The organism is Microcystis aeruginosa NIES-843 (genome assembly GCF_000010625.1).
GTDB classification, from domain to species: domain Bacteria; phylum Cyanobacteriota; class Cyanobacteriia; order Cyanobacteriales; family Microcystaceae; genus Microcystis; species Microcystis aeruginosa.
In genome coordinates this window covers 4,865,166-5,787,911 of the sequence record NC_010296.1, presented here as the reverse complement: position 1 = coordinate 5,787,911, position 922,746 = coordinate 4,865,166, and the positions used below count along the sequence as shown (strand labels likewise).

The window sequence follows — 922,746 nt, the reverse complement described above, 5'->3', positions numbered from 1 at the left end:
GTGATCTTGGGATCGTATTGCTTCGATAGTTCCGAGGTCATGATGGGGGGATTCTACAATTCTTAGTTCTTTGTCAATTGTCCCACATTTGGGAGAGATCAAATTCCTGTTTAGTTGCCGGCTAAAAATTTTCAAGAGTCCTATTAAAATAGCTGTTAAGTAGTCGTGCAAAATAAATTTCCTAGTGAAGAAAGGCAAGAGGCAAGAGGCAAGAGGCAAGGGGCGGGAGATTCAGCTAATCTAAGGATAAGCGGTTAAAATGCGTCTTAGCTTATCTTTTGTTCGGCTAAACATAGCTAATTTATGGTAATTCTTTTGCATCTCACCAGTATAATAATTGCTATAATCAATTGAGGGAGCCAATCAATAAATTATGACGATAGCAACAGATAAAAGTACCTATAGCTTTGCCGAATATTTACAACTAGAGGAAACGGCAGCCTATAAAAATGAGTATCAAGACGGGGAAATCGTACCGATGACAGGAGGCACTACCGATCATAATAAAATTGCTCTCAATTTTGCCGCTTATTTAAAATTTGCCCTCAAAGGACAGAAATATAATATTTTTATCGGTGATGTGAAATTATGGATAGCGCAATATCGTCAGGCAACCTATCCCGATGTGATGTTAATTGAGGGAGAACCGATTTATTATGAAACTGGTAAGACAACTGTTACCAATCCCAGATTAATAGTAGAAGTCCTCTCAAAATCAACTCAAAATTATGACCAGGGCGATAAATTTCTTTATTATCGTTCGCTGCCGGAATTTCAAGAATATATTCTGATCAGTCAAAGTCGTCCCTATGTCATGCAGTATAATAAAACTGAGGAAAATAAATGGTTATTAACGGAATACGAGGGCGAAAATGCCCGTTTATCTTTAACTTCTGTCAATTTTGATCTCAGTTTTCAGGAAATTTATGAAGGAGTTACTTTTAATATAATCAATGATTAAACCGGTTGTTTTAATCAGCTTAAGTTAACCAAAGAATCAATCAATTATGACCATAGCCACAGATAAAAGTACCTATAGCTTTGCCGAATATTTAGAACTAGAGGAAACGGCAGCCTATAAAAATGAGTATCAAGATGGGGAAATCGTACCGATGACGGGAGGCACTACCGATCATAATAAAATTGCAGGTAATTTTTACTTTTATTTACGCCTAAAGTTGCCACAGTCCAACTATAAAATATTTATCGGTGACGTTAAATTATGGATAGCGCAATATCGTCAAGCAACCTATCCCGATGTGATGCTAATTGAGGGAGAACCGATTTATTATGAAACTGGCAAGACAACTATTACCAATCCCAGATTAATAGTAGAAGTCCTCTCAAAATCAACTCAAAATTATGACCAGGGCGATAAATTTCTCTATTATCGTTCGCTGCCGGAATTTCAAGAATATATTCTCATTATTCAAAGTCGTCCATATATCATGCAGTATAACAAAACTCAAGAAAATAAATGGTTATTAACGGAATACGAGGGCGAAAATGCCAGTTTATCTTTAACTTCTGTAAATTTCGATCTCAGTTTTCAGGAAATTTACGAAGGAGTGATAAGTAGCTGGTTATAATTAAGTAGTCGTGCAAAATTAATTTCCTAGTGAAGATAGGCAAGAGGCAAGAGGCAAGAGGCAAGAGGTGTTTAGATATGTGTAATTAATTTTGCTTAGGTACTTAAATTAAAAATGGATTTTAGGTTCGATCCCCCCTTAGTACTAGGGTTGATTCATAGTAGGGTTGATTCATAGTAGGGTTGATTCATGAATCAACCCTACCTTAATAAGGGTGGTGTCTGATAATTTTTAACGCCTACCTACTTATTTAACGATTTGCGTTGAATTTTCGTTTTTTTGCCGGTATTCTCGCCAAGAAAGTCCAGAAATCGATCTCTATAGGCTCAATTTCGCCGCTAAAGCGATCGCTACCGGGAAAATGCGATGTTCTTGCACTTGAATGCGTTCGTGGAGACTGACCGCGGTATCATCGGGGAGAATGGGAACCACTGCTTGCATTAAAATTGGGCCACTATCTACCTCCGCGCGAGCGATATGCACAGTACATCCGGTCACTTTTACCCCCGCAGCTAAAGCTTGTTCCACGGCGCGCACACCCTTAAAACTGGGTAGTAAACTAGGATGGATATTGATCACGCGATCGGGAAAAGCATCTAGTAAAACCGGGGTGACAATTCGCATCCAGCCCGCCATAATTACCCATTTTACCCCGTATTCTTGGAAAGTTTCTACTATTGCTCGATCGAGTTCTTCTCTGGGTTTAAATTGACGATGATCGAGGAAAACCGCAGGGATATTGTAGTCATCGGCTCTTTCTTTTACCTTGGCATCGGGATTATTGTAGATGAGAACAGGAATTCGGGCATTTAGCTGTTTTTTTGCGATCGCTGCCGCCAAAACAGCAAAATTGGAACCACTACCAGAAGCCATCACTCCTAAAGAGAGGGTTTCCTCTAGGGGAATATCGGCCAAACTGAGATCGGGAGAAATTAAACTGGGGGAAATTGTCATCATATTTTATAAGCGAGTTCGAGTGCATTGCAAAAGCTATTGAGGCGATTCAGCAAAGCATTATAGTAAGAATAAGCATCATCCCGTTCCTCTTGGAGATAGGCATACAAGGTTAGCTCTGGCTCTGCAGCTAGGTGATTTTTAGGGATATCGAAACCGACTTCGGTTAGGCGCGTCGCTGCGATCGCAACTAGCAACGCCCCAATGGTATTAGACTCACCATTGTGAAGATCCCTCAGTCCGGGTAAGATGATCTCGGCCCCCGGCAACTCATTGAGATTCATGATTGTTTCTCCTCTGGTGGATATTGAAAACGTTCAATGAAGTTCTCGACTCTGCTTCTCAGCAAATCAGGGTTAAGGGAGGGTGAATCGAAAAAATCCCCATACCCCTATCTACCCTATCCCCGTTGTTTCAAACCGGTTTCAATAGCGGCAATTACTGTTTCTATGACTTTAACGCGGGCGAAATACTTATCATTTGCCGCTACAATCGTCCAGGGGGCGACGGGGGTGCTAGTACGGGCTACCATGTGATTAACTGCCACATGGTAGAGGGGCTGTTTTTCTCGATTGCGCCAATCTTCATCGGTGAGTTTATGTTGACGATAGGGGTTATTTTGGCGCTCGTTGAAGCGATTTAACTGTTCTTCGGGGCTAATATGTAACCAGAATTTGACTAAAACACAGCCTGAATGGGTTAATTGGGCCTCAAATTCGTTAATTTCTTGATATGCCCGTCGCCAATCCATATCTTTAGCGAATCCTTCCACTCTCTCCACCAAAATCCGTCCATACCAACTGCGATCGAATATACCGATAGTTTTGGCTGCGGGCAATTTCCGCCAGAAGCGCCAGAGATAATGATAGCGATGTTCTTCCTCCGTCGGGGCAGCAAAGGCAATCACTTGATAACTGCGAGGATCGAGGGTATCGGTTAAGCGTTTGATCGCACCTCCCTTGCCGGCGGCATCCCACCCTTCAAAGAGGACTAAAACGGGGATATTTGCCTGAAAAATCTTTAATTGCAGTTTTCTTAATTCTACCTGTGCCTCACGCAAACGGATTTTATAGTCTTCTTTTTCCAATTTGGCACTCAAGTCCACTCTCCCTAGATAATCGGGTTCCGTGGGCAGTAATTGCGCTTGGGGTGGTAGATTGACAGGGGGTTCGATCGGTAATTGGCGCTGATCCAAAGCTTGAGCGATCGTACCGACTAATTGGGAGAGAACTTTTACCCGGGCCCAACGTTGACAGTTGCCCTCCACCAATGTCCAAGGGGCGGCCCCCGTGCTAGTGTAGGTAATCATTTCCTCGGCTAAACTGGCATACTCATCATAACGTTTGGCCTGTTGCCAATCTTCCGGACGCACGCGCCAAGATTCTAGTTCATTTTCGGCGTATTCTTTGATGCGTGACTTTAATTCCTTTTGACTGAGGTGAATCCAGAATTTAGCGATTGCGACCCGATCATCAGATAATTGTCGCTCAAAGGTGTTGATATCGCGCATGACCAGGGGAATCTGGGAGGAGGGCAATTTGTTTAAGAGTCGATCCTCTAGTAGATGGGTGTACCAACTGTGATAAAAAATGCCGATACTACCTTTTGCTGGCAGTTTTTGCCAAAATCGCCACAAAAACGGGTAACTTTCCTCTTGGGGGGAAGGGGTTAAAATTGGATGGACGGTAAAACCGCGAGGATCCATATAGTTAACCATTTTTTTGACTAAAGTTCCCTTGCCTGCCGCCGCCCAACCTTCCAAAACCACCACCACGGGTAATTTACATTCCCAACAGGACTTCTGTAGCGATCGCAGTTGTTCCATTAAATCTTTAATTTGTGATTGATAAGTTTCTTTGTCAAGGGAAAGAGATAGATCGAGGGGACTTAACATGATGGTCAACTAAGTAGGTAGGTGTTAAAAATTGTCAGATCCCCCCGCCTATCGGCACCCCCCTTATCAAGGGGGGCAGGGGGGATCGGCACCCCCCTTATTAAGGGGGGCAGGGGGGATCAAAGACAAAATCTATCTTCAATTTAATTATAACCACTTACTTAAAAGCAAAATTAGGGTATAAAGTTATAGACAAGTCAATCTCAAATAGGTATGATCGCGTGTCTCAAGTTAAACCTACCATTCTCGTTACTGGCGGTGCGGGTTATATTGGTTCCCATGCGGTTCTAGCGCTTAAAAATGCCGGTTATTCCGTCATCGTACTCGATAATTTATCCTACGGTCACGCCGAAATCGTTAAGGATATATTAAAAGTTGAGTTAATTGTCGGTGATACTAGGGATCGATCGCTGCTGGATAATTTATTTGCCAGTCGTGATATTGCCGCCGTCATGCACTTTGCCGCTTTTATTGCCGTGGGGGAATCGGTACAAGAACCGGCTATTTACTATCAAAATAATGTTAGTGGTAGTCTGACTCTTTTGCAAGCGATGATCGCCGCCGATGTGAAGAAATTTGTTTTTTCTTCTACCTGTGCTATTTATGGAATGCCGAAAGAAATTCCGATGACGGAAAATCATCCCCATCATCCCCTCAGTCCCTACGCTGCCAGTAAGGAAATGGTGGAACAAATTCTTCGGGATTTTGATCGGGCCTACGGTTTAAAATCGGTGGCTTTCCGTTATTTTAATGCCTCAGGAGCCGACCCCAGTGGTTTATTAGGGGAAGATCACCAACCGGAAACCCATTTAATTCCCCTGGCTTTATTAACTGCCCTGAAAAAACGGGATTACCTGTCAGTTTTCGGCACGGATTATGATACTCCCGATGGCACTGCTGTTCGCGATTATATCCATGTCAATGATTTAGCCCAAGCTCACGTTTTAGGCTTAGAATATCTCTTAAATGGGGGCGAAAGTAATGTGTTTAATTTGGGCAATGGTAACGGTTTTTCCGTGCGTGAAGTGATTGAAACAGCACAAGCAGTAACTGGTTTAGATATTCCCGTCATCGAAAGTCCCAGAAGGGCCGGCGATGCCCCCATTTTAATCGGCAGTAGTGATAAAGCTAAACAGGTTCTCGGTTGGCATCCCCAATATGCCGATCTCAAGGTAATAGTTGAACACGCCTGGAATTGGCATCAAAAAAGACACGCTTAACAGCGATCGAGTGCTAAACTTTAATCTTATAAGATTGAACAGTTCTAAGTAAGTGGTTTCAATTAAATTGAAGATAGATTTTGTCTTTGATCCCCCCTGCCCCCCTTGATAAGGGGGGTATCTGACAATTTTGAACACCCGCCTACTTATCAGTCGATAACAGTAAAAAACTGCTAGAGGCTGATAGTTTACTGTTATAAGCTTCCCTAGAATCCTCTCGAATACAATGGTATGAATAACAAAATAATCTTAACATTTATAGGCTTGACTTTTTTAGCAAGTTGTGCTGATAGTAAACAGTTTCAATGTCAAAAAATCTATCGGATTGCCAACGAAGTGGCCCAAGAAACCAAATCCTTAACCAACGGTCAAGGGAGAGAAATTGACCAAAAAAGTTGGCTATTAGCCGCCGATAAAATCGAACAGGCCGCAGAAAATATGAAAAAATTAGAAGTGAAGGATACCGAACTAGAGAAATATAAAATCGCCTTCGCTCAAGTTTACGAAGATTATGCCACTGCCACTCGTGAAATAATTCAAGTTATCGAAACTCGCAATAAAAACGGAGCAAAATTAGCACAGGAAAAGGTAAGAAAAGCCGGCCAATTAGAAAAAGAAACTGGCGAAGCTTTTAATACCTATTGTCAAGCACAGTAAAGCAGTTATCAGTTATCAGTTATCAGTTAGAAGGTGTTGGGGTTTTGGGGTATTAGTTAAAATTTCCCCATTTCCCCATTTCCCTATCTCCCCATCACCTCACTTCTGTACTTTAGGGTTTAATTGCGTACAAAGTGCCAACATTTTTACTGCGAGGCATCCTGGAAAAGATGATAAAACCGAATTCTTGCAGATGCTTAACTAAAGCATCGGGACCCTTTTTATGCCATTCCATCATGATAATTTTAATCTGTCCCAATTGACCAGTTGCCGCTAAAGAATCGAGGATTTCGTATTCGGAACCTTCACAATCAATCTTGGCAACTATATCGATGTCGGGATAATCAGAGGTAATACCTTTAAACACATCGGTGAAAGGTTTAAGAATTAAATCGGCTGTAGCTGTTTGTTTCGAGGCAAAAGGTTTTAATTGGTTGTCAATACCAGAAATACCAACACTACCTTTCACGGTGTAATCGTATTCGACTTGAATAATTTCATCACGAGCGCCGACTCCATAATCAAAAGCTTTAATCTTCTCCGCTAGATTAGGATTGAGGGCAAAATTTCTTAAAGCTTGGTCGTAGGTAGCCTTAAAAGGTTCGTAACTATAGACAGCTTTCACATTAGCTCGATTGGCAAAAAAGAGACTAGCAAAACCCGTATTCATACCAATATCGATCGCTACACAGGGCTTGTCATAGAGGAAATTATATACACCTAAAAGGAAAATTTCATGGGCGATATCTAAATCCTGTCCCGTCTCGATAATTAACTTAACTCCATCGATATCGATAATTAATTCCTGTTGCCCATCGATATAAAATTTACAATCGGCCAGAGCTTTTAGTGCGTTAGCTTTGTTAAAAACTTTGCTACCCAAGAGGAAATCCTGCTTATTTTTGCTTAAACTGATCCCTAAGGGTTTGTAAAAAAGTTGACCAGATTTAGCATCATATGCCACATAATTAGGATTAATATTATGCTCTGCCAACTGACTAGACCAATATTGATCGGCAATATGGGGATAAGTCTTAAATTGTCGATAGCGTTTATGTGCATCTAACAGTTTTTGATAAAGCATTGCTTGTCTAGCCTCGATTTTTTAGGATGGATGAAGGTAATTTTATGGACAAGTCTGACAAAGTTTGATAGGCTTGTCAAGAAAATCCCCCGTCTCTGAGCATCAGAAGTCAGGAAACCCATCTCAAACAAGGTAACACAGACCATCAGGAGTTAACACGCCTTGAATTACTCTGATTTTATATTTTGGTGGATATTAATCCTTTTTAGCGTTCCTTTCCTAACGGCGCGCTACCTGGCGAAGTCCTTCAATCTCTGGCGAGGTGTTTTTGATGGAGTCGGATTGGCGGCGCTGTCCCTAATCCTGTTTTATTACGCCAGTCGCACCAGTTTCCTCGTTTTCATCGTCTCCCTAGCCTTTAACTACATTATGGTCTGGCTAGTGCTGAAAATGAGCGGCTGGAAAGCGAATCTCCTAGCCACTATCGTTATCGTCATCGATATTCTCGTCCTCGCCTACTTCAAGTATTTCGGCTTTTTTGTGCAGGAAATCATCGGATTGTTCGTTTCTCTCCCCCCTAACTGGAAGGAACTTTCCCCAATTCCCGTGCCTAGCCAAATCCCGCCGGGGGTATCCTTCTATACCTTCCAGATGGTGGCTTTCGTGGTGGACTCCCTACGGGAAAAGAAAAAGAAACCCCTAGCCGTCCTCGATTATGTCAATTTTATCTCCTTTTTCCCCCAGATTGTCGCAGGTCCGATCGAGCGTCGCCGGGATTTATTACCACAAATGGAGGGATTTCGCCTCAAATTTACAGGAGAAAACTTCGAGAAGGGTTTGCGTTGGCTTTCCCTCGGTTTATTTATGAAATTTGTCCTCGCCGATAACATTGCGCCCTACATCGAATTAGATAAGATGATCGACAATGCTTGGTATATCTGGTTTGAGGCCTTTTTATTCACCCTGAGAATCTATTTTGACTTCGGCGGTTATAGCTTTATTGCTGTTGGTTTAGCCTATTTTGTCGGGGTTAGATTAGAATTAAACTTTTTAGCCCCCTACACATCCCAAAGTATTAACGAATTTTGGCGACGTTGGCATATTACCCTTAGCACTTGGTTTCGGGATTATGTATTTTTACCCCTGATGGGTTCCAATAAAAATTGGGCGCCTTTTTATCTATTCATTACCTTTACTCTTTCAGGTTTTTGGCACGGGGCGGCCTGGAATTTCATCTTTTGGGGTGCTTACCACGGGGCATTATTATTATTACTGCGTTATCTGGGCCGACCTTTCTATGCTTTCGTCGGAAAATACGTTTCTCAGCCGCAAATTGTCTCCTGGGCTTTAACGCAATTGGCGGTCATTTTTGGTTGTCTCTTTTTCATGGAGATTAACACCAGAAGATTAATCGGCAAAATGCTGGTTATTGCCAATCCTTTCAATTATTCCTTAGCTAATATCGGGGAAATTTTTAGTTCCTATAGTCTTAATCAAGGAGCAGTTTTAAGCGTCGCTTTAGTTCTTGGTATCATTGTTTTAATCCTTGAACATCTGGCTATTGCCCAGAAAAAATTTGAATATGAACTCTTGTTATCCCCTTGGCTGTCTAAAATATTGCTAGGTTTAACTATTCTCCTAGCTTCCACTAATACCGGTGACTTTATTTACTTTGAATTCTGATGAATACTAAATCCTTTAACCCTTTCCCCTGGTTAGCCTCTCTGGGAGTCGCTTGGTCCCTCGGCTTTGTTTACAATGTCATCTACGGCGGCGAATTAAGCTGGTTGCGGATGATGTACGAGGAAAAATCAGCGATCGCTGCTAAGATCGAAGGACCGCGGCGTTTAATCGTCACGGCGGGATCGGGGGCGCATTATAGCATAAATTCGGAATTAATGGCCAAAGAATTGGGAATGCCGGTGGTTAACTTCGGTTTACAGGGGGACATCGGCTTAAATGTCATTGCCGCTATGATTCTCGAAAAAGCGCGCCAAGGAGACGTAATTCTGCTGATTCCTGAATATCTCATGCTCATGGATGAGGACGGTTTTAATCGCGGCGAAGGACTTTGGGGATCCGCACCTTTTAGCGTCGCTATTGGCAAACCAGGGTTAGGTGGGATACCTTTAAAAACCATGATCGAGGATACTTGGTTATTAGGTATTCCGGGTATGCGTCCAGTCACTAAATCGATGGTTGATTTATTCACCAAAGGCAGAATGACGGGTTATCTTTCCGATCCAATGACTAATACAGGTGATCCGACTATAGTTAAGGAAAGAACGGGGAAATGGTGGCAAATGACCTTTGATACTCCTGCTTCTCCTCACTCAATTAAATTGATTGAAAAGCTCAAGAAAGATTTAGAAGCAAAAGGGGCGACTTTAGTGGTTTCTTTGCCCTGGGTTTATGCAAAAAATGATGGTAAAACCGTTGCTAACATTCGCAAATCTGCCGAAGAATTAAGTCGGGTTGTGCCAACAATTTATGACCCAAAAGACTTGAATATTAAGACCGATTCTACTATTTTTGCTGACACTCACTATCATCTTTTGCCCCCGGCGAGAATTATTCGTTCAGAACAATTGGTTTCGGAACTGAAACCCATCTTAAACACAACTGAGAATAAAAATCCATGAATAAACCTATAACTAAGATTTGCATTCTGGGGGGGGGGTTTGGAGGGTTATACACGGCACTCGATCTGAGTCGATTAACAGCAGTAAAATCGGGTCAATGGCAAATAACTTTAGTCGAACCGAAAGACCATTTTCTCTTTACTCCCCTTCTCTATGAACTAATTACAGGAGAATTGCAACGCTGGGAAATTGCCCCCTCCTACCGTCAATTATTAACAGGAACTAAGGTTAATTTAAAAACTCAAAAAGCCAGTAATATTGACTTAAACAATCATCGAGTATATTTAGAAAATGAGGAAGTTATAGATTATGATTACCTCGTTTTAGCGGTGGGAGTGCGGAATCGTTGGCCGGCTATACCGGGGTTAGCCGATTATGGGCTGACTTTTCGGAGTTTAGAGGATGTGGAAAAATTACAAACGGCAATTCATGACTTAGAAACTCAAGGAAAATCCTCAATTAATTTAGCAATTATTGGCGGCGGTCCCAATGGGGTAGAATTAGCCTGTAAGGTAGCTGATGGTTTAGGAAAAAAGGGCAAAGTTCATCTAGTGGAAAAGAACGAGGAAATACTGCAAAACTTCCCTAAATCGGTGCGTGTTGCTTCCTATCGTTCCCTTTTAGCCAAGAATGTTAGTCTCTATTTAAACACGGGATTAAAGGAAGTTGCAGCTAATTCCATAACCGTATTTAAAGATAATACAAATGAAGTTATCCCCATTGATTTATTATTGTGGACAGCAGGAACCCAAGCACAAGATTGGATCAATAATTTAGATTGTCAGAAAACAGCACAAGGCAAATTATTAACCCGTTCCAGTTTACAATTAATCGACTATCCCGAAGTTTTTGCCCTTGGGGATCTAGCCGAAATTTATCCTAGTAAACAAGTAGTTCCCGCCACGGCACAGGCAGCCTATCAAGCAGCCAGTGTAGTAGCCAAAAATATCTCGGCAGTGATTAGAAAAAAATCGCTCAAACCCTATTATTATCTCCATTTAGGTGATATGTTAACCCTGGGTAAACAATCAGCCCTTGTCTCCAGTTTTGGCATTAATATTACTGGTAGATTAGCCGATATAATGCGTCGATTTGTCTATATACTGCGTTTACCCAGCAAACGCCATCAGTTGAAAGTGTTTCGACATTGGGCGAAAAAAATTCTTCTCCGACTCCGTTATTCACAGGTGTTATCTAATACTAAATCCGTTGAGTATAGGCTACATATCAGGAGAGGCAAAAGGCAAAAGGGAGAATAAATAATCAGTTTTTATAGCGTTTCCTGTTCACAAGAGGTACATTATCGATGTTAAAAAGCTTAATCAGCAAAGGTTTAAATGTGCCACACAGGTGTGAGAACCGCCATAGAACGAAGCAATAAAAACTAATTAGAGGAGCTGAAGTAGTTGCAAAGACTCAATATCTCTACGGTCTAACGTTCTGGTTGAGCGGCAGCAGATCGACCATAGCGATCAACGAAAAGCCTCTCAACTGTCCGCTCCAACCGGGTTGTTAGCCCTTACACAATTGGCTACAATAGCCCTAGACAAGCTACGAGAGAAAAGTATGCCTGAATTAAAAATTAGCATTAGTGAGGCTGCTCACAAAACGCTGTTAGCACTCGTTGACTCCTCTGGGGATACGCTCCCAACAGTATTAGACAAAGCCATCGAAAATTATCGCAGATATGTTTTTCTAGTTCAAGCGAATGAAGCCTTCGCCGCCTTAAGGAAGAATGAGACTTTATGGCAAGAGGAAATTTCTGAAAGGCAGACATGGGAGCAAACTCTCGCTGATGGAGTAGAAGGGTAGTGGCAGAAATTACCAGAGGAGAAATATGGCTAGCAGATCTTAATCCAGTAAGGGGGCATGAACAGGCTGGTAAGCGTCCATGTTTAGTGATTTCAGCAGACCTGTTTAATCAGGGTGCATCTGGCTTAGTTGTTGTTTTGCCAGTAACTTCTAAAGACAAAGGAATCCCTTTTCACATAAAAGTGGAACCCCCAGAGGGAGGAGTGAAAATGCCAAGTTTTATCAAGTGCGAGGACGTAAGATCAATCTCAGTAGAACGACTTGAGAAGCGATGGGGAACTGTATCCTCAGAAACCCTGGCATTGGTTGAAGACAGACTGAGAATCTTAATGGGACTGTAATGAAGATAGTTTCACCAATTTGCGCTCCAAGCCCAGGTTTTAGTTTGCATTCTTCCACTGTTCCAATGCCACCTTCGTGTGACTGTACCATTCTGAATTTGATTACGATTAGGCTTGCCCTCGTAACGCGCCGATAGACCAACCAGTGCTTTCGGCATCGCAACTAAACTCACAGCTTCAATCAATGGGCATGGTGCGTTCCCAAAAATCGATCGGTGGAGCAGTAGGAGCCAGATTAGGGAACGCACCCTAGGGCTGAAAACGGAGATTTTGAAGAGATCGCACTTGAGCAATGGTTTCAAAATCACGGTCGTTGTGAATCAGAAGCAGATCATTTTCCAGTGCCGCTTGAGCAATACAGCAATCAATTGGGCTGCGAACAGTCAATCCTTGACGACGCAGATCATAGTAAATACGTGCAGCCGCTTGCCAGGAAGAAGGCCTGAGTTCAACATAATCCTGCACTTCGAGGTAAGTAGAGAGGATTGTCCACTCTTGCTCGTTTAAGCTCCCTTGAAGCAGTTCAAGCTGGGTAAAGCGGGTGAGTAAAATCTCACGATTTGCAATTAACGTTTCCAGTTGCTGGCGAACTTGACCACTGCGATCGCGGAAGACGCTGATCCACACAGATGTGTCAATCAGCAACATGACGAGTTTCACGTAGGGCTTTATAATCAAAATCTGGAGCAAATTGAATTTGTCCGGCAAGGTCGAGAAGGTTTTTCTTACGGCGGGATCTTACGAATTCTTGTAGAGCAAGATTCATTAGTTCCTCTTGGGTGGTGAGGTTAGTCAGTTGAAAGGCTTCCTTGAGAAGCGATTCATCAAGGTTGAGGGTAATTTGCATAGGATGGATATTAGATTGAAGTATGGGTGATTATTCTCTTTACATTTTAATCCGATAGATGACTAACCCACCTCTGGGCATATCTTTGTTAGTTGGCTCTCAAGCTTTAAGCTACATACGGCAATGGCGTAGTGCCTTCGGCATCGCACTTAAACTCACAACTTCAATCTATGGGCATGGTGCGTTCCCAAAAATCGATCGGTGGAGCAGTAGGATCCAGATTAGGGAACGCACCCTACAAGATCGGCGATCGCACTAATCAACCCATTGAATCCAAAAATACTCGTTAATTAGACCTCTTGCATAATTTTTTTATGGTATAATATAAGGTTTTGCTTTTTTCTCAATTCTTAGATTGAAGTGGAAAAAAGAATAAAATGTGATCTTAGGTCAGGAAATCATCTATAATTTTGCTATGTTTATTAGCAAAATTATGGATTATCAAAACTTATCAGATGAACAATTCAAACGCCGTTTCGGTGTGTATAAACAAACCTATAGAAAGATGGTAGAATCAGTAAAAAGTGTTGAAGCCGACTCTAATTCACCATCTAAAAGGGGACCGAAACCTAAACTATCTATAGAAGAACAAGTTTTAGTAACGTTAGAATATTGGCGAGAATATAGAACATATTTTCACATTGGTACAAGCTGGGAACTATCAGAATCAACTATATGTCGGATTGTAAATAAGACGGAAAAAATGCTTTTACAATCGGGAAACTTCCGTTTAAAAGGAAAAAAAGCTTTACTCAATCAAGCAGAGATACCGGTCATAACGGTAATGGATGTAACGGAAACTCCCATTGAACGCCCCCAAAAGAAACAGAAAGATTTTTTGGGGGGTAAAAGAGGTTATCATACTTTAAAATCCCAATTAGTAGCTGATCAAAATACAAAGGAAATTATCTGTGTCTTTTGTGGGAAAGGTAGAGGTCATGATTTTAGTTTATTTAAAAAAAGTCGAGTTCGTTTTCATCCTTTAACTACCAGCATAGAAGACAGTGGTTATCAGGGAATAGCTGCATACCATAGTAATAGTTATACACCGAAAAAGAAATCGAAAAATAGAAAATTAACAGAGTTAGAAAAAGAGTATAACAAGGCTTTAGCCAAAGAAAGGATTATCATTGAACCTATAAATAGGAAACTCAAAATCTTTAAAATCTTATCCTGTAAATATCGGAATCGTCGTCGAAGATATAGTTTAAGAGTTAACTTGTTGGCGGCTATTTATAACTGTGAGTTAGGGATAGGTATAGCAGCTTCTTAAAAGTTGCCTAAAGATTAATCAAGTCAAGGAGAATTTATTCTCAATTTTTATAATTGAGATAGTTTGTGCCGCTTAAATAAAGAGGTTTTGATAACCAAATTAAAGCAGCTCTAAAGAGTTTTGAGTTAAAAGTTAAACTTCAAGTTTTCATTCAGGACAAATGTACTGATTAACTAATTTTTTGGGGAAAATTAGTTAACCCATCATTATAACATATAATTAATTTGCAAGAGTTCTATTGTAGTTAAAATCCATGAAAACCTTTCTCAAAAATATGGCAGCACCTTGGCAAGCAATCCCAGAGATTCTTAAAAACCTTAAGTCTCTGAATAGTTCTTCCTCAAAATATCAAGATATACTAGCAGAGTTACAAATTGATAATTATCTGATAGAAAACTTGCATAAAAACCCAAAATATGATAACCCTAAAAAACTAAACCGCTACGAATTTAAGGTTTTTTCCCAAGCGGGAGAAGATGGCATTATTAGCGAGATTTTTAATCGGATTGGAACCACAAATAAATTCTTTGTGGAATTTGGAGTTGGTAACGGTTTAGAAAATAATAGTGCCTATTTGTTAGTGAAAGGATGGCAAGGTTATTGGATTGAAGGCAGTGAGCGATTTTGTAAAAGTATTCGCCAATCTTTTAAAGATTTAATTGCTAACCAACAATTAACTTTAAAAAATACTTTCATCACTGCCGCAAATATTGAAGACTTGTTTCGAGAGGGCAATGTACCGACAGAATTAGATCTATTATCCATTGATATTGATGGTAATGATTATTGGGTCTGGCAAGCAATTACTAATTATCGTCCCCGGGTGGTAATTCTCGAATATAATGCTATTTATACCCCCGAATCCAGTTGGGTGATGCAGTATAATCCTAGTCACCAATGGAAATATAATAGTCATATGGGATCAAGTTTGAAAGCTTTAGAAAAACTTGGTCATCAACAGGGTTATAAACTGGTGGGTTGTAGTTTTTCGGGAGTAAATGCTTTCTTTGTGCGAGAAGATTTACTTGCAGATCATTTCTGTTCCCCTTTTAGTGCTGAAAATCATTACGAACCCGCGCGCTATTTTCTTTGTTACCAAAAAGCTGGCCATCCTCGCGCTTTTGGTGAATTTAAGACCATTGAATAGGGGAAATTAACCGATAATTAATAACTGGTTGGGGTGCGTTAATTTAAGCAATAACACACCCTAACTTTATATTAATGCAAGAAATGACGAATGCCTGTTAAGACCATAATTAAACCTAACTCATTAGCGGCATTAATTGAATCCTGATCTTTTAAAGAACCTCCGGGTTGAACAATTGCCTCGATACCAAACTGGGCTGCCGTGCGAACAGAATCATCAAAGGGGAAAAAACCATCACTAGCTAAATAGCCACCTTTAGCCGCTTCTGCTGCTTGTTCAAGGGCAATTTTCACCGAACCAACGCGATTCATTTGCCCCGCACCAACGCCTAAAGTAGTTTGATTTTTTGTCACTACAATAGCGTTAGATTTAACGTGCTTAGATACCTTCCAAGCAAACAGCAATTCCGCTAATTGTGCGGGGGTAGGTTGTTTTTCTGTCACCACTCGCCACTCATCCGGGGTTTCTACCACGTCATCGGCCGCTTGTACTAGAAAACCGCCAGCGATAACTTTTACTGTTTGTTTTTCTCCCGTGGTTAAGTCCGGCAGTAATAAAATCCGCACTTTTGACTTTTTAGCGAGGATATCCTGGGCTTCAGGGCTACAATCGGGGGCAACCACGCATTCTAGGAAGGTTTTCGTTAATTCTTTAGCGGTTGCTTCGTCTATGGCTTGATTTAGGGCAACAATACCCCCAAAAGCCGAGATAGCATCGGCGTTAAAAGCTTTAGTATAAGCTTCCACTAAACTACCACCGATCGCCACCCCACAGGGATTAGTGTGTTTCAAGATAGCGGCGGCCGGTTCTTCACTGCCGAATTCGGCGATTAAACGGCGGGCTGCTTCTAAATCGACTAAATTGTTATAACTTAGTTCTTTTCCCTGTAATAAGGTCGCTTTTCCCCAACCTTGAGCCATTGTACCGCTGCCGTACCAAGTGGCACTTTGGTGGGGATTTTCGCCGTAACGCAGGGTTTGCAGGGCATTTCCTGCCAAATTAAAGCGAGTCGTTTCCCCGTTTAAGCTGGCGAAATAGGCAGCGATCGCACCATCGTAGGCATTGGTTAAAGCGAAGGTTTCCCCCGCCATTTTTTGACGGAATTCCAGGGAGATTTCGCCGTTATTTTGCCGTAATTGGCTTAAATACTGCTCGTAATACTTCGGGTTACTGATGACAGTCAAATGGGCGAAATTTTTAGCTGAGGCGCGTAACATCGCCGGACCACCGATATCGATTTGTTCGATCGCCTGAGCGGTGGTAACATCAGGATTAGCGATCGTCTGTTCAAAGGGATAGAGATTAACCACCACCAAATCAAAAGGACGAATTTGATTAGCCTCCATTTCCGCTAAATCTGACTGCCAATCCCGTCTAGCCAAAATACCGCCATGGATGCGAGGATGGAGAGTTTTCACCCTTCCGCCCAAGATTTCAGGAGATCCTGTATATTCTCCCACTTTAATCACGGGAATTCCCGCCGATTGGAGCGTTTTGGCGGTTCCTCCACTGCTAATAATTTCAAAATCAAATTCTTCTGTTAGCTGACGGGCAAAGTCAACTATTCCGGTTTTGTCAGTGACGCTGATCAGCGCTAAACGTCCCATAGTAGTGATCTATAAGCAACAATTTCAGTATATCTCAGTCCTAACCCGTTAAAAATTAAAAAAAGTAGGTTAGTAAATAATCAGCTGCTTCTATATTTTTATCTCTCAAATAGCAACTTATGCCAAGGCAATTTTTCAAGTCCTCCTTGAAAGATTTAGTCTGACTTGTTAAAAAATACAGGATTTTTCAGGGTAACGAATTCGATCGAGATTAGTGAAAACCTCTTGGCAACCGTCATCGCCAAATGTTGTCAGATTACCATCATCTAGGAGAGTAGCCACTTCTGGTAAACTGGTACCACTGGTACTTAGTTCGAGGTTATCTCAAAATAATCTGGAGGACGAGCTTTTCCCTCGTGTCTGACGTTTATCTAATTGGTGGCCCCAATGGTTCCGGGAAAACCACCATCGCTAAAAAACTTTTACCCAACTTTTTAGGCGTTATCGAGTACGTTAACGCCGATGAAATTGCCGCCGGACTCTCACCTTTTAATCCTGAGTCGGTTGCTATCCAAGCAGGACGGTTGATGTTAGAAAGGCTGGTAACACTGAAGTGCCAAGGAATAGATTTTGCCTTTGAAAGCACCCTGGCAGCCCGACATTTTGCCCGTTTTTTGAGAGACTGTCGCAGTTCTGGCTATAGGCTCAATCTTATTTATTTTTGGCTACAAAGTCCAGAATTAGCTTTAGAGAGAGTTCACAGAAGGGTAGCCAGTGGCGGTCATAATATTCCTGAAGATGTGGTTCGTCGTCGTTATGAGCGGGGACGCATTAACCTCATCGGAAATTTTGGGTCTGAAACCCCGCCGTTCTAGGTTGGCTTTACGTTAGAATTAAAAGGCCAGTCTCGAAAACCAAGTGGACGGCGCAGCACCTTGAAAACTAGGCTTAGGGGGTTCCGACCAGAAAAGCTTGGCCGGGTAAAAAGTCGCGCGCAACAAGTACAAGAAGCTATAGGCGGTCAACGTACCGTGGGACACACGGAATCGGGCTTCTGAAATGGGGCGAAAGTCTGTGGACTCTGTGTAAGACAGTACATGGTTTTTTAACTGTGGTATGCGACGGTGGTGGAAGCAGAAACTTAAATCGTGAGGTTTAGGAATCGCCGCACTTTTAGGGCGGCGAGGATGTCAACTATGACTCCTCTATCTGGCAACAAATAACCGAGGCAGCCCATGACTGAGCCAATTCCTGATAAATTATCGGAACGAATCGATACAGGTGTTAGAGTCGCAATCGCAGAAGCAATTGAGAGACACCGCCTCTTAGGAGAGTCTATCAGCATTTTCAAAGATGGCCAAATTGTCACCTTAACAGCCGAGCAAATTCCGCCAAAACTTGCCAAAAAAACGGAAGTGTAAAAAATTGGTTGACTGTATCAAATTTCACTATTCATAGAAACAGTTTCACCTATCCGAGGGATTTATATAGGGCTTGCTGAATAAATGTGAAATATAGACGAGGTAAGGGTTTTAGGGTTCTGTTTTGCTCTCACAGGTGCAAGATTTTGAGAGAATCTTCGTTCAAAACCTTGCGTCTTCATCGGCCCGTGTCCTGTAGGGGCGAAGCATTCGGGCAATAACCTATCGGTGAAACCGTAGATTTTCTATCCGAATGCTTCGCCCGTACTTTTTCAGCAGACCCTATATAGATGTCGGTTTTAGCAAATTCCCGTTACGAAAATCAAAACTACATAGTATAATAGTACTGTTAATTATTTTTGGAGGCGTAAATATGCGTTTAACAGAAAATCAAAAAAACCTTTTGCGATGGATAGTTAAAGAAGTACGGGCTGATCATCTTAAAGAGGACTGTATTTGGTACTACTGTCCGACTGTTAACAGTCATCTTTGGGTAGATTACAATGGTTTTGATAGCCCTCCTTATGTCGAATTCGCAACCTTCGATATATTAGAAGAATATGATTATGTTAAATGGCAAAAAAAAGACTCGAAGTCCGTTCAATACAAGGGCGCTCTAACAGGAAAAGCTTATGAAGCGGTTGATTCTAACTTTGCTGAACCCAATCGCTCGGCTATTCGTCATCTAATTCCCTTGACTGAAGTTGAACATTTAGACTGCGAACTATGGGAGAGAGTCCGTTTTTCTGTGAGTGCGGGTGGAGATAATCCAAAAGCGTGGGATACTGCGATTCGCAATGCGACAGTGATTTTAGAAGACCGCATGAGGAAACTGGGAAAGATTGATAATATTAATCAAAAAGCCACGGGTAATGGTATTGTTAACCTAATTTTTGGAAGCAATAAATCTGTACAAAAAGATAAGCTTCCATCAGAAGAATTAGAGGCATACCGTGATTTATATTCGGGTACAATGAAGATTTTTCGTAATCGTTACGCTCATCGATTCATCGATCCTAAACCAGAGGAGGGTGGAGCAATTATCGTATTCATCGATTTATTGTTGAAGATGCTAGATGATTTAGATTGGGAGACAGAAAACGAAAATACATAAATCTCTAATTCTTGTCTGGTTTAACGGTGGATTACGCTGACGCTAATCCACCCTACTGGACTGTTTCAGCTAATTTGGTGCAATAGATTCTCCCGATTCCTCCTCCTCAAACACAGGATAAAGATGTTTCAGCTTGACCCTAGCATCGCTGGTCGTAAACGTCCATATTACTGTAGATGCAGTCTGATTACGTTCTTTTTGCCAGGTTTCTATCTCCCTTTTCAGTTCTTCCTTGCTAGAAATCCTTCTATCTAAACATTGCCTCGATAAGACGCTTAGTTCAGTTTCGGCTACATTTAACCAGCTACCATTACGAGGTGTGTAATAAATTTCCAGTCTTCTAGCTAAACGATGAGCAACGGGTGCTGGAAATGCTTCATAAAGCGAGGCTATGTTATGAGTGTTGAGATTATCACAGACGAGCTTGACTTTTCGAGCCTTTGGATAGTCCACATCCAATAATTGACGAATTTCTTCTGCCCAATCTATTCGGGTTCGACTATCTCGGTTACTCACCCGTCTCCATCCTCGATGGGGGTCAAAAAACATGAACAAGGCTTGAACCCCTTCACGACTATAGTGATAGTCTTCTTTTTTATCTTGTCCAGGTTGCATGGGTATCGGAGGGTAAACTTCTCCAAGTAGTTGCTTTGATGCTTCATCCATCGCGATTAACGGTTCTTCTTCCGATGGCTGAGTGCCATACAGGTCAAGGACAACTTCCATCTGGGCAACAAATCGGGCTAAATCCTGTTCCGGAATACAGTATCTTTGGGTTTTCCAAGGGCGTAATTGGTTTTTTTTAGAGTACGCCACACCGTTGGACTGGAAATCTCGGTGATAATTTGTCTTTGTTTGAGTTCCGAGGTTAATAGTCGGATTGTCCACTCGGCTCGGCCAGATGGTGGCTCCGAACAGCACAGGGCAATGATTTGGGCGGCGGCGGCTCCATCAACTTTTGCCGGAGTGGGGGGAGTTTTTCTCGATTTCCGTTCTAATGCTGGTTTTTCGCCTTTTTGAAGAAATCTTTGACGAATACGTCCCACTGTATTTCTATGAACTTCTAAAGCTTCGCCTATTTCTTCATCTGTCCATTTCCTTTTCGCCTGTTCTCCCTCGTCACACATCAGCAAAATCCGAGCGTGGAGAATTTTTTTAGCTGGTGCATAGCCATTACGACTGATTTGTTCGAGGTTTTCTCTTTGTTCCCCTGTTAGATTGACTTTATCTCGCCGACCTCTTCCCATGATTGATGTCCTCTGCTTGTTCGAGCTATTGCCCTATTTTAGCTGAAACAGTCCACTACTGTAGGATAATTGTCTTCTAGCTTCGTAGAGGATGACAGCAGTAGCGATCGCAACATTTAAAGATTCCACACCACCAAAGAGGGGAATTTTCACCGTTTCATCGGCTAAAGCCGCTAATTGGGGTGATAAACCGGCTCCTTCATTGCCTAATAATATTAAAGTCGGACGGGTAAAATCAATCTCCCAGTGGCTTTTGGTGGCTGTGGGTAAAGTCGCAATCGCTTTTACCCCCTGTGCTTGATATTTTTTCACCAAAGCCGATAAATCCGATTCTACCACCAGGGGCGATCGAAACCATTCCCCAGCCGAACTGCGGATCACTTTGGGGTTATCGATTTCGACGCTATCAAGACTTAACCAGATACCCTGTACCTCTGTAGCCACAGCAGTGCGAATAATAGTGCCGAGATTACCCGGATCCTGCAATCTTTCCAAAACTAAGCCCAATTGTAGCGGATTTTGGGGGACTGGATGAAGGTGATCACGGGCAATAGTGGCAATCACACCATCGGGGTTAACCGTGGTTGCTAGGGAAGCGAGGACTTCCGGGGAAACTATCTCGACTCGTTTCGCTTGATTTTGAAACTTCTCCGCTAATTCTGCCTGTCTTTGCTGCCACTTTTCAGTATAACAAACCGTCTCTAGGGAACAATTCAGGGCTAAAGCCGTCTCTAGTAAGTGGGTTCCCTCAATTAAGGACAAATTCTGCTCCTGTCGCTCTCTAGTGCGGTGTAGCTTGCGAATTTGCTTGATTAAAGGGTTTTGAACACTGCTAATCATAGCCGTTACAGGAGAGCGATCGAGATTATAGCCAATCGGATTTTTCACCCCGCTAGGGCTACCCTAAACAACTGCGTCTTGAGGGAGATAATGCGGAACTCGGGACTTGAACCCGAAAGTCTTTGCAGACACTAGAACCTGAATCTAGCGCGTCTACCAATTCCGCCAGTTCCGCATTTTTCTTTCACAATCTTTTATTATACTATCGGACAATCCATAAGTCAAGATAGTTCAGATAATTAAGACAAAAATCGCTTTTCGGGGTAGAATCACCAATAATTTCCTCAAAAATCTGATAAAATGCAGTGTCATTTTGCCGAAGCTCTCCTTAGCCAAGACTGCCAACCAAGATAAATGAATCATCCTATGACCATCGATACCGAGCATCCCTATTTAGAAATTCAAGGTCGTCACTCTCTCAAGGGTGAAGTCAAGATCAGTGGTGCCAAAAATGCCGCTCTAGTGATTATGGCGGGGGCTTTACTCTGCTCCGACGAGTGCCAGATTAGTAATGTACCTGCCCTGGCCGATATCGAGCGGATGAGTCAAATTCTCTCGGCTTTGGGCGTGCAAGTCCGTCGCACCGGAGATAGACTAGAGATTGATGGCAGAGACCTCCAACAAGCTCAAGCACCCTACGATCTCGTCTCCCAGTTGCGAGCCAGTTTTTTCGCCATCGGACCGATTTTAGCCCGTTTAGGAGAAGCAAAAGTTCCCCTCCCCGGCGGCTGCGCCATTGGGGCCAGACCAGTAGATCTGCACGTTAGAGGCCTACAGTCAATGGGTGCAGATGTATTAATCGATGGCGGCATGGTACACGCCCGCGTTAAGGGTAATGGTCGTCTGAAAGGGGCGAATATTTATCTGGATTATCCCAGTGTGGGAGCGACGGAAACCCTAATGATGGCGGCGACTTTAGCGTTCGGGGAAACCATTCTCGGTAATGCGGCCCAGGAGCCGGAGGTGATTGATTTAGCCAATTTTTGTGTTTCCATGGGGGCAAAAATTCGCGGTGCCGGGACCAATACAATTGTCATCGAGGGAGTTTCCCGTCTGCACAGTACCGATTACAGTATCATTCCCGATCGCATTGAAGCGGGGACTTTACTGATAGCCGGGGCAATTACCCGCTCAGAAATTAGTCTTTATCCCGTGATTCCCAGCCATTTAGCTTCGGTAATTGCCAAACTGCACGAAATCGGTCCGGAAGTGGTGGAAGATGGTCCCAATCGTCTCCGGATTATCCCTAGAGACTTAAAAGCCACCGATATCGAAACCCTGCCCTATCCCGGTTTTCCCACAGATATGCAGGCCCAATTTATGGCTCTGTTAACTTTAACCGAGGGCAGTAGCGTGGTTAATGAGACGGTTTTTGAAAATCGTCTGCGTCATGTGGCCGAATTAAAGCGTCTGGGAGCAGATATCAAGGTCAAAGGAAATGTGGCTTTAGTGCGCGGTGTGCCTTTCCTCTCCGGGGCTCCGGTGATGGCCACGGATCTACGCGCTTCGGCAGCTTTGGTGGTAGCAGGATTGGCAGCCCGGGGGACTACTATTGTGCAGGGACTCCATCACCTCGATCGAGGTTACGATAATTTAGAGGGTAAATTAAGAGCATTAGGGGCAAATTTACGCCGGGTTGATCCTTTAGCCTTAGAATTGGCTACCCTGACCTAATCTTAAGAGGATGATTAGTTATCGCTGTTCTATCAGTGTTGAGGATTCCCGTGAGCAACAATATAGAACAGCGTTAATCGTGCTTAGTTGTTCTATATTGACGGAACCTTTCATCAGCGATCGCATTTACCAAATCTTAGCCATTACTAATACAAACCCCGGCAATTCTGGATCACCACTAATGGTTTCAGGAGCATTTAAAATCTCCGGTTCTTGATGGGGACGATAAATATAGACTTGGCGATTTTGGCGATCGATTAACCAACCCAATAAAGTACCATTGGCAATATATTCCTCCATCTTTTTCTGCAAACTGGATACCGTATCACTAGCAGAACGTAATTCAATCACAAAATCGGGACAGATAGGGGCAAAAGAGGCTTTTTGTTTTTCTGTTAAAGCATTCCAGCGTTCTAATTTAATCCAAGCAGCATCCGGTGAACGAGTCGCACCATTGGGCAGCGTAAAACCCGCACTGGAATCAAACCCAAGCCCCGTTCCATCTAGTTCTGACCAGTTCCCCAGTTGCAGAGCTATATTAAAATTGCGATTACCCGTATCTGAAAAAGCAGGAGGCATAACGATCACTTCTCCACTAGCACTGCGTTCAATGCGTAAATCTCGATTGGCTAAACAAAATTCATAAAACTGCTCCTCCGTCATCGGCATAATCCAAGGAAGATCAATCATCAAAGGAGCCGAGGTCGCTTGCACAAGTAGTGTCGTCATATTTTCGCCCTACTCAAGAATTACACGAATTAACAACTGAATGCCCTTCAATCTTAACTTAGCTCTTGTCAACGGCATTATTGACTACTAAAAGATAGAAGGCGATCGCTCTTAACCTTGCTAAAGAAGCCTGACGAAGAGGAATGTAAATATTTATAAAAATGTAGCTTAGAATACAGTTCGGGGGGGGAATGTGTATTGTTTTGCTATCTCCTTTTGGGGTTGGGTTGGGTTGTTGCTTGACCTGGCTGCGAGGGAGGCGATCGCATTTAAAACAAAATTGTTGGGGGAAGTATAATGGAACTTAAGTCATGTTCTCAAGTAACCACTATAGCTCTTGGAATAAGCAGTTCGATTCTCTTTACTGTTAGTTTTGTATCACCTGCTTCAGCAGTTAATCTGATTATCAATGGTTCTTTTGAAGAAGGAGATTATGACTCTAATGTTGTAGATCCTAATTTTGCACGACTAAGTCAGGGAAGTTCTGCTCTTACAGGATGGACAATAGGTGGTGCAGGCGTTGATTGGCACAACAGTAATGACATGAAATTTCCAATCGAGGGAGATTTAATTATAGATTTAAATCTTGATGGGGGAAGTAGTGGAACTTTATCTCAAACTTTTTCTACAATTATTGGACAATTCTATACTTTAAGTTTCTCTCTAGCGGGACCAGACTTGAGTGCGACTAATCCTTCTTTTCCTAATCCTCGTCAAGTTAGTGTTCAAGTTGCAGCAGTTAACCAAATTTTTTCAACATCCGCATCTGACCACTTAGATCTTCAATGGCAACTACACGAATTAAGTTTTCAAGCCACTGGTAATCAGACAACTCTAACATTCTCAAGTCTTGACAACTCAGGATTTTGGGGTCCAGCTTTAGATAATGTCACTGTGGTGAGTAATGCTGAATCAGTCCCCGAACCCTCCTCCATCCTAAGCATACTAGCCCTCGGCACACTCGGCGCAGCCTCAACCCTCAAGCGCCAATTCAAATCATCCAAATCGACAGAAAAAGAAACCACAAAAGTCTCCTAATACCATCAATAAATCCGACAATTCCCCTTCATTAATTGGAGGGGTTTTTATCAGTTGTCATACTAAATCCGTTGAGTAACGCACAGAAAACGGGTTTCTCGGAGAAACCCGTTTTCTATTTGGGGATAGTTTTTCCTAGCTTAGGGGGATTGAAAGTTTAATTTTCCCTCTGTTATTCAAATAGAATTATGAAACCCTCTTGCTGAAAATGATTGTCGTGAGTTAACACTTGACTGATTTTTAAGCGCTGCATGACCGTCATTGAAATACAATCTGTCAGGCTATATTCTTTGTCTGGACGGCGGCGGTATAACTCGAAGCCTTGCAGAAATGATTCTCGGTTTTGCGGAATGACTTGAAGGCGGGGATTCTGGAGCAGATCATCGATAAATTCGACAGTACGCCGCTTCCGATTTGCTCCCCGGACTGACATAAAATTCAGTAGCTCTACCAAAACTTCATCCGTCGTCACAAGTTTAACGTTTTTGAGACTGGACGTAACTTCTCTGGCTCGTTGATGCCAATTATCTTGGGGATTGATTAAAGCAACCCAGTAGAAAGTGTCGGCAAAAATTTGTTTCATTGCCTTTTCTTGGGACTCCCATAAAGATAATGGTCATGTTCTTCTGCACCGTCAGATGGAAGTGGCTCAAGTTCTTCTTCAGGGAAGTTCAGATTCAACCTATCAACTATCTTTAAAATTGATTCTCCAGTCTCCTCTTGAGATATATCAGAAGCCATCAGATGAGTTTCCAGGGCATCTTTCAGTCGATTTAAAACGCCTTCTAGAGAGCTATCCTGGTAATCAATTGCTGCTAATTCAGGAGATTTGAGTGAATATCCGTCGGGATTCTTGGAGATGACAATGCTGATTTGATTGACCATAATCCTTCCTATCTCAGGCTAATCAAGAATTGGGACTTCTTTAGTCTAGCAAAATAAGCAGGACATTTAAGGTTCTTCAGGATTTGGAAATGATTGTTCATCGGGAATTTTAATTGTCTGTTTTTGAGATTGGGACTGAAAGTTTAATTTTCCCTGAATCTTTCTAACAGTTCTGAGCGAGATAAATTAGCCAGAGAAAGAAGTAACCCGGTGCGTTCCGAGATAGGAAGTTGGGCAATCTGTTCCACCAGACCAGATAATTCTGCATCTAGGGGGCCAAACCGTCCTTCCAGAAGACTGGTTATCAGCGATAGTTGTCCTTCTAAACTGCCTCGTTGTATCCCTTCTTGTATCCCTTCTTGTATCCCTTCTTGTTTCCACTCTTCTCGTTGTTGTAAATAAGCTGGTGATAGGTTCATAATGTCCTCCTGTTCTTCGGCACTTAAATTATCTCTTAATTCCAAACTCTTGCGCCAGTTGGCCAGAATTTCCAGTAAATTCTCTTGGAAAGGATTACCTTCAGGCAATTGCACTAATTCTTCTACTGCTCGTTTCTGTGTCCCTCCTTTCCCTAGCACCCTCAACCATAAAGTCTCCTCATTGACTGGTAATTGATGGATGGCGACGATTCCTGTTTTGAACAGGCTAGGGGAAAAATAAACTCCTTTTCCCCACTCCTCTTTCATCCCCTCTTCTGGTAGGAATGAAGGGGGGATTCCCACGACTTCTTCAATCATTCTCCCCGAAAAAGTAGGCGTTAAAATCCAGAGAACTGGTAGTTCAGCTTCGGTTAGAGTTTTGTTTGTCCGTTTCGCCTTCCTCAAGACCTCGCCATGAACCGCATATAACTTTGAGATGCAACTGCGAATCTCTACCTCGGAGGGTGGGTTACGGAAAGGTTCAAATAAGCAGCAAGTCGCCGCCATTTTACCGAGTAACCCCAAGGGTAATTCAGTCCTTGATGCTGAACTGGCTGGTTCAAACCAGACATCGATTTCTTGGACTTCACTCTTGACTTTCTTGCTCTTTTTAATCGTCCCTAGAGACGCTAAGAGTTCTTCTAAATATTCCTTGGCAAATTGGTCGTGAATTTGGCGAGTCATTGCAGGGGATAATTAATCCGAGAAAGTGCATTAACAATCTTGTTAGATCATAGCAAGTTTTGAGAATTTATCGAAGGGAATTTTAATTGTCTGTTTTTGAGATTGGGATTGAAAGTTTAATTTTCCCTGAATCTTTCTAACAGTTCTGAGCGAGATAAATTGGCCAGAGAAAGAAGTAACCCGGTGCGTTCCGAGATGGGAAGTTGGGCAATCTGTCCCACCAGACCAGATAATTCTGCATCTAGGGGGCCAAACCGTCCTTCCAGAAGACTGGTTATGAGGGAATACCGTTCTTCTAAACTGCCTCGTTGTATCCCTTCTTGTATCCCTTCTTGTTTCCACTCTTCTCGTTGTTGTAAATAAGCTGGTGATAGGTTCATAATGTCCTCCTGTTCTTCGGCACTTAAATTATCTCTTAATTCCAAACTCTTGCGCCAGTTGGCCAGAATTTCCAGTAAATTCTCTTGGAAAGGATTACCTTCAGGCAATTGCACTAATTCTTCTACTGCTCGTTTCTGTGTCCCTCCTTTCCCTAGCACCCTCAACCATAAAGTCTCCTCATTGACTGGTAATTGATGGATGGCGACGATTCCTGTTTTGAACAGGCTAGGGGAAAAATAAACTCCTTTTCCCCACTCCTCTTTCATCCCCTCTTCTGGTAGGAATGAAGGGGGGATTCCCACGACTTCTTCAATCATTCTCCCCGAAAAAGTAGGCGTTAAAATCCAGAGAACTGGTAGTTCAGCTTCGGTTAGAGTTTTGTTTGTCCGTTTCGCCTTCCTCAAGACCTCGCCATGAACCGCATATAACTTTGAGATGCAACTGCGAATCTCTACCTCGGAGGGTGGGTTACGGAAAGGTTCAAATAAGCAGCAAGTCGCCGCCATTTTACCGAGTAACCCCAAGGGTAATTCAGTCCTTGATGCTGAACTGGCTGGTTCAAACCAGACATCGATTTCTTGGACTTCACTCTTGACTTTCTTGCTCTTTTTAATCGTCCCTAGAGACGCTAAGAGTTCTTCTAAATATTCCTTGGCAAATTGGTCGTGAATTTGGCGAGTCATTGCAGGGGATAATTAATCCGAGAAAGTGCATTAACAATCTTGTTAGATCATAGCAAGTTTTGAGAATTTATCTTTTTAATCAACAGCACCAGTGTGCGAACCAATCGGATCTCTTATTCTTTGTGTAACAAGTTTAAATTGGCTCTTCCGAACTTGTCATGTAAAATTAAAGAAAAAACAGACAATTATTGCTGATCAATAAAACAATAATTTATCTTTAAAAGCTGACTATGCTTGCAATACAGCAATTTATTGGTTAAAATATAGACAGCCAAGACCAGCAATTTTAGACACAAGCTATACTTATGCCATCAAATCCACAATTAAAGTTAATGACCGAGCTACTTCACCTAGAAGGAGTTGTCGTTACCAATTATCAAATTATTACCGATATAGGAATTGTTTTACATTTAGAAAATATGTCAAGAGAAAGCCAGTGCATTCATTGTGGAAGTAAAACGGAAAAAGTTCATCAAAACAATGAATTAACAATCCGAGATTTACCCTTTGGAGAACAGGCATTATATCTGAGAATCAATCGTCGTCAGATGAGATGCGAGAAATGTGGGAAAAAATTCACAGAAGAACTAAATTATTTGCCGAAGAAAAGAACCTACACAGACAGATTTAGAAAAAAAATAGTGGCCGAAGTCCTGAATAGTGATCTCAAAAATACGGCAGAAAGAAATGGAGTAAGCGAACAAGAAATAGAGACGATGCTCAAAGACTTAGGAGAAGAGTTAATAACCGCAAAACCTCAAGGGCTAAAAAAACTAGGAATAGATGAAATAGCCATGATAAAGGGAAAAGGAAATTACTATGCTGTGTTAGTAAATATAGACACAGGAAAAATTATAGGCTTAGGGGAAAAAAGAACAGAAGAAGCATTAACAGAATATCTAAAACACTGGGAAGAAGAGGTTTTGAGCCAAATAGAGGAAGTAAGTATAGACCTGTGGATAGGGTATAAAAATGTCGCAGAAAAACTAATGCCTTAAGCTCAAATAGTAGGGGATAGATTCCAGGTAATGAAACAAGTAAATAACGAGCTAGATGAAGCAAGAAAGGAGGTAAAAAGAGAGGCAGCTAAGATAAAAAATAAGAAAAATAAAGAAAATATCTTAGCAGGAATAGCCAAGAGCAAATATGCCTTATTAAAGAATAAAGGAGACTTAGTAGAGAAAGAAAGGAAAAAATTGGAAGAAGTATATAAAGTGTCTCCAAAACTTGGGGAAATGCACAAATTAAAAGAGGAATTTAGAGAAGTATTTGAGAAAAATACGGAGGGGAATGAGGGATTATTTGCCTTGAGTGATTGGCTCAAAAAGGCGATGGCTTACTTTCCTAAAAGCTGCCAGACAATGAGGCGGTGGATTGACGAAATAACTGCCTATTTTGATAACCGAACAACCCAGGGAACAGTTGAAGGAATTAATAATAAACTTAAGGTGATTAAAAGGAGAGGCTATGGATTTAGAAACTTTAAAAACTTTAGTCTTAGATGTTTATTAAATTGGCATTTTGCTAGTTGATTTTACATGGTAAGTTCGGAAGAACCTTTAACTTATATAATAGCGATCGGTCTTTGTGTTCTTTGTGTCTCTGTGGTTCTTCACACTCATTGCTTAAAGGCCCCTTCTCAAGTTCCCAGAGCTTAGTCACCAATATTGCGAAAGTGACAGAAAAGAGATAATCTTGCGATCAATTGCCCAAAATAAAGGCTAGAATCGAAATATAGTATCGATTGCTACGGATTTTTCATGAATTACAAAAAATTTTGCTGGGCCTTTTTGCTGTCCCTTATCCTCATCAACACTGGATTAGTTATGCCTAGTTACGCAGACGCAAGAGAATTGAGGACAATTACCGTGACGGGAGAAGGAATAGAAAATATCGCCACTTCTCAAGCAATAGTGCGCTTAGGGGTAGAAGTTCAAGGCAAAGAAGCGGGTAAAGTACAGAGGGAAACCGCCACTCGTAGCGATGCGGTGGTTAAATTTCTCCGTTCCCGTCAAGTGGAAAAATTGGAAACCACCGGCATTAGTTTACAGCCCAATTACGACTTCAGCAACAATCAAAGACGTTTAATCGGTTATATCGGGGCTAATTTGATTAGTTTTCAGGTTGATATAGCCCAAGCGGGGGTTTTAATCGATGAAGCGGTAAAAGTCGGGGCAACACGCATCGATGGGGTAAGTTTTACTGCTGGGGAATCAGCGATCGCAGCTGGCCAGAGAAGCGCTCTCATCAAAGCCACAGAACAAGCTAGAGAACAAGCCACAATCGTGTTACAGGCCCTTGGTTTAGTGCCAAAAGAAACGGTTTCTATCCAAGTGGGTAATACCAGTAATCCCGTGCCAATCGCCCGCTCAGAAGCGGTTTTTCGGAGTGCCGATGCTGCCAGTAGCCCGGTTATCGGAGGGGAACAAACCCTGCGCGCTGCTGTCACCCTCGAAATTAGCTATTAACATAACCTTTAGCTATCAGTTAAGCTGTACTGCATTTAAACTGTCTATTGAGTATTTTAGTACAAATGCTCAAACTCTCTCTCCTCGCTCTCCTGCTCATAGACAGTCCTAACGAGTAATTTAGATAGTCAACAGCTTAAAATCAGCACCGATGCTCGGAAAATCTAGAAAACTTTCGCCCTTATCCGTGAATTATCCTAACTTTTTACCCACTGTTAGGGAGGGATTGAGTGAAGATACCTCCCTTGCTCTCCTCGAAAATATCCAACAAATTGCCATCGATAGCCCCATCTATCCTCGATCGATTCTAACCACCTATAGTCAACAAGGGCAAGGTCAACCGCCTTTTGTCCTCCTGCACGGTTTTGATAGTTCCCTGCTGGAATTTCGGCGTTTACTACCTTTACTCGCCCAAAATAGGGAAACTTGGGCGATAGATCTACTCGGCTTCGGTTTTACTGAGCGATACCCAGATTTAGAAGTATCTCCGAAAACTATTAAAAGCCATCTTTACCATTTCTGGAGAACTGCGATCGCCGAACCGATAATTTTAGTCGGTGCTTCCATGGGGGGTGCAGTGGCCCTCGATTTTGCCCTCTCCTACCCGGAAATAGTGGCGAAATTAGTCCTCATTGACAGCGCAGGACTAGCTAATCCCCCAGTTTTGGGTAAATTGATGTTTTCGCCCCTCGATAAGTGGGCAACTAATTTTTTAGCCAATCCCCGCGTGCGTCAAAATATCAGTCGTACTGCCTATTTCGATCCAACTTTGGCTAGTGTTGATGCTTGCACCTGTGCTAGTCTGCACCTGAATTGTCCCCACTGGAGTGAGGCTTTAATCTCCTTTACCAAAAGTGGCGGTTATGGGTCATTTTTGCCGCAATTAAGCCAAATAGACCGAGAAACTCTGATTATTTGGGGAGAAAACGATCAAATTTTAGGCACAAAAGACGCGAAGAAATTTCAGCAGGCTTTACCTAATAATCAACTGGTCTGGATTCCTCGCTGTGGTCATGTTCCCCACCTCGAAAAACCGGAACTTACCGCAGCCGCGATAGTTAAATTTGCGAGCTAAGAACTTATAATGGGATTATTTGACCCTATAGTGCCAACTTTTATGAAATTTTTGCCGATCGCTCTCGCTGCATTCAGCCTTCTGAGTTTATCTGTCAATATTCCTGCTACTGTGGCCACACAACAGCTTTTTTGTCAAGGCCGCATGAATAACGGTTGGTCCTATTCGGCAGAATTTCTCAATGGACGTTTTGAACGCATTCGCTGGACGCGTTCCGGTCAACCTCCCCAAGTTTCTAGCCTTAGCTTTAAAAATACTAACAACAAAGGACAACCGATTTATCGTGGCAGTTTATTCGCCGCAGTCAGTGTGACCCTGATAGACTTATCGAAAGGAGATGTCCGTCCCGGTTCGCAAATTTCCGTGGGAGTGGAAGAATGGGGTTGGTCGCGGGGAAACTGCGCTCTTTCTAACCGATAAATCCCGGAACTATCGTCGACAAAAAAGGCTGAAGTATTTTCAGCCTCGTCTAAAAAATCAGATTTTACCCGCAAAATTAAGTAATAGGATTAGCTGGCTCCTTGCCTTCCAGGGTTTCGGGAACAGCTTCCGTCTTACCAAAAGCGACTCTGAGGAAGGGAGGAGCGAGGAAAGTGGTCAGGATCACCATAATAATAATCGACACCTCCAAAGGCTTATCCAAAATTCCGCTGGCCGAACCAATCCCGGCAAAAACTAGACCCACCTCACCCCGGGGAATCATACCCACACCGATGGCGAGACGATTGATTCCAGATAGGCCAAAAACTGCCCAGCCCGTCACCAGTTTACCGATAATCGCCACAACCATCAAAAAGACAGCGATCAAAAGTCCGGCCCGATTCTCCGGTACCGTTGGGTTTAAAACACCGAGGTCGGCACGCGCTCCCACCGTCACAAAGAAAATCGGCACAAGCAAATCGGCGATCGGTTTAATTAACTCATCCAACTCGTTGCGGGTATCAGTTTCATCAAGCACCAAACCCGCAGCAAAAGCCCCTAAAATTGCTTCAAGATGAATAGCGTTACCCAAAAATGCCATAAAGAAAGCGAAGACAAATGCGGGAATAACAATATTTCCCCGCGTTTTCAGCCGCTCCACGATCGCCACAAAACTTTTGTTAAAAATACCTCCCAACAAAATTGATCCGATCAAAAAGGCCGTAGCGCTGACAATCAGATAAATAACATTGGTCACATCAATCTCACCGGTTTTGGCTAAACTAGCGACCACAGCCAGAACAATAATACCGAGGACATCATCGATCACCGCCGCGCCGACAATAATTTGCCCTTCTTTGGATTTGAGTTGACCTAACTCTGACAACACCTTCGAGGTAATACCGATACTGGTTGCCGTCAAGGCTGCCCCCGCAAAAATCGCCGGGATAGCCGCCACATGAAAGACGAGCATTAACCCGGCCGTACCTGCCGCAAAAGGTGCCGCCACCCCCACACAGGCCACCACCGTGGCTTGAATTCCCACTTCCTTGAGTTGTCGCAGATCCGATTCCAGGCCAATTTCAAACAGCAGAATAATCACACCGATTTCAGCTAGAACCGAAATCACTTCACTTTGGGACTCAAAGATCCGCTCTACGGCAGCCGGGGCCAATTGATTCAAACCTTGCAGTACCGTCATAATCAGCGAGTCGGAGGCCGATAGTCCCCCTTCGGGAAAGATGAGCAGATGCAGTGCCGAAACGCCGACGATCACACCGGCGACCAGTTCTCCCAGTACGGGCGGAAAATCCAATCGTCTGGCGGCCTCCGCGCCGAGCTTGCTGGCCAGATAAATCACCACCAGCGTCAGCAATACCCCGGAGAGAATAATCGGTGAATCCTCGGCCACAACGGTGGCGAGCAAGGGGAGCGGAGTCATGGGAGCCGCTATCTCCCCGATCGAAGGAGGCAGAATATGGGACAAAATCATGAGTTTAAGGGGATGAGGGTTAAAGGTGTTAGGTGGTCATAAAACTGGGGGATAGGAAAAAGGGCCACCGCTCAAGGACAGTCAAGCTGGGGATGCGGTGGCCCTAGAGTGCCGGAGTCATGGTCCGGTTAGATATCACAGCCCTCTGGTCCACAGAAACTCTGTCCGTACAGAACCTCCGCATCACAGAGATAGATCATGCCCGCAAAATTGAGGAAAAACTGATCGGCCACCTGCTTGGCAATATTCTGGGCCATAATTCGATCGGGGGTAAGTATCTCGAACTTAACATTACTGTCGGTTTCGGAAACGTGGGGTTGTCCCGACGAGCGCACGTTGCGACTGCCTTTACCGCCAGTATCCATCACCGTGTAACCACTCGCCCCGCATTCTTCGATGATCTTGGCGACTTTTTTCAGCAAAATCTTTTCTGTGACGATGACGAGCTTTTTGGCTGGTTTGGCCATGTTGATTATCTCCTTAAATGTGTACATTTATTTGCTTGGTAAGCCCCGTCAAGGGAGCGCCCACCGACCACAATCCTAGCCGCCGCTGAGGGCCTGGGCGAGACCAACGAAGAAGGGTATGCACAAGCCGATCGCTACGGGCGTACCGATGGCCGTGGACGCACCTATATAGGCGGAGGGATTAGCCGAGGGGATACCGGCCCGCAACGTGGGCGGCCCAGAGATGTCGGAACTAGAGGAAGCGATGACGGCCAGCATGACCACACCGCCCCAACTGAAACCGGTGGCGTAGTGGGCAATCATGCCGAGACCGAAGGCGATTAGCCCATGTACAAACGGTGCTATGACGCTATAGACGACATACCACTGGGCTACCTTACGCAGTTCACCCACCCGTGACCAAGCCTCCATCCCCATGACTAGCATCAAGACCGAAAGCAAGCCGCGAAAGAGGGGATCGTAGAAGCTTTTATAGACACTTTCCGGCTGGGTGAATATGCCCAAAGCCAAACCTAATAACATGGCCGATAGGGCCGGTCCGCGCAGGCTTTCCTCAATGATCGGCCAGATCTTGACCCGATTATCCGCCGGCTGCTGCTGGCTGAGATACTCCTGCCGACTGCTGGGATAATCCTGCTGATCGGAATAATTCCCAGCCGCCACCGGCTGCTTGCTAAAAGACTCTTGGTCGTAGGCCGCTTCTTTCTGCTTCTTCTTGTTAAGATAAATGTTAGCCACCACGATCGCCGTTACCAGCGCCGGGATATCCATAAAGGGATAGAGTGCGCCGGCCCAGGCCTCGTAGGGGATCTTTTGTTCTTCGAGTACCGTCAGACCGGCTGCCATAGTCGAGCCACTCACGGCTCCAAATAACCCCCCAGTTGCGATCGCATCGACCACTTTCACCTTGGGCAGATTGGCTAAGGTATAGCGCGCGACGAAGACCACAATAATCCCTACTATGACGGCAAAGATCATTGGTAATACCATTTCCGTCAGGTTGGAATTGCGGATGGCAATCCCGCCGGTCAGACCGATTTTGGTCAGCAGCATGAAGACGATGATCGTACAAATCGACTCTGGAATGACCAATTCACTCCCGAGAGCAGCAATGATCATCCCACCAATCAAAAAGGCCAGTGTTGGCGACTGCAACTGCTGGATAAAGTCCATGACAAACAATGAGAAAAAATCCACGAATACCTCCTTAAGCCTCCCCTGATGAGGAGTATTGAATATAAACGAACTAAATCAACCTTCAAAAGCTGAAAGAGAGTAAGAGTAAGGCCCTTTACCCCTTAAGCAAACCTGTTGCGGGCAGAACTTTGGACAACGTCAAGTCCGCGGGTAAGCCTAAGTCGGGATTTTTGGCGGTTAAACTGGCCCCGATCGCACCAGCCCCAGAAGCTACCCCGAAAGCGAGAGCTAGAGGGAGAGAAACGATGGCAGCTGTTAGACCACCGAATATATCGCCCCGCAAATTGTCAAAATGAATACGATGGGTTATTTGCATGAGAATCCAACTGAGCAAAGGATTTTTTGCCACAACAAAGCCGGCGGTTGACAGACCAGCCTTGATAGACAAAACTTTATGGTTTTTAAAGATCGATTGTTATAAATCTATACTAGAACGGATATCTTGACAAGCAAATTTTTGTAAATTGAGTTTAAATCGATATATCTTTACAAAAGTATTGATTTAAACCTATGATATAAGCAGTGTGGGAAGTTTTCTCCCGTTCCCCTCCATTCCTGCTTCTGTTTAGCAAAGCTCCTCAAGGCAGTAACAGAAGTGTAGCGCTCTAGAGGCTTCTCTTGATTCAAGCCACTTTACATCAACTGATCGTCTTTGAAGCGACGGCTCGTCATGGCAGTTTCACCAGGGCTGCCGAAGAACTATCGATCACCCAACCCACGGTTTCCACCCAGATGAAACAACTGACTAAAGCAGTGGGTCTGCCCCTATTTGAACAGATAGGCAAACGTTTGTATTTAACCGAGGCAGGACGCGGTTTATTAGTAACCTGTCAGGCAGTCCTCAAGGATATTGATAACTTTGAGATGGCGATCGCTGCTATCAAGGGCATTAAACAGGGTAAACTGCGTTTAGCGGCGGTATCCACAGCCCAATATTTAATCCCTCAGATCCTAGGTCCTTTTTGTCAACAGTACCAAGGGGTAGATGTGTCCCTAGAATTGACCAATCACCAAGAGCTAGAAGCAAGGATAATCAATAATGTTGATGACCTATATATTTTAAGCGAACCCCCCGAAGATCTAAACCTGGAGATTCGACCGTTTCTGGAAAATCCCCTTGTCGTTATTGCCCGCAAAGATCACCCCCTAGCGGGACAGAAAAAAATTCCGATTAAACGGCTGCAAGGGGAACCTTTTATCATGCGGGAAATGGGATCGGGAATTAGACGGGCAGTGCAGCAAATTTTTCTCGACCATGGCATCACTGTATCTTTGCGTTTGGAAATCGGCAATAATGAAGCCATTAAACAAGCGGTCGCCGGTGGTTTAGGAATTTCGGTTCTGTCTCAGCACGTCTTAAATTTAGATCATCCCAATGGGGAATTTACCATCCTTGACGTGGAAGATTTTCCCATCCAACGCCATTGGTATGTGGTTTATCCCAAGGATAAAAAACTATCGGTAATCGCCAAGACTTTTCTTGATTATCTCCTCAATATTCAGCCCCAATCCCTCTTAAAAGTCAAAATTTCTGGATAAAAAACCCCATCTTGAACAAAGATGGGGTAAGGTAAAAATCAAATCAATCTAAACAGTAACAGGTTCTCGATCGAGGGGTTTAACGCGATCGAGCAGAGCCTGCAACTGTTCCCCTTCAATCACCTCTTTACTGAGGATTTCTTGGGCAATTTCTTCGAGCAAATCGCGATTTTGAGCAAGGATATCCAGGGCCTGCTGATGACCATTTTCGACAATCTCTTTCACTTCATTATCGATCGCTTTGGCCGTATCATCGCTCACCAAGCGCCGAGGATTCATCATGCCATCTCCCAGAAAACTATTCTGTTGACCTTTTTCGTAGGCTAGGGGCCCCAGGGTCTTACTCATACCATAGGTCGTCACCATGCGTTCGGCCAAGTCCGTCGCCCGCTGCAGGTCATTAGCGGCCCCAGTAGTAATACTACCAAAGACAATTTCTTCGGCGGCCCGACCACCTAAAAGAGTAGCAATTTGGTCGCGTAATTCCGTATCATCCATCAGGAAACGGTCTTCCGTGGGCATTTGCAGGGTATAACCGAGGGCTGCCATGCCGCGAGGCACGATCGAAATCTTAGCAACTTTACCACCCCCCGGCATAACTGCACCGACGAGAGCGTGACCAACTTCGTGATAAGCGACGATTTTCTTCTCTTTTTCCGAGAGAACCCGGCTTTTCTTCTCTAAACCGGCCACTACCCGCTCGATTGCCTCATTAAAGTCCTCTTGGGCGACGGTGCTGCGTTGATTACGCGCTGCCAATAAAGCCGCCTCATTGACTAGATTAGCTAAGTCAGCACCAGCAAAACCGGGGGTACGGGTAGCAATCTGTTTTAAATCCACACCCGATCCTAATTTTACCTTACCTGCGTAGATTTCGAGGATTTTTAAGCGTCCAGCCAGATCGGGGCGATCAACTAACACTTGACGATCAAAACGGCCGGGGCGTAAAAGGGCGGTATCAAGAGTTTCGGGGCGATTAGTAGCGGCCAGCACGATCACCGTCGCATCACCAGCGTTAAAACCGTCCATTTCCGTCAATAATTGGTTTAAAGTCTGTTCCCGTTCATCGTTACCCCCCATAAAATTACCGTTAGCGCGAGATTTACCGATCGCGTCTAATTCATCGATAAAAATAATACAGGGGGCTTTTTTCTTGGCCTGTTCAAACAGATCTCGCACTCGGGCCGCACCCGCACCGACAAAGAGTTCCACGAATTCCGAACCCGAGATACTAAAAAAAGAAACTCCCGCTTCTCCCGCTACTGCTTTTGCCAGCAGGGTTTTCCCTGTCCCCGGCGGACCGACTAAGAGGACACCCTTGGGAATCCGCGCCCCGATTTGAATGTAACGTTGGGGATATTTGAGAAATTCGACGATTTCGGCTAATTCGGTTTTCGCTTCTTCCACACCGGCCACATCTTTAAAAGTGGTTTTGGTGGTGTCTCCTTCCACATAGACTTTAGCGCGACTTTTGGTAATCGATAAAGCCCCGGCCGGACCACCGCCACCGCTGCGAGCGAGGAAAAATTGCCAAATACCAACAAAAATCAGGGGAGGAATCACCCAACTAAGGACACTGCCAATCCAGCCATTTTTTGGCGGTGGCGCAGCGGCGAATTCTACGCCCTTAGCTTCTAGACGTTTGGGCAATTCTAGGTCAAAAATCGGTGTAGTGCTGAAAATTCGTCCGTAGTTGCCCTCTTGGTCGTTTTTAAGCTGATAACGAATCTCATTCTGTCCCACGGATACCCTAGCGACGTTGCCATCTTCCACTTGGTCGATAAAAAGACTATAGGGAACTTTGGGGACGCTAGGGCCAAATAATTGCGGGAAAAGAAGGTTAACAATCAGAAATAAGCCGCCTACGGCTAATAAAACATTACCGATCAGGCGAGATTGTGAAGGAGGTTTGCTTTTTATACTCATTGCTGGGCATGATTCATTAAAATTAGTCTCTAATTAGGGGTCGAGAAGGTCGTCACCGACCTCCCCTCCCATTCAGAACCGTGCGTGATACTTTCGCATCACACGGCTCCTAGTTTGACTGTTCCCTTGTTAAGGATACAGCTTGACTTCTTTTGGTTGTCATTGTATTATCTATACTAACTTCTAATGGTGTTAGCGTAGATGATTTTGGGCTTCCATCAGATGCCGATTTATCATCGTGACAGTGGCGGTGTAGTAATTGAAGGTTCTTGTATTCATCCTTTCCGCCTAAGCTTAGAGGGTGAATGTGGTCAACTTCAATTAAATCCGATGGGGTGAAATACTGCCCACATCGGCTACACTTGCCTTGTTGCTTTTTGAGTAGTTTGGCTACTCTTGTCGGTGTGTCGATTGCTTGTCCTCGTCTGGTCGCCCAGTAAGTCCAATTTCCGTCAAATGGTGATGCGTCGGGGCGTACTAGGGTATGTCTGACGATTGGTGTCCAATTATGTTTCCATAGATAGAGACCGTTTTTGGTTTTGAATAACCAAGATTCGTGTCTTTCTTTCCCATTGCTGAGTTTAACTGTATCCGGTCTAAAATAATTTCTCAGCTTTTCGTAGTTCGCTTTACCGCATCTTGATACTGTCCATGCCCTTAACATTAACCAGGTTGTATTGTCTAGTTTATTGAAGGTATCCATAGATACTACTCCTGAGTAGTAGTTAGCCCAACCTCTAATGATTGGGTTTAGTCGACTAATCAGGGCTGATTGAGGTGCTGTTTTGTGTTTTTTGATTACACCTTTAATCGCTTCTGTGTGGGTTTTAACTGCTTTTTGGCTGGGTTTGATGTGGGTTTTGTGACCAATTAATCGTTTTGCCCCATCTTTCCCAGATTTGTATTTTCCTACTGGATATTGCCTGATATTGAATCCTAGAAAGTCAAAACCGGGTTCTTCCATTTTCCCATTGTATTCAATAGGTTTGAGTGTGTGACACACTCTGGTTTTTTCTGGTTTAAGTTCTAATCCAATAGGCTTTAACCATTCAGAAATGGCAGTTTTGCACTGTTCAATGATTTCGAGTGATGGTGAAATCACCACAAAATCATCGGCGTACCTTATTAAAACAGCTTGATTTTTACCATTTCCCTTTTTGGGAAATAGTGTTTCAATTAATCTTGCCATTCCATCCAGTGCGATGTTGGCTAGTAGTGGACTTATTACCCCTCCTTGTGGTGTCCCTGTTTCTGTTTCTTCAAATACACCGTTATCCAAAACTCCTGCTTTGAGCCATTGTTTTATGTCTCTTTTCAGGGAACTTGGACAATGAATTTTGGACAGTAAAAAGTCGTGATTAATTCGGTCAAAACACTTGGCAATATCAGCATCTAATACAAAGTAGCTACTTTGATTAATGGTGATGTATATCCTTGATATAGCGTCATGGTCAGACCTTCCGGGTCGGAAACCATAGCTGGTTCCTTCCATTTTTGACTCCCATTCTGGTTCAAGTGCCGATTTAATCAACGCTTGTCTAGCTCTGTCTTTGATGGTTGGTATTCCTAATGGGCGTTTTTCATCCCTGCCGGGTTTAGGAATCCATACCCTTCTTAGCGGTTTTGCTTTAAGTGTTCCTTTGATTTCTTCGGTTAGATTTAGCCTTTGTTCTGGGGATATTGCTATCATTCCATCGACTCCTGCTGTTTTCTTTCCTTGATTATCTTGGGTTACTTTGCGAACTGCTAATAAACGAGCATAGTATGATTTCACCAATAGACGTTGCAACCTTCTAACCTTTGCATCCTGTCCCGATTTAGCCGCTTGGTATATCCTCTTTTGGAGCTTGAAAACATATCTTTGGACTTTTGCCCAATTGATAGTTTTCCATACATTCGTAGTCTTAGTGGTTTTCGGTTTCCCGAATCCTTTACCTTCTCTCGATTTCGTCATATAGACTCCTACTAGACTCTATCCTTACAATCAAACCGTAACCCGTCAGCATATCCTGATTATTACTGTCAGGCGTTGGCTTTTGGTTACATCTCACACCCTTGAAGGCTTGCGCTTACACTTATCGCTACTGGGTATTTCGACCGATACTCAGAGCCTAAAAGGGTTTATAACGTTCCGTTTATATGGGCATTCCATCTTTAGATTTGTCCTCTCCACCGGGGTACTTTAAAGGTCTGTGTGAGTGGGAAAGGTAAGACCCTCACTATTCCCCTTATTCTTTTGAATGTAGTGTGTCAACCTATTTCACTACTCAATGTTTACGATGGTTCAAGTCGGACATTTGGCTCACGCCTAATCTTGGATGGTTGGCAGTGGTCTCGGTTTGGATGTTAGGTTACATCTAGGAGCCTTCCGTTCCCCGCTTCAGTCCCAGAGTTGTGACTTCTGAATCTGGGGGTGGCTATCGCCGTTACTCTCAGCTTTGTAACGATTTGTGATTGATTGTTACAAAGTGTATTGACCTTGAGTCCCCTTGCCTGATTTGGTATCGGGTGATACTAAACGTTGGGACATATAAACAGTTATAAGGTTGGTCTGGGTTGACCTCTTAGATTCAGTCGGGGGACTGAAGACCTTGCTAGGCGGTTATTTCGGGCATTTCAGCCCTATTTCATGCCTAAACGTTTCGCACTCCTCTCCTCATTGTAGGCTGTTCACTGCTCAAGTTCAGATTGAATCAGGCGGGGGGATTACCGTCGTCTTCGGGCGGTTTTTGCCCTAGTAAAGCCTCTAGACGGGTTTGGGCAAGCTCAAAATCTGGCGCAATCCCTAAAGCTTTTTGATAACAGGCGATCGCTGCTTGGGTTTCGCCTAAATTTTCTAGGGTACTGCCGCGATTGTACCAAGCTTGATAAAAATTATCGTCTGCTTCTAGCACCTGTTGCCAACATTCTAAAGCCTCTTGCCAACGTTGCAGTCCGTATAGGGCGCTGCCCCTAGCGTTAATGACTTGGTGATCGTTGGGGGTGATTTCTAGGGCGCGATCATAACTATTTAACGCCTCCTCGTAGTTACCGATCATGGCTAAGGCACCACCACGATTATGCCAGGCCGAGGCTAATTGGGGATTGATCGTCAAGGCCTGTTCCCAATCAGCGATCGCATTTGACCAATTGCCTAAATTTGCCTGTTCTAAGCCCTGATTAAACCAATCTTCGGCAGTTTCAGGGTTTTTACCCTCCTGGGGGGAAAATTGAGCGATGAGACTATCAATAATGCTTTCTGCGTCCTTATTTTCGATGCCTAATTGTTCGGCCATTTGGCCCGCCAGGGTAGGATCGTTTTGCAGACGGTTAAATAATTCATCGAGGGTCAGGGTTTCTAATTGGGGATTTTCTGGGTCATTACCGTTAAAATCGCTAGTTTCACCCGAATATAAGAGATTTTCTGGGGGTTGCGGCAGGGAATAACTGCCCGGGGCCTCATCTTCGCCGGCGTATTCCCAGATTAAAGTGGCAGTTTCTTTGGTGTAGAGTTGATAACCGATCTCGTAGGAAGCTTCACCAATACGTTCAATCCCCGGGAAAGCGCGGGCTAATTCTCCTAAACGGATCATTCTGGTGGCGAGAAGTTGGTTAAGGGAAGCGGAGGATTGCAGACGGGTGCCAAAGCGATCTAACCATTGTACCCAATCTTTTTGCCGACCTCGATCGCCCAATTTCTCAAAAAATCTCAGAATTCTGCCTTCGTGCCAACCGTGGGCCACTCCATCGAGTAACTGCATATAGAGAAACTCGTAATCTGTATCGGTTAGGGGAACAGATTCGATCGCTTGTACTTTCCCCTTTCCTCCTTGTCCCCCCAAAAGTCGGGTAAAAAAGTTTTCGATCGCGCGCCAAAGTTTTCTTAAAAGTCCCTGCATTCTAATCTCGACACTGGTTTTATTAATCTTGCAAGCGTAACCCAATTAGTCTAGCAGTTATCAGTTATCGGGGATTGACTCTCCCCCGCTAACCGCGGAGCGCGGTGTAGCGGGGGATTCTCGGTTCTTAGGCTTTTAACTAGATCGACCGAGTTTAACCCGGTCGATCCCCGTCAAATCGCCTCCGCGAGCGTTTTCTAACACGGTCAGTCCGACCGCGTTTTTTCCTCGGTTCTCGATTACCTTTGCTGATGCCGTATCTCTCGGTTCGATGTTACCGCAAGAATCACACCGGTGAACTCTTTCCGATAACGACTTTTTACCAGTGAACGCGCCACAATTAGGACAATCCTGTGAAGTTCCGTTTTTATCGACCTTAAGATAATATTTCCGGCTCTTCGTTACCCTTTATGCTAAATCAACATACAAGATGCCAAGATAACATACTTCTAACCCAAAAATTCCGAAAGTTTCTAAAGCCATAGCCTCTCCGTTTTATTAGTTTAAGTTTATTGTTGATTCCCTCGACCACCCCATTCGTTGTCCTTCGCTCGAAATAACTAATTATTTCTCCAAACCAGTTTCGGATTGTTTGACAACTCTTGGTAAAAACACTGGAGGATTTTGCCAACCATTCCGAGATGGATAGCATTCCCTCTGTCGGATTCTCTGAGGTTTCATAAATCTTTCTAAATTCTTCCTTTAATTCCTGCATCTTTTTCAAATTTGGGAATTTTTCTTTGATAGCTTCTAGTTTAATTTTTTGGGGTTCCGTTAAATCTTCTTCATTTTTTAACAGGCTATATTTACTTCGCTTTAAAACTTCTAGCTTCGCTTCTTTTTCCGCTTTCTGTTTTTTATTTTTCTGCGCTTCTACGGCTCTTTTTTCTGCTCTTCTCTGTTCGTCTAACTCTTGATTAATTTGTTTCATTACATGGAATCTATCGGCGACTACTTCGGCCGATGGCATCAATTCTTTCACCAAATTTTTATAAGGCAACCAAAGGTCTATGCTCACTTCTTCAATTTGCTCTAACACCTCTTTTCCCCAGCCCGTAAGCGTTTCTCTCAACTCTTCTTGTGTTCGCTTCTCTAGAATAGCTATTAGTTTTCCCGTATCTAAATTTACTAAAACCGCACAGTAATTTTTTTGTCCTTTGACTAGAGCGATTTCATCAATTCCTAGTCTTTTTAATTCCGATAGGTCTGGCTCTGTAATTTCTTCGGCGATGTCCTCTATCATTCTTTGAATCTCTTCTTCCGTTACGTCATTTATTCGACTAACATTTAAAATATCTCCTTCTTTTAATTGTTCGAGTATATTTGCGGCTAGTCTTTTCGTATAGGTTCGTTTCTTGGCGACAAAATCTAACTCTTCGCTAAAGGGTCTCTGACAATTATCGCACTTAAATTGACGACGATTAATTTGTAGGTATACTGGTTGACCTGAGATTGGTAAATCTTTGACTAAATGTCGATGATTTTGGTGGAGTTTATCGCTCTCTAACCCACAACGAGGACAGGTTGCTTTTTGATTTTTCGATTCGATTCGGCAAACTATACCGATATTTTCTAGGTGTAGATAGCCTTGAATACAGGTTCCTTTTAGGTTCAAAAATTTGTCAAGTATCATAAGTAAAATAATCTCGTTTTTGGCTATTATATCAAATCTTAACTCAATTGTCTATCTTTTGGTATTAACCTGTTTGTGCCTTAAGTCCTTCCCTGTATGGATTTCAGCTACTTTTGAGCGTAGGCGCTCTCATCGAATTTTATTTTAAGTTAATTATTTGCATAACAATTCCCGAAGAGCCATATTTCCCCCGTTTCCAAACAACAAACGGTAGTATCTCATTAATAAAACTACCGATACCCGAATCTAGAGATTGTTTTCTAACAATCCCTCTAGACCAGGAAACGAAGTTAATATCCTCAACGAAGATATTATCAGCGAGATCGCAAAGGTAATGAGCTAACTTAAAATGCCAATCTCTACGAGTATTAGACACTTTTTCGTGTAATCTTGCTATCTTATCTTGGAGTTTCAACCAATTGTTCGAGCCTTTGACTTGATGTTTCAAGCGTCTTTGTAGCAATTTAAGCTTACTCTGTACTTTCAACAAAAATCGAGGGGCTTTGATTAAATCTCCCCGTGAAGTAGCGACAAAACTCTCAATTCCCGCGTCAATTCCTAAACAGGTCTTCCCTACTGTCATATCGGGAACTAATTCCGGAGATTGGAAAGAAACCAAAACGTAAAATCCCGACGCTTTTTGGATAATTCGAGCTTGTTTAGGCTCAAACCCAGACGGGTACTCCCTAGATTTCCTAATCCGAATTTTTCCCAATTGTGGAAAATTTAAGTATTCGTCACCTAGAAAATTTTTCGAGAGCGCGGGGAAAACAAAACTTCGCATCTTTTTCTTAAATCTAGGAAAGCCGAAGCCTTTCGATTTTATATGGTCAAACGCTTTATCTACAGTTTTTAAAACTTGCTGTAAGACTTGAGCGTTAACCGTCTTTAATATCGGGTAAACTTTTTTAGCTTCCGTTAGATTTTTAGCTTGAACGAAGTAATTTGGATAGGGTTGATCCGCAGGAATTATGTACTCAGAAACTAGCGAACAGCGATCCGCAAGACACTTTCGAGAGTTTAACCAATCTTTCCGTTCCGAGAGTGCGTAATTGTAAACGCTTTTGGCAACATCAAGAATGTGGATTATCTCCCGTTCCTGTTGTCTGTTTACCTTTAGTTTGTACTGGTAGGTAAGCGTTATCACTGTCGTTAGTTTCGTGATGTGATGTATAGTTAAATTGTAACACTTACTGCCTAGTATATCAACTAATTACAATCATGGACCAAACTAATCGCTAACCTTAAAACAGTTAGTAGTCGCTTAATTAGACAAGAATTTCCGGATTTGGCGGCAAAGTATTTCGACAACAAACCCTATTTTTGGGTGGGAGCTTATTTCGTGGCTAGTTGTGGCGACGTTACTGTCGAACAACTAAAAAAATACGTCGAGAACCAAAACTCCCCAAAAGTGGAAAGGCTACTGCGTTAGTTTCATTCTGGTCGCGATTCATCTCCCGTTAACCGCTACGCAGTTTAACGGGAGTCCTCTCGCGACCTTGAGATAGGGGTGAGGGGTGGGGCAGATTTTTCAGGGATCGGTAAACAGTAAACAGTGAAAATACTCCTCACCTAATACCGCTTACCGATCACCGATAACTTAATTATTGGCCATTACCCAATTAACTAGAGTGCGGACGGGAAAACCGGTGGCCCCGGAATTATTAACGCCATTTTCTTTATCGGACCAGACCGGTCCTGCGATATCTAGGTGGAGCCAGGGAGTATTATTAATGAATTGCTTCAAAAATAAAGCGGCTGTAATGGAACCGCCGGGGCGCGGGCCGGTGTTTTTCATATCGGCAATTTGAGACTTCATCCCCTCGAAATATTTTTCTTCTAGGGGCATTGGCCAGAATTTTTCGCCGGCTAATTTAGCGGCCTCTTGGATTTGAGCTGCGAGACTCTCATCGCTACTCCATAAACCGGCGATATCGTCCCCCAAAGCGATGACACAGGCCCCGGTTAAAGTGGCTAGATCTACGATCGCATCCACCTCTAATTTTTCCGCAAAAACCAAGCCATCGGCCAGGGTTAATCGTCCCTCGGCATCGGTGTTATTGACTTCAATAGTTTTGCCATTAGAAGCGGTTAAAATGTCCCCAGGGTGCATAGCGCGACCACTAATCATATTTTCTGTAGCCGGACAGATAAAGTGTACTTCCACTTCTGGCTGTAATTGGGCGATCGCCTTGGCTGCGCCTAGGGTGGCGGCACCACCCCCCATATCCATTTTCATGGTTTCGATGCCACTGCCGGCCCCTTTAATATTCAAACCGCCGGAATCAAAGGTTAAACTTTTGCCGACGATTGCTAGTTTACGTTTCGGGGTTCCTTGGGGTTTATAGATTAAATGAAGGAATTTTGGGGGAATATCCGAGGCTTTGGCCACTCCTAGGAAGGCTCCCATGCCCAAGCTTTCGCATTCTTCCTGTTCCAGAATGTTGAGACTTAATCCGTATTCGGCGGCAATTTGCTCGGCGGTTTCTGCCATGGTCAGGGGGGTGACGGTGTTAGCGGGAGCATTGACTAATTCTCTGGCCAGAATCACCCCGGAACAGATTTGCTCGGACTTGGCGATCGCCGATGCTTGCTCTCCTAAACCCAATAACTCGACGGTTTCTAATTTGGCTCCTTTTTCCTCCTTAGTGGACTTGAAGCGGGTATCCTGATGAGTGGCCAGCAGCAGCCCTTCCGTGATTGCTCCGGCAGTGGCGGACTGATCGCCAACTACTGGTAAACTGATGGCCAGAGCTTGGCTTTTTTGTTGTTTGGCCAGACGAGCGATGGCGGCGGCCGCTAGACGCAGGGTTTGCAGGTCGAAATCGGCAGTTTTTCCCAATCCCACCAGGATTAATTTGCGAATCGGACCTCCACCTAGACGAGTCGCCGCACTGCTGCCTAATTTTCCTTCGAATTCCGTCTCGGAGATGAGATCCCCTAGGTTTCCCCCTAGTTTATCGTTTAATTCTGCCAATTCTCCTGCAATCTCGATGGCTCCTTCTGGTAAACCTAGGGCTAAAGTATCTCCTGTCCAAGTAAGGAGCGAGGTGTCAGTCGATCGAATATCCATTCTTTATCTCGATAATTCTTTGCAAAATGCTTCTATTAATCACTATACTGTAAGCTCTATCAGTTATCATCGATCATCTATTCAGGTTTAGTGGCTCCCTGTCAAGAATCAAGGTCTAGCTCTTGCTAAAATCATTGTCCCTGATTGCTGATGCTGACTGGGGATAACTGCCATGGGTTCTACTACTTAGAAAAAAATTATCAAGTTTGTGTTGATCACTCAAGGAGAAATTTTTATGGAAATATCTCGTCCTAATCAAGCAGAATTAACCGCAGAAGAACAACAGGAACTAGAAAAGTTGCGAGCTATTATCGAACAGGCTAGTGTTGATGGCGTGATCACTCAAGGGGAAAGGGAAAGAATCGCCCTAGCTATGAGGTCTGATGGTAAAGTGACCCTAGAAGAATTAGAGTTAGTCAGAACTTTAATTACCGAAAAAGTGAGCAAAGGGGAATTGGTTCTGGATTATCTTTAAACTCTGGAAAATCAGATAAAAAAAGACGGGGTGAAAACCCCGTCCTATTTGTCAAGAATTATGACAAATCCTTGACTTGTGATACTAATTGTGCTACCACATCTTGAGCGCTACCGAAGAGCATAAAGGTTTTGGGATTGTAGAATAATTCGTTTTCTACCCCGGCAAAACCCGATCGCATACTGCGCTTAATCACGATCGTGTGCTGTGCCTTATCCACGTCGAGAATTGGCATTCCATAAATCGGACTAGCCTTATCGTGACGGGCAGCGGGATTAACCACATCATTCGCCCCAATAATTAACGCCACATCGACGCGCTCAAACTCAGGATTAATATCATCCATATCGTAGAGTTGCGGATAGGGAACATTAGCTTCGGCCAGTAATACATTCATGTGACCGGGCATTCTTCCCGCCACGGGGTGAATAGCATATTTAACCTCAACGCCATTTTTTTCCAACTGTTCAGCCAATTCTCGCACTGCGTGTTGTGCTTGAGCCACCGCCATGCCGTAACCGGGTACAATCACCACAGAACGCGCATAACCGAGCATCATTGCCCCTTCTTCTGAATCAATAGCATGAACCGATTTATCAAGGCTAGAAGTGGCGCTGGCTTCGCCTCCGGCACTAGCACCTGTACCAAATGCCCCAAATAGTACACTAGCCAGCGATCGATTCATGGCTTTACACATGATCTGAGTCAGGATAATCCCCGACGCACCCACCAAAGCACCGGCGATGATCAGCATACTATTCATCAGGATAAAACCGACTACGCTGGCGGCAAGTCCCGAAAAAGAGTTTAAGAGGGAGATAACCACGGGCATATCGCCGCCACCGATGGGAAGCACGAATAAAGCCCCGAAAATTAAGGAAAGTGCCACCAAGGTCAGGAAAACATCGATCGAGGTGGGATCAAAAAAGAGATAGACACTACCCCCTAAAAAGGTGAGTAGCAAGAGAATGTTAAAGGGTTGTTGGAAAGGAAAAGTTACGGGCGCGCCACTGATTAATTCCTGTAATTTGGCAAAAGCGAGGACACTACCGGTAAAAGTGACACCGCCGATCAATATACCCAAAATAGCGATCAGTATCGAGTCAAAGGCAATATTTTCACCACTTTGCAGTAAACGCCAGTATTCGCCAATGGCAATTAAAGCACTGGCAGCACCGCCTAAACCGTTAAAAATCCCCACCATTTGGGGCATAGCTGTCATCGGGACTTTTTGCGCCGAAACCAAGCCGATAATTGAGCCAATCACCAACGCCACGGCGATTAAACCATAGCTGAGGATTTCTTGATTGATTAAGGTGGCAATAATGGCGATTAGCATCCCGATGGCAGCCAGAAAATTGCCTTGACGGGCGGTAGCGGGGGAAGATAATTGTTTAAGACCGATGATAAATAAAATGGCGGCAAGTAGATAGGACAACTCGATCCCTGTGATAAGGGCATTATTCATGATTTAGCCTCTTTTTTCTTGAACATTTGCAGCATTCGATCGGTAACGACAAAACCACCGACCACGTTAACCATCGCCAAAATAACGGCAATTAACCCTAAAATTACGGTTAATTCGTGCCAATCCGTGCCTCCGGCGATGAGGAGCGCACCAACAACGGCGATACCTGAAATTGCATTCGCTCCCGACATCAGGGGTGTATGGAGAGTGGGAGGAACTTTATTGATCACCTCGAAACCGACAAAGGAAGCGAGGACAAATACCACTAAAGCGGTTAAAAGTTGGGCAGTCATTGGTTAAAGAAATAGGGGATAGGGTTTGGGGATTGGGGAAGTGGGGTGTGGGGTGTGGGGTGTGGGGTGTGGGGTGTGGGGAGAATACTGCCTCCTGAATACTGAATACTGACTCCTGAATCCTGATAGCTAAAAAGCGGATAACTGTTCACTGAGGGCGGATTTAATGCGTTGGTTGCGGATTTCGCCGGCGTGGGTGACACAGGCACTATCAATGATGTCATCGGCAAAATCGAGGTTTAAACTGCCCTCTTTGCTGACTAGAAGTTGTAGCAGCATTTGCAGGTTTTTGGCGTACATCTGGCTGGCATTGGTGGCCACTGTGGCAGGAAGATTAACGGCTCCGACGATTTTTACCCCATTAACGATGATTTCTCGTCCCGGTTGGGTGTAGGCGCAATTTCCGCCCTGTTCCGCCGCTAAATCAACGATTACCGACCCCGCTTTCATGGTGGCGATCATCTCTTTGGTGACTAGCAGCGGGGCCTGTTTCCCCGGTACTTGGGCTGTGGTGATCACCACATCAGCCCGCTTAATTGGTTCCGTTAGGGCTTGACAAATGCGCTCCTGTGTGCTAAGGGAAACCTCTTTGGCGTAACCGTTATCGGCGACGGTATCTTCTTCTAGGGGCATTTCAATAAATTTCGCCCCGACACTCTGCACTTCTTCTTTGACTTGGGGACGAATATCAAAAGCCTCCACCACTGCCCCCAAACGGCGGGCGGTAGCGCAAGCTTGCAATCCAGCAACTCCTGCCCCCAATACCAGCACTTTGGCGGGGGCGATCGTACCGGCGGCGGTAGTCATCATCGGGAACATTTTCGGCAGCTGCACGGCGGCGAGGAGTACCGCTTTGTAACCGGCGAGGTTAGCCTGAGAGGAGAGGGCATCCATACTCTGGGCGCGACTACTGCGGGGAATTAATTCCATGCTCAAAGCGGTGATCCCGCGCTCGGCTAATTTGGCAATGCGCCGGGGCTGACGCAGGGGATCGAGAAAGCCGATGAGGATACCACCATTTTTCAGGCGATCGATCTCGCTATCGCTAGGAGGGACGACTTTGAGAATAATATCAGCAGTTTCATAGATATATTCGCTGTTTTCGCTCAGGGCGGCTCCCAGGGCACTATAGGCACTATCGGCAAAGTTAGCGCTAATTCCCGCCCCATTTTGGACAATTACCTCAAATCCCGCCTTGACTAAACGGGCGACGGTATCCGGCACTAGCGCCACCCGCGCCTCGCCTTGGTCACTTTCTTTGATTACGCCGATTTTCATGGCTGGGTTTCTCCTTAATAAGTCCTTCTCTTGTCTTATGCTGTTGGGGTAAGGGTTTCGTTAAATGCGATCGATCCCTTGGGATAATTTCGAGTCAAAATTGCTTTTCACTTCCATCCTAGCTATCCTCACCTTTCTGGCTCTTTTTCGGGCTGAATCTTAGGATTATCTTCAGAATTAAAGGGTTTTGAGCGGCATTATTTGGGAATTTTTTTATAATGATGAGGTACAAAGTTTTTGTTCTGGGGAACCCCGAAACGGTTAACATTAGCCAGTCTTCGGTCTTAGATACCAGATTAGGCTATACTTCATATTGATGAGAAGGGCTGTAATACGTCTCGACAATCTCAAAGTTTTACAGTTCTTTTAACTTCGATCGCAATTCCTCTAATTCTGCATCTACTGCTGAATCGCTGACGGTAGTTGCTGGGGGTAAATTGCTTTGATTAGAAGTTGTACTGGGTAATACTCCCCCAGACATTTGTGCTTTTAGCAGTGCTAATTCATCATCCACATCGCTACCCGCTTCTAGCGTGAATTGATGTTCCATGCCGATGCCACCGATTTCACCGTCAGCTTGACTACTGGATTCTAACTGCATAAATTTTGCTTCCATGCGCTCAAAAGCTGAACGGTAAATACTATTGTTCCCATTCTCAAAAATAGTTAAGTTTTTTGCTAAAGTATCGACTTGAGTTTTAATTTGTTCGATCTGACTTTTGATAATATTGGCGATATTAATATGATTCTCTTTTTGTCTAAAAGCTTCTCTAACAAGGGAATAATCTACTTCAGATCTAGCTAATTTAGCTCTCCTGTCCCATTTTAAAATTTCCGCTAGTTCTTGATTATATTGTTGTTCTGCTCTTTTTTGTAAAGTGATTATTTCGGCCATGTCTAATCTTGGTAATTTCTTTTCGATTGCCATCCCGTCCAATTCGTCATAAATTTGACTAGGATCTTGCAATTGTCTAACTTTTCCCTCTGGGACTTCAAAAACCGCCTTGTCAATGCTAGTATCTATACTGCCGATACTTTTTTCGTTAATCTTTCTTTCTAAAATTGGCAATTTTTCTTTCAGTTTATCAACTTGGATATTCAGTTTTTCCAGTTGATTTTTAATAATATTTGCGGTATTAATGTGATGTTTTTTCTTTATATTAGCTTCTTGTGCCAGAGACTCATCACCTTTATCTAGGGCGAGTTTAACTCTTTCTTGCCATTTTAAAACCTCAGCTTGTGCCTGGTTGTACTGTTGTTCGGCTCTTTTTTGTAAGGCAATTACTTCGATAATTGAGGAACGTAAATTAGATAAATCATCCCGCATAATAGTGATGGTTAATTATGACTAGCAATTAATATTCCCTATCTCAACAACAAAATTAATAAATAGAGACGTACCGTAGATGGTACGTCTCGACGCTCTCAAAGTTTTACAGTTCTTTCAACTTCGATCGCAATTCCTCTAATTCCGCATCCACTGCCGAATCCCTGACGGTGGTTGCTTGGGGTAAAGTGGGTTGACTAGAAGCTGTACCCGGTAATGCTCCCCCGGACATTTGTGCTTTCAGCATTGCTAATTCATCCTCCACATCGCTACCCGATTCTAGTGCAGCGAATTGACGTTCCATGTCGATGCCACCCAATTCACCGATCGCTTGACTACGGGCTTCTATCTGCACAACTTTTTCTTCCATGCGCTCAAAAGCGGACATGGAACTACTGGTATCGATACTGCCGAGGGTTTTTTGGATTTCTTCGTTAGCTTTTGCGGCTCTGGAGCGAGCTACTAACATATTTTTCTTGGTTTTTGCCTCAGAAATCTTACTTTCGAGCGCAATCAAGTTTTTTCTCAGACTATCTACCTGTACCGTTTGCTGATCCAGTTGATTTTTGAGAATGGCGGCGGTTTCCGTGAAATCTTTCTTGCGTTTAAGAGCTTCCCTGGCGAGAGTTTCATCCCCTTTAGAAAGGGCTAATTTGGCTCTTTGTTCCCATTTATTGGCTTCTGACTGGTCTTTGCTGTATTTTTGTTCCGTTTGTCGCTGTTCGGCGATCGCTCTAGCGACCGCTTGACGTACCTGTACTAGATCCTCTTGCATATCACTGACAGCTTGTTCCAGCATTTTTTCTGGATCTTCAGCCTTGCTCACCATATCATTGAGGTTAGCTCGGACAACTCGGCTAAGGCGATCGAATAAACCCATGACGCTCTTGTTCCTCTCGGTGTGTACTAAATCAGTTAACTGTTCTTAAAATTTCCTATCTTGCCTAACGGCTTATTCTCTAATATAAACCACGAGAGCTAGGATAGGCGATAGGAGTTAGGAGTCAAGAGTCAGGAGACAGCTTTTTTCTCCCCACACCCCACACCCTACACCCCACACCCCACACCCCACACCCCACACCCTACACCCCACTTCCCACATCACCCATCCAAGTTTTCTTGTTTTAACTTGAGTAATTCCGCTTCAATTTGTTTTTGTCCCTCCAAATCTTGGAATTGTCGCTCTAAGGGGTCTTTATACTGGATTAAATCGGCTTGGGATTCGGCTTCTAAGACTTTTGCTTCTAATTTCTCGAAAATAGTTCCCATCTGACTGCTGTTCAAACTGCCCATAATTTCTTGGGCTTTTTGACTGGCACTCGCCGATCGCAATCTGGCCACATAAAGGCTTTTTTGTGCTTTCATCTCAGCATATTTGCGTTCAATTGTCAAGAGTTCTTTCTTTAACTTTTGTATAATAGCCGTCTGTTGTTGCAGGGAGGTTTGTAGGGGGGCGATCTGACTTTGATAGGTTTGCCATTGGCTGAGAGCTTGGCGGGCGAGTTCCTCGTTACCGTGATGTAGGGCTAATTGGGCGCGTTCGTGCCAAGTTTGGGCCGCTTTTTCCTGTTGTTGTCGTTGGCGCTCGGTACGTTTCTGGGTAGCGACGGCTGCCGCCAGGGCTTGTCGCATTTGCATCAATTCCCCTTCCATCGCCAAGATCGCCTTTTCCAGCAGTTTTTCGGGATCTTGATTTTCCTGAATCAGACTATTGACTTGGGCGCGAATTGCTTGGCCCATGCGATCAAACAAACCCATTGCCGTCCTCCCGATAGGAACCCTAATAGTTTACCGAAGTGCCGCTCCTATCAATAATGATAGAACTAGGGACGGGGGACTGGGAGGGATCGGCTGTTTCTGAAGGTGCCGGACTACTGGGAGAAGGGGATGCTTGTAATTCTGGCGGTAACTGTTTCATTAACTCCACCGCCTCCTGTCGGTTTTGATTGGCCAAGCGACGGGCTTTTTCCCGTTGAAAAAAGGGTAAATTAGCGGGTGATTCTTCTCTTTGACGCAATTCCTCCAACATTCGTTCGTTAATGATCGCGGTCGAGGGGGCGGGGGTAACTTGGGGCGGTGGTGGCGGTGGTGCAGAAACTAGGGAAGATACGGGCGGGGTGCTGGGGTTCGGGGGGGCGACGGGTAAAGATTGCTTGATCTTACTGACGGGTAATTGATGGGCCGGCATTGGGGACGGTGGCGGATTCGGGGGTAAGAGGGCATTAGTCAGATTTCTAGCTCTGGGGGGACTCTGAACCACTGGTGGGGCGGGAATGTTAGTTATCGGGCTAGTTTTAACCGGAGGAGCGGGAATATTAACGATCGGACTGGTTTGAGGAGTTTTCTGTACTGGACGAGCGATCGCTATCAATCGATCGAGGTGGCGGGAGTTATTTTGGCGCTGCTCGCGGGGGGAATTCTCAGTTTTCCTCGGGGTGGGGGTAGTATTGGTTAACCATTGATTGAGACTGAGGAGACTATTAGCAATTAAAAAGATCACCATTGCCCGGATACCCCAAGGGGTAAAAAAGACATCTTCAGCTTGGGGATAGACGTTAATGACAGAAGCTTCTAGGTATTCTGGTTCCTGAGCGGGATCGATGGCTGAACTGGGTTGATGGACGATCGAGAGGGGCAAATCTTGGGAGGATGGGGGTCGATCGGATTTCATGACGGTATTATAGGGTTATGCTGAAAAGTTAAGTAGGTAGGCGTTAAAAATTATCAGAAACCCCCCTTATCAAGGGGGGACTAAGGGGGGATCGGCACCCCCCTTATCAAGGGGGGCAGGGGGGATCGAACCTAAAATCCATTTTTAATTTAATTATAACCAGCTACTTAGGGGTTTTTTCGTCCTAGTCTAACGTAGTATTCCCTAGATTTTCCCTATGTCTTTACATTCTCTTGACAAAATTTTGGCGGTTATTACTCAACAGGCGGGTTGGGAAGAATATCGCCACTATGATCAAGTGCTGCAATTGTGGCCAAAAATTATTAATCCCCGTCTGCTTGAGCAAACCCGGCCTTTTTCCCTGAGTTGCGGGGTTTTATCGGTGGCTACCAGTAGCGCCGCTTTAGCACAGGAATTGTCTTTACAACGCTATAGCTTATTAAAACGGCTTAATAGTCAGTTAGAGACTCCCTTGAGCGATATCCGCTTTTCTGCTGCCCGTTGGCAGCAGGATAGTCAGTTAATTCCCCCAGAAGCGATCGCGCCTAATTCCCTCAGAGATCATCCTAGCTATGTCACCCCAGAAAAACCGCCAGAAAATCCCCAGCAACCGGACATTTTAGAGACTTGGAGCCAGAAAATACGTCATAGAACCCGATCCTGGCCAATTTGCCCTCGTTGTCAGTCTCCCACTCCCTCCGGAGAGCTTGAGCGTTGGCAATGTTGTGCTTTTTGTTTTGCCCAGTCGGGCGGGGTAAAAGATGCAATTTTTTTATAGTATTGTGGAAAGAGTGGTTTTGAGTCAGGAATCAATTGGCCGATCTTTTCTGTCTTAATTGAACCTGTATTCATCAATTCTATCGAGCTAAGGCTTGATCCCCGTTCTGTTATTGCTGATACTAGACCCAATAACCTCGGCCACAACTGAGTTGAACTCTTCAGTTTTGAGACAGTGCTGCTTTTTGCAAAGTAACTATTAAAAGATTCTAAAAATAAAATTTTTTTTGGGGATCACTAAAAACTATATGGCATATCAGTTCTAGCTGTGGTAGTCAGGAAAATACCCTTGGCACAGGGTAGGACAATATTACACAGAGCGAAAAGAGAGTCATCCCTTGAGTTCCCTATAATCATCTTCCTTTTAAAGCCAACCCATGCAAGCCGCAAACTTTCTTACCTCTTCCTGTCGATACTGCCGATACTATCAAACCCAAGGTCGGCGCGGTGGCACTTGTCAACAACTAGATGTTCCCGTCGAAGCTCATTGGAAAGCCTGCGCTCTAGCGATGCCTCCTTTTAGTACTGAATGGCAACAACTCAATCGGGTGGTTAGTTTAGAACAGTCTCTAGAATTAACCTGTACGGTGTCGCCCACTCCCGTGGTGGTTTCCCCTCGTCGTCATGCTCCCCGACAACCGACGGCAGTTTAGAAGATCCGGGGCCTAAACAGGAGCAAAAAATTGGCGTTGTCCATTAAAAATATGAATTCACCCTCCCACATCTTTTAGAGTGCTATTTTTGAGATAATAGAGCAGTTAATTGCCAAGATAAAGCTAGGAAAGGCAGAATTGCTGTAGAAAGTATTCAGGAGTTGAGAGTTGGGGTTTTAGGGTTTTGGGGTATTAGTTGAAATTCCCCTATCTCCCTATCTCCCCGCACCCCACACCCCGCACCCCACTTCCCGATAATTAATGTCGCCAGAATGCCCCCGATGACTTCTAATCATCCCCTGAAAATTGGTATAGTTGGGACAGGGTTCGCCGCTCAACGTCGCGCTGAAAGCTTGCAAGCGGATGATCGCGCCCAGCTTTTGTATGTTAGCGGTAATAGTGCCGAATCGATCGCTAATTTCTCGCAAAAATACCAAATTTCTGCCCTAGATTCGGCAGTAAGCCTGGCCAGCCATCCCGATCTCGATCTGATTGTCATTGCCAACGTTAATCAAGCCCATGCCTCGATCGCCCGTACTGCCTTAAAATCCGGTAAGCACGTTATCGTCGAGTATCCCCTGGCTTTTCACCCAGCAGCGGCGGCAGAATTAATCACCTTAGCCGAAACCGAGAACAAATTACTGCACGTCGAACATATTGAACTTTTGGGGGGACTGCATCAAACCCAACAGCAGTATTTAGCCAGCCTCGGCAATATCCACCTAGCCCGTTATACCACGATCGTCCCTGGCAGACCAGCACTCCGGCGCTGGACATTTCATCGGGATTTATTCGGTTTTCCTTTGATCGCTGCCCTTTCTCGTATCCATCGCTTTACTAATTTATTTGGGGAAGTGGAGTCCGTATCCTGTCATTGTCGTTATTGGAATGCTCCAGAATCCGATTATTTTCTGGCCTGTTTGTGTGAGGCGCAGTTATTATTTAAAAATGGCTTAATTGCCGAAGTTACCTACGGTAAAGGCGAAGTTTTTTGGCAAAATGAGCGAACTTTCACTATTCATGGGGAGGGGGGCAGCTTAATTTTTGAAGGCGAAAAAGGGCAGTTAATTAATAGTGAAGGTAGCCAAGCTTTAGAAGTGGAAACCCGTCGCGGTCTTTTTGCCAAAGATACCGCCATGGTGCTAGATTATCTGTTCGATCGGGTTCCTCTTTATGTTACTCCCCAAGCCAGTCTTTATGCCCTAGAAGTAGCCTATGCTGCCTATCAATCTTCTTTGTCGGGAAAAACAGTTTTTCTCGCGGACAATTAAACCGACTTAGACTTTTTGAATTAACTTTCTGCCTAGTAAACCCTGGGGACGAACTAACAACATAATAAAGAGAATAGCAAAAGCGATCGCCTCTCGATAACCAGAATATTCTGCGGGAACAAAAGCTTCTGCAATACCCAATAATAAACCACCGATGACCGCTCCGGGGATACTTCCCAATCCCCCTAAAACGATCACTCCTAAACCTTTTAATCCGAAAGCAATGCCGAAATAGGGTCCAGCAATACTAACACTAGAACCGACTAAAGTTCCTGCTAAACCTGCCAAGGCACCACTGATAAAAAAGGTAATCACAATAAATTTTTCGGGATTGATTCCCAACAAACTGGCCGTGGTGACATCTTCAGCTACCGCTTGTAAAGCTTTGCCCATTTTGGTGAAATTAACCCAATAAGTTAGTAAAGCTACCATAACTGCTGAAACCAGAAAAATAATAATCTGAATTGTGCGAATTGCCACGGGGCGATCAGCTGTACCGAAATTAATTGCGGGGGGAAGATTGCCATAAATACCATCGGGAAAAGTATAAATTTCTGCCCCGAATAAGTATTGAATGACATTGACAATCACCACGGCTGCCCCTAGGCTAGAAACCAGAGTTAAGAGAGAATCGGAACCCCGTACCCGGAGGGGTTTAAAGGCCAATCTTTCCAGAAGAACCGAGGTGAAACCTGAAAGGATACAGCCTAGCAAGAGTGCCAAAAAAAAGGGTAAGGAAAAGGGTAATTTGGCATTAGCCAATAAACCATTAAAACCGAAAACTCCCCCCGCTAGAGCGTAGGTAAAATAGGCACCGAGGGTAAAAATTGCGCCATGGGCAAAATTGATAATCCCTAAAATGGAAAAAATCAAAGTGTAACCGAGGGCAAAAATAGCATAGACACTACCGATCGATAAACCGTTTAAAACCTGTTGAAAAATCGTTACTAGATCCATTGTCAGGGTTAGCTAGGGTAACTTTTGATTATAACTGACGGTCGCCACCACATCCGGTAAAGGACGCTGCAGTTTATATAACCAGAATAAACCGAAAATACCGATAGCGATCGCTCCTAAACTAATTATTTGCGCCATTTTTAGAGGCCCAAACATTAAACTATCGGTGCGTAGCCCCTCGATCCAGAATCTACCTAGACTGTAGGCGATAAAATAGACTAGGGTAAGGGTGCCAATTTTTAATTTACTAGGGTGTTTTAAACCCCAGAAAAATAGATAGATAAGTAGGGCAAAAACTGCCAGATTCCAGAGAGATTCGTAGAGAAAGGTGGGATGAAAATAATCGACGGCGATGTATTCTAAAGGACGACTAGCCGGAGGAATAAACAACTTCCAAGGTAAATTAGTCGGACTGCCAAAAGCTTCCGAATTAAAAAAGTTACCCCAACGTCCGATCGCTTGACCGAGAATAACTGAAGGGGCCACCAGATCGAGTAATTGCCAAAGAGAAACCCGATTAATGCGGGCAAAAATTAGGGACGCCAGCAAACCCCCGATAATTGCCCCGTGAATAGCGATACCTCCCTTCCAAATGGCGATAATATCAGCAGGATTTTGCGCGTATTCTTGCCACTGAAAGAGAACATAGTACAGACGGGCTGCAGGTATGGCCCCCAGTACTAACCAAATGGTCAAATCAGCGATTAAATCCGGATCGATCGCTCTTTTTTGGGCGAGGTACTGGGAGAGGGTGACACCCAATAATACCGCCATAGCGATGAGGAATCCATACCAGCGCACCGAAATCGGTCCGATCTCCCAGAGGATCGGGCCGGGGGACTGAAAGACAAAACCTAAGAGCATAAAATTATTAAGAATAAAAAATTTTATCTTTCCTATAGTATCTTATGCTATGATGAAATACGGTGACATATTTGCGGATGTGGCGGAATTGGTAGACGCGCTAGATTTAGGTTCTAGTGTCTTTGATGTGTGGGTTCGAGTCCCTCCATCCGCATTAACCTTCGGGTCGATGAAGTGTAACCTGATTTGGTGTTGACGACCGACGACCCAAAAGGAAAACTTGTTAATTTCCATTTTTGAGACTCCGGTTCAGATTTATTTTTTCAGCTGACTTCTTACCCAATTCCGAAATGCTTTTACTAACTCTAGGTAATCTGTCTGGCCAGCTTGTTGTAAAAATATAGCAATCTCTGAAATAGGAATATTTATAAAAAATTGACTGGTTGGGGAGGTGATATAACTGCCATTTTGTAATTGTTGGATAACCAGAGATTCCCCATTATAAACCCAAACCTCTGCCACGCCTAGATCTGCATAAACCTGAAGGCGATTTTGAGAACTGCTGGTGACATCAATTTCTATGACTAAATCCGGTGCAGGGTCTTCATTTAAGTCCAGTCGCTTTTTCCCCCGAACCGCCTCAATATTATCAATGTAAAAACATTCATCCGGTTCTGCACCGCTTAATTGAGGGCGTTTAAAGGTGGTAGAACCGAGGGGATAAATCGGGACTGTTGATTCTTCCGCTAGGGTTTCGACAAAGCGACCGATGAGGGTTTTACTAAATTCGTGTCCGGTCGAAGGAGCCATCATTTCTAAATTGCCACGATTGTAGGTCAGCCGCAGACGGCGATCGCTCATTTCTGCGAGCAGCGTTTCGTAGGTTTTCCAGCTAATCCCGGACAGGTGAATTATTTCAGCCGGTGGTGCGAGCAGTGTTACAGTCATAGATTCAAGCAAAAATACCCTGCTTCTATAATAATCAAAGGGTGAGCATGGCCCACCCTTACTTAGGGTCTGCTGAATAAATCTAAAAACCTTGTTGGATAAGGTTTTTAGACTTTTTTGACCTCAAAAAGTGCCGAACTTTGGAGTGATTGGGGGGAAAATCCCTGGACTTTTTTCCTGAAAATTAGGTAATTGACCACCTGAAAATGAGTAAAACCCCACACCCCACACCCCACACCCCACACCCTGCCACCACCGAAAAACTTTTTCAGCAAACCCTACTTAATTAAGCAGTTACTACCGGGGAAGCTAACCGTTTAAAGGTCAATCTTTCATCGGCCACATCGACAAAAATCGTGTCTCCCCCTTTGAATTCGCCGCGCAGAATTGCCTTAGCGATCGGAGTTTCCACATATCTTTGTACTGCCCGTTTTAAGGGTCGCGCACCGTACACTGGATCGTGACCAATTTCTGCTAGATAATCGAGGGCAATATCGGCAAGTTTCAGGGCTAATTTTTGTTCCATCAAGCGATCACTGAGATTGGCTACCTGTAGTTTGACAATCGATCGCAGTTGCGCTTTTTGTAAACTATGGAAAATGATCGTTTCATCGATACGATTGAGGAATTCGGGACGGAAACTATTCCGCATTGCTTCCATCACCCGCGCCTGCATTTCCTCGTAACGAGACTCATCACCAGCCACGTCTAAAATGTATTGAGAACCGATATTACTGGTCATAATAATGATGGTATTTTTGAAATCAACCAGATGACCTTGAGAGTCGGTTAAGCGCCCATCGTCAAGGATTTGTAACATAACGTTAAAAACGTCGGGATGGGCTTTTTCAATCTCATCAAAGAGGATGACAGAGTAGGGACGACGCCGGATTGCCTCGGTTAGTTGTCCCCCTTCATCGTAGCCGACGTATCCCGGAGGCGCGCCCATGAGACGGGAAACGCTGTGTTTTTCCATGTATTCCGACATATCGATGCGAACTAGGGCTTCTTCGGTGTCAAAGAGATTGCGCGCTAAAGCTTTCGCCAATTCTGTCTTACCAACACCCGTCGGACCGAGAAAAATAAAGCTGGCCGTGGGACGGTGGGGGTCCGATAAACCGGCGCGGGAACGTTGAATCGCTTCGGCCACGGCTGTGACCGCTTCCTCTTGACCGATGACACTTTCGTGTAATTCCTCTTCCAGATTGAGGAGTTTTTCTTTTTCCGATTCGATCAATTTATTGAGAGGAATTCCCGTCCATTTCGAGATAATTTCGGCGATATCCGATTCGAGAACTTCTTCCCTTAATAAACTTTTACCGGTGGTTTGTTTGTCGGCCAATTGAGTTTCTAGGGCGGACATTTGCCGCTGCAGATCGGTTAATTTTCCGAACTTTAATTCCGCAGCACGATTATAATCATAATCTCGTTCGGCCTGTTGAATTTCCAGATTAACTTGTTCGATCGCTTCTTTAACCCCACGAACTTTATCGATAATCTCTTTTTCCCCTTGCCATTGAGCATTTAATCCCGATTGTTCTTCCTTGAGGTTAGCCAGTTCTTTTTCTAACTTTTCTAACCGTTCTCGCGAAGCTGGATCGTATTCCCTTTGTAGAGAAAGTCTTTCCATTTCTAACTGGAGAATTTTGCGATCAATTTCATCGAGTTCTTCTGGTTTGGAAGTGATTTCCATCTTCAATTTGGCCGCCGCTTCATCAACTAAATCAATGGCCTTATCGGGCAAAAAGCGATCGCTAATATAACGATTAGAAAGCAGTGCCGCTGCCACTAAAGCATTATCGGCAATTTTCACCCCATGATGCACCTCATAACGTTCTTTGAGACCGCGAAGAATCGAAATAGTATCGACCACATTTGGTTCATCTACTAAAACCTCTTGAAAACGTCTTTCTAACGCCGCATCTTTTTCGATATATTTGCGGTATTCATCGAGGGTAGTGGCTCCGATACAACGCAATTCACCCCGGGCTAACATTGGTTTTAATAAATTGCCCGCATCCATTGCCCCTTGAGTGGCTCCCGCACCGACAACGGTATGAATTTCATCAATAAACATGATGATATTGCCTTGGGAATCGGTGACTTCTTTGAGGACAGCTTTTAATCTTTCCTCAAACTCTCCGCGATATTTTGCTCCCGCAATTAAGCCACCTAAATCGAGAGAAATGAGAGTCCGATCTAACAGAGATTCTGGCACATCACGGTTAATAATCCGCTGGGCTAATCCTTCGACAATGGCTGTTTTTCCTACTCCCGGTTCCCCGATTAAAACCGGGTTATTTTTAGTCCGACGCGAGAGAATCTGAATGGTGCGACGGATTTCGTCATCCCGTCCAATTACGGGGTCTAATTTACCTTCCCGTGCCAATTGGGTGAGATCCCGTCCGTATTTTTCTAGGGCTTCGTATTTGCCTTCTGGATTCTGATCGGTCACTTTTTGACTACCTCTGACTTGTTGAATAATTTCTTTGAGTTTGTTTTCGGTAAGTCCGAATTCTTGAAAAATATTTTTACCGAAGCGATCATCTTTAGCGTAACCTAAAATCAAATGCTCGATCGAGATAAAGTCATCTCCAAATTCTCGGCGATAATTTTCTGCTCGATCGAGTAAACTATCTAAACTACGACCTAAATAAATCGAGTCGCCGGGGTTAGAGATTTTCGGTTGACGACGGATAAAATCATCGGTTCGATCCCGCAAACGGGCTAGACTAATATTAGCTTTACTAAAGACACTGCCCGCTAATCCCTCCTGTTCGAGAAGGGCTTTCATTAGATGTTCGCTTTCGATTTGTTGCTGGCTGTTCTGTTTGGCAATGTCCGGCGTTTTGACGATTGCCTCCCAAGCTTTTTCTGTAAATTGTTGTGGATTGGTTGGCTGCATTTTCTATAAGAGATTACTTTTATACCCTTGAGACTATTCTAGATTGACCGGTTTGTTGGCTTCTAGGGGCTTACCGTACCTAGTTCAGGGGGATTTCCCCTCAATGGTGCGATTTAAGCGGCTAAAGTTTATAAGCTGTCAGGGATTTAAACTGCGTCTTGGAAATTTTAGTACAAATGTTCAATCTCTCAACCAAGCTAAAATCTTAAGTAGCTGGTTATAATTAAATTAAAAATGAATTTTAGGTTCGATCCCCCCTGCCCCCCTTGATAAGGGGGGTGCTGATAGGCGGGGGGATCCCCCCTGCCCCCCTTGATAAGGGGGGTGTCTAATAATTTTTAACGCCTACCTACTTAATTATTAAAGATGTTCACTGATAACTGATTACTGATAACTGATGACTGATTAATTCCCCCCTAAAATACTCTCTAAGCGATTAAAGATTTAACTTTACTAATGATACCAACTGGGTCAATACCTTGGTGGGGGAACTGTTCCCATAAACCGCCACAACCTTCGTGGTGAGTACCGATATAGGCGTATTTAGGAGTTAAACCGCGTTCGAGTAACCAAGAACCATAACGGCTACCTAAACCCGTACGACGGTTAAATGCTTCTACCACTAAAACAAAGGGAGAATTACCAACTTTAGCGATAATTTCTTCATCCACTACATTGAGAGTCGGTTTATTAATTAAACCCACGTCAATACCTTCTTGTTTTAGACGTTCCACTGCATCTAAAGCGCGGTATAAACCATCGCCAAAGCTGATGATATAACCAGCAGTGCCTTCCCGAATTACTTCATCTTTTCCAGGGACAAAGGTATAACCATCGCCAAAGAAATTATGAACGTTAGTATCAAGAATATTGGGAGTTTTAGAACGAGTCGAGAAGATAAAACGTAAACCGGGTTGATGGAAAGTTGCCTCAACACAAGCGGTCATTTGTGCCGCATCGGCCGGGAAATAAAGACGGGTTTCGTAACCGTCATCGAGTCCATTATCAGCAAAGAAATTATTCAAACCAAAGTGACAGGTATTATCCGCCATATCATCGATACCGGAATGGGAAAAATGACATAAAAGATTAGAATAATTCAAACGCGCCATGGTGATTTCAGAAATACACATTTCTAGAAAAGCGGCAAAGGTGGCGAAAATTCCCTGTTTACCTTTTTCCATCCCAAAACCAGCAGCTGCCGAAAGATTGCCCCGTTCCATAATACCGGAAGGAATAAACACTTCGGGATGTTTATCGTGGATAATTTTCAGACCGCAGGAACCCTCTAAATCGCTATCTACTACTAATACCTTAGCCTTGCGTTCTTCTTCGCTCATTTTGCCTAAAAGACTGACCACCGCTTCGCCGAAAACGTTGCGGTTAGAACCCCATTTATCCCCAGAACCGAGGAATTTATAGTCATTAGAAGGCTTCTTAATACTGTTGAGATATTCCACGGCGGCACTGTGTCCTTTTGCCTCTAAATATTTCAAAGCCAAGGGTACAGAAATCACATCATGACCGTGGTTAGAACCTTCTAAACCTTCAATACCGGGACACATGGGACGTTTATTAATAATCGCAATCGGGCCGGGAGTATTAATTGCTTCACAGATATTGCGATACAAACTATCGATATCTTCCCCATCTCCCACTAACACTTTTAGTCCATGACCGGCGAGAGTTTTAGCCACATCATAACCGGGTAAATATTTGGAAGGATTACCAGCAATCGTCACATCATTATCATCAATAATCAGCTTAACATTGATGTGTTGAGCCACGGCTAAACGGGCAGCTTCCGCGTCATTGCCTTCCTGTTGAGAACCATCGGAACCTAAACAAAAAACGGTTTTTCCGGGGTTAGCTAAAGCGACACCGTTAACGTAGGGCCACATATGTCCTAAACGGCCAGAACTAAATTTTACGCCTGGGGTTAATCCTAATTCCGGGTGTCCGGGGAGTTTAGAATTAGCCTCGCGGTAGTGCATTAATTGTTCTGGGGGTAAAGAACCTTCTAACGCAGACATGAGATATTGAGTACCGACGCGGTGTCCCGCTTCATCGAAGAAAATTGGTACAAATTGACTAGGTTGACTGCGGAAAAGAGCATCGAGAATCACCACTTCCGGGACGGTATCGTAGGGGCCGCCGGTGTGTCCACCCACACCCCGGGCCGCACCCGTGGCAGTAAAAAAGATGATAGCATCGCGACAGAGTTGGATATTGGCTTTTAGGGTGCTTCTTTGGTGGTCGGTGAGGGTGGGGTTACTGGGGTCGAGACTGATGGGTTTATAGGCGCTCAAATCGATGGGAAAGGCTGTCATTGTCGATTTTCCTTAATGTAGAGAAATAACTATAGTCAGGGAAATCATAGCCTAGAATGTCACCCGATCGATTGATTGAATAATTTCTTATCATAGATGTAGTCCCTAATACAAAAGTTTTACCCTTGCTGGGATAGTGTCCACGGTTCGGGACAGGGGAAATCTTAAAAAAGATACGGGAAAAAAAGCTGTTCTTGAGGGCAATAGTCCAGAATGGCAGGTAAGACCGAGTAAAAAGGGGAAAGAGGAAAGGAAAAAGTAAAAAGGATAACCTTTGACTGTATAGCGTTTCTTAGAGGGATGAAGTATGACCTGATTCTCGGTTGATATTACTGCAATCTCTAGCCAAAAAATCAGCCCATAATTAACAAAAACTAGATTTAAGGTAAAAACTATGTGTTTAGGCATACCGGGACAAATTACGGCAATTATTGATGAAAACCATCATCTGGCTCTCGTCGATGTGGGGGGTGTAAAAAGAGAAGTAAATATCGCTTGTATTGTTGATGAAGACCATCCCGCTAATACTTGTGTAGGGGATTGGGTATTAGTTCATGTGGGTTTTGCCATGAATCGAATCGATGAAGATGAGGCGCAAGAAACCTTAAATTTATTAACACAATTATTGGAATTAGAGGAAGAATTTAATCATAATTAATGTTCTTAATTAGTTAGCCACAAATTAATTCTTTTGTCTATCTTAAGAAATGTAAATTACGGCAATTATTACTGACGACCGACGACCGACGACCGGCTCCACAATTAACTTTACTTTTGTCCAACCACTTATAGAGAGAAAGCTTGTTATGAAATACGTTGATGAATTTCGTGATCCGGTTAAAGCGGCAGGATTAATTCAACAAATTGAACAATTATCGATAAGAATCTCTGAAAAGCGGGAAAAAGTTACTAAAATTATGGAGGTTTGTGGGGGTCATACCCACTCAATTTTTAAATACGGTATCGAGGCAATACTTCCCGAAACTATCGAATTAATTCATGGTCCCGGATGTCCCGTTTGTGTAATGCCGCGAGGTCGTTTAGATGATGCCATTTTTCTCGCACAACAACCGAACGTAATTCTGACAACTTTTGGCGATACTATGCGTGTCCCTGGTTCCCATTTGAGTCTGCTGCAAGCACGAGCAAAAGGTGATGATATTCGCATGGTTTATTCTCCTCGCGATGCCTTAAAAATTGCCAGAGAAAATCTCGATAAAGAAGTAATATTTCTAGCCTTAGGTTTTGAAACAACCGTTCCTAGCACAGCTTTAACTGTTTTAGAAGCCCAAAGAGATGGTATCACTAATTTTAGTTTATTTTCTAATCATGTGGTGATTATTCCCGCTCTGAAAGCTTTGTTAGATAACCCGGATCTACAGTTAGACGGTTTTGTTGGTCCTGGTCATGTTAGCATGGTAATTGGCACAGAACCCTATCAAGTTATTGCCCAAGAATATCATAAACCTGTGGTAGTTTCTGGGTTTGAACCTTTGGATATTCTGCAATCAATTTGGATGGTATTAAAACAATTAGATGAGCAGAGATGTGAGATCGAAAATCAGTACGATCGAGTGGTACAAAATCAAGGAAATAGAGTCGCTTTATCGGCAATCAAGCAAGTTTTTGAACTGCGGGATCAGTTTGAATGGCGAGGTTTAGGAGAAATTGCTCAAGGAGGGTTAAAACTGCGAGATGAGTACAGTAATTTTGATGCGGAGAAGAAATTTACTTTACCCAATCAGCGCGTTAAAGATCACAAAGCTTGTCAGTGTGGCGAAATTCTTAAAGGTGTTTTAAAACCCTGGGAATGTAAAGTATTTGGGACTGCTTGTACTCCAGAACATCCCATCGGTACTTGTATGGTTTCTAGTGAAGGTGCTTGTGCCGCTTATTATAAGTATGGTAGAAATCAGTAAAAAAATTTTACTGATTAGGGTAGGGTCTTTTCCGGTGAGGAAACGCTAGAATTATCACCAGAAGAAATTAACAATCTCTCGGTGATAAAAAAAAATGAAGATCAAAAATAATCTGGGTTTATTTGGCTTAACTATCTCTCTGCTGCTAGTTATCGCTTCGGAAATTGTTCTTGCTTCCCAAGAACAAACCCTAGAACTGCAACCAAGTCAACCCCCCAGCGCCGATTTTTTCAAACCCGTCACCAATCTAATTAAAGATTTAAACAATCAGGGAGTAACTATCACCGATCCCAATGATCCCATGGCGGTGCGCTACCGAGTCAATTCCCCCTGTCCTGGTTGTTCGGTTTATCTAGGCACGGGAGTTGCCAATCCTCGCACCCAGACTAATAATAATGGCATGGGAATCAATTTTGGTCTTGGTTTCACCATGCCCTTCTCACCCTAAATACCGATGACATATTTACGCCATTCGTGATTGTGATTCTCCCTGGTGTGCTTTAATAGCTCAAAGTGGAGACTGCTGTAGGGACGACGAGGTTGGGCGTGCAGGGACATATTGGCCTCTTTTGGTGTACGATTGCCCTTATGCACATTACAACGCACACAAGCCGCCACTAAATTCTCCCAGGTATCACCCCCTCCGCGAGAACGGGGAATCACATGATCGATGGTTAATTGTTCACCTCGGTAGAGACAGTATTGACAGGTGTGATGATCTCGTTCGAGAATATTACGACGGGTTAAAGGAATTTCCTTGTAGGGAACACGCACGTATTGCCTAAGACGGATAACAGAAGGTAGCGGTAAGTCACGACAAACCACTTTTCCGTTATGTTCTAGGGATTCAGCTTTTCCTTTCAACAATAAAACGATCGCGCGCCGCCAACTGGTAATATTTAGCGGTTCGTAGGAGGCATTCAACACGAGAACCTTGCTCATAGGTGTCTGGAGATCGCTTGAATTTACCCCGAATGGTAGCACAGATCACTGAGATTGGAACCTATTATTCAGTGTTGGGGAAGTGGGGAGCTTTTTTCAGTTCTCGGTAAACAGCCTTTCGTCCGGGGATGATGCCAAATCCCCTCATACCTCTTATTGCCGGCCGACGACCGACGAGCGATAACTAATTTTTGATAAGCTAAAAGACAGTTAATTATAATTTCGTCGTCAATCCTATGATTTTGCCAGGTAGTACCGTTCGAGTCACCAATCCCGATGATACCTACTATAAATTTGAAGGTTTAGCCCAGCGTTTAAGCGATGGGAAAGTGGCCGTTCTTTTTGAGGGGGGCAACTGGGATAAGTTAGTTACCTTTAATCTCTCGGAATTAGAAGAAGTAATTATTGCCCCCGCTAAAGGCAAAAAATAACCATGCGTCCACCCTTACCGCAATTGGCCACGGATAACCGCCATCCCGATCATATCGCCGAAGTTATCGAGACGACGACGACCGAGTTCTTAGCGCAATGTTTGGAACCAGAGGAGTTAAATTTTCCTTTTATGCCTGCTTTTGGTAGTTGGGTAAAAGCCTACGATGAAGAAACGGGTAATAAGATTTTTGGGATTGTCACCTTTGCCACCACTGCCCCCATCGATTCGGTACATCGCGCTAGAGCTTTGGGGTTATCTTTGGCTGAATTGCGGGAACAACAGCCGCAGATTTTCGCTATGTTAAAAACGGAATTTCGGGCAACTATTGTCGGTTTTGAAACCCTGCCAGGACAATTTAATGGCAATGGTTCCGGGCGAGGTTATATCTATCAATATATTCCTCCCCGACCCCCACAAATTCATCAGGCGGTTTATCAATGTGAGTCGTTAGAAGTGGTTTATTTTAGCGAACAATTAGACTTTTTACGAATTTTATTACAGGTCAAGAATACTCCCGTGGAAGCTTTGGCAGCTGCTTCTATCCGTCAGATGTATCAATTGCGTCAAGCCGATCGACAATGGTTAGTGAATGTGGGCAGACAGTTAAGTGTTTTACTTAAAGATGATTATGATCGCTTGCGTTATATTCTCAGTCAAATTCATATTAGTCCTTAGATGATTCGGCGTTGCTGATTTTAATTATGAATTGTCTTCTGAGCAATTCTTCAAACTCCGAACCAAGTTAACTTGTGGATACTTTGCACAATTAGCATTCATATCTGGATTGCTGCAAAGCCGATTATCTTCAAGCATTGTAACGGCTAAGATGAGCGGCGGCTATCAACTTCATCCGTCTTTCGGGCAAACCTCAAAAGCCAACTCGTGTCGATAAAAACACACATTGAACTCTGCAAAGAAGTTCATGTGTCCAAGAATTACAGGTATATCTCTCATCTTAGTCCAAGCGAATCCAAGCAGAACAGAAGGGAATTGTGCAATTGCACCAGATACAACCAAACCTCGTGAATTGCTTTGAGCCAAGTTTCCGCTCAAGGGAATGGATACTGTTTGATTTTCCCAGACTGCTCCTAGCTGTAGGCCAATCTCGTAGGGTAGAACATTGACACTGGCACCAGTGTCCAGCAATGCTGTCACTTCTAGAGAACGATCGCCCAGTGTGAGCATTAAAGGGATATATGGCATGATTACCGATCGCCCTAGGTTGTCTCTTCGTTCAGTAAATGAATAGCGTTGTCCATCAAGCATTGGATGTTCCCTTTGCAGCAATCAGAAGCTCCGACAATGCCTGCACTGCTGCGCTATCGGTTTGAGGCGACCATAGCACGGCTTCAGTGGATGCCAGTTGCTCAAGCAGTACATTTTCCGGATCAGGTTCTCTAGTTGGTTCTAGGCTGCATCCCTCTTCTTTGGCGACTGCTAGGAGCAGAAAGTGAATGAGTCGAAGCTTATCTTGGTGAGATAACTGATTAACTGTGGGCAACAGTTGACTGAGTGACATATTGTTGACTCTGGAGAATACTTCTCTCCATTATAGGTTCGATTCTCGGCGTTGCTGATTTATAATTATGAATTGTCCCCTAGGCAATTCTTAAAACTGGGGAACAGGCGTTCGTTATGTATATATTATACATATAGGTTATGTATATATTGATTGTATATATAACCCACATTCCGCACCCTAAAGTGTCACATTGAAAATTTTATCTAAATCGTCAAAACGATTGCCGGCTCTGAATTACAGGCTAATTTGTTTGCCCAGCAGATGCACAATTAGCCCTAAAAATCTGATAGCTCTGATACCAAATTATTGAGATAAACTCTCATTAAGCTGGCGATCGCTGACTAGAGTGTGACACTTCATAATTCTTAGTAATCGCTAAAAGTCTTACTATACAAGGGCTAGAGCAACTTTTGATTTCAACGACTAGGGTGCGGAATGTGGGATATAAGTTTGGGCATAATATAGTTAGTTATAAATAGTTGACTAGAAAAAAAATGTCGATATAATAGACCTCTTGCATAAATCCGAAAACAAACGATAGAAACAATAATAGGAGGGACTTTCAGTTAATTATTTATTAGTAGTTGATAATCTTCAAAAATGTTGCTGTACAAGGATCGACTTAAGACTTTTGCAAGAGGTCTAATGAATGTTTATACGGTAACTCTCGCTATTTTTATCCTTGATTGTAAATTTGGCTCTTCGGTTTGTGTTATGCAATAGACGGGGGTTATAAGGGATGTAACCCTTATATAGAAAGGCATTTAGCGATTTTTGTTAATTGTTTTTGATCTAGAGCGAACTAATCAATTAAGTCTCTTACCAGATAAGGATTTAGTCGATTTATGCCCCCCTATCGAACCATACCAAGTAACGAAGAACCGTAAATTCTAGATAGTTTAATCGATCGCCCCTTAAGAAAATGGCAATACAAACAACCTTTGCAGAGATTCTAGAAGCGGCTGAGCAACTTCCCCTTGAAGATCAAGAAAATCTCATTCATATTTTACAGAATCGTCTTCGAGATCAAAAAAGAACAGAGTTGGTTAGAGATGTTCAAGAAGCTCAACAAGAATTTGCACAAGGTCAATGTCAACCCCTGACACCTGAACAAATCATGGAGGAAATCCTTGCGTGAATTTTGTTTTATTACGCTCCAATATATTTATTAGAAATGCTCGAAAAATTGTGAAAAAACAGGCTTTTTTAGTTCAAAATATCCAAGAAACTTTAGCTTTATTATCCGTAGATCCATTTCAACCTCGATTAAGAACACACAAATTAAAAGGGGAGCTTAAAGACTCTTATGCTTGTAGTGTGGGCTATGATTTAAGAATTGTCTTTAAATTCGTTGAATATGAGCAGAAACAGGCAATTCTTTTAGAGTCAATTGGGACTCACGATGAAGTTTATTAGTGCGGATGATTATTGCGCTCAGTTTGGAGAAACCGAAACAGAATCAAGATAAAAAACCCTAAGATGTTTCATTAACAGATATTTCAGCTTTTTTGAGGGCAATTTGCCATTCTAAGTCAGCTATTTCTCGATCGAGTTCGACAATTTCACTATTAACTTGCTTTAAATCGGCGATAATTTCTTGTTTACTGCGTTTTCTACCGTAGATAGCCAGTTCATCCTCTTGTAATTTCTCAAGGATAGAGTCTAGGGAAGCGGTTAAATCGGCCGAGGGACTATCCATAATACCTAAACGCATTAAGACCTGTACCGCTTTGACAACGTCTTGCTGATAGGCTTCTCTAGAAGGGTAATCTTGGGGTTTTTTGAGATTTAAAGCGTCAATGATATTCATATTTCAGGTTATGAAGGTTAAATGCGAAACTGTGATTATGTCACACTTATATACCTCAAGTTTCTAATAAATTCCCTAAAAGGGATTGCAACATCTTTTATTCTAGAGTAGAAATGATTGATTGTCAGTAGCGGTTATTGCTATACAACAATTACAAATTTTTGTCTGTTACAATTTATACAAAATGCCCTGGGATTACCCCGACTGAAAACTCAAATCCGATTAGTGATCACTGATCACTGATTGCTGATAAGATTGTTACGAAAATATAAACACGAAATTCTATAGTTAGCCATGACCCAAAACGGAAGCTCGAAGTCGATCGTTGTCTCTCCCTCGATCCTATCGGCGGATTTTAGTAAATTAGGAGCCGATATCGAGGCTGTGGATAAGGCAGGAGCCGATTGGATTCACGTTGATGTGATGGATGGTCGTTTTGTCCCGAATATCACCATTGGACCCCTGATTGTCTCCGCTATTCGTCCCTATACGAAAAAACCTTTAGATGTGCATTTAATGATCGTGGAACCAGAAAAATATGTGGCTGACTTTGCGAAAGCGGGTGCTGACATTATTTCTGTTCACGCTGAACATAATGCTTCTCCCCACCTCCATCGTACTCTTTGCCAAATCCGCGAACTCGGTAAACAAGCGGGTGTGGTGTTAAATCCCTCCACTCCCCTAGATTTAATCGAATATGTGCTGCATTTGTGCGATTTAGTCCTAATTATGAGCGTTAACCCCGGTTTTGGTGGCCAGAGTTTTATCCCGGAAGTTGTCCCCAAAATCCTTCAATTACGCCAAATGTGCGATGAAAGAGGCTTGGATCCCTGGATTGAAGTGGATGGCGGCTTAAAACCGGCTAATACTTGGCAAGTTCTCGAAGCGGGTGCTAATGCGATTGTAGCAGGTTCGGCGGTATTTAATGCCCCCGATTACGCGACGGCGATCGAAGGTATCCGTAACAGCAAACGTCCCCAACCTCAATTAGCCACGGTTTAATTGCTGCGGGGGTGGGTTAGCTGTTGATTAATTAGGGTCTGCTGAAAAAGTTTTTCGTGGGGACAGGGTGTGGGGTGTGGGGTGTGGGGTGTGGGGTGTAGGTTTTTACCGATTCTCATCTGGTCAATTACCTAATTTTCAGAGAAAAAGTACCTGAATTTTCCCACGATCACTCCCATAACTGGTACTTTTTGATTGACAAAAAGTCTAAAAGTCTTACCCAACAAGGTTTTTAGATTTATTCAGCCAGCCTTAATTATCTTGGCATTCGCACTAACCCACTCTGCTGATTTGTTCTAAAACCTGCCGCCATAAACCCGAATTAGAGACGGCTAAAACTTCGCTAGAATCAGCTTGTAGGGGATTACCTGACCAATCGCTAATTATTCCGCCCGCACCTTCAATAATCGGGACTAAAGCACAAAAATCGTAGTATTTCAGGTCTGATTCTAGGATGACCATCGGCATGGCAGTGCAGCCGGTGGCTAACATCATATAGTTATAACAATCACCCCCAAAAGCGGTACGTTTACAGACGCTTTGCAGCTGACGAGCGATCGCTTGTTGTCGTTCTGTGATAAACATTAAGGGAGTGGTGGAGGCTAAACAGGCATTTTTTAAGACAAGTTCCCGATCTTGACGGTAGGGATTAACAATCATCTGGTTATTATAAAGACTCGCTTTTCCCTTCACTCCTAACCAGCGATCGCCTAAAATCGGTTGATCGACAATTCCTAAAATCGGTTGATTTTCTGCCACTAGGCCGATTAAAGTCCCAAAAATAGGCAATCCTTTGACAAAAGAGGATGTGCCATCGATCGGATCCAATACCCAATAACGACCACTTTGGGAGGGAATATTGGCTCCTTCTTCTCGAATAACCCCATCTTCAGGCAATTCTCGCCGAATAATCGCCACCATCGCCTCCTCAGCTTCTTGATCGGCGATTGTTACTATTGAGGAAACTTGATCGAGTTTGGTCTCGGTTTCTAGATGGGGCTGCCGAAAATAGCGCCGGATAATCTCTCCAGACGCGTCCGCTAATTGATGAGCTAGTTGGATAGTGCGATCGATATTCATGAGGGGAAACAATACAGCAGAATTTAGAAGACAGGAGACAGGAGTAGGGAGTGTGGGAAGTGGGGAGGTGAGGGATTTAGCGGAAATTTCCCTATCACCCTAAATCCCTATTGCCTCTTGCATAGTGCGAGCGATATTCATCAATAAAAGTTATCCATACAGGAAAACAATAATGTTTATTTATGGTAAAGGGGAAGTGGGGAAGTGGGGAGGTGAGGGATTTAGCGGAAATTTGCCTATCACCCTAAATCCCTATTGCCTCTTGCATAGTGCGATCGATGTTCATCAATAAAAGTTATCCATACAGGAAAACAATAATGTTTATTTATGGTAAAGGGGAAGTGGGGAATTGGGGAAGTGGGGGAAATTTCCCTATCACCCTAAATACTTATTGCCGCGTCGAACCTAGAACTATCAATGGGTAACAGCTTGATTTTGACTCCATAATTAAATTAGTCAACGATCGACTCAATCTCAAGACGAGAAAAAATTAATCTATTAGGAGTTTAGCTGATGACGGCTTTTACGGAAAATGACCTAAAAAGGTTAGAAAATCTGATTATCAATGGACAAAAAGCGATCGAAACTCGTTTAACTTCTCTGGAGAGTGGACAAAAAGCGATCGAAACTCGTTTAACCTCTTTGGAGAATGGACAAAAAGCGATCGAGAATAGCGTCGGAGAGATCAAAAGAGAAATTCAGGTCTTAGAGATAGGACAGACGGAAATTAAGGGAGAAATCAGGACTTTAGACGCAAAAATCACGGGTTTAAATGAAAGAGTGCAACTCATCGAGGCATCCGTGGGAAAAATTCCCGATTTAGCCGAAAAAATTGGGGAGGTAAAAAACTGGAAACAGATCGGTATATCGATTGTGACTGCTTTTGTGGGTGGGGTAATTGGTTGGTTGATTCGGGGAAAATAAAACTAAGGAATTTGACATACCCCACGCCGTAAACGGACGTGGATTCTTCTAGCATCACTGCTGAGAATTTCTGGCTCAACGAGTCCACTTGAATTAGATTCCTGGCGAAATCCCACCCAGAGGTGGTTCTCTCCTCAGACTTTCGCTCCCTTACAGAAGCCTGTTTTCGTGTGCCCCACGATACAGTTCAAAACCTCTAAAATGCTTGGTTTCTCTGGTACTTGGTGCTGAGAATTTTTACCTATAGGAGCATTCCCCTATAGAACCCCATAACTCTAGTTTTCAAGGTGCGTTCATCCGGCGATGACTGGGTTTTTTAAGCGGTTGCTTACCCTGCCCGCTATTCTTAATATCATAGATCATATAAAGTCGCCCTAAAAGGGCGAGGCTTTAATCCCAATTTTTCGGTAACATAGTATTAAGCATTTGTATATTTTTATTAATTTTTATGGAACAGACAGCTTTAAATCTGATCGCAATTACCGTTTTTTCGATCACTCTTTCCGTATTTGTCACCCCTTTGCTGTCTATTTCGCCTTTTGTCCCTGCTTTAGCTACTTTTAGCCTCTTGGGATTAGTTACCGTTGATACTCTCACCTTTAATAACCGGGGCGTGACTTTACTACTGGATGCTCTTTCTCCTAGTAAACACCGTCAAAGAGTTATTTACCACGAAGCCGGACATTTTCTCACCGCTTATATTTTGGGCATTCCGATCGCCAGTTATAGTTTGACCGCTTGGGAAGCCTTTCGTCAAGGCCAGGAGGGAGTCGGCGGTGTTCAATTTGACCTAGCAGATTTAGAGCAAAAAGTCAAGAACTTTACTGATTTTCCTGCTTTTTTAGAGCGAATTTCTACGGTGTGGATGGCGGGAATTGCTGCCGAAACCTTAGTTTATGGTAAAGCGGCAGGGGGAGAAAGCGATCGATTTTATCTGCAATCGGCCTTAAAATTAGCGGGGGTTTCCGAGAATAATTATGCCCAAAAAGAGCGCTGGAGTTTATTACAGGCAAAAACTCTTTTAGAAAAACAACAGACTGCCTATCAAGCTTTAGTGATAGCTATGGAAAAAAGGGCCAGTGTGGAAGAATGCTGTCGGGTGATTAGTGAAAGTTTAGTATAACGGGAAAAGTAATCAGGGATGAATTTGATGATTTCCCCGTTAAATTTTTATGAATAATCAGAGCATTCAATCCGAGCAGCGATTAGCTTTAATTGTGCGCGGGGCAGTACAAGGGGTCGGTTTTCGTCCTTTTGTTTATCGATTAGCAACGGAATTAAACGTAGCCGGTTGGGTGAATAACACAGCAGCGGGAGTTTTTATTGAAGTCGAGGGCAATCGAGACAAACTAGAAACTTTTTTGACTCGATTATCTTTAGAAAAACCACCTCGATCGCTAATTGAAAATATTGAGACTCAATGGTTAAATCCCGTCGGTTATCAAAACTTTAGCATACGGCCTAGCAGCGGCGGTGAAAAAAATACAATTGTTCTGCCCGATTTAGCCACTTGTCCCGATTGTTTAGCCGATATTTTTGACCCGAATAATCGTCGTTATCGCTATCCTTTTACTAACTGCACTAACTGCGGTCCTCGCTACAGTATCATCGAGAGTTTGCCCTATGATCGCAGTGCCACAACTATGAGGGGTTTTAATCAGTGTCCCGAATGTCAAAGGGAATACGAAAACCCTCTGGATCGCCGTTTTCATGCCCAACCGAATGCCTGTCCTCGTTGCGGACCCCAAATTAGTCTTTTAGATAGTCAAGGATGTGTATTAGCGGAAAAAGATCAAGCTTTAATCGCTACTGCTAGAGCAATTGAACAGGGAAAAATTATAGCGATCAAAGGATTAGGAGGATTTCACCTAGTCGTCGATGCAAGAAATACGGAAGCAGTGCAAAAATTGCGACAACGTAAACAGCGACTGGATAAACCTTTTGCCGTGATGTATCCTAATCTTGAGTTAGTGAAAAAGCATGGTTATGTCTCTTCTTTAGAATCGCAATTATTGCAGTCTCCTGCTGCGGCAATCGTCCTGATCAAACAAAGAAAAAATTATCTTTCTGCTGCCGTTTCTCCGGGTAATCCCTATCTAGGAGTCATGTTACCCTATACTCCCTTACATCATCTTTTATTAGCAGAATTGGGCTTTCCTATTGTAGCAACCAGTGGTAATCTAGCCGATGAACCTATCTGTATTGAGGAAAAAGAAGCTTTAGAAAAATTGGGAACTATCGCCGATTTATTTCTAGTTCATAATCGTCCTATTGTTCGACCAGTGGATGACTCTATTATCAGGGAAATGGCAGGAAAAGCGATGATTTTGCGGCGAGCGCGGGGATATGCTCCCTTTCCCGTTAAAGTTAATGAGGGAGATTTTCCTCCGATTCTAGCCGTGGGAAGTTATTTTAAAAATACCGTGGCTATCTATCAAAAAAATCAAGTTTTTATTAGTCAACATATAGGCGATTTAGATACAGTTAATGCCGTTAATCACTTTGAAAATATTCTCGATAGTTTAAAAAAATTATACGAGTTTGCACCCGAAGTTATTGCCTGTGATGCTCATCCTGAATATCTAGCAACCAAGTACGCTTATAGTTTAAATTTACCCGTTATTCCCATTCAACACCATTACGCTCACGTTTTATCCTGCATGGCAGAACATCAGCTACAACCTCCGGTTTTAGGGGTTGCTTGGGATGGAACAGGATACGGTTTAGATGGCACAATTTGGGGGGGAGAATTTATCCATATCACTGCCGATTCTTGGCAGCGAGTCGCCCATTTTAAACCCTGGCCATTACCCGGAGGAGAAAAAGCGGTTAAAGAACCCAGACGAGTGGCTTTAGGATTACTAGAAGTTATGGAAAATACTGATAGGATAAAATCAGCTTTTAGTGAACAGGAATGGTCTATTTTTAGGCAAATGTTAACAAAAAAAATTAATTGTCCTTTAACTTCTAGTGTCGGGCGTTTGTTTGATGGTGTGGCGGCGATTCTAGGTTTATGTTATCAATTAAGTTTTGAGGGACAGGCAGCAATGCAGTTAGAATTTGCCCTTGAGGGCATTAAAACGGAGGAATATTATAATTTTTCTTTATCAGCTGACTCACCCATAGTTATTGATTGGAATCAGATAATTTTAGGAGTTGTTGAGGATTTAGAAAAACAAGTACAAATCGGCATAATTGCCGCTAAATTTCATAATAGTTTAAGTGAGATTATTGTAGAAATTGCTCAGAGAATAGGTAGAGAAAAAATTCTCTTGACGGGAGGCTGTTTTCAAAATCGTTATCTGACGGAAAGAACAATTAATCGCTTACAAGCTTCGGGATTTCAACCCTACTGGCAGCAAACTGTTCCCACTAATGATGGTGGTATTAGCCTTGGTCAAATTATCGGGGCTTTTTCTAGACTCAAACAGTTCTAGATAGGACAAAATTAACTTCTTGGTTAGGATAGACAAGAGGCAAGGGGTGCCTCTCACATTTGCAGAAATACCGACAATCAGCAATTATCAGTGACCCTTAAATTATTACAGACATATCAGCAGCTGCCTGTAAGCATCCCACCGAAAAACCAATGCGCTCTAGGGTTTGGGTAGGGTTGATTCATGAATCAACCCTACTATAGAGTTCTTGCATAATTAATTTTTGAGAGTGCAAAAATGAGATGCACCCAGAGGTAAGAGGTAGTTATAAGCGTTAAAGATAAACCACAGAGACACAAAGAACACAGAGAGCCGATTTTTTTCTAGACTGTTGAGATGGTCGAAAATTGAGATTTTAGTTTAAACGATGCCACTCAACGATTTTATTGCCTACTTTCAAAATAATTGCTTGACCTAAACCGAGTTCTTGTGTCACATTAACTAGATGGGCGAAATTTTGACGGGTGATTGCTAGTCCCTCCAAACAAGCTAGACAATCGAGACAGAGAACCGTGGAAAATTCCCAAGTTTGTCGGTAAACACGGCAATTATCCGGTAAAAAAGCCACAAGAGCGCGAAAATGAGTCAAAGCGGCTTTCTCAAAATTGGCGCTAGTGCAGTCAAAAGACGAGTGCTGATAGCTCATAAAAACTTTGCCTGATAGGGAGAGAGCAGGGTTTTCCTCAGACTAGCACCTCGCTTCTGGGGATCACCTTCCCTTTAGAATTTCTCAATAGACTGGCAAATCCCCCCAGAGGAGTATCGTTACCCGCGAGCCAATTGCTAGAAGCTAGGTTTCTTCCCAGAGATAGTGTACTGTAGATATTGATGTCCTTCCGGCTGGCAAGATAACCTATAAATTTCCCCACTCGTCCCCAGCGATAAAAGGCTGTATTTAGTCAAAAATCAAGTGTTGACTTTGATGCCAAACTTGCCTAGTAAAAAATGATCACAGCCTCAAGTTGCCGCTTAACTAATTGACTACTTAACTGATAACTGGTAACTAAGATTATGAATAATGCAATTGTCAAACCGAGAGATGTACAAGTAGCACCGATAGCCGCCGATACTTTTGTCTTTCGTTCCCGCACTTGGGACCGGTTAAAATTCGAGATCGAATACGGATTACAAAAGGGAACCACCGCCAATAGTTATCTGATTAAAAGTGAAAAGGTCGCTCTTTTTGATCCACCAGGGGAATCATTTTCGTCCATATTTTTAGAGGCTTTAACTAAAAGAATCGATCCGAAAACTATTGATTATATTATCCTCGGTCACGTTAACCCCAATCGTGCCGTCACCCTCAAGGCACTTTTAGAAATCGCGCCTCAAGTCACTTTTGTTTGTTCCAATCCGGGGGCAATTTCCCTGAAAAAAATTCTCGAAACCGAAGCATTAAATCTGTTCGTTGTCAAGGGGGAAGAAATATTAAATTTAGGAGCCAACCATCAATTAGAATTTATCCCCACTCCTAACCCCCGATTTCCCGATCAACTCTGTACCTACGACAGCAAAACCGATATTCTCTACACCGATAAATTGTTCGGAGCGCACGTTTGTGGCGACCAAATTTTTGATGAGGGTTGGACAGTTTATAACGAAGATCGGCGTTATTATTTCGATTGTCTCATGGCTCCCTATGCCAGCCAAATTAGCAACGCTTTGGAGAAATTAGCCGCTAAATCGCCCTTATTTTATGCCGTTGGTCACGGTCCTCTGGTGCGTTACGGGATGCACGAATTGACCCTTTCCTATCAACAATGGTTAGCAGTACAAAAGTATCAAGAGTTGACAATCGCCCTGATTTATGCCAGTGCCTACGGCAACACCGCCACCCTTGCTCAAGCGATCGCCATGGGGATCACGAAAGCGGCAGTAGCAGTCACGGCGATTAATGCCGAGTTCGCTGAACCAGACGAGATCAAAACGGCGATCGAAAAAAGTGTCGGTTTTATCTTTGGTTCCCCCACTTTGGGAGGACACGCACCGACTCCCATCCAAACCGCCTTGGGGATTACCCTGGCAAATGGCGATAAAAGCAAGCTGGTGGGGGTTTTTGGCTCCTACGGTTGGAGTGGTGAAGCGATCGATCTTTTGGAAGGTAAATTCCGGGATGGCGGTTATCGCTTCGGTTTTGAGCCAATTCGGGTTAAATTTAAGCCCACGGAGGCAATTTTAAAGACCTGTGAGGAAGCGGGAACCGATTTCGCTCAAGCAGTCAAAAAAGCTCGCAAAAGCAGACAACCGAAAACTAATGTTAACCAATCCCAAAGCGATCGGCGATCGCAGGCTCTGGGCCGTTTGGTGGGTTCTCTCTGTATCGTCACCTGCGAATTGGGGGAATTGCGCGGCGCCATGTTAGCCTCTTGGGTGTCGCAAGCGACGTTCACCCCCCCTGGATTGACTATTGCCGTGGCGAAAGAACGAGCGATCGAGTCTCTGCTTTATAGCGGTACGCCTTTTGTCCTTAATATCCTCCAAGAAGGTCAACATTTGGCTTTAATGAAGCATTTTCTTAAACCTTTTTCCCCCGGAGAAGATCGTTTTGCTAATATCGAAACCACTAAAGCTGAGAACGGTGGGCCGATTCTGGCCGAAGCGCTCGCTTATCTGGAATGTCGGGTAGAACAACGAATGGAGTGCGGTGATCATTGGCTGCTTTATGCGATCGCAGAAAAAGGCAGGGTTTTACACCAGGGTTTAACCGCCATCCATCATCGCAAATCTGGCAGTTATTATTAACTCATGGTGACGGGCAAGGGATCGCAAAAAACAAGGGTTTCGGCTGATCCCGAAAGTGAACAATACTCTCCCCTATCCTTCTGCTACTGTTTGTAAAACAAGATCAATAAATTTCTGGCTGTAGTATATGCCTTGTTGTTGCATCGTTTCTATGTAAGGTTTGACTGCAGCGATCTTTCCCAACTGTTTTGCTTTAATTAAAATACCGATCGAACCTGTAATTGGAATATTGAGAGATTTACACACCTGACGAGCAGCTAATTCATCGATAAGCACTAAAGGGGCTTTTTGTTCTAGTGCAAGGACGATGACTTCTGATTCTCCTCGATCTAGAGTCGGTAATAGTAAGGAAACCTGCTGTTGAGAGGCGATTTCTCGGACAGAAATCCACTGTTCTCGTAATAGATCGATCGAGCCAGTTTTGTCCTGATCGTAAGTGCTGATTTCAAGAGCTACTGCCTTAGGAATAACGATGCTTTTAACTATTTCTTGTAAAAGACCGAGTTGACCAATTCGCGCAAAAGCGATGAGGGGAGTAGCGTTACTTACAATCATCAGGCTCCAGTTTTTCTATTCCCTTTAATTCAACCGCTAACGCCGATTCGTCATAATCAAACAATACAATCCCTTTTTTAGACAAAATATCCATAAATTCTAGGCGATTAATTCTCGCTAATTCCGCCGCTTTTCCTAAAGAAAGTCGCTTTTCTTGAAAATAATAAATAGCGGCCAGAAGTTTAATTTCTTGACCGAGTTCATCAATTCCTATTTTTAAAGCGGCAAGAACATCGGGAGAAAATTCTAGATTTAATGTTTCATTTTTCATTCTAAGTACCTAGTTAAAAATAAAGTTAACTTTAGAGACAAGGGAACTCCGGAACAGGGAACAGAAGGGTTTCTGACTTTTTTTAAGATGCCTCTTAATTATTACAGCTTACAGCGTTTCTCATAAAGATGAAGTATAATCTGATTTGGCATCGTCTCCTGACTCCTGATTGAGGTGATTAAACCGCACAGTGCGCTATTATAGCAGAGGGCAGAAGGCAGAAAGAAAATCCTTGCCAGAACTGAATTTTAGCGATTTAGGTTGTCCTAACCAACTCGTTCTCTGCTATAAGTCTTATTAAGGGGGTGTTAGACCGATGCAGGTGAGATAGTGGCAGCAATTCTCATTTTGAAACGATTTTGCGTTGTTTGAGCGATCTAGAGATTCGTTAAGAATTATTAACCCCTCTAGGTGCAAGGGTTTTAATGTCATGAAACCTTAAAATGAGAATTGCTGGCCAATAATCTTTTGGCAGTACACGAATCATGCCACGATTACATCCAGATGTGCAAAAGTGAAAGCTAAGATTATCGGGAGCCGAGTGCGGTGAAAGTCGCACGCTCGCATCTAAGAGAGAGGTGCGGAGGATAATACCTCCCATCGACTCTACCCACTTTATATCCATTTTGTCCTTAATATCCGGCAAGAAGGACAACATATAGCTTTAATGAAGCATTTTCTCAAACCCTTTGCTCCGGGGGAAGACCGTTTTGCTAATATCGAAACCACTAAAGCTGAGAACGGTGCGCCGATTCTGGCCGAAGCACTCGCTTATCTGGAATGTCGGGTGGAACAACGAATGGAGTGCGGTGATCATTGGCTGCTTTATGCGATCGCAGAAAAAGGTAAGGTTTTACACCAAGGTTTAACCGCCATCCATCATCGCAAATCTGGCAGTTATTATTAATTTGTTGTTATGATCATTTCAGGGGGTGTGTTAAGGCAAAATAACGCACCCTGATTTATCAGAAAATAAATTCTTATGAAAAGTATTGTTTTAATTGTTGGCTTTGAAACCTTTAACACCAATTTATATCGGCAATCGGGCCTGTTGGCTAGTTCTAAATGTCCCGATTTAGAAGTAAAAGTATTCAGCGATAAATCCTTGACGAGCGAACCTGAAATAGTCGAGCAAGCTTTAGCCACTGCCGACGTTTTTTTTGCTAGTTTGATCTTCGATTACGATCAAGTTACTTGGCTGCGGCAACGAGCAGCACAGATTCCGATTCGCTTAGTTTTTGAGTCTGCTTTAGAGTTAATGAGTTTAACCCGTTTGGGAGAATTTGCCATCGGGGATAAACCAAAAGGAATGCCAAAACCAATTCAATTTATCTTGAGTAAATTTTCCAGTGGCAAGGAAGAAGATAAGTTAGCCGGTTATCTCAGTTTCCTCAAAACTGGTCCGAAACTGCTGAAATTTATTCCCGCTAAAAAAGTTCAAGATTTGCGTAATTGGTTAATTATTTACGGTTATTGGAATGCGGGAGGAACCGAAAATGTTGCCGCTATGTGTTGGATAATTGCCCAAAAATATCTAGGATTAAAAGTACGGGAAATACCCGAAGTTATCGAAACTCCCAATAAGGGACTATTACACCCCGATTATCAGGGTTATTTTCTCACTCCCCAAGAATATTTGACTTGGTATAAAAAAAATAAATCTCTTGATAAACCAGTGGTGGCACTGCTGCTTTATCGGAAGCACGTTATCAGTAAACTACCCTATATTAATCAATTAATCCGTCATTTTGAAACGGCTAATTTAATTCCCCTACCCGTGTTTATTAACGGAGTAGAAGGCCATACAATTGTTCGGGATTGGTTAACCACAGACTACGAAATTCAGCAAAGAAAAAAAGGAATCATTGAAACTCCTTCTTTAAGTGAAGATGCGGTGACAGTAGATGCAATTGTCTCGACGATTGGCTTTCCTTTGGTGGGGGGTCCTGCGGGTTCTATGGAAGCAGGAAGACAGGTAGAAGTGGCTAAACGAATTCTGTCCGCTAAAAATATTCCTTATCTTATCGCTGCCCCTTTATTGATTCAAGATATTTATTCTTGGACAAGACAGGGAATCGGTGGTTTACAGAGTGTGGTTCTATACGCTTTACCGGAATTAGATGGGGCAATTGATACAATTCCTCTGGGGGGATTAGTGGGGGAAACTATATATTTAATCCCCGAAAGATTACAGCGTTTAACTGGACGTTTAAACAGTTGGATTAAGTTACATAAAACCCCTCCCCAAGAACGCAAAATAGCCATCATTCTCTATGGATTTCCGCCTGGTTATGGGGCAGTTGGTACGGCAGCTTTATTAAATGTTCCCCGGAGTTTAGTTAAGTTTTTACAAGCTTTACAAGCGCAGGGTTATAATGTGGGAACAATTCCCGAAGACGGGGAAGAAATTATTCAAAAAGTTAAATTTGCCGATGATGAAAATCTCTCTAAACAAAATCGTTTATCGATAGAAACTTTAGAAAATTGGCTAGGTTATCTGTTAACTTCTCGCATTGAAAAACAGTGGAAATCTCTTAAAGATGCGGGGATAAAAACTATTGGCGACCAGTATCATTTAGGGGGAATTGAGTTAGGTAATATCTGGATTGGAGTCCAGCCACCTTTAGGAATTGCTGGGGATCCGATGCGGTTAATGTTTGAAAAAGATTTAACTCCTCACCCTCAGTATGCAGCCTTTTATCAGTGGTTACAGAAAGATTTTAAGACCGATGCGATCATTCATTTTGGTATGCACGGAACTGTCGAATGGCTGCCCGGTTCACCCCTAGGAAATACTGGTTATTCTTGGTCAGATATTTTATTAGGAGATTTACCGAATTTATATATTTATGCCGCTAATAATCCCTCGGAATCTATCCTAGCCAAACGTCGCGGTTATGGGGTGTTAATTTCCCATAATGTGCCTCCCTACGGACGAGCGGGATTATATAAAGAATTGATGATTTTACGAGATTTGATTGCAGAGTTTCGAGAAAATCCTGAGAAAAATTACGCTTTAAGAGATAGTATCCTCCAAAAGATTATTGATACAGGTATCTCTAAAGATTGTCCTTTTCTGGAAGCAGAAAAACAGGGAATAGAATTCACTTTAGAAAATGCCAAATTATTTAGCCGCTATGCACTAACCGATTATTTTGTCAAGGTGTATAATTACCTACAAATCGTCGAACAAAGACTATTTTCTTCGGGTTTACACACCCTAGGAACTGCTCCCAATCAGGAAGAATTAAAAGGTTATCTTGACGCTTATTTCACCGATTTATCTGAGCGAGAATTTCAGCAAATTATCGCTGACGAAGCAACCAATGAAAAGGTTAAAGAAGGCATTACTATTAAAAATTTATTAGGACAAAATAGCGAAGAATTAACTAATCTTTTGCGGGGATTAAATGGGGAATATGTACCACCGGCACCGGGGGGGGATTTACTCCGGGATGGTGCGGGAGTTTTGCCCACAGGACGTAATATACACGCTTTAGACCCTTACCGGATGCCTTCCCCAGCAGCCTACACCCGCGGACGGGAAATCGCCAAAAAACTGCTAGAACAAAACTTAACCGAAAAAGGAAAATATCCCGAAACTGTAGCAGTTTTACTCTGGGGATTAGATGTGATTAAAACTAAGGGTGAATCCCTGGGTATTCTCTTAGAATTAGTTGGTGCGGAACCAGTGAAAGAGGGAACAGGAAGAATTGTCAGGTATGAATTAAAACCTCTAGGGGAAATTGGACACCCGCGCATCGATATTCTGGCTAATTTATCGGGAATTTTTCGGGATACTTTTATCAATATTATCGAGTTATTGGATGATTTAATGCAGCGGGCAGCCGAGATAGAAGAATCGGAAAATGATAATTATATCCGTAAGCACTATTTAGCCTTAAAAAGTCAAGGAATTGACAATGCGAGCGCTCGTTTATTTTCCAATCCTGCCGGGGATTTTGGCTCTTTAGTTAATGACCAAGTAGTGGAGGGAAATTGGGACAATGACAACGAATTAGCGAAAACTTGGGAAAAGCGTAATGTTTTTAGTTATGGTCGTCAAGATAAGGGACAAGCGCGGCCAGAAGTGCTACAACAGTTATTAAAAACCAGTGAAAGTATTATCCAAGAAATTGACTCGGTAGAATACGGTTTAACCGATATTCAGGAATACTACGGCAACACGGGAGGATTAAAATTAGCCGCAGAAAAACAAAGCGGTAAACGGGTAATGACAAGTTTTGTCGAGAGTTTTTCCAATGATACAACTCCCCGCAAATTAGAGGAGGTTTTGCGCTTAGAATACCGCAGTAAATTACTCAATCCTAAATGGGCCAATGCCATGGTTAATCAAGGTTCCGGTGGGGCCTACGAAATCTCCCAAAGAATGACCGCTTTAATTGGTTGGGGCGGTACGGCTAATTTTAGTGACGATTGGGTGTATGATCAGGCAGCCGATACCTACGCTTTTGATGCAGAAATGGCGGAAAAATTGCGTCAAGCTAATCCCGAAGCTTTCCGTAATATTGTCGGTAGAATGTTAGAAGCACAGGGTCGCGGTTTTTGGCAAGCAGACCCCGACAAATTAGAGAAATTACAGGAATTATATCAATTGACCGATGAAAAATTAGAAGGGGTTACTTAGGGTTTGCTGAATAAATCTAAAAACCTTCTTGGATAATATCTTTAGGCTTTTTTGAAATCAAAAAGTGCCAGCGATTAGAGTGATTGGGGGGAAAATTCAGGTACTTTTTCCCCGAAACTTAGGTAATTGACTCCCTGAAAATTGGTAAAACCCCACACCCCACACCCCACACCCCACACCCCACACCCCACACCCTGCCACCAGGAAAAACTTTTTGCCGCAAACCCTACTTAGGGTTTTCATCGCAACAGGTAATCCTTGTGATAATCTGATTTTCCTCCTGTTTTACTCAGCAGACGGATATTTTCAATCAGGATTGATTTTTCTAACGCTTTAGCCATATCGTATAAAGTCAAGGCTGCCACAGATACCGCAGTTAAAGCCTCCATTTCTACCCCAGTTTCCGATTTTGTCACCACTTCTGCCCGAATTTCGTAGCCGGGTAACTCTGCTTTCGGGATAATCTGAACATTGATTTTTTGCAGGGGTAAGGGATGGCAAAGGGGAATTAAGGAGGAAGTTTGTTTGGCCGCCATAATTCCCGCTAGTCTGGCCGTCCCTAAAACGTCACCTTTAGGCGCATTTCCCTGTTCTATGGCTTCAAAAGTCGTTTTTAGCATTCTCACTTGTCCTAGGGCGATAGCAGTGCGTTTAGTGAGCATTTTCTCCGATACATCCACCATCTGGGCCTCGCCTTGGCTGTCGAGATGAGATAATTTTTCTTTACCCTCTTGCGTCATTGAATGAACCTGTGCTATAGTAGTTTACTGTTGAGAAAAACAAGGGCTTGTAGCTTAGTGGATTAGAGCGTGTGGCTACGGACCACAAGGTCGGGAGTTCGAGTCTCTCCAAGCCCGTTACATACAATGGCATATACTACAGGAATTAGGGACCTATGGTTCCTAATTTCTTTGGTTATTTGCCCCATCTTCCCACTTTCCTATACTTTTTAAACAGGATTTAGTATCAGCAGCCAGTTTTGCTGGAGTATTTTTTACCCTCAAACAGTGAAAGAAACTAAACTTTTAGGATTGTATAATATGAATTCTCCTGCACCTGTGCCGACACCCTTTCAAGTTGCTTTAGAGCGTTAAGTACCTAGGCAAAATTAATTACATACTCGCCTCCAAAATTGTCCAGCACTTTTTTAACGTAAGCGAGGAGGCTCTTTCGGTCTTTATAGGCGCTAAATTCAATCCATTCATATTTTAAAAATCTCCATAATATTTCAATTAAATTTAAATGAGGTGAATAAGTGGGCAACCAAAATATTTTCAAGTTTTTCTTTTCCCATTCCTCAAGTTTCTCCATAAATGCCTCGCTGGTATCAATGGAAGCTTGGTCAATTATTATGACAGTTTTTTTCTGTATATTTTGGCAATATTTATCCAGAAAATTAATAACTATCTCGCTAGTAACCGTTCCGACCTGTGTCTCATAAAATAATTGATTATCTCGTTTCATTATTCCTAAAATATTTAGTCTTTTACCTTCAATTGGTGGTAACTTTATCGTGGTTTTTTCTTCTTGCCAAGCGTCAGGAATACAAGGCTTTGAATCCCCTCCCATTTCATCCAAATATCCTATCTCAATCTCTCCTCTTTTTTCCTGTTTTTTTAGTTCTTCTAAAATAGGTAGTTTGACCTCAAGCTCCCACTCATCAGGGGTTTTGGCGACCCCTCTTCTCACCCTTTTCCACCTCATGTTGATTTTTTTTATGAGTCTTTTTATCGTGTCTTTGCTTACGGTTAATTTCCCTTCTTCTACAATTTTTATCTGGATTTTTTTTAAGCTTTTCGGTTCTTCTTTTACCCAGTCAATAACTTGTTGACCTTGGGCTTCTGTCAATTTAGGTTTTCTCCCTCTTCCTCGACGATTATAAAAACCAATTAGTTTTCTATCTTCCCAGGCCGTCAACCAATTATAGATGGTCTTTCTCGTAACTCCAAATATTCCGCTCAATTCTTCTATCGTGGTTCCCTGAAAACTTAAGAGTATACATTTCGCTCGCTCTCTTACTTGATGATGTTTACTAGCTCGATAAATTCTCTCTAGCATTTTCTGGCTCTCGGGGTTTAGGTCTCTAATCAATCTCATTGTATTTTCCTGCTGCTTCGTTTTTTTATGTATTATACTTCTTAATTTTTTATTTGGGTAATTAATTTTGCATGACTACTTACCAGAATGCTCTAAATTATTTAGATACTTCTCATAATAAATCTCTGAAAAAAGCAGAGGCTTTAGAAATTATTGCCGCCAGAGATGCTCTTCATAAACAAATGGAAGCTGAGGCGGAAATTTCGGTTGATATGTGGTCAAAATTAATCGAACAAGATAATAGATTAAAACAGAAGAGTTACAAAATTACTCAAGTTCTTGATTTAGCTGAATATCGGGAGACTTTACCTATTTCTGCTCAGGCTTGGTGGTGGCATTTAGAAAGTAGGGAATCTTTGCATCCTTGCAATCGCTTTGATTGGCTATGGAGAATCGTTAAACTGGTTTTATTAGGGGTTAATTTTACATTAATCGGAACGATTGCTACTCGGTTTCTTAGTGGTGGTTCAGGTTTGCTAGAAATAGGAGGTGTTATTTTTTCGACTTTCATTTCTTTGTTACAAACTGAAAATGCTCTCACACGGACGCGCCAGAAGGGTTTTGTTAAGTTAATGAAATTTCTTGGGATTGCTGAACATTGGTATGAAGAAATACAGTTTTCTGTAACAGTAATAGTCTTTGCCCGCATTTCTCACAAACTGAATTAAGAACCTAATTTGGAGGTTAAAAGTTGGTGTTTTTCAAAAATAAGAGAAACCCGCTTAGTTATCAAGGAATAATCTGACTAAACTAATCAAAAAATTCCTGAATTACTGGAAAAATTCCGTCAATTAGGGAAAATGTTCACGACAAAGTTAGCTGAATTTATAAGCAGCCATTTTTAAGACTATTTAATGATCTTTGAAAACTCTTCAACTTATCCAGTTCCCGCTATCGCTTGAATTCTAGAGTAAGCTATCGCTAAAATATCTTGATAGGGACAAGAACTGGCAATTGCGATTAAAATTCTTCTGACACTAACAGTAATTCTAGCTCCTAATTTAAGGAAATTAAGGCGAATTGTTCCCACTGTCGCTTTGGCAAAAGAAGTTTTAGCCAAACAATTTTGACGAAAAGCTTGCATTAAAACATAAGCCATTGATGACAACCAAAGTCTTAATTGATTACTCTCAAATGTCTGTGTCGAATTCCGGTCAGCAAATAAGTCTAATTGTTGCTCTTTAATTCGATTTGACCTCTCACCTCTGGGGCAATATTTTTCAGTGTAAAGTTTAGATGGGGGAATCTTTGATGCAGGTAAAGAAGTCACAACGTGGCGAATTTTTACGCCCTCACTACCAGGACAAACTTTTGTCACCACTCTTCTTGAACGGCTCCAGGATTTTTGGGTTTGATAACATAGGGAACGATACCAAGTCGATTCTGGTACCAATTTCGCCAATTCTCCTAACTCTTCATCGGGAGAAAATAACGTCTCCATTAATTCAGTAACTGGCTGAAGTCTTTGCTCGTAATCTGCCTTAGCTTTCTCAATTACATCGGTCGCTCGTAATTTTAATTGACTATTCGTTGCCATTGCTAAAACATAATCAACTCCTGCTTGACTTTCGCAAAATTTCATGATATCTTCACGGGAATAGGCACTATCTCCTCGTACTAATATCTGCGTATCTGACCATTTTTCTCGAATTATACCGATTATTCGCTGCAATTCTTCTAATGCTCCCCCAGCAGTATCTACATGAGAAGACCGGAGTTTAGCTACTAATAAATGATGCTCACAGAAAATATACAAAGGAGCATAACACACTCCTTTATAATAAGTATTGAAAAACGCTCCCTCTTGATTTCCATGCACTTGGTCATCGGTGACATCCATGTCTAAAATAATTGGTTTCGGTGGCTTTTTGTAGGATTCTAGAAAGATGTCCACAAAAGCTTTTTCAATTTCTTTGGGGTTAGGCTCGATTTTATGGTAACGACTGTTCTCTTGATTGATGACTGTTTCCGGACAATATTCTAGTCGATTAATTGTACTTTTTCCCGCTAAATTTGCTTGGGCTGAGTCAATAAAATTTAGTTTTTTCAATGCTATTGCTAAAGCTGGAGCATGACGTAATTTATCATGATCATTGACATCCTCATATCCCAAAACTATCCCATAAACTCTTTGTGCGAGTAGTTCATGAACTGAATAATCTAGATAGGATGAATTTCGATAATCTCGAAAACATTCGGCAAACCGAGCCGTTATTTTTAGCTTTTGGTCTAACTCTGCCATCAAAATAATTCCTGCATCTGAGGTGATTTTTCCTCCCTCAAAATTAGCGATTACTTGTCTTCCATTGAGGTTTCCAAAATTTAATTGATTGAGTCGAGACTGGTCTGAACTAGGAGTCATAAACTTGACATACTTTAAATAGTTTTAATGATTAAATTATAGCAAGCTTTTGACTTCATTCTCTACTTAAAATTGAGACTTTATCAACTAATTAACCTAAAAATACGCATTTTAAATTTGTTCTTTTTTCAAGGTCTAATTGATGATGAGCTTAAGTTGAATCCTAACAACACACTGTCGTTTTTGCTACAAGGCGATCACCCAGTCAAAACCCAGATTTTGTAAGGCTTCGGGGGTTGGTGATCGTACTTTTTGTGAGAAATGCGGGTTTGCTTTTCTCTTGGGAATTTATCTAAATTTCTCTTGGTTTTCTGAGTTTTATAAGCAAGCAGGAAGCCGTTTACAATCTCCTCCGCCAGCAAGTCAAGAATTTCCTAATTTAGCTTCAGCCGAAGAGAAGTATTTAAAAGCAATTGAGTTAGATCCAGATAATCTAGATGCTCATTATAAGTTGGCAACACTTTACGAAGAGTTACAGGATTTGACTAATGGGAAGAAACACTATTTAATTGCGGCAAAAGGTGGTTTTATAGATGCTTATAATAATCTCGCTTATTGGTATCTGCGAGATAATAAGAATGCAGAAGCGGTAGAGTTACTGGAAAAAGCTAAGAGATTATTAGCAGAAAAAGATGAAAAACTAGACCAATTTACTGAAGATGAGAAACGCAATTTAGCAGTACAAAAATATAGTATTTATAAAAATCTAGGCTGGGCCAGATTTAAGCAAAATCGCAGTGAAGATGCAGTTCCTAATCTTTTAGTTGCTATTGGTATCGCTGAAAATCCAGCTTATCAGAAATTTATCCGCAATCCCGGTGCTGCTTTTTGTATTTATGCTCAACTTTTAGAAAAAGAAGATAAGAAATTATCTCAGGAAAATTGGCGTAAATGTCTTAATTTAGCCGAAGGGAGGATAATTAATACAGAGGAAGAACAATGGTTATATGAAGCGAGGAAAAAATTGAAGTGAAGTAAAGTTTAGTGACTATTCTCTGAGTAATGCGCTAAATCCTTCTTGCTGAAAATGCTTATCAAAGGTTAATATTTCAGAGATTTCCAGTTGTCTCATAATCTGCATGGAAGCACAATCAGTTAAACTGTATCCTTTATCTAATCGTCTTTGGTAAAAATCAAAAGCCTGGTGAAATTGTTCACTGGTTTGGGGAATGATTATGGTTTTGCTGTCATTGCGTAATCTATGAGTTAGACGAATAGCTGATTTGCGTAAATATTCCCCTCTACTGCATAAAGCATTGAGTAATTCTGTCAGAACCATTTCACTGGTAACACCTCTAAAGTTACGGAGTCGTCCTGTCATAGCTGTAGCTAATGGATTAAGATTATCGCCAAAATCAGCAAGAGCCTGTAAATAGGATGTATCTAAGAAAATTGTTCTCATTCTTCCTCATCTTCTCTCGGTGCGCCGTACATATAGTGTTCAAAATTACGCGCAAAGTCTCTGGGAAAGTGTTTTCGCCATTCTGATTGGGGAACAACGTTACCAATTTCTATAATTTGTTGCCAGATAGGTTTTGCTAAAAATTCTGGGTCATTTTCTAGTGCATCCCATTTAGCATCGAGTTCTTCCATTGATAACTCAGGCTCTTCGGATGTGTTAGAGGTTGAATGATTGTTTAAGTTAGTCATGATTAAAGTTTCCTTTTAGATTAAAGAGAATAAGTTAATGATAACCTAAATTATCTGGTCAGGTAAATGTTTTGCGAAAATTTGTTTCATTCTTCCTCATCTTCTCTCGGTGCGCCGTACATATAGTGTTCAAAATTACGCGCAAAGTCTGTAGGTAAGTGTTTTCGCCATTCTGATTGGGGAACAACTTTACCAATCTCAACAATTCTTTGCCAAAAAGGTTTTTTGCGAAATTCTGGATCATTTTCTAGTGCATCCCATTTAGCATCGAGTTCTTCCATTGATAACTCAGGCTCTTCGGATGTGTTAGAGGTTGAATGATTGTTTAAGTTAGTTATGATTAAAGTTTCCTCAAGTTCTTTGATTAAATCGTCTGATTCTACAGTTGAGTGAGGGTTTTGTGTGTCCATACTTGATCAGAAGTGATAGTTTGTTTTTATCATAGCATTTTCGAGTTGGAGCGAGGTACGGAGATTATCGAGGGTAATTAACCACAGAGACACAAAGAACACAGAGATTATTCACCGATGTTATAATTTATAATGATGATGGCAAGAGAGCCGAATGTTTAACTGAAAGCTTGACATTATTTTATGTACAGACTATATTATAGTTATGGAATAGAATATTATATTTGATCCAGATTTTAGGTTCTGGTTTTATCAACAAGAACAGGGACTTCAAAATGAAATATTTGCTGTTTTAACTGTATTGATGAAACTTAGACCAGCACTGGGGAGACCACGAGTTGATACCATTGAAGGATCTTCTTTTAAGAATATGAAAGAGCTTCGTATTCAGTATAAAGGTGAACCTTGGCGTGTTTTATTTGCCTTTGATCCTCATCGACAAGCAATTTTACTTGTTGGGGGGAACAAGTCAGGTAACAAAAGATGGTACAAAGAAAATATTCCTATAGCAGATCAACGTTATCAAAAATATCTGGAAAAACTTAAGGAAGAAAAGTCATGAAAGAATATACCAACTTCTCGGAAGAATTTAATAAACTTTGTGGAGAACGACAAGCAATTATTAAAGCAAGAGCTTCCCAAATTTATCTGGAGGAACTTACGCTTAAGTATTTGCAGGAAAAACTAGGTTTATCTTTATCAGAATTGGCAGAGCATCTTGAAGTACAGCAATCAATAGTACCTAAACTTAAACAAGAGCAAAATCTAGAGCTAAATACACTGCGCGAAGTAGTTAACGCATTAGGTGGAACTGTCGAAATTATTGTCAAAATTCCCAACAAAGAACCTATAATTATTGGTGACTATTCAGAAACGAAGTGTAATTAACCACAGAGACACAGAGGACAGGGAGATTATTTGCCAATGTTATAATTTGTACTCAATAATAGACCTCTTGCATAATTTTTTTATGGTATAATATAAGGTTTTGCTTTTTTCTCAATTCTTAGATTGAAGTGGAAAAAAGAATAAAATGTGATCTTAGGTCAGGAAATCATCTATAATTTTGCTATGTTTATTAGCAAAATTATGGATTATCAAAACTTATCAGATGAACAATTCAAACGCCGTTTCGGTGTGTATAAACAAACCTATAGAAAGATGGTAGAATCAGTAAAAAGTGTTGAAGCCGACTCTAATTCACCATCTAAAAGGGGACCGAAACCTAAACTATCTATAGAAGAACAAGTTTTAGTAACGTTAGAATATTGGCGAGAATATAGAACATATTTTCACATTGGTACAAGCTGGGAACTATCAGAATCAACTATATGTCGGATTGTAAATAAGACGGAAAAAATGCTTTTACAATCGGGAAACTTCCGTTTAAAAGGAAAAAAAGCTCTACTAAATCAAGCAGAGATACCGGTCGTAACGGTAATGGATGTAACGGAAACTCCCATTGAACGCCCCAAAAAGAAACAGAAAGATTTTTTGGGGGGTAAAAGAGGTTATCATACTTTAAAATCCCAATTAGTAGCTGATCAAAATACCGAGGAAATTATCTGTGTCTTTTGTGGGAAAGGTAGAGGTCATGATTTTAGTTTATTTAAAAAAAGTCGAGTTCGTTTTCATCCTTTAACTACCAGCATAGAAGACAGTGGTTATCAGGGAATAGCTGCATACCATAGTAATAGTTATACACCGAAAAAGAAATCGAAAAATAGAAAATTAACAGAGTTAGAAAAAGAGTATAACAAGGCTTTAGCCAAAGAAAGGATTATCATTGAACATATAAATAGGAAACTCAAAATCTTTAAAATCTTATCCTGTAAATATCGGAATCGTCGTCGAAGATATAGTTTAAGAGTTAACTTGTTGGCGGCTATTTATAACTGTGAGTTAGGGATAGGTATAGCAGCTTCTTAAAAGTTGCCTAAAGATTAATCAAGTCAAGGAGAATTTATTCTCAATTATAAAAATTGAGATAGTTTGTGCCGCTTAAATAAAGAGGTTTTGATAACCAAATTAAAGCAGCTCTAAAGAGTTTTGAGTTAAAAGTTAAACTTCAAGTTTTCATTCAGGACGAATGTACTGATTAACTAATTTTTTTGGGGAAAATTAGTTAACCCATCATTATAACATATAATTAATTTGCAAGAGTTCTAATAAAGGTGTTCGCTTTTGGAACACAATATTTAAGATGGAATTAACGGGAAGACTCCATGAACGCTATAAAGCAAAAATCTTAAATTGATAAAAGTCTAATCCGAAAAATACGATCTGTTACTGACACAATTGCTCCCGTCTTTAATGCTTTTGTACAATCTCGTAAAACTATAGTTAAACGCTGATTAATTAGATTGTAGTTTTCATTGCCTAAACGGAATAGGATGACACTTGGTAAATTATCACCACTAATAGCGAGAAGTTGAGAAAAATCTAGATCGACAGTTAAAATTATCCGCTTTTCTCTTTTTGCTTTGGCAAGAATTTACTGATCAGATAAAGTTTGTAAGCCTTCATATCGAAGATGAACGACATCATAACCTTGTTCTCTTAACCATGAGACTGTACGCAGATAAATCCCCATATCGGCTAGAAACTCTATCTCCATTGCTCGATTAATTCAAAATAATGAACTTGTTCTCTGGCTAACCAAGAAGCATATAATAAACATTGGTGAATATCTTCTCTTTCTAGGTCAGGGTATTCCTCTAATATTTCCTCTATCGGCTTTTCGTTAGCAAGTAGATTAAGAATTAAAGAAACAGGAATACGCATTCCTCGAATACAGGCTTGACCTGCCATAATTTTGGAGTTAAAAGTAATTCGGTCTAATTGTTTTAAGGTCATATAGTTTCCAGAAATATGAAGATGATACCTGTGGTAATTTTATTATAGCTAATTCTATAGTTGCGAGCGGAAGTGGGAAATTACTCCTTCAGTGAGGGTGCAAAGCTTGTCTCCAACCCCACAGGGAAGATTAGGGAATGGTGAGGTTTTAAGTTGTAGTAGTATAGTATAACAAGTTAGACGAGAAAACGGGTTTTTTGAAAAAACCCGTTTTCTGAAATCAATAGTTTGAAAAAAACCGTTTTCTGAAATCGTAAAACTGAGAGCCATGATTTTACCTAATCCAGACATATCATCCACACCGCTCGATGTATTTATTTCTTACTCTCACCGGGATGAGAAACTGCGGGAAACTTTGGGACTTCACCTCGCGTCATTACAAAGACAGGGAGTGATTAAATCATGGCACGATCGCAAAATTAGTGCTGGAACAGAGTGGAAACAAGCCATTGATGAAAATCTCAATTCAGCCGAGATTATTCTGTTGTTGATTAGTGAAAACTTTATCGCTTCTGACTACTGTTATGATCTTGAAATGGAACGGGCGATTGCACGGCATGATGCGGGGGAGGCGCGGGTGATTCCGATTATTTTGAAGCCGGTGGATTGGAGTGGTGCGCCTTTTGGTAAGTTGCAAGCTTTGCCAAAAAATGCCAAGCCTGTGACGACTTGGAGTAATCGGGGTGAGGCGTTTTTAAATATTGCTAAGGGGATTCGCCACGCGGCAATGGAAATGGCGACAGTGTTAACTGATAAACAGCCTACTGTCTTGCCAGAGCCTCAACAATCCGCAAAAGCCACTGAGATGCCAACGCAATCGGAACCCCTCAAGCCAACAGTTACTCCAGACAAGATACAACAGGAAATTAGCTTGGAATCTCCAGAAGGACAAGTTAGCATTGACTCTCGCTTTTATATTACTTCCCCTTACGAAGAACGGTGCTATGAGGAAATTCAAAAGCCTGGCTCCCTGATTCGGATTAAATCGCCCCACAATATGGGCAAATCGTCCCTGATGGCGAAGGTACTTGCCCAAGCATCTCAACTAGGCTATCGTGCGGTAACGATCGATCTGGAACAGACCAATCAAAAGTTCTTTGACGATCTCGACAAGTTCATGCAGTGGTTTTGTGCGTCGGTGGGTAAACCACTAGGAGTAAGGGTCAAGATTGAAGAGTATTGGGATGATATTTTTGGAGCGAACGATAACAGTACGGATTATTTTGAGAAGTATTTATTAGAGGGGGACGATCGCCCGTTGGTGTTGGCGATCGATAACTTTGATCGCATCTTTAAATACGCAGATATCGAGACGGATTTATGCGGATTATTGCGCGGCTGGCATGAAAGTTCCAAGATTAAAAAACTGTGGCAGAAATTGCGGCTGATCATCGTCCATTCTCAAGAGTCCTATGCCCAACGGGATATCAATCAATCGCCTTTTAATGTGGGGTTGCCCATCGAATTGGGAGAGTTTACGCCTGAACAGGTACAGGAGTTGGTAGCACGGCACGGATTAACTTGGACAGAGGGGGAACTCGAACAATTTATGGGGTTAATTGGAGGGCATCCCTACATGGTGCGCTCGGCACTCTATCACATTGCAGCGGGGGATCTTTCTTTGGCGGAATTTTTGCGGACGGCTCCCACAGAAGCGGGAATTTACAGCGATTATCTGCGGGGACATTTGAAGACTTTGGAAGATTATCCTGAACTGGGGGCAGCCATGAAATTGGTTATTACTTCTGAAGCGCCGGTACGTTTGCGGTCTGAGGAGTCGTTTAAACTGGACAGTATGGGATTAGTGGTGCGGGTTGATAATAATGTGAAACCTCGCTGCGATCTTTATCGTCAGGATTTTTGCGATCGCTTGGGAGGAAATTAAATAAAAACACTTTACAGTCTATTGTCTATTTATCTAGTCGTTTATGCTAACTTAGTCCATTATGCCCGCTCTCGATCTGTATCATATAGTCATTTCAGATAAGTCTGATACACTCTAGACCAGTTAAACCCTTATGAACTCTGGCATTGATATTCTCAATCTTAATTGAAATGACTATAATGCTGCGAAGCAAGCCCTGATTAAAGATGGGTGGACGATCACGCACGATCCGTTTCATCTCCGTTGGGGGCGAAAAGATATGTACGTCGATTTGGGGGCTAAAAAGCTAATATTAGCAGAGCGATTGGAGCAAAAAATTGCTGTAGAAGTTAAAAGCTTTCTGGGGGAATCAGAATTACAAGCCTGTCGTGATGCGATTGGACAGTTTGCGATCTATCGGGCTGTTTTGCGTCGTTCTTATCCTGATTATAAACTATATTTGGCGATTAGAGATGTGATTTATAATTCATTTTTTGAAGAGCCAATCGGACAAATTTTAATCGAAGATGAAAATCTCAAGTTTATTGTTTTTGATGCTGAAAAGGAGGTCATTTCGCAATGGAAAAATTAGATCAGTATCGTCATATTATTAAATCGGTTTTGATTCCTTATACTGAAATCCCTTATTCTCACGGCGAATTGATTTGTAAGCCGATTTTTGATGAAGTTCGAGATAGCTATCTTTTGATGACGCTCGGATGGGATCGCAAAACTCGCGTGCATGGCTGTTTAATTCATTTGGATATTATCAACGAGAAAATCTGGGTACAACGAGATGAAACCGAAGACGGAGTAACCCATGAGCTAGTGGCGGCGGGTGTTCCCCGGCAGGATATTGTCCTCGCTTTTCATCCGGCGGATGTACGCGGTTACACGGGCTACGCGATCGCCTAACCTCTTAGAAAACGGGTTTCTTAAAGAAATCCGTTTTCTGGGACATATTTTTAGCAACTTGGTAAGCTTAGACGCATTTAAGTTTCCTACTCGTATCCCTATCTACAAGGCGTTCCAGGATATTAAAGTGCAATGTAAGTGCGTCTAAGCTTATCAGGTCACTAACCCCACCCTAAAAGGGACGGGGCTTGCCTAGACCAATTTAGGCGACGCAAGTAGAGACTACCGCATCGAGACACAATCTGGCCCAGACCTCCGAATACTTCCCTAGTTCGGATTCCCTCTAAGCTTTATTGGTAAAGCGTTGTTAGACAAGACATCTTGATTGTGTTGCGGGAAGGGACTTTAACTTTACCAGAAGACATGGGTTCCGTAAAGGAGATTTAGTTTCTTCTCCTAAAGGAATTGGTTATGTTAGTGGAGATACCGAAAAACAGTTATCTGTAAGCGATGCCAATGGTCAACGATTGGGACAGATAGCCGTTAGCAAGATTCAGTTAATTCGTCGTTCTAACGGTTTAATTGTTTCTCACTGACTTATGTAAAGCCGCCCTCCGCTATCGCTAAAGGGCGGGGTTTCAGACCCAATTTTTCGATGACAAACCCAACTTCCTCGACTCCTTTTAGCTATCAAGTAGGCGGGAGCTTACCTGCCGAATATCGTGGGTATGTAGAGCGACAGGCCGATCGCGAATTGTACGATCGCCTGAAATCAGGAGAATATTGTTTTGTCTTTAACTCGCGGCAGATGGGCAAGTCTAGTTTGCGGGTGCGGGTGATGCAGAAGTTAGCGGCAGAGGGGGTGGCTTGTGCGGTCATTGACCCGCAAACCCGGGGAACCAGTTTGAGCGAGGATCAGTGGTATGCCGGAACCATAAAACGCTTGATCGATGATTTGCATTTACAAGAGAAAATCGATTTTTCGAGTTGGTGGAAGGATCTGGCGGCTCAGTCGATTTCGGCGGTCGAACGCTTTACTTATTTTATCGATCGCGTATTGCTGGCAGAACTCTCGCAAGATGTCGTCATTTTTGTCGAAGAAATTGATAACCTGCTCAGTCTCAAGTTTGATACCGATGGTTTTTTCATTCTGATTCGCTCTTTCTTTGAGCGGCGGGCGGAAGATCTGCGTTATCGGCGGCTGACTTTTGCGTTTTTAGGGGTGGCAACACCTTCCGATCTGATTGTCAGTAAGCGTAGTTCGGCGTTTAATATCGGTCGGGCGGTGGAGATGAGTGGCTTTCAACTCCAGGAAGCTCAACCGTTGATGCAGGGTTTGGTGGGCAAGGTGGACGATCCGCAGGCGGTGCTGCAAGCGGTGTTGTATTGGACGGGGGGACAGCCGTTTTTGACGCAGCGGGTCTTGAATTTGGTAGTGCAGGAGGCAGATTTGCGCCTATCGCCCCCAGATTTGGTGGCGCAGGTGGTGACGAGCCAGCTTATCGATAATTGGGAGGCGCAGGACGTGCCGCCGCATTTGAAAACGATTCGAGACAGGATTTTACGCAGTGACGAACGGCTACGGGGGCGACTGCTAGGGATTTATCAGCAAGTTTTGGATGCTGAACCCCCCCCTCTCTCATCCAGAAAGGAAGGGGGGATCATTGCCGATGAGAGCTACGAGCAACTGCAACTGCGGCTGACGGGTTTGGTGGTGAAGCGAGAGGGCAGGTTGAAAGTCTATAACCCCATCTACGCGCAGGTGTTTAATGGGCAGTGGGTGGCTCGCGCTTTGGCGGATTTGCGTCCGGGGTTTTATGGGGAGGCGTTTAAGGCTTGGCAGGAGGCACAAGAAGAGCAGAAAGAGTCGTTTTTGTTGCGGGGACAGGCGTTGCGGGAGGCGGAGACTTGGGCAAAAGGAAAGCGCTTGAGTAAAGAAGATGAACGCTTTTTAGATGATAGCCAGGATGTCGAAAAACGGGATATGGAAAGGCGATTGGCGGCGGAAACGGAAGCGAATCAGATTTTGACTGCGGCGAGGGAACAGGCGGAAACAGAATTAGAAACAGCGAACCAAGCATTATTAGAAACAAGGGAGGAATCCGGCAGAATCATCAAAAAAGCTAATCGACGCAATAAGCTTAGTTTGTTGGGGGCATTGGGAGCTATTGCCATTGCTGCTATTGCCGTTCCTATTTCGATAAAGGCAACGAATAATTTCAGGGTTGCCCAAACCAATATCACAAAACTGAACGGCGACAAACTGAGATTATTAGCAGACCAAAGGAAGTTACAGCAAGACAAAATTATTTTAGATAGCAATTTGCGCCAGACGAGGGGAAAGGAAAAATTAGCCCAGAAAAATCTCTCAGTAGCGCGAGGAAAGCTAAAGGATGCCGATCGCAAGTTCCAGCAGGCACAAAACCAAGCGCGATCGGCCCAGCAGCAATACCTACAAGCACAGGAACGGGTACTGGTAGCCTCGGCGCAGTTGGCTCAAGTCAACCGAGATAGGGCAGCCACAGAACGGGATAAGGTGGCAGCAGAGCAGCAGTTCCGACTTGCTGCAGCCCAGCAGCAAAAGGCAGAAAGGGCGGCGCGACAGGCAGAGATAGCGTTGCAACAGGCGCAGGAGGAACAGGAAACGATCCTTGCGGTCAATCGGTTAGAGCGATCGGGTGAGGTTGCCTCAAATAACTTTCAACCCACATTCCGCACCCTAAGTGTCACAACGTCTCAAAAGAGGAAGGGGCGCGAGTCAAAATACTTATCTAGAGGAGTGAGTTGGCGGCAAGCTGCCGGCAACTAAGCCGAAAATTTCAGAGTTCCCCCAGTCATTCTCAATAAACAGTGCTTGTTGAGAATGACTAGGCAATCAGACTTAACATCTAGGGGGAGATGTTCCAGTTGCTCGCTTTGTTTTGTCACCCCTTGAAGTCAATCCATCTGGTCAAGATAAGAGATAATATTCTTGGCAAGGTTTGGGGAAAAATCTCAAAATGTTGCGCCTCTCATCCGTTAAGTTGCTAATCTTTTGATTGTCTTGAATACGTAGGAGATGAATCCCTTGAAAGTTCTGAAATATCCAGCGTAATGTTGGTCGGTCAGTTAACTTACCCAACGGATTTTTCAGTCCCGTCTCCTGCTGTTTTAAACTTAAACGAAGTTGTCTTTGACCAATAGTATAAACCAGCAGGCACAAGCCCATGAGCATGGCCATGACCTCGATTCTATGGGGAGATTTGAGAAAGACACTGTGGGCAAAAAAGCAGGGGTCTTTGAGAAAAGAAAATCCTCTTTCCGGAGCTTGTTGCCCTTTATATTTTTTGAGTATATCCTCACTGCTTAATCGTTTTTTCTCCAAATCGTTAGTTGCTAAAACGAATCGTCCTGCTCGTTTCTTTAGCCTCTCAATGGCGGTCAAATTCAACTCTAATTTGGCTTGAACTTGATAGCTTTGAGAGGGTAAATCGTCTTTTGATTTGAGTTTTGACCCCTGGGACTCAGGCGGAATGAGATTGACTTTAATCTCCGTTAACTGATGAGATTTTAAGGAGTCAGATAATCCTTTGGCTATCGCCAACGCCACCGCTCTATTCTCAAATTCTCTTCGGGATAGTTGCCGGATTTTTTCTTGGGCAGAATTCTTTTCCTGCTCGATTTTTTTCTCTAATTTTTTCAAGTCTGATTCTTGTCTAGCTTGACTTTCAACTAGCAACCATCTTTGTTCTATCCCCCCATAGTTAGAGCTTGTTTCCCGCCAGGAATAACCCGGTATTTCTGAATCGGTTAACTCTTTTTCTGAGATGCTATCGACTAACTCTTGAGCCTCTTTAATGCTTAATGGTACTCGAGACAACCAACGCATTTCTTTCATTAGTTTTAAATTCTCTTTGCTATAGAGGGCGCTATCGCCGACTATTAAACTGTCAAAGTCAACTTGTTTTTTAAATTCTCGGGCGATTTGACCAAAAACCGCTTTGTCCGCTTCATTTCCGTCCCCTACTTTCAGGAATAAAGGTACATCTCCATCCCCACTTACGATTAAGTCAATCATAAATTGTTTTAAGTCAGGTCGTCGGTCGCGGGAGTATCCGTAGGTAATTTTTATTGGCTGTTGTCCGGTTTCAATTTCTTCTCCCACTGCTCCTGATTTCAGGATTTCTACTGTTGGGTATTCCTTTTTATATTCTCCTTCTACTGATAGAGAAGTCGAATCTAAATGGGAGTTCTCGGTTGCTACACCAAATTTTTTCACGGCGGCTAAACTAATCAGTAGGAAAATGACCGAAACATTAAGTTGATAAAGTTTGTCCATTACTCGACCAATTTTATCATCATTCAGGTGTTTTGGTTCGATGCCCTCTCCCAGCAGATGTTCGGTTGCTTTATCTTCAAAAAATTGAGGAAATAAATACAAGGCTCGGGAGACAAATCCCAATCCATTCAGGATAATTGCTTTCACGACTTGCCCCGCTGTGACAATTTCTCCTCGCTCAATTGAGACTTGTTCGTTGATAATTTCAACGATTCCTATTTCATCGATAATTCCGGCTACTAATCCCAGATGGTCTAGATTTTTGACTTCAATTTCTGTTGATTGATTCATGGTCGAACAGTCCACTCGCCTCAGTTTTCCAACAATTCCTATTTTTTCATAATTAGGGGTCTCAAGACCCCCCTAGCGGCCACCGAGAAAACCTTCACCAGCTAGGTATTTTTACTCAAGTCTCTGGAGGGGGACAGCTTATGTGACAGTTGAGGGTGCGGAATGTGGGCTGTAATTGGTTAAAAAACTATTTGATTGTCAATCCTCAAATGCTGGCTAAATTATCGACCTGCCAAACTGCTGACCTCACCCAGCCTGGTGCGAGTATTTTGATGAAACAAAGCGAAGCCTTGGCTAGGGAAGGCAAAATCAACGAAGCAATTGAAGGCTTTAAAATCGCCCAAAAGTGGAATCCTAGCCTCCGTTTTGATCCCGTCGCCCGCGCCAACCAACTCGCCAACGACGCTAAAACCGACATTCCGCCTATGATTCAGTCTACTCAGTAGTCAAAAGTCAAAAGTATAATCTGAGAGAGAAGGAGAAAAGAGAAAAAATGAACCCAAAAATTGACCATAGATCAAAAGGACTTCAGCCCTTAGTTTGACAATTATTGGAGAGGTCTAGTGTAGCGGCACAAGCAACCTGCGCCCTCTGGATATCTTAGCAATTGTCTATAATGCAAAAGTAGCTACAAGACTTCCTATTATGAAGGAACTCAAACTCATCTCTCATCGGAAATTTTGGGTCTGAAACCCCGCCGTTCTAGGTTGGCTTTACGTTAGAATTAAAAGGCCAGTCTCGAAAACCAAGTGGACGGCGCAGCACCTTGAAAACTCGGCTTAGGGGGTTCCGACCAGAAAAGCTTGGCCGGGTAAAAAGTCGCGCGCAACAAGTACAAGAAGCTATAGGCGGTCAACGTACCGTGGGACACACGGAATCGGGCTTCTGAAATGGGGCGAAAGTCTGTGGACTCTGTGTAAGACAGTACATGGTTTTTTAACTGTGGTATGCGACGGTGGTGGAAGCAGAAACTTAAATCGTGAGGTTTAGGAATCGCCGCACTTTTAGGGCGGCGAGGATGTCAACACTCCGGCTCCCTCAAACCTCTAATCGAAGGCGCAATCGCTGAAGCCCTACGTTCCACTGAAGCGGGTATCCAGCGTACCGAACAACGACTGCGAGAATTTGAGGACAAATATCAACTGTCCACAGCAGAATTTCTGCATCGCTACGAAAACGACGAATTTCAGGAAACCCTGGAACTTGACGAATGGATTGGCGAATTGCGAATGCTACAATGCCTACAGGAAAAAGCAGAAAGACTCAGAGGAATTGAATTTGTTAATTGAAGATTATTTTCAACAGATTTAAACAATTCTCGCAACCTGTTCAGTAATAAAATTTTTTACGCTAGATTGTGAAAAACGCGATAGTTACGAAGGATTTATTCGAGCCGAAATTAAATTCATTGATAATTCAGTTTTATTAATCGTAATATGTACGCTTATCAGTATATGAATACCATGAATACCTTAATTTTCCGTTATGATAATACTCCACATCATAAAAAGCTGAACCTCCCAACCTATCCCCATCACAAACATGACAGCAGTGAAGAAAATGTAATCTCGTCCGCTGCTCCAACGCTCTTAGAAGTTCTTCAGGAAATTACCGCCAGAATCAGGAGTTTTCTATGAATGAACTAAAAGGAATCAGTATCAATAAACTGATTGAATATCTTTCCACCAACACTTTAGCCGAATTTAATGCCTATACTAGATTTAAGGAAATGGCAGCTAATGGCAACCCAGAAGAAGGATTGAAAATCTTGGCTAAATTTGATAAGTAGGTCGGCGTTAAAAGTTGTCAGATGCCCCCCTTATTAAGGGGGGATTAAGGGGGGATCCCCCCGCCTATCGGCATCCCCCTTATCAAGGGGGCAGGGGGGATCAAACCTAAAATCCATTTTTAATTTAATTATAACCAGCTACTTAATTAATATACAGTATAAAGCATTAATTATCATCAAAAAATCACCAAACTAGAAGCGTAGGTGAAGGGATTTATGGATTGCGCCGCGCTTTAGTTATTGCGGGAAGTGAAAGCCAATTAATTAGCCTTTGGAAAGTATCTGATGACGCAACTAAAGATTTAATGGTCGCCTATTATGGACGCTTACAAAAAGGAGAAGGACGCAGTGAAGCTTTACGACAAATTCAACTAGGAATGCTCAAGGGTGAGAAGCAAAAACATCCTTTTTATTGGGCCAGTTTTATTCTCTCTGGTGATGCAACTTCGATGCAATTTGACTGATTAAGGGTTAGGAGTTAAACTTAGTGGTAAGATTATTGGTATCACAAACAATTACTAGGAGAGTCACACAATGGCAACATTTACAGAAAACGACCTCAAAGAATTAAAAGACTTTATTGTAGGACAATTCAAAGAAGTTAATGACAAAATAGACAAGTCATCTGAACAACTTAATGGCAAAATAGACAGATTATCTGAACAACTTAATAGCAAAATAGACAAGCTATCTGAAGAAGTGAATAACTTAAGAGTTGACATAGCAAATATTAAAGGAGAATTAACAGGCGTGAATAAACGACTAGATAACTTGGAATTTACTAATCGAACCATCTTTGTTGCTATTGTTGCTGCACTAATGGCAGGATTAGTTAAGTTATTTTTACCAAACCTTCCTACTAATCCTTAACTGTGATTCAAAAAGAAAACGGGTTTTTTGAAAAAACCCGTTTTCTGAATCTGAAATCGAATTCAAAATAGGAAATAGCGTTGGGCCATGGGTAAAACCGTAGCGGGTTCACAGATTAATAATTCCCCGTCAGCACGCACCTCGTAGGTTTCGGGATTAACTTCCATGCGCGGTAAAGCGTCATTAAGCTTCATACTAGCCTTACTGATATTGCGCGTATTCGACACGGCCACGGCGGTTTTTTTCAGCTTTAACTTCTCAGGAATGCCCGCTTTCATAGCATATTTAGAAACAAATGTCAAGGAAGTTTTGGCGATCGCACCACCAAAAGAGGCAAACATGGGACGCATATAAACCGGTTGGGGTGTGGGAATACTGGCATTAGCATCGCCCATTTGCGCCCAGGCGATTAAACCGCCTTTCAGGACAATTTCCGGTTTTACGCCAAAAAATGCCGGTTTCCAGAGAACCAAATCGGCTAATTTGCCCACCTCGATGGAACCGACATAATCGGAGACACCATGGGTAATAGCAGGATTAATCGTATATTTAGCAATATATCGTCTTGCTCGCAGATTATCATTCTCTCCCGTTTCCCCGGTCAGTCTGCCCCGTTGTACCCGCATTTTGTGGGCAGTTTGCCAAGTGCGGATAATTACTTCCCCCACCCGTCCCATCGCTTGAGAATCGGAGGAAATTATACTAAAAGCCCCTAAATCGTGGAGAATATCCTCGGCGGCAATAGTTTCGCGGCGGATGCGGGATTCAGCAAAAGCCACATCTTCGGGAATACTCCGGTCTAAATGATGACAAACCATCAACATATCGAGGTGTTCCTCTAAGGTATTCGTCGTATAGGGACGCGTGGGATTGGTAGAGGAGGGTAAAACGTTCATTTCCCCGCAAACCCTGATAATATCGGGAGCATGACCACCACCGGCTCCTTCCGTGTGGTAGGTGTGAATGACGCGATTTTTAAAAGCGGCGATAGTGGCCTCAACAAAACCGGCCTCATTGAGAGTATCGGTATGAATCGCCACCTGCACATCGTACTTATCGGCCACGCTTAAACAGGTATCAATGGCTGCCGGAGTGGTTCCCCAATCTTCATGGAGTTTTAAGCCAATTACCCCCGCTTTTACCTGTTCCGCTAGTCCTTCCGGCTGACTGCTATTGCCTTTACCCAAAAAACCCAAATTCATCGGGAAAGCTTCGGCCGCCTCTAGCATTCGATAGATGTGCCATTCTCCCGGGGTGCAGGTGGTGGCATTAGTTCCCGTTGCAGGTCCGGTCCCGCCACCAATCATTGTGGTAATCCCCGACGCAATCGCTGTCTCAATTTGTTGGGGACAGATAAAATGAATATGGGCATCAATCCCCCCTGCTGTCAAAATCATCCCTTCCCCAGCTAATGCCTCGGTAGCAGGACCGATAATAATATCGACATTATCTTGAATGTGGGGATTGCCCGCCTTACCGATTTTATAAATTTTGCCGTCTTTAATGCCCACATCGGCTTTAACGATGCCCCACCAGTCGAGAATTAAGGCATTAGTAATCACTAAATCTACCGCCCCATCTTCCCTAGAAATGGGGGATTGGCCCATCCCATCGCGAATTACTTTACCGCCGCCGAATTTTACCTCATCGCCGTAGGTGGTGAAATCTTTTTCGACTTCGATAAATAATTCCGTGTCTGCGAGGCGAACTTTATCTCCGACGGTGGGGCCGTAGGTTTCTGCATAGGTGCGGCGATCAATGCGATAATTCATAGGGGTAATTCTCTCAAATCGACATTGATTATACGATCGATTTTCCGGCAATTATCGCTTTTTGGGGATTTTCTTCCATTTTTAATCTGGCTCGTTTTCGAGGATTTCTTTGGCTTTCAGTAAAGCTTGGTGATGTTCTTCGGTGACGGTGGGATATTTTAAACCAAGGGATTCGAGGGTGTGATAAATAACCGCCCCCACAGCTAAACGGGTAAACCATTTGCGATCAGCCGGGATAATATACCAGGGGGCCCATTCGGTACTGGTATGATTGAATACCTCCTCGTAGGCTTTCATGTAATCACCCCAAAAAGCTCTTTCTTTGACATCATTTTCAGAAAACTTCCAGTTTTTTTCGGGGCGATCAATTCTTTCTAAAAAGCGTTTTTTCTGTTCTCCTTTAGAAACATTGAGAAAGAATTTCAGGACAATAACCCCATTGTTAACCAGATATTTTTCAAAATTATTAATCTCCTCAAAACGTCGCTGCCAAACTTTCTTGGTTCTGTCTTCTGGGGGGAGTTTTTGCCGTTCCAATAAATTTTGATGGACGCGCACGACTAATAATTCTTCGTAGTAAGAACGATTAAAAATACCGATACGACCCCGCTCCGGTAAGGCTTTATAATATCGCCAGAGATAATCGTGGTCTAGTTCTTCGGCCGAGGGAACTTTAAAGCTAAATACCTGACAGCCTTGGGGATTTAAACCCGACATAACGTGCCTGATCGTACCATCTTTACCTGCCGCATCCATCGCTTGCAGATTAATTAACAGGGCATAGGTATCCTGAGCATAAAGTTTATCTTGAAACTCGGCCATTTTTTCGATCCCCTGTTGCAGCAGCAGCGTGGCATCTTCTTTGGTAATGTAGTCTGGCTTAAACCCGGGATCGTAGTCTTTGTGCAGAGAAATTTCTTTACCCGGTGGCACTATTAAGGATTGTAAAAATGCTTGGCGATCAATTTTGCTGACCATGCTCTTCTCCTTGATTGTTTTGACCCCTAAGATTACATTGTAGCACTTTTGCTCGGAAAATATCTAACCCTTGAACCGGCGAGCCAAAGATGAAGTGACAGAAATGACTTGGAAACAAGTATATTTAAATATTCGATTTTAGATACTCCTCATCTGACGAGAAAGTAAAGAATAATTTTTAGGCGATCGCAAATTCGGTAAACTGACGCACTTCGGGAGGTTGAAAAGCTAAAACTATCTCACTGCTGGGAATTCCTACGCGCATTAATTCCGTGGCGATACCTGCTTCTGTCCAATCTTATTCAATATAAATTTTGTCATTTTTTAGACGAAGATAAACGGAAATCGCTTTAATTCGTTTGCCATTTTTCCAGCCAATATTAAACCAAAGATATTGGCTTCTATTATGGTCAAACATCAATATTTCTTCTATGTCTTGATCGGGTACTTGTGAGGAAATTTCTGCATATTCTGTGAGAATTTTCTTGATTATGCTTTGATAATAATTTAGTTTATCCATTGAACGATTCCTCCTGATTAGTGTCAACAATTAACAATAAAATTTGATACTTTTGCAAGATTATTTGTATGGCAGCTTGAGCAAAAAACTTTTCATAAATTTCTTGTCCGATTAAAAAAATAAAGAAATTAATACATACAAGATATTTATTACAATTTCAACAATTAATCTCGAAAATTGTCCGAACCACAGGTAAGACATGTACCATCATCAGGATCTATGACATTACCCAGACAATCTTCAGCTGTGCAATCTTCCCGCAATACTTCATAAGATTCATTACATACAAGGCAATAAATAGTGTTGCTAGTTGGTTCATTAGGTATTAGTTGAGCTAATCTTGGAATCTGTTCGTCTTCGTAATCTTCCCTAAAACCACTATAACAACTAGGACAGAAATAACGTCTTGTTTTTTTATTAAAATTAAAATATTTATTATTTTCTGAAGGTGTTAATAAATCAATTACAAGGTTTATTTCCAAAGCCAGCCAATTATATAATTCTCTGGTTTCAGAGCTATATAGAACAGATTCAGGTTCATTTTGAATGAATTGTCCTCGAATTTTTATCCACGAGTTTGGCTCTATCAAATAATGACAAATTTCTAGAATTTCAACAAACAGATCTTTAGTTTTTATATATAATTCAGGATCTACAGTGTGCATAATTATATTTCGCTTGCTTCTCAAATCTTCAAATCTTTGTCGAAAGTTATCTGGTAATCGACCAGTCGATACGGTATTATAAACTTTGACTAAATCCTGTGCATCAATTGTTTTAAATTCACTAAAACGGATATTGCGCTCATGAGATTTACTGGGATAATTACTCGGATCTCCTGAAATTAGTAAATACGGGCTAACTGTAGCAATATGACCTTTTAAGAGAAATTCGGTTCCTTGTTGAATAAGGGAAAGGGCTGTACTCAATGGACGTTGTGCTTGTTTCCAATATTGCTCAGATGACAATTGATCGATTACTTCTTCATTCTCATCGCTATAATACACATTATAAAAATATTCCGCATCCTTAAGTTTTGTAGATAAACTTATCAGCGTATCCCAAGCCAGATTTAAAAAATCAATGCCAGCGGATTTAAAATCATCTCCAGTCGGTACATCTATAATCATAATTTTTCGTACTCACTTTTATCATTTCATTTAAGGCGATTTATTGGTAAATGAGATTGTGTGGCTTTTCATCCCGCTCAAAATGATAGCGAACTTTTTTATTGTGTGGCTTGTACCCGAACTAAACTTGACTATACTTTGTGAGCCTCCGCATAAATCCGTAAAGCGGCGGACATTTTTTGTTCACAATCCTCGCCCTGTGATTGAAACCAAGCTAGGGTTTCGGGATCTACTTGAACAAGAACATTTACTTTCTCTACAGGTTTCCACCACCGCGATTTACTAAAAAACTCCTCGGTTAAGGGCGGAATATCGGATGTGTCGATTTCCTCTTCCGTAAGAGCGTCAACTTTCTCCCAATTCGTCTCGGAGGTATTGTTCATATCGTTTTCGTTCATAGGGTAAAGCTTTACGAAGTGAAATAATACGAATTGTATCTCTACTCGGTTCTGTAAAAACGACAACTACCACTCGGCCATCGAGCGTACCGATTCCTATCAATCGATCTTCGCCATAATTTTCTCGTTCGTCAAGGGAAACTCGAATGGGATGTTCAAATATCCGCTGCGCGTCCGCGAAGTCTAGATCGTGCTTGATGATATTCGCTCGGTTCTTTTGTCGATCCCACTCGAATTTCATATTTTTATTTTATCGAGTTGTCATTCCGTATATCGAAAAAAATCCTATAATTGTCGAAAATTCGATCGTTAGAGGGGTCATCTTGATCGAAATCAAAAGAAATCTTTCGCCTCGATCGAAATGACCCATAACCGGTCAACTAACTCAAAACACCGGAAGGAATCCCTAAGATATCCTCAATCTTAGGTAAATCTTCTAGGGGAATTACCTGGCCTTCATCCTCAAAACCAGCGATTTCAATTAAGATTGAGAATATTAATACTAGACAGGATAAGAGCTTCATGTATCTAGAATGTATCAAACTAATCGGTCATGACTATAAAAACAAATCAGGGGGTAGATAACCCCCTTGTGTACAAATGATCTGGCAAATACATAAGAACTAATTAGCTGATGGTCGGAATTTTTGTTGTATTTTAGCCTTTATTCGAGCAATAAAGCTGGATTTGCTCTTTTTTTCGGGATCTTCGTAGATAAAAGTTTTGGCACTACCATCTTCTAATATTTCAATTAACTTTAAACTAGGTGCTTGTCTCTGTTGTTTTAGTGACTCAGACATAATAGTTTCCTCTGTGGTTTAGGTCTTAACCCTACTGTTATCATGAGTCAATTGCTTAACCTAGTCAATACCCTAGACATTATTCTTCATTCTCCAGAGTAATTTAACAACGTTATTGTATTGTGTCATCCAGTCTAAAATACTACTATGCAGATTTCTATCATTCATTGAGCTTAAATCTGCACTATCATCGGTATCAACAGCTAATAGTCCCAGAATAGAACTTTTTTGCAGTGCAGCTACAGCTAACACAATTTTTATATGAGGATTAATTAATAGTTCATTGTCTCTTTGGAGAGGGACATAAGAAGACGGTAATTGCTGGGAATTAGAAATATCAATAAACTCCAACGCATACTTTCTTTTAGTCTTCAGGTATGTGTAACCAATTACCCCTTCATCTAATTCAAAAAGTGCCTCTAGTTCCCTATCAGATACATTGCTAGTTTTACATACCATTTGGAGATTCCAAGTAAATAACTTTTGTCTCACTGGTATCCACAAGGATACTCTGATATTGCCTTTTAGATTAAATTTTTGTTTTATATTAACAGATAATTCTTCTAAAAAACTACTGATTGCTGGCACAATATTTAAGCGAATTGTTTCTAAAAGTTCAACAGTATCTTGTCCAGTCTGTGTTTGAGAGAGTAAAACAGGAATTCCTAAGATAATAATAGATATAATCGTAACTATTTGAGGGCTTTTTAATAATTTCCATTCCCTAGGTATAGGACTATTCTCTCCTGTAAAAAATGAACTTGCATCCCCTAAACCTGTCACAATTGCTACTATTAAGTATAACAAAAATATGAGTTTTTCCCAAGGCTTGAATTTTCTGAGAAAATAATCAAATTCATACTTAATAATTCTTGCAATAATTATTCGTTGTTGATCCTTCATCTAATTTCAAGTTTCTTTGACAATAAAAGGGACTGGATAAATCCTATCAATTCTAAATAAAACTGTTGTTTGACGATTTTCCCAAACTAATTTTTCAATGATAACATCTGCGTAGGCGACCCAATGTTCATTTACCAAAGGAATGGGAACATCAACAGGAATAATTCTATAATCTTCTTTGCTCCCTTGATACTGTTTAGATAATTCCAAACTTTCTGGATAACCTTGAGATGGTTTTAACTTTAAAATACTATTCACTTCACAGGGCATCCCCATAAATTTTACCTCTTTATTTTCTGAACAAAAGGTGAGCTTTTCATAGCTCACCCTCAACTTCATACTAACTCAAAACACCAGAAGGAATCCCTAAGATATCCTCAATCTTAGGTAAATCTTCTAGGGGAATTACCCGGCCTTCATCCTCAAAACCAGCGATTTCATTAAAGTTCAAATAGCGGTATAAATCGCTGGCAAAAGGATTAATTTTCTCGGTGACAATTGCGAGGTATTCCTCGACGGTGGGAATGCGTCCCAGCAGCGCACAAACCGCCGCTAATTCGGCGGAACCGAGATAGACTCGCGCATCTTTTCCCATGCGATTATTGAAGTTACGAGTCGAGGTAGAAAATACCGTTGCTCTGTCTTCAACCCGCGCTTGATTACCCATACAAAGGGAACATCCAGGCATCTCGGTACGCGCCCCAGAAGCGGCAAAAATGCCATACATTCCCTCATCGCGCAATTGTTTTTCATCCATGCGGGTGGGGGGACAAATCCACAGTTTAGCCTTAGCAACTCCTGCCCCTTCTAATATCTTAGCGGCGGCGCGATAATGGCCGATATTAGTCATACAAGAACCGATGAACACCTCATCAATTTTATCCCCGGCGCATTCCGACATTAACTTGATATTATCGGGGTCATTGGGTGCGGCGACAATTGGTTCTTTAATCTCGTTTAAGTTGACGGTGATAATATCCGCATATTCGGCATCCTTATCCGCCTCCATCAGGACAGGATTAGCTAACCATTGTTCCATTTTTGCTACCCGACGTAGGATAGTTTTGGCATCACTATAACCCCGGGCTGCCATATTTTTTAACAGGGCCACATTAGAGCGTAAATATTCCGCCACTGTCTCGGTACTTAACTTAATCGTACAACCGGCACAGGAACGTTCCGCCGTGGCATCGGTTAACTCAAAAGCCTGTTCTAATTTCAAATCCGGCAGCCCTTCCATCTCCATAATGCGACCGTTAAAAACATTTTTTTTGTTCTGTTTTTCCACGGTTAATTTACCCTCTTGGATGGCAACGTAGGGAATAGCATTAACAATATCGCGCAGAGTTACACCTGGTTGTAATTCCCCCGTAAAACGCACTAAAACCGATTCCGGCATATCCAAAGGCATTACTCCCAAAGCGGCGGCAAATGCCACTAAACCCGACCCCGCAGGAAAGGAAATTCCCAGGGGAAAACGAGTATGAGAATCGCCTCCAGTCCCCACCGTATCCGGCAATAACATCCGATTTAACCAGGAGTGAATAATGCCATCTCCCGGACGTAAAGCCACCCCACCCCGGGTAGAGAAAAAGTCCGGTAATTGGTGATGAGTTTGAATATCAACCGGTTTCGGATAGGCTGCCGTGTGACAGAAACTCTGCATGACTAAATCGGCGCTAAAACCTAAACAGGCTAACTCTTTTAACTCGTCTCTGGTCATCGGGCCGGTGGTATCCTGAGACCCTACCGTAGTCATAATTGGGTCACAGGAAGTACCCGGCCGCACCCCGGGTAAACCGCAAGCTTTGCCGACCATTTTTTGCGCTAGGGTGTAACCTTTACCCGTGTCACTAGGCATAGTTGGACGGGTAAATAGGGTACTAGCCTCAAGTCCCAAGGCGTGACGGGTTTTATCGGTGAGACTGCGACCGATTAAGAGGGGAATACGACCGCCGGCCCGCACTTCATCCAGAATTGTCTCAGGTTTGAGGCTAAAAGTGCTAATAGTTGCGCCCGCTTCGTTGGTGATTTTGCCTTCGTAGGGATAGATTTTAATCACATCCCCCGTGTTCATTTGGCTAACATCGCATTCAAGCGGTAAAGCGCCGGAATCCTCAGCAGTATTAAAGAAGATAGGGGCGATTTTACTGCCTAAAATATAGCCACCAGCACGTTTATTAGGTACAAAGGGAATATCATCGCCAATATGCCAGAGAACCGAGTTAATCGCCGATTTTCGGCTGGAACCAGTCCCGACCACATCCCCCACATAGGCGACCGGATGGCCTAATTTTTTCAATTCGGCAATGGTTTCTAAGGACCCAGGTTGACGGGTTTCTAACATAACCAAAGCATGAAGGGGAATATCAGGCCGGGTGGTGGCATGGGGAGCGGGAGATAGGTCATCTGTATTGGTTTCTCCTGGGACTTTGAAGACGGTGACGGTAATTTCTTTAGCAAGTTTCGGTTTAGCGATAAACCAAGCACCATTGGCCCAAGCATCGATGACCTGTTTAGCATAGGGATTGGTGTCGGATAATTCCAAAACCTCGTTAAATGCGTCGAATACCAGCAGGGTTTTACTTAAAGCACTGGCAGCGGCGGCGGCGATATTAATATCTCTGGATTTCAGCAGTTCAATCAGAGAATGAACGTTATAACCACCTACCATGGTTCCCAGTAAGCTAACCGCACCCTGAGCGGAGATAACGCTAGATTTTATTTCACCTTTGGCAATTCCTGTTAAAAATCCCGCTTTAACGTAGGCCGCTTCATCAACTCCGGGGGGAACACGGTCACGCAGCAGGGTCAGCAATTCTCCTTTGAGTTCTTCGGACGGATTTTTGAGTATTTCGCATAATTCCGCCGTTTGTTGAGCGTTGAGGGGAAGGGGAGGGATACCTAATTTCGCTCGGTCGGCAACGTGCTGATGATACGCTTCTAACATAGGTCTATTGTCTCCTAGTCTTCACTTGTGACGGTTTCTTCCTAGGTTACTGGATTTTTGCTAGTCTCTGAATTTCTAGGTTAACGAGAGATGACTTTGCTGTGCGATTTCCATAAAATGAGAAAATAGCGATCGATTGACTATATTGAGGCTTAGATAATGGCTATCACCGATTCTGATCTAGATTTAGCACAATATATCGACCATTCTCTCCTCATCCCCACCGCCACCAGTGAACAATTAGAGGCTTACTGTCAACAGGCCGAACAATATCGTTTTCCCACCGTCTGCGTTTATCCCGCTGCCGTTAAGCAAGCGGTGCAGTTACTCCACGGCAAAAAAACTTTAGTTTCTACCGTGATTGGTTTTCCCGCGGGGGCCACTACCTCCGCAGTTAAACGTTATGAGGCTTTAGAAGCCGTAGATAATGGTGCCAAGGAGTTAGATGTGGTTATTAATCTCGGTTGGCTAAAAGATGGGAAATCTGAGCAATTATTCCAAGAAATTGCTAGTATTTGTCAGGAAACTGGCCAGACGGTAAAAGCGATTCTGGAAACCTCGCAACTGACGGACACCGAGAAACGCTTAGCGGCGGAAATTTGCATGGATGCAGGAGTCAGTTATCTAAAAACCAGTACCGGCTGGTTTGGAGGTGCAACGGTTAGCGATGTGAAGTTTCTCAAGGAAATTAGCAAAGGCCGGGTAGGAATTAAAGCATCCGGCGGAATTCGCACCCTAGAACAAGCGATCGCTCTTATCCGGGCCGGGGCCACCCGTCTGGGAACTTCCCGCGGTGTCGATTTAGTCCGTCAGCAAAAAGCCGCTTTTGAGGAATAATACTAAATCCTGTTTAAAAGGTATAGGAAAGTGGGGTGTGGGGTGTAGGGTAGTGGGGTGTGGGGTGTAGGGTAGTGGGGTAGTGGGGTAGTGGGGTGTGGGGTGTGGGGTAGTGGGGTGTGGGGTGTGGGGTAGTGGGGTGTGGGGTGTAGGGAAGTGGGAAGTAGGGAAGTGGGGGGATGGGGAGAATAAATAGAAATAATCTCCTGTCTCCTATCTCCTGAATCCTGTCTCCTGAGAGCTAAAATGATGGCTGACATTCAATAAAAATAAGGGGGTTTATTTGTCGATAATTCGCTGTGGTAATCGAGAATTTAGAGATATTCAAGGGATTGTTTTTGATAAGGACGGTACGCTAGAGGATTCGCGGGCTTTCTGGTACGATCGAGCTATAGCCCGGATACAAGCCATTGAATCGCAAATCCCTGGTTTAGAGTCTTTATTAACTAAAACTTTCGGTATTGGGGCAAATAGTCTCAATCCTGCCGGTTTAATGGCAGTGGGCAGCCGCAGAGATAATCATATCGCCGCTGCCGGTTGTATTGCTTCCACCGGCCGGGATTGGTTAACGGCAATGGCGATCGCAAAAGCGGCCTTCCAAGCGGCCGATGAAAAGGTTCCCCCCCGCTTCAATCCCCTCTATCCCCAATGTTTAGAAGTAATTCGTTATCTGCACGCGGCCGGGTTACAATTAGCGATTCTTTCCTCCGATACCACAGCACGAGTGGAGCAATTTGTCAAGGAAAATGGCCTATTAAATTATATTAAAATTGCCCAGGGCTGCGATCGAGGTTTAAGTAAACCCGATCCCCTATTATTGCAAGAAACCTGTCAAGCTTTGGGGATCGCAGTGGACAAAACCCTGATGGTGGGGGACACTAGGGCCGATTGGGAAATGGCTAAACAGGCAAAATCAGCAGCAGCGATCGCAATTAGTTGGCAACCGGAAACCCATCAAGATTTACAATTAGCTGATGTGGTCATTAGAGAACTGACTGCCATCTCGGTTATCAGTTATGATTTTAGCTGTTAGGAGACAGGATTCAGGATTCAGGATTCAGGATTCAGGAGTCAGGAGATTATTTTTTATTTATTCTCCCCACACCCCACACCCTACACCCTACACCCTACACCCCACACCCTACACCCCACACCCTACACCCCACACCCCACACCCCACTTCCCAATTCATAATTCCCTCTATGCTAACAATTGCCTTACCGAAGGGTGCTTTACTAAACGAAAGTATCCAAATATTTCAGAAAATTGGCTTAGATTTTAGTGCCTTTCTTGACTCAAAAAATCGCCAATTACAGATTACCGACCCCACTAACCAAGCGAAAGCGTTATTAGTAAGAGCAACAGATGTACCAGTTTATGTAGAATACGGTCAGGCACAATTAGGCATCGCCGGTTATGATGTTTTATTAGAAAAATCTCCCGATGTGGCTAATTTAATTGACCTAAAATTTGGTTACTGTCGGATGTCGGTAGCTGTCCCTGCTGATAGTCCCTATCAAAGTCCCTTAGATATTCCCCATCACGGTAAAGTTGCCTCAAAATTTGTCAATTGTGCTAAGGATTATTTTCGTCGTTTAGATATTCCCGTCGAGATTATACCTCTCTATGGTTCCGTAGAATTAGGCCCGATTACGGGGATGTCAGAAGCGATAGTTGACCTAGTTTCCACCGGTCGAACTTTACGGGAAAATGGTTTAGTAGAAATTGACGAATTATTTGCTAGTAGCGCTCGATTAATCGCCCATCCCCTCAGCTATCGACTAGACCGCGATCAGATTTATAACTGGGTAGAAAAGCTCAGAGAACCAACTACATCAATGGCAAAAGTTTAAGGAAAATATAGGTTAGTTTGGGGCATTATTTCCCCCTAACCTAATTGTTTTAAGAGCAAACCAATAAGCGCGCCAGCAAGAATTAACCAAGTAGAATTAACCTGAAAACGTAGTAAAAGAATAGCGGAGATAAGAGATAGAATGATAGCCAATAAATTAAAAGGCAAATTCCCGTAGGGTTGTAACCAAGTAGCTAGAGCTAAATTAAAAATAACTGCTACCATTAAAGCCACAGCACTAGCATTAATCGCATCTAAAAAAGCCCCTGCCCAAACCGATTCTCTCAGCTTAGGAATGAGGGGATTAAGTAATAAAACAAAGATAAAAGAGGGAAAGAAAATCGCTAGAGTCGCCACAATTGCCCCCGATACTCCTAATATTTGATAACCAATAAAAGTGGCTGTGGATAACACTGGACCGGGGGTAAATTGACCCACGGCAATAGCATCTAATAATTGTTGCTGGGTTAACCATCCTTTCCCCTGCACTAAATCCCCTTCTAAAAAGGCAACTAACACATAACCACTACCAAATAAAACACTACCCACCTTGAGAAAAAATAGCCCTAATCCTGTTAATGTCGGTGGGATGTTGCTAGGAGTAGCAACCGCCGTCGCACCGCCTATTCCTGCCACAATCAGGGGAAAGGTAGCGAATTTTTTTAGGATAAACATCCCGATAATTCCGCCTAACAGTAAAGCGATAACTTCATTTAAACCTAAGATTAATAATCCGATAACTCCCAATCCGATGAAGAGTAATTGACGGGTTTTCAGTGCCTTTTTGCCTAAGCGCCAGAGTGCCTGAAAAATCACCGCAATTACTACCGGTTTAATCCCCGCAAAAATCGGGGCCACATCCGGTAAAGTCCCGTAGGTAGTATAAATCCAAGCTAGAAAACCCGTAATTAACACCGCAGGAGTAATAAAACAAACCCCCGTGATTATTAAACCCGCTAAACCCCCAAAAATATAACCGATATGAATGGCCATTTCCGTGGAATTAGGACCAGGAATCAGATTAGTTGCCCCCACCAAATCGAGAAATCGCTCCTTAGTCATCCAACCGCGACGCTTAACCACTTCTTCCTCCATTAAAGCGATATGGGCAGCCGGACCACCAAAACCGATAATGCCGATTTTGAGAAATAAAAGGGCAAGTTGCGAGAGATTGGGAGGCGATGAAGTCAGCATTTTCTGATTACCAATAGTTTTTCTAGAATCAAGTTTATATCCAAAAGAATAGGCTTAAGCTAAATTCTTAGCTAGATCTGGTCAATCCTAAAATCCCATAATTGCAAAAGTGTTTTACACAAACTCAATCATAAGTATTTAATACTACCGTTCAAGTAAATTTGATACAAAAAAAGTTAAGAAAAGTTTATAAATAATATTGATTAATTTGTCTATAATAAAGCCCATTAATGCCAACTGAAACCATAATAAACCATAAACAAAAATCAATTATTAAAATTGATTCTAATCTATACCAAAGAAACTCTATGGACAGCTTGCCGCCCAAGACTAACCAGTTTTCAGATACTCAGGAGCCAGCAGCGAGTCCATCTCAGCGCCAAGCAGTGCCGGTAAATTATGAGTACAGCCTCAATCTGCCGGAATTACTCAACCAGTTTGACTTGTCGGTGTTGATTTCCACCTACCAAGCGGGACGAGTGGCCAGCATTGGCACTTATCAAGGACAAATGCGGGTGAGTTTCGCCCATTTTGACCAAGCAATGGGTTTAACCCGAACTGCTACCGGAATTGCTGTGGGCGCTCGTCAGGCAATTTGGAATTTACCCGCTAATCGAGAGATTGCCCCCCAGATTAAACCCGAAGGGGAACAGGATATCGCCTTTTTGGCCCGCTCCTCTCACCTCACCGGCCCGATTATGGGTCATGATTTGGCCTTTGGCAGTAATCGCCTTTGGGTGGTCAATACCCTATTTAACTGTCTGGCAACCATCGAAGGAAATTGGAGTTTTCTCCCCCAGTGGAAACCGCCTTTTATTACCGAGTTAGTCCCCGGAGACCGCTGCCACCTCAATGGCTTGGCTATGGCTGAAAATAGCGGCACTCCCGCCTATGTAACGGCATTGGGGGAAACCAACCAGGAAAGCCTCTGGCGAGAGAATAAGGCCCAGGGCGGATGCTTGATTGATGTGGCTAGAGGAGAGGTGATTCTGCGGGGTTTAGCTATGCCCCATTCTCCCCGCCTTTACCAGGGTAATCTCTATTTCCTCAATTCCGGTTATGGAACCTTGAACCGTTGGCATCCCCAAACTGGTAGCACGGAAATCATCGCCGAATTGCCCGGTTTTACCCGGGGTTTGGACTGTTGGGAAGGTCACGCCTTTGTCGGGTTGTCCCAAGTGCGGGAAACGGCGGTTTTTGGCGGTTTACCCCTGGATGAGCGGCGTAATCAATTGCGGTGCGGGTTGGCTATTGTCAACCTGGCCACCAGTCAACTGGGGGCCACTTTTTGGTTCAATAGCGGCGTGGAGGAGGTTTTCGCCGTCTCCGTCCTCCCGGGCTACCGCAACCCGGCGCTAATTGGACCGGATACCGACCTCGACGGCACTCAATCCGTCTGGATGGTGCCTTCTTTAATTGTTTAATTTTTACTCTTTATTCAGGAAAAAATCATGTCAACTCCTTTTTTGGTTAAAGATATCTTCCCTGGTTTATCTGGTTCCTTCCCCGGCTATCCGACGGCATTATATAGTTTTACCAATAAATGTCAGAACAAAGATGTAGATGTAGGTTGCTCTAATGGGAAGTTTTGTGACGACAAGTAGTATTGATGATATTTATGGGGAATAATAGATTTAGATGAGTGCCTAACTTTCCAATTGGTAGCGACTTGCCATGAAACAACCAACTGCCAATTATGATGAACCCTGGAAAGAAGCATTAAGCGAGTATTTTGAAGCGTTTTTATACTTCTTTTTTCCCGAAGTTCACCAATTGATTGATTGGACAAAAATTCCCGAATCCCTAGAAAAAGAACTCAAACGGATTACCGCTTCAGCAAAGACAAAAAAACGTTTCGCTGACAAACTCTATAAAGTCTGGTTACTCAGGGGTGAAGAAGGGGAGCATCTCACTTACGCGATAAGTAATTATACTTAGCCTAAAAGCCACTCTTAATCGTGTCTTGGAACGAAATAGAGGCTTTTAAAGACTGCGTACATGGAGAATTAAAACAAGAATTACCCTCGAAAAGCCTATTTTTCCACTAAGTATTTATGCTCATTGCAAAGGTGAGATGCTCCCGTGAAGAAGTCTGGATTTTGATTCATATTGAAATTCAAAGCCAGTACGAAGAAAATTTCCCTCAGAGGATGTATATTTATAACTATCGGGCCTTTGATTTGTATCAGAAACCAGTTATCAGTCTCGCTATATTAGGAGATGAAAGAGTAAATTGGCGACCAGATTCCTATAATTATACTATCGCTGGTTGTGAAGTGAGTCTGAAATTCCCAACAGTCAAATTACTGGACTATGAGGAAAACTGGTCAGAACTAGAAGCAAGTAGCAATCCCTTTGCTATAATAGTCATGGCACACCTGAAAACAAAAGCGACTACTGGGAAGCTGCCACAACGGGAACAGTGGAAGTGGAAGTTAATCAGGGGATTATATGAAAAGGAGTTCGAGAGAGAACAGATAATTAAACTGTTTGAAATCATCGACAATATGATGACTTTATCCCCTGAATTGCAGTCAAGCTTAGAGAGTAAAATCAAACAATTTGAGGAGGAAAGAACCATGCCTTTAATGAGTAATATGGAGTTACGAGGAATAGAACGCGGTAAGGAAATCGGTAAGGAAATTGGTAAGGAAATTGGGGAGTTACGAGGTATAGAACGCGGCAAGGAAATCGGAGCGTTAGAAAATGCTCGTAACTATGTTAAAACGGTGCTGAAAACGCGATTGGGTGATATTCCAATAGGAATTGAGCAAGCTGTTGATCAAATTTCTGTATTATCGATTTTAGACGAGTTACTGAAATCGGCATTAACCGTTAATTCTTTTGATGAGTTGCATCAACTTTTAGAACAATAGTCTCAGTAATTTTCTTCTCCAATTAACCCAACAACCGCCAATTATGATGAACCCTAGAAAGAAGCATTAAGCGAATATTTTGAAGCGTTTTTATACTTTTTCTTTCCCGAAGTTCACCTAGAAAACGGGTTTCTTAAAGAAACCCGTTTTCTGGACTTGTGGCCATCGCCTTCTCGCCATGACCCGCTAAAATTGTCATTGTGAGGGAGTAATTGAGAGACAATCTTCAGAAACCCGTTTTCTGGACTTATGGCGAATCACCTGAATCAGTGAACAGTTGTTAGCCTTTTGGTAACTGATTCAGGTAATTGCATTTGCGTCTCTTGGTTATAATTCACAAACAGGCTATAATGTTAGTAAAACAACGTTAATCTCTAAGGTTTATCAATGACTCAAATATTGATCGAAATTCCCGACGAATTAATATCTCGTTTGCAAGAACAAAAATCCTCGGTTCAAGAGATTGTTATCAAAGCTTTGGAAAATTATGTTCAAGCTGAATTACCAGATATTACTAAGACTCGTACTTGGGAACTTTGTGGAAGTTTAGAAATTGTCCAACCTGAGCCTAAATATATTATCGGACAAGATAATCGGGGTCAAGTTGTAACTAACTACGCTGAAAACATCGATGAAATTATTTATTAAAAATTGTGGACAAAGAAATTATTGTTGATACGTCTGCTTTAATTGCCTTTTTTGTCAAATCTGAAACTCATCACGAAAGCGCTCAAAAATATTACTTAGAAAATCCTCATAATAATTGGATTATTCTCGAATCGGTATTCGATGAAACTGTGACTTGGATTCGGAGCAAGGTATCTAGTCGAGCCTCAATCCAAGTGGGTCAAATACTAAGAGAAGATCATCGTTATATCAATGTGTCAGATAGCGATGATCTGGCAATATGGGAAGCTTTCTGTAAGTACAATGATAAAAAATGGAGTTACACAGATTGTTCTATTTTAGTTATGGCTCATCGTTTACAAATATTTAAGGTATTCGCTTTTGATGATCATATTCGTCAAATGGCAGGATTAGGAATTGTTTGTGTCCCATAAACTAATAAAAATACAATTTATGAACGTCGTTCAGATTGCATATCTTGCAACAACCCACGAAACTGAGAAAACGGGTTTTTTCAAGAAACCATGAGAAAACGCCTATTTAGAAACCCGTTTTCTGTAAATTTATGTTATATCCCCCTTGAAAAATTGGCGATTGTTTGCATAAAATAGTCGCATTAATCTTTTGCAGTTAACGTCATGACTTCTACCCTCTTGCCTGGCTTTCCTGCTGTTGACGATGTTTTGTTCAATTTTGCTCAATCTGATGGCTTGAGTCAAGCTAATCGGGTGGATAGTGTGAGAAATCAGCGTTTAACCGCACCCGAATTAAATACTGTAGTCTTCCTCGATGCTGGTGTTACCGATTATCAAACCCTACAAGCTGGGGTAATTCCAGAAGTCGCCACCGTTATTCTCTCTCCCAATCAAGACGGAATCGAACAAATATCCGCTTTTTTACCACAAAATCCCCAGATTACCACCATTCACCTCTATTATTAAATCGGTGCGTTACGCTATCGCGCTTCACAGCCTACGAGTAAGCAAACAACTCCAATGAACCAAACAACCGCCAATTATGATGAACCCTGGAAAGAAGCATTAAGCGAGTATTTTGAAGCGTTTTTATACTTCTTTTTTCCCGAAGTTCACCAATTGATTGATTGGACAAAAATTCCCGAATCCCTAGAAAAAGAACTCAAACGGATTACCGCTTCAGCAAAGACAAAAAAACGTTTCGCTGACAAACTCTATAAAGTCTGGTTACTCAGGGGTGAAGAAGTCTGGATTTTGATTCATATTGAAATTCAAAGCCAGTACGAAGAAAATTTCCCTCAGAGGATGTATATTTATAACTATCGGGCCTTTGATTTGTATCAGAAACCAGTTATCAGTCTCGCAATTTTAGGAGATGAAAGAGTAAATTGGCGACCAGATTCCTATAATTATACTATCGCTGGTTGTGAAGTGAGTCTGAAATTCCCAACAGTCAAATTACTGGACTATGAGGAAAGCTGGTCAGAACTAGAAGCAAGTAGCAATCCCTTTGCTATAATCGTCATGGCACACCTGAAAACAAAAGCGACTACCGGGAAGCTGCCACAACGGGAACAGTGGAAGTGGAAGTTAATCAGGGGATTATATGAAAAGGAGTTCGAGAGAGAACAGATAATTAAACTGTTTGAAATCATCGACAATATGATGACTTTATCCCCTGAATTGCAGTCAAGCTTAGAGAGTAAAATCAAACAATTTGAGGAGGAAAGAACCATGCCTTTAATGAGTAATATGGAGTTACGAGGAATAGAACGCGGTAAGGAAATCGGTAAGGAAATTGGCAAGGAAATTGGGGAGTTACGAGGGATAGAACGCGGTAAAGAAATAGGCAAGGAAATTGGTAAGGAAATTGGTAAGGAAATTGGAGCGTTAGAAAATGCTCGTAACTATGTTAAAACGGTGCTGAAAACGCGATTGGGTGATATTCCAATAGAAATTGAGCAAGCTGTTGATAAAATTTCTGTATTATCGATTTTAGACGAGTTACTGAAATCGGCATTAACCGTTAATTCTTTTGATGAGTTGCATCAACTTTTAGAACAATAGTCTCAGGAATTTTCTTCTCCAATGAACCCAACAACCGCTAATTATGATGAACCCTGGAAAGAAGCATTAAGCGAGTATTTTGAAGCGTTTTTACATTTCTTCTTTCCTGAAGTTCACCAATTAATTGATTGGACAAAAATTCCCGAATCCCTGGAAAAAGAACTCAAACGGATTACCGCTTCAGCAAAGACAAAAAAACGTTTCGCTGACAAACTCTATAAAGTTTGGTTACTCAGGGGTGAAGAAGTCTGGATTTTGATTCATATTGAAATTCAAAGTCAATACGAAGAAAATTTCCCTCAGAGGATGTATATTTATAACTATCGGGCCTTTGATTTGTATCAGAAACCAGTTATCAGTCTCGCTATATTAGGAGATGAACGAGTAAATTGGCGACCAGATTCCTATAATTATACTATCGCTGGCTGTGAAGTCAGCCTCAAATTCCCAACAGTCAAATTACTGGACTATGAGGAAAACTGGTCAGAACTAGAGGCAAGTAGTAATCCCTTTGCTATAATAGTCATGGCACACCTGAAAACAAAAGCGACTACTGGGAAGCTGCCACAACGGGAACAGTGGAAGTGGAGGTTAATCAGGGGATTATATGAAAAGGAGTTCGAGAGAGAACAGATAATTAAACTGTTTGAAATCATCGACAATATGATGACTTTATCCCCTGAATTACAGTCAAGTTTAGAGAGTAAAATCAAACAATTTGAGGAGGAAAGAACCATGCCTTTAATGAGTAATATGGAGTTACGAGGGATAGAACGCGGTAAGGAAATTGGTAAGGAAATTGGAGCGTTAGAAAAGGCTCGTAACTATATTAAAACGGTGCTGAAAACGCGATTGGGTGACATTCCAATAGAAATTGAGCAAGCTGTTGATAAAATTTCTGTATTATCGATTTTAGACGAGTTACTGAAATCGGCATTAACCGTTAATTCTTTTGATGAGTTGCATCAACTTTTAGAACAATAGTCTCAGGAATTTTCTTCTCCAATGAACCCAACAACCGCCAATTATGATGAACCCTGGAAAGAAGCATTAACCGAGTATTTTGAAGCGTTTTTACATTTCTTCTTTCCTGAAGTTTACCAATTAATTGATTGGACAAAAATTCCCGAATCTCTGGAAAAAGAACTCAAACGGATTACCGCTTCAGCTAAGACAAAAAAACGTTTCGCTGACAAACTCTATTCAGTTATCAGTTACCAGTTATCAGTTATCAGTGACTAATTGGAAGCAAGTAGCAATCCCTTTGCTATAATCGTCATGGCACACCTGAAAACAAAAGCGACTACCGGGAAGCTGCCACAACGGGAACAGTGGAAGTGGAAGTTAATCAGGGGATTATATGAAAAGGAGTTCGAGAGAGAACAGATAATTAAACTGTTTGAAATCATCGACAATATGATGACTTTATCCCCTGAATTACAGTCAAGCTTAGAGAGTAAAATCAAACAATTTGAGAAGGAAAGAACCATGCCTTTAGTAAGTAATATGGAGTTACGAGGAATCGAACAGGGTAAGGAAATTGGAGCGTTAGAAAATGCTCGTGATTTTGTCAAAACAGTTTTGCAAGCTCGCTTAGGTGAAGTTCCTTTAGATGTGGAACAATACCTGAATAAAGTTTCGGTACTATCTACATTACAAGAGATTGTTAAATTAGCAGCTACTGCTAATTCTCTCGCAGAATTTAAGCAGTCTTTGGCTAAAATCAATATCTAGAAAACGGGTTTCTTTGAGAAACCCGTTTTCTGCAAACGCATATCTAGAAAACGGGTTTCTTCAAGAAACTATTTAGAAGCCCGTTTTCTTGTCTTTGAGAAACCCGTTTTCTTGCAATATTAATTTCTGCTAGAGCTTGACAAATTCGGGATTCTTTGCATAAAATAGCCGCAGTAATCTTTCTAGGTCAGCGTCATGACTTCTGCTCTTTTGTCGATTTTTCCTACTATTGACGATATTACGAGGAAGTTGGGAGTTAGAGGTGAGTTTTCTGGCGAGAAAGGGAGAGAATCAAACCTTTGTTGAAACCTTAGATTTGTCGGAGTTGCAGACATCTGGGGTTTTTCAGCCAGATATACCCTTCTTTGCCGGCTTAAGTACCTAAGCAAAATTAATGACACAAATCTAACCCCCCCTTGCCTCTTGCCTTTCTTCACTAGGAAATTTATTCTGCACCACTACTTAACTGTTTAATTTTCACCCTTTATTCAGGAAAAAATCATGTCAATCCCTTTTTTAGTTAAGGATATAAGCCCCTATGGCTCCTTGCCCCTCGAACTAACGGCGGTGGGCAACACCCTGTTCTTCGGGGCCGATAACGGCGTGAACGGTCGGGAGTTGTGGAAAAGCGACGGCACGGCGGCCGGTACGGTTCTGGTCAAGGATATCCGCCCCTTTAGTGGCTCCTACCCCGGCTATCTAACGGCAGTGGGCAGTACCCTGTACTTCACTGCCGGTGACAACGTGAACGGTCCGGAATTGTGGAAAAGCGACGGCACGGCGGCCGGTACGGTTTTGGTCAAAGATATTTTTCCCGGTTACAGTTACTCCCCCCCCGGCTATCTAACGGCAGTGGGCAGTACCCTGTTCTTCACTGTCGATGACGGCGTGAACGGTGATGAATTATGGAAAAGCGACGGCACGGCGGCCGGTACGGTTTTGGTCAAAGATATTTTTCCCGGTTACAGTTACTTGGAACCCTACCCCAGCAATCTAACAGCAGTGGGCAGTACCCTGTTCTTCACTGCCAATGACGGCGTGAACGGTCGGGAATTGTGGAAAAGCGACGGCACGGCGGCCGGTACGGTTTTGGTCAGAGACGTCCGCCCCGGTTCCTATGGCTCCCACCCCCGCTATCTGACGGCGCTGGGCAATACCCTGTACTTCCAGGCCTTTGACGGCGTGAACGGTACTGAATTGTGGAAAAGCGACGGCACGGCGGCCGGTACGGTTCTGGTCAAGGATATCCGCCCCGGTTCCTTTAGTGGCTCCCACCCCCGCAATCTAACGGCAGTGGGCAATACCCTCTTTTTCACTGCCGATAACGGCGCGAACGGTGAGGAATTGTGGAAGAGCGACGGCACGGCGGCCGGTACGGTTCTGGTCAAAGATATCGCCCCCAGTTCCTCTAGTCGCTCCCCCCGCAATCTAACGGCAGTGGGCAGTACCCTCTTTTTCACTGCCGATGACGGCGTTAACGGTGAGGAATTATGGAAAAGCGACGGCACGGCAGCTGGTACAATTCTGGTCAAAGATATAAGCCCCGGTCCCGGTGGCTCCCTTGACTTCTCCACCCAGATGACGGCAGTGGGCAGTACCCTGTTCTTCACTGCCGATAACGGCGTGAACGGTGAGGAATTATGGAAAAGCGACGGCACGGCGGCCGGCACGATTCTGGTGGGGGACATCCGCCCCGGTTCCAATGGCTCCAACCCCCGTAATCTAACGGCAGTGGGCAACACCCTGTTCTTCCGCGCCGATAACGGCGTTAACGGTTGGGAGTTGTGGGCCGTGAGTACGCCCGCAATTCCCACCCTCGCCATTGCCGCCACCAATGCCAACCAAACCGAGGGCAACAGTGGCAGTAAAGCTTTCACTTTCACCGTCACTCGTTCGGTTATCACCACGGGAAGCAATAACGTTGACTGGGCAGTTATCAGCAGCGGCAGCAATGCCGCCAATGCCACGGATTTTGTCGGAGGAGTCTTACCGTCAGGAACCGTGAGTTTTGCCCCGGGAGAAACCAGTAAAGTGATTACCGTTAACGTTCTGGGAGATACCACATTTGAACCGAACGAAAACTTTACCGTCATCCTCTCCAATCCCACCAACGGCGCTAACATTACCACCGCTACTGCCACGGGAACCATCGAAAATGATGATGTAGCAATCCCCATCCTCACCATTGCCGCCACCAGCAGCAGTCAAACCGAGGGCAACAGTGGCAGCAAGGCCTTTACCTTCACCGTCACTCGTGCGGATAACACCACCGGAAGCAATAACGTCAACTGGGCAGTTACCGGCACCGGCACTTTTCCCGCTAACGCTGCCGATTTTGTCGGAGGAGTGTTACCCAGTGGGGTAGTAAGTTTTGCCCCGGGAGAAAGCAGTAAGGTGATTACTGTTAATGTCCAGGGAGATACAACAGTAGAACCGAACGAAAACTTTACTGTCACCCTCTCCAATCCCACCAACGGAGCTACTCTCGGCACTCCATCTACGGCAACCGTGACTATTGTTGACGAGGACTCCGTTCCTTTTTTAGTTAAAGATATCTACCCCGGTTCCTTTGGTCCCTACCCCAGCAATCTGACGGCCCGGGGCAATACCCTGTTCTTCACTGCCTATGACAGCGTTAACGGTGAGGAATTGTGGAGGAGCGACGGCACAGCGGCCGGTACAGTTCGGGTCGCCGACATCAGCCCGGGTGACTATGGCTCCTACCCGAGCAATCTGACGGTGGTGGGCAGTACCCTGTTCTTCCAGGCCTATGACAGCGTGAACGGTATTGAATTGTGGAAAAGCGACGGCACGGCGGCCGGTACGGTTCTGGTCAAAGATATCAACCCCGGTGACTCTAGCTCCTACTTCTACAATCTGACGGCACTGGGCAATACCCTGTTCTTCACTGTCGATATCGGCCGTACAGAGGAGTTGTGGAAAAGCGACGGCACGGCGGCCGGTACGGTTTTGGTCAAGAACATCGGCCCCGAACCCAGCAATCTAACGGCGGTGGGCAATACCCTCTTTTTCAGTGCCAGAGGCGTTAGCGGTCGAGAATTATGGAAGAGCGACGGCACGGCGGCCGGTACGGTTCTGGTCAAGAATATCCGCCCCGGTTCCTCTAGCTCCGACCCCCGCTATCTGACGGCAGTGGGCAATACCCTCTTTTTCAATGCCAATGACGGCGTGAACGGTCTGGAATTATGGAAAAGCGACGGCACGGCGGCCGGTACGGTTCTGGTCAAAGATATCAACCCCGGTTCCTATGGCGTCCCCCCCCGCTATCTAACGGCGGTGGGTAATACCCTCTTTTTCAGTGCTAATGACAACGTTAACGGTGAGGAATTGTGGAAAAGCGACGGCACGGCGGCCGGTACAGTTCTGGTCAAAGATATCCGCCCCGGTTCCTTTAGTAGCTCCAACCCCCGCAATCTGACGGCAGTGGGCAACACCCTGTTCTTCACTGCCGGTGACAATGTGAACGGTCGGGAATTATGGAAAAGCGACGGCACGGAGGCCGGTACGGTTCTGGTCAAGAATATCAACCCCGGTTCCGGTTTCTCTGGCAACTACCCCCAAAATCTAACGGCAGTGGGCAATACCCTGTTCTTCACTGCCGATGACGGCGTGAACGGTCGGGAGTTATGGAAAAGCGACGGCACGGCGGCCGGTACGATTCTGGTGGGGGACATCCGCCCTGGTTCCTCTGGCTCCAACCCCCAAAACCTGAGAGTAGTGGGCAGCACCCTGTACTTCACTGCCGATGACGGCGTGAACGGTCGGGAATTGTGGGCCGTGAGTAGTCCCGCAGTTCCCACCCTCGCTATTGCCGCCACCAGTGCCAATCAAACCGAGGGCAACAGTGGCAGTAAAGCCTTTACCTTCACCGTCACTCGTGCGGTTAATACCACGGGAACCAATAACGTTAACTGGGCAGTTACCGGCAGCGGAACCAATCCTGCCAATGCCACGGATTTTGTCGGGTCCGTGTTACCGTCAGGAACCTTGAGTTTTGCCGCCGGGGAAACCTCAAAAGTGATTACTGTTGACGTTCAGGGAGATACAACGGTAGAACTGAACGAAAACTTTACCGTCACCCTCTCCAATGCCACCAACGGTGCTACTATCACCACCGCTACTGCCACCGGAACTATCAATAATGATGACTTTATCGGTACTTCTGGTCCAGACACCCTTGCGGGAACCTCTGGAGCAGATGCCATGACTGGGTTAGCCGGAAACGATACTTATACGGTAAATGATGCCGGGGATTTGGTGATTGAAGCTTTCAACCAGGGAACCGATACCGTGCAAGCTGCCATTTCCTATACCCTTCCCAACAACGTGGAAAATCTCCTTCTCACTGGTACTGGTAATCTTAATGGCACGGGTAATGGCTTAAATAACCAGATTACAGGGAATAGTGGCAATAATAGCCTCAATGGTGCTGCTGGAACCGATACCCTAATCGGTGGCGCTGGTAACGATACCCTCAATGGTGCTGCTGGAATCGATACTTTAACCGGTGGGACGGGGACAGACATCTTCATCTTCCGATTTGGTCAGTCCACCGCAGCAGCCCTAGACCGAGTTACGGATTTTGCTATTGGTACTGATAAGATTGACCTGCTTAGTCAAGCTGGTGCGGCCATTAATGCCCCTCTCGCTTTTACCCGGGCAACAGATAGCACCACGACCAATATTAACACCATTGTTACTAACGTCTTTACCGATGCTAATGGCGCAACAGCCGGAAATCAAGCTCTCGGAATTAACAGCGCTGCTTTAGTGCGGGACAATAGTTCTTCTACTTACTTAATTATCAACGACGGTACGGCGGGTTTCCAAAGTGCTAATGATTTGGTGATTAATCTGACTGGGTTAACGGGTACTTTCCCGGCGCTCGGCACTATTGCAGTCAATAGTTTCTTTGTCTAAATTGATGGGGGGGGATTAATTCTCCCCTTTTAATTGTCTTTGATGATGAAAGTGAGGTAATCGTGCAATGGATACCCGATTAAAATATCAAGGTATTATTAAGACTGTTCTCCAGAATCATGCTAACTATCGTGCTACCTTACCTGATGGCTACACTTCTCAGGTTATATTTGATGATGAACGAGGACATTATCTAGTTTTAGATTTCGGTTGGAGTGGTAATAAGTATCTCCATGCAACACCAATTCACCTTAGCTTGGTTGTCGATAAAGTCTGGATTCAATGTGATGAAACGGAGGAAGGCATAGCGACTGATTTGATGGAAGCAGGTATTCCCAAAGAAGATATAGTTCTGGGTTTTCGTTATCCTAAAGTACGCAAATATACGGGATTTGCTGTGGCTTAGTGACAAAAAATGTTGAATCTATACATCAAACTTTATACACAAGCTGACGAGAACATGATAGTCATTAAATTCCATACTTTCTAGGGCTAATTCTGTCCAATTATGGCTTAAAAAAGTCTCTAACAAAATCTACTAATTCTGATAATGGACTAATAAAATCTTGGGATTTTTGTCTGTTTAAATCCGTCTCTTTTTCATTATCTAATTTTTTGGCCAAAAATGCTTTATCAAAAAATTTTAACATTCCTCGTTGTTGAGGATTGTTAATTTCGTTGTAAAAATTAACTGTAACAAAACAGATAAGAGGAATTTCTGGAACATTATAGTTAATGCCGTATTTTTCCTTAATTTTAGAGCCATGATCATTAGCTATTTCTAACAAAAGTTTCCATTTATAGGTTTGCGATGCTCTTTCTCGCAAAGAAGTTTTTAAGGATAAAATTATACATTTAGGATAGGGTATTTCTTGATTATTACCATCACTTATCTTTGCAGAAGTATGGTAAGAATAAATGATCAAATCACAATCTAGTTTTTGTTGTTCTCCATCACCCAATTTAATAGTGGATATATTTTCAAATCCTCGAACAGCAGATTTTTTATTAGTTATATAAATATGTTGATCAATATTCTTGATCTCCTTATTTTTGAGAAAAATATAGATAACCGCATAGGGAAATATGTTTCCTACCACAGCTTTGGCAGTTTGTTTTTCATCTTTAATCAATCCCTGAAGCTTTCTTTGTTTAATAATTTTTTCTACTTCATCTTTTGAGCCTTGAATAAATTCATAGAGATAATTGAAAGCATTTTGATATATCTCCACATCTTGAATTGCTAAAATAGCGTCTATTTTCGAGATCACCGGTTGCATATAATAAGCAGTCTTAATTGTCTCGATTAATTCATTTTCCTGAGCATTAAAGCTATAGATATCAATCATAAATCTTTAGGACTAAAAAACTAGGGCAAGTTCTAATTGTTTGATAATTGGATTTTTGCGAGATGAATCAAGCAAATTTTTCTGATCTAAAATAGGATTATTAAGACTTAGCAATATCTCCCTTCCTATTGCCTCTACTACAGGAGGTACAACCGCATTACCAAACTGTTTATAAGCTTGATTATCAGATACAGGAATAATGAATTTTTCAGGAAATCCCATCAATCTTGCACATTCTCTTGGTGTTAGACGACGGGGATTTTTTCCCTGTTGAGGGATCAAAATTTCGGAACCATCTTTATAATATCTAGCACTCAAAGTTCTGGCAATCCCCTCTAAATTAACTAATCCATAACCAAAACCATTCCCTTTTTCTTTATGTTTATCAGCATACTTCTGTAAGTAATCCCAGAGATGATCTGTTAAAGTATATTTACTATCAACTTCCCCTTCAAGAATATCTTTAATTTTAGGATGAATATCTGGTATTTCTGGAAACATAAATCGGCTAGGTTTCTCAAAGCCAACAATAAAAATTCTTTTTCTGTTCTGGGGAACAAGAGAACGAGCATCTATGACCTGATAACAAATATGATAATTTAAATCCTCTGATAGGGTATTTTTAATCACTTCAAATGTTTTACCCTTGTCATGACTCTGTAAATTTTTGACATTTTCTAAAATGAATGCTTTCGGTCTTTTTTCTCGAATAATTCTGACAACCTCGAAAAAAAGTGTTCCTTGAGTGGGATGATCAAATCCATGGCGAGTACCTAACGCATTGTGTTTAGTTACTCCAGCTATGCTAAAAGGCTGACAGGGAAACCCAGCCGTCAATATATCATGATCTGGTATTGTTAAAGCGGGAATTAAAGTAATATCCCCTTCGGGACTATCGTTAAAATTAGCTTCGTAGGTTTTTCGAGAAAATTTATTCCACTCCGATGAAAAAACACACTGACAACCCAGATTTTCAAAAGCTATTCTAAAGCCTCCAATACCGGCAAATAAATCGATAAATTTGACCATTTTACCTTAATATTTTCCTAGGGATCATATTCCCTGATTATAACCAACAAGATAGCTAAAGTACAAGTGAATTAACCACCTTAATCCTGTGTTAATTGTTAAGATAGATACGACTGATTTTCCTAGCAGCCCAAAATAATTCAGTCGCACCTTTTTGACATTCAAATCAAATCGGGAAAAACTTCGCGCACTGCTGGATGAATTAACCGATGATTGGCGACATTTAACCCCTTAGCGAGGGAAACATCTTGATCCAAGGCTTTTACCCCATGGTCGGCTAATTTAATAACGTAGGCTAGGGTACTATTATTTAAAGCTTGGGTTGCCGTCCAGGGTACTGCTCCAGGCATATTAGGCACTCCATAATGTACTACTCCCGACTCCAAGTAAGTCGGTTGACTGTGGGAAGTGGCCCGCAGAGTTTCCACGCAGCCCCCTTGGTCCACTGCCACATCGACAATTACGGAACCAGGGTTCATTTTGGCGACTAAAGAGCGAGAAACTAGAGTTGGCGCTCGTTTTCCTAAGACTAGCACTGCCCCAATCAATAAATCGGCCTTAGGAACCACATTTTCTAATTGTGCCGGGCTACTATAAAGCAATTCTACCCTGGAACCGAATAAAGTCTCTAAATAGGCCAAGCGCTCGACGTTAATATCTAAAATAGTTACTTTTGCTCCCATACCGATGGCAATTCTGGCCGCTTCCGTACCCACCACACCACCGCCAAGGATAACCACTTGTCCAGGACTCACCCCGGGGAAACCCCCCAGTAAAACTCCCCTACCTCCCTGTTGTTTTTCCAGATAGCGGGCCCCAAATTGTACCGAAAGACGACCGGCAATAACACTCATGGGAGTCAAGAGAGGCAAACGACCATCGGCAAGCTCGACCGTTTCATAAGCGATCGCAGTTGTTCCCGACTCGATTAATGCTTCCGTTAAATAGCGCTCGGCCGCTAGGTGTAAATAGGTGAATAGGAGAGCTTCCTTATTTAAAAAGCCGTATTCTGCCTTCAGCGGCTCTTTTACCTTGACAATTAGCGGTTTATCCCAAACTTGGGCCGCTTTTTCCACAATTTTGGCCCCGGATTTTTGGTAATCTTCATCGCTGAATCCAGCACCCAATCCGGCGGCCGTTTCCACAAACACCCTGTGACCGCGATCATTGAGTACACGCACACTACTAGGACTCAAACCGACGCGAAACTCCTGATCTTTAATCTCTTTGGGGACACCTATTTCCATGGTTTGCTTCTGGGGGACTATTTCTAACTAGGGTATGCTGAAAAAGTTTTTCGGTGGTGGTAGGGTGTGGGGTGTGGTGCGATTCGTTGGCTAGAAACTAGACAGTAAGACGTTTAGAGGATTAGCCGCTTGGTAAATGTAGTACCTTGATAACTTTATAACCCTACAGGTGCGGGTTAGTAATAACCTTAGTCCTGTCCTCTAGATGCCTAGAGTGACGGCATTTCCTGCTGCTTTAGACTTGGTACATCTGAGGTAGTGAGCGAGGAAAAAAAAGCGGTATCTGATAGCCTAAATCAGAAACCCGTTGAGCCAGAACCTATGGATAGCCCTGGGGCGAAGATACGAATTAACCATCGTCAACACCCACGAGCCAAAAGGCTGACAGGCTCGAAACAAAAGTTAACAGAGTTGGGGCTGATAGCTCATACCACTATCAGTAAGGCATTCCCGTTACTCTGTTGTGGACAGTATCATCCTAAGGGTTCAACCAATGGTTATAGGGAACGAAGTAACCCTGATTGACTCTGCCCGTTCGGGGCAGTAGGAAACCATCCGCAAGTCAATAGAGGGAGAGGATGTCCTTAAAAGCCAAGGCTTTGAGTAATATCAAAGATATGCTGACAAAGGACGGGTAACTAGGAAGTCTAAGCAACAATCAACGGTCATATACGCCCTAAAACCAACAATCTTGTCTGGTGGGGATACAGCCAAGAGGGTTGAATAGACAAGGAAATAATAATTCCCATTATTATTCTACTAATGACAGTAGCCTAGTTACTCAGGAGCCGGATACGGCGAAAGTCGTAAGTCCGGTTTTGAAGCAGGGGGTGGGAAGGCGACTTCCTGCTCTACTGTAACGGGAAGTGGGGAAGTGGGGAAGTGGGGTGTGGGGTGTAGGGTTTTAGCCATTTTCAGGGGAAAAGTCCCTGAATTTTCCCCCGGATCACTCCAATGACCAGTACTTATCGGACAATGTTTTTAGATTTATTCAGCCAACCCTAACTACTTTAGCCTGTTAGTCCTAGTCTGCGAGTTATCGGGCATACTATTGGGTAATTTTAGCGACTTTTTTGGTATTCTTCTAGCAAATCGATTAAATCTATCTGACATTTGCTGGGTAATAAATCCGCTAGGGAAACTTGCAGATGACCACCTCCGAGGGTGACTTTTATCTCCCGCAGGATAGACATGACTGCATTCTCGCTTAAGCTGTCGTTTTCGAGCAAAGGGAAGACTTTTTCGGCAACGACGCTGTGTAAATGTGCTTCCCGGAGATAGAGATGCCATTTAGCCACGTCAATGTAGATATTGTCGCCGATTTGGGCCGCCAGATTTTCGATGTCCTGAGTTGTATTAGCCATGGGATGTTACCGAGTAGTTAGCGATCGCCGCTATATAAATCAAATGTCCCACCAATAGAATAGCCCAAATTCCCGTGAACAGATTTAACCAAGTCCAATCGGAAAATTTAATGATATGAAAAAACCACAACCCTGAATTAATCGCTAAAAAACCCGCTACATGAACGGCGAAATTCATGCGATCATCTAAACGTCGGAAAGCGGGATCGTTTTTGCGGTCGGGTTGACGGGGCCAACGGGGAGGCATAAGCAGTTATCAGTTATCAATTATCAGTTATCAGTGTACCGTTTTTTTTAGCTAAGTTAAGTTGCCAGAGTGCCTATCCTCACCAAGAAGTTAATTTTGTCCTATTACTTATCTACTGGTGACAATTTCCACTTCGGGTAAGATTTCTAAAGATAAACGAGTTCTGACAGTGCCGGAAAGACGTTTAAGCAGTTGTGGGCGTAAATCGCGCAGAATATAGATTAATTCGTCTCCGGTGCGCCATTCTTCCCTTTCTGTTACTACCTGTAGGGAATTATCGCGACGCAATAGTAGGGGCAGCAGTTCGCCATTTTCAATTAATTTAGTTAATCTGGTCTGTTGTTCGCTCAAATCATTGCCTTTAAAGATAGTTTTACCCAATTTAATCTGATTATCGTCTAAATACTGATTCCATTCCTTGACCGAAAAACTAGGGAGAAAAACCTGATTAACCTTATTTTTATCCGGGTTGGGGGTTCCCGCAAAGGCAGCCAACAACCGGGGAGGATGAAACTCCTCGCCGGCTCTTTGGGCTAAAACCAGATTAACCTCGCTATTATTAGTCAAAACCAGAAAAGTCCCCATGGATTCGATGCCGGCTTCTTGCAGTATTTTTGTATCAAGTGCGCTACTCTGCAGCACCGTCAAACCGTCTTCTTCTGCTTGTTCACAGGCCCTGGCATCCGTATCGATTAAAACCACGTTTTCCCCTTGTTCTTGGAATAAACAACCGATTAAGCGACCTAGGGGATTACAACCGACGATTACTGCCCCTGTTGCCGCAGAAGAAGTGATTTTTAGCCCTTTTGCCACCCAACGCGCCGTTAATCCCTGAATAAAAACGGTCATTAAAATTGTTAAAAAGACTAAAGCTTTGATCGCTTCACCGCCATTAATACCGGCACGGGTGAGTAAAATGGCAAATAAAGAAGCTACGGAGGCAGAGACGATTCCTCTAGGGGCAACCCAAGCGATAAATAACTTATGTCGCCAATTTAGGTCACTTTTTAGGGTACACAGAGCCACACTCAGGGGACGTACCACCAGCATCAAGACTAACACGGTCAGGACGCTGCCCCAACCCAAAGCGATGACACTGGCGATCGAAAGATCCGCCGCTAGTAAAATAAACAGTACCGACACGCAAAGAGTGGTTAATTGACCCTTAAAACGCCTTAATAACCGCTCATCGGGAACTGCCGCCGCTTTTAGGACAATTCCCGCCATTACCACCGCCATTAACCCCGATTCACTGCGACTAAATTGTGATAAACCAAATAACCCCCAGACTCCCGCTAAAACCACGAGATTCTTTAACTCAAAAGTCAGAAAATTGCAAGTTTTTATAATAAAACTTAACAATCCGCCTCCAGCAATGCCGATCGCCGCCCCGATGCCTAAACGTAGGGTTAAACCAGTGATAATTTCCATGGGGCGGGCATGACTATCAATAATCGTATTTAGCACCACTACGGCTAAAATTGCGCCCACAGGGTCGATTAATACCCCTTCCCCTTCCAAAAGCGTCGCCACCCGTCGATCTACGGCTACTTGCTTCAGCAAAGGCCCGATCACCGTCGGACCAGTTACCACCACTAAAGAAGCGTAAAGAAAAGCGATCGGCCAGGGAAATTCCCCCAACCAGTGGGCTGCCATACCGCCACCGATGAGAGTGATGGAAGTACCGAGGGTGACAAGATTGCGTAAACTGCCAGAAACTCGCCCTAATTCCCGTCCGCTTAAGCTTAAACCGCCTTCAAATAGGATAATCGCCACAGAGAGAGCAACAAGGACTTCTAAACCAATTCCCAGACTTTGGGGGTGTAAAATTTCCCAACCATCGGACCCTAAAGCAATCCCAAAAATGAGCAGGAAGACAATACTGGGAACTTTCAGGTATTCGGCAATGACTTGGGCTGTAATCCCCGCCACCACAGTGATGACAATTTGCAGGGTAAGGGTGAAAGATGGATCCATGTTTAGCGATCGGTTATCGGCTATCGAGGCGGGGTTATGGTTGGGGTTTAATGATTCTAATTATAGTTTTGATTCCCGCTTCGGCCCGGTCGGGAGGAAATAAGCATAACAAGCTCTAGAAAACGGGTTTCTCAAAGAAACCCGTTTTCTAACTGATAACTCAAAAAGATTGGGATTGAATTGCCGTGATTACCACCGTATTGATAATATCGGGAACGGTACAACCGCGACTGAGATCATTGACGGGTTTTTTTAATCCCTGTAGGATTGGACCAATCGCTAAAGCTTTTGTTTCCCGCTGCACGGCTTTATAAGTATTATTCCCTGTATTCAGGTCAGGAAAAATAAACACCGTTGCTTGGCCCGCTACCTCTGACCCCGGCATTTTTTGGGCGGCTACTTCCCTATCCACGGCCGCATCGTACTGAATCGGCCCTTCTAGCTTCAAATCGGGGCGTTTTTCCCTAGCGATTTTGGTCGCTTGTCGTACTTTTTCCACGTCTTCTCCCTGGCCCGATTGACCCGAAGAATAGGAAAGCAGGGCGATTCGCGGCTCTATTCCGAATTTTTGGGCGGTTTCGGCAGAAGATAGGGCGATTTCGGCTAATTCCTCGGCACTGGGGTCGGGATTGACCGCACAATCCCCATAGACCAAGACCCGATCCTCTAGACACATAAAAAAGACCGAGGAGACGATCGCACAATCGGGCTTAGTTTTGATAATCTGGAGTGCAGGCCGAATCGTGTGTTGAGTGGTATGCACTGCCCCCGATACCATACCATCAGCATCGCCTTGATACACCATTAAAGTGCCAAAATAGGAGACATCCTGTGCATAATCCCGGGCCATGTCGAGATTCATTCCCTTGGCTTTTCTCGCTTCGTAGAGGGTCTGCACATAGCTTTCAAAATGGGGACTAGCCACGGGGTCAATAATTTGCAGGCGATCGAGATCGAGAGTGATACCATGTTTTTTAATCACCATTGCGATCTCGTCCGGTTGTCCCAAAAGGGTTAAATCGACGATATCCTGTTCGATTAAAACTGTGGCCGCCTGGAGGATGCGCGGTTCGGTCCCTTCGGCCAAAACGATGTGACGTTTTTGCGCTTTGGCCTGTTGTACGAGATTATAGGTGAACATCTTCGGGGTAATCCCCTGGGTCCGCAAAGTGTGAATTTGCGCTTCTAGGCGATCGAGATTGATGTTACTGTGAAAAAGCTGCAGACTGAGGTTAATTTTATCGTAGTCCGTCGAGGTTAGGGTGGTCCGCACATCGTGGATGCGTTCGGCCGTGGTGTAGGTATCGGTGGTGACGGAGAGAATCGGTAAGGGATCGGGCAAACCTTCAATTAAACGGGCGATCGAAGGATTGAGGTTATGACCTGCTGTTAAGACTATACCGGCTAATTGGGGATAATTGGCTGATTGGTGGGCCTGTAACATCCCGATAATCACATCGCCGCGATCCCAAGGAGTGATAATTAAACTATCTTCTTTTATCCGCTCTAGGGCATTTTGCATCTGCATGGCCACCACCAGAAAGTTACTAGCTAAACTGTCTAATCTCTGCTGTCCGTAGAGAACTTTTGCCTGTAATTGTTGGGCGATTTCTGCCACTCGCGGGCTGCTCAGTTTGGCATTGTGGGGAATCACTCCTAGGGCATATTCTTGGGGGGGAAAAATTTTAGTCAGGGTTTTCCGTAATTCCCCTATTTTTTCCTCTTCAGCTTGATTGATAATAATCCCAATCACCGTACAACCTTTATCTTGGTAGGTGTCGCAGGAAATCAGGATCGGACTAAGGGCATCTTCGATACTGCGATTGTGGGCATTACCTAATATTAAGATGGGATGGCCGAGATTTTTGGCAATTTCTGTATTTAGTTCAAATTCAAAGGCGGAATTTTCTTGCAGGTAATCGGAACCTTCACAGAGGATAAAATCATATTTTTTTTCTAAGTTTTTAAACTTTTTGATAATTCTTTCGATGATTTCATCAAATTTTTGTTGTACCAATAAATCCTTAACTTCGTCATAACATAAACCAAAGGCCTCTTCGTAGGTTTGTTCTAATTTAAAATAATTGAGGATTAAGTCAATGTCTTCGTCCCGATGACCTTGGGAACAGTCGAGAACAATTGGCTGGAAAAAAGCAACTTTATTAGTTTTGCGGAGAATTAAGTCAATAATTCCTAAAGCTACTAACGCTTTACCGCTTCCCGTTGCCGTCGTGCTGATATATAAAGAGTTAGTCATGGGTAGAGAAGAATAATAACGAGGGTGGAATTTAATTCACTCACCCCAACCTTGAGGTGGGCAATTGATCCCCCCTTAATCCCCCCTTAATAAGGTGGTTTTGATCCCCCCTTAATCCCCCCTTAATAAGGGGGGCTGCGAGCAAGTTGTCTATAAGGGCGTGAATTGTTGGGAAATTTTCAGGTAAACTATCTTTATTTGTTGGCTAATCCAGAGATTTTTCTCACAGAGCGATCGCTGTTTGAATATCTACCAGAGAGTGATGGACTATACCTTGTAATCTAGCAGTTATTTTGTCCGATTGCTGTTCACTGGTAACATTTTTTCCATCGACTTGATTTAATTTCCTCGGACTAAAATAAAGACTCCATCCAATCCTATCACTGGCTGTTCAGCTAGGGCTTGGTTTTTCATAAAGATTTAAGTAGGTGGGTATTAAAAACTTTCAGATCCCCCCGCCTATCGGCACCCCCCTTATCAAGGGGGGCAGGGTAGGGTTGATTCATTTAAATTAAGTACAGCGGATTTTGAGTCAATAAATTTGAATGAAAATTCTCAAGTTTATCTTTTTCTAATCAAAAGAGTTAGTGACAATAACTAATCTTTAATCCTCTGCCAATATTGATTATGAATAAATTGATAAAGCTTGTTCCCAAGCCACTAAAAGCCTATCTCTCTTCAAATTGTCTGAGAGTACATCCTGTTAATTTAGCTAATTTTTCTGCTTCTTACGTCGATAAAACTATCAGTTTTTCCCAACGTTCAGCTAACCACCTCTGTCCCTCTGTTATTGAGAGAAAACCCAAACCTCTGAAAAGATTCAATCCTATAGTTGTGAGAATTGACCAATTGCTGGCCGCTTGAAAATCACTTATCTCGCTTTTATCTTCCTCAAAAATTACATCTTTTACCCAATGTAACTGATTTTCTATTTTCCAATGTCCTCGAATAATTTTAGCAAATACTTGAGCGGATTCGGTTAGGCTACTGATATAGTAAGCTGTTTCTTCATAGGTTTTATCCCCGCGACTACCCTTTCTTTCTACTTTAATAACTCTTCGCAGATTTTCAAACCCTTGTCTTTCATTTTTTCTCACTTTAAAAACTTCTATTTTTCTTGATATTTTTCGTCCATGACTATTGTCTTGTTCAAGAAAACAACTTTCTGGCTTTGAGGAATTACTCAGGTCTTGTATTCGCTTATAAAGATTTTTCTGATTTCCTTTAACGGTGATAACATAGTCATTTTTACTCTTGGCTATTAAGCTGATTGTTTTTTTCTGACAGTGTAAAGCATCGCCAGTAAAAACTTTATTTTGGAGAGAGCAATCTTCAATTATAGCTTGACCTTCGTCGATTTCAGACCCTTTTTTGTTTTCAATTCTTTTTAAGTGTAATACCAAGCCACTTTCTTGACTAAACAATGAGACAAACATAATAAAATTTTGTTGTTCATTGTTAGGATTCTTTAGAGTATTTTTGAGACTTTTTCCATCTATGCCTAGCCAATTTATATCACTTCTTTGTCCATATTCTTGTAATGCCCATTCCTTAAATATTTTTAACAAAATCTGCCATTCAACTCCCATCATTACCCTTCTAATTGTTGAATAGGATGGGACTCTTTCTGGAATTATGTTAAATTCTTGACTGAGCCTGTGCCGATTATTTTTAGCGAACTCTCCCAGTTCTCTATAACCTGAGTATCCTAGCATTGTTCCCAGTATTATTACTACTAATACTATCCATAAAGGGTGTCTTTTTCCTTTATCTTTCCGAAAGTCCTTGACTTGTTTCAGTTTTTCTCTTAAGCTCAACATATATTTGAAAAGTTGCCGGTCACTCCTCATTTTACAAAGACAGTGATCGCTTTTACTTTTGATATTCTGATGGGAGAATGAAACAGCCCTAGGGGGCAGGGGGGATCGAACCTAAAATCCATTTTTAATTTAATTATAACCAGCTACTTAAGCTTATCTCCCTCCGCTTGCCATTAAATTTTAACTGGAAGCAATTACCCCAGATTGTTGAAACCATTGGCTAATTCCGGCGGCTAAAACTTGCGCTAATTGTTTTTGTGCCTGAGGATCGGTAATCCATTCAAATTCTTGAGGATTACTCATAAATCCTAACTCTAATAACAATGAAGGACTACTATAGGGACGAGTTAAAGCTAAATTATTCCAAAATACTCCATAGGAAGGACGGTTAAGATTTTTGGTTAAATAATCGTGGAGAAAAACTGATAAATCCGCTGCCTGGGGATGATACCAAAATATGCCAATTCCTTGAGTATTTAAGGCATCTCCATCATCAGGTAAAGCATTATAGTGAACCGATATTGCTAGGGTTGGTTGCAGATTATTAATCATCTCTACTCGTGCCGGTAAAGATAAGTCGATGTCAGTTTCTCTGGTTAAATAAACTGTTGCTCCCAATTTTTCTAACTCCCGTTTAATTAATTTAGACATAACCAAATTAATCTCTTTTTCTGTGTAACCCGTCGGACCGACAGCGCCGGTTTCTTTACCTCCGTGTCCGGGATCTAATAAAATAACTTTGCCCTGTAAATTATCACTTTTTTCCGGGGGATGACGCAGGGTTAAGATTAAATTTGTCCCCTGGTAACGAAGACTATAACCCCACTGTTGTTTTTGATTAAGATTAAAAGTGTATTCTATTGTGGTCGGGTTAATTTGTCGCCAATCTAAACGTCTGACCAAAGGATTATCCACTAGAAAAATTGTATCGGTTTGGGCAATGGTATTATAAAGGGTCAAAATAAATTTATCATCCTCTTGTGCCACGGCGATCGGTACAGGATGGGAGAGGGGAAAAATAATTTCTGTTGCTTGATTGATACTTCGAGAAGAGAGACCGCTAATATTAGCATTATCTAAGACCTCATTAACTATTAAACGGGTTTCTCGCTCTAAAATCCAACCACCATAATCTAACCGTAACCAATCCCCTTCTTTCCCAGTGACTCTCGCTTTCGTACCTTGGGGTAAAGGAGTTAAACGGGAATAATCACTACCCGGCCCCGTGCGCGCTACCCCTTCCGCAACTATAATTTCAATCACTGGTAAATTTTGATCGCTAATAATATTAATTTCTCCTTGACCTTGTTGACTAATCGATCGATTATTTAATTGTGCTGTAAAAATAGGTTTTCCTAAGTTAGCCTCTTGCTTAAACTGCTGACAACCTCGATAGTAACCAGTTTTATCCTCGGAATTCGCTTGATTAAGATTAGTTAAAACTGCGGCATTACTAGGCAGTTTTGTGGTTTGAGGTTGGGGTAAAAGAGGTAAGATTTTATCTCCTAACTGCACAGAAACCTGAGCTTGGGGAGTGGCAATCGCACTAAAACAAATCCATTCCCCCACTAACCTCGTCTTATTGACAGAAGGACTGAGAGAGTTATCAGCAAAAGCTAATTCTTGGGGAATAATTGCTTGAGTATCTCGACGAATTATTTGACGATTAATAGTTTGGTTTTGATAGCGAATAGTGAAATTATTTTCGCCAACTTCTAGGGGAAAACTAGGGGCAAAATATCCTTTAGCACTGCGTTGAATCGGTTGATTATTGAGCAAAACTTGACCGGATGGAGGAGCAGAACCAATAAAAAAGATTCTCGAGGCCGTGGTTTGATGATTATCGGGAGGATAAACAATCATTAATGAGGCAGATTTAGCGCTGATGCTGTGATAAAAACCAATTAATAGCACTAAAACTAAACCGATTAAGATATTTTGCCCAAAAGTTCTCACTTTTAACCAGAATGTCCCCATATTATCCCCCTCTTAGCTGACAAATATTATCCTAGGACAAATTCTGGAGGTTTGTTGTTCGTCTTCTCAGTTGCACTGTATTTAAACTGCCTGTGGAAAATAGTCGTACAAATGCTCTGGCTCCCACTTCCCCACCCCCCCACTTCCCCACTTCCCCATCACCCTAATTCATAATTCATAATTCATAATTCCGACACCCTGTTTGTGACCCTCATCCCTTATGATCAATATAGATTAACTTTTGTAAAGGAATCGGAGTTATGGCTTTAACCGTTGGAACAATCGCACCGAACTTTACCACCACCGACGATACTGGAAAAACCGTTTCCCTGTCGGATTTTCAAGGTAAAGTCGTAGTTTTATACTTCTATCCCAAAGATGATACCCCCGGCTGCACCAAGCAAGCGCAAAGCTTCCGGGATAACTACGAACAATACCAAGACAAGGAAATAGTAGTCTTCGGGGTGAGCAGGGATGACCAGGGTTCCCATGCACAATTTAAAGAAAAATACGGTTTACCCTTCCAATTGCTCGTAGATACCGATGGTGCTATCACCAAAGCTTATGATGTCGATGGGGGTGGTTATTCTAAGCGCGTCACCTATATCATCGATGGAGAAGGCAAAATTAGCCATGTGGATGACAAAGTGAATACCGCTAGTCACGCATCGGATATTCTCTGCGTAGTCGGTTAATTTTCCCTAAAATCTTTTCTGGGTGTGTTAGGGGAGCCTAATACACCCGATACCCCAGTTCACTGATAATCAGTTTTTAATAAACGGATTTAGTATAACTAAATAGGTCTTGCTGATGATGAACTGAATATTAAAAATCGGACTAAAATAAGTGGGTGGGTGGAATTAAATATAAGATGAACGTAGGTTGGGTTGAAGCATGAAACCCAACGCCTGCATGGGTTACGCTACCGCTAACCCATCCTACAAATAATTTGGCCTCCCTACTTAATACTATTATCAAATATCTTGGTGGGATTAATCGGGAATCATGGTTAAGTTTAGCAAGTACCTAAAGAGGTTTGGGATTGTTGCTGGAGTGGCTTTTTTGTTGTTGGTTACTCACCGAGCGGCTCCCCGAAAGGCAGTGGAAAATGAGCAGATGAAGGGGGTTTGGTTAACCAATATTGGCACGATATTGTTACATCACACTACGTCCTTAGATGAGGTGTTAAATCATCTTTCGCGATCGGGTTATGACCGGGTGTATTTTAGTGTTTATGGGTTTAGGGGAACGCTTTATCCGACTTCCCAACGTCCGACGAATTGGTTGTTTGTGCCGCCGTTGAGCAATCCCTGGAGGGCAGCGGTTAAGGAGTCTTTACGGCAGGGTTTGAAACCATTTGCTTGGTTTGAGTATGGTTTGATGTTATCCCCTAAGGATCCTATTGCCAAAAAGCATCCGGATTGGCTATTAAAAACGCCCGCAGGGAAGACGGTGGTGGAAACCAATGTCTGGTTAGATCCGGCGAATCCGCAGGTACAAGCCTATCTTTTGGGGAATATGGAAGATATTTTAAAAGAAAAAGATTTGGCGGGGATTCAGTTAGATGATCATTGGGCAGTTCCGCGTGTTTTTGGTAATAAAAGTCAGGCTTTAACGAATTTAACCCGCAAGTTGCACGATCATGTCAAGGCGATTAATCCCAAGTTGGTGGTGAGTCTTTCGCCTAATCCTCACTCTTTTGCGGTGAATAAATATAATCAAAATTGGTTGGCTTGGGTGCGTCAAGGGATTGTGGATGAGGTGGTCTTACAGATCTATCGGAAAACTCCCAATCAGGTGGCGGCAAGTCTTTCGGGATCGGGACTGGCGACAGCTTCCCGGTATGTGCCGGTGGGGGTGGGTTTATATGCGGGTTGGAATCCTGATTTTTCCTTAAAGGGTTTACAAGCTCAGGTGAGGACGGTGGAGCAGCAGGGTTATGGCTATTCGTTATTTTGTTGGGAGTTTGTCGTCATGCGTCATCTTTTTAATCATATTCCTCGGTTTTAATTGAGATGGATTGGTATCCAGCAACTTTTGTTCACTCGGGAGCATCTCACCTTTGCAATGAGCATAAATACTTAGTGGAAAAATAGGCTTTTCGAGGGTAATTCTTGTTTTAATTCTCCATGTACGCAGTCTTTAAAAGCCTCTATTTCGTTCCAAGACACGATTAAGAGTGGCTTTTAGGCTAAGTATAATTACTTATCGCGTAAGTGAGATGCTCCCTGTTCACTCGTGTTCACTCAGCCACTCTGAATCATAGATTTCCAGAAGTTGTGTCAAGATATCAAAAAACTGTTTTTCTGTTCCATCAATAGAGCGCCGAACCCAAAAACCTGCTGATGACACTGTTATGTGTTTAGGGGTATCCTCCTTCTGTACGAGTTCCCAGAACTTGTACTCGAAATAATACTTTGGAAGATCCTGTTTTATAAGGTGATCTTGATATTTCTTCTTGATTGCTTTAAACTCATCAGATCCTTCAGGAGTTGGGAACAAAATTTTATGTGTTTGGTAGAGAGATCTTGCTACTACTTTAATTTTATCATTGTAAGCTAGTTGGATTGGCTCCTTAAATTTGCCGTCATTAGGGTTAATGGCTTTCTTTTGAATCCATTCTAAAAATTCTGGGTTGTAATAACCAAACTTGTCAGCACTGTCAAGATTCAAAGCTTTACGATCATGGGGACCACCCTCTTTAAAAATAAGTAAGTCAGAACTCAAAATTAATTGACGATAAACATCAAATTCTTTGATAATACAGTAGAGATAGCGAAATCCACGGATAGATTCTTTTTCATCACATTTTGATGGCTTAAGACTTATCCAAGCAGAGCGAATAAGTCCTTCTTGTGTACTTTGTTTAGCCTTCTTAACATTCAATAGTTGAATTCCTGCAAAGCTGGCCAGCCCCAAAGAAATGACTGAAAAAGTAGCGAGGCTTACAATGGTATTTCGTCGTCGGTTTTTCTTTTGCTGCTCTTGTTGCTGTTGCCAATTGACACTGGCATCAATGAATTCACTTTCTTCTGGTCTTAAGCCATCAAGATTTTTAAAAGCATCGTTCTTTCTCAACTCTACAGCCTTAGCCAATTGATAGCCCTTCAAGAGTTCATCCTGAGCTTTAGACTCATCCTCTAAACGAATTTTTTGCCACCGTATTGTCTCATCAGCCAACCAATTTTTGAAGATAATTGCATCCTTTTCCTCTTCAAGCCAGTCTTTTAACTCATCCCAAGATGAGAGCAAAATTTCATGGGCAATTTCTACGGTTGGAAGTTGTTTCAGACGCTTGCTGTCACTCGCTTGCATTTCTTCCGTACTAGAATACTCGCTACTACTAACTAGCAACTTTTCTTTATTAATGAACTTTTCGAGGAGCTTTTCTACTGATTTACCGACAAATTCATTTCGATAAGCTCGTCTGCTCACTGCTCTACTGCCTGAATCAGTATCAACAAAATTAACTAGCTTCAAAAATATTTGCTTAGTGGTTGTCTGTTCGTCTTGGTTCAAATTGCTGTATATCTCGTTGACCCGCTTTTGCAATGCTCCCCTTACCCCCTCTAACGCTGCATAACTTTTCTTGTTTAAGATACGGTCTTCGATCTCAAAGCGACCATCAGCACCGCGAGTTTGGCATTCACTTTTCCAAAGCAAATTCAGGGTATATTGCAATAAGGGAAGATAACCTTTTTGTCCATCAAGTTCCTTGATAATTTGTTCAACTAACCCTTCTTCAAACACGACCCCATGCTTGGCTGCTGGTTGCTCAATCGCCTGTCGCAGTTCATCTGGAAACATTTCAGTGACCAGATGAATATTATTTTGATTGGCAATAGCACCTAAATCGGGATAGAAACTCAATTGCTCCAGAAAGTCAGCCCGCATTGCCAGTACAATCTTGACAGAACTATCACCAAACTTAGCAACTTCAACCAGACCTGAAATAAAATTTTTGCGTTTATCTGGATCGTCACAAATAGTGAACAATTCCTCAAATTGATCGACAAAAATTAGCCACCGTTCCCCATCGTTCCTTAAGGTGCGAATCACTTCTTTTAACGTATTTGCCTTTGCTTCTAGGGCAATCTTAGCGTCTGATTTACTGAAGTTATAATTCTTCTCCTCACTGAGTAAACACCGATATAGGGACTCAAAGGGATCTTGATTGGGTGTAAAGATGAAGTCATAAAATGTTTGAGACTCCAGAGATTTTTCCAACTCAGGAATTAACCCCGCACGCACCACAGAGGACTTGCCGCTTCCAGAAGCCCCTAACACTAAACTCAAGTTGCTCCGATTCACCGCCTCAAATAATCTGGCAATTAACTTATCTCTACCGAAAAAGCGATCTCTGTCTTTGACATTAAATCTTTTCAGTCCTTGATAAGGTGAATCCTTAATCAATGGTTGCTGCGTAACTTTAGCAACTGAAATCTGGACAATTTGAGTCTCAATTTTAGTACCAATTTGAACGGGAGCGAAGATTAAATCACCGCTAACGTTAGTATCTTTAATCAGGTTATCTTGTTCCTGAGATTGACGGTCTGGAATTGACTGGCTCATAGTAGTGGCATCTCCGATGTTTTGTTTTAGGGACCAGAGATGCAACAAATGGCTGTCGGTTCAGCTAAATCCAGCACTCCTTCTAATCTTTGTTTAAGTGGTCAAATTTTACCGAACCCTTATTCAAATTCACGCTTTCTTAACTCTTCTTGCCTTCTTGAACTGGCTTAAATTCAAAGTTTCCACCAACAGTTACGCCGCTCACCGTATTAGTTTGAGTTTGATTGATTATCTCCTGTCCACCGGGCTGTTCTTTGACTTGATCGAGTAAATCCTGAGCCACTTTAATGATTTCCTGATCTTGATCAGCACCAGCTTTGGTAATTTTATCTTTTAACAAACCTTCAGCTTGCTTGATTTCTTCTGGTTTGGCATCTACCATCGCTTGTCCCAGAACATCGCCTTCAAACTTCTTCTTAATTAAAGTCTTCAAACCCTGATAGGCATCTTTAACAGCTGTTCCTGCGGTATCCTTAGCGCCAGCGAGCGCACCAGCCCCTAAAGCAGCAAGAATCAGAGAAATAGGGTCCATAGTTGAGCCTCAATTATTATGTAGAAGGAGTAAATAGTGGTCTGATGAGTTCGCCTCATTGACCGTCTTAATTGTGACTACAAGGTACATCAACCTCTTTACGGATATCAAAAAATATTACTGATACACTCGACCGCGCCAACTTTGGGGACGGGTAAAAGCAGAGACAAAAATGCGGATAACTGCCAGCGGATCTGCTAGGGGAGATAGCCAAAATAATCCTGAAGATAGATTGACTTTTTCGCCCCGATAGTAGCTAGGAGAGACAGCCAATAAAAGGGCAAAACGAATCAATAACAGCAGCAGGTTTAAAGTCAAGACAATTTTTAAACTCAGGAAATTGTAGCCAAAAATCAAAGCTGTGAGCAGTAAAGGAGTGATAATTATCGGTAATCCCTGAGTAAGAGCTAATAAAGCTAAATCGCCCCATAATTGCCCCTGATAGGAGGCATCTTTGAGGTCAAGAGATCTGCCCCATTCGCGCCAAGTTTCCTTAAGTCCTTCGTACATCCGCACGCGAATCAACTTCGCCCCATCGAGAAATCCCACCCGATAGCCTTTCGTTGCCGCTAGACGGGCCAGGGTGACATCATCGCAAAAAGAACCTTTTGCCCCGCTATAACCGTCTAAAGCCGCTAAAACTGACCGCCGGCAGAGAAAACATTGACCATTGGCCATCACTCTTTCGGGATCTTGCTCGCGCACTCCGGCCGCATCAAAGCGATAGAGCAAAGTCATCAATAAAGCTGGCTGTAACCACCATTCTCCCGGATAGGAGAGGATAAATTGCGGCGACAGGGAAACTAAATCGTAACCTTCTGCGATCGCAGCTTTAACTAAACTAGCCACTAAATTTGCTTGGGGTTGGGTATCGGCATCAATGCCCAAAATCCAGTCACTTTTAGGAGAACTAAACAAAAAACCATTGTGTAACGCCCAGGGACGACCTACCCAATCGGGGGGCAAAGGATAATCGGTTTTCAAGCGAAAGCGGGGGTCTTTTGCCGCTATCTCTTTGACTTTTTCCCGCGTACCATCTTGGGAATTGCTATCGACAATCAGAATTTCTCGCACTTCGTAACTCTGTTGACTCAATCCCTGTAAACAACCGTCAATCCTGGCCACTTCGTTTAACGTCGGCACAATCACGCTTACTGTCCCTAACATCTCCGGGGTGGGGGGTTGGGGAGTCAGGGGAGGACGACGACGCGCCCCTTTTAGCAGACGGGAAAGAAGGATAAAAAAGGCAACAGCCTGAGACAGCAGTAGCCCCAGGCAGAATGCACCGAGAATTATCTCAGTTAACAACTTATTTGGCTCCTCTCACCGAAACAACGGGGATTTTTAGGGTTGTTACTTCGCTGGTTGCCACTGTTTGCCCGGAAGCAACAGCCTTGGCGCGATTATAGAGGAGTATTAAAGGCAGAATACCGGTGAGTAATCCTAAGAAAATCGGCGGATAAATACCAGCACCGATACTCATGACCGTAGCAAAGCCAAAATTACCCAAATACATCACAAAAGGCAGGGTTAAATCTTGACTTGGCAGTTTCACCGGTTGCACTTGCCAAATTAAAGTGGCTACCGTCATAAAAACACAACCTGTACCGAACCAACCAGTAAAATTTTCATAGGGCATCCCAAAGAAGGCCCCCGGTTGTTCCCAAATCCAGAAGGGGATGGTACTTTGACTCATGGCCGGATCTAGGACAAAATCCCAGGAAGTTAATAATACCGCCCCGATAGCGATCGCTCCTAGATTTTGTAGCCACTGGGGTATAGCAAGAGTGGATAAACCAACACGAGCGATAATATAGGCACTAAAACCGAGATAAAACCAAGATAGGGGGATAGTAAAGGGTACTAAACCCGCAATTTTGTAACCTAAGCCCGAAAGATAACGATAATGACCGAAAGGAAAGCCGGTACTGGTTCCCAAAAGTTCGCTACAAAGGGATAAACTGATAGCGGGAACCATGAATCCTAACCAGTGCCACACTCCTAGAGTCCGATAGGCATAAACAGCCACCGCTGCCATTCCTAACACCATATACACCACACCCCCCCCGGCCATTGACCAAGCAAAGGCAGTTTTGCCAAAATCTGGTAAATTGGCCACAAATTCGGGATGGGGCAAAACTAGCAACAATCCCGCTAGTCCAAAAGCCATCGATACGATATGACCGATGAGCAGAGCTTTTTCGATCGCAATTAGTCGTCTCATTAAATCTCTAGCACTGCGAAAGGATAATCATTTTCAAGTTTACAAATCTTTATTAAAGAATTATTACGCAGATCGGTCACTTTCGGCAAAAAAGTTTTACAGGGGTTAGGGATTTGCCTGTAGTGGTGGTTTAGGAGTCCCTAGGCAGTCCCGATGAAAAAATTTTCACCCCCACAGATGAAAGAGGTTTCCTTCCCCACACCCTACACCCCACACCCCACACCCCACACCCCACACCCTCTTTCAAGTCAGGAGAATCAAGAACGAATAATAATCAATCAAATTGTCTATTTAGAGATTTTGTGGTACTTTATACTTAGTTTTTTCATTTTTTCAACCCCCAAAAATTAATTATGCAAGGGGCAATGACTAAAAATGCCTGAAAATATAGCGTTTCCCAATCTCATGAGGTACACCAAAATCTTAACTCCTGAATCCCGAATCCTGACTCCTGACTCCTGAATCCTGAATCCTGAATCCTGAATCCTGACTCCTCAAAACCTAAGACTCTGTACCTCACAACTATGGGAATTGCTATATATGTTAAAAATGATGCTTTTAGCCCGAAAAAAAGGTTCTTCGGTTTGTGTTATGTAATGGACGGGGGTTATAAGGGATGAAACCCTTATATAGAAAGACATGGCTGCGATTTTTGCCAATTGTTTTCGATCTAGAACGAGCTAATCAATTAAGTCTCTTGCCAGATAAGGATTTAGTCGATTTATGCCCCCTGCTCGAACCAGACCAAGTAACGAAGAACCAAAACTCTCTCCACCAGACTCACTATAATTCACACAGTAGCCTAGCTATGTCGGCAGAATCTAGACATCGGAGCTTACTTGCCAATCGATACCAACTGGTCGAGTTGATCGGTAGCGGCGCCATGGGACAAGTATATCGAGCAGAAGATAAACTATTAGGTGGCGTAACCGTCGCCGTGAAATTACTCTCGCAAACTCTCCTCAGCCAAAGAATGCGTGAGCGCTTCGAGCGAGAGGCGACTATTTCGGCACTTTTAGGCGAAAAAAGTCTTCATATTGTTAAAGTTCGTGATTATGGTGTAGATGACAAGGAAGTCCCCTTCTACGTCATGGAATTTTTGCCGGGGGAGAGCGTGAGTGAAATCATCAAACATCAGCCGCTGCCCCTCCCGCGCTTTCTCAATCTCACCCGTCAGATTTGTTTCGGCCTGGAATGCGCCCATAACGGTATTATCTTGCAAGGGGAGATGTGTCCGATTATTCACCGGGACATCAAACCAAGCAATATTATGGTGATTCAGGACTCAGGATTAGGGGAATTGGTGAAAATTCTCGATTTTGGCATCGCTAAACTCATCCAATCAGGAGAATCCCAAACCCAATCGTTTATGGGAACCTTAGCCTATTGTTCCCCAGAACAGATGGAAGGTAAAGAACTCGATCATCGTTCCGATATCTACAGTTTTGGGATTATGATGTACGAGATGCTCACGGGAGAAACGCCCGTTTTTCCCAATAATCCCTCCTTTGGCAGTTGGTATGAGGTTCACCACTACGCCGAACCCCGTTCCTTTAATTCTAGCTTGCAATTACCGCCAGAATTAGAACAGTTAATCCTGCGCTGCTTGGCCAAAGCACCCAGCGATCGCCCTTCAAGTGTTACAGATATACTACAACGTCTCGAACGACTTGAACCCCTAGTCAAAAATGAAATAGTCAAAAAAACCGACGATTACACCAGCAAAATCAAAACCCTTGATGATTTAAATCAAACCATTGTTTCTGCTGCTAATGCGAGGGATATCTGTCTCAAGTCCAGTTGGCCCGAGGATAAACCGCGCCAAAAAATTGTCTTCTCACGCTGTCTCCGGGCTGCTGACGGCGTTTTTGCCAGTTTATGGGTAATGTTGGCTCGAGAGGATATCGCCGTCCGGGTTGCTAGTGTCCGTTATAATCAATTCCTCTTTTTACCCACACCTCACCCGATGATTCTCTGGATTACTGTCCTCTATCATCGTCAATGGGGACCCCGCTGGTTGCCCTGTTATTTGGACTTAAAAACCCCCCAAGGTCAAAAAATGACCAAAACCCTCGCCGAAACCGGTCAATACTGGATTTTATTTTTCCCCCTCGAAGGCGGCCCTATCTGTGAAAATGTGATCACCGCTAATATTCCCGCCAATCAATGCCAAATTTTGCAGCAATGGGTGAGAGATAGTCAATTAGCCTCAGTGGGCAGCCCGCAAATTAGCAAGCGGATGTTAAAACAGAAACTCGAGCAACTTAAACCCCAGATTCTGGCCAAATTAGAGTCGGAACTGGCCGGGCAGCCCTAAAAAATCAGGGGGGTATGATGAGTTGCTGAAACGGATGTAATTTTGGGGTAATCGATGAATATGCCCCATAACAGCGCAGTCGAGCGGACAGCGGACGGGACTAATATTTGTGTATATTGCCAAAGCTATCTGCCGCTCTTCACTTTCGCTATTAGCCATCATCCATTCCCAATGCCTACTTCTGTATTTTGACATCCTCACCGCCGGGGCCGGACGGTGATGACCGGCAGATCAAACAAACTTAATTGAACGACCGACCGCTGGGTTGACGCTTCACGAGATGCTGCTTCTTTAACAGAAGTCTTATGCTGTCCTCCACGCCCGTTTAAAGTCTCCGATTGCCCACCGGCGACCTTGATATTAATTGCGGCGTTCACGTCTCGATCATGAAAAGTCCCACAGAAAAGACATTCCCACTCACGGATATTTAACGCTTTTTTCCCGCCAATATTCCCACAACAGGAACATCGCTGAGACGTTGGCTCCCATCGGGAAATTATCCGAAAATTACGCCCATATTTATCAGATTTTGCCGATAGCATATCTCGGAAAGAACGCCATCCTAAGTCTGATATGGCACGGGATAACTTACGATTTTTAACCATTCCCGATGTGTTTAAATCCTCTAAAATTATCGTTTGATTTTCACGAACAACTCTAGTGGATAGTTTCTGCAAGAAATCAGTACGAGTGTCCTTAATCTTTGCGTGGATTTTAGCTACTCGTTTCCTAGCTTTTTCCCGTCGGTTACTTCCTTTTTGCTTTCTAGAAAGGTTTTTCTGTGCCTTTCTTAGCCGTTTTAATTGTTTCTTTAACGGTTTCGGTGCGTCTATCTTTTCCCCTGTTGAGAGAGTCGCAAAAGTAGCAATCCCTAGATCGATTCCCACGGACTCCCCGTTATTAGGAAGTATTTCGGGCTGAATCTCGACAACAAAGCTGAGAAAATAGCGATCTGCTGCATCTTTAATCACGGTAACGCTAGAAGGTTTAGAGGGTAATGGGCGACTCCAAACGATTCTTAAATCACCGATTTTGGCTAAAGTAACGTGATATTGATTGATGGTAAAACCATTGTCAGTAAATCTCGCTGATTGTTTAGATTTACGCTTCTTAAATTTAGGAGGTTTTACTTTTCTTCCTTTTCTCTCTCCCTTGCAAGATGCAAAAAAGTTAGAATAGGCTGTCTCTAAGTCTCTCAAAGACTGTTGTAAAGGGATAGAAGAAACCTCGGTCAGCCAGACTTTTTCTGTCGTCTTTTTAATTTGAGTTAGTCTTTTAGATAACTCGGTATATTTTGGCTTTTTCTCCCCTTGTCGATAGAGTTCTTGACAGTAAGCTAAGGTATCGTTCCAGACAATGCGCACACACCCGAACAATTGAGACAAAAGCCTCTTTTGTTGGTCTGTTGGGTAAATACGGTATTGATACCTCGCTTTCATTGGGTTAAGATATTTGTGTCTGTACTCTATTCTAACTAGGTCTGTCAATAATGCCAAGTCGGTTAGTAATCAGTGATCAGTAATCAGTAAAAAGACAGTAGGAAACTTCTAAGTACCTAAGCAAAATTAATTACACATATCTAACCACCTCTTGCCTCTTGTCTCTTGTCTCTTGCCTATCTTCACTAGGAAATTAATTTTGCACGACTACTTATTTAATACTGCACACTTAAAAACTCACATCTGATAACTGATAACTTACCCACTGATAACTGATAACTGATAACTGATAACTGAGAGGTGCGCCACTGGAAGTTCTTAAGTGCTACATTAAAAATCAGGAAAAGCCGTCGTAAAACGACGGGGTTTTAACCCAAATTTTCGATAAGTTGGGTACTATTTTTGTAGATAGGGTTTGCTGAAAAAGTTTTTCCTGGGGGCAGGGTGTGGGGTGTGGGGTGTGGGGTGTGGGGTTTTACCAGTTTTGAGGTGGCCAATTACCTAATTTTCAGGGAAAAAGTGCCTAAATTTCCCCCCGATCACTCCCAGCTCCAGTACTTTTTGATTGACAAAAGGTCTAAAAGTCTTACCCAACAAGGTTTTTAGATTTATTCAGCAGACCCTAGATAGTGCAGAAATCTACAGGAGCTCAAGTAATGAGTGAATCAGAAAGCAACAAGGTGCGTTACAAACCATAACGCACCAAAATTTTTATTAATCTCTAACAAAGATTACAGGGGTCGATAGACGCGATAATCGATATTGGGGAAAATATTGTCGATTTCCTCGACTTTTTCCAGCCAACCGGCATCAATCTTCTCGGATTTCACATCTTCATAGATTTTATTTAACCGCAGCAGGTGGGAACGAGTGCGCCGGACAGCATAGGGAACCATCGTACCGGTTCGCATAATAAACGCCCAATCAGAAGATTGTGCTAATAATAACTCCCGGGCCGCCTGATTTAAAGCCCGTTCCTGCAATTCATCCTCCGCTTCATGATGACTTAATTCAATCATCCGTTCCGTGCCTTTGTGTAGGTGAGGATAGATCCAAGCATTAGTTTCATTCAGCCAGTATTCATGGAAACCCTTATAACCCCAACTGGATTGGGAAGGACGACAGACCTGCTGGGTCGGGTTAGACCGGAGATAATCGGCTAAATGGGTCATTTGGTAGATATTTTGGTCATACCAAGACTTGCGGAACAGAAAATCAATAAACCAGGGTCCCTCATACCACCAGTGACCGAATAACTCGGCATCGTAGGGAGAAACAACCAGGGGAGGACGGCCCATAATTCCCGCTAAACTCTCCACCTGCCGCTCGCGATTATACATAAAATTGCCCGCGTGTTCGGCGGCTTTTTCTTTGGCCCAGTAGGGGTCATAAAGCCCTTTTTCCGATAAACCACCGTCCCGGCTAGTGATTTTGTGGTATTTAATGCCTATATTCTTGCGTTGACCGTTGGGCATGATATAGGGCTTAATATACTCGTATTCCGCTTCCCAGCCCAAATCTTTATAGAATTCCCGATAAACTATATCCCCCGGATAACCGACTTGGGAAGACCACACCTGTTGGGAAGATTCATGGTCACGACCGAAAGCAGCCACCCCAGTTTCTGTGAAAATGGGCGCGTAACTGCCGTAACGGGGACGCGGACGACCGTAGAGAATACCGTGGCCATCGACGAGGAAGTAACGAATGCCCGCATCGGCTAACATTCTTTCTACCCCTTCATAGTAGGCACATTCCGGCAACCAAATGCCCTTGGGACGACGACCGAAATTTTCTTCGTAGTGTTGACAGGCCACCTCAATTTGCGCCCACACCGCTTGTGGGTACATTTTCATCAGGGGCATATAACCATGGGTCGCACCACAGGTGATAATTTCTAGGTTATTACTGTCGAGGAATTGTTTAAAGGCTTTGACCAGATCTCGATCGTATTTTTCCCAAGTTTGTCGGATACTTTGGAAAGATTCAGCGTAATATTCGGCTAAGTAGCGAATATGGCCATTATGTTGATTATGGTCGATTTCTTTAGCAATTAATTCTTCTAACTTGCCTAAGTGTTCTTCATAACGCTCTTGCAGTAACGGATCCCGCAGCATCGACACCAAAGGCGGAGTCATGCTCATGGTCATTTTAAAATCGATACCGTCCCGCTTGAGACCTTCAAAAACTTGCAGGAGAGGGATGTAGGTTTCTGTGATTGCTTCGTATAACCATTCTTCTTCGAGGACGTAATCGCTTTCGGGATGGCGGACGAAAGGGAGATGCGCGTGGAGAACTAGGGCAACATAGCCAAAAGCCATAGGATTTCTTCTTAGAATTAAGGAATAAAACTTTAAGATTAGGTTGAGTAGATTTTATACTATCTTAAGCTTCTACAATAAAGAATATGATAAAAGTCGATCGATCATCGATCGATCTCGTCAATCCCTAGGTTTACTAATTTTCCGATGCTCCCATCTAACGAGCCACTGACTGCTTTAGGAAGAGAGACGACAACGCCTCTCTCGATTCAACTTTTGCTGTTTGTTGATGACCGTCCCAGTTCTCAAGAAATTATCCGTCAAATTCAGTCCTATCTCCAGTCTTTAAAGTCTGATTACCCAATTGACCTACAGATCATCGAAATTCGCCAGCAACCTCATTTAGTCGAACATTTTCGCCTTGTAGCTACCCCGGCCCTGGTCAAAATCGCCCCTGGTCCCCGTCATACCCTCGCAGGCAGTAATCTGGTGGAACAGTTTAAAAAATGGTTGGTACGTTGGCAAAAAGCGATTAAAGAGGAGGTCAAAAATCATCACGCTGAGGATGCACAACTTCAAGAGGTGGAACATTCGGGCGAACTCATCCGCATCGCCGATGAGGTTTTTCGTCTCAAACAAGAAAAGGAAGAATTATTAGAACAATTAAAATTTAAAGACCAAATTTTGGCTATGTTAGCCCACGATTTACGCAGTCCTCTTACCGCTGCTTCCATCGCTGTGGAAACCCTAGAATTAGCCTATCATCAACCGGATACTGAGCGCAGTCTGCAATTACGAGAACAACTGCACCAACAGGCCCGCAAACAGTTTCGGATTATGAACCGTTTGATCACAGATATTCTACAAGCTTCTAAGAGCATGGCGGCGCAATTCACTCTCCACCAGAGTAAATTTTATCTGCAATCTCTCTGTCAGGAAATTTTGTCTCAATTTACCGATACTTTTCAGGAAAAGACTTTAATTTTCCAAAGCGATATCCCCCAAGATCTGCCCCCCGTCTATGCTGATGAGGAGTTAATCCGACAGGTGATTATTAATCTCCTGGAGAATGGGATCAAATATACCCCCGCCGGCGGCGAAATTACCCTTTCTGTCCTCCATCGTACTACTCAAAAAGTACAGGTGAGCATCAGTGATACCGGCCCCGGCATCCCCGAAGAAAAACAAGAGCATATTTTTGAGGGTCATGTGCGTCTCAAACGGGATGAGGGTAAAGAAGGTTATGGCATCGGTTTATCGGTCTGTCGCAAGATTATTCGCGCCCACTACGGTCAAATTTGGGTGGATAGTGTCCCTGACCACGGCAGTAGTTTTCACTTCACTCTGCCAGTTTATCGCTAAAATGCTCCGCTAACCAATTATCAATGTCCCCTAAAACTAAGTCGGGGATTTCCCAGGGGAACAGATGGGCCGTATCTGGGTAACATTTCCACCGAGACAGTTTCAGTTTTTCGGCCGTTTCTTGGCTAGAGGCATTGGTAATATGGCGATCATTTGCCCCCGCCAGAACCAGGCAGGGAATTGTAATTTTGTCAAGAGATTTTAAACAATTGTAACCTTTTTTTAAAGCCCGATTTAAAGCGCGATCGGCAAAGGGAGAAGTTTGTAAGTAGGCAGGAACAGCATCTTGAGCGAGATATTGATAGGCGATCGCTTGATGTTGTGAAAAAAGGTACTGAAACAGGGAACGACGAGCAAAAGTATCAATATTCCAACACCATCCCGGTTTAATCTGATTGAGAATTGCCGCCATCCCCGTCAAAACTAAATCTGTGGTGGTGATAGGAGGATGACTACCCCAAGGCCGCGCGGCCGAGGCCACTAGAATTAAACCAGGAAAGCGATCGGGATGCCGCAATACTAATTCCAGTGCGATTATACCCCCCAAAGACCAACCGAGAATTAAACATTGCTGGATTTTTTGGCGATCGAGCAGCCCGATTAAATCCTCTAGATGTTCTTCTAGCTGAAAATCGCGGCGATAACGACTTTTACCGTAGCCGCGCAGATCCGGGGCCAGGGTTTGCCAGCGTTGGCAAAAATGATCGGTAAATACAGACATACTGGCTGCCGAACCGGGATGACCGTGCAGACAGAGGATCGGATAGCCATTACCTTTAATGTTAACGTTTAGAGCGATCGACATTGATCAGTTATCAGTTATCAGTTATCAGATTTGAGTTTTAAGTGAGCAGTATGTATTAAGCGAGCAGTATTAAATAGCAGTTTCCTGCTGTCTTTTCACTGTTCACTGTTTACTGATCACTGATTATTGACTAGGATATATGAGCGATCGAGTCTCTGGTAAGTCATACTAGAGAATAGGAGAGAGTTGGTCTAGAGGTTGCGGAATCATTTGATCAATGATTGCGAGGAAAGTCCGAACTCCCGAAAGACCACACTTGCTGGATAACGTCCAGTGCGCGCGAGCGTGAGGATAGTGCCACAGAAAAATACCGCCCCTTTTTTCAGTGATTAGTAAACAGTGATCAGTAAACAGTAACGAAAGTAAATTCACTGATAACTGATAACTTTCCACTGATAACTTTCCACTGATAACTGATAACTGATAACTGATAACTGATTGGGGGTAAGGGTGCAAAGGTGCGGTAAGAGCGCACCAGCAGTATCGAGAGGTACTGGCTCGGTAAACCCCGGTGGGGAGCAAGGTGGAGGGACAAAGGTTGGTCTTTTTCCTGTCCCGTTCTTAGGAACCGCTTGAGGTAATTGGTGACAATTATCCCAGATAGATAACCTCTATTCCAACAAAGGTAAAAGCGATTTTACTGCTGTTGGGAAATACAGAATTCGGCTTATGTCTGACTCTCTCCTTTATCAGTTATCAGTTATCAGTTATCAGTTATCAGTTATCAGTATTCTCCGAGTCAGTATTCAGGAGATAGGAGATTGCTTTGATTTATTCTCCCCATCTCCCCCCGCAACGCGCACGAAGTGGTCTCCCCACACCCCACTTCCCCACACCCCACACCCTACACCCTACACCCCACACCCCTGCTCCCCGCTCCCATGTCCTTAAGTGATCCGCGTCGCCAAAAACAATTAAAAACCCTAGTGGAAAAGCTGGGTTTATCGGCTGATGTCCCCGTCAAGTGGGATTTATTAGATTTAGCTCTAACTCATCCCAGTATTTCCCGTGATAAGAATTATGAACAATTGGAATTTGTGGGCGATTCTGTGGTAAGACTGGCGGCGGCGGAGGTATTGTTAGAAACCTATCCGGAGGCGCTAGTGGGAGAATTTGCCGCCCTGCGATCGATGATGGTTAGCGATCGCACTCTGGCGGAATTTGCGGATCGCTACGGTTTCGAGCGTTATTTGTTGGTATCAAGTAGTACGAGTATCGATCAAGCGGGGAGAATTTCGCGACTAGCAGACGCTTTTGAGGCGGTCTTGGGAGCATTATATCTTAGTACACAGACTATGGTTTTAGTGCGTTCTTGGCTAGATGAACCACTAAGGGAAAAAGCGGCCGAAATTCGTCGAGATCCGGCCCGACAGAATTATAAGGATGCCTTGCAGGAGTGGACACAAGCAACATACAAAAAACTGCCGCAATATTTAGTAAAAGAAATCAATAGTTTAGATCAAGAACGTTTTTGTGCGGAAGTGTGGTTAAATGATCAGAAATTAGGAGTGGGAACTGGCAGAAGCAAAAAAGCAGCGGAACAGGCAGCGGCTAAATCAGCTTTTCTAGAAGTGGTTAAAGGCTAAATGAAGATATTTTTGCCTAACGGACGAATTGCCAGAGGCGAATTTTAAAATCATAATTACCACTAGCCAAATACTGCCCATCGGGACTAAAAGCCAGGGATTCCACCCAGTCGGAATTATTATCAAACCAGGCCAACTGTTTACCCGTCGTCACATCCCATAAACGCACACCGTCATTACTGGCACTAGCGAGAATTTGTCCGTTAGGATGGAGTGCCAAGGAGCGAATTCGGGCCGTATGACCGATGAGAGTAAATAATAACTTATTATTGCTCGTATCCCAGATTTTAATCGTGCGGTCTAAACTACCCGTAATTAAATTTTTGCCGTCGGGACTGTATAAAAGCTTGCTAACCGCTTGGGGATGGGCGGAAAATTTCGACAAAAATTTGCCCTCGCGGATGTCCCAAAAATTTACCTCACCGTTTTCATGACCACTAGCAAGGGTGACACCATCGGACTTCATCCCTAGGGAATAAACAAAATTACCCACCCAATTTAAACGATAGAGGGGACGGCGGGGAGGTTGCACTGTCCAGAGGCGAATTCCTTCCAAACCACCACTAATTAACGTTTTACCATCGGGAGTAACCGTAAGGGCGAGGACAGTATTACCGTGTTCGAGGGCAATTCCTAAATACTTGCCTTCCAGCAGATTCCAAAAATTAATAGAACCATCTAAACCGCTACTAACTAATAATCTTTCGTTGGGACTAATGGCTAAAGCTTTGACGCTGGTTCTTTGGGCGCGAGTTTGGGAGACTTTTTCTCCTGTTTTTACCGACCAAATTCTCAGGAGAGGATCCGTATCACTACCACCAGCGAGAACTAATTGGTTATCGGGGCTGAAAATCACAGCATTAGGGGTGGATTGTTGCCCTTCTAAGGTTTTAGCGAGGGTAAGTCTGCCTAAACCTTCTACCAGGATAGTTTCTGGGTTTTTTTCGCCACTTGCAGCCGCGGGTCGAGCGGGGGCAATGGGACTTTGGGCCTGACTAAGCTGATGTTGCCCGATTGCCAGCGTGGTTAAGACACTGACCACAATTGCCCCGACAAGTTTCTCCCCACCCATAAATCGGAATTTCATAAATTTAGTTGAATATTAACAAATGAACCGTGCTATAGATTCTAGCCTTTGAGGGGATTGATTGCCAAGCAAGGTCAGATTTTTGAGCTAAGAAGGTCGATTTTTTTCGTTTTTCAGGGTTGGTAAAGCTACTTGACCCGATTGGGGCGGTAAATAATATCTCGCCGCTTCTTCTCTGTTGATTGCCTTGGTTTTTTGACTCTGTTGCCACCTAGCGAAGATAGCGATCGCCATAATCGTTGCCCCTAAAGATAGCAGTGTCCATCTTTGTCCTACAACCCCGATGATGACATCTACTGCCGCTGCGGTAAAGATAAAGCTAGTTATTGGTTCTTGACGGTAAGCTTTCTTGAGAAAAGGCGGCCAGAGGAGATTACTCATTTTATCTATTATTTCTACGGTTTCGATAATTCCAGCTTATCCTATCATCCTGAAAAATGTTGTCGATCGAGGTGATGGGGGTTTTTCAGTAATCAGTAATCAGTAATCAGTAATCAGTAATCAGTAAGAAAAATAGGTTCTTCGGTTTGTGTTATGCAATGGACGGGAGTTATAAGGGATGAAACCATTATATAGAAAGACATTGCTTCGATTTTTGCCAATTGTTTTCAATCTAGAACGAGCTAATCAATTAAGTCTCTTGCCAGATAAGGATTTAGCCGATTTATGCCCCCTGATCGAACCATACCAAGTAACGAAGAACCGAAAAATAGTATTAGGGATTCTACTGCTGAACTGCAAATAATCAACACCAGAGGAGCCGATCCTTTAACAAATACAAAGAGACGATACCCCCTCAAAACCAGTTGATAGGATTATGGTAGTGACCGAAATCAACTTTTAAGAATCTATAATGGGCTTTATTGTCCATTATTATCTAATATAACGGCTTTAAAGCCTGTTATATGCACTTTTCCTCGGTATTATCATGGCCTATCCTCTCTACGTCGCTTTTATTTGGCATCAACACCAACCCCTCTACAAATCCTGTCAAACTCGCACCGATGCTTCGGGACAATATCGCTTACCCTGGGTGCGACTGCATGGGGTGAAAGATTATCTCGATTTAATCCTGATTCTAGAACGTTTTCCCAAATTACACCAAACTGTCAACCTTGTCCCCTCTTTAATCCTGCAATTAGAGGATTACGTCAACGGACTAGCTATAGACCCCTATCTTGCCCTCACCGTCACCCCAGAAGCGCAGTTAACCCTGGCACAAAAACACTTTATCCTCGAACACTTTTTCGATGCTAACCATCGTACCCTGATCGATCCGCACCCCCGTTACGGGCAATTATACGCACAGCGTCAAGAAAACGGTCATAGTTGGTGTATTAGCCATTGGCATCTCCAAGATTATAGCGATCTCTTGGCTTGGCATAACCTCGCTTGGATCGATCCTATCTTTCACAGTGACCCAGAAATCGCTGCCTGGTTAGAACAGGGAAAAAACTTCACTTTAAGCGATCGCCAGCGAATTATCTCCAAACAGCGTCAAATTCTGCGTCGTATCTTGCCGCAACACCGGTTAATGCAGGAAACCGGACAACTAGAAATCATGACCAGTCCCTACACCCATCCAATTTTACCCCTGCTGGCCAACTCGGAAGCCGGCCGGGTAGCAGTGCCGAATATGACCCTTCCTCGGCAATATTTCCACTATCCTGAAGATATTTCCCGCCATCTCCAGAAAGCTTGGCAAATCTATATCGATCGCTTTGATAAACATCCTCGAGGACTTTGGCCCTCGGAACAATCCGTTAGTCCCGCGATTCTCCCCGCTGTCGCTAAACAGGGTTTTCAGTGGTTATGTTCCGATGAGGGGGTGTTAGGTTGGTCTCTGGGACATTACTTTCATCGCGACGAAAAAGGCAATATTAGCGAACCAGAATTGCTTTATCGTCCCTACTGTCTGGAAACTAGCAACGGCAATTTATCGATGGTTTTCCGCGATCATCGTCTCTCGGATCTGATCGGATTTAGCTATAGTGGCATGAAAGCGCAAGAGGCCGCTACAGACTTAGTTAAACACCTAGAAGCGATCGCCGAACAACTGAAAACCAACGCAGAAACCACGACCCTAGAAAAACCCTGGTTAGTTACCATTGCGCTAGATGGCGAAAACTGCTGGGAAAACTATCATCAAGACGGTTTACCCTTCCTAGAGAATCTTTATCAACTTTTAAGCGACCACCAAGCGATCGAATTAGTCACCGTCTCCGAATATCTCGATCGCTTTCCCGCTAATGCAAAAATTCCTGTCAATAAACTTCATAGCGGCTCTTGGATCGATGCCAATTTTACCACTTGGATCGGCGATCCCGCTAAAAATAAAGCTTGGGAATATCTAATTTTAGCCCGTCAAACCCTCGCTAATCACCCAGAAGCGACGGAAGATAATAACCCCGATGCGTGGGAAGCATTGTATGCAGCGGAGGGTTCCGATTGGTTTTGGTGGTTTGGTTATGGCCATTCCTCCAATCATGACGCAATTTTTGACCAACTTTTCCGCGAACACCTGATCGCCCTCTATCAAGCTTTAAATGAGCCAATTCCCTCCTATTTGCTCGAACCGGTGGAAGAACACAGAGATAAACAAAGTAATCGTCCACTAGCTTTTATTCACCCCATTATCGACGGTTTTGGGGACGAACAGGATTGGGATAAAGCTGGACGGATCGAAATTGGCGGCGCCAGTGGTACAATGCACCGGACTTCCTTAGTACAAAGACTCTTTTTCGGTTGGGATCACCTCAATTTTTATCTGCGTTTCGATTGGAAACCGGGGGCAGAATTAGGCAAAGATATCCCGCCTGAAGTGCATTTATATTGGTATTATGACGAAGTGCATCGTCTGCAAAGTCCAATTCCCTTAGCAGATATTCCCCCTCGATCGCCCCTCGATTACGGTTATCATCATCATCTAGGAATAAATTTAATCACGGAATTTACTTGGTTAGAAGTCGCTCAAGAATATTTTACTTGGCAGCGAGTTCCTAGTAGTGCCAAAGCTTCTTTTAATCAATGTTTGGAAATTGCTGTCCCCTGGGAAGGATTACACATTGAACCCGATGCTCGTCTCCATTTAATCGCAGTTTTAGCCAATCAAGGTCAATACTATGATTTCCTCCCCGTTGAAGAATTAATCTTGCTGCAAAGACCTTAAATCAGTTATCAGTTATCAGTTATCAGTTATCAGTTATCAGCTTCTGAAGGCAAGAGGCAACAGGCACTCGTGCAAAAGACAGGATCTGGCAATTCTCCTACTTAGGGTTTGCGGCAAAAAGTTTTTCAGCCAACCCTATATAGTCCCATGATCTAGCTTTTTCAGGGCGCTGAGAGCATGGAGACGGACGATTGCTTCCCCATCGGCTGCTAAAGTCAGCAAAATACTTTTATTGTCCCGATCTAATTCTCCTAAAGCGATCGCTAGAGACTGTTTAACTCCCGTATCAGCGAGGATCGCCGGACGGGAGTGATAAAAATTACGGAGAATTTCCCCTGCTTGTCGGCGTAATTTCTGGGAGGTTTGCCGGCCGAGAATAGCGATAATTTCCCGACAAATCAAGACATTTTCGCTATATAAAGCCTTTTCTAGATAATTTAAAGCTTCCCCATCCTCGATCCAGCCTAATGCTCGCACTACAGTTAATTTTAAACTATCGGGAGTTAAGGAAGATTGCAGCAGTGGGTTTAAAGCTTTGGCTGAGGTTGCTGTGCCGATACGACCGAGAGCGATCGCAGTTTCTTGACAGATATCGAGGTGGATATCGAATAACAGAGGTTGCAGATGGTTAACTAAATCTGCTTGGGGATAATTCGTCCCTAGGTAACTACTAGCTTTAATTGCTTCCCGTCGCACAGCGATGGCTGGATCCCGTAAAGCATCGAGGATAATCGCAGTAATCTGGGGATGGTGAAAACTGCTTAAAGCTTCGATCGCCATGGACCGAATGGCGCTAGATTGATCCTTAACTACAGTTAAAAGCGGTTCGATAATTTCTGGCCGGCGAATTTGTGATAAAGCTTGTACGGCTAAAAAACGCCTGTTCGAGTCGGACAGTAATTGTCCTAAACTAGAGATCGCAGAACTACCGATATTAGCTAAAGCGGCCGCAGCCATTTGCCTGAGTTCCTCCTCCTCCGATCTTTGCAATAATTGACTGAGAGCGAGAATACAGGCTTGATCGTCAAATTGACTGAGAATTCTCGCCAGAAACCAGCGCATTTCCCCATCTTGTTCCTCGGATTCTAACAGGGCAATTAAAGGAGCGATCGCCGATTGACCGATTTGAGGAAATAGTTTCGCTATCTCCCATCGCTGTTGAAAATCACATTTTTGTAAAGCTTCTAGGGCTAAATCGAGGATTTCATCGTTAATAATCGGTTCAATCGCATCTTTTTGGTTTAAAAGTCGCTGTATGCTGGCGTTTACTGTCTCCCAGTCCTTTTTATTCAACGCTATCTGAGCTTTTTCTAGCAGAGCTTGCATCGTGAGAAATGGCCTCGATTTTCGTGCTACCTATCCTAAGAATGTCAGACTTGCTGGCTTTTGTCCTCTCTTCTATGCAAGAAACCGATAATAAATCTCAAAATTGTGCATCGGACATCAGTATTTACTCAGGCAAGCTATCCACAGACTTCTTGCAGAAGTGGGAATATGGACAAAAGTATATTATTGACTTTCCCCTGAATCATCAAAACAAAACGGCTATTATTCCCAGTGTTTGGATAATCAGAAATGCTGAAAAATTTCCCCGTTTAGTTACTTGTTATGTACTTTAAGGAGATGATGAAATGAAACTCTTAGATGTGGTTGCTTTATTAGAAGACTTACCCCAATTGGGATTATATCGCGGGCAAGTGGGAACAATTGTAGAAGTCTATGAGCCAAATGTTTTTGAAGTTGAATTTAGCGATACTTCTGGCCTTGCTTATGCTATCGAAATCTTACAAGAAAATCAATTAATGTTATTACATCATTCTCCCTTAGAATCCCCAAAATTAACCGCTAAGTAGCGGTAAGCTGTTGACCATCTAGGAGCTGCTGAAAAAGTTTTTCGTGGGGACAGGGTGTGGGGTGTGGGGTTTTACCGATTTTGAGGAGGTCAATTACCTAATTTGCAGGGAAAAAGTCCCGGAATTTTCCCCCCGATCACTCCCATATCTGGTACTTTTTGATTGACAAAAAGTCTAAAAGTCTTACCAAACAAGGTTTTTAGATTTATTCAGCATACCCTATCTAAATCACTCGTTAAGACTGTCTATGAGAGGGGAAAAGGGAGCTTTTTTTCAGTGTTGCCAAAGGCACGGCGTAGCCGTCCAGTAAAGAGTAATCGGTGAACTGAAAACTCACATCTGATCACTGATAACTGATAACTGATCACTGACTTGTGAGGGCGCATCAGCGATCGCACAGTAGGGACGACTATAACAAAGGGGTGTTTCGAGGTCGTGTTCTTCCAAAAATTCCCGATTACTTAAAATCTTAGCGGTTTCTCCCTCTCCCACCACCTGACCACGACTTAACACCACCGTGCGATCGCATAGTTCTAAAGCCAGATCGAGATCGTGGGTGGCGATCACTTGAGTTTGGGGTAAAGTGGCCAATAGTTGTATTAATTGCCGACGGGATCGGGGATCCAGTTGGGCGCTAGGTTCATCAAAAACTAAGACCTGGGGCAACATGGCTAAAACCCCCGCAATCGCCACGCGTTTTTTTTCACCCCCCGATAGATTCTGACTGTTTCTCTTACCGTAATGCTGGGAATCCAATCCCACCGCGTGTAAAGCATGATGACAGCGATGTTTTAAATCCTCTCCCCGAATTCCCTGATTCATCGGTCCAAAAGTCACATCTTCCCAGACAGTGGGCATAAATAGCTGATCGTCGGGGTTTTGGAAGACTAAACCGACAAAATTGCGGATATTTTCTAAATTCTCCGGTTTAACTTGGTAGGGACCGACGGTGATTTTACCCGTTTGCGGCGGGAGAATACCGTTAAAATGCAGTAATAAGGTGGATTTTCCCGATCCATTTGCCCCGACCAAAGCTACCTTTTCCGTAGCTTCAATGGCTAAATTAATACCTTTTAACGCTTCTGTGCCGTCAGGATAGGTATAAACTAGGTTTTCAATAAAAATCGGGTTGTGGTGCATGAAAAACGAGACTTTTACCTGAGTAGATGTACCATTTGACCCCAGAGGATCAGAATTACTATGCAAATTATAGCGAGATAATCTTTCAGCTTGCTTTGGGGAACCTGTACAGAGGGCAAGGAACCGGTGTAACCCCTCGATAACATGGCTTGATAAATGCGATCGCCACGTTCGTAGGTACGGATAAATAAAGCGCCGATCATGTGTCCCACTAGCAGCCGTTGCCATCGGGGACTACTCATTAAATTGCGCGCAATTGCTGCCCTTCGCATGGAATTAAATTCAGCGATCAAAACAGCTAGATAACGGTACATAGAAGCCAAAATTGCCACCAATAAAGGGGGAGTTTTCAGGGTAACTAATGCTTGCAACAGGTCGGGAATTGCTGTCGTTAAAACCAGAATATTGACCGTACAAAGACAGAGAAAAGCTTTTAGGGCGACACTGCCTAAAACTAGCAATCCCTCGCTAGTTATCCGCAAAAATCCCCAAGACCAAAGAATTTCGCCGCCATCACGAAAAAGAGTTCCCAATAAAACCACACCGATAAAGACAAATTCGATCGCTACTCTTTGTAAAAGTACGGGAATAGCCACCCGACTGATCAGAATTAAAATAATTAATCCTAATCCGTAAATCCCCCAAGTTTCCCAGCTACCATTCGGCGTTAAGGCTGTGGCAAAAACTAACAAAAGAGTAACTAAAACCCGGGTATGGGGCGCGAGTCTCTGCCAAAAACCGAAATTTTGGCACTCATTTTCGCAAGAAAAAGTAGCAATATGTAGCATTTATTCAGTTATCAGTTATCAGTTATCAGTTAGAAAGGGGATTTAGGGATTTAGGGGTTTAGGGGTTTAGGGGTTTAGGGGTTTAGGGAAATTTCAGCTAAATGCCCCACTTCCCCACTTGCCCACGTCCCCACGTCCCCACGTCTCGACTCCTTACTCCTGATTTTGGGATTTTGCAATCACTAATTTACCGATACCCCAAGCGATGCCGAAAGTGGCAAGAGTTCCCAGAAAACCGGCGAGGGGAGTGGCGACACCTTCGGGAACACCTTTGAGGGCATAACCATCAAAAATTCGGGCGAAAGGTAATTGACTACCTAGGGCGTTAGGGTCTTCTTTTTTGCTAAATTGCAAGTCTTCCGCCACTCGATCGAGTCCGTCGGGATCGGGACTGGCAAAGGGAGAAAGAAAAACGGCGATAATTAGGGAACATACTAGGCCAATCAGAAAAAATTGGCTATTTCTGCGAATATTCATGGGCTAATCTTTATTAAACCTCTTGCATAATTAATTTTTGAGGGTTCAAAAACGGTAAAAATAAGGATTAAATTGCCTAAAATCCTTAAATAGACCATTTAATTGATTATTATTCATTCTTAATTCTCCTGACGACCGACTCCTGACCCTAACAACAATTTTTGATTTTTACAAGAGGTCTATTGACGAGAAGCGTAGGCAGGGGGAACAGAAGTATTAACGGAATGGGGCGGATCGTAGAGAAGATCGGGACGGGTTCGCCAGATATAACCGACAGCGAAAACGGTAATCACCGCTTCCCCGATGCCGATGAGGATATGCCAAGATAACATGGCAAAAAGGGCGACTAAAGGCGGTACAGTCCCCGATAAAGCCAATTGCAGCGCGCAAACCAACGCTGCCACCACCACACTTGTCCAAGCGGCCAGGGCAACAGCGATCGCCATACCGCGCCAACTGGAAAAACCGAGGGCTTTCCTAATCCCTAGATAGAGATAATAACCGCCAAACGTCCCGATCAAACCCATATTGACGATATTCGCCCCTAAAACCGTTAAACCGCCATCTTGAAAAAATAAAGCTTGAACGATAAAAACCACCGCCATCACCAAAGAACCCGCCCAGGGACCGAGTAAAACCCCCGCAAGAGTCCCCCCTAATAAATGTCCGGAGGTTCCCCCCGGAATGGGAAAATTAATCATCTGGGCGGCAAAAATAAAGGCGGCACAAACTCCCATCAAAGGTACAGCCCGTTCAGCGTAGTGACCGCGCACTTTTTTGAGAGAAAAGCCAATCAGGACGACGGCAATTATCCAAGTAAATAGACTCACCGGTGGACTCAAAAAGCCGTCAGGAATATGGAGGGCGAGATAAGGGGTAAGGAGAGGGTGAAACAAACCAACTCCCAGAAAATTAACAGACATTAAAACTCAGTCTCCTTGGCAATTTGGGTTAAAGATTTGAATAGAATTGTTTCGCTGGGACGGAAAAGTCCTATCTTCTAGTAGATAACTAACCGCTTCATTCTACAATGCTCTCTCTGGGGATTTAAACCCTTTAGCTTCTTAAGAATTTCTGTTATTTTGCCAGCCGTCAGGGTTTAGCTATCAGCCAAAATCTGATTATTCTCCGGCGTCAAATTCTTTAAATTATTATTAACTTTCGAGTTTTTTTCAGTTTTTATGCTAGGCCTTAACCAGTTATCAGTTATCAGTTATCAGTTATCGGTTAGAAGGGGCTAGTGACCACTAACCACTGAGTTTTGAGTAATATTATCGACAAAATCAGGTCTAAAACCTCGCCTTAAGGCGAAAAGTTTTTGGAGCGGGGCATAAATCCCCGTTACAAAAACGGACTCCTGCCCCCTGCCCCCTGCCTCCGTTAATCACCGATCACTGATTACTGTTCACTGATAACTGAAAGGTCTCCCCACATCTTTTATACCTCTCACTTCCTAAGATAAATAAAGATGAATCAGCTTAAAACTGTTGCTTTATTGGGTTTACTAGCCGGTTTACTTGTCGCTATTGGCTACGCGCTCGCTGGTCAGGGCGGTGCTTTAATTGGTTTAGTAATCGCCGCCATTACTAATATCGGTTCTTGGTACTTCTCCGATCGCATTGCTCTGGCCGCTTACCAAGCCCAACCAGTCAGCCGCCAACAAGCCCCCGAACTCTACCAAATGGTGGAAAATCTCTCTCGTCAAGCCAATATTCCCACGCCGCAACTTTATATCGTCCCCACCCCCGCCGCTAATGCTTTCGCCACCGGCAGAGATCCCGAACACGCCGCCGTCGCCGTTACCGAGGGCATTTTAAACCTGCTGCCCGCCGACGAATTAGAAGCAGTTATCGCCCACGAATTAACTCATGTGCGTAACCGGGATACCTTAACCCAAGCTGTTGCGGCCACCGTTGCCGGGGCGATTTCCTACCTCGCCAGAATGCTGAGTTATGGTTTCCTGTTTGCTGGCAATTCTCGCCATCGTCAAGGGGGCAATCTCATCGGTTTACTACTTACCATCTTTCTCGCCCCCCTTGCCGCCACTGTGATTCAGATGGCTATCTCTCGTACCAGAGAATTCGAGGCTGATGCTGGTTCCGCTCGCTTGACCGAGAATCCCGAAGCTTTAGCCCGGGCTTTAACCCGTTTAGAATTGATCGGTCGTCAAATGCCCTTAAATGCCAATCCTGCCTTTGAACCGCTGTTAATTAGCAGTCCTTTTTCGGGGCAGTTTCTGGCTAATTTATTCGCTACTCACCCATCCACCGAGGCAAGAATCGAAAATCTCCGTCGCATTCAACAGGAATTATTAACCTGATCCCGTTCTTAATTTTTAGAGGTTATCTAGTGGTAAGCTATCAGAGATAACCCCCTCTTTTTCGCTTTTTCTAGCTTGGTATGAAACCGTGATCAACTCTGAAGAAAAAAGACCGACTTGGGACGAATATTTTTTAATGATCGCTAAATTAGCCGCCACCAGATCCACCTGTTTAGCTTTTCCCGTCGGTGCGGTAATTGTCAAAGATCGGCAGGTTTTAGCCACGGGGTACAATGGTTCCCCATCAGGAACGGTTCATTGTACTGCCCAGGGTTTTTGTTATCCCGGTTTGGGAACCTGTCGAGAATCCGGAGAAATTCCCTCTCGGGCAATTCATGCCGAAGCTAATGCGATCGCTCAAGCGGCCAAACACGGTATTTCTACCCAAGGGGCTAGTATTTACGTTACTTTAGAACCCTGTATTTCCTGCTTAAAACTAATTATTTCTTCGGGAATTAAAGAAGTTTTTTACGAAGCGGATTTTAATAGTGGGACAAAAGCAATGTTAAGGGATTCTTTTCTGGAAACGGGGATTATTAAATATAAAAAGATTTATTTATCAGAAGAAATGGCTAGTCATGCGGCCTTATTTTTATTAAATCCCATTTTGATCGATCTCAGGTAGTTATCCTCAGGAGGCTAATTACTAGGAAAACTCTCTATTTCTATGGTAAATAAAGTTAGTTTACTTGGGATAAAATAGCGAAAAATTTTTTATGGGCGGGTTTCCAGAAAAGGTTCGATATCGATGGGGAACCAATCCCCGTCTAATACCTGTTCGAGGGTGAATATAGACTCTAGGGGAATCGCATTTTTATCGACTATACGCGCATTAATCAGGGATTTTCTGGCGGTTACATAGGCTTTGTCCCAAGAATCGCGGGCATGGTTGACGAGGGTGGCACTATCTATTTTTTGTTCTAATTGCGCTCGGAAAGCCGCGATCTCCACTATCCAGTGACGGGCATTCCGTTCTTTTTCCGATTCCCAATAGGATAGTTTGAGTAAGTGTTCGATTAAAACGGTTAATAAACTCGTTATTGCCTGTCTCTCGCTTTTTCCCATGCACTCCACTTCCTCGATCAGGTTTTCCCAGTCCACCCGGTCAAACTCTTTTCGCTTTAACAGTTCGGCGGTTTTTTCCGTCCAGAGAACAAAATCTTCCTCGTAGAGAGCGGTCATCATAGATTTATCTTCCCGACTGGGAGCGCGGGGTAATGGCTCGATTATAACCCTCGATCGCTATCGTTCGATCGGCTTCTAGTCTGGGGAATTTTTGCCAAGTTAGAGAATTCTACCATAGCACAAGTCGTTCTTTTTGTCAAAAAAAACTTTTACTTTTTAACAAAAGTACACAAACCTTTTGATCAACGTTATTGGCGATGTTATTTTGGGACTACAGGGGAAAGTTAACCTCACTGCTAGAATTATAATTTTCAGACAAATAACCTCAGAGTATAAATTATGACCTTTACACCAGCTATTGATCCGGATATTGAATACCCCGATAGTGACGGTAAACCCATGGCCGATAATACCGAACAATACGAATGGATCGTGAAAATTAAAGAAAATCTTGAGATTCTCTTTGCTAATTCTCCTAACGTTTTTATTGCGGGAGATCTCCTCTGGTATCCCGTCCAAGATAAAAAAATTACCGGACCAGTTGCTCCCGATGTTATGGTAGTATTTGGTCGTCCGAAAGGAAGAAGGGGTTCCTATAAACAATGGCAAGAAGATAACATCGCTCCTCAAGTGGTCTTTGAAATTCTCTCCCCTTCTAATAGTTTAGAAGAAATGGAGCGAAAACTCCTCTTTTATCAACGTTATGGAGTGGAAGAATACTATCTCTATGATCCGGATTCTCATAATTTTCAAGGATGGTTGAGACAGGAAGGACTATTAAGTTCTATACCTGAGATTAAGGGATGGGTTAGTCCCCGGTTAAATATCCGATTTGAATTGAGAGGAGATGAGTTAGAAATTTATAGTTTAGATGGTCAGAAATTTTTGACTTCTATTGAGTTATCTGAAAGGTTAGAACAAGAGCGTCTTAAAGCTGAACAAGCAAGTTTACAATTAGAACAGGAGCGTCTTAAAGCTGAACAAGCAAGTTTACAATTAGAACAGGAGCGTCTTAAAGCTGAACAAGCAAGTTTACAATTAGAACAGGAGCGTCTTAAAGCTGAACGTTTAGCTGAATATATCCGTTCTCTGGGAATTAATCCCGAGACTTTATGAATATTGAAAGGAGCAGAAATTATGACCTTTATACCAGCTATTGATCCAGATATTGAATACCCCGATAGTGACGGTAAACCCATGGCCGATAATACCGAACAATACGAATGGATCGTGAAGATTAAAGAAAACCTTGAGATTCTCTTTGCTAATTCTCCTAACGTTTTTATTGCGGGGGATTTGCTCTGGTATCCCGTCCAAGATAAGAAAATTACCGGACCGGTTGCTCCCGATGTTATGGTAGTATTTGGTCGTCCGAAAGGAAGAAGGGGTTCCTATAAACAATGGCAAGAAGATAACATCGCTCCTCAAGTGGTCTTTGAAATTCTCTCCCCTTCTAATAGTTTAGAAGAAATGGAGCGAAAACTACTCTTTTATCAACGTTATGGAGTGGAAGAATACTATCTCTATGATCCGGATTCTCATAATTTTCAAGGATGGTTGAGACGGGAAGGACTATTAAGTTCTATACCTGAGATTAAGGGATGGGTTAGTCCTCGGTTAAATATCCGATTTGAATTGAGAGAAGATGAGTTAGAAATTTATAGTTTAGATGGTCAGAAATTTTTAAGTTCTATCGAGTTATCCCAAAAAGCTGAACGTTTAGCTGAATATATCCGTTCTCTGGGAATTAATCCCGAGACTTTATGAATATTGAAAGGAGCAGAAATTATGACCTTTACACCAGCTATTGATCCGGATATTGAATACCCCGATAGTGACGGTAAACCCATGGCCGATAATACCGAACAATACGAATGGATCGTGAAAATCAAAGAAAACCTTGAGATTCTCTTTGCTGATTCTCCTAACGTTTTTATTGCGGGGGATTTGCTCTGGTATCCCGTCCAAGATAAGAAAATTACTGGACCGGTTGCTCCCGATGTTATGGTGGTATTTGGTCGTCCGAAAGGAAGAAGGGGTTCCTATAAACAATGGCAAGAAGATAACATCGCTCCTCAAGTGGTCTTTGAAATTCTCTCCCCTTCTAATAGTTTAGAAGAAATGGAGCGAAAACTACTCTTTTATCAACGTTATGGAGTGGAAGAATACTATCTCTATGATCCGGATTCTCATAATTTTCAAGGATGGTTGAGACGGGAAGGACTATTAAGTTCTATACCTGAGATTAAGGGATGGGTTAGTCCTCGGTTAAATATCCGATTTGAATTGAGAGAAGATGAGTTAGAAATTTATAGTTTAGATGGTCAGAAATTTTTAAGTTCTATCGAGTTATCCCAAAAAGCTGAACAAGCAAGGTTACAATTGGAACAAGAACGTCTTAAAGCTGAACAAGCAAGTTTACAATTAGAACAAGCAAGTTTACAATTAGAACAGGAGCGTCTTAAAGCTGAACGTTTAGCTGAATATATCCGTTCTCTGGGAATTGATCCCGAGACTTTATGAATATTTAAAGGAGCAGAAATTATGACCTTTACACCAGCTATTGATCCAGATATTGAATACCCCGATAGTGACGGTAAACCCATGGCCGATAATACCGAACAATACGAATGGATCGTGAAAATTAAAGAAAATCTTGAGATTCTCTTTGCTAATTCTCCTAACGTTTTTATTGCGGGAGATCTCCTCTGGTATCCCGTCCAAGATAAAAAAATTACCGGACCAGTTGCTCCCGATGTTATGGTAGTATTTGGTCGTCCGAAAGGAAGAAGGGGTTCCTATAAACAATGGCAAGAAGATAACATCGCTCCTCAAGTGGTCTTTGAAATTCTCTCCCCTTCTAATAGTTTAGAAGAAATGGAGCGAAAACTCCTCTTTTATCAACGTTATGGAGTGGAAGAATACTATCTCTATGATCCCGATTATCATAATTTTCAAGGATGGTTGAGACAGAAAGGACTATTAAGTTCTATACCTGAGATTAAGGGATGGGTTAGTCCTCGGTTAAATATCCGATTTGAATTGAGAGAAGATGAGTTAGAAATTTATAGTTTAGATGGTCAGAAATTTTTGACTTCTATCGAATTATCTCAAAGGTTAGAACAAGAGCGTCTTAAAGCTGAACAAGCAAGTTTACAATTAGAACAAGAGCGTCTTAAAGCTGAACGTTTAGCTGAATATATCCGTTATCTGGGAATTGATCCCGATACTTTATAATGACATAATTGATCGGTTGTGGTGAATACTAATTAACTGGTAAACTGCCTAAGTTATCGTCATTGAACCTAGCCTAGGGCTATACTTAACTATGTAATCAGTAAAAAACAAATCTATGAAAGCTTGGGCAAAATCTTTAGAAAAACCAGCAGTGGAATTTTCTGAAACGCAATTAACCTTATTATCGGGGAAAATTCCTGACGGATTGCGGGGTAGTCTCTATCGCAATGGTCCGGGGAGATTAGAAAGAGGTAAGCAGAAAGTTGGTCATTGGTTTGACGGAGATGGGGCAGTTTTAGCTGTACATTTTCATGATAAGGGAGTCAGTGCCACCTATCGTTATGTCCAGACTGCCGGTTATCAGCAAGAAAGTGCCGCTAATCAATATTTATTTCCTAATTATGGCATGAATGCCCCCGGCTTCTTTTGGAATAATTGGGGAAAAGAGGTAAAAAATGCCGCTAATACCTCGGTGTTAGCTTTACCCGATAAATTATTAGCTCTCTGGGAAGGGGGTTTTCCCCATAAATTAGATTTACAATCTTTAGAAACCCTAGGCTTAGATAATTTATCTAGCTTACAAGCAAAGGAAACTTTTTCCGCTCATCCTAAGCTAGATTTGTCCAGAGGAGAGATTTTTAATTTCGGGGTGACAATCAGTGCCAAAGTTAGTTTAAATCTCTATAAGTCTGACTCCACTGGTCAAATTATCCAGAAAAACACTTTTGAGTTAGATAGATTGTCTCTGCTGCATGACTTTGTTTTAGCAGGACAGTATCTCGTCTTTTTCGTCCCACCAATAAAAGCGGATAAATTATCGATACTGTTGGGATTTAAAACTTTTAGTGATGCCATGCAGTGGCAGCCAGAATTAGGAACAAGAATACTAATTTTTGAGCGAGATTCTCTGCAATTAGTCAGTGAAAGTGTTACAGATTCATGGTTTCAATGGCACTTCGCTAATGGTTGTGTGAATGACCAAGGCAATCTTGAAATTGTTTTTGTCCGTTATGACGACTTTAAAACTAATCAATTTTTAAAAGAAGTTGCCACGGGTGAAACCGAAACCTTAGCCATCGGAAAATTAGCAAGTATTACTATTAATCCCCTATCAGCAAAGGTGATTAATCAGGAAATTCTCTCGGATTTAAGCTGTGATTTTCCCGTGGTTTCCCCGCAGCTGGTGGGACAAAAATGGCAAAATACTTTTTTAGCTGTCCATCGTCCCGATAGCGATATTCGTCGGGAAATTATCGGACTTCCCGCTTGTTATAATCACTCCACAGGTAAGTTAACTATTGCTTATCTAGAAAATAACTGTTATGGAAGTGAACCGATTTTTGTCTGCGATGGTTTATCTCCAGAAACGGGATGGTTAATCGTCGTGGTTTACGACGGCAATAATCACAGCAGCCAAGTGAGAATCTATGATAGTCAGCAGTTAGAAAAAGACCCCCTTTGCTGTCTGCAATTACCCAGTGTTATCCCTCCCAGTTTTCACGGTACTTGGCAAGAAAAATCAGAAAAAGGCGCAGAAGCAATCTCAACTGAGAAAAGGGGTTTCTATTTAGAAAACGGGTTTCTTTGAGAAACTATTTAGAAAACGGTTTTTTTCGAGAAACCCGTTTTCTGGACTTGTGAGAGAGAAGCTTTATTCGATTTCTCTACGGTTGAAGATTTAATCAATTGGTTAAATAGGGCTTGCTGAATAAATCTAAAAACCTTGTTGGGTAAAACTTTTAGACTTTTTGGAAACCAAAAAGTGCCATATCTGGGAGTGATCGGGTGGAAAATTCCGGGACTTTTTCCCTGAAAATTAAGTAATTGACCCCCTCAAAATCGCTAAAACCCTACACCCTGCCCCCAGGAAAAACTTTTTCAGCAAACCCTAAATACTTTAACTGCTTAGTTCTTATGTTAGCGATCGCCTTCTGACAACAACCCACTAAAATTGTCATAATGAAACAAACAACCGCCAATTATGATGAACCCTGGAAAGAAGCATTAACCGAGTATTTTGAAGCGTTTTTATACTTCTTTTTTCCTGAAGTTCACCAATTAATTGATTGGACAAAAACTCCCGAATCCCTAGAAAAAGAACTCAAACGGATTACCGCTTCAGCAAAGACAAAAAAACGTTTCGCTGACCAACTCTATAAAGTCTGGTTACTCAGGGGTGAAGAAGTCTGGATTTTGATTCATATTGAAATTCAAAGTCAATACGAAGAAAATTTCCCTCAGAGGATGTATATTTATAACTATCGGGCCTTTGATTTGTATCAGAAACCGGTTATCAGTCTCGCTATATTAGGAGATGAACGAGTAAATTGGCGACCAGATTCCTATAATTATACTATCGCTGGTTGTGAAGTCAGCCTCAAATTCCCAACGGTTAAATTACTGGACTATGAGGAAAGCTGGTCAGAACTAGAAGCAAGTAGCAATCCCTTTGCTATAATCGTCATGGCACACCTGAAAACAAAAGCGACTACTGGGAAGCTGCCACAACGGGAACAGTGGAAGTGGAAGTTAATCAGGGGATTATATGAAAAGGAGTTCGAGAGAGAACAGATAATTAAACTGTTTGAAATCATCGACAATATGATGACTTTATCCCCTGAATTGCAGTCAAGTTTAGAGAGTAAAATCAAACAATTTGAGGAGGAAAGAACCATGCCTTTAGTAAGTAATATGGAGTTACGAGGAATGGAACGCGGTAAAGAAATAGGTAAGGAAATAGGTAAGGAAATTGGAGCGTTAGAAAATGCTCGTAACTATGTTAAAACGGTGCTGAAAACGCGATTGGGTGACATTCCAATAGAAATTGAGCAAGCTGTTGATAAAATTTCTGTATTATCGATTTTAGACGAGTTACTGAAATCGGCATTAACCGTTAATTCTTTTGATGAGTTGCATCAACTTTTAGAACAATATTATCAGTAATTTTCTTCTCCAATGAACCCAACAACCGCCAATTATGATGAACCCTGGAAAGAAGCATTAAGCGAGTATTTTGAAGCGTTTTTATGCTTCTTTTTTCCTGAAGTTCACCAACTAATTGATTGGACAAAAATTCCCGAATCCCTAGAAAAAGAACTTAAACGGATTACCGCTTCAGCAAAGACAAAAAAACGTTTCGCTGACAAACTCTATAAAGTTTGGTTACTCAGGGGTGAAGAAGCCTGGATTTTGATTCATATTGAAATTCAAAGTCAATACGAAGAAAATTTTCCTCAGAGGATGTATATTTATAACTATCGGGCCTTTGATTTGTATCAGAAACCAGTTATCAGTCTCGCTATATTAGGAGATGAACGAGTAAATTGGCGACCAGATTCCTATAATTATACCGCCAATTCAAAAATGAAACGCATCAACCTCAAGAGTTGACAAAGAAAGGCTCATCAGGTACTGTCTGATCATTAACAAAAACAAATCAGACCCAAAATGAGCCACCAACATCTTAACATAGAACAAAGAAACTTGCTCTACCAACTTAGTCAGGAGGGAAATTTATCTCAACGGCAAATGGCCGTCTGGCTCGGATGTCATCAAAGCACAATATCACGGGAATTAAAAAGGAATCAAAGTTCCCTTGGCTGCTATCTACCTGACACAGCACAAGCTCAAAGCGAGACAAGGCGAAAAAATGCCAAACAACCCTTTAAAAATGTCAGCGAGTCAGCCTTAGAGTTGGTCAAAGAAGGATTGAAAGATTATCATAGTCCCGAACAAATAGCAGGTCGTCTGAAAAGAGCCAGTCAAGAATCTCTCAGTCACGAAACCATCTATCAAATGATCTATCAGAACTATCACGGATGTGGAGAGTACCAGAAATATTTACGCCGGGGGCTTTGTCAAAGAAAGAGTCGAGGCGGAGCAAAAAGTAAGCGTGGAGGGATTCCAGGGCGTGTAGATATCAGCGAGCGACCAGTAATTGCTGACCAGAAAACTGAAATCGGTCATTGGGAAAGTGACACAATGATTGGAGGCAATCATCTAGGAGTTCTCGTTACTCATGTAGATAAAGCCTCGAAATTTTTAGGAGCAGGATTAGCCAAAAACAAAACCGCATCGGAAATCAATAGAGTCACAGAAAAACTTTTTCAAGAGATTCACCCTGACAAAAGAAAAACCTTTACTTGTGACAACGGCAAAGAATTTTGTGGACATCAAGAGTTGAGTCAGAAACTAGGAGCAGATTTTTATTTTGCTACTCCTTATCATTCGTGGGAGAGGGGATTAAACGAGCATACCAAGGGACTGTTAAGACAATTTTTCCCCAAGGGAACGAATTTTAAAATCGTTAAGCCAGAGGAGGTGGAAAGAGCCGTAAACTTGATTAACAATCGTCCTCGAAAATGTCTTGACTATCGTACCCCGAATGAGGTATTCTATAAAGGTAGATCAGACAGTGATGCAATTCAGACTTGAATTGGCCTACTATCGCCGGTTGTGAAGTCAGCCTCAAATTCCCAACGGTTAAATTACTGGACTATGAGGAAAGCTGGTCAGAACTAGAAGCAAGTAGCAATCCCTTTGCTATAATAGTCATGGCACACCTGAAAACAAAAGCGACTACTGGGAAGCTGCCACAACGGGAACAGTGGAAGTGGAAGTTAATCAGGGGATTATATGAAAAGGAGTTCGAGAGAGAACAGATAATTAAACTGTTTGAAATCATCGACAATATGATGACTTTATCCCCTGAATTGCAGTCAAGTTTAGAGAGTAAAATCAAACAATTTGAGGAGGAAAGAACCATGCCTTTAATGAGTAATATGGAGTTACGAGGAATAGAACGCGGTAAGGAAATTGGTAAGGAAATTGGAGCGTTAGAAAATGCTCGTGATTTTGTCAAAACAGTTTTGGAATCTCGATTAGGTGAAGTTCCTTTAGATGTGGAACAATACCTGAATAAAGTTTCGTTACTATCTACATTACAAGAGATTGTTAAATTAGCAGCTACCGCTAATTCTCTCGCAGAATTTAAGCAGTCTTTGGCAAGAATCCAATAAGAAAATCTTACCCTAGGGTGCTGCACTGCTCACCCATTCACCTTTAAACTCTTAGCCAGAAGCGGAGAACAATTAAAACTGTTGTCGTAATTCATGAACCCAACAACCGCCAATTATGATGAACCCTGGAAAGAAGCATTAACCGAGTATTTTGAAGCGTTTTTATACTTCTTCTTTCCTGAAGTTTACCAATTAATTGATTGGACAAAAACTCCCGAATCCCTGGAAAAAGAACTCAAACGGATTACCGCTTCAGCAAAGACAAAAAAACGTTTTGCTGACAAACTCTATAAAGTCTGGTTACTCAGGGGTGAAGAAGTCTGGATTTTGATTCATATTGAAATTCAAAGTCAATACGAAGAAAATTTTCCTCAGAGGATGTATATTTATAACTATCGGGCCTTTGATTTGTATCAGAAACCGGTTATCAGTCTCGCTATATTAGGAGATGAACGAGTAAATTGGCGACCAGATTCCTATAATTATACTATCGCCGGTTGTGAAGTCAGCCTCAAATTCCCAACGGTTAAATTACTGGACTATGAGGAAAGCTGGTCAGAACTAGAAGCAAGTAGCAATCCCTTTGCTATAATAGTCATGGCACACCTGAAAACAAAAGCGACTACTGGGAAGCTGCCACAACGGGAACAGTGGAAGTGGAAGTTAATCAGGGGATTATATGAAAAGGAGTTCGAGAGGGAACAGATAATTAAACTGTTTGAAATCATCGACAATATGATGACTTTATCCCCTGAATTGCAGTCAAGTTTAGAGAGTAAAATCAAACAATTTGAGGAGGAAAGAACGATGCCTTTAATGAGTAATATGGAGTTACGAGGAATAGAACGCGGTAAGGAAATTGGCAAGGAAATTGGGGAGTTACGAGGGATAGAACGCGGTAAAGAAATTGGCAAGGAAATTGGTAAGGAAATTGGAGCGTTAGAAAATGCTCGTAACTATGTTAAAACGGTGCTGAAAACGCGATTGGGTGACATTCCAATAGAAATTGAGCAAGCTGTTGATAAAATTTCTGTATTATCGATTTTAGACGAGTTACTGAAATCGGCATTAACCGTTAATTCTTTTGATGAGTTGCATCAACTTTTAGAACAATAGTCTCAGTAATTTTCTTCTCCAATGAACCCAACAACCGCCAATTATGATGAACCCTGGAAAGAAGCATTAACCGAGTATTTTGAAGCGTTTTTATACTTCTTTTTTCCTGAAGTTCACCAATTAATTGATTGGACAAAAACTCCCGAATCCCTAGAAAAAGAACTCAAACGGATTACCGCTTCAGCAAAGACAAAAAAACGTTTCGCTGACAAACTCTATAAAGTCTGGTTACTCAGGGGTGAAGAAGTCTGGATTTTGATTCATATTGAAATTCAAAGTCAATACGAAGAAAATTTCCCTCAGAGGATGTATATTTATAACTATCGGGCCTTTGATTTGTATCAGAAACCGGTTATCAGTCTGGCAATTTTAGGAGATGAACGAGTAAATTGGCGACCAGATTCCTATAATTATACTATCGCTGGCTGTGAAGTGAGTTTGAAATTCCCAACGGTTAAATTACTGGACTATGAGGAAAGATGGACAGAACTAGAAGCAAGTAGCAATCCTTTTGCTATAATAGTCATGGCACACCTGAAAACAAAAGCGACTACTGGGAAGCTGCCACAACGGGAACAGTGGAAGTGGAAGTTAATCAGGGGATTGTATGAAAAGGAGTTCGAGAGGGAACAGATAATTAAACTGTTTGAAATCATCGACAATCTGATGACTTTATCCTCTGAATTACAGTCAAGTTTAGAAAGTAAAATCAAACAATTTGAGGAGGAAAGAACCATGCCTTTAATGAGTAATATGGAGTTACGAGGGATAGAACGCGGTAAGGAAATTGGAGCGTTAGAAAATGCTCGTGATTTTGTGAAAAAAGTTTTGGAAAACCGACTAGGCGATATCCCTGGAGATATTGGACAATGTCTCAATGATGCTTCAGTTATTTCGGTTTTAGAAGAGATGTTAAAAGCCGCACTTATAGTAAATTCTTTTGAGGAGTGTAGGAAGTCTTTTAGTATCATCATAAATAAGTAGTGTGGGTAATAACTACTTTACTTAGTAAACTGTTTGAAATCATCGACAATATGATGACTTTATCCCCTGAATTGCAGTCAAGTTTAGAGAGTAAAATCAAACAATTTGACGAGGAAAAAACCATGCCTTTAATGAGTAATATGGAGTTACGAGGAATGGAACGCGGTAAGGAAATTGGCAAGGAAATTGGTAAGGAAATTGGCGCGTTAGAAAATGCTCGTGATTTTGTCAAAACAGTTTTGGAATCTCGATTAGGTGAAGTTCCTTTAGATGTGGAACAATACCTGAATAAAGTTTCGTTACTATCTACATTACAAGAGATTGTTAAATTAGCAGCTACCGCTAATTCTCTCGCAGAATTTAAGCAGTCTTTGGCAAAAATCAATATCTAGAAAACGGGTTTCTTAGAAAACGGGTTCCTTCGAGAAACCCGTTTTCTGTAAATTTTTGTTATATCCCCCTTGAAAGATTGGGGATTGTTAGGCTAAAACTGTTATCAATAAACTTTTGCTGTTACTGTCATGACTCTCTCTCTTTTGTCGATTCTTCCTGCTGTTGACGATGTTTTGTTTAATTTCGCTCAATCTGATGGCTTTTGGGCGAATTTGGCTATCGCTTTTGGCACAAGTTATGATGTGGTTAAGGCGACAGAACTACAACAGCAGTGGAAAAGCCGAAATTTTAGTCAAATTCCCCCAATTGAGGTACTCAGTGATGAAGTTTTAGGGACGGCGAATGGTGCATATTCCAGTAGTACCAATAAGATTTATTTATCAGCATCTTTTTTAAATACGGCCTCGTCAGCAGCGATAGTTAATGTAATTTTAGAAGAAATTGGGCATTATGTGGATGCTCAAATTAATGGTTCTTCGTTACTTGGTATGGTTCGATAGGGGGTCATAAATCGACTAAATCCTTATCTGGTAAGAGACTTAATTGATTAGTTCGCTCTAGATCAAAAATAATTGACAAAAATCGCTAAATGCCTTTCTATATAAGGGTTCCATCCCTTATAACCCCCGTCCATTGCATAACAATTACCGAAGAGCCAAATTAATCAGGTGGATAGCGCCGGAGATGAGGGGGCGATTTTTGCGGAGTTGGTTCAAGGAAATAGTCTGGATGTGGCAACCTTAGACGCTTTACGAGGAGAGAATGACCAGACAACAATTATAGTAAATGGGGAAATTATTCAAGTAGAACAGGCGAATTTTACGGGTACTAATGGGGATGATAATATTACGGGAACTTCTGCAAGTGATAATATTTTTGGGTTAGATGGCAATGATACTTTAAGTGGTTTGGGGGGAAGCGATAATATTTATGGGGGTAATGGTAATGACTCTCTTGACGGTGGGGATGGAAGTGATTACTTTACCAACGATGCAGGTAATGACACGATAAATGGTGGTAGTGGGACTGATCGCTATGAGGTTGACTACAGTAGTGCTAGTAGCGGTTTAACCATGACCTACAATACCACTACCGGGAGTGGGACGATTACTGTCGGTACAGAAACTGATACCTTTACTTCGATTGAGAGTTTTAACGGGTTTAAGGGAACTGAGTATAATGATGTCATTTTTGGCGGGACAGAAAGTGAATCTTATTATTATTATGGTGGACTCAATGGTGGAAGTGGTAACGATACTATTTCAGGTAATGCTGGTTATGACGACATTTATGGAGAGGATGGAAATGATGTCCTCAATGGTGGAGATGGTTCTGATGAACTTTATGGTGGTAGTGGGAATGATCTCCTCAATGGTGATACAGGCGATGATCGCTTTACCAATGATGCAGGTAATGACACGATAAATCCCACATTCCGCACCCTAAGTGTCACAACGTCTCAAAAGAGGAAGGGGCGCGAGTCAAAATACTTATCTAGAGGAGTGAGTTGGCGGCAAGCTGCCGGCAACTAAGCCGAAAATTTCAGAGTTCCCCCGGTCATTCTCAATAAACAGTGCTTGTTGAGAATGACTAGGCAATCAGACTTAACATCTAGGGGGAGATGTTCCAGTTGCTCGCTTTGTTTTGTCACCCCTTGAAGTCAATCCATCTGGTCAAGATAAGAGATAATATTCCTGGCAAGGTTTGGGAAAAAATCTCAAAATGTTGCGCCTCTCATCCGTTAAGTTGCTAATCTTTTGATTGTCTTGAATACGGACGAGATGAATCCCTTGAAAGCACTGAAATATCCAGCGTAACGTCGGTCGGTCAGTTAACTTACCCAACGGATTTTTCAGTCCCGTCTCCTGCTGTTTTAAACTTAAACGAAGTTGTCTTTGACCAATAGTATAAACCAGCAGGCACAAGCCCATGAGCATGGCCATGACCTCGATTCTATGGGGAGATTTGAGAAAGACACTGTGGGCAAAAAAGCAGGGGTCTTTGAGAAAAGAAAATCCTCTTTCCGGAGCTTGTTGCCCCTTATATTTTTTGAGTATATCCTCACTGCTCAATCGTTTTTTCTCCAAATCGTTAGTTGCTAAAACGAATCGTCCTGCTCGTTTCTTTAGCCTCTCAATCGCTGCCAAATTCAACTCTAATTCGGCTTGAACTTGATAGCTTTGAGAGGGCAAATCGTCTTTTGATTTGAGTTTTGACTGCTGAGACTCAGGCGGAATGAGATTGACTTTAATCTCCGTTAACTGATGAGATTTTAAGGAGTCAGATAATCCTTTGGCTATCGCCAACGCCACCGCTCTATTCTCAAATTCTCTTCGGGATAGTTGCCGGATTTTTTCTTGGGCAGAATTCTTTTCTTGCTCGATTTTTTTCTCTAATTTTTTCAAGTCTGATTCTTGTCTAGCTTGACTTTCAACTAGCAACCATCTTTGTTCTATACCCCCATAGTTAGAGCTTGTTTCCCGCCAGGAATAACCCGGTATTTCTGAATCGGTTAACTCTTTTTCTGAGATGCTATCGACTAACTCTTGAGCCTCTTTAATGCTTAATGGTACTCGAGACAACCAACGCATTTCTTTCATTAGTTTTAAATTCTCTTTGCTATAGAGGGCGCTATCGCCGACTATTAAACTGTCAAAGTCAACTTGTTTTTTAAATTCTCGGGCGATTTGACCAAAAACCGCTTTGTCCGCTTCATTTCCGTCCCCTACTTTCAGGAATAAAGGTACATCTCCATCCCCACTTACGATTAAGTCAATCATAAATTGTTTTAAGTCAGGTCTTCGGTCGCGGGAGTATCCGTAGGTAATTTTTATTGGCTGTTGTCTGGTTTCAATTTCTTCTCCCACTGCTCCTGATTTCAGGATTTCTACTGTTGGGTATTCCTTTTTATATTCTCCTTCTACTGATAGAGAAGTCGAATCTAAATGGGAGTTCTCGGTTGCTACACCAAATTTTTTCACGGCGGCTAAACTGATGAGTAGGAAAATACCCGAAACATCCAGTTGATAAAGTTTGTCCATTACTCGACCAATTTTATCATCATTCAGGTGTTTTGCTTCGATGCCTTCTCCCAGCAGATGTTCGGTTGCTTTATCTTCAAAAAATTGAGGAAATAAATACAAGGCTCGGGAGACAAATCCCAATCCATTCAGGATAATTGCTTTCACGACTTGCCCCGCTGTGACAATTTCTCCTCGCTCAATTGAGACTTGTTCGTTGATAATTTCAACGATTCCTATTTCATCGATAATTCCGGCTACTAATCCCAGATGGTCTAGATTTTTGACTTCAATTTCTGTTGATTGATTCATGGTCGAACAGTCCACTCGCCTCAGTTTTCCAACAATTCCTATTTTTTCATAATTAGGGTCTCAAAGCCCCCCTAGCGGCCACCGAGAAAACCTTCACCAGCTAAGTATTTTTACTCAAGTCTCTGGCGGGGGACAGCTTATGTGACAGTTGAGGGTGCGGAATGTGGGATAAATGGTGGTAGTGGGATTGATCGCTATGAGGTTGACTACAGTAGTGCTAGTAGCGGTTTAACCATGACCTACAATACCGCTACCGGGAGTGGGACGATTACTGTCGGTACAGAAACTGATACCTTTACTTCGATTGAGAGTTTTGATGGGTTTAAGGGAACTGAGTATAATGATGTCATTTTTGGCGGGACAGCAAGTGAATATTGGGGCGCTCTCTCAGGTGGAGGTGGTAACGATACTATTTCAGGTAATGCTGGTTTTGACTACATTTATGGAGAGAATGGGAATGATGTCCTGAATGGTGGAGATGATTCTGATTATCTTTATGGTGGTGATGGCAATGATGTCCTGAATGGGGGTGCTGGTAGTGACAACATTCTTGGTGGTAATGGTAATGATCTCCTCAATGGTGATGCAGGAGATGATTACTTTACCGGCGATGAAGGCGATAATGACACGATAAATGGTGGTGCTGGTAGTGATAGTTATGCTGCTGACTACAGCTATGGTAGTAGTGGTTTAACCATGACCTACGACACCGCTGGGAGTGGGACGATTACTGTCGGTACAGAAACTGATACCTTTACTTCGATTGAGAGTTTTAACGGGTTTAAGGGAACTGATTATAATGATGTCATTTTTGGCGGTACACGAGTTTACTACTATGAAACTTTGTATGGTGGAAGTGGTAACGATACTATTTCAGGTAATGCTGGTGGTGACTACATTTATGGAGAGAATGGGAATGATGTCCTGAATGGTGGAGATGGTTATGATGATCTTTATGGTGGTAATGGGAATGACACCCTACAAGGAACAGATGGCGGTACAGGAGAATATGATGATTTAGTAGGAGGTTCAGGAAACGATCGCTTTATCCTTGCAGATACGACAAAGACCTTCTATGATGACGGTTTGACAGCTACTGAAGGTACTAGCGACTACGCGACAATTGCCGACTTTAGCACCATTGATGATATAATTCAGCTACGGGGTTCAAGTAGTGACTATCTCTTAACAGTTTCTGGTTCCACTACTAAGCTCTACATCAACAAACCAGGAAACGAAGCAGATGAACTGATTGCTTATATCAGTAATCAAACAGCATTAAGTCTAACTGCTAGTTATTTTAGCTATGTTTCTAGTCCGACTCTTCCCAGTATTACCCTTGCAGTTTCTCCCGCAAGTGTGACAGAAGATGGGACAACTAACTTAGTCTATACCTTCACCCGTACCGGAGTAACCACTGATGCTTTAACTGTTAACTATACAGTTAGTGGGACAGCAACCAATGGAACCGATTACGCTTCTATTCCCACCAGTGTCACCTTTGCTGCTGGTTCATCCACTGCGACTGTAACAGTTGACCCGACTGCTGATACTACAGTAGAAAGTGATGAAACTGTTATTTTAACCCTCGCTGCGGGGACAGGTTATACAATAGGTACGACTACTCCAGTTACGGGGACAATTACGAATGATGATCTCATACTTCCTAGTATTACTCTTGCGATTTCTCCTAGTAGTGTTACTGAAGACGGGACAAGTAATCTCATCTATATCTTCATTCGTACAGGAGATACAACTAATCCCTTAACGGTTAACTATAGTATTGGTGGGACAGCAACCAACGGAACCGATTACACTTTGCTTCCTACCAGTGTCACCTTCGAGGCTAATTCTGCGATTGCTACCGTAACCGTTGACCCCACTGCTGACACAATAGTAGAAAGTGATGAAACTGTCATTTTAGCCCTTGCTGCGGGGACAGGTTATACAGTAGGTACTCCTAACGCAGCCACGGGAACAATTAATAATGACGATACCAGTGTCACCTCGCAACTCTCCATCAATGACATCACCGTAGTGGAAGGTAAAGATAATAATGCCATCCTCACCGTCACAGTTGATAACCCCAATCCACAACCAATTACCTTCAACTATACCACCGCACCCATTAACGCTACCGCTAATGTAGATTACACTAGCAAAACTGGAACTATCACCATTGCACCTAATACTGCCACCGCTACTATTAGCATTCCCCTCCTCAATGATAACCTCAATGAACCTGATGAAGTCTTCACCGTCACCCTCTCCAATCCGGTTAATGCTACCGTTAATCCCGACGAAGCAATTGGACAGGTAATTATTACTGACACCCTACAAAGCGCAATTACTCGCACCTTACCCAACAATGTCGAAAACCTCAGACTAATTGGCACTAATAATATTAATGGTACAGGTAACGCTGGTAACAATAAAATCACCGGAAATAGTGGCAATAATCAAATCAATGGACGTGCGGGAATTGATACCTTAACCGGTGGTTTAGGTGCAGATACTTTCATCTTCCAATTTGGCCAATCTACCATATCAACAAGCGATCGTATCACAGATTTTGCCATCAATAGTGATAAAATCGACTTATTAACTCAAGGTGGACTTCCCATGAGTGCGCCTAGTAGTTTCAGTCGAGCTGCTAATAGCACTGTCACCACTTTACAGAATTTAGTCAATCAGGTATTTACTGATGCCAATGGAGCCACTACAGGTAATCAAGAATTAGCGGTTAATAGTGCCGCCTTAGTGCAAGTAACAACTGGTGCGATCGCTGGAACTTACCTCGTTATTAATGATAGCACAGATGGCTTCCAATCCAGCAATGATTTATTAATGAATATCACCGGATTTACTGGTACTTTACCTGCTTTAGGGAGCATTCCAGTGGGTAATTTCTTTGTTTAATTAAGTAGGCGTAGGGTGCGTTAGGCGGCTATCAATTCCGTCAAAAAACCAAAATTAACAAGCCGCCGTAACGCACCACCTCTATCATTAAATTGGTGCGTTACGCTATCGCTAACACACCCTACTGGACTGTTTCAGCTAAAATAGGGCAATAGCTCGAACAAGCAGAGGACATCAATCATGGGAAGAGGTCGGCGAGATAAAGTCAATCTAACAGGGGAACAAAGAGAAAACCTCGAACAAATCAGTCGTAATGGCTATGCACCAGCTAAAAAAATTCTCCACGCTCGGATTTTGCTGATGTGTGACGAGGGAGAACAGGCGAAAAGGAAATGGACAGATGAAGAAATAGGCGAAGCTTTAGAAGTTCATAGAAATACAGTGGGACGTATTCGTCAAAGATTTCTTCAAAAAGGCGAAAAACCAGCATTAGAACGGAAATCGAGAAAAACTCCCCCCACTCCGGCAAAAGTTGATGGAGCCGCCGCCGCCCAAATCATTGCCCTGTGCTGTTCGGAGCCACCATCTGGCCGAGCCGAGTGGACAATCCGACTATTAACCTCGGAACTCAAACAAAGACAAATTATCACCGAGATTTCCAGTCCAACGGTGTGGCGTACTCTAAAAAAAACCAATTACGCCCTTGGAAAACCCAAAGATACTGTATTCCGGAACAGGATTTAGCCCGATTTGTTGCCCAGATGGAAGTTGTCCTTGACCTGTATGGCACTCAGCCATCGGAAGAAGAACCGTTAATCGCGATGGATGAAGCATCAAAGCAACTACTTGGAGAAGTTTACCCTCCGATACCCATGCAACCTGGACAAGATAAAAAAGAAGACTATCACTATAGTCGTGAAGGGGTTCAAGCCTTGTTCATGTTTTTTGACCCCCATCGAGGATGGAGACGGGTGAGTAACCGAGATAGTCGAACCCGAATAGATTGGGCAGAAGAAATTCGTCAATTATTGGATGTGGACTATCCAAAGGCTCGAAAAGTCAAGCTCGTCTGTGATAATCTCAACACTCATAACATAGCCTCGCTTTATGAAGCATTTCCAGCACCCGTTGCTCATCGTTTAGCTAGAAGACTGGAAATTTATTACACACCTCGTAATGGTAGCTGGTTAAATGTAGCCGAAACTGAACTAAGCGTCTTATCGAGGCAATGTTTAGATAGAAGGATTTCTAGCAAGGAAGAACTGAAAAGGGAGATAGAAACCTGGCAAAAAGAACGTAATCAGACTGCATCTACAGTAATATGGACGTTTACGACCAGCGATGCTAGGGTCAAGCTGAAACATCTTTATCCTGTGTTTGAGGAGGAGGAATCGGGAGAATCTATTGCACCAAATTAGCTGAAACAGTCCACTACTGGCTGCACAATTGCTTGCTCTACTTGATTGAGGTAATCAGATAAAAGTTTAAGCAGCATGATTTAATATTTGTTCTAATTCTTGACGCAAAGCAAGGTAATGACGATAATCGTTTGCCCATTCTATAAATATTATATCATCTGATAATGTTCCCTGATTGTATTGGTTATAAAAATCTTCGGAATCCATTTTATGTTGATTCTCATAAACGCTAAGTCGCTTGGCAACAGCAATCAAAGCATCTAAAGATGATGTATATTGAATGGTCTGTTTACGCATTTTTCTTTTACTCCAAAATAGGGTTTGCTGAATAAATTTGAAATGTAGGCAAAGTAAAGGTTTTGGGGCTTTTCTCGCGAAACAGGTGCAAGATTTTGAGAGAATCGTCGTTCAAAACCTTGCGTCTTCATCGGCCCGCGTCCTGTAGGGGCGAAGCATTCGGACAATAACCTATCGGTGAAAAGGTAGATTTTCTATCCGAATGCTTCGCCCGTACTTATTCAGCAAACCCAAAATAATGATATTTTGATTATAAACGATCGCGCTCAAACAAAAACATAAATCGTAGTGGACTGACACACCTAATTTAGGTGTAGGGTGCGTATTTGCGGCCATCAATTCGGTCAAAAAACCAAAATTAACAATCCGCCGTAACGCACCACCTCTATTATTAAATTGGTGTGTTACGCTATCGCGCTTCACACCCTACTGGCTAGTCTTTGTGTCTTTGTGGTTATGATGAATCAATCAACTCCCAATACTAATGGGACTTAAACGCCAAATAAAGATCAAATCGAGTATAATCGTTAAAGAGTAAGCACTTTACGTTGAAAGATCAGCGATGAAAGAGACAACCCCAGCCGCGATGCCCCCATGCTTTGACCGATGGTGTCGGCGGTTTGACAATTGCTTCAAAAACGAAGCGCAAAAAAACGGCTTCAGACAATATTTAGGAGGATTATTAGGGGAAAGTGAGAGGAAAAACCTCACTCAAATGGCCAATAATGCCGTCGGAGTAGTTTATAACCGATTACATCACTTTTTGACCGAATCTCCCTGGTCAGACCGTCAGGTGAATGAATGTCGGTTGCAAGTGATGAACCAATGCCGCCAGACGCAAATCCCCCGAGGATTTTCCCTGATTGTCGATGACTCAGGACATCGAAAAAGTGGCAATCTGACCGCCGGAGTTGGCAGGCAGTACCTAGGAGAAATTGGCAAGACAGACAACGGAATAGTCGCCGTCACTACCCATCTCTACGACGGCAAAAAAAGTGTCCCCCTAGACATTGAAATTTATCAACCGGCTAGTTCCTTAGCCGAGGGGAAAGAAGACAAAGAATTTAAGAAGAAACCAGAGATAGCGATAGATTTAATTGACCGGAGCTTAACCAGAGGCTATCGACCGAAAATCGTCTTAATAGATGCTGGTTATGGCAACAACACAAATTTTCTCAAAGCCCTGGAAGAAAGAAAGCTAAAATACTTAGGAGGATTGGCAAAAAATCGAAAAGTAATTATTGAAAAAGAAGGGGGTGTGGAAGAAACAATCCAGCTTGAGCAACTAGCAAAAAGCCTATCAGAAAAGGATTGGGAGAAAATCACCCTAAATCTAGATAAAGAAAAAACGGTTTGGGTAGCGGTATTCAGAGCGAAAATATCTCAACTAGAAGGAGAAAGGAACTTGGCGATCGTCATGAATGCAAGTTCAATGGAAAAAGCCACAGAGGTGGACTATTTCATCACCAATGTAGTTGAGGCAGATACAGTAACAGCTTCGTGGATAGTGAGGACTTACACCGAAAGAAATTGGGTGGAAGTATTCTACCGAGAAGCCAAAGGATGGTTAGGGTTAAGGGAATATCAAGTCAGGGATAAACGAAGCTTACTTCGTCATTTTATCCTGGTGTTTTGTGCCTATACATTTATCCTGTGGCATAAGTTAACTGGGGGATTGCAAAGGCAGTGGGCGAATCGACCTTTAAACACTTTTGTGGAAGCCTTGGAAGCTTTTCGGACAGCGATGTCTTTCCGTTTCTTTGAGTGGCTGACCGAGAATCGGGATGTGTTTGCCGCTTACAAAGCCAGTTTAGGCTTTGTTTGGGCTTGAAATTTGTTTAAGTCCCACTAATCAATCTATCCCCGTAGAGATAATTGCTTCCCGTAATTTCATTGATTGGTTAGAGTCTCAGCAGATTAGTCTGGCTTTTACTACCTATCAAAGTTCTCGACTGATGTTTTTAGGAGTTAACCCCCACAGGGGGATGTCGGGATTTGAGCGGATATTTGACCGCGCCATGGGTTTATATACTACCCCAGAAAGGATTTATCTTAGTTCCCGCTATCAAATCTGGCAACTAGATAATGTGCTATCATCCGAACAGCTTTATAATGGTTACGATAAACTTTATATCCCCCGCATTAGTTATACTACTGGGGATTTAGATATTCACGATTTGGCAATAGAAAATCTCTCTGAAAGAATTATATTTATCAGTACGATGTTAAATTGTCTGGCGACAGTCAGCGATCGCCATAGTTGTATTCCCCTATGGAAACCGTCGTTTATTTCCGCTTTAGTCAATGAAGATCGTTGTCATCTCAATGGTTTAGCTTTGGTAGATGGGAAGGCGCGTTATGTTACCGCTTGTAGTCAATCAGATGTGGTGGATGGGTGGAGAGACAGAAGACAAACTGGCGGTTGTGTCATTGATATTCAGTCTAATGAAGTAATTGCTACTGGTTTATCTATGCCTCATTCTCCCCGATTTTATCAGGGTAAGTTATGGTTATTAAATGCGGGTACGGGTTACTTTGGTTATATTGATCAAAATAAGGGCATTTTTGAGCCTGTTACTTTTTGTCCTGGTTTTCTGCGCGGTTTAGCATTTGTCAGAAATTATGCCATTGTTGGATTATCTAAAAGTCGTGGGGGAGATAAGACTTTTTCGGGGTTAATCTTAGATGATAATTTAATGGCTAAAGAAGCAGAGCCTCGCTGTGGTCTGCTAATTATTGACTTGAAAACAGGTGAAGTTGTTCACTGGATACGCTTAGAAGGTGAAGTGACTGAACTTTATGATATACAAGTCTTAGAAGGAGTTAAACGTCCCCAAGCTTTAGGATTTCAAAATGATGACATCAGTAAAATTATTACTCTTGATCCTATTTCTCCTTTAGTTGGAGGAAATATAGCAAATAATCAGCCTGATACTTCCCCAGCAGATACCCTTTATCGGCAAGCATACACCTTGCAAAAACAGCTTAAGCTTGAAGAAGCGATCGCTCTCTATCAACAATTAATTAATCAATCTCCCCAATATGCAGCCGCTTGGCATCAGTTGGGAGCATCTCATTTATGCAAGTGAGTAATTATACTTATCCATAAAACTGGTTTCTAGCAAGGCTTTCAAAATAGCTTGACATAAAAACCTGATTTAGGGGTTACAAAGGTGAGATGCTCCCGCATCAGTTGGGGGTAATCATGGATAGTTTAGGACAAATTGATCAAGCTATTTTGGCTTACAAGCAAGCTTTATTGATTAATCCTAATTATGCAGAAGCTCACAATAATTTAGGAATAATAGCAGTTAGCAAGGGAGATTTAGACGAGGCGATTATTTGCTTTAACCAAGCTATTCGTAGCAATCAAAACTATGCTTTTGCTGAGAATAATTTAGGTTTAGTCTTACAAATGCAGGATAAGTTAGGGGATGCTGTGGTCAATTTTCAAGAAGCAATCAGGAAAAACCCTAATTATCCAGAGGCACACTTTAATTTAGGAAATGTGTTACAACTACAGGGAAAAACTGAAGAAGCGATCGCTTATTTCCAAACAGCAATTAAGCTTAACCCTAAATACATTAAAGCTTACAATAGTTTAGCTTTAGCGTTAGGAAGACAGGACAAAGTAGAAGCAGCTATGAGCGTATTTAAGCAAGCTTTAGCCATTCAACCTAATTCCCCAGAGGCTTTTGCTTGCTTATTTTCTATGAAGGAAATGACTTGTAATTGGGACACAAGAGAAGCTGATTTAATTCAACTTTGGCAATTAACAGAAAAACAGTTACAAGAGAGAAAAACTACCGCAGTAACTCCCTTTGATAGCTTATATAAACCTTGGTCTGCTACTCAACAGTTAAAAGTAGCTTCTAACTATGCTCAAGAAATTAAAAGACAATTAGCATTGATTACTAAACCCCTCAACTTTAACCATTCCCGCACCCGATCTGGACGATTAAAAATAGGTTATTTATGCCATGATTTTCGTAATCATCCCACCAGTCATTTGATGCAAAGTGTCTTTGGTTTACATGATCGCAATAACTTTGAAATAATTGCCTATTCCTATGGTCCTGATGATGGTAGTGAATATCGTCGTCGCATTGCTAATGATTGCGATCGCTTTTATGATATTGCTACTTTATCAATTACGGAATCTGCACAACGGATTTTTCATGATGGGGTGCATATTTTAGTGGATTTGATGGGATATATTGATAAAGCGCGGACGCAAATATTGGCTTTAAAACCGGCACCGATTCAAGTTAATTATTTGGTTTATCCGGGGACAATGGGAGCAGATTTTATCGACTATATTATTGGTGATGCCATAGTTACACCACCAGAATCTGCTGATGATTTTACTGAAAAATTGGTAATTTTACCGGATAGTTATCAGGCTAATGATTATCAACAAATTATATCATCTAAACCTGTTACTCGTTCCCATTATGGTCTTCCTGAATCGGGTTTTGTCTTTTGTTGTTTCAACCATACCTATAAAATTGAGCCGCAAATATTCACTGTATGGATGCAAATTTTGGCTAATGTTCCAGGTAGTGTGTTATGGTTATTTTCGAGAGTAGCAGAAGCGGAAGCAAATCTACGTCGGGAAGCACAAGCGCGAGGAATTGAGGGCGATCGCTTAATTTTTGCCCATCTCCAACCTAAGTCGGAACATTTGGCGCGACATCAACTAGCTGATTTATTTCTTGATACTTTATACTATAATGCTCATACGACTGGGAGTGATGCTTTATGGGCAGGTTTACCGATTATAACTTGTCCAGGTGCAACTTTTCCTTCCCGTGTTGGTGCTAGTTTACTGACAGCTATTGGCCTACCTGAATTAATTACTAAGAATTTAGAGGAGTATAAAAATTTAGCGATTAATTTAGCAAAATCTCCTGATAAATTGCAGGAAATTAAACAGAAACTAGCCCAAAATCGTCTGACTTATCCGTTATTTGATACCCTTCTTTTTACCCGCAATTTAGAAAAAGCTTATCGGACAATGTGGGATATTTATGCTGCGGGAAAATCACCAGAGATGATCAGGATAGCCAATTGATCACTGGAATTATCAGGGTAAGCGCATCTTAACAATCCTTGACAAAATGAACTTTATGTGAGTTGCTTACCCAGGGGGTTGGGTTTCATGCTTCAACCCAACCTACGTTCATCTTATATTTAATTCCATCCACCTACTTATATATGTTAGTAAATTAAGTCCTAAAATTGAATTACCTTGCTCATTTAACAGAGGACTATAACAAGCGATCGCTCCCTGTTTCGGTACAATTGATAATAGGGCCCCACTAACTCCCGATTTAGTGGGAAAACCCACCTCAAGGGCGAATTGTTGGGAAGCTTCGTAGAGTCCACAATTAGTCATAATTTCTAGAATAATTTCGGCAAAAGAAGAAGCTAAAATCAACTTACCTAAATTAGCAAGATCGGCAATTTTTCCAGATAAACAACAGATTCGATTGTAGGTTTCTAGGGCTAAATAACGATGACTGATATAACCATTTTTTTCTAATTCTAAGCTTAAAGCTTGATTGTGTGCATTAGGATAGGAGTGAACAGAATCAAGCACAGAGTGATCGAGAAATAATTGACAATTACCCATTTCATTTAACCATAAAAGCAAATTTTCACAGCGAGATTCTGGCGTTTCTCCTGCTAATAAGTCTGTCAAGGCGATCGCACCACTATTAATCATAGGATTACGGGGAAAACCGCAATCCTCTTGCAGTTGAGTTAAGGAATTAAAAGGATAACTAGAAGCTTGTTTTCCCACGCGACGAAAAACAGCATCTTCCCCCAAATGAGTTAAAAGATATAATAACAAAAAAGGTTTAATCACACTCATCAAAGGAAAAGTTACAGTTTCATCTCCCCAAGACAAAATCTCCCCCTCAAGACAGTGAATCTGGAGAGCGAAAACCTCGGGATTAACTTGGTTCAAAACCGGTATATAATAGGCAGTCTGACCCTTCCTATCCGATAAATGCACTTCCCCGACCCAAGCTTGTATATCTTCCACCCTTAATCTAGCTAATCGGTTCATTTGTTTAATCCATGTACTCAGTCAAAGAAGCAGAATCTATAATTTTAACTCAAATTCAACCCCGACAAGAAACAGAAAAAGTTTCTCTAGAGGCAGCTTTTGGGCGCATTTTAGCCGAAGATATCAGCAGTGATTTAGACTTTCCCTACTGGGATAATTCTGCTATGGATGGCTATGCTGTCCGCTACGAAGATGTCAAAGACACTAATCCAGAAAATCCCGTTACTTTAAAGATTATCGCCGAAATTCCCGCCGGCAAAGTCCCCGAAAAAATTATTCAACCAGGAGAAACAGCCCGGATTTTTACCGGAGCGATGTTACCCGCCGGCAGTGATACGATTATTATGCAGGAAAATACTCAAAAACAAGGGGAGCGAGTGGCGATTCTTATCCCTCCCGAAAAAATAGGTCTTTTCGTGCGTCAACGTGGCACATTCTATCGAGCGGGAAATACCTTATTAAAAGCTGGTATTGCCCTTAATTCCCCAGAAATAGCGGTTTTAGCCACGGCACAAGCTACCGAATTAACAGTGTTTTCCCGTCCCCAAGTGGCAATTTTCTCCACGGGAGATGAATTAATTAATCCCGATGAAACCCTCCAAAAAGGTCAAATTATTGACTCGAATCGCTACGCTTTAACCGCATTTGTCGCCAGTTTAGGGGCAATTCCCAGACCTTTAGGTATAATCAAAGATAATCCCGATCTTCTCAGAGAAACTATCAGAAAAGCCATTAATTCTAGTGCCATCGTCCTTTCCACCGGCGGTGTTTCCGTAGGAGATTACGATTATATCGAGGGAATTTTAGGGGAATTAGGGGGAAAAATTCTGATTGGCAGCGTTGCTATTCAACCGGGTAAACCCCTAACCTTTGCTACTTTTCCTAACGGTTGTATTTACTTTGGTATCCCCGGTAATCCCGTCTCTGCTTTAGTTTCCTGTTGGCGCTTCGTGCAAATGGCCATTAAAAAATTATCGGGATTGACAGAATATCAGAACAAATTTCTGCGAGTTGTCACCCGCGATACTCTCCAATCTAATGGACAAAGAGAAGTTTATCTCTGGGGAAAAATAGAAATTATCGAGGGAGTTTATCAATTTCAACTTGCTTCTGGACAACACAATTCGGCTAATTTAATTAATTTAGCGGGTACTAATGCTTTAGCCATAATTCCCCAGGGTAAAACTACTATACAAGCGGGAGAAACAGTAGAAGTTATGACTGGACTTCCCCTTTGAGAGCCAGTTTCAGATTTTGGCAAGGGTTCTTTTTTTGACTTGATCTCCTTCTCGGTAAGAATCAGGTCGAAGGACAGCAGCAGGGGAATTACGGTTAGGAACTTTTTGCCGCAGACCCTAATTAGGGTTTGCGGCAAAAAGCTTTTCCTGGGGACAGGGTGTGGGGTGTGGGGTGTGGGGTGTGGGGTGTGGGGTTTTATCGATTTTCAGGTGGTCAACTACCTAATTTTCTGGGAAAAAGTCCAGGAATTTTCCCCCCGATCCCCGCAATGGCTGGCACTTTTTGAGGGGAAAAAAGTCCAAAAGTCTTATCCAACAAGGTTTTTAGATTTATTCAGCAGACCCTAATTATATATTGGCCTCAAAAACGGGACAATAGCCTTCGGGAACCACTTTAAAACCGTAGAGGGGAGAAGCGGGATTCCAACAGCGCTGACTTTTGTAGTGGACACAGACACGACAGCAATCCATCTCCTCTAAAGCTTTGGTGATGCGATTGGGACTCTCGCTTAATAATTCCCGTTGGGAGACTCCCCGCAATAATAATTCTTCCCCTTGCCAGCGCGCTTCCACCAGTCCCGTATCGGCGAAATTACTCCACCGGGGATCCCGGGTGATCGGCTCTGGTAAGGTGATAGTGACGGTCGAATCCGATTCATTTAATTCTCCCTCATAGTGGCTGGGGGCCGGGGGTGTCGGTTGCATAAAGCGATCGCCAATAGGCAATTCCACCAGAGTTCCCACGGCCGGGGAATGGAGTTGATAACGGCTTTGTAATTCTTCTAAACTGGTCAAATCCGCTAGATATAGGGGCGAGCCATGGACGAACATGATATGCTGTGGTCGCAGGTTATGGATCAGTTGGGTGGTGTTGCGACTATCGCTATGTTCGGCCAGTAGATAGGTTTCTTGGCTAATTAATTGCGAACGCTGTGTCGCTTTTAATCGGGGATTCTCCAGGTTGATATCGTGCAGGTGTTGGGGAGCTAACATTAACCAAGGTTTATCCCCTTGCAGATATTTACTCACCTCCTCTAGGCGATCGATTAGTAAAATTATCGGAGTGGTTCCCCCTAGAGGTGTCGGTTTTTCTGGCAACCTTCGCAACCGGGGACAGATGCGCTCATCCCAAAATAAGGGCTGATGTTTGGCAAAATTTTGCACAGATGCGGGAAATTGTGGTAAAATTTCCAGGTAGGCATCGCAAGCTTTAGCGATCTTGCCCCCAACCCAGATATCAATGTCGCGGCCTGTGAATTGGTGGTGCGACCGCAGTAATTTTAAAATTTCCTGACCCAATCCCAAAGCGGGGACGGGTAGTAAGACATTTTGCCCCTCAGCGATCGCATGATAGATGCGATTCATCAACTGTTTTTCCTGCTGTCGTCGGTGGGGATGGCGCTCTGTGCCGTAACTGCCTTCAATAATCAGCACATCGGGGGATACTCCCCGCAGCAGATCGATCGATAATCCTTCCACCAGTTGAAAATTAGACAGGGAAAAATCGCCGGTATAGAGGACCTTATAGGTGCGTTTGGGGGTTTTGTAGGTGAAGAGGACCACGGCAGCCCCAGGGAGGTGGCCAGCTGGAAAAATCTCGACGGTGAGATCATCAAAGAGAGCGATCGGCGATCGCCATGGCCAACCCTGACAGAAACTACCGATTTCCTCGGCAGAATCGGGCCATTGTAGGGGCAGCAGTTGTACTGTCACCTCACTGGCATAAACTGGCAATTGGGGATAGGTCTGATGGAGAGCCATTAACCCACGGATGTGATCGCTGTGGGCATGACTACAGAACACCAGATCCACGGGTGGTTTTTTGTTTTGGGTGAGGGGTTGCATATCGGCCAAACCGCAATCTAAAAGTAGGCGATAGGGACCGATTGTCAGGAGGAGACAAACCCCTTCTGACGCGTGACCGACACCAAAAGGTAAACAGGATAAAAGGGATTTTGACCCCCAGACGGCAGTAGAGCGTTGAACCATGGCAACCCTGATTATGATGACTGGTTAGTGAGCGGAACCGTTGCCATCGTAGTTATCGCTATCGTAAAAACCGTTGCGGGTGCCGAAAAAGAGACAAGAGACGGTGAATACGGCCGTCAATGCCAACAAGATTAATTTGATGTCCATATAATTAGTGCAACTCCTCAGAGGGTATCTCCCCTCATACTAACCCAACTTTTTCGGTTGTTAGCAGCTAGGTTTCGGGTTTGACCTTGGGCACTCACCCTCTTTCCCCCACCATCGCCCGGTCTATGTTAATAATTAACGAAGGCAGGAAGCGGAGGGCAGGAGTCCGTTTTTGTAACGGGGATTTATACTCCGCTCCAAAAACTTTTCGCCAACCAGGAGCGAGGTTTTAGACCTGTCCATTAGTCACATCTTTCTTAACATTTCAAACCTTTGTAGCACAGGGCTTTCAAGACTCGGTTAACAATCTGTAATATTCCTTGTTGACACCCTTAATGACAAAGAAAAAACTGAAATCAAGTCAGGATAAGGGTTAGAGTCCTTACTGACCAAATTGTTAAGAAAGATCTCTATAAGGGATAGGTTTTAGACAAGGGTTGTGCGCGATAATTTTAGTTAATTTAAAAGTCTTGAGCAAAGCTAATCCCAAGTCACAGGACTACTTTTCTCGATCTCATATTAAGAAAAAACTATGAGCGATAATATTTTGTCTCAAGCTTCACAGCGATGTATGGCTCTTCGGTTTGTGTTATGCAATGGACGGGAGTTATAAGGGATGTAAACCTTATATAGAAAGGCATTTAGCGATTTTTGTCAATTGTTTTTGATCTAGAGCGAACTAATCAATTAAGTCTCTTACCAGATAAGGATTTAGTCGATTTATGCCCCCCTATCGAACCATACCAAGTAACGAAGAACCCGATGTATTACATAGATGGCAGTTGACTTATAATTAAGAAAGCTTGCTAATTTTGTCAGATAGAAAAAACGAGGAGATTAATTAATTTAGCTATATATGTCAAGATTAACCCAAGAATCTTTAGGTAATGAGGCGGCTATATTTTCAGCTTTAGAGTCTCAACATCAAGAAGCTTCGCTCTACGGTGTTACAGATGGTAAAGCGATCGGAACCTACTTAGAACAAAAGTTTAAACTATATCTAAAAGAAAAATATGATTTTGTTGAGGGTAATGCAGCCAGTGGTATCGATTTTCCTGAGTTGCTGGTTGATATAAAAGTAACCAGTACTAAACAACCACAATCATCTTGTCCTTTTAAATCCGCAAGACAAAAGATTTTTGGCTTAGGATATTCCTTAATTATTTTTGTTTATGAAAAGTTAGATAATAGTCTCAATCGCACTGCCAATTTAAGAATGATCACGACAATTTTTGTATCGGCTGAAAGAACAGCTGATTTCCAGATGACTCGTGGTATCCGCAACATCTTAAACAATCAGGGTAACAAAGATGATTTAAGGCTCTTCGTTACCCTTTATGCTAAATCAACAGACAAGATGCCAAGACAACATACTTCTAACCCAAAAATTCCGAAAGTTTCTAAAGCCATAGCTTCTCCGTTTTATTAGTTTAAGTTTATTGTTGATTCCCTCGACCACCCCATTAGTTGTCCTTCGCTCGAAATAACTAATGATTTCTCCAAACCAGTTTCGGATTGTTTGACAACTCTTGGTAAAAACACTGGAGGATTTTGCCAACCAGTCCGAGATGGATAGCAGTCCTTCTGTCGGATTCTCTGAGGTTTCATAAATCTTTCTAAATTCTTCCTTTAACTCGTGCATCTTTTTCAAATTTGGGAAATTTTCTTTGATAGCTTCTAGTTTGATTTTTTGGGTTTCCGTTAAATCTTTTTCATTTTTTAACAAGCTATATTTACTTCGCTTTAAAACTTCTAGCTTCGCTTCTTTTTCCGCTTTCTGTTTTTTATTTCTCTGCGCTTCTACGGCTCTTTTTTCTGCTTTTCTTTGTTCGTCTAACTCTTGATTAATTTGTTTCATTACATGGAATCTATCGGCGACTACCTCGGCCGATGGCATCAATTCTTTCACCAAATTTTTATAGGGCAACCAAAGGTCTATGCTGACTTCTTCAATTTGCTCTAACACCTCTTTTCCCCACCCTGTAAGCGTTTCCCTCAATTCTTCTTGTGTTCGCTTCTCTAGAATAGCTATTAGTTTTCCCGTATCTAAATTTACTAAAACCGCACAGTAATTTTTTTGTCCTTTGACTAGAGCGATTTCGTCAATTCCTAGTCTTTTTAATTTCGATAGGTCTGTCTCTGTAATTTCTTCAGCTATGTCCTCTATCATTCTTTGAATCTCTTCTTCCGTTACGTCATTTCTTCGACTAACATTTAAAATATCTCCTTCTTTTAATTGTTCGAGTATATTCTCGGCTAGTCTTTTCGTATAGGTTCGTTTCTTGGCGACAAAATCTAACTCTTCGCTAAAGGGTTTCTGACAATTACCGCACTTAAATTGACGACGATTAACTTGTAGGTACACTGGTTGACCTGAGAGCGGTAAATCTTTGACTAAATGTCGATGATTTTGGTGAAGTTTATCGCTCTCTAACCCACAACGAGGACAGGCTGCTTTTTTATTTTTCGATTCGATTTGGAAAACTATACCGATATTTTCTAGGTGTCGATAGCCTTGAATACAGGTTCCTTGTAGGTTCAAAAATTTGTCAAGTATCATAAGTAAAATAATCTCGTTTTTGGCTATTATATCAAATCTTAACTCGATTGTCTATCTTTTGGTATTAATCTATTTGTGCCTTAAGTCCTTTCCTGTATGAATTTCAGCTACTTTTGAGCGTAGTTGCTCTCATCGAATTTTATTTTAAGTTAATTATTTGCATAACAATTCCCGAAGAGCCTGATTTAATTGCCTTTATGTTAGATAAAAACTTACCCGTTGATGAAATGGAAGCAGCCAATATAGCCGATGAAATTCTTGCTAATCCTCCAGTACAAGGATTTTTAACCATTTCCAACGCCTTACAGTGGAGACTACAATATACTAGAGTAATTGATCTTGCTGGTCAAGAAGAAGGATTAATCGCTATTTATAGAGAGAATTAGTAATGTCAGTTTCTCCAGTTAAAGTTGAATACGGCGACTTTCAAACTCCTTTAGAGTTAGCCGAAAAGATTTGCCAAAAGTTATCACAAATAAATGTTAATCCCAAGGTAATTATTGAGCCAACTTGTGGTACAGGAAACTTTTTAAAATCGGCAGCAGTTACCTTCAAACAAACTGAAAAAATTCTTGGCTTTGAAATTAATCCTAATTATGTTGCACAGATAGCCCAAGATGAGCAATTATGCCAAGATACAAGAATACAAGTTCATCAAAATAATTTTTTTGACTGTGATTGGAATGCTCTAACTCAAGCATGGAAAGAGAATATTTTATTCTTGGGGAATCTACCTTGGATAACAAACTCAAAACAGGGATTGATTAATGGTAGCAATTTACCGCAAAAAAGTAACTCTCAAGGTTATCATGGTTTAGATGCTATCACAGGAAAAAGTAACTTTGATATTTCAGAATGGATGTTAATTAAATTGATTGAATGTCTTAATCATCGTTCAGCTTATCTGGCAATTATCTGCAAAACAGCCGTTTCTAGAAAAATTTTGAACTATATTTATACTCAGAAAATTAATCTCACCTATTCGGCAATTTATCCGATAAACACTCAAAAATATTTTCAAGCTAATGTAGATGCTTGTCTCCTATTTTGTCAATTTGATTCTCAATCAGAAAATTACTTTTGTGATGTTTTCAAGAGTTTTGAGGAAAGGGAGTTTCAGCGTATTGGTTATCAAAATGATATTCTAGTCAGAGATTTAAATACTTTTATCAGACTAGAGAAGTTATATCATCGGCATCCTCTAGTAGAAAAATGGCGTTCAGGTATTAAACATGATTGCTCAAAAGTCATGGAATTGCAGTTAGTTAATGGAATTTTTGTCAATGGTTTAAAGGAAATCGTTGATATTGAAACCACCTATCTTTATCCTCTCCTTAAAGGTTCAGATGTGGCACAAAATCGCCTAGAAATTATCAATAAATACGTTTTAGTAACTCAGAAGTTTATTGGTGAATCTACAGAAAATATGCGAGATATAGCGCCAAAAACTTGGCAGTATCTAGTTAATCATGTAGATTACTTTGGGAATAGAAAAAGCAAAATCTATCAAAATCAACCAGATTTTTCTATATTCGGCGTTGGTTCTTACACCTTCTCTCCTTTTAAAATTGCCATTTCTGGACTTTATAAGAAACTGAATTTTCAACTTATATCACCCTATCAAAATCAACCAGTTATTTTCGATGATACTGTTTACTTCTTAAGCTTTGATGATTTAGATACTGCTCAGAAAACACTACAGCTTCTCAATTCTTCCCTAGCGATGGAATTTTATTCATCTCTGATATTCTGGGATGAAAAAAGACCAATAAAAACCCGTATTTTAAATAGTTTGAATTTATCAGAATTAGGGTGTATTACTAACGCTAACGCAGCTAAGTAACGCATCTCACAGGATATTTTATGATAATTTTTTCATCTCCTCGATAATTGTCCTTGTCTCGACGCTAACGGTACACCCACGGGTTAATATAGCGTTTCCCAATCTCATGAGGTACACCAAAATCTTAACTCCTGACTCCTGACTCCTCAAAACCTAAGACTCTGTACCTCACAACTATGGGAATTGCTATAAGTCAACCACTTGCTCTTTATACTTTACAAAATGATAGGTATTAAATTTCTGAGCGATGGTTTTATCTTTGGATTCCTTTTCTTTATATTGATCTTTATACATTATCATAACTACTCTAGAATATCCGCCCTTAATTTCTATGTGTTGTTCTTTCAATAGGGCTAGATTAGATTTAATAGTCATGACCGTAATTCTGACTTTAGTAAACTATCCATAATTATTTTAGTACAAGTATAAGCTTTTGGAAAAAAGCAATCTTATCGGTCATGGTAGTTTTGCCTGTCTCTGGGAATCAACTCGGACCGACTGAAGAAACAAAGGAAAATGGAAATTTTGCCGATCTAGGGCTGGCCTTTGCTATAAGTGAGCTATATAGCGCCTCCTTGGCTAGTGAGGAAATTCTCAAACGCTAAAGCTGAGAGCTCACCGCTATAACTAAGCACACGAATCACCCAGACTGAGAAAATATCATGCGTATCGCTCACGATGTCACCGAATTGGTTGGCCGCACACCTTTAGTACAATTGAATCGGATTCCCCAAGCGGAGGGCTGTCTTGGCCGAATTGTGATGAAATTAGAAGGGATGAATCCCGCTGCTTCCGTCAAAGACCGCATTGGCACTCACATGATTAATAGCGCCGAAAAAGCGGGTTTAATCAATCCAGAAACCACGGTTTTAGTGGAACCCACTTCTGGCAATACGGGAATTGCTCTAGCGATGACTGCGGCAGCTAAGGGTTATCGCTTAATTTTAACTATGCCGGAAACGATGAGTTTAGAGCGCCGGGCGATGTTAAAAGCCTACGGTGCTACCCTAGAACTTACCCCCGGTTCCCAAGGTATGAAAGGGGCAATTTTACGCGCTCAACAAATCGTCGATAGTATCCCCGACGCTTATATGTTGCAACAATTTCGCAACCCTTCTAACCCGGAAATTCACCGTCTCACCACTGCTGAGGAAATTTGGCAAGATACGGAGGGACAGGTAGATTTTATTGTTGCGGGTGTGGGTACTGGCGGCACGATTACGGGAGTCGCTGAAGTAATTAAATCCCGTAAACCTAGTTTTCAAGTAGTCGCGGTGGAACCTTTCAATAGTCCAGTGATTTCTGGTGGTAATCCCGGTCCCCATAAAATTCAAGGTATCGGTGCAGGTTTTATTCCAGAAGTTTTACGCACAGATCTGATTGATGAGGTAATTACTGTCAGTGATGAGGAAGCTTTTCAATTTGGTCGTCGTCTGGCAAAAGAGGAAGGGTTGCTTTCGGGGATTTCTTCCGGTGCCAATCTTTGCGCGGCGATTCAACTAGCCCAACGACCGGAAAATGAGGGTAAATTAATTGTGGTGATTCAGCCTAGTTTCGGGGAACGTTATCTGAGTACACTTATGTTCCAAAATATCGAGGAGCGCGAGTTAACTTTGGTGTAAAAAAATATCGTCTTCAGCCTCTACAGTGAGCCTTTAGCTTTAACTATAGCAGTTATCTTAAATGGTGGCCTAGGATTCAGGTGCAGGTCGTCGGTCGTCAGTATTCTCCGAGTCAGGAGCCGGTCGTTAGGAGACAGGTTTTAGGTTTTGGGGTTTTGGGGTTTTAGTTCAATTTCCCCACTTCCCCACTTCCCTATACTTTTTAAACAGGATTTAGTATTAATCGTATTTTAGGAGGGATTTTCTCACCTGTAGAGGTATTTGTAAAGGTTGCGGTTTGATTGCTTCTTTGCTGGCAAAATTATCGAGTAAAGCCGATCGCACTTGTGCATCGGTTTCTCGCGAGAGAAGATAACGGAAGTATTCTTGGCATTGTTCTCGACGACTGGGGGAAAGTTGCATTTCACTTAAACGTCGGACTGCCATTAAGCGCATTAAGGGATCATTGACTGTTAATTTTTCTAACCAGCGATCGAAGTTTTTTGACTCATTTTGACCGCGATGGTCGAGAAAATGCCATCCTAGCAGGATTAAAGTCAAAACCGTGCCAAATCCTTGCAAAATTGAGGCCAGGGCCAACCAGCGATTTTCGGCATAGGTCCAAATGGCGACAGCGAGATAGGTGGCTAAACTGCCCAAACCGCCACAGACTACCGCTAAAGTTAACTTACCGCTATCGGCGCTGAAAAAAGCACGCCCCCACAGCCACAGCGATGGCCAGTTTTGACCCTGGAGATGGTAAACTCCAATCATCGCCCCCACTCCGGTTAAAGTGGCCAAAACTAACTGCCAATTCCACGCCCAGAGGATCAAAAAACTAGCACAAGCTGCCGCCCATGTCAAGAATTGACGGGTTTTTTTTGCGGCGAGAGTTTTCATGACTCGACGCTGCAGAGCGGGGGAAAAATAGGGAGGAAGGCGGAATACTGAAGACACGGGAAGTTTTTCACTGAGGGTTTGATGATCACTATAGCCTGTTCTCAGGCAGACAGATCATTTTTCTTAGTAAAAATCCTTGTAGGAAAAGAGCGCAGTGCTAGGGTGGGCTAAAATTGCGATCGAGAATCAGCTAAAGTTCAGGTTGGCGGGCTTAGGTGTTAAGATGGTTTTCAATCAAACTCAACTTTTTTTATTAATAAATAGCTCAACAATATTCTGTAAACTTATATACATAAATCTAAAGAAATATGTTAATTTGCAATCCTTAGGGCAGTAAATTCTGATAGACGATCTAGAGTAGTGAGTATAAGTACCGCACCTAATTTTACCTAGTCAAGCTGGCTATCTAACTCATCTATATCACTTCCGAACAGAGTTAGAACTTCCTTTGTCTCGGTTGAGTCTTGCAGTACTTTTACCTCAAGGAAAATCTCAATAATTTTGAGTCATGATTCACTAGAATTCTCAAAGATTCCGTAAACTGGCGAGTTTTAAGAAACCTAGGAGGTTCATCGCTATGAAAAGCCGTCTTATTGTTTGTTGTGATGGAACTTGGCAAGATTTAGGACAAGGTTATCCTACCAATGTTGTCAAAATGGTGCAAGCTATCACACCACTTGATGATAGTAAGGGCAACCCCATCCGTCAAATCATCTACTATGACGAAGGGATTGGGACAAAACAATCTAATGCCGAGGTAACTGATACTTTAATTAAAATTGCTGGAGGTGCTTTAGGCATTGGCATGGATCATAAGATTGAGGATGCCTATCGTTTTCTGTGCTTAAACTATCAACCTGAAGATGAAATTTATCTCTTTGGGTTTAGTCGGGGAGCTTACACTGTACGCTGTTTAGCTGGGTTAATTTATAATTGTGGTTTGTTGTATCGAGAATTTATCCGACAAATTCCCAAAGCCTACGAAATTTACCGAGACAAACAAGACCCAAATAACGCACCTAACGGTAAAAATGCCATTGATTTCCGTAATAAGTATGGACGACGGGTTCCCATTAAAGCCTTATGCTGTTGGGATACGGTTGCTTCTTTAGGTATCCCCGATATCGTTCATTCTCTGCATTTAGATGAAAAGTTCAACGAACGTTATCGCTTTTATGATTCGACCATCAATCCCACAATTGAAAAGGCGTTTCATGCAGTTGCTATTGATGAAATTCGTAAGGTCTTTGATGTAACGCTAATGCGTCCCCATTCTACCCAGATCAGACAACAAAAAGAACAGGTGGTTCAAGTTTGGTTTCCGGGGGGTCATGGTTGTGTTGGTGGAGGTTCTCAGGAAGAATCTGGCCTATCCGATGGGGCTTTATTGTGGATGATGGAACAAGTCGAAGCCTTGGGTTTGGCCTTAGATAAAAGTTATATTCAACATGGAGTTCATCCCAATTGTAGTGCGTATTTTGATAATACGTCAAAATGGCCATTTAATGTAGCGGGAACAGCACCTCGCCAATTTGAAGGGGATGTTAGCAATTTGCATGAAAGTGTTAAAAATCGCTGGACAGACCTGAATGTTAATCCCCCTTATAAACCCGCTATTCCCGAAATTCAAATGATGCTTGAGCAAGAGCTTGGTGCTTTGAGAAAGAAAGAAATAGTCTCTGTTTAGCACTTCGCTGCCTCAAAAATGTCGCCTTCACTTTACTTACATAAACACTCATAATCTGACATAATTAGGAGGATTTGCCATGAAAGTATCACAGAACTGTATTGATCTGATCAAAAAGTGGGAAGGTTGTAAGCTTACCGCTTATAAATGTCCTGCTGGCGTTTGGACAATTGGGATTGGAACAACTTGTTATCCTGATGGACGACGTGTTCGGGAAGGGGATAAGATTACTGATCAACAGGCGGAAGGCTTCCTTGTCAATGAATGTGAGGAAAAAGCCAAAGCTGTAGATGAATTAGTAAATGTTGATCTTCATCAAAATCAGTTTGACGCTTTAGTTTCCTTTGCTTATAACGTAGGCATCGGAGCTTTTAAAGAAAGTACCTTACGACGTAAACTGAATGAGAAGGATTATGAGGGGGCTGCCAATGAATTTAAACGTTGGAATAAAGCAACAGTTAACGGAGTACAAGTTGTGCTTGAGGGGTTAACCAATCGCCGTAAAGATGAGGAAGCTTTATTCCGTAAAAATGATAGTTTTGGAACTCCTATTGAGCTTGAAGTCTCTCCTGAACATTCTGTAACTTGGTTGAAAGGATATTTAGATGGGGGAAATACAGTAGTTGTTGCCTACAATGATCAACAAGTGGTAGAGGTTGTTAAACTAGAAACCCATCTTAAAGATGATTTGATCGATCTGTTGCAACAATATCCCAATGCTCGGAATTTTCATCTTGCCGAACCTGGGAGTCCTATTCCGCAAGCTACACAAATTGTATTCGCAGGTCGTAATCAGACACTTTCTCTAGTGGAAAATCCACCTCAATTAAATCGAGGACTGTTACTGAAAGGCATGAGTGATGAAGATGCCCCCGGTTATGACATCCGAGAAATGCAGGAACGCTTAAAAGATTTAGGCTATTACCAGAAAGAATTGGATGGTATCTTTGGCAGTGGCACGGATGAGGCGGTCAGAAAATTCCAAGCTGACGTTTTTGGTCACTCCGAAGCAGATGGGAAAGTCGGACCAAAAACTTGGGCTAAATTGTGGGGAGAAGAAACAACACCCACACCTACTCCTCAACCTGCTGAAGGAACTTATCTCCGACTGACTAAAACTAACCAGAAAGACGGTGATGGTTTATATATTCTCATTTTGGAATATATCAAGAATGGACAGGTAAAAGATCATCTTAAAGTTTGCTCTGGACAACGGAGTAAACAACTATTCCGTACAGGTCCTCAAAGTGTATCGGGTTCCATGGAACCGCTGCCTGAAGGCAAATGGTACATTAATGACATTCTCTGGGCAGGTGGCAAAGATAAATATGGACCGACTGTTTTTAGTAATGGTCTGGGTCCAGTGACTACCCCTATCAAATATGTCGGACCGAATTCCACACGGCGAAGTGCTATTGAAATCCATATTGATTGGAATGGAAAATATTGTGATGGTCCCTGTCCAGGAACGGCAGGTTGCCTTGGTATCTACGATATTGCTGACTACAAAAAATTAGTTAGTTGGCTACGAGATACTAATCCCCATGATCTATATGTAGATTGGGGCCTAGGAACTTGTCCTCAACCTCAATAATAACTCACTCAAGGGTGATCATAATGATCTTTCATAGTGATCACCCTACTCTTTTTTGATTCGGTGATTTACTCACGAACAATGTACAAACTTTTACTGGCATCAGCCTTACAACAGGTAATGCAAAACACAAATCTCCCTATAACCATAGACTCAAAACTAATCTGGAACGATACAGGAATTAATCTTGTCGCTGGACAAGAATATCATTTTCAAGCAACAGGTCAATGGACAGACTGGACAATTACCTCTAATGCTGATGGTTATGAAAGTACTAATTTCTTTCTGAAACTATGTGAAAGACTACGACGAATGCCTAATTCACCTTGGTTTTCACTGATTGGTTCAATTGATAAAGATCAAGATAGTTTGTTCCTCATTGGCACAAATAAACAGTTTACAGCACCAAAAACAGGACGGCTTTACTGCTTTGCTAACGATGTGATCATCGCCTATGCTAATAATCGAGATAGCATCCAACTCACTGTAACTTCCTTAACTTGACAAAGGGAAAATATCCTATTTGTGAACCGTCTGCTGTTGTTAACGTAACCTGTCCAGAATCAGGCAAAAAAGGAGAAAAAATGATGACTACCCAAAAACTGAAAGCTCTAGTCAATACTGTTATCAAACAATCTACCCTAGATAGCAGTCAAATTACTGATCTTACTCAAAAATTTTCCTTGACAGCAGGAGATAAAATTGAGATTAATGATTACAAATCTGCGGACAATAATCACTGGGAATTAGAATTAACAACCCCTGTTAATGAGATAGCGAAATGGTTCGCTTATATTCCCCATGTCGAAATTAAAAGTAATGACCCTGTGGCCAAGATATTACAAGACATTAAGCAGTCTCAATTTAAGGTGTATCATCGACCAACAGAACAAGATGGAGATGGAGTGGGGATTCCCCCTAATGGACAAGACAACCGTTCAGAAAGAATTTGTCCTGTGTACGTTCTTAGTCCGAGAAGACAAACAGATTCTTTAGTCAGACAAATGATTACACTGCTTCGGGTCAAGGATACAGCGTTCATTATTGCAGAACGATTGCTACAATATCCCGAAGATTATCTCCCCACTATTTCTCAATTTGAAAAAGCGGTCATCGTCCAATCTTTTGTTGGTGTCGGTCCTCCTCAACCGGATCCAACTCCTTATCCAGATTGGGCAAAAAAAAGACACGACAAAGAGTTGTGGAGACTCGAACAATCTATCCGTCTATTACAGTCGATGAATCGAAAAATCTCAGCGGTGGTTTGTGCGATGGGAGATTCTCAAAAACATTCATCCAAAGATGTGCGAGAAACAATGCAAACAAGATTATACAATCTTCTGGATAAGTATAATCTCTCGGCTCTCAAACAGCCAATTACTTGGGGAGCAGATGAATTAGTAGCAATGGGAATCGCTCAAACTCTTCCTAAAACTAAAGTGCGTGTCCGCATCTCTAATAAGGAGACTGAAATGTGGTACGACGGGCGACGACCACCCAGAGAACTTGTGACTGAAAAATTACCAGCAGTTGGGTTAGAAGAATCAGAAACTGACTGGGATTTCGAGGTAGCTATTTTAACTCGTCGTCAAAATGGTAGTATTAATGATTATCAGAAAGACGACAGGGAACAAGCGAAGTTAGATGAGCATTTTCTGGCTAAATACAAGAACTATTCTTCTGAGCAACGCGCTAAATTAGTCATCATTGATGGCCGACTTTTTAATGGGGCTTGGAATGTCACTTCTGTGTTACCTTATGATGATTTATTGGCCTTCGGTAGTTGGGGAACATTTGGCAATTGTGTTGGCTCAACTTTGGCGGTGGCAAAAATTCTTTTCTACGCTAAAAATCCCGCCGCTCAAAGACAACTTTATTTAGAAGCCATTGCTCATGATGTTTTTGCTAATGGCTATAAAGAAGTTCAACGACTCGAAGAACCTAAAAGCTTCTGTAATCAGCTAAAAAATCAAACAGGAATCACTTTCAATCATTACGACGGATATGATAATCCTGCTACGGTCAAAAAAGTCTTTGAGGTCTTAAATCGGCACGTTAATGTCAGAATGCAAGAACATTTTGCAGGACTTTCCAGTGTTAATAACCGAGTCTTCCGAATTACTCCCCAACTTTGGCGCACTTTTGAGAGTGAAGTCCACATCTGGCCAAGATTACCAGAGGAAATTCATAAAGTTGGTATCTATCGTACTGATCTTGAAGCGATCGCTTTTAATCCTTCATTGGGCGATCAATTCGTCTAACAGTAAATTTTTCAACAATCCCATAGGAGAAATGCCATGACTTCCCTACAAATTATTAGTCCCATCAATGATGCTCGCTTTGAACGTCTAAAACCTGTTACTTTTACAGGCAAAGTAAATTCTGGAATAGTCACTGTAGAACTCACAGCAGATGACAAATATTCCCTAGGCAATAATCAGGTTAAAGCAGACGGTTCTTGGTCGATTACTTATTCAGGATTCACGAATCCTGGGAAGCGCAAAATTACTGCCTTTGGCTATGATCAAGCTAATCATGAAGAAGAAACCAGCATTATAATTTATGTGGCAGATTCCTCAGATTATACTAAAACTATTTATGGGGGTCTGGTTTTAGATGATTACAAAAAGCTTAAACACACCAAGTCTCTGCCGACAGATCACAGGTTAACTGATGCCGAAGGGTGCCGGTTATTTGAACAAGGAATCCTGCCCATTCTTCAGTCCAAAGAAACCTTTATGGAAGCAACGGAGGAAGGTCGAAACAAACTAAACGAATTAGTTGAACAAAACAAAGATCAATACCATATTGATGACGCACCCTGCGCTTATTCTGTCTCCTGTGTGATGAAATATCTGGCTGAAAAGTTAGGATTAGCCACCGTCAAAGCACTTTTCCAAGACCCTTGTTTAATGGATAATGTTCGAGTTACAGGCGTTGAGAAAAAACTGCGTCGTCTGGGATTTCTCTACTTTTTGAAAGAAGATTACCTAGCACCTCGTGGGGCAATAGGAGCAAGATGGCCTCGAAAAAATAAGGATAAATCGAATGAATCAGGTCACATTTATTTCATTACCAAAGATGGAGCAAAAAGGACTCAGTTTCCTAACCCAGAGAATCTTTGGGACGATCAACAGGGTAAACACGAAACTGGAATAAACGGGCCTAAATGGCAAATCAAAGACCTTCATGCTGAAAACCTCCATTTCTTTGATCATGTTTATATGCAGGAGAAAGAAGGCTACACAGAAGGATTTTGGTTGCCACCGGGCATTTATCCTTTAAAACGTGGTTTCAATCTGTCGAATCTTTAGTTCCGTATTCTAACAATGCCCATGGACCGACCGTTTAAAGTAAGTGGGACTTCGGTAATAGGGTTTTTCGTTACTTAGTATGGTTCGATAGGGGGGCATAAATCGACTAAATCCTTATCTGGTAAGAGACTTAATTGATTAGTTCGCTCTAGATCAAAAACAATTGACAAAAATCGCTAAATGCCTTTCTAGATAAGGGTTCCATCCCTTATAACCCCCGTCCATTGCATAACACAAACCGAAGAACCAAAAACCAGTGGTGGCAGTCAAAAGCCACCTACACGCTCTGACATACTGGTTAACTCACCATATACGTTGCGCTTACATTCATTTTTTACTTTCGCTTTCCGAGTGGTTGCCTATACCAGTCTGGCAGATTCAAATCGCTAACTCTTGCTGCCTGCTTGTCTGTGCCTTAGTCTTTGTAGCGACGCTGCTACCAGTTTCTTCCCGACGGGAGTTTCACCTCTACTAGCATGAGATCGACGCGACCAACCTTGTTCTTGTTCGCATTGCTGGTGTCACATCATATTTTAGGATACATGAGATTAAAATCTCGCTCCTTGTTTTCATACTTGGGCTGAAGCCACAAGGCTTTCAACGGCAAGAATTTAGGTAACTCATGGGATTCTCCTAATCGCTAGATAAATTTACAGAAATAATAGAACATTAGTATTAATAACGTAGGGATCCACCGTAACCACCGTATAAACCGACTCCGCGGGTACCGGCCCCCACCCCGTAAAAGCCAGGACCGACACCACCACCAACACCAATCCAATCGATAAATAGGGAAGTTGCCCCGCCGGCCTTGGGTAGAGTCCCTTCGATTAGCTTGTAGCTATAAATCAAGTCCTTGCCATCGATGACGGGATTGCTAATCTCGACGACAACTATAGTATTGTCTTGACGACCAGGTTCGTAGACTGAGAGGGTCGCATTGGGGGGATCGTTAGCAAAATTATCTTTTCCTGCCCTGGCTGTCCACTCATCCATATAGGCGGCCATGGTCAGATTACCAGCAATCCGGTTCGGGCGATCGGAAAAGTATAATGTCTGTTTGTTGACGTTCACCAAGCGAATTGTTTTTGTGACGGGATCTACCTGAATATCTTCTGCCGTTTGCACGAACATTAACTGCACTTTTTCTTGAGCAGGAGTAGTCTGGGCTACAGAAATATTGGGCATCCCCCAGCTAGTGATTGCCATGGCCGCTACTCCCAGAAAAAGTGTATAACGAAAACGCTTCAGGGATTTGGTCAATTGATGAGAATTTTTCATGATTGCTCTCCTTAATACCCAGTTTAAATAGACAACAGCTGATAGCGTTTCTCATCAAGATGAAGTATGACGGGATTTGGCGTCATCTCCGGACGACCAGCTACTGTTCCGGCGTTCCGCAGTTCCGTCCTTTCCTAAAACCAGAGACTTCCTACCTCACCATTAAGATAACGCTATATTTGATATTTCCAGTAATTTTCTTAGCCAATATTTAGACTAATTAGGGCTGGCTGAATAAATCTAAAAACCTTGTTGGATAAGACTTTTAGACTTTTTTGCCCTCAAAAAGTTCCGGGCATGGGAGTGATCGGGGGGAAAATTCAGGTACTTTTTCTCTGAAAATTAGGTAATTGACCACCTGAAAATCGGTAAAACCCGTTACAGTAGAGCAGGAAGTCGCCTTCCCACCCCCTGCTTCAAAACCGGACTTACGACTTTCGCCGTATCCGGCTCCTGAGTAACTAGGCTACTGTCATTAGTAGAATAATAATGGGAATTATTATTTCCTTGTCTATTCAACCCTCTTGGCTGTATCCCCACCAGACAAGATTGTTGGTTTTAGGGCGTATATGACCGTTGATTGTTGCTTAGACTTCCTAGTTACCCGTCCTTTGTCAGCATATCTTTGATATTACTCAAAGCCTTGGCTTTTAAGGACATCCTCTCCCTCTATTGACTTGCGGATGGTTTCCTACTGCCCCGAACGGGCAGAGTCAATCAGGGTTACTTCGTTCCCTATAACCATTGGTTGAACCCTTAGGATGATACTGTCCACAACAGAGTAACGGGAATGCCTTACTGATAGTGGTATGAGCTATCAGCCCCAACTCTGTTAACTTTTGTTTCGAGCCTGTCAGCCTTTTGGCTCGTGGGTGTTGACGATGGTTAATTCGTATCTTCGCCCCAGGGCTATCCATAGGTTCTGGCTCAACGGGTTTCTGATTTAGGCTATCAGATACCGCTTTTTTTTCCTCGCTCACTACCTCAGATGTACCAAGTCTAAAGCAGCAGGAAATGCCGTCACTCTAGGCATCTAGAGGACAGGACTAAGGTTATTACTAACCCGCACCTGTAGGGTTATAAAGTTATCAAGGTACTACATTTACCAAGCGGCTAATCCTCTAAACGTCTTACTGTCTAGTTTCTAGCCAACGAATCGCACCACACCCCACACCCTACACCCTGTCCCCACGAAAAACTTTTTGCCGCAAACCCTAGATAAAACTATCATTGCGGTTAGTTTTTGCTATAGAAAATCAAACCTCCTGGAAAAGTAAGTTATCGAGGCACTATCTGGTCAAAATATCTAAAAATTCCGATAAATTTGACATAATCTTAGATTTTATCGGTAGGATAGTTGTCTCTTGTCTTTTTTATCCTCCTGTCTCCTGTCTCCTATCTCCTGTCTCCTGACTCCTCACTAACTACGACAATTTTTGATTTTTGCAGGAGATCTATTAAACATTGGCTCGCCAGCGATCGCGATTCCTCCCCTAAGACCGAATAAGCGAAACCGTCGATCGCAAGTCCCCTTTTCTACTGCCGGGCCATGATAATTTTCAGACGTTCCTCCTGGTCGATCAGGTGGTCATGAGCGTCCGTACCCACATCCAGTTGAACCCAACCGATCTTGCCGGTGAAACGACTGGTTTTCGAGGTATATTCCGCCGCTACGGGGGTACCGGATTCGTAGCCGATATCCGTGGTCTCGTCCGCAGAGAAAATAAAAGCCTGAGTTCGTTCTACCCGACCCGTACCCACCAGTTGACCGTCGTAGTAGAGGGTGACATTTCCCCCCCGTCCTAAACCACCGCCATCGTAGGCAAACTCCATCCGTACCTGATGCTTACCGGCCGGGATCGTCTCCGTCGCCTCGGTGACAAAACTTTGAATCCCCAGCACGTTATAGACGAACTTGGCTTTTCCGTCGTGGGTATAGACACTCCAACCACCGAAGCGGCCGCCTTGGGCGATAATCACCCCGTCCGCGCCTTCCGGGGGAATGTTCAGTTCCGCCGTCACCGAGAAGGATTTATTTTTGATGTTGATGACGCTATTTTCAGACAAACGCCCCATCCCGGCAAAGAATAATTGCGAGTTTCCCCGCACGAGGGTAGGCCGGCCAGCGGTGGCGGGATCGACCCGTTCCACTTGGCGATCGTCTAGGGGCAGTACATTATACTTAACCGCCTCGATCAGAAATTGTCGCTGTAGTTCGTGCAGTTTCTCTGGCATTTCCCGGGAGAGATCCCGAGCTTGCGTCCCATCCGTACTGCCGTCGTATAGTTCCCAGATATCATCGTCGAAAGGAACCATCGTCTGTCCAGTCATAATCCACGGGGTGCGGTGCTTGGTAATCGCACTCCAACCCTTGTAATAGATGCCCCGATTGCCAAACATCTCGAAATACTGCACATCGTGACGTTCGGGGGCGGCCGCGTCGTTAAAGGTATAAACCATATTCGTACCCTCGTAGGGACTTTGTAGGACACCGTTAACCATAGTCGGTTCGGGAATTCCCGCTACTGCCAACACCGTCGGGGCCACATCGATCAGATGACAGAACTGATGGCGAATCCCACCTTTTTCCGTGATGATTTTGGGATAACGAACAATCGTACCGTTGCGGGTCCCGCCCCAGTGAGAAGCGACCTGCTTCGTCCATTTGTAGGGGCTACTCATCGCCCAAGCCCAACCGACCGCGTAGTGATTATAGGAATCGGGCGCGCCGAAGTCATCCAGTTTCGAGAGGAGAAATTCCGGGGTTTCTAGACCCGCTAACCCGTTAAAGTTGGCCATCTCGTTAAACGCGCCCTGAAGCGTTCCCTCGGCGGATGCGCCGTTATCGCCGATGATGACGTAAACGAGCGTATCGTCGAGGATTTCTAGATTTTCTAAGGCTTGAATCACCCGTCCCACCTGCTCATCGGTATGTTCCAGAAAGGCGGCGTACACCTCCATCTGGCGCTCTAATACCGGCTTCAGGCGATCATCCATGTCATCCCAGGCGGGAATTTCGGCGTGACGGGGGGTGAGTTCGGCATTTTGGGGAATTACGTCCAGTTCTTTCTGTCGGGCAAAGGTAATCTCCCTCTGGTGATCCCAACCGTGAGCGAATTGGCCCCGATACTTGTCGATCCATTCCTTGGGGACGTGGTGGGGGGCATGGGTCGCGCCGGGGGCGAAGTACATAAAGAAAGGCTTATCGGGGGCGAGGGCTTTTTGTTGACTGACCCAAGCGATCGCTCGATCAGCCAGATCTTCGGTCAGGTGATACCCTTCCTCCGGGGTTTTCGGCGGTTCGATCGGGGTTGTTCCCTCGTACAGTGCCGGCTCCCACTGGTTATTCTCGCCACCGATAAAGCCGTAGAAATACTCGAATCCACCCCCGCCAGAGGGCCAAGCGTCAAACGGGCCGATCGGGCTGGTTTGCCAAACCGGTACCTCGTGGCACTTACCGAACTGCGCCGTGGAATAGCCGTTCAGCTTCAGGGTCAAGGCGAGGGGTGCTTTGGTGTTGGGACGAACGGAACTCTGCCCGGGGGCGGAGGTGGCGGTTTCGGTGATGTTGCCCATGCCGACCGAGTGATGATTCCTTCCAGAGAGCAAAGCCGCGCGGCTGGGAGAGCAGAGGGCAGTGGTATGAAAACGGGTATATTTTAGCCCCTGTGCCGCTAATCGCTCGAAAGTGGGGGTATTGCACGGGCCACCGAAGGCACTGGAGGCTCCGAAGCCCACGTCATCGAGCAGCACGATCAGCACGTTGGGCGCGCCGGCCGGCGGTCGGATATCTCGAATCGGGGGATAGTCAGTGTCCGGATTCTTCGCGTCGTAGGTGGTTAGACCGAAGGGGGTTAAGTCGGGAATCGGTAGAATTTGGCGTTGAATCGGCTTATCTTGGGACATCGTTCATTTCCTCCGGTAAATTTTTTCGAGAATCGATTAGGTCGAGAAATATTTAAATTTGTTAATTTCTCTTGACAGAATGCCTAATTTGTCGTGTTGAAGCGCATCGATCGGGCCATTGACTATCCTATCGCTTGCCAAAATCGATAATCTCTCGACTTTGCCAAAACTCGCACACGCTCGGCAAGATGGGGGATCAATCCCCCACGACGAGGTCATTCGGAAACGCGATTATTCCGTTGTGCCTCCCATAATTTCTGTTCGTCCCCCGGGGACAGTTTCGGACGGTTGACGGTAAGGGTTAATTGATCCAACGTACCGTTGAACCGGAAGGGAACTTGATAGTCTGCGTCTTCCACGGGAGTCCCCGTATCCGCGCCGACATCGAAGTTTTCGTCCCATTGAAGGATCAGGGGTAGAGTTCGCTCCATCTTTTGAGTCGCTACCGTTTGACCGTCCACTTTCAATACGCCAGTTCCACTCTGACCGATACCGCTTAGGTTGTTAAAAGCGAGCGTTCCCATGCCGAGGCCGTCGTAGGTAAAATCGAACTCCAGAAGGTGTTTCCCAGGCGATAACGCGGTCGTTCCCTCCCAGCGCGGCCGTTTTAGGTCTACCAGATTCCAGAGGAAGACCGGTTTCCCCTTCAGCAGGTAAAATCCTTATCCACCGAAGCGCCCCCCTGAGTGACGATCATGCCGTTCCCGCCATCGGCTGGAACTTCGACTTCGGCCTTGAAGTTATCTCAAATGTCGGGGTGAAGACCCGAAGCGCTTAGCGACGGGATGAAACCCCGACCAATATAAAACAGCGAAGCACGACACTTCGACAGAGCTTCGGTGGCCACTAAAATCTCGACAATCTCTGCTCTACAGTTTAACATAAAATAAGTTGTTTGAGGTCGATAAACAATGATTGTCTTAGAAATGAAAGCCGTGGTCAAACCAAGTCAGTGTTCTGCCATAGATGAAGCTATTCGTACAGTACAATTCATCAGAAATAAGGCTTTAAGGCTTTGGATGGATGCCAAACAAGAGGATAAAGTAGATAAATATTCTCTCAATAAATATTGTTCTCGCCAAACAGTTCAAGTTTGTCGATACTGTAAATTCTACTGCTAGACAAGCATCTGCTGAACGAGCATGGTCGGCTATTCCTCGTTTCTATGACAATTGTAAGAAAAAGGTTAAAGGTAAAAAAGGTTATCCTAAATTCCAAAAGAATAATCGTTCTGTGGAATATAAAAACTGTGGAGGTCAACTATCGGAGGATAGAAAGAAAATAACTTTCACAGATAAGAAAAATATTGGCACGGTTAAACTGAAAGGAACCAGAGACCTAAACTTTTACCCTATAGACCAAATTAAACGAGTTAGGATTGTTAAACGAGCAGACGGTTACTATGTCCAATTCTGTCTTAGCGTTGATATTCGGGAATATGCGAAACCGTTAGAGCCGACTAAAAGATGTGTGGGATTGGATGTAGGTTTAAAAGTTTTCTACGCTAACAGTGATGGGGAAACGGTAGAGATACCGCAATACTATCGCCAGGCAGAAAAAAGATTAAACCGTTTGACCCCCTCTTGCCCCCCGACGTCGGGAAGGGCTGAATAATCTTTGCTGTCAAAACGCATCAACCTGACGCAAGAAAAATTTATTTTTGTAAATAATAATTTCAACTCGCTCGCTACTAGCATAGGATAGAAACGTCGAATTTTCAGGAGGAGTGACGATGAAAGACAGTTCTATATTCCGACGTTTCCCGCAGCTATTTGCGGGTTTGTCGGTGCTATCGATCGCTCTCGTCTTGAGTTCCTGGATAGCGGCGCGCTCCCTCTTAGCGGTGAAACGGGCCAGCGATGTTTTTGTCGTGACTGGTTCGGCAAAAAGGGCGATTACATCCGATTATATTCTCTGGCGTTTATCGGTTTCCAGTCAACAACCCACCGCCCGCGAAGCCTATCGCGATCTGATCCGGCAAACCGAGCGGATACGAGCTTATCTCAAAGAAAAACAAGTTCCCGACGACGCAATCACCACCAACGCGATCGAGACGATGGCGATTCCCGAAGTAACAGCTAACGGCCAGGAAACTGGGCAAATTCTTGCCTATCGCCTCAGCCAACGCTTCGAGATCCGAGCGGGGGATGTGGCCCGTTACACGGAACTTTCTAGGCAGGTAACGGAATTGATCGAGGAGGGAATTAGCCTCGTCTCTGAACCCCCCCAATACCTTTACACCCAACTCGATAAGCTGCGGGTGGAAATGGTGGCGGCAGCGACCAAGGATGCGAGAGCCAGAGCCGAAGCGATCGCCAGTAGTACTGGCAGTCGGGTGGGAAGGGTGCGCGATGCGAAAACGGGAGTTTTTCAGATCACCTCGCGCAATTCCACCGACGTGAGCGATTCGGGAATTTACGACACTTCCTCGATCGACAAAGATATTACTGCGGTCGTTTCGGTGACGTTCGGGATCGAGTGAATTACAAGACAATCCTTAGTGCTGTCCAGACAGGGGAGCCTCTGTGCTAGAGCTAGACTTGACGTTGACATCCTCGCCGCCGTAAAACGGACGGCGATTCCCAAACCTCACGATTTAGGTTTCTGCTTGGGGTCCCGAAGGATTTTTCGCACCTGCCTTAACAGATTTACTCTGTTCTGGTCTTATGGTCGCTCTACAGACTGACACCGCAAGCCCTGCGGCCAAAATATTTTTACTCGCGTTAATATCTCGGTCATGGTGTGTCCCACAGTCTGGACAGTCCCATTCTCGAACATTTAACGGCATTTTCTCAGCAATATACCCGCAATTACTACACCTTTTAGAGCTAGGAAACCATCTATCTATTTCGATGTAGTTTCTCCCATACCAACGGCATTTATAGGCTAATTGTCGAGTGATTTCTCCCCAGCTTACATCAGATATTGCCTGAGATAATTTCGGGTTTTTGACCATATTCTTGACGGCTAAATTCTCAACCACAATCGTTTGGTTTTCACGAACTAATTGAGTGGTTAGCTTATGTAAATGGTCTTTTCTACTATCAGTAATTTGAGCGTGAATCCTTGCTACTTTGATTCTCGCTTTTTCCCGATTTTTTGAGCCTTTCTGTTTTCGAGAAAGACTTTTTTGGGCCTTTCGCAGTCTCCGATAATGTTTCTTAAAATGCTTAGGATTAGATACCTTGTCTCCATCGCTGGTAATCACGAGGCTACTAATTCCTAAGTCAATTCCGATGGCTTTATCGGTTGGGGGTAATGGCTGGATTGTTGGGTCATCAAATCTTATTGAAATATGCCAACGTCCAGAAGGATGTAATCTGACTGTTACTGTGCTTGGTTCACAGCTTTCTGGTATTTGTCTTGACCATCGAATAGGTAAGGGTTCTGTGCATTTAGCTAAATAGATTTGTTTGTCTTTGAATTTAAAAGCAGATTTGGTAAATTCGGCACTTCCTCCTTGATGTTTTTTCTTAAAGTTAGGATACTTAGTACGACCAGCAAAGAAATTAGTAAAAGCTGTTTGTAGGTGTCTTAACCCTTGTTGTAAAGGTACACAGCTTACTTCGTTTAAAAAGTCTAATTCTTCTTGTTTTTTCCACTCAGTCAACATTGAAGAAGTTTGAGCGTAGCCTACTCTTTCTTGCTTTTCGTACCAAGCTTGTGTTCGTTCGTGGAGAGCTTTGTTGTAAACTAATCTTACACAGCCCAAAGTGCGCCGCAATAGCGACTCTTGTGTTGGTGTGGGGTAAAATCGAAACGAATAGGCTTTTTCCATATCCCGCATTCTAGCATATATCGTGTAAATGTGCTAAGATTTAACAGCAAAGCCGCCGTAAAACGGCGGGGTTTCAGACCCAAAATTTTCGATGAGATCGATATGAACTAAGCTAATCCGCTTCGCTGAGATTAGCGTTTCCAAAACTAATCTCGCAGATTTTGCGCTTTTGACGCTTCCTTTGGCAGACTTACCGTTTGAGCCTAAATCCTGTTATAATAGGGTAAATAAAAACAATGAGATAAAATGCCCAAGAAAGCTTACTTAGCCGAACATCTAAGTTCAGAGGAACTGAAAGATAGATACAGAAGAAGTCAAGACTCAGTAGAAACAAGAAGATGGCACTTATTGTGGAAAATATCGTTAGGATGGACAATCAAAAATGCTGCAGTAGCTGTAGGATTAGATTATCAATATAGTTTTAGAATTCTCAAAAGATATAATGAATTAGGGGAAGAAGGAGTTAAAAATCTCAAGAAAAAAAGTGGGGAACATCGGAGAGGAAAAGAACCTTTATTGAAGGAAGAACAATTGCAAAAATTAAAAGAAGAACTGAAAAAACGTCCTGCCGATGGAGGAATCTGGACAGGTCCGAAGGTGGCTAGATGGATAGAAAAGGAAACGGGACGAGAAAAAGTTTGGAATCAAAGGGGATGGGATTACTTAAAAAAAGTGCAGATATTCTTGTCAAAAACCGAGACCAAAACATAAAAAGGGAGACCCAGTTAAACCAGAAAAATTTAAGCAGAATTTACCAGTAAAAGTCCAATAATTAAGCGATAAATTTCCCAATTCTCAGATAGAAGTCAAAAACTTTAGGTTGCCGAGGGAATCATGCTCGATTTTCTACTTTGCTTATTCGCCAGAATTACAGCCAGCCGAGAGATTATGGTCTCTAGTAGATGAACCCCTGGTTAATGAGCATTTTGAAACGATTGAAGCAATGGAAGAAACAATGACTAATGAAATTAAAAACTTGACTAACTATCATTGGCTAACTTAGGATTGATTGTTATCTGCTTTTTAAAACAGGATTTAGGATGATAAGCTGTACTGCATTTAAACTGCGTATGTATTGGGAATTTTAGTATAAATGCTCAAACTGCCTCTCCCTGATCCCTGTTAATTAACGAGTAATTTAGATAGTCAACAGCTTAGATATAGCAATTCCCATAGTTGTGAGGTACAGAGTCTTAGGTTTTGATGATTCAGGATTCAGGATTCAGGATTCAGGATTCAGGATTCAGGATTCGGGAGTTAAGATTTTGATGTACCTCATGAGATTGGGAAACGCTATAATCACTTTAAAAGTCAGACAGAGGAATAATTCCACAGGCTTGAATTTTGCTTAAAACGAGGTGAAGTTGCCACAATAACCAATTGCCAACTCTCCAGAAAGCCAGGGAGTTTTGATTGTCAGAAGCTTCCGCAGATGGGTAACAAAGATTTTCTTCAAAAATCAACCAATGAACGGGTAAATGACCGAGGGGAGAATTCGGCTCTAATTCAAAGTTTAGTTGCTCATAATTGAGCCATTGACCTTCCTTCCGCCAACCTAGGCGATCGCCAAGTTTCTTTTGGGTTTCATAATCCACTAAACCACCGAGACTAGAGAAAATGGCTTGCTGAATACTAAAACCGAAATGACCATGACTATAATGAAGCCAAAGTTGATCAATTTTTTTCAGATCCGAACAAGGTAATTGAGCAATATCTTGAGGATAAACCTCATTCCAGTAGGTCTTACGCAAGATTTTCAATAGTAGCTTGGTTGTTTGGCGATCGGCCGCTTGCCACTGTTGCTTTCTTAGCAAATCTTGTAATTGATTATAATCAATATCAGCCGATTCTTGAGTTAAGATATTTGGGGAAGTCTGGGGATTTTTAGAAGTAGAAGATTTGTGAATATTGTTTTGAGTGAATTGAGAGACAACTATTGCTAGGGGAGTTTTGGGGATAGTGTCTTTTTGACAAGCCTCTTGTTCTGCTAAATGATGAGATAATTTATTGATGGTTTTTTCTAGGGAAATAAATTGTTCTGACCATTCACTTTCATTGAATAAGTAATCATTAAATTGATCCGAGGAAAAAGCCTCTTTTAACCTTGCTTCTTTCTCGTAACCAGTCGCCATAAAATTTAGCAAAAACTCAGAATTTATGGCTGAATCTGACGTTTCTAAGAGAGCAGGCTGAGGCGGAAAAATATTATCTACCAAATACTTAATTTCTCCAACTGTTGCATAAAATTCTTCATCCACCTTAATCACTTCTTCTATTAATAATTGAAAAGGAGCAAAATAGTCCTGTAAGTAGTTTTCAAAATTAATCGCATTTTGGGCAAGATCCGCAATTTCTTGGCGAACTCGTTGAGATTTGAGTTGATAATGATTTAATTCCTCATAAATTTTGAGTTCTTGAATAATTGCTTGCACAATTTTTTTCTGCTTTTGAGTATCCTCGGCTAATTTCTGAACTCCTTCCCCTAGTAATTTAGTTTTTCTCAACATCAAAAAAGATGTTTTTCCCAGTAGCAAAATTGCCCGAAAATTTTCCTGTTTTTCTAGCTTGAGTTGATTGAGAATATTTTGATTATTATTATTTTTAATTTCTAACTTTATTCTCTCGTAGTCTAAGATTTTCAATTCTTGATATTTTTGGGAAAATAAAATTTTGAGATTGTCACTGAGTTGGAGTAAAAAACGATAATATCCGTCTTGATAGATTTCTAGTCCATTAATTAATAAATTATAGTCTTTAATTAATAACTGAGTCTCGATCAAGATTTCTTGTTGAGTAATTTTTTCTTTTCGTTTAATAATCTTACCAAAATAGTAATGGTAGCGAACTCCTTCTTGAATTAATTTCCGACGTTCCTTGATGATTTTCTGAAAATTTTTTAAGTATCTATTTTTAAAAACAGGAAGTTGATAGCTTTGCTCATAAATGGCAATTTTTTTATAGGTCATCAGATGTTGAGAGTTCCTATTTAGCATAGCTATCTTAGACCAAAAAATTCCTCAATACTTAGCAATAATCATCCGCTGCCCCCAGCTATTGCAAGAGGGAGCAATACCTAATTAAACATTTTCAACTTCAACAACAACCGGTTCATTTTCAATAACTGGTTCATTTTCAATAACTGGTTCATTTTCAATAACTGGTTCATTTTCAATAACTGGTTCATTTTCAATAACAACTGTTTGAGGACTTTCAGGAGTTGGCTCAGTTACCGTTTCTTGCTGCTTTACTGTCTGTTCTTGATGGTCAGTCAAGTGTTTTTTGGTTTTTAATTTCAGGTCATCAGTCAGAGGTAAAGCATCAATTTCAGCCAAAAGTGTTTCCAGGGATTCTTTTTTACTTCGCTCAGTGTAAAAAGCATTCAGAACCGCTTCAATTCCGTACTGAGCAATCGCATCTCCTAGCACAGTAACCAACCCCATCGCTCCAATACCCAGAAAAACTACAAAGGGTTGTCCGAGGGTCAGAATTAGCACGATGACAGCAATAATAGCCGAAGCTAAATAAGTACCTGCCACTTTTTTGATAATGTTATCGAGTTCCATAAAAATCACCTCAAATTTCTAGCGAAGGATTAGTTTAATTCTAAAGCAAGGTTAATCTGTCTGTTGATCGTCGTCAAGTAAAGCTTGAAGAAAAGGTTCAAGACTTTTGGGACGATAATCGGAAAAAGCCTTTAATCGTTTTACCACACTGTGATGAACAGTGACAACTTTTGTATTGAAATATCGCCATTGCTCACCTCCCAAGGCCGACAATCCTTTAACAGTATTATCGAACTTGATGGTCGGGTCTAGTTTAATTTGGAATTCCTCAGATTCAGAGGTGGTTGAGTCAAACTCTAATCCCAATTTTTTGGCTTGATTAATCATCCATTGTAACGGGTAATCGGAAAGTCCTTGATATTCTTTTTTGCCACCACCTAGACAGGTATGTTCACCCACAAATAAAACTTCTTTAACAACTTGTTCGGGATTTTCTGGATTGGCTTTGATCGGAGTATAAGGGAAGTTTTTACGTTTTTCATCAATGGCCACAGCATGAAAAGCATTCTGGATAATCGGACTTAATTTTGTGTTACTAAATTCATATTTTTTATGATAAAACTTAGCCAAGGGAAACCAAGGAGTTAAATCAGGAATACCAAAATTGCCAACTGTATCCCAACAACCTAACATCTTGACTGGAATACGATCTTGAAAATCTTCCTTTTCTGTCTCAATTTTTTTAGCATTAGCGGCACGGAATTGTTGAGCTTTGGCACTATCAGAACTAACGGTGTGGTCTCGATAGAGTTGATAAGCTAGGGGAATTTCTTTAATCTTAGAGCGTTTTAGGATTCCACATTTATCGATAAAACTAGCCAAACAACGAACGATATATGCGCCTCGACTAAAACCTAACAAATAAATTTCATCCTCGGTTGTGGGATTGTAGTTAAGGACAAGAAAACGATAGGCATCTTGAATCATTCGATCAAGGCCCCAGCCAAAAGTTTCATTCCCTAAACTTTTAATAAATTCGTTATCTTCGGGTGTGCCAGAACCTGACAAAAAGACGATTTGGGGGGTTTGATCCTCGGCAATATACTTAATAGATTCGGCGAATTTAACCACATTGGTGGGGTAAGCACTGGCAGAGTCTTCCCAAGAACCATCACAACAAATAATTAACCGTTTTTTCTGGTTTGAATAAGTGAGGATATCTGGTTGAGAAATTGCTGTTTCACTAATCTCCTCAATTTCATTGCTGGCAAGAGCAGCTTCTGCAGCAATTATAATTGATTCTGGATTCTCTTCCCGGGAAGGTTCTTGATTTTCGGATGGAGCATCCTGTTCAATCACTTCTTCTTCTTCAAGGGAGTTAAAAATTTCGTTGACCATTGTTATCCTTTTCGCACTCCTTCTAGCTTTACTGCTAGTCTGAGTTTTTGATTTAGGGATCGAGGTCGGTTTGGAGGGAAGACTATCTAGTTGCCAGGTTGTCCCATAAAGAATACCATGATTGCTATAACTTGTTTGATCCTCGGCACTGCCATTGAGTGATAAATAAGTAACTAAGCCAAGGTCATCAACTAAGGGAGATTGATACATCGCTTTTTGGATTTCTTCTTGGCTACGCGCTTGATTCCAAACAGAAAGTTCTGCAAGACAACCTTGCCAATAATGAGAGAGATTAACAGAGGCTCCCAAGATGATTTTTTCAATCCCCGTTAAGGCACGGTTATGACCGTTGCCACGATGCCAAATGATCCCATTACGATAGATCAACATTCGGCCTGTGGTCGCATTTTTGACAAAGGCCCAATGAGTCCAATCGCTATAATCCTTAAGCTTGACTTTTTTTTCAATTCGATCGAAACCTTCTTCATTACCCGCATCCCAAAAAATCGCAGGTTTCACGGGATCGCCCCAAGGCAAGGTAATATGTAGAACGCGGTTATTTTCCCGATTAACAGCTTCTAAAAGAGTCGTTTCTGTAGCTAAATTATTTTCCCCTTTTGCCCAAAATGTAATGGTAATACTCTGATCGATGTCAAGAAATCCGTGGGATAGATCCATGTGATCATCGATGCCATTAAATTTTAGTACAGAGCGTTGTTCAGCCATTGGTTTTGTCATCGACCGGGGGAGAAAGAGGTAATCAGGGGTTCAGGGATTCTGACGAATAAGAGACTGATCTATCTGTCGTGATTTCCCAGAATGCTACCGCCTAGCTTAACACATTTTAGTTATCTAGCGATATATATAAATAAATGTGTAAGTAGATGGGCGTAAAAAACTCTAAGATCCCCCCGCCTGTCGGCACCCCCCTTATTAAGGGGGGCAGGGGGGATCGAGTGCAAAACCTATCTTCTATTTAATTGCAAACAGCTACTTAGGAGTCAACGACTAATATTCCAGAGCCGGCACTTGCTGTGGCGAGAAACTCAGAGGAGTTGACCCCAATCCCTATCGCCATCAATAGGCTTTGGAGGGATGCTCATGGCTGATGGACATCCCTCCCCGGGCCGGTTAACAGCAAACCCTAGGTACTTATTGTAACTCTAACCAAATTCCTCGGCAGCGCTCTACAATTAGTCCCTGAAAAATTAATTGGGTTGCGGGATGAATCTCTACTTTATACAGAGCAAAAAGACCTGTTGGACTATTTAGATTTAACTCCCTTCGCGTTAGAGATAAGGCTTTTGTTCGGTGCATTTCCACCGCTTTTAGTAAGCCTGGATAACTGACATTACGCAGAGACAATTGACCATTTTTTGTGAGATAAATGGCATCATTTTGCAAGAGATATTCCAAACTGATCAAACTAGCGTGGACATCCACATCTTTTTCTAAACCCCCTAAACGGTGAGCATCTAAACCAAAGCGAATGCAGAAATTAACAGCGACTAATTTTCCCGCTTCTTCGGCAGGTAAAGCACAATCGGCAAATTCAAAGCCTAAACTATCTGAGCGCCACTCCTCGACTCCGGCATAGGTATAGTTTTGAAACAGTTTATTTTTGAGTTTTAAGTCAAATCCCAACCCACTAGCATGACCCGCTTCATGGAATTGGGTATCGAGATGACGATAGCGTTCACCATTAATTTGATCCTCCAGGGGTCCTAATAGCAAATCGGCCGTTTCTGGCTCAAAAATTTTTCGGATACATTCATAGCTAGAACCGGAAAAGCGTCTTTTTTGCTCACTGGCATTATTTAAAGCTGGTCCCTGAACACTATTGGGAAAAGTCCACCTATGGGGAACGATAAAAGCCTCCCCCTTTTCACCTTTAACCGTGCCGCAACTAGCAATTTCAGTAAAGGATAAATTTCTGGGAATCGGTTGTCTTAGACTGCCAAATTTTTCACGAGTCAAGCTTTCTAGTTGTTCGATAGAAGGTTGACTATTTTGGTGAATTTTTCCGTAAATTGCACTCAACGTGAGTTGTCGTTCTCCCTGACGATTGATGCGATAGGGAGCAATCATCAGAAAATAACCATTTTTGCCGATAAAATTCAGATTAATGAAATCTTCTGATAAAATGCTCCAGTCGTTGGTTTCTAAAGCCGCTGCTGTTTTCCAGAGCCACTGAGCCGGAACTTCACAGCTATCTGCTTCCTGTTGACGGAGTTTTTTCGCCGCGATTGCAATTTTATTTTGCTCGATATCTTGGACGATTTCTTGGAACAACTGTTGTTGATTAACCAGGGTTTGATTCATTTTTTGGGTAGCTAAGTTGGTGTAATAGTTTAACGTTGTTTTTTGACCCGTCTCTCATCGGCTAAACTCTTAGCCATTTTAAGATTTTAGGGTCTTTGTCATAGCGATAGGTCAGTCCATCTTTCCCCGTAATTGATTTTCCCTGACTGGCTTTGCTTCTGATGCTACTAAGGGAATAGTCGCTTAATTCCTTCATTTGTGCATGGGAAAGTCCCTCTTCGACTTCTGTTAAGATTGTTGTCGTTGGCGATTCGGGGGGGGGTTCCCCGGCAGAATTGATTTTAGGATTGACCTCGGTTTCCTGATTCGGTAAATCTTCGAGCCTATCTTGAGAATTATCGACAGAAATATTAATAATTTCTTTCACTTTTTGTCGGCGATATTCCTCCACTGTAAGCAGTTGCCAATGGGAATTACTAGAGAGTTCTAAAACCCATTGATGATAGTTAAAGAGACTTTCCCGATGTCCAACACTAATAAAAGTTGTGTGAGTTTTCTGCAATTGCCGATATAAATTTTCCTCATTGTTTAAGTCCAAAGCACTTGTGGCTTCATCGAGGATAGTAAAACTGGGACGGGTAATTAATACCCTAGCAAAAGCCAAACGTTGTTGTTCTCCCAGGGACAAAATGTTTTCCCAAGGCTCTTCTGTATCAAAGCTATTGACTCGATTTAGTAAATTTTGGAGATTGACTTCTTGTAAAACTTCCCTTAATTTTATCTCATTGGTTTCTTGATTGCGATTGGGATAAAGTAACTGTTCTCGCAAGGTTCCTAATATTATATAGGGACGTTGGGGCAGAAACAATACTTCTTCTAGGGGGGGACGCACTAATCGGCCTGTGCCTGCATTCCATAAACCGGCAATTGCGCGTAGCAAGGAACTTTTACCCCGACCACTCGGACCGACAATTAATAAACCTTGTCCTGGCTGAACAGAAAGGGAGAGGTTTTCGACAATTACCTGTTCATAATCGGGGGTTTGCAAGGTGACATCTTCAAAGGAAAATTGGTTTTCTTCGATGGTTTTAATCGTGCTTAAATTTTCCGGTTGTTTAATGACTTCTTCTAAGGCTTGGGAAAATTGCGATAGACGTTCAACATAACTGCTAAATTGTGCCGAAGTGCCAAATTCACTAATTAATTCCGCCAGCGCCGTAGCAAACAAATTAGCCGCTAAACAGGCTTGCCCGACCTGTCCGAAACTAATGCCCTCACTATTGATATACAAAGGACCCAAAATGACAAAAGTAAATACTTGAATTGCCGCCTGATAGCCCCGACTAAAAATTTCTGTGCCTCTCTCCCAATCAATTTTACGTTTAGCGCTGTCTAAGAGTTTATTAAATCGCCGCTGAATAATATTTAATTCCTGATTTTCTCCCTCAAAGAAAGCGATTGACTCCGCATGATTACGAATGTGGGTTAGAGCATAATTATAGTTAGCCTTAAGTTCTAATTCTTCTTGAGTGATTTTATTTAAGGCTTGGTTAAAATAGATAGCAATGACGTTACCGAGAATTGTCCAAACGACTAAGATAATGGCGACAGAGGAAGAAATTGACCAGAGAATCACTAAAAAAGTAATCATATCTAGGACATTTTCCAGGGCAACTGCAAAAAAGGAGAGAGCTTTACTGGTAATCGGCTCAATTTCCTGGGATAAACGCTGATCTGGGTTGTCGATATCGGATTTAAAATTAATTCTGTAATAGGCGCGATTATGCAAATATTTGTTGAGAATCCAGTCATTGAGCCAAGCATACCAATCTAGGGCGATTCTTTTTCTGAGAAATTTAAGCAAGCCAACTAAAAGGGTGACAAAGAGCAGTCCAACCGCAAAAACTACCAAAGTTCTGACAAATTTATCAAAATCATTTTTTTCAAGGATGACATCAACTAAGTAATTACTAACAAAGCTATTGAAAGCATTTAATCCCACAACTCCTAGGATTGCCCCGATTAGTAGGATGAGCATTGCCCAAGCTTTCATCACATCGGCAAAAGTCCTTCCCCCCGATTCAGTAGGATACCAATAGGGAGCAGCGATCAGCTTGACACTGTGCCAAAATTTGCTGACATCGGAGATAATATTAGTCGTCGATCGATCTTGAGGGACTTTGGCGGACATATAGCATTTATATTTGAGTTGTGGACATTTTGCTGGATTGACATCCTCACCGCCGTAAACGGACGGTGATTCCCAAACCTCACGATTTAGGTTTCTGCTTCTTTCCCTTGCGGGGTTCCGCACCTGCCTTAACAGATTTACTCTGTTCTGGTCTTATGGTCGCTCTACAGACTGACACCGCAAGCCCTGCGGCCAAAATATTTTTACTGGCGTTAATATCTCGGTCATGGTGTGTCCCACAGTCTGGACAGTCCCATTCTCGAATATTTAACGGCATTTTCTCAGCAATATACCCGCAATTACTACACCTTTTAGAGCTAGGAAACCATCTATCTATTTCGATGTAATTTCTGCCGTACCAACGGCATTTATAGGCTAATTGTCGGGTGATTTCTCCCCAGCTAACGTCAGATATTGCCTGAGATAATTTCGGGTTTTTGACCATATTCTTGACGGCTAAATTCTCAACCACAATCGTTTGGTTTTCACGAACTAATTGAGTGGTTAGCTTGTGTAAATGGTCTTTTCTGTTATCGGTGATTCGAGCGTGAATCCTTGCTACTTTGATTCTTGCTTTTTCCCGATTTTTTGAGCCTTTCTGTTTTCTAGAAAGGCTTTTTTGGGCCTTTCGCAGTCTCCGATAATGTTTCTTAAAATGCTTAGGATTAGATACCTTGTCTCCATCGCTGGTAATCACGAGGCTACTAATTCCTAAGTCAATTCCGATGGCTTTATCTGTTACTGGTAATGGCTTAATTGTTGGGTCATCAAATCTTATTGAGATATGCCAACGTCCTGAAGGATGTAATCTGACTGTTACTGTACTTGGGTCACAAGCTTCTGGTATTTGTCTTGACCACCGAATAGGTAAAGGTTTTGTGCATTTGGCTAAATAGATTTGTTTGTCTTTGAACTTAAAAGCAGATTTGGTAAATTCGGCACTTCCTCCCTGATGTTTTTTCTTAAAGTTAGGATACTTAGTACGACCAGCAAAGAAGTTAGTAAAAGCTGTTTGTAAATGTCTTAACCCTTGTTGTAAAGGTACACAGCTAACTTCGTTTAAAAACTCTAATTCTTCTTGTTTTTTCCAATCGGTTAGCATTGAAGAAGTTTCAGTATATCCTACTCTTTCTTGTCTTTCGTACCAAGCTTGTGTTCGTTCGTGGAGAGCTTTGTTGTAAACTAATCTTACACAGCCCAATGTGCGCCGCAATAGCGACTCTTGTGTTGGTGTGGGGTAAAATCGAAACGAATAGGCTTTTTCCATGTCTCACATTCTAACACATATTTTGTAAATGCGCTAAGATTTAACAGCAAAGCCGCCGTAAAACGGCGGGGTTTCAGACCCAAAATTTCCGATGATTTTAGATTTTGGCTGGATTGGCGGAGTAGAAGGCAATTGGCGAAAATATAAAGCTCCCCGACAATTTTAAGGTTATTGTGCTTGAGTTGTGGTAACATACTCCCGTCGCTTTATCTGTCAGCATAGAGTGATCGCTTTCTCAGCCCCCTGCTACTGCTTTTTTAACCCTCGTTATCTTACTACAAGTAACCATTGTTTTGATAGCTAAAGCTAGTGAGCGCTTCTCAGACTACCACATATTACCGAATTTTGTTGACCATGACAAATTTTCTTTTCTATGATAGGATTTCAGGATACAGGGTTCAAAGTAATGAGGTGCGCCGATTTTCTTCCCCGTTTCCTGTTCCCTCAAAGCGATAACAGACCTTGCGACATCATGGTGAAAAATGTTCAATATATATTACATTTTGTCCTCGGCTTCCTTGCGCCCCTACAGTGGGGCAAATTCGGTTTCTGTAGCGGCATAAAACATACGCCCTCGCCTAGAAACCTTTTTTGATCATCACAAATGCGGGAGAGTCATGAGTAGAAATATGAAAACAATTTACCCACTTTCACCGGGACAAGAAGCAATGTGGTTAATCTGCCAAATTGCTCCGGAGAGCGTTGCTTATAATATATTTATTACTGCAAAAATTCATGCTTATTTAAACATTGCTGTTGTCAATCGTGTCTGGCAAAAAATTATTGAAAAGCACCCAATTCTGAGAACCACCTATACCAGTTATGAAGGCAAACCGGTACAGAAGGTTAACCAGCAAGAGAATTTTAAGGTTGAGGTAATAGATGCCAGCGACTGGAGCGAAGACCAATTAGTAGAAAAAATCTATGCTATTGCTGACCGCCCTTTTAACTTAGAAAAAGATTCAGTTTTGCGGGTGAATTTATTTACTCGTTCAGCAGCAGAACACATTCTCTTGCTGACAATGCACCACATTGCTGGTGATATGTGGTCTTATAATTTACTGCTGAGTGAATTTCAAGCTTTATATCCCGAGGAAGTGGAGCAAGTTAGTCAACAGCAGACAGAAACAGCCCCAGATTCTTGGAATGAAAATAAAACTTATGCAAATTTTGTCCAATGGCAAGCAGCAATGCTATCGGGTAATAGGGGAGAAAAACTGTGGCAATATTGGCAACAACAATTAGCTGGCGAATTGCCAATTTTGCATCTGCTTCCCGACAAACCTCGCCCTCCAGTAAAGACTTATCAAGGAGCCTCATACATTGCCAAGCTAGATGAACAGTTAACTGAAAAACTCAGGTATCTAGCTTCAGCATCGAACACCAGTCTTTATCAGATTCTGCTCACAGCATTTTACGTCCAACTTTACCGCTACACTAATCAAACAGATATTCTTATAGGTAGTCCGATGAGAGGTCGGACGGCTAAAGAATTTAAAGAGATTGTTGGCTACTTTTCCAACCTGACCGTTTTAAGAATTTCTGTTCAGGAGAATGCCACATTTACAGAACTTCTGGCTCAAGTTGGCAAAATAGTTAGACAAGCCCAAAAGCATCAAGATTACCCATTTTCTTGGTTAGCAGATAAACTTCAGCCACAAAGAGATACTAGCCGTTCGCCTTTATGTCAAGTCAGTTTTGCTTGGCAAGCACTAACTTGGTGTGAAGCAAAAAATAATTCCTTGCATTTGCAAAAATCCCTGTTGCGAATGGAGCCATACTTGAAAGGACAACGAGGCGGACACTTGGATTTGAGTTTAATGGTAAGGGAAGCGAAAGGGGAGATTGAGCCGTGTTGGCAATATAACACCGACTTATTTGATGCCGCTACCATTGAGCGTATGGTCAAGCATTTTGTCAGACTGCTCAACTCTATTGTGCTGAACCCACAGCAGCCCATTTTCCAATTATTAATGCTCACAGAAGTTGAGCAGCAGCAGTTACTTTTTGAGTGGAATAATACTCAGGCTGACTATCCATTAGATAAGTGTATTCATCAATTGTTTGAGGAACAGGTGGAACGAACTCCTGATCATATAGCGGTCGTGTTTGAAGACCAGCAGTTAAATTATCGGGAGTTGAATGCCAGAGCGAACCAGTTAGCTCATTACCTGCAAAATTTGGGGGTGGGACCAGATGTGTTGGTGGGAATTTGTGTCGAGCGTTCCCTAGAAATGATGGTAGGACTGCTAGGTATTTTGAAAGCAGGTGGAGGTTATTTACCAATTGACCCTGAGTATCCAACTGAGCGTTTACTGTATATACTCCAAGATGCTCAAGTTAGAGTTCTATTAACCCAAAAACATTTAATCGCAGGACTTCCAAAACACCAATCAGAACTCGTTTGTTTAGATACTGACTGGTCGTTTATCACTCAAGCACAGGAATCAAATCCCTGCTGTGAAGTTCAACCGGAAAACTTAGCTTATGCAATCTACACTTCAGGTTCAACAGGAGACCCAAAGGGAGTGATGATTCAGCATTCCTCCGTTGTCAATCTTGCTCACGGACTGCATCAAGCTATTTATGCTCACCATCAGATTTCCCCATTGCGAGTCAGCATCAATGGTTCTTTAGCTTTTGACACTTCCGTGAAACAGATTATCCAACTGATATATGGTCATAGCCTGAACATTGTGCCAGAAAAGGTGCGATTTGATGGCCATGCCATGTTATCCTACCTGCGGCAGCAAAAAATAGATGTATTGGATTGCACACCATCGCAACTGAGGCTACTGATTTCAGTAGGATTGCTGGACAGTGACAATCATCCTCAATCTGTTTTGGTGGGAGGAGAAGCCATTGATGAATCTATGTGGGCAACTTTGGCAAAGGCTCAAAACATTAATTTCTATAACGTTTATGGACCGACAGAATGCACTGTGGATACCACAATCTGTTTGATCACAGCTAACCTCAAACCAGTGATTGGTCGTCCTATTGCTAACGTACAAACCTATATTTTAGACGAATATTTACAACCTGTTCCTGTTGGTGTGCCTGGGGAATTACACATAGGCGGTGCGGGATTAGCGAGAGGCTATCTCAATTGTCCAGAGTTAACCAATGAAAAATTTATCTCTCATCCCTTCCATCAGACAACAGAAAGCAGATTATATAAAACAGGAGATTTAGCTCGTTATTTACCGGATGGCAATATCGAATACTTAGGACGTATTGATAACCAGGTAAAAATTAGAGGATTCCGCATTGAATTAGGAGAAATTGAAGCGGTTCTGAGTCAGCATAATTATGTAGAAACAACTTGTGTCACCGCTCGTGAAGATAGTCCAGGAATAAAACGCCTAGTTGCTTACATCGTGCCGCCCAAAAATGTCACCCCAAGCACAAATGAACTGCGGCAATTTCTCAAAGCTAGGCTCCCAGATTACATGATTCCTAGTGCTTTTGTTACCTTAGAAACCTTACCTTTAACCCCCAATGGCAAATTAGACCATCGTGCTTTACCTGAACCCAACTTGCGTGGGGAGATAGAATTGAATTTTGTTGCTCCTCGTAACCTAGAAGAAGAAATATTAGCCACAATCTGGTCACAAGTTTTGCGAGTAGAGCCAGTAGGTATCTATGATAACTTCTTTGAACTGGGGGGCGATTCCATCCTGACTATTCAAATCATTACTAGAGCGAGAAAAGCAGGATTAGAGTTAACCCCCAAACAATTATTTACCCATCAAAGTATCGCCGAATTAGCCACAGTAGCAACAAGAGTCACCGAGTCACAAACAGAACCAGAAATAGTGAATCCTCCGCCGCCTGAAGCGGATACTGGAGATTACACCGCCCAAGATTTCCCCTTATTAGAAATCGACCAAATAGAACTAGAACAAATATTAGCTCAACTGTAACGATGAACTCCCAGATGAATAACACAAATAGACAAAATGTAGCCGATATTTATCCCCTATCGCCGATGCAACAGGGGATGTTGTTTCATAGCTTGTATGAGCCAGATTCAGATGTATATTTCGTCCAATTTAGTTGTAATTTAAAGGGCAATGTCGATACAACAATATTCGAGCAAGCTTGGCAAAGATTAGTAGAAAAGTATGTCGTTTTCCGTACAGCTTTTATTTGGGAATCATTGAGCCAACCTGTACAAGTAGTGTATCGACAAGTAACTGTGAGAGTCGCTACATTTGATTGGCAACATTTAACCGCACAACAGCAAGAACAGGAATTAGCAGTTTTTTTGGAGAGTGATCAGCAAAAATCCCTAGAATTGTCTGAAGCTCCATTAATGCGCCTAAATCTGATCAAGTTGGATAAAAATACCTATCAATTTGTTTGGAGTAGTCATCATTTATTACTTGATGGTTGGTCTTTATCTTTAGTGATTAAAGATTTTTTAAAGATTTATCAAGAAATTTCTCAAAATCAGATTAGCACTGATCAACCTGTTGTCAGCTATCGCCAATATATTGCTTGGCTACAGCAACAGGAACAAAAACCAGCCGAAGAATTTTGGCAACAAAAACTGCAAGGTTTTACTGCTCCTACTCCTTTGGTCATAGAAAGATCAGCGAATTCAAAAAATAGCAACGTCTATAAAAAACAGCAAATTCAGTTCCCCGCTTCAACCACAGCTACCTGCCAATCTTTTGTTAGGAAAAATCGCTTGACACTGAATAATTTAGTGCAAGCAACTTGGGGATTATTGCTATCGCGCTATAGCCAAGAAACAGACATAGTATTTGGTGCGACTGTATCTGGTCGTGAGACATCTATTGCTGGTATTGAAGCAATGGTGGGATTATTTATTAATACCTTGCCCATGCGAATCCAAGTTAAACCGGACACCTCAGCACTGACTTTATTGAAAGATTTACAAGCTCAGTTAGTTGAGTCTAATCAATACTCATATAGTTCATTAGCAGAGATTCAAACTTGGAGTGAAATCCCTAGAGGTGCATCTTTATTTGACAGTATAGTTGTTTTTGAAAATTATCCAGTTGACGCTACTGCGGTATTAGGCAATGATAGTTTTTGTCTGGAAAATATTCAGGTTTCTCAACAAACTAATTATCCTCTAACATTAATTGCGCTCCCTGGGGATCAATTACAGGTGCGAATTAGCTATGATACTAACCGATTTGATGATGGGACAATTACTCGCCTATTGGGGCATTTTCAAACCTTACTGGAGGGAATGGTCGCCAATCCAGAGGCGCGAGTTTCTCAATTACCTCTGCTGACAGAATTTGAGAAAAATCAATTATTAATAGACGGTCATAATCCGCAGGTTGATTACCCAGTTACTAAGTGTCTTCACCAGTTATTTGAAGAGCAGGTAAAACGCACACCCGAAGCGGTAGCAGTTGTATATTCAGATCAACAATTAACCTACAATGAATTAAATAATCGAGCTAATCATTTAGCGCATTATTTGCAATCTTTGGGAGTAAAACCTGATCAATTAGTGGGTATTTGTCTTGAACGTTCTTTAGAGATGATTGTGGGTTTATTGGGGATATTAAAAGCGGGTGGTGCTTATGTTCCTCTTGACCCAGAATATCCGATTGAACGGTTAAGCTTCATGTTAGAAGATGCTCAATTATCAGTGCTGTTAACGCAACAAAAGCTAGGAGAAACTCTACCTCAACATCAAGCGCAGATTATTTATTTAGATACCGACTGGGAAAAAATTGCCGAAAACAGCCATTCAAATCCAGAAAACACCGTCACCCCAGATAACTTAGCTTATGTTATCTACACTTCCGGTTCCACGGGTAAACCGAAAGGAGTTTTAGTCAATCACTCCAATGTCGTGCGATTATTTGCCGCTACAGATGCTTGGTATAATTTTAATAGTCAAGATGTCTGGAGTCTATTTCATTCCTACGCTTTTGACTTTTCGGTGTGGGAAATGTGGGGAGCTTTGTTATATGGTGGACGCTTGGTAGTTGTCCCCTACTTAATAACTCGTTCCCCCGAAGCATTTTATCAGCTATTATGTCAAGAAAAAGTAACAATTCTCAATCAAACTCCTACCGCTTTCCGTCAGTTAATTCAAGCTGAAGAATCCTTAAAAGGAAGTTTTCCCTTATCAAGGGGGGATCGTTCATCGACAACAGATAACGATTTAAGCTTACGTTTAGTTATTTTTGGAGGAGAAGCTTTAGAAATTAACAGCTTACAATCTTGGTTTCAGCGCCATGGCGACCAATGCCCCCAATTGGTTAATATGTACGGAATTACGGAAACTACCGTTCATGTCACCTATCGACCATTAAGTATGACCGACTTGGATAGTACAGCTAGTGTGATTGGTCGTCCCATTCCCGACTTACAAGTATATTTACTAGACCAATATTTACAACTTGTACCGGTTGGTGTACCCGGGGAGATGTATGTGGGGGGTGCCGGAGTAACAAAAGGTTATCTCAATCGTCCTGAATTGACCAAAGAAAGGTTTATTTCTAGTCCTTTTGAGAAGGATGAAGTGATCCCCCCAACCCCCCTTAATAAGGGGGGCAATGAGCCGTCAAAATTATATAAAACGGGAGATTTAGCCCGTTATTTACCCAAGGGAGAATTAGAATATTTAGGACGCATTGACAATCAAGTTAAGATTCGGGGTTTTCGGATTGAGTTGGGGGAAATCGAAGCATTATTAGCATCTCATCCCCAGATTTGGGAAACAGTAGTAATAGTGAGGGATGATGCAACAGGAGATAAGCGTCTTGTGGCCTACATTGTGCCACAATCGGAAAAAACGATTACCATTAACGAAATACGGCAATTCCTGAAAGCTAAATTACCCAGTTACATGATACCTAATGCTTTCGTTATTTTAGATGCCTTACCCCTTACTGCTAATGGAAAAATAGATAGTCGAGCTTTACCCCCACCAGAATCTAGTAGTGAACCATCAGAAAAATATGTTGCTCCGCGTAACCCGATCGAGGATATATTAGTAACTGTTTGGTCAGAAGTGCTAAAAGTCGAGAAAGTGGGTATAAATGATAACTTCTTTGAACTGGGAGGACATTCCCTACTAGCCACTAAATTAGTAGCACAGATCCGCGATCGCTTGAAAGTTGAACTTCCCCTACGTCAGTTATTCAACTCGGCCACACTAGCAGAATTAGCCCAAGGGATTGAACAGTTAAAACAGGAAAAATCCGCTCCCATCGTTCCAGCCATTTTACCAAGAAAAAGAAAATGAATTTTGAAGAATTACCTTTATCTTATGCCCAACAGCGTTTATGGTTCTTAGATCAATTAGAACCAAACAGTCCCTTTTATAATATTTCCTTGGCCTTGCATTTAGCAGGAAATCTCCAGGTAGATGTCCTCGAAAAAAGCCTACAAGAAATTATTCAGCGCCATGAGTCCCTCCGCACAAATTTCGCCACTATTGAGGGAAATCCTGTACAAATAATCAAACCAGAAAGTAATTGGCAATTAACGCTTGTCAATGGGAAAGACAGCCCAAAATATCGAGAAGAGCAGGAAATAAAAAAATGGCTAGAAATTCACAGTCATCAACCCTTTGATTTAGCCAATGACTCCCTGATTAGGGCCACCCTACTTAAGTTATCAGACACAGAACATTTTTTGCTGATTTGTCTGCACCATATTGTCTCTGATGGTTGGTCAATGGGGGTATTTATTGAGGAATTGACAACCCTTTATAATGCCTATACTAAAGGTTTAGAACCTCTTTTACAAGAGTTACCAATCCAGTACGCAGATTTTGCAATTTGGCAAAGGGAATATTTGCAGGGAGAAATCCGACAAAATCAGTTAAATTACTGGCAAAAACAGTTAGCAGCAGCACCCGCCTTATTACATCTACCTACGGATTATCCCCGTCCTCTACAACAAAGTTTTCAGGGAGATCGCATAAAATGTATCCTTTCTCCAGAACTTAGTCAAGGGTTAAATAAGCTGAGTCGGGAAAAAGGTGTCACCTTATTTATGACCCTGTTAACCGCATTTCAGACCTTACTCTATCGTTACACAGGACAAACAGACATTTTAGTCGGTACTCCCATCGCTAACCGTACTCGTAGTGAATTAGCTGGGTTAATCGGCTTTTTTGTCAATACCTTAGTCTTAAGAACAGATTTAGCAGGAAATCCCAGTTTTAGCGAGTTATTAAAACAGGTACGAGAAACAGCAACGGATGCTTACGACCATCAAGATTTACCTTTTGAGATGTTAGTAGAGTCCCTACAACCTGAAAGAAATATGAGTTATACTCCTTTATTTCAGGTGATGTTTGGTTTAGATAATGAAATTGTAGATAGTATAGATTTAGAAGGAATAAAAGCCACTCGTCAGCCTTTAGAATTTAAGACAGCTAAGTTTGACTTAAGTTTATCTATACAGGTAAAAGAAGCTGGATTAACTGCGATTTGGGAATATAATACAGATCTGTTTGACAAAAGTACAATTGAGCGATTATCAGGGCATTTTGTTAACCTATTAACTGGGATTATTGCTAATCCAGAACAAACCGTTAGCCAATTACCATTACTGACAGAAAGTGAGCGCAATCAGTTATTATTTGATTGGAATCAGACTGAAACTGACTACAAAAATGATTTATGTCTGCATCAGTTGTTTGAACAACAAGTAAAACAGAATCCACAGGCGATCGCTGTTAGACTAGAAGATGAATTTTTAACCTACGAGGAGTTAAACTGTAAGGCTAATCAGTTAGCCCATTACCTACAATTTTTAGGGGTAAAAGCCGATAGTTTAGTCGGGATTTTTGTTGAACGTTCCCTAGAGATGATTATCGGAATCCTGGGAATACTTAAAGCTGGGGGAGCTTACGTTCCTTTAGATATTAATTATCCAAAAGAGCGAATTACCTATATTCTTGAAGATACTCAACTTAGTATTCTCCTGACTCAATCACAACTTCTGGAACAATTACCAGCATTTCAAGGAACAACTATCTGTTTAGATCAAGACTGGTCAATAATCGCCAAACAGAGTACAGTTAACCCTTTGGTAGCAGTTGAGCAGCACAATTTAGCCTATATTATCTACACCTCTGGCTCCACAGGTCAACCCAAAGGGGTAATGATTGAACATCGCTCAGTAGTCAACTATATCCTAACTACTATTCGAGAGTATGGTATTACCTCAGAGGATCAAATTCTGCAATTTTCCTCTATCTGCTTTGATGCTTCTGTTGAAGAAATCTTTGTTAGTTTGTTATCGGGTGCGACCTTGGTATTGCGAACAGAAGAGATGTTGCGCTCTAGTGAGTATTTTTGGCAATGTTGTCAAAAATGGCAATTAACGGTTTTAAGTTTTCCTACTGCCTATTGGCATCAATTAGCCTCTGAATTAACCCCTGATACCCTGCCAATTCTCTCAAAGATTAAACTAATTGTCATTGGTGGGGAAGCCATTCAACCGGCAAAAGTCCAGCAATGGCAAACAGTTACGGGTCAATATTCCCCTCTTCCTCGACTATTAAATGGTTACGGACCAACGGAAGCAACCATTGCGGCGACTTTCTCCGAATTTACTTCACCAACTATAACCAATATTCCCATTGGGCGACCCATCAGTAATACTCAGGTTTATATTCTCGATGCTTTCTTACAACCTGTTCCTGTGGGGGTAGCTGGAGAATTACATATTGGTGGTATGGGATTAGCGCGGGGTTATTTTAATCGTCCAGAGTTAACACAAGAGAAATTTATCCCTAATTCTTTTGAGAAGGATGAAGTGATCCCCCCAACCCCCCTTAATAAGGGGGGCAATGAGCCGTCAAAATTATATAAAACGGGAGATTTATGTCGGTATTTACCCGACGGTAATATTGAGTATTTAGGACGGATTGACAATCAAGTAAAAATTCGGGGTTTCCGCATTGAATTGGGAGAAATTGAAACCGTTCTTAGTCAGCACAATGCAGTAAAAACGGCTGTTGTGATTGCCCAAGAAGATGAGACAAATCAGAAACGTTTAGTCGCTTATATTATTCCCCAAGTAGAGATTATTTCCCCCCAAAAAGAGAAAAATTCGCTTAATGTTACTGAACTGCGGCAATTCCTGAAAGCTAAGTTACCAGAGTATATGATTCCTAGTGCCTTTGTCATTTTGGAATCCCTACCCTTAACGCCCAATGGTAAGATTGATCATCGTGCTTTACCGGCTCCCGAATTCCAAAGCCAAGCGCAATACATTGCGCCGCGTAACCCCATTGAGGAGATATTATCCTCGATTTGGGCAAAAGTGCTAAAAGTTGCACAGGTGGGGATTCACGACAACTTCTTTGAGTTGGGTGGACATTCATTATTAGCAACGCAACTAATTTCGCGCATCCGTGAGGCTTTTCAGGTAGAAATACCCTTACGCGAGTTATTTGTTGCACCGACAATCGCCGAATTGTCCCAAGAAATAAAACGGCTTTCCGAAGGAGAACAACTAACTGAACTGCCGATTTTACCCAGGGACAAAGCAGCAGAATTACCCCTATCTTTTGCTCAGACTCGTCTCTGGTTTTTGGCTGAATTTGAGTCGAATAGTTCTTTTTATAATATACCCCTAGCCTTGCGTTTAGAGGGAACTTTAAACTCAGAAATCTTAATCCAGAGTTTAGAAGAAATTTTTGATCGCCATGAGGCTTTACGCACCAACTTTATTACCGTTGATGGTATCCCTACCCAAGTTATACAAGCACGAAACTGGACAGTTACGGTTGTTGATTTACAGCATTTATCTGGTAGTGAACAAGCAATTGCCTCCCAAGAGTTAGCACAAAATCAAGCGATTCAACCCTTTGACTTAGCCGGTGAACCCTTAATCAGAATCACTTTAGTGGTGTTATCTGAAACGGAACATCTCTTATTAGTCTGTATGCACCACATTGTCAGTGATGGCTGGTCAATGGGGGTATTTCTTCAGGAACTAACCGCCCTCTATAATGCCTATATTCAGGGTTTATCTTCGCCCCTAAATCCCCTATCTATCCAGTATGGAGATTTTACCCTTTGGCAAAGACAATGGCTGCAGGGAGAGGTATTGCAACAGCAACTAGATTACTGGCAAAAACAGTTAGCCGGCGCACCGGCCCTTCTATCTTTACCAACAGATAGACCTCGACCCAATCAACAAAGTTTTGCTGGGGGACATTTACCCTTTAGCCTTTCTTGGGAATTAACCGAAAAACTGACCCAATTAACCCAGGAACAGGGTGTCACCTTATTTATGACCCTGTTAACCGCTTATGCTGTCTTACTTTACCGTTATACAGAACAGGAAGACATCTTAATTGGTACTCCCATTGCTAACCGTAATCGCAGTGAAATTGAAGGTTTAATCGGCTTTTTTGTCAATACTTTGGTTCTGCGAATTGACTTGTCAGGTAAGCCCAATTTTAATCAGTTATTGGGTCGAGTACGGGAAATGGCAATGGATGCCTATGCTCATCAGGATTTGCCCTTTGAAATGTTAGTAGAAGTCCTACAACCTGAACGAGATTTAAGTCACGCGCCTTTATTTCAAGTGGATTTTCTGCTGCAAAATAGTCCCCCGTCTCCCTTAGAACTAACAGGATTAACCGCCACTCCCCTCACCACAGAAAATGACACCGCCAAATTTGATCTAACCCTGGCGATGGAGAATACCGGTGCAGAATTAAAAGGGGTATGGGAATATAATACCGATTTATTTGATCGCAGTACCATTGAGCGATTAACAGGAAATTTCATCACCCTACTAGAAGCATTGGTTGTTAACCCGCAGCAGCCAATCTTTCAACTACCACTATTAACCGAAGTAGAGGCAAAAGAATTATTAAAAGACTGGAATGCCACCGAAAAAGACTATCCTTTCCATCAGTGTATTCATCATTTATTTGAAGAACAAGCAGCACGAACACCGGCTGCAGTAGCAGTGGTCTTTGAAGGTCAAGAATTAACCTATCAAGACTTAAATATTCAGGCGAATCAATTAGCCCATTATCTCCAATCTTTGGGGGTAAATTCAGAAGTTTTAGTTGGCATTTATTTAGAGCGGTCGCTGTTAGTTATTGTCGGATTATTAGCAGTTCTCAAAGCTGGAGGAGCCTATATACCTTTAGATCCAGATTATCCCCAGCAACGGTTGACTTATATGGCAGAAGATGCCCAAATTTCTCTACTGCTAACTCAAGAAAGTTTACTCGATTCTTTACCAGCAGAAGATGTGGGGGTAATTGTCTTAGATAAATTAGCCGAGATTTTGACGGTTCAAAGTCCAGAAAATCCCTTCAGTGAAGTGGTTCCAGAAAATTTACTATGCCTATTATATACATCTGGTTCAACCGGTAAACCTAAAGGAGTGATGTTAACTCATGAAGCTTTAGTTAATCATAGTTGGGGCATTAGTGAAGTATTCGGTTTAACAGAATCTGATCGCGTTTTACAGTTTGCTTCCTTTGGCTTTGATGTCGCTGCGGAAGAAATTTTCCCCACTTGGTTAAAAGGTGGCACAGTGGTCTTAAGACCAGGGCAAATGTTCCCAACTTTGACTGATTTTGCCGATTTTATCGAACAAGAAAGCCTCACCGTTTTAAATATTACCCCTGCCTATTGGCATGAATGGGCGCTCGCCGTTTCCCAATCATTAGCTACTGTACCATCCAGTCTGCGGGTCGTCGCCGTGGGAGGGGATGCAGTGTTACCAGAAACCGTCAATATTTGGCGACAAATGGTCGGAAAACGGGTTCAATGTATTAATGTATATGGCCCCACAGAAGCGTCTGTAACCGCCATAGTTCATGACTTGCTAGATTATCAGTCAGAAAAAATCAATTCAGTGCTGATTGGTCGTCCCATTGCTAATACAAAAGCATACATACTAGATCAAAATCTGCAACCTGTACCCATTGGAGTTAAGGGAGAATTGCATCTATGCGGTGTTCGTTTAGCGCGGGGTTATCTGAATCGGCCCGAATTGACTGCTGAAAAATTTATTAACAATCCCTTTGCTCATTCACCGTTCAATCGTTTGTATAAAACGGGAGATTTAGCGCGTTATTTACCTGATGGTAATATTGAATGTTTTGGCCGGATTGACAATCAGGTTAAAATTCGCGGATTCCGTATTGAGTTAGGAGAAATTGAAGCGGTACTTAACCAAAATATTGATGTACAAACATCTTGTGTGATTATTCGGGAAGATACTCCGGGGGATAAATATTTAGTCGCCTACATAGTAGCTCATTACGAACGGATACCGATGATTAGTGAACTGCGTCAGTTTCTGTCCAGTAAATTGCCTTTGTATATGGTTCCTCAAGCTTTTGTTTTTCTGGAATCTTTACCCCTTACTACTAATCGTAAGGTAGATCGTCGCGCTTTACCCGCACCAGATAAGATAGGAAATCGCCGGGATCAATATGTAGCACCACGCAATGGAATTGAAGAGATGTTGGTGCAAATTTGGACAGAAATACTCAAAATAGATCAAGTGGGAATTTATGATAATTTCTTTGAAATTGGCGGCCATTCTCTCCTCGCAACTCAATTAGTTTCTCGGATTCGGAGTTTATTTAAAATAGAACTACCTTTGCGGAGTTTATTTGGTGCAGCTACGGTAGCCGAATTAGCGCATCTCATTGGACAATTACAGCAGCAAAATCTCACGCTAACAGTACCCCCGATTTTACCGAGAACTAAGGATACAGAACTACCTCTATCTTTTGCTCAACAGCGTTTATGGTTTTTAGATAAATTGCAACCAAATAGCGCTTTATACAATATACCGATGGTGTTGCATTTCCGAGGCAACCTCAATCAAAAGGCCTTAGAACAAAGTTTACGAGAAATCTGTAATCGCCATGAAGTATTACGGACTAATTTTGTCACGATTGATGGACAACCGACTCAGGTTATTCAAACAACAAGGGAGACAATATCGGTCGTTGATTTACAAGATTTACCCATCCAGGAGCAAGAAGAAAAAACACAGCAATTAAAGCAAAAACAAGCCACTCAACCCTTTAATTTAGCCAAAGAATCCTTAATCAGAATCACTTTAGTGGTGCTATCGGAGACGGAACATCTCTTATTAGTGTGTATGCACCACATTATTAGTGATGGTTGGTCAATAGAAGTATTTATTCACGAACTGACCAGCTTATATAATGCTTACACTCAAAATCATCCCGCAAATTTAGCTCCCTTACCGATTCAGTATGCAGATTTTGCAGTTTGGCAAAAACAATGGTTACAAGGGGATGTCCTACAAAGTCAATTAAATTACTGGCAAAATCAACTAGCAAATGCACCTTCTTTATTATCTCTTCCCACAGACCACCCTCGACCTGCGGTGCAAAGCTTTGTCGGTACTCAGCAAGAATTTTCCCTTTCCCCCAAACTTAGCCAAGCTTTGACTGAATTGAGTCGCCAACAAGGGGTGACATTATTTATGACGCTGTTGGCTGCTTTTGATGCTTTACTGTATCGTTATACAGGGTCAAGTGATATTTTAGTAGGAACTCCCATCGCTAATCGTAATCGCGGTGAAATTGAGGGTTTAATCGGCTTCTTTGTTAATACTTTAGTGATGCGGACGGATTTATCAGACAATCCGAGTTTTAGTCAGTTATTAACCCGTGTTCGGGAAGTGACAATGGATGCTTACGCGCATCAAGACTTACCCTTTGAAATGTTAGTCGAAGCGTTGCAACCGGAACGGGATTTGAGCCATACTCCCCTATTTCACGTCGCTTTTGTCCTGCAAAATACACCTAAGTCTGAGATTGCAATGACGGGATTAACGGTGACAGATTTGCCACCGGAAAATACCACAGCTAAGTTTGATTTAACCTTAGCTATGGTTAACACCGATGATGGCTTAAAAGGTGTCTGGGAATATAATACTGATTTGTTTGAAAGTAGCACTATTGAGCGATTATCAGGGCATTTTCTCAACTTATTAGGGGGAATTGCGGCCAATCCTCAAGCGCGGATTTCCCAATTACCCTTACTGACAGAAAGCGAGACTAATCAGTTATTAATTGAGTGGAATAATACTCAAGTTGACTATCCTGAGTATAAGTGTATTCATCAGTTATTTGAGGAACAGGTAAAACGCACACCCGACGCGGTAGGAGTGGTCTGTTCCCAGCAACAATTAACCTACAATGAGTTAAATTGTCGTGCTAATCAATTAGCTCATTATCTGCGGAAATTAGGCGTAAAAGCTGATACTTTAGTCGGTATTTCCCTTGAGCGTTCCTTAGAGATGATTGTGGGGTTATTGGGGATATTAAAAGCGGGTGGTGCATATCTACCTCTCGACCCAGATTATCCCAGTGAACGGCTACAATTTGCCATCGCTGATGCTCAACTGTCATTATTGCTCACTCAAGAGGGATTAATCGATAAACTACCCGAACATCAAGCGCCGCTAATCTTGTTAGACAGATTCACAGAAGAAATTAACCAAAACAGCCAAGATAACCTAACAGGAGTAGTAACAGCCAATAATTTAGCTAATCTCATTTATACCTCTGGTTCTACCGGAAAACCTAAAGGGGTAATGGTGGAACATCGGGGACTATTTAACCTAGCTACAGCGCAAATTAAAACCTTTAACTTACAGTCAAACTCTCGCCTTCTCCAGTTTGCTTCCCTCAATTTTGATGCTTCTATCTGGGAAATTATCATGGCCATAGGATCGGGTGCAACCCTTTATTTAGACACAAAAGACGCTTTAATGCCTGGGTTGCCATTAATGGGGCGATTAAAAGATTATGGTATTACTCATGTTACTTTACCCCCCTCAGCCTTAGCGGCTTTGCCCCTAGAAGAAATCCCAGAGTTACAAACTATTATTGTAGGGGGAGAAGCTTGTTCAGAAGAATTGATCAAACAATGGGCTAGAGGGAGAAATTTCTTTAATGCTTATGGACCGACAGAAACCAGCGTTTGTGCCACGGTAGAAAAATGGACAGATGAAACCCTGAAAGTAACTATTGGTCGCCCCATTGCTAACACCCAAATTTATATCTTAGACTCCCATTTACAACCTGTCCCGATTGGTGTTCCGGGAGAATTACATATTGGTGGTATGGGATTAGCGCGGGGTTATCTCAATCGTCCCGAATTAACCCAAGAAAAATTTATTCCTAATCCTTTTGAGAAGGATGAAGTGATCCCCCCAACCCCCCTTAATAAGGGGGGCAATGAGCCGTCAAAATTATATAAAACGGGAGACTTAGCCCGTTATTTACCCGATGGTAAAATCGAATATTTAGGACGCATTGACAATCAAGTAAAACTTCGCGGCTTCCGTATTGAATTAGGAGAAATTGAATCGTTACTCAACCAAAATGAGGCGGTACAGTCTTCTTGTGTGATTGTTCGTGAAGATAATCTAGGGGATAAACGCTTAGTTGCTTACGTTGTACCGCAACCCGAAATCAACCTGACAATTAACGAAATACGGCAATTTTTGCGAGCAAAATTACCCGACTATATGGTTCCTACTGCGTTTATTCGTCTTGATGCTTTCCCCTTAACTCCCAATGGCAAAATAGACCGCCGCGCTTTACCCGTTCCCGATTTACAGAGCCAAGGTGAATATATAGCTCCCCGTAACCCCATTGAAGAAAAAATGGCGCAGATTTGGGGTGACGTACTGAAATTAAAACGAGTCAGTATTGAGGATAATTTCTTTGAATTAGGTGGACATTCTCTGTTGGCAACTCAAGTTATTTCTCGATTACAGGAAACCTTTGAGATTGTTGTTCCCTTGCGTTATCTGTTTGAATCTCCAACCATTGCTCAGTTAAGTGCGGTAATTTTAAAAGAACTGCAAACAGGTTTAGGGTTAAAGCTACCATCAATTGTCCCCGTTAATCGGGAGGATGATATTCCCCTATCCTGGGCCCAGGAACGTCTCTGGTTTGTGAATCAATTAGAAGGAGAAAGTGGGGCTTATACTATTGATTTAACGATGCGTTTGCAGGGAAATCTCAATGTTAAAGCCTTAGAAAAAGCTTTCCAGGCAATTATTCAACGCCATGAACCCCTACGGACTCAATTTAAACTCAAAGATAACCAACCAATACAAGCGATCGATCCTAATGTAACTTTCACCTTACCAGTTGTCAATCTGCAAAACCTCAGTCATTCTGAGCAACAGGTAAAAAACCTGTTATTAGCAGCAGCATCCGAACCCTTTGATCTCGAATCAGGTTCAGTATTACGAGTCAAATTATGGCAAGTCAAGACAGAGGAATATGTACTATTATTAGCCATTCACCATATTGCGGCAGATGGTTGGTCATTAGGTGTTTTAATCGACGAATTATCAGTCTATTATCGAAGTTTCTGCACCGGGACAAAAGCAGATTTACCTACTTTATCGATACAGTATGCTGACTTTGCCCTGTGGCAGCGTCAGTGGTTAACTAATGAAGTATTAGACCGTCAATTAAGCTACTGGAAGCAACAATTAACCGGGGTTCCCCTACTACACCAACTTCCCACAGACCGTCCCCGGCCAGCAATCCAAAGTTTTCGCGGAGGGACGGAGCGACTGCAACTAGATAGTCAACTAACGCAACAACTGAAAAAACTTAGTCAAGAGTCCGGTAGCACTCTCTTTATGACATTACTAGCGGGTTTTGCTGTGTTACTATCTCGTTATAGTCAACAAACAGATGTGGTAATTGGTTCACCAATTGCTAACCGTAACCGCACCGAAATTGAAGGGTTAATCGGCTTTTTTGTCAATAGTTTAGTGTTAAGATTTGATTTATCTCAAGACCCGACCTTTGAGGATTTTCTTGCGCAGGTCAGACAAACTACTCAAGACGCTTACGACCATCAAGATTTACCCTTCGAGATGTTAGTCGAAAAATTACAAATTGAGCGTCATTTAGATCGTAATCCTTTAACACAGATAGTTTTTGCCCTTCAGAATGCTCCTAGTTCTCCCTGGGATTTACCCGGAGTAAACATTGAGGAGATACCATCGGGACTTGATTCAGTTAGGGTTGACTTAGAAGTTTACCTCTGGGATGCAGCCGAAGGATTGGGCGGTTTTTGCTCTTATAACAGGGATTTATTTGATGCTGAAACCATTGTCCGTATGATGACTCATTTTAAGACTTTGTTGGCGGCAATTGTGGAAAATCCCCGTCAATCAGTAGCTTCACTACCCTTATTAAACCCAGAGGAAGAGTATCAACTATTAGAGGGTTGGAATGAGACAAAAGCTGATTACTCCTATAACAAGTGTATTCATCAATTAATTGAGGAACAAGCAGCGCGTACCCCTGATGCAGTAGCAGTAGTCTTTGAAAATCAACAGTTGACCTATGCAGAATTAAATAGTCAGGCCAATCAACTAGCTCACTATTTACGCTCTTTAGGCTTAGAAACCGAGGTAATAGTCGGTTTGTGTGTAGAGCGCTCTTTAGACATGATTGTGGCATTAATAGGCATCCTTAAAGCCGGTGCTGCCTATCTACCCCTTGACCCGGAATATCCTCAAGAACGCCTACAATTGATGTTAGAGGATAGTCAAGTACCCTTATTACTAACCCAAAGTTCACTGATTGATAAACTCCCAAATCATCGAGGCCAAACCATCTTTTTAGCTGAAATTTGGCAAGAAATTAAACCAATGAACTGGGATAATTTGACGGGGAAGGTAACAGCTTCTAATTTAGCTAATGTGATTTATACTTCTGGTTCTACGGGTAAACCTAAAGGGGTGATGGTTGAACATCAAGGGTTATGTAACTTAGCTCTGGCGCAAATTCAGACTTTTGCTGTGTCTTCTCAGAGTCGAGTGCTTCAATTTGCTTCTTTTAGTTTTGATGCCTGTATTTCAGAAGTTTTAATGGCTTTGGGAGCGGGAGCGACACTTTATTTGGCAAGTAAAGAAAATTTAATGCCCGGTTTACCCTTAATCAAGCAATTACGGGAGAATAAGATTACTCATATTACTCTACCGCCATCAGCTTTAGCGGTTCTGTCTTGGGAAAATCTTTCCTCTCTGCAAACTATTATTGTCGCCGGGGAAGCTTGTTCTCCTGAATTGGTGAAAAAATGGTCCCAGGGACGAAATTTCTTTAATGGTTATGGACCCACCGAAGGAAGTGTTTGTGCAACGGTAGCTAAATGTACGCCTTTTGACACAAAAATAACTATTGGTCGGCCAATTCCTCATGTGCAGGTTTATATTTTAGACTCCCATTTACAACCGGTTCCTATCGGTGTACCCGGGGAATTACATATCGGAGGAGCAGGGGTAGCCAGAGGTTATTTGAATCGCCCAGAATTGACAGCAGAGAAATTTATCTCTAACCCGTTTGTCTCCCTTGATCCCCCCCTAACCCCCCTTGATAAGGGGGGAGAGCAGCCGTCAAAATTATACAAAACGGGAGATTTAGCTCGTTATTTACCTGATGGAAAAATTGAATATCTGGGACGAATTGACAATCAGGTTAAAGTAAGGGGTTTCCGCCTTGAATTAGGGGAAATTGAAGCAGTTTTGAGCCAACATCCCCTAGTACAAGAAGCGGTTGTGATGGCTCGCGCTGATCAGGCAAGTGATCATGATCATGATCAGCTTAATACTAATTTGGTAGCCTACTTAGTTCCGGCTCTCAAGGGTCAAGTATTGCCCGAACAGCTTGCTCAATGGCAGAGTGAATATGTTAGTGATTGGCAAAAGATTTACGAAGAATCCTACAGTAAACCCCAACCTCAAACCGATGACCCCACTTTTAATATTAGTGGTTGGAATAGTAGTTATACGCGACAAGCTATTCCCGCAGCAGAAATGCAGGAATGGGTTGATCAGACAGTGAGCCGAATTTTAGGAAATCAACCACCGCAACGAGTGTTAGAAATTGGTTGCGGAAGTGGATTATTGCTATTCCGTGTGGCGAAACATTGTCAGGAATATTGGGGAGCCGATTATTCCGCTGCTACTATTAATAACCTCGAACATTTATGTAGCACAATTGAGGGTTTAGAGGGCAAAGTAAGATTATTACACCGAACAGCCGATGATTTTACCGGCATTCCCCAAGCTACTTTTGATCGAGTAGTAATTAACTCTGTGGTTCAGTATTTCCCTAGTGTCGATTATCTATTACAAGTTATCGCAGGAGCAGTCAAGGCGATTGCGGATCAGGGTAAGATTTTCCTAGGTGATATCCGTAGTTTGTCCTTACTAGAGCCTTACCATGCCGCGGTACAGTTAGCTCGTGCTGAAGCTAATAAAACCCTTGAAGAATGGCAAAAACAGGTGAATCAAAGTGTAGCTACCGAAGAAGAATTGTTAATTGCACCTCAGTTCTTTATTGCGCTTAAACAACGCTTTCCGCGAATTTCTTGGGTAGAAATTGCCCCGAAACGGGGTCAGGCTGACAATGAGTTAACCCAATTCCGCTATGATGTTACTTTACATCTGGATACTAATGGGCAAAAAACGACAATTCCTTGGCTAAATTGGCAGCGGGATCGGTTTTCTTTAGGGCAACTACAAGATAAACTAAAACTGGAACAACCAGAATATTTAGGCATCAGAGATGTACCCAATCAACGATTACAAAAGGCACTACAAATTTTAGACTGTTTAGAAAATTCTCCCGGGGTAACAACGGTGGGAGAATTGCGGCAATTGTTAGCAAAAAATAGCGGTATAGGGATTAATCCTGAGCAAATGTGGCAACTGGGAGAACAGTTAGGTTACACTGTTCATCTCAGTTGGTGGGAAGGTAGTCAAGATGGTTCTTTCGATGTGGTTTTCTGTCGCCAGAATGCCATCTTAGAACCGATAATAAGTAAAGTTGATCAACAACCATACCCCAATTTTTGGGATGATGAGACGATTATTCCCAAATCCTGGACTGATTATACGAATAATCCTTTATATGGTAAATTAGTCCAGAAGCTGATACCACAGGTGCGGGAATTTGTCCAACAAAAGCTACCTAGTTATATGGTTCCCCAGGCTTTTGTTTTGCTTAATACCCTACCTTTGACTCCTAATGGTAAAGTAGATCGGCAGGCTTTGCCTACACCCGATACAGCTACACGCAATTTAGCTACGGGATTTCTCGCACCTCGTACCCCGATTGAAACTCAAATGTCTCAAATTTGGAGTGAAGTTTTGGGGGTCGAACGTATTGGAATTAAGGATAATTTCTTTGAATTGGGAGGACATTCTTTGTTAGCGACTCAGGTTATTTCCCGTTCCCGCGATCTTTTCTCGGTGGAATTGTCTTTACAAAATCTGCTGGAATACCCAACTATCGCTAATTTAGCCCAAATCATTGAAGTTCTTACCGTTGCACCGGGACAAACAGCTATGACTGAAAGCTTGGAAGATTATGAGGATGGTGAATTATAAAAACAGTTAAAGTTTTAGCTGATATCAATAGTTTAGCAAGACAGTTAAAACGGCAAAGGACAAATATTGATCCTAGTCAATGGCAATCTGATGTACTTTTACATCCTCAGGGCAAACTTCGTGATTTAGAGCTAATTTAACAACAACTTTGGGAGGCAATTGGTAAGTGAAAGTAGGAGATTTTTTAGCGTATTTGAAGGGTTTAGAGATTAAACTATGGCTGGAAGGCGAAAAACTTCGTTTTCAGGCTCCCAAAGGGGTTATGACCCCAGAAATTAAAGAAGAAATCGCCGCCAAAAAACCTGAAATTTTGGACTTTTTGAGAGCGGCAAAAATCCCAACTAATACTGTTGATTTAGAGATTATTCCCGTGTCACGGGATCAGGATTTACCCCTCTCTTTTGCTCAACAACGACTCTGGTTTCTGCAGCAACTTTCTCCCGATAGTCATTCCTATAATCTGTTGGACGCTTTGCGGTTAGAAGGAAACCTCAATCTGTTGGCTTTAGAACAAAGTCTCAGCGAACTGATTCGCCGTCACGAAATTTTAAGAACCACTTTTACCATGGTAGAAGGGCAACCAATTCAGCGCATTGCTCCCCCTTCACCCGTCAGTTTACCCCTGGAAGATTTACAAAATTTATCAAAGAATGAACAAACAGAACATCTGCAAGAAATAGCGATTGCTTTCTCCTTAAAACCCTTTAATCTAGCCAAGGAATCATTAGTCCAATTTAAGTTACTTAAACTCAGTTCCCAAGAGTATGTATTGCTGTTGAAGATGCACCATATTATTTACGATGGTTGGTCTTTGAGCATCTTCTTTGGTGAATTATCTCAACTTTATGCGGCCTTTGTCCAGGGTTTGCCTTCCCCTCTCGCTAAATTATCGATTCAATACGCCGATTTTGCCGTATGGCAACGTCAATGGCTCACCGGTGAAGTTTTGGAGCGTCAACTTAATTACTGGCAAAAACAGTTACAAGATGCACCTACTATTTTAGAATTGCCAACGGATTATCCCCGTCCTCCAATTCCTAGTTTCCGGGGTGATGGGCAGGTTTTTCGACTGAATCAAGACTTAACGCAACGCCTCAAAAGGTTAAGTCAGGAGTCAGGAGCAACGCTATTTATGACTTTACTGGCGGCTTTTTTTGTCCTAATTTCTCGTTATAGTGGTCAATTAGATGTTTTGGTGGGTTCTCCGATAGCTAATCGTAATAGTTCGGCAATTGAGAAATTAATGGGCTTTTTTGCCAATACTTTGGCTTTAAGGGGTGATATGTCGGGAAATCCGAGTTTTCTGGAGTTATTACAACGAGTAAAGCAAACAACTTTATCAGCTTATGCTCATCAAGATTTGCCTTTTGAAATGTTAGTAGAAAAATTACAATTAAACCGAGATTTAAGTCACAATCCTTTGATACAGGTGATGTTTTCTCTGCAAAATACTCCCCAATCTGAGGCCAGTTTATCTGGCTTAAAGATGGAGAGTTTGCCTTTATCTGTTGAGCTTAAAGCGCGATTTGATTTAGAGGTAAATTTTTGGGAAGTTTCTGATCGTTTAGAAGCGGTTTGGTGTTATAGTACGGATTTGTTTGCTGCCCCCACTATTAACCAAATGTGGCAACATTTTCAGAATCTCTTAACTGCGATTGCAGCTAATCCCAATATGGGAATTTTTCAGTTATCGATGTTAAGTGATGAAGAACGTTATCAATTGTTATCATTGTGGAACGAAACTCACACAGATTATCCCTCTGATCAATGTATTCATCAATTATTTGAAGAACAGGTAAAACGCACACCCGACGCGGTAGCAGTGGTATGTTCAGAGCAACAATTAACCTACAATGAATTAAATTGTCGAGCCAATCAATTAGCTCATTACCTGCAAAAATTAGGAGTAAAACCAGATGAATTAGTGGGGATTTGTCTAGAGCGTTCCTTAGACATGATTGTGGGATTATTGGCTATTCTTAAAGTCGGTGGAGCTTATGTTCCTATTGACCCAGATTATCCCCAAGAACGCATTAGCTTTATGCTCCAAGATACCCAGGTTAAAATAATATTAACCTGCGAATCTTTACAGAATTCCTTGCCAAATCATCAGGCTATTGTTATCTGTCTAGATAAAGATTGGCAACAAATTAATCAAGCAAGTCTGGAGAATCTGAACAGCACAGTTTCTGCGGATAATTTAGCCTACGTTATTTATACTTCTGGTTCTACAGGAATACCCAAGGGTGTTATCGTCACTCATCAAGCAGTTAATCGACTGGTATTAAATACTAATTACATCCAGTTTACTCCTGATGACCGGGTTGTGCAAGCGTCTAATATTGCTTTTGATGCCGCTACTTTTGAAATTTGGGGGGCTTTACTTAACGGTGCTAAGATTGTTATTATCGCTAAATCAGTTTTGCTCTCACCCCAAGAATTGGCACTAAGCTTAAAGGAAAATCAGATTAGTGTCTTATTTTTAACCACAGCACTTTTTAATCAGTTAGCCAATTTAGTTCCGCAAGCTTTTAGTAGCTTACGATGCTTACTATTTGGGGGTGAAGCAGTTGAACCAAAATGGGTACAAGAGGTACTAGAAAAAGGTGCGCCACAACGGTTGCTTCATGTCTATGGGCCAACGGAAAATACAACGTTTTCTTCCTGGTATTTAGTGGAAAACATAGCTTCTACAGCCACAACTATTCCCATTGGTAAAGCGATTGCCAATACCCAAATCTATTTGCTGGATAAAAATCTCCAACCTGTCCCGATTGGTGTAGTAGGAGAATTACATATTGGTGGTATGGGATTAGCCAAAGGTTATCTTAACCGTCCCGAATTAACCCAAGAAAAATTTATTCCTAATCCTTTTGAGAAGGATGAAGTGATCCCCCCAACCCCCCTTAATAAGGGGGGCAATGAGCCGTCAAAATTATATAAAACGGGAGACTTGGCCCGTTATTTACCCGATGGTAATATTGAATATGTAGGACGGATTGACAATCAAGTAAAAATTCGCGGCTTCCGTATTGAATTGGGAGAAATTGAGGCTGTACTTAGTCAAAATCAGGCGGTACAGTCTTCCTGTGTGATTGTTCGTGAAGACAATCCAGGGGAAAAACAGTTAGTTGCCTATATTGTACCTAAGCTAGGAGTAAAGCTAACAAGTGGCGATTTGCGTCAATTTCTTAGCCATAAATTGCCCGGTTATATGGTTCCTGGTGCTTTTGTGCTGCTGGAGTTTTTCCCTTTAACAGCTAACGGAAAAATTGATCGCCGTGCGTTAAAAGCTCCCAGTAACACCAGTGATTCAGACAGATTTATTGAAGCGCGTAATCAGTTAGAATTAAACCTCGTGCAAATCTGGTCAAAAGTGCTAAAGATTGACAAAATTAGCGTGCATGATAACTTTTTTGACCTCGGTGGTCATTCCCTTTTAGCTCCTTATTTAATCACCCAAATTAAAGAACAGTTAGGCAAAGAAATTGCCGTAACTACAATATTTCAAAACCCAACTATTGAACAGTTAGCGACCATTATCCAAACCGATGCAGATTCCTCTAACCAGTCTTGTTTGGTTCCCATTCAACCCCAGGGTTCAAAGCCTCCTTTCTTCTGTGTTCCAGGCGCCGGGGGACGACCATTTTATTTTTACCATTTAGGACGTTGTTTAGGAAAAGATCAACCTTTCTACAGTTTTGAAAATGATCTCTATCAACAGTTTGGAGAAATCACTCGCATTGAGGATATAGCCAGTATTTATCTTCAAGCAATGCAAGATTTACAACCCCAAGGCCCCTACTTTTTGGGAGGACATTCCTACGGTGGTAATGTGGCTTTTGAAATGGCTCAACAGTTGGTTAATCAGGGTCAACAAGTGGCATTACTAGCAATCATTGATTCTTCAGCACCCACTTATAAAGACAAACAAATTTTGCTTGATTATATTAATTGGGATCATGCGCGATGGTTAGCTGAAGTCAGCAAAGGTATCGAAGTTTATTTAGATAAAACCATCGATATTTCCTATGAAACTCTTCAACTCTTAACAGTGGAGGAACAATTAAAATACGCCTTAAACTTTTTTAAACTGGCTAATATGCTTCCTCCCAATGCGGAAACTAGGCAGCTTGAAAAAATTGTCCAAGCCTATAAAACTAGCTGTCTATGTCTGATTGATTATCTCCCTAAACAGATTTATCCTGGTAAAATTACGATTATACGGGCCAGGGAGGAATTAGCTGATGATCCAAATAAAGATTTAATAGCTGGAGATTGCGAGGATTCCTCTTTAGGCTGGAGTGAATTTTCTACAGAGCCAGTTGAGATTCATTTCGTCCTAGGAAATCATGTCTCGATTATGGTGGAACCCCATGTCCAGATTTTAGCCGAAGAGTTAAAAGTTTGCCTTGAGATTTGATACCAAACCCGTTTTTAAGACTATGATTAACTCCCAATTCAACTTGAAAAACCCAGTTATCAATTGTTTCTCCCCAATCTCATCTATCTTTTAAACAGGATTTAATCTAAGAACTGACGATTTTCTACAAGTTGTGTGAACGGTAAGACTAATGTAAAATGCTGCAAGGCATCTGATTGCTAGACAGCCGATTTGTATTCTTTTGCCTTACCATGGATTTTATATGAGTGAAATCCCGACCAACCAATCCAACTTAGTGATTTTAGGAGTCTCATCAATGACGGAAACTACTGAAACGGCCATTCCCCATGATTTTCTCGGAATTAATCCCACAGACATCAACAAAAAACTTGTCTCCTGGGGAATTTCTCTGGATGAAGTTGTTCAAAAACTTGCTTCTCTGGGACTCCCCGGCATTATTTTCATTATTGCTGTTGCCGCATCCGGTGGTACTGCCTATCCTGCGATTTACGCACTTTTTGGGTTAGGCGGTCCGCTGGGACTAATTGGTGGACTTGGGGTCTTAGGCATCTCTACCATTATTGGTGACATTGTTACGGGTTATGGCATTGAGGCACTGCTTAAAACGGTCTATCTCAAACGTCGTGAAACAGAAACTCAAGAATATCTCATCAATGAGGTGGAAGGTTTGCCAATTTCTCAAGTTCTAAAACTTAACCTTAAAAAGGCTATTGAAGTAGAAATTGCTGCCGAAGAACCCATTGCTCCCAAAGAAGTCGAAATTGCTGAAGAGTAGTTTTAACTTGACTAAGCACTTTCTCCCTCCTCTCTCCTGCTGCCCTCACCGGCAAATTGACTTTTTCAGCAAACCCTAAATACAACAAAAAACCGCCATAAATCTTACTCCTGCTTGACTTATGGCGGTGGTTGTTTTCTGTGTGAATCACTGAAAGCAATCTTTAAATTAATTAACTATCTTCCCAGTCAGAAGGCCATTTCCAAGTCCAAACGGGAGCCGGTTCAGAATCGGGGGGGGAATCGGGAGTCGGAGCCTCGTCTTGGTCCACAGATAAAAAACGAGCAAAGAAGGGGATTGCTTTACTTTGTTCGGTATTGGGATAATTCATGGTCATTCCTAGTTTTGAGTAGCAGCTTTTTCAAGATAGCTGCGATTACCTTGTGATAGTAACATATATTGCCGTCTTACTCAAGTCAAATACTCACCTTACCCGCACTCCCATGGGTGACACTTATAGCTTTATTCAGGGTCATCAGGTACGCCAATTTTCTTCCCTGTTCTCCGCTCCCCATTCCTAATTCAAAAGCGATAACTTCTGTCCCTCACCAGATATGATAATATAGATTGATGGTTATAGGTTAATTGATAAAAACTTTTTTTACCATTAAATTGGGCTGTTAGTTGAACCTCTAAGGGAAATTTATCGGTATCTAAGGGAAAAGGTGTGGCTCCTTTTTTTATATCGCCTCAGCCACGCGGTCAATATCTAGTGCCTTAACAAGAGTTTGGCAAGCATTGCTATAACCCACTTCCCACTTCCCGCTCTACTAAGCCCAATCGTGTTAAACTAATGTAGTTTTTGCCGAAACAGTTAAGTGAGTTTAACAATGGATAAAAATGAATGGATTAGTAGATTCGATGATTTAATTTGTAGTCCTTCGATTCGAGAGTTTTATGGTGAAAGAGAGTTTTTTAATGTCGGTTATTGGCTCTCCCATACCCAAGATCAACAGGAAGCATCCTCTACTCTGATGGAGAAACTTTTAGAATTTATTCCCAACAAACAGGGAACAATTCTTGATGTTGGCTGTGGTTTGGGAGCAACTACCCATTATCTTCTCAAATATTATCCATTGACAGCAATTGTGGGGATTAACATTTCTCCGACACAAATTGCCAGAAGTCTCTTGAATTTTCCCGAGGGTAAATTTCTGTTAATGGACGCAGTAGAGATGGATTTTGCCGATCATTCTTTTGAGCAAATTATTTGTGTAGAAGCGGCTTTTTATTTTAATACCAGGCGGCAATTCTTGCAAGAAGCTTGGCGAGTATTAAAGCCGGGGGGAACCTTAATTCTCTCAGATCTGAGTTTTGCCACAACAGAACTTTTAGGTGATTGGACAGTTCCCCAAGCAAACACGGTCAAAGATAGGGCAGAGTATCAAAATCTTTATCAACAGGCAGGGTTTAAAGATGTTCAATTTGTCGAGGTGACGGAGGAGTGCTGGTTCAGACATTTTCGCCATCTTAAGTCTTGGTTAACAGAGGAATTGCAATCGGGAAAATTAGACGAAGAAACCTATAATTTAAACATTAAGCCTCTGGATAATTTGCTAAGTTCCTCGGCCATAACTTATTGGTTAGTTGCTGCCCAAAAGCCAGTCAATATACTGTAATAGTTGTAAGTTTTTCTTGAATTTTTGGAGACAAAAAAAATGTTTGATTCCTTATCGGGTAAAAAAGTCGTTATTATTGGTGCAAGCTCCGGGATTGACCTAGCGATTGCCGAAAAATTGCTCTCCCTGGGGGCAAAAGTGGTGCTTTCCCATGCTTCTCAAGAGAAATTAGCTGCCGCTGTTGCCCTAATTTCCGGGGAGATTGAAGCCAAAACTGTTAGTTTTTTAGAAGAAGATTCTGTTAATGCCTTTTTTGCAGAAATTGGCAACTTTGACCATTTAGTAGTCACCTCTCTCGGAGACAGAAATATGCCGCGAGCCTTATTAACCGAAATGACCGCAGAAACGGCCCGGGGAGGTATGGAGAAATTCTGGGGAACCTTTTTAGCAGTGCGTGGCTCCCTGAAAACTTTGGCCAAGGACGGTTCTATTACCCTGACATCCAGCGTCACTATGTTCAAATATTCCAAAATGGGCGGAATTTCTGTCATAGCCGCCGCTAATAGTGCCGTAGCCGTATTTGGACGCGCCCTCGCCCTAGAACTCGCTCCTATTCGCATTAACGTTGTTGCCCCCGGATTAATAGAAGATACAAGCATCTGGACCAGTCAAGGTGATTCGGAACGCTCCGACCTGAGCAAATGGGCGGTTTCTGCTCTACCTGTCGAACATTTAGGGCAACCCGAAGAAGTCGCCCTAGCAGTATTGAGTTTGATTATCAACCCCTATATGACAGGGGTGGTTTTACCCGTGGACGGTGGAGTTACTCTTTAATCCCTAACCGGACTTAAACCCTCAACCCGGGAAAGTGATACTAAATCCTCTTTAAAGGGTATAGGAGGGAGTGGGAAGCGGGTTTTTAAAGTTGCATTAAGGGTTGATCATAGTACATAAGTTCGATTTTTTTGCGATCGCTTGTCAGCCGCGCTCGATCGATGTTATTATGACTATCTCTCTAGGCTTTCTGTATTTTTTCCTCTCGGTGGGATGTTTTTCTGTATGCTGGTAATAGTTTCCTTTTTTTATCCGCATATCTCCCACCCCTATGGTCGATAGTCTTCCCCTACGCAATTTAAAATATTATTGTGACTTATTTTCTAAAATTAAAGTCAATAAGTCTAAGCAAAGTGGTGAAGCACCTTATAAGCCTATCTTATTATTATCAGTAATTGAGTTAATTAGTGATTCTCAAATTCAGGACAATAAAATCTATATTTCTGATGAATTAATCGATACTTTTGATAAATATTGGAAGCGTTTAAACCCAGATGCCTTCAAAGGTGGGTTAGCTTTACCGTTTTTTCATCTAAAAAATGACGGATTTTGGAAGTTAAAGTTTAGTGATAGCTATGATGGCGGCCGTCCTCAAACTATTCCCAAAATTAGAGCAGATGTAGATTATGCGATTTTAGATGAGGAATTGTATAAACTTTTACGGGAACCAGAAGCTAGACGACAGCTAATTGATACTCTAATAGAAGCTTGGTTTTCTTCTAGTCAAAAGCAATTAGAAGATATTTTAGAAATTAATCAAGTCTTACAACAAGATGATGACACTCAACTAGATCGTAGCGTTTTAGATGAAGGAGAAACACAGACAAAATATTATTTTAGAAAGTCTATAGTTAGAGATGCGTTATTTCGCAAGTCAGTAGTCCATTTATACGATTATCAATGCTCTTTTTGTGGTCTTAAAGTAATCCACTCCTTGACACAAAGTATTGTCGATGGCGCACATATCAAACCTTTTGCCAGATTCTATGATAACCAGATAAACAATGGTTTATCTCTTTGTAAAAATCATCATTGGGCATTTGATCAAGGACTATTTACTATTGACGATCAATACAAAATTATGATTAGTCAAGACTTTCAAGAAATTTCTCCTAATGCTAAAGCCATTAAAGACTTTCATGGTATGAATATTTTATTACCCACTCTAGAAAATCACTATCCAAAACTTGAAGCTATCCAATGGCATCGTCAGAATATTTTTAGAAATTAGTTGATCTTTTTGTTGATAACATTATGCTTGAAAAAACAACTTCTATTTTTCCTAATCGTGCTATAGAGGAGTTCGTAGAAGATATAAAAAGTATTACTCAAGAAATACAAGAGTTATATTGTCTAGACAGTATTCCCTGGATCATAGGTGTATCTTGGGGAAAAGATAGCACAGCAGTTTTACAATTGGTTTGGAATGCGATCGCTAGTTTGCCAGAAGAAAAAAGACATAAAACAATTTATGTTATTACAACAGATACTCAAGTTGAAAATCCTCTTGTATCTACTTGGGTTAACAAATGTATAAAAAAATTGGAAATATCGGCGAAAGATCATCAAATACCTATTAAACCTTATCAGATCAATCCTTCTGTTAAGGAAACTTTCTGGGTTTGTTTGATTGGGAAGGGCTATCCCGCACCACGACGAGGATTTCGCTGGTGTACTGAACGGATGAAAATACAACCTGTTAATTATTTTATTCGAGATGTTGTTAGAGAAAATGGTGAGGCAATAGTTATTTTAGGTGCGCGAAAAACGGAAAGCTCCGCACGATCAGTAACCATAGAAAGACATAAAGTAGGGAGATTAAGGGAGCGTCTTAGCCCTCATACTCACTTGATTAATTCACTTGTTTATACTCCCATAGAAGATTGGCGTACTGATGAAGTATGGATGTACTTAATGCAGTGGGAAAATCCCTGGGGAGGAGATAACAAAGAATTATTAGCAATGTATCGAGGAGCGACTGCGGATAATGAATGTCCCCTAGTGGTAGATACTTCCACTCCTAGCTGTGGAGATTCGCGCTTTGGTTGTTGGGTTTGTACTTTGGTGAATAAAGATAAATCGATGGAGGCAATGATACAGAATGACCAAGAAAAAGAATGGTTACAACCGCTTTTAGACCTTCGCAACGAATTAGATATAGAAGATGACCGACCAAAACGGGATTTTCGCCGTATCTTTGGGAAAGTACAATTATTTGAAAGAAACTTAAATGGAGAAATATCGATCGAACCCATACCCGGTCCTTATACTAAACAATGGCGAGAATATTGGCTGAGAAGGGTATTAGAAGCTCAGGAGAGCGTGCGTACTAATGCCCCAGAGGAGATGAAAGATATTACCCTAATTACCACGGAGGAACTCAGCGAAATTCGCCGGATTTGGAGGGAAGAAAAGCACGAATTTGATGACCAATTACCGAAGATTTATAAACAAGTGACTGGAGAAACTTTTCAAGACCCGCGACCGGGAGCGGATAATAATCTTTTGGGGAGTGAAGAATGGGATATCCTCGCGGATATCTGTGCCGAGGATTCCATGCACCTAGAATTATTGGCTAAACTGATCGATACAGAACGTCAATATTTTCTAAAAATCTCTCGCAAGGGTATTTACAAAGACCTAGAAAAATGCTTTGAGTCTAGTTCTCGTAGTAAAGAGGAAGCGATCGAAAATGCTCGTTATGTCTATGATCTAAAGAATGCCGCTCAAAGTGGCAATATTGCTCAGGTGAAAGAACAACTCAAGGAGAGTTTTAGTGAACCGGAAAAAGACCCGCAAAAACAGTTAACTTGGGCCAGTATGAAATTCCCTACAACCGATGAGGAGGAAGAATAACGGGTTTATGTAGGGTTTGCTGAATAAATCTAACAACCTTGTTGGATAAGGTTTTTAGACTTTTTTTCCCTCAAAAAGTGCCGACCATTGGAGTGATTGGGGGGAAAATCCCTGGACTTTTTCCCTGAAAATTAGGTAATTGACCACATGAAAATGGGTAAAACCCCACACCCCACACCCCACACCCCACACCCCACACCCCACACCCTACCCCCACGAAAAACTTTTTGCCGCAAACCCTATGTAAACTGGCGATCGAGTTGACCATCAATAAAATTACTGTTTCCCGATGACGAGATGAAACCCTACCAAAAAATTCCTATTCGTGAATGTGGGGAACCCCTAGTACCTATACCCGCAGATAAGTTTGTTATTCCTTCTCCCCATGCTTACGAGAAATTAGGGGCCAATTATCGGGGTAAATCTCCCTATTTTTTGCGACAAGGGGTGTTAAATGCTCTGATTGACGCTCAAAACCGTCTGCAAGTCTATCAACCCGGTTGGCAAATTTTGATTTTTGATGCCTATCGACCGGTGGAAGTGCAACAATTTATGGTCGATTATAGTTTTCAGACTCTCCTAGACACAAGAGGATTAGCCAGAGAGAAACTATCGGAGGCAGAAAGTCAAGCGATTTTAACAGAAGTTTACACTATTTGGGCGTTTCCCAGCGATAATGCCGCCACTCCGCCTCCCCATAGTACCGGAGCGGCGATCGATATTACCCTGGTGGACGAGAAGGGACAAGCCATCGACATGGGGGGAGAAATCGATGAGATCAGTGAGCGATCGCATCCCGATTATTATATCGCCGCAAAAAGCCCGCGAGAACAGAGTTATCATCAAAAACGAGTTTTATTGGCTAAAGTGATGGAGGAGGCGGGATTTAGCCGACATAAGGGGGAATGGTGGCATTTTTCCCTAGGGGATCAGATGTGGGCCTGGTCGCTCGATCGAGCCTACGCCATCTATGGCAGAGTGGAGGATTAAGTAGGGTTTGCGGCAAAAAGTTTCTTGTGGGGACAGGGTGTGGGGTGTAGGGTTTTACCGATTTTGAGGGGGTCAATTACCTAATTTTCAGGGGAAAAGTCCAGGGATTTTCCCCCCAATCACTTCCGTCGCCGGTACTTTTTGATTGACAAAAGGTCTAAAAGTCTTACCCAACAAGGTTTTTAGATTTATTCAGCCCACCCTAGATCAATACTGATATACTAACAAAAGAAGACTCAAAGCTTAGACCAGCTTCTGATCGATGATCGCCAAAATTTGATCAACAAAAGCTTGGTGATCAACCACTGGTTTAGAAATATAACCATCGGCCTGACTCTGCTTGAGAAAATTCTCTCGATCGCCCTCCATAGCGTGAGCGGTGACGATAATAACGGGTAAATCGGCGGTTTCGGGGTTAGCTTTGAGAATTTGGCTGATTTTAATGCCATCTACCGCTTTCCCTTCATAGACACTATGGGAGAGGGAGACATCCATTAAGATCACGTCCGCTTCCTTATCCCGAGCAATACGAAGCACTTCTTCCACGTCTTCAGTCCCTTTGACCTCTAGACCACCTCGTTTGGTCAAAATTTTGGCAAAAACGCGAAAATTTATCGGGTCGTCTTCTACAATCAAAACAGTCGTCATAGGGATGCTCAGGGATAAACAAGGTTAAAACGGGCAAAATGCCTTATGATTCACAGCTAGACAGATTGAAAACGAGAGACTCATGGCCAAACAACTGGATTTCTTAGCTAGTGGTCAAATTATACCCACGGCCTTACACCAAGAGATGGAACGCTCCTATCTAGAATATGCCATGAGTGTGATCGTGGGGCGAGCCTTGCCGGATGTACGGGATGGACTAAAACCAGTGCATCGTCGCATATTATACGCTATGCACGAACTGGGTTTGACTCCCGATCGCCCTTTTCGCAAATGTGCGCGGGTGGTGGGGGATGTCTTGGGTAAATATCATCCCCACGGCGATCAGTCAGTGTACGAGGCACTGGTTCGTATGGTACAGGATTTTTCCAGTCGTTACCCACTTTTATCGGGCCATGGTAACTTTGGTTCGATCGATAACGACCCCCCGGCGGCCATGCGTTATACAGAAACCCGTTTGGCCGGCATCGGTGATCAGGCGGTTTTAGGGGGAATTAGCGAAGCTATCGTTAATTTTAGCAGTAATTTTGATAATTCTCAACAGGAACCGGTTGTTTTACCCGCTCAGTTACCGATACTGATTCTTAATGGTTGTTCGGGTATTGCGGTGGGAATGGCGACTAATATTCCCCCCCATAATTTAGGGGAAGTGGTGGAAGGTTTAATCGCTTTGATTGATAATCCCGATTTAAGCGAGGAAAAGTTAGTAGAAATTATCCCCGGTCCCGATTTTCCCACGGGAGGCGAGATTTTAGATGATACTGGCATTCGGGAGGCTTATCGCACCGGTAGGGGGATTATTCCCGTGCGCGGAGTGGCGAAAACTGAAACAATTATCATTGAGGGCAAGCGCCGAAGGGAAAGGACGGCAATTGTGGTTACTGAGTTGCCTTTTCAGGTGAATAAGGCGGCATGGATCGAAAAAATCGCCGAATTAGTCAATTTAGGGAAATTGGAGGGAATTGCCGATATCCGCGATGAAAGCAATCGCGAAGGCATTCGGGTGGTGATTGAATTAAAGCGGGAAAGTCAACCGCAGCAGGTTTTGGCGGCTTTATACCAACAAACGGCCCTACAGACTAATTTTGGGGCGATTATCCTCGCTTTGGTCGATAATCAACCCCGGCAGTTATCTTTAAAACAAGTTTTACAGGAATTCTTGCGCTTTCGAGAAACAACTCTCACCCGTCAGTATGGCGATGAGTTGCAACAGGCCAGCGATCGCTTACACCTAGTCGAGGGTTTATTATTAGCTTTGCAGAATATCGATCGAGTGGTGGATATTCTCAAAAATGCCCCCGATGGTACGACGGCTAAGTATCGTTTTCAGGCAGAATTGGGCATTAGTGACGCTCAAGCTGATTCTATCTTGGCTATGCCCCTACGTCGTTTAACCGGTTTGGAAAGACAAAAATTAGAGACGGAAGCGACGGAATTGCAAGCAAAAATTCAACAGTTGGAAACTCTCCTCCATAACCGTCAGGAGTTTCTCAAGTCTCTGAAAAAAGAATTGCGCTCTTTAAAGAAAAAATTCGCCGATAGCAGACGGACAAAAATTCCCACTGGGAAGTCGGGAAACAGGAAACAGGAGACAGGAGACAGGAGACAGGAGACAGGAGACAGGAGACAGGAGACAGCAGGGAAGAAACAGGATTCTGCTGTTAAAAAACAGGAGACAGTCCCGATGAAAAAATTTTCACCACCAGAGACGAAAGAGGTTTCCTTACCTACACCCCACACCCCACACCCCACACCCCACACCCCACACCCCACACCCCACACCCCACACCCCACACCCCACACCCCACACCCTACACCCTCTTTCAAGGCAGAAGTTAAAAAGCAGGAGAATAAAGTTAAGAAAAAGCCTGAGAGTGAGAATCCACCGAGTTTAAGCCTATTTACGCCCCAAGAACCCCCAGAAAATGCAATTTTATTGCTTGATGCCGAAGATAAAATTAGTTGGACGACAGAGGAAGAGCGAGCGCCGGACCGGGGTTTAATTATCTATCAACAGGCGATCGAAAAACGGGAAAATTTCCTAGTTATCCTCGATAATGCTAAAGCTTACCCGATTGCTACCCGGGAAGTTCCTCCAAAAGACAATCAACCGGTGTTAATCTCCAGTCTGCTGACCAAAACCGCCCAAAAAGATTCAGAAGCCGTGTTAAATCAATTTTTCTTGACAGAACCTCAAAAAAATCAAGAATTGCTTTTACTGAGTCAACAGGGGCGAATAAAGCGGCTTCCCATCGATGAATTAGAGGGGGTTGGTAGTCGGGGTTTGTCCCTCATGAAATTGAAAGAAGACGATCGCCTGTATGGCGCTATTTTTACTCACGAGGGTCTGGACTTAGCGATCGCCACCAGTAGCGGTCGGGTGTTGCGTTATCCCGTGCGCGAGGAATTATTGCCAATGATGAGTAAATCCGCTCAGGGTTTAGCAATTTTGCGATTGCGCTACGGGGAACATCTAGCCGGCTGTGTTTCTCTCCCCCATCGGGAAAATCTGCTGCTGATTTCGGGATTAGGTTACGGGAAAAGACTGGCGATCGAGAATTTACGTTTATCACAATTAGGCGATCTTGGTTCACCCGCTTTACAATTCGTCAACAAACAGGATAGTTTAGCGGCCATGGTAGCGGCCCGGGAGGGGAGTATAGTGTTATTAAGTACCAATCAGAATCGAAAACTGCCCTTAGAGGTAGAGACTGTGACAGTTACGGGTAAAGACGGGACAGGTTCACAATTAGTCAAACTCAACCCCGCAGAAAAAATTATCAAAGCACAATTGTTACACCATCTCTAAACAATGGCGAAAAAACCGAAAAATGTTGCTCGTAAACACCGGCATTGGCAAAGATGGTTAAAACTAACTCCGATTCTGGTTTTTGGGTTTATTATCTTTAATTTAGCGATTAATTTAGCCATCCGCTTGCCAATTAATCAACAAAAACCCGTTGATGCCATCTTAGTTTTGGGGGGCAGCATTCGTCGGGAAATTTATGTAGCCAATCTAGCCCAGCAATACCCCGATATACCGATTTTAATTTCCCAAGGCTCGAAAGACCCCTGTATTTTATTACTATTTGAACGGGCAAAAGCGCCAAAAACTAACGTCTGGTTAGAAAAGTGTGCTGATTCTACCTTCGGCAATTTTTTCTTTGCCGTGCCAATTTTAAAACAATGGGGAGTACATAAAGTAAAAGTTGTCACCTCTCCTACTCATTTACCCCGCGCTAAATGGTTAGCAGCAATTCACTTGCAATCCCACGGTATAGCAGTAGAAATCGATGCAGTCCGAGAAATTGGTATCCCGGGTAATCACGAATCAAAGCTAAAAACTGGGTTAGATGTGACTAGAAGTATAATTTGGGCTTTTGTCGGACAATTAATCTCTCCCCCCTGTTGGCAAGTCATTCCCTTAAATTCCGTTGATTTAGAAGCTTGGCACGATGAAGGTTTTAAATGTGAATCCCAAGGTAAGATCAGCTAAACCATCCTCTCCCAGTTAGTTTTTTAGCGGCTGCATCCCATGTTTGTAAATCTACTAAGTTGGGGTTTTTAAAGGCAAACTCTCTCTTCCCACTTTCCTATACCTTTTAAACAGGATTGAGTATCAGAGGCCCTATCGGGTATTTGCGATCGCATCTAGAGCCAGATTCAGTTTCAGTAGGTTAACCCCCGGTTCGCCGAAGATGCCGAGAAAGCGCTCGTCGGTGTTTTTGGTAACGAGGATCTCCACTTGATTCGTCGGTAATCCCCGCACCCGCGCCACCCGCTCGATCTGCGCTCTGGCGGCCTCCGGGGTGATATGGGGATCAAGACCAGAACCGGAGGTGTACACCAGAGCCGCGGTGGGTTTAATTGCCCCTTTCTCTAATCGGGGAATCTCCCCCTGTATAGCTTTTGCCGGATCGGGATCGGGTTTTCCTTTAATGCGATCGATTAATGCGGGGTTACTGGGAGCTAGGTTACTCGCCCCCGAAATTCCGGTTTGCAGGACTTTGTTAGGATCGTTTTTCGGATCGGCCGTACTGTAGTTGGTGGTACTCGGACGACTATTAAAATAGCGATCGCTGATGAAAGGTTGCCCAATTAGAGCCGAACCCACCACTTGACCTTGATTATTGGTAATTAAACTCCCGTTTGCTTGCCAGGGAAAAAGAATTTGACCGATGGCGATCATCGAGAAAGGATAGATCAGGGCAGTAATTACCCAGAGAACTAGGGTAGAACGGATGGCTCTACCGGCCTCGCGTGCAAAACTCATAATTAGGGTTTACTGAAAAAGTTTGTTGGTGGAGTTAGGAGTCAGGAGCCAGTAGTCAGGAGTCAGGAGAATTAAGAATAAACAACAATCAATGAAAGAGTCTATTTAGAGATTTTCTGCTTTTTCCCATTTTTGAACTCTCAAAAATTAATTGTGCCAGAAATCTCTTAAAACCTCTCCGGTACAAAGATGACCAAGAACAGATAGATAAATAAAGCAAAGGCGACTAATCCTAAAAGGGTTAATGCAGAGGCTTGCCCCCTATCGATAGTGCTTCCCGTAGAAGCTTGAACGATGGAGGAGAAAAGAATTGTTAGACAGAAATTTAAGAAAATGTACCCAAAAAATCGGTATTTTCTAGGGGCTGCTTTCATAAGAATTAGAGTTTTTTGGAGATTTGTTTTTGCCAGTAAATCAAGAAAATAAGTAGGTAGGCGTTAAAAATTATCAGACACCCCCCTTATCAAGGGGGGATTAAGGGGGGATCGACACCCCCCTTATCAAGGGGGGATTAAGGGGGGATCAAAGACAAAATCTATTTTCAATTTAATTATAACCACTTACTTAGCTGTAGTTGTCGATAGGTTGTCTTTTTCCCTTTTTTCAATTCATAGTTAAGAATACATTGGCCTACATATCTAGCCAAATTATAGTTATTTCAAATAAGAACGAGACACTAGGCGACACAATAAGTACGAATAATTTCATCAAGGGGTGTCCCCACAGGAGCATACATTCTTGCCCTCTTTAATGCACTAAAATCATGTTCGATATCATTTAAATCAGGAGAGTATTTTGGCAAAAACACGACCTGATGACCTGCTTCCTCTACCAGTTGTTTAATGACTGTCTTCCGATGAATTGGTGCATTATCCATAATTAATACTGATGTTATGGTTAGAGAGGGCAACAAATATAAAGATAACCACCCTTCAAAACCTTCGGCATTCAGGCTTCTCGTAAATACCATCGGTGCAATAAAGTCTTTTTTTCCCTTTCTTCTACCAGCGACAAGGTTCTCTCTTTTTCCTCGTTTTCCTTGTCTATCTCCAAAGACTTTCTTCCCTTTTTTTGACCAAGCATAAAAACAGGCTTGAAATTCTTCAAACCCTGACTCATCAATAAATACAAGGCTTTCACTTCCATATATTTTAATCAATTCTCTCAGCACTCTGTAGTATTTCATTCTTTCTTCTCGGTTTCTTTCTCTATAACGAAGTTCCTTCTTTTTTCTGGTAACTTTCATGTTTTTTAAGGCATAGCAAATGGCACTTGGTCTCACTCCAAATTTCTCGGCTCTGTCTCTTAATCTTGCCTCGGGATTTTCTTGGACATCTTTTGACAGTGCTTTCCAGTCCAGCTTTCTCTGACGGTGTTTTACCTTTGTTGCTTCCAGTTTTTCCCTACCTAGCCATCTATATATCGTCGCTCTTCCTATATTAAATAGAGCGGCGGCTTTGGTTATGCTTCCCCCATTCTCTACATAATCGATTACTTTTTTTCTCAAGTCTAGGCTATAAGACATTTTTCTGTATGGGTTGCTCGTTTCTCTTGATTTTACCTTATTTTTCCCTCGTCTCACACTTATTTGAAATGACTATAATAGGAACAGCATTGCCAATCATTTGTTCTAGATTAGATTTTGTTCCAGCAAAAATAAAGTCTTTAGGGAAAGTTTGGATATAGCTTCGCTCCCTCGTTGTTAGCGGTCTTAATTTTTCCTTAAGATGACAAGCATCCCCGGGATGTTGTCGATAGGTTTTGGGAACTGGTCGATTTACTCCTCGAATAGTAGGGCTAGGTTCATAAATACTGAATATCGCCCTTCTTTGATAGCTTCTAGGATGTCTATAATAGTATTCTATATCTAATTCTTTGCCCATATATAGCGTTTTTCAGTCTGCTGAGGTACAAAAGTGATGGGTTTTAGGCAAAAGGCAAGAGGCAGAAGGCAAAAGGGAAGAAAAATAGGTGTACCTCACTAGCTTAGGAAATGCTATAGTCAAATACAGTCAGAGGTTGACTTGATAGATTTTCATTAATTTCATCGATTAAAAAATCATCTTCTTCCTTCATTTTACCGATCAGAAAATATCTTTTTCTAGTTTGAGGAACTCCGCAGTAACAAGAATTAATAACTTTTTCAGTTAAACCATAACCATGGCTTTTAAAAATTTGTTTTGCTTGAGTGAGTATTTTACTTTTCTCAATTCTATCCACATTTTCCATAACAAACCATTGCGGACTTACTCCAGTTACAATTTCAGCGAATGTGAGCGTTAGATTCGCTCGTCCTAAACCCTCGTCTCTCTTACCCGCACTGGAAAAGTCTTGACAAGGAGGGCTGCCGACAATAATCTCAGGATTATATTGAGCAAATATTTCTTGGCTAGATTCTCTAGATAAATCGACATTAAATATCGGATGACTAAAGTTATTTCTATAGACATCTATAGCAGGTATCCAATTATCAAATGCGGCCACAATAGTAAACCCCGCTTTCTGGAAACCTAAAGATAAACCACCACAACCAGCGAATAAATCGATTGTGATCATTTTGCTCCCTCCTCTAAATTGACTCTCGAAAGCATAAAATAAATGATCGGAATCGGGAGCTAGACCGTATAACTCTTTTGTACTTAACTCCGCAGGTTGAATTTTTAAATTTTCGTCAAGTTTCAGATATACATTTTTCAGTCCTTTCCCATCCAAGTAAGCGCACAAAGAAGCTGGAAATGAGGAGTTAAATTGATTTTTACCCCATGTTTCTTTTTGGCTAAAATCCCGATTCGAGTGCTTCAATCCGAATAAACTAGGCTTAAATATTGCCGATTTTCCCATTACCTCAACCCGATCGCTGAAATTATCTCATCAATAATCTTAATAGCAATAAACGGGGCAATCACGCCCCCCACGCCGTAGATGAGGATATTGCGCCGCAATAGTTGGTCAGCGGTGAGCGGGCGAAATTGAACGCCTTTAAGTGCCAGGGGAATCAAAACGGGGATAATCAGGGCATTGTAGATCAGGGCTGAGACGATCGCCGATTGAGCGCTTTTCAAACCCATGATGTTTAAAGCACCGATCCCGGCAGCGGCGAAAATCGTCGGGATAATGGCGAAATACTTAGCGATATCGTTGGCTACCGAAAACGTGGTCAGGGCGCCGCGGGTAATGAGTAACTGTTTGCCGATGGTCACTAAATCGATCAGCTTGGTCGGGTCGGAATCGAGATCCACCATATTGGCCGCCTCCTTCGCCGCTTGGGTTCCGGAGTTCATCGCCACACCGACATTAGCCTGGGCCAGTGCCGGTGCGTCGTTGGTTCCGTCCCCCGTCATAGCAACTAACTTGCCCTGGGATTGCTCGCGACGGATCACCTCGATCTTATCTTCTGGGGTGGCCTCGGCGATAAAATCATCCACCCCCGCCTCCGCCGCGATCACCGCCGCCGTGATCTGGTTGTCGCCGGTGAGCATGATCGTTCTCACACCCATGCGCCGTAATTGGTCGAAACGCTCTTTTAATCCCGGCTTCACGATGTCCTTGAGATAGATCACCCCGTAGATATCGTTACCCCGACAGACGGCGAGGGGAGTTCCCCCCAAACGGGAAACCCTTTCCTGTGCCTCATCGAGGGTTTCGGGAACGGAACCACCGCGGGAACGGACGAAACCTTTAATCGCGTCTACGGCTCCCTTACGGTATTCCTCGCCGGCCCTATCGGTGCCGCTCATGCGGGTACGAGCGGAGAATTCGATTCCCTCGCCGGGTTGGCCATCGATATCGAGGTTCGCGCCCAAATTCCGGGCTAAGGCAATGATCGAGCGTCCTTCCGGGGTTTCGTCGAAAAGGCTGGCCGCTAGACAGATGCGGGCTAATTCCTCGAGGTTATGACCGTTCACGGGGATAAATTCGTCAGCCAGTCGGTTTCCGAGGGTGATCGTTCCCGTTTTGTCGAGAAGGAGGGTATTCACGTCGCCGCAGGCTTCCACCGCGCGCCCGGAGGTGGCGATGACGTTAAACTGAGCCACACGATCCATCCCGGCGATGCCGATCGCGCTCAATAAACCGCCGATCGTCGTGGGAATGAGGGCGACGAGGAGCGAGATCAAGATGGCGATACTGGAACCGGCCCGAAAGGTATCCGCAACCGCCGGCCCGAGGCTCGTTTCCAGGAAACCGGCGATATAGTTCCCGATCGGCGGAATCGTGGCCACGACAATTAGAAAGACTTGGGTTAACACGGCCAGAAGTACCGTCAGGGCGATCTCGTTGGGGGTTTTCGTGCGCTCGGCCCCTTCCACGAGGGAGATCATGCGATCGATAAAACCCTGGCCGGGATCTTGAGTGATCCGCACTGTCAACTCGTCCGAGAGAAGCCTGGTGCCGCCGGTGACGGAACTGGCGATGTCGGTTCCGGGTTGTTTGAGGACGGGGGCCGATTCTCCGGTGATCGCCGATTCATCCACCGAACCGATTCCCTCGATCACTTCCCCGTCGGCGGGAATCACGTCCCCGGCCACCAGTTTTACCCGATCGCCCCGACCCAAGGCCGTGGAACTGACCGACTCGATCGAGCCGTCGGCAAGGATTTTCCGGGCCATCGTGTCGCTGCGGGTGGAGCGCAGGGCATCGGCCTGGGCTTTTCCTCGCCCCTCGGCGATCGCCTCGGCGAAGTTGGCGAACAGCACCGTGAAGAAGAGGATGAGGGTGATGATGCCGTTAAGTAGCCGTTGTTGTCCCCTATCCCCGGCGATCGTGCCGAATAGATGCGGGTCGATCGTGACCAGGGCCGTGACGATCGTTCCTAACCAGACCACGAACAGGACCGGGTTACGCACGGCGATGCGCGGGTCGAGTTTGAGGAAGGACTGCCGGATCGCGCGTTGATAGAGACCTGTCCGGTTTACCTTGGGGGTGTGGCGGCGGTCGTCCCGGCGACCTCTCGGCACTCGCAACGGGCGGGAGGATTTAGAATTTCCTTTGTTCGTTCTCATAAATTATCTAGGGCTGGTTGAATAAATCTAAAAACCTTGTTGGGTAAGACTTTTAGACCTTTTGTCAATCAAAAAGTACTGTATCTGGGAGTGATCGGGGGGAAATTTAGGCACTTTTTCCCTGAAAATTAGGTAATTGGCCACCTCAAAACTGGTAAAACCCCACACCCCACACCCCACACCCCACACCCTACCCCCCGGAAAAACTTTTTGCCGCAAACCCTGTCTAAACTCCTAGCCGATCATCCGGGTGATTTGAAAGGCTTCCGCGATCGGCCCGAGGGCTAATATCGGCAAGAAAGTGAGCGCACCGAGAATTAAAATCACCCCCGCCGTCACGCTGGTAAAGAGTCCGGTATCGGTGCGGAGGGTTCCGGTGGTGGCGGGAACCGGTTGTTTGCGGGACATCCCATCGGCTAACAAGAGCAGGGCAGCGATCGGGATATACCGTCCGGCGAGTAAACTGAAGCAGGCGCTTAGATTCCACCAGAGAGCGGTAATCGTCGGTTTGGCACCAGCCGCAATCGCAAGCGGCGCAGGTTGGGAATCCCCTAGTCCCTCGAATCCCGACCCGTTATTGGCGGCGGCGGAAGCGTACTCGTAGATAACTTGAGATAATCCGTGAAAGCCGGGGTTACTGATGCCCTGAAAGTCGGGAAAGGCAAGGGCGATCGCTCCGGGGATGAGGATGGCGATCGGGTGAACCAGCAGAATTAAAAAACTCGCTAACACCACTTCCCGTTTCTCGATTTTGCGCCCGAGGAATTCGGGGGTTCGCCCCACCATTAGCCCGGTGACGAATACCGCAAGGATCAGATAGGCAAACAGGTAGGCGGTGCCGGTTCCCTGGCCGCCGAAAACGATTTGCAGGAACAGATTCGAGAGGGTGGCGAAGCCGCCGTTCGGCATCAAGGAATCGTGCATGGCGATCACCGCACCGCACATGGTGGCCGTGGTAGTTACCGCGTACAGGGCCGATTGCGCCCAACCGAAGCGTACTTCTTTGCCCTCGAAGTTAACCGCTCGCTCCACCCCTAGCAGGGAGTTAACCGCCTGGTTGCCGTTATATTCCCCGATCGCTGTGATGATCGTAAAGCCGATGAAGATACCGAGGGGAATTAGATAGATTAACCGAGCTTGCTTGAGATTATCGGCGAAAACCCCGTAGGTATAGATCAGGGAGGTGGGAATCGAGAGAATCGCTACCAACTGCACCAGATTGACGAATCCGTTCGGGTTTTCAAAGGGGTGGGCCGAGTTGCTGGCAAAAAAGCCACCGCCGTTTTCTCCCAATTCCTTAATAATCTCGAAGTGGGCCACTGGACCGCGGGCGATCGCCTGACTCAGGTTGGGGTTTTCTAGCGTCGGCAAGATCGCCGGGCCCGCGAGGGTTTCCGGGACTCCGGCGATGATCAGGGCAATTGCCCCCACGATCGAGATCGGTAAGAGGATACGGGTGATCGCTCGGATCAGATCCACGTAGAAATTGCCCAACGGTCGCCCCGTCAGTCCCCGAATAAAGGCGATCCCCACCGCTAGACCGGTTCCGGCCGAGGTGAACATCTGGTACCCGAGACCCCAGATCTGACTCCCGTAGCTGAGGGTGGTTTCTCCGGAATAATGCTGTTGGTCGCTGTTGGTGATAAAGGAAATCGTCGTATGTAGCGTGGTGTCCCAAGAAGGGGCGGGGATCCCCGTCGGGTTGAGGGGAAGGACTCCTTGGCCCGCAATCAGGGAAAAAACCAGAATTGCTATTACCGCGTTACTGTAGAGAACGGCGCGGGTGTACTGCCAGCCGGTCATATTCTCTTTCCCTTTCACCCCGACGAAGGTGTAAAGAAGACTCTCGACTCGATCGCACAGTGGGTCGAGTAGGGTTCTCCGTTCCATGAAAACCCTAGCCATATAGCGCCCGAAAAAGGGGGTGATTGCCACGATTATCAGGATCGTGAGCGCGATTTGAATCCATCCTTGCAACATGGTTCGATCAACTCCAAAAAAAGGCCCGTCGAGGCTCGATCAACGGATTCGACAAGCTCACCGTCCTTGACATCCTCACCGCCGTAAACGGACGGCGATTCCCAAACCTCACGATTTGGGTTTCTGCTTCTTTCCCGAAGGATTTTTCGCACCTGCCTTAACAGATTTACTCTGTTCTGGTCTTATGGTCGCTCTACAGACTGACACCGCAAGCCCTGCGGCCAAAATATTTTTACTGGCGTTAATATCTCGGTCATGGTGCGTCCCACAGTCTGGACAATCCCATTCTCGAACATTTAACGGCATTTTCAAGGGCAATATACCCGCAATTACTACACCTTTTAGAGCTAGGAAACCATCTATCTATTTCGATGTAGTTTCTCCCATACCAACGGCATTTATAGGCTAATTGTCGAGTGATTTCTCCCCAGCTTACATCAGATATTGCCTGAGATAATTTCGGGTTTTTGACCATATTCTTGACGGCTAAATTCTCAACCACAATCGTTTGGTTTTCACGAACTAATTGAGTGGTTAGCTTGTGTAAATGGTCTTTTCTACTATCGGTGATTTGAGCGTGAATCTTGGCTACTTTGATTCTTGCTTTTTCCCGATTTTTTGACCCTTTCTGTTTTCTAGAAAGGCTTTTTTGGGCCTTTCGCAGTCTCTGATAATGCTTTTTAAAATGCTTAGGATTAGATACTTTATCGCCATCGCTGGTAATCACGAGGCTACTAATTCCTAAGTCAATTCCGATGGCTTTATCTGTTACTGGTAATGGCTTAATCGTTGGGTCATCAAATCTAATTGAAATATGCCAACGTCCAGATGGATGTAATCTGACTGTTACTGTGCTTGGTTCACAGCTTTCTGGTATTTGTCTTGACCATCGAATAGGTAAAGGTTCTGTGCATTTAGCTAAATAGACTTGTCTGTCTTTAAATTTAAAAGCAGATTTGGTAAATTCGGCACTTCCTCCCTGATGTTTTTTCTTAAAGTTAGGATACTTAGTACGACCAGCAAAGAAATTAGTGAAAGCTGTTTGTAGGTGTCTTAACCCTTGTTGTAAAGGTACACAGCTAACTTCGTTTAAAAAGTCTAATTCTTCTTGTTTTTTCCAATCGGTCAACATTGAAGAAGTTTGAGCGTAGCCTACTCTTTCTTGCTTTTCGTACCATGCTTGTGTTCGTTCGTGGAGAGCTTTGTTGTAAACTAATCTTACACAGCCCAAAGTGCGCCGCAATAGCGACTCTTGTTCGGGTGTGGGGTAAAATCGGTAAGAATAGGCTTTTTCCATACCTCGTATTTTAGCATATATTTTGTAAATGCGCTAATATTTAACAGTAAAGCCGCCGTAAAACGGCGGGGTTTCAGACCCAAATTTTCGATGATCGACTGGGAAAATCACGGGTTCGCTGTCTCGAAACCGCTTGGGAAAACCAAGTTTGTCTAATCATTAGCGATCGTTAACAAATGGATGTCGAGGGATTACTATCACCTCTGCTGGAATGATTGTAGCGATTTCTTGCGCCTTGACGATCTATATTTTTTCCGTTCGTTATCCTATCAGCTTTTACGCACTTATGCAGCAATACCAACAATTAGCAATTATCAGTGACTCTTAGGCTTTTAGGTCACAAGTGGCTGAACAAACAGGAATAATTATGCAAACGCCATCGCAATTTTTAATTAGAGATTGCTGAATCAATCTAAAAACCTTGTTGGATAATATCTTTAGGTCTTTTTGAAATCAAAACGTACCAGATATGGGATTGTTCGGTGGGAAAATTTAGCTACTTTTTACCTGAAAATTAGGTAATTGACCCCCTCAAAATCGGTAAAATCATACACCCCACTCCCCACACCCGTTCGGCTGAGCTCACGGCCGAAGCCTGCCCCCACGAAAAACTTTTTGCTGCAAACCCTACTTATCTCACCTTATTGTTTTTGTTATCTGCAACAAAAATTAAAGTTTGACAGGCTGTCTGTTGACAAGATTTTCCAGAAATCATCATAATGAAAATGTTTTCATTGTACCCAGCAGCAAGAGGAAAAGAAAATGTTGTTAAAATCTTTAGCCCTTGGTTCGCTTGTGGGATTATCCTTAGTTACATCTATCCCAGTCTTGGCTAATCCTTCCCTTTCTCCAGTACAAACTAACGAAGCAATAATTGCTGTCGGTCAACAAAAATCCGATTTATTTGTTAATTTAACCACCGATGATCCTTGGCGAGCTGCAATGGCAATCGGTGTCGCTACCAATATGCTAAAAAAAGGTCACTCAACCACTATTTTTTTGAATATTACAGGGGTGCACCTGGCAGCGACGACCATTCCTCAACACACTAACGGTATCACCGGTAAAACCCTGCAAGCAATGTTAGTAGATTTCATCAGTCAAGGGGGAAAAGTCTTAATTTGTCCCTCCTGTATGAAACAAGCAGCCATAAAACCCGAAGATCTAATTGCCGGTGTGGTGACAAGTTCTCCCGATTCCCTAGAAGCAAATTTATTTAAGGAAACGGTTAAAGTAATTAGCTGGTAAATCTGGCATTTTCCAGAGAATCTACAGGCTGCATCTCAATTTTGTCTGAGATGCAGCCTCTGCTATATCACTTTTTAGAATATGGTTCCGTGGGAATATTTTCTTCATCTTCCACTTCTGTCTGCGCTACATAATAAAATTTTAGTTCATGCAGTATATCGGCGATCGCTCTTTCTACAGCAATTTTTATTCTTAATCTTCGGGGGTGATAATCGTGATATTTTTCCCCCAAAGTTTTGAAACTGCGGGGCAGAATTTGGATAGCATTATTCATGACTCGATCGATTTTAATCTCCGAGAGATATTGATGAAAGGAAGCAGGTAAATTCCTTAACTGTTCCCGCACTTCTGCTATCACTAATTGCTCAACAAAATTGAGAAAAGGTTGGTTCATGAAACGATTTTTTAGCGATCAAAAACTGACTCAATGTTAATACCGCTCGATAAATAATAGCGTGATATTATGCCGTCGCAATGGTGATTTCAATCACTGTTTGATCCAAGCTGATGGCCAAATACCGCCAATTTCGAGACCAGCTAGACCACTAGAGCTATTTATAAGGGTTTTACCACGACTATCAGCCAATTTTATCGATAATTTACCTTTGAGGGTATCTTGACAAGCAAAACAGAGACCTTTTTCTGTGGGTACACGCACGCGATCGGGAGGATGATCACTGATGCCGATTAAGACAATGGTATAATTCTCGTTGGTTGCCCTCATTTCCCAGTATCCCCAGGGTTGCACTGTCCAACTTAGTTGAGAATTCCAGATATCAAACTTATAAAAGCGATTTTGGCAGTGAATACCGATAATTCCCACCGATTCCGTCCAGTGGAGAACTTTCCGGGTAGAACCCACTGCGGTTAAGGTTAAATCGGGATTTTCAGGGAAAGCATTACAATTAATCCAAAACCACTTTTCGGGGAAAGAATAACCCCAATTTTTCTCGCTATAAAAAGGTACATTCTCAAATTGGTAATTTTTTCCCCGATAGGTAATCATTCCTGTGGCTAAACCATGAGCAGTTAAAATCTGCCAACCTGGGTCAAAAATCGGTAAATAAGATAATATTCCTGCTGTTGCTTGGGGTAAACGCTTGTTATCTCCCCAACTGTACCTAGTTTCAACGCGATAATCCCATTGACAGATTTCTCCAGTGACGGGATCATAAATTCGTCCTTGCTGCTGGTTTGCCGTTGCTTGATAACCCTCTTGAACAGACTCAAAAAAAGCTGACGGGGAAAGGAGACAGGGACGGATTTTTAAGTTAGTTTTTCCCCAATGGATAATGGCTAATTGCTGACGACTTGCCCAAAATTTATCCGTATCGGGAAAAGTGCGACAAAGATAATTAGATTCTATGGCTAAAATTTGTACCGCTCCGCCGCTATTGACTTGACCGCCGCTTGGGTCTTGAATAGAATACATAAAGGCGAATCCGTCGGCTAATTGCGGAATCATGACTCGGAAGTACCAACCTTCAAAGAATCGGGGAGTGATACCATCCCAATGGTAGCCAGAATGAGGGGGTTGTGAAGACATCTATGGGTTTATCTTTAGGTATTGATTTTGGCACATCGGGAGCGCGAGCGATTGCTATTGATTCTAGCAAAAATATCGTCGCTGAGGTTCATTATCCCTTCACTAATGCCAATTTTCAGGATTGGCAAAAGGCCCTATTTTATTTATTGGATAATCTAGGGGATTCGGTGCGTTCAGAACTTAAATCGATCGCGATTAATGGTACTTCCTCGACGGTGTTATTATGTGATAATTGGGGTAATCCTCTTTCTGAGGCCATATTATACAATGACGGGCGAGGAATTGGGTTTTTAGAAGCAATTAAAGCTATAGCACCCCCTCACCATCCCGTGATTATTGCTACCTCCAGTTTAGCTAAATTACTTTGGTGGAGTGAACAAGAAATTTTTTCGCAAGCGCGTTATTTTCTCTCCCAAGCGGATTGGTTAGCATTTCTCCTGCACGGTAAACTGGGAATTAGTGATTATCACAATGCCTTAAAGTTAGGTTATGATCTCGAAAATCTCTGTTATCCCGATTGGTTAGAGAATTTACCGATGTTTAATTTATTACCGCAAATTTTTGCCCCAGGTACAGCGATCGATACTATTAAACCGGATTTAGTGACTCGTTTTGCTATCCCGAAAGATTGTTTAATTTATACGGGAACCACCGACAGCATAGCGGCATTTTTAGCCAGTGGTGCTAATTCTTTAGGGGATGCAGTGACATCTTTAGGTTCAACTTTAGTCTTAAAATTATTAAGTAGCCAGAAAGTTGATGATAGTAACTATGGCATCTATAGTCATCGTTTAGGAAATTTGTGGTTAACTGGTGGGGCATCCAATACGGGAGGAGCAGTGTTAAAGAAGTTTTTTTCTGATCAAGAATTGAGAAATTATAGTTTAGCAATAGATGGACAAAAAGAAAGTAATTTAGATTATTATCCTTTACTAAAAGCGGGCGAGCGCTTTCCAATTAATGATCCTTTTTTACCCGTGAAACTGACTCCCCAGCCCGATAATCCTCGAGAATTTTTGCATGGGTTACTAGAAAGTATTGCCCGCATTGAAGCTTTAGGTTATCAGCGTTTACAGGAATTGGGAGCCAATAAATTAGAGCGAGTTTATAGTGCCGGTGGTGGGGCAAAAAATTCGACTTGGAGAATAATTCGTCAGCGTCATTTAGGGGTTCCCGTGCTTTTGTCTAAACAGGAGCAAGCGGCCTATGGTACTGCCCTATTAGCACAGCAATCGGTTACGCTGTTGAAATAGTCTCATAAGTAGGATTTGCGGCAAAAAGCTTGTTGGTGGGGTTAGGAGTCGGTCGTCGGTCGTCAGTATTCAGGAGATAGGGTGATAGGGTTTTGGGGCGATAGGGTGATGAGACAGCTTCCCCATTTCCCCATTTCCCCACTTCCCCACACCCTACACCCTACACCCTACACCCTTCGTTAATTAACCGTAATAGGGTGGCTCATTACCCAGTTTCCATTTGATATTACAGCCTAAACTCGGTTTTTGGTCCGTCGGCACTGGTTGACCGGTTAAAACCTTGTCAATAGCGGCGCGGAGATCTTTGCCTGTCACCGGTATTCCATTACTAGGACGACTATCATCCAACTGACCGCGATAGACTAGAATCCGCTGACTATCAAAGAGGAAAAAATCGGGAGTACAGGCTGCCGTGTAAGCTTTCGCCACTTCTTGGCTTTCGTCATAGCATAAATTGAATTTAAAGTCAAGGGTTATCGCCATTTTTTTCAAATTTTCGGGCGAATCATCGGGATATTTCTCCACGTCATTAGAACTAATTGCGAGGATGCCCAGATTGGTATTAGCATAATCGCGACCTAGACGGGTAAGTTCTTCTTGAATGTGTTTAACAAAGGGACAATGTTCACAGAGGAAGATGACTAACAGAGCGGTTTTAGCCGCAAAGCTGTCCAGAGAGATAGTTTCACCCGAAACCACATCGGGTAAGGCAAAACTGGGAGCTTTTGTCCCCAGATCTAACATTGTGGACTCGGTGCGTGCCATAAGGTTTCTACTCTTTTCTATAGGGAGGACTGAGATTTTTATAGCATTTCATGCTTCATCGCGCAAATTTAACGCCTTAATCAGCATCAGTGAACAGTGAACTGATAAGTGATTGACCTATCTAAATTACTGGTTAGAGCTGTAGTAGTCATAGTTCGCAGTGTCCGCCAATTGTGGAATAAAACTACGACAGAAATTCGCTTCTTCATCAGTAGTTTAGCAGCGGATGCCCAAAAACACGCCGAGGTGATTCGCAGACATTGGAGTATTGAAAATAGCCTCCATATTAGACTGAAAACCGCTATAAATAGTTTATTTATGTTCAGGATTTAGGGGGCAAAACTCAGTTTTCATCTCAAAGTTGCTGGCGAAATAACCGGAAAACCTTATTTTCTCGTTGGGGACTGTCCTTGAAAATTGAACATAAATACTAGAATTATGTTCAAAAATCATCCTTCCAGGGGGTTGTCATCTGCTGGGAGAGCGATTAATATAGGGACAGATGAGTGAGGTAAACCCAATCTCAAGCCAATTACTTTTTCCTTAATTAGGAGGATAATTCCAATGTCTAACATCAAAGTTAATGAACTTCCAACGTCTGACATCAAAGTCAATGAATTAAATGGTGATAATCCAGCAAAAGTAGATGAACAAGAATCTGCAAACATTAAGGGAGGCAAAACTACAACATCACTATCACTTTATCTCCTCAAGTAGACAAATCTGAAATCTGAGCGAGCATCCCGTTTTTGTAAAAGCATGACCCAAAGTAACGGCATCCCAAGAGTTTTATTCCTCTTTAAAACAGCTAACGTGCAAAATTGGGATGCTCTCAAATCTGATCAATTATGGTTCTTCGTTACTTAGTATGGTTCGATAGGGTGGCATAAATGGACTAAATCCTTATCTGGCAAGAGATTTAATTGATTAGTTCGCTCTAGATCGAAAACAATTAACAAAAATCGCCAAATGTCTTTCTCTATAAGAGTTTCATTCCTTATAAACCTGTACATTGCATAAGACAAACCAAAGAACCTAAATTATTTCGTGACAGGAGTAAAAAACATGATTAATCGTGAGCAACTGAGAAAAAACCTTGAACTTTTTTTCCAGCAAGAAGTCAACAAAATTATAATGACAGTTCCCTATGCCGGCCACCTAACTGATAAAAATCAAGTGCTGAATGAAAAATACTATGTTCGCCACTTAATTGAAACCATCAAGCGTATTCGCCTGACTAGCCAAACAGATGCACTGGCTTTGGCTTATATGATTGATGAAGACTACGAAGCTGCAAGACTATGGGGTCGATATACTGCACAGGAAATGACACACGATTTATTATTTATCAAAGATCTGCGTCAACACGGATATACTGAAAAACAAGTTTTTGAAATCCAGCCATTTCAAGCCACAGAAGCAATGATAGATTATCTAAAAAATAAGATTAAGGAGATTGGCTCTTTGCCTGCTGTTGCATATTCTTTGTTTGTTGAATGGAATTCCGATCAATCTTCAGGTTATGTGATTGATAAAGTTGCAGAAAAATTTTCCAAATCTTTTGTAATAGGAGCTAAAGCTCATGTGAAAATTGACGAAAATGAAGATCATTATGAAATGATGTTAGATGTTGCTCATCGTCTTATTGTAAAATATGCAGATGAAGAAATCTTAATAGATATTCTCAGAAAAATTGCTGAGTTTATCGCTGCGTACTTTTATGAACTTTATCAGGAGACTGTTATAACAAGCTAATAAAGAATAAAAAAAATAGAGTCAACCGATCAAATCATGAGTGGACAATTTCTCTACATTCAAAAAAAGCAAAAAAATAATCCTGCTCTAGTAGCTGATGTATCTGATTTTGATTATTTGGAGGGTGAAAAAATTGATGATATTGCACAAGTAGTTAGTCAACGTAATGTTAGTTTATACTGTTTAGATCACCAACAAAAACAAGTTATCTTTGTCGAAACTCCTTCTGACATAGATATTTTTGCATATCCTTTTCTATATCAAGCTCAATTTGAATATGCTCACCGATTAATTGCAATATCTTATGAAACAATTTGCCAACTTGCTCAAACTTTCAAAATACCTGACAATCAACTAATATTTATTTATCCTGTTGGTCGATGTGGATCTACTCTACTTAGCAGAATATTTCATCAAGTTGAATATGTTATAAGTCTATCAGAGCCTGATATTTTTAGCCAAATTGTCGGACTCCGAATGCCTGATAAAAGTAACGATTGTCAACTAGCAGAACTGTTGTTGGTTTTAACTGCACTTCTTTGCAAACCTAATCAACTAAAAAATCCATCATTTTATGTATTTAAATTGCGTGGTTTTTGTATTGAAATTGCAGATATTTTACATAAAGTATTTCCTCATTCTAAAGGAATTTTTTTATATCGAGATGCTCAAAAAGTTGTTGAGTCTTGTATTCGAGCTTTTGATCCATATATGAGTTCACACCTTCTACTTATTAAAGAAAAGAAAAATTTCTATAATCGATTTATCACATTGTTTGAAGAATACTCTGATCTAATAGATTATTCAAATTCAATAGATTTTTATTTAGTTCGTTGGCTGTCTTATATGCATCGCTATTTATGGCTTTATCAACAAAAACTTCCACTTTGTGCTATCCGATATGAAGATTTAACAACACATCCGAAACAAATCATAAGCTATCTGTTTGATTATTGTGGTTTATCTATTGAAATTGAATCAATTATTTTAGAAATTGACAAATTATTAAAAACAGATTCCCAAAATAATTCAATCTTTTCATGGCAAAATACTAGAAGAAATAAAGTGAGTAATCTTTCGGAAATTCATCAGAAAACTACTCGGATCTTACAAAAACATCCAGAAATCAGAAAATCAAATTTTATTCTTCCTGGCACAGTGAAAATAAAAGACAATAAAGATTAATTGCAGGGTAATCGCACGTCGTTTTGTATAAATTGCAACAGACAAAAATCACTGACTGCCTTGTCTGTTACGGCGAACTGACAGGAGTTAATCTGAGAGGAAGCAAAAAAAAGGGCGTTGCTGAATCAAGGTATGAATGACAATCTTGCACCCATCCAAAAGTTAGTTTGGGTCTAGGTTTTAAAAATCCCACAAAAGAAGATTCATATCTCAAATCAGCAACGCCGGTTGAATGGTACTCAACCCCTCTTTCTTTCCCTCCCCGTTTATCTTGACTCTAATCTCGGAATTTAGGAACAGTTTTCTTAGCTTAAATCCCGGAATTAACCTACTGAAACTGATCTGCCCAATTTTCGATCACACGCTGACTTTCGCGAGCAATAACTAAAGCGTTATCGGGGACATTTTTAGTGATAGTTGAACCGGCAGCCACGGTGACATTTTTTCCTAATTTTAAAGGAGCCACTAAAACACTATTTGCCCCAGTTTTTGTGCCACTGCCGATCATAGTTTGATGTTTTTTCACGCCATCGTAATTAGCAGTAATTGTTCCCGCGCCAACGTTAACTTTTTCCCCTAAAGTGGCATCTCCCAGATAGGATAAATGGGCAATATTGGTTTTATTGCCGATGCTACTTTTTTTAATTTCAACAAAATTACCGACTCGACAATTAGCCCCAATTTTCGCTTCTCCGCGCAAATGAGCGTAGGGACCGATGCGACAACCAGAATCCACCTGACTATCAGAAATCACCGAAAATAAGACGGTTACATCGCTGCCTATCCGACTATTTTCGATTAAACTCCCAGGACCTATACGACAACCAGAAGCGATTATCGTCTCACCGCGCAGATGGGTTTGGGGTTCGATAATCACATCGGCACTGAGGGTGACAGTATCCTCAATGGTGACACTATCGGGGTCAATTATGGTGACTCCAGCGGCCATCCAATCATCTTTGACTCTAGTTTGCAGGATATCATAGGCGGCGGCCAATTGTTTGCGATCGTTAATGCCGGTAATTTCTAAAAAGTCCTCCACATCCACGGCCATGACGGGATCGAGAAAATTGACCACATCCGTGAGGTAATATTCACCTTGATCGTTATTGGGGGTTAAATTAGGCAGTATAGCCGCTAATTTTGACCAATTAAAGCAGTATATACCTCCATTAATCCGGTGGTTTTGTCGTTGGGCATCGGTACAGTCTCTTTCTTCCACAATCTGCTTAACGAGATTATTGCCATCACAAAAAACTCGACCGTAACCTTTCGGGTTTGGGAGGTTAGCAGTTAAGAGGGTGGCAGCGTTACCATGGTCTTGATGAATCTGGAGAAGATTTTGCAAGGTTTCGGGACGCAACAGGGGAACATCGCCATTTAAGACCAACAAATCCCCCTGAAAGTCCTCTAAATGGGGGATTAACTGCTGAATAGCATGGCCAGTGCCTAACTGTTCCTTTTGTTCAACAAATTCGATATCATCGAGATGCTGTAGAGTATTTCGCACCTGTTGCCCTTGATAACCGATAATCACCAGTTTTCGCTGGGGATGTAAGGATTCGCTGACATTAAGCACCCGTTCCACTAGCGAGCGACTGCCGAGGGGATGTAAAACTTTCGGAAGGCTGGACTTCATTCGGGTTCCCTTACCCGCTGCTAAAATTGCTACCGCTACCATGGTCATGCTTGCCAATATCGTTCGCGACTGAGTATATCGCACTCCGATCCCCTTGGTTGCAAGAATTTTTTCCCTCTTTCATCCTGTGCCAGTTGAGAAACTACCATAAAAAGGTTTTCTTTAAGACATTGTTAAGGTACTATATACAAATTGAAACAATTAAACATAATCAGCACTCTATAGATACCGCTATGACAACTGTACTAACTAAGGAATCCTCCGCCATGAAACAGATTCGCACCACCTACCAAGCTGACCAACAGGTGAAATACCTGCATCTAGAAGCGGAAATCGAGGTACTGCTGCAACAACTGCAAAACCTCAAGCGCAAAAACCAAGAGAATCAACACCTAAATTAAAGAAAATTTCCCTAAGAATTCTCAAATCCCACCCTCTGATCGGCGAGAAGGTGGGAAAATGTTTTTTGAGAATTCCAGATAGGTGTAGATTAATGATCAATTTTACCTTACAGCAAGCCTTCGCCCGTCGTCATGCCCTGAAAGTGATTAGTGGGTTAAATAATTTCGATCGCTCGCAGGTTCTCTCAGTAGTTAAAGCCGCTACAGCCGGAGGAGCAACTTTTGTCGATATTGCCGCTAATGCTGACCTAATTCGGACGGTAAAAGCCTTGACAAATTTACCCGTGTGTGTATCGGCCGTCGAGCCAGAATTGTTGGTGATGGCAGTGGACGCGGGAGCCGATTTAATTGAGATCGGTAATTTCGATAGTTTTTATGCCCAAGGACGCATTTTTGAGGCGGCGGAAGTTTTAGCCCTAACCCGTCAAACTCGCGACTTACTGCCCGAAATTACCCTGTCTGTGACAGTTCCCCATCTGCTGCCCCTCGATGAACAGGTGAGACTAGCGGAAGCTTTAGTTAGTCAGGGTGCTGACATTATTCAAACCGAAGGCGGCACTAGCAGTCAACCCCGTCACGCCGGTATTTTGGGACTGATTGAAAAAGCCGCCCCGACTTTAGCGGCAGCCCACGCTATTTCCCATGCAGTTAAGGTTCCCGTCCTCTGCGCTTCCGGTTTATCCATTGTCACCGCTCCTATGGCGATCGCTGCTGGAGCGGCCGGTATCGGTGTTGGTTCGGCGATCAATCAATTGGATAATGAAGTGGCTATGGTGGCAGCTGTGCGCGGTTTAGTCGAATCTCTGCAAGCACAACCGGTCCATATTGGCAACTAGAACAATTTTTGTCTAGATACGACGGAGAAGGGGCTGTTTTCCCTTCTCTTTTTCCCTTTGTAATCAGTTATCAGTATTCGGGAGTCAGGAGTCAGTATTCGGGAGTCAGGAGTCAGGAGTCAGTATTCGGGAGTCAGGAGTCAGTATTCGGGAGTCAGGAGTCAGGAGATTATTTTATTTATTCTCCCCACTTCCCCACACCCCACACCCCACACCCCACACCCCACTTCCCCACTTCCCCACACCCCACACCCCATACCCCACTTCCCCACACCCCATACCCCACTTCCCCACTTCCCCACACCCCATACCCCATCAACTGTGGTAAAATGCCCTATGGCTCAAAACATTAGAGATAGAAGCACTCCACCATGATTCGAGATATCTTCATGCCCGCGCTCAGTTCCACCATGACCGAAGGAAAAATAGTTTCTTGGGTGAAGTCCCCCGGGGAAAAAGTCAGCAAAGGGGAAACGGTGTTAGTGGTCGAATCCGACAAAGCCGACATGGACGTAGAATCGTTTTATGATGGCTATCTCGCTGTAATTTTAGTCGAAGCCGGCCAGGAAGCACCCGTGGGGGAAGCGATCGCCTATATCGCCGAAACTGAAGCGGAAATTGAACTGGCCAAAGCTCAGGGAAAAACCGCCACAGCTGCCCCTAGCAAGCCCGTAGAGACCCCAGAAATCGCTCCGCCTCCCGTTTCGATACCCGTCGCCGCCGTTAAAGATAATGGCCGTTTAGTCGCCTCTCCCAGGGCCAAAAAACTGGCTAAAGAATTAAAGGTAGATCTGAAAACCCTAGTGGGTAGCGGTCCCCACGGACGAATTACCGCCGAAGACGTAGAAAAAGCGACAGGAAAAGTCAGCACCGCCCCCGCTCCCGTCATTACTCCCCCGCAACCCGTCAGCGTGCCTGTAGCGGCTCCTAAAGCCCCGATTCCGGCCAGCGCCCCGGTCGGTCGGACTGTTCCCCTCACCACTCTGCAAAAAGCCGTCGCCCAGAATATGTCGGTTAGCCTACAGGTTCCCACCTTCCAAGTGGGCTACACTATCACCACTGACCCACTGGATCAACTCTATCAACAGCTAAAATCCAAGGGTGTCACCATGACGGCCCTGTTAGCAAAAGCGGTAGCCAACACCCTCGCTAAACATCCTATAGTTAATGCCAGCTATAGCGACGCAGGAATCCAATACCACGGGGCGATTAACGTGTCCGTAGCCGTAGCTATGCCTGGTGGTGGCTTAATTACGCCGGTTTTGCGCTCTGCTGACCAGATGGATATCTATTCCCTCTCCCGCAGTTGGAAAGATTTAGTCGATCGCGCCCGCAGTAAACAACTGCAACCGGAAGAATATAATAGCGGTACTTTTACCATTTCTAATCTGGGAATGTTCGGAGTCGATCGCTTTACCGCTATCTTACCCCCCAACCAAGGTGCGATCCTAGCCGTGGGTGCTTCCCGTCCCCAAATCGTCGTCAATAAAGATGGTTTATTCGGAGTGCAAAAACAGATGACGGTTAATCTCACCAGTGACCACCGAGTCATCTACGGGGCCGATGCAGCCTCCTTCCTGCAAGACTTAGCTAAACTGATCGAAACTGAGGTGCAGTCTTTAACTATGTAATCAGAATCTAGACAGCAGGAGCCAAGGGAGTTTCTCTCTAGCTCCTGCTTTGTTGTCACTAAAAAAATGTAAAGAATTAGCTAAAATGGGTTTAACCCTATCTATCACCCGAAACTATCGCCCAAACAAGGCCAAAAAAAGTGTTAATCTCAGGGAACTTTAAGATCTAAGCCAATATCGGTAAATTAACCCTCGATCTCGCCCTATATATTAAGCCTACAATAACTCGTATTCCCACGACCTAACGCCTACCCATAGGAAAAAATGATCACAGAGAATAGTCGCTTACGTTCAGAATTTTTAAATACACAGGTTATCACTCGCAATACAGGCAAAAAACTCGGCGTTGTTAAAGATATCCTTGTAGATATCGATCAACGAGAAGTGGTTGCCCTGGGACTCCGCGATAATATCCTCTCCTTGTCGGGAATGCCTCAATATATGTATTTATCGAGCATCAGTCAGACAGGAGACGTGGTTCTCGTTGAAGATGATAACGTCTTGGAATCCGTCGATATCGATGCTTATACTCCCTTAATCGGTAGTGAAGTGATCACGGAAACCGGCGAACCTTTAGGCAAAGTCCGCGATTATCAATTTGATCCCCTCAGTGGTCAATTACATTCCATTGTCATCGCTTCCCTGGGATTGCCTCTTATCCCCGAACAATTGATCAGTACCTACGAAATTGCCATTGAAGAAGTGGTTAGCAGCGGTCCGAATCGCTTAATTGTCTTTGAAGGGGCCGAAGAACGTCTCACGCAGGTTAGTGTGGGGGTTTTGGAACGTTTGGGTATTGGTCGTCCCCCCTGGGAAAGAGAAGAGGAAGAAGCTTATTATACTCCCGCTGCTCGTCCGGAAAATCAGTTAGGTACGGGCATTCCCCTCCGCACTCCCGTTGAGGCCGCTAAACCCGTTGAAGAACGCTGGAGTGAGGATGAATGGGAAAAAGAACCCCTGCGTGCCACTCCCCCACCGCAAAAACGGGCCGAAGCTCGTTATTATGAGGAAGAATACGAGGAAGAAGAAGATAACTGGGGAGAAGCTCGCTCAGAACGCGCAGAAAGCTTTTCTCGTCCTCAGTACGACGATTACGAAGATAAGGCCGAGGATGATATGTGGGATGATGACGTGGAACCAGATTACAATCCCCCCCGCATCAATATCACCGAGAAGAAAAAGGAAAGAATCCCCGAATACGAAGACGGTTAATTCTTGATCATCCCCCTATCCATTAGTTACATCTTTCTTAACATAAAATTTGACAAGAAAAGAAAAGTGTGCCATGTGGCTCAAGGGGGGTTCTCTGGGGGGACTAATTTGATCAGATGGTTTCCCAGTCTGGCTGATATTATTTAACCTTTAATCAAGGCTATCACTGGGGCCACCAATCTTCGATCACCTGCGCGATAGTATAGGGACAAAACTCTGGAAAAACGCTAAGGAATAAACCTGTTTGTCTGGCGGCTTCTCGACGCGCTCTGGTGTATTCCTTATCCAAAATTTGCGCGGGATAACCGCGTAAACTGGGACTATCCTCTAATTTGCGACGAATTTGCGATCGCCGATCATTGATGGAATCCAGCCAACGACCAAGCTCACCGAACGCAGATAACCTTTGCAACTCACCGACTAACTTTCTGCGTTCCGGTGCAGCAACTTGTTAGTCATCAACAATCACCTCATCGCTCGATACGCTCAAGCTCTTCACGAACAACTCTGCGTAAAGTTTCCTCTAAAGGCTCACGACTTTGCTGAATATACTGGCGCAAAGCTTCATTGATCAAGGTTTGGTAGTTCCCTCCGCCTGCAATATGAACTTGTTCCCGAAACCAAGCTAAAACCTCATCATCCAACCGAATTGTAATGCGACTTTTTCCAGGTGGCGTTGGCTCGATCGCCCCTCGTTTACCCTGACTAAAATCATATTCTGCGTCCATGATTATCCCTCTTCATACTGCTGCCGTTCTTGACGAGTTGCTTTGCGGGCAGAGATAAACCGGATCTCATCGCCTCGCATCGTATAGACAACCACCAAAACTCTACCAAACACATCAACACCGATTGTGACAAACCGTTCTTCATCAAACCGTTCGTCTGGAATCGTAATTGCCAGATCGTCGGAGAAAACGGATACTGCATCAGCAAAGTCAATACCATGCTTGCGAAGATTGGCTGCTGCCTTAGCTCTATTCCATTGGTAAGCCATCTCAATTATAGTATGCACACCTGTACATACTACCAGGAACTAATCAGGGTCGATAGGTCGAGGTGTTTTGGGTGAGATCGCGCTTTTGGTCAGTGTTGATAGAGAAAAGTAATGCTGGGTTTCCTGCCGTCAACCCAGCCTACGGCTGTGGGATTTATTTAGCGATCGCTATTTGGGGATAGAATGTGCATGGCGCGTTCCTTAAAATCGATCACTGGAGCAGTAGGAGTCACATCAGGGAACGCACCCTACGGCTAACGGCTAGTTCATCCACGGCGGAGATGGAAGCCCGAATTCAAAGAGGGACGTTGCCCGCCGTTGGATGGAGCGTCTTGTTCGCCTCTTTTGTTTGTTACCAGCTCTCGGCATAGTAGAGGACTTCGTTTCGTTGGAGGCTCACTACCATGCCCTGGCTCTCCCCATGGTTCCAGTCATGGCCTGATCCCTTCTTGTAGGGTTCCGCATGAAAGTTGACATCCTCGCCGCCCTAAAAGTGCGGCGATTCCTAAACCTCACGATTTAAGTTTCTGCTTCCACCACCGTCGCATACCACAGTTAAAAAACCATGTACTGTCTTACACAGAGTCCACAGACTTTCGCCCCATTTCAGAAGCCCGATTCCGTGTGTCCCACGGTACGTTTCCAGCTAAACGCTTCTTGTACTTGTTGCGCGCGACTTTTTACCCGGCCAAGCTTTTCTGGTCGGAACCCCCTAAGCCGAGTTTTCAAGGTGCTGCGCCGTCCACTTGGTTTTCGAGACTGGCCTTTTAATTCTAACGTAAAGCCAACCTAGAACGGCGGGGTTTCAGACCCAAAATTTCCGATGAAAATCCTGTAGTCGTCTGGGAATTTGGATGCGTCCCGTTCATCTTTGCCAAGCGTGTGTGGACTGGTGCTGGGCAATCTATCCTTGAAGTTCCCACCATCTTTATAATATTGTTTGGCAGTGTTTGTTGCGTGCTCGAACAGCTTCTTCACCTCTGCTTTGGGAAGTTCCATTCTTATCTGAACATAGCCTCCTCCCTGCAAGTGTCCAGGAAACGAAGAGAACTTCACGTTGCGAGCGGACGCTGGCACAGAACTGGGGAAGTGATCAACTAGTCCGCTACCCCTCCAAACAGCCAATACTTCCTGATACTTATCAATGGACTCAATGGGCTCAAGTGCCTTATAGAAGCTGTAGACGAACCAGATAAACGCCGAAAATACTACGATAACTAGGACTCCAAGAATCCTACAGATCCACTTGACAGCACGTTTCATAAACCAGATAAACGCCGAAAATACTACGATAACTAGGACTCCAAGAATCCTACCGATCCGCTTGACAGCACGTTTCATATCTGGACTCCCCCCCATACATAAATACTAAAAAATTAACAAAACCCTTACTGCAGGTCGCTTCTAAGAAAAAATTGAAAAGAGGCTACTGGGTACATTTTTTACTTGAAAATGGCTGTACCGTTGACTGTATCTGGAGTAGAGCGATTCCGTAGAGTTGGCTGTATAGTTATCGCTAACCTGATTTTAACAGATAGTGTCATTAATCTCTAGAGTAAGGGATTCCCTCTGTAGCCATGTTTTTGCTGGTTTTCTGCCCCGAAACAAGCTATAATGGTCTAAAGGTCAAATTTGAAAATTTTTGCCTCAAACCCTATCTGCGTAAGAACTTCAGGATTTTGTGTTCAGTAGTTCATTAGTATTTTATTGCTTTAACTCAGGCTCTGTAAGACTTTTAGCCATAGCTAGTATGTTTATACGAGGGAAGTCCAGTTATTTAGCGATCGCTATTGGGGGATAGTTGTGCATGGTGCGTTCCTTAAAATCGATCGCTGGAGCAGTAGGAGTCACATCAGGGAACGCACCCTACAAGATCGGAGATCGTACTACGAAGTGCCTTTGACATCGCACTGCGTTATACCTTAGCTCTTCGCAGACGCAGTTCTCTGTAACTCTTCCCATCGAACTCCATGACGCAGGCTCGATCAAAAGAGCTTAGATACTCATTATTCATCAACTGCTCATGCGGGCGAAGCATACTTGCGCCGACGCTGCCATCTAAGACAAGTAAAAGCAATGCCTCATCAAATCCATCACGCCATTTCAGAACATTTGGTTCTTTGTCGTCAAGTGCATTCTGTATTAGTTCGTCTGTTGTTTCACCCACCCAAAAGCTATCTGTGTAACTCCAATGAGGGGGGTCATCCCCTTCAAGTCGCATTACGCGAACAAAGTCGATTTCTTCAGGCCAATCCGGCCCCCACAACTTTTCAGCACGCAAGGTGAAATAATCTCCAATTTTAGGATCATACTTCTCAACCAATTTCACTAGCATCTCAGCTATTTTTCTTTCTCGCCTTGCGATCAGGTCAGCATCAACATAACTGCTAAAGGATACCTGGACATCAATCCATTTGTCGCTACGCCTTGAATGAATATGGGAACAAGTTTTAACTACAGATTCATATATGCCACGACGCTTACAGTCGCGGCTGCCAGACCCCTCTTTCTCGTCATTGAATAGATTCCTGATTTCGATTCCAATCGTAATAGAATCAATTCTTGCTATGATATCGGGTCTTTCCAGGTGATCTGGCACGTGTTGAAGTTCTGCGTAGTGGCTCAATCCTCCTGCATCACGAAATAGCTTGACTACGTTTAGCTCGTAAAGTTTTTGGCTTTGTCTGGTCATGGCTCTAATCGGTATAACTACATATTATACGAAAACTTTCTGCATAACACTGTCCAGAGCAACGATAGGGGTCAACTTTCTGTATATCACCCCGACGTACAACATATATAATCATTTGTCAATAGGTAGTAATATTTAATCTGCTTATACTTCGAGTTTTGGTCTGAAAATGGGCGATCGCTTGACTATCGATCGAGGGATGGGGATGACCACGACCCTAGGGGATTATGCAACGGTGAACAACTTATCAGCAGGTTTCCAGGGGGCTAAAACCATAATCCGGGAGATTCCGGGCATCTCCGCAAGTCAGCTGAGACCGATTGACCCCAGAAAAAATCTTCAGAGCTACAACCACTATAACTAATAGCCGCTCCCCAATAACTGATCACTGAAAGAGGGCTAAACTAAAAAGCCGTGCTAAAATCAGCATATCTAGGGTCGCTTGTGTAGGTGATGGATAGGCTATGTTTGAAAGATTTACGGAAAAAGCCATTAAAGTAATCATGCTCGCCCAAGAAGAAGCCCGCCGCCTTGGCCATAACTTCGTGGGAACAGAGCAGATTTTACTAGGACTAATTGGAGAGGGAACGGGAGTTGCCGCCAAAGTCCTCAAGTCCATGGGTGTCAATCTCAGAGATGCGCGCGTGGAGGTGGAGAAAATCATCGGTCGCGGTTCCGGATTCGTAGCCGTGGAAATTCCCTTCACCCCCAGAGCCAAACGAGTTTTAGAACTCTCCCTCGAAGAAGCCCGTCAACTGGGCCATAACTATATTGGCACAGAACACCTCCTTTTAGGACTAATTCGCGAAGGGGAAGGTGTGGCCGCTAGGGTTCTGGAAAATCTCGGCGTGGATCTCTCGAAAGTTCGCACCCAAGTGATCAGAATGTTAGGGGAAACCGCCGAAGTGGCCGCCGGTTCATCTTCCCAAGGTCGCACCAAAACCCCCACTCTTGACGAATTCGGTTCCAATCTCACCCAAATGGCCAGCGAGGGTAAACTCGATCCCGTGGTCGGCCGACAAAAGGAAATCGAGCGCGTTATCCAAATTCTCGGTCGTCGTACCAAAAATAACCCCGTCCTGATCGGGGAACCGGGGGTAGGTAAAACAGCGATCGCAGAAGGATTGGCCCAACGCATCGCTAACAAGGATATTCCCGACATTCTCGAAGAAAAACGGGTTGTCACCCTCGATATCGGCTTGTTAGTGGCAGGAACCAAATATCGCGGCGAATTTGAGGAACGCCTCAAAAAAATCATGGACGAAATTCGCCAAGCGGGTAACGTCGTCCTTGTTATCGATGAAGTTCATACTCTCATCGGTGCCGGGGCAGCCGAAGGGGCGATCGATGCGGCCAATATTCTCAAACCGGCTTTGGCCCGAGGAGAACTACAATGTATCGGGGCGACGACCTTGGATGAGTACCGCAAACATATCGAACGGGATGCGGCTCTAGAAAGACGTTTTCAACCGGTTATGGTCGGTGAACCCTCCGTAGAAGAAACGATCGAAATTCTCTACGGTCTCCGGGAACGCTACGAACAGCACCACAAACTAAAAATCTTAGATGAGGCCCTGGAAGCGGCGGCGAAATTGTCCGATCGCTACATTAGCGATCGCTTTTTACCGGACAAGGCGATCGATTTAATCGATGAAGCTGGTTCGAGAGTGCGCTTGATTAATTCCCAATTGCCCCCAGCAGCCAAGGAATTAGATAAAGAACTGCGGCAAATTCTCAAACAAAAAGATGATGCGGTGCGCGGTCAAGACTTCGAGAAAGCTGGGGAATTGCGCGATCGGGAAATGGAAATCAAAACCCAGATCCGGAATCTCGCTTCCACCAAAAAAGGCGAAGATGGCAACGATGAACCCTTTGTGGATGCCGAGGAAATCGCTCACATCGTCGCTTCTTGGACTGGGGTTCCCGTCAACAAACTGACCGAAACCGAATCCGAGAAACTGCTGCACATGGAAGATACCCTGCATCAGCGTCTCATCGGTCAAGAGGACGCAGTTAAAGCGGTGTCTCGCGCCATTCGTCGCGCTCGCGTCGGTCTGAAAAATCCCAACCGTCCCATTGCTTCCTTTATCTTCTCCGGTCCAACGGGGGTAGGTAAAACCGAGTTAACTAAAGCTCTGGCCGCTTATTTCTTTGGTTCCGAAGATGCGATGATCCGTCTCGATATGTCGGAATACATGGAACGGCACACGGTTTCTAAGTTAATCGGTTCGCCTCCGGGTTATGTTGGTTACAACGAAGGGGGACAATTAACGGAAGCGGTGCGTCGTCGTCCTTATACGGTGGTGCTATTCGACGAAATCGAAAAAGCTCACCCCGATGTCTTCAATATGCTTCTGCAAATCCTTGAAGATGGACGTTTGACCGATGCCAAAGGTCGCACGGTGGACTTTAAAAATACCCTGTTGATCATGACCTCGAACATCGGTTCTAAAGTCATCGAGAAGGGTGGCGGTGGTTTAGGTTTCGAGTTTGCCGATAATCAAGCCGAGGCCCAGTATAATCGCATTCGATCGCTGGTTAATGAGGAATTAAAACAATATTTCCGTCCGGAATTCCTCAACCGTCTCGATGAGATTATTGTCTTCCGTCAACTCAATAAGGAAGAAGTCAAGGAAATCGCCGAAATCCTGCTCAAGGATGTGTTTAAACGTCTGACAGAACAAAATATTACTTTGTCTGTCACCGATAAGTTTAAAGAACGCTTGATCGAGGAAGGTTATAATCCGGCCTACGGCGCTCGTCCCTTACGTCGTGCGATTATGCGTCTGTTGGAAGATGTTCTGGCTGAGGAAATTCTCTCCGGACGGGTTTCTGATGGGGATACGGCTATGGTCGATATCGATGAGGAAGGTAAGGTGAAAGTTATTTCGGGGGAAAGACGCGAGTTAATCGCTCCCGTGATCGAATAAATTCTCACTGGAATTAGTTAAATACAGGGTGGGCTTTTTGCTCACCTTTTCTCGTAAAAATAGGGAAAAAGTGCGATGAAAGTCTGGGTTGTGGGTTGTGTTTTGTTATTTTTGTTGGTGGAGTTTTATCAATGGGCCAAGGGGTTTATTTTGCCTTTACCTCTTTATATTTTTGCCGGAGCTTTGCTATCGATCGCTTCTAATTATTCTCAAGATATGAGCAATTTATTTGCTGGAAATGAACAGGTTGATCAAACTGCTAGTTTAAGTGATATTCCTGACATTTTGACGGCAGAAACCGCAATTGCCAGCCTAGAAGCGGCAGATCAGAAGATAGTAAAAAGCGGGATCGCTGAATCAAGACATGAATACTAAATTGTGCCTCCTATCCACAAGTTACCTTAGTGCTAGGTTTTAAAAATTGCCGAGAGGACAATTGATACTTAAAATCAGCAACGCCCTATAACTTTTCAAACAGCTTCTAAGAATAGATGATCATGAAAACAGTCACAAAATTAGCTCTTATTGCCCTACTCTGGATAACAATAATCAATCCTGCCAACGTACCTCCAGATACCGATGTTAGGCTAAAAATGGCCCATGCCCTGTGGACAGGAACTGAGGAAGTTTCTTTACCCCCAAATTATCGTCCTTCCTCTCGATTAGACCATGTTGGTGTTTTAGGAGTAGATGGAAAACGATATGAAGCTTATGATATAGGACAATCCTTATTAATGTTGCCCGCAGATTGGATTGGCACTCAACTCTCTAAAGTTTTTCCTAGTATTAAGCCTTATTTATTACGAGAATTTGCGGTTAGTTTTCTTGTAGTTATCCCTCTAAATGTATTAGTTGTTCTCTCTTGTTATTGGTTACTTAGACTATTTGATTTTCAGGAGAAAATTGCGGCATCTGCCAGCTTGATTTGGTTGCTAGGTACTACCGTTCTCCACTATGCACAAACTTTTCAACAAAATAATCCAGTCCTACTTTGTGTGATTTTAGGTTATGCTTGTGCTTTGGCTTATATTAAAACTAACAAAGTAACTTATGTTTTTTTGAGTGGATTGGCAATCGGAGCGGCTATTATAATTCGCTCGACAACTATCATTTATGCTCTCACAGTTTTTGGTTTTCTAATTAGCTGTCTAATTTATAAAAATTTCAAGCTGAATCAAATCTTTAAGACAGCCATACTCTGGAACGTCGGCTTATTTCCTTTCCTTTTTGTCAGTAGATTATTTAATTACTTACGCTTTGGGGATTTTTGGACAACGGCAGCATCCTTAAGCATTGAGCAAATACGCAATGGAGCAATCTTTTCAGGGTTGCCAGAATTGCCCCCTAATTATCCTTTCATACACCCTCCCTACGTTGGTATTCTCGGCGTTCTCTTCTCACCAGCTAAAAGTATATTTATTTACGACCCGTTTCTTTTACCGTGTTTAGTATTGGGGATTATTTTATTTAACAAATTAACACCTTATATACGAATATATTTTATTTCCTCAATTTTTGCACTTGTCTTTCATATTATCTTAACCAGCAAACTGGATTTCTGGCATGGAGATGGTTCTTGGGCTGCTCGTTATCACGTTACCTCAGTTCACCTACTGCTTGTTCCCTTAATAGCTTTGCTAATCTTAGAGATGTTATCGATTAATCGACTCAAACGATGGTTAATTAGCAGCTTGGTTGTTCTTTCTATTTTGGTTCAATTTGCTTCTCTTGTCTTTGACCCTAGTGTAAACAGTGGTGTGGTCATCTTTGCAGAACCAAAAAGTTTTTTGAGTTTTCGTTTAGCTGAACGTATCGACAGTGTTAGTTGCTTAATTGGTCTTTCTCGATCCCAAAGTTGCTTAACTGAGGAAAAGTACAGTAAGTCTGATCTCGCCGGTAGAAAGTACAGTAAGTCGGCTCTCGCCAGTAGGGTGTATTTCTGGCCTCTTAAATCCAACAAAGCGCAAGGATTGCTCTGGACAATTTGGGGATTCCTCTTGATCACAGCTTTGATCAGCACTCTACTTTTCCTAGTGATTGGGTAGTAGTGATGGAGACTTAATACCTTGCTTGTCCCTTACGTCGTGCGATTATGCGTCTGTTGGAAGATGTTCTCATCGAGTAACCAAAAACAAATGTTACGGCGGTTCCTCTATCCATCTGACACAGACAACTCCTTATTGGATAAGCCTTTCCACTTAGAAGATGTACCAGACTAAGCCTGAATCCGCCGTAAAGACCACTATTTTCGAGTAAAAGTCCATTTTTTATGGGCAAGAAAATTATAAATAGTCATTAGTATAGTAAGGATTATGTAAGCGGACAAGTACCATACTTTGAATAAATCAACCAAGAAATACATAGCGATAGCGACCGCAAAAGAACTAGAAAGCATGATCCCATGATACTTGATTAATTCTCCCAAAATACTTCCAATTTTTATTCGTCCTGTAAATGTATATTTTCGATTCAGATAGAATCCCAATGTATTTACATAGAACATTTGCACGAAAATCGAGAGAACGTAATGCAATTTTAGGTAATTGGTCAGAAGGTATAGAATTAGTATATTTTGGAATGCACAAAAGACACCCACAAGGCAAAACCTAAAAAATGAGCTTCTGAATAAACGATTAACTGCGATAAATTTCATGTCAAACCTAATCGTTACTAAATTATATTAGCTTTTAGTCTAGCAATTATGCGTTCTTGGATGCGCGAATATCGTAAGTATTTGTAAACTCCTAAAAAACCAAGCGAAAAACTCGATAGGAGTAACTTAATTAACTCTAATCGAGAACGTTCACCGTGCGCCATCCTCGCTAAAATAGTATTCACTTGTATTGAGAATTCAGCAAGTGATCGAATTCTTTTTTTTCTGTAGGTTGACACCTCCCATCTATCTAGATAGTCGTGAGCAACCACATTCAATTGATTATAGAACTCTCCAGTTTTGGAGCTTCTGACAACGGTTTGAGAGCTTGAATGAATGCGAAATGCACTCAAGGGATAAGGATAATAAATGATTTTTTCATCTCGTTCATGAAAAGCGATTTTTAACCAGAGATCCCAGTCGGCTGTATACCAAAGTTTTTCGTTCATTCCCCCCACCTGTAAAGCAATTTCTCTTTTAAAAATTGGAGCAGGAATGGAGATAAAATTTTGAATCAACAGCCTCTCGATTAAAATATCTCTGTTAACATATTTTGGAAAAGCTGGTAAAGGACAAGTCCATAAACCTAACTTTTTCCCTCGGTCATCGATAAAGATTGAAGGGTGTAAAAGTAAGTCGGTATCTGGATAATCATTAAGGATTTCCTTGATTATTTTTAAACGATTGTTCAACCATAAGTCATCTTGATGTAATAAACATACATAGTCTCCCGAGGCATTCTGTAAAGCGAAGTTAGTGTTAGCAACCCAATTGCCTATCCTTTTACGCTCGAAAAGCTTGATAGGAATTTTATCCTCGTAATTTTTGATAATAGATAAAGTTCGATCAGTAGAGCCATCATCAATGATAATATACTCGACGTTTCTCTCATTTTGTTCAAGGATTGAATCGAGAGTATCCTTTAGATACTTATCTCCATTATAAGTGGGAATTAATACGGACAACCACAGATGATCATTCATAAAGACTTTTTGAAATAACACTATTATGAAGAAATTTTAATTAGAAAAACAATATTGTTTTTCCAAGGACGAACGGTAGACTCAAGGAGAATCGATTGTTTACCAAAGAGTTTATATATCATATCTCGAAATTGTTTGGTAGTTTTATACTTGACCTTATCACCAGTAATATACCGCTCAAATAGATAGCATAAATAATGGATCGGTGAATTATTTTTACACCAATCCTTGAGAATAATATATCCGTTAGGTTTTACGGATTTACCAGCGTAAGTTAAGAATTCTTCATGCATTGACCAAGGAACATGGTGCATAACATCACTAATGACGACTAAATCGACACTTTGGGGGGTTTCTGCAACGAATTCTTGAATTGATTTTTGTTCAAACCGAACATGATCGAGATTTCCTTGAAACATCCGTCCTACTCTAGGAGTAATATCGATTCCTATAATATGTGAACTAGGATAGGCACTCGCTAAAAGTTCAGTTAAAGCACCTTCCCCACAGCCTAACTCTAGAATTATCTCAGGATTAACCCATTTATGGATTTGATGAGTTAAATCAGCTAGATCAATAAAAATGTTTCGATAAATATCAGAAATTGGTTTTTCCCAAGGACCTAACAAGTTCCGAACAAATGTTCCTATCGGCATAAAAATTAGTTAACCCCCTATAAGTTTATCTTCGGCTGTTTTCATCTTTGTTTTAGTCCCAAAACACTTAAAAAGAAACTGGAAAAAATCACCCGTACTGCCAAGGCTAAAGCGGGTACGAAAGGAATGACAATTCCCATGGCTACGGCTGGACATAAGGCTCCATAAAGTCGAGCATTCCAAGTGTATAAAGCATACACTGAACCGCCTATATCTAGTAAAAATAAAATTACGCCAATGAGCAATGGAGAAGTTAGCAATTTTTCTAATTTTACTCTTGGTTTGACTAGAAGTATTCCATGCTTCTAGATGCTCATCTATAACAGATTCTAACTGTTGTCGAAAATCTTGGATATAAGAGCTACGAGTAACGGTTTGGGAATGAGAATGAATGCGAAAGACCGATAAGGGCTTGGGATAGTATATTATCTGTCCATCTTGAGCTAATTTTAGCCAAAAATCCCAATCAGCCGTGTACCATAGTTTTTCATCCAAACCACCTACTTTTAAAGCCATCTCTCTCTTAAAGATTGGTGCGGGAATAGAGATAAAATTCTGCACTAACAATTTACTAATCATCTGCTCCGAACTAATCATTATTGGATAAGAAGGTAGAGGACATCGCCATAGTCCTAATTTTTGCCCTTGTATATTGACAAATATAGAAGGATTAAGAATTAAATTGGCCTCGGGAAATTGAATGGTTAGCTTTTTTAAAATCATCAATCTCCAGGTTAGCCACATATCATCTTGATGTAAAAAACAGACATAATCGGCTCGGGCCATATTGAGTAGATAATTAGTATTAGCTACCCAGTTTTTTTGCGGTTCCCTTTGAACAATTTTTAGGGGAATTTTGGTTTGAAAATACTGGAGTATTGCCAAGGTTTCATCTGTTGAACCATCATCAATAGCCAGACACTCTATATCAAAATCATCTTGAATAGCAATAGAGTTTAGGGCTTTTACTAAATATTTTTCCCCATTGTAAGTGGGAATTAAAACTGACAGCCAAGGTTTACTCATATTCTTTGCTCTGGTAATTTTATTTCTCTTTTTGACTTAAAGAGACAAATTCATTATACTTAAATAATTTGCCCACTATCCGTGGAAAAGGGAAAGAGTATTGTTTAATAATTTTGGAATCAAGTTCTCTAGCAATTGCTTTCAATTTAGCAAAATTCATAAATTCTACATGGGTTGCATCACTCTTGAAACCAGCTTCTTGAGGAGTTATTATAACTAATTTGCCATGATTTTTTAACAAATAAACATAGTCATTAAGTAAATTAATTACCTCTAAATAACTCATGTGTTCTGCGACGTGGGCTAATAAAATAGAATCAAATTTTTCTGGTTCATCAAATGATGACTGTTGAAATTCCTCCGGTGTGAAAGCCATGAAGCCCCTAGCCCGGCAGACTTCAACTGAGTGAAAATTGTGGTCAATACCAATTCCATTTCCTTTCAGATTCATCAGATTACGGCCTATTCCACAACCAATATCGAGAGTAAAACCTAAATTTAGCCTCTGAAGATTCCAACGGTAAGGAGCTTGAACATCCAATATTTCTTTCCATTTTGCCGTCTGTTTATTCAGCAATCGTTCCGAGTAGGACTGATTTTTGGTATCCTGATTAAAAGGATTGATTTTCCTGTTCATAAGTTTTCTGAGCGGCTAGAGAAGTGAGAGACAACTAGGTATAATTCCGGGTAGGTTAATTATTTTCTCTTCAGTTGCAAAACACTTAAAAAGAAACTGGAAAAAACCACCTGTACTCCCAACGCTAGAGCGGTTACGGAAGGAATGACAATCCGCATGGTCACGGCTGGATCTAAGGCTCCATAAAGTCGAGCATTCCAAATGTATAAAGCATACAGTGAACCGCCCATACCTAGTACCAATAAAATTACGCCAATGATCAATCCCACCTCCAGATTAATATAACGCAAAAATCGTCTTAATTTTCGGTCTTCCGGTAATAAACCCTCGCTGATGGCAAAAGCTTTTGTGAAGATGGCAAAACTGACAATTTGAAAGCCAATAATCAAAGCTGTGGCTGAATAGAGAAGGGTGTGAACTCTGGGTTGGGTCATAAACCAAATCGTGGCTATTAATCCGAGAAACATTAAAGCCAATCCGGGGTAGAGAAACAACCAGCGAGGACTATACATTAACAGAAATCGGAGATGTCGCCAGCCATCGCGCCAAGTTTTTAGGTGGGGGGGACGACTGCGACCGTCAGGGGATAAAGTGGTTGGTACTTCGGTAATTTTCAGGCCGTAGAGGGATGCTTTCACCACCATCTCGCTGGCGAATTCCATGCCAGTGGTGCGTAGGTTCAATTGTTCGATTGCCTGTTTACTAAACCCGCGCAATCCACAGTGAAAATCACCACAGGGACTACCAAAAAATAACCGTCCTAACCAAGTCAAGACAGGATTGCCCAGATACTTATGCAATACTGGCATCGCCCCTGGTTTAATTCCGCCCTGAAAACGATTGCCCATCACCAAATCATAACCCTGTCGCAATTTTTCTAGGAAAGGCGAGAGATTGGTAAAGTCATAGCTATCATCGGCATCCCCCATAATAATGTATTGACCTTTGGCGGCGGCGATACCTCCCCGCAGGGCGCTACCATAACCCCTTTCTGGGATAGGAACCACCCGCGCCCCTGAATTAGTGGCAATTTCTTGGGAACCGTCGCTACTGCCATTATCGGCGATTAGCACCTCTCCCGCAATTTTGTGTTGTTCCAGATAATCTCGTGCTTTGCCGATACAGGTGGCCAGGGTTTCCGCCTCGTTGAGACAGGGCATGATGATCGATAATTCTAGAGTAGGTATCTGCTCATTAGAGGCGGCATCTGCCCTGACCTGATTTTCCAGCATAACAATGGCGGTGGAGTCGTTTTGCCCAAGAGTATAACAGGTTATGTACAGCAGTGTCCCAAATTGTTAGCAGACAATCTGCTGATTCTTTTTCCTCTGAGCGGCAATCTATATCTGAAGTTGAATGGCGATCGCTCGGCTGGACTCTCTGACTTTCTTTATTTGGCAATTTGACCCAAATTTTCGATCAACTGAAATTCTGATGCTATCCTCGCCATCCCACCTGATTATTTGCTAAAATTCATGGCCAAATCTCCTTAACCCCAACTGACCTTACATTTGCTCAAAAGCTATCTGCTTGCTACTGAATTTTTGATGCGTCCGGGACGCATCCCACAGCCAAATATCGCCAATTTCCCCCTAGGCTTTAGGTCTTAAATAAACCAGAGACTGTTGCCAAATTAAAGTGGGTTTATCGTAGTGATCGACTAGGTATAGACAGTTAACATCTTGCCAAAGGATGCGACCAACGAGGAGATCATCGGTGCTTAACTTAATTTCTACTTCCCGTTTCTCTTGAATATAGCTCTGTACTTGTTTAATACTCGGCAGACCAGGATCAAATTGAGACATAATGAGTTTATCGATGAGGTGTTCATCCTCTATTATTCCTGTTGAGCAGCTTTTATTGACCATGAAAATCCCCTTTACCAAATATCAAGGCCTAGGCAATGATTTTATTTTGATAGATAACCGTCACAGTCCCGAACCCCTGATCACAGCGGAAATGGCCGTGGCTATGTGCGATCGACATTTTGGCATCGGCGCCGATGGCGTGATTTTTGCGCTTCCCGGCCAAGCGGAAACCGACTACACCATGAGAATTTTCAACTCTGATGGTTCGGAACCGGAAATGTGTGGTAACGGTATTCGCTGTCTAGCCCAATTTATCGCCCGTTTAGAGGCTAACAACGCCATTGGCCGCACCTATCGCATTCATACTCTAGCAGGAACGATAATTCCCCGTTTAGAAGCCAATGAACAGGTAACGGTTGATATGGGACCGCCGCAACTCCTAGGCAGTGAAATCCCCACCACTTTAGTCAAGGGGTCTGAAAAAGTCCTCGCGGTTCCCCTAGAGGTGGAGGGCAAAGATTGGTTAGTTACTTGCGTTAGTATGGGTAATCCCCACTGTGTCACTTTTGTGGGTGATCTGGCCTCTATTCCCCTGGAAACTATCGGGCCAAAATTTGAGCATCATCCGGTTTTTCCCCAACGGACTAATGTGGAGTTCGTAGAAGTAATCGCGCCGGATTATATGAAGATGCGTGTCTGGGAAAGAGGAGCGGGAATTACTCTCGCTTGCGGCACTGGTGCTTGTGCTGTGGTGGTGGCAGCCCTGTTGACGGGCAAATGCGATCGCCGTTGTACCGTGGAACTGCCCGGTGGTTGTCTTCAGATTCACTGGTCCCAAACCGATAACCGGGTTTACATGACAGGTCCTGCTAAAGCTGTTTTTGAGGGCATTTACCCCATCTAAACCACCCCGTCTGGACGGGGACTGAACTCCCCGAACAACGCAACGGGATTGTTAATTCTTAGAGACTGGTAATCCAAGCAATAATTCCTTTACCGGTTAACAATTCAATGGCTAAAAGAGAGACAAAGCCAATCATGGCCAGTCTGCCATTCAATTTTTCAGCGTTTTTGGTAAAACCGAGACTGCTAGAACTATCAACGTACATTTTCGGTTCGACAGCAAAATTATTCAGTCTTCCTTGTTCTTCGGTGGTGTAGCCGCGGGCAGTCATGGGGAGGCTCCTTTTGGATGATTATGTTAAGAAGTGTAACACATTGTTAAGTTATGTTGCAAATTTTAACAAAAAATTTCTGGAGACTCAGAAAAACTCGATCGGGTATTCAGTCAACGGCAAGGTTCTGGGCTGTCAGGGTAGTGCTATAGTTCTATCTCCTCTGGGTTTATTGAGGAAATTTTGCTTTTTTATTGACAAATTACTCAGATTGTGGTAGCAAAGAGGTGTATGCTTGGCCACCATAGTCAAGGGAAAAACAAAAACTATCTTAAGGTCGCCAGAGGACTGCCGTTAAACTGCGCAGGAGTTAGCGGGGGAAAAATTGCCACCGAAAGCGAACCCGAACGTAGGGAGTCAACTGACCTTGAGCGAAGATGTGCCGAATGGGTTAAGTGTGGGGAGAATAGGGAAAAACCACTAGGAAAAACCTGAATAGAATCTTAATATATAGAGTGCCTAGTAGCCGTAACGATTGCGCTCACTGTTTTTGTAAATTCTATGGCAGAGATTAGCCCAGAGATCAACCTCATGCAGATAGCGACTATACTCAACCAATATCGATTTGAAATGAGAGGATATAAAGCGCAAGAATTAATCGAGCGCTGGTTGCCCATCTATTCGCTAAATTGGATTCGCATGGCGATTTTAGAGGCACTCTATCAGGGACGTTACAAAGTCATTTCGGTGGAGGAAATCCTCAAAATTTGGCACCGTCGCGGCCATCCTACCTTTCATTTTACGGGGGAATTCGAGCGCTTGGTTTGTAAAAACTTGCTAGATTCCCAGTTAGATGGCAAAAAACCAGCAGTTATCCCTAAACGGGAACAGATCAATATACCTTCTCCCACCCTTGAGCAGCCCTGTCCAGAGCCAGAAGCGGGAAAAACCGATAATAATGGCACAGTAGCCACGAGTAAAGATTCTTTACTCAACTTAGAAACTTCTCTTTTTAATGATCCTCGCAAAGGGATGAGTAATGTGGAGGAATTATTCTCGCAGTTAACCCCGGAAACGCCCAAATTCCCTGAATTAGAATCAGTGCCTAAATCGCCTAACAGTCCTGGAACTAGGGAGAATTTTCCGGCTAATTTTAAACCGGCAATCGATGAGTTTATCCCTTTGTTAGACCCTTCGGAATTGTATCCCAAATTAAAAGCTGTGGCCCGCTCACCGCATAAGTAGGGTTGGCTGAAAAAGTTTTTCGGTGGTGGCAGGGTGTGGGGTGTGGGGTGTGGGGTGGTGGGGTACTGACACCAATTAATTCCCCGCCCTCAAGAAAAAAAATCGCCCTGACGATTAGAATAGAGTTAACTTTCCCCCTCCAGGCTCTGCTCAATTAACTAGATTATGACATCCTCCTATTTTGGTCTAGAAACCGAAGAAAATAAACTAATTAACTCTAATAATCTCTCGTTCGCCGCTTCTCTTGGTATTCACGGCCTAATTTTAGCGATTATCTTACCTAATTTCCTCAATAATCCAGCGCAGGAGCCAAAAAAGGATTTACGCAACGTCAATCTGATTGAATTGAACTCTCTAGAGCAGTCACGTCTTCCCAGTCTTGACTCCTCCCTGTCCAGCTTACCAGAACTGCCTAACCCCAATTTGTCTTCTTCCTCTTTGCCTCCTCTCCCCCCCATGGATGGCATCCATAACAGCACCTTACCTCCTTTACCCTCGGTTTCTTCCCTTCCTCCCTTACCTTCCTTACCTGCTTTACCTCCCCTCTCCTCTTTACCCTCCGTCAATATCTATTCTCCTCCCGTGGCATCTATTCCCTCTCTGGGTAGATTACCGATTCCTCGCAATTTTCCCACTTCTACCCCCAGTTTACCCAGTCCTCCTGCTGTTCCCACCCTGCCAGATAATGATAATCTGCCTAGGGAGACTAATAACAACCGGATACCGCCTTACTTCGATCCCTACCAAGATAATCTAACTTTAGATAGATTGCGAAATTCGCCCCTTAGTGCATCGCAACAGGCGCAGCAACAATTAAACAATTCCCTAGCCCGCACACCGGAGCCGAATGGTCAATCGCCCCTAGATGAACAGCGTCGTCAACAATTAATGTGGGAAATGCGGGAACGTTTGCGCTCCCTAGAGGCGGACAAAAGCAATACCAGTAACGAGGAGGCCATGAGAAATAATCTGGCTTGGCTGGCCAGAGTCCAAAAAACTAATCCTAACGCCTTAAATGAACTAAATCAGCCCAATCAGGGCAGCAGAGGCATAACTACCGTCAATTTGACCGGTAATTATCCCGCTACGGCTTGTTCCCGTCAATTGGCGGGGACGGCGGTTTATGGGGTGACGGTGGATGCCCAAGGCCGCCTCAGCAGTGAACCCCAGTTGATTAAAAGTGCTGGCTTCCCGATTTTCAATCAACAGGCAGCTAGGGAAGTAAGCTTAACTCGCTTTAATAATCCCAGTGGTGCGTCGAGAAGCTATCATGTGCGAGTCAGTTTTGCCCCTAACCCGGAAGTGTGCCGAGGTGCGATCGCTAATCCCCCAAAACCGGAGGGTAGCAACCTCAATACCCGTAACTCCCCCCCCGTAACGCCGGCAATTGAAACCCCGCTTCGTCCTAATCAACCGCCGCAACCCGCCGTTAGCCCCCAACCGGATAACGTCAAGCCCCCCGAAACCACAGGTCCAAATCCACCCCAAACCCAGCCAGAACCGCCCAAAGAAGCGATAATCGAGCAAAAAGCCCCAGAAACTCCTCCCCAAACCCCCGCTCTCAATCAGCCGGAGGGTTCCCCCGCTAGTCCCCCCACTAGCCAAAATCCTCAACCCCTGAGCGAGGAAGCTTTGCCCCCCGGTCCGCCAGCGGAAGCTAAAACTGAACCAGAAAGTTAGTCCATCAGCCTTTTCAGTGATCAGTTATCAGTTATCAGATATGAGTTTTAAGTTCACTGATTACTGAAAAAAACTCTCATCTCCCTAGTCCATAATTCGATCCCCCCTGCCCCCTTGATAAGGGGGGTGCCGATCCCCCCTTAATCCCCCCTTAATAAGGGGGGCATCTGATAATTTTTAACGGCTACCTACTTATTTTTACTTAAATGATTTCCACTTCCCAGATACCCGATTCTTTTGTCTCACCTTGCCGTCGCGCCTCGGTTAGTCGTACTACCAAAGAAACCGATGTACAGGTGACGATCGATCTTGATGGTAGCGGCAATTGTCGCGCCCAGACAGGAATTCCCTTTCTTGATCATATGTTGCAGCAAATCGCCTCCCACGCTGCGATCGATCTCGATGTGCGCGCCACCGGAGATATAGAAATTGATGACCATCACACCAATGAAGACGTGGGAATCACCCTCGGACAAGCTTTACTGCAAGCTTTAGGCGACAAAAAAGGCATCGTCCGTTTCGGGCATTTTGTCGCCCCTCTCGATGAAGCTTTAGTGCAAGTTGCCCTCGATTTTTCCGGTCGTCCCCACCTCAGTTATGGTCTAGAAATTCCTACCCAAAGAGTGGGAACCTACGATACTCAGCTAGTGCGGGAATTTTTTGTTGCTTTGGTCAATCACAGTCAAATGACCCTACATATTCGTCAATTAGACGGGATTAATTCCCATCATATTATTGAGGCTACTTTTAAAGCTTTTGCCCGGGCGATGAGTATGGCCATAGCGATCGATCCCCGTCGCGCTGGTATAATTCCCAGTTCTAAGGGAGTTTTATAGAAGCACTGCTTAACCGAATTAACGTTAGCTTAGAAGCCCATAATTTGAGCCACTTGGGTTAATTCGGGCGCAATCCCAGATTTTAGTTGATTATTGCTGTGTTTTACCGCCGAATCTGGGTCTTTTAGTCCATTTCCCGTTAAAACACACACTACGGTGGCCCCATCGGGAACCTGTTGATGCACTTTTAATAATCCTGCCACAGAAGCGGCGCTGGCTGGTTCACAGAAAACCCCCTCTTGGCCCCCTAAAATCCGATAGGCTGCTAATATTTCCTCATCGCTGACCGCGTGAAATTGCCCTTGACTAGCGTGACTAGCGGCCCAGGCTTTTTCCCAGTTAGCGGGGTTGCCGATACGGATAGCCGTGGCTAGGGTTTCGGGATGGTCAACCGGTTGTTTGGAGATAAAAGGGGCGGCCCCGGCGGCCTGAAAACCGATCATCTTCGGCAGTCGGTCACATTTGCCTATCTGGTGATACTGACAGAATCCCATCCAATAGGCGCTAATATTGCCCGCATTACCCACGGGAATACATAACCAGTCGGGAGCATTACCCAAGACATCGACAATCTCGAAAGCGGCGGTTTTTTGACCCTCTAAACGGTAGGGATTGACGGAATTGACTAAAGTTACGGGATAATTTTCTGATAGTTGGCGGACAATCTTGAGGGCATCATCGAAGTTGCCATTAATAGCGATGACTTCCGCTCCGTACAATAAAGCCTGGGCTAATTTTCCTAAGGCCACATAACCGTCGGGGATAATCACAAAGGCCCGCATCCCGGCTCTTCTTGCATAGGCTGCCGCCGCCGCCGAGGTGTTGCCGGTACTGGCACAAATCACCGCTTTTGCCCCTTCTTCCTTAGCTTTCGAGATGGCCATGGTCATGCCCCGGTCTTTAAAGCTGCCGGTGGGATTTAAACCATCATATTTGACAAAAACCTTGACATCGCGCCCGATTTGTGCTGAGAGATAGGGGGCGGGGATCAGGGGTGTATTGCCTTCTAGGAGGGTAATTACAGGGGTGTTACTGCTTACGGGCAGAAATTGGCGATATTCTTCGATCAAACCGCGCCAGCCGCCGATAGACGAGGATTTAGTGGGTGATTGGGGGATCGATCGAGAAATAGTTGTCATAGCCTTAAGGATACAGATTTGATTACATGGCCTAACTTCCTATTCTATCCAATAAGCAGTCCAAAAAATTAATCTCGATCGCCCAGTTGGGATTCATGGGAGTTAAAACAGGGATGCAGGGAGATAAAAGGCAATAACAGCAAATAAATGGACTTTTAAGCAAAAAAATAGTTATTTTATCGCTATAAATCTGATTTTTTGCCCTTTTTTCTTTCAAAAGTTGATTTAATTAGCTGGTTATAATTAAATTGAAGATGGCTCCCCCCTTAATCCCTTGATAAGGGGGGTTTGATCCCCCCTGCCTCCCTTGATAACTATCCATTAGTCACATCTTTCTTAACATAAAATTTGACAAAAAGAGAAAAGTGTGCCAGATGGCTCAAGGGGGTTCTATAGGGGGACTAATTTGATGAGATAGTTTCCAAGTCTGGCTGATATCATGTAACCTTCGCAGTCCCAACCAAATAGTTTTAACACCAGGTTCACCGTCACCTTTTCTACCTAAAAACCCCCCAAGAGAAGCAATCATTCTGACCGCTTCTCGAAAGGAGGGCGGCTTTTCAGGTGGCGGACTCTTTTTATGAATAGTGGCACACAAAGATTGCCATTCATGTTCTTCCAAAAAACTTTCACAACTCTCCTCTCCGTGTAAGCGTGCTTGATAGGTTAACCAAAGTAATCTCCAAGCTACAATTGAATAGGTAGCTAAGGCCATCTCAATTCTCCTACCCGTTTCTAATTGCAGTTTTTCTAATCCACAACCACTTTTTAAAACAAAATGATAGCGTTCTATTAACCAGCGATAACTATACCAGCGCACACAGGTTATCGCTGATTCAAAGCTACTAATGTCTAGGCTAGTTAAGAGCAGCCAACTGATAGGATTAACTCCGCTATGCGGATTTTCTTCTTCAGCTAAAATTACCTGTAATTTGACCGGTTGACGAGGGGTCGCCTTGGAGTGATGGCTAGGTACTTGTATTTCAAAACTGGCAAATCTAACTGTTAGTTTAGCTAGTCTAGCCTCGTGATTAGGATTGCGTTTTACTTGCACATCTAAGGTCCCACAGGCTTTTATTTCTCTGATGGATTGATGTAAATATTTAGGCTCTGAATGCCCTGACCTTTGCTTGTCTTCGAGATAGTTAACTTTTCGGTTATGAGTTCCTCGAATTAATAAATGAGAGTTAGGACTTCTTGATTGGGCAAATAAATCAAATATGTCTGCCTCACAATCTCCGATTGTTACTACTTGAATATCTTCGGGTATCTGTTGTTGTGTTTCTGACAAAGAATCTAACCATCTTTGACTTTCTTTTTCTTGGGTTTCTCTTTTTTTGCGTTGCTTGGCAATCCCTAAATTCTTTTCTTCTCTTGCCCAGACATATTGATTAATCAGTCCTAAAGGTATTCCGACTGGGGACACTCCTAAGGTGGTATGAACTTTGAGACCAAAGGATTTTTTATAATCTAGATAACCCATGCCTTTTTTGGCTTTTTGCGTCGTAAAGTCTAAACTTGTTGTGTCTTGCACTGCCAAAACTATTGGATGTTCTTTGATTCTTTCTACTGTACTTTTGGCCTGGGCGGCAATTATATCTGAGGGGTGAAAATAGGGGGAATTCCAAAAGTCGTAGGTGGCACTCGCTGCGGCTAGATTTCCTGAAGCTTGTGGCACACTTGTACTAGGTTGACTGGCCAAGTTTTCCACGATACTGATTAACCTTTTCTTTCTTCTGGTGTCCCCTAGGTCTGCATACTGTAATTCTTGGGCTGCCCATTTCTCCATTTTTTTGCTTACCTCCACCTTAATTCCTTCTTTCAAAACTATACCTATCAATCGTTTCCCCTTTTTTTAAGTTTCTTCTCTTTTTGTTAAGAAAGATCCGACTAATGGATAGCTTGATAAGGGGGGTGTCTGACAGTTTTTAACACCTACCGACAATCAACCTTACCTTGAGGGGGTTTGATCCCCCCTGTCAGCCTTGATAAGGGGGGTGTCTGACAGTTTTTAACACCTACCTACTTAGTGCCAGATTAATTTCTTAGCTAGGATAGGCAAGAGGCAGCTGGAAAAAATTCTCCTGTCTCCTGTCACGGCTGCTGGCAGTAAGTAATTTTGCTGGCATCTGATATTCAAACTCAAGCAACTATGTGTCAACTTCTAGGCATGAATTGTAATGTCCCCACGGATATCTGTTTTTCCTTTGAAGGATTTTGTGCGCGGGGAGGAAAAACCGACGAACATCGAGACGGTTGGGGAATCGCTTTTTTTGAAGGTTTAGGTTGTCGAACTTTTATTGATGTTAAACCCTCGATCGCTTCTCCGATTGCGGAATTAATTAAAAACTATCCCATCCATTCTACCAATGTTATCGCCCATATTCGCAAAGCCACCCAAGGAGAAATTAAACTAGAAAACTGTCATCCTTTTCGGCGGGAATTGTGGGGGAAATATTGGGTTTTTGCCCATAATGGTAATTTAGAAAATTTCTCACCGGCTGCGGGAGATTTTTATCAACCGGTTGGGGAGACGGATTCGGAAAAAGCTTTCTGTTTAATTCTTAATACCCTGCGAGAGACTTTTCCCCAGGGCAAACCTTCCCTAGAACAACTTTATCAAGTCCTAAAAACTATCACAAACTCTATCGCTTGTCAAGGTATTTTTAATTATCTTTTATCCGATGGTGAACATTTTTTTGCCTATTGTTCAACTAAATTAAGCTATATAATCCGTCAGTATCCTTTTGCCGCCGCTCATTTAATTGATGAAGATGTTAGCGTTGATTTTCAAGCTTTAGCTCGTCCGGGCGATCAAGTAGCAATTATTGCCACTACTCCCTTAACTGATAATGAAGTTTGGACAACGATTAATTCAGGAGAATTATTAGTTTTTCAGGAGGGCGCAGCAATTTTAAGTTAATCTTACCAGTGGTCACTTTGTCGAGACTTTTCTAAATCAATTAACTGAGTTTTTAGCCCTAACCAATCTAATTGATGGGCGAGGCAATCTGAACCAATTTTTCCCGCTTCTAGATAAATAACTCTCTCGGCAAATTCCCCTAAAAAATCTAGTTGATGATTGACCATAATTATCGTCATTGAACTTTGATTGTTTAATACTTCTAATAACCTGGTGGCCGTGCCTGTATCTAAAGCAGAGGTGGGTTCATCTAATAACAGTATGCTCGGTTCTAACAGCAAGGCTCTGGTAATTGCCACTAATTGTCTTTGTCCTAAAGATAATTCTAGCTCCCCGCGCTCAAACCACTGTTGAGGAATTTTTAATAGGGATGTCCAATGGTCAATTCTCTGATTAATTTCCGCAGGAGTAAATTTTTTCAATTGCAAAGGATAAGCGAGAGCATCTCGAACAGTCATCCCTAATAATTTCGACTCTTGTGGCAATAAAACTATCTGTTGTCGCAGGGAAATAACCGGTATTTCCTTAATCGATTTACCTTGAAAATAAATATTTCCCGTGCTTGGTTCTTGCAAACGATTTAACAATCGCAAAAGAGTCGTTTTTCCTGCCCCAGATGCTCCGACAATAGCTAACTTTTCTCCTTGCTTGATGCCAAAAGTAATATCTTCTAACAGATAAGCACTGCCGCGTCGGATAGCTAAATTTACTTGCTGTAGTTCTAAAATCAAGAGCGGTCTTTTCCTTACTTAGTTCAAGTTTATTATATAATAAAAATAGCCCAATGAGTTCGGCAGGTATTCCCCATGGTTAGTCAAGTTAACAAAACCGAGATTATCTATCCTGAGAGCGACGGTAAACCGATGGCAGATAATACTAAACAATTTAACTGGATAGTGACGATTAAGCAGAATCTCGACTGGTTATATATCGATGATCCCCAGGTATTTGTAGCGGGGGATCTGTTGTGGTATCCCGTGCAAGGCCAGCCGAAAATTGCCGCTGCTCCTGATACGATGGTAGTATTTGGCAGACCGAAAGGCGATCGAGGTTCCTACAAACAATGGCAAGAAGATAATCTTGCTCCTCAAGTCGTCTTTGAGATTCTTTCTCCCAGTAACACCTCCATCGAAATGGCCAAAAAATTGCTATTTTATGATCGCTATGGAGTCCAAGAATACTACGTCTATGATCCCGATGATAATAGTCTAGAAGCTTGGCAGCGAATTGGTGACAGTTTAGACAGTGTTAGTGAGGTTAATAATTGGGTGAGTCCCCGTTTAGGCATTCGGTTTGACTTAACCGACGAGTTAAAAATTTATCGTCCTGATGGTACTCAATTCTCGTCCTACAGCGAAATTAATCAACTACTGGAGCAGGAAAAGCAACGGGCTGAAAATGAACGCCAACGGGCTGAAAATGAACGACAACGGGCTGAAAATGAACGCCAACGGGCTGAACAGGTCAATCAGCAGTTAGTAGAAATGGAGGCAAAACTGCAAAAATATCGGCAACTTTTTGGGGAATTACCTAACTAGAGTCTGCTGAAAAAGTTTGTTGGTGGGGGCTGGGTGTGGCCCCCCCAACCCCCCCGACATCGGTAGGGCTGTTTCATTCTCCCATCAGAATATCAAAAGTAAAAGCGATCACTGTCTTTGTAAAATGAGGAGTGACCGGCAACTTTTCAACCCACATTCCGCACCCTAAGTGTCACAACGTCTCAAAAGAGGAAGGGGCGTGAGTCAAAATACTTATCTAGAGGAGTGAGTTGGCGGCAAGCTGCCGGCAACTAAGCCGAAAATTTCAGAGTTCCCCCGGTCATTCTCAATAAACAGTGCTTGTTGAGAATGACCGGTCAATCAGACTTAACATCTAGGGGGAGATGTTCCAGTTGCTCGCTTTGTTTTGTCACCCCTTGAAGTCAATCCATCTGGTCAAGATAAGAGATAATATTCTTGGCAAGGTTTGGGAAAAAATCTCAAAATGTTGCGCCTCTCATCCGTTAAGTTGCTAATCTTTTGATTGTCTTGAATACGGACGAGATGAAGGGAGCAAGTCAGTTTTGTCAGAACATAAATACTATTCAATAGCTAAAGACTGTTATTTAGGTAAGCACAGCGGTGTTTAAGCACTTGAGGGATATTTTCTTCATTCCACTGGGCTCCAGAAATTTTCAGTCGTCGGTCAATCTGTTTAACCGTGGATTCAACGGCTCCCGAAGCAATAGAGCAAATCTCTTCTTGTTGATAGTAATTATAATTAACAATTCGATGACGATGAATCTCTAAATAACGACAGAAATTTTCAGCTCGTTCGTTTTTTAAAGGAGAGATTAATGCTATTGTTTCCTCAATTTTGCCCTGCCATAATAAACTTTCTGCTTTTTTCAATCTCTTCACTGAACCGCCGACTTTATGAAGATTTTCTACCAAATGAAACCAGTCAAGTATTTCTCTTTTTTCTCCTGGACAATCCCAGTTTTTCACAATTTTCCCAATACCGGGATGTCCGTCTCCCAAACAGGTAAGGGGGTCAGATAAAGGTTGTTGATTAACCCAATATATTAACGATTCATTCTCTCCAAACCAAGCTTTTCTTAGGAAAGTATCAACACAGATTGCTTGATAATCTTTCCAGATACAAGCCTCTCCCTTAGTTTCGGTTCTTAAGCGCACTTTTCCTCCATCTAGACTAATTTCTTGAACGGGGTTTCCTGATTCTTCTTCGGCAAATTGGTGGCGATGGACTAATCGTTGTTGAGTCCTAGCCGAGACCTTCATCCCTATATAAAATTGAATATCTCTGGCGGCATTTTCATAAGAAACATTGGCACTAGCTCTTAAACAACAGCGTTCTAAGTAAGGACTAATTTGGTTATTACGAGGAATATTTAAACGGATTGCTTGTTTTTCTGTCAGGCATAATTCTCCGATGATGCTTTTTATTTTTCTCGGTCTCCCGGCTTGAGTTCCTGTCGTTTTTGTGACCAAAAAAAATCCTAGTTTCGGAGTTATATATTTTCAGGTCTGTTCTCTTATTGTCGTCTCTATTCCCTCTAAAGTTTGAATTTTTTCAGCCTCAGCTTCCTGATGAAGAATCTTGGCTATCGCTTGAATATGTTGGTTAAGTTCTTGTTGTTGCTCTGGAGTCATTTTTGTCTTTTCCCTACTCTTTTCTCTATCCCATACCCAATTGATGCTTTTGTCAAGTAGTTTATTTGTTCTTCAGCTTTGACTTGCTCCCCGAGATGAATCCCTTGAAAGCCCTGAAATATCCAGCGTAACGTCGGTCGGTCAGTTAACTTACCCAACTGATTTTTCAGTCCCGTCTCCTGCTGTTTTAAACTTAAACGAAGTTGTCTTTGACCAATAGTATAAACCAGCAGGCACAAGCCCATGAGCATGGCCATGACCTCGATTCTATGGGGAGATTTGAGAAAGACACTGTCAGCAAAAAAGCAGGGGTCTTTGAGAAAAGAAAATCCTCTTTCTGGAGCTTGTTGCCCCTTATATTTTTTGAGTATATCCTCACTGCTCAATCGTTGTTTCTCCAAATCGTTAGTTGCTAAAACGAATCGTCCTGCTCGTTTCTTTAGCCTCTCAATGGCGGTCAAATTCAACTCTAATTTGGCTTGAACGGGAGCATCTCACTTACGCGATAAGTAATTATACTTAGCCTAAAAGCCACTCTTAATCGTGTCTTGGAACGAAATAGAGGCTTTTAAAGACTGCGTACATGGAGAATTAAAACAAGAATTACCCTCGAAAAGCCTATTTTTCCACTAAGTATTTATGCTCATTGCAAAGGTGAGATGCTCCCGGCTTGAACTTGATAGCTTTGAGAGGGTAAATCGTCTTTTGATTTGAGTTTTGACCCCTGGGACTCAGGCGGAATGAGATTGACTTTAATCCCACATTCCGCACCCTCAACTGTCACATAAGCTGTCCCCCGCCAGAGACTTGAGTAAAAATACCTAGCTGGTGAAGGTTTTCTCGGTGGCCGCTAGGGGGGTCTTGAGACCCCTAATTATGAAAAAATAGGAATTGTTGGAAAACTGAGGCGAGTGGACTGTTCGACCATGAATCAATCAACAGAAATTGAAGTCAAAAATCTAGACCATCTGGGATTAGTAGCCGGAATTATCGATGAAATAGGAATCGTTGAAATTATCAACGAACAAGTCTCAATTGAGCGAGGAGAAATTGTCACAGCTGGGCAAGTCGTGAAAGCAATTATCCTGAATGGATTGGGATTTGTCTCCCGAGCCTTGTATTTATTTCCTCAATTTTTTGAAGATAAAGCAACCGAACATCTGCTGGGAGAGGGCATCGAACCAAAACACCTGAATGATGATAAAATTGGTCGAGTAATGGACAAACTTTATCAACTTAATGTTTCGGTCATTTTCCTACTGATTAGTTTAGCGGCCGTGAAAAAATTTGGTGTAGCAACCGAGAACTCCCATTTAGATTCGACTTCTCTATCAGTAGAAGGAGAATATAACAAGGAATACCCAACAGTAGAAATCCTGAAATCAGGAGCAGTGGGAGAAGAAATTGAAACCAGACAACAGCCAATAAAAATTACCTACGGATACTCCCGCGACCGAAGACCTGACTTAAAACAATTTATGATTGACTTAATCGTAAGTGGGGATGGAGATGTACCTTTATTCCTGAAAGTAGGGGACGGAAATGAAGCGGACAAAGCGGTTTTTGGTCAAATCGCCCGAGAATTTAAAAAACAAGTTGACTTTGACAGTTTAATAGTCGGCGATAGCGCCCTCTATAGCAAAGAGAATTTAAAACTAATGAAAGAAATGCGTTGGTTGTCTCGAGTACCATTAAGCATTAAAGAGGCTCAAGAGTTGGTTGATAGCATCTCAGAAAAAGAGTTAACCGATTCAGAAATACCGGGTTATTCCTGGCGGGAAACCATCTCTAACTATGGGGGGATAGAACAAAGATGGTTGCTAGTTGAAAGTCAAGCTAGACAAGAATCAGACTTGAAAAAATTAGAGAAAAAAATCGAGCAGGAAAAGAATTCTGCCCAAGAAAAAATCCGGCAACTATCCCGAAGAGAATTTGAGAATAGAGCGGTGGCGTTGGCGATAGCCAAAGGATTATCTGACTCCTTAAAATCTCATCAGTTAACGGAGATTAAAGTCAATCTCATTCCGCCTGAGTCCCAGGGGTCAAAACTCAAATCAAAAGACGATTTACCCTCTCAAAGCTATCAAGTTCAAGCCAAATTAGAGTTGAATTTGACCGCCATTGAGAGGCTAAAGAAACGAGCAGGACGATTCGTTTTAGCAACTAACGATTTGGAGAAACAACGATTAAGCAGTGAGGATATACTCAAAAAATATAAAGGGCAACAAGCTCCGGAAAGAGGATTTTCTTTTCTCAAAGACCCCTGCTTTTTTGCCCACAGTGTCTTTCTCAAATCTCCCCATAGAATCGAGGTCATGGCCATGCTCATGGGCTTGTGCCTGCTGGTTTATACTATTGGTCAAAGACAACTTCGTTTAAGTTTAAAACAGCAGGAGACGGGACTGAAAAATCCGTTGGGTAAGTTAACTGACCGACCGACGTTACGCTGGATATTTCAGGGCTTTCAAGGGATTCATCTCGTCCGTATTCAAGACAATCAAAAGATTAGCAACTTAACGGATGAGAGGCGCAACATTTTGAGATTTTTCCCCAAACCTTGCCAGGAATATTATCTCTTATCTTGACCAGATGGATTGACTTCAAGGGGTGACAAAACAAAGCGAGCAACTGGAACATCTCCCCCTAGATGTTAAGTCTGATTGCCTAGTCATTCTCAACAAGCACTGTTTATTGAGAATGACCGGGGGAACTCTGAAATTTTCGGCTTAGTTGCCGGCAGCTTGCCGCCAACTCACTCCTCTAGATAAGTATTTTGACTCGCGCCCCTTCCTCTTTTGAGACGTTGTGACACTTAGGGTGCGGAATGTGGGTTTAATCTCCGTTAACTGATGAGATTTTAAGGAGTCAGATAATCCTTTGGCTATCGCCAACGCCACCGCTCTATTCTCAAATTCTCTTCGGGATAGTTGCCGGATTTTTTCTTGGGCAGAATTCTTTTCCTGCTCGATTTTTTTCTCTAATTTTTTCAAGTCTGATTCTTGTCTAGCTTGACTTTCAACTAGCAACCATCTTTGTTCTATACCCCCATAGTTAGAGATGGTTTCCCGCCAGGAATAACCCGGTATTTCTGAATCGGTTAACTCTTTTTCTGAGATGCTATCAACCAACTCTTGAGCCTCTTTAATGCTTAATGGTACTCGAGACAACCAACGCATTTCTTTCATTAGTTTTAAATTCTCTTTGCTATAGAGGGCGCTATCGCCGACTATTAAACTGTCAAAGTCAACTTGTTTTTTAAATTCTCGGGCGATTTGACCAAAAACTGCTTTGTCCGCTTCATTTCCGTCCCCTACTTTCAGGAATAAAGGTACATCTCCATCCCCACTTACGATTAAGTCAATCATAAATTGTTTTAAGTCAGGTCTTCGGTCGCGGGAGTATCCGTAGGTAATTTTTATTGGCTGTTGTCCGGTTTCAATTTCTTCTCCCACTGCTCCTGATTTCAGGATTTCTACTGTTGGGTATTCCTTTTTATATTCTCCTTCTACTGATAGAGAAGTCGAATCTAAATGGGAGTTCTCGGTTGCTACACCAAATTTTTTCACGGCCGCTAAACTAATCAGTAGGAAAATGACCGAAACATTAAGTTGATAAAGTTTGTCCATTACTCGACCAATTTTATCATCATTCAGGTGTTTTGGTTCGATGCCCTCTCCCAGCAGATGTTCGGTTGCTTTATCTTCAAAAAATTGAGGAAATAAATACAAGGCTCGGGAGACAAATCCCAATCCATTCAGGATAATTGCTTTCACGACTTGCCCAGCTGTGACAATTTCTCCTCGCTCAATTGAGACTTGTTCGTTGATAATTTCAACGATTCCTATTTCATCGATAATTCCGGCTACTAATCCCAGATGGTCTAGATTTTTGACTTCAATTTCTGTTGATTGATTCATGGTCGAACAGTCCACTCGCCTCAGTTTTCCAACAATTCCTATTTTTTCATAATTAGGGTCTCAAAGCCCCCCTAGCGGCCACCGAGAAAACCTTCACCAGCTAAGTATTTTTACTCAAGTCTCTGGCGGGGGACAGCTTATGTGACAGTTGAGGGTGCGGAATGTGGGTTTCAAATATATGTTGAGCTTAATAGAAAAACTGAAACAAGTCAAGGACTTTCGGAAAGATAAAGGAAAAAGACACCCTTTATGGATAGTATTAGTAGTAATAATACTGGGAACAATGCTAGGATACTCAGGTTATAGAGAGCTAGGAGAGTTTGCTAAAAATAATCGGCACAGGCTCAGTCAAGAATTTAACATAATTCCAGAAAGAGTCCCATCCTATTCAACAATTAGAAGGGTAATGATGGGAGTAGAATGGCAGATTTTGTTAAAAATGTTTAATGAATGGGCATTAGAAGAATATGGACAAAGAGATGATATAAATTGGCTAGGTATGGATGGAAAAAGTCTCAAAAACACCCTAAAGAATCCTAATAATGAACAACAAAATTTTATCATGTTTGTCTCATTGTTTAGTCAAGAAAGTGGATTAGTATTACACTTAAAAAGAATCGAAAACAAAAAAGGGTCTGAAATCGACGAAGGGCAAGCTATAATTGAGGATTGCTCTCTCCAAAATAAAGTTTTTACTGGCGATGCTTTACACTGTCAGAAAAAAACAATCAGCTTAATAGCCAAGACTAAAAATGACTATGTTATCACCGTTAAAGGAAATCAGAAAAATCTTTATAAGCGAATACAAGACCTGAGTAATTCCTCAAAGCCAGAAAGTTGCTTTCTTGAACAAGATAATAGTCATGGACGAAAAATATCAAGAAAAATAGAAGTTTTTAAAGTGAGAAAAAATGAAAGACAAGGGTTTGAAAATCTGCGAAGAGTTATTAAAGTAGAAAGAAAGGGTAGTCGCGGGGATAAAACCTATGAAGAAACAGCTTACTATATCAGTAGCCTAACCGAATCCGCTCAAGTATTTGCTAAAATTATTCGAGGACATTGGAAAATAGAAAATCAGTTACATTGGGTAAAAGATGTAATTTTTGAGGAAGATAAAAGCGAGATAAGTGATTTTCAAGCGGCCAGCAATTGGTCAATTCTCACAACTATAGGATTGAATCTTTTCAGAGGTTTGGGTTTTCTCTCAATAACAGAGGGACAGAGGTGGTTAGCTGAACGTTGGGAAAAATTGATAGTTTTATCGACGTAAGAAGCAGAAAAATTAGCTAAATTAACAGGATGTACTCTCAGACAATTTCAAGAGAGATAGGCTTTTAGTGGCTTGGGAACAGGCTTTATCAATTTATTCATAATAAATATTGGCAGAAGATTAAAGATTAGTTATTGTGACTAACTCTTTTGATTAGAAAAAGATAAACTTGAGAATCTTCGGTCAAATTTATTGACTCAAAATCAGCTGTAATTAATTTAAATGAAACAGCCCTAGGGGCAGGGGGGGTGTAGGGTTTTACCGATTTTGAGGTGGTCAGTTACCTAATTTTCAGGGAAAAAGTACCTGAATTTTACCCCCGATCACTCCAAGGGTCAGCACTTTTTGAGGGAAAAAAGTCTAAAAGCCCTTTCCTGTAAGGTTTGTACCATTATTCAGCCAGCCCTTACTAAAATTTGAACTAGCGACGGGAGTATAACAAAAAAAGAGGACTGGTTAGTCCTCTTAACAAGATTAGTTTTCGCTAAATGTTAAACACAGAATGATTGCCAGGCCTAGTAGGCTAGACCCATACTGCGGGTGGTTTCTGCTCCGAGATAAACCCGAATGCTTAGGAAATCCGTCGGACAAGCCGTTTCGCAACGTTTACAACCAATACAGTCTTCCGTGCGGGGGGAGGAGGCAATTTGGGCAGCTTTACAGCCATCCCAGGGAACCATTTCCAGCACGTCGAGGGGACAAGCCCGAACGCATTGGGTGCAACCGATACAGGTATCGTAAATTTTAACGCTATGAGACATTGAATTATGACTCCTTACCGAGTGTTCTCCATGTTAAATTTCGGGTTTATCGGTTAGTTTACCTTACAGCGATCTGTTCATCGCTCGATCGGTGACATAACTTTAAACTCTGTAACACTTGGGGCTAAATGGCGATCGCTAGTCAGGGATCGGGCAATTCTAAAATAGCCTTAAAGAATTGCTTGCCGGGGTTACGGGGGGAACCGAAAAAGGTAATCTGGATCGCAAGATAATTTATTTCGTTTGCCAGTATGACAGAAATAGCGATCGAATCGATCCTACAGGAAAATCGGCTGTTTCCTCCCAGTGCCGAATTTGCCCAGAATGCCACCATTAAAAGCTTTGAAGAATACCAGCAACTCTACGCCAAAGCCAAGGCCGATCCCTCGGCTTTTTGGGCCCAATTAGCCGAAAAAGAATTACATTGGTTTGAAAAATGGTCAGAGATTCTTGACTGGCAGCCCCCCTTTGCTAAATGGTTCGTCAACGGCAAGATTAATATTTGTTACAACTGTATTGACAGACATCTCACCACCTGGAGACGCAATAAAGCCGCCATCATCTGGGAAGGAGAACCGGGAGACAGCCGCACCATTACCTACGAACAGCTACACCGAGAAGTGTGCCAATTTGCCAACGCTTTAAAGGAATTAGGCGTGAAAAAAGGCGATGTGGTCGGAATTTATATGCCGATGATTCCCGAAGCGGCCATCGCTATGTTAGCCTGTGCCAGAATTGGCGCGCCCCACAGTGTAGTTTTTGGGGGATTTAGTGCCGATGCTTTGCGCGATCGTCTTAATGATGCGGCCGCTAAGGTGGTAATCACTGCCGATGGTGGTTTCCGCAAGGATAAAGTCGTTGCCCTCAAGGAACAGGTAGATCTGGCTCTAGCCGATAATAGCGCCCCCAGTGTGGAAAAAGTTCTCGTTGTCCAGCGCAGCAAGGAACCCATCAATATGGTTGCCGATCGCGATTACTGGTGGCATGATCTACAAAAACAGGTATCTGCTAACTGTCCGGCCGAACCGATGGATAGCGAAGATATGTTATTTATCCTCTACACCAGTGGTTCCACCGGCAAACCGAAAGGAGTCGTCCACACCACCGGCGGTTATAATCTCTACACCCATGTCACCTGCAAATGGATTTTTGACCTGAAAGACACCGATGTTTACTGGTGTACTGCCGATGTGGGTTGGATTACCGGCCATAGTTATATCGTTTACGGACCGCTTTCCAATGGTGCAACGACGGTAATGTATGAAGGGGTTCCCCGTCCCTCTAATTTAGGCTGTTTTTGGGATGTCATCGAGAAATATCGGGTTAATATCTTTTATACTGCCCCCACTGCTATCCGCGCTTTTATCAAAATGGGTGAAGACATCCCCAATAGCCGGGATTTATCCTCTTTGCGCTTACTGGGAACCGTGGGAGAACCGATTAACCCGGAAGCGTGGATGTGGTATCACCGAGTTATCGGTAAGGAAAAATGTCCGATTGTCGATACTTGGTGGCAAACGGAAACCGGGGGGATTATGATTACTCCCTTACCCGGGGCAATTGCCACCAAACCGGGGTCAGCAACCCTACCTTTCCCCGGTATTATCGCCGAAGTGGTCGATTTAGAAGGTAATCCCACCCACGCGAATGAGGGGGGTTATCTGGTGGTCAAACATCCCTGGCCCGGTATGATGCGAACAGTCTATAAAAATCCCGATCGCTTCCGCAATACCTACTGGGAACATATCGCCCCCAAAGATGGCCAATATCTCTATTTTGCCGGGGATGGTAGTCGTCAGGACGAAGACGGTTATTTCTGGGTAATGGGGCGCGTCGATGACGTGATGAGCGTTTCTGGCCACCGTTTAGGGACAATGGAGATCGAATCAGCTTTAGTATCCCATCCCGCGGTAGCGGAGGCGGCTGTGGTGGGACGACCGGATGAAATTAAAGGGGAAGAAGTCTATGCTTTTGTGACTCTCGAGGGGCATTATGAAGCGAGTCCGGAGTTAGCGCAAGCATTAAAGGATCACGTTGTCAAGGAAATTGGCATTATTGCTCGACCGGGAGAAATCCGTTTTACCGATGTACTGCCAAAAACGCGATCGGGTAAAATTATGCGTCGTCTCTTGCGAACTTTAGCATCAGGTCAAGAGATTTCTGGTGATACTTCTACTCTAGAAGATCGATCGGTTTTGGACAAATTGCGGCAAGGTGCCTAATTTAATTGCCGGTTTTTCCTAGTAGTTAGGGTGAGGAATAAGAGTTAATCTTATCTCACTCTAACGGGAGTGAGCCTCGCTGAACATATTTGCTCAAGCACCAAAGCTATAACTAATACTAAATCCTGTTGAAAAGGTATAGGGGAAGTGGGAAGTGGGGAAGTGGGGAAGTGGGGAAGTGGGGAAGTGGGGAAGTGGGGAAGTGGGGAAGTGGGGAAGTGGGGAGTCGGTTGTCAATACCAAATTCGGTTATACTTCATGTTTATAAGAAAGGCTGTAATAATAAAGATAAGAGCGAATTGAAATTATAGGAGTTTAATCAATGACCACCACCACTACTACCAATAATGATTTAAAAAGACTAGAAGATTTAATCCTCAATGGACAGAAGATAATCGAACATCGATTCAACGAGATCGACAATCGACTCACTACCATGGACAATCGACTCACTACCATGGACAATCGACTCACTACCATGGAAACTCGACTGATTGACGTGGACAATCGACTCGCTACTGTGGACAATCGACTCACTACCATGGACAATCGACTCACTACCGTGGAAACTCGACTGATTGAGGTGGACAATCGATTGAAGGTGATCGAGAATGGACAAGCAGAAATGAAAGCTGATGTCAAAAATCTTCAAAAAGATACTACCGATTTAAAGATTGAACTCACGGAAGTTAAAGGTGATATTAAAACTCTTGATAGTAAATTTGATGACATGAATAAACGCTTAGAGAAAGTCGAAGGAACCCAAAAAAATCAAATTTGGACATTGATAACTGTCCTAAGTGGTTCCTTACTAGCCGTAGGATTTAGAAGTTTTTTTATTGACAATAATCCCTAATCTCAGCAAGAGAATTGCTATAATTTGCTCACAAAAACAATGAAAAGCGATCGCCTAATTCTTCGTCCTTGGCAACTACCCGCAGACAAAGAGTCTTTTTTTCAGATCTATCAAAATTCCGAAGTCACTGATTTTTTACCGAGAATTCGTCAGTTAGCCACGGATATTGAGAGTTTAAATGCCCATTTTTCCGAAAGATTACCAACTATTCGTAATCAGGGTAATGGCAGCGATTGGTGGGCAATGATCGATCGAAAAAATAATCAGATTATCGGTTCGATAATTTTACAGAATTTGCCCGATAACCACGGTTATCCTACCCCAGATAGCGAAATTGGTTGGCATTTACGGTGCGATTATTGGGGACAAGGATATATGACCGAAGCGGCTAAAGTTATTCTAGAATACGGCTTAATCACCTTACAATTGCCGATTATCTACGCGGTGGTTAATCCCGATAATTATCGCTCAATTCGTGTCACCGAAAGATTAGGAATGCAATCAATGGGATTAACGAATAAATACTACGATACTGAAGCACTTTTATTCTCGATCGAAGCTTAAAGTTCATTAATAATTAGGGTTAGCTGAATAAATCTAAAAACCTTGTTGGGTAAGACTTTTAGACTTTTTGTCAATCAAAAAGTACCAGATATGGGAGTGGTCGGGGGGAAAATTCCGGGACTTTTTCCCTGAAAATTAGGTAATTTACCCGATGAAAATGGGTAAAACCCCACACCCCACACCCCACACCCTACACCCTGCCCCTAGGAAAAACTTTTTCAGCAAGCCCTAATTATTGATTGTTTCTTATTTTATAGCTGCTGTGGTTGTCATGCTAAACCCATTCTTGTTCAAACAGTAAAAAGGGAAATATATTCCCTTTTTCTGGCTTTTATGGACCCATATCCTAAACGGTTTCGGGTTTAACACCTCTTTGGTCGAGAACTTTCTGTAATTCCGCTTCGTCGGTTTTGGTCAAAGAAGTGCGTAACACTTTACCTCCGTAGGGGGCCACTTCATCGAGGACTTTATCGGGGGTAACTTTTTGGACGAGAACAAAGAGAGCAGAGGTACTGGGCTGCAGGGTTTCTCCCAATTCGCGCATAAAATTGTCATCCACACCGATATCACTTAAAGCACCTCCCAAAGCACCACCAGCAGCACCGAGGACGGCCCCTAATAAAGGGGATAAAAAGAGCATTCCGATTAATAATCCCCAGAAACTGCCACTAGCGGCTCCCGCTGCCGTTAAATTGACCGCTTGCTTGAGTTTAATCTGGCCATCTTTGTTTTTAACCACTACGGCAGCATCTTCTAGCTCGATGAGATGTTCCTGTTGCAGTTTAGCCAAAGTTAAACGAACTTCTTCTGCTTTAAATTCGTCCTCATAGGCGATGACAAATAGATCGGCCATAGTTTTTCCTCGATTATTAGTAAATAAAACCTTTATACACTACTTTTGCCGGATTAAAAAGTTTGAGGTATCGGAGAATACCTCAAAGCCATGGGGATTAGGTGTCATAAATACGAGCTTCAAAAGCATCGGGATTTTCTTGACAGTATTCCTCAAAATAGGTTTTTTCCGGTTTTTTAGCGCGTTGGTGTGCCAATTCTGCCTGTAATTCCTCAACAACATCCCAAGCTGCGGCACAATCGGGAGAATTTCCCCCTTTTTCAGCACATACTGCCCGGGCAATATCTCTAGCTTTGATAATCTCCGCTTCTAAATCAAGACTGCGGGGCTTTTCGACGGCGTTACCTTTATGGAGGATGTCACTAACAGATATAACACCGAGCAAATCACCTTTAATTACCGGTGCGAAACGAATACCAGTATTAGCAAATAAGCGGGCCACATATTCAACCCCGAGGTCGGGATTAATCACGATGCAGGGTTTGCTCATCACTTCATAGACGCGCACTTTTTGCGGATCTTGACCGAAAGCGACGACTTTATAGACAATATCGGTTTCGGTGATAATTCCGTAAGCATCTTCATCGTGACGGCGATCAACAATGAGAGTTCTAATGTTCTTTTCTCTCATCAATTGTACTGCTTTGGCAACGGTTTCAGAACCTTTAATCTTGGCCACCTCCGTGGTCATAATTTCAGCTGCTTTCATAGTCATAGTTAGAGAAGTTAAGTTGTGCCTTTGTTATTTTAGAACATAAACTGACCCCTAATACTGACGGCTGACGGCTAAAAAACCGCTCCCTGATTAACGCCATTCTACCAGTTGTCGTTCTTGGACAACCAAACCATATACTGTCTCGGTTTGACGGGCTAAATTTGCCCAATGAAAGCGTTTTTCTAGGTCTTCGTAGGCGTTATTAACTAATTCTTGGGCGTATTCAGGATGATTTAAAACCTCTAAAATGCCCCAAGCGAGGGAATCAGGATTATTGACGCGGGTGACAATTCCCGTTTGGCCATGACGGACAACTTCGGGAAAACCGCAGGTATCGGAAACTACCACGGGAACCCTAGCGGCGAAACTTTCCAAGGCGACAATACCAAAAGGTTCGTAAAGACTGGGAAAAACGGCACAATCGGCCACGGTTTGGAAGCGATCGAGGTTTTCATCGGACATAAAGCCCGTAAAATAACAATGATGCCAGATACCGAGATGCCAGGCCTGTTGTTTGAGTTTGTCGGTATTGCCGCCACCGATAATGACAAATTTAGTTTTAGCTCCAGTCTGGGCGAGGACTTTTGGGGCAGCGTTGAGTAACACCGAAACCCCCTTTTCAAAGGTCATGCGCCCGACGTAATAGACGATTTTTTCGTGATCTTGGGCATATTGACGACGAAAAGCTTGGTAATCAAAGTTAGGGTCTCTTTGCTTTTTCTCGGCCCGAATACCGTTATAAACCACATCGATTTTATCCCAGGGGGCGCCCAAAGCCCGATGGACTTCATGACGCATATAGCTGGTACAGACGATAACGCGCCAAGCATTATAGACGAGGGTTCCCTCTTTGCTGCCGATATAGCGTTGGGTGTCGGTGTGCAGTCCGTTATAACGTCCGTATTCCGTGGCGTGAATAGTGGCAATCAGGGGTATTTTAAAGAGATGTTTCATGGCAATGGCCGCATCCCCTACTAACCAATCGTGGGCATGAACAAGGTCAAATTTTCCGTATTCGGCGATTAGTTTGCCGCCCCGTTGCCCCATGCTGTTATTCATGTTGACCACCCAATGGAAAAAGTCATTGCCGGGGGGTACGGGGACGCGGTGGATGTGAATGCCTTCGACCAGTTCGTAACTGGGGGCCTGACCGAATTCGATCGTGATTAAATGGACTTCATGACCGAGTTTGACGATTTCGGGATAGAGTTCAGCGACATGACGGGCGATACCGCCCACTAATCGCGGTGGAAATTCCCACGCCAACACTAAAATCCTCATTTTTCCCTAACCTCGACCTGATTTAAGCTTGTAGGTAATCATTGCATCCCCATGGTATCTATTTTGGCTCTGGTTTCTTCCTCTAATTGCCACTCTCCCCGCACCAGTCTTGAGAGGATTTCTTGTCGCCACTTGCTTAATTGTTCCTGAAAAGCGGCCGTTTGTAGATCGTTGCGCCAGAAAATTAGGGCTGATTCGCCAGTTTGCGGATAATAATTTTTACGCTCTCCAGCGATGCGGAAGCCAAAATGCTCGTAGAGCGCGATCGCTGACTGGTTCGATACCCTCACCTCTAGCGTAGCCCTTTCCAGTTGTCTTTGTACAGCCTTCTCCAGAAGTTTGTAGAGAAGTAGTTTTCCTAATCCTTGTCTTTGATAGTCGGGATAAATTGCCAGGAGGGTAATATGCGCTTCTTCGAGAATTGCCCAAAAACAAGCCAATCCGATTAGGGTTTCGCTATCCCGGTCCAGGGTAAGAATTAATAATTCACTGTTGGGGCTGTCTAATTCCCGTTGATATCCCGATAACGTCCAGATACCGCCGAGACTGGTGCGATCGAGTGCCACCATGGCGGCAAGATGCTCTGATTTTGGGGTTTTAAGCTGGATTTTTGCCATTGATCGGGGAAGGGAGCAGGGTGTGGGGTGTGGGGTGTGGGGTGTGGGGTGTGGGGTGTGGGGTGTGGGGTGTGGGGTGTGGGGTGTGGGGGTGTGGGGTGTGGGGGTGTGGGGTGTGGGGTGTGGGGTGTGGGGTGTAGGGAGAAGGGAGAATAAATAAAAATAATCTCCTGTCTCCTGAATCCTGTCTCCTGAATCCAATGGTAGATGTGGGATTTTTGCAGGAGTTCTATTTTCTGACAAATATAAGCCAAAGTTATTTATTGACTGCAAAAACTTGAGAATATTTAAATTAACATTCCGCAATATTTATAAATTCTTAAGAATTAATTGAGAAAGATTTTTATTTAACAACGATGTTATCATAGTTACAGCGATTTTACTGAATTTCATAATGGGTTATTCTGTGCTTTTTTGGGCAGCAATGGTTGAAACCTTTGCCACACCTAGAAGGTAATCCCAATTAAGACGGTTAAATCAGTCAATTTCACCCACAACGATGATCTTTTTTTTGTGTAGTTTTATTGCAAAAAAAAAGTTTTTTTGACAAAAGGCACAAAGTATGATATTAACCCAAGTGATTCCTGGCTGCGAGTAATTATTGTAGAGGGGGAGAGGGGAGAAAAGCTGACGGTTTCAAGATAACTGATCACCGATCACTGAAACATCACCCATCTTAATTTTTTTGGGCGGCCATCGTTAAGCGTTTTAATCCGGTTCTTAACATTTTCCCAGTATTGTCAAAATCGAATAGTATAGATGGAAATAACTCAATGTACGCAAACCTATGGATGGCAGCTTAATCCTGTTCAATATTCTCAATCCGCCGGTTTTGTTCTTTTTCTTGGGAATGCTGGCAGTATTTTTTAAATCCGACCTAGAGATTCCCCAACCACTGCCTAAACTCTTTTCTCTCTATCTTTTGATGGCGATTGGTTTCAAGGGAGGTTATGAACTAGCGGAAAGTGGCATCAATAACCAAATCGCTTTAACTTTGATTGCCTCTGTGGTTATGGCTTGCATCGTTCCCATTTACACTTTCTTTATCCTGAAAATTAAACTCGATAGTGCCAATGCAGCAGCAATCGCCGCAGCCTATGGTTCCATTAGTGCCGTTACTTTCATCACCGCCAGTTCTTTTTTAGAAAAACTTCATATTTCCTATGGCGGTCACATGGTAGCGGCCTTAGCTTTAATGGAATCGCCGGCGATTGTAGTGGGTTTAATCCTGGTGCGAGTCTTTAAAGAGAAAAATGGCGAAGAAGAAGCGTTTTCTTGGTCAAAGGTTCTACATGAAGCCTTTTTAAATGGTTCGGTATTTCTCTTAGTCGGTAGTGTTGTTGTTGGTATGCTCACAGGGGAAAAAGGCTGGGAAAAATTAGAACCTTTTACTCAAGGGATTTTTTATGGTGCTTTAACTTTCTTTCTCCTGGATATGGGATTAGTGGCTGCGAAAAGAATCCGGGAATTAGGCAAAACTGGTGCTTTTCTCATCGGTTTTGCGGTATTCATTCCCGTCATCAATGCTATGGTGGGGATTCTCATCGCTAAGGTTCTCGGATTTGAACAGGGCAATGCTTTATTATTCGCTGTTTTGTGTGCCAGTGCCTCTTATATTGCTGTTCCTGCGGCCATGAGAATGACTGTTCCCGAAGCGAATCCTAGTTTATACGTTTCTATGGCCTTGGCTTTAACTTTTCCCTTCAATATCATCATCGGTATTCCTCTGTACCTAGAGATGATTAAAATCATTGGCTGTGGAGTCTAAAAGGCCCGGTGGGTTTTAAATAATTCCTGTCAAAAGTTTTCTCTTTCACTTATCCTTTTTGTACTTAACTACCATGCTTGAATCCCCGCATCCTTCCCTACAAACTGTCAAAAAAGTGGACATAATTGTTAGTCATGCTTTTCTGGAAGAGACCTTAAGCGTTCTTGATGTTGTCGGAGTTTCCGGTTATACCGTCTTTGGCAGTACTTCGGGAAAAGGTGATCGAGGTTTATCCTGTGATGACTTGGATTGTGATTACAGTGGTAACTACATTATGACGGTTTGTAATAGTGACGAACAACTTGGTCGTCTGATCGATAAAATTCAGCCTTTTTTAAAAAAAGCCGGCGGAATTTTTGTGGTGACTACGGGCCAATGGCTAACTCATTAGACCTCTCGTAAAAATCAAAAATTGTCGTAGTTAATTAGGAGTCAGTCCCGATGAAAAAATTTCACCCCCACAGATAAAAGAGGTTTCCTTCCCTACACCCCACACCCCACACCCCACACCCCACACCCTCTTTCAAGTCAGCAGTCAGGAGAACGATCTTTTCCGGTTTAGAATTTATCTGTATCTGGTCTGGGACCAACAGCACCGGCGGGATTAACAAAAAGATTACCCCCAGCTTCATTTTGGAAGATACAATCGATTTTCGGTTTGCCTTCCAAGGGGCCGGTATAACCAAAGGTATTCATCCGGTTTTTACAACTTTGTACCTGCTGTCCATCGACTAATTTTTGTTGTTCTAAAATTGACCAGTTGTTGCGTCGCAAAACGCAACCGGGTTGCATAACCGGTTGGGTAACAAAAACATTAAAGGGGTTAAGAGTGACATAAACCCGCAAATCGGTGACAATGGCACTGGCCCCAAATTGCACGCATAATTCCGCATTGGGGGCGCTGCGATCAATTACTTCTCGGGAAGCGACGTTTTCGGGGCTAAAATTAGCGGTAGAACTGAATACCAGACCGAGACCCACCCCTAGTACAAAAATACCGCCAATCAGGGCGATCATGGCATAGTTCAATTTTGCCAATAGGCCTCCGGGGGACGAAGCGCGGGAGTCATCGCCATAGGAGCGGTCATAATCACGATCACGCGATCGGGGAGGAGTATAACGAGGTCTTCTATTCATCGAAATTTCTGTTGTGGCCGCTATGGCGGTCAGTCGTTAGCTATTAGCTTATCATTGTTCTATCCTAGCAACCCGGGGGATAACCGACAGGATAGGTCTAGTATAGAGCTATATCGTTTTTTTGAGGTTAGTATGCTATGGTGGATCACTAAACAGAGTAAGTCAGCCTAATCCAAGTTTCTATGCTAGATATTAGCTAGACAAATTCGGAGCGGAGGAACCACATTTGGGGGCGTATTTCTAGATTTTGTAGCCTAGAAAAGGATATCTCTCTATCCTAGCCCGTCAGCTAACTTCGTCGGCGTGGGGGGAAGACTGAAACATCACTACATTCCTAGTAATGTCTTGATCGGTTCAGTTATGTCGCTGGTACTACTTGATAGTCATAACTTACAGGAGACATTGTTTATGGAGATTCTCATATCAGCTTACCGATCACAACAATTTTAAGATTTTCCGTAGATAACCATATTTTCTATGAGTTTGCTGTACATTTTTCGAGCAAACTTTTAGTTGTATCGAGAAACCAAGAGTAAAAACAGGATCAAAAATGCTGGAATCTTTACCAATGTGGATTGCTGCGATGACTTTTATTGCAGTCATTGTGGTTATTATGTTCGAGTGGCTTCATATTACCGTAGCGGCTTTACTAGGAGCTTTAATCTTAGTTTTTACCCATATCATGACTCTCCAGGAAGCGGTGGGTTATATCAGTCGTAGTTATGCCACTCTCGCCCTATTTTTTGGGGTGATGGTGTTAGTAAGAGCCTTTGAACCAACAAAAATTTTTGATTATTTAGCAGCACAAATGGTGCTTTTAGCCAAGGGACAGGGCAAATTATTACTAATAGGAATTGTCGCCATTACTACCCCAATCTGTGCGGTATTGCCCAACGCTACCACGGTGATGTTATTAGCCCCGCTGATTCCGCCCTTAGCTCAAGATATAGGCGTGGATTTTGTGCCGCTCTTAATCCTGATGGTTTTCGTGGCCAACAGTTCCGGGTTATTAACTATTGTTGGTGATCCCGCTACTTATATCGTCGGTGATTCTATTAATATCACCTTCATGGAATACCTACAACGGTTGAGTTTAGGTGGTGCCTTGGCAGTGATTACCATTCTGGTTATGTTACCTTGGTTATTCCCCAAAATCTGGCGGACAAAATTCGAGCATTTAGAAGACTTACCCCATCCGAAGATTAATCATCCTCGCGTCTTGGCGGTGGGGGGAATTATCGTCTTTTTGGTCTTATTTTTATTCGTCGTTGGTGAATCTTTTCCCGTACCCATTTCTCCGGCGGCCGTTGCTTTGATGGGGGCCACTTTAGCCCTACTTTTAGCCCAGCAATCGAAAATCGATACGGTGCATAATATTCTCCGGGATGTGGACTGGAGTACCCTATTATTTTTTATGTCAATTTTTGTCCTAATTGGTGGCTTAGAAAAAACTGGGGTGGTTAATAGTGTATCGGGACTTCTGGCGATAATTTTAGGCCAAAATATCTTTTTAGGTTCTCTAGTCTTACTCTTTTTTGTTGGCCTTATTTCCAGTGTCGTTCCGAATATTCCCCTAGTGGTAGCCATGGTTCCACTACTGAAACAGTACCTTGTTAATGTTAATTTAGTCGGGACTGAGGTTCTTTCCCCCGATTATGCCGGTTCTTTTCCCCCGGAAGTTTTACCGCTTTTCTATGCGATGATGTATGGGGCCACCCTAGGGGGTAATGGTACTTTAGTGGGGGCTTCTTCTAATATTGTCGCCGCTGGCATCGCTGAACAACACGGGGGCAAAATTACCTTTCATACCTTTCTGCGCTACGGTTTACCCGTGATGTTTACTCAGTTGGTCGTCTCGGCTATGTATATGTTAGTTTTCTTTGTCTAGTCTATAATGTTAAGTTCGCCTAAGATTGACAAAAACGTTAACATTGATTAACATTCTCCTATCGTGCTAGATAATCTGGATTGATCGGCGATCGTGAACAAAAAAATCTCTGTTTTAGCACCAGATTTATCCGGTGGTGGTGGCACAAGAGTCTATTTGATTGCTCAAGTCTTGCAACAGCTAAACTGTCAGGTGACGGTTTATGGTCCGATTTTTGGACGGGACATCTATCCCACCCCACCGGGGAATTTACCCGTGGTATCGGTCAAAGGCAATAATTATCCCCAGTTTTTTGGCCAGATCAAAACTTTACTCGATCGCATCTCTGGAGAGATTATCTATGCGGTTAAACCCCGTCCCACCAGTTTCGGCATCGGTTTACTGAAACGTTTTTTTTCCCCACGTCCCCTAATTCTTGATATTGACGATTGGGAAATGAGTTGGTTTGGTGGCGATCGATGGTCCTATCGTCCTTATCCTCGACAATTAGCTAGGGATATCCTCAAAAAAAATGGTGCGCTTAGGGATCCGAATCACCCTCTTTATCTGCGTTGGATGGAAAATTTAATTAACCGCGCTGATGCAGTGACGGTTAATAATCAATTTTTGCAAAAGCGTTATGGGGGGATTTATTTACCGAATGGCAAGGATACGCAACTTTTCGATCCCAATCTCTACGATCCTGTCGCTTGTCGTCAAAAATACGGTTTATCCGCGTATAAAGTTTTAATGTTCCCGGGTACAGCTAGACCCCACAAAGGTTTAGAAGATGTCTTAATCGCTTTAGATCAAATTGGTGATCCTGATTTTAAATTGGTGTTGGTGGGAGGTCGCCAAATCGGGGATGGCTATCTGGATAGTTTGCTAGAAAAAGGTCAACCTTGGTTAATTCATTTACCTGCTCAACCGATCGATCGAATGCCGGAAGTTATTGCCGCTGCTCATGCTATTATCGTTCCCCAGAGGGATGAAGCCACGGCTAACGCCCAATTTCCGATTAAACTCACCGATGGTATGGCGATGGCTAAACCAATTATTTCCACTAAAGTGGCAGATATTCCCGAAATTTTAGCTGATATTGGCTATTTAGTCGAACCTCGATCACCAGAGCAACTAGCTGCTATGATTAGCGAAGTTTTTAATCATCTCGACTCGGCTAATGCACGAGGACTAAAAGCGAGAGAGCGCTGTATCGCCTCCTATAGTACCACCGCCATGGCAACAACTCTCTCTGGCATAATCACTTCTCTGGAAGGGAAATAAGTAGGTGGGTGGAATTAAATATAAGATGAACGTAGGTTGGGTTGAAGCATGAAACCCAACGCCCGCTCATGTTACGCTACCGCTAACCCATCCTACAAATAATTGTGCCTCCCTACTTATTAGATTGTAGCGAGTAGGATAATTGACCGTTGACTATTTACTTTCTTACTTATAGCGATGAATCCTAAGCAAATTCTCCTTAAATATACGCTGAAACACTGGATATTAGTGGTTTCCAGCATTGTTATCGGCTTTGTCAGTACCGTATTTAATGGGGTAGGAGCTATTTTAGTTATCCCTTTGCTAATTTCTTTTATTAATCCCGAAAATGATATCTTAAAAAATGCCCCCCAAATTATCAAAAAGCTGCTCTCCGTTTTCGAGGTTTTCTCGGTCGATACTCGTTTTTTCTGGATGTTTGCGGCGATATTAGGAATTTTAATTCTCAAGCACATTACCAATTTTGTCAGTAATTTGCTAGGCACTTACTTGTCTTTAATTATGGCAAAAGATATGCGAATTGATTCAGTTATTCTGCTGCTAGAAGTGGATATAGATTATTATGTAAAAAGTAAAATAGGAGATATTTTTAATCGTTTCATGTCGGAGATTAATCGGGCTGTAGCATCAATTAGAAATTACATAAACCTGATTAAGATTATCGCTACAGCTTTCATGTACTTAGTTATTTTATTATCAATTTCTTGGCAATTAACTATTCTTTCAAGTGTTTTGGGTGGCTTTTTAGTTCTGCTTAATCAATACTTTGTCAAGAGATCGAAAAAGTTTGGAGAGATTATCACCGTAACGGCTAAACAGCAAACTAATAAACTGTTGGAACTGTTAACGGGAATTCGCCTAATTAAAGCGGTAGGCAATGAGAGATACGAATTAGAATCTATCGTGGAAGATATCGAAGCCCGGGAGAAAGCGGGTTTAGATGCCCAGACTAATAATGCTGTAATCGCTCCGCTCAATGAGATCGGTGGGGTAATTATTATTGCTTTAATTATCATTGCTGGTCGTTATCTTTTTAATGAACAACTTCAAGCTTTAGCGACGATTTTATTAACCTATCTCTATGTACTTTTCCGGGCCCTGCCGATAGTTAGTCAAATTAACAGTGCTAGGAGTAGTCTATTGGGTGATGTTTCCGCAGTAGAGGTGGTAGCGGACTTTCTCATTCGAGAGAATAAACCATTTATGAGCAATGGCTCTATTCCCTATCAAAGATTAGAGACAGGTATTCATTTTGATAACGTCCAATTTTCCTATCCTGGTCATCAAGAATTAGTTCTCAAGGGCATCGATCTTTGGATTCCAAAAGGAAAAATGATCGCTCTTGTTGGTGCTTCGGGGGCGGGAAAATCGACAATTGCTGATTTATTACCACGCTTTTATGATCCTACAGCCGGGAGGATTCTTTTTGACGGTCACGATTTACGGGATTATGAGATCAAATCTCTGAGAAAAGCCATGGGAATAGTCAGTCAAGACACTTTTCTCTTTAATAATTCTCTCCGTTTTAATATTGCCTACGGATTAAGCGATGTGAGTGATGCAGAAATTTTAGCAGCGACAAAAAGGGCGAATGCCTACGAGTTTATCTGCAAACTGCCGGAAGGACTGGATACGGAAATTGGCGATCGGGGAGTGAGACTTTCGGGGGGACAAAAACAAAGATTAGCGATCGCTCGTGCCTTACTGCGAGATCCGGATATTCTCATTCTCGATGAAGCCACCAGTGCTTTGGATACAATTTCTGAGCGTTTAGTACAGGAAGCGATCGATGAACTCTGTCGCGAGCGGACTACTCTTGTGATCGCTCACCGTCTTTCCACAGTTCAAAAAGCCTATCAAATTGTGGTGCTGGACAAGGGAAAAGTGGCAGAAATCGGCAATCATGAGGAATTATTAGCTCAAGGTGGTCATTATGCCCGTTTACACGCTCTGCAATTTAGTGATAGCAAAGAGGCTGACTCTAAGAATAGGGAAGATGAGCAAAAAAGAAAAGCTTATTTATCCTACGAAGCGAGAAGTAGTCTTAATAGTCTTTTAGGTTCTCTGCGTCTAGTATCTGAAGATTTAATCGAAGATTCTCAGGAGAAACAGGAAATTTTAGAAGAATCCTGTAGTTCAGCCATGCGACTTCTCCATATTATCGAAGACTACGAGTATTCCTCGACTCGATAGCTCTCCTGCAAAAATCAAAAATTGTTGTCATAGTTAGTAAAAGTATAGTCAAATATAGACAGACTGAATTCCATTTCAGAAATTCCTTTCACTTTTACTTCGAGAGATTGATTCTCCTTGGGTGAACTACGCACCTCTCTATCCCATAGCGGTTAAACGCATTTGGGAATGCTTTTCGTAAAATATTGTAGGAACCCATGACATCAGATTGAACCAGAATCCCCTTATCTGTACGATATAAACCTCGCGAAATTCTTTTTCCTGAAAACACTGGCTTTTCAGTTATCTGTCCATACACTGGTAGCGGATCTAAATTCAAAAAATTAGAAGCTGAGGTATAGGATTCTTCTTGAAGAATCACAGAGATTCCTTCTAATTGACATTTATAACTAATCATCTCAATTAATCGAGCATGAGGGATGGTCACAAATTTTTGATTGTTGACTTTTCCTAAGTTCACTTCTTGTTTCCAACCGTCATTTTTCCCAATTACTAAAGTTGTTATCTCTTGGTCAACTAAGAGATTGACTAAATAACGACTAGCTCGGTGAAGATAATTATCTATCTTCTGATTACGGCAACGGGTTAAACGGCGAATCCTCTGGGAACTTTGACGATTGCCTTTTAACAGAGATTGTAACTTAGCCCGACGTTGGTTATAAAATTGATTCAGGCTTTTTAACGGTCTGCCATTAATCAACAAAGGGATAAAGTCCGGTTGATTTGAAGTTACAGCCATCAAATTATCTATGCCTAAATCTATCACAGCTATCTTTTCATTAGGAGCTAAGAACTGTTCAGTTTTCTCATAAATTACCTCGATTACATAACAATCACATTTAGGAACTATTCTGACTTCTGCTATGCGCTCCACCACTCTCGTCGGCAAGGCAATTGAAGTCCGGTGATAGTTTGACTAACCCTTGCCGAAGACCTACTTTGCTTATAGCTTGAATCGTGTAAACTAAGAGATTTCGTCCTTTTTTTGGCTCCTTATAGCCAGGGATTTTGGGTTTGACCAGAAATTTATCGGGGTGACTTTTAAACTCTGATGAAGCGGCAAAAAATGATTGCCAGTTCTGGTCTAATCCTCTTAAAACTTGTTGGGAAACTTTAGCGGGTAAAGCTTGATACTGTTCTGTCTTTTTCATCAGAGAAGCCATCTGATTATAGGTCAAATAGCCATGACCATAAATGAAGTTTTGTCGGATTAAATAATTGGCTGAGTTGTAAAGATTTTTAGACTGCCAAGATAAATTATCTATCTCAGCCCAAAATCGATGTCCTTTCTTGATAATGTGTCTTTCTGCTACTAACATTATTATTCGTTGTCTTTTAACTCAGCGTCGGGTTTTGAAGGGTTGTCATCCGTTGTCATAATTGTACCAGAAGGCAATTGATAGCCTGTTAAATTCCCTTGTTTCCACCACCTCCAAGCCGTTCGATAACTTATTCCTGTTTTTTTTGCCTAGTCTGATAGTTTCATGTCTATATATTACCTTACCTGACTATATCTGACTATATTTGTATTGAAACTTTACAATACTAAATCCGGTTATTAAAAACTGATTATGTCTTCTCCCCCTTTGCATGAGTGCCTCTCCCAATATGTAGCCTATACTCAACGGATTTAGTATTAGTTGAATAATCTTTGCAGAAAAGTGCTTCGATCCCGCAGGAAAACCTGAGCGCAATTGCGCCCCGGCATTCCCGAAATTGAGCCGCCGGGGTGAGTTCCTGCCCCAGTTAAATAAAGGTTTTTAATTGGGGTTTTGTAGTTAGCTATTTCCGGCAAAGGACGCAGGAAAATCATCTGATCTAAGGTCATATCAAGATGATAGTAATTACCTTTATAGGAACCCAAACGATTAGCTAATTCGGCCGGACTTTCCACCCGACGGGCAATAATGGCGGATTTGAGATTTGGGGCATAATCGGCCAGTTTATCAAGAACTCGATCGGCCACGCGATTTTTTAATTCTTCCGTCCATCCCGTGCCGTTTAATCCTGTTCCCTCGGCCCCGGCAATCTGATAGGGGGCAAAAAATTCGATCCAGAGGGTATGCTTGCCCTGGGGAGCCATGGAGGGATCGAGAATAGTGGGTACATCTAGGTACATCGAGGGATTTTCGTCGGGAATCTGCCCCAAAATCGTTAAAGCGTGGGCCTGTTCAACGTGACGCACGGAATCGGCGATGAGAATCGTTCCCTGTAAATACTCCTCTTTGTGATCGTAAGCCTCGAACCTTGGTGCTTCGGCGAGGGCGCAATCAATTTTAAGAATTGTTTCATTGTTATTGACAATTCGCCGTTCTACCCTTTCTCGCAATTCTGGATCGGCGGCATCCACATCGGCGGGGGCGACTAACTGTAAAAAGACTCGTCTAGCGTCAATATTAGAGATAACACCCGCTTTTGCCAGATATTCTTGTCCAGAGTCCACTCTAACCCCGATCGCTTGTCCTTCCTCCATTAGAATCTGTTTAACCTTCTGCTCGGTTAAAATTACCCCACCGAGACTGACAACACATTTCACCAGAGCCTCGGTTAGTGCGCCCGTACCACCACGAGGGCGAGCCACCCCGGGGGAGTGACGCATCGCCATCATCATCATCCCGGAGGTAATGCCTTTTTGGGAGGGAGGAGCGCCAATTTCCGCCGCTAGACGAGCCAGGGGTGCTTTGACAAATTCGCTCTCAAACCACTCATTGAGGACATCTTCGGGGGAAGTAATCATCGTGCGGATGAAGTCGAGCAGTTTCTTTTTCGAGCCGATCGCTTTCCAGACACTAGCTAAGGCACTAGAGTTATAATTGCGGGCGATTCTGAGCAAATCTTGGGGCGGAGCGTTAAACCAAGGACCGATCGCATTCAGCAACTGTGCCCAATAGTCGATAAACTGAAGGTAGCGATCGGCATCTCGCGGACAAAACTGGGCAATTGCGGCGTGAGTTTTTTCCAGAGAGCGATAGGAAAGAAAATATTGGCCAGAGGGATGGGGACAGAAAACGGTAGGATCGAAGAATAAATACTCTAATCCGTGGCGTTTTAGCTCCAATTCCTCAATTACCGGTCCTAAAAAGATAAATTCGTGATCGATCGCACAGAGATTAAACTTAAAATCGGGGGCCAGATCTGGGATAACCGCTTCTGTGGTAGCCGCTCCTCCTGGTACGCTACGCTGTTCCAGAAGGAGGACGCGATAACCGGCTTTGAGGAGATAGGCGGCACAAACTAAACCATTATGCCCCGCACCGATGAGGATGACATCGTAACTTTCCATACAGTTTCAAAAATTCCTATTTTTAATTTTGCGCTTTTCTTGGCCTTAATATGTTAAAAATAGTTAAAGATTAGCTGCTGTCAGCAGATTTCAGCGAGTCGTTATGAGTGAGCAGGTAGAAAACATTTAATTTTTACTTTTTTTTATGAGTTCTTCCATCAAAGTTATTCAACCATCCGGTATTTTAGATGGCAACCAAGCCAGCGAATTTCGCCAAGAAATTGCCGAAGCCGTGCAGGAAGGGTCAGAAGTTATTATCGTTGATTTCAAGAATGTCACCTTTATGGATAGTTCTGGTTTAGGGGCGCTAGTTTTATCCTTAAAAACCGTACGTTCTGCGGGGGGTAAACTATTGATCTGCTCGATTAATGATCAGATAAAAATGTTGTTTGAATTGACCGATATGGATCGAGTTTTTGAAATTTTTAATAACCGAGAAGAATTAGAACAAAAAATCCTCGGAAGTTAATTAACGAAAATCCACCTGCATGATCGAAAGATCATCCCTAAAATTACCATCAAATTGTAAAGCTTGAATTTTTTCAATAAAATTATCAAGATTTTTAGCAGAATTACAGTGATAATTTCGTAAAGATTGAATAAAGTTTTCTAGTCCCCACATCCTACCATCAGCACAATCGATCTCGTAAATTCCATCGCTAAAAAGATAAAGGCTACTGGAGAAATTCAGGGATTGAACCTGATTGATATATTCTGCTTCTGGAAACATCCCGATGGGAAAACCGGGGGCTTTCAGTCTGGTTTCAATCATCTGTCCAAAAGGTTTTTGAGTCAGGAGAACTGCCGGGGGATGACCGGCACTGGCATAGGTTAACTGTTGTTGTTTCTGATCATAAATTCCGTACCAAATAGTAAAATATTTATCATTCCTAGGGCTGATTTGATACACTTGATTTAACCCCTGTAAAACCTGATTAGGTTGATAGTAATTCACCTGACTTAAACCACGAGAACGGAGTAAATTAATCACCGAAAGAGAGGGTAAAGCCGCTCGCAAACCATGGCCCGCCACATCTAAAAGATATAACACCAAATGGTCATTATCTAACCAATAATAATCAAAGCCATCCCCCCCCAATCGACGAGAAGGAAGGAAGCGAAAATCGATAGCAAGTTTTGGAGAAATGAAAGGCTCTGGTAACAGCGATCGCACATATTCCGCAGCTTCCGCTAACTCCATTTCTAGTAATTGTTTTTGCGCTCGCAGATCATGACTTAATTGATGCAAACGCATTCCCGCCCGCACGCGCGCTCTTAACTCATTAATCTCGATCGGTTTACATAAAAAATCATCTGCCCCCGCATCCAATCCCTTCACCCGATCCCCCACCGATCCCAAAGAAGTTAAGAGGATAAAAAAAGTCGTTGACAGTTGGGGATTGAGCTTAATTTGCCGGCAAACTTCCAACCCATCGATCCCCGGCATCATCCAATCACAAATAATCATCGCCGGTTTTATTTGCCCCGCTTGCTTTAATCCTTCTTCCCCATCACTGGCAACAAAAACCTCGTATTCCTTCTGCAAAGCGCGGCTCAAAAACGTTTGAATTACTCCATCATCATCAATTACTAGAATTCGTACCATCTTTTTTGTGACTCGACTATCTCAATCTTACTGCTTACACTAGAGGGGAGTGGACGACTTTGCTTGTACCTCAAGACAGGATTAAATCCAGAATCGAGCTAATACATCAGTCATCGTTTTGGAAAAATGGTATAACTTCTAGCGTAAGGCATTGCAGAGGTAAACTGGGGGTGAAGATTTCTTTTCAGGTAGATAGCGATCTCAGGTCCTTAGATACCGTTTTAAAGTATTTTGAGCAACTCGAACCAGCGGGCATTGCCCAAAAAGACTGGCTCCAGTGTCAGCTTGCTCTTGCCGAAGGTTTTACCAATGCAGTCCGTCACGCTCACCGACACCTCCCCCCCGAAATCCCGATCGAGATCGAAATCGAGATTAGCCGATCCCGGATGGAAATTCGCATCTGGGATCGGGGTTCTGTCTTCGATTTAGAGGGCTTTATCGAGAAAAATGCCCATCTTGACCATAGTTTCTCTGGTCATGGGCAAGGACTGCCGATCCTCCAAAAAATCGCCGATCAACTCAGTTATACTCGCAGCAAAGATCAGCGCAACTGTCTGTTAATTATTAAACAATTTTCCCGCCATGAATCCGATCGCGCCCCTCGTTTCTCCTAGTTGGTTAGTGACTAATCTCGATCGCCCCGATCTGATGGTTATTGACTGTCGTTTTCAATTAAATGATCCCGATCTCGGTTATCAAGAGTATTTAGCCAATCACATTGAAAATGCCTTCTATTTACACCTCGATCGCGATTTATCGGCTCCCGTTGCCCGTCATGGCGGACGTCATCCTTTACCGAATCCGCCGACAATAGCCGCCAAATTAAGCTCTCTAGGGGTGATTTCCGGCCAAACCCATGTCATCGCCTACGATGCCTCCCGTTTTGCCTTTGCCAGTCGTCTCTGGTGGTTATTGCGTTATCTGGGCCATGAAAAAGTCAGTATTCTCGATGGTGGTTGGCAAAATTGGTTAAATGCCGGTTATCCCGTCTCTAATCAGATACCTGTGCCGAAAACCGGCGCTTTTCTCCCCCAAGTTCAAGAGGATTGGGTAGTCACAATTGAGCAGGTAAAAAGGCACAAAGAGCAAGCGGGAGTGGTGTTAATTGATGCCAGGGAAAGCGATCGCTATCGGGGTGAAAGGGAACCGATCGATCCGATCGCCGGCCACATCGAGGGGGCGCTGAATTATCCCTGGTTAGAAGTCACCGATAGTCAGGGTTTTTCTCAACCCCAGGACCTGCAAACACAACGTTGGCAAGAGCGGCAAGGCGATCGAGAAATTATCCTCTACTGTGGTTCGGGAGTGACAGCCTGTGTCAATATCCTTTCCCTTACCCTAGCCGGATACGACAATGTTAAGCTATATTCTGGAGGTTGGAGTGATTGGTGTTCCTACCTGATCTAACCAGCCTTGTTGATACCCATCTATCGAGAAAGATTATCAAAATGACCTAATTACTGTACAATCCCTCTATTATCACTTTTAATTATTCCCAAACTATTATCTAGTTTGTCTCCTAGACAAAAAAGCTAATTTTTATTTTAGTTGCTATCTTTTTGCTCTCAAATCACCGCTATTCTTCAAAGAATAGTCGTTTTCCCCCGTAAAATTACTAAAAAGTAATTTTATAGTTAAACTCTATAAAAAATTAGGTATGTATTTTGTATGACAGAAGCCGGTCTTTGTCATTGTAATGGTGGCGGCCGTCCGAAAGATCGCCTTTCGATTTTTGTGGATGGCAATAATATGTTTTATGCTCAACAAAAAAATGGTTGGTTTTTTGACCCGCGCAAGGTGTTAAATTACTTCACCAACGACCCGAATATTATGTTAATTAATGCCTTTTGGTATACGGGTTTAAAAGATTCCCAAGATCAAAGAGGTTTTCGCGATGCTTTAATTAGTTTGGGTTATACGGTGAGAACAAAAATTTTGAAAGAATATTATGATGATAGTTCCGGTCGTTTTTCCCAGAAAGCTAATTTAGATATCGAAATCGTCGTCGATATGTTTAATACCGTCGATCAATACGATCGAGTCATTTTATTTAGCGGTGATGGCGATTTTGAACGAGCGATCGAACTATTGCGCTCTAAAAATACTCATATTACCGTAGTTTCTACGGAAGGGATGATCGCTAGGGAATTGCGAAATGCCACCGATCGCTATATTGACCTGAATGATATTCGCAAAGATATCGAAAAAAGTGATTATTAATCGGCCGTTTTCTCTTTAAACCGGCTATTTATCCCATTTTTCTTTATTGGTAGTCCTCACCCCAATCCTTCTCCCAGAAGGGGATAGGTGAGGGAATTAACCATCTCTTGTTTATTTTTCCTTGAGTCGAAATAGTAAAAACTGATTGACCTGATTCGGATTAAAATTATCATCACTGACTAAAATCAAAGAGCGACTGCCATCAGCTAATCTTGGACCGAGGGTCATTCCTTCCAAATTATCTAAATCAATCCCCAAAGTCCCTAAATCTAGTAATAATTTTTTCCGCAAGGGTTGCACCTGTAAAGCTTCTAATTCTCCCGGTATCCGAGCAATTTTCGAGGTATCAGTGGCACTCCCATTAACTACCTGAAATAGTTTCGCTCCAAAACCTTCTAAACCAAAAGTTCGCTCTAAACTGAGAAAATAACCCTCTTTTTCTAAAGCTAATAATTCCGTTAAACCGTAGTATCTCGCACCACTGGGTGGCTCATCTAACACATACAATTGTTCTGATACTAACACAGGCGCACCAATCGGATCGATCACATAATGAAGAAGTCGCACTCTGAGATTTTCTGCTCTTTTTCCCGTGGGACTATCTTGAATTAACGCGCTTTCTGTGGCAGTAAACAAACGAAAAGGATCGTCTTTGAGAGTGCTGGTAATCCCTAAAGTTAAGGATTCAAACCCTAAATTATCCTGTATTCCTTTTTGATTGCTATCATCTGGTAAAAAGCGATTAGGAATTAACAAAGACTCCTTTAATTGTCCCTGCAAATCAAATTCAGCAATAAAAGGAGCAATTCCCTGTTTAACCGCACCTTCACTGGAAATAAACAAAGTTTGTCGGGGCGAAAAAGCGATACCTTCCGGGTCGATCGATCCCTTTTTAAACGTTTCTCCCTTGCCATCTTTTAGGAACGTGACTGCCTCTAAATTCACTTTTTCGATTTTTTCACCATTTATCTGCAAACTAGCTCGATAAAAGCGGGCCGGAGCTTTCTGAGAACGATCATCACTGAGGAGATAAAAGCGGTTATTGGCACGATCATAGGTAATTGCCGATAATCCCCCCACCCTTGTCCCTTGATAATCCGCTTGTGGCAATTGATATTCTCCCAAAAACTCGACCGAGAGGGGTAGAAACATTCGTTGTTCTGCTAAAACTTGCGGGGAGACACCACAGGCCCCCAGACTAAAGGTTACAATCAAACTAGCAATTAAACCCAAAATTGGGAAACGCAAATTTTCGGCAGTCAGTCTCTTATAGAATCGATCGATCACAAAATATCATCCTCTACTACGCTCCTATCAATCTATTATGCTACGTTTTTCTCTCAGTTTATGGCTCTGTTTGATCGCTACTTCCCTTCCTCTCCTAGCACAAACAGAAACCCCTGCACCCAATCCCCTCGAAACTCCCCTAAAAAGTCCTTTATTACCCGCAATCGATCGCCCTTTAACTCCCTTGGAGCGTCGTCAACTGTTATTATACATCGATCAACGCGATGCTGAAGCTCAAGCTAAATACGATGCGGGATTAAATGAGGAAGCTTTTCCTATCTGGTATGAAGTGATTAAATTAAATCGTTATTTAGGAGCAAAAGAAGAAGTAAAATCTTTGGGAAAAGTGGGGTTAGCAGCTTGGAATCGAGATCGAACCGAGGATGTTAAATTAATTACTGCTCGTTTAAAAGCTCTGCAACAAACTGCGGAAACTAACCAGACAATGGACGGGGAATTATTAGCATTACTAGGTACATCCTATGAACAGGTACGAGCTTTTAATGAGGCGATAATTATCTATGATAAAATCCTAGCTAATGCCAGACAATCCCGGGATAATGTGGCAGTAGAAGCCACTTTAAATAAACTTGGTCAAATTCATTTATCCCGTTTTGATTATCAAAAAGCAGCCCCAGTCTATGAGGAATTATTAACTATTTCTAAGGCGCAGAATAATTCTTTAACTCAAGGAATTTATTTGCAAAGACTAGCAGAAATTTATCGAGAATCTTTGCAACCAGCTAACGCCGTGAAAATTAAAGAAGAAATAGCTGAAACCCAGATCAGAAATCAGCAAATACAGTTAATCCCCGCTCTAAAAATTCAAATTGGTTTAGATTACCAAGCTTTAAAAGATGCAAATAAAGCCAGCCAAAACTTTCAAGAAGCCTATTCTCTCGCTTTTGCTTTACAACAGTACGGCAGCGCAGGAGAAGCTTTAAATAAGTTGGCCGAACTCTATAAAAGTTATCAACAGGTGGATTATGCTTTACAAATCTATCAAGAATTAATTAAAGTCCATGAATTGGGTTATAATTACTACGGTTTAATGAATACCTACGATCAAATCGGTCAAATTTATCTAGAGAGAAAAAATTATCCCCAAGCTTTACTCGCTTTCCAAAAAGGTGCGGAATTAGCCCAAGCTATCCGTTATCGTGAACAATATTTTCAAACCCAAATCACCCAAGTTAATCAAGCAATAAATAATCCTGAACAGTGATCTTTAAGTCTTTGAATAGTTAACTAATGGACATATAAGTAGGTGGGTGGAATTAAATATAAGATGAACGTAGGTTGGGTTGAAGCATGAAACCCAACGCCCGCATGGGTTACGCTACCGCTAACCCATCCTACAAATAATTGTGCCTCCCTACTTAAATGGGGAAATGGGGACTAAGAAATATCTTCCCCAACACCCTAAAACCCTAAAAACCTAAAACCCCAACACCCTAAAACCCAAAACCCAACCCACCAATGGAAAATTCCTATTCTCAATTAACCGAAGACTTGCTGAAATTGGTGCAACATTTACCCCACTTGAAAGATGGTAAATGGATTCAAAGAGCTCTGGAAGCAATAGTCAGAATTGCCGAGGAGGAAATCGATCGCCTGGATTGGAAAATTTTAACCTACGCGATCGAAGATCTAGAAAAGGGATTTCAGGTATTTTACCCCTACCGTCACATTCGTAAACTTACCATTTTTGGCTCGGCACGCATCAAACCCGACAGCAGTGAATACCGTCTGGCAGTGGACTTCGCTCGCTGTATTAGTCAATACGGTTTTATGGTGTTAACCGGTGCTGGGGGTGGTATCATGCAAGCAGGGAATGAAGGCGCTGGACGGGAAAATTCCTTCGGATTAAATATTCAGCTACCCTTTGAACAGGGAGCTAATCCGTATATCATAAATGATGCCAAATTAATCGATTTTAAATATTTCTTTACCAGAAAACTATTTTTTCTGCGGGAAAGTGACGCAGTAGCTTTATTCCCCGGTGGTTTCGGCACCCAAGATGAGGCCTTTGAGACGCTTACCCTCTGTCAAACCGGTAAATACGGACCTGCACCCCTAGTATTAATTGATGAGCCTGATGGGGATTACTGGCAAACTTGGCAAGAACAAATTAGTGAAAATCTGCAAAAAAGAGGACTGATATCCGCCGAAGATCGGAATTTTTATACAATTACCAACGATCTAGACCACGCTTGTCAAACAATTCGCCACTTTTATCGGGTGTATCACTCCAGCCGTTTTGTGGGAGAATCCTTTGTTATTCGTCTTAACCACGAACTAAGCGGGGAACAGATCGAACAAATTAACCAAAACTTCGGCGATATCCTAGTTAAGGGGAAAATCGCACCTAGTCAAATTCTAGAACGAGAGAATCGGGATTCCACCCACCATTTACCTCGTCTAGTTTTTTACTTTAACGGCAAGAGTTACGGACGCTTGTATCAGTTAATTGATCACATCAACGATTTAAGTCCTGTAGTTGCCCTAGAAGAGCATCCCGAGAGAAAATAAACCCTAGGCCAGAGTTTCCGGACAGTATCCTAAACCCTTAGTAAATTGTTGCCGAAAAGCCTCTATATCTTGCTGATCCGGGGTACCATGGGACACGATCGCCACTTGATAACGACGCATGACATCAATGGGGGATTGTCCTGTTTCCAAACTCCAAAAAACCATCTGGAGACGCATTTCCGGTTGATAGGTAATCCCTAACTCATTCATGTAGGCGCGAAAATCGCCGTGTTGGCAAGGAGTCAGCATTTGATTAAACTTTACCTTGACCACCCAACCGTTAATCTGATGGATAACCGTCATCACGGAGGAAGGCAGATGAGTCATCGATCGCAGGTATTCGGTGACTCGTAGCGTTAAACTAGCATTAGCAAGAAAATAGAGATAGTCCATAGTGGCCGCCGGGCTATTGGCTAATAGTCACGATTAGTGTTATATATCTAAGTCTGACGATAAACCGTTCTCGATACCAAGGGGAGAAATCCCCGATTTAGTGAAGTTCGCCTGGGTAGGATTACCCAACTTTTGCGAAGATTTTTATGATGATAATGACGATGATCCCTGACCAATTACTCTCCAGCTACGATTATCACCTTCCTCCGGAGTTAATTGCCCAAAATCCCGCAGAAACCCGGGATAGTTCCCGTCTTTTGGTGGTAGATTCTCCCAATAGTCATAATTTAGCTATTTTTCGGGATTTACCCACTTGGTTAGAGTCGGGGGATTTGCTGGTTTTCAACGATACCCGCGTGATTCCGGCCCGTTTATTTGGACGTAAAACCACGGGCGCACCCGTAGAAATATTACTATTAGAAGAACAAGATGACCATCGTTGGTTATCTCTGGTGAAACCGGGAAAACGCTTTAAAGTCGGTTCAGAAGTCCTTTTTTATCCGAAAACAGGGCCGACGGAAGACCAAGAAAAATTATGGTTAGCGAAAGTAATCGATCGAGATCTGAACACCGGTGGTCGTCTGCTGCAATTTCAACGTCATCCCAGGCGCAGTTTTTGGGATATGTTGGAGGAGTACGGTCATATTCCTTTCCCCCCCTACGTCACCGAATCAGAGGCGGAAGAAGACCGTTATCAAACAGTTTACGCCGATAAACAGGGTTCTGTGGCCGCTCCCACGGCAGGATTACATTTTACTCCCGAATTATTCCATAAGCTCGCCCAGAAGGGTATAGATACCGCCTATATCACTCTTCATGTAGGAGTGGGAACCTTTCGTCCCGTGGAAGTGGAAAATATTACAGAACACCTAATGCACCAAGAATTTTTGCAGATTTCCGCCGAAACTGCCGAAAAAATCGCCCAAACAAAGGCTAGAGGTGGCCGGGTTATCGCCGTGGGAACCACGGTAGCTCGCGCCTTGGAAGGGGCAATTAAAGAAAGTAAGAGCGAGAAATTAACCGCTTTTCAGGGAAAAACGAATTTATTTGTCTATCCTGGTTATCAATGGCGGGTTATCGACGGCATGATCACTAATTTTCACCTACCCAAGTCCAGTTTGATGATGTTAGTCAGTGCCTTAATCGGACGGGAAAGACTACTGGCATTGTATCAAGAAGCTATCCAAGAACATTTCCGTTTCTATTCCTTCGGTGATGCTATGTTAATCCTACCCAGCGCTCGCAGCAGTAATCGGTAAGTAGTTGCACAAAATTACATTCATACCCCAGAAAGAAGGAGGAGCAGAACTGCGGAAAGGGCAACAGGAAAAGCAAAAATATGTGTAAGCGGCCCGCGCATCTAAATTGGTCTAGGGCGATTATCGAACCACCTCTGGCCTGTTGTCTATCCTAACCAAGAAATGAAAAGAAAAGAGCTTAAAATCGGTCGCCGCTATTCTGGCAAATCCTGGCAAATATTTGTAATTATTGCCTTCATCGCCGCCGCTCCCTTTGCTATTTTTTATCTTATTGCCTTGGCTTATCTTTGGCAAGGCGATCAACTTTTGGCCGCGGGGGAGAAGGAATCGGCTCTGTCTGCTTACCGAACAGTTTTATCTTTTCACGAAAATTCGGCCCAAGCCCATATAAAAATCGCTCAGGTCTTACAAAGTCAAAAACGCTATTCTGAAGCCTTACAAGCCTATAATCATGCCTTTATCGTTAACGATAAACCACCGATGGAACCCTCCCAACGTAATTATTTAGTGGCTTTGGGAGACATCTTCGCGCAAGAGGAAAAATGGTCAGAGGCACTCGATGCTTACCAAAAAGCAATGATCATTAAACCAACTTTTAAAGCGCAATTTCAGCTAGGAAAAGCTCTCTATAGTTTACAACGTTGGGATGAGGCGGCGAAAGCTCTGCAAGCAGCGGTTTTTCTCGATCCTAGTCAGGGAAAAGCCTATTTTTATCTGGGAAAGGCCTACAGTGAACAGCAACTCTGGCCAGAGGCCAGTTATGCCTATCAGCAAGCTCTAGAATTGATACCTAGTCAGGGTGAAACCTACAAAAAATTAGGAGAAACCCTAGCAAAACAGGGAAAATGGCAGGAAGCAGAGCAAATATATCGACAGGCTTTAATTTACACCCCTAAAGATGGGGATATTTATAATTATTTAGGCAAAGCTTTAGCGGAACAGGGAAAACTAGGGGAAGCGATGGCAGTTTTTCAACAGGCGCGCCAAATTAGCCCCAAAAATGCCGAGATTTACGAAAATCTCTGTTATATCTATATCAATAGCGGTCAGATCGATGAGGGTCTAAATTGGTGTCGGCAGGCCGTAGAAATTGATCCCAATTTATCAGAAGTTAGATTTATTTTACAGGAAATCCAACGGGGGCGATTAATTCACGACAATCCCGAATTATTAAAAATGCCAGAGATAATTCCCAGTGTTAAGAGTGATCCTCTGGTGAATTTAAAACGCTCAATTGTTAAAATTGTCATTCGTGGCAAAAATAACAATGGTATCGGCACTGGTTGGTTATTAAAACGAGATCAAGATACAGCTTGGATCGTGACTAACCGCCATGTGGTGACGAATTACCGTCAAGAAATCGATGCAGGGGCGCGCATTTTTGTCGAGTATTATAGCCAACCACCCAAGGGAAAAATTCCCAAGCGTTCAAAAGCTAAAATTCTCCACACTACCCCCGCTAACGACTGGCTCGATTTAGCAGTATTGGAGGTAAAAAATCCCCCCCCGGATTTAAAACCTTTAGCTTTAGCGCCCCTACCAATTGCCGCTAATCAACCAGTAATCTCGATCGGTAATCCTTTTAATCAAAAAGATTGGACTGTCAGCAAAGGCACGGTTAATGATAATGACGAAAAATCCTTAAGTTTGTCCATGTTTGTCGTTTCTGGACAGTCGGGAAGTCCAGTTTTAAACGATAAAAATCAAGTGGTGGGAGTGATGTCTCAAGCGGGTTTATTTTGTGCCAATCCCTCCACTCCTAAACCCCTAGAAAATGCCGTTAGATTGGGCTGCGGTTTCGCAATTCCCATTGACAGGGTGCGAGAAAGGTTAAGGGAGTGGGAATTATGAATTGGGAAGTGGGGAAGTGGGGAAGTGGGGTGTGGGGTGTGGGGAAGCGGGGTGTGGGGTGTAGGGTGTAGGGTGTGGGGTGTGGGGTGTGGGGAAGTAGGTTGTGGGGTGTGGGGTGTGGGGTGTGGGGTGTGGGAAGTATAAATAAAAATAATCTCCTGTCTCCTGTCTCGGAGTCTCCTGTCTCGGAGTCTCCTGTCTCGGAGTCTCCTGTCTCCTGATAACTGCTATGCTAGTCTAGGCAGAAAACCAGTCGATCGAGATCACCGTGGCTAACCAAGAAGCAACTTCCCCCGCTATTCGTACCCCCTTATATGACCTAATTGCCCAACAAACCAGCAAATTTACCCCTTTTGCGGGTTGGGAGATGCCGATACAGTTTAGCGGCCTAAAAATCGAACATAATGCTGTCCGCAACGGTGTGGGGATGTTTGACATTTCCCACATGGGCAAATTTATCTTAACTGGAGATAATCTGGTTCAATCTCTCCAAACCCTAGTTCCTTCTAATTTAGCCCGTTTAAGCGCAGGAAAGGCACAGTATAGCGTTTTACTTAACCCAGACGGTGGCATAATCGATGATATTATCTTTTACTACCAAAGCGAAAGCCAAGGCGTATTAATTGTTAATGCCTCAACCACCGATAAAGATCGAGAATGGATTTTAGGCAATTTAGAGGGTTCGGGGGTCAAATTAAAGGATTTATCGCAAGAAAGGGTCTTAATTGCCCTGCAAGGACCCAAGGCAGCCACAATTTTACAGTCCTTGGTCGGGGAAAAATTAAGCGATTTTGGCCTATTTAATCACTGGGAAAGCCAGCTTTTCGGGGAAAAAGTTTTTATCGCTAGGACCGGTTACACGGGAGAAGATGGTTTTGAAATTATGGCCCCTCCTGAAATCGGGCAGCGACTTTGGACGGAATTCTTAAATTTAGGGGTGACTCCCTGCGGTTTAGGGGCCCGGGATACCCTGCGTTTAGAGGCAGCTTTAGCCCTTTATGGACAGGATATCGACGATAGCACCAGTCCCCTAGAGGCAGGCTTAAATTGGTTGGTTCATCTGCCAGAAAAAGGCGATTTTATCGGTCGCAATGTCCTTGAAGACCAAAAACTTAATGGTGTGAATCGGCGCTTGGTGGGATTGCAGATGTCCGGCAAACATATCGCCCGTCACGATTATCCGGTAGTATTCGCTGGGGAAGTGGTGGGTAAAGTCACCAGTGGCACTTTATCACCAACTTTAAACACAGCGATCGCTTTAGCCTATCTTCCCACACCTTTCGCCGCGATCGGACAAGCGATCGAAGTAGAAATCCGCGGCACTACCTACCCCGCTACCGTCGTTAAAAAACCCTTTTATAAAAGTAAAAATTAAAAAGGTGATGGGGGTTAGGTGGCTTTTCAGTGAACAGTAATCAGTAATCAGTCAAGAGAAAACGGCAACTGCTAGATAACACTGTCCACTTAAAACTCAAATCTGATAACTGATAACTGATGACTGATAACTGATAACTGAAAATGCAATCCGTAGACTTTACCACCCTCAGCGCCACTTGTGCCGAAATTGCCGCCACTTGGCTGCCGGCTAGACTAGAACAAGTGTATCAAATTGATCGCCAAACGATCGCCCTCTATTTACGAACCTTCGATCGCAAGGGATGGTTAATTATTTCTTGGCATCCCCAAGGAGCGCGGCTGCATATTGGTGATCCACCGCCGAAAGTCCCTGATACCTTCACTTTCAGCGATCAATTGCGTCATCAACTCAATGGTTTGGCGCTGACAAAATTAGCATTTGTTGCCCCGTGGGAAAGAGTGATCGATCTGCAATTTGCCCAACGTCCGGATGATCCGGCCCTGGGGCATTTGTATATAGAAATTATGGGCAAATATAGCAATGTTATTTTAACTGCGGCTGACAATCAAATTGTCACCGTTGCCCATCAAGTCAATGCCACCCAGTCCAGTGTTCGCACCGTACAAACGGGACAAATCTATCAACTACCCCCCGTTTTATTGGCAACAAATCCCAGTTTAGAAGAATCCTTGAGCAGTTGGCAAGCCAGAGTTAGTTTAATCCCTAAAACTATCGAAAAACAGTTAGTTAGTACCTATCGTGGTGTTAGTCCGGTCATCGCTCGATCGCTGTTGCAAAAAGCCAATATTAACCCGAAATTAAACACGGATCAGTTAGATAATACTGATTGGGAAAAGCTCTTTTCAGTTTGGCAAGAATGGTTAAAAATCTTGGAAAATAACACCTTTCAACCCGGATGGACAAGAGAAGGTTATACGGTGATCGGTGGGGAGATACTGGCAGCGGCTAAAAATGTTCAAGAATTATTAAACCGTTATTATAGCGACCAAATTAATCAAGAAAGCTTTCGACAACTACAGCAAAAATTAAATCAAAAAGTCATCTCTTTACTGACTAAACTGCAAACTAAAGCGGCGGGATTTCAAACAAGACTAGCAGAATCTGCTCATGCTGATCGCTATAAAGAGCAAGGGGATTTATTAATGGCAAATCTGCAGCAAATACAGCAGGGAATGACTAGCATTAGTTTGGCGGATTTCCAGACAGGAACACCTGTAATTATTCCTCTCGATCCCGAAAGAAATCCCGTGCAGAATGCCCAATATTTTTATAAACAACATCAGAAATTAAAAAGGGCGCGGTTAGCGGTGGAACCTTTATTAGAGGAAGTGGTCAGTGAAATTAATTATCTCGAACAAGTGCGATCGAGTTTAAGTCAACTAGAAAATTATAGCAGCAGCGAAGATTTACAGGCCCTAGACGAGATACAAGAAGAATTAATTCAACAGAAGTATCTAGAAAGCAATTACCAGCGTAATCGGACGAATAACAAAGAATCCGAACCCATGCGCTTTACTACTCCCTCTGGAGTAGAATTATGGATTGGCAGAAATAACCGTCAAAATGATCGGCTAACTTTTCGTAGCGCCAGCGATTACGATATCTGGTTTCATAGTCAAGAAATCGCTGGTAGTCACGTTTTACTCCGTTTAACCCCCGGTACAGTTCCAGAAGCCGCCGATCTGCAATTTGCCGCCGATTACGCCGCTTATTATAGCCGCGCTCGCCATAGTGAACAGGTTCCCGTCGTCTATACCCGTCCCAAATACGTCTATAAACCCAAGGGCGCCAAGCCCGGTATGGTGGTTTACAAACAGGAAACGGTAATCTGGGGCTGTCCTCAGAGGGTTGAAGATTACCGCAAAAAATAATTTTTTACCAAATTGTTTACTTTTTTTTACACAAAATGGGTATTGTCTGTTACAATTGTTACTAGAGAGACAAATGCAGTTCAGGCGCTTGGGAACGCAAGAACTATATTTCCTCAGATTACAACAACAAACAACAGCAAACCAGTGGTAGCAGCCGATAGTTTCGGGAAAGACACAAAAAACCGACTATTCAGGTGATATTAAAGCGACCACTGGTATTTTATCCTCACCTAACCGGTTCTGTCAGTTTCCTCAACTTTCTTTTCGGTTTCCGAGACTTATTGCCCAGTTGAAAGAGGGATAGTTAGCATCCAGCTTTTTGTAAAGAAATTTAAACTTCACGCATAGTTAGGGTCTGCTGAATAAATCTAAAAACCTTGTTGGATAAGACTTTTGGACTTTTTTCCCCTCAAAAAGTGCCAGCCATTGCGGGGATCGGGGGAAAATTCAGGTACTTTTTCCCTGAAAATTAGGTAGTTGACCACCTCAAAACTGGTAAAACCCCACACCCCACACCCCACACCCCACACCCTGCCCCCAGGAAAAGCTTTTTCAGCAAACCCTAGTTAAGCCTCTTCGGCCTAAATAAACGACTAGAAACAGTTTTTTTCGGGAGGCCGGGTTTATGGATAGCCCATTAGGGACGATGAACTTTCAACAGACAGAGCTATACAAAAGAATTCAGGCATTTGCCTTGGATCGGCCAGATAGTCAATTATCTTTCAGCCAACGATTAGCAAAAGATAACGGCTGGTCCTTAGGCTATACTCAGAGAGCGATCGAGGAATACAAAAAGTTTATATTTCTAGCCGTTGCAGCAGGACATCCGGTCACGCCATCCGACCAAATCGATCAAGTTTGGCATTTACATCTGACCTATACGCGATTGTACTGGCAAGAGTTCTGTCCCAAAATTTTGCAAACCACATTACATCACGAGCCGACTCGTGGGGGTTCATCCGAGCAATTAAAATTTGGCAGTTGGTATAGCAAGACGCTAGAAAGTTACGAACAGTTTTTTGGACATATTCCCCCAATAGATATTTGGCCTAAACCCAAAGACCGATTCGGGCGAGATTTGCATTTTATCCGGATCAACACTCAACAAAGCTGGGTTTTGTCAAAACCTAATTTGACAATCTTCTTGAAACCACAACTGCGAAAAATAGGCATCTTTACCTTTTTAGCCTTCCTTTCACTGATGATAACTGGCTGTCAGATAATCTCCCAAATTCCTAACCCAATGAATTTTACAGGTCCGGAATTTTTAACCTTCTATATTTCCCTAGTAGTGATGGGAATCGCTTTGGCAGCCTGGCTACGTTTTTCCCTGTGCCTAGTTAGCACTAATACAAAGCAGCAACCTGATTTAAATACTTACGAGATAGCTTTCTTGGCGGGTGGCAATCATCGCCTGATTATGGCCGCAATCACCAGTTTGGTAAAACAAGGCTATGTGGAGGTATTAAAAGAAAAATCACCATTTGGAAGAACACAAAGCAAACTGGTGGTGACAGGAAAGATCGATGCTATTGCCGATCCTGTAGAAAAGGCGGTTGCACAAGATATTTTGGCCACTGATGGGGCAATTGAACAGGTTTTCCGGAAGTCTACAGGAATGAAAGATAGCATTCGTGCCCGCCTAGAACAACTTGGTTTGTTTCTGAGCGATGCCCAAGCATTCAAAGCCCAAATTTATCCATCATTGATTGTGGTTATTCTTCTAGGAATAGGCTTGTGCAAAATGGCTGTGGGAATTTCTCGCGATAAGCCAGTTGGTTTACTTCTCATCTGTATATTTGGGCTTCTAGTTTTGGGAGCAAGGTTTTTTGTCAAACCACAGCGTCAGCGCAGCCGTTATGGAGAGATCATTTTTAATGATTTAACAAATCGCTTACAACCTTTAAAAACAGCCAATAGCAGCGATTCTGAACTTGTACTTGCGGTTGCGTTGTTTGGAGCAACAGTTCTGATGGCGGATATGGCTTTAGCAGACTTGTATCAAATGCTGACTCCCATAGCCGCTGCTAGTAGCGGCAGTGATGGCGGCAGTGGCGGCAGTGATGGCGGCAGTGGCGGCAGTGATGGCGGCAGTGGCGGCAGTGATGGCGGCAGCGGCGGTTGTGGCGGCAGTAGCGGCAGTGATGGCGGCGGCAGTGGCGGTTGTGGTGGTTGTGGTGGTGGTGGTGGTGGTGGTTGTGGTGGTGGAGGTTGATTGAGTTCAAGGCTATTAACAGCCGCTCGCTCGAAGCGTGATGCCGAACCGCGAACTCCGTTAAATTTGTCTGTTTTTAGCGGAAGTTCCCCCATACAGATTCTGCCACAGCAGAGGTTGTCGCTTTTTGTCAAAGGGAAACTTCCGTTGAACATTCCCGCCACGGTAGCTCTGTTAATTTTTGCCTTAATCTCCTCTCTGGTTTGATTGCTTACTGCCACCAGCCGAAAAAACCCTCCTGGAACATGGAATTTTATCGCCTCTACTTAGGGTTTGCTGGAATAAATCTAAAAACATTGTTGGATAAGGTTTTTAGACTTTTTTCCCCTCAAAAAGTGCTGACCATTGGAGTGATCGCGGGTAAAATTCAGGGACTTTTTCCCTGAATTTTAGGTAACTGACTACCTCAAAATCGGGAAAACCCTACACCCCACACCCCACACCCCACACCCTGCCCCCGCCAACAAACTTTTTCAGCAGACCCTAAGTAGCCATTTTTCAGGAGAAAAGCTCTTAGAGCAGTGGGAAAGTCTGGATATTTGCCGATCGCTGTACTTTCGCCATAGATATCGAGACCCCAATCGGAGTTTTTATCGTAATTAGCGAGGAGAAATTGCCAAGCGTCTTCGTATTCTCCTAGGAGAATTTTTTGGGCGACATAACCGGCCAAAATGCCATTGACTTCGGCTTTTTCTTTTTTAGCTAACTGAAAGGCTTTCAACATTGCTGCTAAAGTTTTTCTTAATTCTTGGGGATATTTTCTAGTGACATCCGCTAATTTACCCTGTTGAAAAGTATAAATTTTGGAGGGAGGAAAAGAGGCGGCGTAGGAACTAAAAGCGTACAAAAAAGCATTATCAACGGTGACAAATTCATAATTATTATCTCCATCTAAATCTTCAAAGGAACCACCACTACCATCTAAAAAACCCGTTTCTTCTCTAATAAATTTATCTTTTTGCCAAGTATAAATTACCAAAGATGTGCAGCAATGTGCGCCGCCGCTATAGGTGGAGACGATAATCTCATCGATGCCATTATTATCTAAATCTCTTAATTCGACATAGCCGGATCCAAAGGCACTATACCCGCTATTTTCCTGATAAATTTGCTCATTATAAAAGATTTGATAAGAAACATTATTAATATCATAATTATCATCAACTCTCTCGTTTAGGTCGATGGGTTGATAGCTAACTTGTACCTTAATTTTCCCCGATCTAACCACTTGATTTGTTAGGGGTTGACCGGTATCAAAATCGAGTTTAGTCACGGCTAAACTCGCAGCTGCATTGCCCAAAAATTGAGATAATAAGCAGAAAATAAAGCAAGTTTTGCTAATATTCATCGGCCGATTCACAGAGAGATTAATTTCAGTGTATCTTACTTATTACCCCCGACAATCAGCCGTTAACTTTTCGAGAAAAACTATTTATTCCAAAGTTTTAACGCTCAAAACTTGGGGGGGTGTGGCATCGGGGGGATAGAGAAAATCGAGATTAATGTCGCGTCTGGCTCCGGGGGGAAGTTCCACCTGTACTAAAGCTTCTCCCTGTTGTCCTTCCCGTTGAACGAGATGGAAAAAACGTTCCTCGGTGCGTCCCAGTGCGTTACGATAGGTAACGCGCACTGCACCCCGGAAAAATACCGGTCCCTGGACGGGTTCAACAAATAGCAAGCGATCGAGATAATTGTCTTCTTTAATTGGGGTTTGAATACTCAAAGCCACCACCTGGGTTTTGCTGGTATTGTTATATAGAGGTAAAGTCAGATAGTAGTGAACACCGTAGTTACCGTGAGCTTTGAAAGCCGTATCGGGATAACGCACTAACATGGGGGCGCTTTGAATTTGTCTGGTTCCGAAAGTAGCTGCTGTCACCGTACTTAAAGGATAGGCAAAAGCTTGACCGGGTTGAGGAATGGTGAGATTAATTCCCCCTTTGGGATCGACAATGCGGGTTGCCCATTCCGAACCGACAGAAATTCCGGCCACGCGACCATAAAAATTTCTTCTTCCGGGGAACCATTGATCGGGGGGAGTGGGGGGAAAATCGCGAGGAGCGGCTAAATCACCTCTAACTAATAGGGTACGCCATTCCTCTAGGGTAGGGGGACGAAAGGTTTCTATTTCCCTGTCTTCGATGTTGACTTTTTGGGGAACTTCGTAGAGGGCTAAATTGGCCATATAGACCGGGCCATCGCTGTAGAGACGCAGGAGGGTCGAGCGGGCGCTACTTCTGGGGATAACCAGATCGAATAGCATCCGACTTTGGCCTGGGGGAATGACGATCTGGGCGGGAAATTGGGTATCATGGCGACGACGCATGATATCGCTGGCTAAACGGGAACCGGGACCAGAAAAAACCCGGCCGTTGGGATCTTCCACCAGAGGGGGTAAATCGACAAAAGGGGCATCGGCGGAGGTGACGTAACTGACTCCTTGCAGGATGCGGATAACCAGGTTTCTGGAGGTGGGATTAGTAACGATCAGGCCCTGGTGTAAGTCGCGATTGGGATCGGTTTGACGGGCGATGTGGTGGGTGAAAACGTCAAAACGTCCTTGTAGGGGATGATTGAGATGGGCTACGGGATAACGTTTTCCTTTGCCGGGGAAAGTAGAGAGGAGAATTCCCTCTTTTTCTACGATTTCGGGACTATTGCTATTAAAAACCAGCACATCATTCAGTTGACCGGGTAACTGACGCACTTCCTGATATTGGGTGACTAATTTCCTCTCTATCTGGGGCAAGACCGAGGCGGACTGAGCTAAAAGAATAGTGGGTAAGAAAGAAAGCATAGAGATTCTATATTTATAGGATCTAATTAAGGGTGAGTCGATGGAGATATGAAGTTATACAACAATATAGGCGAGGGTGTCCGGGCGATCGATAAAGAATCTTAATATATTTTTCAGGCCTGATCAAGTCATGTCAGGGGTGATGTGAGCTAGGGGCGGTTTTATGGGTTAGCAAGGGAGAATAACCCTTGCTATTGCCGATTTTAACCGTTACGTTGACAGTGACGGGAACTGCTCACCCTAGCTTTAAATTTCGCCGCGAATTTCTTCGACGACGCCATCTCTAAGGACGAGTTCCACATTCATTTTGGCTACTAAGTTATCGCCTTTTTCGACCCGGAAAAAGCTTTCTAGTTGTGCTTGGGCGACTTCTTGATTGAGTTCCAAGAGTTGTACCTGTTGCAATTGTTGCAGATACTGGTTTTTTTGTTCGAGAAACTCACTTTTTTGTTGATTGACTTGGATTTGAATATTGTCAATCTGTTGGGCAGCCGCGGGGGGTAAGGGGATCAGACTCTGACGCTGAATTTCGGCGATCGCTCTTTGGCCTTGGGTTTCTAATTGTTGAATTTGTGCGTCAATTTGAGCCATTTGTGCTTGTAATTGCTGTTGTGCTTCTTCTTTCCAGCGCGGAGTCACGATGACTTTAATTGTCACCGGGCGCTTCAGTAATAAACTGGTTTGTGCGTCATCCATGATTTGCTTATCCTAAAAAGGTCTTTTTGTCAAGGGGTTAGGGAATATTTGCCAGAAATATTTACTTGGCAAACATCTCGTTAATCATATCGCGATAGCGTTGCGTTACTACCGGTCGTTTAATCTTTAAAGTTTGGGTCATCATGCCGTTTTCTTGGGAAAAAGGCTCTAAAATTAACTCAAAGGTTTTAATCTGGTCATCGGTACGATAACTGGGCCGATTTCTTACCTCGCGCTTTAATTCTTGTTGGTAGAGAGCTAAGACTTTTTTGCTGTAGAGATCGCTAGAAAGAATCGTTGAGCGATCGCTGTGAAGATCGGGTAAATTTAAGGATATTTTCTGTTCTTGCGCCCAATTGGCCAGTATATCAAGATTAGGCACGATCAAAGCCCCCAAAGCTTTTTGATCCTGTCCCACTAGCATAATTTGGGAGATAAAGGGACTGCGTAAACAAGCATCTTCAATCGGTTGCGGTTCGATATTTTCACCATTGCTCAAAACAATTGTATCTTTGGCCCGTCCAGTTAAGACTAAATCCCCGGCAGCGGTTAACCAACCAATATCACCGCTATCAAACCAACCATCGGGAGAAATCGCTTTTTCGGTTGCTTCCGGTTTTTTATAGTATCCCTGCATCACCTGCGGACCGCGAATCAAGACTAAACCGTGTTTTTCTGTCGGTAAGACTTCTTTGCTGTGTAAATCGACAATACAGATTTCTGTCTGAAAGACGGGACGACCGGCAGACCCGCGCAGGTTATGATCGATACGACGGACGGTAGCCACAGGAGAAGTTTCTGTCAGTCCATAACCAACTAAAATCGGGATTCCGGCAATCTCATAGAAAGTATCTAGATGTCTGGCTAAGGAACCACCGCCACTAACCAAGATTTTAACTTTATTTCCCACTGCTTGGCGAATTTTGCCATAAACTAGCTTATCACCGATGGCATGGAGGGGATAGAGTAAGAGGGATTGAATTCTTGCTTTTAGTCTTTCGATCTCGGAAGCGTGAAGATGATCTAGACTGAGATTATCGGCGATACGTTTAGCAATAACGTACTTTTCCGACTTTTCTAGCAAAAATCTCACTAATTTCTGTTTTGTGGCCGATTGTTCGCTAAATTGTTTTTGGATACCCTCGTAAAGAGATTCCCAAAGACGGGGAACTCCCACCATTAATTGCGGACTAAATTGCTTTAAATCGGACTTAAAAGTGCGAATACTGGTATAAATCTGGGTGCAACCCTGAGCTAGACTGAAATACTCACAACTGCGCTCGTAGGAATGCCATGAAGGTAGTATACTTAAAACTCGATCGCCAGGATCCGGTTGAAAGATAGCATTTAAGTTGCGTACCTGATGCAGCAGATTACCGTGACTTAGCATCACCCCTTTTGGTTGTCCCGTCGTTCCCGATGTGTAGATGAGGGTAGCCAGATCATTTTCGCTCTTGGTGATGGGTTTAAGGGTGTTCTCAGCCCCGATCGCCATTAGTTGCTTGAAATTTAAGGTCTGCACGGAAATCGCCCCAGTAGCGGGGTCTTCGTCGGTGAGCAGCACGATTAATTTTAGGGGCAATTCAGGGATTTTCGCCAGTAATTTCCCTAAAGTTTTGTTATTTTCGACAATCAGCGTCTGACTGTCACTATCGGCCAGAATATAGGCTAATTCCTCTGCATCTGCTTGAGCAGATCGTACCGCATTGGCAGCCCCGGCTGCCATGGAACCTTGGTCGGCAATAAACCACCGGGGACTATTATCGGCAAATAAAGCGACATTTTCGGTTTCTGTGACTCCTAATGCTTGCAAAGCGGCGGCAAATTGCTGAATTTGTTGATAAAGTTCCCGATAGGTGAGAATTACTTCCGGTTTACTGTGGGGATCGTGCAGGGCGATAATATTGGGGAAACGTTGGGCAACTATTGACCAAACTTCGGGTAAAGATTGAATATTTGAATAGTCAATTAGGGTTGTCATAGCAGTAGTTATAGAGAGTTACAAGGGTAATAGCATATAGATTAACCATTCTAGGCTCTTTTTGCTGGTTCTCCTAGACAGTATTTGAACAGGTATCTAGTCCTGCAAAGTTAATTTCCTAGTCGAGACTGGGAGAGGGGAGACTTTTCGGTTATCGGTGAACAGTGAACAGTAATCAGGGAATGTTACTGTTACTTAATACTGCTTACTGATTACGGAAAAGGCTGACAGCTTAGATGTATAATTAATTTTGCCTAGGTACTTAAATATAGTTGTAACTAGCAGAAAAAAAGATGATTGCTTTATCTAACTATAATAATCTCACTCCAGAAGAATATCTTCAGTTTGAAGAAAAAAGTCCCATTAAACATGAATATATCGATGGACAAGTTTACGCCATGGCAGGAACGACGGATACTCATAATATTGTTTCGGGGAATATATACACAATTATTCGTAATCATTTGCGGGGTTCCGATTGTCGGGTTTATTTTGCCGATGTGAAAGTCAGATTAGAGAAGCGCAATCACTTTTATTATCCTGATATTATTGTCACCTGCGATGACAGAGATAGAGAAACCGCTACCTACAAAAGTTTTCCTAAATTGATTATCGAAGTTCTCTCCGATTCTACAGAAGCTTTTGACAGGGGTGATAAATTTAATGATTATCAAACTCTAGAAAGTTTAGAGGAATATGTCTTAGTGAATAGTAAACACCAACGAGTAGAAACTTTTCGACGGGGTGAACAGGGTTTATGGATTCTGCAAACCTATCAGCAAGAAAGTTTTAGTTTACAGAGTATTAATCTGACGGCATCTTTTCGGGATTTATACGAGGATGTCACCCTAGAAACGGTTAATGATACTCCCGAAAGTACTTAAGAAAATCTCCTTCAACGATTAAACCCATGATTGCTTTATCTAACTATAATAATCTCACTCCAGAAGAATATCTTCAGTTTGAAGAAAAAAGTCCCATTAAACATGAATATATCGATGGACAAGTTTACGCCATGGCAGGGACAACGGATACTCATAATATTATCGGACTCAATTTCACTTTTCTCATTCGTAATCATTTGCGGGGTTCCGATTGTCGGGTTTATTTTGCCGATGTGAAAGTCAGATTAGAGAAACGCAATCACTTTTATTATCCTGATATTATTGTCACCTGCGATAACAGAGATAGAGAAACCGCTACCTACAAAAGTTTTCCTAAATTGATTATCGAAGTTCTCTCCGATTCCACAGAAGCTTTTGACAGGGGTGATAAATTTAATGATTATCAAACTCTAGAAAGTTTAGAGGAATATGTCTTAGTGAATAGTAAACACCAACGAGTGGAAACTTTTCGACGGGGTGAACAGGGTTTATGGATTCTGCAAACCTATCAGGAAGAAAGTTTTAGTTTGCAGAGTATTAATCTGAAGGCATCTTTTCGGGATTTATACGAGGATGTCACCCTCTAGGGAATGAAAAATAATTAAGGTACAACCTCAAAAGGTTGATTTCCATACCGTCGGTAAATATAGAAATCGCTATCGAGAGTGAATATTTGTTTTTGATTAAGAACTTCAGCCATGGCTACTAAAGAAGCATCTGCTAAATCCATAGGAACATCTTGATATTGTATCATTAAGGTTTCCATTCTTTTTAGTTCATCTGAATTATGATGGTGTATTACCAGTATTTCATCTACCACATAACCCCATAATTCTTGTTGTGCGAACCAACCACCATATCGACGCAATAAATACATTGCTTCGGTAAAACAAGCGCAAGTCGTGACAAGGGGGGCCGATAGCGAAGATAAAATGTCAACACAACGCTGATGATTTTTATCAGCTTCATTAATTAAGGCAATAAGTGGAGAAGCGTCGCAAAGAGTCATTGATGTAATGCTGATTAGTCTTTATCATCTAAAATATTTGTAAAAACTTCTTCTACTCGCTCAGATAAATCTGATGGCTGAAAATAAACTCGTCCAACTCTTCCTTTTAATTTTTGGTCTAGGGTTTCTGGAGTGGAAGAATTGGAAGATTGATTAGGTAGAATGGTCAATCTCACTCGCTGACCTGCTAATTTAGCACTATGCTGTAAAATTTCTTCCCAAGTCCCCTCTAAAGTGTTTTGTTCCATAGATATTGATTTGAATTTCGTTCTTTCCTCAGTGTAACAAGCAAAAGATAAAAAAACAAATTTCTAGAATTTTTTTGTCTTATTGTTTTCTACCAGGGGGAATAAAACGGATTTCAATTCTGCGTCTGCTTGCATCTGCGTCACGATTAACCGCAGCTAAGTTACCCGATGGGAGGTATAACTGTCCTGCGGAAAAAGCTCGAAATTTGACGTTTTTGAGTTTACCTGTGTTTTCGATTTCTTGCACTACTGCTAAAGCTCGCATTAATCCTAAATCAGTGTTAGAACCGGGTACTAGCATTTTAACAGATTGTTTTCTGCTGGCAACCGATTCGATATTTTTATCGAGATTACTTGTCTTTTGTATTCCCTGTCCATCGGTGTGTCCAATTACTTGAATAAAGTCGATTTCTCTGTCTTTGGTAATGGTTTCGATAGCGGGAATAATGCGCTGACGAATATAGGTTTTTAAAGCAGGGTTTAATTCAGCACTTCCCGACTGAAATTTGAATTTTCCTGATTTTTCATCGATAACTATCGGGGTTGCTGTTTGCAGTTTTCGGTTAGCTTCCTCCAGTTTGCTGATGAGATTATAGGACTGAAAAAGTGCCAAGAGGAGAAATAAACTCAGAATCATGAAAGCATTGGACATTAAATCGGTAAATGCGGGATAAACATCCACCGATTTATCTTCATCTCGGTAGTAGGTACGTCTAGACATAGTTACTTATATGTTGGTGAAGTTATTCAAATAGGGTGTTAATGTCATCCAGAACATCTTTTTGAGTAGGATTAGGGATTGTCTCACAAAGTTTTTCTATCTTATCCTTTAAGTTAGAAAAGTCAGACTGAACATCTTTTTTAGTAGGATTAGGGATTGTCTCAAAAAGTTTTTTAAGTTCTTCCAACTTCTTATTTAACTTATAAATGTCATCCTGAACATTTTTTTGAGCAGGATTAGGGATTGTCTCAAAAAGTTTTTCTATCTTATCATTTAAATTAGAAAAGTCAGAACGCATATCGTTAATTTTCTCCAGTTCTGCTAAACATTTTTGAATTTCTCCATAGATGTGTTCAATCATTTTCTGATTCGATTTATTTTCCTTAGCGATAACTTTCTCTAACTTATCTCGCAAAGATTCTAAGTTAGCGGTTAATTGACTGGTGTTGGTGTTCACCGCGTTAATTACTTGAGAAAAATCTGATTTAAGGCTGCCAAATTGATTGGCTGTTTTCTCAATAGATTGGGAAACTGCTTTTAATTGTTCTGAGTTCTTAGTTAATTTATCATCAACTACCATCCCTAAGTTATTGCTTAAAAGGTTTAACTCAGACTGTAAGCTTTCCTTGACTTGAGTAACTTGCTCTGTCACTGTATCAATTAACTGAGACAGGTTAGCATTAGTCACATCGAGATTATTACTAGAGCGCTCAACTGCATTGGAAGCAGTGAGGATTTTATCGGAGGTTTGGGAGAGTCTTTGCTCGAGACTATTGATAAGTTGGTTTCCTAATTGTTTCGACTCGGAGTTAAAACTGTCTTGATAGGTTTTCACAGTTTCGATTAATTTTACTAATTCTCCTTGGATGTTAGATAACTTTTCTTGTTCGGTGACTGAGCGTTGCTGATTCTGTTCTAGGATTTTCTCAGAGACTTGAGTAACTTGCTCTGTCACTGTATCAATTAACTGAGACAGGTTAGCATTAGTCACATCGAGATTATTACTAGAGCGCTCAATCCCATGGGAAGCAGTGAGAATTGTATCGGAGGTTTGGGAGAGTCTTTGCTCAAGACGATTGATAAGTTGGTTTCCTAATTGTTTCGACTCGGAGTTAAAACTGTCTTGATAGGTTTTCACAGTTTCGATTAATTTTACTAATTCTCCCTGGATGTTAGATAACTTTTCTTGTTCGGTGACTAAGCGTTGCTGATTTTGTTCTAGGATTGTCTCAGATTTTTGATTCAAGTCAGTAATTTTTATTCCTAACTCAACCATAGTTGTCATTGAACGCTGGAAGTCTTGAGTTAAAGAAGCTAGAGATTGAGTTGATTGGTTTAACTCAGACTGTAAGCCTTCCTTGACTTGAGTAACTTGCTCTGTCACTGTATCAATTAACTCAGACAAGTTAGCATTAGTCACCTCTGGATTATTACTAGAGCGCTCAATCCCATGGGAAGCAGTGAGAATTTTATCGGAGGTTTGGGAGAGTCTTTGCTCAAGACGATTGATAAGTTGATTGCCTAATTGTTTCGACTCGGAGTTAAAGCTGTCTTGATAGGTTTTCACGGTTTCGATTAATTTTACTAATTCTCCCTGGATGTTAGATAACTTTTCTTGTTCGGTGACTAAGCGTTGCTGATTTTGTTCTAGGATTGTCTCAGAGACTTGAGTAAGTTGCTCTGTCACTGTATCAATTAACTGAGACAAGTTAGCATTAGTCACATCGAGATTATTACTAGAGCGCTCAATGCCATGGGAAGCAGTGAGGATTTTATCGGAGGTTTGGGGGAGTTTTTCCTCGAGACTATTGATAAGTTGGTTTCCTAATTGTTTCGACTCGGAGTTAAAACTGTCTTGATAGGTTTTCACGGTTTCGATTAATTTTACTAATTCTCCCTGGATGTTAGATAACTTTTCTTGTTCGGTGATCGAGATTATTACTAGAGCGCTCAATGCCATGGGAAGCAGTGAGGATTTTATCGGAGGTTTGGGGGAGTTTTTCCTCGAGACTATTGATAAGTTGGTTTCCTAATTGTTTCGACTCGGAGTTAAAACTGTCTTGATAGGTTTTCACGGTTTCGATTAATTTTACTAATTCTCCCTGGATGTTAGATAACTTTTCTTGTTCGGTGACTGAGCGTTGCTGATTTTGTTCTAGGATTGTCTCAGATTTTTGATTCAAGTCAGTAATTTTTATTCCTAACTCAACCATAGTTGTCATTGAACGGTGGAAGTCTTGAGTTAAAGAAGCTAGAGATTGAGTTGATTGGTTTAAATCTGTAGTAGAATCGGCAAACTGTTGATGAGCAGTCATTAAATCTGCGGTTGCTTGCACTAACTTATTGGCAAATTGACTACTTTCGATTTTTTCGGAAGCTTCCAGAAAACCTAGCGCACTATTTTGTAATTTTTGAGAAGATTCTTGGATATTTAAATACACTTGTTCTGCTAAATCGTTAGCTCTTTTATTACTGCTGATAATCTCCCCGATATTCTGCTCTAGTATTGCAGTGGATTGAGAGAATCTTCCTTGGGTTTCTGCTAAACTAGCGGTAAACCTTTCGATATTACCAGAGAAGTTACTTTTTTCAATTAACTCTGATGCTTGTTTAAAAAGCAGTACACTATTTTTTAGTTCCTGAGAGGATTGTGTAAACTCTCGGTTTGCTTGCGTGATAATTGGTACTTGCTCGTTAAGTTCAAAAGCTGAACGCTGAAAAGTCGTCGCACCGGTAGATAAGGTTCCCGCAGTTTCAGTTAATCTTTCACAAACCTGGGTGACTAACTTAGCGGTTTCCTGATTACCATCAGCAATTTCTTTAGCAACTTTCTCTAAAGAAGATTCTAATACTCTCGTCACCTCGCTATGAAAGTTAGTCAGAAATGCTTTCTGTGTATCCACCATGCGATTAACCGCTTTATCCAAGCGACTATTCCCTTCTACAGTCGGCTGCAAGATGTTATCTAAATAGTCTTCTAGGGAACTAATTAGATTTACTTTAGCAAGGTTGGTGTTAAAGATTAAGTTAATCACAGTCAGTAAAGAACTACAAGCTAAACCAATTAAGCTAGTGATAAAAGCAATCCCCATACTTTCTAGGGGAGTTTTGAGCTTTTCTCCCAAACTTTGCATATCGACATTATTGATATCGATAAGTGTGCTGATTCCCGTCAGATTGAGAGTAATTCCGAAGAAAGTTCCCAACAAACCAAAAGCGAGGAGGAGATTGGGTAACACTCTCACAAAATAATCCCATTTCTCGCAGCTGAGGGATTTAGACATGAAAGTAAATTTTTCTTCATGGTATAAACCATCCACCAAAGCTGCGGTATTAACATCATCTAGTTGACTACTGGCTATCTTAAATCTATTCTCTAGATTAGAAATAATTTTAGGTGAACCCTTGAGACTTGTTCCCGGAATTAAACCCTTGACTTTTACAGTTGAATCTTGGAGATATTTATAGAGAGTCATCCGGATTCCCACAGCTAAGACGGTGGGAAAAATAACCAAGACTAGAGTTAAAACAATCAGATAGGGAGGAAAAAGGTTAAATAATGCCATGATAGTTATTGGATACCTCGAATTGTGGTTGATAGAGAGAGTTGGGGGTGAATGTTTCCTCAGATAGCTGGGGAAACATTATTAAGATTGATTAATTTTACAATTCATCAGCAGTGCTAATCTCTGCGGGTAAACTGGGTTGACTACTGTTATTATTTGTTCCCAGTAAAGTTTGTTGCTTTTGCTGTTGTTTTTCGAGTTTTTTCTGTTCAGCAGCACGTTTTTCTAGTTCCATTTTCAGTTGATTAACAAAACGGGTGATAATTCCTTCTTTTGCCTCCTGTATATGATTTCCATCTTGTCCAACTACCTTATCTTTGTAGCGATAATTGGGGTGATGGTCGGGTAAATTTTTGACATTGTTGACAAAATAGCTGACCTTCTGGAAATAATCACCCTCGTTAGTAAATAATAGAGGAGGATTAGCCAAAATCTCATTTTTTGCCTGATTAAGCAGTACCTGCAAAGCATTAATCATGTCCTTACGAGAAGCAAATTGTTCTAAAGCAAGTCGCCAATTACCGCTAATGTCAATGATGGACTTATTGTTAAATAAATCGCCTTCGATGACTAATTGATAAGTATCATCTTCCTCATCGTATTCTAGTAAACCGAGAGCAATTGCGGGATAGAAAATAAACTCTAATTCCTCAATTAATTTGGCAGGTGGTGGGATAATATCAGCAAAATCTATCCTGTAATCATTATGTAAAATGCTGATTCTCTTTTGGTCTTGATAGATTTTTTGTAACCCAGATAAATCAGTAATGATTCTTAGGGGAAACCCACCAAACTCGTAGGTAATTAGGATTTCTTCGTCCGTTTGAATTGATTCAAAAGAAGTCCCCCGATTAATATTTAAATCAGATTCAATAGTCTTCATAAATCTTTGCATGGTGGGTGAATTATCGTCCTTAGTCCCAATTAGTAATTTTTTATCTGGATGCAAGCGATAGTAAGCATCATTAACATTTATCGGTAACATTAAATCAGCTTCTCGCAAAATTTGCGCCAAACGTTCAGGAAAATCATGGGGTTTATATTGACCCATAAATCGCTTAATTACTGCATCAATTTTATTAGTGCTTACTGATTGAAACTGTTTCTCGATTGTTGCTGTTAGGTTCTCTTTGAGAGTTTCATTATCAATAACAAAAGATTGGCTAAATAAACTGAATAGGGAAGTATTATAGCCTAAATTATTGGTGACTTTTTGGCTAACGGAAATGTATTGAGTTCGGGAGTTACTGTCAGGGATACAGTTATCAATATTCTCCTCTGGGAAAATAGCTTCCCCAGTCATCTCGTCGAGATTTAACTGCATTAACTCCTGTTCGTATTTATCGTATTCTGTGATTAGCTGATATAGGGTTTCTTTCAGTTGTTGTATCTGCAGCATTCGACTAGAAATATGCTTGAGAATCGCTTCAACAATCTTTCTGGATTCCCCATTGATGCTGAAATTAAAGTTATGCTGAATTAATTTTTGTCCGCTTTGAACGTAGTCTCTTAACTCAGCTTTGATTTTCTCGCTATTGGCATTTTTACTGAACATCTTGAAGACAGACTTTTTCCCGTTTATATCTTCGAGAGTTTGTTTAACATTTCGCCAAATGTTATCAATTTTTTCCGAGGAATGAAACCCTTTATTATCCTGAGATAATTCCTCTAGATTACCCTTGTAGGTATTAATCTGTACTTGTAAAGCGACCAAAAAAGATAGGCTATTTTCCAAAGAAAATTCTAAGCTATCAGGATTAAGAAGAATCTCCAAAAATTGGTCAATATCTGACTTAAATTTTTCGATTAATTTAGGTTGAGTTTGTTGGGTCAGAGTTAACCAGATTCCGCGACTGCTATCTGTTTCTCCCCCCTGTACTTTGCGAAACTCTTTTTCTAGGGATTGCTTGACGGTTTGGGGTAAATTCTCCAAATCTTGACTATTAGATATTTCTTCCTCTAGGGAATTTTTCCAAGAGGTTAAAGTCTTAGAAAAAGTTTTATTATTCTCTAGGGTTGCTTCTTCCAATCTGGCAGTAAAATAATCCTTATTACTTTGGGTACTCCAATTAGCTAGGAACTTACTTAATAACTCTTGTCCACTGGGACTTTGACCGTATCCCTCTAACCAAAATTTAATTAACTTGAGCGTAAAACGATTGAGACCAATCTGCACAATTCGGTCGCGAGTAAAATAAATCCTCGCTAGTCCAAAGGACATATAACCTTGACACATCTGAAAAGGATGATTATCTGGACTAATCATCGAGTTTTTATAGTTATCCCGATTGCCTTTGATGCGAGGAGATAACTCATCGGCAAAATCCAAGAAAATCTTGTAAGCAATGACATTACATAATTTACCTTTGTTATTAATCCGGTAATCTCCCGCAGTGCGATTAGAAACTAAGTAGGCAAAATCAAAAGGAGAACGTTTTTCATCGATGTTGACGAAATTTTGTTTATCATAACAGACTTGAAAGGAATTACTTTCATTGGTATAATGATCTAACTCTTTCAAAGCTGCATAGGTATTAGCTCTCATAATTGCACCATCACCATAAAGTTTAGGACTAATTACCAAATAACCAAAGGATGTATATTCGGCGGTTTGTTGTAAAATATGACGCAAAGTGTAGGCCACATCGAGGAAAATACCGCTACCAGTTCCCCCACACAAAGAACCGACAACAAAGACATTTAAACCCTCTTGGACATTAAAACTTTGACCATTAACTTTACCGCTAAACATAAAGGATTCATGACCAGAAGTTCGTCTTTCCGCTGCTTCAATTGCCTCTTGAATTTTTTGATAGTTATGGAAGAAAGCTAAACGACCGACGGGACGAATACCCCCCGCACCATTTTCAATGGAAGTTATTTGTTTTTTTAGCCTTGGGTCTAACCAGCTTTCAATATGGGAAAAGGGACTTTCAAAAAGGGTTTGGTGTTCAAGTTCATAGGTGAGATTGTTAACATCCTGAGCATTCATATTAATGAATACTCTTTCGGCAGCTGATAGAATAATTTCTTCTCCGTGATAGCTATTTCCTGTGGGTAAACCCGAACCATTGAAAGCATTTTTATCTGTGTCAATATGAACAAAACTGACAACGGGTAGGTTAGATAACTTCCCGTATTTATCAATAATAAAGCGACGAATTCTCATCAACACATCTCGACCAGTACCACCTAATCCGATGATAATTGTCCGTTTGATAGCGCGGGTTTGACTGGTGTTAGCCATGGTTTAAATCTCCTGAAGTTATTTTTTCCTAATCTGAATTTGTAGGTCGAAATCTTGATGGTTATGGTGATAGGTTAAAGTCAGGTAATTTTTATCTATCTTCACCTCCTGAGTTAGTTGATTACCTCGATAAAAAATCTCTGCTTGTTTACTGGGTTTCAGATATAACTGATTGCCGCGTCTTTCTAAATAACAACGGGTTTCTTCTCCCGGACAATCAATGGTATTAACTCCTTCCCCACCGATGTTAATTCTTTGGGATGTTTTTAGGGTATATCTTTGTATTTCATTCTCATCATCATTAGATGAGACTTTAATAGTCCAAGCAGTATTTAACAGCAACCAATGACGAATTCCCAAAATACTCGCTACTATTCCCCCAATTCCCATTAATGTAATTGCCAATGCTGGCAACCATAACTGACTCAAGAGATAAGAATTAATCAAACAGGTTTCCTGTCCTCCCGGTGCGGGAGTGCAAAACTCTTGTGCTGTGGGAGCAATATCGACCACTGATAGTTTATATTTATTGCCGTTAGTGGCGGTAATTTCTTGGGTTCTTAGATTAATTGGTAGGGAATTAAGCCAGTTTTGTCTCTCCAAACTTTCGGGAGAATTAGCAAGACGAAAAGGGCTATTTTTTGGGGTTTCTATCCACTGTTGGGAAGTAATCCCCGCAGCGGTAGAAAGGGGTGCATCGGTAATCCAAACTACCGACTGGGGTTTGATAGCTTGATTGGCAGTTAAACGACACTGATTTAAGCGTGCCAGTCGGGGATAAACGTGCCATTCTGCGCGCTGAATATCGGTATTTTTAGCACTTTGGCTAGATTGCCAGGGAATCGCTTTTAAAACCGCGTCTATATCTTCCCTTCCGCGAATTAAAATCGGTTCTTCAATCGGTTGGACATTATCAGCAAAGGGTACTAAATAAACCGAATCGTTATTTTTTAAACTATCGCGAATAATTTGACCAAGGCGCGTGCGTCCTTCATCATTAAAGTTAACACTACCGGTAAGATCGATCGCTAGGATAACATCTCGTCCCTGCCAACGAGCCACCAAATCTAATCCCAGTTTTTGCCAATCGGTAAGCGGTTCCCCGGGGGATACCGTTAAACAGTCAGCACTTTTCATTTAGCCTCGTTCGAGAGTGAAAAATTGAGCTTGTCCCTATTCTTTCGCCATTGTACTAAAAATTTAATACTTCCTAAAAGTTTTTTTCGCTTTTATTCTCGATTTGCTCTAAGTTATTGTCAATAGTAACCATAGACTAAAATAAATTTTAAAGTTCAGCCGCCCGCGCATTTAAGTGGGTGAGTGGAATTAAATATAAGATGAACGTAGGTTGGGTTGAAGCATGAAACCCAACGCCAGCATGGGTTACGCTACCGCTAACCCATCCTACAAATAATTGTGCCTCCCTACTTAAATTGCTTGTTGAGATAAGGCAAGAGGTAACAGTAAAGGGATTGGGAGAGATTTAGCGGTTAAAATGTGTCCTAGCTTATCCTCTAACCACCTAATCCTAATTCTCGTCTTAGCAATTGAATTGATTTATCCCCAATATAATTATCACTACAGATAATTTCTGGCAGACGAATTAAATCCGATCGCACTTCATTAATCAGATTTTTAATTAAAGTATAACTCGCTTGATCACTGATAATTGTCTGGGAAGTTCGAGCTAAAACTTTTAACTTATCCGTTTCATGAATTTGGGCAGACATAACTAATAAATCATCGCCCCGTAAACTATGAATTAAAATTTCGGCCACCTTAATAATACCGGTGCTAATACTGACAATCCCCAAGCGGCTATCGGTGGGTAATTTTTTGATTAATGCCAATTCCTTGCTGTAATCGTAGATATCGATGGGAATGACTCGCAGGTGAAAAGGAGCGGCAATTTCCTCCGCCACACTGATAAAATAGCGACTGGTGACAACAGTGGCAGATTTAGTATTGGCTAAAACTTGGGCTAAATCCTCCATTGCCACTAATTGGACGGGAATTTTGAGGGATTGCTCTAATTCTCTCAACATTAGTTTTCCTGCACCCAAATCGTGACGGGGAATGGTGACAAGAACTTGAGAACCACACTGCGATCGCCAATCGATTTCCGCCAGTAATAACTCGCGAATTTGCTCTAAAGTTAAACCTTGAGCGAGAAAACCAGCCAAACTCTGGCGAATTAGTCGGCCTATTTCTGGATTTTGTTCCAATAGGGGCGAACCCAATAAATTATCGTTTTCATGCCCGCGAGCCTTCACATAAATCCCCGAACCTGCTATGGATTCCACTAACCCATCGTCTTCCAGTTGTTGATAAATTTTACTTATCGTATTACGGTGTAATCCCGTGATCATAGCTAGTTGACGGGTACTAGGTAAACGATGGCCCGGGGGATACTGACGAGAGGCGATAGCGAAGCGAATTTGGTCAAATAATTGCTTAGAGGCGGGTATTTCACTGTCTGGCTGGATTTGGAACTGCATCGGATCACTTCGCTCACAAACTACTTTCGCTGATGCCCATTCTATCATTAGACCCCCTGCAACAATCGGACATTTTCACCGATCTGATGGGTCTTCGAGGCAGTATTCAGGAGCTAGAAGCAGAAAAAAACAAGATATTATTTATTTAAACTAAAAAAGCCACTTTTTTGCTTAAAAATAGTTAAAACAATCATTTTAATCCGTCCTTGAAATCCCACTTGTGCGGTAGATAGTCAACAGCTGATTAAGGGGATTGATCCTCGTGGAGAAGTTTTAAGCGATCGCTCAAGGTTTTGGTTAAGCGGACAGTTTCCCGTTTTAGCGAATTTTGTTGATAATCAAGCACATTAATCCCTTGACCGATGTTTACTGTCGCTTCGCTTCCCCATCCGGGGTAAGGCTGATTATAACTAATGCTTACCGGCAAAATCTTGATATCTGCATCGGGTTTCATGGTCTTAACTTCCAACGCGATCCGCGCTACCCCCGGTTTAAGAGGATGAACCACTCGATCGCGACAGATACCCCCTTCCGGAAAAATCGCCACCATTTCCCCCGCGGCCAAAAGTTCGACGCTATGGACCAGACTACCCATACCGGGGTGATCGGTGTTGACGGGAAAACCCCCCAAACGTCGGATAAACCAACCTTGCACCCCTTTCATCTCGTTAGCGGAAACCATAAAGCGCAAATCGCGTCTACTAACTAAGCGTCCCACCGCGTAGGGTAAAATCAGCGCATCCCAACGGGACCGATGGGTAGGTGCAAGGATGACCCCCCCCGTTAGGGGAATATTTTCTTGGCCTGTCACCGTTATTTTGCCGAAAAAAGCCGGTAAAACCAGATAATTTCCCAGAAAATAACAAAAGCGAATTAAACAGGGATTAATTCGGGAATTGACAGCAGGACTTTTTCTAATGGTGAGGGACTCGTCAACGATAGTGCTTTGAGACATCCGAGTGTTAGGAAAGATCGAGACTTTCTGACCACTTCTACTTTAGTCTAGTTGTCTGGGGGGTCGCTATCTTGTCCTGACCAGTTCGGCAATTGTCTTGGGGGATTAAGGGTTAGGATTGGGGTTGCACTCCCGATCCTACCGGTGCGATCGAGTTTAATTGCAAAGAGGGATGATCTTCTTTGACTTGCTGTAAATTCCACTCATTTTTGAATAATAAGACGGGACGACCCCAGTAATCTTTGACAGTTAGAGTATTAAAGAGTTTACCTGCTTTTTCTAAAGCGGCCCAACCCCCGGCGACCCAACGGGCTAAACTATAGGCTAGGGGTTCGAGGGTAGTTTCGACTCCGTACTCGCTTAAAAGACGGAATTGCACCACTTCAAACTGTAATTGACCGACGGCGGCTAAAATCGGGTCGCGTTTAAATTCATCGATCGAGGATAATATCTGTACGGCCCCTTCTTCCTGTAATTCCGAGACTCCTTTTTGAAACTGTTTGAACTTGGAAGGGTTAGGATTTCTGAGATAGGCGAATAATTCCGGAGAAAAACAGGGAATACCTTCGTATTCGAGCTTTTTACCCATATAAATGGTATCACCGATCGCAAAGACCCCGGGGTTATTCAATCCGATCACATCTCCGGGATAAGCTTCTTCAATAACTGCGCGATCTTGAGCAAAAAGTTTCTGAGGACGGGATAAACGGATAGTTTTACCGGTTCTAGCGTGGTTTACTACCATATCCTTCTCGAATTTCCCCGTACATACCCGCACAAAGGCTACCCGGTCCCGATGTTTGGGATCCATGTTTGCTTGCAGTTTGAAGACAAAACCGGTGAAATCGGGATAGGTGGGATCAAGGACACCGAGGGAGGAATTGCGTCCTCTGGGTGCCAATCCATAGTCGAGGAAGGATTCTAGGAATAATTTCACCCCAAAATTGGTCATGGCGCTACCAAAAAAGATCGGGGTCATTTCTCCTGCGTGAACTGCTGGCAAATCCAATTCTGCACCCAATTCCGAGAGTAGTTCTATATCCTCTTTTAACTGGTAATACAGGTCTTTTTCGAGATAATCCTCAATTTTGGGGTCGCCAAGCTCGATCACGGTTTCCTGCGCCTCCTGAGAGCCGTGGGAGCGACGTTCAAACAGGTGTATGGTCTGGGTGGCTCGATCAAAAACTCCCCGAAAGCGATCGCCAATTCCGATCGGCCAATTGACGGGATAGGTCTGTAATCCTAATTCTCGCTCGATTTCGTCCAATAAATCCAGAGGTTCGCGGCCGGGGCGATCCATTTTGTTAACAAAGGTAAAGATGGGTAACTGCCGCAGTTTGCACACTTCAAAGAGTTTTCTCGTTTGGGGTTCCAAACCTTTGGCCGCGTCGATTAACATCACCGCATTATCGGCAGCGGCCAGGGTACGATAGGTATCTTCGCTAAAATCTTGGTGGCCGGGAGTATCGAGGAGATTAATCTGAAAATCACGATAATCGAACTGTAAAACCGTGGAAGTAATCGAAATTCCCCGTTGTTTTTCCATTTCCATCCAGTCGGAGGTGGCTTTGCGTTGGTCGCGTCTTGCTTTGACTGCACCCGCTTGATGGATTGCACCCCCGTATAGTAACAGTTTTTCGGTCAGGGTGGTCTTTCCCGCGTCAGGGTGGGAGATAATGGCAAAATTTCGCCGTTTTTCCAAGACAGCTTCGCTGGTTTCTAGTTCTTTTTCAATTTCGGTCGTCATTCTAATTTCGATCGCTTTCCTATCTTTCTATTCTAGTTTAGCTGGGGAGTTAGATATCTTTATGGCTCTGATTCTAGGTTAAACTCAATCCGGCTCTGTCAAACCATTTCTGCAATTACCGCTCCTCCTTTACCTTGAGCTAAAACCCGCTCAAAACGGTTGATTAATTCGGGAATATTGATCACTTCCTCTACCGATTCTAGATATCTTTCGACAATTGCCCTGATCTTGTATCTTATCTTAGCTTGCTCCGCAACTTTTTCTAAAATTTCCTCGCAAGTCTGCTCGGTTTTAACCACAAAAGTAATGGGATATTTTTGCACTTTATCAATATCTAAAAAATATTTATCAGCAGCTATCGTTTCCGTAACTTGAAAAAATCGACCTAGGGGTTTCATGACAAAATCTATCCCCCCGTCATTGGCATTTGTTCGACCAGTTTTATATAAAAGTAAGTATTCAGAGTTTAACTGATCAGGCGACCATCCCCAATATATTTTCCGTTCCCCATAATACTCTTTAAGAATTGCATAACTGACAATCTCAAAAACTCTAGCATCAATGTTTGGTCTGAGTAAACTCCGAATAAATTCAATGGCTCTCTGGGGATCTTGCTGTTGAATATCAATCATCTGTTGACAATAGCTGATAAATTGATTAAATGCTTTTTGTCTTGTTTGCACATAGGCATCAATTATATCTATAATTACCAGGGCAATATTAACTTGATTACCCTCTAGAGAAAACTTAATTAAATTCTCATTAATCCAGTATCTATTGGTTTTAACATCTCTAATTATCGGCAGATAAGATAAAGTGGGAAAATACTTGTTAAATTCCTGATTTAATCGATGATTGAGAGCATGATTTTGTAATTTATCGCCAAAAGGAAGCTCCCTTTGCCTGCGAAAAAGTGTCATATACTGAGCGCCTTGATACTCGTCGTATCCATCCTTAAGATGAAACTCATTATTAATATAGTCTTCCACTAAAACATAAATGGCATAATGGTTAGCCAATCCTGCTCGGGATTTAGAACCTCGATTAGCGGCTCTAGTTTTAATGTTCAAATATTGCAATAACTCACTAGCATTTAAAATGCTATTTCCCTGATTGGGAAAGTAATTATCGATAATTTTAATAATTATCTTGGTGAATTCATGCTTGACTATCGACATCGAAAAGACTCTCCTGTACAAAGTTAGATTCTTGTTTATTTTCGCTTTTTCTACTATAGCTTTTTTGAGGTGGTAGTAACTTTTCTTCCTTGTATTCTTGCCATCCGAGAATCCGTCGAAGACCAATTTTTAAATACTCCTCTTGCGATTCTATACTAATAGAAATTCTTCCCAAACGTTTAGCTACAGCTGCAGCTGTAAAAGTTCCTGCAAAGGGATCAAGCACAATTCCACTCTTGTCAGTGCTGGCCAAAATAATTCTTTCTAGCAATGATTCAGGTTTTTGTGAGGGATGATTTTCGTATTCATCCATGCGATATCTTACCCTAGGGAAATACCAGACATTGCCCGGTACTTTCTCTGTATTGTATTGACTCGGAATCGCTTTTCTATAATCAATTAGTTTTCGTTTTGCTCCGGTTTTTGCTTCTATCTTAATATCCTTTGAATTAAAAGTGTAATTATTTTTATCTTTCACACAGTGAAGTATTGGTTCATACATCGAACCAAAGTATTTTGTTGCTTGTACTCCTGAACTATCATAATGCCAGATAATGCGACTAAGAATCGTCATTTTTTGTCTTAAGTAAAGATCAAAGTAAGGCATTGCTTGAGTGCTGGCCATAACATATAATGTTCCCTGGGGTTTCAAGATGCGAAGACACTGATCAAGAATTTGATTTGCCCAATTTATATAATCATTTTCCGATTCCCATTTGTCGTAAAAATCGGCAAAGTGCTTACCTATATTATAGGGAGGATCGAGAAAAATTAGATCTACAGAATTAGAGGCAATCTCACTGGATAAAATCGGCAAAGAATCACCATGAAATATAACTTGCTCATCAGCTTCGTATCGTTTAAACATGATCATTTTTTCAATTTAAAGTAGTTAGATTTTTACTAGGAAATGTCTCAATTTTTAACCTCCTTAGCAATTAGGATAATTGACAGACTTTCTCATAAAGATGAAGTATAACTTAATTTGGTATTGATGACTGACTTCTGACGAGGGAGTCCCCACAACGAAAACTTGGATTTTTAAGCCTTTAAATATTTTAATATGAGTCAGTATCCCGCAGTCTAATAATCGGGACGAATTATTTCTAGTAAATTTCTTGCTACTGCTTGCACTACAGTTATAGGAACAGAATTTCCGAATTGTTTTTTAGCGATAGCTGACTGTGGATGATAGATAAAATTATCGGGGAATCCTTGTAATTTACGCGCATCTTGGGGAGTAATTTCTCGAAACTTTTTGGGTTTATAGATTTTCTTTAAAAACAATTGTTTGTATTCTTGGGGATGAGTAGCGGTAATTGAAATAGTAGCAATATAATCTTTAGCACCCGTAGCGGTTAGGGTAGGAATAATATCGGCCGTCGGTAAAATGATCCGATAAATGCCGTTAATTCCCGTCATATTTTTCGAGTTAATAAATTCATACTTACCCTCCTGCGTTTGCCAACAAATCCCCAGAGAAACTAACTGATTTAGTTCCTCGATTTTTAGGTCGGGTATAATTTCCAAAAAAGTAGAAAAAGCCACGGGATGACCATCTTTTTCGCCATACTTTTTACTGCGTCTTAATTTCAGCAAAGCTAAACAGATACTTTTTTGTCGTTCCGTAGTTTTGATAATATCCCAAGAATGAATAGTTGTGTGGCCATTTCTTAAATCAGAAAAAATAAAAAAGTCATTTAATTCATCTTCTTTTTGAAAACGAGTTCTTGATGGAGGAACAAAACCATTAAATAAAGTATCCGCAGATAACTTGACTTTCTTAACCGGTTGAATATTCTTGATGTCTTCTAAAATATCCAAAACCTTCGGATGGATACCCAAAGGTAAAGGAAATTTAAACCGCTCATAGTTGTCTATATCTTTTCTAATTCCTACGATAAAAACTCTCTCGCGATTCTGGGGTAAACCAAAATCGTAGGCATTTAATAACTGCCAGTAAACTTGATAACCACAGCCGGTTAATTCATCGATAATTAACTCTAAATTCTCCCGATTGCGAGGACTAGCTAAACCACTGACATTCTCGAAAATAAAGCTTTTCGGTTGACTTTTCTGGACTAATTTAATCACATCAAACCAGAGTTTTCCCCGGGGATCCTCAAATCCCCGTAAACATCCCGCCACCGACCAAGGTTGACAGGGAACGCCGCCGACAATAAAATCGAGATTATCGGGTAAATTGCTAATTTTACTCACATCTCCGAAAGCAATTTCATTGCTGTTGAGATAGCTAATAAAATTTTGTTGATAAACTTGGATGGCCTGTTTATCGATTTCTGAATAGCCTAAACAACGTCCTCCCAATTTCTCCAAAGCGATTCTAAAACCACCGATTCCCGCGAATAAATCGATAAAACGATACTGGGGATGGGTGATAACTAGATGTAGGGGTAATTGGGTTTGTGTGCTGACTTTAACTGTGGTTTTCAAGGGTAAATAATTCCTTTTCACCATCTGGGAAGATGTGTGTCTGTATTAATTATTTTAGTATAACTTAAGAGTTTTTTTTCGGTATTTTCAGCCGATAGAGGCACGACAATAATAGACCTCTAACCCACATTCCGCACTTCCAATTGTAGTAAGCTGTACTGAATTTAAACTGCGGATTGAAAATTTTAGTACAAATGCTCAAACTTCCTCTCCCTGCTCCTTCTCCCTTGCAGTCTTAACGAGCAATTTAGATAGTCAACAGCTTATGACTGGTAGCATATAAAATGAAAATAGCTTAAGTATTTATACTTATGCTCTTGGAGTAGAAAAAGTGAGAAACTAAAAAAGTTCTCAAAAAATATTCAAGTCAAGAAAAATGTCAAAGATAGAAGTAAAAAATCTAGACCACTTTTGTTCTAGAGCGAAAACAATTGACAAAAATAGCCGAATGTCTTTCTCTATAAGGGTTTCATCCCTCGAACCAATTTTTGCTTCCAAGCCAGCTAAACAAGATTTCTTTGACCGAATTTGGTTCTCTCGCATCCGTGTCTTAACCTGTCGGTGATTCAGCAAGATGTGTCAGGCAGTCAGATAAAAAACTTGTTTCTGGGCGGGGAATCCCTACAATAGGAAACAGGATAATTAGTAGTAGATGAAAACCGATGGGTCAGTTTTTTAAACAAACTTTCGCTAGTTGCTTGGGAACTTTATTGGGATTATTGGTATTTTCGTCCCTAGGTGTGGGGGGATTAGCATTTCTACTGCTTTCTTTCCTGATTTCTAGCGATAGCTCCTCAGTTAAGGAAAAATCAGTCTTAGTCTTTAACTTAGCCACCAATATCAGCGATGCTCCCCCTAGTTCAAGTTTAGCCGATAGTTTGACCAGTGAGAGTCGGACCACTTTAAATTTACGACAGGTGATAGCGGCGATCGAAAAGGCCGCCCTTGATGATAGTATTGTCGGTCTGTTACTCTACGGTCGCGGCACTGTCGGTGAATATGGCTATGCTACCCTGACGGAAGTGCGGCAAGCTTTGGCAAAATTTCGCCAATCGGGTAAAAAAATTATCGCCTACGATGTGGAATGGACGGAAAAGGAATATTATCTCGCTTCCGTTGCTGAAAAGGTGATTATTAATCCCGTGGGGAGAATGGAAATTAATGGTTTAAGTAGTCAACAAACCTTTTTTGCCGATGCACTAGAAAAGTATGGTGTGGGGGTACAAGTGGTAAAAGTGGGTTCTTTTAAAGGTGCGGTGGAACCCTATACGCGTCAGGATTTAAGTGTCCAGAATCGTCAGCAGCTGCAAACCCTACTCGATACAATTTGGTCTAATTATAGTGCCACAGTGGCCAAAAGTCGCAATTTAACCCCCCAACAGGTGCAAACTATTTCTGATACTCAAGGTATTCTGGAAGCAACCACGGCGAAAAAGGCGGGTTTTGTCGATGAAGTGGCCTATTTAGATCGAGTAATTGCTTTAGCAAAGGATTTGACAGGAGAAGCAAAAAATAAAACTAATCAGGAGGAAACCTCTGGCTCCTTTTCGCAAATTTCTTTAGCTAATTATGCTAGTTCTCTCGATGATGAGGGGGGAGATAGTAGCGATCAAATAGCGATAGTTTATGCAGAAGGGACAATCGTAGAAGGTCAGGGAGATAGAGGCGAAATCGGTGGGGATAAATTGGCGAAGGAATTGCGAAAATTACAAGGGAAGGAGGAGGTAAAAGCGGTAGTTTTGAGAATTAATAGTCCGGGGGGAAGTGCCACCGCTTCCGAGGTGATTCTGCGGGAAATTAAGCGTTTAGATGCGAAAAAACCGGTAATTATTTCTCTGGGTGATGTGGCTGCTTCTGGGGGTTATTGGATTGCGATGGGGGGTCAAAGAATTTTTGCCGATAATGATACAATTACTGGTTCGATCGGTGTGTTTGGATTATTGTTAAATATCCAGAAGATTGCTAATAATAATGGCATCGATTGGGATACTGTGAAAACTGGACAATTAGCCGATATATCTACTATTACCAGACCGAAAAATCCCCAAGAATTAGAAATTTATCAAGCGGCAGTTAATCGGTTCTATGATTTATTTATCGAGACGGTGGCCAAGGGGCGAAAATTATCCCCAGACAAGGTTAGAACTGTGGCCCAAGGTCGCGTCTGGACGGGAAAAGATGCGGTTAAAATTGGTTTAGTTGATCAAATCGGTGGCCTAGAAGCGGCAGTACAATACGCGGCCAAAACAGCTAAATTAGGAGATGATTGGAGTCTTAAAGAATATCCTCGATCGCAAAGTTGGCAAGAAGAACTTCTCTCTAATTTATTGCAAACCTATCTTCCTCCTCTCACTAAAAATAATCACCCTTTGACGCAGGAATGGCAAAATTTTCAGCAGGAATTATTGAAGTTACCTACATTTAATGATCCCCATAGTGTTTATGCTAAGTTACTTTTTAATCTCGATTTTCGCTGATACTTAGGTAAAAATAATGCCCGCTAATTCTGAAATTATTTAACAAAAATTTCTATGAATCGCCCTAATAGCGTTATTCTCGGTTTAGCCTATATTTTGGGATTGTTATCTACAGGTCTGGTAGATTTTAGTCCCCAGTTAAACCGATGGCAAGAAGTGGTAATTAGAATTGTTATTCTTAGTCTAATTACCCTACTAACCACGATTTTTATCCGTCGTTTTTGGTGGCAAAGTCCCCCTAGAAAAATTTGGCTGATGGGGGGATTAATAGCTATATTTGCCGTTGTTTATCTAGAAATTCGTACTCCTTACCCCGCTGGGAATGATATCAGTCATCTTTTAAAAAATAATGTGGTTAACTCTATTGAAATCACGGGCAGTATTATATCAGAAATTCGTCTCAATCGCCGAGAAAATTTACAATTTTGGTTAGAAGTAAAAGAATTTAGCCTCAAGAATTTACCGACAGAAAAATCCACGGGTAAACTCTACGTTACTCTACCAAATATAGCAGAAAATCAGGTTTATCCCGGACAAGAAATAACAATTAAAGGATTACTTTATCGTCCCCGTCCTGCGAATAATCCCAATGCTTTTGACTTTGCTAATTATCTAGCGCGTCAGGGTGCTTTTGCAGGTTTAAAAGGGGAAATAATTATCGATAAAAAATCACCTACTTGGGGAATTTGGCAGATTCGTCAGCGCATTGTTGAGGCACAAATTCAGGGAATAGGCCAAGAAAAAGGGACTTTATTAAGTTCGATTACCCTCGGACGACAAGCGGTTAATTTGCCAGCAAAAATAACTGATTTATTTATTAAAACTGGATTAGCTCACATTTTAGCAGCTTCTGGCTTTCATGTGGCTATTTTGTTAGGATTTGTTTTAACTATTACTCGCAATTTATCCCCCAAAAAACAGTTTATTATTGCCCTTACTATCTTAATAATTTACGGCACTTTAACCGGGTTACAACCTTCAGTCCTGCGAGCGATTTTGATGGGAATTGGGGCATTAATCGGTCTGCTTTATAATCGACAAGTTAATAGTTTAGGATCCCTGTTACTAGCGGCTACAATTCTATTATTATGGCAACCTCTCTGGATTTGGGATTTAGGATTTCAGTTAAGTTTTTTAGCAACTTTGGGATTAATTATTACCGTTCCTTTGCTGAAAAATAAAATTGACTATTTCCCTAATTTAATCGCTGAACCTATAGCTATTAGTCTGGCTGCTACTCTCTGGACTATGCCTTTATTAATGTTTACGTTTAACTCGATCGCTCTTTATAATATCCCCATTAATATTATCACAACTCCCCTAGTTACCCTAATTAGTTTAGGAGGAGTTTTTACTGCCTTTTTAGGCTTAATTTATCCCCCTTTGGGCAGTATCAGTGCTAGTATTCTCTATTACCCTCTAGAGTTATTACTGCAAATTACCACCTTTTTTAGTCTGCTTCCTTTTAGTACCTACTCCACAGGTAAATTATCTTTAGGAGTGATGTTAATTATTTATATTTGCCTTACCTTAATCTGCTTTAATATCTGGTTTCGTCAACGGTGGCATTTAATCGGTTTATTTATCCTCACTTTAATTTTAATACCGATTATTTATCAGCATTTAACTTTAACTCAGGTGACAGTTTTAGCCACCAAATCGCAACCGGTAATCATTATTCAAAATCGAGGAAATACTCTCTTAATTAATGGGGAGGAACCCGCAACAGCACGTTATACAGTTTTGCCCTTTTTGCGACAGGAGGGAATTAATCAAATACAAAGAGCAATAACCGTCAATAATTCGGCGCAATTCTCAACTATCAGTCAGAGCATACCGATCAAAAAAACTATTACTTTATCCCAGTTAGAAAAATTTAATCTCGGCGAAATTACTGGACAATTGATCGAGAAAAATTTATTTAAATTTCAGGTAAAAAATCAATCCTGGCTCTGGATTATCAACCCGAAAATTCCCGTTAATTTATCCCAAGAATTCAGCCCCCTAGTGTTATTATGGCAGGGAAGCAATCTAGATAAACAATGGTTAGAGTCAATTCGACCACAAACAGCAATCGCTGTCACCACCAATCTCTCCCGTAATGCCAGAAATCAACTGAGAAAGGCTAGGATTAAGACTTACTGGACCGGGAGAGATGGAGCGATTCAATGGACAGCAAAAAATGGATTTCAACCCTTTCTAATTAATGAGTGATGTGTACCACCAAAACCGAACAGGGAGCATGATGTACCACATAATTACTGACACTACCTAAGATTAACTCAGATAAACCCGATCGACCGTGACGACCAACAATAATTAAATCTATCCCCTCTTGCTGGGCAACTTGACAAATTTTCTGTCCCGGATCACCGATATAATAATCAGCCCGGGCTATGATATTATCCTCCTTAGCTCGATCGACTAAACCGTTTAACCAAGCTTGTAATTCCGCTTGCATTTCTTCGGTGATTTGTTGTTCTAAGGCGATCATATCGGGGGGATAACCGCCACCATAACCGATCAGATTACCATAAATAAAAGTTTCCGTGTAGGGAGTCAAAGGTTTAGACAGACTATAAATAATCCGCAACTCACTAGCGTAGGTTTTCGCTAAGAGAATAGCCGTATTCAATACCTCTGGAGTGACATCTTGATAATCCACAGCCACGAGAATTTTATTATAGAGTTTGTTGGTATCCCGATCGACTGAGAGTGTTTCCGTATTATTCATCGAATTAACCTCCTCGATAGCAGATAAAGTCAGGGTTGAAGTTAATCTTTTTTCCCACCGGCTGCCAGCAATACCCTGGGGAAATAGCCAAAAATTGCTGAAAGCTGATGACTGATAGTTGACGCTCCTCTACCTCTAGTGTGACATTTTTCGGATAATGTAGCTGAATTAGCAAAAAAATTAACAATTTGGGGAGACTCCGAGACGATACCCTAGGGTTGATTCAAGGTAGGGTTGATTCAAGGTAGGGTTGATTCATGAATCAACCCTACCCAAACCCCGGAGCGCATTAGCTTTTCGGTGGGATGCTTAAAGACAGATGCTGATACATTTGTAATCATCTAAGAGTCACTGATAATTGCTGATTGTCGGTATTTCTGCAAATGTGAGATGCACCCCTAGATTTTTTAGAAAAGTATTTATCTTAAGATACAATATGGTTGAGATTTTTTGCAGCAGAGGATCTAGTCGAATGAATGAAGACAGCAAAAATTATGAGATGTAAATTCTGGCAATGATGATCAATCAGTATTTGGATGATATGGTATCTCTGAGTGAAGAAAAATTAAACCAGCTAGAAGCAAACCGCGATCAGATTGTTTGGGATTTAGCCACAAGAATTTACAAGGAAAGTGGTCATAAAGTAGAACTTCATATAATAGGAAACTTAATTAATTCTAGAATTGAAGTTATGAGATATCAGTTATTTTTCAGTCAATCCAGTCTATTAGAATCAAGGATAATCAATGAAGAGAAAGCTATTAAAATAGCATCACAAAAAGCTAATGCTGTTATTAACGATAAAAACAATGATGATACCGAGAAAATAACGTCACAAGACAATGAACGAAAACTGGCAATTTTTATCAAAGTTCAAGAGATAATTAGTGATCAATTAGATGTGGAAAAGTCTGAGATACATATTGATGATGAACTATTTTATTTAAAATCTAAGGAAAACGTCGGTAGTTATAGTTCTTATAGTTCTTATAGTTCTTGTAGTTCTTTTGTCCGGAATAGTTGGTCTGACTTATTATCAAATTGGGGAGGAGATGAACTTGATACAATTGAATTAATCATGACTTTAGAAGAAGAATTTGATCTAGAACTTTCAGACGAAAAATGCCAAGAATTTACAACAGTGAAAAAGCTAGTTGATTATCTGGCTGAAAATTTAGGCAAGTAACAATATTAATTTTTACGAAAATATCTCAAGTTATCAGCCAAATATAGCTATAATCCAATTAGAGCGAGTTCTAAACCAACAACTTATGATTAGTCGCTACATTGTCGCATGGCTCCCGATGATCGTAATAGGAATTAGTAACGGTATCCTCCGAGAAACCACCTACGGAAAATATCTCGATGAACTACGCGCTCATCAAATTTCTACCCTGACAGGAATCCTCTTTTTTAGTCTTTATATTGGCACTCTTGTCTATTTTTTGGGTCTAGAATCCTCCGGTCAAGCAATTACTATCGGTTTAATTTGGTTAGTATTAACAGTGGGTTTTGAGTTTCTGTTCGGCCATTTTATCGCCGGTCACTCTTGGTCAAGATTAGGGCAAGATTATAATCTTTTAGCGGGACGAGTTTGGATTTTGGTTCTCTTGGTCATTACTTTTGCTCCTCTACTATTTTATCAACTTTTTTCTTAATTATGAAAGCTATTATCATTAATCGCTATGGCGATAGTAATGTTCTCCAATACACCGAAATAGAAAAGCCAATTCCCCAAGGGAAAGAAGTCTTAATTAAGATTATGGCAGCGGGAATTAATCCGATTGATTGGAAGATTCGTCGGGGGATGCTCAAAATAGCCACAGGTAATAAATTTCCCCTGCAATTAGGTTTTGATTATGGGGGAATTATCGTTGAAAAAGGCAGTCAGGTGGAACAATTCCAGATCGGAGATGAGGTTTTTGGTTTTCTCAATCAATTACCCGGTAGAACCTATGCTGAATATGCAATTATTCCCGCTTCCCTATTAGTTAAAAAACCGCATAATCAGAGTTTTATTGAAGCTGCCGCCACTCCTTTAGCCGCTTCTACCGCTTTGCAAGTCTTGCGGGATTTTGGCGGTATTCAAGCAGGAAATCGGATTTTAGTTAATGGTGCATCGGGAGGAGTGGGTAGCTTTGCCGTGCAGATAGGAAAAATTTTCTCCGCGCAAGTAGATGGAGTTTGTAGTAGTAAAAATATCGATTATGTCACCTCTTTAGGAGCCGATAAAGTTATCGATTATACCCAAGAAGATTGGAGAAAAACCGAGCAGAAATATGATATAATCTTCGATGCTGTGGCTAAGTCTTCTTTTTGGCACTGTCGTCAGCTTTTAAAACCCCAAGGGACCTATATAACCACCCTCCCAAATCCCGGAATTATCTTCCTAAATTATCTCGGTGCTTGGTTGCCCCAAAAAGGGAAACTGATATTTTTTGCTCAAGCACAAGCGTCTGACTGGCAATTTCTCAAAGAAGCGATCGAATCGGGAAAATTAACTGTTAGAATCGATCGCACCTATACTTTTTCCCAGGTGGTAGAAGCTCATAATTATAGTGAATCGGAAAGAGTGCGCGGAAAAATAGTCCTGATCCCCGATTAAGGATAAATAGTTAGGGTTTGCTGAATAAATCTGAAAACCTTGTTGGGTAACACTTTTAGACCTTTTGTCAATCAAAAAGTACCAGATATGGGAGTGATCGGGGGGAAAATCCCTGGACTTTTTCCCTGAAAATTAGGTAATTAACCCCCTGAAAATGGGTAAAACCCTACACCCCACACCCCACACCCCACACCCTGTCCCCACCAACAAACTTTTTGCTGCAAACCCTAAATAGTTAGGGATTTTCCCGATTTTTTGGGGAACGAGTAAATAGTTTTAAGTAAGTAGAAACAGAGAATTCCTTAATTGGGAAGGTGATAAAAGTCAAGGGATTAATAGTAATAATAATATTGCGGCTATCCCTCTGTACCGCCTTGATAATCTGTTTAGCCACCCAATCGGCGGACATAATACCCAGAGGATTTAAATTACTCTTAAAAGGGCCAAGAATTAGCTTTCTTACCACACAGGGGGCATCTAAACGACGCAGGGTAATCATATCACCGATCGCTCGTTTACTGAGTTCGTAGAGGGGACTAAAGGCAGGATTAACCTCTGCTTCCGAGGTATTCACCCAGACTTCCTTGCGGGCAATTTGCTCGTTAGTGCGGACAGTTTTGAAGAATAATTCCATTAAACGCCAGACGGAAAAAGTATTCACTTGGTAGGCTAATTCGATCGCTTCTGGGGTTCTTTGGCCGTGGACATTAACGCCATGATTTAAAATCAGTATATCTACAGACCTAAATAAGTCCTCAAGTTGCGTTTCTTCACCGATTTGCCATTTCACGGTTTTTACAGGTACTGATTCGCCGTTAATTTCAATAGCGATCGCATTCTCCCTGGAAGTGAGCGCGATTACCTTAGCTCCTTTCAGTTGTAGGTACTTTAACAGCGATCGCCCTAAGGTTCCATTCGCTCCGGTAATGGCGATCGTTTTACCCTTAAGAGAAAGTGCCGTCCCCATCAATTTATCCATAAAGGTGAAAGTTCCACAATAATAAGCCTTTTGGTTATCAAAATGGTGTCGCCAGTGGTAGGTACGATTAACGCGCCATTGAGCCGGTAAACTCTCAAATTGCCCCGGACGATGGGTTAAATCGGTTAATTCCTCCAGATTGGCGATGCCTAAACCTCGACCGATCGCCGTACTGAGAAAAGTCAAAGTATAAAGGGAACCTAACCAACCCAACCAAGGGCGATCGAACCCCCAAGAGTAGGCCAGTAGTACAGGTAAAACACTGGCAGCCAACATCACCAAGGCCTCTGGTACATCATTGTACCAGTGCGCCCGACGATAAATTTCCTCGCTCATTACCGACAGATCGGGACGAAAAACCCGATGATGCCAGACGTGCAGACGATAAAGGGGCTGCCAATGGTGGGCCAGAGCATGATAGCTATCACGCACGATCTCCACCCAAATAATTGAGCCACAAATCAGTCCGACACAGAGGAGCAGGTTTGACATAGGGGATAAATGTTAAATTTTCTCAACGAATGTAAACAGAGCAATCTTAGCCGAAAAAGCGCATTTATCGGGCAAAAAAAACCAATAGCCTGAAAAACTAGGGTTTCTTTCCCGAAAAAACTTAAGATTCTGTTAAAAATTTTAACAATTTTCGGTAAAATAAAGCAAGAAACAAGCGTCTACTGGAACAGTTACTTAACCTGAGTCGATTATGGCAGAAAATTATTGGTCGCGAGAGGATGATAACGAAGAATTAGACCCGATTGGTTCCCTCCTATCTGACTGGTCCGATCCCGAAGACGAAGAGGACGAATTTAGGAGCGAAATTTTTCAAGGCCGATCGGGACGCAGACAGAAAGCGGCTTTTAGCCTCATGGCGATCTGGACAATAATTATCGGACTTCATTGGCTTAGTTGGGGTTATTGGGCAATTATCGCCTTAACTATGGTACTATCGGGACAAGCTTTGCGGCTGCTGTTCACGAAACCAGAAACGCCGCCAATTCCCTTACTGGATAAGGATTTAGCCTCTGTACCTAGGGTGTCCCTCTTAGTAGCGGCCAAAAATGAAGAAACCGTAATCACGAAACTGGTTAATTATCTCTGTCATCTAGACTACCCCCAAGATAAATTAGAAGTTTGGATCGTCGATGACTATAGCACCGATAACACGGGGGCGATTCTCGATCGCCTGGCTCTAGAATATCCCCAATTACAAATTCTCCATCGTCCTGCTAATGCCGGAGGTGGCAAATCCGGCGCCTTGAATCAGGTTTTATCCCTGACTAACGGGGAAATTATCGGCGTATTCGATGCCGATGCGGGATTATCCGCCGATTTACTGCGTCATGTCGTCCCGATGTTCGACGATCGAGAAGTGGGTGCGGTACAGGTGCGAAAAGCGATCGCCAATGCCGCCGAAAACTTCTGGACAAAAGGACAAGCGGTAGAAATGATCTTTGATAGCTGTTTCCAACAGCAACGGATCGCGGTGGGAGGGATCGGAGAATTGCGCGGAAATGGTCAATTTGTCCGTCGTAGTGCCTTAAATCGTTGCGGGGGTTGGAATGAACAAACGATCACCGACGATCTTGATTTAACTATTCGTCTCCATATCGATAATTGGAAAATTAATATCTTAAATTTTCCCGCAGTAGCGGAAGAAGGGGTGACAACTGCGATCGCTTTATGGCATCAGCGCAATCGTTGGGCCGAAGGTGGTTTTCAGCGTTATCTCGACTATTGGAAAGCAATTTTAAAGTCTCCCATGCCTTGGCCGAAAAAGTTTGATTTAATTGCTTTTTTGATCGTTCAATATATCTTACCTGCGGCCGCTATTCCCGATCTTTTAATCACTATTACTCGTCATCAAGCTCCGATTTTAACGCCTTTAACTGGTTTGGCTCTTTCCCTTTCTCTCTGGGGGATGGTGACAGGATTAATCCGAGTTAATACGGGTAAAAAATTCACTTTCGCTCTCGGTTTGGACATCCTTGCTCAAACCATTCGTGGCATGATTTATATGATGCACTGGTTTATTATTATTCCCAGTGTCAGCCTGCGGATGGCTTTGCGTCCTAAACGTTTAAAATGGGTGAAAACCGTTCATCTGGGGGAACATCTCAGGGCCGAAGTTTAATTTTCGAGGATAGACTCCAAAAACTTTAGCCTTATCAGGCTCGAAATCCCCTGTCAGTAAAGGTTACAGCCTTTGGAAACCCCTTTCGGAAAAATTTCCAATTTCCTTAATTATGCTTGCTGCCAATAATGTGTTAATTTAGATACAGAATTGAATTCCGTGACAGCACTGGGGTGGCGAAAAGCGCTCGCTCCAGTTTTTTTTGTGATCGGTTAGCGGAATGTCTGCGCTTGTTAATCACTTTAAGGTTAAATCTAGCGAAAATGTAATTAATTTCTGATCGAGAAAACGGGTTTCTTCAAGAAACCCGTTTTCTGTGGGGTTTTTTGCGGGAAGCATCCCCCTCTCCTCGTAAGTTAAGGGGGTAAGGTCATAACAATCCGTTGCCAAAACCGACTTCTCAGAATATAATAGAGCTTGCTGAATAAATCTAAAAACCTTGTTGGGTAAGACTTTTAGACTTTTGGGAAATCAAAAAGTACTGGCTATCGGAGTGATCGGGGGTAAAATTCAGGTACTTTTTCCCTGAAAATTAGGTAATTGACCACCTGAAAATGGGTAAAACCCTACACCCTACACCCCACACCCTGCCCCCACGAGAAACTTTTTCAGCAAACCCTATAATAGAGAAGAGTAGTCATTCATCGCTCAGATTAGTTAAGATGACATTACATGACTAATAATATTGACCATGATCGCTTATTTAAGGAGTTAATCTCCACCTTTTTTGTCGAATTTATCGAGTTGTTTTTCCCTCAATTGATAGATTATTTAGATAGGGACTCGATTACTTTTTTAGACAAAGAAGTATTTACCGATGTCACGGAAGGAGAAAGGTATGAAAGTGATTTAGTCGCACAGGTTAAGTTTCGAGGAAAAGAATCTTTTTTTCTGATTCATGTAGAGGCGCAGGAAAGTTCCCGAAAGTGGTTTAACCGGCGAATGTTTACTTATTTTGCTCGCTTTCATGAGAAATTTGTCTTACCGATTTATCCGATTGTAATTTTTTCTTATTCAAAGCCAAAAAGAGAAGCAATTAGTCAATATGTAGTCGATTTTCCTGATTTAAAAGTCTTAGAATTTAACTATCAAGTAGTGCAGTTAAATCGATTAAATTGGCGAGATTTTCTCAATCAGCCGAATCCGGTTGCTTCAGCTTTGATGGCGAAGATGAACATTGCCGAGAAAGAGCGAGCAAAAGTTAAGGCCGAATGTCTGCGCTTGTTAATTACTTTAAGGTTAGATGCGGCGAGAATGCAATTAATTTCTGGATTTATTGATACTTATCTCAATCTAAATCCGGTCGAAGAGATACAATTTCAACAAGAGATTAGCACATTTAGTCAACCCGTACAGGAGGGAGTTATGCAAATTACTACCAGTTGGATGCGTCAAGGTATTGAACTAGGTATTGAACAAGGTATCGAACGGGGTATTGAACAAGGTATTGAACAAGGTATTGAACAAGGTATTGAACAAGGTATCGAACAAGGTATTGAACGGGAAAAGACATTGATTCTTCGTCAAATTAAACGCAAGTTAGGGGAGATTAATCCTTCATTGGAAACTAAAATTATGCAGTTAAGTATTGATGATGTCGAAGTATTAGGAGAAGCTTTATTCGATTTTTCTACGGTTGAAGATTTAATCAATTGGTTAAATACTTTAATTACCCTGTAAAATTGTCATTTTCAGGTATGAATTTCAGTTAACAGTTAACAGTTATCAGTGTATTTCCCCATCTCCTCGCAGGAGTCGCAATTCCCCCTCTCCTACGAGGAGATGGGGTTAGGGGGAGAGGTAAAATCATTCATTTCCAGAACTGATTCGCTACATTTCATCTACTAGCAATACATTTTGATGAGTTAACTGTTTCCATTGCCTATCATTAGTGATAATGTAGGTTGCTGAATATGCGATCGCTGTTCCCAGTTGAATCGCATCGGGTGTTTTGAGAGTGTATTGGGTAGGAAGAGCGATCGCCTCCTTAGCAATAGATAAATCGATTGGTAACAGAGTAATTTGGCTCGAACGGGTGAAATATGTCCGGTATTGTTCTACCAACTCCTGATTACCTATCCTTGCTGGATGGGTAACAATTTCGATAAAAGTGATCATCGAAGTGATAACCTTAACCTGATAAATGGAGACATCATAAAATAACTTTTCCATATAAGGAAAAAAGATGGGATGTTGCTCGAAAAAGTCAATAAAAGGAGCCGTATCTAAAAATACAATATTTCCCGGTTGTAAAACTATTCCCATGATGATCGCTCCTGCTGAATATAAGCATCTACATCAATTGATTGCCACATTTCTTGCCCCAATCCCGCCGCATCGCGGAAATCTAATGGCTTATCTTCTAACTCTGGTTTAGCTTGCAAAAACTTTGCAAAATCCAAAATTTTATTCGCTCGATCTTCAGGCATTGATTTCACGATTTTGTAAATTTCGTCGGCTACACTCATAAGTAAATTCTCTCTTGTCTATTATGGACATTTTACCAGAGCAATTTCATCGGGTAGTGAACATTACGAGAAACCCGTTTTCTTGTAATAAATGTTAATTTTTGTGATAGCACCCTTGAAAAATTGGGGATTGTTGGGCTAAAACTGTTAGCAATAAACTTTTGCAGTTATAGTCATGACTTCTTCTCTTTTGCCGATTTTTCCTGCTGTTTACGATAGTTTGTTCGATTTTGCTCAATCTGATGGTTTTTGGGCGAATTTGGCAATCGCTGTAGGTTAAGGGGGTGAGGTCATAACAATCCGTTGCCAAAACCGACTTTTCAGAATACAACAGAGAAGAGTAGTCATTCATCGCTCAGATTAGTTAAGATGACATTACATGACTAATAATATTGACCATTATCGCTTATTTAAGGAGTTAATCTCCACCTTTTTTGTCGAATTTATCGAGTTGTTTTTCCCTCAATTGATAGATTATTTAGATAGGGAATCGATTACTTTTTTAGACAAAGAAGTATTTACAGATGTCACGGAAGGAGAAAGGTATGAAAGTGATTTAGTCGCACAGGTTAAGTTTCGAGGAAAAGAATCTTTTTTTCTGATTCATGTAGAGGCGCAGGAAAGTTCCCGAAAGTGGTTTAACCGGCGAATGTTTACTTATTTTGCTCGCTTTCATGAGAAATTTGTCTTACCGATTTATCCGATTGTAATTTTTTCTTATTCAAAGCCAAAAAGAGAAGCGATTAGTCAATATGTAGTCGATTTTCCTGATTTAAAAGTCTTAGAATTTAACTATCAAGTAGTGCAGTTAAATCGATTAAATTGGCGAGATTTTCTCAATCAGCCGAATCCGGTTGCTTCAGCTTTGATGGCGAAGATGAACATTGCCGAGAAAGAGCGAGCAAAAGTTAAGGCCGAATGTCTGCGCTTGTTAATTACTTTAAGGTTAAATCCTGCGAAAATGGAATTAATTTCTGGATTTATTGATACTTATCTCAATCTAAATCCGGTCGAAGAGATACAATTTCAACAAGAGATTAGCACATTTAGTCAACCCGTACAGGAGGGAGTTATGCAAATTACTACCAGTTGGATGCGTCAAGGTATTGAACTAGGTATTGAACAAGGTATCGAACGGGGTATTGAACAAGGTATTGAACAAGGTATTGAACAAGGTATCGAACAAGGTATCGAACGCGAAAAGACATTGATTCTTCGTCAAATTAAACGCAAGTTAGGGGAGATTAATCCTTCATTGGAAACTAAAATTATGCAGTTAAGTATTGATGATGTCGAAGTATTAGGAGAAGCTTTATTCGATTTTTCTACGGTTGAAGATTTAATCAATTGGTTAAATACTTTAATTACCCTGTAAAATTGTCATTTTCAGGGGGGAATTAACAGATAAGCTTCAGTCTCAACACCATTATCGAGAAAACGGGTTTCTTTAAGAAACCCGTTTTCTGGACTTCAAGTGAGTTTTGATTGAAAGAGAAGGGTTAACGCGGGAAGCATCCCCCTTGTACTGACATCTCGGATGAGATTATACAATAGAGTTACAACCTAAAACATGACATCACAAACCGCCAATTATGATGAACCCTGGAAAGAAGCATTAAGCGAGTATTTTGAAGCGTTTTTATGCTTCTTCTTTCCTGAAGTTCACCAACTAATTGATTGGACAAAAATTCCCGAATCCCTAGAAAAAGAACTTAAACGGATTACCGCTTCAGCAAAGACAAAAAAACGTTTCGCTGACAAACTCTATTCAGTTATCAGTTATCAGTTATCAGTTATCAGTGACTAATTGGAAGCAAGCAGCAATCCTTTTGCTATAATAGTCATGGCACACCTGAAAACAAAAGCGACTACTGGGAAGCTGCCACAACGGGAACAGTGGAAGTGGAAGTTAATCAGGGGATTATATGAAAAGGAGTTCGAGAGGGAACAGATAATTAAACTGTTTGAAATCATCGACAATATGATGACTTTATCCCCTGAATTGCAGTCAAGCTTAGAGAGTAAAATCAAACAATTTGAGGAGGAAAGAACCATGCCTTTAGTAAGTAATATGGAGTTACGAGGAAGGAAAATTGGTGAGGAAATTGGGGAGTTACGAGGAATAGAACGCGGTAAAGAAATAGGTAAGGAAATTGGTAAAGAAATTGGCGCGTTACAAAAAAGCCGCGATGCCATAAAAACAGTTTTAACTGTGCGGTTTGGACAGATTTCTTCAGAAATTGAAGAGATAATCGGCAAAATGACTAACCCTACTATCTTAGAAGAGCTACTAAAATTAGCAGCTACCGCTAATTCTCTCGCAGAATTTAAGCAGTCTTTGGCAAAAATCAATATCTAGAAAACGGGTTTCTTAGAAAACGGGTTTCTTAAAGAAACCCGTTTTCTGTATAATGTTAATTTTTGTTATATCCCCCTTGAAAAATTGGCGATTGTTTGCATAAAATAGTCGCATTAATCCTTTGCAGTTAACGTCATGACTTCTATCCTGTTGCCGAGCTTTCCTGCTGTTGACGATGTTTTGTTCAATTTTGCTCAATCTGATGGCTTGAGTCAAGCTAATCGGGTGGATAGTGTGAGAAATCAGCGTTTAACCGCTACCGTAGTTTTCCTCGATGCTGGTGTTAGCGATTATCAAAGTCTCCAAGCTGGAGTAATTCCAGAAGTCGCCACCGTTATTCTCACTCCCAATCAAGACGGAATCGAACAAATATCCGCTTTTTTACCACAAAATCCCCAGATTACCACCATTCACCTCTATTATTAAATCGGTGCGTTACGCTATCGCGTTTCACAGCCTACGAGTAAGCAAACAACTCAAATGAACCCAACAACCGCCAATTATGATGAACCCTGGAAAGAAGCATTAAGCGAGTATTTTGAAGCGTTTTTATACTTCTTTTTTCCTGAAGTTCACCAATTAATTGATTGGACAAAAATTCCCGAATCCCTAGAAAAAGAACTCAAACGGATTACCGCTTCAGCAAAGACCAAAAAACGTTTCGCTGACAAACTCTATAAAGTTTGGTTACTCAGGGGTGAAGAAGTCTGGATTTTGATTCATATTGAAATTCAAAGTCAATACGAAGAAAATTTTCCTCAGAGGATGTATATTTATAACTATCGGGCCTTTGATTTGTATCAGAAACCGGTTATCAGTCTCGCTATATTAGGAGATGAACGAGTAAATTGGCGACCAGATTCCTATAATTATACTATCGCCGGTTGTGAAGTCAGCCTCAAATTCCCAACGGTTAAATTACTGGACTATGAGGAAAGCTGGTCAGAACTAGAAGCAAGTAGCAATCCCTTTGCTATAATAGTCATGGCACACCTGAAAACAAAAGCGACTACTGGGAAGCTGCCACAACGGGAACAGTGGAAGTGGAAGTTAATCAGGGGATTATATGAAAAGGAGTTCGAGAGGGAACAGATAATTAAACTGTTTGAAATCATCGACAATATGATGACTTTATCCCCTGAATTGCAGTCAAGTTTAGAGAGTAAAATCAAACAATTTGAGGAGGAAAGAACGATGCCTTTAATGAGTAATATGGAGTTACGAGGAATAGAACGCGGTAAGGAAATCGGTAAGGAAATTGGCAAGGAAATTGGGGAGTTACGAGGGATAGAACGCGGTAAAGAAATAGGTAAGGAAATTGGTAAAGAAATTGGCGCGTTACAAAAAAGCCGCGATGCCATAAAAACAGTTTTAACTGTGCGGTTTGGACAGATTTCTTCAGAAATTGAAGAGATAATCGGCAAAATGACTAACCCTACTATCTTAGAAGAGCTACTAAAATTAGCAGCTACCGCTAATTCTCTCGCAGAATTTAAGCAGTCTTTGGCTAAAATCAATATCTAGAAAACGGGTTTCTTAGAAAACGGGTTTCTTAAAGAAACCCGTTTTCTGTATAATGTTAATTTTTGTTATATCCCCCTTGAAAAATTGGCGATTGTTTGCATAAAATAGTCGCATTAATCCTTTGCAGTTAACGTCATGACTTCTACCCTGTTGCCGAGCTTTCCTGCTGTTGACGATGTTTTGTTCAATTTTGCTCAATCTGATGGCTTGAGTCAAGCTAATCGGGTGGATAGTGTGAGAAATCAGCGTTTAACCGCTACCGTAGTTTTCCTCGATGCTGGTGTTAGCGATTATCAAAGTCTCCAAGCTGGAGTAATTCCAGAAGTCGCCACGGTTATTCTCTCTCCCAATCAAGACGGAATCGAACAAATATCCGCTTTTTTACCACAAAATCCCCAGATTACCACCACCACCTCTATTATTAAATCGGTGCGTTACGCTATCGCGCTTCACAGCCTACGAGTAAGCAAACAACTCAAATGAACCCAACAACCGCCAATTATGATGAACCCTGGAAAGAAGCATTAAGCGAGTATTTTGAAGCGTTTTTATGCTTCTTCTTTCCTGAAGTTCACCAACTAATTGATTGGACAAAAATTCCCGAATCCCTAGAAAAAGAACTTAAACGGATTACCGCTTCAGCAAAGACAAAAAAACGTTTCGCTGACAAACTCTATAAAGTTTGGTTACTCAGGGGTGAAGAAGTCTGGATTTTGATTCATATTGAAATTCAAAGTCAATACGAAGAAAATTTCCCTCAGAGGATGTATATTTATAACTATCGGGCCTTTGATTTGTATCAGAAACCAGTTATCAGTCTCGCTATATTAGGAGATGAACGAGTAAATTGGCGACCAGATTCCTATAATTATACTATCGCTGGTTGTGAAGTCAGCCTCAAATTCCCAACGGTTAAATTACTGGACTATGAGGAAAGATGGTCAGAACTAGAAGCAAGTAGCAATCCCTTTGCTATAATAGTCATGGCACACCTGAAAACAAAAGCAACTACTGGGAAGCTGCCACAACGGGAACAGTGGAAGTGGAAGTTAATCAGGGGATTATATGAAAAGGAGTTCGAGAGAGAACAGATAATTAAACTGTTTGAAATCATCGACAATATGATGACTTTATCCCCTGAATTGCAGTCAAGTTTAGAGAGTAAAATCAAACAATTTGAGGAGGAAAGAACGATGCCTTTAATGAGTAATATGGAGTTACGAGGAATAGAACGCGGTAAGGAAATCGGTAAGGAAATTGGCAAGGAAATTGGGGAGTTACGAGGGATAGAACGCGGTAAAGAAATAGGCAAGGAAATCGGAGCGTTAGAAAATGCTCGTGATTTTGTCAAAACAGTTTTGCAAGCTCGCTTAGGTGAAGTTCCTTTAGATGTGGAACAATACCTGAATAAAGTTTCGGTACTATCTACATTACAAGGGATTGTTAAATTAGCAGCTACCGCTAATTCTCTCGCAGAATTTAAGCAGTCTTTGGCTAAAATCAATATCTAGAAAACGGGTTTCTTAGAAAACGGGTTTCTTAAAGAAACCCGTTTTCTGTATAATGTTAATTTTTGTTATATCCCCCTTGAAAAATTGGCGATTGTTTGCATAAAATAGTCGCATTAATCCTTTGCAGTTAACGTCATGACTTCTACCCTGTTGCCGAGCTTTCCTGCTGTTGACGATGTTTTGTTCAATTTTGCTCAATCTGATGGCTTGAGTCAAGCTAATCGGGTGGATAGTGTGAGAAATCAGCGTTTAACCGCTACCGTAGTTTTCCTCGATGCTGGTGTTAGCGATTATCAAAGTCTCCAAGCTGGAGTAATTCCAGAAGTCGCCACGGTTATTCTCTCTCCCAATCAAGACGGAATCGAACAAATATCCGCTTTTTTACCACAAAATCCCCAGATTACCACCACCACCTCTATTATTAAATCGGTGCGTTACGCTATCGCGCTTCACAGCCTACGAGTAAGCAAACAACTCAAATGAACCCAACAACCGCCAATTATGATGAACCCTGGAAAGAAGCATTAAGCGAGTATTTTGAAGCGTTTTTATACTTCTTTTTTCCTGAAGTTCACCAATTAATTGATTGGACAAAAATTCCCGAATCCCTAGAAAAAGAACTCAAACGGATTACCGCTTCAGCAAAGACCAAAAAACGTTTCGCTGACAAACTCTATAAAGTTTGGTTACTCAGGGGTGAAGAAGTCTGGATTTTGATTCATATTGAAATTCAAAGTCAATACGAAGAAAATTTTCCTCAGAGGATGTATATTTATAACTATCGGGCCTTTGATTTGTATCAGAAACCGGTTATCAGTCTCGCTATATTAGGAGATGAACGAGTAAATTGGCGACCAGATTCCTATAATTATACTATCGCCGGTTGTGAAGTCAGCCTCAAATTCCCAACGGTTAAATTACTGGACTATGAGGAAAGATGGACAGAACTAGAAGCAAGTAGCAATCCTTTTGCTATGATAGTCATGGCACACCTGAAAACAAAAGCGACTACTGGGAAGCTGCCACAACGGGAACAGTGGAAGTGGAAGTTAATCAGGGGATTATATGAAAAGGAGTTCGAGAGGGAACAGATAATTAAACTGTTTGAAATCATCGACAATATGATGACTTTATCCCCTGAATTGCAGTCAAGCTTAGAGAGTAAAATTAAACAATTTGAGGAGGAAAAAACCATGCCTTTAATGAGTAATATGGAGTTACGAGGAATCGAACGCGGTAAAGAAATTGGGGTGCTAGAAAAAAGCCGTGATGACATAAAAACAGTTTTAACTGTGCGGTTTGGACAGATTTCTTCAGAAATTGAAGAGATAATCGGCAAAATGACTAACCCTACTATCTTAGAAGAGCTACTAAAATTAGCAGCTACCGCTAATTCTCTCGCAGAATTTAAGCAGTCTTTGGCAAAAATCAATATCTAGAAAACGGGTTTCTTAGAAAACGGGTTTCTTAAAGAAACCCGTTTTCTTGTAATCAATATTAATTTCTGTTACAGCACCCTTGAAAAATTTGCACTTGTTAGGCTAAAATTGTTAGCAATAAACTGTTGCAGTTAACGTCATGACTTCTACCCTGTTGCCGATTCTTCCTGCTGTTGACGATGTTTTGTTCAATTTCGCTCAATCTGATGGCTTTTGGGTGAATTTAGAAACCGCTTTTGGGACAAGTTATGATGTGGTTAAGGCGACGCAATTACGACAACAGTGGCAAAGTCGAAATTTTAGTCAACTTCCCCCAATTGAGGTACTCAGTGATGAGGTTTTGGGGACTGCGAATGGTGCATATTCCAGCAGTAAGAATAAGATTTATCTATCAGCATCTTTTTTGAATACGGCCTCGTCAGCAACGATAATTAATGTAATTTTAGAAGAAATTGGGCATTATGTGGATGCTCAAATTAATCAGGTGGATAGCGCGGGAGATGAGGGAGAATATTTCGCAGCATTAGTTCGTGGAGTAGATTTAACAACGCAAGAAGTAGCAAGAATTACAACTGAAAATGACTTTGCCAATATTACAATCACAGGAAATGATGTTCCTGTAGAAAAATCTGCACCAACTATTTTAACCGTTAATACGACCGCCGATCAAAATGATGGCAATGCTGATAATGGATTATCTTTGCGGGATGCGATCTTAATTGCTAATGCTAACCCGAATACTGAATATGAAATTCATTTAACAGGAGGCTTAACCTATACTCTAACGAGTAATGGCGTTAATGAAAATGAGGGAAAAAAGGGAGACTTAGATATTAAGTCTCGTAATAATGTGCTTTATATTGGAGCATTTAATGGACAAAAAGCTACTATTGATGCGTCAGGATTATTAAATTCTGATCGGGTTTTTCATGTTCTCAGTGGAGGTGCATTAAGCTTACAGAATGTCGTAGTAACCGGGGGAATTATATCTTCTTCCGGCGCAGGTATTAGTGTTAATGCGACAGGTGTTCTTGACTTATACAACACAACTGTAAGTGGAAATAAGGCACTTGGTTCTTCTAGCAATGGTGGTGGTATTCAGAATCGTGGTTTTGTCTATCTCCGTCAGGGTAGCGTGGTTAGTAATAATATAGCTAGTGGTAGTAGTTTTCAGGAAGGCGGAGGCGTTGACAATTCAGGCGGAACACTAATTGCAATCAACTCGACAATTAATAATAATCAAGGAGGCGTTTATGGAGGTGGCATATCAAGTGTAGCTGGATCGCTGACTCTGATCAATACTACTGTTAGTGGTAATAGTGCGGGAAATGGTGGAGGCATAACGAACAACGGTACTTCAATGGCTTTGATCAATACAACCGTTAGTGGCAATAATGCAAGTTATGCTGGAGGTGGCATATATTCTTCTGGTGACACATTTAATTTGATTAATAGCACAATTACCAATAATACTGTCGTTGACACTCAATTTGTTGGACGACGCGGTGGAGGCGGCATTTATAGTCTTGGTACAACCTTTTTTCTTAAAAACACAATTGTTGCTGGAAATATAGATAATACAACTAATGGTTTCGATTTACTTTCTTCTGGGTTATCTGGTGCGATATTTAATGGCAATAACTACAACCTTATCGGTGATTTAACTGGTGCAAAAGGAACGATTGGCACAGGAACTGATATTGTTAATTCTAATCCTGGACTTGCTCCTTTAGCTAACTATGGGGGTTTAACTCTGACCCATGCACTTTTAGCAGGAAGTCCGGCGATTAATGCAGGAAACAATAGCCTTATTCTTGTTGATAGCGAAGATATTGATGGTGATGGTGACACGACCGAACAAATTCCCTTTGATCAACGAGGAACAGGATTCAATCGCATCTTTGGTGGTACAGTAGATATTGGTGCATTTGAAGAGCAAGGGACAATTGTCGTTATTAGCTTAGCAGTCTCCCCTGCAAGTGTTAACGAAGACGGGACAACAAATCTGGTTTATACCTTCACTCGTAGCGGAGTAACCACTAATTCCTTAACAGTCAATTACACCCTCGGAGGGACAGCTACCCTCAATACCGACTACACTCGTACAGGGACTACCAATACAGTCACCTTCGCTGCTAATTCATCCACTGCTACCGTAACAGTTGACCCCACTGCTGACACTACAGTTGAAAATAACGAAACCGTCGCTTTAACTCTTGCTTCAGGTACTGGTTATACAGTGGGGACCGCCACCGCAGTGACGGGGACAATTACTAATGACGATTTCTCCAAACTCTCCATCAATAATATCACCGTAGTGGAAGGTAAAGATAATAATGCCATCCTCACCGTCACAGTTGATAACCCCAATTCACAACCAATTACCTTCAACTATACCACTGCACCCATTAACGCTACCGCTAATGTAGATTACACTAGCAAAACCGGAACTATCACCATTGCACCTAATACTTCCACTGCTACTATTACCATTCCCATCCTTAATGATAACCTCAATGAGGCAAACGAAACTTTTGCCATTAACCTCAGTAATCCCATCAATGCAACTCTTACCAATAACAAGGGAATTGTCACCATCAGCGACACCTTAACCGCTAATGTCACCACTACCCTACCCGCTAATGTGGAAAATCTGACCCTAACTGGGACTACAAATATTAATGGGACAGGTAACGCTGCTAATAACATTATCACCGGTAATAGTGGTAACAATATCCTTAATGGAGGTACAGGAATTGATACCCTCATCGGTGGTTTAGGGAATGATACTTATCAAGTTGATACTACTACCGATACCATTACGGAAAATGCCAACCAAGGGACAGATACTGTTCAATCATCAGTTACTTATACCCTGGGAAATAACCTAGAAAACCTCACGTTAACGGGAACCGCAAATATTAACGGGACAGGTAACACATTAAATAACATTATCACCGGTAATAGTGGTAACAATATTCTTAATGGTGCAACAGGAATTGATACCCTCATCGGTGGTTTAGGGAATGATACTTATCAAGTTGATACTACTACCGATACCATTACGGAAAATGCCAACCAAGGGACAGATACTGTTCAATCATCAGTTACTTATACCCTGGGAAATAACCTAGAAAACCTCACGTTAACGGGAACCGCAAATATTAACGGGACAGGTAACACATTAAATAACATTATCACCGGTAATAGTGGTAACAATATTCTTAATGGTGCAACAGGAATTGATACCCTCATCGGTGGTTTAGGGAATGATACTTATCAAGTTGATACTACTACCGATACCATTACGGAAAATGCCAACCAAGGGACAGATACTGTTCAATCATCAGTTACTTATACCCTGGGAAATAACCTAGAAAACCTCACGTTAACGGGAACCGCAAATATTAACGGGACAGGTAACACATTAAATAACATTATCACCGGTAATAGTGGTAACAATATTCTTAATGGTGCAACAGGAATTGATACCCTCATCGGTGGTTTAGGGAATGATACTTATCAAGTTGATACTACTACCGATACCATTACGGAAAATGCCAACCAAGGGACAGATACTGTTCAATCATCAGTTACTTATACCCTGGGAAATAACCTAGAAAACCTCACGTTAACGGGAACCGCAAATATTAATGGGACAGGTAACACATTAAATAACATTATCACTGGTAATAGTGGTAAAAATACCCTTACAGGAAGTGCGGGAAATGATACCTTGATTGGTGGTACTGGTAATGATACCATAACAGGGGGTGCAGGTGGCGATCGCTTCACCTTCAAAAACCCCAATCAAGGGATTGACACAATTACCGATTTTCTCTCCAGTCAGGGGGATAAAATTACTGTCTCTGCTGCGGGTTTTGGCGGTGGTTTAGCCGCAGGAGTGGCGATTACAGCCGCTCAATTCGTGTTAGGAACAACTGCATTAAATGCCAGCAATCGCTTTATTTATAATACAATCACTGGAGGACTATTCTTTGATGGGGACGGGACAGGTACACTAGCAGCCATTCAAATTGCAACTCTCAGTTCCAAACCCACTCTTACCGCATCTAATATACTTGTATTAGTTTAATCTTAATACAGCTTGTAGTGGACTGTTTCAGCTAATTTGGTGCAATAGATTCTCCCGATTCCTCCTCCTCAAACACAGGATAAAGATGTTTCAGCTTGACCCTAGCATCGCTGGTCGTAAACGTCCATATTACTGTAGATGCAGTCTGATTACGTTCTTTTTGCCAGGTTTCTATCTCCCTTTTCAGTTCTTCCTTGCTAGAAATCCTTCTATCTAAACATTGCCTCGATAAGACGCTTAGTTCAGTTTCGGCTACATTTAACCAGCTACCATTACGAGGTGTGTAATAAATTTCCAGTCTTCTAGCTAAACGATGAGCAACGGGTGCTGGAAATGCTTCATAAAGCGAGGCTATGTTATGAGTGTTGAGATTATCACAGACGAGCTTGACTTTTCGAGCCTTTGGATAGTCCACATCCAATAATTGACGAATTTCTTCTGCCCAATCTATTCGGGTTCGACTATCTCGGTTACTCACCCGTCTCCATCCTCGATGGGGGTCAAAAAACATGAACAAGGCTTGAACCCCTTCACGACTATAGTGATAGTCTTCTTTTTTATCTTGTCCAGGTTGCATGGGTATCGGAGGGTAAACTTCTCCAAGTAGTTGCTTTGATGCTTCATCCATCGCGATTAACGGTTCTTCTTCCGATGGCTGAGTGCCATACAGGTCAAGGACAACTTCCATCTGGGCAACAAATCGGGCTAAATCCTGTTCCGGAATACAGTATCTTTGGGTTTTCCAAGGGCGTAATTGGTTTTTTTTAGAGTACGCCACACCGTTGGACTGGAAATCTCGGTGATAATTTGTCTTTGTTTGAGTTCCGAGGTTAATAGTCGGATTGTCCACTCGGCTCGGCCAGATGGTGGCTCCGAACAGCACAGGGCAATGATTTGGGCGGCGGCGGCTCCATCAACTTTTGCCGGAGTGGGGGGAGTTTTTCTCGATTTCCGTTCTAATGCTGGTTTTTCGCCTTTTTGAAGAAATCTTTGACGAATACGTCCCACTGTATTTCTATGAACTTCTAAAGCTTCGCCTATTTCTTCATCTGTCCATTTCCTTTTCGCCTGTTCTCCCTCGTCACACATCAGCAAAATCCGAGCGTGGAGAATTTTTTTAGCTGGTGCATAGCCATTACGACTGATTTGTTCGAGGTTTTCTCTTTGTTCCCCTGTTAGATTGACTTTATCTCGCCGACCTCTTCCCATGATTGATGTCCTCTGCTTGTTCGAGCTATTGCCCTATTTTAGCTGAAACAGTCCAGTAGGGTGCGTTAGACGGCCAAAAATTGCTGCTTTGACTGGAAGGTGACAATCCGTCGTAACGCACCACCTATACTTTGCACGGCTACAACTTGCATTTTTTACTCAAGGACAATAATATAGTTTAAGAGTCATAATTAGAAGCAAAGCACTCATTAAAAACATGATTAACCTAGAATTCACGGAAGAAGAAAAGAACTCACTGTATTATGAAAGATTTCATCATCCCCATCCCCGGGTTCAACTGAAGATGGAAGTTCTCTGGTTAAAGAGCCAAAAGATACCGCACAAAAAAATTTGTCAGTTAGCAGGAATCTCGCCAAATACCTTATTAACCTATCTTCGAGATTATGAAGAAGGCGGAATAGAAAAATTAAAAGAAATCAACTTCTATCGCCCTAAAAGTGAATTAGAGTCTCAAAAAGAAACGCTCAAAAAATACTTCGAGAAAAATCCACCAGCCACAATAAATGAAGCTGTATATAGGATAGAAGAATTAACGGGAATAAAACGAAGTCTTACCCAAGTGAGAAAATTTTTAAAATCAATGGGAATGAAATGTTTAAAAGTAGGTTCTCTTCCTTCTAAAGCTGACCCAGATGAACAAGAGGACTACAAAGAAAAAAAGCTAGAACCCAGACTAAATGAGGCTAAAGAAGGAAAAAGGGCTGTTTTTTTTGTTGATGCCGCTCACTTCGTCATGGGAGCATTTCTCGGTTTTGTTTGGTGTTTTGAGAGACTTTTTGTTAAGTCACCGAGCGGGCGTAAACGCTTCAATGTTTTAGGAGCATTAAATGCAATAACTCATGAAGTTATTCTGGTTACGAATGACACTTATATTACAGCAACTCAAGTCTGTGAACTCTGGTCAAAAATAGCTGCTTTAGGAATAACTATTCCCATCACTCTAGTCTTAGATAATGCCCGCTATCAAAAATGTAAAATTGTTGAAGAATTGGCTCTTTCTTTGTCAATAGAGCTACTCTATTTGCCGTCTTATTCGCCTAATCTAAATTTAATTGAAAGGCTGTGGAAATTTGTCAAAAAGAAATGTTTGTATGGTAAATACTATGAAAACTTTTCTGACTTTTCTTCAGCCATTTATGAATGTTTGAATGATGCCCATTTGAAACATAAAAAAGAACTGGATTCCTTGCTGACTCTACGATTTCAGAAGTTTAATAAATCTCAGATTATGAACGTCTAAAGTATATCATCGACTGTGATTGTGTGATGGACTATGATTGAAGTAACGCACTACCTATCATCGACTGTGATTGTGTGATGGACTATGATTGAAGTAACGCACTACCTATCATCGACTAAGTAGCTGGTTACAATTAAAGATAAAATACAAAGAATCAGAAGCCTGTCCCACTATCTAACAATTAATTGAGATTACTTCCTTACAAGCCCAAAATATGATATAGATATTTCTATAAAATTGAGCGGCAGCCTTTCACTGATTACTGATTACTGAAAGGTCTCCTATCTCAACTAGAAAATTAATTTTTCACGACTACTTATAGTTAATCATGTATTTCTGGCAATTTCGTGTTTATCAGCGTCCTTTGCTGCATCCCCTACAAACCCATCACGGACTCTGGCAAATTAGGGAAGGAATTATTATTCGCTTAGAAGCGGAAGATGGACGTATTGGATGGGGAGAAATTGCTCCTTTACCTGAATTTGGTTCAGAAACATTATCGGCAGCAATATTATTCTGTCAAAGTCTCGAAAATCCCCTATCAATAAATTCAATTTTTTCTATTCCTGAACAATTTCCCGCTTGTCAATTTGCCTTTGAATCAGCTTTAGAAGATTTAAGTATCGAGAATAAATCAAGAGAATTAGAACCGAGAAATTATAGTTATTTATTACCCACCGGTGCGGCAGTATTTCCCTGTCTGGATGATATTCTAGCCACCAATCAAACTAATACTTATAAATGGAAAATTGCGGTCAATTCTCTCCCACAAGAGTTAAAACTATTTGAAAAATTAATTACCCGATTACCCAGGAACATTAAATTGCGTTTAGATGCCAATGGGGGATTAAGTATTGCTGACAGTAAAATCTGGTTAAAAATTGCCGATGAATCTAAAATAATTGAATTTATCGAACAACCTTTACCCCCGTCTCAATGGTTAGAAATGTTGCAATTAAGTCAAGATTTTACCACGGGGATTGCTTTAGATGAATCGGTGGCCAATCTTAGACAAATAGAGGAATGTTATCAACGGGGATGGCGAGGAATTTTTGTGATTAAACCTGCTATTACCGGTTCAATACAAGGGTTAAGAAATCTCTGGAAAAAATATCCCTTAGATTTAGTATTTTCCTCCGTTTTAGAAACTAATATCGGCAGAAAATCCGCTCTACGTCTAGCACAAGAATACCCCAAAAAGGAGCGAGCTTTAGGTTTTGGTGTGCAACAATGGTTTAATAATAGTGACCCCGATTGGTTGGAAAAACTGTGGACGACATCAGCAAACAATTAGCATATCTCAGTCAAAAAGATTGGTTATATGGATACAATAGCCAAAAATTTTATCAATTATATCAGTCCTATTCTCAGCAATTTATCGCCGCAGATAATCCTCGATTAACTATACTGCTTGCTGAAGTCAATCCCATTAAATTTTTAGCGATATTCTTGGCTGCCGTCAGGGTCAAAAGTTGCCTATTTTTAGCTAATCCTGACTGGAAAACTAACGAATGGCAACAGGTTTTCTCTCTGATGCAACCCGATGATATTTTTGGCGAAAATATCAAGGTTTTTAACTATAATTCTCCTCCTGTCAATCCTTTGACTAATTCTCTGATGATACCCACGGGAGGAACCTCGGGAAAAATTCGCTTTGCTATCCATAACTGGTTAACTTTAACTGCTTCTGTCAAAGGTTTTTCTGAATATTTTCAAGTCAAGCAGGTTAACTCTTTTTGCCTACTGCCCTTATATCATGTTAGTGGTTTAATGCAGTTTCTGAGAAGTTTTTTAACTGGGGGAGATTTTGCTGTTATTCCTTACCATAAAATCAAAGAAAAGCGTGTAAATAATCTCAATCTTCAAGATTATTTTATCTCCTTAGTTCCCAGTCAATTACAATTTTTTCTAGAAAATGATCCTCGATGGTTAGCCAATTTTAAAACAGTTTTACTAGGAGGTTCTCCTGCCTGGCCATCTTTACTAGAAAAAGCTAGAGAATATAATATTTGCCTATCTCCCACCTATGGAATGACGGAAACTGCCTCACAAATTGTCACTCTTAAACCAGAAGATTTTCGACGAGGAAATAATAGTAGTGGACAGCTATTACCCCATGCTCAGATAAAAATTAATCCCGATAACCAGAAAATTATTATTGAAGCTAAATCTTTATTTTTAGGTTATTATCCCCATCTTAATCAAGCAAGCTACTTCGAGACCGATGACTTAGGTTATTTGGATAAAAGTGGTTATTTATATATCATTGGTTGCGATAGTCAAAAAATAATTACCGGAGGAGAAAATGTTTATCCTCTTGAGGTAGAAAATGCCATTAGACAAACTGATTTAGTTAAAGATGTGGTGGTTTTAGGATTGCCAGATTCTCGATGGGGACAGGTAATTGTGGCTTTTTATGTACCCGTTAACTCTCAGATAGGCCAGGCAAGTATTCAATCCCTGATTAAGGATAAATTAGTCAATTATAAACTGCCGAAACATTGGATAAAATTACCAGAGATACCAAAAAGTCCCCAGGGGAAGATTAATCGAACCAATTTAATTAAATTAGCTGAAACTTTTTTGACACCGAGTCAAACCACGGACCCTAATTATAGCAGTTATCTTAATGGTGAGTTATGAGGGTTTCCTAAATTAGCGTCATTTTCCCAGCCAAAAGCCAAGCGATTTACTCGGTATATGGCAGCAAAATCGCTGTTTTTTTCCCGACGAATTTCTGGTAATGGTAATCTCTGGCTCATTTTATTAATAAATGTTAAAAGTTGATAGCTATCTTGCTAAAGATTGACCGCTCAGGCAATAATGGGAAGGTTTATCATGCCCATTAAAGAATGCTCAACGCTTTTATTTGGCTACCGATTATAGGGGCGATACTGATTGCCTACACGCCTCTAGAGGCGAAAAAAGTGCGAGGATTAGCTCTAACTCTTGCTGTCGTTCTCTTACTGCTGAATATTCTCCTTGGCTGGCAATTTGACCCTAGTAACCCGCAAATGCAGTTCACGGTTAACCTGCCTTGGATTAATTTCCTCGGTTTCAATTATGCCCTCGGTGTCGATGGATTGTCATTCTCATTACTTTTTCTTAACAGCATCTTGACAATAATTGCTCTTTATGCTAGTGGCACAGAGGTTAACCGACCGAAATTTTACTATTCCCTGCTCTTGTTACTCAATGCCGGAGTAGCGGGGGCCTTTCTAGCGCAGGATTTACTGCTATTTTTCCTATTTTACGAATTAGAAATCGTCCCGCTTTACTTTCTCATTGCCATTTGGGGGGGGCAAAGACGCGGTTACGCGGGCATGAAATTTTTATTATACACGGCAATTTCCGGCTTTTTAGTGCTAATCTCTTTCCTTGGCTTAGTTTGGCTAACCGGTGCTGATAATTTCGCCTATAACCCCCTTTTATCGAATAATTTAGACGTTAAAACCCAATTACTGCTCCTCATCCCCCTTCTGATTGGATTAGCCATCAAAATCCCGATTTTTCCCTTTCATACTTGGCTACCGGATGCCCACGTGGAAGCATCTACCCCCGTTTCTGTGCTTTTAGCGGGAATATTACTCAAATTAGGAACCTATGGACTGCTGCGCTTTGGAGTCGGTTTATTTCTTGATGCTTGGGTGACTCTCGCCCCTTGGTTAGCAACAATAGCAGCTATCAGCGCCCTCTACGGGGCCAGTTGCGCTATTGCCCAAAAGGATATGAAAAAAGTAGTCGCCTATTCTTCCATTTCCCACATGGCCTATATTTTACTAGCGGCGGCGGCCACCACCAGATTAAGCATCACTGCGGCGATTTTGCAGATGATTAGTCACGGTTTAATTTCCGCTTTGTTATTTTTGTTGGTGGGAGTGGTGTATAAAAAAACCGGCAGCCGGGATGTGGATTATCTACGCGGTTTATTAAATCCAGAAAGAGGTTTACCAATCACGGGAATGTTAATGATTTTAGCGGCCATGGCCAGCGCCGGCATCCCCGGAATGGTGGGATTTATCGCCGAATTTTTGGTCTTTCGGGGCAGTTTCCCGATTTTTCCGATACAAACGCTCTTATGTTTGGTCGCTAGTGGTTTAACCGCAGTATATTTTCTCCTGATGATTAATCGGGTTTTCTTTGGTCGTTTAACCCCCGAATTATCGCGCATTCCTCGCAGTACCTGGCCCGAAAGATTTCCCGAAATTGCCTTGGCTTTATTTATTATTGTTTTGGGATTACAACCGAGTTGGATGATTCACTGGACTGAAAACCAAGCATCAGTGTTATTAACCGGCACGGCAATTAGTCAAAGGCAATCGTAGAAACCTTTTTCGGAATTTTTCAAACCTAGACCGAAACTAACTTGTGGATAGGAGCCGAAACTTCAAAAATTTTTGGCTTTGCGGAGGGAATTAACCGTTAAAACCACCTGTTCCCCCACCAGTTCAATTTCTTCTAAAGTATTAAAACGACTCAACCCGAAGCGCAGGGAGGCATAAGCGAGAGATTCGGGGCGACCCAAGGCAGTTAAAACGTGAGAGGGGGCGGTATGGCTAGAAGAACAGGCAGAACCGGAGGAAAGCGCCACTATTGGCTGTAATCCTAACAATAACGCCGCACCGTCCACCCCTTCAATACTAATATTTAAATTTCCGGCTAATCTTTGGCTAGGATGACCATTGAGATAAATTCTGTCTAATTGACTGATAATCTCCCATAAACGGGCTTTTAACTGATTTAAGTGGCTGTTATCTTCTTCTATCGCTTTGATGCCCAATTCTACCGCCTTGGCAAAACCGACAATTTGCGGTGTAAATATTGTACCCGATCGCAGTCCTTTTTCCTGGCCTCCCCCTTGAATTTGAGCGGCCAGACGAACTCTGGGGTTCCGGCGCCGGACGTACAGCGCACCGATTCCCTTCGGTCCGTGGACTTTGTGGGCAGTTAAGGACATTAGATCTATATTCATTTCCTCCACATCTAGGGGAATTTTGCCGATTGCTTGGGCCGCGTCCGTATGAAAAAGTACCTGATACTGGCGACAAATCGCCCCAATTGCCGCTAAAGGTTGAATCACCCCAATCTCGTTATTAGCGGCCATAATTGACAGCAAAATCGTGTCAGGACGTAAAGATTTTTCTAGTAGTTCCAAGTCAATTAGGCCATCAGCACCGACGGGTAAAATTGTCACCTCAAAACCCAATTTTTCCAGATAATGACAGGGATCTAAAACGGCCCGATGTTCTGTCACCACCGTAACTATATGCCGTCCCTTGGCGAAATAAGCTTCGGCAACCCCTTTGATAGCCAGGTTATTGGCCTCCGTTGCCCCACTGGTAAAAATAATTTCTTCGGGACTACTATTAATAGCAGCGGCGATTGTTTCTCTTGCCTGTTTAACCGCGGCCTCGGCTGTCCAACCATAGACATGATTAATACTACTGGCATTACCAAAGTGTTCGGTAAAATAGGGTAACATCGCCGCCAGAACTTGCGGCTCCATCGGTGTCGTGGCGTGGCAATCTAGATAAATCGGCTTTTGAGACATATTTTTCCCCCGCGGGGGATTTGAGCAGGAGATATCCCCTATTTTAAGAGAATCTCTGAAAGTGCATTGCTAATCTATGTTAACAAAAAGGTATCGGATAAGTAGGTAGGCACAATTATTTGTAGGATGGGTTAGCGGTAGCGTAACATAATCGGGCGTTGGGTTTCATGCTTCAACCCAACCTACGTTCATTTTATATTTAATTCCACCCACCCACTCAGCAGTCAACAGCTGACGACTCAGGCCAGAACTTTAAGATTTAATAATGAGAGCGCAATCGCTCCCTGAGAGCAGTTACAATTCCCCTATTCCAATGTTGTTCAGCAACCCAACAGGATTAATAACACATATTTTCCCGCTCAATCATGGCTAAAAAATCGAAGGCATTTAGTGAACTGCTCAGGCTGCAGAAAATGTCCCAAGGATCCGAAAAACCCTTGAAAAGCTTTGAGAAGAAATTAAGAGAAAAGTCCTTGCCTTTCAAGGAAATTGTCGTCTCTCCTTCTGGGGAAGTCACAATGTCGGAAGTTCTGGAGGATTTTATCGAGCCTTACCGCGAATCCAATGAAACAAAGGGATCTATGCGAACACTGCTGACCATAGGGATAATCGCTTGGAATCTGGCGTTGTCCCCCGAGTCAAAGCGGCAAGAGATGATAGACCGAGTTTTTAATAAAGACCTTCTTAAAGGAGATAAAAGGCTCAAGGCGGATATTCAAGAGCTAATCGACGAGCTAATCGCTAGGAAAAACCGTTATTTCTCGGAAAACAAGCGGATGATTGTGGATTTTGAGTTAAAAGAGCTAGGAAGCGAGTATCATCTCTCGGTTGCCTCCAGCTTGTCGCCCGAATTTTCCGAGTCAGAGTTTGCCTTCAAAGTCGGCGACTCGGTCATCGTCAAACAGGGTGTACTTGACCCAGATTTAGGGACTGACATCGGTGGTTGGCAAGGAAGAATTGTGATAATTGAGCGGCAGAGCAATCTCATCGGCATTGAGTGGGATAGCATCACCCTGAAAAACATCCCCAGTTCGGTGATTGACCAGTGTGAAGTGGAAAACTTAGACTGGGCTCAAATGTGCCTCTTCTCAACGGATGTGGAATTAACCCAACCTCGAGATACAGAAGAAGATGTGGCCGCCATCATTGAGCAAATTGCGTCTAACATCGTTGGAGCTATTTAGCAGAAAAGGGAAAGGCGATTCAGGCGGTTGGCCGAGGTTGACCCTGAGGAGGAAATGGCGGCTTTAGACGCTTGGAAAAAAACACTTGATTCATTACCCTATTGACCATCGAGCAGCGATTTGGAGGAGAGAAATTTGAGATGGATGATTCCCAGAAATACGAGGCTGACTGTCAAAAGATAAGAAAAGCCAATCATGAATTACTAACGGATTTTGAGAGTTGGCTAGAATCATCAGGCCTGTCCGAAAAAACCATTAATAATCATGTTTCAAATATAGATTTTTATATCAACGAATATTTACTCTATGAAGATGCCGTAGAAGCCAAAGACGGGGTAGATATGGTCAGTGACTTTTTGGGTTATTGGTTTATCAAAAAGGCCCTGTGGGCCAGTCAATCAAGCATCAAGGCTAATGCAGGTAGTCTGAAAAAGTTCTACACTTTCTTACTGGAAAAAGGCCTAATAGATAAAGATGATTTGCAAGAACTTAAAGAAACCATCAAGGAAGAAATGAGTGAATGGCTGGAAACTTTAAGGCGATACGATGACCCATTGACTGAAGATATGTCGGATGTTTGGTGATTTTAGCCGAGGGGCAATCCCCCACCCTCTGGCTGAGAAGCTATAATATCATTGTCAGGACACAACAAGAGTGAAACAATGGAAACATTAGAATTAGAAAGCTGCCAGTCGATTCTTAAAGCTGGTAAAACGACGACAGAAATAGCTTTACAATTGTTTGACGCTCTCGACCCCGTGAGTTTAGACTTTATGCTCGGTCGTTGGCAAGGTTCTGGACTTCAGACAAATCACCCAATGGATGGTTTATTAGAAGCATCTAATTGGTATGGTAAAGAATTTGTCGATACTGAGAATGTCCACCCCCTGTTATTTTTAGATGGTCAGGGAAAAATTTTTAAGGTGGCACCCAATCCCACGGCCATGAACTGGATTTTGAAGCTGCCGATACTCAAAAATAATTCTCTGAAACCTTTGCTGATGCTGACCAACTCCTTGCTAAAAACAGAGACAAGTCAGGCTAGACTGCGAATGATGGAATATCGGGGCAAAGTCAGCGCCACGATGATTTATGATTATTTGCCCATCAATGACTCTTTTCGGAAAGTAGATGATAATACCGTGCTGGGAATTATGGATTTTAAAAACTCTCCCCAACCTTTCTTTTTTGTTCTCAAGCGATGTCAAAGACCTCTTAATTCTTGAGGTTCGATTTAAACGCTCTGGTGCAAGAATTTAGAGTTGAGGGATAATTCAAGTACAGAGGAACAGGAGGTAATTATGAACTTATCATCGTTGTCATCGGGTTGAAGTGGCTGAGAAGTTAAAAAAATTAACTCACCAACCAATTAAGCATTTAGAATAACATAATTCTACACTTGCTGTGGACGAAATGCGCGTTCATCCCATTCTTCTTGATCAATAGAGTCAGATGTTTGATTCATTTTGAGTGCAATATCACTTAAGAGTTTGTGGCGTTTGAACATTCTTCTAATTTCACCATCGACTAGATTCAACAAATAAGGAATTTCATGTCCTTATTTGACAAAAAGAGAGACAATATTAAATATTTGTAAACTTTTTTGCCTAAGTTACTTTTCTGTGGTAAGCAAATCTTTACTGCTCCGATGGGGGGTTTCTTGGGGGGTGTCATCGTTGTTGGTTTCTGGTTCTTGTCCTTTAAAAATCGTGATAGATCGCCAAAAACCCTCTAAAAACTGATTGAAGGTCGTTTCATTGATTTTACCCGTCCAGAGCAAACTAAAAGAGGACCCACAGGGAGGTAAGTCGAGCGATCGCTTCTGGAATCTCCCTGATTTGGTTACTAATGAGGTCGAGGGATTGCAGGGAGGTGAGTCGAGCGATCGCTTCTGGAATCTCCCTGATTTGGTTACTGTTGAGGTTGAGTTCTTGCAGGGAGGTGAGTTGAGGGATTTCGGGGGGAATTTCTGTTAAGTTTTTGTTGGACAGATCCAACTCCCTCGCTCTTTCGTCCTTTGCCTGTTGAATTAACTCTAATACTTCCTGTGCTGTCATTGACCATCCCCCCGCTACTATATTTACTCCATTTTGGCAAAAGATCCAGTTAATGCAACTGGTGGTGATCAGCTAGTCTGCTGTTAACAGTATGATTAACTCCCACACGCGGTTATTCATACATTTGTATCAGTTTAGGGATGACTGATAATTGCTGATTGTCGCTATTTCTGCAAATGTGAGATGCAGCCAGTATGTCAAATGAATAATTATAGAATTCAAGAGAATTTATCCTGAAGACAGGGATTGATAAGGAATAATTTTTTCGAGGGTATTTCCTAACTTTTCCCTCGCTAGATCTAACTCATAGGCTTTTTGTAAATTCATCCAAATTTCTGCTCCTGTATTAAAAAAACGCCCTAATTTTAAAGCAATATCTCCCGTGATATTTCCTTGTCCCTTGAGAATTTGCTCAAGTTCATTCTCAGAGATATTAATTCTTGTGGCAAGCTGAGAAACATCAAGATTAATTTCCTCTAATTCATCAGCTAAAATTTCACCGGGGTGGATAGGACTTTTCCAATTATTCATCGTGAATTCTCCTTAATGATAATCAACAATTTCAACATTAGTAGCTGCATCATCCCATGAGAAACAAATACGATACTGGTCATTGATGCGAATACTGTATTGACCGATTCTATCTCCTTTTAAACGTTCTAAGCGGTTACTCGGCAATCCTGCCAATGCTTCTAGTGTATTAGCACTTTCTAAAATACGCAATCTTTTGATCGCTAATCGTTCAATCCCAGAAAACTTTTTAACAAACTGCTTATTATATAGCTTTTCTGTATCTTTACATCGAAAGCTTTTAATCATGGGTTATTTTTGTCATGTCTAAGGCAATAATTTGATAAATTTAGCTAAATTTATCAACCGTCCCGATAATTACTCAAATTTTTCTCATCTTTTTTTCTCAAACCATGTTTGTAATAATTCCCCAGATTCCTTAGCTAAAATTCCCGCAATTACCGGTAAACGATGGTTAGAAAAAGGACTATCTATAAAATTAGCCACAGTGCGGATAACTCCTGTTTTGGGATCGTCAGCACCGTACACTAATAATCCTAATCTAGCCTGAATGATTGCCCCGGCACACATGGGACAGGGTTCGAGGGTGACGTAGAGGGTACAATCATTTAAGTGCCAATTGCCTAAAACTTGACTAGCGGCACGAATCGCCAGAATTTCGGCGTGAGCGGTGGGATCATGGTGTTTTTCCTTGCAATTAGCCCCTTGAGCGATTAAATGTCCCTGTTTATCCACGATAACCGCTCCCACAGGTACATCACCCCGATCCCCCGCAGTTGCCGCTAAATTTAAAGCTAACTGCATCCATTGCCGATGTTTCTCATAGGCTTTTTCATCAATAGACTTTAGATAGTCCCACATTTAGCCAATAAATTATCTAATTTTTTTTGACCATCCAAAGCATACAAATCATCACAACCACCGATATGTTCATTATTAATAAAAATCTGTGGTACACTGCGTTTACCGTTGGACCGTTCGGCCATGGCTTGACGAGCGCTTTCATCCCCATCAATCTTGTATTCGGTGTATTTTACCCCTTTCCAACCCAGCAACCATTTAGCCCGAATACAGTAGGGACAAGTTGCCCAAGTATAAATTTCCACATTGGCCTTGATATTCTCGTTATAACGCCCAAAAAGCGAGTTAAATAGATTTAGCATCGTTCTTACTAAGTAGTTAGGTGTTAAAAACTGTCAGATGCCCCCCTTATTAAGGGGGGATTAAGGGGGGATCGACACCCCCCTTATTAAGGGGGGATTAAGGAGGGATCGACACCCCCCTTATTAAGGGGGGATCCATCTTCAATTTAATTATAACCAGCTACTTACTCTCCTATTTATCTCTATTTTATGGATTCTGCTACCAAAAAAGCCCAATTACGCAAACAACTAATTGCCCAAAGACGAGCGCTTCCTAAGCATATTTGGCAAGAAAATAGTCAGCAACTTTGCAAAAATTTACAATCTTTACCCCTCTTTCACCACGCTAAAACCATTCTCGCTTACTTCAGTTATCGTCAAGAGCCGGATTTAAGTTCCTTATTTTGCCAACACCATCGCTGGGGTTTTCCCCGTTGTGACGGAGATAGCCTGACTTGGCACTGTTGGACTGCCGACGATCCCCTAGAATTAAATCGTTATGGCATCTACGAACCAACAGCGATCGCTCCTGTCATTTTACCGGCTGAAGTGGACTTACTGTTAATTCCCGCCGTCGCCTGTGATCGCCAAGGTTATCGCTTAGGCTACGGGGGGGGTTATTTTGATCGTCTCCTACATTCCCCCGAATGGCAAGCTATCCCCTCGATCGGGATTGTCTTTGACTTTGCCTATCTCGATACCCTTCCCCTCGATACTTGGGACCAAAAATTACAGGCAATCTGTACCGAATCGAGAACCGAAATTTTTTAAGTAGGTAGGTATTAAAAACTTTCAAATCCCCCCGCCTATCGGCACCCCCCTTATCAAGGGGGGCAGGGGGGATCGAACCTCAAACCCATTTTTAATTTAATTATAACCAGCTACTTAACAATTATTTCCTTTTGTGTGATCGGTTTAACTTATATAGGAGCGATCGATCTTTGTGTCCTTTGTGTCTTTGTGGTTCGTTCTGGTCGTTCGCTGGCACTGTATCTTAGAATACATTTTACCCACCGACTACTCATATATTAAGTTTTATTGAATCCGATCGACCCTTAAGATAGCTTTGCTAGGATGAAATTCACATCAGGAGATGTTTATAGTAATCACTGGAAAAAGTTAACAGGGAAGCAATGAAACACTTTCACGAACCATGGATTCAAGAATGGTGTCAAGAAAACGGCTGGACAGAGCTATTTCTCGAACGCTACAGTAATTATTGGGCATTCCCTCCCAATGCCGTGATGCCAGAACCAATTCCCACCAAAGTGTTACAAAACATTAAGCGCCAAAAAGGTCTATCCCCTGCCGAAAAACTTTGGTTAGGAGTGGCGATCGGATTGACTCTGACAGCTTTAATTCTCTGTATCACCCTCGCTTGTCCCATGCCTATAGTTCTCGCTTTCGCTTTTGATGCTGTCACCGCAGCGCGATTGGAAGTGGAATATTAACCCAGCAAAAATTGAGCAGCAGAAACCCAAAAAGGGGGAGATTTTTCCGAAAGTCTTCCCCTTTGCCGCTTTTTTCTGGACAGGTACAATCGATCTGTCTTGAATCAGTAATCGGTGATCAGTGGTCAGTAGGAGAATAGAATATTAAGTGAGCAGTATTCAATGGCAGTTTTCTGCTGTCTTTTCACTGATTACTGTTTACTGTTTACTGGACGGCTACGCCGTGCCTTTGGCAACACTGAAAAGTCCCCATGTCCGAATCTCGTCGCTTACAGTTTACCCCCGATCTGGAAATTTGTCGTATTTTGAACGGAATGTGGCAAGTTTCAGGCGCCCATGGTTCGATCGCACCCCAAAAAGCGATCCCTAGTATGTTTTCCTATCTAGATGCCGGTTTCACCACTTGGGATCTGGCCGATCATTACGGTCCAGCCGAAGATTTTATCGGTGAATTTCGTCGTCAATTAGTCGCCCAAAGGGGCATTGATGCTTTAAATAATCTGCAAGCTTTCACTAAATGGGTTCCCCGTCCGGGTAAAATGACTAAGGAAATAGTCGCAAAAAATATCGCTATTTCCCTACGTCGTATGGATGTGGATAGTCTCGATTTATTGCAGTTTCACTGGTGGGATTATCGCGATAAAAATTATCTAGATGCCTTATATTTTTTAGGAGAATTACAACAGGAAGGCAAAATTAAACACCTGGCCTTGACTAATTTCGACACGGAACATTTAAAAATTATTCTCAGCACCGGGATTAAAATAGTCTCCAATCAAGTCCAGTTTTCTCTAATCGATCGCCGTCCCCTCGTCAAAATGGCACAATTTTGCCAAGAACATAACATCTATCTACTCGCCTATGGTACTCTAGCAGGAGGCTTATTAGGGGCAAAATATCTCGGTCATCCTGAACCCAATCCCATGAGTCTCAATACCGCTAGTTTACGGAAATATAAAAACATGATCAATGCTTGGGGAAACTGGCAATTATTCCAAGAATTATTAACCGTTCTTAAAGCGATCGCTGATTCCTATCACGTCACCATTCCTAATGTGGCAGTGCGTTACGTTCTCGAACAAAAAGCCGTAGCTGGGGCAATTATCGGGGTGCGTTTGGGTGTTGCTGAACATATCCAAGAAAATGCCCGTATTTTCGATTTTCAATTATCCCCCCAAGACTATCAAAAAATTGATCATGTCTTGCAAAAATCCCGGGATTTATTGCAGTTAATCGGTGATTGCGGTGATGAGTACCGTCGTTAAGTAGGTAGGTGTTAAAAATTGTCAGCTTCCCCCCCTTATTAAGGGGGATCCCCCCGCCTATCGGCACCCCCCTTATCAAGGGGGGTAGGGGGGATCGGCACACCCCTTATTAAGAACTGATAACTGATAACTGAAGACTGATAACTGAAAAGAGGCTAATGATGAGATTTGAACAACCAATCCCCGATGATCCCGCTAATCAATGGCGCTATCAATTAGATCAATTCGTGCAAGAAAATCAACAGGAATTAGCCGGTTTAATGTGGGGTTTACTCTCGGAATGGGGAGAAGATGCCCAAGAAACCCTGGGCATCGATCTTAAACCCCAGCCCCATTTTGTCTGTTGTTCTAGGGAGGCTCTAGAGAAATTAAATCGCAAGGTTAATTGTAAAATTCAAGAGATGCTTGGGATTATCTATCGCTATAATCCCAGGGAAGAAGTGGCTATAGTTGCTATCGGTGATGGTCAGGTAAAATTGATTTATTTTCAACCCGATCTTTCCCCCCCTGAATGTTTTAATCGCCTCGAAGTGGATCTCGATACCCTCATTCAACAGTTAGAGGCCAAAATGCTGACTGAAATCCAATCTTTCCCAATTTGATGCCGATTGCCAGCGCAAAAAGTTGGCAGGTTGTCCCACCGATAAACCCGCTAATCCGATCGCTTTTCTGGGGGATTCTGTCCCTAGAAGAATCGCCGTTTCTAAATCACATATTCCCCAGTTAACTAAATTGGCTACTCCTTGTAATAAGGGTAAGGTTGTTCCCGCTAAAGTACCGTCAAAAAGTCTTGCTGTTCCCTGTTTAACTTCAATTTCTCTCTCGTCCCAAGGATAGACACCATCTTCTAAACCGATCGGCGCTAAAGCATCACTAACTAAGAAAATTCCTCGATGATAATTACTGGCTTTTAGTAATAATTTTATCATGGTTGGATGGATGTGTTGACCATCGGCAATTAACCCACAATACACCTCGCCATTGATAATTGCTTCCCCTAATAACCCCGGTTGACGATGGTGTAAAGGAGGCATGGCATTAAAGGCATGAGTAACCATTTTTGCCCCCTGTAAAAAGGCTTCTTTTGCTATTTCTTGACTCGCTTGCGAATGTCCTAAACTGACGGTAATCCCTCGATCGCTTAAGTATTTAATCACCGTACCGCTACTATCTAATTCTGGGGCTAGGGTGATAATTTTTACGATCGATAAGTAGTCCCCAAAGATTTTATCTATTGTTTCTATACTTGGGTTTAAAAGATATTGGGCCGGATGCGCCCCCCTTTTTTCATAGTTTAAAAATGGTCCCTCTAAATGTACTCCTAAAACCTGCGCGCTCGCTCGATTTTCCTGTTTCTGTTTCTCGATATATTTGGCAATTACTGAGAGGGATTTTTGAAATTTCTCCACAGACGTGGTTACTAAGGTGGGCAGATAACCATCAATGCCCTGATTCTCAAGATAATCGCTAATCTTATCTAACTTTTCTAGATCTGTTATTTCTAAGTCGGGAAATGCTAATCCTAACCCTCCGTTGATCTGTAAATCTACTCCTCCCAACGATAGCCAATCCCCTTCCATATCGATAATCTTTTCCCCTCTTGTCTTTCCCCCCATCTCCGTTATCCTCTCGATCTTTCCAGCAGTATTTATCTCTATTTGTTGTCGATCCTGATGGGCGGGAATTCTAGCGTTAATTAGGGTTATCATAGAAGCAGAAAACTAATTTTTTTTTATTATAATCTCAAAAAAAAACTTGGCTCTTCGGTAATTGTTATGCAATGGACGGGGGTTATAAGGGATGGAACCCTTATATAGAAAGGCATTTAGCGATTTTTGTCAATTATTTTTGATCTAGAGCGAACTAATCAATTAAGTCTCTTACCAGATAAGGATTTAGTCGATTTATGACCCCCTATCGAACCATACCAAGTAACGAAGAACCAAAAACTTTTTTTTTGATCATGCTTGACAAGTGGGCATTTTTTTGAGATACTTTTTTATATAATGGGAATTTTTGCGTTTAATGATGTACACTTACATCCAATTATATAAAAACTCATCATAAAAAAATAATACCATAACCTGTCCGCTCCCTGCCCAGAGATTGCAAAAATACTTTACAAAACAATTAAGTAGGGAGGCACAATTATTTGTAGGATGGGTTAGCGGTAGCGTAACATGAGCGGGAGTTGGGTTGAAGCATGAAACCCAACCTAAGTTCATCTTATATTTAATTCCACCCACCTACTTACAGCCTTTCTCCCGCAGTTCCGGCGTTCCCCAAAACCAGTGACTGTCAGAGGGAAAGCTTTGTCCTATAATAAAATTAAGACCTTATAAAAACTGCTTTTTTAGCGATAAAAGAGTAGCAATCTCAGCAATTAGAGAGGGGTGTGTGTTTTTTAAAAAAATAGGGAAACAGACTCAAGAACCGCGTCGTATTATTATCGGAGATGTGCATGGCAGTTTTCAGACACTTTTGCGACTATTAAACCGAGTTGCTCCCGATAGTGAGGATGAGGTTTATTTTCTGGGGGATTTAATCGATCGAGGACAGCAGAGCTTGGAAGTGGTGGATTTTGTCATCAAAAATAACTACCAGTGTCTCCTAGGAAATCATGAATATATGCTCTTAAAAGCTCTGGCAGGAAAAGAAGTTTCTGAAAAATGGTTTAACGGCTGGATCGAGAGTGGCGGGGCGGCGACACTACTAAGTTATAATAACAATATACCCGCCGAGCATATTAATTGGTTTCAATCCCTACCCGCTTATTTAGACCTAGGAGATATTTGGTTAGTTCATGCGGGAGTACAACCAGAATATCCCCTTGAACAGCAAACAAACGAGCAGTTTTGTTGGATTAGAAACGAATTTCATGCCATGACCCAACCCTATTTCAAGGATAAACTAATTATCACAGGTCATACTTTAACCTTTACCTTTCCCGATGTCAAACCGGGACAACTAGCTCGCGGCAGCGGTTGGCTAGACATTGAAACTGGGGTTTATCATCCTCAAAGTGGTTGGTTAACTGCTTTAGATTGGACAAATCAATTAGTTTATCAAGTGCAGTCTCAAAATAAAAATTGTCGCACGATCCCTTTAGAAAAAGCGGTGGTTAATCTAGACCTTGACAAGATTTCTCGCTACTTCTCCCGGGAAAGCTCATCTAAATTGCTGAATATTGAATGGTGATCGGAAAAGAGAAGCGATAAAATCGGAAGGATCGGTTAAAATAGTTGATAATCTGATTAATACCCTTTTCTAATGACCCTTGCACTCTTATACCAAGCCTTCATCGAAACAATTCAACATCCTGACCCTGAGATAAATCTAGCTCGGGCAGCCCTACAAATAGCCAATTTTGAATATCCGCGCCTCAATATTGATCACTATTTAAATAGAATAAATTTAATGGCTGAGGAGGTAAAAAAACGTTTACCCGATAGATTATATCCTTTAAAAATAGTCAAGATTATCAATCAATATTTGTTTGAAGATTTACAATTTACCGGTAATACCCAAGAATACTATGACCCCCGCAATAGCTACTTAAATGACGTAATTGATCGCCGCACGGGTATTCCGCTCACTCTCTCGATTATCTACTTAGAGATTGCCAAACAGATCGATTTTCCCATGGTAGGAATTGGTATGCCGGGCCATTTTATTATCCGTCCCGATTTCGAGGAAGTGGAAATTTTTGTCGATCCCTTTCACGGTGGTGAAATCTTATTTAAACAGGACTGTCAAGAAAGATTAAGTCAGGTTTATCAACAGCCAGTTAAATTAGAAGAACATTTTCTCAATATTGCTACCAATCAGCAAATTTTGTTACGTTTGTTGACTAATTTAAAATATATTTACCTGAATCGTCAACAATGGTCTCAGACAATTCGGACAATAGAGCTGCTACTTTTGCTCATTCCTAATCATCCCTTAGAGCTGCGCGATCGAGGTTTAGTTTACTATCAAATTGGACAATTCAGCCAAGCGCAACAGGATTTAGGCTTCTATCTTGCTCTCCTACCCAACGCCCAAGATGCGGAATCAATTCGGCAATTATTGCAAAAAATTAACTCTTAAGTCGCCAATCAGTTATCAGTTATCAGTTATCAGTTAGCGGTATTAAATGAGGAGTATTAAATGACATTAATAGTGCTGTCTTTTCACTGATTACTGATTACTGATTACTGTTCACTGAAAAATCCCCCAATCCTTTACTGATAAATGATAACTAAAATGACTATTAGCCCTTCCGTAACCGCAAAAAAACTCAAAATCGGTCAACTGCGAAAAGTCCATCATATCGCTTTCAACGTCAAAGATATGGAGGCTTCTCGTCATTTTTATGGGGAAATATTAGGCTTAGAGGAATTAAAGGGGGAAAAAATTCCCAGTACCTTAAAAGAATTAGTTGCCCAGGGAAAAGTGGCCAATTTTATCACCCCCGATGGTACAGTAATTGACCTATTTTGGGAACCAGATTTAAACCCTCCCGACGACAATCCCGAAATCGCTTTTACCCGTGCCAACCATTTAGCCTTCGATATTGCCCCCGAATGCTTCGATTTTGCCCTAGAAGTGCTACAAAGTCAGGGAATTACTATTGCTAGTGGACCCGTGACCCGTCCGACTGGCAGGGGGGTTTACTTCTACGATCCCGATGGCTTTATCGTCGAAATTCGCTGTGATCCCGCATTTTAACGACTCAGAGGACGAAAACTGCCACTAAAAACCAGAAAAGTTAGGATAATCGCTAATATAATCGCCGTTATCGCAATTAGAGGCAGAGAAATCTGTTTAACAGCGATCGCCAAGAAAGCCCAGATAAACACCCCGATAAAAGCCCGATCTTTTCGGTTTAAACCGACTAAAATTGCGATTATCGCCCCGATAACCAGAATTATTACCGTCCAGATCCGGTCAGTTAGACCCCATGGCTGCCAGTCGATCCAATCTAGCACCGAAGCGACGTTGACAATCGTGGCTACGGTAATCCAAGCGAAATAGATACTAATAGGAGCATTAACCAATAAACCCTGTTTACGATTGACAATCAAGCGATTAATTTCTAAGCGGAGATAAAGCCGGATGAGAGAAATTAAAATGCCTAGCATTGCCAGTAAAGACAGGGTAAAAAAACGGGATTGAAAGAGAATTACCCAAAGAATCTGACAAGCACTAGCGATGGCTAATTCGTAGCCTAACCGACGCAAACGCGGTTCATTTTTATTGAAAGCCAAAGCTTGGTAAATTCCCAGACTAATTAAACCCAGATAGATTAATCCCCAGATAGCAAAAGCATAATTAGCGGGAATAATTAAGACATCTTGAAAAACTGTATTCGAGATAGCCCCGATATTTTCGCCGTTGAGAGGGAAAATATTAGCGAAAATATTGGTGATAAAAGCCCCTAGAATAGCAAATAAATTTAGTTCTTGTCGGAGACGATCTCGATCAAAATTCATAGGTCAATCAAAGATGGAAAACATCATTTCGCCCTGAGCGGCCAATTGCCCATCGACTCTTGCTTCCCCTTGCATTTTAGCAATTTTATTCATCTTGAAGGATAATAATTCCACCGTCATGATCAATTGATCCCCCGGCACCACAGGACGACGAAAACGGGTTTTATCAATGCCAGCGAAGGCAAAAAATTTCCCTTTCATCCCGGGTAATTGGGTCAAAATCACTCCCCCCACTTGGGCCATGGATTCAACAATTAACACCCCCGGCATCAAGGGACGATTGGGAATATGACCGGGAAAAAAAGGCTCGTTGATCGTGACATTTTTTAGGCCAACGGCCTTTTGACCGGGTACATAGTCAATAATACGATCAACTAGGGCAAAGGGATAACGATGGGGCAGTAGTTGGCGAATTTCCTCGACGGTAAAGGTAGTTTTTATGACTGGTTCCAACTCGGTTAAGGCTTCGGTAACGATGGTCATGCAAGTCAAAAATTACAAGTGAGATCAGACATTATCTCATAATCAGTTATCAGTTATCAGTTATCAGTTATCAGTTATCAGTTATCACTGATCAGATGAACGTAGGTTGGGTTGAAGCATGAAACCCAACGCCAGCATAGTTTACGCTACCGCTAACCCATCCTACAAATAATTGTGCCTCCCTACTTAGCTTAACCAATTAGGTTTTAGATTCGATCCTTGTTATCAGTGATCAGTTCACTGTTTACTGTTGACTGGAAATGGCTGACAGCCTTTTTAGTTGGGCATTTCAGTTAAACGAGCATTTTGATAATAATGGCCGAGAATCCGGTCATAAGTCACCCCTTGGTCAGCGAGGGAAAAAGCGCCCCATTGACTTAAACCGATCCCATGACCGAAACCGCGACCATTAATGGCAAAAGTACCGTTATCAGCTGAAATCGTGAATAGGGTACTACGCAGCTCGAGTATTCGCCGTAATTGGGTATCAGAGATTAATTTAGAGCCTTGATCGCCTACTACACGCATTCTAATCACTCGTCCGTGGGGAGTGGTCCTTTCGGGAGATAGCGATCGCACGCGACCGACACCACCGATTAAACGGCCTAATTCCCAGGCGCTAAAGTTTTTTGACCATTGGAATACCGGGGCGACTTGATCGTAATCGATGACACCGCGCAGGTAGGGTAAGGGGGAATTCCAAACATCCTCGACATTTTCCGTGTGGCCCCCAGAGGAGGAGTGAAACACCGCTAGAATCGGTTTGCCGTTGAAACTCATAATTTGTCCGGCGGTGGCCTTAACTGCCTCGTGGGTGCTAGTAAACTCGCTTTCTAGACCCTTATAAACTTGGGTGCGGGTGGTAGTATCAAGATCGTAGATGCGATTGCCGGAAGTATTCATTTGGTAGAGAGCATAGGTGCGCGCCGCCACGGATTGGGCTTTTAAGGCCTCTTGCGGCCAGGAGGGAATCGCCTCCGCACCGACGACACTATAGAGATATTCCTCTAAATCGACTAAATTTAGGGCTGTCACCCCAGAACCTTGCCGAATGATCCTTGTCCGTCCTCGATACCAGCGATCGTTAATCCAGACGTAACCATCATTCTCCGGTTCGATGAGCAATTGACTGGCCTGCCAATCGGCCAAACCCACCGCTTTTCCTCTGGGATTAGCATTGAGGGCATTCATGGCGGTCAATTCTCCTAGGACTCTCCCGGCCCCATCTTTCACCACAGCATCGGTGGAACTACCCACGGAGACGGCGCTAACACCTTTACTGATGGCAATGCGTAATTCGACAGCAGCTTGGACTGGAGCGATAATCAAAGCCCAAAACACTAGGATGAGCCAGCTATGGGCAGGCAGGCGCTGCAGGTAACTGCTCAGCAGCCTTGCTGTGTGTTTATTGGTCATGGGGATCGGACTCCTCACACAATCGATCGATAATCAATTTTACCCGGACTGGGATTTTTTTGCTACTCCGGTTCGGAAAAATTTTTCCCCTGTCACTTTTTCCCGATTGTCTGACAATTTTTCTGTCCTCTAGCCCCTGAATAGGCAAATCGTCTTATTTTCTCCGATTAATCGGGATTTATTCGGTTTAGTCGATTATTCTAAGTAGGGAGGCGTTAAAAATTATCATATGCCCCCCTTATCAAGGGGGGATTAAGGGGGGATCGGCACCCCCCTTATCAAAGGGGGATTAAGGGTAGGGTTGATTCATGAATCAACCCTACTATGAATAAACCCTAGGATTAAGGGGGGATCAAAGACAAAATCCATCCTCAATTTAATTATAACCACTTACTTAAGTAGTCCAGCAAAATTAATTTTCTAGGTTCGAGTGGACAATCGCCAATTCTTGCCGCCAAACTAGCAGGGGTTTCTCCCAAGCTAGTTCCCATTTTTGCGCCAAAAAAGGTCGAGTATTTTTGCCCAAATTATAGGCGGTGACAATCTCTTTCCAGAGAGAATGTAAGGAAAGTGGCGAAGAAAATAAAGCTCCCAATAATCCCCCTAAAATTATGACAATAGCTAGAGGGCGACGAGTTTGACTTAATTCAAAAGCTTTCAGTTGCAATTCTCCCATGCCATCGACACCAAAACCTGTTACTATATGCCAGATATCGTGAGTTTGCCGTAAGCGAAGCAGCAGATAATCTGTATCAGAATTTACCTGAATAGACCGATAAAAATTAGGATCAAAATTGAGCCTCATTAGGTGAGTAGCATAATGATAACCCTGGGAATCCTCTGGGAGTTTCAGCAGGGTTTCTAAACAGGGACTAGCGGCTAGATATCTTTGGGCAATTATTTGAGCGGTAGCTCGATCGCTTTTTTGGTTCTTCGGTTTGTGTTATGCAATGGACGGGAGTTATAAGGGGTGAAACCCTTATATAGAAAGACATTGCTTCGATTTTTGCCAATTGTTTTCAATCTAGAACGAGCTAATCAATTAAGTCCCTTGCCAGATAAGGATTTAGCCGATTTCTGCCCCCTGATCGAACCATACCAAGTAACGAAGAACCGCTTTTTTTATAATTTTATATTTTATAACCCCCTATTATTCGAGTTCTTGAGGTTCAATAACCAAATTAATTCCCTGAATAATTAATTTGATTTTTTCCCGAGAAAGTCTTCCGATAGACTCTGTTAAAAGACGCTTATCAACCGTGAAAACCTGCGAAACATTAACAACACTGGATTCTGGTAAATTCCCTTCACCCTCATTCAATAAAACATTACCAATAGCTTTTGCTCGTCTCAAATTGGTTGTTAATGGACACACAATAACCGTCCCAATTTGTGACTGATTCAGAGCATCATTTTGCACCACAACACAAGGACGAAGATAAGCAGGTTCAGAACCTTGTGGTTCTCCTAAATCAATCCAATAAATCTCTCCTTGAAAAATCGTCATATTTACTCAGATAATTGGCTTTGATGATGCCGTATTCGCTCTAACATTAAAGTTTCTGATTCGTCCAATCCATCACTATAAGCTTCATTCCAACTATCTATTAATCGTTGTTTAGTTGTTTTTTGATTATTCAATCCTAATTGTTGATGTAACTGCTCCAATAACCATTGTTTATCTTCAAGAGAACAGTCTCGTAACTTTTGTTCCAGTTCAATTATCAGAGAAGATAACATAAAATTGATTCCATTTAACATTGAGCTATATCATAATTCTAACAACAAAAAAGCACCCCCTCGCGGGAGTGCCTTTTCGTTCAGACTAGGAATTAACCATTGATAGCAGGAGCAATCAGAGCTACAGGAGCCTGTTCACCACTAGCCAAGTCTAAGGGGAAGTTGTGAGCATTGCGCTCGTGCATTACTTCCATACCGATACCAGCGCGGTTCAGCACATCGGCCCAAGTACCGATTACACGACCTTGAGAATCGAGAATCGACTGGTTGAAGTTGAACCCGTTGAGGTTAAACGCCATGGTGCTAACACCCATTGCCGTAAACCAGATACCGATTACCGGCCAAGCACCTAAGAAGAAGTGCAGAGAGCGGCTATTGTTGAAAGAAGCGTATTGGAAGATTAAGCGTCCGAAGTAACCGTGAGCGGCAACGATATTGTAGGTTTCTTCTTCTTGACCGAATTTGTAACCGTAGTTCTGAGATTCGATTTCCGTGGTTTCACGCACTAAGGAAGAAGTTACTAGGGAACCGTGCATCGCACTGAACAAGGAACCGCCGAACACACCGGCAACACCTAACATATGGAAGGGGTGCATCAGGATGTTATGTTCTGCTTGGAACACGAACATAAAGTTAAAGGTTCCAGAGATTCCTAAAGGCATACCATCAGAGAAGGAACCTTGTCCGATGGGATAGATTAAGAATACAGCAGTAGCGGCGGATACAGGTGCGGAGTAAGCAACACAGATCCAAGGACGCATTCCTAAACGGAAAGACAGTTCCCACTGACGACCGAGGTAGCAGAAGACACCTAGTAAGAAGTGGAAAATGACTAACTGGTAGGGACCACCGTTGTATAACCACTCATCTAAGGAAGCAGCTTCCCAGATGGGGTAGAAGTGGAGTCCAATCGCGTTGGAAGAGGGAACAACCGCACCGGAGATGATGTTGTTTCCGTAGAGTAGAGAACCGGCTACAGGCTCGCGGATACCGTCGATATCTACAGGAGGAGCGGCGATAAAGGCGATGATGAAGCAGGTGGTGGCGGTGAGCAGGGTGGGGATCATGATGACACCGAACCAACCGATGTATAAGCGGTTGTTGGTGCTGGTGATCCACTGACAGAACTGCTCCCACAGGGAAGCGCTCTCGCGCTGTTGTAGAGTGGTGGTCATTGGTTTATGATTCCTATTAAGTTATCGAGGTACGATTGATGATGTCTCTATCTTAGAGAGTTTGTAACGGTTTGTAAAGGGGGTTGACAAAAGTATTTCTTGTTGGGGTGATAAGGTGGGCTTATGTTCGGTTAGTTGGTCGAAGCGATCGATTTGCCGACGATAAACCATAAAGCACCTTTTCTTGTGAGACAGAGAATGCGGTTTTGCGTAGCGAGTGCTTTGCGTTGGCTCTACTTAGTGTTTTTTGTCCCGTTCGATCTTGCGTGCGATCGCGTCCAGCCTTGCTTTGATTCCGGTCATCCATTGGTTGAACTCGGCCGACTGCCGGTCGATAGCTTCCTTCCGTAGCCTTATCTCTTCGGTTGTTTTTTCGTGGGCTTCTAACCGGATATTTAATTCTGCAATCATCATTGCCTCAAGTATCTATTGGTTTGTTTATTTGTTAGGGAGGAGGAATCTCATTTGTGCAAGTGAGTAATTATACTTGTCGATGAAACTTGCTTCTAGCAAGGCTTTCAAAATAGCTTGACATAAAACTTAATTTAGGAGTTACAAAGGTGAGATGCTCCCGATCGCTTTTAACATATTGCCAAGATAATCGCTGTAACCAACTCTCTTTTAAGCCATCTTCAATATCATATACAGACAGAATGTTACTGGGATTTTGTAAAAGAGAAATTATTCCTTTGGTCACACCGATGAGATTAGTTGTGAATAGCATATAAACTCTCCTAAGTCAGAAAAAAGAGTTAGAATAATCGAAAAAACTGATAACCAATAACTGAGAAAAACTACTCCTTATAAGGATCGTACTGAGTCAAGATCCGTTCTAACTTTACTTCGTCAATGCGATTAATTAAGCGTTTAGATTCTTCGACATCGCGGACAGTTTTTGATAAATTAATGGTGGAACCGACGCTAAATAGTAAACCCATGCCTAAATAACCTTTAATCCACGGATCTACTGGTAGATAAATAACTCCTAAAGAAGTGGCAGAAATAGAGACAATAAAAGATAACCAAGTTTGAAAAATCCACGCTTGAGTATGACTGGGAGCAGTACCGTATTTTTTATCGTTCATAATCGTCTCCTAAATGTTTCTGGAACCATTCTGTCGGTTCTAGAGGTGCAACAACAATGAGCGCTATCTAGTAGGGGGAGGGTTGAGAACTTGGGTGAAGTGGGGTGAAGTGGGGTGAAGTATAAAGTATAATCGTTGTCAGAATCTAGGAGCAAAAAGATGGAGATTAAACATCTGAAAATTTGGTTTTCTTGGGAAAAACAAGAACAAATGATCGAGTGCTTGGTGGGGAGAGTGGGATTAACCCGGGTGCGTGCCACTTGTTTTCTGCGTCTCTGGATTTATGCGATCGCCAAGGAAGGACAGGCAAAACCCCCTTTATCCCAGTTAATTTTTCCCACCACTGCCATTATCTGTACCCATCGGCAAGCATCGGATTTATTTTATCAGGATCAGGATCAGGGCAGCGATCGCTCTGCCGGTATGATGTTAGATAAATTAGCAGCCCTTGGTTTAATTGAAAAAATTTTTGACGGCAACACAACCAGAATTAAAATCAAGCCAATTACGGGGATTTTAGAGCCTGATAGCTCAGAATCATCTGTAGAATTGCAATTAGATCAATTTAATCCCCGTTGTGATGCGATTCCTGTGGCTAACTTGCTGACACGCAATTATAACTGGATGAATCGCAATGCTGAAGCAATTCCCCATCGCATTTCTCGTCTGTTGCGGGGTTGGGCAAAAGATTACACCACAGGTATGCGAGTTTTGCGTCGGGTAGATAATCTTAATCCCGTCGGTTTTTATCTCCTCTATCCCACCGCAAACGAGTCGGAAGCGAATTTTTTTACCTCTCCTAACAAGAGTTTACATCTAAGTGCGATCAACGAACAGGATCCTTTTAAAATGGCATCCGTGGGAGATGAAAATTGTCTTTCGGTATTTATTCGCAGTTGGATGATCGATACTAATTATTTAGATAAATATCGTTTAATTTTTCTGCAAGATGCCCAAAAAACTCTCCAGAAAATGACATTAGATTTTCCTCATCTCTGCGATTTACATACTTTGATTATTCATCCCGATTATGAGAAATTAGCCGCCGCCTTGGGATTTCAAAAAACTATTCAGGAATCCCCAAACTCTATTTATTGGATGTATTTAGGACTCGATCGCTTTTTATCCCTAGATATGAGTGTAATTCAATTTTAATCGGGAGTGGGGAGTAGGGGGAAAAATCCATAACTGGGTTTTTGAAATTCGATCGAGAGTTAAGTAGGTAGGCGTTAAAAATTATCAGATGCCCCCCTTATCAAGGGGGGATTAAAGGGGGGACTAAGGGTAGGGCTGTTTCATTCTCCCATCAGAATATCAAAAGTAAAAGCGATCAATATCAGGTAAAATGATAAGTGACCGCCAACCTTTTAAATATATGTTGAGCTTAATAGAAAAACTGAAACAAGTCAAGGACTTTCGGAAAGATAAAGGAAAAAGACACCCTTTATGGATAGTATTAGTAGTAATAATACTGGGAACAATGCTAGGATACTCAGGTTATAGAGAACTAGGAGAGTTTGCTAAAAATAATCGGCACAGGCTCAGTAAAGAATTTAACATAATTCCAGAAAGAGTCCCATCCTATTCAACAATTAGAAGGGTAATGATGGGAGTTGACTGGCAGAGTTTGTTAAAAATGTTTAATGAATGGGCATTAGAAGAATATGGACAAAGAGATGATATAAATTGGCTAGGTATGGATGGAAAAAGTCTCAAAAACACCCGAAAGAATCCTAATAATGAACAACAAAATTTTATCATGTTTGTCTCATTGTTTAGTCAAGAAAGTGGATTAGTATTACACTTAAAAAGAATCGAAAACAAAAAAGGGTCTGAAATCGACGAAGGGCAAGCTATAATTGAGGATTGCTCTCTCCAAAATAAAGTTTTTACTGGCGATGCTTTACACTGTCAGAAAAAAACAATCAGCTTAATAGCCAAGAGTAAAAATGACTATGTTATCACCGTTAAAGGAAATCAGAAAAATCTTTATAAGCGAATACAAGACCTGAGTAATTCCTCAAAGCCAGAAAGTTGCTTTCTTGAACAAGATAATAGTCATGGACGAAAAATATCAAGAAAAATAGAAGTTTTTAAAGTGAGAAAAAATGAAAGACAAGGGTTTGAAAATCTGCGAAGAGTTATTAAAGTAGAAAGAAAGGGTAGTCGCGGGGATAAAACCTATGAAGAAACAGCTTACTATATCAGTAGCCTAACCGAATCCGCTCAAGTATTTGCTAAAATTATTCGAGGACATTGGAAAATAGAAAATCAGTTACATTGGGTAAAAGATGTAATTTTTGAGGAAGATAAAAGCGAGATAAGTGATTTTCAAGCGGCCAGCAATTGGTCAATTCTCACAACTATAGGATTGAATCTTTTCAGAGGTTTGGGTTTTCTCTCAATAACAGAGGGACAGAGGTGGTTAGCTGAACGTTGGGAAAAACTGATAGTTTTATCGACGTAAGAAGCAGAAAAATTAGCTAAATTAACAGGATGTACTCTCAGACAATTTCAAGAAAGATAGGCTTTTAGTGGCTTGGAAACAGGCTTTATCAATTTATTCATAATCAATATTGGCAGAGGATTAAAGATTAGTTATTGTCACTAACTCTTTTGATTAGAAAAAGATAAACTTGAGAATTTTCATTCAAATTTATTGACTCAAAATCAGCTGTAATTAATTTAAATGAAACAGCCCTAGGGACTAAGGGGGGATCGGCACCCCCCTTATCAAGCTATCCATTAGTCGGATCTTTCTTAACAAAAAGAGAAGAAACTTAAAAAAAGGGGAAACGATTGATAGGTATAGTTTTGAAAGAAGGAATTAAGGTGGAGGTAAGCAAAAAAATGGAGAAATGGGCAGCCCAAGAATTACAGTATGCAGACCTAGGGGACACCAGAAGAAAGAAAAGGTTAATCAGTATCGTGGAAAACTTGGCCAGTCAACCTAGTACAAGTGTGCCACAAGCTTCAGGAAATCTAGCCGCAGCGAGTGCCACCTACGACTTTTGGAATTCCCCCTATTTTCACCCCTCAGATATAATTGCCGCCCAGGCCAAAAGTACAGTAGAAAGAATCAAAGAACATCCAATAGTTTTGGCAGTGCAAGACACAACAAGTTTAGACTTTACGACGCAAAAAGCCAAAAAAGGCATGGGTTATCTAGATTATAAAAAATCCTTTGGTCTCAAAGTTCATACCACCTTAGGAGTGTCCCCAGTCGGAATACCTTTAGGACTGATTAATCAATATGTCTGGGCAAGAGAAGAAAAGAATTTAGGGATTGCCAAGCAACGCAAAAAAAGAGAAACCCAAGAAAAAGAAAGTCAAAGATGGTTAGATTCTTTGTCAGAAACACAACAACAGATACCCGAAGATATTCAAGTAGTAACAATCGGAGATTGTGAGGCAGACATATTTGATTTATTTGCCCAATCAAGAAGTCCTAACTCTCATTTATTAATTCGAGGAACTCATAACCGAAAAGTTAACTATCTCGAAGACAAGCAAAGGTCAGGGCATTCAGAGCCTAAATATTTACATCAATCCATCAGAGAAATAAAAGCCTGTGGGACCTTAGATGTGCAAGTAAAACGCAATCCTAATCACGAGGCTAGACTAGCTAAACTAACAGTTAGATTTGCCAGTTTTGAAATACAAGTACCTAGCCATCACTCCAAGGCGACCCCTCGTCAACCGGTCAAATTACAGGTAATTTTAGCTGAAGAAGAAAATCCGCATAGCGGAGTTAATCCTATCAGTTGGCTGCTCTTAACTAGCCTAGACATTAGTAGCTTTGAATCAGCGATAACCTGTGTGCGCTGGTATAGTTATCGCTGGTTAATAGAACGCTATCATTTTGTTTTAAAAAGTGGTTGTGGATTAGAAAAACTGCAATTAGAAACGGGTAGGAGAATTGAGATGGCCTTAGCTACCTATTCAATTGTAGCTTGGAGATTACTTTGGTTAACCTATCAAGCACGCTTACACGGAGAGGAGAGTTGTGAAAGTTTTTTGGAAGAACATGAATGGCAATCTTTGTGTGCCACTATTCATAAAAAGAGTCCGCCACCTGAAAAGCCGCCCTCCTTTCGAGAAGCGGTCAGAATGATTGCTTCTCTTGGGGGGTTTTTAGGTAGAAAAGGTGACGGTGAACCTGGTGTTAAAACTATTTGGTTGGGACTGCGAAGGTTACATGATATCAGCCAGACTTGGAAACTATCTCATCAAATTAGTCCCCCTATAGAACCCCCTTGAGCCATCTGGCACACTTTTCTCTTTTTGTCAAATTTTATGTTAAGAAAGATGTGACTAATGGATAGCTTATCAAGGGGGGCAGGGGGGATCGAACCTAAAATCTATTTTTAATTTAATTATAACCAGCTACTTAGTCGTAATATTAAAAGCGGATTTGGTATAAATCTTCTTTTGTGGGATTTTTAAAAGCTAGATACAAACTAACTTTTCGATGCGGTGCAAAGTTGGCATTCATACCTTAATTCAGTAACACCAATACTGTTAGCAAGGAACGAAACCCAACCCGACAGCAGCTTTTGTCAAGGATTGTTAAGATGTGCTTACCCTGTAGTTATCGATTCTTGCCTGTGGCAATATGTTGGTAATAGGGACTTACAAGCAGCTAAAATTTGCCTTATCATGGCGAGGAGGAAGAATATTCTCACCGGTGAAAAGAAGTCGAATTAATTTTCTACAAATCTTTAGACACACATTCCGCAATCTCAAATCGAAAATCTCAAATCTAAAATAGGCTTATGTGGAATTCTATAATACAATTCTATCAAACTAATAAAGACTGGATTGACAATCTCCTCTCCGGTGCATTAGTGACTGTTGTTCTGGCAATAATCGGTTTCATTTGGTGGTATCGAGAGCAAAAACGAAAAGTCCGAATCATTGAACCGTCCTTACCCTTTACGAAAATTGCCCCCAATAGCAATGTAATCCCGATTATCTACAAAAGGGATGAAAAGGATAAATCTCCTTTAGCGGATCATAATATTATTTACCAACACCGAATGGCTGACCGAAACTTTACTAACGAACTTCTGCAAAATCTGGAGGAAAATCGCTGGTTAATTATTCTCGGACCCACAGGAATCGGCAAAACTAGAGAAGCTGCTGAAGTAGCGCAACGCTTGAATCATGAAGGCTGGACGGTATTAGTATTAAAATTAGGAGAATGGTTAGAGCGACCTGAAAATAACCAATTAGAGGCAATTGGAACAGATAGAAAATTACTATTTTTCCTCGACGATCTTAACTCATATATGCGCCGCAGTTTGGAAGTAGAACAAAATCCCCAAGCAAAAGATAGTCCTCTTGCGGCGATTAATATTCCCTTACAAGAACGACTATTAAAAACCCTAGAAGCTTATGAAAACCATTGTACTCGTCCCGAAGAAGTGCGAGTAATTGCCACTGCGAGAGATGAAAAAGAACCCGAATTACCGGGACAACCGAGTGAATGGGATAAGTTACAGTGGAATAAATACCCAAAACTGTGGAACCGTTTTCACTTGGTAGAATTGCCATCACCGGAAGACGGTGCAATTGTCGAATTATTGCAGGATACTATCCCGCAAACCAACATTAAAGCCGAAACTGACTACAGCAGCATTGCTGCCTGTAATGATTCTACCTTTCGCAATGTGGTAGAAAATTTAGTGCGCCTCGACAACCGACAATTACCCCTCAATCCTGCCAACTATCAAGCTACTCTGCGAGGCAACTGGCAAAAACGTTATCAGGATGCAATTAAAAGGGATACTCTGGCGAAATATATCTATGCTGCGGTGGATTTGTTGCGCCAGTGTAATGTTTCCTTAGAACCGTTTATTGTTGAACCCACTGCCAGATTTATCGCCAAGGGAAATATGTGGCAACAACTCTGGTATCGCTGGAAAATCAAGCAAAGTTTGGCTGATTTAATTGCCAGAGAAAACATTTTAGAACCTCGCGACGGACAAATTGAAGCCAAGGGAAAGCAGGTAGAATTAAATGACTATCTGCGTCCTCTAAAACAGTTAATTTGGCAGTTATTTAAACAAAAACCAGAGTAAATGTTGCCCTCTCTAGCAGGATTTACTCTTAAACTATATGAATTAAAGCGCTATCAAGATGCCTTAAAAGGGTTCAACCGTCTAGTTAGTTTGCTACCTCAATGGGAAGACGGTTGGTTTTATCAAGGTACTACTTTTGATTATCTCGAACAATACCAAGAAGCGATCGCATCCTACGATCGAGCTTTAGAAATTAAACCCGATTACCATGAAGCTTGGTACAACCGAGGGGTTGCGTTAGGTAATTTAGGCAGATTTGAACAAGCGATCGCATCCTACGATCGAGCTTTAGAAATTAAACCCGATGACCCTGATGCTTGGAACAACCGAGGGAATGCGTTATATAATTTAGGCAGATTTGAACAAGCGATCGCATCCTACGATCGAGCTTTAGAAATTAAACCCGATTACCATGAAGCTTGGTACAACCGAGGGGTTGCGTTAGGTAATTTAGGCAGATTTGAACAAGCGATCGCATCCTACGATCGAGCTTTAGAATTTAAACCCGATGACCCTGATGCTTGGTACAACCGAGGGGTTGCGTTAGGTAATTTAGGCAGATTTGAACAAGCGATCGCCTCTTACGACAAAGCTTTAGAATTTAAACCCGATTACCATGAAGCTTGGTACAACCGAGGGATTGCGTTAGGTAATTTAGGCAGATTAGAAGAAGCGATCGCATCCTGGGATCGAGCTTTAGAATTTAAACCCGATGACCATGATGCTTGGAACTACCGAGGGATTGCGTTAGCTAATTTAGGCAGATTTGAAGAAGCGATCGCATCCTGGGATCGAGCTTTAGAATTTAAACCCGATGACCATGATGCTTGGAACTACCGAGGGATTGCGTTAGCTAATTTAGGCAGATTTGAAGAAGCGATCGCATCCTGGGATCGAGCTTTAGAATTTAAACCCGATGACCATGATGCTTGGAACTACCGAGGGATTGCGTTAGGTAATTTAGGCAGATTTGAAGAAGCGATCGCCTCTTACGACAAAGCTTTAGAATTTAAACCCGATTACCATGAAGCTTGGTACAACCGAGGGATTGCGTTAAAGAATTTAGGCAGATTAGAAGAAGCGATCGCATCCTGGGATCGAGCTTTAGAAATTAAACCCGATAAGCATGAAGCTTGGTACAACCGAGGGGTTGCGTTAGGTAATTTAGGCAGATTTGAAGAAGCGATCGCATCCTACGATCGAGCTTTAGAAATTAAACCCGATAAGCATGAAGCTTGGTACAACCGAGGGGTTGCGTTAGGTAATTTAGGCAGATTTGAAGAAGCGATCGCATCCTACGATCGAGCTTTAGAAATTAAACCCGATAAGCATGAAGCTTGGTACAACCGAGGGGTTGCGTTAGGTAATTTAGGCAGATTTGAAGAAGCGATCGCATCCTACGATCGAGCTTTAGAAATTAAACCCGATAAGCATGAAGCTTGGTACAACCGAGGGGTTGCGTTAGGTAATTTAGGCAGATTGGAAGAAGCGATCGCATCCTACGATCGAGCTTTAGAATTTAAACCCGATGACCCTGATGCTTGGTACAACCGAGGGGTTGCGTTAGGTAATTTAGGCAGATTTGAAGAAGCGATCGCATCCTACGATCGAGCTTTAGAAATTAAACCCGATAAGCATGAAGCTTGGTACAACCGAGGGGTTGCGTTATATAATTTAGGCAGATTGGAAGAAGCGATCGCATCCTACGATCGAGCTTTAGAATTTAAACCCGATGACCCTGATGCTTGGAACAACCGAGGGGTTGCGTTAGGTAATTTAGGCAGATTTGAACAAGCGATCGCATCCTACGATCGAGCTTTAGAATTTAAACCCGATGACCCTGATGCTTGGTACAACCGAGGGAATGCGTTAGATGATTTAGGCAGATTGGAAGAAGCGATCGCATCATATGATCGAGCTTTAGAATTTAAACCCGATTACCATCAAGCTTGGTACAACCGAGGGAATGCGTTAGATGATTTAGGCAGATTGGAAGAAGCGATCGCATCCTACGATCAAGCTATTAAAATTAATTCAAATTCTGCTAATGCTTACTACAATAAAGCTTGCTGTTATGGCTTACAAAACAATGTGGAATTAGCTATCGAAAACTTACAACGCGCCATCAATCTTGATGTCGAATATCAGGATATGGCGAAAACGGATAAAGATTTTGAGCAGATTCGGGGAGATGAGCGGTTTCAGAGTTTCCTAAATCGAGTATAATAATATATATTTGTATTTTAGCTAAGGAGATATTCTATGACTAACACCTACACAGCTATCATTCAGCCAGACGGAGATTGGTGGATTGGTTGGATAGAAGAAATTCCGGAAGTTAACTGTCAAGAAGCATCTCGTGATCAGTTATTAGAAAGCCTAAAAATTACTCTTAGTGAAGCATTAGAATTGAATAAACAGGAAGCAATTGCCGCTACTAGGGGAAACTACCAAGAAGAGAAAATTGTTGTATGAAACGCAAACAGTTTATCGATCACGTCCTGTAGGGGCGAAGCATTCGGATAGGAAATCTACGGTTTCAGCGATAAGTTATTGCCCGAATGCTTCGCCCGTACTTTTTCAGCAAGTCCTAGCCATTCTTGGTGGTTTAACCCCCAATTAAATAAAAGATCTGCGATTCCAAGACATACCGGAGTGATAATTATCACAATTGGGCAATTCAGCAATGGGAAAAAGTTGCCAAACCTTTATTAACTTGTGAGGCAGTTATCACTGAATCCTGTTTTATTTTGTGAAGTAAATAAAGAGAGAAAATTATTCATGTCAAACAAAACTATTGATCTCAATCAAGTACAGTTAACTTTACAAGAACTACTTGCCTTAATAAAGGTAGATACTGAAATTATTATAACCGAAGGAAACAAGCCTGTAGCTCGTCTAATTCCTTGGGGAGATACTGAAAAAACAACGTCTGAAACTCCTTCTCCTAAGTTACGACAACCAGGACTACACGCTGGAAAAATTGGGACTAGCGAAGATTTTGATGAGCCACTTCCTGAAGAATTTTGGACAGGTGAATCATGAAATTTCTTTTAGATACCCATACATTTATTTGGTGGGATAGCGAACCAGAAAAACTCTCTCAAAGAGCTTTAGAACTGTGTAGAGATCCTAGTAATACGCTATTACTTAGTATTACAAGTATTTGGGAAATGCAAATCAAACTACAACTAGGTAAACTATCACTCAAGATACCTTTAGCAGAAATGATTAATACTCAGCAGGAAACTAACCAAATTGGACTTTTATCAATTACAGTCAGCCACGTTTTAGCTTTAAATACTTTACCTAACATCCATAAAGATCCATTTGACCGCTTGTTAGTTGCTCAAGCTAATCTTGAAAATGCTAGACTGATTAGCCATGATTCAATATTAGCAAAATATCCTGTTCAGATAGATTGGTAGATAGGACTTGCTGAATAAATGTTAAATATAGACGAGGTAAGAGTTTTAGGGTTCTGTTTTGCTCTCACAGGTGCAAGATTTTGAGAGAATCGTCGTTCAAAACCTTGCGTCTTCATCGGCCCGCGTCCTGTAGGGGCGAAGCATTCGGACAATAACCTATCGGTGAAACCGGAGATTTTCTATCCGAATGCTTCGCCCGTACTTTTTCAGCAAGTCCTAGCCATTCTTGGTGGTTTAACCCCCAATTAAATAAAAGATCTGCGATTCCAAGACATACGGAAATTAGGGATATTCTCGCTAATAAAATCTGCAAAGATATCGGAATACCACTAATAAAATAAATCGTTCATCAGTCTTGATGTCAAGTATCAGGATATGGCGAAAACAGATAAAGATTTTGAGCAGATTCGGGGAGATGAGCGGTTTCAATCATTGCTAAGTTAAGTAAATAAAAAAAGAGATGACTATCTATGTCGAAAGCAATCCCATCATCACAGTTAGGCGATAATAACTCTTAATTTCCAACTTTCTATCCTAATCAGGAGACCGATTGCTATGACACTGGCAAACACCCACCTAAAAATCGAAAATATCGCTCATTATATCATAAAAATCACCAAAAATACTTAATTTACTTAAGACAACTAAATAATTGTTTAATCAGTAATTCTTGAGGAAATCTAAAATCAGAACCCAACCGGCAAAAAAAGTGAGAGAATAAAAACATAGTTCAGAGAGTAGAGGCTGTCAAGACAAGCTTTCCAGTCGTAAAATCCATAATTCTTGCTGGGTGAGGGCCGATAACTAACTTTCAAAAAAGCAGAATTAAATTTAGTAGAAAAAAATCGCAACAATCTGTCAATCCACTGAAAAAAGAGAGAAAACTTATGTTTTGTGAACAATGCGAACAAACCGCTAGTGGTAATGGTTGTCATCAGTGGGGAGCCTGTGGAAAAAGTCCCGAAGTCAACGCCGTTCAAGACTTATTAGTTTATTGTCTGCGGGGATTAGCATCGGTGGTTTTAAAAGCCAAAGAAGCGGCAATATCTACTCGCGAAGCCGATATTTTTACCTGCGAGTCGCTTTTCGCCACCATGACCAATGTGAACTTCGATCAAAGACGTTTTACCGATTATATTCAGCGTTGTTTAGAGATTCGGGAAAATTTAAAAGCACAATTGGGATCGCTGGACTGGTCTGCACTTGCTAACTATCAGCCTAATTTTAATGAGAGCCTAGTCAGTCAAGGTCAAGAAGTATCCTTAGAACTAATTGAAAAAGTACAAGACCTCGATATTTTTTCCCTAAAGTTAACCGCTATCTACGGAGTTAAAGGTCTTGCTTCCTATACTTTCCACGCTCAGGAATTAGGTCAAGAGGATGACTCAGTTTATCAGGTTATCCAAGAGACTTTAGTGGCAATTGATCGCAGTGATTTAAACCTGAATGATTGGGTGGCAATCTGTCTAAAAGTTGGGGCAGCAAACCTGCGGGCCATGGAATTATTAGATCAAGGTCATACCGAAACCTACGGTCATCCCATACCGACAAATGTTCCCTTAAATCCACGTTTAGGTAAAGCCATTTTAGTCTCCGGCCATGATATTAAACAATTAGCGGCTTTACTGGCACAAACTGCCAATACTGGGATAACAGTCTATACCCACGGAGAATTATTACCCGCCCACGGTTATCCAAAACTCAAAGAAAAATATCCCCATCTCTACGGTCATTATGGCACCGCCTGGCAAAATCAAACTAAAGAATTTGCTAAGTTTCCGGGGGCAATAGTTTTAACTACTAATTGTCTCATGCCCCCCCACGAAAACTATGAAAGTAAACTCTTTACCCTCGGACCTGTGGGTTATGCCCATATTAACCGCTTAGAAACAGTGGACGGTGCGATCGATTTTAGTCCCGTGATTGCTAAAGCGCAATCATTGCTCGGATTTACTGAAATAAGCGAACCTCGGCAGGTAATGGTAGGATTTGCCCACAATACCGTTCTCAGTGTCGCTGATACGGTGGTTAATGCCCTTAAACAGGGTAAAATCCGTCACTTCTTCCTAGTTGGGGGCTGCGATGGGGCAAAACCCGATCGCAATTACTACACCGAATTCGTGGAACAAGTTCCCGAAGATTGCATCGTTTTAACCCTTGCCTGTGGAAAATTCCGCTTTTTCGACAAACAATTAGGTAGTATCGAAGGATTACCCCGGCTAATGGACTTGGGACAATGTAACGATGCCTATAGTGCCATCAAAATCGCCCTAGGATTAGCCAACGCTTTTAACGTTAGCGTCAACGAGATACCCCTCTCCCTAATTATCTCTTGGTACGAACAAAAAGCGATCGCTGTACTGCTCACCCTGCTACATCTAGGTATGCAAAATATCCGTCTGGGACCAACTTTACCGGCATTTATCTCCCCCAACGTCCTCAAATTCCTCTCCGATACCTATCACCTGCAGCCGATTACCACCCCCGCAAAAGACTTAGCCGATTGTCTAGGTTAAAACTTTCTGTAAAAATCCCACCCTTGGCCACAAACCGTGGCCTATGGGAAGGAGAGGGATATTATCCTCAAGGAGAATAATTTTTATGTCCGTAATCACTTTAAGCATTGATGGCAAAGATGTAGCGATCGAAGCAGGTTCGCGAGTTCTCGCAGCAGCTAGTCAGGTAGGAATAAAAATTCCTGCCCTCTGTCATCTCGATGGGGTTTCCGAAGTGGCTGCCTGTCGCTTATGTTTGGTAGAAATTGAAGGTATTAATAAATTATTACCTGCCTGTGTAACGGAAGTGGCGGAAGGAATGGTGGTTCACACCGATACCCCAAAACTGAAAGAATATCGCCGCATGACAGTGGAATTATTATTCGCTGAAGGCAATCACGTTTGTGCGGTTTGTGTGGCTAATGGTAACTGTGAATTGCAAGATTTAGCCATCGAAGTGGGTATGGATCATAGTCGTTTTCCCTACCGTTTTCCCAAGCGAGAAGTGGATATTTCCCATCATCTTTTTGGTATCGATCATAATCGTTGTGTTCTCTGTACCCGTTGTGTGCGAGTCTGCGATGAAATTGAAGGGGCGCACGTTTGGGATCTGGCTTATCGCGGCGAAAAAGATAAAATTATCGCGGGAATGGATCAGCCTTGGGGCAGCGTTTCCGCCTGTACTTCCTGCGGCAAATGTGTTGCCGCTTGTCCAACCGGGGCGATATTCCGCAAGGGTTCCGCCGTTTCTGAAAAAGAGGAAGATCGCTCGAAGTTGGAATTTTTAGTTAATGCTAGGACTCAACACCAATGGACGCGTTAAAGTAATCAATGGAGGGTGATAGTGATCGATGGGCGCATTTAGATATCTACGAGCAGAAACTAACCGCCAAGGTAAGGGAGGAATATGATCAGATTATGGATAATAATCAAGATATCCTAGGGATTGCTGCCCAATACGAAATATCGGAGATCGATATCCGACGCGCCAAGGATTATGCTTTTGGATCGGGAGTGTCTCGATATCAATTTTTTCCCGAAGGTTTAATGGTAGCAGCTTGGCGAAGACTCGCTGGCGCTCAAGGGAATAATCTTGATCAGATGTTTCTCAATCATGAAATCTACGAATCTGACTTAGTGATTAATCGAGGCTTTTCGCAGCAACAAGCGCATTTACTGGCACAAAAACAATATCCTTGGTCTGATTCAATTCAGCAAACAAGATAATTATGACCACATCACCCGAATCGCAATTTCTGCAAGCCCTAGAAATGTGTCAGTCTCTCTCCAATTTGACGGCGCAATTTTCTAGTATTCCTTGTCGGATAATTGAAATTTTGTCTGATGTCAGTCAAGAGCCTAGGGTTTTGTATTCGCTCTTAATTAAATATTCTAGAGAGGTGGATTCCGCTTTGGTTGCCCTAGATATTTATGCCAAAAGTGCTGATAATTGGCGAGTAAAAGATCGAGATAAAACCTGTTCTCTTGGTTTTGGAGTAAAAGACCATTGCACGATTTTAAGCTGTTTGCTCAATTTCGGCAAACGTCCTTTTTCTTTTATTTCCTATACGGGAAATTTTGCATCGGAGGCGATTATTTTTGAGCTACTTAAAGACTGGAAAAATCTAGATATAGCTCCTTTCTTTGAGGAAAAAATGCAAGAGTTTATCCGGGAGGCAAAAATAGCTTAAAAGAGTATTTCTTTTCGTTTGATCCTTTTGACCAAATTGCAACTCAGCCAACAATACCAACCAAGAAATTAAAATTATGAGTAAAATTCGCTTCGCTACTGTCTGGTTAGCCGGTTGTTCGGGATGCCATATGTCCTTCCTCGATTTGGATGAATGGCTGTTAGAATTAGCCGAAAAAGTTGACGTGGTGTATAGTCCCGTCGGCTGCGATCTGAAAACCTATCCCGAAAATGTCGATGTCTGTTTAGTGGAAGGAGCGATCGCTAATCAGGATAATTTAGAACTAATTCATCTAGTCCGCCAAAATACCAAAACCGTCGTTTCTTTTGGTGATTGCGCTGTGACTGCTAACGTTCCCGCTATGCGGAATATGTTGGGAACTGCTGATCCCGTGCTAAAAAGAGCTTATTTAGAGTTAGGAGATAACACACCTCAACTACCAGAAGAACCCGGTATCGTTCCCGAATTATTAGATCAAGTGCTGCCCGTCCATCAAGTCATTCCCATCGACATTTTTATGCCGGGTTGTCCCCCCGATGCGGACAGAATTCGCGAGACATTGATTCCGATTTTAAAAGGGGAATTACCCGTGATGGCAGGGCGAGAAATGATTAAATTTGGTTAATTGAATCAGTTATCAGTCGTCAGTTATCAGTTATCAGTTATCAGTTATCAGTTATAAGATTTGAGTTTTAAGTTTTGAGTGAGCAGTATGTATTAAGTGAGCCTCATCAAATGCCAGTTTGCTGCTGTCTTTTCGCTGATTATTGATTACTGTTTACTGATTACTGATTGGGTGCATCTCACATTTGTAGAAATACCGACAATCAGCAATTATCAGTGACTCCTAAATTATTACAGATGTGTCAGCAGCCGCGTGTAAGCATCCCACCGAAAAACTAATGCGCGGGGGGTTTGGGGGCGGCGCCACGCCCCCAACGGGGGGTTTGGGGGGTAGAACCCCCCAAAAGCTTGGATTGAGTGATAAAATCGGAAGTAATACGGCCATCCCTTGAGTATGGGCTACATATCAAGAGAGGCACTCATGCAAAACGGAGAATAAATAATCAGTTTTTAATAACTGGATACTGATTACTGAACATCTAAATCAAGTTAAAATATCCGCTCCCAACATCCGTTGATATTTAGCTTCTAAGGCTTGTTTCAAATTGGGCAAAGTGATTAAATGGGGATCATCTAACATAATTTTTTCGGCGGCATCTCTTGCCAAAACTAACACCTCTTGATCCTCGACTAAACTAGCGAGGGCAAAATCTGGTAAACCCGATTGTCGTTGTCCTAAAACTTCCCCCGGACCGCGAAATCGCATATCCATTTCCGAGATAAAAAAGCCGTCTTGGGATTGTTCCAAAACCGTTAATCTTTGACGGGAATTAGCGCTATTACTGCCACTTAAAAGTAAACAATAGGATTGATGGGAACCTCTGCCCACGCGCCCCCGTAATTGATGCAATTGTGAAAGGCCAAAACGTTCGGCATTTTCAATTAACATCACCGTGGCATTGGGAACATCCACCCCCACTTCGATAACCGTAGTTGAGACAATAATTTGCAGAATATTATCGCGAAAAGCTGTTAAGATTTCCTCTTTTTCGGCGGAACTCATGCGACCATGGAGTAAACCGATATTAAAATTGGGAAAAATCTTTTCTGATAAATTTTGATATTCTTCCACCGCAGCCCTAACATCTAATTTTTCCGATTCTTCAATCAAGGGAAAAATCACATAAGCTTGTCTGCCTTGGGCAATTTCACGCCGAATTAAATCATAGGCAGCCCTTCTTTGATTCCCATTTAAAGCGGTGGTTTGAATCGGTTGTCTGCCGGGGGGTAATTCGTCAATTTGACTCACATCCAAATCCCCATGCAGGGTTAAAGCTAAAGTACGGGGAATCGGTGTTGCTGTCATGGTTAAAACGTGGGGAGACTCTCCTTTACTTAATAATCTTGCCCTTTGTTGTACCCCAAAGCGATGCTGTTCATCAATAACAACTAACCCCAATTTGCGGAAATTAACTGCATCTTGAATTAGGGCATGAGTTCCCACTAAAAGTGGTAATTCTCCTGTCTCCAATTGGGCGTGAATTTCTCGCCGTTTAGCAGTTTTTGTGGAACCAGTTAATAATTCTACGGGTAAATGTAAGAGATTAAACCAGCTAACTAACTTACGATAATGTTGTTCTGCTAAAACTTCCGTGGGAGCCATTAATGCTGCTTGATAACCGGATTGTAGAGCCGCTAAAATGGCATAAACTCCGACAATTGTTTTGCCAGAACCCACATCCCCCTGCACAAGACGATTCATCGGGGTGCTAGAATCTAAATCCTCTAAAATTTCCTCAATAACTCGTTTTTGAGCATTGGTTAATTGAAAGGGAATTATCTGATTAAATTGATCAATTAGTTGACCCTTAGCACTAAAAATAGCACTTTTCTGTGTCTGACGATACTGTTGCCGCCGCCGCAGAAACCCCAATTGTAAAAAGAAGAATTCATCAAAGACTAATCGCCGTCGCGCTTGACTTAGAATCTCGGCATTATTAGGGAAATGAATGTTAGTAATTGCTGTTTTTAAATCGATTAATCCGTATTGTTTTCTTAGACCGAAAGGCAAGGGATCTTTTATCGCCTCTACTGCCCCAAAAGCGGCGACTACAGCCTTTCTAATTAGGTCGGCGGGTACTCCATCGGTGAGGGGATAAACCGGCAGAATACGCCCGATTTTTAAGGACTCAATACTTGCCCCAGAACTGTCTAATAGTTCAAATTCAGGATTTTCTAAAGTTAACCCATATTTACCCGCTTTGACTAAACCACTAACCGCCACCACCGAACCCACCAGATAGAGTTTTTTTTGTCCTTCTTGCCAAGCACGATTAGTATAGCGAGTTCCCGCATAAAAACGGTTTAATTTTATCTGTCCAGTGCGATCCTGTAAGAGCAATTCAAAGATAGCTAACTTGGTATTTTTGGGGCTAGTAAAACAATTACAGCGCTTGACATTCCCCACTAAAGTTACTGTTTCCCCCTCGGTTAAATTGGCGATATTGACTTGACGACTGTAATCAATATGATCCCGGGGATAATAATATAATAAATCTTCAACTTTGTGGAGGTTTAATTTTTCTAAAAGACCAGCTTTTCTCTCTCCCACTTCCGCTAGATATTTCAAGGGTTGTTCGAGGGTAACTTGCCGTGGAGAAATAGCCTTTGCCGTGATGGGAGTGGTATTAATAATTTTCGCCACAGCTGGTTCTTTTGGGGTGGGGGTTGCTTCTAAAGTTTGCCGTAATTGTTGTAAAAAATTGCGAGTTTCGGTGACTAATTGTTGTCTTTGTCTGGGATTAAACTGGTAATATTGGGCAAATTTTTGGGCTAATTCTCGCCAGCGATTTCTCTCACTGGTGGAAATTCCCACGGGAGGATTATCCCCGAAACTAAGACAGAAAAACTCGCTAAAACGGTATTGATTTCCCTGAAGATCGGGATAACCTTTTTCCGCTTCTACAGATAAGGCTTTTTGTAATCTCACCCAGTCGGGTATTTCCCCTTTCATAATTGCCTCTTGATTCCAAATTTCCCAGTATTATGCTTCCCTGATACCCCTGTTTGATCATAACTGATTAATCGTACCAACTACTGCGCCATGCCGCTTCCGCTTGAGCGATAGTATATTCTTTGCGAATACGATGATATTGTTCCCCTAGACGATTTAATTGTTCCCAAAGGGAGCGAATTTGATTTCTTTCCACACTTAAGCGCGTATCAGCAAATTCCAGTTCAGCCATTCGTAGATGAATCGCCGTTACTTTAGTGACTTTGCCACTTGAAAAATCATGCTCATCCCCATCATCTTCATCTTCATCTTTTTCTTCCTCTGGTTCAGGGTTTTTAGCTTCCACTAGAATGTTTAACATATTATTTCCTCCACCTAGGGATTGTCCTTCTTCTCCCGCTTGAATTGCCATATCGATAATTTGACTGGGTAGATGAGGGGGAAGAATATAAGCTTTTTGTAGTTGCTGATTAATTTGTTTAGAGAGATGATTGAGAATCTCGACACAGTTTTTTTCCAGCACTCGACAACAATAAAGTAAAATATCGGGGTTATTAATCTCTCCAGTTGCGGCTAGATTTTCCCGTTTGTCTAGAAAAAGTTTCCAGAAATCTGGGGTGTTAACTGTCTCTGCTGGACTTTTAGAGAATCCTACCCCTGAAAATGCCCCTCGCTCGAAGCTCTGCTCGCCCAATTGCTGTAAACTGGCTTTAGCCTCTTGTCCTAGAGCTTTGATCTCCTCTTGTAGTTTCTGACGATTGCTGTGGGAGAGGGCCAGAAATTCCCCCCCATAGTAACGGGTACAGATATAATACACTGCCCCGATCGCCTGTTTATAGAGAGATTCACCGAGTAAATCAAGATAAATTCGGTATTTTTCTCGCATTCTTTCGGCTAAATTTGCCACTTCCGTTTCTATGTTCTTTAAATCTTGTTGTAGCTTGTTCAGTCTTCCAGTCATAGAAATTTTACCGAGGGAGAAGTTAGCGATCGGCGAATTCTATTATAGCGACTCATTGTCAGCTATAGCGCCCTGACATGGGGGAGATGTTTAGACTCGATCGGTTGTCAGTTATTTTAGCTATTAGCTTTTTGCAGACCAGCTTTTAGCATTTGTTTTGGCAAAGATAACTGCTATAATCAGGCTAATTAGTAGGAAAACTCTCTATCTCTATATTTTTGCATAGTTTACACCACAAGTCCGGGCATGAAAACCGACAGTATTTTTTATGATCTTTTTCAATCTTATCCGTCAATTTTCTTTGAATTAATCAACCTTTCCCCCGGAGAAGCCGAGAATTACCGCTTTGATTCCGTCGAAATCAAGCAACTAGCTTTTCGTATTGATGGCGTATTTTTGCCCAATATTACCGATCCTAGCATTCCTATTTATTTCTGCGAGGTGCAATTTCAAGATGATCAGAATTTTTATGGCCGTTTCTTTGCTGAAATCTTCTTATATCTCAGTAAAACTGCTTTTAACAATGATTGGCGCGGGGTGGTCATTTATCCCCATCGTCGGGTAGAATCAGATCAGGTTGTACGTTATCAAGACTTATTGACATCTGGGAGAGTGACGCGAATCTATTTAGATGAACTAGATGATATTAATCAAGATTCCCTCGGTATTGCCACTATAAAATTAATTATTGCTAAAGAAAATCAAGCAGTGGCAACAGCCAAACAACTTATTGAACGAGTGCGAACTGAATTTACCCAACCGCAAAACTTCCTACAATTAATAGAAACGATCCTTATCTATAAATTACCACGTCTAAGTCGCCGGGAGATAGAAGCCATGTTTAGTTTAGATGAACTGAAACAAACCCGTTATTTTCAAGACGTTCGAGAAGAAGGTAAACTGGAAGGTAAACTGGAAGGTAAACTGGAAGGTAAACTGGAATCTGTGCCGCGTTTATTGGCTTTAGGTTTAACGGTAGAACAAATTGCTCAAGCCTTGGACTTAACTGTAGAAAAAGTGCGAGAAATACCAGAAACCCATTAAGATAATCTAGCAGTAAGCTATGACAGCGTTTTTCATCAAGATAAAGTGTAACCTAATTTGCTATCGGCCACCGACTACCCAAAACGAAAACTTACTACCTCACCTATGACTAGCACTCCTTCAGCTTCTTTAAAATTAAAAAAAACAAAAATTACCGACACAAATATCACTCTCTCCCATGGCAGCGGTGGCAGAGCAATGCGGGATTTAATTAACGAGATATTCGTTAGTAACTTCGATAATAACTTACTGGCACCCCTTGAAGATCAAGCCCGATTTGAGATTAAAGATTTGGCTAAAATAGGCGAGCGCTTGGCATTTACCACCGATTCCTATGTGGTTTCTCCTCTATTCTTTCCGGGGGGTGATATTGGCAGTTTAGCAGTCAATGGAACCGTTAATGATTTGGCTGTCGGTGGGGCAATTCCTCTCTATCTCAGTTGTAGTTTTATCCTCGAAGAAGGTTTATCTATTGACATCCTAAAAACCATCGTTACCAGCATGAAAATAGCCGCCGAAAAAGCAGCGGTAAAAATCGTCACCGGGGATACAAAAGTCGTTCTCAAGGGACAAGGGGATCAAATATTTATTAACACCTCTGGAGTCGGAGTAATTCCGGCCGGAATCAATTCCGGGGCGAATAATTTACAAGTTGGCGATCGCATTTTGATTAACGGTTTTCTGGGGGATCACGGTGCCGCCATTCTGATTGCCAGGGGCGAATTAGACCTACAATGCACAATCGAAAGCGATTGTCAAGCCCTGAATTCTTTAATTTCTGCAATTCTGGCCGTTTGCCCGCAAGTTAAAGCGATGCGGGATGCCACTAGAGGCGGATTAGCCACGGTTTTAAACGAATTTGCCCAAAGTTCAGGGGTGGGAATACAGGTGCAGGAAACGGCGATCCCCATCCGGGAAGAAGTGCGAGGAATGTGCGAATTATTGGGCTTAGAACCGCTTTATCTGGCAAATGAGGGCAAATTAGTCCTTGTCGTGCCTCCGGAGGCGGAAAATCGCGTTTTAGCAGTGATGCGTTCCCATCCTGACGGTAAAAATGCCGCTTCTATCGGGGAAGTCGTCGCTTCTCCCCCCAATTTAGTTTACTTAAAAACCCCTTTCGGCACTAACAGAATTCTCGATATGTTAGTCGGTGAACAATTACCGAGAATATGTTAATTAGGGTTTGCTGAAAAAGTTTGTTGTTAGGGTTAGAAGTCAGGAGTCAGGAGTCAGGAGTCAGGAGTCAGGAGTCAGGAGTCAGTAGTCAGGAGTCAGTAGTCAGGAGTCAGTAGTCAGTAGTCAGTAGTCAGGAGTCAGTAGTCAGGAGTCAGGAGTCAGGAGTCAGTAGTCAGTAGTCAGTAGTCAGGAGTCAGTAGTCAGTAGTCAGGAGTCAGGAGTCAGGAGTCAGTAGTCAGGAGTCAGTAGTCAGGAGTCAGGAGAATTAAAAATGAATAATAATCAATTAAATGGTCTATTTACAGATTTTAGGCAATTTAATCCTTATTTTTGCTGTTTTGAACCCTCAAATAGTTGGGGTTTTGGGGTTTTAGTTGAAATTTCCTTGATAACTGATAACTGATAACTGATAACTGATAACTGATAACTGATAACTGATAACTGATAACTGATAACTGATAACTGATAACTGATAACTGATAACTGATAACTGATAACTGATAACTGATAACTGATAACTGATAACTGATAACTGATAACTGATAACTGATAACTGATAACTGATAACTGATAACTGATAACTGATAACTGATAACTGATAACTGATAACTGATAACTGATAACTGATAACTGATAACTGATAACTGATAACTGAAAATGCACGAACTAGGAATCACCCAAAATATTATCGAACTTGCTTTAGAACACTCGCGAGGAATGAAAGTTAGGCGCGTGGTGTTAGAGATTGGTAAACTAACGGCAATTATGCCAGAATCGATCGCTTTTTGTTTTGATACCTGTTGTCAAGGTACTAATGTAGAGGGGGCAATGTTAGAGATTCTGGAAATTTCTGGTTTAGGACAGTGCCAAGATTGCGGAAATGAGCTAGAACTAGAATATCCCTACGGAATCTGCGATCGATGTGGTAGTCGCAATATAGTCATTTTACAGGGTCAAGAATTAAATCTCAAATCGTTGGAGACAGAATCCTTATGTGTGTAACCTGTGGTTGTTCTGATAACTCGGAAGTGACGCTAACTAATCCGCAAACGGGAACCCATGAACATATTTTAGCCGATGGTACTGTTATTAGTCATAGCCATCACGATCACGAGCATGAGCATCCCCATCATCCCGCGGAAATTCACGCTCAAATTCATGGTAGCATTCTCCAAGTTGAGCAAAATCTGCTGGCAAAAAATAATCTGTTAGCGGCACAAAATCGCGGTTGGTTGAAGGGGAGAAAAACTGTTGCCCTTAATCTGGTTTCTTCCCCCGGTTCGGGAAAAACTACCCTGTTAACTCGCACAATTGCCGATTTAAAAACCGCTATTCCTATCAGTGTCATTGAGGGAGATCAAGCAACAGCTAATGATGCCCAAAAAATTAGTGAAACCGGTTGTCAGGTTATCCAAATTAACACCGGAACAGGTTGTCATTTAGAAGCATCAATGGTAGAGAGAGGATTAATCGAACTCGATCCACCGATGAATTCTTTAGTCATGATCGAAAATGTCGGTAATCTAGTTTGTCCTGCTTTATTTGATTTGGGAGAAAATGCCAAAGTCGTCATTCTTTCCGTCACCGAAGGGGAAGATAAACCGATTAAATATCCCTATATGTTCCACGCTTCTCAAGTCATGATCTTGACAAAAATAGACCTACTACCCTACGTTAATTTTAACCTCGATCGCTGTTTAGATTATGCCTATCAAGTTAATCCCAATCTGAAAGTTTTTCAAGTTTCCGCTACCACAGGAGAAGGTTTAGATGCTTGGTACAGTTGGTTAAAATCGCTGGTTTAAGTTAAGTAGTAACACACCTAAAAAGTTCAGTCTAACCGAAAGAAAAATGACCCTAGCACTTGATGACAATACTTATAATCAACTGTTGACTAAATTTCAACCCAAGATTATTGAAAATGAGGAAGAATATGAGCAAGCGCGTCATCTTCTGATTAATCTAATTAGTAAACAGGATCGACTACCAGAAGAAACCGCAATGGTTAAATTAATGGCGACAATTATTAAGGATTTTGATGCCAGACAACCTCAACCCGAACCAGCTTCACCGCAGGAAGTATTATTACACTTAATGTCAGCTAACAACATGAAACAAGCTGATTTAGTTGGTAAAATTGGTTCTAAGGGTGTGGTTTCTGAGATTGTTAATGGCAAGCGATCGATTAGTAAAGCTCAAGGGAAAATTTTAGGAGAGATTTTCAAGGTTTCCCCCAGTGTATTCATGTAATTCTCTATTAGTTGTTAATGAAAAAAACGTCATTGTTCCCACGATTAAATGTCAAGGTATCAAAACTAAACTGGTATCATCAATCAAAAGTTTAGCGGATCAGCAAAACTGCGATCACTGGATAGAACCCTTTTGTGGTTCGGGGGTGGTAGCTTTTAATTCACAACCCCAAAAGGCCTTATACTAAATCTAGTTATTAAAAACTGATTATTTATTTCCCCTTTTGCCTATTGCCTATTGCCTGAGTGCCTCTCCTAACCAAGAAGTTAATTTTGTTCTAGTCCTTAATCATATTCTTTTGCCGCTTGTACTAAGGATAAAAGTTGTCCGGTTTGATCGGTTCCCGATACTCCTAAATCACTGTGACAGAGGATAACTTTTTCGCTTACCCTTGCTAATAAATCCCTTAAAACTCTCTGTAAACGTGCCTGATTTTCCTCTAATTCTGCCTCTGTTGTCCAGCGTTGATAGGGACTTTCTCGCCAAAAAATTGGCGCAGCAAAAAGAGTAGCAGCACCTCCTTGTTCCCAGAGTGGGGAGGAACAATCTAGCCAAAAATGCCAACGATGACTAGAACGAAAAGAGCGATATTGAAAGATATTGCCTAGGGTAACTGCTGAGGAAGATTTAATAAATTGTCGCACGGGATAGGGATTAGCGGTAATTGTACCACGGCGCAAAAGTTGGATAAACTGACTAATAGTTTCGCTGGGACTTTGAAAAGAGGGTTCACTCTCACGCAAACGCCGATCGATCTCCCAAAAATGTTGGGCAGTTTCCATTAATTCTCGCAAAGCTGCCAAGTGATCGAAGGGCAAATTTTCCCCATCGTTTAATAATTCTTCGATCGCTTGATTTAAGACAAAAATCGGGAAAAGTTTCGCTTGCTGCTGCCGTTTTTTCATCCCTTCGATCCAGTGACAAATTCTTTCGTAGGCAGTACAAGCTTTTTGTCCTAAGCGATCCCAACGGGGAAAAGTTTCGATCGCTAATAAACGAGGATTTTCCGGATGCACTTGATAACAATGATCGGCAATTAATCCGGCGCGGATTGGATCGATATCGGGAATTAAATTCTCTTCTTCATCCCAGCGATAACGGCTAAAAATCACCAGCATTTCCGCTATGGCCTCTTGGGGGGCTAAACGCCCCAAATTTGCGTAAACAAGGGCGAGAAGGGTCAATAATGCCCGAATCAGAGGACAACTGATCAGGGGTCGTTGTTCGTTGAGGGGTTGAACGGGTATCCCGGCACCGGTTAAAATTTCCATCAGGCTATAACGGGCGATTTCGTCTAAACCGGGGGCAATAACGGCGATTTCTTCGGGTTTTACTGCTCCTTGCTTGACTGCTTGAATAATAGCGGTGGCTGTCTTCCGTAACAATTCGGCGCGAGAGGTGGTTTGCAGGGAGATGAATTGATCGGGAAGATTGCCAAGATAGTTACCGTCGCTGATTAAGGAGAGAACCGTCTCGCTAAACTGAGCAGCTAACCCGTCGGTGGTAGATAATGACATAATTTGACAGCGTGCCGCTAATTTTTGCAGATAATCGGGATCGGCAGTTAATCCTAAGCGAATTTTTCCCTGGGGATTGTAGGTAAAAACGCTAAAACAATCATGATCGAGGAAAAAACTGAGTAAATCCTTGGCAATAGCCGGATAATCGTCCACATCGTCCGCAAAAACTCCCCGGAAGCGTTTTAATAGTTGCTGCTGATAACGACTATCAGGAAATAAATAGCGCCAATAGAGTTCGTAGATGATACCATAACTTAATAAACCACGTTCTAGAGACCAATCACGCCATTGAATGATTAATTCTCCCACTTTTTCTGGTGTTTCCTGCTCATTAATCGCTAAAACTCGTTTTAAATCTGTTTCTGATAATCCGTCGGCTAATCTTTCGGGTATCTTTTCTGCGGGAACACCACTAGCGCCGGCTAATTGTAACAAATCGAGAACTTGACGGACGAAACGATATTCATTTATGCTAGTAGGCTGGAAGAATTCAGCGATCGCTGGTTGCCAGAGACGGGTGGCGAGTTCCTGTTCCGTTTCTGGGCGTAATCGGCGGGGAAATTGCGCTTTTAGCCCTAAAGACTCGAAAATTAACGGCCAAAACAGGATGACTTCATCGGTGAGAAAACCTAAAGGGGTTTTGCAGAGAATCGGATAGCTACCCCTAACAGCAAGGGCTAATTGATCGGCTAATTCCCGTTTATTATCATCGTTGGCAGCGAAAACTAAGATCGAGCGGGGAAGGGGCGATGATTTCGGTCGATCGAGATACAATGAATCCTGGGACTGAAGTTGAGAAACAACCCAGCGCCGAAATTCCCCGACTAAAGCGGTGGTTTTTCCCGATCGAGTCCCACCTTCGATCCAAATTGGTATGATTGACATCGTTTTTTCTGGATTGTATTTGTTAAGATGACTGATCGGTACTCTAGCTTTTCTCCCTTGTGGAAGTAATTGTTTCCTATGAATCTTAATCGGATTTTGCAAGGTGTTAATCAATGGTTATTACAAACTCCTGAACGTTCTTTAGATGAGGCTTATCATGCAGCTTTGAAGATTAAGGAGATAGAAGACAAGCATTTTCAAGGGCGAAAAGTGGCGAATGAATTCTCGAATTATGGCAGCAGCACTAATTCCTATTTTATCGCAGAAGTTAAAGGTTATCTGCAAAAAATTAAAGTCAGATTGACGGAGTTTAAAGCTAGTCGATCAATCGTTAATACTTTCGGACCTAATCAACCGACAATTAATAATGGGGTGATTACTGTCACCACAGATGTTTGTCTGAAAAAACTTCAGTTTATCGATAGTATTATCGGAAAATATCAAGATAATTATTGGCAAGAAGATATTCAAGATGTTCCCAAAAGTATCCAGAACAGAAATTTTGAGCAGGAAACAGCCAAAAATAAGACTTCTAGAAATCGCTCTTTTTTAGCAGCGGGTAGTATTGAAGATGAGGAAATAATCAAAAGTAATAAATCCCAAAAAGCTACGGAAAAACCGGGGGTTTTACCCCGTTCTTTTGTCAATACTTTTAATCGCATTAAACAGGAAATTGATCCCCAAGCGGAGGAATCGGAGGAGGCAGTTTTAAAGAAATTTCGCAATTCTCGTTATAAAACAGCCATTTCCCTCAAGTTTATTTTACTGTTAATTATTGTTCCTTTGTTGACCCAGCAATTAACCAAAACTTTCCTGATTACCCCCTTGGTTAATAAATATTTCCAACAACAGGAACAGTTTATTTTTATCAATCAGGATTTAGAAGAAGAAGCTTTTTCGGAATTGAGAAGATTTGAGGAAGCTTTACATTTTCGAGGTATGATTGGTTTAGCACCCAAATTATCTAACGAAGAAATCGAGGGAGAAATTACCAAAAAAGCCGCGGTACTAAGTGAAGAATTTCGCCAACGAGGTTTAAATGCGATCGCTAATATTTTCGCCGATATTTGTTCCCTGATTGCCTTTGGTTTTGTTGTCGCTTTTAGTCGTCGGGAAATCGAGATTGTCAAGTCTTTTCTGGATGGCATTCTCTATAATCTTAGCGATTCAGCTAAAGCTTTTTTAATTATTCTCTTTACCGATATATTTGTCGGTTTCCACTCTCCCCACGGTTGGGAAGTGATCCTAGAAGGATTAAGTCGTCATTTCGGTTTACCGGAAAATCGCCAGTTTAATTTTCTCTTTATCGCCACTTTTCCCGTTATCTTGGATACAGTCTTAAAATATTGGATTTTCCGTTATCTCAATCGCATTTCTCCCTCGGCAGTGGCTACCTATCGTAATATGAATGAATAGGGTAAAGTCAGGGAGAAACCTAATAATTTATCCTTCTAATTTGGGGGGGATAATTTGGCCGCTGTCTCTTGTACTTTGGTAAGTTCTAATTGCAAAGCAGTGGCAATCTGTTCTATACTTAAACCTAAAGCTAGTAAACCAGCGATCGCTTCAGTTTTAGCTTCTTCACGACCTTCTTCACGACCTTCTTCACGACCTTCTTGTTTAGCTTCTTGATAAAGTCGAGTCTGTCTGAGATCATCTAATCCGAACATAGCTTCTAACTCCGCACGACTAAGATTAGTAAATTTATAGGCTAAGGTTCTTTCAATTAATTCTACAACTTTTTGCTGGAAAACTAGATCATCAATTTCAGCGATCGCTTTTTCTAAAAGTGGTTTTCCTCGTTGCTGTGCTAATTGGGGTGTAGCGACAATTAACTGAATAATTCCTAAACCCAGAGACGGAGCCGGACTATCGATTAATTCATCTAAATAAATAGGTCTGATCTGTCCCGTTATCTCAAATCCCCGCAGTTGATAGGGAAAGTTATTATCCAGATCCCTGGAGGCAAATAAAGCTACAGCTATCCAATCCTGAACGGGTTTATACTGATTGAGATAGATGACAATTTCTGTTAAAAATCGCCAATAAAAATCACTTTTATCCTGAAATTGCACTTCAACAAAGTAAATCATTAGTTCCGGTGCTGCTGTGGTCGGTAAAAAAATACCGTCAAAACGACGCGCTAATTCTTTGATTTCTCGGGAGGAAAATTGATAATTTTCAGCTTTCTGGGTTGATTCTCCCAGTAATTCAAAAATTAACCCCGGAAAGGTTTGCAAGAGTTGATAAAAAATTGTATCGGTCTTCACAAGCTTGAAAAAATCTAGATGTTTACTAACAATTACTTACAAATCATCTAACAATAGCGTGACTAACACCTTATCGACACGATTACCGTCCATATCCACCACTTCCAAGCGCAACCTTTGCCATTCAAAATGATCGGCAGCCCCCGGAATCCTGCCAAGATGGGTAATAATAAAACCACCTAAAGTGTGATAATTGCCCTGTTTTTCCCCCGGTAATTCACTGATTTCAAATAACTCTTTAAAATCTTCGATCGCCACTGTACCATCGATCAACCAAGAACCATCTTCCCGCTGCACGATCTGAGCATCTTCAATGTTATCTAATTGGGGTAAATCGCCGACAATTGCCTCTAAAATATCCTTGCGCGTCACCAATCCTTGAATTACCCCGTACTCATCCACTACCAAGGCAATATGATGACCACTTTGCTGCACCAATTCTAAAACCTTTAAACCCCTAGTGCTTTCCGGCACAAAAAGCGGCTGTTGTAAATCCTTCGTCAGGTCGAAACTTTCACCGGTTAAACAATCTGCCAATAAGTCTGTGACTTCGATTACCCCCAAAACCTCATCTAAACTGCCCTGACACACAGGAAAACGGTTATGATTGCTCTCAATTAGCTTCTGGCGGTTAATTTCGGCACTATCTTCCAAATCTAGCCAAATAATATCTGGGCGCGTGGTCATAATCTGGCTTACTCGGCGATCGCCCAATCCTAACACCCTTTCCACCATATCCTGTTCTGCTTCCTCAAAGGTTCCCGCTGCGGTTCCCTGTTTAAGCATAATTTTCAATTCTTCTTCCGTAATTGGGGAATCATTGTTATTAGTATTAATCCCCAACAAACCGAGAATCAGATTAGTCGATTGACTCAAAAGATGGACAATGGGCGAAACAATTTTTGATAACCTATTCAGAGGATCAGCAACGAGGATAGCGATTTTTTCAGGATTACTTAAACCTAACCGTTTCGGCACTAATTCCCCCACCACTAGGGATAGATAGGTAATAATTAACACCACTAATCCTAATCCCAAAGCTTGACTGTAGGGGGCTAAAACAGGAACTTGGGCCAATAATTGCGCCACACTGACCGATAAATTAGCTCCTCCGTAGGCCCCGGCAAAGATACCCACTAGGGTAATGCCAATCTGCACCGTCGATAAAATTTGATTGGGATCATTGGCCAATTTTAAGGCCACCGCCGCCCTTCGATCATCTCTGGCTAATTGTTCTAAACGGACTTTGCGGGCCGAGACAATGGCAATTTCCGAGAGAGCAAAGACTCCATTGAGGAGGATCAGGAAGAAGATAACAAGAATTTCGGTAGTCGCCGAGAACATGGTTAAAATTTACAGGTAAAAGGGCGGATAGTTGTTTGTATCATAGTGCGAGGATCGGTTAAGTTCAGTAAAGAATCATCTTGATTTTTAACGAGTTACGAAGGCTTGTGTCTGGAGAGGGTTACTCCCAGTATAAATGGGATAGGATCAAGTCCGCACTCTTAGCTCAGTTAGCAGTGAACAGTCAAGAGTGACCTGTTGCCAGTAAACAAAGTTGTCCCTGGGAGAGTGGGGACAAACTATCTCAATCTATTCGCCTGAAAAATTATGATCGCTACACCCGTATCATCGAAATCGAACGCTATCACGGAAATCCGCCCCGGACTACCGACTATTTGCGGTTGGGAACAGGAAATCGCAGCGATTGTTAATCACGATGATCCGATCTTTTTACCGACAACAAATCTCCAATTAGACCATATCAAGGCTGGTTTTGCCTGTGCCTTGCATATGCACCAACCCACCATCCCCGCGGGTGTTAATGGTGAATTAATCTGCAATCTCCAGCATATGTTCGAGAATCAGGGGGATGGTGATAACCATAATGCCAGCGTTTTTGCCTGGTGTTACAGTCGCATGGGCGATTTTATCCCGGAATTGGTGGCGGAAGGCTGTAATCCCCGGATTATGCTCGATTATTCCGGCAATCTCCTCTGGGGTTTGGTACAGATGGGACGGCAGGATATCCTCGATAAACTCAAATTAATCACCTGTAACAGTCAATATCAACCCTATGTGGAATGGTTGGGGACGATGTGGAGTCATGCGGTGGCTCCTTCCACACCGATTCCCGATCTAAAATTACAGATGCAAGCATGGCAAACCTATTTTGCCTCGATTTTTGGCCCCGATGCCCTGAAACGAGTCAAAGGGTTCTCTCCCCCGGAAATGCACCTTCCTAACCATCCCGATACCCTCTACGAGTATATTAAAGCCCTGAAAGAATGCGGCTATCGTTGGTTATTGGTACAGGAACACTCGGTGGAAAATCTCGACGGTTCGGGATTGAGTCAGGAACAAAAATATATTCCTAATCGCCTGGTGGCCCGTAATTCTCGCGGGGAAGTGATTGCGATTACTGCTTTGATTAAAACCCAGGGTTCCGACACCAAATTAGTCGCCCAAATGCAACCCTACCACGAGGCCAAATGCCGCGGTAAACAGCAAATCGGCGGCGTTTGGGTTCCTTCCCTAGGTTCCCAGATTGCCGACGGTGAAAATGGTGGCGTGATGATGAATGAATTTCCTCGCGATTTTCCCAATCCTTGGCGGGAAATGCAGGGGGGTTCCACTGTGGCAGGATTTAACGGCACGGAATATCTGGAGTTAATCGAGGCCGCTGGCGTTAATCCCCAAGATTATCCCCCAATTCAAGCCGTACACCAGCATAAAATCTGGCAGCGAGTTAATCCCGATGCCGCTACCCCAGAAGCAGTGGAACAGGCGATCGCTGAGTTAAAACAGTCCGACCACCGTTTTACCATGGATGGGGCATCTTGGACCAATGATCTCAGTTGGGTGCGCGGTTACGAAAATGTTCTCGAACCGATGAACCAATTAAGCGCTAAATTCCACGAGAAATATGATCTTTTAGTACAGGCGGATCCTAGCTTCACCCGACGGCCCGATTATCTGGAGGCACTGCTTTATAATTTGCTCGTGCAAACCAGTTGTTTCCGTTATTGGGGCCAAGGTACTTGGACCGATTATGCCCGCACTTTGTACGAAAGAGGCGCGGCCTTAACCCGCTAAGATAGTAAGGTATCTAGGGTTGGCTGAAAAAGCTTTTCAGCCAACCCTAATTAGGGTTGGCTGAATAAATCTAAAAACCTTGTTGGGTAAGACTTTTAGACTTTTTTTCCTTCAAAAAGTGCCTACCATTGGAGTGATCGGGGGGAAAATTCAGGTACTTTTTCCCTGAAAATTAGGTAGTTGACCACCTGAAAATCGGTAAAACCCCACACCCTACACCCTACACCCCACACCCTACCCCCACGAAAAAGCTTTTCAGCAAACCCTAATTAAAGAAATACTCAAATCCTGATAAAAATCCTCTTGTTTTAATTCCACTTTTGATTGAGAAGCCAGTAAAAGTAAAGCCCAAAAAATCGCCACCTTTTCCTGTGTTGCCGAGTGACTAGAGGGCTTTTCTGCTTGCCATAAATCTAATAAATACTCAAACTCTATCTCCTTTTTCTCCAATTGAAAAAACTTTCTCTGCAAAAAAAAGTCCAGTTCCGCTGCCAATTCCGTCAGGTTTTCTTGGTGGGCCAATTCCGTGATAATTTGTACCGCTTCCCGTCGGGATTGAGGCCGGGGTTTCGGGACAACTACAGGCAGTTTCGGTAAAGCTTCAATCTCTAGGGCAATCTGTTGTAATTGAGTGATTAACTCCTGCAAAGTTACCCGTCTTTTTCGCGGTGGTGGGGCAGCAGTACGACGGCGAATATGATTTTCTAGATAACGGGGTAAAGTTCTTAATTCCCGTTCTAACTCGCTAATTTCCTCATCAATCAGACTTTCTTCTTGCTGGTCTAAAGACAATCTTTCTAGGGTATCAGCCTTAAATAAAACTAACATGGAAGCCCATAAAAAAGCCTGTCCCGATTGGGGTAAATTAGCTTGGGCCATGGCTAAATCTAGATCATTTAATAACCCCAATTCTGCCAAAAAGCGATCGATCACATCAATAACCTGCACATCCCAGGGGTCAATTTCTCCCTGTTCCGCCATTTCTAAAAGAGATGCGATCGCGTCACTGGCCGAGGTGATAGTCATGATTGTAGAATCTTGTAGGATCTCAAAGGATAGAATTTAGCAAGCAAAACCATGGACATATCGATCGCTGACCTGCGCTTGGACTACAATCTCGAAGAATTGCTAGAGTCAGAAACATCTGCCGATCCTTTCATTGTATTTAAACAATGGCTAGAACGGGCGGTATCTTCGGGAAGATTGGAACCCAACGCTATGACTTTAGCCACTATTTCCCCGGAGGGTAAACCCCGGGCCCGCATGGTACTGTTAAAAGACTTCGATCCTCGCGGTTTTGTTCTCTTTACCAACTACCACAGCGCCAAAGGACAGGAATTAATCGCTAATCCCAATGCGGCCCTAGTGTTTTGGTGGGGAGAATTGCAACGGCAAATTAGGATCGAGGGAACTGTAGAAAAAATCAGCGAGGAGGAATCGGATAATTACTTTTTTGTCCGTCCCTGGGAATCCCGTTTAGGGGCCTGGGCCTCCAATCAAAGTGAAGTGATTTCTGGGCGAGATATCCTCGAAAAACGCCTGACAGAACTAAAAGAAGAATATGCGGGTCGTGAAGTTCCCCGTCCTCCTCATTGGGGCGGTTTTCGCCTAATTCCTAGTTTAATCGAGTTCTGGCAAGGTCGCCCCAGTCGTCTCCACGATCGTCTCTGTTATTATCGTCAAGAAGATGGCAGTTGGCAAAGGCAACGTTTAGCCCCTTAGTTTTATTTTGACACCTTGTATTAGCAAAATAGCTCGATGCTAATTCAATTTGTCATTTTAGTCTTGAGATAATATTAGGTCGATGTCTTTTCCCAACCCGCGCTTACCTTAGCGATCGGGTTGGGCTATTATATCAATTGGATAAAGGCAATCCGTCCGCCCTAAAGTTTCAGAAAAACGATAGAATTGAAAGGGTTTTGGTCTGCATCCTTCAAAAATAACTAGAGAATTATGGACATCAATAAAGTTGGACTTCGAGAAACCTTAGAAGCATTGCGGGTTGAACTCAGTAAATCTATTTTAGCCTCTGAGGGTGAGCAGATTCGCTTTGAAGTGGGTGAAATTGAATTAGAGGTTCAATTTGTGGTTGAGCAGTCGAAAGAAGGCAAAGGTGGGCTGAAATTTTGGGTAGTAGAAATGGGTGGGGGTGTCACCAATAAAGATACGATAACCCATAGAATTAAAATTCCCCTTAAACCCATTGGGAAAGATGGAGGACCTATCAAGACAGGAAGTGATGATATTCCCGATTAGAATTTTATACCCCTAGGGACGCAATGCTTGCCCCCAAAGCAGTTAATTTGTAGGATGGGTTAGCGAAGCGTAACCCATCGCCATCCCAGAAGAATAGGTTACATCAATCCGATAAGTTATGCCCCAATTCCAACCCGATCGCGCTTTAGAAATTGTTGCCCCTAAGTATGGCACTGCCTATCGAATTGGGGGACGTTTACTCTTAACTTGTCGGCATCTATTTGATAATAGTAACGACTGTCAAGTACGATTTAGATCAGCATCAGACTATTCTGATAAGCAGGATATAGACGCTCAAGTAATTTGGAAAGCACCAGATAATATCGATATAGCATTAGTAGAATTACCAGAAACTATCGAAACTTGTGATCCTGTAGGTTTTGGGTTGTTACCTGATGCGAGTAGCACCCAAAAAGTTAAATTTGACTTTTTGGGCTTTCCTCTATTTTTACGGTATTCTGAAGATGGTATAAAATACGCCACAGGGTTACATATTGAGGGAACTATTGATGTAGCTAATCGTGCGCCTTATAACCGGTTGTTATTAAATATTAAAGATAGTCAAGACATACAACCCACCGATGAACAATTAGAAAAATTAGCAGAAGATCAGTCACCTTGGCAAGGAACATCGGGATCAGCAATTGTTTGTCATGGGTTAGTGATTGGGGTACAATCTAAACAGCTAAGTATAGATCGTCGGGCATCTTTAGAAGCTGAATCTTTGGCCAGGGTTTATAAAAATACCGAATGGTGTGAGATATTAGAAAAACATGATATTGATCCTGAACCTAAACCCGTTATATCCGCTTCTTTAAAATCTTCTTCCTATCGCAATCAAGCTGTTCCTAAACCGAGGTATTTTGTCGAACGTCCAGAGGTTATTGTTAAATTAAAGGAACTTCTGTTATCTAAAGAAAAAACCGAAATAGGAACCTTAGTTATTATTGCTATTTATGGATTAGGAGGGATTGGTAAATCCACTTTAGCGGCGGCATTAGCACAGGAGAAAGAGGTTCAAGCTTTTTTTCCTGATGGCATTTTCTGGGCAACTTTAGGGCAACAACCGGATATTTTATCCTTTCTTCATCAGTGGATACAATCATTAGGAGATTATCATTTTATGCCGACTGGTATTGATGCGGCATCCTTACAATTAAGAACTTTATTAGCAGATAAAAAGGCTTTATTAGTAGTGGATGATCTCTGGAACGCGGAGGATGTGGAACCGTTTCGAGTGGCGGGGGATGGCTGTAAATTGTTGGTAACGACAAGAGAAGCCCGAGTAAGCGGAGCGATTCGTTATGATTTGGACATCATGACGGAGACTCAATCTTTGGCGTTATTGTCGAGTCATCTACAGCGTGAATTAACTTTAGAAGACCAGAAACAAGCCAAAATTATCGCCAAAATTGTCGGTTATTTACCGTTGGCATTAGAGTTAACCGCGGCACAAATTGAAGATAATATTTCTTGGACTGAATTAATTGAAGATTTACGGGCAGAAATCACTAATTTAGAAATTTTAGATCGCTTAGAAGCGGAAGACGCAACCAATCAAGAAAAGCGTAAAAATTATAGTTTAATCGCTTCTTTTAATCTCAGCTTAAAACGGTTATTGCCCCAAAGATTACAACAGTTTACCTGGTTAGGGGTCTTACCCGATGATGTGACAATTACGGAAAAAATGGCAACCACTTTATGGGATTGTCGGCTCACGGAAGCTAAGAAAACCCTCAGACATTTAGGCAGTAAAGCCTTATTATTAACAGGGGTTTCTAGTGAACAAACCGTCAGTTATCGTGTCCATGACCTCTTACACGATCTAGCGCGTAATCTTTTACAAGCCTCTCCCCATTCTGAAAGCGATTATCAATTACCGGGGTTGGGCTTATCAATTTCTGAAGCTAATCGGCAACTTTTAAGCAGGTACAAAAAACAGACTAAAAATGGTTTATGGCACAGTTTAGAGGATGATGGCTATATTTACAATCAATTGATTTGGCATTTAGAAAAGGCAAGAAAAATTGAAGAGATTCATCAATTACTGAGGGAGGAAACCGCGGAAGGAGGTAATGGCTGGTATAGCAAATGCGAGAAAGAAGCGAAAACGGCGATTTTTATCAAGGATGTTGTTAAAGCTTGGCAACTGGCGGAAGCTGATTTTGCCAACAATTCCGGTCAGTCTATGGGGTTACAGGTGCGTTACGCTTTGATCACCACTTCCCTCAATAGTTTGGCGACTAATATTCCACCAGAATTAATTGCGGCACTGATTAAACATGAAATATGGACACCTGCTCAGGGATTGGTTTATGTACGGCAAAGTCAAGATTCTAGCAAGCAAGCCGAAGGACTAGAGAAAATTACTCCCTATCTTCCCCCTACTTTATTACCCGAAGCCTTAGAAATTGCCAGAGGGATTGGGTCTGAAAACTACCGTGCAAGGGTATTGACCGGGTTAGCGCCCCATTTACCGGAAAGTTTGTTACCCGAAGCTTTAGAAATTGCCGGAGGGATTGGGAATGAATACTACCGTGCTTGGGTATTGACCGGGTTAGCGCCCCATTTACCGGAAAGTTTGTTACCCGAAGCTTTAGAAATTGCCGGAGGGATTGGGAATGAATCCTCCCGTGCAGAGGTATTGACCGGGTTAGCTCCCTATTTACCGGAAAGTTTGTTACCCGAAGCTTTAGAAATTGCCAGAGAGATTGGGAATGAATCCTCCCGTGCAAGGGTATTGACCGGGTTAGCGCCCCATTTACAGGAAAGTTTGTTACCCGAAGCTTTAGAAATTGCCAGAGAGATTGGGAATGAATCCTCCCGTGCAGAGGTATTGACCGGGTTAGCTCCCTATTTACCGGAAAGTTTGTTACCCGAAGCTTTAGAAATTGCCAGAGAGATTGGGAATGAATCCTCCCGTGCAAGGGTATTGACCGGGTTAGCGCCCCATTTACAGGAAAGTTTGTTACCCGAAGCTTTAGAAATTGCCAGAGAGATTGGGAATGAATCCTCCCGTGCAGAGGTATTGACCGGGTTAGCTCCCTATTTACCGGAAAGTTTGTTACCCGAAGCTTTAGAAATTGCCAGAGAGATTGGGAATGAATCCTCCCGTGCAAGGGTATTGACCGGGTTAGCGCCCCATTTACAGGAAAGTTTGTTACCCGAAGCTTTAGAAATTGCCAGAGAGATTGGGAATGAATCCTCCCGTGCAGAGGTATTGACCGGGTTAGCTCCCCATTTACCAGAAGTGTTACCCGAAGCCTTAGAAATTGCCAGAGCGATCGGGACTGAATACTACCGTGCTTCGGCATTGAGAGGGTTAGCTCCCTATTTGCCGGAAGTGTTACCCGAAGCCTTAGAATTTGTCAGTGCCAATGATTATCAATCTTCACTTGCAGAGAGATTTACAAGGTTAGCTCCCCATTTCTCTGAAAATGTGCTACCCGAAGCCTTAGAATTTGCCAGAGCTATTGAGGATGAAGACGACCGTGCATGGGCACTGAGAGGATTAGCGCCCCATTTACCGGAAAGTTTGTTACCGAGAGCTTTGGAAATTGCCAGAGGGATTGAGGATGAAGACGACCGTGCTTCGGCATTGAGATGGTTAGCACCCTATTTACCGGAAATGTTGCCTGAAGCCTTAGAATCTGTCAGAGCAATTAGGAATTCTAGGGATGACGACGCCAATGCAGATGCATTGAGAAAGTTAGTTCCCTATTTACCCGAAAGTTTGTTACCCCAAGCCTTAGAAATTGCCAGAGCGATTGGGAGCGAGGGGGCATTGACCGGGTTAGCTCCCTATTTGCCAGAAAGTTTGTTACCCCAAGCCTTAGAAATTACCCGCGTCTTTAAGTCTGAATCCGCCCGCGCTTCGGCATTGACCGGGTTAGCTCCCCATTTACCGGAAAGTTTGTTACCCGAAGCCTTAGAAATTACCCGCGTCTTTAAGTCTGAATCCGCCCGCGCTTCGGCATTGACCGGGTTAGCTCCCCATTTACCGGAAAGTTTGTTACCCGAAGCCTTAGAAGCTGTCAGAGCGATCGGGGATAAAGACCACCGTGCAGAGGCATTGACAAGGTTAGCTCCCTATTTACCGGAAATCTTATCTGAAGCCCTAGAAATTGCCAGATCCATTGGGTCTGAATCCTACCGTACAGAGGTATTGAGAAAGTTAGTCCCCTATTTACCGGTCAGTTTGTTACCCGAAGCCTTAGAAGCTGCCAGAGCGATTGAGTCTGAATCCGACCGTGCAAAGGCATTGACCGGGTTAGCTCCCCATTTACCGGAAAGTTTGTTACCCAAAGCCTTAGAAGTTGCCAGAGCCATTGGGAGTGCGGAGGTATTGACCGGGTTAGCTCCCCATTTACCGGAAAGTTTGTTACCCGAAGCCTTAGAAATTGCCAGAGGGATTGGGAATGAATACTACCGTGCTTGGGCATTGACCGGGTTAGCTCCCCATTTACCGGAAAGTTTGTTACCCGAAGCCTTAGAAGTTGCCAGAGGGATTGGGAATGAAGACTCCCGTGCAAAGGCATTGACCGGGTTAGCCCCCTATTTACCGGAAGTGTTACCCGAAGCTTTAGCGGCTGTCAGAGCAATTAAGGATGAAAAATACCGTGCTTATGCATTGATCGAGTTAGCGCCCCATTTACCGGAAGTGTTACCGGAAGCCTTAGCAGTTGCCAGAGGGATTGGGGGTGAAGAATACCTTGCACCAGTACTGATCGAGTTAGCGCTCTATTTACCGGAAGTATTCCCCGAAGCCTTAGAGGTTGCCAGCCACATCGGTTATCCATCCTACCGTGTAGAGATATTGACCGAGTTAGCGCCCCATTTACCGGAAAGTTTGTTACCCAAAGCCTTAGAAGTTGCCAGAGCCATTGGGAGTGCGGAGGTATTGACCGGGTTAGCTCCCCATTTACCGGAAAGTTTGTTACCCGAAGCCTTAGAAATTGCCAGAGGGATTGGGAATGAATACTACCGTGCTTGGGCATTGATAGGTTTAGCTCCCTATTTACCAGAAGTGTTACCCGAAGCCTTAGAAGCTGCCAGAGCCATTAAGGATGAAAAATACCGTGCAAGGGTATTGACCGGGTTAGCTCCCTATTTACCACAAGCGTTACCGGAAGCTTTAGAAGCTGCCAGAGGGATTGGGTCTGAATCCGACCGTGCAGAGGCATTAAAAGCATTAACAGCCACCTTAACCCCTGCTAATGTTGACTTATCTTTCTGGGAAAATACCCTTCAGGCTTTGGGTACTCTCACTCGTCCTCATTTCCTCGAAACTATTCCCAACTTAGTCCCTTTAATCCTTCATTTTGGTGGAGTGGTCGCCCTCAGAGAAGTCCATCAAGCAATTAGAGAAGTCAGCCGCTGGTGGAAGTGATTGCCCTGTCTCGTTTTAACCACAATCTCCAGCTTCGAGTCAAAAAAGCGATGGTGAATAGATCTATTATTCTTGCTAAAATCAAGAAAAACAAATTATTTTTAAACACTCATGAGCATTAATGTAACATTTCCCGAAGAACTCCTCATTGCTGCCAGAGAAGAAAAAGAAGCATTCTCTCGTAAAGTCATAATTTATACATTAGGGCATCTTTATCAAGAAGGAAAAATTTCAGCAGGAATCGGCGCACAAGTATTAGGATGCGATAAATATACATTTTATACACTTCTCTCTGAGTATGGTTTTTCCATTATTGATTACACAGCAGAAGAATGGGAATCAGAAATACAAACCAGCCGTAAATTAGCCAAAAAAATCAAAGAGAATGAAGATAATTGTTAATTCTACACCGATCATCGCCTTATCTTTGATTAATCAATTAGATCTTCTTAATCAGCTATTTAATGAAGTGATTATTCCTTGGGCAGTTTATCAAGAAATTGTCATCGCTGGAGATAATAAACCGGGGGCAAAAGAACTCAAAAATGCCAATTGGATTCAAGCTCAAGAAGTTGCATCATCATCTCCTCTTGAACCGCTATTACTAGGATTAGATCGAGGAGAATTAGAAGTTATTCTCTTGGCAATTTCAATCAAACCAGACTGGGTAATTATAGATGAGAAATTAGCAAGAAGAGTTGCCAAAGCTATGGAATTACCCGTCAAAGGAACATTAGGAATTCTCTTGGTTGGTTTTTATGCAGGTTATCTATCTAAACAAGAAATTTTAGATTTATCACAACAGTTAGTTGATTATGGAATTCGTATTAGTTCTCCGATTCTTAATTGGCTAAAAACAGAATTAGACAATGATCATTAATACCAAATCAATGCAAAATAAACTACCATGAAACAACTAATCGTACACATTCGTGACCAAGAAAAAGCAGAAACACTCTCTAAAATTTTAACTGCTTTAGATTTTGTTGACTCTGTAGAAATCATCGAAGATCAAACAACATTATCTGATAACGAGCAAGACTTCTTTGCCCTAGCAGGATTGTGGGAAAACAGAAATATCACCCCTGAATCTATCCGTCAAGCAGCATGGCGAGAAGAAAAACGATGATTTTATTAAAAGTTTAGAACGCTATGAGCCGTCGAATGAATGACCCATCCACATTTCATTGGCGATCGCATTCCTCCCCATCTTTCCACACTCCCTACGCAATCGCAAAAATCCGATAAAATAGTGAATAAGTGACATCCATCAATACAATTTATTACAAAAAATAATTTCTAAGTAATAAAATCATGGCTCAATTACAAATCCTAATGCCCATACTACAAGAATTTCGCCAAGAATTAGCAAAGTTTTATGGAAAACGGTTAGTAAAACTCATCCTTTTTGGTTCACAAGCGCGGGGTAACGCCAATGAGGACTCAGATATTGATATTATGGTCGTATTAAAGGGGCCCATTTCCCCTGGAGATGAAGTGATTCGGATGGCAGACATCGCTACTCAACTAGACCTTAAATATAATACCTTCATTTCTTTGATTCCCATCGCCGATGAAGACTTTGTTCATCGACAAACCCCATTAATGGACAATATTCGCCGAGAAGGGATTGTCCTGTGAACCAAATTTCGTCCTATATCAATCAAGCTAATGAAGAATTAGAAGCGGCCACCCTATTACTTGAAAAAAATTATTATCGTGCTTGTATTTCTCGTTGCTATTATGCCATTTATTGTACAGTCCAAGCTCTGTTAATAGTTAAAAATATCAATACTCGCAGTCATCGAGGGGTACGACAGCAATTTTCTCAACATTTTATTCAAACAGGTGAATTATCATTAGAACTATCAAAAGCATTAAGAATTACCTATGATTTACGACAATTAGGAGATTATGATCAAGTTATTGAAATAACTAGGGAACAAACAAAAATTGCCTTAGAATACGCCACAGTATTTGTAGAACAAGCAAGCCACTGGCTTAATACACATTAGTTTAGTATAAAGAGATAGATAAATTATCTCAAATGGAATGCTCCTACTCTAGCAAATACTACAGTAACTATTTATGCGCTATCAAGTTCGACTCAAACAAAGCGAAGAAGGTTATGCAATTTGGTGTCCCAGTTTACCCGGATGTTGGTCACAGGGAGACACTGAAGCAGAAGCTATAGAAAATATCAAAGAAGCGATACAAGACTATTTAGAGACAATTGAAGAGTTAAACAAAGATGCGGAAGTGCGTTATGTAGAAGTAGAATAAGTAGGCCAAAATTACCCGGAATTAATCATCTACGCGCTGTTAATGCCTTTGAAAAAGCGGGATTCCGCATCACTAGACAGAGAAAACATATTACTATGACAAATGGAGAACAGACTATCACCATTCCACGAGCAAATCCGGTTAATGCTTATACAATGGCAGGGATTGTTAAAGAAGCGGGTTTAACTATCGAAGAATTCTTAGAATTACTCTAAAACTATTTCTAACCTGCTTTTAATCCTTCATTTTGGGGGGGAGGTAGCTTTAAGAGAAGTGTATCAAAGTATTAAAGATGTTAGTCGCTGGTGGCGGTGATTTTTGTTCTATGAATTAGCCTCCGCCTTATCCAATTGAATCAGCAGTCTGCTCCCCAGTGCCTTCGGCAAGCGTGGCAATCCGATAAAATAGTGAATAGGTGACATCGGGAAAAAATTATCTATGGCAACTACATCAGAAGACGTATGGCGACTCTTAGCCGAATTAGCGACTGCTCAAGCTGAATTAACTGCTGCTCAAAAAGAAACTGACAAACAACTGAAGGAAGTTAGTCAACAACAGAAGGAAAACGCCCAACAACAGAAGGAAACCGAGCGACGACAACAGGAAACCGACCGACAACTCAGAGAATTAGGTAAACAAATTGGGGGACTCGGAGCCAAATTCGGCAGCTTTACCGAAGGACTTGCTCTCCCCTCAATGGAAACGATTCTCAGACAACGCTTTGGCATGGAAGTGGTTAGTCCCAGTGTGCGAGTCAGTAAAGATGGACAACACCTAGAAATTGATGTCCTTGCCTATACCAATGGTGAGCTAAATACTGCCTATATCGTTGAGGTTAAAAGTCATGCCAGAGAAGAGTCTATTACACAATTAAAAAGTATTTTGCAACGGTTTCGCCGCTTTTTTCCTGAACACAAAGACAAAAAACTCTATGGCATACTAGCATCGGTTGACTTATCGAACGAATTACGCGAAAAAATTCTGCAAGAAGGGTTTTATGTGGCTCGGATTCATGACCAAGTATTTGAACTCGATATTCCTGATAATTTTCAACCTCAAATCTATTAAAACATCAAAGGTGATCGCTTTTGCTCTGATATTGTGAGGGATGATTGCTTGTATTTAGCGGTAAATATCCTTTCGATGCCCAATATCAAGAACAATCACCTTCTTTTCTGAATCATCGATACCATAAATAATTCGATAAACTCCAATCCGAACCCGCCAACCTTCTCTTACTGTCAGTTTTAGACATCCTGATGGTCTTGGATTTTCGGCTAATTCTCTAATGCCATCTCGAATTTTTGATAATCATCTTTTGGGAGATTTGCTAAAGCCTTAGAAGCACGTTTTTTAATAGTAATATTGTAACTCATTGCTGGCTATTTTCAATTTCAGTGATCGCTGCTTCAAAAGGAATTTCATCATCCTCACCTGAGACAGCTAAATCATAGGCTCTAATGGCATCTAACTCCTCCGATTCTTCCAGCAGTTTCTGATATTCTTCTATATCTAAAAGAACACCTATTCGATTACCCTGCTCATCGGTGATATACCTTTCCTTTAATTTCATTTGAGAACAACTGCCTTAGTTAATTTTCGTTCCAATTATAACTCAGGTGTTAACGCCTAACCATGTTGACCTATCCTTCTGGGAAAATACCCTTCAAGCTTTGGGGAGTCTCACTCGTCCTTCTTCCCTCGAAACTATTCCCAACTTAGTCCCTTTAATCCTTCATTTTGGTGGACTGGTCGCCTTAAGAGAAGTGTATCAAGGGATTAGGGATGTTAGTCGCTGGTGGCGGTGATTCTTGTTCTATGAATTAGCCTCCACCTTACCCAATTGAATCAGCAGTCTGCTCCCCAGTGCCTTCGGCAAGCGCAGAAATCCAATAAAATAGTGAATAGGTGACATCGGGAAAAAATCATCTATGGCAACTACATCAGAAGACGTATGGCGAATCTTAGCCGAATTAGCGACTGCTCAAGCCGAATTGACTGCTGCTCAAAAAGAAACTGACAAACAACTCAAGGAAACTGACCTACTATTGAAGGAAGTCAGTCAACAACAGAAGGAAAACGCCCAACAAATCAAGGAAACTGACCGACAACAGCAGAAAACTGACAAACAACTCAAAGAACTGGGCAAACAAATTGGGGGACTCGGAGCCAAATTCGGCAGCTTTACCGAAGGACTTGCTCTCCCCTCAATGGAAACGATTCTCAGACAACGCTTTGGTATGGAAGTTGTTAGTCCCAGTGTGCGAGTCAGTAAAAATGGACAACACCTAGAAATTGATGTCCTTGCCTATACCAATGGTGAGCTAAATACCGCCTATATCGTTGAGGTTAAAAGTCATGCCAAAGAGGAATCTATTACACAATTAAAAAGTATTTTACAACGGTTTCGTAGCTTTTTCTCTGAACACAAAGATAAAAAACTCTATGGCATATTAGCGGCGGTTGATTTATCACCAGGATTACGGGAAAAAATTCTCCAAGAAGGGTTTTATGTGGCTCGGATTCATGACCAAGTATTTGAATTAGATATTCCCGATAATTTTCAACCTCAAACCTATTAAAACATCAAAGGCTATCGCTCTATCTTCCCCAAAGGAAAAAACACTCTCTTATTCATGAATCGGCAAAATTCAGTAAAATAGTAATAGACCAAATCAGAGAGAAAAAATCATCTATGACGACTACATCAGAAGACGTATGGCGAATCCTAGCCGAATTAGCAACTGCTCAAGCCGAATTAACTGCTGCTCAAAAAGAAACTGACAAACAACTCAAGGAAGTCAGTCAACAACAGAAAGAAAACGCTCAACAACTCAAGGAAACTGACAAACAACTGAAGGAGACTGACCTACTATTGAAGGAAGTTAGTCAACAACAGAAGGAAAACGCCCAACAACAGAAGAAAACTGACAAACAACTCAAAGAATTAGGACAGCAAATTGGGGGACTCGGGGCAAAATTCGGCAGCTTTACCGAAGGACTTGCCCTTCCCTCAATGGAAACGATTCTCAGGCAACGCTTTGGTATGGAAGTTGTTAGTCCCAGTGTGCGAGTCAGTAAAAATGGACAACACCTAGAAATTGATGTCCTTGCCTATACCAATGGTGAGCTAAATACCGCCTATATCGTTGAGGTTAAAAGTCATGCCAAAGAGGAATCTATTACACAATTAAAAAGTATTTTACAACGGTTTCGTAGCTTTTTCTCTGAACACAAAGATAAAAAACTCTATGGCATATTAGCGGCGGTTGATTTATCACCAGGATTACGGGAAAAAATTCTCCAAGAAGGGTTTTATGTGGCTCGGATTCATGACCAAGTATTTGAATTAGATATTCCCGATAATTTTCAACCTCAAATCTATTAAAACCTCAAAGGCGAACGCTTTTCTCAGGGATAATGGACAATTATCAATACTTTATCTTTAATCAATTAGACCTTAGTATAAAAGTTACAAACTAACAGCCACTATTTATGCGCTATCAAGTTCGACTCAAACAAAGCGAAGAAGGTTATGCAATTTGGTGTCCCAGTTTACCCGGATGTTGGTCACAGGGAGACACTGAAGCAGAAGCTATAGAAAATATCAAAGAAGCGATACAAGACTATTTAGAGACAATTGAAGAATTAAACAAAGATGCGGAAGTGCGTTATGTAGAAGTAGGATAAGTAGGGTTTGCTGAATAAATCTAAAAACCTTGTTGGATAAGGCTTTTAGACTTTTTTTCCCTGAAAAAGTGCCTACCATTGGAGTGATTGGGGGGAAAATTTAGGGATTTTTTCCCTGAAAATTAGGTAATTGACCACCTGAAAATGGGTAAAACCCCACACCCCACACCCCACACCCCACACCCTGCCCCCACGAAAAACTTTTTCAGCAGCCCCTAAGTAGGCCAAAATTACCCAGAATTAATCATCTACGCACTGTTAATGCCTTTGAAAAAGCGGGATTCCGCATCACTAGACAGAGAAAACATATTACTATGACAAATGGAGAACAGACTATCGCCATTCCACGAGCAAATCCGGTTAATGCTTATACAATGGCAGGGATTGTTAAAGAAGCGGGTTTAACTATCGAAGAATTCTTAAAATTACTCTAAAACTATTTCTAACCTGCCTTTAATCCTTCATTTTGGGGGACTGGTCGCCTTAAGAGAAGTGTATCAAGGTATTAGGGAAGTGAGTCGGTTGTGGTGGTGATTCTCCTCTCACTAATTAGGGTTTGCCTTACCCAATTGAATCAGCAGTCTGCTCCCCAGTGCCTTCGGCAAGCGCGGCAATCCGATAAAATAGTAAATCAGAACTTTGAGCTACTTGGTGATAGAGTTGATTAAAATTTAATTTCTTGTGTTCAACAAAGAAATATTGGCGATAGTGGTAATTAGCTAGATTGAACAGATTTTTTGACAAAAAAGCAGCTCGGTCAATTTCTGACCAGCAAGGATGGGATTTAGTATGATATGGCGTTCAACTAGCTTCATGTCTTGATTGTAGCTGATAACCCTCTCAAAATCTATCTCCCTTAAAAGCTACTTATTTTAACCATCTAGCTAGAGGGAGTCAGAAGGTTTCTGGAAATTTGAGGAGATTTAGAGAGAATTTTCGTTTCTGTATTTACCCCCTATTGCAAACCTCAAAGTTTAGTACAAAAGAATTATGCGGTCAGCTATAGGGCGATCGCTGAAAAGAAAAATTGACCCGATTTATTATCAAAATAAAATTTTATAATTGTTGTCTGTTAAAATAAAATTAAGAGGTTGAACTCTATTAGTTAGTCAAAGGTTCGGGGGACGAAGCTCCTCCCCTGACGGGGGGGTTAAGGCTTTGATTGAGTGATAAAATCGGAAGTAATGCCCAATTTTAGCAGAGAGTTTCCCTTTAAAAATCCCAACTCAGTAGATTTACAAAAATGAGATGCACCCCCTGTTACCTCTTGTTCTTGGTCAAAGGATCGGCTAAGATGATGATAGACAATTTCCAGTTAAAGAGATGAATCAATTAAAACCGGCTCTACCGAACCTGTCATGCAAAACTATCAACAACTTATGCTTGTAAAGCTTGTACAATAAGGCTTTGAGTTTTTGTTAGATTGATATTTATCAACTTTAGAACATTGCTGGACAGAGAGGGAGCTTGGGGACTTTTCTACAGTGTAAGTTCGGAAGAACCTTAAAAGCCAAACTTGTCAATTATCCAGATTGGGATCGAAAAGAGCAAATTAAACGAAATCGTTCGGCTTTGGCTATCTTAGAACAAAGACGACAAAAACGGTCACAAATAACCGATGAGCAAGACCAAGAAATTTCCCAGTCTTTCCTCAATTTTCAGACTGCGATTGATAATGATCGTCCTTTGGGTTCAAAGCTTTATAGCCAAGGATGATTGTCTTTATCGATTCGGGGGTTTTGGGTTGATTAACTCATCCTAAAAAAGCGGGTAAACTGGGAAGATTGGCCTTATTCACTTTTGTCTAAGGGTGCTTATGTAGGGTTTGCTGAAAAAGCTTTTCCTAGGGGCAGGGTGTGGGGTGTGGGGTGTGGGGCGTGGGGTTTTACCGATTTTCAGGTGGTCAATTACCTAATTTTCAGGGAAAAAGTCCAGGGATTTTCCCCCCAATCACTCCAAAGGTCGGCACTTTTTGAGGGAAAACAAGTCTAAAAGTCTTATCCAACAAGGTTTTTAGATTTATTCAGCAAACCCTATGTAGTTAGTTCCGATAGCTGTGATTATGAAGTCAGAAGAAGCCGATTATTAGAATCGGTCAAGAAAAATTCCTTTAATAGCCTAGATAATCTTAATGAATTACGCAATGTCATTGATTTTTTAAATTTAGATACCGAGGTGATGTTAGAATCGTCACAAATTTGGGTAGAAACTCGAAAGATTGGCCAACAAACGGCTGATAATTACAATATTGACGTAGATATTATTATTCTTGCTCATTGGCAGTTATTAAAAAAACAATATCCGAGCCGTTATCTAGTCATCGCTACTACCAATGTCAAACATTTTCAGGGATTCGCAGCAGCTTTAAATTGGCAAGATGTTAACCTATAACAGCTTTGATCTTGAGCATTTTTTCACTTTAACTACTTAGTCTTATGCAGTTTATTGATCGCGCCGAAATAGAAGTAGAAGGGGGTAAGGGAGGTGATGGAATTGTCGCTTTCCGTCGGGAAAAATACGTCCCCGCCGGCGGTCCGGCCGGAGGTAATGGGGGAAAAGGTGGTTCGGTGATTTTCGTGGCGACTCAGAACCTGCAAACCCTGCTAGATTTCCAGTATAGTCGCTATTTTAAGGCCGATGACGGTAAACGGGGCGGCCCCAACAACTGCACCGGAGCCAACGGTAGCGATCGCATTATTAAAGTTCCCTGTGGTACCGTGGTTTACGATCTCGATAGCGAGGAAATTATCGGCGATTTGGTCACTCCCGAACAGACTTTAATCGTGGCTGCCGGGGGAAAAGGGGGATTAGGCAACCGCCACTTTTTAAGTAATAATAATCGCGCACCCGAATACGCTTTACCCGGTTTAGAGGGAGAAAAACGCCATTTACGCCTAGAATTGAAGTTATTAGCGGAAGTGGGCATTATCGGACTGCCCAATGCGGGAAAATCCACCCTAATCTCGGCCGTTTCCTCTGCTCGTCCCAAAATCGCCGATTATCCCTTTACGACTCTCATTCCTAACTTGGGAGTGGTACGCAAACCCACGGGAGATGGGACGGTATTCGCCGATATTCCTGGATTAATCGAGGGAGCGCACCTAGGAATCGGCTTAGGACACGAATTTTTGCGCCATATCGAACGCACACGCCTGTTAATTCATCTTGTCTCCTTGACATCAGAAGACCCGATCGCCGATTATCAAATTATTCAAGGGGAATTAGCCGCCTATGGTCGGGGATTAGAAAAGCGATCGCAAATACTGGTTTTCAACAAAATTGATGCTGTGGACGAGGAAACGATAGATAACTATCAAAAGCAGTTTGCTAAAATAACCAATGCCGAGATTTTGACTATTTCCGCCGTGACAGGAGCCGGATTAACCACTTTACTCGCCAAAGTTTGGCAGCAATTAGAGCAACTGGAGAGGGTCGAGGATGAAACCCCTTCCCTGTTTTCCTAAAATCGCTCGTTAGTTGTTGAGCTGCCGGGGTGCAGGTGGTCGGCGATTGCTCGGTCTTCTTTCCGTACCTTCAAAGTTACCATGAGAACGACGGGTGCGGCGCTGTTCAGCTTCATTTTCGGCCGCATAGACTTCTAGATAAAGAGAGCGACCCACACTCGCAGCCGCCATTTCTAGGGTAGTTCTAATCGCCTGTAAATTGCGTCCTCCCCGGCCGTAAACTTTGCCTTTATCGGCATCATCGAAGGCTACACGCACCCAAAGACGTTCATTTTCCTTACAGCGCTCGATATCCAATCTCAGACTGGCCGGCTCTTCCAAAAACGGCTCGATCATAAATTTCACCAGTTCGAGATAATTGGGGGTACTAGGCATTGATTTTCTCGAAAATTTTCTGTTTGGTGAGAATGCTGCGTACGGTGTCCGTTGGTTGCGCTCCTTGTTGTAAGCGTCGGATAATCCCTTCTTCATCGAGACGCACTTCATCGGTGCGGGGATTGTAAAATCCTAACTCCTCTAGGGGACGACCATCGCGACGACTGGTGCTAACGGCCGCAACGATACGATAACTGGCTTCGCGTTTTTTACCAAAGCGTTTTAGACGTAATTTGATCATGGTTACTCAAAAATTCTCCTTTCCGATTCTAACTCATCCAGGCGGTATTTCCACAAGTGGCGATCGAGGGAACGGGAGGCAGCCATTGGCTATTATCGAAAATAACGCCAATATCTTAATGGTGAGGTACAAGGTTTAAGTGTGTTAGTTTTCGCTAACACACCCAAAATTAAGATTAAAGTTTTTACCCTTATCTAACCGTAAACTTTCCCATAATACTCTTGATATTCTTTGGATAACAAAGGTTGCCACCAATCCCGATGATCGAGATACCATTGAATGGTTTTTCTTAATCCCCCCTCTACCGTTTCTTGAGGTTGCCAACCTAATTCAGTGCGAATTTTACTGGCATCAATAGCATACCGGCGATCGTGTCCTGGCCGGTCCCTGACAAAAGTAATTAAATTCTGAGCGGGTTTCACGGGTAAATCGGGTGCTAATTCATCCATTAAATCACATAACATCCTGACTAAATCGATATTTTTTACCTCATTATTTCCGCCAATATTATAGGTTTCTCCCGCTTTTCCCTTGTGAATAACTGTATCTAAAGCTTGACAATGATCCCGCACATATAACCAATCTCGAACATTTTGACCATCACCATAAACAGGTAAAGGTTTACCCAAAAGAATATTAATACACATCAAAGGAATTAACTTTTCTGGGAAATGGTAGGAACCATAATTATTAGAGCAATTAGTAATAATTGTCGGCATTCCGTAGGTATGAAAATAAGCTCTCGCTAGATGATCACTCCCCGCTTTTGAGGCAGAATAGGGACTATTAGGAGCATAGGGAGTAGTTTCGGTAAAAGCCGGATCATCTACTCCTAAACTGCCATAAACCTCATCGGTGGAAACGTGCAGAAAACGATAGTTATCGGGTTGATGATTACTTAACCAATGTTGCCGAAAACTTTCTAATAGAGTAAAAGTTCCCACCACATTAGTTTGCACAAAAGCCCCAGGTCCAAGAATCGATCGATCCACATGGGATTCGGCGGCAAAATGGGCAACTGTATCGATATTTTCACCGGCAAATAATTCATCAACTAAAGCTCGATCGCAGATATCCCCTTGCAGAAAACGGAAATTCTTTCTATCTTTCAGTGTCGCTAAATTATTCAAATTGCCCGCGTAGGTAAGAGCATCAAGAACAATGACACGATCCTCAGGATAATTCTCGCACCAATGATGAACAAAATTCGAGCCGATAAATCCTGCTCCACCAGTAATTACTATGCTTCTAGCTTGATTCTCCGTCGTCATGGCCACCTCTAGCAAAAGTTTGCTACTTATTTTAGGCCTTTTTGCTTCACACTTCTTCATCAAAAGTGATCTGATCGGAACGATAATCCGGCGGTTCAACGTGAATTAAAATTCTCACAGGGCTAAATTGTTGGGTTAATCTTGCTTCTACCGCTTCCGTGATTGCGTGAGCAGTTTCCACATCTTGAGCGGAGACAACTAGGTGCATTTCTATAAATACCTGTCTTCCCACCACTCCCCGAGACGCGATCGCATGACAATTAAGCACCCCCGGCACCTCCATCACAATTTGATGAATCACCTCAGGAGCGATCGCCATTTCATCCACTAAAAAAGGTAAATTCTCCATCAGGACTTTCCAACCACTGCTAAACACCAAAAAAGCGACGGGAAAGGACAAAATCACATCTAACCATTGTAATTGGGGAATATTAGCCGTATTGCCCACCCAAACCCCGACTAAACCCAATAAAACCGTAATTGTCACCCACACATCACTCATGGTATGACGAGCATCGGCAATCAAAATCGCACTACCGACACGCTGCCCCACCGATCTTTCATAATAGGTGACAAAAATATTCACCCCTAAAACGATAATTAATAGCCATAACTCAGGACCTGCAATCTCGACGGGTTTGCCTCCTTTGATAATACTCATGACCGCCCCTTGCAAGATTTCAAAACAGGCAATCCCCAAAAATGCGGCGATCGCTAAAGCTCCGATCGCTTCGTATTTCAGATGTCCGTAGGGATGATCTCGATCTGGATAGGGAGAGGAAAACCGCATCGCTACTAATCCCAAGACATTATTGGCACTATCGGTGACACTATGGAGAGCATCCGCTTGCAGACTTAAAGCACCAATCCTCAAACCCACCCCCGCTTTGATCGCCATAACCAAAATGTTCAGCAGTAGGGTGATCCAGAGAACTTTTTGGACGGTAGCCCGATTATCTTTTAAAACAGCCACAGGATTATCAGTTATCAGTTATCAGTTATCAGTTATCAGTTATCAGTGGGTAAGTTATCAGTTATCAGGGAAATTTCAACTAAAACCCCAAAACCCCAAAAACCCAACTACTTGAGGGTTGAAAAAGGGCAAAAATAAGGATTAAATTGCCTAAAGTCGGTAAATAGACCATTTAATTGATTATTATTCATTTTTAATTCTCCTGACTCCTGACGACCGGCTACTGACTCCTGACCCTAACAACAATTTTTGATTTTTACAAGAGGTCTAGTCAACAACAATTGATCAACTCCTGAAATAACAGACTCCCATCGGTCAAATTGAGCATCCGATCGGCGGCGCGTTCGGGATGAGGCATCATTCCTAGCACATTTCCTGCTTTATTGCTAATTCCTGCAATATTATTTAACGAACCGTTAGGATTTCCCGACTCATTTGCCTCTCCTGTGGCAGTACAGTAACGAAAGAGAATTTGTCCGTTATCCTCCAGAGATTTTAACGTATCTTCTGCGGCATAATAACGCCCTTCCCCGTGGGCAATCGGCAAATTAAGCACCTGTTGCGGTTGATAACCTCGCGTCCAGACAGATTGATTATTTTCCACTTTTACCGGCACTCGATCGCAGATAAAATGTAAATCGCGATTACGAATTAACGCACCGGGTAGCAGCCCAATTTCCGTTAATACCTGAAAACCGTTACAGATGCCTAAAACTAATTTACCTTTTTCGGCTTCTTCTCGGACAGTTTTCATCGCCGGCGAAAACCGAGCGATCGCACCACAGCGCAAATAATCGCCGTAACTAAATCCCCCCGGCACCACGATCACATCCAAATCCCCTAGATCCGTCTCTTGATGCCAAACATAGCGGGTAGGTTGCTGAAAAATCCCCTCCGTCACCGTTGCCACATCTCGATCGCAATTCGATCCAGGGAAAACAATAATCCCAAACTTCATAATTTTTAACTTGGTTAATTCATTTTGCAAAAAGCTCTCATCAGATGGGTGTTAGGGTGTTAGGGTATTAGTTGAATTTCCCCATTCTCCCATTTCCCTATCCCCTAATCCCCCATTTCCCTATCCCCTAATCCCTATCCCCTATCTCCTGACAATGCAAATCAAAGCGATAATTTTCAATTACAGGATTAGCCAATAGTTGATCGCACATTTGAGCCAATTGAGCGCGAGCGCTGGTTTCGTCCGCTGCTGTCACGGTAAGCTCAATATACTTACCAATTCGCACCCCAGCCACAGTATCATAACCTAATTGCTTTAATCCCGACTCTACCGCCGTACCCGCCGGATCGAGAACCGAAGGGCGCAGGGTAACATAAATACAGCACTGATAATTTTTTGGCATAGAATTAACTTTGATCGCTGACCTTTTTGATATGAAATCCCAACGCACCCGATCGCAAGAGCGCATTATCCACTTACTCAAAACCTTAAATCGGGCAGTATCCGCTCAAGAATTGTTTGTGGAACTCCGTCAGCGTGACCAAAATATGGGGTTAGCCACTGTTTACCGCGCCCTAGAATCCCTAAAACTACAGGGAGCAGTGCAGGTGAGAACCCTAGCCACAGGAGAATCCCTCTACAGTTCCGTTCAGCAGGATCAACACCATCTTACCTGTATTCATTGCGGTCGGTCTATCGTCTTTAATGAGTGTCCCGTTCACGAATTGGAAGAAAAACTCGAAAAATCACACCAATTCAAGGTTTATTACCACACTCTCGAATTTTTTGGACTTTGCGATCGCTGTCAACCCAGTTAAGTAAGCTGTACTACATTGAAACTGCCGATCGGGAAATTTTAGTACAAATGCTCAGACTTTCAACTCCAGTGCCGTCTTACAGAGATTAAACTGTTGTTTGACCTTGGGCTGTTTTCAGAGGGATTAACTCCGGCTGACCGTAGTGATGATGGCTGTTGAGGGGGGATAACAAGGGGAAAAAGGGTTGATGTAAACTAATTAATTGAGCGAGGGTTTTCTTGAGATGGGTACGGGGAACGATCGCATCGACAAACCCGTGTTTTAATAGGTATTCCGATGTTTGGAAACCTTCCGGTAATTTCTCGCGCAAAGTCTGTTCAATTACCCGTTTACCGGCAAAACCGATAGTAGCCTTTGGTTCGGCGATAATAATATCTCCCAACATGGCAAAACTGGCCGTGACTCCTCCCGTGGTGGGATTAGTCAAGACGGGAATATAGAGTAACTTTGCTTCTCGATGCCGGTTAAGGGCACCGGAAATCTTGGCCATCTGCATTAAACTTAACATTCCTTCCTGCATTCTCGCCCCGCCAGAAGCGCAGATAATCACCAGGGGTAAACTTTCATCGGTAGCTTGTTCCGTCAAACGACAGAGTTTTTCTCCCACCACCGATCCCATGCTACCCCCCATAAAACGGAAGTCCATCACCCCTAAAGCTAAGGGTAAACCATCGATCGTCCCCGTTCCCGTCCGGACAGCATCCGTCAGTCCGGTTTTTTCTTGGGTTTCCCGCAGGCGATCGCTATAACTTTTCCGATCGCGAAATTTGAGCGGATCCGTCGGTCGAATCTGTTCATCGAGGCAATTCCAAGTATTAGCATCCACTAACTGGCGAATTCTTTCTTCACTTTCCACCCGATTATGATGACCGCAATCGAGACAAACCAGTTGATTAGCTAATAAATCCTTCGTATAGGCCAAAACGCCGCAATTTGGGCATTTTGTCCATAGACCATCGGCTATTTCTCGTTCCTGTTGTTGTTGAACCTTGGGTTCTGTTTTTTGGCGATTTGCAAACCAATCAAATAGAGACATAGTTTAAAATAAAGACAATTTATAGACTTTCCTCTAGAGGACTTAATAACAAAAGTGCTGTCCAGCGATCTTGGGGACGCACTTGTAGGGCGGCCTGATGCCCCTGGCCGCAATAAATACCAAGGCCAATAGCGATAACGCAACTGGGGATGTCGTGAGCTTTGAGCATTTCCTGTAGCCAATCGGCTTACCCTAGACTGGGGGTTGTTCTAATGGTGATCCAAGACACGGAAGACTATTGTATCAAGATTTAATTACAAGATAGCTTTTTTACAACAAAGGGAAAAAAATGGTTTGATAGGCTGAGATGATCTTATCACTCCAAAAGACACTCATCAGAGCGCCGAGGGCAAGAAGCGGGCCGAAGGGTATAGCTTGTTTTTTTGCCATTTTACCCAGAAAAATGCCCGTCATACCGATCGCTGCCCCGATAGCGCAGGCCAGAAAAGCGGTGACTAATAATGCTTGCCATCCTAACCAAGCACCGATCATGGCCGCTAATTTGGCATCTCCTCCCCCCATGGCCTGCTGTCTGAGGGCAAAACTTCCCCCCCACCGGATCAGATCAAATAACCAGACTCCTAAAACCGCACTAGCGATCGCTGAAAAGAGATAGATAACACTTTGATTATTTTGCCAACCTAAAAGAGTTTGGAAAACTATCCCTAAAACTAATCCCGATTGGGTGAGGCAGTTGGGAAGCGTCATCGTGTCAAAATCGATCAAAGCTAAAGCTAATAACCAACTTAGCAGAATCCAATAGCCGAGGGTCTGCCAAGAAAAGCTAAAATCTCCTAAAACCAGACAAAATAACAAACCGGTCAAAGTTTCGATCGCTGGATAACGGACAGAAATCGCGGTTCTACACCAGCGACAGCGACCCCCTAGCCATAACCAGCCTAAAACAGGTATATTCTCGCTTTTACCTAACCTATGGTGACATTTCGGACAGTGGGAAGGGGGATAAACTAGAGATATCCCCTTAGGTAATCTATAGATGACCACGTTTAAAAAACTGCCCACCGAGGCACCAAAAGCGAAGACAAAGGCAAAAGTAACTAGATGAAAGAGGGTTTCCATCCTTAAACTGGCAGATAATTGATTAGTTTGTTATCGCCTATTATAGGGGATAAAGATGCCACTATCTCCCCTCTTAAGCATCCAGTAATAAGCTGTTCATAATTTAAATTGCTTGTTGAGACGAGGCAAGAGACACTCTGGCAAGAGGCAACAGTAAAGGGATTGGAGGAAATTCGGCTGATCATTAAGAATAAGCGGTTTAAATACGTCTTAGCTTAATAATTCAGGCTCATCCCTAAAGGTGAATTTTCTTCTGGGCTTTTTTTTTGATTAATTAGCGGATATCACCCTAGATAATGGGGGTAAAACCTCACTATCAGCCCCGGGGACAACCTGACAAAATTAAATTATCGCCGTCAACGAGGACAAATTAATGAAACCGATTGTTGAATCTTTTTACAACTGGTACAGCAGCAAAATCACTCACCCCCAATATCGTTGGATTATCATTCTGGGAACTATGGTTTATCTGTTTAGCCCCCTCGATATTTCTCCTGACGTTTTCCCGATTATTGGTTGGATCGATGATGGTATTGTCCTCACCCTTTTAACCACGGAATTATCGCGATTAGTTCTTGATTATCGCAATCGCCGTCCGGGGACAGTAAAGAATCAAACCGAGGTTTCTTCCCCAACCAATGCCGTTGATACCGATGCCGTAGAAGTCAGAAGTTAGAATTCGTAAGTCTCAATTCTGACTTCTGAATTCAGGAGATTGCTGTTATTTATTCTCCCCATCTCCCCACTACCCCACTTCCCCATCTCCCCATCTCCCCATCTCCCCACTACCCCACTTCCCCACTCCCCCACTTCCCCACTCCCCCACTTCCTAATTCCCTCTCCCTTCTCCCTAAACTTGAATCAAAGAACTATCGACGGTGGCTAAAAGTGTTTGCACTTCCTCATCGCTGGTTTGGGAAAAATCTTCGTACCAAAGAGAAATTGATCTCAATTCGTAGGGTTTATGTAGGCAAATTACTCGATCAACTAATTTTTCTAATTGATCACAGACTTCCACTGGGGCAATAGGAACAGCAATAATAATAGCAGCGGGATTTCCAGCCTTAAGGGTCAGAATCGCCGCTTTAATCGTTGCTCCCGTAGCGATACCATCATCTACTAGAATAATCGTTTTTCCTGTCACGTCCGGAAAGGGTCGCTCACCTCGATACAAGCGATCGCGTCGCTCTAATTCGATCATTTCTTCCTTTGCTACCCGTTCCATCATCGCCTCCGATAGGTGCAAGTCGTCAACGATACTTTCATTGATTACCCGCACACCATTTTGACCGATCGCCCCAAAAGCTAACTCTTTGCGCTCCGGTACACCTAATTTTCGCACTAAACACAGATCTAGGGGTAAATGTAACCTTTGGGCAATTTCAAAGGCGATCGGAACCCCACCCCGGGGCAAAGCCAAAACTAGCACCCCAGCACTATTGGTATATTCTGTCAAGTAACTAGCTAATAGTCTCCCTGCTGATCGCCGATCTTTGAGCAGATAAGTCATAACTCCCTCCTAGGGGCTAATCCCCGTGGGGATCCCTAGTCCCCCCTGACTTTATTCTATATTTCTCCGCTAATCTCTAGCTGAAATGTTAAGAAATTTAGCGAAGGCTTGACATTTTTTCGGCTAACCGAAGTTTTTCTAGGCCAGAGATCGGCTAAAATCTTAGGCGAGAGGGTTTTGTAAAGTTAGGTAACAAACATGAATCAAAGTTTAAGTGATGCGCTAGAGCCGATCGCCGCTGCCTTTCGCGGTCTCGGAACTCCCGAACCGATCGTTCATTGGGGACATCCAGTCATGATGGGGATCGTGGTTTTAGTTATGGGTAGTTATACTGCCTATGCCGGTTGGCAAAGCCGTTTAAGCAAAGATGGGGAAGTAGTGGCCAAAAATCGGGCTGATCACCGCAAACTCGCCCCCTGGCTGTTTTTATTTATCGCTCTCGGTTACACCGGCGGTATTTTATCCCTGGTTATGCAGAAACATCCAATCCTCGAAAGCAGCCATTTCTGGACAGGATCGATCGCGATCGGTTTATTAGCTTTCAATGGATTATTGTCCCTCACTGGCTTCGCTGGCGAGAAAAAAGAACTTTTCCGGACTATTCACGCTTATATCGGCAGTATTGCCCTGATTTTACTGCTAGTTCACGGTGTTTTCGGTCTTCAGTTGGGATTATCTCTCTAGTTGGTTTATGGCTTCGGGTGGGCCAATTCCCACCTGGAGATTTTTCACCGCAGAAGACTGTGGCCAAGGGCAATAATTGAAGAAATCATGACTTTAAGCACTATTCTTGGGATTCCGAGTTTAGAATTAACAGGTAATTTACCAAGAAAGTATCGTCACGCAACGAGGAGATAGATATTTTGAAGAAAGTAGAAGCGATTATCCGACCCTTTAAACTTGAAGAGGTGAAAATCGCCCTAGTTAATGCGGGCATTGTCGGGATGACCGTCTCCGAAGTTAGAGGTTTCGGTCGTCAGAAAGGTCAATCGGAACGTTATCGCGGTTCCGAGTATACCGTCGAATTTCTCCAAAAACTCAAGATCGAGATCGTCGTCGAAGATAAGCAAGTCGATATGGTCGTCGATAAGCTGATTTCGGCGGCCCGTACCGGTGAAATCGGAGACGGTAAAATCTTCATCTCCCCCGTGGAACAGATCGTCCGCATCCGTACCGGCGAAAAAGATCTCGAAGCGATTTAACCTCCAAACAAGGGATGATAGTACCCTGCTGTCATCCCCCCTCATTTACCGAAAAATTGGGTTTAAAGCCTCGCCCTTTGAGGGCGACTTTATAGGATGTATGATATTAAGAATAGGGGGCCGGGTAAGCAACCGCTTAAAAAACCCAGTCATCAACCGATGAACGCACCTTGAAAACTAGAGTTATGGGGTTCTCTAGGGGAATGCTCCTATAGGTAAAAGCTCTCAGCGTCAAGTACCAAAGAAACCAATTATTTTAGAGGTTTTGAACTGTATCGTAGGGGCCACCGAGAACAGGCTTCTGTAAGGTCGCGAAAGTCTGAGGAGAGAACCACCTCTGGGTGGGATTTCGCCAGGAATCTAATTCAAGTGGACTCGTTGAGCCAGAAATTCACAGCAGTGATGCGAGAAGAATCCACGTCCGTTTACGGCGTGGGGTATGTCAACATCAATAAGTGTAACCTAATTTGGTATCGACCACCGACGACTGATTCCCCAAAAGGAAAACTTTGTACCTCACCATTAATATAACTACTATAATTGAATCTATTGGCTCGGTCTGCCCCCATCGCTGCTGAAGACCGCCGAATGGTACAAATAATTTGACCAGACTAGACCTGATCATTTCCGGTGACTAAAAAAACCTCTTGCCTAAAAAGTCACAAATATTATATAATGTTTGATCGTGGCCAAAATCGGTGTTAGGTGGTGCTGAAGGCACTGCTGAGCAGAACCGCCTTGGTCGCTCGGTCTTCGCCGGGATACTGAAGATAAACCCTTTAAGTCCTGAAGAAACAAAGACCAGCAACAATCTAGGCAGAACCAGCAACCCTGTCTAGTCTTACTTACGAATTTAACGGGATGCCAGCTTAAATAACTCGAAAAAAGTCATTCAAGTTGGGCAGGCTGATAAAGTGGGAAAAATCTTTCCCGCTCCTATAGCCACGGCCACGTTATTTTTGATTGTCGTCTAGTAAAGATAAAGAGAACAATCCGTGTCTATCGGTATCCTCGGTACAAAACTGGGCATGACCCAAATCTTCGACAACAAAACGGGAGTCGCCATTCCCGTCACCGTCGTTCAAGCAGGTCCTTGTCCCGTCACCCAAGTCAAAACTAAAAAAACCGACGGTTATGAATCCATCCAAGTGGGATACAAAACCGTCAAAGAAAAAGCCCTCAACAAACCGCTGCTCGGTCATTTAGCCAAAGCCGGTGTCTCCCCCCTGCGGCATTTAATCGAATACCGTCTTGAGGACGCATCCGCTTACACTTTAGGCCAAGAAATTACCGCCGACATCTTCCAAGAAGGCGATTTGGTAGATGTGGCTGGAACCACCATCGGACGGGGGTTCTCCGGCTATCAAAAACGCCATAACTTCAAGCGCGGTAACATGACCCACGGTTCCAAAAACCACCGTCTCCCCGGTTCCACCGGCGCCGGTACTACCCCCGGCCGCGTCTTCCCGGGTAAGAGAATGGCTGGACAATACGGATCAACCCAAGTGACCATCCGCAAATTGTCCGTGGTCAAAATCGATAGCGAACGCAACCTGATCCTGATCAAAGGAGCCGTCCCGGGCAAACCAGGAACCCTGTTAAACATCACCCCCGCCAAGAAATTTGGTAAATAGGGCAAGGAAAGATTAAAGCCATGGTTAACTACACAGTCAAAAATTGGCAAGGGGAAGAAGCGGGAACAGGCACCCTGGAACTGAAAACCGCTAAACCCGAAACCGCCAAACACCTAATTCACCGCGTCGTCGTCAGCCATCTAGCGGCGGCCCGCCAAGGTAACGCCTCCAGCAAAACCCGCTCGGAAGTGCGCGGCGGTGGTCGCAAACCCTGGCGGCAAAAAGGCACCGGTCGCGCCCGGGCCGGTTCGATCCGTTCTCCCCTCTGGCGTGGTGGCGGTGTCATCTTCGGACCAAAACCGAGAGATTTTGAGGTTAAGGTCAATCGCAAAGAGAAAAGATTAGCCCTGAGAACCGCTTTGATCAGCCAGGCCGATAACTTTATCGTGGTTGAAAGCTTCGCCGAACAATTCTCCCAACCCAAAACCAAGGAACTCACCGCTGCCTTAAGTCGCTGGGGAGCCAGTCCAGAGGAAAAAATTCTGCTGATTTTGACGGAAATTCCCGAAAATGTCTATTTATCGGGACGTAATATCTGCAATCTCAAAATTATTCGCGCCGATAGTCTCAACGTCTATGATGTCATCCTAGCCGATCGAGTTATCGCCACCGCCGCAGCCCTAGCTAAAATTGAGGAGGTCTATGGTGCTTAAAACTGAAGCCAGACAACTCGCCGATCTGATCCTAAAGCCGATCGTGACCGAGAAAGCCACCCTACTCCTAGAACAAAATAAATACGTCTTCGATGTCGCATTGAAAGCGACTAAGCCGGAAATTCAAGCGGCGATCGAACTGCTGTTTGACGTGAAAGTAACGAAAGTGAACACCAGCCGCCCCTCTCGTCAGAAAAAACGCGTCGGCCGTTTCCTCGGTTACAAACCCCAATACAAACGTGCGATCGTGACCCTAGCAGCAGGCGACTCGATCACCCTCTATCCTGACGTATAACCACCAAGAAACCCGATAACGGAAAACTAAACTATGGGTATTCGCTCTTTTAGACCTTTAACCCCCGGGACAAGGCAGGCGGCCATCTCCGACTTTAAAGAGATCACCAAAACCGAACCGGAAAAGTCCCTAACTCATCACAAACACAGTAAACAGGGGCGTAATAATCGCGGTGTCGTTACCAGTCGTCACCGGGGCGGCGGTCATAAACGCCTCTACCGGATTATCGATTTTCGTCGCGATAAACGGGATATTCCGGCCAAAGTAGCGGCGATCGAGTACGATCCTAACCGTAACGCCCGCATTGCCCTGCTTTTCTACAAAGACGGGGAAAAACGCTACATCATCGCCCCCGCCGGTTTAGGCGTTGGTGATACCGTCATCGCCGGAGAAAACGCTCCCTTCGAGGTCGGTAATGCCCTGCCCTTAAGTCGCATCCCCCTAGGGACAGAAGTTCATAACATCGAACTCGTCCCCGGTCGCGGTGGTCAAATGGTGCGGGCTGCCGGTGGTTTCGCCCAAGTGGTAGCCAAAGAAGGCGATTACGTTACCATCCGCCTCCCCTCCAAAGAAGTCCGCATGATCCGGCGTGAATGCTACGCCACCATCGGAAAAGTCGGTAACGCCGAAGCGAGAAATATCAGTCTCGGTAAAGCCGGCCGTACCCGTCACCGCGGTCAACGACCTCATGTTCGGGGTAGCGTCATGAACCCAGTGGATCACCCGCACGGAGGTGGAGAGGGTCGCGCTCCGATCGGACGTTCCGGCCCGATGACTCCCTGGGGTAAACCCGCCCTCGGCCGCAAAACTCGCAACAAGAAAAAACGCAGTAGCGATCTCATCGTACGCCGTCGTACCCAGGGTTAGAAATTATTACTTTACTTTTGACTGAAAATTATGGGTCGTTCACTGAAAAAGGGGCCATTTGTCGCCGGCCACCTGATGGAAAAAATCGAAAAACTCAACGCCCAGGGCAGTAAACAAGTGATTAAAACTTGGTCCCGGGCCTCGACAATCATTCCCGATATGGTCGGTCACACGATCGCCGTTCACAACGGCAAACAGCACGTTCCCGTCTACGTTTCCGAGCAGATGGTCGGTCATAAACTCGGTGAATTCGCTCCCACCCGCACCTTCCGCGGCCACGCCAAGAGCGACAAAAAAGCAGGACGGAAATAAATCAGCCGCTACTCCCTCAGTCGTCAGCTAGATAGTCGTGATCATAAACCAGCAAGACTGATAACCGATAACTGATCACTGATCACTGATGACTGATGACTGATAACTGATAACTGATAACTGATAACTGAAATGACCATCGATACCTCTAACGAAGTCAAAGCGATCGCCCGCTATATTCGGATGTCACCCCTGAAAGTCAGACGGGTACTCGATCAGATCCGCGGTCGCTCCTATCGGGAAGCCCTAATTATTCTCGAATTCATGCCCTACCGGGCCTGTGATCCCATCCTGAAAGTCCTGCGTTCCGCCGTTGCCAACGCCGAACATAACGAAGGACTCGATCCCGCCACTTTGGTAGTTAGCCAAGCCTTTGCCGATGGCGGACCGACCCTAAAACGTTTTCGACCCCGGGCCCAGGGGCGCGCCTACCAAATTCGCAAACCCACCTGTCATATCACCGTCGCCGTCGCTCCTAGCAACAAAGACTAATCACCTTAACTAAAAAAACCACAATGGGACAAAAAATCCATCCCCTCGGTTTTCGTCTCGGCGTTATCAAAGATCATAAATCTTGCTGGTATGCCGACGCGAAACGTTACCCCGAACTACTGCAAGAAGATCGCCGCATTCGTCAGTACGTCGAAAAAAACCTTGCTAATGCCGGTATCGCCGATATTCGCATCGAACGCAAGGCCGATCAAGTAGATATCTCCATCCATACCGCCCGACCCGGTGTCGTCGTCGGTCGTGGTGGCACGGGAATCGAACAGCTGCGCCTAGGTTTACAAAAAGCCCTCGGTGGCCAGCGTCAAATTCGCATTAACGTCATCGAAGTGGCTCGCGTTGATGCCGATGCCAACCTGATCGCCGAATACATCGCCCAACAACTAGAAAGACGGGTTTCCTTCCGTCGTGTTGTCCGCCAGGCCATCCAACGGGCGCAGAGGGCCGAAGTCAAAGGGATCAAAATTCAAGTTAGCGGTCGTCTCAACGGGGCGGAAATCGCTCGGACTGAATGGGTGCGGGAAGGACGAGTTCCCCTGCATACCCTGCGCGCCGATATTGATTACTCCTATAAAACCGCCAGCACCATCTACGGGATTCTAGGCGTGAAAGTTTGGATCTTTAAGGGCGAAATTATCCCCGGCCAAGAAGAAATTGCCGCCGCCGTTCCCGCTCAAGCACCGCGCCGTCAACAGCGTCGCCGTCAACAGTTTGAAGATCGCTCTAGTGAGGGCTGATCCCTAATATTTATCAGTGGTAAATAGCTCATGTTAAGTCCCAAAAGAACAAAATTCCGCAAACAACAGCGCGGACGGATGCGCGGGCTGGCCACCGGCGGAAATACGATTAATTTCGGCGATTTCGCCCTGCAAGCCACCGAACCCTGTTGGATTACTTCCCGTCAAATCGAAGCGGCCAGACGGGCAATGACTCGTTATATTCGTCGGGGTGGCAAAATCTGGATTCGCGTTTTTCCCGATAAACCCGTGACCCAACGGGCCGCAGAAACTCGGATGGGTTCCGGGAAAGGTTCCCCCGAATTCTGGGTGGCCGTGGTTAAACCGGGGTTCATTATGTTTGAGATTGCTGGGGTAGCCGAACCCGTGGCCCGGGAAGCAATGCGCCTAGCCGCCCAAAAATTACCGATTAAGACCAAATTTATCACTCGCGAGGAGGATTTTGTCTAATGGCTCTACCAAAAATCGCCGAAGTGAGGAAGATGAGCGATGAGGAAATCGCCGCTGCTATCCTCGCTGCCAAAAAGAAACTGTTTGAATTGCGTTTGCAACAGGCCACCCGCCGCTTGGAAAAAACCCACGAATTCAAACACACCCGCCACCGTCTTGGCCAATTATTGACCGTAGAACGGGAGCGCCAACTAGCCCAGTCCACCCCGGAGGCATAACCCACTATGGCAGTTAAAGAAAGAGTTGGGGTAGTAGTCAGCGACAAAATGGATAAAACCGTAGTGGTAGCCATTGAAAACCGCTCTCCTCACCCTAAATACGGCAAAATCGTCGTGAAAACCCAGAAATTTAAAGCTCACGACGCAGAAAATCAAGCCAAACAAGGCGATCGAGTTCGCATTCGTGAAACCCGCCCCCTCAGTAAAACCAAACGTTGGGAAGTGGCGGAAATATTAACCGATAGTTAAATTTCACCTAGGTAAAAACCGTGATTCAACAACAAACCTACTTAAATGTCGCTGACAATAGCGGGGCGCGGAAACTAATGTGTCTGCGGGTGCTGGGAACAGGTAACTGTACCTACGGTGGCATCGGTGACAAAATTATCGCCGTGGTTAAGGACGCTATCCCCAATATGCCCGTGAAAAAATCCGATGTGGTCACTGCGGTGATTGTGCGGACCCGTCAAACCGTCCGTCGCGATAGTGGCATGAGCATCCGTTTTGATGATAACGCCGCCGTGATTATTAATAATGACGGTAATCCCAAAGGTACTAGGGTTTTTGGTCCGGTCGCCCGGGAATTGCGCGATAAAAACTACACCAAAATTGTTTCCTTAGCCCCAGAAGTTCTCTGATCAAAGTCAAAAGTCTCAAGGCAATCGGAGGTCAAAAAAATGAGTAAGAAAAACAGTCAAACCTCACCCCAAAGGCAAAAAATGCACGTTAAAAAAGGGGATGTTGTGCAAGTAATCGCCGGTTCCGATAAGGGCAAAGTGGGCGAAATTTTACGGGCCTTACCCCAAGAAAGTACCGTGGTGGTCAAAGGAGTTAATATCCGCACCAAACATACTAAACCCCAACAGGAAGGGGAATCGGGTCAAATTGTTACCTACGAAGCACCGATTCACAGTTCCAAAGTGATGCTTTATTCCGAGAAGAAAAAAATCGCCAGTCGGGTGGGTTATACCTTGACCGAAGACGGTCGGAAAGTGCGGATACTGAAGAAAACTGGCGAAATTATTGATTAGTTTCCCATCAATTCTAGTTCCTGACCAAGCCCAGGAAAAGCAAGCAGAAAAACTATGAGCCAAAAACTAAAAACCACCTATCAAGAAACCATTGTTCCGAAACTGAAAGAACAATTTGGTTATACCAATATCCATCAAGTACCTAAAGTTATCAAAATTACTGTTAACCGCGGTCTTGGGGAAGCTTCACAAAATGCCAAAGCTTTGGAGTCTTCCAAGGCGGAACTGTCCACCATCACCGGACAACAACCGGTAGTGACTAGAGCTAAAAAAGCGATCGCTGGCTTCAAAATTCGCGAAGGAATGCCCGTGGGTGTGATGGTGACATTGCGCGGCGATCGAATGTACGCTTTTTTAGATCGTCTGATTAATCTGGCCTTACCACGTATTCGCGACTTTCGCGGTATCAGTGGTAACAGTTTTGATGGTCGTGGTAACTACAGTTTAGGCATTCGTGAACAGTTGATCTTCCCTGAAATTGAATACGACAAAATCGATCAAATTCGCGGGATGGACATCTCAATCATCACCACCGCTAAAAACGACGAAGAAGGACGCGCCCTCCTCAAAGAGATGGGAATGCCCTTTAGATAAATCAATCAGGAGAAAAGTAAACAGTGACCAGTAAATAAGTGATCAGTGAACAGTAAACAGTGAACAGTGAACAGTAAACAGTGATTCAGTCAAAAGACAGCAGGAAACTGCTATTTAATACTACTCACTTAATACTCAAATCTGATACTGATAACTGATAACTGATAACTGACCACTGATAACTGATAACTGATAACTGATAACTGACCACTGATGTTGATCCCAATTTAGGAGAAAAACAGGTAATTCATGTCTGCTAACGATACCATCTCGGATATGCTGACCCGCATCCGTAACGCTTGCGCGGTTCGGCAGACCACTACTCAAATTCCCACCACGCGGATGACGCGCAGTATTGCTCAAGTTCTCAAGGACGAAGGCTTTATTGCTGACTTTGAGGAAGTGGGTGAGGGGATTAAATCTCAATTAGTTCTTTCCCTCAAATATAAAGGCAAAAACCGTCAACCGATCATTACTACCCTCACCAGAGTCAGTAAACCCGGTTTACGAGTTTATTCCAACAGTAAAGACTTACCGCGCGTCCTCGGTGGCATTGGCATCGCCATTGTTTCCACCTCTAAAGGCATTATGACCGATCGCGAAGCGCGTAAACAAAACGTTGGCGGCGAAGTCCTTTGCTACATCTGGTAAACAAGGATAAGCTATCAGCCGTCAGCCTTTCCCAGTTTAAACCCGATAGCTGACCCACTGATAACTCTTCCCTGATAACTGATAACTGATAACTGATAACTGTTATGTCTCGTATTGGCAAACGCCCGATTCCTATTCCCAATAAAGTCACCGTCGATATCGATGGTGCTACCGTGACGGTGAAAGGACCCAAAGGAACTCTCCAGAGAACCCTACCCACCGCCGTCGCCATCAATAAAGATGGCGAAACTCTGCTCGTTACCCGTCAAGACGATTCCCGTACCGCCAGAGAACGCCACGGACTCTGTAGAACTCTAGTAGCTAACATGGTGGAAGGAGTCGCTACCGGCTTTCAAAAACGCCTCGATATCCAAGGGGTGGGCTACCGCGCCCAGGCGCAGGGTAGTAAATTAGTTCTTAATGTTGGTTACAGTAAACCCGTGGAAATGGAGATGCCCGATGGTGTTTCCGTCGCCGTAGAGAACAGCACCCAAGTTATCGTCAGTGGCATCGACAAAGAAGCCGTCGGTAACACCGCCGCTAAAATCCGCGAAGTTCGTCCCCCCGAACCTTATAAAGGAAAAGGGATTCGCTATCTTGGTGAAGTTGTCCGTCGCAAAGTTGGTAAAGCTGGCGGTAAAGGCGCTAAAGGCGGTAAAGGAGGTAAAAAATAAACCATGAAACTTAGTCGCAAAGAATCAGTCCGTCGTCGTCACCAGCGTGTGCGTCGCAAAATTAATGGCACTGCTGAACGGCCGCGTTTATCCGTATTTCGTTCTAATAACCACATCTACGCCCAAATTATCGACGACGTGGCCCAACATACCCTCGCGGCCGCTTCTACCCTAGAGGCCACCTTGCGCGGGGAATTAGAGTCCACCGCTACCCAAGAAGCCTCGGCTGCCGTGGGTAAACTGGTGGCCCAACGGGCCCTAGACAAAGGCATTGAACAAGTGGTTTTTGATCGCGGTGGCAATCTCTATCACGGTCGCGTCAAAGCCTTAGCAGAAGCGGCTCGGTCAGCCGGCTTAAACTTCTAAAATATCCTTTCAACACTGATAAAACTATGGCAAAACGTCGCAAAGGCAACCGCGAAAAAGAAAAAGAAACCACTTGGCAAGAGCGGGTCATCCAGATCCGCCGGGTTAGTAAAGTGGTTAAGGGTGGTAAAAAACTCAGCTTCCGGGCCATCGTCGTGGTCGGTAATGAAAACGGCCAGGTGGGAGTGGGAGTCGGCAAAGCAGGGGATGTGATCGGGGCCGTCCGTAAAGGCGTGGCCGATGGCAAAAAACAACTAATTGAAGTCTCCTTAACTAAGGCTAGTTCTATCACTCACCTCACCCGGGGTGCTTCCGGAGGCGCTCAAGTGATTATGCGTCCGGCTGCTCCGGGGACTGGGGTTATTGCCGGGGGTGCTGTCCGTACCGTTTTAGAATTAGCCGGGGTGAAAAATATCCTCGCTAAACAACTCGGTAGCGATAACCCCCTCAATAACGCTAGAGCCGCTGTTAACGCCCTGGAAACTCTCCGCACTTTCTCGGAAGTTGCTAAGGATCGAGGCGTATCTATAGAACATTTGTACACATAGAGAAATCACCATGAAACTCCACGAAATCGCCCCCCAACCGGGGTCCACTAAACGCCGTCGTCGTGTGGGACGGGGTGTCTCGGCCGGCCAGGGCGCTAGTTGCGGTCTGGGAATGCGCGGACAAAAATCTCGCTCTGGGACGGGGACTCGTCCCGGTTTTGAGGGGGGACAAATGCCCCTCTATCGTCGGGTTCCCAAATTAAAGCATTTTCCTTTGGTTAACCCCCGTCAATACACGATCGTTAATCTGAGAAAATTGGCTTCTTTACCCGCTAATACGGAAGTTACCCTGGAAAGTCTGCTAAAAGCTAAAATTCTCACCAGCAACGACGGCCCTTTAAAAGTTTTGGGTGATGGTGAAATTACCGTTCCCCTCAAGGTGAAGGCCGCTGCTTTTAGCAATAGTGCTAAAGAGAAAATTACCGCCGCTCAAGGTACTTGGGAAGAAATTTAACGGAGGCGGTCGGCAGAAGGCGGTCGGCAGAAGGCAGGAGACAGGAGACAGGAGATAAAAGGCAAAAGACAAAAGGCAAAAGACAAAAGGCAAAAGGCAAAAGGCAAAAGGCAAAAGGTAAAGGGCAGCTTTGTTCTCCCCACACCCTACACCCTACACCCTACACCCCACACCCCACACCCTACACCCTACACCCCACACCCCACACCCCACACCCCACACCCCACACCCAACCCCTAACACCCAACCCCCAAGACCTGATTGCTATATCATAAGAAAGACAGGGGAAATCTTAAAAAAATCGAGAAAGTTTTCCCCCTCGATTACTTTTTCCCATAAAAAAACTGCACTAGAGGTAACTGTTAATGGTCGTCAGTCGTGATAAGGCTCCCACGGCACAGGAAACGTTTATGCAAATGGCACAGGCGGCCGGTTTACGCGGTCGCTTGTTGGTTACATTGGGTTTACTGATTCTGCTCCGTTTTGGGATGTTTGTACCGATACCCGGTTTGGATCGGGCAAGATTAGCAGAAATTATTCAAGGTAACGCCGCTTTGGGAATCCTTGACCTGTTTACCGGGGGAGGATTATCGACTTTGGGGATTTTTGCCCTCGGCATTCTTCCCTATATCAACGCCTCAATTATCGTGCAACTGCTCACCGCTGCCCTTCCTTCTTTGGAAGATTTACAGAAAAATGAAGGAGAAGCAGGACGGCGAAAAATTGCCCAAATTACCCGTTATATTGCCTTTGGTTGGGCAATTATTCAAAGTATCGGCATTACTCTCGGTTTATTGGTGGCTAACGGCGTTGTGGCTGGAACTTTACCCTCGATCGCCGCTACGGTTCTCGCTTTAGTGGCGGGTTCTATGTTCGTGATGTGGATTTCGGAACTGATCACAGAACGCGGTCTGGGAAATGGAGCATCTTTGCTGATTTTTGTCAACATTGTCGCTGTTTTACCGAAAACCCTCGGTGATACGATTACTTTTGCCCAACAGGGTGGCCGACAAGCGATCGCTCAAGTGGTGATTCTCTTGCTGGTTTTCTTGGTGATGATTATCGGCATTGTTTTTGTTCAGGAGGGAACCCGTCGGATTCCGATTGTTTCTGCCCGTCGTCAGGTGGGTCGTCGTCTCTATCGGGAAAGAACCAGTTATCTACCCCTACGACTCAATCAAGGGGGCGTTATGCCGATTATTTTCGCCTCGGCAGTGTTGGTGTTACCTTTCCAATTGGTGCAAGCTTTACCCACGGATAACCCGGTCGGTCAGGTTTTAGTTCAGTTGGTTAATGCTCTGCGTCCCGATAGTTGGGGTTATGTGGCTTTTTATAGCTTACTAATTCTCGGTTTTAGTTTCTTCTACGCTTCCCTGATCGTTAACCCCAAGGATATGTCCCAAAACCTGAAAAAAATGGGGGCCAGTATTCCGGGGATTCGACCAGGAACCGCTACTACTAATTATCTGGAAGGGGTGCTGAATCGTCTCACCCTTTTGGGCGCTCTCTTTTTAAGTTTGGTGGCTACTGTGCCGACTGTAGTAGAAAGCGCCACCGGTGTCACCACTTTTCGCGGTTTGGGGGCAACTTCCCTGTTAATTCTGGTGGGGGTGGCGATCGATACTGCGAAACAAATTCAAACCTATGTCATGTCTCAACGCTATGAGGACATGATTAAAAAGTAGTTAGATAGTTAACCAGTGACCTTTTACCGGTTACTGGTTATTTTTACCCTTAAAACCCTATATTTAATCCATGAGCAAACGGATCGGTGTGATATTTTTGGGACCGCCCGGATCGGGAAAAGGTACTCAAGCGGCAAAATTAGCGGAATCTCTGACGATTCCCCATATTTCTACCGGTGAAATTTTACGTCAAGCAATTACAGAGAAGACAGAACTTGGTCAACAAGCACAAGCTTATGTGGAAAAGGGCGAATTAGTCCCCGATGAGTTGTTATTAGGTTTAATTCAGGAACGTTTAAAACAGCCTGACAGTGCTAAGGGTTGGATTCTTGATGGGTTTCCCCGCACGGTGGCACAGGCGAGCTTTTTAGACGCATTACTGGAAGAATTGGCCGATAGTTACACATTTGTGGTCAATTTGGCTGTACCAGATACGGTCTTAATTGAGCGTCTCATGCAACGGGGTCGTCAAGATGATACTAAAGAAACGATCTCCCGTCGCCTACAGGTTTATATCGACCAAACTGCCCCCGTTTTAGATTATTACGGTCAAAAAGGCACTCTTAACCATATCGACGGTAATCAACCGATGGACGCGGTTACTGCCGCTCTAACAGCAGTTGTGACTCCTGTTTAAAGTTTCTCTCAGATCATCAGTAATCAGTCATCAGTAATCAGTCATCAGTAATCAGTGATCAGTTATCAGTAATCAGTGATCAGTAGGTTGGGTTGAAGCATGAAACCCAACGCCCGCATGGGTTACGCTACCGCTAACCCATCCTACAAATAATTGTGCCTCCCTACTTATACTAAATCCAGTTATTAAAAACTGATTATTTATTCCCTCTTTTGCCTCTTGCATGAGTGCCTGTCCTGATATGTAGCCTATACTCAACGGATTTAGTATTATAAGTTTTTTATATCAAACAAGCTTTAATAGTTGAGCATATTAAAATTTACACTTCGCAATATTTATCTTTTCTTAAGAATTTATTGAAAATAATTCTCATTTGTTTACGAGGTTGCAATACTTCCAGCGATTATGGTATAATTTCGCAGTATGAAATGATGGGACGTTCTGTGCTTTTTTGGTTTTTTAGCTGTCTGGTGATCCTGAAAACCCTTGCTAAATCTACACTCACCTATTCAGCAACAGCAACAACTGGCAGTTAAAGAGCCTTTTTTAAGCCAACCCGTTGATCAATTAATTGTGTAGTTTTGTTGCAAAAAGAAAGTTTTTTTGACAAAAAGAACAAAGTGTGCTGCCACTGGATTTAAAATAAACTCAATTGTCCTTCTTGTTTTAAGCGCCAGTTATCATCACCAACTCTCTGGGCAATATCTTCGAGGACGCTTAGAATCGTCTGATTTTCGGGAGTTGTGCCATTTTTTAACAGAGGTAATATATTAAAAACAATATCATCGAAACTAGAGCTTTTATTATCTCTTTCCATCCTTCTCAAATAGCTAATCAAATAGTATTTAATTCTCAATTTAACATCGATTTTTGACTTAAACTTACTGTCTTTTTTGATGGTATATAATTCAGTTTTTTCCTCATAATCAAAATTATCTAACAAAATTGGAGTCAAGTCTGAATACTCCTTTGCTAGTAAATCTAAAAACCCTAATTCCAAACCTTTAATAATCAATTCATCGTTAATTTGTTCTAGGGTTGCCCCATCATTTTTAGCAATAATTCCTTCAACAGTTTGCATGACAATCTCGGTTATATCCATGCCTAAGTTAGCTTTCATTACTGCTTTGGGAGTAGGAACTTTCCGAAAATTAATAATTAACTGTCCTGATAAAACTGTAAAGGGATTTTGCCGCTTTTTAAAGCTAGTTTGGCCATTTTTTTGTGGCACTGCTCCCACATATTCAAATCCGCAACTTTCTGCGGTATCTAAAATTAAATGCCAAAACTCAGGATCTTTGTGAGCAAAGACAAAGGATAACCATCGCTCAAATTTCAAAACTCGATACATTTCTCGAATACTTTGGGCAATTAATTGATTATATTCCTGTTTACTTTTTTGGATTGTTCCACCTTCAATAGCTTCTAATTGATAGTCCTTTTCCGTCACTTCTAAATCTAACCAAGCATTCCACATTATTGATAAATCTAAGTAGGGAATTTTCTTTCCGTAGGGAGGATCGGTATAAATATAATCAACGCTTTCATTTTCAATAAAACTTAAGTCTGTCGCTGTTCCTTTAACAATTTTGGCATAGTTGATGGTATTTTTATTAATAAAATACGTCATCTCCTTTTTAGCAGCAACTATCTTTTTAAATCTCAATTCAAAATAGGTAATTAAATCAATATCTTTAGGATTAGGTGCTATGCGATAACGGTAATATTGAAAAGCTGAAGCATTTCCTTGTCCAGATGCAGGTCTTTGATTATTGTTATGATAAGTTAAATTAGCTTTAGTTAATAAGCCAGAAAACATTAACAATAAAGACTCCCTAATATTCTCGTTTAGTTCTTGTTTAATCAAATGTTTTAATAAACTTAGTCGAGCTAATTGTTTGTTACTAAATAACTGTTCAACAGTAGCTACATCAGAACCTTTAGGCAGTTTCAAGCCTTGGGGATAGGGATAGGTATTGAGTGCCTTTGTTATTGCTTCTTTGGTTTGCGGTTCTCGCTCTTGGTAGGCTAATTTAACTCGTTCAAAAGCTTGACTTAAATCATCAAAATCAACGGGACTAATTAAAGAATTAACAAGAAAAATAGCCAGAGGGTTAATATCAATACTAATCGCTTTGCGGTTATTCATTAAAGCTTCAATTGCCGTCACTCCACTACCGCCAAAAGGATCAAGAATGACATCTCCCGGTTGACTAAAGTTTTTAATATATTCTGCCACCACATTCCATGCTTGTTTAGTAAAATATCCATGGACACCAAAATGTCTTTTAGCTTGTTGTTTTTTTACCTCAATTGGTTCTAATAAGGGACGACTTGAGTAGTCAAAAGTTTTGCGACTGATTGGGGAATGGTTTTGATAGGTAAAACTTTTCCCCACTTGAAATCTATCTGGCGCTAAATACTGGGTCAACTCTTGCCAACTATCGGCAATTGCATCAAGAGAAAAATATAAGATAGGTGTACTGGTATCGAGGGTCTTAAATAAACTAAATTCTAGGCCATTACAAAGAGCAAAATAATTACTTCTGATTTCAGGATGACTCGCATAACTATAGACCTGTTCTACTGAATCACCTTCGTAGATATTTTCCGTTGGTTTTTTAGCCTCTAATACCCAAGCATAACTTTGATTAACTTTGAGAACATAGTCAGGAATTAAATTTATCGGACGTTTTTTACTGCCAACCTTTAAAAAGGGATGCCGTAGGGTTTTACTTCTTTCGATATTATTCTCTTGGTAGCCCAAACTTGTTAAAAGAGGCAAAATAATCACTTCTCTAACGCTGTCTTCCTTAAAGTTAGGGTTATTTTTAATTGCCTGAAAATCAATAGCAGAAAAAATATGATTCATGGGTTAGCACTGTTTGTGATAAGTAGGTAGGCGTTAAAAATTATCAGACACCCCCCTTATCAAGGGGGGATTAAAGGGGGGACTAAGGGGGGATCGGCACCCCCCTTATCAAGGGGGGATTAAGGGGGGATCGAACTTAAAATCCATTTTTAATTTAATTATAACCAGCTACTTAGTTTCGATAAATCTTCCTTACTCAGGGGAAAATCAGACCGATTAACTTTGAACACTTACCATTAACCCGCCGTGAAGTTGGGTAAGCTAAGACGCATCTTAACCGCCTATCCTTAGATGAGCTACATCTCCCTCAATCCTTTTACTGTTGCAAGAGTGCAAGAGTGCCTCATCTGAACAAGCAATTTAAATGCGCGGGCAGCTGATGACAGGATTTGACATTTGTTCTGGTGTTGCCCGTTCCGGCGGTTTCTCTAGATAAGGTGGATAGAGTATCTTTGACGATGCCTCAACAATATAAGTTAGTCAGGCTTTCTAAAATATATCGTAATCGAGTAGAAGTCCAGTTTCAACCCGCTTCTAGTCATACAAAATCCGTTGATTATAGGCTACTTATAAGGACAGGCACTCGTGCAACAGGGAATAGGCAAAAGGGGGAATAAATAATCAGTTTTTAATAACCAGATTTAGGATCACCGATGAGAATTCCCATCTCTTGAGAACGGGGAGATGTCAATTTTCTAGCAGTCGATGAGAGATTCTTGGGGACGAACCTAGCTAAAAATACCCCCACGCAATCGGTCAACCCGATTACGTTAAAATCAAAAGCAGGATACTGTGTATGACGGAAAAACTCGATGAACTCAGTGATTAAAGCGGTACAAACTGCCTATTATGGGGATGCAGCCTATCGGACACCACCACCGGACTTAGAATCTCTCCTGCTCAAAGAGAGAATTGTCTATCTGGGGTTGCCCTTATTTTCCTCCGATGATGTCAAGCGCAATGTCGGGGTGGACGTGACGGAATTAATTATCGCTCAACTGCTCTACCTGCAATTTGACGATCCCGAAAAACCGATTTTCTTCTATATCAACTCTACCGGCACATCCTGGTACACGGGGGACGCGATCGGCTACGAAACCGAAGCTTTCGCCATCTGTGACACCCTCAACTACATTAAACCTCCCGTTCATACTATCTGTATCGGACAGGCCATGGGAACTGCAGCGATGATTCTTTCCGCAGGAACCAAGGGTTTTCGCGCCTCCTTACCCCACGCTACCATTGTTCTCAACCAAAATCGCACTGGGGCGCAAGGACAAGCCACCGATATCCAGATTCGCGCCAAAGAAGTAATCGCCAACAAACAGACGATGTTGGAAATTTTCTCGAAAAATACGGGTCAAACCACCGAAAAACTGGCGAAAGATATGGATCGCACCTTCTATCTCACCCCACAACAGGCGAAAGACTACGGATTAATCGATCGCGTTCTCGAAAGTCGCAAGGAACTACCGAAACCCCTCGCCCAAGTTAGTTAAGATTTATTACAAATTAGCAGGAGTTGTTACCAATTATGCCTATCGGTGTGCCAAAAGTTCCCTACCGTCTGCCTGGTAGCCAATACGAACAGTGGATTAGCATTTACAGCCGTCTTTCGGTGGAACGCATTCTTTTTTTGGGGCAGGAAGTCACCGACGGGTTAGCCAATGCCCTTGTGGCCCAAATGCTTTATCTCGACTCGGAAGACCCCACTAAACCCATCTATCTCTATATCAACTCGCCGGGGGGTTCCGTTACCGCCGGTATGGCCATCTACGACACCATGCAGTACATCAAAGCGGAAGTGGTGACTATCTGTGTGGGATTAGCGGCCTCTATGGGGGCATTTTTACTGGCTTCCGGTAGTCCGGGTAAGCGTCTCGCCCTTCCCCATGCGCGGATTATGATTCACCAACCCATGGGCGGAACCGGGCGCCGGCAAGCGACGGATATCGACATTGAAGCTAAGGAAATCCTGCGTATTCGCCAGCAATTAAACGAAATTATGGCTAATCGCACCGGACAAACCATCGAACGCATCGAAAAAGACACGGACCGCGATTATTTCCTCTCCGCCGAGGAAGCTGTCGCCTACGGTTTAATTGATAAGGTGGTGGAGGGAAGACCGGCTTAAGTCAGTCAGAGGTTAGAACAGGCGAGAAACCTGTTCTAACTGCCATTGGACAAACTTCCTTAGATGGTAGGTTGGTTGATCGGATAAGAGGGTATCTGTTGGGTATGGAATTTTTAGCAACTTTAGAAACAGGCTTGATCTCTGCCGTGGCAATCATCAAGTTTTGCCTAGAAAGTATTTCGATCGCTTGTGTGGTGATCGGATTAATTAAAACCCTACAATTAGCTTGGCAGTCTAATCGTCACCGTCGCAGTCTTCCCCCTTTTTCCTTCAATCAAATTCGCATTCGTTTCGGTACTTGGCTATCTTTAGCCCTAGAGTTTCAGTTAGGTGGAGACATCGTGGCTACTACCGTCACACCTACTATAGAAGCCTTGGCACAACTCGCCCTCATCGCTATTATCCGAACTTTCCTCAACTATTTCCTCAGCCAAGAATTGGAAACGGAATTGTCCATGGAAAAAGAGCGATCGCAACTAGCAGCCCAGGACAATCTCAGGGATTTTTAATGCCAAAAAAAGGTGAGTTGACAATCACCTGACCTAACCCCTGATAAGCTGTTGACTATTGAGGGTATGCTAAAAAAGTTTTTCAGCAAGCTCTAGATAGTCAACAGCTTATTACTTTCGATCGCCCACTGGCTCAATTCCGTGCGATTATGAAGACCGGTTTTATGAAGCATATTCGACACATGGCTTTCGATTGTCCGTTGACTAACATTGAGTTTTGCGGCGATTTCCCGATTAGCCAGTCCCTGGGCGACCAATTGTACTACTTTTAATTCCGTTGGGGTTAATTCCACATTACCCTGGACTTGAACAGGGGTGACATCCGGGGAATGGATGCGGGTGCTGCGTTTCAGCAACCGGCCCGCTTGTTTAAGGGAAGACTCCACCCGGGCCACTAATTCTTCCGGTTCAAAGGGTTTGACCATATAGACATCGGCCCCGGTGATTAAACCTGTTATCTTGTCCTGACTTTGACCTTTAGGGGAGAGAAAGATCACGGGAATGCAACTAAAACGACTGTCCTGACGAATTTTTTCGAGGAAAGCATGACCGTCCATTTCTGGCATGATCAGATCACAGATAATCATATCGGGGATTTCTGCTGCTTTGGCAGTATTTGCCCCGCGTTCGAGGATTTCTAGGGCTTCGGGACCGTTTTCTGCGGTTGTCACCCTATAACCACGAAACTCTAGATAATCCTTCACCAAAAGTATTAAATTCGGGTCATCGTCGATTAATAAAAGTTGTTTATTGTCTTTGTTGGTCTCTTTCATCGCTATTTTCTGGGCTACAGGGTTGGGGGAATGGAGACGGACAAAGGATCGACAGGCAAGAGGCAACAGGTAGTTAGGGTTTCCTGAATAAATCTAAAAACCTTATCCAACAAGGTTTTTAGACTTTTTTTCTCTCAAAAAGTGCCGACCATTGGAGTGATTGGGGGGAAAATTCTGAGACTTTTTCCCTAAAAATTAGGTAATTGACTCCCTCAAAATCGGTAAAACCCTACACCCCACACCCCACACCCCACACCCTGCCCCCACGAAAAACTTTTTGCCGCAAACCCTAATTAATTGTGTTTCAGCTAGTTTTAACCCTGTTTTCCTCTATTGTTTCGGGTTCTTCTTCTGGACAGTTCAGAGAAATTGCCGGTAAATCGTGGCGAAGAAAAGCATATTCGGTGACGATTTGATTACCGATTAGGTGTTCTTGGATAATTCTTTCGATCGCTTCCTTGTTTACCCTTCCATACCAGACCCCTTCCGGGTACACTAATAAAATCGGACCCTGGCTACAAACCCGCAAACAGTTGGCTTTAGTGCGAAAAATACAGCCAGGACGGTCGGCGCTAGGGCGATCGAGTTGTAATTCACTTAACCGCTTCTTTAAATAATCCCATACTTCTAACCCTTCTTCCTTGTCACAACATTTTGGCTTAGTCTGATCGCAGCAGAGAAATAGATGACGCTGGATCTGGGCCAGTCCCAACTTAGCCACATTTTCCCCTAAGATATCTCTGGTGTCCGCTTCTTCCATAAATTTTTTTTATCAATTAAACTCTTGACATTGAACAGAAAATGTGCATGACCGACTAAAATTTCGGTTTGAGGATGTAACGATAGATGAGATAAACGATAGCGGCAAGGATTAAAGCGCTTAAAACTGCGCTGACTAGGCGTAAAATCGCCGTTAAAATCGAAAGAGCCACAAAAACCCCCGCCACTGCCACGACTACCTGTGCCGGTGTGGACAGGCTGCCGTACCAAGTTTTCACTTTTTCGAGAGTGGCAGCGAAACTAACCGGGGTAGCAACGGGGGGAAAATCGTCGGTTTCGATTTCCACTTCCACTTCCTCTGGGGTATATTTAGTATCGAACGGTTCGGGAGACTGCATAAACACTCAAGCTACTTAACACTTCATCCCTATTTTATCGGTGATTGGGGTTGACAGGGGTTGACGCAGAATTAATGTAACAATGAGTTTATCCATAGCTAAACGATCGGAATCTATGAGCCTATCGACTGCCACCGTTACCGCCATCAATTATCCTGATGCTACCATCACTAGGGCCGAACGCGCCCTCTGTTGTTCTCCTTTCCGTGTCACCCTATTCGCCGCTATGCTTGAGCGAAGTGTATCACTTTTAAGCATTCCGGGTGCTGGGGGTTTAGAAAAAGGTTATACTTCCAGACTGCTGACGGAAGCGGCAGCGGAAAGCTATCTTCTCTGGTTGATTAAAGTGGGAATTTTGCGGCGCGAAGTAGATGGACAGGGGATAACCGATAGTTTTCGTCTCACTCCTTTAGGGAGGAAATTAATAGAAAAATGGCAACCCCAAGGGGACTTTTTCCCTCAACCCACTTTCTGGCAAAGATTTTTAAATACTCTGCAACGTTGGTTTTCTTTTTAATGCTGTCGGGTGTCAGTTATCAGTTATCAGTTATCAGTTATCAGTTATCAGTTATCAGTTATCAGTTATCAGTTAACTGAAAATACTCAATAAAAAAACTAGATGAAAGCAATTATGGCAGTGGGGACAACCTCCCACGCGGGTAAATCTTTTTTAACTGCGGCTTTATGTCGTTTATTCAACCGGAAAGGCTGGCAGGTAACACCCTTTAAAGGTCAGAATATGGCCCTTAATGCCTATGTTACCGCCGGAGGGGGAGAAATGGGTCACGCCCAGGCGGTGCAAGCATGGGCCGCGGGGACAATTCCCCGGGTAGAAATGAACCCAATTTTATTAAAACCCCAGGGAAATATGACCTCTCAGGTGATTATTAAAGGCAAGGCTGTGGGTGTCACCACGGCAGTGGATTATTATCAGAATTATTTTGAGCAAGGTTGGCAAGCAATTAAAGAATCTTTAGCTAAATTATCGGCAGAATTTGATCTAGTTGTCTGTGAAGGTGCGGGAAGTCCGGCGGAAATAAATCTCAAACATCGCGATTTAACTAATATGCGGGTGGCTAAATATCTCGATGCCGCTACTATTTTAGTGGTGGATATTGATCGCGGGGGGGCTTTTGCTCACGTCGTCGGTACGTTAGAATTATTAGAACCGGAGGAAAGAGCTTTAATTAAAGGTATTGTGATCAATAAATTTCGCGGACAAAAATCCCTCTTAGATTCGGGGATTACTTGGCTAGAAGATTATACAAAAATTCCCGTGTTGGGAGTTCTTCCCTATAGTGATATCTTTTTAAGTGCCGAGGATTCTCTCAGTTTACTCGATCGCCCCGCCCAAAAACCCAAAGCTGAACTAAATATCATTGTCATTCGTCTGCCTCATATCGCTAATTTTACTGATTTTGACCCTCTCTGTGGCGAAGCAACGGTCAATGTACGTTATCTAGAATTACAGGAATCTTTAGGTGATCCCGATGGGGTAATTATCCCCGGCTCTAAAACCACTGTTGCTGATTTAATTGCTCTTAATCAAAGTGGTATGGCTAATCAATTACAAGCCTATCACCAAAGGGGAGGTATTATCTTTGGCATCTGTGGTGGTTTGCAAATGTTAGGGCGATTAATCCTGGATACTGACCATCGAGAAGGTCCCGAAAGTGAGGCAGCTGGCTTAAATTTACTGCCCTTAAAAACGGTAATTACTGCCGAAAAAATTACCCGTCAACGACAAGTTTTATCTAATTATCCCCAAGGGGGTTTACCAGTAATGGGATACGAAATTCACCAGGGAATAAGCCAATGGGAAAGTGAATCAGGTTATCAAAAAATGTTCGAGGAAGATGCTAGTCTGGGAATTGTCAATGATTCTCTCTCAATTTGGGGCTGTTATTTACATGGTATCTTTGATAATGGTTCTTGGCGAAGAACTTGGTTAAATCATCTGCGTCAGCGTCGCGGTTTATTATCTTTGCCTACGGGAATTGCTAACTATTGCGAACAAAGAGAAATAACCCTAGATAATATGGCTAATTTATTGGAAGAACATTTAAATCTTCAACCTATTTTTGCTCATTTGTAAGGAGAAATTATGACTATTGCAGTGCGTTTTTTACCCGATGATATCATCATAGAAGCGGAAACTGGAGAACTATTATTAGATGTAGCCAAAAAAGCAGGAATTGACATTCCTACCGGCTGTTTAATGGGTTCCTGTCACGCTTGCGAGGTAGAATTAGATGATGGTACTCAAATTTGCAGTTGTATTACTGGTATCCCCGGCGATCGAGATTCTTTAACCGTTCATTTATACTCCGATCCGCTCTGGTAGTTGCTCCCTTAGATCTAGTCAAACTTGGGAACAATCCAAGCTGCTATAATAGCCAGTAAAACAACAATTTCTAAAATTTTATATAAGTTAAGAGATTGTAGCCACTGAAAAATCTTAGCTAGACGCAAACTTAACCCCCATTGACGTAATTGAGATAACCATAATTTCGGGCTATCTTGTTCACGAAAACGCCATTTAAGGATAGATAATAATAGGGGAACCCCCCCCACTTTAGCAGTCATGAGCAGGTGCAGGATCAGACATACTGCCATAATTAACCAACTGAGCAAATGGGCATAATACCAAAAGTGATTTAATTCCCCTTCCGGTAGCCATTTGGAATCCATCATCCGACCACTATACAAGGCAAAAGTTAGGGCAAAAAGAGTCAAAGTATTGACTAAACGATGGAGACTATACCACCAAATCGGCTTACCAAATTGGGTTAATTTGTTAAGAGAATCACTTTGAATTAATCTTTTGTTGCCCCGACGAAAAGCATAGATAGCAAAAACGGGAAAGATAATCAGGGTATAGAGGCCAAAAGTGCCATGAATACTTTCAATTTCTTGATATTCTGGTAAGGGCAGTTTTAACCAACGACCGTCAAAAGTATCATAGGTCCAATAGGCCGTAACCATGGCGGCAATGAGGGCAATTCCCGTGAATCCGTGCAGAATTCGCAGTAAAAGAGGTTGATAAGGTTGATTAGTTTTCATGAACTCGATCGATACAATGGGGGATGTAAACTTGCCCAGATACTATGTTAACTAATCCTTGGCTCGTCGCTGTTCTTCTCAATACCGTCCTCCTCGGAATCGCTGCAATTGCCCCAAAAAAGCTCTTAACTCGGATGGGTTATCTCCATGCTTGGGTTTTAGGGGTAATTGTCTGGGGAAGCTTGGGATGGCGCGGTTATCTAATTGTTTTATTCTATTTCCTCGTCGGTTCTACTGTCACCCGCATCGGTTTAGCGCGCAAGGAAGCGGAGGGAATTGCCGAAAAAAGAGCGGGGGTGCGCGGTCCTGAAAATGTCTGGGGTTCCGCTTTAGCGGGGGCAATTTGCGCTATCCTAAGTCTTTTTGCCGCTTCTCCCTGGGATTACCTCTTAATACTCGCTTATGTGGCTAGTTTTAGCACCAAATTAGCCGATACTACTGCCAGTGAGGTGGGCAAAGCTTATGGTAAAACTACTTATCTAATCACTAATTTTAAATCCGTCCCCCGGGGAACAGAAGGGGCTGTTAGTTTAGAGGGAACGCTCGCCGGTTTGCTGGCAGCCACGGCGATTTCCCTGTTAGCATGGGGTATCGGTGCGATCGATCTTCTTGGTGTGTTATGGTGCGTAATTGCGGCATTTATCGCCACCAATATCGAAAGTCTCATCGGTGCTACTCTACAAACTCGCTTTCTGTGGTTAACTAATGAATTGGTCAATGTGATCAATACGGTTATCGGTGCGATCGTAGCTATACTGTTAAGCTTGCTCTGGTCTTTCAGCTAAAGTTAAGTGACTAAAAAAATTTTTCAGAGAATATCTATGCTAAAGTGGCGTTTTTGTGCATTGTCCCTGCTGTTACTGCTAATTACTGCCTGTGGGACGGAAAATCAACCGAATTCTAGTTCTAACACTGCAAATAGTCCCAGTGCTGACCGCTTGCAAACGGTGAAAAATCGCGGTAAGTTAATTTGTGGCATTAACGGAGAAGTGCCGGGGTTTAGCTTTGTTAATGAAAAAGGCGAATATTCGGGCTTAGATGTGCAAATTTGCCGAGCTATTGCGGCTGCTCTCTTTGATGATCCCTCCAAAGTCGAATATCGTAAACTTAGCCCCCAAGAGAGATTTACTGCCGTACAGACGGGAGAAGTGGATATCCTCAGTCGCAACACCACCTGGACGATTAACCGGGATACCGCTCTGGGGATGGAGTTTATCACCCCGGTTTTCTATGATGGTCAAGGAATTATGGCCACGAAAGCCAGTAATGTTAAGAAATTAGAAGATTTGAGCGGAAAGTCCATTTGTGTGCTATCGGGAACCACCACAGAACAAAATCTGGCCGATGCCATGGCAAAAGCGGCAGTGCAAGGTTATAAACCGATCGTTTCCGATGATGTGGAGGCCTTATATACAGCTTATCAGGCGGGGCGTTGTCAGGCTGTCACCTCCGATCGCTCCCAATTGGTGGCCCGGCGCTCGGTTTTTCCCCGACCACAGGATCATCAATTATTAGAAGTGGTAATATCTAAGGAACCCTTGGCCCCGGCCGTGGCCGATGGTGATCCCGCTTGGTCGAATGCCGTCCGCTCGATCGTTTTTAGTTTAATTCAAGGGGAAGAATTCGGGATTAACTCCCAAAATATTGCCACTTTTGCCGACAGCAAAGACCCCAGTATTCGGCGCTTTTTGGGTATCGATGAGAAGTTAGGCGAAGATATGGGTTTACCCAATGATTTTGCCCAAAGAGTCTTAAAACAGGTGGGTAATTACGGTGAAATTTATGATCGTGAAATCGGTAAACCCCTGCAACTCGATCGAGGTTTAAATAATCTTTGGACAAAGGGGGGTTTATTGTATTCTCCTCCTTTTCGTTAATTTTAAAATTGTGTTTCCTGACGGGGAATATAGACTCCTAAGACCGCCGGAATAACTCGAAACATGGCGGGAGTAGTGCTAGTAATTTCGCCATCGGTGTTAATACTATGGGGTTTACGAGTCTGAATTTGAATTTCTTTGCCGTTAAGAGTTCTCACCCAAGATAATAAACCCTGTTGTCCTCGCGGTAATGTCCACAAAAGCGGGAAAATTTGCCACCAGTGTTCAATTTCTAGGCTATATAAATCTAATCTTTGATCGTCGATTTGGGCATCATGAGCGATCGGCATTCCTCCCCCATAATAACGACCATTTCCGATCGCTATTTGTAGGGTTTTAACTTTGATATTTTGGCCATCAATACCGATCATAGCGGTAAAAGGACGAGTTTTACTTAATAACTGTAGGGCTGTCCAAGCGTAGGCCAAAATCCCCAAACGTCGCTTTAAACCCTTGTTCAGTTTTTGGGTAATTTTCACACTTAATCCTAAACTAGCCACGTTGAAAAAGTATTTATTATTTACCCAACCTAGATCGATATATTTTAAATTACCTTCCGCAATAATTCGACAGGCTTCGGCAATAGAATTCGGTATCCCTAAAGTCCGGGCTAAATCATTAGCCGTTCCCAAAGGTATAATGCCTAAAGGCAGTTGAGTTTCTACCAACACATCCACCATAGCATTAAGAGTCCCATCGCCACCACCGACGATAACTAAATCAATATTAGAGCGATATTTTTCCATCAAAAAAGGTATATCTTCTACCTTTTTCAAAGGGACGCTGATAATTTCAAAATCCCAATGATTGAGCAGCTCGACAGTTTGAGCAAAGTTTTCTTTACCCTTGCGCGAGTGACGATTAATTAGTAGTAAAGCTCTTTTAGTCATAGGTAAGTTTCTCAGCAGTGCCGGGATAAAGGTTATGTAATTAGGAGTTGCTGAATAAATGTGAAATATAGACGAGGTAAGGGTTTTAGTGGCTGGTTTTGCGAAACAGGTGCAAGTCCTGTAGGGGCGAAGCATTCGGGCATAAACTATCGCTGAAACCGTAGATTTTCTATCCGAATGCTTCGCCCTTACTTTTTCAGTAAGTCCTATGTATAATAGCAAATTCAGACCCTTCAAGGCCATGAACCGAAGATAATGGCAGACAATTACTTGATTTTACTGATAACAGGCGTTTTTTCGGGCTTATTAGCGGGTTTATTCGGTATTGGGGGTGGCACTATCTCCGTGGCGATCCTGTTAAATTTGGGCTACAGTTACGGGGAATCGGTGGCTACCAGCAGTTTAGCGATCGTTTTCACTTCCCTAGGGGGTACGATCCAAAATTGGCGATTAGGTTCCCTGAAATGGCAGCGAGTTCTCCTCTTAGGTTTACCCGGGATTTTTACGGCATTTATCGGGGTCTATCTGGTCAAATATAGCCCCAAACACCTCCTAGAAGCGGCTTTTGGTTGTTTTTTACTGCTCAATATCTATTTAACCAATCTCAAGCAAAATTTAAGCCAAAAAGAGTCAGTTTCTGCCATTAGATTGCATCCTAATCTAGCCTGTCTGCTAACCGGAGGAATCGCTGGATTTCTAGCCGGTATTTTCGGAATTGGCGGTGGGGCGATCATGGTGCCACTACAAATGATTTTTTTGGCAGAAAAGATCAAAATCGCCATTGTCACCAGTTTAGGTGTGGTTTTACTCAATTCGATCGCCGCCTGTTTCGCTCATGCCCAAGCCGGTCATATTCTTTATCTACAAGGGATTATTTTAGGTATCGGTGGTTCCCTAGGTGTACAAGTAACCACTCGTTTTTTACCGAAATTACCGGATCGATTGGTGCGGATTACTTTTTATATTTTTCTGCTACTGATGGCCATTTATTTCTTCATCCGCGCTTGCTCTTAGACCGCATCAACGGACTCGTTAAATCTCAACTTTCTAACCCTTCCAGTCTCTCCCTGATGGGCTTTTTCCGTATTCATCAATAAAAAACGGAGAATACTTGACAAATTCGGGGGGGTAGAATGGCGGAGATTATTGCTTTTAATCGCTCATCTATGGGGTATAAATCTTAACTTTTCCCAGTATTAGCCATAACATTAGCTTGAATCAATCAAATCAAACAGGATTTAGTATAACAGGACATCCTAGACATGAGGACATAAGGAGATTATGTCCCGTTTTGTATAGCTCTAACCTGTTTAACCTCTAACTCTAACGCAGATGCGACTTGCTCAACGCTTAACCCTAAGGCTAACAAACGAGGGACAGCCTCTAGTGCTTTGTTTAGTCTGCCTTGCTCAATGCCTTGCTCAATGCCTTGCTCAATGCCTTCCTCGCGACCTTCCTGACGCGCTTCTTCGCGCACATCTTGAAAATACTGAGTTTGTTTTAATTCATCTAAACTAAACATAGTTTCTATCTCCCGACGATTGAGAAGCGGTAACTTATAAACGAGAATCGTCTCTATTAATTGTAAGAGTTCTTGCGGTTTTTGGTCGGGGGTTAATTCTTGCCGCACTCTTTGGATTAATTTTCGGGTGCTATCAATCGCTTTTGCTTTAGATAGGGTGATTAATTGGACTGTAGCTAAACCAATCGAAGTTTGAGGAATGTTTTCTAATTCATTCAGATAAATCCGTCTCACTCGCTCGGAGTTGAGAAGTTCCCGATAGCGTTGAACTTTATCGGTTTCTACTTGAGGGTTAGGATAGACAATCACACCCCGCCAATCATTGGTTAAGTCAGTTTTACTGAGATATAAGAATATTTCAGTGAAAAAGCGCTGATAAAAAGCCTCATCTTCTTGAAATTGTACCTCACAGAAGTAGATAGGAGTCTGGGGGTGATTATTTTGAGGCAGAAAGACTCCATCAAGACGAAAAGAAAGTTGTTTGACTTCCACTGAGTCAAAGCGGTAGTTATTCGCTTCGCTGATAGGGAGTTGAATTAATTCAAAGAAGATAGAGGGGAATGATTGAAAGAGTTGATAAAAAATCGTGTCAGTTTTCATGCTTTTATTTTACAAGGCGATCACATTTTTTTATGTCCCGTTTTGTATAGCTCTAACCTGTTTAACCTCTAACTCTAACGCGGATGCGACTTGCTCAACACTTAACCCTAAGGCTAACAAACGAGGGACCGCCTCTAATGCTTTGTTTAGTCTGCCTTGCTCAATACCTTGCTCAATGCCTTGCTCAATGCCTTGCTCAATGCCTTGCTCAATGCCTTCCTCGCGACCTTCCTGACGCGCTTCTTCGCGCACATCTTGAAAATACTGAGTTTGTTTTAATTCATCTAAACTAAACATAGTTTCTATCTCCCGACGATTGAGAAGCGGTAACTTATAAACGAGAATCGTCTCTATTAATTGTAAGAGTTCTTGCGGTTTTTGGTCGGGGGTTAATTCTTGCCGCACTCTTTGGATTAATTTTCGGGTGCTATCAATCGCTTTTGCTTTAGATAGGGTGATTAATTGGACTGTAGCTAAACCAATCGAAGTTTGAGGAATGTTTTCTAATTCATTCAGATAAATCCGTCTCACTCGCTCGGAGTTGAGAAGTTCCCGATAGCGTTGAACTTTATCGGTTTCTACTTGAGGGTTAGGATAGACAATCACACCCCGCCAATCATTGGTTAAGTCAGTTTTACTGAGATATAAGAATATTTCGGTGAAAAAGCGCTGATAAAAAGCCTCATCTTCTTGAAATTGTACCTCACAGAAGTAGATAGGAGTCTGGGGGTGATTATTTTGAGGCAGAAAGACTCCATCAAGACGAAAGGAAAGTTGTTTGACTTCCACTGAGTCAAAGCGGTAGTTATTCGCTTCGCTGATAGGGAGTTGAATTAATTCAAAGAAGATAGAGGGGAAAGATTGAAAGAGTTGATAAAAAATCGTGTCAGTTTTCATGCTTTTATTTCACAAGGCGATCGCATTTTTTTATGTCCCGTTTTGTATAGCTCTAACCTGTTCAACCTCTAACTCTAACGCGGATGCGACTTGCTCAACACTTAACCCTAAGGCTAACAAACGAGGGACAGCCTCTAGTGCTTTGTTTAGTCTGCCTTCCTGACGACCTTCCTCGCGACCTTCCTGACGCGCTTCCTCGCGCACATCTTGAAAATACTGAGTTTGTTTTAATTCATCTAAACTAAACATAGTTTCTATCTCCCGACGATTGAGAAGCGGTAACTTATAAACGAGAATCGTCTCTATTAATTGTAAGAGTTCTTGCGGTTTTTGGTCGGGGGTTAATTCTTGCCGCACTCTTTGGATTAATTTTCGGGTGCTATCAATCGCTTTTGCTTTAGATAGGGTGATTAATTGGACTGTAGCTAAACCAATCGAAGTTTGAGGAATGTTTTCTAATTCATTCAGATAAATCCGTCTCACTCGCTCGGAGTTGAGAAGTTCCCGATAGCGTTGAACTTTATCGGTTTCTACTTGAGGGTTAGGATAGACAATCACACCCCGCCAATCATTGGTTAAGTCAGTTTTACTGAGATATAAGAATATTTCGGTGAAAAAGCGCTGATAAAAAGCCTCATCTTCTTGAAATTGTACCTCACAGAAGTAGATAGGAGTCTGGGGGTGATTATTTTGAGGCAGAAAGACTCCATCAAGACGAAAGGAAAGTTGTTTGACTTCCACTGAGTCAAAGCGGTAGTTATTCGCTTCGCTGATAGGGAGTTGAATTAATTCAAAGAAGATAGAGGGGAAAGATTGAAAGAGTTGATAAAAAATCGTGTCAGTTTTCATGCTTTTATTTCACAAGGCGATCGCATTTTTTTATGTCCCGTTTTGTATAGCTCTAACCTGTTCAACCTCTAACTCTAACGCGGATGCGACTTGCTCAACACTTAACCCTAAGGCTAACAAACGAGGGACCGCCTCTAGTGCTTTGTTTAGTCTGCCTTCCTGACGCGCTTCTTCGCACACATCTTGAAAATACTGAGTCTGTTTTAATTCATCTAAACTAAACATAGTTTCTATCTCCCGACGATTGAGAAGCGGTAACTTATAAACGAGAATCGTCTCTATTAATTGTAAGAGTTCTTGCGGTTTTTGGTCGGGGGTTAATTCTTGCCGCACTCTTTGGATTAATTTTCGGGTGCTATCAATCGCTTTTGCTTTAGATAGGGTGATTAATTGGACTGTAGCTAAACCAATCGAAGTTTGAGGAATGTTTTCTAATTCATTCAGATAAATCCGTCTCACTCGCTCGGAGTTGAGAAGTTCCCGATAGCGTTGAACTTTATCGGTTTCTACTTGAGGGTTAGGATAGACAATCACACCCCGCCAATCATTGGTTAAGTCAGTTTTACTGAGATATAAGAATATTTCGGTGAAAAAGCGCTGATAAAAAGCCTCATCTTCTTGAAATTGTACCTCACAGAAGTAGATAGGAGTCTGGGGGTGATTATTTTGAGGCAGAAAGACTCCATCAAGACGAAAGGAAAGTTGTTTGACTTCCACTGAGTCAAAGCGGTAGTTATTCGCTTCGCTGATAGGGAGTTGAATTAATTCAAAGAAGATAGAGGGGAAAGATTGAAAAGAACTCTTGCAAATTAATTATATGTTATAATGATGGGTTAACTAATTTTCCCCAAAAAATTAGTTAATCAGTACATTTGTCCTGAATGAAAACTTGAAGTTTAACTTTTAACTCAAAACTCTTTAGAGCTGCTTTAATTTGGTTATCAAAACCTCTTTATTTAAGCGGCACAAACTATCTCAATTATAAAAATTGAGAATAAATTCTCCTTGACTTGATTAATCTTTAGGCAACTTTTAAGAAGCTGCTATACCTATCCCTAACTCACAGTTATAAATAGCCGCCAACAAGTTAACTCTTAAACTATATCTTCGACGACGATTCCGATATTTACAGGATAAGATTTTAAAGATTTTGAGTTTCCTATTTATATGTTCAATGATAATCCTTTCTTTGGCTAAAGCCTTGTTATACTCTTTTTCTAACTCTGTTAATTTTCTATTTTTCGATTTCTTTTTCGGTGTATAACTATTACTATGGTATGCAGCTATTCCCTGATAACCACTGTCTTCTATGCTGGTAGTTAAAGGATGAAAACGAACTCGACTTTTTTTAAATAAACTAAAATCATGACCTCTACCTTTCCCACAAAAGACACAGATAATTTCCTTTGTATTTTGATCAGCTACTAATTGGGATTTTAAAGTATGATAACCTCTTTTACCCGAAAAAAAATCTTTCTGTTTCTTTTGGGGGCGTTCAATGGGAGTTTCCGTTACATCCATTACCGTTATGACCGGTATCTCTGCTTGATTGAGTAAAGCTTTTTTTCCTTTTAAACGGAAGTTTCCCGATTGTAAAAGCATTTTTTCCGTCTTATTTACAATCCGACATATAGTTGATTCTGATAGTTCCCAGCTTGTACCAATGTGAAAATATGTTCTATATTCTCGCCAATATTCTAACGTTACTAAAACTTGTTCTTCTATAGATAGTTTAGGTTTCGGTCCCCTTTTAGATGGTGAATTAGAGTCGGCTTCAACACTTTTTACTGATTCTACCATCTTTCTATAGGTTTGTTTATACACACCGAAACGGCGTTTGAATTGTTCATCTGATAAGTTTTGATAATCCATAATTTTGCTAATAAACATAGCAAAATTATAGATGATTTCCTGACCTAAGATCACATTTTATTCTTTTTTCCACTTCAATCTAAGAATTGAGAAAAAAGCAAAACCTTATATTATACCATAAAAAAATTATGCAAGAGGTCTAAAGAGTTGATAAAAAATCGTGTCAGTTTTCATGCTTTTATTTCACAAGGCGATCACATTTTTTTATGTCCCGTTTTGTATAGCTCTAACCTGTTCAACCTCTAACTCTAACGCGGATGCGACTTGCTCAACACTTAACCCTAAGGCTAACAAACGAGGGACCGCCTCTAGTGCTTTGTTTAGTCTGCCTTGCTCAATACCTTGCTCAATGCCTTGCTCAATGCCTTGCTCAATGCCTTGCTCAATGCCTTGCTCAATGCCTTCCTGACGACCTTCCTGACGCGCTTCTTCGCGCACATCTTGAAAATACTGAGTCTGTTTTAATTCATCTAAACTAAACATAGTTTCTATCTCCCGACGATTGAGAAGCGGTAACTTATAAACGAGAATCGTCTCTATTAATTGTAAGAGTTCTTGCGGTTTTTGGTCGGGGGTTAATTCTTGCCGCACTCTTTGGATTAATTTTCGGGTGCTATCAATCGCTTTTGCTTTAGATAGGGTGATTAATTGGACTGTAGCTAAACCAATCGAAGTTTGAGGAATGTTTTCTAATTCATTCAGATAAATCCGTCTCACTCGCTCGGAGTTGAGAAGTTCCCGATAGCGTTGAACTTTATCGGTTTCTACTTGAGGGTTAGGATAGACAATCACACCCCGCCAATCATTGGTTAAGTCAGTTTTACTGAGATATAAGAATATTTCGGTGAAAAAGCGCTGATAAAAAGCCTCATCTTCTTGAAATTGTACCTCACAGAAGTAGATAGGAGTCTGGGGGTGATTATTTTGAGGCAGAAAGACTCCATCAAGACGAAAGGAAAGTTGTTTGACTTCCACTGAGTCAAAGCGGTAGTTATTCGCTTCGCTGATAGGGAGTTGAATTAATTCAAAGAAGATAGAGGGGAATGATTGAAAGAGTTGATAAAAAATCGTGTCAGTTTTCATGCTTTTATTTCTTCATCCGCGCTTACTCTTAGACCGCATCAACGGACTCATTAAACGATCGCAAAATCGAGACGATCCGATCAGCTTCCCCATCATTAAACATCCCATCTAGCCCTTCGGGATGGTTATCAGTAAAAGGAGGCTCGTAGAGCGCCCCCGGATTGATAACTCCGTTTTTAGCGAGCATATCGATGATATTTTCGATAAAACGGATTTGATTGGCCGAGAAGTTTGTCCCCTGCAAATAACGGGCAAAAGCTTGTTTAGCCGCCTGGCGTGCCGCTACGCGGATCCCTGCGGGATCAAGTCCGACGATTTCCAGGATCAGGAGCTTGAGGCTTTTTGTCTGGCCAAAAACCTCCTCAAAACGCTGACGGCTCTCAATTTCTGCGGCCGAAAATAGCATCTCCTCTAGGGCAGATAAATCCGTCTCCGTTAGGGGGAGATTGCGCCGCAACTTAGCGATCGCAAGGTGATCCTGATGCTGACGGATATAGGCCTCCACTTTCCGGCGATACTGTTCGCGACTAAAACCGGTCTGATGGGTGGGAATATCGACAATCTGCACCTCCCCCATCTCATCGACAAAATCGGTGATCACGATCTGCTGCTTTTGGCGATCAATAAACTTGACCAGATCCCGGACACGCACCCGAATCCCCTCCACCATTGACGGCGTTGCGCCGGTCCACCAGCTTTCGTCCTGCACCTCGCGAATAAAGGCCAATTGTCCCTTAATCATCGGGATATCGGGCTTAGTCTCCAGTTGACCGAGAATATCCCGCACTTTGTCCCGCAATCGCTCATAACTACGGTCGGCCTTGAGAATGGCTAATTGCAGTTTCACGCAGAGAAGGTCGAATTCCTTGGCCAGGGGATCCTCATTGGGCAGACTATTGGGTAAACCGGCCAAGCAGTCGGCAATGGTGGCCGCGTCCTCCTGACTCAGGTTGTTCCAACGCTGACGCTGACTAAAGGTCTCCACCTGCGGCAAGCGACGACGCACGAGGAAATTATCCCGGGGCATGGTGGCGATGTGTTGATGGAGTGCATCGAGCAAACTCGTGTATAGGTCGCCGGCCCGCTCGACTTTGTAAGTAGAGGACTGCTCTCTTGCCCTAGGTGTCGCGCTTGGCTTGGAGGGAGCGAGGCGGGTTGCCAACTCGAGGCGATGTTTAACTAGGCGACTGGTGAGGCTTTCGGGTATTTTCTGGCTTGTTTCATCGATATCCTGCTCGAAATACTCGAAATTCCCGCAGAGGTCAAAGACCAGAAACTCGGTTTTATGGTTGCCAGTCCCAAACAAATCCTGACAGAGACGGGTCCCGCGCCCGATCATCTGATTGAACTTCACCCGGGAGAATACGGGCTTAAAAAACACCAAATTGACCACTTCCGGCACATCTACGCCGGTATCGAGCATATCCACCGAGACGGCCAAAATCGGTTCTTTGTTGGCTTCGCTGAAGTCATCGAGCAGACTCTGGGCGTAATTGTCGTGACTGTCAATAATTTTGGCGAAATGACCTTTGTAGTGAGGATAGTTACTGTTAAAGCGATCGCAGATACATTGGGCGTGTCGGTGATTACGGGCAAAAATAATCGTTTTACCCAATCGATCGCCACTGTTGACCTTTAGCCCCCGTTGCATCAATAATTCTAATGCTTGATCCACGGTGTCGATATTGAACAACCAGTCATTAAAGGCAGCTGCGTTAATTGCCTGCGGTAGTTCGCCGCTTTCCTCGTCCCGGAACTTCTCCTCGTAGTCTAGCCGCTCCTGTGGGGTTAGCTCACTGTATTTAACCCCAGTACGCAGAAACTTAAACGGCACAGTAACGCCCTTGGGGGGGACGAGGTGGCCATCCCTAACGGCATCATTTAACTCGTAGGCGAAGGTAGGCACGCCCTGGGGTAGCTGGAAAATGCGGTAGGTGTCCCGGTCTATTTCCGAGCGCGGCGTGGCAGTTAGCCCCACCAGCAGGGCATCGAAATAATCGAATATTTCGCCGTATTTCTGATAAATGGAGCGATGGGCCTCATCGACGATCACTAGGTCAAAATAACCCACCCCAAAGATTCGCCCCTCTGCATCCATGCGATCGATGGCGTTGAGCATGGTTTGATAGGTGGAGAAGAGGACGTTAGCCCCCGTCACGTCCTTGCTGCGGGTCAGATGCAGGACGGTAACGCTGGGTAGATGACGCTGAAAGGCTCGATAGGCTTGCTTTAATAGGGCATTGCGATCGGCCAGAAACAGGACTCGGTTTACCCAATTGGCACTCTTGAGCAGTTCCACCAATGCGATCGCAGTTCGGGTTTTACCGGTTCCCGTGGCCATAACCAACAGGGACTTACGGGCGCACTTTTCTTCAAAGGTTTCGGTAATGCGGCGGATGGCCTCTTTCTGGTAGGGACGGCCGACAATATCCTCGTTAATGGCGGTGTTGCTGAGGCGTTTACGGTGGGAACGGCGGAAAATTAGCCGTTCTAGCTCGGTTTTTCGCAGGAAACCGAGGACGGGACGGGGGGGATAGGTGAGATCATCCCAGAGATAGGTTTCATAGCCGTTGCTGTAGAAAATAACGGGGCGTTGGTTGTAGTCTTTTTCTAAGCAGTCGGCGTAGAGTTTGGCCTGATTTTGGCCGCTGTCGGGGCTTTTGCTGCTGCGTTTTGCCTCCACGAGGGCGAGGGGTTTGCCGTCGTCGCCCCATAGTACATAATCGACGAAACCGCGCCCAGTATCCCCCGCTTGTTGGATGGGCATCCCCCACACCTCGAACTCTGTGGCGTTGGGGGCTTTGGTATCCCAGCCGGCTTCTTGGAGTAGTACATCGATCAGGTAGCGGCGGGTGTCGGCTTCGTTGTAGTCGTGCCGGTCAGCGATCGCTTGATTTTGGGCGAGGAGGGCATCCCGTTCGGCCCTAGCGGCTGCCAGTTCGGCCTCGGTTTGGCGCTGTTTTGCTTCGGCCAATTGGCGCAGGGCATCGCTTTGGGACAGGCGTTTTTCCAGGTCTTGCAGTTGTTTGGGAGCGGGGGGTGCGGCCGGGGGTATCTTCTGGCGATCGAAGCGAATATCGCCCAATTCTCGCCCATTCTGCCCATAGTAGCGCACCAGCCAGTAGGTGAGATGAAATAGTTCCTCGATCAGGTGCAGGGAGTCCCGTTCACTGATGGGGCTGGTATCGTGGGCGGCGTTGTTGCCGACTTTGTGGATGGTGCGAATTTTGCCGAAAAGTCCAGGTTTAAGGTTATCTTTAAAGGTTTGCTCGTGGATGAGAGCGCCTAGGCTATTGTCCCGGGGCGGTTGCAGGTAGGGGTCGTTTTCATAGAGCCAGCAGACCATTTGTTCTAGGACAAAACGGGTATAGAAGCAACTGGCCCGGGGGTTACTGAAGACTAATCCCTCCGCTTGGCTGGCATGATCGTAGATTGTCGGGAATTGATCTCGCAGGAAGGAGAAGTTTGAGTCCATATTGCGCTCCCCAGTCTATTATCCCCAAAGTTTTGGCTATCTCTATATTTTACCTGATTATTGTTTAACAGTTATATAAAAAAACAGCAAGTTCGGTTATTTTATCTAGGGTTTTCCCGCGTGACAGTGTGAGATGATAGGAATCTTGGTTAATTGTCCAACGGTCTTTTTTAATGGCATTTCCCACAAGATTATGGCAGTAATCCGCCGGCTGCCATGGCTACAGTTCCCCCCTAAATGCTCTTTGTAAAAGGGAATTAAAGAGATTTTCGGATTGTTCAAGCGCCTGAAGATGACACCGAACAGATTCTTCGATATTTTTCGTAACTTTTGTAATTAGATTTTGTGTCTTGATAGGAGGAACAACGACCTCAATTTTGGATAATCCTGGCTGTGAAATATTAGTGATTGTAGATGTGTTAGAACCTAAAATCAGTCTATTTCTCATCGGTGGAGTTCTAAGCATTAAAGATAAAAACTCTGGATTAATCAGGTCTGTCCTCGGCCTGACTCGGATCATAAATGAACTGAAAAGGCAAATCTCATCAGAATCATAAACAGAACATACAGCAACCCCTTCACGCTTTACTGAAGAACGTACAAATAGCAGATCTCCTCTCATGAGACTATATTTTTCAATCTCTTTTGGAGTTACGTCGAGAAGTGAATACTTTTCTGGAATGAAACGATGCCATTCGTACAAGTCAGATATGTTTGCAACCTTAGAGCCATGACCATAGTGTTCACTATTTTTTCCTATTCCGTTTTGAAAATTTGTACATATTTCACCGAGACGCTTCACCTCCCACCCTTTCGGATTAGTAACAGGATCACCGAACATCTCTAGGAAAGTCGATTTTAACAACTCCTCAGTCAACCGAATCGCCTCTTTGCGCTTGCGTCGCACCCCATCTGCTTTATCTAAAATTGCCGCAATTCTTCGCTGTTCTTCGAGGGGTGGGAGCGATACCTTAATCCCTTTAACTATCTCAATATTTAAGTTCTTTACAGTTGAACCAGAAGCAAGACGGGAAAACTCTGCATATATTAGATCAGAACCTAGTAGATGATAAAAATAATCTTGATCAATAACACCTTTTTTATTACTTAAAACAAGCCATCCATCATGAATACAACCAGATGTTTTCATGATATAAGGGTGGCCAAAGCTCATGGAATTCGTAAGTAAAAAATCACCCGGATAGACCATGCGTGAATTCTTAACACCAGTCTTCAAAATGCGCTTTTTAGTGTGTGTAATGTATTTTGAACTATCCGAAGCATCACCAATCATTACCCAGTTTACACCGTCAGGTTCTTCTGTCAGAAAATTCTGAATCGGTCTTGGCGAACCACCACGAGCAATTTCAAAAATATCGCCTAGTGCGACAGATGGCCAATCCTTCATCCCAACATCTCCTTTAACGCGCGTAAAACCAGATCAATCTTATTTTCAAACATAAATCAAACATCCTTTCGGTTGACTAAAACTCACGAACTACAGGGGACATATTCCACCTCATCGAGAATTCGTTGTCCAAAAAAAGGACTCAACGACTCAGGTGTAACCAGATCCACACTCCGATCAAACAAGTCCTCCAAAAAGAAACATAAATCCATAAAATTATTAAATGTCTTCATCCCGGGTTGAAACACCACCAAAATATCCACATCGCTCTTCTCTGTCGTCTGCTCTGTCCGAAAAGATCCGAACAAACCACAGCGACTAACTCCCAATCGCCGTAATTCGGCTTGATTTTGCTCTAGCAGACTAATTACCTGTTGCTTTGTCGTTACAGTCATCACATCCTCTCTAAATACCGACAAACATCCTTTCGGTTAACTAAAGCGGTGGGTTACGACGGATTGTTAGATTGACTTTAACGCCTAGATTGTTGCCGTCTAACCCACCCTACTATGAACTCTTCTCCCCCCTTTTTAAGGGGGGTTGGGGGGGATCGAATGGCGCTTCTATTCTAGTCATCACATCCCCTCTAAATGCCGACAAATCTTATTTTCAAACATAAATCAAATATCCTTTCGGTGGACTAAAGCGGTGGGTTACGACGGATTGTTAGATTGACTTTAACGCCTAGATTGTTGCCGTCTAACCCACCCTACTATGAACTCTTCTCCCTTCAATGGGTAGGGTGGGTTAGCGATAGCGTAACCCACCACTCTCTTGGAATCTAAATGCCGACAAATCTTATTTCTCAGCATAAATCAAATATCCTTTCGGTTGAGCAAAACTACCAATGCAATCATCGCTCATAGCGTAACCCCTTCGCGCCGTATATTGTCAAGAAATGGATTATCTCCGCTCTGGAACTTTGCCGCAGAGATAAAATGACGGGAAACAACCACATTATAATCAAGGCAAAGCCTAGCGATAAATTCACTCGTGCGGTCAATTTCCTGATAAGGATCCACCACACCAGAAAGAATGACCAAAAGATCGATATCAGAATCTTCCCGTCCATCTTCCCGTGCTTGGGAACCGTAAAGGACGATTTTCTGTAATTGGTTTTGATAGAGCAGATGGAAATAATCTTTTATCTCCCGCAGAATAACCTCTAGCTGTAGATTTTTCATCTCCTAATCTCCTAACATCTCCTCTAATGCGTCCAAATCCTGACGAATATCAGCCTCTAAAGCCCTTAACTTCTGTAAAATCACCTTCGGCGGCTCATAGCTCACTTCCTCGTACTCTATCTCCTTATAGCGGTTAATTGATAGATCATAAGCATTGGCCTGAATCTCCTCGCGAGGCACAAAAAACGCCTTCCCTTGGCGGTTGGTATCCTTAGCGGAGTCGCGTTGCTGCCAACAGCGCAGCAAGTCCGGGATATCATTATCGGCAATCGGTTGGCGCTTATCATCGAGAGAGAAACCATCCGCCACCATGTCATAAAACCAAACGAAGTCAGTCCCCTTTTCCCTTACCCCCAGCTTCGTAAAAATCAGGATTGCGGTAGATACCCCCGCGTAAGGTTTAAACACCCCCGACGGCATCGATATCACCCCCTCTAGCTTATGTTCTTCTACCAAGATGGTGCGGATGTCCTTATGGGCCTTGGACGAGCCAAATAGCACCCCATCCGGCACAATTACCGCACCTTTTCCCCCCGTCTTCAGCAAGCGCAAAAACAGGGCCATGAATAATAACTCGGTTTTAGTGGTGTCGATGATTTTCGATAAATCCTTGGCAATAGTGGACTTCTCCACCGAACCCTTAAACGGTGGATTAGCCAGAATCATGGTAAAACTATCCTCTACCCCGGCGTGATCCTCCGATAGGGAATCCCGGGCCTCGATAATCGGCTGCTCGATACCGTGTAACATCAGGTTCATGCTGCCGATGCGTAACATCGTGGCATCGAAATCAAAACCGTGGAACATTTGGTTATTGAAATGCTCTAGGTTGCCGCGTTCATGGAGCAAACGTCCCCCCTCGCTGTCCTTTAACTCCCGCACATACTCGGCAGCCGCTACTAAAAAGCCTCCTGTGCCACAGGCCGGATCACAGATAACTTCCCGGGGTCCCGGCGCTAATAACTCCACCATCATTTTGATAATATGGCGCGGCGTGCGAAACTGTCCGTTAGTCCCGGCTGTACTCAGTTTCGAGAGCATATACTCGTAAAGGTCGCCTTTGGTGTCCCGATCCTCCATGGGGATTTTTTCAATTTGCTCGATTACTGTCCCCAGCAGCGCCGGAGACGCGATGAGAAACACCGCGTCCTTCATGTGTTTAGCGTAGGTGCTACCCCTAGAAAACTGTCCCATATCTTTGATAAAGGGAAACGCTTCATCCCGGACAATCTGGAGCATTGTCTCGGCATCATCGATATTTTTGAAGCGGGACCAACGGATATGCTGTTGGCTGGGGGTAAAGGTGGGATTTTCGAGATTTTCGCCTAATCGTTGGGCCCTACGCTCCTTAGCCAGTTCTAGGTCATCTAGGCGCTTGATGAAGAGTAAATAGGAAATCTGCTCGATTACCGAAAGCGGGTTACTAATGCCGTTATTCCAGAAGGTTGTCCAAAGTTTATCTATTTTGGATTTTAATTCGCCGGTGATCATCGCTGTTTATTTGTTCACTGCTTTTAGTATTGCAGTAATATTGTACTAAAAATCGAGGTTTCAGGGTGAAAAATGCTATTAGGTACTTAAGTGATTAGCTTTTGTCCCTTGCTTGCCCCACCTCCCACCTCCCCCTTACCTGTACGGACGGGAAAAAAGTTTTTTCGGGTACAGGAAGTATGTAAAATGGAATGTTGATCTTTCTTGGCCTAAACAGCATTTCATGATTTCGAGTAACGACTTTCGGAGTGGCACGACCATCGAGATAGATGGCTCTGTCTGGCGGGTGGTGGAATTCCTGCACGTTAAACCGGGCAAGGGATCGGCCTTCGTGCGAACCAAGTTAAAAAATGTTCAGACCGGCAACGTGGTAGAACGGACGTTCCGGGCGGGGGAAACCTTGCCCTCAGCCACGATCGAAAAGCGCACCATGCAGCACACCTACAAAGAAGGCGATCAGTTTGTCTTCATGGACATGGAGACTTTTGAGGAAGCAACTCTCACCCCGGTACAAATGGGCGATCGAGCCAAGTATCTGAAAGAAGGAATGGAAGTCAATATTCTCTTTTGGAATGATCAAGTGTTAGACATAGAATTGCCCACTTCGGTAATCTTGGAAATCACCGATACGGATCCAGGAGTCAAGGGAGATACGGCCACCGGTGGCACGAAACCGGCGATCGTAGAAACGGGAGCGCAGGTGATGGTTCCCCTGTTTATTTCTATCGGTGAAAGGATCAAAGTGGACACCCGGGATGGTTCCTATCTGGGACGGGAATAATTGTGATGAGAAGCCCAGAAATGAGGGCTTAGGGACGGGTTTAGGACTAAAGCCAGTGTTTCTGAGCCTGTTTCCCAAAACTTAGCCGCTAGATGGGAAAAATCGATAGTTTGGTGGGTGCGAATTTGGATTTGTTGCTTTTTATTTGCGAGGGGATTTCAGAGCGGTGACTATTGATTACAACGAAATTCGAGAACTGATCAAAACATTGGCAGCAACGGATATCAGTGAATTTAGCCTGAAAAGTGCAGATTTAGAGCTAAATATCCGCAAAGGAACCGTTAATACTGCCCTTGGGCCTCTCGCCGCTCCCTTGCCGGTGGTGACTGCCCCGGTCGCCGCTCCAGTGGTAGCCGCAGGTCCCACCCCGGTCCCAGAAACCCCCACTGCCGAACCCGTGGCCGCCGCTATGGATAAAAAATGGCTGGCGATTACCTCTCCCATGGTCGGCACTTTTTATCGCGCTGCTGCTCCCGATGAACCCTCTTTCGTGGAAAAAAACGATCGGATCCGTGTCGGACAAACGGTCTGTATCATCGAAGCGATGAAGTTGATGAATGAAATCGAAGCGGAGGTGGCCGGGCAAATCGTCGAAATCGCCGTCGCTAACGGTGAACCGGTAGAATTCGGTCAGACATTAATGTGGGTTAATCCCGAATAGATAGAATGAAAGCTATCCTCATGACCGCCGTGGATGTCCTACAGCTTCAGGAAGTCCCCACCCCGAAAATTAGTCAACCGCATCAGGTTTTATTAGCATTAAAAGCCGCTGGTGTCAACCCTATTGATACAAAAATTCGTAAACGCGGCACTTTTTACCCCGAGCAAATGCCGGCCATTTTGGGCTGTGACGGGGCGGGAATTGTCGAGGCCGTTGGGGCGGCGGTGCAGGATTTTCGCCCCGGGGATGAAGTGTACTTTTGTAACGGCGGACTGGGCAAGGCCGGCACGGGAAATTATGCCGAATATGCCCTGATCGAGGCGGATTATCTAGCCCACAAGCCGAAATCTCTTTCTTTTGCCGAGGCGGCCGCTGTACCTTTAGTTTTAATCACCGCTTGGGAAGCACTCTATGATCGCGCCCGTCTTCAGTCGGGACAAAGCGTACTTATCCATGGCGGGGCCGGGGGTGTTGGTCATGTCGCGATTCAATTGGCGAAACTGAAGGGGGCTAAAGTTTATACGACGGTGGGAAATAGCGATAAAGAGCGTTTAGTGCGGCAATTAGGGGCAGATTACCCGATTTTATACAAACAAACCGATTTTGTCTCGGCGATACTTCAACAAACCGCAGGGAAAGGAGTAGATGTCGCTTTTGATACGGTGGGAGGGGAAACTTTTGGCCAAACTTGCCGAGCGGTGCGAGTGTACGGCGATATGGTGACGATTTTGGAACCTACGGGCAGCTGGAAGGAAGCGCGCGATCGCAATTTGCGGATTAGTTTAGAATTAATGTTAACCCCGGCTTTGATGGGACTGCCAGAAGCGCAAAAATATCAAACAGAAATTCTCAGACAAGGGGCGCGTTTAATTGACGAGAAAAAGTTAACTATTCATCTCTCCCAAACCTTCCCTTTAGCGGCAGCTATCAGCGCCCATCAACTGCTAGAAACTGGTTCGGTGACGGGGAAAATAGCCCTAATTATTGACTAGAAATCTGCTGGTCACTATTTTCTCTCATAAGCTGCCCGCGTATTTAGGGTTGGCTGAATAAATCTAAAAACCTTGTTGGATAAGACTTTTAGACCTTTTTGAAATCCCAAAGTGGCTGGCATGGGAGTGATCAGGGGGAAAATCCCTGGACTTTTTCCCTGAAAATTAGGTAATTGACCACCTGAAAATCGGTAAAACCCTACACCCTGCCCCCTGGAAAAACTTTTTGCCGCAAACCCTAGATAGTCAACAGTTTAGTTGAAACCCGATTAAATTTTCGATCGCTTTGACCAAATCTTGATTAGTCCAATTCCGGTACAAACAAGCGGCGATCGCACATCCCCCCGCACCCACTCCCTCTTTGACAAAACCCTGTTGATAAGCTTGCAAAACCGGGTATTTAGAGGCAGAAAAGTCTAATTGTGTGGCTAATAAAGGCAATTTTCCGATCATGCGGGCTAATCCCACCGTATCCCCCGTTTTATCTTCCGCTACCCAGCGAGTTGTGCCGACGATGATATTTTCCCAGTTAACCGGATAGGCATATTTAGCCACTAGAGCTTGAATTAGGGCAGAAACGGCTAACATTTGGGTTCCTCCGGCGAGGAGTACCCCACCCTGCCCACTGGCGGCGATGGCCATGCCAGCGACGAAAATCTGCTGAGGATCGCCTAGGGCGGCGATTACCTCAAAAGGATCAAAAATTTCTTTTCGGGCTAATCCCTGCTCAACTATTGACTGTTTCTGAGCATGATTGCACTGGGGATGGCTGCTGTTAACTTTGCCGTTGGCTCGATAACCCAATCCGGTGAGGATGGCGAGGGCGGTGGTGGTGCCGCCGACCACGCACTCGCCGATAATTAGATAACTAGACTGGCGGGCTAATTTTTCTCCCCAAGTTAATCCTTGGGCGAACAGGTGTTTTACTATGGTCAGGTCTAGGGCGCGGCCGGTGGAGAGACAACGGGCCGGTTGTCCCCCCAGTTCGATATAATCGACGGCCGGGGGCAAGGGTAAACCGGCGTTAAAAACGAGGACGGGAATGGCTAATTTTTCCACCACGGCGCGGGTAATATAGGCGGGGGAGGCTCCCACCGTTAGGGGGGGTAAGGGATAACGGGGATGGGGTGAAACTCCTTTAACGATAAATTCGGCATCAGCGATCGCTGTATATTTTCTATCTTCCGGGGTAGCACCGGCGGTGGAGATTCCGGGGATTAATCCCGTCTCGGTAAACCCCAAAACTAGGGCAAATATCGGACAACATTTTTGATGGCGCTGTAACCAATTTTGCCCCCGTTCGATTTCCGTGTAAATTTTAATCATCTGTGATTTTCTTGATTATGTCTCCCCTGTCTTCTGCAATTATCGATACTTGGCGACGTTTTTACCGAGATCCCTTGGCAGTAATAGGAGCGATCGCATTAATTATAATTATTCTTGCTGTCCTATTCGGTCCGATTTTCTATCGGGTCCCCATCGATACCATTGATTTTAGTCAAACCACTGCTCCCCCCAGTTTAAAACATCTTTTTGGGACTAATGATCTGGGCCAGGATCAATTGGCGAGGATTTTGGTGGGGGGTCGAATTTCCCTAGCGGTGGGGATTGCTGCTATGATAGTTGCGATTATTCTAGGGACGGCGATCGGGGCTATTTCCGGGTTTTACGGGGGCGCAATCGATGGCTTATTGATGCGATTAACGGATTTATTCCTATCTTTGCCCCAATTACCCCTACTTTTACTGATTGTCTATCTATTTCGCGATAGCATCAAAAAAATCGCCGGACCGGAAACGGGTATTTTTATCCTCGTGGTTTTAGTAATCGGGGGTTTAAATTGGATGTCGGTGGCGCGATTGGTGCGGGGAAATTTCTTAAAATTACGCGAGATGGAGTTTATCTCGGCTGCGATTGCTTTGGGGGCCACTCCTTTCCGTTTAATCTGGGTGCATTTATTGCCTAATGTTTTGGGAATGATTATCGTGGCGGCCACTTTAGCGGTGGGTAATGCGATTATTACCGAGTCAACCCTGAGTTTTTTGGGTTTGGGTTTCCCCCCCGATGTGCCGACTTGGGGACAAATGTTATTTAAAGCTAAAGATTACTTGACAACTGCCCCCCACTTGGTCATTTTTCCCGCTCTAGCTATCGTGATCACGGTGTTAAGTATTAATTTTATCGGTGATGGTTTACGGGATGTCTTTGATCCTAATGTTTAAGGAAGCGTAGAAGTGGATAATTGCCGAAAATTACCCAGAACCTCTATGATGATCAGTAGCGATGGTGAGGAAATAAATACTGTGAGTAGCGTAACTGTCATTAGCGATCAGAAGTTTGACAAAGAGGTTTTTGAGGTCGAAAAACCCGTTTTAGTCTATTTTTGGGCGAGTTGGTGCGGTCCGTGCCGTCTGGTATCCCCCTCGATCGATTGGGTGGCGAAAACCTACGGCGAACGGCTAAAAGTAGTTAAACTAGAAATAGACCCTAACCCCAACTCGGTGGCTAAATGTGATGTGAAAGGTGTTCCCGCTTTACGCATCTTTAAAGATAAAAAACTTATTGCCACTCATGAAGGGGCGATCGGCAAACAACAATTACAATCTTTTATCGATACCTATGTCAGCTAATTAGGTATCTGTGGTTATGAATAACTTAACCCTAGCACACCGCTTACAGGCACTACAATCCAACGTTTTTGCCGATATGGATCGGGCAAAAGCTGCCAGTAGAGAAGCGGGTAATACCATTATCGATCTTTCGCTCGGTTCCTCCGATCTTGGGGCTGCTCCCCACGTTGTCGATGCTATTGAACGATCTCTCCACGATCCTCACACCCACGGCTATTTACTCCATAATGGGACCAGAGACTTCCGAATAACTGCCGCTAACTGGTATAGCGATCGCTTTGGTGTCCCCATCGATGCGGAAACGGAGGTTTTACCCCTAATTGGTTCTCAGGAAGGCACGGCCCATCTACCGTTGGCCATTCTCAACCCCGGGGATTTTGCCCTGCTCCTCGATCCGGGTTATCCCTCCCATTTGGGCGGTGTTGCCCTTGCTGGCGGTCAAATCTACGGGATGCCAATTTTGGCAAAAAATGACTTTCTGCCGGTTTTAGAGGACATTCCTGACCTAGTGCTGGCACAATCGAAGCTGATGGTCTTGAGTTATCCCCATAATCCCACCACAGCGATCGCACCTTTGGCATTTTTCCAAAAAGCGGTTGATTTTTGCCGTCAGCATAATTTAGTTTTAATCCACGATTTTCCCTATCTAGACATCTTTTTTGCGGGAACATCGCCCCCCCCGTCAATTTTACAGGCCGATCGAGCTAAAACTAATTCGATCGAGTTTTTTACCTTTTCCAAGTCCTATAATATGGGCGGTTTTCGCATCGGTTTCGCCATTGGCAACCCGCAGTTAATTATGGCTTTGCGACAGATTAAAGCCATGGTTGATTTTAATCAGTATTTGGGCATCCTCAACGGTGCGATCGCTGCTTTGACCGGTAATCAAGATTCGGTCAAGGAAACCGTCGCTATCTTCCAAAAACGCCGGGATGTGTTTATTAATGCCTTAAATCGCATCGGTTGGCCGGTTGCCACTCCGGCCGCCACTATGTATGTTTGGGCGAAAATTCCCCCCAGTTGGCCGGGTAATTCCGTCGATTTTTGTCGGCAATTGGTGGCCCAAACCGGTGTCGCTGTTTCCCCCGGTTCCGGTTTTGGTAAGGGTGGTGAGGGTTATGTGCGTTTTGCCTTAGTTCACGATCCCGATATTCTAGAGGCTGCCGTGGAGAAAATTGGGGCTTTTTTGGGATAAAACCGATATTCTAAGCAGTGGTTATGCTGCAATGGATAACTTTCGCCTTGTTACTTCTGATATTTCGGGTGATATTGGTAATGTGTCCACTCCCGAACTTTCTAGTATTATCGGACTAGGCATACTAGGTAGTGGTTTAGTGGTGCGTCGCCTCGCTAAACGCCGTTAATCGTGCTTGGGGTGGGGAGATGAGCCGAAATTTTCCTAATTCCCCACCCTTTGCGGTTAAAAGCTTTAATTGTGCTGCTGTCTTTGTAATTCCTCGATAGTTGCGGGGGATAAATCAGTAAATTGGGCGATTTCTGGGACATGAAAGCCAGCAGATAGCATTTTTAGGGCAATTTGTCGAGCTTTTTCTTTTTTTCCCTCCTCTTTGCCTTCCTCTTTGCCTTCCTCTCTGCCTTCCTCTCTGCCTTCCTCTCTGCCTTCCTCTCTGCCTTCCTCTAAAATATCTTGATAGATGACGGATTCTCTCATAATGTCACTCCGAAGGATTTTTTTAATCGTCTCTCGATTTAATACTAACCCAGCGAGAATACTGGTGGCGGCGGCGAGATTGCTTTGCACCTGTTTTTGAGAGATAGTTTCTAGAGAACGGGACACCTGACTTAACACCTGTTCGGGATCATCGGTATTGCTGAGGACGGCAAAGGGTAATAAACCGGGTTGATGGAAAAATTGCGGCGTATTTTCTTCCCAAAGACGGATGACTTGAAAAGAATGAAAAGTTTCCCCCAGACGGAAAGTATTTTCTTGTACTAGGGGGGAATCACTGCGTCGCAGATAAATTACCACTTGACGCATTGGTTTTTGGGGATGACGACGATAGACGCGAATGCGATAATCGAGCATTCGGAAAGGAATCTTGGAGTCGGGGTCGGTTTGAAATTCAGTATGGAGAATCAATTCCTCTGACTGCAAAAAAATCAGAGAATCGGCACGAATGGGGTCTAATTGTAATTCCGTCGGGTCGAGGACGGTTAAGGGGAGGGGAGAACCCAATAACCAAGTGGCTAGATCATCGGAGAAGTTTTCGGCGATAAATTTACAAATATTATCAAACATCGCGAGCGTTCTGCCTTTGTAATTCCTCGATCGCGTCGGGGGATAAATCGGTAAATTGGGCGATTTCTGGGATAGGAAAACCAGCAGATATCATTTTCAGGGCAATTTGTCTGGCTTTTTCTTCTTTTCCCTTTTCCTCGCCTTCCTCTTTGCCTTCCTCTAAAGCTTCTTGATAAACCTTAGTTTCTCTTAAATCACTTAAACTAAACATAGCTTCTATCTCCTTACGGTTTAATTTCGGTAATTTATAAATGAGAATTGTCTCAATTAATTCTAGAATGTCCTCTCTTTTTAAAGACTCCTGAAATTGTTGTCTAACTTGTTGAATCAGTTCTTTTCCTTGGGCTAAGGTGTTTGGTTCCGATTCCACAATTAATTGTAACACTTTTACCCCCAGAGAATCCCCCTCATCTAATTGATTCAGATAATAACAGTTAACCCGTCCTGACTCAAAGAATTCTTGATAACGAGATTTGGGACTATTTTCAATTCCAGGATGAGGATAAATGATCACCCCTTGCCAATTGTTATTACTCTCACTTTGATGAAAATAGAGAAATATTTCACTAAAAAAGCGCGAGTAAAACCGTTCATCTTTTTGAAATTGTACCTCAACAAAGTAAATCGGTTCATTAAGGTTATCAGGAAGAAAGACCCCATCTAAACGAAAAGCGAGTTGTTTAACTTCTAGGGAGGAAAATTGATAATGATTGACGGTTTCTGGGGGAAGATTGAGCAAATCAAAGAAACTTTCGGGAAAAGTCTCAAAGAGACGATAGAAAATACTGTCCGTTTTCACTCAATTTTGTCCCTCAATGACTTCTGGTACTTGTTCAATTTCTAAGTCTAAAGCTTGGGCAATTTGTTCTACACTTAATCCTACTTAATTTAACCATTGGTGCAAATCTTCCAAATCCGAAAAATCCAATAAAGCAAGAGCCAAATTATCCAGTTGATTAGGATTTAACTGTTTAATTTTTTGTTCTATATTTAAAGGAATAGAACCTAGCTTTAAGTTTAGCTGACGCAAAATTAGGCTTTTTTTAGCGGATAATTCTCCTTCCTCTAAAGCTTCTTGATAAACCTTAGTTTCTCTTAAATCACTTAAACTAAACATAGCTTCTATCTCCTTACGGTTTAATTTCGGTAATTTATAAATGAGAATTGTCTCAATTAATTCTAGAATGTCCTGTCTTTTTAAAGACTCCTGAAATTGTTGTCTAACTTGTTGAATCAGTTCTTTTCCTTGGGCTAAGGTGTTTGGTTCCGATTCCACAATTAATTGTAACACTTTTACCCCCAGAGAATCCCCCTCATCTAATTGATTCAGATAATAACAGTTAACCCGTCCTGACTCAAAGAATTCTTGATAACGAGATTTGGGACTATTTTCAATTCCAGGATGAGGATAAATGATCACCCCTTGCCAATTGTTATTACTCTCACTTTGATGAAAATAGAGAAATATTTCACTAAAAAAGCGCGAGTAAAACCGTTCATCTTTTTGAAATTGTACCTCAACAAAGTAAATCGGTTCATTAAGGTTATCAGGAAGAAAGACCCCATCTAAACGAAAAGCGAGTTGTTTAACTTCTAGGGAGGAAAATTGATAATGATTGACGGTTTCTGGGGGAAGATTGAGCAAATCAAAGAAACTTTCAGGAAAAGTCTGAAAGAGACGATAGAAAATACTGTCCGTTTTCACTCAATTTTGTCCCTCAATGACTTGTGGTACTTGTTCAATATCTAAGTCTAAAGTTTGGGCAATTTGTTCTACACTTCACCCTAAAGCCAATAAACGGGGAATAGAGTTTAATTTAGCGGTTAATGCTCCTTCCTCTCTGCCTTCCTCTAAAATATCTTGATAGATGACTGATTCTCTCATAATGTCACTCCAAAGGATTTTTTTTATCGTCTCTCGATTTAATACTAACCCGGCGAGAATACTGGTAGCGGCAGCGAGATTGCTTTGCACCCGTTTTTGAGAGATAGTTTCTAGAGAACGGGACACCTGACTTAACACCTGTTCGGGGTCATCAGTATTGCTGAGAACGGCAAAGGGTAATAACTCATTGTTCGCTTAATTTTTTAAGGGAAGGGTTTTAAAATTGCTGTAACCTTTATCCTGTATGCTTTTTAGCGAATAAGGCAAGCGGAACATTGCCGAGATTGCTATCGCCAATTGGTTCGTTCAAACCCTAGGTATTTCTACAAAATGGAGACGCACCGGGTTGAATCTCCCTATTGAGGATTTTTTGGGACAGCAACAATCAAAATACTTCTGATTTGCGAGCGACTTAACCTGACCGGAAAGATATCTGTATAATCTAGACCAGCTGCTCTAATGCCATAATCAATTTCCACTTGGTTCAATAAATTTTGATTGAGAGGCCATTGTCTCATGTCTCCACCTAATGCGGGACCATTCACCGGATTTCTAGTGCTTGCAGCCGTATCTGAAAGCATTTGATCGTGGGTAAAGGCTAACACTCTATCCAATAATTCATCGTTGGTATAAGTGAAAGCATGATCATCCCTCATGGGATTGATCATTTGAAAAACGTCACATCCTTCGTCTAAAACCATCGCTTCTTCCGCACCGAATCCATCGCTCATAATTAAGGTAATCCCTTCTAGGGTATTGCCGATTTTTGCCGATAATCCCGAGGACGCAAAACAGATAATTTTTTGACCGGACATTCCCAAAATTCCGAAAGGATAGATGCTCTTGGGAAAGTAAATTTCTACCGTATCTCCTCCGGGGTAAGGAAAATATTCTCCCGCCCGACGCGGAGAAAAATCAACCCGTTTAAACTGCTGTTCATCTAATTCCCTCGCGACAGCAGGATTAGCCAGATTGATGTTCAGAAAACCACCGGGAGAAATTAATTGAGTTTCTACGATAATCGGTCCGTTTAAAGCGGCACGCCTGGCATTCAAATCGCCATAGAGTTGATATTCCCCCAAGTTAATTGTATTAATACCCTGCCTCCTAAAATTCCCCGCACAGGGAATTTGATAAGGCAGGCAAAAAATATGGCGTACATCTTGGAATCGATCGATAGCAGTAAATAGGGGAACCACATCACCTTGTTGAATGATAGTTTTTCCCCCTAGGGCAAACTCTAAAAATGGGGCGATATTCTGTAAATTAGCATCGTATCCCGGTAGTCCTGCTAAATGACGATTATATCTGCGAGCCACTTGCGGATCGTTAATCTGTATTATATTTGCGCCTCCAGCCATAAACCTTAAATCCAAAAATTCATAACGATGGCCGAGGTGTGTAGCCATAGCATCACACCATTTGACCAAACACCGATAGATGCGACGATCGATCGGGTCTTGCGGGTCTCCGGGGAGAAACATTCCACATAATTGATTTTGCAAGGATTTTATGTAGTAATTAGGGCCAAGATAGGCAAGATGCCACGGATTCATCGTTAGATCCCCGCAACCTTGGGCGCCAATAATGAGCCAATCCTGTCCTCGCTGATCGCAGAATTCTTTGAGATGATGATAAAGTGTCCAAGTACCCGCTCTCTGCTCGTAAGCATTGGTCGTAGAGTCTAGGCCAGGAATAGCAATTTGACCAAGTCGATTATACATTATATCCGGCACTGCATGAGGATCCTGCATTCTGGGAGGAGTTATACCATCCCGTTGAATGCCGGGGCCTTTTTGATAGTCTGGAGTCACGGACACAAAGATATGCTCTTTTTCCGTGTCTAGAGTCAAAGAACCAGTATTAAAAACTCGATTTTCCACCATAACACCTCCCGCTTGTCTAGGTGTGGCAGTTGCCGCTAGACAAGCTAATTAGCCCTAGGCTATCTGTTTTTTTTAATCTCAACCTCGCTGACCTGAAGGGGAGTGGGGCTTTATATTTTTTTCCTGAATCTATCAGAAAGCCTAGCATTTATCGTATTACCATACTTAAATTATAGTTTCCCGGAGGAAGTCAACTCTCGCCTCAATCCTTAAGAAATCCTCAAGAAATCCTTTCCCCGCTCTCGTTTCTGAATTGCCAAGAATTGCGTTAGAATTAAAGAAATATTACAAGTGGTTGACAAAAATGAGTAAGCCTGATACACAAGCCATTGCCCTCCAGTTAGAAAGTAGCAATTCTAAAGATCGTCTGCTGGCCTTGGCATCCCTGCGAGAAGTGACCCCGGAGGAAGCTGTACCCTTGATCAAAAAAGTCCTTTATGATGAAATGCTGCCAGTGCGATCGATGGCTGTCTTTGCTTTGGGAGTCAAACAAACCGAGGAATGCTTTCCTATCCTAGTGGATTTGTTAGCCAATGATGCCGATTATGGCATTCGCGCCGATGCTGCCGGGGCCTTAGGTTATTTAGAAGATATTCGCGCTTTTGAACCCCTACAACGGGCTTTTTACGAAGACACGCAATGGTTAGTCCGCTTTAGTGCCGCCGTCGCTTTGGGCAATTTGGGCGATATTCGGGCTAAACAGGTGTTATTATCGGCCCTCGATAGTAACGAAGCGGTTATTCAACAGGCCGCTATTGCTGCCCTTGGCGAAATCAAAGCAGTGGAAACCGTCGAGAAGCTTTTAACCTTTGTTAACTCCGATGACTGGTTAATTCGGCAGCGATTAGCGGAAGCTTTAGGCCATCTTCCGGCGGAAAAAACGATCGCAGCCCTAAAATTTTTGGTCAAAGACGAACACCCGCAAGTGCGCGAAGCGGCCCGTTTATCCTTGCAAAAATTGGCCAACGTCTAGGGATAGGATAGAATAAATAATCTAGTCTTCCAGAGCGATCGATCTTTGCCTACAGCCATTCATGGACATTCAAGAATTTATTAATCTCTGTGCGGGTAAATGGTTTTCTCAGCGCACCAGTTATCAATTAGCTGCCCAAAAAGTTGCCAATAATAAAGCAGAAATCACCATCGATTTGCTGGCTGCCGATGCTGCCGATGTGGTGCAATTATGTTTAGGAAATAACTGTCAGTCCCACACCAGTCTAGGGGGATGGAAAGCAACTTGGGATAATTCCGTGGACTATGGACAACCGAAAAAAATCGGTTCTAGCTATTTAGTTTGGCTGCCCTCAGAGAATTCTTGGCAAGGAAAATTAATCACATCGGACGGTAAATCGGCAGCGCTGGGAGAATATCATCTCAGAAGCGATCAAGCTTTGACTTTAACCATCGAGGATAATCACCATCGTATCGAGGAAAGAATCTGGTTTGCTAGTCCTAATCTGAGATTGCGTACCAGTATTATCCAGTCGGGCAATGGCGATCGCCAGACGGTTTTCTATTCGGAAATTCGCAAAATGGTTGCTTCTTAAGTAGGGTCTGCTGAAAAAGTTTGTTGGTGGGGTTAGGGTGTGGGGTGTGGGGTGTGGGGTGTAGGGTTTTACCGATTTTCATCTGGTCAATTACCTAATTTTCAGGGAAAAAGTGCCTAAATTTCCCCCCCGATCACCCCAAGGTCTGGCACTTTTTGATGGGGAAAAAGTCTAAAATTACTATCCAACAAGGTTTTTAGATTTATTCAGCAAACCCTAAGTAGTTGTCATCTCCAATGTCTGAGGTGGGGAAGACAGGGTTAATCTTCCACCACTCCAGTCAAATCCTCCTAACGTCGGCTGCGTCTGCTGCTGCCGAAACCACTGCGACTAGGGGTACGACGGGAACCGGAGGAACCGAAACTAGGAGAACGTTTGACATTATCAGATTTACCCGAATTCTTCAGGGTACTGGAACCATAACCAGAACCACTGGGTTTTGTGGTGGTGGTGGTGCTGCGATTGGGACTAGAGGAAGTATTACTGGGATAACGACGTAAATTGCCGGTAGAACGGAGAGTTTGCCGATTTTTGACCGCCGGAGGTGGACTATTATGTTTAGTCCGGTATTGATCTACTGCCTGATTATAGGTGGAACCGTAACCACCAAAACCGGTCATCACACCTCCCGGAGTATAAAGGGGAGGAACGTAATATTGAGGACGAAAGAGCAAACTACCCAAAGCTTGACCAGCAACAGCACCGAAAAAAGGACTCCAAAAACTCGATTCTTGCCGAATCACCACGGTTTCTTGTTGTCCGGTTTGGGGATTGTTCCGCACTTCCGTGACATTATGGACATACTCAATTTTAAAATCTTCGGTCATGTACAGGGTAGCCTGATCACCGTTGATTTCTACTGCGGTTTTTTCCCCTTTAGCAATGTCCTCCTCGGTTAATCTAGCCATTTGCAGGTTAGTGGTGCGAAAGAGGGGAGAAGTCCCCCCAGGGGTGTTTAACAGCATTAAGGTATAAGTGCCATCTCCGTCATCGTAGGTAGCTTGTTGCACCTCGTAGCGACCGCTACTAACCTGATTGGATTCTCGTCTTACACTACTGTTACTAGCTGACGGTGACTGAGTTTCATTTGACGACGAACCACAGGCCACCGTTGTGCAACAAAGGGTAAGAATTAAAAGGATTGTCGTTACTTGGCGCAGCATAAGGGCAAAATTAAGACTATAAAGGCAGTAATTCGGGGAAATTGAGTAATAGTTGCTCATTGGTCAATTCATCTCCCAATTGAGCAGGAGAAAAATGTACCTGAATCGCACGCAGCCGACCTTGGTAGTGAAGGTTAATTATTGATTTTAAACCATCTTCTAGGGCTTCTCGATCGGCTAGGCTAGTTTCTAAAGCAGCACTCTCACCCTCGAAGGCTATTGTGATCATAACAACTAAGTTATCGGTGACGGGTAAAGTTAAGGGTTCGTTTTCCCCCAACTGTGAAGACACCGATTCACTTAGGTATCTGGCCGCGGAATCGGTAAACAGTTCGTTAACGTAGTCTCCCGCTTCCCCCTCATTCCAAAAAACATCGCCCTCATTAGCTATAGAAAACCAATAGAGGTTCATCTGCAGCAGATTTTGACAAATTTCTACTAAACCCTCTCCCATGACCTCTAAATCGCCTTCGGAATCGATCGCCTCCCGGCCGGTACGATTAAGGATACCGATCAGGGGTGCGACTTCTTGTCCGTAGAGATGCAAAAATAAGCGACAGACCACATAGCGAGTTTTTCCCGCAAATTTCTTGAAGCGATCGCCTAAAGAACTCATAATCTATCCAGTGATAAAGTAAACAGCCAAAAAAGCCCTCAGCTTTTATTTATTTTGCCATTTTCTAGGCTTCTATGCCTTGATGCCCTGCTAACAGTCTATAATTACTTAGAATCCTTTTGGTGTGAGCAAATGGCTGTCCAACTGCAACAAGCTTTAGTGGTTGCTTCCTATATCTTGAAACAGCGTCTAGCAGGAAAAAAGCGTTTTCCCTTAGTTTTAATGCTAGAACCGCTATTTCGCTGCAATTTAGCCTGTACTGGCTGCGGTAAGATTCAACATCCCCCGGAAATCCTCCGCAATCATCTCACCCCGGCAGAATGTTTCGCAGCGGTGGAAGAATGCGGAGTTCCCGTGGTTTCCATCCCCGGGGGCGAGCCGCTTTTACACCCACAAATCGATGAAATTGTCAAGGGGTTAGTGGACAGAAAAAAATTTGTCTATCTCTGTACCAATGCTCTGTTATTGGAAAAAAGCCTGGATAAATTTACTCCTTCACCCTATCTTACCTTTAGTGTCCATCTGGACGGTTTAAAAGCACATCACGATCGCTGTGTGGATCGAGAGGGAGTATTCGATAAGGCAGTACAAGGGATTAAAGCAGCGAAAGCGAGAGGTTTTCGGGTTACTACTAATACCACGGTTTTTGAAGGCACAGAGCCGCGAGAAATGCAGGAATTTTTCGATTTTCTCGCTACTTTGGGCATCGATGGCATGATGATTTCCCCCGGTTACAGTTATGAGTGGGCCCCAGATCAAGATAGTTTCTTGAAACGGGAGCAAACTAGAGCTTTATTCCGAGAAATTCTCTCACCCTGGAAATCAGGGCAGAAAAAGTGGAATTTTAACCATAATCCTCTCTTTCTCGATTTTCTCATCGGTGAACAAGACTATGAATGCAGCCCTTGGGGTAGTCCTAGCTATAGTCTTTTAGGATGGCAAAAACCCTGTTATCTGCTCAACGAAGGTCATTACAAAAGCTTTCGGGAACTTTTAGCAGAAACCAATTGGGATAACTACGGTCGGGCCAGTGGCAATCCGCAATGTGCCGATTGTATGGTACATTGCGGCTATGAACCGACCGCGGCCATGGCAGCTTTTAAACCGGCTAATATGAGACGTGCCATGCAGAGTTTAATCGGAGTCTAGTCTAGGGTCTGCTGAATAAATCTAAAAACCTTGTTGGGTAAAAATTTTAGACTTTTTTCCCATCAAAAAGTGCCAGACCTTGGGGTGATCGGGGGGGAAATTTAGGCACTTTTTCCCTGAAAATTAATTAGTGGGACTTAGACAAAAAACAAATCGATAAAAGCCTCAACTCCGATCCCCGCTTGGGATTTACTTCGAGAAGCCCACAATCGCTGAAACCCAGATAGATCAAGGAAAATCATAAATCGAGGTTAACCCTTTGTCCCGTAATGGTTTGAGCCTTTTTTGCTGACCGAAAACGCCGAAGTCCCATTAGGTAATTGACCCCCTGAAAATGGGTAAAACCCTACACCCCACACCCCACACCCCACACCCTACCCCCACGAAAAACTTTTTGCCGCAGACCCTAATCTAAACTGATTCTAACCAGACGGCGGGGACTTGACTAGGGCGATCGGGTAATTGCATCCACCCCATTTCGCACAGACGAATTACCGAACTTAATTTTTCTACCAAAGCGGGATCAAAACGAATCCCGCTATAATTTTGACAGCGCTCTAGGGCCTCTCCTAAATCTAGAGCTAGTCGGTCGCCTCGCGGTTGAGTTAATTCCTGAAAATAGGCTGATAATCCTAAAATTCTCGACTCTAGGCTGATTTCTTCCCCTTTTAAGCCGTTGGGAACCCCGCTACCATCCCAGTATTCAAACTCATGGTAAATAATCTGTTGAATTGGGGCTAATTCGGGCATAGTGGCGAGTAATTGTGCGCCTAACACCGATCGATCCCGCCAAAATAACGCATTTGCTCCCTCTAACTGACTGGCACGCTGTCTAAAAACTTCGATCGGAGCCTCCGCTAGACCGATGCGGTATAATAAACCGGCTAATCGCAAGCGTCGCAATCTCAGGGTGGGTAAATCGAGCAATTGTCCCAACATTTCCGCTAAAGCGGCCACCTGTAGGGAAGCAAGGGGATTATCAATATCTCTTTCATCGACCTTTTGAGCCATTCTTAGAAAAGCTTGCAGTTTATTAGCGGCCAAATTTTTATTTAAACGGGATGCTTGTCCTTCTAAGTCGCTTAATTCTCGCGTTTGTCTGCTGACGGTGACTAACTGCTGTTGACTGGTTTGCAGATAGGTGACAATGCGAGAGACTACTCCCGTTAAATCCGTGGGAATGGGATTAATATTTTGACTAATTTCCTGCTGTTGTCTGCTTAAATCGGCCGCTAGACTGGGATTATAAGGATGCAGACGCTCAATTAAGATCCTAGCGGCTTTTTCGACTAAATCCCGATCGAATGTCCATAAACCGTAGAATTTTCGCTCCGTGTCTATTTGGGGTTGACTATCGGACCGGTATTCTTCTGGGGATAACTCATGACAGAGTACCATGGAGGCGTAATCGGGGGAAAGAATGATTAAATTCCACTCATTAACCAAACTATCGCTATTATCTAAGTTAACTAGCGAAACATTCTCTAAACTGCCGGTTTTATGCTCAGAAAAACCACTATCGGCCACGGCGGCGATCGCAATATGACGAGAAGAGCGAGCGATATCTAAATAGCGCTCAGCTTCCTGTAAATACCATTTACCCTGTTGAAAGGTGACTAAGACCAGTGGTTTATTTGTACTATCTGGGCTGCTAGTTTGCAAGATATGATCTTCAAGAGCATGACAGAGGGCCACAAGGGTATTCTTAAAATAGACCCCGTAACTGCTGGGTAATCGTCCCGATGAAGCTCTTTTTAACTGTTGTAAGCTGGATTCTACGGTCATAATTTCCGAATATTAGGGGGTTGGGGAAATGGGGAGAAGGGAGAGGGGAGAAGGGAGAATAAATAAAAGCAATCTCCTGTCTCCTGTCTCCTGACGACCGGCTCCTGACTGCCTCAAAGGGGTTTATTCTACCACCCAGGGAGTGATTGCGGGAGTCCAATTAGCTAATTCTGCATCGCTAAACCAGAGACTAACTTCATCTTTGGCCGTATCTGGACCATCGGACCCATGGATAAGATTGCGTCCGACACTAATGCCAAAATCACCGCGAATCGTACCAGGTTCAGCATTGAGGGGATTAGTGGCGCCAATAATTTTTCTAGCGGAGGCAATTACTCCTTCTCCTTGCCAAACCATGGCCACCACGGGGGAGGAGGTAATAAAATCGACTAACGAACGGAAAAAGGGTCTTTCCTTATGAACAGCGTAGTGTTTTTCCGCTAATTCACTAGAAACCTGCATCATTTTCAACCCAACCAGCGTAAAACCTTTAGTTTCAAAGCGTTGAATAATTTCCCCCACCAGATTGCGCTGCACACCGTCGGGTTTAATCATTAAGAAAGTGCGTTCCATACTGCCTCTTAAAATTTAGTCATCGAAAAATTGCGTCCGAAACCCAGATTAACCCGGAATGGCATCCTAGAGAATGGCAGAGTTTTCGCTTAAATTGCTGAGTTAGCTTGCTGTCCGATTTAGCTAACCTTGATAGGGTTTGGCCAACTTTCCCGCGGCAATTAAGCTAAGGCTAAATCCTTTGAGTATAGGCTACTTATCAGGACAGGCACTCATGCAACAGGCAAAAGGAGGAATAAATAATCAGTTTTTAATAACCGGATTTAGGATAAGACGCATTTAAAGTGGGTATTGTTAAGTTAGCTAAAAAAGCGGATAACCCTTGCTGTTCCCTGCCTGCTGCTCCGCTACTCCCCACTGTACTATACCTTTTAAACAGGATTGAGGATCAGATGTGTCTCCTGACCCAGCAATTCTCATTTTAAAAGGTAACAAGTGATACAGACAGAAATAAAGCTTTAAGGAGAAGACAAAAGGCGATCAGCAATTGGGAAAATATTGAGGATAAATACTTAGTTAATTTTCTTTGATTATACTACTTTTCCTGATTGACGTGCTGAATGTGGGTATTAACTGAACAGAGATAGTTTGAAAAAATCTGTCCATCAAAAATCGATTTCAAATCTACAAATAGCTGAAATTCCGAGATAATATGATTTTTTTGAGGAATAATTTTCTCCACCTCCTTCCCTTTGACATTTTCAACTAGAATTTACTTTTCTTAGCGGGACATATTCTGTCAGGAATAAATTAGGAAAATAATGCACCTAATCCTTATATCTTAGCCAATATCCTTAACAATAGGGTTAATTCAGATTAAACAAAAATTAACTTTATCTGGTTCTTCGTTAGGTAGTATGCTAGGGAATTTTTGCTTATCCTGAAAACCTTATGGGTCAAGTTAGGTATTTTTGATGGCATAACAAGTACCGAAGAATCCAGAAAACCTAATTATCCTAGTCGTTGATTCTGTTTTCAATTCTTATCCCCTAGAAAAAATATGGTAAAAAATGTCGTTTCTTTTTTTTTGTTACCGTTGACAAAATTTCTAAAACCTCAGGGATAAAACTCATGATTGAGATTAATAATTATGCTAAAAACTACACCTGTCTGGTTAAAATTTCCTCTATTTATGTTAAGGGAAGATGGTGAGCAAATTCCTGAATCAAAGGAGAAGGAAGATGGAGTTTTATCCTTTGTACTAAAATTACCAATAGGCAGTTTAAATGCAGTACAGCTTATTAACAACTCTAATTAATCTTCTATTAATATAACTTCGGTTGACGGAATTGATAAACATCAGCGATCACCTGTACCCAACCATTAGCAACAGATTCTAATAATCGATCGCCTTTTTCTTTACTTGCATTAGTAGCATCTCCCATCACTCCACTTTTAGTTAATTCCTTAGTTAACCAAGCAAAGGGTAATTTTCCCTCCATAGTTAACAAACTATTTTCTGGCCAACCTTGAGGATATTCTCGGACGGCCCGCTCAATTTTTACCTGTTCTGGCAGTAATGATAACATAATGCTAGTTTCCACATCTCCTGCATGAATACCGTATTCTAATTCATATTCCGAGAATAATTCAGCCGCATTGTGGGGAACTCGCCAAGTGAAAAAAGGAAATACTAAAAAATCGGGATATTGTTGATGAATATCCCTAGCAGCAATTTCCATAACTTGCGGTTGCCCGCCGTGGGAGTTCATTAATACTAACTTGCGAAAACCCGAACGATAGAGACTTTCAGCTATCTCTTGAATGAGGGTTAATAAGGTGGCTGCCGAGAGGGTAATCGTGCCTGGAAAAGACCAATGTTCGTTAGATTTTCCGTAGTAGAGACAGGGTAAAGCGAAAGCGGCGATGTTTGTATCTAATTTCTCGAAAGCTTTGCCTAAAACCCCTAAACTAATGGCAGCATCGACGGCAATAGGTAGATGGGGTCCGTGTTGTTCGATCGCACCGATGGGTTGAATAATTACCACATTTTCCTTATCTGGCATTGAATCTATATCTGTCCAAGTAAGATAGGGAAAATAACGATGTGGGGGAATAAAACCGTGCATCATAATTTTATTGGGGGTGAGGGATTATGCTTGGGGGAAAAAATTACTGTTTATATTGTAATTTTATCACTAATTCTTGGCAAGGTGGCCAATCGTCAACTATCGAGACTATGGAGAGCATCAAGAATACCTATAGGGCCAGACGAGGAAAAAGAAAGAGTCGAAGCGGGGCGAAAAGTAAGCTTGGCGCGATTCCGGAGCGTGGCAGGATTGGCCAAGAACAAAACCGCATCGGAAATCAACCCTTGTCACCGAAAAACTTTTCCAAGAGATTCCCCCTGACAAAAGAAAAACCGACCTTTGTGACAAGGCCAAAGAATTTTGTGGACATCAAGAGTTGAGTCAGAAACTAGGAACAGATTTTTATTTTGCTACTCCTTATCATTTTTGGGAAAGAGGATTAAACCCAGGGTAAGAGCATCTTAAATCCTTGACAAAATGAACTTTATCTGGTTTTCTTCCCCATACCCCACACCCCAACAAACTTTTTGCCGCAAACCCTATGTAACCCTAAAGTTTTATTTACCTTCTCCTACTACAGATTGATAAAATCTTTCTAGACTTTCTACAGAGGTTCGATCGTTAAATACTGTATCGATATTCATTTTAGTATAATCTTTGATTGTTTGTCGCCATTGATTATCTAAACCTAAACGGATAGCAATTTCAATATAGTGATTTTTATCCGTAGCAATTGTATCAGTTATTCCTAATCTTTTCAAGATAGCATAGGAATGTCGTCCGCGCATAAATTCCCCCGGACAGGTAACAACTGGAAGCTGACAGGCAATTGCTTCTAAGGTGGTATTTCCCCCCGACCAACTTAAGTTATCTAAATAGATGTCTGCTAATAAGTTAAGCTGAAAATAATCATTTTGTTCTAATTGTGGCATCATTACCCCGTAATCTTGCCAATTGAGTCCATACTTATTAAAAGCTTGACTTAATCTCGACTGAAAGCAATGGGTCACAAATTCGCTACGATGACAGATAAAAATAAAGTGGCTGTTGGGAACTTGTTGGGCAATTCTCGGAAAAATATCGTCATTTTCTGGCAGATATTTAAATAAACTCTGACAGTTTAAATAGATAATTTTATCCTCGGCTAATCCCATCTCTAAACGAGTTTTTCTCTGGAGAGGAAGGGAAGGTTTGGCATAGGCAATACCTAAATTGGATAAGCGAATTAATTTTTCACTGTAGTGATTATCTCCCTGCGCGGGTTCCATTAATTCACTGGAGATAAAATAATCAATGGTTGGTAATCCTGAGGTGATGGGATGACCCCAAGTTACACATTGTACTGGAGCTAAACGCAATCCTGCTAGTTGGGTAGTACGAGCATCCATACCAATATCTAAATAAACCAGAATATGTAACTGATTATCTAAAATATGTTGGGCAATTGTTTCCATATTGACCAGATTATCAAACTGATAAAAATATTCACTTTGCTCTTGATATTGTTTGGTAAAATTATCGAAGGTGTTATTAATATCTATTCCATAACAATAAATTTCAAATTGTTCTCGATTTCGCCACTGCAACCATCCTTGAAAGAGTTTCGCTACTGTGTGATGACGCAGGTGAGCAGAAATATAGCCAAGGCGAATTTTTCCCGTAGGCATGGTTAGGTTTTTTACCCAATTGGGAAAGTTAACCGAGGCAATTTTATAAACTAATTCTCCATATTTTTTTTGTAGTTCTAAATCATTTTCCGCTTGATATTGAAGATAAAAGTTAGTTCTTAATCCAATACTTTTCCAAGCCTCTTGTTGTTGATTATTAGTGTTTAAATCAAGATTTTCCAAGATATTATCTAACCGTTTCTCGTAGTTTGATCGATATTGCATAATATCGGCTTGAGTTGTGTAAACTATCGGCATTAACCGCATTAATTCTAACTTCAGGGATGGGTGATCGGGAAGATACTCTAAAGCTGATTTAGTTGCTTGAATTGCCACCTCGATCGGATAATTATTTTGTAGTAACCAAATTAGGCGCAAATGTAAATCAATATTTTCTGGATGATAGGCAATGCCTTTTTTATACACTTCTAAAGCCTGTTTTTCTCCTTTAACAATGAGATAGCAATGGGCGCAATTTAAATAAAAATTGCTGTCCTCTATTTTAATTGCTAATAATTTTTGATAATAGTTTAATGCTAATTGATAGATTTTTCTTTGATAAAAATAATCACCAGAATAAAGATCCGCTCTTTTTTGGTCAGCTTGCAGAATTTGCCAAAGGGAGAGATTTTGACTAATTTCTCCTCTATCTCCTGCCAGTTGTTGAGCCATTTTATAAGCATTTTTTGCCTCTGTCCAAGCTTGTTTAACTAAATAGACATTGCCTAAATTGATATAAAAAGGATAAAAATCACCCTGTTTATTAATTCCCTGCTGATAGAATTTTTCGGCTGACTCTAGCTGCCCTAGTTTATAAAATAAATTGCCCAGTTTGTTATAAGCATCGATAAAATTGGGATTGAGATCAATCGCTTTTTGATAAGCTGATAAAGCTATATCTAAACGTGATTGCTTTTCTAGCACCATGGCCATAGTATAATGATATAAGGCTTGATTTTCCTCTAATTCTATGGCTCGTGCTAAACAGTTAAAAGATTCTGTTAGTCGGTTAATTATATAGTATAAATATCCTAAATCGTGCCAGATGTAAGCTAATTGTTCACGCCAAGATAAAATTCTTAAGTAAAAGTCCTCAGCTAAAGTATATTCTCGCCGATTAATTGCCTCTTGCACCTCTTGAAGACAGGAGTTTATCGCAGTCAGGGCATAATTTTCTATCTCTTCATCCCCTTCTATTTCCTCTAATTCTAGCCACTGAAGATAGATTAATTTAGCTTGGCCAAACTGCCAGCAATCGAGATTTCTAATTATCTCTTTTTTGAGGAGCATAATTAAATCTTGACTAGACTCTGATTGTAATAGCCAAAATAACCAAATTTCTTGCGCTGTTGCTTGCTGCTCTAGCAGCAGATAAGCTAATCCCAGATAAGGATAATAATCAGTCACTTCCGGATGAACCGCGAGCGCTTGTTGACAAAATAACAATAACTGATTATAGTCTCCCGATGCTAACATTAGCTCGATCGCTTGTTGGTGATTACTGTTGATCATCGAAAATTTGGGTCTGAAACCCCGCCGTTTTACGGCGGCTTTGCTGTTAAATATTAGCACATTTACGAAATATATGCTAAAATGTGAGACATGGAAAAAGCCTATTCTTACCGATTTTACCCCACACCAACACAAGAGTCGCTATTGCGGCGCACTTTGGGCTGTGTAAGATTAGTTTACAACAAAGCTCTCCATGTCAGAACACAAGCTTGGTACGAAAAGCAAGAAAGAGTAGGCTACGCTCAAACTTCTTCAATGTTGACCGATTGGAAAAAACAAGAAGAATTAGACTTTCTCAATGAAGTTAGCTGTGTACCTTTACAACAAGGCTTAAGACATTTACAAACAGCTTTTACTAATTTCTTTGCTGGTCGTACTAAGTATCCTAACTTTAAGAAAAAACATCAGGGAGGAAGTGCCGAATTTACCAAATCTGCTTTTAAATTTAAAGACAAACAAATCTATTTAGCTAAATGCACAGAACCTTTACCTATTCGGTGGTCAAGACAAATACCAGACGGATGTGAACCAAGCACAGTAACAGTCAGATTACATCCTTCTGGACGTTGGCATATTTCAATTAGATTTGATGACCCAACGATTAAGCCTCTACCAGTAACAGATAAAGCCATCGGAATTGACTTAGGAATTAGTAGCCTCGTGATTACCAGCGATGGCGATAAAGTATCTAATCCCAAGCATTTTAAAAAGCATTATCGGAGACTGCGAAAAGCACAAAAAAATCTTTCTAGAAAACAGAAAGGCTCAAAAAATCGGGAAAAAGCAAGAATCAAAGTAGCAAGGATTCACGCTCAAATCACCGATAGTAGAAAAGACCATTTACATAAGCTAACCACTCAATTAGTTCGTGAAAACCAAACGATTGTGGTTGAGAATTTAGCCGTTAAGAATATGGTCAAAAACCCGAAATTATCTCAGGCAATATCTGATGTAAGCTGGGGAGAAATAACCCGACAATTAGCCTACAAATGCCGTTGGTATGGGAGAAACTACATCGAAATAGATAGATGGTTTCCTAGCTCTAAAAGGTGTAGTAATTGCGGGTATATTGCCCTTGAAAATGCCGTTAAATGTTCGAGAATGGGATTGTCCAGACTGTGGGACGCACCATGACCGAGATATTAACGCCAGTAAAAATATTTTGGCCGCAGGGCTTGCGGTGTCAGTCTGTAGAGCGACCATAAGACCAGAACAGAGTAAATCTGTTAAGGCAGGTGCGGAACCCCGCAAGGGAAAGAAGCAGAAACCCAAATCGTGAGGTTTGGGAATCGCCGTCCGTTTTACGGCGGCGAGGATGTCAATCCACAATACCCTCGATCGAGCTTAGGGTAACATTTTGGGCTTATTGAATTTAACTAGCGATAGATTCGAGGATTTATTAGCCCCATCAAAACAAAAAAACCTGATTTTCGCCCGATTTTTCCCCATTTACCGCCCTAGTCCGACAAATAATTTCTCCCGCAGATAAGAATTATTCTCAATAGCTGTACAATAGGAAAAGACAACTTTACCAAGAATCGAGCAATGAACGATAAAATAACTCGGAGAGTCTTTCTAGGCGCGGGAACAGCCACCTTAGCGTTAGCAGTGGGTCAATTAGGGAAAATAAACGAAGTTTCCGCCCAAACTAAACAATTAAACCTCTATTCCTCCCGTCACTACAACACCGACCGACGATTGTATGACAACTTCACCCGACAAACGGGAATAAAAATTAACCTCGTGGAAGGGGAAGCGGACCCATTAATCGAACGGATTAAAAGCGAAGGCAGCAATAGTCCTGCTGATATACTCCTGACGGTAGATGCCGGGAGATTATGGCGGGCCGACCAACAGGGAATTTTTGCCCCGGTCAATTCCCGCATTCTCACCCAAAGAATTCCCGCTAATTTGCGTCACCCCAAAGGTCACTGGTTCGGGTTTAGTAAACGCTTGCGGGTAATCATGTATAACAAAGACAGAGTTAACCCCAGAGAAATCGATTCCTATGCAGATTTAACCAATCCCAAATGGAAAGGAAAAGTCGTCACTCGGTCGTCTAGTAACATCTATAGTCAATCTTTTACCGCTTGGTTAATCGACATCCAAGGAGAAGCAGCCGCAGAAAAATGGTGTCGGGGATTAGTGGCTAATTTTGCCCGTTCACCCCAGGGTAATGATAAGGCACAAATCGAAGCTGTAGCCGCAGGAATTGCCGATTTAGCCCTAGCTAACACCTATTACTTAGCGGGGTATGCCGAAGAAAAAGACCCGGCTAAACGGGCAATTTATGACCAAGTAGGCGTAATTTTCCCCGACCAAGCAGGCCGCGGCACTCACGTTAATATTAGCGGTGGTGGTTTAATTAAAACTGCCCCCAATCGAGAATCGGCCATTAAATTTTTAGAATATCTTTCTAGCAATGAAGCACAGAACTTTTTTGCTAAGGGTAATCGAGAATATCCCGTCGTTCCAGGGGTTGCTTTAGACCCTTTCCTAGCAAAACTCGGACGCGGGAAAGAAGATACAGTTAGCGTGGCTAATTATGGTCCTAATTTAGCCAAAGCGGTACAGGTAATGAATCGCGCTGGTTGGAAATAAGTTATCAGTTATCAGTTATCAGTTATCAGTTAAGGCAATTGAAATAAAACCGAGAGATTATTAGCTGGCATAGGAATTACTTCTAACAATTGTAAACCTCGATCGCTCGCTGCTTGCACCACATCTTCTAAATTCCTAACTCCCCAAGTAGAGTTTTGAGAACGGAGAGAAAAATCAAAGCTTTCATTACTAGGAGAAGTATGTTTTCCCTGTCGTTTATAGGGACCATAAAGATAGAGAATTCCCCCCGGACTGAGAATGCGACTCGCTCCTGCCATTAACGCTAAACAAGCGGACCAAGGGGCGATATGAATCATGTTAATATTAACAATCGCATTAATAACGATATTTTCCGTCTCTACCGCCCAAACTGACTGATGAACATCGATAAATAGGGGGCGATCGAGATTAGAACTAGGACAATAATCGCACCAACTGCGAATACTATCTAGAGCCAGAGGGTTACAATCCGAGGGAATCCAACGACAAGGAGCAAGACGAGGAGCAAAAAAAACAGCGTGTTCACCCGTGCCGCTAGATATTTCTAGGATATTCCCAGTCTTCGGTAAAAATTGGCTGAGAACTTCTAAAATCGGCTGACGATTGCGTTCTGTTGCCGGAGCATATTGACGTAAATCAGACATAACTAGGGTTTGCGGCAAAAAGTTGGTTGGTGGGGTTAGGCGTCGGTCGTCAGGCGTCAGTCCTGATGAAAAAATTTTCACCACCACAGATGAAAGAGGTTTCCTTCCCTACACCCGTTACAGTAGAGCAGGAAGTCGCCTTCCCACCCCCTGCTTCAAAACCGGACTTACGACTTTCGCCGTATCCGGCTCCTGAGTAACTAGGCTACTGTCATTAGTAGAATAATAATGGGAATTATTATTTCCTTGTCTATTCAACCCTCTTGGCTGTATCCCCACCAGACAAGATTGTTGGTTTTAGGGCGTATATGACCGTTGATTGTTGCTTAGACTTCCTAGTTACCCGTCCTTTGTCAGCATATCTTTGATATTACTCAAAGCCTTGGCTTTTAAGGACATCCTCTCCCTCTATTGACTTGCGGATGGTTTCCTACTGCCCCGAACGGGCAGAGTCAATCAGGGTTACTTCGTTCCCTATAACCATTGGTTGAACCCTTAGGATGATACTGTCCACAACAGAGTAACGGGAATGCCTTACTGATAGTGGTATGAGCTATCAGCCCCAACTCTGTTAACTTTTGTTTCGAGCCTGTCAGCCTTTTGGCTCGTGGGTGTTGACGATGGTTAATTCGTATCTTCGCCCCAGGGCTATCCATAGGTTCTGGCTCAACGGGTTTCTGATTTAGGCTATCAGATACCGCTTTTTTTTCCTCGCTCACTACCTCAGATGTACCAAGTCTAAAGCAGCAGGAAATGCCGTCACTCTAGGCATCTAGAGGACAGGACTAAGGTTATTACTAACCCGCACCTGTAGGGTTATAAAGTTATCAAGGTACTACATTTACCAAGCGGCTAATCCTCTAAACGTCTTACTGTCTAGTTTCTAGCCAACGAATCGCACCACACCCCACACCCTACACCCTCTTTCCAGTCAGGAGGATTATTTTTATTTATTCTCCCTTCTCCCCATCCTACTCTGCAATAACTACTGGCAGCCAGAAATACGTTGGGTGCATATCATACTTTGTGCTTTTTGTCAAAAAAACTTTTTTTTTGCAATAAAACTACACACAAAAAAGATCATCGTTGTTGGTGAAATTGACTAATTTACCCGTCCTAATTAGGATAACCTTCTAGGTTTGGTGAGGGTTTCAACCATTGCTGCCTAAAAAAGCACAGAATATTCCATTATGAAATTCAGTAAAATCGCTGTAACCATTGTAACATCGTTGTTAAATAAAAATCTTTCTCAATTAATTTTTAAGAATTTATAAATATTGCGGAATGTTAATTTAAATATTCTCAAGTTTTTGGCATCAATCAATAAATTTTGCTTATCTTTGGCGAATATGGGGTTAGGAGTCAGTCATCAGTCATCAGTTATCAGTTATCAGTCATCAGTGTCAGCTTTTTTCTCCCTTCTCCCTGCTCCCATCTCCCCCCGCAACGCGCACGAATTGGTCTCCCCTCTCCCCTTCTCCCCACTCCCTGCTCCCATCTCCCTGCTTCAGAAAAATATTAAGTTTTATTAAGAAGTTAGTGACAAAACACCAGCTTTAATCTCTATTATCGTAGTAAGTGGCTTTTGACCCGAATCAAGCCGGTCAAGATAAATAGTAACTTTTGCCCATCATCAAACAAAGATGGTCAGTCTAACTAAAACAGTCGCTGTGGCCATGCCCTCGTGATCAATTCCTATGTCAACCCTGGTTATTGTCGAATCCCCCACCAAAGCTCGGACGATCAGCAATTATCTGCCTAGCGGCTATCGAGTCCAAGCCTCCATGGGCCACATCCGCGATCTGCCCGCCTCTGCCGAAGAAATTCCCCCCGCCCACAAAGACAAATCCTGGGCCAACTTAGGCGTAGATGTGGAGAACGATTTCGACCCCCTCTACGTCGTCCCCAAAACCAAAAGTAAAGTCGTCAAAGAATTAAAAGAAGCCCTCAAAGGGGCCAGCGAACTGATCCTCGCCACCGACGAAGATCGGGAAGGCGAAAGCATCAGTTGGCATCTCTTGCAGGTACTCAACCCGAAAATACCCACCAAAAGGATGGTATTTCACGAAATCACCAAAGAGGCAATCCAAGCCGCCCTCAAAAATTGTCGCTCCATCGACGAAAATTTAGTTCACGCCCAAGAAACCCGCCGCATACTCGATCGCCTCTACGGTTATACCCTCTCCCCCCTACTTTGGAAAAAAATCTCCAAAGGGTTATCCGCCGGCCGGGTGCAATCCGTGGCGGTACGTCTGCTCGTACAACGGGAACGAGAACGACGAGCCTTTAAAACCGCCAATTATTGGGACCTGAAAGCCACCCTCGAAAAAGACAAAAATCAATTCGAGTCGAAATTAGTCACCTTAAACGGTCAAAAAGTGGCAAATGGCAGCGATTTCGATGCCGACACCGGCAGACTGCTCCCCGGTCGCCAGGTGACACTTTTGGATCAAGCCACCGCCGCCGCCTTAAAAGAACGCATCGAAGACAAAATCTGGCGCGTTAGCCACACCGAAGAAAAACCCACCACTCGCAAACCTTCCCCCCCCTTCACCACCTCCACCCTACAGCAAGAGGCTAACCGGAAACTGGGCATATCCGCCCGCGACACCATGCGAATCGCCCAAAATCTCTACGAACAGGGCTACATCACCTATATGCGGACCGATTCCGTCCATCTTTCCGATCAGGCCATCACCGCCGCCCGCAATTGTGTAGAACAAATGTACGGAAAAAATTACCTCAGTCCCCAACCCCGGCAGTACACCACCAAAAGCAAAGGCGCACAGGAGGCCCACGAAGCCATCCGGCCCGCCGGTAGTAGCTTTCGCCTGCCCCGGGAAACCGGACTGAGCGGACTAGAATTCGCCCTCTACGACCTAATCTGGAAACGTACCGTCGCCTCACAGATGGCCGATGCCCGCATTACCCAGATCGCCGTTAATATTCAGGTAGAAAATGCCGGATTTCGCTCCTCCGGCAAAAGAATCGACTTCCCCGGCTTTTTCCGCGCCTATGTGGAAGGTTCCGACGATCCCGAAGCCGCCATCGACGACCAAGAAATAATCTTACCCGCCCTCAGCGTCGGTGATACCCCCAATTGTCGCCAACTAGAAGCCATTAGCCACGATACCCAACCCCCCGCCCGTTATAGCGAAGCCTCCCTCGTAAAAACCCTCGAAAGTGAAGGAATCGGGCGACCCAGCACCTACGCCACCATTCTCGGCACAATTATCGATCGCGGTTATGCCCAAATGCGGAATAAAACCTTGATTCCCACCTTCACCGCTTTTGCCGTGGTTAGTTTGTTAGAAAATCATTTCCCCGACCTGGTAGATCCCAAATTTACCTCGAAAATGGAGGAAACTCTCGACGATATCGCCACTGGTTCCGCTCAATGGTTGCCCTATCTCGATCGCTTCTATCGCGGCGAAAAAGGGCTAGAAAGCCAAGTAAAAGAGCGCGAGAGTCAAATTAACTCTAGCACCGCCAAATCGGTGATTTTAGAGGATTTACAGGCAACTATCAAGATCGGCAAATACGGTCCCTATCTGGAAGTCTCCCGAGGCGATCAAATCCTCACCGCTTCCATCCCCGCCGATTTAACCCCCGCCGACCTCAACCCCGAACAGGTAGAAACCCTGCTGCGACAGAAAACCGAGGGTCCCGATAAATTAGGTCTTCATCCCGACAGCGGAGAGCCAATTTATCTGCTCGTGGGTAGTTACGGCCCCTACGTCCAGTTAGGAGATGTCAGCGATGACAACCCCAAACCGAAACGCGCCTCCCTACCCAAAGGAGTCAAACCAGAGGATGTCACCCTCGAACAAGCGGTGGGTTTATTGGCACTGCCGCGACTACTGGGAACCCATCCCCTCACCGGAGGCAAAATTAAAGCCAGCTTAGGTCGTTTTGGCCCCTATATAGTTCAGGAACAGGGTAAGGAAAAAGAATATCGTTCCCTGAAAGCCGGCGATGATGTCTTAACCATAACCCTCGATCGAGCTTTGGCCTTATTAGCCGAACCGAAAAAAACTCGCAGCGCCCGCGGTTCCACCAAACCACCCTTAAAAGAATTGGGTAAACATCCCGACGATGGGGAATCCGTGGGATTGTACGAAGGTCCCTACGGAGTTTATATCAAGCACGGTAAGACCAACGCCAAGATTCCCGAAGGAGAAACCGCCGAAACCCTGACTCTAGAACAAGCTTTAGTCGCCCTAGCGGCCAAGACAACCACTGCCAAGAAAACCACTACTAAGAAAACTACTTCTAGCACGACCAAAAAAACTACTTCCCCAGGCAGTAAAACCAGCAAAAGTAAGACGGTTTAGCGGTTAGTGGTGGGGCGATTTTCTCCATGGTTAATTCCTGGCCCTGATGCGAGGACAAATCTGGCTGGCTTTTTTGTCTTTTGCACCACTTTGAACGGGCTGATCCTAAGTAGGGTCTGCTGAAAAAGTTTTTCCTAGGGGCAGGGTGTGGGGTGTGGGGTGTGGGGTGTGGGGTTTTACCCATTTTCAGGTGGTCAATTACCTAATTTTCAGGGAAAAAGCACCTGAATTTTCCCCCCGATCCCCGCAATGGCTGGCACTTTTTGAGGGGAAAAAAGTCTAAAAGTCCTATCCAACAAGGTTTTTAGATTTATTCAGCTGATCCTAAGTAGGTAGGCGTTAAAAATTATCAGACACCACCCTTATCAAGGGTAGGGTTGATTCATGAATCAACCCTACCTTGAATCAACCCTACCTTGAATCAACCCTACCTTGAATCAACCCTACCTTGAATCAACCCTACCTTGAATCAACCCTACCTTGAATCAACCCTACCTTATCAAGGGGGGGCAGGGAGGATCGAACCTAAAATCCATTTTTAATTTAATTATAACCAGCTACTTATAGTCATTTCAAATAAGTGTGAGACGAGGGAAAAATAAGGTAAAATCAAGAGAAACGAGCAACCCATACAGAAAAATGTCTTATAGCCTAGACTTGAGAAAAAAAGTAATCGATTATGTAGAGAATGGGGGAAGCATAACCAAAGCCGCCGCTCTATTTAATATAGGAAGAGCGACGATATATAGATGGCTAGGTAGGGAAAAACTGGAAGCAACAAAGGTAAAACACCGTCAGAGAAAGCTGGACTGGAAAGCACTGTCAAAAGATGTCCAAGAAAATCCCGAGGCAAGATTAAGAGACAGAGCCGAGAAATTTGGAGTGAGACCAAGTGCCATTTGCTATGCCTTAAAAAACATGAAAGTTACCAGAAAAAAGAAGGAACTTCGTTATAGAGAAAGAAACCGAGAAGAAAGAATGAAATACTACAGAGTGCTGAGAGAATTGATTAAAATATATGGAAGTGAAAGCCTTGTATTTATTGATGAGTCAGGGTTTGAAGAATTTCAAGCCTGTTTTTATGCTTGGTCAAAAAAAGGGAAGAAAGTCTTTGGAGATAGACAAGGAAAACGAGGAAAAAGAGAGAACCTTGTCGCTGGTAGAAGAAAGGGAAAAAAAGACTTTATTGCACCGATGGTATTTACGAGAAGCCTGAATGCCGAAGGTTTTGAAGGGTGGTTATCTTTATATTTGTTGCCCTCTCTAACCATAACATCAGTATTAATTATGGATAATGCACCAATTCATCGGAAGACAGTCATTAAACAACTGGTAGAGGAAGCAGGTCATCAGGTCGTGTTTTTGCCAAAATACTCTCCTGATTTAAATGATATCGAACATGATTTTAGTGCATTAAAGAGGGCAAGAATGTATGCTCCTGTGGGGACACCCCTTGATGAAATTATTCGTACTTATTGTGTCGCCTAGTGTCTCGTTCTTATTTGAAATAACTATATACCTCAAATTCCCCTACTGTAAAGCAATCGCCATCGCTTCTTGGGGAATTTGCCGGTAAATTGGTTTTAAAAATTGTTCTATGGCATCTGATTCGGGGGCAGCGAGGGGAAAATTGCCTAAAATGTCGAGAATGGTTTGATTTTCATTCCCCGGCGTAATCACAACTAGGGAGGGGTCTAGCTCCTCATCGTACTGCCAAAAGCGATCGATAGTGCTGTCGGGGGCAGTTTTTTCGACTACTGTGGGGGGTTCACTGACTGCTAAAGGTTGATTATCAGAGGAATAGGAGCGTTTTTCTCGTAAAGCTTCCAGAATTTGGCTTTTGGTTCGGCCGCGCAGTTGCAAAAGCAAGAAGGGATCGACGCTAAAACGATCGCCCAATTGATAATATACTGCTCCTATATGTTTGCAGGGGTTGGCTTGATCGGGACAGGTACAACGAGAGCGAATATCAGCTAGGGAAAAGGGAAATAAATTCACCCCACTATCGATAAAAACACGCTCGATATGATCGGGCATTTGTCCCGTGAGCAATTGAGCGGAATAAATGGCCTTTTTGGAGAGAAGCTTAATAATATAATCCCATTCTTCATCACTAAAAGCGACTAGGGATAAATCCACTATATAAGGCTCTGGTTCACTGCCTTGTACTCTGGCAATAACTTGCGAGTCTTCAAAGTCAATACTTAAAACATTGCCTTCTCTGGCGTAAAGTCTAGCTCGTTCCAAGCGTTTTTTAAAGCGATAGGAATCGAGTAGTTCCAGCCATTTTTGTACCCACCAAGCTTGTTCTGTCATTTTTTATTCACCCTACCGCTTATCAGCTTCGTTACCAACAAAAACGCCAATTCAAAAAGGAAACGCATCAGCCTTAAGAGTTGACAGAGAAAGGCTCATCAGGTATATTCTGATCTTTAACAACAACAAATCAGACCCAAAAATGAAGCCACCAACATCCTAACATAGAACCAAGAAACTTGCTCTACCAACTTGGTCAAGAGGTAAATTTATCTCAACGGCAAATAGCCGTCTTGCTGGGATGTCATGTCATCTATGAAGCAGAAACCCAAATTGTGAGTTTTGGGAATCGCCGTCCGTTTTACGGCGGTCAGGATGTCAAGAAACCATCTACAAAATTTCTTGGGAGAGGGGATTAAACGAGCATACTAATGGACTGTTAAGACAATTCTTTCCCAAGAAAAGGAATTTTAAAATCCTTAAGCCAGAGGAGGTAAAAAGAGCAGTAAACTTGGTTAACAATCGTCCTCGAAAATGTCTTGACTATCGTACCCCGAATGAGCTATTATGTGATAGCTCAGACAGTGATGAAATTCAGAATTGAATTGAATTGGCAAGATGTACACAAAAACGAGGATTTTAGGTATGAGGACAGAACAGAAAAATCCACAATTAAATTGTCAGAAATTAGCAGAAGTCTTTTTATCAAATCCCTTAATTGAAGATTGCTATTTTATGGTACGGGAGGGGGAATTAGTCGCCTATATCGTTTCCTCTGGAGCTTGGAATTCTGAACAATTGTCCTCCGATTTACAGTCTCAGTTACCGGACAATCTTCTGCCTAATATCTATGTGCAGATTTCCAGTTTACCCTTAACCGATAGCGGTGATGTCGATGAAACTGCATTAAAGAATATTGAAATTATCGATGATCATCAAGTTCAGGAGACAGAAGAAAAACTACGCTCTTTGTCAGACATTGATCAAGTTGCCGTCGTCATGACTTCCAAAAAAATCAAAATTTTACCCCTACATCTATCGGACTTATTGCCCTTAAAAATAGAGAAAAAAAATGATCATCAAAAATCTGAAACCCCGATTCATCTGGGGATTCACACTTCTAACACTCAAGCTGGAATCAGTCACGGACAGCTTTTAGAAGAATCTGAACTTCAACCGAAAACCTTGGCAGAAATCCTCCAAAAAGCTGCTGAAAATCATTCAAATAAAGGGATTATTTATATTCAATCTAATGGATTGGAAGTTTTTCAGTCTTATCAACAATTATGGGAAGACGCTCAACAAATACAAGCCGGATTACAAAAGCAGGGTTTACAAGCTCAAGATAAAGTAATTCTTCAGCTATCGGAAAACTATGATATTATTTCCGCATTTTGGGGGTGTCTTTTAGGGGGATTTATTCCTTTTATTATTTCAGTGCCACCCAGCTATAAAGATTTTAATAATGAAATTCATAAAATATCTCAAGTTTGGCAGTTGTTAGATGAACCTATTATTATCACAAATCAATCCCGTCAGCAAGAGATAAAATATTTAGAACAATGGTTGCCTAATCAACCCTTAAGCTTGAGTTTTATTGAAGAATTAAAAACTCATTCTCCCCATCAGCCTCCTATTGGTCAACCGGATGATATCGCGTTCTTTAATCTAACATCAGGCAGTACAGGAATACCGAAATGTATTTCATTAACCCATAAAAATGTGATCTCTCGTGCGCGAGGAACAAACATCATTTGTGAACATCAAAACGACGATATTATTCTTAATTGGCTTCCTTTTGATCATATTGGAAGTATTTCCGACTGGAATATTCGCTGTGTCGAGTTAGGATGCCAAATGGTTTATGTTCAAACTGAATATATATTAGGTCGTCCTTTGAATTGGTTAGATTTAATTGATCAATATCGAATTAGCCATAGTTGGGCTCCTAATTTTGCTTATAATTTGATCAATGAAGCTTTAAAAAAAGAACCGGATCAAAATTGGAATTTAGATTGTGTCAAATTCTTTTTGGCAGCGGGTGAAGCCGTTTCTGGTCAAGCAGTTGGAGAATTTATTAACACCCTTCATCTTCAATATAATCTGAAAAAAACGGCGATGCGTCCTGCTTTTGGGATGGCAGAAATGGGGTCAGGAATTACCTATTATCAGCCGACGGATCAACAGCCATTACTCTTTCATACGGTTGATAAATTATCCTTGAATTCTTCCTTAAAACGAGTCCATCCTGAACATCCCAATGGTGCAACCTTTACGGATTTAGGATTACCCATTCCGGGGATATCGATTAGAATTGTTAATGCTGATAATTCCCTATTACCAGAAGAAACCATTGGTCATTTACAAGTTAAAGGAGATGCAGTTTCACCGGGGTATTATAAAAACCCAGAAGCGAATCAAGACGCTTTCTTAAAAGATGGCTGGTTTAAGACAGGAGATTTAGCATTTATTAGTAACGGTCATTTAGTTATTACTGGAAGAAGTAAAGAAACCATTATTATTAATGGAGTCAATTATTATAGCCATGAAATTGAAACTGTAGTGGAAACTATTGAAGAAGTAGAAGTGTCCTACACCGCCGCTTGTGCTGTTTATGATCCTAGGAATAGTACCGATCAATTAGCTTTATTTTTTAGTGCAGAAACCTTTGACCACCAGCATCTAGCGGAACTTCTGAAAAAGATTAGACGAAAAGTAATTAACAGTTTTGGGGTTAATCCTGAATATTTAATCCCCTTAAATAAAACTGAAATTCCTAAAACTTCCATTGGTAAAATTCAGCGATCGCAATTAACAAAACGGTTTGCGAACGGAGAATTTAATTCTATTTTAAAAGAAATAGATATTTTATTAGAAAACGATCAAACCATTCCTGATTGGTTTTACCAGAAAGTTTGGAAACCTCGATCTCCAGTTAACTTAAAAACCGAACTTTCCAAGTATTGTAGTTTAATTTTTCTGGATTGCTTGGGTTTAGGAGCATCTTTAGCAGAAAAAATCCAAGGTCAAAACTTACCCTGTATCACGGTTTTAGCAGCGGAAGAATTTTCTCAAATCAGTCAAAATTGCTATACCCTCAGACCCGGGACAGCCAATCATTATCAACAGTTAATGGCATCTTTATCCGAGCGAAAAATTATCCTTAGCAATATTATTCATCTGGGTACTTATCAAGACTATCAGGGAGAAATTTCAACAATTGAACAGTTAGAAAAAGCACTAGAAAAAGGAACCTATGATTTATTATTTCTAGTTCAAGCTTTAGCTAAAATTCATGATCTGAATTTAAAAATTGAATTGCTATTTGTTTCTAGTTATAGTCAATTTGTCATAGAAAACGATGAAATTGGCTATGAAAAATCTCCAGTTTTAGGACTGATCAAAACCCTAGCTCAAGAACTTCCTTGGTTAAATACTCGTCATGTTGATTTACCCCTGGATCAAACCGAAATTAATGTCAGTTATCTGCTGCAAGAACTATCCGTTTTATCCAAGGAAAGAGAAATTGCCTATCGCAACGGGAAACGTTTAATCGCAGGTTTGGAAAAAGTCAATTTACTTCAACACAGCCAACAGGAATTACCCTTTAAATCAGGGGGAATTTATCTGATTACCGGAGGACTAGGGGGGATTGGCAGACAAATTGCTCAGTATTTGCTCAAAAATTATCAAGCTCGTTTACTGTTAATTGGAAAAACACCTTTACCAGAAAAACACCTCTGGAGTGAGTACCTCAAAGTCGAAGATCAATTATCCTTAAAAATCAAAAATCTCCAAGCTTTAGAAAACCTTGGGGGAGAAGTCATTTATCAAGGGGTAGATGTGGCTAATTTCCCTCAAGTTAAACAGGCTGTAGAACAGGTGAAAAAACAATGGCAAGGAGAACTTAATGGGGTGATTCATCTGGCTGGAATTTACAAAGATTGTTTACTTCTGGACGAAAATCAAGAGGGTTTATCGACAATTCTTCGTCCTAAAGTAATAGGAACTTGGGTTTTACATCAACTTCTCAAAGAATCTCAGGGAATTTTTATTAGTTTTTCTTCCTTGGCTAGTTTTTTTGGAGGAGCAGCTTTGGGTTCCTATGCGGCGGCTAATAGTTTCCTTGAGTCTTTGAACAGCTATCAAAAATCTAAGAATTTGTTCCCCAGTTATTGTTACAGTTGGACAACTTGGCAAGAAACCGGGATTAGCCAAGGTTATCAGATGCAATACATAACTCGATCTCAAGGGTATTATGATATGACAGTACGGCAAGGTTTAGACTCATTTCTAACGAGTTTATATCACAACCAAAGACAATTAATGATCGGTTTAGATGGGAGTAATAGCAAGATTAACCGTTTCACATCTAGGTCGGAAGGATGCCAAAAGTTAACGGCTTATTACACCCGTAAATCTACAGTTCAATCGGTCAATCTACCTAATCATGTTAGTCTAAAAGATCGATTTGGAACGTCCTATCAATGTCCCCTGGTGCTGCGGCAATCCCTCCCTATCAAGGATAATGGAGATATTGATAAGCGGCAATTACTCAAGGAACTCCAAGGCAAAGAAAATAACGAATTGATAGCACCCAGAACGGAAGCTGAACGTCAAGTTGCTAACATTTGGCAAAAGGTGTTAAATCTATCTCAAATTGGAATTCATGACAATTTCTTTGAACTAGGAGGACATTCTTTGCTGGCGAGTCAAGTCATCTCTCGTTTACGGGATGTTTTCTCGGTAGAATTGTCGTTGCACAGTTTATTAGAATACCCAACCGTTGCCAGTTTAACTCAAACGATTGAGGTGCTTAATGTAGCCAAAAATAGTCACAGTCTATCCAAAAGTGGTAAAGTTATGACAACAGCCGCAGAAAATTATGAAGAAGGAGAATTATGAAAATAGGTTAACTAAAATTTAAGCTTTTCAGAACCCTTTTGGGAAAAAATGTAAAAAATTGTATCCATCACTAAAATTTATCATCCAGAATATGCTATAAATAGTTTCTGTTTAAAACAGTCTTTTTGTGGAGTATGTAAGCGGTTGCTCCCATAGTAACTGACTTTAACAATAACCACTCACTCCTCGCCATTGATAACCTTTATTTGTGCCATAGTGTTTAGTCTTTGAGGGTATTTAAATTTATGAGAACCGTTGATTATATCTCTAACAGTAGCTCTAGCTTGAGCTACTGAACCCAGCCAAACATCACCCCCCATTCCAAAAATACCAGAACATCAATTAGGGAAAAGGATACTATTAATGAAAGTCGCAGAATTTTTATCTTACTTAAATAGTTTAGACATCAATCTTTGGCTTGAGGAAGATAAGTTAAAATATCAAGCTCCCCAGGGAGCGATGACACCGGAAATTAAGCAAGAAATCGGCACAAGAAAACCAGAAATTCTCACTTTTTTAAGAAGCGCAACAACACCGTCTAAACCCCTTGAATCGGTGATTGATCCCGTTGCCAGAACTGAAGAGTTACCTCTATCTTTTGCTCAACAGAGAATGTGGTTTCTCTATCAGATGGATCAGCAAAATTCGGCTTATAATGAAGCTCTAACCATCCGTTTAACGGGACGCTTAAACATTGATATTTTAGAGCAAACGATTAATGCTATTATTCAACGGCATGAGAGCTTACGCACAACCTTTCCAATGGTTGAAGGAAAACCTATTCAAAAAATTGCTCCATCTCTAAAGATTAAATTATTAGTTATTAATTTAAAAGATATCCCCCAAGAGCAAATTGATAAACAGATTATTGAAGAACTACAAAAACCCTTTGATTTAACTCAAGCTCCCCTATTACGATGTACTCTGTTTGATCTGGGATATGAAAATTATATTTTAGTCAACGTTTTCCATCATATTATTATCGATGGTTGGTCAAAGGGCATTTTATTTAAAGAATTATCTAAATTTTATCAAGCACTTTTATCCAATTCAACCGTAGATTTACCCGAATTACCTATACAATATGCGGATTTTGCGGTATGGCAAAGACAATGGTTACAAGGTGAAATCTTAGAAAATCAGTTAAATTATTGGAAAAAACAATTAACGGGCGCTCCTCCTTTATTAGAACTTCCAACCGATAAACCCCGTCCAGCTACTGCCAATTTTCGAGGTCATAGTATCTCGTTTCAAATTAACTCAGAACTCACCGAAAAACTGAAACTTTTGAGCCAAAAGTCGGGGGCGACTTTATTTATGACCTTACTGGCTGCTTTAAACACTTTACTCTTCCGTTATAGTGGCCAAGATGATATTTTAATCGGGACACCTACCGCCAACCGAAACCGACAAGAAATTGAACCTTTGATTGGTTTTTTTGTCAACACTTTAGTGCTGCGAAATTCCCTAGAAGGAAATCCGACTTTTTCGGGATTATTACAGCAAGCTCGCAATGTTGTTTTAGAAGCTTATGCCAATCAAGATGTACCCTTTGAGCAAGTGGTTGATGGGTTAGAAATAGAACGAAGTTTAAGTTATAATCCCTTATTTCAGGTCATGTTTGCGCTGCAAAATGCCCCCCTCAATGCTTTAGAATTACCTGATTTAAAGGCTCAATATTTAGCCGTTGAAAACCAGAGAATTAAATTTGATCTCAGCTTAGTTTTAGAGGAAATTGAAACCGAAAAAGGAGCTTATTTAGAAGGTTTTTGGGAATATGATAGCGACCTATTTACCGCCGAAAGAATTACCCGCATGGTGGGTCATTTCCAAACTTTATTAAAAGGAATTGTAGCCAATCCTCAGCAAACCGTCGGGGAATTACCGTTACTGACTGAATCGGAAGAACAACAATTATTAGTAGAATGGAATCAAACTCAAACGTCTTATCCTGATCATTACTGTATTCATCAGTTATTTGAAGCGTGGGTAGAACAAACACCAGATGCCATAGCACTAATTTTTAAAGGCGAACAGCTAACCTACCGAGAACTAAACAGCAAGGCGAACCAATTAGCCAACTATTTACAAACCTTGGGGGTAAAACCAGAAACACTGGTGGGCATCTGTATCGAACCTTCCCTTGAAATGATAGTAGGGATTTTAGGTATCCTGAAAGCAGCTGGCGCTTATGTTCCCATAGACCCTACTTATCCATCTGAGCGGATCGCTTATATGCTCGATGATTCGCAACTAGCAGTTCTATTGACTGAGGAAAAACTGGTCACCTCGTTACCACAGCATCAAGCACAAGTAATTTGCTTAGATTCCGATTGGAAAGAAATCTCTACCGAAAGTAAAAGTTACCCTATCACTAGCCTAACACCAGAGAACTTAGCTTATGTCATTTACACTTCTGGCTCAACCGGAAAGCCGAAAGGAGTTCTCGTTGCTCATCGAGGATTGTGTAATCTATCCCAAGCACAAATCAAGCTATTTAACGTGCAGCCAGATAGTTGTGTCCTTCAGTTTGCATCCATTAGCTTTGATGCTTCTATTTCGGAAATTGTCATGGCTCTTTGTGCGGGGGCAAGGCTTTATCTGGGAACGCGGGAAGAACTACAACCAGGACAACCTTTACTGGAACTGTTACAAGAGCAGGAGATTACCCATTTGACTCTTGTGCCATCAGCACTCGCCGCTCTGTCCAGTGAGAACTTGCCAGCATTGCAGAATATCATTGTTGCGGGAGAACCCTGCCCTCCTTCTTTGGTTATTCAATGGGCTAATGGACGGCGTTTTTTTAATGCTTACGGGCCAACGGAATCCACTGTCTGTGCTACAGTTGCACAATGCTTTGAAGACATGAATATGCTGCCCATTGGTCGTCCGATCGCCAACACCAAAATCTATATTCTTGATCGCTATCTCCAACCCGTTCCTATTGGTGTTCCTGGGGAATTACATCTTGCCAGCGTTGGATTAGCTAAAGGATATCTCAACCGTCCAGAGTTAACCGATTCTAAATTTATTGCTAATCCTTTTAGTCAAAAACTCAGTGATCGCCTTTACAAAACCGGTGATTTAGTTCGTTATGTAAACGACGGACAAATTGAATTTATTGGACGTATTGATCATCAAGTTAAGATTAGAGGTTTTAGAATTGAATTAGGGGAAATTGAAACCATTCTCAATCAACATCCCCAAGTTAAAGAAGCGATTATTATTGCCAGAGAAGATCAACCCGGTGTTAAGCGTTTATGTGCTTATGTGATTGCCTCTCAAAACTTAACTGTTTCTCAATTGCGTTTATTTTTGCAAGAAAAGTTACCTCAATATATGGTTCCTGCTTTCTTCGTCTTGTTAGACGCTTTTCCCCTAACCCCTAATGGTAAAATCGATCGTCGCGCTCTCCCACAACCTGCACTAGAATTAGAGAATGAAGCTGCCATCAATTTTAGCCCAGGTACAGAAACAGAACGCATTCTCGCTGCAATTTGGCAAAGGGTTTTAGGACTTAAAACTATTAGTATTAACGATAACTTTTTTGAATTGGGAGGAGATTCTATCTTAGCCATTCAAATTATTGCTCAAGCTAATCAAGCGGGATTACAAATTACTCCTAAACAATTATTTAGTCATCAAACTATCGCTCAATTAGCCACCGTAGCGGAGCGAGTTTCGGTTAATCAAACCACACAGGATTTAGTCATCGGTCACGTCCCCTTAACTCCGATTCAAAAATGGTTTTTTGAACAAAACTGGCCCGAACGTCATCACTTTAATCAATCTATCTTGTTAGAGGTTCCCAATAATCTACAACCTGATTTATTAAAACAAACTATTTCTAAATTACTCTATCACCATGATGCTTTGCGGTTACGGTTTGTTCAAAAAGGGGAAAAATGGCAACAAAATCACAGCGATGATTGCAATAATTTTGCCTTTGAAAAGGTGGATTTATCCCATCTATCTTGCGATGAACAATTGACCAAGATAGCAGAAATTTCCGAGGTTCAACAACGGGTTCTGGATTTAGAGGAAGGACCCTTAATGGCGGTGGTTTTCTTCGCCTTGGCTGAGAGTGGAAAAATGTTAATTGTGATTCATCATTTAGCAGTAGATGGAATTTCTTGGCGGATTATCCTCGAAGATTTCGTCACTATTTACCAGCAATTAGAAAACCAAAAGCCCCTGCAACTTCCTCCTAAAACCAGTTCTTTTAAAACTTGGGCTGAGGAACTGCAAAACTATGCTACAACCCCAGAATTTCACGCTCAATTCAAGTATTGGCTAAACCGTGATTTTCCCTCAATTTCTCCTCTTCCTTTGGACTGTCAAGGTGAAGCTCAGTCCAACATTGTTGCCCATGCAAAAACGGTTTCTTTCACCTTAACCGAAGAACAAACCCGCTTACTCTTACAGGAGGTTCCGCAAGCTTATAACACCCAAATTAATGATATTTTATTAACCGCTTTAGTCCAAGCTTTTGGCCATTGGACAGGGAGTTATAAGCTTTTGCTTGACATGGAAGGTCATGGAAGAGAGAATGTAATTGAATCCGTGAATTTATCTCGAACTGTGGGTTGGTTTACCAGTATTTTTCCCGTCTTTTTGACCTTAGAAAATCTTCACCATCCCGGTGAATGTCTCAAGTCCATTAAAGAGCAATTACGACAAATTCCGAATCGGGGATTTGATTATGGAATTGGATATTATCTGAGTTCAGATTTAACGATTCAATCCCCGTTAAAAAACTATCCAAAAGCTCAAGTCAGCTTTAATTATTTAGGTCAATTTACAAGCCATCAAATCGGCGAGATAGGCTGGAAATTATCTCAAGAATCCACTGGTTCCATTCATAGTCCTTTGGGACAACGTTCCCATTTAATTGCGATTCATGGAATTGTGGTTGATGGGCAACTTGATATGGAATGGCAATATAGTGAAAATTTTCATCATCAAACAACGATCAAAAATTTAGCCGCTGCTTATCGAGATTCTTTAGAAAGCCTGATTAACCATTGTTTATCGGCAGAAGGGGGCTATACTCCATCGGATTTTCCCGATGCGGATCTTAATCAGGTAGAACTAGATGAACTGCTTTCAGAACTCGATTTTTAAACTCAATTTAATGTTTAACCCTCATGCTTGATAACAACTATGTCATCTCCTAATCTTCCCAGTGAAATTGAAAATCGTAAAAGCGAACATCTGCGAGTTTGTATCGAAGAAGATGTAGAATTTCAACAACTTACAAGCGATTTAGAAAAATATCGTTTTACCCATTGTTGTCTTCCTGAACTTGACCGTAGCGATATTGAACTGGGGACAACCTTTTTGGGGAAATCTCTAAAAGCTCCAATTCTAATATCTTCCATGACTGGAGGAACAGAATTAGCCCATTTAGTCAATACTCGATTGGCAACGGTCGCTCAACGCTATGGTTTAGCGATGGGGGTGGGTTCTCAACGCATTGCACTCGAACAACCGGAATTAGCGCCGACCTTTGCAGTCCGTTCTCTGGCACCAGATATTCTCCTGTTAGCGAATTTAGGGGCTGTACAGTTAAATTACGGCTGCGGTTTAGAAGACTGTTTAAAATTGGTGGAATTATTAGAAGCTGATGCCTTAATTCTGCATCTCAATCCTTTACAAGAATGGGTGCAATCGGGAGGCGATTCTAATTTTAAAGGGTTACTCGCTAAAATTCAGCAAATTTGCGCTCAATTACCCGTTCCTGTCATCGCCAAAGAAGTCGGAAATGGCATCTCTGCGGTGATGGCCAAACAATTAATTGAAGCCGGAGTCGCCGCGATTGATGTGGCGGGAGCCGGAGGCACGTCCTGGGCCAAAGTCGAAAGCCAAAGAGCCAAAGACAACAGACAAAGGCATCTCGGACAAGTTTTTGCCGATTGGGGTTTACCTACGGCTGAATGTATTACCGCCATTCGGTCCATGAATTCAACCATTCCTTTAATTGCTTCTGGGGGCTTAAAAAATGGCTTAGACCTTGCCAAATCCATCGCTTTAGGAGCCGATTTAGGAGGGTTGGCTCGACCGTTTCTCGTAGCAGCGATTGAATCAGAAGCCGCCGTTGATGAGTTGGTAAAATTTTTAATTGCTGAACTTGAAATTGTTTTATTTTGCACCGGAAATCCTAATTTATCCGCCCTTAAAAATTCAGGAGCCTTAAAACCATGTTAAAGTTTTCAATGGAATTGTGTTATCCCCAGCTTGATGTCAAAACCTTAAGCGTTGGCACTTTGGGTCCAAAAGAAACCAGTAGTGAACAAACCTTAAATTATCTAATTTCTCAATGGAAATTACAACAGATTTCGGTTAATAGTCATTTATTTGATAGCTTTACAGATTTAAAAGAATCTTTACTCGAAAATCAGATAGATTTGGCGTTAGTCCCCCATGCCTATGAAAAAATTAATGATTTCTATATGGAACCGAGGTTTAAACTAGGTTTTATCTTCACCTATCCCACACCCGTTTACGGATTAGCCAAGCGAAAAAATGAAGAAATCGTTTTAGAAAATTGTACCCTGGTTACTCATCCCGCTCCTCTTCCTTTACTTCCCTATTTATTACCTGGCGACCTGAATCAAAATAAGATTAAAATCAAATTTGTCAATTCTACCAGTGTGGCCGCTATTCAAGTTAAACAAGGGTTGGCAGATTTAGCCATTACCAATGAAAATGCCCTCCGAGAATATGATTTAGAATTTATTTCACAATATGGTAAAATTGAGATGAGTTGGTCTTTATTTCACAAAAAGGAAAACACCATGATTCAAAGTATTTATTTACCAGTGCATACCTAAAAAAGCTACCTATCCGCTCAAAATAGTTGCCTTCATCACATAAAAATAATTGAGATTTAACCTCTCAATTTCATTTTGAACCTGTACCCTAAAATCATGTCTGAATTTTTCCCAATTCCCGATCCTCTTAAACTCAATCATCATGTAGAATTAGAGGTTTTTCAATGCCAAGATACCATTTTTCAATTATACGTTATAGCTCCTAATGCTAAACTTGAATCCCACCAACATCCTGAAAGTCAAATTGGCATGGTATTCTCAGCAGAACTAGAACTGTATATTAAAGATTTGATTAAACCCTTAAGACCTTTGCAAGATGTTTATATAGCTGATGGCAATATTCCTCATGGTGCTTTTAATCCTTTATCAGAACCGATGATTGGATTTGATCTTAAACGGATTACCTCTGCTTTACCTTCAGAAGACGTTGTATTAACACTATCCAACAACCAAGATAAAATCACTCACTTACCTTGTCAATCTGTTAAGGGTTCTTGGTTTGAAATTGTCATAATGAAAATCCCTTCGGGTTATTCCATTCCCCCACATCAAGGTGAGCAAGAAGAAATCGGATTTATTTTGAATGGAAAATTAGAAATCTCCATAGAAAATGAAGAACAGTGTTTAGAATATGGTCAAATTTATTATGCTCCTTCAAAAGTTTTAAAAAAGGGATATAATTCATCTAAACAAGATATTAATTTGATTAAAATTTTAATTTAGTTCGTTTTATGATTTTAAGTTTAACCTCAAAATGCTAGGACAAAGTTTATGGATTTAGGATTAAAAGATAAAGTGGCTTTGATTACGGGAAGTAGTGCGGGAATTGGGTTTACCATTGCTGAAAAATTAGCAGAAGAAGGCTGTCACTTAATTATTTGTGGTCGCAATTCCCAACGCTTAGAACAAGCTTATCAATCTCTGGCTCAAGCTTATCCTGTCCAAGAAATTCTGAGTTTAGTGGCTGATGTCCATCAAGCTCAAGATTCTGAACAATTAATACAGGACTCTTTAAATCAATATGGCAAAATTGACATTTTAGTAAATAATTCTGAAGGAGCTAACTTTGCTGAGAATTTAATTGAAAACCTTTCCGATGAAGATTGGTTAAACGTTTTTCAAGGAAAATTAATGGGTTATATTCGATTAACCAATTTAGTGTTACCGATTATGAAAAAACAACATTGGGGAAGAATTGTTAATATCATTGGGACATCGGGAAAAGAGCCATCTCCTCGTTTAGTTAAATCGGGTGTTGTCAATGCAGCTTTAATGAATTTTACCAAATCAGTAGCTAGACAAACCGCCCCCTATAATGTTTTAATTAATAGTGTTAACCCCGGCGTTATTGATACCCCTAGACATCGAGAATATTTAGAAATTTATGCCAAAAAGCAAGGAACAACCCCAGATTTAATCCGAGAAGGAATTCTAAAAACAATTCCCATGAATCGAATTGGTACGACTGAAGAATTTGCTAATCTCGTTGTATTTTTAGCTTCAGAATGTGCGAGTTATATAACGGGAATTACTATTCCCATCGATGGTGGTTTATCCTCGTCAGCATTTTAAATTCAACCCTCCAGCATCATCAACAAGCATCATGAACACACAAACTAAACTCTCAAACCAAGCTCTTAACTATTATCCCATCGCAGATAAACAGTTTTTTCCCGTGTATTCCTATATGAATAATAGGATTAATATGTGGAATACAGAAAGAAAATTAAAACAAGAACTTCTCAATAATTCTTCAGTCATATTTGTTTATCAAATGGGGAAAGTCGGTTCAATGAGTACCTATTTGACCCTAAAAAAACATCTGCAAAATCAAGCTATTTATCATATTCATAATCTGAATTCAGAACATTTCTCAAAAATTTGGAAAACAATGCAACTGGAGAAACATTATCATGCTTTTACCTTTGGGCATTCCTGTATGACCAAATATTTAAGCGAACACATTGAGGAAATTAAAAATCAAAAAAATATTAAAATTATTACTGGAGTCCGAGAACCCATCGCCCGTAATATTTCTTGGTTTTTTCAAGTCATTCATTGTCAATCTGTTTTTCCTGAATTTTTTATAAAATATCAAGAAGGATTAATCACAATGGATGAAATTATTAAAAAATTTTGGTCTCAAAAATTTGTTTATGGAAAGCAGTTTGACTGGTTTGAAGAAGAATTGCAACCAGTTTTCGGCATTGATATCGCTTCCATTGATTTTCCGAAAGAAAAAGGTTATGCGATTGCGAATTTCCCAGACAGAAATATTGACTTATTAGTCTTAAAATTAGAAAAACTTGATTCTTGCTTAAAAGAAGCCCTAGAAACTTTTTTAGGTGTTGAAAATTTAGATTGTGAACGACTTGACCGAGCAGACTTTTTAGAAGCGGATGACTATCTCATCTATGATAATTTAAGAAAGAGTCTCACCTTTAGTGATGAATATTTAGAAGAAATTTATGATCAACCATTAGTGAGTCATTTTTACACCGATGAAGAAATTAACAAATTTAAACTCAAGTGGTCTAGTCAACGTTAAAGGTAATTCGTTCTAAGTTTATCGTATTTATTGAATAAAATTTGATTCAATAAACTCACGCACATTTTTATTTAATCTATTGGGAAAAATAATGGTAACACCTCAACAATCTAGGGTTAGTAAAAAAGATATTGAATCCATTTATCCCCTTTCTCCCATGCAGCAGGGGATGCTGTTTCATTCTTTATATAATCCAGAATCAAAGACGTATTTATCACAAATTCAAATCACCTTGCAAGGCAATTTAGATATTAATGCGTTCCAACAAGCTTGGCAAAAAGTAGTAGATAGACATAGTATTTTACGGACTTGTTTTGCTTGGAAAAAAACCAAACAGCCTTTACAAGTGGTTAGAAAAAATGTCACCTTGCCTTGGTTTAATCAGGATTGGCGATCACATTCTCCCGCCGAACAAGAAACTAAATTTCAGGAATTATTAACCTCTGATAAAGAGCAATATTTTGAATTAGATAAAGTCCCCTTAATTCGATGTCATTTAATTCGATTTGAAGATCAAAAATATGAATTTATCCATACTGGACATCATATTTTATTAGATGGTTGGGCAACAGCAATTCTGTTGAAAGAAGTTTTCGATTTTTACGCTGGACTCATCAACTATCAACCCGTCAATTTACCCACACCCCGCCCTTATCAAGACTATATTAATTGGCTACAACAGCAAGATCAAACTGAAGCCGAACGATTTTGGCGAAAAAATCTTCAAGGTTTTACCTCTCCAACTCCATTAGTCGTTGATAAACCGTTAAATCCTCTTGTTACTCAAAGTAAAAATTATCTTCATCAAAAATTAAAACTTTCTCCAGAAATTACCAGTCGTCTGAAATTACTCGCCCAAGAATATCGCCTTACTCTTTCTACCCTAATTCAAGGAGCTTGGGCTTTATTATTGCATCATTATAGTAGTGAATCTGATATTGTATTTGGGGCAACCGTTTCGGGACGACCGCCCAATTTTACTGGGATTGAATCGATGGTGGGGATGTTTTTAAATACCTTACCCGTTCGCATCCAAATTGAGTCTCAACTTGAATTATTAACTTGGTTTCAACAATTACAACAAGAGCATTTAGAACGAGAGCAATATAGTTATAGTTCTCTAATTGATATTCAAAAATGGAGTGAAATTCCGTCCCCTCATTCAGTTTTTGAAAGTTTTGTTGTCTTTGAAAATTTACCCTTTAGCGACAATGATAGTCAGAATTTAGGCGGTTTACAAGTCGGTGAAATGCAAGATTATGGCAATGCTGATTATCCCTTAACGGTTATTGTCACCCCAGGAGAAGCCTTAAGTATTAAAATTATTTATCCTCAAGAACGATTTGAAAATGACACCATTGAAAGGATGTTAGGTCATTTTAAAACCTTATTAGAAGGAATCGCCATTAATCCCCATCGTCGGATTCAAGACTTACCTTTATTAACGGAAGCTGAAGGTCAATTATTATTAATTGAATGGAATAAAACTGCACCCGAAACTCCCCTAAAACAGTGCGTTCATCAATTATTTGAGCAACAAACTCTCAAAACTACTTCAGCCATTGCCGTTGTTTTTCAAGAGCAACAATTAACCTACCAAGAACTGAATGAATCTGCTAATCAATTGGCTCATTATTTACAAAAAATTGGGGTGAGTTTTCAATCTTTAGTCGGGATTTGTTTAGAACGGTCTGTTAATATGGTAATTGCCGTTTTAGCAGTGTTAAAAGTAGGCGGTGTTTGTGTTCCCCTAGATCCAACCTATCCTCAAGAAAGACTTTCTTACATCCTGCAAGACACCCAAATCAAAACCTTATTAACCCAAAAAGATTGTCAATCTCTTTTAAACAGTGAAACCATTTCTCAACGGATTTTATTGGATGAACAAGGGTCAGAAATTGCCTTAGAACCCAAGACTAATCTTGACAACCCCGTGAGTTTAAAGGATTTGGCCTATATTATTTATAGTTCAGGCTCTACGGGTGTGCCAAAAGGGATTATGATCCTGCATCAATCCTTAACCAATATTATTGAGCATCATCAGGCGAAAATGTCACCGGAGAGAAATTTCTTACAATTTGCTCCCTTCAATTTCGATGTTAGCTATCACGAAATGTTTGCAGCCTGGTGTTTAGGGGGAAGCTTATTTATTGTTCCAGAAGATGCCCGCTTAGACCTTGCTAAAATAAGTCAATTATTGGCAAATAACCCTATTTATAAAGCGATTTTGCCCGTTACTTTGTTACAACAATTAATTGAAACCTATAGTGAGGAAACCTACTTATTTGCTAACTTGCGTGAAATTATTTCAGCTGGAGAGCAATTACAAATTACTCCAGCGATGATTTCTGCATTCAAGAAACTCGAACATTGTACGCTTTACAATTTTTATGGCCCGACAGAAGCGGATATCGTTACCAGTTATACCTTTGACCCTAATCCTGAGCTTTGGCCGAAGTATATTCCCATTGGTAAACCCGCGATTAATGTGCAAGTTTATATTTTAAATTCCCATCTTCAACCTGTACCCATCGGAGTCACTGGCGAGTTATATGTTGCGGGTGGCGGTTTAGCGCGGGGTTATTTCAACAATCCCCAATTAACCAAAGAAAAATTTATTGCTAATCCCTTTAGCGATAATTCATTGCTGTATAAAACTGGAGATTTAGCTCGTTATTTACCCAATGGAGACATTGAATATTTAGGAAGAATTGATGATGTGGTCAAAGTTAGAGGTTATAGAATTGAATTAGGGGAAGTAGAAACTATTTTAAATCAACATCCTCAAATTGCCCAAGCCATTGCTACAGTTCAGGGAGAAACCGCCAGAGAAAAATATTTAGCCGCTTATTTTATTCCCCGTCCAGGTGAAACCGTAAACCAAGTTGAATTACGTCATTTTCTTGAAAACTGGCTACCCGATTATATGATTCCCTCTGCTTTTGTGGTGATGGAATCTTTTCAACTCAGTCCTAACGGTAAAGTTGATCGAAAAGTCTTACCAATACCCGATAAAAACCCCTTATCGTTAACTCAAAATTATGTCGCTCCTCGAACTGCAATTGAAGAAGTTTTAGCAGAAATTTGGGCAGAAATTTTAGAAGTCGAACGAGTTGGGATTGAAGACGATTTCTTTCTGTTAGGTGGGCATTCTTTAAAAGCGATTCAACTGATTAGTAAAATCCGTCAAACCTTAGAAATTGAAATTTCTGTGCGCCAACTTTTTAATCACTCAACTATCAGCCAATTAACTCAAGTCATGATTGAATTAGTGGGTAATGAAGGTTTACTGAATGAAATTGCCGTAACAGTTCAAGAAATTTCTAGACTTTCACCAGAAGAAGTTCAAGCTTTATTATCTCAAAGCTGAACCTAAATGAATTAAACTTTCTATAGTGGACATTGATTTAAACTGAAGGAAAAAAATGACAAATCATCTCTTTGATTTAACAGGTAAAGTTGCAATTATCACGGGTGCTGCCCGAGGAATTGGTCGGGTATTAGCCCAAGGATTAGCACAAGCTGGAGCTAAGGTGGTAATTGGTGATATTAATCAAGTCGGTGCTGAACAAACGGTTCAACTGATTCAAGAAGCAGGAGGCGAAGCCATGGCAATTGAGACCGATGTTCGTCAACGTCAAGCTTGTCAGAATTTAATTAACCAGGCGGTTGCTCATTATGGTCAACTCGATATTATGGTCTGTAATGCAGGAGTTGAAATTCTCAAAAACACTGATGAATTAGAGGAATTTGAATGGGATCAGGTTATTAATGTTGACTTAAAAGGTTATTTTAATTGCGCTCAACTCGCAACCAAACAAATGATCAAACAAGGAACAGCAGGTTCAATTATTATGAATTCTTCTATCTGTGCTTTCGTTGCTGTTCCCAAATCTTCAGGAGCATATAGCGCCGCAAAAGGTGGTGTCAATCAATTAGTAAAATCCCTAGCGGTCGAATTAGCTAGTCACAAAATTCGAGTCAATGCTTTTGCACCGGGGTATATGAATAATATGATGGAAGGAACAGAAGGTTTACGTTCAACTTCGGATGAAATGGACGAATTATATACTAGAATTCCCATGAAACGAACCGGAGATTTAGAAGAGTTAATTGGTCCTGTCGTGTTTTTAGCATCCGAAGCTTCCTCTTATGTAACTGGAGCAATTTTAATGGTAGATGGAGGTTATACCGCTATTTAGCATCAATAATTAAACAATTTTTAGGTTGATTTGTATCCATTAAACCAACCTAAAATCACTAAATTAAATAAATCCTATTAACTCATGTCAAAAATGAACGATAATTCTCAAGACAAACAAAAATTACTGAAGCTATTACTACAAAAAAAAGGAATCGGTTTAAAAACGAATACAATACCGACTAGAAATCCGTCTCAACTTGTACCGCTTTCTTTTTCCCAAGAACGACTTTGGTTTTTGTACCAATTAGAAGCTCAAGGCTATACCTATAATATGCCGTTTCGCTTTCAAATTGAAGGCAATTTAGATATTGATATCTTTAGAAAAGCTTTGGAAACTATTAAGCAACGTCATGAAGTGTTGCAGACCTGTTTTCAAGAAGTTGACGAAATTCCCAGACAAATTATTAACCCTAAAATTCATTTAAATTTTACCTTGCTGGATTTACAGTCTTTATCTTCTGCGGAACAAACCCAAGAATTAGAGCGATTAACCGAACAAGAAATTTATACTCCCTTTGACTTAACCAAAGCTCCCTTAATGCGGACTTTTTTGGTTAAATTAAAAGCTGATTCTTATCTTTTGTTTTTGAGTTTACACCATTCTATTTTTGATGGCTGGTCAATGAAAGTTTTACTCGAAGAACTTTCTAGTTTATATCAAGCTTTTTTACAAAAACAATCTAATCCTTTACCCGATTTGCCTATTCAATATGGTGATTTTGCCGTTTGGCAAAGACAACAGTTACAAGGAGATAAACTCACCCAGGAAGTTAATTATTGGAAACAAAAATTAACGGGAATTCCACCCTTATTGGAAATTCCCACTGATCATCCTCGTCCTCCCATACAAACGTTTAAAGGCAATAATTGTACATTTAAAATAAGTCCAGAATTAAGCCAAAACCTGAAAAATATTAGCCAAACGTCAACCGCTACTTTGAATATGACGCTGTTAACGGCTTTTAATATTTTATTATATCGTTATAGCAGTCAAGAAGATATTGTGATTGGAATTCCTAGTGGAAATCGACAATTTCCTGAAATTGAACCCTTAATTGGTTGCTTTATTAATACCTTACCCATTCGGACTCAGTTTAAAGAAAATCTCTCGTTTAAAGCTTTATTAAATCAAGTCAAACAAGTAGTTTTAGAAGCTTATGAACACCAAGATTTACCCTTAGAGAAGGTGGTAGAAGCGGTAAATCCTCAACGAAACATAAGTTATAGTCCTTTATTCCAAGTGATGTTTTCTTGGGAAGATATGCTGCACATTAATCATTTTTCGATGGCGGATTTAAAATTAACTCCCGTCACGATGAATGCTTTAATTGCTCAATTTGATTTAACCTTAGCCATGCAAGAAACGACTGAGGGTTTAGTTGGATCGTTTGATTATAATTGCGCGTTGTTTAATCAAGACACAATTGAGCGCATGATTACCCACTTTAAAACTTTATTAGAAGGAATTGCCATTAATCCTGAACAATCGATTGAATTATTACCTATTTTACCTTTATCAGAACAAAAGTTATTAGCTCAATGGAATCAGACTAATATTGCTGAAAATCCAAAGGTTTGTATTCATGAATTATTTGAACATCAAGTTTTAAAAAATCCAAATGGGATCGCAATAGAATGGTGCAGGGAAAAAATCACCTATCAAGACTTAAATCATCGTGCCAATCAATTAGCTCATTATCTCCAATCTAAGGGGGTTAAAGTTGAATCGTTAGTGGGAATTTGTTTAGAACAATCTGTATCTATTATTATCAGTTTTTTGGCAATTATTAAAACCGGTGCTGCTTATCTTGTTCTAGCTCCCAATTATCCCCAAGAGCGTTTAAACTATATCTTAAATGATGCTCAAGTCTCGGTATTAATTACTCAAAATACCTTGGTTAATTTATTCCGTGATCATCAAGCAGAAGTGGTTTGTCTGGATACTGAAGAAAACTTAATTGTTAGTCAAAGCCAAAACAATTTAGTTAACCCTATTCAGCCAAATAATTTAGCTTATATTATTTATACCTCTGGTTCAACAGGCACTCCTAAAGGGGTTATGATTGAACATCAAAGTTTAGTTAATCATAGTTTAGGAATCATTAAAGTCTATGATTTAACAAATCGTGATCGAATTTTACAATTTGCTTCTTTTACCTTTGATGTAGCTGCTGAAGAAATTTATCCAACTTTTTTAACGGGTGCAACTTTAGTTATGCGTCCTGCATTAATGTTCCCTTCTTTAGCTGATTTTACTCAATTTATTCAGCAAAAGTGTTTAACAGTCATTAATCTTCCGGCTACTTATTGGCATGAATGGGTATTAGATTTATCTCAAACTTTAATAACCTTACCTGAAACCCTACGCTTAGTGATTACAGGAAGTGAAGAAGTATTACCAGAGCGATTAATATTATGGCAAAAAATACTATCAAATAGTCAACGAGAAGATATCACTTGGTTGAATGCTTATGGTCCGACAGAAGCGACGATAACCAGCACAGTTTTTAATCCCAATTTCATTCATAAAATTGCTCAAATTCATTCTGTTGCCATTGGTAAACCGATTACAAATACACAGGTTTATATTTGTGATCGCTATTTGCAACAAGTCCCCATTGGAATACCAGGAGAACTGTTAATTGGAGGTTTAGGTTTGGCCAAAGGTTATCTCAATCGCGATGATTTAACCCGTGAAAAATTTATTACTCATGCTTTTAATTCATCAGAATATCAACGTTTCTATAAAACTGGAGATTTAGCTCGTTATTTACCCGATGGAAATATAGAGTTTTTAGGACGCATTGATAATCAAGTTAAAATTCGAGGGTTTCGTATTGAAATTGGCGAAATTGAAGCCGTATTAACTGAATACCCAGATGTCCGAGCGACGGCGGTAATTGTTCGAGAAGATCAAACAAATAATAAACAATTAGTGGCTTATATTGTGCCAAAATATCCATCCATTGATCCTGCAAAATTGCGGAGTTTTCTTAAACAGAAATTACCAGATTATATGATTCCAGCTTTCTTTGTACAGCTTCAAGAATTGCCCTTAATGAGCAGTGGGAAAATTGATCGTAACGCTTTACCCGCACCCACCGAAAGTCAGTATCAAAAAACGATGATTACACCCCGAACAGCTACGGAAAAAATTGTTGCTGAGATTTGGCAAGATGTTTTAGGGTTAAAGCAAATTAGTATTTTCGATAATTTCTTTGACTTAGGTGGTCATTCTTTAAAAGCTGCCCAAGTGATTTCTCGACTGCGAGAACAATTAGCTATTAATATTCCTTTAAACTATCTTTTTTCAGAACCGACGGTAGCAGGATTATCCTCTAATTTAGACTTGAATTTATCTGATACAATTGAGAGTGATCAAATCCCAGATTGGCAAGTCGAAATTGCCCTAGATCCCACCATTCAACCGCCGAATATTCTGACTTTCTTTCCTCAGAAACCTGCTGATATTTTGCTAACAGGAGCTACGGGGTTTCTCGGAATTCATTTATTAGCTGAATTGTTGGACAAAACAGAAGCTAATATTCATTGTTTAATTCGAGACAAAAGTTTAGAACAAGCTCAAGCGAAAATTTACCAGAAATTAAAAACCTTTCAATTATGGGATGAACAGAAAAGCTCTCGTATTATTCCTGTTATTGGTGATTTATCCCAAAAACGTTTAGGAATGTGTGAACCTGATTTTCTGGAATTAGCCAATCAAATTGATGTGATTTATCATAATGGAGCTTGGGTTAATGCAATTTATCCCTATTCAATACTGAAACCCACTAATGTTTTAGGAACAGCAGAAATCTTGAGATTAGCCTGCTTAATTAAAACCAAACCTGTCCATTTTGTCTCGACGATTTCTGTTTTTTCCCCCAGTTATGCTCAAGGAAACTTAATTCAAGAATCTGATCCCCTGGGTATAAATCATGGACTCAATGCCGGTTATACTCAAAGTAAATGGGTCGCTGAAAAATTAATCATGGAAGCTGGAAAACGGGGACTTCCGATGACAATTTTCAGAGCATCTCGAATTATTGGACATAGTAAAACTGGAATTTGTAATAGAGAAGATTTGTTTTGTCGTATGATTAAAGGCTGTATTCAATTAGGAATGATTCCTGATTTTGGCGATAGTACAGAAGACCTCACTCCTGTGGATTATGTGAGTGGTGCAATTATACATTTAGCCAGTCAAGAAAGCTCTTTAGGGAAAGCATTTCATTTGTTGAATTCTCACCCAACCTTAAATCGTGACTTATTTGATTGTGTTCGGGAAATGGGTTATCCGTTGCAGTTGGTTTCTTTTGAAAAATGGCGATCACATTTAACAGAACAATGTAAAATTAATACAGATAATGCTTTATCTCCGGTGTTAGATAATTTTTCAGATGAAAATTTATCCGCAGGTTATCCCCCCCAGTTTGATGATCAAAATACGATGATGGGGTTAAAGGGTACAGCGTTTAATTTTCCCCCGATTGATCAAAAATTGTTAAAAACTTATTTTGAATATTTTACTAAAAGTGGGTTTTTAACAAAATAAATGATCGATTTAATCAGACCCCATAAGCTGAATTGCGCAGCTTATCTCATCCCTAGATTCAAAAAAGTCAGATCATCAATTCCACGAGGAAAATATTATGTTTAACTTAAACCATAAATTATATTTATTAATTTCCAAATTCTTAGAAGAACAACAAAAAATCGAAAAACTCCAAAAACTGGCTGAAAGTGCAACGTTCGATAGTTCCGTAAAATTTTACGGAAATTGTGTAAATCATCAGAATGATAAAAGTTTAATTAAAATTGGAGAAAATAGAGTAATTCTCGGAGAATTAGCTATATTTGCTTATGGCGGAAAAATAGAAATCGGTAAAGATTGTTATATGGGTGAAGGAACTCGAATTAGATCAGCAAATTCTATCAAAATTGGCAATGAAGTTATAATTGCCGATGATGTCAGTATTTATGATACCGATGCTCATTCATTAAATTATGTTTTAAGACAGAAAGAATTTATGGAAGTACTCATTTTGAATAATCTGATTAAGGATGCTAAGGATGTTGATATACAATCTGCACCAGTGGTGATAGAAGATCATGTTTGGATTGGATTTAATGTTGCGATTCTTAAAGGGGTTACGATTGAGAAAGGAGCAATTATTGGAGCAGGTTCGGTGGTGACACAAGATGTAGAACCTTTTACTGTTGTTGCTGGTAATCCTGCCAAAATTATCAAACGATTATGAATCTGCTCCAATGCCTAAACAATAGGTTAATATTGATTCCTGATATGTAAAAAATCTAGAAAATAGTAGTAATAGAATTTGTGATAATAATGCAGATTTTTATGGTATGCTGAATTAGTGTCTAACTCAATAGATAGACATTAAAAGTTCTAATGTCCCCCATTTTAGTGCGAGAAGAATTCCATGAATGTTGCAGAAAAAGCCTCAGATACTATAAATCTCAAAGAAGATACCCGAACTTTCAATCAATCTCTTCAAGAATTTTTAAGATTTATTCAAGTTTATTGGTATCCGAAAGAACACCAGGATAGAGCTTTTTCGCAGATTATTCGTTCCTGGGGAATGCTCGTTTTATTGTTTTTATTATTAGTGGGAGTAGTAGGTCTTAATGCGTTTAATAGTTTTGTTTTTAGAGACTTAATTAGCGTCACAGAAGCTAGGGATGCAGAAAAATTAACTCATTTTGTCATTATTTATGGGATTACTCTAGGCAGTATGACGTTTTTCACAGGATTGTCTAGGTTTCTTAAAAAACTAATTGCGCTGGATTGGTATCAATGGATCAATAGTAGTATCTTGCAAAAATATTTTAAAAATCGTGCTTATTATCAAATTAATTTTAAAGGGGATATTGAAAATCCAGATCAACGTTTATCCCAAGAAATTCAACCCATTGCCAGAACAACGATGGACTTTTTAACAACCTGTGTTGAAAAAGTTATGGAGATGCTGGTTTTTATTGTCATCCTTTGGTCAATTTCTAAAACCATTTCTATTGTGCTTCTGGTTTATACGATTATTGGAAATATTCTTGCCACCTATATTACTCAACAACTAAATAAAGTCAATAAACAACAATTAGAAATCGAAGGAACCTATAAATACGCCATTACTCATGTTCGGACTCACGCTGAATCAATTGCATTTTTTAGAGGGGAAGAAAAAGAGTTAAATATTATTCAAAGAAAGTTCAATCAGGTGATTAAAATCATGATTGAAAGAATTAATTGGGAAAGAACCCAGGAATTTTTTAACCGCGGCTATCAATCCATTGTTCAAATCTTCCCCTTCTTAATTGTTTCCCCATTATATATTAGTGGTGAAATTGAGTTTGGACAAGTTAACCAAGCCAGCTATTGTTGCTATTTCTTTTCCACAGCCTTATCCGTGTTAGTGGATGAATTTGGACGCTCCGGTGAGTTTATTAATTATATTGAACGTTTAGAAGAGTTTTACCAAGCTTTAGAGGGTGTAAGCGAACAAACCAACCCAGTTAATACCATTAAAGTCATTGAAGATAACAATCTAACTTTTGAGGATGTCACCTTACAAACTCCCGATGCCGCTAAAGTGATTGTCGAACATTTATCCCTATCCGTTGAACCAGGGAAAGGTTTATTAATTGTTGGGCCAAGTGGTCGAGGAAAAAGTTCTCTTTTACGCGCTATTTCTGGGTTATGGAATACAGGGACAGGTCATTTGGTGCGACCTCCCCTCGACGATTTATTATTTTTACCCCAACGTCCTTATATCATTTTAGGAAACCTGCGCGAACAGCTAATTTATCCTCAAACGACAACGGAGATGAGTGAATCCCAATTAAAAGAAATCTTACAAGAAGTTAACCTACAAGATGTTCTTAATCGCATCAAAAATTTTGATGAGGAAGTGGATTGGGAAAATATTTTATCTTTAGGAGAACAACAACGTCTAGCCTTTGCGCGACTATTCGTTAATCAGCCAGATTTTGTGATTTTAGATGAAGCCACCAGTGCTTTAGATTTAAAAAATGAAGATCATTTATATAAACAGTTACAACAAACTGGAAAGACCTTTATTAGTGTCGGACATCGAGAAAGTTTGTTTAACTACCATCAAAAGGTTTTGGAACTTTCCGAGGATTCTACTTGGCGCTTAATGAGGATGGAAGACTATCATCCATCAGCAGCGATTGCAACTCATTCTAACAATGCCAAAACCGTTGATGAAACGATAGAAATTGTCTCTGAAATTAACAATCAAGACAATTTTACCCATCAAGAAATGCAAAAACTGACCAACTATAGCTTAAGTACCATCAAAAATAAAGCCAGTCGAGGTCAAATAATTGTTGCCAATGATGGCATGAGCTATCGTTATGACAAAACCCTTGATATTGCCAAATGGGTGAGAGTTTAGCTTCTCAAGGAGCTTCGATCGAACTTAAAAAGGCATCTTGCCGCAGTTCGGGAACCTTCAAAGAAGATTCTCGACCCATTACATTGTTCGCCAATTCCGAGTTGAATTGGCGAATTAAAAGCCGCCAGGACTTAAATAACTGGGATTTTCCTGTAGGGAAGTATCGAAGGGATTAGGTAAATCTTGGGTGCGAATTAAAGGGCCAGACTGTTGCTGCTGCATGACATCATAGTATAAAGTTTCGGTCAATTTAGCATCCCTAGTAATCAGATTATCGAAATAGGAACCTTGGGGAAAAGTACGCCAACCAAAAAGAGAGTTTAACTGTCCTAAAATGTTGGTGTAGTCGTAGAAACGACCCGTATTGTTATTAACAGCGCGGTTAAACAAACCGGGGATATTATTAAATCCTACCGCCGTATCGGGAGAGGGGACAATTTGCAATTGTTGGGTTTTTACCGGTGCGGGAGTGGTGGCGGGTGAATTTTGGGCGATCGCACTAGACGAACTCCACCAGACTAAACCGGTTAAACAAAACAGGGAAGGAAGTAAAAATTTAGCGCGCATGGGTAAAAATCTCCTCACAGGGATAGGGTTAATTAAAAAATCGCGTCAATGGGATGAGAAAGAAATCAATACTAGCGATCGAGTCAATATATAATGACTTTTGGCTTAATTGTAACCGAAATTTTGGAGTCAGTCAGGCTCCCAATCCTGAAAATATGGCTAATTCCTCGGTAGCGAATCTCGATACTGCTTCCCTGCGTCAATTTCTCCTCGATGCTCTTGTCCGTCTTGCCTATGGAGAGGGGGATTTCACCCTGTCTTCAGGACAAAAAAGCAGCTACTATATCAACGGCAAACAAGTTACCCTGACTGCGGAGGGAGCTTTAGCCGTGGGGCGTTTATTGCTGTCGCTACTGCCTCCAGATACCCAAGCGGTGGCAGGATTAACCCTAGGGGCGGATCCGATTGTCAGCGCCGTTAGTGTGGTATCTGCCTACGAAAATCGCCCGATTCCAGCTTTAATCGTCCGCAAAGAGGCAAAAGGTCACGGAACCATGGCTTATATCGAGGGGCCGACTTTAAACCCCGGGGCCGCGGTGGTTGTCCTCGAAGATGTGGTGACAACGGGGAAAAGTGCCATGGTAGCGGTAGAAAGATTACGCGATGCCGGTTATCAAGTAGATTTAATCATTGCTTTGGTGGATAGAGAGCAAGGAGGGGCGGAATTTTACCAATCTCAGGGAATACAGTTTCAAGCTTTGTTTTCGATTCGGGATCTACAGGCGGCTTATCAGAAAAAATAGCGGCGATGGGCCAGAAACGCTCGATAACTGGGTTTTAAAAGTCGGTAAAACTTATCGCACAAGGGACTGGAGAGCTGCTTTAACTGCCTAAACGGTAAGTTATCTCCATTTTTTTCCTGTGAATAATTGGTAACTAACTGAGGTTGTCGGCGCTAAGAAACAGATAAGAACATTGATAGATTCAGAGTCTAACTATTGACTAATACCTATTCTCGGACGGGGAATCAAGATTCCTTGACTCTCTTGGCTGCTAATGAGTTGAAGCCTTTGTCACTTTACTGATAACCCTCAGACCGACTAACTGTATACTAGGCTATAAGATTTGCTTAAAAATCTTCAAACCATGCCGAACTATCGACAGTACAGCGATCGCCAAATATGAATCAAGGCATAGATTTACAAGAAAGTTTCATTAAATCCCTAACAGACTTGGGATTAAGTGGAGGACTGGCTAAAGCGATTTGGATGCCTTTACCCATGTTCCTGATGATTATTGCCGCCACAGTGGGGGTTTTAGTCTGCGTCTGGTTAGAAAGAAAAATTTCCGCCGCCGTCCAACAGCGTATCGGGCCGGAATACGCGGGACCCTTGGGCGTTTTACAACCGGTCGCCGACGGTCTGAAATTAGTCTTTAAAGAAGATGTCGTCCCCGCTAAGGCTGACCCTTGGTTATTCCTCTTTGGGCCAATTTTGGTGGTGATGCCGGTGTTTGTCTCCTATCTCATCGTCCCCTTCGGTCAAAATCTGCTGATTACCGACCTAAACGTGGGGATCTTTTTATGGATTTCCTTGTCCAGTATTGCCCCCATTGGTTTATTAATGGCGGGTTATGCCTCGAATAATAAGTATTCCTTGCTGGGAGGCCTGCGGGCGGCGGCGCAATCGATTAGTTATGAAATTCCCTTGGCTTTATCGGTATTAGCGATTGTGATGATGTCTAATAGTCTCAGTACCATTGATATTGTCGAACAACAATCCGGTTATGGCATTTTAGGCTGGAATATCTGGCGCCAACCGGTGGGTTTTCTGATTTTCTGGATTGCCGCTTTAGCCGAGTGTGAACGTCTGCCTTTCGATTTACCGGAAGCGGAGGAGGAATTAGTCGCTGGTTATCAAACCGAATACGCGGGGATGAAATTCGCTCTCTTTTATGTGGGTTCCTACGTCAACCTCGTGCTGTCGGCCCTAGTTTTCGCCGTCCTCTATCTTGGCGGTTGGGAATTTCCTATCCCCGTCAATGCTTTAGCCGGCTGGTTGGGAGTTAGTGAAACCAATCCTTGGCTACAAATTATCACCGCTTCCCTCGGGATTACGATGACGGTATTAAAAGCCTATTTCCTCATCTTCATCGCTATTCTCTTGCGTTGGACCGTACCCCGGGTTCGCATTGACCAATTACTCGATTTAGGCTGGAAATTCCTCTTACCGGTATCTTTAGTTAACCTACTACTTACCGCCGCCCTAAAACTAGCTTTTCCCTTTGCTTTTGGCGGTTAATTTCCTTTTTTGCCCTGTTAACCTACTATACCTCTGACCATCATGTTTAACATCCTCAAACAAGTCAGCGATTACGCCAAAGGTAGCATTCAAGCGGCGAAATACATCGGCGAAGGTTTATCCGTTACCTTCGACCATATGCGTCGTCGTCCGATTACCGTCCAGTATCCCTACGAAAAGTTAATTCCCTCGGAACGTTATCGGGGTAGAATTCACTTTGAGTTCGATAAATGTATCGCCTGTGAAGTTTGTGTGCGAGTTTGTCCGATTAATTTACCAGTAGTGGATTGGACTTTTAACAAGGAAATTAAAAAGAAAGAACTCAAACACTACAGTATCGATTTTGGGGTCTGTATTTTCTGCGGTAATTGTGTCGAATACTGTCCGACTAATTGCCTATCGATGACCGAAGAATACGAACTGGCATCCTATGATCGTCATGAATTAAACTATGATAACGTCGCCCTAGGCCGTTTACCCTACAAAGTCACCCAAGATCCGATGGTGACACCTCTGAGGGAATTAGGTTATCTGCCTAAAGGTGTTATCGAACCCCACGATTTACCCGCCGGTAGTCAACGCGCCGGCAAACGTCCAGAAGAAATTACTGATTAATTAGCAGTTAGCTATCAGCCGTCACGGTTTTTAGGTAGGAGAATTGCCAGATTCTGTCTTTTGCCTCTTGCCTGTTGCCTCTTGCCTTCAGAAGCTGATAACTAATAATTAATAACTCTCAAGCATAAAAGGAGATGAAACTACTGTGAATTTAGCCGAGGGCGTTCAAATAGTATCTTTTGGCATTTTAGCAGCCCTAGTAATCGGGACAGCTTTAGGCGTGGTGCTATTGTCTAATATCGTTTATTCCGCCTTTTTATTGGGCGGTGTTTTTATCAGCATTTCAGGTTTATATCTCTTACTAAATGCTGATTTTGTAGCGGCGGCACAAATTCTAATTTATGTGGGTGCAATTAACGTTTTAATTCTCTTTGCCATTATGCTTGTTAACAAGCAAGAGGACTTTTCTGATATTCCTAAACGTTGGATTCGTCAGGCATCTACAGCTTTAGTTTGTGTGGGTTTATTTGTGCTGTTATCGACCATGGTTTTAATCACGCCTTGGTCAATTTCTACCACTTCTCCCGCCGTAGTAACTAATACTTTAGTAGAAATCGGTAAGCATTTCTTTAGTGATTTCCTGCTACCCTTTGAATTAGCTTCCGTGCTATTATTAATGGCCATGGTCGGAGCAATTATTTTAGCTCGTCGTGACCTTATCCCCACCCTAAAAGCTGAAGAACCTACGGCCACAGCCTTAACATTGCCCGAACGACCTAGAGAATTAACCGCCCCTAAATAAGACAAAAGAAAGAGGTATCATGCAGATTCAGTTAGAGTATTATTTGTTATTAGCGGCGGCTTTATTTTGTATCGGAATTTACGGTTTAGTCACCAGTCGCAATGCTGTCCGGGTTTTAATGTCGATCGAATTGATGCTCAATTCTGTTAACATTAACTTAATGGGTTTTTCCAACTATCTTGACCCCGCTAATATCCGAGGCCAAATTTTTACTATTTTCGTGATTACCGTAGCGGCAGCCGAGGCAGCCGTGGGTTTAGCGATTATCCTGACTATCTATCGTAACCGCGACACCATCGATATGGAACAGTTTAATCTGCTCAAATGGTAAGGTTTTAAATATTTACCCCTCTCTCCCTTTTTTGGGGAGAGTTTTTTTTGGTTAATTTTTCCCTGTTAACGGGGATAAATCTCGGTGACAACTCGATCGGGGGAGCTACTGGTAACAACAATGTTATTATCTTCTAAAGTGCCGATCGCTTTATCGCCAGTGAGATTAAATTTTGGTTCCTGTTGTTCATAGATAATATTCCCCTCGGCCTCGACAATTTTTTCCGACATTTTCCAAGTTAAGATCTGACTATACAATTGCGCTCCAGTTTTCTGATTAATTCCCTTAACCCCATCCTTGAGATAAGCGATACGATTGCCTAATTCCACCACCACACGATTACCAGTAATAGTGATTTGATCTTGATATTGAAAAATTTCCGTGGGGCGATCAGACGTTAGGGTACGATTTTGATAGTTCCAAATTGCCTGAGAACCAGAAATCTGTAAAGGTGGTTCTAAAGAGCGATATTCGAGGTTTTCTTGCAGGATAACCTGATTATTTTTTCTTTCCCAACGACCGCCGATAGCAGTAAGGCGATCGATAATAGTTTTACTAATATAGCGATCAAAAGCGACTTTTTGATCGGTACTAATGACCTGTTGCGGAATTTCCCAGTACAGGCGCTCGGTTTGCAGGACAACACGAGATTCCTTGGCGGTAGCCACCACTTGACCTTGTAATTCTAGTTTTTCTTGGCGCGTGTCGTACCGTCCTTGGCGGGCCTTAGCTTCTAGTTGTAGATGACTACCTTTGATCCCTTTGGGGGAGATTAAAATACCAGCCTTGGGTAGCCAACGCAATTCCGGCGCGTTAATAATGGCCTTATTGCGGGGATCTACAGCCACAATATTATCTTTGAGGAGAATTTCCTGGCCTTCCTTGTAAACTTCACCGCGGTCAGCACTAACCTGTAAAACTACTTTCCCATCTTGATAGATATTACCCTTGATATTTTCCAGACGGGCAATTTTTTGGTCTTGGGTGTAGGTAGCTTTTTTGACTTGAATTTTCCAGAGGGGTTGTCCCGAGGGGTTAGCCTGTTCTAAGGTGGCATTATTGAGAATTAAGCGGCCAGTTTCTTCAATTTTAGGCGATTCTGTCGGCGAAATTTTCGGCGGATCGGGAGGTTGACAGGCTGTTAATCCCAGCAAACCGATTAGGAGGGCAGCCTCGCGCCCAATTGATAGTTTTAATTGTAACCGCTGCCTCAATTTCGATCGCTCCGCTGCTATTTTATTAGGGGTCGAGAATAGAGTCGCCTCCATCCCCTCCCATCCAGAACCGTACATGAGAGTTTTACCTCATACGGCTCCTCGTTTGACTGTTCCCTTGTTAAGGATACAGCCTGACATTCATTGGCTGTCTATATATCATTGTAGTTGACTCAAGGTCAAGTTAACTACGGATGATTCTAGGTTTCCATTGGCTGCCGTTTGATCACTGAAGACCTGACTAGGCAATTATTTCAGGCATTTGGCTCCTTATTTGATGCCTAAACGTTTCGCACATCTTTAGTTATTTTATCTTGACCAAATTTCAATAGCCAGATCAGCTAGATAATTAGCTCGCTTTTCAATTTCTTCCTTATTCCAGACATTTTTGTCAGAAAAGTATTTGTTCAAAGAAACATTACTGTCTTTAAACAAAATAACTTTGTCCGAAAATGGTTTATTAGATAAGCCTGAATTGTCGGCAGTCAAAGTCAGATTACCTAAAGTATGTAGCCAAGTTTTATGTATTTGTTCGTGATTATCACCAAGCATATCTTGCCAGTGCGCTGTTAAGTTCTGGGGCATTATATGCTCTATTGTCAGGTTCTTAGTATTAACCATCTCTTTGGTCATGCGGCGTTCTATGGTTTCCAGAATAAGCTTAACTCTATCATTTGTTTTGGCATTTTTACTATAGATGTCTTTTTTGATTAGTCCTTCACGAAATTCATCGTCTGATGGCCATGACTTTTCTCCTTGATAATCTCTCAGAACTTTTTTTAGATTAAACAGTGTATTATTAGAGTTAGATTGTTTTTTTATGTCTTCATATAAATTTTCAAAAATTTTCCCTAAAGTTTTTGTAGATTTATTAACAAAGGATCGTCGAACAAAGTATGATTCTAAACAATCAACAATTTCAAGGAAATCCTGAATAGATAAATGCTTGTCTTGAAAATCTCTATAGATATTGAGAAGAAAAATACGACAAGTAGTAAAATCTAGGCGATTTAATCGACTAAATCTATCTTTTAGTTCGTCTTTATTTTCACTTTCTTTGGGAAAAACAAGACACTGATAATATTCAGCAAAGTTAATCAACTCATCTAGTTGATATTTAATATTAAAACTATTGTTTTCAGCATTTTTGTCTAGGCGTTGTTTAATTTCTTTATAAACTTCTTTTTTACTAATTGATTCACCGTCTTTGCGAAGATATAACCAAAAAGATTCAGTCAATAATTCAGCATATTTTTCCTCTTTTTTTTCCTCTATAGCTAGTCTTTTAAAAGATGCTTCAAGAGGTTGCCACTTTTGTTTGTATATATCTTCTCGTTGTTCACTAGGTAACTTCATAAAAACATAGTTGCGGACTAAATCTGCTTGGGTAAGTTCTTGTCCTTTTGTATTGAGACTTTCAAAAATAAGATAAGGATTTTCTTCGCTATCAGAAGTAATATTGACTAAAATTAAACGCTCTAAAAGAAGATTTTTGAAGAGTTTATGTTCTCCCTCTGCAAAATTCTTCTTTTTAAGACGTTCCTTAAAGTATTGATATGCCTTATATATTGTTTTGTTATCAAATTCTCTGCTATTTTGGTTTTTGATGATACTTTTGTAAGCTTCACGATCACCTTGAGTTGGCAAGATTTTATAAAAATCATCATCTTTTTTAAACTTATTTATCAGATAGTATTCATATAATTCTTCCGCCAACTCTGTATGGTTTTTCTCTTGTAAATAATTTCGCAAAGCCGCTATGATGATGGCAAGAGTAGTAAGACGTTGTTGTCCATCTATTACGACATACGGAGATATCCCTTCGGCTGTTCCAGGAATTGACTGGGTGACAATAGAACCAAGAAAATGAGGTTCTTGCTCCTTATCATAGAGACTCATTAGATCTTCCCATAAAGTCTCCCATTTTAACTTGTCCCAAGAATAAGGTCTTTGAAATAGAGGGATTTGAAATTGTTTAGTACCTTCAAGTAAATTACGAAGACTGGTTTCTGATGCTTTCATGATTTGATTTGCTCCTGTAATCGTTTTGTCTTTGGTAAAAGTGGCAAAAATTGTCTCAATTTGATTAGCCCATAAACGCCGAGCTTAGGGAACCGTCCGAAACCTTCCACGGCGAAATAAGGAAATCAACTAACTAAATAAAATCGCCCAGTTAACGGGAGAATGACCCCCACCGAGGCGGTTTATCCTCCTTCAAGGTGACATCTTTCACCCAGTTTAACTGATTTTCAATACTCCAATGCCCCTGAATTGGCTTCAAAAAGGCTTTCGCAGACAATCTTTCACTACTGATGAAATAAGCCTTCTCCTCAAAGTTCTTTCCTTCCCGTTTGCCTTGACGTTTCACTAGGACAAAGCTTTGTCAACCTTTCCATCCTGCTCATGGTTATATACTGAAACGATGCTGACTCACATCTTGCTCGCAAGTCTAGCCACCTTCTACCGTACACTTAATACTTTTTGCCCCAGTTGCCAGGATGGTCTGGTATTTGCTTTAATCGCTAGTCTTGCTGGGAAAAACCCCCGGTTGTACGGTGAGAGTTTGTTGTTTACCCCTGCGGTTAATCTCGATTTCCAGATTACCACCGATCGCACTGGTTTCTACACCTTGCTGCACATCCGCAGCGGTTTTAACGGGGTTTCCTGCCACAGTTTCGATGATATCACCCGCTTGCATTCCGGCTTTTTGGGCGGGGGAATTTTCCACCACTCGCAGGACGATTACCCCTTCATTTTGGTCAATATTAAAGTTTAATTCTTTAGTTTCGTTCAATTGCTGCCGTAATTCTGGGTTTAGCGTCACCATGTGGATACCGATGTAGGGATGTTCCGCTTTACCCTTGCTAGATAGCTGTCCCGCCACTTTTTGGGCGGTTTCGATGGGAATAGCAAACCCTAAACCCTGGGCATCGGCCCGAATTGCCGTATTAATGCCGATAACTTCCCCCTTGGCGTTCAGCAACGGGCCGCCGGAATTGCCGGGGTTAATAGCGGCATCGGTTTGGATAAAACGAACCCGTTTATCGGGAACCCCCACTTCGCTGCTAGTCCGGCCCAAGGCGCTAATAATGCCCACCGTAACAGTATTATCTAAGCCTAGGGGATTGCCAATTGCGATCGCCCACTCTCCGGGGGTTAAAGTTTCGGCCTTGCCAAAAGTCACCGTCGGTAAATTTTTCGCCTCGATTTTCACCAGGGCCACATCGGTCATATTGTCAACCCCCAGGACTTTACCCTGATAGGTTTGACCGTTTTTCAGAGTCACTTTTACTTGGGTTGTCCCTTCCACCACATGGGCATTAGTCAAAAGTAGTCCATCTGTACTAACAATAAACCCAGAACCGGTTCCCCGTTCCAAATGCTCCCTGGGAATCGGCACTTCATTACCAAAAAAGCGCCGAAAAAAGGGCTGTTTAAATTCTTCGGGAATTTGGTCGGCCACTTCCCGGGCCGAGTCAATCCGCACCACCGCCGGCCCGACTTTCTGCACGGCCTGGGCGATAAAATTAACATTGCCGTCGTTTTGGGGAATAACAGGGAGAGAGAGGGAAGCGGGGAGGATTGCCGGCGGTTTATTTACCTCTAGGGGCGCTTTTCTGCTTAAATACTGATTTCCTAGCACACCCACAGTACCACCTAGGGCGATTAATCCCAGTGAAATCCCCAATCTTGTCAATAAACCCATAAGCTCTAGCCCTAAAATATCGTGTGCGGTAGAATCGGCCCCAAACTTACCTATATTATAGGCTGTCTTTTTTGTCGGTAGGAAAGAATCAATGGGAACTTACCCCGTTTACGGGTCTTCTTTTAGGGGTAAAATCACGAAACAGCTATGAGAATCTCAGTTCATGCAATTGTTTGATCGCATCCGTTTAGGGATAGCCGTAGCGGTGGCTAAAACCGTTACTGCTGTGGTTAAAGGACTCCGTTTAGGGGCTGCCAGCGTCTTGCCGGGGGAAATTGCCCGTCGTCTCCATCCCCGTTTGTTACCCCTACTCTGTGGGCAAGTCCGACGGGGGGTAATCTTGGTGGTTGGCACAAATGGAAAAACTACCACTTCCCTACTCCTAAGAACTATTCTAGAGCGTCAGGGGGCAAAAGTCACCCATAATACCACTGGGGCAAATTTAATTAATGGTTTAATCACTGCTTTATTGGCCGATGCTAATTTATTCGGCACTTTAAAGGCTGATTATGCCATTTTAGAAGTGGATGAAAATATTCTCCCTTTGGTTTTAAAAGATTGTCGTCCTCGCGCTATTTTAGCTCTAAATTTGTTTCGCGATCAACTCGATCGCTATGGGGAAGTGGATACGATTAGTCGCCGTTGGCAAGGGGCCATATCTCCCCTACCCACCGATACTTTAGTGATTCTCAATGCTGATGATCCGACTCTTTCCCATTTGGGTCAACAACTGCCCCAAAGAGTTGTATATTTTGGCTTAAGTGAGCCGGAATTATATCTGGAAGAAATTCCCCACGCTGTGGATTCTATTTACTGTCCTAAATGTGGTGCTTCTTTGGATTATCGCGGGGTTTATCTCTCCCATTTAGGGGATTTTAGTTGTCCTAGTTGCGGCTTTAAAAAGAGTAATCCTGCTTTTCATAGTCACGATTGGCCGCAGATTTTAATCGGTGTTTATAATAAATATAATACTTTAGCAGCGGGTTTAGTAGCCCAGGAATTGGGGATTAAAGATCGAGAAATTTTTGAGACAGTTCAGGGTTTTAAAGCGGCTTTTGGTCGAGCGGAAGAATTAGAAATTGAGGGTAAAAAAGTTAGGATTTTACTGTCTAAAAATCCCGTGGGTATGAATGAAACAATTCGCGCAGTGGCTGATATTTTACAGAAAGAAAAGTCTTCTACTACTCTCTTAGTTCTCAATGATCGCATCCCCGACGGTACGGATGTTTCTTGGATTTGGGATGTGGATACGGAAAAATTAACCCGTTTGGGAACAACTTTAGTAGTAACGGGCGATCGACTTTATGACATGGCTTTACGCTTACAATATAGTCAGGATAGTCTCGCTTATCCCGTTAATTTAATTGTTGAATCTGATCTAAAAAAAGCGATCCAAATTGCCCTTAATAACACCAAAAATGAGGAAACTTTACATATTTTACCCACCTATTCTGCTATGTTAGAAGTACGAGAGATTCTCACGGGACGAAAGATTTTGTAGAAATTAGAAAAGGGGGACATAAGCGCAAGCTTACACTAGCTTTTTTTGTGAGATGCTTACACGCAGTTGTTCAGATATTTGTAATAATTTTTGATATTTCTACAAACTTGAGATGCAGTCCGTCTCCTGTCTCCTGTCTCCTGTCTCCTGTCTCCTGTCTCCTGTCTCCTGTCTCCTGATTAAAAATTATGCAAGAACTAGAACTAAAAATCGGCTGGTTATATCCGACCTTAATGAGTACCTACGGCGATCGAGGTAATGTTATTACTATTCAAAGAAGATGTCAATGGCGTGATATTCCTGTGACAATTATTCCCCTAGATGCTCAAACAGAAGCCGAGACATTTTATCAAGTAGATATAATTGTTGGGGGTGGAGCGCAGGATCGGCAACAGGAGATCGTTATGCGCGATTTACAGGGTAAAAAAGCGGCAGCGATGAAAGAACAATTATCGGCAGGAATACCGGGGGTTTTTACCTGTGGTTCCCCACAATTATTAGGGCATTATTACGAACCAGCTTTCGGTCAAAGAATCGAAGGATTAGGATTATTAGACCTAGTAAGTAAACATCCCGGCCCCAATGCAAAACGCTGTATCGGTAACGTGGTTTTTGAAATTACTGCCTCTCCCTTAGCGGAGGAAATTAAAGCTATGACTGGGGAAAAACCGCTAGTAATTGGCTTTGAAAATCACGGGGGTCGTACCTATTTACAAACCGTTTCTCCCTTGGGAAAGGTGATTACTGGTTACGGAAATAACGGAGAGGACGGTTATGAAGGAGCATTTTACCACAATGCGATCGCTACCTATGCCCACGGTCCCCTACTACCCAAAAATCCCTTTTTAGCCGATTGGTTAATCCAAAAAGCTTTAGAACAAAAGTATCAAAAACCGATTTTTTTAACAAAACTTGATGATTCTCTGGCCCTGAAAGCACGATTTGCCATGTTTGAACGACTAGAACTAACCGGCGTGACCAATAAAGCCTAAACTGGTCATATACACTTATGGCAGGAGATAGTCAAACTAGCCATTAAGAATTTTAATTGTGGCAGCTTATGAAATTATGACTGGAAAAATTATCGATCGTCAAACGGCGGGGTTTCTCGTCCTCATCATCCCCCTAGCGGTGCTAATCATCCTTCTTTTTACCGCTTGGCCATTGATCCTACTTGTCTTCCTCTTAACTCTGGCAGTCAAGGTGTGGCAAGACTATCGCTGGTCAAAATTATCGATGGTGATTAACCCCTATTTCAATCAACTTTTACAGGACAATCAAGGTTGTCTCACCCCGATTGACCTATCGGCAAAAGCCAATCTCACGGCCAAATTAGCCAGACAATTTTTAGACAGAAAAGCTGAGGAATTTGGAGCGCAAAAAAAAGCTGTAGGCGATAAGGGTATGGCCTATTACTTTATCACCGCCAGTACCCTGGGTAGTATTTTTGATGAGAGTGACCCCTCTTTAGAAGAAATAGGGGAAAAACAAGTTCCTGCGATTACTGCCTCGAGATCTCCCCTGACCAATTTAGAGCCATCGCAGGAGGCTAAATCCCCCCTGATTGTCGCCGAGAAAAGCGAAAATTCTGTCTCGGAGGTTCCTGTTATTTCCTCCTCCCAATCTCTGACTAATTTAGGTAAATTATTTGAGGAAAAAGAGGAAGAAAATACTGCAGCAATCTCTGTTCAAGAAACGGTAATTCAAGAACCGGAGGAGATAATTAATCCTAGTTTAAACAGTTCTGCCAGTTCTTTGTTCCAGTCAGAATCAGAAGTTAGGGAAGAATCCCTAACCTCTGTATCTGAAACCATCTCATCGATGAGTTTGGCGGATTTGGCTAAACGTTTAGGAGTTACTCCGGCCGTTTTGGGTAGAAACAAGAAAAATAAATCCGAAACAGAATTCGCCGATTGGAGTCGCATCAGAGATCCCGATGGTATTGCTTGGAAATTTGACGCAAAAAACTCCCTATTTGTGGCCAACTGATAGATAAATTTGTTTGGTTTTCTAGACAGGCTCCCTGCCTGTCTTTTTTAACTCTACGTCCTACCCTCAATCCCATAGTATGGTTGCTTCAGATTGTTTGAGGATGTTGGAAATCATCACCCACCACAAATCTGGCGGTTGTATCAGTAACAGGATAGGTTTTAACGTAAATGAGACAACCTGTTGTTGAGGAAGGACTGTAGGGGCAATTGGGGGGGTATCTTAGCCAACTGCCTACTGGATAACTACCTAGGGTTTGCTGAAAAAGTCATTGAAAAGTACAGGTCTCTTAATCAATGATTTCACTTAGCTACAAGCATAAGCTTTAGTTGTTGATTAATTTTTAAATTATAACTTATCCTAATCATTGACCGAGAAAAAGTGCTGTTTTTCCATTTCAGACATAAAAAAGCCCAAAAAACCTGCCTCAACAGGTTAGAAAGATTCATGACTAAAAAAGTAATAGCAATCGCTGAAAAGGAAGTATGAGGAAGTTTAGCCATCACTTTACCTAAGCTAAATCTTCTTTTCCCTTGTCCAAATTTGCCCTCTATACAATTCCGAATCCTCTCATCATCAGTAGCTTGTTTCTTTTGTTCTTTACTAACATTTTTGGCTGGTCTTCCTAATGGGGGACCACTGATTCTGATTCCCCTTTCTTTACACCAAGCTCGGTTTTCTCTGGTTCGATAAATTTTGTCCACATGAACTGATTCTGGATAGTATCCTGTATAGTCATAATAAGCTTCTATTTGTGCTTTTAAATCTCCCGATTCATTAAAGTTATCCCAACTAATCCGGTCTAAAAATATGTAACCATCTATACAGCTTGCTGAGAATTTGGCCCCAAATTCTACGGGTTTTCCAGCTTTTCCTCTGACTATCGGACGGATGTGGGGTTGAGTTAAGCTGACAATTCTGTCTTCAATACTCTGTTTGTTATTTTGGTACATCCAGAGTTGTTGGCGATAAACTTCTGTGACTACTAATAACAGTTTATAGTCTCTTTTTTTCAAGCTTTGTAGAGAGGCTCCTTCTGCTAAAAGTTGTTCAATATGGTCGAGATTTCTTTTCAGATATTGCAGTTGTCTTTTTAGAGCTTTTCGTCTTTGTTTGACGGTAGGTTTTCTTTTTTTTGCTACTTCTAAATAACTTTTTCTGGCCAGGAGACGATAGGTTCTCGGTTTTTGAACAAGTTTTCCTTTTATAGTTTCATAGAGAATATCAATAATTTTTTCGGTTTGTTTTCTTCCTTGATTTAACAGGTTTAAATCCGTAGGATAACTAATATCTGCGGGCGCACAACTGGCATCTAAAATTAATTTACCTCGATTTTCTGGTTGACTTTGGGTTTCGCTCTCTAACTTTTTTTCGGTGTTTTCTTCTTCTTTTATTTCTCTCGAATTTTTGACCATAAAGCGATTCACTTTATTAATTAGTTCCCGAGTGATTCTTTCTCGAAAGTGAACCAACATTGACGCTTCAAACTGGGGTTCATTGCTGTAGGCTGAAAACCCCAAGAAGTATTGTAAATAAGGATTTTCCTTGATTTGTTCTACCGTTTCTCTATCGCTTGTTCCTAATTTTTCTTTAATAATTAATGCTCCTAGTGCTGTCCTAAATGTTTTGGCGGGTGCGCCCATTTCTTCTGAAAAAAGTGATGCGTATTCCGCTTCAAATTCTGACCAGGGAATGAGGTTGGCCATAATTACCCAACGATTATCTTGGGATAATTTCCCCTCAAAGGGCAGCTCGAAGTTTTCTGGTGGGGTTGAGGGTAACTCGCTTTTACGGTACATTAGCACTAATTAGAGAAGATGCAAGGGTGATGCAAGGGTTTTAAGAGATTCTAGCAGATTTAAGTGCATTTGGGAAGCTCTCAATCAAGCTAAAAGCCCTTTCCTGTAAGGTTTTTAGATTTATTCAGCAAACCCTACCTAACTCATCACTCCAGGTACCTTCAATGACAAAGATTTCTTTAATCTCAGTTTCGACAACATTCACCAACTGAGTGTTGGGCAGCCAACGCTCAATCCAGACTTTTTCTGAGAAATCTGCTTGCTCGTAGAGGTGTTGAACCTTAATTTCAGGCACTATACCTGCTTGCCAGGAGCCATTAAAAATGTTGATTCTCACTTGTTGGCGAGTTTTACCACCATGTTGCCGCAATTTAACAAAAGTCAGGCATCCTTCCTCACTATAGGGGCGATGGATAAAGCCTTCGGGGTTAAGCATATAAGTACCCGGTGGATGCACCCCTGTTTCATCTGCAAAATTGCCTTCAAGCACCAAAATCTCTTCACCACCGGGATGTCCATGCAGCGGAAAAAAACCACCGGGATAGAATCGAGTCAGCATTGTTACTGGATGATCCTGGATTTCATGGTCAGACTCGAAACAGCCAAACCAAATTCCAGTAAAGTTTGTCTGAAACCAAGTTAATGATGTGGGAAGCACAGATACGCGGCTTAGTAGGTTTACGTGAACTTTTTGGGGTTTCCACAGAGATTGAGCAGTCATCTTTCCTGAATTTTATTTTTTTGCGTCGAAAAATTATTTGGTATTATTCTTCTACCTAAGAATACTATGTAAGCAGTTATGCCTTCAAGTTTCCGAATTCATCTACTCTCATTAATAACTTCGGGACGGGAAATAGGCGGAACTCGATCGCGATGGCTTTTTAGTCCAGCTAACGGCTGAGTTATGCCGTGCTTCTCATCGACAAGAAGGTGATCGTCTTAATTCTTAAGCATAGCCGACAATCTCATGGAATGAACACTAGGATCGTTTCATTCTCTCAAATCCTTATCTGTAACGTTTTTAGTCGATTTATCGGAATAAGTAGGGTCTGCTGAAAAAGTTTTTCCTGGGGGTAGGAGTCAGGAGTCAGGAGTCAGGAGTCAGGAGTTTTAGGCTTTGTTGCCCTTGTTTTTTGTACCAAGCGATGTACTACAAGAAGGATAATGCAAGGTTTTTGAACGTCCCAATCCTATTTTCTTGCACTAACATCGGACTTTAACAGGTCAAAAGCTTTATTTTAAAAGGGTTTTACCATTATTCAGCAAACCCTAAGTAGGTAGGCGTTAAAAATTATCAGATTTCCCCCCTTATCAAGGGTAGGGTTGATTCATGAATCAACCCTAAGCTTAGACGCACTTACATTGCACTTTAATATCCTGGAACGCCTTGTAGATAGGGATACGAGTAGGAAACTTAAATGCGTCTAAGCTTACTATGAATTAACCCTAGGATTAAGGGGGGATCAAGGGAACGGTGATTCCCGACAACATCAGTGATTGAGTTTCCTGCTTTCATCCCCAAATAGTTGTGCTAGAATGGCGAAAAATTACCCCGATTGATAATTATGTTAGCCGAATTAGCCGCCGCCGAAATCGCTAAAATCGCCTTTGAAGCTGTTATCGGTAAATTAACGGAAGGAGCAATGGATAAAGGTGTAGAATTGTGCAAAAAAATTAAGCAAAAGTTACAAAAGGAACCCGCCGCCGCTCAGGTTTTAGCGGCAGCAGAACAAACCAAATCCGAGGCGATGATTGAACAGCAAGTGGTTCCTTTTTTACAGGTAGAAATGCTCAAAGACACCAATTTTGCCCAAGAAATCCAAACCCTAGCACAACAAATTATAGCGTTTCTGATTCACAAGAGGTACATTCCCGATCCTGAACAGCTTAATCAGCAAAGGTTTAAGTGTGCCGCACAGATGCGAGAACCGCTATAAACAAGTTATCAACAGCAGTAGGTTGGGTTGAGCAATAATAACTCTTGTCTGTCAAATATTAGCGACGCTTGAGCGAAACCCAACCACACCAATGTCGTCAAGAATGTTGGGTTTCTAACTGGGATTGGTGCGTTACGCTAACGCTAACGCACCCTACTGGATTGTTTCAGCTAATTTGGTGTATTAGAAAAATGCTATAAATTCTATAATCTAAGACTTTAAGCCGAAATCTATTGCCCTATTTTAGCTGAAACAATCCACTACAAGCTGGGAATTGATGACCCTCGGCGATTCGCGTCTGGAGAGGTAATGTTTCTCCCTCTACATTTATACTACCCCAGGAGAGTCCTCCCACAGAATCAATACCACTGGCTACTTGATAACGGATCCGGAACGGTTAAAATGAGATTATAAGTGATTCGGAGGAAAAAATATGTCATACTACGATAACTGTTTTGACCACATTACTGATCCTGTCCAACGAAATTCTGTTCGCCAGCAATGGTTACAGATGATTGACGGAGGTTTATCTGTTGCCGATGTTAGGATACTACTAGATAAGTACCCAGATTTTCGGTTGGCGAAGAGTTTCTTGCTACTTTGCCTGAGTTTAAAGATGTATTTGATAAGAATGTTTCTTACCTTGTTAATAGTACATCAAAAAAATACGAATTAGATGAACTTAAAAAACTTGTCACCATGTTTCCTCAGTTTAAAAAACTAGCTGAACAGCGTATAGAAGCCATCCGAGAAAGAAAAGAACGAGAAGAAAGATACATAGAAGAAAGAGAAAGAGAAGAACGAGAAGAACGAGAAGAAAGAGACAGAAATAGAATGGTGGTCAAACCAAGGAACAATGTATTATTGATGAAATTCTTCCATCAGTTCTTGTAAACGTTCTTGTTGCTGTTTGCTGAATAAATTATCAGGACGGAAACGCTGTAAAATCACTAATGTCTCACCCATATTTTCACCTTCAGCAATTAAACTTGTTTCCATAAGATCCAGTGCTTGACCTGGAGTCAAACCACTTGTTTCTTGGTTGCCACAAATTGCTTTATATGTCAAGGTTTTTCCAGCAAATTCTGGAACAATTGTGATAGTAGTCATGGTTTAAACAGTAAAGCGAATTTTGCAAGCTCATCCAAAATAATTTGGCTTTTCCATACTTGTTATGCACTTTAACATACTAACCGTAGGTTGACTTGAGCAATAATAACTTTTGTCTGTCAAATATTAGCGACGCTTGAGGGAAACCCAACCACACCAATGTCGTCAAGAATGTTGGGTTTCGCTCAAACCATTGAATCGAGCAGGTTTCCCCTAAGTATTAAAGCGCTCAACCCAACCTACAAGCTGTCAAATTTCTCCTAAGTATTAAATCGCTCAACCAAACCTACAAGCTTCTATCTGATAACTGATAACTGATAACTGATTAAGACTTCACTCCCAAGTTAAAGAAAATCGTTCCCCGACGCACAGAATTTTCGCTACCTTGGCTGCTAATAGTAAGAGAACGCAGATTATTAAATAAAGGCTTAATCGACAATTCTAACACCCGCACGATCGGAAATTTTGCCTCGATTACTGGTTGCAATTGTCGCCAATCGACGTAAAAATAACCATCATTTTCTGCGGGTAGAGCAGTAATTGCCTGTCGAAACTTACCACTACTTAAGATGGGGTTTTTCTGTGCAGATAAAGCTAAACCCATCGCTTCCACAGAACTAGCGATAATTTCATAATTATCGACCCTAGTATGCACTCCCGTCACGATCGTCTCTAGTTGCGCTTTTCCCCCCGGGACCGCCGTGGTTAACTTTGTCCAAGCTGTCACCGTTCGATCGAGTAAAGGCAGATTAACCACATTATAGCCGCGACTGCGGGCCAACTCATCCAAATGCTCGATCGCACTGTCCACCTCTACCCCCATCACCCGTTCCCCTACAAAAACACTATCGGGTTCCATCCCCTTTGAACTAGGCACGAGAGCGAGGCTATATTCGCCTCTAACCCAGCTAAAAATGTCTTCAGGCAAATTTAAACCTAAAGGCGACTGGAAGCGGTTTAAGACCTGTGTTATTAATTCCTGTAGGGGACTATCTGCTTCTAACCCCTCCTCTACCTGAGTCCAAAAACGATTTAAATCGCGACTAGCGGCGACTAAAAGGCTATTTTCGCCGATAAAAGATAATGCTCCCACGGGACTAGATAAAATTGGTGCTTGGTCATCCTGTCCTAAGACTCCAATTAAGGCGGTTTGAGCGACTATTCCGCCGGATTTGAGGGAAAAAGCCGTGGCTAATCGTTGTTTTGCTTCGGGACTCTCCGGGACGGGTTGATTAGCGATCCAAGCCGATAACGGAGGTAAATTGCCGTAAACTATAGCTATACGCGGTTCGGTGATATTTTTGAGGGCTTCTCGGTAATCAGGGCTATTTTTTAGGTTTAAATCCGGTACTTGCACGTTATTAAGTGCCTCGCGCAAAACCTTGATATTATTGGCAAAAAGCACCGTATCACCGACGACGGCACTAGCGAGAAAACGATTATTATCTCCTGCGGTCAAGGGACGTTGATAAATGAGGTTAACTCCCTTGTAGAGTTCAAAAACGAGGTCAAATTTGCCCGAAACCGCCTGTTTCGAGTAGGAAGCTTGCAGAAATTCCTTAGCGCGTTCACCATCTTTACTTTGAATTGCCAAAAGATAACCCGGTTGGATACCATTATCGGTATCGCGATCGAAATCTAGGGAAGTAACAGCGAGAGTAATTTCCTCCCCTAACCAGGGTTTGATTTCCTTTTGATAATTTAATCCCGTTTTACCGAGCAGACTTTTTTCTAAATCTTTAATTTGTTGGTGGGAACGTCGTCGATTAGCCGGTGTAGCGATTAATTGACCAAAAGACTCTAAACGTTCGGGATTGACCAACAAGGATACCATAACCGGGGCCTGTTTCGGCACAAAAATCGCCGCCATCGGTTCCCGCAGCACCCCACCTTTGAGCAAAGACAGAGGACTATCGGCGAGAATCCAAGCAAAACTGGCTGTAGCGACTCCTAGGAGAATGATTACCGTCGCACCTAAAATATAGAAAAACGATCGCAATTTCACAACCTTGTCCCGAGATGAACCATTAGCTATTTTAAGCCAGCAATTGACCCAAGAATTTCGATCGCTACAATTCTTACCAGACTGACAACGGATAACTCGCCACCGATAACTAATTTTTACCAGCCTTTTTCCGCTTGAGCGAGGACATAGTTAGCTACAGCTTCGATATCTTCAGCGCTGAGACGACCACCGAAAGCCGGCATCGCCCCCATACCTTTGGTAACTTGGGTAACGATAGCTTCAACGGAATCTTTGCCGTATTTAACTAAATCTTCTTTTTTCAGGGTTTTAGCGGCATTAACCACGTTTTTACCGCCCATGTGGCAGGAAGCGCAGTTAGCACTGAAAATCGAAGCCCCATCAGCTAAAGCGGGACGAGCCATACCGAAAGTAACCACAGCCAAGAGCAAGCACAGGGAAATTAATAGTCTTTTCACGATTGGTTCTCCTCTATTTCTTAAGAAATTCCCCAACCATGGTCAGAAAAAACCGGTTTTCTTGTCAAAAGACAAGCTGTCAAACTTGGTGTAGAATTAATCAATGGGACAGTTAAAAGCAAACTTTTACTTTTTTGTCAAAAGACAGGCTGTCAAACTTGTCATCTTCCCTCGTGTAAAGGATTAACAAGCATGAAAAAATTAGGTTTATTGGTCGCTACCCTGGTGCTAGTCGTCTCTAGCTTCTTCTTCAACACTGCCGCCGCTTCCGCCGAAACCTTCACAGTGAAGATGGGCGGTGATGCAGGTACACTACAATTTGATCCCCCCGCCCTCACTATTAAAGCAGGAGATACGGTGAAATGGGTCAATAACAAACTTTCTCCCCATAACATAGTTTTCGATAGCACCAAGGTTCCCGAAGCCCAAGCCAGCAAATTATCCCATAAAGGTCTGGCTTTTTCCGCCGGTGAGTCCTTTGAAAGCACTTTCAGCGAACCGGGTACTTACACCTACTACTGCGAACCCCATCGCGGCGCCGGTATGGTCGGAACGATTACCGTTCAGTAATTATCCGATTTTAAGCAAAAATAACTCGCGGTTAACTGCCGCGGGTTGTTTTTTTGGGGTGTGGGGTGTGGGGTGTGGGGTGTGGGGTGTGGGGTGTGGGGTGTGGGGTGTGGGGTGTGGGGTGTGGGGAAGTGGGGAAGTGGGGAAGTGGGGAAGTGGGGAAGTGGGGAAGTGGGGAAGTGGGGAGAATCAATAAAAATAGTCTCCTGACGACCGGCTACTGTCTCCTATCTCCTATCTCCTGCCTCCTGTCTCCTGTCTCCTGTCTCTTATCTCCTGTCTCCTGTCTCGTGAAATATAAAGTCTCGGTTACAAAACTGACTTCCGAGCAATTCTCACCCCACCATAGAAACAGAAGCCCCTAGAAAAATCAGCCATGAAAGAACACGATGTCGTTATAGTGGGCGGTGGGTTAGCAGGATGCCGCGCCGCCTTAGAAATCAAACGCCTCAACCCGACTATCGATGTTGCTGTCGTTGCCAAAACCCACCCGATTCGTTCCCACTCCGTCGCCGCCCAGGGAGGTATCGCCGCCGCCCTGCAAAACGTTGACCCCAAAGATAATCCCAAGGCCCACGCCTACGATACTGTCAAAGGTTCCGATTTTCTGGCTGACCAGGATGCAGTGGATATTCTCACCAAAGAAGCCCCCGAAGTTATCATCGAATTGGAACATCTAGGCGTGTTATTCTCCCGTCTCGAAGATGGACGCATTGCCCAAAGAGCCTTTGGCGGTCACAGCCATAACCGTGCCTGTTACGCCGCCGATAAAACCGGTCACGCCATGCTGCACGAATTAGTCAGCAATTTAGGCCGTAATCAGGTAAAAATCTACGATGAATGGTACGTTTTGCGTCTTATCCTCGAAGAAGGTACGGCTAAAGGGGTAGTAATGTACCAAATCGCCACCGGACAGTTAGAAATCCTCCGGGCAAAAGCAATTATGTTCGGGACGGGGGGCTATGGTCGCGTTTATAACACCACCTCCAACGATTTCGCCTGTACGGGAGACGGTTTAGCTTTATCGGCAAAAGCGGGTATTCCCCTAGAAGACATGGAATTTGTCCAATTTCACCCCACGGGACTCTATCCCGTCGGTGTTTTAATCTCGGAAGCGGTCCGGGGTGAAGGCGCTTATTTAATCAATAGCGAAGGTCGTCGTTTTATGGAAGACTACGCCCCCTCGCGCATGGAATTGGCACCCCGGGACATCACTTCCCGGGCCATTACCCTAGAAATTCGCGCCGGCCGGGGGGTAAATCTGGACGGTAGCGCCGGGGGTCCCTTTGTCTATCTGGATTTACGCCATTTAGGCCGGGAAAAAATTATGAGTCGCATTCCCTTTTGTTGGGAGGAGGCCCACCGTCTCGTCGGTGTCGATGCGGTAGAGGAACCGATGCCCGTCCGTCCTACAGTTCACTATTGTATGGGAGGCATTCCCGTTAATACCGATGGTCGCGTTCGCTTAAGTGCCGATACCCTCAGCGAAGGCTTTTTCTCCGCCGGGGAATGTTCCTGTGTCTCCGTCCACGGGGCCAATCGTTTGGGCAGTAATTCCCTGTTAGAATGTGTGGTCTATGGGAGAAGAACCGGCAAATCGATCGCTAAATACGTCGAAAAACGCGCTTTTCCCGTCTTTAATCCCGATATTTACCTTCAGGATGCCAAAGAGGAAATCACCGCTTTATTGACCAAAAAAGGCACGATTCGCATCGGTCAACTACGTCAGCAATTCCAAGACTGTATGACCCAACATTGCGGCGTTTTTCGCACCGAAGCGACCATGCGCGAGGGAATTAAACAAATCGGCGAATTAAAGCGCCAATACGAGCAGATTTACCTCGATGATAGGGGGGATTGCTGGAATACGGAACTAATCGAGGCCTGGGAATTACAAAGTCTCATGGTGGTGGGGGAAATTATCCTCACCTCTGCCCTCAATCGTCAAGAAAGCCGAGGGGCCCATTCCCGCGAAGATTTTCCCCAACGGGATGACCAAAATTTCCTTCAGCATACCCTCGCCTATTATTCCCCCTCCGGCATCGATATCGACTATATGCCCGTGGTGATTCAGGATTTCACCCCCGTGGAACGTAAGTATTAACCTCTGGTCGGACGGTAAATGTAAAGGAATATTACAAACTCCTTGGCATTTACCGAGATTTAGTTCTATACTAGATAAAGCAACGCGGGATAGAGCAGTCTGGTAGCTCGTCGGGCTCATAACCCGAAGGTCAGTGGTTCAAATCCGCTTCCCGCCATTACTTATAAAGCCGGTAGTTAACCCCGATTTCCCGTTAGGGAACATCGAACATTACCCTTTCAAGACAGCGATTGGGGTCAATGTAGGATTGGCGAGAATGGAGACAAGTATAATTATCCATGATCAAGATCTGTTCTGCTTTTAAATAGAGCGGAACGTGATAGGCTTCAAACAGGGCCATTTACAAAATGTTTGAAAGAAGTAGCCGGGATTGAAATCGACCAATCTTAAGTTAGAAAACGGGTTTCTTAGAGAAACCCGTTTTCTGGGTTAGATGTGGTATAACAGAAAAGTGGTTATGTCAGAGGAAAAAGATATGCCATCAATTTTTATTTGTTATTCCCACCAAGACAAAGGATGGAGAGACAGACTGTTAAAATTTCTCGAACCTCTGAATGATGAGGAAAAAATAGTCTGGTCAGATATCGACATACAACCGGGGGATATTTGGGATGAAAAAATTAAAGACAGTTTATCACAAGTAACAATTGCGATGGTCTTGGTTAGCCAAGATCTGCTTAATTCTCGTTATGTGAAGAATGAAGAATTACCCCGTATTTTGAAAAGACGTGAAGAAGAAGGAGTCGTTATAATTCCTATATTTCTTAGACATTCTACTGTGAAAAGTGTTTCTTTTAAATACACTAATGAAGAGGGAATAGAACAAAGATTTTACTTACATCAATTTCAGTCTCCTAGCAATAATTCTCCCAGCAATCCTCTCTGTGATCTAAAGAAATCAGAATATGAAAAAGTTTTCGTATCCGTTGAGGATAAATTGCGATCGCTGATTGAAGAATCTAAAAAAAAACAGTCTGAACCCTCTAAAAAAGCGGTCCAACCCCTGACCACCTCTGGGTTAGTGGATACGCAACTCCCACCCGTGCGTAGATGGCAAGGACGACGGGAAGAATTGCAAGAACTCCAAACAGCGTTAGGGAATGACCATCTAAGGTTAATCGAGATTACCGCCGCCGGGGGTTATGGTAAAACTGCTCTGGCGAGAAAGTTTACAGATCAATTAACTGCTGATTGGCCGGTATTATGGGTTAATTTTAACCAGCCTTACCCTTTGGCACAGTTCGGACGGTGGTTATTAGAGGAGTTAAAACAAAATTATGATGAAAAATGGAATGATGGGCAATTAATAGACGCAATCAGCAAAGGGTTAACCGCTAAACCCTGTTTATTAGTGTTGAATAATTTGGAAACGGTACTAACTGCCCCAGTAAATTTGGTTTATCAGCAATTCTTGCAAAAATGGTTAAACACAGAAAGCAGCAGTAAGCTATTAGTCACCAGTCGAGAACAGCTAAAATTCCCCGTCAATTTGCAAGATTATTATTATTCTTGGCCTTTAAAAGGGTTAAAAGAAGCGGATGCGATGCGTTATGTCACCGAAGATCACGGCTTAACGGGAAGCGATGAAGAATTAGCCCAATTTGTCGATAAAATGGGAGGTCATCCCCTCTTAATGGAACTGGTTTGTAGTTTGATGAAAGATAAGTTTGGGAAAGGGGTTTCTGTCACTGAGTCGCAAAATTTGGGCTTAAATATGTTTGATGTGGAAGGGTATCACCGCGACACGGAAACCTGTGTTAGAGAAGTGATTACCGCCAGTTTAGAGCGATTATCGAAAGAATTTAGGGAGAGTTTAACGCGGTTGTCGGTACTGCGGGAGAATTTTGATGACAGGTTAGCCCAGGGGTTAATTCCAGAAATAACTGAGGAAGATTTACGCTATTTAGCTCGTTTGTCTTTATTACAAGAATTTCCCCCCGAATACAATGTAAAACGGCGACAGTTTCAGTTTTTGCCTTTAATTTCCATGGTGGTGCAAGATCAAGCAAATCCTGAAATATTGCGATCTGCCCATCAATTAGCCTTAGATTATTATTTAGCTCATTTACCTGTCCCTCCCTGGGAATCCTTGGAAGATTTGAAGGAATATTTAGAGGCGTTTTACCATGCAGGGGAATTGGGAGAATGGCAGTTAGCTTACGATATTTTGGATGAGGATCGAGGCGGAGAATGGAAAAATAAATCGGTTGATAGTTTTTTAGATTTACAAGGATTTTATCGTAAGCAAGCAGATCATTATGAACAGGTGATTGCAGGGAGTCAACGGGAACAAGTTTGTTATCGTAACTCGTTAAGTTATTTGGGAAGTTGTTATCGTTCCTTGGGACAGTACGAAAAAGCGATCGCATTCAACCAGCAATGTCTCGACATCAGTAAGGAAATGGAAGATTGGCAAGGGGTGGCAATTTCTTTAGGCAATCTGGGATTTTGTTATAAGTCGTTAGGGAAGTATGACAAGGCGATCGCCTATCACCAGCAATATCACGACATCAGTGAAGAAATCGGCGATCGGCGAGGGGTGGCAATTTCTTTAGGCAATATGGGTAGTTGTTATTACTCGTTAGGGCAGTATGAAAAGGCGATCGCCTATCATCAGCAATCTCTCGAAATCAGTGAAGAAATCGGCTATCGGCAAGGGGTGGCAAGTTCTCTCGGTAATTTAGGCAATTGTTATAAGTCCTTGGGGCAGTATGAAAAAGCAATTTTCTATCACCAGCAATGTCACGACATCAGTGAAGCAATGGGCGATCGGAAAGGGGTGGCAATTTCTCTCGGGAATTTAGGCAATTGTTATTATGACCTAGGACAGTATGAAAAAGCGATCGACCTCTACCAGCAATATCACGACATCAGTGAAAAAATCAGCTTTCGGCAAGGGGTGGCAATTTCTTTCGGTAATCTAAGCAATTGTTATTCTTCCTTGGGACAGTATGAAAAAGCGATCGCCTATCACCAGCAATCTCTCGACATCAGTGAAAAAATCGGCGATTGGCAAGGGGTAGCATCTTCTCTACATACTATAGGGAGTATATTGCTCAAACTAGAAAACTACAGCGAAGCCGAAAGCAAAATTCAAGCATCCTTAGTAATTTCTCAAGATATTGATTATAAATATTTAATCGCCTATAGTTTAAGAGTTCTTGCCGAAATCTTCCACAAAACTAATCGCCCTGAACTTGCCCTCAGCCATTGCCAAGAAGCGCTTAAATTATGCCAAGAATTGGGGATTCCCTTGGTTAAAGATTGTGAGGAACTGTTAGGGCAAATTCAGGGAAACTTAGGAGAAGCCAACAAATAAAATGAAACTTCCTAATGCCGATCAAGCCAACCTAGGAGACAAACTTGAACGTTACTGCCTCAATCCTGAGCATTCAAAAGGAAAACATAAAGCCTTGCTTTTCAAACAAAGATTAGGGATTACCTTAGCTAATAAAGAAATCCTAGAAAATGCTCTTAAAAAAGCAGTAATGGAAGGAGAAGCCGAACTTTATAAAATCGATCAATATGGCACTCACTATGATCTGAAATTTAACCTCTGTACCGACATCGGAGAATCCTTAATTTTAAGTTGCTGGATTGTCCAAATAACTGAAAATTTTCCTCGTCTTACTAATGTCTATCCCATTAATTAACTAGCCCATGATGAACACCATTCAAGAATACGATCTCGTTGCCCTAACGGAAGATGTTACGGCTACTCACAAAACGACCCATCAGCCCATCCTTCTGCGTCGCGGACAAATGGGAACTGTTTTAATGTCTTTTAATCAGCAAGCTTTTCTGATTGATTTTACCGATCAAAACGGCCAAACCTTTGCGATGGAAACCGTTGATCACTCAAAACTTCTACGGCTGATCAGTGAACCTGAATTAGTCTCAGTCTAAGATAAAACTTTCGCCAACTTTTAGATAGAACTCTTTATCTTGCTATTCGGGAAAAAACTTTCAACAGCTTATTTCATCAAGAAATTGGTCAAATACTCCTTGAAGAAAAAACACTAAAACTAATTATCTTTAACCATGACAATGAGGTAATCACCCAATGGATAAACTAAACCATTACCGCAAAATTATTCATCAGATTCTTGTCCCCTATAGCCAAATTATTTATAACAATGCGGACATTCAAAATCGTCTAGCTTTTGATCCTCAGAATGATCAATATCTCGTCATTTCAGAAGGTTGGCAACAGAATCAGCGTTATCATGATTGTCTGATTCATTTAGAAATTATTAACGACAAAATTTGGGTACAATGTGACAACACCGAAGACGGTATCACCAAAGAATTACTAAGCGCAGGCATTGCTAAAGAAGATATTGTTTTGGGATTCCATGAACCTAAAATACGTCAATATACAGGCTTCGCTGTCGCTTAACTTTCAAATATGATGGACAATTCTCAAAACCGCAATCGCCGCCAAATGAATCACTATTAGAAGAAGATTAGAAACTCTTGATAACCCAAGTCAGCCATGAAAATCACCTACTTTCAGGATACGGATACTCTATACCTAGAGTTCAATAACAATCCTATTGTCGAGACTCAAGAAATCAATGAAAATACCAAATACCAAATACAAAATACAAAATACAAAATACCTTGGTCGATCTTGATCAGCAGGGGAATATTTGTGCAATCACCTTGAAACAGGCCAAAAACTTAAAGTATCTGAATGCTTTTTCCCTCGAAACTATTGTCGCACCTCAATTAGCTTCAAGTTTATAATAATTTGTAATCACAAATTATTATAATTGGAAACAAAGGAGTGTGAATAATGCAAACCGTCCAACTTTTTCAACAAGTCAAATTATGTAGAGATGTCCCCGACACTATTTTTAAAAAAGGTGATCAGGGAACAATTGTTGAATATTTACCTCCTAAGGAACAACAATCAGAAGCAGGTTATCTGTTATCTGTTATCTGTTATCTGTTATCTGTTATCTGTTATCTGTTATCTGTTATCTGTTATCTGTTATCTGTTATCTGTTATCTGTTATCTGTTATCTGTTATCTGTTATCTGTTATCTGTTATCTGTTATCTGTTATCTGTTATCTGTTATCTGTTATCTGTTATCTGTTATCTGTTATCTGTTATCTGTTATCTGTTATCTGTTATCTGTTATCTGTTATCTGTTATCTGTTATCTGTTATCTGTTATCTGTTATCTGTTATCTGTTATCTGTTATCTGTTATCTGTTATCTGTTATCTGTTATCTGTTATCTGTTATCTGTTATCTGTTATCTGTTATCTGTTATCTGTTATCTGTTATCTGTTATCTGTTATCTGTTATCTGTTATCTGTTATCGTGTTATCGTGTTATCGGTTATCTCCTAGAAATGTTTGACAATAACGAAACCATTGACGTGATAGCGGTTCCCGTTTCTTGGATAACTTCTATTAACTAACGATTAGCAAAAATTCAGGCTACATTAGAAGAAGATTAGAAACTCTTGATCACCTATACCAACCATGAAAATTAAAGCAATTATCAAAATTTAACTTTTTATCCAAATAGGAGAAATTTCATGAGTACCACCATCAATCTTCAAATCACTTTTGAATCTCTAACCGAAGCCATTAAATCCCTTGACTTAACGCAAAAACAACAATTATTAGAAATACTAGAACAACAAATTTTTCAAGCAGAAGAAACTTCCTATCAAGACGACGAGGAAACCTTAGCAGAACTTCAACAAGTTCGGGATGAATATCAATCAGGCGACTATGTGACCCTTGAACAATACTTGAGCAAGGATTAAATCACAATGGATTATAGTATTAAAATCTCTAAATCTGTACAAAAACAGATTGATAACTTACCTAATCCCATCAAAAGTCGTATTCTTGAAAAAATCAAAGATTTATCAGTAGAACCTCGTCCCCCTGGTGTAGTCAAATTAAAAAATTCTGATTATGAATACCGTTTGCGTGTTGGTGACTATCGAGTTCGCTATGAAATTGATGACCCAAAACAGGTAATACTCATCTTGCAATGTAAACATCGAAGAGATGTCTATCGCTAATAATTTAGAAACATTGCGCTACTTCAAATCCGAATTGGTGTTTCTCGCCGAAATCGCCCACAAAACCAATCGCCCTCAACTTGCCCTCAGCCATTGCCAACAAGCGCTTAAATTATGCCAAGAATTGGGGATTCCCTTGGTTAAATATTGTGAGGAACTGTTAGGGCAAATTCAGGCTACGTTAGAGAATAATTAAGGTAAATTATTATCTCAAAAATTAATATTTAACTGAACAAAGCTATGATAAAACTAACTTTAAACGAAGCCCAAAGTCAACTACCTGACCTCCTTAAAGCTGCCTCAAAAGGTGAACAAGTTATTATCCAGAATCATGAAGGTCAAGACTTTCAACTCATTTCTCTTCCTACTACTGTTAAACATCCCCAATATGGAAGCGCAAAAGGCATCGTTAAAATGCTTGACAATTTTGATGATCCCATCGAAGAATTTGAGGAATATATGCCATGAAAATTTTAATGGATACCCACGCCTTTTTATGGTTTATCGAAGGTGATAATAATCTCAGTGATGCTGCTCGTTCTCTGATCGAAAATAATCAATATCAAAAACGATTAAGTATCGCTAGTCTCTGGGAAATGTCCATCAAAGCCAGCCTTAACAGATTAGAATTAAAGACAACTTTCCCAAATTTAATTCAAAATTATGTTTATAATAACGGCTTTGATATACTATCTATTAACGCCGAACATCTCGAACAACTCAAGAGACTCCCTTACTACCATAAAGATCCTTTTGATCGCCTAATAATCGCTCAAAGCTTAACTGAAAATATTCCGATTCTCACTAAAGATGAGTTATTTAAGCGATATACTGAAAATTTATTGTGGTAAACCTGAAAAGAAGAAACTTTAGCAAATTAATCACAAAAACTAACAGGCAAACTTTAAACCTTATTGATTTTCCATGCAAAACCCAATTAACCTCACCATTGAACGCTTTCAAGAAAACGGCCAAGATTACTATGTCGCCACCAGTCCCGATATACAAGGACTTGTCGCTGAAGCTGATACAATAGATGCCGTCATTGATATTGCCAAAGACTTAATTCCCATCCTATTAGAATTGGAAACAAAGGAGTGTGAATAATGCAAACCGTCCACAAAATGAGGAACAATTAATTATGAACATCAAAGATTATCCTTTTGCTCAAGACTTGATTACGGATAATCAAGGTCAGATACAGCAAGTTATCATTAATTTTGAAGATTATCAACAAATAATAGAAACCTATGAAGATACTGGACTCTATCGCGCCATGATAGACGTTAAAGATGAAACACCCTTAACTCTTGAGGAAGCTTTAATTGAATTAGAAAAAGAATGAAAATTAACTATCTTCTTACTTTTATCAAGGATCTTAAATTTTTTCCTAATATTTGACTAAGTTGAGAATCAGTTAAATAGAATAAACGGATAAACCATGCTAAAAGATATTGTTGAAGTGAAACCTCTAAATAATTATCAACTTTATCTTAAATTTGAAGATAATCAAGAGGGGATTATTAATCTTGAAGAAATTATCGAGTTTGTTGGCATTTTTCAACCGCTAAAAGACTTAGATTTTTTAAAAACCGTCAAAATTAATCCTGATTGGGGAACAATTTATTGGGAAAATGGGGCTGATTTAGACCCCGATGTTCTTTATTCTCTCATCACGAATCAATCTCTTAACGACTTAGAAAAAGATGACTTACAACTTATTTAAAGTAGAGGAATTTTAAGCCATGAAAATCACCTACTTTCAAGATACGGACACTCTATATTTAGAGTTCAATAACAATCCTATTGTCGAGACTCAAGAAATCAATGAAAATACCTTGGTAGATCTTGATAAAAATGGGAACATTTGTGCAATCACCTTGGAACAGGCCAGAAGCTTAACGGATCTGAATGCTTTTTCCCTCGAAACTATTGTCGCGCCTCAATTAGCTTCAAGTTTATAAGAGTTGTCATAATAAAATTATTCTATAAACCTTGACGTGATATAATATATATAACATTTGGGCGCAGATTCCTTGTGACCCTATAATCGGACAAATTCGTTATTATCAATGACAACAACTTTAATCAATCACATTGAAATTACCCCAGAAACTTGTGGCGGTAAACCGCGCATCGCAGGTCATCGCATCAAAGTCCAAGATGTCGTTATTTGGCACGAACGTCTGGGAATGTCACCCGATGAAATTGTTTATCATTATCCCAGCATTACTTTAGCTGATGTTTACGCGGCCCTTTCTTACTATCACGATCACCTTGAAGAAATTAGACAACAAATCACAGATGATGATACCTTTGCCAAGGAAATGCAAGCTAAAACACCTTCTCTAGTCCAAGAAAAACTAAAAAAATGAATGGGCAATAAAATTAAATTTCACCTTGATGAAAATGTAAGCTATAACATTGCTCTTGGATTGCGCCAGCGAGGCCTTGATGTTACTACCACTCCAGAAGAAAATTTATTGGGGGTATCCGATGAAATACAATTGCAATTTGCCTTAGCCAATGGTCGCGTGATTTTTACTCAAGATACTGATTTTTTAAGAATCAATCAATCATCTATAACTCATGCAGGAATTGCTTACTGTCCCCAACAAAGTAAATCATTGGTCAAATAATTCGAGGACTACTCTTAATCTGGGAAATTCTTGAACCAGAAGAAATGTATAATCACATAGAGTTTATATAGAACAGCATGAAAATGCCTGCCAAAGATATTTTCCATGATTGTGTAAAACACGCCCTAATCAAAGACGGCTGGACAATTACCCATGACCCCCTACGGATTCGTTTAGCAAGAGGTAAAAACCTGTTTGTTGATTTGGGAGCAGAAAGACTATTAGCCGCAGAAAAAGGAACAGAAAAAATAGCCGTTGAAATTAAGAGCTTTACTCGTCCCTCTGACATGAAAGACCTTGAAGAAGCAGTTGGTCAATTTGTCGTTTATAACCATCTTTTAAGGCGTTATTATCCCGAATATAAACTATTTTTGGCTGTTAGCGAAAACACCTGCAAAACAGTGTTTGAAGAAGAAGCAGGTCAAACCTTAATTGAAGATGGTATTATTCAGTTATTTAGGGTCTGCTGAAAAAGTTTTTCCTGGGGGCAGGGTGTGGGGTGTGGGGTGTGGGGTTTTACCGGTTTTGAGGTGGTCAATTACCTAATTTTCAGGGAAAAAGTCCCTGAATTTTCCCCCTGATCACTCCCATGCCAGGTACTTTTTGATTGACAAAAAGTCTAAAAGTTTTACCCAACAAGGTTTTTAGATTTATTCAGCCAACCCTATTTAGTTTTGATCCCAACCAGGAGGTAATTGTACGATGGCTTCCTTAATTGCCCAATATCGGCAAATTATTGAAAAAACATTCCAAGATTATGCCGACTTCCTCGACACCGATCGCCAAATCCAAATCGAATTAGTCCTAGATCAAACCCGCGATCGCTATTTATTGGTTGAAACAGGTTGGCAAAATGGTTATCGAATCTACGGAACCCTATTACATATTGATATTATTGATCAAAAAATTTGGATTCAACACGACGGAACTGAGGATGGTATTGCCGATGAATTAGTAGCTGCGGGAATCCCTCAAAACCAGATTATTTTAGCCTTTAAATCCCCTGAAATTAGACCCTATACAGGCTTTGCTGTCGCTTAACGTTCAAATATGATGGACAATTCTCAAGACCGCGATTGCGCTCTCAACTACTGCCAACAAGCCCTTAAATTCCCCCAGGAGCTAGGCATTACCCTAATGAAAGACGGAGAGGAACTCCTCGTAAAAATTCAGGTTACATTAGAAGGAAATTAGAAACCCTTGATCAGCTATACCAACCATGAAAATTAAAGCAATTCTCAAAATTTAACTTTTTATCCAAATAGGAGAAATTTCATGAGTACCACCATCAATCTTAAAATTACGTTTGAATCTCTAACCGAAGCCATTAAATCCCTTGACTTAACGCAAAAACAACAATTATTAGAAATACTAGAACAACAAATTTTTCAAGCAGAAGAGGCTTCCTATCAAGACGATGAGGAAACCCCTAGCAGAACTTCAGCAAGTTCGGGATGAATATCAATCAGGCGACTATGTGACCCTTGAACAATACTTGAGCAAGGATTAAATCATAATGGGTTATAGTATTAAAATCTCTAAATCTGTACAAAAACAGATTGATGACTTACCTAATGCTATGAAAGGTCGTATTCTTGAAAAAATTAAGGGTTTGGAAATAGAACCCTGTCCTTCTGGCATTGTTAAATTAAAAAATTCTGAACAGTAACACCGTCTCCGTATCGGTGATTATCGAGTGCTTTATGAAATTGATGATGCGAAACAGACAATACTCATCTTGCAATGTAAACATCGCAGAGAAGTCTATCGCCAATAATTTAGAAACATTGCGCTACTTCAAATCCGAATTGGTGTTTCTCGCTGAAATCGCCCACAAAACCAATCGCCCTGAACTTGCTATCAGCTATTGCCAACAAGTGCTTAAATTATGCCAAGAATTGGCGATTTTTTGCTTAAAAATTGTGAAAAAATTCTCGAATAAATTCATAATAAATTAGAGATAACTAAAGTAAATTATCAGCTAAAAATTAATATTTAACTCAACAAAGCTATGTTAAAAATAACTTTAAACGAAGCCCAAAGTCAACTACCTGAACTCCTTAAAGCCGCCGCAGAAGGCCAAGAAATTATTATTCAAAATAATGAAGGTCAAGACTTTCAACTCATTTCTATCTCTCCCAGCCGGCTCTTCGGTTTGTGTTATGCAATGGACGGGGGTTATAAGGGATGAAACCCTTATATAGAAAGACATTGCTGCAATTTTTGCCAATTGTTTTCGATCTAGAGCGAACTAATCAATTAAGTCTCTTGCCAGATAAGGATTCAGTCGATTTATGCCCCCATATCGAACCATACTAAGTAACGAAGAACCTGTTATTCTCGTTTTATTAATATATGTAAACAACAGGCTTTGATCGTTGAAATAGCGATCGCCCTTGCGATTCGGCGATCACCGCTTGGGTAAACATTTAGTCTAAACTCCAGTAGAAAGAGCCGTAAACTTGATTAACAATCGTCCTCAAAAATGTCTTGACTATCCTACCCCGAATGAAGTATTCTATGAAGATAGATCAGGCAGTGATGCAATTCAGACTTGAATTGGCGAAACAAAAATTGAATGTGAACAATTTTAACTTATTGAGCAATCATGAAAAAGAATAAATATAAAGCAGAATTGGCTTTAATCGCTTTGCTATGGTTTCTTGTCATCAATATTGGAAATATGGGTATCATAGATACAGGTTTGCGATTACAAATGTCCCATGCTTGGTGGACAAAAGATTCAGAAGTTCAGGTTACTTCCGAAACTAAACCTAAAATTCGTGGAGATATTCGTTTTGGAGTTCTAGGAGTTGATGGAAAGCGTTATATTGCCTATGAACAAGGTCAGTCTTTATTGATGTTACCTGGAGATTTATTGGGGACTTGGCTTCATTACTTGTTTCCCGCTATTCCAGAAAAAAATTGGCGACAGTTAGTGGTAAGTTTCCTTATTTTTATCCCTTTAAACATTGCTGCCGTTCTTACTTGCTTCTGGTTGCTAAAAGAATTTGGTTTCAATGAGAGAATTGCCCAATTAGGGTCTGTTATCTTTTTTTTGGGTACAACCTTCTTACACTATGCCCAAATACATCAACAGAACAATCAAATCCTTTTATTTGTCATGATAGGTTACGTTGCTGCTTTAGCCTATTCCTTCTCCAAAAATCCAAGCCTAGCTTTTATGAGCGGACTGGCTTTAGGTGGAGCTATGTTAATGAGAATAACAAGTCTAATACACGCCCTATCGGTTTTCCTGTTTTTCTTGAGTTGTCTAATCTATCAATATCGAGAAAGACTTAAGCAAAGTGTACCAGAATTAATCAAAGCAATTGGAATCTGGATTCTTGGTTTTATTCCCTTTACTTTAATAGGGAGACTCTTTGATTACTGGCGCTACGGCAGCTTCTTTATGTCTGGTAAAAAAGTGGAACAGATACAATTAACTACCGATCCATTGTGGAATGGAATGCCTAACCTAGAGCCAAACTATCCCTTTATTTACGCTCATCACGTTGGATTCATCGGTGCTCTTTTCGATCCAGCTAAAAGCATTTTTATTTATGATCCTTTGCTATTACCCTGTTTAGTTATAGCTGCCATTCTTTGGAAAAAAATAAACATATATATTCGTATCTATATCCTAGTCAATATTCTCAATCTTTTTCTACATTTATTAGCATATTCTCGATTTTTTGCCTGGGGCGGAGATTTAGCTTGGGGAGCCAGATATCATGTGACCTCTGTGCAATTGCTTTTAATTCCCTTGATTGGCATTTTCCTGCAATCTTTACTATCATATCGAGGGATAAGGAGGAACTTAATGGTGGCAATAATAGCTATTGCCATGGTCATTCAATTAGCGTCCGTCACTATGCACCCCATCATGGAAATGTCTCAAAAAAATATAGGCGTACCGGGAACTAGATTGGATTTCCGATTGGGACAAAGGATGATTAATCTGGGATGCTTATTGAATTCATCTCTTCCTCCCTGCCAAAGAGCAACTCCGGAACAAAGGGAATACCTGAACGCAGAATTTAATCGTATAATTTTTCTACCTTTTAACTGGCTTCATCAAGCCAAGGATATTCCTATATTTAAAAGTTTAGGAAGAATTTACCTCGTGTTTTGGTTTGGTATTTTAGCTTTAGCTATTTTTAAAACCGCACAAATATTAGCTTTTTCCCCTGAGATAAATAGCAAGAGAGAAGAATTGTAAGGCCATAAAGCCTTGCACTTTTTCACTTTTTTTGTTTGGTACATATATATCGAATCGCCACAGCAACTCCATTACCTCGTTGCAAGGGAGACCCTTGCAACGCATTTCCAGAGGTTCTACCTCTTGTGTAACCCATCAGGGAAGGGAGGGGGATTCTCCCTTTTCTCAATAGACCACACCAGAGGCGAAATCGCCTACTTGTTACCATTACCCTGCATGGCTAAAACCGCATCGCGCAGTTTATCCGGCACTTCTTGCAGGTGATCCTCATCCCACTGGAAGAAACCGACACCCATAGTCAAAGAACGCAATTCAACGATAAAATCGTGCATTTCCGCTTGGGGTAGATAGGCCGTTACCTGATCCCAACCTTTCCACTCCGCAGAAGCTTCAAAACCCTGAATTTGACCGCGTTTACCACTGATTAACTGTAAAACCTTGGCAGTGTATTCTGAGGGAGCGAGAACCGTCACCGATAGAATGGGTTCTAATAAGACCGGATGACATTTAGGCAGTCCCTCCGTCATCGCTAGACGGGCCGCTTGTTTAAAAGCTTGTTCGGAACTATCGACACTGTGATAGGAACCATCGGTGAGAGTAACATCAATATCCACCACGGGGAAACCCAAAGGACCATGACCGAGATATTCCCGCACTCCCGTTTCCACCCCAGGGATATACTGTTTGGGGACGACACCACCGACAATGCTTTCATGGAAGTGGAAACCTTCCCCCCGGGGTAAGGGTTTAATATCGAGATACACATCACCAAAAGCACCGTGACCGCCGGTTTGGTGTTTATAACGTCCGTGGGATTTGGTACTGGTTTTGATCGTTTCCTTGTAGGGAACTTGGGGTAGATGGGTGGTCATCGGTAGATTATACTTGCGCGCTAGGCGATCGAGGGCCACTTGCAGATGAATTTCTCCCTGTCCCCAGAGAATCACTTCTTTAGTATCGCCGTGTTGTTCCCAGTGGAGGGAGGGATCTTCTTCGATCAGTTTCGTCAAAGCTGAACTTAATTTCACTTCATCCTTGCGATTGGCGGCAGCAATGGCCAAGGCAAAGACGGGTTTGAGTTGTAAACCTTTGGGAAGGTCGGGTTTTTGACTACCGCTGCTAACCACGTCTCCGGTGCCGATTCCTTCCAAACGACCGAGAGCGACAATTTCCCCCGCTTGCGCTTGCTGTAAGGGTTGTTGTTGTTGTCCCATGAGACGATAGATACCACCAATCCGCACACCGTTCAAGGCCATGCCATCGCTAAGGGTTCCCTGCCAGACTCGCGCTAGGGACAGGCGACCGCCCTGGGGAGTAAAATAGGTTTTGAGGATTTGTACCACCGCATCCCCATCCGCACTGGGATCGAGACCGCGACGATTGGCGGTAATCGTCGGGGCCGGTGTTTCTTCCACTAAAGCGGTGAGGAGATGACGCACACCATAGTCCCGTTCCGCCATACCGAAGAACACGGGTACTATCTGATCGGCTCCCAGTTCTTGTTTTAAGTCTTGGAGAATTTCTTCCCGGGAGGGGTTAATATCTTCGAGGAGTTCTTCTAAAAGATGATCATCAAATTCGGCGATCGTTTCCAGCATTTCTTGTCGAGCAATCTGTTCTTCTTCCTTGAGGTGGTCGGGTAAAGCGACAGGATCGGCGGGACTGTTAGCATGGTAATGATAAGCCTGTTCGTTGATTAAATCGATGAATCCGATAATTTCGTTGTTCTGACGGATAGGATATTGCTGGGGAACGAGGGGACGACTAGAAACGGATTTGAGAGCTTGTAGGACTTCGTTAAAGTGACTATTACAGCGATCCATCTTGTTGATGAAGATTAGATGCGGAATTTCCCAATCATCGAGGAATTTTAGCAAGGGAGCCAGGGTGAGAACTCGATCGACCACCGGTTCACAAACGATAATAGCAGCACCGGCCCCGACGAGGGCATTATAGGTTTCACTGGCAAATTCGATCGAACCGGGACAATCGAGAAAGGTAAAATTTAGGTCTTGGTATTGACTATGGGCAACGGAAACTTCTACACTCATCTGTCGATCCCGTGCTTGGGTGGAACTATCACCAACGGTATTGCGATCGCTAATTTTACCTTTTCTGGTGATGGCTCCTGTGACGAAAAGTAAACTTTCCAGTAAGGAGGTTTTTCCACTGGAGTAGGGGCCGACAAGGGCCACATTACGGGTGTTTGCTCCGATACTTTGATTCATACAGATACCCCCAAGAATGATTTAGTGATTAGTTGCGGCGATTGGGCGATATTTACACTCGATCGCCCTAGGAAATATACTGTCATAGCACTGAAAATTACTCTCAGGATGTATTTAGAAGTGAAAGGCCTGTCTTGCCATAATTTTGCCCAGTGCTACAGGTGTATTCTTTCTTACTCTTCACCCTAACTCAGTCTCAAGCATCACATCCCATTCTCGCAATCTCTTGTAAAGTCTCGCCTACTTTTAGTTAAGGAACTTGAATAAATGTTAACTAGGGTTTGCTAAATAAGTTTTTCGTGGGTGTGGGGTGTGGGGTGTGGGGTGTGGGGAAATGGGGAAATGGGGAAATGGGGAAATGGGGAGAATAAATAAAAATAATCTCCTGTCTCCTGAATCGGAGTCTCCTGAATCGGAGTCTCCTACCTCCAGGAAAAATTTTTTCAGCAAATGTTAACTAAGCTGTTGACTATCGAGAGTCTTTCTCATCAACCGGATTCACAAAAACGAGATGCAGCCTGATATAGTGAGAGGTCGGGATGATGTTTATCAAGCAATTTTTATGTTGAAAGCTGGAATCGTGGGACTGCCAAATGTGGGTAAATCGACCCTATTTAACGCTCTGGTGGCTAATGCCAAGGCCGAGGCCGCTAATTTCCCCTTTTGTACCATTGAACCGAATGTGGGTGTGGTATCCGTCCCCGATGAACGTCTGGAGGTTTTGGCTAAAATCTCTAATTCTGAGAAAATCGTGCCGACGCGGATTGAATTTGTCGATATCGCCGGATTAGTCAAGGGTGCGAGTCGCGGGGAAGGATTGGGTAATCAATTTTTGGCTAATATCCGGGAAGTGGACGCGATCGTTCATGTGGTGCGCTGTTTTGATAATGATGATATTATTCATGTTTCCGGGTCCGTGGATCCGGCCCGGGATATCGAGGTGATTAATCTAGAGTTAGCTCTAGCGGATTTGGGACAGGTGGAGAAGCGGGTGGAACGTTTACGCAAACAGGCGAAAAATAGCAAGGAAGCCGCCGAAGAATTGGCTATCCTTGAAAAAATCCTAATTTGTCTTAATGACGGTATTTCGGCGCGAAAAGTGGATTTAAGCAAAGAGGAAGAAGAATTAATTAAAAATCTCGGTTTATTGAGTCGTAAACCGATTATTTATGCCGCTAATGTGAGCGAAGATGATCTGGCCACGGGTAATGATTGGGTAGAAAGTGTCCGTAAAATTGCCCAAGAGGAACAGGCCAAAGTTGTGATCGTTTCTGCTCAAGTAGAATCGGAATTAGTGGAATTGTCGGAGGAAGAAAGAAAAGATTTTCTCGGTTCTTTAGGAGTAGAAGAAGGGGGATTAAAATCTTTAATTAAAGCTACCTACGAGTTATTAGGACTGCGTACCTATCTCACCACTGGACCCCAAGAAACCCGCGCATGGACGATTATTTCTGGGATGAAAGCACCCCAGGCAGCCGGAGTTATTCACTCGGATTTTGAACGGGGTTTTATTCGTGCAGAAACCGTGTCTTATCAGGATTTAGTTAATAGTGGCACGATGAGCGCGGCCAAAGAAAAAGGTTTAGTCAGAAGTGAAGGCAAGGAATACATTGTTCAAGAGGGTGATGTTTTACTATTCCGTTTTAATGTATAGCTAAAAATAAATCAGGTGAGTGCCACCACCTGATCAAAAGGTTGAATTTGGCGTTGTCAATAGCTGTAGGGCTAATTCATGAATTAGCCCTACAATAGGCGTTGTCAAATTGAAAGATGCTCCGAATTTCTGCCCTAAACAATTTCTAAGCTTTTTTTACTCACTTTGGTTAACATTAAACTGAATTTTTTATCTCTTGACATCCTCTAATTTATATTCTATAATTAGGTACAAGGCCAAGTTCTTGTTTAATCAAGATGGCGATGTTCTCTGTTCACTAAAAGACTGGTTTGGTAGGAATGCAGTCAAGGCTAAAAATAGTCTATCTATTCAACAACCCGCAACGGAAAACGGTCAAATCAAACTGGAAAAATGAAAGAGCAAGGATTGTTATTTTCCGAAGATAGCCTGTTACCTGAAAAACTCCCGCAAATTCAGGAATTACGACCTTCTAACAATCTTTCCGCAGTTTTTGAAGAGTGCCATAATTATATTTACGCCAACGAAGGAATGCTCAAAGACAAGATTTTTCACGAGATGGTTAAACTAATCATCATCAAACTTCATGATGAAAAATCTGCCAAGCAATCTGTAAATTTTGGCGTTACGGCAAGTGAATATAAAGCCATCGTAGCAAATAAGTCCGATGAATTTATGTCGCGTCTCAGTCAATTATTTACCTCCATCAAGAATCATTATCGGGGATTTTTCACCGATGACACATTCAAGTTAAAACCTTTGACTCTTGCTTATATTGTAGGCAGGTTACAGTACATTAATTTAACTAAAACATCTGGCGATATAAAAGGTGAAGCCTTTCAGACTTTTGTAAATAGACACCAGCGTGGAGATAGGGGAGAATTTTTTACCCCTCACCCAATTGTACGCCTTGCGGTTGAAATGATAGACCCCAAACCAAACGAAAAAATTATAGATCCTGCTTGCGGAAGTGGTGGTTTTTTAATTCAAGCAATAAACCATGTTCGACAAAATAATCCAGAGTTCGATATAGCAAGTTTTGTGCAAGAAAGTATTACAGGAATTGAATTTAATCCTGATGTCGCCCTTTCGGGAATGATTCGTTTAGTTTTTGAAGGTGGCACAGGTTCAGAAATTATCTGCACTAATGCGCTTATCGAAGATGAAAAATTAAATAATTCCTTTGATGTTATCTTGACCAATCCTCCTTTCGGAAATAAAGGAAAAGTAGAAGACCAGAAAATTCTTAAATCATATCTTCTTGCCCGGAAATGGCATAAATCAGCGTCCAATGGTTGGGAAGTTTCCCCAACCGTTTTAGCGGGTCAGTCGCCCGATATTTTATTTATTGAGAAATCTATAAAATTATTGCGCGCAGGTGGACGCATGGCGATTATTCTGCCCGATGGTTTATTACAAAATATCTCTAATGGACCGATTCGGCATTGGTTGCGCTCCCAAACAAAAATATTAGGTGTTGTTTCCATACCGCCGGAAGCCTTTGTACCATACGGCACAGGAATCAAGACATCACTTTTGGTGGTTCAAAAATTACCAGCAAACCATGATTCTTGTTTTATGGCACAAATCAAAAAAATAGGCTATGACGTTAAAGGACAAACAATATATAAGCGCAACGAGTCGGGAGTTATAGCCCGAACAAAATCAGGTTTGCCAATAGTTGACGATGATATAGATGATATTTCTCAATCTTTTAGGTCATTTATCAATGGGGAATTTGCACAAAACAGCGATTGTATTTATACAGTTAAGAATACCCTGCTCAATTCGAGACTGGATGCCGAACATTATTTACCCAATGACCAAAAATTATTAGAACATCTGAAATCTATTGGAGCGAAACCTTTAGGTGAAATTGCCGATATTTTGAGAGAGGCGGCTGATTTTCGTTTAGCTAGGGATAGTGAAATTAGATATATCGCTATTTCCGATGTTGATTATCGTACAATGCAAGTTGTTTCCCAACAAATAATTAAGGCACATGAAGCCCCATCTCGCGCAACTTATAGATTGTACAAAGGCGATATTATTACAGCAATTTCAGGAGCAAGTACAGGAACACCACGCCAAGCAACAGCCCTAATCACAGAAGATGAAGACGGGGCAATTTGCTCAAATGGATTTTCAGTATTAAGAAATATTCAGGGAGTCGAGCCTTTGTTTTTATTAGTATATATGCGAACAGACTTTTTTTTGCGTCAGATTAAAAGGTACATGACAGGTCATGCTATTCCTACTATTTTAGTAGATGATTTGTCAAAAGTTTTAGTGCCTATTCCACCCCAATCTGAACAGCAGAGAATCGCAAAAAGTATGGCTGAAATTCAAGCAATTAGAAAAGAAGCGTTAAAGGCAAGTGAGAATGTTGTTAACCAAATGAGTCTTCTACTTGGCCAATTTGAGTAAGGCAAAAAGCAGGTTAAGCTTAGAAAAAGTCTTAATACTAAATCCGGTTATTAAAAACTGATTATCTATTCCCCCTTTTGCCTGTCCTGATATGTAGCCTATACTCAACGGATTTAGTATCAGTCGCTAGTCGGGGAGAAGAATGTAAAGAATTATTAAATTGTAACTTTTGATACAATCGTGCTTCAAAACCTTGCGTCTTCATCGGCCCGCGTCCTGTAGGGGCGAAGCATTCGAGCAATAACCTATCGGTGAAACCGTAGATTTTCTATCCGAATGCTTCGCCCGTACTTTTTCAGCAAGCCCTATTCATTGATTTTTTTGATCCAATGGCAACTTTTACATCAATAGAGTCAAATTCAATGAGTATGGTGATTTTGTGCTACAATAGAGGTCTGTTAAAAGTAAAAAGAACAATCAATTACCATGAATAGCAAGACAGAAATCACTATTCAAGTTCCTTTAGAAATTGCTAGATATTACGCTAAAATTAAACCCAATGACCGAGCAAACATAGAAAACAAATTAACTGAAACTATTCAATTAGAATTAGAAAAATATCGTCAAAAAGCAGCGGCAAGATTATCACCAATTATGGATCAAGCTAGTGATGAAGCAGAAGCTAAAGGATTAACTACAGATATTTTAGCGTCTATTTTAGAACAAATTGAGAGTTAATCACATTATTAAAAACGGATTAGCTGTAGGGCTAATTCATGAATTAGCCCTACAATCGGCGTTGTTATTCTGATCTGACAACGCCGATAAATCAACAGGGATTCTCAATTTGCTCGGGAAATGTGGGTCGCCAGGGCCGCCGATTGAGAGTTAATCACACTATTAAAAACGGATTAGCTGTAGGGCTAATTCATGAATTAGCCCTACAATCGGCGTTGTTATTCTGATCTGACAACGCCGATAAATCAACAGGGATTCTCAATTTGCTCGGGAAATGTGGGTCGCCAGAGCCGCCGATTGTAGGATGGGGGTAGTGGTGACGGAATCCGTCGCTAGGGTAAAGAGAGGATTGGAGAGGATACCGGCCAGGGAAGTCGCCACTAGGGAGAGGACAATACCCACCTGTAGGGGACGCATCCCGGTAAGAGTCCAATTGATAACGGGGTAATTTTTCACCGCATCGGACATCTCTTGGGGTTCCTTGACCACCATCATTTTGACCACACGGATATAGTAGTAAATCGAGGCCACACTGGTGACTAAACCAACGAGGACGAGGGCATAAAGTCCCGCTTGCCAACCGGCCCAGAATAGATAAATCTTACCAAAGAAGCCCGCTAGAGGCGGAATTCCCCCCAAAGAGAGGAGACAGATGCTTAAACAGAGGGTTAGGAGCGGATCTTTCTGGTAGAGTCCCGAATACTCAGCGATCTGATCGGTTCCAGTTCTCAGAGCAAAGAGAATCACACAGGCAAAAGCCCCTAGGTTCATGAACAGGTAAATTAACAGATAGAAAATCATGCTAGAGTAACCCGCGTCAGTACCGGCGGTTAAACCAATCATGACAAAACCCGCCTGACCGATCGAGGAATAGGCTAACATCCGTTTCATGCTAGTTTGGGCCAAGGCGACCACGTTGCCGAGGATCATACTCAAAATTGCTAGAGCGATAAAGATAAACCGCCATTGTTCGCTGACTAGACCGAAAACCGTCACTAATAGGCGAATTGCTAGGGCAAAACCAGCCGCTTTGGAACCTACCGAGAGGAAAGCCACCACGGGAGTGGGTGAACCTTCGTACACATCAGGAGTCCACTGGTGAAAGGGAACCGCCGAAATTTTGAAGGCGATACCGGCAATCACAAAAACTAATGCGATCGCTAAGGCCAGGGACTGACCACCGTTAACATCGGTTAATTTTTGGGCAATGGCACTTAAACTGGTTTCACCTCCGGATAAACCGTAGAGAAGGGAAACACCATAGAGGAAAATCGCCGAACTAGAAGCTCCAATTAACAGGTATTTTAAAGCGGCCTCGTTCGATCGAGGATCCCGCTTCATGTAACCGGTCATTAGATAGGAGGAAATACTGAGCATTTCTAGGGAGATGAAGATCATCACCAATTCACTAGCGCCAGATAGGAACATTCCCCCGAGGGTTGCGGTGAGCATAATGGCCAAGAATTCCGCTAGGGAGGTTCCCGCTTGTTCCACATAACGGATAGACATCAGCACTGTGGAGGCGGTAGAAAGAGCAATAATCGCCCTAAAGACGATACTGAGATTATCGCCCTCAAAAGCCCCTAAAAAGGCCACTGGTTTCGGATTGTCCCAGGTAAAGTAAAGAGCAACCACAGCAGCGAGCAGACCAGCGATCGCAACGTAGGGCAGCCAACTTCTGGCACTCCGTCCCACGATTAAATCGCCGATTAAAATCACCATCAGGGTAATAATCAGGATTCCTTCGGGCCAGATAACGCCGGCGTTTAGCTGACTGGCAACAAGACTAGAAAAATCCATATTGATTGAGGTTAAAGGAATTTGAAGTTAAAAAAGGCTTAATACAAGCTTAGGGCATTTCATCAGTGATTCAGTGATCAGTTATCAGTTATCGGTGATCAGATGTGAGTTTTCAGTTCACCGATCGCCGCTATCGGGTCAAAATATCTAAAAACCCAGATAAATTTGACATAATCTTAGCTTTTATGGGTATCATAGTTGTCTATTGTCTTTTTTATCTTCCTGTCTCCTCGTCTCCCCAGCTAAGGGAAAATCTTTGATTTTTGCAGCAGAGCTAATTTCTGATGGTGACAACTTGTCACCGAGATGTATCCAAGTTAACAGGGAAAAAGTGAAAACTCAGGAAATCATGACATAGACTGGCATCGTTAGTTGTCATTGAAGGATTCTGGTAAAATCAGGCTAGGGAAACCCCCGAAAAATCAGTTGTTTGTGAGCCATCCGCTTGATTTTGTTGTTGAAAAACTTTCTAGTTCGCTCAATCCTTTTCCTTTAGCGATCGCTTGAATGAGTAACGAAACCTATCTCAATCATCCCACTTTCGGTCTATTATACAGAGTGTGTCTATTAGAAGAACATCAGGAATTATTCACCACTCTTTATGCCCAACGTCTTTTTTTTCTGGTGACGGTGGGACCCAAAAAAGTCTCGTTCGATCCGATTAGTCGTTCCGATGCTCGTCTTTTGGTGGAAAACCGGCTGCGGAATTTGCGACGGCGCAGTAATATGCAAGAATTTAACAGTCTCAACCAAACTTATCAACAAACCTTTTCAGTCTAGTTCATGACGATCGCTAGTCGTATCGAGTCAATCCGTCTTACCCTACCCCCCTCCACGCGCCTGATTGCCGTCAGTAAACAGGTATCGAGCGATTATATCCGTCAAGCTTACCGGGCAGGAGTGAGAGATTTTGCTGAAAGTAAGCTACAGGAAGCAATCTCGAAGCAGCAAGAACTAAAAGACCTCCCAGATATTTATTGGCACTTTATCGGGCATCTACAGGCAAATAAAGCCCGCAAAGTCCTAGAATCTTTTGATTTAATCCATTCCCTCGATAGTTTAAAATTAGCCCAAAGACTCGATCGCCTAGCGGCGGAATTAGAGATTAATCCCCAAGTTTTGCTACAGGTGAAAGTTATCCCCGATCCCGACAAGTTCGGTTGGGACACGGACGAACTGATAGCAGATATTCCCGCTTTAGTCAACTGTCAACAGCTAAAAATTCAAGGTTTGATGACAATTCTGCCCCAAGGATTATCCGCCGGGGAAAAGTTAGCCGCCTTTGAAAAAACCAGCGATTTAGCCCAAATAATCGAGAATAGCTCTAGTTTATGCCTGCCTCATCTATCCATGGGGATGTCTAACGATTATCCTCTGGCTATCAAGGCCGGAGCCACTTTGATCCGGGTGGGAACCAGCATCTTTGGCGATCGTATTTACTGAACCATCTCCGTAAATTTACAGAAAAAACTCCTAGGAATTTTAATAATCGGTGACAATATATCTTAAGATTACAGCGTCTGGTCTAGAAACCGGTGGTTAGAAATGAGGAATTGACTTTTTCCCAATCCCTGAAAACTATCCCCTGATAACTGATATAGTCATTTCAGATAAGTCTGATACACTCTAGACCAGTTAAACCCTTATGAACTCTGGCATTGATATTCTCAATCTTAATTGAAATGACTATAACTGAAAAGAGGGAACTAACCGCTGCCTCCAGACGACTAGAATGACGAACCCTGAACAAAATAGTTCTCCTGTACCAAGTGAGAGCAAAAGTTGTTAAAGGCCACTAAAATAACCCCGACTCTAGCCAAGACCACCTAAAAAATCTTTTGAAGGACACTTAGACTGTGAACAACATTTTTACCAAACTCAAAGATTTTGTCGGCATCTCCGAACAACCAGAAGACGAAGACGAAACCGACTACGAAGAAATGAACTGGGAAAAGTCTTCCCCCCAAGATAGGGATCAAAACGAAGAAGAAGATCCCCTCAATCGTCGTCAACGCGAACCTTTAAATCTCAGTACAGCCACATCTATGGGACTCAACAGAAGCAACGTGATCGGTATGCCAGGTATTAACAACAATAATGCAGAAGTAGTCGTGATCGAGCCCCATTCCTTCGAGGAAATGCCCCAAGTTATCCAAACCCTGAGAGAACGCAAATCGGTGGTTTTAAATCTCAACGTCATGGATCCCGAAGAAGCACAAAGAGCCGTGGATTTTGTCGCCGGTGGCACTTACGCGATTGATGGTCATCAAGAACGCATCGGTGAGAGTATTTTCCTATTTACCCCCAGCTGCGTTAAAGTTAGCACCCTTTCCGGAACTATTCACGATATCACCGACAACCCGAAAATGGCTCGTCCCGTTTCCCCCGCACCTGCTTGGGGAGCCGAAAGCAGTCGATTAGCTCAATGAATCCTCCCATAGTCCTCTCGTTAAGTTTGTCGAAGCTAGAAATCGATCGATTCTCGAGAGGATGCGTTTTTTCTTGGTAGGATACCTAAATCTCTCTTTTTTACTTTTTACTTTCAATAATACTGTGTCTATTCGTTTAGGAATTATTGGCGGTGGAGTGATGGCCGAGGCCATTCTCAGCCGTTTATTAAAAAAAAATATTTATAGTCCCGAAACGGTGTTAGTCAGTGAACCCCAATCCCAACGGCGCAACTTTTGGGTTAATACCTACGGAGTACAAGTCAGTGAGGATAACCGGGAAGCCGCTAGAGCAACTGAGGTGTTAATCTTAGCGATAAAACCGCAAATTTTAGAGCAAGTAGTGAATAGTTTGCTGGGAATACCCGAAAAACCCTTGATTATCTCGATTTTAGCAGGAGTTACCCTCAATCGCTTAGAAATGGGCTTTCCCGATCGCCCTGTGATCCGGACGATGCCCAATACCCCCGCCACGGTGGGACAAGGGGTTACAGCGATCGCACCCGGTCGTCATGCGGAACCGGAACATCTGGCCGTAGCCAGAGATATTTTTGCTGCGGTCGGTGCGGTGGTGGAAGTTCCCGAAGCTTTGATGGACGCGGTAACGGGATTATCGGGATCGGGCCCGGCATTTGTGGCCTTGATGGTGGAAGCTTTAAGCGATGGTGGTGTGGCGGCCGGATTACCGCGAGCGATCGCATCTCAATTGGCCCTAGAAACAGTTTTGGGGACGGCAACCCTATTAAAAGAATCGGCCATACATCCGGGGGAATTAAAGGATCGCGTCACTAGCCCCGGGGGAACGACGATTGCCGGGGTGAGACAATTAGAAAAAGGCTCTTTTCGATCGACTATTATCGAGGCAGTGGTGGCGGCCTATCATAGATCTAAAGATTTAGGGCGTAGTTCCGAAAAGTAATCTTGGTATCTTTTTTAACCCATAACTGATGTCTCAATCTGTGATAAGATACGCAGCAATTCTTGTCCAGAAAAAGTTATGAATAAGAAATCTTATCGTTTTGATTTAATGGCATTAATTGCCATTGCTGTTTTTTTCCTAGGGATCGTTTTCTGGAAAGTCCCGCTTCATTATCCCTATATAGTTAATTTTGATGAAGCGGTGGCCCTGGTACTTGCCTACGTCACTAAACAAGGTTATCATCTCTACGAACAAGTTTGGCACGATCATTTATCGGGTTTATCTCTTTTACTAAATGGTTGGTTAAGCGTGACAGGATTTACTATCCATGCGGCGCGCATTATGGTGCTTTCTTTGTCCACAATTATGTTAGGAATTTTTTATCTAATCCTGAGAGTTAATTGCGGAATATTAGCCTCTTGTTTATCAGTATTCATTCTCTCAACCTGTCTAGTGTATATTACCCTATCAACGACAATGTTGCGGGAGTTACCCTCACTTTTTTTTACAATCTTAAGTATTTTTATCATCTTTAAAGCCGTTCAATTCACGGGTAAGCTTAAGTATGGACTGTATTTACTCAGTGCCATTGCTTTCGTTTTTTCCCTGCAAATTAAACTTTCAGGCATTACTATTATCCCAACTGTAGCTTTAATTATTTTTCTCAATCAACAAAGTAGCTTTATTAAAAGAATCATTGATATTGTTATTTGGTCAGTCGCTGTCGTTTTAGTCTTTGTCTTGGGTTCCCTGACTATTTTTCCTTTTTCCTACGAAAATATTATTAAATCTCATGTCAGCGTTGCCTCTAGTTTTACTCAAGAAAATCTCACCTTATGGACTCTCTTACAAAGCGCCCTACAGCACGAACCAATTTATCTAATCGTGACAGCGATCGCTATTATAGCGATGGTTTTTACTCGCAATATAATACCACTTTTACCGCCCTTGATATGGTTGGGTTCTAATCTATTTAGATTCGCCACAGTCGCCCCAATTTGGCCTTATTATTATATCCATTTAATTATTCCTGCCGTTTGGATAATTGCCTTATTTGTCGAACAGTTAAAAATTACTGATAGCCTCGGAGAATTTAGGCAAAATCGAAAAATAACCCAGGAATTAGTTCTCAAAATGCTGATTTTTCTCTCCCTTTCTGGTCAATTTCTCTTTAATACCTTGAGAATAATTACCAATCGTGATCCTGCAATTAATGCCTACGTTCAATTTAACAAAAAGTATAAACCTCTTTTAGCAGAAGCTGTGTTTGAAAAATTTAAAAACTCCGATAAACTCCTGTTAACCGACAATCCTCACTACATATATCAATATTTTTTGAACACACCCCCAGAAACTGCTGTCATAACCAGAAAGAGATTTATCAATCAGAATCTTGATGGGAATTTTATCCTAGAAGTTATCGAAAAAAGACAGCCGGATTTAGTTTTCCTCTATCGATTTGAAAAGCAATTTCTGCAATCACCAAAACTCAAGGATTATTTAGAGAAAAATTATATCCAGTTTCCCGATCAGCAAGAAAAAGGAACTCTCTTTATCAGTCCGAAAACTTGGCAAGAATATCAAAGTAAGGATAATTAGAAATTGTGGACGGGGACTATTAACGTTTTTTCTTTTTTACCGGTTTTTGAGCCACTTTTCGAGAACGTTTATAGGCCGATCCGATCCAATCACTACAACTATGACTCATCGCCCCTAATTCTAAACCCAGGAAAATAGCGATCGCTACCCGGGGATACTGTTGCCATAATGCGATCGCTTGCTGCGGCCACAGTCGCCAATCCCAGTCTATACCCCAGAAACTTTGCAGGATGGGAATGATGATGATCGCCGCTAGTAAAAGAAAACTACCGAAGTAAAATAACCGAAAAATTGTGCCGATCAATAAACCGTGGGATAACCAACCGCGATGACGGATCATGGAACGGTAGGGTAGCCACAACCAGCGCAGATAACCCCAACGTTTGTACTGAACCGAGTGGATGTCAAGATCCGGCCCAAACAGGAATCCGCTAAACAAATAACTGGCCAAGAGTAACAGGGTTAATTTACCACTGCCACTGACCAAAAAACTCGCCCCCGCAATCGGTGGCAACAGAATTAGGGTAATGCGATCGTGAGTTCGACCAGAGGGCATCGGAAAAAAATTAACTTGCTCAAAAAAATAATATACTTTTTTAAAAATATATGTTATGCTGAGAAAGTACAAAATTAATTCGGGCGTTTAGCTCAGTGGTAGAGCGCCTGCCTTACAAGCAGGATGCCGTAAGTTCGACCCTTACAACGCCCATTTTATTAGATCCTTGCCTAGTCAAGCTCTCACTCCCGATCGCTGGGTTAGATTAAAACTATTGAGGGTAATTGCTACTGGAAGGCAAAATTGCGACTATTTGCTAGTAAGCTAGTCAGTAGGTACTAGGATTAATTCGTCGCGGCACACCGGTTATATGGCCAATTGGAAATGTATTAAAAATTGTGGAGCTTGTTGTCAACTAAATCCCGATGAGCGTCCTGACTTAGAAGAATATCTGACTCCCGCACAATTAAGTCAATATCTCAGCATGGTGGGGGAAGAAGGTTGGTGTATAAACTTCGATCGCCAAACCCGTCTCTGTACCATTTATGACCAGAGACCAGAATTTTGTCGTGTTCAACCCGATATTTTTGCCAAAATGTATCAAATTGCACCGGGAGAATTCGATCAATTTGCGATCGATTGTTGTCATGAACACATTGAGGATCTTTATGGGGAAGATAGCCTAGAAATGAATAGCTATCGTCAGCAAGTAGGCTAAGATTTACCCCTATCCCAGAAATAACTCAGACGGGGAAGAAAATAAGTGGTCTGGTTATTTTTCCTAGGTTCTCGATGGCTAAACCAGTAAAATTACGGAATTGATTGTTTTCCTGTTGAGGAGAAGTCTATAGGAAACTCAAAACCTCTAGTAGAGGTGCAGAGTTTGAGTTCAGGACAGGGAAAAACTATCATGGAAAAACCAGAAAAACAGCGCCGCAGACGCGGGGTTGTCCTTACCCCCACGGGACTAGAAAAATTACTTACTGCCAAACAAGAAGCGGAGTATCGGGATAATCGCGGTCATCGTTTCACCCTAGAAGTCCTCAGCGAGAAAACTCTTTTAGGGGTAGATACTCTGATGAAGGTATTTGCTTGTGAATCGGGAGTGGATAAACAAACCCTGAAACATTGTTTTCAAGCTTTTAATTTAACTTTAGAAAATAGCGATTATTATCGTCCTAACCTACCAGAAACTAACACTATTAATCCTCAACTATTGCCTGAGTTACCAGAGGGACAAGTCCCCCTCAATTCCCCCTTTTATATCAACAGAAATAATCTAGAACAGACTTGTTATCAAGAGATATTACGCCGCGGTAGTCTTATCCGGATTAACGCGGCCAGAAAAATGGGAAAAACTTCCCTGATGACTAGAATTATTAATTATGCACAACAACAGCAATACCATACCCTTTATTTCAGTTTTCGGTTAGCAGAAAGATCAATTTTTCAAGATTTAAATCACTGGCTGCGTTGGCTTTGTGTTAGTATTAGTCGCCAGTTAGATTTAGACAATCATCTCCCAGAGGATTGGGATGAATTCTTAGGTGGTAAAATTAACTGTAAAATCTATCTAGAAAAGCATATTCTCTCCCATCTCGATCGCCCTTTAGTGCTTGCCTTTGATGATCTTGAATATCTTTTCCCCTATCCACAGCTAAGGGAAGAATTTTTTAGTATTCTCCACCTCTGGCACGAGGAAGGCAAAAACAAACCCCTCTGGCAAAAATTACGTTTAATTGTTGCCTATTCCCCTGCACAGGAGCTTGATAAAACCTCAGATACCTATCAATCTCCTTTCAGTCTTGGTTTACCGATCGAATTGCCTAATTTTACCAGCGCACAAGTACGAGAATTAAGTCAAAGACAGGGATTAGAGCAGAATTTTGACTGCGAAAAATTACGGATATTTCTAGGGGGGAATCCCTATTTAATTCGTCTTGCTTGCTATCATATTGCTCGGAGTAATTGTACCCTAGAAACCATTTTAGCTACTTCTATCGGGGAGGAAAGTAATATTTTTGCAGACCATCTTAAACGTTTACTTTGGCATCTGCAATACTTAAAGGGCAATTTGGCGGCTATCTTTGCTAAGGTGGTGATGGCGGAAAAAGACATAGAAATTGATTTAATGGCGGCTTTTCACCTAGAAAGTCTCGGACTGATTCACCGACAAGGTAAGTTTTGCCGAGTCAGTTGTCCTCTCTATCGTCAATATTTTGGCGAATATTTCCAGCAACGTTCTGTTTTTTTGCCTGGAAAAACTTCTATCCTCGCCAAAAAAATTACGCTTGCTCACTTTGATACTTCCGAAAAAAGTCTCTATGCTATCTAGTTTATCGAATGTCATTATGAGGGAGTGATACTAAATCCTGTTTAAAAAGTATAGGAGAGTGGCAAGGGGGTTTTTAAAGTTCGAGTGGAATAGGCTTGTAGTTCCTCTGTTTTACGAATAAAACTTTTCGTACTCATCATGATCGCCAATCCAAAACCAGGTCACTGTATCCCCTGACAGCACCCCCAAAGCTCGATGACTCTTCGTTACACGCACTGACCAAATATCTTCGTCGCTGTCAATACACTTAAAATGTAACGATGGATGAAACGGATTCTCTACCCATAACCGATATGCTTTCCTGGCTCCGGCTTTGACTGCTGGTTTCAAGTCGCGATACTTCTGCCAAAATGAGGGCAATGTCGCGGAATTCATAGCTGCTCATAATCCATCGGCGTGGACAAGCCTGCTGCAATCTCTTCTTTGGCTTTCCGTGCTGCTGCGACTAGATTATTCTTCGTCTGTTTAAACGACTGATCCCATCGTTTTTCTTCTTCAATTTCTGCAATATAAGCTCGAACATAATCTACTAACTGCTCTTGAAGCTCATCAGGCAGAGACTCAACCATCTTGATGATCGTGGTAATAGCAGGAGAGGGCATGGTATCTATCAGCGCAGTAGGTTTTCTCTATTCTACAACGTCCACCGCAAACCAAAAATGATATGATCTTTGTTTCCTCTGTGTCTGGAGTGGTTTTTATTAAGTAGGTAGGCGTTAAAAGTTGTCAGACACCCCCCTTATCAAGGGGGGCAGGGGGGATCCCCCCGCCTATCGGCACCCCCCTTATCAAGGGGGGCAGGGGGGATCGAACCTAAAATCCATTTTTAATTTAATTATAACCAGCTACTTGATGAGCCTTGCTCAAAACCAAACAATTCATAATTCAAGAGCGAGGTATTTATGGGTAAAGAATGAAGAAATACTTGAACAATGGCGAGAACTGACACTGGAAAAGCAACAAAAAGTTTTACAATTTGTTCAAACCCTGAAATCTAAGTCAGAAACAACAGCACCAATTAATTAGGAGTCTAACCCATGAGCGGCCCCACCATCGAAACCGATTTAGGAAAAATCCTAGACCAGATTAATCAGAATCTTAAAGAGACCAATCAGAAGCTAGACGCGCTCCAGAAAGATGTCACAGAGATCAGGATTGTTCAAGTCAGATTCGAGGCCGAAGTAAAGGGAGATCTCAAGGCATTACAGGGAGAATTCAACACCTTACAAGGTGATTTAAAAGAGATTAAAGGCTCCCAGAAAGCCCAAATTTGGGCATTAATCACCATCTTGGCAACAGCAGTTATCGGAACTGTTATCCGCTTTGTCATCACTGTTCCCCCTGTTAGCAACCCCTAACTCCCACTGCCGCGGAACAGGCTTCTGTTTCCTGTTTGATATTCAGGTACAATTAATCATATAATCGGTGCGTTACGGCGGATTATTAATTTGGGTTTTTTGACGGGATTTGTAACCGCCTAAGGGAGCCTACACATCTTCTCTCAATGAGATCATCAATTTTTTTTAGGTACTTAATCAAATTCCTCCAGATGATTTATGAGTATCCTCTACTGTCTCAATCCCGAATGTTCCCATCCTCAAAATCCGACTCATTATAGCTATTGTCAAGGATGTGGCGGAAATTTAAGCCAAACTAGCCAATCATATTCTTTTCATAGCCGTTATCTCATTGTCGGGGTTTTAGGAGAGGGCGCATTCGGTAGAACTTATAAAGCCGAGGACTTGAATTTTAATCGCAAACCCCGCGTTATTAAAAAGTTTATCGCTCAAATGCAGGGAGCGGCTCTTGAGAAGTCTAAGGAGTTATTTCAAAGAGAAGCGGAAAAATTAGACGAATTAAGACACGAACAAATTCCGAGCGTTTATGACTACTTCTCGGAAGGAAACTCTCTCTATTTAGTAGAAGGATTTATTGAAGGAGAAACCCTCTTTCAAGAATATCAAAGAGAAGGAAAATTTAGTGAGCAGAAAATCCAAGAAATATTACGGGATTTATTACCAGTCCTTGCTTATCTCCATTCTAAAGGATTGATTCATCGTGACATCAAACCGGATAACCTGATGCGTCGTCGGAGTGATGGTAAATTGATGTTAATTGATTTTGGGGGAATTAAAGAACAAACTTCCCAAATGGGGACAGGTTTATACACTCCCGGTTATGCTCCTTATGAACATATCATGGGCAGTGCAGTCGCCGCTAGTGATTTATATAGTTTAGCCGCTACCTGTGTCCGTTTATTAACAGGATGTTTCCCCCAAAGTAACAGTAATTTGCCTGATTCGGTCTATGATGTGGATCAGCGGCGATGGTTATGGCAATCGGTATTAAAATCTCAAAAAAGATCAATTAGTGATTTTTGGGCGAATATCTTGAACAAAATGTTAGAAGATAAGTCTAGCCAGCGCTATCAATCAGCTTCGGAAGTTCTGACAGCGTTGAATAATCTTCCCTCGAGTAGAACTGTAGTACAACCTACTACCGTTTCACCTCCTCCTCAGAGAAAAATTAGCACTACATCAGGGATAACTAGGCGTAAATGGCTATATAATAGCATCGGGATGATTGTATTTGGAGCGGTGATCGCATTAGTAATTGACAAGAGAAATGCCTGGCTAAAATTATTACCAGCAACATCACCATCAGATTTTACTGAAAAACTCCCTGGCGGGTTACAGTTAGCAATGGTGGAACTGCCTGGAGGAAAATTTATGATGGGATCTCCTGACAGTGATCCCGATGCTCGCGATAATGAAAAGCCTCAACACCAAGTTCAAGTCAACAGTTTTGCTATTGGGAAATATCCAGTGACTCAGGCACAATATGAAGCGGTAATGGGAAACAATCCCTCTCTGTTTCAAAACAATCCCCAAAATCCGGTAGAAAAGGTTAGTTGGAATGATGCTCAAGCCTTTTGCCAAAAATTGAGTCAAATAACAGGAAAAACCTATCGCCTACCGACGGAAGCGGAATGGGAATATGCCTGTCGTGCGGGGACAACCACTCGCTATTATTTCGGTGATGATGCCAATCAGTTAGGAGATTACGCTTGGCATAACGGAAATTCTCAGGATAAAACTCATCCTGTGGGCCAGAAAAGGCCTAATGCTTGGGGACTGTATGACATGAGTGGCAATGTTTGGGAGTGGTGCGAGGACAATTGGCACGATAACTATATCGGAGCGCCAAAGGATGGCAGTGCTTGGCTGACAAATGATAATGATTATCAAATACTGCGGGGCGGTTCTTGGTACGACGATCCCTATTTCTGCCGTTCCGCTTACCGCGACTTCCTCTACCGCCGCGTCAACGACTACTACTTCGGTTTTCGGGTGGTGTGCGGTGCTGGGAGGACTCTGTAACCCTTATTCTCTTTTTACCCTTTTTTACCCTTTTTTACTTTTTTCAATTTTTCTCTTTTTCCCGCCGCTAGGCGGGTCGATTTTTTTGAAAAAATTGAGGTAGTAATCTGTGGTTTGTAGTAGCTTGTAGGGTGCGTTAGGCGCGTACTTAAAGGAAATTTGTTAATAATTAAACTATGATCGCGCCGTAACGCACCATCTTAAGAAAATTGGTGCGTTATGCTATTACTAACGCACCCGACAAGAGCCGCTACTGTGTCTGGAGTGGTTTTTATTATGATTATTTAACTGCTGCCGAATATCCCCCCGTAGCAATCTCTCCCTAGTAACAGGTTTCTAGTTCCTGTTTGATATTCAGGCAGAATGAATGATATAATTGGTGCGTGGGGCGTGGGGGTTGGTTATCCTTCTCTCAAAGCCTGTAACCTGTAGAATATAACGATCTCAGGTTTTTTGTCAAGTCTAATTTTAGGGGTTTTGCTCACGGAAACATCAGCTTTTGGGGAACTCGATACTTAACGATGTTGATGTCTATTATCGCGGAATTTCTAAGTTTAATTTAGGGGATAAACAAGGGGCGATCGCATAATTCTTTTCAACGAGGTTATGAGCTATCCAGCAATTCGATACCCATCACCATCACCTGATTACATTTATTGATTTTTCATCGCATACTATTTCAAAAGAAACGTGCCAAAGACAAAAATCATCTTTTATCAAGAAGCAGAAGGCATCTCACCCGTTGTTGAGTGGCTTCAGAAATTACTCAAAACTGATAAAAAAGGATTTGCCAAATGTATAACCAAAATCGAACAACTTGCCGCACAAGGTCATGAACTGCGCCGCCCTGCTGCCGATTATCTCAGAAATGATATCTGGGAGCTTAGAGCCAAACAGGGAACCATACAATATCGAATCCTCTATTTTTATCATGGTCAAAATATAGCAATTATTGGTCATGCTCTTATCAAAAAAACTTCCGCCGTTCCCTCACAAGACATCGAGAGAATTATCCAAAGAAAAGCACAATTTAAACAAAATCCAGAACTTCATACTTATCAAGGAGAAATAAACAATGCCTAAAACCACAGATGCCGTAAAAATCATTCACCAAATGATTGCAGACGATCCCACAATCAAAGAACAAATTGCCCTAGAATCCCTCAACTCAGAAATCGCACAATTGATTTATGACGCTCGTATGAATGCTGGATTAACTCAACAACAACTAGCCGACCTAATCCATGTTGAGCAATCCGTTATTGAAGATCTAGAAGACGCTGACTATCAAGACAATCCCCTAATAATGCTACAAAAAATTGCCACTGCCCTTAATCAACGAGTCAAAATGAGCCTTGTTAGTAGCTTGTAGGGTGCGTGTTTGCGCGTATTTAAAGGAGATTTGTTAATAATTAAACTATTACCGCGCCGTAACGCACCATCTTAAGAAAATTGGTGTGTTACTCTATTACTAACGCACCCGACAAGAGCCGCCACTGTGTCCTCTGTGTCTGGAGTGGTTTTTATTATGATTATTTAACTGCTACCGAATATCCCCCCGCAGTAATCTCTCCCTAGTAACAGGTTTCTAGTTCCTGTTTGATATTCAGGCAGAATGAATGATATAATTGGTGCGTGGGGCGTGGGGGTTGGTTATCCTTCTCTCAAAGCCTGTAACCTGTAGAATATAACAATCTCAGGTTTTTTGTCAAACTTAGTCTTGAGGATTTTTATAACAAATTTATGAGCTTTTTATTTGTATTTGTCACATTTTTTCAAAAAAATGGTAGATAAACAACTGAAAACTGTTATCTGGATTGGAGCATCAAAAAAGGAGCTATTAGAATTTCCTGAAGAGGTTGTTGATGAAGTTGGCTACATTCTTTATCGTGTTCAGAATAATCAAAATCATCCTAATGTCAAAAGCTTAAAGGGGTTTAATGGTGTTTTTGAAATAGTCAGCGATTATCAAACCGATACCTATAGAACAGTTTATGCTCTTAAACTAAGCAATGCTATTTTTATTCTCCATGCCTTTAAGAAAAAATCAAAATCAGGGATTAAAACACCAAAACAAAATATTGATCTAATCAAATAACGCCTGAAAAAAGCACAGGAGATTGCCAAAGAGCAACAATAAATACCAAAAAGGGGATAAATGATTATGACAGAATATACTATTAGTTCAGGAAACATTTTTGAAGACTTAGGCTTTGCTAATGCTGAAGAAAAACTCGCTAAAGTCAAGCTGGCTTCAGTGATTTATGATCTGATTACTGAAAAAGGATTAAGCCAGCAGGAGGTCAGTCAAATTTTGGGAATTGACGAGGCTAAAATTTCTAACTTAAAAAATGGCAGATTGCAAAAATTTTCTCTTGAGCAGATGTTTAGCTTTCTAGTAGCATTAGGTCAGAATATAGAAATCTTAGTCACTCCCCAAGCCGTAGCAAACTCTAGTGTAAGTATCCAGGTCATGTATCGAAATAAATCCTAATCTAAGTGCGATCGCCGATCTCGTTAAGGTGTGTTAATATTAATGTAACGCACCAGCCAACTTTAAATAAAGGACTAAGCGCAATGTCATCGATCATTACCGAAGAAAAAACCAAAGAAATCCTAACCGAAATCCTCATTGAAATGATGCAAAACAAACGGGAACTATTTTATGAAATTGTTATCGAAGCCCTAGAAGATATTGGTTTAGCTAATGCTATTACGGAAGGATTAAATGGTGAATTTGTTCCAGAAGAAGAAGTTTTTGCTATTCTCAATGGAGAAGCTGAATGAAAATTCAATTTGTAGCCAAATTCTCCAAAGACTTAAGAAAAATTAAAGATCAAAAACTATTATCTGAGATCAAAACTGTTGTCAATGAATGCAAATTAGCTCAAACACTGGATGATGTAAAAAACCTCAAAAAGATTAAAGGTTATCAGGGTTTTTATCGTATCAAAATAGGAGATTATCGCATTGGTGTTGCAATTATTAACGATGAACTGATCTTTAGTCGATTCTTACACAGAAGAGAAATTTATAGATTTTTTCCGTAAAACTAAGCAGTGCCAACACACTGAAGAACTGATCTAAAAATATAGAGATTTGCCAATGGATTTAGCCGACGCATCTTTGGTTATTTTAGCAGAAGAATTAGGTTCAGGTCAAATTCTTTCCGTTGATTATCGAGATTTTAATACCTATCGTTGGAAAAATACGGAGCCATTTCAAATAAAACGGGAGCATCTCACCTTTGCAATGAGCATAAATACTTAGTGGAAAAATAGGCTTTTCGAGGGTAATTCTTGTTTTAATTCTCCATGTACGCAGTCTTTAAAAGCCTCTATTTCGTTCCAAGACACGATTAAGAGTGGCTTTTAGGCTAAGTATAATTACTTATCGCGTAAGTGAGATGCTCCCAATAAAAAAATAAAACCCGATGCTTCGTTAGTAGTGTTAGCTGAAACAATTAAGGAGAACAGAATATTAACCACAGATAGGCGAGATTTTAGTGTTTATCGTTGGCTAAATAATCAAACATTTGATATTCTAATTTAACAGTCCGTAGTCCGTAGATTGAACCCTCGGAACGAAACCCAACACCCAACACCTAAATCTGTCTGAATGGGCGATCGCCGCTTTGGTAGGCTGCATTAACGAAGTGTAAGGCGGCAATCTCGTTGCCAACCCTGATAATAAAGCTGATCGTGGCTTGGGAGCAATTCAGTTATAATAGGGGTCAACTTAATATCTTTAGCAACGCAGAATGAGGATTTCACCATGAAGATTCCATATACATATTGGAAAGAATCAGATGGGATGTTCTTGGGCTATTTGAATGAATTTCCAGATCATTGGACCCAAGGTGTTGACTTAGAAGAATTAATCGGAAACTTGGTCGATCTCTACAAAACATTTACTACTGAAGAAATCCCCGGAATCAAGAGAGTTGCAGAGTTTGAACTCGCATGAAAAGACATGATTTAATTGCACAATTAGAGCAAGCGGGCTGCTATTTGATTAGACGTGGAGGGAAACACGATATTTACCATAATCCAGATACTGGAAAAACAGAACCAATTCCCAGACATCGAGAAATTAATGAGCGATTGGCTAAAAAGATTATCAAAAGTCTTACAGGCGACAGATAAATTCACAGTGCCAATTAGGGTCTGCTGAAAAAGTTTTTCGTGGGGCAGGGTGTGGGGTGTGGGGTGTAGGGTTTTACCCATTTTCAGGGGGTCAATTACCTAATTTTCAGGGAAAAAGTGCCTTAATTTTCCCCCCGATTCCTCCAATGGCTGGCACTTTTTGATTTCAAAAAAGCCTAAAGATATTATCCAACAAGGTTTTTAGATTTATTCAGTAAACCCCAATTAAACAACACTACAAGGAAGCAAAGGAGCTATGGAAAAATGATTACTGTAGGATTTAAAAAAGGACGATCACTCTTACAGCAAGATTTCTAGGGCCAAAGTGAACCCCAGAACCATATCCTCCCCGCTTAAAATCGCATTGGCAGGATAATGATTCGCCAAAAAGCGCTAGACTACAATTTTGGCAATAATCGGTCGTAGGATTGGATCATTCTTTCGTAAGTAAAGCGAGTGGCATTGATAAAACCTTTTTGCCTCAAATCTTCCAGGCGATCGGGAGCGAGAAGATTTTCTGCAATAATAGTAGCGGCGGCCTCGTGTTCGGTGGGATCGAAGTAAACGGCTGCATCATCAGCGATAACAGTCATGGGGAGACGATTGGAGGTAAAGACGGGACAACCACAGGATTGAGCTTCAATAACGGGAACACCGAATCCTTCCTGAAAGGAGGGAAAAATTAAAGCAGTTGCTAGGCAATAAAAGGCGCGTAAGTCATCATCAGAGACGGTTCCTAATTCGATTACTTGTGCGGACAAGTTATTCTGATTAACAAATTCTCGCATATCCGGCAGCAAAGGTTTTCCCATCAGGATCAATCGGCAATTTTCCAGACCGGGGAAAGTGATTAACCTCTTGAATATTTTCAGCAATCCCAATCGATTTTTATACCATTGGCCGCCTCCGACATGAATTAACCAGGGATAATCACGGTTGATATTAAATTTGCCCACCAGAGCTACTGCTGCTTCTTTTGTCATCGGACCGTATCCCTGATTCAAGCAATCCTCAATTACTTCCGTTTGTTCGGGAGCAATTTTAGTTAAACGGAGAACATCGGCACGAGTAGCTTCGGAAGAACAGACAACATATTTAGCCTGTTTTAGTCCTCGCAAAATCATAGCCTGATACTGTTTTCCCGTCCAACTGGTGGGATTTTCAGGAATTTCTCCTAGGGCGGAACGAATGGCCAGCATATCGTGACAGATGACAAAATATTTGCGATCTTTTAGATAGGGAGTTAAATAGGATAAAGCTTGATCACAAATGCAGACGATATCAGCCCAATCAAGCTGCTGACGTAACTGCACTGGGAAAATAATTAACTTATCGATGTACCCTAACCACTTGCCGATTCCCTGGGGAGAAGGCTTCAGTTGACCGAAAATAGGCGGTGCTTGCACTCGCCGAATTTCGTGTCCTTTTTGTCTGAGTCCTTTCTCCACTAAACCGACAAAACGATTGATACTGATCTGCCGATCATTGACGTAATTTCCTACTATTAAAACTTTCATGATTAGGCTCCAAAAAATCAATTTTTATGGCGGTAAAACTCTCAAACAGTCTCGAGGGAAATTTCGGGGTTAAGAACAATATTAGTCCCGCAAAATTTCCTCGTACCTTTGTCCCGCTCGCTCCCAGGTGTACTCCGATTCCACCATCGCCCGGGCATTATGGGACAGTTGTTCTCGCACAGAAGGATCATCGAACAACCTAGCGATCGCTGTAACGTACTCAGCAACGCTATTGGCGCGCAACGCCCTAGGGGGAATTCCCGCTGCTGCCACCGTTAAACCCTCTAAACCGCGATCGCTGGCGACAATCGGAATCCCAGCGGCCATGGATTCTAGGGTTTTGCACTTGATTCCCAATCCCACCCGCAGGGGAACCACACCAACGGTTCCTCGGTGTAAATATTCCACTGTCGAGGGAACGGTTCCCGTCACGCTCACACCGGGATACTTGGCAAGTTCGAGAACTTCTGGCGCTGGGTTTGCCCCCACTAGGGTTAAAGTGGTGTCGGGATATCGCTGTTGAATGACTGGCAGGACTTCTAGAACAAAAAAACGGGCGGCATCGATATTATGGGTAGAACTCATGGCCCCGACAAAGACCAAATTATGACCGCCGGGATCCTGAGGACGATAGGGAAAAAGGTCTAAATCCACGCCATTAGGCACGATCTCCACCCGTGCATCCGGGAGGATCTTTAACAATTGTTCGCGATCGTAATCGGTAGTGGCCACCAAGGGCGAAAACTTGGCACAGTAACGTTTTTCGTACTGATAGAGTAAGGGCAGATAGAGAAAATCCCGCAGTGGATAGGCGGAGGCTCCTCTATCTAGATGATTGCGTGTCCAACCGTACACGGAACTGTGAATATCCACTACTGTTTTGACTCGCTGACGGTATTCTGGCCGGACAAAAATCTCGCTGATACTGTGAGCGCAGATAATTACATCACATTTTTGCTGCTCGACGTATTCATCTACTCGCTCTTGAATGAGCGGCGAACGATAACTAAGAACACTAGCAGGGGTCATCTGTCCTATTGCCCCCAGAAAGCGCCCTGTTTGACCGATTAGTTTTGTCAGTCCCTTGCCTTGAGCGGGAATTTGCCGGAGCGGAAATAAGACAAGATCATCGGTAAAGGTTTTTAATTCTTCGATCTGAGTTTCGGTGACATTCTCCCCCCGACGAGCGAACAGGGTGACATCGTGGTTTTGATGAAGATATTTGATCAGGTTAAAAGTTCTAACCTCGGTTCCCCCGCGACTAGGTGGATAGGGAAAGTTATTGCAAGAAAGGACTAATATTCTCATAATTCTATCTCGGCAGCGGTTTTTGACAATAATTCTACCGTTTCCTTTAGTTGGCCATACACGGGAATCTGAACTGGGTATTTCTCGATCTCCCCAAGGGTGACTTTTCCTCGCCCTGTTAAGAGCAATACGGGCTGACAACCAGCTTCTAGGGCGCATTCTAGATCACTGGGCGCATCGCCGATAAACAACGAGCGGGCTAAATCGATTCCGTATTGGTGGGCGGCGGCCAGCAGCAGATAGGGGGAGGGTTTGCGGCACAGACAACCTTCGTCGGGATGGTGCGGGCAGATGGCAAGATCGTGAAAATGCACCCCCAATTGTCGGTATTCCTCAATCATGCGCCCGTGAATCGCCGCCAGATCGTCCCAAGTGAAATAGCCCCTAGCAAGTCCCGATTGATTGGTAATAATGATCAGCAGATAGCCGGCATCCTGCCACTGTTTTAAGGCAGCCGCTGCCCCGGCGGGAATGCTCACCTGTTCTGGTTTACTCAGGTAGGGGATATAGTCGATAACTACCCCATCTCGATCGAGAAATAAGGCTTTGTTCTTTTTTGCTCTATCTTCGCTTTTGCGGTCAGAATTGCCAGGAGGTGGCGGATACGGGTATTTTTGGTGGCCGTCATTGACAGAAATTGCGGGGAAAGGATTCATTATGTTGGACTTTTTCGAGTCGGGGACTAGAATTCTCAGTTCTTCTGTCAGAGACGAGAGCTTGAACTGATGCACAGACAAAATTCGAGGGATTGTAGCGATTTGTGCTAGTTTTCTCGGCTAAATTGCTTCTCTTTACTATCTAGGTGTCAGAGTATAGCAATCACGGCATATTATACGCCTTCAAGCCTTTCGGCTTTTGATTATATCAGCAATATTGTCATGAATTGTTAACATTTTTGTCCAGCCAAACAAAAGGCCAAGACTCGCAAGGGTTGAATCCCCCGCTCAGAAATCCCCCGTCTCGGCCAGAATACATCAAAAATTTATTTACAAACAAAACAAATTGTGCTAGAGTTGGCTGCGTTTGTCGTATATTCCGAGAATAACCGGCAAAAGATCACTCTTTTGACTCGATCGCTCTAGGTTTCTCTAGAACTATCATCGGCCTGTTTTTCTTGTCCCGTGATCAATTCTACCATGCTAGGGGTTTTGTACCCAATTAATGGACAGCGATTCTGGTCTTTTGATACTATTCAATGTAATGACAGGATGATTGAGAGTTAAATTTATTCAACTAATAAAAATTGGAAAATCAAACCTATGCGAATGGTGGAAAAATCAAACAAAAAATTGGATAGTTTCCAGAGCGATCCCTCTCTGTCAATTTTAATCAAGACTGAATTGGAAGAAGCTTATAACCTGAAGAAAAAACTACTAACCGAGACAAAATATCTAGAGAAAATCCAAGAGATTTGCCAAGTATGCATCCATGCTTATCGCAACAACCACAAAGTATTAGTCGCCGGTAATGGGGGCAGTGCCGCCGATGCTATCCATTTTGGCGGTGAGCTGCACGGCCGATTTCTGAAAGAAAGACAGTCTTTGCCAGTTCGCGTCCTCAATAGCGATATCGCCAGTTTAACAGCGATCGCTAACGATTATGGTTACGAATATATTTTTAGCCGCCAGATAGAAGCGGAAGGAAACCCTGGTGATGTGTTTATCGGTATTTCCACTTCGGGAAATTCCGCCAATATCCATCAAGCTCTCAAAGTTTGTCAAGTAAAAGGTCTCACTAGCATCGGTTTAACTGGGGCGAAGGGATTAGCTCTAGAGGAAAAAACCGATTATTGTTTGATGATTCCTAGCACCAGTACCCCGCGCATTCAAGAAGGTCATGGTTTTGTTCTTCATACTATTTGTTTAGCGATCGAAGAAGCGCTCTTTCCCAACTAAAATCTCCTAGCAAAAAATCAACCTAAACAGCATAACCATGATCATCAGAACCAAAGCTCCTTTAAGATTAGGTTTAGGTGGTGGCGGCACCGATGTCGAGCCTTACTGTAGTCTTTATGGGGGTTACGTTCTCAACGCTACTATCGATCTCTATGCCTACTGTACAGTCACGGAAATTACTGACAAACAAGTCATTTTTGTTGCCGCTGATCGAGGAGAACAACAAATAGAAACCCTCCAGTTTCCTCTACCTTATAACGGCGTTCTCGATCTGCATAAAGCGGTCTATAATCGTTTGATTAAAGACTTTAATCAAGGGCAACCTTTGCCGCTGCAAATCACCACTTTTTCCGATGCGCCAGCCGGTTCGGGATTGGGTTCTTCTTCTACCCTAGCCGTGGCCATAGTTAAAGCCTTTGTGGAACTGTTAAAATTACCCCTAGGTGAGTATGATATCGCTCATTTAGCCTACGAGATCGAACGAATTGACCTCGGCTGGTTAGGGGGCAAACAGGATCAGTACGCTGCCACTTTTGGCGGTTTTAATTTTATGGAATTTTATGAACAAGATCGAGTCATAGTTAATCCTTTGCGAATTAAAAATTGGGTGATCAATGAATTGGAAGTTTCTCTGATACTCTACTATACAGGCATTTCTCGCTACTCATCTCAAGTAATTGAGGATCAAATTCAGAATGTCCAAGAAAAAAATGAGCAGGCTATCGCTGCTACCCATCAACTCAAAAAAGAGGCAATTCTCTTTAAAGAAGCACTGCTTAAATCAGATTTTATGGGCATAGCAGAAATTCTGAGAACTTCTTGGGAAGCGAAAAAGAAATTATCCAAATTAATTAGTAATCCGCAAATTGATCGCATTTATCAGGTAGCTAGGGAAACCGGGGCCTATTCAGGTAAAATATCGGGAGCCGGTGGCGGTGGTTTTATTATCTTTATGGTCGATCCTACCAAGAAAATCGAAGTAACTAAAGCTTTGAAAGCAGCAGGAGGCCAAGTGATTAATTTTCACTTTACCAAATACGGAACCCAAGCATGGACATTATAGCAAGCAAAGGATCGACGGGGGAGGATTATCCCTATAAGCCTACAAATAGTTTTTAAAAGATTGGCAATAATTCAGATTTTTGAGGTGTATCTATGGACGTAATTATTCTGGCAGGTGGGTTAGGAACCAGGTTGCGATCAGTCATCAACAGTTTACCAAAACCTATGGCTCCCGTTGCCGACAGACCTTTTTTAGAATATCTATTAGATTACTTAATCTCTCAAAAAGTTACCAACAAATTTTTAGTTTCTGTGGGCTATGAACATCAGAAAATTATCGATCATTTTGGCGATAATTACAAGGAATACGAACTGACTTATCTGATAGAAGATACACCCTTGGGAACTGGAGGAGCGATCCAGTTGGCACTAAATAAAATTCAAACCGAACAAGCATTAATTGTTAACGGAGATACCTTGTTTAATGTCAATTTATCCGCCTTAATTAATTTACATAATCAAAAAAAATCCCTGATGACTGTTGCTCTGAAGCCACTAACTGAATTCGAGCGTTATAATAATGTTATGCTAGACGATGATCAAAAAATTATCGGGTTTGAATCCAAAAAATATCAAGATAAGGGCTATATTAATGGCGGCATATATTGTGTAGAGAAAAAAATATTGTCTGGCTTTGATCTGCCATCAAAATTTTCTTTTGAGGAAGACTTTCTAAAAGTTTATACCGAGAAAATTCCTATGTATGGCTTTATTTCTGACGAATATTTTATTGACATAGGCATCCCCCAAGATTACGAAAAAAGTCAAAAAGAATTACCCTCTCTCATCTCAAAAGGATACTTTTGAGAGAGTCTTGGTAGTCACCTAAGTTCAGCAAATTTATGTTTGTATCGTCAAATTATTTCTAAATAAATTCACCAGAGATGCTTGCTAGTTTCAATCAACCGATATTATCTATTGTTAGCCCGACCATCGGAAATTTTTCCGAATATTGGTTACAACAACTTTTATCCGTGCAGGGAAATGTAGAATTTATCTTAGTTTATCCTCCCGGCACAACTGCGGCCTTCATAGCTGACCCACGAGTAAAAATTTTATACAGTCTCTACAAAGGAGAAACACCTCAAAGAGCCTTCGGTTTAATGAACGCCACTGGTCAGTATATACTGGCTTTAGATGATGATGACTTCGTGCATCCGGATGTTGTATCCCTAACTCTTGAATACTTTGAGAAATTTCCTCAGAGTTGGATGCTGCGTTTGTTTAAAGAAAAAATAGACTACTTAGATGAAGAAAAAATTAAAAGACCTTGGCAGCAATTGCCCTCTCTTGAGCAACTTAGGATTGCAAGAAAAAGAGAGGATTCCTATCAGGATTTGGTAGAAGTTCCCATTGCTCCTCTAGAAAATCATTTTGATATAAAAGTTGCTCTCTGGCCCTACGCTAAGAGAAAAGACATTCATGGAAGTCATGTGGAACCTTTTAATAATACAATTTGGAAAAGTCCAGCAGTTAAAGAAGCTCTCACAGAAATGTTTCAAGGCACAAGAATGGCAGAACTTTTGACTTGGTTGCCTCTGTGGGGATTAGATAGGGCAATCGGACTATATATTCAAGCTAAATTTTTTCAAACAGGTGCTTGTATTGGTCATTGGATGCCCGAACCCGGTCAAATTAGATATATTGTTAGGCCTTATTCCTTAAAAACAGTGCGATTGTTAGTATTAGTCGAGATGTTGTTAGTCAAACAATTTCCCCAGTATGGCTACTTTTGGAATCTATTTTTTGAAGAATTTTACAACGGTGTGAAAATTAAAATTAGGCAAATATTTAAAAAGCTAAATTAAAGTTAACAGCTAAAAAATAGGAAGCAAGTCTTAATACTTACTTCCTTGACAGATTAAAGATAGACTGATATTCTATACTTCTTTACCCAAGCGAGAACGAATAAAGAGTCGCGGCACATTTAGGATATCGGGAATAACTAGATTCCACATATATCCGTATTGGGGAAAACGTCTGATTAAGTAAAGTTCAGAAAGTACCCCATAACGATTAAATCGTATATATTCAGGTGGATTATTTTCAATACGAATTTGTTCTGGCAGAGGTAAGAGATGACCAATAATCTTGCCTTTTCCTTGCTCAAAAAACTTCGCTTGTATAGCTAGTCCTAAAACTCGATCAAGACACCAAAAGGGAATATACTTAAGCGGACCAATAAAAGGCATTAAACCCACCAGATCCTCTAGGGTTTCCTGTACTATAGAAGTTTTCCAAACCTTCTTGTCAAAATTCTCTGTATGGGGACCTCGATGATCTCTTCTTCCTCTAAAAATACACATTACATCAAATTTATTATCGATAGGAGTAATGGGAATTTCTAATAGGTAGTTGCCTTGTTCGTATAGCTTAGAGTTACCTTGAGACCTACCACAAACTTCTAGTTTTTCGATGGGTTTTGGTGAGAGCCAAGGAGCTTCTAGAATTTCTTTTTTACCAAATTCAACATCTTTCCGGCTAAGTCTCATGACCCAACTATCAGGAAATCGGGAAAAGTATTGACGGCTAATTTCTGAAATGTCGGGATTGATATACTCATCACAATTAATTGTCAATGTATAGGGAGCGGTAGCATTCATCAAACCTGTGGCACGTTGAATAATTTCTCCCCGCAAGGGACTGACTATTTGCTGTACCCTGGGGTCGGACGTGGGATACTTAGGTGCTCCTGGTGGATGAACCAAGATAAATTCTACTTCTCCCTTGACCTCGGTCAGCGCATTAAACCAGTGGTCAGCGAATCCTTCTCGGGTCGGAATAACAATTGATAGGCTTGGTGTTGACACCTTGTCCATGATAAAAAAATTTTTCCTCTATTTTTTGATGCCATTGTATCATAGTTCTCCGGCAACAAGGAAAATTTCTGGAAGATCAGAAGGCTGAGAGGTCAAGAGTGGGAATTCAAGAGAAGTAAAATCGATATTCAACTTGTTTCCCATCCTAAAAACTGATTTCTAGGTTTTTTATCCTTGAGAAATTAATCATGCCCAAAATCCGAAGTATTGGTAGTCTGATAAGCTTAGATAGCAAGCATAAGGGCAAATATTAACTAATATAAAATCGTGCCAAATTTCCCCCACTAAATCAGCATTTACATGACTACCCTTTTTCCATTCCTCTTTTTCTACTTGATACCATTTTTCAAAAAGTATGTCATACTTGGTAAAGGTATAGTTTGTGTGGTAAAAAGGCAATGAGTGGAGTCCCTAATATTAATGTTGCTGAGTCAGTAGAAGACTTAAAATCCTTGTTGAAGCAACAAGTAACCTCTTTAAACTTTGCTAAAGTACAATCCCTGTATCTACTAAAAATTAAGGAGGTAGAAACGGTTCGTCATCTCGCCGTGTTAATAGGACGCTCAGAAAGAACTATTCATCGCTGGTTAAGTTGTTATCGAGAAGGAGGGATAGAAAATCTCTTGTCAGAACCAGAAAAACTGGGAAGACCCAAAAAGATTTCAGTGGAAGAAGCCGCTCTAATTCAGAATGAATTAAAAGACCCAGAAGGATTTCAAAGTTATAAAGAAATTCATTTTTGGGTATCAATTATTTTAGAAATACCCACCAGTTATATAACTGTTTACCGTCTCGTAAGAAATGAATTACAAGCTAAATTAAAAGTGGCTCGACCTCAAAATTTAAAACAATTACCAGGAGAAGTAAAAATATTCCAAAATAATCTATCTGAACAGCTACAAGCTTTACTAGAAAAGGAATCTGAAAAAGTTAGTCAATATTTAAAAGTCCGCTTCTGGTGTCAAGATGAAAGTCGCTTCGGCTGTCATACCATTGTCAGAGATAAAATAACAATTAAAGGCATAAAGCCCCTTGGTAATTTTCAGTATAATTTTCAATATCTCTGGCTCTATGGTTTAATAGAACCTCGAACAGGTAGCAGTTTTTTCTATGAATTTTCTCATTTAGATGGGGAATGTTTTAATCAATATTTAACGCTTTTTTCTCAAGCTTTTTCTGAGGAATTACATATTATTCAATTAGATAATGCTCCCGCACATACGGCGACCGACCTAGAAATACCTGATAATATTATCCTATTTTATCAACCTCCCTATTGTCCAGAAGTAAATCCAATTGAGAGAGTTTGGCTATATTTGAAAAACCTATTGGCCTGGGGCAATTTTAACTCCCTTGATAACTTAAGAAGTAAACTTTACCATCTTTTAAATTCTCTATCCAATGACACGATCGGGTATTTGACGGGATGGTCTTGGATTTTAGAAGCTCTATGTCTGTCAGGAATTTAGAAAAATGGTATGACTCAATTGGCTGTAGAAGGGCAATTAATAGACAAATATTATCCTCCAACCACTCACTCTAGCCTTCCTTTCCTAGCGGTGGGCTTATATACTTGCCATGTAAACGTTTTATCTAGGATTTGCTGAAGTTGATGAGCAGGTATTAGTGTCTGTGCTTCACCTTGACGAGAAAGGCTGTAAATAGCAGTTTCCTACTGTCTTTTCACTGATTACTGCTCACTGATTACTGCTCCCTGAAAAAGGCTGACGGCTATAAAACGGGGACAGGCAATTGACGCTCCCGTCGCGCTCATGGGAGGGATTCTTGATTCACCGAGTCCACTTAGACTAAGTAAGCTTAGACGCATTTAAGTTTCCTACTCGTATCCCTATCTACAAGGCGTTCCAGGATATTAAAGTGCAATGTAAGTGCGTCTAAGCTTACCTTGCGATTCTCAACCCAGAGGTGGTTCTCTCCTCAAGCGTTAACTTTGGGTGCGCCCCACCCTAGTTGTATTTCTACAAAATTTGCTTTAATTGAAGTGTTAGCTTCAAACCCACATTCCGCACCCTCAACTGTCACATAATACCAAATTTCTAAATCCATGACAGACATCCACGCTCGAATGCTTGCCAAGCCGGTGTTCGTTGTGACGCGAATAAAGAAAAATGGTGTAAGCTGTCCCCCTCCAGAGACTTGAGTAAAAATACCTAGCTGGTGAAGGTTTTCTCGGTGGCCGCTAGGGGGGTCTTGAGACCCCTAATTATGAAAAAATAGGAATTGTTGGAAAACTGAGGCGAGTGGACTGTTCGACCATGAATCAATCAACAGAAATTGAAGTCAAAAATCTAGACCATCTGGGATTAGTAGCCGGAATTATCGATGAAATAGGAATCGTTGAAATTATCAACGAACAAGTCTCAATTGAGCGAGGAGAAATTGTCACAGCGGGGCAAGTAGTGAAAGCAATTATCCTGAATGGATTGGGATTTGTCTCCCGAGCCTTGTATTTATTTCCTCAATTTTTTGAAGATAAAGCAACCGAACATCTGCTGGGAGAGGGCATCGAACCCAAGCACTTGAATGATGATAAAATTGGTCGAGTAATGGACAAACTTTATCAACTGGATGTTTCGGGTATTTTCCTACTCATCAGTTTAGCCGCCGTGAAAAAATTTGGTGTAGCAACCGAGAACTCCCATTTAGATTCGACTTCTCTATCAGTAGAAGGAGAATATAAAAAGGAATACCCAACAGTAGAAATCCTGAAATCAGGAGCAGTGGGAGAAGAAATTGAAACCAGACAACAGCCAATAAAAATTACCTACGGATACTCCCGCGACCGAAGACCTGACTTAAAACAATTTATGATTGACTTAATCGTAAGTGGGGATGGAGATGTACCTTTATTCCTGAAAGTAGGGGACGGAAATGAAGCGGACAAAGCGGTTTTTGGTCAAATCGCCCGAGAATTTAAAAAACAAGTTGACTTTGACAGTTTAATAGTCGGCGATAGCGCCCTCTATAGCAAAGAGAATTTAAAACTAATGAAAGAAATGCGTTGGTTGTCTCGAGTACCATTAAGCATTAAAGAGGCTCAAGAGTTGGTTGATAGCATCTCAGAAAAAGAGTTAACCGATTCAGAAATACCGGGTTATTCCTGGCGGGAAACCATCTCTAACTATGGGGGGATAGAACAAAGATGGTTGCTAGTTGAAAGTCAAGCTAGACAAGAATCAGACTTGAAAAAATTAGAGAAAAAAATCGAGCAGGAAAAGAATTCTGCCCAAGAAAAAATCCGGCAACTATCCCGAAGAGAATTTGAGAATAGAGCGGTGGCGTTGGCGATAGCCAAAGGATTATCTGACTCCTTAAAATCTCATCAGTTAACGGAGATTAAAGTCAATCTCATTCCGCCTGAGTCCCAGGGGTCAAAACTCAAATCAAAAGACGATTTACCCTCTCAAAGCTATCAAGTTCAAGCCAAATTAGAGTTGAATTTGACCGCCATTGAGAGGCTAAAGAAACGAGCAGGACGATTCGTTTTAGCAACTAACGATTTGGAGAAACAACGATTAAGCAGTGAGGATATACTCAAAAAATATAAAGGGCAACAAGCTCCGGAAAGAGGATTTTCTTTTCTCAAAGACCCCTGCTTTTTTGCCCACAGTGTCTTTCTCAAATCTCCCCATAGAATCGAGGTCATGGCCATGCTCATGGGCTTGTGCCTGCTGGTTTATACTATTGGTCAAAGACAACTTCGTTTAAGTTTAAAACAGCAGGAGACGGGACTGAAAAATCCGTTGGGTAAGTTAACTGACCGACCGACGTTACGCTGGATATTTCAGTGCTTTCAAGGGATTCATCTCGTCCGTATTCAAGACAATCAAAAGATTAGCAACTTAACGGATGAGAGGCGCAACATTTTGAGATTTTTTCCCAAACCTTGCCAGGAATATTATCTCTTATCTTGACCAGATGGATTGACTTCAAGGGGTGACAAAACAAAGCGAGCAACTGGAACATCTCCCCCTAGATGTTAAGTCTGATTGCCTAGTCATTCTCAACAAGCACTGTTTATTGAGAATGACCGGGGGAACTCTGAAATTTTCGGCTTAGTTGCCGGCAGCTTGCCGCCAACTCACTCCTCTAGATAAGTATTTTGACTCACGCCCCTTCCTCTTTTGAGACGTTGTGACACTTAGGGTGCGGAATGTGGGTTCAAATACTGCTTTGTCTAGTTCCTGCAAAGATTTTACCTACCTACAGGTAGAAACTAGAACATTAGGTAGGGCTTGCTGAATAAATCTAAAAACTTTGTTGGATAAGGCTTTTAGACTTTTTTTCCCTCAAAAAGTGCCGACCATTGGAGGGATCGGGGGTAAAATTCCTGGACTTTTTCCCTGAAAATTAGGTAACTGACTACCTCAAAATCGGTAAAACCCTACACCCTACACCCCACACCCCACACCCTGCCCCCAGGAAAAACTTTTTGCCGCAAACCCTAGGTAGAACCCCATATCTTTGATTGTCAAGGTGCAGATAGCGTAGTGATTAGACTACAGGGGTTTTTCAAGCGGTTGTTTACCCTAGCCGCTATACTTATATGGTAGCTATTTTTCGTGAGTACTTCCAGACCTTTAAAGGAAAAAAGACTGCCAAGGCTAATGACCCCAAAAGAAGAGCAAGCGCACTTCGGAATACGCAACTAGAATGCCATTAACAATGTCAGAAGTCATTCGAGATTTCGCTCTTGAGACTAGACAATTATTTTTAGCTGTGGTTCGCTGTTCTATACTGGCCTTTGTTTCATCCCATCGGTAAAACCGAGGGTCTTCACCCGACATTGCAAATAAACCTTTTCTACCCTGGGAGAAAAACCGAGCCATTGACGAGATAAACGAGCAAAAGTGTCAGGATCACCGCTAACTGCGAAGTTAGTAGGTAGGGGTGTTTCGGGATTTTTTAGACCTAATAATTCTAGTTCTTTTTCCGCCGCTCGGACAACGGAAGCGGCGGGATCTACCAACCGCACGGAACTAGGTAAAAGACGACGTAAAACCGGGGAAAGATGGCGATAATGGGTACAACCATAGACCAGAGTATCAATATTTTCTGCTAGTAAAGGCTGAAGATATTCCCTAGCCACTTGTGTGGTGTAGGGGTCAAAAATGCGGTTAGCCTCGATCAAAGGGACAAATTCAGGACAGGGAATTTGCCAAACTTGGGCAGTAGGATCGATTTCTTGAATCGCTTGTTTATAGGCATTACTTTTAGCCGTAGCGGGAGTAGAAATCACCCCAATGCGCTTTCCTTTTTGCACGGCAGTTTTTGCCCCGGGTAAAATTACCCCCAAAATTGGTAAATCTTTAAATTCGGCCTGTACTTCTTCTAAAGCCAAGGCGGAACTGGTATTACAAGCCATAATCACCATTTTCACCCGGCGCTCGCTCATCCAAGTGAGAATTTCCAGGACAAATTCGATAATTTCCCCTTTAGAACGGGTTCCGTAGGGAAGTCTAGCGGTATCAGCGAAATAGAGAATCGATTCTTGGGGAAGTTGTCGATACAACTCCCTTAAAACGGTCAGTCCACCCACGCCACTATCAAACACACCAATCGGACTAAGTTGTGATTCTCTCATAGATAATATCGAGGAAAACGCTGATCTAAAATAGCTTTATTTGATGATATTAAAACACGGATTTTTTGATCAGTAAACTAATGCTCCAATCATTTAATCATTAACGGAGATTTCGTTGAATATATTCAATAATCCCCCCAGCGATCGCCGCCGCCATTTGTCGTTGAAAGTTGACATTGGCTAATTTAGCAGCATCCTCAGCGCCGGTAACGAAACCCACTTCCACGAGGGTAGAGGGCATTCTGGAGGTTCTCAGCACATAGAAACGGGCCCGACGCACCCCCCGATCGCGCATATCGACACTGCGGACAATATTGCGATGGATGGTATCCGACAAACGGCGATCACCGAAGTAATACACCTCTAGGCCATTGACATCCGGTCGTGCTTTACCCATAGAGTTAGCGTGGATACTGACAAATAGATCGGCATCGATCCGGTTAGCCAGATCCGTGCGACCTTGCAGGGTGACAAAAAAATCACTATCTCTGGTGAGACGCACATCGATGCCCTGTTGTTGCAGAATGCGGGTAACTTCTAGGGAAATGGGCAGAATTACGTTTTTTTCCTGAAGGCCACCAATTCCGATCGCCCCCGGATCCTTACCACCGTGGCCCGGATCGATCACCACTAGAAAGCGGCTATTGCGTTGTTGGGGGGGATTAGGAGTGGGGTTAGAAGGGCGCGGCGGTGGGTTAAATTGCCCCGTATTGGGGGGTAAAGGAACAGGGATAGTAGTGGAGTCAGGAACCTGAGAAAGGGGGCTAGAATTGCGGGAGGAAAGCAATTCTAGGGCTAGGGTTTGACTGTCCGATTGAGTTAATTGTCCCAGTTGAAAACCCACGGCCGTCTGTACCAAAATCAGCACCTTATTGGCGCTTTCCTGACGTACCCGCAATTGATAGATAGGACTATAGCGGCCGAAGCGCGGACCGCGAAAAGACTCGGCTAACTTAGCATTTTCGATGCGTAGTTCATAGACACCATCCCGGTTAACAATGCCGTTAGCTTTCAGGGGTAAATCCGCGCGAATTAAGAGGCGATCGTTATTACCCGCCAGATCGATCGAGGAGATCGTGGCCAAACGATTGCTCGAAGGGGGATTATTGGCAGTTTTCGGGGGGGGATTGTTGGGGCGAGGATTGGGATTAGTGGCGCTAGTGGGGGGGGGAGAGGAGATATTATCCACGGAACCCAGACCACCCCTAGGCAGTAAAACCAAACCACCAAAACGACTATAGAGAGCTTGCCAATCGGGACTATCTTTATTAACACTTAGGGAAATCTTAGCCCGTTGATTGGCAGTCTGACTGAATTGAATATCGCCGACCCCATAGCGATTGACGGGGATAGTTTGACCGGTGAGACTACTGGGTAAAGTGGCCCCGGGTAATTCAAATTCGATTTTTTTGCCGTCCCGGCTGCGTTGACTGCGGATCGATCGCTCATCACCATTTTGCTCTAAACGGACAAAAAGACCATTGCGAGTTACCTGAAAATCATCGTTGTTGTCCGTCTGGCTAACTGGAGGTGGGGGAGTGGGACGGGTGGAACCGCGATCGGGGGGAGGTGTGGGGTCAGGGGTGACGGGTGGTTGCGTTTCCTCCCTAATTGGTTGGGGTTCTGGCAATTCCACTGTCCATTGGGTGGGCGAAATTCCGCGAATTTTTACCTGTTGAGGATCAAAGGTGTAGCCTGGGGCCAATTCAATCACTAAACGGGTAGTTTCCGCATCAAATTGACCAATACGGACACTTCTGACGATATTGCCAATAGGCCGGTTAATATTGGGTTGCCCTAACTTGATCCCGGGCAGATCGATCACGATCCTGGTGGGGTTAGTGATCATTTGCGCTCGCGGTTGCACTCGATTGTCGGTGGTGAACACCAGACGATTCTCATTGGTGTCGAATCGCCAAAAGACGAGCTTGCCTGCCCAAGCAGGGGCTGCCACCAGCAACCAAGTTAATGCGCTTAGGAATAACCAATGAAATCTCACGATCGATGCTCCCGTTGCTCAGTTATCAATTACCTTTTTTCGGTAAAAATGGACAATTTTGTCGATTTTTGGCCATCCATAGCTCCGTTAATGCTCTGAGAATGACTATCAATAAAAACAAGCTTATGGGACGTTGGCATGGTCTGCTATGTTTCTGATCAGTTATCAGTTATCAGTTATCAGTTATCAGTCATCAGTTATCAGTCATCAGTTATCAGCTTCTGAAGGTAATAGGCAAGAGGCTCCAAAAAAGAATCTGGCAATTCTCCTACCTAAAAATAAGGTTAGAAACTAAGTCCATCAAAGCTTTTAGCTTAACAAATTAGGATTTAGATTCGGCCCTTGTTATCAATGAAAAGACGGCACTGTTAGTGCCACTTAACACTGCTACTGGTAACTTAACACTGCCACTGGTCACTGGTCACTGCTCACTGCTCACTGATTGAGGGCTGGCGGTAGGTTCTTTAAATACTAACCTTAACAGGGGCGGAGCGATAAAGGTAGTCAAGATCACCATCATAATAATGGCCGCATCGGCAGCGGGGGATAAAGCGCCACTAGCAGCCCCGACTCCGGCAAAGACTAAACCCACTTCACCCCGGGGAATCATGCCAACTCCGATCGCCAAGCGATTGAGTTTTTCCTTGCTGAAAACGGCTAACCCCGTCACCACTTTACCCAAAATAGCGACGACAATTAGGAAAGCGGCCAAGACTAATCCTTCTCGATTCCTGGGAATAGCGGGATTAAGGACACTTAAATCGGTTTTTGCCCCCACACAGACGAAAAATATCGGTACAAATAAATCGGCGATCGGGAACACTTGTTCTGCCAATTCCGATCGCTTTTCCGTTTCCCCTAGAACCAGGCCTGCCGCAAAGGAACCGAGAATCGCTTCTAATTGGATAACTTGGGCAATATAAGCAAGAATAAAGGCGAAAATCAGGGAAACTAAGAGCAATTGTCCCCTAGTTTTCATGCTATTAACTAATTGAACGTAAAAGGGGCTTAAAAAACGACCGATCAGGATCGCCCCGATTACAAAAGCGCTAGAACTAATAACTAGATAAATTACTTTGCTAATTTGCACTTCTCCAGTCTTCACCAAAGAAGCAACGACAGCGAGGACGATAATACCGAGAATATCATCGAGAACCGCAGCCCCGATGATAATTTGACCTTCTTTCGCCGATAACTGCCCTATTTCTGCTAAAACCTTGGCGGTAATGCCGATACTGGTAGCGGTTAAAGCTGCCCCGGCAAAAATAGCGGGAATGGTGGCCAGATGAAAGATATAGATTAAACCCAAAGTACCCACCAAAAAGGGAACCGCAACCCCTACCACTGCGACAGCAGCTGCCTGTGGACCGACGCGAATTAATTCCTGCAAGTCTGACTCTAAACCAATCTCGAACAGCAGGATAATTACCCCCAATTCCGAGAGGACGGAAATCACCTCACTGGCAGCACTAAAAACGGCGGGAGATTCCTCCGGGGTGAGGGGAGAAGTGGATTGTAGGAAATGAATGAGGAGAGAATCCTCGAATCCCGCCCCTCCTTCCGGAAAAACCAGTAATTTTAGGGCAGAAACCCCGATAATCACGCCACCGACTAATTCTCCTAACACGGGGGGCAAGTTGAATCGGACGCATATTTCTCCCCCCAGTTTACAGGCGAAATAAATAACGGTCAAACTCAGCAGCACGCAGGCTAAAACTAAGGCACTATCGGCAGTTTCGGCTGTAGCTGCCGAGGCTAACAGGGAAATGTTAAAACTCCAAGCGGAAGAAAGAAAAGGCTGTAGTATCATCGCTCGCTCAAAATTACTCTCAATACTCTAACAAGCTTGCGGCCTATTCAATCATCCCTGCTCAAAGTTTGCCGTTCTATTAGACCTCTTGCAAAAATCAAAAATCTTCCTTTAGGTGAGGAGTCAGGAGCCAGTAGTCAGTAGTCAGGAGAATTAAGAATGAGCATTAATCAATTAAATGCTCTCTTTGGTTATTTTATGCAATTTTATGCTTATTTTTCTCATTTTTGCCCTCTCAAAAATTAATTATGCAAGAACTCTATTAAACTTACTCAAATCTACTCATGAGCAAATTTGAAGCTAATTTCCTGCTTCAAGGTAGCAGTGTCGGCACTATCTACTCCCCAGGCTGACACGGTGGAACTCACCGCCAAAGAAGCTAGATTGAGACTAGCGTTCAAGTCTCTATCACAAACAAAAGAGCATTGTTCACAATCAAAAACTCTTTCGGATAAAGATAGAGACTCTTTTTTGTATCCACAATTGGAACAGATTTTGCTACTGGGGAACCATCTATCAGCTACGATTAACTCCGCACCATACAACTGAGTTTTTTTGTTGGCTTTTGAAACTATTTCAATAACTTGAACCTCCTTCTGAAGTGCGGAATGTAGCCCTCTAAAATACCTCTGAGGGGGTTGCGAGCTTTTTCTTCTAATTTTTTACCCCGCACCCAAAGGACAGCACAAAATCCGAACCGCTTCCTTGCCTTTTTCCCATATCCTAACTACCAATATAACACTATTTCATTAATCAGAAAAATTACTTAAAAAACTCTGTATCCTCTGGGTCTCTGTGGTGAGCAATCAATTACTCAATCGACACTTTAGACATCTTCCACTACTTTTACCATTCCTTCTCGACCAACTTCTCCTAACTTTTCTCCCCAAACCTCCCAGCAATCTTCACAGGATTTTCCTACTCGTTTTTTGACGTTAATTCGGTAATAAAAATGTGTTTCATTATCTCCCACTAATTCCCCTGAAAATATTTCCCAATTGGGACTAACTAACAGCAGGAGTTCGTTAATTGGATCGTAAATATCCACCTCTGGATGCGCTCTTTCGGCAATTCGTCTTAACTTGATATCTGGCAGATACATAAATTTAGGTTCACAGCAGGAATTGACCATCAGCCACAGACAACCTGGCCCCTCCACTCGGTAATTAACCCACGCAATTGCTGCTGCTATTTCTAACATTTCATCCAGCATTTCATCAGGAGTGGGTAAGTGTAAATCCACTCGCATTATCCAATCACAAGATTCCTTTTTAGCCATGATTTTATAACTCCAGATAGAACATTTTTACTAACCAAGGACACGAGCGGGTATTTAACGGGATGGTCTGGGATTTTAGAAGCTCTATATCTGTCAGCACTTGATAAAAATTAACCCATTACTTTAATAATAATAAACGCTGGGGAGATAAAGTAACAGTCCAAGGCAAAGCTTGCTCCTTAATTTCTAACCATTTATCCTTATATAACTCTGCTTGGATATGAAAATCTCGGTCGTGGTTGGAGGGTTGATTAAGTTTCAGATAGAGAGTCACTCGATGGGGTCCTTCAATGGCATTAGCTAACCAACAGGGAAAAGTATTAATATCTCCTAAATCTCGACCAAAAATAATTTGATGGGCGCGAATTCCCGTATGAGCTAAATAGTCGGGAATTCCGGGGATGGTGTGTAATTTAACATCCCAATCAATGGCTTCCAATTGTTGATTATTAATGATAATAGCACGGGAAAAATTCTTACAGCCCGTAATCTTGGCCAAACTAACGCTATCTGGTCGCTCAAAAATTTTCTGTTTAGAATTATTAGCAATTGCCCGACCTTTTTCCATAACTAATAAATTCTCACATATTCGATAGGCTTCATCCATATTGTGGGTAACAAAAATTGTCACGCCATCGTAATTACTTAAAGTTTTGATCATCTGACGTTCTAATTGAGCGCGTAGATGGGTATCAAGGGCAGAAAAAGGCTCATCTAATAATAAAGCTTCCGGACGACTAGCTAAAGCGCGAGCGATGGCGACCCGTTGTTGTTGTCCCCCCGATAATTGATGGGGATAACGGTTTTCCATGCCGGGTAACTGCACTAATTCTAATTGGTTGGCAATCTGCTGTTTAATAACTTTTTTAGATAAGTTTTTGGGGAGACTAAAAGCGATATTTTCTGCCACGGTGAGATGGGGAAAAAGGGCATAATTCTGCACCACAAAACCGATACGACGCTGACGACTGGGGAGATTAATTCCCTTTTCGGAATCGAAGAGAATGCGCCCATTTAAGACAATACGACCCCTTGAGGGCGTTTCCACACCAGCCAGCGATCGCAAAATCAGGCTTTTTCCCGACCCCGAAGCCCCTAATAGTCCTAGGGGCTGATTTTGGCAGTTAAAAGTTACCGAGAGGTTAAAACCGGGTAAAGATTTCTCTATATCGACAAATAAGCCTATTTTATCCCTATAATGCTGATTTTCAGCTTCTAAAAGGGCAAAATCGCGACCCTCCCAGGGTGGCAGCCAGTCCTCCATCTCGTTAGGTTTGCTTTCTCCCGGTCGTCCTAATTGCTGTTTGCGTTGACTTTGCCAGAGATTAACGGCGATAATCCCCGATAGGGAGATTAATATGATAATAAACACCCATATCCAAGCCTCAGTCATCGCTCCTGCTTCCACAGCGAAGAAAATCGCCATCGGGATAGTTTGAGTTTGCCCCGGAATATTACCCGCTAACATCAAAGTCGCCCCAAATTCCCCCAAAGCGCGGGCAAAAGCTAGGGTTAATCCCGCTAATACCCCGGGGAAGGAGAGGGGCAAAAGTACGCGCCAGAATATTTTCCCTTCCGATGCCCCTAGGGTGCGGGCAACCTGTAGGATGTTGGCATCCACCTGTTCAAAAGCCCCTAGGGTGGTTTTGTACATCAGGGGAAAAGCCACCACCGTCGCGGTGATGATGGCGGCATACCAAGTAAAAACGATGCGAAAATTGAATAAGTCTAATAACTGTCCTAAGGGTCCGTTTTTGCCGAATAGGAGCAGTAAAATGAAGCCTAGCACCGTCGGGGGCAAGATTAAGGGTGCGACGAAAACTCCCTCGATTAGGGATTTCCACCGTCCGCGATAGCCTAATGGGACTTAAACAAATTTCAAGCCCAAACAAAGCCTAAACTGGCTTTGTAAGCGGCAAACACATCCCGATTCTCGGTCAGCCACTCAAAGAAACGGAAAGACATCGCTGTCCGAAAAGCTTCCAAGGCTTCCACAAAAGTGTTTAAAGGTCGATTCGCCCACTGCCTTTGCAATCCCCCAGTTAACTTATGCCACAGGATAAATGTATAGGCACAAAACACCAGGATAAAATGACGAAGTAAGCTTCGTTTATCCCTGACTTGATATTCCCTTAACCCTAACCATCCTTTGGCTTCTCGGTAGAATACTTCCACCCAATTTCTTTCGGTGTAAGTCCTCACTATCCACGAAGCTGTTACTGTATCTGCCTCAACTACATTGGTGATGAAATAGTCCACCTCTGTGGCTTTTTCCATTGAACTTGCATTCATGACGATCGCCAAGTTCCTTTCTCCTTCTAGTTGAGATATTTTCGCTCTGAATACCGCTACCCAAACCGTTTTTTCTTTATCTAGATTTAGGGTGATTTTCTCCCAATCCTTTTCTGATAGGCTTTTTGCTAGTTGCTCAAGCTGGATTGTTTCTTCCACACCCCCTTCTTTTTCAATAATTACTTTTCGATTTTTTGCCAATCCTCCTAAGTATTTTAGCTTTCTTTCTTCCAGGGCTTTGAGAAAATTTGTGTTGTTGCCATAACCAGCATCTATTAAGACGATTTTCGGTCGATAGCCTCTGGTTAAGCTCCGGTCAATTAAATCTATCGCTATCTCTGGTTTCTTCTTAAATTCTTTGTCTTCTTTCCCCTCGGCTAAGGAACTAGCCGGTTGATAAATTTCAATGTCTAGGGGGACACTTTTTTTGCCGTCGTAGAGATGGGTAGTGACGGCGACTATTCCGTTGTCTGTCTTGCCAATTTCTCCTAGGTACTGCCTGCCAACTCCGGCGGTCAGATTGCCACTTTTTCGATGTCCTGAGTCATCGACAATCAGGGAAAATCCTCGGGGGATTTGCGTCTGGCGGCATTGGTTCATCACTTGCAACCGACATTCATTCACCTGACGGTCTGACCAGGGAGATTCGGTCAAAAAGTGATGTAATCGGTTATAAACTACTCCGACGGCATTATTGGCCATTTGAGTGAGGTTTTTCCTCTCACTTTCCCCTAATAATCCTCCTAAATATTGTCTGAAGCCGTTTTTTTGCGCTTCGTTTTTGAAGCAATTGTCAAACCGCCGACACCATCGGTCAAAGCATGGGGGCATCGCGGCTGGGGTTGTCTCTTTCATCGCTGATCTTTCAACGTAAAGTGCTTACTCTTTAACGATTATACTCGATTTGATCTTTATTTGGCGTTTAAGTCCCATTATGTGACAGTTGAGGGTGCGGAATGTGGGTTCTTAGTTAACTTGTCTTTGACTTCCCTGTAGAGACAATCTAGGATTTGGGAGCATCTCACTTACGCGATAAGTAATTATACTTAGCCTAAAAGCCACTCTTAATCGTGTCTTGGAACGAAATAGAGGCTTTTAAAGACTGCGTACATGGAGAATTAAAACAAGAATTACCCTCGAAAAGCCTATTTTTCCACTAAGTATTTATGCTCATTGCAAAGGTGAGATGCTCCCTCACTGTTGGAGTTTCCCTTTTTCTTGAGCAGCCACCACAAGATGGGAATGGCGACTCCTTCGTGGACTATGCCTACAGTCAGGATGTTGTAGCAATGCTCGCCCAACTCCCAGGTAGTCCGGTCAAGACTCAACACCCAAGGCTGGGGGAGCTTCAACCAACCCACGACAATTTTCGCAATTTCAGAATAATCAAGCTCGAAGTTGCGGAAAAAGCGTTGTAATCTCTTGTAGTTGGATTCTTTGAGGGCTTTACCTCCAAATCCTACTGCTAACTCGCTCAGATTGACGGTTTTGACTTTAATTAAGGCTAGTAGTAGAGCATCAATTTTGTTTTGATGGATAAAAAAAGAGCTAATCTGGAAGAAGTTATCCAACTTCAGACAAAAAAATGCCGAAGAAAAAATATATTGTAGAGCTAACAGACTCCGAAAGAACTGAACTCGAGCAGCTAACCAAGAAAGGAAAAATAGCAGCTTACAAAATGAACCATGCCAGAATACTACTTTTAGCAGACGTCAATCAACAGGAAGGTGGTTGGACTGACTCGAAAATTAGTGAAGCCTTAAATGTTGCTCAAGCCACCATTGAGAGAGTACGACAAAGATTTGTCGAGTCAGGAATTGAATCATCATTAACTCGAAAAAAGCAAGAACATCGCCGTGCCAAAATTATCGATGGGGAAAAGGAAGCATATCTGGTTCTTCGGTTTGTGTTATGCAATGGACGGGAGTTATAAGGGATGAAACCCTTATATAGAAAGACATTGCTTCGATTTTTGCCAATTGTTTTCAATCTAGAACGAGCTAATCAATTAAGTCTCTTGCCAGATAAGGATTTAGCCTATTTATGCCCCCTGATCGAACCATACCAAGTAACGAAGAACCGCAGATCTGATTGCCATCGCTTGTAGTGAAACACCAACGGGACGAGCAAAATGGACACTTCAAATGCTGGCAGATAAAATGGTCGAACTTGAATATGTGGAAAAAATATCACGAGAAACCATCAGAAAAACCTTAAAAAAAATGAATTGAAACCATGGCTGAATCAATCATGGGTCATTCCCCCAAAAGAATCAGCGGAGTTTGTCTGTGCCATGGAAGATGTCTTGGATATTTATCATAGTGAGTATGACCAGCAAAATCCCTGGCTGTGTTTTGATGAGAGTTGTCAACAATTAGTCAAAGAAACAAAAGAGAAAATACCAGCCGAACCGAGAGAACCAGAAAGGTATGACTATCAATATGAGCGTAATGGTGTAGCCAATATGTTTATGTTTTTTGAACCATTACAAGGTTGGCGACATGTAGAAGTTACACAACAAAGGACGGCGAGCGATTATGCACACCAAATGAAATATTTGGTTGATGAGCGTTATCCGGATGCCCAGAAAATTAGAGTAATTCAAGACAACTTAAATACTCATGTAAAAGCCTCATTATATAAAGCCTTTGAACCGGAAGAGGCCAAGAGAATTTTAGATAAACTCGAATTTCATTACACTCCCAAACATGGCAGCTGGTTAAATATGGCAGAAATTGAGTTGAGCGTTTTGAATCGTCAATGTCTCGAGCGTCGTATCCCAGACATGGATAGTGGGACTTAAACGCCAAATAAAGATCAAATCGAGTATAATCGTTAAAGAGTAAGCACTTTACGTTGAAAGATCAGCGATGAAAGAGACAACCCCAGCCGCGATGCCCCCATGCTTTGACCGATGGTGTCGGCGGTTTGACAATTGCTTCAAAAACGAAGCGCAAAAAAACGGCTTCAGACAATATTTAGGAGGATTATTAGGGGAAAGTGAGAGGAAAAACCTCACTCAAATGGCCAATAATGCCGTCGGAGTAGTTTATAACCGATTACATCACTTTTTGACCGAATCTCCCTGGTCAGACCGTCAGGTGAATGAATGTCGGTTGCAAGTGATGAACCAATGCCGCCAGACGCAAATCCCCCGAGGATTTTCCCTGATTGTCGATGACTCAGGACATCGAAAAAGTGGCAATCTGACCGCCGGAGTTGGCAGGCAGTACCTAGGAGAAATTGGCAAGACAGACAACGGAATAGTCGCCGTCACTACCCATCTCTACGACGGCAAAAAAAGTGTCCCCCTAGACATTGAAATTTATCAACCGGCTAGTTCCTTAGCCGAGGGGAAAGAAGACAAAGAATTTAAGAAGAAACCAGAGATAGCGATAGATTTAATTGACCGGAGCTTAACCAGAGGCTATCGACCGAAAATCGTCTTAATAGATGCTGGTTATGGCAACAACACAAATTTTCTCAAAGCCCTGGAAGAAAGAAAGCTAAAATACTTAGGAGGATTGGCAAAAAATCGAAAAGTAATTATTGAAAAAGAAGGGGGTGTGGAAGAAACAATCCAGCTTGAGCAACTAGCAAAAAGCCTATCAGAAAAGGATTGGGAGAAAATCACCCTAAATCTAGATAAAGAAAAAACGGTTTGGGTAGCGGTATTCAGAGCGAAAATATCTCAACTAGAAGGAGAAAGGAACTTGGCGATCGTCATGAATGCAAGTTCAATGGAAAAAGCCACAGAGGTGGACTATTTCATCACCAATGTAGTTGAGGCAGATACAGTAACAGCTTCGTGGATAGTGAGGACTTACACCGAAAGAAATTGGGTGGAAGTATTCTACCGAGAAGCCAAAGGATGGTTAGGGTTAAGGGAATATCAAGTCAGGGATAAACGAAGCTTACTTCGTCATTTTATCCTGGTGTTTTGTGCCTATACATTTATCCTGTGGCATAAGTTAACTGGGGGATTGCAAAGGCAGTGGGCGAATCGACCTTTAAACACTTTTGTGGAAGCCTTGGAAGCTTTTCGGACAGCGATGTCTTTCCGTTTCTTTGAGTGGCTGACCGAGAATCGGGATGTGTTTGCCGCTTACAAAGCCAGTTTAGGCTTTGTTTGGGCTTGAAATTTGTTTAAGTCCCACTAACATCCAATAAGCGGCGGCAATACCGAGAAAAAAGATGATTATCAGGGCAATGGTGGCGGTTTTCAGAGATATCCATAGGGGGGAAAAGTCTGGCATTTTTCAGGGGTCAGGGGTTGGGTTTTGGGGTTTTGGGGTGTTGGAGTGTTGGGGTGTTGGAGTGTTGGGGTGTTGGAGTGTTGGGGTGTTGGGGTTTTAGTTGAAATTCCCCACTACCCCACTTCCCCACTTCTCCACTTCTCCACTTCTCCACTTCCCCACTTCTCCACTTCTCCACTTCTCCACTTCCCCTAAATTATCTGGCTATTCCGAAGCCGAATTTTTCAAAAATGTTTTTAGCGGCTGTGCCGGTGAGATATTGGGCGAAAGTCTTGGCAGCTTGCGGGTTTTTACTGGCTTTGATCACAGCTATGGGGTAAATAATCGGAGAATGGAGATTATTGGCAGCCGTAGCCACTACTTTTACTTGGTCGGAAATTTTGGCATCGGTGATGTAAACAATGCCAGCATCGGCGTTACCAGTTTCTACGGCGGCGAGAACATTACGGACAGAGTTGGCCAAGACCAGTTTTGGTTTTATTTGCTCTAAAATGCCGAGATTTTTCAGAACTTCTTCGCTGTACTGACCGACGGGAACGCTGCGCGGTTCACCCACGGCAATTCTTTGGACATTACTGTTAGTCAGGGAACGAAAATCGCTAATTTTTAGGGTGGAATTCTTGGGAACGATTAAAACTAGGCGATTAGTGAGCAGGTTTCTTCTGGTACTTCTATCGATCAAACCAGCTTTTGCTAAAGCGTCCATTTGCTTAGTCGCGGCCGAGACGAAAACATCGGCCGGCGCACCTTGTGTAATTTGCTGTTGCAAAGCTCCCGACGCACCGAAGTTATAGTTAACTTTAATGTTGCCATGGGCTTTTTCAAACCCCGGCTTGATTTCTTCTAGGGCATCTTTGAGACTAGCGGCGGCAGAAACTAGAATTGTCTGGGTTTGTGCAGTGGCGATAGTAGAGGAAAAAAGGTTTATGTCTGGAGATAATAAGCAACTAAGGACAATTGAGCCGATAAAAGCCAGAAAATATCGTCTTTTCATCAAGATTGATAGCAAGCGATCGATATTTATATTTCTATCACAACCAATCCACCGCCCGAAATCTGTATCTAGGGTTTGCGGCAAAAAGTTTTTCTTGGGGAAGTGGGGAAGTGGGGAATGGGGAGGTGGGGAGATGGGGGAGTGGGGAAGTGGGGGTGTGGGGAGAAAAAAGCTGAATACTATCTCCTGAATACTGACCCCTGAATCCTAGAACTTAGGGAATCCTGTGAATTTTGAGGAAATTAGTGCCTTTAGTTTTCTGCATGGGAATTCCCGCCATAATCAGGATTTTATCGCCCGATTGCGCTAGATTTTTCTGAAGCAGAATTGATTCCGTTTGCTTTAACACATCCTCAAAGACGGACACCTGATGATCAAGAAGAATCGGGATCACACCCCAGACTAGATTGAGACGGTGATAGACTCGTTTATTGGGAGTCATGGCAATGACGGGAACCGAGGGACGTTCCTTAGAAGCCAGTAGCGAAGTGTAGCCAGAGGTGGTAAAAGTGACAATATAACGGAGATCAAGGGTTTGATCGATCGCCACTAAAGCCTCACTGAGAGCGTGAGTTTCATCGGACTGATTGGGGGGAGCATTATCAAACTTCACATCCGCTTCCACATCATGGGCGATTTTGGCCAACATAGCCACAGCTTTGACGGGAAAATCTCCCACTGCTGATTCCCCCGATAACATCACCGCATCGGTTCCATCGATAATCGCATTAGCCACATCACTAGCCTCGGCCCGAGTCGGTCGGGGATTGTTAATCATGCTTTCTAACATCTGGGTGGCAGTGATGACGGGAATAGTTTTCATGTTGCAGAGTTTGATAATGCGTTTTTGCAACATGGGGACTTTTTCGGGACTTAATTCTACCCCCAAATCGCCCCGGGCCACCATAATTCCGTCACATTCCTCGATAATTGACTCCAAATTTTCGATCGCTTGCGGTTTTTCAATTTTAGCCATCACTGGCATATCTGCATGATTTCTCTCGGCTAAAAATGCCTTAATCGCCTTGATATCTTCTCCTTTACGAACAAAACTGAGGGAAACCCAATCAACCCCCTGAGAAAGACCAAATTCTAGGTCTTGTTTGTCTTTTTCGGTCATGGAAGGTAAGCGCAAATTGAGACGGGGTAGATTGACTCCCTTGCGACTTTTGAGAATTCCTCCCTCCAACACTTGACATTTTAGGTCTTTTCCGTTAATTTCAACGATTTTTAGCTCTAATAAGCCATCATCAAGGAGAATTTGCTCACCTAACTTGGCTTCCTCGGCCAGATAGGGATAATCGATCGAAACGGTGTTCGCTTCTCCCCGATACTCATCCATGGGTACAAGGGTGAGATAATCGCCGTCGTTGATGGTAATGGAACCATTGGGGAGATTACCGACGCGAATTTTCGGCCCTTGTAAATCTTGCAGGAGAGTGATAGGATTGTCTAATTCTTGAGAAATTTGCCGTAAAAGGGTAACAACTCTCGCATGATCTTCGTAGCTACCGTGGGAAAAGTTTAGCCGCGCTACATTCATCCCCGCACCGATCATCTGCTTGAGGACTTCTGGCGAATTACTGGCAGGGCCGATCGTGGCTACGATCTTAGTTCTATGGGTAATAATTGACATGGAACCCTTACTAATCGATCTTGGGACGATTACATGATATTCACTTTAGGTTAACTAAAAGTGAAGTGGAAAACAAATTAAGCTTTTCCACAGACTTGCAATCGCTCCCGGTCCGCTCCTGAGCAGTCAGGAGTCAGCTATCAGCAGCAACCGTTGAGAGCTTTCACGGTAGGATAAACTAATAACCATCTCCGCTCGTTTAGATTTCGTTATGACCAACACATTAGACGATAAAGCCATAGTCAAGGACTATTTTAACGCCACAGGATTCGATCGCTGGCGCCGGATTTATGGGGATGGCGAAGTTAACAAAGTACAAAAAGATATTCGCATCGGTCATCAACAGACGATCGATACCGTTATCGGTTGGTTAGAAAGTGATGACAATTTGCCCAATCTCTCGATCTGTGATGCCGGTTGTGGAGTCGGTAGTCTTAGTATTCCCCTCGCTCAAGCGGGCGCAACTATTTTCGCCAGTGATATTTCTGAGAAAATGGTGACAGAAGCCAAGGAAAGAGCAGCCAAAGAGTTAGCAGATACCAGTAAACTCACCTTTGCCGTTCAAGATTTAGAAGCATTAACCGGCCAATATCACACGGTCATCTGTCTTGATGTTCTCATTCACTATCCCACAGAAGAGGCATTAGGAATGATTAAACACCTGGGATCCCTAGCTCAATCCCGTTTAATCCTCAGTTTTGCCCCTAAAACCTGTTTATTAACCATTCTCAAGAAAATTGGTCAATTTTTCCCCGGTCCGAGTAAAACCACTCGCGCCTATCAACACAAGGAAAAAACTATTGTCGCCGCTCTCAACGAAAATGGCTTTAAAATTGAACGGACGAGTATGACTAGCACTCGTTTCTATTTTTCCCGTATCCTCGAAGCTGTCCGCAGTGAATAAATAATGGCAGTCACCACCAGCAAATTAATCGAGTGGAAACAGCAAAAACGCGCGATTGTCACCCTCACAGCTTGGGATTATCCGATCGCGCGACTGCTCGATCGGGCAGGAATTGATATTATCTTGGTAGGTGATTCCTTGGCTATGACCGCTTTGGGCTATCCTACCACTTTACCGATCACCCTAGAGGCGATGATTCACCACGCGGCGGCCGTGTCTCGCGGGGTAAAACAAGCTTTAGTTGTCTGTGATTTGCCTTTTCTCAGCTATCAGGAAAGTGTCAGTCAGGCAATTAACTCGGCGGGAAGGATGTTAAAGGAAGCGGGAGTGCAAGGGGTAAAATTAGAGGGAGGTTATCCCGCTATGATCGAGACGATTAGCCGTTTAACCGAGATAGGCATCCCTGTTATGGGTCATATCGGATTAACTCCCCAGTCGGTGCATCGCTTAGGATACCGTCAGCAGGGAAAAACCCCATCGGATGCACAAAGATTAATCGAGGAAGCTTTAGCCTTGGAGAAAGCGGGAGTATTTGCCCTCGTTTTGGAACATATTCCCGCCAATTTAGCCGCTACTATTACCGATAAATTGACTATCCCGACGATTGGTATCGGTGCGGGGGAAGATTGTGATGGTCAGGTGTTAGTAACGGCGGATATCCTAGGATTAACCGAAAAAGCTCCCCCTTTTGCCAAAGTTTATGCTAATTTAAGCGAGACAATTACAAAAGCAGTGGTGGAATTTGCCAAGGATGTGAGGGGAAATGAATAGCGGCGAAAAAGCTACCTTTGGTGCCGGCTGTTTTTGGAAAACTGAGGACGCATTTCGGCGTTTACCTGGTGTTTTAGCGACTTCTGTGGGTTATATGGGGGGAAATTTCCCCAATCCTAGTTATCTCGATGTGTTATCGCGAATTACCGGTCATGCGGAAGTGGCACAAATTGCCCATAATCCCCAAGAAATAAGCTACGAGGCGTTATTAGCCGTTTTTTGGTCAATTCATGATCCGACTCAGTTAAATCGCCAAGGACCGGACCGGGGAGAACAATATCGATCGATTATTTTTTATCACACCCCAGAACAAAAGTTAATCGCCACTGCTTCCAAGCGTCAACTACAACTATCGGCAAAGTTTCAGCAGGATATCGTTACTTTGATCGAACCCGCAGGAGATTATTATCTGGCCGATCAGTCCCATCAACAGTATTTGGAGAAAAAACAGGCTCGATCGGTCGGGGATTTCCAGAAGAAAATATAAATACAGGTTCGGGGTATAATGTAAAATTGCTTTCGCAGGAGATCAGGAAAAATGCCCGAGGCGGTCGGAGTCATTCAAACACTGGGTTTTCCCCCCGTTTTAGCGGCGGCGGATGCCATGGTTAAAGGGGGACGAGTCACCCTAGTTTATTTCGATCTAGCGGAAAGGGGCGAATTTTTGGTGGCGATTCGCGGTCCGATTTCCGAGGTTAAACCGGCAGTAGAGGCAGGATTAGCGGCGGCGATGACCGCTTTTGGTGGTAATGTGGTCAGTCATTACATCGTACCGAATCCTCCAGAAAATGTCCTGGCAGTTTTACCAGTGCAGCATACGGCTAAGTCAGACCGTTTTCGCAGTTAATTTCCCTAGCGATTGGCCCCAAACTAGACTATAGTTAAAGACTGGAAAATAGATTGGATTCTATCAATTAAACTTATCTGATTTTTGTTATTAGGAGTTAATTTATGACAGCCCAACCCGCGGTGGGATCGATCGAGACCAAAGGTTTCCCCGGTATTCTAGCGGCCGCCGATGCGATGGTAAAAGCAGGACGGATCACGATTGTTGGTTATTTAAGGGCAGGAAGCGCCCGTTTTACCCTCAATATTCGTGGGGATGTACAGGAGGTAAAAACCGCTATGGCTGCCGGCATTGAAGCCGTCAATAAAACCGAGGGGGCAGCTTTAGAAACCTGGGTAATTATTCCCCGTCCTCATGATAACGTGGTGGCTATTTTACCGATCGATTATAGCGAGGCAGTGGAACCTTTTCGTGCCGCCGCCGACGGTGTGATCGCTCCGATTCGTCGTTAATATTCAAGGTCAATTTTTTGTGATCGGTTGGAACTTGTCTAGTTCCAACTTAGTTTTTGATGATGATTTAAGTTTTAGTCAGAAAACCGAATTTGATAATTGCTGCAACAGTTGCACCGATAACAGTGACTATCAAAGCCCATATTTGAGCCGTTGCCCTTTCTTTCAAGTCTTTGACATCTTCTTTGATTTGGGAAACTTCGGTCTCTATTTTCGGCAATACTTCTAGTTTTGTTTCGATTCCCTTCAGGTTTCTGACATCCTCTTTGAGTTGGGAAACTTCGGTCTCTATTTTCGGCAATACTTCTAGTTTTGTTTCGATTCCCTTCAGGTTTCTGACATCTTCTTTGAGTTGGGAAACTTCGGTCTCTATTTTCGGCAATACTTCTAGTTTTGTTTCGATTCGCTCTAACCGATTGTCAAGTTTAGCGAGAATATCTTTTAAGTCAGTTTCAATGATAATAGGGTTACTCATGGGGAGATTCCTAGATTTTTATGGCTTTGTTTATCGTCAGGTTTGGGAATCGCCGTCTCTTTTACGGCGGCGAGGATGTCAGGTCTTACTCGACTCGATTAGAGCGCTAGTCAACCCTTCTAGGGTGTATTCTCGCGCCTCGATATCAACACGACCAAATAACTCTTGACAGGTTTTTGAAGTTTGCGGACCGATAGAAGCCAGACAAACTTTTTCTAATAGGGAATTAACCGATAATTCTGCCGTTTCTTGCAGCAATAACTGATAAAAATTCTGGACGGTTTTGGAACTAGCAAAGGTGACTATATCGACTTTTTCATCTCGAAACGCTTCCCAGATCTGACTATCCATGCGCGCGGGACATCCGGAATAATATGCGGCCACTTCCGTCACCTGACCGGCTTTGGCCGTTAATTCCTTAACCAAGACTTCTCTCCCTCCCGTTTCCACGCGAGGAAAGAGGAATTTTTGCCCCCTAATCGGGTCGGGAAACTCGTTTACCAAAGCATCAGCGACAAAATCCCCCGGGATAAAATCCGCCTTTAATCCTCGTGAGTGCAAAACTTGGCTGGTTTTTTTGCCCACCACGGCGATTTTTACGGTCGCTAAAGCCCTAGCATCTTTTCCCCAAAATGTCAAGCGATCAAAGAAAAAATTAACAGCATTGGCAGAAGTTAAAATCAGCCAATCAAACTCTTGTAACTGAGCGATGGCATCGTCTAAACCTTGCCAACGGTCGGGGGGACGAATCTCTAAAGCGGGCATTTCCAGAACTTCTGCGCCTTGATTTTGCAAAATTTCGCTAAATTGACTCGTTTGCTCGGCGGCACGGGTAATAACAATAGTTTTACCTCCTAGGGGTGGGGGAGAGGACATAATCGCCAGATCCACAACTTGACCAATGACCATAATAGAGGGTGAGAGGGACACCCCGGCGGTTTGAGCGAGAATATTTTCTAAAGTGCCGCGCCAAATTTGTTGATCCTTGCGTCCCGCCTGGCGGATAATAGCGATCGAGTCGTGAATATTACGCCCATTTTGGCATAATTTCTCGATAATTTGCCCTAAAGACTGACCAGCCATCAATAGTACCAGTGTATCAATTTTAGCTAAGGCTGACCAATCGAGAGACTCGGGATCGTGAGCGCTCAAGACCGCAAAACAGCGACTAATATCCTTTTCGGTCAGGGGAATTCCGGCCAATAAAGGAGCGGCCAAAGCGGAGGAAATTCCAGTTATCAGTTCAAAATCACAGCCAGCCCGCTTTAAGGCTAACATTTCAGGATATACTCGCCCAAAAACCCCCGGATCACCACTTTTAAGCCGAATAACTCGTTTTCCCTCTTGACAATAATTAACCAATATCCGATTAATCTGATTTTGCTCGGCGCCGGGTTGTCCTCCCCGTTTGCCCACATCGACTAAAACACAGGTTTTCGGCACGAGGGAGAAGATTTGACTATCCACTAGGGCATCATACAGCAAAACCTCGGCCGTGGCTAAAATTGCTCGCGCTTGCAGGGTGAGAAAACTGCTCTGACCGATTCCCGCACCGAGAAGATAAACTTTACCCCGGGGATAGACGACTCCTGACATAATCGCAAATTTGGGTTTAATCTTTAATTTAGCACTTGGAGAAGAAACAAATTACTAACGCAACCAGGGCAGCAGTAAAGTGACGAAATAATATACTAGGGGAGCGGTGAAGACATAACTATCAGTGCGATCAAGTATACCACCGTGACCGGGGATTAACTGCCCGGAATCCTTGACCCCGGCATCGCGTTTCATCATCGATTCGGTCAAATCGCCCAATAAACTGACAATACCAATTAATAAGCCCAAAATTAAGCCCGTCAGCTGCCAATAGGGCCAATCTAAATACCAAGCACCCACCTCGGCCACCGCTATACTGCCTAAAATGCCAAAAAAGGAACCTTCCACGGTTTTTTTGGGACTAATCAGCGATAAGATGGTTTTACCTAACCATTTTCCCATGATATAAGCTCCGATATCGGCGGCCCAAATGCAACCGAAAGCTAGAAAAGTCACCGTCAAAGCGGCCGGGAATAATTTCGGTTCCATCCACGATTCTGGCCAATATCCCATCAGGGGTAAGTTACTGGCCATAGCCACGGGACCACTTTCAGGAGAAAAACCGACCCGTAAACGAATCCAATAACTAGGTAAGTAACCACCATAAAACAGACCGAGAATTGAGGTGGAAATGTCGGCAATTGTCGCCATTTTGGGCTGAAAGAGCAGATAAAAACAAATTAACGCCCCAGCGAGGGGAAACATGGCATCGGTGAGGGGGGCTGCCATAGTTGCCGTCAGTAGTAATAATTGCGAAACTACGAGAGTGGTTTTAGCGGCCGGTTCAATGCCTTTAGCGCGAACTAAGCGAAAATACTCCAATTGTCCCAAAAAGACGATAACACCGATGCCGAGGGTGAAATACCAACCCCCAACGATAATAATTCCCAGTGCGAAGGCAATAGCAAAAATAGCGCTGACAATGCGTGGCCAAGGCATGGTTAATCCAGAGAAGTTAGGCGGCATTGTCATAATTATATAGATTAAGAAAACTTTATGGAAGGTTATCCCCAATTAAAGTTTATCGCCACTCAGGATGAACATGGGATCAACGGCGGCAAAAACTTGGTGAATACCCCTAGTTTCTAGGCGATTTACTGCCGCTTGTACGATCTCGATATTACGCGCCTGTAAATTAGAAAAGCCTTCGGAAAATTGATAGAGGGTTTCTAAATTATTGGCCGTAGCCACGATGCGGCCGTTGGGTTTCAGGTATTGCCACACTTCTTGCAGAACCGATTTAATCGGTTTGCCGCCCTCGATACAGACGCGATCGGGTGCTAGGGATATATTGGGCAGACAATCGGGCGCGCTGCCTTCAAAAACTGTAACATTTTTTACCCCGAAGCGATCGCAATTACGGCGGATTAAACTCGCCACTTCTTCATCCCTTTCAATGGCAATAATCGGACTATTGGGGCATAATAAGCCAATTTCAACGGGAATAGTGCCGGTTCCCGCCCCGATATCCCAGAAAACCCCCCCATCACCTAACCTCAAAGCGGAAATCATCAATAATCTCACCTCGCGTTTACTCAAGGGAATCCCAGGCAAACGTTCAAACAATTCATCGGGAATACCGGGGGTTTTATATAACCAAGTCATGGGGAATCAATTATTGAGAAGCTTCACTACCAAGCATTATTATATAAATTTGTCCAAGTTTCTTTATTAAGTAAACAGGGACTTTTCTAGTGGGACTTAGGCGTTTTCGGTCAGCAAAAAAGGCTCAAACCATTACGGGACAAAGGGTTAACCTCGATTGATGATTTTCCTTGATATATCTGGGTTTCAGCGATTTTGGGCTTCTCGAAGTAAATCCCAAGCGGGGATTGGAGTTGAGGCTTTTCTCGATTTGTTTTTTGTCTAAGTCCCACTAGAGATAAAATCCTAATTATAGGAAACTATTACCGAAAATGTCGGATGAATGCCCCCGCTACATTTTTTGACAAGATACTCACCTTTGCGGGGGATGAAATCCGACCAGAATATCAACCGCGTAGCATCGGTTTAATTCCATCATCTGTGGGTAAACTGTGTTATATTTAATTTAGCCAATGGTCGAGAATTGTTAGATGCTAGTCGTAGAAGCAAAGCTAAAAAACGGAACCCCAGAGCAATATCACCAGCTTGATGAAGCTATCAGAACTTCTCAGTTTGTGCGTAACTCTTGTGTTCGTTATTGGATGGACAATAAGGGGACAACCCGCAATGATCTCCAAAAACTTTGTGCTGTACTAGCAGACAACAAAGAAACACCTTGGGTTAATAAATTAAACTCTCAAGCTCGTCAATCGGCTGCTGATAGAGCCTGGCAATCAATTAATCGGTTTTACCAGAATTGTCGATGCCCAGATACCAGGGAAAAAATGTTTTCCTCGGTTCAAAAAGCATAGCCGTTCGGTTGAATACAAACTAACGGGCTACAAACTATCTGATAATCGACGTAAAATCAGATTTACTGATGGTTTTAAAGCAGGAGAATTTGATTTATGGTGTAGTCAAAAAACCTTAGTTTATTATTCAGAGCAACAGATTAAACGGGTAAGAGTTGTTAGACGTGCTGACGGTTATTATTGCCAGTTTTTGATTGACGTAGAACGGCAAGAATACCATAAACCAACGGGACAAATAACAGGAATTGACTTAGGGTTAAAAGAGTTTTATACTGACGCTCAAGGCAATACTGTAGAGAATCCCCGTTATTTAAGCAAGTCAGAAAAACGACTTAAAAAAGCACAAACGAGATTATCAAAACGATTTCGTAAAGGAAAGAAACAGTCTAACAACTATCACAAGCAACGGATAAAAGTAGCTAGGCTTCATCTTAAAGTGTCAAGACAACGTAAAGACAAAGCAATTAAAGACGCTTTGGCGTTAGTCCAGTCTAATGATCTGGTAGTCTATGAAGCTTTAAAGGTAAGAAACTTAGTCAAAAACCGTAAGCTGTCTAAGTCGATTTCTGATGCTTCTTGGTATCAATTCACTGAATGGTTGAATTATTTTGCCAAGATTTATCGGATTGTTTGTGTTGCTGTTCCTCCCCATTTCACGACTCAAGATTGTTCAGTTTGTGGAACAAGAGTTCAAAAAACATTAAGCACTAGAACTCATCAATGTCCTAACTGTAAAACAGTCTTGGATAGGGATCATAATGCAGCAATAAATATTCTTAAAAAAGGGTTACAATATTTGGGAAATCATCTCAACGGTACTGTTGGGCAAACAGAAACCGACCCAAACGCCTTGGGAGAGTCCGACCTCTGGGTTTTCAGTGGAGACATTGAGAATCTAAGCTGTCTCGTTGAACAAGGAATTTCTAACAGCGATGTGGAAAGAATCCCCCGTCACAGCGTAGCTTGACGGTGGGAGTATGTCAACTCACCTTGGCGGCGTATTATTGACAATATTGAGAGCATAAAGGCGAAAACGCTCTAGATCGGCTTGCAGGGTTGATTCCACCACTCGACCGAGGAAAAGATTATCCATCAATTTTCCTAACCAACCTGGTATAGCATAGGCTGCTGTCAGTCGCACAATACTCCTACCATGACGGTCATAAAAACGAATGGCCCCGCGGTTAGGCAAACCGTCCACGGATTCCCATTGAATCATCTGGTGGGGGACAATTTTCAGTATCCGTGACAACCAAGTAAATTCTAGACCACCACTGGCTAACTTCCAACGGGAAAGCTCTGGCTCCTCCTCTAGAATTTTCACCGATTCGATCCATTTCATCCACTGGGGCATTTGTTCTAAATCTGACCAGAGATCCCAAACCAGATCGATCGGCGCGTCCACTTCTACCTGTACACTATGTTCTAACCAAGTCATTCGTTAATTCTGGCGATGCTGAATATTTCTATGATAACGGCTATTAGTCTTTAGCTTTTGACTCAATGATAAAATAAAAACAATCTTCGAGGTTTAATTTTACTATGTTAATCAGAAAACTGCTCGAATGTGAGGAATTCATCGCCGGTGATCATACCCGATTGCGCGAGTTATTGCATCCCGATAAACAGCCGTTAAATCTACGTTATAGTTTAGCCCACGCCTGGGTAGATGTGGGGGAAACTTCTACTCCCCACGCTTTAAAAACTGCGGAAGTTTATTATATTTTGCAAGGACAAGGGGAAATGCACATCGATGAGGAAGTGCAATTAGTGACTGTCGGTGCTGCCATTTATATACCTCCTCTAGCTAAACAATATATTCATAATTGTGGGGAGGAACCCTTAATTTTCTTGTGCATTGTCGATCCTGCTTGGCGACTAGAAGACGAAATTATCTTTGAGTAAACCTAATGAATATTGGCATTATTGGACTGGGTTTAATTGGTGGTTCCTTGAGCTTAGATTTCCGCTCACAAGGTTATAAAGTTTTGGGAGTTTCTCGTCAACAATACACCTGTGATATCGCTGTACAAAAAGGAGTGGTAGATGAATCTAGTACCAGTTTAGAATTATTGGCTACTGCCGATTTAATCTTTATTTGTACTCCCATACATTTAATTGTGCCAACTTTGCAAAAATTAACTCCCTATTTAAAACCCCAAGCCATTGTCACCGATGTGGGATCAGTTAAAGGGGCAATTGTAGCCAATTGTGGCCAATTGTGGCCAAATTTTGTCGGTAGTCATCCTATGGCTGGGAAAACCGAACAGGGAATTAATGCGGCACAATGTGGTTTATTTGTCAATGCCCCATATCTGATTACTCCCCTTGAATCTACCCCTAACTTTGCCGTGGAAATCTTAACTGAAATCGTGCAGAAATTAGGCTGTAAAATTTATTATTCTTCCCCCGAAGAACACGATCGAGCCGTGGCATGGATTTCCCATCTGCCAGTAATGATTAGTACCAGTTTAATCCAAGCTTGTGCGAAAGAACAAGACCTGAATATTCGCAAATTAGCGGAAAATTTAGCTAGTTCTGGTTTTCGCGATACCAGTCGCGTCGGTGGTGGCAATCCCGAATTAGGTTTAATGATGGCTAAATACAATCGTCAAGCTTTATTGATATCCTTGACAAATTATCGGCAAAATCTTGATCAAATTGTTGACTATATTGCAGGAGAAAAATGGCAGGAAATAGAGGAAATTCTCGTTTCTAGTCATCAATATCGAGCCAAGTTTATTCAATAAAAATACCATTGTCACAGCAATTATCTCGCGGCACTGTATCATAGATTTATACTCAGCAAACCAATAAAATGATATGACCACCTTTTTCGACTTTGAAGCCGAATTTGTTGACTCCTTACGTTGCCTACCGATGACCGTAAGAATGAAACTAGATACCTGTGGAGTTAAATTAAAATTATCCCATTGGATGCAGTTGAGTCAACCGGAAAGAATGGTATTAGTTAATATGGCTTGTACGACGGCAGCAGAAGCCAAAATCTATCGAGATTTTCTGCAAAAATTAATCGCCGAAAAAACTGGCAATCCCCCGGAAGAACTAGCAATAGATCCCGCTCCTGCTTGGCTAGATGATAGCCAGATTCCCGATACAGTCCGAGAAAAAGCTAGAGAATTCCAGATCGAAATTAGTTTAGAACAATGGCAAAAATTGCCACCATCCCAACGGTTTGCCCTGATTAAACTCAGTCGTCCGGGTCATGAAAATCTCAACTTCTATCCGGCCCTGAAAGAGTTCCATATAGTCGATGCCTAACTCAAGAACCTATGCTATATTAAGTTTGTTTCTACCTTACTTTGGCGAGAAATTAGTATTTTATACCAGATCAATCTCGAATTAAAACGGGGGGAAATAGCGGATGATAGCTGGTTTAATTAGTCCCAGCAAAGGTAAGATTTTCTGCCATGGCAAACCTTAACGGGACTTAATAAATACATTGCAGGAACTCGCTGCTCTGGAACTTGGTCAATTCTCTTAATAAAAATGATAATTAATGAGCATATTCTTGGAAAATAATTATACAGTTTCCATCCAGTCAAAAACTTGATTCAATTGCGACAAATCGATTAAACCGTACTGCCATAAAACCATCGGCAAAGAACCCACCGATGCTTCACAGAGACGCACAGCCATATCGAGGGAACGGGGGGAAATTGCTAATTTTTCCAAGAGGAAAGTGCGGAGTTGTTTTTGTTGATGAGCTTCCATGATTAAGGATCATTGGTAATGATAATCGGATTATTGAATAACTTATCCTCTATTAAAAAGAGATGCTTCCCTCACGGGGATCACCCAATTGGGTGATTTTGTCCACCAATCGGAATAATTTAAGAATTTATCCATAATATGTTCTACTATCCCGAAATTGCTAGTAGGGATATCAACACTTCCTTTACTTAGAAAAACGAGAAAGGGGAACTTTTGGGATAAGCTATTGATAACCTAGTTTTTGCTCGAGTAGGAGAGAATTTCCCTCAATGAGTCATGTTCCTCAAGTTTCCGTGATTATTCCTTGCTATAATCAAGGTCGCTATCTTGATGATGCGATCACAGCTGTTTTAGTGCAAACATACCAAAACTTTGAAATCCTTGTCATTGATGATGGATCCACAGAACCGGAAACCATCGAGATTTTACAAGATTATCAACAGCCAAAAACCCGGATCATCCGCACAGAAAATCAAGGGGTTGCCACAGCGAGAAATCTAGGAATTGCCCAAGCGCAAGGAACCTATATTCTTCCTCTTGATGCCGATGATAAAATTGCCGATTCCTATCTAGAAAAAGCGGTTGCTTTGCTAGAAGGTAATGAGCAATTAGGTATAGTTTATTGCGAAGCGGAGTATTTTGGGGATAGACAAGGAATTTGGCCGCTGCCTGAGTATGAATTTCCCGATATATTAGTAGATAATATGATATTTTGCTCCGGTTTGTTTCGGAAATCCGATTGGGAAACTGTGGGGGGCTATAATACTAATTTAATTTATGGTTGGGAAGATCACGATTTTTGGTTATCTCTGATCGAATTAGGTCGAGAAGTCTATCGTATCCCAGAAGTGTTATTTTTCTATCGACAAAAAGCTGATTCTATGAGTCGCTCAATGACCGCAGAACACTATATTTATTCCTACACGCAACTTTTTTATAATCATCCCCAACTTTACTCCCAAAATATCCAAGCCATTTTTGCTGCTTTAGTTACCTTAAAAGTCGATATATTCGCTCAGTTGGAACAGGCTAGAGAACGAATTAAACAATTAGAAATTCATCAACAAGAATTACAACAAGAATTGCAAAAAACCCAATTGGATTATCGAGAAAGAGACGAGGAATTACAAAAAGCTGACAGTAAAATAGCCGCCATGGAAAAAAGTAAATTCTGGCAAATGAGAAGAGTTTGGATTAAAATGCAAAAATTGCTAGGTTTGCTGGAAAAAGACCCAATTTATTCCTAATGGAACTTCAACGCTAAACAAAGATCGAATCGATTATAATCATTACAGAGTAAGCACTTTACGATTTGACTTCTGGATCACGGTGTCAAGATTTAGATCGTCGATAATTCCTTGCCGGTTGGCGAGTCCTCCCTGTTTCATGGTTTCTTCTAGTTCGTTGCTTTGGGTTTCCCTGTATTGAGTGCATTTTAGTCGGTCTTTGGGGTTGTAAGCTAAACGGCGCTTAACCTGCATGATCCAACAGCTATAACCCTTTTGGAGTCTATATCGGTGATCCGAAGTAAAAGCCGTTTAGCTTAGATTTTGGCATCGGGGAGGACAATGGGGAAGATGCGAGCGTAGAAATCTCCATTTTTTGCGATCTCGATTAACTCGAACATACAGTTAGACGATTTCAGGTATTTATCGCTAATGACGAGGAGAACACAGTTTCCCCCTAATCTTAATGAGCAACTAATTACTTTTGCATATAATTTAGCAACGAGCAACGAATATATCCAGATGAGCTTAAGTAATTTTATTGAAAACTTCCAATTAATTTTTGATAATTTTGAGCAGAAAAATAGTCAACAAGATAAATAAATAAGTGAGATTCGTGGTAATTTAATTGATCATAAAACTTGCTTGGATAACATAAAACAAGCAATAATCGATGTCAAAAATGATCTATATAATATCTAGCCCATTGCTAGTTCATAGTAGTAACACAAAAAGTAAGCTTTTAGAATATTCTTCAAAAAGAAATAAGGAATACAGCTTAAGACTTATTTTAGAAATCAGGAAACATTTGTTGGCAACCGAAAGTGATCCTGAAATACAGCCGATAAATACTTATTTTACAAGGATGATAATTGATGCTAACGTGGCCTTTGAAGCAGTAGTCAATATGGATAAATTCAGAAAATGGATAATACAATAGGAAAATCTTAGCAAAAGTAGCCACAAAAATTGATAAGCTAAACGGCGCTTAACCTGCATGATCCAACAGCTATAACCCTTTTGGAGTCTATATCGGTGATCCGAAGTAAAAGCCGTTTAGCTTAATATCGAGGGTAGAACTGAAAAAAGCAATTTAGCCGCCGCTACAGCAATTCTGGCGGGGTTAGTATTAAGTAAGGAAATCATCAGAAGCTTATTAAGAGAAGAAATTATGCGTAAATCAGTCATTTATCAGGATATCTGGGAAAAAGGAAGACAAGAAGAAGCGGTTTCTTTGATTCTACGGCTACTTAACCGTCGTTTAGGTGAAATATCCTCAACTGTAAGCCAAAAAATCCAAGAACTATCTCTAGAACAATTAGAAACTTTAGGAGAAGCACTGCTCGATTTTACCAGCTTGACAGAGCTGACCACTTGGTTATTGGACACAGAAACTTAAATCCCCAGAAGATGTCTGCTCGTCCTGCGTTAAATTTTTAAATACCGGCTTTTTTTGTATTGATTTAACCATGGCTACCAGCGATATCTCCAATTCTACTCACTCATCCCCAAAACCCCTGCCAAAACTGGGACTTTTCACCATGTTTCGCTTAGGACTCTTTCAGATGGGACTAGGTATTATGTCCCTGCTGACTTTGGGGGTTCTCAATCGGATTATGATCGATGAGTTAAAAGTTTTACCCTTTCTCGCCACAGCTGCGATCGCTATGCACCAGTTTGTTAGTCCAGCACGCATCTGGTTTGGGCAAAGATCCGACGGTAAAACTATTTTCGGTCATCATCGCAGCGGTTATGTCTGGATTGGGGCGGCAGTTTTTACCGCTTTAGCTTTTGTTGCTTTGCAGGTAGTTTGGCAATTGGGACTTAGTATTCAAACTTCGGGATGGAATACCATTTCCTACGCCTGGATTGCCCTCTTAGCCTTAATTTTCGCCCTCTACGGACTCGCTTTAAGTGCCAGTTCTACCCCTTTTGCTGCCCTCTTAGTGGATGTGTCCGATGAAGATAATCGATCGCAATTAGTTGGTATAGTTTGGTCAATGCTGATGGTGGGAATCGTCGTCGGGGCGATCGTTAGTTCTCGTTTGCTGGATACTCCCAATATCTGCGGTACAAATATTTTGACCTATGATCCGACTCAATCAGCCCCTATAGCCAATATTCCGCAGCTAAAGGCGAATATTAACCCCGTGTTTGCGATTATGCCCGCTATCGTTTTCGGTCTCTGTATTTTAGCGACTTTTGGCGTAGAAAAAAAATATTCTCGTTTTAGTAGTCGGTCCACTCTTGTGCAAAGAGAGGATCAAATTACCTTTAAAGATGCCCTACAAGTTCTCACCGCTAGTCGGCAAACCGGTTTATTTTTCACCTTTCTGCTGATGATGACTTTGAGTTTATTTATGCAGGATGCAATTATGGAACCTTTTGGCGGCGAGGTTTTTGGGATGTGTATCGCCCAAACCACCCAATTAAACGCTTTTTGGGGAACCGGAACCCTTTTTGGTATTGCTGCCACGGGTTTTATGCTCATTCCCCGCATCGGTAAACAAAAAACCACTAAATATGGCTGTATTTTTGCAACAATTTGTTTTATTCTGTTGATTTTTGCCGGCTTTTCTGCTAACCAAAGTTTATTAAAATCAAGCTTGCTCTTTTTCGGTTTAGCTTCGGGAATGATTACCGCCGGAGCTACCAGTTTAATGTTAGATTTAACCGCCGCCGAAACCGCAGGAACTTTTATCGGCGCTTGGGGATTATCACAAGCGATCGCCCGGGGATTAGCCACGGTTTTAGGCGGTACGATTTTAAATATCGGTAAAGTTGTCTTTTCTAGTCCGGTTTTAGCCTATGGCTTAGTTTTCCTCGTGCAAGCATTGGGAATGATCCTGGCAGTTTGGTTATTAAGTCGGGTTGATGTGAAGGAATTTAAGGAAAATGCCCGAGCAGCGATCGCAACAGTCATGAAAGGAGAGATCGACTAGCAAAAGCAAGTAAAAGTGAGATAACAGGAGAATTAGCCCGATCGGGGGAAGTTGGTTAGCCGCTTTTTTCCTATCCTAAAAGTAGAGAAGAAAACGAAAGAGGAGGCGAAAACGATGAAAAGGACTTTAATGATTGCCCTAGGTTCCCTAGCCTCCTTACTGCTGATTAACCCCGTCGGTGCGGAAAATCCTCAACAGGTACAACAATTATTGAATACGCGGGAATGTCCAGGCTGTGATCTCCGCGGTGCAGATTTAAGGGGGGCGCATCTAATCGGTGCCGATTTGAGAAAAGCGAATTTACAGGGAGCTAATCTGGAGGAAGCTAACTTAGAGGGCGCGGATTTGACGGATGCTAACCTGGAAGGCGCAAATTTAACCGCAGCTTTTCTGACTAATGCAAGTTTCAATCAAGCTGATCTCGATGGAGTCAATTTCACCAGTGCCGTGATTTATGATGCCGATGTGACAGGTGCATCGATGGAGAGAATTAACTTGACAAATGCTCAGATTTATGGTACTGGCATCGCTGTGGGTGGTGGCAATCCCTAGATAGGGCGGGCTGAATGAATCTAAAAACCTGGCGTTGTCAAATTGAAAGATGCTCCGAATCAGCACCGGAACTGAAATTACTTTGATAGGAAAGATTACATGGCATCTTGACAATTAGTGTTTAATGAACGAATAGTGCCGATAGTTGGGCTTAAGTGGGGAACAAGAGTCGCTCGATTTAGCAGTGGAATTAGCCCTACAATCGGCGTAGGGCTAATTCATGAATTAGCCCTACAATCGGCGTTGTCAAATGGAAAGATGCTCCGAATCAGCACCGGAGCATTGCATCTTTCCTCTTCTGATCTGACAACGCCGAAAACCTTGTGGGGTGCGACTTTTAGACTTTTTTTATTAACGATCGCTTTTGATAATTTCCCCGATTAAGTCTCACTGGGATTCTGGGACATCCGGCGCGAGAATCATCAATTGTCCCTCCTTATCCTCGCGAATGGCTAGAATCGCTGGACGTTCATTTTCTGCCGACTGAGGGGATAACCTGCGAAAAACATAGATCCAATTGTTATTTTGGATTAATAACCGCCAAACTCGCGGGGGATTAACTTTGCTATCATTCGTTTCTTTTCCCCGCAGCTCTTCGAGTAATTTAGTCTCACCGATAATTCGATAACCTTTGAGAGAAGGATCGGTAAAAACATCCTCCGGATTCCGACCGATCGCTATCTGTTTTTCCGGTAAAACTAAAGTGATAACTGGTAAGGTAGAACTATCATTAACTGCATCGCGACGGGCATCGATCGATCCCTGAATTCGAGCTAACCAAAAAAGAATAATTAATAGCCAAATAACAGCGATCAAATCTTTTCGGAGAGATTCGGGAATTCCCCGGACTAATAAACTTAGAAACGGAAATTTTTGATGAAATTTCCGTTTAAATTGACTGACAATTGAATAGGATGGCAGGGGAGACAAAATCCAGAGGGCAAATTGAATCGCAAAGGCAACGGCAACCAGTGCCAGAAACGTTCGCAGCAACGCCCCGAAATCGCCGCAGAAGACCTGTATCGGTACAAAAAGGAAGGAACGCAAGGGCAAGTCCAGACGGTTAATCTCAAGGCGAAACTAGCCGAAATAGGCCCACCGATAGATCCATCCCGTAAAATAGAGAAAAATCCCCAGCAAACCGAGAAGACTGGCGAAAGTTCCTAGTATCTGTGTTCCGGGAGGGGGAGAATTCGGAGCGCTCACGGCAAAATGTCCCTGATTGGCGTTTTCGATCGCTATCCTACTCGATCGATCGGGTTCTATCGCCAGTTCTTTGTATTTTATCAAGGAGAATAACCATGTCCATCGACGATCCCCGACAAGTTCGTTTGTTAATCGAGAAAATGGAAGCGAGTTTACCAATCCCTGTGCGTGCAACTCCCGAAACGTTAAAAATAGCTGAAACAAAAGGCGAGCGATACAAACCCGATCACCAGTTTTCGATCGATAAAATTTTCTACACTGGAGACGAGGGGGGAATTATTTGTTCCCTAAAAAATGAATCGGGAAAACAAACGGGTCTTATATGTTCTTTAACCCATCTACGCATCGATAACGATCATCCGTTAGCGGCGGATATTCAATCCTACCAGAAAAAGCGATCGATGCGGATTGCACTACAGGATGGCAAAACCGGAAAAGCCCTCCGTATTGCCAAACAAAACCGCCCGAAAAAAGGTTTCGGAAAGTAAAAATATATTGACAAAAACCGCAGGTTGGGTTACGAGTAGCGCTAACCCACCGAATCGAATTATATTCGGGGAATAGGAATTTGATTAGTTCGTTGCTACCAGATCGTATTAACCGTTGATAATTGAATTTTTCGATCTCGGCTAATTAAGGGAACGTTTAAATATAGGGCGGTTGCCGCAATAATTCGATGTAAAGATACCAGATAACCGCATGAGTATCTAAGTAGCTGGTTATAATTAAATTTAAAATGGATTTCAGGTTCGATCCCCCCTGCCCCCCTTGATAAGGGGGGTGTCTGATAATTTTTAACGCCTACCTACTTAAAACTGCTTTTAACACTTAAAGAGCCTATGCCGTAAAATCTCCCCACGCTTCTCGTCGGGTTTTATCGATATCTTCAGCCGAGGGAGCCTGTCCTAAATCGGCGCATATACCCCATAAAGAGGGACGGGGTTGATTAACTTCTGCCGATTCCGATGCCATTTCTGCGGTAATTTTTTCGATCAGTTGCCGTTTCTCGATCGAGGATAATTTTTCCACCCACCGCATTAGCTCTTGTAGAGTCATATTTCTATCGTCCACCGCGTAAAGGAGTAGCTTTATAAGTTTTAACATAAGGAGAAGATACAACGCTTCCCCTTTGACAATCCCGACGCTAAAACATGGAAAAACCCTCTAGAAAAAACCCCAGGGTGGGTTACGAGTAGCAGTAACCCACCGCATCCAAGATTGAAAACAGAACCAAGCAAATCCCGATCATTCAGGCAAGGTAAAGATGAAAAAACTCTACCCAATAATAACCGCAACTAGCCTAGTTTTTATCGCCTCTCTTGCCGGCTATCATCTACCCATAAACGAAGTGGGAATTGGTCATGCCAGCTGCGGCACCAGCCCCAACATTGGCAATTAGGGAACTACCGAGGACGGTGGAATCGTTATACCAGATGTCGCCGTTGGTGGTATTGACGTAGATGCCGGAGGGGGCTCCCAATGATCCCCCGGTGAACCCCGCTCCGCTGAAAAACGAAGCAGGGTTAAGGGGATTTCCAGGCAGAGGACCACCAGTAAAGCCCAGACCCTTGATCCCCGGACTAATAAAGCCGACCAAGCTGCTGTCAAGACGGTCTGCCAGAACGATCCTGTCATCGAGTACGGAGAAGCCGAAGATCAGATCACGGTTCGCTAGGCCAATTTCGTCGAGCCAGAATAAATCGCTTCCGGCAAAATCGACAAGGGTATCCTGACCCGAGCTACCATTGAGGGCGTCGTTGCCAAGGCCACCACCAAGGACATTGTTGCCAATGTTGCCCACGAGGATGTTGTTGGTGCCATTGCCAGTAGCGTTGATATTGGCACTTCCCGTCAGGATCAAGTTCTCAATCCCGAATCCTTGGGTACCCAATGTCCCCGGTGCTAGGGAATAGGTTACTGAGGACAATACCGTATCAGCCGTCCCACCTGGGGCAGTGTTCAAAAGTTCCCGGACGATGTCGCCGCTGTTGTCCACACCGTAGAGGTCGTCGCCATTACCACCATCCATCGAGTCAACACCAACACCACCATTGAGGATGTCGTTGCCATCTCCGCCATTGAGGGTGTCGTTGCCAAGGCCACCATCAAGGACATTGTTGCCAATGTTGCCCACGAGGATGTTGTTGGCGCCATTGCCAGTAGCGTTGATATTGGCACTTCCCGTCAGGATCAAGTTCTCAATCCCGAATCCCTGGGTACCCAATGTCCCCGGTGCTAGGGAATAGGTTACTGAGGACAATACCGTATCAGCCGTCCCACCTGGGGCAGTGTTCAAAAGTTCCCGGACGATGTCGCCGCTGTTGTCCACACCGTAGAGGTCGTCGCCATTACCACCATCCATCGAGTCAACACCAACACCACCATTGAGGATGTCGTTGCCATCTCCGCCATTGAGGAAGTCGTCGCCAAGGCCACCATCGAGGCTGTCGTTGCCCGCATTACCTATTAGGAAATCGTTGCCCGCATTACCTAGTAGGAGATCATCGCCATCATTACCAATGATTAAATCATTACCATCACCACCGTCAGAAGTGTCATTGCCAAGGCCACCATAGAGGGTGTCGTCGCCAAGTCCGCCATTGAGGGTGTCGTTGCCATCACCACCATCGAGGAAGTCGTTGCCAAGCCCACCATGGAGGGTGTCGCTGCCATCATCGCCATCGAGGAAGTCGTTGCCATTACCACCATCGAGGAAGTCGTCGCCATCATAGCCAAAAATGATATCATCGCCCCCCAGTCCACTGTACCACCCGATGACTCCAAGTGATGCGAAAAGTGGAGTAATGATGTTATTGAATATATCTCCCGTAATTAGAGGCATGAATTTAATTCTCCTTAACTATCAAGTAACTTTACATAGGGACGCTTATCTATTAGATAGCAATGTCGCCAGTGTTACAGAAAAAATATCTAAAAAGTACTTGGCAAAATAAATCTTAATATTAGCTGAGTTCGGGCTACAGCCTTGATCGTAAAGATGAATGATAGGGCATCGTCTTCTGTCGCCCGAAAACGAAAAGCTCATACCTCACCATTAAGATAACTGCTATAACTCTCTTCTGTTAGCGCAATCGCTGATCTGGTAGGGTGCGTGTTTGCGGAGATAATCTCTGATAAAAAACTCAAATTAACAATCCGCGCCCCACCCAGCAACTTGATCATTAAATTGGTGCGCTATGATTATAATAATTAGAGATGATCTGGAGTCAATCCTGTTAATTTAGCAATTCTTGCTAATATTTTCACGGCAAAGTATCCCTAATTTGCGCTTTTGATTGCTATCCTACTTGATCGGGTTCTATCGCCAGTTCTTTGTATTTTATCAAGGAGAATAACCGTGTTGATGGACGATTCCCGATTCGATGGTTTGTCGAGCCAAATTGGATAATCGTTGATCCGCGTAAAGATACCAGATAACCCCATGAGTATCTAAAACTGCTGCCGTTTCTCGATCGAGGATAATTTTCCCGCTACTGCGTAAAGGAGTAGCGGCTCTTCTGGTTTCTGTGTGGAAACGGGGTCTATACTGATAGTTTCTTCAGCAAAATAGTCCTAAAAGTCTTTCCCAGTAAACATTTCACGATTCTATAAGCAAAAATTATCACACAAAGTCGAGAAGAGCCGAGTAGCTTTATAAGTTTTAACATAAGGAGAAGATACAACGCTTCCCCTTTGACAATCCCGACGCTAAAATATGGAAAAAACCCTCTAAAAAAAACTGATCATTCAGGCAAGGTAAAGATGAAAAAACTCTACCCAATAATAACCGCAACTAGCCTAGTTTTTATCGCCTCCCTTGCTGGCTATCATCTACCGGCCACTGGCGATCAATCTCCCGTCAAGAAAATTCCCGTATTCATACCAGATGATACAAATGTATCTTTAAAAAATGGCACTTCTCTATCTGGGAGATTAATCAAGTTCGATTCCCAAGCAAAAACGATCGCTTTAGGGAGAGATTCAAAAACAAAAGAAGTGGCAATGAAAGAGATCAAACAGATAGAGTTTCAAGGGAAGGTTATTATCAAAAGCGGAAGGCTTGTTATTCGTGGGGAAGAGAAATCAAGCAATCCAAAAGAGAATAGAAAACGCTGGCAGGAACCCCTACAGAACTTCAAAATTATTGATGTTAATGAAGGAAAAGCGGAAGTAACTTTAACCTCGCTAGATTCTCCAGAAATAGGAGGGATCGAGGATGTGGTGCGTAACAGTTCCTACGTTGTTGAGGAAATTAAATTCAACCCCTCGGACAAAATTGAGATTCAGGTAAACCCGCATTAAAATTCACAAAGGAGAGGTCAATTATTTAGGTAATTAAGGAAGACTTTAAATGGGAAAGTTGGCTGATGTATTGTTCGATTGTTTTTGGTGATAGTGGATCGTTTAAGGTCGGGTTAGCGAGGTAAAAAATGATGTCATTAATGAGATTTTCCTCATCTGTTTTATAGGCGATATCTTCTCTGCATTCGATGGCATCAGCCCAGTTTTCTAAGTCGGTGGCAGATAGAGCGTTATTGAGATAGCGATCAAGAATATCGATCAGATGCTCTTTTTTTAGGGTGATAATTGCTTCGCTACTGTCCCAAGGAAAGGTTTTTAGGATAGGGAGGATAGTTGATAGGGGTTGGTCAAAGTTGACTAGGGCGTGAGGTATTCTTGTCTATTTTTCATGGGTATTTTTGTTTGATGTGAACAGTATATAGCGGTTCTCGCATCTGTGCGGCACACTTAAACCTTTGCTGATTAAGCTGTTCAGGATCGGGAATGTACCTCTTGTGAATCAGAAACGCTATAAGTAGCTGGTTATAATTAAATTAAAAGGTTCTTCGGTTTGTGTTATGCAATGGACGGGAGTTATAAGGGGTGAAACCCTTATATAGAAAGACATTGCTTCGATTTTTGCCAATTGTTTTCAATCTAGAACGAGCTAATCAATTAAGTCTCTTGCCATATAAGGATTTAGTCGATTTATGCCCCCCTATCGAACCATAACAAGTAACGAAGAGCCAATTAAAAATGGATTTTAGGTTCGATCCCCCCTGCCCCCCTTGATAAGGGGGGTGCCGATAGGCGGGGGGATCCCCCTTGATAAGGGGGGTGCCGATCCCCCCTTAGTCCCCCCTTGATAAGGGGGGTGCCGATCCCCCATGCTCCCCTTGATAAGGGGGGTTTCTGATAATTTTTAACGCCTACCTACTTAGTAATTATAATCTTTTGGTAACTGTCCATTTTGAACGCCGATTAAAGGGGAAACTATGAAAATAGACTATGATCGAGCCGCTAATGCCGCTTATATTCGTCGTTTTGAGGGAAAGGTTATTGATTCTGAGGAAGTAGCGCCGGGGATTGTCTATGATTACGATGAGACGGATAGGATTGTAGGGATTGAGATTTTAGCAGTCAAACAGAGAACGGCCGAACAATTCAAAAATATTGATTTTCTGTTGGAAGAGAGTGAAAAACAAGAGATTAGACAATGGTTCGGAAAGTTAATACTAAATTGTTAAGTGATGTGAGAAATTCAGGAAATATGGGAGGTGCTATAATTGACATATTTACTCAGTCAAAAAACGATGATTAAGTTAAAAGTCACAACGGTAGGGAACTCTATGGGGGTGATTTTCCCGAAAGAGTTGGTGGAGAAGCTGCGCCTTAGTAAAGGCGATATGCTCTACGTCTTGGAAACGCCGAATGGCTTTGAGCTTACACCCTACGACCCCGAATTTGTCCAGCAAATGGAAGTGGCGGAGGAAGTGATGCGCGAAGACTGGAATGTTTTGAGAAAGCTGGCAACTTAGGCTCATGAACCAGCTAATCTGGATAGCTGATGGGGTAGCTATCGCGATTCATCACCGCCAAATAGCCGAGCATGGTGGATTAGAGGGTATTCGAGATGAGGGGTTGCTAGAAAGCGCACTTTCCCGACCGCAAAATCTTCTGGCTTATTCTAAGTCGCCTCCTGACATGGCTTCTTTGGCAGCAGCCTACGCTTATGGGATTGTCAAGAATCACCCTTTTGTAGATGGGAATAAGAGAACGGCCTATGTAGTGACGAGGACTTTTCTCAGGCTCAATGGCTACGATGTTCAAGCTTCTAGTCAAGAAAAATACCAGATATGGATCGATCTTGCTGTTGGTAAGCTTTCAGAGGAAGAATTAGCTGATTGGATTAGGAAACGTTTATTAAAGATTCCTCTAATGTCGGGTTAGCGAGGGGAAAAATTATGTCATTGATCAGATCTTCGTACTTAAATAGGACTGTTATCGCATTAAATTTAACAAGGGAGTTGAATATGATTACCTTTGAAAACGCGCTGGAGTTGGTTAGTCAATTACCAAGGGAACAGCAAGAAATGTTAATCGAGTCAGGGGAGAATATCAGGAATTGAGAGCTTGTTCCTGTAGTTATGATTGCCGCATCATTTTCTATTTAGAACGAGACGAAAAAACTTAAACAGATAGGATAGTTTTGATTAACATTGGAACTCATGATGAGGTGTATTAACTAATAACTGATAGCGGAAATAACTATGAATCCCAAATTTTACGCCTTACTTACCCTTTCCCTAGTGGCTACCGTCACCCTACCAGTTGTTAACGGGAAACTCTCCTCTCTCGTCCCTGCGGTAATAGCGCAAAATACGGATGCGAGGAAAGCCGAAGCGGATCAACTTTTGCAATTATGTCGCCAGAATCTTGATAATAATCAAGTAAAATTGGCGATTCAATCCTGTCAACAGGCGGTGATAGCCTACCGGCAAATTAAAGACCTTTCAGGGGAAGCTAAATCTACCGTTAATTTAGGCAATGCCTATTTTAACGACGGTCAATACCGTCAAGCTATTTCTGTTTTAGAAAATGCGGTTAAAATAGCACAAGAGTCAAAAGAACGTCGTCTAGAAGCCCTCGCCTTTTTAAATCTCGGTGGGGCTTACTATGAGTTAGGAGAATTTAAGGAGAGCATAGAATTTTTTCAGCAGACTTTAACCATCGCAAAAGAAATTAAGGATGCTGATTTAGAAAAAAGTGCTGAAAAACTCTTAGTATTAATGGAAGCAGAAAAACAGCGAAAAGAAGCGGATAAGCTTTTCGAGCAAGGCGCTCAACAATATAAAATATAGCAATTCTTGGAGCTATGAGGTACAATAGAAAGTAAATAGACAAATAATAGAACTTACCAGCTTCCTATGAGACCCTATTCCGTAGATTTTCGCCAAAAAATTATCGATGTCTGGAAGAAAGAAAAAATTTCCATTCGAGGACTAGCCCAGAGATTTGACGTGGCTAAAAGCTTTATTCAGAAGTTATTGAAGCAACATAAAGAAACAGGAGATATCCGTCCTCGTCCGCAAGGGGGAAGTCCGCCAACCAAGTTATAGTCATTTCAAATAAGTGTGAGACGAGGGAAAAATAAGGTAAAATCAAGAGAAACGAGCAACCCATACAGAAAAATGTCTTATAGCCTAGACTTGAGAAAAAAAGTAATCGATTATGTAGAGAATGGGGGAAGCATAACCAAAGCCGCCGCTCTATTTAATATAGGAAGAGCGACGATATATAGATGGCTAGGTAGGGAAAAACTGGAAGCAACAAAGGTAAAACACCGTCAGAGAAAGCTGGACTGGAAAGCACTGTCAAAAGATGTCCAAGAAAATCCCGAGGCAAGATTAAGAGACAGAGCCGAGAAATTTGGAGTGAGACCAAGTGCCATTTGCTATGCCTTAAAAAACATGAAAGTTACCAGAAAAAAGAAGGAACTTCGTTATAGAGAAAGAAACCGAGAAGAAAGAATGAAATACTACAGAGTGCTGAGAGAATTGATTAAAATATATGGAAGTGAAAGCCTTGTATTTATTGATGAGTCAGGGTTTGAAGAATTTCAAGCCTGTTTTTATGCTTGGTCAAAAAAAGGGAAGAAAGTCTTTGGAGATAGACAAGGAAAACGAGGAAAAAGAGAGAACCTTGTCGCTGGTAGAAGAAAGGGAAAAAAAGACTTTATTGCACCGATGGTATTTACGAGAAGCCTGAATGCCGAAGGTTTTGAAGGGTGGTTATCTTTATATTTGTTGCCCTCTCTAACCATAACATCAGTATTAATTATGGATAATGCACCAATTCATCGGAAGACAGTCATTAAACAACTGGTAGAGGAAGCAGGTCATCAGGTCGTGTTTTTGCCAAAATACTCTCCTGATTTAAATGATATCGAACATGATTTTAGTGCATTAAAGAGGGCAAGAATGTATGCTCCTGTGGGGACACCCCTTGATGAAATTATTCGTACTTATTGTGTCGCCTAGTGTCTCGTTCTTATTTGAAATAACTATAAATAGTGAACAACTGATAATTTTAATAGAAATCATCGAAGCTAACAATGATGCAACTCTCGAAGAATTATCGGACTTACTGTATGAAAAGACACAGGTGAAAGTCAGTAGAGCCACCCTGGGGCGGCTTACGCAAAAACTCAATTACAGTTTCAAAAAAAAACACTACACGCGGCGGAAAAAGAAAGTGACAGGGTACAGCAAAAAAGAGTGGAATACTGGTCAGAAGTTCGGGAAATTGAGGCATCAAAACTAATTTTCATCGATGAATCGGGGGTAAATTTAGCCCTTTTGAGACTCTATGCTAGAGCCTTAATTGGCCGAAGAGCTCGGGGAAGAAAACCACAAAAAAGAGGGAGAAATATTTCAATAATTAGTGCTATAAGCTTAGAAAAAGTTGTCGCATCAGTCAACATATACGGTGCAGTGGATGCGGTAACATTTGAAGGATTTATTCTAAAGGAAGTGCTGCCAAAAATTAAAGAAGGAGACTGTCTGATCATGGATAACGCCAAGATTCATCTCGGAGAAATGGTCAGAGAAATAATCGAACAAGAAAAAGCTAGACTCATCTATTTACCTCCTTATTCTCCCGAATTCTCTCCTATTGAAAACTTTTGGTCAAAAGTGAAAGCGACGTTAAGAAAACTGAAGGCGAGAACTTACAAAGACTTAATAGAAGGGATTGAATTGGCTATGTTAGAAGTTACTCAAAAAGATATTCGCAATTGGTTTACTCACTGTTGCTACTGTACCTCATAAGTCAGAGAATTGCTATAAGTCAGTTTCGAGAAGCCTTGCAATCGTGGGAAAAAGCCTTACAAATTTATCAAGAAATCAAAAATCGCCAAGGAGAAGCCGCTTCTTTAGACAATTTAGGAAACGCTTACAGTTCCCTCGGACAATATCAGAAAGCGATCGATCTCCACGAAAAGTCTTTAGTCATTAACAGGGAGATAGTTAATCGCCAAGGAGAAGCCAATTCTTTAAACAATTTAGGAAACGCTTACCAATCGCGTGGAGAGTATCAAACAGCGATCGATTACCATCAGCAGTCTTTAGACATCAGGAGGGAGATTAAAGATCGACAGGGGGAAGCGGCCTCTTTAAACAATTTAGGAAACGCTTACCAATCGCGTGGAGAGTATCAAAAAGCGATCAATTACCATCAGCAGTCTTTAGACATCAGGAGGGAGATTAAAGATCGACAGGGGGAAGCGGCCTCTTTAAACAATTTAGGAAACGCTTACCAATCGCGTGGAGAGTATCAAAAAGCGATCAATTACCATCAGCAGTCTTTAGACATCACGAGGGAGTTAGATGATCGTTCTGGGGAAGCCAGTTCTTTAAACAATTTAGGACTTAATTACCACTTACTAGGACAGTACCAAAAAGCTATCAATTACCACCAGCAGTCTTTAGACATTGCGAAGAAAATAGGCGATCGTCAGGGGGAAGCCAATTCTTTAGGCAATTTAGGAAACGTTTACCAATCCCTCGGACAATACCAAAAAGCGATCGATTACCACCAGCAGTCTTTAGAAATCGCTGAGAAAATCGGCGATCAAGGAAGTAAAGCCAGATCTTTAGGCAATTTAGGAAACGCTTACCAATCGCGTGGAGAGTATCAAAAAGCGATCGATCTCTACGAAAAGTCTTTAGTCATCACGAGGGACATAGGCCTTCGGCAAGAGGAAGGGTCTTTTTTAAACAATTTAGGAGTTGCTCACTACTTCCTCGGAGAGTACGAAAAAGCGATCGATTACCTTAAACAGACTTTAGACATTGCGAAGAAAATAGGCGATCTAAAAGGGGAAGCCGATTCTTTAGGCAATTTAGGAAGTGCTTATCTTTCCCTCGGACAATATCAGAAAGCGATCGATTACCATCAAGAGAATCGAGCCATAGCGAGGAAAATCGGCGATCTACAAGGGGAAGCTAATTCTTTAAATAATTTAGGAGTTGCTTATCAAAAGATAAATCAACCCGCAGAAGCGATCAAGAATTTGGAAGAGTCCCTCAACATTATCCTCAAGATACGGGGAGATATTTCGAGGGAAAATATTGCAGGTCAAAATCGAAAATCGTTTTTAGCCTCTAATGAGAAAACCGTCATCACTCTCGCCACAATCCTCATCCAGCAAAATCAACCAGAAAAAGCCTTTCAATGGCTTAACCTCGCCACTACTGCCGATCTCGCCGATTACAATCGCCTGATTAATGCGAAAGTTGCTGATCTCGATGCACAAAAAGCACTTGATAACTGGAACACCGACAATCAACAACTCGAAGGAATGCGCCGACAACTACAGGATAAATACTCGGAAGAACTAGCAAAAGATATCCGACAATTCGAGGAGAAAGTGTATAAAAATGCGGAAACTATCGGACAGAAATATCCCGAAATTGCTGAACTTTTTGAAAGTAAACCCACCGACATCGCCCAACTCCAGAAAAATATCGCTCCTGATACCCTCGTTATTCAACCCGTTCTCTTAGGCAATAAAGCCACCTTATTCCTTATTACCAGAGACAAACTAACCGTTATCCAAAGCGATGCAAAAGCCGATGATTTTAATCAACTTGTCAGTCAATACCGTACCCAATTAGCCGACTATAAAAATGCCGACTACCTCGTTACTGGTAGTAAATTATACGAGATTTTAATCCGTCCCATTGAGTCCCAAATCGCCACCAGTTCCCCGAAAAATATCGCCATCATCGCTACCGGACAACTGCGCTATATTCCCTTTGAAACTCTCTACGATAAGAAAAATGACCAAGTTCTCCTAGAAAAATATCCAATTTATTATTTAACTCGCATCTCCACATCTAAGCTAAACGGCTTTTACTTCGGATCACCGATATAGACTCCAAAAGGGTTATAGCTGTTGGATCATGCAGGTTAAGCGCCGTTTAGCTTACCCCTCCCGCGACCGAAAGAAAACCCTTACAAGGCCTAGCATTTGCTAACCCTAAACCCACCCAAGAAGAACTTAAAGGCACAGAAATAGAAGCAGAAACTATCAGCAAAATCTTTCCAGGAAGTGAAAAATATCTCGGTATAAACGCAACTCTAGATATATTCAAAAAACAAGCCTTTCGCTTCTCGATTTTACACTTAGGAACTCATGGATGCTTTAATCTTGCTGGCTGTCCTAATTTGGGTATGCAAGCTAATACTATTCTTTTCGCCAATAAAGAGCAATATAACATCGCTGATGCCGCATTATTAGGCTTAAAAAATACCGAATTAATCACCCTGAGTGCTTGTCAAACCGCCAAGGAAGCCAACGCAGACGGTCAGGAAATTTCAGGACTTGCTTACGTCTTAGAAAGAGCCGGTGCTAAATCAGTAATTGCCAGTCTTTGGAATGCTGAAGATAATACCAGTGCGGAAATTATGACCCAATTTTATCAGAATCTCAAGAATGGTATGAGTAAAAGTGAAGCCATGCAAAAGGCCAAATTGAGTCAAATTAAAAGCCATCCTTTCTTTTGGTCGCCCTTTATTTTGATTGGGTCTGCTAATTAGGTAGGCGTTAAAAATTATCAGACACCCCCCTTATCAAGGGGGGATTAAGGGGGGATCGGCACCCCCCTTATCAAGGGGGGACTAAGGGGGGATCGGCACCCCCCTTATCAAGGGGGATCCCCCCGCCTATCGGCACCCCCCTTATCAAGGGGGATCCCCCCGCCTATCGGCACCCCCCTTATCAAGGCTATCCATTAGTCGGATCTTTCTTAACAAAAAGAGAAGAAACTTAAAAAAAGGGGAAACGATTGATAGGTATAGTTTTGAAAGAAGGAATTAATACCATTTTTCTAAATTCCTGACAGACATAGAGCTTCTAAAATCCAAGACCATCCCGTCAAATACCCGATCGTGTCATTGGATAGAGAATTTAAAAGATGGTAAAGTTTACTTCTTAAGTTATCAAGGGAGTTAAAATTGCCCCAGGCCAATAGGTTTTTCAAATATAGCCAAACTCTCTCAATTGGATTTACTTCTGGACAATAGGGAGGTTGATAAAATAGGATAATATTATCAGGTATTTCTAGGTCGGTCGCCGTATGTGCGGGAGCATTATCTAATTGAATAATATGTAATTCCTCAGAAAAAGCTTGAGAAAAAAGCGTTAAATATTGATTAAAACATTCCCCATCTAAATGAGAAAATTCATAGAAAAAACTGCTACCTGTTCGAGGTTCTATTAAACCATAGAGCCAGAGATATTGAAAATTATACTGAAAATTACCAAGGGGCTTTATGCCTTTAATTGTTATTTTATCTCTGACAATGGTATGACAGCCGAAGCGACTTTCATCTTGACACCAGAAGCGGACTTTTAAATATTGACTAACTTTTTCAGATTCCTTTTCTAGTAAAGCTTGTAGCTGTTCAGATAGATTATTTTGGAATATTTTTACTTCTCCTGGTAATTGTTTTAAATTTTGAGGTCGAGCCACTTTTAATTTAGCTTGTAATTCATTTCTTACGAGACGGTAAACAGTTATATAACTGGTGGGTATTTCTAAAATAATTGATACCCAAAAATGAATTTCTTTATAACTTTGAAATCCTTCTGGGTCTTTTAATTCATTCTGAATTAGAGCGGCTTCTTCCACTGAAATCTTTTTGGGTCTTCCCAGTTTTTCTGGTTCTGACAAGAGATTTTCTATCCCTCCTTCTCGATAACAACTTAACCAGCGATGAATAGTTCTTTCTGAGCGTCCTATTAACACGGCGAGATGACGAACCGTTTCTACCTCCTTAATTTTTAGTAGATACAGGGATTGTACTTTAGCAAAGTTTAAAGAGGTTACTTGTTGCTTCAACAAGGATTTTAAGTCTTCTACTGACTCAGCAACATTAATATTAGGGACTCCACTCATTGCCTTTTTACCACACAAACTATACCTTTACCAAGTATGACATACTTTTTGAAAAATGGTATAAGGTGGAGGTAAGCAAAAAAATGGAGAAATGGGCAGCCCAAGAATTACAGTATGCAGACCTAGGGGACACCAGAAGAAAGAAAAGGTTAATCAGTATCGTGGAAAACTTGGCCAGTCAACCTAGTACAAGTGTGCCACAAGCTTCAGGAAATCTAGCCGCAGCGAGTGCCACCTACGACTTTTGGAATTCCCCCTATTTTCACCCCTCAGATATAATTGCCGCCCAGGCCAAAAGTACAGTAGAAAGAATCAAAGAACATCCAATAGTTTTGGCAGTGCAAGACACAACAAGTTTAGACTTTACGACGCAAAAAGCCAAAAAAGGCATGGGTTATCTAGATTATAAAAAATCCTTTGGTCTCAAAGTTCATACCACCTTAGGAGTGTCCCCAGTCGGAATACCTTTAGGACTGATTAATCAATATGTCTGGGCAAGAGAAGAAAAGAATTTAGGGATTGCCAAGCAACGCAAAAAAAGAGAAACCCAAGAAAAAGAAAGTCAAAGATGGTTAGATTCTTTGTCAGAAACACAACAACAGATACCCGAAGATATTCAAGTAGTAACAATCGGAGATTGTGAGGCAGACATATTTGATTTATTTGCCCAATCAAGAAGTCCTAACTCTCATTTATTAATTCGAGGAACTCATAACCGAAAAGTTAACTATCTCGAAGACAAGCAAAGGTCAGGGCATTCAGAGCCTAAATATTTACATCAATCCATCAGAGAAATAAAAGCCTGTGGGACCTTAGATGTGCAAGTAAAACGCAATCCTAATCACGAGGCTAGACTAGCTAAACTAACAGTTAGATTTGCCAGTTTTGAAATACAAGTACCTAGCCATCACTCCAAGGCGACCCCTCGTCAACCGGTCAAATTACAGGTAATTTTAGCTGAAGAAGAAAATCCGCATAGCGGAGTTAATCCTATCAGTTGGCTGCTCTTAACTAGCCTAGACATTAGTAGCTTTGAATCAGCGATAACCTGTGTGCGCTGGTATAGTTATCGCTGGTTAATAGAACGCTATCATTTTGTTTTAAAAAGTGGTTGTGGATTAGAAAAACTGCAATTAGAAACGGGTAGGAGAATTGAGATGGCCTTAGCTACCTATTCAATTGTAGCTTGGAGATTACTTTGGTTAACCTATCAAGCACGCTTACACGGAGAGGAGAGTTGTGAAAGTTTTTTGGAAGAACATGAATGGCAATCTTTGTGTGCCACTATTCATAAAAAGAGTCCGCCACCTGAAAAGCCGCCCTCCTTTCGAGAAGCGGTCAGAATGATTGCTTCTCTTGGGGGGTTTTTAGGTAGAAAAGGTGACGGTGAACCTGGTGTTAAAACTATTTGGTTGGGACTGCGAAGGTTACATGATATCAGCCAGACTTGGAAACTATCTCATCAAATTAGTCCCCCTATAGAACCCCCTTGAGCCATCTGGCACACTTTTCTCTTTTTGTCAAATTTTATGTTAAGAAAGATGTGACTAATGGATAGCTTATCAAGGGGGGCAGGGGGGATCGAACCTAAAATCCATTTTTAATTTAATTATAACCAGCTACTTAATTAAGCAGCCGATGATAACTCTCGATCGCTGATAATCAGAATTATTTCCTAACTTTTAACTGCTGACATCTGCCGCATTTCTAAATACACTAACAAAGCGTTAATATCGGCTGGATTGACTCCGCCAATTCGGGAGGCTTGACCGATGGTGGCGGGTTTAATTTTTGTTAATTTTTCCCGCGATTCCATTGACAAAGTTTCGATTTTCATGTAGTCAATATCGGGGGATAAATGACGGTTACTGTGGCGACTAATTTGGTCAATTTGATTTTGTTGTCGTTTCAGATAACCGGAATATTTAATTTCAATTTCTACCCCTTCTCTTTCGGCTAAATTTATATCGGGATTACCTAAACCATAACGATCAAGATCGAGATAATGCAAGCTAGGACGACGCAGTAAATCCGCTAAAGAGAGAGAACCTTTGATTTTTTGTTCTGTATCCTTAACGATGGCAATTGCCACCTGATCCCGTTCTTTAATTCTCGTTTCGTGTAGGCGTTCTTTTTCAGCGATAATATTAGCTTGTTTGCTCTGGAATAATTGCCAACGCCGGTTATCAATTAAACCAATTTCTCGCCCTAAAGGTGTTAATCTTTGATCGGCATTATCCGATCGCAATACTAAGCGATATTCGGAACGACTGGTTAACATTCGATAGGGTTCCCGCAGATCCTTAGTACACAAATCATCGACCAAAGTTCCCAGATAACTTTCCTCCCGGGGAAAAACAATTAACTCTTTTCCTAAAGCAAACCGCGCCGCATTAATCCCCGCCACCAGTCCCTGGGCTGCCGCTTCTTCATAACCGGTTGTCCCGTTAATTTGTCCCGCACAAAATAATCCCTCAATCTTCTTCGTCATCAGGGTTGGATAACACTGAGTTGCTGGTAAATAATCGTATTCCACTGCATAGGCAGCACGCAACATCACACAGTTTTCTAAACCGGGTAAAGTCCGCAGCATTGCTAATTGAACATTTTCCGGCAGTCCCGTTGAAAAGCCTTGGATATAAAGTTCGGGAATATCGCGCCCTTCCGGTTCAATAAAAATTTGATGACTTTCTTTATCGGCAAAACGGACGATTTTATCCTCAATACTGGGACAATAACGCGGCCCTTTGGAGTCAATAAAACCGCCATAAATGGGGGATAAATGTAAATTATCTCTGATTAATTGATGAGTTGCCGCCGTGGTGCGGGTGAGATGACAGTTCATTTGTTCCCGTTCGATCCACACCTCTGGATCAAAACTAAACCAACGTACCTCGTCATCGGGCGGTTGCGGTTCCATGCGCGAGTAATCCACCGAACGCTTATCCACACGGGCAGGAGTGCCAGTTTTTAGGCGACCGGTCTCGAATCCGAGACGATTTAGGGTTTCTGTTAAACCCACCGCCGCAAATTCGCCCGCGCGTCCGGCGGCCATAGATTTGCCGCCGATCCAGATTTTGCCGCCTAAAAAAGTGCCAGTGGTTAAAATGACGGCTTTAGCGGCGAAACAAGTGCCGAAATAGGTTTCTACCCCTAAAACTTGCTCATTTGCCCCTAAAATCAGGTCTGTGGCCATGGCTTCCCGAATAACCAGATTGGCTTGGGTTTCGACGATACCTTTCATCACCGCCGCGTATTCCCGTTTATCGGTTTGGGCGCGTAGGGCCCAGACTGCCGGCCCGCGAGAGGCATTAAGAACCCGTTTTTGCAGATAGGTGCGGTCGGCCATTTTGCCAATTTCGCCGCCTAAAGCGTCCACTTCGTGGGTTAATTGGGATTTAGCCGGACCACCGACGGCGGGGTTACAGGGTTGCCAAGCGATTTTATCGAGATTAAGAGTGAGGAGAAGGGTACGACAACCGAGACGGGCGCAAGCTAGGGCCGCTTCACAGCCGGAATGGCCCGCCCCGACGACGATGACATCAAATTCATCTTGAAAGTCTGCGGCTGAGGAGAAAGTCATACTCGATCGAGGGGAAAATTAATTAATCAGGCTAACATTCTAGCAATTTTTCTGAGTTTTCCCTCAAATACAATACAAGAATACTAATTAAGTTTTGCTGAATAAATGTGAAATATAGACGAGGTAAGAGGTTTGGGGGCCTATTTGGCGAAGCAGCTGCAAGATTTTCAAGCTAGTGGCTCAAAAACCTTGCATCTTGAGCGGCGATCGCCTACTGTAGGGGCGAAGCATTCGGGCATAACCTATTGCTGAAACCGTAGATTTTTTATCCGAATGCTTCGCCTCTACTTTTTCAGCTTTGGCTAATCTAAGAATAAGCGGTTTAAATACGTCTTAGCTTAGGAGGTCTTTGGGTGTAATTAACTCGTAACGCTCGAAGGGTTGATGAATCCAAGGATTATCGGGGTAATATTCCACATAATAGTCAGGTTTGATTCTTGATGCCGCTTTGTACCAGATCACCGCAGTTTTGATATTGGTAATCCCGTATTTTTCCCGTAACAAAATCGAGGTTTTTTGGAGAGTGATTCCCGAATCGACTAAATCATCCACTAATAACAAGGGACTCTTTAATTTGGCTTCGATCATGGCTAAATTCGAGGAAATAGTTAATTCTCCCCGAATTTGATGATTTTGCCCCCCGTAGGAAGCAGCGTAGAGAATGGCTAGGGGTTGACGAAAAAGACGACAGAGAATGTCACCGACGCGCAATCCTCCCTTAGCTAAACAGACAATCTGAGCAAATTGCCAACCAGAATGATCGATTTTTACTGCTAATTTTTCGATCAGACGATGGTATTCATCCCAAGAAACATAGACATCGGCCATATTTTCCATTCCCGATTGAGAATTACTTATTTTCCGCAGGTCGATCGCTACTCCAGGCCCACCAAACTCGATCGCATTGACAATGATAGAATTCCTGCCATTTACGACGGGAATCTTCTCCTAAAACAGGGGCGCGGCGATTGATCCAAACGGCCTGAGCTTCTTTAGCTTTGGACCCACAGTAAGGACAACAAAAATTGTAGGCGTGAACAGCATTCTCTGTCCAGTCAGGGGGAAAGGGACTAAAAGCATCCATAATCTCTGGGTTAAGGGGGTTAACAGTGGAAAAGGGGCTTGAATCGCTGGTGTTTAGGCTATAGTCCTCAATTTCTACCTCGATAATTTTTACAGCGTTTCCCATAGAGATGAAGTGTAACCTAATTTGGTATTGATGACCGACTCCACAAGGGGAAAACTTCGTACCTCACCATTAAGATAAATGCTATAATAGGTTTTGGCAAGCGGTAAATCTTCAAACGTGAAAAAAAGTTATACAAAAGTTGCTTTTATAGATAAAAACATAAATTAAATATACACTAATAAGGGTGAATAAGCTAGGCTTATAATTTTCCCAAAACTAATGAAAGAGCTTCTCAAACCACTGCTCAAAAATGATTATCCTACATAAGTACATTTACCTTGATGTGCTGCTGGGTAGGTTTTGTGCTGGCTAAAAGTATCGTTGGCATGAGACACCTAAGCGCACTCGTGAAAATGCAAGGAATTAATGTCAATTATGATCGCCAAAGTTTAAATAAAATTTTGAAAAAAGGCACGTTAAAAACGCGCCTCAAAAATTATTAAGTAAACTTCAGTTAAGAGATCTAAATTTAGACTATTAGCAGCCTAAACGACGTTTGTAGCCTTCAAAATCTTCACGCATTTTCTTATAGGCCAGATCTCGTTCTTGGGGCGACATATAAGCACGATCGCTTAGAGTGATTGGCTGCGTCATATAAGCTAGAGTAGAAGATAGAGCATTACAAACTGCCCGTGTACCGACGTGTTTTACCCAGTTTTCTAGATGGCTGATATGGGTTACATCTTTGATAATGCCTTTACCTACGGCTTTAGCTTCTTGCTTAAGACAGCGGTTGAGATAATCCCAGGACATAATTTAATCCTCAATAGTCTAGTTAGTGATTGGATAATTTAAAGACTTAAAGTCATTAGGTGAAAGTTGATGCTTTCCTGTTGCCTCTACTCTGGTAGTAGTGGTTTCAACTATAGTTATGAATTGGCTACAGCTTCTTCCAACAAACAGGTATAGGCTGTTTGGGCAATGATATCAATAACGAGTTCTTCTTCCGAGGGATCCTCAGATTCTGTTCCATTGGGTGCATTACCACCATTGAAAGCATCTTTGATAATACGACGGAAAAGCTCGACCCAGGCATCAATGGATAAAGCCTGTAACTGTTTTTTGATTTCCCCTTTTTTATCCTCAGCAAGCATTGAAGAAACAGTGGAGCGGATTAACTTAACACTCCAATCAACAATTGTTGCATTAAGGCGAAATTTTACGTTAGGATAACGTTTGTCTAAAAGCTCATTGATCTTTTTGGCAGTAGCTTGACAGCCTTTAAAAGTGATATAAGCAGTAACAGCACCCATTGTTAATTTAGCAGCGAAGGGTAATAAGTGAATAGCCATTGTTCGTCCTCAATTGAATCGGTGATTTGACCTAACACTTTTACCTTACAGCTTGTTTTGAGAACCTTGAGCAATCAGAAAGAAAAATAATTTATTTTATAAAATTCTCTCTTGAAGCTTAAGAAAAATTGGGCAGTCGGGATAAGACAACAGTGGAGCTTGAAAAAAAATTCAAGGACAAGGCATAATAAAAGAAATTTTTCAACTAAAATTTCAAACTGTTAAAGAAAAACGTCTTGACCTATATCCTATCGTTAGACTGGATGAGTTGCCTGAGATCCTAGAGGTTTTACCCTGAGTATAATTACTTGGCTGTTGCAGATCGGCAGGCATTACTTAGAATGTTGAGAGAAGCTTACTCAGGAGAAATCCTAAAATGCCACTACGATTAACACCAGAAGCGTTTGACAATATTTATCATGAGCAACTAACGCCTATTCAAAAACGAATTTTGCGTCGTCTCCTGCGGGGGAAGTCATATCAGTCAATTCGTGGAGATAAGACGGTTTGGCTTGATCGTGAGGTATTGACTGAAAGAAATCGAGAAAACTTGCAACCACGACAACGAGAACGGTTGGAGATGCTTGAAGCCGGCCAGTTAACGGAACAATCCTTACTAGCCCATCATTTACGGGGAATTTGCAATACTTTTGGCGTTGAATCAACGGGAAATTTAACAGATGATTTACGACAGGTTGTTAACAATTGTGTCAGGTATATCCCTGATTTTGTAACTGTGGACACACTAGAGCAGTACGAATTAAATATTCCTCTGCCCAGTGGTACTGTTGCCACTGATTCACTTTACTATCAAGAACGTTCTCCTATTGAGCAAAATTGTCATACTTATTTAAATAATGCTGGAGAGCAAGCTATCTTGCTACGCCTAAAAGCACCGAGTCGGATGGGGAAGACATCGTTAATAAAAGGCTTGTTAAACAATACAATGGTTAAAAATGGTCAAGGCAAGGCCGTCTATTTAGACCTAAATACTGACCGCGAGATCCTAACTCCAGATGTTTTTTATCCATGGCTATGTAAGCAAATCGGTCGTCAAATCGGACTTGATATTCGTGAAAATCTCAGGTCACAATGGGATAAAGAGTCTTTTGCTTCCGACGCTTGTGATGAGTTTCTTGAAGATTTTATCCTTAGCAAAATTGATAAACCAATATTTCTTGGCTTAGATAATTTGCTCTGTGTTTGTGAGGATCCAGCGTTGACAGATTTCTTGGAAAAATTACGAGCATGGCATGAAAAAGGCGTAACCAATCAGTTGTGGCGAAAGTTAGTGCTGATTTTAGCCTATTCTACAGATGATTATGTAATCAAGAGCTTGGCTGGATCTCCTCTAGCAAACGTAGGTAAAGGACAAGAGTTGAGAGAGTTTAATCATCGGGAAGTTTTAAATTTATCTCAAAAACATAGTCTCAGATTGACAGAGACACAACTAGAAGCCTTGCAAGAAATGATTGGAGGACATCCCTATTTGATTCGCCAAGCTATGTACTCCCTAAGCAAAGAAGAAAAAACACTAGAGACTATCTTAGCGGAGGCGGCAACAGAGGTAGGAATTTATCATGAGTATCTCTCTCGTCTTTATAGGAGCATTTGTCAATATGGTCTCAAGGAATGTCTCAAAAAAGTCATTGAAAGCAATCGACCTGTCGTATTAAATCCAATAGAAACTTTTGAGTTGTATAGCTTGGGATTAGTATCAAGAACAAAAGATGGTGTTGAGATAGGCTGTCGCTTATACCGTGAATATTTTGCCAGATATTTACACCTTTAAATTGCCATTATTTTTTAGTAATTAGGTTCAAATCTATAGGTGATCAACAATGATTAACAATTTCTATAAATATGGAGGCAAACTCCATGCCCATACGCCGAGCTATGTTAAGCGTTTTGCGGATGGTCAGTTATATGAACTGTTAAAACAAAATTATTTTTGTTATGTTTTTAACTGTCGTCAGATGGGAAAGTCATCTCTTCAGGCTCAAGTAAAAATCCGTCTAGAAGCTACTAATGCCCAGGAAAATCAATGTGTTTATTTGTCGCTTCAGGAAATGGGCGTTAGCCAATCTAGTTCTGAAAATCAATGGTATCGCGGGTTGTCTAAAAAAATATTTCGCGGTTTAAATTTGCAGAAACAGGCTAATTTTGATGAATGCTGGTCAAGGTTTTCTGGACAAGGATCTGTTAGCTCTTTTTCGGACTTTATTGTGGAAGTTTTATTGCCATTAACATCTTCTAATTTGGTTATTTTTATTGATGAAATTGATAAAATTCTAGAGTTATCTTTTAGGGATAATTTTTTTGGTTTGATTCGTGCTTTTCATGAAAAGCGGGCAGAGTACGATGAATTTAATCGTTTAACATTTTGTTTTTTAGGAGTAGCAACACCGAATGATTTAATTCAAAATCCTTTACAGAGTCCGTTTAATATTGGTCGAGCTATTGAGCTAAGAGGGTTTGAATTTAATGAAAGTTTAGTTTTAGCGCAAGGACTACAGGACGTGGCGAATGTTCCTGAAGAAGTCTTGAGGGAGATTTTATTTTGGACGGGAGGACAACCTTTTTTAACACAAAAAGTTTGTGCTTTGTTGGTTGAATCTCAGGTTAGGATTGGGGAAGGTCAAGAAAAGTCTTTTATCGAGGAATTTATCTACTCATCAATCATCCGTAACTGGGAAGCGCAAGATGATCCTCTCCATTTAAAATACATAAAAACTCGATTATTGGCAAAGGAAATATTGACTGGAAAATTGTTGGAAATTTATCGCCATATTCTACAAAATGGTTATTTTACGACAGAGGGAAATCAGTTAGAATCGGAGTTACGCTTATCTGGTTTAGTTGTTAAGAGAAATGCCGATTTAGAGATTTTTAATCCTATTTATCGAGAGGTTTTCTCCCTCGAATGGGTACAAAAACAGTTAGATAATTTACGCCCTTATGCTGTTGCTTTGAATGCTTGGCTTGCTTCGGAGAAAAATAATGTTTACTTGCTGGACGAGACTGAAACAGCACGGGCGGATATTTGGAGAGAGGGAAAATTTCTAACCCGAGAGGATGAAGAGTTTATCCGAGATAGTAAATTAGCCCAAAAGGATAAAGACTCCGCTCAGAAAATTGAGGCAGAAAGAGAAGCGAAAAAAATTCTAGAGAAAGCAAAAAAGAAAGCTCAAAAAGCTTTAACAGGCTCGATCATTGCCAGTGCATTGATCATAGCGGGAACATTAGTTTTTGCGATTATTCAAACAACTAAAGCTGAAAGAGCATCTCAAGAGGCAAATCAATCAATGCAAGCTTTAACTAATATAAAAAAAGAACGAGATAAAATCGGACAGGAAGTTATTAGAGCTAATGACAGGCTATCACAAGTGAGCGCAGAACGCCGCCAAATTGAGTTGAATGCGAGACAGCGATTGGCTGTTGCTCAAGGTAATCTAAAGCGGCTAGAAACGGCTAGGAATCAAGCTCAACAACAAGTTACACAATTTCAGAGGCAAAAAACTATTTTAGAACGGGAACGTCAAATCATCTTGGCACAAAAGTTAGAGGCAGAATCGAGAACGCGGAAAAGTCAAGGTGAGTTACAAGAAATTAAAGGAAGTCTTCAAGTTAATCGTCAAAGGTTAGAGGAGGTGAATAGAAATTTACAAAAGGCAGAACAAGCACAACAATTGACTATTAAGCTGACACAGTTGGAGCAAAGAGGGATTAATATATCTCGGCGTTTTGAGAATGGAAATGAGGGACAGATCAGTTTATTGATAGAGGCGTTAGAAATAGGGCAAGAGTTGCAAAATGTGGCTAAATCTGGTTTTAAAAATGAATATTCTGCCCCTGGTTTTTTGCTCACCATACGTACTATTATTAATGAAATACAAGAAAGAAACCGTCTTGTTTTTCAAGCTAAAATTATAACTTTAAGTCCTAACGGTCAATATATTGTTACCGAATCAAAAGATGGAGCTATACATCTTTGGGATCTCAAAGGAAATTTACTGACCGAGTTCAAGGGACATCAAGAGGATGTAGAAACAGTAGCTTTTAGTCCCGATGGGAAATATCTTGTCACTGGATCAGAGGATGATACGGCTCGGCTGTGGGATCTTAAAGGAAATTTACTGAAAGAGTTTAAGGGACATCAAGGGGATGTAGAAACAGTAGCTTTTAGTCCCGATGGGAAATATCTCGCCACGGGTTCAATGGATGATACGGCTCGACTGTGGGATCTCAATGGTAATTTAATTGCAGAATTGAAGGGACATCAAAATAATGTCGTAAGTGTGAATTTTAGTCCCGATGGTAAATACCTCGCTACGGGTTCAAAGGATAATACGCTTCGTCTTTGGGATCTTAAAGGAAATTTACTGACCGAATTCAAGGGACACCAGAAGGATGAGGATGTCGAAAGTGTAGCTTTTAGTCCCAATGGAAAATATCTAGCCACTGGATCAGAGGATGAGAATGATACGGCGCGTCTTTGGGATATTAAAGGAAATTTAGTGAAAGAGTTCAAAAAAAACAAAAGAATTGTATTCAGTCCTGATAGTAAATATTTGGTTACACGGTCATTTGAAGCAGAACTCTGGGATATCAAAAGAAATGTAATTACAGAATTAAATGGGCATCAAAGAGGGGTTATAGACGTATCTTTTAGTCCTGATGGCAAATATCTAGCGACGCTTGATTATTATGGTGCCGTTCGGCTCTGGAATCTGAAAGGAAACTTAATTATACAGTTTAAAGTACACTTTGATCAGGGAAAACGTTTAGAGTTTAGTCCTGATGGACAATATCTCATGTCGATAGCATCAACAGGAGTAATTGATAAAAATGATACTCTTTTTGTTTGGGATTTACCGAAAGATTTGATCACGCAGTTGAGTTGTCTAAAAGATAACGAAAGAATACAACCTTGTATAGCCAGTAATGTTCTGATTGACATTGCCAAAGATTGCTATGAATCGACAGAATCAATTGCTTTCCAAGCTATTTATTGTAGTATACATCATATTTCTTCTGTCTCCTTTAGTCCTAATGGCAAATACTTGGCTACGGGACCAAAAAGATCTGCAATCGCTCAGATATGGGATTTACAAGGAAAATTGCTTGTAAATTTGGGTAAACGTGACCTTAAATTTGGTGCTACTGTTGCAGATTTTGATGCTAGTGTAGCTTTTAGTCCTAATAGTCAATATCTAGCTACGGGTTCAGAAGATGGAATTGCAAGACTTTGGAATCTACAAGGCAAGCTGCTAATAGAGTTTAAAGGACATAGGAAAAATTTAGACATTAATACTATAGCCTTCAGTCCTGACGATCAATATCTCGCTACAGGTTCACAGGATAATACTGCTCGTTTATGGGATCTCAAAGGAAATTTACTGGCACAGTTCAAGGGACATCAGCAGGGTGTCAGTAGTGTCGCCTTCAGTCCTGATGGAAAATATCTAGCTACTGGCTCAGGCGATAATACGGCGCGTCTTTGGGATCTCAAGGGAAATTTACTAACCAAGTTCAAGGGACATCAGCAGGGTGTCAGTAGTGTCGCCTTCAGTCCTGATGGAAAATATCTAGCTACTGGCTCAGGCGATAATACGGCGCGTCTTTGGGATCTCAAGGGAAATTTACTAACCAAGTTCAAGGGACATCAGGAAGGTGTCAGTAGTGTCGCCTTCAGTCCTGATGGAAAATATCTAGCTACTGGCTCATGGGATAACACGGCTCGTTTATGGGATCTGCAAGGCAATATCCTCGCAGAATTCAAGGGACATCAGGAAGGTGTCAAAAGTGTAGCTTTTAGTCCCGATGGGAAATATCTAGCTACAGGCTCAATGGATGCAACTGCTCGACTTTGGCTGATCGAGGATCTAGATGCTTTACTCGTCCGGGGATGTCATTGGCTGAAAGATTACTTTGTCTCCCACCCCCAAGACTTACAAGAACTTCCTGTCTGTCAACAAGCTCTGAAAACTTCTCGCTAACTGCCGATGTTCTCAGCCATACCTTGAAAAAAAATTCACGCTCCTCCTTTTCACGGCCTGAATTATCAACTTTTTTCCCAAACTTTCGATAACTGAACATTTCTTAAAAAAATAAATCCATCAACAGCTATTTTCATAAGAATCACCCCTACACTGTAATCATCTCAGACAACATCTTCGTCAACCCACTTAGTTTGGAATGAAAAAGTAACCATGAGAACTACATATAACCCCAACATTTTTAACCAACTCAATGAATTCTCCATCGCCCGAGAACAGTTGGAAAAACGCCAAGACCATCTACTGGAACTTGGAGACGTAATCTGTGCCTATAATTTACATCAAGACGTAGGTGTATCGTTACTCCACAAACACTTTGACCTCGATCCGCAGGAGCGTTTGGTCGAGGACTTTGTTGATAATCAGTTTCTTATTCAGCCTCGGATTGAGGCCGATTGTTCAGACGTGACCGCCTACTTATGGAAAGTCGAAGCCGCTCAACAATCAGGAACATGGAACTACTTTCCCCTCGAATTTGCCCGAGTTAATCATGAGACTCACAATATTAAAGAGGCGGCTGAATCGGTAACTTCTAATCATGAATTTTTAGCTGAAATGGCTACCAAATTATCAGAATTGGGATTGGCGGATATTTTCGGTATCGCCATTATTCACCGGGGTTTAATCAAACTAGCTGAAGGAGAAATCATCGTTGAAACAACAGATGACGCAGCCCGTACACTAACTTGTTCCGCCACTGTCCAAGCAAGCATTGACCCGGACAAATTAACTCAGACTTTATGGACATTTGAGCCAAATAATCCTGTAAAAGGTGCAACAGCTTGTTACATCCATAATGATTGTAGTCATTGTGTCCGTCATTGTCGCCACTGTATTAACCACTAGCAAGGTTCTTTCTTGAACAGCATAAACCCAAGGACCTTTTTGATATTCTTGTAATAACATTAACAGGGGTCACTATAGAAAAATTGACCCCTGTTTTTTCTGTAAAAATTTAGGCTTTAACTCTATGTCTTGGTTATACTTCTCTTTTGCGGCCGCATTTTTTGAATCTCTCCGAGATGTTTTTAGCAAAATTATTACCAATAAAGGAAATCAACCTTTAGACGAATATCTCGTGGCATGGTCATTAAGGGCATTTACTCTTATCATTTATCTACCTTGGCTGTTGTTGTCACCCCATCCCATTCCTACCATTGGGCAAGATTTTTGGTGGGCTTTATTAGCGGATGCGACTCTATCAACTATTGGTGGCATTTTGTATATGAGAGCGTTGCGTTATGGTGATCTATCCCTAACTGTCCCTTTAATGGGGTTTTCACCTCTATTTTTAGTGATGGCTTCACCTGTGCTTTTACATGAATTTCCTTCAAAAGCACAGTTTTTAGGTATTTTATTAGTCTGCTTAGGGGCGTATTGTTTAAACTTGAATCCTAGAGAAAAAAATTATCTTGCACCGTTGAAATCCTTAATCACTAACCAGCCTTCTCGATTGATGATAATAGTGGCTTTTTTGTGGGCTTTGACCACATCTTTTGATAAAATTGGCGCAAAAAATTCATCCCCTTTATTTTTCTCGGCTTCCCTTTATTTTTGTACAGCCTTAATGTCATTTCCCATCGTGATAGTTTGTTCACCTAATTGGTTTTCTAAATTAAGGGCTAATCTCGCTAAATTAATCTTATTAGGTGGCTTAAAAGCTGTTGATATGTGGTGTCATGTTATGGCGATCGCCTCTACGGTGGCGGCGAATTCAGTGGCGGTGAAACAAAGCAGTTTATTGATGAGTGTGGGGTATGGCTATTTTTTATTTCATGAAAAAAATATCAAACAAAGACTATTTGGTTGTATTATTATACTGGCTGGTGTTTCTCTGTTAAGCATTCTTTAGTAAAATAAGAAAAGGCTCTTCTGGATCAAGGATGATAATCAAAAATTATGGCGAAAGGCTGGCTAAAAAGCGGCAGCGCATATTTTCAAAATCAGGAATCGCGCCTCTAGGAGGGTTAGTGATTCTCCTTCCCCGCTGCCCCAGCAGAGTCCTTCCACAGAGTCAACGGTTAGGTAATTACTGTGAAAATTATACAACCAATGGATTAACTGAGGGCATGAATACAAAAATAAAGCCTATTAAAAAAATAAGTTATGGATGCAGCAATCTTGAACATCTTCGACTTAAGCTATTTGCTGGCTTTAATTCATAACAAAAAGTAAAACACGAAAACCAAAATAGCCAAATCTGAATGGCTTATTAATAACCGGAAAAACTGGCTCAATAGATAATCTTCTTGTTTACTTTATCACTAAAAAAATATGGCTAGAGGGGATCAAATATACGCCTATCGGGAATTGCTCAATCTTCAGGGTGTTTATGCCCATCATGGCATCGATTGCGGTGATGGTAGCGTCATTCATTACCGAAAACCGAGCGAGATTGTCGAACGAACTTCCCTAGAAACCTTTGCTAGGGGCGGTAAAATCTATGTGGTGCGCCATGTAGAGGTGGGATTTTCCTTTATCCCCGATGTGGTGGTAGAAAGGGCGCTAAGTCGTCTGGGGGAACAGAAATATAATCTTCTTTTTAACAACTGCGAACATTTTGCCACTTGGTGTAAAACCGGTATTAGCAAAAGTCAACAGATAGAAGAATTTATCCCGATTATTACCCATTTACAAGCGGTGGGACTCTACGAACCTCTGAAAAAATCCCTCATCGGAGCCGACCCCAACAATGCCCAAACCCTGTTAAAAGGGGCTTTAAGCAATCTTAAGGTCAGTTGGGATGAAATTCAACCCCAGTATAAAAAAGCCATTCAAGAAGCAGAAACATGGAATCGAGTAGCGATCGAAGCTTTAAGCAGAAATCGCGATGATTTAGCCCGGGAAGCCCTGAAACGCAAGGTAGAAGCCAAAAAACAGGCAAAACGCCATCAGGAACAATTGGATCAAATAGCGGCCATGACCGAAAATGTTCTTAAAAGTCTGGTGATTGCTAACGGTTAGTCTGGATGTCAGTAAACTGTTCAGTATCTAAACCTCTGCCAATTGCCTCGGTTGATTCCCCTCCACATCAGGTAATTTTAGTCGCTCGCCATGGAAATCTGGATTATTTTACGTTTTTCAATCGCCGCTGCCATTATCGCTTTAGTTTGCTGGTCTTTAGCCAGTGCCGTGCGCGATAGTTGGCAAGTTGCCCGACGGATGCACTCCATCCCTTGCTCCCACTGTCGCTACTTTACCAACGATTATCGCCTCAAATGTAGTGTACAACCCCGGAGCGCCAACACCGAACAGGCGATCGACTGCGGTGATTATTTTCCCAGGGCCTAGTCTGCCATAATACTGAAAAGCTTTTCGAGATGGTGCGAAATTTGCTAGTCTAGGCTAAATAGGTCTGAAATAGTATAGAAACGTGGATACAATTATTGGTCGGGGCAAAACAGCCCGTAGAGCTTACGGTATCGATGAAATCGCACTTGTACCCGGAGTGCGAACCCTCGATCCTAGTTTAGCCGATACCCGTTGGTCTCTCGGCAATATCGAGCGGGAAATCCCGATTATCGCCAGCGCTATGGATGGGGTGGTGGATACTAAAATGGCCGTCCTCCTCTCCGAGTTGGGGGCGCTAGGGGTACTAAACCTCGAAGGAATTCAAACCCGTTACGAGGATCCTAACCCGATTCTCGATCGCATTACCGCAGTCGGCAAAGCAGAATTCGTCGGTTTAATGCAGGAACTCTACGCAGAACCGATTAAACCGCAACTAATCGAGCTTCGTATCCAAGAAATTCAAGAAAAAGGCGGTATTGCGGCAGTTAGCCTCACCCCTGCCGGTGCCGTCAAATACGGTGCTATCGTCGCCCAAGCAGCGGCCGATATTCTCTTTGTCCAAGCAACGGTTGTTTCCACTGCCCATTTATCCCCGGAAGCTATCACCCCCCTCGATTTAGTGCAACTGTGCCAAGAAATGCCCATTCCCGTGGTTTTGGGCAACTGCGTCACCTACGAAGTCGCCCTTAACCTGATGAAAACTGGGGCAGCCGGGGTTTTAGTCGGTATCGGTCCCGGGGCTGCCTGTACTTCTCGCGGCGTTTTAGGAGTGGGAGTTCCCCAAGCCACTGCTGTGGCCGATTGTGCCGCCGCTAGGGACGATTTTTTCCAGGAAACTGGTAAATACGTCCCCGTTATTGCCGATGGCGGCATTATTACCGGCGGTGATATCTGCAAATGTATCGCCTGTGGGGCCGATGCGGTGATGATTGGTTCTCCCATTGCCCGGTCCGTGGAGGCCCCTGGCCGCGGTTTTCACTGGGGTATGGCCACACCTAGCCCAGTTCTACCCCGGGGGACCCGAATTAGTGTGGGCAGTACGGGAACTATTGCCGAAATCCTCGTAGGACCGGCAAAATTAGATGATGGTACTCATAACCTCTTGGGGGCGCTGAAAACCAGTATGGGAACTTTGGGTGCTAAGAACTTAAAGGAAATGCAACAGGTGGAAGTGGTGATTGCCCCCTCGCTGCTGACGGAGGGTAAAGTCTATCAAAAGGCCCAGCAGTTAGGTATGGGTAAATAAAAGTTATCGGTGAACAGTGATCGGTTATCTGCTTCTCGGAGCAGTTTTTGATTTTTGCCAGAGATGGATTTTCTGCTTGGGATTACCATCACCTTCAGGTTCGGTTCTACCGACCCCCACTATCTCAAAAAACTGTTAAATTGGAAGGGAGCGTCTCATTTATGCAAGTGAGTAATTATACTTGTCCCTAAAACTGGTTTCTAGCAAGGCTTTCAAAATAGCTTGACATAAAACCTGATTTAGGGGTTACAAAGGTGAGATGCTCCCAATTGGAAGAACCAAAAGGATAATTTAAAAAAATTGAGTTAAGGAGATCAAAGGTGTATAGAGAAAACGATCGCCCTCACAATTTATTCGGTACCGATAGTGAATTTTCCGAGAGTTTGTGGCAGTATGTCCAGACCTTAAGTCCAGAAACAATCGCCCAACTCTCGAAACCGGAGTCCCAAGAGGTTTTCCAAGTGATGGAACGCAACATTATCGGACTTTTGGGCAACCTTCCTTCGGAACATTTCGGGGTCACTATCAGTACCAGTCGCGAACATCTGGGCCGGTTATTGGCCTCAGCAATGATGAGTGGTTACTTTCTCCGCAATGCTGAACAGAGAATGAATTTTGAAAAATCCCTCGCTACTCTCCAGAGCGGTTCTAGCGATGTTTAAGGTTTAGCGGTAGTTAGTTTGAAAGGGAAAAAGAAGCAATCAGATTTTAGTTATTTGTTGTTTCATTAATTAGCCATTTTTCTGACAAACATGACAAGATAACTTTGATCTGACTGATAACTGATAACTGATGACTGATGACTGATAACTGATAACTGATTAAAGACAGTTTTGCTGCCAGAGTAGTTCTTTTTCGATTCCCTGTTTTTCTCCGGGGGGGACAGTCCTTTCCCGCATGATATAAAGTTGCAGGGATTTAATCTGTTGATCCCTACCGTGCTGCTGATTCCAGTTTTGACAGAGATACTGACCAAACTCTCCATAAACTGACCGACCGATAGCTCGATTAAGATTAATAAAATATACTCGCCACTGCATGGTTTTATACAAACGATTGCGATCGCTTTCGGTGGGTTTATCCCAAATTACTGGCTGTCCTTCTCTAAATATATCTACCGTGGAACCATCGGCTAATTGACTTACTGCCACAAACCAAGCATCATCCCGGGGCGGACTAGGGGAGAAAATAGTCCAATACTGGTCTAAACGAGTTATTCTTGCCAGAATATCAATTGTATTGAAAGTACGACGGGTGAGCAAGCGATCGAGGGACTGAATTAAAGGTGTATTTAAATCGCCTCTAATGGCCGATTGCCGGACAAAACTGCGTAAATTCCAGATACTGGTCAACAATAAGAAGAAAATTACCAAAATATTTAAAGGTAAAGAGGATTTAATCGTCAGGGGACGAAACTTGAGAGGTTTGGTGAAATTGCCCATAAAACGACGATGGGAGGCAATCCACTCATAAATTCTCGTTCCCACGGCCATAAGGGGCGGTAAACGCAAAATTGGCGCTAAAAACCAGAAAATTGGCGAAAGACTGACAATATAAACCACTGCTGACCATTTAAACTGACGTTTTCCCTGCCAATCTTCCACCACCCAAGAATTTTGGGCCACCATATCCTCGTATATTGAGGGGTTATCCTGAGCGACTAACAGGGGAGTGCCGGGTAAAATGAGAAACGTGCGGAGAAGATGAACAACTTTTTTGCAAAATCCACAATCTCGATCATAATTAATCCTTAAACCTTCTCTTTCTGGGTTTATTATCCGTTTTTGTCCCCAATCCCAGACTAAGCTAGGGATAATCGGCAACCAATAGGTAACACTCAAGAAAGGGAAAACCCCTAAATGTAGAATCAGTGCAAAAACCGTATGCAAGAAAATAAAGGAAACTACGGCGATTATTTTAAATAAACTATTGCGAAAGGGAACAAACATCAATAGCGGACCGAACCATTCAAAGCCTAGGGCTGAAATTGTTAGAAATTTGAGGAATTGCTGCGGTAAAGTCAGTAAAAAACTCCCCAAAGCGGTAGCGTATTGATCGTAACTAAGAGAGTAATAAACGGCCGTACCGTCGGGCCACCAAGTCTCACTTTTGAGTTTAAAGACCACTGACCACATATAGATGTAACACACCTGTATCATAAAAGCGACCGTGGCAGCCGAAACCACACGCTTGGGTAAGGGGTTGGGATTGGTGTTTAAGGCACTTTCCACGGAATAACAGGCACCAAGGGGTAAAAACATCGCCCAGAATAATACTGCCCGGATTACGTCATCGGCGGCAAATAGTAACAGGGGGTTGCGATGATGTAAAGAGACGATTAGCGCCCAAGTGGCGATCGTGGCTAAACGGGTATGATAGCCAATTAAAAGCAATAATGCGATCGCTATAGCGACAATAAACAGGATACTCTGCACCAGCACCGAGTCACTGAGAGCAAAAATAGACCAGTAAAAAGGACTAGCAGAGACTTTCGATAAGCTTCCTAGGGGTAAAACCCCCAATCCGCTGTAATGGGCAGTTACTTGGCTAAAACGAACCGATAAATCTACTAAAACCACTAACGCCAAGGCAATGCGAAATAAAGCCAGCGATCGCAGGTCAAACCCGAAAATCTCTGCCAGTCTTTGTCTAAATGATTTTGTCATTATCGCCATAGGATGATGATTCCCTCCACTTCTTCAATAAACCTACTTTATAGCAATTGACATACTCCCACCGTCAAGCTACGCTGTGACGGGGGATTCTTGACCTATCACTATCGGAAATTCCTTGTTCAACGAGACAGCTTAGATTCTCAATGTCTCCATTAAGAATCCAGAGGCCGGACTCTCCCAAGGCGTTTGGGTCGGTTTCTGTTTGCCCAACAGTACCGTTGAGATGATTTCCCAAATATTTTAACCCTTTTTTAAGAATGTTGATTGCTGCATTATGATCCCTATCTAAGATTGTTTTACAGTTAGGACATTGATGAGTTCTAGTGCTTAATGATTTTTGAACTCTCGTCCCACAAACTGAACAATCTTGGCTAGTGAAATGAGGAGGAACAGCAACACAAACAATCCGATAAATCTTGGCAAAAAATTCAAACCATTCAGTGAATTGATACCAAGAAGCATCACTAATCGACTTAGACAGCTGACGATTTTTGACTAAGTTTCTTACCTTTAAAGCTTCATAGACTACCAGATCATTAGACTGGACTAACGCCAAAGCGTCTTTAATTGCTTTGTCTTTACGTTGTCTTGATACTTTAAGATGAAGCCTAGCTACTTTTATCCGTTGCTTGTGATAGTTGTTAGACTGTTTCTTTCCTTTGCGAAATTGTTTTGATAATCTCCTTTGTGCTTTTTTCAGTCGTTTTTCTGACTTTCTTAAATAACGTGGATTCTCTACAGTATTGCCTTGGGCATCGGTATAAAATTCCTTTAACCCTAAGTCAATTCCTGTTATTTGTCCCGTCGGTTTATGGTATTCTTGCCGTTCTACGTCAATCAAAAACTGACAATAATAACCATCAGCACGTCTAACAACTCTTACCCGTTTAATCTGTTGCTCTGAATAATAAACTAATGTCTTTTGACTACACCATAAATCAAATTCTCCTGCTTTAAAACCTTCAGTAAATCTGATTTTACGTCGATCCTCAGATAGTTGGTAGCCTGTTAGTTTATACTCAACCGAACGACTATGCTTCTTGAACCGAGGAAAACCCTTTTTCCCAAGTATCTTAGCATGACAATTCTGGTAAAACCGACTAATTGATTGCCAGGCTCTATCAGCAGCCGATTGACGAGCTTGGGAGTTAAGCTTATTAACCCAAGGTGTCTCTTTATTGTTAGCTAGTACCGAGCAAAGTTTTTGGAGATCATTGCGGGTTGTCCCTTGATTGGACCGCCAATAACGAACACAAGAGTTACGCACAAACTGAGATGTCCTAATTGCTTCATCTAGTCTTTGGTATTGTTCTGGTGTCCCGTTTTTTAACTTGGCTTCTACGACTAGCATTGATTAATCCTCGACCATTGGATAGTTTAATTATAACACAGTTTACCCATAGATGGTAGTATTAAAATCGTGCTTCGCAGTTAATATCCTGGTCGGATTTCATCCCCCGCAAAGGTTGATGTCTTGTCGAAAAATGTAGCGGGGGCATTCATCCGACATTTTAGGTAAAAAGGCCAAAGGCAAAAGAAAGCTGTCAGTATTCTCCGAGTCAGTATTCTCCGAGTCAGGACTCATCGTTCGCTCAATTTTTCGGGAGTGAAGGAGTAAAATCGGTTGAAAGACTTGCCCCGTAAAGATTAGAGCGAAACCAGCGACTTCACTAGACCTCTTGCATAATTTTTTTATTGTATAATGGAGGGTTTGGCTTTTTTCTCAATTTTTAGATGGAAGTGGAAAAAAGAATAAAATGTGATCTTAGGTCAGGAAATCATCCTAAATCCGTTGAGTATAGGCTACATATCAGGATAGGCAAAAGGAGGAATAGATAATCAGTCTTTAATAACGGGATTTAGTATCATCTATACTTTTGCTATGTTTATTAGCAAAAATATGGATTATCAAAACTTATCAGATGAACAATTCAAACGCCGTTTCGGTGTGTATAAACAAACATACAGAAAGATGGTAGAATCAGTAAAAAGTGTTGAAGCCGAATCTAATTCAGCATCTAAAAGGGGACCGAAACCTAAACTATCTATAGAAGAACAAGTTTTAGTAACGTTAGAATATTGGCGAGAATATAGAACATCTTTTCACATTGGTACAAGCGGTCAAATATCAGAATCAACTATAGGTCGGATTGTAAATAAGACGGAAAAAATGCTTTTACAATCGGGAAACTTCCGTTTAAAAGGAAAAAAATCTCTACTAAATCAAGCAGAGATACCGGTCGTAACGGTAATGGATGTAACGGAAACTCCCATGGAACGCCCCCAAAAGAAACAGAAAGATTTTTTTGGGGGTAAAAGAGGTTATCATACTTGAAAATCCCAATTAGTAGCTGATAAAAATACCGGGGAAATTATCTGTGTCTTTTGTGGGAAAGGTAGAGGTCATGATTTTAGTTTATTTAAAAAAAGTCGAATTCGTTTTCATCCTTTAACTACTAGCAGAGAAGACAGTGGTTATTAGGGAATAGCTGCATACCATAGTAATAGTTATACACCGAAAAAGAAACCGAAAAATAGAAAATTAACAGAGTTAGAGAAGGTTTATAACAAGGCTTTAGCCAAAGAAAGGATTATCATTGAACCTATAAATAGGAAACTCAAAATCTTGAAAATCTTATCCTGTAAATATCGGAATCGTCGTCGAAGATATAGTTTAAGAATTAACCTGTTGGCGGCTGTTTATAACTATGAGTTATACTAAATCTGGTTATGAAAAACTGATTATTTATTTTCCCCTTTGCCTTTTGCCTCTTGCCTTTTGCCTCTCCTCATAACTAGCCTATACTCAACGGATTTAGTATTAGGGATAGGTATAGCAACTTATTAAAAGTTGCCAAACATTAATCAAGTCAAGGAGAATTTATTCTCAATTTTTATAATTGAGATAGTTTGTGCTGCTTAAATAAAGAGGTTTTGACAACCAAATTAAAGCATATCTAAAGAGTTTTGGGTTAAAAGTTAAACTTCAGGTTTTCATTCAGAACAAATGCGCTAATTAACTATTTTTTTGGGAAAATTAGTTAACCCACCATTATAACATATAATTAATTTGCAAGAGTTCTAGTAATCAGTCATCAGTCATCAGTCGTTAGCGATCAGTCATCAGCGATCAGCATTCAGCTATCAACTTATTATTTCTTGGGTTATGGCCATTGAAGCTAAGCTAAACGGCTTTTACTTTGGATCACCGATATAGACTCCAAAAGGGTTATAGCTGTTGGATCATGCAGGTTAAGCGCCGTTTAGCTTAGAACAGCTTCAATGGTTAAGATTTTAGAAATCGTTTGTTCCCTGGCTAAAACTGGCATTAACCTGATAAGAGATCAAATCTCCCTCGACAAAGAAACTGAGGCCGTAGCGACCCGGTGTTAAATTCAAGGATAATCGAGCGCCGTATTCAACCGAACCGACGACGGTGGCGACACCCTTACTATCGAATCGGACCAACTCGGTGATCACCTTGGGGTCGGTGGCGAGTTCCAGACGAAGGTTACGCGAAGTCCTGAATCTGAGTCTGTCCACACTATCCCAAACGCCGAGGCAATTAGTTTCCCCTAAGTGTCCGTCAACGCCGAAACTTTTTCCCGTTCTCGCGGTTCCCAGATCGATCGCCCCGCCCCACTCCCGACTCAGATCGCGTCTGGCATAAATCTCGCCGTCCATTCCAGTAATGATGTCTCTGTTCATAGTTTACCTCTCGGAATTTCTCTATAAACTACCGATTCCGTCGTCGCCATTCCCAGGGTGGCATCGGGTTTCCCCCGAAAATTCCCTTGCGATTCGAGGGAGTTTCCTTAAAAGCCCTCTCGATTTCATTCCAGCTTGGACAGTCAGCCTTGAATCGATCATAAGCCCAAACCATCCCGTCCTTCACCTGCTGAAGTTGAACTAGCTGACCCCCTGCGTACACCTCGGCCACGGTACGCCCGAAGCGATCTGGCTTCGCCAGCGCTCCGCTCCCGGTATCCACAGCATTGATAGTGACTTGGTTATTTGCCCGGTTGATGAGCGATCGCAGTTATAAAAACCTCAAAAAGTGATCGCGGATCAGTTGAAGGTCAAAAAAAAGCGATCGCACATTAAATTATTGGGGATGAAGCGCAACCGTAGGAAGCTGGCTATTTCTCATTGGTCGATTTTTGAGATGGGTCTTCAAATCCCCATTTTTTCCACTCCTCCCCAATTTGCTCCCCAATTTGCTCCCCAATTTCCTTCTTAATTCCGCACCATCCGTTTTTAATATTTTGTTTTTGCTTTTCCGTTAGTTGCCAAGACAGAGGTGGTTTATTTTCACTATTTTTACCATTCTTTGGAAAAAAGATAGGACAATATGCGATCTTTACTTGATTTTTCCATCGCTGTTGAAGAAGTTCTACTTCAGTAGAAACTCGAGACAACTGGGTAGTATCACGGACGCTGAATAAGGTCAGTAAAGGACCTATTATCGCCTGCCACCAACCTCCACCGCCACTCTCATTTTTGGAGGGTTCAGTCTTAGGAAAAGCATTAATTTGTAACAAAAGAACTCGTTTAATGTTAAGTCCTTTCTGGGGGTCTAGCCATTCATTGAGCCATTCCACCATTGTTACCATACCAGAATTATCGAAATAGCCACCATCGGCAATATGATAATTCCCCTTCCCTTTCCCCTTCTGGTTTTTATTTTCACCAACATAGCGAGAAATAGGCGATATATAAGAAAAAGTTGCTGAGAGCCTTGCGGCTGTGACAACATCAATGTCATATCCCGCATAAAGGGTGTTAAAATCCACTGATTTGTTGCTACTAGGTTTACAAAAAGTCATCGGTGAAATTAGAAATCGACGACCATCTTCAACCAGAGTCGCATTGAAAATAGGGATGGGAATTTTACCATTTAAAATTTGTTCGCTCCAAGTAGATAAAAATTGTTTGCTATTGGGATTTTTTAACTCTCCTTGCCAATCTGTCTCTATTACTTTTCCCCGATCGCACATTTTAGGAGCGAAAAAAGGAAGCCCAATAATGCGCCATAAATCAGGATAAGCTAATCCCCAACCTACCGCATCCAAACTATCTTCAGTAGCACTCTTAAAGATATTTTCAAACTCCTTAGACTCAGGATATCCTTTATCGGCAAAGCGATCGAGATAATACATCGTTCCAACTGAACCACCTGAAACAGAGCTAATAAAACCAATTGACTTGGTAAACGAATTACCTAGCATATCTTGTAATCCCGTCAGGACTTGAACTATCCAGCCTGCGGCTTGAATGCCGCCCCCACTCGCACAGACAACTACTAAGGTCTTTTCCTTTTCTTCTTCTTGATACTCGAGTCGTTTTTCTATTGCCTTTTTGAAATCCTTGGGATCGTATTTGTTTGCCTCATTTAAGTTTAATTCAAAAAAGTGATCCACCTTAAACAGCGCATACATCAAAGCAACAATAACCACAAAGAGCAGAAAGACAGGAACGCGATAGTAATCGAAATAGAAGGTTAGGCTTCCAGACAAGGGTGCTATCATCATGATGATTAGCATCACATACATTAGGGCAGCCGCTTCTTTTTTCTTGTCGGATGGTTGAGATTGTGGCTGAAATTTCCAACCAATGATGCCATAGACGATGAAGGCAACTATAAAAAAAGCGATGTTACTCAGATGACCTTCAAGGAATTGCTGTGGTTTTGGCTGTGTTCCTATAATATAGCCTTCAGTTTTATGTCTGGTAATGAATTCAACGAAACTAATGAGTAACTTATTGTTAGCAAAGTTAGTAAATATCCAGGTTTTCGTCTGAATCACTGCAAACAACAGCACCAAACTCAATAACACGCTGAAAATCACTCCTTGGATGGGATTCTTTTCTTTAATTTCCTCTTTTGAAAGCTTATAAGAGGTGACGCAGATCGGTAAACTCAAAGCGATCGCCAACCCATATTGCCAGATGTCAGAAATTTCGAGCCACGGTGATAGTCCAAAACGATCTGGCGCACCTTTGAGAAGCATATAGGCATTAATAATGACCCCTATTGCCGCCATGTTTGCACTGACAATTACAGAGATAAGTTGCCACGGACCACGAAGAACAAATAAATTTCTCAGCATGGCTGGCAGCCATAAGGTAGCTATTAGAGGGAGTGTCACCAGCAGTAAACCCCAGAGAATAGGTGCACGCAAGAAAAAAAGATATTTCCAGAAAGAATCAGGAATGTGCCACCAAACCACTACAGCGATCGCAATTATGCCGATGCCGATGATGATCTGTGGAATGTAGTTTAGTTTCTGTTTTGAATTCGTAGTGTTCATGATTTTGTCCTATTTTCAAAGTGTTAAGTAGGTGGGTGGAATTAAATATAAGATGAACGTAGGTTGGGTTGAAGCATGAAACCCAACGCCCGTATAGTTTACGCTACCGCTAACCCATCCTACAAATAATTGTGCCTCCCTACTTAACCAGGCGATAGAGATGATTGACAGAGTGAAACTGCTGTTATGTAGTCTGCACCATTATTCCTGAAAATTCTCATTATCATTAACGATAAAAGTCTGGTGGTTGTGGTGGCTTTCCGCAGACATCTTTGATTTTTTTATCTAATGATGAGAATGAGAGAGGTTGATTAAAATTATAATTTTGTTTTTGTTCTCCAGAAGATTCTTCTTCCTCAATTTCACCCTCACGGTTAATTATATACTGTTCAACTGCGTAACAGTGATCATAGTAAAGTAATTTAGCTTTATATTGCTCATAAGATTGCTTATATTCCTCATATTCCTCATCCTTCATTCTTGGCGGCTTCGGCGGCGGCGACGACAGTGACGACGGTTGATGTTGTTGTTGATGTTGTTGTTGATACAAAGTAGCTAATCCCATCGCCGTAGGGACAATAAAAGAATTTGTCAGTACGATGCTTTGGTGCTGGACACTTTGAGGAGAGTTTTTCCAACTGAACAGTTGACCAATGATTGGGACACCGCTAAATACTCCCTGCCAGATTGTCCCGATAACAGGGATATAGGTGCGTCCTCCATCTTCGGTGGTTTGACTGTTGAAGGTGGAAAGGGCAAAAATATCTAGAGTATTAACATAAACCCTCGTCGATACTGTATTCTGCTTAATGCGGGATAGGGGGCGCAGTCTTGTCGTTCCAGTGAACTGATCTGGCACAGGCTCTTTATCTTTTGTCGGTCCAGTAGTAAAATTAATATCTAGTTCGGCAGATGCACTGTTGCGTAACACTGACGGAGTAATTTCCATTGAAACACCTGATGTTATTGCTCGCCATGCCGATGTATCTTTGCTGAGGGCAGCAATCAGACTTAACACTGGTGCACTAGGGACGGTATTGGCTCCAGCAGGAGCAGGGATTAACTCTTTAGAAAAATTATTGATCTCACTAGCTGTTTTGAACAATTCATCCAACCTTAGAGGGCCAGTCTCATCAAAGGCACTGACTGTTGTTGAGGTGACTGTCGATTTAATTCCATTTAAACCCTGTACGCTGGTTTTACCAACTTCTGCATAGGACACCTTCTTATAATCCCTCACGATGCTTTGGATTCTTGCTAAGGTGGGTTCAATGAATAACTCTTCTACGTCACGGTTGATAGCATGAACAATCGGCTGCAAAACTGAGTTCAGGGTTTCGGCAGATTGTTGCAAAGCTTCGGGATCAAAACCCGCCGGATTGTTCATTAGATTAGAGTACTGTAGGGCAAAATCCAGCACGGCTCTTCGTCTATTCAAGTTTTTGAGCAATACTTTTTCTCGATCTTTACTTTTAATTTCACAATTTTGATTTAAGTTTGAACTTTTTTCTTGTAGTAAACCCAATTGTATGTAGTTTCCAAATGGTATTTTCTGTTCTTTTTTTAAAGCTTCTATATAGGGTTTATAACGCTCTTCTTGAAAAAGTATATCAAGTTTTTTGGCGGCAGCCTTATTATTACAATAGGGATCTTTCGCCGCGTTGATGCGTAGTAAGATATCCATCATAGATAGGGAACGATCTTTATCTAATGCTGTCCGATATCCAAGAGTTTGTTGCAATAATGAGCTATAGCTCATTTTAGAATTGTCATCATCCGCATCGATATCGATATCGACATCTTTTGCAAACTCTTCAAACTTTTGATAAGTATATTGCAGTAATTGTTGAGTCGTATCAATTTCTTTGTTGACTTGGCGCATGACTTCAGCCAGTTTACCAGGGTTGCTGCTGGATATGAGTATTCCCCACATTTCCAGATTGACACTCTCACGGGGCAGATCTAAAATTGTAATGACTCGTTGCAATGCTTTTCTCTGTTCCTCGTTGCCATATAAAACAATAGTGTTATCACCTTGAGCTTCAATGACCGTACCTTTTATGCAAGGATTTTTAGATGCAATCTGAGCTAGTATCCCTTTAAGATCAGATGCGGAACGGATATAGTAGAGTTTCACGGATTGAGATGCTTGCTTGAATGATTTTTGTTGCGTATAGTCAAGATCTTCACATTTCGCCCCTCCTCCTTGAGGCTCACTAACTCTAATATTAATATCTGCGGTTTGAGCAGATACTTCCCCCCCAAAGCTTACAATCATACTGAGGCTTAGACCCAGAGCAAGCTGACGAGATAACTTTCTACGCGGGAATGACATGGATTGCTTAGAAATAGTGAACATGATTTTCTCCTGTAAAAAATTGAGTTTGTTTGGGAAGTTAAGCTCATTTGCTTTCCTTCTACCCGTTAGTAGTTGTTAGCTAAACCGACCTATACACTTGAAGGTTAAATTCTAGAAATTCTTAGGTCTGGCAAGGGATGATCAGTTCTGGAAAATCTGGAACTGAGCCATCTTGTCTAAATCTAAATCTCCCCGGTTTTTTTCCGATTTCCTGTATAAGCTAAAATGGCTGACATCTATTGATCAGGTGAGCTAATCGCAAGCTCAACAAACTTCGGGAGAGCGTAGTATGAGTGCTGCATCAAGATACTGCAACCTTTGGCGCATTGACCCTGCCAGCGATCGCACTGGATACAAGCGTTGTTTCCTCCCGTTGGCAAATGATTTTTTTCAAAGCCAAGGGTTAAGTGAGGCAGAGGAGGATAGGGGCGATCGCTCCCAACAGAGAAATCTCCAGACTGATTTGCTATCCCGCTTTCAAGCTCCAGCAGTTGATACCACAGAAAGAGCGCACGCAGGACTATGCCTGCGGTGTTACGTTTCTGAGCCGATTCTCAACGCCTGCCGCAAAATCGATCATTTGTTCGGAGACGATCGCTCCTTTACTTACCGAGATTTGCTGCCGTTTGTCCTCAATGACGACGGGAAAACGCTGATGGTTTTAGACTCAGATGGCAAAACCTATCTCACCTTAGACCCCACTGGCAAGCCTCAAACAACGGCTTATCAATGTTTCTCACTGCAAATTCTGCGAACCTTTAAGCCCAACGCTCAATCCAGTATGAGCTTAGATAACTGGACTTATTTACAAACCAAACAAAATCCAGAATTAAAGAATTTTTTATCCGAGTTTGGCTTCAAACAATTGAGCGACTGGGCTCTACTCAATCGCACTCGCTCGAAACAATTGCAACAACTGGCAGAACGCGATCGCCACTTAATTGCCGCCTTCCACGCTGTCTATCGTCGAGACAGGCATCAGCAACACCAGGGTACGAAACGCTGTCTAGATCCCACAACCGGGCAACTTCAAGAGATGGTGACTTATTTAAAAGCACGAAATATCACAATTCAGCCCAACCAATTGATCACAGAACTGCGAAGAGTGGCACTACAACTTAGACAATTTGACCTTTGGAGCCATCGAGAACCGTTAGAAGTTGAAGATCCAGAGACAGGCGATCGCCTGATTCGCTCAGAGCTGCCGCAGGATATTGCCAGTGAATATAATGTGGAGCAGCAAGAGCAACAAGAAATGTTGGAATTCTTCCACAAACAGCTTCAACTTGCCTTAGTTCATTCCATTAAGCAGGCAATTAGCGATCGCATTACTTATTTAAAAAAAAGCAAAGGGTATGCCGCTTTCGCCGATCGATTTATTCCAGGATTACACCTCTATTATTCTCAGGGCATCGCACTGAAAGAGATTGCTGATTTATTAAAAATGTCTGGTTGGGCGCAAGCAAGACGGGTGTTGAATCCGGGAGAGTTAATTAACACTGTTCGGACATTGACAATTCGACAAGTGCTTGACCAAATGCTGAAGAAAGCTGAAGAGAAAGGACTGACTGCTCTTCCTCCTCAACCCGATTATTTAGAAAATTTAGCCAAGCAAATCGAGGCGCTGGCAGATGCAGAAATATTTCAGGAAGCGTTTGAAGAAATTCAAGCGGGAAAGAATCGTCTGATGAAAAGTGTATATGCTCAACAGCTTTGCTTTTACTTAGAAGAGTGTACAAAGGTTACACAAGGAGTTTCGTAATGTTTAGCTTAAGAGCGATCCCACCAGATTTAAATCTTAGCCGACCTGAAGCCATAAGGCTTGAACCAGAACAGTTTGAGCAGGCGCTAGTCAATCCCCTGGCCAGTCCCTCAGTCGATGAAGCGGGTCAGTGGCAACTCTATCTGAATGCCCTGGCACTATTGGGTTTTGAGCAATGGCTAGAGAAACGCGCTCCATCACACTGCCTCGATCGAACTCAATGTATCAATCATATTGGTGCTGTTTACAACCTTAAAATTGATGAATTTAAGCTAAATTTAATTGTCAAAGAGCAGGTTCTAGATGAAGTAGTGGAAATTCCCAGAGAAGCGATCGAACAGCCGGCTCTTGTCGCTCATTTCTATGTCCTGCTTGAGGTCTGTGAAGAGCAGCAGCGAGTGATGATTCGAGGCTTTTTGCGATCTGACCGACTCATGAATTATTGCCATCGGGTCAGTGATGGTTTACAAAACGATTATTATCAAATTCCCCTATCTGTTTTCGATCCTGAACCCAATCATTTATTGTTCTACTGTGATTTTCTAGAACCTGCCTCAATACTATTGCCCGTCATTTCAACGGAGCATACCGCAACGCCTGAAGCAATCTCTGAAACCACATTAACGGCTTCTCAAGAAACTCCTATCCAGTTAGGACAGTGGATACAGGGGGTCTTTGCAGCAGGATGGCAAGCGATCGACGATCTGTTTAGTCCAGAAGTTCATCTTGCTTGGAGTCCTCGGAATCAGAGAGAGGGTGCAAAACGCGGGAAGCTTATTGACTTGGGGATGGAGTTGCAAGGACAGAGAGTGGTCTTGTTGGTGAATGTTACAGAAGAAGCCGATAATCAGCTATCTGTGCTGGTTCAGTTACATCCGGCGGGTGAGGAGCGATATCTGCCACCCCAGATCGCCTTAACGTTGCTTTCTCAGGCAGGCAAAAAGCTTCAAGAAGTGGGCTCCAGAACGCAAGATAACTATATTCAGCTTAAATCTTTTAAAGGGCGCTCTGGTATCCCCTTTAGTATTGTGGTTAGTCTCGGTGACACCTGCCTCTGCGAGAATTTTGAACTCTAGGCGTTGGGGTATCATGGGCGTTTTCTACACAGGCAAAACTACCTTACAGGGGATAGAATTTATAGCGTTATTGAAAGAGCCAAACTTTCGTTCTATCCCTAGGAGCGTTCCATGACGGCAATTGCGATCGATGACAGCGGAAAACTAGAAATTCCTCTAGAAATCCGTCAACAACTCGGCATCACCACAGCCCAATCCCTCAATCTTGAGGTTAGACAAGGCTGCATCATCCTACAACCCTTGGAGCAAGAAGCTAAAGTCCAACGTCAAGGCAGTGCCTTAGTGCTAGAAACCCCACCCCTCGGCCATCTCGATACCCTTATTGATGACCTCCGCGAGGAACGCATTCAAAGCCAATTGCCTGCATGAAATGTCTCTTTGATACCTCTGCTCTCATCGCTGCCCTATTGACTGGACACACTCATCATTCGGCCTGCTTGCCCTTTCTCCTTCAAGCCCAATCCCAGCAAATTCAGGGACTTATTGCCACGCATACCCTAGCAGAACTCTATTCTGTTCTAACGCGCATTCCCAAAACCAAAATCTCCCCTGCCGTCGCCCAAAACTTGATCCGCGATAACCTACAGACCTTCGATACTGTTTCGCTGACTGCTGAAGATTACACGGCAGCTATTGACCTAATGGTGCAACGTCAGCTTCCTGGCGGTGGTATCTTTGATGCCCTTATCGCCCAAGCAGTCCTCAAATCTCAGGCTGATGTTCTGTTAACCCTCAACCCAAAGCATTTTACAAGGCTGGGTTCTGAGATTGCTTATAAAGTACAGGTACCCCAATGATACTAAATCCGTTTATCATAGGCTACTCATGGAGACAGGCAAAAGCAACAGGAAACAGGCAACAGAGGTATAGGGTTACTCTACTTTTAAAAGCGTATTTGGTACGAAGGTGAATTGAGATGATTTTTAACACTTTCTAGTAAAAGTTGATATAAGAAATGAGGGGTCTTTTGATTGGCTAATTCCAGAGTATTGTGATAAAGTTTACAAGCAGATTCATCATTCATGATGCGATAGTGAATGATTTTTGTCCATTCTGGTGCAGCGATCATTAATTGAGGAATCACTTCAATAAAAGCTGGTATTTGTTTTTGTAGATCAAAATCTTCTAAAAAATGAACTAAACTAAACATAATTTCAGGATGTTCACAATTATCATCTAAGATAAGATGTAATTCCTTTAGATTGTCATCCTTAGGATATTTAGCAATTTTTTCTAAAGTTTCCTCAAATAACTTGATTTCTTGAGGTGTTTTCAGTAAACGATTTTCTTGTAAGATTTTTAGTAAATTCATGGGTTTATAACTCCTTTATCAAAAAAGGTTAACCAAGTTGTTTTATTAAGTTTAATGAGTTCTTGCAGACGCTTTCTAATATCTGTATCATATAATCTTTGACGCAGATAAATAGAGCGAATATCCCAAACTTCTTGCGCTAAGGTTTGTCGAGGGGAAAGGGTTAAGTCTGGACTTTTACCATAAGATAAGGTGTGACGATGATGACCTCCTTTTCCGGGGGATAAATGTTCCATCATGATAGCTATTCCTTGATTAGTTGTGTAATCTTTGATTTTAGCTTTCATGTAAGCGTTGGATGGTACATGATGAGGTGTTAAGTTATCTCCTCTACGACCCAATTTTAACAAGTCGCCGTATGTCCCGACTTTTCCTTCTCCTGTAAGTAGTTTAGATTGAGTGATGTGGTCTCCTTATGGTTATTTTAGGGGATGGATTTATGATAGGCGAAGAAAAATCCTATCTTCAATTTATTTTACAGAAGATGACGGGTTTCTGCCATAAATTAAGGCACATTACACTTCGTTAATGCACCCTACAAGAGCGGCGATCTCACTGATGTTCAGTAACTTTATCGATCAAGATTAGTATCTTTGATACTACAAGATAACTTTTGATTGGTTGTTGGGTTTCCTCACGTCAACCCAACCTACCAGATCGGCGATCTCAGTGACTGGCTCTCCCGACATCTTGAGGTAAGCTGTATGGTGTTTATTGGCCATGCTCGCTGTTTCCGCTATGAGCCAGTTTGGGCTTTTGATCGTAACTGAACAACGCTCAAGTTATAATTAATCTTTACTCGACAACACCTCATGAATACTTACTTCTTTTTGAAAATCACGTTTCTTACTTTAATGAATCTGGGATTGACATTCAATCAACCATTATCTGCTTCAACTGTCATGGCAGAATACGCAATAGTCCAGAAAATCCCTTCTAATGTTCGATCTCAACCTAATGGAAAAATTATCTGTCGCATTACCAAAAAAGTCACAATTTCTGTGTATCACTTTACCAATAGTGTGAATGGGCTAGGTAGTCCAATAAATGGCTGGTATTCAACTATTGCCTGCGGAAAAGAGCAAATAGGATGGATTCACCAATCACGGATCATGCTTACGGGAAAATACCATTCAGCCCCTTAGACAATAGCCTTAGACAATAGGAAGTATACTAAATTTACCCTGCCCTCTTGTTTCTCGTGTGATCAATTTTTTCGATCATCACAAGTAGAATTTTGTAGTTGATTGACACGACTAAAATGAGGTATTAGATGTTCGAGATTTGATGGGCATTGCCCACCCAATTAAATACACTAAATTAGCCGTATCAATCCACTTAGAAAGAGGTGATCGCACTAAGTTTTACTACCCTAGTACTCCCCCCGCCTGTTTAAACAGTTGCTCCATTTTCTCGTAGGTAACTGTGGGCTGACCATAACGACCTGGTGGTAAAGAAGCCCACTCCCAGCTTAGGATGTCACAGGCTGCCCTGATTTTACCTTTTTCTATTTCGTCTAATGCACCTCGTTGTTTAATGAGTTGAATGGCGGCTTTGTCTTGATTACTAGGAGAAAAATCTTTCAAGCCTAGTTTTTTGGCAACTCCATCCCAAGTTGTGTTCAGAAATTGATATCGCCCTGCTGCTGTCGAGCATAATCCTCCTGAACATATAACCTTACGGGGATGATCCGCATAACTAGAAAATGTCTGGCCAGTGAACATGATATTGTATCCTGTCCTTACACCATCTCCAACGCTCTTATCTGTCCCTTCTGGCCAAGCAATGGCATCTAAGAAAGCCATGACTTGTTTGCTTCCTGAAGCTTCAGTATGTCCAGGCGTGGGATCGTTAATCTGAACGTGCGGCTGGAAAACGTACCAATTGAAAAAGCCTCCGTGGGGAGATTTGAGTTCAAATTCCCAATGATTCTTGGAAGCTGGTCGATACCAGTTGATACCAATTTTTTCGCCTTTTTCTAAATCAAACTTTTCTCCTGGATTGTCAATATCCGTGCTATCGATAGTAAATCGCTTGATCACGGTATCTTGAAGGGCGGTCAAACTTAATTCTGCCATGTAATTTCTCCTTTTGTTAGATCTCGATTCAGTTATAGCGATACGCAATTGAGTGAGATACAGGCAAAGCCTTGCTTAGACTGGTTTGTAGTCCGTGATAATGTACCTCATACGACTGCGAACCGTTACACTCGTTAGTAGTTGTGAGCAAAATCAACCTATACACTTACGGTTCTAAATTCTGGATGGCTCTCTTGGGTTTTGTGGACAAGATGTATCGCACTGATACATTTTGAGAAAAGCTTTACTCTCCTGATAGCTGAAAAGCCTTGCTGTCAGGGCGTATCGCATCCCCCCCTTCCCAAATTTAAAGCATTCTCCAGTTTTCTTCCGTTTTCCTGTATTAAGATGAAAGGGCTGACATCTATATTATGCGCCGATGGCAAAACTTACCGGCTCTTCGGTTTGTGTTATGCAATGGACGGGGGTTATAAGGGATGGAACCCTTATATAGAAAGGCATTTAGCGATTTTTGTCAATTGTTTTTGCTCTAGAGCGAACTAATCAATTAAGTCTCTTGCCAGATAAGGATTTAGTCGATTTATGCCCCCCTATCGAACCATAACAAGTAACGAAGAGCCAACTTACCTTACTACCTGAAATGAACAAGTCAGTGATTATTAATCTAGGCAGTGGGAATTTGTATCAGGGATTTCCGCGAGTTACCGTTCAATTATGGACGGACGGCAATCCGAGGCCAGAGCAATTTATCGGCACGTTGCCCGCCGCACCCGCTTTAGGGGAACTGTATCGGAATTGGCAGCTTGTTTATCGGGGACTATGCGATCGCCTTGGGCGCAGCGAAACTGAACGCATTACGGGCGGACAACGCCATCCCATAATATCCCAACCAGGACATCTATCTTCAGCTTCTCTCGTAGAAGTTGGTGAACTAGAAATCAGTGAAGCAGGCATTACCAATATTTCTCAGGTCAGTTTTGATGAGTTGTGCCAGCAGCTACAGGCAAGCATCAATACTTGGCTGAAATCAGAGGGTTTTCTCCCCATTGAACTGCAACTGCGATCGCGACTCGACTCATCCGCTCCCATCCGAGTCATGATTGAAACTAACGATCTGGAATTGCGCTCTCTTCCCTGGCATCGCTGGCATTTCTTTGAGGATTATCCCCAAGCGGAAATGGCGTTGAGTCAACCAGAGTACCACTATCGAAATGTTCTGAAGTCAGCAAAAACTGACCAGAAAGTCAGGATTTTAGCAGTCTTAGGCAATAGCTCTGGCATTGATTTAGCCACAGAAACCCGCTTACTTCAGCGGTTGCAGGATGGGTCAGTTAAGTTCCTGGCCAACCCCTCACGCCAGGAGTTCAATACTCAATTATGGCAGCCTGAAGGGTGGGATATCCTGTTTTTTGCCGGTCACAGTCAAACCCAGGGACAAACGGGTCGAATATATATTAATGAGAATTCAACCCACAATAGTTTGACGATATCACAGTTAGAAGAGGCACTGAAAACCGCGCTCGAGAAGGGTTTAACGCTGGCTATTTTTAATTCTTGTGATGGATTAGGCTTGGCACAAGCACTGGAGAAACTACACATTCCCACAGTGATTGTCATGCGCGAACCGATTCCCAATCGGGTGGCACAAGAGTTCTTTCAGCAGTTTCTGACAGCATTTGCGATCGAGCAATTGCCGCTTTATCTTGCCGTTCAGCAAGCGCGTCGAAAGCTCCAAGGATTAGAAGATGATTTTCCAGCAGCGTCTTGGTTGCCCGTGATTTGCCAAAATCTAGCCGTTGAACCTCCCACTTGGATTCAGCTTGGAGGAACGCCAACCTGTCCCTATCGCGGTCTATTTGCCTTTCGGGAGGAAGATGCTCGGTTCTTCTTTGGGCGGGAGCAGGTAACTCAGGCACTGCTGGCGGCGGTCAAACAAAAGCCATTGGTGGCGGTGATTGGTGCTTCTGGCAGTGGCAAATCATCCGTCGTCTTTGCGGGATTAGTGCCGCGCTTGCGTCAGGAATTAGGCAGTAGCGGCATGAAGGAACGAGGCTCGCCGTCTGTACAGATTGTCTCGTTCCGCCCAGGAAATAATCCGTTTGAAGCCTTAGCAACTGGGTTGGCGCAGTGTCCTGCGATCGCTCAATTTGTCTCTCTACATCAGTCCCAACAGGGGTGTGGCGATGCTCTCCCAGAAGGTCAAAGCGACAGCTTCGCTAACGCAGTAGAACTAGAGCGGCTATTGCGGCAAGACGACCAGGGATTATCCCACCTCATCGAGTGGGTTAAACAGCAGAATTCAGGGATATGCCTGATTTTGATCGCCGATCAATTTGAAGAACTCTATACCCTTTGTCCAGAGGCAGAGCGACAGACTTTTTTGGATACTGTACTAAATGCCGTGAAATTTGCTCCAGGGTTCACCCTGATTCTGACCCTACGAGCAGACTTTTGCGGCTATGCCCTGGCTTACCGCCCCTTGAGTGATGCCTTGCAAGGTGCCATTCAGGTTTTGGGGCCGATGAACCGGGAAGAATTGCCAGCCGCGATTGCCAAGCCCGCCGCCCAAATGCAAGTGAAATTAGAGGATGGGTTAATCCAGAAGCTGATCCATGCCATGAATGAGCAGCCAGGGCGTTTGCCCTTGTTGGAATTTGCCCTCACGCAATTGTGGTCAAACCAGCGAGATGGATGGCTAACCAATCAGGCTTATGACCAGATTGGCGGCGTAGAAGCAGCGCTGGCCAATCACGCAGAATTCGTATACGCTCAACTGAACGAAGAGGATCGACAGCGAGCGCAACGGGTATTTATCCAATTAGTGCAGCCCGGTGCCGGGACAGACGATAGCCGGCGTACTGCTACACGGGAAGACGTGCAGCCCGAAAACTGGGACTTGGTAGTGCGTTTAGCCTCCTCTCGCTTAGTGGTGACCAACCGCAACGATTCTACAGGAGAAGAAACCGTAGAAATTGTTCACGAGGCATTAATTGGGGGCTGGAAACGACTCAGGAATTGGATGCAGCTCGATCGAGAGTTTCGCCTCTGGCAAGAGCAACTGCGGGCAAACCGCTACCAGTGGGAGCGCAGCCATCAGGATGAAGGGGCATTGTTGCGGGGTAAACCTCTGACCGATGCAGAATATTGGTATCTGAATCGAGCTGATGAACTGAGTTCGAGCGATCGCGAATTGATTGAGCAAAGTGTGGCACTGCGCGATCGCGACCTGAAATCCCAAAAGCGCAGGCGAAAGTTAACGATCTCAGGACTCACAGGTGGCTTGCTAGGGGCCTTAATCTTAGCAGGAGTCGCTTGGGGGCAATGGCAGAATTCAGCGCGTAGCGAGATCCAAGCCATCACTGCGTCCTCAGAAGCACTTTTTGTCTCCAATAATAAGTTAGATGCGTTGATTGAGGCCATTCGGGCCTGGCAAAAATTATCCAGGACAGGAGGAACAGACGCTGAGACTAAAACTCAGGTAGATTCCGTCTTACGGCAGGCAGTTTATGGCGTTCTTGAATACAATCGTTTGTCATTGGATCGCGACGAAGTTAAAAGCGTCGCCTTCAGCCCCGACGGTAACATACTCGTCTCAGCGGGTCGTGATAAAATCATCAAACTCTGGAAGCGAGACGGTACTCTAATTGCAACTCTGAACGGACACAGCGATCGAATTTGGCAAGCTGTGTTTAGTCCTGATGGTCACACGATTGCCTCGGGTAGTACAGACAAAACCATCAAACTCTGGAAACTAGAAGCGGGCAAGACACCTGTTTTGCTAAAGACCCTTGTAGGACATCGCGATGGTGTGAGGGGAGTGGCATTCAGTCCCGATGGTCAAATGCTGGCTTCAGCGAGTGATGATAAGACGGTAAAAATCTGGAAACAGGATGGCACTTTAATTGCAACTCTAGCAGGTCACACTGCTGTGGTGAATGGAGTTGCCTTTAGTCCTGACGGTCAAATACTGGCCTCGGCGAGTGACGATAAGACAGTAAAACTTTGGAAGCGAGATGGCACCTTGATTACGACTCTCACAGGTCACACTGATATTGTCAACGGAGTAGCGTTCAGCCCTGATGGTCAGATGCTGGCTTCAGCCAGTTGGGACAAAACGATCAAACTCTGGAAACTAGAAACAGGGAAAATGCCGGCTCTACTGGCAACCCTTACAGGACATAGTGAAGTGATTGCTGGAGTAGCATTCAGCCCCGATAGTCAGACTCTCGCTTCAGGTAGTTGGGACAAGACTGTTAAGCTCTGGAAGCGGGATGGTACTTTGATTGCAACTCTCAGTGGGCATAGCGATCGTGTTTGGGGAGTAACATTTAGCCCCGATGGTCAGACCATTGCTTCGGCCAGTGATGACAAAACGGTCAAGCTTTGGAGGCTGAAAAGCCCTTTGTTAACAAGGCTGACAGGGCATAGTGGCGTAGTGATTGGAGTGGCATTCAGCCCCGATGGTCAGACCATTGCTTCGACCAGTGATGACAAAACGGTCAAACTTTGGCAGCGAGATGGCACTCTGCTCGCAACTCTCAGCGGACACACCGCTCAGGTTTATGGAGTCGCCTTCAGTCCCGATGGTCAGAGGCTTGCCTCCGCAAGTGCAGATAATACCGTCAAGCTCTGGAACTTAGGTAGAGGGAAGCCTCGATTACTTGCCACCCTGAGAGGACATCAAGCAGTGGTTTGGGAAGTTGCCTTTAGTCCCGACGGTCAGACAGTTGCCTCCGCAGCCTGGGATAATACTGTCAAGCTCTGGAATGTAGGGCAAAAAACGCCCCAACTCCTCGCCACCTTGAGAGGACATCAAGCGGCGGTTCTTGGAGTGGCATTCAGTCCCGATGGTCAGACAATCGCCTCCACAAGTGCAGACAATACCGTAAAACTCTGGAGAGTGAAGCCAGATCAGGTGCCTGTTCTCCTAAAGACACTTATAGGACATACTGCTCAAGTTTATGGATTGGCATTCAGCCCCGATGGTCAGACGATTGCCTCGGCAAGTGCAGATAACACGATCAAGCTTTGGAAACTGGATGGTACTTTATTGACAACCCTTAAAGGTCATAGTGCTGTCGTTTTCTCTGTTGCCTTCAGTCCCGATGGTCAGACCATTGCCTCAGCAAGCTGGGACAAGACGATCAAGCTTTGGAAACCAGATGGCACTTTATTGACGACTCTGAATGGCTATAGCGGTCGCTTTTGGTCAATAGCCTTCAGTCCTGATGGTCAAACTATTGCCTCAGCAAATGAAGACAAGACAGTCATTTTGTGGAACAAGGAGCAGGTTCTTACCCTTAATCCATTGATGTACGGTTGTAATTGGGTGCATGATTATCTAAGGGCAAATCCCAATGTGAGTGAAAATGATCGCCATCTTTGTGATTGATCTTCGATGATCTATCCATCTTTCTTTTTGTTCTGATTATTTTAGGGTTGTTCCTTGATCCGAATATTACGAAACTGAACGACCTCTGTATGACATTGCAAGGCAATGAAACCTTCGAGGTTCACGGATTCAGAAAAAGTTCCCGCACTAACTATTTTGTCATTGAGTTTAACCTCAATCGTATTATCCTGTACGGTGATTTCACAGCTGTTCCAATATCCAGGATGCTCTGAATTTCGAGGACTAATCACCTTAGTAGCCCATCGTTGAGCAGGAAATATATCATAGACTGCACCTGTTTTATGTAAAGGACTTCCGTATATCTTTTTTTTGTAGTCATAGGCAGTCTCGTCAATTTGAACTTCGATGAGATTGTCATAGAAAGATTCACCTTTAGGTTCTGGCCTCCTTAGAAAAATACCAGAGTTTGCTTCGATGGCAAATGCTTTCCATTCTAACTTTAAGATGAAATTTTTGAATTTTTTGCGTGTATAACAAAGAGCACCCATTTTGACATCTTTATCGGAAACTCCCGCACCCAATATAGGCAAACTATCTTTAATATCAAAGAAGTTTTTGGCACCTGATTTATTTGATTCCAAAAATTTCCAACCATCTGATTTGAAGTCACCTCGATAAAGAATTTCAAAGTCTTCTTCCTCGACAAATTTAGATGAGATGTGGCGTTCAATAATTGAATCCGCGTCTTCTTCCTCGACAAATTCAGATGAGATGTGGCGTTTAATAATTGAATCCGCAATCTTACGGCATAGGGTTAGTCCTGTGAGTACAGGATTGGCAGAACCAACAGTAGGAAAAATCGCTTGGTCAGCGCAGTAAACATTTTGAATGTGGTGTAATTTGCCGTCTAGATCTGTTACAGATTCATCAGGATTTTCACCCATCCATAGCGTACCCGATTCATGGCGTGAATTCCAAAATGCCTCAGTCTTTTGGTATGGGTCGAATTGTGTCGGCTTCTCTGGTGTCCATTTTTTAGCATCATTCGGATCTTGGTATTCGATGGCACCAAAGGATACCAGTGATGAAAGAAAGTCAAATAAAGTTGAATGAACCTCGTCCCAGAATTCCTCATCTTCTGGTGAACTTTCCCATTTCAAGTAGGGCTTAGCATATTTCACTTCACCGAATACTTCGATTTGATCCTTACTTAAATTCATCCAATTCGAGCCTTCTGTGTAAAGTGGAGCCTTTGGCTTTCCTTGCACCTCAGAAACCGTGAATATCAATAGAGTGACCCATTCCTGATCCTGCGACCCTAATGTATCGACAAGCTCCTCATAATCGTAAAACATTTTATAGAGAGTCGTGAAAACATCAAAGCCAGGATCAGAGCTACAGAGGAATTGGAAATGGTAACTTTTCTTGAAACGTTCGCTGTAGCCCTGTAGATGGTAAAGGGCAGACTCAAGAACATCCTCCTTAAGGAATCCAAGTGCTTCTCGCTTAATCCGAACTGTTACCGCACTGAACAGATGCCCCATCAGATTACGCCCGATTAACTCTTGGTTCTCTTTTAAAGAGTCCGATCTGGGAAATGAGTTGAGTACAAGCCTGGTAGATTCTACAGCCGTACCAGCCAAGATCACCTCGCAATTGCTTAAAAGTTCAAAAGAGCTTGTTTTTTGAGAGTTGCTATCGACTACATGTATGCGAGAGACAGAACCCTTATCGGTTTCAAGCTTGTATACAAACGTATTCGGAACAAGAAAGATTGATTTAGATTTCCAAATGGGATCATTGGGCTTCGGCACATCATCGTACTGGGATTCAATCCGTATATTTTGTAAGAGCCTACCAAGACTACTGAAAGCATCAGGGCTATACACTCCAGATCGGGTGCTATTTGCCGCGACAGCCACAGGTGGATCTTTAAGTTTGAGATGATTTAGATCTGGTGAATTTAGCTTTTCCTCTAGAAATTTCTTCAGACCCTTAAAAAGAGTCCCATTTATAAGGTCTGAGTAGTCAGAAACACCTGTCTCGTCTTCTACCTCTTTATAGTTCTCATATAGGAAATCTCTAAGCTCTTTTGGCCAAGACGCTAAATCTTCATCGGTAAGACGTGGCGACCACTTCCCCCACGTCAACGATTTACCCCCAACACAGTAGCTATGCTTTTTTACTTCCCCAAAAAACTCCTCACCCATCCCTGCTCGACGAACATGACATACATATGGGGACTTCATGTGTGGGTGATCGATATTTTCATCAAAAATGCCAGTTTTAGGTGGAAGGTTTTCGATATGCTCGTGTACGATGTAAGGACCAGCTTCAAGGATGAGGATTTTTAACCTTTTTTCCTCTCCAAGTTGCTTTTTATTTTTACTCCAGTGGTAGAGCTTACTCGCAATATACGAACCGTACATTCCCGATCCGATCACCACCACATCAAATGGTTTGGCTTCATTGCTTTTTGCTGCCTCCTCTAGGGTGTTACAGAAGTAGCGACCTAAAATATCAGTACCGAAAGCAAATGACGTGTCTTGATTGTTAACGTTGGACTCATTCTGAGACATAATTTATGGACTCTTTGGTAGGTGAACAATAGACTTTGGGAGCGTAATATATTTTTATTTTCCTTTCTATTCTCCTTTAATTTGACGGAAAGTGGGTTAAGATAGCCATTCCAGCAGGCGGTAAATCGATTTTGACAGTGGCACGACTGCCATTACTAATAATGTTTACAGTTTGATCTGTGGGTGGGGTATGTAATTGACTATCAGCCCAGTCGCTCCTGTAAAGATAGGTCATTTGTCCTCCAATAGGACTTAAAGAGCCATCTACAGTTATATCTGCACCTCTGACCGCAGTCCCATTAGTATTAACTGCTATCAGAACCTCTTGGTCAAAGAGAATGCGAGACCAGGCTACCAACTCTTCTCTTGCTGGTATATTAAAAGGTCTTCCTAAGATAGATGTTTCCCTTAAATACTGACGACCGCGACGTAAAGCTAGACCGATTTTGTTATCTCCATTACGGATAAGAGCGATCGCGGCAATACGTAAATAAGTAGGATGATTTTCATCAAAGAAATGGCAATTTTCGGTTTCAAAAGCTCCAAAAGTTCCACCAAACATGGACTCTCGAATATAGCGATCATCGAAAGGAATTTTGCCGTTGCTATCGCGTGGTTCGATACTAAAGTCGTGATAAGATTCTTTACCATCAAATGCTTGCTCAGTACCGTAATAAATACAGGGTATGCCTAGAGTAGTCAACTGCACACCTACTGCATGGGCAACTTGTTCTAAATTAGGATTATTAGCTGCAAATCGATTTTTACCACGTCCCACCATATCGTGGTCATCTAAAATTGAGACGTGATAGCGTCCTGTTTCACGATGACTACCAAGAGAATCATGACCTGCAAACTGATTAAAAAAATCGCTTGGTTCTCTAAACCCTTTAGTCATTCCTGCTAGTTTTTGTGGTGGTTCGCCGATATCTAAAACAGCATCTAGATTGCGACCAAAGATTTCTAGATAGTTGCGCGCCATATCAGCACCACCAGTAACCTCACCAAGAAGCAAGAAGTTTTCCTTGCCAATCGACTCGGCATATTCGTGAATTGCACCACAGAAGTTACGGGATGCTTCCCAAGAAACGTGCTTGACAGTATCAATCCGAAATCCATCACAATCGCTGAGAGCAATCCAGTATTGATAGACTTTGATAACAGCATTTAAAACATCACTTCTATTGAGATTGAGGTCTTTAAGGTCGGAAAAATCACCTCGTCGAAATTCATTATCTGGATGAAGCGGCTCTTCCCAACCCTCGGGATCCCATTTGCAAATCTCTCCAGCTTTGGTATACCAGTCTAAATCTTGGAATTCTTGGGGCCAAACACCGTCTTCTAAATCAGAGGGAGAAATGCTTGAAATAGGAATACTACTTCCAGTATCAGAACGCCACCCATGAACTGGATAAGGTGGAGCAAAACGGTACTTTTCAGTAGTTTTTGGTCTTCCACCTACATTGTAAAACCAGTTATTTCCCGAATGATTGTAGATAATATCTAATAGAACATACATACCCTTGGTGTGGGCAGCATCTACTAAATCTCTCAATTCTTGACGAGTACCAAAACGAGGATCGATTTCTAAGAAATTTTGAATTCCGTAACCGTGATAAGTTTCTAAATCTTTTCTTTGTTTGCAAACAGGGGCAATCCAAAGAGTGGTAACGCCTAAATTTTGCAGGTAGTCCAATTTACTTTTTATTCCGGCGATCGTTCCTCCCTGAAATATTTTGCCGCCAGCCATCCATTGTTTTTTATCATTCTTCCTGAATGTCGATGGATTGGAGCGATCGAATAGTGTTCGACCACCTTCTCCACCATCGCTGAAGCGATCTGGTAGGAGAAAATATAAAATCTGGTCTCTCCAGGTTGCAGGACTTGGATTAACCCGTCCACGGGGCTTTAAGTCTGCCAACCTCAGTTCTTGAGGTGCTGCTGCTTCAACTAGCGTTCTAGACATGATTATTCTTTATAACCTCAACTTTTTCTTCCTAATTATGGCCGGCTGAATAAATCTAAAAACCTTGCTGGATAAGACTTTTAGACTTTTTTGAAATCCAAAAGTACCAGATATGGGAGTGATCAGGGGTAAATTCAGGGACTTTTTCCCTGAAAATTAGGTAATTGACCCCCTCAAAATCGGTAAAACCCCACACCCCACACCCCACACCCTACACCCTGCCCCTAGGAAAAACTTTTTCAGCAGACCCTAATTATCCTATAGTTGCAGCCCAAATTAACTTATACACTTTATTGCCAAGGATGTGCCTTGTGGTTGTAATTTCGCCCCCTAGTCGGTATCGCTCAGTGCGGATGCGATCGCCGTCACCCTGTTGGTCACACCTGGCCCACCGAGTCCAATACAAACACCAAATCCTTGCCTCGCTCTGGCATAACCGTCAGCCATAAAAGCCGCCCCTCCTTCATCGAAAATTTGGGTCTGAAACCCCGTCGTTCTACGACGGCTTTACTGTTAAATATGAGCATCGTTTACGAAATATATGCTAAAATGTGAGGTATGGAAAAAGCCTATTCGTTTCGATTTTACCCCACACCCGAACAAGAGTCGCTATTGCGGCGCACTTTGGGCTGTGTAAGATTAGTTTACAATAAAGCTCTCCATGTCAGAACACAAGCATGGTACGAAAGACAAGAAAGAGTAGGCTACGCTCAAACTTCTTCAATGCTAACCGATTGGAAAAAGCAAGAAGAATTAAACTTTCTCAATGAAGTAAGCTGTGTACCCTTACAACAAGGGTTAAGACATTTACAAACAGCTTTCACTAATTTCTTTGCTGGTCGTACTAAGTATCCTAACTTTAAGAAAAAACATCAGGGAGGAAGTGCCGAATTTACCAAATCTGCTTTTACAATTAAAGACAGACAAATCTATTTAGCTAAATGCACAGAACCTTTACCTATTCGATGGTCAAGACACATCCCAGAAAGCTGTGAACCAAGCACAGTAACAGTCAGATTACATCCTTCAGGACGTTGGCATATCTCAATAAGATTTGATGACCCAACGATTAAGCCATTACCAGTAACAGATAAAGCCATTGGAATTGACTTAGGAATTAGTAGCCTTGTCATTACCAGCGATGGTGACAAAGTATCTAATCCTGAGCATTTTAAAAAGCATTATCGGAGACTGCGAAGAGCATCTAAAAGTCTTTCTCGAAAACAGAAAGGGTCAAAAAATCGGGAAAAAGCGAGAATCAAAGTAGCCAAGATTCACGCTCGAATCACCGATAACAGAAAAGACCATTTACACAAGCTAACCACTCAATTAGTTCGTGAAAACCAAACGATTGTGGTTGAGAATTTAGCCGTCAAGAATATGGTCAAAAACCCGAAATTATCTCAGGCAATATCTGACGTTAGCTGGGGAGAAATCACCCGACAATTAGCCTATAAATGCCGTTGGTACGGCAGAAATTACATCGAAATAGATAGATGGTTTCCTAGCTCTAAAAGGTGTAGTAATTGCGGGTATATTGCTGAGAAAATGCCGTTAAATATTCGAGAATGGGACTGTCCAGACTGTGGGACACACCATGACCGAGATATTAACGCCAGTAAAAATATTTTGGCCGCAGGGCTTGCGGTGTCAGTCTGTAGAGCGACCATAAGACCAGAACAGAGTAAATCTGTTAAGGCAGGTGCGGAACCCCGCAAGGGAAAGAAGCAGAAACCTAAATCGTGAGGTTTGGGAATCACCGTCCGTTTACGGCGGTGAGGATGTCAAAAAAATCGTCAATTCAAAAATGAAACGCATCAACCTCAAGAGTTGAAAAAGAAAGGCTCATCAGGTACTGTCTGATCATTAACAACAACAAATCAGACCCAAAAATGAGCCGACAACATCTTAACATAGAACAAAGAAACTTGCTCTACTAACTTAGTCAAGAGGGAAATTTATCTCAACGGCAAATGGCCGTCTGGCTCGGATGTCATCAAAGCACAATATCACGAGAATTAAGAAGGAATCAAAGTTCCCTCGGCTGCTATCTACCTGACACAGCACAAGCTCAAAGCGAGACGCACCAAAAAAATGCCAAACAACCCTTTAAAAATGTCAGCGAGTCGGCCTTAGAGTTGGTGAAAAAAGGATTGAAAAATTATCATAGTCCGGAACAAATAGCAGGTCGTCTGAAAAGAGCCAGTCAAGAATTTCTCAGTCACGAAACCATCTATCAAATGAATGATCGATCATAACTACCCTTGACTGTGGAAAGTAAGCTAAACGGCTTTTACTTCGGATCACCGATATAGACTCCAAAAGGGTTATAGCTGTTGGATCATGCAGGTTAAGCGCCGTTTAGCTTATCAAGAATACCTAGGGCTTGCTGAAAATTACTGAAAGCCTTACTAGAAAACGGTTTTGGCACTTTTTTAGCCAAAAAAGTGCCAGAAACAAACGTTGAGAAATCGCTCCGAGGGACTCAAAACCCTGGCACTTTCGCTCTTCGATCTCGAAGGGTTCCGCTTCCAGACGTGCGAGGTCATTCTGTTATTCTGACTTCCCCTCCCGACGACCGGCGACCGACGACCGGCGACCGACTCCTAACCCCACCAATAAACTTTTTCAGCAGACCCTACCTACGCGGCTGGACGAGGAAAAAGAAAGAGTCGAGACGGAGCAAAAAGTAAGCGTGGAGGGATTCCGGGGCGTGTGGATATTCTCCTCTCCCATCTCCCATCTTCCCACACCCCACACCCTTCTCCCTTCTCCCTTCTCCCCCAATACTATCGGGACGGGGAAGAATTGATCGGGGGTAAAGAAGGAGAAATTTCGCCACCTCGATCGAATATTTCCAGATTCCATTGACCGAAACGATTACTTTCAAAAGCAATAAAACGACCGTTGCCACTAATCGTCGGACGACGCACTTCTCCTAAAATATTTTCGGTGATATTTTTTGCTTGCAGAGTTTGTCGATCATAAATATATATATCGGGTTTACCGGACTGTTCCGACACATAAACAATATAGCGACCATCGGCACTAATATCCGGTTGATCTTGATAGGTTTTTGCTTGATTTAACCCCGGCAGGGGAACTAAACGATTAGCCACTCGATCGAATAAATAAATCGTTCGTTGTCCCCTGCGATCGGAGGCAAAGACCAGATAACGACCATCGTAGTTAAAACGGGGATTATCTTCAGAGGAAGGGGTATTTAAAGTATTTCCTAAAAGCTGTTGGGGAGGGGTGACAAAACCCGCATCACTACATCCCCCCAGACTGATGATATTAACCGCAAGAAAAAGTCCCAGAAGTTTAGGAAACCTGATCATCAGTCGGCGCTGGGGAAGGAAGGATACAACAATTAATATCATCAAGACAAACTTTACCCCAATGCAATGCCCAACGCACCAATTCCACCCGATTATCGGTTTTTGTTTTCGTCAAGATATTACTAATATGATTATCAACGGTACGCTTACTAATCTCTAGCTTTTCCGAGATTTCTTGATTAGTTAAACCATTAGCCACTAAATCGAGTATTTCTAGCTCTCGATCGGATAATGAAGCGGCTGTTTGAAACTTCGCAGCAGACATGAGTATAATTCCTCTCGTATATTTACTTATCATTCTAGAAGAATTTTTTCTCCTAGGAATCGATTAATATTCTGAAGATTATCTCTAAGCAACCAGAAATAGCTAAAATAGCTGGCTAAGACCCCCTCATCCTCAATCCCGTTTAAAAGGTATAGGAAAGTGGGGTGTAGGAAATGGGGAGGTGGGGAAGTGGGGAAGTGGGGGAATTTCAACTAAAACCCTAACACCTCAACACCCCAACACCCCCCGCAATGCGCACGCAGTGACCACCCTATCTCCTGACCACCGACTCCTGCCTCCTGTCTCCTGAATTCTGACGGCTGGTACTATATAATGAAAAACGCTCCTTAGTTAGATATTGAGAAAAACATGGAAGTTATCCCCGCTATTGATATTCTCGATGGCAAATGTGTGCGACTTTATCAGGGAGATTACCAACAATCGCAGGTTTTTAACGATAATCCCGCAATAGTGGCGCGAGAATGGGTCAATCAGGGGGCAACCAGATTACATTTAGTTGATTTGGATGGAGCCAAAGAGGGTAAATCGGTTAATTTGTCAACTATTGAAACAATTCTTAATGATATTGCCATTCCCGTACAGGTGGGGGGTGGACTGCGGGATCTAGAAACGGTGAGTAATCTCCTAAAAATCGGGGTAGAAAAGGCGATTTTAGGGACAGTCGCCGTAGAAAAGCCAGAATTAGTCAGCGAACTTTGTCAAAGCTTTCCGGGGCAAATAATTGTCGGTATTGATGCTCGCGATGGTAAAGTAGCCACCAGGGGTTGGTTAGAAACTTCCGAGGTAGAGGCGATCGCTCTTGGTCAAGATATGGCAAAAAGAGGAGCCAGCACGATTATCTACACTGATATTCATCGAGATGGCACGCTTTCTGGCCCTAATCTCGCCGCTTTGCGAGAATTAGCCGAATCTGTCGAGATTCCTGTGATCGCCTCTGGGGGCATTAGTTCCCTGACGGACTTACTGAGTTTATTGTCTTTGGAACCTTTAGGAGTAACGGGAGTAATCGTGGGCCGCGCTCTTTATACCGGTGCAGTTAACCTCTCGGAAGCGATTAGCGCGATCGGTTCAGGCCGTTGGCAGGATGTACCCCCGAATTTTTTCGCTTAACGGACTTGTTTGAGAGTATCCACCTGTTTATTGAACATATCGGTAAATAGTCCCAAAACGGTGCGATTTTCATTGACTTTGATGTTGACACTCACGGACATCCCCGATTGCAGCGGTAGAGTGGATTGATTTTTCAAAACTAACTCTTGACTGTTCAAGCGTACCCGGACGGGGAACCGATAAAAACGGTGATTTTCGTCGGGAGGTAAAGCATCGGAACCGATCGAGATTACTTCTCCCTTAATATCGCCGTATTCACTGTAGGAAAAGGAATCAATGCGAATATCGGCTTTTTGTCCCACGCGCACAAAACCGATGTCTTGGTTAGTCACGTCCACCTCTGCCACTAAACAACCTTTAGCGGCATCTTTCACCTCGGTGGGACAGCCATCGGGAACAAGTTTTAATAATGCTTCCGCTTGACTTGGTTGGGGAACAAACCCGGGCCGGGCCTTGAGATCAAAGACCACACCATCGATGGGGGCGGTAATTTTTTGATATTTAATGGTCTGTTGTGCTTGACTAATTTGACTGTCTAGTTCGGCAATGCGCTTGTTGTTATCAATGATAATGCGACTGATCTGACTATCGATTTCAGCGATCCGTTTGTAATTGTCCGCCATTTTATCGCGCACATCTTTTTCCGTGATTACCGTGGTATTAATCAGCTTTTCTTGCGCTTGGGAGATCAACAGGAAATAACGCTTTTCTTCCTGTTCCAGGCGGGAAATTTCGGCGATGCGGGTTTGTACTTCTTTCTCTTGTTTTTCTCGATCGATTTTGCCATTAGCCTCTTGCTGCTGTAATTCATTCTGGCGATCGGTTACCGATTGTTTTTGCTTATTAATCTGATAACGGGCGATCGCTCCTTCATCCCCCAAGGGTTCAATATCCTTAAGAATATTACGCTCGATATCCAAGCTTTCTTGGCCCTGTTTCATCGAATTGGCATTACGAGTCTTAATTTCTTCTAAGACTAAGCGATCTTTGATTAATTGCGAGCGGGCATCGGCCAACTGTACCCTAGTTTGGGCCAATTGTTTTTCTAGTTGTTCCATTTCCAATCTAGCGGCCGCTTGTCGAGAATTGGCCTCCCGTCGAGCAGCCCCTAAACGAGCTAATTCATCCCCTTGTAAAGCAGAGCTAGAAGCACCTTCACTGACCTGTGCTTGATAAAGTTGATTTTCTGTCACCAAAGCGGCACGATTACGGGCTAAATCGGCGATTTCACTCGGTAATTTTAATTGAGCGATCGAACTTTCCACTGCTGCCGGTGTCAGATCCTGCGCCATTAAGAGACGATAGAATTGATTTTCCTTCTCAGCACTGGTGCGAATTTTTCTCAAGGATTCTAACTGCACTTGCGAGGCACTGGAATCCATTAAAACCAGTACATCACCTTTGTTAACTCGATCGCCGTCTTTCACTTTCACGAACTGTACTACCCCATTCACCGGTGCTTGTACTTCTTGCACTTTCCCCTGGGGTTTAAGTTGTCCTTGGGCGCCCACCACCTGCTCGATTTTGGCGAACGCCGACCAAATTAAAGCGGCAGTGGTGACACTCATTAATGTCCAGATAATCGTCCGCGACCAAATGGGTGATTGTTTCAAGATCACCGATTGTTCCGGTGGGCTGAAAGTGGGTAAAGAAGGGGTAATACTTTTATTTTTCGTGGTAGTAGCCACGTTTTTACCCGCTTGGGTCAGTTCATCGCTTTTAGCGTTGCCGTTGCCCTTTTGACCGTTGTTAGAATTACCGTTCATGGGGATTCTCCTATATTTAGGGTTTGCTGAAAAAGTTTTTCGTGGGTGTAGGGTGTGGGGTGTGGGGTGTGGGGTGTGGGGTGTGGGGTGTTGGGGTTTTGGGGTATTAGTTGAAACTTCCCCATTTCCCCATTTCCCCATTTCCCTATCCCCTATCCCCTAATCCCTGTTCCCTGACTGACTAGATTTGCGAATCCTGTTGTTTATAGAGGGTATAGTAAAGGCCTTTTTTGGCCATTAATTCCTCGTGGGTGCCTTCCTCCGCTACTGTCCCTTTATCCATCATGACAATAATATCGGCGGATTTGATCGAAGCTAAACGATGGGTAATAAAAAAGACCGTATGATCCTTGAAAACTTCCTTGAGATTCAGACACACTTGCCGTTCGGTGTTATAGTCGAGGGCGCTGGTGGCCTCATCAAGAATGAGAATTTGCGGTTTTTGCAGGACGGAACGAGCGATCGCAACCCGTTGTCGTTGTCCCCCCGATAGGGATGCCCCCCGTTCACCGACGCGGGTATTATAGCCATTGGGCAGGGTCATAATAAATTCGTGGGCCGCCGCCGTTTTCGCTGCCGAGACAATTTCCTCCACAGTCGCATCGGGGTTAGTCAGGGCGATATTTTCCTGTACCGTACCGTCAAATAATAGGGTTTCTTGGGGAACCATGCCGATTTGACGACGGAGGGAATAGAGTTCCACTTTGTTGATATCGTAGCCATCGATGAGAATCCGTCCCGATTCTGGTTCGTAGAGACGGGCTAACAATTTAGTAATGGTACTTTTCCCAGCGCCACTTTCCCCCACCAAAGCGACAAAAGTGCCGGCGGGGAATTCTAAATTGACGTTGTATAGTTGCAGGGGTCCGTGGGGATTGAAGCGGAAAGCGAGGTTTTCGTAGGTGACGGTGCCTTTAATTAAGGGCATAGGGATGTTTTGGCGATCGAGTTCCGCTTCTTGGGGAGTATCGACGATATCGGCTAATCTTTCCAGGGATAAGCCAGTTTCTTGGAAGTTTTGCCAGAGTTGGGTCAAACGCAGAATCGGCGAGGTAACGTAGGAAGCGATAATCCGGAAGGCAATTAATTGACCAAGAGTGAGTTTTCCGTCTAAAACTAGGGCTGCTCCCACCCATAGCACTAATAAACCCGATAATTGGTTAAAGAAGTGACTAAAGGAACCGGCCAAAGTTGAGGTCATTACCGTTTGAAAACCTTCGGCCACATAGCGAGCATAACGTTCTTGCCACTGCCAACGGGAACGCAATTCGATATTCTGTGCTTTCACCGTTTGAATTCCCGTCATTACCTCCACTAGATAGGATTGGGTTTCGGCGTTTCGTTCGGCTTTTGCTCGCAGTTGTCGCCGCACGATCGGTGCGAAAATAGCTGTGGAGAGAACTAAAATCGGCACGACTCCCAGGGCCCAAACGGTTAGAATCGGGCTATAGATCAACATAACCACGATGTAGATAACCGAGAAAATGGCATCTAACACCACCGTTAGGGCTGTACCTGTTAAAAACTGCCGAATATTCTCTAATTCGTTGATTCTTGTCGAAATTTCACCCACTGGCCGCCGTTCAAAGTATTTCAGGGGTAAGCGCAGCAGGTGATCGATAATTTCTGAACCGAGGGTCATGTCGATGCGATTAGTGGTATCGACAAAAAGGGATGTTCTCAAAAAGGTTAAAATTCCCTCAAAAACGGCAATTACTAACAGGAAAACCCCGAGGGTATTCAAGGTTTCCGGGCTATTCTGCACGATCACTTTATCGATGATCACCTGAATCATCAAGGGATTGGCCAGGGCAAATAACTGCACGAAGAAAGAAGCGATAAAAACTTCTATTAAGACTCGTTTATGTTTCTTGACAGAAGGCCAAAACCATGATAGGCCAAAACGCTGTTGCTGGGTGTGTTTGGTGGGTTTGAGCAGAATTACTTCCCCTTTTTCGTCCCAAAATTCCAGAAATTCGCTGGTTTTGCGTTTAATTATCCCCCTTTGGGGAACAGCGATCGTGGTTTCCCGTTGATTAATTTCGTAGAGGATAACGATGGTGTCTTGCCAGCGAATTAGGGCAGGAGGGTTGATATTGGGCAAGGAAGAAGCATTTAGGGGTACTAATTGGCTATGGAGTCCCACTACCTCGGCCACAGCCCCACACAGAGGCAGGGAAAGGCTGCCAGTTCTTTGCAGTTGATCTCCTAGGATGCGTTGGATCACGTCCTTGCGAAAGGGGATATTAAAATATTTGCAGAGCATCTGAAAACAGGCACTCACCGCCTCTAGTTCCGTTTTTCCCCCGAAAAAGGGATAGGATTTCCGGTTTTTCTCGACAGTTTTTTCAACGTCGATATCGCTGGTGATGTCGCTTATTCTTCCTTGGGGGATATCTAATACCTGGGTGGGTTTATTTCCCTTAATGACTTGGGTTTCCCAGATATCATCCGTTTCTGTTTCCGCAGCCGCTTCGGTTTCCACTGTCAAGAACTTGTCTAACTGGTCGGAGGAAAGACCTAATAAGCGCGTGTTAGTCGGATTGTTCTGGGTGATAACTGTGCCGATAGGATAATTATCGGTATTTTCGCTGACTAACCAGAGATAATCATCGTTAATCTGGTTGTAGGACACACAAGCTTTGTTTAAAAGAGCCTGAGCAATTTCTTTCAGGTCTCCCCCACCCCAGGCCTGTTGATTAAGATAGGAGCCTAGGAGAGCATAAACTTCAGCGATCGAGGTTTCTTTAAAGAAATGTTCCTTAAATTCGGGGTAATTATTGATTAAAGACCAAAAATCCTCTTGTTTTAAGGTTAAACAGATCGTGACTTCCGAAGAAGCGATAACCGTTTCACAGGGGGTAGCGCGCAGAAGACTCATCCACCCGAATAAATCCCCCGGCTGTAATTTAGCCAAAGTGACCGGCAGCGGATTGTTAACCCTAGCATCGTAACCCAAAAGTCTGGCCTCTCCCTCGTAGAGAAGGACGAGGTGGGAGGGTAAGCGATCGCACTTGAGTATCGCATTGCCCATCTCATAGCGAAAGGGTTGTAATTTCTGGCCGAGGGAACGTCTAACCTCGACGGGCAGGCGATCGAAGGGCTGTACAGTCTCCAGAAAGGCGGTAAAATCTAAAGTGGTGTAACTCATTAGCTAGGCGAAAATTGACTAAGTTGGCAAATAATTAAGCGAAAAGACTGGGTTTACCCAGCTTGGCAAGGGATGCTATATAATCGATACCTGCTCGCTATTGACTGGGGTTGATTCGGAGATAAATTTCACTGTTTGCATTTGAGTCATTAACCATTGTTGGAATAAATCATTCCGTAAGCGTTGACGGGTGGGAGGATCCAGTTCACAGGATAAGTATTTTTCTAACCGGACAATTACGACCCATTCTCCCACTTGCGTCGGTGGCCACAGTTGCCCCGGTTTACTTGCTTTGAGAATTTGCCCAATCTGGGGATGGGGAGTGCTCAGTTCCACAGGTCCGATTAGTCCTCCGGTTTCTGCTTCTGCTCCTTGGGAGTATTTTTTGGCTAGTTCAGCGAAGCTATTTTCTCGATCCTGTATCCGGAAAAATAGTTCTTGGGCAATGCCGATATTTTTTGTCCGAATCAGGGAATAAACCACCTTATCCAATTGATTTTTGACTTGCAAGAAGTAGGATTCTACTTTGTTATCCCAAGTCTCCTGTTTAAATTTTTCCAGTTTAATGTCCCGAAGAATTAGATATTCTAGTTGTTCGGAATCCATCCCGTTTTGTCGTAACCAAGATTTCATTTGTTCATCGTTGGCAATTTGATTATTTTGATAGAAACGGGAATAGGCGGCGTTTCTTTCTTCGGGATTGCAGGTGATATCGGCAATCGCTTGCTCGATAATTACTTCCCGGAATAACTGGGGTAACATACCATATTTTGCCAAAAGAGGCAAGACCGCTGAATCGCTAATTTTGTGGTCGCCGATTTCAATAATTGAACTCATAATAAATACATTTTCCTCACAGAAATGTTGAAAACTATCAACTCTAGGAGCTTCTAAATTTTATTGAGGTGATTATACGTCAAAACAGCAATTTTAAGGCACCCTCCCCATTCTAATTTTAGTTTTCCCCCTTGAAAGCCGAAAATTACAGAAATTAAACAAATAAGTCGGTCATCTTGGCGGGGATGGTGAGGGGAATTGGTTCGGCCGATCGGCCCGCCCAAAATGCTGCTCAGAAACCCCTAATTAGGGCTGGCTGAATAAATCTAAAAACCTTGTTGGCTAAGACTTTTAGACTTTTTTGAGCTCCAAAAGTGCCAGGCCTAGGAGTGATCAGGGGGGGGGAAATTCAGGTACTTTTTCCCTGAAAATCGGTAAACCCCCACACCCTGCCGCCAGGAAAGACTTTTTCAGCCAACCCTAATTGTGCCTCTAATTGACTAGAATAGACTTCTTGCAGAAATTGGGGAAGGGGGAAAGGGGAAATTTTAACCCTTAACCCTATATTCTATAATATGCAACCCTTTTACCTGCATTTGCGGAAAATTTTTTGATTTATGCAAGAGTTCTAATGATAAGATATTAGGTATGGCTGCCTTGGAGAGGTGGCAGAGTGGTTGATCGCGCTCGACTTGAAATCGAGTAACCAGCAATGGTTCGTGGGTTCAAATCCCACCCTCTCCGTACTCAACCAATCAAATTTGGACTCCAGTGGCCCGATTGTTCTTAGAGAGGGGAAAATAAAATATACTAGGCTAAAAGGACAATATTGAGGCAGTAGCCCCCCGGCATGGTTTTTTGGAAAAGATTGTTTAATAGCTCGGAAGTCACTGCATCTCCTGACTATTCGGGAGACTTGGTAGAGGTTGCCCAGAATGACCTCGGACAGACGCGAGTGTTTTTTAGTACCGATCGAGAGCTAGATCTATATGAGTTAGAAGAACTTTGTGACTCGGTAGGTTGGGCCCGTCGTCCTTTACGCAAAGTTAAAAAGGCGATCGAATGTAGTTTTTTAGTGGTGTCGATGTGGGAAGTGCGAGGTAATCGCCGTCGTTTAGTGGGTTTTGCCCGTGCCACTTCCGATCACGCTTTTAATGCTACAGTCTGGGATGTGGTTGTTCATCCTCACTATCAAAGTAAAGGCTTTGGTAAAGCATTAATGAAATTTATGATCAGGAAGTTGCGGGGTGAGGACATCAGTAATATAACTCTTTTCGCCGATCCGCAGGTGGTGGATTTCTATCGTCGTCTCGGTTTTGTTCTCGATCCCGAGGGTATCAAAGGGATGTTTTGGTATCCCGATTAAGAATGCCGCTCTTAGGCTATACTAAAAAAGGAGTTTACTTCGGGATGTAGCGCAGCTTGGTAGCGCGCCTGCTTTGGGAGCAGGATGCCGCAGGTTCAAATCCTGTCATCCCGACTTGAGAGAAAATTCTTAAAATCTTAACTTTGTCTCCTTTCCGGTTGACAAAAAAGGCTGCCTTCTTTTATGGCCAAACTCAGGTGATACTAAATCCGTTGAGTATAGGCTACTTAGGGTCTGCTGAAAAAGTTTTTCCTGGGGGCAGGGTGTGGGGTGTGGGGTTTTACCGGTTTTGAGGTGGCCAATTACCTAATTTTCAGGGAAAAAGTCCCGGAATTTTCCCCCTGATCACTCCCATGCCAGGTACTTTTTGATTGACAAAAAGTCTAAAAGTCTTACCCAACAAGGTTTTTAGATTTATTCAGCCAACCCTACTTATGAGGACAGGCAAAAGGCACTCTTGCAATAGGCAAAAGGGGCAATAGATAATCAGTCTTTAATAACCGGATTTAGTATGAGTTAGCCAGAAAATTAGGGAGTTTGGGGAGAGAAGCAGGAGATTTTTGGGGGATAACAAGGGTTTTTCTCTAGAAAAATTGCCCTTGCCTCCCCGTGTCTCCCACTGCTCCTTGTAATATCTCCACAGACGATTATTCTTCTTCGTAATCCTCCTCGAAATCGTCCTCCTCCCCTTCCTCATCAGCTTCTGACCAGCGATCGCTGATGGGTTGGCGACTAAAGCGACTGCTGCCGCGGGAGGAGAGGAAAGCCATTTCATCATCCTCTAAATCGACCACATCACCCTCAGCGTAGGCGCGAGCGGTTTGATCGTCAAGAATCATATCGCTATCCTCACTACTATCGCCGAAACCGGGACGAGGAGGCAAGCCGAGGCCGCCGGGGGGAGCGTAATAGCTACGATTGTTGTAGTTATATTCCTCCTCTGGGGGGGTGTAATCACTGATCCCCGCCGTGTTTTCGTGGGAATTGAAGCCAGTACCCGCCGGAATCAGACGACCGATAATCACGTTTTCCTTGAGACCCCGTAACCAGTCGGACTTGCCTTCGATCGCCGCTTCGGTGAGGACGCGGGTGGTTTCTTGGAAGGAGGCGGCACTGATAAAGCTATCGGTATTCAAGGAAGCTTTGGTGATTCCCAGTAGTACAGGCGTATATTTAGCTGCCGCCCCACCGGTGATCGACATGGCTTCGTTTACCGTCTCCACCTGTCGCAGTTCCAACAATTCCCCAGGTAACATACTGGTATCGCCGCCGTCATCGATCCGCACCTTAGAGGTCATCTGACGCACGATCACTTCAATATGTTTATCGGCAATATCGATCCCTTGGGATTGGTAAACCGACTGTACCTGATCAACGAGGAACATCTGGGTTTTTTCCAAGGCTTTCAGGGCTGCCTCGTAACTGCCCAGGCTATCCACATAATAATTAAAGAACACCTCTAAAATCTCGTGGGGATTAGCCTGACCATCGGTTAACGCCTGACCCACATCAATACGCTGATTATCGCTCACCAGAGGGTTTTGACTGCCTAAAAGCGGATATTCACTGATCGTGCCGTCATCCTCGACCACCTTAATATCGACGATCTCAGAATCTTGGTACTCCACTTGACAAACTCCCGGCTTGCGTGCCAGGACACAGGCCTCTTTCGGTTTACGCGCTTCGAGCAGTTCTTCGATTCTCGGTAAACCTTGAATGATATCCCCGGTTTTCGAGCGCTCAAACACCAACAGCACCAAATTATCGCCCCGTTGGACCAGATCTCCCTCGTCGATGTGCAGAATGGCCCCCGCCGATACTCGGTAGGGTCGGGCCTTACGCAGACGGATTTCATAGCCAGTGGCGGTTTTGTCAACGGCCAGCACTTGACCGGAATTGGGGGCTAAAACTCCGGCAGCGATCTCAGCTTCGGCGATTACCAGATCCCTGGCCTTGACGGTGGGAGCAACAGCGAGCGGGAGAATAAACTCGTCACGGTCACTCACAATTAAAAGACGGCGCACCGCTTCGCTGCCCTTGCGAATCCCGCGAATTTCTCCAGCTTCCTTACACTGGATTTCGGTTCTGGCCACCACTGCCCCCGGTGGAATTTCATCGCCATCTTGGACGAGAACGCGAGTCTGAATATTACCGCCTAAAGGATCATTATCACTATCCCGACGCAGCACCAGAGATTCGAGAATAACTAACTGTAAACGCTGACAATCCCTGTCCTCAATCGGTTCTAACTCGATATCGGCCGTCAGATGGGAGACTGATTCTGGTTCTTCGCTGGAAATTTCGAGGACTAATTGGGTGCTGATCAGTTGACAACCCTCGACGGATTTAACTCTTTCACCGTCTTTAAAGAAGATGCGCTGCACCGATCGCAGTTCGATATGTCGTCCTCCTTCTTGGTTAGCGGAACCTTGGGTGGGAGAAGTGGATTGGTCTTGTACAGTGAACTCCTGTACCGGTCGCAGTAGTAAACCCAAACCCTCGTTAGTTTCCACCCATTCCGCTTGCCGTAACTCCTCGATCGTGACTTCGGGGGTTAACTGTGTCCCGGGGTAAATTAACTGTTCTTGGGCAATTCCGGAGGATTCCGGTTCGAGATCCATAAATAACAGCCCCGGTTTGACAATGATCTCCCGGAGGATGTCATTTTTCTGGATGACTTCCACCACACCGCTAGAGTTACAGAAGATGTCTTTAACCACTTCTTCCCCTGCTTCCACATACTGCCCATCTTCCACCTGTAAGAGGGAGATATCTTTATTAACTTCGTGGGTTTCTTCGGGAATCCAGAGGATCGTGCCGCCTTTGGTGATTTCATAACCCTGTTTGCGGCTGCCTTTGGCGACTTCGATATCGACGTATTTAATCATACCGCCGGTGTGGGTTTGATAGCGATCGTCGATTAACTCGGCGACAATGGCATGATTCTGTACTTTTGTCCCCGGAGTGGTTTTCAGTAGGAAGCTTTGACCATCTCCCGTATGAATAATAAACTGTTCCCGACCGGCACTACTTTCTACTTTTACCTCGGCCTGATCCAAGGACACGGAAGCGGTGACGATATCGATTTCCCGGCTATTGGGGGCTAAACGCACCAAACCGCCGTTAGTGGATACTAACTTAGTTTCCGCTAGAACATCCCCCACTTGTACTTGATCGCCGTTACTGACCACGGGTTCGGCTCCTGGGGGCAAGTTATACACTTCTCCGGAGAGAATCCATAGTAATCCCCCCCGTTGGGCGATGCGGGTGGTATTGCCTTGGCGATCGGTTTTTTCTTCTGGCACTAATTGGGAGAATAGCACCTCGCCAGCTAAGTCACTGGTTACGTCTTTTGTGGCTTTTTCCGTGGATTTTTGGACTTTATCGGAGGTAATTTCCGCTAGTAACTGTTCCTCGCTTACTGTTTCCCCATCGGTGACGAATAGCAGCGAACCAGGAGTCAAAGAGTAGGTGACAGTTTCTTTAGTTTTATCCTTGGGTGTTAATTTAATTTCCCCCGGTGCCTCCACCTGATCCCGTTCATCCCCGTGGCGAGTTCGCACGTTACGGATACTTAACCCCGGCAGAAAACGCACGGTTCCCTCGAAGGGACTCCGCACTTGCCGGGCCACTTCTCCGGTAAATACGCCCCCGGTGTGGAAGGTACGCATGGTTAACTGAGTCCCCGGTTCCCCGATCGATTGGGCGGCAATAATTCCCACTGCTTCCCCCATATCCACCGGATGACCGTGGGCCAGACTCCAACCGTAACAGGTTTGACAAACCGAGCGGGCTGCTTCACAGGTTAAGGGGCTGCGGACTTTGATTTTATCGACGAGTCGCCCTAGTTTTTCGGCGGTTTCGTCATCGATAATCTGGTTGCGGGTGGCGATCACTTCTCCATTGACCACCACATCTTCGGCCAAGGAACGACCTAATAGGCGATCGCTTAAGGGAATTAACACGCGATCGCCATCGGTCATGGCGGTTAATTCAACATAACGATTAGTGCCACAATCTGCCTCGCGGACGATGACATCTTGGGACACATCGACGAGACGACGAGTCAAATAACCGGAATCTGCCGTCCGTAGGGCTGTATCAACTAAACCTTTGCGCGCCCCGTAGGAGGAAATAACGTATTCGGTAACGGTCAATCCTTCCCGGAAGTTAGTCTTAATCGGGAGGTCGATAATTTCCCCCTGGGGATTAGCCATTAATCCCCGCATTCCCACTAACTGACGCACTTGGCTCATATTACCCCGCGCCCCGGAGAAAGCCATCATATAGACGGAGTTGAGGGGATCGGTGACTTGGAAGTTGCGAATTACTTCATCTTTAAGCGATTCAGATGTACTATTCCAAGTGTCAATTACTTTTTGGAAGCGTTCCACTTCGGTGATTTCCCCGCGCACATAACGCTGTTCGGTTTGCCGGATTTCCTGTTCGGCACTTTCGATCATCTGTCGTTTAGCCGGCGGTACGGTTAAATCATCCACACTAATGGAAACCCCTGCTTTGGTAGCGAAACGAAACCCGAGGTTTTTCAATTCATCGGCCATTTGTGAACAGCGCGCCGAACCGTAGTTTTGATAGGCCCAAGCGATCAGTTTTTTCAGTTTTCCTTTGTCAACAGTTTGGTTATAAAACATCTCGATCCGGGTAACAAGTAAACAGCTATTAGCTATCAGCCATCAGCATTCAGCTATCAGTTAGAAAAGGGAACAGGAAACAGGGAATAGAGAACGGGGAATAGGCAAATTTTTACTTTACTGTCCTTTTTTTGGCTTTTTCCTTGAAAATTCTCTCCTGTCTCCTGACTGGAAAGAGGGTGTAGGGTGTGGGGTGTAGGGAAAGAAACCTCTTTCATCTGTGGGGGTGAAAATTTTTTCATCGGGACTGACTCCTGACTTCTCACTGATAACTGATAACTGATAACTGATAACTGATAACTGATAACTGAAATTACACTTCCGATTCTTCTTCTTCAAGGTCTTCCGTGGTTAAGGATTCGTAGGTGGGGCGAGAGGGGGCGCGACGACCGACATCGACCATCAGATCCACCTCCACATCGCGGGAAGTACCATCGGGGGCATTTTCCACCTTGTGAACGGCGATATCGAGGCCGAGGGATTGCAATTCTCGCATCAAAACCTTAAAGGATTCTGGCGTACCAGGGCGGGGAATCGGCTTGCCTTTTACGATCGCATTTAAAGCCTCATTCCGTCCTTGCATATCATCGGATTTTACCGTTAGCAATTCCTGCAAGGTATAGGCTGCCCCGTAGGCCTCTAGGGCCCAGACTTCCATTTCTCCGAAGCGCTGACCCCCCTGTTGAGCTTTACCGCCCAGGGGTTGCTGGGTAACCAAGGAGTAGGGACCGGTAGAACGGGCGTGAATTTTATCATCAACCAGGTGAACCAGTTTTAACATATAGGCCATACCGACGGTAACGGGACGGTCAAAGGGTTCGCCGGTGCGACCATCATAGACGGTGACTTTGCCGGCGTGTTCTTCCTTGAACACCCAATCGCGATTAGGTTTTTTCGAGGCGTTTTCTAGCAATCCGTGGACGGTTAAACGGCTGGCTTCTTCCCCATACATTTCGTCAAAAGGAGTAATCTTAAAGCGCACGCCCAGATTTTCGCCGGCCCAACCCAGTAAACATTCAAACACCTGACCGACGTTCATGCGACTGGGAACCCCTAGGGGATTAAGAACGATATCGACGGGGCGACCATCGGGGAGGTAGGGCATATCTTCCAGGGGCAGAATCCGAGAAATAATCCCTTTATTGCCGTGACGACCCGCCATTTTATCGCCCACTTGGATTTTGCGTTTTTGGGCAACATAGACCCGCACCACCATATTGGCCCCGGGGGGTAATTCATCCCCCTGTTCGCGGGTAAATACCCGCACATCCACTACCCGGCCTTTTTCGCCGTTGGGGACGCGTAGGGAGTTATCCCGTACATCCCGGGCCTTTTCGCCGAAAATTGCCCGCAGTAGTTTTTCTTCGGGGGGTTGGTCTGATTCGCCTTTCGGGGTGACTTTCCCCACAAGGATATCGCTGGCTTCTACCCAGGCACCGATGCGAATAATGCCGCGTTCATCGAGGTTTCGCAGGGCATCTTCACCGACGTTGGGAATTTCCCTGGTGATTTCCTCCGGTCCAAGTTTAGTTTGACGGGCTTCGATCTCGTATTTTTCGATGTGGATACTGGTATAGACATCTTGTGCCACCAGTCGTTCACTGATTAAAATCGCATCTTCGTAGTTATAGCCTTCCCAGGGCATATAGGCGACGAGGATATTCTGGCCGAGGGCGATTTCTCCTCCTTCGGTGGCGGAACCATCGGCGAGAATCTGCCCGGGGACAACCTGTTCACCTTGATAGACTAAAGGACGCTGATTTAAGCAGGTATCTTGGTTAGAGCGTTGATATTTCTGAATTTCGTACTCGATCTCGCTCTTGCCGAAAATCTCTTTGTCTTCATCCGCCACTTTGATGCGAATCCGGTTAGCATCGACGTAGGAAACAACCCCATTGGTACGGGAAACGATCACCATGCCAGAGTCGCGAGCGGCCTGTGCTTCCAATCCGGTACCCACAAGGGGACGTTCGGGACGCAGCAGGGGAACCGCTTGTCGTTGCATATTAGAACCCATGAGGGCGCGGTTAGCGTCGTCGTGTTCGAGGAAGGGAATCAGGGAAGTTGCCACCGAGACAATTTGGACGGGGGAAACACAAACGTAGTCCACTTGTTCGGGGGAAGTGGTGGAGAATTCCTGCCGATAGCGCACTGGGATAGTTTCGCCGAGGATATAACCATTTTCATCGGTGGCCACGTCTCCCGGAGCCACCCGCAGATCGTCTTCTTCGTCGGCGGTTAGGTATTTAACGGGGAGATCATAGCGTACTCGGCCATTTTCCACCACATAACAGGGGGTTTCAATAAAACCGTAGTCGTTGACGCGAGCGTAGGTGGCCAGGGAACCGATTAAACCGGCGTTGGGACCTTCTGGGGTTTCCACCGGACAAATGCGACCGTGGTGGGAGGGGTGGATGTCGCGCACGGCAAAACCAGCCCGTTCCCGGGTGAGACCGCCGGGGCCGAGGGCGGAAATGCGGCGTTTATGGGTCAATTCCGCTAGGGGATTGGTTTGATCCATGAACTGGGAGAGTTGCGAGGAACCAAAGAATTCTTTAATCGCCGCTACTAGGGGTTTCGGGTTGACTAGGGAAGCGGGGGTGAGGTTTTGGGATTCGCTGACGGTCATCCGTTCCCGAATGATTCTTTCTAAGCGGTTTAAACCTACTCGCACTTGGTTTTGTAGCAGTTCACCCACGGAACGGACGCGACGGTTGCCGAGGTGGTCGATGTCGTCGGTGTTGCCGATGTCAAATTCGAGGTTAATTAGGTAGTCGATCGCCGCTAAGATGTCGGTGGTGGTCAGAACGCGCTGGTTATCGGGGACGTTGAGGCGTAGTTTTTTGTTGAGTTTATAACGACCAACGCGACCGAGATCGTAGCGTTTATTGTCAAAAAAGCGCGATTCGAGCAGTTGTTGCCCGCCGGTGACGGTGGGAGGTTCCCCGGGGCGTAGTTTGCGGTACAGGTCGAGGAGGGCCTCTTCTTCGCTGGGATTGCCTTCTTTGTCGAGGGTTTTTTGGTAGAATTCGGGGTGGCGTAGGGAGTCAAAGATTTCGTTATCGCTCAATCCGATCGCTTTCAGGAGAACTTGGGCGGATAATTTGCGGGTTTTGTCGATTCTGACCCAGACTAAGCCGTTTTTGTCGGTTTCAAATTTTAACCAAGCTCCTCGGTTGGGAATCAGGGAAGCGGAGTAGGTACGGCGACCGTTTTTGTCGATTTCGGCTTTGTAGTAAACACCGGGGGAACGGACGATCTGATTGACGATGACTCGTTCGGCCCCGTTAATGATAAAGGTTCCCCGTTCGGTCATCAGGGGTAAATCGCCGATAAAGACTTCCTGTTCGATGTTTTCTCCCGTTTCTTTGTTGATTAGACGGGTGGGAACGTACATCTGAACGGAATAGGTGCTATCGCGTCGTTTGGCTTCATCGACGTTGTATTTCGGTTCTTTGAGTCTGTAGTCCTGGCCGAGAAAATGTAGTTCTAATTTACCTGTATAGTCGCTGATGGGGGAAAAGCTATTCAGTTCCTCGATTAGTCCTTCTTCCAAAAACCACCGAAAACTGGAGTGTTGGATTTCGATGAGGTCGGGTAAGAGGTTAAAGGTAAGATTGTTCATTATGGTTACAAGGGCTGATGACACGATAGCGACGGTCGGGAATTGCTCTCGGAGATCGGGGTTTTTAGGGGTTGGGTGTTGGGGTTTTAGGGTGTTGGGGTTTTAGGGTGTTGGGGTTTTAGGGTTTTAGTTGAATTCCCCCATTTCCCCATTTCCCCGTCCCCTGCTCTGTGCTAATAAACTATGTTTTTTAACTGGGGAGTTGAAATAAGTTGCGGGCGTTCTGGGTGGTTTGTTCGGCTAGGGTTTCGACCGGATAGCCGCGCAGACGGGCGACGGTTTCGGCCACGTGGAAGACGAAGGAGGGTTCACAAGGTTTACCGCGGTGGGGATTGGGGGAGAGAAAGGGGCAATCGGTTTCGATCAGTAGGCGATCGCTGGGGACAATTTGGGCGGCAGCTTGCACAGTTTTACTGTTTTTGAAGGTGACAATGCCGCTAAAGCTGATGTAAAAACCCAAATCTAAAAACCATTGAGTTTCTTCGGGGTTGCCAGTCCAGCAGTGCATCACGCCGCGAATTTTGCCCACTTGTTGCCGAAAGGCGCTGATTTCCTCCCGCATGACCGGGGCCGCATCTCGACAATGGATAATCACGGGTTTATCGAGACGATGGGCGATTTCTAATTGCGTCCAAAAGACCTGTTTTTGCTGCTCTTGATTATCCGCTTTATAGAAGTCTAAACCCATTTCCCCGATCGCCACGACGCGCCGATCAGATCGGGCTAGGGATTCGATCTGATCGGCACTATTATCTCGCCATTTTTGGGCATCTAGGGGATGTAAACCGACGGCGAAGGAAATTTCCTCAAATTGATCGGCAATGGCTTTAATCGCTGCAAACTCCTCCGGTTCGACACAGGAGTGAACCAGATGAACGACTCCCACACTTCGCCAACGTTCGGAGATAGCGGGCAAGTCGGCTTGCAAAACGTCAAAGTTCAAATGAACGTGCGTATCTATTAATTGCATCGACCCCCGATCGCTTGTTGCGTCTGTCCTGATTACAGCTTACTCGTTTCTTAGGAAGCTTGGCTAACTTTTTGCAAAGCTTTGGCTAAACCGGCTTTTTTTCTAGCGCCGTTGTTCCGGTGCAGGACGTTGCGCTTGACGGCTTTATCGATTTTACTGTAAGCTTCCGATAGAGCTTGTTGGGCGCTTTCTAGCCCTTCTGGGCTGGGGTTGGCTCCGTAGGCCGAGACAGCGACAAGACATTTTTTGATCAGGGTTCTTACGGCTGACTTGTACGCTTTGTTGCGGAGACGATTTCTTTCGGAGATTTGGACTCGTTTGAGTGCAGACTTTGTATTAGCCACAGTCGTTTCTTGTTCTCAATACTGGTATGGTTAATCGGGACACAGACAAACCATAATAACAGATTTGTGCTATTTGTTGCAAGAGTTTTCTGGACAAGATTGGGGCAACCCCAGAGATATTTTCAGGATTAGGTTCCCACAGATGGGGAAGTGTAGATGACAGTAAAACTGAGCCTCAAGGAGACTCAGTTGCTAGTTTTTTAAGGACGGGAAGTTAACGAATGTACTCTTTGAGGATACTATTACGGTTGGGGTGACGCAGTTTCCGCAGGGCCTTGGCTTCTATTTGACGAATGCGCTCGCGAGTGACGTTGAAAATCTGGCCGATTTCTTCGAGTGTTTTCATCCGGCCGTCATCTAAACCGTAGCGCAGACGCAGCACATCGCGTTCGCGAGGACTAAGGGTATCGAGGACGTTTTCTAAATCCTCGCGTAATAAATTTTTAGAAACTTCATCTTCTGGGGTTTCCCCATCCGCTTCGATAAAGTCTCCTAAACGGGAATCTTCTTCTTTACCGATGGGAGTCTCTAGAGAAATAGGTAATTGGGCAGATTTAGCAATAAAACGCAGTTTTTCAATGGTCATCTCCATCTTGGTGGCGATTTCTTCCTCGGTGGGTTTGCGACGCATTTCCTGAGAAAGAATCTTGGTGGTTTTTTTGATCCGGGAGATGGTTTCGTAGAGGTGGACGGGAAGTCTAATGGTGCGGGATTGATCGGCGATCGCCCGGGTGATGGCTTGACGAATCCACCAAGTGGCATAGGTGGAGAATTTATAACCCTTTTCGTGGTCGAATTTTTCGGCGGCGCGGATCAAACCGAGAGAACCTTCTTGAATTAAATCTTGGAAGGAAAGACCGCGGTTCATGTATTTCTTGGCGATGGAAACCACTAAACGCAGGTTCGATTGTACCATTTTTTCCTTAGCGCGACGACCATGGTACAATCGACGCTTAAAGGCCGATAAGTATTCCTTTGATTTCGCCAGCCATTCTTCCACCAGGGGAGCCATTAGCTCCGTCTTACCTAAATAAGCCTTAATATCCGATAATTTCGGTTCTTTTTCCGATTTTTCGGCGATAATTTTTTCGATGCGCTCGAACAAGAAAACCTGTTTTCCCCATTCAGCATCGCTATAGAGGCAAAAATCTTCGCGAATGCGTTCTAATTTCAGTAGATCGGCGATTTTTCTCGCTAATTCGATCTCCTCCTCCGCTCTCAATAACCGAATCCTGCCGATCTCTTGCAGATAAATCCGAATCGAATCTTCTGTATAGGGTTTTTTTCTAGCGGCGTCGCGACGACGAGCGCTGGCAAGGCGGCGGGTTTTTTTGCCATCGTTGCTATCGCTGACTTCTTCTAGCTCTAACTCGATATCCTCATCATCGAAGTCTTCGTCTAGGTCAATCAAATCTAAATCCAATGGCGGCTCGGTAAGGGTTAGTACATCGTGGGCCTGCATCATGCCGTTTTCCTCTTGCTCCTTCTGTGCAAAACTAGAAGATCGAATCTCAATCTAGGTGATACTGAACAAATTTGTGTCTCAAATCCGAGACGGGGAAAGACTTTTCCGATTGTAGCTTTAATTACAACAAATGGGAGAATATCTTTGCTTAAATTCTCTTGTGTCGATGCGATTTTAGCGACACGGAATACTGTTTTAGCTCGGTCAACTCATAATCTGGCTCCTGCAAAAATTGGGTAAATGGCTGGAGGACTGAAATCCGATCACCGGTTTGTCTGCGGTGTTGACCAGATAGCTAACAATCAAAGGAATTATTGAACGGGTCAACTGTTCCCATTGGCAAGGGGAACAGCATCCCTATTGGCCCTTGCTAATTCCTTTAGTCCTTAGCTATTGTATTTAATTTGATCGGATTCTTGCGGATAAATTTTATCCCTCATTGCTTTTAGGGGAATCTTGTTTTAGTACACTTGCACCATGATAATTAGGGTGCAAGCTCATACTATTAACTTAGCAACATTTTAGAAATTTGCGAGACAAATTTAAGATTTTCTCCAACAGCGACGTGGGGTGTGGGGAAGTGGGGAAGTGGGGTGGTGGGGTGGTGGGGTGTGGGGTGTGGGGTGTGGGGTGTGGGGTGTGGGGTGTGGGGTGTGGGGTGTGGGGTGTGGGGTGTGGGGTGTGGGGTGTGGGGTGTGGGGTGGTAGGGTGGTGGGGTGGTAGGGTGGTGGGGTGTGGGGTGTGGGGTGTGGGGTGTGGGGTGTGGGGAGAATAAATAAAAATAGTCTCCTGTCTCCTGACTCCTGACTCCTGACGACCGGCTACTGACTCCTAACTCCTGTCTCCTGAATCCTGACTGCTAACCCCACCGACCAACTTGTTCAGCAAACCCTATCTAGACTTGTAGCATTTCTGGGGTTTTTTCCTTCTGCTGCAGTGCGACGTGGAGACGGTTTAAGGCACTGACGTAGGCGCGAGCGGAGGCGACAATAATATCGGTATCGGCCGCGTGAGCGGAGTAGGTGCGTCCTTCGTAACGGAGACGGATGGTCACTTCTCCTAAAGCATCGATTCCCTCGGTAACTTCTCGCACCGAGAAAGAGATTAATTCGTTAGGAATCTTCACCACTCGATCGATCGCTTTGCAGAGAGCATCCACCGGACCTGTCCCAATGGCCGCATCGGATAACTCGCTACCGTCAGGAGTGCGAATCGTTACCGTGGCCGTGGGCCGGGCGCTATTTCCGCAGGACACTTGTACTAATTCAAGGCGGAAGTGATCGGGAACCGTATCGATTTCATCGTTAACAATCGCTTCCAGATCGCGATCGGTGATTTCCTTTTTGCGATCAGCCATTTCCTTAAACTGGATAAAAGCGTTATTAAGTTCCGTTTCCGAAAGTTCAAAACCCAATTCCTGTAACCGAGAGCGAAAAGCGTTGCGGCCAGAGAGTTTACCGAGAACGATCTGATTATGGGTTAAACCGATCGATTCTGCATCCATAATCTCATAGGTGAGTTTATGTTTTAACACCCCGTCCTGATGGATTCCCGACTCGTGTGCGAAAGCGTTAGCACCGACGATCGCCTTATTCGGTTGCACGATCATGCCGGTAAGATTAGAAACTAGGCGAGAAGTGCGATAGATTTCCTTGGTGTTGATCTTGGTTAAAGGTTCCGTGGACTCTGCTGGACGACCAAGGAAAGGATTAAAATAGGAGCGCCGCACATGAAGGGCCATCACCAACTCTTCTAGGGAAGCATTACCGGCACGCTCACCGATACCGTTAATGGTACATTCCAACTGTCGAGCGCCATTTTTAACTGCTTCGAGGAAATTAGCCACCGCTAACCCTAAATCATCGTGACCATGGACGGAGATAATCGCTTGGTCGATATTGGGGACATTTTCCTTAATTCCCCGGATTAAAGCCCCAAATTCGCTGGGGGTGGTGTAACCGACGGTATCGGGAATGTTAACGGTGGTGGCTCCTGCGGCGATCGCTCTTTCGAGGACTTGATAGAGGAAGTCCGGATCGCTGCGGCCGGCATCTTCGGGGGAAAATTCCACATCATCAACGAAGGATTTGGCATAGGCCACCATTTCCGGCACAATCTCAAGAACTTCCTGACGAGTCTTCTTAAGTTTGTATTGGAGGTGGATATCAGATGTGGCTAGGAAGGTGTGAATTCTGGGCTTGGCGGCGGGTCTGAGCGCATCGGCTGCTGATTTGATATCTTTTTGAGTAGTGCGGGCTAATCCGCAAATAATCGGGCTATCAGCTTCGCTGCCGACGCTGGCGGCAATTTTCTGCACCGCATCAAAGTCCCCCGGACTAGCGTGGGGAAAACCCGCTTCAATGACATCAACTCCCAGTCTTGCCAGTGCGCGCGCTATGGTTAGCTTCTCATCCACATTTAAAGCGGCACCCGGGGACTGTTCCCCATCTCGAAGGGTGGTATCGAAGATAATCACACGATCTGGACTGGTATTCATAGTTTTTTTGTACCGTTAACGAACTTGGGAGTTGTTCCTCTGATTATAGCAGCCCAGGCCGAGGGGGTTGTTAAGGAAAATTGCGCTGAGAATTTCTCGACTTGCTCGCGCTTTTCCTGCTTGCCCTTTTTTTGGCTACCATAGAGGATATGGATAAATTGGCGAGGGAGTTAAAAATGTTTGGCAAACCAGCGAAAGAACCGAACCCACCGGAGGTAAAAGACCTACAGGAGGTGATGTTTTCGATTAAGCAAAATCTCGAACCGGATCAGGATAAAACCGATATTAATCTTGTTGAGACTCCTACTCCAGAGGTGGTTACTGTAGTTGAAAATATTAGTAAAATTCTCTCTCCCTATTTTATCGTTTTGGTGGGTTTATTTCTCTATGATCGGAATAGTTTTATCGGTTTTTTGTTAGTCTTTACGGGAGTTTTAGCAATTTTCGGAGTTTCTCTCAAGGATATTAATAAACTTATTGAAGAAGGGAAAAAGTTTTTCCAATCTAAATAGTTTTCTCCTCTGGGTATAGCAGTGATCTTAATGGTGCGGTGGCCAGTCTCTGCTGTTAGGAAAGGGCTAGAAGGGGGCTTTTTTCAGTGATCAGTCAGTAAACAGTGAACTGATACTAAATCCAGTTATTAAAAACTGATTATTTATTCTCCCCTTTGCATGAGTGCCTCTTGCCTGAGTGCCTGTCCTCATAAGTAACCTATACTCAACGGATTTAGTATGATAACTGAAAACTCACATCTGATAACTGAAAACTGATAACTGATAACTGATATAAGATTATGTCTTTAGTTGCATCTTTACTCGATCGAGTATCTCCTCAGAATTTACAACAATTGCGAGCCAGCGATCGAGCTTGGCAAGCTTTGCGTTTAGAAAATCCAGTTATTCCTGCGGTAATTAATCAAAGTCAAGAATCTTTAGGAGAGACGGATTTTGATCTAGTTATTGCGGGGGGAACTTTGGGAATTTTCATCGGGGCTGCTTTGCAAACTAGGGGCTGGCGTGTGGCATTATTAGAAAGAGGTATTCTGCGCGGTCGTGAGCAGGAGTGGAATATTTCCCGTTTAGAATTAAGCAGTTTTTTAGAGTTAGATTTATTGACCGAAGCTGAATTAAATCAAGCGATAGCGACGGAATATAATCCTGCTAGGGTGGGATTTTATCAAGGTTATGAGCTTTGGGTCAGAGATATTTTAAATATCGGTGTTGATCCGGTTTATTTGCTAGAGACTTTAAAAACTAAGTTTTTAGAAGCGGGAGGAAAGTTATTAGAAAATTCGGGGTTTAGTGGGGCGATTATTCATCCCGATGGAGTAATGGTTAAAACGGGAGAAGTGACTTTAAAAACCCGTTTATTAATCGATGCCATGGGTCATTTTTCAGCAATTGCAAAACAGGCAAGAAAAGGAGAAAAACCCGATGGAGTTTGTTTAGTGGTGGGTAGTTGCGGTCAGGGGTTTCCCAGTAATGAAACTGGTGATTTGATTTATTCTTTTACCCCAATCTTGCACCAATGTCAATACTTTTGGGAAGCATTTCCCGCTAGGGATGGTCGGACAACTTATTTATTTACTTATCTCGATACCCATCCCGATCGCTTTAGTTTAGAATTTTTGATGGAGGAGTATTTAAGATTACTGCCGGAGTATCAAAAGGTGGATTTAGAAGCGGTAAAATTTCAGCGTTTTCTAGCGGGTTTTTTCCCTGCCTATCGTCAAAGTCCTTTAAAGATGCCTTGGTCAAGAATTCTGGCAGTGGGAGATAGTAGTGGTAGTCAATCTCCGGTAAGTTTTGGTGGTTTTGGGGCAATGGTCAGGCATTTAAAAAGGCTAACTTTCGCCATCGAGGAAGCTTTACAAATCGATGCTTTAAACCGAGAAGATTTAGCCCTTTTACAACCATATCAACCTAATATATCGGTAACGTGGCTATTTCAAAAAACCATGAGTGTCCAGATATATGCTAACCCTAATCCCAATCAAATTAATGACTTAATGAGTGGAGTTTTTCGGGTAATGGACAAGTTGGGAGATGAGGTATTAAAACCATTTTTACAGGATGTGGTGCAGTTTTCTTCCCTCTCAAAAACTTTGCCTTTGGTTAATCCTCAATTAGTTTTACCGATGATTCCGCAAGTGGGTATCAGTCCTTTTATCGATTGGACGGGACATTATTTGAATTTAGCTTTGTATAGTGGTTTATATCCCTTGGCAGCCACCTTAAAACCTGTTTTAGAAAAGTTACCCGACAAGCAAAAATATCTTTACCATCGTTATTTAGACAGTTGGAAATATGGCTCCGGGGGAGATTTTATCAGTAAACAGTAAACTGATAACTGATAACTGATAACTGATAACTGATTTAATCTTTATCTTGAAAAAATTGTTGATCGAGATAATTAACTTTAGCATAGGGTTCTAAAGCGGAGAGAATTTGTCTGCCATAACTGCGGGCATTGACACGATTATCGAGGACAGCCACACAACCTTGACACTCCCGGAGAGACTGGACAGATTTCTGAATTTCCCTCACTGCTGTGGGTAAAAGATAGGCACGAAACCAGTCGAGATGTTGTCGTTTGTAGTAAGCAATTTTGCCAGCAACGAGAGGATTTTCGGGGGATGGTAAGGGTAAAGTAGCGATAATTAATAAACTGGGAGTCGGAAATTTTTCTTGATGGGTTTGCCAGAATTGCCAACCACAAACCAGAATAGTATTATTATTAATCTCAGTTTTTTCCACTTGCACTCGCGAACCGTAATCGGCTGCCATTTGGGTGGCAATTTGTGCCTTGAGGGGAACATCTTCAATCAGGATCACGATCGGTTGTTCACTGGTATGATTAGCGCTAACTAATTCTCGCACTTGCTTTAATAACATCGGTTGAAATTCGGGTGTGTTGGGGGCGCTGATGCGATCGGGTAGATATAAATGAATATATTCACTTTCGCGATCAGCTGCAAACTTTAGAGTTAAAATTTCTCCGATACCCTGATTTTGACGGTATAAATTAGCTGATTTTTCGCTATCTAAAAAACTGCCGATTAAAACAAAGGGTTGCTGCTGCCAAATCGGTTTGAAAAAACTAGCCACCTCCAAAGGACTGATTTTTAGGGTAAATTCTTCTCGATCTCGATCTACTGATGTCCAGAGGAGATAATTATGCTCGGGGATTTTTGCCGCTAAAAGTTGCCAAGCAGAATCAGTGGCTAAGTCTTGATCCAAGCGTTGCAGGAGAGCAATTATATATTCTTTTTCTTTGGCATCGATAAGATAGCAATTATAGGGATTAATTGGATGACCAAGAATACTTTGGCTAAGTTGTGCTTTAATTAAGTCTATAACCTCTCTATGCTGGGGATATGCTGACCCTAAAGCGAACCACTGTTCGGGAGTAATGGTGACGGTGAGATAATCTACTAGACAAGTTTCTAAATCTTCGGCTCGATCGATTATCGTGGGGATATTCTGGGGAAAATGACCGAGATTGTCCAATTTATCCTCTAACCATTGTTGGGGTGTGGTGAGGAGTAAACCGGTAAAATTAGCGGGAAAGCGATCACTTTTGAGGATATCTCGCTGAGTTTGTAACCATGCTTGCAGATGGGGGATTTCCACTTCTAACAGTAGGTTTACTTCTGACTCCGGGGCAACAATTAGAACGGGTGTATCAGCTAAAAGAGCTGGGGTGAGATAACTGAGACAATAACGGATGAGAGTAGTTCCAGTTTGTATGAGAGAGGAACGTTTTAGGCGTAAAGCTCTAGCCACCAGTCGCCCCATAGTGAGATGATGAGACCAGTAAAAGCGCCCTTGTTCCCGTAAAAAAGCGCGTAGGGAAGAATGAACCGCTGCTTCTAATAAAACCATCTCATCTCAGTTATTGGTTATCAGTGATCGATCATAGCCTTGATTTTGCCACTGATTGCACTCCGAGACTCTCTTACGGTGATTTAGGTTGAAGTTCAAATTCCATCTTGGAACGATAAAAACCTAGAACTAGGTAAATGTGATTTTGCGGTAAAAAAAGCGATAAAAAACCACAATCGAAAATTTTATCAATTTTTACCGCAATTTACAGCCTTAAATTGTCAGGTTTATTTTCTGTTAGGATTTTTTACCACGACGAGATATTAAGGCTCCGATAGCACCGATACCAAAAATGCCCAGTGTCATGGATGGCTCGGGGACGGGAGTGGCAGTGATCTTAAATCCACTGGTGATAAACATTCCGAAAACGTTATCATCATGGCTTTGGTTCACTGTTTTTAAGCGCAGGAAGGTATCTCCCGGTGAGATAAAAGGGGCAGAATTAGCGCTGTTGCCAAGAGCGAGATTATAGTATTCATCATCGATTCGCGGTCCAAGGGAGGGGGAATCGAATGGGCTGGGGTTAGTAGGGTTATCACCTATTCCCCCAACAGTTATTAAGTTTCCATTTTCTGAGGACTCACCAGGAGTGCGGTCATCCGCCCCTCCTGCGCTACTGGTCAAACGTCGATCATTGGTCGAATTAGTGGTTACGTCAATCTCAGTGGCTTGATCACTCGGTTGACTGCTGTAACTAGAGGCGAGTGAAACCAGAAAATCTCCCCCAGTGTAAGGACTGGCAAAATCAAACTGACTTGTGTCTCCCCCGGTGGACCGTTCCCCGTCTAAGATAACGGAGGTCAAACCTCGGGTAGAAGAATTGCTATAGGCAACGACAAGAACCGCACCATCATTCTGCCCCTCCTCAACGATATTAAAGTTTTGGAGTCCTCCCGTAACACTGGACTTGATGATATCAGTAACATCCCAAAGAACAGTAGTAGCCTTGTTGTCCCATTGGGGAGCAAGAGTAATTCCCGAACCCACGGAAAGTGCATTCCCATGAAAATTTACTCCGTTAACTGGGTTCTTCCAGACGGAAGCGGCATAGAGATAAGCCCTCTGAATAGTAGAACCTGTGGGTATATTGGCTTTAATAACTCCGTTGTTGGAGGTGCTTCCGAAGCCGTCAATAGAAAGAGCAGCGTCGGGAATGACTTCTCGTACTATGAAACCAGCGGAAGCAGGGGCAATGTTTAGGCAAAGTCCAAAAGTAATCCCTAGGGGGAGCAATGAATAAGCAAGTTTTTTCATGATGAGCAACTGGCAACAACTTTCAGATTATAGCGTTTATCATGAAGATGGAGTGTGGCGGTATTTGTCATCATCTCTGGACGATCAGATAATATTCCGAGGTTCCGCCGTTCCGTCGTTCTCTAAAACCAGAAACTTCGTATCTCACTGTTAAGATAACTGCTAATAGACTAGACCTCTTGCATAAATCCGAAAACAAACGATAGAAACAATAATAGGAGGGACTTTCAGTTAATTATTTATTAGTAGTTGATAATCTTCAAAAATGTTGCTGTACAAGGATCGACTTAAGACTTTTGCAAGAGGTCTACTGCATATCTATTCATAATTTGTTTAAGTCAAATTTTTCAAAGGTAATGGCAGAGATGGTTAATTGCCCTCACCCCCAACCCCTCTGCCAGAAGGCTGTTTTTTGGTATTTTTGAGACAGGTTGAGAGCTTCCAGCTTAAGATTTTCTTTGTTTAGGATAGACATAGCGTGCTAACAGACTTAAAAACCATTGGATGTAAAAGATTACTTTTGCAATTAGCTTTGACAAATCTCAACACAGTCTGGATGAGAAACGGGAAGCAATGGCAACAATTTAATTTAGTCTGACTATGATCGTACAACTTTTATACAAAGACTTGTGTGATTTGACGCAGTAAAAGAAGTATTTAAGGACACAAGTAAGCTAAAACACGCGTAATTAGTCAGCGCAATAAAAAGTTTTAATTGAGAAGGGACAGAACCCTGACAGGGGCTGTATTATAGAGGGCATGGAAATTAACGACCGACTAGAACGCCGGAACTATTCCATCAAATTAGTTACTTCCAGAGAACCAACTTGAGCCACTTTGCATACTTTTGTCTTTTTGTCAAATTTTGTGTTAAGAAAGATGTGACACCGAATCCGTTTTTAATAGTGTGATTAACTCCCAAGTTATGGATTGTTTTTCCCTGCTCCCCGCTCCCTGCTCCCCACTCCCCACTCTCCACTCTCCTATACCTTTTAAATAGGATTTAGTATGACTAATGGATAGGCCTGCTACGAATAAGGAAAAATGATATTGGTATTGATATTTTGAGCTTATGCTGTCCCATCTGCTTTTTACTTGCGACTTGGTGTGAGATGATCTAGAAATGTGTATTTCATGACAAGGATAAAGAAAAGTAATGGCAGAAATTCAGTTTTCCAAGGGGTTAAAAGAACCTGTTGTTCCCGATATCCGCTTAAGTCGCACTAAAACGGGAGAGAAGGGATCGGCAGAATTTTATTTTAAGCAACCGACTATCCTCGGAGATCAACAAACCGAGGAAATCACGGGGATGTATCTCATCGATGAGGAAGGGGAAATCGTCACCACGAAAGTAAAAGGCAAATTTATCAACGGTAAACCCATGGCGATCGAAGCTACGGTTATTTTCAATTCTCCCGCAGAGTGGGATCGTTTTATGCGTTTTATGGAACGTTACGGTAGCGAAAACGGTCTAGAATTTACTAAATCTTCCTGATTTGGCCCTTAGCTTCTGGCAATTTGTCAAAAAACCCGCATTCGGGATCGATGCGGGTAAAAGTGAAAAATCAGAGGAAAAACCTATTTAACTGCCAACAATTCCACATCGAAAAGTAAAGTCGCGTTGGCAGGAATTACCCCACCGGCACCCCGCGCACCATAACCCAATTCTGGGGGGATAATTAAGGTACGCTGCCCACCGACTTTCATCGATGCGACTCCCTCATCCCATCCTTTGATCACTTGACCAACTCCAATGGTAAAGGTAAAAGGTTGATTGCGATCCTTGGAACTATCGAATTTTTTGCCGTCTGTCAGGGTTCCCGTATAGTGAACAGTCACTTTTTGACCTTTTTGGGGAGTTTCTCCGGTTCCTTCCACGATATCGATGTATTTTAGTCCCGAATCGGTGGTGACTGCTTGATCTAAATCCATGGAGATGATTTCCTTATTAATAGTTTGAGTGATAGCGGGTGGATTGGTTTCTGCGGCGATCGCATTGGTTTTTTCCCCTCCACCAAAGAGGGAAGCAACGATTAAAAATAAGCCACAAACCGCAATAATAGCAAAACTGAGCAAGATTTCGCGCATTGATTTCATAGTTCCCTAACGCCAGAGTTTATTCTCTAAGTCTCTCACCTGCCGTTCTAATCTATCAATCCTTCCCCGCAGTTCGTCCATTTCCGATTGTCGGGGAACCCCTAAATCCTGCAAGATATTGCGGACATAGCGTTCTAAGTTATTCTCGAAGCTCCCTTGTTCGGACTTCATCTGTGTCATCAGATCATCGACAAAGTTTTTAGCCTGATCGGAATTGATTTTACCGTCTTTTACTAATTCGTCGCTCACTTCTTTGATCTTTTCTGCCACCATGGAAGTAGTGCCAATACCCATCAGCAGCAATTGTTTAATCCAGTCGCTATTATCCATTGTTTTCACACTTTTCAAGGAGACGGGGACAAAAATATCCCTATTCCATTATGGACTTTTGCGGCGGTAACGGCAGAGCGATCGAGTAGATAACCCGCCAAGGCTATCCCAGTGGAACTACCCCCATCTAGGTTTAAACCGTCCTTTGCCGCCATTAACAGCAAAATTCGGGCTAATTCGCCTAAAGTTGCCCCCCGTCCCCCGACGCGATTATGGATAGCCACTAGCAAAATTTTTCCTTCTCGGCTGACTGCGATCGCACTGCGGGAAGCTTGTTGATTTTGGAATGCAGGACTAAATTTTTCGGCATTTCCATCTAAAACTATGCGTCCATTCTGCAATAATAGGGGACCTGCACCTAAAATCTGGGGATAATTAGCAAAATCTCCCGGTAGGGTGACGCTATCGAGGTTGACTCTTTCACCAATATTTAAACTAATATCTGTCTTTCGGCAGATGACTAAATAGCCGTTTTCCGGTATTTTTATACTATCCTGTGGGAAAAGATTATTTAATTTCTCCGTCACGCGATCGCCTTGGACGACTAACCCGGTTTCCCGCTCGGTGAGGGGATGATAATTACTTCCCCAATCACGAGTATAACGACTGCAGCCGGCTGTTAGGAAGGCACTATTTAACTGGGTTAGGGGAAAACGTTGTCCGGTGGCAGTAATGAGAGTTTCCTCTAAACTGAGGCGATCGATCCTGATTTTACCACGATTATCCCATGCGATCGCTCCTCGGTTTAAAATTGGTCCGGATAACCATTTGCCATCCACACGAATTGCCCCCAAAGGTAACTGATTATTACGATTAAAAAAGCCGCCATTAATCATCGCTACTGCATTACTTTCGCTATTAATCGTGATCAGGGGATTAGTGCCGCGCATTGAGGTGGAATTAGCGGTGATTGGTTTAATAGTTATCTGAGGATTTCTGGGATCGATTTCTAACCAAGTCACGGGAAACCAATCTTGATCTAACTGGATATATTTTTGATTCCAGATTAACCCTGGTTGCCAAACAATGCGCTTTTCATCCATAGCGTCGGGACGAGAATCAATGATAATTCGGGGAGGATTATCCACACTGCTGATCTGTAATCCGTAGGCAGTGGGAAGGTTAATTTTTAAACGACTGATCACTCCATTATTTTCTAAGGAAGTGATCTGAGTGGGTAAGTTATTATTGGAGTTACCTAGATCATCTTCATCGTTATTTTGGTTACTGTTGCTGATAGTTTGGGGTTGAAACCTAGAGATAAGGGATTGTTGGGCATTTCCTTCTAGGGTAATCACTGCTTGATTTTTTGCCTGACTAACTTGCCAAAAGGTCGGGCGATCGAGTTGAATAATAATCCTTTGTACTGCTCCATAATTTTCTAGCTGAATATCTTGCATCTGGGGAGCAGCAAAGTTAATAGTTAAACTATCGCCATTAATAGTGGTTGTTGCCCCCATGGTTAGTAAAATATCCGTAACGTCTAGCCAGCGATCGGAATTGATCAAATTAGCTGATAAAGTTTGTAAATTAAACCAGTTGATCGGTTGCTTTTTCGGATCATTTGTGCTAAGAAAATCCATGCCGAATAATTGTCTTGCTCCCGTGTCACCCATGGCGATTCTGGTATTATTTGCTGCTGTCCACTGTCGCCAAGGTACGGACAAAGAACGACCATTAAGAATAATTGTTCGTCCCTGTTGCTGGTTCGATAAATCCCTAGAAGCTAAAGTTATTGGTGATCTATGATCGGCTAAAGATATAGCTGGACTGCCAAGAATTATCAAGGAAGTTACCGTTACACAGATAGATGATAAATTCAGATAATTTAACTGCATAATTATCTCCCTAAATTACCTGAGTTAAGATGATAAAGAGCAATGATTTTTTCCGTGACTTCTGTAATACTGAGATGATCGGTATTAACTTCGATCGCATCTGCGGCTTTTCGCAGGGGTGCTAGGGAGCGATTACTATCCAAATAATCCCTTTTTTCAATCTCTTGGGTTAATTCTGCGAGACTAATACCTCCATTTCCCTGCGCTTCTAAGTCTTTTAATCTCCTTCTCGCTCTTTCTTCGGGTGTCGCTGTCAAGAAAATCTTTAATTCCGCTTCTGGAAAAACATTAGTACCAATATCCCGACCTTCCACAACTATTCCCCCCGACATTCCCAGCTGTCTTTGCAGGGTGACTAACTGCTGTCGCACCGCTTTTTGAGCGGCAATTCTGGACACTTGCGAGGTAATTGCGGGAGAGCGAATCTCTAAAGTCACATCTTGCCCGTTAATCTTCACTATAGTCACATTTTCGGGACTATCGGCCGGAATTATTGCTATCTTCGCTAAAGATAATAACTCGGCGATGGCCGCTTCTGCGGACAAATCCAGACCGGAATTCACCACTAACCATGTCACCGCGCGATACATCGCACCGGTATCGAGATAGGTTAACCCCAATTTTTCCGCTACTAAGCGCGTTACCGTCGATTTTCCCGCTCCAGCAGGCCCATCAATAGCGATAACTGCCCGACGTTGACGCAAGATAATATTATCAATTAAACGGGTTTGACCGATCGATCCGGCGATCGCTAATAAGCCCCCTGTCTCGATCTGCTCGATCGGTTGTAAACTCTGGGGATGGACTAAATCCAGATACTGAGGGCGAAATTCTGGTACTCTGTCCAGATTTTTTTGGACAATAGCCAGTAGTTTTTCCCTTTGTCTTTCCCCTAAACGAAAACTTTCGAGGGCTAATTGCAAACTTTGGGCGATAATTGTCGCTTTTTCCTTTTCTGTGGCCGATAGATACTGATTGCGAGAACTAACTGCTAATCCCGATGTTTCTCGCACTGTAGCACAAGCGCGAATCTCGATCGCTAAATTTAAATCCCTGACTAATTGCCGGATAATCGCTAACTGTTGAGCATCCTTTTCGCCAAAATAGGCGATCGTCGGTGCAATAATATTAAACAACCGCGTGACAATTGTGGCTACTCCCTGAAAATGTCCCGGACGAAAAGCACCACATAACCCGCTAGTCAGAGAAATCGGGGGAACAACTGCGGTTATCTCCTCAGAATTACCAATTCCTAAAGTTTCCGCACTGGGAGCAAAAATAGCAGCAACTCCCAAAGATTCACACAGTTGGCGATCGCTGTCAAGGCTGCGGGGATAGCGAGAAAAATCCTCTGTGGGGGCAAATTGTAGAGGATTAACAAAAATACTGACCACAGTTACCTCCGCTTCCGTCACTGCGCGTCGAATTAGACTAGCATGACCTTTATGGAGAGCGCCCATGGTTGGCACGAGGGCAATACTATGATCATGGCGATAATCAGCCAAAAAAGTGCGTAAACCGGGGATTGTTGTGAATATTTGCACAGGGTTCACTCCTTTAATAGCCTATTCCACTACTATTCGCCAGGGGATGCTGCCCGATGATCGATTCGGCTGCTTCCAGGGAATCGGTTTTAAATAATAACATCCCATCGCCTCTTTCTAGCCAATAACTCGTTTTTGTCTCCCGTCCTGACTTGAAAGAGGGTGTGGGGTGTGGGGTGTAGGGAAAGAAACCTCTTTCATCTGTGGGGGTGAAAATTTTTTCATCGGGACTGACTTGATTAAACGCTGCATATATGCTTGTTTGACAAACCAGGGCATAATTTTTTTCAGGACAATGACCGGTAAGCAACCCGACAATTATATAGATTAATGGCAAAAAAGACTTGACAAAATCCCTCGATTTGACCTATACTTTCTAGTATAATGGTAATCCGTGCCGAAATATATATAAGCCTTTTTAGTCCGGACTATTTCAAAAAACTTTCTGCAATTACAACCCCAAAAAAAACTTGAAACAATATCAATTAATACACTTGATCAGTTAATCGATATTAAAACTTCAATTCAAGGTAAAATCAAACAAAATTCTCTCGATCCGATGTACCTGCCTAGCGACTCCCTAATTCCCGATGATAAAATAACTAAATATCTCCTCAAATTTCGCCCCAAAGATGACAAATCAAAATACCTCGCCCGCGCTGGCTTTACCCTCGCTAATCCCGATGCACTAAAAACCGCCCTCATCCAACTAATTCAAACCAATCCCGCCATCGAAGATCTTACCAACGAATACGGAACCTTCTATCGAGTCGAGGGGGAATTAATCAGCAGTAATCAAGTTCCCCTATCCGTTGTCACGATTTGGCTAAAACGAAATCTAGATCATCAATTTCAATTTATCACCCTCAAACCTCGAAAGGAAAAATAAACCATGGCGCAACTATACGAAGAAGTGACCCTAGCCCGCGACGTTCCCGAATACAATCTTAAGCAGGGTGATTCGGCGATTCTTGTCGATATAGTTGCCCATCCGAAGGGGGGTGAGGAAGGATATGTTTTAGAACTATTCAACGAAGTAGAAGAATCGGTTAACGTCGTCATTGTCCCGAAATCGGCGATTCAAGAAGAGGAAAAAGAAGGTTCTTCGTTACTTGGTATGGTTCGATATAGGGGCATAAATTGACTAAATCCTGATCTGGCAAGAGACTTAATTGATTAGTTCGTTCTAGAGCGAAAACAATTGACAAAAATCGCAGTAATGTCTGTCTCTATCGGGGTTTCATTCCTTATAACCCCCTCCATTGGATAACACAAATAGAAGAACCTAATTTTTTTCAGGACAATGACTGGTAAGCAACCCGACAATTATATAGATTAATGCTAAAAAAGACTTGACAAAATCCCTCGATTTGACCTATACTTTTTATTATAATGGGAATCCGTGCCTAAATATATATAAGCCTTTTTTAGTTCCGATAATTAAGTGGTTCTGATTAAATAGAAGATAGATTTTGTCTTTGATCCCCTTGCCCCCTAGGGTTGATTCATAGTAGGGTTGATTCATGAATCAACCCTACCTTGAGGGGGTTTGATCCCCCCTGCCCCCCTTGATAAGGGGGGTTTGATCCCCCCTTAATCCCCCCTTGATAAGGGGGGTGTTTGACAGTTAACACCTACCTACTTAATAAACCATCACCGGGTAAATAGCTAGAGATAGAAATTATGAAGGAAAGCACCGTCCCCACCATTAATCTCGCCCCTAAACTCAGACGCAATTTATCTTTATGGAATCCTTTTGATTATCTTTTGCTGTTGTACTGGGTGTTTTATTTTCCCCAAGCAGTGCGCTGGTATGTGGAAACGAGAGGCGGCGGCGATAACCATCCCGTACAATTGCGTCTAAGGATTCAGGGTCTTCTCTTAACTGTAATTACCCCTCTGATTATCTGTAGCATAGCAGCAAATTTAGGACTTTCTGTTAATTGGGTGGGCGTGCTGTCGGGCGTGGCGTCGGGCGTGGTGTGGGGCGTGGCGTTGGGCGTGGTGTCGGGCGTGGCGTTGGGCGTGGTGTCGGGCGTGGCGTTGGGCGTGGCGTTGGGCGTGGTGTTGGGCGTGGTGTTGGGCGTGGTGTTGGGCGTGATGTCGGGCGGGGTGTTGGGCGGGGTGTGGGGCGTGGTGTTGGGCGGGGTGTTGATCGTGGTGTCGGGCGGTGTGTGGGGCGGTGTGTGGGGCGTGGTGTGGGGCGGGGTGTTGGGCGTGATGTCGGGCGTGGTGTTGGGCGGGGTGTTGATCGTGGTGTTGATCGTGGTGTTGGGCGGTGTGTGGGGCGGTGTGTGGGGCGTGGTGTCGGGCGGGGTGTTGGGCGTGATGTCGGGCGTGGTGTTGGGCGGGGTGTTGATCGTGGTGTTGGGCGGTGTGTGGAGCGGTGTGTGGGGCGGGGTGTGGGGCGTGATGTCGGGCGTGATGTCGGGCGTGATGTCGGGCGTGATGTGGGGCGTGATGTCGGGCGTGATGTGGGGCGTGGTGTTGGGCGTGATGTCGGGCGGGGTGCGGGGCGTGGTGTTGGGCGTGGTGTCGGGCGTGGTGTGGGGCGGGGTGTCGGGCGGGGTGTTGGGCGTGGTGTTTATATTCGCCTTTTTCCGTCTTGATAATTGGCTAATCGGGCTTTTGGCAGGCCCCCAAGGGCGACTTTTTCCCCGTATTACCCTTCTACCGCTGCCGGGGTTAACCTCGACTCTACAACAATGGTTACAGCAAGACTGGGAAACAGCTATTAATAACCTCAATCAATACCTTCGGTACAGCCGCCAGTTTATTCCTGTCCTTGCCGCCGTTAATCGCGTTTTACCGCAATTCCCAGAGGCAGAAATTATCTATCGCGTCTCCCGTCTGGCAGAAAATCCCTCCGATTGGCAATTGTTAAAATATGCGTCGGCGAAACCGTTTTCTCTTCGTGACAGCCAAATCCGTCTAGACACTCCTGCTCGCGCCGCCGCCGCTGGTTTTTGGGATCTTCGCCAACGGGACACCGAAAAAGCCGAAAAAGCCTTTGCTGTGGTACGTTCCCTCGCCTACGGGGAAGAAATGTATAGCCTCGCCCAAACTTTACACCGATTTAGTCAGGCTGCAACTCTCGATAGTATCGCTTCCCTGAAAGTTGCCCCCATTGCCGCAGAACCGTCATTACGTCCGCAAACTTGGCAAGCTATCAGCAGTTTAAATCGAGTTATCACAGAAATGGCTTTAGTCCAGAGAAGTGACTCCCGAGGGACTAGAGATCGGATTATCGGGGAATTAAGGGATATAATCGACCGACAGGCTGCCAATTTACCCCTAGCAGAAAAAGCATTAATCCTTTCTATCGCCCAAAAATGGAAAACTTGCTGTTCTTCTAGCTTGTAAGCTAAGACGCATTTAAACCGCTTATTCTTAGATTAGCCGAATCTCCCCCCCCCTGCCCCTAGGGTTGATTCATAGTAGGGTTGATTCAAGGTAGGGTTGATTCATGAATCAACCCTACCCACCCCCCCGACCCCCCCGATGTCGGGGGGGTGGGGAGTTGGGGATTGGGGGAAAATGGGTCTTAGCTTACCCACACCTGGCCCCAACGAAAAACTTTAGTATAATCAAGAACAGTGAGTATTTATTAGCTTTTCTGTCTAAGATTGATGTTAAAGGCTGTTCTGTTCGATTTTAATGGGGTGATCATCAATGATGAACCGATCCATCAAGAGTTAATCAATGAAATCTTGCTCGGAGAAAATTTACTGCACCTAGGGTCGGAATTTGCGGAGTTATGTCTGGGAAGAAGCGATCGCGTCTGTTTGCGTAATGTTCTCACCCGTCGCGGTCGTCAAGTAACCGAGGAGTATCTGACCAAGTTAATTAACAAAAAAGCGAGTTTATACCGAGAAAGATTAGGAAAATTAGAGAAACTTCCTATTTATGAAGAGATATACTCTTTTTTAAAACGGGTTAAGGCCAGGGATCTACAAATCGGTTTGGTGACGGGAGCAATACGCTCGGAAGTAGAATCGATCTTGCAACAGACGGGCCTTGGGGATTACTTTAGTGTCATTGTCACCGGTGATGAGATTAGCACCAGTAAACCTCAACCGGATGGTTATTTACTGGCCGTAGAAAGATTCAATCGTTGGAATTTTAATCTACAGTTGCAACCCTGGGAATGTCTGGTGATTGAAGATACTTTTGCCGGTTGCGAAGCGGCAAAAAGAGCGGGAATGCAGGTGGTGGGAATCGCTCATACCTATCCCTTCCATTTTATGCAGAGAGTGTCCAACTGGGCGATCGATAATTTCTCCCAACTAGACCTCGATCGCGTGGAGAAAACTTTTAGCCAAATCGGGGAAATAACCGAGCGATCGGGATTTTTAGGCAATCTATGACCATCTAGGGGCGATTCACAAGCTGAAAATCCCTACTTGCAAAAATCGGCAATTCGTGTTATACTAACGAAAGTGCTAAGAAAATGCGGGTGTAGTTTAGTGGTAAAACCCTAGCCTTCCAAGCTAATGATAGGGGTTCGATTCCCCTCACCCGCTTAGGCTGTTGTGCAGTAAACGTCTAAGGAATTATCGGTAATATCAACGGCGATTCTGACTTAGAGATCGCTATCTTCTAAATATCTCCGCAAATCTTTGGTACGCTGCTCGGTGACAGCTGCCAAACAATTACCGTAAATCATGGGAGCTATAGAGCCTCCCTCATAGGCGCTTCTTTCAAATTCGCAACTGCTGTCTCTAAACTTAATCCAAGCTTGTTGGGCGGTAATTAATTTTTGTTTGCGAGCAGCTGACAGTTTTGGCAGTAGTTGTCGATAAACTTGATTTAACTTGCGATCGGCGTTTTGATAAGCGATGCTGGCGCAAATGTTCATTTGGCTTTGAGTCTGGGGATTGTTACAGTTAGGACGTTGAGCTAGTTGCAAGTTTGTCGCTGCAGATGTGGGACTGGCAATGCTAGGGGTAGCCATCCCGACAGCAAACAAACTTGCTATGCTTAATACGGTTAGTAAAAACTTACCCATGGCTACTTATTTTAATGAGGGTAAGAAGAAGATAACAGAAATGCGATCAAAGCGACTATAGCTTTTTCATTCTGCTCAATTCGTTGGTTGGCTTGCTTAAGTAGCTGGTTATAATAGACCTCTTGCATAATTTTTTTATGGTATAATATAAGGTTTTGCTTTTTTCTCAATTCTTAGATTGAAGTGGAAAAAAGAATAAAATGTGATCTTAGGTCAGGAAATCATCTATAATTTTGCTATGTTTATTAGCAAAATTATGGATTATCAAAACTTATCAGATGAACAATTCAAACGCCGTTTCGGTGTGTACAAACAAACATATAGAAAGATGGTAGAATCAGTAAAAAGTGTTGAAGCCGACTCTAATTCACCATCTAAAAGGGGACCGAAACCTAAACTATCTATAGAAGAACAAGTTTTAGTAACGTTAGAATATTGGCGAGAATATAGAACATATTTTCACATTGGTACAAGCTGGGAACTATCAGAATCAACTATATGTCGGATTGTAAATAAGACGGAAAAAATGCTTTTACAATCGGGAAACTTCCGTTTAAAAGGAAAAAAAGCTTTACTCAATCAAGCAGAGATACCGGTCATAACGGTAATGGATGTAACGGAAACTCCCATTGAACGCCCCCAAAAGAAACAGAAAGATTTTTTTTCGGGTAAAAGAGGTTATCATACTTTAAAATCCCAATTAGTAGCTGATCAAAATACAGAGGAAATTATCTGTGTCTTCTGTGGGAAAGGTAGAGGTCATGATTTTAGTTTATTTAAAAAAAGTCGAGTTCGTTTTCATCCTTTAACTACCAGCATAGAAGACAGTGGTTATCAGGGAATAGCTGCATACCATAGTAATAGTTATACACCGAAAAAGAAATCGAAAAATAGAAAATTAACAGAGTTAGAAAAAGAGTAGAACTCTTGCAAATTAATTATATGTTATAATGATGGGTTAACTAATTTTCCCCAAAAAATTAGTTAATCAGTACATTTGTCCTGAATGAAAACTTGAAGTTTAACTTTTAACTCAAAACTCTTTAGAGCTGCTTTAATTTGGTTATCAAAACCTCTTTATTTAAGCGGCACAAACTATCTCAATTATAAAAATTGAGAATAAATTCTCCTTGACTTGATTAATCTTTAGGCAACTTTTAAGAAGCTGCTATACCTATCCCTAACTCACAGTTATAAATAGCCGCCAACAAGTTAACTCTTAAACTATATCTTCGACGACGATTCCGATATTTACAGGATAAGATTTTAAAGATTTTGAGTTTCCTATTTATATGTTCAATGATAATCCTTTCTTTGGCTAAAGCCTTGTTATACTCTTTTTCTAACTCTGTTAATTTTCTATTTTTCGATTTCTTTTTCGGTGTATAACTATTACTATGGTATGCAGCTAAGCTTAGACGCATTTAAGTTTCCTACTCGTATCCCTATCTACAAGGCGTTCCAGGATATTAAAGTGCAATGTAAGTGCGTCTAAGCTTATTCCCTGATAACCACTGTCTTCTATGCTGGTAGTTAAAGGATGAAAACGAACTCGACTTTTTTTAAATAAACTAAAATCATGACCTCTACCTTTCCCACAGAAGACACAGATAATTTCCTCTGTATTTTGATCAGCTACTAATTGGGATTTTAAAGTATGATAACCTCTTTTACCCCCCAAAAAATCTTTCTGTTTCTTTTGGGGGCGTTCAATGGGAGTTTCCGTTACATCCATTACCGTTATGACCGGTATCTCTGCTTGATTGAGTAAAGCTTTTTTTCCTTTTAAACGGAAGTTTCCCGATTGTAAAAGCATTTTTTCCGTCTTATTTACAATCCGACATATAGTTGATTCTGATAGTTCCCAGCTTGTACCAATGTGAAAATATGTTCTATATTCTCGCCAATATTCTAACGTTACTAAAACTTGTTCTTCTATAGATAGTTTAGGTTTCGGTCCCCTTTTAGATGGTGAATTAGAGTCGGCTTCAACACTTTTTACTGATTCTACCATCTTTCTATATGTTTGTTTATACACACCGAAACGGCGTTTGAATTGTTCATCTGATAAGTTTTGATAATCCATAATTTTGCTAATAAACATAGCAAAATTATAGATGATTTCCTGACCTAAGATCACATTTTATTCTTTTTTCCACTTCAATCTAAGAATTGAGAAAAAAGCAAAACCTTATATTATACCATAAAAAAATTATGCAAGAGGTCTAGTATAACAAGGCTTTAGCTAAAGAAAGGATTATCATTGAACCTATAAATAGGAAACTCAAAATCTTTAAAATCTTATCCTGTAAATATCGGAATCGTCGTCGAAGATATAGTTTAAGAGTTAACTTGTTGGCGGCTATTTATAACTGTGAGTTAGGGATAGGTATAGCAGCTTCTTAAAAGTTGCCTAAAGATTAATCAAGTCAAGGAGAATTTATTCTCAATTATAAAAATTGAGATAGTTTGTGCCGCTTAAATAAAGAGGTTTTGATAACCAAATTAAAGCAGCTCTAAAGAGTTTTGAGTTAAAAGTTAAACTTCAAGTTTTCATTCAGGACGAATGTACTGATTAACTAATTTTTTGGGGAAAATTAGTTAACCCATCATTATAACATATAATTAATTTGCAAGAGTTCTAATTAAATTAAAAATGGATTTTAGGTTCGATCCCCCCTGCCCCCCTTAATAAGCTATCCATTAGTCACATCTTTCTTAACATAAAATTTGACAAAAAGAGAAAAGTGTGCAAGATGGCTCAAGGGGGTTCTATGGGGGGACTAATTTGATGAGATAGTTTCCAAGTCTGGCTGATATCATGTAACCTTCGCAGTCCCAACCAAATAGTTTTAACACCTGGTTCACCGTCACCTTTTCTACCTAAAAACCCCCCAAGAGAAGCAATCATTCTGACCGCTTCTCGAAAGGAGGGCGGCTTTTCAGGTGGCGGACTCTTTTTATGAATAGTGGCACACAAAGATTGCCATTCATGTTCTTCCAAAAAACTTTCACAACTCTCCTCTCCGTGTAAGCGTGCTTGATAGGTTAACCAAAGTAATCTCCAAGCTACAATTGAATAGGTAGCTAAGGCCATCTCAATTCTACGACCCGTTTCTAATTGCAGTTTTTCTAATCCACAACCACTTTTTAAAACAAAATGATAGCGTTCTATTAACCAGCGATAACTATACCAGCGCACACAGGTTATCGCTGATTCAAAGCTACTAATGTCTAGGCTAGTTAAGAGCAGCCAACTGATAGGATTAACTCCGCTATGCGGATTTTCTTCTTCAGCTAAAATTACCTGTAATTTGACCGGTTGACGAGGGGTCGCCTTGGAGTGATGGCTAGGTACTTGTATTTCAAAACTGGCAAATCTAACTGTTAGTTTAGCTAGTCTAGCCTCGTGATTAGGATTGCGTTTTACTTGCACATCTAAGGTCCCACAGGCTTTTATTTCTCTGATGGATTGATGTAAATATTTAGGCTCTGAATGCCCTGACCTTTGCTTGTCTTCGAGATAGTTAACTTTTCGGTTATGAGTTCCTCGAATTAATAAATGAGAGTTAGGACTTCTTGATTGGGCAAATAAATCAAATATGTCTGCCTCACAATCTCCGATTGTTACTACTTGAATATCTTCGGGTATCTGTTGTTGTGTTTCTGACAAAGAATCTAACCATCTTTGACTTTCTTTTTCTTGGGTTTCTCTTTTTTTGCGTTGCTTGGCAATCCCTAAATTCTTTTCTTCTCTTGCCCAGACATATTGATTAATCAGTCCTAAAGGTATTCCTTGCGCTGACACTCCTAATGTGGTATGAACTTTGAGACCAAAGGATTTTTTATAATCTAGATAACCCATTCCTTTTTTGGCTTTTTGGGTCGTAAAGTCTAAACTTGTTGTGTCTTGCACTGCCAAAACTATTGGATGTTCTTTGATTCTTTCTACTGTACTTTTAGCTTGGGCGGCAATTATATCTGACGGGTGAAAATAGGGGGAATTCCAAAAGTCGTAGGTGGCACTCGCTGCGGCTAGATTTCCCGAGGCTTGTGGCACACTTGTACTAGGTTGGCTGGCCAAGTTTTCTACGATACTGATTAACCTTTTCTTTCTTCTGGTGTCCCCTAGGTCTGCATACTGTAATTCTTGGGCTGCCCATTTCTCCATTTTTTTGCTTACCTCCACCTTAATTCCTTCTTTCAAAACTATACCTATCAATCGTTTCCCCTTTTTTTAAGTTTCTTCTCTTTTTGTTAAGAAAGATCCGACTAATGGATAGCTTAATAAGGGGGGTGCCGATAGGCGGGGGGATCCCCCCTGCCTCCCTTAATAAGGGGGGTGCCGATAGGCGGGGGGATCCCCCCTGCCCCCCTTGATAAGGGGGGTGCCGATAGGCGGGGGGATCCCCCCTGCCCCCCTTGATAAGGGGGGTGTCTGATAATTTTTAACGCCTACCTGCTTAACCCTATTTCATTATTTCCAAAAAAGAAAATCAGAGGAGTTGATAACTAAAAAACCCAGACGGGAACTCGTTTATAAGCGGGGGTTCCACAGCGAGGGTCGATTTTAGCCTTGAATAAAACATTGGCTTCGGGATAGAACATAAAGCCAACACCTTCGCGAATCGGACCGAAAATAAGTTCGATATTTTCTAATTTGCCGGCATCTCCTTGAACGGTGACTCGTTGATGTTCTTGAAAGCCCGCTTTTTTGGCATCTTCGGCGTTGATCAATAAACAATGACGGTGAGGCATTCCCCGATATTTATCGCCCACTTGATAAACGACGGTATTATGTTGTCCATAACTGCGTCCTGTTCCGAGAATCAGAGCAATTCCGGGTGCATTTTCTGGTTGATTGAAATCTTGCTTTTGCGGTGCTTTTAAAGTGGGTAAAAGCGTGACAGACATTTGCGCTTTTCCGGTCGATGTTGGAAAATGGGGTTCGGTAAAAATCCGTCCGCTAATGGTAAATTCTGTTTGGGTTTGATCTAATTGCCCGATCTTTTCATAACCCGGAATCGTTTTGGCGATTAACTGACGAATATAGGCGGTATCGTGTAATCTCGACCAATCAATCGGGTTTGTGCCTAAAACCTTGACGGCAATATTTGTTAACAGTTCTACTTCCGAGATGATATCCACATGGGAACCCTGTAGATGACTGCTTCCCCGCTCGTTAAAACGGACAAAATTATTGCCCGATTCGGTGGTTGTCGGGTGAGGATTTTCAAAACGAGCGAAGACGGGTAAAATTACCGTATTTTGTCGGGCTAATCCCTGAAAATGTCCTAAATTTGGCTTAGTAGCTACATAAAAAATCGTATCAATTTGAGCTAAGGCTTTTTTGGCTTGAGTTAAATCTGGATTTGCTCCATAAAGATTACCTCCCAAACAGAAAAGAGTGTTAATTTTTCCCCGTTCGGCAGCTTCAATTAATGCCCTGGTATCATAACCGCCGGTTATATTTAATGGCTTTCCTAAAAGTTGAGCAAGTGCCTCGGCGATTTCCTGACGTAATCTCACCGTAACGCCCATAGAACCGAAGCCCTGTACATTAGAATGACCTCTGATTGGCATGGTTCCGGCTCCGATTTTGCCAGCATTTCCCGTCATTAAAGCGGTATTGGCAATACTGATAATATTATCTACCCCATTTTCCTGTTGTGTAACCCCCATCGCCCAAGCGAAAACCACACGCTCTAAATTGCCGAAAAGGGCGGCGGTTGCTTCAATTTCTTCTCGGGACAAACCGCAGGTTTTAGTAATGGTTTCCCATGGTGTTTGTCGGGCATAATCTATAACAGATTGCCAATTTTCTGTACGGGATTTGAGATAATCCCACCGCACTAAATTTTGTTCAATTAAAGATTTTTGTAATCCGACGAATAGGGCGGTATCGCTACCCGGAATCGGCTGTAGGTAGAGAGTAGAAATATCGGAACCGCCCCGCAATAAAGATTTAATCGGAAAAGCGGGTGAGGAGAATTTGACCAATCCGACTTCAATTTGCGGGTTAATAATAATAATTTTACCGCCGCGATCACGAATTTGAATTAATTCATTCATCAGGCGAGGATGATTAGCCGGAGCGTTAGAACCGATTAACACCACACAATCGGCTTGTTTTAAACTTTCCAGACTGACCATCGAAGTTCCGGTTCCGAAAACCTGTTTTAAGCCTACGGTCGAGGCGGCATGACAGAGATCGGAACAATCGGCTAAATTATTACTTCCTAATGCCCGGAAAAACAATTGTAAGAGATAGGCGGCTTCATTAGAAGAACGTCCCGAACTATAGGAGGCAATGGTCTCGGACGGTTGATGAAAAGCTTGTTCAGCTAATCGATAAACTTCTTCCCAGCTAATACGTTGATAGTGACTTTCTCCGGCTTTTAAGAGGACGGGATAACTAAAACGACCCAAGCGATCGCATTCTAGGGAGGTTAAGGACTGTAATTGAGCGAGATGATAGGTCTGAAAAAAATCAGTTTTAATACCTGGCATTAATTCGGAAGTAACTGCCTCGACACTTTTGAGACAACGTTGCAGACTTTCCCCCGCTTCGTTGACAAAACCGCCCTTTTGTCCTCCCGTTCCCCAAGCGCAAGCTAAACAGGCACTTTTATGATTCAAGGTTTGCCAGAGTTTAACCCCTTGAGGAGAGAGAGTTTTTTCTGCCCAATATTGCAATACGGGAAAACCCCCGCCCGCCTCAATTTTGTTGGATGTTTCTCGTTCGTTCATCGTTTTTTTCTCTCGATTTTTTCTCAAATTCATCCGATAGGGAGAGTGTACCCAGTACAGTTGAGTTTATCACCATTTTTTAAAAAGTGCATCAGCAATGCATAAACGACTGGGTAAGCTACGGTTAGTTGTTGACAATATCCCCTGATTGTGATTTTATCAAACTAGGGAGAGGTCTATTAAAATGATAATTCCGATGGATAAAAATGAAGACTTTCAACATTTAGAGGAGATGATCGCTAATCTCCAAGCAAAACAGAAACAGATTCTGAAAGGGATGTTAGATTATCCGATTGAGATCGATTCGGCAATTCGGATACTTTCGGAACCATCTCGGCAATTGGCAACAACTGCTCATAATTTAACCAGAGTACATAAAATACTTAAAGAATTGGAAAAACAAGGATTGGTTAGTTTCCACGATTCTCAATATTCTTTGACTGAGTTGGGAAGGGAAATAGTAGGACACCTTAGCGATAAGAGTCCAACCCCAAGACGGGATGCACAGAGAAAGGAAAAACTGCAAAAAAGCTACGATTTTTTAGAACTCCATAGACAAGGATTAAGCTATCAGCAAATAGGGGATAAATACGGCATAAGTCGCGAGCGCGTTCGTCAAATTCTTGCCAGTAACCCCGAATTTGAAGCTTATCGGCAAAAACAAAAGGAAAACAATTATCGTTGAACGACTGTAAGAAGAGCGAGAAACGAAATTTACAATCTTTCCAACAATTCCTCGCGGGATAAATTCGCTAAAGAAAGAAGTAAAGCGGTGCGTTCCGAGATGGGAAGTTGGGCCATCTTTTCTACTAGACTGAATAATTCCGAATCTAGGGGGCCAAAGCGTCCTTCCAGAAGACTGGTTATCAGGGAATACCGTTCTTCTAAACTACCTTGTTGTATCCCTTCTTGCTTCCACTCTTCCCTTTGTTGTAAATAAGCTGGTGATAAGTTCATGATGTCCTCCTGTTCTTCGGTACTTAAATTATCTCTCAACTCTAAGTTCTTGCGCCAGTTGGCCAGAATTTCTAATAAATTCTCTCGAAAAGGATTGCGTTCTGGCAGTTCAACTAACTCTTCAACTGCTCGTTTCTGTGTCCCTCCTTTACCTAATACCCTCAACCATAAGGTGTCTTCATTTACTGGTAATTGATGAATGACAATGATGCCCGCTTTGAGAGACTTCGCTAAAAAGTAAACCCCTGTTAACCAATTACTCTCATCGCTGTGAGTCCCGAAATCTTCAATCATTCTAGCTGAAAAGGTGGGCGTTAGAATCCATAAGAAAGGCAATTCTGCGACCGTCAGAGTTTTGTTTGACCGTTTCGCTTTTCTCAAGACATCCCCATGAACCGTGTATAACTTTGACAAACAACTGCGAATCTCTACCTCGGTCGGGGGATTGCGGAAAGGTTCAAACAAACAGGAAGTAGCCGCCATTTTTCCAAGTAATCCTAAAGGTAACTCAGTGGGAGGAGGTGAGCTAAATGGTTCAAACCAGACATCGATTTCTTGAACCTCACTTTTGACTTTCTTACTCTTTTTAATCGTCCCTAGAGGTGTTAGTAATTCCTCCAGATATTCCTTAGCAAATTGGTCATGAATTTGGCGAGTCATTCAAATTAATAATCAAGCATAAAAAGGACGGTAATAATTTTATTATATCATTAATTAAAAAGGAATCCAATCGACAATATCGATCCATTCTTCTGCTTCGGTAGTTTCCCAAATCATAATTAATTCTTCGGCTAGTTTTCCCGTTGTTGTTGTGGGACGTATCTAAAACAGTCCCCAGATTTGTTGATTTTTTTGCCAATATTCTTCTAAATGTTCAGTCATACTGGTACGATTATCTGTCACCAAGAGTCGTTGAGATAATCCTAAATACTGTAAAACATCAGGGTCAAGAGTTCCTAACGGTGGTGTATTCGGCTCTCCAATGCGTAAAATATCTATCTCTGGATTTAACCTTAAGACAGCGACTTTCAAGCGGGGGGATAAGGTTTCATCGAGTAAAAACTTGATTTTCATACCTTGACAGAATCTTGCCTTTGCTGTTTAATTCTTCTCATCTTTTCTCGTTGAGGCGAAGGATTTTTCAGTGCTTCATGGTAGCGAGTCTCTCGCCAATTCTGGAGGCGCAATAAATAGGCATCAATTTTTTGCCGATTCTGTAAATAATAAGTAATAGTTGCGTAGATTTTCTCTAAACTTAGATCGGGATAGATAGCATTTATTTCTTCTGGGGTATAGCCTTCCAAGAAATAAAAGAGTACGTTGTCAATTCCGAGCCGATGACCTTTGATTCTAATATCATCTTCGGAGATAAATAAGAAATAATCTTCTAGTTGCATAATTAATTTTCCCCTTAATTTTATTTCATTTTTACCGCTTATTTATAGTATTTCCTGTTCGCAGGAGGTACATTATCAATGTTAAAAAGCTTAATCAGCAAAGGTTTAACTGTGCCATACAGGTGTGAGAACCTCTATATTAATGTTTTATCATAATTAGTTTACCTTGTGCTTCCCTTGTTTTCAAACTTTTAACCGGGATAAACTGCCCCGCGGCCATAACCCCGGCTGCTATGCTGGCAGCCACTATGACGGAGCTACTTTAACGGGAAGTCTGGATTATCGGCTGGCCGCCGAAATATGTCGGGAACTCGATGCCATCGAGCGAAAGAATTGACGAGATTATCGAAATCCACCTATCGACTATCGGCAACCAGCGCACATCGACCGAGGAAAGGTCAGCGCGGCAGAAACATCAGGCTGTTTTGGGGGAATTGAACGGTCTTTGCTGATTTCGGCGGTCACTGTCCCTGCCTAACGCTCTCTAATGCCATTTTTCAAAAGTAATGGCAGAGATGGTTAATTGCCCTCAACCCCAATCCCTCTCCCAGAAAAGAAGAAAAGAGTAATATACTTTCAGGTTGGGGAGGGCGAGTCCTAGTGGGAGCAGGTTGGGCAAGTTCGGGGTATAGATGCACGCTGGGAGGGGTTAATTATTAGTATCGTCTCGTTTAGGGGGGATGGGAGTACACTTCTTCTGGTTACACCAATCCTCTAAATTTCTAAGATAGGAACTTGGTCTCTCCTTTTGGGCTTTATCGAGAGCATTTCTGGCTGTTGCCTGATCTCTGTACACCGAAACAAGTCTATATTTTCCGTCACGCTGATATACTCTAATACCTAAGCTCTCCTTCCCTAATGTTGCCTCTAGTTTTTTGATGTCTTTTTCTGGAATTTCCTTCGACCTATAGCTCCCGAAAATAACAGCCCACAAATCCCCTAACTTTTCTTCTGATTCTGGTTTAACCACCCACAAATCCCCTAACTTTTCTTCTGATTCTGGTTTAACCACTGGTTCACTCAATAGCGCATCAGCTTTATCGGCTAATTCTGGGTAAACTTTTTGAGCGTGAGCGTCAATAGCAAGAACAGATTCTCTTAATCCTTTTTGTTTTTCTGTCTCATTTCTTTTTATTGATTCTGAATATTTTGTAATAAAGTCATCAAGAGTTATTTGAATATCTTCAAGAGATATTATATTTTCTTGAGGCGATTCTTTGGTTTGTTTTTGTTTTCTTGTCTCTTTTTTCTCTGCTGCCAACTCTATCAGCTTTTGGGTTGCTAGACGATTTGGATACTAGACCTCTTGCATAATTTTTTTATGGTATAATATAAGGTTTTGCTTTTTTCTCAATTCTTAGATTGAAGTGGAAAAAAGAATAAAATGTGATCTTAGGTCAGGAAATCATCTATAATTTTGCTATGTTTATTAGCAAAATTATGGATTATCAAAACTTATCAGATGAACAATTCAAACGCCGTTTCGGTGTGTATAAACAAACCTATAGAAAGATGGTAGAATCAGTAAAAAGTGTTGAAGCCGACTCTAATTCACCATCTAAAAGGGGACCGAAACCTAAACTATCTATAGAAGAACAAGTTTTAGTAACGTTAGAATATTGGCGAGAATATAGAACATATTTTCACATTGGTACAAGCTGGGAACTATCAGAATCAACTATATGTCGGATTGTAAATAAGACGGAAAAAATGCTTTTACAATCGGGAAACTTCCGTTTAAAAGGAAAAAAAGCTTTACTCAATCAAGCAGAGATACCGGTCATAACGGTAATGGATGTAACGGAAACTCCCATTGAACGCCCCCAAAAGAAACAGAAAGATTTTTTGGGGGGTAAAAGAGGTTATCATACTTTAAAATCCCAATTAGTAGCTGATCAAAATACAAAGGAAATTATCTGTGTCTTTTGTGGGAAAGGTAGAGGTCATGATTTTAGTTTATTTAAAAAAAGTCGAGTTCGTTTTCATCCTTTAACTACCAGCATAGAAGACAGTGGTTATCAGGGAATAGCTGCATACCATAGTAATAGTTATACACCGAAAAAGAAATCGAAAAATAGAAAATTAACAGAGTTAGAAAAAGAGTATAACAAGGCTTTAGCCAAAGAAAGGATTATCATTGAACCTATAAATAGGAAACTCAAAATCTTTAAAATCTTATCCTGTAAATATCGGAATCGTCGTCGAAGATATAGTTTAAGAGTTAACTTGTTGGCGGCTATTTATAACTGTGAGTTAGGGATAGGTATAGCAGCTTCTTAAAAGTTGCCTAAAGATTAATCAAGTCAAGGAGAATTTATTCTCAATTTTTATAATTGAGATAGTTTGTGCCGCTTAAATAAAGAGGTTTTGATAACCAAATTAAAGCAGCTCTAAAGAGTTTTGAGTTAAAAGTTAAACTTCAAGTTTTCATTCAGGACAAATGTACTGGTTAACTAATTTTTTGGGGAAAATTAGTTAACCCATCATTATAACATATAATTAATTTGCAAGAGTTCTACTCAACTGCTAAGTTCCTAAAATCTTTTTCATATCCTAATCTTATTAGAATGTTGTAAGCTGTTTTTCTTTGTGGTTCTGCTGTTTCTGTCTCATCAAGAAATGTTATTAACGATGTTAGAGCTTTGTTTCGGTCAAGCTCCTGTTGGCTTTGGTTATAAGAGTAAGTAAACCAAAAACCAATTGCTGCAATTGCTATAGTACCAATAGTACCCAAAACATTTGCGGAAACATCGAATATTTTGAACCAATCTCTTTTATTATTGTCTGTCATTGCTTAAAATGCCTCCAGATTCAGCTGAACAATCTTCGCCGTCATCATCCCCACAGCATACTGCTCCCTAAGAACAGCGATCACACTTTAAATTCAAAAACACGCCACCGCCGTACCCGCCAAACCGATCTTCCGGTAATAGTCGGGAAAAGCAGACCCAGTGCTTTTTTATCTACAGAATTTTCTATCGAGAAACCATGCCAAAAGGCTCTAATTATTTCCCCCTTATTCAACTATTCTGATTCTATCTCCGATAATCTCAACCAATGAGGTTTTTTTCACAAAATTTAACGATTAGCCGACAATGAATCGTACAAATATCCAGCGATCGCTAAAGTGCTTAACAAAAGAAATTGTCATCTTATCGATTTTGACCGTGCCACTATCCAAAGGAATAGATTAGATTTCTTGCAAAGACCGATGCGGGGAAATTACCGATCGATCACCCGAACTTTTTCCTTATCGGTAAAGATCGGGCGATTTGCCCATTCTTGCCATTCCTAATACATCCGAGATCGCCCGTCCTGTCGAATTTATCTTTAGTTATAGGCCGACATTCCGCACATCTTCATATACTTTTATATATTTTTACATTCCCCAAGATGTTTTGACGAGAAACCTTCATTGTAGAAACTACTATTGAGAACAGTTTCAATAATTGATTTTTTCTGAGAAAAAAAATTACAATTCTTCACCTTGATAAAAATCTAAGTAGCTGGTTATAATTAAATTAAAAATGGATTTTAGGTTCGATCCCCCCTGCCCCCCTTGATAAGGGGGGTGCCGATAGGCGGGGGGATCCCCCCTTAATCCCCCCTTAATAAGGGGGGCATCTGATAATTTTTAACGCCTACCTTACCTACTTATCATTGTAGCTATAATCTTTACTGGCAATGGGTTTTAAGCAATATATTAGTAAAAATCATCAATTGAATGTTAAGAAATGCGGAAAGTGGGTCAACAAGGTTTTTAGATTTATTCAGCAAACCCTAACTATCCCCGTACAATTATCAATTATCAGCATATCGATCATAAACCTTGAGATAGGTTGCACACCATGAGCGAATACCAATATTACGAATTCCAAGCTATCGATCGCCCCCTCACCCAAGAGGAAAGGGCTGCCATAGGCGAGCTATCGAGCCGCGTCAAACCGACGGCAACGACTGCCAGTTTCACCTATAGTTACGGCAATTTTCGGGGGGATCCCAAACAGGTGCTGGCTCGGTATTTCGATATCATGTACTACATCGCCAACTGGGGAACACAGCAATTAATGTTTCGTTTTCCCACATCCCTGATCAACCGAGAAGCAATTGAACTTTACTGTATTGATGATTATATCAGCTTATCTTTTGCGGGAGATTGGGCAATTTTAGATTGGGAATTTAGTCAAGAAGAGGGTTTTAATGACTGGATAGAAGGAGAAGGGATTCTATCGGAATTGATAGGATTACGCCAAGAAATTCTCCAGCAAGACTATCGAGGATTATATTTAGCCTGGCTGAAAGCTATTGACTTATCGGAGGGATATATAGACATCGATAAGACCCAACTAGAACCTCCTCTACCCCCCGGACTAAATCAACTTTCTGCATCTCAAAAGGCTTTTACAGAAATCTTTGAATTGGACGAACACTTATTAAATGTTGCTTGTGCATCCAGTGGTAAACTAACAACTATCTCTAAGCAAACTTGGCAACAAGCTATTAGCCAATTATCGGCTTCTGAACGCCAAGATTTCCTATTAAGACTGGCTAAAGGAGAACATAATTTATCTGCTAAATTCAAACAAAAGCTGTCTCAATTAATCCCTACTTCTCCCCCCTCTAACCAGGCTCGACGCACGGTTCAAGAACTTCTTGAGGCTGCTTCTGAGGAAGAAAAAAAGGCAGAAAAACGGCGACAACAAGAAGCGGAAGCCAAGCGAATTGAGGAACTACAAACTTTAGCTAAACGGGAAGCGCAAGTTTGGCAGCAAGTCGAGTCCCTAATTCAGAAAGCCCAGTCTAAATCCTACGATGAGGCTGTTAAATTGTTGGTCAAATTAAGAGATTTAGCCGAATATCAAAACGGGTTGCCCGTTTTCCAAGAGCGCCTGAACCAGATTTACGAACAGTACAGTAACCGGTCTGGGTTGAAGAGGAGGTTACAGGAAATAGGACTTACCGACAGTAAGTGAATCGCTCTTGAATTTTCGGCGGCTGCATCTCAATTTGGTCGAAATATCTATATTACATTTTGGGCGCACGCAGTTCGATCAACTCACTGACCACGATGCGCCCCTATCATTGGCACAATAACTGACAAGCGATCGGTTTTTCCTCCGGGGTAACGTGGAACGTGATCCGAAGGAATCCTTTTCACTGGAAAGACGATCTGTTAATGTACGGCTGTAATGCCTCATTTTGTCCCATAGGTCTAATAAAGTTGTTAAGTATTGCCGTTATCGATCGAGATCGGGTTAGCTTGGAGATAGCAGTGAGCATTCAGCTTTAAACACTTAATAACTGCTAACCGAATCACTGATAAGGGGGTTTTTTCATGGCTTTTAGCCGTTCTAGCGGTATTTTGCTTCATCCCACCAGTCATCCTGGCCGTTACGGGATTGGAGAACTAGGTAGGGAAGCCTATCAATTTATCGATTTTTTGGCTCAAAGTGGTCAAAAACTCTGGCAAATTCTCCCTTTAGGCCCCACAGGGTACGGTAACTCTCCCTACATGAGTTTTAGTGCCATTGCTGGCAATCATCTCCTGATCAGTCTCGATCTTCTTCGGGAAAAAAACCTGCTTAGTGACGCAGATTTAGAGGATATTCCCGATTTTCCCCTCGATCAAGTGGATTTTGATAAATTGATCGCTTGGAAAATTCCCCTACTTAGAAAGGCGGCGAGCAATTTTGTCAAGGGTTCTGACACAATTCTTTACAAACAGTTTGCCGGCTTTTGTGCTGGCAATGCTGATTGGTTAGAGGATTACGCCCTATTTATGGCTTTATCCCACGCTTACCCGGGTAAAACATGGATGGAATGGCCGACAGAAATTCGCGAACGTCATTGGGGAGCGTTGGAAACACCGAAACAGGAGTTACAAGAGGAGATTTTTCTGCACAAATTCCTGCAATTTGAGTTTTTTGAGCAGTGGTTAGCCTTAAAACGCTATGCTAACTCCCTCGGTATCGAGATTATCGGTGATATACCCATTTATGTCTCCCATAATAGTGCTGATGTTTGGGCAAATCCGCAGGTTTTCCGACTAGATCCCCAAACCGGTAATCCCTTGGAAGTGGCGGGGGTTCCCCCGGATTATTTCTCAGAAACGGGGCAATTATGGGGAAATCCTCTTTATAACTGGGATTATCTCAAAAATACGGGCTTTGACTGGTGGGTACGCCGTTTAAAAGCGGTTCTTTCCCTAGTCGATATTATCCGTATCGATCATTTTCGCGGATTAGAAGCCTATTGGGCGGTGGCTTTTGGCCAGGAAAACGCTATTAATGGTCGTTGGCTGAAGGCCCCGGGTTATGATCTCTTTAATACTATTGGCGCTCGTTTAGGTAAATTGCCGATTATTGCCGAAGATTTGGGCGATATTGACCAAGCAGTCTTAGATTTTCGCGATCACTTTGCCTTCCCCGGGATGAAGATTCTCCACTTTGCTTTTGGGGGTGATGCGGGTAATCCCTATCTTCCTTTCAACGTCGAACGCAACTGTGTGATTTATACCGGCACTCACGATAATAATACTACTGTGGGCTGGTTTCAAGATAACGCCAATGACTACGAAAAAGCGCGACTTTATCAATATCTTGGCGCTCCCAGTGGTCAGGGAGTGGCTTGGGATCTGATTCGACTGGCCTATAGTTCCGTGGCTAATCAGGCGATCGTACCGTTACAGGATGTGTTAGGTTTAGGATCGGATGCGCGTATGAATACCCCCAGTGTCGCAGAAGGGAATTGGTCATGGCGCTATCGTCAGGAAGCTTTAACCGGAGAATATAGCGAGAGATTGCGAGATTTAGTCAATCTTTTTGGCAGAAATCGTTAAATAGGGTTTGCTGAAAAAGCTTTTCCTGGGGGCAGGGTGTGGGGTGTGGGGTGTGGGGTGTGGGGTTTTACCGATTTTGAGGTAGTCAATTACCTAATTTTCAGGGAAAAAGTACCTGAATTTTCCCCCCGATCCCCGCAACGGCTGGCACTTTTTGAGGAAAAAAAAGTCTAAAAGTCTTATCCAACAAGGTTTTTAGATTTATTCAGCAGACCCTAAATCTCAACCCTTTTTTCGAGACGTTACCCCTAACGTCTCTTTTTGTCCGGTTAATGTGGGTGAGAATTTTTTAGCAATCTTTGCCGGATGCGATCGAGATTTTCTCGACTATTGACAGGTAAATGGGGTAAGGGTAATTCTAAATTGGGCCAATTACTCAAATCATGGCAGGGACAGGATAAACCCGATTGGCCCAGCACTTCAATTGGTACGGGTATAGTACAACGAGCGCAGGGGTGAAATTCCCATTGAGGGGAAAGTAAGTCTTGGATAGTTTGTTGAGTACCTTCTAGGTAACAATCGCCACTTTGAGGATCAAGCATTTTTTGCCAACAATCTTCAAACTCCGACGAATAGCGATCAGCATTGAAAATTGGCAGCGGAAATAGCATAGCTTGGTTTTTGGGACAAATAACTTTTTTTCCCAATTGAAACCAATGGGCGAGATATTTTTTAACTGCGGAGGTGTCTGACATATAGTTTGTGTGGAGGCTGCCCTGATTATTGCTCTTACCATCAATCCTAGCGTTAACTTCTGGTGTCGGACAGGTCTTAGGATGATTGATGATCGGGTTTAATAATTATTTTAGGTAACTGAGCATCTACAGCTAGATTAATCCCAATAAACTCACCATTAAAGCTTTTTGGGCGTGCATCCGATTTTCCGCTTGTTCCCAGACTTTTGATTGTACACCCTCGATCGCCCCGTCGGTAATTTCTTCGCCCCGGTGAGCAGGTAAACAATGGAGAATAATCGCGTCTTTGTCAGCGTGACTCATTAGCTGTTCGTTGACTTGGTAGGGCTGAAAAATGGGAATTCGGGCATCAGCGAGGCTTTCTTGTCCCATACTTGCCCAGACATCAGTATAGACCACCTGAGAGTCTTTTACTGCGGTAACGGGATCGTCGGTAATTAAGATTTTACTACCAGTTTTCTCGCCAATAGCCTTGGCGCTGGCGACAATTTCCCCATCTGGTTGATAGTTTGCGGGGGAGGCAACTCGCACATTTAACCCCATCAAAGCGCCCCCCAAGAGGAGAGAATTAGCGACATTATTACCATCCCCCACATAGGTGAGGTTAATTCCCCGTAAAGTCTGAAAAGTCTCTTGGATAGTCTGTAAATCGGCTAATATCTGGCAGGGATGTTCTAAATCCGTTAAAGCGTTGATAATCGGGATGCGCGAGTAATTGGCAAAAGCTTCTAAATCCTCTTGTTTAAAGGTGCGAACCGCGAGAATATCGAGATAGCGATCGAGTACCCGGGCTGTATCGGCTAAGGGCTCCCCGCGCCCCACTTGGGTTACACTGGGATTAAGATCGATCACCTGTCCCCCTAACTGGTACATGGCGACGGTAAAGGAAACCCTGGTCCTGGTGGAAGCTTTATAAAATAGCAATCCTAAGACTTTTTTGCAGCTAGGGTTAAGAGTGCCAGCTTTAAGCTGTGCCGATAGATTGAGTAGGGCGCTGATTTCTTCGCTACTCATGTCGGTTATTCTTAAAACATCTCGTCCTTTTAAAGTGGCTACCATTGGTTTTTCTCTCGATAAACAGGGGTCTTGATTGGGTTTTATGGCAGTTAGCGGTTAGCAAAAATCTTGAGTAAAGACCTTATTATAATCCAGTTTTTTCGCTATTAGGCAATTTTTCCCGAAAATTTTCATTGTGGGGGATGTTAGTCCAGCTAACACCCCCAAATTATCTGTTAAATTAGGTAGGTGTTAAAAATTGTCAGATTCCCCCCTTATCAAGGCGGATCCCCCCGCCTATCGGCACCCCCCTTATCAAGGCGGATCCCCCCGCCTATCGGCACCCCCCTTATCAAGGCGGATCCCCCCGCCTATCGGCACCCCCCTTATCAAGGTAGATCCCCCCGCCTATCGGCACCCCCCTTATCAAGGTAGATCCCCCCGCCTATCGGCACCTCCCTTATCAAGGGGGGCAGGGGGGATCAAACCCAAAATCTATATTTCTACTTAACTAATTTTGCCCCACACTTAGAACAAAAATTAGACGAGGGCGGGTTTTTGTGTCCACAATTACCGCAGATAATTAAAGCTGGGTTAACCACTTCCGTCACCGAAGAAAGAGGAATTTCTCCACCGCTATCCAACTTATAGTTATCGATTAACTGCAAAATAATTGCATCTTCCCGTTTATATTCTGTACTATCTTTTCCTCCTGTCAACTCCTCGGAACGTTGTTGTAAATATTCAATGAAAGTCCGATACAAAGCTTGTTTTTTCTCGGGGGTGGCTGCAGCCTGTAACTTAGCTGTCACCTGACTTTGAATTTTTTCCTTATCTTCGCGACAAGCTTTTACTTCTAACACCTGTACCGCATCTTCCCAACTGGTGGCGATATCGACTTTTTTTAATCCCGTTGCGGTTTTAATTTCATAGCGAATTGTTTTCTCATTAGTGACTCGATTGACTTCTGGAAAAAGCACTTTTAAAGCCCGGGCAGTCACCACCAATTGATAAATACTCGGATCTTCGGGAAAAACATCCCAGAAAGGAGGTTCCTTTTGGATATGCACGGGGATGGGTAAATCGCGATTTTCACCCATTTGTTGAGCGCGTTTAGCGAGAATAAATTCTCCTTTCCAGTCTTGATAGGATTGCCGCAACTCTCTCATTCCCTCGAGACAGCGTAGGGAAAAACCGCCAATTTCCTGCACGAAGACAAGACGATGTTTTTCCACGTCTCCCAAGGGTTTAATATCGTCTTCGTTTGCAATAAATTCCCGCAGTTTCGGAATAATTTTTTGGGCTGCTGGGTTACTGGTATTTCTTCCTCCAATCAGGGCAACATTTTGATTTAATTGGGGCGTAAAACCAGCATCTTTTCCCCGCAAAACCGCAGGATTAAGCATAATTAGGGGTCGCGATTTTTGGTAGGCAATGCGAAGATTATTGATAATCTCGGCATCGTTGTTATAAATTTTTAACAAGCGATCACAAGCTGCTAATTCCTGCTGAATTTGACTACTAGCGGGAGCATTTTGTAGGAGTTGATTAGCTTGATTTAGGATAACTTGTTGAAAATCTCCTTGACGAATATCGGCAATCTCGGTGATGTCAAATAAACGCATATTTTCATCGGCGCGGCGCGTTTCTTTCCAGAGGGGGCTAGATTGCTTTAAAATCTCTTCTGAGAGGGGTAAACAAAGGTTATCCATACCTGTATCGTAGGCATTTTTGCTGCCGACAATCCCGGAGGCAAATTGTTCGATAAAGTCTTGATAAAGACCATTTAATTCTTGTCTGTCAAATAATTTAATCCCATTAATCAACAAAGCATCGGCACTATCGATCTGTTGATTAGCTTGGAGATTAAATAGATTGCGACTTTGAATTAATTTCTGACGAAAGCGATTAAAACGGCTTTCTAATTGATTGAGATGTTCCAGTAAACGATTAATAACCTCTACTCCTGCACCTCTGGTTTTTCGTTGAATATTGGCCATTAAATGACCTTCCAATCCCGTTAAAGCTTGTTCACAATATTCTTCCATCTTATCTTTTTTCGAGATATGAATTTTATCTTTCAGATCATTAATTTCTGCTAAGGCTGTATCATATTCTCGTTGACGTTTACTTTCGTTTTGACTCCAAACCTGTTCTTGATCGCGACGGAATTTTTCTGCTATGTCGGTGAAGATTTGTCGTACTGAAACAATAAAACTCTCGGCAAATTTTACTCCACGGTTTCGATCTTCAAGGATATTATAAAACTCCATTTCTAGGGACTTTTTACCCCGTTGAATAATTTCATCCCGGTTACTATAAATCTTTTTCAGGTAATCGCCGTGCAGCCGTTCATCGGGACTTAATTCTAGTAAATGATTGCGTTTAAATTCCTCGACTCTTGGCGTTAAATAATCATTAATAAATTGCAGGATTTTTCCCTGTTCATTACCTAAAATATTAACACCCTGTTTGGTACAGGATAGCCAATTATCTTGATTGATTTCCTGACGAGTTTCGTTAGTCCATTGGGAGATTATGGCAATTAAAGAGCGATCCTTGTCGGCACATAAATCCATAATTAATTCCACTTCGCTCAAGCGCATTCTTTTGAGGATATCACCTCTTACTAAGTCCAACATTTGAGCGGGTAAAATCACGGAATCATTCAGCCACCAATTAATTAAATCTTTGGCTAAACGTTCCGATAAAGAGGCCCGAATTTGGGCAATAGGAATTTCAATAGTTGATAGCCCAAAACTCATAAATTGCTTAGGATAACCGCGACCCCCAGGGTCAGCTTGCGCCCAAGAACCCTTAATATTATCTCTAATGGAACGCTTATGGGGTGCAAAATCAGAGGTCATATCTAGGAAGATATTTTGGGCGATCATTTCCCGAATTTGACCGAGTTTAAAATCACCTTCGCCGTTTTTTGTCCCCACTAAATAGGTAAAATCAAAGGGGGGTAATTTACTAACAACTTCATCGACTAAACCGCTGCTAAACTGTTGATGATATTCGGTTCTGTAGTCAGAAAAGTAATTTAATTCCATCAAGGCAGCGTAACCATTAGCCAAAACTCGATCGCCGACACTAATCCCCGCAAATGCTTCAGGAGTGGGAACAATTGCCGTACTCAAAGGACTACTTTCCCCTCGCAACCAATTACGGATACAGTAGCCTATATCGATTAACATTCCGCTACCCGTACCACCGTTTAAAGACCCCGTAGTAAAGACATTAATAGCAGTATTATTAACTTTAATTCCATAGCGATCAAGCATAAAGTTTTCTTGTCCTTTTACCCGTCTCACCGCGTCCAGAAATTTCCTTTGGATCTCATGATAATTACAAAATAAAGCAAAACGGCCACAGGCGCGAATTTGTCCCGCTCCCGCTTCCAGGGAAGTAATATTTCTCTCTAATTCCGGGGGAAACCAACTATTAATCCAGGGATATCTATCCATGTCAGATACCATCTCCTGTACCTGTTTTCCACTCACCCGGGACCAGTGTTTCTCGTTATCTTTAAAAGCACTGCCGGCAGCTTCAGGATTACTGATTTTATAATCCTTATCCGTGTCAACCACCAAAAAACTGACAATCGGAAAATTGCTCAAACTGCCATAACTTTCCTCGATTAAGCGACGCAATCGCGATAAAATTTCGTTACCCGTGCCACCAATACCCACTAAAACCGTGGGAACCATGCTTTTTTCTTCTACTGCTGCTGGCATAATTATTTAACTCCTAAGGCCATTTCTTGACGGTTGCGGGGGACTTCGTAGGTGAGGAAATCGTAGGCTAATTTAGTGTTAGGAAAAATCGCCCGCGCTTCCTCTAACAGATTGGAAATATCCAGAGAATTACCCGGTAGATAACGGGGACTAAAATGGGTCATTAATAACAATTTTACCTGGGCTGCCAAGGCCACTTGGGCTGCCATCGTCGAAGTGGAGTGAACACTTTCAAAGGCTAACCCGGCATCTTGGTGTGCAAAAGTCGCCTCATGAATTAGCACATCTGCATTCTGTGCCAATTCGATCGAACCTTCACAGAAAATAGTATCGGTACAATAGGCAATTTTACGGCCGATTTCCGTTTCTCCGCAGAGGGACTGACCGCGAATTTTGCTGCCATCGGGAAGGGTGACAGTTTCCCCTTTTTTCAGCTTGCCGTAAATTGGTCCGGGGGGAATACCTAAAGCGTTGGCTTTTTCCACATCAAAACGTCCAGGACGGTCTTTTTCGGCGATGCGATAACCGTGGGCGGGAATACGATGTTTTAATAGCTGACAGGAGACGGTAAATTCTTCATCTTCGTAGAGTATGCCAGGGGAAATGGCATGGACACGCACCCGATTGGCTAAATTAGTATAGGAATACTTAGCACAAGCACGCAGATAGTCCCCTAGTCCGGGGGGTCCGTAGATGTCAATATCCTGAGCAGAACCGGCTAATCCGATACTGGCTAACAATCCCATTAAACCAAAGATATGATCCCCGTGCATATGGGTGATAAAAATGCGTCGGATTTGGGAACTTTTCAGGTCGCTACGCAGTAACTGGTGTTGAGTTCCTTCTCCACAGTCAAACAGCCATATTTCCGCCCGTTGCGGCAAACGAAGGGCGATACTAGAGACATTACGGGAACGAGTGGGAACCCCAGAACTGGTTCCTAAAAAAGTAATCTCCACAGGATAGCTGTCAGGATAGAGGATTCTTTTTCTAGTCTAGGCTGTTTTTATCGGTTTCTCGATCGAATTGCTGCTTTTCTGTATTTCTTGACTTGGAAACAGCAAATCCCCTGATTTTGACCTAACTCTGCAATAATTACTCGCAGCCAGAAATACCTTGGCAGACATATCATACTTTGTGCTTTTTGTCAAAAAAACTTTTTCTTTGCAATAAAACTACACAAAAAAAAGATCATCGTTGCCCGTGAAATTGACTGATTTACCCGTCTTAATTAGGATCACCCTGTAGGTGTGGCAAGGGTTTCAACCATTGCTACCCAAAAAAGCACAGAATAACCCATCATGAAATTCAGCAAAATCGCTGTAACCATGATAACATCGTTGTTAAATAAAAATCTTTCTCAATTAATTCTTAAGAATTTGTAAATATTGCGGAATGTTAATTTAAATATTCTCAAGTTTTTGGAGTCAATAAATAATTTTTGCTTATCTTTGTCCAACATGGGGTTAGAAGTCAGTTATCAGTTATCAGTTATCAGTTATCAGTTATCAGTTATCAGTTATCAGTTATCAGTTCACTGAGAAAACTCCCCACACCCTACACCCTACACCCCACACCCTACACCCCACACCCCACATTACTTCCCTAGAACGATCTTTGGGACAAGATTAAGTTTAAAATCTGAAATAGATGATTTTTTTCAGGATCGAGTCAAGTTTATGGCAGATATTGTCGATATTGCGGTCAGTGCCGATAATTTTAAAACTCTAGTGACGGCGGTACAAGCCGCTAATCTTGTGGATGCCCTAAAAAGTCCTGGCCCGTTCACGGTTTTTGCCCCCACCGATGAAGCTTTTGCCAAATTGCCCCCCGGGACGATTACAACCCTAGTGCAGAATATCCCCCAATTAACCCGAATTCTCACCTATCACGTCGTTGCGGGCAAATATATGCAGGAAGATTTGGCAAAATTGGCTGTAGTGACTTCTCTAGAGGGTTCACCGATTCCCGTCGATTGTAGCGAAGGTTTTGAGGTGAAAAATGCCACGGTGGTCGCGGGTAATATCGAGGCAGATAATGGCGTGATCCACGTCATCGACACGGTGATCCTGATGGGTTAGTTTTTGACCGGCTTTTCCCCGGGCCGCATCCAGAGCAAATCTATCTTATTTAGTGACTAAATATACAGACACTTTTGCTTGTTTATGGGTTCGATGATCGACGGAGGAAAATGCCCACTTTCTGCACTTTCTTGTCTGTACCTGTTCAGACTAAATTCTGTTATTAAAGACTGATTATCTATTGATCCTTTTGCCTATTACATGAGTAGAAAACGGGTTTCTCGGAGAAACCCGTTTTCTGTGCGTTACTCAGTAATGGCAGCTCAGTTATCAGTTATCAGATGTTAGTTTTCAGTTCACTGATTACTGTTTACTGATCACTGAAAAAACCCTACCTATTCCCCAGAAGCATTAGGACTGATTTTGAGAACTAAAACCCCTAAAGGTGGTAAACAGAGATCAATCGAGTAGGGACGGCTATGATAGGACCATTCCTCCGACCATTTACCGCCGAGGTTGCCCATATTACTACCGCCATATTTACCCGCATCGCTGTTAAAGATTTCCTGATAAAAACCGGGATGGGGTACACCAACGCGATAATGGCTGTGGGGTTGGGGAGTAAAATTACAGACCACCACCAGAAACTCCTGCCAATTTTTGCTCCAGCGCAGGAAAGAAACGACACTATGACTATTATCACTACAGTCGATCCACTCAAAGCCATCCTGACCAAAATCCTGGGTATATAAAGCAGGTTCACTCTTATAGGTGGCGTTCAAATCTGAGAAAAAGCGTTTTAGCTGTTGATGGGGTTCGTACTGCAAAAGACCCCACTCCAAATCACCCCAAACATTCCACTCACTCCACTGGCCAAATTCCATGCTCATAAACATGGTTTTCTTGCCGGGGTGGGTAAACATATAACTAAATAATGCCCGGACATTGGCGAATTTTTGCCACTCATCCCCCGGCATTTTGCCAATCATATTACTTTTGCCGTGAACCACTTCATCGTGGGACAAAGCCAGCATATAATTCTCGCTGTGGTTATACCACATACTAAAAGTGACATTATTTTGATGGAATTGACGGAACCAGGGATCCATGCCGAAATAATCGAGCATATCGTGCATCCAGCCCATATTCCACTTCAAATTAAAGCCTAAACCGCCCATATAGGTGGGCCAGGACACCATCGGCCAAGCGGTGGATTCTTCGGCAATAGAGAGAATTCCGGGGAAATAGCTAAAAATTACATGATTAACTTGACGCAGGAATTCCGCTGCCTCTAAATTTTCCCGGCCACCGTACTCGTTAGCCACCCATTCCCCATCTTTACGACAATAATCGAGATAGAGCATAGAAGCCACCGCGTCCACGCGAATGCCGTCAATATGGTACTTATCGAACCAAAAAAGAGCATTAGCGACGAGGAAATTTCTGACTTCGTTGCGACCGTAGTTAAAAATTAAGGTTCCCCATTCCTTGTGTTCCCCTTTGCGCGGGTCGCCGTGTTCGTAAAGATGAGTACCATCAAAGAAAGCTAACCCGTGGCCATCTTTGGGGAAGTGACCGGGGACCCAATCCACTAGCACACCAAGGCCATTTTGGTGACATTGATCGACAAAATACATGAAATCTTCAGGATTGCCGTAGCGACTGGTGGGGGCAAAATAACCCGTCACTTGATAACCCCAAGAACCATCAAAAGGATGCTCGGCGATCGGTAATAATTCGATATGGGTGTAACCTAATTCTTTAACGTAGGGAATTAGTTTTTGGGCTAACTCGTAGTAACTCAAAAAGCGCGCCCCAGTGTTCCATTCCGACACGGGAACCGCTTCCCCTTCCCCAGAAAGTAAACGGGGGGGTTCGGCACTAGAAGCGTGCAGCCAAGAACCGAGGTGTAATTCGTAAACGGAAACCGGTTGAGTTAAAGGATCGCTATGGCGGCGTTTTTCCATCCAATCGCTATCATCCCAAGTATAGCTATCTAAATTAGCCACGATCGAGGCGGTTTTCGGGCGTACTTCTTGGGCAAAACCGTAGGGATCAGATTTTTCGTAAATATGACCTTCCCAATTTTTGATCTCGTATTTATATTTAGTGCCAACACCGATTTCTGGGATAAACAATTCCCAGACCATATTATTACGTTTCCGCATTTGGTGATCACGACCATCCCAGTTATTGAAATCACCAATAATCGAGACGTTGCGGGCATTAGGGGCCCAAACTGCGAAATAAACCCCTTTAATACCCTCGATTTCGGCTAAATGCGCCCCTAATTTTTCATAAATGCGATGATGGTTGCCCTCCCCAAACAGGTGTAAATCAAAATCGCTCAGTTTGGCAGAACGGAAGGCATAGGAATCATAGATTACCCGTTCCTGTTCCCCCTCGTGGATGCGTAATTGATAATTGTTCAGTTCACTGATATCGATAACGCACTCGAAAAAATGGGGGTGATAAGCGGTCGTCATGGGATATTCTTGTCTTTGGGACGGTAAAATAACCCAAGCGGCCGTGGTTTTCGGTAAATAGGCTCTAACAACCCATTTATTGACTTTTCCTTCTTCTTCTAGGGGATGGGCCCCCAAAACCTCAAAGGGATCGTGATGGAGGTTGTTGACGATTTGATGGACTTGTTCGGGGGATACCACTATAGACATTCATTTACCACTCTTGACATCTACAATACTTATAGCAAGGAAATAGTCATTTTTTTGTTGCCTTCTGGGAATTCTCAAACTGATGGTATATTCTGCCTACTTAGGGTCTGCTGAAAAAGTTTTTCGTGGGGGTAGGGTGTGGGGTGTGGGGTGTGGGGTGTAGGGTGTGGGGTGTGGGGAAGTGGGGTGTGGGGTGTGGGGAAGTGGGAAGAATAAATAAAATAATCTCCTGTCTCCTGTCTCCTGACGACCGGCTCCTGACTCCTGACCCTAACAACAATTTTTGATTTTTACAAGAGGTCTATGGTAAAACTGCCAATTTAATCCGGCTCTGGTCATTCCCGATTTTACATCTTCCCCAGTATCGGTTATAAATTTATCGCTCAATCTTCTTTCATTTTATCTCTACACGGTTCTTAACTGGAACGAGTTTGATCGCTAGGAGATTGACTTTCCTCTAATTCAGCTTTGATTTTTACCGAGTCTTCAATCTGCTCGGCCTCTCGCTTAAATTCACTTTCAAATTCCTTGGATGCTTCTTGAAATCCTCGAATCGTTTTGCCTAAACTGCGACCGATTTCTGGTAATTTTTTCGGTCCGAAAACTAGCAGGGCAATCAAGAGAATTAACCCCATTTCCGGTAATCCAATCCCAAAAATATTCATTTTTTTGCTCCTAATAAAAAACTCGCGGTGGGCAATAACCCACCTGCCAAAGTCCGAGGGATAATTCTGCCGCCAAAAATGGCGACGAGATTGTTGGAATCTGCTTACTGACCCCAATCTACATTAAATCCTTCTAAAATTAGGGAGGAGTTGTAGATCTGTAAAATAATCAGCAAAAAGACTAAAAACAGAGCCATAAAAACTCCCATCAGCAAGGTAGTTCCCCAACCGGGAGAAACTTTACCATATTCCGAGTTGAGGGGACGAAGGATTTCACCTAAGCGTGTACGCTGTGCCATAAGTTACCAAGAAAGATCTGTAAATGATAATTTTGTATTGATCCGTAATTTGACGAAGTGCCAACCGGTCAACCCAGTGAGATAAAATCTACTGCTGTTTCCAGTGGAGCTTTTTTGGTCTAATTCCGAACGGAATCGTTTTTCGCCTGCCCTGCCACGCCCACAAGAATCTGCAAGCGCCTACAGTACGGGAATTATTCTAACATTGTTTGGTGATCTTCTCAGGATTTAGGAGATGGTCGATGGGAGTTGAGGTGATGGGGGAGAAGGGAGATGGGAGAAAAAAGCTGATCGATCAGTGATCACTGATCAAGTCTCCTTCGGTGCTATGATTGAGGGTGTAAAGTTTTATTGCAAAGGTATTCGTCTTGGTTAAGCTGAATACTGACAAAAGGTTAACAACACTACCTTAAACAAGCTCTCAAGAGAGGATACAGAGAACACATGGCTTACACACTTCCCCCTTTACCCTACGATTACACTGCCTTAGAGCCTTGCATCACCAAAAGTACCCTAGAATTCCACCACGACAAGCACCACGCCGCTTATGTCAATAACTATAACGGTTTGGTCAAAGATACGGAACTCGATGCTCTCTCTTTAGAAGAAGTTATCGTTAAGGTTGCCGGTGATGCTTCTAAAGCTGGGGTTTTCAACAATGCCGCCCAAGCATGGAATCATAGTTTTTATTGGGACTGCATGAAACCGGGTGGTGGCGGTGCACCTACCGGTGCTTTAGCCGATAAAATTCAGGCAGATTTCGGCAGTTTCGAGAAATTTGTCGAAGCTTTCAAAACTGCGGGCGCTACTCAATTCGGTAGCGGTTGGGCTTGGTTGGTTCTCGATAACGGTACTCTCAAAGTTACCAAAACCGGCAACGCTGACAATCCTTTAACCGCCGGACAGGTTCCCCTCTTAACTATGGATGTGTGGGAACACGCTTATTATCTCGACTACCAAAATCGTCGTCCCGATTACATCAGCGACTTTTTAACTAAGTTGGTTAATTGGGATTTCGTGGCTGCTAATTTAGCGGCGGCCTAAAAATTTGGCTCAGTTAATCAGTTATCAGTTATCAGTTATCAGGGGTTGGGGAGCAGGGAGAAACAATCCATAAGTTGGGAGTTAATCGTACTATTAAAATTGGCAAATCTCTCTAATATTAATTATCCTTAAAATAGATAACCAGAAAAAACTTTTTTAACATCGACCGCGCTTCTCGCACCATGGAACAACCTGTCAGTTGGATTATTCCCCGTCATCCCCGTCCCGATTATCCCCTGTTTGTATTTTTACCCGGAATGGATGGCAGCGGCCAACTATACCATCGTCAGATTAAAAACCTTGCCCCTTACTTCGATCTACGTTGTTTGGTGATTTCCCCGCAATATCTCGGTGATTGGGAGGAATTAAGCACCCTCGTGATCGCTTTATTGGAACAGGAATTAAAGCGACAATCGAGAAAAGTCTATCTCTGCGGTGAGTCTTTTGGCGGCTGTTTAGCCTTGAAAATAGCGACAAAATCACCAAAATTAATTAAAAAACTGATTTTAATTAACCCTGCTTCTTCTTTTAATCAAAGACCTCTTTTAAGCTTGGGAATCGGTATCACCCAGATGATGCCCGATTTCATCCAAGGCAGCTCGGCACTAACTATTTTACCCTTTCTGGCCGCTCTCGGTCGCATATCCCGGGAAGATCGCCGCTCTCTCCTCAAAGCCATGCAATACGTCCCACCGAAGACGATTAGCTGGCGTTTATCCCAGTTACAACGGTTTCAGGTTAGTGCCAGCGAGTTAAAATGTCTGCAATTGGGGGTGTTAGTGATAGCCAGTCAAGGAGATCGACTGTTACCATCGGTAGCGGAGGCTAAACGCCTAATTCAGCAGTTACCCGCGGCAAAATTAACGATTCTGCCCCATAGTGGTCACGCTTGCCTGCTGGAAACCGATATTCATCTCAAAGACATTCTCCATCACCATGCTTGTCTCCCCCGAAGCCTACCCGCAAAAAGTCACTGAGGATGGTTCTTATACCTTTTTTTCGACCGAATTCGGCGAATGTTATCATTCTACCTCTGGGGCAAGGGAAGAAGCCGAGAAAAAATTTATCCTCTCTAGTCGTCTGACAGCCAAAGCAGACCAGAGCAATAATCTGAAAATTCTTGACATTTGTTACGGCTTAGGGTATAATAGCGCCGCAGCCTTAGCGGCCATTTGGCAAGTTAGGGGGGATTGTCGGGTAGAATTATTAGCTTTAGAAAGCGATCGAGTGGTTCCCCTAGCGGCTATTAGAGAAAATCTCTTAAATAGTTGGAGTCAACCAATTCCCGAATATTTAAATGATTTTGCCCATAATCACCGGCTAGACCTGCCTAATCTCACGGCTAAACTGTTAATCGGGGATGCGCGACAGACGATAACCAAGGTGATTGACGCGGGTTTTCAAGCGGAGGCAATTTTTCTCGACCCCTTTTCCCCGGGTAAATGTCCGCAACTGTGGACGGTGGAGTTTTTAGCTTTAGTGGCGAAATGCCTGAGTCCGACGGGTTATTTAGTCACCTATTCCTGTGCTGCCTCGGTGCGAAGGGCTTTACAATTAGCAGGATTGCAGATTGGGGCCACCGATAGCGTCGGGCGGCGATCGCCAGGGACAATAGCCAGTTTTTTGTCCTTACCCCCATCTCTATCGGTACAGGAAAGGGAACATCTGCAAACTAAGGCCGCTATTCCCTATCGAGACGCGACTTTAACCGACCCGGCCGAAGTGATTATACAACGTCGTCGCAGCGAACAGGCTCTCTGTGACTTAGAACCGACTAGCCACTGGAAAAAACGTTGGCAAAGATCGGTTAGTTCGATCGAAATCTCGGAATGAGAATAGTGTGGTTAAATGCCTGATAATTCGGGCTTCTGTCGTTGTAATAGCAATTTTCTCAACAAAAACTACCTATCAGATTGTGGCCAATTGGTATAAGTAGGGTTTGCGGCAAAAAGTTTTTCGGTGGTGGCAGGGTGTGGGGTGTGGGGTGTGGGGTGTGGGGTTTTACCAGTTTTGAGGTGGCCAATTACCTAATTTTCAGAGAAAAAGTACCTGAATTTTCCCCCGATCACTCCCATATCCGGTACTTTTTGATTGACAAAAGGTCTAAAAGTCTTACCCAACAAGGTTTTAAGATTTATTCAGCTAACCCTAACTAAAGACTTGATCGGGATTAATTTGACGGCACAAGCTTTTAATTCCGGTTGCAGGGAAATCGGACAAGCGGCCGGATGGGTGAGACTATTAGCCTCAGCATTTTCTGCCCATAAAGCCCCCCAGTGCATCGGCACAAAGACACAATTAGGAGCAATTGCTTTGGTAATTAAAGCGGGAAAACGGGCAAAACCGCGACGAGAACGCACCTCCACCCATTCCCCAGCTTCTATGTCCAATTTTGCCGCATCTTGGGGATGAATTTCCAGAAAAGGTGCGGGGTGCATTTTGATAATTTTCTCGATGCGGCCGGTGCGGGTTTGGGTGTGCCAGTGACCGTACAAACGCCCCACGGTCAAAACTAGGGGATAATCATCGTCCGGGGGTTCCGCTAAACCTTTACTGTGGTAGGCGGCGAAAACAGCACGACCATCGGCAGTATTAAATTTACCATCGGTATAAAGGCGTTTTGCGGCTGTTTTTTCGCTTTTATTTTCATCTTTAACTAAATTACCTAGTAATTCCCCGGAATTAGCGGTTTTAGAAGCGGAAATTTCATCGATGGAATCGGGCCACGGTCGGGGAGTCTCGGCCAGGCGATCATAATTAATCGCCGTCATATCACAAGGACGTTTATATGTCAACCGGATAAACTCGGAATGTACCTCGGCGGAATCCTTAAAATTAAATTGTGCCTGAAAACCCAAACGGCGACCAACTTCCGCGAAAATTTGCCAATCGGCCTGAGCTTGACCGACGGGAGAGCGAAAAGCTTTATTTAACGTCACCACGCGCTCAGAATTGGTCATTGTTCCCGTTTTTTCACCCCATTGGGCCGCTGGCAGTAATAAATGGGCGTAGGCGCTGGTTTCTGTGGGATAGTAGGCATCCTGATAGACAGTAAAAGGTGATTTTAACAGGGCGGCCTTGGTGCGTTCTAGATCAGGCATACTAACAGCCGGATTAGTGGCGGCAATCCAGAGAAGTTTGACATCTCCCGTCTCCAAACCGGTAATCATACTCCAAGCATCGCGACCGGGGACGGGAGAAATCCGACCGGCGGGTAAACCCCAAGCTTGTTCCACTTCGGCCCGGTGTTGGGGATTTTTGACGGAACGATAACCGGGCAGAAGATGGCAGAGGCCGCCGGCTTCCCTTCCTCCCATGGCGTTGGGTTGTCCCGTTAGGGAAAAAGGACCAGCCCCCGGTTTACCGATATTAGCCGTCATTAGGTGTAAATTGATTAAAGTGCGGGCTTTGGCCGTGCCTTCGCTGGATTGATTGATACCCATCGACCAGAGGGAAAGCACTCTTTTCGATTCGGCCCAGTAGCGGGCAGCCTGTTCTAAATCCTCAATGGGGATACCGCATTTAGGGGCGACTATTTCGGGGGGATAATGGCGGATAATTTCGGCGTATTTGCCGAAATCCCGGGTGCATTTATCGATAAAATGGGTATCGATCGCACCCCAACCCAGTAACAGGTGAGCAATCCCGTTAAATAGGTCAATATCAGTCCCGGGGTTAATGGCTAGGTGGAGATTAGCGGCCTCGGCAGTCTTGGTGCTGCGGGGATCAACGACGATTAATTTCGCTTGTTGGTTGCCTTTGAGATACTTGTGCAGACGGTTAAAGATGATGGGGTGACATTCGGCCGTATTTGTCCCCACCAAAAAGGCACAATCGGTTAATTCCAAGTCATCGTAACAGCAGGGGGGACCGTCAGACCCGAAACTGTCCAGATAAGCGGCCACGGCCGAAGACATACAGAGACGGGAATTAGCATCAAAGTTATTGACTCCCAGACAGCCCTTGACCAGTTTTTGGGCGATGTAGTAATCTTCGGTGTGAAATTGTCCCGAACCGTATAGACAGATACTTTCCTTTTCCCCCTGAGCGATTAGAGTTTGCATCTGGTTAACGATGCGATCGAGGGCCTCTTCCCAAGTACAAAGACGAAATTGATCTTGGAGAGAATCGCGGATCATCGGGGTTTTGAGGCGATTTTTATCGATCGATTCCGCTACGGTGGCCCCTTTAACACAGACCATACCTTGACTGGAGGGGTGGGACTTGTCCCCGAAGACTTTCCATGCTTGTCCGGCCGACGCGGGGGAGGTGACTGTCAAACCACAACCTACTCCACAGTAAGGACATTGGGTTTTTGTAGATTCAGTCATAAGCAGTTGGTCTGATTAGTGGCGCTGTCTTTAGGCATACTTAAGATAGTCGGCAGATTTTCTCGGCCAAATTGTAGTTATTAATACAATTTATTACAAGCCTTAGCTAAATTGCCATTTTCGTGATGCAAATCGCGCATTAAACCTGTCTAGATAAAATTTGCTGATGGGTGTGGGGTGTGGGGTGTAGGGTGTGGGGTGTGGTGCGATTCGTTGGCTAGAAACTAGACAGTAAGACGTTTAGAGGATTAGCCGCTTGGTAAATGTAGTACCTTGATAACTTTATAACCCTACAGGTGCGGGTTAGTAATAACCTTAGTCCTGTCCTCTAGATGCCTAGAGTGACGGCATTTCCTGCTGCTTTAGACTTGGTACATCTGAGGTAGTGAGCGAGGAAAAAAAAGCGGTATCTGATAGCCTAAATCAGAAACCCGTTGAGCCAGAACCTATGGATAGCCCTGGGGCGAAGATACGAATTAACCATCGTCAACACCCACGAGCCAAAAGGCTGACAGGCTCGAAACAAAAGTTAACAGAGTTGGGGCTGATAGCTCATACCACTATCAGTAAGGCATTCCCGTTACTCTGTTGTGGACAGTATCATCCTAAGGGTTCAACCAATGGTTATAGGGAACGAAGTAACCCTGATTGACTCTGCCCGTTCGGGGCAGTAGGAAACCATCCGCAAGTCAATAGAGGGAGAGGATGTCCTTAAAAGCCAAGGCTTTGAGTAATATCAAAGATATGCTGACAAAGGACGGGTAACTAGGAAGTCTAAGCAACAATCAACGGTCATATACGCCCTAAAACCAACAATCTTGTCTGGTGGGGATACAGCCAAGAGGGTTGAATAGACAAGGAAATAATAATTCCCATTATTATTCTACTAATGACAGTAGCCTAGTTACTCAGGAGCCGGATACGGCGAAAGTCGTAAGTCCGGTTTTGAAGCAGGGGGTGGGAAGGCGACTTCCTGCTCTACTGTAACGGGTGTGGGGTGTGGGGTGTGGGGTGTGGGGTTTTATGTTGCCTCTTGCCTGTTGCCTGATCTCAACAAGCAATTTCAATACTTAACAGCTTAAAAAGGCATACACTTGTTCTCGTGTTGAAAAAGAATCGGGATAGGATAATAGTAGTCTCTAGGGTGGGGAAAAAGTTTTCAGCCAGTCATGACCTACGAACCTCTACATCATAAGTATCGTCCCCAAACCTTTGCCGATTTGGTGGGACAATCAGCGATCGCCACGACCTTGAGTAATGCCTTAATCAGTGAGCGAATCGCCCCTGCATACCTATTTACTGGACCCAGAGGCACGGGGAAAACCTCCTCGGCGCGAATTTTAGCCAAATCCCTCAACTGTCTGTCTAGTGACCATCCGACACCGATTCCCTGCGGTAAGTGTTCCGTCTGTCAAGCGATCGCCAATGGTTCCGCTTTAGACGTGATCGAAATTGATGCCGCTAGTAATACCGGTGTGGATAACATTCGGGAAATTATCGAGCGATCGCAATTTGCCCCCGTCCAATGTCGTTATAAAGTCTATGTCATCGATGAATGCCATATGCTCAGTACGGCGGCCTTTAATGCTTTGCTGAAAACTCTGGAAGAACCGCCGGATCGAGTGATTTTTGTGCTTGCTACCACCGATCCTCAGCGTGTCTTGCCTACCATCATCTCCCGTTGTCAACGCTTTGATTATCGCCGTATTGCTCTCGATGCGATGGTGGCACACCTGCAAAAAATCGCCCAAATAGAAGCGATCGATATTAACCTAGAAGCATTAACCTTGGTGGCTCAGATCGCTAACGGTGGTTTACGGGATGCGGAAAGTCTCCTCGATCAATTAAGTTTACTCGCAGGAACGATTACGGCCGAGCGAGTCTGGGATTTGGTCGGTGCAGTCCCCGAAAGAGACCTCTTAACCCTACTTAAAGTCATTCATGGCAATATTCCCGATCAAGTTATCGAACAATGTCGCCATCTGATGAATCGCGGTAAGGAACCTTTAATCGTCTTGCAAAATCTAGCAGGGTTCTATTTAAACCTACTTTTAGCCAAAACCGCCCCTAATCGTCCAGAAATGGTCGCTGTCACTGCTCCCACTTGGCAGGAATTGTGTACGGAAGCGCGTACTTGGTCTTTAGAGGAAATTCTCCGCGGTCAACAACTGCTTAAAGACAGCGAAACGCAACTAAAAAACACCACTCAACCCCGTCTCTGGTTAGAAGTCACTCTATTGGGACTTTTACCACAAGCACAGGTGATTCCTCTAGTTGCCACGGCAGTGCCTTCCCGTCCCCAAACCAGCGTCGAGAGGCCCACTGAAGTGATCACAGCGCCGGCACCGGTGAATCAACCGATCAAACCGGCGGTTATCACCCCGACAACTAGCGTCGCAGTGCCGAAAACTGAGGTTAAAACTGTTGCCAGTGATGACAATCATGAACAAATTTGGCAGCGGGTTTTAGAAGTAATGGAACCCCCCACTACTCGCACTCTCTTGCGTCAGCACGGCAGTCTTTTTAATATGGAAGAATCGAGCGCTTATTTAAGTATATCTTCGGAACAATTATTAAAAATGGCCCGGCTACGATTGACTAATATTGAGTCAGCTTTCGAGGCAGTTTTTCGGCGCCGGATTAAAGTTCATTTACAGGTAGGTTCCGCCACTGCTGCCATGGCTGCGGAAGTTTCCCCATCCCCGGCAGCCAGGATACAACCACCACCGGAAACCGCACCAACCCCACCAATAACTCCCGAAAATAAAGTTATGACCGTGGTGGATATTCCCCCGGTCAAAGAAGCAATTATCGATAAAAAAGAAGCAAAGATCACTGCATCGGGAACCCCAAAAACTCCTAGCACAGAACTGCCCCAAAAAATCTTAAATTTTGATTCATCTTTAGAGACATTAGATCAAGATGTCGATGTTAGTGAAATTTTGGCGGCCGCTCAAAAGTTAGCGAAATCTTTTGATGGTGAAGTGGTCAATATGGGTTATTCACTGCCGGAAAATTCGGCCGCAGAAACTAAAGTTAATAAGTCTCTGGAAAATATGACTATCGTGCGCGGGAGACCTGATGTTAACGAAATTTTAGATAGTTTGGAGGAGGACGAAGACCTTCCTTTTTAAAGCTATCCCAACGGCTTGTGCTAAACTAATAGGATATGCCACGTCTCAGGATTGGCTATTCTTGCTCAAATTCTAGCTACTAGACCTATGACACCCGAAACTAAGGCCAGAATCGATCAATTAGTCCAGAATAACAAAGTTCTTGTGTTCATGAAGGGCAATAAATTAATGCCTCAGTGTGGTTTCTCGAATAACGTCATACAAATTCTCAATATTCTGGGGGTTTCCTACGAAACTGTCGATATTCTCCAAGATCAGGAGTTAAGACAAGGAGTTAAGGAGTATTCCAATTGGCCGACTATTCCCCAAGTCTATATCAACGGTCAGTTTATTGGTGGTTCCGACATTATGATCGAACTCTATCAAAATGGGGAACTACAACAAATAGTCGAGGTAGCCTTAGCTTCCTAAAAATTTTCTAGGTTAGGTTAGCTATCCTAACCTAGTTTAAGCCTACCAAACAGTAATCAGTGATCAGTAATCAGTGAAAAGACGGCAATTTTCTACTTAGGGTTTGCGGCAAAAAGTACGGGCGAAGCATTCGGGCAATAACCTATCGGTGAAACCGTAGATTTTCTATCCGAATGCTTCGCCCCTACAGGATGCGGAGTGATAACTGATAACTGATAACTGATAACAAATCCGTTTTTAATAGTGTGATTAACTCTCAAGTTATGAATTGTTTCTCCCTTCTCCCCACACCCTACACCCTACACCCCACTCTCCTATACCTTTTAAACAGGATTTAGTATCACTCCCCTTTAAAACTGTCCCTTGAATTCCTCTCTATCTTTTGCTACGAGGACACTTTGTTGGGGGATACCGATGTGAATTCCCTTCTCCTCAAAAGCAATCTTGAGACGACGACGATACTCTCTTTCTATATCCCATTGTCGTAATCTTTTGACGACAATTCTGAGCATAATTTCCATCCCCGTGTGAGAAACCCGACTAACACCAGCAACCTCCACGGGATTGATGATATCTTCTTGCCATTGTGAATCTGCAGCCATATTTTCAGCGATGGCTGCCATTAAAGCGATTGCCACATCTGGCTCGGTCTGATAGGCGACTTCGATGGTAAAATCGACCCGCGCCCAATCTTTACTGAGGTTGTGTGCGATAATAATTTGGTTATGGGCAATAGTGATTAAACGTCCATCGTCGGCCCGCAATTGAGTCGCTCGCAAACTCATATTTTCCACCAAACCGATAAACTCCTGAAACTGGATTATATCACCGACAGTGTACTGATCTTCAAAGACAATCAGAAAACCGTTCATCCAATCTTTTAAAAGATCCTGAAAGGCAAAGGTGAGCAATGCTCCCACTAAACCGGCTCCCGTGAGTAAAAAGGCGAAAGAAAGACCCATCCAAGCTAAAAAAATCAAAATTCCTAGAAAAATAGCGATAAATGTGATAATTTCTCGCCAAACTTCTAATAAAGTTGGAGCGCGCAGAATCCTCCTTTCCAAATTTTCCGAAAAAACCGCTCCTTCCTCTACCCACTCCCGTAGTCTGGAATTAACGTAGAGATTAACCATATTGCTCACTGATGTCAGCAGCAACCAGATGATAAAAATCTGTAAAGGAATACGGATTATTCCGCGTCCTTCTAGCCTAGTTTCGGGAAATACATACAAAATCGCCGCTATTCCGGCAAACCAAAGCAGTATCAGTCCAATAAGAGCCAGTCTTTTCCAGAGAATATTTAGCGTTAGTTGTCGCTGAATATCGGCCTGTTGACGGAAATTAGAGGAATCTTCTAGAGAGGCTAAAATCGGTTCTTGGGAGCGATCTTTTCTGGGGGGGGAATTTATAGGTAAATTTCGATCGGATTGACTTTTAGCCTGTTTTTTGAGGAGATTGAAGCGATTTCTTAAACGTTTCTGCCACCAAATTGATACCCAGCTTAAGAAAATTAGCCCCAAAATAATTATAGTGGCAGTCATTACCTGTTGCCGACGAGGGGCGGGCTGACGTTCTTGCCAAGCTTGGATCAAAGCTGTTTGGATGATTTTAACCCATCTGTCCGCTAAATCGGCAACAGAAGAAGAATCGATCAGGGCATCAACTTCTGTCACTGTCAGAATTACCTGTTGCGGTAAATTCTGGTTATCCTTGGCCACAATCACGGTTAAATTATTGAGAGTCGCCGTACTTACTTGCAGGGTTGTCGGATCGAAACCCCGATTGATAATATTATTTAAACCTCTTTCAATGCTCCTAGCCCGTCTTTCTACCGGGGAGAGTTCCCGGGACTCAGAAGCGGTAAAATCTTGGGAGGCAATCTGAAATAAGGCAAATCCATCTAGATTCACGGAAGCATATTCTATATCCCCGGCTACAAAAATCCTTGTCCCCGTGGGAGATGCAAATGGAACTAGAAAATTTTGGCCTAGGGATGGCAGGGAATTAAGAACAAATATACTAACCAAGAGGCAACCCGCCAATCCTTGAATGACCAGATTGAAAATTTTTCCCCGTTGCCGTCGTCCCATTGCCCAAGTTCCCTTTTTGATTAACAATGATCTTTACCCGCTTTCTCAGCTTATAGCAGTTATCTTAATGGTGAGATAGGAAGTTTTCGTTTTGGGGAGTCGGTCGTCTCTCTCCCTTCTCCCCTCTCCCCAACCCCAACCCCTCACTGATAACTGATAACTGATTACTGATAACTGAAATCCCCAACACCCTACTTAACTTCTCATGTCCAATATTTCCCCACAGTGGCGCGAGGAAATTACCTCTTTACCCCCTTGGTTACGGCGTTCGCTCGGCAAATCTAGCGAAATTTCCACGGTTCAGCGCATTATCAAACAAAGGAACATTCATACTATCTGCGAGGAGGGTCGCTGTCCCAATCGCGGCGAATGTTATGCCCAAGGTACGGCGACTTTTTTGTTGATGGGTCCCACCTGTACCCGGTCCTGTGCTTTTTGTCAAGTGGATAAGGGTCACGCACCCATGCCTCTCGATGTGGAGGAACCGCAAAAAGTGGCAGAAGCGGTGCAATTGTTAAATTTAAGTTACGTTGTCTTGACTTCTGTAGCCAGAGATGATATGGAAGACGGCGGAGCCAGTTGGTTCGTGCGGACGATGACAGCCATTCGCGAACTCAATCCCCACACTTTAATTGAGGTGTTAACCCCGGATTTTGCTGGAGGTAAGGGAAGTCAACAGGAACGGGTGGCGACGGTGGTAGGGGCAAAACCTGCCTGTTACAATCACAATATCGAGACGGTGCGCCGTTTGCAAGGACCGGTTAGACGCGGGGCTAAATACGATCGCTCTTTGGCGGTTTTGCGTTATGTTAAGGAAATCGATCGGTCAATTCCGACGAAATCCGGCTTAATGGTCGGTCACGGTGAGACAAAAGAGGAAATTATCGAGACTTTGGCAGATTTACGCGCGATCAACTGCGATCGAGTTACTATTGGTCAATATATGCGTCCTTCTCTGGAACATTTGCTCGTACAGAAATATTGGACTCCCGCAGAATTTAGCGAGTTGGGAGAAATTGCCCAAAAAATGGGGTTTTCTCAGGTTAGATCTGGCCCCCTAGTCCGCAGTTCCTATCATGCGGGAGAGTAAATCAGTGATCAGTTATCAGTTATCAGTTATCAGATGTAAGTTTTAAGTTAATTTTTGTAAATCTACCAAGTTGGGATTTTTACGGGGAAACTCTCGGCTAAAATTGGACGTTACTTTCGATTTTATCACTCAATCCAAGCCTTTGGGGGGTTCTACCCCCCAAACCCCCCGTTGGGGGCGTGGCGCCGCCCCCAAACCCCCGCGCATTAGTTTTTCGGTGGGATGCTTACACGCAGCTGCTGATACGTCTGTAATAATTTAAGAGTCACTGATAATTGCGGCTCTTCGGTTTGTGTTATGCAATGGACGGGGGTTATAAGGGATGGAACCCTTATATAGAAAGGCATTTAGCGTTTTTTGTCAATTGTTTTTTATCTAGAGCGAACTAATCAATTAAGTCTCTTGCCAGATAAGGATTTAGTCGATTTATGCCCCCCTATCGAACCATAACAAGTAACGAAGAGCCATAATTGCTGATTGTCGGTATTTCTGCAAATGTTAGATGCACCCTTCCTAATTCCTAATTCCTAATTCCCACTTCCCATTTCATAATTCCTAATTCCCACTTCCCATTTCATAATTCATAATTCATAATTCATAATTCCCTGATCAAGATGAATTTAGAAGCAATCATCCTAGAGGAAATTAAACAATCAGTAGCGGGTCGAATTAGCTTCGAGCGCTGGATGGATTTAGCTCTCTATCACCCCGATTATGGCTATTACACCTCTGGAAAAGTAGAAATTGGCTCAAAAGGAGATTTTTTTACTTCCTCGTCCCTAGGGGCAGATTTTGGCCAATTGTTGGCAGAGCAATTTGTCGAGATGGCGGAATTTTTGGGCAATTCCCCTGGATTTACTTTAGTGGAAGTGGGAGCAGGTTCGGGGATTTTAGCGAAGGATATCCTTGATTATTTAAGTGATAGCTATGCTGATTTTTATCAAAATCTCAGTTATATAATTATCGAACAATCTCAGAAACTCAGGGAAAGACAACAGGCAACTTTAGCGGGATATTCCCCGGTATCTTGGCAAAGTTGGCCGGATTTAGCCGATAATTCCCTTGTGGGTTGTGTGTTTAGTAATGAGTTAATCGATGCTTTTCCTGTCCATCGAGTTGTGATCGAGTCGGGAGAATTACGAGAAATTTATCTGGGATTGGGGGAACCTTTTCAGGAGATTATCGGAGATTTATCCACCGACAGAATCAAAGACTATTTTGATTTAGTGGGGATAAATATTCCTTCACCACTTTATCCGGAGGGTTATCAAACCGAGGTAAACTTATTAGCTTTAGACTGGTTAGAAACCGTTAATCGGAAACTCGATCGAGGTTATATCTTAACCATAGATTACGGTTACACTGCCGAAAAATATTATCATCCCCAAAGAAGTCAAGGAACCCTACAATGTTATCGACAACATCAGCGTCATGATCATGCTTATTTGTGGGTGGGAGAACAAGATATTACCACTCATGTGGATTTTACCGCTTTACAACGTCAAGGGGAGAAATTAGGCTTAAAAAATCTCGGTTTTACTCAGCAAGGATTATTTTTAATGGCTTTGGGATTAGGGGATAGATTAAAGGAACTTTCTCAAGGAAAAATCGATATATTAACTATATTTCAGCGCCGAGATGCCTTACATCAATTAATCAATCCCACTGGTTTAGGAGGATTTGGAGTGTTAATTCAGGGGAAAGGAGTAGAAGAAAGAATACTTAAGGGATTAAGTAAATAACAAAAAAAAAGGGCTGAATGCTGTTAACTTTCAGCCCCAAGAAATAATTAAGCTCCTACGGATTCTTTAGCCGCATACATTACCTCTAAAGTTATTTCACCAATACTTCGCTCCCGGGCGAATTTTTCGGTATTTCGTTTGACTTTCCCCCGCACAAAACCGGGTATTTTCTGCAATTCTGCCGTCGCTTCCTTATTCCAATTTAGGTCAGAATCTGCCGAAATACCTTTAGTAATTACCTCTTTTGTATCATGACCACCGAATATCTCTAATAGGTGATCTTCCATACCCAAAGTAAAGGAATTATAGACCAAATCGGCGATCTGATTAGTGCCTTCGTAACCTAAGAAAGGTTTATAACCGAGGGGGAAATTTTGGATATGAATAGGTGCGGCAATGACTCCACAGGGAATATCTAAACGTTTGCCAACGTGACGTTCCATTTGAGTACCAAATATCGCCGCTGGTTCTAATCGAGCAATAGCATCTCCTATCGCGCCATTATCATCACTAATTAACACTTCATCGCAATATTCACTCACTTGTTCCCGGAACCAATCCGCATCATACTTGCAATAAGTACCCGCTAAAACCACATGAATTCCCATCTCTCTGGCGAGAATTTTTGTCATAGCGGCTGCGTGGGTATTATCACCAAAAACCACCGCTTTTTTCCCCGTTAAATTCTGACAGTCAATGGAACGAGAAAACCAAGCAGCTTGGGAGATATGCAGAGTTTGTTCATTGATAAAATCTTCGTAATCTACTGCTGCACCTTGGGGATTAATTACCTCTTGGATTTTGCGAATACAGCGCGCTGTTTCCACAACTCCCATGGGGGTAATATCAACGTAGGGCATAGCGAATTCACTTTCGAGATATTTGGCTGTCATTAATCCCACTTCTCGATAGGGAACCAGATTAAACCAAGCGCGGGGCAGATTTTTTAAGTTGTCCACCGAGGCAGCTTCGGGAATAATTTCGTTAACTTCAATGTCCAAATCTGCCATTAACCGCTTTAATTCCGTGCGATCATGTTGGTTATGGAAACCGAGGGTGGTAATACCGATAATATTAACCGAAGGTTTAGGGGTTTTCTCCGAGATAATTTCCCCTTTTCTTTGGGCCTTATCGAGATAATATTTGATAATTTGATAGAGGGTTTTATCGGCCGCTTGTAGTTCATTATAGCGATAGTGGTTAACATCGGCCAGCAGCACATCCCCCTCGGCATCCTGTCGCGCTCTTTCGACAAAGTTTTGTAAATCCTCTTGGAGAATGCTGGAGGTGCAGGTGGGGGTTAAAACGATTAAATCGGGACTTTCTTCGCGATCTTTGCGAACAATATTATCGACGACTTTTTCTTGGGAACCCCGGGCTAAAACATTACGATCGACAATACTAGCAGTGACGGGGGTAAAATTACGCTCCCTTTCCAACATCGAGCGCATGACGTTAAAATAATCGTCTCCCAGAGGAGCGTGCATGATAGCATGAACATTTTTAAAGGAACTGGCGATCCTTAACGTGCCAATATGAGCGGGACCCGCATACATCCAATAGGCCAATTTCATAGAGGGTTCTCCTACAGTCAGACTTTTTTGATTGTCTCAGACTTTACCGATTTAGGAGTGAACACTTAACGGAAGATTACAAAAAGTCCCCATGCAGATTAAGTATCTTTTTGGGGAAAAATGACACAAATATTAATATTAACTTTTTTAACAATTTATGTCATTAGGGCAAAAATTTCTTTACCGACCGCTTGGTAACAAAGCCAACCGAAATTAGACCGGGGGTCGGGATAATCTTTGACGATGACTCCCTTTTCGGCCGCTCGTTCAAAAGCGACTAAACGGGGAATTTCTCGCTTAAATAGCGGTAATTTTGCTTCTTCTAGAGCTTTCCGCGCTTCCCGTCCTGTTTTTGTCCGTGAATCCACTTGGGTTAACAGAACTCGATAATTATCGGTCATCGTGGACAGCAATTCTGCCGCTTTAATGGTGACATCGATATCGAGATGATTGGGAGTGGTGGGTAAAATTAATAAATCGCTGCCCTGAGCTAAATCTTTTAACTCGTCTGGCTCCGGCCGGGCCTGGGTATCGACGATAATATGAGTGTATTGTTTCACCAGTCCCGTCGCTCCAGCTTGGGACGCTACCATAAAAGGAAGGGTGTCTTCCCGGGACCAATGGAGAGCCGAACGATTTTTATCCGCATCGATCAATAAGGTGGGCGCTTTTTCCTGAAAATAGGCGGCCAGATGAATCGATGTGGTGGTTTTCCCGACCCCTCCCTTCAGTGCTACGACGGAAATAATCATGAACGGCTCGATCGAATAAGTGAGTATTTTCTAGTGTAATCCCAGACGGACTGAAAACCGTTTAAGTTTCCCCCCAGAAAGGCTATCAGTCAGGATTCTAGATTTTTGAGCCTGGCTCTCTCGATATTTTGGTGTAATGTGTTCGTTAATGTGATTTTGGGCTGATACCCTCCCTTAGATAACGATAACTTTTGCCGCTTTAACGCACACATCTATTATCTTGGCGAATATCCCAACTACCATCAACGCGGAATAAAAATAAACAGCGTTTGTCGGGTGTACCGGAAGCAATTAAAGTAATTCTGCCTAACTGTCCCCAAGAACCGCCTAAACCCCCCTTTGTATCGGCCCAACTAGCGCGATAAATTGTACCTTGATTACCCACAGGTCCACTAACTCGGCGTAGGGTAGAATTATTAGTATCGATGCTAACGCCGCGAGTGATGGGAGTCCAATCGGTGACATTTTCACATTCGTCCCCTTGCACTTTTGCCACTTTAATCTGTTCGGTTTCACTTTCTGCCATGCACAAAGATAGGGGATAAGAACCTTCTCCCATGGCTTGATAACGGGTATTTTTCCACTGTTGTGATATTTCAAAGGTGGCGATATTTAAGCGAATCCAAGCCATTAAACGCTGATAAACAGAAAGGGCAATGGTTAAGAGAATTCCTAATAAAATTATGGTAACTAACATCTCGACTTGAGTTAAGCCAGAGGTGGATTTTTGTCGATTAAAAAGCTGTAAATTGCGAAAAAAATTGAGAGAAAGGTCAAAGATATTCATGAGCCTAATCTTGCCTTTTTATTTTCAATAAATTATGTAATTAACAAGGAGCAACAATTAATTTGCTCTAGGATAATCCACATAATTTCTTGCTGTTATTACGGATAAGATTGACGGTGATCGCTATTTTTTTTCTGATACTAGCAAAAAAAGTTATTTTTAGGCAAAAATGAGCTAAATAAAAGCAATTTTGTAATTTTTGGGGTCAATTCAGTTTATTTGCCCTGTTTATATAGCCAAATGTCCCGCTAACGAATAAATCCCAATTGTCGTCTGGCCTCAAATAATCCGATGGCCACACTAACGGAAAGATTTAAACTTCTCACCCCCGGTTCCGCCATGGGAATATAAACCGTGTCATCGCACTTATTTAATAAATCTGCCGGAATACCGTCGGTTTCACTGCCAAAAAGTAGCCAATCTCCGCTTTGATAGCTGTATTCCACATAACTACTGCTGCCGCGCACAGTAAACCCGATCGCCCTTCCGCCGCTCTTTTGTTGATAATCACAGAAGTCATTAATTGTCAAGTGGTACATAAGTTTTACATAAGGCCAATAATCTAAGCCGGCGCGCTTCAGATAGCGATCGCTAATTTCAAAACCCAAGGGACCAACTAAATGCAATTCTGTCCTCGTTGCGGCGCAGGTACGGGCAATATTCCCCGTATTTGGCGGAATTTGCGGATTGATTAAAACCACTCGTAAAATTGCTTCAGTCATCAGTTATCAGTTATCAGTTATCAGTTATAGTCATTTCAAATAAGTGTGAGACGAGGGAAAAATAAGGTAAAATCAAGAGAAACGAGCAACCCATACAGAAAAATGTCTTATAGCCTAGACTTGAGAAAAAAAGTAATCGATTATGTAGAGAATGGGGGAAGCATAACCAAAGCCGCCGCTCTATTTAATATAGGAAGAGCGACGATATATAGATGGCTAGGTAGGGAAAAACTGGAAGCAACAAAGGTAAAACACCGTCAGAGAAAGCTGGACTGGAAAGCACTGTCAAAAGATGTCCAAGAAAATCCCGAGGCAAGATTAAGAGACAGAGCCGAGAAATTTGGAGTGAGACCAAGTGCCATTTGCTATGCCTTAAAAAACATGAAAGTTACCAGAAAAAAGAAGGAACTTCGTTATAGAGAAAGAAACCGAGAAGAAAGAATGAAATACTACAGAGTGCTGAGAGAATTGATTAAAATATATGGAAGTGAAAGCCTTGTATTTATTGATGAGTCAGGGTTTGAAGAATTTCAAGCCTGTTTTTATGCTTGGTCAAAAAAAGGGAAGAAAGTCTTTGGAGATAGACAAGGAAAACGAGGAAAAAGAGAGAACCTTGTCGCTGGTAGAAGAAAGGGAAAAAAAGACTTTATTGCACCGATGGTATTTACGAGAAGCCTGAATGCCGAAGGTTTTGAAGGGTGGTTATCTTTATATTTGTTGCCCTCTCTAACCATAACATCAGTATTAATTATGGATAATGCACCAATTCATCGGAAGACAGTCATTAAACAACTGGTAGAGGAAGCAGGTCATCAGGTCGTGTTTTTGCCAAAATACTCTCCTGATTTAAATGATATCGAACATGATTTTAGTGCATTAAAGAGGGCAAGAATGTATGCTCCTGTGGGGACACCCCTTGATGAAATTATTCGTACTTATTGTGTCGCCTAGTGTCTCGTTCTTATTTGAAATAACTATATCAGTTGACTGTTTACAGCAAAAAACTCCCCACCTCTCAATTGATAATTCATAATTTATAATTTATAATTCCCACTTCCCATCTCCCTTGGGTGAGGACTAACTATACTGGATTCTGCCCCACCCTAGTCAAACTTATTTTAATTTAATTGGGATAACTATCCATACTCAACGGAACTAGATCGCCATAGATCGTCAAACCTAACAACATTGTTTCATTAGCGGGGATTAATTTGCCTGTAAGAGCGCAAATCTCATTTTTTCTAGCTGTAGCGTTAAATACTGCCCTTATATCGGTGGCACAAAACTGAGGTCGATAATCTCCTGATTTTTGCTGAACGAAATTCCATAAGACATCGCGAATGAGTGCTTGATAACCTTGATTGCCGGAAATCTCTTTCAGCTTGTCTTTGAGGACTCTTTCCAGACGAATGCTGGTGACTTCCATCTCGGTAGTGGTGGTGCGTGTGATTGTCCGCATAATTTTTTTTCTCCCAAATACTAAAACCTATTGGTGTTACAAGTGTAGTATAAGAAAGATACCTTTAACAAGCACAACCGGCGAAACCATCACCTCTTTTGCTCTTTTTATTTTTGTCTCATGCCTATTTTTCTCATTTTTGAACTCTCGAAAATTAATTAAGTAGGGAGGCACAATTATTTGTAGGATGGGTTAGCGGTAGCGTAACCCATGCGGGCGTTGGGTTTCATGCTTCAACCCAACCTACGTTCATCTTATATTTAATTCCACCCACCCACTTATGTAACAAGTCCACTGTTAATCCAGTGAGAGTCGAGCATAAACAGCGATCATATTGATCAAATAATAACTATTCTTAATATACCCAAACCCCTAGAAAAAATTGTTATTGTTCCTCAGATTGACAATAGATCTAATTGTCTCCCCTGTAGGTCTTTAACCCTGATATTTTCTTGAGAATCTCTGGATAAATCTAAAGCTTTAATCACCTCTTTTGCCACTGCTTTTACCACGGGAATAGCCACAGAATTACCGAACTGTTTATAAGCTTGGACATCGCTGACAACAATCTGAAAACTATCGGGAAATCCCTGTAATCTTGCCCACTCTCTGGGAGTCATTCTGCGGACAAATAATTTATTTACTTCTCCCTTAATGCGAGTAACGGGAGTAAAATTAGTCAGTCTTTGATCGATAACTAAATTTCTTTCTTTTCCCATACCTCCCACCACAATAGCATTAGCGATACCATCGGTAGAAATAATCTCATAACCGAAACCATTACCTTTATGTTGGTGTCTAGCTTTGTGTTTAAACAAAGTTTCTAAATACTGATTAGAGAGATAATATTTAACGCTGACTTCCTTTTCTTCTAGGATATCTTTGAGACAAGTTTCTTGATGGGTTGGTTGAGGATAGGAAAAATGGTAAATATTCAAATCCTCTCGAAAACCGACGATAAAAATTCGGGGACGGTTTTGAGGAACCCCAAAATATCTGGCATTTAAAATCTGGGGACTAGGGACAAAATAATGCAAATCCTTTTCTAGTATATCTAAAATAGTTTTTAAAGTTTTACCTCGATCATGGTGGACTAAACCCTGGACATTTTCTAAGATAAAAGCTTTCGGTTTCTTTTCGTGTAGTATCCGGGCAACTTCAAAAAATAAGGTTCCGCGTGCATCTTCAAAACCGTGTTTTCTGCCGGCGATACTAAACGCTTGACAGGGAAAACCGCCGCACAGTATATCATGATCGGGGACAGTTTTTGCCTCTAATTTTCTGATGTCTTGATTATCGGGTAAATGACCATAGTTAGCCAAGTAAACCTTTTGGGAGTGAGGATCGATTTCCGAGGAAAAAACGCATTGACAACCGAGATTCTCTAGGGCGATTCTAAATCCTCCTACACCGGCAAATAAATCAATAAAAGTCCACATATTTTATCTATTCTAAGCTTTAGTTTTGATCCCTGAGACGATATTAAACCGGCTATCTTAGATTTTAGTATAAATGCTCGAATCTTTCTCGCCACTTCCCCCCGCAACGCGCACGAAGTGGTCTCCCCACTCCCCTATCTCCCCATCTCCCCTGTCCGCGTAATTTTTTTCTCCCAAATACTAAACAGATTGATGTTACAAGTGTAGTATAAGAAAGATCCCTTTAACAAGCACAACCCAGAAACCATGACCTCTTCTGCTCTTTTTATAGCAGTTATCCTAAATGATGAGGTAGGAAGTTTTCCTTTTGGGGAGTCGGTCGTCAGCAGTCGATACCAAATCAGTTTACACTTCGTCTTGATAAGAAACGCCATAAGTAGCCGACGATAAATCCGACATTCCCCACATCTTCATATACTTTTATATATTTTTACATTCCCCAAGATGTTTTGACGAAAAAGCTTCATTGTAGAAACTACTATTGAGAACATTTTCAATAATTGATTTTTTCTGAGAAAAAAAATTACAATTCTTCACCTTGAGCAAAATCAATCATTGTAGCTATAGTCCCTACTAAGTATCTAAGCACAATTAATTACACATCTAACCCACATTCCGCACCCTAGTCGTTGAAATCAAAAGTTGCTCTAGCCCTTGTATAGTAAGACTTTTAGCGATTACTAAGAATTATGAAGTGTCACACTCTAGTCAGCGATCGCCAGCTTAATGAGAGTTGATCTCAATAATTTGGTATCAGAGCTATCAGATTTTTAGGGCTAATTGTGCGTCTGCTGGGCAAACAAATTAGCCTGTAATTCAGAGCCGGCAATCGTTTTGACGATTTAGATAAAATTTTCAATGTGACAGTTGAGGGTGCGGAATGTGGGATCTAAGCCACTACTCCGTCAGACTTCTGATGTGAGGAAACAGTGAACTGAAAACTCAAATCCGATCCCTAATAGCTGTATCCCGTCTCCTGTCTCGGAGTCTCCTGTCTCCTGTCTCGGAGTCTCCTGTCTCGGAGTCTCCTGTCTCGGAGTCTCGACTAGGAAATTAATTTTGCACGACTACTTACCTGTTAGCTGCGGTGAAAAAATGGGAATACTAAGGGATGTAGTGGGTTGTACAGTCTTTACTGGCTCTATTCCATGTCATTAGCAAACAAGAAACTTCAGACCAAGCTGCCTTCCTTTGCCCAAAAGTTAGTGCAATCGGGTTATACTACCCTAGAGGAAATCGAGCGCGTCATGGCTGATGAATTAACTTTACCCTCCCTCTCTGCTGCCAATAATCCTGAGATTCCCTCGGATGTTTTCGGGAGAATCGAGGCGATCGAGCAGTTATTACAGGCTCTCAACCGTGAATTACAGTCACTAAAGCGGGAAATTAGCCTAAATTCGCCCACAGCTTCCCCTGAGAGCGCAAATCCGACTATTCTCGACCAGGAGTTGCCTGATTTGACTAATCCAGTCCTTCCTTCCCGAAACTGGTCATCGGACAAGGAAACGATCGTTTTCGCTGCCCCTGTTTATGAGGAGTTAACCGACCCCGGCGATTGGGAACAGTTAAAACGGGAACTAGACCAGAATCAAGACCTGATCGCCTCCTCGCAAGTCGATACTTCTTTTCCTTCCGTCCTCGATCCTTGGTCCTAGTCGGGTAAAATGCTGGGGAAAAGAATTAAAATTTAACCTGGGCAATATTTGAGGACTAAAAAGGAATGACCACAGAATTAGAAACCAAAAAAGTTACTCCTACTCGCTGTTTGGTTGGTGCGGCAATTTCGGCAGCATTGGGGACAATTCTCTATTATCTCACAGCAGCGATCGGTCATTCTTTTTACTCAAAACCAATGGTTGCTCACAGTCCGATCGCCTTGAGAATTGGCAGTGCTGTCCGCACTTTAGTTTTTGGTTTAGCTTCTCTAGGAACCTTTATTTTTGCTTTTGTCACCATTGGTTTAATTCTTTTGGCTATCCAATTACTGCTTAAACGCCCTCAACAAACATAAATTATGAATTATGAATTGGAAGTGGGAAAGTGGGAAAGTGGGGAGCTTTTCAGTGATCAGTAAACAGTAAACAGTGAACTGATAACTGATAACTGATTAACGGACATTTTGAGCGGTAAAATCTTCGATGAGTTGTTCTAAAGCGGCCGAGGAGGCGCGGGTAATCAGAAAACATCGAAACTCTTGGCCTTGACTGAGATATTGGGAATAGGCCGCCTGTAAAAAAGGTTTATAGCCGGGGTTTTTGCGAATATACACCTCAAAAAAGGCCAAAGATAGGGAATGGGCGTAACTATCGATCACATAGGGTGCGGGCAGGGTAAGATCGGCTACGGATTCGATCGCTTCGTTAATTCCCGCATCTAGTACCGAAAAATCGACGTGAGCTTGACCTTCAATCAGAGCTAAATATTTATTTTCGGTGTTGAGCAGGGGAAAAGAGCGCACCTGTTCAAAAATAGCGGGGGTAGCGGGATCGTAGGTTCCTGCCGCTACAAAAGTGGGAATTTCGATCTTAGCTAGTCCTTTAGCCCCGAAAATACTCCAATTAAACGGATTAACCGCAAAAATCGCTTTGATTCTCGGATCGCGAAAGTTGTATTCTTCTCGGGGTAAATCCAAAGCACGACACTGGAGCAAGAGGGAGACATTGAGAAAAGCTAATCTTCTTTGGCAGTCCCGTTGTAAATTCTCGAAATCGATCGTCGCTCCACCCACGGCTAAGGCTGTATAACCGCCGAAGGAATGTCCACCAACTCCCACATTATCTACATCTAATTGCCCCTGAAATTCCCTTGCGTTGCGTCTTTGCAATTCATCGATCACAAAAGATATGTCCAATGGACGATTGACAAATTCGTTGCTATCAAAAACCATCCGCGATAAACCGGCGAGCAGATTCTGCACCTGTAGGGTATCACTGCCGGGGTGTTGGGGCATGGCGACGAGATAACCGTAACTAGCCAAGTGTTCCGCTTGTCGGACAAAATCTTCAGGACGAGAAGCTAAACCGTGGGAAAAGACAATAACGGGGGTTTTCTGGGTTAATTGCCCCTTGGGTTTGACAATGATCAGATAAAGTTCCCTCTGACGACGGCTATCGGTTAAATCCAGCCGCATTTGTTCTACTTGTTGCGGTCCCGGTTGTCGGGGGTCGGTCATGGCGGTAAAATTAATTTCACTGGCCTTTTTAGCTTCTTCTAAGGATAATTGCGCCACCTTTTCCGTGAATACTGTGGTCGCTTTCAGGACGATATTGATCGCCCGGGCTAATCTTTGCACTTTTGTCACATCAATCTGCATATTAGTGGGCAGATTACGCAGCAGGCTAAGAATAGTTACCCCTTCCGGTTCAAAAGCTGATTTAACTAGGGCAGAACGCAGGGCAAATTTACCATTAATACCCCCTTGAATGGTGATCAGTTCCCCTAAAAGATTGAGAATATCTTCCCCCATTCTGGTGTTAAAAAAGCGCGAGATCAGGACGGGATTAATTTCTTTACTTGTGGTTAAAGCTTGGCGAAATTCTCTTTGTTGTTCGGGTGTGGTATTACCTAAATATTGTCTTAGATTAGCGTCAATTCTGCCAGTCTCGACAAACTTTTCTAGGGAACTAATTTCTAGGGTACGACTAAAGGGCGGTAAGATAAAAGTGATTCTCTCGGCCGAGAGGACAGGAAAGCTAGTCAGTATCGTTCCCAAGCAACCAAGAGCGATCAAGCGACCAATTTTAGCTAATTGCAACAAGTTTTTCGGCTCCTTTTCTTTCTGCGATCCTATTCCCTCTGGATTATAACAGTAACCTTTCAGTTTTTAACCGTTTTCTTGCTTGACTATCAACAAAAATTATCAATTTGCCACGGTCGATAATCTTGACCTAGAATAAGTACCTAGGCAAAATTAATTACACATATCTCACTACCTCTTGCATGAGTGCATGAGTGCCTATCCTAACCAAGAAATTAATTTTCCACGACTACTTAATAGGCAACAAGTCTCGAAAATTTCCATCTTGCCGATTTCAAGCTACCTAACCGATCACCGGTCATGATTTAAGGGTAAAAATGCCAAAGTTGCCACTACTTTCACCCCAAATTCTTCCTCAAAAACAGGTTTTTTATAGTCTAAACTCCACAATTCTAAAGCACAATCATCTTCAGCATTATTGGGAAAAAGATGCAGATGTAGGGTTCTATATTCAGGATCATACTTACATTCAATCTTTTTAATCGCTCCTATTTGTCGCCGATCTAAAGCTACAGCCAAGCGCAGTATAGCACTTAAATGTCTGACCATATACTGATAGTATTCAGTTAATTTCATAAAATCATCGTGCCTTTTCTTCGGCTTACTTTTGCGATGATAACGAGCGATATTAGCGATCACTTCTAACTCTATTTCCGTATAGCCCAACAGTTCACCATTACGAATTAAATAATAGGAATGTTTATGATGGGCAGCATGACTAACATATAAACCACTATTATGCAGTATAGCCGCCGCCCATAATAAATCTTTAGCTTCCTGATTCCAAGAATGTAATTGTGCTTGAGTTTGCTCGAACAAAGACAGGGAAAATGCCGCTATTCTCTCAGCAGATTCTAAATTAACTTGATACTTTTTCGCTATTTTCAAGACACTGCGCTGACGGATTTCACTCTGATAAAGTAACCGATTATCAATTAACCCGTGCGTCAGCATCCAATCGACGATTACCCCTTCTCGCAAGGCCCTTTCACAGAGAACTAACTTATCAACATCTAACATGGTCATCGCTTCCAAAAGCACGATCGAACCGGCTAGAATTATCTCGGCCCGTTTATCGGACATCCCCAGAATTGCCAGTCTTTGGTGATAGTCCAAAGTGGCGAAACGTTTGACTAATTCTTTGACATCTTTGCGGGTTAATTGATAGCCATTTAAAGGATTGGGAATTTCCCCCAATTTCTCCAAAGCATGGATAGTCATCAAAGTTTCGATCGTCCCAGAAGTTCCCACTAAACGCGGCACTTCTCCCAGCTGTAAATGATGTTTAATTTCCGACCCTGCCCGCTCTAACATTCCGCGGGTGTATGCTCTTAAATAGGCTAATTCTGTGGGACTAATGGGATCGGTAGTGATTAAATCTTGGCTCAAACGCACCGCGCCGATTTTGGTACTACTAAGAAAGCGAATTTCTTGACTATCAGCTAAGATTAATTCTGTGGAACCACCACCGATATCGATAATAATATGGGCTTGATTTTGGAAATCCATTCCCGAGACGACACCGAGATAAATCCGGCGCGCTTCCTCCTGTCCGGAGATGAGATTTACAGAAATACCGACTTCTTTCTCGATTAAAGCCAAAAATTCGTCGCCGTTGGTCGCTTCCCGGGTGGCGCTAGTGGCAACGGCAATAATCTGATCCGCCTGGAGACTAATAGCCAGATCGTGACAGCGTTTTAAAGCGGCGATCGCTCTTTCCATGGCCACTAGGGTTAATTTACCTGTTTTCCTATCTCGATCGCCCAGACGGACTGTATCCTTTTCTCTGGCAATAATCGTAAAAGCAGGTAAAGACGGTTCAATTGCCACTACTACCATGTGAACCGAATTCGTACCAATATCGATCGCCGCTAGGATTTGGACATCGGAGGCTTTTGCCTGGGGCGCTAGTCCCCGATTGGGTATAACTTGATTAGAAATATTCACCATCGCTTATCAGTGATCAGTTACCAGTCGGGGGATAGGGGTTAGGGAAAAGGGCAAATAACCTTATTTGGCATCGGGATGTAACTCCGCCGCCTCTGACACCCGATTGATCGGGGTTGGTCTTATTATCCCTCTAATTGCCCGCCTCGGCGCCGCAATTTTAGCTTTGTATAGCAGTTATCTTATTCGTCAATATACAATTTTCGCTGCTCCAGGGCCAATTGCCGGAATTCTCCCTCCCCAAATTCTCCCTCCCTGGGACGGCGCTCTCGATCGCACTCGACTAAATAGATATAATCACAATCAACCCCTTCTAAATTGGTATTTTCGGCGATTTTCCAAGCTTCGATACAAGCACCCGTCAAGGTGGCTCCCTGTAAATTGGCTCTCATCACGTTACTATGGGCTAAATTTGCCCCTTCTAGATTAGCGTAGGCTAAATTTGCCTCGCTGAAATTTGCCCTAGTCAGGTTGGCATTTTTGAAGTTAAACCCGTAAAGATTCAGTCCGCGAAAATTATAGCCAATATAAGCTTTATTTTCCCCTTGACCAGTAACCAGAAGATTTCTCATCGCAACTTCGTCCAGAATTGTCTTTTCCCAGCGCGCTCGCTCGATGCCCGATACCAGATAAAATCGAGTTCTAGTTAAATCTTTTGCCCTTAAATCAGTGGCTTTTAACTGCGCTCCCGTGAAATCAGCTTCTTGCAGATTTGCCCCGCAAAAATTTGTACCTTTACTGGCTAAAAAAGCAATTGCCATGAATTTAGTGATCGTTTCTCTCGATTCTTCCAGGGATAACCAGGCTAGATAAGCGGTGAATAAAGTAACACAAACCCCAACAATCAAAGCTATAGAAAAAGTTACATTCATCACGGCTATCCCTGCTAATGCTCCTTGAAAAGCTAGTATAATTACTATCAATAAAGTTAAAATTAAGCTGATAAAAATTGCTAGGATAAAACTTATTTTTTGGCCAGAAATCAAGGATAAAACTAAGGGCAATCCCCCAACTCGTTGACGATAAAATATTCCGTAAATTAGAGATAAAATCGTGATTATTACCGCACCAATGATTTTAAATTCGGTTACATCTGTCACCAGCATTAAAGCTAGATAATAACCGGCTAATCCCCACAGACAGCCGCAGATAGCCGCTATTAACCAAGAAATTAAAATTAATTGTAGCCGACCGCGCTTTAGTAATCCTGCCCTAGCCTCAGTAAATTTAGTTCCCTCTAAAATAGCTCCTTGAAAATTAGTACCACGCAGATCTGCTTGACTAAAATTAGCCCCCGATAAATTCTTTCCTTGAAAACACTGTCCTTTTAATTTTACTCCTTTAAAATTGCGTTTCCCTTTGGCATATAAATCCAGTACCTCACTTGCTTTCATAAGACCTCTTGCAGAAATCAAAAATCGTTTTTAGGGTTAGGAGTCAGTAGCCAGTAGTCAGTAGTCAGAAGAATTAAGAATGAATGGTTCTTCGTTACTTGGTATGGTTCGATAGGGGGTCATAAATCGACTAAATCCTTATCTGGTAAGAGACTTAATTGATTAGTTCGCTCTAGATCAAAAATAATTGACAAAAATCGCTAAATGCCTTTCTATATAAGGGTTCCATCCCTTATAACCCCCGTCCATTGCATAACAATTACCGAAGAGCCGAATGAATAATAATCAATTAAATGGTCTATTGGCAGATTTTAGGCTATTTAATCCTTATTTTTGCCGTTTTTGAACCATGAAAAATTAATTATGCAGGAGGTTTATAGAAATTACGGAGATCTGTTTTTTGCTTGATTGATTAACTTAATTCATAACACCTATTATCTTTTTAAAATTGGCTGTGGTTATTTTTTGGCAATTTATACTAAATCGGTTTTTATACTAAATCCGTTGAGTATAGGCTAAATATCATCAGGATAGGCAAGGGGCAAGAGTAGGAATAGATAATCAGTCTGTAATAACCGGATTTAGTGGGATACAGATTTAACTTAACAGACCCCCGGGGATGAGGGACTTTTTTAGGGGCAATCCACGGCAAAAACAGCCCCTAAAACTGATTATTGACCCGGACTCGGTGCTTCTATCGGGGACTCTGGGGAAAGGGGAGTCGATTCAACTATTGGCGGTGGGGCCGGAGGTTGGAGAATATTGCGCCAGCCTTGCATTTGGGAGCGAGCCGAACTGTAAGCGGTACTTTCCGGGGATACGGATTCAGCAAGGCGAATAGCTTCCAGATAACGACCATTATTAGCTTGGTCCGTGGCTAAAGACAAAAGCTGATAACTCCAACGTTCCAGCAATTCAGTCCGTTGCACACCCGCATCGGTTTTAGTGGAAATATTGGTAACTAAAGCAATCGCCTGGGTTAAACCTTCTGCGGTTCCCGTCGCCGCTAATTGATTAGCCTGTTGGAGATTTTGACGGGCCCGCAACTCTCGGCGCCAACGACGGATATTTTGGGAAGCTTCCGAGGAAAGAGTGCGACCGGGGGGAATTTGATTGGCAGTTTCGATCGCTGTGCTATAGTCTTTGAGATTGGCCAAAGCTTGAGCCTGATCTAAAATGGGTTGATCCTCCATGCGTTCAATCCGCACTTGCCAGTCGCGAATTTCCCTTTGGGCATCTCGGTATAAGGCCCGATTCTTAGCGATTGCCCGCGCCTGAATAATAGCGTTACTGAGGGAATTAATATCGCCGGGGAGAGCGATTTCCTGCGCCCGTTCTAAAATCGGCCGGTCTTCAATCACTTGTATTTGACGATTCCAAGAGGCAATTTCCTGCTGTGCTTGCGACCAGAGGGGGTTATTACGGGGAACCTCGCCCGCTTTCGCGATAGCGGTGCTATACTGCTCGATCGTACCTGCTTGTGCTAAATCTCTAGCCTCGGACAGTATTCTTAGATCCTGTACCTGTAACTGCCAGCGCTCCCTCATAGCTAGGGCCGTTTGATGGAGAGGTCGAGAAGCGTCGATTTGTTCTAGTCCCAGTATGCCAGCTTCCAATCCCTCCACCGTGCCGGCTTCCGCATCTAAGGCCGCTGTGGACAAGACAGACCAATCGGTGATATCTTCTTTAATTTTGAGGTCTTCAGGGCTTTCGTTAGCCAAATCCCGGAGAGCTTGCCATTGCTGCCGCTCAATTAATCTTTCGGCGTATTCTTTTAGTTTATCCTCGGTTTTCCCGATTAATTTTTGTGCCTCCTGATAGGCATAACTGCTGGCTGGAATTTTTCTAGCTTCTTCGATGACTTTCAACCAATTGTCGAGACCGCCCCGGTTAAAGAGATTAAAGGCATTATCTAATTTACTGCTATCTTCCCGGGCAACGGTAATTTTAGCGATCGCTTCATTATATTTAACCGTTGCCCAATATTCGTTATTTAAGTTCAATAATTCTACTGCCAGACGGAAAGATTGATTCCAGTTGGAAGCGCGGAGATTTTCCTCTAGTTTGCTTAGGATATCGTTGCCTTCCGTCCAAGTTCCCTGCCACTTAGCGATTCTTTCTTCAATAATTGCAGCTACTGCCATATTATTGGGGATTTGACGAGCTTTAGCGACCGCTTCCTCTAAATTTCCCGCTTGATAGTCTTTTTCCGCCAAATTCAGGATATCTCGCGCCCATTCTTCCACCTGTTGATTAACTTGCGATCGCAAGGGATGGTCTTCGGGTAAAGCTTCCACTAGGGCAATTGCTTCGAGTAAACCTGGCACGGTGCGACTATCGGCGGAAAGTTGAGCGCAGTAGAGACGCAGGGAGGCAGAAGCGATGGGCCAGAAGATTTTGGGGCAATTGGGCGACTTCTGCATATTTAATAACTGCCAAGTGGCGAGAAAGCCAACACCGCCAAAGACCACCACAAATAAAGCCGCCCAAACTTTCCAAGTGAAACGATGCTGGTATCGGTACCAAAAGAGAAAAAGAAAAGACTTAGTTTTTTCTGGCCAACGAGTCAGGGAGTCAATCGATTCTCGTTTGACTAGATTTTCGGTTAATTCTTTTCCTTTAGACATTCACTACTCCCCGGCAGATATTTTAGATAGATTTTACCCTAATGGCGCTCATTGCCCAACTTCTCAGCAAGATTCAGCTTGTAGGGACTCGACTAATTCGATTAATTGTCTCTCGTTGGCATTATACACTTCCCGACAAAACTCACAGATGGCTTCCGCTTGTTTATCCTTTTCGATGATGTCTTTTAATTCATCGACACCGAGGAATTTTAAAGCTCCTAGGGCCCGTTCAAAAGAACAATCACAATCAAAACGCAGCATCTGCACAGCCGGAAAAATTTCTAGACCCATATCTCCGAGAAGTTCCTGAAAAATATCTTCTAGTCCTTTTCCTGCCCGTAAAAGGGGCGTAAATCCCGTTAATTTTCGCAATCTCGACTCTAAACGAGCCACCAAGACCTCATCCCGGGACGCTTCTTTAGAGAGAACTTGTAATAAAATTCCCCCGGCTGCCGTCACTCCTGTGGTCGTACCGACAAAAACCCCCACTTGCAAAGCGGAGGGAATTTGTTCCGATTGGTCCAGGTAGTAGGCGATATCTTCCCCCACTTCCCCAGAAACTATCTCGACGATGCTTTCTTGAAGTTCATTTCTCCCCTCGCCTTTTTCTTCCCGTAAGACTCGCACATAACCCTTGTCACCCACGGCGCGACCCACATCTAATTTACCCTGAGCATTGGGGAGTAATTCCACCTGGGGATAGTCCACATAACCCCGCACCGTGCCATCGAGTCCCGCATCAACTAAAACACCGCCTAGGGGACCATCGCCTTTAATGCGAATATTGACCCTAGAACCGGGTTTTTTTAAACTGGAAGCCAAGAGTAAAGCCGATGCCATCGTGCGACCGAGAGCGGCGGTGGCTACGTTAGATAATTTATGTCTTTGGCGGGCTTCTTCGGTTAAACGAGTGGTAATCACTCCTACTACTCTAATTCCGCCATCGGCGGCCGTGGCGCGGATTAATTTATCTGCCATACTACTTACTGTTATCCTTGGAAAACGCTGTCCCGATTTTTAGTTATTCTTTAACTAACTTAACAAAAATTATCAGACAACAATATGTTCGGCAATTTTCAACAAAGTCAGCTGCGTATCGAAATCTCGGCCAGTGAACAGGCTATCCGGGATAGTTTGCTCAAAACTGCTCATCTCCGTCAATGGCTGTGGCCGCAAATGCTCTCGCCCAATCTACCCGATAAATTAGAGGAAGGCTTGACTTTTACCTCTTGGTTAGGTTTAATTCCCGTACAACATCAGGTTTTATTGGCCAATGACCAGTGTTTACGCTTGCTTTTGAGTCAAGGTATCGATGGCTATCACGAATGGTATTGGGGCGATGGTTGGTTACAATCGCGGTTAGAAGGCATTTCCCTCCTTCCCCTCAATCTCGGTCAAACTCTCAGTTTATTAAAATTACGACTATTTTTGAGCAATCAAAAGTTAGAATTGAAGGATTTAGAAGTGGCTGGTAAGTAAATCGCACTTTAAAAACCCAATTATCGATTGTCTCTCCCCGCTGCTCACTCTCCCACACCGGGAGATTGGCCGCACCATGCAAGTCCGAGACTAATGACAGGGTAAGAACGGGGGTCTTCCCCCGACATTTGAGATAAAATCGATCTAGTTAAAAATTTAATTCCGAAACTATGTTCGACGCACTGGCCGATCGCTTAGAAGACGCATGGAAAAAGTTACGAGGTCAAGATAAAATCTCCTCGGCCAACATACAAGATACCCTAAAAGAAGTCCGGCGGGCTTTACTGGAAGCAGATGTTAACCTACAGGTAGTCAAGGGATTTATTGCTGAGGTCGAGAAACAAGCCCTCGGCGCTGAAGTGATTTCCGGAGTCAATCCCGGTCAGCAATTTATCAAAATTGTCTATGATGAATTAGTTAAAATTATGGGGGAAAGCAACGTTCCCCTAGCCCAGGCCGATAAACCCCCCACCGTAATTTTAATGGCCGGGTTGCAAGGGACAGGAAAAACCACCGCCACCGCCAAATTAGCCCTATATCTCCGCAAACAGTCCAAAAGCTGTCTGATGGTGGCCACCGATGTTTACCGTCCGGCGGCCATTGACCAATTAATCACCCTCGGTAAACAGATAAATGTTCCCGTCTTCGAGATGGGTTCTCAGGCTAATCCTGTCGATATCGCCCGTCAAGGTGTGGAAAAAGCCAAAGAATTGGGCGTAGATACCGTTATCATCGACACCGCTGGTCGTTTGCAGATAGATACCCAGATGATGGGCGAACTAGCACAAATCAAGAAAATTGTCAAGCCCGACGACACTTTATTAGTGGTGGATGCGATGACTGGTCAGGAAGCGGCCAGTCTTACCAACACTTTTCACCAACAAATCGGCATCACGGGGGCAATTCTCACCAAACTTGATGGCGATACTCGCGGTGGTGCGGCCTTATCAGTGCGGCAAATATCGGGACAACCGATTAAATTTGTTGGGGTTGGCGAAAAAGTAGAAGCTTTAGAGCCATTTTATCCCGATCGCCTTGCCAGTCGCATCCTCAATATGGGTGATGTCCTGACGCTAGTGGAAAAAGCTCAGGAACAGTTAGACCTAGAAGACGCGGCTAAAATGCAGGCCAAGATTTTAGAGGCTAAGTTTGATTTTAATGACTTCCTCAAACAGATGCGGCTGTTAAAAAATATGGGTTCCCTGGGGGGAGTCCTCAAGTTAATCCCCGGTCTAGGCAAACTGAGCGGGACAGACATCGAAAAGGGCGAAAAAGAGTTAAAACGCACGGAAGCGATGATTAATTCCATGACCACGGAGGAACGCGCTAACCCCGATTTATTGGCTAAGTCTCCTAATCGTCGTCGTCGCATTGCCAAAGGTTCGGGACATCCGGAAACGGAAGTTACCAAACTAATTACTAATTTCACCAGAATGCGATCGATGATGCAACAGATGGGACGGGGACAAATGCCCGCTATGCCGGGGATGCCCGGGATGGGTGGCGGAATGTTTGGGGGTGGCAATCAACCGGGGTTCCGCGGTCAGGGTGGCAGCCCGAAAAAACCGAAGAAAATCAAGAAAAAGAAAGGTTTTGGCGATTTATAGAGGCTAAAAATGTTGAAATCCAGAGCTTAAACTGAGGTTTCTACCATCGGCTAATTTTATCTCTTTCCCCGGGACGATTTGACCGATTATCGCCCCCTCTTCCCCCACTTTCTCCAGCAATTCTCTGGCACTGTCCGGGGGCAAACACAAAACTAATTCAAAGTCTTCACCGCCGTATAAAGCCCATTCTAGAGCTTTTTCGGCTCCTACATATTCTTTCAGGGTTGGATGCAGGGGAATCCTCTCGATTTCAGCACCAACCCCACTACAGCGACAAATTTGCATGATGGCATCTGCTAACCCGTCACTGCTATCCATGCCGGCGATGGGAAATTGCTTGACAATTTTTTGTAAATGTGGTATGCAATCGAGTCTCGGTCGCGGCCGTTGATGAGCTTGGATTAATCGCTTTTTTTGGGCGGAATTTAAATTCCTCCCGGTTTCAGGGTGAAAGAGTAACTCTAATCCGGCCCGCGATAAACCGTGATAACCAGTAATAACGATACTATCGCCAACTTTTGCGTTAAAACGTCTAATTTCTTCATTTTTTGCCACTTGTCCCAGGGCAGTGATGCTGATGTTAATCTCCGTGGCCCGACAGACATCGCCACCAACGATCGCCGTCTGATATACTTGCAGACAAGAGCTAAGACCCCGATAGAGTCCTTCTAGCCAATCGATGGCTAGATCGGGAGTTAAAGCCAATCCTACCGTAATTCCCAGGGGTTCTGCCCCCATAGCCGCTAAATCGGATAAATTAGCCGCCGCCGCTCGCCAGCCCACATCTTCCGGAGAGGTGGTAATATCGCTAAAGTGGACGTTATTAACTAAAACATCAGTGGTGACGACGAGAGAATAACCATCCTTGAGGCATAAAATCGCCCCATCATCACCGATAATCTCCGCAGGACAATATTTTTGCAGAATCGGTAGCAATCCCTGTTCACCCAAATCTTTAACGGTTAAATTCATAATTTCTGGGAATTGAACGATGCAGCTTCTAAAAAGTCTTTAGTTAGGGTCTGCTGAAAAAGTTTTTCGGTGGGGGCAGGGTGTGGGGTGTGGGGTGTGGGGTGTGGGGTTTTACCGGTTTTGAGGTGGCCAATTACCTAATTTTCAGGGAAAAAGTACCTGAATTTTCCCCCTGATCACTCCCATACCTGGTACTTTTTGATTGACAAAAAGTCTAAAAGTCTTACCCAACAAGGTTTTTAGATTTATTCAGCATACCCTAGTTAAGAGAATTGGCGCTGATTTTTTCGTAGGCGCGATCGATAATTCCCCGACCGCGCAGAAAGCCGGTATTAGCTCCCGGACAAAGATAGGAGAGGGTTTCCGGGCTAAAACGGTCTAAAATGGACTTTTGCGATCGCAATTGCCGCGGCCAGTGGAAAGTTTTCGCGGTCTGTAGGGGTCGCGGTTGACCCTTGGTGTCGGGGAGAAGATGACGACCGGTAAATAAAACCCCCCCGTGATGGTGCCAGTAGAGACAGGAGGAGCCGGGAGAATGGCCGGGAGTCCAAAAACCGCTACAAGTAGGAGATAACTGGATTTGCTGCTGAAAAACGGTAATTTGACGGTGAGGAAGCAGATAAGCTTCCTGTTCCTGTAGAATAATCTCACAATCAAGTAAACTTTGCAGAGAATCGCTCTGTTTCCCCTGACCCCCGCGATGGGTAAAAAATAGGTAACGGACTCCTTTTTCTAGGAGAAAATCTCGCTCGCTCTCGTCACAACTAGGACAATCCACCAGAATATTACCAGTATTTTCTACAATAAGATAAGAGGTTCCCCCTAGGGTTTCCCGATTAGGCGAGAAAGCGTATAAACCTTCTAGAATTAATCGAGGGGGTTTTGTGGTTTTGCTAACCTCTAAAGGAGACGATTCGGTTTCCGATCGCATGGTTTGCCTATCCAAATCACAATCAATGCGGTTTACAATTTAGCACGATCGATGACCGGGCTGGCTGAAATTAGCCGCCTTTTACTCAAGAGAAAAGAGCCGATATGGAAATGTGGTTGTTATTAGGGATTCTGGGCGGTTTCACCTATTTTATCGTCAAGCGTAGCGTGGCCAAAATCACGACAACACCAATTTGGTTAATTTGGTTAGTCCTGATGACTCCGGCTCTTATTTGGACCGGCTGGACGTTAATCTATGGAGAGGATACCCCCATGCCGGCATTTTTGCTGATCGGTCCTTTTGTGATCTGCCCTTTTTTGTATTGGTGGCTAGTACAAATGGGTCGGGTTACTCCCCAAGAAAGCCCCCCATCACCAGCGGAAACAGCGAATTTAGTCCTAGAAAATATTGATAATCCTGCACCTAAAAGTGATTTAAAACCGATCACTGCTGAAGAGGAAAAATCCCTACGAGATTGTTTTCCTTGGGGAATTTATTATCTGCAAAATATCGATTATCGTCCCCAGGCAATTCTCTGTCGGGGCAAATTGCGAGCAGTTCCCGAAGAAGCTTATCAAGTGATTAAAAACAATGTGGAAAAGGTTTTTGGTGATCGCTTTTTATTGCTTTTCCAAGAAAGTTTTCAGGGACAACCTTTTTTCGCTCTTGTGGCTAATCCCTGGCAGCAAAAAACAGAAACTATAGAAACTGAAAAAGTTACTCGCCCCTTTCTTGCCCTGGGTTTATTGTTATTAACTATCTTAACCACCACAGTGGTCGGTGCGGGATTAAGTGGCATTACCACCCAACAATTAGAAAATAATTCTAGTTTATTATTGCAAGGTTTACCCTACAGTTTAGGCTTAATTGCTATTTTAGGACTGCACGAATTCAGTCATTATTTTACAGCAGTTAAATATAAAATTAAAACTACCTTGCCCTATTTTATCCCCATTCCTTTCTTCCTAGGCACCTTCGGGGCTTTTATTCAAATGCGATCGCCTGTACCCACCCGCAAAGCTTTATTTGATGTGGCGGTGGCCGGTCCTTTGGGGGGTATAATTATCGCTATTCCTCTACTGTTTTGGGGGTTGTACCTCTCGGAAATAGTTCCCCTAACTAATCAAAGCAGTTTATTAAATTTTCAGGCGTTAAATCCGCAGTTTTCTTTTCTCTTGTCTATCCTAGCTAAACTAGCCCTCGGCAGTAATTTAATCGCCGGAAAAGCGATCCATTTACATCCTTTAGCGGTAGCTGGTTATGTAGGAATTATCGTTACAGCCCTAAATTTAATGCCCGTGGGTCAATTGGATGGTGGTCATATTGTTCACGCCATGTATGGGCAGAAAACCGCCATAATTATCGGTCAATTAACTCGATTATTCATGTTTATTTTAGCCCTAGTGCAACCAGATTTTTTACTCTGGGCGATTATTCTCTTATTAATGCCAGTCAGCGATCAACCTGCTTTAAATGATGTCACCGAATTGGATAATAAACGAGATTTATTAGGTTTATTTTCCCTGGCTTTGTTATTAAGTATTTTGCTACCCCTTCCCGAAGCGGTGGCCCGTTGGTGGGGGATGTAAGCGACCGCATCAATCCACCTGAGTTCCGGGAAAATTATCGGTCAGTTAGGGGATAAAATCCCTATCTCCTACGTCAATGTGAGTTCGATGACCCTCACCCTCGATCACTTTAATCCACAAAGCTGAAGGCTGACAACTGATCACCGATCACTGATATATGGTTCTCAAGGCTAATTCTCGCAGAAAAAAGCGAGTTTCTCTGAAAGCGAAGTTAGGCAAATCTAGGTTAAAATTGCTGGCTATTCCGCTAATTTTGGCGATTTTAGGCTGGTTATACCACGATTTACGTCAGCAGTGGCTAAAACCGGAAGCGATTTTTGTTTTGGGAGGTCATGCCGATCGAGAACGTTTTGCGGCAAAATTGGCTAAGGAATATCCCGATCTACCGATTTGGGTGTCTTCCGGTAGTCCGCGACGATATGTGAGAAAGATTTTTAAAAAAGCGGGAATTCCCCCAGAACGTCTCCATCTCGATTACAATGCGCGAGATACTGTCACTAACTTTACTAGCCTAGCCGATCAACTGAAAGCCCAAGGTATTGATAGTGTCTATCTAGTCACTTCCGATAATCACATGAGAAGGGCGCGATTAGTGGGAGAAATTGTTTTTGGTAGTCGCGGAATTATGATTAAACCGGTGACTGTTCCCTCCCAATCACCCCCCGAACCCCTAGAAAAGTCCCTCAGAGACGGTTTTAGGGCAATATTATGGATAATAACCGGTTCTACCGGGGAATTTTGGCTAGAATCCGATTCTAGTCCCCATCTCCGATCAAAATAAAATTATCTTGACAAAATACTCACTTTATGTTAAGCAAAAACACCATTTTCGCCATCCTATTAATTTTTGTGCCTATATCGATCGCCGGTTCCCTGCTACACTGGAGCGGAACAGTTGTTTTTATCACCGCTTGTCTAGCCATTATCCCCCTAGCGGCCTACATGGGGGAAGCCACCGAAGCGATTGCGGTGGTGGTCGGGCCAAATATTGGCGGTTTGATGAATGCCACCTTTGGCAATGCCACAGAATTAATTCTTGCCTATGTCGCTTTGCGGGAAGGTTTCATCGATGTGGTAAAAGCGACGATTACTGGCTCAATTATCGGTAATTTACTCTTAGTTATGGGATTATCGATGTTTTTAGGCGGTTTACGCTTCAAAGAACAGGAATTTCAACCAATAACTGCCCGTTTAAATGCCTCGGCCATGAATTTAGCGGTGGTGGCGCTCCTTTTACCCACTGCCGTGCAATTTACCTCCACGGGAGTCGGGGAAGCAGTCCTGCAACGTCTATCCGTGGCCGTGGCAGCGGTGTTAATTTTCGTCTATGGTTTAAGTCTCTTATTTTCCATGAAAACCCACACCTATCTCTACGATGTCGGGGTTGCCGGTATCGAGGAGGAAAGCGCCAGAGAAAGCACCGCAAAACCGAAAATCTGGTTTTGGTCTTTGATTTTATTGATCGTTACCATCGCTGTGGCCGTAGAATCGGAGTTATTGGTGGCATCCCTAGAGGAGGCTACGGAACAGCTAGGTTTAACGGCACTGTTTACCGGGGTGATTCTTTTGCCTATTATCGGTAATGCGGCCGAACACGCTACGGCCGTCACCGTCGCTCTTAAGAATAAAATGGATCTATCGGTATCTGTGGCCGTCGGTTCCAGTATGCAGATCGCCCTGTTTGTGGCTCCGGTTTTGGTTATCATGGGTTATATTATCGGTCAGCCCATGGATCTAAATTTTAATCCCTTTGAGTTGGTGGCAGTGGCTGTAGCGGTGTGGTTGGCTAATTCGATTAGTAGTGATGGGCGATCGAATTGGTTAGAAGGAATGTTACTCTTAGCTACCTATGCTATCCTGGCCTTGGCTTTCTTTTTCCATCCTCTCACCGCTTAAAGTTATTTCTTGGAGATATATAGACAATGACGGACGCTTTCGCTTAAGGGAGTGGTAAAACTGGCAATTTCGAGGATTTTACCGCCAGCTTTCCCTAGATTCTCCTCTAAACTTAAACTATCCTGCGCGGACCACTGACCACGATAGAGAATAGCGATTCCGGTCTTTTTCAGGAAAGGCAAAGCATAGTTAACACAGATATCCACATTACCTACCGCTCGCAAACAGACGATATCGTAAGCACAGTTATGTTTAAGGTTTTTCCCGACGATTTCCGCCCGACCTAAACGAGTTTTCGTGTTATTTAACTCTAATTTGTCAATAACTTCTTCAAGAAAATTAATCTTTTTTTGGGTGGAATCTAAGAGAGTCACCGACCAATGGGGATATGCGATCGCAATTGGCACTCCCGGAAATCCGGCCCCGGTCCCCAAATCGATGACTGATAGGGATTTTGTCAATAAATCTGGCTGGGATTTTTGTAACCAAGCTAAACCCGATAAAGAATCCCAAAGATGTTTTTCCCAAAACTCCTCCGGTTGGGTAATTCGAGTGAGATTAAAACGTTGATTACCCTCTAAAATCAAGTCATAAAGTTGTTGAAATCGCGCTTGTTGGGCCCCATCGGGTTGCCATTCTAGGGTTTCTTGCCAAAGGTCAAATAATTCAGGAAGGATCATTAATTCAGTTATCAGTTATCAGTTATCAGTTATCAGTTATCAGGTATGAGGGGAGTGGGGAAATTTCAACTAATACCCCAAAACCTCAACTATCCGTTTTTTCACTTTTTAATTCCCTCAAATGTCCTTGTTCAATTTTCCAGTGACGGTCAGCAATAGGCAATAATTCTCCGGCATCGTGACTAACTACTAATAAAGTCCAGTGTTGTTTGAGACTAGCGAGAAGTTTAGCCAATTGACGACGCATCGACCAATCTAAACCGGCCGTAGGTTCATCGAGAAGTAACAGATTAGGCTGCCGGATTAACTGGACAGCGAGAGATAAACGACGCTGTTGACCTCCACTAAGATTGTGGGGAGAAGTATCCAGAGGAATATTTTCTAATCCTACCTCCTTTAAGGCCGCTGTTAGGCGATCGCTTTTAATCTCCGGATGACCGAGACGCAACTCCTCAAGGATGGTTTTACCGCAAAAATGACGTTCAGGAAACTGAAAAACGATTCCTCCTAATTGTTGCAGGTGCAGCACCGTTAATTCTTGGTCGCGCCAGTGAATCGTCCCTCCTGTTTTATCGGCAAAGCCTGCTAAAATTTCCAAAAGAGTCGTTTTTCCAGAACCACTGGGGCCGACAATCAGACCTAATTCTTGGGGGGCTAATTCGAGATTAATCCCCTGTAAAATGGGATTGAGAGCAGCGGGAGGATGATAAACCACATCTTTGAGATAAAGCATTGACAGGAAAATAACTGGAAATTAAGTCTAGAAACCCGTTTCTATTGTGACAGATTTTTTCATTCGCTCAAGGAGACTTTTGACCATGGTGCTGAGGTTAGGTTTAACGAAAAAAATGGCGATCGGTGCTTCCCTGGCTGTTATGGTAATGGTTAACTGGATTGGTCCCGGGTTAGCTGGAGATCCTTTCCGCAAAACCAATCCCCGACCGATTGGTGATAAGACCGAGGCCGCTTTTAACGCTATTTTTAAACAAGGTAACTATCTAGAGGCAAAAAAATTAATTGTTGAGGCCACAGAAAAGGAACCCCAAGAACCTTTGTCCCATGCTATGCGCGCCTCTCTTGCTTTTACCGACCAGGATTGGAACACCCTAAAAACCTACTCCGAGAAAACTAAGGAAGCGGCCAAGCAAATGCAGGCCAGCGACCCCTTAAGGGGAAATTTGTATCTAGCGGTGGGGAGTTTTTTAGAGGGAACCTACGTTTTTCAAACCGAAGGAGCAGTATCGGCTATCCCCAGATTACAACAGGTGTTTCAGTATTTGGAAACCGCAGAAAAGGTTAATCCTACGGATCCGGAATTGAACCTGTTAAAGGGTTATATGGATTTGATTTTAGCGGTTAATCTGCCCTTTTCTAGTCCCCAAGAGGCAATTCAACGGCTAGAAACCTACGGAAGTCCTGATTACTTGGTCGACCGAGGTATAGCTCTAGCTTACCGGGATTTAAAGCAGTATGATCAGGCTTTGCAGTTTATCGATAACGCTCTGAAAGCGACCCCCGATAATCCGGAATTAATGTATCTGAAAGGTCAAATCCTAAGAATTCAAGGCAATACGGATAAAAATACTGGCTCTTTGAAACTGGCATTGGATTACTTTAATAATGCCCTGAAAAAACAGGAACAACTCCCCGAATCGGTCAAAAAACAGTTAAATCGCGAACACCGTAAGGTACAGGAGGAGATTAAATCCCTAGAAAACACGGCTAGTCGCTAAAAAACGCCTAAAAATAGTCAATGTTTGTTTTTTTTATCAGTTATCAGCTTCTGAAGGCAAGAGGCAGCCGTCAAGGGTGCATCTCACATTTGCAGGAATACCGACAATCAGGAATTGTCAGTGACTCTTAGATGATGACAAATGTATCAGCAGCTGCGTGTAAGCATCTCACCGAAAAGCTAATGCGCTCCGGGGTTTGGGGGGTAGAACCCCCCAAAAGCTGGGATTGAGTGATAAAATCGGAAGTAATGCCCGATTTTAGCCGAGAGTTTTCCCGTAAAAATCCCAATTGGTAGATTTACAAAAATGAGATGCACCCGCCGTCAAATTTTGCCAAAACAGAAAATCTCCTCTTATGGTATATAAAGTAAAGGATTATTAAGCTTCGCGGAAGTTTATTAATTAAAGTTAAAAATATATTGACAAAAAAATTGGCTTGTGGTAGGGAGCAGAATTTAGCCAAACCTCCTAGCTGATTTCTTGTCAAGGGTTCACCTAAGTGTAATTGGAGATTTCATGACGGCAACGACGGATAAATTGCATGGGGAGTTGATCACCTCGATCGAGCCAGACTTTAAACTGAAAGATATTATTAAAAGCATTCCCAAAGAATATTTCCAGAAAGACCCAGTTAAAGCTTGGTTTGGAGTGATTACGAATATTTTGGCGGTCATTGCGGGTTATGCAATGCTAGTTTATTCTCCCTGGTATTTACTGCCTTTAGCTTGGATTTTCACGGGTACAGCTTTAACGGGATTTTTTGTGATCGCGCATGATTGCGGTCATCGGTCTTTTTCCAATCGACCCTGGGTTAATGATCTTGTCGGTCATATTTTCCTCTTACCGCTTATCTATCCCTTCCACTGCTGGCGTTTCCTGCATGATCGCCATCATACTAAAACTAACATGGTAACTATAGATAATGCTTGGGATCCGTGGGAACTAGAAGCTTTTAACTCGGCCAATCCCTTAGTGCGTCTCTTTTATCGCGGCATTCGCGGACGTTTCTGGTGGCTTGGTTCGATCGCCCACTGGGCTATTCTACACTTCAACATCGAACAATTCAAGGAGAACGAACGGGAAAAAGCGCGCTTTTCGATGATTGTCGTCCTAGTTTTTGCCGCTATTTTTTTCCCAACCCTAATTTTCTACACTGGTGTTTGGGGATTGGTTAAATTTTGGGTGGTACCTTGGTTTGTCTATCATTTTTGGATGAGTACCTTTACCCTTGTCCATCACACAGACCCCGATATTCAATTTTCCTATCCCGAAGACTGGAATCAAGCTTTAGCGCAACTAGAAGGGACAGTTCACTGTAGCTATCCCCGTTGGGTAGAAATTCTCTGTCACGATATTAATGTCCATATCCCCCATCATATCTCGACGGCGATTCCTTCCTATAACCTCCGCAAAGTTCACGCTAGTCTCAAAGAAAATTGGGGTAGTCACCTGAAAGAAACCGAGTTTTCTTGGGCATTAATGAAGCGAATTGTTGATTATTGCCATATTTTCGACTCCGAAACCGCCTACAAAACTTTTAAGGAAAGTCGCGGTTAAATCAGTTATCAGTGATCAGTTATCAGCTATCAGTGGGTAGGTTATCAGTTATCAGATTTGAGTTTTAAGTGACAGTATTAAATAGGGTTTGCGGCAAAAAGTTTTTCTTGGGGGCAGGGTGTGGGGTGTGGGGTGTGGGGTGTAGGGTTTTACCGATTTTCAGGTGGTCAACTACCTAATTTTCAGGGAAAAAGTCCCAGAATTTTCCCCCTGATCACTCCCAGTCCTGGACTTTTTGATTGACAAAAAGTCTAAAAGTCTTACCCAACAAGGTTTTTAGATTTATTCAGCCAACCCTAAATAGGGTCTGCGGCAAAAAGTTTATTGGTGGGGTTAGGAGTCGGTCGTCAGGAGTCGGTCGTCAGGAGTCGGGAGGGGAAGTCAGAATAACAGAATGACCTCGCACGTCTGGAAGCGGAACCCTTCGAGATCGAAGAGCGAAAGTGCAAGGGTTTTGAGTCCCTCGGATCGATTTCTCAACGTTTGTTTCTGGCACTTTTTGGGCTAAAAAAGTGCCAAAACCGTTTTCTAGTAAGGCTTTCAGTAATTTTCAGCAAACCCTAAATAGAAGTTTCCTACTGTCTTTTCATTGATTACTGATAACTTACCCACTGAAAAAAGATTACCAGGAACCGCGTTTACCATTGGGCATAACTGTTAACCAATTGGTTTTTGCTAGGGCGATTTGTTCTCGAGTTACTTGGGCATCAGAGAGATTAGCCCCGCAAAGATTAGCATCTTTGAGATTAGCGTAGCGAAGATGGGCGCCAGTGAGATTAGCCCCGCGTAAATCGGCCTTTTCTAGGTCTGCATAACCGAGATAGGCATTATTTAAATTGGTACTTTTGAGAATAGCTTGACTGAGATTAGCCCGGCCCAGATCCGCATTGGACAGATCTGCCCCTTGTAAATTAGCTCTTGTTAATTTGGATTGACAGAAATTGACGCCCACAAGTTTGGCTTTGGCCAGATTGAGATTTGGTAATTCCTCTTGGGCGAAATTGCGCCGGCCGTTATTGTAAGCATCGAGAAGCGCTTTTTCATCTAAGCGGGGTTTTTTCTTCAGTAAGGTTAGCTCTGTGCTGCTGCGGGCTTTACTTTTATTCAATACATTTGTATTAAACAGCGAAAAAGCCATCTGTCCCCCCAGCATATTATCTGGAGAGGCCTCTGGATTTTGATTTTTGGGACGAAATTTAGACTTGAGAGGGACAGAAACGGAGGAAGTGGCCATCGAACCTGAATTTTGTCGGGGGGGCTGGGAAGTAACCATTGGAGCGGCGATTAAACTTTGGGCTAGACTGTCGGCATAAGCCGTCATGTCTAAAGCATCCATTACCTCTTGAGCGGATTTGTAGCGATGACGGACAGAGACTTCCAGCATTGTTTTCAGGACTTTAGCAAACTGGGGACTCACCTTGACTAATTTTTCCCAGAGTAATTCACCTGTATTAATATCAACTTCGATCGCTTTAGGAGATTTGCCCGTGAGTAGATAGAGACAGGTAGCTCCCACCGCGTAGATATCACTAGCGTAAACGGGACGCATGGCCATCTGTTCGGGGGGGGCAAAACCTTGGGTACCCACGGCAAAATTAGTCAAAGCGGTTTGAGAATCGGCATTGGCCATGACGCTATTAACTGGATTTTTGACGGCCCCGAAGTCAATCAGAACCAATTTTCGGTCTGTTTGCCGACGAATTAGGTTAGCGGGTTTGATATCCCGATGAATTACCCTTTGCTCGTGGACATATTTCAAAATCGGCAAGAGTTCACTTAAAAACTGTTTGACTCCCGCTTCGCTAAACGGTCCGCGTTTTTTGACCTCTTGGTGCAGGTTATGACCTTTAACGTATTCTTGAACTAGATAAAACTCTTGATTATCTTCAAAATAGTCTAATAATCGGGGAATCTGCGGATGAACTCCCAGTTTTGCCAAGGTTTCCGCTTCTCGATCAAAAAGATCCTTAGCCATGCGAAAAACACTAGCATCTTTAGGGGGAGGTTGCAGTTGTTTGACCACACAGAGGGGCTTATCTGGTAGGGACAGATCCGATGATACAAAAGTTGCCCCAAACCCTCCTTTCCCCAAAATGCGTAGGGTTTGATAGCGGTCGTGCAGAAGAAGTTTTGAACCGCAACTCTCGCAGATTAACGCTGTCGGGGCGTTTTTTGGTTGAGTACAGTTGGGATTAAGGCAGTAGGTCATCTAGAATCACCAATTGACCGATACTTTTTTACTAACACACCTTAACAATGCACTTTAAGAGATTCTCCTCAAGGGGGGTATCTCCCAAAGTCTAAAACCAGAGGCCTCAGACAATCAAAGCGCCTGTAACGCCTTTTTTGTTTGACGCTCCCCGCTCTAAAGAGACGGGGATTCTTCGTTCATTGAGTCTCCGTTAGCAAGCAGGATTTCTCCAACCAACCAAGAGGGAATCTCTCCCGAAGCGTTTAAAGTTTGCGTGCGCCCCACGCTACTTAATCCCTTTTGCAAGATGTTTAAAGCGGCGTTTCTGTCTCGACAATCTGTGTATCCACAATGAGGACAAACATGGGTTCGAGTAGATAGCGACTTTTGGACTTTTTGTCCACAATTAGAACAATTTTGAGACGTATTATGAGGTGAGACAGCTATAGTTAACTTGCCGTATTTGTCCCCAAAATACTCTAGCCATTGCCTAAAAACAGACCATCCTGCATCGGTTATCGACTTGGCTAAATGACGATTTTTGACCATGCCTTTGATATTCAAGTTTTCATAGACGATTAAGTCGTTAGACTTAACTAAACGGAGTGCCACACTTTTGACAAACTCTTCTCGTTGCCTACTTACTCTTAAATGTTTCCGAGCATATCGCTTTCTAGCTTTGTGATAATTACGAGATTGTTTTTTACCCTTACGGTATTTCTTTGACTTTTTTTTGTTTAATCGGTTTAGTTGTTTTTCAGCTTTTCGATAGTAGTTCGGACAATCAATTTGATGGCCTTCGCTATCTACTAAGAAAAACTTTAATCCGACATCAATCCCAGTGGCTTTCTGGGAAGGTGTTAAAGGCTTAACCGTGTCTCTGGGGTCTAATTTAAGGCAAAACTGCACATAATAACCATCGGCACGATTCAGGATTCTTACCCGTTTAATCTGGTCTGGTTGATAGTAATTAATATCTCTAGAACCAATCAACTTAAGAGTGCCAATACCTTTTTTATCTGTAAAGGTAATATGGCGTTTATCTTTTGATAGCTTCCATCCAGATACTTTATACTCAACGGAACGGGAATGTTTTTTAAACTTAGGGTAGTTTTTCTTTCCTTTAACTTTATTTTGGCAATTATCGTAAAACCGAGTAATTGCCCGCAAGGTTCTTTCTACAGCAGTCTGGCAAGCATGGGAGTTTAAATCATCAACAAATTTAAACTCTTTCCTTAATGCTGTGTTGTATCGAAATAACTCTGTTTTGCCAACACCCTGATTATCCATCCAATAACGCAGGACTTTATTCCGAACAAATTGGGTTGTCCGTATTGCTTCGTTAATGCCTTCTATCTGATTAGGTTTTGGCTTAACCTTGTATTCTAGTACAAACATCTTGACACTGCTCGATCGAGTATCAACATCTTAACACAAAATTCCTTAAGTTGACAATACATATTTAAGGTGGAGCCGCCCGACCCTGCGCGGGCATGGCGGGGCTTGTACCCAAATTTTCGGTCAACTAATGTTAGCTTTTCTTGACAATTAATCATCCCTCATCGAAAATTTGGGTCTGAAACCCCGTCGTTCTACGACGGCTTTACTGTTAAATATTAGCACATTTACGAAATATATGCTAAAATGTGAGGTATGGAAAAAGCCTATTCGTTTCGATTTTACCCCACACCAACACAAGAGTCGCTATTGCGGCGCACATTGGGCTGTGTAAGATTAGTTTACAACAAAGCTCTCCACGAACGAACACAAGCTTGGTACGAAAAGCAAGAAAGAGTAGGATATGCTCAAACTTCTTCAATGCTAACCGATTGGAAAAAGCAAGAAGAATTAGAGTTTCTCAATGAAGTAAGCTGTGTTCCTTTACAACAAGGGTTAAGACATTTACAAACAGCTTTTACTAATTTCTTTGCTGGTCGTACTAAGTATCCTAACTTTAAGAAAAAACATCAAGGAGGAAGTGCCGAATTTACCAAATCTGCTTTTAAATTCAAAGACAAACAAATCTATTTAGCTAAATGCACAGAACCCTTACCTATTCGATGGTCAAGACAAATACCAGAAAGCTGTGAACCAAGCACAGTAACAGTCAGATTACATCCTTCTGGACGTTGGCATATTTCAATAAGATTTGATGACCCAACAATCCAGCCATTACCCCCAACCGATAAAGCCATCGGAATTGACTTAGGAATTAGTAGCCTAGTAATTACCAGCGATGGCGATAAAGTATCTAATCCTAAGCACTTTAAAAAGCATTATCGGAGACTGCGAAAGGACCCAAAAAGTCTTTCTCGAAAACAGAAAGGCTCAAAAAATCGGGAAAAAGCAAGAATCAAAGTAGCCAAGATTCACGCTCAAATCACCGATAGTAGAAAAGACCATTTACACAAGCTAACCACTCAATTAGTTCGTGAAAACCAAACGATTGTGGTTGAGAATTTAGCCGTCAAGAATATGGTCAAAAACCCGAAATTATCTCAGGCAATATCTGATGTAAGCTGGGGAGAAATCACTCGACAATTAGCCTATAAATGCCGTTGGTATGGGAGAAACTACATCGAAATAGATAGATGGTTTCCTAGCTCTAAAAGATGTAGTAATTGCGGGTATATTGCTGAGAAAATGCCGTTAAATGTTCGAGAGTGGGACTGTCCAGACTGTGGGACGCACCATGACCGAGATATTAACGCTAGTAAAAACATTTTGGCCGCAGGGCTTGCGGTGTCAGTCTGTAGAGCGACCATAAGACCAGAACAGAGTAAATCTGTTAAGGCAGGTGCGAAAAATCCTTCGGGAAAGAAGCAGAAACCCAAATCGTGAGGTTTGGGAATCGCCGTCCGTTTTACGGCGGCGAGGATGTCAACACTTTTTCACTTTTATCAAAGCGGCCCGGGCCTGTTCGCGGTCATCGAAATGGATTTTTTCCGTCCCCAAAATTTGATAATCTTCGTGACCTTTACCGGCAATAATTACTCCGTCTCCCGGTTGCGCTGCTTGAATAGCGGTGTCAATGGCCAAAGCGCGATCGCTAATTACCTGAACAGTAATTTCTGAGGGAATGCCAGCGACGATATCCTGAAGGATTCGTTCGGGAGACTCTGTGCGGGGATTATCGGAGGTAACTATGGCTAAATCTGCTAATTCTGCCGCTATTTTACCCATTAACGGCCGTTTTGTCCGATCTCGATCGCCGCCACAACCAAAAACACAAATCATCCGACCAGAAATAAAGGGCCGGGAAGCTTTTAAAACATTCTCTAAACTGTCGGGAGTATGGGCATAATCAACAATGACGCTGATATCTTGGTCGGGAGCGATGCTAACCCGTTCCATCCGCCCCGGTACTCCTGAAAACTGGGGAATTTGACCGATTACTTTCCCTAAATCTACACCACATTCTAACACTGCTGCCACCGCCGCTAAGAGATTAGCCAGATTATATTGACCCACCAGAGGAGAAGCAAAGGCTATTTCCCCTTGGGGAGTCACCATCACCCCTTGAACTCCCGTGGGTTGATAGTGTAAATCTTTAGTATAAAAATCGGCACGAGCATCGCACACACTATAGGTTAAAACCTGTTGAGGAGAGAGGGAGGCCGCTAAACGTTGACCGTAGGCATCATCAAGGTTAATAATCGCCTTACCTTGCAGATAATCGGGACTAAATAATTTAGCTTTAGCGGCAAAATAATCTTCCATATCGAGGTGATAATCGAGATGGTCTCTGGTGAGATTGGTAAACACCGTCACGGGAAAAGTACAACCCTGTACCCGTCCCTGGGCCAGTGCATGGGAACTAACTTCCATGACGGCGATTTCATTGCCGGCGCTCACCGCTTTGGCTAAACTAGCTTGTAACTCGTTAGCGAAAGGGGTGGTATGATTAGCGGTTTCTTGGAATCCTTGCCAACGGGTGTAAAGAGTCCCGAATAACGCGGTGGGAATCCCTGCTTGGCTGAGAAAATATTCAATTAAATGGGTGGTGGTGGTTTTGCCGTTGGTTCCCGTCACACCGATTAATTTTAGGGTTTGGGCAGGATAATGATAGAATTTAGCAGCGATCGCAGCAGCGGCAGTAACTAAATCTGCCACAACCATTACCGAAGCATCCTCCGGGGGGGGAAATTTAGCTGCGGCTGCCGGGGAGATAATCGCCGCTACGGCCCCGGTTTCCAAAGCGGAACGCCAAAATTCGCCCCCATCGACGCGAGTACCGGGTAAACCGATAAATAAATCTCCCGGTTGACAAGCATGGGAATTGGTGGAAATTCCTGTAATCTCGGTTTCTAAAGCGATAGGAGAAGAAATCGGGGAAACCAGAGGGATAGTTGTTAAAAGCTCTTGTAGTTTCATAGTCAGGATTGAATCTAGGGATTGCTGCTTTTAGATTAGCCGATTATCAAAGAGGTTCCTAGGCCGAAATGGGAAGTGGGGGTGTGGGGTGTGGGGTGTGGGGTGTGGGGTAGTGGGGTGTGGGGTGTGGGGAAGTGGGGTGTGGGGAAGTGGGGAAGTGGGGTGTGGGGTGTGGGGTGTGGGGAAGTGGGGAAGTGGGGTGTGGGGTGTGGGGTGTGGGGTGTGGGGAAGTGGGGAAGTGGGGAAGCTGTCTCATCACCCTATCACCCCAAAACCCTATCACCCTATCTCCTGCCTTTTGCCTTTTGCATGAGTGCCTTTTGCCTCCTGATATCTGCGATAAGCTAAAAAAAACAAGGCTATAGCTTGTCAACTATTGAAGATTTTCTGCTGACGATTTTCGGGATATTTATATGCAATTCGTCGATTTTCTGGCTCTCATTCATCCTGTCCTAGGGATAGTGGTCGTTTTCCCTATGATCGGCCTCGTAGTTAACTTTGCTTGGCAAACCCGTCAACGTCGCCTAGAAACCAATGCGGGAAATAAAAGTAAAATTCCCCCAGTGGTCGGGCCAGAACATCTACGCTGAGGCCTCTGGTTAACGGGTACAGTGGTAGGGGTTAACCTTTTAGCACTAGCTTACTCGGTCGTTTACGGTTTTAATGGTTTTGTCGATCAACAAAAAGATGGAAAATTAGACTCCTTTCAGGTCATTTTTGTGATTTTGATGTTTTTTGTCACCATTGCCTCTTTGGTCTGTCTCTACCGCGCTAGACAAGCTCTCTGGCGCGGAATTTTTGCCACCTTGACTGGCATGGGTTTAATTATTATCGGTTCTCAGGATGGGGTCTGGCGACTCTCTGACCAATGGTACTGGTCTCACTACTATATCGGCATGGCGGCATCATTACTGATGATTTTCTCTCTGGCAATTGTCGAAGATATCTATAAAGACCGTTCCCATCGTTGGCGCATCGCCCATACAATTCTCAATTGTATTGCTCTGGCTCTCTTTCTGGGACAAGCCATGAACGGTTCCAGGGATTTGCTGGAAATTCCCCTCAGTTGGCAAAAACCGGCAATTTATCGCTGTGATTTCACCAATAAAACCTGTCCTGAACCGAAATCCTCAACCCCGCTTATCGACCCGATAAGTTAAACTTTTTTAGGGACTGGGAGAGGGTGAGGCAGTCGGGAAATTAATCACACATAGAGACAGTCGGATCGGTATCGATGGGTTCCTCACACCAATTGGCAATCTTACCAAGTCGGGGAAATTGGGGTTTCAGGTCTTGGATTAAGTCAGTCCATTCTACCATTTGAGTAACAGCTACAGCACCGCTATTTGAGGCACAGTCTGTAATTTTGCCCCAATTTTTACCCCAGGCAGCACCGAAGAAATTACGATCACCAGTGTTACCGAGGGAATAGTCAGGAGCAAAGATAAACGCTTGTAGTATTTGGTTTCCTGTCAGACAAATTTGCGGATTGGGGGAACCTGATCCATTATCGGCATAAATTTGTAGATTGCCCGGTTTACAGTCAGACTCACCAGCACAATTGTGTTCGATGGCACCTTGAATATTACCTCTAACATAGAAAACTACCCGTTGCCCCCGAGTAATGGTAATCTTATCGCCAACACTCAAGTTGATTTTATTAACGATATACTCGTACACTTGTACGCTTTGACCGTTAATCGTGCGGGTAGTGGGTGTGTCTCCCGGTCTGGGAAAAGTTTGAGAAGTATTAAGTAGCGGAATGTTCTGACCAGGGGGAAGGCCGGTGGGAATCGGCGGTAAATTGGGGAAAAACACACCGACAAATTGTGCTTCGTAGTCGCGACTGGGTGCGGGTGTGGGCTGTTTAATCTTATCTTGTCTGTTATCACATTCTGGCCTCGCCACAACCTCCACCACATCCCCTTCAAATTTAGCATCACCGTCCGCCGTTCCCTCACTTATCCATAAAGCTGGGACCGTGGTGCGGTTAAATGCGAGGGGAGGGGCATCAAGAATAGGGATAGTTACCACCACACGGTTACGGGAGGCGGCATTGTCGTCACTATCTCTATTGATAGCAATGTTAGTTAGGTCTATTGCGGCACTTTTGCGGGAAAGTCCTTCGAGGGTGAGAACTCCCTGCCCGGACACAGGATTATAATCATATCCAACCACGCGATAATAACGATTATTACCGAGATCAACCCATTTATCTTCGCTCAAATCTTTTAATTCAGGGATTTTTGCCTTCAAGGTAGCAGCATCGTTGGGATTACTACAGGAGGGGGCGGCGTCGACTAATTTTTTTAAATGTCTTTGTAAATTGGTACTGGGATTAGTAACCACTTCGGCGTTCTGCCAACAATCGCCACCAGGAGGACAATTCCTGTCAACCGTCGCCATAACTCGAACACTATTGAGTAGATCCTGCACGCGAGCCAGCCCCACTTCGGAACTTGTTAAACTATCAGCCCGGGCTTTTTGGGCAATTACTTTCGATTGGTCCCCTTGGGCGCGCATGATCATAGTCATTCCTGTCACCATCAGGATAAGTCCAATTAACACGGCAAGAGGCAAGGCAAACCCTTTTTCCTTATTAGCCATCAGGTGAAGACATAAACGATTGTTCATAAGCCAGTCCATCTAAGAATGGTTACTCTTACTATAATACTGTCAAGTTTTGGTCAAGTGACAACTGTGATAATACAGGAATAGCCATGTGAGTAAAATCACAGACAAAAGCCAGTTGATACGATAATCAGTCATTAATTTTTCGATAAGTATTTTCGATTTTTGACTGAACTAAAGGGCTGTTTTTCGATTCAGAATTGCCCGACAAATCAAGCCTATCCCCCGAAAAAAGCTGATAATTAACAACCAAAGGGATTGTAATTCTCCTGCCGTATTTTTCAGATCCCAGCGCTGGGGAAGACAGAATAAAAAAGTAATTAGTTTTCTCTGGTCTGATAGGCTAAGTGGCTGGAATTTAAGGGTTGCTTGCCAGATTTTTCCTCGTTTTTCTAGATTGACTAGATGAGACGATAGGCACAAATCTTCGCCTAAAATATCTAGGAGTAATTTTTCTGAGTAGATGGGTTCCCTCAGGTGAATTTCTGCCCCTATTTCTGAAAGTTTTTTCAGATTGCCCTGTCTAATTAGGGTCTGCTGAAAAAGTTTTTGCCGCAAACCCTAAATAACTTCATAACCTTTGGCAGAGATAGCAATTCCCGTGAAATAGTCTTCACTAATAGATTCTGTATTGAAGTAGTCCACTTCGTCTAATGCTTTTCTTCTGACAATAAAAGAAGTGCCAGCACAGACAGGACTACCCACCCCATCTTTAGCTGGTTGGATATGACGATAAAATAATTCTTCGTCGGGAGTAACGATATTTTCTAAACCTAAGTTATGGGCGATAGGATCAGCATTATAAAAGCTTTGGGGAGTTTGCACTAGGGCAATTTTAGGGTTTTGAAACCAGCCAACAGTTCTTTCTAAAAAGTTACGACAAGGGATAAAATCTGCGTCAAAAACTACCACTAATTCCCCTTGTGTTTGTCTGAGAGCATGGTTTAAATTGCCTGCTTTAGCGTTTTTTCTATCCTCACGAGTTAGATAATGACAATTTAATTTTTCTGCCAATTGATGAATTTCTGCTCTCTGGGTATCATCGAGAATATAAATATTTTTATGAGGATAATTAAGGGCTTGACAACCAATAATAGTTCTTTTGAGTATGAAGGCTGGCTCATTATAGGTGGGAATCAGGATATCTACCGTGGGCAAATATTGTTTATTGATCACTGCTTGGCTATAAAAATCAGCTTCTTTGCGTCTATCTTTTGTGGTTAAGACTAAAACTAACTGAATTATGCTACCACTTAAAACTATCATCTCAATGCCTAAAAGCAGTAAACTAAAAAAGGTATTGAGAGGAGTAGAAAGATTTAAGGTGGCCAGAATTCTCCAAACTAGATAGCGCAGGGTGATAGCGAGAGTGATAGAAATAATGACTAATCTTGACCAAACTTGCGGACGCGGAGAAAATAAAATGATTAACTGCGTAAAAATTAGCAGGATAACTGTGGGTAATAATAATTGATAGCTATGAGCAACCGTGGGAACTTTAATCCAAGCAAATGGATTAAAAAAATCTTCTACTAAGCCAAGGATTAATCGCTAAATATTGTGTTCTGGCCAAGATAATGATAAACTGACCATCATTAGCCCGCCGATCACTGCTAACATAATTAAGATAACTGATATTATCGCTAAAATCGACTTGAATACGGAGGAATACACTGGTTTTTGAGGGAACGGAAAAATCGACTCTTGGTTAGACATAAATCCCCTTCTGAGTAAATAAATCTAACTACATTTTACAATTCTTAACAAAAACCTGGGCATTGGGCAGCTTTCTCATACTTGGGAATGATACTAAATCGTTTTATGGGAAACCCTTGGAACGCATTTGCGGAGGTTCTACCTTGGAACGAGACAAATCGAACTTTAAAAACCCAGTTATGGATTGTTGCTCCCTACACCCTACCCCCCACACCCCACACCCTGTCTCACTTTCAATCTGCTTGTCACCCCGTCAGGAACATAGTATACTTTGGTTAACCGTGAGGAAAAATTAATCTATGATAGCCGTCAAAATCGCCGTTGTTAGCGCTCTCGTTTTAGTTGTGGTCAAATTCGTCGCTTCTGTTCTAGGCAAAGGCAATATACCCCTACTTAATCAGGCTGTCACCGTGATTTTAAGCCTTTTTATCGGTTTTGAGTTGATTCAACTAGGACAAGCGGTGATTGAAAAGATTAATTAAGGGTAATCGGCTCTCTTGGATGGTGTGTGATCAACAGGATTGATCGTCGAGATTGCCAGTATAGACTAGATGCTGCCGTCAACCTTTGGTCAAGCTGTTGCGATACAATCCAGCAAAGACAAGAGAGCCTGTTTACAGAACCGATCGATCGCTTTAGGTAGTGTACTCGGCGTTAATTTTGACGTAATCGTAACTAAGATCGCAACCCCAGGCCGTACCTGTTCCCGAACCGTTACCGATACAGATAGACATTAAAACGGTATCTTCTCGTAAATAAGCCCCGCTTGCTGCCGCTTTCAGGTAATTACTGGCACTAGCTCGATCGAACGCCAGAGGTTGGCCATTTTCCATCATCACGAAGTCGCCTAACTTAATTTGCAGATCCTCTTGATGGAAGACTATCCCGGCCCGGCCCGCGGCCGCCGCAATTCGTCCCCAGTTAGGATCTCGACCGAAAACCGCCGATTTTACCAAGGAAGAACCGGCAATGGTGCGAGCAATCTGACGAGCGGACTGATCATCGGCCGCCCCCGAAACCCGCACTTCCATTAAACAGGTGGCCCCTTCGCCATCCCGGGCGATCGCTTTCGCCAAGTATTGACAAACTTCCGTTAACATGGCCTCTAACTTTTGGGCATCCCGGCCCATTTCTGTGATGGCTGTGGTGCGCGATTGACCGTTAGCCAAGGCGATCAGACTGTCATTGGTACTGGTGTCCCCATCCACCGTGATCTGATTAAAACTTTTATTGGCCGCCCGACTTAACATATTTTGCCAGAGAACCGTCGATACTGCGGCATCACAGGTAATAAAGGAGAGCATCGTCGCCATATTCGGGTGAATCATCCCCGATCCCTTGGCAATTCCCCCAATTGTGACCGGACGACCCTCGATAGTGGTTTGCAAGGCGATCGATTTGGGGACTAGATCCGTGGTCATAATCGCCCGGGCCGTGCTTTCGCCACCATTTTCCGACAATAAACCCACTAAGGTCGGTAAAGCGGCGGTTAACGCATCCATGCGAATCCGTTGCCCGATGACTCCTGTAGAAGCCAGCAAAATTGCATCGGCGGGAATCCCTAAAACTTGGCTCAAGGCGGCGGCACTATCGAGGGCATCTTGCCATCCAGCTGCCCCCGTGGCGGCGTTTGCTTGGCCGGCATTACACAAAATCGCCCTGGCGCTGGCTTTAGTTTGTAGGCGTTGACGGCAATAATCGACGCAAGCGGCCCGCACTTGACTGGTGGTAAAGACTCCGGCGGCGATCGCTTCTGTTTCCGAGACAATTAGGGCTAAATCGGGCAAACCGGACGGTTTTAGCCCCGCGGCCATCCCTGCGGATTTAAATCCTTTTGGGGCCGTGATCCCCCCCTCTATTTCCTGCCAATCGGCCATTTTATCCCGTCTCCTACTCAAATTCGACACTCGATTTTGACTCTCCCCCGCTAACCGCTCGCCCGGTGTAGCGGGGGATTCTCGGTTCTTAGGCTTTTAACTAGATCGACCTGGTTTAACCCGGTCGATCCCCGTCAGATCGCCTCCGCGAGCGTTTTCTAACACGGTCAGTCCGACCGCATTTTTTCCTCGGTTCTCGATTACCTTCGCTGATGCCGTGTCTCTTGGTTCGATGTTACCGCAAGAATCACACCGGTGGACTCTTTCCGATAAGGACTTTTTGCCGGTAATCGCGCCACAATTCGGACAATCCTGGGAAGTTCCGTTTTTATCGACTTTAAGATAATATTTTCCCCGTTTCCAAACAACAAACGGTAGTATCTCGTTAATAAAACTACCGATACCCGAATCTAGAGATTGTTTTCTAACGATTCCTCTAGACCAGGAAACGAAGTTAATATCCTCAACGAAGATATTATCAGCAAAATCGCCAAGGTAATGAGCTAACTTAAAATGCCAATCTCTACGAGTATTAGACACTTTCTCGTGTAATCTTGCTATCTTCTCTTGGAGTTTTAACCAATTGTTCGAGCCTTTGACTTGATGTTTCAAGCGTCTTTGTAGCAATTTAAGCTTACTCTGTACTTTCAACAAAAATCGAGGGGCTTTGATTAAATCTTCCCGTGAAGTAGCGACAAAACTTTCAATTCCCGCGTCAATTCCTAAACAGGTCTTCCCTACTGTCATATCGGGAACTAATTCCGTAGATTGGAAGGAAACCGAAACGTAAAATCCCGACGCTTTTTGGATAATTCGAGCTTGTTTAGGCTCGAACCCAGACGGGTATTCTCTAGATGGCCGTATGCTAATTTTTCCTAATTGTGGAAAATTCAAACATCCATCCCCTAGAAAGTTTTTTGACAGCGCAGGAAAAATAAAACTTCGCATCTTTTTTTTGAATCTAGGAAAGCCGAAGCCTTTCGACTTCATCTGGTTAAACGCCTTATCTAAAGTTTTTAAGACTTGCTGTAAAACTTGAGCGTTAACCGTCTTTAATATCGGGTAAACTTTTTTAGCTTCCGTTAGATTTTTAGCTTGAACGAAGTAATTAGGATAGGGTTCATCCGCAGGAATTATGTACTCGGAAACTAACGAACAACGATCCGCAAGACACTTTCGAGAGTTCAACCAATCTTTTCGCTCCGCCAGCGCGTAATTGTAAACGCTTTTGGCAACATCAAGAATGTGGATGATCTCCCGTTCCTGTTGTCTGTTTACCTTTAGTTTGTACTGGTAGGTAAGCGTTATCACTGTCGTTCGTTTCGTGATGTACAACTAGATTATAACACTTACCGCCTAATATGTCAACTGATTACAATCATGAATTTTGCTCTGTTTATAGACTTACCGCTCAGGTCGTATTCGTCATCAAATACCGACCATTGCTATTAACAATGAAATCTTAGCCCGACTTCAAGAAATTTTTGTGTCAACGTCACAAAATGGGAAAGCGTGTTGCTTGATTTCAACGGTGAATCGGATTACGTTCACCGGATTATCGATGACAAACCTGACATCGCTTTATCCAAATTAATCGCTAACCTTAAAACAGTTAGTAGTCCCATTAATTAGAAAGGAATTTCTGGATTTGGCGGCAAAGTATTTCGACAATAAACCTTATTTTTGGACGGGAGGTTATTTCGTGGCTAGTTGTGGAGGTGTTACTGTCGAACAACTAAAAAAATACGTCGAGAACCAAAACTCCCCGAAAGTGGAAACCCTACCGCGTTAGTTTCATTCTGGTCGCGATTCATCTCCCGTTAACCGCTACGCGGTTTAACGGGAGTCCTCTCGCGACCTTGAGATAGCAATTGACACACTCCCACCGTCAAGCTACGGTTGCGGGTTGGGGAGAAGGGAGAAGAGAGCGGGGGGAGCATAAATAAAAATAATCCAGGAGTCTCGGAGTCTCCCTTGTCCTGATTAAGCTGTCTCTTGGGCAGCGGCTAATTCTGCCAGTTTTTCCTGTTGATCCTTGGCGATACAGGATTGGATCACCTCTTCGATATCGCCGTCTAAAATGCGATCGAGGGAAAAATTCTGATTTAAGCGATGATCGGTGAGACGATTATCCTTATAGTTATAGGTGCGAATTTTTTCCGAACGCGAACCAGTTCCCACCTGAGAGCGTCGCATGGAACTGACCGCTTCCTGTTGTTCCTGTAACTTCATATCGTACAGTTTCGCCCGGAGAATCTGCATGGCCCGTTCCCGGTTTTGCAATTGCGATCGCTCCTCGGTACAAAAAACTCGGATTCCCGTGGGTTTATGGATTAAATCGACGGCAGTTTCCACTTTATTGACATTTTGACCGCCTGCACCCCCGGATCTAGCCGTGGTTAACTCAATATCCTTGGGATCGATATGCACTTCCACATCGTCCACTTCTGGCATAATCGCCACGGTAGCGGTAGAAGTGTGGACGCGACCACTGGCTTCCGTCAGAGGAACCCGCTGCACCCGATGGACTCCCGCCTCAAATTTCAGCTTACTATAGACGTTATCGCCTTTAATCTCTAAAATTGCCTCTTTAAATCCTCCCATATCCGCCTGAGATTCACTCAAAAGGCTAACTTTCCAGTTTTGAGTTTCGGCATATTTTGAGTACAAGCGAACTAAATCCCCCGCCCAAATACTGGCCTCATCACCTCCGGTCCCAGCGCGAATTTCTAGCATGATATTCTTTTCATCGAGGGGATCCCGGGGCAGCAGCAGAATTGTTAATTGGTCTTCCAAAGTGGCGATTTTTTCCTCTAATTCTGCCACTTCTAGGGCGGCCATTTCCCTTAATTCGGGATCGCTGGCGGATTCTTTGAAGATTTGTTTCGCACCGATTAAATCCTCTTGACTTTTTTGCCAAATTTCGTAAGTGTTGACCGTTTCCTCTAGGGAAGCGCGGGATTTGGCCAGACGATGCAATTCACCCGGATTACCGGTGACATCGGGATCCGCTAGACGACGGGTTAATTCTTTGTAGGTCTGTTCTACAGATTGCAGTTTGTCTAGTAAATAACTTTCAGCCATAATCGATAGCCACAAATAGGGTTAAACGGGGTTAATTGGAATATAACCCGCAAATTCACTGGATTAGAAGCGTCTAACAGATAATAGAGACGCAATCCTTTTAATTGTCTTAATTTTCTTGGTTTGGGGTTCTTCGAGCCTGGAAAAATCCCGCCCAACTGCTGACAGTCAGTCAGTTTTGCTAATACTTAGAAATATTTTTGGGCCAGCAAGCGGCAAGGGAAGACATTTTTTTCTTAACCAGATTATTCCTATATCTGAAACTATCATTTTTTGGCCGGTTTGAGCAAGTAATGTTAAATCCTGTTTAAAAGCAGGGAGCAGGGAAGTGGGAAGTGGGAAGTGGGGGATTGGGGAAGTGGGGGATTGGGGAAGTGGGGGATTGGGGAAGTGGGGGATTGGGGAAGTGGGGAAGTGGGGGATTGGGGAAGTGGGGAAGTGGGGAGCTTTTTTGCTGTGATCAGTAAACGGTAAAGAGTAATCAGCGAACTGAAAACTCAACTCTGATCACTGATAACTGATCACTGATCACTGATCACTGAATACTAAACCTGCTGGAAAGGGCTACAAAAAATGCTAGGATTGCCACAGCACAGAGAAAAGTGAAAGAAAGGAATATAACTTTACATGGAAGAGTTTGACAAGTCAATATCCTTTGATGGCAGGGATATTCGACTAAAAATAGGGCTTTTAGCCCCCCAAGCTGGCGGTAGTGTTCTGATCCAATCGGGAGAAACGGCGGTTTTAGTGACAGCAACCACAGCCAAAGCCAGAGAAGGAGTAGATTTCCTGCCCTTGACCGTTGATTACGAAGAAAGATTATACGCCGCCGGGCGCATCCCGGGAGGATTTTTGCGTCGTGAAGGTCGTCCCCCGGAAAAAGCAATTCTGACCGGTCGTTTGATCGATCGCCCCCTGCGTCCCCTATTCCCCAATTGGATGCGGGATGATATCCAAGTAGTCGCTACGACCCTCTCAATGGATGAGGAAGTCCCCCCGGATGTTTTGGCCGTTACTGGGGCTTCCGTGGCGGTTTTGTTGGCAGGTATTCCCTTCCAAGGACCGATGGCAGCGGTGCGCGTCGGTTTGTTGGGGGATGAATTTATCATCAATCCCACCTACAAGGAAATCCATAACGGAGAATTGGATCTAGTGGTGGCCGGTAGTCCCGAAGGGGTGGTGATGATCGAAGCGGGAGCTAATCAGTTACCAGAACGGGATATTATTGAGGCGATCGATTTTGGTTATGAAGCGGTCCGCGACCTGATCACCGCTCAACGGGAATTGATCGATCAGTTGGGTATTCCCCTCGTGACCCGAGAAGCGCCGGCAGTAAACGAAACCGTGCAGAATTTCCTGAGAGAACAAGCTAAAGAGGAAATTAAACAGATTCTCTCTCAGTTTACCCTCAGCAAAACCGAACGGGATGAGAAATTAGAGGCGATCGAAAATCGGATCAAGGAAACTATCACCGCTCTCCCCGACGAAGATACCTTAAAAGCTCCAACCCTGGAAGAACCCAAGTTAATCGGTAATCTCTTTAAGGATCTGACCAAAAAACTGATGCGCGCCCAAATTATTGAGGATGGGGTGCGGGTTGATGGTCGCCAACTGGACGAAGTACGGCCGATTTCTTGCCGGGTAGGAGTTTTACCCCGTCGGGTTCACGGTAGCGGTTTGTTTAATCGCGGTTTAACCCAAGTGCTTTCGATCGCCACTCTTGGCACCCCCGGTGATGCTCAGGATTTGGGCGACGATCTCCATCCCGAAGACGAAAAACGCTATCTTCATCACTACAATTTCCCACCCTTTTCCGTCGGTGAAACCCGTCCCATGCGTTCTCCCGGCCGTCGAGAAATCGGTCACGGTGCTTTAGCGGAAAGGGCGATCGTACCTGTCCTTCCCCCACAGGAGGAATTTCCCTATGTGTTGCGGGTGGTGTCGGAAGTCCTCTCTTCTAATGGTTCCACCTCCATGGGTTCCGTGTGCGGTTCTACCCTGGCGCTGATGGATGCCGGTGTTCCCCTGAAAAAACCCGTTAGCGGTGCGGCCATGGGTTTAATTAAAGAAGGGGAAGAAGTGCGGATTTTGACCGATATCCAGGGTATCGAGGATTTTCTGGGAGATATGGACTTTAAGGTGGCTGGCACTGATTCTGGCATTACCGCTCTCCAGATGGATATGAAAATCCCCGGTTTAAGCATGGAAGTGGTGGCCAAGGCGATCGAACAAGCTTTACCGGCCCGCAAACATATCCTCGAGAAGATGTTAGCGACCCTAGAAAAACCGCGCACGGAATTATCTCCCCACGCACCCCGGTTATTGACGATCAAGATCGATCCGGACCTGATCGGGTTAGTCATCGGGCCAGGTGGTAAGACGGTTAAAGGGATTACTGAACAGACCGGCACGAAAATCGATATCGATGACGATGGTACTGTCACCATTTCCTCCACCGATGGGGAACAGGCCGAAAAAGCTAAACGACTGATTTACAATATGACCCGCAAACTCAATGAGGGTGAGGTTTATCTCGGTCGCGTGACTCGCATTATCCAAATCGGTGCTTTTGTGGAAGTTTTGCCGGGGAAAGAGGGAATGATCCATATTTCCCAATTGGCCGAGGGACGCGTCGGTAAGGTCGAAGATGAAGTGGCCGTCGGGGATGAGGTGTTAGTCAAGGTACGGGAGATCGATAGTAAAGGTCGTCTCAATCTTACCCGTCTCGGTATTCATCCCGATGAGGCCGCCGCTGCCCGTAAGGCTGCTACTGTAGTCTAGGTGAATTTTTTGTTCATGGTTAACTCTCGATCGCTCGATCGAGGGTTTTTTTATCGCTAAAATTGCCTCATACTAAATCCAGTTATTAAAAACTGATTATTTATTCTCCCCTTTGCCTTTTGCCTGTCTGATATGTAAACTATACTCAACGGATTTAGTATAAAAACAGCAATAGAGACGCAAAAACCACGCCTCTATCACGGTATTTTCCCTAGATATTGTTTCTGACTACCAGCTAGACTTGACCACACCGGGTAAAAGACCTTGGTGGGCCCATTCCCGTAAAACGTTGCGGGATAAACCAAAATCGCGATAGTATCCTCTCGGTCTGCCGGTCGTTAAACAACGGTTGCGGTGACGACTGGGGGCGCTATTGCGGGGTAATTCCTGTAATTTTTGGTGAATTGCCAGTTTTTCTTCAAAATCTTCGGCAGTACGGAATTGTTCTTTTAGTTCCGTCCGTTTAGCTTCGTATTTTTGTCTGAGACGAGCGCGTTTTTTCTCGCGTTCTACCATCGATTTTTTTGCCATGGGGTTTCTCGAAAAAGATTTAACCTGTAAAGACAGCATTTCCCATTATAACCTGAATCTCTCCTTGGCCGTTAGACGATAATTCTACCCGCTTCCTAACACCGGTGACAAAAGCAACATTTGTTGATATTAATTCTTAAAGTCCTAGTTGCAAATTTTCTATGTCTGAACCGCCTCAATTTCTCCAACAACGTCTTTTTTATCAAGGTCGCGTCTTTCAATTTGAAGTCTCGAAACTGCGTTTACCTAACGGTGTCGAGGGAGAATGGGAATGTGTCCGTCATCCGGGTGGCGCTTTAGCAGTTCCAATCACCAAGGAAGGTCAATTGGTTTTAGTACGTCAGTATCGATTTAGTTTGCAAGCTCGAATTCTGGAATTTCCCGCCGGAACGATCGATGAAGGAGAAGACCCCGCTACGACGGTAAAACGAGAATTAGAGGAAGAAGCGGGCTATCGGGCGCACAATTGGCAATCTTTGGGTAAATTTGCCCTGGCACCAGGTTATTCCGATGAATACATCTATGCTTTTCTAGCCCAGGATCTGGAAAAATTAAGCTTGCCCCCCGCTCAAGATGTCGATGAAGATCTGGAAGTGGTTTTGATGAGTTTTGAGGAAATGGAATCGGCGATCGCACGGGGAGAATCGATCGATGCTAAAACTATTACTAGCTTCTATCTGGCCCGTTTAGCCGCTATAACTGGACTTCCCCGTTGACAAAAGGCCATAACCTGTGCTGTAGGAGGAATTGAGAGAATTTCTGCTCCCCCGTTACTGGGTATAAATTAAGGAAACCCCCAATCAATCTAACGCATGATTGTTGCAGTTCAGTGGGTCGAGTTATCTTAGCAAAACGATAACTTCCCTCTCTAATCGTACATTCTACTGTGTTCAAGGAAATCGTCCCCAAGTCCTCCAATAAAGTCCGAAAGTAATATATAGGACTTACGCACTGTACAAATTCACCATGATGTGCATGAATGAAAATCGGTCGTTTCAGACTTTTGGCGATTAACTTCCCAACGATAGCGGTCGCTCAAAAGTCATCAAAAAATCACGTTAAAATGCCTGAAACCCATACCTCATATTTGGTCAATCCTGTCAATGCGTAAGTCCTAATATAGTCTAATCCTTCTAGCGGTTTTACTAATTCATTGATTTTCTTTTACGTTGGTTAAAATTCCTCTATCGCTTACCCAGACCACATTCTCAATCCCCCAACCTTTTCTGACTTTCTCAATTTGTCTGGCTAAGGTGGCACTATCGGATGTGTTTCCTTCAAAGACTTCTACCGCTATCGGACAAGCCTTAGCCTAACATAGTAGGCCAAAAACTATCTGAGTTTTCCCTTTCTTTTTATCTCGATTGTAACGCCCCTTGGAGAGCCAGTTTCAAATTGTCGATAATATCATCGGGTAATTTTGAGAGGTTGGCCAGGGTTCTTTTTTTGACTTGATCTCCTTCTCGGTAAGAATCAGGTCGAAGAACGGCGGGGGGGAATTACGGTTAGGAACTTTTTCTATATACATGACTACCATTCTAGCAAATGGAGAGAGTTCTGGTCTATTAAGAAGTATGGTTCTTCGTTACTTGGTATGGTTTGATCGGGTGGCATAAATCGACTAAATCCTTATCTGGCAAGAGACTTAATTGATTAGCTCGTTCTAGATCGAAAACAATTGGCAAAAATCGAAGCAATGTCTTTATATATAAGGGTTTCATCCCTTATAACCCCCCTCCATTGCATAACAAAAACCGAAGAACCAGAAGTATTACAAATTCCATGGGTACATCAAGAGAAGTTAATGGGTGTATCCATTGATGGATAAGGGTTTTCGGCTCTTGTAGTAGATATGTATGGAGGAAGTTCAGAGATACAAGAACTCAGTCGAAGTTTACACAGACTGTGAGTCTCAGCTGCCTCAGAAGGTCACGCATATCACCCAAGCCAAGGGTTCTCGCCTGGACTTGAGCGAAACGGTCTTGAACCATCTACTCCCGTGTCACCTCGTTTTCAGGCTCTTGAAAATATTGCTTTTTTTTCTCAAAGAAAGTAAACTCAAATGTATTGTAAATGTATTTTAGATGAATTATGACTCTATATCTAGTAGAGGATGATCGACAAGAAAGGACAAAAGAAGAGGTGAGCGAGATATTGGAGCGCATTGCCACACTCGCATCAAAATCGCAGGGAGAGTTAATCGAAGCCCTAATCGGTGAAACAGAGGGGCGGTTATTCCTGATTATCAAAGCGATCGATCGCGCCTCCCTCGAACAAGTACTAGAAAACGCTGGGCTAAGTTGGCAACTAATCAAGGAAATGCGCTTGATTGGGCAGGACTTAGCCACTGTGCGAGAGCGCAAAGACAAAGCCAACTATCTAGTACAGTGGAATTTACCTCCGGGGCTAACGATGGAAACTTACCTGCAACGAAAAGCGGAGAAAACCCCCCTTTATGCTCAAGTGCCTGAAGTCAGTTTCGAGCGTACATATATTTGCGAAGACTTGAGTAAATGTCTCTGTTTCTACGATAGTCCCGATGAAGCGGCGGTGAAAAGAGCCAGAGAAGTGGTCGGCGCACCTATAGATAGTTTGACCTCGATTGAAAATATTCACCCCTAGGAGAGAACAATTATGCTCGCTCGAGGCTCCGAAATCAGTTCTTTTCTAGAAGAAAGAGCCACTGACCTCAACAACGGTACAGCTAATCTCAACGTCGGTTTGGCCCTAACCAAGCTAGGAGAATCGGGCTGGTTCGGCTATGCTATACCTGAAAGCTTAGGGGGTCGGGGTGGCTCCTTATTACAGGCAGTAGAGGCGATCTCCTCTGTGTCCCAATGCTGCCTCACCACCGGTTTTGTTTTCTGGTGTCAGCGCGTCTTCATTCAATATCTGGCGGCCAGTAATAACACTTACCTACAAAACAAAATTCTACCGGCTGTTCTCAAGGGAGAGATAGCCGGAGCGACAGGACTCTCTAACGCGATGAAGTACCTCGGCGGTATCGAGGAGCTGCGTTTACAAGCAAAGATCGAGGGAGAAAACGTCACTGTTAATGGCTTCCTGCCCTGGGCCTCTAATCTCGACTCTAAGGGAGAATTTATAGTGGCCGTTGCCGCTCAAACTAGATCTGGACAAACTCTTATCCTCGCCCTTCCCTCCTTCGCAGAGGGGTTAAAACGGGGTGAAGACCTACAATTATTGGGTTTACAAGCTTCCCGCACCAGTACCCTTGAATTCGATCGAGTTCAGTTATCTCACGACTGGATTATCAGCTTGGAAGCAGCAAAATTTTTACCCTCAGTCCGCCCCTGTTTCTTGCTGTTACAATGCGGACTGGCCCTTGGCATTACGCGTAAATCCCTTGGGGAGACGGAGAAAAATTTAGGGGGAAAGGCAGCGGTAGCCAGCGATCGTTATTTCTTCGCCCGGGAGCGTCTGACTCGTCTAGAAAAGACAATCGTGCAATTCAGCACCCTAGAAAGCTTCGATCTCGCACGAACACGCGAACTATTCACCCTCAGAGTGGACATTACCCGGTTAGCGGTGGAATCCGTAGGGTTAGAAGCGGAAATTAAGGGAGGAAAAGGCTATTTCCGTAATAGCGACACGGCGCGACGGCTGCGGGAGGTCGCCTTTTTACCGGTGTTAACTCCGAGCCTGATTCAACTGGAAAGAGAGTTACAACGTCAGTCCTCTAGCGATAAAATTTTCACTGGCGAACTCGATCGAGCGGGGGTGAGGGAATGAGTATCGCCACTGATTACCCCGTCCTCACCCTCAAAAATCTCCATAAACGCTATAAAACCCGCCATGGCTACCGTACCGTTTTTGAGGATATTAACCTACAGGTGCGCTCCGGTGAGGTGGTTTGTTTGCTCGGGGCTAGTGGTTGCGGTAAATCTACCCTCCTTGCTACCGCCGCTGGTTTGCAAAGTGCCGATGGCGGAGAAATACAATTGCACTCACGACCCCTACAAGCCCCAGACATCCGCAGCTCGATCGTCTTTCAATCCCCCGCCCTTTTACCTTGGTTAACCGTTTGGCAAAACGTGGCTTTTGGTTTGAAATTAAAGCGGATGCCCCGCCTCGATCATCAGCAATTACGGGAAAGGGTTCACATCGCCGTTAAAAGCGTCAAACTAGATGGCTTCGAGCGTGCTTATCCTCATCAACTATCCGGCGGTATGGCTCAGAGAGTTTCTCTAGCCCGCGTCCTCGCCCGCCGCCCCTCTCTCCTGCTCCTGGATGAGCCGTTTAGCGCCCTCGACGCGATCACCCGTTTCGAGATGCAAAAACTCCTCCTAGAAGTCATAGCTCTCTATAACAGCACGGTTCTCCTCGTTACCCACGACATCGACGAGGCCCTATTAGTGGCCGATCGAGTTCTTCTCATGGGCCGTCATCCGGTGGGCATCCGCCGAGAATGGACCATCTCGATGCCGAAACCCCGTTTCGAGTCAGCCAAGCTTTTGAGTGATCTACGCCGGTCAATTTTTCAAGAATTAGCCCTTGTCATGACACTGTAAATCCATGAACCTACACCATAATTGTGCTTGTTGCGGCATGAGCCGTCGAGATTTCCTGAAACTTTCGGCACTGTTTACCAGTTCCTTCGGAGCAGCGATCGCCGCCGATAATTGGAATCTCCCTGTTCACGCCAATGCCAACGATCAGCCTGTGAAAATCGGTTATCTACCGATTACGGATGCCGCCCCCCTATTGGTAGCCCACTCGCGAAAACTTTATCAAGCGGAAGGTTTAACTGCCGAACAACCGCGCCTATTCCGCTCTTGGGCGCAGATTGTTGAGGCCTTTCTCGCTCGGCAGGTGAACGTTATTCACGTTCTTTTTCCCACCTCGATCTGGATTCGTTACGGGCGCAATTTCCCCGCTAAAATCGTCGCTTGGAACCATACCAATGGTTCAGCCCTCACCGTCCTTCCCGATATTGAAAATCCCAGGGAATTGGGAGGTAAAACGATCGCGGTTCCTTTCTGGTATTCGATTCATAATTTGGTCTTGCAACAACTCTTACAACGTAACGGGCTGAAAATAGTTCGCAAACCCAAGGACGCGCCGATCGCTTCTAACGAGGTTAATCTAGTGGTTCTCCCGCCCCCGGATATGGTATCAGCCCTCGCCAATAAGAGCATCGGTGGTTATATCGTTGCTGAACCTTTCAACGCGGCGGCGGAAAATCTCAAAACCGGTAGGGTTCTCCGTTTCACCGGCGATGTCTGGAAGAATCACGCCTGTTGCGTTGTCTTTGTTCACGAGGAGGATATTAGGCAACGGAAACAATGGACGCAGAGGGTGGTAAACGCCCTCGTTAAAGCCCAACTCTGGTCCCGGAGCAATCGCTCGGAAGTGGCCCGGATTCTCTCTAAAGATGGTGGAAAATATACGCCTCACCCGCTGCCGGTATTGCAACGGGCGCTTACTTACTATGATCGCAATTTCTATAAAAAAGACGGGGCGATCGAGAATCCAGCTTGGCAGGTCAACCGGATCGATTTCCAGCCCTATCCTTTCCCTTCCTATACGGAGGAACTGGTACGCTTGCTCAAAACCACTCAGGTGGAAGGAAATACGGATTTTCTCCAAAAACTGCAACCCCGACAGGTGGCGCGGGATCTCGTGGATGACTCTTTTGTCCGTAATGCCTTGCAACAGGTGGGCGGACCGAAAGCTTTCGGCTTACCGAATAATCTCTCCCGCATCGAGACGATCAAATTTTAAAGGTCCGAACCTATGAAGTCACAATCTTTGACCTCCCCGCCAAGAGCTTTACTACCCTTATGGGGTATCGGTTTGGGATTATTGCTCTGGTGGCTATTTACCAGTCCTCTATGGCACTCAAACCCGATTTTAAATGATTTTTCCCCTGAGCGATCTTTTGTCGCTTTATTACGTCTTTTTGTTGGGGGGGAGATTATGCCCCATATCCTCACCAGTTGCCGCCGGGTTATTGTGGGCTTGGTTCTCGCTAGTGCCATCGGTGTGCCGTTGGGGGTATTAATCGGGTTGTATCGCTCCCTTGAATCGGCTTTGTCGGCCCTATTTCAATTTCTACGCATGATCTCGCCCCTTTCTTGGATGCCTTTAGCGGTGATGGTTTTGGGAATTGGTGATCTACCTGTGTATTTTTTGCTGACGGTGGCGGCTATCTGGCCGATCCTTCTCAATACGGCTGCTGGGGTTAATGCGGTTGATCGCTCTTGGTTGACTTTAGCCCACAGTCTCTGTGCTACGCGAGGGGAAACGGTTTTCCAGATTATTCTGCCTGCGATCCTCTCCCATCTCCTAACTGGTTTCCGTTTGGCTATAGGTATTATCTGGATCGTTCTTGTACCGGCGGAAATGCTGGGGGTTAGTGCGGGTTTGGGTTATTATATTCTCGATACACGCGATCGACTCGCTTATTCAGAGTTGATGGCGGTGATTCTCGTTATTGGCGCGATTGGTTATCTGCTCGATTGGGGTTTGCGTCTGGCTCATCGCTCTTGGACGCACCAAGATTAGCCTATTGGTTCAACTATTTCCTTAAACCTATTTTAATGATCCTATTCCGTTGACATCCTCCCCGACCTACTGCCTCTTGGATCGGGTTGGTTTGTCCTCGAAAGCGATCGCCAAGCACTCTGCTACGCAGACCGCACCCGATAGACACCGCCCAAAATCTTCTCCCCTTCCTCTGCCCTGAATACCTGGACAGCAAAAATAAATTCGGAACGATTTTGCGCCATTTCAGAGATCAATCCAAATGTTAAGAATTGTACAACCCTCTTGTCATAAGGATTTTTACGTCATGAAACCTTAAATTTGGAATTGCTGATACCTGGAATTCCCCCTTGACAAAAGGCCATAACCTATGCTGTAGGAGGGATTAAGAGAATTTCCGCCAGCCCGTTACTGGGTACAAATCAGGGAAACCCCTAATAAATCTAACGCATGATTGTTGTAGGGAAGTCGGTCGAGTTATCTTAGCAAAACGATAACTTCCCTCTCTAATCGTACATTCTACTGTATTCAAGCAAATTGTCCCCAGGTCTTCCAACAAAGTCCGAAAGTAATATAGTCTAATCCTTCTAGCGGTTTTACTAATTCATTGATTTTCTTTTACGTTGGTTAAAATTCCTCTATCGCTTACCCAGACCACATTCTCAATCCCCCAACCTTTTCTGACTTTCTCAATTTGTCTGGCTAAGGTGGCACTATCGGATGTGTTTCCTTCAAAGACTTCTACCGCTATCGGACAAGCCTTAGCCTAACATAGTAGGCCAAAAACTATCTGAGTTTTCCCTTTCTTTTTATCTCGATTGTAACGCCCCTTTGAGAGCCAGTTTCAAATTGTCGATAATATCATCGGGTAATTTTGAGAGGTTGGCCAGGGTTCTTTTTTTGACTTGATCTCCTTCTCGGTAAGAATCAGGTCGAAGAACGGCGGGGGGGAATTACGGTTAGGAACTTTTTCTATATACATGACTACCATTCTAGCAAATTCGGATTGGGACCCTCAAAAACCTGGCATTATCCTTCTTATAGTACATAAGTTGGTACAAAAAAGAGAGGGCAACAAAGCCTGAAACTCCCGACGACCGGCTACTGACGACCGGCTACTGACTCCTAACCCCACCAACAAACTTTTTGCCGCAAACCCTAACTAGGGCTTGCTGAATAAATCTAAAAACCTTGTTGGATAAGGCTTTTATACTTTTTTTCCCTCAAAAAGTGCCGACCATTGGAGGGAGCGGGGGTAAAATTCAGGTACTTTTTCCCTGAAAATTAGGTAACTGACTACCTCAAAATCGGTAAAACCCTACACCCCACACCCCACACCCCACACCCTGCCCCCACCAACAAACTTTTTCAGCAGACCCTAACTATAGGCTATTTTGGATCAGGTGACGAAACTAGCATTTTCTCCTAATTCAAGCGAAAAAACCCCGCATGACTTCAAGAAATCACCGGGGTTTTTAGGAAGAATAGGGATAGGGAAGGAATTTAACCCTCGGTTTCCTGTCTGGTTTGGATAAACAGAATCAAGAGGAAAACGGTGGGTACTAGGACGAATAGGATACTAGCGATAAAGCCGAGATTATTTACTTGCATGAGTTAACTCCCTCTGTGACAACGGATTTGCATAAAGATTAACTCCTAGAATATCATCCCAGAGAAGCCAAGGCGTTGCCGATTTGAGAGGGGAAGGGGGAAGTGGGGAAGTGGGGAAGTGGGGAAGTGGGAGTGGGGAAGTGGGAGAAAGGTAGTTATCTTTTCACCCCCTTGGCTCGCGCGTCTTTAATTGGTACTTTTGGATCGGTGGCGATGATGTGAAGATCGATATTTTTCTGCCAGATCAGGCGCATGAGTTTTTGGGTGAAAGAACCTTTGATGAAATGCTTCCAGCGCGATTGAAGGCTCTCCCCGATCACGATCTGGGTGATCCGTTCGCGCTCGGCCACCTCGGCGATCGCTGCCGCCACCTGATAGCTTTTAACCCGTAAGAATTTCCCCTCGAATTCCCGACATAAACGTTCGCAGGTTTCGATATGTAAAGCCTCCTCTCTGGTGAGAAAGCGCTCGGGGTTATCAACGAAAATCACGAAAAATTCCGCGTTCATATACCCCGCTATCCGCGCTCCCCGACGTAATAATCGTAAAGAGTTGGGATAGGTGGAAATACAGACTAATACCCGTTCGTGAACGGGACAGGATTGACCGATGAATTTGGTCGAATTACTCGCTTCTTCTTCTACCGTATCGGCCACTTCGCGCAAGGCCAGTTCCCGGAGGGCGATTAAATTACGCCGTTGAAAGAAATTATTTAAAGATTGTTCGATCTTTTCGGGAGCGTAGATTTTTCCCGCTAATAATCTTTCCTCTAGGGTTTCGGCGGTAACATCTACCACGATCACTTCATCAGCTTCCTCCAAAATTCGATCGGGTATTCGCTCCCGCACCACCACCCCGGTGATTCGGGCGACCAGATCGTTTAAACTCTCGATATGCTGGATATTCACTGTCGAGTAAACATCGATTCCCCGGGATAAAATTATCTCCACGTCCTGAAAGCGTTTCTCTCGCTCCGAACTAGGCGCGTTCGTGTGGGCTAATTCATCGATCAGACACAGCTGCGGCGAGCGGGCGATAATCGCTTCCGTATCCATTTCCGAGAGAGTGAATCCCTCTTTCTCTAGGATTTTTCTCGGTACGATTTCCAACCCCCCGGCTTTTTCGGCGGTCTCTTTCCTGCCGTGGGTTTCGAGAAGTCCGATCACCACGTCGGTTCCCTGCTTTCTGAGGCTATGCCCCTCCTCCAGCATTTTGTAAGTTTTCCCGACCCCCGGGGCCATGCCGATAAAAATTTTATGTCTTCCCCGTCGCACGCTCGTCTCCTTTTTGGCAACTTCCCTTGTAGATTAAGATGATTCAATCGTAGCCGGGGGGATTGAATATCATCAATCCTTACCCCCCTCTGATACTAAATCCTGTTTAAAAGGTATAGGGGAGGAGCGGAGGGCCGGAGCGGCGAGAAACAATCCATAACCTGGTTTTTACAGTGGGATTGGAAGTTAATCATATTACTAAAAACGGATTTGCTCTGAGAGTGCTTATTGACTAGAGGTAATACCGCGCTGACGTAATTGGTCGATAAAAAATTCTTCTAGGGAAGCACGAGCTAAATTCAGACTAATCAAGCGAGCATCGATACTAGGCAGGGCAGCCAGAAAAGCAGCGGGTTCTCCCTGTAATTGTCCCTGCCAACAATTATCGCGCCAATGCAAACCGAGTATCCATTGCTGTAGTTGATCCTCCCTACCACCTTGAACAATCACCTGATAGACATCAGCACGACCGAGAATTTGCTCGAGGGAACCAACACAGAGTAATTCTCCCCGGGCCAACAGGGCAATGCGATCGCAAATTTGTTCCACATCGGAGAGAATATGAGAGTTAAAAAAGATGGTTTTCCCCCGTTGTTTGAGGGATTGAATAATTTCCCGCACCTGATAGCGACCGATAGGGTCTAGTCCCGACATCGGTTCATCGAAAAAGACTAATTCAGGATCATTGATTAATGCTTGGGCTATACCGATCCGTTGCATCATTCCCTTAGAATATTGACGCAATTGTTTTTTCTGGGCAGTTTTGCGGTCTAATCCCACTAAATCCAATAATTCAGGAATGCGTTTTTTCTGCACAGAAGAGGGAATTTGAAAAATGCTGGCGATTAATTGCAGGAATTCCCAGCCGGTGAGATAGTCGTAGTAGTAGGCATTTTCGGGAAGATAGCCGATGCGTTGCCTGACCGAGCGATCGCCAATTGGCTGACCGAGAATCAAGGCCCGTCCGGAAGTGGGTCGGACAATCCCCAAAAGGGTTTTTAAGAGCGTGGTTTTGCCGGCCCCGTTCGGGCCTAATAATCCAAAGGTTTCGCCCTCATGGACAATTAAAGTACAGTTTTTCAAGGATTCGATTTTTTTATCTAACCAGAATCCCGTCCGATAAGTTTTTTGTAAGTTTAACGTCTCTAGCACAGTTTGACGGCTGGTATTCGTCATTGTTTTGGAATCATCTGAGACAGAATACATGGGTCGGATATCCCTCTTCCTACACTTTGCTTTTATTATCCCCAAATTGTCACCAGCAATGTCAACGGTATCAAAATAGCACGATTTTGGAACCCAGAAAAATTCCAACTGGTCTTGAGAAGGGGTATCAGTGCAGTTCCGGGCTATTGCCAGCTTTCTTCTCTGGCATTGGTGTGCATTAGCCGCTAAAATCTGTTAGAAAGGTAACTTTGACACTTGAGCAGCAACTGGTACAATAGGGCGAACGCTTACGGAAACCAGACTCTTACACAAACACAGCATGAAACAACTCCTCAATTGCCTCAATTCGTTGACAGTGGCCAGTGTAGCCACTATCGCCTTGGCCTATCCTAGCATCGCTCAAGTTAATCTGTCTGTTTATCCCGCTCCTTCCTCGTCGAACGAATCCATAGAATTATACGTTCCCCCGCCAGAAAACAATAACACCAATAATACCTGTACTCAATCGATCGGGGCAAATATCGATAAAATTATCGGTCAAGCTCCCAATCAGTGGGGTATATTAATCGAATCTATCGATCGCCAAACAGTTATTTATAGTCATAACGCTGATCGCTATTTTATCCCTGCTTCTAATACAAAGTTATTTACCACGGCTGCCGCTTTACAAGTGATGAACCCAGAGACGACAATTCAAAAAAAATCCCTGCGCGATTGGGTTAATATCACTAATCAGAGAAGTAATAATTTCTACGCTGACACTCTTTTTCGCTTTATCGGCGGTTCTAAAAATGTTACTGCCATCTTGGCACAATTGGGCATCAATCCCAGTGGTTTTCGTTTAGCCGATGGTTCAGGATTATCCCGCCATAATACCGCTACTCCCCGCTCGATCGTGGAAATTTTGCGGGTGATGTATTATTCTCCTAATCGCGACACTTTCTATGCTTCCTTACCGGTAGCGGGAATTAGTGGCACCCTGAGAAACCGAATGCGTCAGACGGCCGCTACTGGCACAGTTTACGCTAAAACTGGCACTCTTACCGGTGTGCGGGCCCTATCGGGTTATCTAGAAAACCCCAACCAAGAACCGATGTTATTTAGCATTATCGTTAATAATCAACGGGTTTCCGGACAGGCTCTGGTGAAAGCGATCGATACTATTGTTCTACAGATGACCGAATCTCGTTCCTGTCAAGCTCGGTAGAGCGCTGGTAAAAATCGCCCTGTCTCCCGACTCCTAACTCCTCAATTCTGCCCGATGCAAGAGGTCTAATCCCGGGGCGATTCTCGCGAGTCAATCCGATTTTTTGGGCGGAATGATGGCCAAATTCCCTTAACCCGAGATGGGGTTAATAATAGCCATAATCTGCTTCGGTTTGGGTTTGGGTTTGGGGGGAGAGATATTCAAAATTAGAGGGATCTCGCAGAAAACGAAATATTTCTTCTTCGAGACGATGAATTAGATAGGGTTCTATGGAACTAGAATGGCGTAAACAGGCTAAATAGCCTTCTACATATAGCCGGATCTCATCAAAACGCGAGCCACGGTGCCAAAGATCCACCATGTCATCGGTGAGTCTTTGATAGTAACGAATGGATTGGGTATCTTGGAGCATGGGCAGTAGAACAAAAAAAAGAGAGTGGGGGTAAGTGTTTATGGATCATCGTAGGGAGAATTGCTATTCTCGGTCTCCGATACCTCTATTGTACTCACCAAATTGGCAAAACACAGACGAGGGTATTTTCAGTGATCAGTAAAGGGTGTGGGGTGTGGGGTGTGGGGTGTGGGGTGTGGGGAGAACAAAGCTGCCTTTTGCCTTTTGCCTCCTGCCCTCTGCCTCCTGCCTCCTGCCTTCGTATAGATTATTCATGGTTTCTTTGTCTTTTTGCCCGTTCAATTTCCGCTTGTAGTTCTGCTATTTGTCGCCTCAATCTTTCGCTTTCGCTATCATTAGCATCAACATTAATTGAGCTTTTAACCCCTGTTTTGGCATAGTTTCCCCGGCGAATTTGACGATAGGATTCCGAGTTAAACCATTCCTGTAGATAATGCACTCTTTCCACGGAAAAAGGATGGGTTAAAAAGGAACCATTACCGCCATTATAAATGAGAAATTTATAAATCTGGTTTAGGTTATCTTGGTCTAATTGTCGGTAGGCTTCCCCTTGGCGAATAAATTCTTCTAAGTTGCATTCATGCAGGTATTTTTGACTTCCTCCTGCACATTTCATTAAAGTTCTCAGGACTAAATTTAAATCATCGCTAACTAATAAAGCGGCTCGGTCTGCTGATAATTCGGCTTTTCTGCGCCATTCATAAAAGGCATAAACTAGACCGGTAGTAATGGCTTTTCCTAGTCCTAAGGTGATGCCCCCAAGAAAATTAGCCGCCCCCATCACCCAAAAAGACATTTGAATTAAAATACTATGATCGCATTTTAAATGACCTAATTCGTGGGCAAGAATTACCCTAATTTCTTCTTCATCTAAGAGGTCTAAAAGGGCAGTATTAAGGACAATGTAGGGATGTTCCGAACCTAAAGAATAGGCATTCGCTGAAGGGTTTTGACTGACATAAAGATTCGGTTCTGGGGACATATCTAAATCCCGCAGACATTGGCGATAGATGCCGTATAAAGTGGCGTATTGACGCGGGCTGACTTTTAGATCATTGCCCATTAATAAAATTTGCTGGGGACGTTCATAGAGATATTCGGAAAAACTTTTCGCTAATAAGTCAAACCCCGGAACTGATCTTAAGGCCTGTTCAGCTTGCTGATCTAGGGGATGTTTAAAAGCTTGACTGGAGATATCAGGATAAGTTGGCATATTTTTTCAAGGAAAAAGGGGAAAGGGAAAAATGATAATTCAGTCGTTAGTCAGAAATAAACGGGCATTAATTGCCAAGTTTTTAAGATTGTCCTGTCAACTTTTTCGAGGCAACTTATGGCATTATAGTCAGGAATTACTTCTAGAAACAGTTGGCGTTTATCAAATCAGTAATGTCTCTCAATAGGTTTTTAAGTCTGCAAAATTGCGGATTCTAGAGTTTATTTGGTGACATAGAATAGACCTGTGGGAGAAATGAGCTTTTTTCTTGTTAACTATCCTTGGCAACAATTCCTAGATTTGATAACAAAGCTTGTAGGTTAGTTTGCACGGTAGCGGGTTGGTATCTCTTAATAGTTTCTAGGGAATTATCAGCGAGTTTTTGCCACAATTCCATATTATCATAGAGTTCGATTACCGCTTGGGCAAATTCCTCGGCAGTATCGGCAATTAAAACATCTTGGTGGTCAATTAATCCCATACCTTCGGCACCAATTTTTGTGGTAATAGTCGGTAATCCTAGGGAAAGACTTTGACCTATTTTACCCTTCATTCCCGCACCAAATCGCAGGGGTGCGACAAAAACACGACTCTTTTGGAAATAGGGTTCTACTTCGGGAACATAACCGGTGACAATTACTTGATCATTGGCTAATTCTTTCACTTCATCCTTGAGGTTACTTCCCAATAAATTAACGGTAATATCGGGACGGGATGCCCAAACTAAGGGCATAATTTCTAAACATAACCACTTAACGGCATCAATATTAGGAGGGTGATTGTAGCTACCAATAAATACTAAACCGGCTCGCTGGTCAAAGGCAACTTTTTCTGACAGGGAAATTTCTTCATGGATATTGGGGATTACCCAAACATTTTTCACTCCTAAAGAGGATAATACCTGCTTTTCGTCTTCGGTTACTACCACGGTTGCTTCCGCTTGATTAGCATAGTTTAACTCTAATTTCTGATAGGTTTGCCAACTCCAGCTAGTATTTTGGTAACTGGTATCAAGATAGTCTTTTTGTCGTTTTAAACGTAGAAAATGCAGGTCAATTGTATCATAAATAATTGGTGCTTTTGTCTTTAAGCGAATTAAATCCATATACTTATCGCACAATTCGGGCCGACACAACCAAACTCCATCTATCAGGGGTAAATATTTGATTAATTTTTCTTCTAGATTATATCTTTGTGGTGTGCCATAAATAACTTCAATTCCCAGCTGTTGCAGTACAGAAGTATAGGGTTGTTCAGGATAGCCATTATCGGGAAAGAAAATGACTGAATACCCTAAATTGAGCAGCAGCTTAAGAATATTTAATAAACGCACACAGCCGGATTCTCGATCATATAGTGGAACGTAGGAGTCGATGACTAAAATTGTCGGTTTTCCTTGTAAACGTCGGGCAGCTTTGGGTACATTATTAGCATCGTTATCTAGGTGTTTAGTTAATACCTTTGACCATTTTTCTCGAAACTTAGTTTGATTAATAACTTGATATTGTTTGATCCCACTGGAAAGGTCTGTTCCCGAGGTGATTCCTTCGTAGTGAATGACGTTAGATTGGGGTTGATAAAGGACTTGATAACCCAATTCTCGGAGGGCAAAACATAAGTCTGTATCTTCGTAATATGCGGGGATAAAGTCTTGAGAAAAACCACCTAATTGCTTAAATAATTCCGTAGGAACTAATAAACTGGCCCCCGAACAATAGTCCACGGGACGCACATAATTATATTCTGGTTCCTCGGGACTATCTAAGCGTCCATAATTCCAACCATCGGCAGAATTCCAGATAATTCCCCCCGCTTCTTGTTGTTTACCATTAGCATAAATTAACTTGGAACCCACCGCACCAACTTGGGGATTATTGATAATTAATTTTAATAAACTTTCTAGACAATTTTCTAGAATACGAGTGTCGTTATTGAGGAAATATAGGTATTGACCTTTTGCTTGACTAGCCCCATAATTACAGGAACGAATAAAACCAGAGTTTTCTGTATTAGTTAATACTTTAATTCCTTTAACTAAAGTTGCTAATTGTTCTAAGGTTTCATCGCTGGAAGCATCATTAACAATGATTATTTCATAAGCTAAATCAGAACTTAGGTTAACACTCAAGGATTCGAGACAGTTAAAGGTGTAGGCAAATTGGTTATAAATAGGAATAATAATCGAGACTAAAGGATTGTCACTGCTGGCAATTTCTAGGGGCCGCGGTTCAGCTAATTTAGCACTTTCGATCACCTGTTCTTCAAATTCAGAGGAACTCTTTCCTGTGAGAATTTTAATAATTTTTCGTTTCGTCTTTTTGAGTGCTGGTTTCCATCCTTCCTCTTGGAGACTAAAGACAAATTTTTTGAGCAGTTTTTTAACTTTAAAAATAATCATTATTACCATAATTCTTCCTCTAGAGAAAACCAATATTGTGCTAAATTTAAATCTCTTTCTGCTCTAACAATAGCTCCTTCTTTTAATTGTTGATCGAGGTAGTTTCTCTGTTGTTCCATAATATATAATTTAATCGCTTCATGAATTAAATTATTATATTCTTTTTCAGGATAATCACTACTCGCCAACCATCGATCGAGAAGTTGCATGGTATCTTCAGGGAGAGTTATCTGAAGTTGTCTGGCCATTTTCTCTTTCCTAACTATATCTAGACAATAACAATTATAAACCCCTAGAGCGATTTTAGTTGCTGTCGGGATAAATTCTCGGGGCTGCGGCGATTAATTTTTGGGTGTAGGGGTGTTGGGGATGGCTAAAAATCTGTTCAGTGTCACCCATTTCAACAATTTTACCCGCAGTCATCACCGCAATTCGATCGCAGAGGAATCTCGCTAACCAAAGATCATGAGTTATAAATAAATAAGTTAGATTAAATAACTTTTGTAACTCTAACATTAACTCTAAAACCTGTGTCTGGACACTAGCATCGAGCATACTAACCGGTTCATCACAAATAACTAATTCTGGATGGGTAATTAAAGCGCGAGCAATGGCTACCCTTTGCTGTTGTCCTCCCGATAACTCTCTAGGATAGCGTCGATAAAATTCCTCTACTGGTGTTAAACCGACTCGATCTAACATTTCTAAAACCTGTTTTTTAGCCGTTTCTAGATTAACTTTTTGATGGATAAAAAGCGGATCGGCGATACTTTCTCCCACCGTCATTAAAGGATTGAGACAAGCGAGGGGATCCTGAAAAATCATCTGCATTAAGCGCCGTTTTGGACGCATTTTTTCCGCCGACAAAGGGGTTAAATCTTCTCCTAAAAATTCCACTTTTCCCCCGGTGGGTTTAATTAACTGTAATAGGGTTCGCGATAGGGTACTTTTCCCACACCCCGACTCCCCAACTAAACCGAAGATTTCCCCTCGATACAGTTCAAAATTGACTTCATCCACCGCTTTAATAAATTTCTTGTCTTTCTTTAAAAAGCTATCTAAAAAGTTACCTTCTAGGGTATAATACTGTTTTAAATTATCCACCTTTAACACCGTTTCCTTGCCTTGAATTGCCGTTGATTTTTCCTCCCGTAACTGTAGGTGTAAAGCGGCGGCCAAAAGAGAACGAGTGTAGGGGTGTTGAGGTGTATTAAAAACTGTTTTTACCGCTCCCGATTCGACAATTTTGCCCCCCTTCATCACCGCTAATTGATCGCAATATTCTCCCACCATCGCTAAATCATGGGAAATTAACAATAATCCCATCTGTTCCTCGCTACATAAACGCTTTAATTCCCGCAGAATTTCCGCCGAAACCGTCACATCTAAACTGGTGGTGGGTTCATCGGCAATAATTAACTTAGGGTTTAATAATAAAGCTAAAGCAATGGCCACTCTTTGCCGCATTCCCCCGCTAAATTCGTGAGGATATTGGGACCAACGATTAGCGGGAATTTTCACTTTTTCTAGGAAAGTACAAGCTTCATTTTTAGCTTCAAGATAGGTTAAATCCGTCCGATGAGCTTGCAAAGTTTCCACACAATGATCGCCAATAGTCATCAGCGGATCCAGTCGCGTCATCGGATCTTGAAAGACTAATCCCACCGCTTCCCCGCGAAATTTTTCTAACTGTTTGCTAGATAAAGATAAAAGCGATCGCCCTTCAAAGGTAATCTCACCTTCCACGTGAGTGCGATTGGGTAATAACCTTAAAATAGCCTTACCGATGGTCGATTTTCCACAACCAGATTCACCCACTAATCCCAAAGTTTCCCCTTTGCCTATACTAAAAGATACCCCATTGATCGCCCAAGAGGGAGAACTTAATTCTGTCGGGTAGGCAATTTTTAGGTCTTTAATTTCCAACATGACGTGATCGGTAACGATAAAAGTTAGGACTTAGGGTCAAGTATGCCACACAAACGGCGATCGAGCATTTAATTAGGGTTTGCTGAAAAAGTTTGTTGGTGGGGTTAGGAGTCGGTCGTCAGGAGTCGGTCGTCAGGAGAATTAAGAATGAAAAATAATCAATTAAATAGTCTATTTACAGATTTTATGCAATTTAATCCTTATTTTTGCCGTTTTTGAACTCTCAAAAACTAATTATGCAAGAGGGTTACTAATCTAAGACGCATTTTAACCGCCTATCCTTAGATTAGCTGAATCTCCCCCCAATCCCTTTACTTTTGCCTCTTGCCTCTTGCCTCATCTCAACAAGCAATTTAAATGCGCGGGTAGCTTAATCGACAACTTCCCCTAACAAAACCCGACAATACCCCTTTAAAGTCGCCACTCGATCGCTAATTATCTGTAAACGTTTCTCCCGTCCTTGCCGCGCCGAGGCCAAAAATAACCAATCCGTCTCCAGCAATCGCCACGATCGATATAGTTCCGTCTGGAGCGCGCGCCAAAGATTAGCCACCTCTGGGCTGAAATTGTCATCATTTAGTGACAATATCTCCCCCTCTAGACAGGTTTGTAAAGCTTGAAAAGATTGTAACCCCGTGGAAGCATCCCCATCCAGAAGGGCAAGACTGAAATCCTCCAGTTTTCTTAACAAAGATTTGTAGGCTTGATGGTAATTTGTCGGTAGCATCCAATACAAAGCGCGTTAGAATTTGTTACATAAGATTAACGATTTGCCGTCACGGTTGCAAGTCCTCCTCCTGACCAGAGACAAAAACTTAAAAGAATCCCGCCCTTTTCGCCGATCGATCCGATTCCAGTGTTAGAGAGTTAAGTAATCTGGCATCGCTTCGGCCTAATAATTTTCTAGTTATCCGTCTCCCCCCCCCTATTATCCCCCCGATCTAACCATGAACGCCATCACTGCCATCCAACCAGAAACCCTCACCGTCCTTCCCCGGGCCACGGAACCGAAAAAAGCGTTAGTTTTACCCGATTGGCTGAAAGAATGTCTGATTACCTACGAAAACGACCCCCAGAATCCCGATATCGATTTAATCTGTCGGGCCTTTAATTTCGCCCACAAACTCCACGAGGGCCAGTATCGCAAATCCGGGGAACCCTATATCGCCCATCCCATAGCCGTGGCGGGATTACTGCGGGATCTGGGGGGTGATGGGGCAATGATCGCGGCGGGATTCCTTCACGATGTGGTGGAAGATACGGAAGTCACCCCCGAAGAAATCGAGGCTAGATTCGGTGTTGAGGTGCGTAATTTGGTGGAAGCGGTGACAAAACTCTCCAAATTCAACTTTTCTAGCAAAACTGAACGGCAAGCGGAGAATTTTCGCCGAATGTTCCTGGCGATGGCTCAAGATATCCGCGTCATCGTGGTCAAATTAGCCGACCGCCTGCACAATATGCAAACCCTCGAACACCTCAACCCGCAACAGCAGCAACGCATCGCCCTAGAAACTAGAGAAATCTTTGCTCCTCTGGCTAACCGTTTAGGGATTGGCAGATTTAAATGGGAATTAGAAGATTTATGCTTTAAATATCTCGAACCCGATGCTTATCGCGCCGTGCAGTTATTGGTATCGGAAAAACGTATCGATCGAGAGGCCCGCATCGAAACCGTCACTAACACATTGCGGGAAAAATTGCCAGAAATTGGCATAAAAGTTCTTGATTTACAGGGTCGCCCCAAACATCTCTACGGCATCTATCATAAAATGCACAATCAAGGCAAAGAATTCGAGCAGATTTATGATATCGCCGCCGTCCGCATTATCGTCGAAACCAAAGAGGAATGTTATCGTTGTTTAGCCATAGTTCACGACCAATTTACCCCGATTCCTAACCGTTTTAAAGACTATATCGGTTTACCAAAAGCTAACCGTTATCAATCCCTCCATACCACCGTTGTTGGTTTAAATGCCCGTCCCCTAGAAGTGCAGATTCGCACCCTAGAAATGCACCATGTTGCTGAATACGGGATTGCAGCCCATTGGAAGTATAAAGAAACTGGTTCTAGTCAAACAACTTTAACCGCTGCGGATGAAAAATTCGCTTGGCTGCGTAATCTGCTCGACTGGCAAAAAGACCTTAAAGATGGCCAAGAATACATGGATGGCCTGAAAAATAATTTCTTTGAAGAAGATATCTATGTTTTCACCCCCAAAGGTGATGTGGTGGCCCTAGCCCAAGGCGCGACACCGGTAGATTTTGCCTATCATATTCATAGCGAAGTAGGTAATCAGATGAAAGGGGCAAGGATTAATGGTAAATGGTCAGTTCTTGATGCTCCCTTGCAAAATGGTGATCTGGTGGAAATTCTCACCAGCAAAAATAGTCACCCTAGTTTAGATTGGTTAAATTTTGTCGTTACTCCTAGCGCCAGAAATCGCATCCGGCAATGGTACAAAAAATCGCGCCGAGAAGAAAATATTAGCCGAGGTCGTGATTTATTAGAGAAAGAATTGGGTAAAACTGGCTTCGATGCCCTGCTAAAATCAGAACGAATGCAATCGGTGGCTAAACAGTGCAATTATGTGGCAGTAGATGATTTATTGGCGGCTTTGGGTTACGGCGAAGTTACCCTAAAAAATGTGGTTAATCGTCTGCAAGAAACAGTTAAAAATCAACAGGAAATTTTAACGGCCAAAAATCCGCCCGATGTCCTAACTGATTCCCAATTGATTCTACCACCTTCTCCCGTTCAAAGGGCTTTACCCGTTAGTAAATCACCGATCGCCGGTGTGGAGGGATTAGTCTATCGTTTAGCCGGTTGTTGTTGTCCTTTACCAGGGGAAAATATTACTGGTATAGTTGCCCATGCGGGGGAAGGCATTGTTATTCACCGTCAGGGCTGCTCGAATGTGGAAAAAGCCGAAGCTGAACGCTTAATTCCTGTTAGTTGGAATCCTATAGATGACCAGGGACGTTATCCAACTTATCCGGTAAATATTCAGATTGAAGTGATCGATCGCGTCGGGGTTTTAAAAGATATTCTCTCTCGTTTAAGTGACCAAAATATTAACGTTCGCAATGCCGGAGTTAAGACTAATTTCGGTAAACCCGCTTTAATTTCCCTGAAAATTGAAGTAAAAGACCTGCAACAATTTGAACGCTGTGTTACTCAAATTAAGCTGATGAGCGATGTTTTAAACGTTCGTCGCATCAGTCAGGTAAAAAGCGATCGAGAGTAGGGTGAACCTAAAATTTCTACTCATATTCCCCAAACGCTGGAGTGCCTTAGCTGTTGAAGTGCGATGCTGACACTGACTAAAACCACGATGGCAATATCGGCACTTTTTGTCACCGAACAACGTAGGATCGATAATTAATCTGAGCGCAAAAATCCCTATGTTATTATCCCTACTCTCAGTCATCAGTTTTCTGATCAGTTTTCTGGTGGTTGCCCTGATTAAACAACGTTTTAGCCAACAATTGTTAGATATTCCCAATGAGCGTAGCAGCCATAGTCAACCCACACCTAGGGGGGGTGGACTCGGTTTTGTCGTCGCTTTTGCTCTTACCAGCGGCCTCAGTTATTTTCTCCTTCCTCCTTCCCTACCTCTTATTCCCCTGTGGTTGTCCCTGACTCCTTTAATTATTATCGGCCTTCTCGATGATCGTCGCAGTATTCCCTCTAGTATTCGCTATTTAGTGCAGTTATCCTCCGCTAGTGTTGCGGTCACTTTTTTCGGTGCTTTTCCCCAATCGTGGCTATTAGATTTGGGTTTTGGCGGCAAAGTTTTGGCTATTATTCTCACAATTATCGGCCTGACCGCGATGACTAATTTTTATAATTTTATGGATGGTCTCGATGGCTTGGTGGCTGGCTGTACGGCGGTACAATTAGGATTTCTCGCTCTCTATTTTCAGCAACCAATTTTATGGCTTTTGGTGGCGGCTTTAGGCGGTTTTCTCCTCTGGAATTGGTCGCCAGCGAAAATTTTTATGGGTGATGTGGGTAGCACCAGTCTAGGGGCAATTGTCGCTATGGTTTTACTTAATAACCAGGGCAATCAAAGTCAGGCTTGGTCAGCTTTAACTATCACTTTACCTCTGATTGGTGATGCTATTTATACCCTTATTTGTCGATTATTAAAAAGGGAAAATATCTTCCAAGCTCACCGCAGTCACCTTTATCAAAGATTACAAAAATCTGGCTTGTCTCATCCACAAGTAGCAATTATTTATATGGGGGTAACTCTCCTGATTGCTATTAGTATTAACTACTTAGGAAACCTAGGCGCATGGCTGAGTTTACCTCTGATTCTAGGATTAATTGTTCTCGGAGAAATTTATCTGAACAGGAGAGTTAGCAAGCATAATTTAGCGGTGACAAGAAAAGAATAAATTTTTTATTGCTATGGTTCCTAGAGTGAAATCAAGAGAATGTTATACTAAATCCTCTTGAAAGATTATAGGAAACGGGGGGTAAGGAGCAGAATTAATCACTCAAATAGTTATTAGCGAAAGTCTTTTATTTCACTCAAAAACCGATGGTTTTAATCTGGCAAAAACTGAGCTATTTATCTATTATCCCTCCTAACCAAGAGAAAAGAAAAAATTAATATTTATCGGCCGGGGTTAGCTGATATGATTAGGGAGATGACTATCATTCCAAAGTCAATGAGCGCAAGAACATTATTCGATAAAGTCTGGGACGCACACACGGTTAAGATTCTTCCCAGTGGACAGACACAATTATTTATCGGACTGCATCTAGTGCATGAAGTCACCAGTCCGCAAGCTTTTTCGATGCTAAGAGAAAGAGGTTTAAAAGTATTATTTCCCAGACGGACTATTGCTACCGTCGATCACATCGTCCCCACCGAAAATCAAGCACGTCCTTTCCTTGACGATTTGGCCGAGGAAATGATCCGAGCGATCGAAACTAATGTTCAAACCAATCATATTCCTTTCTATGGCATCGGTTCCGGCAATCAGGGCATAGTTCATGTGATCGCTCCTGAACAGGGTCTAACCCAACCGGGGATGACGATCGCCTGTGGTGACTCCCACACCTCCACCCACGGCGCTTTTGGGGCGATCGCTTTTGGCATCGGCACTTCCCAAGTGCGCGATGTTCTTGCTACCCAAACCCTATCCCTATCGAAATTAAAAGTGCGTCGAGTGGAGGTAAACGGCGATTTAAACCCCGGAGTCTATGCTAAAGATGTAATTCTCCATATTATCCGTCAATTAGGCGTTAAAGGCGGTGTTGGTTATGCCTACGAGTACGCTGGTAGTACAATTGAACGGATGTCCATGGAAGAAAGGATGACGATTTGTAACATGGCGATCGAAGGTGGGGCCCGATGTGGTTATATCAACCCCGATCAAATCACCTACGATTACCTCAAAGGTCGTGATTTTGCGCCCAAAGACTGGGAAAGTGCGGTTAATTGGTGGGAAAGCATTAAAAGCGATGCCGATGCGGTTTATGACGATGTGGTGGTCTTCGATGCCGGCGAAATCGAACCCACAGTTACTTGGGGGATTACTCCGGGCCAAGGAATCGGGGTTAACGAAGTCATTCCCACTCCCGAAAGTTTACCGGCAAGTGAAAGAGCGATCGCAGAGGAAGCCTATCAATACATGAAACTCACCCCCGGCGCCCCGATTAAAGGCACAAAAATCGATGTCTGCTTCGTCGGTAGCTGTACTAACGGCAGGATCAGTGATCTGCGCGAAGCGGCCAAATTTGCCCAAGGTCATCGTGTTGCCCCCCATGTGAAAGCTTTTATCGTCCCCGGTTCCGAAAGAGTCAAAAAACAAGCGGAAGCGGAAGGATTAGACCAAATTTTCCTAGCATCGGGCTTTGAATGGCGCGAGGCTGGCTGTTCCATGTGTTTAGCCATGAATCCTGATAAATTGCAGGGAGATCAGATCAGCGCCTCCTCCTCCAATCGTAATTTTAAAGGTCGTCAAGGTTCCGCTTCCGGGCGTACTTTGTTGATGAGTCCGGCGATGGTGGTAGCGGCAGCGATTAAAGGGGAAGTCACCGATCCCCGGGAGTTGTTAAATTAAATAGGGTTTGCTGAAAAAGTTTGTTACTGGGGTCAGGAGTCAGGAGTCAGTATTCAGGAGTCAGTATTCAGGAGTCAGTATTCAGGAGTCAGTATTCAGGAGTCAGTATTCAGGAGTCAGATGTGAGTTTTCAGTTCACTGATTACTGTTTACTGATCACTGAAAAAAGCTTCTCCCCACACCCTACACCCCACACCCCACACCCCACACCCCACACCCCACACCCCACACCCCACACCCCACACCCCACACCCCTCTCCCTTCTCTACAATAATTACTCGCAACCAGAAATACCTTGGGTTATTAAGTACCTAAGCAAAATTAATTACACATCTAAGCCACTACTCCGTGAGACTTCTGCTGATGTGAGCAAACAGAGAACTGAAAACTCAAATCCGATCCCTAATAGCTGTCTCCCGTCTCCTGTCTTCTGTCTTCTGTCTCGACTAGGAAATTAATTTTGCACGACTAATTATCATACTTTGTGCTTTTTGTCAAAAAAACTTTTTTTTTGCAATAAAACTACACAAAAAAAAGATCATCGTTGTGGGTGAAATTGACTGATTTACCCGTCTTAATTAGGATCACCTTCTAGGTGTGGCAAGGGTTTCAACCATTGCTGCCCAAAAAAGCACAGAATAACCCATTATGAAATTCAGTAAAATCGCTGTAACCATCATAACATCGTTGTTAAATAAAAATCTTTCTCAATTAATTTTTAAGAATTTATAAATATTGCGGAATGTTAATTTAAATATTCTCAAGTTTTTGCAGTAAATCAATAATTTTTACTTATCTTTGTCCAACATTGGGTTAGAAGTCAGGAGTCAGGAGTCAGTAGTCAGGAGTCAGTAGTCAGGAGTCAGTAGTCAGGAGTCAGGAGTCAGGAGATTATTTTTATTTATTCTTCCCACTTCCCCACTTCCCCACTCCCCCACCTCCCACTTCCCACACCCCACACCCTACACCCCACTTCCCACTCTATTTTAATTTGATTGCCATAATTGCCAAGCTTTAACGAGATTTCCCCCCATCAAGGCAGCCACTGCATTTAAAGTCTTAATTTCCTCACTATCGGGATTTAATTGTCTAGCTTTATCTAAGACTTTTTGGGCTGCTTGCGGTTGCCAATCGTAGAGATAAATAAAACCTTGATAAGCATAATGATAGGGATTATAGGGGTCAATTTTAATCATTTCCTCCGTGGCTTTTATTGCCCCTGCCACATCCTGTTGTAGTACCTTAGAAATTGCTAATCCGTAGGCTAAAGATAATTTATCGGGGGGGTTTTGTTGCTGTAAACGATAGGAAAAAGCCTTGTCTGCTTGCAGCACATAATCCTGAATAGAATCGTATTGATTGATACGATTAGTTAACTCAAAAATTGGCTCAATACCCGTTAATCCTTGACCAATATTAGCAGACTTTAAGCGCAATTGGGTGACTAAATCTAATTGGGGCGTTGCTAACTTGGGAACTTGAGGATCGATAGTAATTTGAGCATTAGTTTTAATCGGATAGGTTTCGCCAGTTTCCCGATTGAGATAGACAGCAGATAAGCGATAAACTCCGGGGGTTGCTGCCGACTGCATGGCGGTTTTTTCAGTAACTTCAAAACCATTTTGTTGCTCTTCTGGAGTTAATTTTTCTGCCATTAATCCCCCCATAGCAATACCATGATCGTGCATCCAATAATCCTTACCGTCCACTTCTTGCCAGTTTAAAATCACTATCCCTGACTTTAATTGTTGCCAGTCTCCTGCCCATTTATAAACCACGGGAATTGGTTGATTAGGAGAGGCTTTTTCGGCAATGGCAATCTCTCTTAATTCCACCTGTATTGGAGCAGTTCCAAGGGGTTTAACCGTGACGGAAGGATATATTTTACGGTGTAGAGAAAGGGTACTATCATCCGGTAGCTGCCAAGTTTTCTCCACTTGGAAATCTGGCCCGGTGGCGACTCGATTAACAATTTTTTTCTGGACATCGGGGACGGAACCCTGTTCACCAGTTTTAGTTAAAAACCAATCTAAAGAATTGACATCCTTTTCGATATCTTCTTCCCGAACTCCCACCTGTCTGCCGGCAACCTGGGAATTATGTTTACCACCGTAGAAAGAGAGAGTATGTTGATTTAATTCGGGGGTGGAAGGTAAAACTCCTAGGGTGCTGCGAAGATAGGGAGAATCGGCTAGAATCTCTTTAACTACTTCTTCCTGTGGCCAGCCGGTTTTTAAATAGGGATGGTGTTGTAATTCGGGACTGAAAACGTTAGTAATTATATCTCCCCCCAAGGGGAATAAATTTAAACTGGTGAGGATAGCGGCAATAGTTATCGTTCCCCAACGGATAGCGGGGGCAAAACGACCGCGCCAAGATAATAAACCAACGGATAAAATTAAGGATAAAGTCGGTAAAAGCGGCAAAATATAACGAGCATCTTTATTGATATTTAGGGATGATAATAGGTATCCCCCCAGCAGAAAAACTCCTAACCAAATCCACACAGGACGATTAACCTTATCTTCGGTTTTTCTATGACTTAATGAGATTAATAATCCCACCAGGGGAACTAATAACAATACCCAAGAAAGAAAATAGGGTAAAACTTGGGCGTAAAATGTCCAGGCATCTGGACTGGTAAGGGGCGGATCTCCCTCCAAAATCGCCGAATCTACCGTGGCACGTTTGCCCGCAGTTAACATTAATAACCAATTCGTCCGATACCAGGGAAACATTAACAATGCTGCCGTCAAAAAACTGAGCATTAATTGCGCTAGATTGCCCCAACGTTTTCGCCGGAGATTTTCGCCCAATACCCACAAAATCGGTAAAAAGAGGAAAAATAGGGCGGTTTGTTTGACTAACATCCCTAAACCGCAAGCAATCCCCACAGCGATCGCTTTTAGCCAGCCCTGACCACTAAATCGCCACCATGTCAAGCAAAAGTAAGAAAACGTTACAATTGCCGCTAAGGGAAAATCTAAGAGATATTCGAGGCGATAATAGTATAAACCGGGTAGAAATTGACAGATTAAGACCGCCCAGAGTGCTACAGTCCCATTAAAGAGGATAATTCCCAATCCGTACACAGAAAAGAGCAGTAGGGCGCTATAGATAGCCATTACCCACATACCCGCATCAAGGCTAATACCAAAGAGATTAAAGAAGGGAATCGTTAAAAGATAGGTTAAAGGGGGAATTTTCGGGGACATTAGCCATAAACTGCGCCACCAATCCCCATCAAACCAGCGCGGATTTTGGAAAGCTTGGGTATAGATAATCCCACCGTTGAGATAATCGGCCTGATCCCAAGCGGGAATAGTATGATCGAGACTAAACCAGAATCTATCGACTAATATCCCCAATATCCATATAATACTGACAATAATTAATCCCTGTCTCCCATCTAGCGATCGCTTCAAAATGACTTCTCCCTAGTGCAACTCTCAATTATTTTGCCACGCCCTCAAGCGACCCTGAAAAAATCGCCCGCAAGAAACACCAGACCGATCGGGGTAAAATAAAGATTTAGTGAAAAATTGTAACAGGAACTTGACAAATGCGAGTGGTGATCGTTGGTGCAGGGTTAGCGGGAATGGCAACAGCTATCGATCTGGTCGATGCGGGCTGTACAGTAGAAATCTTAGAATCTCGTCCCTTTGTCGGTGGAAAAGTCGGTAGTTGGGTAGATGCGGACGGTAATCACATCGAGATGGGCTTGCACGTCTTTTTTGGCTGTTACTATAATCTTTTTGAGTTAATGAAAAAAGTGGGCGCTTTTCAATCCCTACTGCTCAAAGAACACACCCACACTTTTATCAACGAAGGGGGAAAAATCGGCGAATTAGACTTCCGTTTCGCCGCAGGTGCGCCTTTTAACGGTTTAAAAGCCTTTTTTACCTCCTCCCAACTCTCAGCAGCCGATAAAATCTTTAATTCTCTGGCCTTAGGTACAAGTCCCATCGTCCGCGGTCTGATAGACTTCCAAGGAGCGATGAAAACGATTCGGGAGCTGGACTCGATTAGTTTTGCCGATTGGTTTCGTAGCCATGGCGGTAATGACGGCAGTTTAAAAAAAATGTGGAATCCGATCGCCTATGCCTTAGGATTTATCGATACGGAAAATATCTCAGCCCGTTGTATGCTGACGATTTTCCAATTTTTCGCCGCTAAAACCGAAGCTTCCGTCCTGCGGATGTTAGAAGGTTCCCCCCACGAATACCTGCATAAACCGATTATTAACTATCTGGAGGCCCGGGGTGCCAAAATCTCTACCCGTCGTCAGGTGCGGGAAATTCTCTATTCTGGAGAGGGCGAAAATCTGCAAGTTAATGGCATGATCGTCGCTAACGGAGAAACCACGGAAACTATCACCGCAGATGCCTATGTCTGCGCTGGTGATGTCCCCGGTGTTCAGCGTCTTATTCCCCAAGATTGGCGAAAAATGCCGATTTTTGACAATATTTTTCGACTAGAAGCCGTCCCCGTCGCTACGGTACAATTGCGTTTTGACGGTTGGGTGACGGAGTTAAATGATGCCGAAAAACGCCGACAACTGCAAAAAGCGGTGGGAATTGACAATCTTTTGTACACCCACCAAGCGGATTTTTCCTGTTTTGCAGATCTTGCTCTCACCAGTCCTAGGGATTATTATCGCCCCGGAGAAGGCTCTTTATTACAGTTAGTTTTAACCCCCGGGGATCCTTTTATCAAAGCTAAAAATGAAGATATTGCCGGTCACGTTTTAGCGCAGGTCCATAAGTTATTTCCCTCCTCGCAGGAGTTAAAGATGACTTGGTTTAGTGTGGTGAAATTGGCCCAGAGTCTCTATCGGGAAGCACCTGGTATGGATGTCTATCGTCCCTCGCAAGCGACTCCTATTGCTAACTTTTTCCTTGCTGGTAGTTATACCCAACAGGATTACATTGATAGCATGGAAGGAGCCACTTTATCGGGTAAACAGGCAGCCAAAGCAATCTTACAACAGGCCGAGCGCTGGAAATCTTTAGCCACGGTTTGAGCAAACAGCCAGCAATCTCCTCTCTTGAGAAGGGATTGCCTCTAGATTTGTTTTCAGTGGCAAAAGATAACCGCTATAGCTAACTTGGGAAGTCAGCCTCTCAGGCCAAGCTATACAAAAAAGACCGATCGAGCTAGACTCGTAAAAAGATAACTCCATCTAGAAGGCTTACCCTAGACTGGAAAGAACGTCGGAAAAATCTCGTCAGAAATAGGAGTCAATCGAGTTTATGCCAGAGCTTGCTGTACCATTAGAGCTTGATTTCACCAGCGAAACCTATAAATCAGCCTATAGTCGCATTAATGCCATCGTTATTGAAGGCGAATACGAGGCCAATAGCAATTATATTCAATTAGCAGACATCCTCACCGATAACAAAGAAGAGTTACACCGTCTGGCAAAAATGGAAAACCGTCACATGAAAGGTTTTCAAGCTTGCGGCCAAAATTTGAAAATCACTCCTGATATGGATTATGCCAGAGAATTCTTTTCCTCTCTGCACAATAACTTCCAAATTGCCTACGCAGAAGGTAAAGTTGTCACCTGTTTATTAATCCAATCTTTGATTATCGAAGCTTTCGCGATCGCTGCCTATAATATTTATATTCCCGTTGCTGATCCTTTTGCGCGTAAAATTACTGAAGGCGTAGTTAAAGACGAATATTTACACCTCAATTTTGGCGAAGAATGGCTAAAAGCGAACTTTGAAACCGCTAAAGAGGAATTAGAAGCGGCAAATCGCGCTAATCTACCCATTGTCTGGAGAATGCTCAATCAAGTCGAGAATGATGCTCGCGTCCTCGGTATGGAAAAAGAGGCCCTCGTGGAAGACTTCATGATTAGCTACGGGGAAGCTTTAAGCAATATCGGTTTCAGCACCCGTGATATTATGCGAATGTCTGCCTACGGATTAACTGCTGTCTAAAGCTTGAGCATCGAGATTTCTTTTTTTCCCCTGCTGCCGCTCAACACAGAGCGGCTCTTTTGTGTATTATATTTAAGAGTCTTAACGATTTCTTAGCAATATCCTAATTTTTATCTAGTGCCATCTAGTCTAACGAAAGAACAATCAATGTTTGGTCTTATAGGTCATCTTACCAGTTTAGAACACGCCCAATCGGTCGCCGACGATCTAGGTTATCCTGAATATGCTAACCAGGGATTAGATTTTTGGTGTGCTGCCCCCCCGCAAATTGTCGATGATTTTCATGTCACCAGCATCACGGGGCAAACCATCAGAGGAAAATATATCGAATCCTGTTTTTTACCAGAGATGTTGTCGAATCGTTGGGTAAAGTCTGCTATTCGTAAGGTGCTAAATGCCATGGCACTCGCTCAAAAAAGTGATATCAATATCACCGCACTCGGCGGTTTTTCTTCAATTATTTTCGAGGAATTTAATCTCAAAGATAATCGACAGGTGCGGAATATCGAGCTAGATTTTGGCCGTTTTACCACCGGTAACACCCACACCGCTTACGTCATCTGCACTCAGGTGGAAACCCTCGCTGAAAAAATGGGCATCGATTTAGCTCAATCTACCGTCGTGGTTTGTGGGGCAACTGGAGATATCGGCAGCGCCGTTTGTCGTTGGTTAAATGAAAAAACCGATACAAAAGAACTAATATGTGTGGCACGCAATCAAGAGCGTTTACAATCTCTGCAAGAGGAGTTAGGACGCGGTAAAATTCTTCCCCTAGAGGAGGCTTTACCCCTGGCCGATATCATTGTTTGGGTGGCTAGTCTGCCTAAAGGGGTGGAAATTGATCCAGATAAACTCAAGCGCCCCTGTATTATTATTGATGGTGGTTATCCGAAAAATTTAGGCACGGTGTTAAATGCCCCTGATATTTCGGTGATTAAGGGCGGCATTGTCGAGCATTCCCTCGATATTGACTGGAAAATTATGAAAATCGTTAATATGGATATTCCCTCTCGTCAAATGTTTGCCTGTTTTGCCGAGGCGATTTTATTGGAGTTGGAGGGTTGGCAAACTAATTTTTCCTGGGGACGCAATCAAATTACCGTCCCTAAAATGGAACAAATCGGCGCAGCTTCCCGCAAACACGGTTTTCAACCTTTGTTATTTTAATTAATATCCCCAACCCCCCACCGACCACGGAATTAGAAGTTTTAGGCGACAAATAATTAGGAGTGAGTGCTTGACTTTGGCGGCGGCTTGGGTTATGATTGTTTTATAATGGGATGGTCGTGTTTATCACCGAACGCTTAAATTACCATTATGAATAAACTCTTTTAAAAATATTATCCCAAAATCTGCCGACAAAAGCAAGCAAAATTTTGCCATCAATTGTTAAGTTTTGTTAAGAAAAATCCTAAGAGTGGCAAGGAAGAGAACTCCCTTAACAGATCAGTCCGATCTCTTTGATAGTTTCTCAGGGCTTTTGGGGGAATTATAGAGATGTGGGGCTGATTTTTAGCTCGTTCCCAAGTTCTACCTGGGAACGCTTTGTTGAGGTTCTACCTGAATACTACTTTAAGGCAGAGCCTTCGACTCATTGTTCGCTTAATTTTTTAAGGGAAGGGTTTTAAAATTGCTGTTACCTTTATCCTGTATGCTTTTTAGCGAATAAGGTAAGCAGAAAATCCGAGAATGCGATCGCCAATTGACTCGCTCAAACCCTGATCAATTCGTTAACTTCCAAATGGTTTTTTTGTACTAATAAATTTCGAATAGAACGCTCAATGCGTTTGCTAGACTGTATTTGAGACAATTTATCAAATTTTCGGTTCGAGAAATGAGCGAACGGTGAGTTTGAACTCTCAAAAATTAATTATGCAAGAAATCTAATAATAGACCTCTTGCATAATTTTTTTATGGTATAATATAAGGTTTTGCTTTTTTCTCAATTCTTAGATTGAAGTGGAAAAAAGAATAAAATGTGATCTTAGGTCAGGAAATCATCTATAATTTTGCTATGTTTATTAGCAAAATTATGGATTATCAAAACTTATCAGATGAACAATTCAAACGCCGTTTCGGTGTGTACAAACAAACATATAGAAAGATGGTAGAATCAGTAAAAAGTGTTGAAGCCGACTCTAATTCACCATCTAAAAGGGGACCGAAACCTAAACTATCTATAGAAGAACAAGTTTTAGTAACGTTAGAATATTGGCGAGAATATAGAACATATTTTCACATTGGTACAAGCTGGGAACTATCAGAATCAACTATATGTCGGATTGTAAATAAGACGGAAAAAATGCTTTTACAATCGGGAAACTTCCGTTTAAAAGGAAAAAAAGCTTTACTCAATCAAGCAGAGATACCGGTCATAACGGTAATGGATGTAACGGAAACTCCCATTGAACGCCCCCAAAAGAAACAGAAAGATTTTTTTTCGGGTAAAAGAGGTTATCATACTTTAAAATCCCAATTAGTAGCTGATCAAAATACAGAGGAAATTATCTGTGTCTTCTGTGGGAAAGGTAGAGGTCATGATTTTAGTTTATTTAAAAAAAGTCGAGTTCGTTTTCATCCTTTAACTACCAGCATAGAAGACAGTGGTTATCAGGGAATAGCTGCATACCATAGTAATAGTTATACACCGAAAAAGAAATCGAAAAATAGAAAATTAACAGAGTTAGAAAAAGAGTATAACAAGGCTTTAGCTAAAGAAAGGATTATCATTGAACATATAAATAGGAAACTCAAAATCTTTAAAATCTTATCCTGTAAATATCGGAATCGTCGTCGAAGATATAGTTTAAGAGTTAACTTGTTGGCGGCTATTTATAACTGTGAGTTAGGGATAGGTATAGCAGCTTCTTAAAAGTTGCCTAAAGATTAATCAAGTCAAGGAGAATTTATTCTCAATTATAAAAATTGAGATAGTTTGTGCCGCTTAAATAAAGAGGTTTTGATAACCAAATTAAAGCAGCTCTAAAGAGTTTTGAGTTAAAAGTTAAACTTCAAGTTTTCATTCAGGACGAATGTACTGATTAACTAATTTTTTGGGGAAAATTAGTTAACCCATCATTATAACATATAATTAATTTGCAAGAGTTCTAATAATTAGGAGTGAGTGCTTGACTTTGGCGGCGGCTTGGGTTATGATTGTTTTATAATGGGATGGTCGTGTTTATCGCAGAACGCTTAGATTACCATTATGAATAAACTCTTTTAAAAATATTATCCCAAAATCTGCCGACAAAAGCAAGCAAAATTTTGCCATCAATTGTTAAGTTTTGTTAAGAAAAATAACAATAGTGGCAAGGGATAGAAATCTTTTGGCTGATCAGTCCGATCTCTGTGATAGTTTCTCAGGGCTTTTGGGGTAATTCTAGAAGTGTGGGCCTGATTTTTAGCTTTCTAGCAAAGACGACAAAACCACTAAACCCGATGAAAACTTGGTTAGAAGATCGCGGTATTTTACCCGCTTACGGTGGTGGGGTAATCATTGGCATTACCCTCTGTTTTTTCGGAGCTGCGACCAATACCATGGCGGGATGGTTGTATGCTATCTGTGGCACGACGATCGCTGTTTTAATTTTATCGATAATTTTACCCCGTCGTTCCCTTCTTCCCCTGAAAGTGCGTCGTCTTGCCATTGTACCCGTAAGTGCGGGAGACGATCTTAGTATTAGCCTAGAGATAGAAAATACTAGCAATCAGCCGATAAATCTGTTAGAAGTGACAGATATCCTGCCTATAGTTCTCGATCAGCCAAAAATAACCCCAATAGAAACGATTGCCCCCAAAAGTTGCCATCGTTGGACCTATTATTTACCCACCAGTAAACGGGGTATTTATCACTGGCAAGAAGTACAATTAAGAACAGCGGCCCCTCTCGGTTTATTTTGGTGTCGTCGTTGTCAGCAAGCAGCGGCTAAAGCTTTAGTTTATCCCCAAATTTTACCCTTACAACAATGTCCCCTGATCGATTCCCTCGGTCAAGAGATGGAACAAACATTAGAGAATAATCGCTATTATCAAAAGGCTAGTCAAGGACTTACCCGTAACCTGAGACAATATCGCCAGGGTGATTCTACCCGTTTAATTCACTGGAAAACTAGCGCCCGTTTGGGAGAATTTCAAATTCGGGAATTAGAAGTGTTAACGGGAGGACAGGAAGTGATTATCTGTCTCGATACCCTCTGTGATTGGCAAGAAGACAGTTTTGAACGGGCGATTATTGCCGCTGCTTCCCTCTATTTTTATGCCCATCGTCGGCAATTAAATGTGAAATTCTGGACCGGTGAAACGGGTTTAATTCAGGGGGAGAGGATCATTTTAGAAACTTTAGCCGGTATAGAGGCAAAAGCTAGTCAAAAAAATGCCAATCTGCCTAATTTACCTGTAATTTGGTTGACAAGTAACTTCAATTCCATCGAACAACTCACCCCCGGCAGCCGTTGGTTATTTTTCCTCGCTGCCGATTCTAGGGAGAGTCCTTCACTCTTAATCCGACAGTTTAGCGGATTGGCGATCGAACCGGAAACTTCTCTACAACAACAATTGCAAAAACCCCCTCGTTGAGGAAATTTCTGTTCACAGTCTAGATTGAGAGGAGATTCTCCGGAAAAAAATGCCCGTATCCCCGAAAAAGATGTTATGATAAAAAAGACTCGGACTCATGCGATCGCAACGCCTTAACCTTGTCAGGACCGGAAGGTAGCAGCAATACAGGATGCTTGTGACTGGCGTGATCTCCGGGTCTTTTTGTTGCCTGTGACGGTCGCTGTTGTGAACGCTTTCAAAACTTTTCGATCGCTTACTGCCGAGACTCGTAGTCAACTACTCTTCCTCTTCGTCACGGCGCTGTTTTTCTGGATAAGTATTACCACTCTCCTCCCCACTCTCCCCACCTATATTGACTCCCTAGGCGGTAGCAAACAAGATATCGGTTTTGTCATGGGGGCCTTTGCTATCGGTTTAATTTTATCGCGCAGTTGGTTAGGCAATCTAGTTGATCGCCGCAGTCGCAAATTAGTGGTTTTATTTGGAACTATTGTCGCCGCTACCGCACCCCTCGGTTATCTATTTTTTCGCGATCTTTCCTCTTTATTCGCCGTCCGCGCCTACCATGGTCTCAGTATCGCCGCTTTTACCACCGGTTACAGTACCCTAGTGGTGGATTTTTCCCCCGTTCGTCAACGGGGAGAGATAATTGGTTATATGAGCTTAACTGCACCCCTAGGCATGGGAATCGGTCCAGCTTTAGGCAGTTATCTCTACCAATCGATCGGTTATAACGGTTTATTTCTAGTTTCCGCCGCTTCAGGAGCGATCGCCTTTCTCTTTGGTTTCTCCATTCAAGAACCGGACTTCAAGAAAAAATTAGCCGAAATGAAGGCAGAAAATCAGACAATTGAGCGCAGTTTTTGGGCATTATGTCAAGAGCGAGCTTTTTTAGTCCCCACCTTAGTTTTTCTGCTGGTTGGCACTTTATTCGGCGGTTTAGTCGCTTTTTTACCCCTGTTTCTCCTCGAAAATCAGCTCCCTTTCAGTGCCGGTCTATTCTACAGTTGTGCGGCAGTATCGGGGGTAATCGGACGGATTTTGTCGGGAGGAGCCAGTGATCGCTATGGACGGGGTTTATTCATCACTATTAGCGTTTTTTGCTATGGTTTATCCATGTTGGTTCTATCTTCTGCCCGATCTTCCTCCGCTTTAATTTTAGCCGCTATCCTCGAAGGTACGGGAGGGGGGATTTTATTCCCTATGTTACTGGCTTTAATCTCCGATCGCTCTGGGCCCCAAGAACGCGGCCGGGCCTATTCTATCTGTATCGGCGGTTTTGATGTGGGAACAGCCTTAGCCGGTCCAATTCTGGGGGTTTTAGCAATTTCCTACGAAACTATGTTTAGTTTATCGTCAGGATTAGCTGTTATCGCTCTCTTTCTCTTTTTTACTCTCTCTAACCCCACTATATGCCATTCTTTTCTCTTCGCTTTCGGCTTAGAAAAAGATCGTTATGCTCTGCGCGGACAATTACAATAAAGCTTACTGAAAAAGTTTTTCCTAGGGCAGGGTTATTTAATAGGTTTGAGGTTGAAAATTATCGGGAATATCTAATTCAAATACTTGGTCATGAATCCGAGCCACATAAAACCCTTCTTGCAGAATTTTTTCCCGTAATTCCGGGGATACATGAACCGCCGCTAATATGCCATAGAGTTTTTTATCTTTGTGTTCAGGAAAAAAGCGGCGAAACCGTTGCAAAATACTTTTTAATTGTGTAATAGACTCCTCTCTGGCATGACTTTTAACCTCGACGATATAGGCAATATTTAGCTCACCATTGGTATAGGCAAGAACATCAATTTCTAGGTGTTGTCCTTCTTTACTGACTCGCACACTGGGACTGATAACTTCCATACCAAAGCGTTGTCTGAGAATCGTTTCCATTGAGGGAAGGGCAAGTCCTTCGGTAAAGCTGCCGAATT

At 42.6% G+C, this 922,746-nt stretch carries 817 protein-coding genes, 8 tRNA genes, 2 other RNA genes, 65 pseudogenes and 1 riboswitch (2 of these 893 running past the window's edge); of the genes and pseudogenes, 504 read left to right on the top strand and 388 right to left on the bottom strand.

Annotation, left to right across the window (positions count from 1 at the left end; all coding sequences use genetic code 11):
* Nucleotides 1–41, bottom strand: the 5' end (the start) of a protein-coding gene (locus MAE_RS27335; protein ID WP_012268355.1) for a valine--tRNA ligase. It extends 2,680 nt beyond the left edge of the window; the window shows 41 of its 2,721 coding nt (coding positions 1–41); it begins with the start codon at nt 39–41; the stop codon falls past the left edge of the window.
* A gap of 332 nt (nt 42–373) precedes the next feature.
* On the opposite strand from MAE_RS27335, the gene MAE_RS27330 reads away from it, so the two are divergent.
* The gene (locus tag MAE_RS27330; RefSeq protein ID WP_012268354.1) at nt 374–961 is read left to right on the top strand and encodes a Uma2 family endonuclease; all 588 of its coding nucleotides are present in this window, start codon (nt 374–376) and stop codon (nt 959–961) included.
* A gap of 46 nt (nt 962–1,007) precedes the next feature.
* Nucleotides 1,008–1,589, top strand: a complete 582-nt coding sequence (locus MAE_RS27325; protein ID WP_012268353.1) for a Uma2 family endonuclease — start codon at nt 1,008–1,010, stop codon at nt 1,587–1,589.
* 318 nt (nt 1,590–1,907) lie between these two features.
* Here MAE_RS27325 and purN read toward each other — a convergent pair whose 3' ends face one another.
* The 3 genes from purN to pap form a co-directional block, all read right to left on the bottom strand.
* Nucleotides 1,908–2,546, bottom strand: a complete 639-nt coding sequence (gene purN / locus MAE_RS27320) for a phosphoribosylglycinamide formyltransferase (protein ID WP_012268352.1) — start codon at nt 2,544–2,546, stop codon at nt 1,908–1,910.
* On the bottom strand, nt 2,543–2,827 hold the full coding sequence (locus tag MAE_RS27315) for a hypothetical protein (protein WP_002795695.1): 285 nt from the start codon (nt 2,825–2,827) through the stop codon (nt 2,543–2,545). Before MAE_RS27315 ends, purN begins: the two co-directional genes overlap by 4 nt.
* Nucleotides 2,828–2,943: 116 nt before the next feature.
* Nucleotides 2,944–4,437 carry a polyphosphate:AMP phosphotransferase gene (gene pap / locus MAE_RS27310; RefSeq protein WP_002795696.1) on the bottom strand — a complete coding sequence of 498 codons (1,494 nt, stop codon included), beginning with the start codon at nt 4,435–4,437 and terminating at the stop codon, nt 2,944–2,946.
* A gap of 221 nt (nt 4,438–4,658) precedes the next feature.
* Between pap and galE the strand changes: the two genes are divergently transcribed.
* Nucleotides 4,659–5,657, top strand: coding sequence for a UDP-glucose 4-epimerase GalE (galE, locus tag MAE_RS27305; protein WP_012268350.1), 999 nt, complete (start codon nt 4,659–4,661; stop codon nt 5,655–5,657).
* A gap of 231 nt (nt 5,658–5,888) precedes the next feature.
* The gene (locus MAE_RS27300) at nt 5,889–6,314 is read left to right on the top strand and encodes a hypothetical protein (RefSeq protein ID WP_012268349.1); all 426 of its coding nucleotides are present in this window, start codon (nt 5,889–5,891) and stop codon (nt 6,312–6,314) included.
* A 112-nt stretch (nt 6,315–6,426) separates the two neighbouring features.
* On the opposite strand, the gene MAE_RS27295 is transcribed toward MAE_RS27300, so the two are convergent.
* Entirely contained in the window at nt 6,427–7,398 is a 972-nt protein-coding gene (locus tag MAE_RS27295) for an FkbM family methyltransferase (RefSeq protein WP_012268348.1), read from the bottom strand.
* 162 nt (nt 7,399–7,560) lie between these two features.
* Between MAE_RS27295 and MAE_RS27290 the strand changes: the two genes are divergently transcribed.
* The 5 genes from MAE_RS27290 to MAE_RS27270 all read left to right on the top strand — a co-directional run bounded on the left by MAE_RS27290 (nt 7,561) and on the right by MAE_RS27270 (nt 12,133).
* Nucleotides 7,561–9,021 carry an MBOAT family O-acyltransferase gene (locus tag MAE_RS27290; RefSeq protein ID WP_041804467.1) on the top strand — a complete coding sequence of 487 codons (1,461 nt, stop codon included), beginning with the start codon at nt 7,561–7,563 and terminating at the stop codon, nt 9,019–9,021.
* The gene (locus tag MAE_RS27285) at nt 9,021–9,980 is read left to right on the top strand and encodes a hypothetical protein (protein WP_012268346.1); all 960 of its coding nucleotides are present in this window, start codon (nt 9,021–9,023) and stop codon (nt 9,978–9,980) included. Before MAE_RS27290 ends, MAE_RS27285 begins: the two co-directional genes overlap by 1 nt.
* Entirely contained in the window at nt 9,977–11,239 is a 1,263-nt protein-coding gene (locus MAE_RS27280) for an NAD(P)/FAD-dependent oxidoreductase (RefSeq protein WP_012268345.1), read from the top strand. Before MAE_RS27285 ends, MAE_RS27280 begins: the two co-directional genes overlap by 4 nt.
* Before the next feature lie 250 nt (nt 11,240–11,489).
* Nucleotides 11,490–11,792: a toxin-antitoxin system protein gene (locus MAE_RS27275; RefSeq protein WP_231859686.1), complete on the top strand. Its 303-nt coding sequence runs from the start codon at nt 11,490–11,492 to the stop codon at nt 11,790–11,792.
* Nucleotides 11,792–12,133 (top strand): type II toxin-antitoxin system PemK/MazF family toxin, encoded by a 342-nt coding sequence (locus tag MAE_RS27270; RefSeq protein WP_012268344.1) that lies wholly within the window; start codon nt 11,792–11,794, stop codon nt 12,131–12,133. Before MAE_RS27275 ends, MAE_RS27270 begins: the two co-directional genes overlap by 1 nt.
* A 249-nt stretch (nt 12,134–12,382) precedes the next feature.
* Here MAE_RS27270 and vapC read toward each other — a convergent pair whose 3' ends face one another.
* Together vapC and MAE_RS27260 are read right to left on the bottom strand one after the other, a co-directional pair.
* On the bottom strand, nt 12,383–12,781 hold the full coding sequence (gene vapC / locus MAE_RS27265) for a type II toxin-antitoxin system VapC family toxin (protein WP_002785628.1): 399 nt from the start codon (nt 12,779–12,781) through the stop codon (nt 12,383–12,385).
* Entirely contained in the window at nt 12,768–12,980 is a 213-nt protein-coding gene (locus MAE_RS27260) for a type II toxin-antitoxin system VapB family antitoxin (RefSeq protein ID WP_041804466.1), read from the bottom strand. Before MAE_RS27260 ends, vapC begins: the two co-directional genes overlap by 14 nt.
* Before the next feature lie 415 nt (nt 12,981–13,395).
* Here MAE_RS27260 and MAE_RS27255 point away from each other — a divergent pair, with 415 nt between their 5' ends.
* Together MAE_RS27255 and MAE_RS27250 are read left to right on the top strand one after the other, a co-directional pair.
* Nucleotides 13,396–14,253, top strand: a complete 858-nt coding sequence (locus tag MAE_RS27255) for an IS5-like element ISMae4 family transposase (protein WP_012264419.1) — start codon at nt 13,396–13,398, stop codon at nt 14,251–14,253.
* A 253-nt stretch (nt 14,254–14,506) separates the two neighbouring features.
* On the top strand, nt 14,507–15,400 hold the full coding sequence (locus MAE_RS27250; RefSeq protein ID WP_041804465.1) for a hypothetical protein: 894 nt from the start codon (nt 14,507–14,509) through the stop codon (nt 15,398–15,400).
* Between the two features lie 71 nt (nt 15,401–15,471).
* On the opposite strand, the gene purH is transcribed toward MAE_RS27250, so the two are convergent.
* Nucleotides 15,472–17,007, bottom strand: coding sequence for a bifunctional phosphoribosylaminoimidazolecarboxamide formyltransferase/IMP cyclohydrolase (purH, locus tag MAE_RS27245; RefSeq protein WP_012268340.1), 1,536 nt, complete (start codon nt 17,005–17,007; stop codon nt 15,472–15,474).
* A gap of 356 nt (nt 17,008–17,363) precedes the next feature.
* Between purH and MAE_RS27240 the strand changes: the two are divergent.
* From MAE_RS27240 to MAE_RS27230, 3 genes and pseudogenes are all read left to right on the top strand, one after another.
* Nucleotides 17,364–17,789 (top strand): annotated as a pseudogene (locus MAE_RS27240) (zeta toxin family protein); the annotation flags it as partial.
* A gap of 393 nt (nt 17,790–18,182) precedes the next feature.
* Nucleotides 18,183–18,368, top strand: a complete 186-nt coding sequence (locus MAE_RS27235; protein ID WP_002799309.1) for a hypothetical protein — start codon at nt 18,183–18,185, stop codon at nt 18,366–18,368.
* A gap of 373 nt (nt 18,369–18,741) precedes the next feature.
* Nucleotides 18,742–19,482 (top strand): TIGR02391 family protein, encoded by a 741-nt coding sequence (locus tag MAE_RS27230; RefSeq protein ID WP_012268337.1) that lies wholly within the window; start codon nt 18,742–18,744, stop codon nt 19,480–19,482.
* Between the two features lie 69 nt (nt 19,483–19,551).
* Here the strand turns inward: MAE_RS27230 and MAE_RS31270 are convergent.
* The 3 genes from MAE_RS31270 to MAE_RS27210 all read right to left on the bottom strand — a co-directional run bounded on the left by MAE_RS31270 (nt 19,552) and on the right by MAE_RS27210 (nt 21,744).
* Nucleotides 19,552–20,729 (bottom strand): IS630-like element ISMae25 family transposase gene (locus tag MAE_RS31270; protein ID WP_125730803.1). Its coding sequence is split into 2 segments (ribosomal slippage): nt 19,552–20,288 and nt 20,288–20,729, totalling 1,179 coding nucleotides; the frame shifts between segments, so codons are not numbered across the junction.
* Nucleotides 20,730–20,762: 33 nt separating this feature from the next.
* The gene (locus MAE_RS27215; RefSeq protein WP_012268336.1) at nt 20,763–21,569 is read right to left on the bottom strand and encodes a TrmH family RNA methyltransferase; all 807 of its coding nucleotides are present in this window, start codon (nt 21,567–21,569) and stop codon (nt 20,763–20,765) included.
* Nucleotides 21,570–21,660: 91 nt separating this feature from the next.
* Nucleotides 21,661–21,744 (bottom strand) — tRNA-Leu (locus MAE_RS27210).
* A gap of 191 nt (nt 21,745–21,935) precedes the next feature.
* Between MAE_RS27210 and murA the strand changes: the two genes are divergently transcribed.
* Nucleotides 21,936–23,243 carry a UDP-N-acetylglucosamine 1-carboxyvinyltransferase gene (murA, locus tag MAE_RS27205; protein WP_012268335.1) on the top strand — a complete coding sequence of 436 codons (1,308 nt, stop codon included), beginning with the start codon at nt 21,936–21,938 and terminating at the stop codon, nt 23,241–23,243.
* Nucleotides 23,244–23,369: 126 nt separating this feature from the next.
* Here the strand turns inward: murA and MAE_RS27200 are convergent, their stop codons facing one another.
* Nucleotides 23,370–23,972 (bottom strand): Uma2 family endonuclease, encoded by a 603-nt coding sequence (locus MAE_RS27200; RefSeq protein ID WP_002797340.1) that lies wholly within the window; start codon nt 23,970–23,972, stop codon nt 23,370–23,372.
* A 297-nt stretch (nt 23,973–24,269) separates the two neighbouring features.
* On the opposite strand from MAE_RS27200, the gene MAE_RS27195 reads away from it, so the two are divergent.
* A complete protein-coding gene (locus MAE_RS27195) occupies nt 24,270–25,010 on the top strand; it encodes a choice-of-anchor C family PEP-CTERM protein (protein ID WP_012268334.1) in 741 nt (246 codons plus the stop codon).
* Between the two features lie 172 nt (nt 25,011–25,182).
* On the opposite strand, the gene MAE_RS27190 is transcribed toward MAE_RS27195, so the two are convergent.
* The 4 genes from MAE_RS27190 to MAE_RS27175 all read right to left on the bottom strand — a co-directional run bounded on the left by MAE_RS27190 (nt 25,183) and on the right by MAE_RS27175 (nt 28,062).
* A complete protein-coding gene (locus MAE_RS27190) occupies nt 25,183–25,593 on the bottom strand; it encodes a type II toxin-antitoxin system VapC family toxin (RefSeq protein ID WP_012268333.1) in 411 nt (136 codons plus the stop codon).
* A complete protein-coding gene (locus MAE_RS27185; RefSeq protein WP_002752790.1) occupies nt 25,590–25,895 on the bottom strand; it encodes a hypothetical protein in 306 nt (101 codons plus the stop codon). The genes MAE_RS27190 and MAE_RS27185 overlap by 4 nt, the downstream gene beginning before the upstream one ends.
* Nucleotides 25,896–26,038: 143 nt before the next feature.
* Nucleotides 26,039–26,998, bottom strand: a complete 960-nt coding sequence (locus tag MAE_RS27180) for a hypothetical protein (protein ID WP_012268332.1) — start codon at nt 26,996–26,998, stop codon at nt 26,039–26,041.
* A gap of 116 nt (nt 26,999–27,114) precedes the next feature.
* A complete protein-coding gene (locus MAE_RS27175; protein WP_012268331.1) occupies nt 27,115–28,062 on the bottom strand; it encodes a hypothetical protein in 948 nt (315 codons plus the stop codon).
* A 305-nt stretch (nt 28,063–28,367) separates the two neighbouring features.
* On the opposite strand from MAE_RS27175, the pseudogene MAE_RS27170 reads away from it, so the two are divergent.
* The 4 genes and pseudogenes from MAE_RS27170 (at nt 28,368) to MAE_RS27155 (ending at nt 32,025) form a co-directional block, all read left to right on the top strand.
* A pseudogene (locus tag MAE_RS27170) lies at nt 28,368–29,594 on the top strand (ISL3 family transposase).
* Nucleotides 29,595–29,822: 228 nt separating this feature from the next.
* Nucleotides 29,823–30,530, top strand: coding sequence for an SIMPL domain-containing protein (locus tag MAE_RS27165; protein WP_012268328.1), 708 nt, complete (start codon nt 29,823–29,825; stop codon nt 30,528–30,530).
* A 151-nt stretch (nt 30,531–30,681) separates the two neighbouring features.
* Complete coding sequence (locus MAE_RS27160) at nt 30,682–31,605, top strand: alpha/beta fold hydrolase (protein ID WP_050766332.1); 924 nt, start codon at nt 30,682–30,684, stop codon at nt 31,603–31,605.
* A gap of 42 nt (nt 31,606–31,647) precedes the next feature.
* Complete coding sequence (locus MAE_RS27155) at nt 31,648–32,025, top strand: hypothetical protein (RefSeq protein ID WP_041805046.1); 378 nt, start codon at nt 31,648–31,650, stop codon at nt 32,023–32,025.
* Between the two features lie 76 nt (nt 32,026–32,101).
* Here the strand turns inward: MAE_RS27155 and MAE_RS27150 are convergent, their stop codons facing one another.
* From MAE_RS27150 to MAE_RS27135, 4 genes are all read right to left on the bottom strand, one after another.
* Nucleotides 32,102–33,517 (bottom strand): cation:proton antiporter, encoded by a 1,416-nt coding sequence (locus MAE_RS27150; protein ID WP_041804464.1) that lies wholly within the window; start codon nt 33,515–33,517, stop codon nt 32,102–32,104.
* A 128-nt stretch (nt 33,518–33,645) separates the two neighbouring features.
* Nucleotides 33,646–33,984, bottom strand: coding sequence for a P-II family nitrogen regulator (locus MAE_RS27145; RefSeq protein WP_012268323.1), 339 nt, complete (start codon nt 33,982–33,984; stop codon nt 33,646–33,648).
* A 75-nt stretch (nt 33,985–34,059) separates the two neighbouring features.
* Nucleotides 34,060–35,181 carry a sodium-dependent bicarbonate transport family permease gene (locus tag MAE_RS27140; protein WP_012268322.1) on the bottom strand — a complete coding sequence of 374 codons (1,122 nt, stop codon included), beginning with the start codon at nt 35,179–35,181 and terminating at the stop codon, nt 34,060–34,062.
* A gap of 94 nt (nt 35,182–35,275) precedes the next feature.
* On the bottom strand, nt 35,276–35,569 hold the full coding sequence (locus MAE_RS27135) for a sulfate permease (RefSeq protein WP_041804461.1): 294 nt from the start codon (nt 35,567–35,569) through the stop codon (nt 35,276–35,278).
* 230 nt (nt 35,570–35,799) lie between these two features.
* Here MAE_RS27135 and MAE_RS27130 point away from each other — a divergent pair, with 230 nt between their 5' ends.
* Entirely contained in the window at nt 35,800–36,720 is a 921-nt protein-coding gene (locus MAE_RS27130) for a LysR family transcriptional regulator (RefSeq protein ID WP_012268320.1), read from the top strand.
* Nucleotides 36,721–36,768: 48 nt separating this feature from the next.
* Here MAE_RS27130 and ftsH4 read toward each other — a convergent pair whose 3' ends face one another.
* From ftsH4 to MAE_RS27105, 6 genes and pseudogenes are all read right to left on the bottom strand, one after another.
* Entirely contained in the window at nt 36,769–38,646 is a 1,878-nt protein-coding gene (ftsH4, locus tag MAE_RS27125; protein WP_012268319.1) for an ATP-dependent zinc metalloprotease FtsH4, read from the bottom strand.
* A 109-nt stretch (nt 38,647–38,755) separates the two neighbouring features.
* The gene (gene ltrA, locus MAE_RS27120; RefSeq protein WP_012268318.1) at nt 38,756–40,600 is read right to left on the bottom strand and encodes a group II intron reverse transcriptase/maturase; all 1,845 of its coding nucleotides are present in this window, start codon (nt 40,598–40,600) and stop codon (nt 38,756–38,758) included.
* A gap of 739 nt (nt 40,601–41,339) precedes the next feature.
* The gene (locus tag MAE_RS27115) at nt 41,340–42,524 is read right to left on the bottom strand and encodes a tetratricopeptide repeat protein (RefSeq protein WP_012268317.1); all 1,185 of its coding nucleotides are present in this window, start codon (nt 42,522–42,524) and stop codon (nt 41,340–41,342) included.
* Between the two features lie 135 nt (nt 42,525–42,659).
* A pseudogene (locus tag MAE_RS31265) lies at nt 42,660–42,923 on the bottom strand (zinc ribbon domain-containing protein); the annotation flags it as partial.
* Between the two features lie 19 nt (nt 42,924–42,942).
* Complete coding sequence (locus MAE_RS27110; RefSeq protein ID WP_012266664.1) at nt 42,943–44,157, bottom strand: ISL3-like element ISMae36 family transposase; 1,215 nt, start codon at nt 44,155–44,157, stop codon at nt 42,943–42,945.
* Between the two features lie 181 nt (nt 44,158–44,338).
* A pseudogene (locus MAE_RS27105) lies at nt 44,339–45,304 on the bottom strand (RNA-guided endonuclease InsQ/TnpB family protein); the annotation flags it as partial.
* A gap of 78 nt (nt 45,305–45,382) precedes the next feature.
* Here MAE_RS27105 and MAE_RS31260 point away from each other — a divergent pair.
* Nucleotides 45,383–45,589: pseudogene (locus MAE_RS31260) on the top strand (IS200/IS605 family transposase); the annotation flags it as partial.
* 168 nt (nt 45,590–45,757) lie between these two features.
* On the opposite strand, the gene MAE_RS27100 reads toward MAE_RS31260, so the two are convergent.
* A complete protein-coding gene (locus MAE_RS27100; RefSeq protein WP_012268315.1) occupies nt 45,758–47,230 on the bottom strand; it encodes a leucyl aminopeptidase in 1,473 nt (490 codons plus the stop codon).
* Between the two features lie 235 nt (nt 47,231–47,465).
* On the opposite strand from MAE_RS27100, the gene MAE_RS27095 reads away from it, so the two are divergent.
* Entirely contained in the window at nt 47,466–47,705 is a 240-nt protein-coding gene (locus tag MAE_RS27095) for a hypothetical protein (RefSeq protein WP_002757689.1), read from the top strand.
* A gap of 58 nt (nt 47,706–47,763) precedes the next feature.
* On the opposite strand, the gene MAE_RS27090 is transcribed toward MAE_RS27095, so the two are convergent.
* From MAE_RS27090 to MAE_RS27060, 7 genes are all read right to left on the bottom strand, one after another.
* On the bottom strand, nt 47,764–49,173 hold the full coding sequence (locus tag MAE_RS27090) for an NAD(P)(+) transhydrogenase (Re/Si-specific) subunit beta (RefSeq protein WP_002757688.1): 1,410 nt from the start codon (nt 49,171–49,173) through the stop codon (nt 47,764–47,766).
* On the bottom strand, nt 49,170–49,466 hold the full coding sequence (locus tag MAE_RS27085) for an NAD(P) transhydrogenase subunit alpha (RefSeq protein WP_002733247.1): 297 nt from the start codon (nt 49,464–49,466) through the stop codon (nt 49,170–49,172). Before MAE_RS27085 ends, MAE_RS27090 begins: the two co-directional genes overlap by 4 nt.
* A 129-nt stretch (nt 49,467–49,595) precedes the next feature.
* Entirely contained in the window at nt 49,596–50,744 is a 1,149-nt protein-coding gene (locus MAE_RS27080) for a Re/Si-specific NAD(P)(+) transhydrogenase subunit alpha (RefSeq protein ID WP_012268313.1), read from the bottom strand.
* Nucleotides 50,745–51,099: 355 nt separating this feature from the next.
* Complete coding sequence (locus tag MAE_RS27075) at nt 51,100–52,071, bottom strand: PspA/IM30 family protein (protein ID WP_012268312.1); 972 nt, start codon at nt 52,069–52,071, stop codon at nt 51,100–51,102.
* A gap of 106 nt (nt 52,072–52,177) precedes the next feature.
* Nucleotides 52,178–52,951, bottom strand: a complete 774-nt coding sequence (locus MAE_RS27070) for a PspA/IM30 family protein (protein ID WP_002757681.1) — start codon at nt 52,949–52,951, stop codon at nt 52,178–52,180.
* 221 nt (nt 52,952–53,172) lie between these two features.
* Entirely contained in the window at nt 53,173–53,829 is a 657-nt protein-coding gene (locus tag MAE_RS27065) for a PspA/IM30 family protein (protein WP_002782332.1), read from the bottom strand.
* A gap of 22 nt (nt 53,830–53,851) precedes the next feature.
* Nucleotides 53,852–54,742, bottom strand: coding sequence for a hypothetical protein (locus MAE_RS27060; protein ID WP_012268311.1), 891 nt, complete (start codon nt 54,740–54,742; stop codon nt 53,852–53,854).
* 217 nt (nt 54,743–54,959) lie between these two features.
* On the opposite strand from MAE_RS27060, the gene MAE_RS27055 reads away from it, so the two are divergent.
* From MAE_RS27055 to MAE_RS27045, 3 genes are all read left to right on the top strand, one after another.
* Nucleotides 54,960–55,520, top strand: coding sequence for a DUF721 domain-containing protein (locus MAE_RS27055; RefSeq protein WP_012268310.1), 561 nt, complete (start codon nt 54,960–54,962; stop codon nt 55,518–55,520).
* 376 nt (nt 55,521–55,896) lie between these two features.
* Nucleotides 55,897–56,172 (top strand): hypothetical protein, encoded by a 276-nt coding sequence (locus MAE_RS27050; protein WP_002797302.1) that lies wholly within the window; start codon nt 55,897–55,899, stop codon nt 56,170–56,172.
* Nucleotides 56,173–56,444: 272 nt separating this feature from the next.
* Nucleotides 56,445–57,443 carry a Gfo/Idh/MocA family protein gene (locus MAE_RS27045; protein WP_012268309.1) on the top strand — a complete coding sequence of 333 codons (999 nt, stop codon included), beginning with the start codon at nt 56,445–56,447 and terminating at the stop codon, nt 57,441–57,443.
* Between the two features lie 6 nt (nt 57,444–57,449).
* Here MAE_RS27045 and MAE_RS27040 read toward each other — a convergent pair whose 3' ends face one another.
* Nucleotides 57,450–58,400 (bottom strand): branched-chain amino acid ABC transporter permease, encoded by a 951-nt coding sequence (locus MAE_RS27040; protein WP_002757675.1) that lies wholly within the window; start codon nt 58,398–58,400, stop codon nt 57,450–57,452.
* A gap of 12 nt (nt 58,401–58,412) precedes the next feature.
* A complete protein-coding gene (lgt, locus tag MAE_RS27035) occupies nt 58,413–59,264 on the bottom strand; it encodes a prolipoprotein diacylglyceryl transferase (protein WP_012268308.1) in 852 nt (283 codons plus the stop codon).
* A 73-nt stretch (nt 59,265–59,337) separates the two neighbouring features.
* On the opposite strand from lgt, the gene MAE_RS27030 reads away from it, so the two are divergent.
* A tRNA-Leu gene (locus tag MAE_RS27030) sits at nt 59,338–59,418 on the top strand.
* Between the two features lie 101 nt (nt 59,419–59,519).
* Here MAE_RS27030 and MAE_RS27025 read toward each other — a convergent pair.
* The 4 genes from MAE_RS27025 to MAE_RS27015 all read right to left on the bottom strand — a co-directional run bounded on the left by MAE_RS27025 (nt 59,520) and on the right by MAE_RS27015 (nt 65,387).
* On the bottom strand, nt 59,520–60,152 hold the full coding sequence (locus tag MAE_RS27025; RefSeq protein WP_012268307.1) for a Uma2 family endonuclease: 633 nt from the start codon (nt 60,150–60,152) through the stop codon (nt 59,520–59,522).
* Between the two features lie 107 nt (nt 60,153–60,259).
* Nucleotides 60,260–60,427, bottom strand: coding sequence for a hypothetical protein (locus MAE_RS33675; protein WP_012268306.1), 168 nt, complete (start codon nt 60,425–60,427; stop codon nt 60,260–60,262).
* Between the two features lie 11 nt (nt 60,428–60,438).
* Nucleotides 60,439–63,057: an ATP-dependent chaperone ClpB gene (gene clpB, locus MAE_RS27020; protein ID WP_012268305.1), complete on the bottom strand. Its 2,619-nt coding sequence runs from the start codon at nt 63,055–63,057 to the stop codon at nt 60,439–60,441.
* Between the two features lie 428 nt (nt 63,058–63,485).
* A complete protein-coding gene (locus MAE_RS27015) occupies nt 63,486–65,387 on the bottom strand; it encodes a transketolase C-terminal domain-containing protein (protein WP_012268303.1) in 1,902 nt (633 codons plus the stop codon).
* Between the two features lie 394 nt (nt 65,388–65,781).
* Between MAE_RS27015 and MAE_RS27010 the strand changes: the two genes are divergently transcribed.
* The 3 genes from MAE_RS27010 (at nt 65,782) to MAE_RS27000 (ending at nt 67,754) form a co-directional block, all read left to right on the top strand.
* On the top strand, nt 65,782–66,045 hold the full coding sequence (locus tag MAE_RS27010; RefSeq protein WP_002797289.1) for a HypC/HybG/HupF family hydrogenase formation chaperone: 264 nt from the start codon (nt 65,782–65,784) through the stop codon (nt 66,043–66,045).
* A gap of 148 nt (nt 66,046–66,193) precedes the next feature.
* Nucleotides 66,194–67,306: a hydrogenase formation protein HypD gene (gene hypD / locus MAE_RS27005; RefSeq protein WP_012268300.1), complete on the top strand. Its 1,113-nt coding sequence runs from the start codon at nt 66,194–66,196 to the stop codon at nt 67,304–67,306.
* Between the two features lie 94 nt (nt 67,307–67,400).
* On the top strand, nt 67,401–67,754 hold the full coding sequence (locus MAE_RS27000; protein ID WP_012268299.1) for a hypothetical protein: 354 nt from the start codon (nt 67,401–67,403) through the stop codon (nt 67,752–67,754).
* Here MAE_RS27000 and MAE_RS26995 read toward each other — a convergent pair.
* On the bottom strand, nt 67,751–68,248 hold the full coding sequence (locus tag MAE_RS26995; RefSeq protein ID WP_012268298.1) for an HNH endonuclease: 498 nt from the start codon (nt 68,246–68,248) through the stop codon (nt 67,751–67,753). The two genes, MAE_RS27000 and MAE_RS26995, sit on opposite strands and share 4 nt — an antisense overlap.
* A gap of 236 nt (nt 68,249–68,484) precedes the next feature.
* Between MAE_RS26995 and MAE_RS26990 the strand changes: the two genes are divergently transcribed.
* Together MAE_RS26990 and MAE_RS26985 are read left to right on the top strand one after the other, a co-directional pair.
* Entirely contained in the window at nt 68,485–68,679 is a 195-nt protein-coding gene (locus MAE_RS26990) for an NAD(P)H dehydrogenase subunit NdhS (protein ID WP_002759298.1), read from the top strand.
* A gap of 2 nt (nt 68,680–68,681) precedes the next feature.
* Nucleotides 68,682–69,356, top strand: a complete 675-nt coding sequence (locus MAE_RS26985) for an HAS-barrel domain-containing protein (protein WP_002732419.1) — start codon at nt 68,682–68,684, stop codon at nt 69,354–69,356.
* 171 nt (nt 69,357–69,527) lie between these two features.
* Here the strand turns inward: MAE_RS26985 and MAE_RS26980 are convergent, their stop codons facing one another.
* Nucleotides 69,528–69,947 (bottom strand): hypothetical protein, encoded by a 420-nt coding sequence (locus MAE_RS26980; protein ID WP_041804458.1) that lies wholly within the window; start codon nt 69,945–69,947, stop codon nt 69,528–69,530.
* Complete coding sequence (locus MAE_RS26975; RefSeq protein WP_012268296.1) at nt 69,940–70,200, bottom strand: hypothetical protein; 261 nt, start codon at nt 70,198–70,200, stop codon at nt 69,940–69,942. The genes MAE_RS26980 and MAE_RS26975 overlap by 8 nt, the downstream gene beginning before the upstream one ends.
* A 925-nt stretch (nt 70,201–71,125) precedes the next feature.
* Between MAE_RS26975 and MAE_RS26970 the strand changes: the two genes are divergently transcribed.
* Both MAE_RS26970 and MAE_RS26965 read left to right on the top strand, forming a co-directional pair.
* On the top strand, nt 71,126–71,341 hold the full coding sequence (locus MAE_RS26970) for a hypothetical protein (RefSeq protein ID WP_012268295.1): 216 nt from the start codon (nt 71,126–71,128) through the stop codon (nt 71,339–71,341).
* Nucleotides 71,338–71,619, top strand: a complete 282-nt coding sequence (locus MAE_RS26965; protein WP_002782273.1) for a type II toxin-antitoxin system RelE/ParE family toxin — start codon at nt 71,338–71,340, stop codon at nt 71,617–71,619. Before MAE_RS26970 ends, MAE_RS26965 begins: the two co-directional genes overlap by 4 nt.
* 58 nt (nt 71,620–71,677) lie before the next feature.
* On the opposite strand, the gene MAE_RS26960 is transcribed toward MAE_RS26965, so the two are convergent.
* Nucleotides 71,678–72,013 (bottom strand): hypothetical protein, encoded by a 336-nt coding sequence (locus MAE_RS26960; protein WP_012268294.1) that lies wholly within the window; start codon nt 72,011–72,013, stop codon nt 71,678–71,680.
* Between the two features lie 294 nt (nt 72,014–72,307).
* Between MAE_RS26960 and rpe the strand changes: the two genes are divergently transcribed.
* Nucleotides 72,308–73,015 (top strand): ribulose-phosphate 3-epimerase, encoded by a 708-nt coding sequence (rpe, locus tag MAE_RS26955; RefSeq protein WP_002797282.1) that lies wholly within the window; start codon nt 72,308–72,310, stop codon nt 73,013–73,015.
* A 273-nt stretch (nt 73,016–73,288) separates the two neighbouring features.
* Here the strand turns inward: rpe and hisN are convergent, their stop codons facing one another.
* Nucleotides 73,289–74,095, bottom strand: a complete 807-nt coding sequence (gene hisN / locus MAE_RS26950) for a histidinol-phosphatase (RefSeq protein WP_012268293.1) — start codon at nt 74,093–74,095, stop codon at nt 73,289–73,291.
* Nucleotides 74,096–74,608: 513 nt separating this feature from the next.
* Between hisN and MAE_RS26945 the strand changes: the two genes are divergently transcribed.
* The 3 genes from MAE_RS26945 (at nt 74,609) to hypF (ending at nt 78,456) form a co-directional block, all read left to right on the top strand.
* Nucleotides 74,609–75,019, top strand: coding sequence for a hypothetical protein (locus MAE_RS26945; RefSeq protein WP_012268291.1), 411 nt, complete (start codon nt 74,609–74,611; stop codon nt 75,017–75,019).
* Between the two features lie 448 nt (nt 75,020–75,467).
* Complete coding sequence (locus MAE_RS26940) at nt 75,468–76,142, top strand: hypothetical protein (protein ID WP_012268290.1); 675 nt, start codon at nt 75,468–75,470, stop codon at nt 76,140–76,142.
* A 49-nt stretch (nt 76,143–76,191) separates the two neighbouring features.
* Nucleotides 76,192–78,456: a carbamoyltransferase HypF gene (hypF, locus tag MAE_RS26935; protein WP_012268289.1), complete on the top strand. Its 2,265-nt coding sequence runs from the start codon at nt 76,192–76,194 to the stop codon at nt 78,454–78,456.
* 355 nt (nt 78,457–78,811) lie between these two features.
* Here the strand turns inward: hypF and MAE_RS26930 are convergent, their stop codons facing one another.
* Nucleotides 78,812–79,102, bottom strand: a complete 291-nt coding sequence (locus MAE_RS26930; protein ID WP_002797276.1) for a hypothetical protein — start codon at nt 79,100–79,102, stop codon at nt 78,812–78,814.
* Nucleotides 79,103–79,467: 365 nt separating this feature from the next.
* On the opposite strand from MAE_RS26930, the gene MAE_RS26925 reads away from it, so the two are divergent.
* Nucleotides 79,468–81,198, top strand: a complete 1,731-nt coding sequence (locus MAE_RS26925) for a diflavin flavoprotein (protein ID WP_012268287.1) — start codon at nt 79,468–79,470, stop codon at nt 81,196–81,198.
* A 72-nt stretch (nt 81,199–81,270) separates the two neighbouring features.
* On the opposite strand, the gene MAE_RS26920 is transcribed toward MAE_RS26925, so the two are convergent.
* Together MAE_RS26920 and MAE_RS26915 are read right to left on the bottom strand one after the other, a co-directional pair.
* Nucleotides 81,271–81,753: a DUF3368 domain-containing protein gene (locus tag MAE_RS26920; protein WP_012268286.1), complete on the bottom strand. Its 483-nt coding sequence runs from the start codon at nt 81,751–81,753 to the stop codon at nt 81,271–81,273.
* Nucleotides 81,740–82,024, bottom strand: coding sequence for a UPF0175 family protein (locus tag MAE_RS26915; protein ID WP_002766977.1), 285 nt, complete (start codon nt 82,022–82,024; stop codon nt 81,740–81,742). The genes MAE_RS26920 and MAE_RS26915 overlap by 14 nt, the downstream gene beginning before the upstream one ends.
* Nucleotides 82,025–82,649: 625 nt before the next feature.
* On the opposite strand from MAE_RS26915, the pseudogene MAE_RS26905 reads away from it, so the two are divergent.
* A pseudogene (locus MAE_RS26905) lies at nt 82,650–82,931 on the top strand (flavin reductase family protein); the annotation flags it as partial.
* 75 nt (nt 82,932–83,006) lie between these two features.
* Entirely contained in the window at nt 83,007–86,672 is a 3,666-nt protein-coding gene (gene bchH, locus MAE_RS26900) for a magnesium chelatase subunit H (protein WP_012268283.1), read from the top strand.
* Between the two features lie 239 nt (nt 86,673–86,911).
* Here the strand turns inward: bchH and moaC are convergent, their stop codons facing one another.
* The gene (moaC, locus tag MAE_RS26890; RefSeq protein WP_012268282.1) at nt 86,912–87,412 is read right to left on the bottom strand and encodes a cyclic pyranopterin monophosphate synthase MoaC; all 501 of its coding nucleotides are present in this window, start codon (nt 87,410–87,412) and stop codon (nt 86,912–86,914) included.
* Nucleotides 87,413–87,455: 43 nt separating this feature from the next.
* Between moaC and MAE_RS26885 the strand changes: the two genes are divergently transcribed.
* Nucleotides 87,456–87,529: transfer RNA gene (locus tag MAE_RS26885), tRNA-Arg, on the top strand.
* Between the two features lie 241 nt (nt 87,530–87,770).
* Here the strand turns inward: MAE_RS26885 and MAE_RS26880 are convergent.
* A complete protein-coding gene (locus MAE_RS26880) occupies nt 87,771–88,769 on the bottom strand; it encodes an IS630-like element ISMae24 family transposase (protein WP_012268281.1) in 999 nt (332 codons plus the stop codon).
* Nucleotides 88,770–88,840: 71 nt separating this feature from the next.
* Here MAE_RS26880 and MAE_RS26875 point away from each other — a divergent pair.
* Nucleotides 88,841–89,413: pseudogene (locus tag MAE_RS26875) on the top strand (hypothetical protein); the annotation flags it as partial.
* A 233-nt stretch (nt 89,414–89,646) separates the two neighbouring features.
* Here the strand turns inward: MAE_RS26875 and MAE_RS26870 are convergent.
* Nucleotides 89,647–91,131 (bottom strand): IS1380-like element ISMae9 family transposase, encoded by a 1,485-nt coding sequence (locus MAE_RS26870; RefSeq protein WP_012264152.1) that lies wholly within the window; start codon nt 91,129–91,131, stop codon nt 89,647–89,649.
* Between the two features lie 268 nt (nt 91,132–91,399).
* Between MAE_RS26870 and MAE_RS26865 the strand changes: the two are divergent.
* Nucleotides 91,400–92,104 (top strand): annotated as a pseudogene (locus tag MAE_RS26865) (tetratricopeptide repeat protein); the annotation flags it as partial.
* A 15-nt stretch (nt 92,105–92,119) separates the two neighbouring features.
* On the opposite strand, the gene MAE_RS26860 reads toward MAE_RS26865, so the two are convergent.
* The 3 genes from MAE_RS26860 to MAE_RS26850 form a co-directional block, all read right to left on the bottom strand.
* On the bottom strand, nt 92,120–92,533 hold the full coding sequence (locus MAE_RS26860) for a type II toxin-antitoxin system VapC family toxin (RefSeq protein ID WP_012268278.1): 414 nt from the start codon (nt 92,531–92,533) through the stop codon (nt 92,120–92,122).
* Nucleotides 92,530–92,781: a hypothetical protein gene (locus MAE_RS26855; protein WP_002766984.1), complete on the bottom strand. Its 252-nt coding sequence runs from the start codon at nt 92,779–92,781 to the stop codon at nt 92,530–92,532. The genes MAE_RS26860 and MAE_RS26855 overlap by 4 nt, the downstream gene beginning before the upstream one ends.
* Before the next feature lie 86 nt (nt 92,782–92,867).
* The gene (locus MAE_RS26850) at nt 92,868–93,119 is read right to left on the bottom strand and encodes a hypothetical protein (RefSeq protein WP_024970586.1); all 252 of its coding nucleotides are present in this window, start codon (nt 93,117–93,119) and stop codon (nt 92,868–92,870) included.
* 289 nt (nt 93,120–93,408) lie between these two features.
* Between MAE_RS26850 and MAE_RS26845 the strand changes: the two genes are divergently transcribed.
* From MAE_RS26845 to MAE_RS26835, 3 genes are all read left to right on the top strand, one after another.
* Nucleotides 93,409–93,753, top strand: a complete 345-nt coding sequence (locus MAE_RS26845; protein WP_044034873.1) for a type II toxin-antitoxin system RelE/ParE family toxin — start codon at nt 93,409–93,411, stop codon at nt 93,751–93,753.
* Nucleotides 93,750–94,079, top strand: a complete 330-nt coding sequence (locus tag MAE_RS26840) for a helix-turn-helix transcriptional regulator (protein WP_002797266.1) — start codon at nt 93,750–93,752, stop codon at nt 94,077–94,079. The genes MAE_RS26845 and MAE_RS26840 overlap by 4 nt, the downstream gene beginning before the upstream one ends.
* Nucleotides 94,080–94,262: 183 nt before the next feature.
* Nucleotides 94,263–95,120 carry an IS5-like element ISMae4 family transposase gene (locus MAE_RS26835; RefSeq protein WP_012268276.1) on the top strand — a complete coding sequence of 286 codons (858 nt, stop codon included), beginning with the start codon at nt 94,263–94,265 and terminating at the stop codon, nt 95,118–95,120.
* A 319-nt stretch (nt 95,121–95,439) separates the two neighbouring features.
* Here MAE_RS26835 and MAE_RS31250 read toward each other — a convergent pair.
* Together MAE_RS31250 and MAE_RS26830 are read right to left on the bottom strand one after the other, a co-directional pair.
* Nucleotides 95,440–95,808: pseudogene (locus tag MAE_RS31250) on the bottom strand (DUF5615 family PIN-like protein).
* Nucleotides 95,799–96,047 (bottom strand): DUF433 domain-containing protein, encoded by a 249-nt coding sequence (locus tag MAE_RS26830; RefSeq protein ID WP_002774376.1) that lies wholly within the window; start codon nt 96,045–96,047, stop codon nt 95,799–95,801. The pseudogene MAE_RS31250 and the gene MAE_RS26830 overlap by 10 nt, the downstream one beginning before the upstream one ends.
* A 268-nt stretch (nt 96,048–96,315) precedes the next feature.
* Here MAE_RS26830 and MAE_RS26825 point away from each other — a divergent pair, with 268 nt between their 5' ends.
* The 5 genes and pseudogenes from MAE_RS26825 to MAE_RS27860 all read left to right on the top strand — a co-directional run bounded on the left by MAE_RS26825 (nt 96,316) and on the right by MAE_RS27860 (nt 101,575).
* Nucleotides 96,316–97,932 carry an AAA-like domain-containing protein gene (locus MAE_RS26825; protein WP_012268275.1) on the top strand — a complete coding sequence of 539 codons (1,617 nt, stop codon included), beginning with the start codon at nt 96,316–96,318 and terminating at the stop codon, nt 97,930–97,932.
* A 196-nt stretch (nt 97,933–98,128) separates the two neighbouring features.
* Entirely contained in the window at nt 98,129–98,503 is a 375-nt protein-coding gene (locus MAE_RS26820; RefSeq protein WP_050766331.1) for an element excision factor XisH family protein, read from the top strand.
* Nucleotides 98,491–98,826: a XisI protein gene (locus MAE_RS26815; protein WP_012268273.1), complete on the top strand. Its 336-nt coding sequence runs from the start codon at nt 98,491–98,493 to the stop codon at nt 98,824–98,826. Before MAE_RS26820 ends, MAE_RS26815 begins: the two co-directional genes overlap by 13 nt.
* A gap of 353 nt (nt 98,827–99,179) precedes the next feature.
* Nucleotides 99,180–99,362: pseudogene (locus MAE_RS36575) on the top strand (hypothetical protein); the annotation flags it as partial.
* Between the two features lie 59 nt (nt 99,363–99,421).
* Entirely contained in the window at nt 99,422–101,575 is a 2,154-nt protein-coding gene (locus MAE_RS27860; protein ID WP_012268272.1) for an AAA-like domain-containing protein, read from the top strand.
* Nucleotides 101,576–101,716: 141 nt separating this feature from the next.
* Here MAE_RS27860 and MAE_RS26805 read toward each other — a convergent pair whose 3' ends face one another.
* The gene (locus tag MAE_RS26805; RefSeq protein ID WP_012268271.1) at nt 101,717–103,375 is read right to left on the bottom strand and encodes an IS1634 family transposase; all 1,659 of its coding nucleotides are present in this window, start codon (nt 103,373–103,375) and stop codon (nt 101,717–101,719) included.
* A gap of 191 nt (nt 103,376–103,566) precedes the next feature.
* Between MAE_RS26805 and MAE_RS26800 the strand changes: the two genes are divergently transcribed.
* The 5 genes from MAE_RS26800 to MAE_RS26780 all read left to right on the top strand — a co-directional run bounded on the left by MAE_RS26800 (nt 103,567) and on the right by MAE_RS26780 (nt 106,034).
* The gene (locus MAE_RS26800; RefSeq protein ID WP_231859685.1) at nt 103,567–103,821 is read left to right on the top strand and encodes a hypothetical protein; all 255 of its coding nucleotides are present in this window, start codon (nt 103,567–103,569) and stop codon (nt 103,819–103,821) included.
* A 990-nt stretch (nt 103,822–104,811) separates the two neighbouring features.
* The gene (locus tag MAE_RS35520) at nt 104,812–105,012 is read left to right on the top strand and encodes a toxin-antitoxin system TumE family protein (protein ID WP_012268268.1); all 201 of its coding nucleotides are present in this window, start codon (nt 104,812–104,814) and stop codon (nt 105,010–105,012) included.
* Nucleotides 105,009–105,164 (top strand): hypothetical protein, encoded by a 156-nt coding sequence (locus tag MAE_RS26795; RefSeq protein ID WP_002754850.1) that lies wholly within the window; start codon nt 105,009–105,011, stop codon nt 105,162–105,164. Before MAE_RS35520 ends, MAE_RS26795 begins: the two co-directional genes overlap by 4 nt.
* 221 nt (nt 105,165–105,385) lie before the next feature.
* On the top strand, nt 105,386–105,628 hold the full coding sequence (locus MAE_RS31235; protein WP_231859683.1) for a CHAT domain-containing protein: 243 nt from the start codon (nt 105,386–105,388) through the stop codon (nt 105,626–105,628).
* Between the two features lie 70 nt (nt 105,629–105,698).
* A complete protein-coding gene (locus MAE_RS26780) occupies nt 105,699–106,034 on the top strand; it encodes an LPP leucine zipper domain-containing protein (protein ID WP_002767007.1) in 336 nt (111 codons plus the stop codon).
* A gap of 62 nt (nt 106,035–106,096) precedes the next feature.
* Here the strand turns inward: MAE_RS26780 and ureC are convergent, their stop codons facing one another.
* The 11 genes and pseudogenes from ureC to acnB form a co-directional block, all read right to left on the bottom strand.
* Entirely contained in the window at nt 106,097–107,806 is a 1,710-nt protein-coding gene (gene ureC, locus MAE_RS26775) for an urease subunit alpha (RefSeq protein ID WP_012268266.1), read from the bottom strand.
* Nucleotides 107,807–107,887: 81 nt separating this feature from the next.
* Nucleotides 107,888–108,784, bottom strand: a complete 897-nt coding sequence (locus MAE_RS26770; protein ID WP_002761380.1) for a polyphosphate kinase 2 family protein — start codon at nt 108,782–108,784, stop codon at nt 107,888–107,890.
* A 178-nt stretch (nt 108,785–108,962) separates the two neighbouring features.
* A pseudogene (locus MAE_RS26765) lies at nt 108,963–109,304 on the bottom strand (XisI protein).
* The gene (locus tag MAE_RS35515) at nt 109,297–109,404 is read right to left on the bottom strand and encodes a hypothetical protein (RefSeq protein ID WP_223210676.1); all 108 of its coding nucleotides are present in this window, start codon (nt 109,402–109,404) and stop codon (nt 109,297–109,299) included. Before MAE_RS35515 ends, MAE_RS26765 begins: the two are co-directional and overlap by 8 nt.
* Nucleotides 109,405–109,468: 64 nt before the next feature.
* Entirely contained in the window at nt 109,469–110,434 is a 966-nt protein-coding gene (locus MAE_RS26760; RefSeq protein WP_002797261.1) for a hypothetical protein, read from the bottom strand.
* A 131-nt stretch (nt 110,435–110,565) separates the two neighbouring features.
* The gene (locus MAE_RS26755; protein ID WP_002746336.1) at nt 110,566–110,832 is read right to left on the bottom strand and encodes a BrnA antitoxin family protein; all 267 of its coding nucleotides are present in this window, start codon (nt 110,830–110,832) and stop codon (nt 110,566–110,568) included.
* Entirely contained in the window at nt 110,780–111,073 is a 294-nt protein-coding gene (locus MAE_RS26750) for a BrnT family toxin (RefSeq protein WP_002735016.1), read from the bottom strand. The genes MAE_RS26755 and MAE_RS26750 overlap by 53 nt, the downstream gene beginning before the upstream one ends.
* 382 nt (nt 111,074–111,455) lie before the next feature.
* The gene (locus MAE_RS34285) at nt 111,456–111,632 is read right to left on the bottom strand and encodes a hypothetical protein (protein ID WP_002797259.1); all 177 of its coding nucleotides are present in this window, start codon (nt 111,630–111,632) and stop codon (nt 111,456–111,458) included.
* Between the two features lie 72 nt (nt 111,633–111,704).
* Nucleotides 111,705–112,535: a hypothetical protein gene (locus tag MAE_RS26745; RefSeq protein WP_002797258.1), complete on the bottom strand. Its 831-nt coding sequence runs from the start codon at nt 112,533–112,535 to the stop codon at nt 111,705–111,707.
* Between the two features lie 6 nt (nt 112,536–112,541).
* The gene (locus tag MAE_RS26740) at nt 112,542–112,811 is read right to left on the bottom strand and encodes a DUF2584 domain-containing protein (RefSeq protein WP_002761370.1); all 270 of its coding nucleotides are present in this window, start codon (nt 112,809–112,811) and stop codon (nt 112,542–112,544) included.
* A 64-nt stretch (nt 112,812–112,875) separates the two neighbouring features.
* On the bottom strand, nt 112,876–115,485 hold the full coding sequence (gene acnB / locus MAE_RS26735; protein ID WP_002797256.1) for a bifunctional aconitate hydratase 2/2-methylisocitrate dehydratase: 2,610 nt from the start codon (nt 115,483–115,485) through the stop codon (nt 112,876–112,878).
* Nucleotides 115,486–115,644: 159 nt separating this feature from the next.
* Between acnB and deoC the strand changes: the two genes are divergently transcribed.
* The 3 genes from deoC (at nt 115,645) to hisG (ending at nt 118,175) form a co-directional block, all read left to right on the top strand.
* Nucleotides 115,645–116,322, top strand: a complete 678-nt coding sequence (gene deoC, locus MAE_RS26730) for a deoxyribose-phosphate aldolase (protein WP_002797255.1) — start codon at nt 115,645–115,647, stop codon at nt 116,320–116,322.
* A gap of 283 nt (nt 116,323–116,605) precedes the next feature.
* Nucleotides 116,606–117,355, top strand: a complete 750-nt coding sequence (locus MAE_RS26725; protein WP_012268263.1) for an HAD family hydrolase — start codon at nt 116,606–116,608, stop codon at nt 117,353–117,355.
* Between the two features lie 169 nt (nt 117,356–117,524).
* A complete protein-coding gene (hisG, locus tag MAE_RS26720) occupies nt 117,525–118,175 on the top strand; it encodes an ATP phosphoribosyltransferase (RefSeq protein WP_002797253.1) in 651 nt (216 codons plus the stop codon).
* 35 nt (nt 118,176–118,210) lie between these two features.
* Here the strand turns inward: hisG and chrA are convergent, their stop codons facing one another.
* Nucleotides 118,211–119,368, bottom strand: coding sequence for a chromate efflux transporter (gene chrA / locus MAE_RS26715; RefSeq protein WP_002797252.1), 1,158 nt, complete (start codon nt 119,366–119,368; stop codon nt 118,211–118,213).
* Nucleotides 119,369–119,676: 308 nt separating this feature from the next.
* Here chrA and MAE_RS26710 point away from each other — a divergent pair, with 308 nt between their 5' ends.
* From MAE_RS26710 to MAE_RS26650, 13 genes and pseudogenes are all read left to right on the top strand, one after another.
* Nucleotides 119,677–120,792, top strand: a complete 1,116-nt coding sequence (locus MAE_RS26710) for a TIGR03032 family protein (protein ID WP_041805040.1) — start codon at nt 119,677–119,679, stop codon at nt 120,790–120,792.
* A 27-nt stretch (nt 120,793–120,819) separates the two neighbouring features.
* Nucleotides 120,820–120,972, top strand: a complete 153-nt coding sequence (locus tag MAE_RS34280) for a hypothetical protein (protein WP_012268261.1) — start codon at nt 120,820–120,822, stop codon at nt 120,970–120,972.
* A gap of 70 nt (nt 120,973–121,042) precedes the next feature.
* Nucleotides 121,043–121,261, top strand: a pseudogene (locus tag MAE_RS26705) (hypothetical protein); the annotation flags it as partial.
* A gap of 161 nt (nt 121,262–121,422) precedes the next feature.
* The gene (locus tag MAE_RS26700; protein WP_012268259.1) at nt 121,423–122,244 is read left to right on the top strand and encodes a hypothetical protein; all 822 of its coding nucleotides are present in this window, start codon (nt 121,423–121,425) and stop codon (nt 122,242–122,244) included.
* 387 nt (nt 122,245–122,631) lie between these two features.
* Nucleotides 122,632–122,892: a hypothetical protein gene (locus MAE_RS26695; RefSeq protein WP_002733873.1), complete on the top strand. Its 261-nt coding sequence runs from the start codon at nt 122,632–122,634 to the stop codon at nt 122,890–122,892.
* Between the two features lie 5 nt (nt 122,893–122,897).
* Nucleotides 122,898–123,305 carry a type II toxin-antitoxin system VapC family toxin gene (locus tag MAE_RS26690; protein WP_002761361.1) on the top strand — a complete coding sequence of 136 codons (408 nt, stop codon included), beginning with the start codon at nt 122,898–122,900 and terminating at the stop codon, nt 123,303–123,305.
* 204 nt (nt 123,306–123,509) lie between these two features.
* Nucleotides 123,510–123,812, top strand: coding sequence for a DUF4347 domain-containing protein (locus MAE_RS26685; protein WP_012268258.1), 303 nt, complete (start codon nt 123,510–123,512; stop codon nt 123,810–123,812).
* Nucleotides 123,813–123,866: 54 nt separating this feature from the next.
* A complete protein-coding gene (locus MAE_RS26680; protein ID WP_012268257.1) occupies nt 123,867–124,913 on the top strand; it encodes an Rpn family recombination-promoting nuclease/putative transposase in 1,047 nt (348 codons plus the stop codon).
* 21 nt (nt 124,914–124,934) lie between these two features.
* Entirely contained in the window at nt 124,935–125,897 is a 963-nt protein-coding gene (locus MAE_RS26675; RefSeq protein ID WP_012268256.1) for an Rpn family recombination-promoting nuclease/putative transposase, read from the top strand.
* 21 nt (nt 125,898–125,918) lie between these two features.
* The gene (locus tag MAE_RS26670) at nt 125,919–126,155 is read left to right on the top strand and encodes a hypothetical protein (RefSeq protein ID WP_012268255.1); all 237 of its coding nucleotides are present in this window, start codon (nt 125,919–125,921) and stop codon (nt 126,153–126,155) included.
* Nucleotides 126,156–126,647: a hypothetical protein gene (locus MAE_RS26665; RefSeq protein ID WP_231859682.1), complete on the top strand. Its 492-nt coding sequence runs from the start codon at nt 126,156–126,158 to the stop codon at nt 126,645–126,647.
* A gap of 501 nt (nt 126,648–127,148) precedes the next feature.
* Nucleotides 127,149–131,588: an ELWxxDGT repeat protein gene (locus MAE_RS31215; RefSeq protein ID WP_012268252.1), complete on the top strand. Its 4,440-nt coding sequence runs from the start codon at nt 127,149–127,151 to the stop codon at nt 131,586–131,588.
* 67 nt (nt 131,589–131,655) lie between these two features.
* Nucleotides 131,656–131,994: a XisI protein gene (locus tag MAE_RS26650; protein ID WP_012268251.1), complete on the top strand. Its 339-nt coding sequence runs from the start codon at nt 131,656–131,658 to the stop codon at nt 131,992–131,994.
* A gap of 100 nt (nt 131,995–132,094) precedes the next feature.
* On the opposite strand, the gene MAE_RS26645 is transcribed toward MAE_RS26650, so the two are convergent.
* The 9 genes from MAE_RS26645 to MAE_RS26600 all read right to left on the bottom strand — a co-directional run bounded on the left by MAE_RS26645 (nt 132,095) and on the right by MAE_RS26600 (nt 144,855).
* Nucleotides 132,095–132,937, bottom strand: a complete 843-nt coding sequence (locus MAE_RS26645) for a BsaWI family type II restriction enzyme (RefSeq protein ID WP_012268250.1) — start codon at nt 132,935–132,937, stop codon at nt 132,095–132,097.
* Nucleotides 132,938–132,949: 12 nt separating this feature from the next.
* Nucleotides 132,950–133,966 carry a DNA (cytosine-5-)-methyltransferase gene (gene dcm / locus MAE_RS26640; protein ID WP_004162974.1) on the bottom strand — a complete coding sequence of 339 codons (1,017 nt, stop codon included), beginning with the start codon at nt 133,964–133,966 and terminating at the stop codon, nt 132,950–132,952.
* A 161-nt stretch (nt 133,967–134,127) separates the two neighbouring features.
* Nucleotides 134,128–135,213, bottom strand: coding sequence for an alanine dehydrogenase (ald, locus tag MAE_RS26635; protein WP_012268249.1), 1,086 nt, complete (start codon nt 135,211–135,213; stop codon nt 134,128–134,130).
* Between the two features lie 1,061 nt (nt 135,214–136,274).
* On the bottom strand, nt 136,275–136,577 hold the full coding sequence (locus tag MAE_RS26630; protein ID WP_002761852.1) for a DUF3181 family protein: 303 nt from the start codon (nt 136,575–136,577) through the stop codon (nt 136,275–136,277).
* Nucleotides 136,570–136,824: a hypothetical protein gene (locus MAE_RS26625; protein WP_002761850.1), complete on the bottom strand. Its 255-nt coding sequence runs from the start codon at nt 136,822–136,824 to the stop codon at nt 136,570–136,572. The genes MAE_RS26630 and MAE_RS26625 overlap by 8 nt, the downstream gene beginning before the upstream one ends.
* Nucleotides 136,825–136,932: 108 nt before the next feature.
* On the bottom strand, nt 136,933–138,801 hold the full coding sequence (locus MAE_RS26620) for a cation:proton antiporter (protein ID WP_012268248.1): 1,869 nt from the start codon (nt 138,799–138,801) through the stop codon (nt 136,933–136,935).
* Nucleotides 138,802–138,961: 160 nt separating this feature from the next.
* Entirely contained in the window at nt 138,962–141,058 is a 2,097-nt protein-coding gene (gene pta, locus MAE_RS26610) for a phosphate acetyltransferase (RefSeq protein WP_012268247.1), read from the bottom strand.
* A gap of 728 nt (nt 141,059–141,786) precedes the next feature.
* Nucleotides 141,787–142,878: an ISAs1 family transposase gene (locus MAE_RS26605; protein WP_012268246.1), complete on the bottom strand. Its 1,092-nt coding sequence runs from the start codon at nt 142,876–142,878 to the stop codon at nt 141,787–141,789.
* Between the two features lie 180 nt (nt 142,879–143,058).
* Complete coding sequence (locus MAE_RS26600; RefSeq protein WP_012268245.1) at nt 143,059–144,855, bottom strand: N-acetylmuramoyl-L-alanine amidase; 1,797 nt, start codon at nt 144,853–144,855, stop codon at nt 143,059–143,061.
* A gap of 260 nt (nt 144,856–145,115) precedes the next feature.
* Here MAE_RS26600 and MAE_RS26595 point away from each other — a divergent pair, with 260 nt between their 5' ends.
* Nucleotides 145,116–145,550: a peroxiredoxin gene (locus MAE_RS26595; RefSeq protein ID WP_012268244.1), complete on the top strand. Its 435-nt coding sequence runs from the start codon at nt 145,116–145,118 to the stop codon at nt 145,548–145,550.
* 310 nt (nt 145,551–145,860) lie between these two features.
* Complete coding sequence (locus MAE_RS26590) at nt 145,861–146,865, top strand: glycoside hydrolase family 10 protein (RefSeq protein ID WP_012268243.1); 1,005 nt, start codon at nt 145,861–145,863, stop codon at nt 146,863–146,865.
* 222 nt (nt 146,866–147,087) lie between these two features.
* Here the strand turns inward: MAE_RS26590 and MAE_RS26585 are convergent, their stop codons facing one another.
* From MAE_RS26585 to cruF, 4 genes are all read right to left on the bottom strand, one after another.
* On the bottom strand, nt 147,088–149,427 hold the full coding sequence (locus MAE_RS26585) for an ATP-binding protein (protein WP_012268242.1): 2,340 nt from the start codon (nt 149,425–149,427) through the stop codon (nt 147,088–147,090).
* A gap of 139 nt (nt 149,428–149,566) precedes the next feature.
* Nucleotides 149,567–149,959, bottom strand: coding sequence for a hypothetical protein (locus MAE_RS26580; RefSeq protein WP_002761829.1), 393 nt, complete (start codon nt 149,957–149,959; stop codon nt 149,567–149,569).
* Nucleotides 149,960–150,076: 117 nt separating this feature from the next.
* Nucleotides 150,077–151,267 (bottom strand): 2'-O-glycosyltransferase CruG, encoded by a 1,191-nt coding sequence (cruG, locus tag MAE_RS26575; RefSeq protein WP_041804450.1) that lies wholly within the window; start codon nt 151,265–151,267, stop codon nt 150,077–150,079.
* 1 nt (nt 151,268) lies between these two features.
* Nucleotides 151,269–152,183 (bottom strand): gamma-carotene 1'-hydroxylase CruF, encoded by a 915-nt coding sequence (cruF, locus tag MAE_RS26570; protein ID WP_012268240.1) that lies wholly within the window; start codon nt 152,181–152,183, stop codon nt 151,269–151,271.
* Nucleotides 152,184–152,991: 808 nt separating this feature from the next.
* On the opposite strand from cruF, the gene MAE_RS26565 reads away from it, so the two are divergent.
* Nucleotides 152,992–154,500 carry a serine/threonine protein kinase gene (locus MAE_RS26565; protein WP_012268238.1) on the top strand — a complete coding sequence of 503 codons (1,509 nt, stop codon included), beginning with the start codon at nt 152,992–152,994 and terminating at the stop codon, nt 154,498–154,500.
* Between the two features lie 197 nt (nt 154,501–154,697).
* Here MAE_RS26565 and MAE_RS26560 read toward each other — a convergent pair whose 3' ends face one another.
* Nucleotides 154,698–155,939, bottom strand: coding sequence for an RNA-guided endonuclease InsQ/TnpB family protein (locus MAE_RS26560; protein ID WP_012268237.1), 1,242 nt, complete (start codon nt 155,937–155,939; stop codon nt 154,698–154,700).
* A gap of 731 nt (nt 155,940–156,670) precedes the next feature.
* A complete protein-coding gene (locus MAE_RS26555; RefSeq protein ID WP_012268235.1) occupies nt 156,671–158,260 on the bottom strand; it encodes a glycoside hydrolase family 57 protein in 1,590 nt (529 codons plus the stop codon).
* 147 nt (nt 158,261–158,407) lie between these two features.
* Here MAE_RS26555 and MAE_RS26550 point away from each other — a divergent pair, with 147 nt between their 5' ends.
* Nucleotides 158,408–159,562: a histidine kinase gene (locus tag MAE_RS26550; RefSeq protein ID WP_012268234.1), complete on the top strand. Its 1,155-nt coding sequence runs from the start codon at nt 158,408–158,410 to the stop codon at nt 159,560–159,562.
* Here MAE_RS26550 and MAE_RS26545 read toward each other — a convergent pair.
* On the bottom strand, nt 159,540–160,367 hold the full coding sequence (locus MAE_RS26545; protein ID WP_012268233.1) for an alpha/beta fold hydrolase: 828 nt from the start codon (nt 160,365–160,367) through the stop codon (nt 159,540–159,542). The two genes, MAE_RS26550 and MAE_RS26545, sit on opposite strands and share 23 nt — an antisense overlap.
* Before the next feature lie 182 nt (nt 160,368–160,549).
* Between MAE_RS26545 and rnpB the strand changes: the two genes are divergently transcribed.
* Nucleotides 160,550–161,052: RNase P RNA component class A (rnpB, locus tag MAE_RS27865), an RNA gene on the top strand.
* A 196-nt stretch (nt 161,053–161,248) separates the two neighbouring features.
* Nucleotides 161,249–161,953: a ribonuclease III gene (gene rnc / locus MAE_RS26540; protein ID WP_002796657.1), complete on the top strand. Its 705-nt coding sequence runs from the start codon at nt 161,249–161,251 to the stop codon at nt 161,951–161,953.
* Nucleotides 161,954–161,969: 16 nt separating this feature from the next.
* Here rnc and MAE_RS26535 read toward each other — a convergent pair whose 3' ends face one another.
* Entirely contained in the window at nt 161,970–163,040 is a 1,071-nt protein-coding gene (locus MAE_RS26535) for a WD40 repeat domain-containing protein (RefSeq protein WP_041804449.1), read from the bottom strand.
* 87 nt (nt 163,041–163,127) lie between these two features.
* Complete coding sequence (locus tag MAE_RS26530) at nt 163,128–163,421, bottom strand: hypothetical protein (RefSeq protein ID WP_002796655.1); 294 nt, start codon at nt 163,419–163,421, stop codon at nt 163,128–163,130.
* A 214-nt stretch (nt 163,422–163,635) separates the two neighbouring features.
* Between MAE_RS26530 and MAE_RS31195 the strand changes: the two genes are divergently transcribed.
* Together MAE_RS31195 and MAE_RS26525 are read left to right on the top strand one after the other, a co-directional pair.
* Nucleotides 163,636–163,785 carry a hypothetical protein gene (locus tag MAE_RS31195; protein ID WP_231859681.1) on the top strand — a complete coding sequence of 50 codons (150 nt, stop codon included), beginning with the start codon at nt 163,636–163,638 and terminating at the stop codon, nt 163,783–163,785.
* Between the two features lie 183 nt (nt 163,786–163,968).
* Complete coding sequence (locus tag MAE_RS26525) at nt 163,969–166,209, top strand: glycoside hydrolase (RefSeq protein ID WP_012268230.1); 2,241 nt, start codon at nt 163,969–163,971, stop codon at nt 166,207–166,209.
* A 135-nt stretch (nt 166,210–166,344) separates the two neighbouring features.
* Here the strand turns inward: MAE_RS26525 and MAE_RS26520 are convergent, their stop codons facing one another.
* On the bottom strand, nt 166,345–167,535 hold the full coding sequence (locus tag MAE_RS26520) for a HEAT repeat domain-containing protein (RefSeq protein ID WP_012268229.1): 1,191 nt from the start codon (nt 167,533–167,535) through the stop codon (nt 166,345–166,347).
* An 8-nt stretch (nt 167,536–167,543) separates the two neighbouring features.
* Here MAE_RS26520 and MAE_RS26515 point away from each other — a divergent pair, with 8 nt between their 5' ends.
* Nucleotides 167,544–167,828 carry a DUF6883 domain-containing protein gene (locus tag MAE_RS26515; protein ID WP_148204778.1) on the top strand — a complete coding sequence of 95 codons (285 nt, stop codon included), beginning with the start codon at nt 167,544–167,546 and terminating at the stop codon, nt 167,826–167,828.
* A gap of 12 nt (nt 167,829–167,840) precedes the next feature.
* Nucleotides 167,841–168,062 carry a DUF4926 domain-containing protein gene (locus tag MAE_RS26510; RefSeq protein ID WP_004161153.1) on the top strand — a complete coding sequence of 74 codons (222 nt, stop codon included), beginning with the start codon at nt 167,841–167,843 and terminating at the stop codon, nt 168,060–168,062.
* A gap of 333 nt (nt 168,063–168,395) precedes the next feature.
* Here MAE_RS26510 and MAE_RS26505 read toward each other — a convergent pair whose 3' ends face one another.
* From MAE_RS26505 to MAE_RS26490, 4 genes are all read right to left on the bottom strand, one after another.
* Entirely contained in the window at nt 168,396–169,202 is an 807-nt protein-coding gene (locus MAE_RS26505) for an energy-coupling factor ABC transporter ATP-binding protein (protein WP_012268226.1), read from the bottom strand.
* A 14-nt stretch (nt 169,203–169,216) separates the two neighbouring features.
* Nucleotides 169,217–169,990 carry a cobalt ECF transporter T component CbiQ gene (gene cbiQ, locus MAE_RS26500; RefSeq protein ID WP_002796649.1) on the bottom strand — a complete coding sequence of 258 codons (774 nt, stop codon included), beginning with the start codon at nt 169,988–169,990 and terminating at the stop codon, nt 169,217–169,219.
* A 153-nt stretch (nt 169,991–170,143) separates the two neighbouring features.
* The gene (locus tag MAE_RS26495; protein WP_002796648.1) at nt 170,144–170,467 is read right to left on the bottom strand and encodes a PDGLE domain-containing protein; all 324 of its coding nucleotides are present in this window, start codon (nt 170,465–170,467) and stop codon (nt 170,144–170,146) included.
* Nucleotides 170,468–170,646: 179 nt separating this feature from the next.
* The gene (locus MAE_RS26490) at nt 170,647–171,390 is read right to left on the bottom strand and encodes an energy-coupling factor ABC transporter permease (RefSeq protein WP_012268224.1); all 744 of its coding nucleotides are present in this window, start codon (nt 171,388–171,390) and stop codon (nt 170,647–170,649) included.
* Between the two features lie 545 nt (nt 171,391–171,935).
* Here MAE_RS26490 and MAE_RS26485 point away from each other — a divergent pair.
* Complete coding sequence (locus MAE_RS26485; protein WP_002796646.1) at nt 171,936–172,787, top strand: zinc metalloprotease HtpX; 852 nt, start codon at nt 171,936–171,938, stop codon at nt 172,785–172,787.
* Nucleotides 172,788–172,875: 88 nt separating this feature from the next.
* Entirely contained in the window at nt 172,876–173,412 is a 537-nt protein-coding gene (locus MAE_RS26480; protein WP_012268223.1) for a deoxycytidylate deaminase, read from the top strand.
* An 89-nt stretch (nt 173,413–173,501) separates the two neighbouring features.
* Here the strand turns inward: MAE_RS26480 and MAE_RS26475 are convergent, their stop codons facing one another.
* Nucleotides 173,502–173,972, bottom strand: a complete 471-nt coding sequence (locus MAE_RS26475) for a DUF29 domain-containing protein (RefSeq protein ID WP_002796644.1) — start codon at nt 173,970–173,972, stop codon at nt 173,502–173,504.
* Between the two features lie 279 nt (nt 173,973–174,251).
* On the opposite strand from MAE_RS26475, the gene MAE_RS26470 reads away from it, so the two are divergent.
* The 14 genes and pseudogenes from MAE_RS26470 to MAE_RS27840 all read left to right on the top strand — a co-directional run.
* On the top strand, nt 174,252–175,028 hold the full coding sequence (locus MAE_RS26470; protein ID WP_012268221.1) for a Uma2 family endonuclease: 777 nt from the start codon (nt 174,252–174,254) through the stop codon (nt 175,026–175,028).
* A gap of 21 nt (nt 175,029–175,049) precedes the next feature.
* Entirely contained in the window at nt 175,050–175,679 is a 630-nt protein-coding gene (locus MAE_RS26465; protein WP_012268220.1) for a Uma2 family endonuclease, read from the top strand.
* Between the two features lie 21 nt (nt 175,680–175,700).
* Nucleotides 175,701–176,435, top strand: coding sequence for a Uma2 family endonuclease (locus MAE_RS26460; RefSeq protein ID WP_012268219.1), 735 nt, complete (start codon nt 175,701–175,703; stop codon nt 176,433–176,435).
* A gap of 21 nt (nt 176,436–176,456) precedes the next feature.
* On the top strand, nt 176,457–177,149 hold the full coding sequence (locus MAE_RS26455; RefSeq protein WP_012268218.1) for a Uma2 family endonuclease: 693 nt from the start codon (nt 176,457–176,459) through the stop codon (nt 177,147–177,149).
* A gap of 115 nt (nt 177,150–177,264) precedes the next feature.
* The gene (locus MAE_RS26450; protein WP_012268217.1) at nt 177,265–178,737 is read left to right on the top strand and encodes a carotenoid oxygenase family protein; all 1,473 of its coding nucleotides are present in this window, start codon (nt 177,265–177,267) and stop codon (nt 178,735–178,737) included.
* A 371-nt stretch (nt 178,738–179,108) separates the two neighbouring features.
* On the top strand, nt 179,109–180,092 hold the full coding sequence (locus tag MAE_RS26445) for an Rpn family recombination-promoting nuclease/putative transposase (protein WP_012268216.1): 984 nt from the start codon (nt 179,109–179,111) through the stop codon (nt 180,090–180,092).
* 12 nt (nt 180,093–180,104) lie between these two features.
* Nucleotides 180,105–180,500, top strand: a pseudogene (locus MAE_RS26440) (Rpn family recombination-promoting nuclease/putative transposase); the annotation flags it as partial.
* Between the two features lie 96 nt (nt 180,501–180,596).
* Entirely contained in the window at nt 180,597–181,583 is a 987-nt protein-coding gene (locus MAE_RS26435) for an IS30-like element ISMae39 family transposase (protein ID WP_012265332.1), read from the top strand.
* Between the two features lie 8 nt (nt 181,584–181,591).
* Nucleotides 181,592–182,167, top strand: a pseudogene (locus tag MAE_RS26430) (hypothetical protein); the annotation flags it as partial.
* Nucleotides 182,168–182,260: 93 nt separating this feature from the next.
* Nucleotides 182,261–183,283 carry a hypothetical protein gene (locus MAE_RS26425; RefSeq protein ID WP_012268213.1) on the top strand — a complete coding sequence of 341 codons (1,023 nt, stop codon included), beginning with the start codon at nt 182,261–182,263 and terminating at the stop codon, nt 183,281–183,283.
* 21 nt (nt 183,284–183,304) lie between these two features.
* On the top strand, nt 183,305–184,267 hold the full coding sequence (locus MAE_RS26420; RefSeq protein WP_012268212.1) for a hypothetical protein: 963 nt from the start codon (nt 183,305–183,307) through the stop codon (nt 184,265–184,267).
* Nucleotides 184,268–184,293: 26 nt separating this feature from the next.
* Nucleotides 184,294–184,659 (top strand): annotated as a pseudogene (locus MAE_RS26415) (hypothetical protein); the annotation flags it as partial.
* Between the two features lie 129 nt (nt 184,660–184,788).
* Nucleotides 184,789–185,127 (top strand): annotated as a pseudogene (locus MAE_RS27845) (calcium-binding protein); the annotation flags it as partial.
* 201 nt (nt 185,128–185,328) lie between these two features.
* Nucleotides 185,329–186,087: pseudogene (locus MAE_RS27840) on the top strand (calcium-binding protein); the annotation flags it as partial.
* Between the two features lie 246 nt (nt 186,088–186,333).
* On the opposite strand, the gene MAE_RS26405 reads toward MAE_RS27840, so the two are convergent.
* On the bottom strand, nt 186,334–187,992 hold the full coding sequence (locus MAE_RS26405) for an IS1634 family transposase (RefSeq protein WP_012267424.1): 1,659 nt from the start codon (nt 187,990–187,992) through the stop codon (nt 186,334–186,336).
* A gap of 234 nt (nt 187,993–188,226) precedes the next feature.
* On the opposite strand from MAE_RS26405, the gene MAE_RS26400 reads away from it, so the two are divergent.
* The gene (locus MAE_RS26400; RefSeq protein WP_012268208.1) at nt 188,227–190,911 is read left to right on the top strand and encodes a beta strand repeat-containing protein; all 2,685 of its coding nucleotides are present in this window, start codon (nt 188,227–188,229) and stop codon (nt 190,909–190,911) included.
* A 180-nt stretch (nt 190,912–191,091) separates the two neighbouring features.
* A protein-coding gene (locus MAE_RS31185; RefSeq protein WP_125730803.1) for an IS630-like element ISMae25 family transposase occupies nt 191,092–192,269 on the top strand; the annotation gives its coding sequence in 2 pieces (ribosomal slippage) (nt 191,092–191,533 and nt 191,533–192,269; 1,179 coding nt in all).
* Nucleotides 192,270–192,335: 66 nt separating this feature from the next.
* On the opposite strand, the gene tumA is transcribed toward MAE_RS31185, so the two are convergent.
* A complete protein-coding gene (gene tumA, locus MAE_RS26385; RefSeq protein ID WP_002771674.1) occupies nt 192,336–192,566 on the bottom strand; it encodes an antitoxin TumA in 231 nt (76 codons plus the stop codon).
* A 562-nt stretch (nt 192,567–193,128) separates the two neighbouring features.
* On the opposite strand from tumA, the gene MAE_RS26380 reads away from it, so the two are divergent.
* The 3 genes and pseudogenes from MAE_RS26380 to MAE_RS26370 all read left to right on the top strand — a co-directional run.
* A complete protein-coding gene (locus MAE_RS26380) occupies nt 193,129–194,397 on the top strand; it encodes an IS701-like element ISMae34 family transposase (RefSeq protein WP_012264345.1) in 1,269 nt (422 codons plus the stop codon).
* A gap of 1 nt (nt 194,398) precedes the next feature.
* Nucleotides 194,399–195,622: pseudogene (locus MAE_RS26375) on the top strand (TIGR03032 family protein); the annotation flags it as partial.
* Between the two features lie 131 nt (nt 195,623–195,753).
* A pseudogene (locus MAE_RS26370) lies at nt 195,754–197,640 on the top strand (tetratricopeptide repeat protein); the annotation flags it as partial.
* A gap of 108 nt (nt 197,641–197,748) precedes the next feature.
* Here the strand turns inward: MAE_RS26370 and MAE_RS26365 are convergent.
* A complete protein-coding gene (locus MAE_RS26365) occupies nt 197,749–198,642 on the bottom strand; it encodes a glutaminase (RefSeq protein ID WP_012268204.1) in 894 nt (297 codons plus the stop codon).
* An 11-nt stretch (nt 198,643–198,653) separates the two neighbouring features.
* Here MAE_RS26365 and glp point away from each other — a divergent pair, with 11 nt between their 5' ends.
* A complete protein-coding gene (glp, locus tag MAE_RS26360; RefSeq protein ID WP_012268203.1) occupies nt 198,654–199,880 on the top strand; it encodes a molybdopterin molybdotransferase MoeA in 1,227 nt (408 codons plus the stop codon).
* A gap of 105 nt (nt 199,881–199,985) precedes the next feature.
* The gene (locus tag MAE_RS33885; protein ID WP_162467771.1) at nt 199,986–200,228 is read left to right on the top strand and encodes a hypothetical protein; all 243 of its coding nucleotides are present in this window, start codon (nt 199,986–199,988) and stop codon (nt 200,226–200,228) included.
* Here the strand turns inward: MAE_RS33885 and MAE_RS26350 are convergent, their stop codons facing one another.
* Nucleotides 200,229–201,869, bottom strand: coding sequence for an MBL fold metallo-hydrolase (locus MAE_RS26350; RefSeq protein ID WP_012268201.1), 1,641 nt, complete (start codon nt 201,867–201,869; stop codon nt 200,229–200,231).
* 24 nt (nt 201,870–201,893) lie between these two features.
* The gene (locus tag MAE_RS35955) at nt 201,894–202,016 is read right to left on the bottom strand and encodes a hypothetical protein (RefSeq protein ID WP_002737208.1); all 123 of its coding nucleotides are present in this window, start codon (nt 202,014–202,016) and stop codon (nt 201,894–201,896) included.
* A gap of 651 nt (nt 202,017–202,667) precedes the next feature.
* Between MAE_RS35955 and MAE_RS35950 the strand changes: the two genes are divergently transcribed.
* On the top strand, nt 202,668–202,802 hold the full coding sequence (locus MAE_RS35950) for a hypothetical protein (protein WP_269453953.1): 135 nt from the start codon (nt 202,668–202,670) through the stop codon (nt 202,800–202,802).
* A 70-nt stretch (nt 202,803–202,872) separates the two neighbouring features.
* Nucleotides 202,873–203,445, top strand: a complete 573-nt coding sequence (locus tag MAE_RS26340) for a hypothetical protein (protein WP_012268199.1) — start codon at nt 202,873–202,875, stop codon at nt 203,443–203,445.
* Here the strand turns inward: MAE_RS26340 and MAE_RS26335 are convergent.
* On the bottom strand, nt 203,362–204,576 hold the full coding sequence (locus MAE_RS26335; RefSeq protein ID WP_012268198.1) for an ISL3 family transposase: 1,215 nt from the start codon (nt 204,574–204,576) through the stop codon (nt 203,362–203,364). The two genes, MAE_RS26340 and MAE_RS26335, sit on opposite strands and share 84 nt — an antisense overlap.
* Nucleotides 204,577–204,689: 113 nt before the next feature.
* On the opposite strand from MAE_RS26335, the gene MAE_RS26330 reads away from it, so the two are divergent.
* Together MAE_RS26330 and MAE_RS26325 are read left to right on the top strand one after the other, a co-directional pair.
* Nucleotides 204,690–204,962 carry a hypothetical protein gene (locus tag MAE_RS26330; protein ID WP_012268197.1) on the top strand — a complete coding sequence of 91 codons (273 nt, stop codon included), beginning with the start codon at nt 204,690–204,692 and terminating at the stop codon, nt 204,960–204,962.
* A 2-nt stretch (nt 204,963–204,964) separates the two neighbouring features.
* The gene (locus MAE_RS26325; RefSeq protein WP_012268196.1) at nt 204,965–206,419 is read left to right on the top strand and encodes a restriction endonuclease subunit M; all 1,455 of its coding nucleotides are present in this window, start codon (nt 204,965–204,967) and stop codon (nt 206,417–206,419) included.
* 186 nt (nt 206,420–206,605) lie between these two features.
* Here the strand turns inward: MAE_RS26325 and MAE_RS26320 are convergent, their stop codons facing one another.
* A complete protein-coding gene (locus MAE_RS26320; RefSeq protein WP_012268195.1) occupies nt 206,606–206,794 on the bottom strand; it encodes a hypothetical protein in 189 nt (62 codons plus the stop codon).
* Between the two features lie 83 nt (nt 206,795–206,877).
* Here MAE_RS26320 and MAE_RS34275 point away from each other — a divergent pair, with 83 nt between their 5' ends.
* Entirely contained in the window at nt 206,878–207,024 is a 147-nt protein-coding gene (locus MAE_RS34275) for a hypothetical protein (RefSeq protein WP_002756797.1), read from the top strand.
* Between the two features lie 57 nt (nt 207,025–207,081).
* On the top strand, nt 207,082–208,041 hold the full coding sequence (cysK, locus tag MAE_RS26315; protein WP_012268194.1) for a cysteine synthase A: 960 nt from the start codon (nt 207,082–207,084) through the stop codon (nt 208,039–208,041).
* Nucleotides 208,042–208,260: 219 nt separating this feature from the next.
* Here the strand turns inward: cysK and MAE_RS26310 are convergent, their stop codons facing one another.
* Complete coding sequence (locus MAE_RS26310) at nt 208,261–208,977, bottom strand: hypothetical protein (protein WP_041804440.1); 717 nt, start codon at nt 208,975–208,977, stop codon at nt 208,261–208,263.
* A 520-nt stretch (nt 208,978–209,497) separates the two neighbouring features.
* On the opposite strand from MAE_RS26310, the gene MAE_RS26300 reads away from it, so the two are divergent.
* From MAE_RS26300 to MAE_RS26280, 5 genes are all read left to right on the top strand, one after another.
* A complete protein-coding gene (locus tag MAE_RS26300; RefSeq protein ID WP_012268191.1) occupies nt 209,498–210,607 on the top strand; it encodes a DUF2235 domain-containing protein in 1,110 nt (369 codons plus the stop codon).
* Between the two features lie 79 nt (nt 210,608–210,686).
* Complete coding sequence (locus MAE_RS26295) at nt 210,687–212,201, top strand: glycoside hydrolase family protein (RefSeq protein ID WP_012268190.1); 1,515 nt, start codon at nt 210,687–210,689, stop codon at nt 212,199–212,201.
* Between the two features lie 81 nt (nt 212,202–212,282).
* Nucleotides 212,283–212,705: a hypothetical protein gene (locus tag MAE_RS26290; protein ID WP_050766328.1), complete on the top strand. Its 423-nt coding sequence runs from the start codon at nt 212,283–212,285 to the stop codon at nt 212,703–212,705.
* Between the two features lie 83 nt (nt 212,706–212,788).
* Complete coding sequence (locus MAE_RS26285) at nt 212,789–214,462, top strand: DUF4127 family protein (protein WP_012268189.1); 1,674 nt, start codon at nt 212,789–212,791, stop codon at nt 214,460–214,462.
* 36 nt (nt 214,463–214,498) lie between these two features.
* The gene (locus tag MAE_RS26280; RefSeq protein ID WP_012268188.1) at nt 214,499–215,515 is read left to right on the top strand and encodes a hypothetical protein; all 1,017 of its coding nucleotides are present in this window, start codon (nt 214,499–214,501) and stop codon (nt 215,513–215,515) included.
* A gap of 675 nt (nt 215,516–216,190) precedes the next feature.
* Here the strand turns inward: MAE_RS26280 and MAE_RS26275 are convergent.
* From MAE_RS26275 to MAE_RS26265, 3 genes are all read right to left on the bottom strand, one after another.
* Complete coding sequence (locus MAE_RS26275) at nt 216,191–216,796, bottom strand: hypothetical protein (protein ID WP_012268186.1); 606 nt, start codon at nt 216,794–216,796, stop codon at nt 216,191–216,193.
* A gap of 1,536 nt (nt 216,797–218,332) precedes the next feature.
* Nucleotides 218,333–220,702 carry an arylsulfatase gene (locus MAE_RS26270; RefSeq protein WP_002796624.1) on the bottom strand — a complete coding sequence of 790 codons (2,370 nt, stop codon included), beginning with the start codon at nt 220,700–220,702 and terminating at the stop codon, nt 218,333–218,335.
* Between the two features lie 215 nt (nt 220,703–220,917).
* On the bottom strand, nt 220,918–221,226 hold the full coding sequence (locus tag MAE_RS26265; protein WP_012268183.1) for a hypothetical protein: 309 nt from the start codon (nt 221,224–221,226) through the stop codon (nt 220,918–220,920).
* 387 nt (nt 221,227–221,613) lie between these two features.
* On the opposite strand from MAE_RS26265, the pseudogene MAE_RS31170 reads away from it, so the two are divergent.
* Nucleotides 221,614–222,277, top strand: a pseudogene (locus MAE_RS31170) (RNA-guided endonuclease InsQ/TnpB family protein); the annotation flags it as partial.
* Between the two features lie 157 nt (nt 222,278–222,434).
* Entirely contained in the window at nt 222,435–223,184 is a 750-nt protein-coding gene (locus MAE_RS26250; RefSeq protein WP_002796620.1) for an SIMPL domain-containing protein, read from the top strand.
* A 114-nt stretch (nt 223,185–223,298) separates the two neighbouring features.
* Here the strand turns inward: MAE_RS26250 and MAE_RS26245 are convergent, their stop codons facing one another.
* Complete coding sequence (locus tag MAE_RS26245; RefSeq protein ID WP_012268181.1) at nt 223,299–224,480, bottom strand: RNA-guided endonuclease InsQ/TnpB family protein; 1,182 nt, start codon at nt 224,478–224,480, stop codon at nt 223,299–223,301.
* Nucleotides 224,481–224,726: 246 nt separating this feature from the next.
* Between MAE_RS26245 and MAE_RS26240 the strand changes: the two genes are divergently transcribed.
* Nucleotides 224,727–225,191 carry a helix-turn-helix domain-containing protein gene (locus tag MAE_RS26240; RefSeq protein ID WP_002799684.1) on the top strand — a complete coding sequence of 155 codons (465 nt, stop codon included), beginning with the start codon at nt 224,727–224,729 and terminating at the stop codon, nt 225,189–225,191.
* A 109-nt stretch (nt 225,192–225,300) separates the two neighbouring features.
* Nucleotides 225,301–225,483, top strand: a complete 183-nt coding sequence (locus MAE_RS31165) for a hypothetical protein (protein WP_012268180.1) — start codon at nt 225,301–225,303, stop codon at nt 225,481–225,483.
* Between the two features lie 301 nt (nt 225,484–225,784).
* On the opposite strand, the gene MAE_RS26235 is transcribed toward MAE_RS31165, so the two are convergent.
* The 6 genes from MAE_RS26235 to MAE_RS26210 all read right to left on the bottom strand — a co-directional run bounded on the left by MAE_RS26235 (nt 225,785) and on the right by MAE_RS26210 (nt 235,101).
* Nucleotides 225,785–227,446, bottom strand: coding sequence for a GUN4 domain-containing protein (locus MAE_RS26235; protein ID WP_049897889.1), 1,662 nt, complete (start codon nt 227,444–227,446; stop codon nt 225,785–225,787).
* Between the two features lie 111 nt (nt 227,447–227,557).
* Nucleotides 227,558–228,043, bottom strand: coding sequence for a hypothetical protein (locus tag MAE_RS26230; RefSeq protein WP_041804435.1), 486 nt, complete (start codon nt 228,041–228,043; stop codon nt 227,558–227,560).
* A 51-nt stretch (nt 228,044–228,094) separates the two neighbouring features.
* Entirely contained in the window at nt 228,095–230,107 is a 2,013-nt protein-coding gene (locus MAE_RS26225; protein ID WP_041804434.1) for a phospholipase effector Tle1 domain-containing protein, read from the bottom strand.
* A 426-nt stretch (nt 230,108–230,533) separates the two neighbouring features.
* Nucleotides 230,534–231,703: a DUF6014 family protein gene (locus MAE_RS26220; protein ID WP_012268177.1), complete on the bottom strand. Its 1,170-nt coding sequence runs from the start codon at nt 231,701–231,703 to the stop codon at nt 230,534–230,536.
* Between the two features lie 61 nt (nt 231,704–231,764).
* Nucleotides 231,765–233,834: an ABC transporter ATP-binding protein/permease gene (locus tag MAE_RS26215; protein ID WP_012268176.1), complete on the bottom strand. Its 2,070-nt coding sequence runs from the start codon at nt 233,832–233,834 to the stop codon at nt 231,765–231,767.
* 79 nt (nt 233,835–233,913) lie between these two features.
* The gene (locus MAE_RS26210) at nt 233,914–235,101 is read right to left on the bottom strand and encodes an RNA-guided endonuclease InsQ/TnpB family protein (RefSeq protein ID WP_012268175.1); all 1,188 of its coding nucleotides are present in this window, start codon (nt 235,099–235,101) and stop codon (nt 233,914–233,916) included.
* Nucleotides 235,102–235,730: 629 nt separating this feature from the next.
* Between MAE_RS26210 and MAE_RS26195 the strand changes: the two genes are divergently transcribed.
* From MAE_RS26195 to MAE_RS26175, 5 genes are all read left to right on the top strand, one after another.
* Nucleotides 235,731–239,027 (top strand): non-ribosomal peptide synthetase, encoded by a 3,297-nt coding sequence (locus tag MAE_RS26195; RefSeq protein WP_012268173.1) that lies wholly within the window; start codon nt 235,731–235,733, stop codon nt 239,025–239,027.
* A gap of 14 nt (nt 239,028–239,041) precedes the next feature.
* On the top strand, nt 239,042–242,347 hold the full coding sequence (locus MAE_RS26190) for a non-ribosomal peptide synthetase (RefSeq protein ID WP_231859679.1): 3,306 nt from the start codon (nt 239,042–239,044) through the stop codon (nt 242,345–242,347).
* Nucleotides 242,344–256,518 (top strand): non-ribosomal peptide synthetase, encoded by a 14,175-nt coding sequence (locus MAE_RS26185; RefSeq protein WP_012268171.1) that lies wholly within the window; start codon nt 242,344–242,346, stop codon nt 256,516–256,518. The genes MAE_RS26190 and MAE_RS26185 overlap by 4 nt, the downstream gene beginning before the upstream one ends.
* Before the next feature lie 166 nt (nt 256,519–256,684).
* Nucleotides 256,685–260,941 carry a non-ribosomal peptide synthetase gene (locus tag MAE_RS26180; RefSeq protein ID WP_012268170.1) on the top strand — a complete coding sequence of 1,419 codons (4,257 nt, stop codon included), beginning with the start codon at nt 256,685–256,687 and terminating at the stop codon, nt 260,939–260,941.
* A 277-nt stretch (nt 260,942–261,218) separates the two neighbouring features.
* A complete protein-coding gene (locus MAE_RS26175; protein WP_012268169.1) occupies nt 261,219–261,698 on the top strand; it encodes a hypothetical protein in 480 nt (159 codons plus the stop codon).
* A gap of 172 nt (nt 261,699–261,870) precedes the next feature.
* On the opposite strand, the gene MAE_RS26170 is transcribed toward MAE_RS26175, so the two are convergent.
* A complete protein-coding gene (locus MAE_RS26170; protein WP_041804430.1) occupies nt 261,871–262,029 on the bottom strand; it encodes a microviridin/marinostatin family tricyclic proteinase inhibitor in 159 nt (52 codons plus the stop codon).
* Nucleotides 262,030–262,241: 212 nt separating this feature from the next.
* Nucleotides 262,242–262,450: pseudogene (locus tag MAE_RS36260) on the bottom strand (MvdC/MvdD family ATP grasp protein); the annotation flags it as partial.
* A 78-nt stretch (nt 262,451–262,528) separates the two neighbouring features.
* Here MAE_RS36260 and MAE_RS26165 point away from each other — a divergent pair.
* The 5 genes from MAE_RS26165 (at nt 262,529) to MAE_RS26140 (ending at nt 267,937) form a co-directional block, all read left to right on the top strand.
* Nucleotides 262,529–263,317: a class I SAM-dependent methyltransferase gene (locus tag MAE_RS26165; protein ID WP_012268166.1), complete on the top strand. Its 789-nt coding sequence runs from the start codon at nt 262,529–262,531 to the stop codon at nt 263,315–263,317.
* A 39-nt stretch (nt 263,318–263,356) separates the two neighbouring features.
* The gene (locus MAE_RS26160) at nt 263,357–264,091 is read left to right on the top strand and encodes an SDR family oxidoreductase (protein WP_012268165.1); all 735 of its coding nucleotides are present in this window, start codon (nt 263,357–263,359) and stop codon (nt 264,089–264,091) included.
* A gap of 271 nt (nt 264,092–264,362) precedes the next feature.
* Complete coding sequence (locus MAE_RS26155) at nt 264,363–265,322, top strand: HNH endonuclease (RefSeq protein ID WP_012268164.1); 960 nt, start codon at nt 264,363–264,365, stop codon at nt 265,320–265,322.
* Nucleotides 265,323–265,345: 23 nt separating this feature from the next.
* Complete coding sequence (gene dndC, locus MAE_RS26150; RefSeq protein WP_012268163.1) at nt 265,346–266,947, top strand: DNA phosphorothioation system sulfurtransferase DndC; 1,602 nt, start codon at nt 265,346–265,348, stop codon at nt 266,945–266,947.
* 297 nt (nt 266,948–267,244) lie between these two features.
* Nucleotides 267,245–267,937 carry a M15 family metallopeptidase gene (locus MAE_RS26140; protein ID WP_012268161.1) on the top strand — a complete coding sequence of 231 codons (693 nt, stop codon included), beginning with the start codon at nt 267,245–267,247 and terminating at the stop codon, nt 267,935–267,937.
* Nucleotides 267,938–268,180: 243 nt separating this feature from the next.
* Here MAE_RS26140 and MAE_RS26135 read toward each other — a convergent pair whose 3' ends face one another.
* The gene (locus MAE_RS26135) at nt 268,181–268,585 is read right to left on the bottom strand and encodes a response regulator (RefSeq protein WP_012268160.1); all 405 of its coding nucleotides are present in this window, start codon (nt 268,583–268,585) and stop codon (nt 268,181–268,183) included.
* An 82-nt stretch (nt 268,586–268,667) separates the two neighbouring features.
* Between MAE_RS26135 and MAE_RS26130 the strand changes: the two genes are divergently transcribed.
* Together MAE_RS26130 and MAE_RS26125 are read left to right on the top strand one after the other, a co-directional pair.
* Nucleotides 268,668–271,412: a DNA gyrase/topoisomerase IV subunit A gene (locus tag MAE_RS26130; protein ID WP_012268159.1), complete on the top strand. Its 2,745-nt coding sequence runs from the start codon at nt 268,668–268,670 to the stop codon at nt 271,410–271,412.
* A gap of 3 nt (nt 271,413–271,415) precedes the next feature.
* A complete protein-coding gene (locus tag MAE_RS26125; protein WP_012268158.1) occupies nt 271,416–272,099 on the top strand; it encodes a YdcF family protein in 684 nt (227 codons plus the stop codon).
* A gap of 132 nt (nt 272,100–272,231) precedes the next feature.
* Here the strand turns inward: MAE_RS26125 and kdpC are convergent, their stop codons facing one another.
* From kdpC to MAE_RS26085, 9 genes and pseudogenes are all read right to left on the bottom strand, one after another.
* Nucleotides 272,232–272,876, bottom strand: a complete 645-nt coding sequence (gene kdpC, locus MAE_RS26120; protein WP_012268157.1) for a K(+)-transporting ATPase subunit C — start codon at nt 272,874–272,876, stop codon at nt 272,232–272,234.
* A 167-nt stretch (nt 272,877–273,043) separates the two neighbouring features.
* Nucleotides 273,044–273,250, bottom strand: coding sequence for a potassium-transporting ATPase subunit F (locus MAE_RS26115; protein ID WP_012268156.1), 207 nt, complete (start codon nt 273,248–273,250; stop codon nt 273,044–273,046).
* 302 nt (nt 273,251–273,552) lie between these two features.
* On the bottom strand, nt 273,553–274,401 hold the full coding sequence (locus MAE_RS31155; RefSeq protein WP_012264307.1) for an IS630-like element ISMae21 family transposase: 849 nt from the start codon (nt 274,399–274,401) through the stop codon (nt 273,553–273,555).
* A gap of 37 nt (nt 274,402–274,438) precedes the next feature.
* Nucleotides 274,439–274,762, bottom strand: a pseudogene (locus tag MAE_RS26105) (DNA cytosine methyltransferase); the annotation flags it as partial.
* Between the two features lie 115 nt (nt 274,763–274,877).
* Nucleotides 274,878–275,717, bottom strand: a pseudogene (locus MAE_RS26100) (HindVP family restriction endonuclease); the annotation flags it as partial.
* Nucleotides 275,717–277,876, bottom strand: coding sequence for a potassium-transporting ATPase subunit KdpB (gene kdpB, locus MAE_RS26095; RefSeq protein WP_012268153.1), 2,160 nt, complete (start codon nt 277,874–277,876; stop codon nt 275,717–275,719). The pseudogene MAE_RS26100 and the gene kdpB, both read right to left, overlap by 1 nt.
* 27 nt (nt 277,877–277,903) lie before the next feature.
* Entirely contained in the window at nt 277,904–278,095 is a 192-nt protein-coding gene (locus tag MAE_RS32990) for a hypothetical protein (RefSeq protein WP_044034744.1), read from the bottom strand.
* 15 nt (nt 278,096–278,110) lie between these two features.
* Complete coding sequence (gene kdpA, locus MAE_RS26090; RefSeq protein ID WP_012268152.1) at nt 278,111–279,856, bottom strand: potassium-transporting ATPase subunit KdpA; 1,746 nt, start codon at nt 279,854–279,856, stop codon at nt 278,111–278,113.
* A gap of 108 nt (nt 279,857–279,964) precedes the next feature.
* Nucleotides 279,965–281,153: pseudogene (locus MAE_RS26085) on the bottom strand (RNA-guided endonuclease InsQ/TnpB family protein).
* 762 nt (nt 281,154–281,915) lie between these two features.
* On the opposite strand from MAE_RS26085, the gene MAE_RS26080 reads away from it, so the two are divergent.
* Nucleotides 281,916–282,401 (top strand): DsrE family protein, encoded by a 486-nt coding sequence (locus MAE_RS26080; protein WP_002777498.1) that lies wholly within the window; start codon nt 281,916–281,918, stop codon nt 282,399–282,401.
* A gap of 67 nt (nt 282,402–282,468) precedes the next feature.
* Here the strand turns inward: MAE_RS26080 and MAE_RS26075 are convergent, their stop codons facing one another.
* Nucleotides 282,469–282,795 carry a hypothetical protein gene (locus tag MAE_RS26075; protein WP_012268148.1) on the bottom strand — a complete coding sequence of 109 codons (327 nt, stop codon included), beginning with the start codon at nt 282,793–282,795 and terminating at the stop codon, nt 282,469–282,471.
* A 93-nt stretch (nt 282,796–282,888) separates the two neighbouring features.
* On the bottom strand, nt 282,889–283,947 hold the full coding sequence (locus MAE_RS26070; protein WP_012268147.1) for a tocopherol cyclase family protein: 1,059 nt from the start codon (nt 283,945–283,947) through the stop codon (nt 282,889–282,891).
* A 2-nt stretch (nt 283,948–283,949) separates the two neighbouring features.
* Between MAE_RS26070 and MAE_RS26065 the strand changes: the two genes are divergently transcribed.
* Nucleotides 283,950–285,200, top strand: a complete 1,251-nt coding sequence (locus MAE_RS26065) for an FGGY-family carbohydrate kinase (RefSeq protein WP_012268146.1) — start codon at nt 283,950–283,952, stop codon at nt 285,198–285,200.
* A 183-nt stretch (nt 285,201–285,383) separates the two neighbouring features.
* On the opposite strand, the gene MAE_RS26060 is transcribed toward MAE_RS26065, so the two are convergent.
* Entirely contained in the window at nt 285,384–285,965 is a 582-nt protein-coding gene (locus tag MAE_RS26060; protein ID WP_012268145.1) for a thioredoxin family protein, read from the bottom strand.
* Between the two features lie 171 nt (nt 285,966–286,136).
* On the opposite strand from MAE_RS26060, the gene MAE_RS32980 reads away from it, so the two are divergent.
* The 4 genes from MAE_RS32980 to MAE_RS26050 all read left to right on the top strand — a co-directional run bounded on the left by MAE_RS32980 (nt 286,137) and on the right by MAE_RS26050 (nt 288,905).
* Complete coding sequence (locus tag MAE_RS32980; RefSeq protein ID WP_158303569.1) at nt 286,137–286,298, top strand: hypothetical protein; 162 nt, start codon at nt 286,137–286,139, stop codon at nt 286,296–286,298.
* A gap of 231 nt (nt 286,299–286,529) precedes the next feature.
* Nucleotides 286,530–286,682 carry a hypothetical protein gene (locus MAE_RS33670; protein WP_012268144.1) on the top strand — a complete coding sequence of 51 codons (153 nt, stop codon included), beginning with the start codon at nt 286,530–286,532 and terminating at the stop codon, nt 286,680–286,682.
* A gap of 348 nt (nt 286,683–287,030) precedes the next feature.
* Entirely contained in the window at nt 287,031–287,720 is a 690-nt protein-coding gene (locus MAE_RS26055; protein ID WP_012268142.1) for a hypothetical protein, read from the top strand.
* Between the two features lie 36 nt (nt 287,721–287,756).
* Nucleotides 287,757–288,905, top strand: a complete 1,149-nt coding sequence (locus MAE_RS26050) for a sulfotransferase family protein (protein WP_012268141.1) — start codon at nt 287,757–287,759, stop codon at nt 288,903–288,905.
* A 328-nt stretch (nt 288,906–289,233) separates the two neighbouring features.
* On the opposite strand, the gene glmU is transcribed toward MAE_RS26050, so the two are convergent.
* Nucleotides 289,234–290,586 carry a bifunctional UDP-N-acetylglucosamine diphosphorylase/glucosamine-1-phosphate N-acetyltransferase GlmU gene (gene glmU / locus MAE_RS26045; RefSeq protein ID WP_041805027.1) on the bottom strand — a complete coding sequence of 451 codons (1,353 nt, stop codon included), beginning with the start codon at nt 290,584–290,586 and terminating at the stop codon, nt 289,234–289,236.
* Between the two features lie 191 nt (nt 290,587–290,777).
* Here glmU and MAE_RS34270 point away from each other — a divergent pair, with 191 nt between their 5' ends.
* Both MAE_RS34270 and MAE_RS26035 read left to right on the top strand, forming a co-directional pair.
* A complete protein-coding gene (locus tag MAE_RS34270; RefSeq protein WP_002756735.1) occupies nt 290,778–290,945 on the top strand; it encodes a hypothetical protein in 168 nt (55 codons plus the stop codon).
* A gap of 92 nt (nt 290,946–291,037) precedes the next feature.
* A complete protein-coding gene (locus tag MAE_RS26035; protein ID WP_002756734.1) occupies nt 291,038–291,781 on the top strand; it encodes a DUF561 domain-containing protein in 744 nt (247 codons plus the stop codon).
* A gap of 178 nt (nt 291,782–291,959) precedes the next feature.
* Here MAE_RS26035 and MAE_RS35945 read toward each other — a convergent pair whose 3' ends face one another.
* Complete coding sequence (locus tag MAE_RS35945) at nt 291,960–292,085, bottom strand: hypothetical protein (RefSeq protein ID WP_269453949.1); 126 nt, start codon at nt 292,083–292,085, stop codon at nt 291,960–291,962.
* Nucleotides 292,086–292,152: 67 nt separating this feature from the next.
* Here MAE_RS35945 and MAE_RS26030 point away from each other — a divergent pair, with 67 nt between their 5' ends.
* Nucleotides 292,153–293,412: a dihydrolipoamide acetyltransferase family protein gene (locus MAE_RS26030; protein WP_012268139.1), complete on the top strand. Its 1,260-nt coding sequence runs from the start codon at nt 292,153–292,155 to the stop codon at nt 293,410–293,412.
* A 264-nt stretch (nt 293,413–293,676) separates the two neighbouring features.
* A complete protein-coding gene (locus MAE_RS26025; RefSeq protein WP_012268138.1) occupies nt 293,677–294,624 on the top strand; it encodes a PRC-barrel domain-containing protein in 948 nt (315 codons plus the stop codon).
* Between the two features lie 163 nt (nt 294,625–294,787).
* Here the strand turns inward: MAE_RS26025 and MAE_RS26020 are convergent, their stop codons facing one another.
* The 5 genes from MAE_RS26020 to MAE_RS26000 form a co-directional block, all read right to left on the bottom strand.
* Complete coding sequence (locus MAE_RS26020) at nt 294,788–295,036, bottom strand: DUF29 domain-containing protein (RefSeq protein ID WP_012268137.1); 249 nt, start codon at nt 295,034–295,036, stop codon at nt 294,788–294,790.
* A gap of 58 nt (nt 295,037–295,094) precedes the next feature.
* On the bottom strand, nt 295,095–295,352 hold the full coding sequence (locus MAE_RS26015) for a BrnA antitoxin family protein (RefSeq protein WP_002777513.1): 258 nt from the start codon (nt 295,350–295,352) through the stop codon (nt 295,095–295,097).
* A 2-nt stretch (nt 295,353–295,354) separates the two neighbouring features.
* Nucleotides 295,355–295,621 (bottom strand): BrnT family toxin, encoded by a 267-nt coding sequence (locus MAE_RS26010; protein WP_002777515.1) that lies wholly within the window; start codon nt 295,619–295,621, stop codon nt 295,355–295,357.
* 789 nt (nt 295,622–296,410) lie between these two features.
* Entirely contained in the window at nt 296,411–296,962 is a 552-nt protein-coding gene (locus tag MAE_RS26005) for a hypothetical protein (protein ID WP_012268134.1), read from the bottom strand.
* 574 nt (nt 296,963–297,536) lie between these two features.
* Complete coding sequence (locus MAE_RS26000) at nt 297,537–298,313, bottom strand: hypothetical protein (RefSeq protein WP_002796580.1); 777 nt, start codon at nt 298,311–298,313, stop codon at nt 297,537–297,539.
* Nucleotides 298,314–298,777: 464 nt separating this feature from the next.
* Between MAE_RS26000 and MAE_RS25995 the strand changes: the two genes are divergently transcribed.
* The 3 genes and pseudogenes from MAE_RS25995 to MAE_RS25985 all read left to right on the top strand — a co-directional run bounded on the left by MAE_RS25995 (nt 298,778) and on the right by MAE_RS25985 (nt 303,288).
* Nucleotides 298,778–301,243: an ATP-dependent Clp protease ATP-binding subunit gene (locus tag MAE_RS25995; protein ID WP_002796578.1), complete on the top strand. Its 2,466-nt coding sequence runs from the start codon at nt 298,778–298,780 to the stop codon at nt 301,241–301,243.
* A 75-nt stretch (nt 301,244–301,318) separates the two neighbouring features.
* Nucleotides 301,319–301,599 (top strand): annotated as a pseudogene (locus MAE_RS25990) (hypothetical protein).
* A 141-nt stretch (nt 301,600–301,740) separates the two neighbouring features.
* On the top strand, nt 301,741–303,288 hold the full coding sequence (locus MAE_RS25985) for a glycosyltransferase family 39 protein (RefSeq protein ID WP_041804423.1): 1,548 nt from the start codon (nt 301,741–301,743) through the stop codon (nt 303,286–303,288).
* 197 nt (nt 303,289–303,485) lie between these two features.
* Here MAE_RS25985 and MAE_RS25980 read toward each other — a convergent pair whose 3' ends face one another.
* The 7 genes from MAE_RS25980 to MAE_RS25950 form a co-directional block, all read right to left on the bottom strand.
* Entirely contained in the window at nt 303,486–303,896 is a 411-nt protein-coding gene (locus MAE_RS25980; protein WP_041804421.1) for a GtrA family protein, read from the bottom strand.
* Between the two features lie 17 nt (nt 303,897–303,913).
* Entirely contained in the window at nt 303,914–304,879 is a 966-nt protein-coding gene (locus MAE_RS25975; protein WP_012268129.1) for a glycosyltransferase, read from the bottom strand.
* A gap of 23 nt (nt 304,880–304,902) precedes the next feature.
* Complete coding sequence (locus MAE_RS25970; RefSeq protein WP_004158847.1) at nt 304,903–305,535, bottom strand: class I SAM-dependent methyltransferase; 633 nt, start codon at nt 305,533–305,535, stop codon at nt 304,903–304,905.
* 9 nt (nt 305,536–305,544) lie between these two features.
* A complete protein-coding gene (locus MAE_RS25965; RefSeq protein ID WP_012268128.1) occupies nt 305,545–306,561 on the bottom strand; it encodes a glycosyltransferase in 1,017 nt (338 codons plus the stop codon).
* A 19-nt stretch (nt 306,562–306,580) separates the two neighbouring features.
* Entirely contained in the window at nt 306,581–307,198 is a 618-nt protein-coding gene (locus MAE_RS25960) for a class I SAM-dependent methyltransferase (RefSeq protein ID WP_004158845.1), read from the bottom strand.
* Between the two features lie 59 nt (nt 307,199–307,257).
* Nucleotides 307,258–308,430 (bottom strand): glycosyltransferase family 2 protein, encoded by a 1,173-nt coding sequence (locus tag MAE_RS25955; protein ID WP_012268127.1) that lies wholly within the window; start codon nt 308,428–308,430, stop codon nt 307,258–307,260.
* Nucleotides 308,431–308,790: 360 nt separating this feature from the next.
* Entirely contained in the window at nt 308,791–309,003 is a 213-nt protein-coding gene (locus MAE_RS25950) for an Hfq-related RNA-binding protein (RefSeq protein ID WP_002756689.1), read from the bottom strand.
* A 61-nt stretch (nt 309,004–309,064) separates the two neighbouring features.
* Here MAE_RS25950 and dapF point away from each other — a divergent pair, with 61 nt between their 5' ends.
* Nucleotides 309,065–309,910: a diaminopimelate epimerase gene (gene dapF, locus MAE_RS25945; RefSeq protein ID WP_012268125.1), complete on the top strand. Its 846-nt coding sequence runs from the start codon at nt 309,065–309,067 to the stop codon at nt 309,908–309,910.
* A gap of 58 nt (nt 309,911–309,968) precedes the next feature.
* Here dapF and MAE_RS25940 read toward each other — a convergent pair whose 3' ends face one another.
* Nucleotides 309,969–310,181: a chlorophyll a/b-binding protein gene (locus tag MAE_RS25940; protein ID WP_002756687.1), complete on the bottom strand. Its 213-nt coding sequence runs from the start codon at nt 310,179–310,181 to the stop codon at nt 309,969–309,971.
* 501 nt (nt 310,182–310,682) lie between these two features.
* Between MAE_RS25940 and MAE_RS25925 the strand changes: the two genes are divergently transcribed.
* The 4 genes from MAE_RS25925 to hisB all read left to right on the top strand — a co-directional run bounded on the left by MAE_RS25925 (nt 310,683) and on the right by hisB (nt 313,882).
* Nucleotides 310,683–311,366, top strand: coding sequence for a hypothetical protein (locus tag MAE_RS25925; RefSeq protein WP_012268122.1), 684 nt, complete (start codon nt 310,683–310,685; stop codon nt 311,364–311,366).
* 2 nt (nt 311,367–311,368) lie between these two features.
* Nucleotides 311,369–311,524: a hypothetical protein gene (locus MAE_RS33665; RefSeq protein WP_158303568.1), complete on the top strand. Its 156-nt coding sequence runs from the start codon at nt 311,369–311,371 to the stop codon at nt 311,522–311,524.
* A 7-nt stretch (nt 311,525–311,531) separates the two neighbouring features.
* A complete protein-coding gene (locus MAE_RS25920) occupies nt 311,532–313,046 on the top strand; it encodes an energy transducer TonB (protein ID WP_012268121.1) in 1,515 nt (504 codons plus the stop codon).
* A 206-nt stretch (nt 313,047–313,252) separates the two neighbouring features.
* Nucleotides 313,253–313,882: an imidazoleglycerol-phosphate dehydratase HisB gene (hisB, locus tag MAE_RS25915; RefSeq protein ID WP_012268120.1), complete on the top strand. Its 630-nt coding sequence runs from the start codon at nt 313,253–313,255 to the stop codon at nt 313,880–313,882.
* 29 nt (nt 313,883–313,911) lie between these two features.
* Here hisB and thrC read toward each other — a convergent pair whose 3' ends face one another.
* Nucleotides 313,912–315,021 (bottom strand): threonine synthase, encoded by a 1,110-nt coding sequence (thrC, locus tag MAE_RS25910; protein WP_012268119.1) that lies wholly within the window; start codon nt 315,019–315,021, stop codon nt 313,912–313,914.
* A gap of 379 nt (nt 315,022–315,400) precedes the next feature.
* Complete coding sequence (locus MAE_RS25905; protein WP_012263965.1) at nt 315,401–316,810, bottom strand: IS4 family transposase; 1,410 nt, start codon at nt 316,808–316,810, stop codon at nt 315,401–315,403.
* A 363-nt stretch (nt 316,811–317,173) separates the two neighbouring features.
* Between MAE_RS25905 and MAE_RS25900 the strand changes: the two genes are divergently transcribed.
* Nucleotides 317,174–317,944 (top strand): class II glutamine amidotransferase, encoded by a 771-nt coding sequence (locus tag MAE_RS25900; protein ID WP_012268117.1) that lies wholly within the window; start codon nt 317,174–317,176, stop codon nt 317,942–317,944.
* A gap of 2 nt (nt 317,945–317,946) precedes the next feature.
* Here MAE_RS25900 and MAE_RS25895 read toward each other — a convergent pair whose 3' ends face one another.
* On the bottom strand, nt 317,947–318,675 hold the full coding sequence (locus MAE_RS25895; RefSeq protein ID WP_041804419.1) for an ABC transporter ATP-binding protein: 729 nt from the start codon (nt 318,673–318,675) through the stop codon (nt 317,947–317,949).
* A gap of 75 nt (nt 318,676–318,750) precedes the next feature.
* Here MAE_RS25895 and MAE_RS25890 point away from each other — a divergent pair, with 75 nt between their 5' ends.
* A complete protein-coding gene (locus MAE_RS25890; protein ID WP_012268115.1) occupies nt 318,751–319,482 on the top strand; it encodes a Uma2 family endonuclease in 732 nt (243 codons plus the stop codon).
* A gap of 552 nt (nt 319,483–320,034) precedes the next feature.
* On the opposite strand, the pseudogene MAE_RS31130 reads toward MAE_RS25890, so the two are convergent.
* From MAE_RS31130 to MAE_RS33660, 3 genes and pseudogenes are all read right to left on the bottom strand, one after another.
* Nucleotides 320,035–321,096, bottom strand: a pseudogene (locus MAE_RS31130) (ISKra4 family transposase).
* Nucleotides 321,097–321,146: 50 nt separating this feature from the next.
* A pseudogene (locus MAE_RS25880) lies at nt 321,147–321,581 on the bottom strand (IS1634 family transposase); the annotation flags it as partial.
* A 158-nt stretch (nt 321,582–321,739) separates the two neighbouring features.
* Nucleotides 321,740–321,880: a hypothetical protein gene (locus MAE_RS33660; RefSeq protein WP_158303567.1), complete on the bottom strand. Its 141-nt coding sequence runs from the start codon at nt 321,878–321,880 to the stop codon at nt 321,740–321,742.
* A gap of 142 nt (nt 321,881–322,022) precedes the next feature.
* Here MAE_RS33660 and MAE_RS25875 point away from each other — a divergent pair, with 142 nt between their 5' ends.
* Nucleotides 322,023–323,681: an IS1634 family transposase gene (locus MAE_RS25875; RefSeq protein WP_012268110.1), complete on the top strand. Its 1,659-nt coding sequence runs from the start codon at nt 322,023–322,025 to the stop codon at nt 323,679–323,681.
* A 246-nt stretch (nt 323,682–323,927) separates the two neighbouring features.
* Here the strand turns inward: MAE_RS25875 and MAE_RS25870 are convergent.
* Nucleotides 323,928–325,013: pseudogene (locus MAE_RS25870) on the bottom strand (IS1634-like element ISMae10 family transposase); the annotation flags it as partial.
* A gap of 178 nt (nt 325,014–325,191) precedes the next feature.
* On the opposite strand from MAE_RS25870, the gene MAE_RS25865 reads away from it, so the two are divergent.
* Nucleotides 325,192–326,283 carry an ISAs1-like element ISMae8 family transposase gene (locus tag MAE_RS25865; protein ID WP_012268108.1) on the top strand — a complete coding sequence of 364 codons (1,092 nt, stop codon included), beginning with the start codon at nt 325,192–325,194 and terminating at the stop codon, nt 326,281–326,283.
* A gap of 515 nt (nt 326,284–326,798) precedes the next feature.
* Here MAE_RS25865 and psaC read toward each other — a convergent pair.
* Entirely contained in the window at nt 326,799–327,044 is a 246-nt protein-coding gene (gene psaC, locus MAE_RS25860) for a photosystem I iron-sulfur center protein PsaC (protein WP_002734319.1), read from the bottom strand.
* A gap of 251 nt (nt 327,045–327,295) precedes the next feature.
* Here psaC and acs point away from each other — a divergent pair, with 251 nt between their 5' ends.
* The 4 genes from acs (at nt 327,296) to MAE_RS25845 (ending at nt 330,686) form a co-directional block, all read left to right on the top strand.
* On the top strand, nt 327,296–329,266 hold the full coding sequence (acs, locus tag MAE_RS25855; RefSeq protein ID WP_012268107.1) for an acetate--CoA ligase: 1,971 nt from the start codon (nt 327,296–327,298) through the stop codon (nt 329,264–329,266).
* A gap of 147 nt (nt 329,267–329,413) precedes the next feature.
* Nucleotides 329,414–329,569, top strand: a complete 156-nt coding sequence (locus tag MAE_RS35505) for a hypothetical protein (protein WP_012268106.1) — start codon at nt 329,414–329,416, stop codon at nt 329,567–329,569.
* A gap of 19 nt (nt 329,570–329,588) precedes the next feature.
* The gene (locus tag MAE_RS25850) at nt 329,589–330,122 is read left to right on the top strand and encodes a hypothetical protein (protein ID WP_012268105.1); all 534 of its coding nucleotides are present in this window, start codon (nt 329,589–329,591) and stop codon (nt 330,120–330,122) included.
* A gap of 39 nt (nt 330,123–330,161) precedes the next feature.
* Nucleotides 330,162–330,686, top strand: coding sequence for a GNAT family N-acetyltransferase (locus MAE_RS25845; protein WP_012268104.1), 525 nt, complete (start codon nt 330,162–330,164; stop codon nt 330,684–330,686).
* Nucleotides 330,687–331,032: 346 nt separating this feature from the next.
* Here the strand turns inward: MAE_RS25845 and MAE_RS25840 are convergent, their stop codons facing one another.
* The 4 genes from MAE_RS25840 to rimI all read right to left on the bottom strand — a co-directional run bounded on the left by MAE_RS25840 (nt 331,033) and on the right by rimI (nt 334,152).
* On the bottom strand, nt 331,033–331,539 hold the full coding sequence (locus tag MAE_RS25840; protein ID WP_002731545.1) for a DUF1269 domain-containing protein: 507 nt from the start codon (nt 331,537–331,539) through the stop codon (nt 331,033–331,035).
* A gap of 97 nt (nt 331,540–331,636) precedes the next feature.
* Complete coding sequence (locus MAE_RS25835; RefSeq protein WP_002796558.1) at nt 331,637–332,254, bottom strand: CP12 domain-containing protein; 618 nt, start codon at nt 332,252–332,254, stop codon at nt 331,637–331,639.
* Between the two features lie 90 nt (nt 332,255–332,344).
* Nucleotides 332,345–333,535, bottom strand: coding sequence for a glycosyltransferase family 4 protein (locus MAE_RS25830; protein WP_012268102.1), 1,191 nt, complete (start codon nt 333,533–333,535; stop codon nt 332,345–332,347).
* A gap of 38 nt (nt 333,536–333,573) precedes the next feature.
* Entirely contained in the window at nt 333,574–334,152 is a 579-nt protein-coding gene (gene rimI, locus MAE_RS25825) for a ribosomal protein S18-alanine N-acetyltransferase (RefSeq protein ID WP_012268101.1), read from the bottom strand.
* A 27-nt stretch (nt 334,153–334,179) separates the two neighbouring features.
* Here rimI and MAE_RS35940 point away from each other — a divergent pair, with 27 nt between their 5' ends.
* The 3 genes from MAE_RS35940 (at nt 334,180) to MAE_RS25815 (ending at nt 336,311) form a co-directional block, all read left to right on the top strand.
* Nucleotides 334,180–334,308, top strand: a complete 129-nt coding sequence (locus MAE_RS35940; RefSeq protein ID WP_269453948.1) for a hypothetical protein — start codon at nt 334,180–334,182, stop codon at nt 334,306–334,308.
* Between the two features lie 631 nt (nt 334,309–334,939).
* Nucleotides 334,940–335,920: a sodium-dependent bicarbonate transport family permease gene (locus MAE_RS25820; RefSeq protein ID WP_012268100.1), complete on the top strand. Its 981-nt coding sequence runs from the start codon at nt 334,940–334,942 to the stop codon at nt 335,918–335,920.
* A 73-nt stretch (nt 335,921–335,993) separates the two neighbouring features.
* Complete coding sequence (locus MAE_RS25815) at nt 335,994–336,311, top strand: P-II family nitrogen regulator (RefSeq protein ID WP_012268099.1); 318 nt, start codon at nt 335,994–335,996, stop codon at nt 336,309–336,311.
* Between the two features lie 167 nt (nt 336,312–336,478).
* Here the strand turns inward: MAE_RS25815 and MAE_RS25810 are convergent, their stop codons facing one another.
* Nucleotides 336,479–337,057 carry a DUF3172 domain-containing protein gene (locus MAE_RS25810; RefSeq protein ID WP_002733879.1) on the bottom strand — a complete coding sequence of 193 codons (579 nt, stop codon included), beginning with the start codon at nt 337,055–337,057 and terminating at the stop codon, nt 336,479–336,481.
* A gap of 188 nt (nt 337,058–337,245) precedes the next feature.
* A riboswitch (cyclic di-AMP (ydaO/yuaA leader) is annotated at nt 337,246–337,376 on the top strand.
* Between the two features lie 231 nt (nt 337,377–337,607).
* Between MAE_RS25810 and MAE_RS25805 the strand changes: the two genes are divergently transcribed.
* The 3 genes from MAE_RS25805 to MAE_RS25795 all read left to right on the top strand — a co-directional run bounded on the left by MAE_RS25805 (nt 337,608) and on the right by MAE_RS25795 (nt 342,401).
* Nucleotides 337,608–338,945, top strand: a complete 1,338-nt coding sequence (locus MAE_RS25805; RefSeq protein ID WP_012268098.1) for an ArsB/NhaD family transporter — start codon at nt 337,608–337,610, stop codon at nt 338,943–338,945.
* A gap of 93 nt (nt 338,946–339,038) precedes the next feature.
* On the top strand, nt 339,039–340,208 hold the full coding sequence (locus MAE_RS25800; protein WP_012268097.1) for a glycosyltransferase: 1,170 nt from the start codon (nt 339,039–339,041) through the stop codon (nt 340,206–340,208).
* 177 nt (nt 340,209–340,385) lie between these two features.
* Entirely contained in the window at nt 340,386–342,401 is a 2,016-nt protein-coding gene (locus tag MAE_RS25795) for an ABC transporter ATP-binding protein (protein ID WP_012268096.1), read from the top strand.
* Nucleotides 342,402–342,495: 94 nt separating this feature from the next.
* Here the strand turns inward: MAE_RS25795 and MAE_RS25790 are convergent.
* Nucleotides 342,496–343,720 (bottom strand): annotated as a pseudogene (locus tag MAE_RS25790) (RNA-guided endonuclease InsQ/TnpB family protein).
* 317 nt (nt 343,721–344,037) lie between these two features.
* On the bottom strand, nt 344,038–345,684 hold the full coding sequence (gene crtO, locus MAE_RS25785) for a beta-carotene ketolase CrtO (protein WP_012268093.1): 1,647 nt from the start codon (nt 345,682–345,684) through the stop codon (nt 344,038–344,040).
* A 145-nt stretch (nt 345,685–345,829) separates the two neighbouring features.
* Between crtO and MAE_RS25780 the strand changes: the two genes are divergently transcribed.
* Nucleotides 345,830–346,153 carry an STAS domain-containing protein gene (locus MAE_RS25780; RefSeq protein ID WP_002796546.1) on the top strand — a complete coding sequence of 108 codons (324 nt, stop codon included), beginning with the start codon at nt 345,830–345,832 and terminating at the stop codon, nt 346,151–346,153.
* Here the strand turns inward: MAE_RS25780 and MAE_RS25775 are convergent, their stop codons facing one another.
* Nucleotides 346,154–347,290, bottom strand: a complete 1,137-nt coding sequence (locus MAE_RS25775) for a SpoIIE family protein phosphatase (protein ID WP_012268092.1) — start codon at nt 347,288–347,290, stop codon at nt 346,154–346,156.
* A gap of 170 nt (nt 347,291–347,460) precedes the next feature.
* On the opposite strand from MAE_RS25775, the gene MAE_RS25770 reads away from it, so the two are divergent.
* From MAE_RS25770 to MAE_RS25760, 3 genes are all read left to right on the top strand, one after another.
* A complete protein-coding gene (locus MAE_RS25770) occupies nt 347,461–347,904 on the top strand; it encodes an ATP-binding protein (RefSeq protein WP_012268091.1) in 444 nt (147 codons plus the stop codon).
* Complete coding sequence (locus MAE_RS25765) at nt 347,873–348,697, top strand: sulfurtransferase (protein ID WP_012268090.1); 825 nt, start codon at nt 347,873–347,875, stop codon at nt 348,695–348,697. Before MAE_RS25770 ends, MAE_RS25765 begins: the two co-directional genes overlap by 32 nt.
* Nucleotides 348,698–348,958: 261 nt before the next feature.
* A complete protein-coding gene (locus tag MAE_RS25760; protein ID WP_002764933.1) occupies nt 348,959–349,510 on the top strand; it encodes an NYN domain-containing protein in 552 nt (183 codons plus the stop codon).
* Nucleotides 349,511–349,621: 111 nt separating this feature from the next.
* Here MAE_RS25760 and MAE_RS25755 read toward each other — a convergent pair whose 3' ends face one another.
* Nucleotides 349,622–350,797, bottom strand: coding sequence for an esterase-like activity of phytase family protein (locus MAE_RS25755; RefSeq protein WP_002796542.1), 1,176 nt, complete (start codon nt 350,795–350,797; stop codon nt 349,622–349,624).
* Nucleotides 350,798–350,834: 37 nt separating this feature from the next.
* Between MAE_RS25755 and MAE_RS25750 the strand changes: the two genes are divergently transcribed.
* Both MAE_RS25750 and MAE_RS25745 read left to right on the top strand, forming a co-directional pair.
* Nucleotides 350,835–352,022, top strand: a complete 1,188-nt coding sequence (locus MAE_RS25750) for a tetratricopeptide repeat protein (RefSeq protein ID WP_012268088.1) — start codon at nt 350,835–350,837, stop codon at nt 352,020–352,022.
* 254 nt (nt 352,023–352,276) lie between these two features.
* Complete coding sequence (locus MAE_RS25745; protein WP_012268087.1) at nt 352,277–353,329, top strand: LOG family protein; 1,053 nt, start codon at nt 352,277–352,279, stop codon at nt 353,327–353,329.
* A 3-nt stretch (nt 353,330–353,332) separates the two neighbouring features.
* On the opposite strand, the gene MAE_RS25740 is transcribed toward MAE_RS25745, so the two are convergent.
* Nucleotides 353,333–353,722, bottom strand: a complete 390-nt coding sequence (locus MAE_RS25740; protein WP_002796539.1) for a hypothetical protein — start codon at nt 353,720–353,722, stop codon at nt 353,333–353,335.
* A 161-nt stretch (nt 353,723–353,883) separates the two neighbouring features.
* Between MAE_RS25740 and queA the strand changes: the two genes are divergently transcribed.
* From queA to MAE_RS35500, 7 genes and pseudogenes are all read left to right on the top strand, one after another.
* A complete protein-coding gene (gene queA, locus MAE_RS25735) occupies nt 353,884–354,981 on the top strand; it encodes a tRNA preQ1(34) S-adenosylmethionine ribosyltransferase-isomerase QueA (protein WP_002796538.1) in 1,098 nt (365 codons plus the stop codon).
* A 162-nt stretch (nt 354,982–355,143) separates the two neighbouring features.
* Complete coding sequence (locus MAE_RS25730; RefSeq protein WP_012268085.1) at nt 355,144–356,832, top strand: serine protease; 1,689 nt, start codon at nt 355,144–355,146, stop codon at nt 356,830–356,832.
* An 86-nt stretch (nt 356,833–356,918) separates the two neighbouring features.
* Nucleotides 356,919–357,053, top strand: a complete 135-nt coding sequence (locus MAE_RS35935; RefSeq protein ID WP_269453994.1) for a hypothetical protein — start codon at nt 356,919–356,921, stop codon at nt 357,051–357,053.
* 47 nt (nt 357,054–357,100) lie between these two features.
* Entirely contained in the window at nt 357,101–358,207 is a 1,107-nt protein-coding gene (gene gcvT, locus MAE_RS25725; RefSeq protein WP_012268084.1) for a glycine cleavage system aminomethyltransferase GcvT, read from the top strand.
* Between the two features lie 143 nt (nt 358,208–358,350).
* On the top strand, nt 358,351–360,081 hold the full coding sequence (locus tag MAE_RS25720) for an Rqc2 family fibronectin-binding protein (RefSeq protein WP_012268083.1): 1,731 nt from the start codon (nt 358,351–358,353) through the stop codon (nt 360,079–360,081).
* 625 nt (nt 360,082–360,706) lie between these two features.
* The gene (locus tag MAE_RS25715; protein ID WP_012268081.1) at nt 360,707–362,296 is read left to right on the top strand and encodes a TIGR04222 domain-containing membrane protein; all 1,590 of its coding nucleotides are present in this window, start codon (nt 360,707–360,709) and stop codon (nt 362,294–362,296) included.
* 140 nt (nt 362,297–362,436) lie between these two features.
* Nucleotides 362,437–362,547 (top strand): annotated as a pseudogene (locus MAE_RS35500) (IS982 family transposase); the annotation flags it as partial.
* Nucleotides 362,548–362,702: 155 nt separating this feature from the next.
* Here MAE_RS35500 and MAE_RS25710 read toward each other — a convergent pair.
* The 4 genes from MAE_RS25710 to MAE_RS25695 all read right to left on the bottom strand — a co-directional run bounded on the left by MAE_RS25710 (nt 362,703) and on the right by MAE_RS25695 (nt 367,770).
* The gene (locus tag MAE_RS25710) at nt 362,703–363,644 is read right to left on the bottom strand and encodes a hypothetical protein (RefSeq protein WP_002796532.1); all 942 of its coding nucleotides are present in this window, start codon (nt 363,642–363,644) and stop codon (nt 362,703–362,705) included.
* An 84-nt stretch (nt 363,645–363,728) separates the two neighbouring features.
* Nucleotides 363,729–365,093: a DUF3370 domain-containing protein gene (locus tag MAE_RS25705; RefSeq protein WP_012268079.1), complete on the bottom strand. Its 1,365-nt coding sequence runs from the start codon at nt 365,091–365,093 to the stop codon at nt 363,729–363,731.
* Nucleotides 365,094–365,339: 246 nt separating this feature from the next.
* Nucleotides 365,340–365,789, bottom strand: coding sequence for a YlqD family protein (locus MAE_RS25700; RefSeq protein WP_012268078.1), 450 nt, complete (start codon nt 365,787–365,789; stop codon nt 365,340–365,342).
* Between the two features lie 61 nt (nt 365,790–365,850).
* Nucleotides 365,851–367,770: a long-chain fatty acid--CoA ligase gene (locus MAE_RS25695; RefSeq protein WP_012268077.1), complete on the bottom strand. Its 1,920-nt coding sequence runs from the start codon at nt 367,768–367,770 to the stop codon at nt 365,851–365,853.
* A gap of 293 nt (nt 367,771–368,063) precedes the next feature.
* On the opposite strand from MAE_RS25695, the gene MAE_RS25690 reads away from it, so the two are divergent.
* The gene (locus tag MAE_RS25690) at nt 368,064–368,654 is read left to right on the top strand and encodes a Uma2 family endonuclease (protein WP_012268076.1); all 591 of its coding nucleotides are present in this window, start codon (nt 368,064–368,066) and stop codon (nt 368,652–368,654) included.
* 26 nt (nt 368,655–368,680) lie between these two features.
* Nucleotides 368,681–369,241: a Uma2 family endonuclease gene (locus tag MAE_RS25685; RefSeq protein WP_012268075.1), complete on the top strand. Its 561-nt coding sequence runs from the start codon at nt 368,681–368,683 to the stop codon at nt 369,239–369,241.
* A 14-nt stretch (nt 369,242–369,255) separates the two neighbouring features.
* Here the strand turns inward: MAE_RS25685 and MAE_RS25680 are convergent, their stop codons facing one another.
* From MAE_RS25680 to MAE_RS25620, 13 genes are all read right to left on the bottom strand, one after another.
* Nucleotides 369,256–369,663, bottom strand: a complete 408-nt coding sequence (locus MAE_RS25680) for a type II toxin-antitoxin system VapC family toxin (protein WP_002801652.1) — start codon at nt 369,661–369,663, stop codon at nt 369,256–369,258.
* A 14-nt stretch (nt 369,664–369,677) separates the two neighbouring features.
* Nucleotides 369,678–369,911: a hypothetical protein gene (locus MAE_RS25675; RefSeq protein ID WP_012268074.1), complete on the bottom strand. Its 234-nt coding sequence runs from the start codon at nt 369,909–369,911 to the stop codon at nt 369,678–369,680.
* A gap of 79 nt (nt 369,912–369,990) precedes the next feature.
* Nucleotides 369,991–370,632 (bottom strand): OmpA family protein, encoded by a 642-nt coding sequence (locus tag MAE_RS25670; RefSeq protein WP_041804415.1) that lies wholly within the window; start codon nt 370,630–370,632, stop codon nt 369,991–369,993.
* Between the two features lie 22 nt (nt 370,633–370,654).
* Nucleotides 370,655–372,592, bottom strand: coding sequence for a methyl-accepting chemotaxis protein (locus tag MAE_RS35495; protein WP_231859677.1), 1,938 nt, complete (start codon nt 372,590–372,592; stop codon nt 370,655–370,657).
* Nucleotides 372,537–374,198, bottom strand: coding sequence for a methyl-accepting chemotaxis protein (locus tag MAE_RS25660; protein ID WP_231859676.1), 1,662 nt, complete (start codon nt 374,196–374,198; stop codon nt 372,537–372,539). Before MAE_RS25660 ends, MAE_RS35495 begins: the two co-directional genes overlap by 56 nt.
* Nucleotides 374,199–374,295: 97 nt before the next feature.
* On the bottom strand, nt 374,296–377,445 hold the full coding sequence (locus tag MAE_RS25655) for a tubulin-like doman-containing protein (protein WP_012268070.1): 3,150 nt from the start codon (nt 377,443–377,445) through the stop codon (nt 374,296–374,298).
* Nucleotides 377,446–377,463: 18 nt separating this feature from the next.
* Nucleotides 377,464–378,582, bottom strand: a complete 1,119-nt coding sequence (locus MAE_RS25650; RefSeq protein WP_012268069.1) for a vWA domain-containing protein — start codon at nt 378,580–378,582, stop codon at nt 377,464–377,466.
* 377 nt (nt 378,583–378,959) lie between these two features.
* Nucleotides 378,960–379,991: a GntR family transcriptional regulator gene (locus tag MAE_RS25645; RefSeq protein WP_050766326.1), complete on the bottom strand. Its 1,032-nt coding sequence runs from the start codon at nt 379,989–379,991 to the stop codon at nt 378,960–378,962.
* Nucleotides 379,992–380,187: 196 nt separating this feature from the next.
* Entirely contained in the window at nt 380,188–380,898 is a 711-nt protein-coding gene (locus MAE_RS25640; RefSeq protein ID WP_012268067.1) for a lysophospholipid acyltransferase family protein, read from the bottom strand.
* A gap of 112 nt (nt 380,899–381,010) precedes the next feature.
* Nucleotides 381,011–382,645, bottom strand: coding sequence for a peptide chain release factor 3 (gene prfC / locus MAE_RS25635; RefSeq protein WP_012268066.1), 1,635 nt, complete (start codon nt 382,643–382,645; stop codon nt 381,011–381,013).
* Nucleotides 382,646–382,743: 98 nt separating this feature from the next.
* On the bottom strand, nt 382,744–383,823 hold the full coding sequence (locus MAE_RS25630; RefSeq protein WP_012268065.1) for a hypothetical protein: 1,080 nt from the start codon (nt 383,821–383,823) through the stop codon (nt 382,744–382,746).
* A complete protein-coding gene (yhdJ, locus tag MAE_RS25625; protein WP_012268064.1) occupies nt 383,804–384,691 on the bottom strand; it encodes an adenine-specific DNA-methyltransferase in 888 nt (295 codons plus the stop codon). Before yhdJ ends, MAE_RS25630 begins: the two co-directional genes overlap by 20 nt.
* Nucleotides 384,692–384,906: 215 nt before the next feature.
* Nucleotides 384,907–386,301, bottom strand: coding sequence for a DNA cytosine methyltransferase (locus MAE_RS25620; RefSeq protein ID WP_012268063.1), 1,395 nt, complete (start codon nt 386,299–386,301; stop codon nt 384,907–384,909).
* A 638-nt stretch (nt 386,302–386,939) separates the two neighbouring features.
* Here MAE_RS25620 and sppA point away from each other — a divergent pair.
* Both sppA and MAE_RS25605 read left to right on the top strand, forming a co-directional pair.
* Entirely contained in the window at nt 386,940–388,754 is a 1,815-nt protein-coding gene (gene sppA, locus MAE_RS25610; RefSeq protein WP_012268061.1) for a signal peptide peptidase SppA, read from the top strand.
* A 54-nt stretch (nt 388,755–388,808) separates the two neighbouring features.
* Complete coding sequence (locus MAE_RS25605) at nt 388,809–390,968, top strand: ComEC/Rec2 family competence protein (RefSeq protein WP_002796514.1); 2,160 nt, start codon at nt 388,809–388,811, stop codon at nt 390,966–390,968.
* Here the strand turns inward: MAE_RS25605 and MAE_RS25600 are convergent.
* Complete coding sequence (locus tag MAE_RS25600) at nt 390,958–391,488, bottom strand: universal stress protein (protein WP_002796513.1); 531 nt, start codon at nt 391,486–391,488, stop codon at nt 390,958–390,960. The two genes, MAE_RS25605 and MAE_RS25600, sit on opposite strands and share 11 nt — an antisense overlap.
* A gap of 517 nt (nt 391,489–392,005) precedes the next feature.
* On the opposite strand from MAE_RS25600, the gene MAE_RS27835 reads away from it, so the two are divergent.
* From MAE_RS27835 to MAE_RS25585, 3 genes are all read left to right on the top strand, one after another.
* Complete coding sequence (locus MAE_RS27835; RefSeq protein WP_012268059.1) at nt 392,006–392,674, top strand: acyl carrier protein; 669 nt, start codon at nt 392,006–392,008, stop codon at nt 392,672–392,674.
* Between the two features lie 85 nt (nt 392,675–392,759).
* The gene (locus MAE_RS25590; RefSeq protein WP_002796511.1) at nt 392,760–393,146 is read left to right on the top strand and encodes a hypothetical protein; all 387 of its coding nucleotides are present in this window, start codon (nt 392,760–392,762) and stop codon (nt 393,144–393,146) included.
* 2 nt (nt 393,147–393,148) lie between these two features.
* Nucleotides 393,149–394,093: an NAD(P)-dependent alcohol dehydrogenase gene (locus MAE_RS25585; RefSeq protein WP_012268057.1), complete on the top strand. Its 945-nt coding sequence runs from the start codon at nt 393,149–393,151 to the stop codon at nt 394,091–394,093.
* A 235-nt stretch (nt 394,094–394,328) separates the two neighbouring features.
* Here MAE_RS25585 and MAE_RS25580 read toward each other — a convergent pair whose 3' ends face one another.
* Nucleotides 394,329–395,564, bottom strand: coding sequence for a bifunctional sterol desaturase/short chain dehydrogenase (locus MAE_RS25580; RefSeq protein ID WP_002756581.1), 1,236 nt, complete (start codon nt 395,562–395,564; stop codon nt 394,329–394,331).
* A gap of 211 nt (nt 395,565–395,775) precedes the next feature.
* Here MAE_RS25580 and MAE_RS25575 point away from each other — a divergent pair, with 211 nt between their 5' ends.
* Nucleotides 395,776–397,203, top strand: coding sequence for a glycosyltransferase (locus MAE_RS25575; protein ID WP_002796508.1), 1,428 nt, complete (start codon nt 395,776–395,778; stop codon nt 397,201–397,203).
* A 672-nt stretch (nt 397,204–397,875) separates the two neighbouring features.
* Entirely contained in the window at nt 397,876–398,883 is a 1,008-nt protein-coding gene (locus MAE_RS25565) for a DUF4351 domain-containing protein (protein ID WP_012268055.1), read from the top strand.
* A gap of 150 nt (nt 398,884–399,033) precedes the next feature.
* Here MAE_RS25565 and MAE_RS25560 read toward each other — a convergent pair whose 3' ends face one another.
* Together MAE_RS25560 and MAE_RS25555 are read right to left on the bottom strand one after the other, a co-directional pair.
* Entirely contained in the window at nt 399,034–399,468 is a 435-nt protein-coding gene (locus tag MAE_RS25560; protein ID WP_012268054.1) for a type II toxin-antitoxin system VapC family toxin, read from the bottom strand.
* Complete coding sequence (locus MAE_RS25555) at nt 399,459–399,671, bottom strand: DUF2281 domain-containing protein (protein ID WP_002738971.1); 213 nt, start codon at nt 399,669–399,671, stop codon at nt 399,459–399,461. The genes MAE_RS25560 and MAE_RS25555 overlap by 10 nt, the downstream gene beginning before the upstream one ends.
* Before the next feature lie 379 nt (nt 399,672–400,050).
* On the opposite strand from MAE_RS25555, the gene MAE_RS25550 reads away from it, so the two are divergent.
* The 10 genes from MAE_RS25550 to MAE_RS34565 all read left to right on the top strand — a co-directional run bounded on the left by MAE_RS25550 (nt 400,051) and on the right by MAE_RS34565 (nt 410,600).
* Nucleotides 400,051–401,046 (top strand): DUF4351 domain-containing protein, encoded by a 996-nt coding sequence (locus MAE_RS25550; protein WP_012268052.1) that lies wholly within the window; start codon nt 400,051–400,053, stop codon nt 401,044–401,046.
* A 195-nt stretch (nt 401,047–401,241) separates the two neighbouring features.
* On the top strand, nt 401,242–401,478 hold the full coding sequence (locus MAE_RS25545) for a hypothetical protein (RefSeq protein ID WP_012268051.1): 237 nt from the start codon (nt 401,242–401,244) through the stop codon (nt 401,476–401,478).
* Between the two features lie 36 nt (nt 401,479–401,514).
* Nucleotides 401,515–402,030: a hypothetical protein gene (locus MAE_RS25540; RefSeq protein WP_012268050.1), complete on the top strand. Its 516-nt coding sequence runs from the start codon at nt 401,515–401,517 to the stop codon at nt 402,028–402,030.
* A gap of 135 nt (nt 402,031–402,165) precedes the next feature.
* A complete protein-coding gene (locus MAE_RS25535) occupies nt 402,166–402,456 on the top strand; it encodes a DUF4347 domain-containing protein (RefSeq protein WP_012268049.1) in 291 nt (96 codons plus the stop codon).
* A 54-nt stretch (nt 402,457–402,510) separates the two neighbouring features.
* Entirely contained in the window at nt 402,511–403,554 is a 1,044-nt protein-coding gene (locus MAE_RS25530) for an Rpn family recombination-promoting nuclease/putative transposase (protein ID WP_012268048.1), read from the top strand.
* Nucleotides 403,555–403,689: 135 nt separating this feature from the next.
* On the top strand, nt 403,690–404,037 hold the full coding sequence (locus MAE_RS25525; RefSeq protein WP_002764487.1) for a DUF4347 domain-containing protein: 348 nt from the start codon (nt 403,690–403,692) through the stop codon (nt 404,035–404,037).
* Entirely contained in the window at nt 404,034–405,065 is a 1,032-nt protein-coding gene (locus tag MAE_RS25520; RefSeq protein WP_012268047.1) for an Rpn family recombination-promoting nuclease/putative transposase, read from the top strand. Before MAE_RS25525 ends, MAE_RS25520 begins: the two co-directional genes overlap by 4 nt.
* A 135-nt stretch (nt 405,066–405,200) precedes the next feature.
* The gene (locus MAE_RS25515) at nt 405,201–405,548 is read left to right on the top strand and encodes a DUF4347 domain-containing protein (RefSeq protein ID WP_002764487.1); all 348 of its coding nucleotides are present in this window, start codon (nt 405,201–405,203) and stop codon (nt 405,546–405,548) included.
* A complete protein-coding gene (locus tag MAE_RS25510; protein ID WP_012268046.1) occupies nt 405,545–406,504 on the top strand; it encodes an Rpn family recombination-promoting nuclease/putative transposase in 960 nt (319 codons plus the stop codon). The genes MAE_RS25515 and MAE_RS25510 overlap by 4 nt, the downstream gene beginning before the upstream one ends.
* Before the next feature lie 139 nt (nt 406,505–406,643).
* The gene (locus tag MAE_RS34565) at nt 406,644–410,600 is read left to right on the top strand and encodes a beta strand repeat-containing protein (protein ID WP_012268045.1); all 3,957 of its coding nucleotides are present in this window, start codon (nt 406,644–406,646) and stop codon (nt 410,598–410,600) included.
* Between the two features lie 31 nt (nt 410,601–410,631).
* Here MAE_RS34565 and MAE_RS31085 read toward each other — a convergent pair.
* Nucleotides 410,632–411,809 (bottom strand): IS630-like element ISMae25 family transposase gene (locus MAE_RS31085; RefSeq protein WP_125730803.1). Its coding sequence is split into 2 segments (ribosomal slippage): nt 410,632–411,368 and nt 411,368–411,809, totalling 1,179 coding nucleotides; the frame shifts between segments, so codons are not numbered across the junction.
* Nucleotides 411,810–412,026: 217 nt separating this feature from the next.
* On the opposite strand from MAE_RS31085, the gene MAE_RS25490 reads away from it, so the two are divergent.
* The 3 genes and pseudogenes from MAE_RS25490 (at nt 412,027) to MAE_RS25480 (ending at nt 415,682) form a co-directional block, all read left to right on the top strand.
* The gene (locus MAE_RS25490; protein ID WP_012268044.1) at nt 412,027–413,070 is read left to right on the top strand and encodes an IS630 family transposase; all 1,044 of its coding nucleotides are present in this window, start codon (nt 412,027–412,029) and stop codon (nt 413,068–413,070) included.
* Nucleotides 413,071–413,398: 328 nt separating this feature from the next.
* Nucleotides 413,399–414,364 (top strand): o-succinylbenzoate synthase, encoded by a 966-nt coding sequence (locus tag MAE_RS25485; protein WP_012268043.1) that lies wholly within the window; start codon nt 413,399–413,401, stop codon nt 414,362–414,364.
* A pseudogene (locus MAE_RS25480) lies at nt 414,340–415,682 on the top strand (2-succinylbenzoate--CoA ligase). The gene MAE_RS25485 and the pseudogene MAE_RS25480 overlap by 25 nt, the downstream one beginning before the upstream one ends.
* A 9-nt stretch (nt 415,683–415,691) precedes the next feature.
* Here MAE_RS25480 and MAE_RS34265 read toward each other — a convergent pair.
* Nucleotides 415,692–415,832: a hypothetical protein gene (locus MAE_RS34265; RefSeq protein ID WP_164516991.1), complete on the bottom strand. Its 141-nt coding sequence runs from the start codon at nt 415,830–415,832 to the stop codon at nt 415,692–415,694.
* 90 nt (nt 415,833–415,922) lie between these two features.
* Here MAE_RS34265 and MAE_RS25475 point away from each other — a divergent pair, with 90 nt between their 5' ends.
* Nucleotides 415,923–417,395: an NADH-quinone oxidoreductase subunit M gene (locus MAE_RS25475; RefSeq protein WP_012268041.1), complete on the top strand. Its 1,473-nt coding sequence runs from the start codon at nt 415,923–415,925 to the stop codon at nt 417,393–417,395.
* 62 nt (nt 417,396–417,457) lie between these two features.
* On the opposite strand, the gene MAE_RS25470 is transcribed toward MAE_RS25475, so the two are convergent.
* Entirely contained in the window at nt 417,458–418,621 is a 1,164-nt protein-coding gene (locus MAE_RS25470) for a cysteine desulfurase family protein (protein ID WP_012268040.1), read from the bottom strand.
* A gap of 365 nt (nt 418,622–418,986) precedes the next feature.
* On the opposite strand from MAE_RS25470, the gene MAE_RS25465 reads away from it, so the two are divergent.
* The 3 genes from MAE_RS25465 to MAE_RS25455 all read left to right on the top strand — a co-directional run bounded on the left by MAE_RS25465 (nt 418,987) and on the right by MAE_RS25455 (nt 421,031).
* Nucleotides 418,987–419,805, top strand: a complete 819-nt coding sequence (locus MAE_RS25465) for a hypothetical protein (RefSeq protein ID WP_012268039.1) — start codon at nt 418,987–418,989, stop codon at nt 419,803–419,805.
* Between the two features lie 140 nt (nt 419,806–419,945).
* Nucleotides 419,946–420,389 (top strand): phage integrase N-terminal SAM-like domain-containing protein, encoded by a 444-nt coding sequence (locus tag MAE_RS25460; protein ID WP_012268038.1) that lies wholly within the window; start codon nt 419,946–419,948, stop codon nt 420,387–420,389.
* A 78-nt stretch (nt 420,390–420,467) separates the two neighbouring features.
* Complete coding sequence (locus MAE_RS25455; protein ID WP_012268037.1) at nt 420,468–421,031, top strand: DUF4334 domain-containing protein; 564 nt, start codon at nt 420,468–420,470, stop codon at nt 421,029–421,031.
* Nucleotides 421,032–421,586: 555 nt separating this feature from the next.
* Here the strand turns inward: MAE_RS25455 and MAE_RS25450 are convergent.
* The 5 genes from MAE_RS25450 to grxC all read right to left on the bottom strand — a co-directional run bounded on the left by MAE_RS25450 (nt 421,587) and on the right by grxC (nt 423,556).
* The gene (locus MAE_RS25450; RefSeq protein WP_012268035.1) at nt 421,587–421,862 is read right to left on the bottom strand and encodes a leucine-rich repeat domain-containing protein; all 276 of its coding nucleotides are present in this window, start codon (nt 421,860–421,862) and stop codon (nt 421,587–421,589) included.
* A 228-nt stretch (nt 421,863–422,090) separates the two neighbouring features.
* Nucleotides 422,091–422,393, bottom strand: a complete 303-nt coding sequence (locus MAE_RS25445) for a HigA family addiction module antitoxin (protein WP_012268034.1) — start codon at nt 422,391–422,393, stop codon at nt 422,091–422,093.
* A gap of 12 nt (nt 422,394–422,405) precedes the next feature.
* Nucleotides 422,406–422,681 carry a type II toxin-antitoxin system RelE/ParE family toxin gene (locus tag MAE_RS25440; protein ID WP_012268033.1) on the bottom strand — a complete coding sequence of 92 codons (276 nt, stop codon included), beginning with the start codon at nt 422,679–422,681 and terminating at the stop codon, nt 422,406–422,408.
* An 84-nt stretch (nt 422,682–422,765) separates the two neighbouring features.
* Nucleotides 422,766–423,254, bottom strand: a complete 489-nt coding sequence (gene tadA, locus MAE_RS25435) for a tRNA adenosine(34) deaminase TadA (protein WP_012268032.1) — start codon at nt 423,252–423,254, stop codon at nt 422,766–422,768.
* Nucleotides 423,239–423,556, bottom strand: coding sequence for a glutaredoxin 3 (gene grxC, locus MAE_RS25430; protein WP_002751734.1), 318 nt, complete (start codon nt 423,554–423,556; stop codon nt 423,239–423,241). The genes tadA and grxC overlap by 16 nt, the downstream gene beginning before the upstream one ends.
* 189 nt (nt 423,557–423,745) lie before the next feature.
* Here grxC and MAE_RS25425 point away from each other — a divergent pair, with 189 nt between their 5' ends.
* The 4 genes from MAE_RS25425 (at nt 423,746) to ccmS (ending at nt 426,853) form a co-directional block, all read left to right on the top strand.
* Nucleotides 423,746–424,306: a 5-formyltetrahydrofolate cyclo-ligase gene (locus tag MAE_RS25425; protein WP_012268031.1), complete on the top strand. Its 561-nt coding sequence runs from the start codon at nt 423,746–423,748 to the stop codon at nt 424,304–424,306.
* Nucleotides 424,307–424,668: 362 nt separating this feature from the next.
* The gene (locus tag MAE_RS25420; RefSeq protein ID WP_002762345.1) at nt 424,669–424,986 is read left to right on the top strand and encodes a hypothetical protein; all 318 of its coding nucleotides are present in this window, start codon (nt 424,669–424,671) and stop codon (nt 424,984–424,986) included.
* Nucleotides 424,987–425,237: 251 nt separating this feature from the next.
* Nucleotides 425,238–426,251, top strand: coding sequence for an aldo/keto reductase (locus MAE_RS25415; protein ID WP_012268030.1), 1,014 nt, complete (start codon nt 425,238–425,240; stop codon nt 426,249–426,251).
* A 161-nt stretch (nt 426,252–426,412) separates the two neighbouring features.
* On the top strand, nt 426,413–426,853 hold the full coding sequence (gene ccmS, locus MAE_RS25410) for a beta-carboxysome assembly chaperone CcmS (RefSeq protein ID WP_041804412.1): 441 nt from the start codon (nt 426,413–426,415) through the stop codon (nt 426,851–426,853).
* On the opposite strand, the gene nagA is transcribed toward ccmS, so the two are convergent.
* Nucleotides 426,809–427,960 (bottom strand): N-acetylglucosamine-6-phosphate deacetylase, encoded by a 1,152-nt coding sequence (gene nagA / locus MAE_RS25405; protein WP_012268028.1) that lies wholly within the window; start codon nt 427,958–427,960, stop codon nt 426,809–426,811. The genes ccmS and nagA overlap by 45 nt on opposite strands.
* Nucleotides 427,961–428,648: 688 nt before the next feature.
* Here nagA and MAE_RS25400 point away from each other — a divergent pair.
* From MAE_RS25400 to MAE_RS25390, 3 genes are all read left to right on the top strand, one after another.
* Entirely contained in the window at nt 428,649–429,449 is an 801-nt protein-coding gene (locus MAE_RS25400) for a metallophosphoesterase family protein (RefSeq protein ID WP_012268026.1), read from the top strand.
* Nucleotides 429,450–429,521: 72 nt separating this feature from the next.
* Nucleotides 429,522–430,340 carry a SirB1 family protein gene (locus tag MAE_RS25395; protein WP_012268025.1) on the top strand — a complete coding sequence of 273 codons (819 nt, stop codon included), beginning with the start codon at nt 429,522–429,524 and terminating at the stop codon, nt 430,338–430,340.
* 156 nt (nt 430,341–430,496) lie between these two features.
* Nucleotides 430,497–430,961, top strand: coding sequence for a VOC family protein (locus MAE_RS25390; protein WP_041804407.1), 465 nt, complete (start codon nt 430,497–430,499; stop codon nt 430,959–430,961).
* Here MAE_RS25390 and MAE_RS25385 read toward each other — a convergent pair.
* The 4 genes from MAE_RS25385 to MAE_RS31080 all read right to left on the bottom strand — a co-directional run bounded on the left by MAE_RS25385 (nt 430,958) and on the right by MAE_RS31080 (nt 434,522).
* Nucleotides 430,958–431,725, bottom strand: coding sequence for a tryptophan-rich sensory protein (locus MAE_RS25385; protein ID WP_041804405.1), 768 nt, complete (start codon nt 431,723–431,725; stop codon nt 430,958–430,960). The genes MAE_RS25390 and MAE_RS25385 overlap by 4 nt on opposite strands.
* Nucleotides 431,726–431,728: 3 nt before the next feature.
* Nucleotides 431,729–432,208, bottom strand: a complete 480-nt coding sequence (gene fabZ, locus MAE_RS25380; RefSeq protein WP_012268022.1) for a 3-hydroxyacyl-ACP dehydratase FabZ — start codon at nt 432,206–432,208, stop codon at nt 431,729–431,731.
* A gap of 276 nt (nt 432,209–432,484) precedes the next feature.
* Nucleotides 432,485–433,624: a SpoIID/LytB domain-containing protein gene (locus tag MAE_RS25375; RefSeq protein ID WP_002796484.1), complete on the bottom strand. Its 1,140-nt coding sequence runs from the start codon at nt 433,622–433,624 to the stop codon at nt 432,485–432,487.
* Nucleotides 433,625–434,036: 412 nt separating this feature from the next.
* The gene (locus MAE_RS31080; protein WP_231859816.1) at nt 434,037–434,522 is read right to left on the bottom strand and encodes a Coq4 family protein; all 486 of its coding nucleotides are present in this window, start codon (nt 434,520–434,522) and stop codon (nt 434,037–434,039) included.
* 108 nt (nt 434,523–434,630) lie between these two features.
* Between MAE_RS31080 and MAE_RS31075 the strand changes: the two genes are divergently transcribed.
* Nucleotides 434,631–434,825 carry a hypothetical protein gene (locus MAE_RS31075; RefSeq protein ID WP_173351046.1) on the top strand — a complete coding sequence of 65 codons (195 nt, stop codon included), beginning with the start codon at nt 434,631–434,633 and terminating at the stop codon, nt 434,823–434,825.
* Here MAE_RS31075 and MAE_RS25365 read toward each other — a convergent pair.
* The 6 genes from MAE_RS25365 to MAE_RS25345 form a co-directional block, all read right to left on the bottom strand.
* The gene (locus MAE_RS25365; RefSeq protein WP_012264523.1) at nt 434,775–435,131 is read right to left on the bottom strand and encodes a type II toxin-antitoxin system PemK/MazF family toxin; all 357 of its coding nucleotides are present in this window, start codon (nt 435,129–435,131) and stop codon (nt 434,775–434,777) included. The genes MAE_RS31075 and MAE_RS25365 overlap by 51 nt on opposite strands.
* Before the next feature lie 2 nt (nt 435,132–435,133).
* On the bottom strand, nt 435,134–435,385 hold the full coding sequence (locus MAE_RS25360) for a hypothetical protein (RefSeq protein ID WP_002796481.1): 252 nt from the start codon (nt 435,383–435,385) through the stop codon (nt 435,134–435,136).
* A gap of 71 nt (nt 435,386–435,456) precedes the next feature.
* Entirely contained in the window at nt 435,457–436,539 is a 1,083-nt protein-coding gene (psbA, locus tag MAE_RS25355) for a photosystem II q(b) protein (protein WP_012264511.1), read from the bottom strand.
* 237 nt (nt 436,540–436,776) lie between these two features.
* Nucleotides 436,777–436,950: a hypothetical protein gene (locus MAE_RS33880; protein ID WP_012268019.1), complete on the bottom strand. Its 174-nt coding sequence runs from the start codon at nt 436,948–436,950 to the stop codon at nt 436,777–436,779.
* A 70-nt stretch (nt 436,951–437,020) separates the two neighbouring features.
* Nucleotides 437,021–437,263 carry a hypothetical protein gene (locus MAE_RS25350; RefSeq protein ID WP_012268018.1) on the bottom strand — a complete coding sequence of 81 codons (243 nt, stop codon included), beginning with the start codon at nt 437,261–437,263 and terminating at the stop codon, nt 437,021–437,023.
* Between the two features lie 70 nt (nt 437,264–437,333).
* Nucleotides 437,334–437,624 (bottom strand): YiaA/YiaB family inner membrane protein, encoded by a 291-nt coding sequence (locus MAE_RS25345; protein ID WP_002758035.1) that lies wholly within the window; start codon nt 437,622–437,624, stop codon nt 437,334–437,336.
* 159 nt (nt 437,625–437,783) lie between these two features.
* On the opposite strand from MAE_RS25345, the gene MAE_RS25340 reads away from it, so the two are divergent.
* The 14 genes from MAE_RS25340 (at nt 437,784) to MAE_RS25285 (ending at nt 451,946) form a co-directional block, all read left to right on the top strand.
* The gene (locus MAE_RS25340) at nt 437,784–438,779 is read left to right on the top strand and encodes a hypothetical protein (protein ID WP_012268017.1); all 996 of its coding nucleotides are present in this window, start codon (nt 437,784–437,786) and stop codon (nt 438,777–438,779) included.
* A 220-nt stretch (nt 438,780–438,999) separates the two neighbouring features.
* On the top strand, nt 439,000–440,091 hold the full coding sequence (locus MAE_RS25335) for an ISAs1-like element ISMae8 family transposase (RefSeq protein WP_012268016.1): 1,092 nt from the start codon (nt 439,000–439,002) through the stop codon (nt 440,089–440,091).
* A 383-nt stretch (nt 440,092–440,474) separates the two neighbouring features.
* Nucleotides 440,475–441,884 carry an IS4 family transposase gene (locus tag MAE_RS25330; RefSeq protein ID WP_012263965.1) on the top strand — a complete coding sequence of 470 codons (1,410 nt, stop codon included), beginning with the start codon at nt 440,475–440,477 and terminating at the stop codon, nt 441,882–441,884.
* 515 nt (nt 441,885–442,399) lie between these two features.
* Entirely contained in the window at nt 442,400–443,707 is a 1,308-nt protein-coding gene (locus MAE_RS35490) for an ATP-binding protein (RefSeq protein ID WP_012268014.1), read from the top strand.
* Nucleotides 443,708–445,933 (top strand): tetratricopeptide repeat protein, encoded by a 2,226-nt coding sequence (locus MAE_RS35485; RefSeq protein WP_012268013.1) that lies wholly within the window; start codon nt 443,708–443,710, stop codon nt 445,931–445,933.
* 36 nt (nt 445,934–445,969) lie between these two features.
* Nucleotides 445,970–446,182 (top strand): hypothetical protein, encoded by a 213-nt coding sequence (locus tag MAE_RS25320; RefSeq protein WP_012268012.1) that lies wholly within the window; start codon nt 445,970–445,972, stop codon nt 446,180–446,182.
* Between the two features lie 306 nt (nt 446,183–446,488).
* Complete coding sequence (locus tag MAE_RS25315; protein ID WP_002796475.1) at nt 446,489–446,752, top strand: type II toxin-antitoxin system Phd/YefM family antitoxin; 264 nt, start codon at nt 446,489–446,491, stop codon at nt 446,750–446,752.
* Nucleotides 446,749–447,135: a type II toxin-antitoxin system VapC family toxin gene (locus MAE_RS25310; RefSeq protein ID WP_002734288.1), complete on the top strand. Its 387-nt coding sequence runs from the start codon at nt 446,749–446,751 to the stop codon at nt 447,133–447,135. The genes MAE_RS25315 and MAE_RS25310 overlap by 4 nt, the downstream gene beginning before the upstream one ends.
* A 348-nt stretch (nt 447,136–447,483) precedes the next feature.
* Nucleotides 447,484–447,579 carry a TPR end-of-group domain-containing protein gene (locus tag MAE_RS36570; RefSeq protein WP_419866699.1) on the top strand — a complete coding sequence of 32 codons (96 nt, stop codon included), beginning with the start codon at nt 447,484–447,486 and terminating at the stop codon, nt 447,577–447,579.
* A 443-nt stretch (nt 447,580–448,022) separates the two neighbouring features.
* Complete coding sequence (gene hcp, locus MAE_RS25305) at nt 448,023–449,651, top strand: hydroxylamine reductase (RefSeq protein ID WP_012268007.1); 1,629 nt, start codon at nt 448,023–448,025, stop codon at nt 449,649–449,651.
* 85 nt (nt 449,652–449,736) lie between these two features.
* The gene (gene hoxU / locus MAE_RS25300) at nt 449,737–450,453 is read left to right on the top strand and encodes a bidirectional hydrogenase complex protein HoxU (protein WP_002794250.1); all 717 of its coding nucleotides are present in this window, start codon (nt 449,737–449,739) and stop codon (nt 450,451–450,453) included.
* An 8-nt stretch (nt 450,454–450,461) separates the two neighbouring features.
* On the top strand, nt 450,462–450,857 hold the full coding sequence (locus tag MAE_RS25295; protein ID WP_012268006.1) for a hypothetical protein: 396 nt from the start codon (nt 450,462–450,464) through the stop codon (nt 450,855–450,857).
* A gap of 2 nt (nt 450,858–450,859) precedes the next feature.
* The gene (locus MAE_RS25290) at nt 450,860–451,321 is read left to right on the top strand and encodes a hypothetical protein (protein ID WP_041804404.1); all 462 of its coding nucleotides are present in this window, start codon (nt 450,860–450,862) and stop codon (nt 451,319–451,321) included.
* Between the two features lie 76 nt (nt 451,322–451,397).
* Complete coding sequence (locus tag MAE_RS25285) at nt 451,398–451,946, top strand: oxidoreductase (RefSeq protein WP_002740992.1); 549 nt, start codon at nt 451,398–451,400, stop codon at nt 451,944–451,946.
* A gap of 483 nt (nt 451,947–452,429) precedes the next feature.
* Here the strand turns inward: MAE_RS25285 and recG are convergent, their stop codons facing one another.
* A complete protein-coding gene (gene recG, locus MAE_RS25280; RefSeq protein ID WP_012268004.1) occupies nt 452,430–454,898 on the bottom strand; it encodes an ATP-dependent DNA helicase RecG in 2,469 nt (822 codons plus the stop codon).
* Between the two features lie 67 nt (nt 454,899–454,965).
* Nucleotides 454,966–455,859 carry a hypothetical protein gene (locus MAE_RS25275; protein ID WP_012268003.1) on the bottom strand — a complete coding sequence of 298 codons (894 nt, stop codon included), beginning with the start codon at nt 455,857–455,859 and terminating at the stop codon, nt 454,966–454,968.
* 246 nt (nt 455,860–456,105) lie between these two features.
* Between MAE_RS25275 and MAE_RS25270 the strand changes: the two genes are divergently transcribed.
* Nucleotides 456,106–456,903, top strand: a complete 798-nt coding sequence (locus tag MAE_RS25270; protein ID WP_012268002.1) for an Rpn family recombination-promoting nuclease/putative transposase — start codon at nt 456,106–456,108, stop codon at nt 456,901–456,903.
* Nucleotides 456,904–457,008: 105 nt separating this feature from the next.
* Complete coding sequence (hypE, locus tag MAE_RS25265; protein ID WP_012268001.1) at nt 457,009–458,079, top strand: hydrogenase expression/formation protein HypE; 1,071 nt, start codon at nt 457,009–457,011, stop codon at nt 458,077–458,079.
* A 324-nt stretch (nt 458,080–458,403) separates the two neighbouring features.
* On the opposite strand, the gene MAE_RS25260 is transcribed toward hypE, so the two are convergent.
* Nucleotides 458,404–458,742 carry a hypothetical protein gene (locus MAE_RS25260; RefSeq protein WP_012268000.1) on the bottom strand — a complete coding sequence of 113 codons (339 nt, stop codon included), beginning with the start codon at nt 458,740–458,742 and terminating at the stop codon, nt 458,404–458,406.
* Between MAE_RS25260 and MAE_RS25255 the strand changes: the two genes are divergently transcribed.
* The 4 genes from MAE_RS25255 to MAE_RS25240 are packed head-to-tail and all read left to right on the top strand — an operon-like array spanning nt 458,737 to nt 460,516.
* On the top strand, nt 458,737–459,081 hold the full coding sequence (locus tag MAE_RS25255) for a hydrogenase maturation nickel metallochaperone HypA (protein ID WP_012267999.1): 345 nt from the start codon (nt 458,737–458,739) through the stop codon (nt 459,079–459,081). The genes MAE_RS25260 and MAE_RS25255 overlap by 6 nt on opposite strands.
* A complete protein-coding gene (hypB, locus tag MAE_RS25250; protein ID WP_012267998.1) occupies nt 459,072–459,884 on the top strand; it encodes a hydrogenase nickel incorporation protein HypB in 813 nt (270 codons plus the stop codon). The genes MAE_RS25255 and hypB overlap by 10 nt, the downstream gene beginning before the upstream one ends.
* A 46-nt stretch (nt 459,885–459,930) precedes the next feature.
* Nucleotides 459,931–460,329 carry a helix-turn-helix domain-containing protein gene (locus MAE_RS25245; protein ID WP_012267997.1) on the top strand — a complete coding sequence of 133 codons (399 nt, stop codon included), beginning with the start codon at nt 459,931–459,933 and terminating at the stop codon, nt 460,327–460,329.
* Nucleotides 460,316–460,516: a DNA adenine methylase gene (locus MAE_RS25240; RefSeq protein ID WP_041804402.1), complete on the top strand. Its 201-nt coding sequence runs from the start codon at nt 460,316–460,318 to the stop codon at nt 460,514–460,516. Before MAE_RS25245 ends, MAE_RS25240 begins: the two co-directional genes overlap by 14 nt.
* Before the next feature lie 97 nt (nt 460,517–460,613).
* Here the strand turns inward: MAE_RS25240 and MAE_RS25235 are convergent, their stop codons facing one another.
* Nucleotides 460,614–462,734, bottom strand: coding sequence for a hypothetical protein (locus tag MAE_RS25235; protein WP_012267996.1), 2,121 nt, complete (start codon nt 462,732–462,734; stop codon nt 460,614–460,616).
* A 78-nt stretch (nt 462,735–462,812) separates the two neighbouring features.
* On the opposite strand from MAE_RS25235, the gene MAE_RS25230 reads away from it, so the two are divergent.
* Nucleotides 462,813–464,150, top strand: coding sequence for a proton extrusion protein PcxA (locus MAE_RS25230; RefSeq protein WP_002787816.1), 1,338 nt, complete (start codon nt 462,813–462,815; stop codon nt 464,148–464,150).
* Between the two features lie 35 nt (nt 464,151–464,185).
* On the opposite strand, the gene MAE_RS25225 is transcribed toward MAE_RS25230, so the two are convergent.
* Nucleotides 464,186–465,004: an Rpn family recombination-promoting nuclease/putative transposase gene (locus MAE_RS25225; protein ID WP_002760526.1), complete on the bottom strand. Its 819-nt coding sequence runs from the start codon at nt 465,002–465,004 to the stop codon at nt 464,186–464,188.
* 36 nt (nt 465,005–465,040) lie between these two features.
* Nucleotides 465,041–466,348: a hemolysin family protein gene (locus MAE_RS25220; RefSeq protein ID WP_002760525.1), complete on the bottom strand. Its 1,308-nt coding sequence runs from the start codon at nt 466,346–466,348 to the stop codon at nt 465,041–465,043.
* Between the two features lie 267 nt (nt 466,349–466,615).
* On the opposite strand from MAE_RS25220, the gene MAE_RS25215 reads away from it, so the two are divergent.
* Nucleotides 466,616–468,100, top strand: coding sequence for a hypothetical protein (locus MAE_RS25215; protein WP_002760524.1), 1,485 nt, complete (start codon nt 466,616–466,618; stop codon nt 468,098–468,100).
* Nucleotides 468,101–468,355: 255 nt separating this feature from the next.
* Here the strand turns inward: MAE_RS25215 and MAE_RS25210 are convergent, their stop codons facing one another.
* Complete coding sequence (locus MAE_RS25210; RefSeq protein ID WP_012267994.1) at nt 468,356–469,126, bottom strand: segregation/condensation protein A; 771 nt, start codon at nt 469,124–469,126, stop codon at nt 468,356–468,358.
* 51 nt (nt 469,127–469,177) lie between these two features.
* Between MAE_RS25210 and pdxH the strand changes: the two genes are divergently transcribed.
* From pdxH to MAE_RS25155, 11 genes are all read left to right on the top strand, one after another.
* A complete protein-coding gene (gene pdxH, locus MAE_RS25205; protein WP_012267993.1) occupies nt 469,178–469,822 on the top strand; it encodes a pyridoxamine 5'-phosphate oxidase in 645 nt (214 codons plus the stop codon).
* A gap of 231 nt (nt 469,823–470,053) precedes the next feature.
* Nucleotides 470,054–470,356: a trypco2 family protein gene (locus tag MAE_RS25200; RefSeq protein WP_012267992.1), complete on the top strand. Its 303-nt coding sequence runs from the start codon at nt 470,054–470,056 to the stop codon at nt 470,354–470,356.
* Nucleotides 470,357–470,474: 118 nt separating this feature from the next.
* Nucleotides 470,475–475,745, top strand: a complete 5,271-nt coding sequence (locus MAE_RS25195; protein ID WP_012267991.1) for an NB-ARC domain-containing protein — start codon at nt 470,475–470,477, stop codon at nt 475,743–475,745.
* 111 nt (nt 475,746–475,856) lie between these two features.
* Nucleotides 475,857–476,147: a UPF0175 family protein gene (locus MAE_RS25190; protein WP_002780147.1), complete on the top strand. Its 291-nt coding sequence runs from the start codon at nt 475,857–475,859 to the stop codon at nt 476,145–476,147.
* Nucleotides 476,131–476,625: a nucleotide-binding protein gene (locus MAE_RS25185; protein ID WP_012267990.1), complete on the top strand. Its 495-nt coding sequence runs from the start codon at nt 476,131–476,133 to the stop codon at nt 476,623–476,625. Before MAE_RS25190 ends, MAE_RS25185 begins: the two co-directional genes overlap by 17 nt.
* 27 nt (nt 476,626–476,652) lie before the next feature.
* The gene (locus MAE_RS25180) at nt 476,653–476,874 is read left to right on the top strand and encodes a hypothetical protein (RefSeq protein ID WP_012267989.1); all 222 of its coding nucleotides are present in this window, start codon (nt 476,653–476,655) and stop codon (nt 476,872–476,874) included.
* 185 nt (nt 476,875–477,059) lie between these two features.
* Nucleotides 477,060–477,386, top strand: coding sequence for a nucleotidyltransferase domain-containing protein (locus MAE_RS25175; RefSeq protein WP_002770426.1), 327 nt, complete (start codon nt 477,060–477,062; stop codon nt 477,384–477,386).
* Complete coding sequence (locus MAE_RS25170) at nt 477,383–477,760, top strand: HEPN domain-containing protein (protein ID WP_002739474.1); 378 nt, start codon at nt 477,383–477,385, stop codon at nt 477,758–477,760. Before MAE_RS25175 ends, MAE_RS25170 begins: the two co-directional genes overlap by 4 nt.
* Before the next feature lie 73 nt (nt 477,761–477,833).
* Nucleotides 477,834–478,028, top strand: coding sequence for a type II toxin-antitoxin system HicB family antitoxin (locus MAE_RS25165; RefSeq protein WP_012267987.1), 195 nt, complete (start codon nt 477,834–477,836; stop codon nt 478,026–478,028).
* The gene (locus tag MAE_RS25160) at nt 478,025–478,243 is read left to right on the top strand and encodes a type II toxin-antitoxin system HicA family toxin (protein WP_024971299.1); all 219 of its coding nucleotides are present in this window, start codon (nt 478,025–478,027) and stop codon (nt 478,241–478,243) included. The genes MAE_RS25165 and MAE_RS25160 overlap by 4 nt, the downstream gene beginning before the upstream one ends.
* A 223-nt stretch (nt 478,244–478,466) precedes the next feature.
* Entirely contained in the window at nt 478,467–479,096 is a 630-nt protein-coding gene (locus tag MAE_RS25155; protein WP_012267986.1) for a DUF3782 domain-containing protein, read from the top strand.
* 54 nt (nt 479,097–479,150) lie between these two features.
* On the opposite strand, the gene MAE_RS35480 is transcribed toward MAE_RS25155, so the two are convergent.
* A complete protein-coding gene (locus tag MAE_RS35480; RefSeq protein WP_331448777.1) occupies nt 479,151–479,318 on the bottom strand; it encodes a type II toxin-antitoxin system RelE family toxin in 168 nt (55 codons plus the stop codon).
* Between the two features lie 82 nt (nt 479,319–479,400).
* Nucleotides 479,401–479,601, bottom strand: coding sequence for a hypothetical protein (locus MAE_RS25150; RefSeq protein WP_012267985.1), 201 nt, complete (start codon nt 479,599–479,601; stop codon nt 479,401–479,403).
* A gap of 46 nt (nt 479,602–479,647) precedes the next feature.
* On the opposite strand from MAE_RS25150, the gene MAE_RS25145 reads away from it, so the two are divergent.
* The 4 genes from MAE_RS25145 to MAE_RS25130 all read left to right on the top strand — a co-directional run bounded on the left by MAE_RS25145 (nt 479,648) and on the right by MAE_RS25130 (nt 481,718).
* Nucleotides 479,648–479,836, top strand: a complete 189-nt coding sequence (locus MAE_RS25145; protein WP_041804399.1) for a hypothetical protein — start codon at nt 479,648–479,650, stop codon at nt 479,834–479,836.
* Between the two features lie 123 nt (nt 479,837–479,959).
* Nucleotides 479,960–480,610: a DUF3782 domain-containing protein gene (locus MAE_RS25140; RefSeq protein WP_012267984.1), complete on the top strand. Its 651-nt coding sequence runs from the start codon at nt 479,960–479,962 to the stop codon at nt 480,608–480,610.
* Between the two features lie 113 nt (nt 480,611–480,723).
* Nucleotides 480,724–481,416: a DUF3782 domain-containing protein gene (locus MAE_RS25135; protein WP_012267983.1), complete on the top strand. Its 693-nt coding sequence runs from the start codon at nt 480,724–480,726 to the stop codon at nt 481,414–481,416.
* Between the two features lie 107 nt (nt 481,417–481,523).
* Entirely contained in the window at nt 481,524–481,718 is a 195-nt protein-coding gene (locus MAE_RS25130; protein WP_002776391.1) for a type II toxin-antitoxin system HicB family antitoxin, read from the top strand.
* A 72-nt stretch (nt 481,719–481,790) separates the two neighbouring features.
* Here the strand turns inward: MAE_RS25130 and MAE_RS34260 are convergent, their stop codons facing one another.
* A complete protein-coding gene (locus MAE_RS34260) occupies nt 481,791–481,946 on the bottom strand; it encodes a hypothetical protein (RefSeq protein WP_012267981.1) in 156 nt (51 codons plus the stop codon).
* A gap of 11 nt (nt 481,947–481,957) precedes the next feature.
* On the opposite strand from MAE_RS34260, the gene MAE_RS25125 reads away from it, so the two are divergent.
* From MAE_RS25125 to obgE, 5 genes are all read left to right on the top strand, one after another.
* A complete protein-coding gene (locus MAE_RS25125) occupies nt 481,958–482,152 on the top strand; it encodes a type II toxin-antitoxin system HicA family toxin (RefSeq protein ID WP_041804397.1) in 195 nt (64 codons plus the stop codon).
* A 1,033-nt stretch (nt 482,153–483,185) separates the two neighbouring features.
* The gene (locus MAE_RS25115) at nt 483,186–483,434 is read left to right on the top strand and encodes a hypothetical protein (protein WP_012267980.1); all 249 of its coding nucleotides are present in this window, start codon (nt 483,186–483,188) and stop codon (nt 483,432–483,434) included.
* Between the two features lie 84 nt (nt 483,435–483,518).
* Complete coding sequence (locus MAE_RS25110; protein ID WP_012267979.1) at nt 483,519–483,710, top strand: hypothetical protein; 192 nt, start codon at nt 483,519–483,521, stop codon at nt 483,708–483,710.
* Between the two features lie 186 nt (nt 483,711–483,896).
* Nucleotides 483,897–484,109 (top strand): hypothetical protein, encoded by a 213-nt coding sequence (locus MAE_RS25105; RefSeq protein ID WP_002796443.1) that lies wholly within the window; start codon nt 483,897–483,899, stop codon nt 484,107–484,109.
* Nucleotides 484,110–484,153: 44 nt separating this feature from the next.
* Complete coding sequence (obgE, locus tag MAE_RS25100) at nt 484,154–485,182, top strand: GTPase ObgE (RefSeq protein WP_012267978.1); 1,029 nt, start codon at nt 484,154–484,156, stop codon at nt 485,180–485,182.
* Between the two features lie 9 nt (nt 485,183–485,191).
* Here the strand turns inward: obgE and MAE_RS25095 are convergent, their stop codons facing one another.
* The 6 genes from MAE_RS25095 to purS all read right to left on the bottom strand — a co-directional run bounded on the left by MAE_RS25095 (nt 485,192) and on the right by purS (nt 489,403).
* A complete protein-coding gene (locus tag MAE_RS25095; protein ID WP_002796441.1) occupies nt 485,192–485,557 on the bottom strand; it encodes a KH domain-containing protein in 366 nt (121 codons plus the stop codon).
* Nucleotides 485,550–485,798, bottom strand: a complete 249-nt coding sequence (gene rpsP / locus MAE_RS25090) for a 30S ribosomal protein S16 (protein ID WP_002736858.1) — start codon at nt 485,796–485,798, stop codon at nt 485,550–485,552. Before rpsP ends, MAE_RS25095 begins: the two co-directional genes overlap by 8 nt.
* A 194-nt stretch (nt 485,799–485,992) precedes the next feature.
* Nucleotides 485,993–487,069 carry a dTDP-glucose 4,6-dehydratase gene (gene rfbB, locus MAE_RS25085; protein WP_002796440.1) on the bottom strand — a complete coding sequence of 359 codons (1,077 nt, stop codon included), beginning with the start codon at nt 487,067–487,069 and terminating at the stop codon, nt 485,993–485,995.
* A 46-nt stretch (nt 487,070–487,115) separates the two neighbouring features.
* Nucleotides 487,116–488,042 (bottom strand): cation diffusion facilitator family transporter, encoded by a 927-nt coding sequence (locus tag MAE_RS25080; protein WP_041804396.1) that lies wholly within the window; start codon nt 488,040–488,042, stop codon nt 487,116–487,118.
* Between the two features lie 271 nt (nt 488,043–488,313).
* Complete coding sequence (gene purQ, locus MAE_RS25075; RefSeq protein WP_012267974.1) at nt 488,314–489,000, bottom strand: phosphoribosylformylglycinamidine synthase subunit PurQ; 687 nt, start codon at nt 488,998–489,000, stop codon at nt 488,314–488,316.
* 127 nt (nt 489,001–489,127) lie between these two features.
* Nucleotides 489,128–489,403: a phosphoribosylformylglycinamidine synthase subunit PurS gene (gene purS / locus MAE_RS25070; protein ID WP_002796436.1), complete on the bottom strand. Its 276-nt coding sequence runs from the start codon at nt 489,401–489,403 to the stop codon at nt 489,128–489,130.
* 31 nt (nt 489,404–489,434) lie between these two features.
* On the opposite strand from purS, the gene MAE_RS25065 reads away from it, so the two are divergent.
* Complete coding sequence (locus MAE_RS25065; RefSeq protein WP_002734059.1) at nt 489,435–489,818, top strand: Fur family transcriptional regulator; 384 nt, start codon at nt 489,435–489,437, stop codon at nt 489,816–489,818.
* Between the two features lie 85 nt (nt 489,819–489,903).
* Here MAE_RS25065 and accD read toward each other — a convergent pair whose 3' ends face one another.
* From accD to MAE_RS25055, 3 genes are all read right to left on the bottom strand, one after another.
* Nucleotides 489,904–490,854: an acetyl-CoA carboxylase, carboxyltransferase subunit beta gene (accD, locus tag MAE_RS25060; protein WP_002796435.1), complete on the bottom strand. Its 951-nt coding sequence runs from the start codon at nt 490,852–490,854 to the stop codon at nt 489,904–489,906.
* A 19-nt stretch (nt 490,855–490,873) separates the two neighbouring features.
* Nucleotides 490,874–491,023, bottom strand: coding sequence for a hypothetical protein (locus tag MAE_RS34255; RefSeq protein WP_002796434.1), 150 nt, complete (start codon nt 491,021–491,023; stop codon nt 490,874–490,876).
* A 101-nt stretch (nt 491,024–491,124) separates the two neighbouring features.
* A complete protein-coding gene (locus tag MAE_RS25055; protein ID WP_041804395.1) occupies nt 491,125–491,934 on the bottom strand; it encodes a prepilin peptidase in 810 nt (269 codons plus the stop codon).
* Between the two features lie 373 nt (nt 491,935–492,307).
* On the opposite strand from MAE_RS25055, the gene MAE_RS25050 reads away from it, so the two are divergent.
* Nucleotides 492,308–492,610 carry a YkvA family protein gene (locus MAE_RS25050; protein WP_002762481.1) on the top strand — a complete coding sequence of 101 codons (303 nt, stop codon included), beginning with the start codon at nt 492,308–492,310 and terminating at the stop codon, nt 492,608–492,610.
* Here MAE_RS25050 and MAE_RS33650 read toward each other — a convergent pair.
* Together MAE_RS33650 and MAE_RS25045 are read right to left on the bottom strand one after the other, a co-directional pair.
* Nucleotides 492,607–492,744 carry a hypothetical protein gene (locus MAE_RS33650; RefSeq protein WP_158303565.1) on the bottom strand — a complete coding sequence of 46 codons (138 nt, stop codon included), beginning with the start codon at nt 492,742–492,744 and terminating at the stop codon, nt 492,607–492,609. The two genes, MAE_RS25050 and MAE_RS33650, sit on opposite strands and share 4 nt — an antisense overlap.
* A gap of 40 nt (nt 492,745–492,784) precedes the next feature.
* Nucleotides 492,785–493,444, bottom strand: coding sequence for a phosphoribosyltransferase (locus tag MAE_RS25045; protein ID WP_002796431.1), 660 nt, complete (start codon nt 493,442–493,444; stop codon nt 492,785–492,787).
* 198 nt (nt 493,445–493,642) lie between these two features.
* Between MAE_RS25045 and MAE_RS25040 the strand changes: the two genes are divergently transcribed.
* The 22 genes from MAE_RS25040 to MAE_RS24935 all read left to right on the top strand — a co-directional run bounded on the left by MAE_RS25040 (nt 493,643) and on the right by MAE_RS24935 (nt 506,959).
* The gene (locus tag MAE_RS25040) at nt 493,643–494,128 is read left to right on the top strand and encodes a DUF4079 domain-containing protein (RefSeq protein ID WP_002796430.1); all 486 of its coding nucleotides are present in this window, start codon (nt 493,643–493,645) and stop codon (nt 494,126–494,128) included.
* 179 nt (nt 494,129–494,307) lie between these two features.
* Nucleotides 494,308–494,646 carry a P-II family nitrogen regulator gene (locus tag MAE_RS25035; RefSeq protein ID WP_002787863.1) on the top strand — a complete coding sequence of 113 codons (339 nt, stop codon included), beginning with the start codon at nt 494,308–494,310 and terminating at the stop codon, nt 494,644–494,646.
* A gap of 995 nt (nt 494,647–495,641) precedes the next feature.
* The gene (gene rplC, locus MAE_RS25030) at nt 495,642–496,280 is read left to right on the top strand and encodes a 50S ribosomal protein L3 (RefSeq protein WP_012267968.1); all 639 of its coding nucleotides are present in this window, start codon (nt 495,642–495,644) and stop codon (nt 496,278–496,280) included.
* Nucleotides 496,281–496,300: 20 nt separating this feature from the next.
* Entirely contained in the window at nt 496,301–496,933 is a 633-nt protein-coding gene (gene rplD, locus MAE_RS25025) for a 50S ribosomal protein L4 (RefSeq protein ID WP_002732765.1), read from the top strand.
* Nucleotides 496,923–497,228 (top strand): 50S ribosomal protein L23, encoded by a 306-nt coding sequence (locus MAE_RS25020; protein WP_012267967.1) that lies wholly within the window; start codon nt 496,923–496,925, stop codon nt 497,226–497,228. The genes rplD and MAE_RS25020 overlap by 11 nt, the downstream gene beginning before the upstream one ends.
* A 33-nt stretch (nt 497,229–497,261) precedes the next feature.
* Nucleotides 497,262–498,095, top strand: coding sequence for a 50S ribosomal protein L2 (rplB, locus tag MAE_RS25015; RefSeq protein ID WP_002796427.1), 834 nt, complete (start codon nt 497,262–497,264; stop codon nt 498,093–498,095).
* 30 nt (nt 498,096–498,125) lie between these two features.
* Nucleotides 498,126–498,407 carry a 30S ribosomal protein S19 gene (gene rpsS / locus MAE_RS25010; RefSeq protein ID WP_002753908.1) on the top strand — a complete coding sequence of 94 codons (282 nt, stop codon included), beginning with the start codon at nt 498,126–498,128 and terminating at the stop codon, nt 498,405–498,407.
* 132 nt (nt 498,408–498,539) lie between these two features.
* Nucleotides 498,540–498,899: a 50S ribosomal protein L22 gene (rplV, locus tag MAE_RS25005; protein ID WP_002796426.1), complete on the top strand. Its 360-nt coding sequence runs from the start codon at nt 498,540–498,542 to the stop codon at nt 498,897–498,899.
* 23 nt (nt 498,900–498,922) lie between these two features.
* Nucleotides 498,923–499,651, top strand: a complete 729-nt coding sequence (gene rpsC / locus MAE_RS25000) for a 30S ribosomal protein S3 (RefSeq protein WP_002796425.1) — start codon at nt 498,923–498,925, stop codon at nt 499,649–499,651.
* Between the two features lie 30 nt (nt 499,652–499,681).
* A complete protein-coding gene (gene rplP / locus MAE_RS24995; protein WP_002734310.1) occupies nt 499,682–500,101 on the top strand; it encodes a 50S ribosomal protein L16 in 420 nt (139 codons plus the stop codon).
* Nucleotides 500,101–500,319 carry a 50S ribosomal protein L29 gene (rpmC, locus tag MAE_RS24990; RefSeq protein ID WP_012267966.1) on the top strand — a complete coding sequence of 73 codons (219 nt, stop codon included), beginning with the start codon at nt 500,101–500,103 and terminating at the stop codon, nt 500,317–500,319. The genes rplP and rpmC overlap by 1 nt, the downstream gene beginning before the upstream one ends.
* A 6-nt stretch (nt 500,320–500,325) precedes the next feature.
* Entirely contained in the window at nt 500,326–500,568 is a 243-nt protein-coding gene (gene rpsQ, locus MAE_RS24985; protein WP_002734070.1) for a 30S ribosomal protein S17, read from the top strand.
* Between the two features lie 20 nt (nt 500,569–500,588).
* Nucleotides 500,589–500,957, top strand: a complete 369-nt coding sequence (gene rplN, locus MAE_RS24980) for a 50S ribosomal protein L14 (protein ID WP_002732358.1) — start codon at nt 500,589–500,591, stop codon at nt 500,955–500,957.
* Nucleotides 500,958–500,996: 39 nt separating this feature from the next.
* Complete coding sequence (gene rplX, locus MAE_RS24975) at nt 500,997–501,350, top strand: 50S ribosomal protein L24 (RefSeq protein WP_012267965.1); 354 nt, start codon at nt 500,997–500,999, stop codon at nt 501,348–501,350.
* Nucleotides 501,351–501,404: 54 nt separating this feature from the next.
* Nucleotides 501,405–501,944, top strand: a complete 540-nt coding sequence (gene rplE / locus MAE_RS24970; RefSeq protein WP_002787866.1) for a 50S ribosomal protein L5 — start codon at nt 501,405–501,407, stop codon at nt 501,942–501,944.
* A 249-nt stretch (nt 501,945–502,193) separates the two neighbouring features.
* Nucleotides 502,194–502,595 carry a 30S ribosomal protein S8 gene (rpsH, locus tag MAE_RS24965; protein ID WP_002734721.1) on the top strand — a complete coding sequence of 134 codons (402 nt, stop codon included), beginning with the start codon at nt 502,194–502,196 and terminating at the stop codon, nt 502,593–502,595.
* Between the two features lie 104 nt (nt 502,596–502,699).
* On the top strand, nt 502,700–503,269 hold the full coding sequence (gene rplF / locus MAE_RS24960; protein WP_002796422.1) for a 50S ribosomal protein L6: 570 nt from the start codon (nt 502,700–502,702) through the stop codon (nt 503,267–503,269).
* 3 nt (nt 503,270–503,272) lie between these two features.
* Nucleotides 503,273–503,635, top strand: a complete 363-nt coding sequence (gene rplR, locus MAE_RS24955) for a 50S ribosomal protein L18 (RefSeq protein WP_002753900.1) — start codon at nt 503,273–503,275, stop codon at nt 503,633–503,635.
* Nucleotides 503,636–503,661: 26 nt separating this feature from the next.
* Complete coding sequence (rpsE, locus tag MAE_RS24950; RefSeq protein WP_002733669.1) at nt 503,662–504,183, top strand: 30S ribosomal protein S5; 522 nt, start codon at nt 503,662–503,664, stop codon at nt 504,181–504,183.
* A 10-nt stretch (nt 504,184–504,193) separates the two neighbouring features.
* The gene (gene rplO, locus MAE_RS24945; protein ID WP_002780095.1) at nt 504,194–504,637 is read left to right on the top strand and encodes a 50S ribosomal protein L15; all 444 of its coding nucleotides are present in this window, start codon (nt 504,194–504,196) and stop codon (nt 504,635–504,637) included.
* A gap of 365 nt (nt 504,638–505,002) precedes the next feature.
* Nucleotides 505,003–506,322, top strand: coding sequence for a preprotein translocase subunit SecY (secY, locus tag MAE_RS24940; protein ID WP_002796420.1), 1,320 nt, complete (start codon nt 505,003–505,005; stop codon nt 506,320–506,322).
* A 70-nt stretch (nt 506,323–506,392) separates the two neighbouring features.
* Nucleotides 506,393–506,959 (top strand): adenylate kinase, encoded by a 567-nt coding sequence (locus tag MAE_RS24935; RefSeq protein WP_012267964.1) that lies wholly within the window; start codon nt 506,393–506,395, stop codon nt 506,957–506,959.
* Nucleotides 506,960–507,596: 637 nt separating this feature from the next.
* Here MAE_RS24935 and MAE_RS24930 read toward each other — a convergent pair.
* Nucleotides 507,597–509,831, bottom strand: coding sequence for a DNA methyltransferase (locus MAE_RS24930; protein ID WP_012267961.1), 2,235 nt, complete (start codon nt 509,829–509,831; stop codon nt 507,597–507,599).
* Between the two features lie 812 nt (nt 509,832–510,643).
* Between MAE_RS24930 and MAE_RS24925 the strand changes: the two genes are divergently transcribed.
* The 3 genes from MAE_RS24925 to MAE_RS24915 all read left to right on the top strand — a co-directional run bounded on the left by MAE_RS24925 (nt 510,644) and on the right by MAE_RS24915 (nt 512,474).
* A complete protein-coding gene (locus MAE_RS24925) occupies nt 510,644–511,330 on the top strand; it encodes an ATP-dependent Clp protease proteolytic subunit (RefSeq protein ID WP_002746650.1) in 687 nt (228 codons plus the stop codon).
* A 35-nt stretch (nt 511,331–511,365) separates the two neighbouring features.
* A complete protein-coding gene (locus MAE_RS24920; RefSeq protein WP_002734165.1) occupies nt 511,366–511,965 on the top strand; it encodes an ATP-dependent Clp protease proteolytic subunit in 600 nt (199 codons plus the stop codon).
* 104 nt (nt 511,966–512,069) lie between these two features.
* The gene (locus MAE_RS24915) at nt 512,070–512,474 is read left to right on the top strand and encodes a DUF1622 domain-containing protein (RefSeq protein WP_002762845.1); all 405 of its coding nucleotides are present in this window, start codon (nt 512,070–512,072) and stop codon (nt 512,472–512,474) included.
* A 92-nt stretch (nt 512,475–512,566) separates the two neighbouring features.
* Here the strand turns inward: MAE_RS24915 and MAE_RS24910 are convergent, their stop codons facing one another.
* The 3 genes from MAE_RS24910 to MAE_RS24900 form a co-directional block, all read right to left on the bottom strand.
* Nucleotides 512,567–513,247 (bottom strand): response regulator transcription factor, encoded by a 681-nt coding sequence (locus MAE_RS24910; protein WP_002796415.1) that lies wholly within the window; start codon nt 513,245–513,247, stop codon nt 512,567–512,569.
* Nucleotides 513,248–513,551: 304 nt separating this feature from the next.
* A complete protein-coding gene (locus MAE_RS24905) occupies nt 513,552–514,007 on the bottom strand; it encodes a (2Fe-2S) ferredoxin domain-containing protein (RefSeq protein ID WP_012267959.1) in 456 nt (151 codons plus the stop codon).
* 55 nt (nt 514,008–514,062) lie between these two features.
* Nucleotides 514,063–514,365: a hypothetical protein gene (locus tag MAE_RS24900; protein WP_002762842.1), complete on the bottom strand. Its 303-nt coding sequence runs from the start codon at nt 514,363–514,365 to the stop codon at nt 514,063–514,065.
* Between the two features lie 115 nt (nt 514,366–514,480).
* On the opposite strand from MAE_RS24900, the gene MAE_RS24895 reads away from it, so the two are divergent.
* The 3 genes from MAE_RS24895 to MAE_RS24885 all read left to right on the top strand — a co-directional run bounded on the left by MAE_RS24895 (nt 514,481) and on the right by MAE_RS24885 (nt 516,709).
* Nucleotides 514,481–514,882 (top strand): Npun_F0494 family protein, encoded by a 402-nt coding sequence (locus MAE_RS24895; RefSeq protein ID WP_012267958.1) that lies wholly within the window; start codon nt 514,481–514,483, stop codon nt 514,880–514,882.
* A 102-nt stretch (nt 514,883–514,984) separates the two neighbouring features.
* The gene (gene cobQ, locus MAE_RS24890; protein WP_012267957.1) at nt 514,985–516,460 is read left to right on the top strand and encodes a cobyric acid synthase CobQ; all 1,476 of its coding nucleotides are present in this window, start codon (nt 514,985–514,987) and stop codon (nt 516,458–516,460) included.
* A gap of 9 nt (nt 516,461–516,469) precedes the next feature.
* Entirely contained in the window at nt 516,470–516,709 is a 240-nt protein-coding gene (locus MAE_RS24885) for a 2Fe-2S iron-sulfur cluster-binding protein (protein ID WP_002775208.1), read from the top strand.
* A gap of 14 nt (nt 516,710–516,723) precedes the next feature.
* On the opposite strand, the gene MAE_RS24880 is transcribed toward MAE_RS24885, so the two are convergent.
* Nucleotides 516,724–517,428: a cytochrome b/b6 domain-containing protein gene (locus MAE_RS24880; protein WP_002796411.1), complete on the bottom strand. Its 705-nt coding sequence runs from the start codon at nt 517,426–517,428 to the stop codon at nt 516,724–516,726.
* 44 nt (nt 517,429–517,472) lie between these two features.
* Between MAE_RS24880 and MAE_RS24875 the strand changes: the two genes are divergently transcribed.
* Together MAE_RS24875 and MAE_RS24870 are read left to right on the top strand one after the other, a co-directional pair.
* Nucleotides 517,473–518,213: a TIGR00297 family protein gene (locus tag MAE_RS24875; protein WP_012267956.1), complete on the top strand. Its 741-nt coding sequence runs from the start codon at nt 517,473–517,475 to the stop codon at nt 518,211–518,213.
* A gap of 36 nt (nt 518,214–518,249) precedes the next feature.
* Nucleotides 518,250–519,305: an amino acid ABC transporter substrate-binding protein gene (locus MAE_RS24870; protein WP_002796409.1), complete on the top strand. Its 1,056-nt coding sequence runs from the start codon at nt 518,250–518,252 to the stop codon at nt 519,303–519,305.
* A 2-nt stretch (nt 519,306–519,307) separates the two neighbouring features.
* On the opposite strand, the gene MAE_RS24865 is transcribed toward MAE_RS24870, so the two are convergent.
* Nucleotides 519,308–520,195, bottom strand: a complete 888-nt coding sequence (locus tag MAE_RS24865) for a lipid kinase (RefSeq protein WP_041804392.1) — start codon at nt 520,193–520,195, stop codon at nt 519,308–519,310.
* Nucleotides 520,196–520,450: 255 nt separating this feature from the next.
* Here MAE_RS24865 and MAE_RS24860 point away from each other — a divergent pair, with 255 nt between their 5' ends.
* Entirely contained in the window at nt 520,451–521,209 is a 759-nt protein-coding gene (locus MAE_RS24860; protein WP_012267955.1) for a sulfite exporter TauE/SafE family protein, read from the top strand.
* A gap of 265 nt (nt 521,210–521,474) precedes the next feature.
* Here the strand turns inward: MAE_RS24860 and MAE_RS24855 are convergent, their stop codons facing one another.
* The 12 genes and pseudogenes from MAE_RS24855 to MAE_RS24805 form a co-directional block, all read right to left on the bottom strand.
* Nucleotides 521,475–522,317 carry an Rpn family recombination-promoting nuclease/putative transposase gene (locus MAE_RS24855; RefSeq protein WP_012267954.1) on the bottom strand — a complete coding sequence of 281 codons (843 nt, stop codon included), beginning with the start codon at nt 522,315–522,317 and terminating at the stop codon, nt 521,475–521,477.
* A gap of 30 nt (nt 522,318–522,347) precedes the next feature.
* Nucleotides 522,348–523,214, bottom strand: coding sequence for an Rpn family recombination-promoting nuclease/putative transposase (locus MAE_RS24850; RefSeq protein ID WP_012267953.1), 867 nt, complete (start codon nt 523,212–523,214; stop codon nt 522,348–522,350).
* 30 nt (nt 523,215–523,244) lie between these two features.
* On the bottom strand, nt 523,245–524,063 hold the full coding sequence (locus MAE_RS24845) for an Rpn family recombination-promoting nuclease/putative transposase (RefSeq protein ID WP_012267952.1): 819 nt from the start codon (nt 524,061–524,063) through the stop codon (nt 523,245–523,247).
* Nucleotides 524,064–524,093: 30 nt separating this feature from the next.
* Complete coding sequence (locus tag MAE_RS24840; RefSeq protein WP_041804390.1) at nt 524,094–524,873, bottom strand: Rpn family recombination-promoting nuclease/putative transposase; 780 nt, start codon at nt 524,871–524,873, stop codon at nt 524,094–524,096.
* A gap of 222 nt (nt 524,874–525,095) precedes the next feature.
* Nucleotides 525,096–525,953 (bottom strand): IS5-like element ISMae4 family transposase, encoded by an 858-nt coding sequence (locus MAE_RS24835; RefSeq protein WP_012264339.1) that lies wholly within the window; start codon nt 525,951–525,953, stop codon nt 525,096–525,098.
* 186 nt (nt 525,954–526,139) lie between these two features.
* A complete protein-coding gene (locus MAE_RS24830) occupies nt 526,140–527,018 on the bottom strand; it encodes an Rpn family recombination-promoting nuclease/putative transposase (protein ID WP_012267950.1) in 879 nt (292 codons plus the stop codon).
* 28 nt (nt 527,019–527,046) lie between these two features.
* Nucleotides 527,047–530,493 (bottom strand): DEAD/DEAH box helicase family protein, encoded by a 3,447-nt coding sequence (locus MAE_RS24825; protein WP_012267949.1) that lies wholly within the window; start codon nt 530,491–530,493, stop codon nt 527,047–527,049.
* Between the two features lie 64 nt (nt 530,494–530,557).
* Nucleotides 530,558–530,686, bottom strand: a pseudogene (locus MAE_RS32920) (hypothetical protein); the annotation flags it as partial.
* A gap of 27 nt (nt 530,687–530,713) precedes the next feature.
* Entirely contained in the window at nt 530,714–531,901 is a 1,188-nt protein-coding gene (locus MAE_RS24820; protein ID WP_012267948.1) for a restriction endonuclease subunit S, read from the bottom strand.
* Between the two features lie 83 nt (nt 531,902–531,984).
* A complete protein-coding gene (locus MAE_RS24815) occupies nt 531,985–532,296 on the bottom strand; it encodes a nucleotidyltransferase family protein (RefSeq protein ID WP_012267947.1) in 312 nt (103 codons plus the stop codon).
* Nucleotides 532,297–532,761: 465 nt separating this feature from the next.
* A complete protein-coding gene (locus tag MAE_RS24810) occupies nt 532,762–533,085 on the bottom strand; it encodes a nucleotidyltransferase domain-containing protein (RefSeq protein WP_002750888.1) in 324 nt (107 codons plus the stop codon).
* Between the two features lie 3 nt (nt 533,086–533,088).
* A complete protein-coding gene (locus MAE_RS24805) occupies nt 533,089–534,576 on the bottom strand; it encodes a type I restriction-modification system subunit M (protein ID WP_012267945.1) in 1,488 nt (495 codons plus the stop codon).
* 223 nt (nt 534,577–534,799) lie between these two features.
* On the opposite strand from MAE_RS24805, the gene efp reads away from it, so the two are divergent.
* The 3 genes from efp to MAE_RS24790 all read left to right on the top strand — a co-directional run bounded on the left by efp (nt 534,800) and on the right by MAE_RS24790 (nt 537,010).
* Nucleotides 534,800–535,357 (top strand): elongation factor P, encoded by a 558-nt coding sequence (efp, locus tag MAE_RS24800; protein ID WP_002762061.1) that lies wholly within the window; start codon nt 534,800–534,802, stop codon nt 535,355–535,357.
* 166 nt (nt 535,358–535,523) lie between these two features.
* Nucleotides 535,524–536,018 carry an acetyl-CoA carboxylase biotin carboxyl carrier protein gene (accB, locus tag MAE_RS24795; RefSeq protein WP_002796400.1) on the top strand — a complete coding sequence of 165 codons (495 nt, stop codon included), beginning with the start codon at nt 535,524–535,526 and terminating at the stop codon, nt 536,016–536,018.
* 5 nt (nt 536,019–536,023) lie between these two features.
* Nucleotides 536,024–537,010 carry a zinc-dependent alcohol dehydrogenase family protein gene (locus MAE_RS24790; RefSeq protein WP_041804388.1) on the top strand — a complete coding sequence of 329 codons (987 nt, stop codon included), beginning with the start codon at nt 536,024–536,026 and terminating at the stop codon, nt 537,008–537,010.
* 246 nt (nt 537,011–537,256) lie between these two features.
* On the opposite strand, the gene cobT is transcribed toward MAE_RS24790, so the two are convergent.
* Entirely contained in the window at nt 537,257–538,336 is a 1,080-nt protein-coding gene (cobT, locus tag MAE_RS24785; RefSeq protein WP_002796398.1) for a nicotinate mononucleotide-dependent phosphoribosyltransferase CobT, read from the bottom strand.
* A gap of 17 nt (nt 538,337–538,353) precedes the next feature.
* Here cobT and MAE_RS24780 point away from each other — a divergent pair, with 17 nt between their 5' ends.
* The 4 genes from MAE_RS24780 to MAE_RS24765 are packed head-to-tail and all read left to right on the top strand — an operon-like array spanning nt 538,354 to nt 541,004.
* Complete coding sequence (locus MAE_RS24780; protein WP_041804386.1) at nt 538,354–539,232, top strand: ABC transporter permease; 879 nt, start codon at nt 538,354–538,356, stop codon at nt 539,230–539,232.
* 45 nt (nt 539,233–539,277) lie between these two features.
* Entirely contained in the window at nt 539,278–539,640 is a 363-nt protein-coding gene (locus MAE_RS24775) for a thioredoxin family protein (protein WP_080507059.1), read from the top strand.
* A 16-nt stretch (nt 539,641–539,656) separates the two neighbouring features.
* Nucleotides 539,657–540,835, top strand: coding sequence for an LL-diaminopimelate aminotransferase (locus tag MAE_RS24770; protein ID WP_002796394.1), 1,179 nt, complete (start codon nt 539,657–539,659; stop codon nt 540,833–540,835).
* Nucleotides 540,816–541,004, top strand: a complete 189-nt coding sequence (locus MAE_RS24765; RefSeq protein WP_041804384.1) for a hypothetical protein — start codon at nt 540,816–540,818, stop codon at nt 541,002–541,004. Before MAE_RS24770 ends, MAE_RS24765 begins: the two co-directional genes overlap by 20 nt.
* A gap of 65 nt (nt 541,005–541,069) precedes the next feature.
* Here MAE_RS24765 and MAE_RS24760 read toward each other — a convergent pair whose 3' ends face one another.
* From MAE_RS24760 to MAE_RS24740, 5 genes and pseudogenes are all read right to left on the bottom strand, one after another.
* A complete protein-coding gene (locus MAE_RS24760; RefSeq protein ID WP_012267941.1) occupies nt 541,070–541,900 on the bottom strand; it encodes an Rpn family recombination-promoting nuclease/putative transposase in 831 nt (276 codons plus the stop codon).
* Nucleotides 541,893–542,699 carry an Rpn family recombination-promoting nuclease/putative transposase gene (locus MAE_RS24755; RefSeq protein ID WP_012267940.1) on the bottom strand — a complete coding sequence of 269 codons (807 nt, stop codon included), beginning with the start codon at nt 542,697–542,699 and terminating at the stop codon, nt 541,893–541,895. The genes MAE_RS24760 and MAE_RS24755 overlap by 8 nt, the downstream gene beginning before the upstream one ends.
* Before the next feature lie 84 nt (nt 542,700–542,783).
* Nucleotides 542,784–543,605, bottom strand: coding sequence for an Rpn family recombination-promoting nuclease/putative transposase (locus MAE_RS24750; RefSeq protein ID WP_012267939.1), 822 nt, complete (start codon nt 543,603–543,605; stop codon nt 542,784–542,786).
* Nucleotides 543,606–543,968, bottom strand: a pseudogene (locus MAE_RS24745) (flagellar assembly protein H); the annotation flags it as partial.
* A gap of 173 nt (nt 543,969–544,141) precedes the next feature.
* Nucleotides 544,142–545,671, bottom strand: a complete 1,530-nt coding sequence (locus MAE_RS24740) for a hypothetical protein (protein WP_012267937.1) — start codon at nt 545,669–545,671, stop codon at nt 544,142–544,144.
* A 304-nt stretch (nt 545,672–545,975) separates the two neighbouring features.
* Between MAE_RS24740 and MAE_RS24735 the strand changes: the two genes are divergently transcribed.
* Both MAE_RS24735 and MAE_RS24730 read left to right on the top strand, forming a co-directional pair.
* On the top strand, nt 545,976–546,644 hold the full coding sequence (locus MAE_RS24735; protein ID WP_012267935.1) for a HEAT repeat domain-containing protein: 669 nt from the start codon (nt 545,976–545,978) through the stop codon (nt 546,642–546,644).
* Between the two features lie 61 nt (nt 546,645–546,705).
* Nucleotides 546,706–547,218, top strand: coding sequence for a phycobiliprotein lyase (locus tag MAE_RS24730; protein ID WP_012267934.1), 513 nt, complete (start codon nt 546,706–546,708; stop codon nt 547,216–547,218).
* Nucleotides 547,219–547,508: 290 nt separating this feature from the next.
* Here the strand turns inward: MAE_RS24730 and MAE_RS24725 are convergent, their stop codons facing one another.
* Both MAE_RS24725 and MAE_RS24720 read right to left on the bottom strand, forming a co-directional pair.
* On the bottom strand, nt 547,509–548,441 hold the full coding sequence (locus MAE_RS24725) for a hypothetical protein (RefSeq protein WP_080507058.1): 933 nt from the start codon (nt 548,439–548,441) through the stop codon (nt 547,509–547,511).
* The gene (locus MAE_RS24720; protein ID WP_002796384.1) at nt 548,398–548,997 is read right to left on the bottom strand and encodes a DUF1517 domain-containing protein; all 600 of its coding nucleotides are present in this window, start codon (nt 548,995–548,997) and stop codon (nt 548,398–548,400) included. Before MAE_RS24720 ends, MAE_RS24725 begins: the two co-directional genes overlap by 44 nt.
* Before the next feature lie 132 nt (nt 548,998–549,129).
* On the opposite strand from MAE_RS24720, the gene hpnH reads away from it, so the two are divergent.
* A complete protein-coding gene (gene hpnH / locus MAE_RS24715; RefSeq protein ID WP_002796381.1) occupies nt 549,130–550,146 on the top strand; it encodes an adenosyl-hopene transferase HpnH in 1,017 nt (338 codons plus the stop codon).
* Nucleotides 550,147–550,557: 411 nt separating this feature from the next.
* Here the strand turns inward: hpnH and MAE_RS24710 are convergent, their stop codons facing one another.
* Nucleotides 550,558–551,931 (bottom strand): DICT sensory domain-containing protein, encoded by a 1,374-nt coding sequence (locus tag MAE_RS24710; protein WP_002796380.1) that lies wholly within the window; start codon nt 551,929–551,931, stop codon nt 550,558–550,560.
* Between the two features lie 123 nt (nt 551,932–552,054).
* Nucleotides 552,055–552,504 (bottom strand): nucleoside-diphosphate kinase, encoded by a 450-nt coding sequence (gene ndk, locus MAE_RS24705; RefSeq protein ID WP_002780036.1) that lies wholly within the window; start codon nt 552,502–552,504, stop codon nt 552,055–552,057.
* 1,090 nt (nt 552,505–553,594) lie between these two features.
* On the opposite strand from ndk, the gene MAE_RS34250 reads away from it, so the two are divergent.
* Nucleotides 553,595–553,762, top strand: a complete 168-nt coding sequence (locus MAE_RS34250) for a hypothetical protein (protein ID WP_002796377.1) — start codon at nt 553,595–553,597, stop codon at nt 553,760–553,762.
* Nucleotides 553,763–553,769: 7 nt separating this feature from the next.
* Here the strand turns inward: MAE_RS34250 and MAE_RS24700 are convergent, their stop codons facing one another.
* Nucleotides 553,770–554,576, bottom strand: coding sequence for a creatininase family protein (locus tag MAE_RS24700; protein WP_012267932.1), 807 nt, complete (start codon nt 554,574–554,576; stop codon nt 553,770–553,772).
* Between the two features lie 198 nt (nt 554,577–554,774).
* Between MAE_RS24700 and MAE_RS32915 the strand changes: the two are divergent.
* A pseudogene (locus MAE_RS32915) lies at nt 554,775–554,979 on the top strand (IS30 family transposase); the annotation flags it as partial.
* Nucleotides 554,980–555,091: 112 nt separating this feature from the next.
* Here the strand turns inward: MAE_RS32915 and MAE_RS24690 are convergent.
* Nucleotides 555,092–557,713 carry a tetratricopeptide repeat protein gene (locus MAE_RS24690; RefSeq protein WP_012267930.1) on the bottom strand — a complete coding sequence of 874 codons (2,622 nt, stop codon included), beginning with the start codon at nt 557,711–557,713 and terminating at the stop codon, nt 555,092–555,094.
* 90 nt (nt 557,714–557,803) lie between these two features.
* Between MAE_RS24690 and MAE_RS24685 the strand changes: the two are divergent.
* Nucleotides 557,804–558,992 (top strand): annotated as a pseudogene (locus MAE_RS24685) (RNA-guided endonuclease InsQ/TnpB family protein).
* A gap of 266 nt (nt 558,993–559,258) precedes the next feature.
* Complete coding sequence (locus MAE_RS24680) at nt 559,259–560,314, top strand: Fe(3+) ABC transporter substrate-binding protein (RefSeq protein ID WP_002762070.1); 1,056 nt, start codon at nt 559,259–559,261, stop codon at nt 560,312–560,314.
* Between the two features lie 29 nt (nt 560,315–560,343).
* On the opposite strand, the gene MAE_RS24675 is transcribed toward MAE_RS24680, so the two are convergent.
* The gene (locus MAE_RS24675) at nt 560,344–560,958 is read right to left on the bottom strand and encodes a DUF938 domain-containing protein (protein ID WP_012267928.1); all 615 of its coding nucleotides are present in this window, start codon (nt 560,956–560,958) and stop codon (nt 560,344–560,346) included.
* A gap of 1,697 nt (nt 560,959–562,655) precedes the next feature.
* Between MAE_RS24675 and topA the strand changes: the two genes are divergently transcribed.
* From topA to MAE_RS31035, 3 genes are all read left to right on the top strand, one after another.
* The gene (topA, locus tag MAE_RS24670) at nt 562,656–565,292 is read left to right on the top strand and encodes a type I DNA topoisomerase (protein WP_002796370.1); all 2,637 of its coding nucleotides are present in this window, start codon (nt 562,656–562,658) and stop codon (nt 565,290–565,292) included.
* Between the two features lie 145 nt (nt 565,293–565,437).
* Complete coding sequence (locus MAE_RS34245) at nt 565,438–565,575, top strand: hypothetical protein (RefSeq protein ID WP_173351092.1); 138 nt, start codon at nt 565,438–565,440, stop codon at nt 565,573–565,575.
* 356 nt (nt 565,576–565,931) lie between these two features.
* Nucleotides 565,932–566,780, top strand: coding sequence for an IS630-like element ISMae21 family transposase (locus tag MAE_RS31035; protein ID WP_012264307.1), 849 nt, complete (start codon nt 565,932–565,934; stop codon nt 566,778–566,780).
* Between the two features lie 42 nt (nt 566,781–566,822).
* Here MAE_RS31035 and MAE_RS24660 read toward each other — a convergent pair whose 3' ends face one another.
* A complete protein-coding gene (locus tag MAE_RS24660; RefSeq protein WP_002796369.1) occupies nt 566,823–567,608 on the bottom strand; it encodes an SWIM zinc finger family protein in 786 nt (261 codons plus the stop codon).
* 179 nt (nt 567,609–567,787) lie between these two features.
* Here MAE_RS24660 and MAE_RS31030 point away from each other — a divergent pair, with 179 nt between their 5' ends.
* The 14 genes and pseudogenes from MAE_RS31030 (at nt 567,788) to MAE_RS24600 (ending at nt 593,477) form a co-directional block, all read left to right on the top strand.
* Nucleotides 567,788–567,967: a hypothetical protein gene (locus MAE_RS31030; protein WP_012267925.1), complete on the top strand. Its 180-nt coding sequence runs from the start codon at nt 567,788–567,790 to the stop codon at nt 567,965–567,967.
* A pseudogene (locus MAE_RS32910) lies at nt 567,949–568,152 on the top strand (transposase); the annotation flags it as partial. The gene MAE_RS31030 and the pseudogene MAE_RS32910, both read left to right, overlap by 19 nt.
* A gap of 41 nt (nt 568,153–568,193) precedes the next feature.
* Nucleotides 568,194–572,453, top strand: coding sequence for an SDR family NAD(P)-dependent oxidoreductase (locus MAE_RS24655; protein ID WP_041805016.1), 4,260 nt, complete (start codon nt 568,194–568,196; stop codon nt 572,451–572,453).
* Nucleotides 572,454–572,816: 363 nt separating this feature from the next.
* Complete coding sequence (locus tag MAE_RS24650; protein WP_012267923.1) at nt 572,817–577,577, top strand: non-ribosomal peptide synthetase; 4,761 nt, start codon at nt 572,817–572,819, stop codon at nt 577,575–577,577.
* A gap of 39 nt (nt 577,578–577,616) precedes the next feature.
* Nucleotides 577,617–578,660 carry a type 2 isopentenyl-diphosphate Delta-isomerase gene (gene fni / locus MAE_RS24645; protein ID WP_002796364.1) on the top strand — a complete coding sequence of 348 codons (1,044 nt, stop codon included), beginning with the start codon at nt 577,617–577,619 and terminating at the stop codon, nt 578,658–578,660.
* Nucleotides 578,654–579,286 (top strand): LysR family transcriptional regulator, encoded by a 633-nt coding sequence (locus tag MAE_RS24640; protein ID WP_012267922.1) that lies wholly within the window; start codon nt 578,654–578,656, stop codon nt 579,284–579,286. Before fni ends, MAE_RS24640 begins: the two co-directional genes overlap by 7 nt.
* Before the next feature lie 96 nt (nt 579,287–579,382).
* Complete coding sequence (locus tag MAE_RS24635; protein WP_041804379.1) at nt 579,383–580,009, top strand: cupin domain-containing protein; 627 nt, start codon at nt 579,383–579,385, stop codon at nt 580,007–580,009.
* Nucleotides 580,010–580,057: 48 nt separating this feature from the next.
* Nucleotides 580,058–580,858 (top strand): SDR family oxidoreductase, encoded by an 801-nt coding sequence (locus tag MAE_RS24630; protein ID WP_012267920.1) that lies wholly within the window; start codon nt 580,058–580,060, stop codon nt 580,856–580,858.
* A 31-nt stretch (nt 580,859–580,889) separates the two neighbouring features.
* Complete coding sequence (locus MAE_RS24625; protein ID WP_012267919.1) at nt 580,890–581,834, top strand: putative capsular polysaccharide synthesis family protein; 945 nt, start codon at nt 580,890–580,892, stop codon at nt 581,832–581,834.
* Between the two features lie 91 nt (nt 581,835–581,925).
* A complete protein-coding gene (locus MAE_RS24620) occupies nt 581,926–585,204 on the top strand; it encodes a non-ribosomal peptide synthetase (protein ID WP_012267918.1) in 3,279 nt (1,092 codons plus the stop codon).
* 55 nt (nt 585,205–585,259) lie between these two features.
* The gene (locus MAE_RS24615; protein ID WP_012267917.1) at nt 585,260–586,036 is read left to right on the top strand and encodes an SDR family NAD(P)-dependent oxidoreductase; all 777 of its coding nucleotides are present in this window, start codon (nt 585,260–585,262) and stop codon (nt 586,034–586,036) included.
* Between the two features lie 84 nt (nt 586,037–586,120).
* Complete coding sequence (locus MAE_RS24610; protein WP_012267916.1) at nt 586,121–590,593, top strand: non-ribosomal peptide synthetase; 4,473 nt, start codon at nt 586,121–586,123, stop codon at nt 590,591–590,593.
* A 97-nt stretch (nt 590,594–590,690) separates the two neighbouring features.
* Nucleotides 590,691–591,299, top strand: coding sequence for an acyltransferase (locus tag MAE_RS24605; protein WP_012267915.1), 609 nt, complete (start codon nt 590,691–590,693; stop codon nt 591,297–591,299).
* Between the two features lie 183 nt (nt 591,300–591,482).
* Entirely contained in the window at nt 591,483–593,477 is a 1,995-nt protein-coding gene (locus MAE_RS24600) for an ABC transporter ATP-binding protein/permease (protein WP_012267914.1), read from the top strand.
* Between the two features lie 114 nt (nt 593,478–593,591).
* Here MAE_RS24600 and MAE_RS24595 read toward each other — a convergent pair whose 3' ends face one another.
* A complete protein-coding gene (locus MAE_RS24595) occupies nt 593,592–594,044 on the bottom strand; it encodes a hypothetical protein (protein ID WP_012267913.1) in 453 nt (150 codons plus the stop codon).
* A gap of 53 nt (nt 594,045–594,097) precedes the next feature.
* Here MAE_RS24595 and pyrE point away from each other — a divergent pair, with 53 nt between their 5' ends.
* The 5 genes from pyrE to nuoK all read left to right on the top strand — a co-directional run bounded on the left by pyrE (nt 594,098) and on the right by nuoK (nt 597,972).
* The gene (gene pyrE / locus MAE_RS24590) at nt 594,098–594,787 is read left to right on the top strand and encodes an orotate phosphoribosyltransferase (RefSeq protein ID WP_080507056.1); all 690 of its coding nucleotides are present in this window, start codon (nt 594,098–594,100) and stop codon (nt 594,785–594,787) included.
* 378 nt (nt 594,788–595,165) lie between these two features.
* Nucleotides 595,166–596,284, top strand: coding sequence for an NADH-quinone oxidoreductase subunit NuoH (gene nuoH, locus MAE_RS24585; protein WP_002775034.1), 1,119 nt, complete (start codon nt 595,166–595,168; stop codon nt 596,282–596,284).
* A 42-nt stretch (nt 596,285–596,326) separates the two neighbouring features.
* On the top strand, nt 596,327–596,899 hold the full coding sequence (gene ndhI, locus MAE_RS24580) for an NAD(P)H-quinone oxidoreductase subunit I (RefSeq protein WP_012267911.1): 573 nt from the start codon (nt 596,327–596,329) through the stop codon (nt 596,897–596,899).
* Between the two features lie 145 nt (nt 596,900–597,044).
* On the top strand, nt 597,045–597,641 hold the full coding sequence (locus MAE_RS24575) for an NADH-quinone oxidoreductase subunit J (RefSeq protein WP_008203498.1): 597 nt from the start codon (nt 597,045–597,047) through the stop codon (nt 597,639–597,641).
* A gap of 25 nt (nt 597,642–597,666) precedes the next feature.
* The gene (nuoK, locus tag MAE_RS24570) at nt 597,667–597,972 is read left to right on the top strand and encodes an NADH-quinone oxidoreductase subunit NuoK (protein ID WP_197533180.1); all 306 of its coding nucleotides are present in this window, start codon (nt 597,667–597,669) and stop codon (nt 597,970–597,972) included.
* Nucleotides 597,973–598,037: 65 nt separating this feature from the next.
* Here the strand turns inward: nuoK and lptC are convergent, their stop codons facing one another.
* The 4 genes and pseudogenes from lptC to MAE_RS24550 form a co-directional block, all read right to left on the bottom strand.
* The gene (lptC, locus tag MAE_RS24565; RefSeq protein ID WP_041805015.1) at nt 598,038–599,186 is read right to left on the bottom strand and encodes an LPS export ABC transporter periplasmic protein LptC; all 1,149 of its coding nucleotides are present in this window, start codon (nt 599,184–599,186) and stop codon (nt 598,038–598,040) included.
* A gap of 309 nt (nt 599,187–599,495) precedes the next feature.
* The gene (locus MAE_RS24560; RefSeq protein ID WP_012267909.1) at nt 599,496–601,208 is read right to left on the bottom strand and encodes a DUF262 domain-containing protein; all 1,713 of its coding nucleotides are present in this window, start codon (nt 601,206–601,208) and stop codon (nt 599,496–599,498) included.
* A gap of 138 nt (nt 601,209–601,346) precedes the next feature.
* Nucleotides 601,347–601,509, bottom strand: a pseudogene (locus tag MAE_RS36565) (ISAs1 family transposase); the annotation flags it as partial.
* A gap of 192 nt (nt 601,510–601,701) precedes the next feature.
* The gene (locus MAE_RS24550; RefSeq protein WP_012267907.1) at nt 601,702–602,892 is read right to left on the bottom strand and encodes an HhoA/HhoB/HtrA family serine endopeptidase; all 1,191 of its coding nucleotides are present in this window, start codon (nt 602,890–602,892) and stop codon (nt 601,702–601,704) included.
* 163 nt (nt 602,893–603,055) lie between these two features.
* On the opposite strand from MAE_RS24550, the gene MAE_RS24545 reads away from it, so the two are divergent.
* The 3 genes from MAE_RS24545 (at nt 603,056) to MAE_RS24535 (ending at nt 606,382) form a co-directional block, all read left to right on the top strand.
* A complete protein-coding gene (locus MAE_RS24545; protein ID WP_002776995.1) occupies nt 603,056–604,393 on the top strand; it encodes a Mur ligase family protein in 1,338 nt (445 codons plus the stop codon).
* A gap of 188 nt (nt 604,394–604,581) precedes the next feature.
* Nucleotides 604,582–605,385 carry a type 1 glutamine amidotransferase gene (locus MAE_RS24540; RefSeq protein WP_012267906.1) on the top strand — a complete coding sequence of 268 codons (804 nt, stop codon included), beginning with the start codon at nt 604,582–604,584 and terminating at the stop codon, nt 605,383–605,385.
* Nucleotides 605,386–605,461: 76 nt separating this feature from the next.
* Entirely contained in the window at nt 605,462–606,382 is a 921-nt protein-coding gene (locus tag MAE_RS24535) for a hypothetical protein (protein ID WP_012267905.1), read from the top strand.
* 302 nt (nt 606,383–606,684) lie between these two features.
* Here MAE_RS24535 and MAE_RS24530 read toward each other — a convergent pair whose 3' ends face one another.
* The gene (locus tag MAE_RS24530; RefSeq protein WP_012267176.1) at nt 606,685–608,181 is read right to left on the bottom strand and encodes an IS5-like element ISMae6 family transposase; all 1,497 of its coding nucleotides are present in this window, start codon (nt 608,179–608,181) and stop codon (nt 606,685–606,687) included.
* A gap of 124 nt (nt 608,182–608,305) precedes the next feature.
* Complete coding sequence (locus MAE_RS24525; RefSeq protein WP_012267904.1) at nt 608,306–608,902, bottom strand: cupin domain-containing protein; 597 nt, start codon at nt 608,900–608,902, stop codon at nt 608,306–608,308.
* An 844-nt stretch (nt 608,903–609,746) separates the two neighbouring features.
* Here MAE_RS24525 and MAE_RS24520 point away from each other — a divergent pair.
* On the top strand, nt 609,747–610,118 hold the full coding sequence (locus tag MAE_RS24520) for a hypothetical protein (protein ID WP_012267903.1): 372 nt from the start codon (nt 609,747–609,749) through the stop codon (nt 610,116–610,118).
* A gap of 699 nt (nt 610,119–610,817) precedes the next feature.
* Complete coding sequence (locus MAE_RS32900) at nt 610,818–611,012, top strand: hypothetical protein (RefSeq protein ID WP_012267901.1); 195 nt, start codon at nt 610,818–610,820, stop codon at nt 611,010–611,012.
* Here the strand turns inward: MAE_RS32900 and MAE_RS24510 are convergent.
* The 3 genes from MAE_RS24510 to petJ all read right to left on the bottom strand — a co-directional run bounded on the left by MAE_RS24510 (nt 610,980) and on the right by petJ (nt 613,670).
* On the bottom strand, nt 610,980–611,228 hold the full coding sequence (locus tag MAE_RS24510; protein ID WP_050766324.1) for a hypothetical protein: 249 nt from the start codon (nt 611,226–611,228) through the stop codon (nt 610,980–610,982). The two genes, MAE_RS32900 and MAE_RS24510, sit on opposite strands and share 33 nt — an antisense overlap.
* 325 nt (nt 611,229–611,553) lie before the next feature.
* The gene (locus tag MAE_RS24505) at nt 611,554–613,233 is read right to left on the bottom strand and encodes a DUF3352 domain-containing protein (RefSeq protein ID WP_012267900.1); all 1,680 of its coding nucleotides are present in this window, start codon (nt 613,231–613,233) and stop codon (nt 611,554–611,556) included.
* 116 nt (nt 613,234–613,349) lie between these two features.
* Nucleotides 613,350–613,670 (bottom strand): cytochrome c6 PetJ, encoded by a 321-nt coding sequence (petJ, locus tag MAE_RS24500; protein WP_002732729.1) that lies wholly within the window; start codon nt 613,668–613,670, stop codon nt 613,350–613,352.
* Nucleotides 613,671–613,862: 192 nt separating this feature from the next.
* Between petJ and petE the strand changes: the two genes are divergently transcribed.
* From petE to MAE_RS24355, 30 genes and pseudogenes are all read left to right on the top strand, one after another.
* Nucleotides 613,863–614,240, top strand: a complete 378-nt coding sequence (petE, locus tag MAE_RS24495) for a plastocyanin (RefSeq protein WP_012267898.1) — start codon at nt 613,863–613,865, stop codon at nt 614,238–614,240.
* A 65-nt stretch (nt 614,241–614,305) separates the two neighbouring features.
* Nucleotides 614,306–614,605: a hypothetical protein gene (locus MAE_RS33645; protein WP_158303564.1), complete on the top strand. Its 300-nt coding sequence runs from the start codon at nt 614,306–614,308 to the stop codon at nt 614,603–614,605.
* An 11-nt stretch (nt 614,606–614,616) separates the two neighbouring features.
* Nucleotides 614,617–616,344 carry a succinate dehydrogenase/fumarate reductase flavoprotein subunit gene (locus MAE_RS24490; protein ID WP_012267896.1) on the top strand — a complete coding sequence of 576 codons (1,728 nt, stop codon included), beginning with the start codon at nt 614,617–614,619 and terminating at the stop codon, nt 616,342–616,344.
* A gap of 83 nt (nt 616,345–616,427) precedes the next feature.
* Nucleotides 616,428–616,501, top strand: a tRNA-Met gene (locus MAE_RS24485).
* Nucleotides 616,502–616,777: 276 nt separating this feature from the next.
* Complete coding sequence (locus tag MAE_RS24480) at nt 616,778–619,663, top strand: tetratricopeptide repeat protein (protein WP_012267895.1); 2,886 nt, start codon at nt 616,778–616,780, stop codon at nt 619,661–619,663.
* A 1-nt stretch (nt 619,664) separates the two neighbouring features.
* Nucleotides 619,665–619,997 (top strand): DUF6883 domain-containing protein, encoded by a 333-nt coding sequence (locus MAE_RS24475; RefSeq protein WP_002800853.1) that lies wholly within the window; start codon nt 619,665–619,667, stop codon nt 619,995–619,997.
* Nucleotides 619,998–620,007: 10 nt separating this feature from the next.
* Nucleotides 620,008–620,250: a DUF4926 domain-containing protein gene (locus MAE_RS24470; protein WP_012267894.1), complete on the top strand. Its 243-nt coding sequence runs from the start codon at nt 620,008–620,010 to the stop codon at nt 620,248–620,250.
* A 32-nt stretch (nt 620,251–620,282) separates the two neighbouring features.
* Nucleotides 620,283–620,420: pseudogene (locus tag MAE_RS31005) on the top strand (element excision factor XisH family protein); the annotation flags it as partial.
* Nucleotides 620,408–620,743 carry a XisI protein gene (locus tag MAE_RS24465; protein WP_012267893.1) on the top strand — a complete coding sequence of 112 codons (336 nt, stop codon included), beginning with the start codon at nt 620,408–620,410 and terminating at the stop codon, nt 620,741–620,743. The pseudogene MAE_RS31005 and the gene MAE_RS24465, both read left to right, overlap by 13 nt.
* 96 nt (nt 620,744–620,839) lie before the next feature.
* Nucleotides 620,840–621,093: pseudogene (locus MAE_RS24460) on the top strand (DUF2283 domain-containing protein).
* A 49-nt stretch (nt 621,094–621,142) separates the two neighbouring features.
* The gene (locus tag MAE_RS35470; RefSeq protein ID WP_070108823.1) at nt 621,143–621,703 is read left to right on the top strand and encodes a hypothetical protein; all 561 of its coding nucleotides are present in this window, start codon (nt 621,143–621,145) and stop codon (nt 621,701–621,703) included.
* A gap of 191 nt (nt 621,704–621,894) precedes the next feature.
* Nucleotides 621,895–622,128, top strand: coding sequence for a hypothetical protein (locus MAE_RS24445; RefSeq protein WP_002767942.1), 234 nt, complete (start codon nt 621,895–621,897; stop codon nt 622,126–622,128).
* Nucleotides 622,129–622,134: 6 nt separating this feature from the next.
* Entirely contained in the window at nt 622,135–622,392 is a 258-nt protein-coding gene (locus MAE_RS24440; RefSeq protein ID WP_012267890.1) for a type II toxin-antitoxin system RelE family toxin, read from the top strand.
* Nucleotides 622,379–622,588 carry a hypothetical protein gene (locus MAE_RS24435; RefSeq protein WP_012267889.1) on the top strand — a complete coding sequence of 70 codons (210 nt, stop codon included), beginning with the start codon at nt 622,379–622,381 and terminating at the stop codon, nt 622,586–622,588. The genes MAE_RS24440 and MAE_RS24435 overlap by 14 nt, the downstream gene beginning before the upstream one ends.
* Nucleotides 622,589–622,632: 44 nt before the next feature.
* A complete protein-coding gene (locus MAE_RS24430) occupies nt 622,633–622,860 on the top strand; it encodes a type II toxin-antitoxin system Phd/YefM family antitoxin (protein WP_002774562.1) in 228 nt (75 codons plus the stop codon).
* A complete protein-coding gene (locus tag MAE_RS24425) occupies nt 622,857–623,243 on the top strand; it encodes a type II toxin-antitoxin system VapC family toxin (RefSeq protein WP_002796330.1) in 387 nt (128 codons plus the stop codon). Before MAE_RS24430 ends, MAE_RS24425 begins: the two co-directional genes overlap by 4 nt.
* A 73-nt stretch (nt 623,244–623,316) precedes the next feature.
* The gene (locus MAE_RS24420) at nt 623,317–623,499 is read left to right on the top strand and encodes a DUF1902 domain-containing protein (RefSeq protein ID WP_002762135.1); all 183 of its coding nucleotides are present in this window, start codon (nt 623,317–623,319) and stop codon (nt 623,497–623,499) included.
* A 34-nt stretch (nt 623,500–623,533) separates the two neighbouring features.
* A complete protein-coding gene (locus MAE_RS24415) occupies nt 623,534–623,737 on the top strand; it encodes a hypothetical protein (RefSeq protein WP_002732229.1) in 204 nt (67 codons plus the stop codon).
* Between the two features lie 96 nt (nt 623,738–623,833).
* Entirely contained in the window at nt 623,834–624,118 is a 285-nt protein-coding gene (locus MAE_RS24410; RefSeq protein WP_012267888.1) for a DUF2442 domain-containing protein, read from the top strand.
* Nucleotides 624,119–624,137: 19 nt separating this feature from the next.
* Nucleotides 624,138–624,356, top strand: a complete 219-nt coding sequence (locus tag MAE_RS24405; RefSeq protein WP_012267887.1) for a DUF2283 domain-containing protein — start codon at nt 624,138–624,140, stop codon at nt 624,354–624,356.
* A gap of 108 nt (nt 624,357–624,464) precedes the next feature.
* Nucleotides 624,465–624,767, top strand: a complete 303-nt coding sequence (locus MAE_RS24400) for a DUF433 domain-containing protein (protein ID WP_002795644.1) — start codon at nt 624,465–624,467, stop codon at nt 624,765–624,767.
* Nucleotides 624,768–625,102: pseudogene (locus MAE_RS24395) on the top strand (DUF5615 family PIN-like protein).
* A gap of 12 nt (nt 625,103–625,114) precedes the next feature.
* Nucleotides 625,115–625,501, top strand: coding sequence for a XisH family protein (locus tag MAE_RS24390; RefSeq protein WP_012267886.1), 387 nt, complete (start codon nt 625,115–625,117; stop codon nt 625,499–625,501).
* A gap of 232 nt (nt 625,502–625,733) precedes the next feature.
* A complete protein-coding gene (locus tag MAE_RS24385; RefSeq protein WP_012267885.1) occupies nt 625,734–626,072 on the top strand; it encodes a XisI protein in 339 nt (112 codons plus the stop codon).
* A 234-nt stretch (nt 626,073–626,306) separates the two neighbouring features.
* The gene (locus MAE_RS24375) at nt 626,307–626,489 is read left to right on the top strand and encodes a hypothetical protein (RefSeq protein ID WP_002795640.1); all 183 of its coding nucleotides are present in this window, start codon (nt 626,307–626,309) and stop codon (nt 626,487–626,489) included.
* Between the two features lie 58 nt (nt 626,490–626,547).
* Nucleotides 626,548–626,700 (top strand): type II toxin-antitoxin system RelE family toxin, encoded by a 153-nt coding sequence (locus MAE_RS35465; protein ID WP_012267884.1) that lies wholly within the window; start codon nt 626,548–626,550, stop codon nt 626,698–626,700.
* Between the two features lie 27 nt (nt 626,701–626,727).
* Nucleotides 626,728–626,808 (top strand): type II toxin-antitoxin system RelE family toxin, encoded by an 81-nt coding sequence (locus tag MAE_RS35460; protein ID WP_231859812.1) that lies wholly within the window; start codon nt 626,728–626,730, stop codon nt 626,806–626,808.
* 234 nt (nt 626,809–627,042) lie between these two features.
* Nucleotides 627,043–627,222 (top strand): type II toxin-antitoxin system Phd/YefM family antitoxin, encoded by a 180-nt coding sequence (locus MAE_RS24360; protein ID WP_050766322.1) that lies wholly within the window; start codon nt 627,043–627,045, stop codon nt 627,220–627,222.
* Between the two features lie 253 nt (nt 627,223–627,475).
* A pseudogene (locus tag MAE_RS32880) lies at nt 627,476–627,589 on the top strand (IS30 family transposase); the annotation flags it as partial.
* A gap of 50 nt (nt 627,590–627,639) precedes the next feature.
* Nucleotides 627,640–629,253: a hypothetical protein gene (locus MAE_RS24355; RefSeq protein WP_012267881.1), complete on the top strand. Its 1,614-nt coding sequence runs from the start codon at nt 627,640–627,642 to the stop codon at nt 629,251–629,253.
* Between the two features lie 194 nt (nt 629,254–629,447).
* Here MAE_RS24355 and MAE_RS24350 read toward each other — a convergent pair whose 3' ends face one another.
* Entirely contained in the window at nt 629,448–631,481 is a 2,034-nt protein-coding gene (locus MAE_RS24350) for an elongation factor G (protein ID WP_012267880.1), read from the bottom strand.
* A 562-nt stretch (nt 631,482–632,043) separates the two neighbouring features.
* On the opposite strand from MAE_RS24350, the gene ychF reads away from it, so the two are divergent.
* From ychF to MAE_RS24335, 3 genes are all read left to right on the top strand, one after another.
* Nucleotides 632,044–633,135, top strand: coding sequence for a redox-regulated ATPase YchF (gene ychF / locus MAE_RS24345; RefSeq protein ID WP_012267878.1), 1,092 nt, complete (start codon nt 632,044–632,046; stop codon nt 633,133–633,135).
* Nucleotides 633,136–633,507: 372 nt separating this feature from the next.
* Entirely contained in the window at nt 633,508–635,541 is a 2,034-nt protein-coding gene (locus tag MAE_RS24340) for an N-6 DNA methylase (protein ID WP_012267877.1), read from the top strand.
* Between the two features lie 426 nt (nt 635,542–635,967).
* On the top strand, nt 635,968–636,219 hold the full coding sequence (locus MAE_RS24335) for a hypothetical protein (RefSeq protein WP_012267875.1): 252 nt from the start codon (nt 635,968–635,970) through the stop codon (nt 636,217–636,219).
* 258 nt (nt 636,220–636,477) lie between these two features.
* Here the strand turns inward: MAE_RS24335 and MAE_RS24330 are convergent, their stop codons facing one another.
* Nucleotides 636,478–638,019: an NAD(P)H-quinone oxidoreductase subunit N gene (locus MAE_RS24330; protein WP_012267874.1), complete on the bottom strand. Its 1,542-nt coding sequence runs from the start codon at nt 638,017–638,019 to the stop codon at nt 636,478–636,480.
* A 507-nt stretch (nt 638,020–638,526) separates the two neighbouring features.
* Here MAE_RS24330 and pipX point away from each other — a divergent pair.
* The 5 genes from pipX (at nt 638,527) to MAE_RS24305 (ending at nt 642,984) form a co-directional block, all read left to right on the top strand.
* On the top strand, nt 638,527–638,799 hold the full coding sequence (pipX, locus tag MAE_RS24325; RefSeq protein WP_002796317.1) for a transcriptional coactivator PipX: 273 nt from the start codon (nt 638,527–638,529) through the stop codon (nt 638,797–638,799).
* Between the two features lie 3 nt (nt 638,800–638,802).
* The gene (locus MAE_RS24320) at nt 638,803–639,462 is read left to right on the top strand and encodes a YggS family pyridoxal phosphate-dependent enzyme (RefSeq protein WP_012267872.1); all 660 of its coding nucleotides are present in this window, start codon (nt 638,803–638,805) and stop codon (nt 639,460–639,462) included.
* A 413-nt stretch (nt 639,463–639,875) separates the two neighbouring features.
* Nucleotides 639,876–640,448 carry a cell division protein SepF gene (locus MAE_RS24315; RefSeq protein WP_002796314.1) on the top strand — a complete coding sequence of 191 codons (573 nt, stop codon included), beginning with the start codon at nt 639,876–639,878 and terminating at the stop codon, nt 640,446–640,448.
* A gap of 124 nt (nt 640,449–640,572) precedes the next feature.
* A complete protein-coding gene (gene proC / locus MAE_RS24310; protein ID WP_012267871.1) occupies nt 640,573–641,385 on the top strand; it encodes a pyrroline-5-carboxylate reductase in 813 nt (270 codons plus the stop codon).
* Between the two features lie 78 nt (nt 641,386–641,463).
* On the top strand, nt 641,464–642,984 hold the full coding sequence (locus tag MAE_RS24305) for an ArnT family glycosyltransferase (protein WP_012267870.1): 1,521 nt from the start codon (nt 641,464–641,466) through the stop codon (nt 642,982–642,984).
* A 19-nt stretch (nt 642,985–643,003) separates the two neighbouring features.
* On the opposite strand, the gene MAE_RS24300 is transcribed toward MAE_RS24305, so the two are convergent.
* Entirely contained in the window at nt 643,004–643,540 is a 537-nt protein-coding gene (locus tag MAE_RS24300; RefSeq protein ID WP_002762946.1) for a metal-binding protein, read from the bottom strand.
* 81 nt (nt 643,541–643,621) lie between these two features.
* On the opposite strand from MAE_RS24300, the gene MAE_RS24295 reads away from it, so the two are divergent.
* The 3 genes from MAE_RS24295 (at nt 643,622) to MAE_RS24285 (ending at nt 645,815) form a co-directional block, all read left to right on the top strand.
* Nucleotides 643,622–643,693: transfer RNA gene (locus tag MAE_RS24295), tRNA-Val, on the top strand.
* A 157-nt stretch (nt 643,694–643,850) separates the two neighbouring features.
* Entirely contained in the window at nt 643,851–644,198 is a 348-nt protein-coding gene (locus MAE_RS24290; RefSeq protein ID WP_012267869.1) for a YkgJ family cysteine cluster protein, read from the top strand.
* Between the two features lie 192 nt (nt 644,199–644,390).
* Nucleotides 644,391–645,815 carry an AAA-like domain-containing protein gene (locus MAE_RS24285; RefSeq protein ID WP_012267868.1) on the top strand — a complete coding sequence of 475 codons (1,425 nt, stop codon included), beginning with the start codon at nt 644,391–644,393 and terminating at the stop codon, nt 645,813–645,815.
* A 111-nt stretch (nt 645,816–645,926) separates the two neighbouring features.
* Here MAE_RS24285 and MAE_RS35455 read toward each other — a convergent pair whose 3' ends face one another.
* Both MAE_RS35455 and MAE_RS24275 read right to left on the bottom strand, forming a co-directional pair.
* Complete coding sequence (locus MAE_RS35455) at nt 645,927–646,190, bottom strand: hypothetical protein (RefSeq protein ID WP_012267867.1); 264 nt, start codon at nt 646,188–646,190, stop codon at nt 645,927–645,929.
* Entirely contained in the window at nt 646,187–646,417 is a 231-nt protein-coding gene (locus MAE_RS24275) for a hypothetical protein (RefSeq protein ID WP_008198130.1), read from the bottom strand. The genes MAE_RS35455 and MAE_RS24275 overlap by 4 nt, the downstream gene beginning before the upstream one ends.
* A 250-nt stretch (nt 646,418–646,667) precedes the next feature.
* On the opposite strand from MAE_RS24275, the gene MAE_RS34240 reads away from it, so the two are divergent.
* The 12 genes and pseudogenes from MAE_RS34240 to MAE_RS24220 all read left to right on the top strand — a co-directional run bounded on the left by MAE_RS34240 (nt 646,668) and on the right by MAE_RS24220 (nt 653,340).
* A complete protein-coding gene (locus MAE_RS34240; RefSeq protein ID WP_012267866.1) occupies nt 646,668–646,841 on the top strand; it encodes a hypothetical protein in 174 nt (57 codons plus the stop codon).
* An 11-nt stretch (nt 646,842–646,852) separates the two neighbouring features.
* Nucleotides 646,853–647,173 (top strand): hemolysin XhlA family protein, encoded by a 321-nt coding sequence (locus tag MAE_RS24265; protein WP_002734355.1) that lies wholly within the window; start codon nt 646,853–646,855, stop codon nt 647,171–647,173.
* Between the two features lie 198 nt (nt 647,174–647,371).
* A complete protein-coding gene (locus MAE_RS28030; RefSeq protein ID WP_012267865.1) occupies nt 647,372–649,195 on the top strand; it encodes a bifunctional serine/threonine-protein kinase/formylglycine-generating enzyme family protein in 1,824 nt (607 codons plus the stop codon).
* A 690-nt stretch (nt 649,196–649,885) separates the two neighbouring features.
* A complete protein-coding gene (locus tag MAE_RS24255; RefSeq protein WP_002775262.1) occupies nt 649,886–650,278 on the top strand; it encodes a type II toxin-antitoxin system RelE/ParE family toxin in 393 nt (130 codons plus the stop codon).
* Complete coding sequence (locus MAE_RS24250; protein ID WP_002731911.1) at nt 650,271–650,567, top strand: helix-turn-helix domain-containing protein; 297 nt, start codon at nt 650,271–650,273, stop codon at nt 650,565–650,567. The genes MAE_RS24255 and MAE_RS24250 overlap by 8 nt, the downstream gene beginning before the upstream one ends.
* A gap of 411 nt (nt 650,568–650,978) precedes the next feature.
* Nucleotides 650,979–651,293, top strand: coding sequence for a type II toxin-antitoxin system RelE/ParE family toxin (locus tag MAE_RS24245; protein ID WP_002796301.1), 315 nt, complete (start codon nt 650,979–650,981; stop codon nt 651,291–651,293).
* Nucleotides 651,294–651,359: 66 nt separating this feature from the next.
* Nucleotides 651,360–651,689 carry a helix-turn-helix domain-containing protein gene (locus MAE_RS24240; protein WP_002763909.1) on the top strand — a complete coding sequence of 110 codons (330 nt, stop codon included), beginning with the start codon at nt 651,360–651,362 and terminating at the stop codon, nt 651,687–651,689.
* 83 nt (nt 651,690–651,772) lie between these two features.
* Nucleotides 651,773–651,982 (top strand): hypothetical protein, encoded by a 210-nt coding sequence (locus tag MAE_RS24235; RefSeq protein ID WP_002771197.1) that lies wholly within the window; start codon nt 651,773–651,775, stop codon nt 651,980–651,982.
* Nucleotides 651,979–652,245: a type II toxin-antitoxin system RelE family toxin gene (locus MAE_RS24230; RefSeq protein WP_012267863.1), complete on the top strand. Its 267-nt coding sequence runs from the start codon at nt 651,979–651,981 to the stop codon at nt 652,243–652,245. Before MAE_RS24235 ends, MAE_RS24230 begins: the two co-directional genes overlap by 4 nt.
* A gap of 37 nt (nt 652,246–652,282) precedes the next feature.
* Nucleotides 652,283–652,465 (top strand): annotated as a pseudogene (locus MAE_RS34235) (hypothetical protein); the annotation flags it as partial.
* Nucleotides 652,466–652,969: 504 nt separating this feature from the next.
* Complete coding sequence (locus tag MAE_RS24225) at nt 652,970–653,161, top strand: hypothetical protein (RefSeq protein WP_002796297.1); 192 nt, start codon at nt 652,970–652,972, stop codon at nt 653,159–653,161.
* Nucleotides 653,158–653,340, top strand: a complete 183-nt coding sequence (locus MAE_RS24220; protein ID WP_012267861.1) for a type II toxin-antitoxin system HicA family toxin — start codon at nt 653,158–653,160, stop codon at nt 653,338–653,340. Before MAE_RS24225 ends, MAE_RS24220 begins: the two co-directional genes overlap by 4 nt.
* 398 nt (nt 653,341–653,738) lie before the next feature.
* Here the strand turns inward: MAE_RS24220 and MAE_RS24215 are convergent, their stop codons facing one another.
* From MAE_RS24215 to MAE_RS24205, 3 genes are all read right to left on the bottom strand, one after another.
* A complete protein-coding gene (locus MAE_RS24215; protein ID WP_012267860.1) occupies nt 653,739–654,857 on the bottom strand; it encodes a glycosyltransferase family 4 protein in 1,119 nt (372 codons plus the stop codon).
* 81 nt (nt 654,858–654,938) lie between these two features.
* Nucleotides 654,939–656,165, bottom strand: a complete 1,227-nt coding sequence (locus tag MAE_RS24210) for a glycosyltransferase family 4 protein (RefSeq protein WP_012267859.1) — start codon at nt 656,163–656,165, stop codon at nt 654,939–654,941.
* Nucleotides 656,162–656,821, bottom strand: coding sequence for a D-glycero-alpha-D-manno-heptose-1,7-bisphosphate 7-phosphatase (locus MAE_RS24205; RefSeq protein WP_012267858.1), 660 nt, complete (start codon nt 656,819–656,821; stop codon nt 656,162–656,164). Before MAE_RS24205 ends, MAE_RS24210 begins: the two co-directional genes overlap by 4 nt.
* A 603-nt stretch (nt 656,822–657,424) precedes the next feature.
* Between MAE_RS24205 and MAE_RS24200 the strand changes: the two genes are divergently transcribed.
* The 4 genes from MAE_RS24200 to MAE_RS24185 all read left to right on the top strand — a co-directional run bounded on the left by MAE_RS24200 (nt 657,425) and on the right by MAE_RS24185 (nt 660,930).
* Nucleotides 657,425–658,060: a D-sedoheptulose-7-phosphate isomerase gene (locus MAE_RS24200; protein WP_002796293.1), complete on the top strand. Its 636-nt coding sequence runs from the start codon at nt 657,425–657,427 to the stop codon at nt 658,058–658,060.
* A 37-nt stretch (nt 658,061–658,097) separates the two neighbouring features.
* Nucleotides 658,098–659,123: a dehydrogenase gene (locus MAE_RS24195; RefSeq protein ID WP_012267856.1), complete on the top strand. Its 1,026-nt coding sequence runs from the start codon at nt 658,098–658,100 to the stop codon at nt 659,121–659,123.
* A gap of 92 nt (nt 659,124–659,215) precedes the next feature.
* Nucleotides 659,216–659,929, top strand: a complete 714-nt coding sequence (locus tag MAE_RS24190; protein WP_012267855.1) for a nucleotidyltransferase family protein — start codon at nt 659,216–659,218, stop codon at nt 659,927–659,929.
* 77 nt (nt 659,930–660,006) lie between these two features.
* Nucleotides 660,007–660,930 carry a glycosyltransferase gene (locus tag MAE_RS24185; RefSeq protein WP_012267854.1) on the top strand — a complete coding sequence of 308 codons (924 nt, stop codon included), beginning with the start codon at nt 660,007–660,009 and terminating at the stop codon, nt 660,928–660,930.
* 72 nt (nt 660,931–661,002) lie between these two features.
* On the opposite strand, the gene MAE_RS24180 is transcribed toward MAE_RS24185, so the two are convergent.
* Nucleotides 661,003–661,941: a glycosyltransferase gene (locus MAE_RS24180; RefSeq protein WP_012267853.1), complete on the bottom strand. Its 939-nt coding sequence runs from the start codon at nt 661,939–661,941 to the stop codon at nt 661,003–661,005.
* Nucleotides 661,942–662,339: 398 nt separating this feature from the next.
* Here MAE_RS24180 and MAE_RS24175 point away from each other — a divergent pair, with 398 nt between their 5' ends.
* Nucleotides 662,340–663,410 carry an IS630-like element ISMae27 family transposase gene (locus tag MAE_RS24175; RefSeq protein ID WP_012265278.1) on the top strand — a complete coding sequence of 357 codons (1,071 nt, stop codon included), beginning with the start codon at nt 662,340–662,342 and terminating at the stop codon, nt 663,408–663,410.
* A 469-nt stretch (nt 663,411–663,879) separates the two neighbouring features.
* Here the strand turns inward: MAE_RS24175 and MAE_RS33640 are convergent, their stop codons facing one another.
* On the bottom strand, nt 663,880–664,038 hold the full coding sequence (locus MAE_RS33640; protein ID WP_012267852.1) for a hypothetical protein: 159 nt from the start codon (nt 664,036–664,038) through the stop codon (nt 663,880–663,882).
* A gap of 179 nt (nt 664,039–664,217) precedes the next feature.
* On the opposite strand from MAE_RS33640, the gene MAE_RS24170 reads away from it, so the two are divergent.
* On the top strand, nt 664,218–665,876 hold the full coding sequence (locus MAE_RS24170) for an IS1634 family transposase (RefSeq protein ID WP_012266922.1): 1,659 nt from the start codon (nt 664,218–664,220) through the stop codon (nt 665,874–665,876).
* Nucleotides 665,877–666,694: 818 nt separating this feature from the next.
* On the opposite strand, the gene murI is transcribed toward MAE_RS24170, so the two are convergent.
* The 8 genes and pseudogenes from murI to MAE_RS24130 all read right to left on the bottom strand — a co-directional run.
* A complete protein-coding gene (gene murI, locus MAE_RS24165; RefSeq protein WP_012267850.1) occupies nt 666,695–667,546 on the bottom strand; it encodes a glutamate racemase in 852 nt (283 codons plus the stop codon).
* A gap of 100 nt (nt 667,547–667,646) precedes the next feature.
* Nucleotides 667,647–669,545, bottom strand: coding sequence for an N-acetylmuramoyl-L-alanine amidase (locus MAE_RS24160; protein WP_012267849.1), 1,899 nt, complete (start codon nt 669,543–669,545; stop codon nt 667,647–667,649).
* A 421-nt stretch (nt 669,546–669,966) separates the two neighbouring features.
* Nucleotides 669,967–671,355, bottom strand: a complete 1,389-nt coding sequence (locus MAE_RS24155; RefSeq protein ID WP_012267848.1) for a cation:proton antiporter — start codon at nt 671,353–671,355, stop codon at nt 669,967–669,969.
* Between the two features lie 278 nt (nt 671,356–671,633).
* Nucleotides 671,634–671,909 (bottom strand): annotated as a pseudogene (locus MAE_RS24150) (zinc ribbon domain-containing protein); the annotation flags it as partial.
* Between the two features lie 272 nt (nt 671,910–672,181).
* The gene (locus MAE_RS24145) at nt 672,182–672,634 is read right to left on the bottom strand and encodes a hypothetical protein (protein WP_002796283.1); all 453 of its coding nucleotides are present in this window, start codon (nt 672,632–672,634) and stop codon (nt 672,182–672,184) included.
* Nucleotides 672,635–672,752: 118 nt separating this feature from the next.
* A pseudogene (modB, locus tag MAE_RS24140) lies at nt 672,753–674,495 on the bottom strand (molybdate ABC transporter permease subunit); the annotation flags it as partial.
* 17 nt (nt 674,496–674,512) lie between these two features.
* The gene (locus MAE_RS24135; protein WP_012264345.1) at nt 674,513–675,781 is read right to left on the bottom strand and encodes an IS701-like element ISMae34 family transposase; all 1,269 of its coding nucleotides are present in this window, start codon (nt 675,779–675,781) and stop codon (nt 674,513–674,515) included.
* Between the two features lie 338 nt (nt 675,782–676,119).
* Nucleotides 676,120–676,437: pseudogene (locus tag MAE_RS24130) on the bottom strand (IS4 family transposase); the annotation flags it as partial.
* Between the two features lie 74 nt (nt 676,438–676,511).
* On the opposite strand from MAE_RS24130, the pseudogene MAE_RS24125 reads away from it, so the two are divergent.
* From MAE_RS24125 to MAE_RS24110, 4 genes and pseudogenes are all read left to right on the top strand, one after another.
* Nucleotides 676,512–676,811, top strand: a pseudogene (locus MAE_RS24125) (helix-turn-helix domain-containing protein); the annotation flags it as partial.
* Between the two features lie 87 nt (nt 676,812–676,898).
* Complete coding sequence (locus tag MAE_RS34445) at nt 676,899–677,033, top strand: hypothetical protein (RefSeq protein WP_422730584.1); 135 nt, start codon at nt 676,899–676,901, stop codon at nt 677,031–677,033.
* Nucleotides 677,008–677,720: pseudogene (locus tag MAE_RS24115) on the top strand (IS630-like element ISMae29 family transposase); the annotation flags it as partial. The gene MAE_RS34445 and the pseudogene MAE_RS24115, both read left to right, overlap by 26 nt.
* Nucleotides 677,721–677,796: 76 nt before the next feature.
* The gene (locus MAE_RS24110) at nt 677,797–679,065 is read left to right on the top strand and encodes an IS701-like element ISMae34 family transposase (protein WP_012264345.1); all 1,269 of its coding nucleotides are present in this window, start codon (nt 677,797–677,799) and stop codon (nt 679,063–679,065) included.
* On the opposite strand, the gene MAE_RS33635 is transcribed toward MAE_RS24110, so the two are convergent.
* A complete protein-coding gene (locus tag MAE_RS33635) occupies nt 679,045–679,182 on the bottom strand; it encodes a hypothetical protein (protein ID WP_158303563.1) in 138 nt (45 codons plus the stop codon). The genes MAE_RS24110 and MAE_RS33635 overlap by 21 nt on opposite strands.
* 196 nt (nt 679,183–679,378) lie before the next feature.
* Nucleotides 679,379–680,176, bottom strand: a complete 798-nt coding sequence (gene modA / locus MAE_RS24105) for a molybdate ABC transporter substrate-binding protein (RefSeq protein ID WP_012267844.1) — start codon at nt 680,174–680,176, stop codon at nt 679,379–679,381.
* Between the two features lie 75 nt (nt 680,177–680,251).
* Between modA and MAE_RS35930 the strand changes: the two genes are divergently transcribed.
* A complete protein-coding gene (locus tag MAE_RS35930) occupies nt 680,252–680,380 on the top strand; it encodes a hypothetical protein (RefSeq protein WP_269453947.1) in 129 nt (42 codons plus the stop codon).
* A 10-nt stretch (nt 680,381–680,390) separates the two neighbouring features.
* Here MAE_RS35930 and pyk read toward each other — a convergent pair whose 3' ends face one another.
* Nucleotides 680,391–681,812 (bottom strand): pyruvate kinase, encoded by a 1,422-nt coding sequence (gene pyk, locus MAE_RS24100; RefSeq protein WP_002758171.1) that lies wholly within the window; start codon nt 681,810–681,812, stop codon nt 680,391–680,393.
* Nucleotides 681,813–682,023: 211 nt separating this feature from the next.
* Here pyk and bchM point away from each other — a divergent pair, with 211 nt between their 5' ends.
* From bchM to MAE_RS24075, 5 genes are all read left to right on the top strand, one after another.
* A complete protein-coding gene (gene bchM / locus MAE_RS24095) occupies nt 682,024–682,716 on the top strand; it encodes a magnesium protoporphyrin IX methyltransferase (protein WP_002758172.1) in 693 nt (230 codons plus the stop codon).
* Between the two features lie 3 nt (nt 682,717–682,719).
* Nucleotides 682,720–683,487 (top strand): 3-methyl-2-oxobutanoate hydroxymethyltransferase, encoded by a 768-nt coding sequence (gene panB / locus MAE_RS24090; protein ID WP_002771218.1) that lies wholly within the window; start codon nt 682,720–682,722, stop codon nt 683,485–683,487.
* Nucleotides 683,480–683,974, top strand: a complete 495-nt coding sequence (gene msrA / locus MAE_RS24085; RefSeq protein WP_012267843.1) for a peptide-methionine (S)-S-oxide reductase MsrA — start codon at nt 683,480–683,482, stop codon at nt 683,972–683,974. The genes panB and msrA overlap by 8 nt, the downstream gene beginning before the upstream one ends.
* 51 nt (nt 683,975–684,025) lie before the next feature.
* Nucleotides 684,026–684,334 carry a carbon dioxide-concentrating mechanism protein CcmK gene (locus MAE_RS24080; RefSeq protein WP_002782143.1) on the top strand — a complete coding sequence of 103 codons (309 nt, stop codon included), beginning with the start codon at nt 684,026–684,028 and terminating at the stop codon, nt 684,332–684,334.
* A gap of 104 nt (nt 684,335–684,438) precedes the next feature.
* On the top strand, nt 684,439–684,786 hold the full coding sequence (locus tag MAE_RS24075; RefSeq protein WP_002796279.1) for a carbon dioxide-concentrating mechanism protein CcmK: 348 nt from the start codon (nt 684,439–684,441) through the stop codon (nt 684,784–684,786).
* Between the two features lie 67 nt (nt 684,787–684,853).
* Here the strand turns inward: MAE_RS24075 and MAE_RS24070 are convergent, their stop codons facing one another.
* The 4 genes from MAE_RS24070 to cbiT all read right to left on the bottom strand — a co-directional run bounded on the left by MAE_RS24070 (nt 684,854) and on the right by cbiT (nt 688,462).
* On the bottom strand, nt 684,854–685,261 hold the full coding sequence (locus MAE_RS24070) for a hypothetical protein (RefSeq protein ID WP_002782142.1): 408 nt from the start codon (nt 685,259–685,261) through the stop codon (nt 684,854–684,856).
* A gap of 78 nt (nt 685,262–685,339) precedes the next feature.
* Entirely contained in the window at nt 685,340–686,857 is a 1,518-nt protein-coding gene (gene cobA / locus MAE_RS24065) for a uroporphyrinogen-III C-methyltransferase (RefSeq protein ID WP_012267842.1), read from the bottom strand.
* A gap of 54 nt (nt 686,858–686,911) precedes the next feature.
* Entirely contained in the window at nt 686,912–687,829 is a 918-nt protein-coding gene (locus MAE_RS24060; protein WP_002796273.1) for a phosphatidate cytidylyltransferase, read from the bottom strand.
* A gap of 42 nt (nt 687,830–687,871) precedes the next feature.
* Nucleotides 687,872–688,462: a precorrin-6Y C5,15-methyltransferase subunit CbiT gene (gene cbiT / locus MAE_RS24055; RefSeq protein ID WP_002732225.1), complete on the bottom strand. Its 591-nt coding sequence runs from the start codon at nt 688,460–688,462 to the stop codon at nt 687,872–687,874.
* A 318-nt stretch (nt 688,463–688,780) separates the two neighbouring features.
* Between cbiT and MAE_RS35925 the strand changes: the two genes are divergently transcribed.
* Together MAE_RS35925 and MAE_RS30970 are read left to right on the top strand one after the other, a co-directional pair.
* Nucleotides 688,781–688,906, top strand: a complete 126-nt coding sequence (locus tag MAE_RS35925; RefSeq protein ID WP_002799771.1) for a hypothetical protein — start codon at nt 688,781–688,783, stop codon at nt 688,904–688,906.
* Between the two features lie 26 nt (nt 688,907–688,932).
* Nucleotides 688,933–690,220, top strand: a pseudogene (locus tag MAE_RS30970) (RNA-guided endonuclease InsQ/TnpB family protein).
* An 18-nt stretch (nt 690,221–690,238) separates the two neighbouring features.
* On the opposite strand, the gene MAE_RS24040 reads toward MAE_RS30970, so the two are convergent.
* Nucleotides 690,239–690,691 (bottom strand): SRPBCC family protein, encoded by a 453-nt coding sequence (locus tag MAE_RS24040; RefSeq protein WP_002796272.1) that lies wholly within the window; start codon nt 690,689–690,691, stop codon nt 690,239–690,241.
* Nucleotides 690,692–690,795: 104 nt separating this feature from the next.
* On the opposite strand from MAE_RS24040, the gene MAE_RS24035 reads away from it, so the two are divergent.
* The 3 genes from MAE_RS24035 to MAE_RS24025 all read left to right on the top strand — a co-directional run bounded on the left by MAE_RS24035 (nt 690,796) and on the right by MAE_RS24025 (nt 692,535).
* Nucleotides 690,796–691,158 carry a cupin domain-containing protein gene (locus MAE_RS24035; RefSeq protein WP_002736559.1) on the top strand — a complete coding sequence of 121 codons (363 nt, stop codon included), beginning with the start codon at nt 690,796–690,798 and terminating at the stop codon, nt 691,156–691,158.
* Between the two features lie 5 nt (nt 691,159–691,163).
* Nucleotides 691,164–692,003, top strand: coding sequence for a prephenate/arogenate dehydrogenase (locus MAE_RS24030; RefSeq protein WP_012267836.1), 840 nt, complete (start codon nt 691,164–691,166; stop codon nt 692,001–692,003).
* A gap of 73 nt (nt 692,004–692,076) precedes the next feature.
* Nucleotides 692,077–692,535, top strand: coding sequence for a nitrate reductase associated protein (locus MAE_RS24025; protein ID WP_002796269.1), 459 nt, complete (start codon nt 692,077–692,079; stop codon nt 692,533–692,535).
* A gap of 261 nt (nt 692,536–692,796) precedes the next feature.
* Here the strand turns inward: MAE_RS24025 and MAE_RS24020 are convergent, their stop codons facing one another.
* Nucleotides 692,797–692,988: a DUF2949 domain-containing protein gene (locus MAE_RS24020; protein ID WP_002738067.1), complete on the bottom strand. Its 192-nt coding sequence runs from the start codon at nt 692,986–692,988 to the stop codon at nt 692,797–692,799.
* Between the two features lie 269 nt (nt 692,989–693,257).
* Here MAE_RS24020 and MAE_RS24015 point away from each other — a divergent pair, with 269 nt between their 5' ends.
* The gene (locus tag MAE_RS24015) at nt 693,258–694,235 is read left to right on the top strand and encodes a glycosyltransferase (protein WP_002796268.1); all 978 of its coding nucleotides are present in this window, start codon (nt 693,258–693,260) and stop codon (nt 694,233–694,235) included.
* A 42-nt stretch (nt 694,236–694,277) separates the two neighbouring features.
* On the opposite strand, the gene MAE_RS24010 is transcribed toward MAE_RS24015, so the two are convergent.
* Nucleotides 694,278–694,469, bottom strand: a complete 192-nt coding sequence (locus MAE_RS24010; protein ID WP_012267834.1) for a hypothetical protein — start codon at nt 694,467–694,469, stop codon at nt 694,278–694,280.
* A gap of 177 nt (nt 694,470–694,646) precedes the next feature.
* Here MAE_RS24010 and MAE_RS33630 point away from each other — a divergent pair, with 177 nt between their 5' ends.
* The 4 genes and pseudogenes from MAE_RS33630 (at nt 694,647) to MAE_RS23990 (ending at nt 697,708) form a co-directional block, all read left to right on the top strand.
* Nucleotides 694,647–694,817 carry a hypothetical protein gene (locus MAE_RS33630; protein ID WP_012267833.1) on the top strand — a complete coding sequence of 57 codons (171 nt, stop codon included), beginning with the start codon at nt 694,647–694,649 and terminating at the stop codon, nt 694,815–694,817.
* Between the two features lie 460 nt (nt 694,818–695,277).
* Nucleotides 695,278–695,613 (top strand): annotated as a pseudogene (locus tag MAE_RS24000) (DUF4351 domain-containing protein); the annotation flags it as partial.
* Nucleotides 695,614–695,683: 70 nt separating this feature from the next.
* Entirely contained in the window at nt 695,684–697,156 is a 1,473-nt protein-coding gene (locus MAE_RS23995) for a BCD family MFS transporter (protein ID WP_012267830.1), read from the top strand.
* Nucleotides 697,157–697,270: 114 nt separating this feature from the next.
* The gene (locus tag MAE_RS23990; RefSeq protein ID WP_012267829.1) at nt 697,271–697,708 is read left to right on the top strand and encodes a pentapeptide repeat-containing protein; all 438 of its coding nucleotides are present in this window, start codon (nt 697,271–697,273) and stop codon (nt 697,706–697,708) included.
* 387 nt (nt 697,709–698,095) lie between these two features.
* On the opposite strand, the pseudogene MAE_RS23985 reads toward MAE_RS23990, so the two are convergent.
* Nucleotides 698,096–698,998, bottom strand: a pseudogene (locus MAE_RS23985) (hypothetical protein).
* Nucleotides 698,999–699,009: 11 nt separating this feature from the next.
* On the opposite strand from MAE_RS23985, the gene MAE_RS23975 reads away from it, so the two are divergent.
* On the top strand, nt 699,010–699,402 hold the full coding sequence (locus tag MAE_RS23975; protein ID WP_012267826.1) for a hypothetical protein: 393 nt from the start codon (nt 699,010–699,012) through the stop codon (nt 699,400–699,402).
* A gap of 349 nt (nt 699,403–699,751) precedes the next feature.
* Here MAE_RS23975 and MAE_RS23970 read toward each other — a convergent pair whose 3' ends face one another.
* On the bottom strand, nt 699,752–700,018 hold the full coding sequence (locus MAE_RS23970; protein WP_012267825.1) for a hypothetical protein: 267 nt from the start codon (nt 700,016–700,018) through the stop codon (nt 699,752–699,754).
* Between the two features lie 229 nt (nt 700,019–700,247).
* Nucleotides 700,248–701,756 carry a calcium-binding protein gene (locus MAE_RS23965; protein ID WP_012267824.1) on the bottom strand — a complete coding sequence of 503 codons (1,509 nt, stop codon included), beginning with the start codon at nt 701,754–701,756 and terminating at the stop codon, nt 700,248–700,250.
* Between the two features lie 920 nt (nt 701,757–702,676).
* Between MAE_RS23965 and MAE_RS23960 the strand changes: the two genes are divergently transcribed.
* On the top strand, nt 702,677–703,216 hold the full coding sequence (locus MAE_RS23960; RefSeq protein ID WP_012267822.1) for a hypothetical protein: 540 nt from the start codon (nt 702,677–702,679) through the stop codon (nt 703,214–703,216).
* A gap of 25 nt (nt 703,217–703,241) precedes the next feature.
* Here MAE_RS23960 and MAE_RS36255 read toward each other — a convergent pair.
* Nucleotides 703,242–703,606: pseudogene (locus tag MAE_RS36255) on the bottom strand (hypothetical protein).
* A 584-nt stretch (nt 703,607–704,190) separates the two neighbouring features.
* Between MAE_RS36255 and MAE_RS23955 the strand changes: the two are divergent.
* The 8 genes and pseudogenes from MAE_RS23955 (at nt 704,191) to MAE_RS23915 (ending at nt 710,797) form a co-directional block, all read left to right on the top strand.
* Nucleotides 704,191–704,442, top strand: coding sequence for a DUF2283 domain-containing protein (locus MAE_RS23955; protein WP_012267821.1), 252 nt, complete (start codon nt 704,191–704,193; stop codon nt 704,440–704,442).
* Between the two features lie 66 nt (nt 704,443–704,508).
* Nucleotides 704,509–704,733 (top strand): AbrB/MazE/SpoVT family DNA-binding domain-containing protein, encoded by a 225-nt coding sequence (locus MAE_RS23950; protein WP_012267820.1) that lies wholly within the window; start codon nt 704,509–704,511, stop codon nt 704,731–704,733.
* A 4-nt stretch (nt 704,734–704,737) separates the two neighbouring features.
* Nucleotides 704,738–705,145: a type II toxin-antitoxin system death-on-curing family toxin gene (locus tag MAE_RS23945; protein ID WP_012267819.1), complete on the top strand. Its 408-nt coding sequence runs from the start codon at nt 704,738–704,740 to the stop codon at nt 705,143–705,145.
* A 320-nt stretch (nt 705,146–705,465) separates the two neighbouring features.
* On the top strand, nt 705,466–706,056 hold the full coding sequence (locus MAE_RS23940) for a tetratricopeptide repeat protein (protein ID WP_012267817.1): 591 nt from the start codon (nt 705,466–705,468) through the stop codon (nt 706,054–706,056).
* A 66-nt stretch (nt 706,057–706,122) separates the two neighbouring features.
* Nucleotides 706,123–706,311, top strand: a pseudogene (locus MAE_RS23935) (IS630 family transposase); the annotation flags it as partial.
* Nucleotides 706,312–706,386: 75 nt separating this feature from the next.
* Nucleotides 706,387–707,235, top strand: a complete 849-nt coding sequence (locus MAE_RS30935) for an IS630-like element ISMae21 family transposase (RefSeq protein WP_012264307.1) — start codon at nt 706,387–706,389, stop codon at nt 707,233–707,235.
* A gap of 25 nt (nt 707,236–707,260) precedes the next feature.
* Nucleotides 707,261–708,024 (top strand): annotated as a pseudogene (locus MAE_RS23920) (IS630-like element ISMae26 family transposase); the annotation flags it as partial.
* Nucleotides 707,991–710,797, top strand: a pseudogene (locus MAE_RS23915) (CHAT domain-containing protein). The pseudogenes MAE_RS23920 and MAE_RS23915, both read left to right, overlap by 34 nt.
* 290 nt (nt 710,798–711,087) lie before the next feature.
* On the opposite strand, the gene MAE_RS23910 reads toward MAE_RS23915, so the two are convergent.
* Nucleotides 711,088–712,158 carry an IS630-like element ISMae27 family transposase gene (locus tag MAE_RS23910; RefSeq protein ID WP_012265278.1) on the bottom strand — a complete coding sequence of 357 codons (1,071 nt, stop codon included), beginning with the start codon at nt 712,156–712,158 and terminating at the stop codon, nt 711,088–711,090.
* 83 nt (nt 712,159–712,241) lie between these two features.
* Here MAE_RS23910 and MAE_RS23905 point away from each other — a divergent pair, with 83 nt between their 5' ends.
* Complete coding sequence (locus MAE_RS23905; RefSeq protein ID WP_012263965.1) at nt 712,242–713,651, top strand: IS4 family transposase; 1,410 nt, start codon at nt 712,242–712,244, stop codon at nt 713,649–713,651.
* A 182-nt stretch (nt 713,652–713,833) separates the two neighbouring features.
* Here MAE_RS23905 and mnmG read toward each other — a convergent pair whose 3' ends face one another.
* The 5 genes from mnmG to MAE_RS23880 form a co-directional block, all read right to left on the bottom strand.
* Complete coding sequence (mnmG, locus tag MAE_RS23900) at nt 713,834–715,741, bottom strand: tRNA uridine-5-carboxymethylaminomethyl(34) synthesis enzyme MnmG (RefSeq protein WP_012267812.1); 1,908 nt, start codon at nt 715,739–715,741, stop codon at nt 713,834–713,836.
* A gap of 333 nt (nt 715,742–716,074) precedes the next feature.
* A complete protein-coding gene (locus MAE_RS23895) occupies nt 716,075–716,569 on the bottom strand; it encodes a phosphoribosyltransferase (RefSeq protein WP_012267811.1) in 495 nt (164 codons plus the stop codon).
* A gap of 22 nt (nt 716,570–716,591) precedes the next feature.
* A complete protein-coding gene (locus MAE_RS23890; protein WP_041805004.1) occupies nt 716,592–716,825 on the bottom strand; it encodes a hypothetical protein in 234 nt (77 codons plus the stop codon).
* 582 nt (nt 716,826–717,407) lie between these two features.
* Nucleotides 717,408–717,683, bottom strand: coding sequence for a hypothetical protein (locus MAE_RS23885; protein WP_012267809.1), 276 nt, complete (start codon nt 717,681–717,683; stop codon nt 717,408–717,410).
* 116 nt (nt 717,684–717,799) lie between these two features.
* Nucleotides 717,800–718,222 carry a hypothetical protein gene (locus tag MAE_RS23880; RefSeq protein ID WP_041804358.1) on the bottom strand — a complete coding sequence of 141 codons (423 nt, stop codon included), beginning with the start codon at nt 718,220–718,222 and terminating at the stop codon, nt 717,800–717,802.
* A 376-nt stretch (nt 718,223–718,598) separates the two neighbouring features.
* Between MAE_RS23880 and MAE_RS23875 the strand changes: the two genes are divergently transcribed.
* The 9 genes and pseudogenes from MAE_RS23875 to MAE_RS23835 all read left to right on the top strand — a co-directional run bounded on the left by MAE_RS23875 (nt 718,599) and on the right by MAE_RS23835 (nt 729,480).
* Nucleotides 718,599–720,014 (top strand): AAA-like domain-containing protein, encoded by a 1,416-nt coding sequence (locus tag MAE_RS23875; protein ID WP_012267807.1) that lies wholly within the window; start codon nt 718,599–718,601, stop codon nt 720,012–720,014.
* 49 nt (nt 720,015–720,063) lie between these two features.
* Nucleotides 720,064–724,221, top strand: coding sequence for an eIF2A-related protein (locus tag MAE_RS27810; protein ID WP_012267806.1), 4,158 nt, complete (start codon nt 720,064–720,066; stop codon nt 724,219–724,221).
* 213 nt (nt 724,222–724,434) lie between these two features.
* A complete protein-coding gene (locus tag MAE_RS23865; protein ID WP_012267805.1) occupies nt 724,435–725,127 on the top strand; it encodes a hypothetical protein in 693 nt (230 codons plus the stop codon).
* 124 nt (nt 725,128–725,251) lie between these two features.
* Complete coding sequence (locus MAE_RS23860) at nt 725,252–726,133, top strand: DMT family transporter (RefSeq protein WP_041804355.1); 882 nt, start codon at nt 725,252–725,254, stop codon at nt 726,131–726,133.
* A gap of 106 nt (nt 726,134–726,239) precedes the next feature.
* A pseudogene (locus MAE_RS32860) lies at nt 726,240–726,446 on the top strand (transposase); the annotation flags it as partial.
* A 109-nt stretch (nt 726,447–726,555) separates the two neighbouring features.
* Entirely contained in the window at nt 726,556–727,245 is a 690-nt protein-coding gene (locus MAE_RS23850) for a lecithin retinol acyltransferase family protein (protein WP_012267801.1), read from the top strand.
* Nucleotides 727,246–727,335: 90 nt separating this feature from the next.
* Nucleotides 727,336–727,572: a hypothetical protein gene (locus tag MAE_RS23845; protein WP_041804354.1), complete on the top strand. Its 237-nt coding sequence runs from the start codon at nt 727,336–727,338 to the stop codon at nt 727,570–727,572.
* An 82-nt stretch (nt 727,573–727,654) separates the two neighbouring features.
* Nucleotides 727,655–728,818 (top strand): GuaB3 family IMP dehydrogenase-related protein, encoded by a 1,164-nt coding sequence (locus MAE_RS23840; protein WP_002796238.1) that lies wholly within the window; start codon nt 727,655–727,657, stop codon nt 728,816–728,818.
* A gap of 320 nt (nt 728,819–729,138) precedes the next feature.
* Nucleotides 729,139–729,480 (top strand): DUF760 domain-containing protein, encoded by a 342-nt coding sequence (locus tag MAE_RS23835; protein ID WP_002771313.1) that lies wholly within the window; start codon nt 729,139–729,141, stop codon nt 729,478–729,480.
* A 159-nt stretch (nt 729,481–729,639) separates the two neighbouring features.
* Here MAE_RS23835 and MAE_RS23830 read toward each other — a convergent pair whose 3' ends face one another.
* Nucleotides 729,640–731,493, bottom strand: coding sequence for a hypothetical protein (locus MAE_RS23830; protein WP_012267799.1), 1,854 nt, complete (start codon nt 731,491–731,493; stop codon nt 729,640–729,642).
* Nucleotides 731,494–731,557: 64 nt separating this feature from the next.
* On the bottom strand, nt 731,558–732,844 hold the full coding sequence (locus MAE_RS23825) for an RNA-guided endonuclease InsQ/TnpB family protein (RefSeq protein WP_012267798.1): 1,287 nt from the start codon (nt 732,842–732,844) through the stop codon (nt 731,558–731,560).
* Between the two features lie 531 nt (nt 732,845–733,375).
* On the opposite strand from MAE_RS23825, the pseudogene MAE_RS30925 reads away from it, so the two are divergent.
* Nucleotides 733,376–734,215 (top strand): annotated as a pseudogene (locus tag MAE_RS30925) (IS5 family transposase).
* A 572-nt stretch (nt 734,216–734,787) separates the two neighbouring features.
* On the opposite strand, the gene MAE_RS23815 reads toward MAE_RS30925, so the two are convergent.
* The 4 genes from MAE_RS23815 to MAE_RS23800 form a co-directional block, all read right to left on the bottom strand.
* Nucleotides 734,788–735,201, bottom strand: coding sequence for a hypothetical protein (locus MAE_RS23815; RefSeq protein WP_041804350.1), 414 nt, complete (start codon nt 735,199–735,201; stop codon nt 734,788–734,790).
* Between the two features lie 28 nt (nt 735,202–735,229).
* Nucleotides 735,230–735,493, bottom strand: coding sequence for a thermonuclease family protein (locus MAE_RS23810; RefSeq protein WP_071823519.1), 264 nt, complete (start codon nt 735,491–735,493; stop codon nt 735,230–735,232).
* 139 nt (nt 735,494–735,632) lie between these two features.
* Nucleotides 735,633–737,804: a patatin-like phospholipase family protein gene (locus tag MAE_RS23805; protein WP_012267795.1), complete on the bottom strand. Its 2,172-nt coding sequence runs from the start codon at nt 737,802–737,804 to the stop codon at nt 735,633–735,635.
* Between the two features lie 226 nt (nt 737,805–738,030).
* Nucleotides 738,031–740,163: a hypothetical protein gene (locus MAE_RS23800; RefSeq protein ID WP_012267794.1), complete on the bottom strand. Its 2,133-nt coding sequence runs from the start codon at nt 740,161–740,163 to the stop codon at nt 738,031–738,033.
* Between the two features lie 289 nt (nt 740,164–740,452).
* On the opposite strand from MAE_RS23800, the gene MAE_RS23795 reads away from it, so the two are divergent.
* From MAE_RS23795 to MAE_RS23780, 4 genes are all read left to right on the top strand, one after another.
* Nucleotides 740,453–741,925 (top strand): hypothetical protein, encoded by a 1,473-nt coding sequence (locus MAE_RS23795; protein ID WP_012267793.1) that lies wholly within the window; start codon nt 740,453–740,455, stop codon nt 741,923–741,925.
* Nucleotides 741,925–743,001, top strand: a complete 1,077-nt coding sequence (locus MAE_RS23790) for a DUF1822 family protein (protein ID WP_012267792.1) — start codon at nt 741,925–741,927, stop codon at nt 742,999–743,001. The genes MAE_RS23795 and MAE_RS23790 overlap by 1 nt, the downstream gene beginning before the upstream one ends.
* A 111-nt stretch (nt 743,002–743,112) precedes the next feature.
* The gene (locus MAE_RS23785; protein ID WP_002796232.1) at nt 743,113–743,370 is read left to right on the top strand and encodes an AbrB/MazE/SpoVT family DNA-binding domain-containing protein; all 258 of its coding nucleotides are present in this window, start codon (nt 743,113–743,115) and stop codon (nt 743,368–743,370) included.
* Nucleotides 743,367–743,798: a type II toxin-antitoxin system VapC family toxin gene (locus tag MAE_RS23780; RefSeq protein WP_012267791.1), complete on the top strand. Its 432-nt coding sequence runs from the start codon at nt 743,367–743,369 to the stop codon at nt 743,796–743,798. Before MAE_RS23785 ends, MAE_RS23780 begins: the two co-directional genes overlap by 4 nt.
* Nucleotides 743,799–743,884: 86 nt before the next feature.
* Here the strand turns inward: MAE_RS23780 and MAE_RS23775 are convergent, their stop codons facing one another.
* The 3 genes from MAE_RS23775 to MAE_RS23760 all read right to left on the bottom strand — a co-directional run bounded on the left by MAE_RS23775 (nt 743,885) and on the right by MAE_RS23760 (nt 746,391).
* Nucleotides 743,885–744,313 (bottom strand): Imm30 family immunity protein, encoded by a 429-nt coding sequence (locus tag MAE_RS23775; protein WP_012267790.1) that lies wholly within the window; start codon nt 744,311–744,313, stop codon nt 743,885–743,887.
* A complete protein-coding gene (locus MAE_RS23770; protein ID WP_012267789.1) occupies nt 744,310–744,600 on the bottom strand; it encodes a hypothetical protein in 291 nt (96 codons plus the stop codon). Before MAE_RS23770 ends, MAE_RS23775 begins: the two co-directional genes overlap by 4 nt.
* Nucleotides 744,601–745,680: 1,080 nt before the next feature.
* Complete coding sequence (locus MAE_RS23760; RefSeq protein WP_012267787.1) at nt 745,681–746,391, bottom strand: glycoside hydrolase family 24 protein; 711 nt, start codon at nt 746,389–746,391, stop codon at nt 745,681–745,683.
* Between the two features lie 601 nt (nt 746,392–746,992).
* Here MAE_RS23760 and MAE_RS23755 point away from each other — a divergent pair.
* Complete coding sequence (locus MAE_RS23755) at nt 746,993–751,744, top strand: CHAT domain-containing protein (RefSeq protein ID WP_012267785.1); 4,752 nt, start codon at nt 746,993–746,995, stop codon at nt 751,742–751,744.
* Nucleotides 751,745–751,785: 41 nt separating this feature from the next.
* Here MAE_RS23755 and MAE_RS23750 read toward each other — a convergent pair whose 3' ends face one another.
* The 3 genes from MAE_RS23750 to MAE_RS30915 all read right to left on the bottom strand — a co-directional run bounded on the left by MAE_RS23750 (nt 751,786) and on the right by MAE_RS30915 (nt 756,724).
* Entirely contained in the window at nt 751,786–754,284 is a 2,499-nt protein-coding gene (locus MAE_RS23750; RefSeq protein ID WP_012267784.1) for a family 16 glycoside hydrolase, read from the bottom strand.
* A gap of 76 nt (nt 754,285–754,360) precedes the next feature.
* Complete coding sequence (locus tag MAE_RS23745; RefSeq protein ID WP_012267783.1) at nt 754,361–756,250, bottom strand: alpha-amylase family glycosyl hydrolase; 1,890 nt, start codon at nt 756,248–756,250, stop codon at nt 754,361–754,363.
* Nucleotides 756,251–756,580: 330 nt separating this feature from the next.
* Nucleotides 756,581–756,724 (bottom strand): thiamine pyrophosphate-binding protein, encoded by a 144-nt coding sequence (locus MAE_RS30915; RefSeq protein ID WP_269462396.1) that lies wholly within the window; start codon nt 756,722–756,724, stop codon nt 756,581–756,583.
* A gap of 84 nt (nt 756,725–756,808) precedes the next feature.
* Here MAE_RS30915 and MAE_RS23740 point away from each other — a divergent pair, with 84 nt between their 5' ends.
* Nucleotides 756,809–757,996, top strand: coding sequence for an RNA-guided endonuclease InsQ/TnpB family protein (locus MAE_RS23740; protein WP_012266620.1), 1,188 nt, complete (start codon nt 756,809–756,811; stop codon nt 757,994–757,996).
* 146 nt (nt 757,997–758,142) lie between these two features.
* Nucleotides 758,143–758,493 (top strand): annotated as a pseudogene (locus MAE_RS23735) (transposase); the annotation flags it as partial.
* Nucleotides 758,494–759,039: 546 nt separating this feature from the next.
* Here the strand turns inward: MAE_RS23735 and MAE_RS23730 are convergent.
* Together MAE_RS23730 and MAE_RS23725 are read right to left on the bottom strand one after the other, a co-directional pair.
* Nucleotides 759,040–759,591 carry a TolB family protein gene (locus MAE_RS23730; RefSeq protein ID WP_002796219.1) on the bottom strand — a complete coding sequence of 184 codons (552 nt, stop codon included), beginning with the start codon at nt 759,589–759,591 and terminating at the stop codon, nt 759,040–759,042.
* Nucleotides 759,575–759,856 carry a helix-turn-helix domain-containing protein gene (locus MAE_RS23725; protein ID WP_002796218.1) on the bottom strand — a complete coding sequence of 94 codons (282 nt, stop codon included), beginning with the start codon at nt 759,854–759,856 and terminating at the stop codon, nt 759,575–759,577. The genes MAE_RS23730 and MAE_RS23725 overlap by 17 nt, the downstream gene beginning before the upstream one ends.
* Nucleotides 759,857–760,225: 369 nt before the next feature.
* On the opposite strand from MAE_RS23725, the gene hisA reads away from it, so the two are divergent.
* Entirely contained in the window at nt 760,226–760,987 is a 762-nt protein-coding gene (hisA, locus tag MAE_RS23720) for a 1-(5-phosphoribosyl)-5-[(5-phosphoribosylamino)methylideneamino]imidazole-4-carboxamide isomerase (protein ID WP_002796216.1), read from the top strand.
* Here the strand turns inward: hisA and MAE_RS23715 are convergent.
* Nucleotides 760,984–762,753: an HlyD family efflux transporter periplasmic adaptor subunit gene (locus MAE_RS23715; protein ID WP_041804347.1), complete on the bottom strand. Its 1,770-nt coding sequence runs from the start codon at nt 762,751–762,753 to the stop codon at nt 760,984–760,986. The two genes, hisA and MAE_RS23715, sit on opposite strands and share 4 nt — an antisense overlap.
* Here MAE_RS23715 and MAE_RS33625 point away from each other — a divergent pair.
* Nucleotides 762,752–762,916 carry a hypothetical protein gene (locus MAE_RS33625; RefSeq protein ID WP_158303562.1) on the top strand — a complete coding sequence of 55 codons (165 nt, stop codon included), beginning with the start codon at nt 762,752–762,754 and terminating at the stop codon, nt 762,914–762,916. The genes MAE_RS23715 and MAE_RS33625 overlap by 2 nt on opposite strands.
* 18 nt (nt 762,917–762,934) lie before the next feature.
* Here MAE_RS33625 and MAE_RS23710 read toward each other — a convergent pair whose 3' ends face one another.
* Together MAE_RS23710 and MAE_RS23705 are read right to left on the bottom strand one after the other, a co-directional pair.
* Nucleotides 762,935–765,904, bottom strand: coding sequence for a peptidase domain-containing ABC transporter (locus MAE_RS23710; RefSeq protein ID WP_002796213.1), 2,970 nt, complete (start codon nt 765,902–765,904; stop codon nt 762,935–762,937).
* A gap of 75 nt (nt 765,905–765,979) precedes the next feature.
* Nucleotides 765,980–766,741 carry a peptidylprolyl isomerase gene (locus MAE_RS23705; RefSeq protein WP_002796212.1) on the bottom strand — a complete coding sequence of 254 codons (762 nt, stop codon included), beginning with the start codon at nt 766,739–766,741 and terminating at the stop codon, nt 765,980–765,982.
* 599 nt (nt 766,742–767,340) lie between these two features.
* Here MAE_RS23705 and MAE_RS23700 point away from each other — a divergent pair.
* The 3 genes from MAE_RS23700 to MAE_RS23690 all read left to right on the top strand — a co-directional run bounded on the left by MAE_RS23700 (nt 767,341) and on the right by MAE_RS23690 (nt 768,161).
* Nucleotides 767,341–767,425 (top strand) — tRNA-Ser (locus tag MAE_RS23700).
* 106 nt (nt 767,426–767,531) lie between these two features.
* The gene (locus MAE_RS23695) at nt 767,532–768,047 is read left to right on the top strand and encodes a GNAT family N-acetyltransferase (RefSeq protein ID WP_002736326.1); all 516 of its coding nucleotides are present in this window, start codon (nt 767,532–767,534) and stop codon (nt 768,045–768,047) included.
* A 40-nt stretch (nt 768,048–768,087) separates the two neighbouring features.
* Nucleotides 768,088–768,161, top strand: a tRNA-Pro gene (locus MAE_RS23690).
* Between the two features lie 533 nt (nt 768,162–768,694).
* Here the strand turns inward: MAE_RS23690 and MAE_RS23685 are convergent.
* From MAE_RS23685 to rpoD, 6 genes are all read right to left on the bottom strand, one after another.
* Entirely contained in the window at nt 768,695–772,699 is a 4,005-nt protein-coding gene (locus MAE_RS23685; RefSeq protein ID WP_002796211.1) for a DNA-directed RNA polymerase subunit beta', read from the bottom strand.
* 56 nt (nt 772,700–772,755) lie between these two features.
* A complete protein-coding gene (locus tag MAE_RS30900) occupies nt 772,756–772,941 on the bottom strand; it encodes a hypothetical protein (RefSeq protein WP_012267777.1) in 186 nt (61 codons plus the stop codon).
* Nucleotides 772,942–773,012: 71 nt separating this feature from the next.
* A complete protein-coding gene (gene rpoB / locus MAE_RS23680) occupies nt 773,013–776,324 on the bottom strand; it encodes a DNA-directed RNA polymerase subunit beta (RefSeq protein ID WP_002796210.1) in 3,312 nt (1,103 codons plus the stop codon).
* 190 nt (nt 776,325–776,514) lie between these two features.
* A complete protein-coding gene (locus MAE_RS23675) occupies nt 776,515–777,294 on the bottom strand; it encodes a TatD family hydrolase (protein ID WP_002758697.1) in 780 nt (259 codons plus the stop codon).
* A gap of 50 nt (nt 777,295–777,344) precedes the next feature.
* Nucleotides 777,345–777,638 carry a 30S ribosomal protein S20 gene (gene rpsT / locus MAE_RS23670; RefSeq protein ID WP_002737368.1) on the bottom strand — a complete coding sequence of 98 codons (294 nt, stop codon included), beginning with the start codon at nt 777,636–777,638 and terminating at the stop codon, nt 777,345–777,347.
* Nucleotides 777,639–777,852: 214 nt separating this feature from the next.
* Nucleotides 777,853–779,103: an RNA polymerase sigma factor RpoD gene (rpoD, locus tag MAE_RS23665; protein WP_002796209.1), complete on the bottom strand. Its 1,251-nt coding sequence runs from the start codon at nt 779,101–779,103 to the stop codon at nt 777,853–777,855.
* Nucleotides 779,104–779,683: 580 nt separating this feature from the next.
* Between rpoD and MAE_RS33620 the strand changes: the two genes are divergently transcribed.
* The gene (locus MAE_RS33620; protein WP_158303561.1) at nt 779,684–779,878 is read left to right on the top strand and encodes a hypothetical protein; all 195 of its coding nucleotides are present in this window, start codon (nt 779,684–779,686) and stop codon (nt 779,876–779,878) included.
* A gap of 120 nt (nt 779,879–779,998) precedes the next feature.
* Here the strand turns inward: MAE_RS33620 and MAE_RS23655 are convergent, their stop codons facing one another.
* Nucleotides 779,999–781,600, bottom strand: coding sequence for a 2-isopropylmalate synthase (locus tag MAE_RS23655; RefSeq protein ID WP_012267775.1), 1,602 nt, complete (start codon nt 781,598–781,600; stop codon nt 779,999–780,001).
* A gap of 176 nt (nt 781,601–781,776) precedes the next feature.
* On the opposite strand from MAE_RS23655, the gene MAE_RS23650 reads away from it, so the two are divergent.
* Together MAE_RS23650 and MAE_RS23645 are read left to right on the top strand one after the other, a co-directional pair.
* Nucleotides 781,777–782,112, top strand: a complete 336-nt coding sequence (locus MAE_RS23650; RefSeq protein ID WP_002738082.1) for a hypothetical protein — start codon at nt 781,777–781,779, stop codon at nt 782,110–782,112.
* A 281-nt stretch (nt 782,113–782,393) separates the two neighbouring features.
* Entirely contained in the window at nt 782,394–783,941 is a 1,548-nt protein-coding gene (locus tag MAE_RS23645) for an FAD-dependent oxidoreductase (RefSeq protein ID WP_012267773.1), read from the top strand.
* Nucleotides 783,942–783,975: 34 nt separating this feature from the next.
* On the opposite strand, the gene MAE_RS23640 is transcribed toward MAE_RS23645, so the two are convergent.
* Together MAE_RS23640 and MAE_RS23635 are read right to left on the bottom strand one after the other, a co-directional pair.
* Complete coding sequence (locus tag MAE_RS23640) at nt 783,976–785,484, bottom strand: helicase C-terminal domain-containing protein (protein WP_012267772.1); 1,509 nt, start codon at nt 785,482–785,484, stop codon at nt 783,976–783,978.
* Between the two features lie 237 nt (nt 785,485–785,721).
* Entirely contained in the window at nt 785,722–786,738 is a 1,017-nt protein-coding gene (locus MAE_RS23635) for a PEP-CTERM sorting domain-containing protein (RefSeq protein ID WP_012267771.1), read from the bottom strand.
* Between the two features lie 1,156 nt (nt 786,739–787,894).
* On the opposite strand from MAE_RS23635, the gene psb28 reads away from it, so the two are divergent.
* On the top strand, nt 787,895–788,233 hold the full coding sequence (gene psb28 / locus MAE_RS23630) for a photosystem II reaction center protein Psb28 (protein WP_002796202.1): 339 nt from the start codon (nt 787,895–787,897) through the stop codon (nt 788,231–788,233).
* A gap of 83 nt (nt 788,234–788,316) precedes the next feature.
* Here the strand turns inward: psb28 and MAE_RS23625 are convergent, their stop codons facing one another.
* Genes MAE_RS23625 through MAE_RS32845 form a run of 5 tightly spaced genes read right to left on the bottom strand, consistent with a single transcriptional unit; the run spans nt 788,317 to nt 792,884 of the window.
* A complete protein-coding gene (locus MAE_RS23625) occupies nt 788,317–788,835 on the bottom strand; it encodes an FKBP-type peptidyl-prolyl cis-trans isomerase (RefSeq protein ID WP_041804342.1) in 519 nt (172 codons plus the stop codon).
* Nucleotides 788,836–788,841: 6 nt separating this feature from the next.
* Entirely contained in the window at nt 788,842–789,165 is a 324-nt protein-coding gene (locus MAE_RS23620; RefSeq protein WP_012267767.1) for a phasin family protein, read from the bottom strand.
* 14 nt (nt 789,166–789,179) lie between these two features.
* Nucleotides 789,180–791,003, bottom strand: coding sequence for a phosphodiester glycosidase family protein (locus tag MAE_RS23615; protein ID WP_012267766.1), 1,824 nt, complete (start codon nt 791,001–791,003; stop codon nt 789,180–789,182).
* A gap of 2 nt (nt 791,004–791,005) precedes the next feature.
* On the bottom strand, nt 791,006–792,547 hold the full coding sequence (locus MAE_RS23610) for a bifunctional pantoate--beta-alanine ligase/(d)CMP kinase (protein WP_041804340.1): 1,542 nt from the start codon (nt 792,545–792,547) through the stop codon (nt 791,006–791,008).
* A 13-nt stretch (nt 792,548–792,560) separates the two neighbouring features.
* Nucleotides 792,561–792,884, bottom strand: a complete 324-nt coding sequence (locus MAE_RS32845; RefSeq protein ID WP_012267764.1) for a hypothetical protein — start codon at nt 792,882–792,884, stop codon at nt 792,561–792,563.
* 222 nt (nt 792,885–793,106) lie between these two features.
* Here MAE_RS32845 and MAE_RS23600 point away from each other — a divergent pair, with 222 nt between their 5' ends.
* From MAE_RS23600 to MAE_RS23575, 5 genes are all read left to right on the top strand, one after another.
* Complete coding sequence (locus tag MAE_RS23600) at nt 793,107–793,436, top strand: DUF6883 domain-containing protein (protein WP_002755997.1); 330 nt, start codon at nt 793,107–793,109, stop codon at nt 793,434–793,436.
* A 3-nt stretch (nt 793,437–793,439) separates the two neighbouring features.
* Nucleotides 793,440–793,691, top strand: coding sequence for a DUF4926 domain-containing protein (locus tag MAE_RS23595; RefSeq protein WP_002755998.1), 252 nt, complete (start codon nt 793,440–793,442; stop codon nt 793,689–793,691).
* Nucleotides 793,692–794,230: 539 nt separating this feature from the next.
* Nucleotides 794,231–795,910, top strand: a complete 1,680-nt coding sequence (locus tag MAE_RS23590; RefSeq protein WP_012267763.1) for a hypothetical protein — start codon at nt 794,231–794,233, stop codon at nt 795,908–795,910.
* Between the two features lie 266 nt (nt 795,911–796,176).
* On the top strand, nt 796,177–796,914 hold the full coding sequence (locus MAE_RS23580) for an HAD family hydrolase (RefSeq protein ID WP_012267762.1): 738 nt from the start codon (nt 796,177–796,179) through the stop codon (nt 796,912–796,914).
* An 85-nt stretch (nt 796,915–796,999) separates the two neighbouring features.
* Nucleotides 797,000–797,070, top strand: a tRNA-Gly gene (locus MAE_RS23575).
* Between the two features lie 59 nt (nt 797,071–797,129).
* On the opposite strand, the gene MAE_RS23570 is transcribed toward MAE_RS23575, so the two are convergent.
* Complete coding sequence (locus tag MAE_RS23570) at nt 797,130–797,555, bottom strand: lysozyme inhibitor LprI family protein (protein WP_012267761.1); 426 nt, start codon at nt 797,553–797,555, stop codon at nt 797,130–797,132.
* 238 nt (nt 797,556–797,793) lie between these two features.
* Here MAE_RS23570 and MAE_RS30890 point away from each other — a divergent pair.
* Nucleotides 797,794–798,474: pseudogene (locus MAE_RS30890) on the top strand (IS5-like element ISMae4 family transposase); the annotation flags it as partial.
* 241 nt (nt 798,475–798,715) lie between these two features.
* Here the strand turns inward: MAE_RS30890 and MAE_RS23560 are convergent.
* Nucleotides 798,716–799,659, bottom strand: a pseudogene (locus MAE_RS23560) (IS5 family transposase); the annotation flags it as partial.
* A gap of 125 nt (nt 799,660–799,784) precedes the next feature.
* Here MAE_RS23560 and MAE_RS32840 point away from each other — a divergent pair.
* Nucleotides 799,785–799,961: pseudogene (locus MAE_RS32840) on the top strand (IS5/IS1182 family transposase); the annotation flags it as partial.
* Nucleotides 799,962–800,316: 355 nt separating this feature from the next.
* Here the strand turns inward: MAE_RS32840 and MAE_RS23555 are convergent.
* Nucleotides 800,317–801,726 (bottom strand): IS4 family transposase, encoded by a 1,410-nt coding sequence (locus MAE_RS23555; protein WP_080507112.1) that lies wholly within the window; start codon nt 801,724–801,726, stop codon nt 800,317–800,319.
* Nucleotides 801,727–802,067: 341 nt separating this feature from the next.
* A complete protein-coding gene (locus MAE_RS23550; protein WP_041804997.1) occupies nt 802,068–804,305 on the bottom strand; it encodes an FdhF/YdeP family oxidoreductase in 2,238 nt (745 codons plus the stop codon).
* 184 nt (nt 804,306–804,489) lie between these two features.
* Here MAE_RS23550 and MAE_RS23545 point away from each other — a divergent pair, with 184 nt between their 5' ends.
* Nucleotides 804,490–804,990, top strand: a complete 501-nt coding sequence (locus MAE_RS23545; protein ID WP_041804334.1) for a sigma factor-like helix-turn-helix DNA-binding protein — start codon at nt 804,490–804,492, stop codon at nt 804,988–804,990.
* A gap of 29 nt (nt 804,991–805,019) precedes the next feature.
* On the opposite strand, the gene MAE_RS23540 is transcribed toward MAE_RS23545, so the two are convergent.
* The 3 genes from MAE_RS23540 to MAE_RS23530 all read right to left on the bottom strand — a co-directional run bounded on the left by MAE_RS23540 (nt 805,020) and on the right by MAE_RS23530 (nt 806,659).
* Nucleotides 805,020–805,922 carry a hypothetical protein gene (locus MAE_RS23540; RefSeq protein ID WP_012267754.1) on the bottom strand — a complete coding sequence of 301 codons (903 nt, stop codon included), beginning with the start codon at nt 805,920–805,922 and terminating at the stop codon, nt 805,020–805,022.
* A gap of 162 nt (nt 805,923–806,084) precedes the next feature.
* Nucleotides 806,085–806,336, bottom strand: a complete 252-nt coding sequence (locus MAE_RS23535; RefSeq protein ID WP_158303560.1) for a DUF5615 family PIN-like protein — start codon at nt 806,334–806,336, stop codon at nt 806,085–806,087.
* A complete protein-coding gene (locus tag MAE_RS23530) occupies nt 806,333–806,659 on the bottom strand; it encodes a DUF433 domain-containing protein (protein WP_002762393.1) in 327 nt (108 codons plus the stop codon). The genes MAE_RS23535 and MAE_RS23530 overlap by 4 nt, the downstream gene beginning before the upstream one ends.
* A gap of 166 nt (nt 806,660–806,825) precedes the next feature.
* Between MAE_RS23530 and MAE_RS33615 the strand changes: the two genes are divergently transcribed.
* Nucleotides 806,826–806,996 carry a hypothetical protein gene (locus MAE_RS33615; RefSeq protein ID WP_012267752.1) on the top strand — a complete coding sequence of 57 codons (171 nt, stop codon included), beginning with the start codon at nt 806,826–806,828 and terminating at the stop codon, nt 806,994–806,996.
* 312 nt (nt 806,997–807,308) lie between these two features.
* Here MAE_RS33615 and MAE_RS23525 read toward each other — a convergent pair whose 3' ends face one another.
* Complete coding sequence (locus MAE_RS23525) at nt 807,309–807,920, bottom strand: SPOR domain-containing protein (RefSeq protein WP_012267751.1); 612 nt, start codon at nt 807,918–807,920, stop codon at nt 807,309–807,311.
* A 161-nt stretch (nt 807,921–808,081) separates the two neighbouring features.
* On the opposite strand from MAE_RS23525, the gene MAE_RS23520 reads away from it, so the two are divergent.
* On the top strand, nt 808,082–808,939 hold the full coding sequence (locus MAE_RS23520) for an IS5-like element ISMae4 family transposase (protein ID WP_012264419.1): 858 nt from the start codon (nt 808,082–808,084) through the stop codon (nt 808,937–808,939).
* Between the two features lie 235 nt (nt 808,940–809,174).
* Here the strand turns inward: MAE_RS23520 and MAE_RS23515 are convergent, their stop codons facing one another.
* Nucleotides 809,175–809,450 carry a hypothetical protein gene (locus MAE_RS23515; RefSeq protein WP_041804332.1) on the bottom strand — a complete coding sequence of 92 codons (276 nt, stop codon included), beginning with the start codon at nt 809,448–809,450 and terminating at the stop codon, nt 809,175–809,177.
* A 1,057-nt stretch (nt 809,451–810,507) separates the two neighbouring features.
* Between MAE_RS23515 and MAE_RS23510 the strand changes: the two genes are divergently transcribed.
* The 3 genes from MAE_RS23510 to MAE_RS34230 all read left to right on the top strand — a co-directional run bounded on the left by MAE_RS23510 (nt 810,508) and on the right by MAE_RS34230 (nt 813,671).
* A complete protein-coding gene (locus MAE_RS23510) occupies nt 810,508–811,632 on the top strand; it encodes a hypothetical protein (RefSeq protein ID WP_012267748.1) in 1,125 nt (374 codons plus the stop codon).
* A 362-nt stretch (nt 811,633–811,994) separates the two neighbouring features.
* Complete coding sequence (malQ, locus tag MAE_RS23505) at nt 811,995–813,497, top strand: 4-alpha-glucanotransferase (protein ID WP_012267747.1); 1,503 nt, start codon at nt 811,995–811,997, stop codon at nt 813,495–813,497.
* A gap of 36 nt (nt 813,498–813,533) precedes the next feature.
* Nucleotides 813,534–813,671 (top strand): hypothetical protein, encoded by a 138-nt coding sequence (locus MAE_RS34230; RefSeq protein ID WP_173351083.1) that lies wholly within the window; start codon nt 813,534–813,536, stop codon nt 813,669–813,671.
* A 95-nt stretch (nt 813,672–813,766) separates the two neighbouring features.
* Here MAE_RS34230 and MAE_RS23500 read toward each other — a convergent pair whose 3' ends face one another.
* The 4 genes from MAE_RS23500 to MAE_RS23485 form a co-directional block, all read right to left on the bottom strand.
* Nucleotides 813,767–814,192 (bottom strand): hypothetical protein, encoded by a 426-nt coding sequence (locus tag MAE_RS23500; RefSeq protein ID WP_041804330.1) that lies wholly within the window; start codon nt 814,190–814,192, stop codon nt 813,767–813,769.
* Nucleotides 814,193–814,324: 132 nt separating this feature from the next.
* Nucleotides 814,325–815,251: an ornithine carbamoyltransferase gene (gene argF, locus MAE_RS23495; RefSeq protein ID WP_012267744.1), complete on the bottom strand. Its 927-nt coding sequence runs from the start codon at nt 815,249–815,251 to the stop codon at nt 814,325–814,327.
* A 440-nt stretch (nt 815,252–815,691) separates the two neighbouring features.
* Entirely contained in the window at nt 815,692–818,928 is a 3,237-nt protein-coding gene (locus tag MAE_RS23490) for a tubulin-like doman-containing protein (protein WP_012267742.1), read from the bottom strand.
* 2 nt (nt 818,929–818,930) lie between these two features.
* Nucleotides 818,931–819,887, bottom strand: coding sequence for a ribonuclease Z (locus MAE_RS23485; RefSeq protein WP_012267741.1), 957 nt, complete (start codon nt 819,885–819,887; stop codon nt 818,931–818,933).
* 720 nt (nt 819,888–820,607) lie between these two features.
* On the opposite strand from MAE_RS23485, the gene MAE_RS23480 reads away from it, so the two are divergent.
* Nucleotides 820,608–821,009, top strand: coding sequence for a fasciclin domain-containing protein (locus MAE_RS23480; RefSeq protein ID WP_002762406.1), 402 nt, complete (start codon nt 820,608–820,610; stop codon nt 821,007–821,009).
* A 335-nt stretch (nt 821,010–821,344) separates the two neighbouring features.
* Here MAE_RS23480 and glgB read toward each other — a convergent pair whose 3' ends face one another.
* Nucleotides 821,345–823,624, bottom strand: coding sequence for a 1,4-alpha-glucan branching enzyme (gene glgB, locus MAE_RS23475; protein WP_012267738.1), 2,280 nt, complete (start codon nt 823,622–823,624; stop codon nt 821,345–821,347).
* A gap of 125 nt (nt 823,625–823,749) precedes the next feature.
* Between glgB and MAE_RS33610 the strand changes: the two genes are divergently transcribed.
* On the top strand, nt 823,750–823,911 hold the full coding sequence (locus MAE_RS33610; RefSeq protein WP_158303559.1) for a hypothetical protein: 162 nt from the start codon (nt 823,750–823,752) through the stop codon (nt 823,909–823,911).
* 129 nt (nt 823,912–824,040) lie between these two features.
* Here MAE_RS33610 and MAE_RS23470 read toward each other — a convergent pair whose 3' ends face one another.
* Both MAE_RS23470 and psbH read right to left on the bottom strand, forming a co-directional pair.
* Nucleotides 824,041–824,289 carry a TatA/E family twin arginine-targeting protein translocase gene (locus tag MAE_RS23470; protein ID WP_012267736.1) on the bottom strand — a complete coding sequence of 83 codons (249 nt, stop codon included), beginning with the start codon at nt 824,287–824,289 and terminating at the stop codon, nt 824,041–824,043.
* Nucleotides 824,290–824,393: 104 nt separating this feature from the next.
* Complete coding sequence (psbH, locus tag MAE_RS23465; RefSeq protein ID WP_002736544.1) at nt 824,394–824,588, bottom strand: photosystem II reaction center phosphoprotein PsbH; 195 nt, start codon at nt 824,586–824,588, stop codon at nt 824,394–824,396.
* 444 nt (nt 824,589–825,032) lie between these two features.
* Here psbH and MAE_RS23460 point away from each other — a divergent pair, with 444 nt between their 5' ends.
* From MAE_RS23460 to MAE_RS33605, 4 genes are all read left to right on the top strand, one after another.
* Nucleotides 825,033–825,632, top strand: coding sequence for a superoxide dismutase (locus MAE_RS23460; RefSeq protein ID WP_012267735.1), 600 nt, complete (start codon nt 825,033–825,035; stop codon nt 825,630–825,632).
* Between the two features lie 182 nt (nt 825,633–825,814).
* Nucleotides 825,815–826,609 (top strand): alpha/beta fold hydrolase, encoded by a 795-nt coding sequence (locus MAE_RS23455; RefSeq protein WP_012267734.1) that lies wholly within the window; start codon nt 825,815–825,817, stop codon nt 826,607–826,609.
* Nucleotides 826,569–827,465 (top strand): tRNA (5-methylaminomethyl-2-thiouridine)(34)-methyltransferase MnmD, encoded by an 897-nt coding sequence (locus tag MAE_RS23450; RefSeq protein ID WP_041804328.1) that lies wholly within the window; start codon nt 826,569–826,571, stop codon nt 827,463–827,465. Before MAE_RS23455 ends, MAE_RS23450 begins: the two co-directional genes overlap by 41 nt.
* A 137-nt stretch (nt 827,466–827,602) precedes the next feature.
* Nucleotides 827,603–827,788: a hypothetical protein gene (locus MAE_RS33605; RefSeq protein WP_041804326.1), complete on the top strand. Its 186-nt coding sequence runs from the start codon at nt 827,603–827,605 to the stop codon at nt 827,786–827,788.
* Here the strand turns inward: MAE_RS33605 and MAE_RS23440 are convergent.
* Nucleotides 827,771–829,963 carry a molybdopterin oxidoreductase family protein gene (locus MAE_RS23440; RefSeq protein WP_012267732.1) on the bottom strand — a complete coding sequence of 731 codons (2,193 nt, stop codon included), beginning with the start codon at nt 829,961–829,963 and terminating at the stop codon, nt 827,771–827,773. The two genes, MAE_RS33605 and MAE_RS23440, sit on opposite strands and share 18 nt — an antisense overlap.
* A gap of 1,169 nt (nt 829,964–831,132) precedes the next feature.
* Between MAE_RS23440 and MAE_RS23435 the strand changes: the two genes are divergently transcribed.
* Complete coding sequence (locus tag MAE_RS23435) at nt 831,133–833,097, top strand: DNA polymerase III subunit gamma/tau (RefSeq protein ID WP_012267731.1); 1,965 nt, start codon at nt 831,133–831,135, stop codon at nt 833,095–833,097.
* A gap of 87 nt (nt 833,098–833,184) precedes the next feature.
* Complete coding sequence (grxD, locus tag MAE_RS23430) at nt 833,185–833,508, top strand: Grx4 family monothiol glutaredoxin (protein WP_002761995.1); 324 nt, start codon at nt 833,185–833,187, stop codon at nt 833,506–833,508.
* 350 nt (nt 833,509–833,858) lie between these two features.
* Here the strand turns inward: grxD and MAE_RS23425 are convergent, their stop codons facing one another.
* Nucleotides 833,859–835,598 (bottom strand): mechanosensitive ion channel family protein, encoded by a 1,740-nt coding sequence (locus MAE_RS23425; RefSeq protein ID WP_012267729.1) that lies wholly within the window; start codon nt 835,596–835,598, stop codon nt 833,859–833,861.
* 205 nt (nt 835,599–835,803) lie between these two features.
* Here MAE_RS23425 and lipA point away from each other — a divergent pair, with 205 nt between their 5' ends.
* The 3 genes from lipA (at nt 835,804) to MAE_RS23410 (ending at nt 838,430) form a co-directional block, all read left to right on the top strand.
* On the top strand, nt 835,804–836,688 hold the full coding sequence (gene lipA, locus MAE_RS23420) for a lipoyl synthase (RefSeq protein ID WP_012267728.1): 885 nt from the start codon (nt 835,804–835,806) through the stop codon (nt 836,686–836,688).
* A 70-nt stretch (nt 836,689–836,758) separates the two neighbouring features.
* Nucleotides 836,759–836,950, top strand: a complete 192-nt coding sequence (locus MAE_RS36250; RefSeq protein ID WP_012267727.1) for a hypothetical protein — start codon at nt 836,759–836,761, stop codon at nt 836,948–836,950.
* A 352-nt stretch (nt 836,951–837,302) separates the two neighbouring features.
* The gene (locus MAE_RS23410; RefSeq protein ID WP_012267726.1) at nt 837,303–838,430 is read left to right on the top strand and encodes a class I SAM-dependent methyltransferase; all 1,128 of its coding nucleotides are present in this window, start codon (nt 837,303–837,305) and stop codon (nt 838,428–838,430) included.
* A 47-nt stretch (nt 838,431–838,477) separates the two neighbouring features.
* On the opposite strand, the gene bchB is transcribed toward MAE_RS23410, so the two are convergent.
* The 4 genes from bchB to MAE_RS23390 form a co-directional block, all read right to left on the bottom strand.
* On the bottom strand, nt 838,478–840,004 hold the full coding sequence (bchB, locus tag MAE_RS23405) for a ferredoxin:protochlorophyllide reductase (ATP-dependent) subunit B (protein WP_002796162.1): 1,527 nt from the start codon (nt 840,002–840,004) through the stop codon (nt 838,478–838,480).
* A 155-nt stretch (nt 840,005–840,159) separates the two neighbouring features.
* On the bottom strand, nt 840,160–840,756 hold the full coding sequence (locus MAE_RS23400; RefSeq protein WP_002740297.1) for a ParA family protein: 597 nt from the start codon (nt 840,754–840,756) through the stop codon (nt 840,160–840,162).
* A gap of 199 nt (nt 840,757–840,955) precedes the next feature.
* Nucleotides 840,956–841,543, bottom strand: a complete 588-nt coding sequence (locus MAE_RS23395; RefSeq protein WP_012267725.1) for a hypothetical protein — start codon at nt 841,541–841,543, stop codon at nt 840,956–840,958.
* A gap of 248 nt (nt 841,544–841,791) precedes the next feature.
* On the bottom strand, nt 841,792–842,265 hold the full coding sequence (locus MAE_RS23390; RefSeq protein ID WP_012267724.1) for a tRNA (cytidine(34)-2'-O)-methyltransferase: 474 nt from the start codon (nt 842,263–842,265) through the stop codon (nt 841,792–841,794).
* 102 nt (nt 842,266–842,367) lie between these two features.
* Here MAE_RS23390 and MAE_RS30875 point away from each other — a divergent pair, with 102 nt between their 5' ends.
* Entirely contained in the window at nt 842,368–843,216 is an 849-nt protein-coding gene (locus MAE_RS30875) for an IS630-like element ISMae21 family transposase (RefSeq protein WP_012264307.1), read from the top strand.
* 172 nt (nt 843,217–843,388) lie between these two features.
* Here the strand turns inward: MAE_RS30875 and MAE_RS23380 are convergent, their stop codons facing one another.
* Nucleotides 843,389–843,724, bottom strand: coding sequence for a hypothetical protein (locus MAE_RS23380; protein ID WP_002796156.1), 336 nt, complete (start codon nt 843,722–843,724; stop codon nt 843,389–843,391).
* 395 nt (nt 843,725–844,119) lie between these two features.
* Complete coding sequence (locus MAE_RS23375) at nt 844,120–845,163, bottom strand: DNA cytosine methyltransferase (protein ID WP_012267723.1); 1,044 nt, start codon at nt 845,161–845,163, stop codon at nt 844,120–844,122.
* A 1,148-nt stretch (nt 845,164–846,311) separates the two neighbouring features.
* On the opposite strand from MAE_RS23375, the gene MAE_RS23365 reads away from it, so the two are divergent.
* Together MAE_RS23365 and MAE_RS23360 are read left to right on the top strand one after the other, a co-directional pair.
* Nucleotides 846,312–846,818: a hypothetical protein gene (locus MAE_RS23365; RefSeq protein WP_012267721.1), complete on the top strand. Its 507-nt coding sequence runs from the start codon at nt 846,312–846,314 to the stop codon at nt 846,816–846,818.
* A gap of 65 nt (nt 846,819–846,883) precedes the next feature.
* Nucleotides 846,884–847,174 (top strand): DUF3082 domain-containing protein, encoded by a 291-nt coding sequence (locus tag MAE_RS23360; protein WP_002786666.1) that lies wholly within the window; start codon nt 846,884–846,886, stop codon nt 847,172–847,174.
* Between the two features lie 96 nt (nt 847,175–847,270).
* Here MAE_RS23360 and MAE_RS23355 read toward each other — a convergent pair whose 3' ends face one another.
* The 5 genes from MAE_RS23355 to hslO form a co-directional block, all read right to left on the bottom strand.
* Nucleotides 847,271–848,920 (bottom strand): alpha/beta hydrolase, encoded by a 1,650-nt coding sequence (locus MAE_RS23355; protein ID WP_002796153.1) that lies wholly within the window; start codon nt 848,918–848,920, stop codon nt 847,271–847,273.
* A gap of 291 nt (nt 848,921–849,211) precedes the next feature.
* Nucleotides 849,212–850,870 carry a Ppx/GppA phosphatase family protein gene (locus MAE_RS23350; RefSeq protein WP_012267718.1) on the bottom strand — a complete coding sequence of 553 codons (1,659 nt, stop codon included), beginning with the start codon at nt 850,868–850,870 and terminating at the stop codon, nt 849,212–849,214.
* Nucleotides 850,871–851,049: 179 nt separating this feature from the next.
* Nucleotides 851,050–852,261 carry a pentapeptide repeat-containing protein gene (locus MAE_RS23345; RefSeq protein ID WP_012267717.1) on the bottom strand — a complete coding sequence of 404 codons (1,212 nt, stop codon included), beginning with the start codon at nt 852,259–852,261 and terminating at the stop codon, nt 851,050–851,052.
* Nucleotides 852,262–852,932: 671 nt separating this feature from the next.
* Entirely contained in the window at nt 852,933–854,888 is a 1,956-nt protein-coding gene (locus tag MAE_RS23340; protein ID WP_012267715.1) for a hypothetical protein, read from the bottom strand.
* 63 nt (nt 854,889–854,951) lie between these two features.
* Nucleotides 854,952–855,866 (bottom strand): Hsp33 family molecular chaperone HslO, encoded by a 915-nt coding sequence (gene hslO, locus MAE_RS23335; protein ID WP_002796148.1) that lies wholly within the window; start codon nt 855,864–855,866, stop codon nt 854,952–854,954.
* Nucleotides 855,867–855,950: 84 nt separating this feature from the next.
* Here hslO and MAE_RS23330 point away from each other — a divergent pair, with 84 nt between their 5' ends.
* Together MAE_RS23330 and ffh are read left to right on the top strand one after the other, a co-directional pair.
* Nucleotides 855,951–856,367 (top strand): hypothetical protein, encoded by a 417-nt coding sequence (locus tag MAE_RS23330; RefSeq protein ID WP_012267714.1) that lies wholly within the window; start codon nt 855,951–855,953, stop codon nt 856,365–856,367.
* Between the two features lie 170 nt (nt 856,368–856,537).
* Nucleotides 856,538–857,974, top strand: coding sequence for a signal recognition particle protein (ffh, locus tag MAE_RS23325; protein WP_012267713.1), 1,437 nt, complete (start codon nt 856,538–856,540; stop codon nt 857,972–857,974).
* 3 nt (nt 857,975–857,977) lie between these two features.
* Here ffh and thiL read toward each other — a convergent pair whose 3' ends face one another.
* Both thiL and MAE_RS23315 read right to left on the bottom strand, forming a co-directional pair.
* The gene (gene thiL, locus MAE_RS23320) at nt 857,978–858,946 is read right to left on the bottom strand and encodes a thiamine-phosphate kinase (protein WP_012267712.1); all 969 of its coding nucleotides are present in this window, start codon (nt 858,944–858,946) and stop codon (nt 857,978–857,980) included.
* Nucleotides 858,947–859,205: 259 nt separating this feature from the next.
* The gene (locus tag MAE_RS23315) at nt 859,206–859,877 is read right to left on the bottom strand and encodes a hypothetical protein (protein ID WP_012267711.1); all 672 of its coding nucleotides are present in this window, start codon (nt 859,875–859,877) and stop codon (nt 859,206–859,208) included.
* Between the two features lie 104 nt (nt 859,878–859,981).
* On the opposite strand from MAE_RS23315, the gene MAE_RS23310 reads away from it, so the two are divergent.
* The 3 genes from MAE_RS23310 (at nt 859,982) to cax (ending at nt 863,362) form a co-directional block, all read left to right on the top strand.
* Entirely contained in the window at nt 859,982–861,466 is a 1,485-nt protein-coding gene (locus tag MAE_RS23310) for a site-2 protease family protein (RefSeq protein ID WP_080507050.1), read from the top strand.
* A 157-nt stretch (nt 861,467–861,623) separates the two neighbouring features.
* The gene (locus MAE_RS23305) at nt 861,624–862,247 is read left to right on the top strand and encodes a YdcF family protein (RefSeq protein ID WP_012267709.1); all 624 of its coding nucleotides are present in this window, start codon (nt 861,624–861,626) and stop codon (nt 862,245–862,247) included.
* A gap of 26 nt (nt 862,248–862,273) precedes the next feature.
* A complete protein-coding gene (cax, locus tag MAE_RS23300; protein ID WP_012267708.1) occupies nt 862,274–863,362 on the top strand; it encodes a calcium/proton exchanger in 1,089 nt (362 codons plus the stop codon).
* Nucleotides 863,363–863,364: 2 nt separating this feature from the next.
* Here the strand turns inward: cax and rsmG are convergent, their stop codons facing one another.
* Nucleotides 863,365–864,042 (bottom strand): 16S rRNA (guanine(527)-N(7))-methyltransferase RsmG, encoded by a 678-nt coding sequence (rsmG, locus tag MAE_RS23295; protein WP_012267707.1) that lies wholly within the window; start codon nt 864,040–864,042, stop codon nt 863,365–863,367.
* Nucleotides 864,043–864,127: 85 nt separating this feature from the next.
* Nucleotides 864,128–864,775, bottom strand: a complete 648-nt coding sequence (locus MAE_RS23290) for an ABC transporter ATP-binding protein (protein WP_002780686.1) — start codon at nt 864,773–864,775, stop codon at nt 864,128–864,130.
* Between the two features lie 85 nt (nt 864,776–864,860).
* Here MAE_RS23290 and MAE_RS23285 point away from each other — a divergent pair, with 85 nt between their 5' ends.
* Both MAE_RS23285 and MAE_RS23280 read left to right on the top strand, forming a co-directional pair.
* On the top strand, nt 864,861–865,775 hold the full coding sequence (locus tag MAE_RS23285) for a Sll0314/Alr1548 family TPR repeat-containing protein (protein WP_002796137.1): 915 nt from the start codon (nt 864,861–864,863) through the stop codon (nt 865,773–865,775).
* A 516-nt stretch (nt 865,776–866,291) separates the two neighbouring features.
* Entirely contained in the window at nt 866,292–867,332 is a 1,041-nt protein-coding gene (locus MAE_RS23280) for a fatty acid desaturase (protein ID WP_002796135.1), read from the top strand.
* A 622-nt stretch (nt 867,333–867,954) separates the two neighbouring features.
* Here MAE_RS23280 and MAE_RS23275 read toward each other — a convergent pair.
* Complete coding sequence (locus tag MAE_RS23275; protein WP_002796134.1) at nt 867,955–869,541, bottom strand: serine/threonine-protein kinase; 1,587 nt, start codon at nt 869,539–869,541, stop codon at nt 867,955–867,957.
* Nucleotides 869,542–869,697: 156 nt separating this feature from the next.
* Nucleotides 869,698–870,921, bottom strand: a complete 1,224-nt coding sequence (locus MAE_RS23270; protein ID WP_012267704.1) for an RNA-guided endonuclease InsQ/TnpB family protein — start codon at nt 870,919–870,921, stop codon at nt 869,698–869,700.
* 255 nt (nt 870,922–871,176) lie between these two features.
* Here MAE_RS23270 and MAE_RS23265 point away from each other — a divergent pair, with 255 nt between their 5' ends.
* Entirely contained in the window at nt 871,177–872,364 is a 1,188-nt protein-coding gene (locus tag MAE_RS23265; RefSeq protein ID WP_012267703.1) for an RNA-guided endonuclease InsQ/TnpB family protein, read from the top strand.
* A gap of 39 nt (nt 872,365–872,403) precedes the next feature.
* Here the strand turns inward: MAE_RS23265 and MAE_RS23260 are convergent, their stop codons facing one another.
* Nucleotides 872,404–873,897, bottom strand: a complete 1,494-nt coding sequence (locus MAE_RS23260) for a UDP-N-acetylmuramoyl-L-alanyl-D-glutamate--2,6-diaminopimelate ligase (RefSeq protein WP_012267702.1) — start codon at nt 873,895–873,897, stop codon at nt 872,404–872,406.
* Nucleotides 873,898–873,972: 75 nt separating this feature from the next.
* On the opposite strand from MAE_RS23260, the gene MAE_RS32830 reads away from it, so the two are divergent.
* Complete coding sequence (locus MAE_RS32830) at nt 873,973–874,245, top strand: hypothetical protein (RefSeq protein WP_158303557.1); 273 nt, start codon at nt 873,973–873,975, stop codon at nt 874,243–874,245.
* Between the two features lie 65 nt (nt 874,246–874,310).
* A pseudogene (locus tag MAE_RS23250) lies at nt 874,311–875,057 on the top strand (DUF4079 domain-containing protein).
* 40 nt (nt 875,058–875,097) lie between these two features.
* Here the strand turns inward: MAE_RS23250 and MAE_RS23245 are convergent.
* Both MAE_RS23245 and MAE_RS36240 read right to left on the bottom strand, forming a co-directional pair.
* Nucleotides 875,098–876,531, bottom strand: a complete 1,434-nt coding sequence (locus MAE_RS23245) for a hypothetical protein (RefSeq protein ID WP_041804321.1) — start codon at nt 876,529–876,531, stop codon at nt 875,098–875,100.
* Nucleotides 876,532–876,702: 171 nt separating this feature from the next.
* Nucleotides 876,703–878,244 (bottom strand): annotated as a pseudogene (locus MAE_RS36240) (glycosyltransferase family 2 protein).
* Between the two features lie 299 nt (nt 878,245–878,543).
* Here MAE_RS36240 and MAE_RS23235 point away from each other — a divergent pair.
* Nucleotides 878,544–878,726, top strand: coding sequence for a hypothetical protein (locus MAE_RS23235; protein ID WP_002769951.1), 183 nt, complete (start codon nt 878,544–878,546; stop codon nt 878,724–878,726).
* A gap of 153 nt (nt 878,727–878,879) precedes the next feature.
* Here MAE_RS23235 and argJ read toward each other — a convergent pair whose 3' ends face one another.
* Together argJ and MAE_RS23225 are read right to left on the bottom strand one after the other, a co-directional pair.
* Nucleotides 878,880–880,121: a bifunctional ornithine acetyltransferase/N-acetylglutamate synthase gene (gene argJ, locus MAE_RS23230; protein ID WP_002796125.1), complete on the bottom strand. Its 1,242-nt coding sequence runs from the start codon at nt 880,119–880,121 to the stop codon at nt 878,880–878,882.
* A 96-nt stretch (nt 880,122–880,217) separates the two neighbouring features.
* Complete coding sequence (locus MAE_RS23225) at nt 880,218–881,432, bottom strand: RNA-guided endonuclease InsQ/TnpB family protein (protein ID WP_041804320.1); 1,215 nt, start codon at nt 881,430–881,432, stop codon at nt 880,218–880,220.
* A gap of 195 nt (nt 881,433–881,627) precedes the next feature.
* On the opposite strand from MAE_RS23225, the pseudogene MAE_RS35420 reads away from it, so the two are divergent.
* Nucleotides 881,628–881,753, top strand: a pseudogene (locus tag MAE_RS35420) (transposase); the annotation flags it as partial.
* A 16-nt stretch (nt 881,754–881,769) separates the two neighbouring features.
* A complete protein-coding gene (locus MAE_RS35415) occupies nt 881,770–881,913 on the top strand; it encodes a transposase (RefSeq protein WP_231859667.1) in 144 nt (47 codons plus the stop codon).
* A 191-nt stretch (nt 881,914–882,104) separates the two neighbouring features.
* Here MAE_RS35415 and prfA read toward each other — a convergent pair whose 3' ends face one another.
* Complete coding sequence (gene prfA, locus MAE_RS23220; protein ID WP_002796124.1) at nt 882,105–883,205, bottom strand: peptide chain release factor 1; 1,101 nt, start codon at nt 883,203–883,205, stop codon at nt 882,105–882,107.
* Nucleotides 883,184–883,363, bottom strand: a complete 180-nt coding sequence (locus tag MAE_RS36235) for a hypothetical protein (protein ID WP_002796123.1) — start codon at nt 883,361–883,363, stop codon at nt 883,184–883,186. The genes prfA and MAE_RS36235 overlap by 22 nt, the downstream gene beginning before the upstream one ends.
* Nucleotides 883,364–883,533: 170 nt before the next feature.
* Between MAE_RS36235 and MAE_RS35920 the strand changes: the two genes are divergently transcribed.
* Entirely contained in the window at nt 883,534–883,665 is a 132-nt protein-coding gene (locus MAE_RS35920) for a hypothetical protein (RefSeq protein WP_269453946.1), read from the top strand.
* A 167-nt stretch (nt 883,666–883,832) separates the two neighbouring features.
* Complete coding sequence (locus tag MAE_RS23215; RefSeq protein ID WP_012267692.1) at nt 883,833–885,986, top strand: polyribonucleotide nucleotidyltransferase; 2,154 nt, start codon at nt 883,833–883,835, stop codon at nt 885,984–885,986.
* 228 nt (nt 885,987–886,214) lie between these two features.
* Here MAE_RS23215 and rpsN read toward each other — a convergent pair whose 3' ends face one another.
* The gene (gene rpsN / locus MAE_RS23210) at nt 886,215–886,517 is read right to left on the bottom strand and encodes a 30S ribosomal protein S14 (RefSeq protein WP_002796120.1); all 303 of its coding nucleotides are present in this window, start codon (nt 886,515–886,517) and stop codon (nt 886,215–886,217) included.
* A gap of 161 nt (nt 886,518–886,678) precedes the next feature.
* On the opposite strand from rpsN, the gene MAE_RS23205 reads away from it, so the two are divergent.
* Complete coding sequence (locus tag MAE_RS23205) at nt 886,679–887,233, top strand: NUDIX hydrolase (RefSeq protein ID WP_002796118.1); 555 nt, start codon at nt 886,679–886,681, stop codon at nt 887,231–887,233.
* Nucleotides 887,234–887,594: 361 nt separating this feature from the next.
* Here MAE_RS23205 and MAE_RS36230 read toward each other — a convergent pair.
* Nucleotides 887,595–888,045: pseudogene (locus MAE_RS36230) on the bottom strand (tail length tape measure protein); the annotation flags it as partial.
* A 563-nt stretch (nt 888,046–888,608) separates the two neighbouring features.
* Between MAE_RS36230 and MAE_RS23200 the strand changes: the two are divergent.
* From MAE_RS23200 to MAE_RS23180, 5 genes are read left to right on the top strand one after another with little or no spacing between them, the layout of a single operon-like run.
* The gene (locus MAE_RS23200) at nt 888,609–889,139 is read left to right on the top strand and encodes a DUF4242 domain-containing protein (protein WP_002796116.1); all 531 of its coding nucleotides are present in this window, start codon (nt 888,609–888,611) and stop codon (nt 889,137–889,139) included.
* Nucleotides 889,140–889,151: 12 nt separating this feature from the next.
* Entirely contained in the window at nt 889,152–890,267 is a 1,116-nt protein-coding gene (locus tag MAE_RS23195) for an acyl-CoA dehydrogenase family protein (protein ID WP_012267689.1), read from the top strand.
* Nucleotides 890,264–891,046 (top strand): ABC transporter ATP-binding protein, encoded by a 783-nt coding sequence (locus MAE_RS23190; RefSeq protein ID WP_012267688.1) that lies wholly within the window; start codon nt 890,264–890,266, stop codon nt 891,044–891,046. The genes MAE_RS23195 and MAE_RS23190 overlap by 4 nt, the downstream gene beginning before the upstream one ends.
* Nucleotides 891,047–891,050: 4 nt before the next feature.
* A complete protein-coding gene (locus tag MAE_RS23185) occupies nt 891,051–892,259 on the top strand; it encodes an ABC transporter substrate-binding protein (protein ID WP_012267687.1) in 1,209 nt (402 codons plus the stop codon).
* 12 nt (nt 892,260–892,271) lie between these two features.
* Complete coding sequence (locus MAE_RS23180; RefSeq protein ID WP_012267686.1) at nt 892,272–893,042, top strand: ABC transporter permease; 771 nt, start codon at nt 892,272–892,274, stop codon at nt 893,040–893,042.
* 546 nt (nt 893,043–893,588) lie between these two features.
* Here MAE_RS23180 and MAE_RS36225 read toward each other — a convergent pair.
* The 4 genes and pseudogenes from MAE_RS36225 to MAE_RS23170 form a co-directional block, all read right to left on the bottom strand.
* A pseudogene (locus MAE_RS36225) lies at nt 893,589–894,003 on the bottom strand (tail length tape measure protein); the annotation flags it as partial.
* Nucleotides 894,004–894,524: 521 nt separating this feature from the next.
* Nucleotides 894,525–894,632, bottom strand: a complete 108-nt coding sequence (psbM, locus tag MAE_RS30840) for a photosystem II reaction center protein PsbM (RefSeq protein WP_012267682.1) — start codon at nt 894,630–894,632, stop codon at nt 894,525–894,527.
* A gap of 155 nt (nt 894,633–894,787) precedes the next feature.
* A complete protein-coding gene (locus MAE_RS23175; protein WP_012267681.1) occupies nt 894,788–895,906 on the bottom strand; it encodes a universal stress protein in 1,119 nt (372 codons plus the stop codon).
* Nucleotides 895,907–896,131: 225 nt separating this feature from the next.
* Complete coding sequence (locus tag MAE_RS23170) at nt 896,132–897,112, bottom strand: ABC transporter ATP-binding protein (RefSeq protein ID WP_012267680.1); 981 nt, start codon at nt 897,110–897,112, stop codon at nt 896,132–896,134.
* 280 nt (nt 897,113–897,392) lie between these two features.
* On the opposite strand from MAE_RS23170, the gene dacB reads away from it, so the two are divergent.
* Nucleotides 897,393–898,280: a D-alanyl-D-alanine carboxypeptidase/D-alanyl-D-alanine endopeptidase gene (dacB, locus tag MAE_RS23165; RefSeq protein WP_012267679.1), complete on the top strand. Its 888-nt coding sequence runs from the start codon at nt 897,393–897,395 to the stop codon at nt 898,278–898,280.
* A 145-nt stretch (nt 898,281–898,425) separates the two neighbouring features.
* Here dacB and MAE_RS23160 read toward each other — a convergent pair whose 3' ends face one another.
* Nucleotides 898,426–898,692, bottom strand: a complete 267-nt coding sequence (locus MAE_RS23160) for a DUF6761 family protein (protein WP_002759637.1) — start codon at nt 898,690–898,692, stop codon at nt 898,426–898,428.
* Nucleotides 898,693–898,939: 247 nt separating this feature from the next.
* Nucleotides 898,940–899,905 (bottom strand): M48 family metallopeptidase, encoded by a 966-nt coding sequence (locus tag MAE_RS23155; protein ID WP_012267677.1) that lies wholly within the window; start codon nt 899,903–899,905, stop codon nt 898,940–898,942.
* 31 nt (nt 899,906–899,936) lie between these two features.
* Between MAE_RS23155 and MAE_RS33600 the strand changes: the two genes are divergently transcribed.
* The gene (locus MAE_RS33600) at nt 899,937–900,092 is read left to right on the top strand and encodes a hypothetical protein (protein ID WP_012267676.1); all 156 of its coding nucleotides are present in this window, start codon (nt 899,937–899,939) and stop codon (nt 900,090–900,092) included.
* Nucleotides 900,093–900,176: 84 nt separating this feature from the next.
* On the opposite strand, the gene MAE_RS23150 is transcribed toward MAE_RS33600, so the two are convergent.
* The 4 genes from MAE_RS23150 to patD all read right to left on the bottom strand — a co-directional run bounded on the left by MAE_RS23150 (nt 900,177) and on the right by patD (nt 904,959).
* Nucleotides 900,177–902,312: a glycosyltransferase gene (locus tag MAE_RS23150; RefSeq protein WP_041804317.1), complete on the bottom strand. Its 2,136-nt coding sequence runs from the start codon at nt 902,310–902,312 to the stop codon at nt 900,177–900,179.
* Nucleotides 902,306–902,551: a hypothetical protein gene (locus MAE_RS23145; RefSeq protein WP_012267674.1), complete on the bottom strand. Its 246-nt coding sequence runs from the start codon at nt 902,549–902,551 to the stop codon at nt 902,306–902,308. Before MAE_RS23145 ends, MAE_RS23150 begins: the two co-directional genes overlap by 7 nt.
* Before the next feature lie 55 nt (nt 902,552–902,606).
* On the bottom strand, nt 902,607–904,232 hold the full coding sequence (locus MAE_RS23140; protein ID WP_012267673.1) for a dipeptide ABC transporter ATP-binding protein: 1,626 nt from the start codon (nt 904,230–904,232) through the stop codon (nt 902,607–902,609).
* 370 nt (nt 904,233–904,602) lie between these two features.
* Complete coding sequence (patD, locus tag MAE_RS23135; protein WP_012267672.1) at nt 904,603–904,959, bottom strand: heterocyst frequency control protein PatD; 357 nt, start codon at nt 904,957–904,959, stop codon at nt 904,603–904,605.
* A gap of 220 nt (nt 904,960–905,179) precedes the next feature.
* On the opposite strand from patD, the gene MAE_RS23130 reads away from it, so the two are divergent.
* The 3 genes from MAE_RS23130 to leuC all read left to right on the top strand — a co-directional run bounded on the left by MAE_RS23130 (nt 905,180) and on the right by leuC (nt 910,310).
* A complete protein-coding gene (locus tag MAE_RS23130; protein WP_012267671.1) occupies nt 905,180–907,477 on the top strand; it encodes a RelA/SpoT family protein in 2,298 nt (765 codons plus the stop codon).
* A gap of 157 nt (nt 907,478–907,634) precedes the next feature.
* Nucleotides 907,635–908,633, top strand: coding sequence for an MraY family glycosyltransferase (locus MAE_RS23125; protein ID WP_012267670.1), 999 nt, complete (start codon nt 907,635–907,637; stop codon nt 908,631–908,633).
* Nucleotides 908,634–908,909: 276 nt separating this feature from the next.
* Nucleotides 908,910–910,310: a 3-isopropylmalate dehydratase large subunit gene (leuC, locus tag MAE_RS23120; protein ID WP_012267669.1), complete on the top strand. Its 1,401-nt coding sequence runs from the start codon at nt 908,910–908,912 to the stop codon at nt 910,308–910,310.
* Nucleotides 910,311–910,459: 149 nt separating this feature from the next.
* On the opposite strand, the gene MAE_RS35915 is transcribed toward leuC, so the two are convergent.
* Nucleotides 910,460–910,594 carry a hypothetical protein gene (locus MAE_RS35915; RefSeq protein ID WP_269453945.1) on the bottom strand — a complete coding sequence of 45 codons (135 nt, stop codon included), beginning with the start codon at nt 910,592–910,594 and terminating at the stop codon, nt 910,460–910,462.
* Nucleotides 910,595–911,296: 702 nt separating this feature from the next.
* The gene (locus MAE_RS23115; RefSeq protein WP_012267667.1) at nt 911,297–913,735 is read right to left on the bottom strand and encodes a glycosyltransferase family 39 protein; all 2,439 of its coding nucleotides are present in this window, start codon (nt 913,733–913,735) and stop codon (nt 911,297–911,299) included.
* 137 nt (nt 913,736–913,872) lie between these two features.
* Between MAE_RS23115 and zds the strand changes: the two genes are divergently transcribed.
* The 7 genes from zds (at nt 913,873) to MAE_RS23085 (ending at nt 922,300) form a co-directional block, all read left to right on the top strand.
* Complete coding sequence (zds, locus tag MAE_RS23110; protein WP_002796087.1) at nt 913,873–915,333, top strand: 9,9'-di-cis-zeta-carotene desaturase; 1,461 nt, start codon at nt 913,873–913,875, stop codon at nt 915,331–915,333.
* Nucleotides 915,334–915,562: 229 nt separating this feature from the next.
* Complete coding sequence (locus tag MAE_RS23105; RefSeq protein WP_002796086.1) at nt 915,563–916,258, top strand: aldehyde oxygenase (deformylating); 696 nt, start codon at nt 915,563–915,565, stop codon at nt 916,256–916,258.
* Nucleotides 916,259–916,405: 147 nt separating this feature from the next.
* Entirely contained in the window at nt 916,406–917,425 is a 1,020-nt protein-coding gene (locus tag MAE_RS23100; protein ID WP_012267666.1) for a long-chain acyl-[acyl-carrier-protein] reductase, read from the top strand.
* Between the two features lie 847 nt (nt 917,426–918,272).
* On the top strand, nt 918,273–919,130 hold the full coding sequence (locus MAE_RS23095; protein WP_002732125.1) for an IS5-like element ISMae4 family transposase: 858 nt from the start codon (nt 918,273–918,275) through the stop codon (nt 919,128–919,130).
* A gap of 569 nt (nt 919,131–919,699) precedes the next feature.
* Nucleotides 919,700–920,836, top strand: a complete 1,137-nt coding sequence (locus tag MAE_RS23090; protein WP_012267664.1) for a DUF58 domain-containing protein — start codon at nt 919,700–919,702, stop codon at nt 920,834–920,836.
* 86 nt (nt 920,837–920,922) lie between these two features.
* Nucleotides 920,923–921,019: signal recognition particle sRNA small type (gene ffs / locus MAE_RS28025), an RNA gene on the top strand.
* A gap of 9 nt (nt 921,020–921,028) precedes the next feature.
* On the top strand, nt 921,029–922,300 hold the full coding sequence (locus MAE_RS23085; RefSeq protein WP_002795603.1) for an MFS transporter: 1,272 nt from the start codon (nt 921,029–921,031) through the stop codon (nt 922,298–922,300).
* Nucleotides 922,301–922,336: 36 nt separating this feature from the next.
* Here MAE_RS23085 and MAE_RS23080 read toward each other — a convergent pair whose 3' ends face one another.
* A protein-coding gene (locus MAE_RS23080; protein ID WP_012267663.1) for a DUF3782 domain-containing protein crosses the window boundary here: on the bottom strand, nt 922,337–922,746 show its 3' portion. The gene runs 241 nt beyond the window's last position; 410 of the gene's 651 nt are visible here — the last part of the coding sequence; the start codon falls outside the window, past its right edge — the gene reads right to left on this strand; the stop codon is at nt 922,337–922,339.

Coding starts and splice junctions, on each gene's coding strand:
- MAE_RS25310 (WP_002734288.1), top strand. CDS start 446,749: ATGAAATTTCTTTTAGATACCCATACATTTATTTGGTGGGATAGCGAA.
- MAE_RS27015 (WP_012268303.1), bottom strand. CDS start 65,387: ATGACAGCCTTTCCCATCGATTTGAGCGCCTATAAACCCATCAGTCTC.
- MAE_RS24230 (WP_012267863.1), top strand. CDS start 651,979: ATGAAAATTCAATTTGTAGCCAAATTCTCCAAAGACTTAAGAAAAATT.
- MAE_RS26320 (WP_012268195.1), bottom strand. CDS start 206,794: ATGACTATTAAATCTAATCTAGCCCTATTGAAAGAACAACACATAGAA.
- MAE_RS24430 (WP_002774562.1), top strand. CDS start 622,633: ATGATAAAACTAACTTTAAACGAAGCCCAAAGTCAACTACCTGACCTC.
- MAE_RS23310 (WP_080507050.1), top strand. CDS start 859,982: ATGGAAATGTGGTTGTTATTAGGGATTCTGGGCGGTTTCACCTATTTT.
- MAE_RS23940 (WP_012267817.1), top strand. CDS start 705,466: ATGAATCCCAAATTTTACGCCTTACTTACCCTTTCCCTAGTGGCTACC.
- MAE_RS24910 (WP_002796415.1), bottom strand. CDS start 513,247: ATGAAAGAGACCAACAAAGACAATAAACAACTTTTATTAATCGACGAT.
- MAE_RS23410 (WP_012267726.1), top strand. CDS start 837,303: ATGAATTTAGAAGCAATCATCCTAGAGGAAATTAAACAATCAGTAGCG.
- MAE_RS25645 (WP_050766326.1), bottom strand. CDS start 379,991: ATGATAGAATGGGCATCAGCGAAAGTAGTTTGTGAGCGAAGTGATCCG.
- MAE_RS25580 (WP_002756581.1), bottom strand. CDS start 395,564: ATGTCAAACCTGCTCCTCTGTGTCGGACTGATTTGTGGCTCAATTATT.
- MAE_RS23850 (WP_012267801.1), top strand. CDS start 726,556: ATGGCTAGAGGGGATCAAATATACGCCTATCGGGAATTGCTCAATCTT.
- MAE_RS25560 (WP_012268054.1), bottom strand. CDS start 399,468: ATGGGAATAGTTTTACAACCGGGAAATATTGTATTTTTAGATACGGCT.
- MAE_RS25750 (WP_012268088.1), top strand. CDS start 350,835: ATGCTACGTTTTTCTCTCAGTTTATGGCTCTGTTTGATCGCTACTTCC.
- MAE_RS26290 (WP_050766328.1), top strand. CDS start 212,283: ATGTACAAACTTTTACTGGCATCAGCCTTACAACAGGTAATGCAAAAC.
- MAE_RS25270 (WP_012268002.1), top strand. CDS start 456,106: ATGAAAACCGACAGTATTTTTTATGATCTTTTTCAATCTTATCCGTCA.
- cruF (WP_012268240.1), bottom strand. CDS start 152,183: ATGAGACGACTAATTGCGATCGAAAAAGCTCTGCTCATCGGTCATATC.
- MAE_RS25055 (WP_041804395.1), bottom strand. CDS start 491,934: ATGGAAACCCTCTTTCATCTAGTTACTTTTGCCTTTGTCTTCGCTTTT.
- MAE_RS26595 (WP_012268244.1), top strand. CDS start 145,116: ATGGCTTTAACCGTTGGAACAATCGCACCGAACTTTACCACCACCGAC.
- MAE_RS23455 (WP_012267734.1), top strand. CDS start 825,815: ATGGAACAACCTGTCAGTTGGATTATTCCCCGTCATCCCCGTCCCGAT.
- MAE_RS25130 (WP_002776391.1), top strand. CDS start 481,524: ATGCGCTATCAAGTTCGACTCAAACAAAGCGAAGAAGGTTATGCAATT.
- MAE_RS23200 (WP_002796116.1), top strand. CDS start 888,609: ATGACTCTATATCTAGTAGAGGATGATCGACAAGAAAGGACAAAAGAA.
- MAE_RS27190 (WP_012268333.1), bottom strand. CDS start 25,593: ATGAAACAAATTTTTGCCGACACTTTCTACTGGGTTGCTTTAATCAAT.
- hypE (WP_012268001.1), top strand. CDS start 457,009: ATGACTAGCACTCCTTCAGCTTCTTTAAAATTAAAAAAAACAAAAATT.
- MAE_RS27040 (WP_002757675.1), bottom strand. CDS start 58,400: ATGGATCTAGTAACGATTTTTCAACAGGTTTTAAACGGTTTATCGATC.
- MAE_RS25215 (WP_002760524.1), top strand. CDS start 466,616: ATGATCGCTACACCCGTATCATCGAAATCGAACGCTATCACGGAAATC.
- kdpA (WP_012268152.1), bottom strand. CDS start 279,856: ATGTTGCAAGGATGGATTCAAATCGCGCTCACGATCCTGATAATCGTG.
- MAE_RS24540 (WP_012267906.1), top strand. CDS start 604,582: ATGCAAGAACTAGAACTAAAAATCGGCTGGTTATATCCGACCTTAATG.
- clpB (WP_012268305.1), bottom strand. CDS start 63,057: ATGCAGCCAACCAATCCACAACAATTTACAGAAAAAGCTTGGGAGGCA.
- MAE_RS24925 (WP_002746650.1), top strand. CDS start 510,644: ATGAACTCAGTGATTAAAGCGGTACAAACTGCCTATTATGGGGATGCA.
- MAE_RS26000 (WP_002796580.1), bottom strand. CDS start 298,313: ATGACCAGACAAAGCCAAAAACTTTACGAGCTAAACGTAGTCAAGCTA.
- MAE_RS34275 (WP_002756797.1), top strand. CDS start 206,878: ATGGTAGTTTTGCCTGTCTCTGGGAATCAACTCGGACCGACTGAAGAA.
- MAE_RS23625 (WP_041804342.1), bottom strand. CDS start 788,835: ATGAAATCAATGCGCGAAATCTTGCTCAGTTTTGCTATTATTGCGGTT.
- MAE_RS24170 (WP_012266922.1), top strand. CDS start 664,218: ATGAATCAATCAACAGAAATTGAAGTCAAAAATCTAGACCATCTGGGA.
- MAE_RS23215 (WP_012267692.1), top strand. CDS start 883,833: ATGGAAGAGTTTGACAAGTCAATATCCTTTGATGGCAGGGATATTCGA.
- MAE_RS27045 (WP_012268309.1), top strand. CDS start 56,445: ATGCCCCCGATGACTTCTAATCATCCCCTGAAAATTGGTATAGTTGGG.
- MAE_RS23975 (WP_012267826.1), top strand. CDS start 699,010: ATGTCCATCGACGATCCCCGACAAGTTCGTTTGTTAATCGAGAAAATG.
- hoxU (WP_002794250.1), top strand. CDS start 449,737: ATGTCCGTAATCACTTTAAGCATTGATGGCAAAGATGTAGCGATCGAA.
- MAE_RS25490 (WP_012268044.1), top strand. CDS start 412,027: ATGATTAACCTAGAATTCACGGAAGAAGAAAAGAACTCACTGTATTAT.
- psbA (WP_012264511.1), bottom strand. CDS start 436,539: ATGACCACCACTCTACAACAGCGCGAGAGCGCTTCCCTGTGGGAGCAG.
- MAE_RS23535 (WP_158303560.1), bottom strand. CDS start 806,336: ATGAAAATCAAGTTTTTACTCGATGAAACCTTATCCCCCCGCTTGAAA.
- MAE_RS24655 (WP_041805016.1), top strand. CDS start 568,194: ATGAGGACAGAACAGAAAAATCCACAATTAAATTGTCAGAAATTAGCA.
- MAE_RS23640 (WP_012267772.1), bottom strand. CDS start 785,484: ATGGTTTTATTAGAAGCAGCGGTTCATTCTTCCCTACGCGCTTTTTTA.
- MAE_RS26350 (WP_012268201.1), bottom strand. CDS start 201,869: ATGGTTCAACGCTCTACTGCCGTCTGGGGGTCAAAATCCCTTTTATCC.
- MAE_RS26625 (WP_002761850.1), bottom strand. CDS start 136,824: ATGCCTCCCCGTTGGCCCCGTCAACCCGACCGCAAAAACGATCCCGCT.
- MAE_RS35490 (WP_012268014.1), top strand. CDS start 442,400: ATGTGGAATTCTATAATACAATTCTATCAAACTAATAAAGACTGGATT.
- MAE_RS25520 (WP_012268047.1), top strand. CDS start 404,034: ATGAACCCAACAACCGCCAATTATGATGAACCCTGGAAAGAAGCATTA.
- prfA (WP_002796124.1), bottom strand. CDS start 883,205: ATGGCTGAAAGTTATTTACTAGACAAACTGCAATCTGTAGAACAGACC.
- MAE_RS26490 (WP_012268224.1), bottom strand. CDS start 171,390: ATGTCTGTTAATTTTCTGGGAGTTGGTTTGTTTCACCCTCTCCTTACC.
- MAE_RS23395 (WP_012267725.1), bottom strand. CDS start 841,543: ATGAATATCTTTGACCTTTCTCTCAATTTTTTTCGCAATTTACAGCTT.
- MAE_RS24300 (WP_002762946.1), bottom strand. CDS start 643,540: ATGCCCTCTGGTCGAACTCACGATCGCATTACCCTAATTCTGTTGCCA.
- MAE_RS23570 (WP_012267761.1), bottom strand. CDS start 797,555: ATGGGTAAGTTTTTACTAACCGTATTAAGCATAGCAAGTTTGTTTGCT.
- MAE_RS33630 (WP_012267833.1), top strand. CDS start 694,647: ATGACGAGGAGAACACAGTTTCCCCCTAATCTTAATGAGCAACTAATT.
- MAE_RS25760 (WP_002764933.1), top strand. CDS start 348,959: ATGACAGAAGCCGGTCTTTGTCATTGTAATGGTGGCGGCCGTCCGAAA.
- MAE_RS25550 (WP_012268052.1), top strand. CDS start 400,051: ATGACTAATAATATTGACCATTATCGCTTATTTAAGGAGTTAATCTCC.
- MAE_RS24870 (WP_002796409.1), top strand. CDS start 518,250: ATGCTAAAGTGGCGTTTTTGTGCATTGTCCCTGCTGTTACTGCTAATT.
- hypB (WP_012267998.1), top strand. CDS start 459,072: ATGTGTGTAACCTGTGGTTGTTCTGATAACTCGGAAGTGACGCTAACT.
- MAE_RS26930 (WP_002797276.1), bottom strand. CDS start 79,102: ATGAGCTATCAGCACTCGTCTTTTGACTGCACTAGCGCCAATTTTGAG.
- MAE_RS23280 (WP_002796135.1), top strand. CDS start 866,292: ATGACGGCAACGACGGATAAATTGCATGGGGAGTTGATCACCTCGATC.
- queA (WP_002796538.1), top strand. CDS start 353,884: ATGATCCCTGACCAATTACTCTCCAGCTACGATTATCACCTTCCTCCG.
- MAE_RS24920 (WP_002734165.1), top strand. CDS start 511,366: ATGCCTATCGGTGTGCCAAAAGTTCCCTACCGTCTGCCTGGTAGCCAA.
- ychF (WP_012267878.1), top strand. CDS start 632,044: ATGTTGAAAGCTGGAATCGTGGGACTGCCAAATGTGGGTAAATCGACC.
- MAE_RS26065 (WP_012268146.1), top strand. CDS start 283,950: ATGGGTTTATCTTTAGGTATTGATTTTGGCACATCGGGAGCGCGAGCG.
- MAE_RS24815 (WP_012267947.1), bottom strand. CDS start 532,296: ATGACTGTAACGACAAAGCAACAGGTAATTAGTCTGCTAGAGCAAAAT.
- MAE_RS26240 (WP_002799684.1), top strand. CDS start 224,727: ATGCCCAAGAAAGCTTACTTAGCCGAACATCTAAGTTCAGAGGAACTG.
- efp (WP_002762061.1), top strand. CDS start 534,800: ATGATTTCGAGTAACGACTTTCGGAGTGGCACGACCATCGAGATAGAT.
- MAE_RS27085 (WP_002733247.1), bottom strand. CDS start 49,466: ATGACTGCCCAACTTTTAACCGCTTTAGTGGTATTTGTCCTCGCTTCC.
- MAE_RS26450 (WP_012268217.1), top strand. CDS start 177,265: ATGAAAGCTTGGGCAAAATCTTTAGAAAAACCAGCAGTGGAATTTTCT.
- MAE_RS23275 (WP_002796134.1), bottom strand. CDS start 869,541: ATGACCTACTGCCTTAATCCCAACTGTACTCAACCAAAAAACGCCCCG.
- MAE_RS26585 (WP_012268242.1), bottom strand. CDS start 149,427: ATGAGCCAGTCAATTCCAGACCGTCAATCTCAGGAACAAGATAACCTG.
- MAE_RS25535 (WP_012268049.1), top strand. CDS start 402,166: ATGACTTCTATCCTGTTGCCGAGCTTTCCTGCTGTTGACGATGTTTTG.
- MAE_RS24825 (WP_012267949.1), bottom strand. CDS start 530,493: ATGGACTCAAACTTCTCCTTCCTGCGAGATCAATTCCCGACAATCTAC.
- MAE_RS24200 (WP_002796293.1), top strand. CDS start 657,425: ATGCGAATGGTGGAAAAATCAAACAAAAAATTGGATAGTTTCCAGAGC.
- MAE_RS26005 (WP_012268134.1), bottom strand. CDS start 296,962: ATGAAACGTGCTGTCAAGCGGATCGGTAGGATTCTTGGAGTCCTAGTT.
- MAE_RS24475 (WP_002800853.1), top strand. CDS start 619,665: ATGAAACTTCCTAATGCCGATCAAGCCAACCTAGGAGACAAACTTGAA.
- MAE_RS24740 (WP_012267937.1), bottom strand. CDS start 545,671: ATGGTGGAAAATCGAGTTTTTAATACTGGTTCTTTGACTCTAGACACG.
- MAE_RS26275 (WP_012268186.1), bottom strand. CDS start 216,796: ATGAAAAATTCTCATCAATTGACCAAATCCCTGAAGCGTTTTCGTTAT.
- MAE_RS25680 (WP_002801652.1), bottom strand. CDS start 369,663: ATGACTCTTTGCGACGCTTCTCCACTTATTGCCTTAATTAATGAAGCT.
- MAE_RS25620 (WP_012268063.1), bottom strand. CDS start 386,301: ATGGTGAAAAGGAATTATTTACCCTTGAAAACCACAGTTAAAGTCAGC.
- MAE_RS25640 (WP_012268067.1), bottom strand. CDS start 380,898: ATGTCTCAAAGCACTATCGTTGACGAGTCCCTCACCATTAGAAAAAGT.
- MAE_RS24620 (WP_012267918.1), top strand. CDS start 581,926: ATGGTAACACCTCAACAATCTAGGGTTAGTAAAAAAGATATTGAATCC.
- murA (WP_012268335.1), top strand. CDS start 21,936: ATGACCATCGATACCGAGCATCCCTATTTAGAAATTCAAGGTCGTCAC.
- MAE_RS25970 (WP_004158847.1), bottom strand. CDS start 305,535: ATGCCGATAGGAACATTTGTTCGGAACTTGTTAGGTCCTTGGGAAAAA.
- MAE_RS26235 (WP_049897889.1), bottom strand. CDS start 227,446: ATGACCTATAAAAAAATTGCCATTTATGAGCAAAGCTATCAACTTCCT.
- MAE_RS25510 (WP_012268046.1), top strand. CDS start 405,545: ATGAACCCAACAACCGCCAATTATGATGAACCCTGGAAAGAAGCATTA.
- pap (WP_002795696.1), bottom strand. CDS start 4,437: ATGTTAAGTCCCCTCGATCTATCTCTTTCCCTTGACAAAGAAACTTAT.
- MAE_RS26175 (WP_012268169.1), top strand. CDS start 261,219: ATGACGGAAACTACTGAAACGGCCATTCCCCATGATTTTCTCGGAATT.
- MAE_RS24185 (WP_012267854.1), top strand. CDS start 660,007: ATGCTTGCTAGTTTCAATCAACCGATATTATCTATTGTTAGCCCGACC.
- recG (WP_012268004.1), bottom strand. CDS start 454,898: ATGAAAGGGGAAATACCCGACTGGGTGAGATTACAAAAAGCCTTATCT.
- MAE_RS24730 (WP_012267934.1), top strand. CDS start 546,706: ATGGACATTCAAGAATTTATTAATCTCTGTGCGGGTAAATGGTTTTCT.
- MAE_RS26550 (WP_012268234.1), top strand. CDS start 158,408: ATGCTCCCATCTAACGAGCCACTGACTGCTTTAGGAAGAGAGACGACA.
- MAE_RS23550 (WP_041804997.1), bottom strand. CDS start 804,305: ATGAACGAACGAGAAACATCCAACAAAATTGAGGCGGGCGGGGGTTTT.
- pyk (WP_002758171.1), bottom strand. CDS start 681,812: ATGTCAATTATTACCCATAGAACTAAGATCGTAGCCACGATCGGCCCT.
- MAE_RS27075 (WP_012268312.1), bottom strand. CDS start 52,071: ATGCGGGATGATTTATCTAATTTACGTTCCTCAATTATCGAAGTAATT.
- MAE_RS27255 (WP_012264419.1), top strand. CDS start 13,396: ATGTTTATTAGCAAAATTATGGATTATCAAAACTTATCAGATGAACAA.
- MAE_RS23400 (WP_002740297.1), bottom strand. CDS start 840,756: ATGATTATTTCCGTCGTAGCACTGAAGGGAGGGGTCGGGAAAACCACC.
- MAE_RS26130 (WP_012268159.1), top strand. CDS start 268,668: ATGGCCAAACAACTGGATTTCTTAGCTAGTGGTCAAATTATACCCACG.
- zds (WP_002796087.1), top strand. CDS start 913,873: ATGCGAGTGGTGATCGTTGGTGCAGGGTTAGCGGGAATGGCAACAGCT.
- MAE_RS24860 (WP_012267955.1), top strand. CDS start 520,451: ATGGCAGACAATTACTTGATTTTACTGATAACAGGCGTTTTTTCGGGC.
- MAE_RS26755 (WP_002746336.1), bottom strand. CDS start 110,832: ATGAACGAAAACGATATGAACAATACCTCCGAGACGAATTGGGAGAAA.
- MAE_RS24600 (WP_012267914.1), top strand. CDS start 591,483: ATGAATGTTGCAGAAAAAGCCTCAGATACTATAAATCTCAAAGAAGAT.
- argF (WP_012267744.1), bottom strand. CDS start 815,251: ATGGTAGCCACTTTAAAAGGACGAGATGTTTTAAGAATAACCGACATG.
- MAE_RS23260 (WP_012267702.1), bottom strand. CDS start 873,897: ATGAAACTACAAGAGCTTTTAACAACTATCCCTCTGGTTTCCCCGATT.
- cobA (WP_012267842.1), bottom strand. CDS start 686,857: ATGTCAGGAGTCGTCTATCCCCGGGGTAAAGTTTATCTTCTCGGTGCG.
- MAE_RS24595 (WP_012267913.1), bottom strand. CDS start 594,044: ATGCGCGCTAAATTTTTACTTCCTTCCCTGTTTTGTTTAACCGGTTTA.
- MAE_RS23360 (WP_002786666.1), top strand. CDS start 846,884: ATGACCACAGAATTAGAAACCAAAAAAGTTACTCCTACTCGCTGTTTG.
- MAE_RS23425 (WP_012267729.1), bottom strand. CDS start 835,598: ATGGGACGACGGCAACGGGGAAAAATTTTCAATCTGGTCATTCAAGGA.
- MAE_RS26605 (WP_012268246.1), bottom strand. CDS start 142,878: ATGTTGAGCTTAAGAGAAAAACTGAAACAAGTCAAGGACTTTCGGAAA.
- MAE_RS23790 (WP_012267792.1), top strand. CDS start 741,925: ATGTTTAGCTTAAGAGCGATCCCACCAGATTTAAATCTTAGCCGACCT.
- hypD (WP_012268300.1), top strand. CDS start 66,194: ATGAAATACGTTGATGAATTTCGTGATCCGGTTAAAGCGGCAGGATTA.
- MAE_RS26425 (WP_012268213.1), top strand. CDS start 182,261: ATGAACCCAACAACCGCCAATTATGATGAACCCTGGAAAGAAGCATTA.
- MAE_RS26055 (WP_012268142.1), top strand. CDS start 287,031: ATGATTAATCGTGAGCAACTGAGAAAAAACCTTGAACTTTTTTTCCAG.
- MAE_RS25950 (WP_002756689.1), bottom strand. CDS start 309,003: ATGTCTCAATTTGATCCTGGTCTGCCGAGTATTAAACAAGTACAGAGC.
- MAE_RS24820 (WP_012267948.1), bottom strand. CDS start 531,901: ATGAAGGATTGGCCATCTGTCGCACTAGGCGATATTTTTGAAATTGCT.
- MAE_RS34270 (WP_002756735.1), top strand. CDS start 290,778: ATGACAACTGTACTAACTAAGGAATCCTCCGCCATGAAACAGATTCGC.
- MAE_RS23945 (WP_012267819.1), top strand. CDS start 704,738: ATGAACCAGCTAATCTGGATAGCTGATGGGGTAGCTATCGCGATTCAT.
- hcp (WP_012268007.1), top strand. CDS start 448,023: ATGTTTTGTGAACAATGCGAACAAACCGCTAGTGGTAATGGTTGTCAT.
- mnmG (WP_012267812.1), bottom strand. CDS start 715,741: ATGACTTTCTCCTCAGCCGCAGACTTTCAAGATGAATTTGATGTCATC.
- MAE_RS27230 (WP_012268337.1), top strand. CDS start 18,742: ATGCGTTTAACAGAAAATCAAAAAAACCTTTTGCGATGGATAGTTAAA.
- nuoH (WP_002775034.1), top strand. CDS start 595,166: ATGAATCAAGGCATAGATTTACAAGAAAGTTTCATTAAATCCCTAACA.
- hisB (WP_012268120.1), top strand. CDS start 313,253: ATGATTTCCACTTCCCAGATACCCGATTCTTTTGTCTCACCTTGCCGT.
- MAE_RS23750 (WP_012267784.1), bottom strand. CDS start 754,284: ATGTCTCAGAATGAGTCCAACGTTAACAATCAAGACACGTCATTTGCT.
- MAE_RS26230 (WP_041804435.1), bottom strand. CDS start 228,043: ATGGAACTCGATAACATTATCAAAAAAGTGGCAGGTACTTATTTAGCT.
- MAE_RS24610 (WP_012267916.1), top strand. CDS start 586,121: ATGTCAAAAATGAACGATAATTCTCAAGACAAACAAAAATTACTGAAG.
- rplR (WP_002753900.1), top strand. CDS start 503,273: ATGAAACTTAGTCGCAAAGAATCAGTCCGTCGTCGTCACCAGCGTGTG.
- MAE_RS26280 (WP_012268188.1), top strand. CDS start 214,499: ATGACTTCCCTACAAATTATTAGTCCCATCAATGATGCTCGCTTTGAA.
- MAE_RS23440 (WP_012267732.1), bottom strand. CDS start 829,963: ATGACTGAATCTACAAAAACCCAATGTCCTTACTGTGGAGTAGGTTGT.
- MAE_RS25220 (WP_002760525.1), bottom strand. CDS start 466,348: ATGTTCTCGGCGACTACCGAAATTCTTGTTATCTTCTTCCTGATCCTC.
- MAE_RS26535 (WP_041804449.1), bottom strand. CDS start 163,040: ATGAAATTCCGATTTATGGGTGGGGAGAAACTTGTCGGGGCAATTGTG.
- thrC (WP_012268119.1), bottom strand. CDS start 315,021: ATGACAACTATTTCTCGATCGATCCCCCAATCACCCACTAAATCCTCG.
- MAE_RS30935 (WP_012264307.1), top strand. CDS start 706,387: ATGTCTTATAGCCTAGACTTGAGAAAAAAAGTAATCGATTATGTAGAG.
- MAE_RS25450 (WP_012268035.1), bottom strand. CDS start 421,862: ATGACAGCACAGGAAGTATTAGAGTTAATTCAACAGGCAAAGGACGAA.
- MAE_RS27295 (WP_012268348.1), bottom strand. CDS start 7,398: ATGCTTTATCAAAAACTGTTAGATGCACATAAACGCTATCGACAATTT.
- MAE_RS27195 (WP_012268334.1), top strand. CDS start 24,270: ATGGAACTTAAGTCATGTTCTCAAGTAACCACTATAGCTCTTGGAATA.
- MAE_RS23315 (WP_012267711.1), bottom strand. CDS start 859,877: ATGCGATCGGAAACCGAATCGTCTCCTTTAGAGGTTAGCAAAACCACA.
- rnc (WP_002796657.1), top strand. CDS start 161,249: ATGTCCTTAAGTGATCCGCGTCGCCAAAAACAATTAAAAACCCTAGTG.
- MAE_RS23490 (WP_012267742.1), bottom strand. CDS start 818,928: ATGCCAGCAGCAGTAGAAGAAAAAAGCATGGTTCCCACGGTTTTAGTG.
- MAE_RS24905 (WP_012267959.1), bottom strand. CDS start 514,007: ATGGAAGAAGCGGACACCAGAGATATCTTAGGGGAAAATGTGGCTAAG.
- MAE_RS27315 (WP_002795695.1), bottom strand. CDS start 2,827: ATGAATCTCAATGAGTTGCCGGGGGCCGAGATCATCTTACCCGGACTG.
- MAE_RS26245 (WP_012268181.1), bottom strand. CDS start 224,480: ATGGAAAAAGCCTATTCGTTTCGATTTTACCCCACACCAACACAAGAG.
- MAE_RS26445 (WP_012268216.1), top strand. CDS start 179,109: ATGAAACAAACAACCGCCAATTATGATGAACCCTGGAAAGAAGCATTA.
- MAE_RS23875 (WP_012267807.1), top strand. CDS start 718,599: ATGCCACTACGATTAACACCAGAAGCGTTTGACAATATTTATCATGAG.
- MAE_RS33600 (WP_012267676.1), top strand. CDS start 899,937: ATGATAATTCAGTCGTTAGTCAGAAATAAACGGGCATTAATTGCCAAG.
- MAE_RS24850 (WP_012267953.1), bottom strand. CDS start 523,214: ATGAAAACTGACACGATTTTTTATCAACTCTTTCAATCTTTCCCCTCT.
- MAE_RS26880 (WP_012268281.1), bottom strand. CDS start 88,769: ATGAGATTGATTAGAGACCTAAACCCCGAGAGCCAGAAAATGCTAGAG.
- MAE_RS23340 (WP_012267715.1), bottom strand. CDS start 854,888: ATGTCTAAAGGAAAAGAATTAACCGAAAATCTAGTCAAACGAGAATCG.
- MAE_RS26710 (WP_041805040.1), top strand. CDS start 119,677: ATGGACAGCTTGCCGCCCAAGACTAACCAGTTTTCAGATACTCAGGAG.
- MAE_RS24175 (WP_012265278.1), top strand. CDS start 662,340: ATGAGTGGAGTCCCTAATATTAATGTTGCTGAGTCAGTAGAAGACTTA.
- MAE_RS25575 (WP_002796508.1), top strand. CDS start 395,776: ATGGCAGAAAATTATTGGTCGCGAGAGGATGATAACGAAGAATTAGAC.
- MAE_RS27215 (WP_012268336.1), bottom strand. CDS start 21,569: ATGATTAGCAGTGTTCAAAACCCTTTAATCAAGCAAATTCGCAAGCTA.
- rplP (WP_002734310.1), top strand. CDS start 499,682: ATGTTAAGTCCCAAAAGAACAAAATTCCGCAAACAACAGCGCGGACGG.
- MAE_RS26220 (WP_012268177.1), bottom strand. CDS start 231,703: ATGAATCAAACCCTGGTTAATCAACAACAGTTGTTCCAAGAAATCGTC.
- MAE_RS25180 (WP_012267989.1), top strand. CDS start 476,653: ATGAAACAACTAATCGTACACATTCGTGACCAAGAAAAAGCAGAAACA.
- MAE_RS25365 (WP_012264523.1), bottom strand. CDS start 435,131: ATGACGATTTTTCAAGGAGAGATTTATTGGATTGATTTAGGAGAACCA.
- purQ (WP_012267974.1), bottom strand. CDS start 489,000: ATGAAGTTTGGGATTATTGTTTTCCCTGGATCGAATTGCGATCGAGAT.
- MAE_RS34240 (WP_012267866.1), top strand. CDS start 646,668: ATGAGCCTTGCTCAAAACCAAACAATTCATAATTCAAGAGCGAGGTAT.
- rpsH (WP_002734721.1), top strand. CDS start 502,194: ATGTCTGCTAACGATACCATCTCGGATATGCTGACCCGCATCCGTAAC.
- MAE_RS25865 (WP_012268108.1), top strand. CDS start 325,192: ATGTTGAGCTTAATAGAAAAACTGAAACAAGTCAAGGACTTTCGGAAA.
- MAE_RS25285 (WP_002740992.1), top strand. CDS start 451,398: ATGAGTAAAATTCGCTTCGCTACTGTCTGGTTAGCCGGTTGTTCGGGA.
- MAE_RS23650 (WP_002738082.1), top strand. CDS start 781,777: ATGTTTGGCAAACCAGCGAAAGAACCGAACCCACCGGAGGTAAAAGAC.
- MAE_RS25155 (WP_012267986.1), top strand. CDS start 478,467: ATGGCAACTACATCAGAAGACGTATGGCGACTCTTAGCCGAATTAGCG.
- MAE_RS25425 (WP_012268031.1), top strand. CDS start 423,746: ATGGATTCTGCTACCAAAAAAGCCCAATTACGCAAACAACTAATTGCC.
- MAE_RS25295 (WP_012268006.1), top strand. CDS start 450,462: ATGGAGGGTGATAGTGATCGATGGGCGCATTTAGATATCTACGAGCAG.
- cysK (WP_012268194.1), top strand. CDS start 207,082: ATGCGTATCGCTCACGATGTCACCGAATTGGTTGGCCGCACACCTTTA.
- MAE_RS26675 (WP_012268256.1), top strand. CDS start 124,935: ATGAACCCAACAACCGCTAATTATGATGAACCCTGGAAAGAAGCATTA.
- deoC (WP_002797255.1), top strand. CDS start 115,645: ATGGCTATCACCGATTCTGATCTAGATTTAGCACAATATATCGACCAT.
- MAE_RS24040 (WP_002796272.1), bottom strand. CDS start 690,691: ATGACTTGGTTAGAACATAGTGTACAGGTAGAAGTGGACGCGCCGATC.
- MAE_RS23265 (WP_012267703.1), top strand. CDS start 871,177: ATGGAAAAAGCCTATTCGTTTCGATTTTACCCCACACCAACACAAGAG.
- pipX (WP_002796317.1), top strand. CDS start 638,527: ATGAGTAACGAAACCTATCTCAATCATCCCACTTTCGGTCTATTATAC.
- MAE_RS25315 (WP_002796475.1), top strand. CDS start 446,489: ATGTCAAACAAAACTATTGATCTCAATCAAGTACAGTTAACTTTACAA.
- MAE_RS23775 (WP_012267790.1), bottom strand. CDS start 744,313: ATGAATTTACTAAAAATCTTACAAGAAAATCGTTTACTGAAAACACCT.
- MAE_RS25875 (WP_012268110.1), top strand. CDS start 322,023: ATGAATCAATCAACAGAAATTGAAGTCAAAAATCTAGACCATCTGGGA.
- MAE_RS26670 (WP_012268255.1), top strand. CDS start 125,919: ATGAACCCAACAACCGCCAATTATGATGAACCCTGGAAAGAAGCATTA.
- MAE_RS24385 (WP_012267885.1), top strand. CDS start 625,734: ATGGCTTCCTTAATTGCCCAATATCGGCAAATTATTGAAAAAACATTC.
- MAE_RS26620 (WP_012268248.1), bottom strand. CDS start 138,801: ATGGATCCATCTTTCACCCTTACCCTGCAAATTGTCATCACTGTGGTG.
- MAE_RS23125 (WP_012267670.1), top strand. CDS start 907,635: ATGTTATTATCCCTACTCTCAGTCATCAGTTTTCTGATCAGTTTTCTG.
- MAE_RS24855 (WP_012267954.1), bottom strand. CDS start 522,317: ATGAAAACTGACACGATTTTTTATCAACTCTTTCAATCATTCCCCTCT.
- MAE_RS26770 (WP_002761380.1), bottom strand. CDS start 108,784: ATGGTCAGCAAAATTGATCGCCAAGCATTTTTACAATCCTTAATAGTG.
- MAE_RS23965 (WP_012267824.1), bottom strand. CDS start 701,756: ATGCCTCTAATTACGGGAGATATATTCAATAACATCATTACTCCACTT.
- MAE_RS25830 (WP_012268102.1), bottom strand. CDS start 333,535: ATGAGGATTTTAGTGTTGGCGTGGGAATTTCCACCGCGATTAGTGGGC.
- moaC (WP_012268282.1), bottom strand. CDS start 87,412: ATGACGCAAGAGGGTAAAGAAAAATTATCTCATCTCGACAGCCAAGGC.
- MAE_RS24915 (WP_002762845.1), top strand. CDS start 512,070: ATGGAATTTTTAGCAACTTTAGAAACAGGCTTGATCTCTGCCGTGGCA.
- MAE_RS24725 (WP_080507058.1), bottom strand. CDS start 548,441: ATGAGCAACTATTACTCAATTTCCCCGAATTACTGCCTTTATAGTCTT.
- MAE_RS23905 (WP_012263965.1), top strand. CDS start 712,242: ATGGAGAAATGGGCAGCCCAAGAATTACAGTATGCAGACCTAGGGGAC.
- MAE_RS23450 (WP_041804328.1), top strand. CDS start 826,569: ATGCTTGTCTCCCCCGAAGCCTACCCGCAAAAAGTCACTGAGGATGGT.
- MAE_RS23290 (WP_002780686.1), bottom strand. CDS start 864,775: ATGCTTTATCTCAAAGATGTGGTTTATCATCCTCCCGCTGCTCTCAAT.
- MAE_RS33670 (WP_012268144.1), top strand. CDS start 286,530: ATGTCTAACATCAAAGTTAATGAACTTCCAACGTCTGACATCAAAGTC.
- MAE_RS26335 (WP_012268198.1), bottom strand. CDS start 204,576: ATGATACTTGACAAATTTTTGAACCTACAAGGAACCTGTATTCAAGGC.
- MAE_RS23825 (WP_012267798.1), bottom strand. CDS start 732,844: ATGCTAGTCGTAGAAGCCAAGTTAAAAAACGGGACACCAGAACAATAC.
- MAE_RS26035 (WP_002756734.1), top strand. CDS start 291,038: ATGATCAATTTTACCTTACAGCAAGCCTTCGCCCGTCGTCATGCCCTG.
- MAE_RS25630 (WP_012268065.1), bottom strand. CDS start 383,823: ATGTCGATAGTCAAGCATGAATTCACCAAGATAATTATTAAAATTATC.
- MAE_RS26685 (WP_012268258.1), top strand. CDS start 123,510: ATGACTTCTACCCTCTTGCCTGGCTTTCCTGCTGTTGACGATGTTTTG.
- MAE_RS26185 (WP_012268171.1), top strand. CDS start 242,344: ATGAATTTTGAAGAATTACCTTTATCTTATGCCCAACAGCGTTTATGG.
- MAE_RS25555 (WP_002738971.1), bottom strand. CDS start 399,671: ATGAGTGTAGCCGACGAAATTTACAAAATCGTGAAATCAATGCCTGAA.
- MAE_RS27065 (WP_002782332.1), bottom strand. CDS start 53,829: ATGGGTTTGTTTGATCGCATGGGCCAAGCAATTCGCGCCCAAGTCAAT.
- MAE_RS27145 (WP_012268323.1), bottom strand. CDS start 33,984: ATGGCCAAACCAGCCAAAAAGCTCGTCATCGTCACAGAAAAGATTTTG.
- MAE_RS25235 (WP_012267996.1), bottom strand. CDS start 462,734: ATGTCAATCATACCAATTTGGATCGAAGGTGGGACTCGATCGGGAAAA.
- MAE_RS27025 (WP_012268307.1), bottom strand. CDS start 60,152: ATGACTGTAACACTGCTCGCACCACCGGCTGAAATAATTCACCTGTCC.
- MAE_RS23105 (WP_002796086.1), top strand. CDS start 915,563: ATGCCAGAGCTTGCTGTACCATTAGAGCTTGATTTCACCAGCGAAACC.
- MAE_RS27095 (WP_002757689.1), top strand. CDS start 47,466: ATGGAAATATCTCGTCCTAATCAAGCAGAATTAACCGCAGAAGAACAA.
- MAE_RS26195 (WP_012268173.1), top strand. CDS start 235,731: ATGAAAACAATTTACCCACTTTCACCGGGACAAGAAGCAATGTGGTTA.
- MAE_RS25565 (WP_012268055.1), top strand. CDS start 397,876: ATGACTAATAATATTGACCATGATCGCTTATTTAAGGAGTTAATCTCC.
- rplF (WP_002796422.1), top strand. CDS start 502,700: ATGTCTCGTATTGGCAAACGCCCGATTCCTATTCCCAATAAAGTCACC.
- MAE_RS24630 (WP_012267920.1), top strand. CDS start 580,058: ATGGATTTAGGATTAAAAGATAAAGTGGCTTTGATTACGGGAAGTAGT.
- MAE_RS23530 (WP_002762393.1), bottom strand. CDS start 806,659: ATGCAACTAGAAGATTATTTCTTATTTATCTCCGAAGATGATATTAGA.
- MAE_RS23960 (WP_012267822.1), top strand. CDS start 702,677: ATGAAAAAACTCTACCCAATAATAACCGCAACTAGCCTAGTTTTTATC.
- MAE_RS24265 (WP_002734355.1), top strand. CDS start 646,853: ATGAGCGGCCCCACCATCGAAACCGATTTAGGAAAAATCCTAGACCAG.
- MAE_RS26580 (WP_002761829.1), bottom strand. CDS start 149,959: ATGGACCCTATTTCTCTGATTCTTGCTGCTTTAGGGGCTGGTGCGCTC.
- MAE_RS23190 (WP_012267688.1), top strand. CDS start 890,264: ATGAGTATCGCCACTGATTACCCCGTCCTCACCCTCAAAAATCTCCAT.
- MAE_RS23740 (WP_012266620.1), top strand. CDS start 756,809: ATGGAAAAAGCCTATTCGTTTCGATTTTACCCCACACCCGAACAAGAG.
- MAE_RS26340 (WP_012268199.1), top strand. CDS start 202,873: ATGTCAAGATTAACCCAAGAATCTTTAGGTAATGAGGCGGCTATATTT.
- MAE_RS23785 (WP_002796232.1), top strand. CDS start 743,113: ATGACGGCAATTGCGATCGATGACAGCGGAAAACTAGAAATTCCTCTA.
- MAE_RS23895 (WP_012267811.1), bottom strand. CDS start 716,569: ATGGCCGATGTCTATGTTTCTTGGGATGAATACCATCGTCTGATCGAA.
- MAE_RS24285 (WP_012267868.1), top strand. CDS start 644,391: ATGGAAAAACCAGAAAAACAGCGCCGCAGACGCGGGGTTGTCCTTACC.
- MAE_RS27150 (WP_041804464.1), bottom strand. CDS start 33,517: ATGATTTTGTCCCATATTCTGCCTCCTTCGATCGGGGAGATAGCGGCT.
- argJ (WP_002796125.1), bottom strand. CDS start 880,121: ATGGCCGATTGGCAGGAAATAGAGGGGGGGATCACGGCCCCAAAAGGA.
- MAE_RS34280 (WP_012268261.1), top strand. CDS start 120,820: ATGTCAACTCCTTTTTTGGTTAAAGATATCTTCCCTGGTTTATCTGGT.
- MAE_RS24535 (WP_012267905.1), top strand. CDS start 605,462: ATGACTGGAAAAATTATCGATCGTCAAACGGCGGGGTTTCTCGTCCTC.
- MAE_RS27110 (WP_012266664.1), bottom strand. CDS start 44,157: ATGATACTTGACAAATTTTTGAACCTAAAAGGAACCTGTATTCAAGGC.
- MAE_RS24390 (WP_012267886.1), top strand. CDS start 625,115: ATGCCTGCCAAAGATATTTTCCATGATTGTGTAAAACACGCCCTAATC.
- MAE_RS23815 (WP_041804350.1), bottom strand. CDS start 735,201: ATGAACAGAGACATCATTACTGGAATGGACGGCGAGATTTATGCCAGA.
- MAE_RS25470 (WP_012268040.1), bottom strand. CDS start 418,621: ATGTCTCAAAAGCCGATTTATCTAGATTGCCACGCCACGACACCGATG.
- MAE_RS31215 (WP_012268252.1), top strand. CDS start 127,149: ATGTCAATCCCTTTTTTAGTTAAGGATATAAGCCCCTATGGCTCCTTG.
- MAE_RS25385 (WP_041804405.1), bottom strand. CDS start 431,725: ATGAATTTTGATCGAGATCGTCTCCGACAAGAACTAAATTTATTTGCT.
- MAE_RS26555 (WP_012268235.1), bottom strand. CDS start 158,260: ATGGCTTTTGGCTATGTTGCCCTAGTTCTCCACGCGCATCTCCCTTTC.
- MAE_RS23890 (WP_041805004.1), bottom strand. CDS start 716,825: ATGGATGCTTTTAGTCCCTTTCCCCCTGACTGGACAGAGAATGCTGTT.
- pta (WP_012268247.1), bottom strand. CDS start 141,058: ATGACTAACTCTTTATATATCAGCACGACGGCAACGGGAAGCGGTAAA.
- nagA (WP_012268028.1), bottom strand. CDS start 427,960: ATGATAACCCTAATTAACGCTAGAATTCCCGCCCATCAGGATCGACAA.
- rpe (WP_002797282.1), top strand. CDS start 72,308: ATGACCCAAAACGGAAGCTCGAAGTCGATCGTTGTCTCTCCCTCGATC.
- MAE_RS24305 (WP_012267870.1), top strand. CDS start 641,464: ATGAATAAGAAATCTTATCGTTTTGATTTAATGGCATTAATTGCCATT.
- dapF (WP_012268125.1), top strand. CDS start 309,065: ATGAAAATCCCCTTTACCAAATATCAAGGCCTAGGCAATGATTTTATT.
- MAE_RS27860 (WP_012268272.1), top strand. CDS start 99,422: ATGACAAACCCAACTTCCTCGACTCCTTTTAGCTATCAAGTAGGCGGG.
- MAE_RS27260 (WP_041804466.1), bottom strand. CDS start 12,980: ATGCAAATTACCCTCAACCTTGATGAATCGCTTCTCAAGGAAGCCTTT.
- MAE_RS28030 (WP_012267865.1), top strand. CDS start 647,372: ATGAGTATCCTCTACTGTCTCAATCCCGAATGTTCCCATCCTCAAAAT.
- MAE_RS25715 (WP_012268081.1), top strand. CDS start 360,707: ATGGATAGCCCATTAGGGACGATGAACTTTCAACAGACAGAGCTATAC.
- MAE_RS23205 (WP_002796118.1), top strand. CDS start 886,679: ATGTCTGAACCGCCTCAATTTCTCCAACAACGTCTTTTTTATCAAGGT.
- MAE_RS25745 (WP_012268087.1), top strand. CDS start 352,277: ATGGAAAATTCCTATTCTCAATTAACCGAAGACTTGCTGAAATTGGTG.
- MAE_RS27285 (WP_012268346.1), top strand. CDS start 9,021: ATGAATACTAAATCCTTTAACCCTTTCCCCTGGTTAGCCTCTCTGGGA.
- MAE_RS31155 (WP_012264307.1), bottom strand. CDS start 274,401: ATGTCTTATAGCCTAGACTTGAGAAAAAAAGTAATCGATTATGTAGAG.
- MAE_RS26855 (WP_002766984.1), bottom strand. CDS start 92,781: ATGACTAACTTAAACAATCATTCAACCTCTAACACATCCGAAGAGCCT.
- MAE_RS25820 (WP_012268100.1), top strand. CDS start 334,940: ATGGATGGCAGCTTAATCCTGTTCAATATTCTCAATCCGCCGGTTTTG.
- MAE_RS25135 (WP_012267983.1), top strand. CDS start 480,724: ATGACGACTACATCAGAAGACGTATGGCGAATCCTAGCCGAATTAGCA.
- MAE_RS23780 (WP_012267791.1), top strand. CDS start 743,367: ATGAAATGTCTCTTTGATACCTCTGCTCTCATCGCTGCCCTATTGACT.
- MAE_RS25925 (WP_012268122.1), top strand. CDS start 310,683: ATGGCAGAGATTAGCCCAGAGATCAACCTCATGCAGATAGCGACTATA.
- MAE_RS23100 (WP_012267666.1), top strand. CDS start 916,406: ATGTTTGGTCTTATAGGTCATCTTACCAGTTTAGAACACGCCCAATCG.
- MAE_RS27050 (WP_002797302.1), top strand. CDS start 55,897: ATGCAAGCCGCAAACTTTCTTACCTCTTCCTGTCGATACTGCCGATAC.
- MAE_RS24010 (WP_012267834.1), bottom strand. CDS start 694,469: ATGCAGGTTAAGCGCCGTTTAGCTTACAACCCCAAAGACCGACTAAAA.
- vapC (WP_002785628.1), bottom strand. CDS start 12,781: ATGTTGCTGATTGACACATCTGTGTGGATCAGCGTCTTCCGCGATCGC.
- MAE_RS25150 (WP_012267985.1), bottom strand. CDS start 479,601: ATGAAATTAAAGGAAAGGTATATCACCGATGAGCAGGGTAATCGAATA.
- MAE_RS25185 (WP_012267990.1), top strand. CDS start 476,131: ATGAAGATAATTGTTAATTCTACACCGATCATCGCCTTATCTTTGATT.
- MAE_RS25200 (WP_012267992.1), top strand. CDS start 470,054: ATGGACATCAATAAAGTTGGACTTCGAGAAACCTTAGAAGCATTGCGG.
- MAE_RS26455 (WP_012268218.1), top strand. CDS start 176,457: ATGACCTTTACACCAGCTATTGATCCAGATATTGAATACCCCGATAGT.
- rfbB (WP_002796440.1), bottom strand. CDS start 487,069: ATGACGACGGAGAATCAAGCTAGAAGCATAGTAATTACTGGTGGAGCA.
- MAE_RS25290 (WP_041804404.1), top strand. CDS start 450,860: ATGACCACATCACCCGAATCGCAATTTCTGCAAGCCCTAGAAATGTGT.
- MAE_RS24195 (WP_012267856.1), top strand. CDS start 658,098: ATGATCATCAGAACCAAAGCTCCTTTAAGATTAGGTTTAGGTGGTGGC.
- MAE_RS26985 (WP_002732419.1), top strand. CDS start 68,682: ATGCGTCCACCCTTACCGCAATTGGCCACGGATAACCGCCATCCCGAT.
- MAE_RS23710 (WP_002796213.1), bottom strand. CDS start 765,904: ATGAGTTACACCACTTTAGATTTTACCGCCTTTCTGGAGACTGTACAG.
- MAE_RS26560 (WP_012268237.1), bottom strand. CDS start 155,939: ATGAAAGCGAGGTATCAATACCGTATTTACCCAACAGACCAACAAAAG.
- MAE_RS24020 (WP_002738067.1), bottom strand. CDS start 692,988: ATGGAAGCTCATCAACAAAAACAACTCCGCACTTTCCTCTTGGAAAAA.
- MAE_RS26325 (WP_012268196.1), top strand. CDS start 204,965: ATGTCAGTTTCTCCAGTTAAAGTTGAATACGGCGACTTTCAAACTCCT.
- MAE_RS26210 (WP_012268175.1), bottom strand. CDS start 235,101: ATGGAAAAAGCCTATTCGTTTCGATTTTACCCCACACCAACACAAGAG.
- MAE_RS23655 (WP_012267775.1), bottom strand. CDS start 781,600: ATGAATACCAGTCCAGATCGTGTGATTATCTTCGATACCACCCTTCGA.
- MAE_RS32900 (WP_012267901.1), top strand. CDS start 610,818: ATGTTTCCTCAGTTTAAAAAACTAGCTGAACAGCGTATAGAAGCCATC.
- purH (WP_012268340.1), bottom strand. CDS start 17,007: ATGGGACGTTTAGCGCTGATCAGCGTCACTGACAAAACCGGAATAGTT.
- MAE_RS26925 (WP_012268287.1), top strand. CDS start 79,468: ATGAATAATGCAATTGTCAAACCGAGAGATGTACAAGTAGCACCGATA.
- MAE_RS23145 (WP_012267674.1), bottom strand. CDS start 902,551: ATGGCCAGACAACTTCAGATAACTCTCCCTGAAGATACCATGCAACTT.
- MAE_RS25210 (WP_012267994.1), bottom strand. CDS start 469,126: ATGACTATCACCTCGGCCAGTGACGCGATCGCATCTCTTTTAGAAATG.
- MAE_RS26215 (WP_012268176.1), bottom strand. CDS start 233,834: ATGTCCGCCAAAGTCCCTCAAGATCGATCGACGACTAATATTATCTCC.
- MAE_RS23285 (WP_002796137.1), top strand. CDS start 864,861: ATGGTGCTGAGGTTAGGTTTAACGAAAAAAATGGCGATCGGTGCTTCC.
- MAE_RS25890 (WP_012268115.1), top strand. CDS start 318,751: ATGGTTAGTCAAGTTAACAAAACCGAGATTATCTATCCTGAGAGCGAC.
- MAE_RS23695 (WP_002736326.1), top strand. CDS start 767,532: ATGGTTTTTTGGAAAAGATTGTTTAATAGCTCGGAAGTCACTGCATCT.
- MAE_RS33625 (WP_158303562.1), top strand. CDS start 762,752: ATGGGGATTCTCCTATATTTAGGGTTTGCTGAAAAAGTTTTTCGTGGG.
- MAE_RS26250 (WP_002796620.1), top strand. CDS start 222,435: ATGAAAGACAGTTCTATATTCCGACGTTTCCCGCAGCTATTTGCGGGT.
- MAE_RS25815 (WP_012268099.1), top strand. CDS start 335,994: ATGCTTGAATCCCCGCATCCTTCCCTACAAACTGTCAAAAAAGTGGAC.
- MAE_RS24615 (WP_012267917.1), top strand. CDS start 585,260: ATGACAAATCATCTCTTTGATTTAACAGGTAAAGTTGCAATTATCACG.
- MAE_RS26380 (WP_012264345.1), top strand. CDS start 193,129: ATGAAAGAGACAACCCCAGCCGCGATGCCCCCATGCTTTGACCGATGG.
- MAE_RS25980 (WP_041804421.1), bottom strand. CDS start 303,896: ATGAAATTTATCGCAGTTAATCGTTTATTCAGAAGCTCATTTTTTAGG.
- MAE_RS24490 (WP_012267896.1), top strand. CDS start 614,617: ATGAAAGAACACGATGTCGTTATAGTGGGCGGTGGGTTAGCAGGATGC.
- MAE_RS26015 (WP_002777513.1), bottom strand. CDS start 295,352: ATGGACGCAGAATATGATTTTAGTCAGGGTAAACGAGGGGCGATCGAG.
- MAE_RS25660 (WP_231859676.1), bottom strand. CDS start 374,198: ATGGCATTATTTAACCTTTTTCCTCCCTATCTGATTGTTTTAACTCTA.
- topA (WP_002796370.1), top strand. CDS start 562,656: ATGTCAACCCTGGTTATTGTCGAATCCCCCACCAAAGCTCGGACGATC.
- MAE_RS24530 (WP_012267176.1), bottom strand. CDS start 608,181: ATGTACCGTAAAAGCGAGTTACCCTCAACCCCACCAGAAAACTTCGAG.
- tumA (WP_002771674.1), bottom strand. CDS start 192,566: ATGCGTAAACAGACCATTCAATATACATCATCTTTAGATGCTTTGATT.
- MAE_RS25440 (WP_012268033.1), bottom strand. CDS start 422,681: ATGATTAAAAGCTTTCGATGTAAAGATACAGAAAAGCTATATAATAAG.
- MAE_RS24320 (WP_012267872.1), top strand. CDS start 638,803: ATGACGATCGCTAGTCGTATCGAGTCAATCCGTCTTACCCTACCCCCC.
- MAE_RS25275 (WP_012268003.1), bottom strand. CDS start 455,859: ATGACTGGAAGACTGAACAAGCTACAACAAGATTTAAAGAACATAGAA.
- MAE_RS26420 (WP_012268212.1), top strand. CDS start 183,305: ATGAACCCAACAACCGCCAATTATGATGAACCCTGGAAAGAAGCATTA.
- MAE_RS25345 (WP_002758035.1), bottom strand. CDS start 437,624: ATGAACGATAAAAAATACGGTACTGCTCCCAGTCATACTCAAGCGTGG.
- MAE_RS25700 (WP_012268078.1), bottom strand. CDS start 365,789: ATGGATGACGCACAAACCAGTTTATTACTGAAGCGCCCGGTGACAATT.
- hslO (WP_002796148.1), bottom strand. CDS start 855,866: ATGGCAGATAAATTAATCCGCGCCACGGCCGCCGATGGCGGAATTAGA.
- MAE_RS26975 (WP_012268296.1), bottom strand. CDS start 70,200: ATGTCACTCAGTCAACTGTTGCCCACAGTTAATCAGTTATCTCACCAA.
- MAE_RS23705 (WP_002796212.1), bottom strand. CDS start 766,741: ATGAGTTCAATTATTGAAATCGGCGACCACAAAATTAGCGATTCAGCG.
- MAE_RS27055 (WP_012268310.1), top strand. CDS start 54,960: ATGTCTTTACATTCTCTTGACAAAATTTTGGCGGTTATTACTCAACAG.
- MAE_RS23155 (WP_012267677.1), bottom strand. CDS start 899,905: ATGCCAACTTATCCTGATATCTCCAGTCAAGCTTTTAAACATCCCCTA.
- MAE_RS23795 (WP_012267793.1), top strand. CDS start 740,453: ATGAGTGCTGCATCAAGATACTGCAACCTTTGGCGCATTGACCCTGCC.
- MAE_RS24830 (WP_012267950.1), bottom strand. CDS start 527,018: ATGAAAACTGACACGATTTTTTATCAACTCTTTCAATCATTCCCCTCT.
- MAE_RS27180 (WP_012268332.1), bottom strand. CDS start 26,998: ATGACTCGCCAAATTCACGACCAATTTGCCAAGGAATATTTAGAAGAA.
- MAE_RS26995 (WP_012268298.1), bottom strand. CDS start 68,248: ATGAGCAAGGTTCTCGTGTTGAATGCCTCCTACGAACCGCTAAATATT.
- MAE_RS23885 (WP_012267809.1), bottom strand. CDS start 717,683: ATGTCCTGGGATTATCTCAACCGCTGTCTTAAGCAAGAAGCTAAAGCC.
- MAE_RS25175 (WP_002770426.1), top strand. CDS start 477,060: ATGGCTCAATTACAAATCCTAATGCCCATACTACAAGAATTTCGCCAA.
- MAE_RS25245 (WP_012267997.1), top strand. CDS start 459,931: ATGACCCTAGCACTTGATGACAATACTTATAATCAACTGTTGACTAAA.
- MAE_RS24025 (WP_002796269.1), top strand. CDS start 692,077: ATGACCACCTTTTTCGACTTTGAAGCCGAATTTGTTGACTCCTTACGT.
- MAE_RS35955 (WP_002737208.1), bottom strand. CDS start 202,016: ATGGACATCAAATTAATCTTGTTGGCATTGACGGCCGTATTCACCGTC.
- glmU (WP_041805027.1), bottom strand. CDS start 290,586: ATGGTAGCGGTAGCAATTTTAGCAGCGGGTAAGGGAACCCGAATGAAG.
- ndk (WP_002780036.1), bottom strand. CDS start 552,504: ATGGAACGCACTTTCTTAATGATTAAACCCGACGGTGTGCAGCGCAAT.
- dacB (WP_012267679.1), top strand. CDS start 897,393: ATGAAACAACTCCTCAATTGCCTCAATTCGTTGACAGTGGCCAGTGTA.
- MAE_RS24405 (WP_012267887.1), top strand. CDS start 624,138: ATGAAAATCACCTACTTTCAAGATACGGACACTCTATATTTAGAGTTC.
- MAE_RS24465 (WP_012267893.1), top strand. CDS start 620,408: ATGGATAAACTAAACCATTACCGCAAAATTATTCATCAGATTCTTGTC.
- MAE_RS23270 (WP_012267704.1), bottom strand. CDS start 870,921: ATGTTTGTACTAGAATACAAGGTTAAGCCAAAACCTAATCAGATAGAA.
- MAE_RS25965 (WP_012268128.1), bottom strand. CDS start 306,561: ATGAGTAAACCTTGGCTGTCAGTTTTAATTCCCACTTACAATGGGGAA.
- MAE_RS25940 (WP_002756687.1), bottom strand. CDS start 310,181: ATGACTGCCCGCGGCTACACCACCGAAGAACAAGGAAGACTGAATAAT.
- MAE_RS24035 (WP_002736559.1), top strand. CDS start 690,796: ATGTTAATCAGAAAACTGCTCGAATGTGAGGAATTCATCGCCGGTGAT.
- MAE_RS23470 (WP_012267736.1), bottom strand. CDS start 824,289: ATGAATATTTTTGGGATTGGATTACCGGAAATGGGGTTAATTCTCTTG.
- MAE_RS24700 (WP_012267932.1), bottom strand. CDS start 554,576: ATGATGCACGGTTTTATTCCCCCACATCGTTATTTTCCCTATCTTACT.
- MAE_RS27185 (WP_002752790.1), bottom strand. CDS start 25,895: ATGGTCAATCAAATCAGCATTGTCATCTCCAAGAATCCCGACGGATAT.
- MAE_RS23730 (WP_002796219.1), bottom strand. CDS start 759,591: ATGATCAGGTTTCCTAAACTTCTGGGACTTTTTCTTGCGGTTAATATC.
- MAE_RS25795 (WP_012268096.1), top strand. CDS start 340,386: ATGAATCCTAAGCAAATTCTCCTTAAATATACGCTGAAACACTGGATA.
- MAE_RS25585 (WP_012268057.1), top strand. CDS start 393,149: ATGAAAGCTATTATCATTAATCGCTATGGCGATAGTAATGTTCTCCAA.
- MAE_RS26650 (WP_012268251.1), top strand. CDS start 131,656: ATGGATACCCGATTAAAATATCAAGGTATTATTAAGACTGTTCTCCAG.
- pdxH (WP_012267993.1), top strand. CDS start 469,178: ATGGACATATCGATCGCTGACCTGCGCTTGGACTACAATCTCGAAGAA.
- MAE_RS24560 (WP_012267909.1), bottom strand. CDS start 601,208: ATGAAAGCATCAGAAACCAGTCTTCGTAATTTACTTGAAGGTACTAAA.
- psbH (WP_002736544.1), bottom strand. CDS start 824,588: ATGGCACAGCGTACACGCTTAGGTGAAATCCTTCGTCCCCTCAACTCG.
- MAE_RS24075 (WP_002796279.1), top strand. CDS start 684,439: ATGACAGCCCAACCCGCGGTGGGATCGATCGAGACCAAAGGTTTCCCC.
- MAE_RS26465 (WP_012268220.1), top strand. CDS start 175,050: ATGACCTTTATACCAGCTATTGATCCAGATATTGAATACCCCGATAGT.
- MAE_RS34565 (WP_012268045.1), top strand. CDS start 406,644: ATGACTTCTACCCTGTTGCCGATTCTTCCTGCTGTTGACGATGTTTTG.
- MAE_RS25515 (WP_002764487.1), top strand. CDS start 405,201: ATGACTTCTACCCTGTTGCCGAGCTTTCCTGCTGTTGACGATGTTTTG.
- tadA (WP_012268032.1), bottom strand. CDS start 423,254: ATGTGGGACTATCTAAAGTCTATTGATGAAAAAGCCTATGAGAAACAT.
- MAE_RS27100 (WP_012268315.1), bottom strand. CDS start 47,230: ATGGATATTCGATCGACTGACACCTCGCTCCTTACTTGGACAGGAGAT.
- MAE_RS24435 (WP_012267889.1), top strand. CDS start 622,379: ATGTCTATCGCTAATAATTTAGAAACATTGCGCTACTTCAAATCCGAA.
- MAE_RS25485 (WP_012268043.1), top strand. CDS start 413,399: ATGTATTTCTGGCAATTTCGTGTTTATCAGCGTCCTTTGCTGCATCCC.
- rplX (WP_012267965.1), top strand. CDS start 500,997: ATGAGTAAGAAAAACAGTCAAACCTCACCCCAAAGGCAAAAAATGCAC.
- MAE_RS23990 (WP_012267829.1), top strand. CDS start 697,271: ATGAAAAGGACTTTAATGATTGCCCTAGGTTCCCTAGCCTCCTTACTG.
- MAE_RS25985 (WP_041804423.1), top strand. CDS start 301,741: ATGAAAACAGTCACAAAATTAGCTCTTATTGCCCTACTCTGGATAACA.
- MAE_RS26815 (WP_012268273.1), top strand. CDS start 98,491: ATGGAAAAATTAGATCAGTATCGTCATATTATTAAATCGGTTTTGATT.
- MAE_RS26225 (WP_041804434.1), bottom strand. CDS start 230,107: ATGGCTGAACAACGCTCTGTACTAAAATTTAATGGCATCGATGATCAC.
- MAE_RS25960 (WP_004158845.1), bottom strand. CDS start 307,198: ATGAACAGGAAAATCAATCCTTTTAATCAGGATACCAAAAATCAGTCC.
- MAE_RS27115 (WP_012268317.1), bottom strand. CDS start 42,524: ATGCAGGGACTTTTAAGAAAACTTTGGCGCGCGATCGAAAACTTTTTT.
- MAE_RS24895 (WP_012267958.1), top strand. CDS start 514,481: ATGAGCCTATCGACTGCCACCGTTACCGCCATCAATTATCCTGATGCT.
- MAE_RS23995 (WP_012267830.1), top strand. CDS start 695,684: ATGGCTACCAGCGATATCTCCAATTCTACTCACTCATCCCCAAAACCC.
- rpsC (WP_002796425.1), top strand. CDS start 498,923: ATGGGACAAAAAATCCATCCCCTCGGTTTTCGTCTCGGCGTTATCAAA.
- malQ (WP_012267747.1), top strand. CDS start 811,995: ATGGCTTTTAGCCGTTCTAGCGGTATTTTGCTTCATCCCACCAGTCAT.
- psaC (WP_002734319.1), bottom strand. CDS start 327,044: ATGTCTCATAGCGTTAAAATTTACGATACCTGTATCGGTTGCACCCAA.
- MAE_RS23195 (WP_012267689.1), top strand. CDS start 889,152: ATGCTCGCTCGAGGCTCCGAAATCAGTTCTTTTCTAGAAGAAAGAGCC.
- MAE_RS24845 (WP_012267952.1), bottom strand. CDS start 524,063: ATGAAAACTGACACGATTTTTTATCAACTCTTTCAATCTTTCCCCTCT.
- MAE_RS26270 (WP_002796624.1), bottom strand. CDS start 220,702: ATGTCCCAAGATAAGCCGATTCAACGCCAAATTCTACCGATTCCCGAC.
- MAE_RS23600 (WP_002755997.1), top strand. CDS start 793,107: ATGTACCTGCCTAGCGACTCCCTAATTCCCGATGATAAAATAACTAAA.
- MAE_RS25140 (WP_012267984.1), top strand. CDS start 479,960: ATGGCAACTACATCAGAAGACGTATGGCGAATCTTAGCCGAATTAGCG.
- MAE_RS25475 (WP_012268041.1), top strand. CDS start 415,923: ATGCTCAACGCTTTTATTTGGCTACCGATTATAGGGGCGATACTGATT.
- MAE_RS27160 (WP_050766332.1), top strand. CDS start 30,682: ATGCTCGGAAAATCTAGAAAACTTTCGCCCTTATCCGTGAATTATCCT.
- MAE_RS23755 (WP_012267785.1), top strand. CDS start 746,993: ATGAACAAGTCAGTGATTATTAATCTAGGCAGTGGGAATTTGTATCAG.
- rpmC (WP_012267966.1), top strand. CDS start 500,101: ATGGCTCTACCAAAAATCGCCGAAGTGAGGAAGATGAGCGATGAGGAA.
- MAE_RS23305 (WP_012267709.1), top strand. CDS start 861,624: ATGGTTCTCAAGGCTAATTCTCGCAGAAAAAAGCGAGTTTCTCTGAAA.
- MAE_RS26515 (WP_148204778.1), top strand. CDS start 167,544: ATGGCCTCGATTTTCGTGCTACCTATCCTAAGAATGTCAGACTTGCTG.
- MAE_RS24415 (WP_002732229.1), top strand. CDS start 623,534: ATGAACATCAAAGATTATCCTTTTGCTCAAGACTTGATTACGGATAAT.
- kdpC (WP_012268157.1), bottom strand. CDS start 272,876: ATGAGTTTTGCACGCGAGGCCGGTAGAGCCATCCGTTCTACCCTAGTT.
- MAE_RS25065 (WP_002734059.1), top strand. CDS start 489,435: ATGAAATCCCAACGCACCCGATCGCAAGAGCGCATTATCCACTTACTC.
- MAE_RS24865 (WP_041804392.1), bottom strand. CDS start 520,195: ATGACTAAAAGAGCTTTACTACTAATTAATCGTCACTCGCGCAAGGGT.
- MAE_RS24880 (WP_002796411.1), bottom strand. CDS start 517,428: ATGAAAACTAATCAACCTTATCAACCTCTTTTACTGCGAATTCTGCAC.
- patD (WP_012267672.1), bottom strand. CDS start 904,959: ATGCTACCGACAAATTACCATCAAGCCTACAAATCTTTGTTAAGAAAA.
- MAE_RS24340 (WP_012267877.1), top strand. CDS start 633,508: ATGAAAGAGCAAGGATTGTTATTTTCCGAAGATAGCCTGTTACCTGAA.
- panB (WP_002771218.1), top strand. CDS start 682,720: ATGGCAGTCACCACCAGCAAATTAATCGAGTGGAAACAGCAAAAACGC.
- MAE_RS24675 (WP_012267928.1), bottom strand. CDS start 560,958: ATGTCTGATTTACGTCAATATGCTCCGGCAACAGAACGCAATCGTCAG.
- MAE_RS24710 (WP_002796380.1), bottom strand. CDS start 551,931: ATGACCGTAGAATCCAGCTTACAACAGTTAAAAAGAGCTTCATCGGGA.
- ftsH4 (WP_012268319.1), bottom strand. CDS start 38,646: ATGAGTATAAAAAGCAAACCTCCTTCACAATCTCGCCTGATCGGTAAT.
- MAE_RS25195 (WP_012267991.1), top strand. CDS start 470,475: ATGCCCCAATTCCAACCCGATCGCGCTTTAGAAATTGTTGCCCCTAAG.
- MAE_RS26525 (WP_012268230.1), top strand. CDS start 163,969: ATGGCCTATCCTCTCTACGTCGCTTTTATTTGGCATCAACACCAACCC.
- MAE_RS25840 (WP_002731545.1), bottom strand. CDS start 331,539: ATGGCCGATCTATTTGTCATCGCCTATGAGGACGAATTTAAAGCAGAA.
- MAE_RS24015 (WP_002796268.1), top strand. CDS start 693,258: ATGAGTCATGTTCCTCAAGTTTCCGTGATTATTCCTTGCTATAATCAA.
- MAE_RS23800 (WP_012267794.1), bottom strand. CDS start 740,163: ATGTTCACTATTTCTAAGCAATCCATGTCATTCCCGCGTAGAAAGTTA.
- MAE_RS24420 (WP_002762135.1), top strand. CDS start 623,317: ATGCAAAACCCAATTAACCTCACCATTGAACGCTTTCAAGAAAACGGC.
- rpsP (WP_002736858.1), bottom strand. CDS start 485,798: ATGATCAAATTACGTCTAAAACGCTTTGGTAAAAAACGCGAAGCCAGT.
- MAE_RS27070 (WP_002757681.1), bottom strand. CDS start 52,951: ATGGGTTTATTCGATCGCCTTAGCCGAGTTGTCCGAGCTAACCTCAAT.
- MAE_RS26365 (WP_012268204.1), bottom strand. CDS start 198,642: ATGAACCGATTAGCTAGATTAAGGGTGGAAGATATACAAGCTTGGGTC.
- MAE_RS26750 (WP_002735016.1), bottom strand. CDS start 111,073: ATGAAATTCGAGTGGGATCGACAAAAGAACCGAGCGAATATCATCAAG.
- secY (WP_002796420.1), top strand. CDS start 505,003: ATGGTCGTCAGTCGTGATAAGGCTCCCACGGCACAGGAAACGTTTATG.
- MAE_RS23350 (WP_012267718.1), bottom strand. CDS start 850,870: ATGGTGAATATTTCTAATCAAGTTATACCCAATCGGGGACTAGCGCCC.
- rimI (WP_012268101.1), bottom strand. CDS start 334,152: ATGGCAAAAATCCAGCTTAAAACCCCAAAATCAGAGCATCTTGCCGCC.
- MAE_RS24690 (WP_012267930.1), bottom strand. CDS start 557,713: ATGATCAACAGTAATCACCAACAAGCGATCGAGCTAATGTTAGCATCG.
- MAE_RS24110 (WP_012264345.1), top strand. CDS start 677,797: ATGAAAGAGACAACCCCAGCCGCGATGCCCCCATGCTTTGACCGATGG.
- psbM (WP_012267682.1), bottom strand. CDS start 894,632: ATGCAAGTAAATAATCTCGGCTTTATCGCTAGTATCCTATTCGTCCTA.
- MAE_RS26135 (WP_012268160.1), bottom strand. CDS start 268,585: ATGACGACTGTTTTGATTGTAGAAGACGACCCGATAAATTTTCGCGTT.
- hisG (WP_002797253.1), top strand. CDS start 117,525: ATGCTAACAATTGCCTTACCGAAGGGTGCTTTACTAAACGAAAGTATC.
- MAE_RS24835 (WP_012264339.1), bottom strand. CDS start 525,953: ATGTTTATTAGCAAAATTATGGATTATCAAAACTTATCAGATGAACAA.
- MAE_RS24780 (WP_041804386.1), top strand. CDS start 538,354: ATGTCTCCCCTGTCTTCTGCAATTATCGATACTTGGCGACGTTTTTAC.
- MAE_RS26600 (WP_012268245.1), bottom strand. CDS start 144,855: ATGGGGACATTCTGGTTAAAAGTGAGAACTTTTGGGCAAAATATCTTA.
- MAE_RS23955 (WP_012267821.1), top strand. CDS start 704,191: ATGAAAATAGACTATGATCGAGCCGCTAATGCCGCTTATATTCGTCGT.
- MAE_RS23590 (WP_012267763.1), top strand. CDS start 794,231: ATGAAGGAAAGCACCGTCCCCACCATTAATCTCGCCCCTAAACTCAGA.
- MAE_RS24030 (WP_012267836.1), top strand. CDS start 691,164: ATGAATATTGGCATTATTGGACTGGGTTTAATTGGTGGTTCCTTGAGC.
- grxD (WP_002761995.1), top strand. CDS start 833,185: ATGACACCCGAAACTAAGGCCAGAATCGATCAATTAGTCCAGAATAAC.
- MAE_RS25900 (WP_012268117.1), top strand. CDS start 317,174: ATGTGTCAACTTCTAGGCATGAATTGTAATGTCCCCACGGATATCTGT.
- MAE_RS25545 (WP_012268051.1), top strand. CDS start 401,242: ATGACATCACAAACCGCCAATTATGATGAACCCTGGAAAGAAGCATTA.
- MAE_RS23090 (WP_012267664.1), top strand. CDS start 919,700: ATGAAAACTTGGTTAGAAGATCGCGGTATTTTACCCGCTTACGGTGGT.
- MAE_RS24875 (WP_012267956.1), top strand. CDS start 517,473: ATGTTAACTAATCCTTGGCTCGTCGCTGTTCTTCTCAATACCGTCCTC.
- MAE_RS24375 (WP_002795640.1), top strand. CDS start 626,307: ATGAGTACCACCATCAATCTTAAAATTACGTTTGAATCTCTAACCGAA.
- MAE_RS23725 (WP_002796218.1), bottom strand. CDS start 759,856: ATGTCTGCTGCGAAGTTTCAAACAGCCGCTTCATTATCCGATCGAGAG.
- MAE_RS23845 (WP_041804354.1), top strand. CDS start 727,336: ATGGAAATCTGGATTATTTTACGTTTTTCAATCGCCGCTGCCATTATC.
- MAE_RS25540 (WP_012268050.1), top strand. CDS start 401,515: ATGGCACACCTGAAAACAAAAGCGACTACTGGGAAGCTGCCACAACGG.
- hisA (WP_002796216.1), top strand. CDS start 760,226: ATGGAAGTTATCCCCGCTATTGATATTCTCGATGGCAAATGTGTGCGA.
- MAE_RS24240 (WP_002763909.1), top strand. CDS start 651,360: ATGACAGAATATACTATTAGTTCAGGAAACATTTTTGAAGACTTAGGC.
- MAE_RS26960 (WP_012268294.1), bottom strand. CDS start 72,013: ATGAATATCATTGACGCTTTAAATCTCAAAAAACCCCAAGATTACCCT.
- ald (WP_012268249.1), bottom strand. CDS start 135,213: ATGGAAATAGGTGTCCCCAAAGAGATTAAAGATCAGGAGTTTCGCGTC.
- MAE_RS26115 (WP_012268156.1), bottom strand. CDS start 273,250: ATGAAAGCAGCCCCTAGAAAATACCGATTTTTTGGGTACATTTTCTTA.
- MAE_RS25375 (WP_002796484.1), bottom strand. CDS start 433,624: ATGACCAATAAACACACAGCAAGGCTGCTGAGCAGTTACCTGCAGCGC.
- thiL (WP_012267712.1), bottom strand. CDS start 858,946: ATGAATTTAACCGTTAAAGATTTGGGTGAACAGGGATTGCTACCGATT.
- rsmG (WP_012267707.1), bottom strand. CDS start 864,042: ATGATCCTTCCTGAATTATTTGACCTTTGGCAAGAAACCCTAGAATGG.
- MAE_RS24060 (WP_002796273.1), bottom strand. CDS start 687,829: ATGACAATGCCGCCTAACTTCTCTGGATTAACCATGCCTTGGCCACGC.
- MAE_RS24930 (WP_012267961.1), bottom strand. CDS start 509,831: ATGAATCATATTTTTTCTGCTATTGATTTTCAGGCAATTAAAAATAAC.
- MAE_RS25845 (WP_012268104.1), top strand. CDS start 330,162: ATGAAAAGCGATCGCCTAATTCTTCGTCCTTGGCAACTACCCGCAGAC.
- MAE_RS25685 (WP_012268075.1), top strand. CDS start 368,681: ATGATTGCTTTATCTAACTATAATAATCTCACTCCAGAAGAATATCTT.
- MAE_RS26760 (WP_002797261.1), bottom strand. CDS start 110,434: ATGATTATAGATGTACCGACTGGAGATGATTTTAAATCCGCTGGCATT.
- MAE_RS26835 (WP_012268276.1), top strand. CDS start 94,263: ATGTTTATTAGCAAAATTATGGATTATCAAAACTTATCAGATGAACAA.
- MAE_RS23805 (WP_012267795.1), bottom strand. CDS start 737,804: ATGAACACTACGAATTCAAAACAGAAACTAAACTACATTCCACAGATC.
- MAE_RS24400 (WP_002795644.1), top strand. CDS start 624,465: ATGACAACAACTTTAATCAATCACATTGAAATTACCCCAGAAACTTGT.
- hypF (WP_012268289.1), top strand. CDS start 76,192: ATGAATAATCAGAGCATTCAATCCGAGCAGCGATTAGCTTTAATTGTG.
- hisN (WP_012268293.1), bottom strand. CDS start 74,095: ATGAATATCGATCGCACTATCCAACTAGCTCATCAATTAGCGGACGCG.
- MAE_RS26025 (WP_012268138.1), top strand. CDS start 293,677: ATGATCACAGAGAATAGTCGCTTACGTTCAGAATTTTTAAATACACAG.
- MAE_RS23540 (WP_012267754.1), bottom strand. CDS start 805,922: ATGACTCGCCAAATTCATGACCAATTTGCTAAGGAATATCTGGAGGAA.
- dcm (WP_004162974.1), bottom strand. CDS start 133,966: ATGGTCAAATTTATCGATTTATTTGCCGGTATTGGAGGCTTTAGAATA.
- MAE_RS25190 (WP_002780147.1), top strand. CDS start 475,857: ATGAGCATTAATGTAACATTTCCCGAAGAACTCCTCATTGCTGCCAGA.
- MAE_RS26680 (WP_012268257.1), top strand. CDS start 123,867: ATGAACCAAACAACCGCCAATTATGATGAACCCTGGAAAGAAGCATTA.
- MAE_RS25780 (WP_002796546.1), top strand. CDS start 345,830: ATGAGTTCTTCCATCAAAGTTATTCAACCATCCGGTATTTTAGATGGC.
- MAE_RS25730 (WP_012268085.1), top strand. CDS start 355,144: ATGAAAAGAAAAGAGCTTAAAATCGGTCGCCGCTATTCTGGCAAATCC.
- grxC (WP_002751734.1), bottom strand. CDS start 423,556: ATGCTAAATCTATTTAACTCGCTTTTTGGGCGTTATAACGAGAATATC.
- MAE_RS23595 (WP_002755998.1), top strand. CDS start 793,440: ATGGCGCAACTATACGAAGAAGTGACCCTAGCCCGCGACGTTCCCGAA.
- MAE_RS26505 (WP_012268226.1), bottom strand. CDS start 169,202: ATGCACCACAACCCGATTTTTATTGAAAACCTAGTTTATACCTATCCT.
- cax (WP_012267708.1), top strand. CDS start 862,274: ATGTTAAGCAAAAACACCATTTTCGCCATCCTATTAATTTTTGTGCCT.
- MAE_RS23380 (WP_002796156.1), bottom strand. CDS start 843,724: ATGCGGACAATCACACGCACCACCACTACCGAGATGGAAGTCACCAGC.
- MAE_RS25775 (WP_012268092.1), bottom strand. CDS start 347,290: ATGGTACGAATTCTAGTAATTGATGATGATGGAGTAATTCAAACGTTT.
- MAE_RS26470 (WP_012268221.1), top strand. CDS start 174,252: ATGACCTTTACACCAGCTATTGATCCGGATATTGAATACCCCGATAGT.
- cbiQ (WP_002796649.1), bottom strand. CDS start 169,990: ATGCTACATATTGCTACTTTTTCTTGCGAAAATGAGTGCCAAAATTTC.
- MAE_RS26565 (WP_012268238.1), top strand. CDS start 152,992: ATGTCGGCAGAATCTAGACATCGGAGCTTACTTGCCAATCGATACCAA.
- rpsS (WP_002753908.1), top strand. CDS start 498,126: ATGGGTCGTTCACTGAAAAAGGGGCCATTTGTCGCCGGCCACCTGATG.
- MAE_RS25230 (WP_002787816.1), top strand. CDS start 462,813: ATGAATCTTAATCGGATTTTGCAAGGTGTTAATCAATGGTTATTACAA.
- chrA (WP_002797252.1), bottom strand. CDS start 119,368: ATGCTGACTTCATCGCCTCCCAATCTCTCGCAACTTGCCCTTTTATTT.
- purN (WP_012268352.1), bottom strand. CDS start 2,546: ATGATGACAATTTCCCCCAGTTTAATTTCTCCCGATCTCAGTTTGGCC.
- MAE_RS24410 (WP_012267888.1), top strand. CDS start 623,834: ATGCTAAAAGATATTGTTGAAGTGAAACCTCTAAATAATTATCAACTT.
- MAE_RS23675 (WP_002758697.1), bottom strand. CDS start 777,294: ATGCAATTAATAGATACGCACGTTCATTTGAACTTTGACGTTTTGCAA.
- MAE_RS24480 (WP_012267895.1), top strand. CDS start 616,778: ATGTGGTATAACAGAAAAGTGGTTATGTCAGAGGAAAAAGATATGCCA.
- MAE_RS24145 (WP_002796283.1), bottom strand. CDS start 672,634: ATGGCTAAAAAGGAATCTTGTGATTGGATAATGCGAGTGGATTTACAC.
- MAE_RS26990 (WP_002759298.1), top strand. CDS start 68,485: ATGATTTTGCCAGGTAGTACCGTTCGAGTCACCAATCCCGATGATACC.
- MAE_RS25340 (WP_012268017.1), top strand. CDS start 437,784: ATGGAGATTAAACATCTGAAAATTTGGTTTTCTTGGGAAAAACAAGAA.
- MAE_RS27250 (WP_041804465.1), top strand. CDS start 14,507: ATGAAAACCTTTCTCAAAAATATGGCAGCACCTTGGCAAGCAATCCCA.
- MAE_RS25530 (WP_012268048.1), top strand. CDS start 402,511: ATGAACCCAACAACCGCCAATTATGATGAACCCTGGAAAGAAGCATTA.
- MAE_RS23910 (WP_012265278.1), bottom strand. CDS start 712,158: ATGAGTGGAGTCCCTAATATTAATGTTGCTGAGTCAGTAGAAGACTTA.
- MAE_RS27200 (WP_002797340.1), bottom strand. CDS start 23,972: ATGACGACACTACTTGTGCAAGCGACCTCGGCTCCTTTGATGATTGAT.
- MAE_RS30875 (WP_012264307.1), top strand. CDS start 842,368: ATGTCTTATAGCCTAGACTTGAGAAAAAAAGTAATCGATTATGTAGAG.
- MAE_RS26830 (WP_002774376.1), bottom strand. CDS start 96,047: ATGACCTTAAAACAATTAGACCGAATTACTTTTAACTCCAAAATTATG.
- MAE_RS26970 (WP_012268295.1), top strand. CDS start 71,126: ATGGCAATACAAACAACCTTTGCAGAGATTCTAGAAGCGGCTGAGCAA.
- MAE_RS23715 (WP_041804347.1), bottom strand. CDS start 762,753: ATGAACGGTAATTCTAACAACGGTCAAAAGGGCAACGGCAACGCTAAA.
- MAE_RS25525 (WP_002764487.1), top strand. CDS start 403,690: ATGACTTCTACCCTGTTGCCGAGCTTTCCTGCTGTTGACGATGTTTTG.
- MAE_RS25655 (WP_012268070.1), bottom strand. CDS start 377,445: ATGGCTAACACCAGTCAAACCCGCGCTATCAAACGGACAATTATCATC.
- crtO (WP_012268093.1), bottom strand. CDS start 345,684: ATGGAAAGTTACGATGTCATCCTCATCGGTGCGGGGCATAATGGTTTA.
- MAE_RS25650 (WP_012268069.1), bottom strand. CDS start 378,582: ATGAAAAGTGCTGACTGTTTAACGGTATCCCCCGGGGAACCGCTTACC.
- MAE_RS26510 (WP_004161153.1), top strand. CDS start 167,841: ATGAAACTCTTAGATGTGGTTGCTTTATTAGAAGACTTACCCCAATTG.
- MAE_RS23745 (WP_012267783.1), bottom strand. CDS start 756,250: ATGTCTAGAACGCTAGTTGAAGCAGCAGCACCTCAAGAACTGAGGTTG.
- MAE_RS23180 (WP_012267686.1), top strand. CDS start 892,272: ATGAAGTCACAATCTTTGACCTCCCCGCCAAGAGCTTTACTACCCTTA.
- MAE_RS27175 (WP_012268331.1), bottom strand. CDS start 28,062: ATGACTCGCCAAATTCACGACCAATTTGCCAAGGAATATTTAGAAGAA.
- prfC (WP_012268066.1), bottom strand. CDS start 382,645: ATGACGACCGAAATTGAAAAAGAACTAGAAACCAGCGAAGCTGTCTTG.
- MAE_RS24245 (WP_002796301.1), top strand. CDS start 650,979: ATGGTAGATAAACAACTGAAAACTGTTATCTGGATTGGAGCATCAAAA.
- yhdJ (WP_012268064.1), bottom strand. CDS start 384,691: ATGTTTAAACGATACGAAGCTGATGAGCAAGTTATATTTCATGGTGAT.
- accD (WP_002796435.1), bottom strand. CDS start 490,854: ATGTCTCTATTTGATTGGTTTGCAAATCGCCAAAAAACAGAACCCAAG.
- MAE_RS26070 (WP_012268147.1), bottom strand. CDS start 283,947: ATGTCTTCACAACCCCCTCATTCTGGCTACCATTGGGATGGTATCACT.
- ureC (WP_012268266.1), bottom strand. CDS start 107,806: ATGAATTATCGCATTGATCGCCGCACCTATGCAGAAACCTACGGCCCC.
- MAE_RS25445 (WP_012268034.1), bottom strand. CDS start 422,393: ATGAATAATTGGAAAAGTCCTATCCACCCCGGTGAAATTTTAGCTGAT.
- MAE_RS27155 (WP_041805046.1), top strand. CDS start 31,648: ATGAAATTTTTGCCGATCGCTCTCGCTGCATTCAGCCTTCTGAGTTTA.
- MAE_RS35470 (WP_070108823.1), top strand. CDS start 621,143: ATGCAAACCGTCCAACTTTTTCAACAAGTCAAATTATGTAGAGATGTC.
- MAE_RS26300 (WP_012268191.1), top strand. CDS start 209,498: ATGAAAAGCCGTCTTATTGTTTGTTGTGATGGAACTTGGCAAGATTTA.
- MAE_RS25095 (WP_002796441.1), bottom strand. CDS start 485,557: ATGCCTAGTACCCCCAATTATCTCGAACTGGTGAAATTTATGATCGAG.
- MAE_RS26805 (WP_012268271.1), bottom strand. CDS start 103,375: ATGAATCAATCAACAGAAATTGAAGTCAAAAATCTAGACCATCTGGGA.
- MAE_RS26940 (WP_012268290.1), top strand. CDS start 75,468: ATGGAACAGACAGCTTTAAATCTGATCGCAATTACCGTTTTTTCGATC.
- MAE_RS23435 (WP_012267731.1), top strand. CDS start 831,133: ATGACCTACGAACCTCTACATCATAAGTATCGTCCCCAAACCTTTGCC.
- MAE_RS25850 (WP_012268105.1), top strand. CDS start 329,589: ATGACCACCACCACTACTACCAATAATGATTTAAAAAGACTAGAAGAT.
- MAE_RS27330 (WP_012268354.1), top strand. CDS start 374: ATGACGATAGCAACAGATAAAAGTACCTATAGCTTTGCCGAATATTTA.
- MAE_RS25975 (WP_012268129.1), bottom strand. CDS start 304,879: ATGAATGATCATCTGTGGTTGTCCGTATTAATTCCCACTTATAATGGA.
- fni (WP_002796364.1), top strand. CDS start 577,617: ATGTCATCTCCTAATCTTCCCAGTGAAATTGAAAATCGTAAAAGCGAA.
- MAE_RS24275 (WP_008198130.1), bottom strand. CDS start 646,417: ATGCCCTCTCCTGCTATTACCACGATCATCAAGATGGTTGAGTCTCTG.
- rplO (WP_002780095.1), top strand. CDS start 504,194: ATGAAACTCCACGAAATCGCCCCCCAACCGGGGTCCACTAAACGCCGT.
- MAE_RS24070 (WP_002782142.1), bottom strand. CDS start 685,261: ATGAGTAACCCTATTATCATTGAAACTGACTTAAAAGATATTCTCGCT.
- MAE_RS35925 (WP_002799771.1), top strand. CDS start 688,781: ATGAATGCCCCCGCTACATTTTTTGACAAGATACTCACCTTTGCGGGG.
- MAE_RS26825 (WP_012268275.1), top strand. CDS start 96,316: ATGATTTTACCTAATCCAGACATATCATCCACACCGCTCGATGTATTT.
- MAE_RS26840 (WP_002797266.1), top strand. CDS start 93,750: ATGAAAGAATATACCAACTTCTCGGAAGAATTTAATAAACTTTGTGGA.
- MAE_RS26630 (WP_002761852.1), bottom strand. CDS start 136,577: ATGGCTAATACAACTCAGGACATCGAAAATCTGGCGGCCCAAATCGGC.
- MAE_RS25690 (WP_012268076.1), top strand. CDS start 368,064: ATGATTGCTTTATCTAACTATAATAATCTCACTCCAGAAGAATATCTT.
- MAE_RS24190 (WP_012267855.1), top strand. CDS start 659,216: ATGGACGTAATTATTCTGGCAGGTGGGTTAGGAACCAGGTTGCGATCA.
- MAE_RS24660 (WP_002796369.1), bottom strand. CDS start 567,608: ATGACAGAACAAGCTTGGTGGGTACAAAAATGGCTGGAACTACTCGAT.
- MAE_RS25420 (WP_002762345.1), top strand. CDS start 424,669: ATGAAACACTTTCACGAACCATGGATTCAAGAATGGTGTCAAGAAAAC.
- rpsQ (WP_002734070.1), top strand. CDS start 500,326: ATGGCAGTTAAAGAAAGAGTTGGGGTAGTAGTCAGCGACAAAATGGAT.
- MAE_RS26125 (WP_012268158.1), top strand. CDS start 271,416: ATGGCGAAAAAACCGAAAAATGTTGCTCGTAAACACCGGCATTGGCAA.
- MAE_RS23880 (WP_041804358.1), bottom strand. CDS start 718,222: ATGGCTATTCACTTATTACCCTTCGCTGCTAAATTAACAATGGGTGCT.
- MAE_RS25605 (WP_002796514.1), top strand. CDS start 388,809: ATGAATCGCCCTAATAGCGTTATTCTCGGTTTAGCCTATATTTTGGGA.
- MAE_RS24550 (WP_012267907.1), bottom strand. CDS start 602,892: ATGGGTTTATTGACAAGATTGGGGATTTCACTGGGATTAATCGCCCTA.
- MAE_RS26870 (WP_012264152.1), bottom strand. CDS start 91,131: ATGACTCCTAGTTCAGACCAGTCTCGACTCAATCAATTAAATTTTGGA.
- MAE_RS26170 (WP_041804430.1), bottom strand. CDS start 262,029: ATGAATTATCCCAATACCGAACAAAGTAAAGCAATCCCCTTCTTTGCT.
- MAE_RS23645 (WP_012267773.1), top strand. CDS start 782,394: ATGTCTTTAGTTGCATCTTTACTCGATCGAGTATCTCCTCAGAATTTA.
- MAE_RS23365 (WP_012267721.1), top strand. CDS start 846,312: ATGTCATTAGCAAACAAGAAACTTCAGACCAAGCTGCCTTCCTTTGCC.
- rpoD (WP_002796209.1), bottom strand. CDS start 779,103: ATGATGCAGGCCCACGATGTACTAACCCTTACCGAGCCGCCATTGGAT.
- MAE_RS25705 (WP_012268079.1), bottom strand. CDS start 365,093: ATGCTTTCTTTCTTACCCACTATTCTTTTAGCTCAGTCCGCCTCGGTC.
- modA (WP_012267844.1), bottom strand. CDS start 680,176: ATGAAAAGACGATATTTTCTGGCTTTTATCGGCTCAATTGTCCTTAGT.
- MAE_RS24135 (WP_012264345.1), bottom strand. CDS start 675,781: ATGAAAGAGACAACCCCAGCCGCGATGCCCCCATGCTTTGACCGATGG.
- MAE_RS23185 (WP_012267687.1), top strand. CDS start 891,051: ATGAACCTACACCATAATTGTGCTTGTTGCGGCATGAGCCGTCGAGAT.
- MAE_RS26160 (WP_012268165.1), top strand. CDS start 263,357: ATGTTTGATTCCTTATCGGGTAAAAAAGTCGTTATTATTGGTGCAAGC.
- MAE_RS26155 (WP_012268164.1), top strand. CDS start 264,363: ATGGTCGATAGTCTTCCCCTACGCAATTTAAAATATTATTGTGACTTA.
- MAE_RS26075 (WP_012268148.1), bottom strand. CDS start 282,795: ATGAACCAACCTTTTCTCAATTTTGTTGAGCAATTAGTGATAGCAGAA.
- MAE_RS25465 (WP_012268039.1), top strand. CDS start 418,987: ATGGCTAAAAAATCGAAGGCATTTAGTGAACTGCTCAGGCTGCAGAAA.
- bchM (WP_002758172.1), top strand. CDS start 682,024: ATGACCAACACATTAGACGATAAAGCCATAGTCAAGGACTATTTTAAC.
- MAE_RS26405 (WP_012267424.1), bottom strand. CDS start 187,992: ATGAATCAATCAACAGAAATTGAAGTCAAAAATCTAGACCATCTGGGA.
- MAE_RS25995 (WP_002796578.1), top strand. CDS start 298,778: ATGTTTGAAAGATTTACGGAAAAAGCCATTAAAGTAATCATGCTCGCC.
- MAE_RS27000 (WP_012268299.1), top strand. CDS start 67,401: ATGAAGATCAAAAATAATCTGGGTTTATTTGGCTTAACTATCTCTCTG.
- MAE_RS24510 (WP_050766324.1), bottom strand. CDS start 611,228: ATGACTACTATCACAATTGTTCCAGAATTTGCTGGAAAAACCTTGACA.
- glp (WP_012268203.1), top strand. CDS start 198,654: ATGTACTCAGTCAAAGAAGCAGAATCTATAATTTTAACTCAAATTCAA.
- MAE_RS24080 (WP_002782143.1), top strand. CDS start 684,026: ATGCCCGAGGCGGTCGGAGTCATTCAAACACTGGGTTTTCCCCCCGTT.
- MAE_RS23830 (WP_012267799.1), bottom strand. CDS start 731,493: ATGGCGATAATGACAAAATCATTTAGACAAAGACTGGCAGAGATTTTC.
- MAE_RS23555 (WP_080507112.1), bottom strand. CDS start 801,726: ATGGAGAAATGGGCAGCCCAAGAATTACAGTATGCAGACCTAGGGGAC.
- acs (WP_012268107.1), top strand. CDS start 327,296: ATGACAGAAATAGCGATCGAATCGATCCTACAGGAAAATCGGCTGTTT.
- MAE_RS24225 (WP_002796297.1), top strand. CDS start 652,970: ATGAAGATTCCATATACATATTGGAAAGAATCAGATGGGATGTTCTTG.
- msrA (WP_012267843.1), top strand. CDS start 683,480: ATGAATAGCGGCGAAAAAGCTACCTTTGGTGCCGGCTGTTTTTGGAAA.
- rplV (WP_002796426.1), top strand. CDS start 498,540: ATGACCATCGATACCTCTAACGAAGTCAAAGCGATCGCCCGCTATATT.
- MAE_RS24235 (WP_002771197.1), top strand. CDS start 651,773: ATGTCATCGATCATTACCGAAGAAAAAACCAAAGAAATCCTAACCGAA.
- MAE_RS25675 (WP_012268074.1), bottom strand. CDS start 369,911: ATGGAACAAAACACTTTAGAGGGGACTTGGGAAGAAATTTTACAGCAT.
- MAE_RS23345 (WP_012267717.1), bottom strand. CDS start 852,261: ATGAAAGCAAGTGAGGTACTGGATTTATATGCCAAAGGGAAACGCAAT.
- MAE_RS23515 (WP_041804332.1), bottom strand. CDS start 809,450: ATGACAGACAATAATAAAAGAGATTGGTTCAAAATATTCGATGTTTCC.
- MAE_RS27060 (WP_012268311.1), bottom strand. CDS start 54,742: ATGAAATCCGATCGACCCCCATCCTCCCAAGATTTGCCCCTCTCGATC.
- MAE_RS26980 (WP_041804458.1), bottom strand. CDS start 69,947: ATGCTTGATGGACAACGCTATTCATTTACTGAACGAAGAGACAACCTA.
- MAE_RS27235 (WP_002799309.1), top strand. CDS start 18,183: ATGACTGAGCCAATTCCTGATAAATTATCGGAACGAATCGATACAGGT.
- MAE_RS25105 (WP_002796443.1), top strand. CDS start 483,897: ATGTTAGAATCGTCACAAATTTGGGTAGAAACTCGAAAGATTGGCCAA.
- ndhI (WP_012267911.1), top strand. CDS start 596,327: ATGTTTAACATCCTCAAACAAGTCAGCGATTACGCCAAAGGTAGCATT.
- MAE_RS23095 (WP_002732125.1), top strand. CDS start 918,273: ATGTTTATTAGCAAAATTATGGATTATCAAAACTTATCAGATGAACAA.
- MAE_RS24350 (WP_012267880.1), bottom strand. CDS start 631,481: ATGAATCAAAGTATCGGAGCAAACACCCGTAATGTGGCCCTTGTCGGC.
- MAE_RS31035 (WP_012264307.1), top strand. CDS start 565,932: ATGTCTTATAGCCTAGACTTGAGAAAAAAAGTAATCGATTATGTAGAG.
- MAE_RS25415 (WP_012268030.1), top strand. CDS start 425,238: ATGTCCGAATCTCGTCGCTTACAGTTTACCCCCGATCTGGAAATTTGT.
- MAE_RS26265 (WP_012268183.1), bottom strand. CDS start 221,226: ATGGGAACGCTCGCTTTTAACAACCTAAGCGGTATCGGTCAGAGTGGA.
- MAE_RS25765 (WP_012268090.1), top strand. CDS start 347,873: ATGAATCCGATCGCGCCCCTCGTTTCTCCTAGTTGGTTAGTGACTAAT.
- MAE_RS26920 (WP_012268286.1), bottom strand. CDS start 81,753: ATGATTGTAAGTAACGCTACTCCCCTCATCGCTTTTGCGCGAATTGGT.
- MAE_RS26915 (WP_002766977.1), bottom strand. CDS start 82,024: ATGAAAAATGAAACATTAAATCTAGAATTTTCTCCCGATGTTCTTGCC.
- MAE_RS25330 (WP_012263965.1), top strand. CDS start 440,475: ATGGAGAAATGGGCAGCCCAAGAATTACAGTATGCAGACCTAGGGGAC.
- MAE_RS24680 (WP_002762070.1), top strand. CDS start 559,259: ATGAACGATAAAATAACTCGGAGAGTCTTTCTAGGCGCGGGAACAGCC.
- glgB (WP_012267738.1), bottom strand. CDS start 823,624: ATGTCTATAGTGGTATCCCCCGAACAAGTCCATCAAATCGTCAACAAC.
- MAE_RS25670 (WP_041804415.1), bottom strand. CDS start 370,632: ATGTCTAGACGTACCTACTACCGAGATGAAGATAAATCGGTGGATGTT.
- MAE_RS25460 (WP_012268038.1), top strand. CDS start 419,946: ATGGATGATTCCCAGAAATACGAGGCTGACTGTCAAAAGATAAGAAAA.
- rpsN (WP_002796120.1), bottom strand. CDS start 886,517: ATGGCAAAAAAATCGATGGTAGAACGCGAGAAAAAACGCGCTCGTCTC.
- MAE_RS25810 (WP_002733879.1), bottom strand. CDS start 337,057: ATGAATAGAAGACCTCGTTATACTCCTCCCCGATCGCGTGATCGTGAT.
- MAE_RS24635 (WP_041804379.1), top strand. CDS start 579,383: ATGTCTGAATTTTTCCCAATTCCCGATCCTCTTAAACTCAATCATCAT.
- MAE_RS26295 (WP_012268190.1), top strand. CDS start 210,687: ATGAAAGTATCACAGAACTGTATTGATCTGATCAAAAAGTGGGAAGGT.
- MAE_RS23520 (WP_012264419.1), top strand. CDS start 808,082: ATGTTTATTAGCAAAATTATGGATTATCAAAACTTATCAGATGAACAA.
- MAE_RS34285 (WP_002797259.1), bottom strand. CDS start 111,632: ATGTCTGAGTCACTAAAACAACAGAGACAAGCACCTAGTTTAAAGTTA.
- obgE (WP_012267978.1), top strand. CDS start 484,154: ATGCAGTTTATTGATCGCGCCGAAATAGAAGTAGAAGGGGGTAAGGGA.
- MAE_RS26945 (WP_012268291.1), top strand. CDS start 74,609: ATGACGGCTTTTACGGAAAATGACCTAAAAAGGTTAGAAAATCTGATT.
- MAE_RS26060 (WP_012268145.1), bottom strand. CDS start 285,965: ATGGCACGCACCGAGTCCACAATGTTAGATCTGGGGACAAAAGCTCCC.
- MAE_RS23160 (WP_002759637.1), bottom strand. CDS start 898,692: ATGCTCCAAGATACCCAATCCATTCGTTACTATCAAAGACTCACCGAT.
- MAE_RS23140 (WP_012267673.1), bottom strand. CDS start 904,232: ATGTTGGAAATTAAAGACCTAAAAATTGCCTACCCGACAGAATTAAGT.
- MAE_RS24425 (WP_002796330.1), top strand. CDS start 622,857: ATGAAAATTTTAATGGATACCCACGCCTTTTTATGGTTTATCGAAGGT.
- bchB (WP_002796162.1), bottom strand. CDS start 840,004: ATGAAATTGGCCTATTGGATGTATGCGGGTCCCGCTCATATTGGCACG.
- sppA (WP_012268061.1), top strand. CDS start 386,940: ATGGGTCAGTTTTTTAAACAAACTTTCGCTAGTTGCTTGGGAACTTTA.
- dndC (WP_012268163.1), top strand. CDS start 265,346: ATGCTTGAAAAAACAACTTCTATTTTTCCTAATCGTGCTATAGAGGAG.
- MAE_RS35455 (WP_012267867.1), bottom strand. CDS start 646,190: ATGAATTCCGCGACATTGCCCTCATTTTGGCAGAAGTATCGCGACTTG.
- MAE_RS24720 (WP_002796384.1), bottom strand. CDS start 548,997: ATGAGTTCTTTAGGCGATCGCTTCAAGAAATTTGCGGGAAAAACTCGC.
- MAE_RS24360 (WP_050766322.1), top strand. CDS start 627,043: ATGTTAAAAATAACTTTAAACGAAGCCCAAAGTCAACTACCTGAACTC.
- MAE_RS34250 (WP_002796377.1), top strand. CDS start 553,595: ATGCTAAAAACTACACCTGTCTGGTTAAAATTTCCTCTATTTATGTTA.
- MAE_RS23170 (WP_012267680.1), bottom strand. CDS start 897,112: ATGTATTCTGTCTCAGATGATTCCAAAACAATGACGAATACCAGCCGT.
- pyrE (WP_080507056.1), top strand. CDS start 594,098: ATGAGAAAGAAATCAATACTAGCGATCGAGTCAATATATAATGACTTT.
- MAE_RS27835 (WP_012268059.1), top strand. CDS start 392,006: ATGATCAATCAGTATTTGGATGATATGGTATCTCTGAGTGAAGAAAAA.
- rplD (WP_002732765.1), top strand. CDS start 496,301: ATGGTTAACTACACAGTCAAAAATTGGCAAGGGGAAGAAGCGGGAACA.
- MAE_RS23150 (WP_041804317.1), bottom strand. CDS start 902,312: ATGGTAATAATGATTATTTTTAAAGTTAAAAAACTGCTCAAAAAATTT.
- cobQ (WP_012267957.1), top strand. CDS start 514,985: ATGAAAGCAATTATGGCAGTGGGGACAACCTCCCACGCGGGTAAATCT.
- MAE_RS26400 (WP_012268208.1), top strand. CDS start 188,227: ATGACCTACAATACCGCTACCGGGAGTGGGACGATTACTGTCGGTACA.
- ltrA (WP_012268318.1), bottom strand. CDS start 40,600: ATGACGAAATCGAGAGAAGGTAAAGGATTCGGGAAACCGAAAACCACT.
- MAE_RS25695 (WP_012268077.1), bottom strand. CDS start 367,770: ATGACAACCCTAATTGACTATTCAAATATTCAATCTTTACCCGAAGTT.
- MAE_RS25455 (WP_012268037.1), top strand. CDS start 420,468: ATGGAAACATTAGAATTAGAAAGCTGCCAGTCGATTCTTAAAGCTGGT.
- rpoB (WP_002796210.1), bottom strand. CDS start 776,324: ATGAACAATCTTACCTTTAACCTCTTACCCGACCTCATCGAAATCCAA.
- lipA (WP_012267728.1), top strand. CDS start 835,804: ATGTCCAATATTTCCCCACAGTGGCGCGAGGAAATTACCTCTTTACCC.
- MAE_RS25335 (WP_012268016.1), top strand. CDS start 439,000: ATGTTGAGCTTAATAGAAAAACTGAAACAAGTCAAGGACTTTCGGAAA.
- MAE_RS24215 (WP_012267860.1), bottom strand. CDS start 654,857: ATGAAAGTTTTAATAGTAGGAAATTACGTCAATGATCGGCAGATCAGT.
- MAE_RS23245 (WP_041804321.1), bottom strand. CDS start 876,531: ATGAACAATCGTTTATGTCTTCACCTGATGGCTAATAAGGAAAAAGGG.
- MAE_RS25165 (WP_012267987.1), top strand. CDS start 477,834: ATGCGCTATCAAGTTCGACTCAAACAAAGCGAAGAAGGTTATGCAATT.
- MAE_RS24210 (WP_012267859.1), bottom strand. CDS start 656,165: ATGAGAATATTAGTCCTTTCTTGCAATAACTTTCCCTATCCACCTAGT.
- MAE_RS23685 (WP_002796211.1), bottom strand. CDS start 772,699: ATGTTTTATAACCAAACTGTTGACAAAGGAAAACTGAAAAAACTGATC.
- MAE_RS24330 (WP_012267874.1), bottom strand. CDS start 638,019: ATGGATTTTTCTAGTCTTGTTGCCAGTCAGCTAAACGCCGGCGTTATC.
- MAE_RS26080 (WP_002777498.1), top strand. CDS start 281,916: ATGTTGTTAAAATCTTTAGCCCTTGGTTCGCTTGTGGGATTATCCTTA.
- MAE_RS35520 (WP_012268268.1), top strand. CDS start 104,812: ATGTACGCTTATCAGTATATGAATACCATGAATACCTTAATTTTCCGT.
- MAE_RS26590 (WP_012268243.1), top strand. CDS start 145,861: ATGGTTAAGTTTAGCAAGTACCTAAAGAGGTTTGGGATTGTTGCTGGA.
- MAE_RS27165 (WP_012268328.1), top strand. CDS start 29,823: ATGAATTACAAAAAATTTTGCTGGGCCTTTTTGCTGTCCCTTATCCTC.
- MAE_RS24885 (WP_002775208.1), top strand. CDS start 516,470: ATGACTATTGCAGTGCGTTTTTTACCCGATGATATCATCATAGAAGCG.
- MAE_RS26190 (WP_231859679.1), top strand. CDS start 239,042: ATGAATAACACAAATAGACAAAATGTAGCCGATATTTATCCCCTATCG.
- MAE_RS35485 (WP_012268013.1), top strand. CDS start 443,708: ATGTTGCCCTCTCTAGCAGGATTTACTCTTAAACTATATGAATTAAAG.
- MAE_RS26545 (WP_012268233.1), bottom strand. CDS start 160,367: ATGTCGATCGCTCTAAACGTTAACATTAAAGGTAATGGCTATCCGATC.
- MAE_RS25835 (WP_002796558.1), bottom strand. CDS start 332,254: ATGACTATGAAAGCAGCTGAAATTATGACCACGGAGGTGGCCAAGATT.
- MAE_RS23865 (WP_012267805.1), top strand. CDS start 724,435: ATGAGAACTACATATAACCCCAACATTTTTAACCAACTCAATGAATTC.
- MAE_RS25045 (WP_002796431.1), bottom strand. CDS start 493,444: ATGACTTATCTGCTCAAAGATCGGCGATCAGCAGGGAGACTATTAGCT.
- kdpB (WP_012268153.1), bottom strand. CDS start 277,876: ATGAGAACGAACAAAGGAAATTCTAAATCCTCCCGCCCGTTGCGAGTG.
- MAE_RS24805 (WP_012267945.1), bottom strand. CDS start 534,576: ATGATCACCGGCGAATTAAAATCCAAAATAGATAAACTTTGGACAACC.
- MAE_RS23130 (WP_012267671.1), top strand. CDS start 905,180: ATGAACGCCATCACTGCCATCCAACCAGAAACCCTCACCGTCCTTCCC.
- MAE_RS26860 (WP_012268278.1), bottom strand. CDS start 92,533: ATGAGAACAATTTTCTTAGATACATCCTATTTACAGGCTCTTGCTGAT.
- MAE_RS26645 (WP_012268250.1), bottom strand. CDS start 132,937: ATGATTGATATCTATAGCTTTAATGCTCAGGAAAATGAATTAATCGAG.
- MAE_RS26030 (WP_012268139.1), top strand. CDS start 292,153: ATGATTCGAGATATCTTCATGCCCGCGCTCAGTTCCACCATGACCGAA.
- MAE_RS26460 (WP_012268219.1), top strand. CDS start 175,701: ATGACCTTTACACCAGCTATTGATCCGGATATTGAATACCCCGATAGT.
- MAE_RS25390 (WP_041804407.1), top strand. CDS start 430,497: ATGACTATTAGCCCTTCCGTAACCGCAAAAAAACTCAAAATCGGTCAA.
- MAE_RS25020 (WP_012267967.1), top strand. CDS start 496,923: ATGGTGCTTAAAACTGAAGCCAGACAACTCGCCGATCTGATCCTAAAG.
- cbiT (WP_002732225.1), bottom strand. CDS start 688,462: ATGACTTGGTTATATAAAACCCCCGGTATTCCCGATGAATTGTTTGAA.
- MAE_RS23460 (WP_012267735.1), top strand. CDS start 825,033: ATGGCTTACACACTTCCCCCTTTACCCTACGATTACACTGCCTTAGAG.
- MAE_RS23330 (WP_012267714.1), top strand. CDS start 855,951: ATGTTCGGCAATTTTCAACAAAGTCAGCTGCGTATCGAAATCTCGGCC.
- MAE_RS24935 (WP_012267964.1), top strand. CDS start 506,393: ATGAGCAAACGGATCGGTGTGATATTTTTGGGACCGCCCGGATCGGGA.
- MAE_RS23580 (WP_012267762.1), top strand. CDS start 796,177: ATGTTAAAGGCTGTTCTGTTCGATTTTAATGGGGTGATCATCAATGAT.
- MAE_RS25360 (WP_002796481.1), bottom strand. CDS start 435,385: ATGTTAAATGGAATCAATTTTATGTTATCTTCTCTGATAATTGAACTG.
- MAE_RS27090 (WP_002757688.1), bottom strand. CDS start 49,173: ATGAATAATGCCCTTATCACAGGGATCGAGTTGTCCTATCTACTTGCC.
- MAE_RS24525 (WP_012267904.1), bottom strand. CDS start 608,902: ATGACTGCTCAATCTCTGTGGAAACCCCAAAAAGTTCACGTAAACCTA.
- MAE_RS26700 (WP_012268259.1), top strand. CDS start 121,423: ATGCTCATTGCAAAGGTGAGATGCTCCCGTGAAGAAGTCTGGATTTTG.
- MAE_RS23620 (WP_012267767.1), bottom strand. CDS start 789,165: ATGGATAATAGCGACTGGATTAAACAATTGCTGCTGATGGGTATTGGC.
- MAE_RS24605 (WP_012267915.1), top strand. CDS start 590,691: ATGTTTAACTTAAACCATAAATTATATTTATTAATTTCCAAATTCTTA.
- MAE_RS34265 (WP_164516991.1), bottom strand. CDS start 415,832: ATGAGCCAGAGATTACCATTACCAGAAATTCGTCGGGAAAAAAACAGC.
- MAE_RS24760 (WP_012267941.1), bottom strand. CDS start 541,900: ATGTTTGATAATATTTGTAAATTTATCGCCGAAAACTTCTCCGATGAT.
- MAE_RS25040 (WP_002796430.1), top strand. CDS start 493,643: ATGAATCAAAGTTTAAGTGATGCGCTAGAGCCGATCGCCGCTGCCTTT.
- ccmS (WP_041804412.1), top strand. CDS start 426,413: ATGAGATTTGAACAACCAATCCCCGATGATCCCGCTAATCAATGGCGC.
- MAE_RS27325 (WP_012268353.1), top strand. CDS start 1,008: ATGACCATAGCCACAGATAAAAGTACCTATAGCTTTGCCGAATATTTA.
- MAE_RS24180 (WP_012267853.1), bottom strand. CDS start 661,941: ATGGACAAGGTGTCAACACCAAGCCTATCAATTGTTATTCCGACCCGA.
- MAE_RS24355 (WP_012267881.1), top strand. CDS start 627,640: ATGAAAAAGAATAAATATAAAGCAGAATTGGCTTTAATCGCTTTGCTA.
- MAE_RS24155 (WP_012267848.1), bottom strand. CDS start 671,355: ATGATACTACAGCCTTTTCTTTCTTCCGCTTGGAGTTTTAACATTTCC.
- MAE_RS24900 (WP_002762842.1), bottom strand. CDS start 514,365: ATGCAGTCTCCCGAACCGTTCGATACTAAATATACCCCAGAGGAAGTG.
- MAE_RS25805 (WP_012268098.1), top strand. CDS start 337,608: ATGCTGGAATCTTTACCAATGTGGATTGCTGCGATGACTTTTATTGCA.
- MAE_RS24650 (WP_012267923.1), top strand. CDS start 572,817: ATGAAAGTCGCAGAATTTTTATCTTACTTAAATAGTTTAGACATCAAT.
- MAE_RS26740 (WP_002761370.1), bottom strand. CDS start 112,811: ATGGGGATGCCCTGTGAAGTGAATAGTATTTTAAAGTTAAAACCATCT.
- murI (WP_012267850.1), bottom strand. CDS start 667,546: ATGAGAGAATCACAACTTAGTCCGATTGGTGTGTTTGATAGTGGCGTG.
- MAE_RS24625 (WP_012267919.1), top strand. CDS start 580,890: ATGAACACACAAACTAAACTCTCAAACCAAGCTCTTAACTATTATCCC.
- bchH (WP_012268283.1), top strand. CDS start 83,007: ATGAAAAGTATTGTTTTAATTGTTGGCTTTGAAACCTTTAACACCAAT.
- MAE_RS24640 (WP_012267922.1), top strand. CDS start 578,654: ATGTTAAAGTTTTCAATGGAATTGTGTTATCCCCAGCTTGATGTCAAA.
- leuC (WP_012267669.1), top strand. CDS start 908,910: ATGAGCGCAAGAACATTATTCGATAAAGTCTGGGACGCACACACGGTT.
- MAE_RS26165 (WP_012268166.1), top strand. CDS start 262,529: ATGGATAAAAATGAATGGATTAGTAGATTCGATGATTTAATTTGTAGT.
- MAE_RS26795 (WP_002754850.1), top strand. CDS start 105,009: ATGAATGAACTAAAAGGAATCAGTATCAATAAACTGATTGAATATCTT.
- petE (WP_012267898.1), top strand. CDS start 613,863: ATGAAAAAATTAGGTTTATTGGTCGCTACCCTGGTGCTAGTCGTCTCT.
- MAE_RS26010 (WP_002777515.1), bottom strand. CDS start 295,621: ATGGCTTACCAATGGAATAGAGCTAAGGCAGCAGCCAATCTTCGCAAG.
- MAE_RS35495 (WP_231859677.1), bottom strand. CDS start 372,592: ATGGCATTGAGCGCTCTAGTAATAATCTCGATCACCGAACAAGAAAAG.
- MAE_RS26485 (WP_002796646.1), top strand. CDS start 171,936: ATGAATCAGCTTAAAACTGTTGCTTTATTGGGTTTACTAGCCGGTTTA.
- MAE_RS27280 (WP_012268345.1), top strand. CDS start 9,977: ATGAATAAACCTATAACTAAGATTTGCATTCTGGGGGGGGGGTTTGGA.
- psb28 (WP_002796202.1), top strand. CDS start 787,895: ATGGCAGAAATTCAGTTTTCCAAGGGGTTAAAAGAACCTGTTGTTCCC.
- MAE_RS23950 (WP_012267820.1), top strand. CDS start 704,509: ATGATTAAGTTAAAAGTCACAACGGTAGGGAACTCTATGGGGGTGATT.
- MAE_RS26435 (WP_012265332.1), top strand. CDS start 180,597: ATGAGCCACCAACATCTTAACATAGAACAAAGAAACTTGCTCTACCAA.
- MAE_RS26780 (WP_002767007.1), top strand. CDS start 105,699: ATGGCAACATTTACAGAAAACGACCTCAAAGAATTAAAAGACTTTATT.
- purS (WP_002796436.1), bottom strand. CDS start 489,403: ATGCCAAAAAATTATCAGTGCTGTATTTATGTTACCCTGCGCCCTTCG.
- MAE_RS23375 (WP_012267723.1), bottom strand. CDS start 845,163: ATGTGGACTTTTATTGATTTATTTGCCGGTGTAGGAGGATTTAGAATC.
- MAE_RS25955 (WP_012268127.1), bottom strand. CDS start 308,430: ATGCTGGAAAATCAGGTCAGGGCAGATGCCGCCTCTAATGAGCAGATA.
- MAE_RS24205 (WP_012267858.1), bottom strand. CDS start 656,821: ATGAATCCTTTCCCCGCAATTTCTGTCAATGACGGCCACCAAAAATAC.
- MAE_RS25350 (WP_012268018.1), bottom strand. CDS start 437,263: ATGCTATTCACAACTAATCTCATCGGTGTGACCAAAGGAATAATTTCT.
- MAE_RS25395 (WP_012268025.1), top strand. CDS start 429,522: ATGACCCTTGCACTCTTATACCAAGCCTTCATCGAAACAATTCAACAT.
- MAE_RS23635 (WP_012267771.1), bottom strand. CDS start 786,738: ATGAAAAAACTTGCTTATTCATTGCTCCCCCTAGGGATTACTTTTGGA.
- MAE_RS23760 (WP_012267787.1), bottom strand. CDS start 746,391: ATGGCAGAATTAAGTTTGACCGCCCTTCAAGATACCGTGATCAAGCGA.
- MAE_RS24220 (WP_012267861.1), top strand. CDS start 653,158: ATGAAAAGACATGATTTAATTGCACAATTAGAGCAAGCGGGCTGCTAT.
- MAE_RS33880 (WP_012268019.1), bottom strand. CDS start 436,950: ATGATTGCAGAATTAAATATCCGGTTAGAAGCCCACGAAAAAACAACC.
- MAE_RS25600 (WP_002796513.1), bottom strand. CDS start 391,488: ATGAATAATACGGAAACACTCTCAGTCGATCGGGATACCAACAAACTC.
- rpsE (WP_002733669.1), top strand. CDS start 503,662: ATGGCAAAACGTCGCAAAGGCAACCGCGAAAAAGAAAAAGAAACCACT.
- MAE_RS26475 (WP_002796644.1), bottom strand. CDS start 173,972: ATGATGACCGCTCTCTACGAGGAAGATTTTGTTCTCTGGACGGAAAAA.
- MAE_RS23500 (WP_041804330.1), bottom strand. CDS start 814,192: ATGTCAGACACCTCCGCAGTTAAAAAATATCTCGCCCATTGGTTTCAA.
- MAE_RS24775 (WP_080507059.1), top strand. CDS start 539,278: ATGATGATCAGTAGCGATGGTGAGGAAATAAATACTGTGAGTAGCGTA.
- MAE_RS23480 (WP_002762406.1), top strand. CDS start 820,608: ATGGCAGATATTGTCGATATTGCGGTCAGTGCCGATAATTTTAAAACT.
- MAE_RS34255 (WP_002796434.1), bottom strand. CDS start 491,023: ATGCTCAAAGCTCACGACATCCCCAGTTGCGTTATCGCTATTGGCCTT.
- MAE_RS24735 (WP_012267935.1), top strand. CDS start 545,976: ATGAGTAAGCCTGATACACAAGCCATTGCCCTCCAGTTAGAAAGTAGC.
- hpnH (WP_002796381.1), top strand. CDS start 549,130: ATGGCTGTCCAACTGCAACAAGCTTTAGTGGTTGCTTCCTATATCTTG.
- MAE_RS24335 (WP_012267875.1), top strand. CDS start 635,968: ATGAATAGCAAGACAGAAATCACTATTCAAGTTCCTTTAGAAATTGCT.
- MAE_RS24545 (WP_002776995.1), top strand. CDS start 603,056: ATGCAATTGTTTGATCGCATCCGTTTAGGGATAGCCGTAGCGGTGGCT.
- MAE_RS23770 (WP_012267789.1), bottom strand. CDS start 744,600: ATGAAAGCTAAAATCAAAGATTACACAACTAATCAAGGAATAGCTATC.
- MAE_RS26495 (WP_002796648.1), bottom strand. CDS start 170,467: ATGAATATTCGCAGAAATAGCCAATTTTTTCTGATTGGCCTAGTATGT.
- fabZ (WP_012268022.1), bottom strand. CDS start 432,208: ATGACCATCGTTACCGAAGCCTTAACCGAGTTGGAACCAGTCATAAAA.
- MAE_RS26520 (WP_012268229.1), bottom strand. CDS start 167,535: ATGCAAGCTCTGCTAGAAAAAGCTCAGATAGCGTTGAATAAAAAGGAC.
- lgt (WP_012268308.1), bottom strand. CDS start 59,264: ATGCTCTTAGGTTTTGTCTTTCAGTCCCCCGGCCCGATCCTCTGGGAG.
- MAE_RS24290 (WP_012267869.1), top strand. CDS start 643,851: ATGGCCAATTGGAAATGTATTAAAAATTGTGGAGCTTGTTGTCAACTA.
- MAE_RS35465 (WP_012267884.1), top strand. CDS start 626,548: ATGGGTTATAGTATTAAAATCTCTAAATCTGTACAAAAACAGATTGAT.
- MAE_RS24440 (WP_012267890.1), top strand. CDS start 622,135: ATGGATTATAGTATTAAAATCTCTAAATCTGTACAAAAACAGATTGAT.
- MAE_RS24250 (WP_002731911.1), top strand. CDS start 650,271: ATGCCTAAAACCACAGATGCCGTAAAAATCATTCACCAAATGATTGCA.
- MAE_RS23615 (WP_012267766.1), bottom strand. CDS start 791,003: ATGCAGTTAAATTATCTGAATTTATCATCTATCTGTGTAACGGTAACT.
- MAE_RS24445 (WP_002767942.1), top strand. CDS start 621,895: ATGAGTACCACCATCAATCTTCAAATCACTTTTGAATCTCTAACCGAA.
- MAE_RS25905 (WP_012263965.1), bottom strand. CDS start 316,810: ATGGAGAAATGGGCAGCCCAAGAATTACAGTATGCAGACCTAGGGGAC.
- MAE_RS26050 (WP_012268141.1), top strand. CDS start 287,757: ATGAGTGGACAATTTCTCTACATTCAAAAAAAGCAAAAAAATAATCCT.
- MAE_RS23545 (WP_041804334.1), top strand. CDS start 804,490: ATGATAATTCCGATGGATAAAAATGAAGACTTTCAACATTTAGAGGAG.
- MAE_RS27010 (WP_002797289.1), top strand. CDS start 65,782: ATGTGTTTAGGCATACCGGGACAAATTACGGCAATTATTGATGAAAAC.
- MAE_RS24770 (WP_002796394.1), top strand. CDS start 539,657: ATGAATAACTTAACCCTAGCACACCGCTTACAGGCACTACAATCCAAC.
- MAE_RS27080 (WP_012268313.1), bottom strand. CDS start 50,744: ATGAAAATCGGCGTAATCAAAGAAAGTGACCAAGGCGAGGCGCGGGTG.
- MAE_RS25710 (WP_002796532.1), bottom strand. CDS start 363,644: ATGAATATTAGCAAAACTTGCTTTATTTTCTGCTTATTATCTCAATTT.
- MAE_RS23860 (WP_041804355.1), top strand. CDS start 725,252: ATGTCTTGGTTATACTTCTCTTTTGCGGCCGCATTTTTTGAATCTCTC.
- rplB (WP_002796427.1), top strand. CDS start 497,262: ATGGGTATTCGCTCTTTTAGACCTTTAACCCCCGGGACAAGGCAGGCG.
- MAE_RS23970 (WP_012267825.1), bottom strand. CDS start 700,018: ATGTTAAAACTTATAAAGCTACTCCTTTACGCGGTGGACGATAGAAAT.
- MAE_RS25920 (WP_012268121.1), top strand. CDS start 311,532: ATGACATCCTCCTATTTTGGTCTAGAAACCGAAGAAAATAAACTAATT.
- MAE_RS26745 (WP_002797258.1), bottom strand. CDS start 112,535: ATGAAGGATCAACAACGAATAATTATTGCAAGAATTATTAAGTATGAA.
- MAE_RS27300 (WP_012268349.1), top strand. CDS start 5,889: ATGAATAACAAAATAATCTTAACATTTATAGGCTTGACTTTTTTAGCA.
- MAE_RS25320 (WP_012268012.1), top strand. CDS start 445,970: ATGACTAACACCTACACAGCTATCATTCAGCCAGACGGAGATTGGTGG.
- MAE_RS26530 (WP_002796655.1), bottom strand. CDS start 163,421: ATGAGTAATCTCCTCTGGCCGCCTTTTCTCAAGAAAGCTTACCGTCAA.
- MAE_RS24520 (WP_012267903.1), top strand. CDS start 609,747: ATGTTAGCCGAATTAGCCGCCGCCGAAATCGCTAAAATCGCCTTTGAA.
- MAE_RS24790 (WP_041804388.1), top strand. CDS start 536,024: ATGAAAGCTATCCTCATGACCGCCGTGGATGTCCTACAGCTTCAGGAA.
- rplE (WP_002787866.1), top strand. CDS start 501,405: ATGAGCCAAAAACTAAAAACCACCTATCAAGAAACCATTGTTCCGAAA.
- ffh (WP_012267713.1), top strand. CDS start 856,538: ATGTTCGACGCACTGGCCGATCGCTTAGAAGACGCATGGAAAAAGTTA.
- acnB (WP_002797256.1), bottom strand. CDS start 115,485: ATGTTAGAAGCGTATCATCAGCACGTTGCCGACCGAGCGAAATTAGGT.
- MAE_RS26695 (WP_002733873.1), top strand. CDS start 122,632: ATGACTCAAATATTGATCGAAATTCCCGACGAATTAATATCTCGTTTG.
- MAE_RS33635 (WP_158303563.1), bottom strand. CDS start 679,182: ATGCCAGACTTTTCCCCCCTATGGATATCTCTGAAAACCGCCACCATT.
- MAE_RS23510 (WP_012267748.1), top strand. CDS start 810,508: ATGAGCGAATACCAATATTACGAATTCCAAGCTATCGATCGCCCCCTC.
- MAE_RS23390 (WP_012267724.1), bottom strand. CDS start 842,265: ATGACTGAAGCAATTTTACGAGTGGTTTTAATCAATCCGCAAATTCCG.
- MAE_RS24470 (WP_012267894.1), top strand. CDS start 620,008: ATGAACACCATTCAAGAATACGATCTCGTTGCCCTAACGGAAGATGTT.
- MAE_RS25050 (WP_002762481.1), top strand. CDS start 492,308: ATGAAACCGATTGTTGAATCTTTTTACAACTGGTACAGCAGCAAAATC.
- MAE_RS26285 (WP_012268189.1), top strand. CDS start 212,789: ATGACTACCCAAAAACTGAAAGCTCTAGTCAATACTGTTATCAAACAA.
- MAE_RS27810 (WP_012267806.1), top strand. CDS start 720,064: ATGATTAACAATTTCTATAAATATGGAGGCAAACTCCATGCCCATACG.
- MAE_RS25740 (WP_002796539.1), bottom strand. CDS start 353,722: ATGGACTATCTCTATTTTCTTGCTAATGCTAGTTTAACGCTACGAGTC.
- MAE_RS25255 (WP_012267999.1), top strand. CDS start 458,737: ATGCACGAACTAGGAATCACCCAAAATATTATCGAACTTGCTTTAGAA.
- MAE_RS25720 (WP_012268083.1), top strand. CDS start 358,351: ATGCAATCCGTAGACTTTACCACCCTCAGCGCCACTTGTGCCGAAATT.
- MAE_RS25590 (WP_002796511.1), top strand. CDS start 392,760: ATGATTAGTCGCTACATTGTCGCATGGCTCCCGATGATCGTAATAGGA.
- MAE_RS26140 (WP_012268161.1), top strand. CDS start 267,245: ATGAAACCCTACCAAAAAATTCCTATTCGTGAATGTGGGGAACCCCTA.
- MAE_RS24810 (WP_002750888.1), bottom strand. CDS start 533,085: ATGAAAAATCTACAGCTAGAGGTTATTCTGCGGGAGATAAAAGATTAT.
- MAE_RS30900 (WP_012267777.1), bottom strand. CDS start 772,941: ATGAAAAAATTTTCACCCCCACAGATGAAAGAGGTTTCTTTCCCTACA.
- MAE_RS23235 (WP_002769951.1), top strand. CDS start 878,544: ATGATAGCCGTCAAAATCGCCGTTGTTAGCGCTCTCGTTTTAGTTGTG.
- cobT (WP_002796398.1), bottom strand. CDS start 538,336: ATGATTAAAATTTACACGGAAATCGAACGGGGGCAAAATTGGTTACAG.